General features: G+C 72.0%; 796 protein-coding genes, 9 tRNA genes, 3 rRNA genes, 17 pseudogenes and 4 riboswitches (2 of these 829 only partly in view). Of the genes and pseudogenes, 494 read left to right on the top strand and 331 right to left on the bottom strand.

Going from position 1 to position 922,746, the window contains the following annotated elements:
- The 5 genes in view from ACRAS8_RS13880 to ACRAS8_RS13860 are tightly spaced (at most 2 nt apart) and all read left to right on the top strand, a layout consistent with a single transcriptional unit that may run on beyond the window.
- Positions 1-1,254, top strand: the 3' portion of a protein-coding gene (locus ACRAS8_RS13880) for a GMC family oxidoreductase (protein ID WP_438486305.1). Its footprint begins 288 nt before the window's first position; only the last 1,254 of its 1,542 coding nucleotides appear in the window; its start codon lies off the left edge, out of view; the stop codon is at positions 1,252-1,254.
- The gene (locus ACRAS8_RS13875; protein ID WP_438486303.1) at positions 1,254-2,411 is read left to right on the top strand and encodes a quaternary amine ABC transporter ATP-binding protein; all 1,158 of its coding nucleotides are present in this window, start codon (positions 1,254-1,256) and stop codon (positions 2,409-2,411) included. Before ACRAS8_RS13880 ends, ACRAS8_RS13875 begins: the two co-directional genes overlap by 1 nt.
- The gene (locus ACRAS8_RS13870) at positions 2,411-2,581 is read left to right on the top strand and encodes a hypothetical protein (protein WP_438486301.1); all 171 of its coding nucleotides are present in this window, start codon (positions 2,411-2,413) and stop codon (positions 2,579-2,581) included. Before ACRAS8_RS13875 ends, ACRAS8_RS13870 begins: the two co-directional genes overlap by 1 nt.
- The gene (locus tag ACRAS8_RS13865) at positions 2,578-4,572 is read left to right on the top strand and encodes an ABC transporter permease subunit (protein WP_438486300.1); all 1,995 of its coding nucleotides are present in this window, start codon (positions 2,578-2,580) and stop codon (positions 4,570-4,572) included. The genes ACRAS8_RS13870 and ACRAS8_RS13865 overlap by 4 nt, the downstream gene beginning before the upstream one ends.
- A gap of 2 nt (positions 4,573-4,574) precedes the next feature.
- Positions 4,575-5,567 carry an ABC transporter substrate-binding protein gene (locus ACRAS8_RS13860; RefSeq protein ID WP_438486298.1) on the top strand — a complete coding sequence of 331 codons (993 nt, stop codon included), beginning with the start codon at positions 4,575-4,577 and terminating at the stop codon, positions 5,565-5,567.
- A gap of 36 nt (positions 5,568-5,603) precedes the next feature.
- Here the strand turns inward: ACRAS8_RS13860 and ACRAS8_RS13855 are convergent, their stop codons facing one another.
- The 4 genes from ACRAS8_RS13855 to ACRAS8_RS13840 all read right to left on the bottom strand — a co-directional run bounded on the left by ACRAS8_RS13855 (position 5,604) and on the right by ACRAS8_RS13840 (position 13,274).
- Entirely contained in the window at positions 5,604-6,671 is a 1,068-nt protein-coding gene (locus tag ACRAS8_RS13855; protein ID WP_438486296.1) for a sensor histidine kinase, read from the bottom strand.
- Positions 6,672-6,884: 213 nt separating this feature from the next.
- On the bottom strand, positions 6,885-7,508 hold the full coding sequence (locus tag ACRAS8_RS13850; protein ID WP_438486294.1) for a response regulator: 624 nt from the start codon (positions 7,506-7,508) through the stop codon (positions 6,885-6,887).
- A 739-nt stretch (positions 7,509-8,247) separates the two neighbouring features.
- A complete protein-coding gene (locus ACRAS8_RS13845) occupies positions 8,248-8,988 on the bottom strand; it encodes a BPL-N domain-containing protein (RefSeq protein ID WP_438486292.1) in 741 nt (246 codons plus the stop codon).
- 5 nt (positions 8,989-8,993) lie between these two features.
- A complete protein-coding gene (locus ACRAS8_RS13840) occupies positions 8,994-13,274 on the bottom strand; it encodes a Pls/PosA family non-ribosomal peptide synthetase (RefSeq protein ID WP_438486291.1) in 4,281 nt (1,426 codons plus the stop codon).
- 230 nt (positions 13,275-13,504) lie between these two features.
- Between ACRAS8_RS13840 and ACRAS8_RS13835 the strand changes: the two genes are divergently transcribed.
- Positions 13,505-13,735: a hypothetical protein gene (locus ACRAS8_RS13835; RefSeq protein ID WP_438486289.1), complete on the top strand. Its 231-nt coding sequence runs from the start codon at positions 13,505-13,507 to the stop codon at positions 13,733-13,735.
- A 46-nt stretch (positions 13,736-13,781) separates the two neighbouring features.
- Here ACRAS8_RS13835 and fabV read toward each other — a convergent pair whose 3' ends face one another.
- A complete protein-coding gene (gene fabV / locus ACRAS8_RS13830) occupies positions 13,782-15,035 on the bottom strand; it encodes an enoyl-[acyl-carrier-protein] reductase FabV (RefSeq protein WP_438486287.1) in 1,254 nt (417 codons plus the stop codon).
- Positions 15,036-15,180: 145 nt separating this feature from the next.
- On the opposite strand from fabV, the gene ACRAS8_RS13825 reads away from it, so the two are divergent.
- Positions 15,181-16,419, top strand: coding sequence for a trypsin-like serine peptidase (locus ACRAS8_RS13825; RefSeq protein WP_438486285.1), 1,239 nt, complete (start codon positions 15,181-15,183; stop codon positions 16,417-16,419).
- Between the two features lie 54 nt (positions 16,420-16,473).
- On the opposite strand, the gene ACRAS8_RS13820 is transcribed toward ACRAS8_RS13825, so the two are convergent.
- Both ACRAS8_RS13820 and ACRAS8_RS13815 read right to left on the bottom strand, forming a co-directional pair.
- Positions 16,474-16,674 (bottom strand): DUF397 domain-containing protein, encoded by a 201-nt coding sequence (locus ACRAS8_RS13820; protein ID WP_438486284.1) that lies wholly within the window; start codon positions 16,672-16,674, stop codon positions 16,474-16,476.
- Positions 16,671-17,549, bottom strand: coding sequence for a helix-turn-helix domain-containing protein (locus ACRAS8_RS13815; RefSeq protein ID WP_438486282.1), 879 nt, complete (start codon positions 17,547-17,549; stop codon positions 16,671-16,673). Before ACRAS8_RS13815 ends, ACRAS8_RS13820 begins: the two co-directional genes overlap by 4 nt.
- A gap of 212 nt (positions 17,550-17,761) precedes the next feature.
- Here ACRAS8_RS13815 and ACRAS8_RS13810 point away from each other — a divergent pair, with 212 nt between their 5' ends.
- From ACRAS8_RS13810 to ACRAS8_RS13795, 4 genes are read left to right on the top strand one after another with little or no spacing between them, the layout of a single operon-like run.
- On the top strand, positions 17,762-18,217 hold the full coding sequence (locus tag ACRAS8_RS13810) for an ATP-binding protein (RefSeq protein WP_438486280.1): 456 nt from the start codon (positions 17,762-17,764) through the stop codon (positions 18,215-18,217).
- On the top strand, positions 18,214-18,588 hold the full coding sequence (locus ACRAS8_RS13805; RefSeq protein ID WP_438486278.1) for a hypothetical protein: 375 nt from the start codon (positions 18,214-18,216) through the stop codon (positions 18,586-18,588). The genes ACRAS8_RS13810 and ACRAS8_RS13805 overlap by 4 nt, the downstream gene beginning before the upstream one ends.
- 56 nt (positions 18,589-18,644) lie before the next feature.
- Positions 18,645-19,043, top strand: coding sequence for a hypothetical protein (locus ACRAS8_RS13800; protein WP_438486276.1), 399 nt, complete (start codon positions 18,645-18,647; stop codon positions 19,041-19,043).
- Positions 19,040-19,321, top strand: coding sequence for an SCO4848 family membrane protein (locus ACRAS8_RS13795; RefSeq protein WP_438486274.1), 282 nt, complete (start codon positions 19,040-19,042; stop codon positions 19,319-19,321). The genes ACRAS8_RS13800 and ACRAS8_RS13795 overlap by 4 nt, the downstream gene beginning before the upstream one ends.
- Before the next feature lie 62 nt (positions 19,322-19,383).
- Here ACRAS8_RS13795 and ACRAS8_RS13790 read toward each other — a convergent pair whose 3' ends face one another.
- The 4 genes from ACRAS8_RS13790 to ACRAS8_RS13775 form a co-directional block, all read right to left on the bottom strand.
- Entirely contained in the window at positions 19,384-19,578 is a 195-nt protein-coding gene (locus ACRAS8_RS13790) for a hypothetical protein (RefSeq protein ID WP_438486272.1), read from the bottom strand.
- A gap of 327 nt (positions 19,579-19,905) precedes the next feature.
- A complete protein-coding gene (locus tag ACRAS8_RS13785) occupies positions 19,906-20,742 on the bottom strand; it encodes a Scr1 family TA system antitoxin-like transcriptional regulator (RefSeq protein ID WP_438486270.1) in 837 nt (278 codons plus the stop codon).
- On the bottom strand, positions 20,726-21,250 hold the full coding sequence (locus tag ACRAS8_RS13780; RefSeq protein ID WP_438486268.1) for a DUF6879 family protein: 525 nt from the start codon (positions 21,248-21,250) through the stop codon (positions 20,726-20,728). Before ACRAS8_RS13780 ends, ACRAS8_RS13785 begins: the two co-directional genes overlap by 17 nt.
- On the bottom strand, positions 21,234-21,446 hold the full coding sequence (locus tag ACRAS8_RS13775; protein WP_438486266.1) for a hypothetical protein: 213 nt from the start codon (positions 21,444-21,446) through the stop codon (positions 21,234-21,236). The genes ACRAS8_RS13780 and ACRAS8_RS13775 overlap by 17 nt, the downstream gene beginning before the upstream one ends.
- 615 nt (positions 21,447-22,061) lie before the next feature.
- Between ACRAS8_RS13775 and ACRAS8_RS13770 the strand changes: the two genes are divergently transcribed.
- Positions 22,062-23,363, top strand: coding sequence for a D-alanyl-D-alanine carboxypeptidase family protein (locus ACRAS8_RS13770; RefSeq protein WP_438486264.1), 1,302 nt, complete (start codon positions 22,062-22,064; stop codon positions 23,361-23,363).
- A gap of 71 nt (positions 23,364-23,434) precedes the next feature.
- Here ACRAS8_RS13770 and ACRAS8_RS13765 read toward each other — a convergent pair whose 3' ends face one another.
- From ACRAS8_RS13765 to glyA (ACRAS8_RS13750), 4 genes are all read right to left on the bottom strand, one after another.
- Entirely contained in the window at positions 23,435-24,481 is a 1,047-nt protein-coding gene (locus ACRAS8_RS13765) for a YihY/virulence factor BrkB family protein (protein ID WP_438490475.1), read from the bottom strand.
- A 189-nt stretch (positions 24,482-24,670) separates the two neighbouring features.
- On the bottom strand, positions 24,671-25,270 hold the full coding sequence (locus tag ACRAS8_RS13760) for a 2'-5' RNA ligase family protein (RefSeq protein WP_438486263.1): 600 nt from the start codon (positions 25,268-25,270) through the stop codon (positions 24,671-24,673).
- 182 nt (positions 25,271-25,452) lie between these two features.
- Positions 25,453-26,517 (bottom strand): tryptophan--tRNA ligase, encoded by a 1,065-nt coding sequence (trpS, locus tag ACRAS8_RS13755; RefSeq protein WP_438486261.1) that lies wholly within the window; start codon positions 26,515-26,517, stop codon positions 25,453-25,455.
- 311 nt (positions 26,518-26,828) lie between these two features.
- Positions 26,829-28,106, bottom strand: a complete 1,278-nt coding sequence (gene glyA / locus ACRAS8_RS13750; protein ID WP_438486259.1) for a serine hydroxymethyltransferase — start codon at positions 28,104-28,106, stop codon at positions 26,829-26,831.
- 40 nt (positions 28,107-28,146) lie between these two features.
- A riboswitch (ZMP/ZTP riboswitch) is annotated at positions 28,147-28,239 on the bottom strand.
- A gap of 161 nt (positions 28,240-28,400) precedes the next feature.
- Here glyA (ACRAS8_RS13750) and rocD point away from each other — a divergent pair.
- Positions 28,401-29,606, top strand: coding sequence for an ornithine--oxo-acid transaminase (rocD, locus tag ACRAS8_RS13745; protein WP_438486258.1), 1,206 nt, complete (start codon positions 28,401-28,403; stop codon positions 29,604-29,606).
- Between the two features lie 79 nt (positions 29,607-29,685).
- Positions 29,686-30,675, top strand: a complete 990-nt coding sequence (locus tag ACRAS8_RS13740; protein WP_438486256.1) for a hypothetical protein — start codon at positions 29,686-29,688, stop codon at positions 30,673-30,675.
- Between the two features lie 50 nt (positions 30,676-30,725).
- Here ACRAS8_RS13740 and ACRAS8_RS13735 read toward each other — a convergent pair whose 3' ends face one another.
- Entirely contained in the window at positions 30,726-32,168 is a 1,443-nt protein-coding gene (locus ACRAS8_RS13735; protein WP_438486254.1) for a PLP-dependent aminotransferase family protein, read from the bottom strand.
- Between the two features lie 47 nt (positions 32,169-32,215).
- Between ACRAS8_RS13735 and ACRAS8_RS13730 the strand changes: the two genes are divergently transcribed.
- The 7 genes from ACRAS8_RS13730 (at position 32,216) to ACRAS8_RS13700 (ending at position 37,446) form a co-directional block, all read left to right on the top strand.
- Positions 32,216-32,749 (top strand): carboxymuconolactone decarboxylase family protein, encoded by a 534-nt coding sequence (locus ACRAS8_RS13730; protein ID WP_438486253.1) that lies wholly within the window; start codon positions 32,216-32,218, stop codon positions 32,747-32,749.
- Positions 32,750-32,754: 5 nt separating this feature from the next.
- Positions 32,755-33,204, top strand: coding sequence for a carboxymuconolactone decarboxylase family protein (locus ACRAS8_RS13725; RefSeq protein ID WP_438486251.1), 450 nt, complete (start codon positions 32,755-32,757; stop codon positions 33,202-33,204).
- Complete coding sequence (locus tag ACRAS8_RS13720; RefSeq protein WP_438486249.1) at positions 33,201-33,971, top strand: isocitrate lyase/PEP mutase family protein; 771 nt, start codon at positions 33,201-33,203, stop codon at positions 33,969-33,971. The genes ACRAS8_RS13725 and ACRAS8_RS13720 overlap by 4 nt, the downstream gene beginning before the upstream one ends.
- A gap of 88 nt (positions 33,972-34,059) precedes the next feature.
- Entirely contained in the window at positions 34,060-34,815 is a 756-nt protein-coding gene (locus ACRAS8_RS13715; RefSeq protein ID WP_438486247.1) for a serine hydrolase, read from the top strand.
- A 167-nt stretch (positions 34,816-34,982) separates the two neighbouring features.
- On the top strand, positions 34,983-35,297 hold the full coding sequence (locus ACRAS8_RS13710) for a hypothetical protein (protein ID WP_438486246.1): 315 nt from the start codon (positions 34,983-34,985) through the stop codon (positions 35,295-35,297).
- 132 nt (positions 35,298-35,429) lie between these two features.
- Positions 35,430-36,866, top strand: coding sequence for a hypothetical protein (locus ACRAS8_RS13705; protein WP_438486244.1), 1,437 nt, complete (start codon positions 35,430-35,432; stop codon positions 36,864-36,866).
- Between the two features lie 70 nt (positions 36,867-36,936).
- A complete protein-coding gene (locus tag ACRAS8_RS13700) occupies positions 36,937-37,446 on the top strand; it encodes an FBP domain-containing protein (RefSeq protein WP_438486242.1) in 510 nt (169 codons plus the stop codon).
- A gap of 2 nt (positions 37,447-37,448) precedes the next feature.
- Here ACRAS8_RS13700 and ACRAS8_RS13695 read toward each other — a convergent pair whose 3' ends face one another.
- Complete coding sequence (locus ACRAS8_RS13695; protein ID WP_438486241.1) at positions 37,449-38,285, bottom strand: alpha/beta fold hydrolase; 837 nt, start codon at positions 38,283-38,285, stop codon at positions 37,449-37,451.
- A 74-nt stretch (positions 38,286-38,359) separates the two neighbouring features.
- Between ACRAS8_RS13695 and ACRAS8_RS13690 the strand changes: the two genes are divergently transcribed.
- A complete protein-coding gene (locus ACRAS8_RS13690; protein WP_438486239.1) occupies positions 38,360-38,797 on the top strand; it encodes a MerR family transcriptional regulator in 438 nt (145 codons plus the stop codon).
- Between the two features lie 86 nt (positions 38,798-38,883).
- Here ACRAS8_RS13690 and ACRAS8_RS13685 read toward each other — a convergent pair whose 3' ends face one another.
- The 5 genes from ACRAS8_RS13685 to ACRAS8_RS13665 form a co-directional block, all read right to left on the bottom strand.
- On the bottom strand, positions 38,884-39,657 hold the full coding sequence (locus tag ACRAS8_RS13685) for a succinate dehydrogenase iron-sulfur subunit (RefSeq protein ID WP_438486237.1): 774 nt from the start codon (positions 39,655-39,657) through the stop codon (positions 38,884-38,886).
- Positions 39,657-41,411 (bottom strand): succinate dehydrogenase flavoprotein subunit, encoded by a 1,755-nt coding sequence (gene sdhA / locus ACRAS8_RS13680; RefSeq protein ID WP_438486236.1) that lies wholly within the window; start codon positions 41,409-41,411, stop codon positions 39,657-39,659. The genes ACRAS8_RS13685 and sdhA overlap by 1 nt, the downstream gene beginning before the upstream one ends.
- A gap of 32 nt (positions 41,412-41,443) precedes the next feature.
- Entirely contained in the window at positions 41,444-41,923 is a 480-nt protein-coding gene (locus ACRAS8_RS13675) for a succinate dehydrogenase hydrophobic membrane anchor subunit (protein WP_438486234.1), read from the bottom strand.
- A gap of 8 nt (positions 41,924-41,931) precedes the next feature.
- Positions 41,932-42,312, bottom strand: a complete 381-nt coding sequence (sdhC, locus tag ACRAS8_RS13670) for a succinate dehydrogenase, cytochrome b556 subunit (protein WP_016574684.1) — start codon at positions 42,310-42,312, stop codon at positions 41,932-41,934.
- A gap of 182 nt (positions 42,313-42,494) precedes the next feature.
- Positions 42,495-43,019, bottom strand: a complete 525-nt coding sequence (locus ACRAS8_RS13665; RefSeq protein ID WP_438486232.1) for a 2-oxo-4-hydroxy-4-carboxy-5-ureidoimidazoline decarboxylase — start codon at positions 43,017-43,019, stop codon at positions 42,495-42,497.
- Between the two features lie 446 nt (positions 43,020-43,465).
- Here ACRAS8_RS13665 and ACRAS8_RS13660 point away from each other — a divergent pair, with 446 nt between their 5' ends.
- Positions 43,466-45,175, top strand: a complete 1,710-nt coding sequence (locus ACRAS8_RS13660; protein WP_438486230.1) for a beta-N-acetylhexosaminidase — start codon at positions 43,466-43,468, stop codon at positions 45,173-45,175.
- A gap of 288 nt (positions 45,176-45,463) precedes the next feature.
- On the opposite strand, the gene ACRAS8_RS13655 is transcribed toward ACRAS8_RS13660, so the two are convergent.
- Positions 45,464-46,204 (bottom strand): hypothetical protein, encoded by a 741-nt coding sequence (locus ACRAS8_RS13655; RefSeq protein WP_438486228.1) that lies wholly within the window; start codon positions 46,202-46,204, stop codon positions 45,464-45,466.
- A 449-nt stretch (positions 46,205-46,653) separates the two neighbouring features.
- Positions 46,654-46,821 (bottom strand): hypothetical protein, encoded by a 168-nt coding sequence (locus ACRAS8_RS13650; protein ID WP_438486226.1) that lies wholly within the window; start codon positions 46,819-46,821, stop codon positions 46,654-46,656.
- 79 nt (positions 46,822-46,900) lie between these two features.
- Here ACRAS8_RS13650 and ACRAS8_RS13645 point away from each other — a divergent pair.
- Positions 46,901-47,362, top strand: a pseudogene (locus tag ACRAS8_RS13645) (transcriptional regulator); the annotation flags it as partial.
- Between the two features lie 108 nt (positions 47,363-47,470).
- Here the strand turns inward: ACRAS8_RS13645 and ACRAS8_RS13640 are convergent.
- From ACRAS8_RS13640 to ACRAS8_RS13625, 4 genes are all read right to left on the bottom strand, one after another.
- Complete coding sequence (locus ACRAS8_RS13640; RefSeq protein WP_438486224.1) at positions 47,471-48,322, bottom strand: hypothetical protein; 852 nt, start codon at positions 48,320-48,322, stop codon at positions 47,471-47,473.
- On the bottom strand, positions 48,322-49,650 hold the full coding sequence (locus tag ACRAS8_RS13635; RefSeq protein ID WP_438486223.1) for a WXG100 family type VII secretion target: 1,329 nt from the start codon (positions 49,648-49,650) through the stop codon (positions 48,322-48,324). Before ACRAS8_RS13635 ends, ACRAS8_RS13640 begins: the two co-directional genes overlap by 1 nt.
- On the bottom strand, positions 49,647-49,976 hold the full coding sequence (locus ACRAS8_RS13630) for a WXG100 family type VII secretion target (protein ID WP_438486221.1): 330 nt from the start codon (positions 49,974-49,976) through the stop codon (positions 49,647-49,649). Before ACRAS8_RS13630 ends, ACRAS8_RS13635 begins: the two co-directional genes overlap by 4 nt.
- A gap of 294 nt (positions 49,977-50,270) precedes the next feature.
- Positions 50,271-50,642: a hypothetical protein gene (locus ACRAS8_RS13625; RefSeq protein WP_438486219.1), complete on the bottom strand. Its 372-nt coding sequence runs from the start codon at positions 50,640-50,642 to the stop codon at positions 50,271-50,273.
- A 44-nt stretch (positions 50,643-50,686) separates the two neighbouring features.
- Here ACRAS8_RS13625 and ACRAS8_RS13620 point away from each other — a divergent pair, with 44 nt between their 5' ends.
- The 5 genes from ACRAS8_RS13620 to ACRAS8_RS13600 all read left to right on the top strand — a co-directional run bounded on the left by ACRAS8_RS13620 (position 50,687) and on the right by ACRAS8_RS13600 (position 55,887).
- Positions 50,687-51,100: a hypothetical protein gene (locus ACRAS8_RS13620; RefSeq protein ID WP_438486217.1), complete on the top strand. Its 414-nt coding sequence runs from the start codon at positions 50,687-50,689 to the stop codon at positions 51,098-51,100.
- A 589-nt stretch (positions 51,101-51,689) separates the two neighbouring features.
- Positions 51,690-52,412, top strand: a complete 723-nt coding sequence (locus ACRAS8_RS13615; protein WP_438490474.1) for an RNA polymerase sigma factor — start codon at positions 51,690-51,692, stop codon at positions 52,410-52,412.
- Entirely contained in the window at positions 52,412-53,521 is a 1,110-nt protein-coding gene (locus ACRAS8_RS13610; protein WP_438486216.1) for a hypothetical protein, read from the top strand. Before ACRAS8_RS13615 ends, ACRAS8_RS13610 begins: the two co-directional genes overlap by 1 nt.
- A 461-nt stretch (positions 53,522-53,982) precedes the next feature.
- The gene (locus tag ACRAS8_RS13605) at positions 53,983-55,563 is read left to right on the top strand and encodes an acyl-CoA mutase large subunit family protein (protein WP_438486214.1); all 1,581 of its coding nucleotides are present in this window, start codon (positions 53,983-53,985) and stop codon (positions 55,561-55,563) included.
- Positions 55,564-55,674: 111 nt separating this feature from the next.
- Positions 55,675-55,887, top strand: a complete 213-nt coding sequence (locus ACRAS8_RS13600; RefSeq protein WP_018541718.1) for a hypothetical protein — start codon at positions 55,675-55,677, stop codon at positions 55,885-55,887.
- A 67-nt stretch (positions 55,888-55,954) separates the two neighbouring features.
- Here the strand turns inward: ACRAS8_RS13600 and ACRAS8_RS13595 are convergent, their stop codons facing one another.
- Positions 55,955-56,665: a FadR/GntR family transcriptional regulator gene (locus ACRAS8_RS13595; RefSeq protein ID WP_438486212.1), complete on the bottom strand. Its 711-nt coding sequence runs from the start codon at positions 56,663-56,665 to the stop codon at positions 55,955-55,957.
- A 218-nt stretch (positions 56,666-56,883) separates the two neighbouring features.
- On the opposite strand from ACRAS8_RS13595, the gene ACRAS8_RS13590 reads away from it, so the two are divergent.
- The 4 genes from ACRAS8_RS13590 (at position 56,884) to ACRAS8_RS13575 (ending at position 60,853) form a co-directional block, all read left to right on the top strand.
- Positions 56,884-57,399 (top strand): gluconokinase, encoded by a 516-nt coding sequence (locus ACRAS8_RS13590; RefSeq protein WP_438490473.1) that lies wholly within the window; start codon positions 56,884-56,886, stop codon positions 57,397-57,399.
- 145 nt (positions 57,400-57,544) lie between these two features.
- Positions 57,545-58,990: a GntT/GntP/DsdX family permease gene (locus tag ACRAS8_RS13585; protein ID WP_438486211.1), complete on the top strand. Its 1,446-nt coding sequence runs from the start codon at positions 57,545-57,547 to the stop codon at positions 58,988-58,990.
- A gap of 205 nt (positions 58,991-59,195) precedes the next feature.
- Positions 59,196-60,401, top strand: a complete 1,206-nt coding sequence (locus ACRAS8_RS13580) for a helix-turn-helix domain-containing protein (protein WP_438486210.1) — start codon at positions 59,196-59,198, stop codon at positions 60,399-60,401.
- Between the two features lie 134 nt (positions 60,402-60,535).
- Entirely contained in the window at positions 60,536-60,853 is a 318-nt protein-coding gene (locus ACRAS8_RS13575; protein ID WP_438490471.1) for a hypothetical protein, read from the top strand.
- A gap of 13 nt (positions 60,854-60,866) precedes the next feature.
- On the opposite strand, the gene ACRAS8_RS13570 is transcribed toward ACRAS8_RS13575, so the two are convergent.
- Positions 60,867-62,429 (bottom strand): FAD-dependent monooxygenase, encoded by a 1,563-nt coding sequence (locus ACRAS8_RS13570; RefSeq protein ID WP_438486208.1) that lies wholly within the window; start codon positions 62,427-62,429, stop codon positions 60,867-60,869.
- Between the two features lie 62 nt (positions 62,430-62,491).
- Here ACRAS8_RS13570 and ACRAS8_RS13565 point away from each other — a divergent pair, with 62 nt between their 5' ends.
- Entirely contained in the window at positions 62,492-63,172 is a 681-nt protein-coding gene (locus ACRAS8_RS13565) for a TetR/AcrR family transcriptional regulator C-terminal domain-containing protein (protein WP_438486206.1), read from the top strand.
- A gap of 55 nt (positions 63,173-63,227) precedes the next feature.
- On the opposite strand, the gene ACRAS8_RS13560 is transcribed toward ACRAS8_RS13565, so the two are convergent.
- From ACRAS8_RS13560 to ACRAS8_RS13550, 3 genes are read right to left on the bottom strand one after another with little or no spacing between them, the layout of a single operon-like run.
- Positions 63,228-64,391, bottom strand: coding sequence for an acyltransferase family protein (locus ACRAS8_RS13560; RefSeq protein ID WP_438486205.1), 1,164 nt, complete (start codon positions 64,389-64,391; stop codon positions 63,228-63,230).
- Positions 64,391-65,770, bottom strand: a complete 1,380-nt coding sequence (locus ACRAS8_RS13555; protein WP_438486203.1) for a polysialyltransferase family glycosyltransferase — start codon at positions 65,768-65,770, stop codon at positions 64,391-64,393. Before ACRAS8_RS13555 ends, ACRAS8_RS13560 begins: the two co-directional genes overlap by 1 nt.
- Positions 65,770-66,747: a glycosyltransferase family 2 protein gene (locus ACRAS8_RS13550; RefSeq protein WP_438486202.1), complete on the bottom strand. Its 978-nt coding sequence runs from the start codon at positions 66,745-66,747 to the stop codon at positions 65,770-65,772. The genes ACRAS8_RS13555 and ACRAS8_RS13550 overlap by 1 nt, the downstream gene beginning before the upstream one ends.
- A gap of 199 nt (positions 66,748-66,946) precedes the next feature.
- Between ACRAS8_RS13550 and ACRAS8_RS13545 the strand changes: the two genes are divergently transcribed.
- The 12 genes from ACRAS8_RS13545 (at position 66,947) to ACRAS8_RS13490 (ending at position 81,332) form a co-directional block, all read left to right on the top strand.
- Entirely contained in the window at positions 66,947-68,320 is a 1,374-nt protein-coding gene (locus ACRAS8_RS13545) for a DUF6716 putative glycosyltransferase (protein ID WP_438486200.1), read from the top strand.
- Between the two features lie 26 nt (positions 68,321-68,346).
- Positions 68,347-69,573 carry a cytidylyltransferase domain-containing protein gene (locus ACRAS8_RS13540; protein ID WP_438486199.1) on the top strand — a complete coding sequence of 409 codons (1,227 nt, stop codon included), beginning with the start codon at positions 68,347-68,349 and terminating at the stop codon, positions 69,571-69,573.
- 70 nt (positions 69,574-69,643) lie between these two features.
- Complete coding sequence (locus tag ACRAS8_RS13535) at positions 69,644-70,594, top strand: N-acetylneuraminate synthase family protein (RefSeq protein WP_438486197.1); 951 nt, start codon at positions 69,644-69,646, stop codon at positions 70,592-70,594.
- 158 nt (positions 70,595-70,752) lie between these two features.
- On the top strand, positions 70,753-71,853 hold the full coding sequence (locus tag ACRAS8_RS13530) for a hypothetical protein (protein WP_438490470.1): 1,101 nt from the start codon (positions 70,753-70,755) through the stop codon (positions 71,851-71,853).
- 184 nt (positions 71,854-72,037) lie between these two features.
- A complete protein-coding gene (locus ACRAS8_RS13525) occupies positions 72,038-73,261 on the top strand; it encodes an amidohydrolase (RefSeq protein ID WP_438490468.1) in 1,224 nt (407 codons plus the stop codon).
- 220 nt (positions 73,262-73,481) lie between these two features.
- Positions 73,482-74,519 (top strand): BMP family lipoprotein, encoded by a 1,038-nt coding sequence (locus ACRAS8_RS13520; RefSeq protein WP_438486195.1) that lies wholly within the window; start codon positions 73,482-73,484, stop codon positions 74,517-74,519.
- A 246-nt stretch (positions 74,520-74,765) separates the two neighbouring features.
- The gene (locus tag ACRAS8_RS13515; protein ID WP_438486194.1) at positions 74,766-76,280 is read left to right on the top strand and encodes an ABC transporter ATP-binding protein; all 1,515 of its coding nucleotides are present in this window, start codon (positions 74,766-74,768) and stop codon (positions 76,278-76,280) included.
- On the top strand, positions 76,277-77,467 hold the full coding sequence (locus ACRAS8_RS13510; RefSeq protein WP_438486192.1) for an ABC transporter permease: 1,191 nt from the start codon (positions 76,277-76,279) through the stop codon (positions 77,465-77,467). The genes ACRAS8_RS13515 and ACRAS8_RS13510 overlap by 4 nt, the downstream gene beginning before the upstream one ends.
- Positions 77,464-78,747, top strand: a complete 1,284-nt coding sequence (locus tag ACRAS8_RS13505) for an ABC transporter permease (protein ID WP_438486190.1) — start codon at positions 77,464-77,466, stop codon at positions 78,745-78,747. The genes ACRAS8_RS13510 and ACRAS8_RS13505 overlap by 4 nt, the downstream gene beginning before the upstream one ends.
- Before the next feature lie 58 nt (positions 78,748-78,805).
- Entirely contained in the window at positions 78,806-79,213 is a 408-nt protein-coding gene (locus ACRAS8_RS13500; RefSeq protein WP_438486188.1) for a cytidine deaminase, read from the top strand.
- 90 nt (positions 79,214-79,303) lie between these two features.
- Positions 79,304-80,581, top strand: coding sequence for a thymidine phosphorylase (locus ACRAS8_RS13495; protein ID WP_438490466.1), 1,278 nt, complete (start codon positions 79,304-79,306; stop codon positions 80,579-80,581).
- Positions 80,582-80,741: 160 nt separating this feature from the next.
- A complete protein-coding gene (locus tag ACRAS8_RS13490; RefSeq protein ID WP_438486187.1) occupies positions 80,742-81,332 on the top strand; it encodes a Uma2 family endonuclease in 591 nt (196 codons plus the stop codon).
- A gap of 126 nt (positions 81,333-81,458) precedes the next feature.
- Here ACRAS8_RS13490 and ACRAS8_RS13485 read toward each other — a convergent pair whose 3' ends face one another.
- From ACRAS8_RS13485 to ACRAS8_RS13475, 3 genes are all read right to left on the bottom strand, one after another.
- Complete coding sequence (locus ACRAS8_RS13485; RefSeq protein WP_438486185.1) at positions 81,459-81,854, bottom strand: DUF6415 family natural product biosynthesis protein; 396 nt, start codon at positions 81,852-81,854, stop codon at positions 81,459-81,461.
- Between the two features lie 99 nt (positions 81,855-81,953).
- Positions 81,954-83,144: a helix-turn-helix domain-containing protein gene (locus tag ACRAS8_RS13480; RefSeq protein ID WP_438486183.1), complete on the bottom strand. Its 1,191-nt coding sequence runs from the start codon at positions 83,142-83,144 to the stop codon at positions 81,954-81,956.
- A 124-nt stretch (positions 83,145-83,268) separates the two neighbouring features.
- Complete coding sequence (locus tag ACRAS8_RS13475) at positions 83,269-83,910, bottom strand: HAD family hydrolase (protein WP_438486182.1); 642 nt, start codon at positions 83,908-83,910, stop codon at positions 83,269-83,271.
- Between the two features lie 215 nt (positions 83,911-84,125).
- Between ACRAS8_RS13475 and ACRAS8_RS13470 the strand changes: the two genes are divergently transcribed.
- Positions 84,126-84,668, top strand: coding sequence for a GntR family transcriptional regulator (locus ACRAS8_RS13470; RefSeq protein WP_438486181.1), 543 nt, complete (start codon positions 84,126-84,128; stop codon positions 84,666-84,668).
- Positions 84,665-84,808 (top strand): annotated as a pseudogene (locus ACRAS8_RS13465) (GntR family transcriptional regulator); the annotation flags it as partial. The gene ACRAS8_RS13470 and the pseudogene ACRAS8_RS13465, both read left to right, overlap by 4 nt.
- Positions 84,809-84,943: 135 nt before the next feature.
- Here the strand turns inward: ACRAS8_RS13465 and ACRAS8_RS13460 are convergent.
- A complete protein-coding gene (locus ACRAS8_RS13460; RefSeq protein WP_438486179.1) occupies positions 84,944-86,266 on the bottom strand; it encodes an MFS transporter in 1,323 nt (440 codons plus the stop codon).
- 95 nt (positions 86,267-86,361) lie between these two features.
- Here ACRAS8_RS13460 and ACRAS8_RS13455 point away from each other — a divergent pair, with 95 nt between their 5' ends.
- On the top strand, positions 86,362-87,345 hold the full coding sequence (locus tag ACRAS8_RS13455) for a LysR family transcriptional regulator (RefSeq protein WP_438486178.1): 984 nt from the start codon (positions 86,362-86,364) through the stop codon (positions 87,343-87,345).
- Here ACRAS8_RS13455 and ACRAS8_RS13450 read toward each other — a convergent pair.
- The 4 genes from ACRAS8_RS13450 to ACRAS8_RS13435 all read right to left on the bottom strand — a co-directional run bounded on the left by ACRAS8_RS13450 (position 87,302) and on the right by ACRAS8_RS13435 (position 92,721).
- Positions 87,302-88,351, bottom strand: coding sequence for a phosphotransferase (locus ACRAS8_RS13450; protein ID WP_438486176.1), 1,050 nt, complete (start codon positions 88,349-88,351; stop codon positions 87,302-87,304). The genes ACRAS8_RS13455 and ACRAS8_RS13450 overlap by 44 nt on opposite strands.
- Before the next feature lie 19 nt (positions 88,352-88,370).
- Positions 88,371-89,378 carry a phosphotransferase family protein gene (locus ACRAS8_RS13445; RefSeq protein ID WP_438486175.1) on the bottom strand — a complete coding sequence of 336 codons (1,008 nt, stop codon included), beginning with the start codon at positions 89,376-89,378 and terminating at the stop codon, positions 88,371-88,373.
- Positions 89,375-91,837, bottom strand: a complete 2,463-nt coding sequence (locus tag ACRAS8_RS13440) for an AAA family ATPase (protein ID WP_438486173.1) — start codon at positions 91,835-91,837, stop codon at positions 89,375-89,377. Before ACRAS8_RS13440 ends, ACRAS8_RS13445 begins: the two co-directional genes overlap by 4 nt.
- Positions 91,838-91,953: 116 nt before the next feature.
- Positions 91,954-92,721, bottom strand: coding sequence for an alpha/beta hydrolase (locus tag ACRAS8_RS13435; RefSeq protein ID WP_438486171.1), 768 nt, complete (start codon positions 92,719-92,721; stop codon positions 91,954-91,956).
- A 115-nt stretch (positions 92,722-92,836) separates the two neighbouring features.
- Here ACRAS8_RS13435 and ACRAS8_RS13430 point away from each other — a divergent pair, with 115 nt between their 5' ends.
- Positions 92,837-93,997 carry an adenosine deaminase gene (locus ACRAS8_RS13430; RefSeq protein ID WP_438486170.1) on the top strand — a complete coding sequence of 387 codons (1,161 nt, stop codon included), beginning with the start codon at positions 92,837-92,839 and terminating at the stop codon, positions 93,995-93,997.
- A 144-nt stretch (positions 93,998-94,141) separates the two neighbouring features.
- Positions 94,142-94,423 carry a hypothetical protein gene (locus tag ACRAS8_RS13425; RefSeq protein WP_438486168.1) on the top strand — a complete coding sequence of 94 codons (282 nt, stop codon included), beginning with the start codon at positions 94,142-94,144 and terminating at the stop codon, positions 94,421-94,423.
- Positions 94,424-94,529: 106 nt separating this feature from the next.
- Here ACRAS8_RS13425 and ACRAS8_RS13420 read toward each other — a convergent pair whose 3' ends face one another.
- The 5 genes from ACRAS8_RS13420 to afsQ1 form a co-directional block, all read right to left on the bottom strand.
- The gene (locus tag ACRAS8_RS13420) at positions 94,530-94,739 is read right to left on the bottom strand and encodes a PspC domain-containing protein (RefSeq protein ID WP_438486166.1); all 210 of its coding nucleotides are present in this window, start codon (positions 94,737-94,739) and stop codon (positions 94,530-94,532) included.
- 46 nt (positions 94,740-94,785) lie between these two features.
- On the bottom strand, positions 94,786-95,346 hold the full coding sequence (locus tag ACRAS8_RS13415; protein WP_438490464.1) for a VanZ family protein: 561 nt from the start codon (positions 95,344-95,346) through the stop codon (positions 94,786-94,788).
- A gap of 120 nt (positions 95,347-95,466) precedes the next feature.
- Complete coding sequence (locus ACRAS8_RS13410) at positions 95,467-96,075, bottom strand: hypothetical protein (protein WP_438486165.1); 609 nt, start codon at positions 96,073-96,075, stop codon at positions 95,467-95,469.
- On the bottom strand, positions 96,072-97,751 hold the full coding sequence (locus ACRAS8_RS13405; protein ID WP_438486163.1) for an ATP-binding protein: 1,680 nt from the start codon (positions 97,749-97,751) through the stop codon (positions 96,072-96,074). Before ACRAS8_RS13405 ends, ACRAS8_RS13410 begins: the two co-directional genes overlap by 4 nt.
- Entirely contained in the window at positions 97,748-98,425 is a 678-nt protein-coding gene (afsQ1, locus tag ACRAS8_RS13400) for a two-component system response regulator AfsQ1 (protein ID WP_199788211.1), read from the bottom strand. The genes ACRAS8_RS13405 and afsQ1 overlap by 4 nt, the downstream gene beginning before the upstream one ends.
- A gap of 288 nt (positions 98,426-98,713) precedes the next feature.
- On the opposite strand from afsQ1, the gene ACRAS8_RS13395 reads away from it, so the two are divergent.
- Positions 98,714-99,493 (top strand): SigE family RNA polymerase sigma factor, encoded by a 780-nt coding sequence (locus ACRAS8_RS13395; protein WP_438486162.1) that lies wholly within the window; start codon positions 98,714-98,716, stop codon positions 99,491-99,493.
- Between the two features lie 213 nt (positions 99,494-99,706).
- Here ACRAS8_RS13395 and ACRAS8_RS13390 read toward each other — a convergent pair whose 3' ends face one another.
- Positions 99,707-100,333 (bottom strand): uridine kinase family protein, encoded by a 627-nt coding sequence (locus ACRAS8_RS13390; RefSeq protein ID WP_438486161.1) that lies wholly within the window; start codon positions 100,331-100,333, stop codon positions 99,707-99,709.
- 242 nt (positions 100,334-100,575) lie between these two features.
- Between ACRAS8_RS13390 and ACRAS8_RS13385 the strand changes: the two genes are divergently transcribed.
- Positions 100,576-100,995 carry a hypothetical protein gene (locus tag ACRAS8_RS13385; RefSeq protein WP_438486159.1) on the top strand — a complete coding sequence of 140 codons (420 nt, stop codon included), beginning with the start codon at positions 100,576-100,578 and terminating at the stop codon, positions 100,993-100,995.
- Between the two features lie 113 nt (positions 100,996-101,108).
- On the opposite strand, the gene ACRAS8_RS13380 is transcribed toward ACRAS8_RS13385, so the two are convergent.
- From ACRAS8_RS13380 to deoC, 3 genes are read right to left on the bottom strand one after another with little or no spacing between them, the layout of a single operon-like run.
- Positions 101,109-101,972 (bottom strand): aldehyde dehydrogenase family protein, encoded by an 864-nt coding sequence (locus tag ACRAS8_RS13380; RefSeq protein WP_438486157.1) that lies wholly within the window; start codon positions 101,970-101,972, stop codon positions 101,109-101,111.
- Positions 101,965-103,395, bottom strand: a complete 1,431-nt coding sequence (locus tag ACRAS8_RS13375) for an aldehyde dehydrogenase family protein (RefSeq protein WP_438486155.1) — start codon at positions 103,393-103,395, stop codon at positions 101,965-101,967. Before ACRAS8_RS13375 ends, ACRAS8_RS13380 begins: the two co-directional genes overlap by 8 nt.
- A gap of 2 nt (positions 103,396-103,397) precedes the next feature.
- On the bottom strand, positions 103,398-104,393 hold the full coding sequence (gene deoC, locus ACRAS8_RS13370; protein WP_438490462.1) for a deoxyribose-phosphate aldolase: 996 nt from the start codon (positions 104,391-104,393) through the stop codon (positions 103,398-103,400).
- A gap of 329 nt (positions 104,394-104,722) precedes the next feature.
- Here deoC and ACRAS8_RS13365 point away from each other — a divergent pair, with 329 nt between their 5' ends.
- The 3 genes from ACRAS8_RS13365 to ACRAS8_RS13355 all read left to right on the top strand — a co-directional run bounded on the left by ACRAS8_RS13365 (position 104,723) and on the right by ACRAS8_RS13355 (position 106,953).
- On the top strand, positions 104,723-105,547 hold the full coding sequence (locus ACRAS8_RS13365; protein ID WP_438486153.1) for a hypothetical protein: 825 nt from the start codon (positions 104,723-104,725) through the stop codon (positions 105,545-105,547).
- Positions 105,544-106,215 carry a class F sortase gene (locus ACRAS8_RS13360; protein WP_438486151.1) on the top strand — a complete coding sequence of 224 codons (672 nt, stop codon included), beginning with the start codon at positions 105,544-105,546 and terminating at the stop codon, positions 106,213-106,215. The genes ACRAS8_RS13365 and ACRAS8_RS13360 overlap by 4 nt, the downstream gene beginning before the upstream one ends.
- 108 nt (positions 106,216-106,323) lie before the next feature.
- Positions 106,324-106,953: a PH domain-containing protein gene (locus tag ACRAS8_RS13355; protein WP_438486149.1), complete on the top strand. Its 630-nt coding sequence runs from the start codon at positions 106,324-106,326 to the stop codon at positions 106,951-106,953.
- 46 nt (positions 106,954-106,999) lie between these two features.
- On the opposite strand, the gene ACRAS8_RS13350 is transcribed toward ACRAS8_RS13355, so the two are convergent.
- The 8 genes from ACRAS8_RS13350 to ACRAS8_RS13315 all read right to left on the bottom strand — a co-directional run bounded on the left by ACRAS8_RS13350 (position 107,000) and on the right by ACRAS8_RS13315 (position 114,972).
- Positions 107,000-107,608: a carbonic anhydrase gene (locus ACRAS8_RS13350; protein WP_438486148.1), complete on the bottom strand. Its 609-nt coding sequence runs from the start codon at positions 107,606-107,608 to the stop codon at positions 107,000-107,002.
- Between the two features lie 290 nt (positions 107,609-107,898).
- Positions 107,899-109,086 (bottom strand): methyltransferase domain-containing protein, encoded by a 1,188-nt coding sequence (locus ACRAS8_RS13345; RefSeq protein WP_438486146.1) that lies wholly within the window; start codon positions 109,084-109,086, stop codon positions 107,899-107,901.
- A 169-nt stretch (positions 109,087-109,255) separates the two neighbouring features.
- Positions 109,256-109,591: a hypothetical protein gene (locus tag ACRAS8_RS13340; RefSeq protein WP_438486144.1), complete on the bottom strand. Its 336-nt coding sequence runs from the start codon at positions 109,589-109,591 to the stop codon at positions 109,256-109,258.
- Positions 109,592-109,601: 10 nt separating this feature from the next.
- Positions 109,602-110,090, bottom strand: coding sequence for a hypothetical protein (locus tag ACRAS8_RS13335; protein ID WP_438486143.1), 489 nt, complete (start codon positions 110,088-110,090; stop codon positions 109,602-109,604).
- Positions 110,091-110,184: 94 nt separating this feature from the next.
- Complete coding sequence (locus tag ACRAS8_RS13330; RefSeq protein ID WP_438486142.1) at positions 110,185-111,387, bottom strand: helix-turn-helix domain-containing protein; 1,203 nt, start codon at positions 111,385-111,387, stop codon at positions 110,185-110,187.
- 270 nt (positions 111,388-111,657) lie between these two features.
- Positions 111,658-113,331, bottom strand: coding sequence for a phospho-sugar mutase (locus ACRAS8_RS13325; protein ID WP_438486140.1), 1,674 nt, complete (start codon positions 113,329-113,331; stop codon positions 111,658-111,660).
- A 270-nt stretch (positions 113,332-113,601) separates the two neighbouring features.
- On the bottom strand, positions 113,602-114,417 hold the full coding sequence (locus ACRAS8_RS13320; protein ID WP_438486139.1) for a purine-nucleoside phosphorylase: 816 nt from the start codon (positions 114,415-114,417) through the stop codon (positions 113,602-113,604).
- Between the two features lie 117 nt (positions 114,418-114,534).
- On the bottom strand, positions 114,535-114,972 hold the full coding sequence (locus tag ACRAS8_RS13315; protein ID WP_018541767.1) for a gamma-glutamylcyclotransferase: 438 nt from the start codon (positions 114,970-114,972) through the stop codon (positions 114,535-114,537).
- Between the two features lie 140 nt (positions 114,973-115,112).
- Between ACRAS8_RS13315 and ACRAS8_RS13310 the strand changes: the two genes are divergently transcribed.
- Both ACRAS8_RS13310 and ACRAS8_RS13305 read left to right on the top strand, forming a co-directional pair.
- Positions 115,113-116,582, top strand: coding sequence for an NAD(P)H-quinone dehydrogenase (locus tag ACRAS8_RS13310; protein WP_438486138.1), 1,470 nt, complete (start codon positions 115,113-115,115; stop codon positions 116,580-116,582).
- 281 nt (positions 116,583-116,863) lie between these two features.
- A complete protein-coding gene (locus ACRAS8_RS13305; protein WP_438486137.1) occupies positions 116,864-117,838 on the top strand; it encodes a DeoR/GlpR family DNA-binding transcription regulator in 975 nt (324 codons plus the stop codon).
- A 109-nt stretch (positions 117,839-117,947) separates the two neighbouring features.
- Here ACRAS8_RS13305 and ACRAS8_RS13300 read toward each other — a convergent pair whose 3' ends face one another.
- Positions 117,948-118,520: a TetR/AcrR family transcriptional regulator gene (locus tag ACRAS8_RS13300; protein ID WP_438490460.1), complete on the bottom strand. Its 573-nt coding sequence runs from the start codon at positions 118,518-118,520 to the stop codon at positions 117,948-117,950.
- Between the two features lie 327 nt (positions 118,521-118,847).
- Between ACRAS8_RS13300 and ACRAS8_RS13295 the strand changes: the two genes are divergently transcribed.
- The gene (locus ACRAS8_RS13295; protein WP_438486136.1) at positions 118,848-120,032 is read left to right on the top strand and encodes an alpha/beta hydrolase; all 1,185 of its coding nucleotides are present in this window, start codon (positions 118,848-118,850) and stop codon (positions 120,030-120,032) included.
- Positions 120,033-120,195: 163 nt separating this feature from the next.
- Here ACRAS8_RS13295 and ACRAS8_RS13290 read toward each other — a convergent pair whose 3' ends face one another.
- Positions 120,196-121,965 (bottom strand): acetyl/propionyl/methylcrotonyl-CoA carboxylase subunit alpha, encoded by a 1,770-nt coding sequence (locus ACRAS8_RS13290; protein WP_438486135.1) that lies wholly within the window; start codon positions 121,963-121,965, stop codon positions 120,196-120,198.
- 477 nt (positions 121,966-122,442) lie between these two features.
- On the opposite strand from ACRAS8_RS13290, the gene ACRAS8_RS13285 reads away from it, so the two are divergent.
- Positions 122,443-122,907: a hypothetical protein gene (locus ACRAS8_RS13285; RefSeq protein ID WP_438486134.1), complete on the top strand. Its 465-nt coding sequence runs from the start codon at positions 122,443-122,445 to the stop codon at positions 122,905-122,907.
- A 96-nt stretch (positions 122,908-123,003) separates the two neighbouring features.
- Here ACRAS8_RS13285 and ACRAS8_RS13280 read toward each other — a convergent pair whose 3' ends face one another.
- The 5 genes from ACRAS8_RS13280 to ACRAS8_RS13260 form a co-directional block, all read right to left on the bottom strand.
- Positions 123,004-123,609 (bottom strand): Maf family protein, encoded by a 606-nt coding sequence (locus tag ACRAS8_RS13280; protein WP_438486133.1) that lies wholly within the window; start codon positions 123,607-123,609, stop codon positions 123,004-123,006.
- Positions 123,610-123,715: 106 nt separating this feature from the next.
- Positions 123,716-125,200 carry a peptidoglycan D,D-transpeptidase FtsI family protein gene (locus tag ACRAS8_RS13275; RefSeq protein ID WP_438486132.1) on the bottom strand — a complete coding sequence of 495 codons (1,485 nt, stop codon included), beginning with the start codon at positions 125,198-125,200 and terminating at the stop codon, positions 123,716-123,718.
- A 262-nt stretch (positions 125,201-125,462) separates the two neighbouring features.
- On the bottom strand, positions 125,463-125,591 hold the full coding sequence (gene mmpB, locus ACRAS8_RS13270; protein WP_438486131.1) for a morphogenic membrane protein MmpB: 129 nt from the start codon (positions 125,589-125,591) through the stop codon (positions 125,463-125,465).
- A 109-nt stretch (positions 125,592-125,700) separates the two neighbouring features.
- On the bottom strand, positions 125,701-125,916 hold the full coding sequence (locus tag ACRAS8_RS13265; protein ID WP_438490459.1) for an acyl-CoA carboxylase epsilon subunit: 216 nt from the start codon (positions 125,914-125,916) through the stop codon (positions 125,701-125,703).
- 32 nt (positions 125,917-125,948) lie between these two features.
- Positions 125,949-127,538, bottom strand: a complete 1,590-nt coding sequence (locus ACRAS8_RS13260; RefSeq protein ID WP_438486130.1) for an acyl-CoA carboxylase subunit beta — start codon at positions 127,536-127,538, stop codon at positions 125,949-125,951.
- A gap of 132 nt (positions 127,539-127,670) precedes the next feature.
- Between ACRAS8_RS13260 and ACRAS8_RS13255 the strand changes: the two genes are divergently transcribed.
- The 5 genes from ACRAS8_RS13255 to hutH all read left to right on the top strand — a co-directional run bounded on the left by ACRAS8_RS13255 (position 127,671) and on the right by hutH (position 134,945).
- Positions 127,671-128,537, top strand: a complete 867-nt coding sequence (locus ACRAS8_RS13255) for a biotin--[acetyl-CoA-carboxylase] ligase (protein WP_438486129.1) — start codon at positions 127,671-127,673, stop codon at positions 128,535-128,537.
- 1,239 nt (positions 128,538-129,776) lie between these two features.
- The gene (locus tag ACRAS8_RS13250) at positions 129,777-131,051 is read left to right on the top strand and encodes an adenylate/guanylate cyclase domain-containing protein (RefSeq protein WP_438490457.1); all 1,275 of its coding nucleotides are present in this window, start codon (positions 129,777-129,779) and stop codon (positions 131,049-131,051) included.
- 99 nt (positions 131,052-131,150) lie between these two features.
- Positions 131,151-131,963: an enoyl-CoA hydratase/isomerase family protein gene (locus ACRAS8_RS13245; protein WP_438486128.1), complete on the top strand. Its 813-nt coding sequence runs from the start codon at positions 131,151-131,153 to the stop codon at positions 131,961-131,963.
- A 135-nt stretch (positions 131,964-132,098) separates the two neighbouring features.
- Complete coding sequence (locus tag ACRAS8_RS13240) at positions 132,099-133,274, top strand: diguanylate cyclase domain-containing protein (RefSeq protein ID WP_438486127.1); 1,176 nt, start codon at positions 132,099-132,101, stop codon at positions 133,272-133,274.
- 126 nt (positions 133,275-133,400) lie between these two features.
- Complete coding sequence (hutH, locus tag ACRAS8_RS13235; RefSeq protein WP_438486126.1) at positions 133,401-134,945, top strand: histidine ammonia-lyase; 1,545 nt, start codon at positions 133,401-133,403, stop codon at positions 134,943-134,945.
- 110 nt (positions 134,946-135,055) lie between these two features.
- On the opposite strand, the gene ACRAS8_RS13230 is transcribed toward hutH, so the two are convergent.
- Positions 135,056-135,475, bottom strand: a complete 420-nt coding sequence (locus ACRAS8_RS13230; protein ID WP_438486125.1) for a hypothetical protein — start codon at positions 135,473-135,475, stop codon at positions 135,056-135,058.
- Between the two features lie 108 nt (positions 135,476-135,583).
- Here ACRAS8_RS13230 and ACRAS8_RS13225 point away from each other — a divergent pair, with 108 nt between their 5' ends.
- From ACRAS8_RS13225 to ACRAS8_RS13210, 4 genes are all read left to right on the top strand, one after another.
- Positions 135,584-135,922 carry a hypothetical protein gene (locus ACRAS8_RS13225; protein WP_037813082.1) on the top strand — a complete coding sequence of 113 codons (339 nt, stop codon included), beginning with the start codon at positions 135,584-135,586 and terminating at the stop codon, positions 135,920-135,922.
- Between the two features lie 534 nt (positions 135,923-136,456).
- Entirely contained in the window at positions 136,457-137,755 is a 1,299-nt protein-coding gene (locus ACRAS8_RS13220) for a L,D-transpeptidase (protein WP_438486124.1), read from the top strand.
- Between the two features lie 171 nt (positions 137,756-137,926).
- Positions 137,927-139,327, top strand: coding sequence for a DUF2786 domain-containing protein (locus tag ACRAS8_RS13215; RefSeq protein WP_438486123.1), 1,401 nt, complete (start codon positions 137,927-137,929; stop codon positions 139,325-139,327).
- A gap of 113 nt (positions 139,328-139,440) precedes the next feature.
- Complete coding sequence (locus ACRAS8_RS13210; RefSeq protein ID WP_438486122.1) at positions 139,441-140,460, top strand: META domain-containing protein; 1,020 nt, start codon at positions 139,441-139,443, stop codon at positions 140,458-140,460.
- A 74-nt stretch (positions 140,461-140,534) separates the two neighbouring features.
- On the opposite strand, the gene mgt is transcribed toward ACRAS8_RS13210, so the two are convergent.
- The 6 genes and pseudogenes from mgt to ltrA all read right to left on the bottom strand — a co-directional run.
- Positions 140,535-141,749, bottom strand: coding sequence for a macrolide-inactivating glycosyltransferase (gene mgt / locus ACRAS8_RS13205; protein WP_438486121.1), 1,215 nt, complete (start codon positions 141,747-141,749; stop codon positions 140,535-140,537).
- Between the two features lie 246 nt (positions 141,750-141,995).
- Positions 141,996-142,196 (bottom strand): YegP family protein, encoded by a 201-nt coding sequence (locus ACRAS8_RS13200; RefSeq protein ID WP_438486120.1) that lies wholly within the window; start codon positions 142,194-142,196, stop codon positions 141,996-141,998.
- Between the two features lie 165 nt (positions 142,197-142,361).
- On the bottom strand, positions 142,362-142,631 hold the full coding sequence (locus ACRAS8_RS13195) for a CGNR zinc finger domain-containing protein (RefSeq protein WP_438486119.1): 270 nt from the start codon (positions 142,629-142,631) through the stop codon (positions 142,362-142,364).
- A 27-nt stretch (positions 142,632-142,658) separates the two neighbouring features.
- Positions 142,659-142,850: a hypothetical protein gene (locus ACRAS8_RS13190; RefSeq protein ID WP_438486118.1), complete on the bottom strand. Its 192-nt coding sequence runs from the start codon at positions 142,848-142,850 to the stop codon at positions 142,659-142,661.
- Positions 142,851-142,969: 119 nt separating this feature from the next.
- A complete protein-coding gene (locus ACRAS8_RS13185; protein WP_438486117.1) occupies positions 142,970-143,146 on the bottom strand; it encodes an HNH endonuclease in 177 nt (58 codons plus the stop codon).
- A gap of 368 nt (positions 143,147-143,514) precedes the next feature.
- A pseudogene (gene ltrA / locus ACRAS8_RS13180) lies at positions 143,515-144,645 on the bottom strand (group II intron reverse transcriptase/maturase); the annotation flags it as partial.
- Between the two features lie 782 nt (positions 144,646-145,427).
- Between ltrA and ACRAS8_RS13175 the strand changes: the two are divergent.
- Positions 145,428-146,193: pseudogene (locus ACRAS8_RS13175) on the top strand (IS5 family transposase).
- Between the two features lie 150 nt (positions 146,194-146,343).
- On the opposite strand, the gene ACRAS8_RS13170 reads toward ACRAS8_RS13175, so the two are convergent.
- Both ACRAS8_RS13170 and ACRAS8_RS13165 read right to left on the bottom strand, forming a co-directional pair.
- Positions 146,344-147,018 (bottom strand): HAD family hydrolase, encoded by a 675-nt coding sequence (locus tag ACRAS8_RS13170; protein ID WP_438486116.1) that lies wholly within the window; start codon positions 147,016-147,018, stop codon positions 146,344-146,346.
- A gap of 80 nt (positions 147,019-147,098) precedes the next feature.
- Positions 147,099-147,722: a LysE family translocator gene (locus ACRAS8_RS13165; RefSeq protein WP_438486115.1), complete on the bottom strand. Its 624-nt coding sequence runs from the start codon at positions 147,720-147,722 to the stop codon at positions 147,099-147,101.
- 671 nt (positions 147,723-148,393) lie between these two features.
- Between ACRAS8_RS13165 and ACRAS8_RS13160 the strand changes: the two genes are divergently transcribed.
- Positions 148,394-148,885: a hypothetical protein gene (locus ACRAS8_RS13160; protein ID WP_438486114.1), complete on the top strand. Its 492-nt coding sequence runs from the start codon at positions 148,394-148,396 to the stop codon at positions 148,883-148,885.
- Positions 148,886-149,319: 434 nt separating this feature from the next.
- On the opposite strand, the gene msrA is transcribed toward ACRAS8_RS13160, so the two are convergent.
- A complete protein-coding gene (gene msrA, locus ACRAS8_RS13155) occupies positions 149,320-149,988 on the bottom strand; it encodes a peptide-methionine (S)-S-oxide reductase MsrA (protein ID WP_438486113.1) in 669 nt (222 codons plus the stop codon).
- A gap of 166 nt (positions 149,989-150,154) precedes the next feature.
- Positions 150,155-151,288 (bottom strand): hypothetical protein, encoded by a 1,134-nt coding sequence (locus ACRAS8_RS13150; RefSeq protein WP_438486112.1) that lies wholly within the window; start codon positions 151,286-151,288, stop codon positions 150,155-150,157.
- 205 nt (positions 151,289-151,493) lie between these two features.
- Here ACRAS8_RS13150 and ACRAS8_RS13145 point away from each other — a divergent pair, with 205 nt between their 5' ends.
- On the top strand, positions 151,494-152,654 hold the full coding sequence (locus ACRAS8_RS13145) for a cystathionine gamma-synthase (protein WP_438486111.1): 1,161 nt from the start codon (positions 151,494-151,496) through the stop codon (positions 152,652-152,654).
- Between the two features lie 220 nt (positions 152,655-152,874).
- Here the strand turns inward: ACRAS8_RS13145 and ACRAS8_RS13140 are convergent, their stop codons facing one another.
- From ACRAS8_RS13140 to ACRAS8_RS13130, 3 genes are all read right to left on the bottom strand, one after another.
- The gene (locus ACRAS8_RS13140) at positions 152,875-153,225 is read right to left on the bottom strand and encodes a hypothetical protein (protein ID WP_438486110.1); all 351 of its coding nucleotides are present in this window, start codon (positions 153,223-153,225) and stop codon (positions 152,875-152,877) included.
- 22 nt (positions 153,226-153,247) lie between these two features.
- Positions 153,248-153,715 carry a sigma factor-like helix-turn-helix DNA-binding protein gene (locus ACRAS8_RS13135; RefSeq protein ID WP_438486109.1) on the bottom strand — a complete coding sequence of 156 codons (468 nt, stop codon included), beginning with the start codon at positions 153,713-153,715 and terminating at the stop codon, positions 153,248-153,250.
- A gap of 442 nt (positions 153,716-154,157) precedes the next feature.
- On the bottom strand, positions 154,158-154,664 hold the full coding sequence (locus tag ACRAS8_RS13130) for a MarR family winged helix-turn-helix transcriptional regulator (RefSeq protein WP_438486108.1): 507 nt from the start codon (positions 154,662-154,664) through the stop codon (positions 154,158-154,160).
- 186 nt (positions 154,665-154,850) lie between these two features.
- On the opposite strand from ACRAS8_RS13130, the gene ilvA reads away from it, so the two are divergent.
- The 3 genes from ilvA (at position 154,851) to ACRAS8_RS13115 (ending at position 158,356) form a co-directional block, all read left to right on the top strand.
- Positions 154,851-156,125, top strand: a complete 1,275-nt coding sequence (gene ilvA / locus ACRAS8_RS13125; protein ID WP_438486107.1) for a threonine ammonia-lyase — start codon at positions 154,851-154,853, stop codon at positions 156,123-156,125.
- Between the two features lie 297 nt (positions 156,126-156,422).
- Complete coding sequence (locus ACRAS8_RS13120) at positions 156,423-157,487, top strand: ATP-binding cassette domain-containing protein (protein WP_438486106.1); 1,065 nt, start codon at positions 156,423-156,425, stop codon at positions 157,485-157,487.
- On the top strand, positions 157,484-158,356 hold the full coding sequence (locus ACRAS8_RS13115) for an ABC transporter permease (protein ID WP_438486105.1): 873 nt from the start codon (positions 157,484-157,486) through the stop codon (positions 158,354-158,356). The genes ACRAS8_RS13120 and ACRAS8_RS13115 overlap by 4 nt, the downstream gene beginning before the upstream one ends.
- A gap of 148 nt (positions 158,357-158,504) precedes the next feature.
- On the opposite strand, the gene greA is transcribed toward ACRAS8_RS13115, so the two are convergent.
- Both greA and ACRAS8_RS13105 read right to left on the bottom strand, forming a co-directional pair.
- Entirely contained in the window at positions 158,505-159,023 is a 519-nt protein-coding gene (gene greA, locus ACRAS8_RS13110) for a transcription elongation factor GreA (RefSeq protein WP_438486104.1), read from the bottom strand.
- 325 nt (positions 159,024-159,348) lie between these two features.
- Complete coding sequence (locus ACRAS8_RS13105; protein ID WP_438486103.1) at positions 159,349-159,765, bottom strand: DUF4307 domain-containing protein; 417 nt, start codon at positions 159,763-159,765, stop codon at positions 159,349-159,351.
- 134 nt (positions 159,766-159,899) lie between these two features.
- Here ACRAS8_RS13105 and mca point away from each other — a divergent pair, with 134 nt between their 5' ends.
- Positions 159,900-160,772, top strand: coding sequence for a mycothiol conjugate amidase Mca (mca, locus tag ACRAS8_RS13100; RefSeq protein WP_221906370.1), 873 nt, complete (start codon positions 159,900-159,902; stop codon positions 160,770-160,772).
- Between the two features lie 4 nt (positions 160,773-160,776).
- A complete protein-coding gene (locus ACRAS8_RS13095; RefSeq protein WP_438486102.1) occupies positions 160,777-161,025 on the top strand; it encodes a hypothetical protein in 249 nt (82 codons plus the stop codon).
- Between the two features lie 244 nt (positions 161,026-161,269).
- Here ACRAS8_RS13095 and ACRAS8_RS13090 read toward each other — a convergent pair whose 3' ends face one another.
- Entirely contained in the window at positions 161,270-164,551 is a 3,282-nt protein-coding gene (locus ACRAS8_RS13090) for a tetratricopeptide repeat protein (RefSeq protein ID WP_438486101.1), read from the bottom strand.
- A 216-nt stretch (positions 164,552-164,767) separates the two neighbouring features.
- Between ACRAS8_RS13090 and ACRAS8_RS13085 the strand changes: the two genes are divergently transcribed.
- The 3 genes from ACRAS8_RS13085 to ACRAS8_RS13075 all read left to right on the top strand — a co-directional run bounded on the left by ACRAS8_RS13085 (position 164,768) and on the right by ACRAS8_RS13075 (position 169,421).
- The gene (locus tag ACRAS8_RS13085) at positions 164,768-166,816 is read left to right on the top strand and encodes a thioredoxin domain-containing protein (RefSeq protein ID WP_438486100.1); all 2,049 of its coding nucleotides are present in this window, start codon (positions 164,768-164,770) and stop codon (positions 166,814-166,816) included.
- A gap of 152 nt (positions 166,817-166,968) precedes the next feature.
- Positions 166,969-167,973: an MDR family NADP-dependent oxidoreductase gene (locus ACRAS8_RS13080; RefSeq protein WP_438486099.1), complete on the top strand. Its 1,005-nt coding sequence runs from the start codon at positions 166,969-166,971 to the stop codon at positions 167,971-167,973.
- A gap of 83 nt (positions 167,974-168,056) precedes the next feature.
- Positions 168,057-169,421, top strand: a complete 1,365-nt coding sequence (locus ACRAS8_RS13075; protein WP_438486098.1) for an amidase — start codon at positions 168,057-168,059, stop codon at positions 169,419-169,421.
- A gap of 168 nt (positions 169,422-169,589) precedes the next feature.
- Here the strand turns inward: ACRAS8_RS13075 and ACRAS8_RS13070 are convergent, their stop codons facing one another.
- Both ACRAS8_RS13070 and trhA read right to left on the bottom strand, forming a co-directional pair.
- Entirely contained in the window at positions 169,590-170,216 is a 627-nt protein-coding gene (locus ACRAS8_RS13070; RefSeq protein WP_438486097.1) for a TetR/AcrR family transcriptional regulator, read from the bottom strand.
- A 354-nt stretch (positions 170,217-170,570) separates the two neighbouring features.
- Complete coding sequence (gene trhA / locus ACRAS8_RS13065; RefSeq protein ID WP_438486096.1) at positions 170,571-171,311, bottom strand: PAQR family membrane homeostasis protein TrhA; 741 nt, start codon at positions 171,309-171,311, stop codon at positions 170,571-170,573.
- A gap of 239 nt (positions 171,312-171,550) precedes the next feature.
- Here trhA and ACRAS8_RS13060 point away from each other — a divergent pair, with 239 nt between their 5' ends.
- A complete protein-coding gene (locus tag ACRAS8_RS13060) occupies positions 171,551-173,386 on the top strand; it encodes a phosphoenolpyruvate carboxykinase (GTP) (protein ID WP_438486095.1) in 1,836 nt (611 codons plus the stop codon).
- A 334-nt stretch (positions 173,387-173,720) separates the two neighbouring features.
- Here ACRAS8_RS13060 and ACRAS8_RS13055 read toward each other — a convergent pair whose 3' ends face one another.
- The 4 genes from ACRAS8_RS13055 to ACRAS8_RS13040 all read right to left on the bottom strand — a co-directional run bounded on the left by ACRAS8_RS13055 (position 173,721) and on the right by ACRAS8_RS13040 (position 178,628).
- A complete protein-coding gene (locus tag ACRAS8_RS13055; protein WP_438486094.1) occupies positions 173,721-174,140 on the bottom strand; it encodes an SCO4983 family protein in 420 nt (139 codons plus the stop codon).
- Between the two features lie 84 nt (positions 174,141-174,224).
- Positions 174,225-175,436 carry a pyridoxal phosphate-dependent aminotransferase gene (locus ACRAS8_RS13050; RefSeq protein ID WP_438486093.1) on the bottom strand — a complete coding sequence of 404 codons (1,212 nt, stop codon included), beginning with the start codon at positions 175,434-175,436 and terminating at the stop codon, positions 174,225-174,227.
- A gap of 141 nt (positions 175,437-175,577) precedes the next feature.
- Complete coding sequence (locus ACRAS8_RS13045; RefSeq protein WP_438486092.1) at positions 175,578-177,203, bottom strand: N-acyl-D-amino-acid deacylase family protein; 1,626 nt, start codon at positions 177,201-177,203, stop codon at positions 175,578-175,580.
- A 135-nt stretch (positions 177,204-177,338) separates the two neighbouring features.
- Complete coding sequence (locus tag ACRAS8_RS13040; RefSeq protein ID WP_438486091.1) at positions 177,339-178,628, bottom strand: amino acid deaminase; 1,290 nt, start codon at positions 178,626-178,628, stop codon at positions 177,339-177,341.
- Between the two features lie 299 nt (positions 178,629-178,927).
- Here ACRAS8_RS13040 and ACRAS8_RS13035 point away from each other — a divergent pair, with 299 nt between their 5' ends.
- The 5 genes from ACRAS8_RS13035 (at position 178,928) to ACRAS8_RS13015 (ending at position 184,145) form a co-directional block, all read left to right on the top strand.
- A complete protein-coding gene (locus tag ACRAS8_RS13035; RefSeq protein WP_438486090.1) occupies positions 178,928-180,223 on the top strand; it encodes a sugar kinase in 1,296 nt (431 codons plus the stop codon).
- Complete coding sequence (locus tag ACRAS8_RS13030; protein ID WP_438486089.1) at positions 180,220-180,987, top strand: IclR family transcriptional regulator; 768 nt, start codon at positions 180,220-180,222, stop codon at positions 180,985-180,987. Before ACRAS8_RS13035 ends, ACRAS8_RS13030 begins: the two co-directional genes overlap by 4 nt.
- Positions 180,988-181,007: 20 nt before the next feature.
- A complete protein-coding gene (locus ACRAS8_RS13025; RefSeq protein WP_438486088.1) occupies positions 181,008-181,418 on the top strand; it encodes a RidA family protein in 411 nt (136 codons plus the stop codon).
- A gap of 139 nt (positions 181,419-181,557) precedes the next feature.
- Entirely contained in the window at positions 181,558-183,069 is a 1,512-nt protein-coding gene (locus tag ACRAS8_RS13020) for a GntP family permease (RefSeq protein ID WP_438486087.1), read from the top strand.
- A gap of 194 nt (positions 183,070-183,263) precedes the next feature.
- Positions 183,264-184,145: a S1 family peptidase gene (locus ACRAS8_RS13015; RefSeq protein WP_438486086.1), complete on the top strand. Its 882-nt coding sequence runs from the start codon at positions 183,264-183,266 to the stop codon at positions 184,143-184,145.
- A 123-nt stretch (positions 184,146-184,268) separates the two neighbouring features.
- Here the strand turns inward: ACRAS8_RS13015 and ACRAS8_RS13010 are convergent, their stop codons facing one another.
- A complete protein-coding gene (locus ACRAS8_RS13010) occupies positions 184,269-185,273 on the bottom strand; it encodes a chitinase (protein ID WP_438490456.1) in 1,005 nt (334 codons plus the stop codon).
- 405 nt (positions 185,274-185,678) lie between these two features.
- On the opposite strand from ACRAS8_RS13010, the gene ACRAS8_RS13005 reads away from it, so the two are divergent.
- From ACRAS8_RS13005 to ACRAS8_RS12940, 14 genes are all read left to right on the top strand, one after another.
- Complete coding sequence (locus ACRAS8_RS13005; protein ID WP_438486085.1) at positions 185,679-187,043, top strand: hypothetical protein; 1,365 nt, start codon at positions 185,679-185,681, stop codon at positions 187,041-187,043.
- A gap of 107 nt (positions 187,044-187,150) precedes the next feature.
- A complete protein-coding gene (gene cpaB, locus ACRAS8_RS13000) occupies positions 187,151-187,870 on the top strand; it encodes a Flp pilus assembly protein CpaB (protein ID WP_438486084.1) in 720 nt (239 codons plus the stop codon).
- A gap of 13 nt (positions 187,871-187,883) precedes the next feature.
- Positions 187,884-189,323 carry an AAA family ATPase gene (locus ACRAS8_RS12995; RefSeq protein ID WP_438486083.1) on the top strand — a complete coding sequence of 480 codons (1,440 nt, stop codon included), beginning with the start codon at positions 187,884-187,886 and terminating at the stop codon, positions 189,321-189,323.
- Between the two features lie 3 nt (positions 189,324-189,326).
- Positions 189,327-189,749, top strand: coding sequence for a TadE family protein (locus ACRAS8_RS12990; protein WP_438486082.1), 423 nt, complete (start codon positions 189,327-189,329; stop codon positions 189,747-189,749).
- Positions 189,746-190,186 carry a TadE/TadG family type IV pilus assembly protein gene (locus ACRAS8_RS12985; protein WP_438486081.1) on the top strand — a complete coding sequence of 147 codons (441 nt, stop codon included), beginning with the start codon at positions 189,746-189,748 and terminating at the stop codon, positions 190,184-190,186. The genes ACRAS8_RS12990 and ACRAS8_RS12985 overlap by 4 nt, the downstream gene beginning before the upstream one ends.
- Entirely contained in the window at positions 190,183-191,523 is a 1,341-nt protein-coding gene (locus ACRAS8_RS12980; protein ID WP_438486080.1) for a CpaF family protein, read from the top strand. The genes ACRAS8_RS12985 and ACRAS8_RS12980 overlap by 4 nt, the downstream gene beginning before the upstream one ends.
- A complete protein-coding gene (locus ACRAS8_RS12975; RefSeq protein WP_438486079.1) occupies positions 191,520-192,467 on the top strand; it encodes a type II secretion system F family protein in 948 nt (315 codons plus the stop codon). Before ACRAS8_RS12980 ends, ACRAS8_RS12975 begins: the two co-directional genes overlap by 4 nt.
- A gap of 45 nt (positions 192,468-192,512) precedes the next feature.
- Positions 192,513-193,406, top strand: a complete 894-nt coding sequence (locus ACRAS8_RS12970; protein ID WP_438486078.1) for a DUF5936 domain-containing protein — start codon at positions 192,513-192,515, stop codon at positions 193,404-193,406.
- A 585-nt stretch (positions 193,407-193,991) separates the two neighbouring features.
- Positions 193,992-194,156, top strand: a complete 165-nt coding sequence (locus ACRAS8_RS12965; RefSeq protein ID WP_018541830.1) for a Flp family type IVb pilin — start codon at positions 193,992-193,994, stop codon at positions 194,154-194,156.
- Positions 194,157-194,173: 17 nt separating this feature from the next.
- The gene (locus tag ACRAS8_RS12960; RefSeq protein ID WP_438486077.1) at positions 194,174-194,884 is read left to right on the top strand and encodes a pilus assembly protein TadG-related protein; all 711 of its coding nucleotides are present in this window, start codon (positions 194,174-194,176) and stop codon (positions 194,882-194,884) included.
- Positions 194,885-194,988: 104 nt separating this feature from the next.
- Entirely contained in the window at positions 194,989-195,573 is a 585-nt protein-coding gene (locus tag ACRAS8_RS12955) for a hypothetical protein (RefSeq protein WP_438486076.1), read from the top strand.
- 10 nt (positions 195,574-195,583) lie between these two features.
- Positions 195,584-196,186, top strand: a complete 603-nt coding sequence (locus tag ACRAS8_RS12950; protein WP_438486075.1) for an OmpA family protein — start codon at positions 195,584-195,586, stop codon at positions 196,184-196,186.
- Between the two features lie 137 nt (positions 196,187-196,323).
- A complete protein-coding gene (locus ACRAS8_RS12945; protein ID WP_438486074.1) occupies positions 196,324-196,908 on the top strand; it encodes a TetR/AcrR family transcriptional regulator in 585 nt (194 codons plus the stop codon).
- A gap of 118 nt (positions 196,909-197,026) precedes the next feature.
- The gene (locus ACRAS8_RS12940; RefSeq protein WP_438486073.1) at positions 197,027-198,244 is read left to right on the top strand and encodes a Cmx/CmrA family chloramphenicol efflux MFS transporter; all 1,218 of its coding nucleotides are present in this window, start codon (positions 197,027-197,029) and stop codon (positions 198,242-198,244) included.
- 44 nt (positions 198,245-198,288) lie between these two features.
- Here the strand turns inward: ACRAS8_RS12940 and ACRAS8_RS12935 are convergent, their stop codons facing one another.
- Positions 198,289-198,672 (bottom strand): DUF192 domain-containing protein, encoded by a 384-nt coding sequence (locus ACRAS8_RS12935; protein ID WP_438486072.1) that lies wholly within the window; start codon positions 198,670-198,672, stop codon positions 198,289-198,291.
- 41 nt (positions 198,673-198,713) lie between these two features.
- Between ACRAS8_RS12935 and ACRAS8_RS12930 the strand changes: the two genes are divergently transcribed.
- Positions 198,714-199,460 (top strand): prepilin peptidase, encoded by a 747-nt coding sequence (locus ACRAS8_RS12930; RefSeq protein WP_438486071.1) that lies wholly within the window; start codon positions 198,714-198,716, stop codon positions 199,458-199,460.
- A 754-nt stretch (positions 199,461-200,214) separates the two neighbouring features.
- On the opposite strand, the gene mgrA is transcribed toward ACRAS8_RS12930, so the two are convergent.
- On the bottom strand, positions 200,215-201,252 hold the full coding sequence (gene mgrA, locus ACRAS8_RS12925; RefSeq protein ID WP_438486070.1) for an L-glyceraldehyde 3-phosphate reductase: 1,038 nt from the start codon (positions 201,250-201,252) through the stop codon (positions 200,215-200,217).
- Positions 201,253-201,391: 139 nt separating this feature from the next.
- Between mgrA and ACRAS8_RS12920 the strand changes: the two genes are divergently transcribed.
- From ACRAS8_RS12920 to ACRAS8_RS12905, 4 genes and pseudogenes are all read left to right on the top strand, one after another.
- Positions 201,392-202,171 carry an isoprenyl transferase gene (locus tag ACRAS8_RS12920; RefSeq protein WP_438490454.1) on the top strand — a complete coding sequence of 260 codons (780 nt, stop codon included), beginning with the start codon at positions 201,392-201,394 and terminating at the stop codon, positions 202,169-202,171.
- 575 nt (positions 202,172-202,746) lie between these two features.
- A pseudogene (locus tag ACRAS8_RS12915) lies at positions 202,747-203,997 on the top strand (PhoH family protein); the annotation flags it as partial.
- A 276-nt stretch (positions 203,998-204,273) separates the two neighbouring features.
- The gene (locus ACRAS8_RS12910) at positions 204,274-204,969 is read left to right on the top strand and encodes a transglycosylase SLT domain-containing protein (protein ID WP_438486069.1); all 696 of its coding nucleotides are present in this window, start codon (positions 204,274-204,276) and stop codon (positions 204,967-204,969) included.
- Positions 204,970-205,105: 136 nt separating this feature from the next.
- The gene (locus tag ACRAS8_RS12905) at positions 205,106-206,659 is read left to right on the top strand and encodes an AI-2E family transporter (RefSeq protein ID WP_438486068.1); all 1,554 of its coding nucleotides are present in this window, start codon (positions 205,106-205,108) and stop codon (positions 206,657-206,659) included.
- A 113-nt stretch (positions 206,660-206,772) separates the two neighbouring features.
- On the opposite strand, the gene ACRAS8_RS12900 is transcribed toward ACRAS8_RS12905, so the two are convergent.
- Positions 206,773-207,306 carry an alkyl hydroperoxide reductase gene (locus ACRAS8_RS12900; protein WP_018536447.1) on the bottom strand — a complete coding sequence of 178 codons (534 nt, stop codon included), beginning with the start codon at positions 207,304-207,306 and terminating at the stop codon, positions 206,773-206,775.
- Between the two features lie 5 nt (positions 207,307-207,311).
- Positions 207,312-207,866, bottom strand: a complete 555-nt coding sequence (locus ACRAS8_RS12895; RefSeq protein WP_438486067.1) for a peroxiredoxin — start codon at positions 207,864-207,866, stop codon at positions 207,312-207,314.
- A gap of 151 nt (positions 207,867-208,017) precedes the next feature.
- Between ACRAS8_RS12895 and ACRAS8_RS12890 the strand changes: the two genes are divergently transcribed.
- On the top strand, positions 208,018-208,965 hold the full coding sequence (locus ACRAS8_RS12890; RefSeq protein ID WP_438490452.1) for a hydrogen peroxide-inducible genes activator: 948 nt from the start codon (positions 208,018-208,020) through the stop codon (positions 208,963-208,965).
- 6 nt (positions 208,966-208,971) lie between these two features.
- On the opposite strand, the gene ACRAS8_RS12885 is transcribed toward ACRAS8_RS12890, so the two are convergent.
- From ACRAS8_RS12885 to ACRAS8_RS12850, 8 genes are all read right to left on the bottom strand, one after another.
- Entirely contained in the window at positions 208,972-209,598 is a 627-nt protein-coding gene (locus tag ACRAS8_RS12885; RefSeq protein ID WP_438486066.1) for a Uma2 family endonuclease, read from the bottom strand.
- A 102-nt stretch (positions 209,599-209,700) separates the two neighbouring features.
- Positions 209,701-212,121, bottom strand: a complete 2,421-nt coding sequence (locus ACRAS8_RS12880; protein ID WP_438486065.1) for an FtsX-like permease family protein — start codon at positions 212,119-212,121, stop codon at positions 209,701-209,703.
- The gene (locus tag ACRAS8_RS12875; protein ID WP_438486064.1) at positions 212,118-212,804 is read right to left on the bottom strand and encodes an ABC transporter ATP-binding protein; all 687 of its coding nucleotides are present in this window, start codon (positions 212,802-212,804) and stop codon (positions 212,118-212,120) included. The genes ACRAS8_RS12880 and ACRAS8_RS12875 overlap by 4 nt, the downstream gene beginning before the upstream one ends.
- Entirely contained in the window at positions 212,801-213,325 is a 525-nt protein-coding gene (locus ACRAS8_RS12870; protein WP_438486063.1) for a PadR family transcriptional regulator, read from the bottom strand. The genes ACRAS8_RS12875 and ACRAS8_RS12870 overlap by 4 nt, the downstream gene beginning before the upstream one ends.
- 142 nt (positions 213,326-213,467) lie before the next feature.
- Positions 213,468-215,843 (bottom strand): ABC transporter permease, encoded by a 2,376-nt coding sequence (locus ACRAS8_RS12865; RefSeq protein ID WP_438486062.1) that lies wholly within the window; start codon positions 215,841-215,843, stop codon positions 213,468-213,470.
- Complete coding sequence (locus ACRAS8_RS12860; RefSeq protein WP_438486061.1) at positions 215,840-216,526, bottom strand: ABC transporter ATP-binding protein; 687 nt, start codon at positions 216,524-216,526, stop codon at positions 215,840-215,842. The genes ACRAS8_RS12865 and ACRAS8_RS12860 overlap by 4 nt, the downstream gene beginning before the upstream one ends.
- A 142-nt stretch (positions 216,527-216,668) precedes the next feature.
- Positions 216,669-216,986 carry a hypothetical protein gene (locus ACRAS8_RS12855; protein WP_438486060.1) on the bottom strand — a complete coding sequence of 106 codons (318 nt, stop codon included), beginning with the start codon at positions 216,984-216,986 and terminating at the stop codon, positions 216,669-216,671.
- On the bottom strand, positions 216,983-217,936 hold the full coding sequence (locus ACRAS8_RS12850) for an SPFH domain-containing protein (protein ID WP_438486059.1): 954 nt from the start codon (positions 217,934-217,936) through the stop codon (positions 216,983-216,985). The genes ACRAS8_RS12855 and ACRAS8_RS12850 overlap by 4 nt, the downstream gene beginning before the upstream one ends.
- A 284-nt stretch (positions 217,937-218,220) precedes the next feature.
- On the opposite strand from ACRAS8_RS12850, the gene ACRAS8_RS12845 reads away from it, so the two are divergent.
- The gene (locus ACRAS8_RS12845; RefSeq protein WP_438486058.1) at positions 218,221-220,533 is read left to right on the top strand and encodes a transglycosylase domain-containing protein; all 2,313 of its coding nucleotides are present in this window, start codon (positions 218,221-218,223) and stop codon (positions 220,531-220,533) included.
- 110 nt (positions 220,534-220,643) lie between these two features.
- Here the strand turns inward: ACRAS8_RS12845 and ACRAS8_RS12840 are convergent, their stop codons facing one another.
- The 7 genes and pseudogenes from ACRAS8_RS12840 to ACRAS8_RS12810 form a co-directional block, all read right to left on the bottom strand.
- A complete protein-coding gene (locus ACRAS8_RS12840) occupies positions 220,644-223,139 on the bottom strand; it encodes a SpoIIE family protein phosphatase (RefSeq protein ID WP_438486057.1) in 2,496 nt (831 codons plus the stop codon).
- An 87-nt stretch (positions 223,140-223,226) separates the two neighbouring features.
- Positions 223,227-223,910 carry a class I SAM-dependent DNA methyltransferase gene (locus ACRAS8_RS12835; RefSeq protein ID WP_438486056.1) on the bottom strand — a complete coding sequence of 228 codons (684 nt, stop codon included), beginning with the start codon at positions 223,908-223,910 and terminating at the stop codon, positions 223,227-223,229.
- A 243-nt stretch (positions 223,911-224,153) separates the two neighbouring features.
- On the bottom strand, positions 224,154-224,888 hold the full coding sequence (fomD, locus tag ACRAS8_RS12830) for a cytidylyl-2-hydroxypropylphosphonate hydrolase (protein ID WP_438486055.1): 735 nt from the start codon (positions 224,886-224,888) through the stop codon (positions 224,154-224,156).
- A gap of 133 nt (positions 224,889-225,021) precedes the next feature.
- Positions 225,022-226,416, bottom strand: a complete 1,395-nt coding sequence (locus ACRAS8_RS12825; RefSeq protein ID WP_438490450.1) for a class II fumarate hydratase — start codon at positions 226,414-226,416, stop codon at positions 225,022-225,024.
- Positions 226,417-226,508: 92 nt separating this feature from the next.
- Positions 226,509-226,712: a DUF397 domain-containing protein gene (locus tag ACRAS8_RS12820; RefSeq protein ID WP_438486054.1), complete on the bottom strand. Its 204-nt coding sequence runs from the start codon at positions 226,710-226,712 to the stop codon at positions 226,509-226,511.
- Between the two features lie 82 nt (positions 226,713-226,794).
- Positions 226,795-227,099: pseudogene (locus ACRAS8_RS12815) on the bottom strand (DUF5753 domain-containing protein); the annotation flags it as partial.
- On the bottom strand, positions 227,004-227,396 hold the full coding sequence (locus ACRAS8_RS12810; protein WP_438490449.1) for a Scr1 family TA system antitoxin-like transcriptional regulator: 393 nt from the start codon (positions 227,394-227,396) through the stop codon (positions 227,004-227,006). The gene ACRAS8_RS12810 and the pseudogene ACRAS8_RS12815, both read right to left, overlap by 96 nt.
- 223 nt (positions 227,397-227,619) lie before the next feature.
- Here ACRAS8_RS12810 and ACRAS8_RS12805 point away from each other — a divergent pair, with 223 nt between their 5' ends.
- Positions 227,620-227,823 carry a hypothetical protein gene (locus ACRAS8_RS12805; protein ID WP_438486053.1) on the top strand — a complete coding sequence of 68 codons (204 nt, stop codon included), beginning with the start codon at positions 227,620-227,622 and terminating at the stop codon, positions 227,821-227,823.
- A 99-nt stretch (positions 227,824-227,922) separates the two neighbouring features.
- On the opposite strand, the gene ACRAS8_RS12800 is transcribed toward ACRAS8_RS12805, so the two are convergent.
- The gene (locus ACRAS8_RS12800; protein WP_438486052.1) at positions 227,923-229,596 is read right to left on the bottom strand and encodes a fumarate hydratase; all 1,674 of its coding nucleotides are present in this window, start codon (positions 229,594-229,596) and stop codon (positions 227,923-227,925) included.
- A 173-nt stretch (positions 229,597-229,769) separates the two neighbouring features.
- Here ACRAS8_RS12800 and ACRAS8_RS12795 point away from each other — a divergent pair, with 173 nt between their 5' ends.
- Positions 229,770-230,711 (top strand): DUF1707 SHOCT-like domain-containing protein, encoded by a 942-nt coding sequence (locus tag ACRAS8_RS12795; protein WP_438486051.1) that lies wholly within the window; start codon positions 229,770-229,772, stop codon positions 230,709-230,711.
- A gap of 187 nt (positions 230,712-230,898) precedes the next feature.
- Entirely contained in the window at positions 230,899-231,261 is a 363-nt protein-coding gene (locus tag ACRAS8_RS12790) for a WhiB family transcriptional regulator (RefSeq protein ID WP_026246964.1), read from the top strand.
- Between the two features lie 166 nt (positions 231,262-231,427).
- Here the strand turns inward: ACRAS8_RS12790 and glpX are convergent, their stop codons facing one another.
- Complete coding sequence (gene glpX / locus ACRAS8_RS12785) at positions 231,428-232,459, bottom strand: class II fructose-bisphosphatase (protein WP_438486050.1); 1,032 nt, start codon at positions 232,457-232,459, stop codon at positions 231,428-231,430.
- Between the two features lie 228 nt (positions 232,460-232,687).
- On the opposite strand from glpX, the gene ACRAS8_RS12780 reads away from it, so the two are divergent.
- Positions 232,688-233,239: a DUF4245 domain-containing protein gene (locus tag ACRAS8_RS12780; RefSeq protein ID WP_438490448.1), complete on the top strand. Its 552-nt coding sequence runs from the start codon at positions 232,688-232,690 to the stop codon at positions 233,237-233,239.
- 102 nt (positions 233,240-233,341) lie between these two features.
- Here the strand turns inward: ACRAS8_RS12780 and ACRAS8_RS12775 are convergent, their stop codons facing one another.
- The 4 genes from ACRAS8_RS12775 to ACRAS8_RS12760 all read right to left on the bottom strand — a co-directional run bounded on the left by ACRAS8_RS12775 (position 233,342) and on the right by ACRAS8_RS12760 (position 237,299).
- Positions 233,342-233,935, bottom strand: a complete 594-nt coding sequence (locus ACRAS8_RS12775) for a malonic semialdehyde reductase (protein ID WP_438486049.1) — start codon at positions 233,933-233,935, stop codon at positions 233,342-233,344.
- Between the two features lie 195 nt (positions 233,936-234,130).
- Positions 234,131-234,400 (bottom strand): exodeoxyribonuclease VII small subunit, encoded by a 270-nt coding sequence (locus tag ACRAS8_RS12770; RefSeq protein ID WP_438486048.1) that lies wholly within the window; start codon positions 234,398-234,400, stop codon positions 234,131-234,133.
- 10 nt (positions 234,401-234,410) lie between these two features.
- A complete protein-coding gene (gene xseA / locus ACRAS8_RS12765) occupies positions 234,411-235,676 on the bottom strand; it encodes an exodeoxyribonuclease VII large subunit (RefSeq protein ID WP_438486047.1) in 1,266 nt (421 codons plus the stop codon).
- 147 nt (positions 235,677-235,823) lie between these two features.
- Entirely contained in the window at positions 235,824-237,299 is a 1,476-nt protein-coding gene (locus tag ACRAS8_RS12760; RefSeq protein ID WP_438486046.1) for an APC family permease, read from the bottom strand.
- 88 nt (positions 237,300-237,387) lie between these two features.
- Between ACRAS8_RS12760 and ACRAS8_RS12755 the strand changes: the two genes are divergently transcribed.
- The gene (locus ACRAS8_RS12755; protein ID WP_438486045.1) at positions 237,388-238,380 is read left to right on the top strand and encodes a 4-hydroxy-3-methylbut-2-enyl diphosphate reductase; all 993 of its coding nucleotides are present in this window, start codon (positions 237,388-237,390) and stop codon (positions 238,378-238,380) included.
- A 143-nt stretch (positions 238,381-238,523) separates the two neighbouring features.
- A complete protein-coding gene (gene ppgK, locus ACRAS8_RS12750) occupies positions 238,524-239,462 on the top strand; it encodes a polyphosphate--glucose phosphotransferase (protein ID WP_438486044.1) in 939 nt (312 codons plus the stop codon).
- Between the two features lie 58 nt (positions 239,463-239,520).
- Here the strand turns inward: ppgK and ACRAS8_RS12745 are convergent.
- Positions 239,521-239,814, bottom strand: a pseudogene (locus ACRAS8_RS12745) (DUF6542 domain-containing protein); the annotation flags it as partial.
- A 671-nt stretch (positions 239,815-240,485) separates the two neighbouring features.
- Here ACRAS8_RS12745 and ychF point away from each other — a divergent pair.
- The 4 genes from ychF (at position 240,486) to ACRAS8_RS12725 (ending at position 243,204) form a co-directional block, all read left to right on the top strand.
- Entirely contained in the window at positions 240,486-241,574 is a 1,089-nt protein-coding gene (gene ychF / locus ACRAS8_RS12740; RefSeq protein ID WP_438486043.1) for a redox-regulated ATPase YchF, read from the top strand.
- Between the two features lie 636 nt (positions 241,575-242,210).
- Positions 242,211-242,336, top strand: coding sequence for a hypothetical protein (locus ACRAS8_RS12735; protein WP_438486042.1), 126 nt, complete (start codon positions 242,211-242,213; stop codon positions 242,334-242,336).
- Positions 242,333-242,821 carry an ATP-binding protein gene (locus ACRAS8_RS12730; RefSeq protein ID WP_438486041.1) on the top strand — a complete coding sequence of 163 codons (489 nt, stop codon included), beginning with the start codon at positions 242,333-242,335 and terminating at the stop codon, positions 242,819-242,821. The genes ACRAS8_RS12735 and ACRAS8_RS12730 overlap by 4 nt, the downstream gene beginning before the upstream one ends.
- A gap of 203 nt (positions 242,822-243,024) precedes the next feature.
- Complete coding sequence (locus ACRAS8_RS12725) at positions 243,025-243,204, top strand: DUF6126 family protein (RefSeq protein ID WP_438486040.1); 180 nt, start codon at positions 243,025-243,027, stop codon at positions 243,202-243,204.
- Between the two features lie 380 nt (positions 243,205-243,584).
- On the opposite strand, the gene ACRAS8_RS12720 is transcribed toward ACRAS8_RS12725, so the two are convergent.
- The 8 genes from ACRAS8_RS12720 to ACRAS8_RS12685 all read right to left on the bottom strand — a co-directional run bounded on the left by ACRAS8_RS12720 (position 243,585) and on the right by ACRAS8_RS12685 (position 251,848).
- On the bottom strand, positions 243,585-243,971 hold the full coding sequence (locus ACRAS8_RS12720) for a BlaI/MecI/CopY family transcriptional regulator (protein WP_438486039.1): 387 nt from the start codon (positions 243,969-243,971) through the stop codon (positions 243,585-243,587).
- A 192-nt stretch (positions 243,972-244,163) separates the two neighbouring features.
- On the bottom strand, positions 244,164-245,681 hold the full coding sequence (locus ACRAS8_RS12715; protein WP_438486038.1) for a hydrogenase large subunit: 1,518 nt from the start codon (positions 245,679-245,681) through the stop codon (positions 244,164-244,166).
- 3 nt (positions 245,682-245,684) lie between these two features.
- Positions 245,685-247,205 (bottom strand): proton-conducting transporter transmembrane domain-containing protein, encoded by a 1,521-nt coding sequence (locus ACRAS8_RS12710; RefSeq protein WP_438486037.1) that lies wholly within the window; start codon positions 247,203-247,205, stop codon positions 245,685-245,687.
- Positions 247,205-247,906, bottom strand: a complete 702-nt coding sequence (locus ACRAS8_RS12705) for a hypothetical protein (protein WP_438486036.1) — start codon at positions 247,904-247,906, stop codon at positions 247,205-247,207. The genes ACRAS8_RS12710 and ACRAS8_RS12705 overlap by 1 nt, the downstream gene beginning before the upstream one ends.
- 7 nt (positions 247,907-247,913) lie before the next feature.
- Positions 247,914-248,867, bottom strand: a complete 954-nt coding sequence (locus ACRAS8_RS12700) for a respiratory chain complex I subunit 1 family protein (protein ID WP_438486035.1) — start codon at positions 248,865-248,867, stop codon at positions 247,914-247,916.
- Positions 248,864-250,897, bottom strand: a complete 2,034-nt coding sequence (locus tag ACRAS8_RS12695; RefSeq protein ID WP_438486034.1) for a proton-conducting transporter transmembrane domain-containing protein — start codon at positions 250,895-250,897, stop codon at positions 248,864-248,866. Before ACRAS8_RS12695 ends, ACRAS8_RS12700 begins: the two co-directional genes overlap by 4 nt.
- The gene (locus ACRAS8_RS12690) at positions 250,894-251,376 is read right to left on the bottom strand and encodes an NADH-quinone oxidoreductase subunit B family protein (protein WP_438486033.1); all 483 of its coding nucleotides are present in this window, start codon (positions 251,374-251,376) and stop codon (positions 250,894-250,896) included. The genes ACRAS8_RS12695 and ACRAS8_RS12690 overlap by 4 nt, the downstream gene beginning before the upstream one ends.
- Before the next feature lie 112 nt (positions 251,377-251,488).
- A complete protein-coding gene (locus ACRAS8_RS12685; RefSeq protein WP_438490446.1) occupies positions 251,489-251,848 on the bottom strand; it encodes an ArsR/SmtB family transcription factor in 360 nt (119 codons plus the stop codon).
- 356 nt (positions 251,849-252,204) lie between these two features.
- Between ACRAS8_RS12685 and ACRAS8_RS12680 the strand changes: the two are divergent.
- Positions 252,205-252,375 (top strand): annotated as a pseudogene (locus tag ACRAS8_RS12680) (YunG family protein); the annotation flags it as partial.
- A gap of 102 nt (positions 252,376-252,477) precedes the next feature.
- Here ACRAS8_RS12680 and ACRAS8_RS12675 read toward each other — a convergent pair.
- The 4 genes from ACRAS8_RS12675 to ACRAS8_RS12660 all read right to left on the bottom strand — a co-directional run bounded on the left by ACRAS8_RS12675 (position 252,478) and on the right by ACRAS8_RS12660 (position 255,429).
- Positions 252,478-252,825, bottom strand: coding sequence for an ATP-binding protein (locus tag ACRAS8_RS12675; RefSeq protein WP_438486032.1), 348 nt, complete (start codon positions 252,823-252,825; stop codon positions 252,478-252,480).
- Between the two features lie 68 nt (positions 252,826-252,893).
- Complete coding sequence (locus ACRAS8_RS12670) at positions 252,894-253,352, bottom strand: pyridoxamine 5'-phosphate oxidase family protein (RefSeq protein WP_438486031.1); 459 nt, start codon at positions 253,350-253,352, stop codon at positions 252,894-252,896.
- Complete coding sequence (locus ACRAS8_RS12665) at positions 253,349-255,016, bottom strand: SulP family inorganic anion transporter (RefSeq protein WP_438486030.1); 1,668 nt, start codon at positions 255,014-255,016, stop codon at positions 253,349-253,351. Before ACRAS8_RS12665 ends, ACRAS8_RS12670 begins: the two co-directional genes overlap by 4 nt.
- A 71-nt stretch (positions 255,017-255,087) precedes the next feature.
- On the bottom strand, positions 255,088-255,429 hold the full coding sequence (locus ACRAS8_RS12660; RefSeq protein ID WP_438486029.1) for an ArsR/SmtB family transcription factor: 342 nt from the start codon (positions 255,427-255,429) through the stop codon (positions 255,088-255,090).
- A gap of 157 nt (positions 255,430-255,586) precedes the next feature.
- On the opposite strand from ACRAS8_RS12660, the gene ACRAS8_RS12655 reads away from it, so the two are divergent.
- The 3 genes from ACRAS8_RS12655 to ACRAS8_RS12645 all read left to right on the top strand — a co-directional run bounded on the left by ACRAS8_RS12655 (position 255,587) and on the right by ACRAS8_RS12645 (position 259,435).
- Entirely contained in the window at positions 255,587-255,940 is a 354-nt protein-coding gene (locus tag ACRAS8_RS12655; RefSeq protein ID WP_438486028.1) for a zinc ribbon domain-containing protein YjdM, read from the top strand.
- 225 nt (positions 255,941-256,165) lie between these two features.
- Positions 256,166-256,882, top strand: coding sequence for a DUF6333 family protein (locus tag ACRAS8_RS12650; protein WP_438486027.1), 717 nt, complete (start codon positions 256,166-256,168; stop codon positions 256,880-256,882).
- Between the two features lie 246 nt (positions 256,883-257,128).
- A complete protein-coding gene (locus ACRAS8_RS12645) occupies positions 257,129-259,435 on the top strand; it encodes a hypothetical protein (protein WP_438486026.1) in 2,307 nt (768 codons plus the stop codon).
- A gap of 351 nt (positions 259,436-259,786) precedes the next feature.
- Here the strand turns inward: ACRAS8_RS12645 and ACRAS8_RS12640 are convergent.
- Positions 259,787-259,864 (bottom strand): annotated as a pseudogene (locus ACRAS8_RS12640) (type II toxin-antitoxin system prevent-host-death family antitoxin); the annotation flags it as partial.
- 510 nt (positions 259,865-260,374) lie between these two features.
- On the opposite strand from ACRAS8_RS12640, the gene ACRAS8_RS12635 reads away from it, so the two are divergent.
- The 7 genes from ACRAS8_RS12635 to ACRAS8_RS12605 all read left to right on the top strand — a co-directional run bounded on the left by ACRAS8_RS12635 (position 260,375) and on the right by ACRAS8_RS12605 (position 269,332).
- The gene (locus ACRAS8_RS12635; RefSeq protein ID WP_438486025.1) at positions 260,375-262,723 is read left to right on the top strand and encodes a BTAD domain-containing putative transcriptional regulator; all 2,349 of its coding nucleotides are present in this window, start codon (positions 260,375-260,377) and stop codon (positions 262,721-262,723) included.
- A 219-nt stretch (positions 262,724-262,942) separates the two neighbouring features.
- Positions 262,943-263,662, top strand: a complete 720-nt coding sequence (locus tag ACRAS8_RS12630) for a TenA family transcriptional regulator (RefSeq protein WP_438486024.1) — start codon at positions 262,943-262,945, stop codon at positions 263,660-263,662.
- A 244-nt stretch (positions 263,663-263,906) separates the two neighbouring features.
- The gene (locus ACRAS8_RS12625) at positions 263,907-265,106 is read left to right on the top strand and encodes an O-succinylhomoserine sulfhydrylase (RefSeq protein WP_438486023.1); all 1,200 of its coding nucleotides are present in this window, start codon (positions 263,907-263,909) and stop codon (positions 265,104-265,106) included.
- Between the two features lie 11 nt (positions 265,107-265,117).
- Positions 265,118-266,068 carry a homoserine O-acetyltransferase/O-succinyltransferase family protein gene (locus ACRAS8_RS12620; RefSeq protein WP_438486022.1) on the top strand — a complete coding sequence of 317 codons (951 nt, stop codon included), beginning with the start codon at positions 265,118-265,120 and terminating at the stop codon, positions 266,066-266,068.
- Positions 266,069-266,145: 77 nt separating this feature from the next.
- Positions 266,146-266,733 carry a hypothetical protein gene (locus tag ACRAS8_RS12615; RefSeq protein WP_438486021.1) on the top strand — a complete coding sequence of 196 codons (588 nt, stop codon included), beginning with the start codon at positions 266,146-266,148 and terminating at the stop codon, positions 266,731-266,733.
- An 84-nt stretch (positions 266,734-266,817) separates the two neighbouring features.
- Positions 266,818-268,134, top strand: coding sequence for an MFS transporter (locus tag ACRAS8_RS12610; protein ID WP_438486020.1), 1,317 nt, complete (start codon positions 266,818-266,820; stop codon positions 268,132-268,134).
- Positions 268,127-269,332: a M20 metallopeptidase family protein gene (locus tag ACRAS8_RS12605; RefSeq protein WP_438486019.1), complete on the top strand. Its 1,206-nt coding sequence runs from the start codon at positions 268,127-268,129 to the stop codon at positions 269,330-269,332. Before ACRAS8_RS12610 ends, ACRAS8_RS12605 begins: the two co-directional genes overlap by 8 nt.
- Positions 269,333-269,352: 20 nt before the next feature.
- On the opposite strand, the gene ACRAS8_RS12600 is transcribed toward ACRAS8_RS12605, so the two are convergent.
- A complete protein-coding gene (locus ACRAS8_RS12600) occupies positions 269,353-270,114 on the bottom strand; it encodes a PIG-L deacetylase family protein (protein WP_438486018.1) in 762 nt (253 codons plus the stop codon).
- Positions 270,115-270,318: 204 nt separating this feature from the next.
- On the opposite strand from ACRAS8_RS12600, the gene ACRAS8_RS12595 reads away from it, so the two are divergent.
- The 6 genes from ACRAS8_RS12595 to ACRAS8_RS12570 all read left to right on the top strand — a co-directional run bounded on the left by ACRAS8_RS12595 (position 270,319) and on the right by ACRAS8_RS12570 (position 277,670).
- A complete protein-coding gene (locus ACRAS8_RS12595) occupies positions 270,319-271,068 on the top strand; it encodes a GntR family transcriptional regulator (RefSeq protein ID WP_438486017.1) in 750 nt (249 codons plus the stop codon).
- Positions 271,069-271,440: 372 nt separating this feature from the next.
- Complete coding sequence (locus ACRAS8_RS12590) at positions 271,441-273,147, top strand: APC family permease (protein WP_438486016.1); 1,707 nt, start codon at positions 271,441-271,443, stop codon at positions 273,145-273,147.
- Positions 273,148-273,399: 252 nt separating this feature from the next.
- Entirely contained in the window at positions 273,400-273,579 is a 180-nt protein-coding gene (locus ACRAS8_RS12585) for an SPOR domain-containing protein (protein ID WP_018536306.1), read from the top strand.
- Between the two features lie 63 nt (positions 273,580-273,642).
- A complete protein-coding gene (locus ACRAS8_RS12580) occupies positions 273,643-274,071 on the top strand; it encodes a (deoxy)nucleoside triphosphate pyrophosphohydrolase (protein WP_037810643.1) in 429 nt (142 codons plus the stop codon).
- 302 nt (positions 274,072-274,373) lie between these two features.
- Positions 274,374-274,835, top strand: coding sequence for an ATP-binding protein (locus ACRAS8_RS12575; protein ID WP_438486015.1), 462 nt, complete (start codon positions 274,374-274,376; stop codon positions 274,833-274,835).
- 171 nt (positions 274,836-275,006) lie between these two features.
- Positions 275,007-277,670 carry a SpoIIE family protein phosphatase gene (locus ACRAS8_RS12570; protein ID WP_438490445.1) on the top strand — a complete coding sequence of 888 codons (2,664 nt, stop codon included), beginning with the start codon at positions 275,007-275,009 and terminating at the stop codon, positions 277,668-277,670.
- Positions 277,671-277,733: 63 nt separating this feature from the next.
- Here ACRAS8_RS12570 and ACRAS8_RS12565 read toward each other — a convergent pair whose 3' ends face one another.
- The 5 genes from ACRAS8_RS12565 to ACRAS8_RS12545 all read right to left on the bottom strand — a co-directional run bounded on the left by ACRAS8_RS12565 (position 277,734) and on the right by ACRAS8_RS12545 (position 283,197).
- Entirely contained in the window at positions 277,734-279,137 is a 1,404-nt protein-coding gene (locus ACRAS8_RS12565) for an amidohydrolase family protein (protein ID WP_438486014.1), read from the bottom strand.
- A gap of 116 nt (positions 279,138-279,253) precedes the next feature.
- On the bottom strand, positions 279,254-280,063 hold the full coding sequence (locus tag ACRAS8_RS12560) for a succinate dehydrogenase/fumarate reductase iron-sulfur subunit (RefSeq protein WP_438486013.1): 810 nt from the start codon (positions 280,061-280,063) through the stop codon (positions 279,254-279,256).
- Positions 280,060-281,982: a fumarate reductase/succinate dehydrogenase flavoprotein subunit gene (locus tag ACRAS8_RS12555; RefSeq protein WP_438486012.1), complete on the bottom strand. Its 1,923-nt coding sequence runs from the start codon at positions 281,980-281,982 to the stop codon at positions 280,060-280,062. Before ACRAS8_RS12555 ends, ACRAS8_RS12560 begins: the two co-directional genes overlap by 4 nt.
- A 69-nt stretch (positions 281,983-282,051) precedes the next feature.
- Positions 282,052-282,879 (bottom strand): hypothetical protein, encoded by an 828-nt coding sequence (locus ACRAS8_RS12550; RefSeq protein WP_438486011.1) that lies wholly within the window; start codon positions 282,877-282,879, stop codon positions 282,052-282,054.
- Positions 282,880-282,894: 15 nt separating this feature from the next.
- Positions 282,895-283,197 carry a hypothetical protein gene (locus ACRAS8_RS12545; protein WP_438486010.1) on the bottom strand — a complete coding sequence of 101 codons (303 nt, stop codon included), beginning with the start codon at positions 283,195-283,197 and terminating at the stop codon, positions 282,895-282,897.
- 512 nt (positions 283,198-283,709) lie between these two features.
- On the opposite strand from ACRAS8_RS12545, the gene ACRAS8_RS12540 reads away from it, so the two are divergent.
- From ACRAS8_RS12540 to ACRAS8_RS12510, 7 genes are all read left to right on the top strand, one after another.
- Entirely contained in the window at positions 283,710-286,028 is a 2,319-nt protein-coding gene (locus tag ACRAS8_RS12540; RefSeq protein WP_438486009.1) for an ABC transporter family substrate-binding protein, read from the top strand.
- 185 nt (positions 286,029-286,213) lie between these two features.
- Positions 286,214-288,121 (top strand): translational GTPase TypA, encoded by a 1,908-nt coding sequence (typA, locus tag ACRAS8_RS12535; RefSeq protein WP_438486008.1) that lies wholly within the window; start codon positions 286,214-286,216, stop codon positions 288,119-288,121.
- A gap of 293 nt (positions 288,122-288,414) precedes the next feature.
- A complete protein-coding gene (locus tag ACRAS8_RS12530; protein ID WP_438486007.1) occupies positions 288,415-290,112 on the top strand; it encodes a peptide ABC transporter substrate-binding protein in 1,698 nt (565 codons plus the stop codon).
- A gap of 44 nt (positions 290,113-290,156) precedes the next feature.
- Positions 290,157-291,080, top strand: coding sequence for an ABC transporter permease (locus ACRAS8_RS12525; RefSeq protein ID WP_438486006.1), 924 nt, complete (start codon positions 290,157-290,159; stop codon positions 291,078-291,080).
- Positions 291,073-292,056, top strand: a complete 984-nt coding sequence (locus tag ACRAS8_RS12520) for an ABC transporter permease (RefSeq protein WP_438486005.1) — start codon at positions 291,073-291,075, stop codon at positions 292,054-292,056. Before ACRAS8_RS12525 ends, ACRAS8_RS12520 begins: the two co-directional genes overlap by 8 nt.
- An 11-nt stretch (positions 292,057-292,067) precedes the next feature.
- Positions 292,068-293,099: an ABC transporter ATP-binding protein gene (locus tag ACRAS8_RS12515; protein WP_438486004.1), complete on the top strand. Its 1,032-nt coding sequence runs from the start codon at positions 292,068-292,070 to the stop codon at positions 293,097-293,099.
- A complete protein-coding gene (locus ACRAS8_RS12510) occupies positions 293,086-294,156 on the top strand; it encodes an ABC transporter ATP-binding protein (RefSeq protein ID WP_438486003.1) in 1,071 nt (356 codons plus the stop codon). Before ACRAS8_RS12515 ends, ACRAS8_RS12510 begins: the two co-directional genes overlap by 14 nt.
- A 76-nt stretch (positions 294,157-294,232) precedes the next feature.
- Here the strand turns inward: ACRAS8_RS12510 and ACRAS8_RS12505 are convergent, their stop codons facing one another.
- The 5 genes from ACRAS8_RS12505 to ACRAS8_RS12485 form a co-directional block, all read right to left on the bottom strand.
- Positions 294,233-295,372, bottom strand: coding sequence for an ABC transporter ATP-binding protein (locus ACRAS8_RS12505; protein WP_438486002.1), 1,140 nt, complete (start codon positions 295,370-295,372; stop codon positions 294,233-294,235).
- Between the two features lie 12 nt (positions 295,373-295,384).
- The gene (locus ACRAS8_RS12500) at positions 295,385-296,452 is read right to left on the bottom strand and encodes an ABC transporter ATP-binding protein (RefSeq protein WP_438486001.1); all 1,068 of its coding nucleotides are present in this window, start codon (positions 296,450-296,452) and stop codon (positions 295,385-295,387) included.
- A gap of 11 nt (positions 296,453-296,463) precedes the next feature.
- Positions 296,464-297,435, bottom strand: a complete 972-nt coding sequence (locus ACRAS8_RS12495) for an ABC transporter permease (protein WP_438486000.1) — start codon at positions 297,433-297,435, stop codon at positions 296,464-296,466.
- Between the two features lie 119 nt (positions 297,436-297,554).
- Positions 297,555-299,354 carry an ABC transporter substrate-binding protein gene (locus tag ACRAS8_RS12490; RefSeq protein ID WP_438485999.1) on the bottom strand — a complete coding sequence of 600 codons (1,800 nt, stop codon included), beginning with the start codon at positions 299,352-299,354 and terminating at the stop codon, positions 297,555-297,557.
- Between the two features lie 107 nt (positions 299,355-299,461).
- Entirely contained in the window at positions 299,462-300,496 is a 1,035-nt protein-coding gene (locus ACRAS8_RS12485; protein WP_438485998.1) for an ABC transporter permease, read from the bottom strand.
- 490 nt (positions 300,497-300,986) lie between these two features.
- On the opposite strand from ACRAS8_RS12485, the gene ACRAS8_RS12480 reads away from it, so the two are divergent.
- Entirely contained in the window at positions 300,987-302,054 is a 1,068-nt protein-coding gene (locus tag ACRAS8_RS12480) for a hypothetical protein (RefSeq protein ID WP_438485997.1), read from the top strand.
- Between the two features lie 19 nt (positions 302,055-302,073).
- Here ACRAS8_RS12480 and ACRAS8_RS12475 read toward each other — a convergent pair whose 3' ends face one another.
- The gene (locus ACRAS8_RS12475) at positions 302,074-304,239 is read right to left on the bottom strand and encodes a prolyl oligopeptidase family serine peptidase (RefSeq protein ID WP_438485996.1); all 2,166 of its coding nucleotides are present in this window, start codon (positions 304,237-304,239) and stop codon (positions 302,074-302,076) included.
- Positions 304,240-304,471: 232 nt separating this feature from the next.
- Between ACRAS8_RS12475 and ACRAS8_RS12470 the strand changes: the two genes are divergently transcribed.
- The 9 genes from ACRAS8_RS12470 to ACRAS8_RS12430 all read left to right on the top strand — a co-directional run bounded on the left by ACRAS8_RS12470 (position 304,472) and on the right by ACRAS8_RS12430 (position 314,094).
- Complete coding sequence (locus tag ACRAS8_RS12470) at positions 304,472-304,666, top strand: hypothetical protein (protein WP_438485995.1); 195 nt, start codon at positions 304,472-304,474, stop codon at positions 304,664-304,666.
- 123 nt (positions 304,667-304,789) lie between these two features.
- Positions 304,790-305,791, top strand: a complete 1,002-nt coding sequence (mshB, locus tag ACRAS8_RS12465; protein ID WP_438485994.1) for an N-acetyl-1-D-myo-inositol-2-amino-2-deoxy-alpha-D-glucopyranoside deacetylase — start codon at positions 304,790-304,792, stop codon at positions 305,789-305,791.
- Positions 305,788-306,315 (top strand): DUF6113 family protein, encoded by a 528-nt coding sequence (locus ACRAS8_RS12460; RefSeq protein ID WP_438485993.1) that lies wholly within the window; start codon positions 305,788-305,790, stop codon positions 306,313-306,315. Before mshB ends, ACRAS8_RS12460 begins: the two co-directional genes overlap by 4 nt.
- 242 nt (positions 306,316-306,557) lie before the next feature.
- Positions 306,558-308,936: a hypothetical protein gene (locus ACRAS8_RS12455; RefSeq protein WP_438485992.1), complete on the top strand. Its 2,379-nt coding sequence runs from the start codon at positions 306,558-306,560 to the stop codon at positions 308,934-308,936.
- A 172-nt stretch (positions 308,937-309,108) separates the two neighbouring features.
- Positions 309,109-310,068, top strand: a complete 960-nt coding sequence (locus ACRAS8_RS12450) for an ABC transporter ATP-binding protein (protein WP_438485991.1) — start codon at positions 309,109-309,111, stop codon at positions 310,066-310,068.
- The gene (locus ACRAS8_RS12445; protein ID WP_438485990.1) at positions 310,065-310,802 is read left to right on the top strand and encodes an ABC transporter permease; all 738 of its coding nucleotides are present in this window, start codon (positions 310,065-310,067) and stop codon (positions 310,800-310,802) included. The genes ACRAS8_RS12450 and ACRAS8_RS12445 overlap by 4 nt, the downstream gene beginning before the upstream one ends.
- Positions 310,799-312,067: a sensor histidine kinase gene (locus ACRAS8_RS12440; RefSeq protein ID WP_438485989.1), complete on the top strand. Its 1,269-nt coding sequence runs from the start codon at positions 310,799-310,801 to the stop codon at positions 312,065-312,067. Before ACRAS8_RS12445 ends, ACRAS8_RS12440 begins: the two co-directional genes overlap by 4 nt.
- 52 nt (positions 312,068-312,119) lie before the next feature.
- The gene (locus ACRAS8_RS12435; protein ID WP_438485988.1) at positions 312,120-312,725 is read left to right on the top strand and encodes a response regulator; all 606 of its coding nucleotides are present in this window, start codon (positions 312,120-312,122) and stop codon (positions 312,723-312,725) included.
- 247 nt (positions 312,726-312,972) lie between these two features.
- Positions 312,973-314,094, top strand: a complete 1,122-nt coding sequence (locus ACRAS8_RS12430) for a PP2C family protein-serine/threonine phosphatase (protein ID WP_438485987.1) — start codon at positions 312,973-312,975, stop codon at positions 314,092-314,094.
- A gap of 62 nt (positions 314,095-314,156) precedes the next feature.
- On the opposite strand, the gene ACRAS8_RS12425 is transcribed toward ACRAS8_RS12430, so the two are convergent.
- Both ACRAS8_RS12425 and ACRAS8_RS12420 read right to left on the bottom strand, forming a co-directional pair.
- Positions 314,157-315,140, bottom strand: a complete 984-nt coding sequence (locus ACRAS8_RS12425; RefSeq protein ID WP_438485986.1) for a transglutaminase-like domain-containing protein — start codon at positions 315,138-315,140, stop codon at positions 314,157-314,159.
- A 23-nt stretch (positions 315,141-315,163) separates the two neighbouring features.
- Complete coding sequence (locus tag ACRAS8_RS12420; RefSeq protein ID WP_438485985.1) at positions 315,164-316,222, bottom strand: GNAT family N-acetyltransferase; 1,059 nt, start codon at positions 316,220-316,222, stop codon at positions 315,164-315,166.
- A 142-nt stretch (positions 316,223-316,364) separates the two neighbouring features.
- Between ACRAS8_RS12420 and fdxA the strand changes: the two genes are divergently transcribed.
- Both fdxA and dapC read left to right on the top strand, forming a co-directional pair.
- Positions 316,365-316,691, top strand: a complete 327-nt coding sequence (gene fdxA, locus ACRAS8_RS12415; RefSeq protein ID WP_016573354.1) for a ferredoxin — start codon at positions 316,365-316,367, stop codon at positions 316,689-316,691.
- Positions 316,692-316,882: 191 nt separating this feature from the next.
- On the top strand, positions 316,883-318,010 hold the full coding sequence (dapC, locus tag ACRAS8_RS12410; RefSeq protein ID WP_438490443.1) for a succinyldiaminopimelate transaminase: 1,128 nt from the start codon (positions 316,883-316,885) through the stop codon (positions 318,008-318,010).
- A 71-nt stretch (positions 318,011-318,081) separates the two neighbouring features.
- On the opposite strand, the gene ACRAS8_RS12405 is transcribed toward dapC, so the two are convergent.
- Together ACRAS8_RS12405 and ACRAS8_RS12400 are read right to left on the bottom strand one after the other, a co-directional pair.
- Positions 318,082-318,543: an ATP-binding protein gene (locus tag ACRAS8_RS12405; RefSeq protein WP_438485984.1), complete on the bottom strand. Its 462-nt coding sequence runs from the start codon at positions 318,541-318,543 to the stop codon at positions 318,082-318,084.
- Positions 318,544-318,852: 309 nt separating this feature from the next.
- Positions 318,853-319,788, bottom strand: coding sequence for a heavy metal transporter (locus ACRAS8_RS12400; protein WP_438485983.1), 936 nt, complete (start codon positions 319,786-319,788; stop codon positions 318,853-318,855).
- Between the two features lie 42 nt (positions 319,789-319,830).
- Here ACRAS8_RS12400 and dapE point away from each other — a divergent pair, with 42 nt between their 5' ends.
- Together dapE and ACRAS8_RS12390 are read left to right on the top strand one after the other, a co-directional pair.
- Positions 319,831-320,931, top strand: coding sequence for a succinyl-diaminopimelate desuccinylase (dapE, locus tag ACRAS8_RS12395; RefSeq protein WP_438485982.1), 1,101 nt, complete (start codon positions 319,831-319,833; stop codon positions 320,929-320,931).
- A gap of 105 nt (positions 320,932-321,036) precedes the next feature.
- Positions 321,037-321,789, top strand: a complete 753-nt coding sequence (locus ACRAS8_RS12390) for a TIGR00730 family Rossman fold protein (protein WP_438485981.1) — start codon at positions 321,037-321,039, stop codon at positions 321,787-321,789.
- A gap of 191 nt (positions 321,790-321,980) precedes the next feature.
- Here ACRAS8_RS12390 and folP read toward each other — a convergent pair whose 3' ends face one another.
- Positions 321,981-322,841: a dihydropteroate synthase gene (folP, locus tag ACRAS8_RS12385; RefSeq protein ID WP_018536268.1), complete on the bottom strand. Its 861-nt coding sequence runs from the start codon at positions 322,839-322,841 to the stop codon at positions 321,981-321,983.
- Between the two features lie 95 nt (positions 322,842-322,936).
- Between folP and ACRAS8_RS12380 the strand changes: the two genes are divergently transcribed.
- Positions 322,937-323,416 carry a DivIVA domain-containing protein gene (locus ACRAS8_RS12380; RefSeq protein ID WP_438485980.1) on the top strand — a complete coding sequence of 160 codons (480 nt, stop codon included), beginning with the start codon at positions 322,937-322,939 and terminating at the stop codon, positions 323,414-323,416.
- 108 nt (positions 323,417-323,524) lie between these two features.
- Complete coding sequence (locus ACRAS8_RS12375; protein WP_438485979.1) at positions 323,525-324,130, top strand: DNA-3-methyladenine glycosylase I; 606 nt, start codon at positions 323,525-323,527, stop codon at positions 324,128-324,130.
- Between the two features lie 39 nt (positions 324,131-324,169).
- Here ACRAS8_RS12375 and ACRAS8_RS12370 read toward each other — a convergent pair whose 3' ends face one another.
- Positions 324,170-324,970 (bottom strand): enoyl-CoA hydratase/isomerase family protein, encoded by an 801-nt coding sequence (locus tag ACRAS8_RS12370; protein WP_438485978.1) that lies wholly within the window; start codon positions 324,968-324,970, stop codon positions 324,170-324,172.
- Between the two features lie 323 nt (positions 324,971-325,293).
- Here ACRAS8_RS12370 and ACRAS8_RS12365 point away from each other — a divergent pair, with 323 nt between their 5' ends.
- Positions 325,294-325,461, top strand: coding sequence for a DUF3117 domain-containing protein (locus ACRAS8_RS12365; protein WP_003985072.1), 168 nt, complete (start codon positions 325,294-325,296; stop codon positions 325,459-325,461).
- A 169-nt stretch (positions 325,462-325,630) separates the two neighbouring features.
- Here ACRAS8_RS12365 and ACRAS8_RS12360 read toward each other — a convergent pair whose 3' ends face one another.
- Positions 325,631-326,314, bottom strand: a complete 684-nt coding sequence (locus ACRAS8_RS12360) for an O-methyltransferase (protein WP_438485977.1) — start codon at positions 326,312-326,314, stop codon at positions 325,631-325,633.
- 299 nt (positions 326,315-326,613) lie between these two features.
- On the opposite strand from ACRAS8_RS12360, the gene sigE reads away from it, so the two are divergent.
- The 6 genes from sigE to ACRAS8_RS12330 all read left to right on the top strand — a co-directional run bounded on the left by sigE (position 326,614) and on the right by ACRAS8_RS12330 (position 331,939).
- Positions 326,614-327,318, top strand: coding sequence for an RNA polymerase sigma factor SigE (gene sigE / locus ACRAS8_RS12355; protein WP_018536263.1), 705 nt, complete (start codon positions 326,614-326,616; stop codon positions 327,316-327,318).
- Entirely contained in the window at positions 327,315-328,259 is a 945-nt protein-coding gene (locus tag ACRAS8_RS12350; protein ID WP_438485976.1) for an anti-sigma factor family protein, read from the top strand. The genes sigE and ACRAS8_RS12350 overlap by 4 nt, the downstream gene beginning before the upstream one ends.
- A 462-nt stretch (positions 328,260-328,721) precedes the next feature.
- The gene (locus tag ACRAS8_RS12345; protein ID WP_438485975.1) at positions 328,722-328,868 is read left to right on the top strand and encodes a hypothetical protein; all 147 of its coding nucleotides are present in this window, start codon (positions 328,722-328,724) and stop codon (positions 328,866-328,868) included.
- A 17-nt stretch (positions 328,869-328,885) separates the two neighbouring features.
- Positions 328,886-330,577 (top strand): S1C family serine protease, encoded by a 1,692-nt coding sequence (locus tag ACRAS8_RS12340; protein ID WP_438485974.1) that lies wholly within the window; start codon positions 328,886-328,888, stop codon positions 330,575-330,577.
- A gap of 117 nt (positions 330,578-330,694) precedes the next feature.
- Positions 330,695-331,174 (top strand): sec-independent translocase, encoded by a 480-nt coding sequence (locus ACRAS8_RS12335; protein WP_438485973.1) that lies wholly within the window; start codon positions 330,695-330,697, stop codon positions 331,172-331,174.
- Positions 331,175-331,291: 117 nt separating this feature from the next.
- A complete protein-coding gene (locus ACRAS8_RS12330) occupies positions 331,292-331,939 on the top strand; it encodes a hypothetical protein (protein ID WP_438485972.1) in 648 nt (215 codons plus the stop codon).
- Positions 331,940-332,081: 142 nt separating this feature from the next.
- On the opposite strand, the gene ACRAS8_RS12325 is transcribed toward ACRAS8_RS12330, so the two are convergent.
- From ACRAS8_RS12325 to ACRAS8_RS12315, 3 genes are read right to left on the bottom strand one after another with little or no spacing between them, the layout of a single operon-like run.
- A complete protein-coding gene (locus tag ACRAS8_RS12325) occupies positions 332,082-333,248 on the bottom strand; it encodes an Mrp/NBP35 family ATP-binding protein (protein WP_438485971.1) in 1,167 nt (388 codons plus the stop codon).
- Between the two features lie 42 nt (positions 333,249-333,290).
- Positions 333,291-333,899, bottom strand: a complete 609-nt coding sequence (locus ACRAS8_RS12320) for a DUF1003 domain-containing protein (protein ID WP_438485970.1) — start codon at positions 333,897-333,899, stop codon at positions 333,291-333,293.
- Positions 333,889-335,196 (bottom strand): magnesium transporter MgtE N-terminal domain-containing protein, encoded by a 1,308-nt coding sequence (locus ACRAS8_RS12315; RefSeq protein WP_438485969.1) that lies wholly within the window; start codon positions 335,194-335,196, stop codon positions 333,889-333,891. The genes ACRAS8_RS12320 and ACRAS8_RS12315 overlap by 11 nt, the downstream gene beginning before the upstream one ends.
- 246 nt (positions 335,197-335,442) lie before the next feature.
- Between ACRAS8_RS12315 and ACRAS8_RS12310 the strand changes: the two genes are divergently transcribed.
- Positions 335,443-336,240 carry a hypothetical protein gene (locus tag ACRAS8_RS12310; protein WP_438485968.1) on the top strand — a complete coding sequence of 266 codons (798 nt, stop codon included), beginning with the start codon at positions 335,443-335,445 and terminating at the stop codon, positions 336,238-336,240.
- A gap of 39 nt (positions 336,241-336,279) precedes the next feature.
- Here the strand turns inward: ACRAS8_RS12310 and ACRAS8_RS12305 are convergent, their stop codons facing one another.
- Both ACRAS8_RS12305 and ACRAS8_RS12300 read right to left on the bottom strand, forming a co-directional pair.
- Positions 336,280-336,822 carry a hypothetical protein gene (locus ACRAS8_RS12305; RefSeq protein ID WP_438485967.1) on the bottom strand — a complete coding sequence of 181 codons (543 nt, stop codon included), beginning with the start codon at positions 336,820-336,822 and terminating at the stop codon, positions 336,280-336,282.
- Positions 336,823-336,922: 100 nt separating this feature from the next.
- A complete protein-coding gene (locus tag ACRAS8_RS12300; RefSeq protein WP_438485966.1) occupies positions 336,923-338,050 on the bottom strand; it encodes a magnesium and cobalt transport protein CorA in 1,128 nt (375 codons plus the stop codon).
- Positions 338,051-338,555: 505 nt separating this feature from the next.
- Here ACRAS8_RS12300 and ACRAS8_RS12295 point away from each other — a divergent pair.
- The 4 genes from ACRAS8_RS12295 to ACRAS8_RS12280 all read left to right on the top strand — a co-directional run bounded on the left by ACRAS8_RS12295 (position 338,556) and on the right by ACRAS8_RS12280 (position 342,032).
- A complete protein-coding gene (locus ACRAS8_RS12295; RefSeq protein WP_438485965.1) occupies positions 338,556-339,140 on the top strand; it encodes a suppressor of fused domain protein in 585 nt (194 codons plus the stop codon).
- A 431-nt stretch (positions 339,141-339,571) separates the two neighbouring features.
- Complete coding sequence (locus ACRAS8_RS12290) at positions 339,572-340,210, top strand: DUF6758 family protein (protein ID WP_438485964.1); 639 nt, start codon at positions 339,572-339,574, stop codon at positions 340,208-340,210.
- 188 nt (positions 340,211-340,398) lie between these two features.
- Positions 340,399-341,253, top strand: coding sequence for a PHP domain-containing protein (locus ACRAS8_RS12285; protein WP_438485963.1), 855 nt, complete (start codon positions 340,399-340,401; stop codon positions 341,251-341,253).
- A gap of 173 nt (positions 341,254-341,426) precedes the next feature.
- Positions 341,427-342,032, top strand: coding sequence for a MarC family protein (locus ACRAS8_RS12280; RefSeq protein WP_438485962.1), 606 nt, complete (start codon positions 341,427-341,429; stop codon positions 342,030-342,032).
- A gap of 137 nt (positions 342,033-342,169) precedes the next feature.
- Here the strand turns inward: ACRAS8_RS12280 and ACRAS8_RS12275 are convergent, their stop codons facing one another.
- Positions 342,170-342,325, bottom strand: a complete 156-nt coding sequence (locus ACRAS8_RS12275; RefSeq protein ID WP_221906541.1) for a hypothetical protein — start codon at positions 342,323-342,325, stop codon at positions 342,170-342,172.
- Positions 342,326-342,573: 248 nt separating this feature from the next.
- Here ACRAS8_RS12275 and ACRAS8_RS12270 point away from each other — a divergent pair, with 248 nt between their 5' ends.
- Positions 342,574-343,500: an NYN domain-containing protein gene (locus ACRAS8_RS12270; protein ID WP_438485961.1), complete on the top strand. Its 927-nt coding sequence runs from the start codon at positions 342,574-342,576 to the stop codon at positions 343,498-343,500.
- Positions 343,501-343,543: 43 nt separating this feature from the next.
- On the opposite strand, the gene ACRAS8_RS12265 is transcribed toward ACRAS8_RS12270, so the two are convergent.
- Together ACRAS8_RS12265 and ACRAS8_RS12260 are read right to left on the bottom strand one after the other, a co-directional pair.
- The gene (locus tag ACRAS8_RS12265) at positions 343,544-344,410 is read right to left on the bottom strand and encodes an alpha/beta fold hydrolase (RefSeq protein ID WP_438485960.1); all 867 of its coding nucleotides are present in this window, start codon (positions 344,408-344,410) and stop codon (positions 343,544-343,546) included.
- A gap of 158 nt (positions 344,411-344,568) precedes the next feature.
- Positions 344,569-346,965: a DEAD/DEAH box helicase gene (locus tag ACRAS8_RS12260; protein ID WP_438485959.1), complete on the bottom strand. Its 2,397-nt coding sequence runs from the start codon at positions 346,963-346,965 to the stop codon at positions 344,569-344,571.
- A gap of 316 nt (positions 346,966-347,281) precedes the next feature.
- Between ACRAS8_RS12260 and ACRAS8_RS12255 the strand changes: the two genes are divergently transcribed.
- Entirely contained in the window at positions 347,282-348,019 is a 738-nt protein-coding gene (locus ACRAS8_RS12255) for a ferritin-like fold-containing protein (protein ID WP_438485958.1), read from the top strand.
- Between the two features lie 9 nt (positions 348,020-348,028).
- On the opposite strand, the gene ACRAS8_RS12250 is transcribed toward ACRAS8_RS12255, so the two are convergent.
- The 4 genes from ACRAS8_RS12250 to ACRAS8_RS12235 all read right to left on the bottom strand — a co-directional run bounded on the left by ACRAS8_RS12250 (position 348,029) and on the right by ACRAS8_RS12235 (position 349,950).
- Positions 348,029-348,319: a hypothetical protein gene (locus ACRAS8_RS12250; protein WP_438485957.1), complete on the bottom strand. Its 291-nt coding sequence runs from the start codon at positions 348,317-348,319 to the stop codon at positions 348,029-348,031.
- A 249-nt stretch (positions 348,320-348,568) separates the two neighbouring features.
- The gene (locus tag ACRAS8_RS12245) at positions 348,569-348,796 is read right to left on the bottom strand and encodes a DUF3107 domain-containing protein (protein WP_438485956.1); all 228 of its coding nucleotides are present in this window, start codon (positions 348,794-348,796) and stop codon (positions 348,569-348,571) included.
- Positions 348,797-348,935: 139 nt separating this feature from the next.
- The gene (locus ACRAS8_RS12240) at positions 348,936-349,577 is read right to left on the bottom strand and encodes a TetR/AcrR family transcriptional regulator (RefSeq protein ID WP_438485955.1); all 642 of its coding nucleotides are present in this window, start codon (positions 349,575-349,577) and stop codon (positions 348,936-348,938) included.
- 148 nt (positions 349,578-349,725) lie between these two features.
- The gene (locus tag ACRAS8_RS12235) at positions 349,726-349,950 is read right to left on the bottom strand and encodes a hypothetical protein (protein ID WP_438485954.1); all 225 of its coding nucleotides are present in this window, start codon (positions 349,948-349,950) and stop codon (positions 349,726-349,728) included.
- Positions 349,951-350,101: 151 nt separating this feature from the next.
- Here ACRAS8_RS12235 and ACRAS8_RS12230 point away from each other — a divergent pair, with 151 nt between their 5' ends.
- From ACRAS8_RS12230 to moeZ, 6 genes are all read left to right on the top strand, one after another.
- Positions 350,102-351,112 carry an alpha/beta fold hydrolase gene (locus ACRAS8_RS12230; protein WP_438485953.1) on the top strand — a complete coding sequence of 337 codons (1,011 nt, stop codon included), beginning with the start codon at positions 350,102-350,104 and terminating at the stop codon, positions 351,110-351,112.
- Between the two features lie 7 nt (positions 351,113-351,119).
- On the top strand, positions 351,120-352,595 hold the full coding sequence (locus tag ACRAS8_RS12225; RefSeq protein ID WP_438485952.1) for a DUF3152 domain-containing protein: 1,476 nt from the start codon (positions 351,120-351,122) through the stop codon (positions 352,593-352,595).
- A 249-nt stretch (positions 352,596-352,844) separates the two neighbouring features.
- On the top strand, positions 352,845-354,638 hold the full coding sequence (locus ACRAS8_RS12220; protein WP_438485951.1) for a DUF3492 domain-containing protein: 1,794 nt from the start codon (positions 352,845-352,847) through the stop codon (positions 354,636-354,638).
- Between the two features lie 238 nt (positions 354,639-354,876).
- Positions 354,877-356,265 (top strand): hypothetical protein, encoded by a 1,389-nt coding sequence (locus ACRAS8_RS12215; protein WP_438485950.1) that lies wholly within the window; start codon positions 354,877-354,879, stop codon positions 356,263-356,265.
- 43 nt (positions 356,266-356,308) lie between these two features.
- Positions 356,309-357,268 carry an NAD-dependent epimerase/dehydratase family protein gene (locus ACRAS8_RS12210; RefSeq protein ID WP_438485949.1) on the top strand — a complete coding sequence of 320 codons (960 nt, stop codon included), beginning with the start codon at positions 356,309-356,311 and terminating at the stop codon, positions 357,266-357,268.
- Positions 357,269-357,610: 342 nt separating this feature from the next.
- Complete coding sequence (moeZ, locus tag ACRAS8_RS12205) at positions 357,611-358,789, top strand: adenylyltransferase/sulfurtransferase MoeZ (protein ID WP_438485948.1); 1,179 nt, start codon at positions 357,611-357,613, stop codon at positions 358,787-358,789.
- Positions 358,790-358,907: 118 nt separating this feature from the next.
- Here the strand turns inward: moeZ and ACRAS8_RS12200 are convergent, their stop codons facing one another.
- Positions 358,908-361,940: a lysylphosphatidylglycerol synthase domain-containing protein gene (locus tag ACRAS8_RS12200; protein WP_438485947.1), complete on the bottom strand. Its 3,033-nt coding sequence runs from the start codon at positions 361,938-361,940 to the stop codon at positions 358,908-358,910.
- Between the two features lie 186 nt (positions 361,941-362,126).
- Between ACRAS8_RS12200 and ACRAS8_RS12195 the strand changes: the two genes are divergently transcribed.
- The 5 genes from ACRAS8_RS12195 to nudC all read left to right on the top strand — a co-directional run bounded on the left by ACRAS8_RS12195 (position 362,127) and on the right by nudC (position 372,669).
- Entirely contained in the window at positions 362,127-362,594 is a 468-nt protein-coding gene (locus ACRAS8_RS12195) for an MGMT family protein (RefSeq protein ID WP_438485946.1), read from the top strand.
- A gap of 328 nt (positions 362,595-362,922) precedes the next feature.
- Positions 362,923-366,435: an ATP-dependent helicase gene (locus tag ACRAS8_RS12190; protein ID WP_438485945.1), complete on the top strand. Its 3,513-nt coding sequence runs from the start codon at positions 362,923-362,925 to the stop codon at positions 366,433-366,435.
- A gap of 81 nt (positions 366,436-366,516) precedes the next feature.
- Positions 366,517-370,233 carry a UvrD-helicase domain-containing protein gene (locus tag ACRAS8_RS12185; protein WP_438485944.1) on the top strand — a complete coding sequence of 1,239 codons (3,717 nt, stop codon included), beginning with the start codon at positions 366,517-366,519 and terminating at the stop codon, positions 370,231-370,233.
- 10 nt (positions 370,234-370,243) lie between these two features.
- Entirely contained in the window at positions 370,244-371,650 is a 1,407-nt protein-coding gene (locus ACRAS8_RS12180; RefSeq protein WP_438485943.1) for a dipeptidase, read from the top strand.
- 83 nt (positions 371,651-371,733) lie between these two features.
- Positions 371,734-372,669: an NAD(+) diphosphatase gene (gene nudC / locus ACRAS8_RS12175; RefSeq protein ID WP_438485942.1), complete on the top strand. Its 936-nt coding sequence runs from the start codon at positions 371,734-371,736 to the stop codon at positions 372,667-372,669.
- Between the two features lie 87 nt (positions 372,670-372,756).
- Here the strand turns inward: nudC and ACRAS8_RS12170 are convergent, their stop codons facing one another.
- Complete coding sequence (locus ACRAS8_RS12170; protein WP_018536228.1) at positions 372,757-373,002, bottom strand: mycoredoxin; 246 nt, start codon at positions 373,000-373,002, stop codon at positions 372,757-372,759.
- Between the two features lie 265 nt (positions 373,003-373,267).
- Here ACRAS8_RS12170 and ACRAS8_RS12165 point away from each other — a divergent pair, with 265 nt between their 5' ends.
- The 5 genes from ACRAS8_RS12165 (at position 373,268) to ACRAS8_RS12145 (ending at position 377,071) form a co-directional block, all read left to right on the top strand.
- A complete protein-coding gene (locus ACRAS8_RS12165; protein WP_438485941.1) occupies positions 373,268-375,508 on the top strand; it encodes an ATP-dependent DNA helicase UvrD2 in 2,241 nt (746 codons plus the stop codon).
- A gap of 144 nt (positions 375,509-375,652) precedes the next feature.
- Positions 375,653-375,973, top strand: coding sequence for a hypothetical protein (locus ACRAS8_RS12160; RefSeq protein ID WP_438485940.1), 321 nt, complete (start codon positions 375,653-375,655; stop codon positions 375,971-375,973).
- 119 nt (positions 375,974-376,092) lie between these two features.
- Positions 376,093-376,443, top strand: a complete 351-nt coding sequence (locus ACRAS8_RS12155) for a WhiB family transcriptional regulator (protein WP_438485939.1) — start codon at positions 376,093-376,095, stop codon at positions 376,441-376,443.
- Complete coding sequence (locus ACRAS8_RS12150; RefSeq protein ID WP_438485938.1) at positions 376,440-376,757, top strand: hypothetical protein; 318 nt, start codon at positions 376,440-376,442, stop codon at positions 376,755-376,757. The genes ACRAS8_RS12155 and ACRAS8_RS12150 overlap by 4 nt, the downstream gene beginning before the upstream one ends.
- A 113-nt stretch (positions 376,758-376,870) precedes the next feature.
- Positions 376,871-377,071 carry a hypothetical protein gene (locus ACRAS8_RS12145; protein ID WP_221906564.1) on the top strand — a complete coding sequence of 67 codons (201 nt, stop codon included), beginning with the start codon at positions 376,871-376,873 and terminating at the stop codon, positions 377,069-377,071.
- Between the two features lie 3 nt (positions 377,072-377,074).
- On the opposite strand, the gene ACRAS8_RS12140 is transcribed toward ACRAS8_RS12145, so the two are convergent.
- Together ACRAS8_RS12140 and ACRAS8_RS12135 are read right to left on the bottom strand one after the other, a co-directional pair.
- Positions 377,075-378,520, bottom strand: coding sequence for an ABC1 kinase family protein (locus tag ACRAS8_RS12140; RefSeq protein WP_438485937.1), 1,446 nt, complete (start codon positions 378,518-378,520; stop codon positions 377,075-377,077).
- 25 nt (positions 378,521-378,545) lie between these two features.
- On the bottom strand, positions 378,546-379,682 hold the full coding sequence (locus ACRAS8_RS12135) for a ThiF family adenylyltransferase (RefSeq protein WP_438490442.1): 1,137 nt from the start codon (positions 379,680-379,682) through the stop codon (positions 378,546-378,548).
- Between the two features lie 202 nt (positions 379,683-379,884).
- Between ACRAS8_RS12135 and ACRAS8_RS12130 the strand changes: the two genes are divergently transcribed.
- Together ACRAS8_RS12130 and ACRAS8_RS12125 are read left to right on the top strand one after the other, a co-directional pair.
- Positions 379,885-380,496 (top strand): M48 metallopeptidase family protein, encoded by a 612-nt coding sequence (locus tag ACRAS8_RS12130; RefSeq protein WP_438485936.1) that lies wholly within the window; start codon positions 379,885-379,887, stop codon positions 380,494-380,496.
- 107 nt (positions 380,497-380,603) lie between these two features.
- Positions 380,604-381,677 (top strand): annotated as a pseudogene (locus ACRAS8_RS12125) (TerD family protein); the annotation flags it as partial.
- 281 nt (positions 381,678-381,958) lie between these two features.
- On the opposite strand, the gene ACRAS8_RS12120 reads toward ACRAS8_RS12125, so the two are convergent.
- Both ACRAS8_RS12120 and ACRAS8_RS12115 read right to left on the bottom strand, forming a co-directional pair.
- The gene (locus ACRAS8_RS12120; RefSeq protein ID WP_438485935.1) at positions 381,959-382,501 is read right to left on the bottom strand and encodes an NUDIX hydrolase; all 543 of its coding nucleotides are present in this window, start codon (positions 382,499-382,501) and stop codon (positions 381,959-381,961) included.
- Positions 382,498-383,997: a zinc-dependent metalloprotease gene (locus ACRAS8_RS12115; protein ID WP_438485934.1), complete on the bottom strand. Its 1,500-nt coding sequence runs from the start codon at positions 383,995-383,997 to the stop codon at positions 382,498-382,500. The genes ACRAS8_RS12120 and ACRAS8_RS12115 overlap by 4 nt, the downstream gene beginning before the upstream one ends.
- Positions 383,998-384,187: 190 nt before the next feature.
- Between ACRAS8_RS12115 and ACRAS8_RS12110 the strand changes: the two genes are divergently transcribed.
- From ACRAS8_RS12110 to ACRAS8_RS12095, 4 genes are all read left to right on the top strand, one after another.
- A complete protein-coding gene (locus ACRAS8_RS12110) occupies positions 384,188-385,336 on the top strand; it encodes an SDR family oxidoreductase (RefSeq protein WP_438485933.1) in 1,149 nt (382 codons plus the stop codon).
- A 138-nt stretch (positions 385,337-385,474) separates the two neighbouring features.
- Positions 385,475-385,954 (top strand): molybdenum cofactor biosynthesis protein MoaE, encoded by a 480-nt coding sequence (locus tag ACRAS8_RS12105; RefSeq protein WP_221906571.1) that lies wholly within the window; start codon positions 385,475-385,477, stop codon positions 385,952-385,954.
- A 191-nt stretch (positions 385,955-386,145) separates the two neighbouring features.
- Positions 386,146-386,349: a hypothetical protein gene (locus tag ACRAS8_RS12100; RefSeq protein ID WP_438485932.1), complete on the top strand. Its 204-nt coding sequence runs from the start codon at positions 386,146-386,148 to the stop codon at positions 386,347-386,349.
- 88 nt (positions 386,350-386,437) lie between these two features.
- On the top strand, positions 386,438-387,535 hold the full coding sequence (locus ACRAS8_RS12095; RefSeq protein WP_438485931.1) for a YlbL family protein: 1,098 nt from the start codon (positions 386,438-386,440) through the stop codon (positions 387,533-387,535).
- Positions 387,536-387,579: 44 nt separating this feature from the next.
- Here ACRAS8_RS12095 and ACRAS8_RS12090 read toward each other — a convergent pair whose 3' ends face one another.
- Positions 387,580-388,137 (bottom strand): PPA1309 family protein, encoded by a 558-nt coding sequence (locus tag ACRAS8_RS12090; protein WP_438485930.1) that lies wholly within the window; start codon positions 388,135-388,137, stop codon positions 387,580-387,582.
- A 136-nt stretch (positions 388,138-388,273) separates the two neighbouring features.
- Between ACRAS8_RS12090 and ACRAS8_RS12085 the strand changes: the two genes are divergently transcribed.
- From ACRAS8_RS12085 to ACRAS8_RS12070, 4 genes are all read left to right on the top strand, one after another.
- Positions 388,274-391,168: a UPF0182 family membrane protein gene (locus tag ACRAS8_RS12085; protein WP_438490440.1), complete on the top strand. Its 2,895-nt coding sequence runs from the start codon at positions 388,274-388,276 to the stop codon at positions 391,166-391,168.
- A gap of 109 nt (positions 391,169-391,277) precedes the next feature.
- Positions 391,278-391,351 (top strand) — tRNA-Met (locus tag ACRAS8_RS12080).
- A 205-nt stretch (positions 391,352-391,556) separates the two neighbouring features.
- A complete protein-coding gene (locus ACRAS8_RS12075) occupies positions 391,557-393,392 on the top strand; it encodes a tetratricopeptide repeat protein (protein WP_438485929.1) in 1,836 nt (611 codons plus the stop codon).
- Between the two features lie 123 nt (positions 393,393-393,515).
- A tRNA-Met gene (locus ACRAS8_RS12070) sits at positions 393,516-393,589 on the top strand.
- Positions 393,590-393,735: 146 nt separating this feature from the next.
- Here ACRAS8_RS12070 and ACRAS8_RS12065 read toward each other — a convergent pair.
- Complete coding sequence (locus tag ACRAS8_RS12065; RefSeq protein WP_018536209.1) at positions 393,736-394,155, bottom strand: Fur family transcriptional regulator; 420 nt, start codon at positions 394,153-394,155, stop codon at positions 393,736-393,738.
- Positions 394,156-394,297: 142 nt separating this feature from the next.
- Between ACRAS8_RS12065 and ACRAS8_RS12060 the strand changes: the two genes are divergently transcribed.
- Complete coding sequence (locus tag ACRAS8_RS12060; RefSeq protein WP_438485928.1) at positions 394,298-395,782, top strand: catalase; 1,485 nt, start codon at positions 394,298-394,300, stop codon at positions 395,780-395,782.
- Between the two features lie 148 nt (positions 395,783-395,930).
- Here ACRAS8_RS12060 and ACRAS8_RS12055 read toward each other — a convergent pair whose 3' ends face one another.
- Both ACRAS8_RS12055 and hisN read right to left on the bottom strand, forming a co-directional pair.
- Positions 395,931-396,329: a CBS domain-containing protein gene (locus tag ACRAS8_RS12055; protein WP_438490439.1), complete on the bottom strand. Its 399-nt coding sequence runs from the start codon at positions 396,327-396,329 to the stop codon at positions 395,931-395,933.
- A 207-nt stretch (positions 396,330-396,536) separates the two neighbouring features.
- Entirely contained in the window at positions 396,537-397,340 is an 804-nt protein-coding gene (gene hisN / locus ACRAS8_RS12050) for a histidinol-phosphatase (protein ID WP_438485927.1), read from the bottom strand.
- A 195-nt stretch (positions 397,341-397,535) separates the two neighbouring features.
- Here hisN and ACRAS8_RS12045 point away from each other — a divergent pair.
- A pseudogene (locus ACRAS8_RS12045) lies at positions 397,536-398,126 on the top strand (TetR/AcrR family transcriptional regulator); the annotation flags it as partial.
- A gap of 66 nt (positions 398,127-398,192) precedes the next feature.
- Here ACRAS8_RS12045 and ACRAS8_RS12040 read toward each other — a convergent pair.
- The 4 genes from ACRAS8_RS12040 to ACRAS8_RS12025 form a co-directional block, all read right to left on the bottom strand.
- Positions 398,193-398,516 (bottom strand): DMT family transporter, encoded by a 324-nt coding sequence (locus ACRAS8_RS12040; protein ID WP_438485926.1) that lies wholly within the window; start codon positions 398,514-398,516, stop codon positions 398,193-398,195.
- 137 nt (positions 398,517-398,653) lie between these two features.
- Positions 398,654-399,661 (bottom strand): ribosome small subunit-dependent GTPase A, encoded by a 1,008-nt coding sequence (gene rsgA / locus ACRAS8_RS12035; RefSeq protein WP_438485925.1) that lies wholly within the window; start codon positions 399,659-399,661, stop codon positions 398,654-398,656.
- A gap of 13 nt (positions 399,662-399,674) precedes the next feature.
- On the bottom strand, positions 399,675-401,027 hold the full coding sequence (aroA, locus tag ACRAS8_RS12030; protein ID WP_438485924.1) for a 3-phosphoshikimate 1-carboxyvinyltransferase: 1,353 nt from the start codon (positions 401,025-401,027) through the stop codon (positions 399,675-399,677).
- A 175-nt stretch (positions 401,028-401,202) separates the two neighbouring features.
- The gene (locus ACRAS8_RS12025; RefSeq protein WP_438485923.1) at positions 401,203-401,913 is read right to left on the bottom strand and encodes a M50 family metallopeptidase; all 711 of its coding nucleotides are present in this window, start codon (positions 401,911-401,913) and stop codon (positions 401,203-401,205) included.
- A gap of 43 nt (positions 401,914-401,956) precedes the next feature.
- On the opposite strand from ACRAS8_RS12025, the gene ACRAS8_RS12020 reads away from it, so the two are divergent.
- The 8 genes from ACRAS8_RS12020 to def all read left to right on the top strand — a co-directional run bounded on the left by ACRAS8_RS12020 (position 401,957) and on the right by def (position 409,946).
- Positions 401,957-402,787, top strand: a complete 831-nt coding sequence (locus ACRAS8_RS12020; RefSeq protein ID WP_438485922.1) for an SOS response-associated peptidase — start codon at positions 401,957-401,959, stop codon at positions 402,785-402,787.
- Positions 402,788-402,841: 54 nt separating this feature from the next.
- Positions 402,842-403,489 (top strand): alpha/beta hydrolase family protein, encoded by a 648-nt coding sequence (locus ACRAS8_RS12015; protein ID WP_438485921.1) that lies wholly within the window; start codon positions 402,842-402,844, stop codon positions 403,487-403,489.
- Positions 403,490-403,815: 326 nt separating this feature from the next.
- The gene (locus ACRAS8_RS12010; protein ID WP_438490438.1) at positions 403,816-404,517 is read left to right on the top strand and encodes a sigma-70 family RNA polymerase sigma factor; all 702 of its coding nucleotides are present in this window, start codon (positions 403,816-403,818) and stop codon (positions 404,515-404,517) included.
- On the top strand, positions 404,514-404,906 hold the full coding sequence (rsrA, locus tag ACRAS8_RS12005; RefSeq protein WP_438485920.1) for a mycothiol system anti-sigma-R factor: 393 nt from the start codon (positions 404,514-404,516) through the stop codon (positions 404,904-404,906). Before ACRAS8_RS12010 ends, rsrA begins: the two co-directional genes overlap by 4 nt.
- Before the next feature lie 276 nt (positions 404,907-405,182).
- Entirely contained in the window at positions 405,183-406,586 is a 1,404-nt protein-coding gene (locus tag ACRAS8_RS12000; RefSeq protein WP_438485919.1) for an HD-GYP domain-containing protein, read from the top strand.
- Positions 406,583-407,830 (top strand): HD-GYP domain-containing protein, encoded by a 1,248-nt coding sequence (locus tag ACRAS8_RS11995; RefSeq protein WP_438485918.1) that lies wholly within the window; start codon positions 406,583-406,585, stop codon positions 407,828-407,830. Before ACRAS8_RS12000 ends, ACRAS8_RS11995 begins: the two co-directional genes overlap by 4 nt.
- 363 nt (positions 407,831-408,193) lie before the next feature.
- Positions 408,194-409,192 carry a tetratricopeptide repeat protein gene (locus ACRAS8_RS11990; protein WP_438485917.1) on the top strand — a complete coding sequence of 333 codons (999 nt, stop codon included), beginning with the start codon at positions 408,194-408,196 and terminating at the stop codon, positions 409,190-409,192.
- A 124-nt stretch (positions 409,193-409,316) separates the two neighbouring features.
- Positions 409,317-409,946 (top strand): peptide deformylase, encoded by a 630-nt coding sequence (gene def / locus ACRAS8_RS11985; protein WP_438485916.1) that lies wholly within the window; start codon positions 409,317-409,319, stop codon positions 409,944-409,946.
- Positions 409,947-409,980: 34 nt separating this feature from the next.
- Here the strand turns inward: def and ACRAS8_RS11980 are convergent, their stop codons facing one another.
- The 6 genes from ACRAS8_RS11980 to ACRAS8_RS11955 form a co-directional block, all read right to left on the bottom strand.
- The gene (locus ACRAS8_RS11980; RefSeq protein ID WP_438485915.1) at positions 409,981-411,945 is read right to left on the bottom strand and encodes a transglycosylase domain-containing protein; all 1,965 of its coding nucleotides are present in this window, start codon (positions 411,943-411,945) and stop codon (positions 409,981-409,983) included.
- Positions 411,946-412,072: 127 nt separating this feature from the next.
- Positions 412,073-413,134, bottom strand: coding sequence for a ribonucleotide-diphosphate reductase subunit beta (locus tag ACRAS8_RS11975; RefSeq protein ID WP_438490437.1), 1,062 nt, complete (start codon positions 413,132-413,134; stop codon positions 412,073-412,075).
- Entirely contained in the window at positions 413,134-415,539 is a 2,406-nt protein-coding gene (locus ACRAS8_RS11970) for a ribonucleoside-diphosphate reductase subunit alpha (protein ID WP_438485914.1), read from the bottom strand. Before ACRAS8_RS11970 ends, ACRAS8_RS11975 begins: the two co-directional genes overlap by 1 nt.
- 185 nt (positions 415,540-415,724) lie before the next feature.
- A riboswitch (cobalamin riboswitch) is annotated at positions 415,725-415,856 on the bottom strand.
- Between the two features lie 299 nt (positions 415,857-416,155).
- Positions 416,156-417,823 (bottom strand): monocarboxylate uptake permease MctP, encoded by a 1,668-nt coding sequence (gene mctP / locus ACRAS8_RS11965; RefSeq protein ID WP_438485913.1) that lies wholly within the window; start codon positions 417,821-417,823, stop codon positions 416,156-416,158.
- On the bottom strand, positions 417,820-418,080 hold the full coding sequence (locus ACRAS8_RS11960) for a DUF3311 domain-containing protein (protein WP_438485912.1): 261 nt from the start codon (positions 418,078-418,080) through the stop codon (positions 417,820-417,822). The genes mctP and ACRAS8_RS11960 overlap by 4 nt, the downstream gene beginning before the upstream one ends.
- A gap of 177 nt (positions 418,081-418,257) precedes the next feature.
- Complete coding sequence (locus tag ACRAS8_RS11955; RefSeq protein WP_438490436.1) at positions 418,258-419,019, bottom strand: GntR family transcriptional regulator; 762 nt, start codon at positions 419,017-419,019, stop codon at positions 418,258-418,260.
- A 241-nt stretch (positions 419,020-419,260) separates the two neighbouring features.
- On the opposite strand from ACRAS8_RS11955, the gene ACRAS8_RS11950 reads away from it, so the two are divergent.
- The 4 genes from ACRAS8_RS11950 (at position 419,261) to ACRAS8_RS11935 (ending at position 423,981) form a co-directional block, all read left to right on the top strand.
- The gene (locus ACRAS8_RS11950; protein WP_438485911.1) at positions 419,261-420,526 is read left to right on the top strand and encodes an extracellular solute-binding protein; all 1,266 of its coding nucleotides are present in this window, start codon (positions 419,261-419,263) and stop codon (positions 420,524-420,526) included.
- Between the two features lie 114 nt (positions 420,527-420,640).
- Positions 420,641-421,624: a carbohydrate ABC transporter permease gene (locus ACRAS8_RS11945; protein ID WP_438485910.1), complete on the top strand. Its 984-nt coding sequence runs from the start codon at positions 420,641-420,643 to the stop codon at positions 421,622-421,624.
- Complete coding sequence (locus tag ACRAS8_RS11940) at positions 421,621-422,451, top strand: carbohydrate ABC transporter permease (protein ID WP_438485909.1); 831 nt, start codon at positions 421,621-421,623, stop codon at positions 422,449-422,451. Before ACRAS8_RS11945 ends, ACRAS8_RS11940 begins: the two co-directional genes overlap by 4 nt.
- Positions 422,452-422,454: 3 nt before the next feature.
- Positions 422,455-423,981 (top strand): glycoside hydrolase family 3 protein, encoded by a 1,527-nt coding sequence (locus ACRAS8_RS11935; protein ID WP_438485908.1) that lies wholly within the window; start codon positions 422,455-422,457, stop codon positions 423,979-423,981.
- Between the two features lie 703 nt (positions 423,982-424,684).
- Here ACRAS8_RS11935 and nagB read toward each other — a convergent pair.
- Positions 424,685-425,467, bottom strand: a complete 783-nt coding sequence (gene nagB, locus ACRAS8_RS11930; protein ID WP_438485907.1) for a glucosamine-6-phosphate deaminase — start codon at positions 425,465-425,467, stop codon at positions 424,685-424,687.
- 234 nt (positions 425,468-425,701) lie between these two features.
- Positions 425,702-426,475 (bottom strand): SDR family oxidoreductase, encoded by a 774-nt coding sequence (locus ACRAS8_RS11925; protein WP_438485906.1) that lies wholly within the window; start codon positions 426,473-426,475, stop codon positions 425,702-425,704.
- 138 nt (positions 426,476-426,613) lie between these two features.
- Between ACRAS8_RS11925 and ACRAS8_RS11920 the strand changes: the two genes are divergently transcribed.
- Both ACRAS8_RS11920 and ACRAS8_RS11915 read left to right on the top strand, forming a co-directional pair.
- Positions 426,614-427,258 carry a TetR/AcrR family transcriptional regulator gene (locus tag ACRAS8_RS11920; RefSeq protein WP_438485905.1) on the top strand — a complete coding sequence of 215 codons (645 nt, stop codon included), beginning with the start codon at positions 426,614-426,616 and terminating at the stop codon, positions 427,256-427,258.
- Between the two features lie 429 nt (positions 427,259-427,687).
- Positions 427,688-429,169: a sensor histidine kinase gene (locus tag ACRAS8_RS11915; RefSeq protein WP_438485904.1), complete on the top strand. Its 1,482-nt coding sequence runs from the start codon at positions 427,688-427,690 to the stop codon at positions 429,167-429,169.
- Positions 429,170-429,400: 231 nt separating this feature from the next.
- On the opposite strand, the gene ACRAS8_RS11910 is transcribed toward ACRAS8_RS11915, so the two are convergent.
- Positions 429,401-429,658 (bottom strand): WhiB family transcriptional regulator, encoded by a 258-nt coding sequence (locus tag ACRAS8_RS11910; protein WP_003983230.1) that lies wholly within the window; start codon positions 429,656-429,658, stop codon positions 429,401-429,403.
- A 319-nt stretch (positions 429,659-429,977) separates the two neighbouring features.
- The gene (locus tag ACRAS8_RS11905; RefSeq protein ID WP_438485903.1) at positions 429,978-430,961 is read right to left on the bottom strand and encodes a diacylglycerol/lipid kinase family protein; all 984 of its coding nucleotides are present in this window, start codon (positions 430,959-430,961) and stop codon (positions 429,978-429,980) included.
- Positions 430,962-431,054: 93 nt separating this feature from the next.
- On the opposite strand from ACRAS8_RS11905, the gene ACRAS8_RS11900 reads away from it, so the two are divergent.
- Complete coding sequence (locus tag ACRAS8_RS11900; protein ID WP_438485902.1) at positions 431,055-431,516, top strand: hypothetical protein; 462 nt, start codon at positions 431,055-431,057, stop codon at positions 431,514-431,516.
- 292 nt (positions 431,517-431,808) lie between these two features.
- Here the strand turns inward: ACRAS8_RS11900 and ACRAS8_RS11895 are convergent, their stop codons facing one another.
- The 3 genes and pseudogenes from ACRAS8_RS11895 to ACRAS8_RS11885 form a co-directional block, all read right to left on the bottom strand.
- Positions 431,809-432,774, bottom strand: a complete 966-nt coding sequence (locus ACRAS8_RS11895; RefSeq protein ID WP_438490435.1) for an RNA polymerase sigma factor SigF — start codon at positions 432,772-432,774, stop codon at positions 431,809-431,811.
- A gap of 43 nt (positions 432,775-432,817) precedes the next feature.
- The gene (locus ACRAS8_RS11890; protein ID WP_018536172.1) at positions 432,818-433,231 is read right to left on the bottom strand and encodes an anti-sigma regulatory factor; all 414 of its coding nucleotides are present in this window, start codon (positions 433,229-433,231) and stop codon (positions 432,818-432,820) included.
- A gap of 306 nt (positions 433,232-433,537) precedes the next feature.
- A pseudogene (locus ACRAS8_RS11885) lies at positions 433,538-433,684 on the bottom strand (GNAT family N-acetyltransferase); the annotation flags it as partial.
- Between the two features lie 90 nt (positions 433,685-433,774).
- Between ACRAS8_RS11885 and ACRAS8_RS11880 the strand changes: the two are divergent.
- The 6 genes from ACRAS8_RS11880 to ACRAS8_RS11855 all read left to right on the top strand — a co-directional run bounded on the left by ACRAS8_RS11880 (position 433,775) and on the right by ACRAS8_RS11855 (position 439,314).
- Entirely contained in the window at positions 433,775-435,433 is a 1,659-nt protein-coding gene (locus ACRAS8_RS11880; RefSeq protein WP_260692553.1) for a recombinase family protein, read from the top strand.
- Between the two features lie 273 nt (positions 435,434-435,706).
- Positions 435,707-435,934: a hypothetical protein gene (locus tag ACRAS8_RS11875; RefSeq protein ID WP_438485901.1), complete on the top strand. Its 228-nt coding sequence runs from the start codon at positions 435,707-435,709 to the stop codon at positions 435,932-435,934.
- Positions 435,931-437,373, top strand: a complete 1,443-nt coding sequence (locus ACRAS8_RS11870) for a DNA primase family protein (RefSeq protein ID WP_438485900.1) — start codon at positions 435,931-435,933, stop codon at positions 437,371-437,373. The genes ACRAS8_RS11875 and ACRAS8_RS11870 overlap by 4 nt, the downstream gene beginning before the upstream one ends.
- Before the next feature lie 401 nt (positions 437,374-437,774).
- The gene (locus ACRAS8_RS11865) at positions 437,775-438,026 is read left to right on the top strand and encodes a hypothetical protein (protein WP_221906611.1); all 252 of its coding nucleotides are present in this window, start codon (positions 437,775-437,777) and stop codon (positions 438,024-438,026) included.
- On the top strand, positions 438,019-438,441 hold the full coding sequence (locus ACRAS8_RS11860; RefSeq protein ID WP_221906612.1) for a hypothetical protein: 423 nt from the start codon (positions 438,019-438,021) through the stop codon (positions 438,439-438,441). The genes ACRAS8_RS11865 and ACRAS8_RS11860 overlap by 8 nt, the downstream gene beginning before the upstream one ends.
- 30 nt (positions 438,442-438,471) lie before the next feature.
- The gene (locus ACRAS8_RS11855) at positions 438,472-439,314 is read left to right on the top strand and encodes a phage major capsid protein (protein ID WP_221906613.1); all 843 of its coding nucleotides are present in this window, start codon (positions 438,472-438,474) and stop codon (positions 439,312-439,314) included.
- Positions 439,315-439,810: 496 nt separating this feature from the next.
- Here the strand turns inward: ACRAS8_RS11855 and ACRAS8_RS11850 are convergent, their stop codons facing one another.
- On the bottom strand, positions 439,811-440,917 hold the full coding sequence (locus ACRAS8_RS11850) for a helix-turn-helix domain-containing protein (protein WP_221906614.1): 1,107 nt from the start codon (positions 440,915-440,917) through the stop codon (positions 439,811-439,813).
- A gap of 653 nt (positions 440,918-441,570) precedes the next feature.
- Here ACRAS8_RS11850 and ACRAS8_RS11845 point away from each other — a divergent pair.
- On the top strand, positions 441,571-442,053 hold the full coding sequence (locus tag ACRAS8_RS11845; RefSeq protein ID WP_221906615.1) for a glycine-rich domain-containing protein: 483 nt from the start codon (positions 441,571-441,573) through the stop codon (positions 442,051-442,053).
- Positions 442,054-442,085: 32 nt separating this feature from the next.
- Positions 442,086-442,346, top strand: coding sequence for a hypothetical protein (locus tag ACRAS8_RS11840; protein ID WP_221906616.1), 261 nt, complete (start codon positions 442,086-442,088; stop codon positions 442,344-442,346).
- 80 nt (positions 442,347-442,426) lie between these two features.
- Here the strand turns inward: ACRAS8_RS11840 and ACRAS8_RS11835 are convergent, their stop codons facing one another.
- Together ACRAS8_RS11835 and ACRAS8_RS11830 are read right to left on the bottom strand one after the other, a co-directional pair.
- Positions 442,427-442,900 (bottom strand): GNAT family N-acetyltransferase, encoded by a 474-nt coding sequence (locus ACRAS8_RS11835; protein WP_438485899.1) that lies wholly within the window; start codon positions 442,898-442,900, stop codon positions 442,427-442,429.
- Between the two features lie 66 nt (positions 442,901-442,966).
- Positions 442,967-443,227 carry a UBP-type zinc finger domain-containing protein gene (locus tag ACRAS8_RS11830; RefSeq protein ID WP_438485898.1) on the bottom strand — a complete coding sequence of 87 codons (261 nt, stop codon included), beginning with the start codon at positions 443,225-443,227 and terminating at the stop codon, positions 442,967-442,969.
- 143 nt (positions 443,228-443,370) lie between these two features.
- Here ACRAS8_RS11830 and ACRAS8_RS11825 point away from each other — a divergent pair, with 143 nt between their 5' ends.
- Positions 443,371-444,963: a Na+/H+ antiporter gene (locus ACRAS8_RS11825; protein WP_438490434.1), complete on the top strand. Its 1,593-nt coding sequence runs from the start codon at positions 443,371-443,373 to the stop codon at positions 444,961-444,963.
- 74 nt (positions 444,964-445,037) lie between these two features.
- Here the strand turns inward: ACRAS8_RS11825 and ACRAS8_RS11820 are convergent, their stop codons facing one another.
- On the bottom strand, positions 445,038-445,943 hold the full coding sequence (locus ACRAS8_RS11820) for a 1-aminocyclopropane-1-carboxylate deaminase/D-cysteine desulfhydrase (RefSeq protein WP_438485897.1): 906 nt from the start codon (positions 445,941-445,943) through the stop codon (positions 445,038-445,040).
- Between the two features lie 62 nt (positions 445,944-446,005).
- Entirely contained in the window at positions 446,006-446,239 is a 234-nt protein-coding gene (locus ACRAS8_RS11815) for a hypothetical protein (protein ID WP_438485896.1), read from the bottom strand.
- Positions 446,240-446,360: 121 nt separating this feature from the next.
- Here ACRAS8_RS11815 and ACRAS8_RS11810 point away from each other — a divergent pair, with 121 nt between their 5' ends.
- From ACRAS8_RS11810 to ACRAS8_RS11800, 3 genes are all read left to right on the top strand, one after another.
- The gene (locus tag ACRAS8_RS11810; protein WP_438485895.1) at positions 446,361-447,143 is read left to right on the top strand and encodes a helix-turn-helix domain-containing protein; all 783 of its coding nucleotides are present in this window, start codon (positions 446,361-446,363) and stop codon (positions 447,141-447,143) included.
- Positions 447,144-447,153: 10 nt separating this feature from the next.
- Entirely contained in the window at positions 447,154-448,071 is a 918-nt protein-coding gene (locus tag ACRAS8_RS11805; RefSeq protein WP_438485894.1) for a glutaminase, read from the top strand.
- 109 nt (positions 448,072-448,180) lie between these two features.
- A complete protein-coding gene (locus tag ACRAS8_RS11800; RefSeq protein ID WP_438485893.1) occupies positions 448,181-448,414 on the top strand; it encodes a hypothetical protein in 234 nt (77 codons plus the stop codon).
- 16 nt (positions 448,415-448,430) lie between these two features.
- On the opposite strand, the gene ACRAS8_RS11795 is transcribed toward ACRAS8_RS11800, so the two are convergent.
- From ACRAS8_RS11795 to ACRAS8_RS11780, 4 genes are all read right to left on the bottom strand, one after another.
- Positions 448,431-448,835: a VOC family protein gene (locus tag ACRAS8_RS11795; protein ID WP_438485892.1), complete on the bottom strand. Its 405-nt coding sequence runs from the start codon at positions 448,833-448,835 to the stop codon at positions 448,431-448,433.
- A gap of 79 nt (positions 448,836-448,914) precedes the next feature.
- The gene (locus tag ACRAS8_RS11790) at positions 448,915-449,853 is read right to left on the bottom strand and encodes a beta-ketoacyl-ACP synthase III (protein WP_438485891.1); all 939 of its coding nucleotides are present in this window, start codon (positions 449,851-449,853) and stop codon (positions 448,915-448,917) included.
- A gap of 185 nt (positions 449,854-450,038) precedes the next feature.
- Positions 450,039-452,315, bottom strand: coding sequence for a heavy metal translocating P-type ATPase (locus tag ACRAS8_RS11785; protein WP_438485890.1), 2,277 nt, complete (start codon positions 452,313-452,315; stop codon positions 450,039-450,041).
- 83 nt (positions 452,316-452,398) lie between these two features.
- Positions 452,399-453,433, bottom strand: a complete 1,035-nt coding sequence (locus tag ACRAS8_RS11780) for a helix-turn-helix transcriptional regulator (RefSeq protein ID WP_438485889.1) — start codon at positions 453,431-453,433, stop codon at positions 452,399-452,401.
- Positions 453,434-453,579: 146 nt separating this feature from the next.
- On the opposite strand from ACRAS8_RS11780, the gene ACRAS8_RS11775 reads away from it, so the two are divergent.
- Together ACRAS8_RS11775 and corA are read left to right on the top strand one after the other, a co-directional pair.
- Complete coding sequence (locus ACRAS8_RS11775; protein ID WP_438485888.1) at positions 453,580-455,115, top strand: MFS transporter; 1,536 nt, start codon at positions 453,580-453,582, stop codon at positions 455,113-455,115.
- A gap of 147 nt (positions 455,116-455,262) precedes the next feature.
- A complete protein-coding gene (corA, locus tag ACRAS8_RS11770; RefSeq protein ID WP_438490432.1) occupies positions 455,263-456,348 on the top strand; it encodes a magnesium/cobalt transporter CorA in 1,086 nt (361 codons plus the stop codon).
- Between the two features lie 18 nt (positions 456,349-456,366).
- Here corA and ACRAS8_RS11765 read toward each other — a convergent pair whose 3' ends face one another.
- Positions 456,367-457,644: a CynX/NimT family MFS transporter gene (locus ACRAS8_RS11765; protein ID WP_438485887.1), complete on the bottom strand. Its 1,278-nt coding sequence runs from the start codon at positions 457,642-457,644 to the stop codon at positions 456,367-456,369.
- Complete coding sequence (locus ACRAS8_RS11760; RefSeq protein WP_438485886.1) at positions 457,641-458,444, bottom strand: FadR/GntR family transcriptional regulator; 804 nt, start codon at positions 458,442-458,444, stop codon at positions 457,641-457,643. Before ACRAS8_RS11760 ends, ACRAS8_RS11765 begins: the two co-directional genes overlap by 4 nt.
- 221 nt (positions 458,445-458,665) lie before the next feature.
- Between ACRAS8_RS11760 and ACRAS8_RS11755 the strand changes: the two genes are divergently transcribed.
- Genes ACRAS8_RS11755 through crcB form a run of 3 tightly spaced genes read left to right on the top strand, consistent with a single transcriptional unit; the run spans position 458,666 to position 459,869 of the window.
- On the top strand, positions 458,666-459,100 hold the full coding sequence (locus ACRAS8_RS11755) for a fluoride efflux transporter FluC (RefSeq protein ID WP_438485885.1): 435 nt from the start codon (positions 458,666-458,668) through the stop codon (positions 459,098-459,100).
- Positions 459,097-459,498: a DUF190 domain-containing protein gene (locus ACRAS8_RS11750; RefSeq protein WP_438485884.1), complete on the top strand. Its 402-nt coding sequence runs from the start codon at positions 459,097-459,099 to the stop codon at positions 459,496-459,498. The genes ACRAS8_RS11755 and ACRAS8_RS11750 overlap by 4 nt, the downstream gene beginning before the upstream one ends.
- Complete coding sequence (crcB, locus tag ACRAS8_RS11745; protein WP_438485883.1) at positions 459,495-459,869, top strand: fluoride efflux transporter CrcB; 375 nt, start codon at positions 459,495-459,497, stop codon at positions 459,867-459,869. The genes ACRAS8_RS11750 and crcB overlap by 4 nt, the downstream gene beginning before the upstream one ends.
- A 226-nt stretch (positions 459,870-460,095) precedes the next feature.
- Here the strand turns inward: crcB and snpA are convergent, their stop codons facing one another.
- Entirely contained in the window at positions 460,096-460,758 is a 663-nt protein-coding gene (gene snpA / locus ACRAS8_RS11740; RefSeq protein WP_438485882.1) for a snapalysin, read from the bottom strand.
- 244 nt (positions 460,759-461,002) lie between these two features.
- On the opposite strand from snpA, the gene ACRAS8_RS11735 reads away from it, so the two are divergent.
- Positions 461,003-461,962, top strand: a complete 960-nt coding sequence (locus ACRAS8_RS11735; protein ID WP_438485881.1) for a LysR family transcriptional regulator — start codon at positions 461,003-461,005, stop codon at positions 461,960-461,962.
- 183 nt (positions 461,963-462,145) lie between these two features.
- Here ACRAS8_RS11735 and sodN read toward each other — a convergent pair whose 3' ends face one another.
- Positions 462,146-462,541 (bottom strand): superoxide dismutase, Ni, encoded by a 396-nt coding sequence (gene sodN, locus ACRAS8_RS11730; RefSeq protein WP_018536147.1) that lies wholly within the window; start codon positions 462,539-462,541, stop codon positions 462,146-462,148.
- 165 nt (positions 462,542-462,706) lie between these two features.
- Between sodN and sodX the strand changes: the two genes are divergently transcribed.
- Positions 462,707-463,162, top strand: coding sequence for a nickel-type superoxide dismutase maturation protease (gene sodX, locus ACRAS8_RS11725; protein WP_438490431.1), 456 nt, complete (start codon positions 462,707-462,709; stop codon positions 463,160-463,162).
- Here sodX and ACRAS8_RS11720 read toward each other — a convergent pair.
- Positions 463,075-463,695, bottom strand: coding sequence for a CGNR zinc finger domain-containing protein (locus ACRAS8_RS11720; RefSeq protein ID WP_438485880.1), 621 nt, complete (start codon positions 463,693-463,695; stop codon positions 463,075-463,077). The two genes, sodX and ACRAS8_RS11720, sit on opposite strands and share 88 nt — an antisense overlap.
- 93 nt (positions 463,696-463,788) lie before the next feature.
- Between ACRAS8_RS11720 and ACRAS8_RS11715 the strand changes: the two genes are divergently transcribed.
- Positions 463,789-464,550, top strand: coding sequence for a class I SAM-dependent methyltransferase (locus tag ACRAS8_RS11715; RefSeq protein ID WP_438485879.1), 762 nt, complete (start codon positions 463,789-463,791; stop codon positions 464,548-464,550).
- A gap of 90 nt (positions 464,551-464,640) precedes the next feature.
- Here ACRAS8_RS11715 and ACRAS8_RS11710 read toward each other — a convergent pair whose 3' ends face one another.
- From ACRAS8_RS11710 to ACRAS8_RS11700, 3 genes are all read right to left on the bottom strand, one after another.
- Entirely contained in the window at positions 464,641-465,393 is a 753-nt protein-coding gene (locus ACRAS8_RS11710; RefSeq protein ID WP_438490430.1) for an amino acid ABC transporter ATP-binding protein, read from the bottom strand.
- Between the two features lie 92 nt (positions 465,394-465,485).
- On the bottom strand, positions 465,486-466,424 hold the full coding sequence (locus tag ACRAS8_RS11705) for an amino acid ABC transporter permease (RefSeq protein WP_438485878.1): 939 nt from the start codon (positions 466,422-466,424) through the stop codon (positions 465,486-465,488).
- 99 nt (positions 466,425-466,523) lie between these two features.
- Positions 466,524-467,498 (bottom strand): ABC transporter substrate-binding protein, encoded by a 975-nt coding sequence (locus ACRAS8_RS11700; protein WP_438485877.1) that lies wholly within the window; start codon positions 467,496-467,498, stop codon positions 466,524-466,526.
- A 564-nt stretch (positions 467,499-468,062) separates the two neighbouring features.
- Here ACRAS8_RS11700 and ACRAS8_RS11695 point away from each other — a divergent pair.
- Positions 468,063-469,292 carry an NAD(P)-dependent malic enzyme gene (locus ACRAS8_RS11695; protein ID WP_438485876.1) on the top strand — a complete coding sequence of 410 codons (1,230 nt, stop codon included), beginning with the start codon at positions 468,063-468,065 and terminating at the stop codon, positions 469,290-469,292.
- Positions 469,293-469,483: 191 nt separating this feature from the next.
- Positions 469,484-470,446 carry a zinc-binding dehydrogenase gene (locus tag ACRAS8_RS11690; RefSeq protein WP_438485875.1) on the top strand — a complete coding sequence of 321 codons (963 nt, stop codon included), beginning with the start codon at positions 469,484-469,486 and terminating at the stop codon, positions 470,444-470,446.
- Between the two features lie 68 nt (positions 470,447-470,514).
- Here the strand turns inward: ACRAS8_RS11690 and ACRAS8_RS11685 are convergent, their stop codons facing one another.
- The 8 genes from ACRAS8_RS11685 to ACRAS8_RS11650 form a co-directional block, all read right to left on the bottom strand.
- Positions 470,515-471,297 (bottom strand): antibiotic biosynthesis monooxygenase family protein, encoded by a 783-nt coding sequence (locus ACRAS8_RS11685; protein WP_438485874.1) that lies wholly within the window; start codon positions 471,295-471,297, stop codon positions 470,515-470,517.
- Between the two features lie 111 nt (positions 471,298-471,408).
- The gene (locus tag ACRAS8_RS11680; protein WP_438485873.1) at positions 471,409-472,614 is read right to left on the bottom strand and encodes a helix-turn-helix transcriptional regulator; all 1,206 of its coding nucleotides are present in this window, start codon (positions 472,612-472,614) and stop codon (positions 471,409-471,411) included.
- A gap of 2 nt (positions 472,615-472,616) precedes the next feature.
- Positions 472,617-473,528, bottom strand: coding sequence for a DUF4097 family beta strand repeat-containing protein (locus tag ACRAS8_RS11675; protein WP_438485872.1), 912 nt, complete (start codon positions 473,526-473,528; stop codon positions 472,617-472,619).
- 165 nt (positions 473,529-473,693) lie between these two features.
- Positions 473,694-473,873 (bottom strand): DUF6104 family protein, encoded by a 180-nt coding sequence (locus ACRAS8_RS11670; protein WP_004937694.1) that lies wholly within the window; start codon positions 473,871-473,873, stop codon positions 473,694-473,696.
- 209 nt (positions 473,874-474,082) lie between these two features.
- Positions 474,083-477,919, bottom strand: coding sequence for a multifunctional oxoglutarate decarboxylase/oxoglutarate dehydrogenase thiamine pyrophosphate-binding subunit/dihydrolipoyllysine-residue succinyltransferase subunit (locus ACRAS8_RS11665; RefSeq protein ID WP_438485871.1), 3,837 nt, complete (start codon positions 477,917-477,919; stop codon positions 474,083-474,085).
- A gap of 237 nt (positions 477,920-478,156) precedes the next feature.
- Positions 478,157-479,290 carry an ATP-binding protein gene (locus ACRAS8_RS11660; RefSeq protein WP_438485870.1) on the bottom strand — a complete coding sequence of 378 codons (1,134 nt, stop codon included), beginning with the start codon at positions 479,288-479,290 and terminating at the stop codon, positions 478,157-478,159.
- On the bottom strand, positions 479,287-480,027 hold the full coding sequence (locus ACRAS8_RS11655; protein WP_018536131.1) for a response regulator transcription factor: 741 nt from the start codon (positions 480,025-480,027) through the stop codon (positions 479,287-479,289). Before ACRAS8_RS11655 ends, ACRAS8_RS11660 begins: the two co-directional genes overlap by 4 nt.
- 83 nt (positions 480,028-480,110) lie before the next feature.
- Complete coding sequence (locus tag ACRAS8_RS11650) at positions 480,111-480,872, bottom strand: spermidine synthase (RefSeq protein ID WP_438485869.1); 762 nt, start codon at positions 480,870-480,872, stop codon at positions 480,111-480,113.
- 205 nt (positions 480,873-481,077) lie between these two features.
- Here ACRAS8_RS11650 and ACRAS8_RS11645 point away from each other — a divergent pair, with 205 nt between their 5' ends.
- From ACRAS8_RS11645 to lon, 3 genes are all read left to right on the top strand, one after another.
- Positions 481,078-482,040, top strand: a complete 963-nt coding sequence (locus ACRAS8_RS11645; RefSeq protein WP_438485868.1) for a rhomboid-like protein — start codon at positions 481,078-481,080, stop codon at positions 482,038-482,040.
- A gap of 38 nt (positions 482,041-482,078) precedes the next feature.
- The gene (locus tag ACRAS8_RS11640) at positions 482,079-482,951 is read left to right on the top strand and encodes a pentapeptide repeat-containing protein (RefSeq protein WP_438485867.1); all 873 of its coding nucleotides are present in this window, start codon (positions 482,079-482,081) and stop codon (positions 482,949-482,951) included.
- Positions 482,952-483,124: 173 nt separating this feature from the next.
- Positions 483,125-485,566, top strand: coding sequence for an endopeptidase La (gene lon / locus ACRAS8_RS11635; protein ID WP_438485866.1), 2,442 nt, complete (start codon positions 483,125-483,127; stop codon positions 485,564-485,566).
- A gap of 89 nt (positions 485,567-485,655) precedes the next feature.
- On the opposite strand, the gene ACRAS8_RS11630 is transcribed toward lon, so the two are convergent.
- Positions 485,656-486,510, bottom strand: a complete 855-nt coding sequence (locus ACRAS8_RS11630) for a lysozyme (protein ID WP_438485865.1) — start codon at positions 486,508-486,510, stop codon at positions 485,656-485,658.
- Between the two features lie 332 nt (positions 486,511-486,842).
- Between ACRAS8_RS11630 and ACRAS8_RS11625 the strand changes: the two genes are divergently transcribed.
- The gene (locus tag ACRAS8_RS11625; protein WP_438485864.1) at positions 486,843-487,334 is read left to right on the top strand and encodes a MarR family winged helix-turn-helix transcriptional regulator; all 492 of its coding nucleotides are present in this window, start codon (positions 486,843-486,845) and stop codon (positions 487,332-487,334) included.
- A 305-nt stretch (positions 487,335-487,639) separates the two neighbouring features.
- On the opposite strand, the gene ACRAS8_RS11620 is transcribed toward ACRAS8_RS11625, so the two are convergent.
- Positions 487,640-488,485, bottom strand: a complete 846-nt coding sequence (locus ACRAS8_RS11620; protein WP_438485863.1) for a hypothetical protein — start codon at positions 488,483-488,485, stop codon at positions 487,640-487,642.
- A gap of 618 nt (positions 488,486-489,103) precedes the next feature.
- Between ACRAS8_RS11620 and ACRAS8_RS11615 the strand changes: the two genes are divergently transcribed.
- The 5 genes from ACRAS8_RS11615 (at position 489,104) to ACRAS8_RS11595 (ending at position 495,250) form a co-directional block, all read left to right on the top strand.
- On the top strand, positions 489,104-492,277 hold the full coding sequence (locus ACRAS8_RS11615) for a nitrate- and nitrite sensing domain-containing protein (protein ID WP_438485862.1): 3,174 nt from the start codon (positions 489,104-489,106) through the stop codon (positions 492,275-492,277).
- Positions 492,274-492,771, top strand: a complete 498-nt coding sequence (locus ACRAS8_RS11610; protein WP_438485861.1) for a roadblock/LC7 domain-containing protein — start codon at positions 492,274-492,276, stop codon at positions 492,769-492,771. Before ACRAS8_RS11615 ends, ACRAS8_RS11610 begins: the two co-directional genes overlap by 4 nt.
- Before the next feature lie 73 nt (positions 492,772-492,844).
- Complete coding sequence (locus ACRAS8_RS11605; protein WP_438485860.1) at positions 492,845-493,279, top strand: DUF742 domain-containing protein; 435 nt, start codon at positions 492,845-492,847, stop codon at positions 493,277-493,279.
- Positions 493,280-493,370: 91 nt separating this feature from the next.
- Positions 493,371-493,931 (top strand): GTP-binding protein, encoded by a 561-nt coding sequence (locus tag ACRAS8_RS11600; protein WP_438490428.1) that lies wholly within the window; start codon positions 493,371-493,373, stop codon positions 493,929-493,931.
- 65 nt (positions 493,932-493,996) lie between these two features.
- Positions 493,997-495,250, top strand: coding sequence for a styrene monooxygenase/indole monooxygenase family protein (locus tag ACRAS8_RS11595; RefSeq protein WP_438485859.1), 1,254 nt, complete (start codon positions 493,997-493,999; stop codon positions 495,248-495,250).
- A gap of 79 nt (positions 495,251-495,329) precedes the next feature.
- Here ACRAS8_RS11595 and ACRAS8_RS11590 read toward each other — a convergent pair whose 3' ends face one another.
- From ACRAS8_RS11590 to ACRAS8_RS11580, 3 genes are all read right to left on the bottom strand, one after another.
- Positions 495,330-495,593 carry a hypothetical protein gene (locus tag ACRAS8_RS11590; RefSeq protein WP_438485858.1) on the bottom strand — a complete coding sequence of 88 codons (264 nt, stop codon included), beginning with the start codon at positions 495,591-495,593 and terminating at the stop codon, positions 495,330-495,332.
- 10 nt (positions 495,594-495,603) lie between these two features.
- Positions 495,604-496,344, bottom strand: coding sequence for a TetR/AcrR family transcriptional regulator (locus ACRAS8_RS11585; protein WP_438485857.1), 741 nt, complete (start codon positions 496,342-496,344; stop codon positions 495,604-495,606).
- 79 nt (positions 496,345-496,423) lie between these two features.
- On the bottom strand, positions 496,424-497,350 hold the full coding sequence (locus ACRAS8_RS11580; protein ID WP_438490427.1) for an AurF N-oxygenase family protein: 927 nt from the start codon (positions 497,348-497,350) through the stop codon (positions 496,424-496,426).
- A 206-nt stretch (positions 497,351-497,556) separates the two neighbouring features.
- On the opposite strand from ACRAS8_RS11580, the gene ACRAS8_RS11575 reads away from it, so the two are divergent.
- Positions 497,557-498,666, top strand: coding sequence for a ferritin-like domain-containing protein (locus ACRAS8_RS11575; protein WP_438485856.1), 1,110 nt, complete (start codon positions 497,557-497,559; stop codon positions 498,664-498,666).
- Positions 498,667-498,714: 48 nt separating this feature from the next.
- Here the strand turns inward: ACRAS8_RS11575 and ACRAS8_RS11570 are convergent, their stop codons facing one another.
- From ACRAS8_RS11570 to ACRAS8_RS11560, 3 genes are all read right to left on the bottom strand, one after another.
- Positions 498,715-499,497: an ABC transporter ATP-binding protein gene (locus ACRAS8_RS11570; RefSeq protein WP_438490425.1), complete on the bottom strand. Its 783-nt coding sequence runs from the start codon at positions 499,495-499,497 to the stop codon at positions 498,715-498,717.
- Positions 499,498-499,730: 233 nt separating this feature from the next.
- Entirely contained in the window at positions 499,731-501,185 is a 1,455-nt protein-coding gene (locus tag ACRAS8_RS11565; RefSeq protein ID WP_438485855.1) for a peptidoglycan D,D-transpeptidase FtsI family protein, read from the bottom strand.
- Positions 501,182-502,540 (bottom strand): FtsW/RodA/SpoVE family cell cycle protein, encoded by a 1,359-nt coding sequence (locus ACRAS8_RS11560; RefSeq protein WP_438490423.1) that lies wholly within the window; start codon positions 502,538-502,540, stop codon positions 501,182-501,184. The genes ACRAS8_RS11565 and ACRAS8_RS11560 overlap by 4 nt, the downstream gene beginning before the upstream one ends.
- 517 nt (positions 502,541-503,057) lie before the next feature.
- Between ACRAS8_RS11560 and ACRAS8_RS11555 the strand changes: the two genes are divergently transcribed.
- From ACRAS8_RS11555 to ACRAS8_RS11545, 3 genes are all read left to right on the top strand, one after another.
- A complete protein-coding gene (locus tag ACRAS8_RS11555) occupies positions 503,058-504,356 on the top strand; it encodes a cytochrome P450 (protein WP_438485854.1) in 1,299 nt (432 codons plus the stop codon).
- 69 nt (positions 504,357-504,425) lie between these two features.
- Entirely contained in the window at positions 504,426-505,391 is a 966-nt protein-coding gene (locus tag ACRAS8_RS11550; RefSeq protein WP_438485853.1) for a GNAT family N-acetyltransferase, read from the top strand.
- A gap of 188 nt (positions 505,392-505,579) precedes the next feature.
- Positions 505,580-505,960 (top strand): DUF6083 domain-containing protein, encoded by a 381-nt coding sequence (locus tag ACRAS8_RS11545; protein ID WP_438485852.1) that lies wholly within the window; start codon positions 505,580-505,582, stop codon positions 505,958-505,960.
- A gap of 80 nt (positions 505,961-506,040) precedes the next feature.
- Here ACRAS8_RS11545 and ACRAS8_RS11540 read toward each other — a convergent pair.
- A tRNA-Arg gene (locus tag ACRAS8_RS11540) sits at positions 506,041-506,112 on the bottom strand.
- 237 nt (positions 506,113-506,349) lie between these two features.
- Here ACRAS8_RS11540 and ACRAS8_RS11535 point away from each other — a divergent pair.
- From ACRAS8_RS11535 to ACRAS8_RS11415, 25 genes are all read left to right on the top strand, one after another.
- Positions 506,350-506,862, top strand: coding sequence for a response regulator (locus ACRAS8_RS11535; RefSeq protein ID WP_438485851.1), 513 nt, complete (start codon positions 506,350-506,352; stop codon positions 506,860-506,862).
- A gap of 98 nt (positions 506,863-506,960) precedes the next feature.
- The gene (gene nrtL / locus ACRAS8_RS11530; RefSeq protein ID WP_438485850.1) at positions 506,961-507,980 is read left to right on the top strand and encodes an ArgS-related anticodon-binding protein NrtL; all 1,020 of its coding nucleotides are present in this window, start codon (positions 506,961-506,963) and stop codon (positions 507,978-507,980) included.
- Between the two features lie 115 nt (positions 507,981-508,095).
- Positions 508,096-509,487, top strand: coding sequence for a diaminopimelate decarboxylase (lysA, locus tag ACRAS8_RS11525; RefSeq protein WP_438485849.1), 1,392 nt, complete (start codon positions 508,096-508,098; stop codon positions 509,485-509,487).
- 156 nt (positions 509,488-509,643) lie between these two features.
- A complete protein-coding gene (locus ACRAS8_RS11520) occupies positions 509,644-510,936 on the top strand; it encodes a homoserine dehydrogenase (RefSeq protein ID WP_438485848.1) in 1,293 nt (430 codons plus the stop codon).
- Positions 510,937-510,944: 8 nt separating this feature from the next.
- On the top strand, positions 510,945-512,030 hold the full coding sequence (gene thrC, locus ACRAS8_RS11515; RefSeq protein ID WP_438485847.1) for a threonine synthase: 1,086 nt from the start codon (positions 510,945-510,947) through the stop codon (positions 512,028-512,030).
- Between the two features lie 367 nt (positions 512,031-512,397).
- The gene (gene thrB / locus ACRAS8_RS11510; RefSeq protein WP_438485846.1) at positions 512,398-513,315 is read left to right on the top strand and encodes a homoserine kinase; all 918 of its coding nucleotides are present in this window, start codon (positions 512,398-512,400) and stop codon (positions 513,313-513,315) included.
- A 375-nt stretch (positions 513,316-513,690) separates the two neighbouring features.
- Positions 513,691-515,721 (top strand): transcription termination factor Rho, encoded by a 2,031-nt coding sequence (rho, locus tag ACRAS8_RS11505; protein WP_438485845.1) that lies wholly within the window; start codon positions 513,691-513,693, stop codon positions 515,719-515,721.
- Positions 515,722-516,073: 352 nt separating this feature from the next.
- Positions 516,074-517,198, top strand: coding sequence for an LCP family protein (locus ACRAS8_RS11500; RefSeq protein WP_438485844.1), 1,125 nt, complete (start codon positions 516,074-516,076; stop codon positions 517,196-517,198).
- A 174-nt stretch (positions 517,199-517,372) separates the two neighbouring features.
- Positions 517,373-517,597: a 50S ribosomal protein L31 gene (gene rpmE, locus ACRAS8_RS11495; RefSeq protein WP_248015100.1), complete on the top strand. Its 225-nt coding sequence runs from the start codon at positions 517,373-517,375 to the stop codon at positions 517,595-517,597.
- Positions 517,598-517,776: 179 nt separating this feature from the next.
- Positions 517,777-518,856, top strand: a complete 1,080-nt coding sequence (prfA, locus tag ACRAS8_RS11490; protein ID WP_438485843.1) for a peptide chain release factor 1 — start codon at positions 517,777-517,779, stop codon at positions 518,854-518,856.
- Positions 518,857-518,892: 36 nt separating this feature from the next.
- Positions 518,893-519,774, top strand: a complete 882-nt coding sequence (prmC, locus tag ACRAS8_RS11485) for a peptide chain release factor N(5)-glutamine methyltransferase (RefSeq protein ID WP_438485842.1) — start codon at positions 518,893-518,895, stop codon at positions 519,772-519,774.
- Positions 519,775-519,856: 82 nt separating this feature from the next.
- Positions 519,857-520,504: an L-threonylcarbamoyladenylate synthase gene (locus ACRAS8_RS11480; RefSeq protein WP_438485841.1), complete on the top strand. Its 648-nt coding sequence runs from the start codon at positions 519,857-519,859 to the stop codon at positions 520,502-520,504.
- A complete protein-coding gene (locus ACRAS8_RS11475) occupies positions 520,504-521,199 on the top strand; it encodes a protein-tyrosine-phosphatase (RefSeq protein ID WP_438485840.1) in 696 nt (231 codons plus the stop codon). Before ACRAS8_RS11480 ends, ACRAS8_RS11475 begins: the two co-directional genes overlap by 1 nt.
- Positions 521,200-521,396: 197 nt before the next feature.
- Positions 521,397-522,785: a serine hydroxymethyltransferase gene (gene glyA, locus ACRAS8_RS11470; protein ID WP_438485839.1), complete on the top strand. Its 1,389-nt coding sequence runs from the start codon at positions 521,397-521,399 to the stop codon at positions 522,783-522,785.
- 118 nt (positions 522,786-522,903) lie between these two features.
- Entirely contained in the window at positions 522,904-524,253 is a 1,350-nt protein-coding gene (locus tag ACRAS8_RS11465) for an MraY family glycosyltransferase (protein WP_438485838.1), read from the top strand.
- A gap of 286 nt (positions 524,254-524,539) precedes the next feature.
- Complete coding sequence (locus tag ACRAS8_RS11460) at positions 524,540-524,977, top strand: hypothetical protein (protein ID WP_438485837.1); 438 nt, start codon at positions 524,540-524,542, stop codon at positions 524,975-524,977.
- A 279-nt stretch (positions 524,978-525,256) separates the two neighbouring features.
- Entirely contained in the window at positions 525,257-526,051 is a 795-nt protein-coding gene (gene atpB, locus ACRAS8_RS11455; RefSeq protein WP_438490422.1) for a F0F1 ATP synthase subunit A, read from the top strand.
- 76 nt (positions 526,052-526,127) lie between these two features.
- Positions 526,128-526,397 (top strand): ATP synthase F0 subunit C, encoded by a 270-nt coding sequence (gene atpE, locus ACRAS8_RS11450; protein WP_221906680.1) that lies wholly within the window; start codon positions 526,128-526,130, stop codon positions 526,395-526,397.
- Between the two features lie 43 nt (positions 526,398-526,440).
- Positions 526,441-527,004 (top strand): F0F1 ATP synthase subunit B, encoded by a 564-nt coding sequence (locus ACRAS8_RS11445; RefSeq protein ID WP_438485836.1) that lies wholly within the window; start codon positions 526,441-526,443, stop codon positions 527,002-527,004.
- The gene (locus ACRAS8_RS11440; protein WP_438485835.1) at positions 527,001-527,816 is read left to right on the top strand and encodes a F0F1 ATP synthase subunit delta; all 816 of its coding nucleotides are present in this window, start codon (positions 527,001-527,003) and stop codon (positions 527,814-527,816) included. Before ACRAS8_RS11445 ends, ACRAS8_RS11440 begins: the two co-directional genes overlap by 4 nt.
- A 209-nt stretch (positions 527,817-528,025) precedes the next feature.
- On the top strand, positions 528,026-529,615 hold the full coding sequence (atpA, locus tag ACRAS8_RS11435; RefSeq protein WP_438485834.1) for a F0F1 ATP synthase subunit alpha: 1,590 nt from the start codon (positions 528,026-528,028) through the stop codon (positions 529,613-529,615).
- A gap of 20 nt (positions 529,616-529,635) precedes the next feature.
- Positions 529,636-530,559, top strand: a complete 924-nt coding sequence (locus ACRAS8_RS11430; protein WP_438485833.1) for a F0F1 ATP synthase subunit gamma — start codon at positions 529,636-529,638, stop codon at positions 530,557-530,559.
- Positions 530,560-530,564: 5 nt separating this feature from the next.
- Positions 530,565-532,007 carry a F0F1 ATP synthase subunit beta gene (gene atpD / locus ACRAS8_RS11425; protein WP_221906685.1) on the top strand — a complete coding sequence of 481 codons (1,443 nt, stop codon included), beginning with the start codon at positions 530,565-530,567 and terminating at the stop codon, positions 532,005-532,007.
- A 108-nt stretch (positions 532,008-532,115) separates the two neighbouring features.
- On the top strand, positions 532,116-532,499 hold the full coding sequence (locus ACRAS8_RS11420; RefSeq protein WP_018536084.1) for a F0F1 ATP synthase subunit epsilon: 384 nt from the start codon (positions 532,116-532,118) through the stop codon (positions 532,497-532,499).
- Positions 532,500-532,641: 142 nt separating this feature from the next.
- The gene (locus tag ACRAS8_RS11415) at positions 532,642-533,085 is read left to right on the top strand and encodes a DUF2550 domain-containing protein (protein WP_438485832.1); all 444 of its coding nucleotides are present in this window, start codon (positions 532,642-532,644) and stop codon (positions 533,083-533,085) included.
- Positions 533,086-533,235: 150 nt separating this feature from the next.
- On the opposite strand, the gene ACRAS8_RS11410 is transcribed toward ACRAS8_RS11415, so the two are convergent.
- Positions 533,236-533,925, bottom strand: coding sequence for a response regulator (locus ACRAS8_RS11410; RefSeq protein ID WP_438485831.1), 690 nt, complete (start codon positions 533,923-533,925; stop codon positions 533,236-533,238).
- A complete protein-coding gene (locus ACRAS8_RS11405) occupies positions 533,922-535,166 on the bottom strand; it encodes a sensor histidine kinase (RefSeq protein ID WP_438485830.1) in 1,245 nt (414 codons plus the stop codon). Before ACRAS8_RS11405 ends, ACRAS8_RS11410 begins: the two co-directional genes overlap by 4 nt.
- Positions 535,167-535,397: 231 nt before the next feature.
- Here ACRAS8_RS11405 and ACRAS8_RS11400 point away from each other — a divergent pair, with 231 nt between their 5' ends.
- The gene (locus ACRAS8_RS11400) at positions 535,398-536,006 is read left to right on the top strand and encodes a hypothetical protein (RefSeq protein ID WP_438485829.1); all 609 of its coding nucleotides are present in this window, start codon (positions 535,398-535,400) and stop codon (positions 536,004-536,006) included.
- A 15-nt stretch (positions 536,007-536,021) separates the two neighbouring features.
- Here ACRAS8_RS11400 and ACRAS8_RS11395 read toward each other — a convergent pair whose 3' ends face one another.
- Positions 536,022-536,594, bottom strand: a complete 573-nt coding sequence (locus ACRAS8_RS11395) for a cob(I)yrinic acid a,c-diamide adenosyltransferase (protein WP_438485828.1) — start codon at positions 536,592-536,594, stop codon at positions 536,022-536,024.
- A 293-nt stretch (positions 536,595-536,887) separates the two neighbouring features.
- On the opposite strand from ACRAS8_RS11395, the gene ACRAS8_RS11390 reads away from it, so the two are divergent.
- From ACRAS8_RS11390 to ACRAS8_RS11380, 3 genes are all read left to right on the top strand, one after another.
- Positions 536,888-537,736, top strand: coding sequence for a 3-hydroxyacyl-CoA dehydrogenase family protein (locus tag ACRAS8_RS11390; protein ID WP_438485827.1), 849 nt, complete (start codon positions 536,888-536,890; stop codon positions 537,734-537,736).
- A gap of 146 nt (positions 537,737-537,882) precedes the next feature.
- A complete protein-coding gene (locus ACRAS8_RS11385) occupies positions 537,883-538,206 on the top strand; it encodes an STAS domain-containing protein (RefSeq protein WP_438485826.1) in 324 nt (107 codons plus the stop codon).
- A 401-nt stretch (positions 538,207-538,607) separates the two neighbouring features.
- Positions 538,608-541,379: an ATP-binding protein gene (locus tag ACRAS8_RS11380; protein WP_438485825.1), complete on the top strand. Its 2,772-nt coding sequence runs from the start codon at positions 538,608-538,610 to the stop codon at positions 541,377-541,379.
- Between the two features lie 125 nt (positions 541,380-541,504).
- Here ACRAS8_RS11380 and nucS read toward each other — a convergent pair whose 3' ends face one another.
- Positions 541,505-542,167, bottom strand: coding sequence for an endonuclease NucS (nucS, locus tag ACRAS8_RS11375; protein WP_026246910.1), 663 nt, complete (start codon positions 542,165-542,167; stop codon positions 541,505-541,507).
- Positions 542,168-542,419: 252 nt separating this feature from the next.
- Here nucS and ACRAS8_RS11370 point away from each other — a divergent pair, with 252 nt between their 5' ends.
- Positions 542,420-542,812, top strand: a complete 393-nt coding sequence (locus tag ACRAS8_RS11370; protein WP_018536074.1) for an SCO5389 family protein — start codon at positions 542,420-542,422, stop codon at positions 542,810-542,812.
- Positions 542,813-542,922: 110 nt separating this feature from the next.
- Here the strand turns inward: ACRAS8_RS11370 and ACRAS8_RS11365 are convergent, their stop codons facing one another.
- Positions 542,923-543,972 carry an LLM class flavin-dependent oxidoreductase gene (locus ACRAS8_RS11365; protein ID WP_438485824.1) on the bottom strand — a complete coding sequence of 350 codons (1,050 nt, stop codon included), beginning with the start codon at positions 543,970-543,972 and terminating at the stop codon, positions 542,923-542,925.
- 190 nt (positions 543,973-544,162) lie between these two features.
- Between ACRAS8_RS11365 and ACRAS8_RS11360 the strand changes: the two genes are divergently transcribed.
- Positions 544,163-544,495 carry an ATP/GTP-binding protein gene (locus tag ACRAS8_RS11360; RefSeq protein WP_438485823.1) on the top strand — a complete coding sequence of 111 codons (333 nt, stop codon included), beginning with the start codon at positions 544,163-544,165 and terminating at the stop codon, positions 544,493-544,495.
- Between the two features lie 5 nt (positions 544,496-544,500).
- On the opposite strand, the gene ACRAS8_RS11355 is transcribed toward ACRAS8_RS11360, so the two are convergent.
- From ACRAS8_RS11355 to mce, 7 genes are all read right to left on the bottom strand, one after another.
- Positions 544,501-545,862, bottom strand: coding sequence for an ABC transporter permease (locus ACRAS8_RS11355; protein WP_438485822.1), 1,362 nt, complete (start codon positions 545,860-545,862; stop codon positions 544,501-544,503).
- Positions 545,859-547,142, bottom strand: coding sequence for an ABC transporter ATP-binding protein (locus ACRAS8_RS11350; RefSeq protein WP_438485821.1), 1,284 nt, complete (start codon positions 547,140-547,142; stop codon positions 545,859-545,861). The genes ACRAS8_RS11355 and ACRAS8_RS11350 overlap by 4 nt, the downstream gene beginning before the upstream one ends.
- A gap of 134 nt (positions 547,143-547,276) precedes the next feature.
- Positions 547,277-548,050, bottom strand: coding sequence for an ABC transporter permease (locus tag ACRAS8_RS11345; RefSeq protein ID WP_438485820.1), 774 nt, complete (start codon positions 548,048-548,050; stop codon positions 547,277-547,279).
- Between the two features lie 2 nt (positions 548,051-548,052).
- Positions 548,053-549,078 (bottom strand): ABC transporter ATP-binding protein, encoded by a 1,026-nt coding sequence (locus ACRAS8_RS11340; RefSeq protein WP_438485819.1) that lies wholly within the window; start codon positions 549,076-549,078, stop codon positions 548,053-548,055.
- 147 nt (positions 549,079-549,225) lie between these two features.
- Positions 549,226-550,164 carry a cellulose-binding protein gene (locus ACRAS8_RS11335; protein WP_438485818.1) on the bottom strand — a complete coding sequence of 313 codons (939 nt, stop codon included), beginning with the start codon at positions 550,162-550,164 and terminating at the stop codon, positions 549,226-549,228.
- 114 nt (positions 550,165-550,278) lie between these two features.
- A complete protein-coding gene (gene scy, locus ACRAS8_RS11330) occupies positions 550,279-554,694 on the bottom strand; it encodes a polarized growth protein Scy (protein ID WP_438485817.1) in 4,416 nt (1,471 codons plus the stop codon).
- A 208-nt stretch (positions 554,695-554,902) separates the two neighbouring features.
- Entirely contained in the window at positions 554,903-555,343 is a 441-nt protein-coding gene (mce, locus tag ACRAS8_RS11325) for a methylmalonyl-CoA epimerase (protein ID WP_438485816.1), read from the bottom strand.
- A gap of 164 nt (positions 555,344-555,507) precedes the next feature.
- Here mce and ACRAS8_RS11320 point away from each other — a divergent pair, with 164 nt between their 5' ends.
- Both ACRAS8_RS11320 and meaB read left to right on the top strand, forming a co-directional pair.
- Entirely contained in the window at positions 555,508-556,683 is a 1,176-nt protein-coding gene (locus ACRAS8_RS11320) for an acetyl-CoA C-acetyltransferase (protein ID WP_438490421.1), read from the top strand.
- An 87-nt stretch (positions 556,684-556,770) separates the two neighbouring features.
- Positions 556,771-557,730 (top strand): methylmalonyl Co-A mutase-associated GTPase MeaB, encoded by a 960-nt coding sequence (gene meaB, locus ACRAS8_RS11315; protein WP_438485815.1) that lies wholly within the window; start codon positions 556,771-556,773, stop codon positions 557,728-557,730.
- 365 nt (positions 557,731-558,095) lie between these two features.
- Here meaB and ACRAS8_RS11310 read toward each other — a convergent pair whose 3' ends face one another.
- From ACRAS8_RS11310 to ACRAS8_RS11295, 4 genes are all read right to left on the bottom strand, one after another.
- Entirely contained in the window at positions 558,096-558,572 is a 477-nt protein-coding gene (locus ACRAS8_RS11310) for a MarR family winged helix-turn-helix transcriptional regulator (protein ID WP_438485814.1), read from the bottom strand.
- Positions 558,573-558,701: 129 nt separating this feature from the next.
- On the bottom strand, positions 558,702-559,475 hold the full coding sequence (locus ACRAS8_RS11305) for an AIM24 family protein (protein WP_438485813.1): 774 nt from the start codon (positions 559,473-559,475) through the stop codon (positions 558,702-558,704).
- Positions 559,472-560,122, bottom strand: coding sequence for an AIM24 family protein (locus tag ACRAS8_RS11300; protein WP_438485812.1), 651 nt, complete (start codon positions 560,120-560,122; stop codon positions 559,472-559,474). The genes ACRAS8_RS11305 and ACRAS8_RS11300 overlap by 4 nt, the downstream gene beginning before the upstream one ends.
- Complete coding sequence (locus ACRAS8_RS11295) at positions 560,122-560,760, bottom strand: AIM24 family protein (RefSeq protein ID WP_438485811.1); 639 nt, start codon at positions 560,758-560,760, stop codon at positions 560,122-560,124. Before ACRAS8_RS11295 ends, ACRAS8_RS11300 begins: the two co-directional genes overlap by 1 nt.
- Positions 560,761-561,053: 293 nt before the next feature.
- Between ACRAS8_RS11295 and ACRAS8_RS11290 the strand changes: the two genes are divergently transcribed.
- Both ACRAS8_RS11290 and ACRAS8_RS11285 read left to right on the top strand, forming a co-directional pair.
- Positions 561,054-561,404, top strand: a complete 351-nt coding sequence (locus ACRAS8_RS11290; protein ID WP_438485810.1) for a DUF3817 domain-containing protein — start codon at positions 561,054-561,056, stop codon at positions 561,402-561,404.
- Positions 561,401-561,709: an MTH1187 family thiamine-binding protein gene (locus ACRAS8_RS11285; RefSeq protein WP_438485809.1), complete on the top strand. Its 309-nt coding sequence runs from the start codon at positions 561,401-561,403 to the stop codon at positions 561,707-561,709. Before ACRAS8_RS11290 ends, ACRAS8_RS11285 begins: the two co-directional genes overlap by 4 nt.
- A gap of 12 nt (positions 561,710-561,721) precedes the next feature.
- Here the strand turns inward: ACRAS8_RS11285 and ACRAS8_RS11280 are convergent, their stop codons facing one another.
- Positions 561,722-562,711, bottom strand: coding sequence for a DUF5937 family protein (locus ACRAS8_RS11280; RefSeq protein ID WP_438485808.1), 990 nt, complete (start codon positions 562,709-562,711; stop codon positions 561,722-561,724).
- Between the two features lie 79 nt (positions 562,712-562,790).
- On the opposite strand from ACRAS8_RS11280, the gene ACRAS8_RS11275 reads away from it, so the two are divergent.
- The 4 genes from ACRAS8_RS11275 to ACRAS8_RS11260 all read left to right on the top strand — a co-directional run bounded on the left by ACRAS8_RS11275 (position 562,791) and on the right by ACRAS8_RS11260 (position 567,309).
- Positions 562,791-564,131: an MFS transporter gene (locus tag ACRAS8_RS11275; protein ID WP_438485807.1), complete on the top strand. Its 1,341-nt coding sequence runs from the start codon at positions 562,791-562,793 to the stop codon at positions 564,129-564,131.
- A gap of 43 nt (positions 564,132-564,174) precedes the next feature.
- The gene (locus ACRAS8_RS11270; RefSeq protein ID WP_438485806.1) at positions 564,175-564,708 is read left to right on the top strand and encodes a MarR family winged helix-turn-helix transcriptional regulator; all 534 of its coding nucleotides are present in this window, start codon (positions 564,175-564,177) and stop codon (positions 564,706-564,708) included.
- A gap of 141 nt (positions 564,709-564,849) precedes the next feature.
- Complete coding sequence (locus ACRAS8_RS11265) at positions 564,850-565,182, top strand: DUF3817 domain-containing protein (protein WP_438485805.1); 333 nt, start codon at positions 564,850-564,852, stop codon at positions 565,180-565,182.
- A gap of 387 nt (positions 565,183-565,569) precedes the next feature.
- A complete protein-coding gene (locus ACRAS8_RS11260) occupies positions 565,570-567,309 on the top strand; it encodes an acyl-CoA mutase large subunit family protein (protein ID WP_438485804.1) in 1,740 nt (579 codons plus the stop codon).
- A gap of 90 nt (positions 567,310-567,399) precedes the next feature.
- Here ACRAS8_RS11260 and ACRAS8_RS11255 read toward each other — a convergent pair whose 3' ends face one another.
- Positions 567,400-568,818: a HAMP domain-containing sensor histidine kinase gene (locus tag ACRAS8_RS11255; RefSeq protein ID WP_438485803.1), complete on the bottom strand. Its 1,419-nt coding sequence runs from the start codon at positions 568,816-568,818 to the stop codon at positions 567,400-567,402.
- On the bottom strand, positions 568,815-569,549 hold the full coding sequence (locus ACRAS8_RS11250; RefSeq protein WP_438485802.1) for a response regulator transcription factor: 735 nt from the start codon (positions 569,547-569,549) through the stop codon (positions 568,815-568,817). Before ACRAS8_RS11250 ends, ACRAS8_RS11255 begins: the two co-directional genes overlap by 4 nt.
- A gap of 62 nt (positions 569,550-569,611) precedes the next feature.
- Between ACRAS8_RS11250 and ACRAS8_RS11245 the strand changes: the two genes are divergently transcribed.
- Together ACRAS8_RS11245 and ACRAS8_RS11240 are read left to right on the top strand one after the other, a co-directional pair.
- Positions 569,612-570,778 (top strand): UDP-N-acetylglucosamine--N-acetylmuramyl-(pentapeptide) pyrophosphoryl-undecaprenol N-acetylglucosamine transferase, encoded by a 1,167-nt coding sequence (locus tag ACRAS8_RS11245; RefSeq protein ID WP_438485801.1) that lies wholly within the window; start codon positions 569,612-569,614, stop codon positions 570,776-570,778.
- Positions 570,775-571,791: a GDP-mannose 4,6-dehydratase gene (locus tag ACRAS8_RS11240; RefSeq protein ID WP_438485800.1), complete on the top strand. Its 1,017-nt coding sequence runs from the start codon at positions 570,775-570,777 to the stop codon at positions 571,789-571,791. The genes ACRAS8_RS11245 and ACRAS8_RS11240 overlap by 4 nt, the downstream gene beginning before the upstream one ends.
- A gap of 24 nt (positions 571,792-571,815) precedes the next feature.
- On the opposite strand, the gene ACRAS8_RS11235 is transcribed toward ACRAS8_RS11240, so the two are convergent.
- On the bottom strand, positions 571,816-572,466 hold the full coding sequence (locus tag ACRAS8_RS11235) for a TetR/AcrR family transcriptional regulator (protein WP_438485799.1): 651 nt from the start codon (positions 572,464-572,466) through the stop codon (positions 571,816-571,818).
- A gap of 321 nt (positions 572,467-572,787) precedes the next feature.
- Between ACRAS8_RS11235 and ACRAS8_RS11230 the strand changes: the two genes are divergently transcribed.
- The 4 genes from ACRAS8_RS11230 (at position 572,788) to ACRAS8_RS11215 (ending at position 577,172) form a co-directional block, all read left to right on the top strand.
- A complete protein-coding gene (locus ACRAS8_RS11230) occupies positions 572,788-573,759 on the top strand; it encodes a tetratricopeptide repeat protein (RefSeq protein WP_438485798.1) in 972 nt (323 codons plus the stop codon).
- Positions 573,760-574,442: 683 nt separating this feature from the next.
- On the top strand, positions 574,443-575,057 hold the full coding sequence (locus ACRAS8_RS11225) for a DUF6230 family protein (RefSeq protein ID WP_438485797.1): 615 nt from the start codon (positions 574,443-574,445) through the stop codon (positions 575,055-575,057).
- 218 nt (positions 575,058-575,275) lie between these two features.
- Positions 575,276-575,836 carry a DUF6114 domain-containing protein gene (locus tag ACRAS8_RS11220; protein WP_438485796.1) on the top strand — a complete coding sequence of 187 codons (561 nt, stop codon included), beginning with the start codon at positions 575,276-575,278 and terminating at the stop codon, positions 575,834-575,836.
- Positions 575,826-577,172: a hypothetical protein gene (locus ACRAS8_RS11215; RefSeq protein ID WP_438485795.1), complete on the top strand. Its 1,347-nt coding sequence runs from the start codon at positions 575,826-575,828 to the stop codon at positions 577,170-577,172. The genes ACRAS8_RS11220 and ACRAS8_RS11215 overlap by 11 nt, the downstream gene beginning before the upstream one ends.
- A gap of 98 nt (positions 577,173-577,270) precedes the next feature.
- Here ACRAS8_RS11215 and pyk read toward each other — a convergent pair whose 3' ends face one another.
- The 3 genes from pyk to pta form a co-directional block, all read right to left on the bottom strand.
- A complete protein-coding gene (gene pyk / locus ACRAS8_RS11210; RefSeq protein WP_438485794.1) occupies positions 577,271-578,698 on the bottom strand; it encodes a pyruvate kinase in 1,428 nt (475 codons plus the stop codon).
- 81 nt (positions 578,699-578,779) lie between these two features.
- A complete protein-coding gene (locus tag ACRAS8_RS11205) occupies positions 578,780-579,991 on the bottom strand; it encodes an acetate kinase (RefSeq protein WP_438485793.1) in 1,212 nt (403 codons plus the stop codon).
- A 27-nt stretch (positions 579,992-580,018) separates the two neighbouring features.
- Positions 580,019-582,112 (bottom strand): phosphate acetyltransferase, encoded by a 2,094-nt coding sequence (gene pta, locus ACRAS8_RS11200; protein ID WP_438485792.1) that lies wholly within the window; start codon positions 582,110-582,112, stop codon positions 580,019-580,021.
- 274 nt (positions 582,113-582,386) lie between these two features.
- On the opposite strand from pta, the gene ACRAS8_RS11195 reads away from it, so the two are divergent.
- The gene (locus tag ACRAS8_RS11195; protein ID WP_438485791.1) at positions 582,387-583,412 is read left to right on the top strand and encodes an ATP-dependent 6-phosphofructokinase; all 1,026 of its coding nucleotides are present in this window, start codon (positions 582,387-582,389) and stop codon (positions 583,410-583,412) included.
- A 100-nt stretch (positions 583,413-583,512) separates the two neighbouring features.
- On the opposite strand, the gene ACRAS8_RS11190 is transcribed toward ACRAS8_RS11195, so the two are convergent.
- From ACRAS8_RS11190 to ACRAS8_RS11170, 5 genes are all read right to left on the bottom strand, one after another.
- Positions 583,513-586,086 carry an ABC transporter permease gene (locus ACRAS8_RS11190; protein ID WP_438485790.1) on the bottom strand — a complete coding sequence of 858 codons (2,574 nt, stop codon included), beginning with the start codon at positions 586,084-586,086 and terminating at the stop codon, positions 583,513-583,515.
- 92 nt (positions 586,087-586,178) lie between these two features.
- Entirely contained in the window at positions 586,179-586,991 is an 813-nt protein-coding gene (locus ACRAS8_RS11185) for an ABC transporter ATP-binding protein (protein ID WP_438485789.1), read from the bottom strand.
- A 209-nt stretch (positions 586,992-587,200) separates the two neighbouring features.
- Positions 587,201-587,911 carry a helix-turn-helix domain-containing protein gene (locus ACRAS8_RS11180; protein ID WP_438490420.1) on the bottom strand — a complete coding sequence of 237 codons (711 nt, stop codon included), beginning with the start codon at positions 587,909-587,911 and terminating at the stop codon, positions 587,201-587,203.
- Between the two features lie 203 nt (positions 587,912-588,114).
- Positions 588,115-588,795 carry a response regulator gene (locus ACRAS8_RS11175; protein ID WP_438485788.1) on the bottom strand — a complete coding sequence of 227 codons (681 nt, stop codon included), beginning with the start codon at positions 588,793-588,795 and terminating at the stop codon, positions 588,115-588,117.
- Positions 588,792-590,459: a sensor histidine kinase gene (locus ACRAS8_RS11170; protein ID WP_438485787.1), complete on the bottom strand. Its 1,668-nt coding sequence runs from the start codon at positions 590,457-590,459 to the stop codon at positions 588,792-588,794. The genes ACRAS8_RS11175 and ACRAS8_RS11170 overlap by 4 nt, the downstream gene beginning before the upstream one ends.
- A 155-nt stretch (positions 590,460-590,614) precedes the next feature.
- On the opposite strand from ACRAS8_RS11170, the gene ACRAS8_RS11165 reads away from it, so the two are divergent.
- Positions 590,615-592,015 (top strand): cation:dicarboxylate symporter family transporter, encoded by a 1,401-nt coding sequence (locus ACRAS8_RS11165; RefSeq protein WP_438485786.1) that lies wholly within the window; start codon positions 590,615-590,617, stop codon positions 592,013-592,015.
- An 82-nt stretch (positions 592,016-592,097) separates the two neighbouring features.
- On the opposite strand, the gene glgB is transcribed toward ACRAS8_RS11165, so the two are convergent.
- From glgB to glgX, 9 genes are all read right to left on the bottom strand, one after another.
- The gene (gene glgB, locus ACRAS8_RS11160) at positions 592,098-594,443 is read right to left on the bottom strand and encodes a 1,4-alpha-glucan branching enzyme (RefSeq protein WP_438485785.1); all 2,346 of its coding nucleotides are present in this window, start codon (positions 594,441-594,443) and stop codon (positions 592,098-592,100) included.
- Between the two features lie 136 nt (positions 594,444-594,579).
- Complete coding sequence (locus tag ACRAS8_RS11155) at positions 594,580-596,037, bottom strand: maltokinase N-terminal cap-like domain-containing protein (protein ID WP_438485784.1); 1,458 nt, start codon at positions 596,035-596,037, stop codon at positions 594,580-594,582.
- A gap of 350 nt (positions 596,038-596,387) precedes the next feature.
- Positions 596,388-598,118, bottom strand: a complete 1,731-nt coding sequence (gene treS / locus ACRAS8_RS11150) for a maltose alpha-D-glucosyltransferase (RefSeq protein WP_438485783.1) — start codon at positions 598,116-598,118, stop codon at positions 596,388-596,390.
- Positions 598,115-600,118, bottom strand: a complete 2,004-nt coding sequence (locus tag ACRAS8_RS11145) for a maltotransferase domain-containing protein (protein ID WP_438485782.1) — start codon at positions 600,116-600,118, stop codon at positions 598,115-598,117. Before ACRAS8_RS11145 ends, treS begins: the two co-directional genes overlap by 4 nt.
- A gap of 597 nt (positions 600,119-600,715) precedes the next feature.
- Positions 600,716-602,353: a M4 family metallopeptidase gene (locus tag ACRAS8_RS11140; protein ID WP_438485781.1), complete on the bottom strand. Its 1,638-nt coding sequence runs from the start codon at positions 602,351-602,353 to the stop codon at positions 600,716-600,718.
- A 297-nt stretch (positions 602,354-602,650) separates the two neighbouring features.
- On the bottom strand, positions 602,651-604,699 hold the full coding sequence (locus ACRAS8_RS11135) for a M4 family metallopeptidase (protein ID WP_438485780.1): 2,049 nt from the start codon (positions 604,697-604,699) through the stop codon (positions 602,651-602,653).
- Positions 604,700-605,047: 348 nt separating this feature from the next.
- The gene (locus ACRAS8_RS11130; RefSeq protein WP_438485779.1) at positions 605,048-607,042 is read right to left on the bottom strand and encodes an ABC transporter ATP-binding protein; all 1,995 of its coding nucleotides are present in this window, start codon (positions 607,040-607,042) and stop codon (positions 605,048-605,050) included.
- A complete protein-coding gene (locus tag ACRAS8_RS11125; RefSeq protein WP_438485778.1) occupies positions 607,039-608,895 on the bottom strand; it encodes an ABC transporter ATP-binding protein in 1,857 nt (618 codons plus the stop codon). Before ACRAS8_RS11125 ends, ACRAS8_RS11130 begins: the two co-directional genes overlap by 4 nt.
- Positions 608,896-609,091: 196 nt before the next feature.
- Entirely contained in the window at positions 609,092-611,365 is a 2,274-nt protein-coding gene (gene glgX, locus ACRAS8_RS11120; RefSeq protein ID WP_438485777.1) for a glycogen debranching protein GlgX, read from the bottom strand.
- 250 nt (positions 611,366-611,615) lie between these two features.
- Here glgX and ACRAS8_RS11115 point away from each other — a divergent pair, with 250 nt between their 5' ends.
- The 7 genes from ACRAS8_RS11115 (at position 611,616) to ACRAS8_RS11085 (ending at position 618,488) form a co-directional block, all read left to right on the top strand.
- Positions 611,616-612,905, top strand: coding sequence for an Ig-like domain-containing protein (locus ACRAS8_RS11115; RefSeq protein WP_438485776.1), 1,290 nt, complete (start codon positions 611,616-611,618; stop codon positions 612,903-612,905).
- A gap of 215 nt (positions 612,906-613,120) precedes the next feature.
- Positions 613,121-614,344, top strand: coding sequence for a L,D-transpeptidase (locus tag ACRAS8_RS11110; protein WP_438490418.1), 1,224 nt, complete (start codon positions 613,121-613,123; stop codon positions 614,342-614,344).
- A gap of 72 nt (positions 614,345-614,416) precedes the next feature.
- A complete protein-coding gene (locus tag ACRAS8_RS11105) occupies positions 614,417-615,184 on the top strand; it encodes an enoyl-CoA hydratase/isomerase family protein (RefSeq protein WP_438485775.1) in 768 nt (255 codons plus the stop codon).
- A 275-nt stretch (positions 615,185-615,459) separates the two neighbouring features.
- Positions 615,460-615,999: an ATP-binding protein gene (locus tag ACRAS8_RS11100; RefSeq protein ID WP_438485774.1), complete on the top strand. Its 540-nt coding sequence runs from the start codon at positions 615,460-615,462 to the stop codon at positions 615,997-615,999.
- A 341-nt stretch (positions 616,000-616,340) separates the two neighbouring features.
- On the top strand, positions 616,341-616,763 hold the full coding sequence (locus ACRAS8_RS11095) for a hypothetical protein (protein ID WP_438485773.1): 423 nt from the start codon (positions 616,341-616,343) through the stop codon (positions 616,761-616,763).
- Between the two features lie 64 nt (positions 616,764-616,827).
- A complete protein-coding gene (locus tag ACRAS8_RS11090) occupies positions 616,828-617,607 on the top strand; it encodes a DsbA family protein (protein WP_438485772.1) in 780 nt (259 codons plus the stop codon).
- Positions 617,604-618,488, top strand: coding sequence for a cytochrome c biogenesis CcdA family protein (locus tag ACRAS8_RS11085; protein ID WP_438485771.1), 885 nt, complete (start codon positions 617,604-617,606; stop codon positions 618,486-618,488). Before ACRAS8_RS11090 ends, ACRAS8_RS11085 begins: the two co-directional genes overlap by 4 nt.
- Positions 618,489-618,494: 6 nt before the next feature.
- Here the strand turns inward: ACRAS8_RS11085 and ACRAS8_RS11080 are convergent, their stop codons facing one another.
- From ACRAS8_RS11080 to ACRAS8_RS11060, 5 genes are all read right to left on the bottom strand, one after another.
- Entirely contained in the window at positions 618,495-618,854 is a 360-nt protein-coding gene (locus ACRAS8_RS11080; RefSeq protein ID WP_438485770.1) for a hypothetical protein, read from the bottom strand.
- Positions 618,855-619,041: 187 nt separating this feature from the next.
- Entirely contained in the window at positions 619,042-619,872 is an 831-nt protein-coding gene (gene nadE, locus ACRAS8_RS11075; protein ID WP_438485769.1) for an ammonia-dependent NAD(+) synthetase, read from the bottom strand.
- Between the two features lie 99 nt (positions 619,873-619,971).
- Positions 619,972-620,526 (bottom strand): glycoside hydrolase family 25 protein, encoded by a 555-nt coding sequence (locus ACRAS8_RS11070; protein WP_438485768.1) that lies wholly within the window; start codon positions 620,524-620,526, stop codon positions 619,972-619,974.
- A 467-nt stretch (positions 620,527-620,993) separates the two neighbouring features.
- Positions 620,994-621,956, bottom strand: a complete 963-nt coding sequence (locus ACRAS8_RS11065) for a M56 family metallopeptidase (protein WP_438485767.1) — start codon at positions 621,954-621,956, stop codon at positions 620,994-620,996.
- Positions 621,953-622,378 (bottom strand): BlaI/MecI/CopY family transcriptional regulator, encoded by a 426-nt coding sequence (locus ACRAS8_RS11060; protein WP_438485766.1) that lies wholly within the window; start codon positions 622,376-622,378, stop codon positions 621,953-621,955. The genes ACRAS8_RS11065 and ACRAS8_RS11060 overlap by 4 nt, the downstream gene beginning before the upstream one ends.
- 114 nt (positions 622,379-622,492) lie before the next feature.
- Between ACRAS8_RS11060 and ACRAS8_RS11055 the strand changes: the two genes are divergently transcribed.
- The 4 genes from ACRAS8_RS11055 to ACRAS8_RS11040 all read left to right on the top strand — a co-directional run bounded on the left by ACRAS8_RS11055 (position 622,493) and on the right by ACRAS8_RS11040 (position 625,153).
- Entirely contained in the window at positions 622,493-623,218 is a 726-nt protein-coding gene (locus tag ACRAS8_RS11055; protein ID WP_438485765.1) for a DedA family protein, read from the top strand.
- 100 nt (positions 623,219-623,318) lie between these two features.
- Complete coding sequence (locus ACRAS8_RS11050) at positions 623,319-623,975, top strand: phosphatase PAP2 family protein (protein ID WP_438485764.1); 657 nt, start codon at positions 623,319-623,321, stop codon at positions 623,973-623,975.
- Complete coding sequence (locus ACRAS8_RS11045) at positions 623,972-624,712, top strand: phosphatase PAP2 family protein (protein ID WP_438485763.1); 741 nt, start codon at positions 623,972-623,974, stop codon at positions 624,710-624,712. Before ACRAS8_RS11050 ends, ACRAS8_RS11045 begins: the two co-directional genes overlap by 4 nt.
- A gap of 153 nt (positions 624,713-624,865) precedes the next feature.
- Positions 624,866-625,153 carry a hypothetical protein gene (locus tag ACRAS8_RS11040; protein ID WP_438485762.1) on the top strand — a complete coding sequence of 96 codons (288 nt, stop codon included), beginning with the start codon at positions 624,866-624,868 and terminating at the stop codon, positions 625,151-625,153.
- 87 nt (positions 625,154-625,240) lie between these two features.
- Here the strand turns inward: ACRAS8_RS11040 and ACRAS8_RS11035 are convergent, their stop codons facing one another.
- The 4 genes from ACRAS8_RS11035 to gcvT form a co-directional block, all read right to left on the bottom strand.
- Positions 625,241-626,623 (bottom strand): L-serine ammonia-lyase, encoded by a 1,383-nt coding sequence (locus ACRAS8_RS11035; RefSeq protein ID WP_438485761.1) that lies wholly within the window; start codon positions 626,621-626,623, stop codon positions 625,241-625,243.
- A 350-nt stretch (positions 626,624-626,973) separates the two neighbouring features.
- Positions 626,974-628,233, bottom strand: a complete 1,260-nt coding sequence (gene glyA, locus ACRAS8_RS11030) for a serine hydroxymethyltransferase (RefSeq protein WP_438485760.1) — start codon at positions 628,231-628,233, stop codon at positions 626,974-626,976.
- Between the two features lie 85 nt (positions 628,234-628,318).
- Positions 628,319-628,696 (bottom strand): glycine cleavage system protein GcvH, encoded by a 378-nt coding sequence (gene gcvH / locus ACRAS8_RS11025; RefSeq protein WP_438485759.1) that lies wholly within the window; start codon positions 628,694-628,696, stop codon positions 628,319-628,321.
- A 153-nt stretch (positions 628,697-628,849) separates the two neighbouring features.
- The gene (gene gcvT / locus ACRAS8_RS11020; protein ID WP_438485758.1) at positions 628,850-629,968 is read right to left on the bottom strand and encodes a glycine cleavage system aminomethyltransferase GcvT; all 1,119 of its coding nucleotides are present in this window, start codon (positions 629,966-629,968) and stop codon (positions 628,850-628,852) included.
- 33 nt (positions 629,969-630,001) lie between these two features.
- Positions 630,002-630,120: riboswitch (glycine riboswitch) on the bottom strand.
- A riboswitch (glycine riboswitch) is annotated at positions 630,121-630,216 on the bottom strand.
- Positions 630,217-630,487: 271 nt separating this feature from the next.
- Here gcvT and ACRAS8_RS11015 point away from each other — a divergent pair.
- From ACRAS8_RS11015 to ACRAS8_RS10975, 9 genes are all read left to right on the top strand, one after another.
- Positions 630,488-631,216: an AAA family ATPase gene (locus ACRAS8_RS11015; protein ID WP_438485757.1), complete on the top strand. Its 729-nt coding sequence runs from the start codon at positions 630,488-630,490 to the stop codon at positions 631,214-631,216.
- A 115-nt stretch (positions 631,217-631,331) separates the two neighbouring features.
- Complete coding sequence (locus ACRAS8_RS11010) at positions 631,332-632,171, top strand: enhanced serine sensitivity protein SseB (RefSeq protein ID WP_438485756.1); 840 nt, start codon at positions 631,332-631,334, stop codon at positions 632,169-632,171.
- A 70-nt stretch (positions 632,172-632,241) separates the two neighbouring features.
- Positions 632,242-633,033 carry an enhanced serine sensitivity protein SseB C-terminal domain-containing protein gene (locus tag ACRAS8_RS11005; protein ID WP_438485755.1) on the top strand — a complete coding sequence of 264 codons (792 nt, stop codon included), beginning with the start codon at positions 632,242-632,244 and terminating at the stop codon, positions 633,031-633,033.
- A gap of 496 nt (positions 633,034-633,529) precedes the next feature.
- Complete coding sequence (locus ACRAS8_RS11000) at positions 633,530-634,528, top strand: ABC transporter permease (protein ID WP_438485754.1); 999 nt, start codon at positions 633,530-633,532, stop codon at positions 634,526-634,528.
- A 79-nt stretch (positions 634,529-634,607) separates the two neighbouring features.
- Entirely contained in the window at positions 634,608-636,356 is a 1,749-nt protein-coding gene (locus tag ACRAS8_RS10995) for an ABC transporter substrate-binding protein (RefSeq protein ID WP_438485753.1), read from the top strand.
- A 78-nt stretch (positions 636,357-636,434) separates the two neighbouring features.
- A complete protein-coding gene (locus ACRAS8_RS10990) occupies positions 636,435-637,445 on the top strand; it encodes an ABC transporter permease (RefSeq protein WP_438490417.1) in 1,011 nt (336 codons plus the stop codon).
- Positions 637,442-638,530, top strand: a complete 1,089-nt coding sequence (locus ACRAS8_RS10985) for an ABC transporter ATP-binding protein (protein ID WP_438485752.1) — start codon at positions 637,442-637,444, stop codon at positions 638,528-638,530. Before ACRAS8_RS10990 ends, ACRAS8_RS10985 begins: the two co-directional genes overlap by 4 nt.
- Positions 638,527-639,639, top strand: coding sequence for an ABC transporter ATP-binding protein (locus ACRAS8_RS10980; RefSeq protein ID WP_438485751.1), 1,113 nt, complete (start codon positions 638,527-638,529; stop codon positions 639,637-639,639). Before ACRAS8_RS10985 ends, ACRAS8_RS10980 begins: the two co-directional genes overlap by 4 nt.
- A 117-nt stretch (positions 639,640-639,756) precedes the next feature.
- Complete coding sequence (locus tag ACRAS8_RS10975) at positions 639,757-641,166, top strand: M1 family metallopeptidase (protein ID WP_438485750.1); 1,410 nt, start codon at positions 639,757-639,759, stop codon at positions 641,164-641,166.
- A gap of 29 nt (positions 641,167-641,195) precedes the next feature.
- Here ACRAS8_RS10975 and ACRAS8_RS10970 read toward each other — a convergent pair whose 3' ends face one another.
- The gene (locus tag ACRAS8_RS10970; protein WP_438485749.1) at positions 641,196-641,846 is read right to left on the bottom strand and encodes a trimeric intracellular cation channel family protein; all 651 of its coding nucleotides are present in this window, start codon (positions 641,844-641,846) and stop codon (positions 641,196-641,198) included.
- Between the two features lie 164 nt (positions 641,847-642,010).
- Here ACRAS8_RS10970 and ACRAS8_RS10965 point away from each other — a divergent pair, with 164 nt between their 5' ends.
- Positions 642,011-643,180: a cysteine desulfurase family protein gene (locus ACRAS8_RS10965; RefSeq protein ID WP_438485748.1), complete on the top strand. Its 1,170-nt coding sequence runs from the start codon at positions 642,011-642,013 to the stop codon at positions 643,178-643,180.
- 68 nt (positions 643,181-643,248) lie between these two features.
- On the opposite strand, the gene ACRAS8_RS10960 is transcribed toward ACRAS8_RS10965, so the two are convergent.
- Positions 643,249-643,989 (bottom strand): N-acetylmuramoyl-L-alanine amidase, encoded by a 741-nt coding sequence (locus ACRAS8_RS10960; protein WP_438485747.1) that lies wholly within the window; start codon positions 643,987-643,989, stop codon positions 643,249-643,251.
- Positions 643,990-644,061: 72 nt separating this feature from the next.
- Between ACRAS8_RS10960 and mnmA the strand changes: the two genes are divergently transcribed.
- The 13 genes from mnmA to gatB all read left to right on the top strand — a co-directional run bounded on the left by mnmA (position 644,062) and on the right by gatB (position 658,913).
- On the top strand, positions 644,062-645,219 hold the full coding sequence (gene mnmA, locus ACRAS8_RS10955; protein WP_438485746.1) for a tRNA 2-thiouridine(34) synthase MnmA: 1,158 nt from the start codon (positions 644,062-644,064) through the stop codon (positions 645,217-645,219).
- A 200-nt stretch (positions 645,220-645,419) separates the two neighbouring features.
- Entirely contained in the window at positions 645,420-646,154 is a 735-nt protein-coding gene (locus ACRAS8_RS10950; RefSeq protein ID WP_438485745.1) for a VC0807 family protein, read from the top strand.
- 221 nt (positions 646,155-646,375) lie between these two features.
- Entirely contained in the window at positions 646,376-647,752 is a 1,377-nt protein-coding gene (gdhA, locus tag ACRAS8_RS10945; RefSeq protein ID WP_438485744.1) for an NADP-specific glutamate dehydrogenase, read from the top strand.
- A 50-nt stretch (positions 647,753-647,802) separates the two neighbouring features.
- Positions 647,803-648,345 carry a TIGR00730 family Rossman fold protein gene (locus ACRAS8_RS10940; protein ID WP_438485743.1) on the top strand — a complete coding sequence of 181 codons (543 nt, stop codon included), beginning with the start codon at positions 647,803-647,805 and terminating at the stop codon, positions 648,343-648,345.
- Between the two features lie 36 nt (positions 648,346-648,381).
- Positions 648,382-649,071 carry an SDR family oxidoreductase gene (locus ACRAS8_RS10935; RefSeq protein WP_438485742.1) on the top strand — a complete coding sequence of 230 codons (690 nt, stop codon included), beginning with the start codon at positions 648,382-648,384 and terminating at the stop codon, positions 649,069-649,071.
- 127 nt (positions 649,072-649,198) lie between these two features.
- The gene (locus ACRAS8_RS10930; protein WP_438485741.1) at positions 649,199-650,212 is read left to right on the top strand and encodes a methionine synthase; all 1,014 of its coding nucleotides are present in this window, start codon (positions 649,199-649,201) and stop codon (positions 650,210-650,212) included.
- A 30-nt stretch (positions 650,213-650,242) separates the two neighbouring features.
- Positions 650,243-652,459, top strand: coding sequence for an NAD-dependent DNA ligase LigA (gene ligA, locus ACRAS8_RS10925; RefSeq protein ID WP_438485740.1), 2,217 nt, complete (start codon positions 650,243-650,245; stop codon positions 652,457-652,459).
- A gap of 156 nt (positions 652,460-652,615) precedes the next feature.
- Entirely contained in the window at positions 652,616-654,724 is a 2,109-nt protein-coding gene (locus ACRAS8_RS10920) for a putative bifunctional diguanylate cyclase/phosphodiesterase (RefSeq protein ID WP_438485739.1), read from the top strand.
- Positions 654,721-655,080, top strand: coding sequence for a hypothetical protein (locus ACRAS8_RS10915; protein WP_438485738.1), 360 nt, complete (start codon positions 654,721-654,723; stop codon positions 655,078-655,080). The genes ACRAS8_RS10920 and ACRAS8_RS10915 overlap by 4 nt, the downstream gene beginning before the upstream one ends.
- Positions 655,081-655,267: 187 nt before the next feature.
- Positions 655,268-655,564, top strand: coding sequence for an Asp-tRNA(Asn)/Glu-tRNA(Gln) amidotransferase subunit GatC (gene gatC, locus ACRAS8_RS10910; protein ID WP_018539201.1), 297 nt, complete (start codon positions 655,268-655,270; stop codon positions 655,562-655,564).
- A 5-nt stretch (positions 655,565-655,569) separates the two neighbouring features.
- Positions 655,570-657,063: an Asp-tRNA(Asn)/Glu-tRNA(Gln) amidotransferase subunit GatA gene (gene gatA / locus ACRAS8_RS10905; RefSeq protein WP_438485737.1), complete on the top strand. Its 1,494-nt coding sequence runs from the start codon at positions 655,570-655,572 to the stop codon at positions 657,061-657,063.
- A 67-nt stretch (positions 657,064-657,130) separates the two neighbouring features.
- Complete coding sequence (locus tag ACRAS8_RS10900; protein WP_018539199.1) at positions 657,131-657,373, top strand: membrane protein; 243 nt, start codon at positions 657,131-657,133, stop codon at positions 657,371-657,373.
- 31 nt (positions 657,374-657,404) lie between these two features.
- A complete protein-coding gene (gene gatB, locus ACRAS8_RS10895; protein WP_438485736.1) occupies positions 657,405-658,913 on the top strand; it encodes an Asp-tRNA(Asn)/Glu-tRNA(Gln) amidotransferase subunit GatB in 1,509 nt (502 codons plus the stop codon).
- Positions 658,914-658,996: 83 nt separating this feature from the next.
- On the opposite strand, the gene ACRAS8_RS10890 is transcribed toward gatB, so the two are convergent.
- Positions 658,997-659,248: a DUF397 domain-containing protein gene (locus tag ACRAS8_RS10890; protein WP_438485735.1), complete on the bottom strand. Its 252-nt coding sequence runs from the start codon at positions 659,246-659,248 to the stop codon at positions 658,997-658,999.
- Entirely contained in the window at positions 659,245-660,066 is an 822-nt protein-coding gene (locus ACRAS8_RS10885; protein WP_438485734.1) for a helix-turn-helix domain-containing protein, read from the bottom strand. Before ACRAS8_RS10885 ends, ACRAS8_RS10890 begins: the two co-directional genes overlap by 4 nt.
- Positions 660,067-660,178: 112 nt before the next feature.
- Here ACRAS8_RS10885 and ACRAS8_RS10880 point away from each other — a divergent pair, with 112 nt between their 5' ends.
- The 5 genes from ACRAS8_RS10880 to ACRAS8_RS10860 all read left to right on the top strand — a co-directional run bounded on the left by ACRAS8_RS10880 (position 660,179) and on the right by ACRAS8_RS10860 (position 667,454).
- Positions 660,179-660,664 carry an ATP-binding protein gene (locus ACRAS8_RS10880; protein ID WP_438485733.1) on the top strand — a complete coding sequence of 162 codons (486 nt, stop codon included), beginning with the start codon at positions 660,179-660,181 and terminating at the stop codon, positions 660,662-660,664.
- Between the two features lie 247 nt (positions 660,665-660,911).
- Complete coding sequence (locus ACRAS8_RS10875) at positions 660,912-663,122, top strand: MMPL family transporter (protein WP_438485732.1); 2,211 nt, start codon at positions 660,912-660,914, stop codon at positions 663,120-663,122.
- A gap of 65 nt (positions 663,123-663,187) precedes the next feature.
- The gene (locus tag ACRAS8_RS10870; RefSeq protein ID WP_438485731.1) at positions 663,188-663,844 is read left to right on the top strand and encodes a hypothetical protein; all 657 of its coding nucleotides are present in this window, start codon (positions 663,188-663,190) and stop codon (positions 663,842-663,844) included.
- A 264-nt stretch (positions 663,845-664,108) separates the two neighbouring features.
- Complete coding sequence (locus ACRAS8_RS10865) at positions 664,109-664,300, top strand: hypothetical protein (protein WP_438485730.1); 192 nt, start codon at positions 664,109-664,111, stop codon at positions 664,298-664,300.
- A 76-nt stretch (positions 664,301-664,376) separates the two neighbouring features.
- Positions 664,377-667,454 carry a helix-turn-helix transcriptional regulator gene (locus ACRAS8_RS10860; RefSeq protein ID WP_438490416.1) on the top strand — a complete coding sequence of 1,026 codons (3,078 nt, stop codon included), beginning with the start codon at positions 664,377-664,379 and terminating at the stop codon, positions 667,452-667,454.
- A gap of 645 nt (positions 667,455-668,099) precedes the next feature.
- On the opposite strand, the gene ACRAS8_RS10855 is transcribed toward ACRAS8_RS10860, so the two are convergent.
- A complete protein-coding gene (locus tag ACRAS8_RS10855; protein ID WP_438485729.1) occupies positions 668,100-669,140 on the bottom strand; it encodes an aldo/keto reductase in 1,041 nt (346 codons plus the stop codon).
- Between the two features lie 87 nt (positions 669,141-669,227).
- Between ACRAS8_RS10855 and ACRAS8_RS10850 the strand changes: the two genes are divergently transcribed.
- From ACRAS8_RS10850 to ACRAS8_RS10820, 7 genes are all read left to right on the top strand, one after another.
- Positions 669,228-670,220 (top strand): 2-hydroxyacid dehydrogenase, encoded by a 993-nt coding sequence (locus tag ACRAS8_RS10850; RefSeq protein WP_438485728.1) that lies wholly within the window; start codon positions 669,228-669,230, stop codon positions 670,218-670,220.
- Positions 670,221-670,494: 274 nt separating this feature from the next.
- On the top strand, positions 670,495-673,413 hold the full coding sequence (locus ACRAS8_RS10845; protein ID WP_438485727.1) for a putative bifunctional diguanylate cyclase/phosphodiesterase: 2,919 nt from the start codon (positions 670,495-670,497) through the stop codon (positions 673,411-673,413).
- Positions 673,414-673,646: 233 nt separating this feature from the next.
- Positions 673,647-675,503 (top strand): acetolactate synthase large subunit, encoded by a 1,857-nt coding sequence (locus tag ACRAS8_RS10840; protein WP_438485726.1) that lies wholly within the window; start codon positions 673,647-673,649, stop codon positions 675,501-675,503.
- Between the two features lie 50 nt (positions 675,504-675,553).
- Positions 675,554-676,078, top strand: coding sequence for an acetolactate synthase small subunit (gene ilvN / locus ACRAS8_RS10835; protein ID WP_018539187.1), 525 nt, complete (start codon positions 675,554-675,556; stop codon positions 676,076-676,078).
- A 102-nt stretch (positions 676,079-676,180) separates the two neighbouring features.
- On the top strand, positions 676,181-677,179 hold the full coding sequence (ilvC, locus tag ACRAS8_RS10830) for a ketol-acid reductoisomerase (RefSeq protein ID WP_438485725.1): 999 nt from the start codon (positions 676,181-676,183) through the stop codon (positions 677,177-677,179).
- Positions 677,180-677,473: 294 nt separating this feature from the next.
- Positions 677,474-679,078, top strand: coding sequence for a phosphoglycerate dehydrogenase (serA, locus tag ACRAS8_RS10825; protein ID WP_438485724.1), 1,605 nt, complete (start codon positions 677,474-677,476; stop codon positions 679,076-679,078).
- Positions 679,079-679,362: 284 nt separating this feature from the next.
- Positions 679,363-679,716 (top strand): PRC-barrel domain-containing protein, encoded by a 354-nt coding sequence (locus ACRAS8_RS10820; RefSeq protein WP_438485723.1) that lies wholly within the window; start codon positions 679,363-679,365, stop codon positions 679,714-679,716.
- Between the two features lie 19 nt (positions 679,717-679,735).
- On the opposite strand, the gene ACRAS8_RS10815 is transcribed toward ACRAS8_RS10820, so the two are convergent.
- Together ACRAS8_RS10815 and ACRAS8_RS10810 are read right to left on the bottom strand one after the other, a co-directional pair.
- Positions 679,736-681,463 (bottom strand): TIGR03767 family metallophosphoesterase, encoded by a 1,728-nt coding sequence (locus ACRAS8_RS10815; protein ID WP_438485722.1) that lies wholly within the window; start codon positions 681,461-681,463, stop codon positions 679,736-679,738.
- A 259-nt stretch (positions 681,464-681,722) separates the two neighbouring features.
- Positions 681,723-682,967 carry a PucR family transcriptional regulator gene (locus ACRAS8_RS10810; RefSeq protein ID WP_438485721.1) on the bottom strand — a complete coding sequence of 415 codons (1,245 nt, stop codon included), beginning with the start codon at positions 682,965-682,967 and terminating at the stop codon, positions 681,723-681,725.
- A 209-nt stretch (positions 682,968-683,176) separates the two neighbouring features.
- On the opposite strand from ACRAS8_RS10810, the gene ACRAS8_RS10805 reads away from it, so the two are divergent.
- The 5 genes from ACRAS8_RS10805 to ACRAS8_RS10785 all read left to right on the top strand — a co-directional run bounded on the left by ACRAS8_RS10805 (position 683,177) and on the right by ACRAS8_RS10785 (position 688,866).
- Positions 683,177-684,103, top strand: coding sequence for a proline dehydrogenase family protein (locus tag ACRAS8_RS10805; protein WP_438485720.1), 927 nt, complete (start codon positions 683,177-683,179; stop codon positions 684,101-684,103).
- 230 nt (positions 684,104-684,333) lie between these two features.
- Entirely contained in the window at positions 684,334-685,974 is a 1,641-nt protein-coding gene (gene pruA, locus ACRAS8_RS10800; RefSeq protein ID WP_438485719.1) for an L-glutamate gamma-semialdehyde dehydrogenase, read from the top strand.
- A gap of 344 nt (positions 685,975-686,318) precedes the next feature.
- On the top strand, positions 686,319-686,450 hold the full coding sequence (locus ACRAS8_RS10795; RefSeq protein WP_438485718.1) for a hypothetical protein: 132 nt from the start codon (positions 686,319-686,321) through the stop codon (positions 686,448-686,450).
- A gap of 83 nt (positions 686,451-686,533) precedes the next feature.
- Positions 686,534-687,574, top strand: coding sequence for a 3-isopropylmalate dehydrogenase (locus ACRAS8_RS10790; protein WP_438485717.1), 1,041 nt, complete (start codon positions 686,534-686,536; stop codon positions 687,572-687,574).
- A 203-nt stretch (positions 687,575-687,777) separates the two neighbouring features.
- Positions 687,778-688,866, top strand: a complete 1,089-nt coding sequence (locus tag ACRAS8_RS10785) for a branched-chain amino acid aminotransferase (protein WP_438485716.1) — start codon at positions 687,778-687,780, stop codon at positions 688,864-688,866.
- 75 nt (positions 688,867-688,941) lie between these two features.
- On the opposite strand, the pseudogene ACRAS8_RS10780 reads toward ACRAS8_RS10785, so the two are convergent.
- A pseudogene (locus ACRAS8_RS10780) lies at positions 688,942-690,427 on the bottom strand (cytosine permease).
- 282 nt (positions 690,428-690,709) lie between these two features.
- On the opposite strand from ACRAS8_RS10780, the gene ureA reads away from it, so the two are divergent.
- From ureA to cimA, 6 genes are all read left to right on the top strand, one after another.
- Positions 690,710-691,417, top strand: coding sequence for an urease subunit gamma (ureA, locus tag ACRAS8_RS10775; protein WP_438485715.1), 708 nt, complete (start codon positions 690,710-690,712; stop codon positions 691,415-691,417).
- Positions 691,414-693,102 (top strand): urease subunit alpha, encoded by a 1,689-nt coding sequence (locus ACRAS8_RS10770; protein WP_438485714.1) that lies wholly within the window; start codon positions 691,414-691,416, stop codon positions 693,100-693,102. Before ureA ends, ACRAS8_RS10770 begins: the two co-directional genes overlap by 4 nt.
- An 88-nt stretch (positions 693,103-693,190) precedes the next feature.
- A complete protein-coding gene (locus ACRAS8_RS10765) occupies positions 693,191-694,231 on the top strand; it encodes an agmatine deiminase family protein (protein WP_438485713.1) in 1,041 nt (346 codons plus the stop codon).
- 32 nt (positions 694,232-694,263) lie between these two features.
- Entirely contained in the window at positions 694,264-694,881 is a 618-nt protein-coding gene (locus ACRAS8_RS10760; RefSeq protein ID WP_438485712.1) for a TetR/AcrR family transcriptional regulator, read from the top strand.
- A gap of 102 nt (positions 694,882-694,983) precedes the next feature.
- On the top strand, positions 694,984-696,300 hold the full coding sequence (locus tag ACRAS8_RS10755; protein ID WP_438485711.1) for an MFS transporter: 1,317 nt from the start codon (positions 694,984-694,986) through the stop codon (positions 696,298-696,300).
- A gap of 282 nt (positions 696,301-696,582) precedes the next feature.
- Positions 696,583-698,193, top strand: a complete 1,611-nt coding sequence (cimA, locus tag ACRAS8_RS10750; RefSeq protein ID WP_438485710.1) for a citramalate synthase — start codon at positions 696,583-696,585, stop codon at positions 698,191-698,193.
- Between the two features lie 69 nt (positions 698,194-698,262).
- On the opposite strand, the gene ACRAS8_RS10745 is transcribed toward cimA, so the two are convergent.
- Positions 698,263-699,954 (bottom strand): AIPR family protein, encoded by a 1,692-nt coding sequence (locus ACRAS8_RS10745; RefSeq protein WP_438485709.1) that lies wholly within the window; start codon positions 699,952-699,954, stop codon positions 698,263-698,265.
- Positions 699,955-700,316: 362 nt separating this feature from the next.
- Between ACRAS8_RS10745 and ACRAS8_RS10740 the strand changes: the two genes are divergently transcribed.
- From ACRAS8_RS10740 to ACRAS8_RS10730, 3 genes are all read left to right on the top strand, one after another.
- On the top strand, positions 700,317-702,752 hold the full coding sequence (locus tag ACRAS8_RS10740) for a polysaccharide lyase 8 family protein (protein WP_438485708.1): 2,436 nt from the start codon (positions 700,317-700,319) through the stop codon (positions 702,750-702,752).
- A 213-nt stretch (positions 702,753-702,965) separates the two neighbouring features.
- Positions 702,966-704,549, top strand: a complete 1,584-nt coding sequence (locus ACRAS8_RS10735) for an acyl-CoA carboxylase subunit beta (RefSeq protein ID WP_438485707.1) — start codon at positions 702,966-702,968, stop codon at positions 704,547-704,549.
- 73 nt (positions 704,550-704,622) lie between these two features.
- Positions 704,623-704,841: an acyl-CoA carboxylase epsilon subunit gene (locus ACRAS8_RS10730; protein ID WP_438485706.1), complete on the top strand. Its 219-nt coding sequence runs from the start codon at positions 704,623-704,625 to the stop codon at positions 704,839-704,841.
- Between the two features lie 88 nt (positions 704,842-704,929).
- Here the strand turns inward: ACRAS8_RS10730 and ACRAS8_RS10725 are convergent, their stop codons facing one another.
- Positions 704,930-705,265 carry a hypothetical protein gene (locus ACRAS8_RS10725; protein ID WP_438485705.1) on the bottom strand — a complete coding sequence of 112 codons (336 nt, stop codon included), beginning with the start codon at positions 705,263-705,265 and terminating at the stop codon, positions 704,930-704,932.
- A 156-nt stretch (positions 705,266-705,421) separates the two neighbouring features.
- Between ACRAS8_RS10725 and ACRAS8_RS10720 the strand changes: the two genes are divergently transcribed.
- From ACRAS8_RS10720 to ACRAS8_RS10710, 3 genes are read left to right on the top strand one after another with little or no spacing between them, the layout of a single operon-like run.
- Positions 705,422-706,273, top strand: coding sequence for a helix-turn-helix domain-containing protein (locus ACRAS8_RS10720; protein ID WP_438485704.1), 852 nt, complete (start codon positions 705,422-705,424; stop codon positions 706,271-706,273).
- 10 nt (positions 706,274-706,283) lie between these two features.
- Positions 706,284-706,484, top strand: coding sequence for a DUF397 domain-containing protein (locus ACRAS8_RS10715; RefSeq protein WP_438485703.1), 201 nt, complete (start codon positions 706,284-706,286; stop codon positions 706,482-706,484).
- 16 nt (positions 706,485-706,500) lie between these two features.
- Positions 706,501-706,695, top strand: a complete 195-nt coding sequence (locus tag ACRAS8_RS10710; RefSeq protein ID WP_438485702.1) for a DUF397 domain-containing protein — start codon at positions 706,501-706,503, stop codon at positions 706,693-706,695.
- A 100-nt stretch (positions 706,696-706,795) separates the two neighbouring features.
- Here ACRAS8_RS10710 and ACRAS8_RS10705 read toward each other — a convergent pair whose 3' ends face one another.
- The 8 genes from ACRAS8_RS10705 to ACRAS8_RS10670 form a co-directional block, all read right to left on the bottom strand.
- Entirely contained in the window at positions 706,796-707,374 is a 579-nt protein-coding gene (locus ACRAS8_RS10705) for a GTP-binding protein (protein WP_073447656.1), read from the bottom strand.
- Positions 707,355-707,987: a DUF742 domain-containing protein gene (locus ACRAS8_RS10700; RefSeq protein ID WP_438485701.1), complete on the bottom strand. Its 633-nt coding sequence runs from the start codon at positions 707,985-707,987 to the stop codon at positions 707,355-707,357. The genes ACRAS8_RS10705 and ACRAS8_RS10700 overlap by 20 nt, the downstream gene beginning before the upstream one ends.
- A gap of 84 nt (positions 707,988-708,071) precedes the next feature.
- Positions 708,072-708,485 (bottom strand): roadblock/LC7 domain-containing protein, encoded by a 414-nt coding sequence (locus ACRAS8_RS10695; protein WP_221909678.1) that lies wholly within the window; start codon positions 708,483-708,485, stop codon positions 708,072-708,074.
- Positions 708,486-708,495: 10 nt separating this feature from the next.
- Positions 708,496-711,651, bottom strand: a complete 3,156-nt coding sequence (locus ACRAS8_RS10690; RefSeq protein ID WP_438485700.1) for a nitrate- and nitrite sensing domain-containing protein — start codon at positions 711,649-711,651, stop codon at positions 708,496-708,498.
- A 402-nt stretch (positions 711,652-712,053) separates the two neighbouring features.
- Positions 712,054-712,641 carry a GTP-binding protein gene (locus ACRAS8_RS10685; protein ID WP_438485699.1) on the bottom strand — a complete coding sequence of 196 codons (588 nt, stop codon included), beginning with the start codon at positions 712,639-712,641 and terminating at the stop codon, positions 712,054-712,056.
- A complete protein-coding gene (locus ACRAS8_RS10680; RefSeq protein WP_438485698.1) occupies positions 712,622-713,032 on the bottom strand; it encodes a DUF742 domain-containing protein in 411 nt (136 codons plus the stop codon). The genes ACRAS8_RS10685 and ACRAS8_RS10680 overlap by 20 nt, the downstream gene beginning before the upstream one ends.
- 109 nt (positions 713,033-713,141) lie before the next feature.
- Positions 713,142-713,555 carry a roadblock/LC7 domain-containing protein gene (locus ACRAS8_RS10675; protein WP_438490415.1) on the bottom strand — a complete coding sequence of 138 codons (414 nt, stop codon included), beginning with the start codon at positions 713,553-713,555 and terminating at the stop codon, positions 713,142-713,144.
- A 9-nt stretch (positions 713,556-713,564) separates the two neighbouring features.
- A complete protein-coding gene (locus ACRAS8_RS10670) occupies positions 713,565-717,257 on the bottom strand; it encodes a nitrate- and nitrite sensing domain-containing protein (RefSeq protein WP_438485697.1) in 3,693 nt (1,230 codons plus the stop codon).
- A gap of 599 nt (positions 717,258-717,856) precedes the next feature.
- On the opposite strand from ACRAS8_RS10670, the gene ACRAS8_RS10665 reads away from it, so the two are divergent.
- The 10 genes from ACRAS8_RS10665 to ACRAS8_RS10620 all read left to right on the top strand — a co-directional run bounded on the left by ACRAS8_RS10665 (position 717,857) and on the right by ACRAS8_RS10620 (position 722,382).
- Positions 717,857-718,042 carry a hypothetical protein gene (locus tag ACRAS8_RS10665; protein ID WP_438485696.1) on the top strand — a complete coding sequence of 62 codons (186 nt, stop codon included), beginning with the start codon at positions 717,857-717,859 and terminating at the stop codon, positions 718,040-718,042.
- 82 nt (positions 718,043-718,124) lie between these two features.
- Positions 718,125-718,886 (top strand): fumarylacetoacetate hydrolase family protein, encoded by a 762-nt coding sequence (locus tag ACRAS8_RS10660; protein ID WP_438485695.1) that lies wholly within the window; start codon positions 718,125-718,127, stop codon positions 718,884-718,886.
- Positions 718,879-720,372 carry a glutamate--tRNA ligase gene (gene gltX / locus ACRAS8_RS10655; protein WP_438485694.1) on the top strand — a complete coding sequence of 498 codons (1,494 nt, stop codon included), beginning with the start codon at positions 718,879-718,881 and terminating at the stop codon, positions 720,370-720,372. Before ACRAS8_RS10660 ends, gltX begins: the two co-directional genes overlap by 8 nt.
- A gap of 106 nt (positions 720,373-720,478) precedes the next feature.
- Entirely contained in the window at positions 720,479-721,066 is a 588-nt protein-coding gene (locus ACRAS8_RS10650; RefSeq protein ID WP_438485693.1) for a Uma2 family endonuclease, read from the top strand.
- A 5-nt stretch (positions 721,067-721,071) separates the two neighbouring features.
- Positions 721,072-721,797 carry an HAD family hydrolase gene (locus ACRAS8_RS10645; protein ID WP_438485692.1) on the top strand — a complete coding sequence of 242 codons (726 nt, stop codon included), beginning with the start codon at positions 721,072-721,074 and terminating at the stop codon, positions 721,795-721,797.
- 90 nt (positions 721,798-721,887) lie between these two features.
- Positions 721,888-721,959 (top strand) — tRNA-Gln (locus ACRAS8_RS10640).
- 21 nt (positions 721,960-721,980) lie between these two features.
- Positions 721,981-722,053: transfer RNA gene (locus tag ACRAS8_RS10635), tRNA-Glu, on the top strand.
- Positions 722,054-722,115: 62 nt separating this feature from the next.
- Positions 722,116-722,188, top strand: a tRNA-Glu gene (locus tag ACRAS8_RS10630).
- Between the two features lie 16 nt (positions 722,189-722,204).
- A tRNA-Gln gene (locus ACRAS8_RS10625) sits at positions 722,205-722,276 on the top strand.
- Positions 722,277-722,309: 33 nt separating this feature from the next.
- Positions 722,310-722,382: transfer RNA gene (locus ACRAS8_RS10620), tRNA-Glu, on the top strand.
- Between the two features lie 248 nt (positions 722,383-722,630).
- Here ACRAS8_RS10620 and ndgR read toward each other — a convergent pair.
- On the bottom strand, positions 722,631-723,350 hold the full coding sequence (gene ndgR, locus ACRAS8_RS10615; protein WP_018541140.1) for an IclR family transcriptional regulator NdgR: 720 nt from the start codon (positions 723,348-723,350) through the stop codon (positions 722,631-722,633).
- Between the two features lie 174 nt (positions 723,351-723,524).
- Between ndgR and leuC the strand changes: the two genes are divergently transcribed.
- The 5 genes from leuC to ACRAS8_RS10590 all read left to right on the top strand — a co-directional run bounded on the left by leuC (position 723,525) and on the right by ACRAS8_RS10590 (position 727,030).
- A complete protein-coding gene (gene leuC, locus ACRAS8_RS10610; protein ID WP_438485691.1) occupies positions 723,525-724,958 on the top strand; it encodes a 3-isopropylmalate dehydratase large subunit in 1,434 nt (477 codons plus the stop codon).
- 3 nt (positions 724,959-724,961) lie between these two features.
- Entirely contained in the window at positions 724,962-725,555 is a 594-nt protein-coding gene (gene leuD / locus ACRAS8_RS10605; protein WP_438485690.1) for a 3-isopropylmalate dehydratase small subunit, read from the top strand.
- Between the two features lie 136 nt (positions 725,556-725,691).
- The gene (locus ACRAS8_RS10600) at positions 725,692-725,937 is read left to right on the top strand and encodes a hypothetical protein (RefSeq protein WP_438485689.1); all 246 of its coding nucleotides are present in this window, start codon (positions 725,692-725,694) and stop codon (positions 725,935-725,937) included.
- A gap of 125 nt (positions 725,938-726,062) precedes the next feature.
- A complete protein-coding gene (locus ACRAS8_RS10595) occupies positions 726,063-726,725 on the top strand; it encodes an HU family DNA-binding protein (protein ID WP_438485688.1) in 663 nt (220 codons plus the stop codon).
- Positions 726,726-726,826: 101 nt separating this feature from the next.
- A complete protein-coding gene (locus ACRAS8_RS10590; protein ID WP_438485687.1) occupies positions 726,827-727,030 on the top strand; it encodes a hypothetical protein in 204 nt (67 codons plus the stop codon).
- Here the strand turns inward: ACRAS8_RS10590 and cofC are convergent.
- The gene (cofC, locus tag ACRAS8_RS10585; RefSeq protein WP_438485686.1) at positions 727,011-727,775 is read right to left on the bottom strand and encodes a 2-phospho-L-lactate guanylyltransferase; all 765 of its coding nucleotides are present in this window, start codon (positions 727,773-727,775) and stop codon (positions 727,011-727,013) included. The two genes, ACRAS8_RS10590 and cofC, sit on opposite strands and share 20 nt — an antisense overlap.
- A gap of 140 nt (positions 727,776-727,915) precedes the next feature.
- Here cofC and ACRAS8_RS10580 point away from each other — a divergent pair, with 140 nt between their 5' ends.
- The 3 genes from ACRAS8_RS10580 to ACRAS8_RS10570 all read left to right on the top strand — a co-directional run bounded on the left by ACRAS8_RS10580 (position 727,916) and on the right by ACRAS8_RS10570 (position 731,039).
- Complete coding sequence (locus tag ACRAS8_RS10580) at positions 727,916-728,791, top strand: lysophospholipid acyltransferase family protein (RefSeq protein ID WP_438485685.1); 876 nt, start codon at positions 727,916-727,918, stop codon at positions 728,789-728,791.
- Positions 728,788-729,789, top strand: coding sequence for an NAD(P)H-dependent glycerol-3-phosphate dehydrogenase (locus ACRAS8_RS10575; RefSeq protein ID WP_438485684.1), 1,002 nt, complete (start codon positions 728,788-728,790; stop codon positions 729,787-729,789). The genes ACRAS8_RS10580 and ACRAS8_RS10575 overlap by 4 nt, the downstream gene beginning before the upstream one ends.
- Before the next feature lie 113 nt (positions 729,790-729,902).
- A complete protein-coding gene (locus ACRAS8_RS10570) occupies positions 729,903-731,039 on the top strand; it encodes a D-alanine--D-alanine ligase family protein (protein ID WP_438485683.1) in 1,137 nt (378 codons plus the stop codon).
- Between the two features lie 369 nt (positions 731,040-731,408).
- On the opposite strand, the gene ACRAS8_RS10565 is transcribed toward ACRAS8_RS10570, so the two are convergent.
- Positions 731,409-731,903, bottom strand: coding sequence for a DUF3515 domain-containing protein (locus ACRAS8_RS10565; RefSeq protein ID WP_438485682.1), 495 nt, complete (start codon positions 731,901-731,903; stop codon positions 731,409-731,411).
- Positions 731,904-731,912: 9 nt separating this feature from the next.
- Positions 731,913-732,146, bottom strand: coding sequence for an Lrp/AsnC family transcriptional regulator (locus ACRAS8_RS10560; protein ID WP_018541151.1), 234 nt, complete (start codon positions 732,144-732,146; stop codon positions 731,913-731,915).
- A 158-nt stretch (positions 732,147-732,304) separates the two neighbouring features.
- On the opposite strand from ACRAS8_RS10560, the gene ACRAS8_RS10555 reads away from it, so the two are divergent.
- On the top strand, positions 732,305-733,273 hold the full coding sequence (locus ACRAS8_RS10555; protein ID WP_438485681.1) for a thiamine-phosphate kinase: 969 nt from the start codon (positions 732,305-732,307) through the stop codon (positions 733,271-733,273).
- A gap of 31 nt (positions 733,274-733,304) precedes the next feature.
- Entirely contained in the window at positions 733,305-734,123 is an 819-nt protein-coding gene (thiD, locus tag ACRAS8_RS10550) for a bifunctional hydroxymethylpyrimidine kinase/phosphomethylpyrimidine kinase (protein WP_438485680.1), read from the top strand.
- A 119-nt stretch (positions 734,124-734,242) separates the two neighbouring features.
- Here the strand turns inward: thiD and rpmB are convergent, their stop codons facing one another.
- On the bottom strand, positions 734,243-734,428 hold the full coding sequence (gene rpmB / locus ACRAS8_RS10545) for a 50S ribosomal protein L28 (protein ID WP_006602870.1): 186 nt from the start codon (positions 734,426-734,428) through the stop codon (positions 734,243-734,245).
- A 234-nt stretch (positions 734,429-734,662) separates the two neighbouring features.
- Between rpmB and ACRAS8_RS10540 the strand changes: the two genes are divergently transcribed.
- The 9 genes from ACRAS8_RS10540 (at position 734,663) to mutM (ending at position 744,955) form a co-directional block, all read left to right on the top strand.
- Positions 734,663-736,312 carry a DAK2 domain-containing protein gene (locus ACRAS8_RS10540; RefSeq protein ID WP_438485679.1) on the top strand — a complete coding sequence of 550 codons (1,650 nt, stop codon included), beginning with the start codon at positions 734,663-734,665 and terminating at the stop codon, positions 736,310-736,312.
- A 139-nt stretch (positions 736,313-736,451) separates the two neighbouring features.
- Positions 736,452-739,442, top strand: coding sequence for a helicase-related protein (locus ACRAS8_RS10535; protein ID WP_438485678.1), 2,991 nt, complete (start codon positions 736,452-736,454; stop codon positions 739,440-739,442).
- Positions 739,443-739,649: 207 nt separating this feature from the next.
- Positions 739,650-740,249: a 16S rRNA (guanine(966)-N(2))-methyltransferase RsmD gene (gene rsmD / locus ACRAS8_RS10530; RefSeq protein WP_438485677.1), complete on the top strand. Its 600-nt coding sequence runs from the start codon at positions 739,650-739,652 to the stop codon at positions 740,247-740,249.
- A 26-nt stretch (positions 740,250-740,275) separates the two neighbouring features.
- A complete protein-coding gene (gene coaD / locus ACRAS8_RS10525; RefSeq protein ID WP_438490414.1) occupies positions 740,276-740,758 on the top strand; it encodes a pantetheine-phosphate adenylyltransferase in 483 nt (160 codons plus the stop codon).
- Between the two features lie 126 nt (positions 740,759-740,884).
- The gene (locus ACRAS8_RS10520) at positions 740,885-741,994 is read left to right on the top strand and encodes a cell division initiation protein (protein WP_438485676.1); all 1,110 of its coding nucleotides are present in this window, start codon (positions 740,885-740,887) and stop codon (positions 741,992-741,994) included.
- 223 nt (positions 741,995-742,217) lie between these two features.
- A complete protein-coding gene (locus tag ACRAS8_RS10515; protein WP_438485675.1) occupies positions 742,218-742,808 on the top strand; it encodes a YceD family protein in 591 nt (196 codons plus the stop codon).
- A gap of 2 nt (positions 742,809-742,810) precedes the next feature.
- A complete protein-coding gene (gene rpmF / locus ACRAS8_RS10510; RefSeq protein WP_016578620.1) occupies positions 742,811-742,984 on the top strand; it encodes a 50S ribosomal protein L32 in 174 nt (57 codons plus the stop codon).
- A gap of 7 nt (positions 742,985-742,991) precedes the next feature.
- Complete coding sequence (rnc, locus tag ACRAS8_RS10505) at positions 742,992-743,828, top strand: ribonuclease III (RefSeq protein ID WP_438485674.1); 837 nt, start codon at positions 742,992-742,994, stop codon at positions 743,826-743,828.
- Between the two features lie 179 nt (positions 743,829-744,007).
- A complete protein-coding gene (gene mutM, locus ACRAS8_RS10500; RefSeq protein WP_438485673.1) occupies positions 744,008-744,955 on the top strand; it encodes a bifunctional DNA-formamidopyrimidine glycosylase/DNA-(apurinic or apyrimidinic site) lyase in 948 nt (315 codons plus the stop codon).
- 36 nt (positions 744,956-744,991) lie between these two features.
- Here mutM and ACRAS8_RS10495 read toward each other — a convergent pair whose 3' ends face one another.
- Positions 744,992-745,963, bottom strand: a complete 972-nt coding sequence (locus ACRAS8_RS10495; protein ID WP_438485672.1) for a CAP domain-containing protein — start codon at positions 745,961-745,963, stop codon at positions 744,992-744,994.
- 131 nt (positions 745,964-746,094) lie between these two features.
- Here ACRAS8_RS10495 and ACRAS8_RS10490 point away from each other — a divergent pair, with 131 nt between their 5' ends.
- The 4 genes from ACRAS8_RS10490 (at position 746,095) to ACRAS8_RS10475 (ending at position 752,732) form a co-directional block, all read left to right on the top strand.
- Complete coding sequence (locus ACRAS8_RS10490) at positions 746,095-746,376, top strand: acylphosphatase (protein ID WP_438485671.1); 282 nt, start codon at positions 746,095-746,097, stop codon at positions 746,374-746,376.
- Positions 746,377-746,758: 382 nt separating this feature from the next.
- Positions 746,759-746,962, top strand: a complete 204-nt coding sequence (locus ACRAS8_RS10485; RefSeq protein ID WP_018541165.1) for a hypothetical protein — start codon at positions 746,759-746,761, stop codon at positions 746,960-746,962.
- Positions 746,963-747,384: 422 nt separating this feature from the next.
- Positions 747,385-751,056 carry a chromosome segregation SMC family protein gene (locus tag ACRAS8_RS10480; RefSeq protein ID WP_438485670.1) on the top strand — a complete coding sequence of 1,224 codons (3,672 nt, stop codon included), beginning with the start codon at positions 747,385-747,387 and terminating at the stop codon, positions 751,054-751,056.
- A 257-nt stretch (positions 751,057-751,313) separates the two neighbouring features.
- Entirely contained in the window at positions 751,314-752,732 is a 1,419-nt protein-coding gene (locus ACRAS8_RS10475; protein ID WP_438485669.1) for a sugar porter family MFS transporter, read from the top strand.
- A 20-nt stretch (positions 752,733-752,752) separates the two neighbouring features.
- On the opposite strand, the gene ACRAS8_RS10470 is transcribed toward ACRAS8_RS10475, so the two are convergent.
- The 3 genes from ACRAS8_RS10470 to ACRAS8_RS10460 all read right to left on the bottom strand — a co-directional run bounded on the left by ACRAS8_RS10470 (position 752,753) and on the right by ACRAS8_RS10460 (position 756,094).
- The gene (locus ACRAS8_RS10470; protein WP_438485668.1) at positions 752,753-753,448 is read right to left on the bottom strand and encodes a hypothetical protein; all 696 of its coding nucleotides are present in this window, start codon (positions 753,446-753,448) and stop codon (positions 752,753-752,755) included.
- A 60-nt stretch (positions 753,449-753,508) separates the two neighbouring features.
- Positions 753,509-754,513 (bottom strand): LLM class flavin-dependent oxidoreductase, encoded by a 1,005-nt coding sequence (locus tag ACRAS8_RS10465; RefSeq protein ID WP_438485667.1) that lies wholly within the window; start codon positions 754,511-754,513, stop codon positions 753,509-753,511.
- Positions 754,514-754,606: 93 nt separating this feature from the next.
- A complete protein-coding gene (locus ACRAS8_RS10460) occupies positions 754,607-756,094 on the bottom strand; it encodes a purine-cytosine permease family protein (RefSeq protein ID WP_438485666.1) in 1,488 nt (495 codons plus the stop codon).
- A 447-nt stretch (positions 756,095-756,541) separates the two neighbouring features.
- Here ACRAS8_RS10460 and ACRAS8_RS10455 point away from each other — a divergent pair, with 447 nt between their 5' ends.
- Together ACRAS8_RS10455 and ftsY are read left to right on the top strand one after the other, a co-directional pair.
- Positions 756,542-756,784 carry a hypothetical protein gene (locus ACRAS8_RS10455; RefSeq protein ID WP_438485665.1) on the top strand — a complete coding sequence of 81 codons (243 nt, stop codon included), beginning with the start codon at positions 756,542-756,544 and terminating at the stop codon, positions 756,782-756,784.
- A gap of 110 nt (positions 756,785-756,894) precedes the next feature.
- A complete protein-coding gene (ftsY, locus tag ACRAS8_RS10450; protein ID WP_438485664.1) occupies positions 756,895-758,115 on the top strand; it encodes a signal recognition particle-docking protein FtsY in 1,221 nt (406 codons plus the stop codon).
- Between the two features lie 151 nt (positions 758,116-758,266).
- Here the strand turns inward: ftsY and ACRAS8_RS10445 are convergent, their stop codons facing one another.
- Positions 758,267-758,971, bottom strand: a complete 705-nt coding sequence (locus ACRAS8_RS10445; protein WP_438485663.1) for a bifunctional DNA primase/polymerase — start codon at positions 758,969-758,971, stop codon at positions 758,267-758,269.
- A 513-nt stretch (positions 758,972-759,484) separates the two neighbouring features.
- Here ACRAS8_RS10445 and nsdA point away from each other — a divergent pair.
- From nsdA to ffh, 5 genes are all read left to right on the top strand, one after another.
- Entirely contained in the window at positions 759,485-760,942 is a 1,458-nt protein-coding gene (gene nsdA, locus ACRAS8_RS10440) for a transcriptional repressor NsdA (RefSeq protein ID WP_438490413.1), read from the top strand.
- A 171-nt stretch (positions 760,943-761,113) separates the two neighbouring features.
- Positions 761,114-762,463: an ammonium transporter gene (locus ACRAS8_RS10435; RefSeq protein WP_438485662.1), complete on the top strand. Its 1,350-nt coding sequence runs from the start codon at positions 761,114-761,116 to the stop codon at positions 762,461-762,463.
- Positions 762,460-762,798: a P-II family nitrogen regulator gene (locus tag ACRAS8_RS10430; RefSeq protein ID WP_438485661.1), complete on the top strand. Its 339-nt coding sequence runs from the start codon at positions 762,460-762,462 to the stop codon at positions 762,796-762,798. Before ACRAS8_RS10435 ends, ACRAS8_RS10430 begins: the two co-directional genes overlap by 4 nt.
- Positions 762,799-762,876: 78 nt before the next feature.
- Positions 762,877-765,501 (top strand): [protein-PII] uridylyltransferase, encoded by a 2,625-nt coding sequence (locus tag ACRAS8_RS10425; protein ID WP_438485660.1) that lies wholly within the window; start codon positions 762,877-762,879, stop codon positions 765,499-765,501.
- 239 nt (positions 765,502-765,740) lie between these two features.
- Positions 765,741-767,288, top strand: a complete 1,548-nt coding sequence (gene ffh / locus ACRAS8_RS10420; RefSeq protein ID WP_438485659.1) for a signal recognition particle protein — start codon at positions 765,741-765,743, stop codon at positions 767,286-767,288.
- Between the two features lie 137 nt (positions 767,289-767,425).
- Here ffh and ACRAS8_RS10415 read toward each other — a convergent pair whose 3' ends face one another.
- Entirely contained in the window at positions 767,426-768,274 is an 849-nt protein-coding gene (locus ACRAS8_RS10415; protein WP_438485658.1) for a methyltransferase domain-containing protein, read from the bottom strand.
- A 556-nt stretch (positions 768,275-768,830) separates the two neighbouring features.
- On the opposite strand from ACRAS8_RS10415, the gene ACRAS8_RS10410 reads away from it, so the two are divergent.
- The 17 genes and pseudogenes from ACRAS8_RS10410 to ACRAS8_RS10330 all read left to right on the top strand — a co-directional run bounded on the left by ACRAS8_RS10410 (position 768,831) and on the right by ACRAS8_RS10330 (position 783,183).
- Positions 768,831-769,421 (top strand): hypothetical protein, encoded by a 591-nt coding sequence (locus ACRAS8_RS10410; protein WP_438485657.1) that lies wholly within the window; start codon positions 768,831-768,833, stop codon positions 769,419-769,421.
- Positions 769,422-769,576: 155 nt separating this feature from the next.
- A complete protein-coding gene (gene rpsP, locus ACRAS8_RS10405) occupies positions 769,577-770,017 on the top strand; it encodes a 30S ribosomal protein S16 (RefSeq protein WP_366330623.1) in 441 nt (146 codons plus the stop codon).
- Between the two features lie 2 nt (positions 770,018-770,019).
- Positions 770,020-770,259, top strand: coding sequence for an RNA-binding protein (locus ACRAS8_RS10400; RefSeq protein ID WP_003980229.1), 240 nt, complete (start codon positions 770,020-770,022; stop codon positions 770,257-770,259).
- A 212-nt stretch (positions 770,260-770,471) separates the two neighbouring features.
- Entirely contained in the window at positions 770,472-771,017 is a 546-nt protein-coding gene (rimM, locus tag ACRAS8_RS10395; protein ID WP_438485656.1) for a ribosome maturation factor RimM, read from the top strand.
- Positions 771,017-771,826, top strand: a complete 810-nt coding sequence (gene trmD / locus ACRAS8_RS10390) for a tRNA (guanosine(37)-N1)-methyltransferase TrmD (protein ID WP_438485655.1) — start codon at positions 771,017-771,019, stop codon at positions 771,824-771,826. Before rimM ends, trmD begins: the two co-directional genes overlap by 1 nt.
- Before the next feature lie 135 nt (positions 771,827-771,961).
- Complete coding sequence (gene rplS / locus ACRAS8_RS10385) at positions 771,962-772,309, top strand: 50S ribosomal protein L19 (RefSeq protein WP_438485654.1); 348 nt, start codon at positions 771,962-771,964, stop codon at positions 772,307-772,309.
- Positions 772,310-772,405: 96 nt separating this feature from the next.
- The gene (gene lepB / locus ACRAS8_RS10380; protein ID WP_438485653.1) at positions 772,406-773,170 is read left to right on the top strand and encodes a signal peptidase I; all 765 of its coding nucleotides are present in this window, start codon (positions 772,406-772,408) and stop codon (positions 773,168-773,170) included.
- On the top strand, positions 773,163-774,203 hold the full coding sequence (gene lepB, locus ACRAS8_RS10375; protein WP_438485652.1) for a signal peptidase I: 1,041 nt from the start codon (positions 773,163-773,165) through the stop codon (positions 774,201-774,203). The genes lepB (ACRAS8_RS10380) and lepB (ACRAS8_RS10375) overlap by 8 nt, the downstream gene beginning before the upstream one ends.
- 133 nt (positions 774,204-774,336) lie before the next feature.
- Complete coding sequence (gene lepB, locus ACRAS8_RS10370; protein WP_438485651.1) at positions 774,337-775,110, top strand: signal peptidase I; 774 nt, start codon at positions 774,337-774,339, stop codon at positions 775,108-775,110.
- Positions 775,111-775,164: 54 nt separating this feature from the next.
- Positions 775,165-775,896 carry a signal peptidase I gene (gene lepB, locus ACRAS8_RS10365; protein WP_438485650.1) on the top strand — a complete coding sequence of 244 codons (732 nt, stop codon included), beginning with the start codon at positions 775,165-775,167 and terminating at the stop codon, positions 775,894-775,896.
- Between the two features lie 100 nt (positions 775,897-775,996).
- On the top strand, positions 775,997-776,527 hold the full coding sequence (locus tag ACRAS8_RS10360; protein WP_438490412.1) for an NUDIX hydrolase: 531 nt from the start codon (positions 775,997-775,999) through the stop codon (positions 776,525-776,527).
- Between the two features lie 38 nt (positions 776,528-776,565).
- Positions 776,566-776,874 (top strand): DUF2469 domain-containing protein, encoded by a 309-nt coding sequence (locus ACRAS8_RS10355; RefSeq protein ID WP_003980220.1) that lies wholly within the window; start codon positions 776,566-776,568, stop codon positions 776,872-776,874.
- A 412-nt stretch (positions 776,875-777,286) separates the two neighbouring features.
- On the top strand, positions 777,287-777,691 hold the full coding sequence (locus ACRAS8_RS10350; RefSeq protein WP_438485649.1) for a YraN family protein: 405 nt from the start codon (positions 777,287-777,289) through the stop codon (positions 777,689-777,691).
- Positions 777,691-779,289 (top strand): annotated as a pseudogene (locus ACRAS8_RS10345) (YifB family Mg chelatase-like AAA ATPase); the annotation flags it as partial. The gene ACRAS8_RS10350 and the pseudogene ACRAS8_RS10345, both read left to right, overlap by 1 nt.
- Before the next feature lie 419 nt (positions 779,290-779,708).
- A complete protein-coding gene (gene dprA / locus ACRAS8_RS10340; protein ID WP_438485648.1) occupies positions 779,709-781,070 on the top strand; it encodes a DNA-processing protein DprA in 1,362 nt (453 codons plus the stop codon).
- Positions 781,071-781,444: 374 nt separating this feature from the next.
- Positions 781,445-782,281: an RNA polymerase sigma factor WhiG gene (gene whiG / locus ACRAS8_RS10335; RefSeq protein WP_438485647.1), complete on the top strand. Its 837-nt coding sequence runs from the start codon at positions 781,445-781,447 to the stop codon at positions 782,279-782,281.
- 362 nt (positions 782,282-782,643) lie between these two features.
- Positions 782,644-783,183 (top strand): TetR/AcrR family transcriptional regulator, encoded by a 540-nt coding sequence (locus ACRAS8_RS10330; RefSeq protein ID WP_438490411.1) that lies wholly within the window; start codon positions 782,644-782,646, stop codon positions 783,181-783,183.
- 377 nt (positions 783,184-783,560) lie between these two features.
- On the opposite strand, the gene ACRAS8_RS10325 is transcribed toward ACRAS8_RS10330, so the two are convergent.
- Positions 783,561-784,430 carry a murein hydrolase activator EnvC family protein gene (locus ACRAS8_RS10325; protein WP_438485646.1) on the bottom strand — a complete coding sequence of 290 codons (870 nt, stop codon included), beginning with the start codon at positions 784,428-784,430 and terminating at the stop codon, positions 783,561-783,563.
- Positions 784,431-785,145: 715 nt separating this feature from the next.
- Here ACRAS8_RS10325 and rpsB point away from each other — a divergent pair.
- From rpsB to ACRAS8_RS10280, 9 genes are all read left to right on the top strand, one after another.
- Positions 785,146-785,994, top strand: coding sequence for a 30S ribosomal protein S2 (gene rpsB, locus ACRAS8_RS10320; RefSeq protein ID WP_221906874.1), 849 nt, complete (start codon positions 785,146-785,148; stop codon positions 785,992-785,994).
- A 107-nt stretch (positions 785,995-786,101) separates the two neighbouring features.
- Positions 786,102-786,938, top strand: coding sequence for a translation elongation factor Ts (gene tsf / locus ACRAS8_RS10315; protein ID WP_438485645.1), 837 nt, complete (start codon positions 786,102-786,104; stop codon positions 786,936-786,938).
- 162 nt (positions 786,939-787,100) lie between these two features.
- Positions 787,101-787,871: a UMP kinase gene (gene pyrH / locus ACRAS8_RS10310; RefSeq protein ID WP_438485644.1), complete on the top strand. Its 771-nt coding sequence runs from the start codon at positions 787,101-787,103 to the stop codon at positions 787,869-787,871.
- 175 nt (positions 787,872-788,046) lie between these two features.
- A complete protein-coding gene (frr, locus tag ACRAS8_RS10305) occupies positions 788,047-788,604 on the top strand; it encodes a ribosome recycling factor (protein WP_438485643.1) in 558 nt (185 codons plus the stop codon).
- Complete coding sequence (locus ACRAS8_RS10300) at positions 788,604-789,755, top strand: phosphatidate cytidylyltransferase (RefSeq protein WP_438485642.1); 1,152 nt, start codon at positions 788,604-788,606, stop codon at positions 789,753-789,755. Before frr ends, ACRAS8_RS10300 begins: the two co-directional genes overlap by 1 nt.
- 168 nt (positions 789,756-789,923) lie before the next feature.
- On the top strand, positions 789,924-791,036 hold the full coding sequence (gene rlmN, locus ACRAS8_RS10295; protein WP_018541468.1) for a 23S rRNA (adenine(2503)-C(2))-methyltransferase RlmN: 1,113 nt from the start codon (positions 789,924-789,926) through the stop codon (positions 791,034-791,036).
- 260 nt (positions 791,037-791,296) lie between these two features.
- Positions 791,297-792,376 carry a thiamine ABC transporter substrate-binding protein gene (locus ACRAS8_RS10290; RefSeq protein ID WP_438485641.1) on the top strand — a complete coding sequence of 360 codons (1,080 nt, stop codon included), beginning with the start codon at positions 791,297-791,299 and terminating at the stop codon, positions 792,374-792,376.
- Between the two features lie 53 nt (positions 792,377-792,429).
- Entirely contained in the window at positions 792,430-794,115 is a 1,686-nt protein-coding gene (locus tag ACRAS8_RS10285; RefSeq protein ID WP_438485640.1) for an ABC transporter permease, read from the top strand.
- The gene (locus ACRAS8_RS10280; RefSeq protein WP_438485639.1) at positions 794,116-795,189 is read left to right on the top strand and encodes an ABC transporter ATP-binding protein; all 1,074 of its coding nucleotides are present in this window, start codon (positions 794,116-794,118) and stop codon (positions 795,187-795,189) included. It abuts the gene before it with no gap.
- 54 nt (positions 795,190-795,243) lie between these two features.
- Here the strand turns inward: ACRAS8_RS10280 and ACRAS8_RS10275 are convergent, their stop codons facing one another.
- Positions 795,244-795,930: a response regulator gene (locus tag ACRAS8_RS10275; RefSeq protein WP_438485638.1), complete on the bottom strand. Its 687-nt coding sequence runs from the start codon at positions 795,928-795,930 to the stop codon at positions 795,244-795,246.
- Positions 795,924-797,078 carry a sensor histidine kinase gene (locus ACRAS8_RS10270; protein ID WP_438485637.1) on the bottom strand — a complete coding sequence of 385 codons (1,155 nt, stop codon included), beginning with the start codon at positions 797,076-797,078 and terminating at the stop codon, positions 795,924-795,926. Before ACRAS8_RS10270 ends, ACRAS8_RS10275 begins: the two co-directional genes overlap by 7 nt.
- 199 nt (positions 797,079-797,277) lie before the next feature.
- On the opposite strand from ACRAS8_RS10270, the gene ACRAS8_RS10265 reads away from it, so the two are divergent.
- The gene (locus tag ACRAS8_RS10265) at positions 797,278-798,693 is read left to right on the top strand and encodes a glycosyltransferase 87 family protein (protein WP_438485636.1); all 1,416 of its coding nucleotides are present in this window, start codon (positions 797,278-797,280) and stop codon (positions 798,691-798,693) included.
- Positions 798,694-798,792: 99 nt separating this feature from the next.
- On the opposite strand, the gene ACRAS8_RS10260 is transcribed toward ACRAS8_RS10265, so the two are convergent.
- Both ACRAS8_RS10260 and ACRAS8_RS10255 read right to left on the bottom strand, forming a co-directional pair.
- Positions 798,793-799,803 carry a hypothetical protein gene (locus ACRAS8_RS10260; RefSeq protein ID WP_438485635.1) on the bottom strand — a complete coding sequence of 337 codons (1,011 nt, stop codon included), beginning with the start codon at positions 799,801-799,803 and terminating at the stop codon, positions 798,793-798,795.
- Positions 799,804-799,989: 186 nt separating this feature from the next.
- Positions 799,990-801,008: pseudogene (locus ACRAS8_RS10255) on the bottom strand (LOG family protein); the annotation flags it as partial.
- Positions 801,009-801,036: 28 nt separating this feature from the next.
- On the opposite strand from ACRAS8_RS10255, the gene ACRAS8_RS10250 reads away from it, so the two are divergent.
- The gene (locus ACRAS8_RS10250) at positions 801,037-801,327 is read left to right on the top strand and encodes a RidA family protein (RefSeq protein ID WP_438485634.1); all 291 of its coding nucleotides are present in this window, start codon (positions 801,037-801,039) and stop codon (positions 801,325-801,327) included.
- A gap of 458 nt (positions 801,328-801,785) precedes the next feature.
- On the opposite strand, the gene ACRAS8_RS10245 is transcribed toward ACRAS8_RS10250, so the two are convergent.
- The 4 genes from ACRAS8_RS10245 to ACRAS8_RS10230 form a co-directional block, all read right to left on the bottom strand.
- Positions 801,786-802,958, bottom strand: coding sequence for a hypothetical protein (locus ACRAS8_RS10245; protein ID WP_438485633.1), 1,173 nt, complete (start codon positions 802,956-802,958; stop codon positions 801,786-801,788).
- The gene (locus ACRAS8_RS10240; protein WP_438485632.1) at positions 802,940-803,680 is read right to left on the bottom strand and encodes an ABC transporter ATP-binding protein; all 741 of its coding nucleotides are present in this window, start codon (positions 803,678-803,680) and stop codon (positions 802,940-802,942) included. Before ACRAS8_RS10240 ends, ACRAS8_RS10245 begins: the two co-directional genes overlap by 19 nt.
- A 240-nt stretch (positions 803,681-803,920) precedes the next feature.
- Complete coding sequence (locus ACRAS8_RS10235; RefSeq protein ID WP_438485631.1) at positions 803,921-805,282, bottom strand: aspartate aminotransferase family protein; 1,362 nt, start codon at positions 805,280-805,282, stop codon at positions 803,921-803,923.
- Positions 805,283-805,284: 2 nt separating this feature from the next.
- Positions 805,285-805,770 (bottom strand): Lrp/AsnC family transcriptional regulator, encoded by a 486-nt coding sequence (locus ACRAS8_RS10230; protein WP_438485630.1) that lies wholly within the window; start codon positions 805,768-805,770, stop codon positions 805,285-805,287.
- Between the two features lie 185 nt (positions 805,771-805,955).
- On the opposite strand from ACRAS8_RS10230, the gene ACRAS8_RS10225 reads away from it, so the two are divergent.
- The 3 genes from ACRAS8_RS10225 to ACRAS8_RS10215 all read left to right on the top strand — a co-directional run bounded on the left by ACRAS8_RS10225 (position 805,956) and on the right by ACRAS8_RS10215 (position 809,463).
- The gene (locus tag ACRAS8_RS10225) at positions 805,956-807,410 is read left to right on the top strand and encodes a gamma-aminobutyraldehyde dehydrogenase (protein WP_438485629.1); all 1,455 of its coding nucleotides are present in this window, start codon (positions 805,956-805,958) and stop codon (positions 807,408-807,410) included.
- Positions 807,411-807,543: 133 nt separating this feature from the next.
- A complete protein-coding gene (locus ACRAS8_RS10220; protein WP_438485628.1) occupies positions 807,544-808,725 on the top strand; it encodes a polyamine ABC transporter substrate-binding protein in 1,182 nt (393 codons plus the stop codon).
- Positions 808,726-808,887: 162 nt separating this feature from the next.
- Complete coding sequence (locus ACRAS8_RS10215; RefSeq protein ID WP_438485627.1) at positions 808,888-809,463, top strand: HXXEE domain-containing protein; 576 nt, start codon at positions 808,888-808,890, stop codon at positions 809,461-809,463.
- Between the two features lie 51 nt (positions 809,464-809,514).
- Here ACRAS8_RS10215 and ACRAS8_RS10210 read toward each other — a convergent pair whose 3' ends face one another.
- Positions 809,515-810,567 (bottom strand): adenosine deaminase, encoded by a 1,053-nt coding sequence (locus ACRAS8_RS10210; RefSeq protein WP_438490410.1) that lies wholly within the window; start codon positions 810,565-810,567, stop codon positions 809,515-809,517.
- A 50-nt stretch (positions 810,568-810,617) separates the two neighbouring features.
- The gene (locus ACRAS8_RS10205) at positions 810,618-811,238 is read right to left on the bottom strand and encodes an NADAR family protein (protein WP_438485626.1); all 621 of its coding nucleotides are present in this window, start codon (positions 811,236-811,238) and stop codon (positions 810,618-810,620) included.
- Positions 811,239-811,440: 202 nt separating this feature from the next.
- Here ACRAS8_RS10205 and ACRAS8_RS10200 point away from each other — a divergent pair, with 202 nt between their 5' ends.
- The 6 genes from ACRAS8_RS10200 (at position 811,441) to ACRAS8_RS10175 (ending at position 818,840) form a co-directional block, all read left to right on the top strand.
- Positions 811,441-812,958 (top strand): gamma-aminobutyraldehyde dehydrogenase, encoded by a 1,518-nt coding sequence (locus ACRAS8_RS10200; RefSeq protein WP_438485625.1) that lies wholly within the window; start codon positions 811,441-811,443, stop codon positions 812,956-812,958.
- Positions 812,959-813,063: 105 nt separating this feature from the next.
- On the top strand, positions 813,064-814,323 hold the full coding sequence (locus ACRAS8_RS10195) for a polyamine ABC transporter substrate-binding protein (protein WP_438485624.1): 1,260 nt from the start codon (positions 813,064-813,066) through the stop codon (positions 814,321-814,323).
- Between the two features lie 80 nt (positions 814,324-814,403).
- The gene (locus ACRAS8_RS10190) at positions 814,404-815,567 is read left to right on the top strand and encodes an ABC transporter ATP-binding protein (protein WP_438485623.1); all 1,164 of its coding nucleotides are present in this window, start codon (positions 814,404-814,406) and stop codon (positions 815,565-815,567) included.
- Positions 815,564-816,502, top strand: a complete 939-nt coding sequence (locus ACRAS8_RS10185) for an ABC transporter permease (protein WP_438485622.1) — start codon at positions 815,564-815,566, stop codon at positions 816,500-816,502. Before ACRAS8_RS10190 ends, ACRAS8_RS10185 begins: the two co-directional genes overlap by 4 nt.
- Positions 816,502-817,392 (top strand): ABC transporter permease, encoded by an 891-nt coding sequence (locus ACRAS8_RS10180; protein WP_438485621.1) that lies wholly within the window; start codon positions 816,502-816,504, stop codon positions 817,390-817,392. Before ACRAS8_RS10185 ends, ACRAS8_RS10180 begins: the two co-directional genes overlap by 1 nt.
- Positions 817,393-817,397: 5 nt before the next feature.
- A complete protein-coding gene (locus tag ACRAS8_RS10175) occupies positions 817,398-818,840 on the top strand; it encodes an NAD(P)/FAD-dependent oxidoreductase (RefSeq protein WP_438485620.1) in 1,443 nt (480 codons plus the stop codon).
- A 199-nt stretch (positions 818,841-819,039) separates the two neighbouring features.
- Here ACRAS8_RS10175 and ACRAS8_RS10170 read toward each other — a convergent pair whose 3' ends face one another.
- Entirely contained in the window at positions 819,040-819,810 is a 771-nt protein-coding gene (locus ACRAS8_RS10170) for a phosphatase PAP2 family protein (RefSeq protein WP_438485619.1), read from the bottom strand.
- A gap of 451 nt (positions 819,811-820,261) precedes the next feature.
- Entirely contained in the window at positions 820,262-821,611 is a 1,350-nt protein-coding gene (gabT, locus tag ACRAS8_RS10165; protein WP_438485618.1) for a 4-aminobutyrate--2-oxoglutarate transaminase, read from the bottom strand.
- A 253-nt stretch (positions 821,612-821,864) separates the two neighbouring features.
- Here gabT and ACRAS8_RS10160 point away from each other — a divergent pair, with 253 nt between their 5' ends.
- From ACRAS8_RS10160 to ACRAS8_RS10115, 10 genes and pseudogenes are all read left to right on the top strand, one after another.
- On the top strand, positions 821,865-824,354 hold the full coding sequence (locus tag ACRAS8_RS10160; protein WP_438485617.1) for an ATP/GTP-binding protein: 2,490 nt from the start codon (positions 821,865-821,867) through the stop codon (positions 824,352-824,354).
- 264 nt (positions 824,355-824,618) lie between these two features.
- Positions 824,619-826,355 (top strand): PucR family transcriptional regulator, encoded by a 1,737-nt coding sequence (locus tag ACRAS8_RS10155; RefSeq protein ID WP_438485616.1) that lies wholly within the window; start codon positions 824,619-824,621, stop codon positions 826,353-826,355.
- A gap of 369 nt (positions 826,356-826,724) precedes the next feature.
- Positions 826,725-827,573, top strand: a pseudogene (locus ACRAS8_RS10150) (aldehyde dehydrogenase family protein); the annotation flags it as partial.
- A 266-nt stretch (positions 827,574-827,839) separates the two neighbouring features.
- Positions 827,840-829,759, top strand: coding sequence for an acyl-CoA dehydrogenase family protein (locus ACRAS8_RS10145; RefSeq protein ID WP_438485615.1), 1,920 nt, complete (start codon positions 827,840-827,842; stop codon positions 829,757-829,759).
- Positions 829,760-829,858: 99 nt separating this feature from the next.
- Positions 829,859-831,175, top strand: a complete 1,317-nt coding sequence (gene dxr, locus ACRAS8_RS10140) for a 1-deoxy-D-xylulose-5-phosphate reductoisomerase (protein ID WP_438485614.1) — start codon at positions 829,859-829,861, stop codon at positions 831,173-831,175.
- Entirely contained in the window at positions 831,172-832,473 is a 1,302-nt protein-coding gene (locus ACRAS8_RS10135; RefSeq protein ID WP_438485613.1) for a M50 family metallopeptidase, read from the top strand. Before dxr ends, ACRAS8_RS10135 begins: the two co-directional genes overlap by 4 nt.
- 175 nt (positions 832,474-832,648) lie before the next feature.
- The gene (gene ispG, locus ACRAS8_RS10130) at positions 832,649-833,806 is read left to right on the top strand and encodes a flavodoxin-dependent (E)-4-hydroxy-3-methylbut-2-enyl-diphosphate synthase (protein ID WP_438485612.1); all 1,158 of its coding nucleotides are present in this window, start codon (positions 832,649-832,651) and stop codon (positions 833,804-833,806) included.
- A gap of 299 nt (positions 833,807-834,105) precedes the next feature.
- Entirely contained in the window at positions 834,106-834,951 is an 846-nt protein-coding gene (locus tag ACRAS8_RS10125) for a GNAT family N-acetyltransferase (RefSeq protein ID WP_438485611.1), read from the top strand.
- A 24-nt stretch (positions 834,952-834,975) separates the two neighbouring features.
- On the top strand, positions 834,976-835,509 hold the full coding sequence (locus ACRAS8_RS10120) for a GNAT family N-acetyltransferase (protein ID WP_438485610.1): 534 nt from the start codon (positions 834,976-834,978) through the stop codon (positions 835,507-835,509).
- 337 nt (positions 835,510-835,846) lie between these two features.
- The gene (locus tag ACRAS8_RS10115) at positions 835,847-837,550 is read left to right on the top strand and encodes a proline--tRNA ligase (protein ID WP_438485609.1); all 1,704 of its coding nucleotides are present in this window, start codon (positions 835,847-835,849) and stop codon (positions 837,548-837,550) included.
- Between the two features lie 92 nt (positions 837,551-837,642).
- On the opposite strand, the gene ACRAS8_RS10110 is transcribed toward ACRAS8_RS10115, so the two are convergent.
- From ACRAS8_RS10110 to ACRAS8_RS10100, 3 genes are all read right to left on the bottom strand, one after another.
- Entirely contained in the window at positions 837,643-838,551 is a 909-nt protein-coding gene (locus ACRAS8_RS10110; protein ID WP_438485608.1) for an aminoglycoside phosphotransferase family protein, read from the bottom strand.
- A gap of 113 nt (positions 838,552-838,664) precedes the next feature.
- Positions 838,665-839,168: a DUF4439 domain-containing protein gene (locus ACRAS8_RS10105; protein ID WP_438485607.1), complete on the bottom strand. Its 504-nt coding sequence runs from the start codon at positions 839,166-839,168 to the stop codon at positions 838,665-838,667.
- 31 nt (positions 839,169-839,199) lie between these two features.
- The gene (locus tag ACRAS8_RS10100; RefSeq protein ID WP_438490408.1) at positions 839,200-839,709 is read right to left on the bottom strand and encodes a hypothetical protein; all 510 of its coding nucleotides are present in this window, start codon (positions 839,707-839,709) and stop codon (positions 839,200-839,202) included.
- 160 nt (positions 839,710-839,869) lie between these two features.
- Here ACRAS8_RS10100 and rimP point away from each other — a divergent pair, with 160 nt between their 5' ends.
- The 9 genes from rimP to ACRAS8_RS10055 all read left to right on the top strand — a co-directional run bounded on the left by rimP (position 839,870) and on the right by ACRAS8_RS10055 (position 849,275).
- The gene (rimP, locus tag ACRAS8_RS10095; RefSeq protein ID WP_438485606.1) at positions 839,870-840,424 is read left to right on the top strand and encodes a ribosome maturation factor RimP; all 555 of its coding nucleotides are present in this window, start codon (positions 839,870-839,872) and stop codon (positions 840,422-840,424) included.
- Between the two features lie 2 nt (positions 840,425-840,426).
- Positions 840,427-841,419, top strand: a complete 993-nt coding sequence (gene nusA, locus ACRAS8_RS10090; RefSeq protein ID WP_438485605.1) for a transcription termination factor NusA — start codon at positions 840,427-840,429, stop codon at positions 841,417-841,419.
- A gap of 129 nt (positions 841,420-841,548) precedes the next feature.
- A complete protein-coding gene (locus ACRAS8_RS10085) occupies positions 841,549-841,827 on the top strand; it encodes a YlxR family protein (protein ID WP_438485604.1) in 279 nt (92 codons plus the stop codon).
- Positions 841,828-842,005: 178 nt separating this feature from the next.
- Complete coding sequence (gene infB, locus ACRAS8_RS10080) at positions 842,006-845,056, top strand: translation initiation factor IF-2 (RefSeq protein WP_438485603.1); 3,051 nt, start codon at positions 842,006-842,008, stop codon at positions 845,054-845,056.
- Positions 845,057-845,204: 148 nt separating this feature from the next.
- Positions 845,205-845,498: a DUF503 domain-containing protein gene (locus ACRAS8_RS10075; RefSeq protein ID WP_438485602.1), complete on the top strand. Its 294-nt coding sequence runs from the start codon at positions 845,205-845,207 to the stop codon at positions 845,496-845,498.
- Between the two features lie 66 nt (positions 845,499-845,564).
- A complete protein-coding gene (gene rbfA / locus ACRAS8_RS10070; protein ID WP_221911039.1) occupies positions 845,565-846,020 on the top strand; it encodes a 30S ribosome-binding factor RbfA in 456 nt (151 codons plus the stop codon).
- Positions 846,017-846,946, top strand: coding sequence for a tRNA pseudouridine(55) synthase TruB (gene truB, locus ACRAS8_RS10065; protein ID WP_438485601.1), 930 nt, complete (start codon positions 846,017-846,019; stop codon positions 846,944-846,946). Before rbfA ends, truB begins: the two co-directional genes overlap by 4 nt.
- 259 nt (positions 846,947-847,205) lie before the next feature.
- Positions 847,206-848,261: a hypothetical protein gene (locus ACRAS8_RS10060; RefSeq protein WP_438485600.1), complete on the top strand. Its 1,056-nt coding sequence runs from the start codon at positions 847,206-847,208 to the stop codon at positions 848,259-848,261.
- 60 nt (positions 848,262-848,321) lie between these two features.
- Positions 848,322-849,275 (top strand): bifunctional riboflavin kinase/FAD synthetase, encoded by a 954-nt coding sequence (locus ACRAS8_RS10055; RefSeq protein ID WP_438485599.1) that lies wholly within the window; start codon positions 848,322-848,324, stop codon positions 849,273-849,275.
- A gap of 105 nt (positions 849,276-849,380) precedes the next feature.
- Here ACRAS8_RS10055 and ACRAS8_RS10050 read toward each other — a convergent pair whose 3' ends face one another.
- From ACRAS8_RS10050 to eccE, 3 genes are all read right to left on the bottom strand, one after another.
- Positions 849,381-852,083 (bottom strand): SCO5717 family growth-regulating ATPase, encoded by a 2,703-nt coding sequence (locus ACRAS8_RS10050; RefSeq protein ID WP_438485598.1) that lies wholly within the window; start codon positions 852,081-852,083, stop codon positions 849,381-849,383.
- A 340-nt stretch (positions 852,084-852,423) separates the two neighbouring features.
- A complete protein-coding gene (locus ACRAS8_RS10045; RefSeq protein ID WP_438485597.1) occupies positions 852,424-853,266 on the bottom strand; it encodes a hypothetical protein in 843 nt (280 codons plus the stop codon).
- Positions 853,266-854,492, bottom strand: coding sequence for a type VII secretion protein EccE (gene eccE, locus ACRAS8_RS10040; protein WP_438485596.1), 1,227 nt, complete (start codon positions 854,490-854,492; stop codon positions 853,266-853,268). Before eccE ends, ACRAS8_RS10045 begins: the two co-directional genes overlap by 1 nt.
- Before the next feature lie 333 nt (positions 854,493-854,825).
- Between eccE and ACRAS8_RS10035 the strand changes: the two genes are divergently transcribed.
- The 7 genes from ACRAS8_RS10035 (at position 854,826) to ACRAS8_RS10005 (ending at position 862,713) form a co-directional block, all read left to right on the top strand.
- Positions 854,826-856,493 (top strand): type VII secretion protein EccB, encoded by a 1,668-nt coding sequence (locus ACRAS8_RS10035; RefSeq protein WP_438485595.1) that lies wholly within the window; start codon positions 854,826-854,828, stop codon positions 856,491-856,493.
- A gap of 427 nt (positions 856,494-856,920) precedes the next feature.
- Positions 856,921-857,241: a WXG100 family type VII secretion target gene (locus ACRAS8_RS10030; protein WP_438485594.1), complete on the top strand. Its 321-nt coding sequence runs from the start codon at positions 856,921-856,923 to the stop codon at positions 857,239-857,241.
- A 141-nt stretch (positions 857,242-857,382) separates the two neighbouring features.
- The gene (locus ACRAS8_RS10025; protein ID WP_016572249.1) at positions 857,383-857,673 is read left to right on the top strand and encodes a WXG100 family type VII secretion target; all 291 of its coding nucleotides are present in this window, start codon (positions 857,383-857,385) and stop codon (positions 857,671-857,673) included.
- 305 nt (positions 857,674-857,978) lie between these two features.
- Positions 857,979-859,259, top strand: coding sequence for a type VII secretion-associated serine protease mycosin (gene mycP / locus ACRAS8_RS10020; protein ID WP_438485593.1), 1,281 nt, complete (start codon positions 857,979-857,981; stop codon positions 859,257-859,259).
- A complete protein-coding gene (locus ACRAS8_RS10015) occupies positions 859,252-859,566 on the top strand; it encodes a hypothetical protein (RefSeq protein WP_438485592.1) in 315 nt (104 codons plus the stop codon). The genes mycP and ACRAS8_RS10015 overlap by 8 nt, the downstream gene beginning before the upstream one ends.
- 76 nt (positions 859,567-859,642) lie before the next feature.
- The gene (locus ACRAS8_RS10010; protein ID WP_438485591.1) at positions 859,643-861,295 is read left to right on the top strand and encodes a hypothetical protein; all 1,653 of its coding nucleotides are present in this window, start codon (positions 859,643-859,645) and stop codon (positions 861,293-861,295) included.
- A 95-nt stretch (positions 861,296-861,390) separates the two neighbouring features.
- The gene (locus ACRAS8_RS10005) at positions 861,391-862,713 is read left to right on the top strand and encodes a S8 family serine peptidase (RefSeq protein WP_438485590.1); all 1,323 of its coding nucleotides are present in this window, start codon (positions 861,391-861,393) and stop codon (positions 862,711-862,713) included.
- A gap of 139 nt (positions 862,714-862,852) precedes the next feature.
- Here ACRAS8_RS10005 and ACRAS8_RS10000 read toward each other — a convergent pair whose 3' ends face one another.
- Together ACRAS8_RS10000 and ACRAS8_RS09995 are read right to left on the bottom strand one after the other, a co-directional pair.
- Positions 862,853-863,065, bottom strand: coding sequence for a DUF397 domain-containing protein (locus ACRAS8_RS10000; protein WP_438485589.1), 213 nt, complete (start codon positions 863,063-863,065; stop codon positions 862,853-862,855).
- A complete protein-coding gene (locus ACRAS8_RS09995; RefSeq protein ID WP_438485588.1) occupies positions 863,062-863,913 on the bottom strand; it encodes a helix-turn-helix domain-containing protein in 852 nt (283 codons plus the stop codon). Before ACRAS8_RS09995 ends, ACRAS8_RS10000 begins: the two co-directional genes overlap by 4 nt.
- Before the next feature lie 121 nt (positions 863,914-864,034).
- Here ACRAS8_RS09995 and ACRAS8_RS09990 point away from each other — a divergent pair, with 121 nt between their 5' ends.
- On the top strand, positions 864,035-864,562 hold the full coding sequence (locus ACRAS8_RS09990; protein ID WP_438485587.1) for an ATP-binding protein: 528 nt from the start codon (positions 864,035-864,037) through the stop codon (positions 864,560-864,562).
- 146 nt (positions 864,563-864,708) lie between these two features.
- Here ACRAS8_RS09990 and ACRAS8_RS09985 read toward each other — a convergent pair whose 3' ends face one another.
- Together ACRAS8_RS09985 and ACRAS8_RS09980 are read right to left on the bottom strand one after the other, a co-directional pair.
- Positions 864,709-864,876: a hypothetical protein gene (locus ACRAS8_RS09985; protein ID WP_438485586.1), complete on the bottom strand. Its 168-nt coding sequence runs from the start codon at positions 864,874-864,876 to the stop codon at positions 864,709-864,711.
- Between the two features lie 160 nt (positions 864,877-865,036).
- Positions 865,037-865,708 (bottom strand): RDD family protein, encoded by a 672-nt coding sequence (locus tag ACRAS8_RS09980; protein ID WP_438485585.1) that lies wholly within the window; start codon positions 865,706-865,708, stop codon positions 865,037-865,039.
- Between the two features lie 198 nt (positions 865,709-865,906).
- Between ACRAS8_RS09980 and ACRAS8_RS09975 the strand changes: the two genes are divergently transcribed.
- The 3 genes from ACRAS8_RS09975 (at position 865,907) to ACRAS8_RS09965 (ending at position 867,773) form a co-directional block, all read left to right on the top strand.
- On the top strand, positions 865,907-866,254 hold the full coding sequence (locus ACRAS8_RS09975; RefSeq protein ID WP_438485584.1) for a hypothetical protein: 348 nt from the start codon (positions 865,907-865,909) through the stop codon (positions 866,252-866,254).
- 69 nt (positions 866,255-866,323) lie between these two features.
- Positions 866,324-867,400 (top strand): hypothetical protein, encoded by a 1,077-nt coding sequence (locus ACRAS8_RS09970; RefSeq protein WP_438485583.1) that lies wholly within the window; start codon positions 866,324-866,326, stop codon positions 867,398-867,400.
- Between the two features lie 13 nt (positions 867,401-867,413).
- Positions 867,414-867,773, top strand: coding sequence for a hypothetical protein (locus ACRAS8_RS09965; RefSeq protein ID WP_438485582.1), 360 nt, complete (start codon positions 867,414-867,416; stop codon positions 867,771-867,773).
- Positions 867,774-867,925: 152 nt separating this feature from the next.
- Here ACRAS8_RS09965 and ACRAS8_RS09960 read toward each other — a convergent pair whose 3' ends face one another.
- The 4 genes from ACRAS8_RS09960 to ACRAS8_RS09945 all read right to left on the bottom strand — a co-directional run bounded on the left by ACRAS8_RS09960 (position 867,926) and on the right by ACRAS8_RS09945 (position 871,538).
- Positions 867,926-868,192 carry a hypothetical protein gene (locus ACRAS8_RS09960; protein ID WP_438485581.1) on the bottom strand — a complete coding sequence of 89 codons (267 nt, stop codon included), beginning with the start codon at positions 868,190-868,192 and terminating at the stop codon, positions 867,926-867,928.
- A gap of 123 nt (positions 868,193-868,315) precedes the next feature.
- Positions 868,316-869,758 (bottom strand): hypothetical protein, encoded by a 1,443-nt coding sequence (locus ACRAS8_RS09955; protein ID WP_438485580.1) that lies wholly within the window; start codon positions 869,756-869,758, stop codon positions 868,316-868,318.
- Positions 869,759-870,117: 359 nt separating this feature from the next.
- Complete coding sequence (locus ACRAS8_RS09950) at positions 870,118-871,125, bottom strand: PE-PGRS family protein (RefSeq protein ID WP_438485579.1); 1,008 nt, start codon at positions 871,123-871,125, stop codon at positions 870,118-870,120.
- Positions 871,126-871,205: 80 nt separating this feature from the next.
- Positions 871,206-871,538 carry a hypothetical protein gene (locus tag ACRAS8_RS09945; protein WP_438485578.1) on the bottom strand — a complete coding sequence of 111 codons (333 nt, stop codon included), beginning with the start codon at positions 871,536-871,538 and terminating at the stop codon, positions 871,206-871,208.
- Between the two features lie 416 nt (positions 871,539-871,954).
- Here ACRAS8_RS09945 and ACRAS8_RS09940 point away from each other — a divergent pair, with 416 nt between their 5' ends.
- The gene (locus ACRAS8_RS09940; RefSeq protein WP_438485577.1) at positions 871,955-872,212 is read left to right on the top strand and encodes a hypothetical protein; all 258 of its coding nucleotides are present in this window, start codon (positions 871,955-871,957) and stop codon (positions 872,210-872,212) included.
- Between the two features lie 268 nt (positions 872,213-872,480).
- Positions 872,481-873,686 (top strand): C2 family cysteine protease, encoded by a 1,206-nt coding sequence (locus tag ACRAS8_RS09935; protein ID WP_438485576.1) that lies wholly within the window; start codon positions 872,481-872,483, stop codon positions 873,684-873,686.
- A gap of 146 nt (positions 873,687-873,832) precedes the next feature.
- Here the strand turns inward: ACRAS8_RS09935 and ACRAS8_RS09930 are convergent, their stop codons facing one another.
- The 3 genes from ACRAS8_RS09930 to ACRAS8_RS09920 all read right to left on the bottom strand — a co-directional run bounded on the left by ACRAS8_RS09930 (position 873,833) and on the right by ACRAS8_RS09920 (position 877,623).
- Complete coding sequence (locus ACRAS8_RS09930) at positions 873,833-874,471, bottom strand: hypothetical protein (protein ID WP_438485575.1); 639 nt, start codon at positions 874,469-874,471, stop codon at positions 873,833-873,835.
- Positions 874,472-874,591: 120 nt separating this feature from the next.
- Positions 874,592-876,649: an ATP-binding protein gene (locus ACRAS8_RS09925; protein ID WP_438485574.1), complete on the bottom strand. Its 2,058-nt coding sequence runs from the start codon at positions 876,647-876,649 to the stop codon at positions 874,592-874,594.
- 572 nt (positions 876,650-877,221) lie between these two features.
- Positions 877,222-877,623: a hypothetical protein gene (locus tag ACRAS8_RS09920; protein WP_438485573.1), complete on the bottom strand. Its 402-nt coding sequence runs from the start codon at positions 877,621-877,623 to the stop codon at positions 877,222-877,224.
- Between the two features lie 239 nt (positions 877,624-877,862).
- On the opposite strand from ACRAS8_RS09920, the gene ACRAS8_RS09915 reads away from it, so the two are divergent.
- Positions 877,863-878,171 (top strand): hypothetical protein, encoded by a 309-nt coding sequence (locus ACRAS8_RS09915; protein ID WP_438485572.1) that lies wholly within the window; start codon positions 877,863-877,865, stop codon positions 878,169-878,171.
- Entirely contained in the window at positions 878,168-878,941 is a 774-nt protein-coding gene (locus tag ACRAS8_RS09910; protein ID WP_438485571.1) for a WXG100 family type VII secretion target, read from the top strand. The genes ACRAS8_RS09915 and ACRAS8_RS09910 overlap by 4 nt, the downstream gene beginning before the upstream one ends.
- A gap of 96 nt (positions 878,942-879,037) precedes the next feature.
- On the opposite strand, the gene eccCa is transcribed toward ACRAS8_RS09910, so the two are convergent.
- Entirely contained in the window at positions 879,038-883,003 is a 3,966-nt protein-coding gene (eccCa, locus tag ACRAS8_RS09905; protein ID WP_438485570.1) for a type VII secretion protein EccCa, read from the bottom strand.
- Between the two features lie 254 nt (positions 883,004-883,257).
- Here eccCa and eccD point away from each other — a divergent pair, with 254 nt between their 5' ends.
- From eccD to ACRAS8_RS09875, 6 genes and pseudogenes are all read left to right on the top strand, one after another.
- Complete coding sequence (gene eccD / locus ACRAS8_RS09900) at positions 883,258-884,727, top strand: type VII secretion integral membrane protein EccD (protein WP_438485569.1); 1,470 nt, start codon at positions 883,258-883,260, stop codon at positions 884,725-884,727.
- A gap of 162 nt (positions 884,728-884,889) precedes the next feature.
- Positions 884,890-885,177 (top strand): 30S ribosomal protein S15, encoded by a 288-nt coding sequence (gene rpsO, locus ACRAS8_RS09895; RefSeq protein ID WP_030624900.1) that lies wholly within the window; start codon positions 884,890-884,892, stop codon positions 885,175-885,177.
- A 297-nt stretch (positions 885,178-885,474) separates the two neighbouring features.
- Complete coding sequence (locus tag ACRAS8_RS09890) at positions 885,475-887,697, top strand: polyribonucleotide nucleotidyltransferase (protein ID WP_438485568.1); 2,223 nt, start codon at positions 885,475-885,477, stop codon at positions 887,695-887,697.
- The gene (locus tag ACRAS8_RS09885; RefSeq protein WP_438485567.1) at positions 887,694-889,073 is read left to right on the top strand and encodes a M16 family metallopeptidase; all 1,380 of its coding nucleotides are present in this window, start codon (positions 887,694-887,696) and stop codon (positions 889,071-889,073) included. Before ACRAS8_RS09890 ends, ACRAS8_RS09885 begins: the two co-directional genes overlap by 4 nt.
- 48 nt (positions 889,074-889,121) lie before the next feature.
- Positions 889,122-889,874: a 4-hydroxy-tetrahydrodipicolinate reductase gene (gene dapB / locus ACRAS8_RS09880; protein WP_438485566.1), complete on the top strand. Its 753-nt coding sequence runs from the start codon at positions 889,122-889,124 to the stop codon at positions 889,872-889,874.
- Positions 889,875-889,889: 15 nt separating this feature from the next.
- Positions 889,890-890,342: pseudogene (locus ACRAS8_RS09875) on the top strand (hypothetical protein); the annotation flags it as partial.
- Positions 890,343-890,513: 171 nt separating this feature from the next.
- On the opposite strand, the gene ACRAS8_RS09870 reads toward ACRAS8_RS09875, so the two are convergent.
- On the bottom strand, positions 890,514-891,092 hold the full coding sequence (locus ACRAS8_RS09870) for a PH domain-containing protein (RefSeq protein ID WP_438485565.1): 579 nt from the start codon (positions 891,090-891,092) through the stop codon (positions 890,514-890,516).
- Positions 891,093-891,227: 135 nt separating this feature from the next.
- Positions 891,228-891,467: a hypothetical protein gene (locus tag ACRAS8_RS09865; protein ID WP_438485564.1), complete on the bottom strand. Its 240-nt coding sequence runs from the start codon at positions 891,465-891,467 to the stop codon at positions 891,228-891,230.
- Positions 891,468-891,719: 252 nt separating this feature from the next.
- Between ACRAS8_RS09865 and thyX the strand changes: the two genes are divergently transcribed.
- From thyX to ACRAS8_RS09825, 8 genes are all read left to right on the top strand, one after another.
- On the top strand, positions 891,720-892,466 hold the full coding sequence (gene thyX / locus ACRAS8_RS09860) for an FAD-dependent thymidylate synthase (RefSeq protein ID WP_438485563.1): 747 nt from the start codon (positions 891,720-891,722) through the stop codon (positions 892,464-892,466).
- 221 nt (positions 892,467-892,687) lie between these two features.
- Complete coding sequence (gene dapA / locus ACRAS8_RS09855; protein WP_438485562.1) at positions 892,688-893,587, top strand: 4-hydroxy-tetrahydrodipicolinate synthase; 900 nt, start codon at positions 892,688-892,690, stop codon at positions 893,585-893,587.
- Between the two features lie 114 nt (positions 893,588-893,701).
- Positions 893,702-895,387, top strand: a complete 1,686-nt coding sequence (locus ACRAS8_RS09850) for a ribonuclease J (protein ID WP_438485561.1) — start codon at positions 893,702-893,704, stop codon at positions 895,385-895,387.
- 622 nt (positions 895,388-896,009) lie between these two features.
- Positions 896,010-897,538 (top strand): 16S ribosomal RNA (locus ACRAS8_RS09845).
- Between the two features lie 304 nt (positions 897,539-897,842).
- Positions 897,843-900,965, top strand: a 23S ribosomal RNA gene (locus tag ACRAS8_RS09840).
- 71 nt (positions 900,966-901,036) lie between these two features.
- A 5S ribosomal RNA gene (rrf, locus tag ACRAS8_RS09835) occupies positions 901,037-901,153 on the top strand.
- Together the 16S, 23S and 5S rRNA genes form the textbook arrangement of a ribosomal RNA operon.
- Positions 901,154-901,268: 115 nt before the next feature.
- Positions 901,269-901,946 (top strand): DegT/DnrJ/EryC1/StrS family aminotransferase, encoded by a 678-nt coding sequence (locus tag ACRAS8_RS09830; RefSeq protein ID WP_438485560.1) that lies wholly within the window; start codon positions 901,269-901,271, stop codon positions 901,944-901,946.
- A 59-nt stretch (positions 901,947-902,005) separates the two neighbouring features.
- Positions 902,006-902,078 (top strand) — tRNA-Thr (locus ACRAS8_RS09825).
- Between the two features lie 96 nt (positions 902,079-902,174).
- On the opposite strand, the gene ACRAS8_RS09820 is transcribed toward ACRAS8_RS09825, so the two are convergent.
- Positions 902,175-904,835 carry a SpoIIE family protein phosphatase gene (locus ACRAS8_RS09820; RefSeq protein ID WP_438485559.1) on the bottom strand — a complete coding sequence of 887 codons (2,661 nt, stop codon included), beginning with the start codon at positions 904,833-904,835 and terminating at the stop codon, positions 902,175-902,177.
- Positions 904,836-905,096: 261 nt separating this feature from the next.
- Here ACRAS8_RS09820 and ACRAS8_RS09815 point away from each other — a divergent pair, with 261 nt between their 5' ends.
- The 10 genes from ACRAS8_RS09815 to ACRAS8_RS09770 all read left to right on the top strand — a co-directional run bounded on the left by ACRAS8_RS09815 (position 905,097) and on the right by ACRAS8_RS09770 (position 919,924).
- The gene (locus ACRAS8_RS09815) at positions 905,097-910,589 is read left to right on the top strand and encodes a HAMP domain-containing protein (RefSeq protein WP_438485558.1); all 5,493 of its coding nucleotides are present in this window, start codon (positions 905,097-905,099) and stop codon (positions 910,587-910,589) included.
- A 268-nt stretch (positions 910,590-910,857) separates the two neighbouring features.
- Positions 910,858-911,517 (top strand): response regulator, encoded by a 660-nt coding sequence (locus ACRAS8_RS09810; RefSeq protein ID WP_039632206.1) that lies wholly within the window; start codon positions 910,858-910,860, stop codon positions 911,515-911,517.
- A 110-nt stretch (positions 911,518-911,627) separates the two neighbouring features.
- Positions 911,628-914,393, top strand: coding sequence for a DNA translocase FtsK (locus ACRAS8_RS09805; RefSeq protein ID WP_438485557.1), 2,766 nt, complete (start codon positions 911,628-911,630; stop codon positions 914,391-914,393).
- 224 nt (positions 914,394-914,617) lie between these two features.
- Positions 914,618-915,475: a helix-turn-helix domain-containing protein gene (locus tag ACRAS8_RS09800; RefSeq protein ID WP_438485556.1), complete on the top strand. Its 858-nt coding sequence runs from the start codon at positions 914,618-914,620 to the stop codon at positions 915,473-915,475.
- A gap of 106 nt (positions 915,476-915,581) precedes the next feature.
- A complete protein-coding gene (gene rimO, locus ACRAS8_RS09795; protein ID WP_438485555.1) occupies positions 915,582-917,102 on the top strand; it encodes a 30S ribosomal protein S12 methylthiotransferase RimO in 1,521 nt (506 codons plus the stop codon).
- Complete coding sequence (gene pgsA, locus ACRAS8_RS09790) at positions 917,099-917,749, top strand: CDP-diacylglycerol--glycerol-3-phosphate 3-phosphatidyltransferase (protein WP_438485554.1); 651 nt, start codon at positions 917,099-917,101, stop codon at positions 917,747-917,749. The genes rimO and pgsA overlap by 4 nt, the downstream gene beginning before the upstream one ends.
- Entirely contained in the window at positions 917,746-918,267 is a 522-nt protein-coding gene (locus ACRAS8_RS09785; RefSeq protein ID WP_438485553.1) for a CinA family protein, read from the top strand. The genes pgsA and ACRAS8_RS09785 overlap by 4 nt, the downstream gene beginning before the upstream one ends.
- Positions 918,268-918,376: 109 nt before the next feature.
- On the top strand, positions 918,377-918,760 hold the full coding sequence (locus tag ACRAS8_RS09780; protein WP_016571084.1) for a helix-turn-helix domain-containing protein: 384 nt from the start codon (positions 918,377-918,379) through the stop codon (positions 918,758-918,760).
- 195 nt (positions 918,761-918,955) lie between these two features.
- Complete coding sequence (locus tag ACRAS8_RS09775; protein ID WP_438485552.1) at positions 918,956-919,426, top strand: Dps family protein; 471 nt, start codon at positions 918,956-918,958, stop codon at positions 919,424-919,426.
- Between the two features lie 141 nt (positions 919,427-919,567).
- Positions 919,568-919,924 carry a hypothetical protein gene (locus tag ACRAS8_RS09770; protein WP_438485551.1) on the top strand — a complete coding sequence of 119 codons (357 nt, stop codon included), beginning with the start codon at positions 919,568-919,570 and terminating at the stop codon, positions 919,922-919,924.
- 85 nt (positions 919,925-920,009) lie between these two features.
- Here the strand turns inward: ACRAS8_RS09770 and ACRAS8_RS09765 are convergent, their stop codons facing one another.
- Both ACRAS8_RS09765 and ACRAS8_RS09760 read right to left on the bottom strand, forming a co-directional pair.
- A complete protein-coding gene (locus tag ACRAS8_RS09765; RefSeq protein WP_438485550.1) occupies positions 920,010-920,855 on the bottom strand; it encodes an Fpg/Nei family DNA glycosylase in 846 nt (281 codons plus the stop codon).
- A 124-nt stretch (positions 920,856-920,979) separates the two neighbouring features.
- Positions 920,980-922,746 carry the 3' portion of an ATP-dependent helicase gene (locus tag ACRAS8_RS09760; protein WP_438485549.1) on the bottom strand. 3,030 nt of this gene lie beyond the right edge of the window, so 1,767 of the gene's 4,797 nt are visible here — the last part of the coding sequence; its start codon lies beyond the right edge, outside the window; the stop codon is at positions 920,980-920,982.

The raw sequence follows: 922,746 nt of genomic DNA, 5'->3' as shown, positions 1-922,746 counted from the left end.
CCGCTGCCGTCCGACTGGGACGAGTGGGCGGCGGCCGGCGCCACCGGCTGGGGCGCGAAGGACATGGACCCCTACTTCGGCAAGCTGCGCAACAACATCGTGCGGGTGGCCAAGAAGGACCAGAACGAGATCGCCTCGGACTGGATCGAGGCCGTCAAGACCGCCCTGGACGTGCCCGAGGTCGTCGGCTTCAATGACCAGCCCTTCGAGGAGGGCGTCGGCTTCTTCGACCTCTCGTACCACCCGGAGAACAACAAGCGGTCGTCGGCGTCCGTCGCCTACCTGCACCCGCACATGGAGGCCGGCGACCGGCCCAACCTCACGCTGATGCTGGAGACCTGGGCGCACAGGCTGGAGCTGGACGGCACCACCGCCAAGGGCGTCCACGTCCGCACCAAGGACGGCGCGGAGGTCTACGTCGAGGCCGCCCGCGAGGTGCTGGTGTGCGCCGGCGCGGTGGACACCCCGCGGCTGCTGATGCACTCCGGTATCGGGCCGAGGGAGGACCTGGAGGCGCTGGGCATCGAGTGCGTGCTGGACCTGCCGGGCGTCGGGGAGAACCTGATCGACCACCCCGAGTCGGTCATCGTCTGGGAGACCAACGGGCCGATCCCCGGCAACTCCGCGATGGACTCGGACGCCGGTCTGTTCGTCAAGCGGGACCCGGAGCACAAGGGCCCGGACCTGATGTTCCACTTCTACCAGATCCCGTTCACCGACAACCCCGAGCGACTGGGCTACGAGCGCCCCGAGCACGGCGTCTCGATGACCCCCAACATCCCCAAGTCCCGCGCCCGCGGCCGGCTTTACCTCACCTCCGCCGACCCGGAGGTCAAGCCCGCGCTGGACTTCAAGTACTTCGAGGACGAGGGCGACTACGACGGCAAGACCCTCGTCGACGGCATCAAGCTGGCCCGTAAGGTCGCCGAGGCCGAGCCCTTCAAGAAGTGGCTCAAGCGGGAGGTCTTCCCCGGCCCCGAGGTCACCGACGACGCCGAGATCAGCGAGCTGGTCCGCAAGGCCGCGCACACCGTCTACCACCCCGCCGGCACCTGCAAGATGGGCGCCGCGGACGACCGACTCGCGGTCGTCGACCCGGAGTTGAGGATCCGTGGCCTGAAGGGCATCCGGATCGCCGACGCCTCCGTCTTCCCGACGATGCCCGCGGTGAACCCGATGATCGGCGTGCTGATGGTGGGGGAGAAGTGCGCCGAACTGCTCCGCGCGACCCCGACCCAGGGGGGTGATGCGTGATGGCCGCCTCCGCCACCGACGCCACCGCCGTCCCCAACCCCCGCTCCGGCGAGGCCACTTCGGCCGCCAAAGGCTCGGACGCCGCGGGCGCCGTGGGCGAGCAGCCCACGGTCTTCTCCGTGCGGAACCTGTGGAAGGTCTTCGGCCCCAAGGCCGACCGGATCCCCGAGGACGCCTCGGTCGCCGATCTGAGCGCCCGCGAGCTGCGCGAGCAGACCGGCTGCACCGCCGCCGTCCGCGACGTCTCCTTCGACGTCCGCAAGGGCGAGGTCTTCGTGGTCATGGGCCTGTCCGGCTCCGGCAAGTCCACCCTCGTCCGCTGCCTGACCCGGCTGATCGAGCCGACCAGCGGCGCCCTGGAGATGGACGGCGAGGACGTCCGCGCCATGGACCGCACCGCCCTGCGCGAACTGCGCCGCCGCCGGGCCGCCATGGTCTTCCAGCACTTCGGCCTGCTGCCGCACCGCACCGTCGTCGACAACGTCGCCTACGGGCTGGAGATCCAGGGCGTCGGCAAGTCCGAACGCCGCGAGAAGGCAGCCGAGATGGTCGACAAGGTCGGCCTGGCCGGCCTGGAGAAGCGCCGGCCCGGCCAGCTCTCCGGCGGCCAGCAGCAGCGCGTCGGCCTGGCCCGCGCGCTCGCCGTGGACCCCGAGGTCCTGCTGTTCGACGAGCCGTTCAGCGCGCTCGACCCGCTCATCCGGCGCGACATGCAGGAGGAGGTCGTCCGCCTGCACCGCGAGGAGGGGCGGACCATGGTCTTCATCACCCACGACCTCGCCGAGGCGCTGCGGATCGGCGACCGGATCGCCCTGATGCGCGACGGCCGGATCGTCCAGCTCGGCACCCCCGAGGAGATCGTCGGCTCGCCCGCCGACGACTACGTCCGCGACTTCGTCCGGGACGTGCCGCGCGAGCAGGTCCTCACCGTGCGCCGCGCGATGCGCCCCGTCGAGGACGGCGAGGCCGACGGCGGCCCCGCGCTCACCCCCGACACCCTGATCTGCGACGCCATTGAGGCCGTCGCCCGCACCGGCGGCCCCGCCCGGGTCGTCGACAACGGCCGCTGCCTGGGCATCGTCGACAGCGCCTGCCTGCTGAACGTGGTGGCCCGGAACTCGGCGCCGTACGACGCCCCGGGGGAGGTGGCCGCCTGATGTACGCCGCCGCTCCGCACCGCGGCGCCGCCCGCGCCGTCGTCCCCCACGCGCCCGCCGCGAGCCCCCGGGCCCGGGTGCGCGCCGCCCTGCTCCGCCGGTGGCGCCGGGCCCAGCGCGCCGCCGCGCTGAACGTGCCGGCCGGCACGGTGAAGCGAGGCCACGCATGAGCACGGCCGCACCTCCCACCACCGCCGGCGCGCTCGGCGCCGGCAGGCTCCGCCCGATCCAGGCCCTGTTGCGCCGCCGCGGCCTCGCCAAGCTCCTGCTGCTCGCCGTCGCCGCGGCGGTCCTCGTCCCGCTCGCTCAGGCTGCCTGGCCGGGCGCGGCCTGGCCCAGCGCGCTGACCGTCGACGTCTCCGGACCGCTCGACCACGCCAGCAACTGGATCATCGACAACCGCGACAGCCACTGGCTGTTCGTCTACGTCCTCGGCCACCTCAGCAACGCCGTGGTGCTCTCCGTCCGCGGCGTCTACCTGTTGCTGCTCGCGCTCGGCTGGACCGGTGTGACGGCCGGTGTGACGCTGCTGGCCTGGCGCGTCGCCGGCGTCCGGATCGCCGCCACCGCGCTGGTGTCCTTCCTGGTCAGCGGTGCGCTCGGGATGTGGATCCCGACCATGCAGACGCTGGCCCTGATGATCGTCGCGGTGCTCGCCTCGGTCGTCGTCGGCGCGCTCCTCGGGCTCGCCGCCGGCCTCTCCCCGCGGCTGTTCAAGATCCTCCGCCCGGTCCTCGACACCATGCAGGTGCTGCCGGCCTTCGCGTACCTCCTGCCGGTCGTCATGATCTTCGGCATCGGCGTGCCGGCCGCGCTGCTGGCCACCGTGATCTACGCGGCGCCGCCGATGGCCCGGCTCACCGCGCTCGGCCTGCGCGGCGCGGACGCCGGTGTCCTGGAGGCGGTCTCCTCGCTCGGCGCCACCGGACGCCAGCGGCTGCTCACCGCCCGCCTGCCGCTGGCCCGCAAGGAACTCCTCCTCGGCGTCAACCAGACGATCATGATGGCGCTGTCCATGGCCGTGATCGCGTCGATGATCGGCGCCGCCGGCCTCGGCGACCGCGTCTACCAGGCGCTCGCCTCCGTCGACGTCGGCGCCGCGCTCGCCGCCGCCGTCCCGATCGTGCTGCTGGCCATCGTCATGGACCGCACCACCGCCGCGGCCGGCGAGAAGCTCGGCGCGGACCAGGCCGCCGCCGGCCCGCGGCTGCTGCGCGGCTGGCCCGCCTGGGCCGGCATCGCCGTGCTCACCGCGGTGGCCGCGCTCATCGGCCGGCTGGCCGGCTCGACGATCTGGCCCGCCGGCGCCACGCTCGCCATCGGCCGCCCGGTCAACGACGCCAAGGAGTGGATGGTCAACCACCTCTACTCCGGCGTGCCGGTCGTCGGCGGCACCGCCGACTGGGCCGCGCACTTCACCAACTGGGTGCTCAACCCGCTGCGCGACGGCCTGACCGCCCTGCCCTGGTACGGCGTGCTGCTCGTCGTCGCCGCGCTGGCCTGGCTCATCGGCACCTGGCGGACGGCCCTGACCGCCGTCCTGGCGATGTCCGCCGTCGGCGTCCTGGGTGTCTGGGGGCGGTCCATGGACACCCTCTCCCAGGTCCTCGCCGCCCTGGTGCTGACCCTGGTGCTGGGCATCGGCACCGGCATCCTCGCGGCCGGCAGCAAGCGCTTCGAGGCCGTGCTGCGCCCGGTCCTGGACGTCATGCAGACCATGCCGCAGTTCGTCTACCTGATCCCCGTCGTGGCGCTGTTCGCGGTGGGCCGCGCGCCGGCCGCCGCCGCGGCCGTGGTCTACGCCCTGCCGGCCGTCATCCGGATCACCACCCAGGGCCTGCGCCAGGTGGACCCGGGCGCCATGGAGTCCGCCGAGTCCCTCGGCGCCACCCGCTGGCAGACCCTCCGGCAGGTCCAACTCCCGCTCGCCCGGCCCGCGTTGCTGCTGGCCGTCAACCAGGGCGTGGTGCTCGTCCTCGCCGTCGTCATCATCGGCGGCCTGGTCGGCGGCGGCGCCCTCGGCTACGACGTGGTCACCGGCCTGGCCACCGGCAACCTCGCCCTCGGCCTGGTCGCCGGCGTCGCCATCGTCTGCCTGGGCCTGATGCTCGACCGGGTCACCCAGCCCACGGAACGGCGCACCGCCGGGAAGGGAGCCTGACCATGTCCCGTACCCGCACTCTGATGAGGGCCGGGGGTGCCACGGCCGCGGCCGGCGCCCTGCTGGTCTCCCTCTCCGCCTGCGGCAAGGCCGACATGACCAAGCAGGGGTCGCCGTTCGCCGCCGCCAAGGGCTCCAAGTCGGTCACCCTGTCCGTGCAGACCTGGGTCGGCGCCCAGGCCAACGTCGCGGTGGCGCAGTACCTGCTCGAACACGAGCTGGGCTACCACGTCGACACCGTCCAGGTGGACGAGATCCCCGCCTGGGACGCCCTGAGCCAGGGCCGGGTCGACGCCATCCTGGAGGACTGGGGCCACCCCGACCAGGAGAAGCGCTACGTCCAGGACAAGAAGACGATCACGGCGGGCGGCGGCAACGGCGTCACCGGCCACATCGGCTGGTGGGTGCCCAAGTACTGGGCCGACGCTCACCCCGACGTCACCAACTGGAAGAACCTCAACAAGTACGCCAAGGAACTCCGCACCTCGGAGAGCGGCAACAAGGGCCAGCTGATGGACGGTTCGCCGTCCTACGTCACCAACGACAAGGCGCTGGTGAAGAACCTCGGCCTGAACTACCAGGTCGTCTTCGCCGGCTCCGAGGCCGCCCAGATCACCCAGATCCAGCAGTTCGCCAAGCAGAAGAAGCCGTTCCTCACCTACTGGTACGAACCCCAGTGGCTCTTCAACCAGGTGCCGATGGTGGAGGTCAAGCTCCCGCCGTACACCGACGCCTGCGCGGCGAAGGGGGCCAAGGACCCGCAGTCCATCGACTGCGCGTACCCCACCACCCCGCTCCAGAAGTACTTCAACACCGACTTCGCCAAGAGCGGCAGCACCGCGGCGCAGTTCCTGAAGAACTTCCGCTGGGACAAGAAGGACCAGAACGAGGTCTCCGAAATGATCGCCTCCGGCGGCCTCTCCGCCGACGAAGCGGCCAAGAAGTGGGTCCAGGAGCACCCCGACGTCTGGAAGCGCTGGCTGCCGAAGAAGTAGCCGGCACAGCACCACCACGCCACCGGGCGGGACCGTTCACGGACGGGCCCGCCCGGCGGCGTTCGCGGGGCGGTCGGCGCCTTCGGCGGGACGCGGCTCCAGGGGGAGGGTGGCGCGGACGACGGTTCCCAGGCCGCGGCCGAGGGACAGGACGGAGAACGTGCCGCCGTACGCCTCGCAGCGCCAGCGCATTCCCGGGATGCCGTAACCGGACTCGATCAGCTGTGAGTTCGGCGGAATGCCGCAGCCGTCGTCGCTGACGGTGACGCCGACGGAGTCGCGCCGGTAGGCCAGGCACACCCTGGCATGGCGGGCGTCCGCGTGCTTGACGACGTTGATGAGCGATCCCTGGACGATGCGGTAGGCGGTCTGCGTCACGCCGTCGCCGGAATCCGGCTCGTCGTGGGGGTCTCCCTGGACGAGCACGCGTACCGTCAGGCCGTTCTCGGCGGCCACCCGCGCGGCGAGCGAACGGACCGTCGCGGTCAGGCCCATCTCCCGCAGGGCCACCGGGTGCAGATGGGCGATGACGCCGCGCAGTGCCGACTCCTGTTCGTCGAGCCGTCCCACCGCCAGCGCGACGGCCTCCCGCCATGCCCGCGGGTCCTCCTTGGCCCGGGCCGCATCGAGCTGACGACGCGTCAGCGCCAGGAGTTGGAGCACCTCGTCGTGCAACTCCCCGGCCAGCAGCGCGACATAGTGCTCCTGGCCGCTGATGAGCGACTGGAGCTTGTCCCGTTCGAGCCGGGCCTTCGGCCTGGACCAGGCCACCACCGAGCACACGGCCCCGGTCAGCAGGAACAGGAAGATCAGGTGCCCGACCCGCTCGGACATCCGGGGGGTCAGGGCCACGACCGTGAAACCGCCGGACAGCAGGACCAGCAGCCAGCGGACCTGGGGCGGCTTGCCGGCGGGGAGAAGGAGTCCGCCGACGGCCGAGACGACGGCCATCGCCGCCACCATGCGAAAGTGCAACGGGTCGAACACGGAGAATTCCGCTACGTAGGTGACGGCACCGAGAAAGATCAATACCAGGCAGAGAGCGCGGGCGAGGCCCAGGGATTGAAGTCGGGCCAGTGCGGCCCGAGCGAAGCTGCCACTCATCGGCCGCCTCCCCTCGCGGAATTACACACGCAAATCAGGCAGGAATGCGTGCACTTACTCAGATGCGTGCACATACCATCCGACGCCGGAGAGCGCTTGTCAACTGCAAGCTCTTTGCATTAAAGGCGCCAATGACGCCCAAGTGACGACTGGGCGACGCGGCGGTAAGCAGAAATAGTGAGAAGCGTTTTCACTGTCTGTTTCGCCGGCCGTTCACACGGGGGCGGAGCGGTTTTGCCTGGCGTATGCGACGAGATCCGCACGGGTGGTGAGGCCCAGCCGGGCGCGCAGGGTCGCCCGGACGCTTTCGACCGTGCGGACGCTGACGGTCAGCCGCTCGGCCACCTCGCGGTTGGTGTGGCCGTCGGCCAGCAGGTCCAGGACCTGCCGCTCCCGGAGCGGCAGTTGCCGCTCGCTCCGCGGGGTGCAGGCGAGGCCGGCCCCCAGCGACGGCTGCACGTACGTCCCGCCGGTCGCCACGGTCCGTGCCGCCGCGACGAGTTCGGCGACCGAGGTGCTTTTGAGGAGGTAGCCGGAAGCGCCCGCGGTCAGTGCCTCACGGACGAGCGCCGGGTCCCCGTACATGCTGTGCACCAGAATCCTCATCCCGGCGGCGGCCGCCAGCAGGCCGGGGATGGCCTGGAGCGTGTACGCGGAGCCCAGCCGCATGTCCAGCATCATGAGGTCGGGCCGGTGGCCGGCCGCGGCGTCGAGCGCGCCACGTTCGCAGGCGGCCTCTCCCACGACGTCGAAACCCTCCGGCTCCAGGAGTGCCCGGGTCCCGGCGCGCACGGTCGGATGGTCGTCGACCAGCACCACGCGTACGGGCTCGTGCATCGTCAGCCTCTCCGTCAGCCTCTCCGGGAGTCGCGGGAAAGCCCCACTGCCCGCCGTCTCTCACAGGGGTCAGCACCATCCGACGTATCGGCCGACTTTGTCAACCAAGGACGGCCGCGACGCTTTTGCGGCATATGTGCGGCACGGGCACGGAAAGGGAGTTGATGTCCCGGCGCGTTCCGAGAGCCGGAAAGCCAACGTTCAACTTCTTGCGGGTGATCCGCACACACACTGCGGTCATGTGCGGATGTGCCGGCGCGGCGGGCCGGTGAGGATCAAAACGTCCGCAAAACCCGTACCGGACGCAGCGCAACGTCCGATACCCGGAACAGAAAGAAGGTGTCCGGAGATGCTCACCAGCCTCCTCCACCTCGCCTCCACCCTGCTGTCCGACCTCGTCAAGTGGGGCATCAGCTAAGGGTTTCTGGCCTTTAGGCGGTCAACTACCTCAGGGCGCGGCCGGGTTGAATTTCCCCCCCGTGAGTACATCGACCCGACCGCCGCCCGTCCGAATTCCGGACTCCGGCACATTCCGATACCGATCCGATATCGATCCGCTTCGGATATGCAGAAGGAAAGGAGGTGTTCAGCAGTGGACCACTGGGTGCAACTCGCAGTGACCCTCTTCGGTGACGTCGTGAAGTGGTTTCTGAGCTGACGTTTCCCAACGCCTACGAGCCCGCCGGTCGTCGTTCGTCCACGACAACCGGCGGGCTCGCGCGTGCCGTCCCCGGCCGCCTCAGGCCAGCAGTTCGTTCACCAGGTCCACCGCCAGGTCGCGGGTGTGGTGGACGGGGAGGTTCTCGTCGAGGAACCAGTCGTCGGTGGCCTCGGGGTGGGGGCCGACCACGGCGATCTTCCCGGCGCCGCAGGGGGCGACGACGGCGGCGACGGTGCCGTTGGGATAGGTGGCCAGGATGGTGGCGTCGGCCCCCTCGTCGAGGAGGAAGTGCGGGCCGTCCTGGAAGTAGACGGTGCGGGGGAGGCCGCGCCAGCGGGTCTCGACGACGGTGTCCCCGTCGTGCTGGACGGTGGCGCCCGGCGTGACGATGTACTGGTCGGTGTCGCCGGGGAGCAGATCGAAGCCCGGGTCGTCGCCGGCCAGATAGCCGCCCAGGCAGAAGCCCAGGTAGCGGCCGCCGCCCTGGACGTAGTCGCGGATCTCGCCGGCGTGCTTGCGCAGCCGGCGGTAGGCCGGGTCCAGGTCGCCGCCGCCCGGCTGGGCGTAGAGGTGGGCGTGCGCCAGGGACGTGGCGGAGAGCGGGATCTCCTCGTGCGGGCCGGTGTAGCGGACGTCGAGGTTCCAGGGGCCGGTGGTGAGCAGTTCGGCGACCGCCTCGGAGCAGCCGGCGGGGCGCGCGGCCGGGCCGCGGTAGACCAGGGCCAGGCGGCGGCCGTCGGGCGTGGGAAGGGGGGACTCCGGCTCGCGGCGGGCGCCGAAGGCCCGGCGGAGGGAGTCGAGGAAACCGTCTGGGGGCATGGGGCTCACCGTGCGGGGCCGGTGGGGTGCGGGGCCGGCGCGGCGGACGGGCGGTCGGCGGACCGGAGGGCCAGGCCCTGGGCGGGGATGCCGCGCCACGCCGTACCGGGGACGAGGTACTCGCCCTTCATGACCAGGGACAGCGCGTCGAGCCAGACGCCCTCGCCGACGATGCCGTCGTAGAGCACGATCGCGCGGCTGCCGACGCCGGCGCCGGCCCGGACGGTGACCTTCGACATCTTCATGACCCGGTCCTCGAAGAGATGCGTCTGCAAGCTTACGCCCGCGCCGATCGCCGCGTCGTCGCCCACCTCGACCAGGTCGAACTCGGTGAGGAAGGTGGTGGCCAGCCACGTCCGGCGGCCGATCCGGGCGCCGAACAGGCGCAGCGCCGGCGGCAGGAAGGGGGTGCCGGCGAGGGCGGCGAGCCCGGCCGGCACCGCGGCCGCCTCGTACAGGCCGGTGACGAACTCGGTGCGGCGGACGAACCAGCTCCACAGGGGCTCGACGCGCGGCCGGTAGCGGCCGACCACCAGCCACTTGAGCAGGGCGCAGGCGGCGACGACGGCGAGGCCGGCGGCCATGAGGAGGACGGGGGCGAGCAGCAGCGGCGGGGCCGGAGAGGGGCTGTGGGCGACGCCGGAGAGCGCGAGGAGAAAGAGGAAGGCGGTGGTGCCCAGGAGGGCCGCCGGCATCGTCGCGCGGAAGTACTCGATGGCCAGGCGGCGGCGGACCGCCCGGCGGGTGGGGCGGAAGGTCAGCTCCTCGGGGAAGGTGCCGCTGCTCTGGCGCCGCGGGAGGCGGAACGCGGGGGAGCCCAGCCAGAAGGTGCCGGCGGGCACCCCCTCCTCGGGCGGGACGGTGCCCACGCCGATCAGGGAGTTGGCCCCGGTCCGGGTCCCGGCCGGCAGGTACGCGGCGTTGCCGACGAACGCGCGGTGGCCCACCTCGGTGCGGCGGCACAGGACCCGGCCGCCGGCGAACGCCGCGCCGCCGACCCCCGCCATGTCCGCGACGAAGCTGCCCTCGCCGAGGGCGAGCAGGTCCGGGTCGAGGTGGGAGGCGGTGGACACCTCGGCGCCGGAGCCGATCCGGGCACCCAGCAGCCGCAGCCAGGGGACGGTGTAGAGGGTGGCGTAGAGGGAGTTGGTGAGGGCGAGGCTGGACTCCAGCAGCTTGTCGGAGAGCCACTTGCGCACACCGAGGCCGGAGCGGACCGGGTGGACGCCGACCGGGGTACGCCGCAGCACCAGCCGTTTGGCGCCGGCGACCGCGGCGCAGACCGAGAGCACGTAGAGGGGCGCGGCCGGCACCAGGGAGACCAGGACGGCGGGCCCGCTGCCCCAGGCCAGCCACGTACACCACACCAGCGCGGCGCCGGGCACCAGGACGGCCAGCGCGAGGAGTTCGAGGAGGACGACGCCCAGCAGCGCGGCGGCGAACTGCCGCGCCCGTCCGCGCTCGGCCGGGTCGCCGGCGCGCAGCATCTCCTCGACGTCCCCGGCCAGGGCCGGCACCGGGGAGGGCGGGGAACCGGCCCACCGGGCGCCGGGCGGCACGGCGTCGCCCTCGCCGAGCACCGACTGCTCGCCGAGCCCGGCGCCCGTCTCCACCCGGGCGCCCGGTTCCAGCACCGCATGAGCCCCTACGTAGGCGCGGGGGCCGATGTCTATCGGGGCGACGGTCACCCAGCCGTCGGCGACCCGCCAGGCGTGCAGGGTGACGCCGTAGCCGACCGAGGCGTCCGCGCCGATCCGGACCAGGGACGGCAGCGGGACGGCGCCGGTGGCGACGGTCGTCCGCGGCCCGATCCGGGCGCCCAGCAGCCGCAGATAGCCGCCCGCCAGCGGGGAGCCGCTCAGCGCGGGCAGCGGGCTCACGCTCAGCAGCAGGCCGAGCGTCCACAGCTGGAGGTAGGTCGGGCCCCACAGGGGATAGCGACCCGGCCGGATGCCGGCGGCCAGGGGGCGGGCGAGCAGCACCGGCAGCAGCCAGCGGACGCCGGCATAGCCGACGAGCACGGCCAGTACGGGCCGTACCGGGATCGGCGTCCGGCTGGTGAACACGCCGCCCTGCCGGCTGAAGACGACGGCCAGCGGCAGGGTGGTGGCGAAGAGCAGGAGATAGAGCGCGGCCGCCTGCACCAGCCCGGCCACGGCGATCCGGGCCCGGCTGTGGCGGAGGGGGCGGGGACGGACCGGGGGAGAACTCGCGGGGGCGTCGGTGCTGTTGCCGTCGTGGTCGTGGTCGTCGCGCGGGGTGGTCTCGGCGGCCTCTCCGTTCCCGTCGTGCGAGGCGCTGCTGCCGCTTCCTCCGCCGCCCGTGGCCCCGGCGGCGGCCGCCGCGGTGTCCGGCGCTGCCAGACCGGCCGCCAGGCCCCGCACCGTCGGATGGGCGTAGAGATCGCGCAGGGCGGCGCCGGTGCCGCTGCCGATGCCGCGGCTGCGGAGCAGCGAGACGACCTGGGCGGCGAGCAGCGAGTGCCCGCCGAGGTCGTCGAAGAAGTCCGCCTCCGTGGACAGCGCGTCGGGGTCCATGCCGAACACCTCGGCCCAGACCTCCCGCACCCGCGCCTCCAACTCGCCCCGCGGCGGCACCACCCGGCCACCGCCGCCCAGCCGGCGCCCGGTCGGCGCGGGCAGCCGCCGGCGGTCCACCTTGCCGCTCGGCATGGCCGGCAGCCGGGGGAGGACGTCGAGGAACGGCGGCACCATGTAGGCCGGGAGCCGCTGCCGCAGATGCTGGTGGAGGCGGGCCACCAGCGCGTCCGTCGCCGCGTCCGCCGCCGCGTCCACCGGCCCGACGCCGTTCGAGGCCGGCACCACGGACTTCGAGGCCGGCACCACATAAGCGGACAACTCCCGGCTCTCTCCCGCCACTTCCCCCTCCCCGGCCCCTTCCCCCTCCCCGTCGCGGTGCGGCAGCCGCACCAGCGCGGTGGCCGCCTCGGCCACCCCGGGGTCCTCCAGCAGCACGTTGTCGATCTCGCCGAGGTCGACCCGGTAGCCGCGGACCTTCACCTCGTCGTCGGCCCGCCCCAGGAACGCGATCTCCCCGTCCGCGGTGACCCGGCCGAGGTCGCCGGTGCGGTACAGCCGCCCGCCCCCAGGGGCCAGCGGGTGCGCGATGAAGCGCTCCGCGGTCAGTTCCGGGCGCCCCACATAGCCGCGGGCGACGCCGGGACCGCCCACGCAGATCTCGCCGACCGCCCCGTCCGGCACCGGCCGGCGCTCCTCGTCGAGCAGCACCACCGTGTACGTGGGCAGCGGCCGGCCGATCGTGACCGGCCGGCCCGGCCGCAGCTCCGCGACGGTCGCGGTGACGGTGATCTCGGTCGGCCCGTAGGTGTTGAGGATCCGCCGCCCCGGCCGGCTCCACCGCTCGACGAGCCGGGCCGGGCACGCCTCGCCGCCCACCATGAGGGCGCGCACCCCCGGCAGGTCCCGGGGGACCGTCGCCAGCAGCGTCGGGACGCAGTACAGGACCGTGATGCCCAACGCGTCCAGGGTGTCGGCGAGTTCGGCGCCGAACCGCCCCGCCCCGGACTCGGCCGGCCCCGCGACGAGGGTCGCGCCCACCGCCCAGGTGGGCCAGATCTCCTCGATGGAGAAGTCGAAGGAGACGGTCATGCCCTGGTAGACCCGGTCCTCCGGGCGCACGTCGTAGATGCCGGGGACGACGGCGAGGAAGTTGCAGATGCTGGAGTGTGCGATGGCCACGCCCTTAGGGCGGCCGCTGGAGCCCGAGGTGTACATGATGTACGCGAGCGGGTCGGCGGGGTCGTCGTCCTCCGGGCCCGGCGGTGCCGCCGCCCGCGCCGGGGCCGGGACCCGCGCCGGAGCCGGGACCCGCGGCCGGGTGGCCGGCGCGGCGGCCAGCTCCGCCGCCCGCGTGTCCAGCTCCACCACCTGCGCCCCGATCCCCGCCACCGCGCCCGCCCGCCCGGCCACCGTCAGCACCGCGTCCACCCGCGCGTCCGACGCGATGAAGGCGACCCGGTCCGCGGGCGCCGCCGGGTCGACGGGGACGAACGTCGCACCGGCCTTGCCCACCGCCAGCAGCGCCGCATACAGGTCCACCGACCGCGGCACCAGCAGCGCGACCCGGGACCCCGGCCCGACGCCCAGCCCGCGCAGGTGATGCGCGAGCCGGTTGGCGCGGGCGTCGAGTTCCGCGTACGTCAGGACGTGCCGGCCGCACTCCAGCGCCGTCGCCGAGGGCACGCGGTCACAGGTCGCCTCGAAGACGCGGTACAGCCGCGTGCCGCCCCACCTGGTCGTGCCCATGACTCCATCGCAGCGCCGATCACGTGTGATCGCATGTCCGGTCATGGGGGCCCACGTTTGCGAGTCCCGTCACCCGCGATACGGCCCGTCACCCGATCGTATGGCCGCGGTCACGCCGGGCCACCGCGCGCGCCCTCGGCGCCCCAGGCTGGGAAGCGCCCCCAACCCCTCCGGGGACGCGTCCCGGACCCACCGGGAAACGCCCCGGCACACGGAAGGCCCGGCTCGTCATGCCTCTGCCGCCGCCGCACTGCCCGACGCCCGACTGCGACGACCACCTGTGGAAGGACACCACCACCACCGAGGTCCACCGGGACAACTGGCGCTGGTGGTGCCACCGTTGCGACAAGAAGTGCTACCCGACCCGCGAGCAGATCGAGGAGTACCGGAACGCGGTCGGGACGGTCGGGACGGGCTGCCGGGACCCACGGGATCCCCGGATGGCGGCCCGCCCCCACTGACGCGCCCGCCCCCACTGACGCGCCCGGCGGCGCCGCGCGCAGACCGTCAGCCCGCCTGCCCCGGCCACGGCACCTCGGTGGCAACCGGCGCCCCGTAGTCGACGCCGGGCACCGCGAAGCCGTAGAGGCGGTGCACCTCGCCGTGGAACCAGTCCAGGTCGGCGAGGCGGGCGATGTCCTCCGAGGTGGCCGCCTGCCAGCGCTCGGCGACCGCGGCCTGCACCTCGGGGTCCAGCTCCCAGGTGTCCAGCCGGATGCGGCCCTCCTCGTCCAGGTCCAGCGGCCGGGCGCCGGTCAGCCGGTCCCACAGGTCGGCGAGCTGGGCGGTCGGCGGCGCCATCCGCTCGCCGAGGACGCCCCGCAGCAGCCCGACGTAGAGCGCGATGCCGGGGATGGCGGTGGACGACTGGGTGACCGCGGCGCCGTTGACGGAGGTCACCGCGCGCCCGCCGACCAGCTCCGACAGCCGCTTGTCGAGGGCGCGGGCGGTGCCCTCCAGGTGGGCCTTGGCGGCGCCGATGGTGCCCTTGCGGTAGATCGCCTCGGTCAGCGTCGAGCCGATGTAGGACAGCGCCGCGGTGCTGAAGCCCTCGGCGAGCAGACCGCGGCCGGCCAGGTGGTCGATCCAGCGCTCCCAGTCGGCGCCGCCCATCACCGCCACGGTCTGGGCGATGTCCTCCTCGGCGGCCGGCGCGGTCTCCACCTCCTTGACCTCGGGCGCGCGCCCGTCGTCGAAGACCAGCGTCTTGGTACGGGACGTCGCGCCGATCGGCTGGAGGACCGAGGCGTAGGTGGTGCCGGTCTCCGGGTCGGTGCGGCGCGGGGCGGCCACCGAGTAGATCAGGTGGTCCAGCTTGCCGCCGAACCGCTCCGCCAGCAGGTCGGCGACCTGCTCCTTCACCTCGTCGGAGAACGCGTCCCCGTTGACGAAGACCACGTCCCGCCCGGCCTCGCGGGCCAGTTCGGCGGTGGCGGCGGTGCGGTACCAGCCGGCGGTGGCGGTACGCCGGGCGGTGGCCGGTTTCTCGAAGCAGACGCCGATGCCCCGGATTCCGGCGCGCTTGAGACCGGCCAGGGTGGCGGCCAGCCCGTAGCCGGCGGACGAGCCGATGACGAGGGCCACCGGGCCGTCGGCGGGCGGCGCCGCGGCCGGGGCGGGCACCGCCTCCCACATGTCGGAGACCAGCTGCCGGCACCCGGCGGGGTGCGAGTCGAGGAAGAGGAACCCGCGGCTGCGGGGACGGTCGATGACGCGGTCGGTCACGTTCGGGTCCTTGGGACGGTTCGGACAGGACCCCATGATTGTCCCGATCCTTTCGCGGCCCCGGCCCCCCGGCCCCGCCCGCGCCCGGCGGAACGGCATAGTAGAGCGCGGCCCGGCGCCCCAGCAGGGGCATGACAGCCGTACCGGGGGACGCATCTACGCATCAGGGGGGACCTGCACCATGCCACCAGCCACACCGCCAGAACCGTCCGGCCCGCACGTCGCTGACGGGCGACTGGGGGAACCGGCGCCGCGACGGCGCACCCGGACCCGCGCCCGCCGCCGCACCTCCCTCGCCGCCGCGGCGGCCGCCCTCCTGCTCGCCGCCGCCGCGACTGCCTGCGGCCCCGACGGCAACACCGCCTCCGGAAGCGGGAGTTCGGCCACGGGTGACCAGAAGGCCGGCGCCGGGCACCTGCCCGACGGGACGCCGACCAGCCTCGACGACCTCAAGAAGTGGCGGGACGGCGGCTGGAAGAACTGGGACAAGTGGGCGCACCGGGCCCAGGACTTCGCCAACCCGATCATCAAGGACCACTGGAAGGCGGACCGGCTGGCCCAGGCCAAGGCCGCACCGGAACTCGGCGTCCAGGCCGGTACGGCGGTCGGCGCCACCGATCCCGAACCTCGCCCCGTCACCGCCCAAGAAGTCGACCGCCCCTACCACCGCCACATGGCCCCGGTCGGAAAGATCTTCTTCGACAGCCCCAAGGGCCCCATGGTCTGCTCCGGCACCGTCGTCGAGGACCCCGCGCACCCGGGGAAGTCCAACCTCGTGTGGACCGCGGGCCACTGCGTCCACTCCGGCCGGCAGGGCGGCTGGATGCGCAACATCGTCTTCGTGCCGTCGTACAACGACCACGGCGTGCCGATGAGCCAGGTCGGCACCAGCCCCACCGAACAGGTCACCCCGTACGGCCGTTTCTGGGCCGACTGGATCAGCACCTCCGGCGAGTGGATCGACATGGGCAGCTCGGCGTCCGGCAACGCCGGTTCGGCGTACGACTTCGCGGTGCTGCACGTGCGCCCGGAGTACGGCGGCGGCAAGTCCCTCCAGGAGACCGTCGGCGCGGCCGCCCAGGTCTGGTTCAACGCCCCGCACGCGGACGGCATAAGCTCGGTCAAGGCGTTCGGCTACCCCGCCGCGCCGCCCTACGACGGCGCCCGCATGATGGCCTGCCTCGACCGCCCCGGCCGCCTCACGATGCAGCAGGGCACGCCCGCCATGGACCGCATCGGCTGCACGATGACCGGCGGCACGTCCGGCGGCGGCTGGTTCGTCAGCCGCAACGGCAAACTCGCCCTGATCTCCAACACGTCGATCAGCTCCAACGCCCACACCTGGCTGGCCGGCCCTTACCTGGGCCCGGCGGCGCAGCGTGTCTTCGACACGGTGAGCCGGAAGTTCGCGGGACGGTAGGAACGAGCCCGGCCCCCCGCTGCGTTGCACGCCGGGGGCCGGGACCCGCCCGCGTCAGACGCGGTCGCCGCCGCCCTTCAGCGCCTGGGTGAACGCGCCCCAGGCGTCAGCGGTGAAGGTGAGGTGGGGGCCGGTGGGGTTCTTGCTGTCGCGTATCGCGTGGCCGCCGGTGCTGGTGGCGGCGACTTCTACGCAGTTGCCCGACTGTGCGGAGTACGAGGATTTCCGAAACGTGCCAATCAGCTCAGGCTTCACGGTTCCACTTCCTTGGGTGGCGTTCCGTCTTCGAGGAGCTCCTGAATGCGCTCGGCACTCCTGTCCGGCGGCAGTGCCACCGAGCGTAGCTGATCGAACGTATTGACGTAGAGGGCGAGGGCCTCCGGCGCCTCCACAACGTTGGTGTTTGCTGGATTCTCCAGGGTTACGGCTTCCACGTTGGCCTCCACCCCGAACGAGAAGGCTGCGAAGGCGCTTGACATCCCGGCAACCAGGCTCGCTCTCGCGGGGAGGAGCTGAATCGTGACGTTCTGCCGCTCACCGACCCCGAGCAGGTGGTTCAACTGCCCGTCCCGCACCTTGCGTTCGGCATTCAATGCCGTGAGGGCTGGTTCCCAGAGGATCGCGGTGAAGGTGGCCCCGTCTTCCTCGATCCGCCGTTGACGTTCTTGGCGCAGCTTGGCCAGCTCGATGACTTTCTCGGGCGGGAACTTCTTGGGCCCTATGGCGATGACGGCTTCCGTGTACTCAGGAGTCTGCAACAGGCCGGGCACGAGGGCCGGTTCCCAGACCCTGATGTGTGTGGCCTCATTTTCGAGGGCGATGTGGTCCACGTAACCGGATCGAGCAGAGGCTTGATAATCGATCCACCAGCCGCGCTCGTTGCTCCTCCGTGCCCATTCGAGCAGTCTGGCCCGCTCGTCCGGATCTTCCACCCCGTATAGATCGAGGAGCGTGCGGACTTCGAGTCCCGAGGCGGACGTATGCCCGCTCTCCACGCGACTGATCTTGGAGACGGACTTGGTGATCGCCTCCGCGGCGTCCGGTTGATCCAAGCCGGCCGTCTCGCGATAGCGCCTCAGTGCGTTGCCGAGCCTCCGGCTGCGAACCGTCGGCCTCCCACCTGCGGGCATGGGCTCTCCTTTCAACGACCGCCTGACTATGCCGCGTTGAGTCGTAACGGAACTTAGTCTGCGTGCTTACGCACAGCGATGGCAAGCTTGCATGGCCAAAGCTTGCAAACTTGCAGAGCTTCGCCCTAGCGTGACTCTCGTCACTCGATGCGCACGAAGTACCGCGTTGCGTAGTGGCGCCGCTCTTCGTCATGCGCACCCAGGGGATAGCCATGTCCACACGCGCCCGGTTCGTAGCAACTTCGACCATCGCCCCCGTAGTCGGCTATCGGCTTCCGGCTGACGTGCGCAGCGTCGGGTGGGCTCGTAGGGAGCTGCGGCGGCAGCTGCGCGCATGGCGCGTCGGGGGTGAACTCGCCGCGAACGCCGAGCTGTTGGTGTCCGAGCTGGTCACCAACGCGGTGCGGGCGCACGCCGCGTGGGCCGTCCCCGCGCCCGCGATCGGGGTCCGGTTCACGCTGTCGGACGACCGGCTGCGGCTGGACGTGCGCGACGTGAGTGACGGGGTGCCAGTGATCAACGAGGCGAAGGGAAATGGGGAGGTATCGGAATGTGGTCGTGGGTTGATGCTCGTGAACGCCTTGGCAAGTGGCTGGGGCGTGGAGTGGGACGGCACCGGAAAGGTGGTGTGGGCGGAGTTGAGCCTGCCTGCTCCGGGGGCGTCGTGAGCGTCACGGGGGAAGTGGCCGTCTACCGAGCGGAGTTGGTCGTCCATCGGCCATCCGGGGCGCCGATCGACCTCGGGGGCGTGGTGTCGTACTCGCCGCGTCGGGCGGCGCGGTGGATGCGGACGCGCGCCGGGCAGGTCGCGCAGCAGTTAGGGGTGCCGCATGGCGCGGGGGTGCGGGACTGGCTCGGCGAGCGGGGCGACTTCGACCGGGCGGTGGCGGCGCTCGTGTCCGGAACTCCCCTAACGCTGACCGTCGTTGACGCCGAAGGGTGCGCGTATGCGCTCGTGGCCCGGCCCGGCGGGATGGCCGTCGGCGCGTTCGGGAACGGCGCGCCGCAGGGGCGGGAGGCGACGTGGCTGGCGGCGTGAGGCGCCCGGACGGGGAGGGAGAGGCGCATCGGCCGCAGGCGGGGACGGTTGCGGCCGTGCCGGGAATCTGGTGCGAGCGGACGGTGTACCGGTCCGTGCACGCGGACGAGGTGGCGTCCTGGACGTTCCTCGCGGTCGGCACCCCGCTGCGGGCCGTGGGGGCGATCGCCGCGGACGCCCGGAGGCTGGCCGCGGATCTGCCCCGACGGGCGCGCGAGTGGGCGTTGCGCGGGGTGGCCGGCGAGGGGCGGGTGGCGGCGGTGGCCGCGCTGCACCGGGGCGAGCCCTGCGGACTGGCCCTGAGCTGCGCCGGAACGTGGGTTGAGTGGTCGGCGACGCCGGTACTCTTCCTGCCCGTCGTCAGCGGCGGGGACGCCCCGGAAGCCGATCACGCGCATCGCGGATACTGGCAGGACAAGGCTCCCCCCCCCGCAGTAGAGGACACCGCCCCATGAAGCTCAGCCGTCCCGTCTCCTGGTTCCTGCTCGCCTTCGGCGCCTGGTCCTGGGTGGTGTGGATCACCTTCGTCAAGAACCTGATCAAGGACGCGAGCGGTCTGGCCTTCGATCACGGAAACCCCACCGCGTACTTCTGGGTCCATCTCGCCCTCGCGATCACCTCGTTCCTCCTGGGCACGGCGATCGGCGTACTCGGCTTCCGGGGCCTGCGCGCCCTGCGTCGCGAGACGACGGCGACCGCGGAAAGCACGGAGACCGCGGCGACGCGGAGCTGACGGGCTGGCGCGGGCGCAAGCGATCACCGGCGGCCGCAGAAGACTCCGGCCGCCGGGGTGGCTTACTTCCCCTCCCCACCACTGGGCTGCGGAGCAGGATCGCGGGGCGCCTCCGGAGGCATGGGGCCACCGTCGTGCTTCCCACCGTCGTCCTCGGCGACGACCTCCAGGTCCCGTGGGTGCCGGAACGGGACGCCGGGCCAGCCCTCGGCGTCCCGCGGACGCGTATCCATCGTCTCGACCGCGGCAGTGCTCATCTTTCGACTTCCTTTCATGTCGATCCAGCCGGGGTTGCCTGGCCATGGCCGTCACCTTGGGCACGTGCCGGCGTGGCGGTAGATCACCACGGGCGGCTCGGAGGCGCGTTCGATCTGACCGCGGAGAGCCAGCTCGAACGTCCGGATCGGCTCCGCGCAAACGGTGCACCGCTGCCCCTTGGGTGCATAGGTGGGGTACTCCCAATTGCCCTCAGATGTTTCCGAGCTGCTGGCCATTTCTTGTGCCTCCCCGATTATTCCGTGAGGCACCAATGGTCCTGCATCAGTGAGAGACGCGGCTGTTTTATTCGCGTTGTCGAATAAAGATCACTGGCGGAATGACCGCGCCCACGTGGTCAACAGCTGTCGGGCTTCGTCGCCGTAGACGGCATGTGCCGCATAGCTGGCGAATCGGTCGAGGAGTGAACGGACGTCTTTGGGGTCTCGGAAAACAGCAGCCCCGAGGTCCGTCTCAATCGTCGCCAGGCGGTCGTCGTAAACAGTGAACGTACTCAGTGGCGTGTTGCTGAACCTCACGCCCATCGGCAGAATGCCGAGTCGGATGTTCGACTGTAGGCTCAGTGAGGCCAGTCGGTCAATCTGGAGTGCCATGGCGTCCGGCGAAACCAATGGGTATCTGATTGCCTGCTCGGTAAGGAGAAAAGTAAAGCGCTTGGAGTGGTCGAGCAGGACGGCCTGGCGTTTGAGCTTCATGCCGACAGCCTTGTCCTGTTGTGTCGGCGGGGCATGTGAAATGCTTTCCTGGATGTAATCCGGCGTTGCCAGCAAGCCTGTGGCCATGGACAGCATGAAATATCGGAAGTCTGTGGTGACCGCCTCCAGGCCGGCCAGCTCCAGTTGCTTCTTGTCCAGCCCTTTTCGGTGCAGGGCCTTGCGGTCCTGCCATTCCGTCTGTGCTATTCGAGCGATGGCCAGGGCCTCGGCCGCGACGGCGGGGGGTACGTTCAGCCCACGCAGGATCTGCTCGACGTCCACCAGCGACGGGCGGAGTTTGCCCCCCTCGATGCGACTGATCTTGGACTGGGACATATGGCAACGCGCGGCAAGCCGGACTCCGGAGAGCCCGGCTTGTCTGCGGAGATGCCTGAGCATGGCCGCCAGTTCCAGACCGGTCCGGCCAAGCCGGTCAGGCTCGATGGCCACCGTTCACGTACTCCTCGAAGGGGACTGACTCGGCGACGGCGATCCGCTGATACTCGATGAACGGAGACACGTCTCCTTCGAATACCTCACGATTGATCTGCCTGCCGTCCTCCTCGTAGTTCATGAGCACGACTTCTGTGCGGTCGAACATCCAGAAGTCCTGGATTCCCTCGAGGGGATTGGTTCGATCGGTCACGTCGAGGATGCGAATGTCGTCCCCGGCCTGTGCGTGGGCCCGGTAATAGCGCGCGAACTCGAATTGAAGGTATTCGGAGAGTGGCCGCTGCACGATATGCACCCGGCCGTTGTACTTCCCCTCCGCCCGCTGACGTGAGACGCGTTCCGTGTAGGAGGACGCCGTGTGCGGGGCCAGTGGCCGTCCCTCGCGAAACGCCGAGAAATCTTCTGCCTCCTGCGGCACGAGGTACTGCGGGAGTGTCTCAAGCCGCCATGCCTCTCGTTTGATTTCCGCGAACCGACGTCGCCACTCTTCACCATCCAAGAGCACGCACGGCCTCCCTCAGTACCTCTTCCGGAATCTCTACCAGCGCCTCACCGGACGGTGGCATGAACGCCTCCGAAATGCCTCCCTGAATGACGAGTGTCCCGTTCGCCGCCCGGTAGACGTTCGGACAGTCCTCGTCACCGCAGGTGCCGTTGCCGTTTCCGTTGCCGGTGAGCCGGGTCAGTTCCTCACGTGGCATGCCGAAACCCCCTCGCTTCTGGCCCTGGCGGGCCAACTGACCACGACGGTATGGGGACTGGCCACGGGCGTCCATGCGGGCGCGCTCCTTATGCGCGTCCTGGCATAAACCCGGCCGGGTGCGGCGCGGCACCGCGTCGGCCGACACGGCACGGCCCGTGGCCCCGCACGTCAACCCCGATCGACGGTGTGCCGACCCCGGTCGCGAGTGATTCACGTCCCGGTCGGGTGGTTTGTGGATCCCCGGCGGGCCGGCTCCCGTCTTCGGGCCTGTGGAACGTCTGCGCACCCCGACCGTCGGGGTGCGCGGTGGACCACCGGGCGGGCGCGGTGACAGGGACGGAGTCCATATCCTCGTGGTCCCTCGACAGGAACGGTGATGGTGCTCTGACCTGCTCTTTTGCCTGGTCCTGAGGTTGTGTTGGTGAGTTGTTCGGGAAAGGTGGGCCAGATGCGCCAGCTCCGCGGTGAGGCGGGCGGGAACGAGGACGCGGGGCGGGGGAGCGGCACGGGGCCCCGGCCGGACGGCGGGGGCGGCTCCATCCGGCCGTTCGGAGGGGCACTCTTCCGTGGGGTGCGTTCAAAGAGGCGGTCGCGGGCGGGTACGTTCACGGACGTGCCGACGACCTTGAATGCCTCCGCGTCCCCGTCCGCCGTTCGATCCGCTGCCGCGCTGGCGTCCTCCGTACTGCTGGTGTCGCCACTGCTGGCCGGCACCGCGCACGCCGCCCCCGTGGACGGCGGCCAGCCGCCCAAGGCCCCCGTGCCGCCCGCGAAGATGTCGCAGGTCGGCGGGGAGCGGCTGGGCCGGCCCGGTGTCCAGGTGCAGCTCCGGCCGGGCGCGCCCGAGCTGCCCAAGGAACTCACCGGCCGCTCGTGGATCATCTCGGACGCCGAGACCGGCGAGGTGCTGGCCGCGAAGAACCCGCACTGGCAGCTGGCGCCGGCCAGCACGCTGAAGATGCTGTTCGCCGACACCGTGCTGCCGAAGTTCCCGAAGACGACGAAGTACACGGTCAAGCCGGCCGACCTGGCGGGCATGGGCGTCGGCAGCAGCCTCGTCGGGATAAGGGAGAACCTCACCTACACCGTCCACGACCTGTGGCTGGGGGTGTTCCTGCGGTCCGGCAACGACGCGGTACACACGCTCTCCGCGATGAACGGCGGCACCGAGGCCACCGTCAAGCAGATGCAGCAGCGGGCGGTGCAGCTGAACGCCACCGACACCCATGTGATCACGCCGGACGGCTACGACGCGCCGGGGCAGGTGTCCAGCGCGTACGACCTGAGCCTGTTCGCGCGGGCCGGGCTGCAGAACCCGGACTTCCGGGAGTACTGCTCCACGGCGAGCGCGCAGTTCCCCGGCGACATGGGCAAGGACGGCAAGCGCGCCACCTTCGGCATCCAGAACACCAACCGGCTGCTCAGCGGCGACTACGACATCAAGCCCTACCCGGGCATCGCGGGGGTGAAGAACGGCTCCACCACCAACGCCGGGTCCACCTTCACCGGGTTCGCCCAGCACGGCGACCGCAAGCTGCTGGTCACCGTGATGAACCCGGAGAAGAAGCAGCACAACGAGGCGTACCGGGAAGCCGCCAGGCTCTTTGACTGGGGCTTCGCGGCAGACGGCAAGGTGACGCCGGTCGGCAAACTGGTCGAGCCCAAGGGCTCGGGCATGGACCACGACGGCGACGGGAAGAACGGCGACCCGCAGGCCCAGGCCGGGCTGGACTCCGGCGGCTGGGGCGGACCGTGGGCGGTCGCCGGGATCGGCGGCGGAGTGGTGGCGCTGATCGCCGCGGCGGCGTGGTTCGTCCGCAGGCGGCGCCCGCAGCCGGAGGCCGGGGCCGGGACTGGGACCGGGCAGGAGTCGGGGCAGGGGCGGCGGGGCTCCGGGGGGCGGCGGCGGAAGTGACCGGCGTCGGATGACGGATGCCGGATGACGGGTGCAGTCATCCGGCATCCGGCGGCCGGGCCGTCACGCCGTCACGTCGTCGCGGGCGGCTCCGGCTCCGGTTGCCGGCCGGTCCCGCCCGGTCGCTGTCCGGTCGGCCCGGCGGTGGCCGTCCAGGACGCGCAGAAGACCAGTAGCTTCGCGGTGAAGTTGATCCACAGCAGCAGGGCGATCGGGGTGCCGAACGCCCCGTACATGCTGCGCCCGGCGATGCCCTGGAGATAGCTGCTGAGCAGCAGTTTCAGCGCCTCGAAGCCGACCGCGCCGATCAGCGCGGCGATGATCAGGGCCCGCCGCGGCGGGCGCGCGCCGGCGAGCTTGGTCAGGACGTAGGCCAGCATCAGGAAGTCGGCGAGCACCGCGATGCAGAACCCGGCCACGGTGAGCAGGACGCTGACCGCGCCGCCCCGGGGCAGGCCGATCGCGTCCACCGCCCGTCCGACCGCTGCGGAGGCGAACGCCGAGCAGCCCACCGAGACCACCGCGACCGCGCCGAGGCCGAGCAGCCGCCCGCCGTCGCGGACCTTGCCGAGCAGGAAGTTGGCCTCCTCGTCGGGCAGTTCCCAGACGGCCCGCAGGCAGTCGCGCAGGGACTGCACCCAGCCGATGCCGGTGAGCAGCAGCGCGGCACCGGCGATCAGTCCGACGGTGGTCGCGTTGTCGACCAGCCCGGCCAGGTCCAGCTGGTTCGAGATACCGGGGACCTGCTCGGCGAGCTCGGCCTCCAGCGTGTGCAGCTGGTCCTTGCCGATCGTGGCGGCGACGATCGCGGCGGCGACGGTCAGCAGCGGGAAGAGCGCGATGAAGCTGGTGAAGGTGATGGCCGCGGCCAGCCGGGTCCAGTGGACCCGCAGCATCCGCGCGTAGCTGCGCCACAGGTGGGTGGCGAGCAGCCGCTCGACGAGGGGCGCGAGGCGCGGTCCGACGACCGGCAGCCGCGGGATCCAGCCGAGGGGGTTGCTTTCGGCGTCCTTCCCGGCGTCCTTCCCCGAGGCGCGGTCCGCGTTCCCGCCTGTGCCCTCGTCGTGCTTGCCGTGCTCGTCGTCCCCGTTTCCCTGGACGTCCCGCCCGCCGTTCATCCCCGTACGCCTCCCGTGCCGGCTGCTCCGGTCGATGATCCGGACGCTGATGATCCGGAACACTAGCTTCCGGCTACCCCGGTGTCCGGCGGCCACCCGACGCACCGGGCACGCGCGTGACGGCCGACACGGCGGCGCGGCGGCTCAATAGAGGCGGCGGCTGTAGAGGACGACTCAGTACGCGGCGACTCAGTAGAACGTGGCCGGCGGCCGGGACAGTTCGGCGGGCTCGCCGCCCTGCCGGGGCACCGGCACCGCGCCCCCGCCGGCCCCGAACGGGTACTCCCGCTCCAGTCGCCAGACCTCGTCGTCGCCCTTCTCGTAGAGCGCGAAGCCGGCGATCGTCCAGGTGGCGGAGAAGTCCGCCAGCTCCGCCTGGGCGCGGTCCATGGCGGCCTCGCCGATGCCGTGCGCGATCGTCACATGCGGGTGGTACGGGAACTGGAGCTCGCGGGCGCACGGCCCGGACGCGGCGCGGACCCGCTCCTGCAGGACCGTGCAGCCGCGCGCGCCCTCGACGACCTTGACGAAGACCACCGGCGAGAGCGGACGGAAGGTGTCGGTGCCCTCCAGCCGCAGCGGAAACGGCCGGGACCCGGCGGCGACCTCGGCGAGATGGCGCTCGATGTCGGGCAGCGCGCCGGCGTCGACCTCCGTCGGCGGGAGGAGGGTGATGTGGGTGGGGATGCCGCGGGCGGCCGGGTCCCCGAAGCCCTCGCGCTTCCGCTGGAGGAAGCGGCCGTGCGGCTCCGGGACCGCGAGCGAAACGCCGAGCGTTACGGTCCCCACTGCGTTCTCCCTCCTGACATGTGCCCTGACGTGTGCCTTGTGCCCTGACGTATGCCTTGCGTGTGCCCTGACGTGTGCCGTACCTGTGCCCTGACGTGTGCGTGCGCGCCGCGTGGGCGCGCACCTTCCCAGTGTGCCGGGGACGGACCCTGACGGGCGCGTCCCCGGGCCGGCGCGGACGGTCAGCGCTTGGCCGGCAGGAATCCGATCCGGTCGTAGGTGGTGGCCAGGGTCTCGGCCGCCACCGCACGGGCCTTCTCGGCGCCCTTGGCCAGGATCGTGTCCAGCGTCTCGGGGTCGTCGAGGTATTCCTGCGTACGGTTCCGGAACGGGGTGACGAAGTCGACCATCACCTCGGCCAGATCCGTCTTGAGCGCGCCGTACATCTTGCCCTCGTAGGAGCGCTCCAGCGACGGGATGTCCTGGCCGGTGAGGGTGGACAGGATGGTCAGGAGGTTGCTGACGCCGGGCTTGGCCTCGCGGTCGAAGCGAATGACCGTGTCGGTGTCCGTCACGGCGCTCTTGATCTTCTTCGCGGTGACCTTGGGGTCGTCGAGGAGGTCGATGATGCCCTTCGGCGAGGACGCCGACTTGCTCATCTTGATCGACGGGTCCTGAAGATCGAAGATCTTCGCCGTCTCCTTGACGATGTACGGGTTCGGGATCGTGAAGGTGTCGCCGAAGCGGGTGTTGAAGCGGTCCGCGAGGTCGCGGGTCAGCTCCAGGTGCTGGCGCTGGTCCTCGCCGACGGGGACCTGGTCGGCCTGGTAGAGCAGGATGTCGGCGACCATCAGGACGGGGTAGGTGAACAGGCCGACCGTCGTGCGGTCCGTGCCCTGCTTCGCCGACTTGTCCTTGAACTGCGTCATCCGGGACGCCTCACCGAAGCCGGTGACGCAGTTCATGACCCAGCTCAGCTGGGCGTGCTCGGGGACGTGGCTCTGCACGAAGAGCGTGCAGCGCTCCGGGTCGAGGCCGGCCGCCAGCAGCTGGGCGGCGGCGATCCGGGTGTTGCGGCGCAGCTCCACCGGGTCCTGCGGGACGGTGATCGCGTGCAGGTCGACGACCATGTAGAAGGCGTCGTGCGACTCCTGCAGAGCCACCCACTGGCGCACCGCACCGAGGTAGTTGCCGAGGTGGAAGGAGCCGGCGGTGGGCTGGATACCGGAGAGCACTCGAGGATGCTGCATGGCGGAGCCATTCCCCCTGGGGCGGTGGTGGGCGACGGGCGGGCGATCGAGAGCCATGGGAGTCATTCTCTCAGGTCCCCGAGGGGCCCGGGCGTGGAGGCCCGCAGGGGGCGGCCGAACACATCCCGTAGGGGATGCGTGGGCCCCCTGCGGGGCCACAACGTGGGGGTGTTGTGGGGTATTCCCGGGAACGGGAGGGTCTTGGGTGCCCGCCGCGTGAGGGGGTCCGGGGGAGGGCGCCCCACCGCGCGAGGGCCGCGAGGCGGGGCCCCGGGCTCACGGGCGGGGCACTCCGGCCTGTGCGGAGGGACGCCCCGGGCTCGCGCCGTGGGACGCTCCGGGGCTCACGCCGCGTTTCGCCCCCGACCTCAGTCGTGCACCGGCAGCCCCGGCGCCGGGTAGGCCGCCATGAGGTCCGCGACCTCCCGGCGGATCGTCGTCAGGGCCTCCTCGTCGCCGGTGGACGCGGCCCGGACGCCGCGGTCGATCCACTCCGCGACCTTCGGCATCTGTGCCGTCCCCAGCCCCCGCGACGTCAGCGACGGGGTGCCGATCCGGATGCCGGACGGGTCGAACGGCTTGCGCGGGTCGAACGGCACGGTGTTGTAGTTCGCCACGATCCCGGCCCGGTCCAGGGCCCTGGCCGCGACCTTGCCGGGCACCTCCTTCGACGTCAGGTCGATCAGCACCAGGTGGTTGTCGGTGCCGCCGGAGACCAGGTCGAAGCCACGGGCCAGCAGCGCCTCGGCGAGCGCCCTGGCGTTGGCGACGACGGCGTGCGCGTACTCCCGGAAGGACGGCGCGGACGCCTCGCGCAGCGCCACCGCGATGGCGGCCGTGGTGTGGTTGTGCGGGCCGCCCTGAAGGCCGGGGAAGACCGCCCTGTCGATCGCCTTGGCGTGCGCCGCGCGGGACATCAGCAGCGCGCCGCGCGGGCCGCGCAGCGTCTTGTGGGTGGTGGTCGAGACGACGTCGGCGTGCGGTACGGGCGACGGGTGCGCGCCGCCCGCGATCAGGCCCGCGATGTGTGCGATGTCCGCGACCAGGACCGCGTCGACCTCCCGCGCGATCTCGCCGAAGGCCGCGAAGTCGATGGTCCGCGGGACGGCCGTGCCGCCACAGAAGATGATCTTCGGGCGCTCCTTGCGGGCCAGGTCGCGCACCTCGTCGAAGTCGATCCGCCCGGTGTCGGCCCGTACGCCGTACCCCACCCCGTTGAACCACGTCCCGGTCGCCGAGACGCCCCAGCCGTGCGTGAGGTGCCCGCCCATCGGCAGCGACATGCCCAGCACCGTGTCGCCGGGGGAGGCGAAGGCGAGGTACACGGCCAGATTGGCGGGCGAGCCGGAGTACGGCTGCACATTGGCGTGCTCGACGCCGAAGAGCCCCTTGGCACGCTCGACGGCCAGGGTCTCCACGAGGTCGATGTTCTGCTGGCCCTCGTAGTAACGGCGGCCCGGGTAGCCCTCGCTGTACTTGTTCTGGAGGACCGTCCCGGTGGCCTCCAGGACGGCGGCGGAGACGTAGTTCTCGCTGGGGATCAGCCGCAGGGTGTCGGCCTGGAGCCGCTCCTCGGCGCCGACCAGCGCGGCGAGTTCGGGGTCGGCGGCGTGCAGGGCGGGATGGGCGGGGCGATGGGCCGTCATGGCGTCCTCCGGGGCGATCGAGCGGTGGTCGGTCGTGGTCCCGGGGTACCCAGGCGGGCGGCACCTCGTAGGCGTGTGGCCGCGCACCGCTTCCTCGGGGTCCGTTCCCCGTACGCCAGTCGCGGCTGCGCAACGGCAGTCTACGGAAGTCCGGGCCCTGTCCGACGGGTAAGGGGCGGAAAGGCCGCGGCGTGCGGCTCGTGGCCTGCGGGCGTCCGCACCGGGCGGGACAATGAACGCAGAGGTCGGCACCGAAGCCGGACCGGCAGTCCGGCCCACCGGACGGAGTCACCCGTGACGTCCACGGAAGCGTTCATCGCCGCCGCCGAGGCCCACAGCGCGCACAACTACCACCCGCTCCCCGTCGTCGTGGCCACCGCCGAAGGCGCCTGGATGACCGACGTCACCGGCCGCCGCTATCTGGACCTGCTCGCCGGGTACTCCGCGCTCAACTTCGGCCATCGCCACCCCCGTCTGCTGGCGGCGGCCCGCGCCCAGCTGGAACGCGTCACGCTCACCTCCCGCGCCTTCCACCACGACCGCTACGCCGACTTCTGCACCCAGCTCGCCGACCTGTGCGGAATGGAACTCGTCCTGCCGATGAACACCGGCGCAGAGGCCGTGGAGACCGCGGTCAAGACTGCCCGCAAATGGGGCTACCGGGTCAAGGGCGTGCCCGACGGGCGGGCCGGGATCGTCGTCGCGGAGAACAACTTCCACGGCCGGACCACCACCGTCGTCTCCTTCTCCACCGACCCCGAGGCCCGCGCCGACTTCGGCCCGTACACCCCCGGCTTCACCGTCGTCCCCTATGGCGACCTGGCCGCCCTGGACGCCGCCGTCGACGCCGACACCGTCGCGGTGCTGCTGGAGCCGATCCAAGGCGAGGCCGGGGTCCTGGTGCCGCCGCGCGGCTACCTGGCCGGGGTGCGCGAACTGACGCGGGCCCGGAACGTGCTCTTCGTCGCCGACGAGATCCAGTCCGGGCTGGGCCGCACCGGCACCACCTTCGCCTGCGAACACGAGGGCGTGGTGCCCGATGTGTACGTCCTCGGCAAGGCGCTGGGCGGCGGGGTGGTGCCGGTGTCCGCGGTGGTGTCGTCCCGCGAGGTGCTGGGCGTCTTCCGGCCCGGTCAGCACGGTTCGACGTTCGGCGGCAACCCGCTGGCCTGCGCGGTCGGCCTGGAGGTCATCGCGATGCTGCGCACCGGCGAGTACCAGCGGCGAGCCGCCGAACTCGGCGACCACCTGCACCGCGCGCTGGCCCCGATGGTGGGCGGCGGCGCGGTGGACGCGGTCCGCGGCCGCGGACTGTGGGCCGGCATCGACATCAACCCCTCCCGCGGCGACGGCCGGGCCGTCGCCGAACGGCTGATGGCCCGCGGCGTCCTGGTCAAGGACACCCACGGCGCGACGATCCGGATCGCGCCGCCGCTGGTGATCAGCAAGGAGGATCTGGACTGGGGGCTGGAACAACTCCGGGTGGTGCTGGGCGCGTAGCGTCGTTCGTCCGCTCCGGGGCCGTCCCCCTACCCCCTGCCCCCTGCCCCGCGGCCCTGTGGAGCCGTACAGTCGGGCCATGCTGCTCGGGATGATCTGCGCGCTCGCGTCCGCGGTCTGCTTCGGTACCGCCTCCGTCTTCCAGGCCGTGGCGGCCCGGGACACCCCGCCCGGTACCGGCTCCGGCGTCGACGCCCGGCTGCTGCTGCGGGTGCTGACGCAGTGGCGGTATCTGCTCGGGCTGGCGCTGGACGGGCTGGGCTTCCTGCTGGAGCTGGTGGCGCTGCGGACGCTGCCGATCTACACGGTCGGCGCGGCGCTGGCCGCGACCCTCGCGGTGACCGCGGTGGTCGCCGCGCCGGTCCTGGGCGTCCGCCTCCGGCGCGCCGAATGGCTGGCGGTCGCGGTGGTCTGCGGCGGGCTGGCCCTGCTGGCGCTGTCGTCCGGCGGCGAGGGACACCGGGCCGGCACCCCCGCGCTACGGATCGGGGTGCTGGTCTTCGCGGTCGCCGTGCTGGCCGCCGGCGCCCTGGCCGGCCGACTCCCGGACCGCTCCCGCGCCGCCGTGCTCGGCCTCGGCGCGGGCTGCGGCTTCGGGGTCGTCGAGGTCGCGGTGCGGCTCATCGACGGCTTCGGCCCGTCCGACCTGCTCACCAACCCCGCCACCTACGCGCTGCTGATCGGCGGGGCTGCAGCCTTCCTGTTGCTGACCTCCGCCTTCCAGCGCGGCGCGGTCACCACCGCCACCGCCGGCATGGTGATCGGCGAGACCCTCGGCCCGGCCGCGGTCGGCGTCGCCTGGCTCGGCGACCGCACCCGCGACGGGCTGGCCCCGCTGACCGTCGCCGGTTTCGTGCTGGCCGTCGCCGGGGCGCTGGCGCTGGCCCGCTTCGGCGAGGCACCGGCACCGGCGACGGCGGCCCCCGACACCGACACGAACACCGACGTAACCGACAAGAACGACAAGAACGACACGAACGACAGCGACGCGAACACCGACATACCCGCGCTCCCGTCCGACTCCGCGACCCCGTCCGACTCCGCCGCGGCGGCCGCCGAACGCTCCTGAGTGCCCCCTGAACGGGAGCCCATCACACCCCGCCCCTTCACCCCACCCCCTCACCCCGCCGGCGGCATCGCCCTCAACAGGGCCTCCAGGACGGCCGAGAACGCATGGTCCGGCGGGCGGCCGTAGGTGATGACCAGCGCGTCGCGGGCTGCGGCCGGGCCCGCCGGGTCGGTGAACTCCGCCAGCCCGGTCACCGCCAGGCCCTGCCACCGCGCGGCCTGGACGACGGACTGCTCGGTGCCGGGCGGGAGTTCCAGCACCGCGTGCAGCCCGGCGGCGATCCCCGAGACGTGTACGTGCGGGGCGCGTTCGGCCAGCGCGGCCACCAGCTGGTCGCGCCGCCGCCGGTAGCGCAGCCGCATCCCGCGCAGATGCCGGTCGTACGCTCCGGAGGAGATGAACTCCGCCAGGGTGAGCTGGTCCAGCGATCCGGACTGCCACTCGCCGGTCGACTTGACCTCAAGCACCCGGTCCATCAGCCGGTCCGGCACCACCATCCACGCCAGCCGCAGCGCCGGGGCCAGGCTCTTGCTCGCGGTGCCCAGATAGACGACGTGGTCGGGGTCCAGCCCTTGGAGGGCCCCGACCGGCTGCCGGTCGTAGCGGAACTCGCCGTCGTAGTCGTCCTCCAGGACGTAACCACCGGTGGCGCGCGCCCAGTTGACCGCCGTGGCCCGCCGGTCGGGGTGCAGCGGGACGCCGGTCGGGAACTGGTGGGCGGGGGTCAGCAGGGCCGCCCGCAGGTGGTCCAGGCCGGTCAGCCGGCCGGTGTCCGCGCCGTCCGCGTCGATCGGCAGCGGGACGGTGCCGAGGCCGGCGCGGGCGATGACGGCGCGGTGGAAGGGCAGCCCGTACGCCTCGGTGGCGACCCGGCCGGGGGTGCCGCCACGGGGCCGCAGCGCCCGGCACAGCACCCCCAGCCCCTGCATGAACCCCGCGCAGACCACGATCCGTTCGGGGTCGGCCCGTACGCCCCGCGCCCGCGCCAGGTAGTCCGCGAGCACCGCGCGCAGCTCGGGGCGGCCGGCCGGAGTGCCGTAGCCGAACGCCTCGTTGGGCGCGGCGGTCAGCGCCCGGCGGGCCGCCGCCAGCCAGGCGGTCCGCGGGAAGGACGAGACGTCCGGGGTGCCGGGGGTGAGGTCGAAGCGCGGGCCGGCGGCGGGGGACGGCGGGCCCGGGGCGCGCCGGGGCGCCCGGCCGGCGGCCCGCGGCAGGACCCGTTCGGCGACCTCGGTGCCCGAGCCCTGGCGGGCGCTCAGCCAGCCCTCGGCGACCAGCTCCGCGTAGGCGTCGGCGACGGTGTTGCGGGCGATGCCGAGGTCGGTGGCGAGGGACCGGGAGGACGGCAGCCGGGTGCCGGGGGTCAGCCGCCCGGACCGCACCGCCTCGCGCAGCGCGGCCATCAGCGAGGCCCGCACCCCGCCCGGACCGCCGAGGTCCAGATGCAGGTCCCGGCCCAGATCCCGTCCGAAAGTGGCCCGCGATTTCTCCATGGAAGTGGACCATACCCCTGCGCCACTCGCCGCGTAGCGTCTACCGCATGACGAACCCGACGACACCGTCCGCAGGACAGCCGACACCGCCCGCAGGGCAGCCGGCGCCCGCCGTCCCGGCCGCCGCCGGCCACCGGCACGGCCCCCGGATGCGCTGGACCGAGCTGGCTCCCGACGTCTACAAGGCCATGATCGGCCTGGACGTGGCGGCCCGTAAGGGCCTCGACCCCACCCTGGCCGAACTGATCAAGATCCGCGCCTCGCAGATCAACCGGTGCGCCATGTGCCTCCACATGCACACCACCGACGCCCGCAAGGCCGGCGAGACCGAAGAGCGGATCGCCCTCCTCAGTGCCTGGGAGGAGGCCGCCGGCTACTACACCGACCGCGAGCGCGCCGCCCTGGCGCTCACCGAGGCCATCACCGTGCTCACCGACGGCTTCGTCCCGGACGCCGTCTACGAGCAGGCCGCCGCCGTCTTCGACGAGCCCGAACTCGCCCAGCTGATCGCCATGATCACCACCATCAACGCCTGGAACCGCTTCGGCGTGGCCACCCGCCGGGCCCCGGGGCAGGAGTGAGCACGATGACCCACCGCATGACGTTCTGGAGCAAGCTCCCCGCCTTCTTCCAGGCCCAGCTCAAGCTCACCCAGGCCGCCAAGAAGGGGCTGGGCGACGACATCCTGGCGGAGCTGGTCGTACTCCGCGCCTCCCAGCTCAACAAGTGCGCGTTCTGCATCGACATGCACGTCACCAACCTCCGCGAGGCCGGCGTCGAGCAGCAGCGGATCGATCTGCTGCCCGCCTGGGAGGAGGCCGGCGACCTCTACTCCGAGCGGGAGCGGGCGGCCCTGGCCTTCACCGAGGCGGTCACCCTCCTGACGGAAGGCTTCGTCCCGGACGCGGTCTACGAACGGGCCGCCGCCCAGTTCACCGAGACCGAACTCGCCCACCTCCTGGCCGTGATCGTCGCCATCAACAACTGGAACCGCGTCAACGTCACGATCCGCCAGCCCCCTGGGGCGCAGCTGTGACCGGCACCGACGCAGGGACAGGCACCGGCCCCGCGGCCGCGCTGCGCGCCCTGCACCACGACCGCCGGCCGGGCGACCCGCTGATCCTCCCCACCGTCTGGGACGCCGCCTCCGCCCGGGTCTTCGCCGACGCCGGCTTCCCGGCGCTGGCCACCCCCAGCGCGGGCGTCGCCGCGTCCCTGGGGTACGCGGACGGCGAGACCCCGGCCGACGAGATGTTCGCGGCGATCGCCCGGATCGTCCGGGCCGTGGACGTGCCGGTGACGGCGGACGTGGAGGCCGGGTACGGGCTGTCCGCCGGGGAACTGGTCGGCCGGCTCGCCGAGGCCGGCGCGGCCGGCTGCAACCTGGAGGACACCGACCACGCCACCGGCGCCCTGCGCGACCCGGAGGAGCAGGCCGAGTGGCTGGCCGCGGTCCGGGCCGAGGCCGGCGACGCACTGGTGATCAATGCCCGGATCGACACCTTCCTGCGCGGCGAGGGAGGCGAGCGGGCTGTCGACGCGGCGCTGGCGCGGGCTCACCGCTACGCCGCGGCCGGCGCCGACTGCCTCTACCCGATCCTCGCCCCGCCGGAGCTGCTGCCCGAGCTGGCCGCGGCGGCGCCCCTCCCGCTCAACGCCCTGGCCAGAGCCGGCGGCCCGTCCCCGCGCGAACTGGGCGCGCTCGGCGCGACCCGGATCACCTTCGGCGGCGGCCTCCACCGCGCGGCGACGACGGCCTTGTCGGCGATGGCGGAGCGCCTCCGGGACGGGGCCGGCCTCTGACGGGACCCGCCTTGGGACTCGCGGCGGGCCCCGCCTCGGACCCCGCCGTGGAGCCTGCGCCCCACGGCGCCGCGCCCTACGATGAGCCATGCTCTCCGTAGCCGTAGCCCCCTGGCGGCGCCCCCCGGTGATCCTGCGGAACGCGGACGTCCCGCACTACGCGGCCAGCACGATGAAGGTCGCCGTGCTCGCCGCCGTCCACCGCAGCGGCCTCGCCCCCGACCACGCGGTCCCGGTCGTCAACCGCTTCCCCTCGGCGGCCGCCGGCAGCTACGCGCACGACCGGGCGGAGGACAGCGACCCCGAGCCCTGGCGGCTGCTGGGCGGCACCGCGCCGCTCGGCTGGCTCGCCGACCGGATGGTCCGGCACTCCTCCAACCTGGCCACCAGCCTCTGCATGGCCGCGGTGGGCCGGGCTGCGGTGGCCGAGGTGTGGCGGCGGGCCGGCGCGTCGGCCGCGTCCGGCAGCCCGCGCGGCATCGAGGACGCCGCCGCCCGTGCCGCCGGCATCGACAACCGCGTCACCGCCCACGACCTGATCCGGCTGCTGGCCTCCCTCGAACCGGAGGTGCTGGCCCGGCTGGAGCACAACGTGCACGCCGTGGACCTCGCCGCGGGGCTGCCGCCCGGCACCCGCCTGGCCGGCAAGAACGGCTGGGTCGACGGAGCACGGCACAGCGCCGCCGTGGTGTATCCGCCCGACGCCCCGCCCTACGCCCTCGCCGTCTGCTACACCGGCCCGCTCGCCGACGGCCAGGACACCGGCGACCCCGCGGCCCGTCTGCTGGCCCGCCTCTCGTCCCGCGTATGGGACGGCCGCCACCGTCTCGCCGAGCATTTCTGACGCAAAGTCAGATCTCCTGCTCTCGCGGCGAATTGCCCACTTCGTAAGGGCTGGTCCACGCTACGGACGGCCCTGCCGCGGGTATCAGGAGAACGGGCGTCCGGGAAGTCCGGCGGGCTTGATAGCTTGGTGCCGAAGGCCCGCGGGGGAACGGGGAGAAACGGCACATGACCGAGCGGTTCAGGGTCGATCTGGAAGAGCTGGACGTCGTCGTGCGACAGCTGCGCCATCTGCAGCGCGACATGGACGATCCCACCCAGACCGTCACCTACAACACCACCCTCCCGAAGTCGGCGTTCGGGAAGGGCTTCCTGGAGGCCGGCAGGCTCGCCGGTGCCCACGACGGCATGCAGACATACATGTCGGACGTGCTCGGCGCGCTGCAGGACCTCATCGGCACCTTCGGCGAGAAGACCGAGGCCAGCCGCGGCGCCTACGAGGACCAGGAGCACGCGGCCCGGCACCCGGGGCACGACCACTGACGAACCCCCGGTCGGGAACCGGGCGGGACGGAACGTCCCGGCTCCGGGCGGCCATGGCGACGGGGACAACGGGGACAACAGGGACAACGGGAACGACAGGGACGACGGCGCGGACGAGGGAGGGGAACCGGCATGACGGAGACCGGCCGACAGCACGACGGCGCCCAGGAGATGGAGCGCCGACGGACCGAAAAGGAGCGGGCCGAGCTGCTGAAGTCGCTCCATGGGCACCGGCTGACGCCGCGGTCCCCCTCCGACTTCCAGAAGCGCGACCTGCCCGCGCTCCGGGCGATGATCGAGCACGCCGGCCCCGAGACGATCGAGACCTCCGGCCGGCACTGGCGGTCCGCCGCCGACCGGCTGGGCGGCGACGACGGGCACGGCGGCCTCCGCAAGGCGTTCCAGGACGCCGTGGAGCACGCCGCGGCGCACTGGGAGGGCACCGCGGCCGAGGCGTTCCGCCGGGAGGCCGCCAAGGTGCTGGCGAAGATCGAGCGGAGCTACCAGCACGCCCGCAACGTCGAGTCCATCCTGATCGGTTCGCGCGCCTCGGGCCCCGAGGCCGGCGTCGCGCACAACCTCCGCGAGGCGCAGAAGGCGCTGCTCAGGCTCCAGCTCGCCGGGGCCGCCACCGCCCCGACGACGGAGGCCGGCGACGACAGCCAGTTCAAGCGCGACATGGCCAACCCCAAGCTCGACACCAGGATGGCGCTGGAACTCAACCGCCACTCCCTCCCGCCGGACAAGCAGTGCCAGATCGAGGCCGCCGTCGTGATGGACGAACTGGCCGCCCACTACGAGGCACAGGGCAAGCGGCTCCGGGAGGGCACCGGGCCCGGCGTCACGGGGGACTGGCCCATCGCCCCGTCCGGCAGCCCGGCCCCGCCGCCGGTGGACACCGCGGTGACCGGCGGCCCCCGGCCGCACCACCCGCCGGCCGCCCAGCGGCCCAACGGCGCGGGCGGCGGCGCGGTACCGGCCGGTTTCGACAGCCCCCGGGCGGACGGGCCGGTGACCACCGGACTGCAGAGCATGGGTGGTGCCGGCCTCGCCGCGCCGCCCGCCGCCGGTCACGCCGTCGGCGGCGGGACACCGTCCGGCGGCCCGTCCGGCGCCCCCGCGCCCGCCGCCGGCTACCCGGGCAGCGCCGTGCTGGGCGTCATCGGGGTGACCGGCGGCGGGGCGCCCGCCGGCGGTGCGCGCGGCACGGGGCGGGGCGCCGGCGGGGCGCGCCGGAGCGCCAGTGGCGCGGCGGGCAGCCCGGACGGTGCCGCCGCCCGTGGCGCCCTGCCGCCCGGCACCCCCGCCGCCCCGGCCGCCCGGCCCCAGGGCCCCGCCGGTCCGGCGGGCGGCACCCGGCAGGGCGGCGCCGGACTCCACCGCAGCCGCGGCGGCGCCCGGCCGAGCGCGCCGGATCCGTCCGCAGGTGGTGGCCGGCCGGGCAAGGCCGGGGGCGAGCAGCCCGACAAGGGCGCCCGCGGCCGCTCCGCGGGACCGCGGTCCCGTCACCTCGACGAGGACGAGGCGCCGCACACGCTGCGGCAGATCCCGCCGTCCGTGATCGAGTGAGGTCCGCCGGGGGCGGGGCGCCCGAAAATCGGACGACGTGCCCCGCACCCCGCTGTTAGCGTCCGGAATCATGGATCCGGTCGGTGAAAAACAGATACGCGCGTCTTTTGTGAACTGCTCCAAGGGGGAGGCGAGCCGGCTCCGCCTGCCCGTGGGACTGGCCGAACTCCCCTGGGAACACCTCGACTTCCTGGGCTGGCGCGACCCCGGAGCGCCGGACCGCAGCTATCTGGTCGCCCCGCGGCCCGACGGCCTGGTGGGCGTGACCCTGCGGGTGCCGCAGGGCGTGCGGCGCAGCTTCACCAAGACGACCGTCTGCTCGATCTGCCTGACCGGCCACCCGGGCTCCGGCGTCAGCCTGCTCGCCGCCCGCCGCGCCGGCCCGGCGGGCCGGCAGGGCAACACCGTCGGCACGTACCTCTGCGCCGACCTCGCCTGTTCCCTCTACGTCCGCGGCCGCAAGCGCTCCCAGCTCGCCGGCCGCCACGAGGAGACCCTGCCGGAGGCGGAACGGATCGCGCGCACCGTGCGGAATCTGGACGCCTTCCTGGACAAGGTCCTCACCGGCGAAGGGGCCTGAGGTCACAGCCCCCGCGCGGCCAGGAAGTCCCCGATCAGCTTCAGCCACTCCGTGTTCCGCTCGACCATCGGCAGATGCCCGGTGGCGATCTCCGCGTACTCGGCGCCCGGGATGTGGTCCGCCAGGTAGCGCGAGTGGTCCGGGTGCAGCAGCGCGTCCCGGCTGGTGGCGACGACCAGCGTGGGGACCGCGATGCCGGGCAGGTCGGCGGTGGTGTCCAGGGCCTTGACCAGGGCGACCTGCTCCGCCGAACCGGCCGGCGGCAGCGTCGGGTCCGGGTCCAGTACGGCGGCCAGTTCGGCCGGCGGCAGCGCGGTGAAGTGCTCCGGCGACAGCCCGCTGAGCGCCCGTGCCTGGGCGAAGCCCTGGTAGTCACCGCGGTCCAGGAGCCGCAGCCACAGGTCCACCCAGACGTGGGTGCGGGCGTCCGCCTTGGCCAGGCCGGCCGTCAGGACCAGCCCCCGCACCCGCTCCGGATGCCGGGCCGCGGCCCGTACGGACACCGCGGTGCCCATCGAGAAGCCGATCACAGTGAAGGTCTCCAGCCCGGCCGCGTCGGCCTCGGCGACCATCGCGTCGGCCAGTGCGTCCAGCTCCAACGGGCCGTTGGCGCACGGGGTTTGGCCCGAACCGGGGTAGTCGGGCGCCACCACCCGGTGGCCGGTGGCGGTCAGGGCCGGGATCAGCGTGCTGTAGTTGGACCGGACACTGCCGGTCGCGCCGTGCGCCAGCAGGACGCCGGGCCCGCCGGCCGGGCCCGCGACGGTGGTGGAGAGCGGCGGAAGGGAAACGGACGGGTTCTGCGTCACGGGAATCCGCGTTACGGGAATCTGCGTCATGCCCACGAGGTTGCCGTTTGACACCAGTGTGAAGGTCAAGCCGGATCGGGGAGAAACGGGGAGAGGGGACTCACATGGGGGACGGTGCACGGACGGACGCCCGGCCGGCGGGCCGGATGCGGATCGGTGAGCTGGCCCGCCGCACCGGCGTCAGCACCCGCGTCCTGCGCTACTACGAGCAGCGTGGCCTGTTGAGCGCCGGACGCGACGCCAACGGCTACCGCACCTACGACGCCGACGCCGTGGAGGCCGTCGCCCACATCCGCGAACTGCTCGCCACCGGCCTGAACACCGAGTCCATCCGCGACCTGCTGCCCTGCGCCCAGGGTGGCCCCGGGCTGCTCGCCTGCACCTTCTCGTGCGGCGTCGTGGAGCAGCAGATGGCACAACTCGACGCCGAGATAGCCGAGTTGGAGCAGCGTCGCGCGGCCCTGGCGGCGTACGCCCGGCTGATGCGGCAGCGACGCGCCCAGGACGAGGCACTGGCCGCGATGGCGCTACGGTCGCGCTGAGCGGCGGCCGACGGCCGGAAACGGCGAAGGCCCCGCTTCCACAAGAGGAAGCGGGGCCCGGCCGGCTCAGGCGCGAAGACGGCGCGTCAGAATCGGCGGGTGATCAGCGCCCGCTTCACTTCCTGGATCGCCTTGGTGACCTCGATACCGCGCGGGCAGGCGTCCGTGCAGTTGAAGGTCGTGCGGCAGCGCCAGACGCCGTCCTTGTCGTTGAGGATCTCCAGCCGCTGCTCGCCGCCCTCGTCACGCGAGTCGAAGATGAAGCGGTGTGCGTTGACGATCGCCGCCGGGCCGAAGTACTGGCCGTCGTTCCAGAACACGGGGCACGAGGTGGTGCACGCCGCGCACAGGATGCACTTGGTGGTGTCGTCGAAGCGCTCGCGGTCCTCGGAGGACTGCAGCCGCTCGCGGGTCGGCTCGTTGCCGGTGGTGATCAGGAACGGCATCACGTCCCGGTACGCCTGGAAGAAGGGCTCCATGTCGACGACAAGGTCCTTCAGCACCGTCAGGCCCTTGATGGCCTCGACGGTGATCGGCTTCTCGGGGTTGATGTCCTTGATCAGCGTCTTGCAGGCCAGCCGGTTGCGGCCGTTGATCCGCATCGCGTCCGAGCCGCAGATGCCGTGCGCGCAGGAGCGGCGGAAGGTCAGCGAGCCGTCCAGCTCCCACTTGATCTTGTGGAGGGCGTCCAGGACGCGCTCCTTGGGATCGATCTCCAGCCGGAAGTCCTCCCAGCGCGCCTCCTCGGAGACCTCCGGGTTGAACCGGCGGATCCGGAAGGTGACGCTGATCAGGTGCGCGGCGTCGTTCTCCGCCGCGTCCAGGGCCGCGGAGTGCTTGTCGAGAGTGGGGGTGCTCATCAGTACTTACGCTCCATCGGCTGGTAGCGGGTCTGCACGACCGGCTTGTAGTCGAGCCGGATCGACTCGGAGCCGTCGGCGCCCACCTCGCGGTACGCCATGGTGTGCCGCATGAAGTTGACGTCGTCGCGGTTGGGGTAGTCCTCGCGGTAGTGGCCGCCGCGGGACTCCTTGCGGGCCAGCGCGGAGACCGCCATGACCTCCGCCAGGTCGAGCAGGTTGCCCAGCTCGATGGCCTCCAGCAGGTCGGTGTTGAAGCGCTTGCCCTTGTCCTGGACGGACACGTTCTTGTAGCGGGCGCGCAGCTCGCCGATCTTCTCGACCGCGGTCTTGATCGTCTGCTCGGTGCGGAAGACCATGACGTTGGCGTCCATGGTCTCCTGCAGCTCCTTGCGGATCTCGGTGACCCGCTCGCTGCCGGTGGCCTCGCGCAGCCGCTCGACCTGCTCCTGGACGAGCGCCGCCGGGTCCTCGGGCAGCTCGACGAAGTCGGCGGTGGCCGCGTACTCCGCCGCGGCGATGCCGGCCCGGCGGCCGAAGACGTTGATGTCCAGCAGCGAGTTGGTGCCCAGGCGGTTGGCGCCGTGGACGGAGACGCAGGCGACCTCGCCGGCGGCGTACAGGCCCGGCACGACGGTGGTGTTGTCGGCCAGCACCTCGCCCTCGACGTTGGTCGGGATGCCGCCCATGGCGTAGTGCGCGGTCGGCTGGATCGGGATCGGGTCCGTGTAGGGCTCGATGCCGAGGTAGGTGCGCGCGAACTCGGTGATGTCCGGCAGCTTGGCGTCCAGCTGCTCCGGCGGCAGGTGGGTCAGGTCCAGGTAGACGTGGTCGCCGTCGGGACCGCAGCCGCGGCCCTCGCGGATCTCCGTGTAGATGGAGCGGGAGACGACGTCGCGGGAGGCGAGGTCCTTCATGACCGGCGCGTACTTCTCCATGAAGCGCTCGCCGTCCTTGTTGCGGAGGATGCCGCCCTCACCGCGCGCACCCTCGGTGAGCAGGATGCCCATCCGCCAGATGCCCGTCGGGTGGAACTGGAAGAACTCCATGTCCTCCAGCGGCAGCCCGCGGCGGTAGACGGCGGCCTGGCCGTCACCGGTCAGGGTGTGCGCGTTGGACGTCACCTTGAAGAACTTGCCGCAGCCGCCGGAGGCGTAGACGACGGCCTTCGCCTGGAAGACGTGGATCTCGCCGGTGGCCAGCTCGTAGGCGACCACGCCGGCCGACTTCTTGACGCCGTCGACCTCGGTGATCAACTGGTCCAGGACGTAGAACTCGTTGAAGAACTCCACGCCCTCCTTGACGCAGTTCTGGTACAGCGTCTGGAGGATCATGTGGCCGGTGCGGTCCGCGGCGTAGCAGGACCGGCGGACCGGGGCCTCGCCGTGGTTGCGGGAGTGGCCGCCGAAGCGGCGCTGGTCGATCCGGCCCTCCGGCGTGCGGTTGAAGGGCAGGCCCATCTTCTCCAGGTCGAGGACCGAGTCGATGGCCTCCTTCGCCAGGATCTCCGCGGCGTCCTGGTCGACCAGGTAGTCACCGCCCTTGACCGTGTCGAAGGTGTGCCACTCCCAGTTGTCCTCCTCGACGTTGGCGAGGGCCGCGGCCATGCCGCCCTGGGCGGCGCCGGTGTGGGAGCGGGTGGGGTAGAGCTTCGTCAGCACGGCGGTGCGGCTGCGCTTCGTCGCCTCGATGGCGGCGCGCATGCCGGCGCCGCCGGCGCCGACGATGACGGTGTCGTACTTGTGGATCTGCATGGGTGGAATACCTCAGTCCCTCAGCCCGGGGCCTAGCGGATGTTCGGGTCGAAGGTGAAGATCACCAGCGTGCCCAGAAGGACGGTGAACACCGTGGCGGTGTAGAGCAGCATCTTCAGCCAGAAGCGGGTGTTGTCCCGCTGCGCGTAGTCGTTGATGACGGTGCGCAGGCCGTTGGCGCCGTGCAGCATGGCCAGCCACAGCATCAGCAGGTCCCAGACCTGCCAGAACGGCGAGGCCCAGCGGCCGGCGACGAACGCGAAGCCGATCTTGGAGACACCGCCGTCGAGCACCAGCTGGATCAGCAGGTGGCCGAGGACCAGGACGACCAGCACGATGCCGGACAGCCGCATGAACAGCCAGCCGTACAGCTCGAAGTTGGTCCGGGTCGTCTTCGGGGTCTTCCCGGTGCGCTTGCGCGGCGCCTCGATGACCGGGGCCGGGTTGTCCGCGTCGTAGAGCGCGACGTTCTCCGCGGCGGTGGCACCCGCGGTGGTGGTTTCAGCAGACATCTCTCGCCTCAGCTCCCGAACAGCGTGCGCAGCGTGTGCTGCAGCACGGGGTAGAAGGCACCGGCCATCAGCACGACCCAGACACCGACGACGGTCCAGAGCATCTGCTTCTGGTACTTCGGGCCCTTGGACCAGAAGTCCACGGCGATGACGCGCAGGCCGTTGAGCGCGTGGAAGAGGATGGCGGCCACCAGGCCGTACTCCATCACGTTGACGATCGGCGTCTTGTAGGTCGCTACGACGTTGTCGTACGCGTCGGGGGAGACGCGCACGAGGGCGGTGTCGAGGACGTGCACGAACAGGAAGAAGAAGATGAGGACGCCGGTGACTCGGTGAGCCACCCAGGACCACATACCTTCCCGGCCGCGGTACAGCGTTCCAGCCGGCACGGAAGAACCCTCCGGGAGCGGGGACTAGGGCCGCGCCGGCTTCTCTGTCGGTCGGGCCCGGCCGGGTACGGTCCACCGGCCGCTCGTCATCGTATCGACGAGCTGTCGGTTCCTCGCGCGGGGGTCCTTAGGTGTGATCAAACAGGCACCAACGGGCTATCACACAAGCGCGAACCCGTCCATTAAGGACAACTCATAGCGAGTCGCCCCAGCCTGGCGCGGGCCAGCCGCCGCAACTGGTCCGCGGCGACCGACCGCTCCTCGTCCGGCTCGTGCGCCAGGCGGGTGCGGATGGCGTGCAGGGTCTGGTCCATCAGCTCCTCGTCGCGGTAGCCGTCGAGGCAGATGACGAAGGCGTACCGGAAGCGCAGCTCGTACGCGGCGTGCGCGGCGCGCAGCGCGGTGTGGGCGGCGAGGGTGCCGGGGCCGGGGCGGACCGGCGGGAGCGGCGCGGCCGGCTCCCGGGCCAGCGCCTCGCTCTGCTCGGCGGGGCTGAGGTCGTAGCCGGCCTCGTCGCCGGCGGCCATCAGGGACTCCGGGTCCGGGTAGGGGCGGTGGGCGGCGAGGCGTTCGGCCCAGCGGCGGCAGCCGCAGCAGGTCAGCAGGGCGGCCACGGCGTGGACGTGGGGGAGGGCGTTGAAGCGGTCGAGGCCGGCCGCCGGGTCGGGAGCGAGCCGGGTCTGCCAGGGTATGCCGCACCGCGCCACGGGCGGGCGGGGCAGCGCCGGCGGACGGGCGGCCGGAGTGTCACCGGACAGCGTGGGCTCCTCGGGCGGATGGGGGGTTGACTGCGGACGGTCGGTGGGGGACGGCAGGGAGGGAAGGGACGGGAGTGCCGGGAGAGTCGGGAGACTCGGCGGTGACTGGCGGGAAATGAGCGTCTGGTGGGGCGAAATGGATGAAAAGTCTGCTACGTACGGAGGGAGAGGCAAGTGTGGTGATACGTCACAGGAGGTGGCACCCGGCGGATTTCCGGCGGTCCACGCGCCCCGGCAGGGAGTGAGCGGCGGCGAAGCCACGCTAACGACGCTCGCCGGCCACTGTCCGACGGATGCGCGATTTTCACCCGGATGAGAGAGCTCTCGCGCGCTCGGTGGACGACCTGTTCCGCATGACTGGCAATGCCTTCGCCCCGAAAAGTGAGGATTGCACGATGTCGAACCCGATGCGGCCGCCGCGTTCCCCGCGGCCCTCGGCCTCCCCACGGCCCCCGCACACCGGCCGGCGGGCCGCCGGCCCGGAGGCCCGCGCCGCGCTGCTGGCCGTCCCCGTGCTGGCCGGCGCGCTGGCGCTCGGCGGCTGCGGGCAGGGAGCCGATTCCGAGTCCCCGGGCGCAGCTCCCAGCTCTTCCAGCCCCGCCGCGCCCATCCCCAGCTGGGCCAAGGTGGCCGGCCCGCCGCACATCGTCCCGGCCGTACGGGACTTCCGCCCGGCGAACGGAATCGGCTGGCGGCCGGCCAAGGGTGCCCGGATCGTGGTATCGGCGGGGGAGAAGAGCAATATCGCCGACGAAGCGCAACTCATGGCCAAGGATCTGGGCGGGCTGGCGGTGGCGTGGGGAAAGCAGGACGTCCGGCCCGGCGACATCGAGGTGAAGCTCAGCGGTTCGGCCGGTGCCGGCCGCGCCGACAACGCCCCGACCAGCAGCACCGCCGACGAGTCCTACACCCTCACCGCCCACGGCGGCCGGCTCACCCTCACCGCCCCCACCGACGCCGGGATCTTCAACGGCACCCGGACCGTCAAACAGGCCGTCCGCACCGCCGGCGGCCTCCCCGAGGGCACCGTCGACGACCGGCCGGACCGCCCCGAGCGCGGCATGCTGCTGGACAACGCCCGCAAGCCGTTCACCGCGGACTGGATCGAGGCCCGCATCCGACAGCTCGCCGACCTCAAGCTCAACCAGCTCCAGCTGCACTTCTCCGACGACCAGGGCTTCCGCATCCAGAGCGACACCCACCCCGAGATCGTCTCCGCCGACCACCTGACCAAGGACCAGGTCCGCCACCTGATCAAGGTCGGGCAGAGCCTGCACGTCGCCCTCGTCCCCGAGATCGACTCGCCCGGCCACCTCGGCGCGGTCCTCGACCACTACCCCGACCTCCAGCTGCGCAGCGCCTCCGGCACGGTGGTCCGCGGCGCCATCGACATCTCCAATCCCAAGGCCGGCGAACTCGTCGACTCGCTGCTCAAGGAGTACGGACAGCTCTTCCCCGGCCCGTACTGGCACCTGGGCGGCGACGAGTACCAGGCGCTGATGTCCTCGGACCCCGAGGGGAAGTACCCGCAGCTGGCCCGGGCCGCCCGGGACAAGTACGGCTCCGGCGCCACCATCAAGGACCTCGCGACCGGCTGGCTCAACGACCGGCAGAAGACCGTCCAGGCCGCCGGCAAGACCCGGATCGAGGCGTGGAACGACGGCTTCTTCGCCGACGGCAAGGTGGCCGCGGACAAGAACCGCACGGTCGCCTACTGGACCGGCAAGGAGATCGGCGCCCGCGACCCCGCCGAGTACCTCCGCGAGGGCCGCACCGTGCTCAACCTCAACGACGAGTACCTCTACTACGTGCTCGGCGAGCCCAACCAGTTCACGTACCCGACCGGCGAGCGGATCTACCAGAGCTGGACCCCGCGGGTGCTGCGGCACACCTCGCCCGTCGCCGTACCGGAGAGCCAGACCGGGGCCGACCGCATCCCGGGCGCGCGGTTCGCGATCTGGTGCGACCGCGCACAGGCGCAGACCGCACAGCAGATCGCCGCCGGCATCAAACTGCCGCTCGCCGCGCTGGCGCAGAAGACCTGGGACCCGCGCACCCCCGCGCAGTCCTGGACGGACTTCAAGGCGCTGGCAAACCGACTCTGAACGGCCGGGCGCAAGAGGCGCAAGAGGCGCGAGAAGCGCAAGAAGCGCAAGAGACGGCCGGGGCCGCCACCCCCGGCCTAGTTGATCTACAAAAGGGCCCCTGACCAGGCGTTTTACCGTCTGGTCGGGGGTCTGCCGTTGCGGTCTTTAGCGGTCCTCGTCCTGCCGTTTCTGGCCGTTTCTGACCGCTGTTGGTCACGCGTTGGTCATGTGGCCAACCGGCGCGTCAGTGCTCTGCGTCCGATGCCCCCATGCGCGTCAGTGGCGTCAGGAGTTGACGGGAGGTTGCTACTTTCCGGAACCGGCGAACGCGACCTTGTCCAGTACGGCGCGCACTGAGCCGAGCACCGTCTCGTTCGCACCGATCAGCATGATTGCAGCAATGGGCAGCAAGTAGTTTCGGATCTGATGCGCCGAGTCCGCCAGCCCAGGCATTAGTGGCAGCGAGAGCGCGACACCGGCCACTGTGAGCCCGGGGATCAACCGCAACAAGAACGCTGCCCAGTACGGCAGGTGTGACACTTCCGGTGTGCTGCCGATCAATGAGTTCCAGTCGTCAACTGCGGCGCATTCCAGAGCCCCGTAAAGCGAGTCCCGAATTCTTTCGAAGTCTGTTTGTGTACCCGCCAGGGCCAGTGCGTCAGCGTGGGCTCTGAGTGCAGCTCCTATTCGCTTATTCTCTGTGCGAATTTTGCGGCGGAGGGCGCGTTCTCCCCACAGCGTTCGCGTCAGTCTCATGCGAGACATCTCGACCTCTGAAGCGGTGCTGATTAGGGAATATCGCAGCCGTTTCGTGATGGTGCGGTCGGTCCAATCGCCGGCGCGGGAATCGAAATTTGCGACCAGAGTGAAAAGCTTGACGAAGACCAGATCCGAGCGGCGGGCATATCGTGAAGCGTACTCACTACGCTTGTCCAGGAAAATGCCTAAAGCGCACGCAGTCATTAGGAGCATCGTGATCGTAAGCACTGGAACTGTGAGCCAGTTGGGCAGTTTGATCGACCGAAACCACTCCATGATGATCGCCATGGGCACGAACGCAAGAGTAGATACGATGGCAAGTAGAATCATGGTGATTCGTTGAAATCGCCTGTATCCGTTAAAGTAGTCGCGCCTCCATGCGCGCATGTATTGAGCGGCAAGGCGAGCTCGCTCCGAATCGCTGACCTTCCTGATTACTCTTGCTCGTGCGTTTATTCGGGCGCGCATCCTCGGTGCAGCGATTCGCGTGAGTGCTAAGGCGAAGGGATCCTGCAACCGGGCCTCCCTTGAATGAGTGATGGGGTCACATGGAGTCTACTGAGGTAGGCGCCAGAGTGGGCTGAAATCCGATAATTCCCCTTTGGGGAAAACGGTCGGCCTTGCGATGATGTGGCCGAGTCCGAACGTATTCCGCAACGAGGAATCCGAGTCGCGCTGACTGGTCACGAAAGGTGAAAGAGACTGGGGCTACCATCTCGATCACCAGCTGTGATCGTTCACTGGCTGAGCAGGTGAGCGACCCGGCGGCGCAGCGGCTGTTCCAGCTCAAGGTTGTTCCCCCGTTGCATGCCCTGAAGGTACTCAGAGGCGACGACCAGCTCGGAGAAGCGGCCAGCCGGAGTTTCGAGCACATGAGCGGACTCCCGCCGCACCCGAGTGGCCACGTCTGGAACCGTCAGACTTGAGATGTACAAGGTCGCCGCGTCGTATCCGCTCGGGGCGAGCCCCCAGCGCTCCCAATCACACCAGGCCGAGGCACTCTCCCGCGACGGCGACCACCGGAAGGCTGGCACTGCACTGAACCGTGCACTCTCCCTCTGGGACCGCCACACGGAAGAAGCATCCCCCGACTGGCTCGACTGGTACGGCGAAGCGCAACTGAAGTCGACCGAAGGCAAGGTCATGCTGCGCTCTGGCCAGGTGGAGCGGGCCCCGAGTTCCCTGGAGACCTCCGTCAAGAAGGCCGCGCCCCGGGACAAGGCCGTCAGGTCCAGCCGCCTGGCCGAAGCCCGGCTCGCCGGCAACGACCTGGACGGAGCGCTCGACGCTGCGAACTATGGGGCCGAACTGCTTGAGGACAAGGTCAGTTCCGTGCAGGCCGTGGACCGGCTGAAGGAGTTCTCTGAGCGGCTCGGTCCGCACCGGTCGGTTCCGGCGGTACGTGAGTTCCGTGAGCGGCTGAGTGCCCTGCCGACCGCCGCTTGAGATTGGTGTAGTAAGCCCCTGCCCATAATGAGCAGGGGCTTTTCCCCGCCTCGGCGCGGTTTATCGATGAGGCGGGGAACCAGGCCATGAAATGGCCCAGTGCAACAGCTACTTGCCTGTGGTGTCCCACGGAGGGTTCAGCGGACGCCGGTACCAGTACCACGCGCGGTCGGTAATCGGCACGTCCGCAGCCGTGGAAAGATTTTCCCCGCCATCTTCGACGGTGAGTTCCCGGTACTTCTGGTCAATCTGCTCAAGAGCTTCCCTGGCAGATTGCCGTTCGTCCTCAGGAAGCTGCTCGATCGCGCCAGCCACCTGATCACGCAGTTCAAGATCCTCCGCGTACAGGGAAGCCGGGTACCAGGCCGATGGAGGCCAGCCTGTTGCCATGCGGACCGTGAGACGCTCCCAGTTCACGAGTAGACTGCGAACTTCTCGCCGATCTTCCGAGATCCCCTCGGGTAGGAGCGAATCAGTAAACTCGCTAGGCAGCTGAAGTTCTTTGATGATCTCGCGAAACTTGGTGACGGTTGCGCGCGGAAACTCTGGGACGCGTTCCTCGACAGCGTTAACTGTCAGTCCCTCCGATTCGCTTTCAGGCTCAGTCACGCGTGCATGCGTAAGACGGCCCTGCGGCGTGGCGACCCGCCAGATGTTAGGGACAGTCTGGGTCGCAGGGAAGAGGACGGCCACGCCAAACCACTGCGCTACCTTCAGCGCGAGGGCCTCCTCTGAAGGGCGCCGCTGTACGACGTCGGTCGCATAGATGCTCACCGACCAGTTCAGGTCACCGTGAACTGCTGAGTATTCGCAGGTGACTTCGGCGTCCCAGTTTCGCGAATCGAAGTCGGATTCCTCCGACACATCAACATCGGCGAGGGAGACGCCGAACACGTCAGCAAGGAGCGGTGCAAGCCGTGCCGGGAGTTCCTGCCCAGTGGTGATCAGGTTATATGTCATCAGTGGTAGGTCCTGTAGAGTTCCAGAGCCTTTTCTACGGCTTGCGGGTTGTTTTTGAACTTCGGTGCATTGCTGAACAACTTCTCAAGCTTGCTGACGTCGCCATCTACGCGTGTGATCTGCTTCAGTGCATCGTATTCGATGCGATCGAGATTGACGATGCCGGGGCCAGAGCCAGGGAAGACGGTTCCACTGTCCTCGACGCCGTAAGTCCGGCCGTTAATCTCGTATCTCTGGGACACGTGATCCCATTTTGCGTTTCCCGCGGCAATCTCGGCGATGTCGTTGTTCACGACGTGCCTGTACTCCGGCAGGATGAGGCTGTTTTCTGCCTTGACCTCCCCGTTCTTCACGCCTCCCATAGTGTGCCTGGGGTGAGGTGCGCGAAGCGTCTTGCCCTTCGCCGGGCCAGCGATGGTGTCCGAAGCTGGCCACGTGGCGCGGCCTCCCCCACCGCCGCCCTGAGCATTTCGCATCAGCGGCTGGCCGGTTGGACCGACAGGTCCTTCGCCGGCCATCGCCAGGCGCGGGCCACCGAGGTTGGGCAGCTGCATTTGGAGGTTGGGCAGTGAGATGTTGAGGTTGCCCAAGTTGTCCAGCTTCATGTTGCCCAGGACGTTCTTGACGCCGCCGGCCTCCGCCACGGCCTGGGCGCCGCGGGCGGCTCCGCCGAAGGCGCCGCCCATGAGCATGCCGGACACTCCGGCGTCCTTGATTTCGGCGGCGTTGATGCCGTGCTGGTCCCCGAGCAGGTTCCGGCCGCCTTGGGCGACGACCACGTCCACCGTGATGGCGCTGATGCCGCCGATGGCGGCTGTGGCCAGGACGGTGCCGGCGATCTCGGTGATGGTGGCGGAGACGGCGACGCCCGCCGTGCTGGCCGCTGCGACGATCGCTTCGGTGGCGCCCGCGGCTGCGACCTCGCTGAGGCCGCCGGTGAAGATGGCCAGCGCCGTACCGGCGACCAGGACCGCGCCGGCGATCTCCAGCTCGTGCTCGATCTTCTTCTTCGCTTCGGCTATCTGGTCGGCGAACTTGTCCAGGGCCTTGGCCATGTCCTGCGCGGCAGAAGCAAGGTCGTCCAGGTACCCCTTACCCCCGCCGTGGTACTTCTTCCAGAACGCACCGAACGCGTCGATCGATTGACCCTTGTTGGTGTCGATGACGTCCTGTGCGGACTTATGTGTCGCCCAGGTGATGTCCTTGACGTCGTCAGCAAATGTCCGCCAAGCGCGAGCGGCTTCCCGGAGCTCGTCCTCATCACCCTTCGGCCACCACATGCCGGTGAGGTCCTGGACGATTTCCTTGGCTTTGTCTGCGGCACTCAATGCGCAGCGCCGCCTTGCGACTTGAAGCCCGATGCGTTGGACCGATCCGCTTCCTCGTGGTTGTCGGCCATGTCCTTCATGGACTTGCCAATGCTTTCGAGGCCCTTCACCAACGCTTGGGCAGCGCGCTCGATTTGAGTGCGATGAGGGCTGTAGACGCCTTCAAACTTCTTCCCCTGCTCGTCGTCCCCCCAAGGTTCCTCGAGCCCATCGAGTGAGTGCTTCAGCTTCTCGGCCGCCTTCGCCAAAGCGGCTGACTCCCTGTTAAATTTTGGTGCTTCGTCCTTCAGCTGGTGCGTGTCCACGTCGAAGCCAGAAGCAGCCACGATCCCCCCAAGCGCTTTACCGTCAGGTTCACTACAAACCTACCGTGCACCACTGACAGTGCATCGTGGCTGCTCGACCCATCAACCTGTTTGTCGAGTTCGTCCCGCTTGAGCCATTTATGGCCCATGCGAATGTGGCCAACCAATGGCTCAAATTCGCGTGACTTATGTGCGATTCAACTTCTCGAAGAGGGGCTGCGGCTGCGTGATCAACCATGCAGTAGATCATTTACGGGGCAGCCCAGTTCCTCGAATGAGAAGCGCCCCGCCCCCTCGAGAGGCCGGGGCACCCGTTCAGGCAGCGCTCTTCAACTTGTCGTATCCGTCGACGTACGGCACCCCATTCAGGTAAGCCGCGATCTTGCCGACACCTCGTTCGAGCCGGTACCGCACCGCTCGGTCGCTGACGCTGTCGCAGGCGGCGATGTGGTCGTCCGGCCAGTCCAGGGCATACCGCAAAAACAGTGCTCGTCGCTCAGCGACGGAAAGTTCGCAGCCCTTCCAACCCGCGAGGTGCGCAAACAGCCTGTCCGCACTCCGCTTGTCGACGGTGCCCTTCGGCATGTCGGCGTCTGGGGCCTGCGGGTTGCGGAGGCCGTATGCCACTTCCACGTCCCATACCGCCGGCAGGAGGTGTTCAACGAGGCGTCGGTCGTAGGCCGTCACTGATCGCTCCTCGCTGCCCGCAGTTGGGCGGCCTCGTACGAGACGTGAACGTGCTCAAGGTGCAGCGGGATCGCCAGCAGAAGTGGAAGGCGCGGCTCGGTTCACTCTGGGTCGACCATTACCTCGTTTTCGCGCGTGACGGGTACATGCTCCGCAAGGACGGGATCACGCCCGGCGGCACACAGGACGCCGGCCAGGTCAGTGCCCGGTGGCGGACCACCAGAGAGAGGCTGGATCTCCCCGAGAGGTTCCGCATCCACGACTGGTGGCACAGCAAGGTCACGAATGACCTGGACGCCGGGGGAAACCCGGTGGAGGTTTCCGCGAATGTGAGGCACCACTCACCGGGCTACACGCTGGCCCAGTACGGCAAGCGGCGCGTCGAGGGCGCGCGCAAGCTGGCCTCTGCGACGGCTGAGCGCATCGGCCTGGCGGATGTCGCGTCGGGGACGGCCTGATGCGTTGGTCACGCCGTTGGTCACGGCGGTCGGCAGGACGCGGCGAAACCCCAGGTCAGAGGGGTGGAGTGTGCGAGAGACGGCCGGGGCCGCCACCCCCCACAGGAGAGGCCCCGGCCGTCGCTCACACGGAGCCCGCGACGGGCTCCTAACCGATACAGCGCCGGCGGGCCGAAAAGCGTCACACGGGGTACGGGCGGTGGCACGGCCAGTGGTCTGGACGCGGGCCCGGCAGGGCCCGTAACGTGCCGGAACGCGCCGGCGGACGCACCGGCCGCGGCGGGTTCGGCCGGCCGGAAGACCGCCTGGTTACCGGGGAGTTCCGAGGGTCGCGCGGCCGCCTCGTACCGGTGGCCCGTCCGCCCCGAGGGGTGGCCCGGGTGCCGGGCCCGGGGTCTGACCCGTTACGGTCAGCGGGGACGGCCGGGCGGGTCGGTGGCCGGCGCGGCGGTGACGCAGACGGCCGCGGAGCGGCCCCGGCGGACCCGACGATCAACCGACAGCGACGTAACAGCGACAGCGCAATGCGGCAAGGACCGGGCGGCGGACATTCAGCGTGCGACAGGATGGACCCGTGCGAGGGGACGACATTCAGCCGGACGACGGACGGCTGACGGTTGCCGTGCAGGCGGCGCAGGACGGCGACGAGACCGCGTTCCGGCTCGTCTACCGCGCCATACACCCCCGGTTGCTCGGCTACGTCCGGACCCTGGTGGGCGAGCCGGACGCGGAGGACGTGGCATCCGAGGCGTGGCTCCAGATCACCCGCGACCTCGTCCGCTTCAGCGGCGACGCGGACCGCTTCCGCGGCTGGACCGCCCGGATCGCCCGTAACCGTGCGCTGGACCACATCCGGATGCGCGGCCGGCGGCCGGCCATAGGCGGCGACGAGACCGAACTCACCGACACCCCCGCCGCGTCCGACACCGCGGGCGAGGCGCTGGAGGCCCTGCGTACCGGCCACACCTTCCGGCTGATAGGGCGGCTGCCGCAGGACCAGGCCGAGGCGGTGACCCTGCGGGTGGTCGTCGGGCTGGACGCCAAGAGCGCGGCACAGGTGCTGGGCAAGCGGCCGGGCGCGGTGCGCACCGCCGCCCACCGCGGCCTGAAGAAGCTGGCCGAGATGCTCGGGGAGGACGGTGGTGGGGACGACGGCGACGGGGAGCCCCGGGGGCCGTCCGCCGGTGCCGGCAAGGGGGGTGGAACGGTGGGTGAGCTGCCCATACAGGACATAAGACGCCATGACGGCGTGGCGGAATCGTACGTACCAGGTGTGACGGAAACGGCCGCACGAACGCAGAAGGACATGTGATGGCCGACGACCGGTATAGCTGGCTCGACAAGGACGCCGCGGAGCGACTGCTGCGTGGCGAGCCGGCCGGTTCCCAGGTCGGCGACGGCGCACGCGAACTCGAACAGCTGCTGAAGGCCGCCGCGGCGGCCGGCTCCGGCCTGCCCGAAACCGCCGCGCTGCCCGGCGAGGAGGCCGCGCTGGCCGCCTTCCGGCAGGCCGGGCACGGTCCCGGCGCCCGCTCGCGCGAGAGTACCCGCGGCGCGGCACTGCCCGGCACGCGCACCACCCGCACCCACCGCGTCGTCGAACGCACCGGGCTCGCCCGCCCCTTCAGACGCGGCCTCGCGGTCGCCCTCGCGGCCTGCGCGATCAGCGGCATCGCGGTCGCCGCCGGCACCGGCGTACTGCCCACCCCGTTCCGCGACGGCGAGCCCCGCCCGGCATCCAGCGTCCCGGCGGCCGAGACGCCCAACACCCTTGAGACCGACGAGCCCGCCACCACCCCCGGCGAGACCGGCCGCACCCCGGCCACCCCGCCCGACGGACGGACCACCGCGCCCGGCTCCACCCCCACCCCCGGCGGCAGCCACGACACCGCCCCCGCGCCCGGCACCCGGTCGCCCGGCACCGGAACCCCCGGCGACGACGGCAAGCCGCTGCCCGACGACGGGGAGGGCAGCAAGAAGCGCAAGCTGCTGCTCGCCCTCTGCAAGGAGTACGAATCCGGCCGCCGCGGCGACCTGGACCGCGACACCCTGCAGCGCCTCGAAGGCGCCGCCGGCGGCCCCGGGCGGGTGCACACCTTCTGCCGCCAGTACCTCTCCCAGGCCGGCCAGCAGGGCGGCGGCTCGGGTGACAACGATGGCGGAGACGGCGGTAAGGGCGGCCACGGCGACGGCAAGGGCGGAGACGGCGGCGGCAAGGGCGGCAAGGGCGGCAAGGGCGGCGGCCAGAACGGCGGCGGCAGCGGCGACGAGGAGGGCGACTCGCCTCCCGCCGCGGCACCCCCCGTACTCCGCACCGGCTCGCCCGGCCCGAGCGCGCCGGCCACCGGCGGCACTCCCGCACCGGCCCCCTCGACGGCCGCGACGACCCCGGCCAAAAACCTTCCCACCGGTCGGGTGTGACGTTTTTCGACCCCGTGACGCAGTAAGAAACGAGCCGACTGGTCATCGGCGGCGCAAGAGCCGGGGTTCCCCCCGTACCCGTGGCTCAGCGCACCCGGCGCGGGCGGGGCACGTTCCCCCGGCCCTGCCCGCGCCCTATTTTGCGCCTAAGCCGGCGCGCGCTCTCGCGGATGTGGTTGATGTTCGTGGGGGTTGCTCAATTGTCGCTTCCGTCAAAGATTGTTTCCTGGCCCAAGTCGTCGGTTCGGGCTGTGGGGGCGGGAGTTGAGGGGTGTGCGGTCTGCTGTGGTGTGGGTGCCTGTGACGGGGAGGCGGGCCTGGAGGTCGCGGACCGCGGGGCCGTGGGTGCCGAGGGGCAGTAGGAGAGCGGGGCGTCCGACGGTGCGATGGGACGAACCTCCGGGCATGCTGTGAATGCGGTGCAAACCGGCATCATTCACCCGTTTGGAGGCGTAGGGGACATGGCGCGGTACAGCGAGAGCGGGCTGCCCGTCGAGCCGGTGTACGGGCCGGCGGCGCTGGAGGGGTGGGATCCGGACGACCGGCTGGGCGAGCCGGGCGGGTACCCGTACACCCGCGGGGTCTATCCGACGATGTACACCGGGCGGCCCTGGACGATGCGGCAGTACGCCGGGTTCGGGACGGCGCGGGAGTCCAACGCGCGCTATCGGCAGCTCATCGAACACGGCACGACGGGGCTGTCGGTCGCCTTCGACCTGCCGACGCAGATGGGCCACGACTCCGACACCCCGATCGCGGCGGGCGAGGTGGGCCGGGTCGGGGTGGCCATCGACTCCGTCGAGGACATGGAGGTGCTGTTCGGCGGGATCCCGCTGGGGACGGTCTCGACGTCGATGACCATCAACGCGCCGGCCGCGCTTCTGTTGCTGATGTACCAACTCGTGGGTGAGCAGCAGGGGGTGAGTGGGCATCAGTTGGGCGGGACGGTGCAGAACGACGTGTTGAAGGAGTACATCGCGCGGGGCACCTACATCTATCCGCCGCAGCCGTCGCTCCGGCTGACCGCGGACATCTTCCGTTACTGCCGGGCCGAGATCCCCCGCTGGAACACCATCTCGATCTCCGGCTACCACATGGCCGAGGCCGGTGCCTCGCCCGCGCAGGAGATCGCCTTCACCCTCGCCAACGGCATCGCCTACGTCCGCACCGCGCTCGCCGCCGGCATGGACGTCGACGACTTCGCCCCGCGGCTGTCGTTCTTCTTCGTCGCCCGGACCACGCTGCTGGAGGAGGTCGCCAAGTTCCGGGCCGCGCGGCGGATCTGGGCGCGGGTGATGCGGGAGGAGTTCGGGGCGCGGAACCCCAAGTCGCAGATGCTGCGGTTCCACACCCAGACGGCCGGGGTGCAGCTGACCGCCCAGCAGCCGGAGGTGAACCTCGCGCGGGTGACCGTGCAGGGGCTGGCGGCGGTGCTCGGCGGGACCCAGTCGCTGCACACCAACTCCTTCGACGAGGCGATCGCGCTGCCGACCGAGAAGGCCGCCCGGCTCGCGCTGCGGACGCAGCAGGTGCTGGCGCACGAGACGGACGTCACCGCCACCGTCGACCCGTTCGCCGGTTCGTACGCGGTGGAGTCGCTGACGGACGGCGTCGAGGAGGCGGCGCTGGCGCTGATGGCGCGGGTGGCGGACCTCGGCGGCGCGGTCGCCGCCATCGAACGGGGCTTCCAGAAGGACGAGATCGAGCGCAACGCCTACCGGATCGCCCAGGAGACCGACGCCGGCGAGCGGGTGGTGGTCGGCGTCAACCGCTTCCGCACCGACGAGGAGGAGCCCTACGAGCCGCTGCGGGTGGACCCCGCCATCGAGGCGCAGCAGGCCGAGCGGCTGGCGCGGCTGCGCGAGCGCCGCAACACCAACGCGGTCACCGCGGCGCTCGGCGCGATGCGCAAGGCCGCCGAGGGCCCGGACAACGTGCTCTACCCGATGCGGGAGGCGCTGCGCGCCCGGGCCACGCTGGGCGAGGTGTGCGACGCGCTGCGCGAGGTGTGGGGGACGTATGTGCCGACGGATGCGTTCTGAAGACCTCTCATGTCCTCTGAGGCTTCTGAGGGGGCGTCTTCCGGGGTGCGGCCGACGGGCCCCGGCGGGTGCCGGGTACGGGGCGCGGAACGCGTCCGCCACACTGGTGGCATGTCCGCACCCCGCCGTCACTGCCCCGTCTGTACCCGAGAGATCGCCGTGGTCGGCGGCCGGTACGCCCGCCACGACCCGCCGGGGCGGCGGATGGGGATCGAGCTGATCTCCTGTCCGGGCTCGCGGCGGACGGCGCCCATGATGGCGCCCGCGGAGAAGCTCTTCGATCCGGAGGAGCCGCCGATGCCGGGGCAGCAGCCGCTGTTCTGAGTAGCCGCTGTTCTGACCGTGTCCTGCCCGGCGTGCGTGGGCCGGCGGCGGTGGCCGCGGGCGTCGACTACGGTGCCAGGACGTCCAGTTCGGCCATCGCGCCCGTTGTGATCTCCCGGGTGAGGGCCTCGGCGCGGGCCGCGTCGCCGGTGCGGATGGCCTCCGCCACCTGGACGTGCAGGGTGACCGCCGCCGGGTCGGGGTCGGTGAACATCACATGGTGCTGGGTGCGGCCGGTGAGCACCGCCGCGACGACCTCGGCGAGGCGGGCGAACATCTCGTTGCCGGAGGCCGTCAGCACCACCCGGTGGAACGCCATGTCGTGCACGAGGTACGCGTCGAGCTGCTGGCCGCGCGAGGTGGCCACCATCCCCATGGCGTGCTCGGTGAGTTCGGCGCACTGGGCGGGGGTGGCGTGGCGGGCGGCGAGTCCGGCCGCCACCGGCTCGACGGCCGAGCGCAGCACCGTCAGCGAACGCAGCTGCCGGGGGCGGTCCCGGCCGGCCAGCCGCCAGCCGATCACCCGCGGGTCGTAGACGTTCCACTCCTCGGTGGGGCGGACGGTCACTCCGACCCGGCGCCGGGAGGCGACCAGGTGCATGGACTCCAGGACCCGGACCGCCTCGCGGATCACCGTGCGCGAGACGTCGAACCGCTCGGCCAGCTCATCGGTGCGCAGGACGGTGCCCGGAGGGTAGTCGCCCGCGGTGATCGCGGGCCCGAGGGACTCCAGCACGCGGGCGTGCAGCCCCTTTTCCCCGTTCCCGGTCGCTTCCATGGGCCAAGCCTACGTTCCTGCTCTCGGCCAATTAAGTATGACGTTTGCGTCACAGGGTCTTGAATACGTCATACCTAATGGGTTTCAGTGGAGGGCGCACGAGGTCGAAGTGGACAGCGTCGTGCCGATACCGCCGGTACCTACCGATGGCGGCGATCCGGCGCGGATGTCCTGCTATACGAGGTATCGAGGTATTTCGGATGGTCCGGATGGTCCGGATGGGCAGCGACGACGTCATCGTCGTGATGGGTGTGGCCGGGACCGGCAAGACGACGATCGGCCCCCTGGTGGCCGACGCGCTGGGCGTCCCCTACGCCGAGGGTGACGACTTCCACCCGCCGGCCAACATCGCCAAGATGACGGCCGGCACGCCCCTGGACGACGCCGACCGCGGCCCCTGGCTCGACGCCATCGGCGCTTGGGCGCACGGCCGCGCCGGCCACGGCGGGGTGGTCAGCTGCTCGGCCCTCAAGCGCGCCTACCGCGACCGGTTGCGGGCCGCCGCCCCGGGCGTGGTCTTCCTCCACCTCGCCGGCGACCGCGCGCTGATCGAGGCGCGGATGGCCGAGCGCCAGGGCCACTTCATGCCGGCGGCCCTGCTGGACTCCCAGTTCGCCACCCTTGAACCGCTCGGGCCCGACGAGGCCGGCGCGGTCGTCGACGTCTCCGGCACCCCCGAGCAGATCGCCGGACGAGCCGTCACGACCCTGCGCCGCCCGGCCCCGGCCGCGTAACCCCCGACGCGCCGGCCGGACCCGAGCCGGCCGGGCCCCGTCTCCCCCACGGGGCCCGGCCACCCTTCTCCCCCTCCCCTCCGACGAGGGCCCTTCCAACAAGGGGTCCTTCTGGCAGAGGACCCCTCCGACAAAGGGAATCGCCGTGGCACATCTCAGCGTCGAGATGCTCGCAGCGGACGCGACCGCGCCCATCACCTCGGCCGGTCACGCACAGCTGGGCATCGCCGTTCTGGCGGGCATCGCCGTTCTCGTCCTGCTGATCACCAAGTTCAGGCTGCACGCCTTCCTGGCGCTGATCATCGGGTCGCTGGTGCTCGGCGCGGTGGCCGGCGCCCCGCTGGACAAGGCCATCGCCAGCTTCTCCACCGGGCTCGGCACGACGGTCGCGGGCACCGGCGTGCTGATCGCGCTGGGCGCCGTCCTCGGCAAGCTGCTGGCCGACTCCGGCGGGGCGGACCGGATCGTCGACACGATCCTGGCCAAGGCCGGCGGGAAGGTGATGCCCTGGGCGATGGTGCTGATCGCCGGGATCGTCGGGCTGCCGATCTTCTTCGAGGTCGGCATCGTCCTGCTGATACCCGTGGTGCTGCTGGTCGCCAAGCGCGGCAACTTCTCCCTCATGCGCATCGGCATCCCGGCGCTCGCCGGCCTGTCCGTGATGCACGGGCTGATTCCCCCGCACCCCGGGCCGCTCGCCGCGATCGACGCGGTCAAGGCCAACCTCGGCGTCACCCTGGCCCTCGGCGTCGTCATCGCCGTCCCCGCCGCGATCGTCGCCGGCCCGCTCTTCTCCCGCTACGCCGCCCGCTGGGTCGACATCGTCCCGCCCGAGAAAATGCTGTTCTCCTCCGGGTCCGGGTCCGGGTCCGGGGAGCCCGCGGACTCCCAGGCGGAGCGCACCTTCGACGACCCGTCGAAGCGCCCCGGCTTCGGCATCACCGTCGCCACCGTGCTGCTGCCGGTGGTGATGATGCTGGCCAAGGCCCTGGTCGACGTCGTGGTGGACGACCCCAGGGACTCCCTCCAGCGGGTCTTCGACATCGTCGGCTCGCCGCTGATCGCGCTGCTCACGGCCGTCGTCGTCGCGATGTTCACGCTCGGCCGGTCGGCCGGCTTCACCCGCGGCCGGATCGCGTCCACCGTCGAGTCCTCGCTCGGCCCGATCGCCGGCGTGCTGCTGATCGTCGGCGCGGGCGGCGGCTTCAAGCAGACGCTGGTCGACTCCGGCGTCGGCCGGATGATCCTGGACGTCTCCCGGCACTGGAACATCTCCGCGCTGCTGCTCGCCTGGCTGATCGCGGTCGCCATCCGCCTCGTCACCGGCTCCGCCACGGTCGCCACCATCTCCGCAGCGGGCCTGACCGCCCCCCTCGCCGCCCAGATGAGCACCACCCACGCCGCCCTCCTCGTCCTCGCCATCGGCGCCGGCTCCCTCTTCTTCAGCCACGTCAACGACGCCGGCTTCTGGATGGTCAAGGAGTACTTCGGCATGGACGTCGGCCAGACCCTGAAGACCTGGTCCCTGATGGAGACGCTGATCTCGGTGGTGGGGATCGTGGGGGTACTGGGGCTCTCGCTGGTGGTCTAGCCGGGGCCCGGGCAGGCCGGTGAGCCCGGCCCTTCGCGTCACGGTCGCGGCGTCTCTTCGGCCCCTCCGTACAGGAGGTGTGGCTGACCGCGCAGGGAAAGGCTGTGGCGATCTGCCCCGTTGGGTGACGGAGGGCGATCACCGTTCCCCGGCGGACGACCCCGGCGGTACCTTCGGAAACGTCGAGATCCGAAGGGAATCCCGGATGCCCTATGCCAGTGGGAACGCCGGCGAGCGCATCGGACAGCGCATCGCGGCGGCACGCAAGGCGCGTGGCCTGACGCAGCTCCAACTCGCCCAGCGCATCCCGTGTTCGAAGTCGCTGATCGCTCAGGTGGAGCGCGGTCACAAGCCCGCCACACCGTCCCTCACCGCCGGTGCCGCCCGCGCGCTCGGGGTCCGCCTTGAACAACTCACCGGGCAGCCATACGAAGACCCCCAGCGGGGACGGGTGCGCGCGACCGTGCCGGACATCCAGACGGCCATGCTGTCGTGGGACCTGCCCGAAGAAGACCTGCCGGTCCGGTCCTTCGGCGCGCTGGCCGCCGATGTCGCGCGAGCCTCCGCGCTCGGCCGGAAGGCCCGTTACGCGACGCTCGGCACGATGCTTCCGCCGCTCCTGGACGAGTTGTCGGCCGCCTGCCACTCCGCCGACGGGGGCGAACGGGAGAAGCTGTTCGGGTTGCTCGCCGAGGCGTACAGCGGGGTGACCGCCATCGCGTACGCCGTGGGGCTTTTCGACCTGCGTTCCCAAGCCATGGACCGGGTGCAGTGGGCAGCGCGGGAGTCACAGGACCCGCTGCGCGTCGGCCGCACGCAGTGGCAGCGAGCCACCTTGTTTCTGCAGGCGGCCGCCTACGACCGCGGTATGCGGCTGCTGGACCGCGTGCGCCACGACCTGGGCGAGGACATCGGCCGGATGGACGCGCCCTCGCTCAGCGTGCACGGCTCCGTCCATCTGCGTTCCGCCATGTTCGCCGCGCGTGGCGGGAACGCGTCCACTGCCCGTGCGCATCTCGACGCCGCGGCCGACGCCGCCCGCCTCCTCGGACGGGACGCGAACCACTACGGCCTGGAGTTCGGGCCGACCAACGTGGCGATGCACCGGCTCGGGGTGGCGGTGGAACTGCATGACGGACCGGAGGTCGGCTGCCTCACCCGGCGCACCAGGCTGCCCGTGGACGTCGCGCCCGTGCGGGCCGGGCGCTGGTACATGGACGCCGCCAAGGGGTGGCTCGACTACGGGAACCGGGAAAAGGCGTTCGCCGCGCTCCAGGAGGCACGCCGAGTGGCACCCGAGCAGACCAGGAACCATCCCCAAGTACGGGAAACCGTCCGGGCGTTGATCCGCCTGGAGCGGTACGGCAAGGAGTCGCTGTCCGGCTTCGCCTCGTGGCTCGGCATCACCTGAGGTTTCACAGGCCGTGAAACTCGCGCGGTGAGTTCGGCAGCAGCATGAAGGGATCAGGCCCGGGCGAGGCCGAGTAGGTGGGACCCGCCCGGGCACGGCCGATGCTGCTGAGGAGCGTGAACTTGCTGAATCCCATGGACACCGCGCGGCTGTTGCCGTGGACCAGCCCGGAGGGGAAGCCGTGTTATCTGCTCGGCGGTACCGGGACTGGGACCGGGTACGTTTCGCGTCTCGCCGACAGGGTGGAGGCGGAGCAGATGGATGCGGCGGCCGAGTTGATCGAGGACGCCGGTGACGTGCTCGCGGGACGTTGCTGGACGCCTGGTGAACTTCACCTGCTGGCCGTCGAGTTGAACGCTCACTTGGCCAGGATCCACCGGGTTTCGAAGAGTCGGGGTGCCCGGTTGCTTTTGCTGGCGGGCGATCTTGCTGGCGATGGCGATGGCGCCTAGTCGGGGTGGCTTGTCAGGCCGCGACCCGGGGTCGGGCCGCGGTGAAGTGTGTCTCCAGTGCCTCCGTGATGGCGGACGCGGCGGTTTCCGGCGGGGCCGCCACCGCCACGTAGCCGTCCGGGCGGATGAGGTAGACGGTCGGGGTGGTGCCGTAGGCGGTGTGGAGGTGGTTGTCGGGGTCGAGGAGGTCGGGGGTGGGGCCGGTGGTGTGGATGGTGCGGAGGAGGCCGGGGGTGGTGTGCGTGGGGGGCTCGAACGTCGGGGCGTCCAGGGCGAGGACGGTGAAGTGGGGGCCGCGGAGGATGTCGAACAGGCGGACACGGGTGCCGTCGGGGGTGGTGCAGGGGGCGTCGGGGGCGCGGTCGCCGGCGGTGAGGGCGTCGGAGGGGAGGTCGGGGCGGAGTTCGCGGGTGAGGGGGCTGTTCCGGTAGCTGATGTCGAGCTGGTGGAGGTCGCGGCCGCGGTGGAGGCTGCCTGAGCGGTGCAGGCGGGTGCTGGTCTCCAGGATGCGGGCGGCGAGCGGGCGGCGCTCGGTCTCGTAGGTGTCGAGGAGGGCGTCGGGGGCGCCGTGTCGGAGTACCTGGCCGAGCTTCCAGCCGAGGTTGTAGGCGTCCTGGACGCTGGTGTTGAGGCCCTGGCCGCCGGCCGGGGAGTGGATGTGCGCGGCGTCGCCGGCGAGGAAGACCCGGCCGTGGCGGTAGGCGTCGGCCATGCCCGCCTTGGGGCGGTAGAGGGAGGTCCAGAGGACCTCGCGGACTTGGTCGGTGGTGAGGTGGGTGTGCGCGGCGATGAGGGCGCGGACCGCTTCGTGGGAGGTGTCCGGCTCTGCGGTGGCCGCGGCGGCGAGCATCTGGAAGTCGTCGGTGCCGGCCAGCGGGAGGAGGGTGAGGAAGCCGCCGGTGGGCAGCGTCCAGCGGTGCCAGTGGTCGCGGTCCAGGCCGTCGAGGCGGACGTCGGCGAGGATTGCGTGGCCGGGGGCGAGTTCGGGGCCGTTCATGGGGACGGCGAGGTGCTTGCGGATGGTGCTGCCGCCGCCGTCGCAGGCCACGAGGTAGCGGGCGCGGACCGTGCGGAGGCCGCCGTCGGGGCTGGTGAGGCGGGCGGTGATGCCGTCGGAGTCCTGGGTGAAGTCGGTGAGTTCGGTGGAGAGTTGGACGTCGCCGCCCAGTTCCCGGAGGCGGGCGTGGAGCAGTTCGACGTTGCGCCACTGGGGGAGCATCAGGGCGTCGGAGTAGGGCGTGGACGGGGTCGGGGCGACCCGCTCGATCATCTGGTGGGTGCGGACGATTCGGCCGTCCTCCCACAGGCCCATGGGCGGGTAGAGGCCGCCGGCGGCTTGCGCGGCGGGGAGTACGCCGAGGTCGTCGTAGACCTCCTGGGTGCGCGGCTGGATGCCGGTGCCGCGGGCGCCGCGGGAGAGGGTGGGCTGCCGCTCGACGAGCAGGGCGGTCACGCCGCGGCGGGCGAGGTCGATGGCGAGCGCGAGGCCGGTCGGGCCGGCGCCGGATATCAGGACGTCGACATCCGCGGACAGGCCGGATCCCGCATGGGCTTCCTTAACAGTGTTAAGTTCCATGGCGCACAGCATCCGCTTAACGGTGTTAAGTTGTCAACCCTTAACGATGTTAAGTTGTCACCATGGCATCGCGAATCGACCGGACACAGGTGGTGGAGACCGCCCTCCGCCTCCTGAACGAGGACGGGCTCGAGGGGCTGCGGCTCCGGCGGCTCGCCAAGGAGCTCGACGTCCAGGCGCCGGCCCTCTACTGGCACTTCAAGAACAAGCAGGAGCTGCTGGACGAGATGGCCACCGAGATCTTCCGGCGGCTCTTCCGGTCGGTGATGCCGGCGGGCGGGCCGGGGCCGGACGGCCGTTGGCCGTCGTGGCAGGAGATGCTGCTGCGCAGCTGCGCCGCGCTCCGCCGGGAGCTGCTCACCTACCGCGACGGCGGCAAGGTCGTCGCCGGTACGCGGATGACGGACGACAGCTTCGCCGCCCCGATGGAACTCTTCCTCAGCCACTTCACCGCGGTCGGCTTCACCCTGGAGGAGGCGGCCCGCGCCTGGTGGACCGCCTACAACTACACGATCGGGATGGTCATAGAGGAGCAGTCGGTACACCCCGACCCCGTGCACCCGGAGGTCCGGGATCCGGCCTACGACCTCGACGACCGCGAGCGCCGGCTGGGCGGGACGTACCCGCTCGCCGCGCGCGCGGGCCGGACGCTCTTCGGTGGTACCGAGGAAGCATTCCAGGTCGGGATGCAGATCATCGTGGCCGGCATCGAGGCCAACTACGTGAAGAACAGCGGGGGTTGAGGGCGGTTGCTGGGGTGGTGCTTCTGACGGCGCGGAGATCCGTTAGAAGCGCCCTCTAGCGCCGCCGGTCGATCGCCCCGCGCAGGCGTGGCGTCAGGGGTCGTTCCACCCAGCGGTGCAGCGCCCACGCCAGCGCCAGCATCAGCCCCACCGTCAGCAGCAGCGTGGCGTACGAGGGGACGCCGGCGCCGCGGTGGAGGGCGCCGATCACGACCCAGCCCAGGTGTTCGTGGACGAGGTAGAAGGGGTAGGTCAGTGCGCCGGCGACGGTCAGCCAGCGCCAGTCGGCCCGGCGGAACGCGCCCAGGGCGACGGCGGCGACCGCGGCGAAGCCGAGGGTGACGATGGCGATGATGACGGTGGCCGAGCGGTAGGAGAAGGCGTGTGCGGACGGCGCGTGCCAGAGTCCTGCGACTGCGTAGTGCTGCCCGATCAGCCAGCTGACCAGCACGATCGTCCAGGCGACCGGGTCCCGGGGGCCGAAGCGGTGGAGCAGGTACAGGCCGACGCCGCCGATGAAGAACGGGGCGTACTGGGGCATGAGGACGGTGGTGAGGAACGGTTCGTGGGCGGACTGGGCCAGGGCGGCGGCCAGCGTCCAGCCGGCACAGAAGAGGACGACCCGGCCGCGGGTGGCGCCCGGCAGGACGACGCACAGCGCGAAGAGGGCGTAGAAGCGCATCTCGGCCCAGAGGGTCCAGCAGACGCCGAGGACCCGGTGCACGCCCAGCGGGTACTGGAGCATCGTGAGGTTCGTCAGCACCTCGCTGGGCGCGAGCGCCTTGAAGGCGACCCAGGGGAGTGCGAAGACGGCGGTGACGAGGAGGATCGCCGCCCAGTAGGCGGGGTACAGGCGGCTGATGCGGGAGGCGACGAAGGAGCGCAGGGTCCGCCCCCAGCCGCTCAGGCAGATGACGAAGCCGCTGATGACGAAGAAGATCTGGACGCCCAGGCAGCCGTAGGCGAACGCCGAGGAGAAGTATGGGAATTGGTGGGTGGGGGAGCCGCCCCAGGCGCGGGAGATGTCGCCGTTGCGGCCGCCGTAGTGGTAGGCGGCGACCATGAGGGCGGCGATCAGGCGCAGTCCGTCCAGGGCGCGGAGGCGGGCGGCACCGCCGGTGCGGCCGCGAACCGGGCCCGGTGTCGCGGTGTCCCGGGCGGCGGACGGGGCACCTGCCGGGGCACCGGCCGGGGTGACGTCCGGGGTGGCGGTGGTCATCAGGCGGCGGTCCACTTCTTGAGACCGCGCTTCCTCAGTCGGCGCTGCACGGCCCGGGCCCGGCGCGCCACCCGGCGGAGGGCGGCGTTGCGCGGGATGAACGACAGCTGGGACGGGATCGCGCCGGGCAGCGCCAGCGCGGTGAGCCGGCGGCGCTTGAAGTACCGCCGGGTGTGCGGGCTCAGATGGGCGGCCAGGTAGCGTTCGGCGGCCGGGCGCAGGTGCGGGTAGATCTGGTGCTGCATCGCGTAGCCGACGGCGGTGACCAGCGGGCCGACGTCCTGCGGGGCGGCGGTGGCGCGCGGGGCGTCGCTCCGGTCGGCGAGGTCCGGCACCAGCGCGTCCACCAGCGTCACCGGCACCCGGTTGCTGTTCTGGTACGGCGACAGACGCTCCAGCAGCAGTCCGGTGCCGGTGCGGGCGACCGGCAGGCCGTAGAAGGCGGACGCGGTCAGCAGCGCGGTGGAGAAGCAGCCGGCCACCAGCGCGGGCCGGGCTCGTTGGTAGACGACCTCGGCGAGCACCGGCCGGTCCAGCACGGTCAGCGAGACCGCCAGCTTCTCCGCCTCCCGCTCCAGCAGCCGCGACCAGCGGGCCGGCGCAGACGGGTGCGGCTTGAAGACGATCTCGCGGTGGCCCCGCTCGGCCGCGCCGCGCACCATCCGGACGTGTAGCTCCTCTTCCTCCTGCGGGGTGAGGATGGACAGCGCCGACAAGTACTGGCCGAGCAGCAGCGCCGCGCCCTCCGGGACACCGGCCAGATCGCCCGACGCCTCGCCGTCGTCGGCGAGTTCGGCCAGCACCTTGGTGAAGGCGTCGGTCGGCACGATGACCGGTTCGACCCCGAACTCGGTGAGGAGGAGGGGCGTGAGGCCCGGCACCAGATCGAGGTGGAGGAGTCGGCCGACCCGGGTGCCGACCAGCGGGTCGAGCTTGTTGCGGGTGGGGCCGTAGCTCATCAGGCCGTCGGCGTAGACGTCCACGGGGGCGTCCGGGAAGAGGTGGGCCAGCGCCGGCGCCGGGTTGACCTGGATCGACTCCACGACCAGCTCGACCTCGTCGTCGTCCAGCCCCCACAACAGCCGCAGGTACCGCTCCCACAGTGGGACGTCGTCGGGGCGCGGAGACCAGCCGCCGGGGTGGAAGGGGCGGATCGTCTCGTTCCAGGACAGGACGCGGTCGAAGCGGGCGCGCAGCCGCTCGAAACCGGGCATCGTGTCCAGCGCCGGGGTGGTCTCCGGGGTCGTCGCGTTGTTGCTGATCAGCAGCAGCCGGCGGTCGGCCGGGGCGAACAGGTCGGCGTCCAGGGCGGCGGCCAGGGTCGCCGCTCCGTAGAGGGTGGACGCCAGAAAGATCTGGGTACGGGGCCGGGCGGGCATCAGGCGGCGACCTCCGCGGGCAGAGGGCGGCGGCGCAGTCGGCGCAGCCGGGACGCGCGCTGTACATCCATGGAATCCAGGGCTTCCTTCAGTACGTCCTGCGGCATGCGTGTCATGGCCGCGGCGCTCATCGCCCGCAATTTACGGGCGACCGCCGGCTCGAATCGTTCGATCGAGCCGAGGTGGTGGGAAATGATCGCGCAATAGGTGCGCACCGCCTTCGGCAGCAGCAGCTGCGCGTCGCGATCCCGCGCCGTTTCCTCGATCACCTGATCGAAAGCGCGGATGAAGTCCAATTGCCGGACATCGCCGATCTGGGTCAGCGAGGACGCCACCCCGCGCCGGTAGAAAACTCCCAACAGGCCGGTCACCGCCATGGATTTGGCCTCGCGGTGCAGCCGCCAGATCCATGGCCGGTCCTCCGCGGTGCGCAGTCCGTCGGTGAAGTGCAGCAGCCCGTCGTCGAGCAGCCGGCGGTGGTAGATCCCGGCCCAGGCGTAGGCGTAGTCCACCGAGGTGGAGCGGTCGGCGGGCAGGATCACGCGCCGCGGATCCAGCACCACCCCGCGCCGGCCGTGCGGGACCCGGTGCACGGTGCGCGCCTTGGCGGTGCACTGGACGTGGTCCGTCCGTACGAAGTCGCAGCCCAACTCCTCGATGACGGAGAGGAGTTCGGGGTAGTAGCCGGGGGCCAGCCAGTCGTCTCCGTCGAGGAAGGTGAGGTACTCGCCGCGGGCCGCGTCCAGGCCGGTGTTCCGGGCGGTGGCCAGGCCGCCGTTCTGCTCGTGCCGCAGCACCCGGGCGCCCGGGAGGTCCGCCGCGGCGCGGGCGAGGATCTCCGGTGTCTCGTCGCGTGAACAGTCGTCGACGAGCAGGAATTCGAAATCCTCGCGGGAGTTCGCCGCCAGGCTTTTCAGAGTATCGGGCGCGTATGTCTGCACGTTGTAGAACGGCACGACGACGGAGAGCTTGACCACCCCCGTGACGTTAGGTGCGGCGCCCGGCATTCGTCTTGACGCGGTGCGTACTTGGCGGTGAACGAAGAATGGCGGGATGGTTAACCGCGCCGGTGACCGGACGGTATGAGGGCGGGTTCGGGATTCGTCGGTCGGCTGTTAACCCTTTGTTGCTGCCCAGTTGGCCCGCCGACCGTCGTGCCTTTCTAGCGTCTTCGACGTGCCCTCACGTACCCATTCCGCACCGCGGATCGCGGTGCTCGCCGACTCGGACACCCGCTGGAAGTGGGGCGCGCTGACCGCGCGCCGCCTCGGCCCGGACGCCCGGCTCGACGGCTACCTCCTCCGCGGCCGCGCCACCCCCACCGTCCGCCAGCTCGGCGAGGTCGGTGCCCGCGTGGACGCGCTGCGGGAGATCCGGGGCGTCGACTTCCTCGACGTGATGGCGCGCGGCGCGGAGGACGGGGACCGCGCCGGCCGCGACGTACTGGTGCTGGCCTGCGTAGGCGGCGCCGTCCAGGCGATGCTGCACGGCCTGGCACACGCCTGGCGCACCGTGGACCCCGCCGGGGCGCGCCGCCCCGTCGTCGTCACCGGCTATGTCGGCGTGGTCTACGAGAAGCTCGCCGACGGCCTGCTGCTGCGGCACGGCGCGGACGTGGTGCTCGCCAACTCCCGGCACGACGCGGAGCGGTTCCGCGCGGTCTACCGCGGCGTCGGCGCACCGGACGACGGCGTCGTGGAGTGCGCCCTGCCCTTCCTCGGCGGTGCCCCCTACGAGGAGCACGCCTCCGCCGCGGAGCACGAACGCCGGCCTTACACCGTGGTGTTCGCCGCCCAGCCCTCCGTCCCGGAGACCCGCGAGGCGCGAACGTACCTGCTGAGACGGGCGGTTGAGCACGCCCGCAGACACCCCGGCCGCGAGGTGCTGGTCAAGCTCCGCAGCAAGCCCGGCGAGCACACCACCCACGTCGAGGAACTGCCCTACCAGAAGCTCGCCGCCCGAATCCCCGGCGGACTGCCCGCCAACTGCCGCCTGGTGTACGGGAACATGGGCGAGGTCCTGGACCGCACCGACCTGATGGTCACGGTCAGCTCCACCGCCGCCCTGGAGTCCCTGCACCGCGGCATCCCCACCGCCGTCCTCACCGACCTCGGTGTCCGCGAGGTCCTCGGCAACCACCACTTCCTCGGCTCCGGCTGCCTGGCCTCCTGGGACCAGCTCGACGCCGGCCACCGCCCGCGGCCCGACCCGGAGTGGCTGGCCCGCCAGGGAGTCGTGGCGGACGGGACGTACGAGCACGCCTTCGACGCCGCCCGCGACCGGGTCGCCGAGCTGGCCGCCGCCGACCGGCTGCCGCCGCTCACCCCGTACTACACACCCCGCACCGCCCCCGGCTACCTGCCCGGCATCCTCGCCCGCCACGGCCTGGACCCGCACGGCGCGCCGCTCGCCGGATACCGCGACGCGCCCCAGGAGGCCGGCGGGCTGCGGCAGTTCGCCCGCCACACGGTCCGCGAGGCCGCCCGGGGCGCCTACCGGCACGGCGTCCAGCGCGTCGCCCCGGCCATCCGCCGCTGGGGGCAACTGTGAGCCCCCACCCGACCGAGGAGAGCCCCATGCCCCCCACCGTTGTGGCCGTCATCCCCGCCCGCGGCGGCTCCAAGGGCGTCCCCGCCAAGAACCTCGCCGCCGTCGGGGGCGTGCCCCTGGTGGCCCGCGCGGTCCGGGAGTGCCGCGCCGCCCGGCTCGTCACCGACGTGGTCGTCTCCACCGACGACGCGGGGATCGCGGCCGCCGCGCGCGGCGCCGGCGCGGTGGTCATACGCCGCCCCGGCGACCTCGCCGGCGACACCGCCACCAGCGAGGCCGCGGTCCGGCACGCCATGGACGCCTACGAGGCCGAGGCGGGCCGCCCCGTCGACGCGGTGCTGCTCGTCCAGTGCACCAGCCCGTTCCTGGTCAGCGAGGAGATCGACGCGGTGGCCGCGGCGGTCGTCGAGGGCGGCGCGGACAGCGCGCTGACCGTCGCCCCGTTCCACGGCTTCGTCTGGCGGGACGCCGACCCCGATGACCCCGCCGCCCCACAGGCCACCGGCGGCCACGGCGTCAACCACGACAAGTCCTTCCGGCCGCGCCGCCAGGACCGCCCGCAGGACCTGCTGGAGACCGGCGCCGCCTACGCCATGGACGCGGCCGGCTTCCGCGCCGCCGGCCACCGCTTCTTCGGCCGCACCGAACTGGTCCGCACCGACCCGGCCCGGGTGCTGGAGATCGACGACCCGCACGACCTGGCCCGCGCCCGCGCGCTCGCCCCCCTGCTGGACGGGCCCCGCCCCGGCGCGCTGGTCGGCTCTTCTCCCACCGCCCTCCCGACCAGTGACGACATCGACGCCGTCGTCCTCGACTTCGACGGCACCCAGACCGACGACCGGGTGCTGGTCGACGCCGACGGCCGGGAGACCGTCGCCGTGCACCGCGGCGACGGCCTGGGGATCGCCGCGCTGCGCCGCTCGGGACTGAAACTTCTGATCCTCTCCACCGAGCGGAACCCGGTGGTCGCCGCCCGCGCCCGCAAGCTGAAGGTGCCCGTCCTGCACGGCATCGACCGCAAGGACATCGCCCTCAAGCAGTGGTGCGAGGAGGCCGGCGTCACCCCCGAGCGGGTGCTCTACGTCGGCAACGACGTCAACGACCTGCCCTGCTTCGACCTCGTCGGCTGGCCGGTGGCGGTCGCCTCGGCCCACGACGTGGTGCGCGGCGCGGCCCGCGCGGTCACCGCCACCCCCGGCGGCAGCGGCGCCGTCCGCGAGATCGCCGGCTGGCTGCTGGGCCCGTCCCTCTGAGGCCGCCGGCCCCCGCACCCGCCCCAGACCCCCTGCCCCACCACCCCCGGACAGAACGAAGGAACCGCCCATGAGCAGCAACTCCCGCCTCCGCTCCCTCGGCGACCGCGAGGTCGGTCCCGGCCGCCCCGTCTACGTCACCGGCGAGATCGGCATCAACCACAACGGCGACCTGGAGAACGCGTACCGGCTGATCGACGCCGCCGCGGACGCCGGCTGCGACGCCGTCAAGTTCCAGAAGCGGACCCCGGAGATCTGCACCCCGCGCGACCAGTGGGACGTCGAACGCGACACCCCCTGGGGCCGGATGACCTACATCGACTACCGCCACCGCGTGGAGTTCGACGAGGACGGCTACCGCGCCATCGACGCGTACTGCGACAAGCGCGGCATCGCGTGGTTCGCCTCCCCCTGGGACGTGGAGTCCGTCGCGTTCCTGGAGAAGTTCGACGTGCCCTGCTACAAGGTCGCCTCCGCCTCGCTCACCGACGACGAGCTGCTGCGCGCCCTGCGCGCCACCGGCCGCGCCGTCGTCCTGTCGACCGGCATGTCCACCCCGAAGCAGATCCGGCACGCCGTCGAGGTCCTGGGCAGCGACAACATCGTCCTCTGCCACGCCACCAGCACCTACCCGGCCAAGGCGGAGGAGCTCAACCTCCGTATGATCCACACCCTCCAGGCCGAGTACCCCAACGTCCCGATCGGCTACAGCGGCCACGAGACCGGCCTGCAGACCACCCTCGCCGCGGTCGCCCTCGGCGCCGCCTTCGTCGAGCGGCACATCACCCTCGACCGCGCCATGTGGGGCTCGGACCAGGCCGCCTCCGTCGAGCCGCAGGGCCTGACCCGGCTGGTCCGCGACATCCGCACCATCGAGCAGTCCCTCGGCGACGGCGTCAAGAAGGTCTACGCGAGCGAGCTGGGCCCGATGAAGAAGCTGCGCCGGGTCGCCGGCGTGGTCGCCGAGGCGGAGGCGGCGGAGGCGGCCGAGGCCGCCGACCGCGAGCCGGCCACCGTCTGACCGGCCCCCGGCCGACAGGAGTTCGCCACGTGGCCTCATCCGAAGGGACCCGCGCCGCAGGCGGAGCGGTCCCGCCCGAGGAGACGGCGGGGACTCCCGCCCGCCGTCTCCTCGGCATCCCCCGGCAGCGCAAGCGGACCGAACCCACCGGTGACGACATGACCACGGCCTCCGCGGACACCGCCCGTGTGGACACCGGCACCCTCGCCTTCGTCGAGAGCCCGGTCCAGCTGCTGAACGTCCTCGAATGGGCGCACAGCGCCGCCCGCACCGGCGAGCCCGCCGCCCTCACCGCCGTCGTGCTCGCCCCGCACGACCCGATGACCCGCGGCCAGCTGCGCCGGATGGCCGAACTCGCCCGCGACGAGGGCCACACCGTGCGCTGGGAAGAGGCCCGCGGCGGCACCGCCGCCCCGCTGCGCACCGTCGGCGGCCTCGCCCCGCTGCTCCGCCGGGCCCACCGGATCGTCCTCGGCGACCCGTTCTCCCGCTACGTCCAGCTGCTGCTGGGACTGGCCCGCGCCCGCGACCTGGTGGTGGTCGACGACGGCACCGCCACCATGGAGTTCATCGGCCAACTCGCCCGCGGCGAACGGCTGGTGCGCTGGCACCGGCACGGCGCCGGGCGCGGCCCCCGCGACCTGCTCTTCGCACCGTTCGCCGGCGCCGCCCGCCGCCGCCTCACCCCCGGCCCCGACGGCGCCCGGCGCCGCCGCACCGTCGCCCTCTTCAGCTCCATGCCGGTCGAGGTGCCCGACGGGATGGCCGTCACCGCCAACGACTTCGCCTGGACCCGCGGCCGCTTCGGCCCGCCGCGGCTGACCCGCACCGCCGACATCGTCGGCACCTCGCTCGTCGAGACCGGCGTCGTCGACACCGACCGCTATCTCGCCGCGGTCGGCCGGCTGGCCCGGACGCACGGCGCCACCCGCTACTTCGCGCACCGCAGGGAGCGCGCCGGCAAGCTCCACCGGCTCGCCACCGAGACCGGCCTGGAGGTGGTCCGCCCCGACCTCCCCCTCGAACTGATCGCCCGCCGCGGCCCGGTGGGCCGGCTGATCCTCAGCTTCCCCTCCACCGTCGTGCACACCCTGCCACTGGCCCTCCAGGGCACCGGAGTCCAGGTCGCGGTCTGCGACATCGACCCCGCCTGGCTCACCGCACACGCCTCCCCGCGCGCCCAGGGCTTCCTCGACGGCGTCACCGGCACCGCGCCGGACGTACGGCGACTGTCCGGGGCTGAATCCGACCGAACCTGACAGCGGACGATGAAGCTTGACGAAGCCGTGATGCGGCCTCGATCAAACCTCCGTCCATACCCGTACCAAAAACTGTCCATGCACCCAGCTGCCTAAAATTTCTTCCCCTGAGGGGCTGAACTTTTGTTGATCGAGGGCCAGTTGCCCCGTTCGGGCCCGTAACCTTCAACGGGTGAACCAACTGATGTCCCGCGCCGTCGAAGCCCCGCACGCCCCCGCCCTGCCCGGCACGCTCTCCGAGGCCCTACGCGCCGAACTCATCGCGTTCCGCCGCGACTTGCACATGCACCCCGAGCTCGGCAACCAGGAGTTCCGGACCACCGCGGCGATCAAGGACCGCCTGGAGCAGGCCGGGCTGCGCCCCCGCGCCCTCGCCACCGGCACCGGCCTCGTATGCGACATCGGTTCGGACTGCGGACCCGCGGACGGCGCGGGCGGCGCGGCCGGTGGGCGGCTGGCCTTCCGCGCGGACATCGACGCCCTCCCCATCCCCGACACCAAGACCGTCGACTACGCCTCCACGATCCCCGGCCGCGCCCACGCCTGCGGCCACGACGTGCACACCACCGTCGTGCTCGGCACCGGCCTGGTCCTCGCCGAGCTGGCCAGGGAGGGCCGGCTGCCGCGTCCGGTGCGGCTGCTCTTCCAGCCCGCCGAGGAGGTCCTGCCCGGCGGCGCCGCCGAGGCCGTCGCCTGCGGGGTGCTGGACGGCGTCGGGCAGATCCTCGCCGTGCACTGCGACCCGCGGGTGGACGCCGGCCGGATCGGCCTGCGCACCGGCGCGATCACCTCCGCCTGCGACCGGCTGGAGATCACCCTCGAAGGGCCCGGCGGCCACACCGCCCGCCCGCACCTGACCACCGACATGGTCACCGCCGCCGCCCGGGTCGCCGTCGACGTCCCGGCGCTGCTCGGCCGCCGCATCGACGCCCGGGCCGGCCTCGCCGTCACCTGGGGCCGCCTGGAGACCGGCCACGCCTGCAACGTCATCCCGCAGCGCGCCGTGCTCTCCGGCACCGTCCGCTGCCTGGACCTCGCCGCCTGGCGGCAGGCGCCCGACCTCGTCCACGCCGCGATCGACGAGGTCGCCACCCTGTACGGCGCCAAGTCCCAGATCGACTACGTCCGCGGCGTCCCGCCGGTCGTCAACGAACCGGGCAGCGTCCAGCTGCTCACCGACGCGATGGCCGCCCGCCGCGGTGCCGAGGCCGTCGAGGACACCGAGCAGTCCCTTGGCGGCGAGGACTTCTCCTGGTATCTCGAACACGTCCCGGGCGCCATGGCCCGCCTCGGCGTCCGCCCGCCCGGCGAGCTGAGCAGCCTCGACCTGCACCGCGGCGACTTCGACGTCGACGAGTACGCGATCACCGCGGGGGTGGAGCTGTTCACCGCGGCGGCGCTGCTCTGAGCCCTGAGCCCTGAGCCCGGCGGCGACCGCAAAGATCGCGCCACACCCCGCCACCCCGGGCGGCCGGCCACTGGTCGGCCGCCCGCAGTGTTTCCGGCCGGTTCCCTGAGAGACGAATCGATAACGGCGACGCCATGGAGGGTTTTGCGCCAGGTCTACGCGCGTTAATCTCCCGACAAGCCAGCGCCACTGGGGGCGCTTACAGCGAAGGGAAGGCCCCGTGCGTCGGGTCATCAGGGTTGTCGCCGCGGCCACCGCCACCGCGTGTCTCGCGCTCACCGCCACCGCCTGCGGCCAGAGTTTCGCCGAGGCCAACCGCGCGAAGCACGCGGGCGTCGGGCTGGCCTTCGACATCGGCGGGCGGGACGATCACTCGTTCAACGAGGCCGCCGCCCGCGGTACGGAGAACGCCCGGCAGCGGCTGGGCGTCAAGGTCAAGATGCTCACCGCGAAGAACGGCGAGACCGAGGCCGACCGCGAGCAGCGGCTGACCTCCTTCGCCGAGGCCGGCTACAACCCGGTGATCGGGGTCGGCTTCGCCTACAGCCAGTCCGTGCAGAACGTCGCCAAGGACTTCCCGGACACCAACTTCGGCGTCGTCGACGCGGTGCCGACCGGCAAGAACGTCGACGCCATGGTCTTCGCCGAGCACGAGGGGTCGTACCTGGCCGGCGTCGCGGCCGCGCTGAAGAGCAAAACGCACCGGGTCGGCTTCATCGGCGGCGTGAACAACGCGCTGATCCAGAAGTTCCAGGCCGGCTTCGAACAGGGCGTGCGCGACACCGACCCCAGGGCCAAGGTCGTCTCGCAGTACCTGTACCCGAACAACGACAAGGGCTTCAACGACCCGGCCGCCGCCAAGGCCAAGGCCCAGGGCATGCTCGACAGCGGCATCGACGTGATCTACACCGCCGCCGGGCAGTCCGGCGCCGGCTCGATCGAGGCGATCAGCAAGGTCAAGGGCGCCTGGGGGATCGGCGTGGACTCCGACCAGTACCAGCAGCCCGGACTGGCCCGCTACAAGGACCACATCCTGACCTCCGTGGTGAAGAACGTCGACGTGGCGGTCTTCGACCTCATCAAGAGCTACCAGGAGCACCGGCCGCTGACCGGCATCCACACCTACGACCTGAAGCACGGCGGCGTCTCGCTCGCCACCTCCGGCGGCTTCATCAAGGACATCCAGCCGCAGATCGACGCGGCCCGGAAGAAGATCATCGAGGGGCAGGTGAAGGTCAGGGAGACGCCGAAGCCGTAGCCCTCTCGGGGGCGCGCCCGGGCGCCCCGCGGGGCCGCCGCCGGCCCCTCGTCCCCCTCCACGCTTCCGTCCCCGCGCCCGTCCGCTTCTCCCTCTTCTCCCCCTTCTTCCCCGTCTTCCTCTTCTCCGCTCCTTCGTCCCTGAGGGGAGTGCGCCATCAACGCAGCGCCCACCAGCAGCAGCCCGCCCGGTCCGGACGCCCCTGCTGTAGAACTCCGCGGAATCACCAAAAGGTTCCCCGGCGTCGTGGCCAACCACGACATCCACCTCACGGTCCGCCGCGGCACCGTCCACGCCCTCTGCGGCGAGAACGGCGCCGGCAAGTCGACCCTGATGAAGATCCTCTACGGCATGCAGAAGCCGGACGAGGGCACCATCGCGCTCGACGGCGAACAGGTCACCCTGCACTCCCCGGGCGACGCCATCGCCCGCGGCATCGGCATGGTGCACCAGCACTTCATGCTCGCCGACAACCTCACCGTCCTGGAGAACACCGTCCTCGGTGCGGAGAAGCTGCACGGCATCGGCGGCGCCGCCCGCGCACGGATACGTGAACTCTCCGACGCCTACGGCCTCAACATCCGCCCGGACGTGCTCGTCGAGGACCTCGGCGTCGCCGACCGGCAGCGGGTGGAGATCCTCAAGGTCCTCTACCGCGGCGCCCGGACGCTGATCCTCGACGAGCCGACCGCGGTCCTCGTCCCGCAGGAGGTCGACGCACTCTTCGACAACCTGCGGGAGCTGAAGTCCGAGGGCCTGACCGTCATCTTCATCTCGCACAAGCTGGGCGAGGTGCTCTCGGTCGCCGACGACATCACCGTCATCCGGCGCGGCACCACGGTCGCCTCCGTCGAACCGGCCGCGACCACCCCCAAGCAGCTCGCCGAGCTGATGGTCGGCAGCGAACTGCCGTCCCCGGAGACCCGGGAGTCGACCGTCACCGACGAGGAGATGCTCGCCGTCCGCGACCTGCGGCTGTCGGCCACCGACTCCGACGGTGTGGTCCGCACGGTGCTGGACGGCATCTCGTTCACCATCCGCAAGGGCGAGGTGCTGGGCGTCGCCGGGGTCGAGGGCAACGGGCAGGCCGAGCTGGTCGAGGCCGTCATGGGCACCCGCACGCCCGACGGCGGCACCGTCACCCTGGACGGCAAGGACCTCTCGCGCTCCTCCACCCGCGCCCGGCGCGAGAGCGGCATCGGCTACGTCCCCGAGGACCGCCACCGGCACGGCCTGCTGCTGGACGCCCCGCTGTGGGAGAACCGCATCCTCGGCCACGTCACCGAGCGCCCCAACAGCAAGGGCCGGCTCCTCGACCTGGCCGGCGCCCGCCGGGACACCGAGCGGATCGTCGCCGAGTACGACGTCCGCACCCCCGGCATCGAGGTCACCGCGGCCTCGCTCTCCGGCGGCAACCAGCAGAAGCTGATCGTCGGCCGCGAGATGAGCCACCACCCCAAGCTGCTGATCGCCGCCCACCCCACCCGCGGGGTCGACGTCGGAGCCCAGGCGCAGATCTGGGAGCAGATCCGCGCCGCGCGCCGGGAGGGCCTGGCGGTCCTGCTGATCTCTGCCGACCTGGACGAGCTGATCGGGCTGTCCGACACCCTGCGGGTGATGTACCGGGGCCGACTGGTCGCCGACGCCGACCCCGCCGTGATCACCCCGGAGGAGTTGGGCTCCGCCATGACCGGTGCCGCCAGCGGCCACCTCAGCGCGTCGGACGAGACCGCCGCCGCGCCGGGAGGTGACGAGAAGTGAGCACGTCCACCCCCACGCCGACGGCCCGGAAGAACCCGGCCGTCGACGCCCTCGCCCGCAGTGCCGCCCGCGACAGGGTCCTGCTGGGCCTGGCCGCGCCGGTGCTGGCGATCGTCGCCGCGATAGTGATCAGCTCGCTGGTCTTCCTGGCGTCCGGCGAGAACCCGTTCCGGGCCTACGGGATCATGGCCGACTACGGCCACTACAGCGACAGCCAGGTCTGGATCATCAACAAGGCGGTGCCGTACTACCTTTCGGCGCTCGCGGTGGCCGTCGGCTTCCGGATGAACCTCTTCAACATCGGCGTGGACGGGCAGTACCGGCTGGCCGCCTTCGCCGCCGCCGCGGTCGGCGGGGCGATCGCCCTGCCCGGCGCCCTCCAGATCATCCTCCTCATCGTCATCGCGATGCTGGTGGGCGCGATCTGGTCGGCCATCGCGGGTCTGCTGAAGACCACCCGCGGGGTCAGCGAGGTGATCACCACCATCATGCTGAACTCCATCGCAGCCTCGGTGATCGGCTACTTCCTCCAGGACGGGCGGCTCGCCGTCAAGGACGGCAACCTCCTGCACACCACGTTCCTGCCGGAGTCCAGCCACTTCTTCTCCTTCCCGACCCACCCCAAGCCGGTCGAGGGCTTCGTGCTGATCGCGGTGGTGGCCGGCGCCCTGTACTGGTTCCTGATCAACCGCACCCGCTTCGGCTTCGACCTGCGGGCGGTGGGCGCCTCCGAGCCGGCCGCCGAGGCCAGCGGCGTCAGCGTCAAGCGGATGGTCGTCATCAGCATGCTGCTGTCCGGCGCCGCGGCCGGCCTGGTCGGCATGCCGACCCTGCTCGGCGAGTCGTTCCAGTACGGCACGGACTTCCCCGCCGGCATCGGCTTCACCGGCATCGCCATCGCCCTGCTGGGCCGCAACCACCCCGTCGGCATGGCCTTCGGCGCACTGCTGTGGGCGTTCCTCGACCGCACCGGCTCCCGGCTGGAGTTCGAGGGCTACGCCCAGGAGATCGTCGGCGTCATCCAGGGCGTGATCGTGCTCTGCGTGGTCATCGCCTACGAGGTCGTCCGCCGCTACGGGCTGCGCCTGCAGCAGCGCAAGGTCGGCGAGGAGCTGGCCGTACTGGCCCGCACGACGGACTCCACGACGAACTCTGACAAGAGCGACAAGCCGGAGGTGTCGGCGTGAGTACGGAGCTCAAGTCCGCGACCAAGCTCGCGGTCCCCGGTAAGGGCGGCGGCAAACGGAAGCTGACCTACCCCTGGATCCTGCTGATCGTCGCCGGCGGGCTGGTCGCGGTCTCCGTCCTGCGGGCCGTCACCGGCGCCCAGGACCTCACCTCCGCCGGCCAGTTCGGGGCCGCGCTGAGCGCCGCCGTACCGATCGGGCTGGCCGGTCTGGGCGGTCTGTGGGCCGAGCGGGCCGGCGTGATCAACATCGGTCTCGAAGGCATGATGATGCTCGGCTCGTTCGCGGCCGGCTGGGTGGGCTGGCAGCACGGCCCCTGGCTGGCGGCCGCGGCCGGCATCGTCGGCGGCGCGCTCGGCGGCCTGGTGCACGCCGTCGCCACCGTCACCTTCGGCGTCGACCACATCGTCTCCGGCGTCGCGATCAACATCCTGGCGCTGGGCGCCACCCAGTACCTGGCCACCCTCTGGTTCGGCCAGGAGGGCAGCGCCGCGATGGTGGCCGGCGGCAACGACAAGCAGTCGCCGCCGATGTCCGACATCCCGACCTTCACCGTCCCCGGCCTCGCGGACTGGCTGAACGGCATCGAGGGCCACCACTGGTTCCTGGTCTCCGACCTCGCCGGTGTGCTCGGCGCCGCGGTCACCGGCGTCCCCTGGCTGACCCTGGTGACCGTGGTCCTCTTCGTCGGCACCTTCTTCCTCCTCTGGCGCTCGGCCTTCGGCCTCCGCCTCCGCTCCTGCGGCGAGGCCCCGCTCTCCGCCGAGACCCTGGGCGTCAACGTCTACGCGTACAAGTACGCGGCGGTCCTGGTCTCCGGCGCGCTGGCCGGCCTGGGCGGCGCCTTCCTCGCGATCAGCGTGCACTTCTACCAGGACGGCCAGACCGGCGGCCGCGGCTACATCGGCCTGGCCACGATGATCTTCGGCAACTGGCGGCCGGGCGGTGTCGCCCTCGGCGCCGGCCTGTTCGGCTTCATGGACGCCATGCAGCTGCGCAGCGGCGGCCCCACCGTGCACGCCCTGCTGCTCGGCCTGGCCGCGCTGCTCGCCGGGCTGGCACTGGTGCGGCTGCGCGCCGCCAAGCGGGCCCAGGCCGCGGTCGCCGCGGTGGCCGCCGTCGTCCTGGTCGTCTGGTACGCCCTCTCCGACAGCGTCCCGCTGGAACTCGTCGAGGCCAGCCCGTACATCGCTACGCTGCTGGTCCTGGCGCTCTTCTCACAGCGCCTGCGGTCCCCGAAGGCGATCGGCAAGCCGTACCGCCGGGGCCAGGGGCACTGACGGAAGACATGCCGGGGCCAGGGCCACTGAGCGAAGACACGAGGAAAGAGCAGCACGCATGACGCACGACGTGCCGGTCACGGTCGACTGGCCCGCACTGCGGACGCAGGCCCGGGACGCGATGTCCCGGGCCTACGCCCCGTACTCCGGCTATCCCGTCGGCGCCGCCGCCCTGGTGGACGACGGCCGCACGATCACCGGCTGCAACGTCGAGAACGCCTCCTACGGCCTGGCCCTGTGCGCCGAATGCGGCCTGATCTCCGCCCTGTTCGCCGGCGGAGGCGGCCGCCTGATGGCCTTCACCTGCGTCGACGGCAAGGGCGAACTCCTCGTCCCGTGCGGCCGCTGCCGCCAGCTCCTCTACGAGCACGGCGGCCCCGAGCTGCTGGTCGACACCGCCGCCGGCATCCGCCCCCTGTCGGAACTCCTCCCGGACGCCTTCGGCCCGGCGCACCTGGCGCGATGACGGCGAGTGGGGGCGTGCCCTGGCGACCCCCATATCTATGCGTGTAGAACGGACCTACCCGTTCGAAAGGAATGTCCGATGTCGATGTCCATGGACGCCATCTCCGTCATCCGTACCAAGCGTGACCGCGGCGAGCTGACCCCCGCTCAGATCGACTGGGTCATCGACGCCTACACCCGCGGCGAGGTCGCCCACGAGCAGATGTCGTCCCTCGCCATGGCCATCTTCCTCAACGGCATGAACCGCACGGAGATCGCCCGCTGGACCGCCGCCATGATCGCCTCCGGCGAGCGGATGGACTTCTCCTCCCTCACCCGCCCCACCGCCGACAAGCACTCCACCGGCGGCGTGGGCGACAAGATCACCCTCCCGCTGGCTCCCCTGGTCGCCGCCTGCGGCGCCGCCGTCCCGCAGCTCTCCGGCCGCGGCCTCGGCCACACCGGCGGCACCCTCGACAAGCTGGAGTCCATCCCCGGCTGGCGCGCGAACCTCACCAACGCCGAGATGCTGAACGTCCTCGACTCCGTCGGCTCCGTCATCTGCGCCGCCGGCGACGGCCTCGCCCCCGCCGACAAGAAGCTCTACGCCCTCCGCGACGTCACCGGCACCGTCGAGTCCATCCCCCTCATCGCCTCCTCCATCATGTCCAAGAAGATCGCCGAGGGCACCGGCTCCCTCGTCCTGGACGTCAAGGTCGGCTCCGGCGCCTTCATGAAGCACCTCGACGACGCCCGCGAACTCGCCTCCACCATGGTCGAGTTGGGCACCGACCACGGCGTGAAGACGGTCGCCCTGCTCACCGACATGTCCACCCCCCTCGGCCTGACCGCGGGCAACGCCCTCGAAGTCCGCGAATCCGTGGAGGTCCTGGCCGGCGGCGGCCCCCAGGACGTCATCGACCTCACCCTCGCCCTCGCCCGCGAGATGCTCGACGCGGCCGGCCTCAAGGACGCCGACCCGGCCAAGGCCCTGGCCGACGGCTCCGCCATGGACCACTGGCGCCGCATGATCACCGCCCAGGGCGGCGACCCCGACGCCGCCCTCCCCGTCGCCCGCGAGACCCACGTCGTCCCCGCCCCGTCCTCCGGCGTCCTGTCCACCCTCGACGCCTACGCCGTCGGCCTCGCCGCCTGGCGCCTGGGCGCCGGCCGCGCCCGCAAGGAGGACCCGGTCCAGGCCGGCGCCGGCATCGAACTCCACGCCAAGCCCGGCGACCACCTCACCGCCGGCCAGCCCCTCCTCACCCTCCACACCGACACCCCGGAGAAGTTCCCCTACGCACTGGAGGCGCTGGAGGGCGGCATCGAGATCGCCGCGCCCGACACCGCCTTCGAGGCCCGTCCGGTGGTGCTGGAACGGATCGGCTGAGCCGGGGCTTGAGCTTGAGTTGGGGTGCCGTTGCCTTCGGGCACGGCACCCCCGCCACCCACCCCCCGCCGGACTCGTATGGGTGAACGAAGGCAGTGAACCGGCGCGGACCTCGTTCGACGCGGTGCAATCGTCCACGTCACGCCGAGAGGAGCCCGCCGTGAATGAACTCACCGTCGACCACTACCCGTTGGCTGGACGCGAGTGGGATGCCCTCGTCCGTATCTGGGAGGACACGGAGCCCCCGACCGGCTGCATGGTGGAGGTCGTGGACGGCATCGTGAGCGTCGCCCCGCCGCGCGACGCCCGGCAGAATCTGATCGCCGCCGAACTCACCAGGGCCTTGTACGCGGTGATCCCGGAGGACCGGGGCGCCTACCAGAAACTCGCCGTCGCCGTCCCCGCCCGCTACGGCCTCTACGTCCCCAACCTCGTAGTGGCACCGGAATCCGCGCTCCGCGGCGCGGGGCACTTCGTCCCCGCTGCTGTAGCCGAATTGGCCGTCGAGATCACCGCGAAGACCTCCGCGCGCCACGACCGGGTCGACAAGCGCACCGGGTACGCCTCCGCAGGAGTCCCGCTGTACCTCCTCATCGACCTTTGGACGCCGGCCGGGCCGGTCATCACGCTCTACGGCGAGCCGACGGACGGCGCGTACCGAGTGCTTCAGACCGTGAAGTTCGGCGACGAGTTGACGCTTCCCGCGCCGTTCGAACTCACCCTGGACACCGGCGTCTTCCCTGTCGACTGACGACGAGCCGGGTGACGAAGGGCCCGCCCCCCACCAGGACAGGTGGTGGGGGGCGGGCCCTTCACCTCACGGGGCGCCGGCGGTCCGGTACGAGGCGGAGCCTCCCGCGCCGTTCGCAGCCGCTCCTCACCAGCCCTCCCTCGCCGTGTAGTGGGCGAGTAGCCACTGGCAGTCCCGGGCGAGTTGGTGCACATGGACATGGGCGGACAAGGCGCCGTCTCCCAGACCCTGCTGCGTCCGCTGCTCGATACCGTCGAACCGGGCCGTTACGTGGTGCACCTCGCAGCCCGCCGGCCACCGGCGACCGGCCGCCTCCCGGGCCTCGACGAGTAGCAGTGCCACATGCCCCCGCAAGTCCTCTGCTACGTCGGCCAGTTCCCCGAGCTTGGGACGTCCCGAGCCCAGACGGAGCGCCCGGCGAATCGTCATGCTGATCGTCTCGGCATCAATGGGCCACTCGCCGGAGGGGGTGCGCACGGCACCCGACTCGGTGGCCGCGGATCGAGTTGTCGTTGTGGTCACGGTCATCTCCCTGTGCCGTTTGGGCTCAGGAAGAGGCTGGCCCCGGGAAGGAGCCGTAAGTACCCCTGCGAGGGGTACCAGACCTGCGAGGGGTACCCGTCAGACGCACTCGCCCGCGTGGCACCAGGTGGCGAAGTTCGACAGTCTCTCCGCATCCGCGCGCTTGAGGCGGCGCAGGGTAGCCGCGTCCTCCCGCACCCATCGGTGTTCCCTGGCGTGCTGGGGAGCGATCCGGCGCGCCACCTGCAACGACTCGAACGCCGCGTCCGGTCGCCCGGACCAGAGCTGTGCGCGGCCCAGTTCGATGTAGAAGCTGCTGCGTCGCTCGGCCGGCACGTCCTGTGGTGGCTGCCAGACGCGCGCCAGTTCCAGGGCCCTTCCAAGCCAGGCGTCGCCGAGGCTGACCGCTACGGACACCTCGTGGATGCGGACGCTGTGCGGGCCGAAGGCCGTTCCGCCGTAGACGCCCTCCGGTACTCGATCGCCGAGGGCACGCGCCTCGTCGAGGTGGGTCTCTGCCGTGTCCCCCTCGCCTGCTCGCCCGGCGATCACCGCGGCGCGCATGTGCAACGCGCCGCGCGCCGCGAGCGAGGACGGTGTCCCGTCCTGGGGGAGCCCGTCCAACGCTTCCGCGAGCGCGCGCAATCCGGCCGCGTGCGCCTTGGCGGCGAAGAAGGTCTCCGTGCGCACATAGGCCACCGTCGCGTCCACCAGAGGGTCATCAGCGTGGCGTGCGGCCCACCGCATGAGATCGATGAGCCGCGCGGAGAGGTCCGTCGCCCCGTACTTGAACGCCACGGCGTCCGCAGCCCGACATGTGTCGACCAACAGCCCTGCCACCGCGGGGCGGTGGTGTGGCGGCGCGGTACGGAGCGCGCGACACAGTTCGGCGAGAAGAGCGGGAGCGGCGCGGGAGATCCGGACGTACTGCGCGCTGAGACGGTGCGCGACCATCGAGGCGACGGCCTGATGGAGAGCCGCCGGTTCGCGGCACGGTCCGTCCTCCGGGTCCTCGTACGCCGCGAGCACCGCGGACAGGGACGGCATGGCCTGATGCACGCGGTCATCGGGACGTTCCCGGCTCGGGAGCAGTCGGGCGGGGTCGAGGCCGAGGGCCGTCGCCACGGCATCCAGCAAGCCGTCGGAGACCCTGCGTTCGCCTCGTTCGATCTTCCGCAGAGTGCCGAGGGCGATGCCGGCGGCGCGGGCGAGTTCGGCTTGAGTGCGGCCGGCGATACGGCGTTCATAGGCGATACAGGGGCCTACCCCGCTGTACACGATGCTGGGCATGCTCACTCCGTTCGGTACGGCCGCCCCGAACCGTACCCGCGCAGTCACGCACCGGCACCACAAACGCAAACACGAACACCCCGCCTGCCCGTATCCGGCAGGCGGGGCCGTCGAGTTGACTGACTCACCGGGGCACGAGCACGTCCACCAACTCGGCAAGACCGTCGATCCGCCAGTCCGCGGCCGAGGCCGTCTCGCCATTCGCCCACAGGTGGCCCCAAGGCCCCCGGCGCAAGTGCGCCGTGCGCAGGCCGGCGGCGCGCGCTGGGACCACGTCGTTCTGCGGATGATCGCCGACATACAGCACCTCTGCCGCCTGGACACCGGCCAGTTCCACGGTGCGGGCGAAGAAGTCCGGGTCCGGCTTGGCCACCCCCCACTCCCCGGACACGGCCACGGCGTCCACCGGCAGGTCGAGGGCGCGCAGGAGATCACCGGCCCGCCGGGTCTGGTTGCCGGCCACGACCACGCGCAGCCCGGCATCGCGGAGCGCAGCCAGGGACGACCGGACGTCGGGGTACAGGTCGGTCTCGTCCAGGAACTCGCCCCGGCCGGCCCGCTCCATCGCCGCCCGTGCCGCCTCGACGTCAATGCCCGGCCGGACGAGCCGAAGCGCCTCGGCGTTGTCCCGTCCCTGTGCCACCACGGCGCCGACCAAAGCGGACAGCGTGTGCCGGCCGACGCCGAGCCAGTCGGCCCATGCGCCCCACCCGCGGTCGTCTCTGATCAGGGTTTCGCCGACATCGAACGCCACAGCACGGATCATGCGGGCAGCCTACGGCGGCCCGCTACGGGCGGGAATCGACGCTGCCCTGACAGGGGCATGGTGAATCACCGCCTTGCTCCTGGACTGTACGACCCCGAGTGCCGTATCGCTGTTCACACGAAGCGGCAAGGTGTGCCGTAGGCGGTTGTCGCCGGGCAGTCGCTCGCCGCGTACGTGAAGGGTTGCGATCATTTACCGTGCAGGAGGGCGCCGCAGTGAGCACCGACGAATGGGTCAGTACCTCGATGCCGTATCTGACGCCCCGTGAGAAGGGGCAGTCCGACGCCTGGGGCGCGGAGGCTGCCGCCCGTGGCCGCCGGGGCAGGCAACGCATCGTCCATGCCGGGGAGATCGCGGCACCGGCCGAGATCGCGGAACTCCTGGGGATCGCCGAGGGCGAGGACGTCGTCGTACGACGACGTGTGATGTATCTCGACGACGTGCCCTGCGAGTTGACCGACACCTATTACCCCGTCCACATCGCACGAGGAACCCGTCTGGCCGGGACAGCCAAGATTCCCGGTGGTGCGGTCTCGCTCCTCGCCGAGCTCGGGCACACAGGCGCCCGGGTGCGGGAGGACGTGATCGCCCGGATGCCCAGCGACGAGGAACGTGGTGCCCTGCGGAGCGGCACGGACGAGCCGGTGCTCCAGCTGACACGGGTCACGCTGGACCGTCACGACCGGCCGATCCAAGTCGACAGGATGGCCATGCCCGGACACCTTCAGCGGCTGCGCTATGAGATCCGGATCGGATGACCGTGCCGAGAACCGAAGATGACGCCTACGACCGGCGGGCCCTGCACGAACGGATCGCTGCCGATCTACGCGACGAGATCATGACCGGCGACCTGGCCCCTGGCGCCAAACTGCCCTCCACGGCGCAGCTCAAGGCGCGGTCGCATGACCATGACCTGGTCCCGGACGACGAAGAGCCCGCCCCACCAGGACAGGTGATGGGGCGGGCCCTTCGGTCTTGGGGGCCGGGGCCGCGGGCGGGCGGCCGGGTCGCGTGGCCCGGCTGTGTGGCAGGGCTACGCCGCCCTGCCCAGGCTCAGCAGCCGGCGTTCGGCGACCGCCTTGCGGGTGGCGTAGAGGGTGATCGACGCGGCGCCGACCATCGCCGCGAGGCCGAGGAGGACGGTGCCCGACCAGCCGGCGGCGTGGAAGGCGGCGGCGCCGAGCGCGCCGCCCAGGCTGCTGCCGATGTAGTACGCGCACTGGTAGAGCGCGGACGCCTGGGCCCGGGCGGTCTTGGCGGTGCGGCTGACCGAGGACGAGGCGACCGCGTGGCCCGCGAAGAAGCCCGCGGTGATCAGGACCAGGCCGGCCAGTACCGAGGCGACGGAGGCGGCCAGCGTGAGCAGCAGCCCCGCGGCGGTGGTGCCGACGGCCAGGTAGAGGGCGCCGCGGCGGCCGACCCGGCCGACCAGCTTCCCGGCCGCGGCCGAGGAGGCCGTACCGACGAGGTAGACGATGAAGAGGGAGCCGACGATGCCTTGGGGGAGGTTGAACGGCTCGGCGACCAGGCGGTAGCCGATCACCGTGTAGACCGCGCCGAAGACCGTCATGAACAGGGCGCCGATGGCGTAGAGGCGGCGCAGGAGGGGGTCGGCGAGGTGGCCGGCCAGCGTACGGGCCAGCGTCCGCGGGCCCACCGAACGGGAGACGAAGTGCCGGGCCCGGGGCACCAGCAGCCGGAACGCCACCGCGCACAGCACGGCCATCAGCCCCACCGCGCCGAGCGCCACCCGCCAGCCCCACGCCTGGGCGACCCAGCCGGTGACGATCCGCCCGGACATCCCGCCGATGCTGTTGCCGGCCACGAACAGGCCGATCGCCGCCACCAGCGCCTTGGCGCGCACCTCCTCGGCCAGGAACGCCATCGCCGACGCCGGCAGCCCGGCCAGTGCGACGCCCTGGACGGCGCGCAGCGCGATCAGTGCGCCGAGGGAAGGCGCGAAGGGGACCAGGAGTGCGATCACCGCGGCGACGGTGAGGGAGGCCGTCATCAGGGTGCGGCGGCCGAACCGTTCGGAGAGCGCACTGAGCGGGATCACGCCCAGGGCCAGCCCGAAGGTGGCCGCGGAGACCGTCCAACTGGCCTGGTCCGGCGCGACGTCGAGGTCCGCGGAGATGGCCGGCAGCAGCGCCTGGGTGGAGTACAGGAGGGCGAACGTGGCCACTCCGGCGGCGAAGAGGGCGAAGCTCATCCGGCGGTAACCGGGGCCGCCCGGCCGCAGCTTGTCCGACTCGGGGTCGGCCGGCGCGGCGGAAGAAGAGGAGGTGTCGATGGAGGACTGGGGAGAGGCGGCCGCACGGTCGGTGACGGACGCCCCGGTATCAGCGGGAGGCATGCTTCGAAGGTAGAGCGGCTCAGTTCATGCGTCCAATGCATCAAAGCGCGATAATCGATGCTGTGGCACATGATCGCAGTTCACAAGCGTCCCTGTTGCACGCTCGCAACAGAACAGACATTCCGGAACGAGTCCGGACGGTCCCGCCGGGCGGGCCGGAGGCCGCCGAGCTGGGCGCCGGCTCCTGGGCGCTGGCCCTCGCCCCGCGGCTCGCCCAGTTCGCCGCCGTCGCCCGGCACGAGCACGTCACCCGCGCCGCCCACGAACTCGGCATGCCCCAGCCCACCCTCAGCCGCGCCCTGGTGCGGCTGGAGGACGACCTCGGGGTGGCGCTGTTCGCCCGGCACGGCCGGACGCTCTCCCTCACCCCGGCCGGGCGCGCCTTCCGCACCGCCGCCGAGCGCGCCCTGACCGACCTGGAGCGGGCCACCGAGTCCGTGCGCGCCGACGCCGACCCGGCCGCCGGCAAGGTCGCCTTCGGCTTTCTGCACACCCTCGGCCCGGAGACCGTCCCCGGCCTGATCCGCAGCTTCCGCGCCGACCACCCCGGCGTCCGCTTCCAGCTCGTCCAGAACTACGGCGAGGCGATGATCGAACGGCTCCGCGCCGGCGATCTCGACCTCTGCCTGACGTCGCCGGTCCCGGACTACCCGGACCTGGCCGCCCGCCGCCTCGACGAGCAGAAGCTCCGCCTGGTCGTACCGGACGACCATCCGCTGGCCGGCCGCAAGCGGATCCGCCTCGCCGAGGCGGCCGGCGAACTCTTCGTCACCCTCGAACCTGGCTACGGCCTGCGCCGGATCACCGACGCCCTGTGTGCCGAGGCCGGCTTCACCCCGCGGGTCGCCTTCGAGGGCGAGGAGGCCGAGACCCTGCGGGGGCTGGTCGCGGCCGGTCTGGGCGTGGCGCTGCTCCCGCCGCCCGCGTTCCCCCGCCCCGGCGTCGCGGAACTGACCGTCACCGCCCCGCGGGCGGTCCGCGAGATCGGCGTGGCCTGGCTCGACGGCCGGGTGGACACCCCTCCGGTCGCCGCCTTCAAGAAGTTCCTGCTGAGCCGGCGGGGGGCTCTGTTGTCGTGAGCGCGTCGCGGGCCCGGGCCCAGCGGTCGGCGGCCCGCTCGATGGCGTCGGGGGTGGGGGGCGGGGCGTCCGACAGCCAATAGGGTTGCGCCGCCGTGTACTTGGCGGCGAGTTCGGCGGCGAGGGACCGGCGGGCGCGGGGTGCGTCCGCGGCCGCGATGCGACGGGTCCAGCGGACGGTGTCCACCACGGCCGACTTCATCCGCTCGAAGCCGAGATAGAAGGTGAGCGCGTCCTCCCAGCCGGGGCGGCAGTCGGCCGGCGCGGCCCGCCGCCACAGGGACCGCACCCGGGTGTCCTCGCGGGGCAGATAGGACATCTTGTGGAGGTGGTCGGCCAGGTCGTAGACCGGGTCGCCCCACAGCGCCAGTTCCCAGTCCAGGAAGACCGTCCGCCGGCCGTCGGTGATCATGTTGCCGCGGTGCAGGTCCGCGTGGAGCAACCGGAAGGGGCGGCTGCCCAGTGCGACGGCCCGGCGCTCCAGCAGGGCGCAGGGGTCGCGGGGCACGCCCAGTTCCGCGTAGAGCCGCTGGGTCGGCTCGTCGCCGTCGGCGCGGATGGTGCGGACCAGCGTCAGGAGCGAGGCGGCGAATCCGGCGGTGTCGCCGTCCCCGGGCCAGCCGGCCGGGGCGGCCGGGAGCTTGCCGGCCGGGACACGCAGCAGCTGACCGAACAGCTCCCCGATGTCGTCCAGCACCCGCTCCGGCAGCGGTGTCCCCGCCGGGCACATCGCGTCCAGGGACCGGCCGGCGATGAACTCATGGATCTGGAAGGGCGGTTCGGCCTGGGCATGGAGCAGCTGCGGGGCCGCACCGACGTACGGGCGGATCGCGTCCAGCAGCACCGGCTCCGGCCACAGGGACAGGTCCATCGACTCCGCCCCGGGGGTGGGGATGCGGACCATCACCGCCCGGTCGCCGGACCCCACCCGTACATTGCGGTTGTAGTAGCCGGTGTGCGCGTCGTCCCGCCGGCACGCCTCCTCGTACAGGGCCATCGCGTCCATGCGCCCGTCCACCGCCCCTTCATGCGCTCCCGTGCGTCGGTCCTCTGCGCAGTCCGGCGCGGATGTCCTCGGTCGTGACGTCCGGGACCACTCCCCAGTACCGGCGGGCGGCATTCACCTTCCCGGCCAGTCGTGACACAAGAAACGCGCCGAAGGCGGGATCCGTGCCGTGCGCGGCCAGCTGCTTGGAGTAGCGGACGGTGTCCACCACCGCCGACTTCAGACGCTCGTGGCGCAGATACGCCGGCACGTCGCGGCGCCAGCCGGCGGTGCAGTCGGCCGGCAGCGCCCGCAGCCAGCGCTCCACCAGCGCTTCCCGCTGCGCCTCCGGGTAGTCCATCTTGTGCAGATGGATGGCGAGTTCGTAGACCGGGTCGCCCCACAGGGCCAGCTCCCAGTCGAGGAACCATGTCGCCCCGGCGGAGACGATCATGTTCTTGCGGTGCAGGTCGGCGTGGAGCAGGGCGAACGGGCGAGGGGTCAGCGCCGCCCACCGTTCCTCGGTGCCGGCCAGCGGATCCGCCGGGAAGCCGAAGGCGGCGAACACCTCGCCGTACTCCGCCAGATGGTCCGCGTGGATCCGCCGGGTCAACGCCGACAGCCGCCGGCCGAAGCCCGTCGAGTCGCCCGGCCCGGGCCAGTCGTCCGGCGGCGCCGGCAGCTTCCCCGGCGGGACGGCCGTCAGCTGCGCCAGCAGCGTCACCACATCGTCCAGGACGTGGCCGGGGACGGCGGTGCCGCGGGGGGCGAAGCCGTCCAGCAGCCGCCCGTCGATGAAGCTCTGGACCTGGAAGCGCGGCCGCTGCGAGACATGGCGCAGCTCCGGCGCGTGGTCCACGTAGGGGCGGACGGCGGCCAGTACCTCCTCCTCCTGCCACAGCCGGACGTCCATCACATCGGCGCCCGGCAGCGGGATCCGCACATTGACCCGGCCCTCCGGTGTGTCCAGGCCCGCGTTGCGGTTGTAGTAGCCGGCCGCCGCCCCGTTGGTGGCCAGCGCCGCCGCGTACAGCTCCCGGAGGTTCACGCCTCCGCCCCCAGGAACAGCGACAGCATCGCGTCCGTCCGGCGCTCCAGGGCGTCCAGCCCGCCCAGGGGGCGCAGGCCGGCCCGGGCGCGGGCGGCGGCCGCCGCGAGCCGCGGATCGTCCGCGCCGACCCGGACCGCGGCCCGGTGGACGGCGAGCACCAGCGACGGGTAGACGTCGCACGCCTCCAGCTCGGCGACCGCCCGGCGCAGCACCGCCAGGCACTCCGCGCGGTCCCCTTGCCGCAGCAGCAGGAACGCGCGGTACATGTCGGCGCGGGCCCGGCCGGAACGGTAGCCGGCCCGGTCGAGCGCGGCGTAGGCACTGAGGAAGGACGAGGCGGCCCGCTCGTACGCGCCGAGCCGGATGTGCGCCATGGCCATCGCGGTGTACGCCTTGCCGATCTCGTGCTGGGCGCCCAGCTCCCGCTGCACCTCCAGGGCCGCCGCGGCCTGGGCGACGGCCGCCTCCGGGTCGGTGAAGGCCAGCAGCTCGGCGCGGTTGGTCAGGATGTTCGCCGCGCCGAACGGGTCGGCGGTGTGCCGGTACTCCTCCTCGGCCTCGGCGAGCAGCGCGCCGGCCGCCTCGAAGTCGAGCAGGAAGCGGTGGCCGAGGTGGAGCAGCCGCTTGACGTCCGCCCGGATGCCGCGCTGTTCCGTCCCGCACATGGAATGGACGGAGGCGGCCAGCTCGAACGCGGCCGCGAAGTCGCCCTGCCACATCCTGATGTCCGCCAGGCAGAAGCCCGCGGAGATCCGCACCGGGCCGGACTGCTCGTCCCAGACCTGCTGGAAGATCCGGGCGGCGGTGCGCGACTCGCCGGCGATCCGGCGGGCGTTGGCGGCGGCCAGCGCCAGCCGGGCGGAGACCGCGGTGCCGGCCTCCCGTTCCACTTCCGGTGCGAGGTCGATCACCGCCCGGGCATTGCCCAGGGCGAGCAGCGACTCCGCCTCCAGACAGTCGGCGGCCGCCCGCAGCGAGCCGTCCACGCCCGGCCGGGCGGCGAGGTATTCCCGCAGGTCCCGCACGATCCCGTCCACCGCCTGACGCCCGCCCATCGCCATCCCGCGGTCGGCGCAGGTGTGGATCTGCTCGGCGGTGATCTCCTCGGCGTGCAGACCGTGGTAGACCGCCTCCCGCAGGGGCGCCGAACGGGACACCCCGCCTCGCTCCGGGAGGCCGTCGGAGCGCTCCACGACCTCCTCCCAGTACGCCCGCAGCCGGGCGTGCACGGACCGCCGGACCGCGGGCGAGAGATGGGACTGGAGGGCCGCGACCATCAGCTGGTGCAGCCGGTACCAGCCCTGGGCCAGCGGATAGGCGAACGAGTACGCGGTCAGCGACTCCCACGTCAGCAGGTGCGCGGGGAGGTTGAAGGCCCGTCCCAGTGCCCGGAACGCCCCGAAGTCGAAGGTGCGCGCCACGCTGAGCAGCTCCAGGATCCGGACCTCGTCCGGCGGGACATGCTGGAGGAACCGCTGGACGATGTGCTCGGAGGTGATCGTCGTCTCCAGCCGCGCCGGATTCTGGTGGTAGGTGTCGATGGCCAGGTGCAGATAGAACGGCACCCCGGCGCTGGCCTCCGCGATCGACCGCTGCCGGCCGCCCTCGGTGATGCCCGCCGCGGAGAGCAGATCGAGCCGCGCGCCCATCGGCAGCCCCTCCACCGGAACGTGGCGGATCGCCGCCGCCCAGTCCTCGTCGTACGCCGCCCACTGCAGCGGCTCCCGGCTCGCCACCACGGTCAGACCGCCCTGCAACTGGCCCAGCAGATCCCGCAGCCAGGCATCGGCGCCGAAGCTCTTCCCACCGGGCAGCGGGGCGGGGACGAGCGCCTCGTAGGCGTCGACGAAGAGTACGAACGGCCGCGCGCGGCTGGCCTCGCGCAGTTCCTCGGCGAGCAGGTAGGAGACCGCGTAGCCCAGTTCGGCGTTGGTGAGGTTGTCGAGGTCCTGGAGCGTCGGGTCGTTCTTGATGCGCTGCTTGCGCTGCCGGCCGGTCAGCACCCGGTCGGTCAGCCGCACCAGCCCGGCCGCGGTGCCGAAGACCGGGAACCCCATGGCGTCGTCGAGGATCTTGGAGAGCACATCGCTCTCCTCCGCGAACGGTGTGCTGGAGCGGTCCATGCGCAGCTGCGGATGGACCCGCTGCCACAGCACGGCGTAGGCGATGTCGAAGCGGTCGAACTTCACGCCCTGCCCGCCGAACGCGGTGCGCAGCACGGCGAGCGCGTCCTCCTGCTGGCGCAGCGCGGGGATCTGGAGGTCCAGCTGGGCGGTGCGGTACTGCTCCCCGGTGCGGTTGCGGAGCTCCTGGAGCAGCCGGGACTTGCCGATGCCGCCGACGCCCACGATGTTGAGGAGGTGCGGCCCACCGGTCGGCGACACCCGGCCCAGCGCCTCGCCGTAGGCGGACAGCGTGGTCTCCCGGTCGAAGAACTGGCGCTGCAGCGCGGACACCCGCCGGTATCGCGGCCCAATGGGCATACCGATCCCCCCGTTGCTCTCGGTTTCCAGGGAGGCTACCCCTGACACCCCCGCCCCGCACCGGAGTTGGGGGTGGTGGGGACGGGGCCTCAGTGGCGGAGGGAGGTGCCGAAGCCGGAGGCCAGGGGCATGCGGAGGCCCAGGGGTGGGGGAGCGGCCAGGGCGTCCTTGACGGGGCGGGCGTAGGCGTGGGTGAAGAGGGCGCCGAGGAGGAAGTCGGTGGCGAGGGCGTGCACCTCGGAGCGGTGCTGGTGGAGGGAGTGGCCGTCGGAGTGGACCTCGAAGCGGCAGGTGTCGCGGTTGATCTTCTTGGCGCGCTGGGCGTAGCGGTAGGAGAGGTCGGGGTCGACGCGTTCGTCGTTGGTGCCGTGGATCAGGAGGACTTGGCGGCCGACCAGTTGCTTCACGGGGTCGGGGTCGGTGCCGTACTGGCGGGGGTCGGCGAGCCAGGGGGCGAGGCCCAGTACGGCGTGGACGGCCGGGTGGCCGGCGGCGTGCAGGGCGGCGCGGGCGCCCATGCCGGTGCCGACCAGCGCGACCGGGACGTCGCCGTAGCGGCGGACCACCTCGTCGACCGCCCAGGCGGCGTCCTGTGCCGGGTGCGCCGCGGTGCCGTTCCAGCCGCGGCAGCGGTAGTGCACCACATGGGCGGCCAGGCCCTCGGGGCGGCCGGCCCGCGCCAGCCGGGCGGCCAGCGGGCGGACGGCCAGGGCCGGGACCGGCGACGGCCGGCGCAGCCCGTGCGGCCCGCACCCGGGGAGAAGGAGGGCGACGGCGTTCACCGTCCGGTCCGCGCCGCCCGCTCCCAGCGGTTTTCCCAGCCGGGCCTCGCGCACCGGCAGTGCTTGCTGAGCCATCGGAGGAGTCACGACGAGAACGATGGCAGAACGAGGCGTGCTGTCCACCCTGCGGACGGGTCACTGTTACGTATCGTTCGGTGAGATCTACGCGCGTAGGGGCTACAGTGCGGAAATGACGAGCGAGTTCAGCAACCTCCCGACCGCAGAACAGATCCGCCGTGCACCCAAGGTGCTGCTCCACGATCACCTCGACGGGGGGCTGCGCCCCGGTACCGTCGTCGATCTGGCCCGTGATACCGGCTACAGCGGACTTCCGGAGACCGACCCCGACAAGCTCGGGATCTGGTTCCGCGAGGCCGCCGACTCCGGCTCGCTGGAACGCTATCTGGAGACCTTCGCGCACACCTGCGCCGTCATGCAGACCCGCGAGGCGCTCTTCCGGGTCGCCGCCGAGTGCGCCGAGGACCTGGCGGCGGACGGCGTCGTCTACGCCGAGGTCCGCTACGCGCCGGAGCAGCACCTGGAGGGCGGGCTCGGCCTCGAAGAGGTCGTCGAGGCCGTCAACGAGGGCTTCCGGGAGGGCGAGCGGCGGGCCCGCGCCGACGGCCACCGGATCCGCGTCGGCGCCCTGCTGACCGCGATGCGGCACGCCGCCCGCGCCCTGGAGATCGCCGAACTCGCCAACCGCTACCGCGACCTGGGCGTGGTCGGCTTCGACATCGCCGGCGCCGAGGCCGGCTACCCTCCCACCCGCCACCTCGACGCCTTCGAGTACCTCAAGCGGGAGAACAACCACTTCACCATCCACGCCGGTGAGGCGTTCGGCCTGCCGTCCATCTGGCAGGCGCTCCAGTGGTGCGGCGCCGACCGGCTCGGCCACGGCGTCCGCATCATCGACGACATCGAGGTCGGCGAGGACGGGTCGGTCACCCTCGGGCGGCTCGCGTCCTACGTCCGGGACAAGCGCATCCCGCTGGAGCTGTGCCCGACCTCCAACCTCCAGACCGGAGCCGCCGCCTCCTACGCGGAGCACCCCATCGGGCTGCTGCGCCGGCTGCAGTTCCGCTGCACGGTCAACACCGACAACCGCCTGATGAGCGGGACGTCCATGTCCCGCGAATTCGAGCACCTGGTCAGGACGTTCCGCTACACCCTCGACGATCTCCAGTGGTTCACGGTCAATGGTATGAAGTCTGCTTTCCTTCCTTTCGATGAACGTCTGGCCATGATCAATGACGTCATCAAGCCCGGATATGCGGAACTGCGGTCGGAATGGCTCTTTCGTCAGTCGGTAGCAACTCCCCCTGGCGGCACGGGGGCTGACGGGCAGTAGGTCGCTTCATGGTGGTGCCTAGCGCAACGGTCGGTGGATTGTCCACCGGCCGTTTCCCCGTATGCCGGGGGTGTTTGCGGTCGCGTTGGCGGAATCACTAGGTTTTCTAGCCGGTCAAGCCCCCCAGCACGAGGACGTAATGCAATGAAGCAGGGAACGGTCAAGACTCTCGGTGCCGTCGCGCTCGGCGCCGCCATCGCCGCCACCGCCGCGGGTACGGCCTCCGCCGCCCCGGTGGGCAACTCGATCGACACCAACGGCGTGCTGCACAGCCTGCCTGTGAAGGACGCCACCAGGACCATCTCCGGGGCGACCAACCACGGCGGCGGTGGGGGCGTCGTCCCCAGGACCCACGTGAACAGCCGGGGCAACGCGCCGCTGCTCGGCGGCCTGCCCGCCGAGGCGGTCCAGCTCCCCATCCGCTGACCAGGCCCCGCGCCGTCCCTTAAGGGACAGCCCCAGGTCCGCCCCGGTCCGTACGCGGTATCCCGTACGGGCCGGGGCATCGCCGTGTCCGGGGCCGGCCGCGGGCCTACCAGGCCGAGGCGTCGCGCGACCGCTCCTCCGAGGGGAGGAGTATCCACAGCGCCAGATAGACCAGGAACTGCGGACCGGGCAGCAGGCAGGAGAGCAGGAAGATCACCCGCATCGTCGCCGGGGACGTCCCGAAGCGGCGGGCGAGGCCGGCGCAGACACCGGCGATCATGCGGTTGTTGGCGGGTCGGACCAGTGCGGCGGCCATGACGGGCTACTCCTTCTCGACGATCCGGGGCGGCTGCCCCGATGCCTCAAAAGTAGGTCCGGCCGCCGGAGAAAACGTCAGCCTGCGGGGCCAGACCGACCCTGGGGATTCTCGGGGTCGCACCCCTGAGCAGCTCGTCCCGCCGGCGGAGCCGCGACCGGGCCCCGGGGACGACCAGCAGATGCGCCAGCGCCACCCCGAGCGTGTTCAGCAGCACCGAGTCGACGTCCGGCACCTGGCCCGGCACGGCGGTCTGCAGCAGCTCGATCGTCAGCGAGATCATCGCGCCGGCGAAGACCGTACGGGCCATCGACCCCAGCGGGGAAACGTTCAGGCGCCCGCCGGCCAGCGGCAGCAGCACCCCCAGCGGCGCCAGCAGCAGCACCGCCGCCCCCAGATGCCACACCGCCGGCCAGCCGCCCCGCACCAACTGGGCGTGGATCGACGCCAGCGGCTCCAGATTCGCGGCCGGCACCCACGGCACCGTACGAGGACGCAGCGTCAGCCAGCCGACGATCAGCAGATGCGCCACGAGGAGGAGACTCCCGGTGGCGCGCAAACGGGGGGCGACGGTACTGCCGGGGCTGCCGGGGCCATGACGCTGCACACAGGCCAGGACGCCGCTAGCGGGGGCCACGGTTCCGCCCCGTTGCGCCCGTCTTGGACGGAAGCGCTCAGGCCGTACCCGCTCTTCTCAAGGGGCGGTGTTCTCAAAGGGGCGGGAGGTTCACCACAGGCCCCAGCCCGCGCGCTCGGCGACGTCCGGATTGGCCTGCACGTCCGGCGAGCAGTCGTAGCGGTGCGGCGCCCCGTCGTCCGGGCCGCCCAGCAGCGCGCCCCCGGTACGGCCCAGCGCGGCGCTCCGGCCATAGGTGCACACCAGCTGCGCCAGCGCGAACGACGGCAGGTCGTCCGGCTCGACGGACAGCCGCAGCGCCTCCGGCGCGTCCCCGGCCCGCGGTCCGTCCATCCTCAGCGACCTCGGCACCGCGGTACTGAACCCGGCCCGGGCCTCCTCGGCCGTCGGCGGCTTCTGCAGCTCGGCCAGGAGCGCCCGGGCCACCGGCAGCCGGACCGCGGCCCCCGGCGTCCCCTGCGGACGTCCCACCGCCCGCTCCACCGTGGCCAGCGACGAGCCGCACACCAGATACACCGTGGCCCGCTGCGCCGCCGGGCCGTCCGGCCGCGGCGCCTGGCAGCTCACCCGCGACGGCGCGTCGCCCGCGTCGACCGGGACGGACGTGCCGCGGATCCCGCAGCCCGCCGCGGCCAGCGCCAGGGCGGCCACCGCCGCGGCGCGCCGCGCGGTGGGCCGCAGGCGGCCGCGGCGGATCATCGCCGGCCCTCCGTGCCCTCGTCCCCGGACCGCTCGCCGCCGGCGGCCGGCCCGTCGCCGTCGGCCAGCCGGGAGGCGTCCCTCGGCAGCCGCAGGGTGAACACCGCGCCGCCCTCGGGATCGTTGGCGGCGCTGATCCGGCCGCCGTGGATGTGCGCGTTCTCCTGCGCGATCGACAGGCCCAGGCCGCTGCCCTCGGAGCGCGGCCGGGACGCGCTCGCCTTGTAGAAGCGGTCGAAGACGTGCGGCAGAACCTCCTCCGGGATGCCGGGGCCGTGGTCCCGCACCCGGATCACCAGCTCGCCGCCGGCCGCCGCCCCGGCCGGAGACCCGGCCGCCGCCCCGGCCTCCTCGGGCGCGCCCTCCGCCGGCTCCGTACGGACCGACACCCGCACCGGCGAACCGCCGTGCTTGAGGGCGTTGCCGATCAGGTTCGCCAGGATCACGTCCAGCCGGCGCGGGTCCAGACGGGCCACGGTGCCGCGGTCGGCGTCCAGCTCCACCGCGTCCAGCCACGCCCGGGCGTCGATGCAGGCGGTCACCTGGTCGGCCACGTCGACGTCGTCCAGCACCAGCCGGGCCGTCCCGGCGTCGAAGCGGGTGACCTCCATGAGGTTCTCCACGAGGTCGTTCAGCCGCCGGGTCTCGCTGACCACCAGCTGCACGGCCGGCGCGATCATCGGGTCGAGGGAGTCCGCCTCCTCCTCCAGCACCTCGGTGACCGCGGTGATCGCCGTCAGCGGCGTCCGCAGCTCGTGCGACATGTCCGCGACGAACCGGCGGGACGCCGCCTCCCGCCCGCTCAGCTCCTCGACCCGCTGCTGGAGCCGCTCCGCGGTGCGGTTGAAGGTCCGCGACAGATCCGCCAGTTCGTCGGTGCCGGTCACCCGCAGCCGGGTGTCCAGCCGGCCCTCGCCCAGCTGCCGCGCCGCGTGACCGAGCCGCTGCACCGGCCGCAGCACGGTCGTCGCGGCGGCCTGCGCCAGCAGCGCCGAGCCGACCAGCGCCAGCGCGGTGGCGATCCCCAGCGACCAGCCCAGCGACGTCAGGTCCTGCCGCTCGGTGGCCAGCGACTTCATCATGTAGCCGGTCGGCCCGCCGCCGATCACCTTCGCCCCGGCGACGAGGTACGGGACGTCCCCGACCTCCTTGCGCTGCCAGTACAGGTGGTGCGCGGCGTGGTTGTTCTCGTCGACCGGACGCGCCTGGTCGACGGCGTTGCGCAGCGACTGCGGGACGACCGCGAGCGTCAGCAGGTCCTTGTCGGTGGTGGCCGCGCACTCCTTGCCCTCGCGGTCCACGCCGATCAGCAGCACCGTGTAGTTCTGCGGGCCGGCCGCCATCTGCCGTGCCGCGTCCTGGAGTTCGGCGCACCGCGGACGCAGCGGCAGCGTGCGGGCGTTGTCCTCCAGGGACTTGCGGAAGTCCTTCAGGGCGGCGTTCTGCGTACGGTCCAGGACGGTGTTGCGGTTCAGCCAGTACGCGATCCCGGACGCCGAGACCGCCGCGGTCAGCGCCACCAGCGCGAACACCACGACCAGCCGCAGCCGCAGACTCGTCAGCCGCAGCAGGCCCGCGGCCCGGCGCAGCAGCCGCACCGGCCGGCCGCCGACGGGCGCACCGCCCGGCCCGTGCTCCTCCCCGGTCCCGCCGTCCTGCGGGGTACCTGCCGTCACTGGGGCGCGTCCAGCCGGTAGCCGACGCCGCGGACCGTACGGATCAGCGTCGGCGAGGACGGGACGTCCTCCACCTTCGCGCGCAGCCGCTGCACACAGGCGTCCACCAGCCGCGAGTCACCGAGGTAGTCGTGCTCCCACACCAGCCGCAGCAGCTGCTGCCGGGACAGCGCCTGACCGGGCCGCCGGCTCAGCTCCAGCAGCAACCGCAGCTCGGTCGGGGTCAGTTGCAGATCCTTGCCGTCCTTGGTGACGGTCATCGCCGAACGGTCGATCATCAGCGAGCCGAACGTCGCCGAATCGCTGGACTCCCGCTCCCCGCGCCGCAGCACCGCGCGGATCCGGGCGTCCAGCACCCGGCCCTGCACCGGCTTGACGACATAGTCGTCCGCACCGGACTCCAGCCCCACCACCACGTCGATGTCGTCGCTGCGCGCGGTGAGCAGGATGATCGGCAGCTGGTCCGTCCGGCGGATCCGCCGGCACACCTCGAAACCGTCGATACCGGGCAGCATGACGTCCAGCACGATCAGGTCCGGCCGCTGCTCGCGCAGCAGCTTCAGGCCGTCCTCGCCCGTCGCCGCGGTCATCACACGGTGACCCTGGCGGGACAGCGAGAGTTCGAGGGCCGTGCGGATGGCGTCGTCGTCCTCGATCAGCAACAGGAAAGGCACGTCCGCCATTCTGGCGCATGGGACGCGGGGAGAACGACCGGTGGCCTCCGGGTGCCGCCACGCGCCGGGCCGGACCGCATCACGTGCCGGGTCGGACCGCGCCGGACCGGGTGACGCAGACGCGCCGGACCGTCACAGGCCCTGTGACACGTCTGTGACAGACGACGGACAACGCGATGAAACTGGCTTGGCAGTCTTTTGGTCAGCCGGGAGAGATCAACACCGCCGAGGCGGGATCCCGACCGGGACACACCGAACGAACTGGCTCGACCGACGGGGGGCAGCGCGATGAAGAACACCCTGCACGGCACGACTTCCGGCGCAGTCGTCACGCGCCTCCACGACATCGGGCGCGAGAAGTCCGGTGCTGCGGGAGGGCGGGGGTGCTCCCGCGGCACCGGGCGTCAGCGGCCGCCCTACATGGTGGCCATTGACGCGGTGGTGCCCAAGGGGCCCAACGGGGGAAACGAGGGCCAGGAGAGCACCGACGGGGGAGCTGAGTACAGGGAGACGGGGGACCGGCGCACCGCGACGGAGACGGACGGGGCCGAAGCGGCCTTCACCGCCTACGTCCAGGAGCGCCGCGCCTCCCTGTACGCCACCGCCTACCACCTGACCGGTGACCGCTACGAGGCCGAGGACCTGCTCCAGAGTGCGCTGTTCTCGACCTACCGGGCCTGGGACCGGATCAGCGACAAGGCGGCGCTCGGCGGCTATCTGCGCCGTACCATGACGAACCTGCACATCAGCGCCTGGCGCCGGCGCAGGCTCAACGAGTACCCGACCGAGGAACTGCCCGAGACCGCCGCCGACGCGGACGCGATGCGCGGCACCGAGCTGCGCGCCGTCCTGTGGCAGGCGCTGGCCCGGCTGCCCGAGACGCAGCGCACCATGCTGGTGCTGCGCTACTACGAGGGCCGCACGGACCCGGAGATCGCGGACATCCTCAACATCAGTGTCGGCACGGTGAAGTCCAGCATCTGGCGCTCGCTGCGCCGGCTGCGCGAGGACGAGGTCCTCAGCTTCGGCCGTGACGAGGAGGAGTCCTTCGGCGCTCTGGTCGCCTGAGGACGGGGGACAACGGGGAAAACGGGGGAGCAGGGCCCGAGGGGATCCGAGGGGAGAGCCCGAGGGGGGACACGGGGGATATCGGGGGAACACGGGGGAAGCGAGCGGGTTCGGGCGACCGGGGGGTCTGCCCGAGCCCGCTCTTCCGTGTGCGCGGCGGCCGTCACCGGTGTGCGCGGCGCCGCGGAGATCCGTCAGAAGCGCCCCAGGGGCTCAGGACCGCACCGCGACCCCCGTAAGCCCCGCCGTCCGCGCCGTCGCTATCCGGTCCAGTGCCTCCGGCCGGGCGCACGGATGGGCGCCCAGTGCGGTGAGCCGGGCCACGATCGTCCGCTCGTCGCGCAGCAGCCGCAGACCCCGCCGCACCAGATAGACCGCCGGTTTGCGGCCCTCCCGCAGGTCCCGCGCCAGCCGCCGCCGGAAGGTGGTGGTGGGCCGCCCGCGCAGGCACAGCGCGTCGGCCAGCAGCCCCGCCGCCCGGCACCGCCCGATGACGTCGGCGGCGAAGACGCCCTCCGCGATGAACAGCGGCGCCCCGTCGAGCGCCAGCTCCGCGGCGCCGGTCCGGGCGCTGGCCGCGATGTCGTACGTCGGCACCGTGGTCCGTCCCGCGCGGCACAGCTCCTCGATGGCCGCGACCGCGGCATCCGCGTCCCAGGAGAGCGGCGAGTCCCAGTCCGCGCCGCCGCCGTCGGGCAGTTGGGGCAGCGACGGGTCCGTGCCGTCCTTGTAGAAGTCGTCGAGGTTGAGGACCGGCAGGCCGGTGGCGGCGGCCAGGGAGGTCTTCCCGGAGCCGGAGGGGCCCGTCAGCAGGAGGACGCGGGCGGGCGGGGACGGCATGGGGGTACCTCCCTGCTCGAGCGGAGCCGAGAGCTTGGGGGAGGGCGAATGGGAGTTCACGGGCACTCATTGTCGGGCATTGCGCCGTGGGAGGTACCCCTGGCGCGCGAGGTGGAACCCCCGCCACCGCTCAACTACTCTACGCAGTCGACCGATTACGCATGCGGAATGGATTCCGGCCCGCGCGGCCGGGGCGCACCCGCGCGTCCGCTCCGCTCCCGAACCACAGGCAGGTGGCACAGATGCCCTCCCACGCACGTCCCAAGCCCAGCCGCGTCCCCCGCGGTCTGCTGCGCGCCGGGCTGGTGATCTCCGCGGCCGGCGCCGCACTCTCGGGCGGTGCGGCGGCGGCGAGCGCGGCCGCCCCCGTGCCGGCCGGCACGGCCCCGCAGAAGCACGCGGCGAGCGAAGAAGGCGTCGTGGGGCAGTCGATCGCCCGCGCGATGACGGGCTCCACGGGCCGCAGCCTGGCCCCCGTCAAGAACCTCAAGCTGGACCCGATGGCGCACACCGGCGTCGATCCGCTGGACAACGGCGTCGGCACCCAGATCGGCGACTTCAAGCCGGTGAGCACCAAGCAGGCGACGGACCCGGTCACCAAGGGCGGCACGCTGCGGACCCTGCCGGTGACCGGCACCGCGATGCGGCTGCTGCCCGGCTGACGGGCCGCCGCCTAACCGCCGCCCCGATCGACGCACGACGGCGCGGGACCCGCCCCGAGGGCGAGGTCCCGCGCCGTTTCGTCCCTGCCGGCCCGGACGGGGGCCGGAGGGCGTCAGACCCCCATCGGGTGCCAGACCGTCTTGGTCTCCAGGAAGGCCAGCAGCCGGTCGGTGCCCGGGTCGGCGGACCAGTCCGTCGCCCGCGGGCGCAGCACCCGCTTGAGGTTGTCGGCCGCCGCGGTCTCCAGTTCCTTCGCCAGGCCGGCGTCGGCGCCCGTCAGGTCAAGGGCGTTGACGTCCTGGTGGGCGGCGAGCGGAGCGCCGAGCTCCGCGGTACGGCCGGAGAGGAGGTTGACCACCCCGCCCGGCAGGTCCGAGGTGGCCAGCACCTCGGCCAGCGACAGCGCCGGCAGCGGGGCCCGCTCGGACGCCACGACCACCGCGGTGTTCCCCGTGACGATCACCGGGGCGAGCACCGAGACCAGGCCCAGGAACGACGACTCCTGGGGCGCCAGCACGGCGACCACGCCGGTCGGCTCGGGCGCGGAGAGGTTGAAGTACGGGCCCGCGACCGGGTTCGACGACCCGGCGATCTGGGCGACCTTGTCGGACCAGCCCGCGTACCAGACCCAGCGGTCGATCGCCGCGTCCACCTGCGCCGCGGCCCTGGCCTTCGACAGCCCCTCGGCGTCCGCCACCTCGGCGGCGAACTGCTCCCGGCGGCCCTCCAGCATCTCCGCGGCGCGGTAGAGGATCTGCCCCCGGTTGTACGCCGTGGCGCCCGACCAGCCGCCGAACGCCTTGCGGGCGGCGACCACCGCGTCCCGCGCGTCCTTGCGGGAGGCCAGCGGGGCGTTGGCGAGCCACTTGTCCTTTGCGTCGGTCACTTCGTACACCCGGCCGCTCTCGGATCGCGGGAACTTCCCGCCCACGTACAGCTTGTAGGTCTTGAGAACGCTCAGCCGCGCGTCAGACATTGAGGTACGCCTCCAGACCGTGCCGGCCGCCCTCGCGGCCGAAGCCCGACTCCTTGTAGCCGCCGAACGGCGAGGCCGGGTCGAACTTGTTGAACGTGTTGGACCAGATGACGCCCGCGCGCAGTTGGTTCGCCATCCACAGCATCCGGGAGCCCTTCTCCGTCCAGATGCCCGCCGACAGGCCGTAGGGCGTGTTGTTGGCCTTGGCGACGGCCTCCTCCGGCGTGCGGAAGGTCAGCACCGACAGCACCGGGCCGAAGATCTCCTCGCGGGCGATCCGGTGCGCCTGGGTGACGCCGGTGAACAGCGTCGGCGCGAACCAGTAGCCGGAGCCGGGCAGTTCGCAGGCCGGGGACCAGCGCTCGGCGCCCTCGGCCTCGCCCGCCGCGGCCAGCTCGGTGATCCGGGCCAGCTGCTCGGCGGAGTTGATCGCGCCGATGTCGGTGTTCTTGTCCAGCGGATCGCCGACCCGCAGCGTCGCCATCCGCCGCTTGAGCGCGTCCAGCAGCTCGTCCTGGACCGACTCCTGGACCAGCAGCCGGGAGCCCGCGCAGCACACGTGCCCCTGGTTGAAGAAGATCCCGTTGACGATCCCCTCGACGGCCTGGTCGATCGGCGCGTCGTCGAAGACGATGTTGGCCGCCTTGCCACCCAGTTCGAGGGTGAGCTTCTTGTCCGTGCCGGCGACCGTACGGGCGATCGCCTTGCCCACCTCGGTGGAGCCGGTGAAGGCGACCTTGTCGATCCCCGGGTGGGCCACCAGCGCCGCGCCGGTCGCGCCGTCACCGGTGACGATGTTGACGACGCCCTTGGGGAGCCCGGCCTGACGGCAGATGTCCGCGAAGAACAGGGCCGACAGGGGTGTGGTCTCCGCCGGCTTCAGCACGACGGTGTTGCCGCAGGCCAGCGCCGGCGCGACCTTCCACGCCAGCATCAGGAGGGGGAAGTTCCAGGGGATGACCTGGCCGGCGACGCCCAGCGGCTTCGGGTCCGGCCCGAAGCCCGCGTGGCCGAGCTTGTCCGCCCAGCCCGCGTAGTAGAAGAAGTGCGCGGCCACCAGCGGCAGGTCGGCGTCCCGCGACTCGCGGATCGGCTTGCCGTTGTCCAGCGTCTCCAGGACGGCCAGTTCGCGCGAGCGCTCCTGGATGATCCGGGCGATCCGGAAGAGGTACTTGGCGCGCTCGGCGCCGGGCAGCGCCGACCACTTCTCGAACGCCCTGCGGGCCGCCTGCACGGCGCGGTCGACGTCCTCGGCGGTGCCCTGGGTGTACTCGGCGAGCACCTCCTCGGTGGCCGGCGAGACGGTCTTGCGCAGGCCGCCGCCCGCGCCGTCGGCGAACTCGCCGTCGATGAAGAGCCCGTAGGACGGCGCGAGGTCCACGACGGAGCGCGACTCCGGCGCCGGTGCGTAGTCAAAGGTCATGGTCAGTCCACCGTGACGTAGTCGGGGCCGGAGTACCGGCCGGTGCCGAGCTTCTGACGCTGCATCAGCAGATCGTTGAGGAGGCTGGACGCGCCGAAGCGGAACCAGTCGGCGGTCAGCCACTCCTCGCCCAGTGTCTCGTTGACCATCACCAGGTACTTGAGTGCGTCCTTGGTCGTCCGGATGCCGCCGGCCGGCTTGACGCCGACCTGCACGCCGGTCGCGGCGGCGAAGTCCCGCACCGCCTCCAGCATCAGCAGCGTGACCGGGGGCGTGGCGTTCACCGCCACCTTGCCCGTGGAGGTCTTGATGAAGTCGGCGCCGGCCAGCATCGCCAGCCAGGAGACCCGGCGGACGTTGTCGTAGGTCTGGAGCTCGCCGGTCTCGAAGATGACCTTCAGGTGCGCGGCGCTGCCGTCGGGCCGGGCGCACGCCTCCTTCACGGCCTTGATCTCCTCGAAGACCTCCAGATAGCGGCCGGAGAGGAAGGCGCCCCGGTCGATCACCATGTCGATCTCGTCGGCGCCGGCGGCCACCGCGTCCCGGGTGTCGGCCAGCTTGACCGGCAGCGCGGCCCGGCCCGCCGGGAAGGCGGTGGCGACCGAGGCGACGTGGATGCCGGAGTCGCCCAGCGCCTCCTTGGCGACGCCGACCATGTCCGGGTAGACGCAGATCGCGGCGACCTTGGGGGCGGTGCGGTCCGTGGGGTCGGGGTGGACGCCCTTGGCGCACAGCGCCCGGACCTTGCCGGGGGTGTCCGCGCCTTCGAGCGTCGTCAGGTCGATCATCGAGATGGCGAGGTCGATGGCGTACGCCTTCGCCGACGTCTTGATCGAGCGAGTGCCGAGCGTGGCGGCGCGGGCCTGGAGCCCTACCGCGTCGACGCCGGGGAGTCCGTGCAGGAAGCGGCGCAGCGCCCCGTCCGAGGCGGTCACGTCCGCCATCGATGCCAGGCGCCCCGCGGCCTCTTTGCCGTATGCGGGAACAGTGGTGGGCATGGTCACGAGGGGAGCATATCTACGCGCGTAGCTTCCTGTCACCCCCTGGATTTCGTCGTTCTTGCCGTCGAGGGATGGAGGGTCGCGGAACGGGGAGAAACCGGACGGATGGGTTTCTGTGGGCAATCTGTTACGAACCCGTGGGAGCACCATCAAGCAAGATCACTAATGTTTCTTTCGTCACGCCGCCCGACGGATCGACGACCACGATCACCGGGGCGGTCTGCGCTCGACCACGATCACCGGGTGATCTGCGCTCTCGTTGCCCAATTGCTCAATTGCCCAATTGCTCACCCTTCCAACACGACACGTAAAACGGGGAGTTGTCGATGTCCTCCATGTTCTCGCGCCGGCGCCGGGCCCTTCGCGTCGCCGCGACCTCCGCCGCGGTCGCGGCCGCCGTCCTCGGTCCGGCCGCCGGGGCCTTCGCCGCCCAGACCGGCGCCGCGGACGGCAGCCCCGCCGCCGTCGGGACGCACGCGACGCACGTCACGGCCGCCCCGGCCAAGACCGCCCATGCCTCGGCCAAGACCGCCCCCGCTCCCGTCAAGCCCGCCGCCGAGCTGCCGGCCTCCGACCGCTACGCCGGGCAGCCCGTCTACATAGGCAAGGGCTATGTGGCCGTCCTCCGGAACGACCCGGCCGCCGGCGGCCCCGAAGCCTGGATCCGCTACGTCGGCCCCCACTGGAAGCCCGGCGACACCTACATGGTCCGGGTCATCGACCTCCTCGACCGGGGACACCGCACCGCCTCCCTGGACGGGATGACCCTGCGCCTGCTCGACGCAGACGGCAGTGCCCCCAAGCTCCAGGTCACGGGCCCCCAGGGCACCAAGACCTATGCCCTGCCCCGGTCCGCGAAGCCGGGCGCCAAGCCGGCCGCCAAGCCGGCCGGCCACCGCGCCACCAAGCCCGCCACCGCGACCGCGACCGCCGCCACCCTCTCGGACGTCAAGGCCACCGTCTCCGACGCCAAGGCCACCGGCGGCCAGACCAAGGTCGTGCCCAAGGGCTCGGTCGCGGCCGGCGCCGAGGGTGTCGGCGACTCCGACCACACCCTGGTCCTCGCGGGCGGCGCCTTCGCCTCGGCCGGCGCCGCGGGCATCGCGATCGCGGTGCTGCGCCGCCGCCAGGACGCGGGTTCGCAGGGGTGAGCCGCGCCCCCCAGGGGCGCCGGGCAGGCCGCCGGGCTCTGGCAGCCTGCCTGCTCGCGTTGGCGCTCGGCGGCACACTGCTCGTCGTCGGCCTGACGGAGGACGGGCCCGGTGTCGACGCCAACGGCGTGCCGCCGGTGCACATCGCCTCGCCGGCCGCCCCCGCCGCTCCCGCCGCGCCCCCGCAGACCGCGGCGGCGTCCCCGATGCCGGCCGCCGCACCCGTCCGCGTACGGATCCCGGCCGCCGGCGTCGACACCGGACCGGTCCTGCGCCTCGGCCTCGCCGCGGACGGCACGGTCGAGGTGCCGTCCGTCAGGGCCGCCGACCGTATCGGCTGGTACGACCAGGGCGTCACCCCCGGCGAGACCGGCCCCGCCGTCCTCATCGGCCACTACGACACCGCCGAGGGCCCCGCCGTCATGAAGAACGTCGCCCGGATCAGGCCCGGGGACCGGATCTTCGCGGACCGGGCGGACGGCACCACCGCCGCCTTCGCCGTCCGCGCGCTCCAGCAGGTGGACAAGGCGCACTTCCCCACCCGGCAGGTCTACGGCAACACCGCCCGCCCCGAACTCCGCCTGATCACCTGCGGCGGCGACCTCCGCGACGGCCACCGCCCCGACAACATCATCCTCTACGCCGACCTGCTCCCACGGGCCGCGTAGGGCCGGCTCCGGCGGGGCGGCGGCGGACGGTTCGCGGCCCCGCATCGATGCCGGAACGCAACAACCACGCCGTGTCCGGCATCCGGACAGTCAGGCAGAATCGGCGGCATGACGCGCCCGGAACCGTCCACCTCGCCCCGTCCGCAGTACGCGGAACGCAGCTACCGCTCGCCGGCGGCCCTCGTCGGCGGCGCGCTCCTCATCCTGCTCGGCCTCTGGCTCGGCGGCGACGCGCTGCTGCGCGGCACCGTCCACATCAAGCTCACCGCGCTCTTCGCGCTGCTCCTCGGGGTGCCCCTGGTCGCCGCCTTCTCCCTCCGCCCGCTCGTCCGGGCGAACGAGGACCGGCTCCTGGTGCGCAACCCGTTCCGGACGATCACCCTCCCCTGGTCCGCCGTCGACGAACTGCGCGCACACTTCTCGGCGGAGGTCTTCGTGAGCGGCGGCACCAAGTACCAGCTCTGGGCCATCCCGGTCTCCCTCCGCCAGCGTAAGAAGGCCACCCGCCAGGCGTCGCGCGGCGCGGCCGCCGACCGCCCCCGCTTCGGCCTCAACGCGGACTCCGGTCCGGTCCCGAAGGCGATGGCCGACCAGACCCTCGCCGAACTCCGCGAGATCAAGGAACGCGCGACGGGCCGCGAGACCGCCCAGGGCGAGCCGCGCGTCCGCTGGTCGTACGCGATCCTCGCCCCGGCCCTGGTGGGGGCGTTGGGGCTGGCGGTGATGCTGGCGCTGTGATGGCGTGATGGCGCCGCTCCCGGGCGGTGGCGGGCTCACAGCGGGCTCACAGCGGGAGGAACGCGTCCAGGCCGCGGTGGTGGGCGAGGACCAGCCCGGTGTCCACCGCGTAGAACCAGCCGTGCAGTCGGAGCCTTCCGGCGGCCAGGCGCTTGTCCACGCAGGGGTAGGCACGCAGCCGTTCCAGCTGTACGCGCACGTTGCGTTGTACGGCTTCGTGTACGCCCGGGTCCCCGTCGCGTCCGAGCGTGTCCAGGCCGTCCGGTAGCTGGGCTTCGAGCCAGCTCGCGACGGCCGGGACGGTGGTGAGGTCTTCGCGGTGTACGCGGGCGCGGACCGCTCCGCAGTGCGAGTGGCCGCACACGATGATGTCCGGGACTTCGAGCACGTCCACGGCGTATTCGATGGTCGCGGACTCGCCGCTGGGCCGCTGCTCGTCGTAGCGCGGGACGGCGTTGCCGGCCGTGCGCAGCTCGAACAGGTCGCCCGGGCGGGCCCCGGTTATCAGGGACGGTATGACCCGGGAGTCGGAGCACGTCACGAACAGCGCCATCGGCGACTGCCCCGCCGCGAGCCGCCCGAACTGCGCACGTTGCTGCGTGTTCTGGGCGATGCGCTGCCCGAGCCTACGGGCGTGCTCGATGAAGGAATGCATGAAGGCCCCCCCCCATGTGCCGTGGTCGGCGGTGGGGGTGGATCGAAGTCTCCTGGGCCGCCCGATGGTTGCCCCTACGGGGTTCCCGCGCCGGCCCGGCGAGATACCTGGCACGGAGAGCGCACCGTTGCGCGCCGGCGCGCCCGATCCTCGGGGCGCGACCCCGGTTCTCGACGTCGCCCCGAACGGCCGGGGCGATGCGCCGACACGCGGTGTCCATGGGGTTCGTCATGTCGTCAACTCCTCGGTAGTTGATGGCCGTGGCCCGACAGGCGCCTTCCTCGCGTCTGTCAAGTTCCCTCTCCCCTTTGCGGGATCGGCCGACCGGGAGTCTCCAGCCATGGTGTCTGCCGGCCGTCGGTGGTCACGGTCATTCCGAAGTGCTCCGGGCGGGGGCAGGCATGGCTTCTCCACCAGTGGTGGGCCGCCTCGACTTCGCTCCAGAGGCGGCGGTGGCCGTGTTCCCAGACCGTGAACCGTTCGTCCGTCTCTCCGTCGTAGTCGATGGCGGCCCAGGACGTGGCGTCGACGGTGGCCAGCCAGAGACGGGCGGACACCCCTTCAACATCGGGGCTTTCGTGCCAGGTCCACCACACGTCGGGGAGTTGGAGGCCGATGGTGAACTGTGCCGCCCAGTCGTCCCCTGTGATGCTCCACGGAGACAAGGTCGTGGACCTTTCGTCGGGTGCGTGTTCGTCCCTGACCACGTCGCGGAAGATCCGCAGGTCGGTGCGTTGGCCGCGCATGAGCATGAAGGCGGAATGAGGGTGGAAGGTGCCGGAGGCGCTTCCGTCGGAATTCGCGACGAGGCGTAGGAGGCCATAGCAGAGCCACGGTGTTTCCCAGGGGAGGAGCATGACACCGCCGGGCTTCATACGGGCTACCCAGCCGGGCGGCACCCTTCGGACGGAACAGGTCGCCAGCAAGCGGTCCAGGTCGTGGCCCACTTCCCACGTCGCCCCGTCTCCGGTGACGATGTGTGGGGTCAGTCCGGTGGCCTTCAGGTTGTCTGCGGCTCGATCGGCCAGAGCGGGGTCTACTTCCACCGTGGTCACCAGGTCCGAACCCAGCCGGTGGGCCAGCAGGCCGGCGTTCCAGCCGGTTCCTGTGCCGATCTCCAGTACGCGGTCCCCGCCGCGTACGTCCAGCATGTGCAGCATGCGGAAGACGATGCCGGGGGCTGAGGCGGAGCAGGACGGCCAGCGTTCGTCGTCGCCGGGGTCCGCGCCATCGTTGATCTGCGTCACGACGGGTTCGTCGTCGTAGGCCGCGCGGAGCCATTCGTCCGGGGACTTCCGGCGGTCGCACGGGGTGAGGTCATCGCCCAGCCACACCGTGTCCGGGAGGAACCTGTGGCGGGGCACCCCCAGGTAGGCCGTTTCCCACTCAGGTGTCAGAGGCTGCGGCAGTGTCGTGTTCAGCCTGCCGAGCAGGCCGCTCGCGACGGCCTGCTCGGCGGCTCCGGTGGTGTCGGTCATCCGGAGAGTCCTACTTCCCCTTGCCGTGCTTCGGGCCCGGGTTGGGGTCCTTGGAGTCGGACGACGGTTTGGCCGTGCCCGGGTCTTTGCCTCCGGCGTGTTTTCCGTCGCCTCCTCCGCCGCCCTTACCAGTTCCCCATGCCATTCCTGTCTCCTCTCATCGCGGCTGTCAACGTGATGGTTCGTCGTTCTCGTCGTCCTCGTCGGGGTCGTTCTCCATCAGGAGCAAGCGAGCGCCCCGACTCTGCGAAACGCGGTGGACCTTGGCCAGGTGGTCGTTCAACTCGACGGCCAGCAGGTGGATTTCGCCGGGTGTCCATGACCGGGCGGCGAGGATGTTTCCGGCGTCCTCGATGAGTTCGGCCGCCGAGTGCATCTGCTCCGCTTCGACCTTGTCGGCGAGGCGGGAGACGTACCCGGTGCCGGTTCCGCCGAGGAGATAGCACGGCTTCCCGTCCGGGCTGGTCCACGGCAACAGCCGGGCGGTGTCCATGGGGTTGGTCACGCCGCCACCTTCACACCGCGAATCCGGCGGGGCCCGGCGTCGATTCCATGACGTGCAGAAAGCCGCCGGCCTTCTCGATGTCGCGGGCGACCCGGTCGTACTCCTGGGTTACGGGAGAGATCATCGAGCGACATGCCGTGACGACCGCACCGGCTGCGCCGGACTTGATGTGCTCGATCGCCCGCTTGAGGCCCGAGCGGTCGCCGGGCGGCAGCGTTTCCGCGTCGTCATCCTCGATCACGTCCGTGATCTCCCAGCAGAACGCGTCGGCGTATTCCGTGCAGTCCGTTCGCCATGCGGTGATGTCCGCGCCCGAGGTGGCGCAGAGGTAGATGACGCAGCGGAACCGCCCGATGCGCGTGGCCTTGGCCGATGCGCCGGCCTCGCCCGGTGAGACGCCTGCTGCCGCGTCCGCGAGGGCCTGTCGCCGTCGTAAGTCGCTTTCGGTTCGGCGAGCCGTGGACGGCCCTCGCCAGTGCCCGTGTTCGTCATTGACCATGCATCAATCGTGTCCGAACGATCACGCATGGTGAAGAGACGGGGTGTAGGGCTGGGCGGGAATGCTCGCCCTCGACTCATACGCTCCGTAGGCGCTACGCAATCAGCGGTACGCCGATCAACTCGCTGATGTTCCGCACGCGTGTGGTGGAGACTTTGGCGAGACGCTTTCCGATGACGCCGGGCAGTGCTTGGTGTTTGACCCACTCCGGGGCGTCGAGTCCTACCTCGATCAGGGTGTCGGCGGCTCGGTCGTAGAGCTTCGCCTCGCACTGGGCCAGGGCAACGTCGAGCTTGTAGCGGTTACGCGGGATTTTGAGCATGGTGCGGGGCAGCGTGGTGCGCGCGGCCAGTTTCAACGCCGACCCGTGGTTCCCGAGGGCCACGGCGATTCCCACGGCCTCGGTGTTCGCCGTGGTGGGACCGAAATACGTGCCGTACAGCACCTCGTCGCTACCGAGCCGGGAGGCCGCGGCCTGTGCCTGCGACAGGTAGTCGTTCGCGGATGCGGTGTCCCCCCGACGCGAGGCCGCGACGGCGGCAGCGATCATCAGCCGTCCGTACGCGAGCAACTGGGGGCGGTGCGCCTTGCTGAACGACGGCTCGATCTGCACGGCCGCGCGTTCCGCGATGGACATCGCCCGGGGAACCCTCGCGCTCCGCAGGTGAATCCATGACAGCGTCGACTCCACGAGCGCGGCCTGCACGGGATCGCCGGACTTCTCGGCCAGTTGACGTGCGGAGGCGATCGCGCCGAAGGCGAGATCACGCTGCCCGAGCAGAACCGCCGTCGAGGCCGCGGTCTGGTAGGTGCTCGCGAGGACCGATCCCAGCCGTTCGCGTTCGTGCCCCGTCGCTTGCCCGTACCGAGCACTGCCTTCGAGCAGCACCTTGGCGATGAGTCCGCTCAGCTCTCCGTATTCGCCCCGCCAGTAGGTGGCCCACACACGGTCGAGAGCAGTTGACAGTTCGGCGAGCGTACTCGGCTCCTCCATGCCGTCCCATTCCCCAAGGGTGCTGTCGTGCACCGCGTCGGAAATGCGTCGCACGGCAGCCCTGGTGTCTCCGCTCATCCCCCGACGCGGCGCCTGCTGCCCCAGGATTACCGCGACGTCGGTCTTGAGCGCGTTGGCGAGCTTCAGGAGTGAGCCGACGGACAGCTCGCCGCGGTCCTGTTCGGCCTTCTGTACCAGGGCGAGCGAGACGCCCGCCGCTTCGGCGAGCCCCTGCTGTGTCAGATCGGAGCCCCGCAGATGCTTGAGGCGCTTACCAGTCGTCAGGTCGGCCCAGTTGCTCACGATCACCTCGGTGGGTTGCTCAAAGCTCAGCGGCTACTCCGATGGTAGGGGCCACCACCGACAGGGCCGGGGCGAACGGAACAACCGGAGCCGCCGGAACAGTTGAACGGTTCGGCCGCATCGGGCGCAGCCCTCGTAGGAACGTTCCCGCTGGGCGGTGAGCCACACCCGCACCCGCAACCGCAACCGTCGCCGTCCCACGTAGGGAGGGCCGGACCCCGTCGGGAGCCCGGCCCTCGTCACGCAGCCGATTGACGGCGCGTCAGTACGTCAGATCCCGGCCGCCGCCGACAGATCCTTCTTGATTGCTGTCAGGGTGGTCGTCGCCTTGGCGCGGGCGGCCGGGAGGCCGTTCGCGTCGGCCACCGGCACCACGACCTCCAGGTAGCACTTGAGCTTGGGCTCGGTGCCGCTGGGGCGGACCACGACGCGGGCCGCCTCGATGCCGTCCGACGGTGCGCCCGCCAGGTAGTAGCGCAGGCCGTCGGTCGGGGGGAGGGCTGCGCTGCCCTCGTTGAGGTCGTCCGCGCGGGTCACCGTCAGGCCCGCCAGGGCCGCCGGCGGCTCGGCGCGCAGGCGGCGCATCGCGTCGGCGATCAGGGAGAGGTCCGTGACCCGCACCGAGAGCTGGTCGGTGGCGTGCAGGCCGAACTCCACGGCCAGCTCGTCGAGGAGGTCGGAGAGGGTGCGGCCGGACTGCTTGAGCTCGGCGGCCAGTTCGGTGATCAGCAGGGCCGCGGTGATGCCGTCCTTGTCGCGGACGCCCTCGGGGTCGACGCAGTAGCCCAGCGCCTCCTCGTAGGCGTAGCGCAGGCCGTCCACCCGGGCCAGCCACTTGAAGCCGGTCAGGGTCTCCTGGTAGCCGGCCTTCGCACCGGCCGCGATACGGGACATGAGCTGGGAGGAGACGATCGTCGTCGCGAACGTGCCGGTGGCGCCCTTGCGGACGAGGTGTGCGGCGAGCAGGGCGCCGACCTCGTCACCGCGCAGCATCCGCCAGCCCTCCGGCGTACCGGGGGCGGGAACGGCGACGGCGCAGCGGTCCGCGTCCGGGTCGTTGGCGATGACGATGTCCGGGGCGGCCTTGCGGGCGGTGGCGAAGGAGAGGTCCATCGCGCCCGGTTCTTCCGGGTTGGGGAAGGCGACGGTGGGGAAGTCCGGGTCGGGGTCGGACTGTTCGGCGACGACCGTGGGGGCCGGGAAGCCCGCACGGGCGAAAGCGGCGGTGAGCGTGTCCCGGCCGACGCCGTGCATGGGGGTGTAGACGACGTCGACGGCGCGCGGGGAGCCCGGCGTCAACACCGCGTCGGTGCGCTCCAGGTAGGCGGCGAGGACGGAGTCGTCCAGGGTTTCCCAGCCGCTCTCCGGGCGGGGGACGTCGGCCAGGGAGCGGACGGCGGCGATCCGGTCGGCGATCTCGCCGTCCGCGGGCGGGACGATCTGGGAGCCGTCGCCGAGGTAGACCTTGTAGCCGTTGTCCCGCGGCGGGTTGTGGCTGGCGGTCACCTCGACGCCGGCCACCGCGCCCAGGTGCCGGATGGCGAAGGCCAGGACGGGGGTCGGCAGCGGGCGGGGCAGGAGCGCGGCGCGCAGGCCCGCGCCGACCATCACCGCCGCGGTGTCCCGCGCGAAGTCGGCGCTCTTGTAGCGGGCGTCGTAGCCGATGACGACGAGGCCCTCGCCCTGCCCGCTGTCCTTCAGGTACGCGGCGAGGCCGGCCGCCGCCCGGATGACCACCGACCGGTTCATCCGCATCGGGCCGGCGCCCAGCTCGCCGCGCAGCCCGGCGGTGCCGAACTGGAGGGTGCCGGCGAACCGCGCCGCCAGCTCCTCGTGCCGGCCCGCCTCGATGAGGCCGGCCAGCTCGTCCCGGGTCTCCGGGTCGGGGTCCTCGGCCAGCCACGCCTGTGCCCGGCTGATCAGCTCCGCGGGAACGGTAGCCACGTGATGCTCCTGCCTGTGGATGCGGTGTGGGGGGTGCGGTGTGGAGGATGCGGAACGGGCCGGCCCGCCCGGGCCGGTTCCGTCGGAAGCGGCTAGATGAGTGTGTCCGAAGTCCCGTCGTCCGCCCGAAGGGCGGGCCTCGCGGCGTCTGGTGCGGTACATCGCAAGGCGCCGGAGCGGCCTGATAGCGGAGCTATCGGGACGTTTCGGCAACGCCGCGAGGTGCCGTGCCAGACGCCGCGAGGCAGGCGGGACTTCGGACACACTCATCTAGATCTTGCTGAGGACCTGGCCGAGCAGGGTGCCCATGGCGATCGCGGAGTCGCGGCCCGCCTGGAGCACCTCCTCGTGGTTCAGCGGCTCGCCCGTCATGCCGGCGGCGAGGTTCGTCACCAGCGAGATGCCCAGGACCTCGGCGCCGGCCTCGCGGGCGGCGATCGCCTCCAGGACGGTGGACATGCCGACGAGGTCGGCGCCCATGGTGCGGAGCATCCGGATCTCGGCCGGGGTCTCGTAGTGCGGGCCGGGGAGCTGGGCGTAGACGCCCTCCTCCAGGCTCGCGTCGACCTCCTTGCACAGCGCGCGCAGCCGCGGCGAGTACAGGTCGGTCAGGTCGACGAAGTTGGCGCCGGCGATCGGGGAGGTGGCGGTGAGATTGAGGTGGTCGCTGATCAGGACCGGCTGGCCGGGGCGCATGCCGTCGCGCAGGCCGCCGCAGCCGTTGGTGAGCACCACGGTCTTGCAGCCGGCGGCGACGGCGGAGCGGACGCCGTGCGCGACCGCCGCGACCCCGCGGCCCTCGTAGTAGTGGGTGCGGCCCAGGAAGACCAGGGCGCGCTTCTCGCCGATCTTGTACGAGCGGATCTTGCCGCCGTGGCCGGCGACGGCCGGCGGCGGGAAGCCGGGCAGCTCGGTGACCGGGAACTCGTGCTCGGGGGCGCCCAGGGCCTCGGCGGCCGGGGCCCAGCCCGACCCCATGACCAGGGCGACGTCGTGGGTCTCGGCGCCGGTGAGCTCGCGGAGGCGGGCCGCCGCGGCGTCCGCGGCGCCCTTCGGGTCGATGTCCGGGGTAACAGATGCGTTCACGCGGACGAGGGTAGCCGGTAATCCCCTACGCGCGTAGATGTCGCTGCCCACGGGCCTGGAGGCGTTGGCTTGTGGCATCTGCCAAAGGGGGTGTCGGGTCTGCTGGGCGCCCTCGCGTCAGCACGGGCGCTTGCGGATCTCCATGACGTAGTCGTGCGGGGCGCCGGCGGACTCGGCGGCATCGGCGATCTCGCCCAGATAGCGGGCCGAGGGGAGGCCGCCCTCGTAGCCGTTGAGGACGTAGATCCAGGCGGCCTCGTCGCCGTCGAGGGTGTGCGCCCGGACCCGCATCCGCCGGTAGATGCCCAGGCCGACGCCCTCCCAGCGGTCCATGGACTCCTCGTCCATCGGGGCGATGTCGTAGAGCGCGACGAAGAGCTGGGACCCGGGGTCCTCGACGACCGTCGCCAGGGCGCCCTCCCACCCCATCTGCTCCCCGCCGAACGTGAGCCGCCAGCCGTTCAGCCAGCCCGTGCCGCGCAGCGGCGAGTGCGGTGCGCGGCGGGACATCAGCCGCGCGTCGAGGTTGCCGGCGTACGCGGCGTAGAGCGACATGCTTCCGAGGGTACGGGAGGTTCCCCATTGGGCTCGTGGTACCGGAGGTTCGTACGACCGGCTGGCGAGAGCACACGCCCGGCGCCCGTCGGGCCGCCTCCGCGCCCCCGGGGGAGAGCCGTCGTCGGGCGTGCGGGACAATGGAGTACGTGACTCGGATCGTGATCATCGGTGGTGGACCCGGCGGATACGAAGCGGCCCTGGTGGCGGCTTCGCTCGGCGCGGAGGTGACCGTCGTCGACTGCGACGGTCTGGGCGGGGCGTCGGTGCTGACCGACTGCGTCCCCTCGAAGACCCTTATCGCCACGGCCGAGGTGATGACGACCTTCGACTCCTCCTATGAGGAGCTGGGCATCATCGTCGGGGACCCGGAGTCGCACAGCGGCTGCGCCGCGGGCCCTTCCAAGGACCGTCCCGCGCGGGTGGTCGGCGTCGATCTCGGCAAGGTCAACCGACGGGTCAAGCGGCTGGCGCTGGCCCAGTCCCACGACATCACCGCCTCGGTCACCCGCGCCGGCGGCCGGGTGCTGCGCGGCCGCGGCCGGCTGGAGCCGGGCCAGGCGCCGGACGGCTCGCGCAAGGTCACGGTCACCGCCGCCGACGGCTCCACCGAGGGCCTGATCGCCGACGCCGTGCTGATCGCCACCGGCGCCCACCCGCGCGAGATCCCCGACGCCCAGCCGGACGGCGAGCGGATCCTGAACTGGACGCAGGTCTACGACCTCACCGAGCTGCCCGAGGAGCTCATCGTCGTCGGATCCGGCGTCACCGGTGCCGAGTTCGCCGGCGCGTACCAGGCGCTGGGGTCCCGGGTCACCCTGGTCTCCTCCCGCGACCGGGTGCTGCCGGGCGAGGACCCGGACGCCGCCGCCGTGCTGGAGGACGTCTTCCGCCGCCGCGGGATGAACGTCATGGCGCGGTCCCGGGCGCAGTCCGCCAAGCGGGTGGGCGACCGCGTCGAGGTCACCCTCGCCGACGGCCGGACGATCTCCGGCACGCACTGCCTGATGGCGGTCGGCTCCATCCCGAACACCGAGGGGATCGGCCTGGAGGGCGCCGGGGTCAGGCTGAAGGACTCCGGGCACATCTGGACGGACAAGGTCTCCCGCACCACCGCTCCCGGCGTCTACGCCGCGGGCGACTGCACCGGCGTCCTCGCGCTGGCGTCGGTCGCCGCGATGCAGGGCCGGATCGCGATGTACCACTTCCTCGGCGACGCGGTCACCCCGCTCAACCTCAAGACGGTCTCCGCCAACGTCTTCACCGACCCCGAGATCGCCACCGTCGGCTACTCCCAGGCCGACGTCGACAACGGCGTGATCGACGCCCGGGCGGTGAAGCTGCCGCTGCTGCGCAACCCGCGCGCCAAGATGCAGGGCATCCGGGACGGCTTCGTGAAGCTGTTCTGCCGGCCCGGCACCGGCATCGTCGTCGGCGGTGTGGTGGTCTCGCCGCGGGCGAGCGAACTGATCCACCCGATTTCGCTCGCGGTCGACAACAACCTGACGGTCGAGCAGATCGCCAGCGCCTTCACCGTCTACCCGTCGCTGTCCGGATCGATCGCCGAGGTCGCGCGGCAGCTGCACACCCGGAAGACGGCCGGCGGCTGACCGGTGCCCCGCAAGCCGGACCATGGAATATTTGTGCCCACGGTGGGCACTTGGGGTGAAACGGTCCTTCACGGGCGGGACCGGACGCCTCGGACTGGGGTCCGCGGTCGATTGCCCAACAGTGCAACTGACCAGGCAACGAGCGGGTTTGAACACGCACAGTGACGAGGGTCGAGGCATGTGCATGCCGCATACCACGTGAAGCGACGCCGTGTGAACAACTTCCGTTAATTGGTGCAACCTGCTGAAAACAGACGGTCGTTGGCGTTACTGTCAGTTTCGTGTTCGCTGCAGAACGTCGCCAACTGATCCTAGAAATGGTGCGCGCAAACGGAGCGGTTTCGCTCCGTGAGCTCGCCCGTGTCGTCCAGACCTCCGAAGTGACCGTACGACGCGACGTGCGGGCGCTGGAGGCAGAGGGACTGCTCGACCGCCGGCACGGCGGTGCGGTCCTACCAGGAGGTTTCACCCGGGAATCCGGCTTCCCGCAGAAGTCCCACCTCGCGACCGCCGAGAAGACGGCCATCGCCGATCTCGCGGCCGGCTTCGTCGAGGAGGGCGAGGCCATCGTCGTCGGCGCCGGGACCACCACCCAGGAACTGGCCCGCCGGCTCGCCCGCGTCCCCGGCCTGACCGTCGTCACCAACTCCCTCCTCGTCGCCCAGGCCCTGGCCCACGCCAACCGCGTGGAGGTGGTGATGACCGGCGGGACCCTGCGCGGCTCCAACTACGCGCTGGTCGGCAGCGGGGCCGAACAGTCCCTCCAGGGGCTGCGGGTCTCCCGCGCCTTCCTGTCGGGCAGCGGCCTGACCGCCGAACGCGGGCTCTCCACCTCCAACATGCTCTCCGCCAGCGTCGACCGGGCGCTGGTGCAGGCCGCGGGGGAGGTGGTGGTGCTCGCCGACCACACCAAGCTCGGCTCCGACACCATGTTTCAGACCGTGCCGACGGACGTCATCACCCGGCTCGTCACCGATGAGCCGCCCGCCCACGACGACCGGGCCGCCACCGAGTTGCAGGCACTGGCCGACCAGGGCGTCCAGATCGCCGTCGCCAGCGGCTCGCTCACCGGAGCGGCACCGGCCCAGCCGGGCATGGACGCCGCCCCTCCGGAGCGCCGGAACCCACGGCGGGACGTGCCGCTGCCGGGCCAGCGCCGCAGCCACCCGGGCGCCGCGCCCGGGGCCCCGCAGCTGCGCTCGGCGGGCTCGCTCGGGGACGGCCGGGTGGCCGATCTGGCGCCCCGGCGGCGCTGAACGGGTCGCGGACGCGGGCGCCGGCGGGCCGGAACGTCCGGCCCGGTGCCGCCCGCACCCCGTCGACCGTCAGAAGCGCTCCAGGTGTGTTGTCCCGGCCCGCCGGGGCCTACGCCCCCGTGTCCCGGTCCGCCGGGTCCGGCTTCAGTCCGCGCAGGGTCAGCGTCAGCAGCCGGTCGGCCAGCTCCGGATCGTCCGGGGACTCCTCGGCGGCCAGCGCGATGCCGTTGGTGAGCTGGAGCAGATCGCCGATGACGACGCCCCGGCGCACCGCTCCGGCCTGCTGTGCCCGGGTCAGCAGCGCGGCCCCGGCCTCGCCCAGCGGGACGCGGCAGCGCGCCATCCCCGAGCTCTCGTCCGCCGACGCCGTCATCAGCGCCCGCGACAGGCCCCGGTAGGTGCCGGCGTGCGTGATCAGCGCGCGCAGCCAGTCCACCAGCGCGGTGCACGGCTGCGGGGCGTCGGCCAGCTCCCGGGCGTAGCCGAGCAGTGCCTCCACCTCGCCCTGGAAGACCGCGCCCATCAGGGCGGTGCGGTTGGGGAAGTGGCGGTAGAGGGTGCCGATGCCGACGCCGGCGCGGCGCGCGATGTCCTCCAGCGAGGTGTCCGTGCCGTGCTCCGTGAACGCCGTCCGGGCCTCGGCCAGCAACCGCTCGTAATTCCGGCGCGCATCGGCCCGCATGGGGCGCGCCGCGGCCGTCCCCGCGGCCCCCGGCCCCGCCGCCGCGGCGGCCCGCCCCGCCCGCCGCTGCCCTGCCGTGTCGGTCCCCATCCCGCCGTCCTTCCTCGATCCCGCGTCCAGCATGCCATCGCGGTGCCGGCCGGCGGGCGGGGGTGTGGACGGTGGACGCCCGGCGGCCGGCCGGTGACCGGCCGGCGTACCGGTGCCGTCGGGCCGGCGAACTCCTGGGAAAGGCCGCAACGCCGCCCTCCCAGCGGCCATCAAACCAGGCGCAAAGGGGCTTCCGGGGTCGTCCGGGAGCCGTCCGGGAACGTCTGGGGAACATGCATGGGACTGACCAGCCGGCCGCTGCTGTACGCCGTGATCGCCCTCGCCGTGGCCTGTGTGGGGCTCACCGTCTGGATCTGGCCGCGGTTCTCCGGGCGCGGGCCGCGCGCGGTGCTGGGGCGGCTCGGCGTGATCGCCGGCACCCAGCTGGCCGTCGTGGCCGCGCTCGGCCTGGTGGTGAACACCAACTTCCAGTTCTACGCCTCCTGGCACGAACTCCTCGGCATGTACGACGGGGCGCCCGCCGCCGTCGGCAAGTGGGGCGACCAGGGCAGTGCCGGGCCCGCCGGCGACCCGTCGAAGGGGCTGGTGCAGGCGTCCGGACCGCAGGGCCTGGACAAGGTCCACGGGGTGCCCAAGGGCCCGCCGGAGAAGAACGGCAAGGTCGAGACCGTACGGATCGTGGGCAAGCGAACCCGGGTCGCCGATGCCGCGTACGTCTATCTGCCACCGCAGTACTTCCAGAAGCAGTACGCCCGCCAGCGGTTCCCCGTCGTGGTGGCGCTCAGCGGCTACCCGGGCGGGATATTCCTGCTCGGCCAGCACCTGCGGGTGCCGGAGACGGCCGCCAAACTGGTCCGCGACGGCACCCTCCAGCCGACGGTCATCGTGATGATGCGGCCCACCATCGCGCCGCCGCGCGACACCGAGTGCGTCGACGTCCCCGGCGGCCCGCAGACCGAGACGTTCTTCGCGCAGGACGTCCCGGACGCCCTGAAGTCGCACTACCGGGTGGGCCACGACCCGGGCGCCTGGGGCCTGCTCGGCTACTCCTCCGGCGGCAGCTGCGCCCTCCAGCTCGCCATGCGCCACCCGCGCACCTACACCGCCGCGGCCGCCCTCTCGCCCGACTACAAGATCTCCACCGACCCCACCACCGGCAACCTCTTCGGCGACGACAAGGACCGCGGCCGGCGGCGCGCGGAGCACGACCTGATGTGGCGGCTGGCGCACCTGCCGGCCCCCGAGGTCAACGTCCTGATCGGCACCAGCCGCAGCGGCGAGAAGAACTACCCGGCGGCCCGGGCGTTCCTGGCCGCGGTCCGCCCGCCCATGAAGGCGGACTCGATCGTCCTCGACCACGGCAGCCACAACTTCGCCACCTGGCGACGCGAACTGCCCGCCGCGCTCCAGTGGATGAGCCGGACGCTGCTGTTCCCGGAGGAGGTCGTCGGCAAGTCGTAGCGACCGTCGCCGGCGACGAAGGAAGACCAAGGAAGGCGACGGAAGACCAAGGAAGGCGACGGAAAACGAAGAAAAGGGGGGAAAGGGGCGGGCTCCTGGTACGCGGTGTACCGGGAGCCCGCCCCTTGTGACGGCCCGAGGGCCGATCAGTCCCTGCTCTCGCTCAGTCCTTGATCTCGCAGATCACCGCGCCGGAGGTGAGGGCCGCGCCCACCTCGGCGGTCAGGCCCTTGACGGTGCCCGAGCGGTGCGCGTTGATCGGCTGCTCCATCTTCATCGCCTCCAGGACGACGACCAGTTCGCCCTCGGCGACCTGCTGGCCCTCCTCGACGGCGACCTTGACGATGGTGCCCTGCATCGGGGACGCCAGGGTGTCACCGGAGACCGCGCTGCCGGTCTTCCTGGTGGCCTTGCGCTTGGGCTTGGCACCCCCGGCGACCGCGGCCCGGGCCAGCGGCATGCCGAGCGACGCCGGCAGCGAGACCTCCAGCCGCTTGCCGCCGACCTCGACCACGACGGTCTCGCGGGTGTCCGCCTCGCCCTCCTCGCCACCGGGCGCGGTGAACGGCGGGATCTCGTTGACGAACTCGGTCTCGATCCACCGGGTGTGGACCGTGAACGGCTCGGCGGAACCGGCCAGTTCGGGGGCGAACGCCGGGTCCTTGACGACCGTGCGGTGGAACGGGATGGCGGTGGCCATGCCCTCCACCTGGAACTCGTTCAGCGCCCGGGCGGCCCGCTGGAGGGCCTGCTCGCGGGTGGCGCCGGTGACGATCAGCTTGGCCAGCAGGGAGTCCCAGGCCGGGCCGATGACCGAGCCGGCCTCCACGCCCGCGTCCAGGCGGACGCCCGGGCCCGCCGGCGCGTCGAACCTGGTGACCGTGCCGGGCGCCGGGAGGAAGTTGCGGCCCGGGTCCTCGCCGTTGATGCGGAACTCGAAGGAGTGGCCGCGCACCGCCGGGTCGTCGTAGCCCAGCTCCTCGCCGTCGGCGATCCGGAACATCTCGCGGACCAGGTCCAGGCCGGTGACCTCCTCGGTGACCGGGTGCTCCACCTGGAGACGGGTGTTGACCTCCAGGAAGGAGATGGTGCCGTCCTGGCCCACGAGGAACTCGCAGGTGCCGGCGCCCTCGTAGCCGGCCTCCTTGAGGATGGCCTTCGAGGCGCGGTACAGCTCGGCGTTCTGCTCGTCGCTCAGGAACGGCGCGGGGGCCTCCTCGACGAGCTTCTGGTGGCGGCGCTGCAGCGAGCAGTCACGGGTGGAGACGACGACCACGTTGCCGTGCTTGTCGGCCAGGCACTGGGTCTCGACGTGCCGCGGGCGGTCGAGGTAGCGCTCGACGAAGCACTCGCCGCGGCCGAAGGCGGCGACCGCCTCGCGGACCGCGGAGTCGTAGAGCTCGGGGACCTCTTCGAGAGTGCGGGCGACCTTCAGGCCGCGGCCGCCGCCGCCGAACGCCGCCTTGATCGCGATCGGCAGCCCGTGCTCCTCGGCGAACGCGACGACCTCGTCGGCCCCGGAGACCGGGTCCGGGGTGCCGGCGACCAGCGGGGCGCCGGCCCGCTGGGCGATGTGCCGGGCCGCGACCTTGTCGCCGAGGTCGCGGATGGCGTGCGGCGGCGGGCCGATCCAGGTCAGGCCGGCGTCCAGCACGGCCTGCGCGAACTCGGCGTTCTCGGAGAGGAAGCCGTAGCCCGGGTGGATCGCGTCCGCGCCGGAATCGGCCGCCGCCTGGAGGACCTTGGCGATGTCCAGGTAGCTGGTGGCAGGGGTGTCACCGCCCAGGGCGTATGCCTCGTCCGCGGCGCGGACATGCAGAGCGTCCCGGTCCGGGTCGGCGTAGACCGCTACGCTCCCGATCCCGGCATCCCGGCATGCACGGGCAACGCGGACAGCGATTTCGCCACGGTTGGCGATGAGCACCTTGCGCACGATGGGTCCTTCCTTGGCGCTACGCCGCAACACACTGAACGCAGCGAGTTTAGGGACTGGCGACACCGCGTGCCGACCCGTTCCCTGGGGTGAGCTTGCCCACACGGAGCGTGCACGCGGCGCTGGTGGGGGACCAAAGTCCGTTGGAATCCCAGGGTAGGCCCGGATTCCGGGGCTCCGGCGCGCGGCACGGTGTGGCTTAGGTCTCGAACTGCGGACGCCCGGCGGACCGTCAATTCTTTGTGGAGTCCCTACGAATGGGCGAGTGAAAGTTTTCGGGTGGGCGCGGGGGGCGAGGGCAGGTCGAAGGGGGGTCGGATGCGGTGGTGCAGACCCCTTGCCGCGACCATTACCCGTTAGTAGCGTGCCTGATGCTTCTGTACTCCTGGTAACAGCTCGTACTCCTGGGAATGGCTCGTAACGACGGCGCGCGGCGGCGCAGGGCGGCGCACGGCCGCGCATGACGGCGGAAGTGGGGTGGACGGGGTGGTGACTGCGCGCAGACCGGTGGCCCTGATGGCGGCGGTGCTCCTGGTCCTGGAAGCGGCCGGGATCCTGTTGCTGAACTGGATCATGAGCATCGTGGTCGACCGGCAGCAGATGTCCCTGGCCGGGCTGCGGCCGGGCGCGATGTCCGCCGGCACCTGGGCCGGCGGCGCGGTCCTCGCCCTCTTCCTGCTCTGCTGCGCCGCGGTGCTGGCGTACGGCGCGCTGCGCGACCGGGCCCCCGGCCGCCTGGCGCGGATCGCGCTGATCTGCTGCGCGGTGGTGCAGGGCGTCGCCGCCGCGCTCTGCGCCGGCCTCGTCGGCTGGCCCGCGTTCGCCACCATGGCCGTACCGCTCGCGCTCCTGGTCTTCACCCTGATCGCCTACGGGGACCAAGCCCCGGACCCGGCCGGAAGCCCCGCCGGGGGGCCGACGGGGGACGGTGCGCCGGCCTGAGCCCGGCCGGGGTGGGGCGGGCCCGTCCCGCACGCACCGGGCGAACCCCCGCCGCGGCGGGCTCCGTTCGGCCTCACGTGCCGGCCCGCCCGCCCCTCACGCCCACAGGTCGGTGATCGTCACGTCCAGGTCGGCGAGGAGGCGGCGGAGCAGCGGCAGCGAGAGGCCGATGACATTGCCCGGGTCGCCGTCGATGCCGTCGATGAACGGCGCCGAGCGGCCGTCGAGGGTGAACGCGCCCGCCACGTACAGCGGTTCGCCGCTCGCCACGTAGGCGGCGATCTCGGCGTCGCTGGGCTCGCCGAACCGGACCGTGGTGGAGGCGGTGGCGGAGACCCGCCGGTCCGACGCGGTGTCGATCACGCAGTGGCCGGTGCGCAGGATCCCGGACCGGCCGCGCATCGACTTCCAGCGGGCCGTGGCGTCCTCGGCGTCCGCCGGCTTGCCGAGCGCCCGCCCGTCCAGCTCCAGCACCGAGTCGCAGCCGACGACCAGCGCGCCCGCGGCCTCCGGCCGGGCCGCCACCGCGATGGCCTTCGCCTCGGCCAGCACCCGGGCCAGCTCCTCCGGGGTGGCGGCGGTGAGTGCGTCCTCGTCGACGCCGCTTATCACGACCTCGGGCGCCAGTCCGGCCTGCCGGAGCAGAGCGAGACGGGCCGGGGACTGGGAGGCGAGGACGAGGCGGCGGGAAGCGTCGGTCATGCCCGCCATCGTACGGACGCGGCGGACGCGAGTGGGCCGGGGCCGGCACCGGCCCTCGACCCGCTCACCTCCGCCGCGTCCGCGCTCCTTGTCCCTTTACCTACCGCTACTTGTTGAGCACCGCCTGCATCACCGACTTCGCGATCGGGCCGCCCAGCTTTCCGCCGGCGATGTCCGAACGCGGAATGTCCATGTCCTTCGGGTCGACGAAGACCGCCACTGCCACCGGCGAACTCCCGTCGGGCAGCTTCGCGTAGGAGACGAACCAGGCGTACGGCCGCTCGTCATCGACGTTCACGCCGTGCTGCGCGGTCCCGGTCTTGCCGCCGACCGTCACCCCGTCGATCTTCGCCTTCGACGCGGTGCCGTCCGAGACCGTGTACTCCATCATTTCCTGCACCTTCTTCGCGGTGCTCTCGGAAACCGCCTGCGGGTCCTTCGGGTGCAGCGGCTCCGGGTCGAACTTCTCGATCGTGGAAAGATCCGGGCCGCGCAGTTCCTCGACCATGTACGGCTTCATCACCTTGCCGTTGTTGGCGATACCGGCGGCGACCATCGCCATCTGGAGGGGAGTGCTGGTGAGATCGCCCTGGCCCATACCGGTCAGTGCGGTCTTCGGCTGGTCGAGCTTGGCGGGATAGCCGCTCTTCGCGGCGCGGACCGGGACGAACAGCTCCTCGTTGAAGCCGAACTTCTCCGCGGTCTCCCGCATTCTGTCCGTGCCCAGTTTGTGCGCGGCGTCCAGGAAGACGTTGTTGCAGGACCACTGCATACCCGTCTTCAACGACGCCTTGTCGCAGGGCGCCGTCTTGATGTCGTTGGGGACCTGGGTGCGGGTCTGCGGCAGGGTGTACGGGGCGGGGGCGCCGGAGGAGGCGTTGATGTCGGTGACCGTGCCGTGCTCCAGGGCGGCGGCCGCGGTGAGCACCTTGAAGGTCGAGCCGGGCGGGTAGATCTCGCGCAGCGCCCGGTTGTTCATCGGCTTGGACTTGTCGTTGTCGAGGGCGAGGTACTTCTTGCCCTCCGCGCCCGTCAGCCCGGCGAAGCTCGACGGGTCGTAGGACGGCGTGCTGGCCATCGCGAGGATCTTGCCGCTCCGCGGGTCGAGGGCGACCACCGCGCCGGTCGCGTGCAGATCGGTCAGCCCCTTGTACGCGGCCTTCTGCGCCTTCTCGCTGATGGTGGTCAGGACGTCACCGCCGCGCGGCTTCTCGCCCGTCAGCATGCCCCGCGCCCGGTTGAAGAACAGCCGGTCGTCCTTGCCGCTGAGCACCTTGCGGTAGACGCCCTCCAGCATGGTCTCGCCCGCCGCCTGCCGGGCGTAGCCGGTGATCGGGGCGTACATCGCGCCGTCGGTGTAGGTGCGCTTGTACTTGAAGTCGCCGCTGGTCTCCGCGGACCCGGTGATCGGCTTGCCGTCCACGATGATGTTGCCGAGCGGGTACGAGTACGCCTCGATCTTGACCCGGCGGTTGTTGGTGTCGTTCGCGAGCCGGTCGGCCTGTACGAACTGCACCCAGGTCACCCGGACCAGCAGGGCGAGTAGCAGCACCCCGCAGAAGACGGCTATGTGTCTGAGCGGCCTGTTCATGGTCTCCCCTCCACCGCGGCACCGCGGTCCGGCCGGTCACCGCGCGGCCGCCTGCCCGAATTGCACTGTCGAGAGAGAAAGAGGCGATTTTGGCCGCTGTGGTTGCGGGGAGTGAAGGGGAGTGATGAGGGCCATGGGGAGGGAGGGGCCACAGTCAGGAGGAGGGGCCATGGGGCGGCAGGGGCGCGGCCGCCTTGCCGTACGCGCCGGGAATCGCGGGACGGGAACTGCGGGACGGGAACCGCGGGAACCCCGGGCGGCGTCACCGCATCAGGAGCACCAGTGTCCCCATCATGATCGCCGCAGCCAGCACGAAGCCCATCCGACGGAGCTTGGCCTGCACCTCGCGCAGCTCCTCGGGCGGTTCGTCGGGCGGATCGGACCACAGCATGGCCTCGATCCTCCCGCCCCGCACGGCGACGGCGCCTGAGTACGCGTACTCAGGCGCCGCCTCGCGAAGGACTAGTCAGTGCATCGTGCACCGACCTCATACTGCCTGGTCACCGCGGCCAGAAGCTGGTCCGCCAGGCCCGCGGCCCCGGGTGGGGCATCCGGGACCGGCGGGGAACCGTCGCCGCCGGATCCGCCCACTCGCCGCCGTGCCCGCGCTCCTCGGGGGCGACGCCGGCGGCCACCGCCGCCGCCCGGGCCTGCACCACCGCCAGCGCGGCAGCCAACTCCTCAGGTGTGGGATTGCCCCGTACGACCTTGATCATCGTCAACCGACCTCCTACGGCCTGCGGCGGGACTACAGCGGGATATTGCCGTGCTTCTTCGGCGGCAGCGCCTCCCGCTTGTTGCGCAGCGTGCGCAGTCCACGGACGATGTGCCGCCGGGTCTCGGAGGGCATGATCACCGCGTCGACATAGCCCCGTTCGGCCGCGACGTACGGGTTCAGCAGGGTGTCCTCGTACTCCTGGATCAGCTCCTGGCGGCGCGTCTCCAGCGCGGCCGGGTCCTCGATCGCCGCCAGCGTCCGGCGGTGCAGGATGTTCACCGCGCCCTGCGCGCCCATCACCGCGATCTGCGCGGTCGGCCACGCGAGGTTCAGGTCGGCGCCCAGGTGCTTGGAGCCCATGACGTCGTACGCGCCGCCGAACGCCTTCCGGGTGATCACGGTGATCAGCGGAACCGTCGCCTCCGCGTAGGCGTAGATCAGCTTGGCGCCGCGCCGGATGATCCCGTCGTACTCCTGGTCCGTCCCCGGCAGGAAGCCCGGGACGTCGACGAACGTCAGCACCGGGATATTGAACGCGTCGCAGGTGCGCACGAACCGCGCGGCCTTCTCGCTCGCCTTGATGTCCAGGCAGCCCGCGAACTGCATCGGCTGATTCGCCACCACGCCGACCGGATGGCCCTCGACCCGCCCGAACCCGGTGAGGATGTTCGGCGCGAACAGCACCTGGGTCTCCAGGAATTCACCGTCGTCCAGCACGTGCTCGATCGCGGTGTGCATGTCGTAGGGCTGGTTCGCCGAATCCGGGATCAGGGTGTCCAGCTCGTGGTCGGCGTCGGAAACCGCCAGGTCCGCCTCTTCCGGAAATGCCGGCGGATCCGACAGATTGTTGGACGGCAGGTACGACAGCAGCCCCTTGACGTACTCGATGGCGTCCTTCTCGTCGCCCGCCATATGGTGCGCCACACCCGACGTGGTGTTGTGCGTACGGGCCCCGCCCAGCGCTTCAAAACCGACGTCCTCGCCCGTCACCGTTTTGATGACGTCCGGGCCGGTGATGAACATGTGCGACGTCTGGTCGACCATCACCGTGAAATCCGTTATGGCCGGCGAATACACCGCACCGCCCGCGCACGGCCCCACGATCAGGGAAATCTGCGGCACCACACCCGACGCGTGCACATTCCGCCGGAAAATCTCCGCGAACAGCCCGAGCGCGGCCACACCCTCCTGAATACGCGCCCCGCCGCCGTCATTGATCCCGATGACCGGGCAGCCGTTCTTCAGCGCGAAGTCCATCACCTTGACGATCTTCTCGCCGTAGACCTCGCCCAGCGAGCCGCCGAAGATGGTGAAATCCTGCGAATACACGCACACCGGCCGCCCGTCGACGGTCCCGTATCCCGTGACGACGCCATCTCCGTACGGCCGGTTCTTCTCGATCCCGAAATTCGTCGACCGGTGCCGGGCGAACTCGTCGAGCTCGACGAACGAGCCCTCGTCCAGGAGGAGATCGATGCGCTCACGCGCCGTCAACTTCCCCTTGGCGTGCTGCTTTTCCACCGCGCGGGCGGAGCCGGCATGGGTGGCTTCATCGATCCGCCGCTGCAGATCCGCCAATTTGCCCGCGGTGGTGTGGATGTTTGCTTCCGGTTCGGACATCGGGATGCGGCTCCTGCTCGTCCTGGACTGGCACTCGTAACCGAGGGAGGTACGGGTGTGGCTACCGACTCGTAGCGTATCGGCGGGACTGCTCTCCGGCACTGCGTCGTTGACCACACCTAGGCTGGGGCCATGACGCCTCAACCGCCGGAAAACCGGGACAAAGACGCCGGTCGCTGGAGTGATCTGGGCCGCCCGCCGCTGAACGCCAACGCGCTGCGCCGGGCCCTCGTCCGGCCCGGCTCGCTCTGGTCCTCACTGGACGTTGTCCCCGCCACCGGGTCCACCAACACCGACCTCGCCGAGCGGGCGGCGGCCGGCGGGCTGCGCGAGGGGACGGTCCTCGTCGCCGAGGAGCAGACCGCCGCCCGCGGCCGGCTGGACCGCCGCTGGTCGGCGCCGCCGCGCTCCGGCCTCTTCGTCTCCGTCTACCTCACCCCGGCCGTGCCGGCGGACCGCTGGGGCTGGCTCCCCCTCCTCACCGGGGTGGCCACGGCCGCCGCGCTCGCCCGCACCGCCGGCGTCGACACCTCGCTGAAGTGGCCCAACGACCTGCTGGTCACGGTGGACGGCGCGGAACGGAAGGCCGGCGGCATCCTCGCCGAACGCGCCGCCGACGGCGTCGTCCTCGGCATCGGCCTCAACGTCTCGCTCACCGCCGACGAACTTCCCGTCCCCACCGCCGGCTCGCTCGCCCTCGCGGGCGCCGCCAACACCGACCGGGACCCGCTGCTGCGGGCGGTGCTCCGCTCCCTGGAGGAGTGGTACGGCGAGTGGCAGGCGGCGGACGGGGATCCGGGCGGGTGCCGCCTCCAGGCGGCGTATGCGGCGGGGTGCGCGACGCTGGGGCGGCGGGTGCGGGCGTTGCTGCCGGGCGACCGCTCGATCGAGGGAGAAGCGGTCGCGCTGGACGCGGACGGGCGGCTCGTACTGGCGACGGCGGACGGGGTCCAACAGCCGGTGGGGGCGGGGGACATCGTTCATCTCAGGTCGGCGTAGGTTTTTGCTTCCCACGTGGTGGTGGCGGTGGGTTCCTGTTCCGCCGGACCCTGGCGGCTTCGGGTTGCTCGCCGTGGCGGCGGGGGTGTTTTCGTGGCCGCCCCACGTTGTCGGCTGGCGCCGGTGTGGGGCGCGGTGGTTTGGCTGCGGCTGTGGTGGGGGCTGGCGTGGCCTCGGCTTCTCGCCGTGGGTGGGGCCGGAGGGGCTGCCCCGGGGTACGTCCTCGGTGCGGGCGCATCTGGTACGTAGATGACGAATACCCCGGCGTTCGCTCCAGATCCTGCGGGCGCACCCCGGGACATCCCCTCCGGCCTGCGCCGTCGCCGACTTTCCCGCCACTTCGCACCGGACCGTCACCCCCGCCGCCACGGCCCGACGAAGCCGCACCTGTCAGCGGCGCCTGCGGGCCCGTCGCTTGCGCGCATGCGGCGCCCGGGTGGGGGCGCTTGCGTGCATGCGGCGCCCGGGCGGGGGTCTCCGGTCGGCGTCCGGTCCGTGTCCAGCCCGCTGCGTCCGGTCCGGGGCATCCCACCTCACCGCTCGACCCACCTCATAGGTCACGCCACCTGACCGTACGGGGGCACTTCCGCTGTAGGAACGCCTCCTGGGGCGCGCCCGCGTAGCCGACCGCCGCCCCGCCCGTAGACGAAGCCGGTGGACGAGGCCGTGGGGAGTCTGCGCGGGGAGTCTGGCCGTAACTGACCGCCACAGAGACGGCAGCCGCCCCGGATGGGAAACCGGGGAGCCGCACTCGGCTGCGGCGCCGCAGGGGACTCCCCACGTAGCCGACCGGTACCGAGACGGTGGGAACGCCGCCGACGGCGCCGGGTCGGAGGGGATGTCCCGGAGCCCGCCCGCAGGATCTGGAGCGAACGCCGGGGTATTCGTCATCTGACTGAGCAGATGCGCCCGCACCGAGGACGGGTTCCGGGGCAGCCCCTCCGACCCCCACCCACCGGAGCGTGGGCGAAGAACCCCAGCCGACACGGCGCGCGCAGCCGACGACGTGGGGCGGCCACAAACCACCTCCCGCCGCCACGGCGAGCAACCACCCACCCACCGGGTCCGGCGGAACAACAAACCCACCGCCACCACCACGAGGGCCACAAGCCAAGCGCAGCGACACGTGAGGCAGAGCACACCTGCCGTATCGTTGAGGCGATCCGTCGCAGGGAGCGGATCATGGGCGAGCAGCGAGATCGGAAGGGCCGTGCGCAGGGAACGGACAGGGAGCGGCCGGTGACCGCCGACGAGTCGGGAGCCACCCCGCGCGGCGCGGACGCCGAGGGCGAGGCGGTGGGGGAGGCCCCTGCGGGCGAGCCCGCGGGCGACCCCGCGAGGAGCGACGGCGCCGCCGAGGGGGTCACCGGCGGCAGCGATGAGAGCGGCGACGGCAACGGCGGCGGTGACGCCAACGACGGCGAGGGCGACGACGCTTCGGAGAAGGACAACGCTTCGGAGAACGCCGAGAACAACATCGCCGTCAAGCTCGAACAACTCATCCTCGGGGCCGAGCGCCGCTACACCCCGTTCCAGGCGGCCCGCAGCGCCGGCGTCTCCATGGACCTCGCGGCCCGCTTCTGGCGAGCCATGGGCTTCGCGGACATCGGCCAGGTCAAGGCCCTCACCGAGGCCGATGTGCTGGCCCTGCGCCGGCTCGCCGGCCTCGTCGAGGCCGGGCTGCTGAGCGAGGCGATGGCGGTGCAGGTCGCCCGTTCCACCGGCCAGACCACGGCGCGGCTCGCCGACTGGCAGATCGACTCGTTCCTGGAGGGGCTGACCGAGCCCCAGGATTCCGGCCTGACCCGTACGGAGATCACGTACCCGCTGGTCGAGCTGCTGCTCCCGGAGTTGGAGGAGTTCCTGGTCTATGTGTGGCGGCGGCAGCTGGCCGCGGCCACCGGCCGGGTCGTCCAGGCCCAGGACGACGCGGAGATGGTGAACCGTCGGCTGGCCGTCGGCTTCGCCGACCTGGTCGGGTTCACGCGGCTGACGCGGCGGCTGGAGGAGGAGGAACTGGGCGAGCTGGTCGAGGCGTTCGAGACCACCGCCGCCGACCTGGTCGCCGCGCATGGCGGCCGGCTCATCAAGACCCTCGGCGACGAGGTGCTGTTCGCGGCGGACGACGCGGGCATCGCCGCGGAGATCGGGCTGCGGCTGATCGAGACGATGGGCCACGACGAGACGATGCCCGAGCTGCGGGTGGGCATCGCGTTCGGCACGGTCACGACCCGTATGGGCGATGTCTTCGGGACGACCGTCAATCTGGCCAGCCGGCTGACCTCGATAGCGCCGAAGGACACCGTGCTGGTGGACGAGGCGTTCGCGGAGGAGCTGGGGCGGACCGGTGACGCACCGGTGTCCGAGGCGGATGCCGCGGCCGCGGAGAAGGCCGCCCAGGAGGGCACCGGCAGCCCGCCGCCCCCGTACCGCTTCGCGCTGCAGCCGATGTGGCAGCGGCCGGTACGCGGTCTGGGCGTCGTCGAGCCGTGGATGCTGTCCCGGCGCGGGTGAGCGCGTCCGGCCGGGCCGCCCCTGCCGTAAACCGCCGCGAGCTGACATGATCCTCAGCGGTCACGTAAGCGATCGTTAACCCGGAATCGGGAGGGCGGTATGAGCGACACGAACGGTATGCGGCGGTTCGGCGCGGAGGAGTGGGTCGGCGTGCGGCGCCACGACTTCGTGGCGGAGCTGGTCCTGGACCGGCCGAAGGCGATGAACGCGGTGTCGACGGCGATGGCCGACGCGCTGGCGGAGGCGTGCGCCGCGCTGGCCGACGACCGGTCCGTGCGGGCGGTGGTCCTCACCTCCACCCATGAGCGGGCGTTCTGCGTGGGCGCCGATCTGAAGGAGCGGAACTCCCTCACGGACGCGGAACTGATGCGGCAGCGGCCGCGCGCGCGGGCCGCGTACGCCGGTGTGCTGGAGCTGCCGGTGCCGACCATCGCCGCGGTGCACGGCTTCGCGCTCGGCGGCGGCTACGAGTTGGCGCTGGCCTGCGATCTGATCGTCGCGGACGGCACCGCGGTGGTGGGGCTGCCGGAGGTGTCGGTGGGGGTCATCCCCGGCGGCGGCGGGACGCAGTTGCTGCCGCGCCGGGTGGGTGCGGCGCGCGCCGCCGAGCTGGTGTTCACCGCGCGCCGGGTGGTGGCGGCGGAGGCCGGCGAGCTGGGGCTGGTGGACCGGGTGGTGGCCGACGGGCAGGACCGGGCGGAGGCGCTGGCGCTGGCCGCGGCCATCGCCCGTAACTCGCCGGTCGGGCTGCGCGCCGCCAAGCGTGCCCTGCGGCTCGGTCAGGGGCTGGACCTGCGGGCCGGGCTGGATCTGGAGGACGGGGCCTGGCGGAGCGTGGCGTTCTCGGGGGACCGGGCCGAGGGTGTCGCGGCCTTCAACGAGAAGCGGGATCCCGACTGGCCGGGGGAGTGACCTTCGGTCCGTTCCCCCGGGTGGCGGTTGACCGGCCCGCCCCTTCCGAGGGCCGCTGACCAGCGGAAGGGGCGAATCGGGTCAAACATTCCTACGCTGTCCTACAGGGTGTGCTCACGGTGACGGAGTGCGCTCATGGTGACGGAATGTGAGGATCCGGTGACGGGCGAGGCTGACGCGCGGTTGCGGGCCGTGGTGGAACTGGCGCAGGCGATGGCCGCCGCGCCGGCGCTGCACGACTCCGCCCGGGCCGCGGCGCAGGGCGCGCGGCTGGCGCTGGGCGGCTCCTTCGCCGCGATCTCCAAGTGGGAGCGCGAGCGGGGGCGGCTGCGGGTGCTGGCGAACGTCGGCGAACTCGCCCCGGGGGAGCGGGAGTTCCCGGAGGACGAGGCGTACCCGGTGCACGAGTTCCCGGAGATCGTCGGGTTCCTGCACGAGCAGTGGGCCGGCGGCCGGGAGCCGGGCGCCTGGGTAGAGGTCGCCGAGGGCAAGGCGAGTGGCGGCGCGGGCGGCTTCTACAACCACCAGCGGGTGGCCGCGCTGCGGCGGCGCGGCCGGGGCTGCTGCGTGGTGGCCCCGATCGTGCTGCACGGCCGGGCGTGGGGCGAGCTGTATGTGGCGCGGCGGCCCGGGGAGCCGGTGTTCGGGCGGGCGGACGCCGAGTTCGCGACGGTGCTGGCCGCCGTCACGGCCGCCGGCATCGCCCAGACCGAGCGGCTGGCGGAGGCCCGCCGGCTGGCGTTCACCGACGCGCTGACCGGTCTGGCCAACCGCCGGGCCGTCGACATGCGGCTGGACGAGGCGCTGGAGCAGCACCGGGCGGACGGGGCGGTGGTCAGCCTGGTGGTGTGCGATCTGAACGGGCTGAAGGAGGTCAACGACTCGCAGGGGCATGCGGTCGGCGACCGGCTGCTGGAGCGCTTCGGGTCGGTGCTGTCGCTGTGCGGCGCGATGCTGCCGGGGACGCTCGTGGCGCGGCTGGGCGGGGACGAGTTCTGCCTGCTGGCGGTCGGGCCGGCCTCCGACGAGGTGGTGAAGGTGGCCGGCGAGCTGTGCGGGCGGGCCGCGGAGCTGGACCTGGGCGACGGGGTCGCGGTGGGCGTCGCCTCCACCGGCGACCCGATCGGCCCGGTGCACAGCGCCCGCCGGCTCTTCCGGCTCGCGGACGCCGCCCAGTACCGGGCCAAGGCAGCCCGGTCCGGCGGGCCGGTGGTGGCCGGGCGGCGCGGCGGTGCGGACGATCCGGTGGTGCGGCTGGCGGACGCGCCGGAGCCGGCGCCCGGCCCGGAGCGGCGCAGGTTCCGGAGGTGAGCGGAGGCGAGTGGACGTGAGCGGGGTGCGGCGTGGTGCGGCCCGCCGGCGCGGGCGATGATCGTAAGGGGCGGTCCCGAAATCCGGTGGTGACATCCGGCGATTCAGTCTCTAGGGTGCCTGAATATGGATATGCACACTGTGGTGCTGGGGACGTCCGGCACCACCGCACAGGACGTCATCGCGGTGGCCCGCGGCGCGGCCCGCGTCGAGCTGTCCGACGAGGCCCGCACCGCCGTCGCCGCCTCGCGCGCCTTCATCGACGAACTCGCCGCCAAACCCGACCCGGTCTACGGCGTCTCCACCGGCTTCGGCGCCCTCGCGGTCCGGCACATCAGCCCCGAGCTGCGCGCCCAGCTCCAGCGCAACATCGTGCGCTCGCACGCGGCCGGCATGGGCCCGCGGGTCGAGCGCGAGGTGGTCCGCGCCCTGATGTTCCTGCGGCTGAAGACCCTCGCCTCCGGGCGCACCGGCGTCCGCCCGCTGGTCGTCGAGACCATGGCCGCCCTCCTGAACGCCGGCATCACCCCGGTTGTCCACGAGTACGGCTCGCTCGGCTGCTCCGGCGACCTCGCGCCGCTCTCGCACTGCGCGCTGACGCTGATGGGCGAGGGCGAGGCGGAGGGCCCCGACGGCGTCGTCCGCCCGTCCGGCGAGCTGCTGGCCGCGCACGGCATCACGCCCGTCGAACTCCGCGAGAAGGAGGGGCTGGCGCTCCTCAACGGCACCGACGGCATGCTCGGCATGCTGGTGATGGCCTGCGCCGACCTGGCCCGGCTGTTCACCTCCGCGGACATTACCGCCGCGCTCTCCCTGGAGGCGCTGCTCGGCACCGACAAGGTCCTCGCACCCGAGCTGCACGCCATCCGGCCGCATCCGGGCCAGGCCGCCTCGGCCGCCAACATGCTGGCGTTCCTGGACGGTTCCGGCCTCACCGGCCACCACCAGGACGACGCCCCGCGCGTCCAGGACGCCTACTCCATCCGCTGCGCCCCCCAGGTCGCCGGTGCCGGCCGGGACACCCTCGCGCACGCCCGTCTGGTCGCCGAGCGGGAGCTGGCCGCCGCCGTCGACAACCCCGTCGTCCTGCCCGACGGCCGGGTGGAGTCCAACGGCAACTTCCACGGCGCGCCGGTGGCCTACGCGCTGGACTTCCTGGCCATCGCTGCGGCCGACCTCGGCTCGATCGCCGAGCGCCGCACCGACCGCCTGCTGGACAAGAACCGCTCACACGGGCTGCCCGCCTTCCTCGCCGGCGACCCGGGCGTCGACTCGGGCCTGATGATCGCCCAGTACACCCAGGCGGCGCTGGTCAGCGAGCTCAAGCGGCTGGCCGCACCGGCCTCGGTGGACTCCATCCCGTCCTCCGCCATGCAGGAGGACCACGTCTCGATGGGCTGGTCGGCCGCGCGCAAGCTGCGCACCGCGGTGGACAACCTCACCCGGATCCTCGCCGTGGAGCTCTACGCCGCGACCCGCGCCGTCGAACTGCGCGAGGGCCTGTCGCCCGCCCCGGCCACCCGCGCGGTGCTCGACGCGCTGCGCGCCGCGGGCGTCCAGGGCCCGGGCGAGGACCGCTTCCTCGCGCCGGATCTGGAGGCCGCGTACGCGTTCGTCCGGGACGGGAAGCTGGTGGCGGCGGCGGAGTCGGTCACGGGGGAGCTGGCCTGACGGAGCGTCAAATGGCTGGCCGGGTGGCTGTCTGCCGGCTGGTTGGGGCCGGGCGGGGCGAGTGCCGGCCCGGGGCGGGCTCAGGTTCCGGATCCGGTCCCGGCCCGGCCTCAGGCGCTCTCGTCGCGGGTGCGGTGCACGGAGTAGCCGACCAGCGCCGCGCCGAGCCCCAGGCAGGCCACGCCGCCGACCACATAGGGCGTGGTGTCCGGGCTGCCGGTGTCGGCGAGGTAGTGCGCCGGGCCGTCGTCCTCGGCCGGTTCGCCGCCGGGCCGGGTCGTGGTGGAACCGCCGCCGGATTCCCGCGCGGCGGAATTCCTTTTCTCGGCGGAGCCGCCGATGCGCCCCTGGGAACGGCCCGCGCCGGCCACATTCGCCCGGTCCCGATCGGTCGCGGCGGATTCCGTCCGGACGCCGGAATGCGGCGCTCCGCCCTCTCCCACGATCGCGTTGGCGGACGGTACGAACCACAGGGCGAACAGCACCGATCCCGCGGCAGCGGCGGTCAGTAGTGGTCGTCGTGCGGTCACGAAAGCGATCCCCCTTGTGGGTTCGGCGAATTGGCCGTTGACCGCAGATGTTAGTGACCGCCGCGGGTCGCGCGGTAGTCGGGACCCGGACGTGCATACCCTCCGTTCATGAGCAATGGCGAGACATCACGCTTTGTACGGCTTCACGTCGAACTGGTCATGGAGGTCACCGACGCCGCCGAGCTGACCGGCGCCGCCCTCGCCCGTATCGACGGCGACCCCGCCCTCCCCGACGACGAACGCCGGCAGTCACGGGAAACGGTCAGAGACGACCCGGCAGAGGCCCTGGCCCATCTCATCGATCCCTTCGACCTGGTCACCGGCGTGCCGGGCACCGAACTCGCCCACGCCTCCTGGAGCAGCGAGGAGATGACCGACTACGACCCCGACACCGCGTGGGACGCGGCGGAGTGGGACCTGGCGGACGACGCGGACGGGGACGGCTGACCGTCACCGCTCCCCGCCGCAAACCGACCCAGGCCCCCGGGCGGCTCCCCGCCGTCCGGGGGCCGCAGACTGTCCGCAGCTGTCCGCGCCTGCCCTCCTGGCCGGCCGCCGCCGTCCGGCTCCGGTGACGCCGGCGCCCTGCGCTACTACGTCATTCGGTAACCGCACCTCCCGCGATATCCGCATATCCGCACGTCACACGGCATTCCCCCGGCGATTCCCCGGGCACGCGCACCGTCTCATCCGTCACGCGCACCGTCTTCGCGTCGCCTCCGCACCGTCTTCGCGCCGCCTTCGCGCCGTCATGCGGCAGTCCGCAGCACTATGCGTGCGCTACGTCATAAACCACCGATGGGCGTTTTGCCCGTGATTACGTGTCCTTCCCCACATTTCTGCCAGGAATGGGGTGCGCGAAACGGATAAGGAGTTACCAATGGGAGTCGGCCGGAATGCCTGCGTCCAGATTTGCCTGGGTTCAGTTGGCTGTTCGCTCGGGGAATTTCCGCGAAATCGGTAGCAATGGAGAAGCGTGTGATGACGGACCGCAAGCGCCGCAAGGGCCTCATAGCCAGTGCCGCGCTGCTCGGGGGCGTGCTGACGGTCGCCGCGTGCGGCGCCAGCAGTGCCTCCGGCCACGGCGAAGGCGCCCAGCCCGGAGGCTCCGACGGCAGCCGGCACGAGAACACCCAGCAGGTGGACGAGGCGGCCGCCCGGGACGCCTCACAGGCGAAGATCACCATCACCCCGCCGGACGGCTCGACGGACACCGGCCTCAACGACGCCAAGGTGACCGCCGGTGGCGGCAAGCTCACCGACGTCACCATGACGAAGGTCGTCTCGCACCAGGACGCGAAGAACCAGCCGAAGACCGAGACCGTCAAGGGCACGCTCTCCGCCGACGGCTCCTCCTGGAAGCCCGACCAGGCGCTGTCCCGCGCGACCACCTACAAGGTCACCGCACACGCCGTGGACGCCCAGGGCCGGGTGGCGGTGGAGAACTCGACCTTCACCACCGTCTCCCCGAGCAACAGCTTCACCGGGAGCTTCACGCCCGAGGACGGTTCGACCGTCGGCGTCGGCATGCCGGTGTCGATCAACTTCGACAAGCCGGTCAAGAACCGCCAGGCCGTCCAGTCGGCGATCACGGTCGCCTCCAGCAGCAACCAGCAGGTCGTCGGCCACTGGTTCGGCAACAAGCGGCTGGACTTCCGTCCCAAGGACTACTGGAAGCCGAACTCCCAGGTCACGATGAAGCTCGCCCTCGGCGGCGTCGAGGCGTCACCGGGCGTGAAGGGCATCCAGAACAAGACCGTCCGCTTCACCGTCGGCCACTCCCAGGTCAGCACCGTCGACACCAAGACGCACCTGATGACGGTGGTCCGCGACGGCAGGACGATCAAGACCATCCCGATCTCCTCGGGCAGCGCCGACCACCCGACCTACAACGGCGCGATGGTCATCTCCGAGATGTTCAAGCAGACCCGGATGAACGGCTCCACCGTCGGCTTCACCAAGGACGACGGCAAGGGCGAGTACGACATCCCGGACGTCCCGCACGCCATGCGGCTGTCGAACTCCGGCACCTTCATCCACGGCAACTACTGGGGCAAGGGCATCTTCGGCAAGGTCAACACCAGCCACGGCTGCATCGGCCTGAAGGACGTCAAGGGCGGCAACGACCCGTCCACAGACGGCGCGTGGTTCTTCTCCCACTCGCAGCTCGGCGACGTCGTCAAGGTGATCAACTCCCCGGACAAGACCATCCAGCCGGACAACGGCCTCAACGGATGGAACATGTCCTGGTCCCAGTGGGTCGCGGGCAGCGCGGTCTGATTCCCCCGGGCCGGAGGGCCGGCCCCCACCGGCACACGGTCACGACGGGCGGCACACCGCAGCGATGCGGTGCGCCGCCCGTCCCTTTCACGTTCGCAGTCTTCGCCGTCCCCTTCGTGCTCGTGTTCTTCGTCTTCTTCGTGTTCTTCCTGTTGTTCGTACAGTGGCCGGGTGAGCGAGCATGCGAGGTACGACAGCCGGAAGCCCAGTAGCGGTAAGGGCCGCGGGAAGAGCCACGGACGCGACGGCGCAACGGGCGCCGGAGCCCGGCCCGACGCTCGCCGGGCCGCCGAGGCCACCGAACTGCTCGGCACGATCCTCGGCACCGTCCGCTACGCGGCGGACGGCCCGGCCGCGGAGGACGCCATCGAGGCCGGCGCCTCGATGCTGGCCGCCGCGGCGCCCGGTCCGGAGGCGATGAGCGCGGCCGTGGTCGGCGCCGCCGTGGAGGCCGTCCGGCGGTGCTGGACGGGCGGCTGGCAACCCGCCGACCTGGAGCGCATCATCCGGCGGGACGCGCCGGACGCCGCACCGGCGGCCCTGGTCGTCGACGCCCTGGCCGCCGAGCAGGCCCGCCGGCCGCGTGCGTCGGACCCGTCCCGGGACCCCCGCTGGCGCGCCCAGCTGGACCGCCTCGACGCCCGAGTCTGGTGGGACTCCGACGCCGCCTACCTGGACGCCCTGGCCGCCCGCCGCCGCACCTCCCGCTTCGAGACCGCGTACGACGTCCTGACCCTGCTGCGGCTGCTCGCCCGACTGCCCCGGATCACGCCCCTGCCGCCGCCTCCGTCCCCGTCCTCGGCGCCCGGCGCGGCACGCGGAACAGGCCCCGACGGCACCCCCACGGCATCCCGGATACTCGGCCGGATTCGCGGCCTGCTCGCCAAGGCGGAGGCGACCACCTTCGCCGAGGAGGCCGAGGCGCTGTCCGCCAAGGCCCAGGAACTGATGGCCCGTCACAGCATCGACGAGGCCCTCCTCGCGCACGTCCACGCCCAGGGCCCCGAGGGCAACCGCCCCGCCGACGGCCCCTCGGCGATCCGTATCGGCATAGAGGGCCCCTACGAACAGGGCAAGGCCCTGCTCCTGGACGCCGTCGCGGCCGCCAACCGCTGCCAGGCCGTCTGGGCCGCCGACGTCGCCTTCTCCACCGTCGTCGGCTTCCCGCCCGACCTGGAGGCCACCGAACTCCTCTACACCTCGCTGCTCCTCCAGGCCACCACCGCGATGAACCGTGCCGGCGACGAGCACCACGCCCGCGGCCGCTCCCGCCGCACCCGCGACTTCCGCCAGACCTTCCTCGTGGCCTACGCGGACCGCATCCGCACCCGCCTCACCGCGGCCACCGCCGCCGCCACGGCCGCGGCCTCCGCCGAACCCACCGCCCCCGACCGGCTCCTGCCGGTCCTCGCCGCCCGCGAACTCGCCGTCGAGGAGACCACCGGCACCCTCTTCCCCGACACCGCCCCGGTCCGCCTCCGCGGCATCCGCGACCCCGCCGGCTGGCACCAGGGCACCACCGCCGCCGACCACGCCCACCTCGGCCGCCCCCAACACCCGGACGGCAACTGACCGGCAAAACCCGTGAGTTGGCCCCGCCGAAACCCATCCCGGCACCCCCTGCACCCCCGGTGCGAACCAACAGGCGACGGAACTGAAGTTCCACAAAGGACGTGTGGGTAGGCATGCGGATCTCTCCAAGGCGTGTTGCAGGGGTTGTTGCCGGCATGGCGATGGTGTGCGGCGGGGTCTCGGCCTGCGGGGCGGCCTCGGGTGACACGGGCGGGCGCGCCACGGCCGCCGCCTCCCCCACGAAGAAGGGACCGGGAGGTCTCGGAAACAGGCTTTTCGACGGGATCTGGACCTTCGACGACCTCACGCTCACGGTCGACGGGAAAGAGGTGCACGGGCCCGAATACGCCAGCCCCTGGGTGGAGTTCCGTGACGACGGAACAATCGCGGGGGATTACGGCTGCACGCCGTTTCGCATGAAAGCCGACCTGACGGCGACCACGCTGACCTTGGGAGAAGACCTTCCGCCACTGCCCCCTCCTTCGGCGACGCCCGCCCCGCCCGACGAGGCGGCCTCATGCCCGACACCGAAAAAGCAGCAGGAGGACAAGCAGGAGGGCAAGCAGAAGGACAGTGCGCGTTACATACCCCCGGAGCCCACTGAATTCGAGGCGAAGGTCAGGGAGTTCTTCCACCGGGGCCCGCTGACGCTCGCCGAGAAGAAGCTGCCGCAGGAAGTCGGCGGGCCGCCCCCGGGTACGCTGCCGCAACTGCGGAACGCGCACGGGGACGTGGCCACCCTCGCCCTCGTCAGGTCCCCGGGCATCTTCGACACCTCGTTCCACCTGGACGAGTGGGTGGTCTACGACAGTGCCGACAAGGTGAAGTCCGCCAAGGACACTTCCTTCACGTTCCATCGGGACGGCACCGTCACCGGCATTCTCGGCTGCAACGACTTCAGAGCGAAAGCCTTCTTCACCGGCTCCCACGTCTTCTTCCAGGGCACCCGACTCACCACCCACCGCACCTGCGCAGCACAGAACATGCAGGACGAGTCGTCCATCCTCAAGACGTTGCAGCGTTCGCTGAACTACAGCTATTCCGGCGACAGTGACGACATCCACATGAGGGAGAAGACCGGCAGCGAATACCGATCGACAGGTCTCGTCTTCAGACACACCACAGATCAATAGCCACTGCCGGTCCCCTCGCTCAGCACCCAGCACCCAGCACCCAGACCCAGCACCCGGCACCCAGTACTCAGTACTCAGCGCTGGGCGGGCAGCTCGGCCTCGATGAGGTCGGCCGCTCGCCGGGTGCCACCCTCGGTGGCCATCTCCCGCTGGATGGCGGCGAGTCGGCATCCCACCTCCGGGTCGGCGACGAGCGCGAGCACCGCCGCACGGAGCGTGGCAGCGTCCGCCTGGTCCATCGGCAGGTGGCGGGCCACGCCGAGCTCCTGGAGCATGTCCGCGTTGCCGAACTGGTCGACGGCCTGCGGGACGGCCACCATGGGCGTGGCGGTGGCCAGGCCCTCCTGGCTGCCTCCTGCGCCGGCGTGCGTGATGAAGGCGTCGGCCTGCTTCAGGATCGCCAACTGCGGTACCCATTGGTGCACTTCGACGTTCCCGGGGATCTCCCCGAGCTCGTCGGCGGTGACGTGCTTGCCCACCTGGAGCACGACGTGCCAGTCCGGCAGGCCGCCGAACGCCTTGACGCACTCGCGGTAGAAACCGGGCTGCTTGGTGAAGGACGAGCCGAGTGAGACGAGCAGCACCCGCTCGGCGCCCGCGGGCCGCTCCCATTCGCCCTGCGCCGTGCGGTCGCCCTGGCAGGCGCCGACAAAGGAGTGGACGCGTTCGTCGACCCGGTCGGCGTGCGGCTGCAGCGCCTTGGGGATGAGCACGATCGACCGCCCGGGGCGACCGACGAACGGGTCGGGGTGCTGCGTGATCCCGTTCTCCGCAAGCCAGTTGGTGAACTTCTCGTAGTACGCCCGGCCGCGCTCGGTCGCCCTGGCTTCCGCCCACATCGGCTCGGCGACCTCCTCCTCGTACCCCTCCCACGCGACGAGGTTCGGCGAGAGGGAGATCGCGGGCACGCCCCAGCGGTGCGCGAGGACGCGCGCCGGATACGAGGTGATGTCATGCAGCACCAGGTCCGGCTCGTCCCCCTGATACGCCTCGATGAGCTGTGGCAGTGCCTGGATCGCGTCGTCCAGGAACGGCTCGACGTTGTCGAGGAGAGTGGTTCCCCACGCCGACGGGTCGCTGTCGGGTGACGGCAGCGTCGTACCGTACGGGACCGGCTCGGCACCCGTCTCGGCGACCACCTCCTTCAAGCGGGGAGGAATCGCGTACGTCACGCGGTGCCCTCGGGCGACGAGCTCCCGGATCACTTCGAGGCTCGGGTTCACATGCCCGTAGGCGGCAATGGAGAACATGGCGATATGGGCACGCCCACCGTGCGTTCGGTTCGTCATGCCCTCACGCTATGCGAGACGAACCGTCTCGTCCAGCTATTTTTCGGCGAGCAGCGCCTCCAGCGTCTCCGCCGCCGCGGAGACGAGAGGCTCAGCCATCGGCTTGCGCTATCCCCACGGGGCAGGACACCCCCGTCCCGCCCAGGCCGCAGAACCCCGCCGGGTTCTCAAGGAGCGGGGCGGTACCCCCACCGCCCGCGGCCGCTCCCGCCGCACCCGCGACTTCCGCACGGCGCCGTCCGGCGGTCAGCGCTTCTTGGCCTCGACTTGGGAGACTTCCCTGACCTCCGCGGTCGGCGCGTTGCGCTTCACGGATTCGATGCCGTTCTGGCAGGCGGCCTTGGAGTTGTACGCCTCGCCCACGGCGATGATCTCGCCGTTGCCCGCCTTGAGGCGGTAGCGGTACTTGCCCGCCTTGTCCGTGTACATCTCGAACTTGCCAGGCATGCTGCCTCCTGTGTCTCGAAGATTCTTGCGCTTCCAGGAACGCACCCCCAAGGCGCGGGGGCAGCCTCTGATACGCCGTGCGGGTGCCCGACGATCGAACCCGGCCGTCGGCCTCCGCGCCACCCGTCAAGATCCACCGACGGGCTCTGGCCCCCAGTGCGGCCTCTACTGCCGTCGGGCCCGATGCCGCCGCACCGCATCGCGGTTGGCGCAGGCGTGGGAGCAGTAGCGCTGCTGCCCACCCAGGGTGAAGTCGATGTACACGCGCCCGCATTCGGGCCGATTCCGTCGTCGCGGCCAGGTAGGCCCAGGTGGCGTTGAAGCCCGGTGGGCAGTGGTGCCCGACGGAGCACCGCAGGGCCGCGTGCCGTCGGGCGAGGGACAGTTGCTCGTCGCGCCCCCGGCGTGCGTAGGTTCCCGAGCCAGGTAATCCATGGGCACGAGGGATTTTCGTGGGGATGGCTACAGCGCGTCGAAGGGGGGCACGATACGGACAACGATGATCAGCGGGTCCCGCGGTGCCACCAGGAAGGAGAACCAGCCGCCCGCGGCGTCCATGCGGCGCAGACCGCCCGGTCGGGGGCCGTTGCCGAGGTCGCTGACATCGACGCCCGTGCCGGCAAGCTCGACGAGCTGACCGACCAGACGTTCCACTTCCGCACCACGTGAACGGGGATACCGCTCGCCACGTGATCCTGGTGTCGGGTAGGAGCGCCCCCTCTCGGGGACGCTCCCCCCTCAGAACCGGACGTGCGAATCTCTCCGCATCCGGCTCAAGCAGACCCCGCGGGCCTCACAGTGCGGATTTTCCTAGGTCCGTGTGAGTGGTCTCCGGCGTGATGCTGCCGGTGGCACTCGGCATGGATGAGAATGAGGTTTCCCTTTCCGTCTGTTCCGCCTTCGCTTCGGTAGACCAGGTGGTGCCTGTTGATCGTCCTAGCGTTGGCCACGAACCAGTCTGCCCACTCACGTACGCTTTCGGTTCGTATCCCGCTCCGGCGATCAGGTCCAGCCCGCACAGGGGGCACAGTCCTTTCTGCTTGGCGGCCAGTCCGACATTGGGTGTGTCGGCTTGGGGGTGCTTCCGCTTCCGGGCCCGTGCTGCCCAATATTCGTTAAGGCTCGGATCGTCCTTGGACGCCCGCCCCTTCACGAGGGAGTGCCTGACGATATTGGTCCATGCGAACTTGTATAGGTACCTCCCCGTTGCCTTGCTTCCGAAGACCCACCAGTCCTTTCGGGATGGGTTGAAAGATCCCCAGTATCGATCAACTATCCATGTTGCCGATTTCTTGGAGTGCCTTCGCTTGGCCCACCTCAACATGCGTTTGAACATGTAGTGATCCAGGGCGGCGAACGTCTCGGTCGAGACCACTCCCCTGTAGTAGGTGGACCAACCCTTGATTACCGGGTTGAGCTGCAACAGTGCGACGTCCGTGGTGGCTGGCACCAGTTCAATCACGGTGTTGCGGAGCTTCCCTGTAATCTTCTTTACAGCAGCCCGGCTTGGCTTGATGATCGCCTTGCCGCTGTACCTCCTGACGTTGAACCCGAGGAAGTCGAAACCTTCTTCGAGGTTGACCACGCGCGTCTTGTCCTCATTGAAGGTCAGACCCCAGGGGTGAAGCCAGGCGGACGGCTTCGCTTTGATGGCCAGAGCTTCCGATTCCGTGTAACAGAGCACCACGAAATCATCTGCGTACCTGATCATCCTCGGTGAGCTCTGGCGTTCCCCGCTAGGGGCGTCGTCTTTGCTCCCGACTGCCGTACTCATTCCATGCAGGGCTATGTTCAGGAGAAGCGGACTGATCACACCGCCTTGTGGAGTTCCCTCTTCAGTCGGCGCGAATCTCCCATTCTCCATAACGCCGGCCCTGAGCCATCGTCTGACTGTCCGCTGTGCGGGGAAGCCGTCGATGGCCTCCAGCAGCCTGTCGTGGTTGATCTTGTCGAAGGCACTCGCCAGATCCGCGTCCAACACCCATCTGCGACGGGGGTTCAGCCCCGAGACGACCCGGAAGATCGCCTCGATCGCATCCTGGCAGCTCCTACCGGGCCGAAAGCCGTAGCTCCGCCCCTCGAAGCGTGCTTCCCATTCAGGTTCCAGCGCATTCTTTACCCTGGCCTGTTGCACACGGTTCCTGATTACCGGGATACCGAGTGGACGAGACTTTCCATTGGCTTTTGGGATGTACACACGTCGTACCGGCTTGACGTGGGACGCGGATTCTTGGGCGAGAGTCCTCGCCAGCCTTCCTCGTTCCGACGGCCTAAGCGCGATTTCCCGGTCGATTCCGGGCGTGCGTTTTCCCGCACTCTTCTGGGTTACGTGTCTGACGCTCGTGAGCGTGTTGGCGCGTGACCGCAGCATGAGCTTCTGGAGTTTCCGAACCTTCTTGTTGTCACCTTCCTGTGTGGCCTTGAAGATTCTCTGACGCAGTCTCCGCACGGCGTTCTCCTCTTTGGCCCAGTTGATGCTGTGCCATAAGTGAGCGTCGTCCGAGGCTTCATTCGACGGAGCGGCGATCGGGATCGGCCGTTCGGTCGGGCTGGTCACCTACACCTCCGTCATCCAACTCCACCCCGGTTATGGGGAATCGCCATTGCTTCTTCAAAGGTCCACCTGATCCGCGTGGTCTCCCTTTCGGGTCCAGGCATGCGACCTGGTATCTGCCGAGTTATAAGCGGCGGTTGGGGCCGTGGCCCGCTCTTTCCTCCGGGCTTTCGCCCTAGCAGCGTTCGCTTCTCGGATCATCCTGTTCCCGCACGAGGATTCGTCCATCGTTACCTCCGGCTTACCAACAACTTTGCTGGACCCGTACGGGTTTCCCTGTTCCGCACTCCCCAGTTGCGACCCGGGAGGATGCCCTCTATGCCCCGGGACCGATGGTGACCACGTCCGCGTAAACCCGAATACGCGAGCCATCTGGCGCATTCCAACGCCCGATCCTTCCGCCGCCGTGTGCAAGCCATTGGCGCGGCGTGAGTATGACGAGGCTTGTACGAGGGTTCATTTCTTCATCCTTCGGGCCTTCCTCTTCGCCTGTGGCCCGCCATGGCCGGCGGGCTTCTTGGGCGTTCCTGTCAGTCGGCTTAGCACCCGGCCGTTACCAGCCGAGCACCCGACTTAGAGGCCGCACGGATAGACGCGGTTGGGGACACCGGCAACAGAACAAGCACAGGTGCCGGTGATCATGGAGTTGCGACGCTCTGTGATCACTGGGGAGACCTGTGCCCGCGCTTCCATCGTGGCTGACCGAGCCGCTCTGGGACCAATTCGCGGTCCTGCTGCCCGAGCGGCCGAAGTATCACCCGGACCATCCACTTGGCTGCCATCGCCGACACGACCTGCTCGGCCACCACGATTCGCAGCCGCCGCGATGAGTGGATACAACTGGGCCTCTTCGCCCGGCTCAAGCAGATCGCGCTGGACTCCTACGACCGGATCGTCGGCCTCGTCCTCGACCAGATCGCCGTGGACGGCTCCATCACCAAGGCTCCCGGAGGCGGCGAGGTGGCCGGGCGTTCCCCGGTCGACCGCGGCAAACAGGGCTTGAAACGCTCGGGTATGACGGACGGATACGGCATTCCACTGGGGCGTGTCCTGGCCGGCGCCAACCGACACGACTCCCCACTGCTCGCCCTGACCCTGGACCGCCTGGACGACCTCGGCCCGTTGCCCGACGACGTCACCGTGCACCTGGACGCTGGCTACGACTCGGACAAGACCCGCACGCTGCTCAACGAACGCGGCCTCCACGGCCGCATCGCGCACAAAGGCGAGAAGGCGCCCATCCAGGCGAGTAAGCGTTGGCACGTCGAACACACCCATGCCTGGCAGAACGCCTTCCACAGGCTCGCACGCTGCTACGAGCGGCGTGCCACCGTCATCGACGCCTTCTTCGACCTCGCCGACGCGATCATCACCGTGCGAAGCCTGATCCGCCGGGCATGGACGACCCACCGCTGGAACGAACGACCGATGCGCCGCCCCTGAGCACACGCCTACCTGCGTGACCTCTCAGCGGTGTCCGACGGGTTGTGTGAGCGGGTTGTGTCCCTGTCGTTCCACCTGCCCCAACGGCACGGAGTGAGCAGCGTTCGTCAACTCGCCGCAGGCCCGCTCGTGCGCATCAAGATGATTGGGTCAGCGGACCGTGCCATCTCCCAGTTGCCTGGCCCAGTCCAGCAGTTCGCGTTCGGCCAGGCTGGTGCCCAGCCAGTCGTGGTCGAGGTCGGCTCCTGGAAGGGACGGTACGACCGCGACGTAGAGCCCGGCAGCACGCGCCGAGGCAATGCCCGTGGCCGAGTCTTCGAACGCGACGGAGCACTTCGGGGTCACACCGAGCGTCTCGCATGCCGTGAGGTAGAGATCTGGTGCAGGCTTGGGGGAGCGCACTTCGCCGGCGGCGAACGTGTGGGTGAAGTAGTCGGCGAGGCCGGCCGACCACAGTGCCGCGTCCAGCAGTTCACGGGGGCTGTTGCTGGCTATGGCGATGGGTACGGCTGCCCGGCAGGCGCGCACCAGTTCCGCTGCCCCGGGGAGGGCTGCGGCGCCTCGGGAAAGCTCCTTGCGGACCCTTTCGAGGAGTTCGGAGGCGAGTTCGGCGCCGGCGCCGGGGCGCCCGAGATATTCGGCCATGGCCTCGCCGGCGTCCTCCACGGTGCGGCCGATGACCAGGGCTTTCTGTTCGGGGCCGAAGGGGTGGCCGTGTGCTGCGAAGATGGCCGTTTCCGCAACGGTCCAGCATGTTTCGGTGTCGACCAGCAGGCCGTCGCAGTCGAAGACCACCGCCTCGGCGCTGGTGAGGAGCGTGCCCATGCAGATGTCCTTTCGCTTCAGGTGGCGCAGGTGCCCGTTCGGCGGCACTTGGATCGCCTGCGGTTGCGTCGCCTGGTGCCTTACTGTCCGAGCGCGAGCCGGATGCCGAAGGCGGCGATGACCGTGCCGGTGATGCGGTCGAGGTAGCGGCGAGCCGAGGGCCGTTGCAAGCGGCCTCGGAGCGCGTGCGCGAAGGCGATCAGTGCGCAGGCCCAGATGACGGCCAGGAGGATGTGCACACCGGCCAGGAGCACGCCTGGAGCGAGGTGCGAGGCGCCGGCGGGGATGAACTGTGGGAGCACCGCAACATAGAAGGCGCCCATCTTCGGGTTGAGGAGATTGGTCACGAGCCCTTGCCGCCATCCGCCGAGCAGGATGTCGTCGGCACCTGTCCTGGTCTCGCCCTCGCACCGGGCCTCCGCTGTCGGTGGGCTCTGGCTCGATGAGTGGCGCCGGGTGGCCCACAGCAGTCTGCTGCCCATCCACACCAGGTATGCGGCCCCGGCCCAGCGAAGAGCCTCGTACCCGAGGTGAGACGCGGTCATCAGTGCAGTCACTCCGAGCGAGGTGAGCACGCCCCAGACCAGCGTGCCGCTCTGGATGCCGAGGACCACGCCCCAGGCGCGACGTCGGTGTCCGAGCGCCGCGGTGCGCAGGATGAGGGTGGTGTCCAGTCCGGGAGTAAGCGTGAGAAGTCCCACCATCAAGGCGAAAGTACCTATTGTGTCTGGGGTGATCATGAGCGATCACCCTAGGTCGGGAGCCGCGGGACGTCCACATTTCTGCCCGACATCGGGCAGGGAATTACGGTAATCGACTCTGAACTTGTGCATCGCCATCTCGCGATGACGTGTCCGGGATGCGCCTCAAGCGATGGGGCAAGCCGGTCAGCCTGGACTCCACTGGAACGAGGGTGTCTACAGCCACGACGGCAGTACGGGCACAGGTCTCCCGGCGATCACAGAGCGTCGCAACTCCATGATCATCAAGACCGGTGCCTACTTGGCTGTCGAGGCCCACCGCCGCGCCTATCTGCGCGCCCTCTTAGCGAGGCCCGACCCCCGACCCGTTCCTGGAGCCCGATAGGACGGACCTAGGGCGTGTTTCGAAAGTGCTGTTCACAGCCGCTCGTTGATGGCCGCGACCCAGCACAGTCGCCTCGTGGCGGACGGCGAGTTTTTCGTACCTCGTTGCCATCGCACGATGGCGCCGGATCCGATACACGTCTGAGATCGGAGTGACGGCCCGTTGATACCGGGCCGTGTAAAAAGGGATAACCGCGGCAAGTACTTTGACTCCCGTCCTGCAGAAGCACCTCCCGCAGGATAACCACCTGCAGATCTAGCCTCTGTTTTTGGGAGTTGACATGCCTTCTGTGCGCACCGACGGGAAACGTCGTCAGGTTCGGCGTATCGTCTCGACGTCTATCGCCGCTGTCGCAGCCGTCGGCCTGACAGCGACGGCCGGTCACGCGGCGTCGCAGTCCTCCAGCCATTCCGCAGGAGGCCCGGCCGTTTCTTCCGTCGACGCGTGCCGGAAGAGCAGCAAGGTCCTCTTCTCCGGCCCTGTAGAGGGCGTGCTGAAGTACAAGGCGGGGAAGCTGACCGTCACGGAGAAGATCGACGGATCCAAAGACGTCCCGCACACCGAGGTGTCCGAGCTCTGCCTCACCAAGCAGACGAAGGTGTTCGGCGCCCTTCACATAGGCGATGGCCATCGCCTCACCGTCAACAAGAAGGGCTATGGCACCGCACCGCGCACCCTCACCCAGCTCAAGGAGGCCGCCAAACGCGGCGACGTCGTAGTCCGGGCCGACATCAAGGACAATGCGACCATCAAGATCTGGGAGCACTACCAGCGGGGCTGATCCCGGACCTGGGCCTCGGCCGCACGGCCGAGGCCCCCTGCCCCTTCGTCGGCGATCGCACAGCCGGAGAGGCGGGACCGCCCCACCGTGTGTCGATGTGCCCCTCGCGCACCAGGCCCCTCAGACCCACTCAACCTCGGAGTGGACGTTCGAGGGGCCTCCCTGCCTCGGCAGGGGCGTTCTGGGCACCTCTACAGACGCGACGGATCGCCGAGGCTCCGAGACGTCGACGCCGAGCGCGCTCAGCAGGTCAGCCATCTCAGCTTCTGTGACATCGGTTACGGCGTCGGCGATCCGTCGTAAGGCATCGCTCACGTCACTGGCCGTTTGCGCTGGTCGCGGGCTTGTTCACGGTCAGCGGCAGAAGCTTCTTGCCACTCTGGCTCAGTTGTGGCCATGTATCGAACTGCGGGCAGATGGCGCAGTCGAAGGACTCAGCCGTCCGTCTTGGCCACCCCCACAGGGCAGGAGACGCCCGTCCCGCCCAGGCCGCAGTAGCCGTTTATGTTGCGCGAGAGGTACTGCTGGTGGTACGCCTCGGCCGGGTAGAAGGGGCGGGAGGCGTCGGCGGGGAGGATTTCGGTGGTGATGTCGCCGTAGCCGGAGGAGTGGAGGACGGTGCGGTAGGCGTCGCGGGAGGCTTCGGCGGCCTGCTGCTGGGCGGGGGAGTGGGTGTAGATCGCCGAGCGGTACTGGGTGCCGACGTCGTTGCCCTGGCGGAAGCCCTGGGTGGGGTCGTGGGACTCCCAGAAGAGCTTCAGGAGCGCGGTGTACGGGACGACCGCCGGGTCGAAGACGACGCGGACGGCCTCGGTGTGGCCGGTGTGGCCGCTGCACACCTCGTCGTAGGTGGGGTGGGGGGTGTGGCCGCCCTGGTAGCCGACGAGGGTGGTCCAGACGCCTTCGGTCTGCCAGAACTTCCGCTCGGCGCCCCAGAAGCAGCCCAGCCCGAAGTCGGCGATCTCCAGGCCCTCCGGGTACGGGCCGAGCAGCGGGTTGCCGAGGACGGTGTGCCGGTCGGGGACGGTGAAGGCCGGCTCCGGGCGTCCCTTCAGCGCTTCCTCGGGGGTGGGGAGGTGGTTCTTGAAGCGGGAGAACAGCATGTGAGCGCTCCAGGGAAGGCGAGGAGGAGGGCGAGGGGAGGGCGGGCGGCGGATGTCGGGGATGGTGGGGCGGGGCGGGTGCTGCGGTTGTTGGGGGAACGTTCGGGGGGTGGGCGGCATTCCGGCCGGGGGCGCCGTGTGAGGTGGGGCCCCGATTGAACGGGGGTCAGTCCTGCGGGCGGAAGCCCGTCGAGGTACCGCCGAGCTGTTCCCAGCCGGCGATGGCCAGGGCGCGGTAGGCGGCGTATTCGGCGGCGGGGCTGCGGCCGTAGGACCAGGGGACGGCGCCCACGTGGCCGTCGACGAGGCGGAGCTGTTCCATCGCCTCGGCGTAGCGCTCCGCGCGGACCAGGAACCAGACGAGCAGATGACGGACGTGCGGCGCCATGGGGTGGTCGGCGGGGGCCTCCCTGAGGGCGAAGTGGGCGCCCTCGATGGCGCGCTCGACGACCGCGCTCTGGAAGAGGCTGCGGACCATGTTGGCCTCGGGAAGGTGCTCGTAGACCGCGAAGAGCGGCAGGGCCGGCAGCAGACTCCTGGCCGGGGCCTCGGCGGCCGCGCGGGCGGCGAAGTCCTCGGCGTCCTTACGGGAGCCGTGCCACTTCTCCGACCAGTACGGGAGCGCCGCCACATGCGCGCCCATGTGGTGCGGCGCCCGCTGGCGGACCTTCGACCAGAGCTCTTCGTAGTCGGCGCGGCGCTCGCCCAGGCCGCGGGCGACGGCCAGCTCCGTGATGTACGGGATCGGGCTGCCGGGGGCCAGCAGCGCCGCCTCCCGGCAGACCGTACGGGCCTCCTCCAGGATCATGCGGAAGTCCTGCGAGCCGGGGTCCCGCAGCGCCTGGACGACCAGGAACTGGGCGTGCGTCTGGGCGCCACCGGGGTCCTTGGGGGCCTCCGCGCGCCAGGTGCGCAGCCAGATGCCGCCGGTCCGGATACCGCCGGGGGCGGCGGGGTCCGGGGGCGTCTCCGCGAGCTCGAACGCGGCCGCGCCGGCCAGCGTCTGCACCCGCTGCCAGCGCAGCTCCCAGTCGTCCCCGGTGGCCCGGAGCAGCTCGGCGGCCGGCCGCCAGTCGTGCGTGCGGCGCATCTCGGCGAGCGCCCCGGCCAGCTCCTCGTCGGGGCCGGGCAGCCGGGCGTCGAGCTGCTCCAGGGGCACGAAGCCGTAGCCGGCCATCGGGTCGGCGGCCACCGTGAGGCCCCGTTCGGTGTGCTGGACGGCCCTCCGGCGCCGCATCCAGGGCAGGAAGACCAGACCGCCGATCGCGATCGCGGCGAAGAGCAGCAGTAGAGCGTCCATGTGGTGTGTCCCGGTAGGTGGTGTGTCCCGGTAGGACCGGTACGGGGGTGTTCCGGTAGGAGGGGCGGGTGCGGGGGCAGAGGGCAGGGGCGGTCTCCCGGTCTCCCGTTCTCTGGCTCCTCTGGTTCTCTCGTATGTATCCACTATCGAGTGAAGCGATAAGTTCCGGAAAGTTCAGTCGTGTGGCCGACTACCCTCGGCAGACATGAGCGATCAGCGCGACATGCGCCACCAGCACTTCGAAACCCTTGCCATCCACGCAGGTCAGGAGCCCGACCAGGCGACCGGCGCGGTGGTACCGCCCATCTACCAGGTTTCCACGTACAAGCAGGACGGCGTGGGCGGGCTCCGCGGCGGCTATGAGTACAGCCGCAGCGCCAACCCGACCCGCACCGCCCTGGAGGAGAACCTCGCCGCCCTCGACGGCGGCCGCCGCGGCCTGGCCTTCGCCTCCGGCCTCGCCGCCGAGGACTGCCTGCTGCGCACCCTGCTCGCGCCCGGCGACCACGTCGTGATCCCGAACGACGCCTACGGCGGCACGTTCCGCCTGTTCGCGAAGGTCGTCGAGCGGTGGGGCGTGGAGTGGTCGGTGGCCGACACCTCCGACCCGCAGGCCGTCCGGGACGCGCTGCGGCCCCGTACGAAGGCGATCTGGGTGGAGACGCCCAGCAACCCGCTGCTCGGCATCAGCGACATCGCGGCGCTCGCCGGGGTCGCCCGGGACGCCGGGGCCCGCCTGGTGGTCGACAACACCTTCGCCAGCCCCTACCTCCAGCAGCCGCTCGCCCTCGGCGCGGACGTGGTGGTCTACTCCACGACCAAGTACATGGGCGGCCACTCGGACGTGGTCGGCGGCGCGCTGGTCGTCAACGACGACGCCCTCGGCGAGGAGCTGGCCTACCACCAGAACGCGATGGGTGCGATCGCCGGGCCGTTCGACGCCTGGCTGGTGATGCGCGGCATCAAGACGCTGGCCGTCCGGATGGACCGGCACAGCGCCAACGCGGCGCGCGTCGCCGAGCTGCTGACCTCCCACGAGAAGGTCACCCGGGTCTACTACCCGGGGCTGCCGGAGCACCCCGGCCACGAGATCGCCGCCAAGCAGATGCGGTCCTTCGGCGGCATGGTGTCGTTCCAGGTGGCGGGCGGCGAGGAGGCGGCGGTGGAGGTCTGCAACCGCGCCAAGCTGTTCACCCTCGGGGAGTCGCTGGGCGGTGTGGAGTCGCTGATCGAGCACCCGGGGCGGATGACGCACGCCTCGACGGCCGGTTCGGCGCTGGAGGTCCCGGCCGACCTGGTGCGCCTCTCGGTCGGCATCGAGTCCGCCGACGACCTGCTGGCCGACCTCACGCAGGCGCTGGGCTGAGTTGGTTGGGGGCCTGCCCGGGGTGGCCTGCCCGGGGTGGCTTGGGGCGGGCTGGGTCGGCCTGGGGCGGGCCTGGGTGGCGGTGATCGGCCCGTGGGCCGGCCCACGGTGGCGCGTTCTGCTCCGGGGCCGTCGCCCCGCGCCACCCTGCCCGCGCCGGCCCACAACCCGTTGATCGCCCCTCTTACCCCGCCCCCTCACCCCACCCCCACACCGCCCGTCAGTACCCCTCTACGGGCGGCGTGGTGCGGACCGGTGGTGGGCGCCAGGGGTGCTCGACTCCCGCCCAGGTGAGGAGAGTTAGCAGCGCCAGCAGGGCGAGCAGCGATCCCCCGCGGTGCAGCAGGCGCCGCCGGGCCAGGAGCCGGCGGCCCCGGTCGGCGGCGCGTGCGGCCAGGTCCGGCGGGACGGATGGATACGGCCCGGACCGCAGCATCCGCCGGGCCTCGCTCTCCTTGCGGTCCGGCGCCCGCCACTCCGGCCGCCCGGTCTCCTGCGGCGGAGTGCTCCATCCGGCCACGGCGTCGCCCGGCCTCACCGTCCATGCCGTGTCCCCCTCCGGCGCGTTCATGTCGCGTCCCCCTCCCGCGCGTTCATGGCAGTGCCGCCGTGGCCGGTTGTGGTCCGTGGCTGCGCAGTTCGGCGACGGCGTGCAGGCAGAGGGTGCGCACGCGCTCGGCGGGCAGCCCGAGTTGGGCCGCGGTCGGCTCCTCGGCCACGTCCTCGTGGAGCCGGAGCACGAGTACCAGGCGCTCGCGCGGGGTCAGTCGGGCGAGCAGCCCGCCCCGCGGCCGGCGGTGCCGCCACGCGGTGTGCGCGAACGAGGAGGCCAACTCCCGCCGGGCCAACGCGTAGGGGTCATCGCCGCACAGCCGGTCCCAGCCGGCGTACGTCCGCGCCAGCGCGACGAGCAGCAACTCCTCGGCCACCGGGGCCGGTCGGTCGGCGGGCTCGCCGGTGAGCAGGGCGGCGGCGTGCATTAGCCGGCCCGCCGCGCCCGCGGTGAACGCCTCGAACTCCCGGGCCCGGCGCCGCTCCCGCGCCCGCCGTCGTTCTCCCACCGCGCCCTCCCGGATGACGGACGTCCGGCGCCCCCGGCCCCATGAAGGCGGCGCCCCACGCCCGCCGGACCGCCCCTGCCGCCCCTACAGGCCCCCATCGCACGGCAGTCCGGGGCCGGGGTCAAGAGGTGCGCCAGGAGGTGTGACACGGGCGCCTGCCCCGGAACGACGTGTGCCGGCCCCGGAACGGTGCGCGCCCGCCCGGCTCGGATGGTGCGCCCACGGCCGTGGTTCCCAGGCGGGGCACCGGTCGGTCCCCGTCCGCCGACGTCTGTCCTCCGGCCGACGTCCGTCGCCCCGTCGGGACGATCTTCCCGCCAGGACGACCCTCCCGTCGGGACTGACGCTCCCGTCGGGATGGCCCTCCCGTAGGGACGACCCTCCTATCCAGTACGCCCCCGTACACCCCCGTACGCTCCGTATGCCCCGTACACCCCTCCTGTCAGGACACCGCAGGAGGTCCGGCCGGCGACGACAGGGCCGTGATTTCGGCGAGGGAGGTGTTGAAGCGCGTCAGGAGCGTGGTGAACGCGTCGCGCTCCTCCGCGGTCCACTTCTCCGTGACCATCGCCATCAGCGCGCGCCGCGACGCCCTTACCTCCTCCAGCCGGGCGTGGCCGCGCTCGGAGAGTTCGAGGACCACGGCGCGGCCGTCCTCGGGGTGGGTGGTGCGGCTGACCAGTCCGGCGTCGACCAGCGGCGCGACCTGCCGGGTGACGGTCGAGGAGTCGATCCCCATTCCGCAGGCCAGGGCCTTGACGCCCATCGGGCCTTCCTGGTCCAGGCGGTTGAGGAGCAGATAGGCGGCGCGGTCCATGGAGTTGCGCGCCTGCCCGACGCCGCCGAGCCGGCTCTGTTCGGCGCGGCGGGCGAAGACGGCCACTTGGTGCTGCAGCGCGTCGAGAAGAGCAGAGTCGGTGTGGGTCGTCATGTCCGGAGAGGTGGGCATGGCCGGGGCTCGCTTCAAAAGGAGGGGGCATGGATGGGGAAGACAGGGTACGCGGCGCCGGCCCGGCCCGTACCGGCGCTGCCGCGTACGGCCGCTTTCGTACGGCCGCGGGGCCCCTTCCGGCCCGCGGTGTCCGCTATGCGGCCGGAAAAGGCCCGCAGGTGGCCGAACTGCGAGACTGGCCGCATGGACGACCACACGCCGCATACGCCGTCCCAGCCTCCGGGTTCCGCGGCCGCCGCACCGGCGGCGCTCGCCGGGATCACGGTCGACGACGTGCGGGCGGCGCAGAAGCTGCTCTCCGGGGTGTCGCGGACCACGGCGATGGAGGGCAGCCGCTATCTGTCGCGGCTGGTGGGCGCCCCCGTCCACCTGAAGTGCGAGAACCTCCAGCGCACCGGCTCGTTCAAGATCCGCGGCGCGTATGTGCGGATCGCCGGGCTCTCGGCGGAGCAGCGGGCCGCCGGCGTGGTGGCGGCGAGCGCCGGCAACCACGCGCAGGGGGTGGCCCTCGCGGCGTCCCTGCTGGGTGTGGCCTCGACGGTCTTCATGCCGGTCGGCGCCCCGCTGCCGAAGGTCGCCGCGACCCGCGAGTACGGCGCCGAGGTCCGGCTGCACGGCCAGGTCGTGGACGAGACGCTGGCCGCCGCCCAGGAGTACGCGCGCAAGACCGGCGCGGTCTTCATCCACCCCTTCGACCACCGCGACATCATCGCTGGTCAGGGCACGGTCGGCCTGGAGATCCTCGAACAGTGCCCGGAGGTGCGCACCGTCGTCGTCGGGGTGGGCGGTGGCGGGCTGGCCGCGGGCATCGCCCTCGCGGTCAGGGCGCTGCGGCCGGACGTGCGGGTGGTCGGGGTGCAGGCCGCGGCCGCCGCCTGCTATCCGCCGTCGCTGGCCGTGGGGCGCCCGGTGGCGATCGAACCGCTGGCGACGATGGCGGACGGGATCAAGGTGGGGCGGCCCGGCGATGTGCCGTTCGGCATCGTGCGGGAGCTGGTGGACGAGGTCCGCACGGTCACCGAAAACGAGCTGTCCAGCGCCCTGCTGCTGTGCCTGGAACGGGCCAAGCTGGTGGTGGAGCCGGCCGGCGCGAGCCCGGTCGCGGCGCTGCTGTCCGCGCCCCGCTCCTTCGAGGGGCCGGTCGTCGCGGTGCTCTCCGGCGGCAACGTCGATCCGCTCCTGATGCAGCGGATCCTCCGCCACGGCATGGTCGCCGCCGGCCGCTATCTCTCCTTCCGGGTTCGCCTCACCGACCGCCCGGGGGCGCTGGCCAACCTCCTCGGCGTGCTCACCGTGGCGGACGCCAACGTCCTCGATGTCGGACACGTCCGCATCGATCCCCGGCTCGGCCTCACCGAGGTCGAGGTCGAACTGCACCTGGAGACCAAGGGGCCCGAGCACTGCGCCGAGGTGACCGAGGCGCTGCGCGGGGCCGGTTACGACGTGGTCGCGGTCTGAGGGGCGGAGGCGTTGCCTCCACGGCCGGGACTCCCGAATACCAGACCGACCGAGCCTCGAAAACGTACGATTCGGCATGTCCGTCGTATCCGCTGTAACTGCTGCATCCGCCGGATCCGCCGCATCTGCCGTATCCACGGCATCTGCCGTATCCGCTGCACCGATCGAACCGACCTCACCGACGGAACCAACTGAACCAACCGGAACAACTCGAACAACCGGGACAACGGAACCGACCGATCCAACGGAACCGACCGAACCGGCCGGTAAGCAAAGCCACTCCATGGGGGTACCCACATGCCAGGCGCCATTTACGCCGAAGGTCTGGTGAAGACGTTCGGCGAGGTGAGGGCGCTGGACGGCGTCGACCTCGACGTTCCCGAAGGCACCGTCCTCGGACTGCTCGGCCCGAACGGTGCCGGCAAGACCACCACCGTCCGGGTCCTGACGACCCTGCTCCGGCCCGACCGGGGGACCGCGCGGGTCGCCGGCATCGACGTCCTCGCGCACCCCGACGCGGTGCGCCGCTCCATCGGCCTCTCCGGCCAATTCGCCGCCGTCGACGAGTACTTGACGGGCCGGGAGAACCTGGTGATGGTCGGGCGGCTCTACCAGATGAGCGGCCGCGCGGCCAAGCGCCGGGCCGACGAGCTCCTGGAGCGGTTCAACCTCGCCGACGCCGCCGACCGCACCGCCAAGACCTACTCCGGCGGTATGCGCCGCCGGCTCGACCTGGCCGCCGCGCTGGTCGTCAGCCCGCCCGTGATGTTCATGGACGAGCCGACCACCGGTCTGGACCCGCGCAACCGCCAGGCGCTCTGGGACGTCATCCAGGAACTGGTCGCCGGCGGCACCACCCTGCTGCTCACCACCCAGTATCTGGAGGAGGCCGACCGGCTCGCGCACGACATCTGCGTCGTCGACCACGGCAAGGTCATCGCCCGCGGCACCTCGGACCAGCTCAAGGCCCGCACCGGCGGCGAGCGGATCGAGGTGGTGGTGCACGCGCCCGAGCAGCTGACCGTGGCGGAGGAGGTGCTGCGCGCGGTCGCCAAGGGCGAGGGTGCGGTCGAGCCGCACACCCGGAGGCTCACGTTCCCGGTGACCGGCGGCGCCAAGCTGCTTGCCGAGGTCATCCGCGAACTGGACACCCGCGCGGTGGAGATCGACGATATCGGGCTGCGCCGCCCGACCCTCGACGACGTCTTCATCGCATTGACCGGTCACGCCGCCGAGACGGACACGGAGGCGGAGACGGACGCGGCGGGCGGCGAGGGCGAGGGCAACGAGAAGAGCGACGGCAAAGGGAGTGCGCACGGCCCCGGGGCCGGTGCGGTGAGCGCGAAGGAGGACGTGCGATGAGCGCGGTCGGTCATGCGGCGGGCGGCGAGGCCCCCGCCGGGAGCCCGCGGCGGCGCGGCGCCCTCACCCGGTCCGTGCGCGACTCCCTGGTCATCGCCCGGCGGAACGTCACGCGCATGCTCCGGATTCCCGAGGTCTTGGTGTTCGGGCTCATCCAGCCGATCATGTTCGTGGTGCTGTTCAGTTACGTGTTCGGCGGCTCCATCAACGTCCCGGGTGCGGGCATCAGCCCCTCCGGATACCGCGAGTTCCTGATGGCCGGGATCTTCGCCCAGACCGTCACCTTCGCCACCGCCGGAGCGGGCGCGGGCATCGCGGACGACATGCACAAGGGGCTGATCGACCGCTTCCGCTCGCTGCCCATGGCCCGTGGTGCGGTGCTCACCGGCCGTACGCTCGCGGACCTGGTCCAGACCGCGCTGACCCTGGTGGTCCTCGCGCTGGTCGCCCTCCTGGTCGGCTGGCGCATCCACGAGAACGTCGCCAGCGTGCTCGCCGGTTTCGTCCTGCTGCTTCTGCTGGGTTACGCCTTCTCCTGGATCGGCGCCCTGATCGGGCTGAGTGTGCGCACCCCGGAGGCCGCCACCTCCGGCGGGCTGCTCTGGCTGTTCCCGCTGACGTTCATCTCGAACGCGTTCGTGCCCAGCGACAACATGCCGACGGTGCTGCGGCACTTCGCCGAGTGGAACCCCTTCAGCGCCACCGTGCAGGCGGCGCGGGAGCTCTTCGGCAACATTCCGAAGGGCTATCCGGTGCCGGACGCCTGGCCGATGCAACACCCGGTTCTGGCCTCGATGCTCTGGTCCGTCCTGATCATCGCGGTCTTCCGGACGCTGGCGGTCCGCAAGTACCGCTCGGCGGCAGCCTGATCGGCGGCAGTCTGATCGGCGACCGCAGGACGTCGGGGGCCGCCTGCCGAGGTCAGGCCGGCACCCCGTCCGCACACGCGGAAGCGGCCCGGAACCGTGTGCTCCGGGCCGCTTCCGCTGGGCTTGGGGGATCCGTGCGTCGCGCCGCTCAGCCGGAGATGTGCTTCTTGGCGTCCGAGTAGGGCTTGGCGTCGAGGATCTTCACGGTCGCCTTCTTGCCGTTGGGAAGCTCGTACTCGGCGTCGGCGCCGATCTTCTTGCCGTTCACGCCGTTCCCCAGCGGCGACTGCGGGGAGTACGTCTCGATGTCCCCGCTCGCGTACTCGCGCGAGGCCAGCAGGAACTTCAGAGTGTCGTCCGGGTCTCCGTCGAACGCGATGGTGACGACCATGCCGGGGGCGACCGTGCCGTCGGCCTTGGGGGCTTCGCCGACCTTCGCCGACTCCAGCAGCTGCTTGAGCTGGCGGACGCGCAGCTCCTGCTTGCCCTGCTCCTCCTTGGCCGCGTGGTACCCGGCGTTCTCCTTCAGGTCACCTTCCTCGCGGGCCGCCTGGATCTTCTCGGTGATCTCGGCGCGTGCGGGACCAGACAGGTACTCCAGCTCGGCCTTGAGCTGGTCATACGCCTCCTGGGTCAGCCAGGTGACGTTCTCGCTGGTCTGGGTCACAGGTGCTCCTCGTCGGTACTGGGGATAAATCAAACGCCCTACCAGGAAGGTTTGCGCCTTCACAGGTGGGCGAAACCACGAGCCTAACAATTCCGGCACAAAAGGGGGAAGAGGAATTTCACAGTGTTGGCGCGCGATTGCATCATCGCTGCTCAGGGGCGATCGGGCCGGGCGCGAAGGTCGGCCGTTCGAGTCACCGGGGGCTCACCGGGGCCCGCCGGGGGGCTTCCGCGCGGTGCGGGTACGGTGCGGGCGCGACGGCCCGCCGGCCGCTCCGGCGTCCCGCGGAGATCCGTCCGAAACGCCCTGGTACTCCAGCAGCGCCCTAACCCTTGCCGGCCGCGGAGCCGGTGCAGCCGACCAGGACGGCGTTGGTCGCCCGCTTCGTCGTGCGCAGCGTGACCTCGGTGTCGACCTGTCCGGAGCGCTGGTCGACGGTCACGTCCTTGCGGCCGACCTCGGAGCCGTCGGTGGCCTGCGAACGGATCGTGCACACGCCGGTGTCGTCCTTGTCCTTGACCACTTCGAGGTGGATCTTGACCTCGTGGTCGGAGACCGCGTCCCAGGTGATGATCCGGCCGCTGAGGTCCTGCCCGGAGATGTACGCGACGCCCAGCCAGCCGACCACGCCGAGCAGCACCACGCCGAGCACCGAGCCGACGATCTTGAGCTTGCGGTCCGCGCGCTGGTCCGCGGAGCGGCCGTAGCGTCCCTCGGGGAGCCCTTCGCGCACCGCGGCCATGATCCATCCTCCTGCTGGGGACCGGGAAGCGTCGGACCCCCGGGGGGTCCCCGCCCCAGGGAAGGAATACAGCGCCCCCTCGCTTCGGTCACTATAGGAGGCATCTTCTCCGGCCTTTCACTGAGGATCGAGTCTTGACTGAGCAGCTGCGATTGATGGCGGTCCACGCCCACCCCGACGACGAGTCGAGCAAGGGTGCGGCCACCATGGCCAAGTACGTGTCCGAGGGGGTGGACGTGCTGGTCGTCACCTGCACAGGGGGCGAGCGGGGCTCCATCCTCAACCCCAAGCTCCAGGGGGACCCGTACATCGAGGAGCACATCCACGAGGTGCGCAGGAAGGAGATGGACGAGGCCCGGGAGATCCTGGGCGTCAAGCAGGAGTGGCTGGGTTTCGTCGACTCCGGGCTGCCCGAGGGCGACCCGCTGCCGCCGCTGCCCGAGGGCTGCTTCGCCCTCCAGGACGTCGAGGCCGCGGCCGAGCGCCTGGTGAAGCTGATCCGTGAGTTCAAGCCGCAGGTCATCACGACCTACGACGAGAACGGCGGCTATCCGCACCCGGACCACATCATGACCCACAAGATCACGATGGTGGCCTTCGAGGCGGCCGGCGACCCGGAGAAGTACCCGGAGGCCGGCGAACCCTGGCAGCCGCAGAAGCTCTACTACAACCAGGGCTTCAACAAGCCGCGCACCATCGCGCTGCACGAGGCGCTGCTGGAGCGCGGCATGGAGTCGCCCTACGGCGAGTGGCTGGAGCGCTGGAAGCAGTTCGAGCGCCGCGAGCGCACGCTGACCACCTACATCCCCTGCGCCGACTTCTTCGAGATCCGCGACAAGGCGCTGATCGCCCACGCCACCCAGATCGACCCCGACGGCGGGTGGTTCCGGGTGCCGATGGACATCCAGCGCGAGGTCTGGCCGACGGAGGAATACGAGCTCGCGAAGTCGCTCGTGGACACTTCGCTCCCCGAGGACGACCTCTTCGCGGGCATCCGCAACAATTGAGCCCATGATGAGCGCGACCAGCACCCTCGCCCTGACGCACTTCGTCACCCTTGCCGACAGCTTCGACAAGGACAAGGTGACCCCCGGCGTCCTCGGCTTCATCGTCTTCGCGGTCATCGGCGGTGCCGTGTGGCTGCTGATGAAGTCCATGAACAAGCACATGCGCAAGGTGGACTTCGAGGAGACCCCGGAGGACGGCAAGGCGGACACCACCGCCCCGGCCGCCGCGGCCCCCAAGCCGAAGACCAGCTGACGGCCCGGCGCCGGGCCGGCGGGCTCGGGGCGCGGGCGTGCGGACCGGGTGGCGGTCAGTGCGCCGGCCGTTCGGCAGCGGCCGGCGGACCGGCCCGGCGGCTCGCCGATCCGAGCGGTCGGCGGGCCGTACCGGCGGGCCGGCGACCCCGCATGCAGGGGCCCCGGACGCCGGGGACCCTGCATGCCGACGGGCCCGCGCGCGCCGTCGTTACTCCGCGGCCGCCGTCACCGCGCCCCCGCCGTTACTCCGCCGCCGCGCGTGCCGCGGCTATCGCCATGATCTCCCTGGCCTGGCGGTCCGGCACCATGCCGAGCCGCCAGCCCTGCCACCCCGTCTCCGGCTCGATCCCGCGCTCCAGCAGCAGCGCGAAGGTCTGCGCGGACTCCGCCAGCTTGGCGTCCCGGCCGTCGTGCCGCTCCCGCACCAGCTGCGCCAGCTCCTCCTGGGCCACCGCCGTGCCGATCACCGAACCGCCCGGTGAGGCGAACGGCAGCAGCGTGCACCGCAGGAACCGCGCCCAGTCCTCACCGCGCCGGTCGCCGTACCCGGCGAAGAGCTCCGCGGCCTCGTCGGCCAGCGCCAGCGCCTGGGCGGCCCGGCCGTTTCCGGCGTCGACGACCACCAGCTCCAGCACGGACCACGCCTCGCCGTGCGCCACCCCGATCCGCTGGAAGTCCTTCCGGGCGTCCTGGAGCAGCTGCCGGGCGAAGCCGCTGTTGCGCAGCGAACCGGTCTGCTCGGCCCGCAGATCCCGGGTCACCCGGCCCGCGTGGTGCCGGGCGCAGGCCAGGCCGTAGGCGTCCTGCATGCGGCTGAACATATTGCGCGCACGCTCCAGCTGGCGGAGCGCCGCATCACGCTCGCCGCGCTCCTCCAGCGCCTGGCCCAGGTGGTACATCGTCCACGCCTCGCCGCGGGCGTCCTCGTGCTGGCGGTGCAGCGGCAGCGCCCGGTGCAGCTGGTCGGCGGCCGCGCCGGGATCGCCGGCCACCAGGCGGGCCCGCGCCAGCTGGGTCATCGCCCAGGCCGTGCCGCGGTCGTCGTGCGTACGGCCGTACAGCTCCAGTGCGGACGTCAGCGCCTCCTCGGCGCGCGGGACGTCGCCCTGCCGCAGATGGACCTGGCCGCGCTGGAAGTGCGCCCACGCCTGGCCGTGCAGGCTCTCGCTCTCCTCATGGAGCGCCAGCGACTCCCGGAGCATCTCCAGGGCCTCGGGGAGCCGGCCCCGGTCGCGCTCCACCGCGGCCAGCGCGTGCAGCGTCCAGGCGCGGTCGCCGCGCATCTCCGGGCCGGCCTGGAGATCCAGCGCCTCCCGCAGCTTGGCCGCGGCCTCGGTGAGGCTGCCCTGCTGCTGGAGGGTGATGCCCAGATCGCGCAGCGCTCGGGCCGCGCCCACCGGGTGCTGTGCCTCGAAGTAGAGGTCGACCACCGAGGACAGCGTCGTCCGGGCGCGGTCCAGCTCGCCCAGCTGGCGGGCCGCGACGCCGGTCCGCCACTGCACCGAGCGCACCAGCAGCCCCTGGCCCGCCGCCTGCGTCAGCTCGCTCAGCTCGCCCAGGCGGTAGAGGTCGCCGCGCAGCAGGCAGTAGTCGCACAGCGCGCCCAGCAGATGCGAGACGGCGTCCTGATCCACCTCTTGGTCGGCGTGGCGCAAGGCGGCGGTGATGAAGCTGGTCTCGTCGTCCAGCCACTGGAGGGCCGCGTCCAGGGACGGGAAGCCGTGCGGGCCGAAGCGGTCGGCGCGGGTGGAGGTGTTGCCGTCGACCAGCCGGATCACCGCGTCGGCCAGCTCCGCATAGCCGCGGATCAGCCGCTCCTGGGCGGCGGCGCGCTCGGCGGGCTCCTCCTCGTCCGTCAGCCGGGCGTGCGCGAAGCGGTGCACCAGAGGGTGCAGGCGATAGCGGGCGGCGCGGACGTGCTCCAGCAGGCCGGCCCCGGCCAGCTCCGTCAGCCGGCGCTGCGCCTCCGCGTCGGGGACGCCCAGCAGCGCGGCCGCGGCGGCCACGCCCAGGCTCGCCCGCCCCACCAGGGCCAGCCGGCGCAGCAACTGCCGGGCCTGCGGCGGCTGGTCGGCGTAGCGCAGCGCCAGTACCCGCTCCACGGGCCCCGCGGCGTCGGCCGCCGCCAGCTCGCGGGCCAGCGCGGCGGGGGAGCGGGCGCCCAGCGAGGAGCCGACCGCGCGCAGCGCCAGCGGCAGGCCGGCGCACAGCTCGGAGATCCGGTCGAGCGCCTGGGCGTCGTACGGACCCGTGTCGTCCGCCGCCTCCGGCCCGGAGGGGGCCGCCGACCGCAGCAGCTCCTCGACGCCCGCCGCGTCCAGCGCGGCCACCGGGAGGTGGTGCACCCGCGCCGCCAGGTCCGCGGGGAGCTCCAGCGGTGTACGGGAGGTGACCAGGACCAGGCTGTCGGAGCGCTCCGGCACCAGGGCCCGCACCTGCTCGGCGTCCGAGGCGTCGTCCAGCAGCACCACCACCGGGAGCCCGGTCAGCTGCTGGTGGTAGATCTCGGTGAGCCGGCGGACGTGCTGCTCCTGGGAGGGGCGCTCGCGGAAGAGCAGCTGCTCGCGCGGCGCGCCCAGGCGGTTGAGCAGGTGCAGCAGCGCGTCCCGGGTCGGCAGCGGCACCTCGCCCGGGGTGTCGCCGCGCAGATCCACCAGGCACGCGCCGCGGAACTGATCGCGCAGCTGGTGTGCCGCCCGCACCGCCAGCGCCGTCCGCCCCGAGCCCGGCTCGCCGTGCAGCACCACCACCGTCGGCCGGGTCTCCGTGCTCGCCCGGCCGGCCTGCACCCACTGGGCGATCCGCGCCAGCTCCGCCCGACGTCCGGCGAACGGGCCGTCCACCTGCGGGAGTTGGGCGAACGAACGCTCCAGGACCGACCGCCGGCGGGCCGCCGCGCTGCGGTCCGCGCCGCGCAGCTGCGGCCCCCGGGAGCCCTTCCCCGCCGCCTGGGCCGTGGACGGGCCGCCGCCCCGGGCCGTCGCGGTCAGCATCCGCTGCTGGTCCAGGAACGGCCGGACGCCGCGCACCTCCAGCGCCGTCAGCCACTGGAGCCGCAGCTGCTCCGGGCCGCCGGGCTGGCCCCGCATCCCGGCCTGGCGGTGCGCCGCGGGGAGGTGGCCGGCGGTCAGCTTCACGACCGTGGCCGCCGCGCCCGCCACCAGGGCCGCCAAGCCCGCACCGAGCGCCGGCCCGCCGCCCGTTCCGTACGCCAGGTCCACCCCCAGGGCCGCCGCCGCGGCCACCGCGGACGCCACCACGGGGGTGGCCAGTTCCCTGCGCGACAGTCGCTGCGCCAGCGGCCGCCGGCCGGCCGCCGCCTCGTCCAGCGCGCGCACATACGCCCCGTACTCCTCCGCGGCCGCGGCGGCCAGCTCCTCCAGGGCCGCCCGGGCCCTGCCCAGCAGCGCCGGCCCGTCGAGCCGGCCGCCCGAGCGGCGCACCTCCTCCTCGACCGTCCGCACCAGCAGCGCGTCCGCGTCCTTGCGGTGGCCGTCGCGCAGCCCCGCCACTTCGCCCGGCATCGCCTTCCCCCTCCAGCAGTCGCCAGCAGTCCTGGCGGTCCAGCAGTCGCCGGCGGCTCACCGGAACCCGCCCGCGCCGGCCCGTGCCGCCGCGGCCCGCCCCGGCGTGATCACCGCCGTACCGACAGTCTTCCGCGCCCGGGCCGATTCCGGCAGGGCTGTGGATAACCGCCGCCTCTCCCGGCACCCGCGGCCCCATTGGGAGAGGATGGCCTCATGCCGAACCGCCTGGCTCATGAGACTTCCCCGTATCTGCTCCAGCACGCCGACAACCCCGTCGACTGGTGGCCGTGGTCCGCCGAGGCGTTCGAGGAGGCCCGCCGCCGCGGCGTGCCGGTACTGCTCAGCGTCGGCTACAGCTCATGCCACTGGTGCCATGTGATGGCGCACGAGAGCTTCGAGGATCCGCAGCTCGCGGCGGTGCTCAACGAGCACTTCGTGGCCGTCAAGGTCGACCGCGAGGAGCGGCCGGACGTGGACGCCGTCTACATGGAGGCGGTGCAGGCCGCCACCGGGCAGGGCGGCTGGCCGATGACCGTCTTCCTCACGCCCGACGCCGAACCCTTCTACTTCGGCACGTACTTCCCGCCCGCGCCGCGTCACGGCATGCCGTCCTTCGGGCAGGTCCTCGAAGGGGTCCGCAGCGCCTGGGCCGACCGGCGCGACGAGGTCGGCGAGGTCGCCGGCCGGATCGTCGCCGACCTCGCGGGCCGCTCGCTGGCCGAGTCGCTGGCCAAGGGTGACCAGCGGCCGCCGCGCCCCGAGGAGCTGGCCGGTGCCCTGATGGGGCTGACCCGCGACTTCGACGCGGTGCACGGCGGGTTCGGCGGCGCCCCGAAGTTCCCGCCGGCCATGGTGCTGGAGTTCCTGCTGCGCCACCACGCCCGGACGGGCTCCGCCGGCGCCCTGGAAATGGTCGAGGCGACCTGCGCGGCGATGGCCCGTGGCGGGATCTACGACCAGCTCGGCGGCGGTTTCGCCCGTTATTCCGTCGATCGGGAATGGGTCGTTCCGCACTTCGAGAAGATGCTCTACGACAACGCCCTGCTGTGCCGCGTCTATGCCCACCTGTGGCGCGCCACCGGCTCCGACCTGGCCCGCCGGATCGCCCTGGAGACCGCCGACTTCATGGTCCGCGAACTCCGCACCGCGCAGGGCGGTTTCGCCTCCGCGCTGGACGCCGACAGCGACGACGGGACGGGCCGGCACGCCGAGGGCGCGTACTACGTATGGACGCCGGAGCAGCTGCGCGCCGTCCTGGGGGAGCGGGACGGGGAGTTCGCCGCCATGTACTTCGGCGTTACCGAGGAGGGCACCTTCGAGGAGGGCGCCTCCGTCCTCCAACTTCCCGACACGGGTGGCCTGGCGGACGCCGCGCGGGTGGCGTCGGTCAAGGAACGGCTGCTCGCGGCGCGCGCCGAGCGCCCCCGTCCGGGGCGCGACGACAAGATCGTCGCCTCCTGGAACGGGCTGGCCGTCGCCGCGCTCGCCGAGACCGGCGCCTACTTCGACCGCCCCGACCTGGTCCAGGCCGCCACCGACGCCGCCGACCTGCTCATCCGCGTCCACATGGACTGGCAGGCCCGGCTGCACCGCACCTCCCGGGACGGCACACCCGGCACCAACTCCGGTGTCCTGGACGACTACGCCAACGTCGCCGAGGGCCTGCTGGCGCTGGCCTCGGTCACCGGGGAAGGGGTCTGGGTGGAGTTCGCGGGCTTCCTCCTGGACACCGTCCTGGTGCAGTTCACCGCCCCGGACGGCACGCTCTACGACACCGCCGCCGACGCCGAGCGGCTGATCCGCCGCCCTCAGGACCCGACCGACAACGCCACGCCCTCCGGATGGACCGCCGCGGCCGGGGCGCTGCTCTCGTATGCGGCGCTGACCGGCAGCTCCCTCCACCGGGACGCCGCGGAGCGCGCCCTGGGCGTCGTCACCGCTCTCGGCGGGCGGGCGCCGCGCTTCATCGGCTGGGGGCTGGCGGTCGCCGAGGCCGCGCTGGACGGGCCGCGCGAGGTCGCGGTGGTCGGCCCGCCGGACGACCCGGCCACCCGCGCGCTGCACCGCGCCGCGCTGCTGGGCACCGCCCCCGGGACGGTGGTGGCACTGGGCGCCCCCGGGGAGGACGACGCCGTCGAGGTGCCGCTGCTCATGGCGCGCCCTCTGGTCGACGGCCGGCCCGCCGCCTACGTCTGCCGCCACTTCGCCTGCGAACGGCCGACGACGGACCCGGAGGAGCTGGCGGAGCGGCTGCGCTCCTGAGGACGGCGGCGGGGCCGGCGCTCCGGTGGCCCGGCCCTCCGGCGGGCCGGCTCTTCAGTGGGCCACTTCCTCGGTGGGCCGGCCCCGCCCGAAGTCCTAGGACCAGCGACCGGGTTGAACGTGACATGCGCGTCAGGTTCTAGCCTCAGGGCATGACGAACCGCACGCACCGTGAAGTACGCCTGGCCGCACGCCCCACCGGCCCGGTCACCGATGACCTCTTCGACATCGTGGAGGCCCCCGTTCCGGAGCCGGCCGAGGGCCAGGTCCTGGTACGCAACTCCCTGATGTCCGTCGCCGCCGTGATGCGCACCCTGATGGACGAGCACACCGCCGTCCCCATGCCGTCCTTCGTGGTCGGCGAGGTGCTGGACGGCCCCGCGATCGGCGAGGTGGTCGCCGCCCCGGGGACCGACCTCAAGGCCGGCGACCTCGTGCAGCACCGCCTCGGCTGGCGCGAGTACGCCCTGGCGGACGCCGCGGCGGTCCGGCGCCTCGACCCCGGTCTGCTGCCCGACCCGGCCGCCTACCTCTCGCAGGGCCCCACCGCCCTGATGGGCATCGACCGCGGCGCCGAAGTGCGGCCCGGCGACACGGTGTTCGTCACCGGTGCGGCGGGCGGCGTCGGCCTGATGGCCGGCCAGCTCGCCAGGCTGCGCGGCGCCGCCCGGGTCATCGGCAGCACCGGCTCCCCTGAGAAGGCCGAGCGGCTCCGCACGGAGTTCGGCTACGACGCGGTGGTCGTCCGCGGTGCCGGACCCATCGAGGAGCAGCTGCGGGCGGCCGCCCCCGAGGGCATCGACGTGCTCTTCGACAACGTGGGCGGCGAGCAGCTCCAGGCCGCGCTCGCGGTCGCCAAGCGAGGCGCCCGGCTCGCCCTCGTGGGGGCGCTGGCCACCCAGCTCTCCGACGGGGCGACGACCACCACGCCCATCGACACCCTGTCGCTGGTCTCCCGGGGCATCACCATGCGCGGCGTCGCCCTCCACGACCACCGGGACCTGGTCCCCCAGTGGCACGAGCTGTTCGCCCAGGGGCTGCGCGAGGGCACCCTCACCTTCCCGCACGCCCGGCTTCACGGTATCGATCAGGCCCCGCGGGCATTCCAGGAGCTGATCGCGGGACGCCATATGGGCTCTGTCATCGTGGAGTTGTAGGACGCGGCAAGCACGCGCAAGGGGGGCGGCGGGGCGTGGCAAGGGAAGTGCCGGGCCCCCGATCCCGTGGGTAGCCTGCACGGGTGACCACGTTGCTCGGGAGCCGTTCTCTCGTCCAGGAGGCCGCGGCGCTGCGGTCCGGTGCGGACGAACCCCTCGACGCGGTGCGCCGCACCTGCGACCGCATCGACGCGGTGGACCCCGTCATCGAGGCGTTCGTGCCCGAACCGGGGCGCCGCGAGCGGCTGCTGGCGGCGGCCCGGGAGCTGGCCGCGGCCGGCCCGCCGGGCCCCGCCGGGCGCCCCGCCCTCTATGGCGTACCGGTCGGCATCAAGGACATCGTGCACGTCGACGGACTGCCCACCCGGGCGGGTTCGGCGCTGCCGCCCGGGGAACTCACCGGTCCGCAGGCCGCCGTCGTGGACCGTTTGCGAGCCGCGGGCGCGCTGATCGCGGGCAAGACCGTCACCGCGGAGTTCGCGGTGAGCGCGCCGGGGCCGACCCGCAATCCGCACAACCCGGCGCATACGCCCGGTGGTTCAAGCAGCGGTTCGGCGGCCGCGGTGGCCGCCGGCATGGTCCCGCTGGCCATCGGGACGCAGACCGTCGGCTCGGTGATCCGGCCCGCCGCCTACTGCGGAGTGGTCGGTTTCAAGCCGACCTACGGGCGCATCCCGCTCGACGGCGTGATCCCCAACGCGCTCAGCTTCGACACCCTCGGGTGCTACGCGACTGAGGTGGCGGGGATCGCGCTGGCCGCGCCGGTGCTCTGCGACGGGTGGCGGACCGCGGACGGCGACGGCCCCGGAGGCGCGGCCGGGCCGGGGCGGGCACCGGTGCTGGGCGTGCCGGCCGGCCCCTATCTGGAGCGCGCCGGAGACGAGGCGCTGCGGGTCTTCGCCGCCCAGCGGGACGCCCTGACGGCGGCCGGCTACGAGGTCCGCGAGGTGTCCGTGATGGCCGACTTCGAGGAGATCGTCGAGCAGCTCCTCACCATGAACCGCTACGAGGTCGCCCGCGCTCACGCCTCGTGGTTCGCCCGCCACGAGGCCCTCTACCGGGAGCAGACCACGGCGGCCATCAAGGAGGGCCAGGCGATCGGGGACGCTGCCTACGAGGCCGCCCGGAGGCGCCGCGCCGCCTTCCGCGAGCGGCTCGCGGCGGCCGGGGCGGCGGCCGGTGTCGACCTGTGGATCGCCCCGGCGGCCACCGGGCCGGCGCCCGCCGACCTCACCACCACGGGCACCTCGATCATGTGCCTGCCGTGGAGCAATGCCGGACTGCCGTCGCTGAGCCTGCCCGCCGGCCGGGCCGCCGACGGGCTGCCGCTGGGGCTCCAGTTGGTGGGCCGCTCCGGCGCGGACGAGGAACTGCTGTCCTGGGCAGTCGGCGTCGAACGCGTACTGGGCGCGACGACCGGGGCCCACGTGCCGGGACAACGCATCTAGCGCGACGCCGTCGGGCCAGGGGGAGTGCGACGCGGAGGGTGTCCGGCAGCCGGCCCAACTCGACGGCCGTATCGCGCGGTTGCTCAGGTGCAGGTGCAGGTGTGACTGGCCGCGTGTCTGGGGGAGCATGGCGGCCGGCCGGGCGGCCCGGCATGGGGGACCGCTTGTTCACAGGGTGAGGCCGGCGGCCAGGACGTCCATCGAGCGGTGGATCAGGTCCTCGGGGCCGGCAGCCCGGGAGTCCTCGGCCCAGCGCAGCAGGGCCTCCTGGAGGGCGGCCAGGGCCGCCGCGCTGGCGACCCGGATCTCCAGGTCGTCGGCCGGGCGGCCGGTGCGTTCGGCCAGCGCGGTGCTGACGGTGTCGATGTGCCGGGCGGTGATCTCGGCGGTGCGGCCGCGGACCGCGGGCACGTCGCGGATCAGCCGGATGCGCTGGACGAGTTCGCCGCGGTCGGCCGCGCTGATGCCGCGCATGATCCCGACCGTGACGTGCCGCAGCGTCTCGGTTATCGGCTCGCCGGCCGGCCGGTCGCGGATGCCGCGCTCCAGCAGGGCGTCGTAGTCGTCGGTGAGGACGATGTCCTCCTTGGCGGGGAAGTAGCGGAAGACCGTGCTGGGGGAGACCTCCGCGGCCGCGGCGATCCGGTCGACGGGGGTCGCGTCGTAACCCCGCTCGGCGAAGAGCCGGAAGGCGGCCCGGCGGATCGCCTGCCGGGTCTGGAGCTTCTTCCGCTCGCGCAGTCCGGGCTTCGGGTTGCCGGGCGGCGCCGCGGCGGTGGTGTGTGCGGAGGCCATGCGGCTCATTGTCCCCACCCGCCGTGCGGCGGGCGCGCGGTGCTTTGACAGAGCTCTGATTGTCAGTGGGGTGTGTCACGCTGTGGCGTGGGAATGGTCACTGTAAGTGAGTTCGAAAGGGGGTTCGTGATGCGACCCGTGGTTCATGGATACGCCGCTCTTGCCGCGGTGCTGTGCGTCGCCGGCTTCATGCTGGGCGGCGGCATGCTGGTGACGGCCCTGGTGGTGGCGGGGCTGGCGCTCCTGACGTGGCGTGTGGCCGCTGCCTCGCGGCCGCGGGCGGGGTGGCGCGGGGTGGCGGCCGGGAGACCGGGCCGCCACCCCGCGGTGCCGTTCGCGCAGGTCCGGCCCGCCTCAGGAATGCGTATACGCCACGAGCGAGATGCCGACGTAGTGCACGACGAACGCCGCGAGCGTGAAGGAGTGGAAGACTTCATGGAAGCCGAACCACCGCGGTGACGGGTTGGGGCGCTTGATGCCGTAGATCACGCCGCCCGCGCTGTAGAGCAGCCCGCCGACGATCACGAGGACGAGCACGGCGATGCCGCCGGTGCGCAGGAAGTCGGGCAGGAAGAAGACGGCGGCCCAGCCCATCGCGATATAGCAGGGGGTGTAGAGCCAGCGTGGGGCGCCGACCCAGAAGACCCGGAAGGCGATGCCTGCCAGGGCGGCCGCCCAGACGGCCCAGAGCAGCACCTGCCCATGGGTGCCCGGCACCAGGAGCAGCGTCAGCGGGGTGTAGGTGCCGGCGATGATCAGGAAGATGTTGGCGTGGTCGAGCCGGCGCAGGACTCCGCCGATCCGCGGGCTCCAATTGCCGCGGTGGTACAGGGCGCTGACGCCGAACAGCAGGCAGGCGCTGACGGTGTAGATCGCGCAGGCCAGGCGGCCGCGGGGGCTGTCGGCGAGTGCGGTCAGCACGATGCCGGAGAGCAGGACGGCGGGGAACATTCCGGCGTGCAGCCAGCCGCGCAGCTTCGGCTTGAGCGGTGCGGCTGCGGCGGCGATCGCGGCGACCGGGGACCCGGAACCGGAATCGGTCCTGGACGGCGCGGCAGGGGGGCGGCTCTCGGCGGCGTCAGGCGCGGAAGTCATGGCGCAATGCTACCTACGCAACCGTAAGTTACGGATTCGACCGGAAGTGGTGACGGTCACCACTGCGCCCCCTGGACAGATCCGAATCGGGGTCGGATGATCAAATGAGTGCGGTCGGCACCGGATGAGCGGTCACGAAGCGTCCGGGTCGCAGCCCCCAAGGGGCATAAAGGCAAAAGAAGCGGTTTTCTGGCTTTGTAGGCCGGAAGCCGACCAAAACCCCTCATATAGGAGCGATCGTGGCGCGCGACAACGCGGCTCCCACCCCGACCCGGCACCAGGCCCTGCTCGACTGGGTCGAAGAGATAGCGGCGATCACCCAGCCCGACCGGGTCGTCTGGTGCGACGGCTCGGAGGCGGAGTACGAGCGGCTGTGCGAAGAGCTCGTCGAGAAGGGCACCTTCAAGAAGCTCGACCCGATCAAGCGCCCGCACTCGTACTACGCCGCGTCCGACCCGAGGGACGTGGCACGTGTCGAGGACCGCACCTTCATCTGCTCCGAGAGGGAAGAGGACGCCGGCCCGACCAACCACTGGAAGGCGCCCGCCGAGATGCGGGAGATCTTCACGGGCGAGCAGGGGATCTTCCGCGGCGCGATGAAGGGCCGGACGATGTACGTCGTCCCGTTCTGCATGGGGCCGCTGGGCTCCCCGCTCTCCGCGATCGGTGTGGAGATCACCGACTCCGCCTATGTCGCCGTGTCGATGCGCACCATGACGCGGATGGGCCGGCCGGTCCTCGACGAGCTCGGCGAGAACGGCTTCTTCGTCAAGGCCGTGCACACCCTCGGTGCCCCGCTCGCCGAGGGCGAGCAGGACGTCCCGTGGCCGTGCAACTCCACCAAGTACATCTCGCACTTCCCCGAGTCCCGCGAGATCTGGTCGTACGGCTCCGGCTACGGCGGCAACGCCCTGCTCGGCAAGAAGTGCTACGCGCTGCGGATCGCCTCCGTCATGGCCCGTGACGAGGGCTGGCTGGCCGAGCACATGCTCGTCCTCAAGCTGACCCCGCCGCAGGGCGAGGCCAAGTACGTCGCCGCGGCGTTCCCGAGCGCCTGCGGGAAGACCAACCTCGCCATGCTGGAGCCGACGATCCCGGGCTGGACGGTCGAGACCATCGGCGACGACATCGCCTGGATGCGCTTCGGCGAGGACGGCCGGCTCTACGCGATCAACCCCGAGGCCGGCTTCTTCGGCGTCGCCCCCGGCACCGGCGAGCACACCAACGCCAATGCCATGAAGACCCTTTGGGGCAACTCCGTCTTCACCAATGTCGCCCTCACCGACGACGGCGACGTGTGGTGGGAGGGCATGACGGAGGAGACCCCGGCCCACCTGACGGACTGGCGGGGCAACGACTGGACGCCCGAGTCGGCCCGGGCGGAAGGCGGATACGTTCCGGCCGCGCACCCCAACGCCCGCTTCACGGTGCCGGCCGCCCAGTGCCCGACCATCGCGCCCGAGTGGGAGGACCCCAAGGGCGTGCCGATCTCGGCCATCCTCTTCGGCGGCCGCCGGGCCAGCGCGGTGCCGCTGGTGACCGAGTCACTGAGCTGGCAGCACGGTGTCTTCCTCGGTGCCAACGTGGCGTCCGAGAAGACCGCCGCGGCCGAGGGCAAGGTCGGCGAGCTGCGCCGCGACCCGTTCGCCATGCTGCCGTTCTGCGGCTACAACATGGGCGACTACATGGCGCACTGGATCAAGGTCGGGGCCGACAAGGACCAGGCCAAGCTGCCGAAGATCTACTACGTCAACTGGTTCCGCAAGGACGACACGGGCCGCTTCGTGTGGCCGGGCTTCGGCGAGAACAGCCGGGTGCTCAAGTGGATCGTCGAGCGGCTGGAGGGCACGGCCGAGGGCGTCGAGACGCCGATCGGCGTGCTGCCCACCAAGGGCGCGCTGGACACCAAGGGCCTCGAACTCTCCGATGCGGACCTGGAGTTCCTGCTCACCGTCGACAAGGAAGTCTGGCGCGAGGAGGCGGCGCTGGTGCCCGAGCACCTGAGCACCTTCGGTGAGCACACGCCGAAGGAACTGTGGGATGAGTATCGGGCGTTGGTGCGGAGGCTCGGCTGAGGGCTCGGCCCACGTTGTCGGCTTTCCCGCCGTAGGGGTTCGCCGCTTGCTTTTGCGCCTGCGGCGGGGCCGCTGCGCTTGGCTGGCCTCTCGTGCTTTCGGCTTTCCCGCCGTGGGTGATTTTGCGCCTGCGGCGCGGTTCCGCTGCGCGGGGCTGTTCGGCTGCGGTGCCGGGCCTCCGGGGCAGGGGGTGTGTCCGGACTGCTGTCGCTTTACGTCCGGACACACCCCCTGCCCCTCCGACCCGTCCCCTCCCGTGGGTGGTCATGGAGACGGTGGGTGGGGGCTGGGGTGAGTGGTCCGGTGCGGGGCCGTGGGTGTTTTCGGGGGGCGGTCAGGCGGTGGCGAGGTCTTGGCCGCTGGGGGCGTGGGTGGCCAGTAGTTCCTCGGCCAGTGCGATGGTGGCGGCGTCGTCGCGGGAGGTGGCTACGGCCAGGGCGTTGCCGGTCAGGGTGCGGGCGCGCTGGCGGAGGGTCGGGATTCGGCGCCGGTCGCCGGTGCCGGTGGGCTCGGCGCGCAGCGGGCGGTGGCCGCTCAGCCGGGTGACCTCGGCGGCGATGCGGTCGGCCGCCGAGGCCAGGGCGGCGCGTTCGGTGGCGCAGTCGGTCAGCGCGTGCAGCTCATCGGTGACGGTGAGCAGGGCGGTCAGCTGCCCGGCGAGCCGGATGGCCAGCTCCTCGTCGCGGGAGCGGTGCGGGATCCCCGGGGCGACGGCCATGGTGTGGACCGACTTGGTGCGGATCGGTTCGTACATGGGATGGCCTCCTGAAAAAGTCCAGGAGGCCATCCTAGCTTAGACTCTGTCTAAAGTTGAGGGCTGTATAGAATTCGCTCTGCTTCAGTACTGTCCGTAGCCGTCGAGGAAGGCGCCGATTCGGGTGACGGCGTCGGTCAGATCGTCCTTGTTGGGCAGCGTGACCAGGCGGAAGTGGTCCGGCTCGGGCCAGTTGAAGCCGGTGCCGTGGACGATCATGATCTTCTCGGCGCGCAGCAGGTCCAGCACCATCTGCCGGTCGTCCTTGATCTTGTAGACCTTGGGGTCCAGCCGCGGGAAGGCGTAGAGCGCGCCCTTGGGCTTGACGCAGCTGACGCCCGGTATCCGGGTCAGCAGCTCGTAGGCGGCGTCGCGCTGCTCCAGCAGGCGGCCGCCGGGCAGCACCAGGTCGTTGATCGACTGCCGGCCACCGAGGGCGGTGGCGACCGCGTGCTGCACGGGCATGTTGGCGCACAGCCGCATGTTCGCCAGGATCGTCAGGCCCTCGATGTACGAGGAGGCGTGCGCCTTCGGGCCGCAGACCGCCAGCCAGCCGCTGCGGTAGCCGGCGACGCGGTACGCCTTGGACAGGCCGTTGAAGGTCAGCGTCAGCAGGTCCGGGGCGAGTGAGGCGAACGGGGTGTGGGTGACGCCGTCGTAGAGGATCTTGTCGTAGATCTCGTCGGCGCAGACGATGAGGTTGTGCCGGCGGGCGAGCTCGGCGATCTGGCGCAGCAGCTCGTCGTCGTAGACCGCGCCGGTGGGGTTGTTGGGGTTGATGACGACGATGGCCTTGGTGCGGTCGGTGACCTTGCGCTCGATGTCGGCGAGGTCGGGCATCCAGTCGGCCTGCTCGTCGCAGCGGTAGTGCACGGCGGTGCCGCCGGAGAGCGAGACCGAGGCCGTCCACAGCGGGTAGTCCGGGGCCGGGACCAGGACCTCGTCGCCGTCGTCGAGCAGTGCCTGCATCGACATCTGGATCAGCTCGGAGACGCCGTTGCCCAGATAGACGTCGTCGACGGAGATTTCCACGCCCTTGGTCTGGTAGTGCTGCACCACCGCGCGGCGGGCCGAGAGCAGGCCCTTGGCGTCGCCGTAGCCGTGCGCGGTGCCGACCGAGCGGAGGATGTCCTCCAGGATCTCGGGCGGACAGTCGAAGCCGAACGCGGCCGGATTGCCGGTGTTCAGTTTGAGGATGCGGTGACCCGCCGCCTCCAGCCGCATGGCCTCCTCAAGGACCGGGCCGCGGATTTCGTAGCAGACGTTGGCGAGCTTCGTTGACTGGATCACCTGCATGACGGCCACTCTACGGGGGCGTGGGGGAGGCCGCCGGGTGGTTTTCACCACGCGGGTGGGGCGGGGAGCGGAATCGCTCACCCGGTGTGACGGGTGGGGCGGGTGCTGATTTCGTGGTGGCGGGTTTGGAGAGGCGGGGTGCTAGCGGTGCCGGGCCTGGCTGCGGCGGAGGGCGCGGCCTGCCAGGACGTCGGTGCGGTGGCCGTCCTCGATGACGAAGCGGCCGTCGATCAGGACGTGGGGGATGCCGACGGGCGGGGTGCGTGGGGCGTCGAAGGTGGCGCCCGCGGCGACCGTCTCCGGGTCGAAGAGGACCAGGTCGGCCCGGTACCCCTCGCGGACCAGGCCGCGGTCGGGCAGCCGGAGCCGGGCGGCGGGCCGGGAGGTGAGGTGGGCGACGGTCTCCTCCAGGGAGAGGACGCCGAGGTCGCGGGCGTAGTGGCCGAGGTAGTGCGGAAACGTCCCGTAGGCGCGCGGGTGCGGCTTGGTGCCCTGGAGGATGCCGTCGCTGCCGCCGGTGTGTACGGGGTGCCGCATGATGGCGCGGACGTTCTCCTCGTGGCCGACGTGGTGGAGGATCGTGGAGCCGAGGCGGTCCTCGATCAGCAGGCGGCGGGCGGTGGCCCAGGGTGGCTCGCGGCGCAGGGCGGCGGACCGGGCGATGGTCCGGCCGACGCAGGAGGCGAGCGCGGGGTCGGTCACCCCGGAGATCTCGATGGTGTCCCAGTCGACCGGTACGCCGTGGCAGCCGTCCGAGCCGGTCTCCTCCACGTCGCGGCGGATCCGCTCGGCGGTCTCCTCGTCCCGGAGCCGGACGAGGGTCGCCTGCGGGCCGCCCTCGTTGGCCCAGCTGGGCAGCATCGCGACGAGGGTGGTGCAGCCCGGGGTGTAGGGGTAGGTGTCGAGGGTGATGTCGGCGCCCTCGGCCAGGGCCGTGTCCAAGAGGGCGAGCAGATCGGTGGCCTTCCCCTTGTTCACGCCGAAGTTCATCGTGGCGTGGGCCAGGTGCAGGGCGCAGCCCGCGTCCCGGGTGAGCGTGACCATCTCCTCGTAGGCGGCCGTCGCCCCGGCGCCGTAACTGCGGTGGTGGGGGCAGTAGTAGCCGTCGTAGGCGGCCACGACCCGGCACAGTTCGGTGAGTTCGGCGTCCGTGGCGTACATGCCGGGGGTGTAGGTCAGGCCGGAGGACATGCCGAAGGCGCCCTGGGCCAGGCCCTCGGCCACGAGCCGCTTCATCGTGTCGAGTTCGGAGGGGGAGGGGGCGCGGTCGTCCCAGCCGACGGCGTACATGCGCACCGTTCCCTGGGGGACGAGGTAGGCGGCGTTGACGGCGATGCCGCGGCCGCCGTGCGCGCCGTCCAGGGCGTCGAGGTAGCCGCCGACCGTGCGCCAGGAGAAGTCGATGTCCGCGCCGTCGCCGTTCCAGCCGGTGATGGTCCGGCGCACCTGGGCGAGCGTGCGGTCGTCGACCGGGGCGTAGGACAGGCCGTCCTGACCCAGGACTTCGAGGGTGACGCCCTGGGCGGCCTTCGCGGTGTGCTCGGGGTCGCGCAGCAGCGCCAGATCGCTGTGCGCGTGCATGTCGATGAAACCGGGGGCGAGGGCGAGGCCGGCGGCGTCCACGGTGCGGGCGGCGGACGGGCGGGGGCCGCCGTCCGTCTCCCGGTGGATCGTGGCGATCCGGCCGCCGGCCAGTGCGACGTCCGCGCGGTAGGCGGACCCGCCGGACCCGTCGAGGACGCGGGCGTCGCGGAGCACGGTGTCCATGCGCGGGCTGCCTTTCTCCGGGCCGGGTCGGGGACGGGGCTCGGGGTCCGGGTCAGGGTGCGATCAGGGAGGTGTCGGGGGTGGTCCGGGGCGGGTGGCGCACCCCCGCGGGTATCAGAAGAACATGCGGATGAATCAGAAGAACGTGCGGATGAAATCGACGACCGTCCCGTCCTCCTCGACCAGCGGGATCAGCTGCCACTTGTCGAAGGAGGTGCACGGGTGCGACAGACCCAGACCGACCCAGTCGCCGACCTCCAGGTCCCCGGCGTGCTCGGTGCGGACCCAGGCGTGCTGGTCGGACAGGCCGGTGACGGTGAGGCCGGCCGCCGGGCGCTCGGTGCCGTCCCGGCCGGAGCGCACGACCTGCGCCTGCGGCAGGTGGAGGTCGTACGCCGCGTCCCGCTTGCCGGCGTTGAGGAACGCCTGCTCGGGGGTGGGCCGGGAGATGACCTGCGCCCAGAGCCGGAAGGAAGGCCGCAGCGCCCCCTCCTCGGGGACGCGGTTGAAGGGAGTGAGGTGACGGTAGTGCCCGTCGTCATGCGAGACGTAGGCGCCCGAGCGCAGCAGTTTGAGGACCGGTGCGGAGAGCTCGGGAAGCTCCGCGAAGACCTCGGCGACCGCGTCGAACCACGCGCTGCCGCCGGCGCTGACGATGATCTCGTCGAGGTCGGTGAAGCGCCCGGAGGCGTCGAGGTCGGCGGCGAGCGCGACCAGCCGGCGCAGCCAGGCGGTGACGCGCCCGTGGTCGGCGTCCGGCACCTCGCCCTCGTAGCCGGCGACGCCGACGAGGCGGAGGGTGTCCACGCCCGCGATGGCGTCGGCGAGTTCGTGGCACTCGTCCTCGCTGCGGACACCGGTCCGGGCGCCCTCGCCGGCCCCGAGTTCGATGACGACGTCCACGGGGCGGACGGCCTCGGCGGCGCGCAGCGCCTCGTCCATCAGCGCGATACCGCGGAGGGAGTCGACGTAGCAGACGAAGCGGAAGTCCGGGTCGGCGGCGAGTTCGCCGGCGAGCCAGCGCAGCGCGGCGGCGTCGACGACCTCGTTGGCCAGGAAGATCCGCTGGATGCCGAAGTCGCGGTAGACGCGCGCCTGGTGGGGGACGGCGGCGGTGATCCCCCAGGCGCCGTGCGCCAGTTGGCGGGCGAAGAGCTGCGGGGCCATGCAGGTCTTGCCGTGCGGGGCGAAGGCCAGGCCGTGCCGGGCGGTGTAGGTCTCCAGGAGGGCGAGGTTGTGCTCGACCGACTCGGCGGAGAGGGCCAGGACGGGCGTGGTGAAGCCGTCCGTGAAGAGGTTGCGGCGCTCGGCGGCCAGCTCCCCGACGGTGCGTCCGGCGGCGTCCGGCGGGAGCGCCTTGAAGCGGTGATCGACCTTGTCGTCCGCGAGGTTTCCGAGTTCCCGCGCGAGCCGCTCGCCGGCCATGCCGCCTCCTCAAAGACCACGTTGCACTCTCTGCAACGCCCATTGCGCATATCGATATCCGCTGTCTAACATCCGGGCCATCGCCCGGTCAATGGTGGGAAAACCCCGGGGCGGGGCGGGTCGTGGGAACGCGCAACCGCGGGGGGACGGGGCAGCCGGTGCCGCACCGGAGGGTGGACGGTCCCCTCGCGCGGTACGGATGCCCACCTTCCCCGAACTCCCCGATGGGCACGAGGAACTCTCCGACGGGGCCCGAGCAGGAACCCAGGCGTCGGCACAGCGAAGGAGCGCAACCGATCGTGACCAGGTCCGCGAATGTCGGTGACACCCCCGTCCCGGTGGCCGGCGCCGCCCCGGACGTCGATGTCGTCTGCCTCGGCGAGTCCATGGTCACCTTCCTGCCCACCGCCCCCGGCCCGCTCGCCGACGTCCCCGCCTTCGAACGGGCCATCGGCGGCGCCGAGTCCAACGTCGCCTGCGCCCTCGCCCGGGCCGGCCACCGTGCCCGCTGGATCTCCCGGGTCGGTGCCGACGGCTTCGGCGACCACCTCGTCCGGGAGATCGCCGGCCACGGCGTCGACACCCGCGCGGTCCGCCGCGACCCCGTCCGCCCCACCGGCATCTATTTCCGCACCGCCGGCGACCGCGCCACCGACGCCCACGAAGTCGTCTACTACCGCACCGGCTCGGCCGCCTCCGCGATGGCCCCGGCCACCATGGACGTGGCCGCCCTCCGTTCCGGCCGGGTGCTCCATCTCTCCGGGATCACCGCCGCGCTCTCCGCCGACTGCCTCGACCTGCTGCGCGCCCTGATGTCCCTCCCGCCCCCACCGCTTCCCGCCGACAGTTCCCGCCCGTCGCCCGGCGGCGCCGCCCCGGACGGTCCCCGGCGCCCGTTGCTCTCCTTCGACGTCAACTACCGGCCGCGGCTGTGGTCCGGCCCCCAGGGGCCGCGGGTCCTCCTCGACCTCGCCCGTGCCGCCGACGTGGTCTTCGTCGGCGCGGACGAGGCCCGGGCCGCCTGGGGACTGCCCGACCCCCGGGCCGTCCGCGCCGCGCTGCCCGAGCCGGAGACCCTGGTCGTCAAGCTCGGCCGGGCCGGCGCCCTCGTCTTCCGGCACGCCCCCGGTGCCCCCGGCCACGACGACGCCCCCGCCGGCACCCTCGTCCCCGCCCCCACCGTCGACGTGGTCGCCGCGGTCGGCGCCGGCGACGCCTTCGCCGCCGGCTTCCTCTCCGCCGCCCTGCGCGGACTGCCGTTGCGCACCCGGGTCCGGCACGGCCACCTGTGGGCCGCCGCCGCCCTCACCGTCCCCGGCGACCTCGCCCCGCCCCCCTCCCGGCTCCTGGCCGACCGCCTGGCCGCGCTCGACGATGACGCCTGGAGGACACTGCACCTCGGCCCCGGCTGGACCGACGCCATGGAGGCCACGGACCGGGAGGCGCACACAGTGAACGAGCACTCAGTGAACGGGCACCCAGTGAACGACCACTCAGTGAACGACCACTCAGTGAACGAGCGCGGCGAGCGAACCGTCCGGGGGCGTACCCCGGGCGAGGTCCCGGCCGGCGGCGGAAGCGAGGCCCGCCCATGAGCCAGACCGTCGACCGCGCGCTGAGCATCCTGCCGCTGCTCGCCGAGGGCCCCGCCGACCTGGGACGGGTCGCCGACCGGCTCGGCGTGCACAAGTCCACCGCGCTGCGCCTGCTGCGCACCCTGCACGCACACGGCCTCGTCTACCGCCAGCCCGACCAGCGCTACCGCCTCGGCGCCCGGCTCTTCGGCCTCGCCCAGGAGGCCGCCGAGCATCTCGACGTCCGCGAGATCGCCCACCCCCACCTCGTCGAACTCAACGAGAAATGCGGCCACACCGTCCACCTCGCCGTCCACGAGGAGGACGAGGTCCTCTACATCGACAAGGTGGACAGCCGCTATCCGGTCCGGATGTACTCCCGGATCGGCAAACCCGTCGCGATCACCGTCGCCGCGGTCGCCAAACTGCTCCTGGCCGACCTGCTCGAAGCCGAGCGCCGCGCCCTCGCCGCCCGGCTCGACTACCCCCGCTACACGCCCCGTTCGACGCCCGACGCCGCGGCCTTCCTGGCCGAGCTGGCCAAGGTGCGCGAACAGGGCTGGGCCACCGACCTCGGTGGCCACGAGGAGTCCATCAACTGCGTCGGCGCGCCCATCCGGGGCGCGGACGGACGGGTCGCGGCCGCCATGTCGGTCTCCGCACCCAACGTCGTGGTCAGCGCCGAGGAACTCCTCACCCTGCTCCCGCTGGTGCGCCGCACCGCCGACGCCATCAGCCGGGAGTACTCCGGCACCACCAGCCCCGGCCACGAGCCGGCCCCCTGAAGCACGTTCGAAGGACAGACATGAGCGAGAAGACCGCCCTCACCCCGGCCACCCACACCACCCCGCCCGCGAAGTTCTCGCACGGCGTCAAGAAGGGCAATATCCTCCAGGTCGCCGGCCAGGTCGGCTTCCTGCCCGCCGTCGAGGGCCAGCCCCCGACGCCGGCCGGCCCGACGCTGCGCGAGCAGACCCTGCAGACCCTCGCCAACGTCCAGGCGGTCCTGGAGGAAGGGGGCGCGAGCTGGGACGACGCCATGATGATCCGCGTCTACCTCACCGACGTGGACCACTTCGCCGAGATGAACGAGATCTACAACGCCTACTTCGAGGAGCAGGGCCTCAAGGAGGCCCCGGCCGCCCGGACCACCGTCTACGTCGGCCTGCCCAAGGGCCTGCTCATCGAGATCGACGCACTCGCCGTCCTGAGCTGAGGCACCAACTCCCCTTGTACTGCCCGCTGTTGGCGCACCACCGCGTGCACCGTCCGCCGCACGGCACGGCACCCCGTACGACCGGGGTGCCGTGCCGCGGTCCCCCCTGCCTGGACACACCCCGACAACGGAGTCACCCATGGCCCTCGCCGCCGCGACCGCTGCCCAGCCACCATCCCCCCACACCGGTGGGCTGCCGGCCCTGATACCGGGCACGCCCGGCCTGCTGACCGTGGCCGTCCTCGGTATCGCCCTGCTGCTCTTCCTGATCATGAAGGTCAGGCTGCAGCCCTTCGTCGCCCTGCTCGGCGTCTCCCTCGCGGTCGGCCTGGCCGCCGGCCTCTCCGTCACCGAACTCCTCGGCACGGTCCAGCTGCCCCCGTCGGCGCACTCCGCGCGGGCCGGCGCGGTCTCGCTGATCGAGACCGGAATGGGCGGCATTCTCGGCCATGTGGCGATCATCATCGGCCTGGGCACCATGCTCGGCGCGATCCTCGAAGTCTCCGGCGGCGCCGAGGTGTTGAGCGCCCGCCTGCTGGCCCTCTTCGGCGAGCGGCGCGCCCCGCTGGCGATGGGTCTGACCGGCCTGCTCTTCGGCATCCCGGTCTTCTTCGACGTCGGCATCTTCGTGCTGGCGCCGCTCGTCTACGCCGCCGCCCGCAAGAGCGGCAGGTCGATCGTGCTCTACGCCATGCCGCTGCTGGCCGGACTGTCCATGACGCACGCCTTCCTGCCGCCGCACCCCGGGCCGGTGGCCGCGGCCGGCCTGTTCAAGGTCGACCTGGGCTGGATCATCCTCATGGGCGTGGTGTGTGGGGTGCCCGCGGTGCTGGCGGCCTGGGCGTACGCCGCCTGGATCGGCCGGCGGCTGTTCGTGCCGGTCCCGCAGGACATGGCCGACGCCGCCGAGGAGGCCCGGGCCGCGGTCGCCGCCGAGCAGGCCGAGCAGGCCGAGAGGGGAGGGGACGGCCCGCGGGAGAAGCCGGTCGCGTTGGGCACCGTCCTCGCCGTCATCGGCACCCCGCTGGTGCTGATCCTGCTGGCGACCTTCTCCTCCATAGCCCTGGCCCCTTCCACCGGCCGCTCGGTCGTCGAGTTCCTCGGCCACCCCTTCGTCGCCCTGACGCTCGCGCTGCTGTTGGCGTACTACCTGCTGGGCGTGCGGCGCGGCTGGTCCCGCCGGTCCCTGGAGGCGGTCTCCACCGCGTCCCTCAAGCCCGTCGGCAACATCCTGCTGGTCGTCGGTGCGGGCGGGATCTTCGGCGCGGTCCTCAAGGGCAGCGGGGTGGCCACCGCGCTGTCGGACACCTTCCACCACGTCGGTCTGCCGGTGATCGTGCTGGCCTACCTGCTGTCGCTGGTGCTGCGGGTGGCCCAGGGCTCGGCGACGGTGGCGATCGTGACCACCGCCGGGATCGTGCTCCCACTGGTCGAGGCGCAGGGCCTCTCCCAGGCGCAGCTGGCGCTGGTCATCATGGCGATCTCGGCCGGCTCGATCTTCGCCTCGCACGTCAACGACGGCGGATTCTGGATGGTCGGCAAGTACTTCGGGATCTCCGAGCGCGACACGCTGAAGACCTGGACGGTCCTGGAGTCGGTCCTCTCCCTCGCCGGCTTCGCGACGGCGGCGGTGGTGAGCCTGATCGTCTAGGGAAGCGCGGGGCGTTGCCCGCTGACATCGCGGGGAGTCTCCCCGGTGGAGCGGTGAAGGTGTCAACTCGTCACCGATTTCCGGAATTTCATTGCCGTGGGGCCGGTACCGGCGAACAATGCGCGTGACAAAAACGGAGTGGCGCGGAACTGACACCGCGCCACTTCGCACACAGAGCTGAGAGGATCCCCCACATGTATCGACCTCTCGTCGGCACCCTGGCCACCGCCGTACTGGGCGCCGCCGCCCTGGTGACGGCCGCCGCGCCCGCGGGCGCCGCCCCGGCCGGTGCCGCCGCGCACCACAAGCCGAAGCCGCCGCGGACCAAGGCCGTCGACTTCGCGGGCACGGTGGCGCTGGACGACTGCTCCGGTTCGATCGTCAAGATGCCCACCTCGCAGCCGGACGACCCGGCGCTGGTGATGACCAACGGTCACTGTCTGGAAAGCGGGATGCCCGGCGCGGGCGAGGTCATAGTCGACCAGCCCTCCAGCCGCAGCTTCACCGTCCTGGACAAGTCGGCCGGCGACCTGGGCACGCTGACGGCCACCAAGGTCGCCTACGCGACGATGACCGACACCGACGTGACGTTCTACGAGACCGACTCCACCTACGCCCAGATCCAGCAGAAGTACGGGATCAAGCCGCTGGAGCTGTCCACGGACCACCCCGCCAAGGGCGCCGGGATCACCGTCGTCTCCGGTTACTGGAAGAAGACCTACACCTGCAACATCGACGGGTTCGTGCCCACCCTCAAGGAGGGCGACTGGACCTGGAAGGACTCGGTCCGCTACACCCCCCAGTGCAAGACGATCGGCGGCACCTCCGGCTCGCCGGTGATCGACAACAGCACCGGCAAGGTCACCGCGATCAACAACACGGGCAACGAGAACGGTGAGCGCTGCACCGTCAACAACCCGTGCGAGGTGGACGCGAACGGCAACGTCACCGTCCACAAGGGCACCAACTACGCCGAGGAGATCTACACCATCCCCAAGTGCTTCGGCACCGGCAACAAGCTCGACCTGAACGCCGCGGGCTGCACCCTCCCCAAGCCCTCCGGCATCCGCCGCTGACCCGAAGCGGCTGACCGCGAGCCGCCGGCCGCCGACGCGGCCGGGTGCGACCAGGTCCCGTGCACCGCGTGCACGGGACCTGGCCTTCGGGGGTGGCGTCCCGGGCGTCTCGGGGGATGCCGGCTACGGCAGTTGGTGGACGTGCCCGCCGACCTGGCTCGCGAAGCCGCCGCCGTTCGCGGCGTCCCAGTTCGTCGACCAGGTCATCGCGCCCCGCAGCCCCGGATACGTCCGGGACGGCTTGAACGAGCCGCAGTTCCGGCCCGCGGTCAGACAGTCCAGCGCGGCGTTGACCACGTCGGGGGAGACATAGCCGCCGCCCGCCGCGCGGGGCGAGGCAGGTACGCCGAGGCCGACCTGCGACGGGGCCAGCCCGCCTTCGAGCTGGGTGCAAGCCAGCGCGGTGAGGAAGTCCACCGTGCCCTGGGCGTAGACCTTGCCGTCGCAGCCGTTCATCGCGCCGCTGTTGTAGAACTGCGTGTTGACGACGGTCAGGAAGTCCTTGATGGCCAGCGCCGTCTTGAAGTACTCGTTCTGCGGCGACAGCATGTCGATGGTCTGCGGGGCCATGGTCACCACGACGTCCGGGTGCTTGGCGTGCACGGCCTTCAACGCCTGCGTCATATAGGTAGAGTTGAGGCCGTTCTCCAGGTCGATGTCGACGCCGTCGAAGCCGTACTCGTCCATCAGGCCGTTGACCGAGTCGGCGAAGTTCCGCGCCGAGGCGTCGTCGCTGACGGACACCGCGCCCTTCTCGCCGCCGACCGAGAGCACCACCGACTTCCCGGCCGCCTGCTTGGCCTTGATGTCCGCCTTGAAGTCGGCCGCCGAGCCGTAGCCGATGGCCGGGTCGAGGGTGAAGGTGACGCCGCCCGGCTGCCCGGTCGTGTCGGCGAAGGCCACCGCGATGATGTCGTAGGCGTCGTCGACGTCCTTCAGCTTCTGGACCTTGGCGCCGTTGTCGAAGTTCTGCCAGTAACCCGTCAGGGCGTGCTTCGGGACGGCCGCGGCACGGGCCGCGGGGGCGGGGCGATGCGCCGTCGGGCCGGTGGCCCCGGCGGTGCCGGCGGGACCGGCGGCGACCAGGCCGCCCGATGCCAGCGCGGCGGCGGCAAGCCCGGCCAGCAGCCGTCCGCGGACGCGTCTCGTCCCTGCCGCAACGGCCTGGTCCGGACCGGTCGTTCGTCCTGTCGTCGCTGTTCCAAGGCGTGCGCGAACCACGACTGCCTCCGTGTGGGGGGTGTTGGGGAGTGGTGCGGGTGCGCGCTCAGGGGCCCCTGGGCTTGCCGTACAAGGTGGTCCAGACCAATAAACCGTGTCAAGGGCCCGGCGGGAAGCGGGTGTTCCGATGGTCGCGGCTTGTGCGGAATGCGGGTTTCCCGGTGGACCGGCGGGCAAGACGAGTAGCCCAGAACGTGTTCTCCGGGACGTATCTCTGTGGATAAAGTGCAGAGCGTATGGCGCCGATGGCGCAGAGCTGTGCCGATCCGCGGTCCCGGGTGCCCCGGAGGCCGGAAGGAGTGGGGGAGCGACGTGCCGACCGCGATTGCAGTCACCAGCCCGGACCTCGCGCTGCCCGCCCCCGAACTCCCCTCCTGGGACGGGAGGGTAGGCGCCCCCGTGGACCGGCAGACCCCCGCCGCGGTCGTCCTCCGGGCCCCGCACCAGCAGCCGCTGGACGACGCGCTGACGGAGACCAGCGCGGTCCTCGAACACCACGGCCATCTCGTCGTCCTGTACTCCGCGGCCTGCCCGCCGGAGCACGTCCGCCGGCTGCACACCCTGCGCGCCGTCCTGGAGAGCGACCGGATCGCCATCCTCCCCAGCGCCCTGCCACCACTCGGTGTCGCCGTACTCGCCCGCCAGCTCCGGCAGTTGTCGGTGTGCGGCTTCAGCCCCGGCGTGCTGGCCTGCGCGGCCCGGCTGCTGGCGCACTACGTCCACGCCGGGGCGCTGCTCGGCAGCGTCAGCGGGCTGGACCGGGTCGAGGTGGACCTGCGCTCCCATATGAAGTCCTGGCTCCCCGGCGCGCACTTCGCGGTCCTGGCGACCCCGCAGCCACAACTGCTCCACCTCGACCGGAACAGCACCCACGCCGGTCTTCGCCCGCCCGGCTTCGCCACCCAACTCGCCATGGCGCGCGGCCAATTGAACGCCGACTGGGTGACCTCCGCGCTCGCCCCGGCCTGGCAGGTGCAGGGCGTCCACGAGGCGCGGCTGCCCACCGAGTCCGCCCGCTGGTGGGGCACCCAGAAGCTGATCGAGTTCGTCGCCGCCATCCCCGATCCGGCGCTGCTCAGCCGCCTGGTGGCGTCCGTCCGGCGGGAGGAGTGCGGCTGGTGCGGCCAGGAGGTCATCGGCGAGCGCTGCGCGTTCTGCGCGGCACCGCTGGCCCGGGACCGGGCGGGCGGCGGCTCCTCCGGGCGGGCACCCGCCGCCATAGCCGGGGCGCCGGCCGCGGTCGCGGCGCCGGCGCCCGCCCCCGCCGCGGGCCCGCCCGCGGCCCCCGCGCCGCCCGCCGCCGCGCCCGAACCGCCCGGCGGCTCGCCGCTGTGGCAGCGCGGCCTGTCACCCGTGGCGCCGTCCGGCGTGCCCGGGGTCGTCGGCATCACGGGAACGCCGGGGCCGCCGGGTGCACCGCCGGTCGCCGGCCCGCTCCAGGGCGCCGGGCCGCCCTGCACCACCGGCGTCCCGGGCATCACGGGACTTTGCGGTGGCGCCACCGGTGTCCGCGGCGGCCCCGGCCCGCTCGACGTCCGCGGACCGGGCGCCATGGCCGGCGCGGCCCCGCGTCCGGCCGGTCCGCCGCCCGGCCCGCCCGGCCACCCGGACCCACCGGGCCACCCCGACCTGCGCACCCTCCCCGGCGGCGGGCGGACGGTGGCCCACGTGCGCTGACCCCGAGCCCGTGCCATGACTCCGCGCCCGGCCCGCCGGTCCCGCCCGCGCCCGGCCGCCACCCACCCCGACCGCCCCGCCCCCGTCCCGATCGAGGTCCCCCGCCCATGAACTCACGCCAGCGCCGTGGAGTGATCCTGCTGCTCCTGTCCGTCCTGTGTGCGGTCGGCGCCTTCGTCGGCGTGCTGTCGGTGATCAGGAACGTCGAGTCGAAGACCGGGCAGGAGCGGACCGCCTACCGGCTCCGGACGGACGTCGCGGCCTATAAACCGCTGGATCCGGGGCAGTTCGAAGAGGTGAGGATTCCGCAGCGGTGGCTGCCGCCCACCGCGGTGACCGACCTGGACAAGGTCAGCGGCAAGATCGCGGTGACCCCGCTCAAGAGGGGCTCGCTCCTCCAGGACGACATGATCGTCGACCGGCCGGCGCTCAAGCCCGGCCAGCAGGAGATCGCCATCATGATCGACGCCGCCACCGGCGTGGCCGGCAAGATCACCCCCGGGTCCCGGGTCAACATCTTCGCCACCTTCGACGGCCGCCGCCCCGAGGACAAGCCGGTCTCCAAGGTCATCGTCGCCGGCGCCCAGGTCATCGACGTCGGCAAGCTGACCCCGCTGGAGGCCAAGGACCCCGGCAGCCCCACCGCCACCAGCCGCCAGCCCGGCCAGGCCGTCCCGATCACCTTCGCACTGGACACCCAGGACGCCCAACGCGTCGCCTACGCCGAGTCGTTCGCCTCCCATGTGCGGCTCGCCCTGCTCGCCCCCGGCACCCGGACCACCCTCCCGCCCGGCGAGCGCACCTACACCCTCGACGGCGACAAGTGACCCGGAGGCCCAGGTGACCATCCGCATCCTCCCGGCCGTCGGCGACCCGGACGCCGCCCGGGCCGTCGCCGCCCTCCTCGGCCAACTCCCGGACGCCGAGCCGGCACCCGCCGTCGCCGACGGCACCGCGCTGCTCAACGCCCTGGCCGGGGCCGCCGGACCGGCCGCCCAACCGTCGCCGGCCCCCGCCGGGGCCCCGCCCGCCGGACCGGCCGCCGCCGTCCAGGCGCTCCCCGAGGTCGTCCTCGTCCACGAGCGGATCGGCCCGCAGCCCGCGCTGGAGCTGATCCGCGAGGTGGCGCTCCGCTTCCCCGCCGTCGGCGTCGTCCTGATCACCGCCGACGCCGGCCCGGCCCTGTTCTCGGCCGCGATGGACGCCGGCGCCCGCGGCATTGTCGGACTGCCCCTGGGCTACGACGAACTGGCCGCCCGGGTGCAGGCCGCGGCCCAGTGGGCGACGGGGGTGCGCGCCCACCTGGGGGGCAACCCGGACGCGCTGCCCGCGCCGACCGGCACCCTCGTCACCGTCACCGGCGCCAAGGGCGGCGTCGGAACCACCGTCACCGCCGTCCACCTCGCGCTCGCCGCGCGGGCCGCCGGCGCCCGGGTCGCGCTGGTCGACCTCGACCTCCAGTCCGGCGACATCGGCTCCTATCTGGACGTCCAGTTCCGCCGCTCGGTCGTGGATCTCGCCGGGATCCAGGACCTCTCCGCCCGGGTCCTCCAGGACGCCGTCCACGCCCACCACACCGGACTCGGCCTGCTGCTCGCCCCCGAGGAAGGCGAGCGCGGCGAGGAGGTCGACGACCGGGCGGCCCGCCAGATCGTCACCGCCCTGCGCTCCCGCTACGACGTGGTCGTCGCCGACTGCGGCTCCCAGATGCAGTCCGCCAACGCCGCCGCCGTCGAACTCGCCGACGTGGCACTGCTGGTGACCACCCCGGACGTGGTCTGCGTCCGCGCCGCCAAACGCCAGGTGCGGCTGTGGGACCGGCTGCGGATCCGCAAGGCCGAGGACACCATCACCGTCGTCAACCGCCTCACCCGCCACACCGAGATCCAGCCGGCGCTGGTCGCCAAGGCCACCGGCACCCGGGTCGCCCGCACCCCGGTCCCGGCCGCCTTCAAGGAACTCCAGCCCTGCGTCGACGCGGGCCGGATGCAGGACCTCGACGCCCGCTCGACGGTCCGCACGGCCCTGTGGGAACTCGCCGGCGAACTGGGCCTGGCCGGCCCGCCGGCCGCCGCCGGGGCGGGCCGCGGCGGCCACCGCAACCGCCCCATGCTCACCGGGCGCAAGCGCAAGGCCCTCACCACCGGGGCGGCACCCACATCCGGGACGGGCCAGGGGCCGGCACCGGGGCCGGGGACGTTCGGCACCCGGCACGGCGCCCCGGCGGGACCCGGCGCCCCCGGCACGTTCGACCCGGCCGGCCCCTACGAGGAGGGCTGAGCGATGCGGCGTCCCGCAGGGCCCGGCCCGGCGCCGGGCGGCCGCCCCAGCGATCACGACCGCGACCGCGGCCAGGTCTCGGTCGAGTTCCTCGGCCTGCTCCCGCTGATCCTCGTCGTGCTCGCCCTGCTCTGGCAGTTCGTGCTGGTCGGCTACACCTACGCGCTCGCCGCGCACGCCGCCGACCGGGGCGCGCGGACCGCCGCCGCCACCGAGGGCGGCGGCGCCGGCGCCTGCCGCACCGCCGCCGCCCACCAGCTCCCGCACGCCTGGCAGAGCGGCTCCAGCACCGACTGCGGCACCGCCCCTGGCCTGTGGAAGGCGACGGTCCGGATCAAGGTCCCGGTGCTCTTCCCCGGCGCCGGCACTTTCCCGTGGACGGTCACCGGTACCGCGGGCGCCGCCAAGGAGGCAGCGGCCCGATGATCCGCCGACCCCCCGCCCGCCCCCGGACCTGCGACCGAGGCTCCGCCTCCCTGGAGTTCCTCGGCGTCCTCCCGGTCCTGCTGCTCGTCGCCCTCGCCGCCGTCCAACTGGGCCTGGCCGCCTACGCCGCCCAACAGGCCGGCACCGCTGCCCGCGCCGCCGCCCGCACCGCCGCGATGGACCCCACCGACCAGGAGACCGACCCGCAGACCGCCGGCCGGGCCGCGATCAGTGACTGGGTCGCCCACCGCGCCTCGATCACCGTCGCCGGCTCCGGCGACACGGTCAGCGCCACCGCCACCGTCCAGATCCCCTCGATCCTCCCCGGCGCCGACTTCGGCTCCGCGCGCCGCAGCGCCACCATGCCCCGCCCCGAAGGAGCCCCTGGAGCGCCGGCACAACCACCACGGACAACGACAGGAGCACCCCCGCGATGAGCCTCAAAGCCAGGATCGTCGCACCCGAACAGGCCGGCGAGGACCACCAGGACGGCCACCTCGTCGCCGTCTACCGCGCCAAGCTGCTGGAGGAGATCGACCTCGCCGAGATGTCCTCGCTGACCGCCGCCGAGCGCCGCTCCCGGCTGGAACGCGTCCTCGGCCACCTCATCAGCCGCGAGGGCCCGGTCCTCTCCACCGCCGAACGCGCCCAGCTGATCCGCCGGGTGGTCGACGAGGCACTCGGCCTCGGCGTCCTCGAACCCCTCCTGGAGGACGCCTCGGTCACCGAGATCATGGTCAACGGCCCCGACCAGGTCTACGTCGAACGGCACGGCCGGGTCGAGCCGGTACCCGTCCGCTTCGCCTCCCACGAGCAGCTCATGCAGACCATCGAGCGGATCGTCTCCACCGTCAACCGCCGCGTGGACGAGTCCCATCCGATGGTCGACGCCCGTCTGCCCACCGGCGAGCGGGTCAACGTCATCATCCCGCCGCTGGCCCTCAACGGCGCCACCCTCACCATCCGCCGCTTCCCGCGCGCCTACACCCTCGCCGAACTCATCGGCATCGGCACCCTCGACGAGCAGATGCTGATGCTGCTGGCGGGGCTGGTGCGCGCCAGGTTCAACGTCGTCGTCTCCGGAGCCACCGGCGCCGGCAAGACCACCCTCCTCAACGCCCTCTCCGGCCTGATCCCCGACGGCGAACGCATCATCACCGTCGAGGACGCCGCCGAACTCCAGCTCCAGCAGAGCCACGTCATCCGCCTCGAATCCCGCCCGCCCAACGTCGAGGGCAAGGGCCGGATCACCATCCGCGACCTGGTCCGCAACTCCCTGCGGATGCGCCCGGACCGGATCATCGTCGGCGAGGTCCGCGGCGGCGAGACCCTCGACATGCTCCAGGCGATGTCCACCGGCCACGACGGCTCGCTCGCCACCGTCCACGCCAACAGCGCCGAGGACGCCCTGATGCGGCTCCAGACGCTCGCCTCCATGTCGGACGTCGCCATCCCCTTCGAGGCGCTGCGCGACCAGATCAACAGCGCCGTCGACTGCCTCGTCCAGCTCACCCGGCACGCCGACGGCACCCGCCGGATCAGCGAGATCGCCCTCCTGGACTCCCGCGGCCACGAGGACTACCGGATCGTGACGGTCTGCCGCTTCGAGGCCGCGCCGATGGGCGCCGACCGCGTGGTGCACGGCGCCTTCCACTACTTCCCGCTGCCCCGCCGGGTCGCCGAACGCCTCTTCATGGCCGGCGAGTCCGCCCCGCCCGCCTTCGGCGTGGCGGCCACCGACGACCAACTCGCCACCCGGAAGGCCACCCCATGACAGGCGCGAACCCCCTCGCCCTGCTCGCCCTCGGCGCCACCGCGCTGTGCGGCGCCCTCGCCGTCACCGGCGTCCGCCTCTACGCCTCCGGGCGCGCCCAGCGGCAGGCCATCGTCGACCGGCTCGACGACGCGCGCGGACTGCCGGCGGCCGGCCGGCGCCGCCGCTTCCCGTCCGTCGACCGCACCCTGCGCGGCACCCGCTTCGGCCGCCGCCTGGCCCTCCGCCTGGCCGCCACCGGACTGGACGTCACCCCCGGCGAGTTCTTCGTCGCCATGCTCGCCACGGTGATCGGGCTGTGGGTGGCCGCCCAGGCCGTCCTCGCCCCGTTCTTCGGACCGATCGCCGCGCTGATCGCGATCTGGGCGGCGTTCGCCTTCCTCAACTGGCAGCGGCAGAAGCGGATCGAGAAGTTCATCAACCAGCTCCCCGAACTCTCCCGGATCCTCGCCAACGCCACCCAGGCCGGCCTCGCGCTGCGTACCGCCCTGGCGATGGCCGCCGAGGAGCTGGAGGCCCCGGCCGGCGAGGAGCTGGCGAAGGTCGCCGGCAAACTCGCCGTCGGCCACTCCGTCGACGACGCCCTCGGCGAGCTGGCCGAACGCCTTCCCTCCCGCGAACTGGTCGTCCTGGTCACCACCTTGGTCCTCGCCAACCGCGCCGGCGGCACCGTCGTCGGCTCGCTGCGCAACCTCACCAAGACCCTGGAGGAGCGCAAGGAAACCCGCCGCGAGGTCCGCACCCAGCTCTCCCAGGTCGTGGTCACCGCCTATGTCGTCCCCGTGCTCGGCATCGGCACCCTGCTGCTGATGAACCGCATCGCCCCCGGCGCCATCGACCGGATGACCTCCTCCCTCCTCGGCCAACTCGCCGTCGTGGCGGCCTTCGTCCTCTACGGCCTCGGCTTCTTCCTCATCCGCCGCCTCTCCAAGATCGACGTCTAGGACATCGGCCGCCGAAAGAAGCCCAGAGAAGGAGAAGACGGACTGATGGCACTCGCAATCGTGCTGGCCCTCGCCCTCGCCCTGTCGGTCGTCGGCATCTGCTGCGGCATCGCGCTCTACCGCCGCGAAGCCCGGCTGCCACCCGACCTCGCGCTCTCCCTGGAGGTCGGCGCGACCCGCGCCACCGCCGTCGGCTCGGCCGTGGACCGCACCGGCATGCGCTACGCCCCCCTCGTACTGCGGCTGATGGGCGAGAAGCGGGTGGCGCGGGTCCGCCGCCGGATCGACCTGGCGGGCAACCCCGGCGGCCTCACCGTCGACCGCTACGCCGCCCGCCGCGCCGTCTACGGCGGCCTCGGCTTCTTCGGCGCGCTGGTGATGTTCCTCAAGGGCCAGCCCGTACTGGGCGTCCTGATGGTGCTGTTCGGACTCTTCTGGACGGAGGTGGGCATCTGGGCGGCCATCCGGCAGCGGAAGGACACCATCGAGCGCACGCTTCCGGACTTTCTCGATGTGCTCGCCGTCGTGGTGAGCGCCGGGCTCGGCTTCCGCCAGGCGCTGGACCGGGTCGCCGAGAAGTACGAGGGCCCCTGGGCCGACGAACTCCGCATCACCCTGCGCCAGATGGACATGGGCGTCAGCCGCCGCGCCGCCTTCGAGGAGCTGCGGCGACGCAACGACTCCGAGCAGGTCGCGCAGTTCGTCACCGCCCTCCAGCAGGGCGAGGAACTGGGCGCGCCGATCGTCGAGACACTGATCCAGATCGCCGACGACATGCGCCGCACCGACGCCCAGAACGCCCGCCGGCGGGCCGCCCGCGCGGTCCCCAAGGCCACCATGGTCGTCACCACGTTCATGGTCCCGGCCACGATGATCCTGCTCATCGCCGGCTTCTTCCTGGGCTCCGGCACCGACTTCGGCTCCCTGATGGGCAGATGAGCCCACCCCGCACCGACCCACTCACACCAGCCCCCACCCACCCTCTTCCCACCCACCCACGGGAGGTGACGGGCCTCTGGGGCAGGGGTGTGCCGGACGTAAAGCGAAGCAGTCCGGCACACCCCTGCCCCAGAGGCCCGTCACCGCACCCGACAGCCCCGCGCAGCGGCAACGCGCCGCAGGCGCAAAAAAGCGAACCCCACGGCGGGACAGCCGACAACGTGGGAAGCCCTTGCGGATGCACACCGTCACCCCGTCCGGATAAGCACGGTCCGCAGTGCACATTCCCCTCAACGCCTTCGCAAGCGCAACGAGTTGTGCCACAGTGGTGCCGCGCACGGGCAGGGACGCAGACGGCAAACCGGGGGATGCCGGAGGGAGCGGGGGTGGCTGAGGTGGCGCGCGGTGGCCGAAACGTAACCCCCGTTCCCTCGTTGGTGGTTTCGGACGAGGGGGAGGTTCGGAACCTCTGTTCCGGGAACGCCGTTCCGGCGTACTTTTCTCGTGTCATGAGCGCGGACGAGCGCACCACGGGGACACACCGGCCGAACCAGAGCGGGACGGCTGCCCATGGAGGGGAAGACGATGGCGAAGCGGTTCATGAGGGACGACCGGGGACAGACCTCGATCGAGTACCTCGGCATCATCGCGGTGGTCGTGGCGATCGTCCTGGTCCTGTCGACCACGGACTTCGGCAGCCAGATCGCCAACGCCATCGCCAACAAGATCTCCGACGTCGTCGGGATCTGACGCCCACCACCCCGCCCGTGCCGGCCCTCACCGCCACGCGCCGCCCCCGCCGCGACGCCGGACAGACCCTGCCGATCTATCTCGTCGCGATCGGGGGCCTGCTCTTCCTCGCGCTCGCCTTCTTCGCCGTCGGCCAGGCGGCCGCCACCCGCAACGGCGCCCAGACCGCCGCGGACGCGGCCGCGCTGGCCGCCGGCCAGAAGTACCGCGACGACCTGCGCAAGGGCCTCCTCGCCGGACTCCGCAACAGCACCGGAACCGGCACTGGCGCCGGCGCCGGCACCGGCACCGGCGACCCGACGTCCTGGACGGACCTCCTCGCCGGCCGCGGCGCCCCCTCCGCCGCCGCCTGCGCGAACGCCGACTGGTACGCCGCACGCAATGACGCCGCGGTCTCCTCCTGCACCCCCGACTCCTGGCCGACGTCGTTCGCCGTCACCGTGAAGTCCCGGCACGCGGTGGGCGATTCGGTGATCCCCGGCACCGCCGGCACCCACGCCTCGGCCGCGGCGAAGGCCATCGTCACCCCCCGCTGCACCGCCACCCTGCCCGGCGGCGGCCCCTCGGCCACCCCGACCCCGGCCCCCACCGGGACGGGCGGCGGCAAGGACACCGGTCCCGCCCCCCGCACCCTCGTCTGCGACGGCAAGGGCTGGACGCTCGACCCCGACCGCCCCCAGGACCTCCCCACGGCCGCCGACCTGTTCTCCGTACGCCTGGCCCGGTGACCGCCGCCCCACCCCGACCCCTCCACCCCACCGGCCCCGCCGCCCATGACCCCATCGATGACCCCCACCGACCTCCCGACCGCACTCAGCGAAGGAACGCATCCATGAGCATTCGGCGCACCACGAAGGCCGCCAGGGGAGCGGTCGCCACGGCGAGCGCGGTCGGCCTGGCCCTCCTCGTGGCCGGCTGCGGTGGGGACGACGGCGGCACCGCGCAGAAACCGGCCGACCGTAAGCCGGCCTCCCACAGCGCCACCCCCGACGACGGCGACGGCACCCCCGCGGCCGACGCCGACAAGGTCATCGGCGAGATGAAGGGCGCGGACGGCGTCGTGGTCACCCTGAACTCCGCGGTCCGCGACGCCGGCGGCTTCGTCACCGTCGAGGGCACCGTCACCAACCACGGCACCCGCGCCTTCAACGCCATCGACTGGCGCTCCAGCGAGACCGAGCTGAAGTCGCGTTCGTCCGTCTCCGGCGCCACCCTGATCGACAAGGCGGGCAAGAAGCGCTACCTCGTCCTCCGCGACACCAACGGCGAGTGCCTGTGCACGACGGGCCTGAGCGGACTGCTCCCGGGCCAGAGCCGCCCGATCTTCGCGCAGTTCCCGGCCCCGCCCGCCAAGGTGACCGAGGTCGACTTCCAGATGCCGACCCTGCAGCCGGCCACCATCAAGATCACCGATTGAGCCGCCCGCGATGACCGCCTCCCGTACGGCCGTCACGGCCGCTGCCGCGCTCCTGCTGGCCGTCGCCCTGACGGCCCCCGCCGCCCACGCCGACCCGCCGGGCATCACCGAGGACACCACCGCGCCGGTCCGCATCGACCCCACCAACCCCCATCTGCGGATGGTCCAGGGCGCCACCCTCGCCCCGCCCAAGGTCCTCAACATCAAGTCCGTGGTGGAGACCGACGACGGTTCCGAGAGTCGCCAGGACACCAACGACAACATCACCTTCTCGCTTCAGGCCGAGGTCCTCTTCGGCAAGGACAGCGCCGAGCTGTCGACGGACGCGCTGGCCCGGATCAGCGCCATCGCCGACGAGGTCAGAAAACAACACGCCACCCGGCTGCGGGTCTTCGGCTTCACCGACAACCTCGGCACCGTCGCCCACGGCCTGGTCCTCTCCAAGCAGCGCGCCAACGCCGTCCAGCGCGAACTCGCCGTCGACCTCGGCTCCTCCGTCACCTTCGAGATCCGTGGCTACGGCGAGCAGTACCCGGTCGCCGACAACAGCACCGAGGCCGGCCGCCGCAAGAACCGCCGCGTGGAGGTCAGCTTCCCCCGCAACACCGGCTGACGGACCACCACCGCCCACCACCACCCACCAGCGCCGGCCGGCGATCAAGGGAGAGGACCGAGTAGGAGACGGAGTACGAGACGGAGTAGGAGACCGAGTATTGGACCGTGCGATCCAATAAATGTTACGGTCCTTCCATGGCCCGACCCAGGAAGTTCGACGAGGGGCGGGCGGTCGACGCCGCGATGGAGGCGTTCTGGGCCGCCGGCTACGAAGCGACGTCCACCCAGGACCTGTGCGACGCCACGGGCCTCGGACGCAGCAGCATCTACAACACCTTCAAGAGCAAGCACGACCTCTTCGAGCGCGCCCTGGCCCGCTACATGGAGCGCAAGAACGGCGAACTCGCCGAACTCCTCGACAGCGACACCTTCACCGCCCGCCAGAAGCTCCGCGCCGTCCTCCAGCGCATCATCGACGAGGAGTTCACCCGCCACCCCGACGGCCGCGGCTGCCTCGTCGTCAACACCGCCATCGAGGTCTCGTCCCACGACGCCCCGGTGGCCGCCACCCTGGAACGGGACTACGGCCTGCGCCTGGAGATGATCCGTGCCGTGATCGAGTCCGGCCAGCGCGACGGCGACATCGCCCCTGACAAGGACTCCCGCACCCTCGCCCACCTCCTCATCGCCGCGGTTGGCGGCATCCGCGTCTCGGCCCGTGCCGGCGTCGACCGCACCGCCCTGGAAGGCGTCGCCGACGCCGCCCTGACGGCCTTCTGACGCCAGCCACCCGGGATCGACGAGGCGACCCCTCCCTGCTTGCAAGTCGCCCTGCCCCGCACCATGCCCAAGTTTTGAACCAACCTATCCAAAACTGTCCGACGTCAGGAATCCACCCATGCCCCTCGCCGTCCATCTCCTCGGCCTGGCGATCTTCGCCCAGGGCACCTCCGAGTTCATGCTCTCCGGCCTCCTCCCCAACATCGCCACCGACCTCGGCGTCTCCCTCCCCGACGCCGGCCTGCTGATCTCCGCGTTCGCCATCGGCATGGTCGTCGGCGCCCCCGTGCTCGCCGTCGCCACCCTCCGCGTCCCGCGCCGCACCGCGCTCATCGCCTTCCAACTGGTCTTCGCCGCGGGCCATGTGGTCGGCGCGCTGGCCCCCGGCTACGGCGTGCTCTTCGCGACCCGCGTCGTCAGCGCCGTCGCCTACGCCGGCTTCTGGTCGGTGGCCGCCGCGACCGCGGTGTCCCTGGTGCCACAGAAATCGAGAGGCAGGGCGATGTCCGTGGTCGCCATGGGGCTCACCCTCGCCACCGTCGTGGGCGTGCCCGCAGGAACGGTCCTCAGCCAGCACGCCGGCTGGCGCACCGCCTTCTGGGCCGTCGCCGCCCTCACCCTCCTCAGCGCCCTCTCCCTCCGCACCGCCCTCCCCGCCATCGCAGGCGGCGCCGAACTCCCCAACCTCCGCCGGGAGTTGACGGGACTGGCCCGCCCCCGCCTCTGGCTCTCCTACCTCATCACCACGCTGACCTTCGGCGCCGGCGTGGTCACCTTCAGCTACCTCGCCCCGCTCCTGACCGAGGTGACCGGGCTCCCCGCGGGCTGGGTCCCCGCCGTCCTCGCCCTCTACGGCATCGGCGGCCTGATCGGCATCACCGTCGGCGGCCGCCACGCCGACTCCGCCCCGCTGCGCACCCTCTCCGTCGGCGCCGCCCTGCTCACCCTGGCCTCCGCCGCCCTGGCCTGCACTGCCGCCGATCTCCCCGTCACCCTCGTCCTGGTCCCGGTCCTCGGCTTCACCGCCTACCTCGTCAACCCTGTCGTCCAGTCCCGGGTCTTCCGCCTCGCCCCCGACGCCCCCACCCTCGTCCCCGCGGTGAACACCTCGGCCTTCAACGTCGGCATCACCCTCACCCCGATGCTCGGCGGCCTGACCATCGACGCCGGCCTCGGCCTCCCCTCCGTCGCCTGGGTCGGCGCCGCCACCGGTCTCCTCGGCCTCGCCGCCACGGCCTGGGCCGCCACCCTCGAACGCCGCAACCGCCCCACCCCGCCCCCGCTCACCACCACCCCCCGAACCCCCGTCGGCGCCGCGACCCATACCGAGCCCTGACCCCAGCCCTCCCCCCAACTCCCCACGCCCCAGGGGCGATCAGGTCAGTACCACCGGTGCTGCCCCTGCTCACCCGCATCCCCGGTCCGCAGCCGCAGCCGCACCCCGCGGCGCACCTCCCACCCGGCCATTGCCCCGGCCTCCGCCTCCAGCACATGCCGGGCCCGCAGCCGCGGTCGCCCCAACCGCCCCGGCCGCAGGGTGCACACGTCCACCACCACCAAGTCCCGGTTCAGATAGGCCACATCGATCGCGAACCGCATCCCGAACGTGTGCACCCCGCTCGCCGGAGTCAGCAGCAGCGCCCCGGCGATCCCGTCCCGCCCCAGCAACCCCCGCATACGGGCCCGATGGGACGCCGCGATCTCCACCGGAACCTGCGTCCCGGCAACCTCCAGAACACCCCGCCCATCCACCCAACTCCCCATGCACGCCGTTCTATCAACCACCGCGCTCTAGGGTCGAGCCCGTGCCCGTCATCCTGATCGCCCTCGCCGCCGCCTACGGAGCCGCCACCGGGCTCCTCCTGCCGCGACCCGCGCACCGCCTCTCCGTGGAACCGGACGAGAACTGGCGCGCACACTGCCCGGACGGCCATCCGCTCACCGGCGCGGCCCAGGGCTGGCTGGGCCCGGCCCACTGCCCGGACTGCCGGACGCCCTACGGGCCGGCCGCACCACCGACCGCGGCCGCCACCGCACTCGCCTGCGCGGCCCTCGCGGCGACCGCCGGGCCCCGCCCGGAGCTCGCCGCCTGGCTCCTGATGACCCCCCTCGCCGTCCTCCTGACGCTCGTCGACCGACGGGTGCAGCGCCTGCCCGACGTCCTGACTCTGCCCCTGGCCGGAACCGCGGCCGCCGCGCTCGGCGCCGCCGGCTGGCTCACCGGCGCCACCGGCAGCTGGCTGCGCGCCCTCCTCGGCGGCCTCGCCCTGGCCGCCGGTTATCTGCTCCTCCACCTCCTCAACCCCGCGGGCCTCGGCCTCGGCGACGTCAAGCTGGCGCTGGGCCTCGGCGTCGCCCTTGGGTGGTACGGGTGGCCCACGCTGATCACCGGAGGCGCGGCGGGCTTGCTGCTCGGCGCCCTCTACGCGGCATTCCTCCTGCTCGGCGGCCGCACGGACAGCAAGGCGACCCTGCCCCTGGGCCCGTTCATGATCATCGGAGCCTTCTGCGCCCTCGTGTTGGGCGCGATGGGCGCTGTCGCGCCCGGCTGATCCGGCCTGAGCCACGCCGTTCGGCTCGCGATGCGCGGAGCACCCCTTCCGGGGGGTTATGGTGGAAGCCCCCCCCTCGGGCCGGTCCGTATCCCCCCACGGACCGGCCCGCTTTTCGTTTGCACTTGGCTTGCCCCCCACGTAGCTGGCTTTCCCGCCGTAGGGGTTTGCCGCTTGCTTTTGCGCCTGCGGCGCGAGTCCGCTGCGCGGGGCTGTTGGGTGCGGTGCCGGGCCTCCGGGGCAGGGGTGTGCCGGACTGCTGTCGCTTTACGTCCGGCACACCCCTGCCCCGGAGACCCGTCCCCTCCCGTTGGGGGGCATGAAGACGGTGGGTGGGGGCATGCGTGAGCGGTCCCGTGCGGGTCGCTCCTCAGTTGCCGGTCACCCGACAATTGCCAGTCACCCATCGGTCCAGGACCTGTACTGGCCCGCCTGCCGGTCACCCATCAGTCCGGGGCCTGCACTGGCCCACCGGGCATGAGCCCCGACCGGCCTGTCATCTGACCCTCAACGGGAGGGGACGGGTCGGAGGGGCAGGGGGTGTGTCCGGACGTAAAGCGACAGCAGTCCGGACACACCCCCTGCCCCGGAGGCCCGGCACCGCACCCGACAGCCCCGCGCAGCGGCCAGGCGGCACGGCGCCGCACCCGGCAACGTGGGAAGCCAGCCAAGCGCAGCGGAAGGGCCCCGCGCAGCGGATAAGCAATGCGCCGCAGGCGCGACAGGCAAGCGGAAAACCCCGGCGGAACGCCGACTACGTTCGACGGGCCCAGATGTTCACGCCCTCCGTCGTCTCGGCGAACTTGTCGATCTCGGCGAGCTCCGCATCGGTGATCGGGGGCGCGCCGAGGGCCGCCACATTGGCCTCGAGCTGCCCCACGCTGCTGGCGCCGATCAGCGCGGAGGTCATCCGCGGATCCCGCAGGACCCAGTTCAGGGCGAGCTGTGCCAGTGACTGGCCGCGGCCGGCCGCGATCTCGTTCAGGCCGCGGAGGCGGCGGACGACCTCGTCGGTGAGGAGGCTCGGGTCCAGGGACTTGCCCTGCGCGGCGCGCGAGCCCTCCGGGACGCCGTTCAGGTACTTGTCGGTGAGCATGCCCTGGGCCAGCGGGGCGAACGCGATGCACCCCATGCCCGCGTCGGCCACCGTGTCCAGCAGCCCGTCGTCCTCGATCCAGCGGTTGATCATCGAGTACGAGGGCTGGTGGATCAGCGGGCGCACCCCCATCCCGCGCAGGAGGCGGACCGCCTCGCGGGTCTGCTCCGTGTTGTAGGAGGAGACCCCGACGTACAGGGCCTTGCCCTGCTGGACGGCGGACGCCAGCGCGCCCATCGTCTCCTCCAGCGGGGTGTCCGGATCGAAGCGGTGGGAGTAGAAGATATCGACGTAATCGACCCCCATCCGCTTCAGCGAGGCATCCAGCGACGAGAGCAGATATTTCCGGGAGCCCCATTCGCCGTAAGGGCCGGGGTGCATCAGATATCCGGCCTTTGTCGAGAGAATCAGCTCGTCACGGTAGCCGCGGAAGTCCTGGGCGAAGATCTTTCCGAAGTTCAGCTCGGCGGACCCGGGCGGCGGACCGTAGTTGTTGGCCAGGTCGAAGTGGGTGATCCCCAGGTCGAAGGCGCGACGCAGAATGGCCCGCTGGGAGCTGAGGGTGCGGTCGTCCCCGAAGTTGTGCCAGAGTCCGAGGGAGATAGCGGGGAGTTTGAGTCCGCTGCGGCCGGTGCGCCGGTACTCCATGGAGGCATAGCGTGAATCCGCTGCGCGGTAGTCAGAGCCAGTGGTCATGGACCTCTCCTTATCACGGACTTGTGACATACCTGATTGGGCTGTCGAGACAGCCGAGAAGTAAAGTTGCCCCCTTAGGCGACGGGGCGATGGCCATCGGCACGGAGGGGCTGGACCACACATGCTGCGATCTTCCGGGATGCGCATCCCGTATCCGCCTGCACTGCGGGATCTTGTCTACCGGCTGTACGCCCGCCGGGTGGAGGGCCGCCTGGACCACGCCCAGGTGCCCAAGCACATCGGCGTCATCCTGGACGGCAACCGTCGCTGGGCGCGGGCCGACGGACTGTCGACGGAGCAGGGCCACCAGGCGGGTGCGGCCAAGATCGGCGAGCTGCTGGGCTGGTGCGCGGAGACCGACGTCGAGGTCGTCACGCTGTGGCTGCTCTCGACGGACAACCTCGACCGGCCGGCGGCCGAGCTGAACCCCCTGCTGGGGATCATCGAGAACACCGTGCGCGGTCTGGCCGCAGACGGCCGCTGGCGGGTGCACCACGTCGGCAACCGCGATCTGCTGCCCGACGCGACCCAGCGGGTGCTCAAGCAGGCCGAGCAGGACACCGTCGACAACCAGGGCATCCTGGTGAACGTCGCGGTCGGCTACGGCGGCCGCCAGGAGATCGCGGACGCGGTGCGCTCGCTGCTGCTGGAGCACGCCGAGCGCGGGACGAGCTTCGAGGAGCTGGCCGAGATCGTCGATATCGACCTGATTTCGGAGCATCTGTACACGCGGGGCCAGCCGGATCCGGACCTGGTGATCCGCACCAGCGGTGAGCAGCGGCTGTCCGGCTTCATGCTCTGGCAGAGCGCGCACTCGGAGTACTACTTCTGCGAGGTCTTCTGGCCGGCGTTCCGGAAGATCGACTTCCTGCGGGCCCTGCGCGACTACGCGGCCCGGCACCGCCGCTACGGCAACTGAGCCCGGGTCCGCACCCGGGCGACGGGTGTCGGACACCCGCGAGGCAAGGTTCCGGACACCTTGCGGGGGGTGATCCGGCCATCTTCCGGGGCGGGAGGTCGTGGCCGGGCGTCGGCCGGGCATCGGTGGCGCCCGGGGAGCGCAGGCTCCCGGCCGCGCGTCCCGAGCCCTGACGGTGCCTCTCCTGACACCCCCTCCGGTGCCCCTCCGCCGGGGGTGTTTCCGGGTGCCGGGGCCGTGTCCGGCGGCTGCTTCGCCCGTCTTTCCGCCGGTCAGCGGGCATCTGTAACCAAAGGTTCATCGAGCGTGTGTCATATGCCGTGGCATGGGTGCGGGAGTTGAAGGGAATATCCCTGGCAGGTCGGTGCCCGGAACAACAAGCCTCGGGCACCGGATCTCAGCGGGCGGCATGGGGCCGTCCGCCCGGGAGGCCCTTTGCGCATCACGGACGATCGTGCGTATTGCACGGACGACGCGGAGGGCCGGCGTTCGGCCCGCGCAGCGTGGCCAGAACCCGGCCCTGTCCCCGGCGACGTCGTCGCACCCCGACCTCATCCGAGGGGGTTCGTCCACCCGTGGTGAACAGCAAGAAGCGCCGTGAGAGCGACCGGCGCACCTATGTCCTCGACACCAGCGTCCTGTTGGCGGATCCGGCCGCCATGTCCCGCTTCGACGAACACGAGGTGGTGCTGCCGGTCGTCGTGGTCACGGAGTTGGAGGCCAAGCGGCACCATCCCGAGCTCGGGTACTTCGCGCGGCAGGCGCTCCGCCGGCTGGACGAGTACCGGGTGCAGTACGGGCGGCTGGACGCCCCCATCCCCATCGGGGAGCTCGGCGGGACGCTCCGGGTCGAACTCAACCACTCCGACCCGGGCCTGCTGCCCGCCGCCTTCCTCAACGGGCACAGCCGGCTGGGCGACAACGACTCGCGGATCCTCGCGGTCGCCCGCAACCTCCAGGCCGAGGGGTTCGACGTCACCGTCGTCTCCAAGGACCTGCCGATGCGCATCAAGGCGTCCTCGGTGGGGCTGCTGGCCGAGGAGTACCGCGCCGAGCTGGCCATCACCGACTCCGGCTGGACCGGCATGGCCGAACTCGCCCTCTCCGCGGAGCAGGTGGACGACCTCTTCGCCGCCGAGACCGCGCATGTCCCGGGTGCGGAGGAACTCCCGGTGCACACCGGGCTGGTGCTGCAGTCCGAGCGCGGCAAGGCCCTGGGCCGGGTCACCCCGGAGGGCGCGGTCCGGCTGGTGCGCGGCGACCGGGAGGCGTTCGGCATCCACGGCCGCAGCGCCGAGCAGCGGATCGCGCTGGACCTGCTGCTCGACCCGGAGGTCGGCATCCTCTCGCTGGGCGGCCGGGCCGGCACGGGCAAGTCGGCGCTGGCGCTGTGCGCCGGTCTGGAGGCGGTGCTGGAGCGCCGGCAGCACAGCAAGGTGATGGTGTTCCGCCCGCTGTACGCGGTCGGCGGGCAGGAGCTGGGCTATCTGCCGGGCACCGAGGCGGAGAAGATGAGTCCCTGGGCGCAGGCGGTCTTCGACACGCTGTCCGCGGTGACCACCAAGGACGTCATCGAGGAGGTGGTCTCCCGCGGGATGCTGGAGGTGCTGCCGCTGACCCACATCCGCGGCCGGTCGCTGCACGACGCGTTCGTCATCGTGGACGAGGCCCAGTCGCTGGAACGGAACGTCCTGCTGACCGTTCTGTCCCGGATCGGGGCCAATTCCCGGGTCGTGCTCACCCATGACGTCGCCCAGCGCGACAACCTCAGAGTCGGGCGGTACGACGGAGTGGTCGCCGTCGTGGAGAAGTTGAAGGGGCGCCCCGGTATACGGTGAAGAGCGGGGTGCCGCCCGGACGAAGCGAAGAACTTAGCATAGCGGCGTCGTGTGCGCTCGGATATCCGGAAATCCCGAGGGGCAAACAGGGTGTGAGCTTTCACACCCGGTGGGGAATTGCCTCCCGGTAGCCCGTTCGGGCAGTGCCTCCCGTGACCAGTCGGCGCCACCGCTCAACAGGCGCCGGAACAAGGGGAGGTCAGCGCCAGGGGCACGATTGCGTCCGCGAGGTCACCTAAGCGGGCGATGCTGGAAGGAAATCGTGTGAGCCGGATCTCGGTCCGGGGATTCGCAGTGGCCTCCGCCACCGCGGTCACCACCGTCGGCGCCGTCGTCGGCGTCGCATCGGGCAGCCAGGCGTCGGTCGGCAACACCGAGGCAACGGCCGCCGACGCGACGATCGCCGACATCCCCGCGGGCCAGCAGGCCCAGGTGCAGACGGCGTCGCTGACGCAGCAGGCAGACTCGGCGTCCACCCAGGCGGACGCGGCGGCACTGAAGTCCGCGCAGGAGTCGGCCCGCAAGGCGGCCGCGGAGACCGCGCAGAACAAGAAGGACCAGGCCGACAAGGAGAAGGCGGAGAAGCAGGCCAAGGAGCGCGAGAAGGCGCTGGCCGCCTCCCGCTCGGCCGTGCGCGACGCCAGCGACTTCGTCGCGAAGGCCTCTTACTCCATCGCCGAGACGCAGGCGATCGCGCGCCAGATGGTCGCCTCCGACCAGTTCCAGTGCTTCAGCAACATCGTGGAGCGCGAGTCCGGTTGGAACTACCGCGCCACCAACTCCGGGTCCGGCGCGTACGGACTCGTCCAGGCGCTGCCCGGCTCCAAGATGTCCTCCGCCGGGTCCGACTGGCAGACCAACCCGGCCACCCAGATCAAGTGGGGCCTGAACTACATGAACAGCCGGTACGGCAGCCCCTGCGGTGCCTGGTCGTTCTGGCAGGCCAACAGCTGGTACTAGGCCGCGCGCCAGGCCCTCGCCGGCCGTGCCACAGCGCTCCGAAACCCCCGAACGCGACGCGTCGGGGGTTTCGCGCGTGCGGCCCAGGTAACGTCGGGGCGTCACATTGCCGTAAGGGCGGGGAAGAGGAAGCTACATGTCCAGATTGCCTCAGTGGGTCGGCGGCCTGGGCGCCGGCCTGACGCGGCTCTCGCAGCGGCTGGAGGAACAGCGCCGCCGCGCCGAGGCCGCCGCGGCCGCGGCCGAAGACGCGGACGAGCTGGGGCGGGCCGGGCGCACCGCCGCCCCGGACGGGCGCGGCCCGCGGATCCCGGCGGAGCGCGTGCCGGGCGGGCACACCGCGACGGCCACGTGGGGGCCGGACGCGATGTCCGCCGCCGACGCCGCCGACATCGTCGACGCTGCCGGGACCGTGGCCACCGTGAAGGATGCGCCGCGGCCGGAGGGGCCGGGGGAGCGGGCAGAACCGGAGCCGGAGTCCACCGCCGTCCGTGCGCCCGAGTCCGTCCCCGCGCCGCCTGCCTATGCGCCGGCCGTCGCCGCCCCGCCGGACCCGGTGGCGGCGGTCCCCTGGGGCGTCCGGGTCGCGGCCGAGGCCGGCTGGCGGCTGCTGGTGCTGGCCGGGACGGTGTGGGTGCTGGCGAAGGTGATCACCACCATCTCGCTGGTGGTGCTGTCGTTCGTCGCGGCGCTGCTGATCACGGCGCTGCTCCAGCCGACCGTGGCATGGCTGCGCCGGCGCAACGTGCCGCGCGGGCCGGCCACCGCGCTGACCTTCATCGGCGGCTTCGTGGTGATGGGCCTGGTCGGCTGGTTCGTCGTATGGCAGGTCCAGGACAACGTCGACTCGGTGTCCAGCCGCATCCAGGAGGGCATCACCGAGCTGAAGGGCTGGCTGCTCAACAGCCCGTTCCACGTGACCGAGAGCCAGATCAACCACATCGCCAAGAACCTCCAGGACGCGATCGGCGCCAACACCGAGGCGATCACCTCGGCCGGCCTGGAGGGCGTCACGGTCGTCCTGGAGATGTTCACCGGCATCCTGCTGGCGATGTTCACCACGCTGTTCCTGCTCTACGACGGCCGGCGCATCTGGGAGTGGACGCTCAAGCTGGTGCCGGCCCCGGCCCGCGGCGGCGTGGCGGGCGCCGGCCCGCGTGCCTGGCGGACGCTGACCGCGTACATCCGCGGCACGGTCCTGGTCGCACTGATCGACGCCATCTTCATCGGCATCGGGCTCTACTTCCTCGACGTCCCGCTGGCCGTCCCGCTCGCCGTCTTCATCTTCCTGTTCGCCTTCGTGCCGCTGATCGGTGCGGTGGTCTCGGGCGCGCTGGCGTGCGTGGTCGCGCTGGTCACCCAGGACGTCTTCACGGCGCTGCTGGTGCTGGCGGTGGTGCTGGCGGTGAACCAGATCGAGAGCCATGTGCTCCAGCCCTTCATCCTGGGCCGGGCGGTCCGGGTGCATCCGCTGGCGGTGATCCTCTCGGTCGCCGCGGGCAGCCTGATCGGCGGCATCGGCGGCGCCGTGGTGGCGGTCCCCCTGGTGGCCGTGACCAACACCGTCGTCGGCTATCTCCGCGCGTACTCCAGGGAGCAGGCGTTGCGGATGACGGTGCCCCCGCGCGGCGCGACCGCCCTCGGCGTGGCCCCGACCCTGCCGCGCCGCTCCCGGACGTCGGACGACTGACGGACGGACCGGCGGGGCTCGTCCCCCCTGCCCCGCTCCGCCCCGTACGCACGAAACCCCCGCGGACCCGAGGTCCGCGGGGGTTTGCGTTGAGAGGTCTGCTGCCGTGCGCCTTATTCGGCGAGGGCGGCCTCGGCGTCGAGGGTGGCGCCGACGGCCTGCAGGACGGCCGCGATCTTGACGGCCTCCTGGATCGTCTCGCGCTCGACACCGGCCTTGCGCAGGACCTGCTCGTGCGAGTCCAGGCACATGCCGCAGCCGTTGATCGCGGAGACCGCGAGCGACCACAGCTCGAAGTCGACCTTGTCCACGCCAGGGTTGCCGATGACGTTCATCCGCAGACCGGCGCGGAGGTTGCCGTACTCCGGGTCGGAGAGCAGGTGGCGCGTCCGGTAGAAGACGTTGTTCATCGCCATGATGGCCGCGGCCGACTTGGCGGCGGTGTACGCCTCGGCGGAGAGGTTGGCCTTCGCCTCCGGCTCCAGCTCGCGCAGCACCTTCGGGGAGCGCGAGGCGATCGCACAGGCGAGCACCGTGCCCCACAGCTGCTGCTGCGGCAGGTCGGAGTTGCCGATCACCGAACCGAGGTTCAGCTTCAGGTCCTTGGCGTAGTCCGGAACCGCGGACTTGAGGTCATCGAGAGCCATGGGTCTCACTCACCAGCCAGCAGGGCGACCGGGTCCAGGGTGTCCTCGCCCTTGCTCCAGTTGCAGGGGCACAGCTCGTCGGTCTGCAGGGCGTCGAGGACCCGCAGGACCTCCTTGGGGTTACGGCCGACGGAGCCGGCGGTCACCATGGTGAACTGGATCTCGTTGTTCTGGTCGACGATGAAGACGGCGCGCTGCGCGAAGCCGTCCTCGCCCTCGATGCCCAGGGCACGCATGAGCTCGTGCTTCGAGTCGGCCAGCATCGGGAAGGGCAGGTCGGTCAGGTCCGGGTGGTCCTTGCGCCAGGCGTGGTGCACGAACTCGGAGTCGCCGGAGAAGCCGAGGATCTGGGCGTCACGGTCGGCGAACTCGTCGTTCAGCTTGCCGAAGGCGGCGATCTCGGTGGGGCACACGAAGGTGAAGTCCTTGGGCCACGCGAACACGATCTTCCACTTGCCCTCGTAGGTCTTGTGGTTGATCTGCTCGAACTCCTTGCCCTTCTCCAGCGAGACGCAGGCGGTCAGGTCGAACTCAGGGAACTTGTCACCAACAGTGAGCACGCGCTCTCCTTGTTACCGGAAAGCCCCTTTGAGGTCATTCGGGGCATTCTGTGAGGCTTGGACGGGATCCACAGTGCCACAGGAGGCATTGATCAGGGAAATAGTTAGACTTGTGGATGTTGATCGGAGGTGGTTATCAGTGGCTTCCCCCATGACCCCCGGCGGGCGACCCCGCCAGCCCAGCCTGGCCCAGCTGCGAGCCTTCGCCGCGGTCGCCGAGCATCTGCACTTCCGGGAGGCGGCGGCCGAGATCGGCATGAGCCAGCCCGCGCTCTCCGGCGCCGTCTCCGCACTGGAGGAGACCCTCGGCGTCCAGCTCCTGGAGCGTACGACCCGCAAGGTGCTGCTCTCGCCGGCGGGGGAGCGGGTGGCGGTCCGCGCCCGGGCGGTCCTGGACGCGGTCGGCGCGCTGATGGAGGAGGCGGAGGCGGCCCGTGCGCCCTTCACCGGCGTGCTCCGCCTCGGCGTCATCCCGACCGTCGCCCCGTATCTGCTGCCCGCCGTGCTGCGGCTGGTCCACGACACCTACCCGGACCTCGACCTCCAGGTCCACGAGGAGCAGACCACCTCGCTGCTGGACGGCCTGGCACACGGCCGGCTGGACCTGCTGCTGCTCGCGGTGCCGCTCGGCGTCCCGCAGGTCACCGAAATCCCGCTGTTCGACGAGGACTTCGTACTGGTCGCACCCAAGGAACACTGGCTCGGCGGCCGCGGTGACCTCCCCCGCGAGGCGCTCAAGGAACTGGATCTGCTCCTGCTGGACGAGGGGCACTGCCTGCGCGACCAGGCCCTGGACATCTGCCGCGAGGCGGGAAGGGAGGAGAACGCACCGGTGACGACGAGTGCGGCGGGGCTGTCCACGCTGGTGCAGCTGGTGGCCGGCGGTCTGGGGGTAACTCTCCTGCCGCGTACGGCACTTCGGGTCGAAACCGCTCGCAACGACCTTCTGACGACGGGCTACTTCGCGGACCCGGCCCCTTCGCGGCGGATCGCCCTGGCCATGCGCAGCGGCTCGGCCCGGCAGCCGGAGTTCGAGGAGTTCGCGGCGGCGCTGCGGGGGGCGATGCGGGGGTTGCCGGTGCGGGTTGTGGAGGGGTGAGGAACGTCAGCGGCGCGGGGGGATGCGCCGGGAATCGTCCAGGACCTGCGTGACATCCAGGGTGACTTCGGCGCCGATCGACTCCGGGAGGGTGACCTTGGTCCCGGCCGCATGGATGCGGTGTACGGCGTAGCCGTCCTCCATGGGCTCGGTGAGGACGTGGAGGCGTTCGTGCTTCCGGTCGACGATCACGTACACAGGGACCTTCGCGGCTCCGTAGGCAGCGACCTTCTTACGCAAGTCGTTGGCGTAGTTCCCGGAGGTGACCTCAAGGACCATCCGGAACACCGCCGGGTCGCAGCACTCGAACTCGATGACGTGTTCGCGGAAGTCGGCGTCGACCACGGACAGGTCGGGAACGGTGTAGTCCTCCGGGCCGACCGGCAGCCACAGGCCGAGGCCTTCGAGGACTCGCGTCTCGCCGCGGTTCAATCCCGTCGCAGCAAAGGTGTCCCGGAGTTGGGACAGCCCGTTCGCGTGGCCGGGGTCTGGGGGTGGGGTCACGGTGAGGACGCCTCCGAGGATCTCGACGCGGTAGCCCGGAAGCTGCTCCATGAGCTGATCGGCCTGCTTGAGGAGCATCAGCGGCTTGGGGGCAGGCGCGTGCGGACGCTCGACAGCTGCTGCGGACATTGCGTGCCTCCCGTGGGCTGGTGTCGAGACCATCATCGTAGGCAGAGGCGGCCCTTCCCGTCCCGTACGACAATGTTCATTCGTTCGGGGACACGACGGCAGTCACTCCGTGCGCAGGCCGTCCGGCCGCATCATCCGCCACAGCGGCGGCAGGCTCAGGGCGGTGACGAAGAGGATCACGCCGCCGCCGATGCCGAGCATGCCGGCGACCACCGGCCAGTCGACCATCACGTCGCTGCCGATGACCGTGAGGAGCAGGGAGCCCAGGGACAGTCCGCAGGCCAGTGCCAGGGACAGGCCGAGGGCGACCGGCAGCGCCGTCTGCCACAGGACGGACCAGCCGAGGGTGGCGCGGCGGGTGCCGTACGCGTCGAGGGTGGAGAGCAGCCGACGGCGTTCGTAGAGCTGCTCGACGGTGGAGATGATCAGGCCCGCGCCGATCAGCAGCAGGGTGATCACCGCGCCGATGAAGATCGTGGTGCGGATGCCGTCGTACTGCGCGTCGTGCGGGTTGTCGAGGGAGGAGCCCTCCAGCATCGTCGGGTCGATTCGGGCCGCGGTGTTGCGGATGTGGTCGACGGCGTCGGGGGTGCCGCGGTCGAAGCGGACGAGGAGCTGCATGTCGGGCCTGGCGAGACGGGAGGCGTCGAGGACCGAGGGGGTCAGGAGCAGGTCGTAGAAGAGGGGATGGCCGTCCTCGACGGCGGTGAGGTGGGCGGCGCGGGCGGACGGCGGGACCGTCCAGGGGCGGGGTGCCTTGCTGGGCCCGCCGTAGTTCTCCGCCGGATTGAGGTCGATGGTGGCGCCGGGAGTGACGGCGGTCTGGCCCTGCGCGGTGCGGTCGGCGTCGGTGACGAAGGCGTCGCCGTCCCGGCAGGACGGCAGCTCGGCGACCTTGCGCAGCTCGGCGCAGCTGCCGACGGCGATGATGGCGTGGTAGTCGTAGTGCGCATCGCGGCCCGGGACGGGCAGCTCGCCGGCGTCGGCGGTGACGAGGCCGCGGGCGGAGGTGACCCCGGGGGTGTCGCGCAGTGCGTCCAGCGATCGTTGGGTGTGCCGCCAGCCGTCCGTGTGGCCCCAGAAGCTGATCTGCGGCACCCGTCCGGACTTGGCGTACGCGGCGGCGTAGCCGACCTGCGAGCCGGTCATCAGCATGTGGATGGCGACGGCGCCGGCCAGCGCGACGGTGATGCCGCTGACCGCACGGGTCGCCGGGCCGCTGTTCAGCTGGAGCCGGCGGACCGCCAGCTGCCAGGGGACCGGGCCGCCGCGCAGCCGGCCGACGACCCGGTCGACCAGCCAGGGCAGCAGCGCGGTGACGCCGAACAGCAGCAGCGTGGAGCCGGCGGCGAGGCGGGCGGTGGCGAGCGGGTTGTCGATCGGGCCCGGCCGGATCGCCATCGGGACGAGCAGGGCCGCGCCGGCGACCGGCAGTACCACCCGCCACCACAGCCGGCGGCGGACCGGCAGGCGGTTGCGGACGATGCCCAGCGGTTCGACGGTGACGCCGCGCTGGGCGACCAGGGTGACGAGGACGGCGGCGGTCGGCACCAGGACGGCGATCAGCAGTGCGGCGAGCGGGCCGGGGGTGACGTCCGCGGGATAGACGTTGATGTTCCACAGGGTGATGGACGGGGCCAGCCGGCGGCCGGCGAGGAACAGTGCGGCGCCGCCCAGCAGTCCGAGCAGCGAGCCGAACAGCGCCTCGCCGGAGGCGATCCGGCGGGTGGTGCGGACGTCGGCGCCGACCAGGCGGAGGGCGGCCAGCCGGCGTTCCCGGCGTTCGTTGCCGAAGCGCACGGAGGTGCCGATGAAGACCATCACCGGCGTCATCAGCGCCACACACGTCATGATCACCAGGACCAGGCCGGGTGTGGTCAGCGGCTGTGGCTCCCAGCTCTTGCCGAAGTGGTCGATGCGGCCGGCGGTGCCCTCGGTGAGGGTGTCGCTGTGCGCGAGGTAGGTGAGTTCCCGCGGGCCCTGGAGTCCCTCGGCGCCGATCACGCCGGTGATCCGGTAGCTGCTCAGGCGCTCGCGCAGCAGCGCGTTGCCGGGGGCGGCCAGCAGGTCCTTCAGGGCCGGCGAGACCACCATCTCGCCGGGGCCGGGGAGGTGCCGCACGCCGGGCGGCACCGGCGGGTGCGTGCCGTCCGGGCGGATCAGCCGGCCGCGGATGGCGGTGCCCCGGAAGACGGTGTCGGTGTGGGCGTAGAGGAGGGTGCGGTCGCCGCGGGGCGGCGGGTGCGCCTGGCCGAGGTTCTCGCGGGCCTTCTCCCGGCCGTGCCAGGCGTTCATCAGGTGCGGCGCGGAGGCGCAGAACAGCAGCACCGCCACCCCGAGGGCGACTCCGGCGGCGGTCAGCGCGGTGCGGATCCAGCCCTCCCGCCCGCCGCCGGCCGCGAACCGCATGCCCATGACGAGGTCGCGGGCCCAGGCGGCCGGGCCGGTGCGCGGCGTCGCGGGCGGCGGTGCGGGTACGGCGGTGTCCCGCTCGCCCTGCGGCCGCGAGCGGAGCAGGGTCATATCCGGTCCGCCATGTCCTTCACCCGGCCGTCCCGGACGACGATCTCCCGGTCGGAGTAGGCGGCGACCCGGGATTCGTGGGTGACCAGCACCACGGCCGCGTTGGTGTCCCGGGCGGCGTCGGTCAGCAGGGTCAGCACGCGTTCGCCGTTGAGGGAGTCCAGGGCGCCGGTGGGTTCGTCGGCGAAGACGACCCGGGGTGTGGTGGCCAGTGCGCGGGCGACCGCGACCCGCTGGCCCTGGCCGCCGGAGATCTCACCGGGCCGCTTGGCCGCGACGTCGTCGACCTCCAGCCGCGCCAGCCACGCGCGGGCCTGCCGTTCGGCCTCCTTGCGCTTGGTGCCGTTCAGCCGCAGCGGCAGTGCGACGTTCTCCAGGCACGTCAACTCCGGTACCAGCTGGCCGAATTGGAAGACAAAGCCGAAGTCGGTGCGGCGCAGTGCGCTGCGCTGGGCGTCGCCGAGGTCGGTGAGGGTGTGCGGGCCGTAGCGGACGGTGCCGGAGTCCGGGCGGATGATGCCGGCGAGGCAGTGCAGCAGCGTCGACTTGCCGGAGCCGGAGGGGCCCATGACGGCGACGACCTCGCCGGGGTGGATCGAGAAGTCCGCGCCGTCCAGGGCGGGCGTGGGCCCGTACGCCTTGCACAGCCCCTCGGCGGCGAGCAGGGAGCCCTCGGGCGTCATGCGCCGACCGCTTCCGCGAGTTTGTCCAGGCGGGCGGCGGTCAGCTCCAGCCAGCGCAGATCGGCTTCCAGGTGGAACAGCGCGTGGTCGCAGATCAGCTGGTCGGCGAGGTCCCCGGTGCGCTTGCGCTCGGTCAGGCCGCGCATCAGCCGGAGGTGCTCGGTGCGCTGGGAGTCGAGGAGCTCGGCGGCGTTCCGGTCGGTCAGCAGCGCCAGTACGACCTTGGTGTAGAGGACCGACTGGAGGTACGGCTCGGGCTTCTCCGGACGGGCCAGCCACTGGGCGACGTCGGTGATCCCGGCGTCCGTGATGGCGTACCGCTTGCGCTCCGGGCCCGCGCCGGCCTCCACGCCGTCCACCTCGACCAGGCCGTTCTTCAGCAGCCGGGACATCGTGGAGTAGACCTGCCCGTAGTGCAGCGGGCGGTCCTGCCCGAAGTGCTCGTCGAAGGCCCGCTTGAGGTCGTAGCCATGGCGGGGGCCGGACTCCAGGAGGCCCAGCAGCGTATGACCGATTGACATGGCGACCACCTTACTCGGGGGTGTAACGCTGGTGTATACGCGCGTTGTATAGATACCCGGTGTGCGCGGGGGCGTGCTGGTCGGCGGGGCGCGGGGCGGTGGCCGCGGTGCTCTGCAGGCCACCGCCCCGCACCACCGGCGCTCACTCCGTACGCAGCCCCTCCGGCCGCATCATCCGCCACAGCGGCGGCAGGCTGAGCAGCGTCACCACCAGGACCAGGCCGCCCCCGGCGGCGGTCAGCGGCCAGACCACCGACCAGTCGAAGGAGGACTTGCCGGCCAGCCGCAGCAGCGCCAGCCCCAGCCCGGCGCCGCCGGCCACCGCCAGGGCCAGCCCCAGGACGACCGGGACGGCGGTCTGCCACACCACCGACCAGGCCAGCGTGGACCGCCGGGTGCCGTAGGCGACCAGGACGGACAGCAGCCGGCGGCGCTCGCGCAGCTGCTCCACCATCGTCACCAGCATGCTGGCGGCGATCAGCGCCAGGGTCGCGGTGGCGGCGACCAGCAGACCCGTCCGCAGGCTGGTGAACTGCTTGTCGCGCTCGGTGTTCTGGAGCGTGAACACCCGCATCTGCGGGGCGATCCGGGCCGCGGTGTTCCGGACGTGCTCGACGGCATCCGGGACCCCCGGGTCGATCCTGACCATGGCGCGGGCCATCGGACGGTCCAGCAGCTTCAGGTCCAGGGCGCCCGGCGTGGCCATGAGGCCGAAGGCCGTCCGCCCCGTGGGGTCCGTACGGGACTCGACCGTGCGGGCCGACCGCGGGACGGTCCACAGCCGCGGGTGGCGCGGCGGGGTGCCGGACCCGTCGTCCGGGGCGAAGTCCACGGTGGCGCCGGGCCGCGCCGTCTTGGTGATGTAGTCGGTCTCGACCGAGCCGCTGCCGTCCTTGACGATGAAGACGTCGCCGTCCTTGCAGGGGCCGGTGTGTGCCAGTTCGCTCAGGGTGGCGCAGTCGCCGACGGTGACCATCGTGCTCGGGCGGAACTCGTCGCCCGCGCGGAGCGGGCCGGGTCGCGAGGCGGAGGCGTCGATGGACGCGATGACGCCCCGGACGCCCTCGGTCGTACGGAACTCGCCGATCATCTTCCGGATCGTGCCGACGTCGTGGGACGGAAGCATGGTGCGCAGCTGCGCCCGGCTCGCGTCCTGCCCGGTGACCTTCATGAAGTCGCCCTGGATGGCGGCGAAGAACAGCTGGAGCGCGATCGCCCCGGCGACCGCGACGGTGATCCCGCTGACCGCGCGGGCGGCCGCACCCCCGCTGAGCTGGAGCCGCCGCACGGCCAGCTGCCAGGGGACCGGACCGCCGCGGAAGCGCGCCACCGCAGCGTCCACCGCCCACGGCAGCAGCAGCGTCACCCCCAGCAGGAACAGCGCCGCGCCGCCCGCCACCGGATACGGATGATCGAGCCCGGCGCCGTGCCCGACGCCCCTTCCGTAGAAGAGCATCAGCGCGAGCCCCGCCGCCAGGAACGGCAGCCGCCACCACAGCCGGCGCCGGCGTCCGGCGCCCTCACGGGCGACGCCCAGCGGCTCGATGCTCACCCGGCGCAGCGCGAAGAGCGTGACAGCGACCGCGGACAGCGGTACGGCGAGCAGGACCAGCGCCGCCAGACCCGGGACCGGGGTCACATCGGACGGGAAGACGTTGATGTCCCAGACGGTGACGGCGCCGACGAGCTGCCGGGCCGCCAGGAACAGCACGGCTCCCACGGCCAGCCCGCACACCGCCCCGAAGAGCGCCTCGCCGGCCGCCGTGCGCCGGGTCATCCGGGCGTCCGCGCCGATCAGCCGCAGGGCGGCCAGCCGCTGGTCCCGGCGCTCCCCGCCGAACCGCACCGCGGTGGCGATGAAGATCGCGACCGGCATCAGCATCACCACACAGCCGACGATCATCAGCGTCAGCAGCAGCGGGTCCAGCGGGTCGTTCCGGGTTTCGGTGCCGAACCCGGCGATGCGCCGGCCCCCGTCGTCCGTGGTCAGCGTGGCGCTGCCGGCGTAGTAGACCAGCTCGGCGGGCCCGATCAGGCCGGCCTGCCCGATCGTTCCGACGTCCTTGAAGTGCAGCCGCTCCCGCAGCAGTTGACCCTCCGGCGAGCCGAGGAGTGCGCGCAGCGCGGGGGAGACCACCATCTCGCCCGGCCGCGGCAGCGCGCGCACGCCGGGCGGGGTGGGGGCCCGGTCGCCGTCGGGCCGCAGCAGCATGCCCCGTACGGAATCGCCGCGGAAGGCGGTGTCCGCCTGCGCCTCGACCAGGGTCGCCGCCGAGGGCGGCAGCGACTGCTCGCTCTCCATCGGAAGCCGGGCGTCGCCGCGTTGGGACCGCTCCGCCATCATGGTCGGGATCGACGCGGCGGCGAGCAGCAGCACCACACCCAGACCCACACCCAGCGCGGTCAGCAGCGTACGGATCCAGCCCTCGCGGCCGCCCCCGACCGCGAACCGTATCCCCGTCCCGAGATCCCGGCCCCAGCCGCGCAGCCCCGTGATCATCCTGCTCTCGACGCTCATGCCGCGCCCGCCATCTCCCGGGCGATGCCGTCCCGCACCACGACCTCCCGGTCGGCGTACGCGGCCACCCGAGCCTCGTGCGTCACCAGCACCACGGCCGCGTCGGTGTCCCGGGCGGCGTCGGTCAGCAGCCGCATCACCCGCTCACCGTTGAGGGAGTCCAGGGCGCCGGTGGGCTCGTCGGCGAAGATCACCCGCGGCCGGGCGGCCAGTGCGCGGGCGACCGCGACCCGCTGGCCCTGGCCGCCGGAGATCTCACCGGGCCGCTTGGCCGCGACGCCGTCCACCTCCAGTCGCGCCAGCCACTCGCCGGCCCGCCGCACGGCCTCCTTGCGCTTGGTGCCGTTCAGCCGCAGCGGCAGTGCGACGTTCTCCAGGCACGTCAACTCCGGTACCAGCTGGCCGAATTGGAAGACGAAGCCGAAGTCGGAGCGGCGCAGCGCACTGCACCGCGTGTCGCTGAGCGCCGTCAGGGTGTGCTCCCCGTACCGGACCGTGCCGGAGTCGGGACGGATGATGCCGGCGAGGCAGTGCAGCAGCGTCGACTTGCCGGACCCGGAGGGGCCCATGACGGCGACCACCTCGCCGGGACGGATGGCGAAGTCCGCCCCGTCGAGTGCGGGCGTGGGCCCGTACGCCTTGTGCAGCGCACGGGCTTCGAGCAGAAAACGGGCCGGGGTCATACACGGGCCTCCGGGAGTGCGAACAGGGCATGCCGGCAACCGGCCGCGCGAACGGCAGCGGCGGCCGGCGGCCAGGGAATGCCCCGCACTCTACACGAGGTGTATACCTAGCGTGTATAGATGGATTCCCGCAGGTCATCCGTCACTCGTCCTCCCGCACCCGTCCTCCCGCACCCTCCGGCGGCTCCTCAGGCGACTCCTCCGGGCGCGCCTTCGGTGGGCGTCCCCGCCGGGGCGGGCCGGCCACGCCGCGGGGGAGGCGGCCGGCTTCGGTGAGGGCCTTGCGGAGGAGGAACTCGATCTGGGCGTTGGTGCTGCGGAGTTCGTCGTTGGCCCAGCGGCTGAGGGCGTCGTGGAGGAGTGGGTCCAGCCGCAGCAGCACCTGCTTGCGCTGCTGCGGCCGGCGGCCGGGGGGCCGTTCGCGGTCGGCGCCCGGCCCCTGGGGGGCGTCGGGACTCACTGGTAGAGCGAGCCCGTGTTCAGGACGGGCTGGGCGGCGCGGTCGCCGCACAGCACCACCATCAGATTGCTGACCATGGCGGCCTTGCGCTCCTCGTCCAGCTCGACGATGCCCTGCTCGTTGATGCGCTCCAGGGCCGACTCGACCATGCCCACCGCGCCCTCGACGATCTGCTTCCGGGCCGCGACGACCGCGCCGGCCTGCTGCCGCTGGAGCATCGCGGAGGCGATCTCCGGGGCGTAGGCGAGGTGGCTGAAGCGGGTCTCGATGATCTGCACACCGGCGGCCTGGACCCGGGCGGTCAGCTCCACGGCCAGCTTCTCGGTGATCTCCTCGGCGTTGCCGCGCAGCGAGAGGCCGTCCTCGTCGTGGGCGTCGTAGGGGTACTCGATGGCGATGTGCCGGACGGCCGCCTCGGTCTGGGTGGCGACGAACTCCAGGAAGTCGTCGACCTCGAACAGCGCCTGGGCGGTGTCCTCGACCTTCCAGACGACGATCGCGGCCAGCTCGATCGGGTTGCCGTAGGCGTCGTTGACCTTCAGGACCGAGGTCTCGTGGTTGCGGATCCGGGTGGAGATGCTGCGGGCCGAGGTGAGCGGGTTGACCCACCGCAGGCCGTCGGTGCGGATGGTGCCCACGTACCGTCCGAAGAGCTGGATCACCCGGGCCTCGCCGGGCGCGACCATCTTCACGCCGGTCATGCAGAAGAGCGAGCCCACCAGGAGCAGGATGCCGACGACCACCAGGGGGACGGCGGCTCCGTTGTGGCCGGCGTTGCCCAGGACGCCGCCGACGATGATCACGGCGATGCCCAGGGCGATGCCCAGGACGGTCAGCAGCAGCGCCAGCCCGCCGGGGATGCTGTGCGCGGCCCGCTCGCGGACCTGCGGCGCCGGCATCTCCGGGGCGTCCGCGGAGGCGGCGGGGGCGGCGGGTGTCGTATCGGTCATGGGGTCCCCGTTTCTTCGGTGGTGCGTGACGAAGCGCGTGGTGCGGCGCGTGATGTGTGCCGCAGTGCATGCTTTCGCTGGTCTAGCAAAGTGTTAGCACTTTAACGCGCTGGCCTGCTGCGGTCCAGCGGGATGCGGACAGGTGCCCCAACGGTTGCGCGCCTTCCCCGTGCTGTATGTCACGTAGGGAAAAGCCTTGATCGATGAGTATTTGTTGTCAGTTGCGGTGTTAGCTTCAACAGCTGAGTTATGCCGGGGGCGGAACGACTGGAGTTGCACGAGCGATGGGCCGAGCGAACGCGAGGCGGGCGCGGCAGGGCGGCGCCCGCCGTGGCGGGAAGAACGAGAAGAAGTCCGGCATACGCCGCCTCTTCACCTGGAAGAAGATCCTCGGGGCCGTCCTCGGCGTCTGCCTGCTGGGGATCCTCGGCTTCGTCGGCCTCTACTTGTACGTGGGTGTCCCGGCCGGTAACCCGGACGCCCAGCGTCAGAGCAACATCTTCAAGTACGCGGACGGCTCGATCATGGCGCGGGACGGCAAGGTCAACCGCGAGTCCGTCCCGATCAGCAAGATCCCCAAGGACGTTCAGCACGCGGCCGTCGCCGCCGAGAACAAGACCTTCTACCAGGACGCCGGCGTCGACCTGAAGGGCACCCTGCGCGGAATCCTCAAGACCCTGGCCGGTGAGGGCAAGCAGGGCGGCTCGACGATCACTCAGCAGTACGTCAAGAACTACTACCTGAGCCAGGAACAGACGGTCTCCCGCAAGCTCCAGGAGATCGTCATCGCCCTCAAGGTGGACAACAAGCTCAGCAAGGACGACATCCTCGCCGGCTACCTCAACACCAGCTACTACGGCCGGGGCGCCTACGGCATCCAGGCCGCCGCGCGGGCGTACTACGGCGTGGACTCCGACAAGCTCACCCTCGCGCAGGGCGCCTATCTCGCCTCGCTGCTCCAGGCGCCCAACCAGTACGACTGGACCAACGCCAGCGACGCCGGCAAGAAGCGGGTCCAGGAGCGCTGGGCGTACGCCCTGAACAACATGGTCGAGATGAAGTGGCTCTCGCCCGACGAGCGCGCCAAGCAGAAGTTCCCGGTGCCCAAGCCGCCCAAGCCGCTGCCCGGGCAGACCGGCCAGAACTACTACATCGTCGAGGAAGCCAAGCAGGAGCTGTTCGCCCAGGGCGTCGACCCGAAGGAGTTCGCGGCCGGCGGCTGGACCGTGACCCTGAGCATCGACAAGAGCAAGCAGAAGGACCTGGAAGAGGCCGTCAAGCGGAAGCTGACCGACGAGCTCGAACCGAAGAAGCGCACGGCCGACGCCGCCGCCCAGCTCGGTGCCGCCTCGGTGAACCCGAAGGACGGGCACATCGTCGCGATGTACGGCGGCGAGGGCCCCCCGAAGCACTACGTGAACAACGCGACGCGTCAGGACTACCAGCCGGCCTCCACCTTCAAGCCGGCCATCCTCGCCTCCGCCCTGGAGAACGGCTCCGAGACGCAGTCCGGCGTCCGGATCACCCCCAACACCCTCTACGACGGCACGAACAAGCGCCCCGTACGGGGGCCCGGCGGTGAGGGCTACGCGCCGGAGAACGAGGACCAGTACAGCCCCGGACTGATCAACGTCCAGACGGCGACCAACAAGTCCGTCAACACCGTCTTCGCGCAGATGGCGGTGGACGTCGGCCTGGAGAAGGTCAAGAAGACCGCGAACGAGCTCGGCGTCACCAGCAACTTCCCCGCCAAGCCCGCCATGGCCCTGGGCTCGATGGGCGCCAGCCCGGTCCAGATGGCCGGGATGTACGCCACCTTCGACAACCACGGCCAGAAGGTCACCCCGAGCCTGGTGGTCAAGGCCGTGCACAACACGGACGGCACCGACAAGGACTTCCCGGTGAAGGACCCGCTCGGCGACCATGTGCTCTCCCGTAAGACGGCCGACACCGTCACCTCCGTCCTCACCGGCGTGGTCAACGACGGCACCGCCTCCAGCGCGGTGAAGAACACCGCCTACCAGGCGGCCGGCAAGACCGGCACCTCCGACGACAACAAGTCGGCCTGGTTCGTGGGCTACACGCCCAAGCTGGTCACCGCCGTCGGCATGTTCGGCGAGTCGCCCAACGGCGGCAAGCAGGTCACCCTCAAGGGCGCCGGAGGCGGCGGCCGGGTCAACGGCGGCGGCTACCCGGCGAAGGTCTGGGCCGACTACACCCAGGCCGCGGTCGGCGACGACGCCGGCGAATTCGACCTGGACGCCGACATGGGCGCCGCGGTGTCGCCGCCCAGCACCCCCACGCCGACCCCGTCCGCGCCGGCCACCCCGACGCCGACCCCGTCGCACACCCCGTCGGGCACGCCGACGCCGAGCACCTCTCCGTCGGACGGCCACTCCGGGCGCCCGACCGGCCGGCCCACCCCGACCGGCAGCGGCTCCACCCCGCCGGACGGCGGCACCACCGGCACCGGCGGCGGTACCGGCACCGGCGGCACGGGTACCGGCGGCACGGGCAACGGAGGCGCCACCGGTACCGGTGGAAACACCGGCGGCAGCAGCGCCACCGGCGGCAACCTGCCGAACTTCGGCAACTGACCCGGCGGCCCGCAGCACCGACCGAAACGACACGGCGCCCGCACCCTGCCCAGGGTGCGGGCGCCGTGTTCTTCCGGAGTCCTGCCTGTCTGTGGACCGTTCGCCGCGCCTCAGAGGCGCGCCCCCGGCGGCATCGACAGTTCGAACCAGACGACCTTGCCCATGCTCAGCCGGGTCGCGCCCCAGCGTCGGGCCATCCGGTTGACCAGATACAGCCCCCGGCCGCCCTCGTCCGACGGCCGGGCCTGCCGCAGCCGCGGCAACTGCGGCACGTCGTCGCCGACCTCGCAGCGCAGCACGTCCGTCCGCAGCAGCCGCAGCGTCACCGGCCGCTCGGCGTACCGCACCGCGTTGGTCACCACCTCGCTCACCAGCAGCTCCAGCTGGTCGGAAAGCTCCTCCAGGCCCCAGCGGGCCAGCGCCCGCCGGGCCAGCCGGCGCGCCTGCCCGGCGGTCTGCGCCTTCGGGTCGAGGTACCAGTACGCCACGTCGCTCGGCGCGATGCCGTCGAACCGGGCGGCCAGCAGCGCGATGTCGTCATCGCGGTCGCCCGGCCCGAGCATGTCCAGCACCTCGTCGCACAGCGGCTCCAGCGGCGGCGGATTGGGCCCGGTCAGCCGGGCCGTCTCGGCCAGCCGCTCGCGCAGCTGCTCGATGCCGGTCCACACGTCCCGGATCCGCGACTCCACCAGGCCGTCGGTGTACAGCACCAGCGTCGCGCCCGCCGGGGCGTCCAGCTCCACCGCCTCGAAGTCCACCCCGCCGACGCCGATCGGCGCGCCCGGCGGCACCCGCAGCACCTCCGCGCGCCCGCCGCGGTGCAGCATCACCGGCGGCGGATGCCCGGCGTTGGCGACGATGATCCGGTGCGCCACCGGGTCGTAGACCGCGTACAGGCAGGTCGCCATCCGGTCCGAGCCCAGCCGCTGGGCCTGTTCGTCGAGGTGGTGCAGCACCTCCTGCGGCGGCAGGTCCAGCCCCGCCAGGGTCTGCGCGGTGGTCCGCAGCTGACCCATGATCGCGGCCGAGGTCATCGAGTGCCCCATCACGTCGCCGACCACCAGCGCCACCCGGCTGCCCGGCAGCGGGATTGCGTCGTACCAGTCGCCGCCCACCCGGGCCGTCTCCGCGGCCGGCAGATAGCGGCTGGCCAGCCGCACACCGGTGGGCTGCGGCAGCGAGTCCGGCAGCATGGTGCGCTGCAGCGCGTCGGCGATGTACGCCTCGCGGCCGTAGAGCACCGCCTTGTCCACGCCCAGCGCGGTGTGCGTCGCCAACTGGGCCGCCACCAGCAGGTCGTCCGGTTCGAACGCCGGCCGGTCCGGGCGGCGCAGGAACACCGCCGCACCGATCACCCGGCGGCGCCCGCGCAGCGGCGCCAGGATCACCCGGTGCCCGCCCGGCAGCCGGGTGTCAGGACCCAGCAGCTCCGGCAGCGCGGTCCGGGCCGCCTGCGCCTCACCGAACAGTGGCCGCACCCCGCGCAGCACCTCCGCCAGCGGCCCGCCCGGGCGCACCTCGGACAGCTCCGCGGCGCTGCCGCCCATCGCCGGCCCGAGATCCGGCTGTGCCGGCAGCACCGGCAGCCGCAGCCCGTTGGTGTCCGGCTCCTCCGGGATCCGGTCGGTACGGCGCAGCCGCAGCACCACCGGGCCGGTCGGCCGCTCGTCGCCCACCGGCAGCGGATCGCGCAGATACACCAGGATCGCGTCGGCGAAGGTCGGCACCGTCGCCCGGCACAGCCCCAGCACGATCTCGTCCAGGTCTATGCCGCGGGCGATCCGCCGGGTCGCCGCCCCGATGAACCGCAGCCGGTCGCCGCCGGCCTGCCGGGCCGCCGCCACCTCGCTGCTCTCACCGGGATGCGCCGAGCGCGCGGGCGGTACCGAGGGCGGCTGCGACGGCCCCGACGGGGGCGGCAGTTCCGCGTCGGCCGGCCCGCCGCCCCGTACACCCGGCGGCGGCCCCGGCGGCCGTCCGCCCGCGCCCGGCTCACCGCCGTGCGCCCGGGGCGCCGGACCGCCCTCCCGGGTCCTTCCGAGGCCCTCGGCGCCGGGTCGTGGCTGCGCATGCCCCGGCTCCTCGTCCGGCTCCGGCGCACCGGTGCGGTCCAGCGCGCCCTGCGCCACCGGCCGGCGCGCGCGGACCGCGGCGCGCTCCGCGCCCGGTTCCCCGTCCGGCCGTCCCTCAGCGGGCATGGCCACCTCCCCGTACGGGTCGTACGAGCCCCCGTACGACCCGGCGTATCCGCCGTAGGAACTGTCGCGGGACGCGCGGGCGGCGCCGTACGCCCGCGCGCCGTCGCCGGCCGGGCCGTGATCGGCGGCCGGCTCGGCGTCCCCCTGCCCGGCCGGCGGCCCCGCGGAGGCCGCGGCGGCCCGCTCGCCGGCCGCGTCACCGAGGTCGGCGCCGTCACCGCCGCGCACCGCGAACCCCGTTCCCGGCGCTGGCTCGTGGCCGGTGCCGCCGGTCTGCTGGAGGGCGCTGCGCGGGTCCGGGACGCGGCCCGGGGTCGTCGTCCCGGCCGTCCCCGCAGCAGGGGAGGCCGAGGACGCGGCGGTCGGGGCCGACTGCCGCGTTTCGTGGGAGGTGGAGTGCTCCGTCACGCGTGGGATTCCATCCGTCCGGGGCTGGCGCCGGCGCGCCGCGTTCGGTGCGCGCCGCCCGAGCGGACGCGCCTGACGCGGTGCGTCTCAAGCGCGTCGCAGGTGCAGGAAGAGCTGGATTTCGGGTGGTACGTCCGTACTCGCCGGGGCATACGCATACGAGTCCTCCCCGACGACGTCGAAACCCGCGTCGCGTACGACCCGGCGCAGGTCGTCCCGCAGATATCCGGATACCCGGATCGTGCTGCCGAGGAACGGAATGGGGTAGTCGTCGATATCGGCCTCGACCATTGCCAGGGCCAGCAGCCCGCCGGGCCGCAGGAGGTCGTACAGCATGCCCAGGGCACAGGGGATTTCCGCGCGGGGCATCATCAACAGGGAGAAATAGGCGGCGATTCCGTCGAAGGAACCCCGCCCGCCCAGCCGGCCGGCGCGCAGATCGGCGATGTCCAGCCGGTGGAATTCGGCGTCCGGGACGTTCTCCCGGGCGAGTGCGACCATCCCGGGGGAGAGGTCGATTCCCACGACCCGGTGGCCCGCGTCGCGGAGTTGACGGGCGGTCGGCAGACCGGTGCCGCACCCGGCGTCGAGGATCCGCGATCCGGCCGGCAGTTCCTCGCTCAGCCACACAGCCGAAGCGATCTGGCCTTCTTTGTGCGGAAAGGCCGTCTCGTACCGGTCACCGATCGCGTCGAAGGCATCGGCCTGTCCGGCCCGGTCGAGTGCTAACCGGTTCAGGCCCTCGTACGCGTCGTAGCTTGTCGCGCTCACGACCTCGCCCCTCCTGCGACCGCGGTCAAGTTCGTTTTCCCGTTCTGGAGTTGCGCCTGTGCAGTCCTGCGGAGGACGATCCTACGTTTGCAGGCCCAGGGCACAGCAAGGGGGCTGGACACCGCATCTCGCCCGGCGGGAACCCCAGCAGAACCCGGCGGGAAACAGCTTCGCCCATAGGCGCACCTTTCCACCGTTCGCCCCCTTCACTCGCTTCCCGCTCTTCTTTTCGCCTTTGCTTCCTCACGGCAGCAAACGGTCCGGCAGGCGCTCCCAGTCCTCCGGAAGCGACGGAACGTCCCAGGCGGGGTCGGGCCGCCAGTCCTCCCAGCCGTCGGAGAACGGCCCGCGCCACGCCGCGATCTGTGCGACCGCGGCGCGTCCGGCGGTCTTGACACCGGCCGCCTGCGCGTCCGTCATCAGCCCGTCCCGCCGTGCCTGTGCGAACTCGTCCTCGTCCCGCCACTCCCAGTGCCGGTCCGGATAGACACAGATGTCGAGGAAATGGTCGAGTGAGTCGATTCCGCCCGACCAACGGCGGCGCGGCTCCTCCAGATTGACGTACCAATTCTTGAAGTGCCAGCCGCTCTCCCAGAACAGCCAGACCGACCAGGGATCTCCCGGCCGGGCCAGCTTCAGCACACCGTTGCCGAACCACTGGTCGCGCACCGTCCGCCGCGGTTTGGTGTATCGGGTGGCGAGCGGCTCGCGGTGCACCGGAGTGCCGTCGGCGAGCACCGGCTTGATGCACGGCGTCCCCGGCGCCATCCACACCGCGAGCAGCTCCTCGGTGTCCTGGACAACGGTCACCGGACGACAGATATGGAAGCGACGGGGATCGGTGTTGTCGCGGTAACGCCACAGGACATGATCCCCGGGCGCCCAACGCCCCGACTCCGCCGCCCGTCCCGCCCCGGCCGCCGGCGCGGGCACACCGGCCGTCTCGCCTTCCGTCGTCTCCACCATGTCCGCTGTCATGAGCAGATCTTAGGGGCGCCGCGTTAAGGGCGTGGTGACGTGCGCCGCACCGCTGGTTACGGAGGTGATGACGGCGAGGTTACGGACGGGGTTACGGGTGGAGTTACGGGTGGGGCATCCGCTACCGAGACGGTTACGGGCGGGTCATCCGCAACACATCCAGCGCCTCGTCGAGCTGCTCCACCGTCAGCAGCCCCCGCTCGACATAACCGCCCTCCACGACCACCTGCCGGATCGTCTTCCGCTCGGCCAACGACCGCTTGGCGACCTTCGCCGCCTCCTCGTAACCGAGGTACTTGTTCAACGGAGTCACCACCGAAGGCGACGATTCGGCGTACTCCCGGGCCCGCCCCACATTCGCGGTGATCCCGTCCACCGTCCGATCGGCCAGCAGCCGCGACACATTGGCGAGCAGCCGCACCGATTCCAGCACATTGCGCGCAATGACCGGCAGCATCACATTCAGTTCGAAATTGCCGGCCGCCCCGGCCGCCGCCACCGTCGCGTCATTTCCGGTGACCTGCGCCGCGACCATCAGCACCGCCTCCGGAATCACCGGATTGACCTTCCCCGGCATGATCGACGACCCGGGCTGCAGATCCGGCAGGCTGATCTCGGAAAGTCCCGTACGCGGCCCCGACGCCATCCACCGCAGATCATTGGCGATCTTCGTCAGCCCGACCGCGATGGTCCGCAACTGCCCGCTGGTCTCCACGATCCCGTCCCGCGCCCCCTGCGCCTCGAAGTGGTCGCGCGCCTCGGTCAGCGGCAGCCCCGTCGCCCGCGCGACCTCGGCGATCACCGCCGCCGAGAAGCCCGGCGGGGTATTGATTCCCGTCCCCACCGCCGTTCCCCCCAACGGCAGTTCGGCCAGCCGCGGCAGCGAGGACCGCAACCGGTCGACCCCGTACCGCACCTGCGCCGCGTACCCCCCGAACTCCTGCCCCAGCGTCACCGGCGTGGCATCCATCAGATGCGTCCGCCCCGACTTCACCACCTCGGTGAACTCCGCCGCCTTCCGCTCCAGCGCCTCCGCCAGATGCTCCAGCGCCGGAATCAGATCGCCCAGCACGGCCGACGTCGCCGCGATATGAATCGACGACGGGAACACATCATTCGACGACTGACTCGCATTGACATGATCATTGGGGTGCACATCCCGCCCCAGCCGCTCACTGGCCAGGGTCGCGATCACCTCGTTGGTATTCATGTTCGACGACGTCCCCGACCCCGTCTGGAACACGTCGACCGGGAAGTCCTCGTCCCACCGCCCCTCGGCCACCTCGGCCGCCGCCTCCGCGATGGCCTCCGCGACGTCCTTGCCCAGCACGCCCAGCTCGGCGTTGACCTTGGCGGCCGCCCCCTTGATCCGGGCCAGCGCCTCGATGTGCGCCCGCTCCAGCCGCTGCCCGGAGATCGGGAAATTCTCCACCGCCCGCTGGGTCTGGGCCCGCCACTTGGCATGCGCGGGCACCCGCACCTCACCCATCGAGTCGTGCTCGATCCTGAATGCGCTGTTTTCGCTCATGACTATGAGAGTGCCCGCGAAGCGCGATCTGTTCCCGGCGACGGGACGGATGTCACCTGGGTGCGCCCCCTGGCCGCGCACCGCCCCGCCGGTCAGCCCTTGAGCGCGCCTATGAACGCGTCCCAGACACGGGCCCGAAAGACGAGCACGGGCCCCTCGGGATCCTTACTGTCCCGAACGGGGACGACGCCGGGGCGGCCGTCCGCCACCTCTACGCAGTTGCCACCCTCCTTGTTGCTGTAGCTGGACTTGCGCCACTCGGCGGCGCTCAGATCGAGCTGGGATGTGCGCAGCACGGTAGGTGCCCTCCATAACGGATCGGATCATGTCGAGTGACATGTTCGGCGGCAGGGCCAGCACCCCGAGCCGCTCGTAGGCCACACGGTACGTCTTCACCTCCTCAGGCTCCTCGATGAGTTGGCCGTAGTCTGCGCCTTCGAGGTAGGCCGCATCGCAGCCGTCGGGCATGGACAGCACAGTGAGTGATCCGCCCATCGCCTCGTGTTTGCCGCTGCTGAACGGCAGGACCTGCAGCGTGATACGAGGATTGTCCGCAGCCTCCAGCAGCCGTGCGAACTGCGCCCGCATCACGGCGGGTTTGCCGACCGGACGAACCAGCACGGCCTCGTCGAGGACAACCGCAAGTCCCGTGCGTACTCCTCGGTCTGCAGCAGACCCGGCACGACAGCGCTCATGTACTGCCGGATGACCACTGCCCGTTCCGCAAGCGTCACGAACTTCCGCGACCAGTCCGGAAACGTCTCGCGGTAGACGTACGGCCAGAGGTCGACGAGCAAACCGTCCGCCCCCACCGCCTCGTCCAACGCCCGGGCCAGGTCCAGTGTCGGCTTGGCGCCCGTGCAGCGCTCGACCTGGTTGATGCGGGTGCCGTGCGTCCGTACGCGCTGCCCCAGCGCGTCCTGCGTCAGCCCGGCGGCGAGCCGGAGTTTCCGCAGGCGCGTGCCGAACAGCGCCGCCATCGATGACGCCGGATCAATTTCCTTGGCCACGGCCTCACTTCCAAATCTTTACGTCTGGAGGAATCAGCTCTCACTCCCTTCTCAAGGTTACGCCGCAGAGCAACGATGGGAACACGGAAAGTAACGATCCGCTGAAAGTTAGGGACATCCCACGACGAAAGCCGGCACCCGCCCTCGCCCCCTAACGGGACAGCGTCACCCCCCACCGAACAGGAGCGTCACCATGGCCACGAGCGCCGGCCACACCTCACCGGGCCCGCGGTCCCGGCAATCACTGATGACCCTGCGCGTCTACACCACGACCCGCGACGGCATCGTCATCCAGGAACGCGCCCAGATCCACGTCGTCGCCGGCGACCGCTTCGACCTCTACGGCCTTTCTCAGGCGTGGCCGCCGTGCGCCTGTCCCCGCCACCGGGGGTTGTAGGGGGTGGGGGAGGGGGACGAGAAGGCCGCCACCCATGCGTTCGCGAGGATGGCGGCCGTAACGCCGTGCAGACAGCGCCCGTTGGGCGGCTGCCGGAAATCAGGAAGAGCGCACCGGGATCGACGTGAACGTAGGCGTTGTCGGGGCCGGGTCCTGGAAGAAGTCGTTGCCCTTGTCGTCGACGACGATGAAGGCCGGGAAATCCTCGACCTCGATCTTCCAGACGGCCTCCATGCCCAGCTCCTCGTATTCGAGGACCTCGACCTTCTTGATGCAGTCCCGCGCCAGGCGGGCGGCCGGGCCGCCGATGGAGCCCAGATAGAAGCCGCCGTGCGCGGCGCAGGCGTCGGTGACCTGCTGGGAGCGGTTGCCCTTGGCGAGCATGATCTTGGAGCCGCCGGCGGCCTGGAACTGCTCGACGTACGCGTCCATCCGGCCTGCGGTGGTGGGACCGAAGGAGCCGGAGGCGTAGCCCTCGGGGGTCTTGGCCGGGCCGGCGTAGTAGACCGGGTGGTCCTTGAGGTACTGCGGCATCTCCTCGCCCGCGTCCAGCCGTTCCTTGATCTTGGCGTGCGCGATGTCGCGGGCGACGACCAGGGTGCCGGTGAGGGAGAGGCGGGTCTTGACGGGGTGCTTGGTCAGCTCGGCCAGCACGTCCGCCATCGGCCGGTTGAGATCGATCCTGACGGCGTCCAGGTCCGGCCCCGCGCCCTCGGTCAGTTCCTCGTCCGTCGTCTCCGGGAGGAAGCGGGCCGGGTCGGTCTCCAGCTGCTCCAGGAAGACGCCCTCGGCGGTGATCTTGGCGACGGCCTGGCGGTCCGCCGAGCAGGAGACGGCGATGGCGACGGGGCAGGAGGCGCCGTGCCGGGGGAGGCGGATGACGCGGACGTCGTGGCAGAAGTACTTGCCGCCGAACTGGGCGCCGATGCCGATCCTCTGGGTCAGCTCGAAGACCTTCTGCTCCAGTTCGGTGTCGCGGAAGCCGTGGCCCGTCGGGGAGCCCGAAGCCGGCAGCTCGTCGAGGTAGTGCGCGGAGGCGTACTTGGCGGTCTTCAGCGCGTACTCGGCCGAGGTGCCGCCGACGACGATCGCCAGGTGGTACGGCGGGCAGGCGGCCGTGCCGAGCGAACGGATCTTCTGCTCCAGGAACTTCATCATGGACGCCTCGTTGAGGACGGCCTTGGTCTCCTGGAAGAGGAAGGACTTGTTGGCCGAGCCGCCGCCCTTGGCCATGAAGAGGAACTTGTAGGCGCCGCCGTCGGTCGCGTACAGCTCGATCTGGGCCGGGAGGTTGGAGCCGGTGTTCTTCTCCTCCCACATCGTCAGCGGCGCCATCTGCGAGTAGCGCAGGTTGAGCTGGGTGTAGGCGTCGTAGATGCCGCGGGAGAGGGCCGCCTCGTCGCCGCCCTCGGTCAGCACGTTCTGGCCGCGCTTGCCCATGACGATCGCGGTGCCGGTGTCCTGGCACATCGGGAGCACGCCGGCGGCGGCGATGTTGGCGTTCTTGAGCAGGTCCAGGGCGACGAAGCGGTCGTTGGCGCTGGCCTCCGGGTCGTCCAGGATCTTGCGCAGCTGGGCGAGGTGGGCCGGGCGCAGGTAGTGCGCAATGTCGTGCATCGCCTCGGCGGCGAGCTTGCGCAGCGCCTCCGGCTCGACCTTGAGGAACGTCCGGCCGTCCGCCTCGAAGGTGCTGACACCCTCCGAAGTCACCAGACGGTAGGGGGTGTTGTCCTCGCCTACGGGCAGGAGGTCGGTATAGGCGAATTCCGGCATGGGGGATATGTCCTTACTCGGAGGGGTGGTGGCTGGCTTCTGTGGCAGCGCCCGACCAGCGTAGAACCCCCGGCCCGGCGCTCCGCTGTGAGGTAAGGCTCAGTCGGCCGGGGTGTGTCCCCGTGTCCCCGGTTCTCTAGTCGCGATCTATCGCGTTTCGGTACGCTGGGGTCGTGGACGCTTCAGGAAACGGGGGACGACCGGGCCCCGAGACCCCGCCCGGGCCGCATGCGGAGCAGCACGACCAGCAGGTGGTGAAACTGACCAAGGGCGAGGCGGCATCACAGGCCAAGCCGGCCAGGCCGGCCAAGCCGGTGGCGGAGGCCGACATGCGGGCCTCGGACGCGGACCGCGACCGGATCGCGGAGATCCTGCGGGAGGCCCTCGCGGAGGGCCGGCTGGACGCCGAGGAGCACGCCGAGCGGATCGACGCGGTCTACCGCGCCAAGACCGTCGGCGAGCTGGAGCCCATCGTCCGCGACCTGCCCGCCGTCGGCCGCCGTCCGGGGCCGGACGCGGAGTCCTACGCATACGGTCCGGGCGGCCCGGTGCCCGACCAGAACCTCGTCGCGATCTTCAGCGCGGCCAACCGTAAGGGCCGTTGGCGGGTCCCGCCGCGGATCAACGCGGTCGCGATCTTCGGCAGCGTGGAGATCGACCTCACCGAGGCGGTCTTCCCGCAGCAGCGGGTCCAGATCAACGTCACCTCCGTCTTCGGCAGCGTCGAGGTCCGGGTCCCGGAGAACATCACCCTGCGCAGCAGCGGCTCCGGCATCCTCGGCTCCTTCGAGGTGGAGACGCACGACGCCGAGGACGGTGACGCCCCCGAGGTCGAGGTGAACGGCTTCGCACTGCTGGGCAGCGTGGAGGCCAAGCCCAAGCGCGGTGCCTGGATCCGCGATCTGCGGGACCGGCTGCGCGGTGAGCGGCGGGACCGCTTCGACGAGCTGCGGGCCGAACGGCACGAGCGGATGGACCGGCTCCGGGCCGAACGGCACGAGCGGATGGGTGAGATCTGGGCCGAACACCGGGAGCAGAGGGACCAGTTGAGGGCGGAGCGGCGCGAGCGGTGGGAGGAGCGCCGGCAGCGGCGGGACCGCCGCCGGCTCGGCTAGCCCCCGGCCGAGGGTCGCCGTCGGGACGGCCGGCGGTCCTCGATCGACACGGTGTGCATAAGCCCGCGTACAGCGGGTAGGGCTGGTGCATCGTCTCTCGTACGGCTGCGGGGTGCGGAAAAAGGCCGTGCGCAGCGAGACGGGCAAGGGTGATTTCTCGCGCCGAAGCCGTCGTCAGGAGTAGACCGTGCTGCTACCGCATCAGCCCCTGCAGGATGCCGCTGTCGTTCCGTCCCAGCGAGGGCACGCTCGCGACGAGGCCGGTCCCTGGCATGCGGAGGCGGTGTGCCGCCGGGACGAGGCCGGGTTGTTCTTCGCCCCCTCCAAGGAGCCCACCGCCGCACGGCTGGCCAGGGAGGAGGCCGCGAAACGGGTGTGTGCCCGCTGCCCGGTGATGGTGGAGTGCCGGGAGCACGCCCTCCTCCAGCCGGAGCCCTACGGCGTCTGGGGCGGGCTGACCGCCGCCGAGCGCCGCGTGGTGCTGACCCGCCGGCGGCGCCGGGAGAGCGAACTGCAGCGCGCCGCCGCCCCGATGCCCGCGGCCGGCTGACCGCACCGCGGGCCCGTCCGGGCCGCTGCCCCCTTGGCCGGGGGCACCCTCCCAGTCTCAGCTGGGGGAGCATCTCGCCCCCGCCGGAAGTCGCTTCCGACGGGGGCGAGTTGCGTACGCGGACGGGGGCGAGTCGCTTACGCCGACGGCTCCGGCCGCGGCCGGGTCAGCTGGGGCGCTCGAAGTCGATCGAGCTGTAGGCACGCAGCTTGGAGAGGCGGTGCTCGGAGTCGATCTGGCGGATGGTGCCGGACTTGGAGCGCATGACCAGGGACTGGGTGTAGGCGGTTTCCGCGCGGTAGCGGACACCGCGCAGCAACTCGCCGTCGGTGATGCCGGTGGCGACGAAGAAGACGTTGTCGCCGCTGACCAGGTCCTCGATCTGCAGGACCTTGTCCAGGTCGTGGCCGGCGTCGAGGGCGCGCTGCCGCTCCTCGTCGTCCTTGGGCCACAGCTTGCCCTGGAAGGTGCCGCCCATGCACTTGAGCGCGCAGGCCGCGATGATGCCCTCGGGCGTCCCGCCGATGCCCAGCAGCAGGTCCACGCCGGTGCCCTCGCGGGCGGCCATGATCGCGCCGGCCACATCGCCGTCGGCGATGAACTTGATCCGCGCGCCGGCCTCCCGGACCTCCTTGACCAGGCCGTCGTGGCGCGGCCGGTCCAGGATGACGACGGTGACGTCCTCGACCGCGGACCTCTTCGCCTTGGCGATCCGCTTGATGTTCACCGCGACCGGGGCGGTGATGTCGACGAAGTCCGCCGCCTCCGGGCCGGTGGCGAGCTTGTCCATGTAGAAGACCGCGGACGGGTCGAACATCGAGCCGCGCTCGGCGACCGCCATCACGGACACCGCGTTGGCCATGCCCTTGGCGGTCAGGGTGGTGCCGTCCACCGGGTCCACGGCCACGTCGCACTCGGGGCCGGTGCCGTCGCCGACGCGTTCGCCGTTGTAGAGCATCGGGGCGTGGTCCTTCTCGCCCTCCCCGATGACCACGACGCCGTTCATCGAGACGGTGTTGATCAGCGCGCGCATGGCCTTGACCGCCGCGCCGTCCGCGCCGTTCTTGTCGCCGCGGCCGACCCAGCGGCCCGATGCCATGGCGCCGGCCTCGGTCACCCGGACCAGCTCCAGGGCGAGGTTGCGGTCCGGAGCCTCCGGGCTGACCTCTAGCGGGGACGGCAGATGATGCTCGGTCATCGAGCGCACCTTTCTGTACGGCGACGGCCGGATTGATGAGGGTGCCCATGACTTTATCGGTAGGTCGCGAAAATGAGCAGGGGGGCCTTCGCATGAGCAAGCGCATGGCCGGGTATCGCCCGCACCGGACGGGCGCCGACCGCGGAACCGTTTGTGCAGGTGGGTGACGTCCCAGGGGGGCGGGTCCGGGCGGCGGCGGGCATGGGGGACGATAGGGACGTGGCTGGTATGCGAGGCAGGCAAAGAGTGACGGACATGGTCCTGTCGCTGGCGGTGATCGGGGTCCTGGTCGGGGCGATCTACTTCTTCATCCCGCACGACGACAGCGCGACCGCGGAGAAGAACGCGGTCCAGACCGTCGACACCCGCGTCGAGATCCTCACCGCCCGGCGCGCCGCCCCGTACCCGGTCGCCGCGCCCGAGGGCCTGCCCAAGAGCTGGCGGGCCACCTCCGTCTCATACAAGGCCGGCAACGACGGCAAGGGCGGCGCCTGGCACCTGGGGATGCTCGACCCGGAGCAGCAGTACGCGGCGGTCGAGCAGAGCGATGCGCCCGCCAAGCAGTTCATCCAGGACGTCACGCTCGGCGCGGCCAAGGTCGAGGGCCGGCAGGCCGTCGGCGACAAGAAGTGGGACCGCTACGAGGGCGACACCTACCGGGCGCTGGTCCACCAGGAGCCGGGGGTGACCACCGTCGTCACCGGGACCGCGCCGTACGGGCGGCTGGCGGAGCTGGCCGCGGCGCTGGTGGCGAAGAAGGCTGAGGCCGAGAAGGGCTGAGGCGGGGCCGCAGCAGGGCCGCGCGAACGCGACGAGGCCGCCGCACCGGATCGGGTGCGGCGGCCTCGTCGTCGTGCGGGGTCGCGCGGGCCGGGCGGCGGCTCAGACGGTGGTCGCGGCCTCGTCGAAGGCCAGGCGCGGGGAGCGCGGGAAGAAGGCGTCCGGACCCGGCTTGCCGACGTTGACGACCATCAAGGACTTCTGCTTGCCGTCGCCGAAGAACTCCTTGTCGATGGCGGTGAAGTCGAAGCCGGTCATCGGGCCGGCGGCCAGGCCGGCGGCGCGGATGCCGAGGATGAAGTAGCCGGCCTGGAGCGTGGCGTTCTGGGTGCCGGCGGCCTCGCGGGCGGACAGCTCGGAGAAGAAGTCGTCCTTGACGTTGGGCAGGGCCGGGAAGAGCCTCGGCAGCTTCTCGTGGAAGTCCAGGTCGACGGAGAGGATCACGGTCAGCGGCGCGGCCAGGGTCTTCGGGCCGTTGGCGCCCATGGCGTGCGCGACCAGGCGCTTGCGGGCGTCCTCGGAGCGGACCAGCGTGATCCGCAGCGGCGACTGGTTGAAGGCGGTCGGGGCGTACTTCACCAGGTCGTAGACGGCCTGGACCTGCTCGTCCGTCACCTGCTCGTCCGTGAACGTGTTGGCGGTCTGGGCCTCGCGGAACAGGAGGTCCTGGGCGGCGGCGTCAAGGGCGAGAGACATGTGGGACACCTCGGGGCTTGGGGGTGGTTACGTATCTGCGGATCGTCGGAGACTGAACCAACTGTAACCCCGATAGATTAAAGTTCAACTAACGCGTGGTGTGGTGTGAGGGGGTTCACAGAACGGCCTGCGGCCTTCCGGAAGTCGGAAGGCCGCAGGGGCGGGGGAGCGCGCGGCGCTCGGCCGGCGCCGGTGCTACTCCGCTTCCCGCTCCGTTTCCTCCTCCAGGCCCTCGGCCAGCGCCGCGTCCAGCCGGGCCCGGGCGCCGTCCAGCCAGCGGCGGCAGACCTTCGCCAGCTCCTCGCCGCGCTCCCACAGGGCCAGCGACTCCTCCAGCGTCGTACCGCCCGCCTCCAGGCGGCGGACGACCTCGATCAGCTCGTCCCGCGCTTGCTCGTAGCCGAGGGTGGACTCCACCGGGGTCGCCCCGGCTGCCACGTCCACCACGTCATCCGTCTTCGCCATGTCTCCCACCCTATGAGTCCGCTGAGTCCGCCCTGCTCGGAACCGTCTGTCCGGAGCCGGCGTCCGGGACCGCGGCGACCCGCACCCGGAACTCGCCGTCGGCCACCCTGGCCCGCAGCTCCTCTTCCACCGCCACCTCGGACGGCGCGCGCACCGCCGCCCCGTCCGGCTTCTGGAGCACCGCATAGCCGCGCTGGAGCGTCGCCTTCGGGGAGAGCGCCACCACCCGCGCCAGCGTGTGCACCAGCTCCGAATCGGCGCGGTCCAGCAGATGCCCCAGCGTCCGCCGGCCGCGCTCCAGCAGGGCGGTGATCTGCTCCTCGCGCTCCTGGACCATCCGCTGCGGGTGCTGTATCGACGGGCGGTGCAGCGCCGCCGACAGGCCGCGCTCCTCGCGGTCCAGGAAGCCGCCGAGCGCGCGCCGGGCGCGCTCCCGCAGCTGGTGCACCCGGGCCAGCTCCTCGCCCACGTCCGGCACCACCTTCTTCGCGGCGTCCGTCGGCGTCGAGGCGCGCAGATCGGCCACCAGGTCCAGCAGCGGGCTGTCCGGCTCGTGGCCGATCGCGGAGACCACCGGGGTGCGCACCTCGGCCACCGCCCGGACCAACTGCTCGTCGGAGAACGGCAGCAGATCCTCCACGCTGCCGCCGCCGCGCGCCACAATGATCACGTCCACCTCGGGCAGCGCGTCCAGCTCCTGGACCGCCGCGATCACCTGGGGCACCGCGTGCACCCCCTGCACCGGCACATTGCGCACCTCGAAGCGGACCGCCGGCCAGCGGTGCCGGGCGTTCTCCAGCACATCGCGCTCGGCGGCGCTGGCCCGGCCGCAGACCAGCCCGATCAGCTGCGGCAGGAACGGCAGCGGCCGCTTGCGCTCCGCCGCGAACAGCCCCTCCGCCGTCAGCGAGCGCTTCAACTGCTCCAGCCTGGCGAGGAGTTCACCCACGCCGACCGGCCGGATCTCGGCGGCCCGCAGTGAGAGCTGGCCGCGCGGGGCGTACCACTCCGGCTTGGCGTGCACCACCACCCGGGCTCCCTCGCTCACCACCTCGGCGACCCGGTCGAAGACCTGGCGGTAGCACGTCACGCTCACCGAGATGTCGTACGACGGGTCGCGCAGCGTCAGGAACACCACTCCCGCGCCCGGGCGCCGGGAGAGCTGGGTGATCTGACCCTCGACCCACACCGCGCCGAGCCGGTCGATCCACCCGCCGATGAGTCGGGACACCTCGCCGACCGGGATCGGCGCTTCCGCAGACGTGGAGACAGCCATGTCAGCGAGAGTAGCGGGGGGCACTGACAGTGGGCTTCGCGTCGCGGTTCGTCGCGGGCCCTCGCGGTCCCTCGGGGTCGGGGGCCGCGCCGCCGCTGCCGGGTGCGGCGCCGTCGCGCGGGGGCGCTGCCCCCGGACCCCCGGTCCTCAATCGCCGGACGGGCTGGAGTGTCCGGACGGGCTGGAGTTTCCGGAATGTCCGGACGAGCCGAATTTCCCCACCGCCCGCACTGCCAGCACCCCCAGCCCCACCAACAGCCAGGCGCCGCCCACGAGCTGCGCGGTCGGCGACGCCTTGACGACCACCGCGCTCACCACCGCCAGCCCGGCCAGCGGTACCACCACGTGCCGCAGCAGACTCGGCGCCGCCGCCCGCCGGCGGATCCGGAACCATCCGATCACCGAGGCGTGCAGCAGCGCGAACGCGGTCAGCGCGCCGACATTCACGATCGACGACAGCCGGTCCAGACCGTCGTCCCTGGTCGCCGCCCAGACCGCCGCCACCAGCGTCACCAGCGCCGCCCCCAGCAGCGCCCGGCGCGGCACCCCGCTGCCCGCGTCCACCTTCGCCAGCGACCCCGGCAGCCGCCGGTCCCGGGCCATCGCGAACAGCAGCCGCCCGGCCGCGGCCTGCCCGGCCAGCGCCGCGAACGCCGCCCCGACCGCCTTGCTCACCGCCACCAGGTCGTGCAGCCAGCCGCCCACCGCGACGTCCACCGTCGTATAGAACGCGGCCCCCTGCTCGCCCGGTTTCGCGGCCAGCTCGGCGGCGCTCATCGGGGCCAGCAGCGCCGCCAGATACGTCTGCACGGCGAACAGCACCCCGGCCACCACCAGGCACGTCACCACCGCCCGCGCCACCCGCCTGGAGCCCACCCGTCGCCCACCACCACCCTTCCCGGGACGCCCTTCGGGCGGCGTATTTTTGGCCTCCTCCGCGAACGACGCGATCGCGTCGAACCCCAGATACGACAGCACCGCCACCGACACCGCCGCCAGCACCGCGTCGAGCGAGAAGCCGCCCTCCCCGGTCAGCGGCGCCGTCCAGCCGCGCTGCGCCCCGTGCGCGGCCAGCGCCCACACCGCCGCCACCACGAAGACCACCAGCGCCGCGAGCTCCAGCGCCAGCACCGCGAACCCGACCGCCGCCGCGGTCCGCACCCCCCGGAGGTTCAGCAGCGTGGTGACCACCACCGCGGCCGCCGTCCACACCCACTGGTGCACCTGCGGCACCAGGGCGTGCAGCGCGATACCGGAGAAGAGGTACGCCACCGCGGGGATCAGCAGGTAGTCCAGCATCGCCAGCCACCCGGCGACGAACCCCGCGCCCTCGCCCAGGCCGGCCCGCGCGTACGCGTACACCGACCCGGCCCTCGGGACGACCCGCACCATCTGCGCGTAGGAGTACGCCGTGAACGCCATCGCCACCGTGGCGACCACGTAGACGACCGTGATCGCGCCGTGCGACGTGGCCTGGAGGGTGCCGAAGATGCCCACCGGCGCCATCGGCGCGATGAACAGCAGCCCGTAGACGACCAGATCCCGGAACGACAGCGTCCGGTGCAGTTCCCCGGTGCCGCTGCCCGCCTCGTCATCCACGGCCGCGCCGACTGTTCCCGGCATCCCGTATCCCGCCTCCTCACGTGCTCCCACCAGTCTGGGCCACCGCCGCGATCACTCCGCGCCGGGGCACGGCCGTACGATGGGACCCATGTCTGCTACTCCCCGTCCGCAGCCCAGCCGCAAGGTCCTCCTCGCCGCCCCGCGCGGCTACTGCGCGGGTGTGGACCGCGCGGTGATCGCCGTCGAGAAAGCCCTGGAACAGTACGGCGCCCCGGTCTACGTGCGCCACGAGATCGTCCACAACAAGTACGTGGTGAAGACCCTGGAGAAGAAGGGCGCGATCTTCGTCGAGGAGACGGAGGAGGTGCCCGAGGGCAACATCGTCATCTTCTCGGCGCACGGCGTCGCCCCCGTCGTCCACGAGGAGGCCGAGCGCGGCAAGCTCGCCACCATCGACGCCACCTGCCCCCTGGTCACCAAGGTCCACAAGGAAGCCGTCCGCTTCGCCAAGGAGGACTACGACATCCTCCTGATCGGCCACGAGGGCCACGAGGAGGTCATCGGGACGAGCGGCGAGGCGCCCGAGCACATCCAGCTGGTCGACGGCCCCAAGGACGTCGCCAACGTCGAGGTGCGCGACCCGGACAAGGTCGTCTGGCTCTCCCAGACCACGCTCTCCGTGGACGAGACGATGGAGACCGTCGACGCCCTCCAGGGCCGCTTCCCCAACCTCCTCTCGCCGCCCAGCGACGACATCTGCTACGCCACCCAGAACCGCCAGCAGGCCGTCAAGCAGATGGGCGCCCAGGCCGACCTCGTCATCGTCGTCGGCTCCAGGAACTCCTCGAACTCCAAGCGCCTGGTGGAGGTCGCGCTCGGCGCCGGCGCCAAGGCGTCCTACCTGGTCGACTACGCCGAGGAGATCGACGAGAGCTGGCTGGAGGGCGTGACCACGGTCGGCGTCACCTCCGGTGCCTCTGTCCCCGAGATCCTGGTCGACGGCGTCCTGGAGTGGCTGGCCGCCCGCGGCTTCGAGGACGTCGAGACGGTCACCGCCGCCGAGGAGTCCATCGCCTTCTCGCTCCCCAAGGAACTCCGCCGCGACCTGCGCGCCGAGGCCCGGTCCGCGGTTGAGGACTGACCCCGTCGTCGAGGGCTGACCCTCTTCGCCGAGGAGCGACCGGCGCCCGCCCGCCGTCCCCGCCCCACCGCTCGCCGTCCCCACCGCCCGCCGTCTCCGCCATACCGGGAGCGGCGGGCGGGGTTCGTGCCTAGCCTTTTCCCATGAGGGTCTTCGGTGTGGACATCGGCGGATCGGGCATCAAGGGCGGCCCGGTAGATCTGGAGCGCGGCGAGCTGACCGAAGAGCGCTACAAGGTACCGACCCCGCATCCGGCCACCCCGGAGGCGGTTGCCGACCGCGTCAAGGACGTCGTGGACCACTTCGGGTGGACGGGCCCGGTCGGCGCGACCTTCCCCGGCGTCGTCACCGGCGGGATCACCCGCACGGCGGCCAACGTCGACAAGCGCTGGATCGGCACGGACGCCGCCGCACTGCTCACCGGCCGGCTCGCCGGCTGCCCGGTCACCCTGCTCAACGACGCGGACGCCGCCGGCCTGGCCGAGATGCGGTTCGGCGCCGGCCGCGGCCGCGCCGGCACGGTCGTCGTCCTCACCTTCGGCACCGGCATCGGCAGCGCCGTCTTCACCGACGGCCGGCTCGTCCCCAACACCGAGCTGGGCCACCTGGAACTGCGCGGCCACGACGCCGAGAAGCGTGCCTCCACCAAGGCCAAGGAGGACGAGGACCTCAGCTGGCAGCAGTGGGCGAACCGCGTCCGCAAGTACCTCGCCCACGTCGAGATGCTGCTCTCGCCCGGGCTGTTCGTGATCGGCGGCGGGGTGAGCCGCAAGGCGGCGAAGTTCCTGCCGCTGATCGAGGGCATCAGGGCCGAGATCGTCCCGGCGCGGCTGCAGAACGACGCGGGGATCGTGGGCGCCGCGATGGCCGCCCACGCCTCCGGGGCGGCAACCCCCGGTGCCGCCGGAGCCATGGAGGCCGGGCCCCCTACAGGCGCGCCACCCGCCGCGGACGGCCCCCGGCCCGGGAGCGTTCCGGGGACCGCGGCGCGGACCGGCCCGGTCGAGGGGCCGCCGCCCGCGAACCGGGCCCCGGACGCCGTTGTCGACTCACCGGTCGGCTGGCCCGACGGCCGGCGATGAGCAGCGCCTTGCGGACCAGCACCAGCAGCGCGCAGAGCAGCGTGCCTCCGTAGAGCCAGCCGGCGTTCAGCGCGAGGACGGTGAAGACGCCGACCAGCAGCCCGGGAAAGCCCGTCGGACCGTGCTGCACCGGCAGCGTGCCGACGGCGAAGGCGATCGGCAGTGCGATCGGCGCGGCGATCAGGTCGAGGGGCCGCACCCACGCCCCGGCCGCCACGCCGACCAGCAGGAAGAACGCCCCGTACGCGCCCTGCGCCCCGTCCAGCAGCCAGCGGTCCAGGAACCCGAAGACCAGCAGCGCGGCGGTGGCCAGCAGCCCGCAGCCGAGGCCGGTGAGCTTGGCGGCCGGCATCCGGCGGAGCAGTCCGGCCACCGGGGCGGGCGCCGGGGGACGCCGCGGCCCGGCGCGGTAGACGGCCGCGACCTCCTCGCCGTCGGCCGGCGGCCCGGCGGCCGGGCGGGGCATCCACTCGCCCGCCCCCATGGCCGGCGGCCGGGCCGCTGCCTGGTAATCCGCCTGCGCCTGGTACTCCGCCGGCGCGGGGGCGTAACCGCGGGACGTGACCTCTGTGCCGGACGGTACAGACGCATAGCCGGACGCCCGCATCGCGGACAGGAAGGCGTCGTCGGGATCGGGGGCCACGGCCTCCGCGGGGCGCGGGAGCCGGGTGTCCGTGTCGGGGCCGCCGCTCCGCGGCCGGCCGTGCCGGGACGTGCGCGCTTGGGGGTGCTCGACGTGTCGCTCCACGCGGCCACGGTAGGCCGCTAAGTGGGATTAATGGGTCATGGGACACGCGCTTTCACCTCCCTTGGGGGCACTGTTAGGCGGCCCGGCGCACGTCAGGGGAGTGCGCGGGGCGCCGGGCGCCCTCCCCGGGGCGGCGTCCGGCCCGCCGGCCCGCTGTGGCCCGCCCAGTAGACTGGTGGATCGGCCCTCCCCGTCCAGGCCCGGTCCCACCCGGCCCGGCCCGGGAAGCGGCCCGCCCTTCGCCCATCACCCACCAGCTCCGGGAAGTCGCCACCGTGTCGCTCACGATCGGAATCGTCGGTCTGCCCAATGTCGGCAAGTCGACCCTGTTCAACGCCCTGACCAAGAACGACGTGCTGGCGGCCAACTACCCGTTCGCCACCATCGAGCCCAACGTCGGCGTGGTCGGCGTCCCCGACCCCCGCCTCGCCGATCTCGCCGGGATCTTCGGCTCCCAGCGGATCCTCCCCGCCACCGTCGACTTCGTCGACATCGCGGGCATCGTCCGGGGCGCCTCCGAGGGCGAGGGCCTGGGCAACAAGTTCCTCGCCAACATCCGCGAGTCCGACGCGATCTGCCAGGTCATCCGCGCCTTCCGGGACGAGAACGTCGTCCACGTCGACGGCAAGGTCTCGCCCAAGAACGACATCGAGACGATCAACACCGAGCTGATCCTCGCCGACCTCCAGACCATCGAGAAGGTGCTGCCGCGCCTGCAGAAGGAGTCGCGGATCAAGAAGGACGTGGCGCCCAAGGTCAAGGCCGTCGAGGAGGCCCAGGCCATCCTGGAGGAGGGCCGCACCCTCTTCGCCGCCGGCTACGTCCAGGGCACCGAGAAGACCGAGCTGCTGCACGACCTCCACCTCCTCACCACCAAGCCCTTCCTCTACGTTTTCAACGTCGACGAGGAAGAGCTCACCGACGAGGACTTCAAGAACGAGCAGCGCGCCCTGGTCGCTCCCGCCGAGGCGATCTTCCTCAACGCCAAGCTGGAGGCCGACCTGGCCGAGCTGGACGACGAGGAGGCCCTGGAGCTCCTCCAGTCCGTCGGCCAGGAGGAGCCGGGCCTGGCCACCCTCGCCCACGTCGGCTTCCGCACCCTGGGCCTGCAGACCTACCTGACCGCCGGTCCCAAGGAGACCCGCGCCTGGACGATCAAGAAGGGCGCCACCGCCCCCGAGGCCGCCGGTGTCATCCACACCGACTTCCAGAAGGGCTTCATCAAGGCCGAGGTCATCTCCTTCACCGACCTCGTCGAAACCGGCTCCGTAGCCGAAGCCCGCGCCGCCGGCAAGGCCCGCATGGAAGGCAAGGACTACATCATGCAGGACGGCGATGTGGTGGAGTTCCGCTTCAACGTGTGACGGCCGCCTTGGCATTACTTCGCTGACCTGGCAGACGCGCAGGTCAAACGGGGTCGGCTCCCTTCGGGGTCGACCCCGTCGCCATGCCCGTCGCTGGATCGGTGCTGGATGTGGCAGCTGTTCCCTGCCGGCGGCGCCGTACCGCGGGCGCGGCAGCCATACCGGTCGGTGGGTCCTCGCGCCCGCGATATCCGTGCACACCCACTGCTCGCCACGGCTCCGGCGACTGCGGGCCTCACGAGCACGCAGGCACCCGCCTCCGCGCCCCAACTCAATGTGGTGGGCTTCCTGTTTGTGGCCGGCGACCTGAACGGCACTGAAAAGCCTGGAGACTTGGCGATACCCAGGTGTAGCCGGAGGCGACGTCGCGCCATGGGACGGCGAATCGAATCTTCCCCTCGCTGCATGAGCGCGTCATGGTCTTCACGGTGCGGGCGGCAGTCGGCCGTCAGGGGGCAGCGTTCGGCTGTCGTCGAGTGCGGCGATCGGGTCGGCGCGGCCTGAAGGTCCGCAGGCGGTGCCCGTGTCGACTTCCGCTGCGAAGAGGTCCGCGGATGTGCCCCGCGCGGGATACCGCGGCCTAGACTTGCAGAGTTCTTAAATTCGATAGTTGCCGTAGCAGTGAACCGTTTGCGTGTGGAGGTTTGGGTGGGCGGCTTCGTCGAAGCAGTGCTGGAGCGGGTGCGTCGGGCGGGGATCGTGACCGCGACGCGGGGCGGCTCGATCGTGGTGTATGAGCTGGCGCGGGAGGGGGCGTCGTGAGGTGGGTGGGGCGCTTCCTGCCGCGGCGGCGGGAGATGTCGCCCACCGCTGCCGGTGAGCACACGTTGCCGCAGGTGCGACGGCATGTGTTCACCGTGCCCGTCGAGCCCGGTGCGGTGCGCATGGCCCGGCGGGAGGCGGAGGCGAAGCTTGCCGAGTTCGGTATCGCCCCGAAGTCGTTGCTTTCGGACGCGGCGCTGCTGGTGGTCGGTGAGCTGGTGGCCAATGTGCTGCGCCACGCCGCGGACCGGTCGCCCACGGCGGATGTCGGGGTCACGGTCGGCGCCGGGCAGCTCGTGATCGGCGTGGCTGATCGAGACCCTCGGATCCCGGACGTGGAGGGCGCTGCGGTGGGCGCGGGGCTGCGGACCGTTGCCGAGCTGACCGCGTGGTTCGGCGGCACACTCACTGTCGAGCCCGACTGGGCCGGCCCTGGCAAGGACGTCCTGGCCCGCTTCCTCATCCCCGATGCCGATGCCCGGTGAACCAGGGCGGAGAGAAGCCCTTGCTTCCATGCGCTGTGAGATCACGTACCTGCATGCCGATGGCGGCTGTCCTTCGCCTGAGGCGGTCCTCGACGGAAACACCGTGCTTGTCGAGTGCGCCGGACAGACGAGGCCACCGGTCCCCATACACCCCGTCACCGGATCGCCAAGCCCTGATACCCGACACACCCAGGAGAGCGGCCATGCCTGACGACCAGGCCAACGACCAGTCCATACCCGAACCGTCCTTCGGCGGTGGGATGTCCGAGGAGAGGAAGGAGCGGGGGGCGTCCTTGCGGGTGTTCCTCTACATCGCCGGCAGCCATCTCCTGCTGGGGTTCATGGCGCTGCTGTTCTATCTGGGAAGTCACGCCGGCAAGTAGGCGACGGTCCTGGCCGTACGGGAGACTCATCGAGGACGGCTCGGTGGTGATCCGTACCCGCCAGGACGCGTCCCTGGTGGGATCGGCCGCAGTCTCTGGTGTCGTCGCGTATGAGGCCGACACGCTCGACCCGGCCACCCGGACCGGCGGGAGCGGGACCGTCACCGGTACGGCGAGCCTGGTGCGTGCCCCACCGAACCGGCCTGCTGTCGCGGCCTGTTGACCCGTTGGGCCGACGGCAGCCGTGGCACGGACCAGGTCGTGCGCACGCAGAAGACGAGATTTACGCCGCTGGTCAGGTCAAGTTGGCGCAAGCTATCGGCCTCGGCCGGCGACTCTGTTTTCCGAGGCTGTTTCGCGGTCATTTTCCGGGCGCCGGCCTATTTTTCCTTTGCTTCGACCTGATCGTCGGCCTGTGCCATCCTCAGGGCGTCGCGGAGGGCTTGCCGCTGTTCCGGCGACATCATGCCGAAGAAGGCGACGAGCGCGGCGGCGGGGTTGTCGCTGGTGGACCATGCTTCGTTCATCAGCGCGGCTGCGTACGCAGCGCGAGTGGAGACGGCCTTGTACCGATAGGCACGGCCTTCGGCTTCGCGGCGGACCCAGCCCTTCTGATGGAGGTTGTCCAATACGGTCATGACGGTGGTGTAGGCGATCGACCGTTCCTTCTGGAGATCCTCCAGAACGTCTCGAACGGTGACCGGGCGGTTCCACTCCCAGACCCGCGTCATCACCGCGTCTTCCAGATCACCCAAGGGTCTCGGCATACAAACAAAATAGTGGGAGGCGCTGTGAATGCCGGTTATTTTCCCTGCGTTTGGTCCGGAAGGAAGTGGAGCTGGGTGGTGAATCCCAGGCTGCACGGAGCGGAAACGATCAGTAAGCCTCGCCGAGGCCCAGGCGTGATCCTCTGCGGAGTTCTCCGGTGCGCATCCCGCGCGCGCTCGCCCGCGTCGTGATCACAGGTCGTTGCCGGCGTAGGACAGGTTGAAGCTTTTGTTGGTCAGCGGGAAGTCGGGGACGATGGTGTCGTTGAGAGCGAGGGGCAGGGCGGGCCAGTTGAAGAAGGACGGGTCGACGGGTTTGACGCGGGCCAGGGTCTGGTCGGAGTCGAGTTCCACGCGGGTGGTGATGGTGCCGCGCCAGCCCTCGACGATGCCCACCCCGGAGCCCGGGGCGTCGGTGCCGGGGAGCGGTGGCCAGGCGGTGGTCGCGCCGGGGCGCAGGCCGGCGGCCAGATGATTGATCAGGGCCGTGGAGGTGTCGACTTCCTCGGCGCGGACGAGGAAGCGGGCCAGGACGTCGCCGCGGGTGTGAGAGGGGACTGCGGGGGCGGGGTCGTGGGTGGCGAAGGGGTGGGCGATGCGGGCGTCGGTGGCCAGACCGCTGGCGCGGGCGACGTAGCCGAGGCAGCCGAGGTCGCGGGCGGCGGCGGTGGGCAGGTGGGCGGTGCCGGTGAAGCGGTCGCGGATGGTGGAGTGGGCCAGGGCGAGGTCGGCGATCTCGCGGATGTCGTCGCGTACGGCGCGCATCCGGGCGGGGTCGGGTAGCGAACGGAGGACGGCGCCGCCGGGGACGACTCCGCCGCGCAGGAGACGGTGGCCGGTGATCTCGTCGTTGAGGCGGAGGAGTTGTTCGCGGACGCGTTGGGCCTGGGCGTTGAGGATGGAGTGGCCGACGTCGTTGCAGAGCATGCCGAGGTCGGCGGTGTGGTTGTGGAGGCGTTCGAGTTCCAGGAGGAGGGCACGGGCGCGCTGGGCGGATGCGGGGACCTGGGTGCCGGTGGCTTCTTCTACGGCGAGGCAGTAGGCGAGGGCGTGGCCGACGGCGGTGTCGCCGCTGATGCGCTCGGCGAGGGGGAGGCCGTGCTCGACGGTGCGGCCTTCGAAGAGTTTCTCGATGCCCTTGTGGACGAACCAGAGGCGGGCTTTGAGGCGGAGGATGGTCTCGCCGACGACGGAGAAGCGGAAGTGGCCGGGTTCGATGAGTCCGGCGTGGACGGGGCCGACGGGGATCTCGTAGACGCCGTCGCCCTCGACTTCCAGGAAGGGGTAGGGGCCTTCGGGTTCGGCGAACGGCGGAGGCGGGCCGGCGTCGGGGCGCATCGGGTACCAGCCCTTGGGCCAGTGGAAGTGGCGGACCAGGCGCTGGGGCAGGGGGTGGTCGCGGGGGACGACGCCGTGCAGATCGCGCATCTCGCGTTCGAACCGACCGGTGGGGAAGGAGAGCGGGGCGAGGGTGGGCAGCTCGGGCCGGTCGGCGTCGAGGCGGACGTGGAGTTCGGTGCGGACATCGGGCGGGCCGGCGGTGAAGAGGTAGACCACGCGGAGGGCGCGGCCCCCCGGAGCACCGTCCGCATCGTGATGGGCGGCGACCAGGGCGACGCGATGCCCGGCTCCCAGCAAGTCACCTGCGTGCTTGGGTAGTTCGGATGCGGTGATGTCGGTGATGGTGCGGATGGCGCGGCGTTGTGGCACGGGTCAGTGCCCTCCGAGAATCGCGGTGGCGGCGGTGAGCAGATCGGTCAGCGGCCCGACCGACACGCCCAGGGCGGCGCATGCCAGCAGCCCTGCGGCGAGCGGAAGCCCGGCGGCCACCCCCAGGCGTACGGGGACGGCGGGGGTGCCGGGCGCGAGGGGAGGCGGGCCCAGCAGCATCTTGGCGGTGCGCAGCGCCAGGGCGGCAAAGGCGGTCAGCACCAGAAGCAGGGCGAGGGCGGTGAGCCGGCCCAGGCCGGCCGCGAATCCGGCTCGTACGATGCCCAGTTCGGATGCGAAGAGGCTGAAGGGCGGGAATCCCAGCAGCGCGACGACGGCCAGGCCGAAGGCGGTGCCGAGGCCGGGGGCGCGGGCCAGCAGGCCCCGTACCCGGCCGATCCGCGTCGTGCGCCGAAGGTGGAGGATGTGGCCCGAGGAGCAGAAGGCGACGGTCTTGGCCAGCCCGTGCCCAGCGATGTGCAGGAGCACGGCGGCTCGCGCGAGTGGGGTGCCGATGGCGGCGCCGAGCGCGATCAGGCTCATGTGCTCCATGCTCGAATACGCCAGCATCCGTTTGTAGTCGCGCTGGCCGAGCAGCAGGGCCGCGGCCAGGGCCAGCGTGAGCAGGGCGGCGATGGCCAGCAGAGTCCGGGCGTAGCCGGGGCCCAGTGCCGCGTCCGCGATGACCTTGCCGCGCAGTACGGCGGAGAAGGAGACGGCGAGCAGCACCCCCGACATCAGGGCGGAGACGGGGGCGGGGGCCTGGCTGTGGGCGTCGGGGAGCCAGGCGTGCAGCGGCACGAGGCCGGCCTTGGCACCGAAGCCGAGGATCAGCAGCGCGATGCCCAGGCGGGTGATCGCAGGGTCCAGGCTGCCGGCGTGGGCGACGAGGGTCGGCCAGTCCAGGGCGGTCGCCTCGGGGATACCCGCGGCTCGTGCCGCGTAGTAGAGCAGGACGATGCCCAGGAAGGCCAGCGCGATCCCGGCCGAGCAGATCACCACGTACTTCCAGGCGGCTTCGACGGAGGCGCGGGTGCGGCGGTGGCCGACCAGGAAGGCCGTGACGATGGTGGTGGCCTCGATGGCCACCCACAGCACCCCGAGGTTGCCGGCCAGCACCGCCGCACACATCGCCCCCAGAAAGGCGTGCACGAGAAGGTGGTAGGCGCGGGCGGTGCCCGCGGTGGCGTGCCCGGCGGCGCGCTCGTGCGCCAGATAGCCGGGCCCGGTGGCACAGGCGACGGCGGCGACCGCGCCGACGACCAGCAGCATCCACACCGTCACCGCGTCCGCGCGCAGCACACCGCCGTACGCCGAGACCGCGGCGCCGCCGCCTCGCACCGCCTGGGTCAGTACGACCGCAGCGGCCAGGATCGCGGCGGGCGAGACCAGGCCGAGCCAGGCGGACGGCGCGTACCGTCGGATGGCGGCGTAGGTGGCACCGGTGGCCAGGGGCACCACGACAGGAGCGGAGAGAACGAGCGCGGAGGCGGTCCCGCCCAGTGAATTCGGCGAAGTCGGCATCAGTCGTGCAGCTCCCGCAGGTCGTCGATGTCGGTGGTGCCGAAAGCGGTGCGCATGCGGGTGGTGAGGATCTGCAGCACCAGGACGGCCAGCAACACGTCGAAGGAGACGCCGAGTTCGACGATCAGCGGCACTCCGGAGGCGGCGAGGAAGGCGGTGGCGGTGATGCCGTTGTCCAGCAGCAGGAAGCCCACCACCTGGGCCAGCGCCCGGCGTCGTGTGGCCAGGACGAACAGGCCGATCAGCACCACCGCCAGACCGACCGGCAGGGCGCGGGCGGCCGGGCCCGGGTGGAGGGCGACCAGCGGCCGGGCGACGGCGTAGGCGAGCAGGGTCAGGGCGGCTGCGGTGAGCAGGGAGGCGGCGACGTTGACCAGTGGCTGGGTCTCGCGAGCCTCGCTGACATCCTCCTCGTAGTGATGCTCCTCGCCCGCCGACGGTGCCAGGGCGGCCAGCGCCCGGCGCATCAGATACGGCAGCACCCCGGCCCGGAGTGCGCCGATGCCGGCGGCGACCGCGATCAGTCCCCAGTGGTGGTCGTGCAGCCCGATCAGGAGGGGGATGGCGGCGAGCGCGATGCCCTGGAGGGCGAAGGTCCTCACGATCGCCACCAGTTCACGCCGCCACAGCACCACCACGGCCGCAAGCAGGAAGGCCCCGCAGGCCAGGTCCAGGAGCTGGGTGTAGACACCTGCGCTCATCGGCTCCTCACTCACCGCTCAGGAAGTACGAGGAGGTGACCGCGAGCAGCGCCAGCAGGAAGGACCCGGCCAGCAGCTCCGGCACCCGGAACAGCCGCACCTTGGCCCAGAACACCTCGGCCGCCGCCAATACGGCCCCCAGTACCGCGACCTTCACGACGAACGCCGCCAGCGCCACCGCCAGCGCCGGCCATGAGGCGCCGGTGGCGATGCCCCAGGGTGCGAACAGCGAGGCCAGCAGACCCAGCAGGACCGTCAGCCGCATCTGCGCGCCCAGTTCGACCAGCGCGAGATCCGGGCCGGAGTACTCCAGGACCATGGCTTCGTGGACCATGGTCAGCTCCAGGTGGGTTGCGGGATTGTCCACCGGAATCCGGCCGGTCTCCGCCAGCACCGCCACCGCCAGCGCGGCGGTGGCCAGCAGCCCGGCGGGCGACGCCAGCCGGGACGGCTCACGGACCGCGCCGGCCACGATCGCGGGCAGATTCGTCGACCCGGCCGGTATCGAGAAGGCGAACACCGCCACCAGGATGGTCGGTTCGACCAGCGCGGCCACCGTCATCTCCCGGGAGGCGCCCATCCCGCCGAACGCCGTACCCGAATCCAGCCCCGCCAGTGCGAGTGCCACGGTGCCCAGCGCCAGCAGCGCGACGACCAGGATCAGGTCCGCGTGGGCGCTGACGGGTGTGGTGGTGGACAGCAGCGGCACCAGCGCGGCCACCACTGCCGTGGTGGCGACCAGCAAGGCAGGGGCGGTACGGAAGGCGGGGCCGGTACCGATGGGGGTGATGGGCTCTTTGCGCAGCAGCTTGCGGGTATCGCGCCAAGGCTGGAGGATCCCGGCGCCCGCCCGGCCCTCCATCCTCGCCCGCACCTGGCGCATCCATCCCGCCAGCAACGGAGCGCCGCCGACCACGACGACGATCTGCGCGGCCACCGCAGCGAATCCGGTCCCGCTCACCAGCCCACCGCCAATACCAGCAACAGGGCGACCAGGCCGAAGAAGCCGTAGCCGAGATAGAGATGCACGCTCCCGCCCGCCAGCCGCCGCGCTGCCCCGCCCACGCGCGCCAGCGCGGCCAACACCGGCTCGTACAAGCGGTGTTCGATCCGGTCGGGTACCCGCCGCTGGTAGCGCACCCGCTCCACCAGGTAGGCGGATTCGCGGACGGGGGTGACATCCACGTCCTGCTCCGGCGCCAGCACGTCATCGAAGACGCGCTGCAGCGGCTCGGCGAACGAGGTGGCCGTATAGGCCATGCGCGGAGTGGGCGCGCCCCCTCCGCAGTCCCACAGCCGGGCGTTCTTCCGCCGCCGGCGGCGACGCCCGATCAGGCGGGGCAGCCCGGCCGCCACCGCCAGCACCGTGGCGAGTGCGGCGACCACCCACAGCGGCGCCAGCGACGCCGGCACCTGCTGCAACCGCACCTGGAGACCACCGCCGGACAGCGCCTTGGCGCCCGTCAGACCGGCCGCCGTAACCGCCCGGTCCAACCCGCTCCCCAACACCCCGGGAACCAGGGCCAGTCCCGCGCAACAGGCGGCAAGCAGCCCCATCCCCACCAGCATCGCCGACGGACTCTCCACCGCCCGCTCGGCCGACTCGCTGCGCGGCCGGGCGAAGAACCCCACCCCCAGGGCCTTGACGAACACCGCCGCCGCCAGCCCGGCCGACAGCGCGATCACCGCAACCGCCAGCGGCAGCACGATCGCCGTGGCCACCCCCGGCACCACCAGACCGTGAATCAACGACTGCAACAGCAGCCACTCGCTGATGAACCCGTTCCCCGGCGGCAGCGCCACCGCCCCCAGCGCCCCCAGCGCGAACAGCCCGGCCGTCAGTGGCATACGTGCCCGCAGGCCCCCCAGCCGGTCCAGGTCCCGCAGCCCCGTGGCCCGTAGTACCGATCCGGCCGCGCAGAACAACAGCGCCTTGAACGCCGCGTGGTTGACCACGTGCAGCAGCGCCGCCACCAGCGCGAGCGCGGCCAGCGGCCCGTTGCCGGTCGCCGCGAACAGCCCTGCCGCCCCGATGCCGACCAGGACAAGCCCCATGTTCTCGCTCGTCGAGTACGCCAGCAGCCGCTTGAGGTCCGAAGCCATCGCCGCCTGCAGGATCCCGTACACCGCCGACACCGAGCCGACCGCGATCAGCCCCAGCCACCACCACATCGGGCCCCCGCCCAGCAGATTGAAGCCCACTCGCACGATCCCGTAGATCCCGAGGTTGACCATGGCCGCGCTCATCAACGCCGAGACGTGGCTGGGGGCTTCGGGGTGGGCCCGTGGCAGCCAGGCGTGCAGCGGAATTCCGCCCGCCTTCGAGGCGAACCCCGCCACCACCGTCACGAACACTGCCGCGCGCACCCACGGCGGCATCCCGGCCGCTCCGGCCCGCAGCGCGGCAAAGCTCTGGCCCCCGGCCCGCGCGGCGAACAGCGCCAGCCCCGCCAGCAGCAGCACCAGCCCCAGGTGCGTCATCACCGCGTACCAGAGCCCGGCGCGCCGTACCTCGGCCCGCTCCCGGTGCTCGGCCAGCACCAGCAGCAGCGAAGTCAGCGCCATGACCTCCCACAGCACCAGGAACGTGGAGACCGAGGCCGCCGCCGGGACCAGCACCAGCGTCAGGGCGAACGGCGGCAGTACGGCCTGCGCCCCGCGCGACGAGGCACCGTGCGCACCCCGCCCCGTGTACCCGATCCCGTACACGGCGATGCCTGCGACCACCGCGCCGGCCACCGCCATGAACAGCCCCGACAACGGGTCCACGGCCAGCCGTACCCCGGCCAGCGGCAGCAGACCCGGAAGGTCGATCGACCACCGCACACCGCCCAATGCCGCGACACCCGCGGCGAGTCCGGCACCCCCCGCCCCCGCCGTACAGGCTCCCACCACGGCTGACCGTCCCCGTGCCGGCACCAGCGTCCCTGCCACGGCGCCCGCGCCGGCCAGCGCGGATGCCGCGCCGAGCGCGGGCCCGATCACGTTCACCGGCCGGTCACGGTGCGCAGCGCCGCCACGATCTCCTCAGGTCGCGGCGGGCATCCGCGCACTTCCAGATCCACCGGCACCACATCACCGACCGCCCCCTCGACCCCATAACCTCCGGAGAACTCACCGCAGTTGACGGCACAGTCCCCCACCGCCACCACCACCCGGGGCTCGGGCATCGCGGCGACGGTGCGGCGCAGCGGCTCGGCCATGTTCCGCGTCACCGGGCCGGTCACCAGCGCGACATCCGCGTGCCGGGGCGAGGCCACCATCCGGGCGCCGTACCGCTCCGCGTCGTACACCGGCCCGAAGGCCGCCGCGATCTCGATCTCACAGCCGTTGCACGAGCCCGCGTCGACACAGCGCACCTGCGCGGAGCCACCCAGATCCCGGGCCGCGGGTGGAGGTGCGGTCCGCGGTCGTGGCGGAGCGGGCTCCGCCACCCGCCCGGTGTCACGGATCTTGCGCAACAGGCTCATCACAGACTCCTACACGTCAGCGATCCCAGTGCCTCACCAAGCGCGAAGCGGCCGCCCCCTTGCTGCCACCAGAGCGCAGGACTGCGCCGGGGACGGCCGCCGTCGGAGGGGGCTACGACGGTGCGCGGCCCGGCTTGCCTTCCGCAGTAGCGGCCCGCAGGTCCGCCAGCAGCTCGGCCTGCCCGGTCAGCACCCCGGTGAGGATGGTGCGCGCCACCTTCAGCAGCTCCGCCACATGAGGACTGGTCAACGAGTAATAAACGGCCGAACCCTGCTTGCGGGTTACGACCAGATTGGCGCGCCGGAGAACCGCGAGCTGCTGGGACAGAAACGCCGGCTCCACCTCCATCTGCGCCAGCATCTCCGAGACCGCATGCTCACGCTCACTCAGCAGCTCCAGCACCCGAATCCGCACCGGGTGCCCCAGGGTCTTGAAGAACTCAGCCTTCAGCTGATACAGCGGCGCGCTCACCGGACCGGCCTCCTGCCAGCCCTCGACGGCCACAGTGACCGCTCTCCCACGCATCCCGTCCACCCATTCGTCAACGTCATGCGGCCATCCTCGCCCAGCTTGCCCACGGTCATGGCCTCGTGAATTGCTAAAATTAGCAACTCCCGAAGTCTTCGGAGGGAGATTCGTGCGAATCACACCCCTGCGCGGCGCGGGCGCCACATCCCTCAGCCCCTCTCCTCTCCGTGGGGAGAGGAGAGGGGGCCGTGCCCGGCAGTGACCTGCTCCGGTGGTGCTGCCGGGCCACTGGTTGCGTTCGGTGGAGCCGCTCGCTGCGGACGGGGCGCATATCGGTGCCGACCGGCACACTGCACGGCATGACACCGTGGAGCCTGATCGATATCGACCGTGCCTTCCGCGCGAGTTGGGCCGCCGACACCTGCTCGCCCGACGATGCCGCAGATTGGCAACCGGGCAATCCTGCCTGGGGTCACTGCGACATCACCGCTCTTGTCGTCCATGACCTCCTCGGCGGCGCCCTCATGCTCGGCGACGTGCGCCACTGCTGCCTCGCGGCGACTTCCAACGGCCTGCCATGTACGGCCAGTTGCCGGGCGGCCTCGGCGATCGCGTGGGCCGATGAGGTCAGGTCACAGCGGCAGGGTGATCCATACGCTCTTGCCGCCACCGTCCGCGTCCGGCCGTACCGTCCAGGTGCCGCCCCACTCGGCGGTGAGCTCGGCGACGGTGGCCAGCCCTCCGGGGCTCTGCGGGAAACTGAGGGGATCGGGTACGTAGGGGTCGCGGTCGTGGACGGCGAAGGCGAGCACGTCGGCGCCTGCCGCGTAGGTGACAGTGATCTGAGGCGAGTACTCAGCGGCGTGCTGGACACTGTTGGTGACCAGCTCGCTGAGCACCAGCAGGGCCGGCCCCAGGACGGGATGACCGAGGTTGATGCGCCAGCCCGCAAAGGTCAGCTCGGCCGTTTCGCGAGCCAACCGGACCGAGGCGGGAACATTCGGCGCGACGAGCACAGAGCGCATCGGCAGGGCAACGGGCTGGGCGGTCACCGGGACGAGGGCCTTCCTGCGCCGGGCTGCGCCTCGGCGGGACCGGCGGCGTGCGCGAAGCGGTAGCCGTTGACAGTCTGCGGATGGATGCGCAGCAGTGTGTCGTGCGGGCCGTGGGACCAGCCGACAAGGGTGCGCCGGTAGTGGGCGGCCTCGCCCTGCTCGGTGATGGCCTCGGCCAGTCCGGAGGCGGTCACGGCCCAGCCGGTGCCGGTTGTCGGGTGGACGTGGTCTGCGTGGTAGGTGACGGTGACCCGCCCGGTGAGGGCAGCGGCCGGGACCGGCGCGCGGACGATCAGGCGTCCGTACTCCAGAACGTGGGAGGCGGGGCGCACGGCTGTCACCTCCCGCTGCTCGTACATCAGCCGTCCCTGGGCAGCGCCTGCGAGCAGGTAGAGGGCTTCCTCGCCGGAGATGTCGACCATGCGGCGAGCGGCGGTGGGCGGGGTGGTCATGAGGCGGCCTCCTCGGCGATCAGGGAAGCGGGTTGGGGCCGTTGGGCGGGGAGGGGAAGGACTCCGGTGCGCTGCAGGTGGGCACGGGCGCCTGCGATGGCCTCGGGGGTGGTGGCATACTCCCGGCCCTCCAGCCGCAGCAGCTCCAACGCGCCCACGGATTCCAGGACTTGGCGCTGGCCGGGCCGTATGCCTGACGTCATCACGACGATGCCGCGCCGGTTCAGTTTCTCCACGGCGTCCTTGAGGACCAGCGCTCCGGTGGCATCGATGGTCGTCACCCGCGACATGCGAAGGATCACCACCCGTACGTCGGCGACCTTGGCCAGTTCCAGCAGGAAGCGGTGCGCGCCGGCGAAGAACAGCGGCCCGTCGATCCGGTACGCGACGATGTGCTCGGCGAGCAGGGCCTGTTCCTCCTCGCTGTCTGCGCCCGGGAGGTGTGGCGCGAAGGAGACCTGTTCCATCCGGGCCTGCTTGGCCACCGCCCGCAGAGCCAGCGAGCCCGCCACCACCAGGCCGATGACGACTGCGTAGACCAGATCCAGGGCGAGGGTGGCCACCGCGGTCAGCACCAGGACGACGGCGTCCGAGCGGGTCGCCCGCGCCATCGCCCGCAGCGAGCCGACCTCGACCATGCGGACCGCGGTCGCCAGCAGCACGCCCGCCAGCGCGGCCAGCGGGATCTTGGAGACCAGCGGCGCGGCCGCGAAGACGATCACGGCGAGGACGGCGGCGTGGGTGAGGGCGGCGAGCCGCGAGCCCGCACCTGTGCGCACATTGACGGCGGTACGGGCGATCGCGCCGGTGGCCGGGACGCCGCCGAACAGCGGCGCGACGAGGTTTGCCAGGCCCTGCCCGAACAGCTCCTTGTCCGGATCGTGCTTCTGCCCCACGGTCATGCCGTCCGCCACCGACGCCGACAGCAGCGACTCCAGCGCGGCCAGCGCCGCCACCGCCACCGCCGGGGCGAGCAGGGAGCCGAGCGCGCCCGGGTCGAGGAAGGACAGCGACGGCGCGGGCAGGCCGGCCGGAAGGTCACCGATCGGCTTCGCGGCGTCCAAGTGGAAGAGCTGCGCGGCGAGGGTCGCGGCGATCACCGCGACGATGGAGAAGGGGATGGCCGGCCGCCATCGGGCGCCGATCAGCATGATCGCGGCCACGGCGAACGTGAGGCAGACGGCCGTCCAGTCGGGGTGCCGTACGAACTCCTCGACCGCGCGCCAGGTCACCACCAGGACCGTGTCACCCTCCGGCTTGGCCACGCCCAGCGCGTTGGGTACCTGCTGCAGCCCGATCACGCAGGCGATACCCAGGGTGAAGCCCTCCACCACCGGGGCGGGCACGTACTGCATGTACCGGCCGGCCCGCGCCACGGCGAGGGCGATCAGCATCAGCCCGGCGATCAGGCCGACGGTGAGCACACCGCCTGGCCCGTACTGCGCGACGATCGGGACGAGGACCACAGTCATCGCCCCGGTCGGCCCGGACACCTGCAGGTTTGAGCCACCGAAGAGTGCGGCCAGCGCGCCCGCGACCACCGCGGTCGCCAGCCCGGCCTCCGCCCCCAGCCCCGAGGAGACACCGAAACCCAGCGCAAGCGGCAGGGCCACGATGGCCACGGTCAGCCCGGCCAGCAGATCCCGCCGCGGATTACGGCCCATCGCCGCCAGATCAGCGCGACCAGGCAGCACAGAACGGACCGGGGCCCAGGCCCGGCTCAGCAGCGGAGCGCTCACTCGGCGCCGACCTCGGCTTCCCGCAACTCGGCCAGCAGCTCGTTCCGCCCGGCCAGCATCTCCGTCAGAATCCGCCGCGCGGCCCGCATCAGCTCCGCGACATCGCCGCCCGCCAGCTCGTAGACGACGGTGGAGCCCTCGCGCGTGGAGGTGACGATGCCCGAGCGGCGCAGCACCGCCAGCTGCTGCGACAGTGCCGCCGGCTCGACCTCGATCTCCGCGAGCAGACCCCGAACCGGCATCGGCCCGTCCTGCAGCAGCTCCAGCACACGGATACGCACCGGATGCCCCAGCATCCGGAAGAACTCAGCCTTGGCCTGATACAGCGGGACCAGCACGAACGTCCTCGATCACTCAATACACAGCCCCACCGTCGGCGGGGCATTCCTTGGGCGTCGTGCCCGCGGCTACTACGGGCACGACCGCCACAGCATGTAGGCAATTGCATATTTTTGCAATTTACGATCCCGCCGCGACCTCAAATACACTGTCTCCGTGACCGAGAATCTGCCGCCGTGCCCCGAGTGCTCCAGCGTGTACACCTACGAGATGGGCACGCTCCTGATCTGCCCCGAGTGCGGGCACGAGTGGTCACCCGCGTCCGCTGAACCCGCCGGTGACACCGGAGGCAAGATGATCCGGGACGCGGTCGGCAACGTCCTCGCAGACGGCGACTCGGTAACCGTGATCAAGACCTTGAAGGTCAAAGGCAGCCCCACCGGGATCAAGGCGGGCACCAAGGTGCGCAACATCCGGCTCGTGGACGGAGTGGACGGCCACGACATCGACTGCAAGATCGACGGGTTCGGCTCCATGCAGCTCAAGTCCAGCGTGGTCAAGAAGTCCTGACCTGACGCTTCCTCACTCATCACTCATAGCGGCGCGATCGTCCGTCCGCCGGCACGAAACCTCATCCGCTACGTACGCCCGTCTCGGTCAACGGCCGCCCCCATTTCGCCGGCCCGACCGACCGCCCGACCAGACCGGACGGACCCGACGGGCGGAACGGGATGGCGGTGGGCTTAAGTTGAGGAGGTCGGGAGGGGAGGTGCAAGGCGCCGCTACCGTGATCCCATGAGCGACCATGACTACTGGACCATTGGGCCGGAGACGATGGTACGCGGCGGGGGCGACTACTCCCTCACCCTCGTCACGCAGCCCTTCACCGTGAGCGCCAGAACTCTTCCCGCCAACGACCCGGACGCGGCCCGCCGTTTCGCCGAAGCGTTCCCTACCGTGGAAGAGGTACTGGAGGTCCTGCCGCCCGTGCCGGCCAACGAGGGCTTGTATCTGAACACGCGATCCGATCTCGATCTGGTGCGCGTGGGCGTATGGGGAAACGTGACCGGGATATCGGACCCAGCGCTTGCCGACGACGGTACCGGCCGGCACCTGCTGGAGGAGACCGCAGCGCTTTCGCGGCGCTACCCGGATGCCCGGATCGTGGGCAGGGTCGATGTCGACTGCGGCGAGAGCCACACCGAGGACATCGTGCGACTTCCTTGCGGCACGATGCTGTACGCGTGCGGATGGCCGGCGATGGAGCCGTGGGAGGTCGTCGGAGAGCCCGATGCACTTCTCGCGGCGCTGGATCTGACGCCGCCCGTTCCGGAAGCCCACGGCGTCGAGTGGGCGGACGATCCGGGGCAGATGGACTGGTCGGGGCTGTGCGGTTTGGCGCTGGGGGAGGCGGACCCATGGCCGTGGCCGTTGCAGACGAGCGTGTTCAGGGTGCGGCACACCGAGGATTACACCGGCAGCATGGAAGATCTGTGGTTCCTGGACGGGTGATCAACTCGCCCTGTATTCAGGGTACTTGACATGTTGAAAGAGTTGTGAAAGTCAGTCCTTCCCCGGTGCGGGTCGCTACGGTGGGGGCCGGTCGGCGCACATGTCACGGGGGGCACCGCGCGCCGTCACCACCCCTCAGTGCCCCCACACGAGGGAAAGACGCCGTAATTGATGCACTCCATAAGCCCACCGAAACGGTGGAGGCCCGTCTCCCGCGTCCTGGCCGCGTTAGGCCTCGCCGGAGCGGTGACCGTCACCGGTCTGCCCGGCTCCGGTGTCACGGATGCTTGGGCAGCGAACAAGGTCGTCATCTCGGGCGGTAAGCGCTGTGACAAGTTCCACCTCGGGCGCGAGTTCGCCAAGAGTCCGTCGAACTCGGGTTTTCCCGCGGGGCCGGACAACTTCGACATCTGGAAGGGAGACCCGAAAAACTACAACTACGACCTGCCCGGCAAGGCGTTCGACGGGCTGAAGGCCCCCACTGCCGCCGACAAGGCACGTGTCGCCTCGAAGTTCTCCGACGCACCCACCCCGGGCAAGCAGGCCGACCGCTGGTCGCGCTACGCCACCAAGACCGGCAAGCCGGAAGATCGTGCGACCGCGATCTACGCCCGGTTCCTGGCCACCGGACGCCCCGACGCCGACTTCACCAACTGGTTCACCATCGATTACGTCGGCAAGCAGGAGAACAACCGTAAGGGCGCCGCGTTCGAAGGTCGTCTGGTCAAGGACTTCAACCTCGTCGGTCCGGACTGGCTGTGCGAAGTCGATGTCAAGGTCTACGACGAGAACGGCAAGCTGATTGCCTCTCGCCGCTACGACGCCTACAACAAGCGCACTTTGGAGTTCAACGAGTTCAAGTCGAACTCCAAGCCGCGCGATGACCAACTCAGGGCCGATCGCACCATCCTCAAGGAGAAGCCTGATCACACGCTGCGCTACACAGGCGGAAAGAAGTGGGATCAGGAAGACGCCGACAAGATCAAGCAGCTCGACAAAGACGTCTCCGCCGAACGCGGCAAGACCAACCAGGTCCGCGGCTTCCAGCGCCAGTACAACGGGGTGGCGCGCACCGTCCCGATCCGTGGCTACTCGCGTGAGGACCGCTGGTTCGCCCCGGACCCGAACAAGGGAACCCGCGGTCCGGCCAACGACCGCGCCTACAACTCGCCTCCCACCCCGGAGGACGCGCGCCGTCAGCAGGGCGCCGCACGGAGGATCGACGTCCGCGGCACGCTCCCGCGCGGCGGACCCGGAGGAGTGGACTTCTCCACGCTGGAGCTGCGCTACGTCGGCACACCCGTCAAAGGCAGGGGCATGGACTACTCCATGCACGCCGATCTGACGAAGAACCCTGACACCAACCCGTCCTGGGGCGGCAAGGAGAAAATGGACCTTGCCTCGGACGCGTTCTTCACCTGGCTCGCGCTGACACCGGACAAGATGTGGGTCAACCTCAACCCGGACCAGCCCGACCGGATCATGGACTCCGCGTTCGCGAAGACCGACGCAGGCCGAGTCCTGCTCCAGGCCGACATGGAGATGAAGCACGACTACGCGCGCGCCATGAACCCCGACACTCCTGCGGGGAAACGGTTCTGGTACGGGATCTCCACCGTGGACGGCAAGCCGTGCATGAATTCCACCCGAAACTGGATCACCCCCAGGCCCGCCAAGGTGCGCGAGCAGGACGGCGGGATATACATCCTGGACGCGCCGTTGAAGGTCCAGTCGGTTGCCCAGGACTACAACACCCCGGGGCCCGGCGGATCCTGCAAGCTGAGCAAAGAGCAGATCCGGCACAACATGAGCGTGCTGAACCGCGAGATCATCCCGATCGTCGAGAAGAAGGTCAACAGCGACCCCTTCTACGCCGACCTGCGCCGCGTCTACACCTCACGTGTGGCTGCGGAGTGGATCCGCCGGCAGGACGCGAAGAATCCCACCGACTTCCACAAGATCATCGACAGCAATGATCTCAAGCGGTGGCCGCTGCGCGGAAAGAACAAGAACTGGGACAAGAAGACCGTCTACGACGAGATGGTCAGGTCCTACAAGAACGGCGACTTCAAGTACAAGCTGCCTGTCGGCGGGACGGTCTACATCTACACCGTCGGCGGCGTCGACTTCTCCAAGAGCCCGAAGCGGAACATCACCAGCGCCCAATTCGGCCTCCAGTACCGCACCCTGGACACGACGACCAAGACGTCCCTGAGGTCCGACGACACCTCCTACCGGGACACCGACGAGTTGTACATCGGCGGTAACGCAGCCGGCGCCACCGGAGGCGGCGACCAGCCCACCCCGACGCCGACACCCTCACATACGGGTGAACCTTCCCCGACGCACCACCCCGGCAGTCCACCCCCGAACCCCACCCACAACGGAGGCACGCATCCCAGCCCACCCGCCACCAAGGACCCGAACGGCGACCTCGCCCACACGGGCTCCGACATCCCCATCGGCCTCATCACCGGCATGGCTGCCGCACTGGTCGCTCTGGGAGGGGGCCTGGTGTGGTGGATGCGCCGCCGTAAGACCAGCCCTCGATGACCTGACCGCACTGGCCAGTGATCAGCGCTTCGCTTCCTCTTGAGAGGCAGTGCCCTGCCGGCGCGCCCGTCGGGGCCAGGTCCACGGATGGCTGAGCGATGCGCCTTTGAACAAACGCATCTGAGCAAACGCACTGAGCAAACGCATCTGAACGAACGCATTGAACCAACGCCTCCGACGCCACGTCGCTCGGTGTGGCGAACATGCAGGTCAGAAGAGGTCGGGCTCCGTCGAGCCCGACCTCTTCGTCGATCCCGTGTCGGATCGGTGAGGGATGTCCTGATGTGACGTCAGGGGCGTTCAGGTGCCGTAGGCGGTGGAGCGATGCCCGGTCGGAAGACGGCGCGGTACTCACTCACTGCGCGCCAGCGTCTCCCTCATGATGTCCTCGATCGGGATGCCGGGTGCCGGGTCGGCCATGCGCTCGTCGGTGCTGGTACGTCGCCGCGGTGCCGGATCTGGCGCCGGGCGCGATCTCGGGGTGTGTTTCTGCAGGTCACGGACTTGTGGTGGGGGGAAGGGGGAATGGTGGTGTGTGCGTCGTGGGGTGTTCGGGGGTGGGTGTGGGTGTTGTTCGGTGGGTGAGGGGTGTCTCACATGGTGGGACGGGACCTTGAGGGGCTATCTGTGGGCTGCATTAATACCCGTGATGATCTTGCCGCTCAGGAGTCGGGCGCTTCCGTCGGCGCATGACGTCCTGCGTCACGGCCCGCTTCGCCGCCACGGCGTCCTCGCCGTGATGTCACAGCCGCCAAGGAGCGCTGCGCGCCCCTACTCTGGGTGCGGTGAACGCTAGTTCCGCAGGCTCGCGGGGCGTGGGCCCCCGCGGGTAAGAAGTGCTCACAAGGGGGAATTGCCGTGGCCGCGTCGACGAGTAGCGTTCTGGAATGCCGCTTACTGGGGCCGCTGGACATCGAAGTGGGCGGCCGGCGGCTTCAGATGACGGCCCCGCGACTGCAATCCGTACTGGGGACGCTGCTGTTGCGCGCCGGGGAGACGGTTCCGGTCCAGCGCCTGGTGGACTGTGTATGGGAGGACCGGCCGCCCGCCGACCCCAGCAACCAGGTCGCCGTGTGCGTCTCCCTCCTGCGGCGCAAGCTGACACAGGCCGGCGCCGCGGGCGACCTGATCGTCACCGACGCGCCGGGGTACCGCCTGCAGACCCACGCCCTCCGGCTCGATACGCGCCGGGTGACGCAACTGGGCAAGGAAGCCGCCGACCGGCGGGCCGCCGGTGAGAACGAAGCGGCGGTCGAGCTCCTCGGGGAGGCGCTGTCGCTCTGGCGCGGTCCGCTGCTCGCGGGCATCTCGCGCCAGGTGTGGCAGTCGGACGTGCACGCCTGGGAGGAGAAGCGGGTCGCGCTGCGGGAGATGTGCACGAAGATCCAGCTGGAGTTGGGGCAGTACGAGCACCTCATATCCGAGCTGTCCAGCTTCATTCAGGAACACCCACTTTTCGAGCGCCCCCGGGCCCAGTTGATGACCGCGTTCTATCATTCCGGGCGCCAGGCCGACGCGCTGCGCGTCTTCCGGGAGACCAGCGAGCTGCTGAAGAGCGAACTCGCGGTGGCTCCGGGAGCCGAGCTCCGGCAGCTGCATCACGACATTCTGCATGGGACTCTTCCGCCGGTGGGGCCAGTGAGTCCTGTGGGTTCCGTACATCCCGTGAGTCCCGTGAGTTCCGTGGGGCCGGTGGGTCCGGTGCGGTCGAACGTCGTTGGAGGGGAACGCGGGGCAGCGGTCGCCCCGGATGCCCCGGGCGCTCCCACCGCATGGCCCGCTGCGGTGCCCGCCTCGGTGCCCGTCGCGGAGGCTTCCACCGTGTCGGCCGCGGCCGTGCCATCGACCGGTCCCTGCCTGCTCCCCGGTGACACCGGGGAGTTCGTCGGTCGGGAAACCGAAATCGCCGCGATTCAGGGCATCTTGGCGCCGGCCACCGGCCCGGTGCCGGTCGTCGGTGTGGTGGGCGCCGGCGGAACGGGCAAGTCGACCCTGGCGGTTCATGTGGCGCACCGGCTGCGTCCGGCCTTCACCGGGGGGCAGCTCTACATCGACCTGCGGGCAACAACCGCCCGCCCGGTAGCGCCCGGGGAGGCGCTGGCACGGCTGTTGCGCGAACTGGGCCTGCCCGCGGCGGCGATCCCCGAGGGGGTCGAGCAGCGTGCCGAGCGCTACCGTGCGTTACTGGCGGACCGCCGCATCCTGATCGTTCTCGACGACGCGGCGGGCACCGAGCAGATCCGCCCGCTGCTCCCCGGGACGGGCAGCTGTGGCGTGCTGATCACCAGCCGCGCCAGGGTCGGCGTGGTGTCCACGGCGAACGTCTTCGAGCTCGGAGTCTTCTCCGAGGAGCAAGCCGTCGAACTGCTGAGGCGCATCGTGGGCGCCGGCCGCACCGGGGCCGAGCCGGAGGCCGCGCGGGAGTTGGTCGGGCACTGCGGCCGGCTGCCGCTGGCGGTCGGCATCGTCGGCGCCAAGCTCGCGGCCAAGCCGCACTGGTCGCTGGCGCGGGCCGTGGCGCGACTGGCCGACGAGCGGCGGCGGTTGGACGAGCTGTGCCACGACCGGCTGGCCGTCCGTGCCAGTCTCCGGCCGTCGTACGAGAGCATCGGCCCCGCTGCCAGGCGGCTGCTGCACGGGCTGGCCCGGCTGGCCCTGACCGACTTCGGGGAGTGGGTGGCCGCCCCCTTGCTCGGCCTGCCCGCCGCCGCGTTGGAGAGTCTGCTGGAGGAGCTGGTGGACGCCCGGCTCGTCGAGGTGAGGGACACCGGACGGGCCGGACAACTCCGTTATCGCTTGCCTGAATTGGTCCGTCTTTACGCGATGGAGCAGGCCGCGGTCGTGGAGGCCGGTGCGGCTGCGGAGGCGGGATGGGCAGGGGGGAACGGCGTCGGGCCCGGTAGCTGGAGCGTGGGCGCTGCCGCGGGTGCCGCGGGTCCCGTCCCCTGCGCACCCCGCGGCGTGGGCGACCTCGCGGCCGAACGCCGAGCGGTCGCGGCCGCCCTCGCCCGCCCGCCTCTGACGCCCGCCGTCCGCGCCTATCGCGCGGCGTGCGGTGGCGAGTTCGCCGCCGTCCGCGGTGGCGCGGACCTGCCGCGCGGCCCCGGCCTGGCCTCGATGACGAACGGCGCACCGTCGCCGCGCCGCTACGACGCGGAGCGCGCGAGGCTGCTGCCCGCGCTGTCCGCACAGCCCGTCGAGTGCGGCGTGGGCGCCTGCACCCCGGACCTGGCCGCCGGCTGCCGTCGGCTGTTCGGCGCGCGCGGCCACCCCGACCACGGCGACTAGGGCGTGTCCGAGGGGTCACGGCCAGGGCCCGCGCGTACGCCCCGCGGGCCGTACGCCGGGCGGGCGGCGGTCGTATACGGCCGCCACCCGCCCGGTTCCGCGATGACATCGGTATATCCGCGATGACATCGGCATAACAGGGTTTTGAAATGGCCTTCATCTAGCCTTTTGGCCACCAGCCGCCGCCAAGTACCGGAAATCAGGTAGAGGAGCCCAGGCATGCCGATGGATCGAGACGCGTTCCGCGACGAACTTGAGCGTACCCTGCACAACAAGCTCACGCTCTCCCACCCCATGTTCGACATTCTCTTCGACCCGGAGAAGCCGGACCGGCACACGCTGCAGAAGGTGGCGCTGCAGGGCTACCAGCTGACGAAGCACTTCCTGGACTACATAGAGACGCTTTTCTACTACTGCCCGAAGACGGACGGAAAGCACAAGCGCCGGCTCCTCTTCAACCTCTACGAGGAGGAGACCGGCCGGATCTCCAAGACCAAGAACCACGTGCAGCTGATGGAGGACTTCCTCCGCGCCATCGGCATCGACGACGCCACGCGGGACGCCGAAACGGCGCTGCCGGCCACCCAGGAACTCATCGACTACCGCATGACCGCCGTGAAGAACCCCGAGACCTACCACATCGGGGCGGCCGCGGTGATGATCGCGAGCGAGGGCCAGAACCTGGAGACCCGCGGCGCGGACGCCCGCGATGTCCTCTTCAAGCGGGTCTACGGCCTCAAGGACGAGGACCTGCTGTTCTTCTCCGTGCACCAGGAGGAGGACGTCCACCACGTCCGGCACGGCCTGGACCTGGTCGCCGACATCTGCACCACCGACGAGCAGCAGTCCGAGGCGCTCTACGCGGTCGGACACACCTGCGACCTCTTCTACAACATGTACGAGGGCATCTACCAGGAGTACAAGGCCGGCCGGCTCTGAGGAGCGCCCGCCCACCCGGTCCACGGAAATGGGGACGCAATCGGGAGTATTCCGCGCCCCATTTCCGCGGCAGGTGCCCGAAACGCATTTTCTCCTGAGGCGATCTGACGAGGCGGCCCGCCGCCGCAGTCCGCCGGTATTCGCGTCAATTCCCTGTGCGCCGGTGTGAGTGGCGCACACCGCCGCCGCAGTCCGGTTTCCGGTGTGCCGACGCCGCTGGACGGATCAAGGAGCGCAATTCGCCGTGACTCAACCCCTCACCTCGGAATCGTTCGCCACCCGCGCCATACGGGCCGGCCAGTACCAGGACCTCTCGGACTCCCACAGCGAGGGCCTGGCCCTCACGTCGAGCTATGTCTTCGACGACGCCGAGGACGCCGCGGAGAAGTTCGCCGGGCGGCGTCCCGGAAACGTGTATGTGCGCTTCAGCAACCCCACCGTGACCGCCTTCGAAGAACGCATGGCGGCGCTGGAGCAGGCGGAGTCCGGCGTCGCCGTGGCGTCCGGCATGGCCGCGTATCTGGGAATCGCGCTCGGCCTGTTGAAGGCCGGTGACCATGTGGTGCTGGCCGATGGGATGTTCGGCACCACCACCCGCCTCTTCCAGACGTATCTGAAGAAATTCCAGGTGTCCTCCACCATCGCCGACGTGCGGGACCTGGGGGAGTGGCGCCGTCAGGTCCGGCCGAACACCGTGATGTTCGTCCTGGAGACCCCCACCAACCCCCTGATGCACGTGGCGGATCTGCGCGGGCTGTCCGCGCTCGCCGCCGAGCACGGAATTCTGCTGGTGGTCGACAACACCCTGTGCACGCCCGCCCTGCAGAATCCCGTTCCGCTCGGCGCCGACCTCGTCATCCACTCGGCGGCCAAATACATCGACGGCCAGGGCCGGTGCGGGGGCGGCGTCGTGGTCGGCCGCGACGACCTCGTCAAGGAGATCGGCGGTGTGCTGCGTACCGCGGGCCCCGGCCTGAGCCCGTTCAACGCCTGGGTTTTCCTGAAGAGTCTGGAGACCCTGGAACTCCGTATGCGGGAGCACTCCCGCAACGGCCGGCTCCTGGCGGAATGGCTGGAGGGCCATCCGGCCGTGGAACAGGTCTTCTTCACCGGCCTGCGGTCGCATCCACAGCGCGAGCTGATCGACAGTCAGCAGTCCGGCCCGGGCGGTCTGGTGAGTTTCACCGTCCGCGGCGATCAGGAAACGGCGTGGCGGGTCGCCGACCACCTTTCCCTGATCTCCCTGACGACCAATATCGGCGATACCAAGTCCATGATCACGCACCCCGCGTCGACCACCCACGGCCGCCTGTCGCCCGAGGCCAGGGAGCGCTCCGGAATCACCGGGAACATGCTGCGGCTCTCCGTCGGTCTGGAACACATCGACGACCTCATCACGGACCTGGACAAGGCACTCGACAACGTGACCATTTCGTCCGAGTGAATGGATACGGCATGTCACACACCCGCCACGACGCCGAGCGACGAGCGCTGCGGATCGGGCTGGTCGACCTCATGTCGGCCGTCCCGAACAGGCCGGCACAGAAGATGTTCCGCTCCGCGATCGAGTCCGCGGCCACGGAAAGCGGACTGTCCCTCGCCTTCGAATACCACGCCGTCGACCCGAACTGCGCCCCCGAGCACTGCGGCATCGACTGGCGGCGGCTCGTCGCGGCGGACGCCCTGCTCGTCACCGGAAGCGAACCGACCCGGCTGGACATCGAGTCGGAGCCGGCGCTGGCCGTGGTGCGCCGCATCATCGAGGACACCGCGGACCGGGTGCCGTCCACCCTCTTCTCGTGCCAGTCGGCGCACGCCGCGCTGTATGTGCTGTACGGGCTGCGGCGCCGACGGCTGGCCGACAAGTACACGGAAGTGGCCGAACACCGCGTGAGCGTCCCGGACCACGTGCTCACCGCCGGACTCTCCCACGGCGTGCCCGTGCCGCACTCCCGCTGGAACAGTGTGCCGGCGGCGGAACTCCACCGGGCGGGGGTCGTCCCCCTCCTGGAGACCGGCGACGACGACTGGCATCTCGCAGCGAGCCCGGACGGACTGCGCCACCTCTTCTGCCAGGGGCACCCCGAATACCGCCGGGACACCCTGCTGCGCGAATACCAGCGCGATCTGCGACGCCATCTGGCCGGGGAGACCGACGAGTTCCCGCAGCTTCCGGAACCCTATCTGGATGCCACGGCGCGGGAACTGGTACTCCGCTATACCGAGAAATTACGGGAACAGCGGGACACCGCCCTGCTGGCGAGCTTCCCGGCCGAGTCGGCGACGGAGGGAATCCTGGCCGACTGGCGGTCGGACACGACCAGATTCTTCGGGAACTGGCTGCGCGCCGTCGCCCGGTCCACCGCAACGGCCGGCGACGTGAACACGGCACGCACCATGCCCTGAACACGGCACGCACCGCGCCCTGAAACACGGCACGTGCATTCCACCTCCACACGAAGAAACCCGGGTAAGTGAACGCGATGACTGCTGAACTGCGCTGGCACTGGGCCGCCGAACTGGACGGCCACGCCGAGGCATTGGCCGGCATGCTGGCCGCGAGCGTCGCCGACGAAGGAATCCTCGGATACGCGGCCCGGCCGACCGAGGAGCAACTCACCGGATTCGTCGACGGGCTGAAGGAACTGAAGGCGAAAGGAACCGGCCATGTTCTCCTCGGCGAGGACGCCGAGGGCACCGTGGCCATGTGCGTGATCAAAACCCGCTCGATGCCCAACTCCCGCCATATAGCGGAGGTGGAGAAGGCATATCTCGCACCACGGGTACGCGGCACCACCGCGGTCTTCCAACTCGCCCGGCACGTCTGCCTGAAGGCGACGGAACTCGGTACCGAACTGCTCCTCATCGACGTCCGGGAGGATTCCAAGGCTCATAAGGTATGGGCCCGCCTCGGATTCACCACGTACGGTGTGCTCGACGACTACGTCCGCGTCGACGGACAGCGGCACCGCGGGCATTACATGCGGCACCAGGTGGCGGAACTGGCCGCCACGGTCACCAGCCGACTCGCGGAGCTGAACGAGCGCGCGGACCCGACGCCGGAAGCCTGAGCCCCGAGCGCCGGGGCGGATCGAGCGGCACACTCCGGGCCGATCCGCGCCGACCGACCACCAAGGCAAGTGACTAAGGACGACATGGCGACCAACGAGACAGAGCCCGATACGCAGGCCCGGCCCGGCCCGGACTCCCCGCCGGCGGCGAAACGGACACACACGAAGACCTTCATCCTGGTGGCAGTCGCGCTGGGCTTCGTCATCGCCCTGATGTCGTCCGCCATCAAGAACACGGTCAGCGTGTTCTATGTGTCGATGGCGCACGACTTCTCGGTGAGCCGCGGCACCTTCGCCATCGCCCCGTCGGTGTTCATGCTGGCCTATGCGATCGCCTCCCCCGTCATGGGTTTCGTCGCCGACCGGTTGGGCGCCCGCCGCTCGCTGGCCGGCGGGCTGGTACTGGGCGGCGCGATGTTCCTCGTCGGCGGCGTCATCAGCTCCTTCGCGCTGTTCTCGGTGGTGTACGGAGTGGGACTGGCGATCGCGTACACCGCGATCTCCTACGTTCCGCTGGGCGTTCTGGTCGACGAGCTGTTCCCGCCGCACCGCCGCGGCCTGACGTACGCCATCCTCATGAACGGCACGGCCGTCGGCTTCATCGCGCTGGTGCCCCTGTGGATCTACGTCGAGAAGAGCACCTCCTGGCGCACGGTGTTCATCGCCCTGGGCGTCCTCATGGTCGCCCTCATGCTCCTGGCCCTCGTCTTCCTGCCGGGAGAGAAGAAGGCGCCGGAAGAGGACGGAAAGACGGCGCCGGCAGGAGAGCAACCGGCAGCGGAACAAGCGGAGAAGGCCAAGGGCGGTATGGTCGGCGCCGCACTGCGCTCCCCGGTCTTCTGGACCATCAGCCTCGCCTTCGTCGGCTGCGGCGTGACCATGTCCTTCGTCGACGTGCACCTGGTGGCGAGCCTCGACAGCCACGGTCTGGGCGGCGGCACCGCGAGCACCACCATGGCGATCCTGGGCGCCGCGGAGATCGTCGGTTCGCTCGTCGCCGGGTATCTGTGCGACCGCGGCCACGGCCTGAAGGTGCTGGCGGGCTGCTATCTGATCCGGGCCCTGTCACTGGTCGTGATGGTGGTGGCCCCCTCCGTCCTCACCGCCTGGGTCTTCGGTCTGCTCTTCGGCATCAGCTACATGGGCACGGTGGTGGCGGGGTCGATGTACCTGCTCAACGCGCTGGACCCGCGCGCCAAGGGCCTCGCCCTGGGGCTGATGTGGTGTCTCCACCAGGTCGGCGCGTTCGCGGCCAGCGAGGCCGGCGGGCTCAGCTTCGACGCCCTGCACTCCTACGACCCCCTCGTCATCGGAGCGGCCGCCAGCGCCGGCCTCTCCTTCCTGATCGTCGTCCTCGCCCTGCCCAAGGCCCTGCGAAAGGCACACCCCGGCCATGCGTGACGCCCTGCGCACCGACCTGCTCGACCGCGTCGCACAGCAGCTTCCCCAACTGGTCCGCTGGCGCCGCGATCTGCACGTCCACCCGGAGACGGGAGTCCACAACCCACGGACCCAGCAGGCCGTCCTCCAGGCGCTCGAAGGACTGGACCTGGCCGTCACCCGGGGCCGCACCTGCAGCTCCGTGACCGCGACCCTGCGCGGCAGCCGCCCCGGCCCCACCCTCCTGCTGCGGGCCGACACCGACGCGCTGCCCATGACGGAGGACACCGGCCTGGCGTTCGCCAGCCAGAACCCCGGCGCGGCCCACGCCTGCGGCCACGACATGCACACCGCGATGCTGCTGGGCGCCGCCACCCTCCTGGCCACCGAGCTGCGCGAGGAGGTCGCGGGCACCGTGAAGTTCGTCTTCCAGCCCGGCGAGGAGGGCTGCGGAGGCGCCGAACGGATGCTGGCGGACGGGCTCCTGGACGAGCCGGTGGACGCGGCCTTCGCCCTGCACGTCAACCCCAACCTCCCCTCCGGCGTCGTCGCCACCAGACCCGGCTCCTTCTTCGCCTCCTGCGACGAGTTCGAGATCACCCTCACCGGCCGCGGCGGCCACGCGTCCATGCCGCACACCTGCAACGACCCCATCCCGGCCCTGCTCACCCTGGGCACGGGCCTGCTGAGCACGGTCTCCAGGAGCTTCGATCCGGCCTCCCCGGTCCTGGTGAGCCTCGGCGCGGTGACGGCCGGCACCACCTCCAACGTCATCCCGGAATCCGGCGTCCTCAAGGGCACGCTCCGCGCCTACACCCCCGAATCGAGGGCCCAGGCGTGGGCCCGCATCACCCGGCTCGCCGAATCCACCGCCGAGGCCCACGGCCTCACCTGCCGCGTCACCCACAGCTACGCCTGCGCCCCCACCGTCAACACCCCCGAAGAGGCCGCCCGGATCCTCGACCTGGCCGCCGAACTCCTCGGCCCGGAACGCTCCGTCGAGCTGCCCTCTCCCGTCATGGCCGCCGAGGACTTCGGCTACCTCCTGGAACGCGTCCCCGGCGCCCTCGTCCTCGTGGGGGCCTGTCCGCCCGGGACCTCCCCCGGTGAGGCCGCCCCGTGCCACTCCAACCGGATGACCCTCGACGAACAAGCGATGATCACCGGCACCGCCCTCCACCTGGCCCTCGCCCTGACCGGTCTCCGCTCCGGCGCCTGAGCCGGCCCCTCGGACGCGTCTCAGTGCGCGAACACCTCGAACAGCACCGCCGGGCGGCCGTGGTGGCGGGCGGCGGCGGTGGCGTAGGCACGGTCGAGGAAGTCGCGGGCGTAGGCGTGCGGGTCCTGGCCGGCGGTGGTGAGGGCCTTGATGTAGGTGGTGTGGGCGGCCAGCGACTCGACGGCGCGGGGGATGCCGGGGCCCACTTCGGCGGCGTGGGTGGGACGGGGCGAGCCGGCCACGGCGGTCCAGCGGACGCCGGGCCAGGGCGCGAGGCCCTCGGTGTCGGCGAGTTCGGGGAAGATCCAGCGGTTGCCGGCGTCGGCTGCGGCGTCCAGAACGGCGCGGCCCACCACCCGGTGGTCGGGGGTGTTCCAGTGCGTGCCGAACCAGGTGTCGCGGTGGTTGAGGGTGATCAGCAGCTCGGGGCGGTGCCGGCGGACCGCGGCGGCCAGGTCGCGGCGGAGCGCCAGGGAGGGCTCGATCACGCCGTCCCGGTGGCCGTCGAGGAACTCCACGGTGCGGACGCCGACGTGCGCCGCGGCGGCGCGCTGCTCGGCCTCGCGTACCGCGGCGCACTCCGGCGGCGCCAGGCCGTCGATACCGGCCTCGCCGCGGGTGACCAGGAGGTAGCGGATGTCCCGGCCGGCGTCGGCCCATTCGGCGATGGCGGCCGCGGCGCCGTATTCGAGGTCGTCGGGGTGGGCCACGACGGCCAGCGCCCGCCGCCAGTCGCCGGGCATCGGGCGGAGGGAGCTGACGGCGGCGTTCTCGATCGGCATCACGGCCCCTTGCTGATCGGTGGCGATCTCGGTGGCGATGGTGACACGGCCGGACGTGGAACGGGTGTTTTGGGGTGCGACGGGCGCGGGAGAGACGGAACTGAGCTGCGGCGATCGCCGTCCGTAAATGTCTGGCTCAGGCTTGCGGTCGGCGACGCGGGGTTGTCACGCTGTCGCTGACTGTCAAGCTGTTGGGAGGGGCACGTGCCTTTCGGTGAGCAGCCCGCGTACCTCCGCGTCGCCGGTGACCTGCGCCAGAAGATCGTCGACGGGGTGCTGGCCCCGCACACCCGGCTCCCCTCCCAGGCGCGTATCCGCGAGCAGTACGGCGTCTCCGACACCGTCGCACTGGAGGCACGCAAGGTCCTGATGGCCGAGGGACTGGTGGAGGGCCGGTCCGGGTCGGGGACGTATGTGCGGGAGCAGCCGGTGCCGCGCCGGATCGCCCGCGGCGGCTATCACCACCGGGGCTGCACGCCGTTCCGCCAGGAGCAGACGGACGAGCGGGTGCGCGGCACCTGGGAGTCCAACAGCGAGCAGGAGGCGGCCGGTTCGGCGGTGGCGGCCCGGCTGCGGATCCCGGTGGGCGCCAAGGTGATGCGGACGCGCTATGTGTTCCGCGCGGAGGGGGAGCCGTCGATGCTCTCCACCTCCTGGGAGCCGCTGGAGATCACCGGGCGGACGCCGGTGATGCTGCCGGAGGAGGGCCCGCTGGCCGGGCGCGGGGTGGTCGAGCGGATGGCCGCGATCGACGTGGTGGTGGACAACGTCGTCGAGGAGGTCGGGGCACGGCCGGGCCTGGCGGAGGAGGCGATGGCGCTGGGCGGGGTGCCGGGCCATGCGGTGCTGGTCGTCTCGCGTACGTACTTCGCGGGCGGCCGGCCGGTCGAGACGGCGGATGTGATCGCGCTCGCGGCGCGCCATCGGGTCGCGTACCACCTGCCGGTGAAGTAGGCGAAGTAGATGAAGTAGCGGCGGGGGCGGTGCGACGGCCCCCGCGCGGGGTGTTGTGCCGGGTTTCGTCGGATATCCGGGGCGGCCGTGCGCGCTCCCGTGCCCCCGTGGACTGCCCGTGGTCGCCAAGTCGACGCCGTGTGTGGGGATCCTGCGCAAATCGCAGGGTCCGACGCCCGCGATTTCCAGCCGACTTGAGTGTCCGGTTTGCACGGTTTTGATGGTGAATGCCGTCCGGATAACGGTGTTGGAAACCTCACAGAGGCTCAACTCGGCGGGATTTTTTGTCCGGTGCGGGAACCGGATCTTCGGATTCGCTCATACGATGGCGAAGTTTGTGCACGGCACGGGGGAAGACCAGGAGACCAGCACGTGACCACGACGAAGACAACGAGTGCGGAGCAGGGCTCGCACTCGTCGAATTACCGTCGGTCCCTCGGGACCATCGCCCTGACCGCCACTGGTCTCGGGTCCATCATCGGTTCCGGCTGGCTGTTCGGCGCCGAGCGCGCCGCCGCCATCGCCGGTCCGGCCGCGATCCTCGCCTGGGTCATCGGCGCAGTCGTCGCCCTGACGATCGCGCTGACCTACACCGAGCTCGGCTCGATGTTCCCCAAGGCGGGCGGCATGGTCCGCTACGGCCAGTACTCGCACGGCTCCCTCGCGGGCTACCTGGCGGCCTGGGCCAACTGGATCGCCATCGTGTCCGTGATCCCGGGCGAGGCGACCGCCTCCGTCCAGTACATGAGCTCGTGGAACTTCGGCTGGGCCAAGGCGCTGTACGACGGCACGGAGCTGACCGGCTCCGGCGTCGCGGTGGCCAGCGTGCTGCTGATCTTCTACTTCTTCATGAACTGGTTCGCGGTGTCGCTGTTCGCCAAGACGAACACCGCGATCACGGTCTTCAAGGTCGTCGTGCCGATCCTCACCGCGGGCGCCCTGATCCTGTCGCACTTCGACACCGGCAACATCGACCGCGCCGGCGGCTTCGCCCCCAACGGCTGGAGCGCGGTCTTCAGCTGTGTGGCGCTCTCCGGCATCGTCTGGGCCTACAACGGCTTCCAGTCGCCGCTGAACCTCGCCGGTGAGGCCCGCAACCCGGGCCGCTCGCTGCCCAAGGCCGTCGCCTTCTCGATCATCATCGCGCTGGTCATCTACCTCGCGCTGCAGGTCGCCTTCCTCTTCGCGGTGCCCGCCGCCGACCTCAGCAAGGGCTGGGGCGGCCTGTCCTACCACTCCCCGCTCGCCGAGCTGGGCCTCGCCTGGGGCCTGAACTGGCTGGCGCTGCTGCTGTACGCGGACGCGTTCGTCTCGCCGTCCGGCACCGGCATGATCTACGCCGCGACCACCTCGCGCATGATCCAGGGCGTCCAGGAGAACGGTCACCTGCCGGGCGTCTTCGGCAAGGTGGACCCCAAGACCGGCATCCCGCGCCCGGCGCTGGTGCTGAACCTCGTCGTCGCGTTCATGTTCCTCGCGGTTTTCCGCGGCTGGGGCTCGCTCGCCGAGATCGTCTCGGTCGCGACCGTCATCTCGTACATCACCGGGCCGGTCGCGGTGATGGGCCTGCGGCGGCTGGCGCCGCAGATGAAGCGGCCGGTGCAGCTGCGCGCCATGCCGGTCATCGCGCCGATCGCGATGATCTTCGGTTCGCTGGTCCTGTACTGGGGCAAGTGGCCGCTCACCGGCAAGGTCATCTTCATCATGGCCATCGGGCTGCCGGTCTGGGCCTGGTACGAGATCGTCCGGCCGTGGAAGCAGGGCCGCAGCCCGCTGCGCGAGCTGATGCCGCACCTCAAGGCGGGCGCCTGGATGGTGATCTACCTCGTGGCGATGGCGGCCGTCTCCTATCTGGGCGGCAAGGAGTTCGGCGGCCAGGGCTACCTCCCGCCGGGCATCGACCTCGCGGTGGTCGCGGCGATCGCGCTGGCCTTCTACTACTGGGGCGTGCGCAGCGCCTGGCGCAACCCGTCGCTGGTCCAGGTCGAGGCGGAGCTCGCCGCGGCCGAGGCGGCCGGCGAGGCCGACGGTGCGAAGGGCGGCGAGACGGGCGGCGACAAGGCCGCGACGACCGCCTGAGGCACCGTTCCCCGTGGGCTTCCCCGGCCCACCGTGCACTACCGCCCGAGCTCCTCGGGCACCCCGGCCGCTCGCGGGCCGCACCTGGTGATCCAGGGCCCGCGGGTGGCCGGTTCGGTCTCTCTTTGTGTAATTCCATAACCGGTGCGTGAAGGTCGGGCGTAGGCTCGGGCATATGCGGATTGCGATTTCGGCATCAGCAGAGGAGGGGCGCGCCGCCGCGGCGCGCTGCGCGGCGGACGGAGGGGCGCAATGACCGAGGACGAGACCGTGCTGCCCTGGCTCGTCATCCGCCAGGACGAAGGCGGCAACCGCTATCGCGTCGGCCGCTATGCCACCCGAGCGGAGGCGGAGCGGGTCGCCGACCGCCTCGACACCCGTGGCAATCAACGGCTTTACGTGGTCGAGCGGGTCGGGCAGGGAGCCGCCTGAGGAGCGGCGCGAGGGGAGACGGGCGGGGAGCGGAAGACCGGCGGGGGACGTAGGCTGCCGCGCATGACGACGGTGCGCGTAGTGGTGGGCGGTGCGGTGTGCGAGCGGGGGCGGCTGCTGGCCGCCCGGCGGAGCGCGCCACCCGCGTTGGCCGGCCGGTGGGAGCTGCCCGGCGGCAAGGTGGAGGACGGAGAGACGCCGGAGCAGGCGCTCGTCCGCGAGCTGCACGAGGAGCTGGGCGTGGACGCCGCCCCCGTGGAGCGGATTCCGGGCGAGTGGGTGCTGCGGCCCGGCTATGTGCTCCAGGTGTGGACCGCCCGGCTGGTCTCCGGCCGTCCGGAGCCGCTCCAGGACCATGACGAGCTGCGCTGGCTGCGGCCCGGTGAGGAGCGCGAGGTCGACTGGCTGGACCAGGACCGTCCGGCGGTCGCCGAGGTGATGCGCCGGCTGGGGTCCCGGCCCGCGGTGGGGATCCCGGGCGCGCGGTTGTAGGGGGCGCCGCCGCGGCGTGCTCAGGGCGCGTCTGACGGGCGCCGACGGCACGCCCGGTGCCCGGTCCGCTGCGCCCTCGTCACGCCCCCTCGTGCCCCTTCTCGCTTGCCTCCTCGCATTCCTCCCCGCTTTCCTCGCGCCCGCGCTTTACCAGGAGATTTGCGCTATTTGTGCCACTGTGTGCATTTGGGGGCGGTACTCGCCGTTCAATACCGGGTATGTCCTGGTTAGCCCCTTCGTTGGCCCCCTCGTTGGCCCCTTCGGCGTGGGCCGGGTACGGCGGGGGACCCTCGGCCTGGGAAGTGATCGGCGTGAGCGACAGCGCAGCGGCAGAGGTCCCGGATCCCGGCACCACCGATGTCCGCAGGCGCGGCAGGGCCTCCGGCGCGCCGAGCGCCGAGTGGAGCTTCCCCGCCGACCCCGGAGCGGTGCGCACCGCCCGCACCATGGTCCGTCAGGTGCTCGACGACTGGGGGCTGAACGGCGCCGCCGATGTCGCGGTCCTGCTGGTCAGCGAGCTGGTCACCAACTCCCTGCGGTACGCCAGCGGGCCGATCGGCGTGCGCATGGTGCTGCTCGGCGCCGGGGCGCTGCTCGTCGAGGTCTCCGATCCGCTGCCCGACCCGCCGCGGACCCGCACCGCCGCCCCGGACGACGAGGGCGGACGCGGACTCCAGCTGGTCGCGCACAGTTCGCGGCGCTGGGGCACCCGGCAGGGAAAGAGCGGCAAGACAGTGTGGTTCGAGTTGTCGGTGGCTGGTTAGGAGTCATGGGGAGTCCTGATCGTTGCCATTTCATCGACATTCCGTAGATGGCCTGCGATCGAGACTGTGCTGTGATCGTGAAGACCGTGTTCCGGATAGCCGAGGTGCTGGAATACTCGGCAGGTCCGGTCCGGGCACGATGAGCTGGAGGGGACGGGGCTCGTGAGCGAGATGTCATCCGGCGGGGTGGTACCCGCGCAGAACGGCGGCCGGGGCGGTGCGGACGGTCGTGTGGACCCTGGCGAACGCCGCCGTGCCGGCGAGCCGCAGGGTGCGCCGGTATGGCAGAGCAGCCGCCCCGGATCGATCTACGACTACATCAAGGTCGCCTCGTTCTCCCTCGGTCCCGACGGGCGCGTCGACCAGTGGAGCGAGCGGGCCGCGCAGATGCTCGGCATCCCCGCCCGCCACGCCCTCGGCAAGGACCCCGTCGAGGCGTTCGTGCCCGGCGAGTTCCGCGAGACCGGGCGCCGCAAGGTGTCCGAGATCCTCGACGGCCGGGAGTGGACCGGCCTGGTGCCCTACCGCAGGGAGGAGGGCAGGGCGGCCGAGGGGCTCGCCGAGATCTACGTGATGCCGGCCGAGAACGAGGACGGCGAACGCGGCGCGGTCTGCCTGGTCGTCGACGTCCGGGCGCTCCGCGGCATCGAGACCGACCTCGCCGCCGCGCAGGCCGTTTTCGGTCAATCCCCCATGGGCTTCACCCTGTTCGGCACCGACCTCAAGCTGCTGCGGGTCAACGAGCGGTTCGCCACCGTCTTCGGTGGCCCGGCGAGCAGGTACCGCGGCGGCACCCCGCACGACTTCCTGCCGCGCCCCGAGGCCGAGCGGATGACCGTCGCGCTGCGCCGGGTCCTGGAGACCGGCGAACCGGTCAGCGAGATGCAGCTGGTGGGCCAGGTGCCCGGCGAGGACGACCGCCGCCGCTGGTCGGTCTCGCTCTACCGGCTGCACGGCGCCAGCGGCCGCCCCATCGGCGTCGCCGCGCTCGCCTCCGACGTCACCGGCCGCCGCCGCGCCGAACGCGAGGCCGCCAACGCCCGCCGCAACCTCGCGCTGCTCAACGAGGCCGGCGCCCGGATAGGCAACTCCCTCGACCTGGAGACCACCGCCCGCACCCTGCTCGACGTCGCCGTACCGCAGTTCTGCGACCTGGCGTCGGTCGACCTCTACCAGGGGCTGCTGGCCGGCGACGAGGAGCAGCCCGGGATGAGCGACGGCAGCGCGGAGCTGCGCCGGGTGGCCTTCGCCAGCGCGGTCTCCGACGTCCCGCTGCCCGGCAGGGCGCCCGAGGAGACACCGGTCGAGCCCGGTGCCGTCCACCGCTATCCGTTCAACTCCCCGTGCGCGGCCGCCCTGCGCACCGCCCAGGCGCAGATCATCCCCGGCCGGGAGAGCGACGACGGGCCGGAGCTGGGCGCGGTGGTGCACTCCACCCTCGCGGTGCCGATGGTCGCCCGGGACACCGTCGTCGGCCTGGTGCAGTTCTCCCGCACCAAGGGCAGCGAACCCTTCGGCGAACGCGACACCGCCCTCGCCGTCGAACTGGCGGCCCGGGCCGCGGTCTGCATCGACAACGCCCGCCTCTATCGCCGCGAGCACGAGCGCGCCCTGATACTGCAGCGCAGCCTGCTGCCGCCCGGCGACCCGGAGGCGGCCGGGCTGGACATCGCCTGCCGCTATCTGCCCGGCACCACCGCCACCGAGGTCGGCGGCGACTGGTTCGACGTCATCGAACTCCCCGGCCACCGCACCGCGTTGGTGGTCGGCGACGTGATGGGCCGGGGCCTGCGCGCCGCGGTCGCCATGGGCGAACTCCGCACCGCGGTCCGTACGTTGGCGCTGCTGGACCTGGAGCCGGCGGAGGTGCTGGGGGCGCTGGACGAGATCGCGCGGGGGCTGGGCGGCAGCGGCGACCGGGGCGCCATGGCGCGGACCGCGCGCAGCCGCTCCGGGGCCGCGCCCGGCGGGCCGGCCCGGGACCGCTCGGCCGCCCGCACCGCCGACCTCTCCGAGGTCTACCTCGCCACCTGCGTCTACGCCGTCTACGACCCGATCACCCGCCGCTGTACCTTCGCCAACGCCGGGCATCTGCCGCCGGTGCTGGTCGAGGAGGGCGAGGAGGCGCTGCTGCTGGACGTGCCGCCGGGGATGCCGCTGGGCGTCGGCGGGGAACCGTTCGAGGAGATCGAGGTCGAGGTGCCGGACGGCGCGCTGCTGGCCCTCTACACCGACGGCCTGGTCGAGTCCCGCCACCACCCGCTGGACGAAGGACTACAGGCGTTCCGGCGCGCGCTCTCGGACTCCGACCGACCCCTGGAGGACGTCTGCGACCACGTCCTGTCCGCCCTGGACACCTCGCACGGCGAGGACGACATCGCGCTGCTGATGGCCCGGGTGCACGGGCTGCCCAAGGACGCGGTGGGCGACTGGAGCCTGGCGCCGGAGCCGCGGTCGGTGGCCCGGGCCCGGGAGCTGGCCCGCGACCAGCTCACCGACTGGGGGCTGCAGGCCCTGGTCGACACCACCGAGCTGCTGGTCAGCGAGCTGGTGACGAACGCCCTGCGGCACGGGCAGGGCGAGATCCGGCTGCGGCTGCTGCTGGACCGGACGCTGGTCTGCGAGGTCTGGGACGCCGATCTGGCCCAGCCGCGGCGACGGCGGGCCCGGGACACCGACGAGGGCGGCCGCGGCCTCCAGCTCGTCGGCCTGCTGAGCGAACGCTGGGGCAGCCGCCGCACCCCGCGCGGCAAGACCGTCTGGTTCGAACTCACCCTGCCGGACGGCAACGCGACACCGGTGGACCCGGCGGAGGCCCTGCTCAGCCTGTTCTGAGTCGAGCCTGTCCGCCTGCCTGAGGGGCGTGCACGGGGACGGCGGGGTGGGCGGCGCGTCGTGTCAAGCCTCCCGGACATGGCGGGCCGCCAACTCCGCTTCGTGTACGACGCGTTTGGTGTCGACGTGCACAAGCTCGCCGTGTGCCTTGCGCAGATGGCCGTCGACGAAGACCTCGGTGACGTTCGGCGGTTGGCCGTTGAGGACGATCTGGCTGGTCCAGTCGAAGCGCGGGGCGAAGTTGAGGGTGCCGGGGTCGAGGACGACGACGTCGGCGCGTTTGCCCGGCGTGAGGGAGCCGACCCGGTCGGCCATGCCGATGGCCTCCGCGCCGCCCAGGGTCGCCATCCGCAGCACCGCCGGGATGGTCGGGTGGATCCCGGCGTCCTCGTGACGGGCCCGCTGGAGGCCGACCGCGGCCTTCATGACGTTGAACATGTCCGAGGTGTCGTTGGTGCCGCCGTCGTGGCCGAGCCCGGCCCGGACGCCGTGCCGGTGGAACGCCGGCAGCGGGCAGATGCCGGACGCCAGCCGCATGTTGCTCAGCGGGCAGTGCGCGATCCGCACGTCGTGCTCGCCGGTCAGCGCGACCTCCTCGTCGGTGAGGTGGACCGCGTGGTTCATCAGCAGGTCCGGGCCGAACGCGCCGATCTCGCGCAGCGAGCGGATCGGGTCGTCCGCGCGGTCGCGGCGGCTCTCCAGGACGTGGGAGTTGAGCATCACGCCCAGGTCCCGGGCGAGTTCGTGGAGTGTGCGCAGACTGGCGAGCTGTGACATACCGGCGGGCGCCGCGACCTGGACGGAGGCCAGCGGCAGCGGGTCCAGGAAGTCCTTCTTGATGCGGGGGACGAGGTGGGCGTCGGCGGCGCGCTGCGTGGCGGCGTAGACGAAGCGCAGGCCGGCGGCGTCCAGCGCCGCGATGTAGCGCTCGCTGGTGTCGTAGGGGATGGGGTGGACCCAGTCGACGACGGTGGTGACGCCCGCCTGGAGGGCGTCGAGCGCGGCCAGGTGGACGAAGCGGTACATGTCCTGGGGGTCGATTCTGGGGAGCGTGACGCGGTTGCAGTCGTGCATCCAGCCGTAGAGGTCCTCGTCCGCGCAGCCGCCGCGGATGCTGGACTGCCACAGGTGGTTGTGCAGGTCGACGAAGCCCGGCAGGACGATCCTGCCGCGGGCGTCCAGGACGCGGGCGCCGTCCGGGGCGGCCAGGCCGCGGCCGACGGCGGCGACCGTGCCGTCCCGCAGCAGCACGTCCACGCCGTCCGCCAGCTGCCCGAGCGGGCCCTGGCCCACCCGGGGGTCCATGGTGAGGACCAGGTCGGCGCCGCGCAGCAGCGTGGTGCGGCGCTCGCCCGGGGTCTCGGCGGGGCGGTCCCGGCCGCGTTCGGGGAAGCCGGCCGCGGCGGCCAGCGGAACGGTGCCCAGGCCGGCCAGCACGCGCCGCCGGCTCAGTTTCGGAAGATTCATTCCGCTCTTATACCGCGGCTGTTCGAATGCGTCGGAAGAAGGTTTTCGGTCAGGTGAGCGGCAAGCGATGCACCATCAAAGCGTAGGCAGTTACCGGTACTTGAGCGCTCGGCGGGTCATTCGTTCCGTCGTCGGATCTTGTTGCCGAGCCACACCAGTGGGTCGTACTTGCGGTCCGCGGCGCGCTCCTTGAGCGGGATCAGGGCGTTGTCGGTGATCTTGATGTTTTCGGGGCAGACCTCCGTGCAGCACTTGGTGATGTTGCAGTAGCCGAGCCCGTGGTCGTCCTGCGCGGTGCGCTTGCGGTCCAGCCCGGCGGCCGGCGCGGCGTCCAGCGGGTGCATGTCCAGCTCGGCGATCCGCATCAGGAACCGCGGGCCGGCGAAGACCCGCTTGTTCTCCTCGTGGTCCCGGACCACATGGCAGGTGTTCTGGCACAGGAAGCACTCGATGCACTTGCGGAACTCCTGCGAGCGGTTCACGTCCTCCTGCTGCATCCGGTACTCGCCGGGACCCAGGTCCGCGGGCGGGACGAACGACGGAATCTCCCGCGCCTTGGTGTAGTTGAAGGAGACGTCGGTGACCAGGTCGCGCTGGACCGGGAAGGTCCGCATCGGGGTGAGGGTGACGGTCTCGGAGCGGTCGAAGACCGACATCCGGGTCATGCACATCAGCCGCGGCCGCCCGTTGATCTCCGCGCTGCACGAACCGCACTTGCCGGCCTTGCAGTTCCAGCGGACGGCCAGGTCCGGGGCCTGGGTGGCCTGGAGGCGGTGGATGATGTCGAGCACCACCTCGCCCTCGTTCACCTCCACCCGGAAGTCCTCCAGCGCGCCGCCGTCCGCGTCGCCCCGCCACACCCGGAAGTGCGCCTGGTAGGCGCCGGACCGCTGCTCCGTCTGCTCGCTCGAAGTCTGCTCGCTCACCGGCTCAGCTCCTCGTCCGTCAGATACTTCACCAGCTCGTCCTTGTCGAAGAGTTCGAGGAGATCGCGGCGGATCGGCGGGGTCTCGCGGCGGGAGAGCCGGATCTGGCCCAGCACCGGGTCCGCCTCGCCCTGCTCCGCCCGGTAGTCGGCCAGTTCGCAGACCAGGTTGACGTTGCGCCAGTGCCGGTCCATCTCCGGATGGTCGTCCCGGGTGTGCCCGCCCCGGCTCTCGGTGCGCTCCAGGGCCGCCCGCGCCACACACTCGCTGACCAGCAGCATGTTCCGCAGGTCGAGGGAGAGGTGCCAGCCCGGGTTGTACTGCCGGTGGCCCTCCACACCGGCCCGCCGCGCCCGCGCCCGCAGCTTCACCAACCGCTCCAGCGCCTCGGCCATCTCGTCCGCCCGGCGGATGATGCCCACCAGGTCGTTCATGGACTGCTGGAGCTCCTGGTGCAGGGTGTACGGGTTCTCCGCCCGGCCGCCGCCGTCCTCGGCGCTGAACGGGCGCAGCGCCTCCGCCTCGGCGGCGTCGATCTCGCGCGGTTCCGGGGCCGGCCGGGCGCGCAGCCCGCCGACGTACTCGGCCGCGTACAGCCCCGCGCGGCGGCCGAAGACCAGCAGGTCGGAGAGGGAGTTGCCGCCCAGCCGGTTGGAGCCGTGCATGCCGCCGGCCACCTCGCCGGCGGCGAACAGGCCCGGCACCCCGGTGGCTGCCGCGGTGTCCGGGTCGACCTCCACGCCGCCCATCACGTAGTGGCAGGTCGGGCCGACCTCCATCGGCTCGGCGGTGATGTCCACGTCCGCCAGCTCCTTGAACTGGTGGTGCATGGACGGCAGTCGGCGCTTGATCACCTCGGGGGGCATGCGCGTGGAGACGTCCAGGAAGACACCGCCGTGCGGCGAGCCGCGGCCCGCCTTGACCTCGGCGTTGATGGCCCTCGCCACCTCGTCGCGGGGCAGCAGTTCGGGCGGCCGGCGGTTGTGCTCGGGGTCGTCGTACCAGCGGTCGCCCTCGGCCTCGCTCTCGGCGTACTTCTCCTTGAAGACGTCCGGGATGTAGTCGAACATGAAGCGCTTGCCGTCGCTGTTGCGCAGCACCCCGCCGTCGCCGCGGACGGACTCGGTGACGAGGATGCCCTTGACGGACGGCGGCCAGACCATGCCGGTGGGATGGAACTGCACGAACTCCATGTTGATCAGCGGCGCGCCGGCCAGCAGCGCCAGCGCGTGCCCGTCGCCGGTGTACTCCCAGGAGTTCGAGGTGACCTTGAAGGACTTGCCGATGCCGCCGGTGGCCAGCACCACGGCCGGCGCCTCCAGCACGAAGAAGCGGCCCGACTCCCGGTCGTAGCAGAAGACGCCGGCGACCTTGCCGTCCGCCTTCAACACGCGGGTGACGGTGCACTCCTGGAAGACCTTCAGCCCCTCCTCGTAGGAGCCGGAGACCCGCTGGTCCTCCTGCTGGAGGGAGACGATCTTCTGCTGGAGGGTGCGGATCAGCTCCAGGCCGGTGCGGTCGCCGACGTGCGCCAGCCGCGGATACTCGTGGCCGCCGAAGTTGCGCTGGGAGATCCGGCCGTCCGGCGTACGGTCGAAAAGGGCGCCCCAGGTCTCCAGCTCCCAGACCCGGTCCGGGGCCTCGCGGGCGTGCAGTTCGGCCATCCGCCAGTGGTTGAGGAACTTCCCGCCGCGCATGGTGTCGCGGAAGTGGACCTGCCAGTTGTCGTGCTCGTTGGCGTTGCCCATGCTGGCCGCGATGCCGCCCTCGGCCATCACCGTATGGGCCTTGCCGAACAGGGACTTGCAGATCACCGCCGTCCGCATGCCCGCCTCGCGGGCCTCGATGGCGGCGCGCAGCCCGGCGCCGCCCGCGCCCACCACGACCACGTCCCAGGTCTGCCGGTCCACATGCGCCATCAGGGGCACACCTTCCCTCGGTTCTCGTCGGGTTCCGCGGATTCCCCCGGATGTCCCGGATGTCGTTCGTCAGAAGAAGCGCGGATCCTCGAACGCGCCGCTGGCCAGCAGGAACACATAGAAGTCCGCCAGCGCCACGCTGATCAGCGAGGCCCAGGCGAGCAGCATGTGGCGCTCGTTGAGCCTGCCGACCCAGCCCCACAGCCGGTACCGCACCGGGTGCTTGGAGAAGTGCCGCAGCCGGCCGCCGACGATGTGCCGGCAGGAGTGGCAGGAGAGGGTGTACGCCCAGATCAGCACGATGTTGGCGAGGAAGACCAGGGAGCCCAGGCCCATGTGGCCCCAGCGGTAGTGGTCGTCGCGGAAGGTCAGCGCGGTGTCGTAGGTGAGGACGCCGGCGACCAGCACCGCGAAGTAGAAGAAGTAGCGGTGGATGTTCTGGAGGATCAGCGGGAAGCGGGTCTCGCCGGTGTACTTGGCGTGCGGCTCGGCGACCGCACAGGCCGGCGGCGAGGCCCAGAAGCCGCGGTAGTACGCCTTGCGGTAGTAGTAGCAGGTCAGCCGGAAGCCCAGCGGGAAGATCAGGATCAGCAGGGCGGGGGACAGGCCCCACCAGCTCCCGAAGAGCGCCCAGTTGGGCCCGCCGCGCATGGTGTGGCAGTTCTCCGCCAGACAGGGCGAGTAGAACGGCGAGACATAGGGGGCGTGGTAGTAGTCGGCGTTCGCGAACGCCCGCCAGGTCGAGTACACGACGAACGCGAGCAGCCCGGCGGCGGTGCCGGCCGGTGCCAGCCACCAGCGGTCGGTGCGCAGATGGCGGGCCTGGATGGCGGCGCGTGAGGCGTCGTGCACGCCGGTCGCGCCCTTGTGCGGGGCTGGTTCGATGCCAGTGGCCAACGTCGGTCTCCGTCCTCAGGGCGCGTGCCGGTCCTTGGCGCCCAGGCCCTCGTCCTCGGCGTCCGTCCACAGCGCGGCGTTGTAGGGGGTGTCCGGGATCGGCACCATCTCGTCCTCGGCCCGGCCCGGCCGGCCCGGTGGCGCGCCGCCCGCCAGGCCCTGCTTGAGCAGCGCCAGGCTCTCCCGCAGATGGTCCGTGTCGCTGCGGACCCGGCGGACGTCCAGCCCGCCGCCGATCCGCGTCTCCAGCTTCCCGACGGCCTGAACCAGGGCATCCAGGCTGCGTTCAACCGCCGTCAAGTCGTCCTGTACGGACATCACATGCCCTCACTTCGCGAGTGTGCCGAGTGTGCCGGGCGATCTCATGCGCCCGAGAGTGTCGCGCGTCACAGTAGGGCTTGGGAAGGGGGCAGGCGCGAGTACGACTCGAACCGGTGCGTGGTGAGCCCGCCATATCTGGGCTCGGCCGTCAACCTCACGCCGCGCACGCACCCGACGCCGCGCGGCACGCCTCCGGGGAGAACGACGGGAGGGCGACGGGAGTGTGGTGGCAGGACCTCGCGCGGCGCCGAACTCCGTTGCGGAACGGGCCTGTCCGGGGACCGCCGGCGCGGCGCGGCCGTACGCCACCGCTTCCGCCACCGCCTCCGTCAGCCGGACGAGCCGGGATTGGGCCGGGCGGGTGGCCTTGACGGGGCCGCCGACGTGTCGGGCGGGCCCCGCCCGGGCGGTCACTTTCAGTGGGAGCCCATAGATGTGATGAGCCGCAAAGTCGGCCGAACGTGTCGCTGCGGCTCGGCGCGGCGCGGGCGAGCCCGGAGGGAACAGTCATGACCGACCACGTCAGCCCAGACGGCCCGGTGGCCCGCAGGCGCCGCGGTGTCGCGCTCGTCGCGGTGGGGGCGCTGCTCCCGCTTCCCGTGCTGGCCGGCTGCGGCCAGGGCGACAGCGCCGCGCCCTCCGTCGCGCAGACCCAGGACATCGCGCCGGCCCCGCGCGGATCGGTCAGGGACGGCGGCACGGTGCGCTGGGCGATCGACGCGCTGCCGAGCACCTTCAACGCCTTCCAGAGCGACGCCGACGCGGCCACCACCCGGGTCGCCGGCGCCGTCCTGCCCAGCCTGTTCACCGTCGACGCCGCCGGCCGGCCGCAGCGCGACGCCGACTACCTCGCCGCCGCGGACATCAGCGCCCGCGAGCCACGGCAGGTCGTCACCTACCGGCTCAACCCCAAGGCGCGTTGGAGCGACGGGCGGCCGATCACCGCCGCGGACTTCGTCGCCCAGTGGCAGGCGCTGCGCGGCAAGGACAACGCCTACTGGACGGCCCGCAACGCCGGCTACGACCGGATCGGCAAGGTCGAGGCCGGCGCCACTCCGCAGGAGGTCAAGGTCACCTTCGCCCGCCCGTACGCCGACTGGCAGGCGCTCTTCACCCCGCTCTACCCGAAGAGCGTGATGGGCGACGCCAACGCCTTCAACGACGCGGTGCGGCGCAAACTCCCGGTCGGCGCGGGCCCGTTCCTCGTCGGGAAGCGGGACGCCGACCGCGGCACCGTCACTCTCGTCCGCAATCCCCGGTGGTGGGGCGAGCGGGCCAAGGCCGACAAGCTGGTACTGACCGCGCTGCCCCGGGACAAGCGGGCCAAGGCGCTGGCCGCCGGGACGGTCGACGTCGCCGCGGTCGACCAGGCCACCGCCCGGCAGCTGACCCGGGCCGCCGCGCCGGCCACCGCCGGCGGCGCGGACGCCAAGGGCGCCGCCGCCCGGGCGTCCGCGCTGCGCGGCTTCGTCCTCCGCAAGGCCCTCGAATCCGCCTACACCCAGCTCGCCCTCAACGGCAGCGCCGGCCCGCTCGCCGACCAGCGGGTGCGCCGCGCGGTGGCCCGCGCCATCGACCGCCAGGCACTCGCCGACAGCGTCCTCAAACCGCTGGACCTGCCGGCCCGGCCGCTCGGCAACCACCTGCTGATGGCCGGCCAGCACGGCTACGAGGACCACAGCGACGCGCTCGGCGACACGGACGCGGGGGCGGCCAAGCGGCTGCTCTCGGACGCCGGCTGGAAGCCGGCTCCCGGGGCGGCCGACCGGCCGGCGGGCGACCGTCCCGCGGGTGAGGAGCAGGCCGGCGCGGGGCGCGCGGTCACACCGGACCGGGCCGACGACAGGGCCGCGGACGACCCGAAGGCGGCCGAGCCCGACGGCCGCGACCCGCAGCGGCCCGGCGACCGCGACGGCGCCCGTCCGGCCGCCGCCGAGGCCCCGCTCTCCTCCGCCGGGGCGGTCGGTTCCGAAGTCCAGCAGGCCGCCCTGCTGCGGCAGAGCGCGGCGTTCTACAAGGCCGCGGCCGCCACCGCGAAGGCGGCCGCCGCCGGGAACACCGGGTCCACGGCGTACGGGAAGTACCGGCGGTACAAGAAGCGGGCCGCGCAGGCGCTGGGCGCCGCCGAGATGATCGAGACCGGGCAGGCCCCGCACCTGCCGGGCGCCGCCGCCGGCCACGCCGCCGCCCTGCGGAACGGCCTCGGCGCCTTCCAGGCCCGGCAGGCCGACACCGGGCAGTCCCCGGCCGCCGCGGCCGGCCGCGCCCCCCACCGGGCACCCGACGGCGCCACGGTGCTGCGGAAGGACGGCCGGCCGCTGGCGCTGCGCTTCGTCCTGCCCGACGGGCCCGGTTCCGAGCAGCTGCGCGCCGTCGGCCGGCGGATCACCGGCATGCTCAACAAGATCGGGGTGCGGACCACCGTCCAGCGGGTGCCGGACGCGAGCTACTTCCGGGACCACATCGCCGCCGGCGACTTCGACCTGGCGCTGTACTCGTGGCCCGGCACCGCCTACCCGGCGACCGACGCCCGGCCGATCTTCGCCAAGCCGCAGCCGGCCCCGGACGGCTCGCTGACCGTCGAGCAGAACTACGCCCGGGTCGGCACCGACCACATCGACCAGCTCTTCGACCAGGCCGCCTCCGAACTGGACCCGGACGCCGCGCGGACCCTCGTCGAGCAGGCCGACGCCCGGATCTGGGCCGCCGCCGGATCGATTCCGCTGTACCAGCGGCCGGAGCTGGTGGCCACCCGGAAGTCGCTCGCCAACATCGGCGCGTTCGGCTTCGCCACTCCCCGCTTCCAGGACATCGGTTACGCGAAGTAGGGGTCCCACCAAAGCCCAAGTTCGAGAAGAAACCGCAGGTCAGAGTGGGTGCGTACGGGCTGGGGCGGCCGTTGCCGCCACGGCCCCGTACCATGGGGTGAGGCCGTGGCGTCGTGATGCCCGGCAGGGCGCGCGTACCGGACCGTACGCGATGCCATCCACGATTCCGGGAGAAGCGCCGCACTATGGCCACGCGCCACGACATCCGCAACGTCGCCATCGTCGCCCACGTCGACCACGGCAAGACGACCATCGTCGACGCCATGCTCAAGCAGGCGGGCGCCTTCGCGGCCCACGCCGCAGAGTCCCTCGACGACCGCATGATGGACTCGAACGATCTGGAGCGTGAGAAGGGCATCACGATCCTCGCCAAGAACACGGCGGTGAAGTATCACCCCAAGGACGGCGGGGAGCCCATCACGATCAACATCATCGACACCCCCGGCCACGCCGACTTCGGTGGCGAGGTCGAGCGCGGTCTGTCGATGGTGGACGCCGTCGTGCTGCTGGTCGACGCCTCCGAGGGCCCGCTCCCGCAGACCCGCTTCGTGCTCCGCAAGGCCCTCCAGGCCCGGATGCCGGTCATCCTGTGCATCAACAAGACCGACCGCCCGGACTCCCGGATCGACGAGGTCGTCAACGAGACCTACGACCTCTTCCTCGACCTGGACGCCGACGAGGACCAGATCGAGTTCCCGATCGTCTACGCCTGCGGCCGTGACGGCGTCGCCTCGCTGACCAAGCCGGAGGACGGCACCGTCCCGGCGGACAGCACCAACCTGGAGCCGTTCTTCTCCACCATCCTGGAGCACGTCCCGGCCCCGACGTACGACGAGGAGGCGCCGCTCCAGGCGCACGTCACCAACCTCGACGCCGACAACTTCCTCGGCCGGATCGCGCTGCTCCGCGTCGAGCAGGGCGAGCTGCGCAAGGGCCAGACCGTCGCGTGGATCAAGCGTGACGGCAGCATCTCCAACGTCCGCATCACCGAGCTGATGATGACCGAGGCGCTCACCCGCAAGCCCGCCGAGAAGGCCGGCCCGGGCGACATCTGCGCGGTCGCCGGTATCCCCGACATCATGATCGGCGAGACCCTGGCCGACCCGGAGAACCCGGTCGCGCTGCCGCTGATCACGGTCGACGAGCCGGCGATCTCCATGACCATCGGTACGAACACCTCGCCGCTGGTCGGCAAGGGCGGTACGGGCAAGGGCGCGGCCGCCAAGGCCGCGGTCAAGGACCGCAAGGTCACCGCCCGCCAGGTCAAGGACCGCCTGGACCGCGAGCTGATCGGTAACGTCTCGCTGCGCGTCCTGGAGACCGAGCGCCCCGACGCCTGGGAGGTGCAGGGCCGCGGTGAGCTGGCGCTGGCCATCCTGGTCGAGCAGATGCGCCGCGAGGGCTTCGAGATGACGATCGGCAAGCCGCAGGTCGTCACCAAGGAGGTCGACGGCAAGACCTACGAGCCCGTCGAGCGCATGACCATCGACGTGCCCGAGGAGCACATGGGCGCCGTCACCCAGCTCATGGGCGTCCGCAAGGGCCGGATGGACAACATGTCCAACCACGGCTCGGGCTGGGTCCGCATGGAGTTCGTCGTCCCCTCCCGTGGTCTGATCGGCTTCCGCACGGAGTTCCTGACCAACACCCGCGGCACCGGTATCGCGCACTCCATCCACGAGGGCCACGAGCCGTGGTTCGGCACCCTGACGACCCGTAACAACGGCTCGCTGGTCGCCGACCGCGCGGGCGCGGTCACCGCCTTCGCGATGACCAACCTCCAGGAGCGCGGTGTGCTGTTCACCGACCCCGGCACCGAGGTGTACGAGGGCATGATCGTCGGCGAGAACTCGCGCTCCGACGACATGGACGTGAACATCACCAAGGAGAAGAAGCTCACCAACATGCGCTCCTCCTCGGCCGACTCCTTCGAGGCGATCGTGCCGCCGCGCAAGCTCTCGCTGGAGCAGTCGCTGGAGTTCTGCCGCGACGACGAGTGCGTCGAGGTCACCCCGGAGGCCGTGCGCATCCGCAAGGTCGTCCTGGACCAGAAGGAGCGCGGCCGCACCGCGTCCCGCGCCAAGCACGGCTGACGCCGCGCCGGCTTCACCGGGAGCCCTGGCCGCCTGCCCCGCGAGGGGCGGTGGCCGGGGCTTTCGCGTGGCCGCGGCGGGTGCGGCCCGGCGGCGCCCGTTCCTCCACTCCGCCACCCGGCCGTCCCCCGGGCCGGTTCCCCGCTCCCGCATCCGAGGGGCGCTGTGATCTTTCGGAGCAGTGGGGCCGTCGCCGGCGTGCGGCGCGCCCGGGTCCGGGCTCTGATATGGGCACATGTGGCCCTCGGCGACGTGGCCACGTGTGACCGCCGGTCCGGACCTGAGGAGGCACCATGCGCGGAGCCGTACGCGCGACGTGGGCCGTCGGGGAACGGGTGGCCGGGGGACGGGCGAGGGGGAGGCGGGCGGCCGGGAGACGGGCCGGGTGGACGTGTGCCGTCTGTGCCGGGGCCGTGCTCGTCGCGGCCACCGGCTGTGGCGGGGGCGGAGCCGGGCGGGGCGGCCCCGGGGTGGTCAGCGCCTCCTGGGGGGACCCGCAGAACCCGCTGGAGCCGGCCAACACCAACGAGGTGCAGGGCGGCAAGGTCCTCGACATGCTGCTGCGCGGGCTCAAGCGGTACGACCCGAGGACCGGGGCCGCGGAGAACGTCCTCGCGGAGCGGATCACGAGCACGGACGCCCAGCACTACACCGTGCGGCTGAAAAGCGGGTGGACCTTCAGCAACGGGGAGCCGGTCACCGCCAAGTCCTTTGTGGACGCGTGGAATTACGGGGCGCTGATCGACAACGGGCAGAAGAACGCCGCCTTCTTCCAGTACATCGACGGGTTCGCGCGGGTACATCCCAGCAGTGGCGCGCCGACCGCGAAGACGCTTTCCGGGCTGAAGGTCACCGACGACCGGACATTCACCGTCGCCCTGAACCAGAAGTTCTCCAGCTGGCCGGAGACGCTCGGCTACGCGGCGTTCATGCCGCTGCCCCAGGCGTTCTTCCGGGACCATGACGGCTGGCTGAAAAGGCCGATCGGCAACGGGCCGTATGTGGTGGAGTCGTACACCAAGGGCGCGGTGCTGAAGATGCGGAAATGGAAGCAGTACCCGGGACCGGATCCGGCCCGGAACAGCGGAATCGACCTCCAGGTCTACACGGACGCCGACACCGCGTACACCGATCTGCTGTCCGGGAATCTGGACCTGGTGGACGATGTGCCGGCCGCGCAGCTCAAGAACGTCAAGGCCGACCTCGGGGACCGCTACCTCAACCAGCCGGCCGGAATCATCCAGACCCTCGCCTTTCCCATGTACGACCCGAAATGGGGTCGGAAAGGAATGGAGAAGGTGCGGCGCGGGATCTCGATGGCGATCGACCGGAAACAGATCACCAAGGAGATCTTTCTCAACACCCGTACCCCGGCCACCGATTGGACGTCACCGGTGCTGGGGGACAAGGGCGGCTACCGGGCCGGGCTGTGCGGCGACGTCTGCGTATACGACCCCGTGAAGGCGCGGCGGCTCATCAAGGAGGGCGGCGGAATCCCCGGCGGGCGGATGACGATCACCTACAACGCGGACACCGGGTCGCACAAGGACTGGGTCGACGCCGTCTGCAACAGCATCAACAGCACGCTGGGAAACGACCGGGCGTGCGTCGGCGACCCGGTCGGGACGTTCGCGGATTTCCGGAACAGACTCAGTGCGCGGAAGATGACCGGGCCGTTCCGGGCCGGCTGGCAGATGGACTATCCGCTGATCCAGAACTTCCTCCAGCCGCTGTACTACACCAACGCCTCGTCGAATGACGGGAAGTTCAGCGACCGGGACTTCGACCGGCTGGTGAACGAGGCGAACGCGGCGCCCGACACCGGCCGCGCGGTGGCGAAATTCCAGGACGCGGAGAAGGTCCTCGCGCAGCAGATGCCGGCCGTTCCGCTGTGGTACCAGAACGGCAGCGGAGGATATGCGGAACGGCTCACCAACGTGTCGCTCAATTCGTTCGGCGTGCCGGTCTACAACGAGATCAAGGTCGTCTGACCGTGGCGCGCGCCGCTCGTCGTCCGGGAGAGTGAGGACCGCTCATGGGGCGTTATGTGATCCGGCGGCTGCTCCAGATGGTCCCGGTCTTCGTCGGCAGCACCTTTCTCATCTTCCTCATGGTCTATGCGCTCGGCGATCCGGTCGCCGCGTTGTTCGGCGACCGGGCACCGGACCCCGTCACCGCGGCCCGGATTCGCCACGACCTCTATCTCGACCAGCCGCTGTGGAAGCAGTATCCGCACTACATGGGCCAGATCTTCCAGGGGAATTTCGGCACCGCGTTCAACGGCCGGCCGGTCACCGAGCTGATGGCGTCGGCCTTCTCGGCCACGCTGCGGCTGACCCTCGTCGCCATCGTCATGGAGATGATCGCGGGGATCGCCCTCGGCGTCTTCAGCGGGCTGCGGCGCGGCCGCGGTATCGACACCACCGTGCTGGTCCTCACCCTCGTCGTGGTGTCCGTCCCGACCTTCGTCAGCGGCTATCTGCTCCAGTACGTCTTCGGCGTGAAATGGGAATGGGCCGCCCCGACCGTCGCCGCCGGCGCGCCACTGGGCCACTTCCTGCTGCCCGGACTGGTGTTGGCGCTGGTCTCGCTCGCCTACGTCACCCGGCTGACCCGCACCTCGATCGCGGAGAACGCCCGCGCCGACTACGTCCGTACCGCCGTCGCCAAGGGCCTGCCCCGGCACCGGGTCATCACCCGCCACCTGCTGCGCAACTCCCTGATCCCGGTCGTCACTTTCATCGGCACCGACATCGGCGCGCTGATGGGCGGCGCCATCGTCACCGAGCGCATCTTCAACATCCACGGCGTCGGCTACCAGCTCTACCAGGGCATCCTCCGGCAGAACTCGCCCACTGTGGTCGGCTTTGTGACGATCCTGGTGCTGGTCTTCCTGATCGCCAACCTGCTCGTCGACCTGCTCTACGCCGTCCTCGACCCGAGGATCCGCTATGACTGAGCCCCACGCCCCCAAAGAGGCCATCGGCCACGGCGACGGCGGCACCGCCGCGCTCGCCATCGGCGAGGCCGAGTCCCTCGAACGCGCCCCCGCCGCCGCGCCCCCGCCACCGGGCGGCGCACCCGTCGGCCGGCCCCGCAGCCTGTGGAGCGACGCCTGGCACGACCTGCGCCGCAACCCGGTCTTCGTGGTCTGCGCGCTGGTCATCGTCTTCCTGCTGGTCATCGCCGTCTGGCCGCAGCTGATCGCCCCCGGCAACCCCTACCGCGCCGACCTCGGCAAGGCCCAGCACGGCCCCGCACCCGGCCACCCCTTCGGCTACGACACCCAGGGCCGGGACGTCTACACCCGGGTCGTTCACGGCGCCCGCGCCTCCATCACCGTCGGCACCTGCGCCACCGCCGGCGCCGCCGTCCTGGGCAGCCTGCTCGGCGGCCTGGCCGGGTTCTTCGGCCGCTGGTGGGACACCCTGCTCTCCCGGCTCGCCGACATCTTCTTCGGCATCCCGGTACTGCTCGGCGGGCTGGTCTTCCTGTCCGTGGTCACCAGCACCACCGTCTGGCCGGTGGTCGGCTTCATCGTGCTGCTCGGCTGGCCGCAGATCGCCCGGATCGCCCGCGGCTCGGTCGTCACCGCCAAGCAGAACGACTACGTCCAGGCTGCCCGGGCACTGGGCGCCGGCAACGGGCGGATGCTGCTGCGGCACATCGCGCCCAACGCCGTCGCCCCCGTCATCGTCGTCGCCACCATCGCCCTGGGCACCTACATCGCCCTGGAGGCCACCCTGTCCTACCTCGGCGCGGGCCTGAAGCCGCCCACCGTCTCCTGGGGCATCGACATCTCCGCCGCCTCCACCCACATCCGCAACGCCCCCCACATGCTGCTGTGGCCCGCGGGCGCGCTGAGCGTCACGGTGCTGGCGTTCATCATGCTCGGCGACGCGGTGCGCGACGCCCTCGACCCCAAACTGCGCTGAGGAGGCGGCAGATGACCAACGGCGGCGCGCCCACGGCGGAGCCCCTGCTCGACGTCCAGGACCTGAAGGTGGAGTTCCGCACCCGGGACGGGGTGGCCAGGGCCGTCAACGGCGTCAGCTACACCGTGACGGCCGGCGAGACCCTGGCGGTGCTCGGCGAGTCCGGCTCCGGCAAGTCCGTCACCGCACAGGCCGTGATGGGCATCCTCGACTCCCCGCCGGGCTTCGTCACCGGCGGCCGGATCCTCTTCCAGGGGCGCGATCTGCTCACCCTGGGCAAGGAGGAGCGCCGCAGGATCCGCGGCGCAAAGATGGCGATGATCTTCCAGGACGCGCTCTCCGCACTGAACCCGGTGCTCAGCGTCGGCGCCCAGCTCGGCGAGATGTTCCAGGTGCACACCGGCGCGTCCCGCAAGGAGGCCCGGGGCAGGGCCGTCGAGCTGATGGAACGGGTCGGCATCCCGGCGGCCCGGGTGCGGGTGGGGGACTACCCGCACCAGTTCTCCGGCGGTATGCGCCAGCGCATCATGATCGCCATGGCGCTCGCCCTGGAGCCCGACCTGATCATCGCGGACGAGCCCACCACCGCCCTCGACGTCACCGTCCAGGCCCAGGTCATGGACCTGCTCGCGGAGTTGCGCCGGGAGTACCGGATGGGCCTGATCCTGATCACCCACGACCTCGGCGTGGTCGCCGACGTCGCCGACACCATCGCCGTGATGTACGCGGGCCGGGTCGTCGAGACCGCCCCCGTCCACCAGCTCTACAAGGCGCCCGCCCACCCGTACACCCGCGGCCTGCTGGAGTCCGTCCCCCGCCTCGGGCACAAGGGCCGCGAGCTGCACGCGATCAAGGGCCTGCCGCCGAGCCTCACCGCCATCCCGCCCGGCTGCGCCTTCCACCCCCGCTGCCCGCTGGCCCGCGACATCTGCCGCACCGACCGCCCGCCCCTCTACGACGCCGGACCGGACCGGGCCAGCGCCTGCCACTTCTGGAGAGAGGCGATCGAGGGCGGGAAGGAGGCGTCCGATGGAGCTCGTTGAGCCCCGTGACTCCCGTGATTCCCATGACTCTCGTGAACCGCTCCTCGAAGTCCGCGACCTCGTCAAGCACTTCCCGCTCACCCGGGGCGTGCTGATCAAGAAGCAGGTGGGCGCGGTCAAGGCCGTCGACGGGGTCTCCTTCGCCCTCGGACAGGGCGAGACCCTCGGCATCGTGGGGGAGTCCGGCTGCGGCAAGTCCACCGTCGCCCGGATGCTGGTCGGGCTGGAGCGGCCGACGTCCGGTCAGATCCGTTACCGCGGCGAGGACATCACCCGCCTGTCCGGGCGCGCGATGAAGGCCGTCCGCCGCAACATCCAGATGGTGTTCCAGGACCCGTACACCTCGCTCAACCCCCGGATGACGGTCGGCGACATCATCGGCGAGCCCTTCGAGATCCACCCCGAGGTGGCACCCAAGGGCGACCGGCGGCGCCGGGTCAGGGAGTTGCTGGACGTCGTCGGTCTCAACCCCGAGTTCATCAACCGCTATCCGCACCAGTTCTCCGGCGGCCAGCGGCAGCGCATCGGCATCGCCCGCGGCCTGGCCCTCCGCCCGGAGATCATCGTCGCCGACGAACCGGTCTCCGCCCTCGACGTCTCCGTCCAGGCCCAGGTCGTCAACCTCCTGGCCCGTCTCCAGGACGACTTCGGGCTCTCCTACGTCTTCATCGCCCACGACCTGTCCGTCGTCCGCCACCTCTCCGACCGGGTCGCGGTGATGTACCTCGGCAAGATCGCCGAGACCGGCACCGGCGAGGAGATCTACGACCACCCCACCCACCCGTACACCCAGGCACTGCTCTCCGCCGTCCCGGTGCCCGACCCCGAGGCCCGCGCCCATCGGGAGCGCATCCTGCTGAGCGGCGACGTCCCCTCCCCGGCGAACCCGCCGTCCGGCTGCCACTTCCGCACCCGCTGCTGGAAGGCCCAGGAGCTGTGCGCCCGCGTCGAACCACCCCTGGCGGTCCCGGCCGCCTTCGAGCACGCCCAGGGCCCCGAACGCCACGCCTCCGCCTGCCACTTCGCGGAGGAACGGCACGTGGTGCCGAGCGAGTAGCGGACTGACCGGGACGCGCCGGAGCCCGCCTCCCCGAGGGGAAGCGGGCTCCGGCGTCGTCCTACGGGAGCGGCGGTCAGCTCTCCGCCGCGCCGTCCTCGTTGCCGGCGGCCTCCTCGATCGCCGCCAGCGCGGGGTCGAGCACGATGTCCTCGCCGCGGGCCGCGGTCGTCGGCTCCTCGGGGAAGTGGCAGGCGGTCAGGTGCCCCCCCGCGTTCCCGGAGATCTGGACCAGCGGCGGCTCCTCCGTCGCGCACTTGTCCTGCGCCTTCCAGCAGCGGGTGCGGAACCGGCAGCCGGACGGCGGGTTGACGGGGGAGGGGACGTCGCCGGCGAGCCGGATCCGCTCGCGCTCCTCCTCGCCCTCCTCGGCCAGCTTCGGCTCGGGCACGGCCGACAGCAGGGCGTGGGTGTACGGGTGGCGGGGCCGGTGGTAGATCTCGTCGCGGGTGCCCACCTCGACGATCTTGCCGAGGTACATCACCGCGACCCGCTCGCTGAAGTGCCGGACGACCGCCAGGTCGTGGGCGATGAAGACGAACGCGATGCCCAGTTCGCGCTGGAGGTCCTGGAGGAGGTTGACCACCTGCGCCTGGATGGAGACGTCCAGTGCGGAGACCGGCTCGTCCGCGACGATCAGCTTCGGGTTCAGGGCGAGCGCGCGGGCCACGCCGATGCGCTGCCGCTGGCCGCCGGAGAACTCGTGCGGGAAGCGGTTGTAGTGCTCGGGGTTGAGGCCGACGGTCTCCAGCAGCTCCCGGATCTTCTTCTCCCGGCCGCCGGGCGGGTTGATCCCGTTGATCTCCATCGGCCCGCCGATGATGGTGCCGACCGTCTGCCGCGGGTTCAGCGAGGCGTACGGGTCCTGGAAGATCATCTGGATCTCGGAGCGGATCGGCGCCAGCTGCTTGCGGTTGGCGTGCGTGATGTCCTGGCCCGCGTAGGTGACCTTGCCGGCGGTGGGCTCCATCAGCCGGGTCAGCAGCCGCCCGGTGGTCGACTTGCCGCAGCCGGACTCGCCGACCAGACCGAAGCTCTCGCCGGCGTGGACGGTCAGGTCCACCCCGTCGACCGCCTGGACGGCCCCGACCTTCCGCTTGATCGGGAAGCCGCCGTAGATCGGGAAGTGCTTGGTGAGCCCCTCGGCGGTGAGCAGGGCCTCGCCCCGGGACGACGCGGCGGCGTCGGGCGCGGGGAGGGTGTCGTTCTTGGCCATGGTGGTAGCTCCCTAGCCCAGCCGGGGCTTGATCTGCTCGGTGAAGAAGGTCTGCTTCTGCTCGGCGCTCAGGTGGCAGGCGGCCGCCCGGCCCGGCGCCAGCGGCGGGCGCTCGCCGGTGCAGCGGCCGTCGTCGACCTCCGCGGTGAACGCGCACCGTGGGTTGAAGGGGCAGCCCGACGGCGGGTTGAGCAGGCTCGGCGGGGAGCCCGGGATCGGGTGCAGCTCCTCGTTGACGTCCGAGGAGAGCCGCGGCATGGAGCTGAGCAGACCCCAGGTGTACGGGTGCCGGGGCTCGGTGAGGATCTCCCGCACCGAACCGCGCTCCACCGCCCGGCCGGCGTACATCACCAGCAGGTCGTCGGCGGTGTTGGCGACCACGCCCAGGTCGTGGGTGATCAGGATGATCGCGGAGCCGAACTCCTGCTGGAGGTCCTTGAGGAGGTCCAGGATCTGCGCCTGGACGGTGACGTCCAGGGCGGTGGTCGGCTCGTCGGCGATCAGCAGCTGCGGGTTGCAGACCAGCGCCATGGCGATCATGGCGCGCTGCCGCATACCGCCGGAGAACTGGTGCGGGTAGTCGTCCACCCGCAGGTTGGGCTGCGGGATGCCGACCTTGGTCAGCATCTCGATCGCCCGCTGCCGGCCCTCGCGCTTGTTGGCCCCGGTGTGCTTCATGAACGGCTCGGCGATCTGCCGGCCGACGGTGTAGTACGGCGACAGGGCGGTCAGCGCGTCCTGGAAGATCATCGCCATCTTGTTGCCCCGGAGCTTCTCCAGGGTCTTCTCCCTGGCGCCGGTCAGCTCCTGGCCGTCCAGGTGGATCTCACCGGTGATCTCCGTGGACTTGGGGTTGTGCAGCCCCAGCACGGCGAGGTTGGTGACGGACTTGCCGGAGCCCGACTCGCCGACGATGCCCAGCGTCTTGCCGCGCTCCAGGTCGAAGGAGAGGCCGTCGACCGCCTTGACGATGCCGTCCTCGGTGGAGAAGCGGACATGCAGGTCGCGGACGGAGAGGAAGGAATCGGCACCGGATCCGTTCGGGACCGGCGTCTCCTCGGTCTTGGTGGGTGTGGTCACGTCTAGCTCTCCTAGGACAGGCGCACGCGCGGGTCGATGAACGCGTACGCCGCATCCACGATGATGTTGAACACCAGGATCAGGGCGGCGCTGAAGAGGAGCACGCCCATGACCATGGGCAGGTCGAGGGTCTTGACGGAGTCGATCGCCAGCCGCCCGATACCCGCCAGCGAGAACGCGTACTCGGTGATCATCGCGCCACCGAACAGCGAACTCAGATCGATGCCGAGGATGGTGACGATCGGGATCAGCGAACCGCGCCAGGCGTACCGCATGAAGACGTAACGCGCCGGCATCCCCTTCGCCTTGGCCGTGCGGACGTGCTCTTCCTGGAGCTGCTCGATCATCGTCGAGCGCGCCATACGGGTGTACTGCGCGGTGAAGATCGTCGACATGACCAGCCACGGGATCAGCAGGCCCATGAACCAGCCGGCCGGATCGCTGGTCAGGTTCACGTACTTGGGCGCGGCCATGATCCCGCTGTAGACGAAGATGCCCAGCACGATCGGCCCGAGGATGTAGATCTGCACCGAGCTGAGGATCATCGACGCGCCGGTGACGGTCTTGTCCAGCAGCGAGCCGCGCTTCCAGGCGGCCAGCAGGCCGGTGCCGAGGCCGATCACCAGGAAGGCGACGGCGCCGCCGACGGCCAGCGACGCCGTGGTGGGCAGCCGGTCGATCATCGTCGACCAGACGTCCTGCTTGGTGGCGAAGGAGTAGCCGAAGCAGGGGGCGCTGCAGTGGCCGAGACTGAAGTCGCGGCCGGCGAAGATGCCGACGAGGAAGTGCCAGTACTGGACCGGCACGGGCTGGTCGAGACCCAGGTTCTGGTGGATCAGCGCGATGTTGTCGGCGGTGCAGTTCTTGCCGCAGGCCAGCGTCGCGGGGTCACCCACGGAGAAGAAGACGAAGAACGTGAAGGCGCTCAGCAGGACGAGGGTGACAATCGCGCCGAACGTCCGGCGAAGGAGAAAGGGAAGCATGACAGTTCGCTGCTCTCAGGACGGCGGCTGCAGTGGGGTGAAGGGTGGCGGGAGGCCCCGGAGACGCGCGCCCCGCCGTGCGCGCGCTCCGGTGTGCCTCCGTGCGGTGGTCGCTTCGCTTACTTCTTGACGAACAGGGTGTTCACGTCGAGGTAGCCGGCCTCGATGTTGTAGCGGATGCCACCGATCTTCGAGCCGTACAGCTGCAGCACCTTGGTGAAGTAGATCGGGCTGGCCGGGTCGACCTTCTCCACGATGTAGTGGTGCAGCTTCTGCCACTCCTCGGTCTGCTTCTTCGCGTCCGTCATCTGCTGGATCTTGTCGATCTCGTCGCTGATGTGCTTGTCACGGACGTGCGAGTAGTTGGACGCGCCGTCCGAGATGGTGCGTCCGTCGTACGACGGCGGGATCACCGTGGAGGCGTCCGCCCAGTCCTGGCCCCAGCCGGTCATGTAGATGTCGTAGCCGTTGTCGACCTTGCTCATCTGCTGGTACCAGGAGGCCGCGTCGACCTCCTTCTTCTGCACGTTGAAGCCGGCCTTGCCCAGCGCGTCGGCGATCGCGACGGCTTCCTGCTGCCGGATCTCGGTGTTGGCGTAGGCGTAGACGAGCTTCATGCCCTCCTTGCCGGCTTCCTTCAGGAGCTGCTTGGCCTTCTCCGGGTCGCCGTTGGGCTTCTTCAGCTTGCCGTAGGGGTCGTAGCCCTTCTCGTAGCCGGCGACGGTCGGGGAGAACAGACCGCCGGCGTTCTCACCGCCGTAGCTGCCGCCGTTGATCCGCACGATCTGGGCGTTCGGCATGGCGTAGGTGATGGCGTCACGGATCCGCTTGTCCTTGATGCGGTCCATGTTCATGTTCATCTGCCAGACGTAGACCGCGTAGCCCTGCACCGTGCGCTTGCTGGCGCTGCCGTCGGTCAGTACCTGCCTGGTCAGCGAGGGCTCGACGAGGTTGGAGAAGCCGATCGCGGTCTTGTCCACACCCTGGTCGGCCATCAGCCGCTTGGTGTAGTCGGAGTACTGGTGGTTGAAGCTGATGCTGTAGCCGTCCGGGTACTGCTGGCGCACCGGGTCGGTCTTCGGGTTCCACTTGGGGTTGCGCACCAGTTCCATGGACTTGCCGGCCTTGAACGACGCGATCTTGTACGGGCCGGCGCAGACCGGCTTGACGTCGTAGCTGTCCTTGGTGTCCTTGGCGCTGTCCGGAACGGCGCTGTAGCCCGCCTGGGCCAGCGCGTAGGGCAGCTGGGTCTGCGGCTTGTCGAAGTGGAAGACGATGGTCTTGTCGTCCGGGGTGTCCAGGACGGACTTGGGCAGGTGGTCGCCCTTGTACGGACCGTCCGGCAGCGCCTTGCGGTAGGCCGAGCCCGCACCCGACAGCCACTGCTGGACGTAGGTCGGGCCCTCGGTGATGAACGGGGCGTAGGTGCGCTCGATGGTGTGCCGGATGTCCTTCGAGGTGATCGGCTGACCGTCCTCGAACGTGATGCCGTCCTTGAGGGTGTACGTCCAGGTCTTGCCGCCGTCGGACATCTTTCCGGCGTCGGTGGCGAGGTCGCCGACGAGCGTCTGGTGGCCCTTGTCGTCCTGCTTGTACGTGGTCAGACCGCGGAAGATCAGCTTGGCCAGCTGGCGCATGTCGCTGACGTACATCTGGGCGGGATCCAGGTGGTTGAAGCTGTCCCGCTGGTAGACGGTGATGGTGCCGCCGGGCGTCGCGCCCGCGACGGGGGCGGCGGGGCCCTGGGACTGGGCGGCGGTGCCCAGCGGCACCACCTTCGACTGGGCCGCCGCGTCCTGGTCGGTCTGCGACTTGTCCTTGCCCGTGCCGCCGCCGCTGCTGCATCCGGTGAGCGCGAGTGAACCGGCCGCCAGGGCCACGATCACCGCGCGTGCTCTACGCGTGGAGAGTGTCTTCATGAGGATCCAAGCACCTGCCTGTCAGTCGTTGTCCAGATGTGCTGTCGGACGCATCCGGTACGGTTCCGGAGCCGTGGGGGTGACAGCAGGCCCCCTCAAATGGACGATCAACGCCCGGACTTGGGGTCGAAGGCGTCCCGGACCGAGTCCCCGAGCAGGTTGAAGCACAGCACGAAGATCACCATCGCGGCGCCGGGGAAGAGCAAGAAGGTCGGGTCGTTCTCGTACACCATGCCGGCCGTGTGGAACAGCCGTCCCCAGTCCGGGGTCGGCTCCATGATGCCGACGCCCAGGTAGGACAGGCCGGCTTCCGCCGTCACGAACAGCGGGAGCATGTAGGTGCTCTGCACGAGGATCGGGGTCACCACGTTCGGCAGCAGTTCCTTGGTGATGATCCGCCAGGGGGAGGCGCCGGTGATCTTCGCGGCCTCGACGAACTCCCGCTCGCGCAGCGACAGCACCTGTCCGCGCAGCAGCCGGGCCAGCCCCATCCAGCCGAGTGCCCACTGCACGAGGATCAGTGCGATGGCGCGGATGTAGGTGGGGGTCTCGTCGCCCGGCGGCACGAAGACCGCCACCACCACGGGCATGAACGCCACGAACGTCAGCTGGCTGGGGAAGGCGAGCAGGAAGTCGATCACCCGGCCGAGCCAGTAGTCGGTGCGGCCGCCCAGATAGCCGGCGGTGACGCCGAGGACGGTGCCGGTGAGGACCACGAGGACCGTGACCGCCAGCGAGATTCCGAGCGAGGTCCGCATGCCGTACAGCAGCTGGGTGAACAGATCGCGGCCGAGAGACGGTTCGATACCGAACCAGAAATCGCCGGAGATACCGCCGTTGGCCCCCATCGGATAACCGAACTCGTCCAGAAGACTGGGGTTGTCGCTGCCGTAAAGCGTGTACGGATCCTTGCCGTAGATCGAGGCGATCACCGGGGCCAGGGCCGCGATCACGAAGAAGGCGAGCACGACGATCCCGCAGATCACGCCGGTGCGGTCGCGCTTGAAGCGCGCCCACATCAACTGTCCGGGGGAACGGCCGACCAGCTCACCGTTCTTGCCCTTCTTTTCCTTCTTCAGACCCTTGGCCGCAAGTCCCGGGGTTTCGGACTTGCCTGTGGCGGTCTGGGATGGACTGGTCATCGCGAAGTGCCCCCGCGCCGAGTTCTCTTGGAACGTGAAGCGGCACCGGTCGCACCGCTGGATGAGCGCGACTTTCGCAAGTGATTTATGGCCGAGTCAAGGGTATGCGGGGCGGTTGTGCACAGGTCGTCCGCTTCTTGAGCGAAGATTGCGCAGATCGTCTCCCTGGCGTGCTTGACACGCGATTGTCATGTACGGCAAGTGGGGCAAATCGGCACCAAACGCCTTAACGTGAAGGCAACTTGCCTGTCGCATCACCGATATACGGACGCTTCATGCTGAACAACGTACGGCCGTGCGGGTGCCGTAAGCCGGCCGGGGGCGCCAGCGGTCCCCCCGGCCGGCCACTGATTTGTGGCGATTTCGCGCCCCGTTCCTCCCCCATGTCTGTTGTCCGATCGACGAGATTGGAGTAGACCTGCGGTAGCGCCTTCACGAATACGGGGGTGCTGTGGACGTCGTGGTTCACCGACACGGACGGGGGCGGGCCGTGTCCGCAGTGCGGTCGAGTCGTCTCACCCGCGGTGCGCGCCGCACCGCCGCGTCCGCCTGCCTGCTGCTCGCCGCCTCCGGCGCGGCCTGGCTGGTCCGGGACGCGGTCGTCCTCCCGCGGCCGATCGACGTGCTGGCGGGGCCGCCCGGGACGGCGGCCCGCCGCGCGGCCTCCGTCTGCGATCCGCTGCTGTCGGCGGTCGGGTTCGGCGCCGCCCTGGCCGTCCGCCGCCGCGCCGCCACCGCACCGGGCGCCCTGCTGTCCCTGGCGGCGGCCACCGCGCTGCTGCGGCTCCCGCTCCTGTGGACGCCGGGGACGGACGGGGCGGACGGGGTCGACGGTGCGCTCGCGGTCTGGGTACGAGCCACCGCGGTGGCCCACCTGCTGCTCGCCGCAGCGCTGTTGGCGGTCGTCGCGGTCGGCCGGCGGCCGGTGCCCGGCCCGCTGGCCGGGGTCGCCGCGGCGTACGGCGTGGTCCAGGAGGCACCGCGGCACGGCGCTCGCCCCGGCGCCCCCGGCGGCCCGTACCGCAGAGCCGCGGCCGCCCTCGCCGTCCTCCTGGGCGCCGCCGCCCTGACCCTCGCCGCTGGGGAGCTGCACGCGCTGCGGCGCCTCGGCGCGGACGGCTACCGCGCGGCCCTGCTCGGCGCCGCGGCGGCCCCCGGCCCGGCCCTGCGTCCCCCGGCGCACTGGGCGGCCGCCGCGCTGGCCCTGCTGGCCGCGGCCGGCGCGGTCGCCGCGCTCCGCCGGACACCCTGGGCCCGGCCCGCCGCTCTGACGGCCGGGCTCCTGCTGCTCGGCCACGGCGGTGCCCGGCTCGACGACGCCCTCCGCACCGGCACCCTCGGACGCCTCGCCGCGCTGCCCGAGACCGCTCAACTCGGCCTCACCGCCGCGGCGTTGACGGCCCTCGCCGGCCTCGGCGCACTGCTCGTCGCGGCCCTGCCCGGCCTGCCGGACGCCACCGCCGGCGCCCGGCCGCCCGAGGCGTACGGCGACGCGCAGGACGCGGCGCGCCCCCGCCACGCCCCGCCCCCGCCCTCGGCACGCCCACCGGCCTGGTGAGCCACCGGCCGGCCGGTGCTCAGCCGATCCCCAACGACCTCTTGAGGAAGTCCACCTGGAGCAGCAGCAGATTCTCCGCGACCTGCTCCTGGGACGCCATGTGCGTCACCCCCGTCAGCGGCAGCACCTCGTGCGGCCGGCCCGCGGCCAGCAGCGCCGAGGAGAGCCGCAGGGCGTGCGCCACGACCACGTTGTCGTCGGCCAGGCCGTGCACGATCAGCATCGGGCGGTGCGGCTCCACCGCCCCTGACAACCCCTCGTCCGTCACCAGGGAGTTCAGGGCGTAGGCCGCCGGCTCCTCCTCGGGCCGGCCGAGATACCGCTCCTGGTAGTGCGTGTCGTACAGCCGCAGATCGGTGACCGGCGCGCCGACCACCGCGGCGTGGAAGACGTCCGGCCGGCGCAGCGCGGCCAGCCCCGCCAGATAGCCGCCGAACGACCAGCCACGGATCGCCACCCGCCCCAGATCCAGCGGGAAGGAGCCGGCCAGCGCCTCCAGGGCGTGCACCTGGTCCTCCAGGGCCACCGGCCCGACCCGCCGGGAGACCGCCTTCTCCCACGCGGGGGAGCGGCCCGGGGTGCCCCGGCCGTCGGCCACGATCACCGCGAAGCCCTGGTCGGCGAACCACTGGGACGTCAGATGGGCGTTGTGCGCGGCGACCACCCGCTGGCCGTGCGGGCCGCCGTAGGGGTCGAGCAGCACCGGCAGTGGGCCGTCGCCCTCCTGATAGCCGGTCGGCAGCAGCACCGCGCACGGGATGCGGCGCTCCCCGGCGAGCACCAGCCGCGGCCGGGCGGTGAGACCCGGCGTCTCGGCATGCGAGCCGATGACGGCCAGCACCTTCTCGCCGCCGTCCGGATCCAGCCGCACCACCTCCGAGCGGGTGCCCGGCCGCTCCAGCGACGCCTGGGTCAGCACCGTCAGCTCCCCGCCGCGCACCGCCGAGGACACCGTCGGATACGGCCGCTCGCCGACCCTCTCCCATCCGCCCTGGTCACCGCTGCCGCGGAACCACGCCCGATAGACCCCGATGTCGTGCATGTCCGCGCCGCTCGCCGAGAACAGGACGTCGTCCGTGCCGATGTCCAGGACCGCCCGGACGTGCAGCGGCTCGCCCGTCAGCGGCCGGTCGCCGACGAAGAGCTTGCGGGCGCCGCCCTCGTCGGCGATCCGCACCAGCCGCCCGTCCGGAGTCCAGGCCGGCGCCCCCGGGAACGGCTCGACCCACACCTCGTCCTCGTCCTCGTGCACCGCGGTGGTCGTGCCGGTGTCGGTGTCGACCGTCAGATAGCGCTGGGCGCGCTGGTCGCGGGTCTGGACGAGGAGGAGCGGCGGCCCGGCGGCCGACCAGTGGACGCGGGCCAGATACGGATAGCGCGCGGTGTCCCACCGGACGTCCGTACGGGAGCCGTCCAGGCCGAACAGCGCCAGGGTGACGTCGGCGTTGGCGGTGCCGGCCGCCGGATACCGCACCGCGGCCGGCTCGCGGTCCGGATGCGCCGGGTCGGCGATCCACCAGCGGGCCACCGGCGCCTCGTCGACCCGCGCGGCCAGCACCCGGTCGCTCTCCGGGGACCACCAGAAGCCCCGGTGGCGGCCCATCTCCTCGGCCGCGACGAACTCGGCCAGCCCCCAGGTGACCTCGGGCCCGTCCGGCTCCGCCAGCGCCCGGTCCCCGTCGGCACCGACGGCACCGGCACCGGAGCCGTCCGCCGCGACGACCCGCAGCGCGCCGTTCGCCACGTATGCCACATGGCGGCCGTCGGGGGAGGGGCGGGGATCCACCACCGGGCCGGCCGCGTGGAGTTCACGGGTGGTCCCGGCCCGCAGCTCGGAGACGAAGAGCCGGCCCGAGAGCGCGAAGGCGGCCAACTCCACGGCGGCGTCGACCGCATAGCCGACGATGCCGGCCGAGCCCTCGCGGCTGCGCTCGCGGCGCGCCCGCTCCTCGGCGGGGAGCTCCTCGTCCGCGCCGGCCAGCAGGGCGCGCGGGTCCGCCGCGGTGAACTCCCGGCCGTCGGACGGATCGAGGACCCACAGCCGCTGGCTGCGGTCGGTGCCGCCGGCGGAGCGGAGGAAGACGATACGGGTGCCGTCGGGGGAGAGGGAGAAGTCGCGCGGGGCGCCGAGCGTGAAGCGCTGGGTGCGCGCGGAGTGCCGGGGGAAGGGCAGCTGTCCGGTCATGCGCCGAGCCTACGGCGGACCGGCCCGGTCGGCGCGGGTCTGTGGAAAACCTCGTGCGCCCCCGCCGTGCTCCGGTGCACCGACTTATGCGCACGGACGGAAAGTTATGATCCCTTGCGCGCAGTAGGTACGGGGTAAAGAGCCCTTGGCATACCCGGGTACGTGATGCCGGGTCATCGGCTCCCGTACCGTCAACTCTGTCCGGACCGTGTGTACTTGGAGGTGAGCCGCCGTGGCACTCTCGATTTCGGCGGTGGTGCTGCTGGCGATCATCGTCTTCTTGTTGATCAAGAAGTCCGGGCTGAAGGCGGTGCATGCACTCGTCTGCATGCTGCTCGGCTTCTATCTGGCCAGCTCGTCCATCGCTCCGACGATCAAGAGTCTGACCACCAACGTCGCGGGCATGCTCGGCGGCATCAAGTTCTGAGCGCGCCCCGGCGCCCCGCCGGACCGCTTCCGGCCGCCCCGGTCCCGCCTTCCCGCGAGGCTCCGCGGGCGGCCGCCCCGATCGGCCGCGGAGGCCGCGACGCGCGGCTCGTAGGCTGTCCGCATGACCTCCCAGCCGTCGCCCGCCGCCGCCCCGAGCGGAGCTGCCGCGCAGCGCAGTGACACCGCCGCTCCCGCCCGCCGCCTCCTCCTGGTGCACGCACACCCGGACGACGAGTCGATCAACAACGGCGCCACGATGGCCAAGTACGCGGCCGAAGGCGCGCTGGTCACGCTGGTGACCTGCACCCGCGGCGAGGAAGGCGAGGTCATCCCGCCCGAGCTGGCCCACCTGGCGCCGGACCGCGACGACACCCTGGGCCCCCACCGGGTCCACGAGCTGGCCGCGGCGATGGCCGCCCTCGGGGTCACCGACCACCGCTTCCTCGGCGGCCCGGGCCGCTACCGCGACTCCGGGATGATGGGCGCGCCCCAGAACGACCGGCCGGGCTGCTTCTGGCAGGCCCCCGTGGACGAGGCCGCGGCCCACCTGGTGGCCGTCGTCCGCGAGGTGCGCCCCCAGGTTCTGGTCACCTATGACCCGAACGGCGGATACGGCCACCCCGACCACATCCAGGCCCATCGCGTGGCGATGCGGGCCGCGGAGCTGGCCGCGCGGGCCGACTTCCGGCCGGACCTCGGCAGCGCGTATGCGATCGAAAAGATTTACTGGAACTGCACCCCCCGCTCGGCGGCCGAGGCGGGTCTGGCCGCGGTGCGCGCGGCCCGGCACGGCTTCGCCGGGGCCGCGGCGGTGGACGACGTCCCGGGCGTGGTCCCGGACGACGCGGTCACCGCGTCGATCGCGGGTGCGGGCGCGTACGCGGATGCGAAGGCCGCGGCGATGCGCGCCCATGTGACGCAGATCGTGGTGGACGGGGCGTTCTTCGCGCTCTCCAATGACCTGGGGCAGCCGCTGTTCGGCACCGAGCACTACCGGCTGGTCCACGGGACGTCCGGCGCGGCCGCCGGGGAACGCGAGGACGATCTCTTCGCGGGGATCGGCGAGTCGGCCGGTTTGGTGGGTATGGAGGAGAGTGCCCGAATTGAGGAGGCGGCGGAATGACGACGTCCAAGGGTGGCGGGGCCGCGGACAGGAGCGGCCGTAACAGCGCCGCGGACGGGAAGCGGCGGACGCGGGCGTCCGGCGGCGGCCCGCCCGCGGCCCGCGGCGGCACCCCCGCGGCGCCACCGGGCCGGCCCGCGCCGGGCGCGCCACTGACGCCCGGCCGGGTGGGCCTCTATGCCCTGCTGCTGGTCGCGGGCGTCCTGGTCGCGTTCGCCGGAACGCTTCTCCAAGCGGCCTGGTTCCCGGGCGGGTTGCTGCTCGCCCTGGCCGGCCTCGCCGGCCTCTTCTACGGCGGCGCCCGCGCCACCGGTACCGGCGGCGGGGTGCTGGTGCCCGGTGCCGCCTGGCTGGTGACGGTGTTCCTGCTGCTCAGCGACGTCCGGCCGGAGGGCGACTTCCTGTTCGGCCCCGGGCTCGGCTCGTACGCCTTCCTGTTGGGCGGCATCGTGATCGCTGTGATCTGCGCCACCGGGAGCCAGCTGCGCACTACCGGCCTGTCCCACGGCCGAGTTGGCGGATGACGTGGTTCATACCAGGACGGATGCGGCACGGTTCCGGGCAACCGGCCGCGGTGCGGGGACGCCGGCCGGTGCGGCGGTGTTCCCGCGCACCTCGGGTGTCGCCCGGCAGCGGCCAGTATGGTGGTGCGCGCCGCCGCGCCGCCCTGGGGGCGGTCCCCCGGCCAGCGCTGGGGTCTCCCCCACCCGGCCCGAGGCCGGAGATCATCTCTGACGAGCGGCGGAGCCAACCGGGAGAACCTGCTTTGAGTCGTGAATCTGACAGTTCGTCCTCCGGCCCCCGGGGCCGTGGCGGAGCCGTGTACCCGTCGGGGACACCGCCCTACGGCTCGCCCAGGGGAGAGGCCGGCGAGACGCCGGTGCCCGGAGCCGCGGACCGGCCGGAGGAGCCCAAAACCGAGACCACGCTGACGACGCGGATCAAGATCAACATTCCGGGGTCCCGCCCCATCCCGCCGGTCGTCGTGCGCAAGCCCGTCGGTGAGGAGTCCGGCATGAACGCATCGGCTGCATCCGGCGGTTCCGCCGGTTCGCCCGGTTCCCGGGGAACGTCCGGTCCGGCCTTCGGTGGCGAGCGGGCCGCCGAGCGGACGGCGGAGACACCGCGGCCGGAGGCGGCGGCGGACGAGGCGCCCGCCGCCCCGAAGGAGAAGACGACCAGCGACTGGTTCTCGCCGCGCAAGGGGCAGGGCCAGCCCGCCGGCGGTCCGGCGCCGGCCGCCGGCGCTCCCTCGACGCCGGCGGCGCCCGGGGCGGCGGACGGCAAGCCCGCGCAGCGCCCGGACCTCCCGTACTTCTCGGACGCCCCGGCGGCCTCCGGGCCGGCCCCGCGGAGCGGCGGCGAGCCCTTCGACGGCCCCCGCGGGCACGGCGGTTCGCCCTACGAGAGCGATCCGCTCGGCGGCGACCCCCTGGGCGCGGGCCCGCTCGGCGGCGATCCGCTGGGTGCCCCATTGACCGGCGATCCGCTGTCCGGCGACCGGCTGTCCGGCGACCGGTCCGGGAGCGACGCCCTCGTAGGCGACCCGCTCGGCGCGGACCCCCTCGGGAGCGACCCGCTCAGGAGGGACCGGCTCGGGAGCGACCCGCTGGGGAGTGACCCGCTCTCCGGAGCCTCCCCGTTCGACAGCGCCCCCCGGGGTGAGGCGTCCCCGTTCGACGGCGCCCCGCGCGGCGGTTCGCCGTTCGACGGCCCGGAGCGGCCCGCCCGCGACCGCAACCCGTTCGAGTCCCCCGCCGGCGGTTCCCCCAGCGGTCCGACGACGGGCCCGGCGCGCGGCGACTCGGCGCTCGACCTCCCGCCCGGATTCAGCGACCCCAGCGCGGGCAAGAGCGCCGCGGGCCGGCTGAGCGACGACACCGCCGAACTCACCCCGCAGCCCCCGGCGCCGCCCGCCGGGCCCGGCGCGGGCTCCGGCGTCACCGGCGGCATCACGGGCGGCCTGGCCGGTGGCCGGAAGGACAAGGGCACCGGGCCCGGCCCCAAGGGCGGCCCGAAGAGCGGCGGTCCCGGGGGCCGGGTCTCCGGCGACACCCTCGTCAGCGGGATCCCCAAGGTTCCGGGGAAGGACGGCCCGGCGGCCGCCGGCCCGTTCGCCGGGGCATCCGGCGCCGACGAGGACAGCGCCGCCCCCAAGCCGCGCCCCAAGATCCCCGAGCCGATCAACCCGCCCAAGAAGGGCCGCAACAAGCTGGTGCTCGTCGGCGTCGCCGTCGTCGTCCTGGCCGGTGTCGCCTACGGCGCCGGACTGCTGCTCGACCACTCCGACGTCCCCAACAACACCACCGCGCTCGGCGTGGAGATCGGCGGCAGCTCCAAGGACGACGCGGTCAAGAAGCTGGAGACCGCCCTCAAGGACCGCCGCACCGCGCCGCTCAAGATCACCGTCGACGGCAAGTCGGAGACCCTGCTGCCGTCCCGGGCGGGCCTGGACATCGACCTCCAGGCGACGGTCCGCAACGCCGCCGGCCGGGACTACAACCCGGTCTCCGTCATCGGCTCGCTCTTCGGTGTCAAGCGCACCGCCCAGCCCGCCGTGATCACCGACAAGGAGAAGCTGGCGGTCGCGCTGCAGAACCTCGCCGGCCCCGCGGCCGCCGAGGCGGACGGCGGGATCACGTTCGAGAACGGCAAGGCCGTGCCGCACTACGGCGTGCCCCACAAGGCGATCGACGCCGCGGCCTCCGAGAGCAAGATCAGCGACGCCTACCTCAACCGCGTCACCACCGGCAGCGACGCCCCCGTGGTGCTCGCCGCCACCACCCAGCAGCCCAGGGTCGGCAAGGCCGCGGTCGACAAGGCACTCAAGCAGTACGCCGAGCCGGCGATGTCCGGGCTGATCACGGTCCGCACCGGCCCGCAGCACACGGTCTCGTTCAGCCCGCAGAAGTCCATTCCGAAGTTCCTGTCCTTCAAGATCGTCGGCGGCGAGCTGGTGCCGTACTACGACCGGGCCGCCCTCAAGGAGCTCTACGGCAACACCTTCGACGGCGTCATGGTGACCAAGGGCGACGGCAGCAAGCACCCGGTCAGCGTCGAGGAGGTGGCCGGCGCGGTGGGCAAGGCGCTGCAGGGCAAGACCCCCGCCGAACGCGTCCAGACCATCGCGACCAACGGCAGCTGACGCCCGCCCCACCCGCCCCGACCGCCACAGACGCGGAAAGCGCAGGTCAGAGGCCCTCTGGAGAGAATCCTCCGGGATTCCCCCCAGGGGGCCTCACCCATGACACCTGTCATGCGGAACTGCAGCCCGGCGACACTGCCGGACGGTGCGGCGATCCGCGAAGCTGAATGCCATGACGACGACAGCTACCACCCCAGCCACCACCGCGCAGGACGCGGGACGGGCCCCGGTGGTCAGCTTCCAGGGGGTCGGAAAGAGTTACGGCGCGGTGCGCGCGGTGGCCGATCTGCACCTGGAGCTGCACCCCGGCGAGACCGTCGCCCTCCTCGGCCCCAACGGTGCCGGCAAGTCCTCCACCCTCGACCTCCTCCTCGGCCTGCGCACCCCCGACACCGGCACGGTGTCCCTCTTCGGCACCACCCCGCAGCGCGCCATAGAGCAGGGCAGGGTCGGCGCGATGCTCCAGAGCGGCGGCCTGATGGAGGGGGTCAAGGTCCGGGAGCTGGTCCAGCTCGCCCGCGATCTGCATCCGCACGGCTATCCGGTCGACCAGATCCTCGCCGGCGCCGGGATCACCGACATCGCCGACCGCATGGTCGGCAAGCTCTCCGGAGGCCAGGAGCAGCGGGTCCGGTTCGCCCTCGCCACCGCCGGCGCCAACGACCTCATCGTGCTGGACGAGCCCACCACCGGCATGGACGTCTCCTCCCGGCAGACCTTCTGGGGCGCCATGCGCCGCCAGGCCGACGAGGGCCGCACGGTCCTCTTCGCCACGCACTACCTCGAAGAGGCCGACGAGATAGCCGACCGCGTCATCGTGCTGCACCGCGGCCGGGTGCTGGCCGACGGCACCTCCGCCGAGATCAAGGCCCGCGCCGGCGCCCGCCGGATCAGCTTCGACCTGGCCGGGCCCGCCGACCGTGCCGCCCTGGAGACGCTGCCGCACCTCACCGCCCTCACGGTGTCGAACGCCGGCTCCGGGAGCACCGTCCGCATCCAGTCCCAGGACGCCGACGCGACCGTGCACGCCCTCTACGGCCTCGGTCTCTACCCGCGCAACCTCGAAGTCTCCGGCCTCGGCCTGGAGCAGGCGTTCATCGCCATCACCACCGCCGAGGAGGCGGCCCGATGACCACTCTGATCAAGCTTGAGATCCTCCGCGCGCTGCGCAACAAGAAGTTCATGTTCTTCTCGGTGATCTACCCGCCGGCGCTCTACCTGATCATCGCCGGCGGCGCGGACCGCAAGCCGCTCCCCGGCACCGGTCTCGACATGGGCCTGTACTACATGGTCTCGATGGCGGCGTTCGGCGCCATGACCGCCGTCCTGCTGGGCAACAGCGAGCGCATCGCCAAGGAGCGCGAGCAGGGCTGGGTGCGTCAGCTGCGGCTCACCGCCCTGCCCGGCCGCGGCTATGTCGCCGCCAAGATAGCCGCCGCGGCGACGGTCAGCCTGCCCTCGATCCTGCTGGTCATGATCGTCGCCGCGGCCGTCAAGGGCGTCCGCCTCGAAGCCTGGCAGTGGCTCGCCATCGCCGTCGGCACCTGGCTCGGCAGCTTCGTCTTCGCCGCCCTGGGCGTCGCCATCGGCTATCTGGCCAGCGGCGACGCGGTCCGCCCGGTCTCCATGCTCTGCTTCTTCGCGCTGGCCTTCCTCGGCGGCCTGTGGATGCCCATGACGCTGCTGCCGCAGTGGGTGCAGAACATCTCCGAGTGGCTCCCGACGCACGCGTACGCGGCGCTGGGCACCGCGGTCGAGGCCGGCGGCGCGCCCCACGTCAAGGACATGGCGATCCTCCTCGGCTACCTCCTCCTCTTCGTGGGTGGTGCAGCCTGGCTCTATCGCAAGGACACTCGAAAGGCATGAGACCGGTGGAGACGAAGAGCGCACCCGACGACCGGAACCCGGTGCTGATCGGCCAGCGGCCGCGCAGCCGCCGCCAGGCCCTCGGCAAGTCGATGTGGATCGCCGTCTGGCTGCTCTACCTCGCCGGCCCGGTGGCGGAGCTCAGCAGCCACGGCGTCGGCACCGCCCAGCGGGTCTGGGGCTTCACCGGCCTCGCGCTCTTCGTTCTCTCCTATGTCTTCCTGATCTTCCGCCATGTGTGGCGCAAGCCGCCCGGCTCACTGCAGCGGTACGCCCCGCTGGCGGCGATGGTGGCGCTGTCCGTCGCCCTGACGTGGACCCTGGGCTTCTCCTGGCTGGTGCTGTTCATCTTCACCAGCGTGGCCTCCGCGGTGGTGCTGCCCTGGCGGCGCTCCCGCTGGGCCATCCCGCTGATCACCGCGCTGGTGATAGCCGTCGGCGCCCGCTATCCGGAGATACGCAACTACTACCTCTTCGCCTACGCCCTGCCCGCCCTCGGCAGCGGCTTCGTCATGATCGGCGTGCAGAACCTCATCCGCACCACCCAGGAACTGCGCGCCGCCCGGGAGGAGGTCGCCCGCCTCGCCGCCAACGAGGAGCGACTGCGCCTCGCCCGCGATCTGCACGACCTCCTGGGCCACTCGCTCTCCCTGATAACCCTCAAGAGCGAGCTGGCCGGCCGGATGCTGCCCGGCAGGCCCGAGGACGCCGCCCGGCAGGTCGCCGACATCGAGCAGGTCAGCCGCCAGGCCCTGGTCGACGTCCGGGAGGCGGTCACCGGCTACCGCCGTCCCCGCCTGGCCGTGGAGCTGGCCGGCGCCCGCGCCGCGCTGCGCACCGCCGGCATCGCGCTCGCCGTCGACCCGGCCCTGGAGGGCGAGCCACGCGGACTGACCGCCGACACCGAGGGCGCGCTGGCCTGGGCGCTGCGCGAGGCGGTCACCAACGTCGTCCGGCACAGCGGCGCCCGCCGCTGCGAACTGCTGCTCACCGAGGAATGGGAGGCCGACGACCGCCACTACCTCTGCCTCACGGTGAACGACGACGGCAACGGCCCGCTCCGCACCCAGCACGACGGCAACGGCCTCAACGGCCTCCGCGAGCGGCTGGCCCTCACCGACGGCCGCCTGGAGACCGGCCCGGCGCCCGGTTCCCACGGCTTCGCCCTGCGCGCCTACGTCCCCCGGCACACCCCGGCGCCCACCCACGAGGACCCGATACCCGTGCCGAACACCTCCCCGGAACCAGTGAACGGCCCGGTCTAGACGTATCTGGGCGCCGATCGCCCGCCCACCGTCAGGCCGTAAGCTGGCCCGCATGATCCGACTGCTGCTGGCAGAGGACCAGTCGATGGTCCGGGAGGCGCTGGCGGCGCTGTTGTCCCTGGAAGACGATCTGGAGGTCGTCGCCCAGGCGGCGCGCGGCGACGAGGTCGTCGCGCAGGCGCGGGCCCACCAGGTCGACGTCGCGCTGCTGGACATCGAGATGCCGGGCCTGAGCGGCCTGGACGCCGCGGCCCGGCTGCGCGACGAACTGCCCGGCGTGAAGATCGTCATCCTCACGACCTTCGGCCGCCCCGGCTATCTGCGCCGGGCCATGGAGGCGGGCGCGGACGCGTTCCTGGTCAAGGACGCCCCGGCGGCCCGGCTCGCGGACGCGGTGCGCCGGGTGCTGCGCGGCGAGCGGGTCATCGACCCGGTGCTGGCGGCCGCCGCGCTGGCCGACGGCGCCAATCCGCTGACCGAGCGTGAGCACGAGGTCCTGCTGGCCGCCGCCGACGGCTCCACGAACGCCGAGATCGGCACCGCCCTCGGCCTGTCCGCGGGCACGGTCCGTAACTACCTCTCGCTCGCCATCCAGAAGACCGGCGCCCGCAACCGAGCCGAGGCGGTCCGCACCGCCCGCGACAAGGGCTGGCTCTAGAGCCGGCCAGCCGGCCCGAGGGGGCATGGCCGGTCCTGCCCGACGGGCGATGGCCGGCTCCGCGGCATCTGACGCGGCCCCTTGCCGCGCTGTGCCGATCCCCTCAGCCACAGGCCCGCCCCCCACCACCGGCCCTCGCCCCCGACCAACGCCCCCACCCCCAGCCACCCCGGGACCTCAGCTCGCCCCCTCGGCGGACCTTCGCCCCTGTGCGGGCTCGCGGAACGTCCCGCAGGCTTGAAGTGTCATGCCAGCCCCTCGTCCCGCCGAGGGCGGCCTGCTCGCCCCGGTGCTGCTGATCCTCGCCATCCTGGTCGTCGCGACGTGGGACGCCACGACCGGCCCCGAGCTGCACGTCTCCGGCTTCATGGGGATCGCCCCGCTGGTGGCCGCGCTGCGTTGCTCCTACCGCCGCACGCTGCTGGTCGCCGTGGTCTACGTCGCCTGCCTCACCTACGTCGATCTGCTGACGGTGCCCGACTGGGCCCCGGCGAGCCGGGTCGTCGGCGTCTTCGGGGCGTTCCTGGTGGGCGTCTTCGCCCTGGTGCTGTGCCGCACCCGGCTCCAACGCGAGGCGCTGCACGCCCGCACCAGCCTGGTCGCCGACACCGTGCAGCGGGCGATGCTGCGCGAACTGCCGCTGCGCGCCGGGACGCTGGAGGCGTACGGCTTCTATGTGTCCGCCCAGGAGGGTGCCCGGGTCGGCGGCGACATCTACGAGGCCGTGGACACCCCGCACGGGCTGCGGCTGCTGATCGGCGACGTCCAGGGCAAGGGCATGCCGGCGATCGGCGCGGGCCTGGAGGTACTGGCGTCCTTCCGCGAGGCGGCGCAGTACCAGGATTCGCTGGAGGGCGTGGCCGGCCGCATGGAGCAGGCGCTGACCCGCTACAACGCCCGTTCCGCCGAGGAGGGCACCGACGAGCGCTTCGCCACCGCGCTGCTGCTGGAGGTCCGCGCCCCCGGCCGGGCCCGCATCCTGTCCTGCGGCCACATCCCGTACTACCTGGTGCGCAACGGCCTCGTCCATGAGCGCTCGGACGGCGAGGGCGGGCTCCCGCTGGGGCTGGGCGGGCTCGGCCGCGAGCCGCGCCGCAGCGTCCTCGTCCACCCGGAACCCGGCGACTGGGCGGTGCTGTGCACCGACGGCGTCACCGAGGCCCGCGGCCGCGACGGCCGCTTCTACCCCCTGGCCGAGCGGATCGCCGCCCGGATCGAGCTGGCGCCCGCCGACCTGGCCCGCACCCTCCGCGCCGACCTGGAGCACTTCACCGGCGGCGAGCTGAAGGACGACGCCACGCTGCTGGTCGTCCGCCGCACCCCGGCGGAGGCGGTGGCCACGGCACCGGCGCGTTCCGCGGCGGCCTGAACCACCACGCACCGCGCCAACACCACGCACCGCGCCAACCACCACGCGCCGTGCCGCCGCCCTCAGTTCAGCCGGGCCCGGGCGGCCCCGGCCTCCCGGCGCAGCGCGGTCGCCGCCGCCGGCTGGACCGGCTCCAGCACCCGCGCGTACTCCTCCAGCTCCGCCGCCCCGGTCAGGAACTCGCCCCGCTGGACGAGGAGTTGGGCCCGCTCATGACGCAGCCGCGCCGGATGGCTCGGCAGCAGCAACGACAGGTCCAGCGCCCACAGATGGACCGCGCTGTGCTCCGGGCGGGCCTGGGCCCAGGCCCGGATGTTGTTGAGGATCCGCTGGACGATCTCCAGCGGGCCGGCCGGGACCAGCATCCCCGGGGCCAGCGCCTCACCCGTCGCGCCCGCGACGAGCATCGCCGCATCGTGGTGGGTGAGCAGCCGCCCGCCCGCGAACGGATCGACCAGCACATGCCCGCCCGGCGCCCCGGCGCCGGCCCTGGACAACGTTCTGTGGCCCGCCGCGACATCCGGCCCGGCCGGGTCCCCGAAGCCGACGACGAAGTGGCCCGGCAGCGCCACCCCGTACACCGGCGCCCCGGCCCGCCGGGCGACCTCCATCCAGACCACCGACAGCAGGATCGGCAGCCCGTGCCGCCGCCGCAGTACCTCGTGCAGCAGTGACGACTCCAGCCTGCGGTAGTCGGCGGGCGACCCGCCGAAGCCCTCCCGGGTGCCCAGCAGCTCCGCGAGGTTGCGCGCCCAGGCGCCGGGGCCACTGTCGGAGGGGCAGCGCGCAGCGCTTCCGGCCGGGGCGGTGGTCGGGCGACGGGCGGGCGAGTACGGGAGCAGCCCGGCCAGCCGGTCCAGCTCGATCTGTGCCGCGTCGATCCCGGCCTCGCCCAGCGCCGGATCGGCCTCCGCGCAGATCAGCAGGCACAGCAGCGCGAGATCGGGCCGCTCCTCGCGGGCCGCGGCCGCGAACTCCCGTCGCCGCTCCTCCCGCGCCGCGTCCCGCTCGGGCCCCGGTTCCCCGCGCTCCGCTCGCTCGCCCATACCGGACCGATACCCCTTACCCCTCAGGCCCCCGCCGGGCCGCGTCGGTAGTGATAGCCGTGGTGCTCGACGAACCCCAGCCTCTCGTACAGCGCGAGGGCGCCGGCGTTGTCCGCCTCGACCTGGAGATACGCCGACGAGGCGCCCTCCTCCAGGGCCCGCTCGGCGAGAGCCGCCATCACCAGTGTCGCCAGCCCCTCGCGCCGCCGCCCGGCGGCGGTCTCCACCGCGGCGAAGCCCGCCCAGCGCCCGTCGACGACCAGCCGCCCGATCGCCGCGGTGCCGCCGTCCGGCGCCGGCACCCGCGCGAACCACACCGAGGGCCCGCCGGTCAGCACCGCCGACACCTCCGCCGTGGGCGTGCCGGTCCGGTTGTACAGGCCCAGCCAGCCGGCGTCCGGCAGCCGGGAGAGGCGCACGGCCGACGTGTCCGCTTCGGTGTCCGCGAGCGGCGCCAGGGCCGCGATCCGCACGGAGGTGTGCGCCTCGTCGGACCAGCCGCGGGCGGCCAGCTCCGCGGCCAGCCCCTCCTCGGCGTCCGGCCGCCCGGTGGTGACGGTGAGCAGCGCGGGCAGCCCCCGCTCCGCGTACCACCGGGTGACCCGGGCCAGCGCCTCGTCCAACGGCAGCCCGGGATCGCCGACCGCCAGCACCGAGTTGGCGCGCCGGGTGAAGCCCACCCGTCGCCCAGCCACCGCCCCTCCCGGACGCGCTTCGCGCGGCACCTCCTGGACGGATGCCCGCAACGTCCACTCCCCGAGGGGCTCCGTCTCGATGGCCGGCCATCCGCGGGCCGCGACCTGCTGGAGCTCGCGGACGGTGGCCGCCGGGACCTTCCGGCGGGCCGGCGCCGCCGGTACCGGCTTGGCCGCCACCAGCGCGGACTCCTCGATCCGCACCGCTTCGCCGTCCCGCCGTGTGATGCTCAGCACACCGTTGTCCCATGATGTGAGAACACCGACCGTGTCCGTGAACGCGGGAGCCCCGGCCGGGGCCCCGGTGAGACGCCGGACGGATACCCTTTTGCCCACATCAGCATGGGTGATCCGGACTTCCGCGCGCCCTCCGGAGAGGAATTCCATCGCCCTCTGACCGCCCCTCTTGTTCGTCTCGTGCCCGGGAACGGAGATACTAGGTGGCGGGCATCGACGACGCCGCGCTCCCGCGCGCCCAGCGGCGGTACCGCAGATCGGGCCGCCGGCCCTACTGAGGAGGAACGACAGCGTGACCTACGTCATCGCGCAGCCTTGTGTCGACGTCAAGGACAAGGCATGCATCGAGGAGTGCCCCGTCGACTGCATCTACGAGGGCTCCCGGTCCTTGTACATCCACCCGGACGAATGCGTCGACTGTGGTGCCTGCGAGCCGGTCTGCCCGGTTGAGGCGATCTTCTACGAGGACGACACCCCGGAGGAGTGGAAGGACTACTACAAGGCGAACGTGGAGTTCTTCGACGAGCTCGGTTCCCCGGGTGGTGCCAGCAAGCTCGGCCTGATCGAGCGCGACCACCCGTTCATCGCCGCGCTGCCGCCGCAGAACCAGGACCACTGACACCGCCCGGAGGACGGACGGGAGCCGGCCCGCTCCCCCCTGCCTCCGAGGACGCCGGGGATCGCCCCGGCATGAGCTGGGGAAGGTCGCACGGCGCCGCCCGGTCCCGTACGGCCCACCCGCCGTACGGGACCGCGGCGTTTTTGCGCGCCGACGTCCTCCGCGCCATTCCGTACGAGAAAGAGAGCACCGTGGGCGCAGTCTCCTCCCGCCACCCGTCCGGCGCGTCCCTGCGCGAGCGCCTGCCTGCGTTCCCCTGGGACCGCCTGGAGCCGTACAAGGCGACCGCCTCCGCCCACACGGACGGCATCGTCGACCTCTCCGTCGGCACCCCGGTCGACCCGGTCCCCGCGCTGGTCCAGCGGGCCCTGATCGACGCGGCGGACAGCCCGGGCTATCCGACGGTGTGGGGTACCGCGGCCCTGCGGGACGCGCTCACCGGCTGGGCCGCCGACCGCCTCGGTGCCCCCGGCCTGGAGCACACCAACGTGCTGCCGGTCGTCGGCTCCAAGGAGCTGGTCGCCTGGCTGCCCACCCAGCTGGGTCTCGGCACCGGCGACAAGGTGGCCTACCCGCGCCTGGCCTACCCCACCTACGAGGTGGGCGCCCGTCTGGCCGGCGCCGAGCCGGTCGTCTACGACGAACCGTGGGAGACGGACCCGGCCGGCCTGAAGCTGCTCTGGCTCAACTCCCCGTCCAACCCCACCGGCCGCGTGCTCACCGTCGACGAGCTGCGCCGCACCGTCGCCTGGGCCCGCGAGCACGGCGTCCTGGTCTTCAGCGACGAGTGCTACCTCGAACTGGGCTGGGAGGCCGACCCGGTCTCCGTCCTGCACCCGGACGTCTGCGGCGGCTCCTACGAGGGCATCGTCGCCGTCCACTCGCTGTCCAAGCGCTCCAACCTCGCCGGCTACCGCTCCGCTTTCCTGCTGGGCGACGCCGCGGTCCTCGGTGACCTGCTCCAGATCCGCAAGCACGGCGGCATGATGATCGCCGCGCCCGTCCAGGCCGCCACCGTCGCGGCGCTGGGCGACACCGCGCACGTCGCCGAGCAGCGCGAGCGCTACGCCCGCCGGCGCACCGCGCTGCGCACCGCCTTCGAGGCCGCGGGCTTCCGCATCGAGCACAGCGAGGCGTCGCTCTACCTCTGGGCCACCCGCGACGAGCCCTGCTGGGACACCGTCGGCGACCTCGCCAAGCGCGGCATCCTGGTCGCCCCCGGCGACTTCTACGGCGCCGCGGGGGAGCGGTTCGTCCGGATCGCCTTCACCGCCACCGACGAGCGGGTGGCGGCCGCGGTGCGCCGCCTGGCCGACTGAGCCGCCGAGCCGCGGACACGCGCGGGGGCCCGGGGAGAGCAGCTCCCCGGGCCCCCGCGGCGTGCGATGGGTCAGTGGCCGATCGGCATCCCGCCGATCAGGCCGTGCAGCGGGGTGTGCGGCGCCTCCTGGGGCGCGCCGACCAGCCGCCTGACGGCATCGGTGGCCAACGAGTTGGTGGAGATGCCCTTCCGCGTCATCGGGCGGGCCACGTCCTCCGCCTTGCGGGCGGTCGCCCGGGTGAGGGGCGCGGCCTCCTCGACGACCGGACCGAGCGTCCGCACCAGTGCCGGCGCCAGGCCCTCCGCGGCCTCGGCACCGGTCCTGTTGACCAGCCCGACGCCGTTCCGCGCGGTGGTGTCCACGGTCTTGCTGGTGTTCGCGGAGTCCAGGGTGGTCACGCCGCCCAGCTCGTTGCCCGTGGGCGGCAGGGACACGGCGCTGGCGGTTCCGGCCGCCGCGACCACGGGAGCGGTGCCCGCCGCGACCAGCAGGGCGGCTCGGGCGATCCGACGCGTAACGGGGAGGGACATGGTGCTCCTTTTACGGAGAAGAACTCGTACTTCTGACAGATGTGCCATGTCCGCCGGGCGGACGGACGCCCTGAATACCGCGTCAGGTGCCCGAAGGTTTCGGTGGAATGCGGTAAAGAATTGGCAACGCGTCACATAATCTGCCCGGGATAAATACGAGCAATATGCATGCGCGCCGAAGCCGTGCGGAAAGGTCACAGCCCGTTAAACGCACGGGAATTGGCCGAGGATACGGCCGCAACCAGGTGAAAAGCCTGAACGGAAAAGGGGATTGCCGTGCGCGGTCCCCAAGTGCACCGCGCCGACGCGCTACTTGGCGGTGACGATCGTCACCGAGGGCGCGGTGTCCCCGGACGCCGCCGGGCCCTGCCAGCCCTTGTCCGAGTCGGCCGCCGTCCACGTCCGCCCCGCGTAGGAGATCCGGTCGATGTGCAGATCGGCGGCGTGCGCCAGCGCCCAGTTCGCCAGCTGCCAGCCGCGCTCCGCCGCCTCTCCCGGAACCGCCGCGCCGTAGCCGTCACCCGGAACCGGCACCGTCAGACTGCGCCCGGGCCGGGCCCCGCGGCCTCCGGCCGCCTCCGTCCGCGGCAGCACCGACGTCCCGAACTCCCGCACCAGCTTCTCCCGCACCTTCCCCGCGCCGTCCGGCCCGGCACCGTCCACGGGATGGCTCACCGTGCAGCTCAGCACGTCCCCGCTCCGCCCGGTCAGCGCCCCGGTGAGCAGCGCCGCATTCGCCTCGTGCTTGGCGTACGCCTGCGGATAGCCGCTGCGCTGCACCTTCTGCGCGGCGACCGTCAACGGCAGCCGGGAATAGCCGGGGACTTTCACCAGGTGACGGTAGAACTCCCCGGACGAATAAACCGGGTCCATGATCTGCTGCACGGTGCCCCAGTCCTGCGACGGCCGCTGCTGGAACAGTCCTACCGAATCCCGGTCGCCGAAATTGATGTTGCGCAGCCCGGATTCCTGCATGGCGGTCGCCAGCGCGATCGTCACCGCCCGCTCCGGCAGCCCGCGCGAGGCCGCCACCGCCGAGATCGTCGCGGCGTTCGCGGCCTGCTCGGGCGTGAGTTCGTACGGATCCCCGCCGCCCTGGACGCGCACCGAGCAGCGCGGCGCACCGGGTCCGCTGGTGACGTACTGCACCAGGAGATACGCGGCCACCCCGAGAAGGACGGCGAGCGCCGCGGCGATGCGCCACATACGGGCGCGGCGGGCGGGGGAAACGGGCTGGACGGACACGCAGCACAACGTACCCGAGGGCCGGCGGATAGGGTCGGCCTCATGGAGCGCTCCACTCACCCTGGCCTTGACCTGTCGCTGGACGCCGCCGCGCTGACCGCCCAGCTCGTCGACTTCCCGTCCGAGAGCGGCAACGAGAAGGACCTCGCCGACGCCGTCGAGGACGCCCTGCGCGCCCTGCCGCACCTGACCGTCGACCGCCACGGCAACAACGTCGTCGCCCGCACGCGGCTGGGCCGCGCCGAGCGGGTGGTGCTCGCCGGCCACCTCGACACCGTGCCGATCGCCGGCAACGTCCCCTCGCGGCTCGACGCGGACGGCGTCCTGTGGGGCTGCGGCACCTGCGACATGAAGTCCGGGGTCGCCGTCCAGCTCCGGATGGCCGCCACCGTCCCCGCGCCCAACCGGGACCTGACCTTCGTCTTCTACGACAACGAAGAGGTCGCCGCGCACCTCAACGGCCTCGGGCATCTCGCCGACGCCCACCCCGACTGGCTCGCGGGCGACTTCGCCGTCCTCCTGGAGCCCTCCGACGGCGAGGTGGAGGGCGGCTGCCAGGGCACCCTCCGGGTCCTGCTGCGCACCCGTGGCGAGCGCGCCCACTCCGCGCGCGGCTGGATGGGCGCCAACGCCGTCCACGCCGCCGCCCCCCTCCTGGCGAAGCTCGCCGCCTACGAGCCGCGCCGCCCGGTCATCGACGGCCTGGAATACCGCGAGGGCCTCAACGCCGTCCGTATCGAGGGCGGGGTCGCGGGCAACGTCATCCCTGATGCGTGCACCGTCACCGTCAACTTCCGCTACGCGCCCGACCGCACCCCCGAGGAGGCGCTGGCGCACGTCCGGGAGGTCTTCGCGGACTGCCCCGTGGACGAGTTCGTCGTCGACGACCACTCCCCGGGGGCGCTGCCCGGACTGTCCCACCCGGCGGCGCGGGCGTTCATGGCGGCGGTCGGCGGCAGCGCGAAGCCCAAGTTCGGCTGGACCGACGTCTCCCGTTTCAGCGCCCTCGGCGTCCCGGCCGTCAACTACGGACCCGGTGACGCGCTGCTCGCGCACAAGAAGGACGAGCGGGTCGCGGTCGAGCGCATCCTGCACTGCGAGGAGCGGCTGCGCGCCTGGCTGACCGCCGGCACGGCCGCCTGACCGTCCCGTCCCGGCCCCCTGGCCCACCCGGGGAATTCCCTTCCGCTTCACAGCGGCCGATCTAGGCTGAAGTGGCAAAAGATCTGTCAGCGGAGGGAGCACGTCATGGCCAATCCCGAGGGAGCGTACAGCCCGGAGGAACAGCGGCTGGGCCCCGTGCTGCGCCGGCACGACCAGGTGCAGACCGGTACGACGACGGACCAGCGGCTGCTGGACTCCGAAGGCCCCTCCGAGTGGGTGCACACCGATCCCTGGCGCGTGATGCGGATCCAGTCGGAGTTCGTCGAGGGCTTCGGCGCGCTGGCCGAGCTGGGCCCGGCCGTCAGCGTCTTCGGTTCGGCCCGTACACCGCGCGGCACGGCGGAGTACGACGCCGGTGTGCGGATCGGCGCGGCGCTGGTCAAGGCCGGCTTCTCGGTGATCACCGGGGGCGGCCCCGGGGCCATGGAGGCCGCCAACAAGGGGGCCTTCGAGGCCGGTGGCACCTCCGTGGGGCTCGGCATCGAGCTGCCCTTCGAGCAGGGCATGAACGCGTACGTGAACCTCGGGGTGGACTTCCGCTACTTCTTCGTCCGGAAGACCTGTTTTGTGAAGTATGCCCGCGGGTTCGTCGTCCTCCCCGGTGGACTCGGCACCCTCGACGAACTCTTCGAGGCGCTGACCCTCGTCCAGACCCGCAAGGTCACCCGCTTCCCGATCGTGCTGTTCGGCTCCGACTACTGGAGCGGACTGGTCTCCTGGCTCCGCGAGACGCTGGTCACCCAGGGCAAGGCGTCCCCGCACGACCTGGAGCTGTTCCACCTCAGCGACGACGTGGACGAGGCCATCGCACTGGTGACGAAGGAGGTCGGGATCTAGGGCCGGTCGGACCCCGACTCATCGGGCGCGCCCCAGGGCCGGGCCGCTGCCGAAAAACGTCCCCGCCCGGCCGGAATATCCGCCCCCGCCCGGCCCGTTGTGGCCCCGCAGGGGGCGCGCGCGACCCCTACGGGATCCGTTCGCCCGCCCCCTGGGGGCTCCGCCCCGGCCCTGCTCCCCGAGGGAAGGCCCTACGCCAGCCCCCGCCGGGCCACCGCCGGCGGACGGTGGCCGGCGATCGAGGCCACCATGTCCACCACCTGCCGGGTCTCGGCGACCTCGTGGACGCGGTAGACCTGGGCGCCGAGCCAGGCGGAGACCGCGGTCGTCGCCAGGGTGCCCAGCACCCGCTCCTTGACCGGCTTGTCCAGCGTCTCGCCGACGAAGTCCTTGTTGGACAGCGAGACCAGCACCGGCCACCCGGTCTCCGCCATCTCGCCCAGCCGCCGGGTCGCCTCCAGGCTGTGCCGGGTGTTCTTCCCGAAGTCGTGCCCCGGGTCGATCAGGATCCCGTCCCGCCGGACGCCCAACGCGACGGCCCGCTCGGCCAGTCCGAGGGTGACCCGCAGGATGTCGGCCATCACGTCGTCGTACACCACCCGGTGCGGCCGGGTACGCGGCTCGGCGCCGCCCGCGTGGGTGCACACCAGGCCCACGCCGTACCGCGCGGCGACCTCGGCGAGCCGCGGATCGACCCCGCCCCAGGCGTCGTTGAGCAGATCCGCGCCGGCCTCGCACACCGCCTCGGCGACCTCGTGCCGCCAGGTGTCGACGCTGATCACCACGTCGGGATGGCGGCGGCGCACCTCGGCGACGAAACCGACCGTGCGGCGGGCCTCCTCCTCGGCGCCCACCTCCTCGCCCGGGCCGGCCTTGACGCCGCCGATGTCGATGATCGCGGCGCCCTCGGCGATCGCCTGTTCCACCCGGTGCAGCGCGGGCTCGTCGCGGAAGGTCGCGCCCTGGTCGTAGAACGAGTCCGGCGTCCTGTTGACGATCGCCATGATCACCGGCTCATGGGCCCCGAACTCGCGTTTTCCCAGCCGCAGCATTCCCTTGACTCCCTCTCCGTGGTTCGGGAGCGACCCTAACTGTCGGACCCGCATGGCACGATCGGAGCAGGCACCACAAGTCCGGGGAGTTGGTCGTGTTCTGGTTCATGCTGATCGCGCTGGTCGTGGTGGTGGCCGCGGTCACGCTGGTCGTCGTCGGCGGGGGAGACGCCGGCGGGGAGGGCGGCGGGCTGCGTGACGCCGAGCCCGCGGGGCTCCACGACCCGCTGCCCCAGGACCGCCCGCTGGCCCGGGCCGATGTCGAGTCCGTCCGGCTGCCGGTGGCCGTCCGCGGCTACCGCATGGACGACGTCGACGACGTCCTGGACCGCCTCGGCGCCGAGCTCGCCGAGCGGGACGCCCGGATCGCCGAGCTGGAGGCCGCGCTGGCCGGTGCTCACGCCTCGGCGATCGGCGGGCCGGGCCTCATCGAGGACGCCCCGCCGGCCCCGCCCGCCTCCGGACCGGCCGGGCAGCCGGACGCACCGGGCGGCACCGCGGGGACCGGCGGGCCGGAAGCCCCCGAGCGGGGAGACGCCCGCGCGCAGCGCGGAGAAGGCGAGGAGCAGGCATGAGCGGGCACGGCGAGGGAAGCGGGCTCCCGGCATGAGCGATCGGAGTGAGCGAATCATCAGAAGGTGCGCGCCTCGCGCATGCGAGGGCGAGCGAAGCGAGCTCTCGGCATGAGCGGAGCGGTGACGGCGCCCGACGGCGTCCCGCGCTGCCCGTGGGGCATGGCGTCGGAGCAGATGGCGGACTACCGCTCGTACCACGACACCGAGTGGGGCCGGCCGGTCCACGGCGACGACGCGCTCTTCGAGCGGATGAGCCTGGAGGCGTTCCAGTCGGGGCTGTCCTGGATCACCATCCTGCGGCGCCGCGAGGGCTTCCGCGCCGCGTTCGCCGGCTTCCGTATCGCCGAGGTGGCGCGGTTCACCGAGGAGGACGCCGAGCGGCTGCTCGCCGACCGCACCATCATCCGCAACCGCGCCAAGATCAGCGCGACGCTCGCCAATGCCCGGATCGCCGCCGAGCTGTCCCCCGGCGAGCTCGACGCGCTGATCTGGTCCTACGCCCCGGCGCGGGCCGGCCGCCCGGCGCCACGCACCACCGGCGACCTCCAGCCGGTGACGCCGGAGTCCACCGCCCTCGCCAAGGACCTCAAGAAGCGCGGCTTCCGGTTCGTCGGCCCCACCACCGCCTACGCCATGATGCAGGCGTGCGGCCTGGTCAACGACCATCTCGCGGGCTGCCATGTGCGGGCGGAGGTGGAGGCGGCCGCCGGCTGACCGCCGGCCGGGCCCGCCGGCGGCCGTCGCGCGCCCGGATCACCGCCCCACGAAGACCGGCTTCTCCTTCTTGACGAACGCCTCCACGGCGCGGTGGTGGTCCTCCGAGGCCCCGGCCCGGACCTGCAGCTCGTCCTCCTTCTCCAGGGTCTCGGCGAGCGAGTGCCCGGCGCCGTGGGCCAGCGACTCCTTGATCGCGGCGTAGGCGGCGGTCGGCCCCTCGGCCAGCCGGCGGGCCACCGCCGCCGCCTGAGCGGCCAGCTCGTCGGCCGGTACGACCCGGTTGGCGATGCCCAGCTCCAGGGCCTCCTGGGCGCCGACCGAGCGCGGGAAGAGCAGCAGGTCGGCGGCCCGGCCGTGGCCGATCAGCCGCGGCAGCGTCCAGGACATCCCGGAGTCCGCGGTCAGCGCCACCCCCGCGAACGAGGTGTTGAACGAGGCGGTGTCGGCGACGACGCGGTAGTCGGCGGCCAGCGCGAAGCCCGCGCCGGCGCCCGCGGCGACCCCGTTGACCCCGGCCACCACCGGCTTGGGCATCCCGGCCAGCGCCGTGACGATGGGGTTGTAGTGCTCCCGGACGGTGTTCATGGTGCGGCCCGCGCCGGTCTCGCGGTCCTCGGCCAGCAGCCCGATGTGCTCCTTGAGGTCCTGCCCGACGCAGAAGGCGCGCCCGGTGGCGGTCAGCAGCACCGCCCGCACGGCCGGGTCGGCGGCCGCCTCCCGCAGGACGTCCCGGAGGGCGACCTTCGCCTCCGTGTTCAGCGCGTTCATCGCGTCGGGGCGGTTGAGGGTGACCGTCGCCAGTCCGTCGGTCACGTCGTAGAGCACGGTGTCGGCCATAGTGGAGTCCCCTCCGTCGCGGCTCTGGACTGCCCGGCAGCGGCAGCCCGCGCCCAGGATGCCGGAGATCATCCGCCGTGGGCATGTGACGTACATCAAAGAAAGCGGCCGCGCCGGGTGGTGGAGAGTGGCGCAGTATCGCAGCACGCTCCCCGAATTGGGTGGGTTTGCGGGAGCGCGTTGCCAAAGGGATGCCCCCTGATGTTGGTCATCGGGTCGTTCGATGCGGGATAATGGCCTGGAAGCAATGTGTTCGACGCCGGTGACACGCGCCTATCCAGGCCGTCGGCTGAGATGAGCTGGTTTCAGGAAGGGGAACGAGCATGGCGGCCATGAAGCCGCGGACGGGCGACGGCCCGCTCGAGGTGACCAAGGAGGGGCGGGGCATCGTCATGCGCGTTCCGCTCGAAGGCGGCGGTCGGCTCGTCGTCGAGCTGACCCCCGACGAGGCCAAGGCCCTGGGTGAGGCCCTGGAGAAGGTCACCGTCTGACGAGGGCGGAGAAACCGCTGCGGTCTTCCGGGGTCCCCGCCCCGGTACCTCCAGCCGGATACCCCGGCCCCGGCACGCGGCACGCCGATCATCGGCGCGCCGCGTGCCGGGGCCGTTTCGCGTACGCGCGGGCAGGGGGCGGACCATGCATCCGCCGGGCCGGGCGGGCTCAGGCGCGCTTGACCGCGCAGAGCAGCCCGTCGCCGACCGGCAGCAGGGCCGGCACCAGCGCGCTGCTCTCCCGTATGGCCCGCAGCAGCTCGCGGACCCGCAGCACCTCCGCCGGCTGCTCCGCGGAGTCCACCGTCCGGCCGTCGGTGAAGACGCCCTGGAAGCAGACGAGGCCGCCGGGGCGCAGCAGACGCAACGATTCAGCGAGGTACTCCAGGCACTCCAGGAGGTCGCCGTCGCAGAAGACGAGGTCGTAGCCGCCGTCCGCCAGGCGCGGCAGGACGTCCAGGGCCCGGCCGGGGATGAAGCGGGCGCGGTTGCCGGCGAAGCCCGCGGCGCGGAACGCCTGCTTGGCGAAGACCTGCCGCTCCGGTTCGAGGTCCACGGTGGTCAGCACGCCGTCCGGGCGCATGCCGTGCAGGAGGTAGATGCCCGACACCCCCGTGCCGGTGCCGATCTCGGCGACGGCCTTGGCGTCGGCGGTGGCGGCCAGCATCCGCAGGGCCGCGCCGGTGCCGGCGCTCACCGTGCGGACGCCGAGCTCCCGGGCGCGCTCGCGGCACCAGAGCAGGGCGGAGTGGGCGGCGTCGTCGATGGTCCCGGCGCCGTACGCCTCGGCGAATGCCAAGCTCGTCTGCCGGTTGCCGGTAATGGCCCTCTCCTGTCCCCGTAGTTGACGCAACCGTGACTGTATCCGCTGCGCGCGGGAACCCGCAGATGGGACCGGGCGTTAGGAGAGGGCAGGGGGAGAGACGGGGGGACGCACCGGTGGATACGGCGCAAGAGGCCGCGAGAGCACCGCGGCAGGACGAGAAGTCGGACCAAATGCTGGTCAAAACTGCTTATCCGGAGCTAACGGGCGAGGTGGATATGGTAGGGGCTCTACTGGACACCACCAGAGCCACCAGGGGAGGTGCGGCTGCGGCGGGTGACCGAAGGGTGCGCAGGCGCTTGCGACGGTCGTTCGCCGGGCCGAAATCCGTGACCAACACCGCTGACCGATTCCGCCCTCACGGCCCCAAGGCCAGGGGAGGGGCCCCCATCGCCGACGCGCCCACCGCGACCTTCGCCGCCGACGCGGACGCGCAGGCGTGGTCTCCTCCCACCTGGGAGGAGATCGTCAGCCTGCACAGCGCGCGGGTCTATCGCCTCGCGTACCGCCTCACCGGCAATCAGCACGACGCCGAGGACCTCACACAGGAGGTCTTCGTCCGCGTCTTTCGCTCGTTGTCGACGTACACCCCCGGCACCTTCGAGGGCTGGCTGCACCGCATCACCACCAATCTCTTCCTGGACATGGTCCGCCGCCGTCAGCGCATCCGCTTCGACGCGCTCGGTGACGACGCCGCCGAGAAGCTCCCCAGCCGGGAGCCCGCGCCGCAGCAGCAGTTCGACGACACCCACTTCGACGCCGACGTGCAGCACGCGCTGGACACCCTCGCGCCCGAGTTCCGCGCTGCCGTGGTCCTCTGCGACATCGAGGGGCTGTCGTACGAGGAGATCGCCGCGACCCTCGGAGTCAAGCTCGGTACGGTCCGCAGCCGGATCCACCGCGGCCGGTCCCACCTGCGCAAGGCGCTCAAGCACCGCTCGCCGGAGGCGCGGGCCGAGGAGCGCCAGGAGCAGCGGCGGCAGGAGCGGCGGACGCTGGCCGTGGTGCCCGGTAGGGAGGTCGGAATCGCGTGAGCGGCAGTGGCGGTCCGTCCCCCGCCGAGCAGCATCTCGGCGACCGCCTGGCGGCCCTGGTCGACGGTGAACTGGGGCACGACGCACGCGAGCGGGTGCTGGCGCACCTCGCCACGTGCGGGAAGTGCAAGGCGGAGGCCGACGCACAGCGTCGGTTGAAGAACGTGTTCGCGCAGGCGCTGCCCCCCGGGCCCTCCGAGGGGCTGCTGGCGCGTCTGCAGCAACTGCCCGGCGGGGAGTCCGGCGGCTCCGGCAGCCGGCTGGGCAACGGCACCTTCGGCCGCGGCGAGTTCGCCCGCGGCGACGGCGCGTTCGGCTATGTCCCCGCGGAGCGGCATCTCGGCGGCGCCCTGGCGGTCTCCGCGTCGCCCCGGGCGCGCGGCTTCCGGGTGCAGGAGCCGGAGCGCGGCGCACCGCAGCGGCGCCGGCTGGCGTTCGCGGCGGCCGGCGCGGTCTCGCTGGCGGCGTTCGCGCTCGGCGGCGCCCTCCCGCTGGAGGCGGCCGTCGACATCCCCGGCCCCCGCGCCGAGGGCAGCGGCACCGCCGTCACCCCGCTCGGCGCCGGTCCCGCGGCCGGCCCCCGCGCGCTCTCCGGCGACGACGGTTTCCTGACGACGCGTGAGCCCCGCCCCGAGTCCTGGCCCGCCGTCAGCCACCCGACCGGTGCGCCCGCGCCCAGCCCGATGTCCCTGCTCGCGCCGGGCGAGAGCCGTCCGTCGGACGCGGTACCGGCCTTCAGCCCGGCGCCCGGCCGCTTCGGCCTCTCGCCGCTGATCGCCGCCACCGGTCCGGAGGCCGCGTTCCGCTTCGCCCCGCTGTCCGCCACGAGCGGCAACGCCCCGGTCCGCCGCACCCCGCCACCGCTGCCGCCGCTGGAGCCGATGCGTCCGCTGCTCGGCTCGCCGGCCCCCACCGGCCAGGCCGCCTCCGGTCCGCACTGACCGGCCCTGCGCACCCCCGCCCCGGAACTGGTTGAATCCTTTCTCGGGCGGCGCGCCCCTGCCCAGGGGCGCGTGCCGCACGGGCCTGTCGCCGGACAGGCCCCAGGTGGCGGTGGTCCGCGCAGGGCCGCGGGCGAATTGTTGGGGAGAACATGGACGACGCGAAGGCCGCCGGGCCCAAGCTGAAGTGGTGGAGCCGTCCGGAGCAGGCTCCGGCGCCCGGGCAGCCCGCGCAGGCGGCGGCCGCGGCCCCGGAGCCCGCCGTGTCCGGGACGGAGACGTCGGGCGACTGGGTCGTCGGTCCGCCACGGCCGGCGCCCGACGCGGCGGCGAAGCCCGCGCCCGGCGCGGTCCCGGAGGCCGAGGCCGGAGAAACCAGGGATCCCCGTGTTGCCCCGGAGGCCGGGCGAGCCGACGATGCCCGGGACGCCCGAGATGTTCGGGAAGCCGTAAGCGCCGAGGGTGTCGAAGACGACCGGCATGACGGGCACGGCGAGCGCGCCGTCGACGGCGGACGCGACGAAGACGCCCGAGCGGACGGCGCCGCCCCAGCGGGTGACGCTGCCCCGGCAGTCGACACTTCCCGAGCGGACGGCGCTGGCCAAGTAGGCGGAACCTCCCGGGAGTTGACCGACACCTCGACCGAGATATCCGATGCGTATGCGGCCCCCGCCGCAAGTGACACCCCGTCAGCCCCCCACTCCGCCGCCCCCGCCAAGCGCTCCGCCGCGACCATGACGCTGGGGAAGGTGCCGGCCGACGCCCCCGCGGCAGCCGACCCCGCGCCCTCCGCCCCGTCCGGCGGCGGGGTGCCCCGGCAGCAGCCGCTGCACCCCGAGGACCCGTACGGCACGCCCCCGTACGGCGGTCCCGGACCATGGGCCCCGGCTCCCCCCGTACAGGCACCGTTCTCCCAGGTCGCGAATCTGCTCGACCAGGGGAGCGCGCAGGCACCGGAGCGGCTGACGGGCGGCGGCTTCGTCCCGCACCCCGGCGACGGCGGTCCCCGCCCCGCGCCCCCGGCGGCTCCCGGCGCGGGCGCCGTCCCCCCGGCTCTCGAAGCGGCGCGTGCCGCGGAAGCCCCCGTCACCCGCGCCGCCTTCGCCCCGCCGCCCCCCACCACGCCCGGCGCATGGCAGCAGTACGACCCCTGGAGCGCGCCCCGGCCCACCGGCCCGGCCGCCGCGCGCCCGCCCCGGCGGCGCGGCCGGCGCCTGGCCCTGGTGGCCGGCGCCGTCGCGCTCGCGCTGCTCGCGGGCGGTGCCGGCGGGGTGGTCGGCGCGTACATCGAGCGGTACGGCGGCATCGACGACATCAAGCTGCCGCAGGCCGCCGGCGACGGGGGCAGCCGCAGCCCGGAAAGCGTCGCCGGGATCGCCCGGGCGGTGCTGCCCGGCGTGGTGACCCTGCACGTCCGCGGCAACGCCGAGCAGGGCACCGGCACCGGCTTCGTGCTCGACCGGCAGGGGCACATCCTCACCAACAACCACGTCGTCGAACCGGCCGGGACCGGCGGCCAGATATCGGTGACGTTCAGCGGCGGGCAGAGCGCGCGGGCCAAGGTCGTCGGGCGGGACGGCGGCTACGACCTCGCGGTGGTGCAGGTCGAGGGCGTCAGCGGGCTGCACCCGCTCGCCCTCGGCGATTCGGACGCGGCGCAGGTCGGCGACCCGGTGGTGGCGGTCGGCGCGCCCTACGACCTCGCCAACACCGTCACGTCCGGCATCATCAGCGCCAAGCAGCGGCCGATCACCGCGGGCGGCAAGAAGGGCGACGGCACCGACGTCTCGTATGTCGACGCGCTGCAGACCGACGCACCCATCAACCCGGGCAACTCCGGCGGCCCGCTGGTGGACGGCAAGGCCCGGGTGATCGGGATCAACAGCGCGATCCGGGCGGCCGACAGCGGCACCGGCGGACTCGACGGCGGCGGCCAGGGCGGCTCCATCGGGCTGGGCTTCGCCATACCGATCAACCAGGCGAAGCGGGTGGCCGAGGAGCTGATCAACACCGGCCGGGCCACCCACCCGGTCATCGGCGTCACGCTGGAGATGGAGTACGACGGCGACGGCGCCAAGGTCGGCGGGGACGCCAAGGCCGGTGCGCCGCCGGTCACGCCCGGCGGCCCGGGGGCCAAGGCGGGCATCCGGCCGGGCGATGTGATCACCCAGGTGGACGGAGCGCCGGTGCACAGCGGCGAGGAGCTGATCATCAAGGTCCGCAGCCACCGGCCGGGTGACACACTCACGCTGACGGTCCAGCGGGGCGGCGCGGAGCGGTCCGTCCGGTTGACACTGGGTTCCTCGGCCGGGAGCTGATCGTTTGTACGGTGTTGGTACGGGCGACTCCCGCCCGGCGCCCGGGGCCAGGTACCGTGAGAGGCGGCCTTGGCCCAAAGGCCCCCGAAGGCCGCGGATACCCCAAGGAGCTGCACGGTGTTCTTCGACATAGGACCCCTGGAACTGGTTGCTCTCGTGGTCCTCGCGGTCCTCATCTTCGGGCCGGACAAGCTGCCCAAGGTCATCCAGGACGTGACGGGGTTCATCCGTAAGGTCCGGGCGTTCTCCGACAGCGCCAAGGAGGACATCCGCAACGAGCTCGGTCCGGAGTTCAAGGACTTCGAGTTCGAGGACCTCAAGCCGCGGAACTTCGTCCGCAAGCACGTCCTGGAGAAGGACGAGTACGGCCTGCGGGAGCTCGCCGAGATCCGCGAGGGCTTCGATCTGAAGAAGGAGATGGCCGAGGTCACCGAGGCGGTCCGGGAGACCACTGCATCCCGCCCCGCGTCCGCCGGCGGCCCCCTGAGCCTCTCCAAGGAAACCCCCGCCGCGTCGGCCGGCCGGCCGGACATGCTCACCAAGAGCACCGACCCGTCCCGGCGCGAGCCGCCGCCGTTCGACGCCGACGCGACCTGAGTATTTCGTATGCCCGGCTGTGTTGACCTCACTGGCTATGCTCCCGGTGTCCGGGGTGAGGTCGCCTGAGGGGGGCGGGCCGCCCACGACGCAGGGCAACGAGGAGGCTCCGCGCAGATGGAGACGACGAGTCGGACAGTCACCCGTGAGGTGTCCGCCGATACCGGCCGGAAGGTCGACGGCTATCTGCTGGCCGCATTCCCGTGGTACGGCCTCGACGAGGCGTTCACCGGACCACGCTGGCTGATGCAGGTCGGCTCGGCCGCGGACGGCACCGTCGAGCACGGCGCGACCGGCCACGGCGTGGAGCCCACGATAAAGGTGGAGAGCCTGGCGGACGAGCGTTTCGCGGTGGTGGTGACGGTCGCCAGCCGGCCCGTGCGGCGCAGCGCGGACGGCACCGGCGTCCTGGACGCCACCTCGGTCTCGACGGCGGCCTGGCTCGCCGGCTCCGGTCTCCTCTCCCACACCTGGCCGACCCAGATGGACCGGACGCTGCGCCAGGACTGGCTGGACCAGCAGACCACGATCGCCTGGGAGCTGGCCGACGACCTGGGCGAGGCGACGTGGAGCGAGCTGATGCTCCCGGTGGACGGGGTGCCGACGCCGTTCTGCTACCGGGAGTCCGAGTACGGCTGGGTGCTCGCGGGATCGCCGGGCCAGGACGGGCCGGAGGCGGTGCACCTGGGTGCCTACGGGCGGGGGATGAGCGCGTACGGCCTGGGCTTCTCGGTGATCAAGGACCTGAGCGTCTACGGGGGCTGAGCGCACGGCGCAAGAAGGGGGGGCGCGTGCGCGATTTCGTGCGCCGCACAATGCGGCGCGCACGACGCGCGCGAAAGGGCGGACCCCGGCGGATCCGCCCTTCCCGATGCCGTACGGGGCCGGCGGCCGGCCCGCGGGCGACTCAGAACTTGTTGCGCGGGGTGATCCCCAGCGACATGCCCGCGAGGCCGCGCTGACGGCCGCCCAGCTTGCCCGCGATGGCGCGGATCGCGGCACCGGCGGGGGACTCCGGGTCGGTCAGCACCACCGGCTTGCCCTCGTCGCCGCCCTCGCGCAGCCGGACGTCGATCGGGATGGCGCCGAGCACCGGGACCTGGGTGCCGGTGGTCCTCGTCAGGCCCTCGGCGACCCGCTCGCCGCCGCCGGTGCCGAAGACGTCGACCATCTCGTCGCAGTGCGGACAGGGCAGCCCGGACATGTTCTCGACCACGCCGACGATCTTCTGGTGGGTCTGCACGGCGATCGAACCGGCCCGCTCGGCGACCTCGGCGGCGGCCTGCTGCGGGGTGGTGACCACCAGGATCTCGGCGTTCGGCACCAGCTGGGCCACCGAGATGGCGATGTCGCCGGTGCCCGGGGGCAGGTCCAGCAGCAGGACGTCGAGGTCGCCCCAGTAGACGTCGGCGAGGAACTGCTGCAGGGCGCGGTGCAGCATCGGGCCGCGCCAGACCACCGGGGCGTTGCCGGGCGTGAACATGCCGATCGAGATGACCTTCACGCCGTTCGCCGACGGGGGCATGATCATGTTCTCGACCTGGGTGGGCCGGCCGTCCGCACCGAGCATCCGCGGCACCGAGTGGCCGTAGATGTCGGCGTCCACCACGCCGACCTTGAGGCCGTCGGCGGCCATCGCGGCGGCGAGGTTGACCGTCACCGAGGACTTGCCGACGCCGCCCTTGCCGGAGGCCACGGCGTAGACCCGGGTCAGCGAGCCGGGCTTGGCGAACGGGACCTCGCGCTCGGCGGTGCCGCCGCGCAGCGACGCCGCCAGCTCCCGGCGCTGCTCGTCGCTCATCACCTCCAGCTCGACGCCGGCACGGGTCACACCGGGCACCCGCTCGACGGCCTCGCGGACGCTGCTGATGATCGTCTCGCGCATCGGGCAGCCGGAGACCGTGAGGTAGACCACGACCGCCACCGAGCCGTCCGCGGCGATCTCCACCGATTTGACCATCCCCAGTTCGGTGATGGGGCGGTGGATCTCGGGGTCGTTGACCGTCGCGAGCGCTTCGCGGATCGCGTCCTCGCTCGGCGCGGAGCCGTTGGGCTGGGGGCTGTCTGTTGCCATGTCCCGATGGTACGGCGCGTGAGGCGGCCTCCGGAAAGGTCCTCAGCGGTCGCGTTCGTCACGCTCCGGGCGCTCGCCGTCGGGCGTCCGCAACTCCAGTTCCCGCAGCAGGTCTTCGAGTTCGGAGCGGATCCAGTCGCGGGTGGCGACCTCGCCCAGGCCCATCCGCAGCGCCGCGATCTCCCGGGTCAGGTACTCGGTGTCGGCGATGGAGCGTTCGTTCTGCTTGCGGTCCTGCTCGTGGGTGATCCGGTCGCGGTCGTCCTGGCGGTTCTGCGCCAGCAGGATCAGCGGCGCCGCGTACGACGCCTGCAGCGAGAGCGCCAGGGTCAGGAAGATGAAGGGGTAGTTGTCGAACCGCAGATAGCCGGGGACGGCGACGTTCCAGCTGATCCACAGGATGATGGTGACCGTCATCCAGACGATGAAGCGGCCGGTCCCCAGGAAGCGGGCGATCTTCTCCGAGAGCCGCCCGAACGCCTCCGGGTCGTACTCCGGGAAGAACGTCCGGCGCGGCACCCGCGGCAGGTCCAGCCGCACCCGCGGCCGCCCCTCGGCCCCCCGGTGCCGCTCCGCCGCGCCGCCCCGGCGTACCGCCGAGGCGCCGTGCATCCGCCGCTCCCTGGCGTTCTCCCGGTCCTCAGGGCTCATCGGCGGCCGTCCCGTGCGGCTCGACGGTGCCGGTGGCGTCGGCCGTGCGGCCGTGCAGCCCGGCCTCCCGCCAGTCGTCCGGCAGCAGGTGGTCGAGCACGTCGTCCACGGTGACCGCGCCCAGCAGCGCCCCGCTCTCGTCCACCACCGGCGCCGCGACCATGTTGTACGCGGCCAGGTAGCTGGTCACCTCGGGCAGCGGGGTGTCCGGCCGCAGGGCCGGCAGATCGGTGTCCACGACGAAGCTGACGAGGGTGAACGGCGGGTCCCGCAGCAGCCGTTGGAAGTGCACCAGGCCCAGGTACTTGCCGGTCGGCGTCTCGTCCGGCGGCCGGCAGACGTACACCTGGGCGGCGAGCGAGGGGGAGAGGTCGGGGTCGCGCACCCGGGCCAGCGCGTCCGCGACGGTGGCGTCCGGGCGCAGCACGATCGGCTCGGTGGTCATCAGGCCGCCCGCGGTGCGCTCCTCGTAGGACATCAGCCGGCGGACGTCCGCCGCCTCCTCCGGGCGCATCAGGGTCAGCAGCCGCTCCTTCTCCTCCTCCGGCAGCTCGGAGAGCAGGTCGGCGGCGTCGTCCGGGTCCATCGCCTCCAGGACGTCGGCGGCTCGCTCGTCCTTCAGCTTGCCGATGATCTCGACCTGGTCGTCCTCCGGCAGCTCCTCCATGACGTCGGCCAGCCGGTCGTCGTCGAGCGCGGCGGCGACCTCGGCGCGGCGCTTGGGGGAGAGGTGGTGCAGCACACCGGCGAGGTCCGCCGGGCGCAGCTGCTCGAAGGTGGCGAGCAGGTTCTCCGCGCCCTGCCCGTGCTCCTCCAGGGAGAAGCCGGTCACCGCCGACCATTCCACCGTCAGCGTCTCTCCTTTGCGGCGCAGCGGCCCGCCCTTGCCGCGCCGGACGAAGACCTTGTCGATCTCCCAGTCGCGGCGGGCCGGCAGCTGGGTGATGCCGACGTCGAGCACGGTGACCTCCTCGCCGGTCTCGACCAGCCGCACCCGCCGGTCCAGCAGCTCGCCGAAGACCAGCGTCTCCGACGCCCGCTGCTCGAAGCGGCGCATGTTGACCACGCCGGTGGTGACGATCTGGCCGGACTCCACGCCGGTCACCCGGGTCATCGGGACGAAGATCCGGCGCCGGCTGATCACCTCGACGACCAGCCCCAGCAGGCGCGGCGGGCGGGCGCCGACCCGGAGCAGCGCGACCAGGTCCCGCAGCCGCCCGACCTGGTCGCCGTTGGGGTCGAACACGGCGATGCCGGAGAGGTGGGAGACGAAGATCCGGGGAGTGACCACCGCCATGGAAAGCGCCGCCCTTCTCCCTTTCTTTACTGTTCCGTCCTGTTCTTTACTGTTCCGTCCTGATTGCTCAACTATCGACCGGAAAGCACCGTATTGATTCGGGTTCAGGCTAACCCGTCGGGGTGGGCCGCGGCCCGGCGGAAGCGGCCGTATGGTGGCCGCCCGGCATCCGGTCAACGGCCCTCGGCACCCCGGGTACGCTGCCGTGAGCTGTCGAGATCACCCGCATCAGGAGGCAGAGCCGACGTGAGCGCCATCCCCCCGGGCACCGCCCGCCGCCCCCCGGCCGGAACCCGCCGTACGCGGCGGGCGGGGCTGGTGGCGGCGGTGTGCGCGGCCCTGGCCGCGACCGTGGCGGGCTGCGCGGAGGACCCGGACGCCGGCACCAACGGCGTCGGTAAACTGCCCGCCCAGCAGATTGCGGCCAAGGCCCGGGCCGCCGCCTCCGGGGCCGACACCGTCCGGCTCGCCGGGAAGCTCGTCAGCCAGGGCGGCACCTACGCGCTCGACATGCGGCTGGCCAAGGACGGCGCCCGGGGCCAGCTGACCACCAAGGCCGCCTCGTTCCAGCTGCTGCGGATCGGCAGCGCGCTCTATCTGAAGGCGGACGCGGCCTTCTGGGCCGGTGAGAAGGGCGTCGCCGGCTCCGGCAGCGCAGCCAAACTCGGCGGCAAGTACGTCAAGGTGCCCGCTGCCGACCCCGTCTACCAGCGCTTCAGCGGCTTCACCGACAAGGACACCCTGCTCGCCGGACTGCTCGGCCTGCACGGCGAGCTGACGACCGGCGAACACGGGACGGTCGGCGGGGTCCGCACCGTCCAGGTCACCGCCGCCTCCGGCTCCGGCGGCACCCTCGACGTCTCCCTGGAGGGGACCCCGTATCCGCTGCGGCTCCAGCGCGGGGGCGGCACGGGGGAGCTGACGCTCGCCGACTGGGGCAAGAGCGTGGACCTCAAGGCCCCCGACCAGAGCCAGGTCGTCGACTACGGCAAGAAGATCTCCGGCAGTGGCAGTGGCAGTGGCAGTGGCAGTGGCGGCGGCTGAGCGGGGCTGACCGGCGCGGGCCGGGCCGCGCGGGGCGGGTCAGCCCTTGCGGCCCCGGCGCAGCAGCTTCGGCAGCGCGGCCGGTACCGGCCGGCGGGTGAGCGCAGGCGAGGGCAGCGGCGGCGCGGCGTGCGAACCGTCCGGCATCCGGCCGGGGCGCTGCTCCGCCCCGCCGGCCGGCGTCAGCCGCAGCACCCGGCACTCCCGGGCCCAGCGCTCGGTGAGGGTGTCCGCGTCCGGGGCGTTGAGCCGCTTGCCCTTCAGCTCCTCGACGGCGGCCTGCCACTCCTCGCCGCCGGGCGGGAGTTCGCGGACCTCGGCCGGCCAGGCGACGAGCCGGCCGCCCTTGTCCTTGCTGCGCACGGTGACCGTCGCGGTGCCGCCGTCGACGAGGCCCAGCGCGTCCAGCGGCTGCTCGCCGGCGCCCCCACCGACCAGGCAGGCCGCTCCGTCGTGCCAGACGTGCCACAGCGCCCGGGCCGGGCCGGTCGTGCCCCGCACCCAGATCAGGCCGGACTTCTTCGTGGCCTCTTCGATGAGCGCCCGATCCAGCAGGCCCTGCGACACGGTCTCCTCCGTCATGGACCTCAGCCTAATCGGCCCGGTCAGCGGCGCCCGGCACGCCCGCACGGTGAGATACCGCCACCGGGGCGCGCCCCTACGGACGTCTGTAGGGACATCCCTACAGCCAACCGTTCCTCTTGAAACCACGGTGGATGCCGAGACAGATGGTGACCGTGACCAGCATCATCGCCGGGTAGCCGTACTTCCAGTGCAGCTCGGGCATGTACGTGAAGTTCATGCCGTAGATGCCGGCGATCATCGTCGGGACGGCGAAGATCGCCGCCCAGGCGGTGATCTTGCGCATGTCCTCGTTCTGCGCGACGGCGGCCTGCGCGAGGTTGGCCTGGAGGATGGAGTTCAGCAGGTCGTCGAAGGACAGTACCTGCTCGTTGACCCGCGCCAGGTGGTCGGCGACGTCCCGGAAGTACTTCTGGATGTCGCTGTCCACCAGCCGCATCGGGCGCTCGCTCAGCAACTGCATCGGCCGCAGCAGCGGGGACACCGCGCGCTTGAACTCCAGTACTTCCCGCTTGAGTTGGTAGATCCGCCCGGCGTCGCCGCCCTTCGCGGCCCCCTTGGCGCCGGCGCCCCTGCCGTTGGTGCCGGAGCTGAAGACGTCGATCTCCACCTCGTCGATGTCGTCCTGGACCGCGCCGGCCACCGCGATGTAGCCGTCGACGACCTGGTCGGCGATGGCGTGCAGCACCGCGGACGGGCCCTTGGCCAGCCGCTCCTGGTCCTCCTGGAGGCGGTGCCGCAGGGCGCGCAGCGAACCCTGGCCGCCGTGCCGCACGGTGACGATGAAGTTCGGCCCAGTGAAGCACATCACCTCACCGGTCTCCACGACCTCGCTCGTCGCGGTCAGCTCGGTGTGCTCCACGTAGTGCACGGTCTTGAAGACGGTGAACAGGGTGTCGTCGTACCGCTCCAGCTTGGGGCGCTGATGGGCGTGGACGGCGTCCTCCACGGCCAGCGGATGCAGCCCGAACTCCTGGGCGATACCGGCGAATTCGGCCTCATTCGGCTCGTGCAGGCCGATCCAGACGAATCCGCCCTCGTCCCGCACGCCGGCGATCGCCTCGGCCGGGGAGAGGTGCCCGTGCACCCGCCGGCCGTCGCGGTAGACGCCGCAGTCCACGACGGCGCTGTTGGCGCAGGCCGGACCGGCGGATTCGGCGCGGTAGGGAGAGTCGTCGCGGCGCCGGGCGGGACGGACGGCGGCACGCAGGTCGCGGATCATCGACATGGCAGGCTCCTTCGGGCCGGCCGTCAGCGGCGGTGCGCGGGCGCAACGCGGCCCGGAACGAGGACGTACGAGACGCGAGAAGACGGTACGTCCGCAAAGCGGGCGGCGCTCGGTGCGGGGGCTGCTGACGGCAGTTCGCTGACATCACGGAAAGAAGAGTCGAAGGCGCTCTTCCGTCATCTGCGTCCGGAGCAGGGGAACTTCACGGGTTTCGCCGCTGCGCGGCTGGGTACGGAAGCTCTCGGATCAGAAGGTTCGCCGCGCGAACGGGATGACGGGAGAACTATCGGTACTGCACGGTCGACTCGGATCCACCGCAGCCCCACCTCCTCCGGCCGGTCCCCGTTGGGGGACGTTCGTCATTCCCTGACCAGACGGCAAGGCTATCAGCCACCTGAAGCGCCAGGGCTCCCCTTTGCACGTTCGATACGAAGCGCACACCGAGGCGCCGCCCGTGCTCCGGGGCGCGGCGGCCGGGCCCGGGGGCGACACCTATGCTCGGCCCATGTCTGACGTTCTTGAGCTGGTCGAGGCCCGGTTGCGCACGGCGCTGGGCGAGCCGGACGCACGAGCCGCCGTCACCTTCCTCGGTACGGACCGCATCGAGGTGCTGCGCTTCGTCGACGGCGAGGTGCTCCGCTACGCCACCCTCGGGATGTCCGCCCAGCCCATGGCCGACCCCACCGCGGTGGTCGCCGACCCGCTCCGCGGCCCGCGGGCCGAGCTGCTGCTCTCCGTGCGGGCCGGCCGCGCGGACACCGACAAGGTACTCCGCCCGCTCGCCGTCCTCGCCGCGTCCCCGCAGGTCGAGGGCGTGATCGTGGCGCCGGGGGCGTCGCTGGACGTGGGCGCGCCGCTGTGGCCGGGGGCGCCGTTCACCTCGGTCCTGGTGGGGGCGCCCGGCGGCCTCGTCGAGGACTTGGAACTGGACGCGCCGGCGGACCCGGTGAGGTTCCTGCCGCTGCTGCCGATGACGCCGAACGAGGCCGCCTGGAAGCGGGTGCACGGTGCCGAGGCGCTGCAGGCGCGCTGGCTGGAGCGGGGCACCGATCTGCGCGATCCGGTGCGCGCGGGCGTGGCACTGGACTGATCGAGGCGGGCGGCGCGGCCCGCTCGTCCCGCCTGCCGCAGAGGCGGACGGGACGTCAGGCTCCTTGAGGAGTCCTTGCAGATTCTTTGCAAATCTCTTGCATTATTCGGGAGTTGGCGAAGGCCGGGATTCCGTCCTCGGCGGCGACCGGCCGGGGCCCCGGCTCCCCGTCGCACAGGGGCGGGAGTGGACCGCAGGCCGTGCCGAGCCTCAGTCCGGACTGGTGAAGCAGACGAAGAAGCCGAGATCGTTGGCGTTTGCACGTAATGAGCCGAGGGGTGCCGATAAGTGCACGGCGCAACTGGTTTTTCGGAGGGCGCTCGGCGGGTGTCGAGAATCGGCCAAGTGTGCGGCCTGGTACGCGATTAGGGGCACACCGGTCGGGTGATCGTCCTTGACGGGACGGCGGCCACGGAGGACCGTTGGTCGTTATGAGGGGCGAACCCAGTTGCCCGAAGTGCGGAGGCCGGGTGCGGGCGCCCGGTCTCTTTTCCGATACCTGGCAGTGCGCCGCTCACGGCACCGTGCACCCGCTCCAGCCGGTCGTTCCGCCGAGCGTCGAGGCACTCGGCGTCGTCGTGCACCGCGCGCAGGTACCGGTCTGGATGCCCTGGCCGCTGCCGGTCGGCTGGCTCTTCACCGGCGTGGCCTGTGCCGGTGACGACCGCAGCGGCGGCCGGGCGACCGCCGTCGCCTGCTCCGGCCCCGGCCCCCTCGGCGGCCCCGGTGAGCTGCTGCTGATCGCTGAGGAACTGGGCGTCGGGCTCGGTGCGCGCTACGCCGGTATCGACGGCCCCGACCCCGGCCCGTACCTCCGCGTCGACAGGCCGCCCAACGCCAAGGTGTTGGCCGCCGGCCGTCCGACCCCCATGTGGCAGGTACATGGCGCCCCCGCCGACCGTGCGGTCTTCGCCGGTGAGGCCCGCGGGCTGTGGCTGTGGGCGATCGCCTGGCCCGAGCAGTCCGGGCTGCTGATGTACGACGAGCTGGTGCTGACCGATCTGCGGGAGGCCGGCGCCGAGGTGGATCTGCTGCCCTGCGGGGCGCTGTCGCCGAGGATCCTGAGCTGAGGCTGAGGCAGGCGGCGCTGCCGCGGTTCCCGGGGCCGGCGGCCGACGGGCGGGCGCATGTTCGGGCGCCCGGTATCCTTCCTGTAGTCCGTGGAAGTGCCCTGTAGTCCTTACGGCGCCCCGCGGTGCGGTGCCGCCCCGCCGGGGCCGCCGCCGTGTCCGTCCCGCAGCAGTCTGGAGCCCGTGCCGTGCGTATCGATCTGCACACCCACTCCACGGCCTCCGACGGCACGGACACCCCCGCCGAGCTGGTGCGCAACGCCGCGGCCGCCGGGCTGGACGTCGTCGCGCTGACCGACCACGACACCGTCGCCGGCCACGCCGAGGCGCGGGCCGCGCTGCCCGAGGGGCTGACGCTGGTCACCGGCGCCGAGCTGTCCTGCCGGCTCGACGGCGTCAGCCTGCACCTGCTCGCCTACCTCTTCGACCCCGACGAGCCGGAGCTCGCCCGCGAGCGGGAGCTGGTCCGGGACGACCGGGTGCCGCGCGCCCGGGCCATGGTCGGCAAGCTGCGCGAGCTGGGCGTCCCGATCACCTGGGAGCAGGTGGCGCGGATCGCCGGCGACGGCGCCGTGGGGCGGCCGCACCTCGCCACCGCCATGGTCGAGCTGGGCGTGATCGGCTCGGTCTCCGACGCCTTCACCGCCGAGTGGCTGGCCAACGACGGCCGGGCCTACGTGGAGAAGCACGAGCTCGATCCGTTCGACGCGATCCGACTGGTCAAGGCGGCCGGCGGGGTCGCGGTCTTCGCCCACCCGCTCGCCGTCAAGCGCGGCACCTGCGTCCCGGAGAGCGCGATAGCCGAGCTGGCCGCGGCCGGCCTCGACGGCATCGAGGTCGACCACATGGACCACGACGCCGCGACCCGCGCCCGGCTGCGCGGGCTCGCCGCCGACCTCGGGCTGCTGACCACCGGCTCCAGCGACTACCACGGCAGCCGCAAGACCTGTCTCCTCGGCGACTGCACCACCGACCCCGAGATCTACGGGGAGATCACCCGCCGGGCCACCGGCGCCTTCCCCGTCCCCGGCGCGGGCGGCTGAGCCCGCGGCACCGGCCGTCCGGCCGCCCGCCGTACCGCGCGCTCCCGTGAGCGGGGCGCGCCCCGGCACGCCTTCTTCGCTCTCCCCTCCCACGGGCCGGCCGTCGGCTGTGCCGTGTCCGGTCCCGTGCGCGTTTCCCCTCCCTTCGTCCGTACCACCGCAAGGCCAGCACCGTGTTCGACGTCGCCGTCTTCAGTACTCTCTTTGTCACGCTTTTCGTGATCATGGACCCCCCGGGTATCACCCCGATCTTCCTCGCCCTGACCTCCGGCCGGACGGCCAAGGTGCAGCGCCGCATGGCGTGGCAGGCGGCCACCGTCGCGTTCTGCGTGATCGCCGTCTTCGGCCTCTTCGGCAAGCAGATCCTCGGGCGGCTGCACATCTCCACGCCCGCGCTGATGATCGCCGGCGGGCTGCTGCTCCTGCTGGTGGCGCTGGACCTGCTGACCGGCAAGTCCGAGGAGCCCACCCAGACCAAGGACGTCAACGTGGCGCTGGTGCCGCTCGGCATGCCGCTGCTGGCCGGGCCCGGCGCGATCGTCTCGGTGATCCTCGCGGTGGAGCACGCGCGCGACGCCGCGTCCCAGATCGCGGTCTGGGCGGCGATTGCGGCGATCCACGTGGTGCTCTATCTGGTGATGCGGTTCTCGCTGGTGATCATCCGCGTGATCAAGGACGGCGGGGTGGTGCTGGTGACCCGGCTCGCCGGGATGATGCTCTCCGCGCTCGCCGTGCAGCAGATCATCAACGGTGTGACGCAGGTGATCCAGGGGAGCTGAGCTGATCCAGGGGAGCTGTGCGGCTCCCGGCACCGCAACGCCCCCGTACGGCCTGTCCGTACGGGGGCGTTCGTTCGCGCGTCGTGCTACGTCGTCTTCGTCACGTCGTCGTCCGGGCGCGGTCGGTGGTGTCGTTATCAGCTGACGGCAGCGGCGTCGGCCGGGCGGATGTAGATGCGCTGCCCTATGGCGGCGGCCTGCTGCACGATCTGGTTGACGGAGGCGGCGTCCACGACGGTGCTGTCCACGGCGGTGCCGTCGACATCGTCCAGGCGCATGATCTCGAAGCGCATAAAGGCTTCTCCCTTCGTCTGATCCTCCTGTGGAGAACTTCTCTGACTGGGGCCCGCCGGCTTCGTTGCCGGACGTTCCACAGGGAACAACGAGCCTACAGCTGAAATGATTCCCTACGCTAAGGAAAATTTTGCATGGTCTAAGCAATGCACGGTCTGAGCGATGCGGTGCGGCAAGCACCGCTGTCGGTGCGGCAAGCACCGCTGCTTGTGCCGGCCGTGCGCCCGCCGGGACAATGGACCCCGCAATGAACGACCTCCCGCCCCCGGGCACCACCGACCTCGCGACGCTCGCCGCCGGCATCGAGCGCACCAACGAGCTGCTCACCCGGGTCCTGGCGGAGGTGGCCACCACCCCCTCCACCCATGCCGTCTTCGCCGACGCCGGGTACGTCTACGCCGCCACCGGGCGGCTGGTCGCCGGCACGGAGGACCGCAGGGCGTTCGAGCTGGACGCCGAGGCCCTCATCGAGGCGTTCATCGACAAGGCCCGGACGATCTTCCCGGACAGCCGGCTGCTGCGGGTCTACTGGTACGACGGCGCCCGCCGCCGCATCCACACCCAGGAGCAGCAGCGGATCGCCGAACTCCCCGACGTCAAGGTCCGGCTCGGCAACCTCAACGCCCACAACCAGCAGAAGGGCGTCGACTCGCTGATCCGCACCGACCTGGAGTCGCTGGCCCGGCACCGGGCGATCACCGACGCCGTCCTGATCGGCGGCGACGAGGACCTGGTCTCCGCGGTGGAGGCGGCCCAGGGCTACGGCGCCCGGGTCCACCTGTGGGGTATCGAGGCCCCCGCCGGCCGCAACCAGGCCGAACCGCTGATGTGGGAGGTGGACAGCGCGCGCACCTTCGACCTGGACTTCTGCAAGCCGTACGTCACCCGGCGGACGGCCGCCGAGGGGGCCGAGCCCGGCGCCGGCGAGGGGCCGGTGCCGACCCGCGAGGAGGTCCGCTTCGTGGGGGCGCGGGTCGCCGCCCAGTGGCTGTCGGAGCGCGGCCCGGCCTGGGTGGCCGAACTGCTGCCCGGACACCCGTATCTGCCCGGCAGCGTCGACCAGGAACTGCTCACCGCCGCGGAGGCGCTGCTGCGGCACTCGCTGCGCGGCCACGCCGATCTGCGGCGGGTGCTGCGCGACGGGTTCTGGGACCACGTCCAGGGGCGCTTCTAGCCGACGGCGTCACTGGATCCGGCCAGAAGTGGGCCCGCCGGGCCTAGCCGACCTCGCTCCAGAAACCGGCCAGGGCCTCGGCGGTCTTGTGCGGGCGCTCGGCGTTGGGGGAGTGCTCGGCGCCCTCGATGACCGTGCGCCGGGCCGACAGCCGGTGGGCCATCGCGTCCATCAGCGGCAGCGGCCAGGCGTAGTCGACCGATCCGGAGACGACGTGGACCGGCAGGCCGGTACGGGCCAGCTCGGCGACCCGGTCCGGCTCCGCCAGCATCTGCCCCCCGGTGGCGATCAGCTGCTCGGGGACGGTGTTCAGCCAGCGCCGCCGCAGGAACCCGGCGATCTCCGGGGGCACCGTGTCGTCCGCCGCCTCCGGGGGATCCAGTGCCCGCATCGCCTCCCACACCCGCGTCATGCTCATCGTGCCGAGCGCGTCGATCAGCATCCGCACCCGGGTCTGCTGCGACGGGTCGACGGTGGCCGGCCCGGAACTGAGCGCGGTCAGCGAACGGAACGGCGCCGGGTCACGCAGCACCGCGGCCCGGGTGATCAGCCCGCCGAGGGAGTGCCCCAGCAGATGCAGCGGGCTGCCGTCGGAGCCCGCCAGGGCCCGCGCCTGGGCCAGTACGTCCCGGGCCAACTCCGGCTGTGCATAAGCCTGTTGGTCGCGCGGCCCGGGGGTCTCGTGCTGTCCGCGGCCGTCCACCGCGATCGCCCGGAACCCGGCCGCGGCGAGCGGGGCCAGCAGGGCGATGAAGTCCTCCTTGCTGCCGGTGAAGCCGGGGACGAGGAGGGCGGTGCCGATCGGGGCGCCGTCGGGCCGGGCGTCGTGCACGGCGAACGCGCCGCGTTCGGTGTCGAGCCGGTACGCACGGGCGCACGGCGGCAGTGTGAGGGTGGGCGGCCTGCTCATGGGGCGAGGCTATCGGGGCGGCCGGGGAGTGCGCGTCCGGGACGCCGGCGCCGCCCGGGACGCCGGGGAGCGGGGCCCGGAACGCCGGCGACCCGGCACCCGCACGAGGCGGGGCCGGGTCGTCAACTGCCGTCGGGCCGGAAGACCGGAGGACCGGTTCAGCTCGCGGTCGTCGGTGCCGCTGCGGGCTCCGGCTTCTTGACGGTGCGCTTGCGGGTGCGCTTGGGCTTCTCCGCGGCGGCCTCCGCGCCGTCCGCCGCCTCCGCGGGGGCGGCTTCGGCGGCCTTGGCGGCGGCCGTCTTCCGCGTCCGCTTCGGCTTGGCGGGGGCCTTGGCCTCCCCGCCGGTGGTGTCGGCCTTGACGGTCTTGGCGGCAGCGGACTTGGCGGCGGTGGTCTTGGCCGCCGCCGTCTTACGGGTCCGCTTGGGCTTTGCCGGGGCGGCGTCCGTGCCCTCGGCACTCGCCACGGCGGCCTCCGCCGCGGGCTCGGCCTGGGCGTCGACCGCGGGCTTGGCGGCGACCGCCTTACGGGTCCGGGTGCGCTTCGGCTTGGCCGGCGCCTCGGCGTCCGCGACGGTGGTGCTCGCCGCCGCGTCCACGGCGGCCTCGGCGACCTCGGCGGCGGGCGCCGACGTCTTGGCAGCGGTCCGCTTGCGGGTGCGCTTGGGCTTGGCCGGGGCCTCGGTGCCCTCGGCCGTCGCCACGGCGGCCTCGGCCGCGGGCGCCGCCTCGGTCACCTCCGCCGCCGCGCCCTCCACGGCGTCCGCCGCGGCCTTGGCGGCGCCACGAGTGCGGCGCCGGCGGGGCTTGGCGGCCGGGGCCTCGGCGGCCTCGGCGTCCGGGCCGGCCGCGGGGGCCGGCACCGTGGCGGCCTCGGCGACCGCCTCGGCCGCGGCCTCGCGGGCCTCGGCCACCACGCCCTCGGTGGCGGCCGCCGCCACCGCGCTCCGGGTGCGGCGCCGGCGCCGGGGCGTCCGCGGCGCGGTGGCGTCCGCGTTGCCCTCGGCCGCGTCCACCGCCGCCTCCGGCGCGCCGGCCTGCTGGTCCACCGGGGTCCCGCCCCGCGTCCGGCGCCGCTGGCGCGGCGTCCGGGTCCGCCGGGACTCCTCCCGGGACTCCTGCTCGGGCCGGCCCGACCGCCGGCCGCGCCCGCGGCCACCGGTCTCGCCCAGGTCCTCGACCTCCTCGGCGGCCAGCCCCGCGCGGGTCCGCTCGGCGCGCGGCAGCACGCCCTTGGTGCCCGCGGGGATGTGGAGCTGCTCGTAGAGGTGCGGCGAGGTGGAGTAGGTCTCCTCCGGCTCGTCGAACGGCAGGTCCAGCGCCTTGTTGATCAGCTTCCAGCGCGGGATGTCGTCCCAGTCGACGAGGGTGACCGCGGTGCCCTTGGCGCCCGCCCGGCCGGTGCGGCCGATGCGGTGCAGATAGGTCTTCTCGTCCTCGGGCGACTGGTAGTTGACGACGTGCGTGACGCCCTCGACGTCGATACCGCGGGCGGCGACGTCGGTGCAGACCAGGACGTCGACCTTGCCGTTGCGGAAGGCGCGCAGCGCCTGCTCGCGGGCGCCCTGGCCGAGGTCGCCGTGGACCGCGCCGGCCGCGAAGCCGCGCCGGGTGAGCTGGTCGGAGATGTCGGCGGCGGTCCGCTTGGTCCGGCAGAACACCATCGCCAGCGCGCGGCCCTCCGCCTGGAGGATGCGGGACACCATCTCCGGCTTGTCCAGGGAGTGCGCGCGGTAGACGTGCTGGGTGATGTTGGCGACCGTCGCGCCCTCGTCGTCCGGCGCGGTGGCGCGGATGTGCGTCGGCTGCGACATGTAGCGGCGGGCCAGCGAGATGACCTGGCCGGGCATGGTCGCCGAGAACAGCATGGTCTGGCGCTTGGCCGGCAGCAGCTGGATGATCTTCTCGACGTCGGGCAGGAAGCCCAGGTCGAGCATCTCGTCGGCCTCGTCCAGGACGAGGGTGCGCACCCGGGCCAGGCTGAGCTTCTTCTGGCCCGCGAGGTCGAGCAGCCGGCCGGGCGTGCCGACGACCACGTCGACGCCCTTCTTCAGCGCCTCGACCTGCGGCTCGTAGGCCCGGCCGCCGTAGATCGCCAGGACGCGGACGTTGCGCACCTTGCCGGCGGTCAGGAGGTCGTTGGTGACCTGCTGGCACAGTTCGCGGGTGGGCACGACCACGAGGGCCTGCGGCGCCTCGGTCAGCTGCTCGGGCGTGGCCCGGCCGGCTTCGACGTCGGCGGGGACGGTGACCCGCTCCAGCAGCGGCAGGCCGAAGCCGAGCGTCTTGCCGGTGCCGGTCTTGGCCTGGCCGATGACGTCGTTGCCGGAGAGGGCGACGGGGAGCGTCAGCTCCTGGATGGGAAAGGGGTGGACGATACCGACGGCTTCCAGGGCCTCGGCGGTCTCGGGGAAGATCCCGAGTTCGCGGAACGTCGTAGACAGAGTCTTGCCTCTTCTGTGAGACGCGGCGGGAGGCGGCGGAGGGGGTCGTACCGCACCGTCGTACGGGTTCGTACGGCGCCGGCCCGTCGGGGCCGGTCGGCGCGGGACCACTGCCGTCGCTCAGGCACTCCTGCCGCGAGCGGTGTCCCTCCTGCTGTGCGCACGTCGCGTACGCGCCGCGGGGAGGGCGGTCGGTTGGAGCCGATCGGGCCACCGACCGGGCATCCGCTTTCGTGGAACGACCCACCGATACTCGGCGGGTCCTTTAGCACTGTACCCCGGATGTCGCCCGCGAATCCGAAGGCGTGTATGAGTGAGGAATTCATCACGGCGCGCCGCACCGCTCCCGGCGATCACACCGACGGGTGACCGGGCCATGGCTGACCAGGGCCTTCCGTGGCCCCTCGGGCGGGCTATTGTGCCGGTCATGGAGACGCCTGAGAACGCCGCTGCCGACGCCCAGGAACACACCGGAATCGCCGCCCAGGACTGGGATCGGGCATCCGCCGACCCGCAGTACCGGGCCGCCGTGATCGATCTGCTCGGCGCCCTCGCGTACGGCGAGCTGTCCGCCTTCGAGCGGCTGGCGGAGGACGCCAAGCTCGCCCCCACGATGGACGACAAGGCAGAACTCGCCAAGATGGCCTCGGCCGAATTCCACCACTTCGAGCGGCTGCGGGACCGGCTCGCCGAGATCGAGGCGGAGCCCAACGAGGCGATGGAGCCGTTCGCCGCGGCGCTGGACGAGTTCCACCGCCAGACCGCGCCGTCGGACTGGCTGGAGGGCCTGGTCAAGGCGTACGTCGGCGACTCGATCGCCAGTGACTTCTACCGCGAGGTCGCGGCCCGGCTGGACTCCGACACCCGCGACCTGGTGCTCGCGGTGCTGGACGACACCGGCCACGCCACCTTCGCGGTGGAGAAGGTCCGGGCGGCCATCGAGGCCGAGCCGCGGGTCGGCGGACGGCTGGCGCTGTGGGCCCGCCGGCTGATGGGCGAGGCGCTCTCGCAGGCCCAGCGGGTGGTCGCGGACCGCGACGCGCTCTCCACGATGCTGGTCGGCGGGGTGGCCGACGGCTTCGACCTGGCGGAGGTCGGCCGGATGTTCTCCCGGATCACCGAGGCGCACACCAAGCGGATGGCGGCGCTGGGCCTGGCGGCCTGAAGCCGGCGGTCAGGCCGTCCGGTGGCCCTTCAGCGGGGCGGCCGGGCGGCGGACGCGGCGGCGGGGCGGGCGGACCAGCACCGACAGCAGCGCGGAGCCCACGGCGCAGGCGGCGACCATCACCTGGACCGGATGGCCGGGGCCGAGGATCGAGCGGGTCAGCAGCGCGCCGAGCAGCGCCGCGACCGGGCCCGTGGCCAGCGTCAGGGTGCGGGAGGGGAATCGCTCGGGCAGCCAGCGCCGCGCGGACACGGCGATGGCGAATCCGACGATCACGGCGCCGAGCGCTTCCCAGATCATGCTGTTCCCTCCCGCTGACGAGGCCGATCAAAGAAACAAATCGGTCGTAGGCGGTCGTACCCAAGGGCCGCCGGCAGCAACCCTCCGGCGGGGCCCGCTTGTCCGGTCAGCGTGCGCCCCCGTCCGGCCGCGGGGCAAGGGAATCCGGGCGACGGAACGGCAACAGGGCGGCGGCCCGGAGGTGAAGTCCCCGGGCCGCCGCCCTGTGTCGATCTCAGTGCCGGCGCCGGTGCGCCGGCGGGCCGCCGCTCAGGGCGCGCCGAAGCCGACCCGGCGGATGCTCGGCTCGCCGATCTCCACGTAGGCCAGCCGGTCCGCCGCGACGAGGACCTTGCGGCCGTGCTCGTCCGTGAGGCTCAGCAGCTCCGCCTTGCCGGTCAGCGCCTCGCTCACCGCGCGCTCGACCTCCTCGGCGGACTGCCCGCTCTCCAGAACGATCTCGCGGGGCGTGTGCTGCACGCCGATCTTGACCTCCACGGCTTCTGTCCCTCCGATGATCCGGGTCCCCCAGCGTCGGCTGGGGGAGGGTGCGCGGCCAGGCGCGCGGTACGCAGCACACATTAGCCCGGTGCGGGGACGGACAGGACGTCACGGACCACGCCAGCAGCGAACACGCTCAGTGTGTGTCGCTGCCGTGGAGCGGGAATCCCGCGATGCCCTTCCAGGCGAGCGACGTCAGCAGCTGCACCGCGGTCTCCCGCGGCACCTGGCTCTCCGAGGACAGCCAGTAGCGCGCCACCACCTGGGAGACCCCGCCCAGGCCCACGGCCAGCAGCATCGACTCGTCCCGCGAGAGCCCGGTGTCCTCGGCGATCACCGCGCTTATCGCCTCGGCACACTCCAGCGACACCTTGTCCACCCGCTCGCGGACGGCCGGCTCGTTGGTCAGGTCCGACTCGAAGACCAGCCGGAAGGCGCCGCCCGGGTCCTCCACGTAGGCGAAGTAGGCGTCCATGGTGGCCGCGACCCGCTGCTTGTTGTCGGTGGTCGACTCCAGCGCCGTGCGCACCGACTGCAGCAGCGCCTCGCAGTGCTGGTCGAGCAGGGCGAGGTAGAGCTCCAGCTTGCCGGGGAAGTGCTGGTAGAGCACCGGCTTGCTGACGCCCGCCCGCTCGGCGATGTCGTCCATCGCGGCCGCGTGGTAGCCCTGGGCGACGAAGACCTCCTGGGCCGCGCCCAGAAGCTGGTTGCGCCGGGCTCGGCGTGGCAGGCGTGTGCCCCGCGGGCGCGCCGCCTCGGTCTGCTCGATGGCGCTCACGCTGCCTCCCAGTGATCGTTCCGTTCGCGGGCCGTACAAGATGGCCCACCGCAGCCGTCATCGTACTTTTGGGTAACGGGACTGTGTGCGGTCCGCGGCGAGATTTTCCGCCCCGCGCCTCTCGCCGAAGCCGACATAACGCCCCAGGTCATCGGTATTCGTCTTCGTTGAGCTCGACGACCCGGGCCTGTTCGGCGCGGTCCGCCTCGTTCGCCGAGTCGTCGCCGCCGGTCACGGTCTCGTCGCGCCGCGGCGCGAGGTCGGCGTGCTGCTCCGCGGCATCGGCCTCCGGTGCCTCCACGTCGAACGGGCCGGCGTCCGAGGTCTCGGCGGCCTCCTCGAAGGTGTCAGGGTCTGTCGGGTCGACGCGCATGATGGCTCCCTTTCCGATGCTTTCCGGGGCCGTGGCCCGCCGTGGGCGGCCGCTCTAGCTACGAGCCTAGGAGAGCGGTTGCGCCAGCGCGATGCGGTGTGTGACCGCGAACACACAATCGGGGGCGTGATCGTCTCGTAACATCGACAGCATGTCTTCGACCGAGCCGCCGGACACCGCGACCGCCGCCGCCCTCCCGGTGCCGCCGGCCGGACCCGGTGCCCCGGGCCCCGCGGACGAGATGGTCGACTGGGTGTCGCTGGGCTCGCCGCCTCGGCTGACGATGGCGGTCCGCAGCCCGGCCGCGCAGCCGGACGGCGCCCCCGGGAAGGACCGCGAACCGGCGCTCTACGTCCACGGCCTGGGCGGCTCGTCCCGCAACTGGTCGGCGCTGATGCCGCTGCTCGCCGACCGGCTGGCCGGCGAGGCGATCGACCTCCCCGGCTTCGGCGAGTCGCCGCCGCCCGACGACGGCAACTACTCGATCTCCGCACAGGCCCGCGCGGTCATCCGCCACCTCGACGCGGCCGGCCGCGGCCCCGTCCACCTCCTCGGCAACTCCATGGGCGGCGCCACCGCCACCCGGGTCGCGGCGCTCCGCCCCGACCTGGTCCGCACCCTCACCCTGATCTCGCCCGCGCTGCCCGAACTCCGCCCGCAGCGGACGGCGGTGCCCACCGCGCTGCTCGCGGTCCCCGGCGTGGCCCGGCTGTTCGGCAGGCTCACCCGCGACTGGACGCCCGAGCAGCGCACCCGCGAGGTGCTGGCGCTCTGCTACGGCGACCCGGCCCGGATCACCCCCGAAGGCTTCGAGTCCGCCGTCGAGGAGTACGCCCGACGGCTCGAACTCCCGTATTTCTGGGAGGTGATGGAGCGTTCAGCGCGCGGCGTGGTCAACGCCTACACCCTCGGCGGGCAGCACGGTCTGTGGCGTCAGGCCGAACGGGTCCTGGCGCCCACGCTTCTCGTCTACGGTGGACGCGACCGCCTGGTCTCCGTCCGGATGGCACGGCGGGCGGCCGCGGCGTTCCGCGGCTCACGGCTGCTGACACTTCCGGAGGCGGGGCACGTGGCGATGATGGAGTATCCCGACGCTGTGGCCCGGGCCGTCCGCGACCTGGTCGACTCCGTCGCGACCCGGCCGGCCGGGACCGGGAGCTGACGGCCCCGTGGGACGACACAGCCGCCGGGGCGAGCGGTCGCGCCCGGCCCCCGAGACAGCTGAGACCACCGGCAGCACACCGCACACCCCGGGGACGGGGCGCCGCCGCCGGGTGACCGGGCCGCCGGAGGGCGGCGCAGCGGTCCGCGGCGGCCATCCCGAGCAGCGCGAGCCGGGCGGTGCCTGGGGCGCGGTCCCGCCGCCGGGCGGGCCCGCGGCGCCCGCGCCGAGAGTCCCCCGGCCGCGAGCCGCCGAGCCCGGCGGACCGGCATCCGGCACGCCGCCTTTCGGCACCCCGATCGACACTCCGGCCGCCGGTACGCCCGCGTTCGGTACGCCCGCGTTCGGCGTGCCGGTGGTCTCCCCGGCGGACGACCCGGGGCCGCGCCCGGAGTACCTGGAGGCGTTCGACGGGGGCGGGAGCGGGAGCGGTGGCGGGAAGGGCAACGAGCCCGGCGCCGGGGCGGACCGGTCGGCCGCGCGGGGCACGGAGGATGCCGCTTCCCCGGCCGGAGCGCCGGACGGCGGCGCCGCGGGTTTCCCCGACGGTGTCTCCGGTGGGGCCTTCGCAGCTCAGGCCGTCCGGCCCGCGGGCGGTGCCGACGGGTCCGCGGGCGGCGCCGGGGAGCCGGCCGGCGGCCGGGGCGCGGCCGGTCCCGGGCCGCGGGGCGCCCGCAAGGGGCACCGGGCGCGGACCCTCACCGGTGCGGCGGCCGCGGCGGTGACCACCGCGCTCGCCGCCGTCATCGCGGGCCAGGTCGCCGACCAGCGCCGGGACGACGGTGGTCCGCAGGCCCGCAGCGGCGACGACCGGTCCGACGGCGGCACCGACCAGGCGTCGCGCTCGCAGACGCGGGGCGGCCGGGACGCCAAGCCCGCCGACTACGCCACGCGGATGGCCGAAGTCTTCCCGCTGGACCCGCAGTTGACCGCCGGCGGCAGCTTCCGGCCGGTCGGCGGCGACGCCGCGGCGCCCGGCCACGGCACGGTGGTGCGCTATCGGGTGGACGTCGAGGAGGGACTGCCGCTGGACGGCGCGCTGTTCGCCGAGGCGGTGCACAAGACCCTCAACGACGACCGGAGTTGGGCGCACGGCGGGCGGCGGACCTTCCAGCGGGTGGGCTCCGGCGCAGCGGACTTCGTGATCTCGCTGGCCAGCCCCGGGACCACCGCCAAGTGGTGCGCCAAGTCCGGCCTGGACACCACCGAGGACAACGTCTCCTGCGACTCGGCGCTCACCAAGCGCGTGATGATCAACGCCTACAGGTGGGCGCAGGGCGCCGCCACCTACGGCCCCGACAGGATGCTGGCCTACCGCCAGATGCTGATCAACCACGAAGTCGGGCACCGGCTCGGCCACAACCACGAGGGCTGCTCGCGGCAGGGCGCACTCGCGCCGGTGATGATGCAGCAGACCAAGTTCCTCACCACGGACGGGGTCACCTGCCGGCCCAACTCCTGGCCGTATCCGACCGGGCACTGAGCCCGGGAGCGGCGGGGCGCCCGGCGTCGGACGGATAGTGCCGGGCGGGCAGCCGGACCAGCCCGGCCCAACGGCCCCATAGCGCGTCGAAACGCCCCGAGGGGTGGAAAGTCACGCGTGTTCACCCCTTCCGGTGGTGCGATGGACAACCGTCCATCGCGCGAGCTGCCCCTTTGCGTAGCTTCTTCCTGCAGGTGGCGGGGGTCGTGCCGCGCCAGGACGCCGATATGGGAGGACGGGGGTGCCGTCGTGCGCATTGGACTGCTCACCGAGGGTGGCTATCCCTATGCGTCCGGTGAGGCGCACGGCTGGTGCGAACGCCTCGTACGCGGGCTCGCCGGCCATGACTTCGCGCTCCACGCGCTGACCACGGACCCCCGCCAGGACGCCCGCGGCCCCGTGGCGCTGCCGGTCAACGCCCGGCTCGCGGGCCGGGCGCCGCTGTGGGGCGAGGCCCCGGCGGCACACCGGCGGGCCGGCGGCCGCCGGGCCCGGCGCCGCTTCGCCGAGCACTTCGGCGAGCTGGTCGCGGCCTGCGCGGTGCTGCCGGCGGGGGAGCGGACGACCGCCGCCGGGGCTGCCGCGGACGGACAGGCGGACCGTTTCGCCAGTGGTCTCTACGGGCTCGCCGACCTCGCCCGCGACGGCGCCCCGCTGCCCGCCCTGCTCCGTTCCGAGGCCGCGGTCCGGGCCCTGGAGGCGGTCTGCCACCGTCCCGGCGCGCCGTCCGCGGTCCGCGGCGCGCAGGTCGCGGACCTGCTGGCGGCCGCCGCGGAGCTGGAACCGGCGCTGCGTCCGCTCTCCCTGGACTGGTACGGCGACGCCGGGCTCGCCGGGGTCGACCTCTGCCACGCCGCCGCGGCCGGCCCCGCCGCCCTCCCGGGACTGCTGGCCAAACGCTTCTTCGGTACCCCGCTGCTGGTCACCGAGCACGAGGTGCGGCTGCGCGAGCACTACCTCGCCCACCCCGCCGTGCCGCGCCCCGCGCCCGTCCGCGCCCTGCTCGCCGCCTTCCACCGCGCCCTCGCCGCCGAGACCTACGCCCGGGCCGCGCTGATCACCGCCGGCGGCGCCCGGGCCCGCCGCTGGCAGGAGCGCTGCGGCGCGGACCCGGCCCGGCTGCGCACGGTCCATCCGGGCATGGACGCGCGCCCCTTCGCGGCGGTCCCGGACGCCGCGCCGGACGACTCCGCGACCCTGGTGTGGACCGGCGCCATCGCCCCCGACAAGGACCTCGTCGGGCTGCTGCACGCCTTCGCCGCCCTGCGCAAGCACGTCCCCGCCGCCACCCTCCGGATCGTCGGCGGCCTCGGCGCCGACCCGGAGGCCGCCGCCTACCGCGCCCAGTGCCGGGCGCTGGCCGCCCAGCTCTTCCCCGACGAGGCCGCCGACGCCCGCACCGCCGGGGAGAACCCGGTCAGCTTCGAGGAGATCGGCGGCCCCGCCGCGCCCACCGCGGCGGACGTCCTCGCCTCCGCGGCGGTGGTGGTGCTCTCCAGCGCCGTCGAGGGATTCCCGCGCTCCCTGGTGGAGGCGATGTTCTGCGGCCGCGCCACGGTCTCCACCGACACCGGTGCGGTCTGCGAGGTGATCGGCGGCACCGGCCTGGTGGTGCCGCCGCGCAACCCCCGCGCGCTGGCCGACGCCTGCCGGGCGCTGCTCACCGACCCGCAGCGGCGTGCCCGGCTGGGCGCCGCGGCCCGCGCCCGGGCCCTCGAACTCTTCACCGTCGAGCAGAACATCGCGGCATTTCGTGGCATCTACCTGGAGCTGATCGCGCAGACGCCGGACGCCCCGGCGGGGCGCGGCGGCGCGGGGGCCGGGGGCGGGGTGCCGCGGCCCTTCGCCCGGCCCGCCGAGCGCCGGGTCCCCGGCGGGCCGGTCCCGGCCGGCACTGCCCGCACCCCCAGCTGGGCCCGCGGCGAACGCGCCGAACGTGCCGAACGCGGCGAACGCGCCGACCGGGCGGACGGGCCGGCCGGAGGGGGTCGGCGCACGCGACACGGGGCGGCCGGCGAACCGGCCGCCGGGCAGATGCGGTGAGGGTGAGGGAGGCGACAGTGGTGACTGCCGTGCTGGATGTGCTCTGCGCGACGGGCGTCGTGGGTGCGGCCCTGGTGACGGGGATGACGGATGTGGCACACGAGGGGAGTTGGTCCGGGGCCTGGACGGGCGGCCGTCCGCGCCTCCGGCGGGCACCCCGCACCGGCCGTCCGCTGCCCTTCCGCCGCCGTCGCGCCGACGGCGGCTGTCCCCGGGCCCGGGGGAGAGGAGACCGCGCATGACCGCCCCCGAGAGCGGCACCGCGGCCCCGCCCGCCCGGCCGTTCCGCCGGCACGGCCCGGCCGACCCCGTCAAGATCCTGATGCACCGTCACCGCTCCCTGTGCGAACGGGCGGTGGACCCGCTGGAGATCGCCGCCGGCCTGGAGGCGCACGGCGTCACCGACCGCGCCGCCGCCCGCTTCCGGCACCGCGACGTCTTCTCCCTGGCGGAGGAGCTCTACGCCCGCGTCCCGCGCGCCGACGGGCCGGAGTGCCGGACGCCGGAGGAGCCGGCGGACGCCGCGGAGCCGGACCCGGAGCCACCGGACCCCGCGCCCGCTCCCCGCTCCCGGGCCGCTCGCGGCGCGGTGCAGCTGCTCCCCGGCGCCCTCGCCCTGGCCACGGTCGCCGCCCACGTCTCGGTCCTGGCGCCAACACCGCGTCTTCTCGCGGAAGTTGACGCGGCCGGGCTGCTGCTGACCGTCCTCGCGCTGCGGCTGGCCCTGCGGCACGGGCCGCTGCGGCTGTGGCGCGGCCCCGGTTCCCGTGCGGCGGTGACGGCGGCCTTCTGGACGGTGGCGTACGCGGTCCTCGGCGACTGGCTGCTGGCGCAACTCCTCTCCGGCGGGCCCGATGTGCCCGGCCCGCCCCCACGGGCGGCGGTCGCCACCGCCGTGGCGCTGGCCTGCGCGCTCGCCCCGGCCGCCGGCTGCGCCCACTGGTTCGCGCGGCGCGCCCGGCACCGGGTCGCCGCCAGCCGCGGCCTGGCCGAACTCGCCTCCCGGGTACGGCCGTTGCTCGTGGCCGCGACGCTGCTCTTCCTGGTCGCCGCGACGGCGCTGGCCGCCGGCGCCCACTTCCTGCTCGGCGGTACGGTCGGCGGCACGGGGAGCCCCGGCGGCCGGTGGGCGGTCCCGGCGGCGGCCGCCCTGGCGGTGCTGCTCTTCCTCGCCCGGCTGCTCGCGGTCCACGGTTTCCCGGCGGCCGCCGCGGCCGGCCTGGGGAGCGCCGCGGCCCTGGAGGCGGTGGCCCTGGCCCTCGTCCTGACCGCCCGGCTCCCCGGATGGGCGCCGCTCGGCGCCCCGGTGGAGGCCCTGGTCGGCTCCGCCGGACCGGCCGCGGTCCCCGTCGCCGCGTGTACGGCCGCCGCACTGGGCCTCCTCGTCCACGGGCTGCGGGCGCTCACCGGTGCGTGCGCGCACCTGCCCGCCGCCCGTACAGACCTCCGTACCCCCCGCTCCCCGTGGGGCGGTGCCCCGATGCCGCCGCCCCGTATCCCCCGGCCCCCGTGCCGCGGACCCCACTCCCCACCTGGCTCCCGCCCTCAGAGGCGGACGCCGGACCCGCGCCCGGAGCCGGAGGAATCGGCCCGCTTCCCTCGATCCCGATCAGGAGTCGACACATGAACGTCCACCCGACCACACGGCACGCGCGCAGGGGGGCCGCACGATGAGGGTGCTGCTCATCGGCGCCAACGGGTACCTCGGCCGCTATGTCGCCGACCGCCTGCTCGCCGACCCCGCCGTCCAGCTCACCGCCCTCGGCCGGGGAGACGACGCCGACGTCCGCTTCGACCTGGCCACCGGCAGCCCCGGGGCGCTCACCCGCTTCCTGGACGCGGTGCACCCCGGTGTGGTCGTCAACTGCGCGGGCACCACCCGCGGCGGCGCACGGGAGCTGACCCGGCACAACACCGTCGCGGTCGCCACCATCTGCGAGTCGCTGCGCCGCAGCGGCTGCGGCGCCCGCCTGGTGCACCTCGGCTGCGCCTCCGAGTACGGGCCCTCGCAGCCCGGCTCGTCCACCGCCGAGGACGCGGTGCCGCGCCCCGGGGGCCCGTACGGCGTCAGCAAGCTGGCCGCCACCGAGCTGGTGCTCGGCTCCGGGCTGGACGCCGTGGTGCTGCGGGTCTTCTCGCCGGTCGGGCCGGGCACCCCGGCCGGGTCGCCGCTGGGGCGGCTCGCCGAGGCGATGCGGCGCGCGATGCAGTCCGGGGACAACGAGCTCAAGCTGGGCGGTCTGGGCGTGCAGCGGGACTTCGTCGACGTCCGGGACGTGGCCCGAGCGGTGCATGCCGCCTCGCTGTCCGCCGCCCAGGGCGTGGTCAACATCGGAACCGGACGCGCGGTGCGGCTGCGGGAGGCCGCCGCGGTGCTCGCCAGGGTCGCCGGGTTCGGCGGCTCGCTGCACGAACTCGACTCCCCGCCCGCCCGGTTGGTGATCCCGGCCCCCGCCTCCGAGGGGCACCCGGGGAGCGCGCCGCCCACCGCCTACCCGTACCCGGACGGCTGCGGCACCTGGCAGCAGGCCGACGTCCGCACCGCCCGCGACCGGCTCGGCTGGCGGCCGCGGATCGTCCTGGAGGAGTCCCTCGCCGACATCTGGATGGAGGCGGCGTGCCGTATCTGAGCACCCGGCTCCCGACGCCGGACCCGCCCCTGCCGACGACTCCGGGCACGCCCCCGCCGACCGTCGCGCGCTTCCGTGAGACGGGTGCCCGTGAGACGGCTGTCCGCTTACTGGGACACTCGTTGTCGGGACACCCGGAACCGGCGTCGCGGCCCGCCGGCGGGCGGCCCGCCGGTGCCCGGGAGGCGCTGCCCGGCTGCTGGGACGATTTCGTCTCGCGCATCGGACCGGGTGTCTCGGAATGAAGAAGGGCGTGGCAGTGTTACGGAGAGAACCCTCTCCGCCGCTCCCGGTTCCGGCCGGGGCGGGGGAAGCCCATCGAGACCGATCAACGGAGTCCCCGTGTCGCTGCCACCCCTGGTCGAGCCCGCTCCGGAGCTCACCGTCGACGAGGTCCGCAGGTACTCCCGCCACCTGATCATCCCCGACGTCGGGATGGACGGGCAGAAGCGGCTGAAGAACGCCAAGGTGCTGTGTGTCGGCGCCGGCGGCCTGGGTTCGCCCGCGCTGATGTACCTGGCCGCGGCCGGCGTCGGCACCCTGGGCATCGTGGAGTTCGACGAGGTCGACGAGTCGAACCTGCAGCGCCAGATCATCCACAGCCAGGCGGACATCGGCCGCTCCAAGGCCGCCTCCGCCAAGGACACGGTGCTGGGCATCAACCCGTACGTCACGGTCAACCTCCACGAAGAGCGCCTGGACTCCACCAACGTCATGGAGCTCTTCGCCCAGTACGACCTGATCGTCGACGGCACCGACAACTTCGCCACCCGCTACCTCGTCAACGACGCCTGCGTGCTGCTGAACAAGCCGTACGTCTGGGGTTCCATCTACCGCTTCGACGGCCAGGCGTCGGTGTTCTGGAGCGAGCACGGCCCCTGCTACCGCTGCCTGTACCCGGAGCCCCCGCCGCCGGGCATGGTGCCGTCCTGCGCCGAGGGCGGCGTCCTCGGCGTGCTGTGCGCCTCCATCGGCTCCATCCAGGTCAACGAGGCCATCAAGCTGCTCGCCGGCATCGGTGACCCGCTGGTCGGCCGGCTGATGATCTACGACGCACTGGAGATGACGTACCGTCAGGTCAAGGTCCGCAAGGACCCCGACTGCGCGGTCTGCGGCGAGAATCCCACCGTCACCGAGCTCATCGACTACGAGGCGTTCTGCGGCGTCGTCTCCGAGGAGGCCCAGCAGGCGGCGGCCGGTTCGACGATCACTCCTCAGCAGCTCAAGGAGTGGATCGACGGCGACGAGAAGATCGACATCATCGACGTCCGGGAGCCCAACGAGTTCGAGATCGTCTCGATCCCCGGCGCCCGCCTGATCCCCAAGAACGAGTTCCTGATGGGCACCGCCCTCCAGGACCTCCCGCAGGACAAGAAGATCGTCCTGCACTGCAAGACCGGCGTCCGCTCCGCCGAGGTCCTCGCGGTCCTGAAGTCCGCGGGCTTCTCCGACGCGGTGCACGTCGGCGGCGGCGTGATCGGCTGGGTCAACACCGTCGAGCCGGAGAAGCCGGTCTACTAGCCCGTCTTGGCCTGCCTGTTGAGCGGCGCGGCCGCCTCCTGACGCCGGAAGGCGCCGGTCCGTACGACGACGGACCGGCGCCTTCCGCATGCCGGCCGCGGCGGCGCGGGGCCGCCTTTCAGATCTCGCCCTTGCGGGTCAGGAAGGTGAACGCCATCCAGCCCGGCAGCACCGGCAGCCAGAAGACCATCAGCCGGAAGAGCAGCACCGCCGGGACCGCCGTGTCGGCCGGCAGCCCGCCGAAGGTCAGCGCACCGATCAGCGCGGTCTCCACGGCGCCCACCCCGCCCGGTGTCGGGGCCGCCGAGCCCAGCGCGTTACCCGCCAGGAAGGCCACCGCGATACCGGCATAGCTGATCTTGTCGCCGCCGCCGAACGCCCGGATCGAGGCGTCCAGGCACAGCACGTTCGCCACCGTCAGCAACAGCATCCCGCCGATGCCGGTGACCAGCTTCCGCGGGCGCTGGAGGATGTCCAGCATCCGCGGCACCACACCGGCGAACAGCGACCGCACCCGGGTCACCACGAACTTCCGCAGCGCCGGGACCGCCGTGACGACCAGGATCAGCACCGCCACCGTCAGCAGACCGGCGATCACCGTCCGGGACGGCGAGATCTGCGGGGCGTGCTCGGTGCCCGTCAGATAGCCGAACGCCAGCAGCAGCACGATGTGGCTGCCCAGCCCGAACAGCTGGGACGCGCCGACGCTCGCCACCGCCAGCCCGGGACGCACCCCGGCCCGCTGGAGGAAGCGGGTGTTCAGCGCCACCCCGCCGATCGCCGTGGGCGCCACCAGCTTCACGAAGTCGCCCGCGACCTGCGCCAGCAGCGTCCGAAGGAACGAGACCTTCTCGGTGACGAACCCCAGCAGGCTCATCGCCGCCGCGACGTACGTCAGCCCCGAGAAGAACGCCGCGACCAGCACCCACACCCACCGGGCCTGGTTGATCACGTCGCCGAGGTTGAAGTTGGCGAGCTGGGACAGCAGCACGTACGCGGCGACCGCACCGGCGATCCAGCTGATCAGGATCCGCGGGCTCAGCCGCTCCAGCTTCGCCGGCTCGATCACCGCGGTCGGCCGGATCAGCAGGACCTGCCGGCGGATCTGGGCGAGCAGATCCTCCTCCAGCGCCTCCTCCGACGCCTCCTCCAGGGCCCGCTTCTCGGCGGACTTCTCGGCGTTCCGCACCGCCCGCAGCGCCTTGCGGTCCTGGGGGCGGTGGGCCTCCCGGGCCTCCCTGGCCTCCCGCGCCTCCTTCGCGGCCTGCGAGGCGGCCAGCACCGCCTCCCGCTCCCGTTTGGCCCGCTCCCTGGCCAGGTGGCGCAGGGTGGCGCGGGTGGTGCGGCTGAGCGCGATCGGCTGGAGCAGCGGCAGGCTGTCGGCCACCGCGTCCGGGCCGAGCACCTCGACGGCCGCGGCCACCGCCCGCTCGGCACCGACCCGCAGGCCGCAGGTGGCGAGCAGCTGGGCGATGTCCATCCGCAGCACCACATCGCCGGCCGCGATCTCGCCGCCGCGCAGATCGGTCAGCACGATGTTGCCGGAACGATCCACCAGCAGGGCGTCCCCGACCAGCCGCCGGTGCGCGATCCGCCGCGACTGGAGCGCGGCCACCTGGCGCCAGGCACTGTGCATCAGCTCGTCGGTGATCTCCTCGTCGGCCAGCGCGTCGAAGCTGCGGCCGCCGATGTGCTCGTAGACCAGCATCACCGCGTCGGGGCCCAGCTCGGAGGTGGCGATCAGCTTGGGGGCGTTGGCCCCGGCCGCGATCGCCGCGTAGGCCAGCAGCGCCTCCTGCTCCAGGGCCTGGCGCAGCGACTGCAGACTGCGGCGCTGGTTGATCCCGCGCAGCGACAGCCGCCGCCACACCCGGTAGAAGAAGCCCTGCGCCTGCTGCTCGCGGTCGACGACCGTGACGTCGATGGGCGGGCCGTCCTCCAGGGCGACGAGGTAGCGGCGGCCCCGGTCGGCGTGCTCGGGGTTGCCGGTGTCCTCCGCGCGCATCGCGCTGACCGGCCGGAAGCCGACCCGGCGCAGGCCCGCGAGGAGGTTCTGGCCGGTGGGGCGGACGTTGGGGGAGCCCACGGCGTAGAGCGTGCCGAAGGCGACGGTCCAGCCGATGAGGACGGTCACCACGATGGCGAACGGGGTGGTGTACCGCCCGATCAGCACCGCGAACGCGTCCAGCAGCAGGACGCACCACATCGCCACCCGCCAACGGGGGCGCCGGGACATCCCCACCGCCGTCATATAGGCGATCACCGGCGCCAGATAGCTGTGCACCGGCGGGGAGAGCGCCCCGTTGGCCAGCGGCTGGGTGAGCGCGCTGCGGATCGAGGCGGGGGCGGCCTCGGCCACCCACAGGTCGGTGGCGAGCGACACCCCGTGCGCCAGAACGGCGGCCAGCACGCCGTCCGCGATCCGCAGCCCGTCCCGTTTGATCAGGCGCTCCACGGCGTAGGCCACCGGCACGATCAGCACCAGGACGCTGGACGCCAGCCCCGCCAGGTTGATCAGCAGCGGCGGCGCCGCCCCGGCACTCTGCCCGATGTCGTTCTTCAGGCCCTGGGTGGTGCCGTGCGCGAACGTCGCCAGCGCCAGCACCAGCGCGATCCCGGCGATGCCGAGCAGCAGCCGCAGCAGGTCGGCGGGGCGGTGCACCCGCGCGGGCAGCAGCGGCTCGTCCACCGCGAGCCGGTCGACGTGGAACTCGCCGGTGTCCTGGGGGACGCCCTCGGGGCGGCGCGCACCGGTGCGGGGCGCGCCGTCGGCGGTCTTGTGGTGCTCCAGCGGGGGCTCGTCCGGCGGCTGGGCGCCCTGGCCGCCCTGCTCGCTCTCCGTGGTCCGCCGCACGGGCTTCTGCCGCTCCGGCTTCTGCCGCTCGGGTGGCTCGGGCGCCGTGGGCCGGCCCGGCCTCGCGGACGCCTCGGGTCGTTCGGCCTTCTCGATCGTGCTCGCCTTTTCGGTAGCGGAAGCCGTCGCCGGCGTCCGTTGCTGCTTCCCCTGGTCCGCCGCCCGCGGCCCTTGCGGCTGCGCGGTCCCTGCGGCCGGTCCCGGGGCGGTGCCGGCTGCCAGCACATCAGGGGCGCTCGCCTCCCGTGGAGGCGCCGCACCCTGCTGTTCTGCCGTCTCTTCTTGATCTCGTATCACCAGTCACCGTCCGGAAGATGGTGGCACGGCCGTCCGGTCCGAGGAGGCATCAGGGTGCATTTGGCGGCCACGGGAAGCGGAACCGCGGCCACCGCACACGGTCTCCGCACCCTCCGGGGCTGCCCCGGCCGGCGCGGGACCAGGCGTCCAAGCCCATTGTCGGTGCTGTGCGGCAGGATGGGCCGAATGAAGGGGACCGGAGACACGGAGAGGGCCGGCGCCGCCGGCGACCGGGCCGCGCCGGACGGCCCGGCGGAGGCCGCCGTGGAGCTGCCCGACTACGCCGAGCGGGTCCTCGGCGTCGCCGAGCTGATCCCGCCCGGCAAGGTCATGACGTACGGGGACGTCGCCGAGTGGCTCAAGGACGAGGAGCACCCCCAGGGGCCGGCGCCCGGCGGCCCGCGGCAGGTGGGGCGGGTGATGGCCCTCTACGGCGGGGCCGTGCCCTGGTGGCGGGTGGTGCGCGCGGACGGCGTCCTGCTCCCCGGCAGCGAGCTGCGCGCCCTCGTCCACTACCGCGACGAGGGGACGCCGCTGAAGGGCGCGTCCGCCGCGTCCGAGGGCCACATACCGAGGATCGACATGCGGCGGGCGCGCTGGGACGGCGGCGACGGCGACGACGGGGGCGGGGCGCGCCTTAGGGGCCGTCCTTAGGGCCGTCCTTAGGGGCCGTGCCTCAGGGGCCGTGCCTCAGGGGGCGGACGCACGCCCTCGCGACCGGGGCGTACCCCGGGCGTCCGTGGCCGGCCTCCCGACCCGGTACGGCCTCCCGACCCGGTACGGCCTCCCGACCCGGTACGGCCTCCCGACCCGGTACGGCCTCCCGACCCGGTACGGTCGGAGACCGCCTTCCCGGATGCGGCCCGCGGCCGACGCCGGGACGGTCGGGGCCCCGATGGCCCGTCGGCCCGGCGGTCCCGCGGGCTCCGGCCGGCACCCCCGTACCACCACCCGCACCTCCCTCCCAGGACCGGCGATCCACGTGAGTTCCTCCCTTCCGGCCGTTCCGCCGACGCAGCCCCGCGAGGCCGCGCGGCGGGACGCCCCCGGCGCGTACCGCCTGGTGCGCACCCCGCCGGAGCGGACCGCGCCGCCCGTCCTGGATGCCGGCCAGCGCGCCGTGGTGGCACACCGGGACGGCCCGCTGCTGGTCCTCGCCGGCCCCGGCACGGGCAAGACCACGACCCTGGTGGAGTCCGTGGTGCGCCGCATCCGGGACGGGGCCGACCCCGAGCGGATCCTCGTCCTCACCTTCAGCCGGAAGGCCGCGGTCGCCCTCCGCGACCGGCTGGCGGCCCGCCTGGCCGACCAGGAGGGCGCCCCCGGGCCGTCCGCCGGGTGCTGGCCCGGCGTCCCCCAGGCCACCACCTTCCACTCCTTCTGCTACGCCCTGGTCCGCGCCCACCAGCACGCCGACCTCTTCGCCGACCCGCTGCGGCTGCTCTCCGGCCCCGAGCAGGACCTGGTCGTCCGCGAGCTCCTGGAGGGCCAGGCGGAACTGGCCGGCGCCGGCCGCGCCCGGGTGGGCTGGCCGGACGAGCTGCGGGCCTGCCTGACCACCCGTGGCTTCGCCGACGAGGTCCGCGCGGTGCTGGCCCGCAGCCGGGAACTGGGCCTGGGCCCGGACGCGCTGGGCGCCTTCGCCCGCCGCACCGGCCGCCCCGACTGGCAGGCCGCGGCCGCCTTCCTCGCCGAGTACCTCGACGTCCTGGACGCCCAAGGGGTGCTGGACTACGCCGAGTTGGTGCACCGCGCGGTGCTCCTGGCCGAGCGCCCGGAGGCCGCGGCCCGGCTGGCCGGCGCCTACGACGCGGTCTACGTCGACGAGTACCAGGACACCGACGCCGCCCAGGTACGGCTGCTGCGGGCGCTCGCCGGCCACCGGGGCGCACCGGCCGCCCCCGGTTCCCCGGGCCGTACGCTGCTCGCCTTCGGCGATCCGGACCAGTCGATCTACGCCTTCCGCGGCGCCGACGTCAACGGCATCCTGGACTTCCCGGAGACCTTCCGGCGCGCCGACGGCACCCCCGCCCCGGTGGCCGTGCTGCGCACCTCCCGCCGCGCCGGCGCCGACCTGCTCGCCGCCACCCGGCAGATCACCCGCCGGATGCCGCTCACCCGTCTTCCGGCCGACGCCGTCCGCGCCCACCGGGAGCCGGCGCCCGTACGGGACGGCGGCAGGGCCGAGGCGTACACGTACCCGACCCCGGGCGCGGAGCTGGACAACATCGCGGACCTGCTGCGCCGCGCCCACCTGGAGGAGGGGGTGCCCTGGCGCGAGATGGCCGTCCTGGTGCGCGCCGGCGGGCGCTCGATCCCCGTTGTGCGCCGGGCGCTGACCGCCGCCGGGGTCCCGCTCGACATCGACGGCGACGACCTGCCGCTCCGCCACGAACCGGCGGTCGCCCCGCTGCTGACCGCGCTGCGGGTGGCCGCGGGGGCACCCGTCGCGCCCTCTGGCGTCCGTCCCACCCCCACCGAGGCGCCCGGCACGCCGGGCCCGCACGTCGGGGACCCCTCCGCCCCGGAGGACGTCCAGGGCGATGCCCCGGAGGACGCCCCGGGCGATGACCTGGCGGACGCGGCGGACGAGGCCCCGGACGGCGCCGCCACCCTCCGGATCGACCCCGAGACCGCCATCGATCTGCTGACCTCCCCCCTGGGCGGCATGGACGCCGCCGATCTGCGGCGGCTGGGCCGGGCGCTCCGCGAGGAGGAGCGGGCAGCCGGCCGGGCCCTGCCGCCGCCCTCCGACGAGCTGATCGCCCGCGCGCTGGCCCAGCCCGAGCGCCTGGTGGCCCACGACCCCCGCTACGCCCGCGGCGCCCAGCGACTCGGCCTGCTGCTGTGCAAGGCCCGGGAGCTGCTCGCCGGCGGGGGGACGGCCGAGGAAGCGCTGTGGGAGCTGTGGGACGGCACCCCCTGGCCGGGCCGGCTGGAGCGGGCCGCCCGGCGCGGCGGGGCCGCCGGCCGCAACGCCGACCGGGATCTGGACGCGGTGGTCGCCCTGTTCGAGACGGCGGCCCGCGCCGAGGAGCGCACCGGCGGCCGTGGCGCCCTGAATTTCCTGGAGGAGCTGGACGCCCAGGACATCGCCGCCGACACCCTCACCCGCCGTACGGTCCGCCCCGACGCGGTGCGCCTGATGACCGCGCACCGTGCCAAGGGCCTGGAATGGCGGCTGGTGGTGGTCGCCGGAGTCCAGGAGGGCCTCTGGCCCGATCTGCGCCGGCGCGGCTCGCTCCTGGAGGCGGACCGGATCGGCCGGGACGGCCTGGCCGAACCGCTCACCCCGGGCGCCCTGCTCGCCGAGGAGCGCCGGCTGTTCTACGTGGCGGCGACCCGGGCCCGGGAGCGCCTGGTGGTCACGGCGGTGAAGGCCGCGGCCGAGGACGGTGACCAGCCGTCCCGGTTCCTGACCGAGCTGGGCGTCGCCCCCCAGGACGTCACCGGGCGCCCCCGCCGGCCCCTGACGGTCGCCGCGCTCGTCGCCGAGCTGCGGGCCACCACCGTCGACCCGGAGGCGTCGCCGGCGCTGCGCGACGCGGCCGCCCGGCGGCTGGCCGAACTGGCCGCCCTGCGTGACGACGACGGGCAGCCCCTGGTGCCGGCCGCCCACCCCGACAGCTGGTGGGGCCTGCACGAGCCCACCCACAACGCCGTCCCGCTGCGCGACCGCGACCGCCCCGTACTGCTCTCCGGCAGCGCGCTCGGTCAACTGGCCGACGCCTGCGCCCTCCAGTGGTTCCTGGGTCGCGAGGTGAAGGCCGACGCCCCGGCCACCGCCGCCCAGGGCTTCGGCAACGTCGTCCACGTCCTCGCCGACGAGGTCGCCTCCGGCCGCACCCCGGCCGACCTGTCCGTCCTGATGGCGCGGCTGGACTCGGTGTGGGACGCGCTCGCCTTCGACGCGCCCTGGAAGTCCCGCCAGGAGAAGGACAGCGCCCGCGCCGCCCTGGAGCGCTTTCTGCGCTGGCACGTCATGGAGCGCGAGACGCTCGGCCGGGACACCGTCGCCACCGAGCACGCCTTCGACGTCACCCTGGAGGCCGGCGCCTACGAGGTCCGCATCCGCGGCAGCATGGACCACGTCTCGCGGGACGCCCAGGGCCGCGCCTACGTCGTCGACTTCAAGACCGGCAAGCAGAAGCCGACCGGCCCCGAGGTCGCCCGCCATCCGCAGCTCGCCGTCTATCAACTCGCGGTCCGCGAAGGCGCCCTCGACGACGCCTTCGGCGGCGACCGGCCGGAGCCGGGCGGCGCCGAACTGGTCCACCTGCGGCTGGGCGCGCCCCGCAAGGAGGGCGGCGACGCGCTGCCGGCCGTCCAGGCGCAGCCCCCGCTCGACGGCGACTGGGTCGGCGAGCTGCTCGCCACCGCCGCCGGCCGCGTCCTGGAGGAGCGCTTCACGCCCACCACCGGCGCGCACTGCACCCACTGCGCCTTCCGCGCCTCGTGCAGCGCCCAGCCGGAGGGCCGCCAGGTCGTGGAGTGACCGCTGTCGGCCCGTGCCCGCTGACCTGCACGGACACCGCTCGCGCGGGCATTGTCGGTGGCGGCCGTTACGGTGGCGGTTGTGTCAGCTCGTATCACCGACCCCGAGCAGCTCAAGGAGCTCCTCGGCATCCCGTTCACCCCGGAGCAGACGGCGTGCATCACGGCCCCGCCCGCCCCGCAGGTCATCGTGGCCGGAGCCGGCTCGGGCAAGACCACGGTGATGGCCGCGCGGGTGGTGTGGCTGGTCGGCACCGGCCGGGTCGCCCCGGAGCAGGTCCTCGGGCTGACGTTCACCAACAAGGCGGCCGGCGAGCTGGCCGAGCGCGTCCGCGCTGCCCTGCTGGCGGCCGGCGTCACCGATCCCGACCCCGTTCCCGAGACCGCCGCGAGGGCCGCGGGCGCCGAGCCGCCCCTGGGCGAGCCGCGGATCTCCACGTACCACGCCTTCGCCGGGCAGCTCCTCAAGGACCACGGTCTGCGCATCGGCCTGGAGCCCAGCGCCCGGCTGCTCGCCGACGCCACCCGCTTCCAGCTCGCCGCCCGCACCCTGCGCGCCGCCCCCGGCCCCTACCCGTCGCTGACCACCTCGCTGCCCACCCTGGTGGAGGACCTCCTCGCCCTCGACGGCGAGCTGGCCGAGCACCTGGCCGAACCGGCCGCCCTGCACGCCCACGACACCGCCCTGCTCGCCTCCCTGGAGGGCGCCAAGCTCAGCAACGCCGACCTGCGCAAGGTCCCCGAGGCCGCCCGCGGCCGGCTGGAGCTGCTCGACCTGGTCGGCGCCTACCGCCGCGAGAAGCGCCACCGCGACCTGCTGGACTTCGGCGACCAGATCGCCCTCGCCGCCACCCTGGCCACCACCCGCCCCGAGGTCGGCGCCCTGCTCCGCGACGAGTTCCGGGTCGTCCTCCTCGACGAGTATCAAGACACCTCCGTCGCCCAGCGGCTGCTGCTCTCCGGCCTCTTCGGCGCCGCCGGCACCGGGACCCCCACCGGGCACGCGGTCACCGCCGTCGGCGACCCCTGCCAGGCCATCTACGGCTGGCGCGGCGCCTCCGTCGCCAACCTCGACGACTTCCCCGCCCACTTCCCGTTCGCCGACGGCACCCCCGCCCGCCGCTTCGCCCTCAGCGAGAACCGCCGCAGCGGCGGCCGCCTGCTGGAGCTCGCCAACCGCCTCGCCGCCCCGCTGCGCGCCCTGCACGCCGGCGTCGAGGCACTGCGCCCGGCCCCCGGCGCCGAGCGGGACGGCGCGGTCCGCTGCGCCCTGCTGCCCACCCAGGCCGAAGAGCTCGGCTGGCTCGCCGACTCCCTCGCCCACCTCGTCCGCACCGGCACCCCGCCCGGCGGGATCGCGGTCCTGTGCCGCACCGCCGCCGACTTCGCCCGTATCCAGGGCGAGTTGGTCGCCCGGGATGTTCCCGTGGAGGTCGTCGGCCTCTCCGGGCTGCTCCACCTCCCCGAGATCGCCGACCTGGTCGCGGTCTGCGAGGTTCTCCAGGACCCGACGGCCAACGCCTCCCTGGTCCGCCTGCTGATCGGCCCCCGCTGGCGGATCGGCCCCCGCGACCTCGCCCTGCTGGGCCGCCGGGCCCGCGCCCTGGCCCACACCTCCCGCGGCGGTTCCGCCGAGGACGACCCCGAGCGGCGGCTCGCCGAGGCCGTCGAGGGCGTCGACCCGGCCGAGACGGTCTCGCTCGCCGACGCGCTCGACACCTTCCTGGAGTCCGGCGGCACCGACGACGGCCTGCCGTTCTCCCCGGAGGCCCGGGTCCGCTTCGCCCGCCTGGCCACCGAACTCCGCGACCTGCGGCGCTCGCTCGCCGACCCGCTGATGGACGTGCTCCACCGGATCCTCGCCGTCACCGGCCTGGAGGTCGAGCTGTCCGCCTCGCCGCACGCCCTGGCCGCCCGCCGCCGGGAGACGCTGGGCACCTTCCTCGACCTCGCCGCCGGGTTCGCCGCCAAGGAGGGCGGCGCCGCCCTCGACGGCGAGGCGACCCTGCTCGCCTTCCTCGGCTTCCTGCGCACCGCCGTCCAGTTCGAGAAGGGCCTGGACAGCTCGCTCCCGGGAGGCGAGAACACCGTCAAGGTGCTCACCGCCCACAAGTCCAAGGGCCTGGAGTGGGACGTGGTCGCGGTGCCCGGCCTGGTGACCCGGCAGTTCCCCAGCGAGCAGGCCCGCGAGTCCTGGATCGGCCGCGCCAGGGTCCTGCCGCACGCCCTGCGCGGCGACGCCGCCACCCTGCCCGAGGTGGCGGAGTGGACGGCTCGCGGCGTCAAGGACTTCAAGGAGGCGATGAAGCAGCACCAGGAGACCGAGGAACTCCGCCTCGGCTATGTCACCTTCACTCGCCCCCGCTCCCTCCTCCTCGGCTCCGGCCACTGGTGGGGCCCCACCCAGAAGCGCCCCCGCGGCCCGTCCGCCTTCCTGACGGCGCTGCGCGAGCACTGCGAGGCCGGCCACGGAGAGATCGAGGTCTGGGCCGACCCGCCCGAGGAGGGCGCCGAGAATCCGGCCCTGGCCGAGTCCGCCGCCGAGCAGCCCTGGCCGCTGCCGCTGGACCCGGCCGCGACGGCCCGCCGCCGCCGGGCCGCCGCCACCGTCCGCGCCCACCTCGCCGCCCCCGACACCTCCCTCTCCCTCCCCGCCCCGTCCCCCGCGTACGACCCGGAGTGGCCGCCCCCACCGGACGACGAGGACTGGCCCGCCGCCCACGAGGACGCGCCCCACGACCCGTACGGCGACCCGCTCCACGACGAGCCCCCGTACCCGGACGCCCCGTACGGCGAGTCGGCACACGGCGGGCCTCCGTATGACGAGCCCCCGTACGGCGAGCCCCCGCAGGATGGAGCGCCCCACGACGAGGCACTCCACAACGAGACGCCCCACGAGGACGTCCCGTCCGCCGCTCCCGCCGCTCCCGCCGCCCCGGCCCCCCGCCTCATCGCCCAGCGCTCCGCCGAGCCCGATCCGGCAGCCCTCGCCGCCGGCCCCGGCCCTGCTCACGCCCCCACCCCCGCCGGCCCGCCGGAGCAGGAGCCCCCGGTGCTGCTCCCCGAGGAGCGCCGCACGGCGGCGTCCTGGGACCGCGATCTGGCGGCGCTCGCCGCCGAGTTGCGGAGCTCCCGCGCCCGGGTCCGCGACGTCCCGCTGCCCGCCTCGCTCACCGCCACCCAGCTGCTCCACGTCGCCGCCGACCCGGACGGCTTCGCCCGCGAGCTGGCCCGCCCGATGCCGCGCCCGCCGCAGCCCGCGGCCCGTCGCGGCACCCGCTTCCACGCCTGGGTCCAGTCCCGTTTCGAGGAGCTCCCGCTGCCGCTGCTCGGCCCCGACGAGCTCCCCGGCGCCGAGCCCGGCGAGGACGCGGAGATCGCCGACGAGCAGGACCTGGCGGCCCTGAAGGAGGCGTTCGCCCGGACCCCGTACGCGCGCCGTACCCCGTTCCGGGTGGAGGTCCCGTTCCGGATGACGCTCGCCGGGCGGGTGATCCGCGGCCGGATCGACGCGGTCTACCGCGAGCCCGGCCCGGACGGTGACCGCTTCGAGATCGTCGACTGGAAGACCGGCCGCAACGTCTCCTCGGGCGCCGGCGGCGCGGACCCGCTCCAGCTGGCCGTCTACCGCCTGGCCTGGGCCGAGCGGTACGGCTTGGCCCCGTCCGAGGTCGGCGCCGCGTTCCTCTTCGTCCGCACCGGCGAGGTGGTCAGACCCGCCCGCCTGCCGGGCCGGGACGGGCTCGAACGGATCCTGCTGGGCGAGACCCCCGGCCGGTATCCCCCGGAAGGCCGATAGGCTCGGGCGTATGAGCACCACCTCGGACAACGCCGTCCGCGCGTACATCACCACCCACCGCGACGCCTTCCTCGCCGACCTCGCGGAGTGGCTGCGCATCCCCTCCGTCTCCGCCGACCCCGGCCGCGCCCCCGAGGTGCGCCGCAGCGCCGAGTGGCTCGCCGGCAAGCTCGCGGAGACCGGCTTCCCGGTCACCGAGGTGTGGGAGACCGAGGGCGACGGCCTGCCCGCGGTCTTCGCCGAGTGGCCCTCCGGGGACCCGTCCGCCCCCACGGTGCTCGTCTACGGCCACCACGACGTCCAGCCCGCCGCCCGCGAGGACGGCTGGCACACCGACCCGTTCGAGCCGGTGACCGTCGACGGCCGCCTCTACGCCCGCGGCGCCGCCGACGACAAGGGCCAGGTCTTCTTCCACACCCTGGGCGTCCGCGCCCACCTGGCGGCGACCGGCCGCACCGCCCCGGCCGTCAACCTCAAGCTGCTCATCGAGGGCGAGGAGGAGTCCGGCTCGCCGAACTTCCCGGCCCTGGTCGCCCGCCACGCCGACCGCCTGGCCTGCGACGCGGTGATCGTCTCCGACACCGGGATGTGGTCCGAGGACACCCCCACCGTCTGCACCGGCATGCGCGGCCTGACGGACTGCCAGATCGACCTGTACGGCCCCGACCAGGACATCCACTCCGGCTCGTTCGGCGGCGCGGTGCCCAATCCGGCCACCGAGGCGGCCCGCCTCGCCGCCGCGCTCCACGACGACGACCGCCGGGTCGCCGTCCCCGGCTTCTACGACGGCGTGATCGAACTCACCGACCGCGAGCGCGAACTCCTCGCCGAGCTGCCCTTCGACGAGGAGCGCTGGCTGCGCACCGCCCACTCGCACGCCACCCTCGGCGAGGCCGGCGCCACGACCCTGGAGCGCATCTGGGCCCGCCCCACCGCCGAGGTCAACGGCATCGGAGGCGGCTATCAGGGCCCCGGCGGCAAGACCATCGTCCCGGCCTCCGCCCAGCTGAAGCTCTCCTTCCGCCTGGTCGCCGGCCAGGACGCCGAGGCCGTCCAGCAGGCCGTCCGCACCTGGGTCGCGGACCGCCTCCCGGCCGGCATCCGCCACGAGATCACCTTCTGGGGCGCCACCCGCCCCTGCCTGACCCCGCTCGACCACCCGGCGCTCCGGTCCGTCGTCCGCGCCATGGGCCGGGCCTTCGGCACCGAGATCCGCTTCACCCGCGAGGGCGGTTCGGGCCCGGCGGCCGACCTCCAGGACGTCCTCGGCGTCCCGGTCCTCTTCCTGGGCATCTCGGTGCCCTCCGACGGCTGGCACGCGCCGAACGAGAAGGTCGAACTCGACCTGCTGATGAAGGGCGTCGAGACCGCCGCGCACCTCTGGGGCGACCTGGCGGACACCTGGCGCCCGTCCTGACCCGCGCGCACCGCCGCACCGCTCCGCGCTCGCCCGCAGCAACGCAGCAACCACCCACGCCACAGGGGGAGTTGGAAACAGCAGTGACCACCTGGACCGACCACGCGGCCGACCGGCCGATCACCTTCAGCGCGCCGAGCGGAATCGACCGCTCCGCCCATCACCGCCTCGACGAGGCATGGCTGGCGGCGGCCTGGAGCCACCCGACGACGCGCGTCTTCGTCGTGTCCGGGGGCCAGGCGCTGATCGACGACACCCCCGACGGCCGCACCGAGCTGATCATGACGCCGTCCTTCGAGGCGCCGCTGACCGAGGCCCACCGTTACTACCTCGGCACCGACGAGGACGGCGTCAGCTACTTCGCCCTCCAGAAGGACGCGCTGCCCGGCCGCATGGACCAGTCGGCCCGCGCCGCCGGCCTCCGCGAGGCCGGCCTGCTGCTCTCCCCCCGGGACGCCGGCCTGCTCGTCCACGCCGTGGCGCTGGAGAACTGGCAGCGGATGCACCGCTTCTGCTCCCGCTGCGGCGAGCGGACGGTCATCGCCGCGGCCGGCCACATCCGCCGCTGCCCGGCCTGCGGCGCCGAGCACTACCCGCGCACCGACCCGGCCGTGATCATGCTCGTCACCGACGACCAGGACCGCGCCCTCCTCGGCCGCCAGGTCCACTGGCCCGAGGGGCGCTTCTCGACGCTCGCCGGCTTCGTCGAGCCGGGCGAGTCCATCGAGCAGTCGGTCGCCCGCGAGGTCTACGAGGAGGCCGGGGTCGTCGTCGGGGACGTCGAGTACGTCGCCAGCCAGCCCTGGCCCTTCCCGTCCAGCCTGATGCTGGGCTTCATGGCCCGCGCCACCTCCGCCGAGATCCGGGTGGACGGCGAGGAGATCGAGGAGGCCCGGTGGTTCTCCCGGGACGACCTCGATGCCGCCTTCGCCTCCGGAGAGGTCCTCCCGCCCTACGGCATCTCCATCGCCGCCCGCCTCATCGAGAGGTGGTACGGCAAGCCGCTGCCCAGGCCGTGACCCCCGCGGCCCCGGGCAGCACAGGGCCGCCGGCCGGCTCCCTCACGGACCGGCCGACGGCCCGGCTCTGCGCGGTGCGCCCGGCCCTCAGGCCGCGGCCACCTTCTCCTTAACCTGAGCCAGGGACGGGTTGGTCAGCGTCGTGCCGTCGGCGAAGAGCACGGTCGGCACGGTCTGGTTGCCGCCGTTGGCCTTCTCCACGAACGCCGCGGACTCCGGGTCCTGCTCGATGTTGATCTCGGTGTAGGCGATGCCCTCGCGGTCCATCTGGCTCTTCAGCCGACGGCAGTATCCGCACCAGGTCGTGCTGTACATCGTCACAGTGCCCGCCATGCGTCCCAGGCTCCTCAGCTCGGTCTCGATCGTGATCATGTGCCACGCGCGTCGCTCCGACACCGTGGCACCAACCACCACAACGCCCACCCGGCCCGGACCATTCCCGGCCGCCCGCCGCCGCCCCGCACCGCCGCCCCGGCCGGCCCCGGCCGGCCCCGGCCGCCCCCCCCGCCGTCCCCAGCCGGGCACACCGGTACGACCGGTCCCCGGACGGTGTGGACGGCTTTCCCGGCCGCCCCGGCGGACCTGGCAGCATGGCGGGGTGACAGCAGCAACGGACGCCACCCTCTTCCCACAGGTCCCGGAGACGGCCGACGCGGTGCTCGACGGGCTCGACCCCGAGCAGCGCGAGGTCGCCACGGCCCTGCACGGACCGGTGTGCGTCCTGGCCGGCGCCGGCACCGGCAAGACCCGCGCCATCACCCACCGCATCGCCTACGGCGTCCGGGCCGGCATCCTCCAGCCCGCCAGTGTGCTCGCGGTCACCTTCACCGCCCGCGCGGCCGGCGAGATGCGCGGCCGGCTCCGGCAGCTCGGCGCGGCCGGCGTGCAGGCCCGCACCTTCCACTCCGCCGCCCTGCGCCAGCTGCAGTTCTTCTGGCCCCGGGCGGTCGGCGGCGAGCTGCCGCGGCTGCTGGACCGCAAGGGCCCGCTGGTCGCCGAGGCCGCCGCCCGCTGCCGCCTCCGCCTCGACCGCAACGAGCTGCGCGACGTCACCGGCGAGATCGAGTGGTCCAAGGTCACCCAGACGGTGCCGGCCGACTATCCGGCCGCGCTCGTCAAGGCCGGCCGCGAGGCCCCCCGCGACCCCGCCGAGACCGGCCAGATATACGCCACCTACGAGCAGCTCAAGCGGGACCGCGGCACCATCGACTTCGAGGACGTGCTGCTGCTCACGGTCGGCGTGCTCCAGGACCGCCACGACATCGCCGAGCAGGTCCGCTCCCAGTACCAGCACTTCGTCGTCGACGAGTACCAGGACGTCAGCCCGCTCCAGCAGCGGCTGCTGGAGCTGTGGCTGGGCGACCGCGACAGCCTGTGCGTGGTCGGCGACGCCAGCCAGACGATCTACAGCTTCACCGGCGCCACCCCCGACCACCTCCTCGACTTCCGCATCCGCCACCCGCACGCCACGGTCGTCAAGCTCGTCCGCGACTACCGCTCCACCCCCCAGGTCGTCCACCTCGCCAACGGCCTGCTCGCCGGCGCCCGGGGCCGCGCCGCCGAGCACCGCCTGGAGCTGGTCTCGCAGCGCGAGCCCGGCGCCGAGCCGGTGTTCACCGAGTACGCCGACGAGCCCGCCGAGGCCGAGGGCACCGCCCGCCGGATCCGCGACCTGATCGCCGCCGGCGTCCCGGCCGGCGAGATCGCGGTCCTCTTCCGCATCAACGCCCAGTCCGAGGTCTACGAACAGGCCCTCGCCGACGCCGACGTGCCCTACCAACTGCGCGGCGCCGAGCGGTTCTTCGAGCGGCCCGAGGTGCGCGAGGCCGGCGTCAAACTGCGCGGCGCGGCCCGTTTCGGCGGCAACGACACCCTGCTCGCCGGCGCGGCCGGCCTGCCCTCCGAGGTCCGCGCGGTGCTCAGCGACATGGGCTGGACCGACCGGCCGCCGGCCGGCTCCGGCGCGGCGCGCGACCGCTGGGAGTCGCTGGCCGCCCTGGTGCGGCTCGCCGAGGACTTCGCCCGGGCCCGGCCGGCGGCCACCCTCGCCGACCTCGTCGCCGAGCTCGACGAGCGGGCCGCCGCCCAGCACGCCCCGGCCGTCGAGGGCGTCACCCTCGCCTCGCTGCACGCCGCCAAGGGCCTGGAGTGGGACGCGGTGTTCCTGGTCGGCCTCACCGAGGGCATGCTGCCGATCCACCACGCCCGCACCGACGAGCAGATCGAGGAGGAGCGCCGGCTGCTCTACGTCGGCATCACCCGCGCCCGGCGCCATCTGGCGCTGTCCTGGTCGCTGGCCCGCTCGCCCGGCGGCCGGCCCTCGCGCGGCGCCAGCCGCTTCCTCGGCGGCCTGCGGCCCGGCTCCCGCGCGGCCGGGCACCGCCGCGGCACGGGCGCGACCGGCGGCGTCGAGCGCGGCAGCGGCTCGGCGGCCCCCGGCCGGCCCCGCCGGACGCACCGCAGCCCGGCCCGCTGCCGGGTCTGCCGGCGCACGCTGACCGACCCCGGCGAGATGAAGCTGATGCGCTGCGAGAACTGCCCCTCGGAGCTCGACGAGGCGCTCTACGAGCGGCTGCGGGACTGGCGCGCGGGCCAGGCCGCCCGCACCCGCCAGCCCGCCTACTGCGTCTTCACCGACAAGACCCTGATGGCCATCGCCGAGGCGGTCCCGACGGCCGCCGAGGACCTCGCCGTCATCCCCGGCGTCGGCCGCCGCAAGCTCGACCGCTTCGGTGCCGACGTACTGGCCATCTGCGCCGGTGAGGAGCCGGACGGGGAGCCCGGAGAGGGCGCCGCGGGGGGCGCGGAGGGCGCCGCGGAAAACTCGTCGGAAAAATAGTTTGCGCCCGCGGAGCGCATCCCCATAGCCTTCGGAAGCAGCGGAAACAACGGAACTTCCGAGATCCGATGGATCCGTGCTGTACTTGAACACCCCCGGACCGGGTATTCCCGGTCCCCGAGACGCCGAGAGGAGGCGAGCCCAGTGATCAGCTTCATCGAGACCAACAAAATGACCGATCTCTCGGTCGTCGCCACCTGCGCTCTCGGCACCTCGCTCCTTGGCACCGGTCTGTCCGGCTCCGGCCGTCTGTCCGGTACCGAGGTCGCGCGTCCCGACGCCCTCGCCGTCCCGACGGCGGGCGAGCGCATCGCGCGACCGACCGAGGCACCCGCGGCAGCGGTAGCGACGGCGGCGAACGCCCTTGCCTTCGCGACGGCGGCCAATGGTGCCGAATCCCGGAAGCAGTACCAGCACGCCATGTGGGCCTACCGCGGCCTCGAACCCTGGAGAGATCCAGCCTGATCGGCGATCAGGTCGGCACCTTCCAGGGCCGCGGAACCCACACCGGGATCCGCGGTCCTTTTGTTTTGCCCAATGCGCCCGCCACCAGCCGGGCCGGAACAGACGAGGAACACACCACCGTGCAACTCCAGACGCACACCCCGTCCGCCACCGACCTGATCCCTCCGCCCGACCTCCAGGAGAACCCCTTGTTGCCCCTCACCGAGCTCGACGACGAGATCGACCGCCTCGGCACCGCCGTACCCTGCCGCACCTACGACCCCGAGGTCTTCTTCGCCGAGTCCCCGGCCGACGTCGAGTACGCCAAGACGCTGTGCCAGACCTGCCCGGTGCGCGAGGCCTGCCTGGCCGGCGCCAAGGAGCGCCGCGAGCCCTGGGGCGTCTGGGGCGGCGAGCTCTTCGTCCAGGGTGTCGTCGTGCCCCGGAAGCGTCCGCGGGGCCGTCCGCGCAAGAACCCGGTCGTGGCATGAACACCGCGCGCACAGGAACGATCGACCGTCCCGTCACCCGGGACCCCCGGAAGCAGGACCCCACGATGAACCCGACTTTCACCGAGACCACCACCCCCGCGAACCCCGGCGCCCTCGCGTCGCGCCAGAACAGGAACCTCGCCATGCAACTCATGCCAGAAGCCCTGGCCCGGGCCCATGTGGAACAACGCCTGCGGGAGGCCGAGTCCGAACGCAGGGGGCATCGGCTCGCCGCCGCGCGGCGGATGCAGCGGCGCGCCGAGCGCGCGTCGCTGCGTGCCCGCCGGGCGCTGGCCATGGCCGTGATGCAGTGACCGGGCATACCCGCACCGCACACTGAGGCGCCGTCAGTACGGGGCTCGTCCGACCGGACGGGCCCCGTACTGCGTTGCGTCCCGATTCGCGGCGGCTGCGGGGATATCGTCGGATGGTGGACCAGAAGACGCATCAACAGGCGGAGTTGGCCTCCGACGCCACGGTCTGCGCGCGCTGCGGCGCAGTGGCCGAGGACACCCCACCGACCTGGACCTGCTCGGTCGAGAACGGCGAGCGCCGGTACTTCTGCGACCGCTGCGCCCGGGACAACATCCGCGCCATCGAGGGCCGGCTGGACTCCAGCTGGTGGTGAGGGTCAGGCCGGACTCCCCGCCGGGCTCCCGGCGGAGCTCTCCGCGCCCGGTTCCTCCCCGCCCGGCTCTTCCCTGCCCGCATCCTCCGGGGCCGGGTCCTCCTCGGCCGCGTCGGGCAGGAACCCCGGCAGCCACGCCTCCAGCTCGTCGCGCAGCCGCACCGTGGCCCCCAGCTGGCACAGCACCCCGATGGTGCTCAAGGTCACACGGTGGATCAGGAGGTAGGCGGGCGGCAGATTGAGCTGCTTGCCCAACTGGTGCGCGGGGGAGCGCGGATCGCCGATCCGGGCCGCCTGCCGGCGCATCCAGCCCCGGGAGAAGGCGAACGCGTCCACCTGCGCGGGCTCGATGATCGGCAGCAGATACTCCAGCACCGCCTCCGGATCCAGCTCGATGGAGTCCTTGACGAAGCCCTCCTCGCACAGCATGCGGTAGACCGCCTCCGCCTCGCCGTCCAGCGCCATCCGCAGCGAGGTGCCGATCGTCGGCGGCAGGCCGTCCGGCAGCCGGTCGACCGTGCCGAAGTCCAGCACGCCCAGCCGCCACCCGGACACCGGGCCGTCCGGCTCCGCCCCGGGCAGCAGCCGGAAGTTGCCCGGATGCGGATCGGCGTGCAGCAGGCCGGTGCGCGCCGGACCGGAGAAGAGGAAGTGCGCCAGCAGCTGCCCGGCTCGGTCGCGCTGCTCCTCGGTGCCGTCGGCGATCACCTCGGACAGCGGCACCCCGTCGAGCCACTCCGTCACCAGCACCTGGTCGCTCTGGTGCACCACGGCCGGCACCACCACGTCCGGGTCGCCGGCGAACTCCGCGGCGTGCGCCTGCTGGGCCTCGGCCTCCAGGTCGTAGTCCAGCTCCTCCGAGACCCGGTCGCGCAGCTCGGTGATGAGCGGTTTGACGTCCATGCCCGGGATCAGCGGGCCGAGCAGCCGCGCGAACCGGCTGAGCTGCGCCAGATCCGACAGCAGCGCCGGGCCCGCGCCCGGATACTGCACCTTGACGGCCACCTCCCGGCCGTCGTGCCACACCGCCCGGTGCACCTGCCCGATCGACGCCGCCGCGGCCGGCTTGTCCTCGAACTCCTCGAACAGCTCCCGCCAGTCCGCCCCGAGCCGCTCGGCCAGCACGGTGTGCACCGTGCTCGCCGGCAGCGGCGGCGCCGCCTCCTGAAGCTTCGTCAGCGCCGCCCGATACGGGCCGGCGATCTCCTCCGGCAGCGCCGACTCGAAGACGGACAGAGCCTGACCGAACTTCATCGCACCGCCCTTCAGCTCGCCGAGGACCTTGAAGAGCTGCTCCGCGGTGCGCTGTTGGAGCTCCCGGCCGACGATCTCGGCGGATCTGCCGCCGAGCCGTTTGCCCAGGCCCCAGGTGGCACGACCGGCGAACCCCAGTGGCAGCGCGGCCAGCTTGGCGGTCCGGGTGACCGCCCTGCGGGGAAGATCAGACATGCGCCCCTCCAACTCACACCGTCCCCTACCGGGGATACCCCGTCATTGTTGCGTGTCGCGGCCGCGGAACCGAGGCGTCCGCCGTGCCCCGTACGGAGACGGCACCGCAGCCGCAGTCCGGATGCGGGGCGATCCGCACCGTCCGGACGCTCGCGCACGGCAGCGGGAGCTCCATCCGCGCCCCCATGCAGGGCGGCGGCTCGCCGTCGAGGAACGCCAGTGCCTGGACGGCGGCGAGCCCGGCGACCGCCGTCGCCAGCGCGGCGTCACAGGCCGGCACCGCCGGCGTACCGCGCCCCGAGCGCCACTGCGCGAGCAGCCGCGGCCAGGCCGGCTCCGCGTCCGTACGCCGGAGTTCGTCGCAGCCGGCGCAGGCCGAGACACCGGGCACCACCAGCGGGCCCACCACTCCCGTGCCCTCCAGTACACCCGCGTAGAGATGCGGGATGCCGGCGGTGAGGAGCGGTTCGGCGAGCACCGGATCGGGGGCGTAGGCACCGAGGCCGTCGCGCGGGGCCAGCACCAGGAGGGAGATACCGGGTTCGCCGGACTCGGTGACGGGGCCGCCGGGGCGGCACCGGCGGCTCCACGGGGAGGACTCCCGGACCAGCCGCCGCGCGGCCTCGTCCCGCCGCTCGCCGACCTGACCGGCCGTCGGGCCGCCCGGGACCACGTCCCACGGCGCGACCGTGCCGCCGTCCACCACGTCCACCCGGCCGACCCCCGAGGCCGCCAGCAGCGCCGCGATCTGGCTGCCCACCCGTCCCGCGCCCTTCACCTTGACCCGGACCGACCGGCGCACCCCTATCTGCGCGAGCGGCCCGGCGGCCGCCCCGGGCTGGCGCACCGACAGCGCGGCCAGATCCGCCCGCAGCCGCTCGACGGCACGGTCGTCCGGCGGCGCGGCGCCGCCCGCCGCCGGAGCCTCCAACAACCCCGCCGCGCCGAGCCGCTCCACCACCCCGCGCGCCCGCTCCGGTGCGACATCCAGCGCCGCGGCCTCGTCGAGCAGTTGCGGCAGTGAGCGGGTGCCGTCGAGCAGCTCGATGAAGCAGCCGGTCGCCACATCGACCGGACCGACCACCCGGGCATGGGCCGGCGCCACGCCGAACCGCACCGTCTCCCGGTCCCGCCAGCCGCGCCGCAGCGCGGGCTTGAGCATCGGATGCATGTCATCCGCCCCCGTTCGTTTCGTCCGGTCGTTTCGTCCGGCCCCCAGCATGCGCCGGAACCGCACCGGACACGGAAGTTATCCACAGGCTCCGGGCATTCGTCGTACAAATCCGTGCACGCCGGGGGCGTTCAGGTGGCGAACCGTCCGCGGGTCGGGACTTCGCACAGCGCCAGCGGGTAACGTCGGGCGCGTGCCCGCCGACCCTTCCCCGCGCGGATCCGGGGAGACGCCCCTGCGCCGCGCCGCCGACCGCCCGCGCCGGGCCGACCCGAGTCCGTCGGCCCGCCCGGTCGAGGTGCGTCGCAGCACCCGGCGGCGCCGGACGGTCTCCGCGTACCGCGAGGGCGACCGCACCATCGTCCTGATCCCGGCCCGGATGTCGCAGGCCGAGGAGCAGCGCTGGGTCTCGGTCATGCTGGACAAGCTCGCCGCCCAGGAGAGCAAGCGGATGCTGGGCGACGGCGAGCTTGCCGAGCGCGCCGAGCGGCTCTCCGCGCAGTACCTCGACGGGCGGGCCCGTCCGGAGACGGTCCGCTGGGTCACCAACCAGAACACCCGCTGGGGCTCGTGCACCCCGGCCGAGGGCAGCATCCGCCTCTCGCACCGCCTGCAGGGCATGCCCGAGTACGTCATCGACTACGTCCTGCTCCACGAGCTGGCGCACCTCCTCGTACCCGGCCACGGGCCGGAGTTCTGGCGGCTGCTGGAGCCCTATCCGCGCACCGAACGGGCGCGCGGCTATCTCGAAGGGGTGGTGGCCGCCGACCGGCTGCCGCATCTGCCGGCCGCCCGCCGGCGCTGACCGGATCCGGCCGTTCCCGGGCGCGCCCCGGGGCCGCGCGCCGTCGGTGTCAGCGGTTAGCCTGGCGTGGGTACGGACGCGACGCGAGCGGGGGAGGGGCGCAGCCCATGGCCAGGGAATTCCAGCGCGGCCACAAGGCCAGGCTTGCCGATCTGACGACGGAACGGGACCTGTACGTCGGGGTGCGGATCGCCGGCCCCGGTTTGAGCTTCGACATCAGCTGCTTCGGACTGGACGGCGACGAGCGGCTCTCCGACGACCGCTACTTCGTCTTCTTCAACCAGCCCGTGACGCCCGAGGAGGCGGTCCGGCAGCTCGGCCCGCAGGACGGCGACACCGACTCCTTCCGCGTCGCCCTCGACCGGGTCCCGCCGCACATCCGGAAGCTGACCTTCACCGCCGCCCTCGACGGCGCGGGCCAGATGGCGCAGATCGGTCCCGGTTGCCTGCGCCTCGTGGCCGGCGGCCAGGAGGTGGCTCGATATCCCTTCAGCGGCGGGGAGTTCAGCACCGAGCGCGCCGTGATGCTCGGCGACCTGTACCTCAAGGACGTCTGGCGGTTCGCCGCGGTCGGCCAGGGCTTCGACGGCGGACTGGAGGCGCTGCTGACGAACTTCGGCGGCGAGGTCCTGGAGGAGGGCGACGAGGCCGCCGGGCCGCCGGTGCCGCCCGCCACCGCGCACGGCGCGCCCGACTTCCCGCTGCCGCCGCCGGCCCCGGTCCCGGCACCTGCCCCGTCCGCCGCGCCGCCCGTCTCCGCCGCGCCCGCCGCCCCGGCTCCGCCCGTGCCCACCGCCCCGGATCCGCGCGCCCTCGCGCCGGCACACCCGCAGCAGACCCCGCCCCCGCTGCCGCAGCCTGCCGCCGCGCAGATCCACAGCGCGCCCACGCTCGTGGCGCCGCTGGTCCCGCCCGGTGGCCCGGTGCCGCCGCCGGGCGTACCAGGTCCGCCGCCCCCGCCGCCCCCGGCCCCGGGCATACAGGGTCCGCCGCCTCCGCCACCGCCCCCGTACGGCCACCAGCCGCCGACTCCCTACGGTCACCAGCCGCCCCCGCCGCCGCAGTACGGCCAGCAGCCTCCGCCGCCGCCCCCGTACGGCCACCAGCCACCTCCGCCCCCGTATGGCCAACAACCCCCGCCGCTTCCCGGTGGATACGCCGCGCCCCAGGGGCAGCCCGTGCCGCTCCCGCCGCCGCCCGCTCCGTACGGGCAGCCGGGGCAGCAGCAGCCGGGAGCCCCGTACGCCCCGTATCCGGGGCAGGGCGTGCCCCTCCCCGAGGACGGCGGTACGGGACCGTGGCACCGCCCCGAGGAGCCGGGCGCCCACGGCGCACCACCGCAGGACGACTCCCGCCGGGGCCGCTGACCGACAGGCCCGCATCCCCCGGCACGGGAAACGGCGCCCGCCCCAACACGAGGGGCGGGCGCCGTTTGTGGCGCAGCATCATTTATGACGAAGTGTCAGATGTGGGCGGCCAGCAGCGCCCGGGTGTCCGCCACCAGGCGCACCACCGAGTCGTCGGCGACCGCGGGCACCTCGTCGTAGCGGAACCACCGCAGGTCCAGCGACTCGTCGCTGATCGCCGCCACCGCGTCCGCGGGCGCCAACGCGGCGTACTGGACGTCGAGATGCTCCGCGCAGGGCGTCCGGTGGCGGTCCAGCCGCACCGGCACGTCGCCCAGCAGCGTCAGCCCGTGCGCGATCCCGGACTCCTCACGCGCCTCGCGCAGCGCCGCGCCGGCCAGCGAGGTGTCCTCGGGCTCGCAGTGGCCGCCCATCTGGAGCCACATCTCCAACTTGCGGTGCAGGGTGAGCAGCACCCGCCCGCCGGCCGGGTCGACCACCAGCGCACTGGCCGTGAGATGCCCGTCCTTGCACGGCTTCCACATGCCGTCCTGATGGGCCGCGAGGTGGTCCAGATAGGCCAGCCGCAGCCGCTCCTGGCCGGCCGAGGGCGCGGGCCACTCCTTGAGCACCCGCGCCGCGTCCGCGTGCAGGCTCACCGGGCGCCGTCGCCCTTGCCCTCGTCGTTCCCGCCCTCGCCCTCGGGGCCGCGCGGGCCGCCGTCGGCCGGGCCGGAGCCCTCGGCGTCCCCACCGCGCTTGGTCAGGTCCGGGCCGCCGCCGCTCGCCGCCTCGCCCAGCATCCTGTCGAGCTCGGAGAAGTCCGCGTGCTCGCGGTGGACGAAGCCGTCCGGGTCGTCCAGATCCCCCGCCGTCGGCAGCATGTCCGGGTGCTCCCACAGGCCGTCGCGGCCGTCCAGGCCCCGCGCGTCCGTCAGGGAGGCCCACAGCCGCGAGGCGTCCCGCAGGCGGCGCGGGCGCAGCTGGAGCCCGATCAGCGTGGAGAACGTCTGCTCGGCCGGGCCGCCGGTGGCCCGGCGCCGCCGCAGCGTCTCGCGGAGCTTGTCCGCGGACGGCAGATGCGGCTTGGCGGCGGCGTGCACCACCGCGTCCACCCAGCCCTCGACGAGCGCCAGCGCGGTCTCCAGACGGGCCAGCGCGGCCTTCTGCTCCGGCGTGTCCTCGGGCTGGAACATGCCGCCCTGGAGGGCGTTCTGCAGCTCCTCGGGGTGCTGCGGGTCGATCTGGCCGACCATGTCCTCCAGCTTGGTCGTGTCGACCTTGATGCCGCGCGCATAGCCCTCGACAGCACCGAACAGATGCGAGCGCAGCCACGGCACATGGGCGAAGAGCCGCTGGTGGGCGGCCTCGCGCAGGGCCAGATAGAGCCGCACCTCCTCCTCCGGGACGCCCAGTCCGGCGCCGAACGCCGTGACGTTCGCCGGCAGCAGCGCCGCCTTGCCGGCCGGGCCCAGCGGCAGCCCCACGTCGGTGGAACCGACGACCTCGGAGGCCAGCACGCCCAGCGCCTGGCCGATCTGGGCGCCGAACATCGCGCCGCCCATGGAGCGCATCATCCCGAGCAGCGGGCCGGCCATGGCCTGCATCTCCTCGGGCAGCACCTCGCCCATCGCCGCCCCGACCCGCTCGGCGAGCGGATCGACCAGGTCCTTCCACACCGGCAGGGTCTCCTCGACCCACTCGGCGCGGCTCCAGGCCACCACCGAGCCGGCGCCCGACGGGAGCGACGTCACCCCGTCCAGCCACAGGTCCGCCAGGCGCACGGCCTCCTGGACCGCCGTCCGCTCACCGGAGGAGACGCTGGCGTCCTTGCTGCCGTCCTCGGCGCCCTGCGCGACGGTCTGCCGCGCGATGTCCTTGGCCATCTCCCAGTTCACCGGGCCGCCCTCGTAGGAGAGCATCTGGCCGAGCCGCTGGAAGGCGGCGCCGAGGTCGCCGGGGTTCATCTGGCCGCCAGGTCCCCCCATGCCGCCGAAGAGCGCGGCGAACGGATTGTCCGCGGCGCCGCTCCCGCCGCCGAACCCGAAGGGGTTCGCGGGGCCCTGGCTACCTCCCTGGCCGCCCTTCTTCTTGCCGTTGTCGCCGTCCTCCGGCTCCTCCGGCGGAAGGCCGAATCCGAATGGGGTGTCACTCACGGGTTTCCTCGGCTCGTAGGGCCGCCGGCCCTACGCCGACGGCGGCTGCCCGACATCACCTCCAGCGTAGACACTCGCCCCGCCTCGGGGCTCGGTGCTTCGCTGTCCCGGTGGCTGCGGCAGGATGGATGCCACCTGGTGCGGACGCGTCGGACGCGCCCGTACTGAAGACAACCGCTGGAGACGCCCGGTGAGTTCCCCAGATCCGACCGTTCGCGCAGCGCGAAACGCTGCCGCCACAGCCGAACAGGCAGACCGCGGCCCGGCCGGCGACGACCGGCCGCTGCGCCGCCCCGTCGTCGCCGTCACCGGAGCCGCCTCCGGGATCGGCGCGCTGCTCACCCGCGCCCTGGTCGCGTCCGACGAGGTCAAGGAGGTGGTGGCCATCGACGAACGCCCCGGTGACGTCGCCGAGGCCCAGTGGCACGTCCTGGACGTCCGCGACCCCGCCATCGCCGACAAACTCCGCGGAACGGACGTCGTCGTCCATCTCGCCCTCGACCTCGACCTGGAGACCGACGCCGCGGCCCGCACCGCCTACAACGTGCGCGGCACCCAGACCGTGCTGACCGCCGCCGCGGCCGCCGGCGTCCACCGGGTGGTGCTGTGCACCTCCGCCATGGTCTACGGGGCGCTGCCCGACAACGACGTCCCGCTCGCCGAGGACGCCGAGCTGCGCGCCACCGCGGACGCCACCGGGGTCGGCGACCTCCTGGAGATCGAGCACCTGGCGCGCCGCGCCCCGCGCGCCCACCCCGGCCTGAACGTCACCGTGCTGCGCCCCGCCGTCCTGGTCGGCGGCACCGACACCGCGCTCACCCGCTACTTCGAGTCGCCGCGCCTCCTGGTCGTCGCCGGCTCCCGCCCGGCCTGGCAGTTCTGCCACGTGGAGGACCTGGTCGGCGCCCTGGAGTACGCCGCGCTGGAAAAGGTCGAGGGCGAGCTGGCGGTGGGCTGCGACGGCTGGCTGGAGCAGGAGGAGGTCGAGGAGCTCTCCGGTATCCGGCGCATGGAGCTGCCGTCCTCGGTGGCGCTGGGGGCCGCCGCCCGTCTGCACCGGATCGGCCTGACGCCGTCGCCCGCCGGGGACCTCGCCTACACCATGCACCCCTGGGTGGTCAGCGGCAGCCGGCTGCACGACGCGGGCTGGCGCCCCCGGTGGACGAACGAGGAGGTCCTCGCCGAACTGCTGGCGGAGGCCGCCGGCCGGCACACGGTCGCCGGCCGCCGGCTGGGCCGCAAGGACGCCACCGCCGCGGGCGCCGCCGGCGCCACCGTCGCGCTCCTCGGTACCGCGGCCCTGGTCCGCCGCGCCCGCAAGGCCCGCCGCCGCATCTGACACCACCGGGCCACCGACCGCCGACGCGCCCCGGACCGGCTCCTGGGCCCGACGCCTGTACGAGCCTCCATACGGGACCTCGGAGGCCCGGTGGAATCGCCATTTCCCGGTGCCCGTCCGGTGCGGCACGATGGGGCCATGTCTGGCACGCACTCCCGGCCCTCCACCGACCGCGACCACCCCGGTGAGCAGGGCGCCGCGGACCCGATCCGGCTCCTGGAGATCCGCGACACCCCCCTCTCCGTGGACGAGGTCTTCGCGGCCGTCGGGGATCGGGCCGCGGGCGGCACGGCCCTCTTTGTCGGGACCGTCCGCTCGCACGACGGCGGCGCGGACGTCGACGGCCTCGGGTACTCCGCGCACCCGTCCGCCGCGGCGGAGCTGCGCCGGGTCGCCGAGAAGGTCGTCGCCGACCATCCGGTCCGCGCGCTGGCCGCCGTCCACCGTGTGGGTGATCTGGCCATCGGTGATCTGGCCGTGGTCGTCGCGGTCTCCTGCCCCCACCGCGCCGAGGCGTTCGCGGCCTGCCGCAAACTCATCGACGACCTCAAACACGAGGTCCCCATCTGGAAGCACCAGACCTTCTCGGACGGCACAGAAGAGTGGGTGGGGGCGTAAGCCCCCTCTTCCGGGGGGCGGTGGTCGGGCGACGGGAGGGCGGGTCGGGGCCTGACGGCCCGCGCCCCGCGGCCGAACCGGTACCTCCGGTTCCGGTTGCGTAACCGGCTCCCCGGCACCAGCGTTGACGTGGCGGATGGTTAATCTGCTTATTCGTCGATCGTGGGTGCGCAAGGTGTAGGGAGGTCCCCATGGGAGCGCTCCTCTGGCTGCTGATTCCGGTGCTGGCCGGACTGGTCGCCGCGCTGTGGAGCAGCTGGGCCATGCGCAACCGCCGCAGCGGGGACGTCGCCGAGCTGGCCGGCTACGCCCGGTTCCGCGCCGCGATGGAGAAGCAGCACATCGCTCCCGCCCCCGCCGCGGCCGCCCCCGAGCACGCCTCGGATCCGGTCTGACTTCCCCCGTTCGGTGAGGTCCGGCGGCCGGTCCCCGTACGGACGGCCCCGCGGGCCGGTTGTCATACCCGTCCCGTACTGTCGTTCCATGCCACGCCGCACCGCGACGCTGCTCGCCTCGACCCTGATGCTGATCGCGCTGCTCTGCGCCGGGGTACTGATCCCCGTCCCGTATGCCGAGATGTCGCCGGGGCCGACGGTCAACACTCTCGGGGACCACAACGGCGAGCCGGTCCTCCAGATCGGCGGCGGCCGGAAGACGTACCAGACCTCCGGCCATCTGAACATGACCACGGTCCGCGTCACCGGCCCGGACTACCGCATGAATCTCCTGGAGGCGGTCTACGGCTGGCTGGACCCGAGCAGCGCGGTGGTGCCGCACCGCACGCTCTACCCCGAGGGGCAGACGGCCGAGCAGGCCGACCAGCAGAACGCCGAGGAGTTCACCCAGTCCCAGGAGAGCGCCAAGGTCGCCGCGCTCCGGCAGCTGCACATCCCGGTCGCCAGTCAGACCGTCGTGGGCGCGGTCGTCAAGGACAAGCCGGCCGACGGGCTGCTGCACGCCGGCGACGTGATCAAGGCGGTGGACGGCAGGAAGGTCCAGCAGGCCGGCGACGTGGCCGCGTTCGTCACCCGGCACAAGCCGGGACAGAAGGTGGTGTTCACCGTCATCCCCGCCAAGGAGGCGGCCGCCGCGAAGAAGCAGGGCAAGCAGCCCGAGGGCCCCGGCAAGGAGGTCGCGATCACCACGGTGGCGGCCGGCAGCCGGGCGGTCGTGGGCATCCAGGCCCAGGTGGACCACGTCTTCCCGTTCCCGATCGACGTGAAGCTCGCCGACGTCGGCGGCCCCAGCGCCGGGCTGATGTTCGCGCTCGGCATCGTGGACAAGCTCACCCCCGGCGGCAATCTGACCGGCGGCCGGTTCGTGGCGGGTACGGGCACAATCGACGACCAGGGCAAGGTCGGCCCGATCGGCGGCATTTCGATGAAGACGATCGGCGCGCGGGACAAGGGCGCGGAGTTCTTCCTGACGCCCAAGGACAACTGCGCGGCCGCCGCGAAGGACACCCCCTCCGGGCTCCGGCTGGTCAAGGTCGACACCATAGGGGACGCGGTGCGGGCGCTGGAGAAGATCCGCACGAACGACCTGGCCGGCCTGCCGAGTTGCAGTCCGGCAGGCCGGTAGCAGGCCGGTAGCGGGAGCGGCGGGCCCGTCCGCCCGCCGCGCGGCTACTCCTCCTCGAAGGTCGCCGCCAGCGCGTCCGCGAGGCCGGGGACCAGCGACCTGCCGGTCAGCACCTCGGAGGTGGAGTCCTTCTCGCGCAGCCGCAGCGCCGACTCGCGGGAGCCGTCCCGGAGGACGGCCACCGTCATCCGCACCTCCTGGCGCTCGGGGTGCTCGGCGACCCACTTGGCGAGCTGCTTCTCGGTCATGCCCGCCGGCTCGGCCTCCTCGGCGGACGGCGGCAGCATCAGGCGCTCCACGGTCAGCGCGCAGCCGACCACGGCGTCGGGCCAGGCGATGGTGGCGAGGAACTCGTCCAGCGGGGCGCCGGCCGGGATCTCGTCCTGCTCGATGGGGGTCAGGGAGGTGCCGGCGGACTCCTCGATGCCCAGCTGGGCGGCGAGCGAGGGCTCCTGTTCCCGGAGCTTGCCGGTGTCGACGAGGGCGAACAGACGGGCGGGCTGGTCCCAGCCGAGGCCGGCGGCGTACTCGTCGATCTCGAGCACCGCGCGGGTCAGTGGGTCGGCGGCGAGGGGGGTGCCGTCAACGGGGAGGTTGGTCATGCCCAACATCGTGCCTTGTCCACCCCGGAAATCGGGAACCGAGTAAAGCCGTCGTAAGTTGCATCACTGGGTCCTAGTATCGCCGGGCCTGCTCCACACGACAGCGAACTTCGAGGTGCGCACCTTGGCTTTCCAGATGCCGGACCGCGGCGGAGGCCCCTCCGGGCCACGGATCAGAGTCGGCCGACCGTCGCGGCGGTTCAGGACCCTGCTCATGACGTTGGGCGTACTGGCCGTGCTGGCCATGCTCTTCGTGATGTTCTCGGGATTCTGGACCGACTGGCTCTGGTACCGCTCGGTCCACTTCTCGTCGGTCTTCACCACCACCCTGTGGACCAAGATCGGACTGTTCTTCTCCTTCGGCGTCGTGATGGCGGTCGCCGTCGGCGTCAACATCTGGCTGGCGCACCGGCTGCGGCCGCCGCTCAGCGCGATGTCCATGGAGCAGCAGAGCCTGGACCGCTACCGCATGGGCATCGCCCCGTTCAAGAAGTGGGCGCTGATCGCGATCACGGCGGTGATCGGGCTGATCGCCGGGGCCTCCGCCTCCGGTGAGTGGCGCACGTGGCTCCAGTGGGTCAACGGCGTCCCGTTCGGCACAACGGACCCGCAGTTCCACAAGGACGTCTCGTTCTACGCCTTCGATCTGCCGTGGTACCGCTTCCTGTTGAGCTTCGGCTTCGCCTGCGCGGTGCTGTCCCTGGTGGCCGCCGTGCTCACCCACTACCTCTACGGCGGGCTGCGGCTGACCAGCCCCGGATCGCGGGCGACCGCCGCCGCCACCGGTCACCTCTCGGTGCTGCTGGGCATCTTCGTCTCCCTGAAGGCGATCGCGTACTGGCTCGACCGGTACGGCCTCGCAGTCAAGTCCAGCGGCCTGAAGTCGGCCGACAACTGGACCGGTCTGCGCTATGTCGACGCCAACGCCTACCTGCCGGCGAAGACCATCCTGTTCTTCATCGCGGCGATCTGCGCGGTGCTGTTCTTCGCCACCCTGTGGCGGCGCACCTGGCAGCTGCCGGTGATCGGCTTCGGCCTGATGGTGCTCTCCGCCGTCCTGATCGGCGGGCTGTACCCGGCGATCGTCCAGAAGTTCCAGGTCCAGCCGAACGAGCAGGCCAAGGAAGCGCCGTACATCAACAAGAACATCAAGGCGACCCGGGACGCGTACGGCATCCAGGACTCCGAGGTGACGCCCTACAAGGGCAACTACAAGCCGGGCTCCAAGGAGGACGCCCAGCGGCTGCGCGACGAGGCCGACAGCACCGCCAGCATGCGGCTGCTCGACCCGAACGTCGTCTCGCCGGCCTTCCAGCAACAGCAGCAGGTGCGGTCCTACTACCAGTTCCCGTCCACCCTGGACGTCGACCGGTACAAGGACAAGGACGGCAAGGAGCAGGACACCGTCATCGGCCTGCGCGAGCTGAACATCGCCGGCATCCCCGAGCGCAACTGGATTAACGACCACTTCAAGTACACCCACGGCTACGGCGCGGTCACCGCCAAGGGCACCGAGACCGCCGACGGCGGCGGCCCGCGGTACACCGAGTCCGACCTGCCGACCAAGGGCCAGCTCCCGACGTACGAACAGCGCGTCTACTACGGCGAGAAGACCACCCAGTACTCCATCGTGGGCGGGCCGCAGCAGGAGCTGGACTACTCCGACGACAGCGGTGAGAAGGGCTACCGCTATCAGGGCAAGAGCGGGGTGAGCCTGTCCAACCCGATCAACCGCGCCGCGTACGCGGTGGCGTTCGGTGAGCCGCAGATCCTCTACTCCGGCGCCATCGGGGACAAGTCGCGGATCCTGTACAACCGCACGCCCAAGGAGCGCGTCGAGTCCGTCGCCCCCTGGCTGACCATCGACGGCGACGCCTACCCGGCGGTGATCAACGGCCGGATCCAGTGGATCGTGGACGCGTACACCACCAGCAACGGCTACCCGTACGCCTCGCGCACCACCCTCGGGGACAGCACCGCCGACTCGCTCACCAACGGCCAGCGCGCGGTGGTGGCCCAGCAGAACCAGGTCAACTACATCCGCAACTCCGTCAAGGCCACGGTCGACGCGTACGACGGCACGGTCAAGCTCTACCAGTGGGACACCAAGGACCCGGTCCTGAAGACCTGGATGAAGGCGTTCCCCGGCACGGTGGAGAAGAAGAGCGCCATCAGCCCCGAGCTGAAGGCCCACCTGCGCTACCCGCAGGACCTCTTCAAGGTGCAGCGCCAGCTGCTGACCACGTACCACGTCACCGACCCGGGCACCTTCTACACCGGCTCGGAGCGCTGGCAGATCCCCAGCGACCCGACCAACAAGTCGGGCAACGCGGTGCCGCCGTACTACCTCAGCATGAAGATGCCGGACCAGAAGGACCAGGCGTTCTCGCTGACGACGACCTTCACGCCCAACAAGAAGGACAACCTGGGCGCCTTCATGGCGGTCGACGCGGACGCGACGAGTGGCGACTACGGCAGGATCAGACTGCTGAAGCTGCCCGCGCAGACACCGGTGCCGGGCCCGCAGCTGGCCCAGTCGAAGTTCAACTCCGACCCCACGATCGCCAACGAGCTCAACATCCTCAAGAAGTTCGGCGACTCGGAGATCGAGTACGGCAACCTGCTGACGGTGCCCCTCAGCGGCGGTCTGCTCTACGTCGAACCGGTCTATCTGCGCGGCGCCAACACCAACTACCCGCTCCTGAAGAAGGTGTTGGTGAGCTACGGCGACAACAAGCCGGTCCTGGAGAACAGCCTCAAGGACGCGCTCGACGTGGTCTTCGGCAAGAAGGCGCCGAGCACCGGCGCGGAGAACCCGCCGCCCGGCGGCGGGCAGACCGGTGAGCAGCCGCCGCCGTCCGACCAGACCGTGCAGCAGGCCCTGGCGGACGCCGAGAAGGCGTACGACGAGGGCGAGAAGGCGCGGGTGGCCGGCGACTGGGCCGCGTACGGCGAGGCGCAGAAGAAGCTGAAGGCCGCGCTGGACCAGGCGGCCAAGGCGTCCGGGAAAGGCGGCAAGTCGGGCGGCTGAGCCGCCGGAGCGGGCCCCGTGGCCCGGTGGCCGCCGGCGTGAACCGGCGGCCACCGGGGCCGGGTGTCAACAGCGGTCCCCGCGACGTGATACGTTGGAGTCACAACGACGCGGGGTGGAGCAGCTCGGTAGCTCGCTGGGCTCATAACCCAGAGGTCGCAGGTTCAAATCCTGTCCCCGCTACTGAAGACCAAGGCCCGGATTCCTTGAATCCGGGCCTTCGTCATGCGTTCGGGTCAAAGCTGATCAGGGGCGGGTCGGACAACCCATGTGGGAAAGCTGTGTGCTTGAGTTTGGCATGTCGCCGTGTCGGGAAGTCGACAAACCGCTGAAGTGACCTCACTGGCTGCGGTATACCAGGTGTACGCGGGTTACAGGTGATGCGACGATGGTTCTTATGGGGGACAAGGCAAGGTTGTTGGAGACGGACCGGTTTGTGCAGGCGCCCGACGACGGGCGCGATTCCGACATGTCGATGGACGCGATGGAGGCCGACGGCACGGCCGAGGCGTCCGACGCGGTGACCGAGTCCGGCTACCGCCGCGCCGCCGAGGCGGGGGACCCGGCCGCGATGAGCGGGCTGGGGGCGATGCTGCTGCGCCGCGCCGACCTCGACGGCGCCGAGCCGCACCTCCGCTCCGCGGCCGCCGCCGGCGACCGGGCCGCGGCCAACAACCTCGGCGTCCTCCTCCACCAGCGGGGCTACGCCGAGGAGGCCGCCGGCTGGTGGCGGATCGCCGCCGTCGCCGGCTCCGCCGCCGCCGCGCACGCCCTGGGCCGCCACTACCGCGAGCGCGGCGACGAGCCGGCCGCCGAGTACTGGCTGCGCCAGTCCGCCGAGTCCGGCCACTGCCTGGGTGCGTACGCCCTCGCCGACCTCCTGGAGCACCGTGGCGACATCGGCGCCGAGCGCTGGTTCCGGGCCGCCGCCGAGCGCGGCCACCGCGAGGCCGCCTACCGCCTCGCCCGGCTCGTCGAGGACGGCCGCGACACCGACCGCCGCACCACACCCGCCTACGGGGAGCTGAAGCAGCAGGCCGAGGCCGAGCAGTGGTACCGCCAGGCCGCGGCCCGCGGCCACCGGCGGGCCGCGCTCCAGCTCGGCGCGCTGCTGGAGGAGCGCGGCGACATCCAGGAGGCCGGCCGCTGGTACCTCTCCGCGGCCAAGGACGGCGAGGCCCGCGCCGCCTGCGCGCTGGGCTTCCTGCTCCGCGACGCCGGGGACGAGGAGAGCGCCGCGGAGTGGTGGCGGCGGGCCGCCCAGGACGGCGACGGCAACGCCGCCAACGCCCTCGGCGCGCTGCACGCCGACCGCGGCGAGCTCCAGACCGCCGAGCGCTGGTACCGCGCCGCACTGGACGCCGGTGATGTCAACGGCGCCTACAACCTCGGCCTGCTCTGCGCCGAGCAGGGCCGCCCCGGCCGGGGCGAGCAGTGGTACCGCCGCGCCGCCTACGCCGGTCACCGCGAGGCCGCCAACGCGCTGGCCATCATGCTGCTCCAGCGCGGCGACGCCTCCGGGGCCGAGCCGTGGTTCTCCAAGGCGGCCGAGGCCGGCAGCGTGGACGCCGCGTTCAACCTCGGCATCCTGTTCACCGGTCGCGGCGAGGAGCGGCTGGCGCGCTCCTGGTACGAGCGGGCGGCCGCCGCCGGGCACACCGACGCGGCGCTCCAGGTCGCCATAGCGCAGCTGCGCGACGGCGACCTCCAGGAAGCGGAGGGCAACCTCCGCTGCGCGGCCGACGGCGGCAGCGCCGAGGCGGCGTTCCGGCTCGCCGACCTTCTCGACCGGCGGTCCGCGGAGGCGGACGCCGAGCGGTCCGAGGACGACGAGAGCCGGCAGTGGTACGAGCGCGCGGCCCGCAAGGGGCACCGCCGCGCCCAGGTCCGGGTTGGCATGTTCGCGGCGGCGCGCGGCGACGCGGTCGAGGCGGCGACGTGGTACCGCGCCGCCGCCGAGGCCGGCAGCCGCAACGGCGCCTTCAACCTCGGCCTGCTGCTGGCCCGCGAGGGCAGCCTGCCCGAGGCCGCCCTGTGGTGGCAGCGCGCCGCCGAGAGCGGCCACGGCCGGGCGGCGCTGCGGCTGGCGCTGATCGCGGCCCGCCGTGGGGCGCTCGCCGAGGCCCAGGGCTGGTGTGCGCGGGCGGTGGAGCTGGGCCCGCCCGAGGTGGCGGAGCGGGCGGCCCGGCTGCGGACCGCGCTCCTGGAGGAGCTGAGCGCATGACGGTCGGCCGCCGGGGGCGCTGCTCCCGGCGGCCGGGGCTCGGTCCCATTGGGCCGGGCCCTGGGCCGTCCGGAAGGAATTTGCGCTGGTCGTCGGCGTGGGGTTAAAGTAAAGACACAACGACGCGGGGTGGAGCAGCTCGGTAGCTCGCTGGGCTCATAACCCAGAGGTCGCAGGTTCAAATCCTGTCCCCGCTACTGAAACCGAAGGCCCGGATCCTCAGGATCCGGGCCTTCGGCATGTCCGGACCGGCGGATGCGCGGCGACGGCAGCGGCCCCCGGGCCGGAGTGCGGCCGCGGGGGCGGGTTACGACTGCGGCCCCGACGGGGTCCGGGGCCTGGATCAGGACTGGCCGCTGCAGTTGGGGCAGATACCCCGGTACGTCACGGTGACCTCGGAGACCTGGAAGCCGTAGCGCTCCGGTTCGGGCAGCGCGGACAGCGGGTCGCCGTGGAGGTGCACATCGCGGATCGTCCCGCAGCGCGAGCAGACCAGGTGCTGGTGGTCGTGGTGGGCGTTGGGGTCGTAGCGCTTGGCGCGGCCGTCGGTGCTCACCTCGATCACCTCACCGAGCGAGACCAGCTCGCCGAGGGTGTTGTAGACCGTGGCGCGGGAGATCTCGGGGAGCCGTTCGGACGCCTTGGCGTGCACCTCGTCGGCGGTGTAGTGGACGTGGTCGCCGTCCAGCACCTCGGCGACGACGCGGCGCTGCGCGGTCAGCCGCCAGCCGCGTCCCCGGAGTCGTTCCAGCAGGTCACTCATGCCAATCACCTATCAGTCAGATAGTCACCAGGGTAGCAGCGGCCGTCCATCGCCGGATCGGGTACGGGTTTCGGATTCTTCTTGACTTAGACATTGTCCAATGTAGGATCGGGTGCAGCGCACGCCAAGGGCAGGTGCACGGATGAATCAGGAGGCGCACGTGTCGGTAGAGACCACCACCGGACCGCTGACCACGGAGACCGGGGCCCCGGTCGCGGACAACCAGAACAGCGAGACGGCCGGCGTCGGCGGCCCCGGACTGATCCAGGACCAGCTCCTGATCGAGAAGCTCGCGCACTTCAACCGCGAACGCATACCGGAGCGCATCGTCCACGCCCGTGGCGCCGGTGCCTACGGCACCTTCACGGTCACCGCGGACGTGACGAAGTACACCCGCGCGAAGTTCCTCTCCGAGGTCGGCAAGCAGACCGAGGTGTTCCTGCGGTTCTCGACCGTCGCCGGCAGCCTCGGCTCGGCCGACGCGGTGCGCGACCCGCGCGGCTTCGCGCTGAAGTTCTACACCGAGGAGGGCAACTACGACCTCGTCGGCAACAACACCCCGGTGTTCTTCATCAAGGACGCCATCAAGTTCCCCGACTTCATCCACACCCAGAAGCGCGACCCGTACACCGGCTCGCAGGAGGCGGACAACGTCTGGGACTTCTGGGGCCTGTCGCCCGAGGCCACCCACCAGGTGACCTGGCTGTTCGGCGACCGCGGCATCCCCGCCTCGTACCGTCACATGGACGGCTTCGGCTCGCACACCTTCCAGTGGAACAACGACGCGGGTGAGGTCTTCTGGGTCAAGTACCACTTCAAGACCGACCAGGGCATCCGGAACCTCACCCAGGACGAGGCCGACCGGCTCGCCGGCGAGGACCCGGACAGCCACCAGCGCGACCTGCGCGAGTCCATCGAGCGCGGCGACTTCCCGACCTGGACCGTCGGCGTGCAGATCATGCCCGCCGCCGAGGCCGCGAACTACCGCTTCAACCCGTTCGACCTGACCAAGGTGTGGCCACACGCGGACTACCCGGTCGTCGAGATCGGCAAGCTGGAGCTCAACCGCAACCCGGAGAACATCTTCGCCGAGGTCGAGCAGTCGACCTTCTCCCCGCACCACTTCGTGCCGGGCATCGGCCCGTCCCCCGACAAGATGCTCCAGGGCCGCCTCTTCGCGTACGGCGACGCCCACCGCTACCGCGTCGGCATCAACGCCGACCACCTGCCGGTCAACCGCCCGCACGCCACCGAGGCGCGCAGCCACGGCCGGGACGGCGCGCTCTACGACGGCCGCCACGGCCGTCAGAAGAACTACGAGCCCAACAGCTTCGGCGGTCCGGCCCAGACCGGCCGACCGCTGTGGCAGCCGCTGCCGGTGACCGGTGACACCGGCGAGACCGCGGCGCCCTCGCACGCCGAGGACGACGACTTCGTCCAGGCGGGCAACCTCTACCGACTGATGTCGGAGGCGGAGCGGGAGCGCCTGATCAACAACCTGGCGGGCTTCCTCGCCAAGGTCTCCCGCGACGAGATCGCCCAGCGCGCGATCGAGAACTTCCGCAAGGCGGACGCGGACTACGGCAAGCGGCTGGAGGCGGCGGTCCAGGCTGCCCGTTGCGCCTAAGCCGGCGCCGCGCCCTTTGCGCCTAAACCGGCGCCGCTTTCGCGGAGGTGGTTGAGCGCCGTGGGGGTTGCTCAATTGTCGCTGCCGTAAAAGCCGGAGAGGCCGGATGCCGAAGGGCTCCGGCCTCTCTGTGCGCCCGGGGGGACGGTCACGCCGCCGCCGGGGTCCGTTCGGAGGTGTCGGACCAGCAGCGCATGATGTCGCGGACCGAGACGATGCCGACCGGTTCGAGGTCGTCGAGGACGACGAGGTGGCGGAAGCCGCCGCGCACCATGGCGCCCGCCGCCTCGTCCAGGGTCCAGTTCGGGGTCGCGAAGACGACGTCGGTGGTGGTGTGGCTCTGGGCGGTCTCCCGGTCGGGGTTCTCGCCCGCGCCGAGGGAGTTGAGGATGTCGCGCTCGGTGAGGATGCCGATGCCGTAGGTGTCGCTGTCGAGGACCACGGCCGCGCCGATGCGGCGGGCCGCCATCAGTCGAGCCGCCTGGCGGAGGGTGTGAGCCGGCCCGATGGTGAGGACCATCGTGCTCATGACGTCTTTGACGAGCATGGGCATGAAGGGGAGCCACCTCCTTGAACGTGCAGGCGTGAAAATGCGAAACGATTCACAAGTTCACAAACCGGGGGGTTCTCATGTTCACATGCCCCCGGTCGCGCAACAAGGGGCAGATGGTGGACGCCAGTCCGAACATCTGCCCCTGCGCAGGTCAGTGGGGTGGTGCGGTGGGCCGGGCCGCCGCTTTTCGCCCGATGGTGGTCAGTTCCGGTCGTCGCCGAGGTAGGCCAGCAGGTCCTCGTGGAGCAGGCCGTTGGAGGCCGCGGCGTTGCCGCTGTGCGGACCGGGCCGGCCGTCGAGACCGGTGAAGCGCCCGCCGGACTCCTGGACGATCACCGCGCAGGCCGCCATGTCCCACAGCGACAGCTCCGGCTCCGCGCAGATGTCGACCGTCCCCTCGGCGACCATCATGTAGGGCCAGAAGTCGCCGTAGGCCCGGGTCCGCCAGCAGTCGCGGGACAGGTCGAGGAAGCGGGAGAGCCGGCCGCGCTCCTCCCAGCCGGTCAGCGAGGAGTAGGCGAACGACGCGTCCTGGATGCGGCCGACCTCGGAGGCGTGCAGCCGGGTCGCCGAGGTCAGGCTGCGGCCGGTGAAGGCGCCCAGGCCCTCGGCGGCCCACCAGCGGCGGTTCAGCGCCGGGGCGGAGACGAGCCCGACCACCGGGCGGTCGCCGCCCTCGCCGCGCTCCATCAGGGCGATCAGGGTCGCCCACACCGGCACCCCGCGGACGTAGTTCTTGGTGCCGTCGATCGGGTCGATGATCCAGCGGCGCGGCCCCGAGCCCTCGTTGCCGAACTCCTCGCCGAGCACCGCGTCCCGCGGCCGGGCGCGCTGCAGCTGGGCGCGGATCAGCTCCTCGGCGGACTTGTCCGCCTCGCTGACCGGGGTCATGTCCGGTTTGGTCTCCACCTTGAGGTCGAGGGCCTTGAACCGTTCCATGGTGGCGGCGTCGGCGGCGTCCGCCAGGACGTGCGCCAGGCGGAGATCATCGTGATAGTCGGGCATGTGCGAACAGTATCCACTGGTATGCACGGGAGCCACCGGGCCATGCCGTGGCCTCCGGGTGGTCTGTGGCGGAGTGCCGGCCGGGGCTGCTGCCGAGCCGCCCTGGGGGCGACCGGGGTGGGTCTTGACAGCAACTGACGAGGCGTCAATTCTGTGATCTGGACCACTGTTTCGAGTGGAGCCAGGAGGTGGCCGATGCCCTCGGTGCGCGAGGCCCTGCTGGACGCGGCCTACGCGGCGCTGCTCACCCGGCCCTGGACGGCCGTCCGGATGGTGGAGGTGGCGGCCGCCGCCGGGGTGTCCCGGCAGACGCTCTACAACGAGTTCGGCGGCAAGGAGGGGCTGGCCCACGCCCTCGTCCGCCGGGAGACCGAGACGTATCTGGCGGGGGTGGAGCGGGCGCTGGCCGGCGACGCTGCCGGGGCGGCGGCCGACGAGGGCGCCCGGGTCGCCGCCGCGGCCGCCTGGACGCTGCGGAGCGCACGGACGAACCCGCTGGTCAGGGCCGCGTTGACGGGATGCCGGGGCGACCGGCTGCCGGCCGGTCAGGACGGGCCCGCCGAACTGCTCGGCCGGTTCCGCGACCGGGCGGTGGCGGCGCTGGCGCCCGGCCGGCCCCGGGAGGAGCTGCCCGCCCTGGACGCCGCCTGCGAGACCGCGGCCCGGCTGACGCTGTCGTGTGTGGTCGCCCCGGTGGGGCCCGGCTCGGCAGGGCCGCCGACCGGTGTGCGCGTGGCGGTGCCCCGGCAGCGGGGCCGGCGGCGGGGGACGGAGGCCGAGAGCGAGGCGGTCGCCCGGCTGGTGCGGGGCGCCTTCGCCGGGCTCACGGGCTATGCGGGCGCCCCGGGGGCGTCAGTGCGCCGAGCCGGACAGCTGGAGCCCGATCACCCCGACGATCACCAGCGTGATGGAGATGATCTTCAGCGTGGAGACCAGGTCGCCGAGGAAGACCATGCCGTAGATCGCGGTGCCGGCGGCGCCGATGCCGGTCCAGACCGCGTACGCCGGGCCGACGTCGAGCTTGCGCAGCGCCATCGTCAGCAGGCCGAAGCTGCCCAGGGCGAAGGCCGCGAAGGCGATGGTCGGGTAGAGGCGGGTGAAGCCGTGCGAGAGCTTGAGGCAGACCGCGAAGCCGGTCTCCAGCAGGCCCGCCACCACGACCAGCAGCCACGCCATATCCCATTGCCTCCGTCAGCTCGGTGACTGCTTCAGCCAGGCGACCTGTCACGACCGGATCGGATCGGAGGGGACCGGTCCTGGTGTGAGGGTGATTATGCCCGCGGCCCGGACGGGCGGCAGGGGGATTGGCCCGATCAGTCGCCCTCGCGCCGTTCGCGGGTCGCCAGCAGCCGCCGCAGCGAGTACAGCCGGGCCTGGTCGGCGTGCCCCTCGGCCACCCACGCGTCCAGCGCGCAGTCCGGCTCGTCGTGACTGCACGCCCGGGGGCACTCGCCGGTGCCGGGCTCCAGGTCCGGGAAGGCGTGGATGACCCGGGACGGATCGATGTGGGCCAGCCCGAAGGACCGCACGCCAGGGGTGTCGATGACCCAGCCGGTGTCGCCGGGCAGCGGCAGGGCCAGCGCCGAGGTGGTGGTGTGCCGGCCGCGGCCGGTGACCGCGTTGACGTGGCCGGTGGCCCGGCGGCGCTCCGGCACCAGGGCGTTGACCAGGGTCGTCTTGCCCACCCCGGAGTGCCCCACGAACGCCGTCATCCGGCCGGTCAGCTGCTCCCGGACCCGCTCGGCGGCGCTGCCGTCGGCCAGCTCCTCGCGGTTGGTGACGACGTACGGCACGCCGAGCGCGCCGTAGGACTCCAGCAGCGCGTCCGGTGCGGCCAGGTCGGACTTGGTCAGCACCAGCAGCGGGTCCAGCCCGGCGTCGTAGGCGGCGACCAGGCAGCGGTCGATCAGCCGCGGCCGCGGCTCGGGGTCGGCGAGCGCGGTGACGATGGCGAGCTGGTCGGCGTTGGCGACCACCACCCGCTCGTACGGGTCGGTGTCGTCGGCGGTCCGGCGCAGCGTGGAGCTGCGCGGCTCGACCCGGACTATCCGGGCCAGGGTGTCCTTGGCGCCGCTGAGGTCGCCGACCACCGCGACCCGGTCGCCGACCACCGCGCTCTTGCGGCCCAGCTCGCGGGCCTTCATCGCGGTGACCTTGCGGTCGTCGATCAGGCACGTCAGACGGCCCCGGTCGACGGTCAGGACCAGGCCCTCGCGGGCGTCCTCGTGCTTGGGGCGGATGCTCGTCCGCGGCCGGTTGCCCTTGCGGTTGGGCCGGACGCGGACGTCGTCCTCATCGGGGTTCTTGCCGTAGCGGCGCATGGTGCGGCGGTCCTCAGACTCTCCGGGCGGGGGCGGACGCCGGATCGAGCATCTCCGTCCACAGCGCGGGGAAGTCGGGCAGGGTCTTGGCGGTGGTGGCGACGTTCTCCACCTCGACGCCCTCGACGGCCAGGCCGATGACGGCGGCGGCGGTGGCCAGCCGGTGGTCCTCGTAGGTGTGGAAGATCCCGCCGTGCAGCGGACGCGGCCGGATGTGCAGGCCGTCGGCGGTCTCGGTGACGTCGCCGCCGAGTTCGTTGAGCTCCTTGGTGAGCGCGGCCAGCCGGTCGGTCTCGTGCAGCCGCAGGTGCGCCACCCCGCGCAGCGTGGACGGCGAGTCGGCGAGCGCGGCGAGGGCGGCGATGCCCGGGGTCAGCTCGCCGACCTCGCCGAGATCGACGTCGATGCCGTGGATCCGGCCGCTGCCGGTGAGGGTCAGGCCGTCCTCGGTCAGTTCGCAGGTGCCGCCCATGGTGGTGAAGATCTCGCGCAGCGCGTCGCCGGGCTGGGTGGTGTGCTCGGGCCAGTCCGGGATGGTGACCCGGCCGCCGGTGACCAGCGCGGCGGCCAGGAACGGCTGCGCGTTGGAGAGGTCCGGCTCGACGACCAGGTCGCGGCCGAGCAGGGCGCCGGGGGTGACCCGCCAGACGTTCGGCTCGCCGCCCGCCTCGGGAGTGTCCACCTGGGCGCCGACGCTGCGCAGCATGTCGACGGTCATCCGGATGTGCGGCATCGAGGGCAGCGCCGCGCCGACGTGCCGGACCTCGACACCTTGGTTGAAGCGCGGCGCGGACAGCAGCAGGGCGCTGACGAACTGGGAGGACGAGGAGGCGTCGATCTCCACCGCGCCGCCCTCCAGGGCGCCGCCGCCGAACACCGTCATCGGCAGCGCGCCGCGGTTGTCGTCGTCGATCCGGGCGCCCAGGGCGCGCAGCGCGTCGATGACGCCGCCCAGCGGGCGCTCGTAGGAGCGCGGGTCGCCGTCGAAGCGGATCGGGCCGTCGGCGAGCGCGGCGACCGGCGGGAGGAAGCGCATGACCGTGCCGGCGTTGCCCACGTCGACGGTGGCCGGGCCGTGCAGGCCGGCGGGGATGATCCGCCACGCCTCGCCGCCGGAGGTGCCGGCGGAGCTGGAGGAGGCGGTCTCCTCGATGCCGACGCCCAGGGCGCGCAGCGCCTCGGCCATCAGCAGGGTGTCCCGGGAGCGCAGCGGGCGGCGCAGCCAGCCCGGCTCGGAGGACAGGGCGGCCAGGACCAGGCCGCGGTTCGTGACCGATTTGGAGCCGGGCACGGTGACGGTCGCATCGACCGCCCCGGGGGCGACGGGGGCAGGCCACAGGGCAGGGAGGGCGGGGCTCTCGGTCATGCCCTTACTTTAATGGCTGGACAAGGGTACCGATCTTGATCAAAAGCGTCGCAACCTGTGCGAAACACGGCTCTCGTGGTGCAACCGCAGGCAGTGGGCCTCTCCGGGGCAACAGCGACCACACCGACATACGGAATGTGGGTTACCGGGTGCCACCGCTGAGGACCTCCGCTCCTCATATACCGAGCAGCCAGCGACCGCCGCCCATCAGGGAGCACACCGTCACCACATGGAAGAAACCGAGCCAGACACCGGCCGGGACATGGGTGAGCCGTGCGAGCTGGTCGGGGTCGGAGTCGCCGGCCCCGCCGCGCCGCCGCTTCCCCTGGAGTTCGAACGGCGGCCGTACCCCGCCCAGCAGCAGGAACCACACCACCGCGTACGCGAACCCCGCCTGCACCTCGGGCGCCGTCAGCCACGACACCAGCAGGAAGGTGCCGCCCGCCAGCACGACGGTGAGCACGCCGTAGGCGTTGCGGATCATCACCAGCATCGCCAGCAGCAGCCCGGTGGCCCCCCACAGCAGCGCCGTGGTGTGCCCGGCGGCCAGCAGCGCGGCGCCCGCCAGACCCAGCAGCGAGGGGGCGAGATAGCCGGCCGCGGCGGTCAGGACCATGCCCAGGCCGTGCGGTTTGCCGCGCGAGACGGTCAGCCCCGAGGTGTCCGAGTGCAGCCGGATGCCGTCCAGGCGGCGGCCGGTCAGCAGGGCGATCAGCCCGTGGCCGCCCTCGTGCGCGATGGTGACGGCGTTCCGCGACAGCCGCCAGGCGGTGTGCGGGACGACCGCACCCAGGGCCAGCACGCCGGTGACGATCACCAGCCAGAGCGACGGGCCGGGCTGGGCCGAGAAGACCCGGTCCCAGACGTCGGTGTAGTGGGTGTCCATGCTCTCCGCGTCTCCCTTCGGGGTGCATGGCAGTGTGGCATGCATGTGCGGGAGGTATGCGGCGAGCCGACAGGCCGAGGAACTGGTGGAGGATTTCGGGGTCCAGCACTGGGAGCCGGCCGAGACGCCGGCGCCCAGCTGGAACATCGCCCCGACCGACAACGTCCAGGTGGTACTGGAACGTCCCCTCAAGGGCGCGGGCGCCGCCGCCTTCCCGCCCGGGCCGGTGCGCCAGCTGCGGACGCTCAGGTGGGGCCTGGTCCCGTCGTGGGCGAAGTCACCCGAGGGCGCCGCGCGGATGATCAACGCCCGGTCCGAGACGGTGCACGAGAAGCCGTCCTTCCGGCAGGCGTTCGGGGCCCGCCGCTGCCTGATCCCCGGGGACGGCTACTTCGAGTGGGTCACCGGCGCCGACGAGCGGCAGCTGGAGGAGGAGGGCCGCCGGAAGCGCCCCCGCAAGCAGCCGTACTTCGTCACGCCCGCGGACGGCTCGGTGATGGCGATGGCCGGGCTCTACGAGTTCTGGCGGGACCGCACGCTGCCCGCCGGCCACCCGCTGGCCTGGTGGGTGACCTGCACGGTCGTCACCATCGAGGCCGAGACCACCCCGCTGGCCGGGGCCGACGGCGGCGAGGGCCCGCAGGCGCTCGCCGACATCCACCCGCGGATGCCGCTGGTGCTGCCGCCGGACCGCTGGGACGCCTGGCTCGACCCGTCCCGCAGCGACCCCGACGAGCTCCGCGCGCTGCTGGCCCCGCCGCCGCCCGGGCTGATGCGGGCCTTCCCGGTCCCCACCGGCGTCAGCAACGTCCGCAACAACGGGCCGGAGCTGGTCACCGAACTCGACGGCCCCGAGGTCGGCACGCTGTTCTGACCGGCCGGGCGGGCCGCGCCGCCGTCCCCGGCCCGCCCCGGGCAGGATGGGCGTATGAGTACGAGGGCGAACGAGAGCGAGACGGTCGCGACGCCGGCGGGCGAGGCCCGGATCTTCTGGTACCGCCACGCCGAGCCGGCCCGGGCCGTGGTCGCCGTGAGCCACGGCGCGGGCGGCGGCATCGAGGCCCGCGACCTGCGGGCCCTGGCGGCCGCGCTGCCGGCCCGCGGCTACACCGTGGCGCTGGTCGAGCAGCCGTGGCGGGTCGCCGGCAAGAAGCTGGCGCCCGCGCCGAAGACGCTGGACGCCGGGTGGACCGCGCTGTGGCCGGCGCTGGAGAAGCCCGGCCTGCCGGTGATCGCGGGCGGCCGGAGCGCCGGTGCCCGGGTGGCCTGCCGGACGGCGCGCGAGCTGGGCGCGCACGCGGTGCTCGCGCTGAGCTTCCCGCTGCACCCGCCGGGCAAGCCGGAGAAGTCCCGGGCCGAGGAGCTGACGGACGCGGGGGTGCCGACGCTGGTCGTCCAGGGTGGCCGGGACCCGTTCGGGCGCCCCGAGGAGTTCCCCGCGGGCACCGTGCTCACCGAGGTGGCCCACGGCGACCACGGCTTCGCGGTGCCGAAGTCGGCGGGGGTGACCGAGGCGGAGTCGATGGCGGTGCTCACCGACGCGGTGGTGGCGTGGCTGGACGGGATGTTCGGCTGACGGCGTCCAGACTCCCCGCGCGGGGCCCGGCCGCGGGCTGCTCGGACGGGCGCGGAAATGGCCTGCCCGGCCGGGAATGATCCGGACCGGCGCCGCTGTTGTGCCAGGCGAAGGCAGTGGAGTACAGCCAGCGTGCACGAGGAATGGGAGTCCGCCGCATGGGAATCGCTTGCCCGGCCCGCCCGGCCGCCGACCTGCAGTGGCCGCAGACGCAGGGGGCGCAGTCAGCCCTGGCTGGAGCGGCGGCGGCACCGGATCGTCGTCTATTCTCCGAATCGAGAGGGACCGCGGCGGCAGCCGCGGGATCCGCCGTGGTGTTGGAGGAGGTGGGTCCGGTCACCGGAACCGACGCAGGGACCGACGGCTCGGCTGCGGAGCAGACCGGAGGCCGGACGGAGAGCGACGTCGAGCGCAGCGCGCGCTTCGAGCGGGACGCCCTCGTCTTCCTCGACCAGATGTACTCCGCCGCCCTGCGCATGACGCGCAATCCGGCCGACGCGGAGGACCTGGTGCAGGAGACGTATGCCAAGGCGTACGCGTCCTTCCACCAGTTCCGGGAGGGCACCAACCTCAAGGCATGGCTCTACCGCATCCTCACCAACACCTTCATCAACTCCTACCGCAAGAAGCAGCGTGAGCCGCAGCGCAGCGCCGCCGACGAGATCGAGGACTGGCAGCTCGCCCGCGCCGAGTCCCATATGTCGACGGGTCTGCGCTCCGCCGAGTCGCAGGCGCTGGACCACCTCCCCGACTCGGACGTGAAGGCCGCGCTCCAGGCGATCCCCGAGGAGTTCCGGATCGCCGTCTATCTCGCGGACGTCGAGGGCTTTGCGTACAAGGAGATCGCGGACATCATGGGGACACCCATCGGCACGGTGATGTCCCGTCTCCACCGCGGCCGGCGCCAACTGCGCGGCATGCTGGAGGACTACGCCCGCGAGCGCGGGCTGGTCCCGGCGGGAGCGTCCGCCCAGACGGAGTCCGCGCGGACGCCGGAGTCGCACGACCGGAAAGGCTCGGGATCATGAGCTGCGGAGAGCCGCACGAGAAGGACTGCTCAGAGGTCCTTGACCACCTTTACGAGTACCTCGACCGGGAGATGCCGGCCGGGGAGTGCGCCGAGTTCCAGGTCCATCTCGACGAGTGCTCGCCGTGCCTGGAGAAGTACGGCCTGGAGCAGGCCGTCAAGAAGCTCGTCAAGCGCTGCTGCGGACACGACGACGTCCCCTCGGACCTCCGGTCCAAGGTCATGGGCCGGATCGAGCTGATCCGGGCCGGCGAGACCGTGCCCGAGGTGAGCGTCCTGGACCAGGCCCGGCACGAACAGGCCCAGCGCGAGCGGGCGGCGGACGCCCGGGACGCCGCCGCAGCGCCCTCGAAGGCCGACGCGCCCGGCAACACCGCGCACGCCGAATAGGAGCCCGCACGGCTCCGTCTCCGTGCGGCGGCTCGTCCATGCGTCGAACGGACGTGCAGCTCCCTCACTCCTCGGGGTGAGGGGCGGGGCGATCCGTCCCACTCGATCCGCTGATGCGCCTTCTCCGGCGCCGCGGCCCCTCTATTCTCGCCGGACCCCCGCGGTGCGCGGCCTCCCGCCGTGACGGCGGGTGCGTCGGGCCGGGGGCGCTCCCCCGGCAACGCTGGGGGCACCCCCACCACCCAGCGACGGCTCGGGGAGGGTGAGGAGGGCGCGATGCGGGAACTTCCGGCGGCCGCACGGCTGTACATCGGCTGTGCCGCCCTGGCCGCGGCGCTCTGCGCGGCCCCCGCGGCCCGGCTCGGCGCCGCCGCTCCCTGGACCTGCGCACTGGCCCTCGGCGCCCTCCACGCCCTGTGCGAGCGGATGCGCCGCTGTCCGCTGACCGACGGCCCCGCGCGGCGCGACACCGGCCCCGACCCCGCGCCCGGCACGTTTCCCCCGGGCTGGGCCACCCCCGTCGTTCTTGCCGGATCCTTCCTGCTGCCGCCGCCGCTGGCCGCCCTGGCCGCCGTACCGGGCGCCCTGCTCGCCCCGGCCGCCCGGCCCTGGCCCGCCGCCCGCCGGGTCTGGCACACCGCCGAACTCGCCCTCGCCGCCTGGACGGCAGCCCAGGTCTTCCGGGCCGCCGGCCCCACCGCACCGGCCGCGGCCCCCTTCCCGCGGCTGCTGGTGCCGGCGCTGGCCGCGTCCTGCGCCTTCTGCGCCGTGCTGATCGGGCTCCGTGGCGGGGTGCTGGTCCTCGCCGAGCGGCATCCGCCGCGCACCGCCTGGCGCGGCCCGGCGGCCCGGCTGCCGGTCCCGCACCTCGTCCACGGGCTGACCGGGCTGATGATGGCGGTGCTCTGGCACAGCGCGTACGGGCCGCCGGCGGCGCTGCCGGTGCTGCTGCCGGTGCACCTGTCCTGCTGGGCGTCCGCGCAGTACCAACGCGAACGCGCCGCGCACCAGGCCACCGTCCGCGCCCTCGTACAGGCCGTCGACATCAAGGACCGCTACACCCGCGGGCACAGTGAACGGGTCGGCCGGGCGTCGGTGCTGATCGCCCGGGAACTGGGCATGGCGGAGGACCGGCTGGAGGTGCTGCGGTTCGCCGGGATCCTGCACGACGTCGGCAAACTCGGCGTCCCCACCCGGGTGTTGCGCAAGGACGGGCCGCTGACCCCGGAGGAGCGCCGGATCATCGAGCTGCACCCCGAGTACGGCCACGAGATCGTCCGCGGGATCGGCTTCCTGGGGGAGGCGCGGGCGGCGATCCTCCACCACCACGAGCGGATGGACGGCAGCGGCTACCCCTACGGACTGATGGGGCGTCAAATCCCGGAGTGCGCACGGGTGGTGGCGGTCGCCGACGCCTTCGACGCGATGACCTCCACGCGCTCCTACCGGCGCGCCCGCCCGGTCCCCGCCGCGGTCGCCGAGCTTCGCCGGTGTGCCGGGACGCAGTTCGACCCGCGGATGGTCCGGGCGCTGGCCGCCGCCGTCGACCGGCACGGCTGGCGGCCGGAGCAGGTGACCGCGGGCGAGGAGCGGACGCCGGACGTGGTCCCGGCGGGGCGCGGAAACGTCGCGCCGGCCCGGGGCCACCGGCCGGGCGCGGGCCGCGGCGCCGCCCGATGAGCCGCCGCGCGACCGCCTGGGTGTACGGGCCGGCCGCCGTACTCGCCTGCTGGAGCCTGGGCCACACCCTGTGGCACGGGATCACCGCGCCGCACACCGCGCTGGCCTTCGGGGTGCTGATCGCGGCCGGCGAGGCGGTGCGCCGGGTCCCCGCCCGCCCGGCCGCGGCGGCGCCGGGCCCCGGCCCGCGGGCGGGCGCCCCGCTCGGCGCCGCCGGGGCGCTCGGCTACGCGCTGCTCGACGCGGCCGGCGGCCGCCCGGCCGCGCACGGCGTCGCGCAGACCGTGGCGGTGGTGATGGCCGCCGGGCTCGTCGGACTGGTCCCCTATCTGGCGCGCGGCGGCGGGCCGGCCTGGGACCCGCCGGCCCGCCGGGTGCTGACCGTCGGCTTCGCCGCCACCTGCTGCCAACCCCTGTGCCACACCGGCGCCTTGCCCGCCTGGGGAGCCGCCGGCCCGCTCCGTCTGCTCTGCCTGGCCGTCGTGCCGGCGCTCACCGCGCTGTGCGACGCGGTGCTGGCGGCCGCGCTGGCCCGGGCCCGGACAGGCCGGCCGTACGGGCCGCTGCTGCGCGACGAGTTGCGGGCGCTGACCGGCATCGGCACCGCCATCTGCGCCACCGGCGTGGTGATCGCGCTGGCCGTCGCCGCCGCCGGGCTGTGGGCGCTGCCGGTGTGCTGCCTGCCGCTGCTGCTCACCCAGATCGCCTTCCGCCGGTACGCGGCGGTGCGCGCCACTTACCGCCAGACCATCGCCTCGCTGGCCCGCGCCACCGAGATCGCCGGCTGCACCCCGCCCGGCCACGCCCGCCGGGTCGCCGCGCTCAGCCGCGAGGTCGGCCGCGAACTCGGGCTCGGCGGACCGGACTTGGACGTCCTGGAGCACGCCGCCCTGATGCACGACATCGGCCAGCTCTCGCTCGTCGACCCGGTGCCGGACGGCGCCACCGCCCCGCTGCCGCCCGCCGAACAGCGCCGGATCGCGCTGCTGGGCGGCGCCGTGGCCCGGCAGACCGGGGCCCCGCCGCAGGTCGCGGTGATCGTCGAGCGGCAGGCCGATCCGTACCGCGAACAGCCGGTCACCGCCCGTATCGTCCGCACCGTCAACGCCTATGACGACCTCGTGGCCGGCGCCGCCGGGCCCGCCGGGCGGCTGCGCGCCCTGGAACGGCTGCGGCTGGCCACCGCCCGGGACCACGAGCCCGCGGTCGTCGCGGCGCTCGCCCGGGTGCTGGGGCGCTTCTGACGGATCTCCGCGGCGGCCGGGCGGGCCGATCGCGAGCGGTGTGCGCGCCGGGGCGCGGAACGGCTTCGCACGCCCCGGTACGGGCCCCGTACACCCTTGCCGCGCGGTGTTCCCGGCCCATCCACCGCCCGGGAACCCATGGGTAATGAGCGGCCCACGAGATGGGCATGGTTGGATGCGAAGAGAGCCCCCCGCACGGGGGTTCAGGGGGTCGGCGCAGGGCATGAGCCGCACGGGGGCGCAGCACACCAGGCTGAGCCCGACGGCAATCTGTGGCAGGTTGTCGAGTGGGCCCCCAGAAGGCCCCGGGCGCCGCCCGGGACGCCTCCGGAGCGGCACAAGAGCAACCAGCAGGCGGGAATCGTGAAGATCTTCGGCAAGGTACGGCACCGGCCTTCCGCCTCGTGGCGGCAGGCGACCGACCGCGCTTTCACGCTGATCGGCGACGGCCGTTACGAGGACGCGGGGGCGCTGCTGACCCGCGCGGCGGACATGGAGCCGTGGCTGTCGGAGTCCTGGTTCAACCTCGCGCTGCTGCACAAGTTCCGGCACGACTGGGAGCAGGCCAGGGCCGCCGGACTGCGCGCGGTGGCGCTGCTGGACCGCGAGACCGGGGCCCCCGACTGGTGGAACGTCGGCATCGCCGCCACCGCCCTCCAGGACTGGCCGCTGGCCCGCCGTGCCTGGCAGGCGTACGGCCTGAAGGTCCCCGGCGAGGGCACGCCCACCGGGGAGCCACGGGGCATGGCGCTGGGCAGCGCCGCGGTCCGGCTCTCGCCCGAGGGCGAGGCCGAGGTGGTCTGGGGCCGCCGGCTGGACCCGGCCCGCATCGAGGTGCTGTCCATCCCGCTGCCGTCCTCCGGGCGGCGCTGGGGCGAGGTGGTGCTGCACGACGGCGTCCCGCACGGCGAGCGGACCACCACCGGTGTCGGCGGCGAGACCCGGACGTTCCCGGTCTTCGACGAGATCGAGCTGTGGGCGCCGTCGCCGGTGCCCACCTGGGTGGTGCTGCTGGAGGCCGCCGCCGAGGCCGACCGGGACGCGCTGGAGCAGCTGGCGGCCGACGCCGGCTTCGCCGCGGAGGACTGGTCGTCGTCGGTGCGGCTGCTGTGCCGGACGTGCTCGGAGAGCCGGATGCCCAGCGACGAGGGCGACGGCGAGCACCTGGACCCGCACGACCACAGCGAGCCGGGCCACCCCGGCCCGCTGGGCCACCGCACCGCCGGCTCCGGCTCGCTCTGGGTCCCCGAGCGCGAGTGCGGCATCGCGGCGCCCGCGGCCCTGGTGCGCGGCCTGCTGGACGGCTGGGTCGCGGACAGCCCGGACACCCGCGAATGGCGCGATCTCGAAGAGGTCTGCTGACGCCCGGCCGCCGGGCCGCGGGCCGGCGGCGGCCGCGAGTACGGCGGCCGGGCCCTGGCGGCGGCCGGGTCCCCGTAGGCTTGGGGCGTTACCCGAGGGTTTTGCAGGAAGGCATACGGCGGAGATGGCCCAGCAGGACAGTGATCAGCAGGAGAGCGTCGCGTTCGTCGACGACGTCACGGACGCCGCGGAGCGCGAGGCGGCCCACCGGGAGCGCGGCACCTCCCGTCCGATCACCGTGGTCGGCAACCCGGTCCTCCACAAGGAGTGCCAGGACGTCACGGAGTTCGGTGACGAGCTGGCGCAGCTGATCGACGACATGTTCGCCAGCCAGCGCACCGCCGAGGGCGTCGGCCTGGCCGCCAACCAGATCGGCGTGGACCTCAAGGTCTTCGTCTACGACTGCCCGGACGACGAGGGTGTCCGGCACGTCGGCGCGGTCTGCAACCCCGTCCTGGACGAGCTGCCCGCCGGCCGCCGGGTGCTGGACGACTCCAACGAGGGCTGCCTGTCCGTCCCCGGTGCGTACGCCGAGCTGCCCCGCCCCGACTACGCGGTGGTCCGCGGGCAGAACGCCAAGGGCGAGCCGATCGTGGTCGAGGGCACCGGCTACTTCGCGCGCTGCCTCCAGCACGAGACGGACCACCTCTACGGCTACCTCTACATCGACCGGCTCTCCAAGCGGGACCGCAAGGACGCGCTGAAGCAGATGGCCGAGCGGGAGCCCCGCTACCCCGTCGTCCCCAACGACTGACGCGTCCGGGACGGACGGGGGAGCGGGGCGCCCGTCAGGCGGCGCCCTGGTAGGCGGCCCAGACCTGCGGCGGGAGCGAGGTGCCCAGCCCGGTGTCGGGGCCGCCGATGCCGTTCAGGGGCAGCAGCTGCGGGGCGCCCGGCTTGTTGCGGAAGAGGGTGATCGCGGTGGTGGGTTCGGCGCCGTCCCCGCCGTCGGGAGTCCGCGCGGCGCGCACGCCGGAGCCGGCCCCGGTGCCCGGCCCGGGACGCCAGTCGAAGGCGCCGGGCCGCGGCGGGGTGCCGACGAACCACGCCGACTTCATCCGGTCCCCGGCCTCGGTGACCGCGGCCGCGACCGGCTGCCGCACCGGCTTGCCGTCCGGCCCGCCCAGGGCCCGCCAGCCCAGCCCCGACAGGGTGTTGGTCATCTCCTGCGCCACCGACGGCGCCACCACCCGCCGGGGCTCGGGACGCTCGAATCCCGGCACGCTCGCGCCCTGGTAGGTCATCCTGGCGACCGCGTACGGCTCGGCGTGCAGCCCGCCGTCGGCGAAGGTGGCGTACGCGCTGGCCAGCCGGACGGCGCTGGGCGCAGAGGTACCCAGCGGGAAGGTCTGCTCCAGCTGCGCCAGGCTCTCCTTGCGCAGTCCGAGGCCGAGCGCCAGGTCCCGTATCCGCGCCAGCCCGAACTGCTTCCCGGCCCGGACGAACGGCACGTTCGTGCCCTGCAGCAGGGCGCCGCGCAGCTCCTCGGCCCGGCCGGGGGCGTCCACCGGGCGCGGCTGGTCGCCGTACTGCTCGGCCTCCTGCTGGAGGGCGGCGGCCAGCACGAACGGCTTGAAGGCGGAGCCGGCCGGGACCGCCGTGGTGTCCGCGTTGTTGCTGAAGTGCCGGGTGGCGTCCGCGCCGCCGTAGAGCGCCACGATCGCGCCGTCGCCGGGGCGCACCGAGGCCGCGCCGAATTCCGCGTAGGTGTCCGCGGCGCGGTTCTTCGGGTCGAGGTTCTTCTCGCGGACGTCGTCGACCGCCTTTTCCAGGCGGCGGGTGCGCTGTTTGTCGAAGGTGGTGTGGATACGGTAGCCGCCGCGGGCCAGGTCCTTGTCGGTCAGCCCGGTGGCGCTTTTCACGAACTTGTTGGCGATGTCGACGAGATAGCCGATCTGGCCGGCCTGGCTGGTGGGCTTGGCCACCGGGCGCGGCTCGGGGAATTCCCGGTACTGCGCCCGTTCCTCCTTGCTCATCGCGCCGGTGGCGACCAGCCGGTCGAGTATCCACTTCCAGCGGGCCTCCGCCCGCTCGTGGTTGGCCTTGCCCAGCCCCGGGTCGTACTGCTCGGCGCCCTTCAACAGCGCGGCCAGCAGCGCCCCCTGACTGGGATTCAGGTCCTTGGCGTCGATGCCGTAATAGGCGTGCGCGGCCGCCTGGATACCGTTCGAACCACGCCCGAACCAGCTGGTGTTGAGATAGCCGCGCAGGATCTCCGCCTTCGACTTCAGGTTGTTGACCTTCAGCGCGATGATGAATTCCTTCACCTTGCGGGTGGCGGTCTGGTCCGGCGAGAGATACGTGTTCTTCACGTATTGCTGGGTGATGGTCGAACCGCCCTGGGTGTCCCCGCCGGAGATCATGTTCACCGCGGCCCGGGCGATTCCCGTGAGCGAGACCCCGTGGTCCTCGTAGAAGGTGGCGTTCTCCGCCGCTATCACCGCGTTCTGGACGGGTTTCGGCACCTTGTCGAGGGAGATGTTCTGCCGGTTGACGGCGCCGACGCTCACCATCTGGCTGCCGTCCGCCCAGTAGTAGACGGTGGCCTCGCGGGCGGCCTGGGCGTTCTCGTTGGGGATGTCGACCTTCGCGTAGACGAACGCGAACAGCCCCGCCAGACAGGCGAGGCCGAACGCGAACGTGCCCAGCCACAGGCGCCACGACGGCAGCCAGCGGCGCACCCCCTTGCGGCCCAGGCGGGGATAGTCGATGTACCGGCGGCTCTTCTTCGTGCCCGTTTTCCTGCCCTCCATGTCTGCGTAGATGTGGTGGGCAGGCTTCCGGTTGCCGCTCCGGCCGCCCGCTAATCGAACGCTCACATTCGGCGGGCGGCCGGAACGACAGGCCCGGCGGCCGGGATCAGAAAGGGATCAGAACGGATCAGAAGTCGTCGTCGAACGAGACCGAGCCCTCGACGGCGACCTGGTAGGCCGAGGCGCGCCGCTCGAAGAAGTTGGTCAGCTCCTGGACGTTCTGCAGCTCCATGAAGGAGAACGGGTTCTCCGAGCCGTAGACGGGCGGGAAGCCCAGGCGGCGCAGCCGCTGGTCGGCGACGCACTGGAGGTACTCGCGCATCGACGCGGTGTTCATGCCGGGCAGGCCGTCACCGCACAGGTCGCGGGCGAACTGCAGCTCCGCCTCCACGGCCTCCTTGAGCATGTCGGTGACCTGCTGCTGGAGCGCGTCGTCGAAGAGGTCGGGCTCCTCCTCACGGACGGTGTCCACCACGGAGAAGGCGAACTCCATGTGCATCGACTCGTCGCGGAACACCCAGTTGGTGCCGGTGGCCAGGCCGTGCAGCAGGCCGCGCGACCGGAACCAGTAGACGTAGGCGAAGGCGCCGTAGAAGAAGAGGCCCTCGATGCACGCCGCGAAGCAGATGAGGTTGAGCAGGAAGCGGCGGCGGTCGGCCTTGGACTCCAGGCGGTCCAGACTGTCCACCGAGTCCATCCACTTGAAGCAGAACTCGGCCTTCTCCCGGATGGACGGGATGTTCTCCACGGCCGCGAAGGCGGCGGCCCGGTCGTCCGGGTCGGGAAGGTAGGTGTCCAGCAGCGTCAGATAGAACTGGACGTGCACCGCCTCCTCGAAGAGCTGCCGGCTCAGGTAGAGCCGCGCCTCGGGGGAGTTGATGTGCTTGTACAGCGTCAGCACCAGGTTGTTGGCGACGATCGAGTCGCCGGTGGCGAAGAACGCCACCAGGCGGCCGATGAGGTGCTGCTCACCGGGGGAGAGCTTGGCGAGGTCGGCCACGTCGGAGTGGAGGTCGACCTCCTCCACGGTCCAGGTGTTCTTGATCGCGTCGCGGTAGCGGTCGTAGAAGTCCGGGTACCGCATGGGACGCAGGGTCAGCTCGAAGCCCGGGTCGAGGAGGTTCTTCTTGCCGTCGGTGGTGGCGGTGTGCGCGGCCGCGGCGTTCGTTTCAGGCGACGGGTGGGACATTACTGGCATGCCTCGCAGGACTCGGGGTTTTCCAGGGAGCAGGCGACCGCCTCGGGATCGGTCACCGGAAGCTGCGCGGGGACGGACGCGGCGCGCGCCGACTGTGCGATCCGGGTCGCCGGCCGCGAGCGCAGGTAGTAGGTGGTCTTGATGCCGCGCTTCCAGGCGTAGGCGTACATCGAGCTGAGCTTGCCGATGGTCGGCGACGCCATGAAGAGATTGAGCGACTGGCTCTGGTCCAGGAACGGCGTGCGGTCCGCGGCCATGTCGATCAGGGCGCGCTGCGGGATCTCCCAGGCGGTGCGGTAGCGGTGCCGTACGTCCTCGGGGATCCAGGTCAGCTCCTGGACGGAGCCGTTGGCCTCGCGGAGCGCGTCCCGGGTCCGCGCGTCCCACAGGCCCAGCTCCTTCAGCTCCTCGATCAGGTACGTGTTGACCTGGAGGAACTCGCCGGACAGCGTCTCGCGCTTGAAGAGGTTGGAGACCTGCGGCTCGATGCACTCGTAGACGCCGGCGATGGAGGCGATAGTGGCGGTCGGCGCGATGGCCAGCAGAAGGGAGTTGCGCATACCGGTCGTGGCGATCCGGGTGCGCAGCGCCGCCCAGCGGTCCGCCCACCGCGGTTCGGCGTTCGGGTAGTGGTCCGGGTGCAGCACACCGCGCGCCGTGCGGGTCGCGGACCAGTTCTCGTGCGGGCCGTGCCGCTCGGCGAGGTCGGCGGACGCCTCGTAGGCGGCGAGCATGATCCGCTCGGAGATGCGGGTCGACAGCTCCCGGGCCTCGGCCGAGTCGAACGGCAGCCGCAGCCGGAAGAACACGTCCTGCAGGCCCATCAGGCCCAGACCGACCGGCCGCCAACGGGAGTTGGAGGCGGCGGCCTGCTCGGTCGGGTAGAAGTTGATGTCCACGACCCGGTCGAGGAAGGTCACGGCGGTGCGGACGGTGGCGTCCAGCTTCTCCCAGTCCATCTCGCCGTCGGCACCGAGGTGCGCGGCGAGGTTGACCGACCCCAGGTTGCAGACCGCGGTCTCCCCGTCGTCGGTGACCTCCAGGATCTCCGTGCACAGGTTGGAGGAGTGCACGACCCGGCCGGGCTCGGCGGTCTGGTTGGCGGTGCGGTTGGCGGCGTCCTTGAACGTCATCCAGCCGTTGCCGGTCTGCGCGAGGGTGCGCATCATCCGGGAGTACAGCACCCGGGCCGGCACCTGCTTGAGAGCCTTGCCCGCGGCCTCCGCGGCCCGGTAGGCGGCGTCGAACTCCGCGCCCCACAGGTCGACCAGCTCGGGCACGTCCGCGGGGGAGAACAGCGACCAGTCCGCGTCCGCCTCCACCCGGCGCATGAACTCGTCCGGGATCCAGTGCGCGATGTTGAGGTTGTGGGTCCGGCGGGCCTCCTCGCCGGTGTTGTCCCGCAGCTCCAGGAACTCCTCGATGTCGGCGTGCCAGGTCTCCAGGTAGACACAGGCCGCGCCCTTGCGGCGGCCGCCCTGGTTGACCGCCGCCACCGACGCGTCCAGGGTGCGCAGGAACGGCACGATGCCGTTGGAGTGCCCGTTGGTGCCGCGGATCAGCGAACCGCGGGCGCGGATCCGGGAGTACGACAGCCCGATGCCGCCGGCGTGCTTGGAGAGCCGCGCCACCTGGTGGTAGCGGTCGTAGATCGAGTCCAGCTCGTCCAGCGGCGAGTCCAGCAGATAGCAGGAGGACATCTGCGGGTGGCGGGTGCCGGAGTTGAAGAGCGTGGGGGAGGACGGCAGGTAGGAGAGCGTGCTGGTCAGCCGGTACAGCTCGGCGACGTCCGCGAGCGCCCGCGCGGAGTCGTCCTCGGCCAGGCCGCAGGCCACCCGCAGCAGGAAGTGCTGGGGCGTCTCGATCACCTTGCGGGTGGTGGGGTGGCGCAGCAGATAGCGCGAGTGCAGGGTGCGCAGCCCGAAGTACCCGAACCGGTCGTCGGCGCCGGCTGCCAGGGCCTGCTCCACCAGCGCGTCCAGCCCCGCGGCGTGCGTGCCGGCGAACTCGGCGGTGCGGTCCGCGATCAGACCCTCCTGGTGGCCGACCGCGATCGAGGCGGAGAAGGAGGTGGCGCCCTGCCCGGCGGCCTCCTCGGCGATGGCGAGGGTGAGCAGGCGGGCCGCGAGCCGGGAGTACTGCGGCTCGTCGCCGATCAGCCCGGCCGCGGCCTCGATGGCCAGCGACCGCAGTTCGGCCTCGTCGGACCCGGGGTGCCGGCCGCGCAGCGCGGCGGCGGCCACCTTGCCGGGGTCGGTCGCGGTCAGGTCCGCGGTCAGCTCGGTCAGCGTGCGCAGCAGGGCGACGCCCGGGCCGTCCTCGTTCGCGGGAGGCGTGGCCACCACGGGCTGCACGACCTCGGCGTCTGACGCGGGCTCCGTTGGCGCGATGGTCACCTGATGCTCTCCCTCACTCGGCGGGGGCCGGGAGGGGCGGTGGCGCGACGGGAGCCGTGCGGGCAAGGGGGCACCCCGCGGCGAGCCGGGGGTGCGCGGGCCGGCCGCGCGGCGTCCAGTCGGCCCACCCCTCGGGGCCCGGACGTATCGACGCCGCACCGATGGCGGTGCGGACGTACCGTCGGCAGGTCCTCGGACTCGGGAGCGGGCCGCCGGGCTCGTGGGGACGGCCCGTGGATCACGCTCACACACCGTTGCGGGACAGTTCCGGATTCGCACCGGATTCCCCTGCGGCGACAGCGAGGACGAGCATACATCTTGTGCTGCTCCCCGCGCGCACCCCCACATCTTGTGTCGCCGCCTCATATCATTCCCGCAGGTATGCGCAGCGCGAAGGGCCGCCGCGCCCCGCTGGGGGAGTGCGGCGGCCCTAGGGCGCTTCTGACGGATCTCCGCGGCGTCGCGGCGCCTGGCACGCACTCTCGCGGCGTTGCCGAAATGTCTCCATAGCTCCGCTATGAAGCCATCCCGGCGCCTTGCGAGAGCACGCACCAGGCGCCGCTCCTTCCTCCACCGAGATCCGTCAGAAGCGCCCTAGTCCGCGGGTGATGGAGCGTCAGTGCCCCGCCGGTGCCCCCGTCGTGGCCGGTGACAGGTCGGCGGTGACGCCCTGGTCGCCGAGGTCGGCGGTGTAGTCGTCGGGGGAGGTCTCGTCGGTGCCCTCGGGGGCCTTGAGGGCCTTCAGGACGAGCGTCAGGACGACCGTCACCACGACGTTCAGGACGAACGCGGTGAGGCCGATATAGCCGATCTGCCCGATGCCGGGGATCTCCGCGCTGGAGCCGCCGAAGTGCTGCTGGGTCGGGCCGGCCACCCCGTATGCCGCGAGGGTGCCGTAGACCATGCCGACGGCCCAGCCGGCCAGCAGCGCCCAGCGGTGGAACCAGCGGGTGAACAGGCCGCCGACCAGCGCCGGCATGGTCTGCAGGATCCAGATCCCGCCCAGCAGCTGGAAGTTGATGGCGACGGTCTTGTCCATGGTGAGGACGAAGACCAGCGCACCGACCTTGACCAGGAGGGAGACCAGCTTGGCGACCTTGTGCTCCTGCTCGGGCGTGGCGCCCGGCTTGAGGAGGTCCTTGTAGACGTTCCGGGTGAAGAGGTTGGCGGCGGCGATCGACATGATCGCGGCCGGCACCAGCGCGCCGATGCCGATCGCGGCGAACGCCACCCCCGCGAACCAGCTGGGGAACATGTCCGCGAAGAGCTGCGGGATCGCCAGCTGGGCGTTGCCCCGGGTGTCCGTCCCGGCCTTGAGCGCCATGAAGCCGAGCAGCGCGAGGAGGCCCAGCATCAGGGAATAGAGCGGGAGGATGGTGGTGTTGCGGCGGATGACGTTGCGGCTGCGCGAGGAGAGCGTCGCGGTGATCGAGTGCGGGTACATGAACAGCGCCAGCGCCGAGCCGAGCGCCAGTGTGGCGTACGCCCACTGGGCGTTGGGGCCGCTGGTCAGTTCGCCGCGCGGTTTGCCGGCGATCGGCCCGGGCTGGGCGAGCGCCTTGCCGGCCGCGTGGAAGATCTCGCCGAAGCCGCCCAGCTTGATCGGGATGTAGATGATCGCCACCGCGATGACGAGGTAGATCAGCCCGTCCTTGACGAACGCGATCAGCGCGGGCGCCCGCAGCCCCGAGGAGTAGGTGTACGCGGCCAGCACCGCGAACGCGATCAGCAGCGGCAGGTCCTTGACGAACCAGTTGGCGTGCTCGCCGCCGCCGACGCCCATCACGTCCAGGACGGCCTGGATGCCGACGAGTTGGAGCGCGATGTACGGCATCGTGGCGAGCAGCCCGGTGAGCGCCACCGCCAGCGACAGGCCCTTCGAGCCGAAGCGGCCGCGGACGAAGTCGGAGGTGGTGACGTACCCGTGCCGGTGCGAGACCGACCACAGCCGGGGCAGGAAGGTGAAGATCAGCGGGTAGACCAGGATGGTGTACGGGACGGCGAAGAAGCCGGACGCGCCCGCGGTGTAGATCGCCGCCGGCACCGCCACGAACGTGTACGCGGTGTAGAGGTCGCCGCCGAGCAGGAACCACGTGATCCAGGTGCCGAAGCTGCGCCCGCCCAGGCCCCATTCGTCGAGGTTGGCGGAGTGCTCGGCGCGGCGCCAGCGCGCGGCCAGGAAGCCCATGACCGTGACGGCGAGGAAGAAGAAGACGAAGACGGCGAGGGCCACGCCGTTCACGCCCCGGGAGGCGGCGGCGAGGGTCGTGACGGGGGTCGTCATCGGGCCGCACCGCCCTTGCGGGCGCGCTGCTCACGCTGGACGAGCTTGTAGGCCAGGGTCGTCAGCGCCGTCGAGATCAGCACCCACGCCATCTGGTACCAGTAGAAGAACGGGATCCCGATCAGCGTCGGCTCGATCCGGGCGTAGGAACTCACCCACAGCATCGCGACGAACGGGGCGAGCAGGCACAATCCGGCCACCAACCGTGTCGGGGTGACGACCGGTCTGCGGTCCGGTGATGCGGCGTTCTCAGCCATGACCGTGGCTCCCGTCCCTGGTGAACTCGGTGAATTCCGGTGGGTGATCGGCTGGAAATCTAAGCCAGGGTCGTGGCGCGCGTCACTAGCTGTCCGCATATCGGTACGACACCGTTGCCGTGGGGGAGTTGGGCCGGCCCGGTGCCCGGACGGGACGGGTGCGAGGGTGCGGGCGGCTCAGTCCGCCGGCCGCTGCAGGCGGGCGACGAACTTGTAGCGGTCGCCGCGGTAGACCGAGCGCACCCACTCCACCGGCCGGCCCTGGGCGTCCAGGGAGTGCCGGGAGAGCATCAGCATCGGCAGTCCGACATCGGTGCCCAGCAGCCCGGCCTCGCGCGGGGTGGCCAGCGAGGTCTCGATGGTCTCCTCGGCCTCCGCCGGCCGCACGTCGTAGACCTCGGCCAACGCGGTGTACAGGGAGGTGTACTTGACGAGGTTGCGGCGGAGCGCGGGGAACCGCCGGGCCGACAGATGGGTGGTCTCGATCGCCATCGGCTCGCCGCTGGCCAGCCGCAGCCGCTCGATGCGCAGCACCCGGCCGCCGGCGGCGATGTCCAGCAGCCCGGCCAGCCGGTCGTCGGCGGTGACATAGCCGATGTCCAGCAGCTGGGAGGTCGGCTCCAGGCCCTGGGCCCGCATGTCCTCGGTGTAGGAGGTCAGTTGCAGCGCCTGGGAGACCTTGGGCTTGGCGACGAAGGTGCCCTTGCCCTGGATGCGCTCCAGGCGGCCCTCGACGACCAGTTCCTGAAGAGCCTGGCGGACCGTGGTGCGGGAGGTGTCGAACTCCGCGGCGAGGGTGCGCTCGGGCGGCACCGGGGTGCCCGGCGGCAGGGTCTCGGTGATCTCCAGCAAATGGCGCTTGAGCCGGTAGTACTTGGGCACCCGGGCGGTCCGCGCGCCGCCGCCGCCGTTCTCGGCGCTGTCCGCCTCGGTGTCCATGACCCGCCTCTCCGATGCCTGTCGTGCTGCCGTCACCGGCTCCTCCGTACGTAGCGGCTCACATCGTGGCACGGACGGGATGCCCATGCGCCGGCGCGGGTCCCGGCCCGTCAGATGTCGGTCCGGTAACGGACCTGACAGCGACTCTTATACACCCTTGACACCCCTAAAGGTCTAGGCCAAGCTGCGAGAACTGGTCTAAACCATTAAAGCCAAACCCGTCCTCGAGGGGGAGAGCGCGATGAAGCGTGGGCTCATAGCGGCGACCGCGGTCGCGGGAATGCTGGTGAGTGTCGCTGCCTGTGGGTCGAGCAGCGGAAATGCGGGTGCCGACGGTTTCAAGGGAAAGAAGCTGACCGTCTGGGTGATGTCCGGATCCAATCCGGAACAATGGACCAAGCAGGTCTCCGAGCAATTCGAGAAGAAGACCGGCGCCACCGTTGAATTCAAGGTCCAGCAGTGGAACGGCATTCAGCAGAAACTGAGCACCGCGCTCTCCGAGGACACCCCGCCGGACGTCGTCGAGATCGGCAACACCCAGACCGCCGCCTACGCCAAGGCCGGCGCCCTGGTGGACCTCGGCGACCTGAAGAAGGAGATCGGCGCCGACTGGAACGACGCCTTCAACAAGGCCGCGACGGTGGACGGAAAGCAGTACGCGCTGCCGTGGTTCGCCGGCAACCGCGTGGTGATGTACAACAAGAAGATCTGGGCGAAGGCCGGCCTCACCAAGCCCCCCGCCACCCGCGCCGAACTCTTCCACGACTTCGAGACCATCAAACAGAAGACCGACGCCGAGCCGCTCTACCTGCCCGGGCAGAACTGGTACTTCCTCGACGGCCTGACCATCGGCACCGGCGCCCAACTGGTGAAGAAGGACGGCGACAAGTGGGTCTCCAATTTCGGTGACCCCAAGGTCGCCAAGGCCATGGACATCTACAAGCAGTACCAGGCGTTCAGCAGCGCCCCGAAGAACAAGGACGAGGCCACCCCGCAGCAGGCCGAGATCTTCGCCAAGGGAAAGACCGGCGCCCTGATCGCCATGGGATACGAGGCCGCCACCGCCATCAAGACCAACCCGGCCATCAAGGACGACATCGGCTTCTTCACCATTCCGGGGGAGACCGCCGGAAAGCCCGAGGGTGTCTTCCTCGGCGGCTCCAACTTCGCGGTCGCCGGAATGAGCAAGAACCAGGAACTCGCCAGGGAATTCCTCAAGGTCGCGCTCGCCAAGGACAACGACGCCCAGATGGTCCGGGAAGCCGGCTGGACGCCCAAGTCCCCGGCCCTGGCCGGCGCCGCCAAGGACAGCCCGGCCGCCGCGGCCGCCGCCCCGGCCGCCGAGAAGGCCGGCGGCACCACCCCGCTGATCCCGCAGTGGGCCGCGGTGGAGAACGTGCCCAACCCGATCAAGAACTACATGACCGCGGTCCTGAACGGTAAGGCCCCGGCCGACGCCGCCAAGGACATCGAGTCCGAGATCAACGCCCGGCTCGCCAAGCAGTAGCCGGCCACCGGACGCGTACGGGCCCGGCCGGGCCGCCCCGGCCCCCGCCCGTACGCCCGGCCGCCTCCACCGGCACCACAGGCGCAACCACGGGAACGAGGGGACCACACGCTCATGGCAGTGCAGCTCGACGAAGCGGCGGGGAGGACCGCGCCACGGACCGGCAAGGGCGGCGCGCCGCCCGCCCGGCGCGGCCCCGGCGGCCGGCGGGCCGCCCGCGGCGCGCCCTACCTGCTGCTGCTCCCGGCCCTGCTCGCCACCGCGGTCTTCCTCGGCTGGCCCCTCGTCCGCAACCTGGTGCTCTCCTTCCAGAACCTCAACATGAAGGAGCTGATCCAGCACCTCACCGACTGGCGGGGGCTGGGCAACTACCAGGAGATCCTGGGCAGCGAGCAGTTCTGGCGGGTCACCGTCCGCACCCTCGCCTTCACCGCCGTCAACGTCGTTCTGATCATGGTGCTCGGCACCCTGCTCGGACTGCTGCTGGCCCGGCTCGGCACGAAGATGCGCCTGGTGCTGTCGATGGCGCTGGTGCTGGCCTGGGCGATGCCGTCGATCGCCGCCACCACCGTCTTCCAGTGGCTCTTCGACTCCCGCTACGGCGTCGTCAACTGGCTGCTGGACCACCTCGGTTGGCACTCCATGGCCCGCTACGACTGGGTCGGCACGCAGCTGTCCACCTTCTTCGTCATCACCGTCCTGATCGTCTGGCAGTCGCTCCCCTTCGTGGCCCTCAACCTCTACGCGGCCACCACGACGATCTCCAAGGAGCTCTACGAGGCGGCCCGGATGGACGGCGCCGGCACCTGGAAGATCTTCACCGCCGTCACCTTCCCCTTCCTGCGGCCCTTCTTCATGGCCACGACGTTCCTCGAAGTCATCTGGGTCTTCAAGGCGTTCCCGCAGATCTTCGCCGTCAACCAGGGCGGCCCCGACCGCCTCACCGAGACGCTGCCGATCTACGCCTTCACCGAGGGCGTCGGCAACCTCCACTTCGGGATGGGCGCCGCGATCTCCGTCCTGACCCTCGTCGTGCTGCTCGCCCTCACCGCGTACTACCTGCGCCTGACGCTCAAGCAAGAGGAGGACGCGCTGTGAAGCGCTCACTCGCCGGCCGGATCTGGCCCAACGCGACCGCCGCCGTCCTCGCGCTGCTCTTCGTCTTCCCCGTGTACTGGATGTTCGCCACGGCCTTCAAACCGGCCCGGGACATCCTCAGCGAGGACCCGGTGTGGCTCCCTTTCCACGGCACCCTCGAACACTTCGCGACCGCGGTGAACGCCCCCAACTTCTGGCGACTGGTGGGGAATTCCGTCCTGGTGACCGTGCTCGCCGTCGGACTGTCGCTGGTGATCGCGCTGTGCGGCGCGTTCGCCCTCGCCCGCATGCGGTTCAAGGGCCGCAAGGGCATCCTGCTGACCTTCATGGTCGCCCAGATGGCACCCTGGGAGGTCATGGTCATCTCGATCTATCTGATCGTCCGCGACGCCGACCTGCTCAACAGCCTGCTGCCGCTCACCTTCTTCTACCTGCTGATGGTGCTCCCCTTCACCCTCCTGACGCTGCGCGGCTATGTCGCCGCGGTCCCCAAGGAGCTGGAGGAGTCCGCGATGGTGGACGGCTGCTCGCGCCGCCAGGCGTTCGTCAGGGTCGTCCTGCCGCTGCTGGCCCCCGGCCTGATGGCCACCTCCCTCTTCGGCTTCATCACCGCCTGGAACGAGTTCCCGCTCGTGCTGGTGCTCAACAAGGAACCCGGCACCGGCACCCTGCCGCTGTGGCTCTCGCAGTTCCAGACGCAGTTCGGCGACGACTGGGGCGCCACCATGGCCGCCGCCTCCCTCTTCGCCCTCCCGATCCTCGTCCTCTTCCTGATCCTGCAGCGCAAGGCCGTCGGCGGTCTCACCTCCGGCGCAGTGAAGGGATAGCCCATGGCCACCGTCGTCCGCTCCGCCGACACCCTCACCCGGGACGCGCTCGCCGTCCTCCAGCCCGGCTTCACCGGCACCACCGCACCGGACTGGCTGCTGCGCCGCCTCGACGAGGGCCTGGCGACCGTCGCCCTCTTCGGCCGCAATGTGCACAATCCCGGCCAACTCGCCGCGCTCACCGGGCAGTTGCGCGAGGCCCGCGAGGACCTGCTGATCGCCATCGACGAGGAGGGCGGCGACGTCACCCGCCTCGAAGTGCGCGGCGGCTCCTCCTTCCCCGGCAACCTCGCGCTCGGCGCCGTCGACGACACCGGGCTGACCCGCGACGTCGCCCGCGAACTCGGCCGCCGGCTGGCCGACTGCGGCATCAACGTCAACTGGGCGCCCTCCGCCGACGTCAACTCCAACCCCGCCAACCCCGTCATCGGCGTCCGCTCCTTCGGCGCCGACCCCGGACTCGTCGCCCGGCACACCGCCGCCTACGTCGAGGGGCTGCAGTCCGCCGGCGTCGCCGCCTGCACCAAGCACTTCCCCGGCCACGGCGACACCGCCACCGACTCCCACCACGACCTCCCCCGTATCAACGCCGACCTGACGACTCTTCAGGAACGTGAACTGGTGCCGTTCCGCGCCGCGGTGGCCGCCGGCACCCGCGCCGTGATGAGCGCCCACATCCTGCTGCCCGCCCTGGACGCCGAACGCCCCGCCACGCTCAGCCCGGCCGCCCTGCACGGCCTGCTGCGCGCCCCCGTCACCGAGGGCGGCCTCGGCTTCGACGGCCTGATCGTCACCGACGGCATGGAGATGCGGGCGATCTCCGCCACCTACGGCCTCGCCCGCGGCAGCGTCCTGGCCCTCGCGGCCGGGGCCGACGCGATCTGCGTCGGCGGCGGCCTGGCCGACGAGGACACCGTGCTGAGGCTCCGCGACGCCCTGGTGCACGCCGTCCGGGAGGGCGAACTGCCCGAGGAACGGCTCGCCGACGCCGCGGCCCGCGTCCGCGCCCTGGCGCGGTGGACCCGGAACGCGGCCACGGGGGAGCGGACCGCGCCGGCCCCCGGGATCGGCCTGACCGCCGCCCGCCGCGCCCTCCGCCTGACCTCCACCACCCCGCACGAACCGCTCACCGAACCCGCCTACGTCGCCGCCTTCACCCCCCTCGCCAACATCGCCGTCGGGGACGAGACCCCCTGGGGCGTCGCCGCCGAACTGACCCGGCTCCTCCCCGGCACCCGGACCGCCGCCTACACGGCCGAGGACGCCGAGGCCGGCCCCCGCGCCCTCGTCGACACCCTGCTCACCGCCGCCGGCGACCGCCCCGTCGTGGCCGTCGTCCGCGACCTGCACCGCCACCCGTGGATGGCCGACGCCCTGCACACCCTGCTGGCCGCCCGCCCGCGCACCGCCGTCGTCGAGATGGGCGTCCCCCAGGCCCCGCCCCAGGGCACCCCGCACCTCGCCACCCACGGCGCCGCCCGCGTCTGCGCCCAGGCCGCAGCAGAAGCCCTCACGGGCCAGGCGCCATAGAAGACAACCCCCCTCTGGCACCCCCGGGCGCTTCCCCCGACACCAGACCCCGCCCGGACGGGGCAGCTTTCCGGCCTCGGCTTCCGCCCAGACGGGGCAGTCTTCCGGCCTCGGCTCCTGGCCGTGGCAGAGCGGCCCGCCGACTTCGGCGCTTGGCCCTGGCAGAGCAGCCCTTCGACCTCGGCTCCCCGCCCGGATGGGGCAGCCTTCCGGCCTCGGCTTCCGTCTCGACGGCCCAGCCCTCAACACCAACTCCCTGCCCCGATGGGCCAGTCCTCGACACCAGCTCCCCGCCTGGACGGAGCAGCCCACGACACCAACTCCCCGCCCGAACGGACGGGGCCGGCCCGCAGACGCCGGCTCCTGGCCGTGGCAGAGCAGTCCGCCGACTTCGGCGCCTGGCCCTGGCAGAGCAGACCTCCGACCGCGGCTCCGCGCCCGCGATGGGGCAGCCCTCGAAAGGGAAGGGCAGCCCCCGAGGCGGGCAACCACCCCCTGACGGGCAGCCGTTACGACGGGCCGTGCGTCCGCACCGGCTGCCCCCGACGGGCGGCCGCGCCACGGCTGCGGGGCGCCGCCCGGCGGGGCGGGGCGACCGCGTGGGGCGCGTCGCCCCGCGCCGCGATGCGCCGAGGGCCCGCACCCGCGCCGCTCCCGCCAGGGCCCGGCACCGGTACGGGCCCTCGGGCCGCGGCGTCTCCCGTCAGAGCCCCTGCCACTCCGGCTTGGCGGCGTAGGTCGCGCGGAAGTACTCGGCCAGCTTCAGCTTGGATGCCGCGGCCTCGTCGACGACCACCGTCGCATGCGGGTGGAGCTGCAGCGCCGAGGCCGGGACCAGCGCGGCGACCGGGCCCTCCACGGCCTGGGCCACGGCGTCGGCCTTGCCCTCGCCCGTGGCGAGCAGCACCAGATGGCGGGCCTCCAGGATGGTGCCGATGCCCTGGGTGATGACGTGGTGCGGTACCTCCTCCAGGCTGTCGAAGAAGCGGGCGTTGTCCTCCCGGGTCTGCCGGGTGAGGGTCTTGATGCGCGTCCGCGAAGCCAGCGACGAACAGGGCTCGTTGAAGCCGATGTGCCCGTCGGTGCCGATGCCGAGCAGCTGGAGGTCCACCCCGCCGGCGTCGCGCAGCGCACTGTCGTACGCCTCGCAGGCGGCCTGGACGTCCTCCGCCGTGCCGTCCGGACCCATGAACGCGCTCTCGTCGAGCCCCAGCGGCTCCACCACCTCGCGCAGCACCACCGAGCGATACGACTCGGGGTGCCCGGCGGGCAGGCCCACATACTCGTCGAGCTGGCAGATCCGGGCCCGCGAGGCGTCCACCGCACCGGCCCGGACCTTCGCCGCCAGGGCCTCGTAGACGGGCAGCGGGGTCGAGCCGGTGGCCACGCCGAGCAGCGCCTCGGGCTTACGGCGCACCAGGGTGGCGATGGCCTCCGCGATGAGCTCGCCGCCTGCGGCGGCGTCCGGGACGATGACAACTTCCACGCTTGGCCTGCCGTTCTGAAGAATGGGCTATGTGGTATAGACCAATCTAGCAGAGGCGGGCAAACGCGACCCCGTGGCACCGTTGAACAAAAGCGCACGTTTTCCCCACCGCACCCCGTCGCTCCGATGGCCGGACCGGTGGCCGAGCGCGCCCGGCCCGGACGGCATCCGGCCCGACGGCGCCCGGCCCGGTGCGCGTGCCCACACCGGAACCCGTCGGCGGATGCCGCCCCGTCAGAGCAGCGCGCCGCCGCTGCCGTCTATCCACTGGCCCGTCACCCAGCGGCTGTCGTCCGAGGCGAGGAACGCCACGATGTCGCCGATGTCGGTCGGGTCCGCCACCCGCCCCAGCGGAGAGCGCGCGCCGGTCGCCGTGCGCGCCGCGGCGTTCTCCTCGCCGCGAAGCCAGGCGGCGTTCATGTCGGTGTCGACCGCGCCGGGGGCCACGGTGTTGACCGTGATGCCGCGGGGGCCGAGCTCCAGTGCCAGCGAACGGGTCAGCACGTCGACCCCGCCCTTGGACATCGCATAGGCGAGCAGATCGGACTTGGCGGCGGTCTGCGTCAGCCCGGTGGAGACATTGACGATCCGTCCGCCGTCCCGCAGCCGGGACAGCCCCTTCTGGATCACGAAGAACGGCGCGGTGGCGTTGACCGCGAAGAGGTGCTCGAGGTCGTCGCGCGTGATCTCGTCGAAGGGGCGCAACGTGCCGTCCAGCGCCTTGTTGATCCCGGCGTTGTTCACCACGATGTCCACTCCGTCGGCCCGTTCGTCGAACGCGGCCCACAGCGTCTCGGCGTCCCCGGGCACCCCCAGCTCCGCACGCAGTGCGAACGCCTCGCCGCCCGCCGCCTCGATCGCCGCGACCGTCTCCTTCGCGGCCGTCGCATCGCTCCCGTAGTGCACGCCGACCCGTGCGCCGTCCCGCCCCAGCCGCTCCGAGATCGCCCGGCCGATTCCCCGGCCGCCGCCCGTCACCAGTGCCGTCCTGCCGCTCAGTGCACCCATCGCGCACCCTCCCCTTCGTCTCCGCGCCCGTGCGTCCGATCCGCACGCGCGCCCGGTCGTCCGGCGAGCCATTTCTGTAGTGCTCGCTAAATAAAACCGTAGCACGCGTTTCTTATCGACCGCTATAGAATTCACTCCATGGTGGCCAAGGAGACCAAGCAGCGCGGCCGGCCCCGGTCGTTCGACCGGGAGACGGCCCTGGAGAAGGCGATCCGCTCTTTCTGGGAGCACGGCTACGAATCCACGTCCATCGCCGACCTCACCCGCGAGATGGGGATCAGCGCCCCCAGCCTCTACGCCGCCTTCGGCGACAAGCGGGCGCTGTTCGACGAGGCGATCGCCGTGTACGGACGGCTCTACGGCGGCTTCGTCTCCCGCGCGCTGGCCGAGGAACCGACCGCCCGCCGCGGCGTCGAGCGGGCCCTGCGCGAGGCCGCGGCCGAGTACACCGTCCCCGACCGCCCGCGCGGCTGCATGGTCATCAGCGCCGCACTCAACACCGCGCCGGCCTCCGCCGAGGTCGCCGCGTCCCTGCGGGAGAAGCGGCAGGCCAACGTCCGGGAGATCGCGCGGGCGGTCCGCGCCGACATCGCCGCCGGCCGGCTTCCCGCCGACACGGACGCCACGGCGCTCGCCGAGTACGTCAGCACGATCCTCGCGGGGATGTCGCAGTCCGCCCGGGACGGCACGGACCGCGCGACGCTGGAGGCGGTCGCCGAACTGGCGATGCACGCCTGGCCGTCCGAGAAGGAGCGGGGCCGGCCCCTGTCGTCAAACTCCTGACGACGGCACCTGGATGAAGGAGTCCTCCGCGAGATCCAGGGCATCGGCCCCGCAGGGAAAGCCCCCGAAAACACCCGCCCCGGAAACACCCGCGGGCCGCGGCGCCGGGACAGGACCCTCAACCTGTCCGGCACCGCAGCCCGGAGCTGACATCGGCCGACCCCGTACTACGGGCGGGAGGTGCCCCCTGTGCGGTCGGGGGCACGGCCCCGTCCCGGGACCGGTCGATCGGAGGCCCGGGCGCAGTCAGGGCAGAGAGCGCCGTGGGCCTCGATCCGCCCTCCTGTGCGGGGAGAGCGGAGGCTTCCGTTCTCCGGTTTTCCCGGAGTGTGCCGCACCGCACATTCTGGACTGGACCATTCTTCTCTGTCCATGGCCGTGCAGGCACAAGACATACCGTACGCCGGTAGGCTCCGAGGTGTGCCCTCGATGAACGATCTCGTACGCCAGCACACCGCCCTGAGCGACTCCGACCTGGAGTGGCTCCACCTGCTGGTCTCGGAATGGCAGCTGCTCTCCGACCTCTCCTTCGCCGACCTCGTCCTGTGGGTCCCCACCCTCGACGGCACCCGTTACGTGTCGGTCGCCCAGATGCGGCCCAACACCGGACCGACCTCCTACCAGGACGACATGGTCGGCCACCTCGTCCCCCGGGGCCGCCGCCCGATGCTGGACTCCGCCCTGGACGAGGGCCGTATCGTGCGCGAGGGCGACCCGGAGTGGCGCGAGGAGGTGCCGGTGCGGGTCGAGTCCATCCCGGTGCGCCGCGAGGGCCGGGTGCTCGGGGTGATCGCCCGCAACACCAATCTGCTGACCGTGCGGACCCCCAGCCGGCTGGAGCTCACCTACCTCCAGAGCGCCTCCGATCTGGCCCAGATGATCGCCGCCGGAACGTTTCCCTTCCCCGGCCAGCAAGTCGACATGGACGCCTCGCCGCGCGCCGGCGACGGTCTGATCCGGCTCGACGCCGACGGCGTGGTCCAGTACGCCAGCCCCAACGCGCTCTCCGCCTACCACCGCCTCGGCCTTGCCGCCGACCTCGTCGGCCACCACCTCGGCCAGGCCACCGCCGAACTTGCCCCGGCCCGTGGCCCGGTGGACGAGGCACTGGTCAAACTGGCCAGCGGCTGGGCCCCGCGGGAATTCGAGGTCGAGGGAAACGACGGGGTGATCCAATTGCGGGCCATCCCCCTCAAACCCAAGGGCACGCATATCGGTTCGCTGGTTCTGCTGCGCGATGTGACCGAACTACGGCGCCGCGAACGGGAACTGATCACCAAGGACGCCACCATCCGGGAAATCCACCACCGGGTGAAGAACAATCTCCAGACCGTCGCCGCCCTGTTGCGGCTGCAGTCCCGCCGGATGGAATCCGCGCGGGGCCGCGAGGCACTCGACGAGGCCGTGCGCCGGGTCGGCTCGATCGCGATCGTGCACGAGACGCTCTCCCAGACGCTCGACGAACGCGTGGAGTTCGACGAGATCGCCGACCGGGTGCTGGCCATGGTCGCGGAGATCGCTCCGGGCAAGGTGACCCCCCGCCGCACCGGACGCTTCGGCATCCTGGACGCCGAGGTGGCCACCCCGCTGTCGATGGTGCTCACGGAGGTGCTGCAGAACGCCCTGGAGCACGCCTTCGACCAGGAGCAGCACGGCACGGTCGAGGTCGCCGCGGTCCGCGGCGGCAGCCGCAGCGAGCCCCGGCTGCTGGTCACCGTCCAGGACAACGGCCGCGGCCTGCCCGAGGGTTTCGACCCGCACCGCGCCGGAAACCTGGGCCTGCAGATCGTACGGACCCTGGTGGAAGGGGAGTTGGGCGGCACGTTCGACATGGTCCGCCGCCCCGAGAACGGCACCCAGGTGCTCCTCGACATCCCCGTACGCGCCGAGAAGCAGCAGAAGCAGCACTAGGTGAAGCAGCGCTAGGTCCTGTCGTCAGGACACCGGGCCGCTCCGCCGGACGGGACCCGGGCGGGCCGGCTCCCCGCCGGGCGGGAATCGGCCCCGGACAGCAACAAGCCCCGGATCTGTTTCGGTCCGGGGCTCAAAGCTATTGCGATGCGATGACGACCGGGTCTCAGCTCCGGGCAGGCATCGAAGGTACTGCGCGCTGCGGCTCTCGGGGGCCACGGGGTGGCTGGCTCAGGCGCTGGCGTTGCGCGCCCGGTTGCGAGCTGCACGGCGCTTCATGGCGCGGCGCTCGTCCTCGCTCAGACCACCCCAGACGCCCGAGTCCTGGCCGGACTCGAGCGCCCACTGCAGGCACTGCTCCATGACGGGGCAGCGGCGGCAGACGGCCTTGGCTTCCTCGATCTGCAGCAGCGCGGGACCGGTGTTGCCGATGGGGAAGAAGAGCTCGGGGTCTTCTTCGCGGCAAACGGCGCGGTGACGCCAGTCCATGGCTGCTCCATCTCCTCGTGTGACGGGAACGTGCTTGTGAATGTGAACGCTTTCACGAATCCCTCCACAAGGGAAGGGCCGAAAGCCAGTCAAGGACTGGTGCGGTCCTGTGGGATGAGGAGGAGGATTCGGGCTCTCAAGGGGGCCGGTAGAGCGGCCGTCCCGATCGCCATGAAGAGACTCGCAAACCTCGGCGGCGGATACAACCCCTTCCGGAAACTTTTTTTTGATTCCTTGGTGTCGCCTAGCTCACAGCCGTCATTCCAGGGGGTGGAAGCCAGCCTAAACGTTCGAGTGAAAGGACTTTAGGCCCTACTGCTCACACAATCACACGCAGTGCACGGCGTACGCCTGTGAACGTCACACTCGTCCGCAGCCCCAGATGGTCACCGTCCATCTGAAACGGCAGCGGAACCTGCGAATGCAAGGTGAAGTCGGTGAGGTCGTGGAGGGAGACGACGTGCTTGCCCCGTGGGCCGCGCTCCGGCGTGGACGCGAGGAGCTGGGAGGCGTAACGGGTCACCGCCGGCACCGAGAACTTGTCCAGCGCGAAGAGGTCCAGCGCGGTGTCGAAGGACGCCTCGGGGGAGGGGTAGATCGGGCGGTTGCCCAGGTAGGACCAGGGAGCGGTGTTGCAGATTATGGACATCGTGAGGTTCTCGACGACCTCTGTGGTGCCCGGCTCCGCGCCCGGTCGTTCGAGCGTGATGGTGCCCCGGCGGCGGTTGGCCTCGCCGAGGAACTGCCGGACGACCTGGCGCACGTACAGGGAGTGCGTGGACCGCTTGCCGCGTTCGCGCTGCTGCTCGACCCGGCCGACCACGCCCGCGTCGAAGCCGAAGCCGGCGCAGAAGGTGAACCACCGGGACGGCACCCCCTCGTCGGGGCTGCCCGGGGTGCCCGAGGCCAGGCCCAGGCCGACGGTGCGCTCGCTGCGGTCGCGCAGCGCGTCCAGCAGGGCGCCGGTGGCCTCCACGACGTCGTTGGGCAGACCGAGGGCGCGGGCGAAGACGTTGGTGGAGCCGCCGGGGACCACGGCGAGCCGGGGGTGCGACTCGGGGTCGGGGCCGGTCGACAGCAGGCCGTTGACGACCTCGTTGACCGTGCCGTCGCCGCCGAGCGCCACCACCAGGTCGGTCTGCCCGCCCTCGGCGGCCTCCCGGGCCAGGTCGCGGGCGTGCCCGCGGTACCGCGTCTCGGCGACCTCCAGCTTGAGGTCGCTGGCCAGTGCGTGGGCGAGTACTTCACGGGTACGGGCACTCGTGGTGGTGGCAGCGGGATTGACCACGAGAAGTGCGCGCATGTGCAGCAGCGTACCTACCTGCCGGTACCGCCCTCACTTCTGTCCAGGGTCCGGGCGCGACCGGCGCGCGGGGCCCGGCGCTACCCTGCTGGGGTGACCAGTCAGCAGAAGCAGTCCCCGAAGCGAGCCGCCGGCGCCCTGGCGGTGTCCGAGCCGGCCGGCCCGCGGCCCGCCCGGCTGAGCGCCGCCGCGGCGCTCACCGCCGTCGAGGGGCTGGCGCTGGCCGCCCTCGGCGCGTACATGCTGATCAACGGCCTGGTCGGGGCGCCGGACAGTCCGCAGCAGGCGGAGATGGGCGGGGTGACGATCCTGGCGCTGGCGGTGCTGCCGCTGGTCGCCGCGCGGGGGCTGTGGCTGCGCCGGCGGTGGAGCCGGGGGCCGTCGCTGATCACCCAGATCGTGGCGCTGCCGGTCGCCTGGACGCTCGTCAAGGGCGGCGGCGCGCTGATCGCCGCCGGGGCCGCGCTGGCGGTGGCGGCGGTGGTCGTGCTCGTCCTGCTGGTCAACCCGACGGCGACGACGGCGCTCGGCATCGGGCCGCGCGAGACGCCGTAGGACCGGGACGCCGTAGGACGCGGGGCGGCGGGCGGGGAGGCCCGTAGGGGAGGGGCGAACGGATCCCGTAGGGGATGCGAGCGCCCCCTCGCGGGGCCTCAACGGGGGCGGGCGGCGGGATATTCCGAGGAGCGGGGCAGGCGATGCCCACGGGGTGACGCGGAGAGAGCTCCCGCGAGGTGGGGCGGAGAGGGCTTTCGAAGGGTGGCGCGGAGAGAGCTTCCGCGGGGTGGGGCGGAGAGGGGTCCCGCGTCCCGAAGGGGAGGGGGAAGCTGCGCCCCACCGGGGTGGGTTACTCCTCCACGAGGAGTTTGTCGCGGAGTTGGGCCAGGGTGCGGGCCAGCAGGCGGGAGACGTGCATCTGGGAGATGCCGACCTCCTGGGCGATCTGCGACTGGGTCATGTTGCCGAAGAACCGCAGCAGCAGGATCTTCTTCTCGCGCGGCGGGAGGTCCTCCAGCAGCGGCTTGAGGGACTCGCGGTACTCCACGCCCTCCAGCGCCTCGTCCTCCGCGCCGAGGGTGTCGGCGACCGCCGGGGACTCGTCGTCGGTGTCCGGGACGTCGAGCGAGAGGGTGCTGTAGGCGTTCGCCGACTCCAGGCCCTCCAGCACCTCCTCCTCGGAGATGCCCAGGTGCTCGGCCAGCTCGTGGACCGTGGGCGCCCGGCCGTGCCGCTGGGACAGCTCGGCGGTCGCGGTGGTCAGCGACAGCCGCAGCTCCTGGAGGCGGCGCGGGACCCGGACCGCCCAGCCCTTGTCGCGGAAGTGCCGCTTGATCTCGCCGACGACGGTGGGCGTGGCGTAGGTGGAGAACTCCACGCCGCGCTCCGGGTCGAAGCGGTCGACCGACTTGATCAGGCCGATCGTGGCGACCTGGGTCAGGTCGTCGAGCGGTTCGCCGCGGTTGCGGAAGCGGCGGGCCAGGTGCTCGACCAGCGGCAGGTGCATGCGGACGAGGGTGTTGCGCAGCTCGGCGCGCTCCGGGGAACCGTCGGGGAGCTTGCGCAGCTCGTAGAACATCGCCCGGGCGCCGCCGCGGTCGTGCGGATCCTCCGGCGCCGGGGAGTGCCGCTCCTCGGGCCGGTCGCCGGCAGCCGGCGGAACCTGCCGGTCCGCCTGCCGGCCCTGCTGCTCGCTCTGCTCCATGTGGTCCGCCCGCTCTGCCTGCTCCGCCGCGTCCAACCGGCCGCCGTGGTCGTCCGCGCCCGTCGGGTGCGGCTGGGCATGCTGCCCGGGGATGACCGCGCCCGCCGCCATCCTCGCGCCGCGTTCGAGATCTTTCACGGGGCCCCCTGTTCGGTCATGACGGTCCGGGACCGGCGCCGCGCTCCTTGTACAGACTGATGGTGACCGTGCGGTCCTCGGCGACGCTGGAGTCGACCTTGCCGGCCAGTGCCGAGAGCACCGTCCAGGCGAAGGTGTCGCGCTCCGGAGCGCGGCCGTCGGTCGTCGGGGCCGACACCGTCACCTGCAGCGCGTCGTCGATGAGCCGGAAGACGCAGCTGAGGACGCTGCCGGGGACGGCCTGTTGCAGCAGGATCGCGCAGGCTTCGTCGACCGCGATGCGCAGATCCTCGATTTCGTCGAGGGTGAAGTCCAAGCGGGCTGCGAGACCGGCGGTGGCCGTACGCAGCACGGACAGGTAGGCACCCGCAGCGGGCAGACGGACTTCGACGAAGTCCTGAGTCCCGGGCTCGCCTGCGATCTGGGACACCCTCACCTCCAAGGTGGCACAAGCTGGTAGAGCTGGAATGCGTGTCGAAGCTCTTGGGCTTCGGATACTTCACGTACTTCGGGTGTCCGTGCCGGGCGGTTCTCCCGCGGGGTGCGAGGCGAACGATCCGGCGCGGCTCGTGGTTCGGCAGTGACGCTATCGCGATCCGCGGGCCGGTGTCGCCCGGAAGGAGCAGGGCAGCCGTCCGGACGACGGCCACCGGTTCGCCGACAGCACGTCTGTTACAGAGTGTAAAACCTCGGGCACGGACAGTGGTAGGGGTCGGTGCCCCCAAATCGCGGCCGATTACGCTCCGTTGGCGGGCGCGGTGTCCGCGAGCGCGTGCAGCGCATCTCCAGTGAGCCGGAAGACCGTCCATTCGTCCATGGGGCGGGCACCGATCGACCGGTAAAAACCGATGGACGGTTCGTTCCAGTCCAGGACCGACCACTGATCTTTGTGTGCCGTGCAAAGTCACGTTGCGTTGCGTGTCACGGCCCCCAGGGAACGGAGGCGAAACCTGGCACGAACGAAGCGGGAACCATGCCTCACACCGACAGTCATCCGGTCGTCGTCCTCTACCTACGGCTCTCTCATGATTCACATGTGTCCGACTCCCTGGAGGGCCAGGAAGCGGACTGCGTGCAGCGGGCCCGGGACCTGGCCGGGCCGGACGCGGAGATCAAGGTCTTCAGGGAAGTCGTCTCCGCATCCAAGGCCAAGGTACGTCGCAAGCAGTTCGACGCCATGACGGCCTACGTCCAAGAGCAGCGCCCGGCGTTCCTCATCGCCTGGAAGATCGACCGGGTGACCCGCCAGGGCATCCGCCAGCTTGCGGACATCGTGGAGCTGGTGGAGGACACCGGAGTCCGCTTCATTTCCCTGAAGGACAACCTGGACTCCGCCAACCCCGGGTGGGTCACCCTGGCGTCGTTCCTGGCGGAACAGGCCAAGGAGGAAGCCAAGAACATCCAGCTCCGTGTCTCCTCCCGCCAGCTCCGTGACCGGGAGAAGGGGCGGTGGACCAAGGAGCGGCCATTCGGATACGTGGTCAACCGTGACCGTCGGCTGGAGCCGCACCCGACAGAGGCAGCTGTCGTGCGCGGCATGGTGGAGGAGTACCTGGCCGGGGGAACGCTGCGGGGCATCGCGGCACGACTCACGGCGGAGGGTGTTCCATCCCTTCGGCACGCGAAGCGGACAGAACTGCTGGCGAAGCTCCGCGCGGCAGGGCGGGACGACGAGGCCGCCAAGATCGAGGAGACCCCCATACCGTTCCGCAACACGTGGGGCTTGACGACAGTCCGGCACATCCTGGCGTCACCGGTGCTGGCCGGTTACCTCGTTCACCGGGGGAACCTCGTCGAGGACTCCGAAGGCGAACCCATACGCGTGGCGGATGGCTTGATCACGGCAGCGGAGCACCGCCGCATCCTGGCCCGTCTCGACTCGCGCAAGACCACGATCCGGAAGCCGGGTAAGCGCACAGGCAAGGGCGCGTCGCCGGGACGGTCGGTGACATTCCTCCTTGCCGGATTCATTCGCTGCGGCGACTGCGGTGGCGCCATGGTCGGCAATCGGCGGAAGCCTCCGCGTCGCAGCTACTACCGGTGTATCTCTCAGCTGCACGGACACCCGTGCTCCGGCCGGAGCGTCGTGGCACCGGCCTTGGAGGCACTGGTGGCGGACTGCGTGCTGTCCAAGCTGGCAGCCATGGAGCCGGATGACCCGATGCTTCACGCGGTGGCACAACGATGGCTGAAGACTTACGCGCCGGAGTACGACGCGGAGCGGTCCGAGTTCGACGCCAAAGCCCACTCCCTCCGCACTCGTTTGGAGGCCCTGGAGATCGCCCGATGGGAGCGTGGAGAGTTCGACGACGCGGAAGGGGCAGCCCGCTACGACCGCTTGCGTTCACGTATCTCTGAGCAACTGGCCGCCGTGGAAGGTGCGCTGTCCAAACTTCCGGAACCGACCATCGACCTGTCCATGTTGTTGGACCCTGAGGAGGCCCAGCAGGCGTTGGCGGGCGGGGACGGCAAGGTCCTGGAAGCTCGCCGGGATGTGTTGGGGCTGATTCTTCAGCGGGTCTATGTAGTACGGGAGGAGGTAGGCGTCCGACCCGCGTGGGCTGGCGAGGAAGACACTTACGTTCCGGTGTGCTTCCGTGAAGAGCCGAATGAGGCGCGCGAAGCGGCGTAGCGCCGACACGATGCCCAAGGGCCCGCCCCATTCGGGGGTGGGCCCTTTTCGCTGTCCCGGTGTCCCGTCCCGCCGGGCGCGGCGTGCGGCGGGCTGTCACGGGTCCCTGTGTACGGGGATAGAAGCGGGAACAACTCGCCGTCCGCACATTCAGCCGCCGGCCAACGTTCGGCGCCGGGTGTCACGCGCCCCAGTGAACGACATCGGTACGCGCTGTACGGGCGGCGAACACGAAGACAGGAACGACGAATGACTGGGAAACCACCGAGCCGAGTGGAACAAGCACACGCACGCATCACGGCAATGATTGCGTGGCTTGAAGACGCACTAGGGGATTTGACCACCGAAGACGGTTGCCTTATTTACGAGCAGATATTTTTCAAGGACCCGTACCCGGAATCCAGTAGCGGCGACAACGGCCGCCACCGGGAAAGGGAACGTACAGAACAACGTCGCAATATTGCCGAATCTTACAAAGGCGACCAGGGGGAGCAGTGGTGACCACCGATTCAAAATGGCAGGACCGTCTGTCGAACAAGGACGGAATCCGTCACGTTGATTACGCCCATTTCTGCGCGGAGCGGTTCGATGGACGCGTGTGCTTCTCCCCGCAACTTGGCTGGATGCAGTGGAACGGGACCGCATGGGAGATAGGGCACAAGCAGGCGCCCGCCATGGATGGAATGACAAAGGTCAGCAACGGTCTACTCGCCGAAGCAGGCCAAGGCGGTGCCGACTGGCTGGCGGAAGCAGCGATGAACCTGCGTCGAGCACACCACCGCAAGGCGATCGCCACAGAACTGGAATCCCTCCCAGAATTGCATGTTGACGCTTCCTCCGTGGACGCGCATCCGCATTTGCTGACGTTCTCCAATGGGATCGTAAACCTGGATACTGGCGAGCTGCGCCCCGCGTACCCGGAATGCCTACTCACGCAGACCGCGCCGACGAACTACAACCCAGACGCTGAGTGTCCGCGCTGGCTGCAATTCCTGAACGGTGTGTTTCCCGGTCAGTCGGAAGTCATCGACTACATGCAAACCCTGATCGGGTACGGCATCACCGGGCACAACCGGGAGCACGCATTCGCCGTGTGGTTCGGGGACAAGGGTCGCAATGGCAAGGGAACCATTATTCGGGCTCTGAAAAATGTCTTCGGCCCCAGCATCGTCAAGGACGTGGATTTCAGCGTTTTCGAAAGGGGCGGGAATTCTCACACTGAGGACATAGCGCGGATGCGCACCGCCCGCATTGTCACGGCGTCCGAGGGTAGCGAAGGCGCGCCCATGAACGATGAAGTCCTCAAGCGCCACGCGGGCGGGGACTCTATTCAGGCTCGGCACCTATACCGGGAGACGTTTGAATACGTGCCCCGGTACCTGATCGTGTTGCTGTCCAACTACCTGCCCCAGTTCCAAAGCCAGGGCGCGGCCATCTGGTCTCGCGTGCGAGCCGTGGAGTTCACCGAGTCGTTCGCCGGACGGGAGGACCGCCACCTGGACGAAGCACTGGCCGCAGAGGCTGAAGGGATCGCGGCATGGTGCGTTCGGGGAGCCGTCCGCTACCACAGGGACGGGCTCAAGTCGCCAGAGGCAGTAAGCGCTACCACGCGCAAGCACAAGGAAGCTGTAAACCCGCTGGCGCCCTTGATTGACGACCTGTTCGTGTTCGACGCGGACGCCAAGGTCCGGCGGTCCGAGTTCAACCAAGCACTGAAGGAGTGGAAGGACGCCAACGGCATTGCCCGCAACCGCTTCACGCCGCAGTTCACCAAGTTCCGGCTAGCTGAGTCCGGCGTCCGGGAAGTCAAGACAGACGGCACCTGGCATCTCACGGGCATACGTCTGACTCCCGAGTACGGGGGCACCGCCGGGGTCAGAATCGCCCCCGTTGCGATTCTGAACTCGCCCGGTACGCCAAGGGTGTTCCCCGCTGCCTGAACCCCAGGGCAAAAAAGTAACCCTCTCTCAAACCCTCTTACGTGTATATGAGGGATTTGAAGAAAGGACACTTTTTTGCCCTGCTCGGCCGGAGCGCCGGAGACACCCTCTGGCGAACACCCGACAAGGGAACTAGGGACTTCCGGCCGGCTGGCCTATTCAGGAGTCACAGGACAGTGCCCTGCTTGCCCACTGCAGCGGGCCCTCAGCTAGTGGGCCAGCAGGGGGTGTCACGACCCCCAGTAAATGGTTTCAGAAGCAGGGCCCCGCTACGTAGGGGGTTCTCCATCCGGCGGCGTCCGGGTGCGCGCTCTGCGCTACCAACCGGCCACCCCACCTCGCGCTCCGGTACCCCCGGAGCGGGGGGTTTTCACATGCCTAGAACTCCCCCTGGAGGAACCGTGATTTTTGACCGCATCAATCTGACCCGGCGGGTCCTCGCTGCCCTTTGCGCCGCCCTGGATCTCGCACGCGAAGATGCCGACCATGCCGGTATTTCGGAAGTTTCCGCCGTACGGGAGAAGGTCGCGAAGGACCTTGGCGAAGTAGTCCGCAACGCCTTCAACAACGGCGGCATTACGGAGGCAGAGGCCAAGTTCGCCATGCGCCCGATCTACTCCACGGCGAACGAGGTGCACCACGGCGGTGTCTGAGCAGACCGAGACGACTGCAGGCGCCTCCCTGGCGGCTTCGGAAGCAGTTGCGACCCTGGCGGCATCCGAGACTGCACAGGACCCCGCAGACGGCGGCACAGCACCTGAGACGGAAGCGCTCCAGGGGCGTGTCCGGGAGCTGGAGGAGGAGCGGGACCGCCTGGCGGCCGAGAGGGCCGAGCGGGACCGCGCGGACGCCATGGTGGCCGTTGTACGCCGATACCACTACGTGACGCAGGAGATCGTCCAGGCTCTCCCCGAAGACTTCCCTGCGGACCGCCTGGAAGCCGTGGCGTGCGCCATCAACCAGGCCATGCATACGGCCCACAACCCGCCTGGCATCGGGCGCGGGGGCCTCACCCCGTCCGAGGAGCGCCGGGCCACCTGGGACGGCCTGTTCCGCTCCGCACTCTGATCACCTCAACTACCAAGCAAGGACAACTACTTGTCTCTTCTGACTACCACTCCCGGCGTAGCAGGCATCACCCCCGACGACTACGGCCCGCTGATCGTCCAGCCCGTGGAACGGGAAAGCGTCGCCCTCCAGGTCGCCAGCACGCTGAAGACGAGCAGCACCAAGGTTCATATCCCGATCGTCCACACCGACGCGGGCGCCTCGTTCGTGGCGGAGGGGGAAGAGATAGCCCCCACTGACGCCATGCTGGGAGAGCTGGAGGTCGTCCCCGCCAAGTGCGCGGGTCTGTCCATCGTGTCGTCCGAACTGGCGGAGGACAGCGACCCGGACGCGCAGAAGCTCGTGGGAGATGGGCTGGCCCGCTCGATCGCCGGGGCCCTGGACCGCTCGTTCTTCGGTGCCCTCTCCGCCCCGAACCCGGCGGGCCTGGAGGCCGTGGACGGCGTGGGCATCGTGGACGCTGGGGCCAAGTTCACCAACCTGGACGCGTTCCAGGAGGCCATCAACCGTGCTGAGGACGTGGGCGCCACCATCACGGCGTTCGCGGCGAATCCGGCAGACGCCCTGACTTTGGGCAAGCTCAAGCAGACCAAGGACAGCAACGTTCCGCTGCTGGGTTCCGATCCGACCGCGCCGACGCGACGCACGGTGTTGGGCGTTCCGATGTACGTCTCCAACGCGGTGACCGCCGGAACCGTCTGGGCGGTTCCCCGGGACCGGGTGATGGTTGTCATGCGCCGCGACGTGACCCTGGACGTTTCCAAGCACGCCAGGTTTACGCGGGACCAGGTAGCCATCAAGGCCACCATGCGAGCGGCACACGCCTTCCCGCATCCGGCGGCTATCCAGAGAATCAGCCTCAACAAGGCGTAAAGGAAAGGGAGCCGAATCCGCCATGGGCTCGGCTCCCTCCCTTTCATCCCGGGCGACGATCACGACCCGGCGAACCTTCAGGCTCTGTGCCGGTGGCATCACGCGCGGAAGTCCAGCGCGGAGGGCGCGGCGGCCAGGTGGAGGCGGGTGTCCAGGCGGAGGCCGGTGGAGCGGCATCCGGGAGAGCTGGCGTGAATACCAGCGAGTTGCGGTTCCGCGCAGTTTGACGACACGAAGGTTGTTCAAAGTTCGAACTATCTAAATGTCCGATTTGGCCTGGGGGTGACCCAGGCCACTTTCTGAGAAAAGGCCGAAGCGTGATAGCGGCTCGGAATCTGTACGGGTTCCAAGGTCGTCAGAGGGGGCCGAGTGCACCACACTCGGCGGTTGACCTACAGAGATGCCTAATAAACGGCAGGGCTCAAGCGCTACTAACGCACGTTTCAGCCCAAGCCCGGAAGAATTTGCGGAGCCTGCCCAATGTGCCTTCTTGCGATTAGGCAGCTTCTACTTCCGCCATGAGGAGCCGCAACGTAAGTGAGTGCTTTTCGGGTGGCAAGGCGTTCAGGGCACCCCTCGCGTACGCTGCGCCTCCAGCCTTGTCTCCCGAGCGGGCGAGCATGAGCCCCCGGTGCATCTCAAGGTGTGTTGCGAACCGGGGCAATGTGGCGGGCAGTTCCCTTCGCGCCGCGTCCTGCGCCGCTACCGCTGTGCCCTCGTCTCCGAGCCGCGCGGCCAGCAGCGAGACGAAGACGTTCATGCGCCACCACGGAACGGCGTAGTCCGAGGTCTGTTCGTACGACGCGGCCTTGTCGAAGGCGTGGCGTCCCTGGTCCATCAACTTCCGCGCCGTTGCGTGGTCGCCACGGATCGCCGCCGCATGGGCCTTGCCCATGATGGCGTTGAGGAGCCCCAGCGACGGCTTGTCGCTGATGGCCATTGCCTGATCGGCGAGTACGTCCGCGACTCCGAGGGAGGCGCCCTCGTACCCGAGTGCGATGGCCGCACGCCCCCGGACCCACACCCGAGCCTGATCGTCCCCGGATTGGTCGGCGGCCCTGGCGGCCATGCGGTACCAGTTCACGGCCTTGGAGCCGTCGGAGCCGGGGAACGTCTTGGCGTAGAGGGTCATGAGGCGGGAGGCCACGGACCAGAGGTGCGGGTTGTCCAGTTGTTGTTGGACGACGACGAGTTCACCGGAGACCCGTCGCTGAATGTCGGCGGCGCCGAGACTCATGTACTCGGTTCCGTAGGTGGCCAGCTTGTCTTCCCAGTCGTCTCCTGAAGGCCCGCCAGCGAGTCGGGCACTGAACCCTGCGGTCAGGAGGTCAGAGGCCACGAGAGGCGCTATGGCGGTCGCCGCCGCATCGGACAAGAACTTACGTCGCTTCACTTCACCCTCCAGCACGGCTAGGGGCACGTCGAGGACGGCCGAGAGGCACCGGAGGTAGAACGGCCCCGGTGTCACCTTGGAACGCTCCCAGCGGCTGATGTACTCCCGGTCCAGATTCGTGCCGAAGGCATCGTTGATCGCTGACGCCAGCCGTCCCTGCGACCAGCTGCGCGCTTTCCGGAGGTCCGTGATTAGTTCCCCGATGGCCATGCCCCCATGGTGCCCCTACAAGTGCCACTAGGTGGATCACCAATCCCCACTGGCAGCCCACTTGCCCCTAGGAATGCCCCTACGGCGTGTCACTGGGCGGCGGGATGCTCCGTGCACCGACACGCGAGGGGACGGCGAGAAGCCATGAGCAACCCGATTCGGTACAGCCAACCACCTGTGGAACTCCACCTGGACGCCTGGCTGTTGGACGGCGTCCCGGCGCCGAGCTGCAAGGTGTGCGCCGCTCTGGACTTCCAGCGGAGCCAGGCCCGGAAGCGGAACGATTGGGCATCTGCCTGCGCCGCTGCTCGGGAGATCAGGAATCACCGCCGGGGGCACGGCGAACCGTTGTGAACGTCGCCGGACCGCTTCCCCTGGCCGAATACGCCGGCCCAACTGCCCTGCGGCGGGCGGCCGGAAGTCCCCCGATCGGCAAGCCTTCGAGCACGGGCAGACGTGCCCGGCCTGAGTGGACGCGCTCAGGCTCCGGCTCCGGTCCGCCCCTTTACCGGGGTGCCGCCCTGGGCGGTGAGGGCACCCGCTTCGGCACCCAGGACAGCCGAAGCACCCAGACGCCCGCCCGGCTGCCGGAAGCCCTGGCAGGTCAGCAGCCGGGACGGGCCATCGGTGAACCACAACAAGGAGGCACGCACATGCGAGACGTACGCGCGTTACTCACCCCTGCCGCGTTCGGGGGTGTCGTCGCAACGGTTCGCGACAACAACCCCGGCATGGACGAGGCTACGGCGGTCCGGATCAGCACGGAAGCGCTGAAGTTCGTTCACACGGCGGCCAAGTTCCCCACTATGAGGATCACGCCGTCCAACGTGGTGGACGAGGGCTGGCACGCACTGATCCTGCACACCGGGCCGTACGCCAAGCTGTGCGAAGGGCTGGGGCGGTTCGTGCACCACTACCCGGAGCGACCCGACGCCCAACGCCACGACCCGCAGGCGCTCACGCGCACGGTGGCCCTGATCGAGGAAGCCGGACACCAGGTGGACCGCGACCTGTGGACGGGGCCGACCGAAGCCCTGGTCCCCGTGGCGGCCAACTGCTCCCACACCCCCAAGCCGGGAGGCTGCGGCCCGATCAACCCTGGAAACTGTGCCACGCATGGTGGCGACGGTGACTAGGCTCCCCGGACGCACGATGGAAGGGTGAGTTCATGAACGCGGAAGAGGCCCGCCTGGTGGATGTCACGCTCCGGCGGCTCGGCATCCCGGGAGTCGTCGCGCCGGAAGACCCGGAGCACGCGGCTGGCGACTGGCGTGTGTACGACAGCGCTGACTCGACCCGACGCAGGGACACCACCGCTGACGCCCTGGCGGCCGTCGTGGCGAAGTTCCGGGAGGCCAATCCCGAGCCCCCTGGGAAGCCGCAGGCCGGTCCCACGCGAGGCTTCATCATTCCGCCCAACGAGGACTGACCCGCTTCAACCGGCCCCGTCCGCCCGCTGCTCTGCGGCCCTGCGGGCGGGGCTTCTGAACCGTGCTGATAAATGGAGAGCTATGCCTCGCTGGCCAGCCTGCCCAGGGCGTCACCCGTGAGGCGGTACGTCGTCCACTCCTCTTGGGGGAGGGCGCCGAGCGACTTGTAGAATCCGATGGCAGACAAATTCCAGTCCAGGACCGACCACTCGAAACGCTGGTAGCCGCGCGCCACGCAGATCCGGGCGAGGGCCGCCAGCAGTGCCTTGCCGTGGCCGCCGCCGCGCGCCTCGGGGCGGACGTACAGGTCCTCCAGGTAGACACCGTGCGTGCCCGTCCACGTCGAGAAGTTCCGGAACCACAGGGCGAAGCCGACCGGCCCGCCGGCGTCCTCGGCGATCAGCGCGAAGGCGGCCGGCTGCGGGCCGAACAGTGCCTCCTTCAGCTGCGGTTCGGTGGCCTGCGCGGCCTCGGGGGCCCGCTCGTAGGCGGCGAGTTCGCCGATCATGGCGAGGATGACGGGGACGTCGTCGGGCGTGGCTTCGCGGATCATGCCGCAAGGCTAAGCCCGCGCCCCGAAGCGCTCCGTGGGGGTCCGCCGGAAGCCGTGGGGCCCGGTTCAGACCAGGGACTCGTCGACGAAGCACCAGCGCCAGGAGGCGCCTGGTTCGAAGGACCGCATCACCGGGTGGCCGGTCTGCTCGTAGTGTGCGGTGGCGTGCCGGTACGGGGAGGAGTCGCAGCAGCCGACGTGTCCGCACACCAGGCAGAGCCGCAGCTGCACCGGGTGGCTGCCGGCGGCCAGGCACTCCAGGCACGTCTCGCTCAGCGGGGCCGGCTCGCCGTGCGGGAGCTCCGGTACGTGCGTGCACTCCTTCATGCCGGCACCCCGATCCGCCCGGCCGCGCACGGGCAAGGCAGGCACCCTTCCATGACTCGCTCGCTGCACTCGCTCATGATGGCCAGGTTAGATCGCCGGGACGGCCGGCGGGGGACGCTGGGGACGGTGCGGGTGTGAACGTGATGCCGCTGTTGCTGCTGGTCGCGGGCAGTGCGGGGGTGGCCGGGCTGGCGCGGCGCACTCCGGTGCCGGCGCCGCTGCTGCTGGTCGCCGCGGGGCTCGGCGCCTCGTACCTCCCCGGTATCCCGGACTACACCCTCAACCCGCAGATCGTGCTGCCGCTGTTGCTGCCCCCGCTGCTGCACACCGCTGCCCTGGAAGCCTCCTACCTGGACCTGCGGGCCAACCTGCGTCCTGTGGGGCTGCTCTCCGTGGGCTATGTGCTGTTCGCGACGCTCGTCGTGGGATACGCGGCCTACCTGGTCGTGCCGGGCCTGCCGCTGACCGCCGCGCTGGTCCTGGGGGCCGTCGTCGCGCCGCCGGACGCCGTCGCGGCCACCGCGATCGCCCGCAGGCTGGGCCTGCCGCACCGGATCACGACGATCCTCCAGGGCGAGTCGCTGGTCAACGACGCCACCGCGATCACCGCGTACAAGGTGGCGCTGGCCGCCGCGGTGGGCACCGGCGCCACCTGGGGCGAGGGGCTGAAGGAGTTCGCCGTGGCGTCCCTCGGCGGCGTCGGGGTCGGCCTGGTGCTGATGGTGCCGCTGCACTGGCTGCGCCGCCGGCTGCGGGAGTCGGCGCTCCTGGAGAACACCCTCTCGCTGCTCATCCCGTTCACCGCGTACGCCGCCGCCGAGCAGGTCGGGGCCTCCGGGGTGCTCGCCGTCGTGGTCGTCGGCCTCTACCTGGGGCACCGCTCCTGGCAGGTCGACTTCGAGACCCGGCTCCAGGAGGAGGCGGTGTGGAAGATGGTCTCCTTCGTGTTGGAGTCCGCGGTCTTCGCGCTGATCGGGCTCCAACTGCCGGTCGTGCTGCGCGGCCTGGGGGAGTTCGGCGCGGCCCGGGCCCTCGGGTACGCGGTGGTGGTGTTCGGCGTCGTGGTGCTGGCGCGCTATGTGTGGGTCTTTCCCGCGACGTACCTGCCGCGGCTGCTGTCGGCCCGGATCCGGGACCGCGAACCGGACACCACCTGGAAGGCACCGGTCGTCGTCGGCTGGGCCGGGATGCGCGGGGTGGTCTCGCTGGCCATCGCCTTCTCCGTCCCGGCGACGGTGCACGGCGGCGGCCCCTTCCCGGCCCGCACCCTGGTGCTCTTCCTGACCTTCACCACCGTCATCGGCACCCTGGTCGTCCAGGGGCTGACGCTGCCGCCGCTGATCCGGGCGCTGCGCCTGCCCGCCCCGGACGCCCAGGCCGGGACGCTGGCCGAGGCGCAGGCCCAGAACGAGGCGTCGCGGGCCGCCGAGGCCCGGCTCGACGCCCTGCTCCAGGACGAGCGCAACGCGCTGCCGGGGCCCCTCGCCGACCGGCTGCGCGGCGTCCTGGAGCGGCGCCGCAACGCGGTCTGGGAGCGGCTGGGCGCGGTCAACGAGGTGACCGGGGAGTCCGCCGACGACACCTACCGGCGGCTGGCCCGGGAGATGATCGACGCCGAGCGGCGGGTCTTCGTCGAACTGCGGGACGCCCGGCGGATCGACGACGAGATGATGCGGACGCTGCTGCGGCGGCTGGACCTGGAGGAGGCGGCCGCCTACCGGGAGGGCACGCCGTGACCCGCGCGCCACGTCCGGGGCCTGGATGAGTGAGTCCGAAGTCGCGAGGCAGGCGGGACTTCGGACTCACTCATCTACGGGGTGCCGGTGACGACGGCGGCGACGGTGCTGCCGGGCGGGAAGGCGCCCCGCTCGGCCAGGGTGGTCAGGGCGAGCAGCAGCTTGGCGACGTAGACCCGCTCGACGGGCAGGCCGTGCCGCTGCTCGAAGGCGTCGGCGAACGCGTCCAGTTCGGGGGTGCGGCGGGCATAGCCGCCGCAGTGGAAGTCCTCCGCCAGCGACCAGTCGCCGCAGGCGCCGCCGAAGGCCGCCCGCTGGAGGTCGGCGACCGTCTCGTGGAGGAAGTGCGGGCTGCCGCCCTTGAGGACGGGGACGCCCAGCGCCCGCTGACCGGGGCCGAGGCCGGCGGCGAGCCCGGCCAGGGTGCCGCCGGTGCCGCAGGCCACCGCGACGGTGTCCGCGTGCCCGCGCAGCTCGCGGCCCAGCTCCGTGCAGCCCCGCGCGGCCAGGGCGTTGCTGCCGCCCTCCGGTATGAGCCGGAAGGCGCCGAAGCGGTCGCGGAGGGCGGCCAGGACGTCAGGGTCGGTCTTGCGGCGGTAGGTGGCGCGGTCGACGAAGTGCAGCCGCATCCCGTCGGCGGCGCAGCGGGCCAGCGACCAGTTGAGCGGGGCGCCGGCCAGCTCGTCGCCGCGGACCACCCCGACGGTGGCGAGGCCGAGCAGCCGGCCGGCGGCGGCCGTGGCGCGCAGGTGGTTGGAGTACGCGCCGCCGAAGGTGAGCAGCGCGCGGTCGCCCGCCTCGGCCGCGGCCCGCAGATTGGGCGCCAGCTTGCGCCACTTGTTGCCCGGGAGGGCGGGGTGGATGAGGTCGTCCCGCTTGAGCAGCAGGCGGACGCCGCGGCGGGCGAAGGACGCGTCGTCGACCTCCTGGAGGGGGGAGGGGAGACGGGGGCGGAGTGCCTGGGGTTCGGGGTGGGGCACGGGGGAGTGGGGAGGGAGCGGAGGAAGGGGAGGGACGGGGGTGCGGTGGGCCGGGCGGGCCGTCAGCCGTGCAGGAAGCCGTCGCCGTGGGTGGCGATGTGGGCTTCGAGGGCGCTGAGGGCGTTCTGCGTGGCCTCGGGGGTGCCGCTGCCGCGGCGCTCGGCGTAGTAGGCCGCGCCGAGCTTCCTCAGCAGGTCGTTGCCCGCGCGGTGCTGCTGCAACTCGTCGACCTTCTGCTTGCCTTGGGCCAGGCCCTGCTTCGCCTGCTCCTTGGCGCGGTCGAGAAACCCTGACATTGCTGCCTCCCTGGCGTGCGGGCCGGCGGGCCCGGTCGGTGTCGGTTGCGTATGGGATCAACGGCGGGGACGGCCGTGGGGTTCCCGTGCCAGGCTGGGGGATGTGGGCGAGGAGCGCGACATGGGTGAGCCGGTTGGCGCATCCGGGGCGGACGGCGGCCGGGCCGCTCGGGGACCGTACCGCGAGCGGGCCTCGCGGCTGACGGGGGCGGTGCTGTGGCGCACCGTCACGGTGCCCGGTGCGGGGCCGGTGCTGCCCGACGGCTGCACGGACCTGATCTGGGGCGCGGGGCGGCTGCTGGTGGCCGGGCCGGACACCGGTCCGCAGGCGCCCGGCAGCCCGGTGCCGGCCGGGACGCGCTGGGTGGGGCTGCGCTTCGCGCCCGGCCAGGGACCGGCCGTCTTCGGGGCGCCGGCGCACGAACTGCGGGACCGGCGGGTGCCGTTGGAGGACCTGTGGGGCGCCCGGCGGGCCCGGGAACTGGCGGAGCGGGCGGCGGCCGGCAACCCCGGCGCGGTGCTGGAGGAGGCCGCGCGGGACGCGCTGCGGGCGGCCGGGCGGTGGGCCCCCGGGGCCGGGGCCCGGGGCGAGTTGCCCGGCCGGGACGGGCGGACCGCGGCGATCGTGGCCGGGCTCGGGCGCGGCCGGCCGGTGGCGGAGGTGGCCCGGCTGGCCGGGATGGGCGAACGGCGGCTGCACCGGCACAGCCTGGCGGTCTTCGGGTACGGGCCGAAGACGCTGGGCCGGGTGCTGCGGCTGGTGCGGGCGCTGGAACTGGCCCGCGCCGGCGTCCCCTACGCCGAGGTCGCGGCGCGCGCCGGCTACGCGGACCAGGCCCATCTGGCACGCGAGGTGAAGTCGCTGGCGGGGGCTCCTATGGGGGCACTCCTCGGGCCGGGTTAGCGTGTCCGGTATGGACTACCAGGCCGTTCTTGAGGAGGTAGCGGCCTATGCGAGGCCGTTCGTGGGGCGCGGGCACGTCGCCGACTACATTCCCGCGCTGGCGGAAGTGCCTCCCGACCGCTTCGGGATCGCGGTGGCGGACATCAACGGCGAGGTGTACGGGACCGGCGACTGGGAGGTCCCGTTCTCGGTCCAGTCGATCTCCAAGGCGTTCTCGCTGGCGCTGGTGATGGCCGGGTCCCACGGGGACGACGACATCTGGCAGCGGGTCGGGCGCGAGCCCTCGGGGACGGCGTTCAACTCCCTGGTGCAGCTGGAGTGGGAGAACGGCATTCCGCGGAATCCTTTCATCAACGCCGGCGCGCTGGTGGTGACGGACCGGCTGCTGACCATGACCGGCGACGCCAGCACCTCGATGCTGGAGTTCCTCCAGGCCGAGAGCGGCAACGCGGAGCTGGCGTTCGACCAGGCGGTGGCCGGTTCGGAGGCCGACCACGGGGACCGCAACGCGGCGCTGGCGCACTTCATGGCGTCGTTCGGCAATCTGGAGAACCCGGTGCCGAGCGTCATCGAGCACTACTTCTGGCAGTGCTCGATCGAGATGTCCTGCCGGGATCTGGCGGTGGCCGGCGGCTTCCTGGCCCGGCACGGGCTGCGGGCCGACGGGAGCCGGCTGCTGGAGGCGCGCGAGGCCAAGCGGATCAACGCCGTGATGCTGACCTGCGGCACGTACGACGCGGCCGGCGAGTTCGCCTACCGGGTGGGCCTGCCGGCGAAGAGCGGGGTCGGCGGCGGCATCGTGGCCGTGGTGCCGGGCCGCTGCACGCTGTGCGTGTGGAGCCCGGGGCTGGATGCCCGGGGGAACTCCGTGGCCGGGATGGCGGCGCTGGACCACTTCACGACGCTCACGGGCTGGTCGGTCTTCTAGGGCCTGTCCAATGGGGCGTGGCCGGGTCGTACCGGCTCTCGGGCGGGTGGGCTTGCGTTGTGGGCCGGGGAGCGGCGGCGCATGGTGGGCGGTAGGAGGTGCACCTGCCATGGAGCATGAGATGCGCGCTGAGTATGCGGAGGGCGTACTGCCGCACGAGGACACCCCGGTCAGGAAGTGGCACATGACCCGGGTGGGCGCGACCGTCGCGATGTGCGGCCAGCCGCTGGCCCCGGCGGCCGCCACCCAGTCGGCCGGCGCCTGGGGGACGGCCGCGGGCCAGCCGTTCTGCCGCACCTGCGGCGTGATGTACCTGGAGGAGCACCCGCAGGACACCGAGTGACCGGCGGCCGGGCCGGTCAGGTCAGTGGGGCGAAGAGGTCGACGCCGCGCCCGTCGGGGTCCCGTACGACGGCGTAGCGCTGCCCCCAGTCGGCGTCCCAGGGCGCCCGCCGGCCCGTATGGCCGGCGGCGGTGAGGTCCGCGTACAGGGCGTCGACGTGGGCGGCGTCCGTACAGGCGAAGGCCAGTCCCGTGTGCGTACCGGGCGGAGGCGGCGTCCAGGCGGGGTCGAGGGAGCGGGCGGTCTCGTGGGTGTCCCACATCAGGCGGAGGCCGCCGGGGAGCGGCGCCTCGGCGTGCGGGGCGGTGCCGGCGGCGCCGGGGACGGCGACGCCCAGCCGGCGGTAGAACGCCAGGGAGGCGGCCAGGTCGGCCACGACCAGGCCGATCGCGTCGAGGCGGGGTACGGGTGCGGTGTTCATGGCGGCGAGCGTAGGAGCGGCCGGCGGCGGCCGTCTTGAACGAATCGGACGCCGCCGGGCCGGGCCGCCGCCGGGCCCGTCACGGGCAGCTGACGACCTGGCCGGCGTAGGAGAGGTTGCCGCCGAAGGCGAAGAGCAGCACCGGCGCGCCGGCCGGCACCTCGCGGCGGTCGACCAGCTTGGCGAGGGCGAGCGGGACCGAGGCGGCCGAGGTGTTGCCGGAGTCGACGACATCGCGGGCGATCACGGCGTTGACCGCGCCGAGGCGCTCCGCGACGGGCTCGATGATCCGCAGGTTGGCCTGGTGCAGGACGACGCCGGCCAGCTCCTCGGGACGCAGGCCGGCCCGCTCGCAGACCTGGCGGGCGATGGCCGGGAGCTGCGTGGTGGCCCAGCGGTAGACGGTCTGGCCCTCCTGGGAGAAGCGGGCCGGGGCGCCCTCGATGCGGACCGCGTTGCCCATCCGGGGGACCGAGCCCCACAGGACCGGGCTGATCCCGGGCTCGGGCGCTGCGGTGACCACCGCGGCGGCGGCGCCGTCGCCGACCAGGACGCACGTGGAGCGGTCGGTCCAGTCGACCACGTCGGTGAACTTCTCCGCGCCGATGACCAGGGCGTTCGTCGCCGAGCCGGCCCGGATGGCGTGGTCGGCGGTGGCCAGCGCGTGGGTGAAGCCGGCGCAGACGACGTTGAGGTCCATGGTGGCCGGGGCGGCCATGTCCAGACGGGCGGCGACCCGGGCCGCGGTGTTGGGGCTGCGGTCGGTGGCGGTGCAGGTGGCGACCAGCACCAGGTCGATGTCCGCGGCGGCCAGGCCGGCGGTGGCCAGCGCCTTCTCCGCGGCCGCGGCCGCCATCGCGTCCACCGTCTCGTCCGGGGCCGCGACATGGCGGGTGCGGATGCCGACGCGGCTGCGGATCCAGGCGTCGTCGGTGTCGACGATCCGGGCGAGGTCGTCGTTGGTGAGCACGCGGGAGGGCTGGTAATGGCCGAGGGCCAGGATGCGCGACCCGGTCATGAGGTCCTCTGGGTACGTGGAGCGGGCGGTACCCGGACAGTCTCGCCGCTCGGCGGCGGCGGACGGGTGTGCGAACCGCCAACGTTCGGCGCCGAGAACTGGAGGCTTCCGACGCGCGCCGGCCCCGGCGGGCCCCACAGCGTGGTGCGGCGGCGCGGCCGGGGCCGGTGCGGGACGGCGGGCGCTCAGGACAGGGCGCGGAAGCGGCGCAGGCGGAGGCTGTTGCCCACCACGAAGACCGAGGAGAAGGCCATCGCGGCGCCCGCGATCATCGGGTTGAGGAGGCCCGCGGCGGCCAGCGGCAGCGCGGCGACGTTGTAGCCGAACGCCCAGAAGAGGTTGGTGCGGATGGTGCCGAGGGTGGCCCGGGCGAGCCGGATGGCGTCCGCCGCCGCGCGCAGGTCGCCGCGGACGAGTGTGAGGTCGCCGGCCTCGATGGCCGCGTCGGTGCCGGTGCCCATCGCCAGGCCCAGGTCGGCGCGGGCCAGCGCGGCCGCGTCGTTGACGCCGTCGCCGACCATGGCGACCGAGCGGCCCTCGGCCTGGAGGCGCGCGATGACGGCCACCTTGTCCTCCGGCAGCACCTCGGCGATCATCTCGTCGATGCCGACCTCCGCGGCGACCGACGCGGCGACGGCGTTGTTGTCGCCGGTCAGCAGGACCGGGGTCAGGCCCAGCGCGCGCAGCCGGCGGACCGCCTCGGCACTGGTCGGCTTGACCGCGTCGGAGACCACCAGCACCGCGCGGGCCGCGCCGTCCCAGCCGACCGCGACCGCGGTGTGCCCGGCCCGCTCGGCCTCGTCCCTGGCGGCGGCCAGGGCCGGCGGCAGCGGCAGGCCGCGGTCGGCGAGCAGCCGCTCCCGGCCGACCAGGACGGCGTGCCCCTCGACGGAGCCGCTGACGCCCAGGCCGGGCACGTTGGCGAAGTCCTCGGGGGCCGGCAGGGCGCCGGCGGGCTCGGCCTCCTGGGCGGCGGTGGCGACGGCGCGGGCGACGGGGTGCTCGGAGGAGTGCTCCAGCGCACCGGCCAGGCGCAGCGCCCGCGCCCGGTCCACCCCGTCGGCGAGGTGGACGCCGGTGAGCGTGATCGCGCCGGTGGTGACGGTGCCGGTCTTGTCCAGGACGACGGTGTCGACGGTGCGGGTGGTCTCCAGCACCTCGGGGCCCTTGAGCAGGATGCCGAGCTGGGCGCCGCGGCCGGTGCCGACCATCAGCGCGGTGGGCGTGGCCAGGCCCAGGGCGCACGGGCAGGCGATGATCAGCACCGCGACCGCGGCGGTGAACGCGGCGACCGCGCCGTGGCCGGTGCCGAGCCAGAGGCCGAGGGTGGCCAGTGCCAGCACGATGACGACGGGGACGAAGACCGCGGAGATCCGGTCGGCGAGCCGCTGCGCGGCCGCCTTGCCGTTCTGCGCGTCCTCCACCAGCCTTGCCATCCGGGCCAGTTGGGTGTCCGCGCCGATCCTGGTGGCCTCGACGACCAGCCGGCCGCCGGCGTTGACGGTGGCGCCGGTGACGGTGTCGCCGGGGGCGACCTCCACGGGTACGGACTCGCCGGTCAGCATCGAGGCGTCCACGGCGGAGGAGCCCTCCGTCACCCGGCCGTCGGTGGCGATCTTCTCCCCGGGCCGGACGACGAAGCGGTCGCCCACCCGCAGCCCGTCGACCGGGATCCGGACCTCCGTCCCGCCGCGGAGCACCGCCACGTCCTTGGCGCCCAGTTCCAGCAGGGCGCGCAGGGCGGCGCCGGCCTTCCGCTTGGCGCGGGCCTCGAAGTACCGGCCGGCCAGGATGAAGGTGGTGACGCCGGCGGCGGCCTCCAGGTAGATGTTGCCGGCGCCGTCGGTCCGGGCGATGGTCAGCTCGAACGGGTGGGTCATACCGGGCATCCCGGCCGTCCCGAAGAACAGCGCCCACAGCGACCAGCCGAAGGCGGCGAGGGTGCCCAGCGAGATCAGGGTGTCCATGGTGGCCGCGCCGTGCCGCAGATTGGTCCAGGCGGCCCGGTGGAACGGCCAGGCCCCGTAGGCCACCACCGGGGCGGCCAAAGTGAGGGAGAGCCACTGCCAGTTGGTGAACTGGAGCACCGGCACCATCGCCATCAGGACCACGGGGACGGAGAGCGCCAGGGAGACCAGCAGCCGCTGCCGCAGGGCGGCGAGCGGCGCGTCCGCGGCCTCCGGTACCGGCCCCGCCCCGGAGGCGCCGGCGGGCGGTTCCGGAGCGGGCGGTCGGGGCACCGCGGCGGTGTAGCCGGTCCGCTCCACCGTGGCGATCAGGTCGGCGGTGGCCACGCCGCTGCCCTCGGTGAGCGTCACCTGCGCCCGCTCGGTGGCGTAGTTGACGGTGGCGGTGACCCCCTCCATGCGGTTGAGCTTCTTCTCGACGCGGGCGGCGCACGAGGCGCAGGTCATCCCGCCGATCTCCAGCTCGACGACAGGCCCGTCGATCGCGGTGGTCATGTCGGCTGTTCCTCCTCTTCGCGGGGCCGTGGGCACCGGTGGCGGTCGGCGGCCCGTTCCCCTCCGCCGACCCCGTCAACACCTTACCCCCCTGGGGTATTCCCGGGGGTAGGGATCGCTGTGATGTCCGTCCCGGCGGGGCCCCCGGCGGGGCCGGCCGCCCGCAGCGTCCGTTCCGCCGTCGCCCGCAGAAACGCGGTCAGCTCGGCCGGCTCCTGCACCGTGAACTCCCGGCCCAGCAGCATCAGTCGCATCGCCAGCCACTCCAGCGAGTCGGGTGCGCTGCGCCAGCGGCAGCTGCCCTCGTCGAGCGGCTCCACCTCGCCCGCCGCCGGACCGCCGAGCCGGGCGGCCACCTCCGCGGCCGGCCCGTACACCGTCACCACCGCCCGATGGGTGGCCGCCATGGCCGCCCTGCCGCGCATCCGCTCCCGGACGTAGGCCCCGGCGTCGGCGGCCGGCAGGGTGCGCGGCGGGGTGCGCACCCCGGTGGCGAACGGCTCGCTCAGCCGGTCCACCCGGAAGATCCGCCAGTCGTCCCGGTCGTTGTCGAACGCCACCAGATACCAGCGGCGGCCCGCCGCGACCAGCCGGTGCGGCTCCACCAGGCGCCGACCGAGGTCGCCCGCGCCGCCGCGGTAACCGAACCGCACCCGCTCGTGGTTGGCGATCGCCGCGGCCAGCACCGTCAGATGCTCCGGGTCGACGGTCGGGCCGTCGCCGGCCGGCAGCGGGACGGTGGCGGTGCCCAGCGTGCCCACCCGCCGCCGCAGCCGAGCCGGCAGCACCTGCTCCAGCTTGGCCAGCGCCCGGACCGACGCCTCCTCGATGCCCGCGATGGTGTGCCCCGCGGTCGAGCGCAGGCCCACCGCGATGGCCACCGCCTCCTCGTCGTCCAGCAGCAGCGGCGGCATGGCGGTGCCCGCCGCCAGCCGGTAGCCGCCCTCCGCGCCCATCGTGGCGTGCACCGGATAGCCCAGCTCGCGCAGCCGCTCGATGTCCCGGCGAATGGTCCGGGTGGTCACCCGCAGCCGCTCGGCCAGCTCCCGGCCGGGCCACTCCCGGGGCGTCTGGAGCAGGGACAGCAGGTTCAGCAGTCGTGCCGATGTCTCACTCATGGGGACGATGATGGCCGAGGAAGTAGGACGGGAGCTGTCCTGGACGGGCTCTAGGGTCGAGGGCGTCGGGGACGGCGCGTCCTCAGCGCAGCGCGCGCCGTCCCCGACGTCCCTCCGCTCGACCACCGCACCGCCAGGAGTTCCGCATGCCCCCGTCCGCCCCGACGCCCGCCGCGCCGGCCGCCGGCGCCCCCGTGTCCGCCGACCGCAGACGCTGGGCGGCCCTCGCCATCCTGCTGACGGCCAGCTTCATGGACCTGGTCGACGCGACCATCGTCAACATCGCGCTGCCCAGCATCCGGCAGGACACCGGCGCCGGCTTCGGCACCCTGCAGTGGGTCACCGCCGGCTACGCGCTGGCGTTCGCCCTCGGCCTGATCACCGGCGGCCGGCTCGGCGACATCCACGGCCGCAGGAAGCTTTTCCTGCTCGGGATGGGCGGCTTCACCGTCGCCTCCGCGCTGTGCGGGCTGGCCGCCGACCCGGCGATGCTGGTCGCCGCGCGGGTGCTGCAGGGCGCGATGGCGTCGCTGATGGTGCCGCAGGTGCTGGCGATCATCCATGTGACCTTCCCGGCCCACGAGCGCGGCAAGGTCTTCGGGATGTTCGGCGCGGTGATCGGCCTCGGCGCGGTCTGCGGCCCGCTGATCGGCGCCCTGCTCACCCAGGGCGACCTCTTCGGCCTGGCGTGGCGCCCGATCTTCCTGATCAACCTCCCCGTCGGCCTCGCCGGGATCGTCCTCGGCCGCCGCTTCCTCACGGAGTCCCGGTCGGACACCGCGCTCCGCCTCGACCTCGTCGGCACCGCGCTGCTCACCGCCGGCCTGCTGCTGGTGCTCTACCCGCTGACCCACGGCCGCGAGGCCGGCTGGCCCGTCTGGGGTTTCGTCGCCATGGCGGCCGGGCCGCCGGTGCTCGCCGGGTTCGTCCGCTACGAGCGGTTCAAGGCCCGCAAGGACGGCTCGCCGCTGGTCGAACTCTCGCTGTTCCGGATCCGGAGCTTCGCGGCGGGCGTCGGCGTCCAGCTCACCTTCGGCGTGGCCAGCGGCCTGTTCTTCCTGATATGGACGCTGCACATGCAACTCGGCCTGGGGTGGGGCCCGTTGCACGCCGGCCTGACCGGGCTGCCGTTCTCTCTGGCCTGCTCCGCCGCGGCCGGGCTCTCCGTCCAGAAGCTGGTGCCGCGCTTCGGCCGCACGGTACTCCAGGGCGGCGCGCTGGTCATGCTCGCCGGCGCCCTGCTCTACCTCTGGCAGGCCGGCCACTACGGCACCACCCTGGAGTCCTGGCAGATGGCCCCGGCGATGGCCCTGATGGGCGCCGGCATGGGCCTGATCGTGGCGCCGCTCACCGACGCGGTGCTCTCCGAGGTCCCGGTCCGGCACTCCGGCTCGGCCTCCGGCATCTTCAACACCACCGGCCAGATGGGCATGGCGCTCGGTCTGGCGCTGTCGTCGGTGGCGTTCTTCGGCGCGGTGGACGGCCCCGGCGGCGCGGGCTTCGTCACCGCCACCACGCACTCCCTGTGGTGGATCGCGGGCGGGCTGCTGCTCGTTCTCGTCCTGCTGTTCCGGCTGCCCCGGCGGGCCCGGGCGGGCAGCCTGCCCCAGGGGGAGGCCGGAGCCCCCGCCGAGACGGCGCCCGAACCGGCCGCCGCCGACCGGCCCGCCCTCGTCCCCTGACGCATGACGAACGCGCGGGGCGCACGCCCAGGGGCGCGCCGGCAAACGAACGGCACGGCCCGTACCACGACGGGGTGCTGAGTGCGCAAAATGACGTACCGGCCGTACCCCTCGCGCGCCCCCACGGGCGATACTGACCGGGTGTCGATGATCAGCAACCTCCGCAAAGCCGTCCGGCTGCCGCAGCCGCGACCGGGCGGGGTGGACCTCAGCCACCCCGCCCGCTCGCCGCTCGGCACAGCCGTGGTGAACTGCGCGGTCTACGTCTCCGGGGTGCGCCAGGACGGCCACCAGCCGGCCGAGGAGGCGATCCGGCAGGTCCGGCGGACCGGCGACGGCTTCGTGTGGATCGGCCTGCACGAGCCCTCCGAGGTCGAGTTCGCCGGCATCGTCGAGCTGTTCGGGCTGCACCCGCTCGCCGTCGAGGATGCCGTCCACGCCCACCAGCGCCCCAAGCTGGAGCACTACGACGACTCGCTGTTCACCGTCTTCAAGACCGTCCGCTATGTCGAGCACGACCAGCTCACCGAGACCAGCGAGGTCGTCGACACCGGCGAGATCATGGTCTTCACCGGCGCCGACTTCGTGATCACGGTGCGGCACGGCGGCCACGGCTCCCTGGGCCCGCTGCGCGAGCAGCTGGAGCGCGACCCGGACCAGCTCGCGCTCGGCCCGTCCGCCGTACTGCACGCCATCGCCGACCTCGTCGTGGACGACTACCTCGACGTCGCCGCCCACGTCCAGGACGACATCGACGACGTCGAGAGCGAGGTCTTCTCGGTCCGCGGCAGCCGCGGCGCCGACCGGATCTACCAGCTCAAGCGCGAACTCCTGGAGTTCAAGCGGGCGGTGGTCCCGCTGGACCGCCCCCTCCAGGAGCTGACGACCCGCTCCCTGCAGTTCATCGACCCCCGGACCAAGACCTACTTCCGGGACGTCGCCGACCACCTCGACCAGGTCCGCGAGCGGATCACCGGCTTCGACGAACTCCTCAACTCCATACTCCAGGCCCACCTCGCCCAGGTCGCCAACGCCCAGAACGAGGCGATGCGCCGGATGTCCGCCTGGGCCGCGATCCTGGCCGTCCCCACCATGGTCACCGGCATCTACGGCATGAACTTCGAGTACATGCCGGAGAAGAGCTGGCCGTTCGGCTATCCGCTGGTGATGGCCGTGATGGTGGGGGTCTGCTGGCTGATGCACCGCGGCTTCAAGCGGAACGGCTGGCTGTAGGGGCGCCGTCCCGGCCGTTCACCGACCCGCGACGTGCCGGGGCCGGGCGGCGCCCAGTCCCGCCGCCACCTGCGGCACCAGCAGGACCAGCAGCACCACCAGCGGGCCGGCCCAGCTGCCCGAGGCGTCATGGACGGCGCCCAGCACCGCCGGGCCGGTGGCGGCCAGGATGTAGCCGAAACACTGGGCCATGCTGGAGAGTTGGCTGGCGTGGCGGGTGTCCGGGGCGCGCTGGACGATGAACAGCAGCGCCAGGCTGATCGCCGCCCCCTGGCCCAGACCCAGCAGCGTCATCCACAGGTACGCGCCGCCGACCGGCGCCGTCCACATGCCGGCGAAGCCCGCCGCGCACAGCACCGCGCCCAGCGCGGCCGGCGTGCCGGCCCGCAGCCGGCGGCCGACGATCACCGGCGCCAGGAACGAGCCCGCGATCCCCAGCAGCGAGGAGAACGACAGCATCCAGCCGGCGTCGCCCGCGCTCATCCCGGCGTCCTTCAGCATCGTCGGCAGCCAGGCGGCGGCCGCGTAGTAGCTCAGCGACTGCAGGCCCATGAAGCCGGTGACCTGCCAGGCCAGCGGCGAGCGCCACAGGCCGCGGACGGGGTGGGCGGCCTGCCGGGCGGCCGCCTCCGACACCCGCGTACGGGCCCGGACCTGCGGCAGCCACACGAGCAGCGCCAGCACCGCCAGCGAGCCCCAACAGGCCAACGTGGCCTGCCAGGAGAGCCCGGCGGCCTGCCGCACCGGGACGGTGACACCGGCCGCCAGCGCCGCGCCGCCGAACAGCGACATCGAGTAGAGCCCGGTCATCAGGCCGGCCTTCGCCGGGAAGTCCCGCTTGATCAGGCCCGGCAGCAGAACGTTGGCGACCGCGATCCCGGCGCCGATCACGACCGTGCCGGCGAACAGCGCCACCACCGAGTCCAGCAGCCGCAGCCCGGTGCCCAGGCAGATCAGCACCATGGTGCCGAGCAGCGAGCGCTCCATGCCCAGCCGCCGGCCCAGCCGCGGGGCGACCGGTGCCAGCAGCCCGAAGCAGAGCAGCGGCAGCGCGGTCAGCAGGCTGGTGGCGGCCGCCGACATCCCGCTGTCCGCGCGGATGGTGCCGGCCAGCGGGGAGACCGCGACCAGCGCGGGGCGCAGGTTCAGGGCGAGCAGCACGACGCCGATGCCGAGATACAGGGCGCGGCGGCCGGTGGTGCCGGCCGGGTCCGGCCCGGTCGCGTCCGCCGCCGCGGCCCGTCCGGCCGGCCGCGGCGGCGCCTCCGATATGCCCGATGCCGGTCCGTGCGTCATCGCTGGGTTTCCTCCTGTGTCCCGTCGTTTCCGTCCGCGCCGGCGTACGGCGCGATCCCGTCGTCACCGCCGCTGTCGCCCCTGTTGCCGCTGTCGTCGCCGCCGTCGGCCGGGTCGCGCAGCGCGGCGGCGGCCTCGGCGAGGTGCGCCAGCGCCGCCCGCTCGGCGGCTTCCGGATCCCGGGCCTCGATGGCGTCGACGATCGCGGTGTGCGCGTCGAACTGGTGGCGGACCGCGTCGGGCAGCAGCGGCGTGCCGACCACGGCCGCCACGGCGTCCCGCAGCGCGTCGCCGAACTGCTCGTACAGCTCGGCCAGCAGGGTGTTGTGCGCGGCGGCCGCGACCGCCCGGTGGAAGCGCAGGTCCGCCTCGACGAACCGGTCGGCGTCGCCGTCGGCCCAGGCCCGGTCGCGCACCGCCAGCGCCTCCCGCAGTGCGGCCAGGTCCTCGTCCGTGCGGCGCTCGGCGGCGTGCCGGGCGGCGTCCCGCTCCAGGCAGGAACGGACCTCGTACGTCTCCAGGTTGGCGGCCCGGCGCAGCCTGCGCTGGACCGCGGCGCCGAAGCCGCTGCGGGCGCGGACATACGTCCCGTCGCCCTGCCGGGGCTCCAGCATTCCGGTGTGCACCAGGGCGCGGACCGCCTCGCGGACGGTGTTCCGGCCGACGTCCAGCTGTGTGACGAGCACCGGCTCGGGCGGGATCTTCGCGCCGACCGGCCACTCGCCGTCGGCGATCAGCCGCTCCATCTGCTCGATGACCAGCTCGACGAGGCTGGTGCGGGCGGTACTGCGCAGTGGCATCGGCGCCGTCCTCTCGTCCGCGTTCCGCGGGTCTGCGTCCGCCGGGTCCCGGCCGGCCGGACCCCTCGAATTCTCCGGTTATTCCACCGGTGATGGGAACATCCCATGTTTAGCGGTGTCAAATGACGGGGCTTAGCCTGAGGGCGGTGACGCCCCTCGGCGGACCGGCCGGACACACAGACCCGGGCGCGCAGACCTACAGACAGGGAGAGCCGCGGACGATGCACGAGCGAGCCCGCCGGCCGTTGCCCTGGCAGGGCGAGTGGCCGGTGATCGGCGCGGTGGCCGCGGGCGGTGCCCTCGGCGCCACCGCCCGCTACGGCGCCGGCCTGCTCTGGCCGGCCGCCGACGCCGCCTTCCCCTGGACCACCCTCGTGATCAACGCCGTCGGCTGTGCGCTGATGGGCGTCCTGATGGTGCTGATCTCCGAGGTGTGGACCGCCCACCGGCTGCTCCGGCCGTTCCTGGGCACCGGCATCCTCGGCGGCTTCACCACCTTCTCCACCTATGCCGTGGACATCGAGCGCCTGGTGTCCGCCGGACGGCTGCCGCTCGCCCTCGCCTACCTCGCCGGCACCCTGCTCGCCGCGCTGGCGGCGGTGGCGCTGGCCGGGACCGCCACCCGGGCGCTCCTCGGACTGCGGCGGCCGGCATGACGGACCGTACGGCGCACCCGCCGACGCCTCCCGCCGGCAGCCCGGCCCTGCGCATGACCGTCCTCGTCGGCGAGCAGGACGTCTGGCACCACCGGCCGCTCTACGCGGAGATCGTGCACCGCGCCCGCGCCGCGGGCCTGGCCGGGGCGAGTGTCTTCCGCGGGGTCGAGGGCTTCGGGGCGACCTCGCTGATCCACACCCAGCGGCTGCTGTCGCTCAGCGAGGAACTGCCGGTGGCGGTGATCGTGGTGGACACCGAGGAGCGGGTGCGGGCGTTCCTGCCGCAGCTGTCCGAACTCCTCGCGGGCGGGGGCCTGGTGACCCTCGACCCGTGCGAGATGATCGCGTTCCGGGGCCGGGCGGACCGCACCGCCGGCGGGGAGGACACACAGGGGTGAACTGGCTGCTGGTGGTGGCCGGTGCCATGGTCGGGGCACCGCTGCGCTTCCTCACCGACCGCTTCGTCCAGGCCCGGCACGACTCCGTCCTCCCCTGGGGGACGTTCGCCGTCAACGTCGCCGGCAGCCTGGTCCTCGGCCTGCTGACGGGCGCGGCCGCCGCCGGAGTCGCCGGCCCGCACGCCCAACTGCTGCTCGGCACCGGCCTGTGCGGGGCCCTGACGACGTACTCGACGTTCTCCTACGAGACCCTCAGGCTGACCGCCGACGGGGCGCGCCGGTACGCCGTGCTCAACGTCGCCCTGACCCTGGTGGCCGGGCTGGCCGCCGCCTTCGCCGGGGTCGCCCTCGGCCGGGCCCTCTGGTCCTGACGCCCAGCGCGCTTCCGACGGGGCTCCGTACACACGCGAGCGGTGGGGCTCGGGGAGGAGCCCCACCGCAAGGGCGGACGTGCGGAATGTCAGGGCTGGTGGGGGTACGGAACCGGCCGCCAGGTACCGGTTCCGTCAGCCCCGGCCCGCCGCCTGCCCGGCCACCGTCAGCCCGGCCGGGGGACGGCGGGCCGACCGCCGTGCCGCGTCCAGGGACCGGCCCGGGTCAGCCGCCGAAGCGGGCCCCGGCCAGGCCGTTCGCCCAGAGCTGGTCCACCTGGGCCCGCTCGTTGGCGTCCGGCTGGGTGTTCTGGCAGGACGGGCCGGGCCCGCCGCCGGACATCAGCTCGCTGCAGGGACCCTCGTAGTGGTCCGGCAGGCCCAGTACATGGCCGGTTTCATGCGCCACGATGCGGGTGCGGTTGTACTGCTGGGCCTGGCTGTAGTCGATGAAGACGAAGCCCTTGCCGTGGCCGTCGGTGCTGGCGTACGAACCGCGCGGGTCGTTGCCCTCCTTGTACTGGAAGTCGCCGCCGCTGCCCTGCTGCAGCTTGACGTTCTTGACGGCGCCGTTCCATATGGAGGCGCTCTGGGATATCTCGTTCGCGAAGGTCGGGGCGGCGCTCGCGTCGTAGGTGACGGTCACCGACTTCAGGTGCGGGTTGGCCTTGAGCTTGGCCCTGGCCGACTTCATGACGGCGTCGAAGAACGCCTTGGTGTTCGCCTTCTCCGCCGGCGAACCGGTGTAGGCGGCGATCGAGGCGGGGGTGCTGTGAGGGGAGGCGGAGTGTGCGGAGGGGGTGGTCGCCGACACCGGCGCGGCCGCGGCGAGCGCGGCGGCGAGGCCCAGACCGAGCGCAGCCGACAGCGCCGTCTTGGGAGATCTCATGTGGGGGGCTCCTTAATTTCCGAGGGGCCGTACGGCCGCCGTGTGGGGCGGCGGCCGGGGCCCTGCGGATTTCTTGGTGCCGTTGAGTGTGGACGGAGTTCACCCGTGGGACGGAGATGCCAGGTGGCGATAGCCCGAACCAATACCCCCGGTGGCGGCGGGCCAACGTGCCGGTGAAGAGCCGGAGTTCGCAGGTGGCGGAAGAGTCTGGTGTGAGCCGCGCCCGCGCGTTTATGCTCCCGGCGTGGAGCTAGAGGTAAGGCACCTGCGCGCCCTGTGCGCCATCGCGGACACCGGCAGCGTGCGCAAGGCGGCCCGCCAGCTGGGAATGACGCAGCCCTCCTTGACGACCCAGCTCCACCGCATCGAGAAGGCCCTGGGCGGCCAGCTCTTCTTCCGCGAGCCGACCGGCAGCCGACCCACCCCCCTCGGGCACTCCGTGCTCTGTCGCGCCCGGCCGATAGTGGCCGAGATGCGGGCGCTTGTCGAGGACATCGCCTCGGTCTCGGTCAGGGAGGAGGGCACCCGGCTGCGGATCGGCAGCACCAACAGCCCGGCCGTCGCGGGCTGGTTGCGCCGGCTGCGCGCCCGGCTGCCCGAGACCGACACCACGATACGTACAGATGTGTCCGCCAACGCCCTGCTTCACATGGTGGCGATGGGGCAGCTGGACGCGGCCTTCGTGCACGAGGTCGAGGGCGCCCCGCTGCGCGTCCCCGACGGCGTGGTGGAGTACGAACTCCTCGCCCGCGAGCCGCAGTTCATCGCCCTGGCCGAAAACCACCCGGCGGCCGGGCGGGGCGTCGTCCGGGTCGCCGACCTGGCCGGCGACCAGTGGATGGTCGATCCGACGGTGGACGGCGAGTGGGCCGGGCTGCGCCGCATCTGGGCCGCCGCCGGCATCAACCCCCGGGTGGTGCACGGCGATTACCTCACCGCCGTGGACCTCGTCATGGCCGGCGAGGTGGTCACCCCCTGCCAGCCCACCGCCCGCTCCCGCCCCGGCATGGCGATCCGCCCGCTGCACGGCGACCCGCTGGCGGTCCGGCTCTTCATGGCCTGCCGCGCGGACGGCCCGCCGGCCGCCTCCGCCCGCGACCTGTTCGCCGACCTCACCGCCGCGTACACGGAGATCGCCTGGGCCAGCGAGGCATACCACGGCTGGCTGGTCCGGCACGGCGGCATGCTGACCCCCGGCGGCTGAGGCGTCAGGGCCCTATAGCGCGGCGCTATCGCCCGGCGCGGGGCCATCGCCGCCGGCCCGGCGCCCCCCCACAACGACCGCACCCGGCCCGCAGGGCCGCCGGGTTGCGGCGGTTCGCGGACCGGGTGCGGTCAGGAGACCAGGCGATCGGGAAGACCGCAGGTCGACGGCGCGGAGCCGGGCTCAGCCCTTCTTGGTCTCCCAGAAGATCTTGTCGATCTGGGCGATCAGGTCCAGGGCCTTCTGGCCGGTGGCCGGGTCGTTCGAACCCTTGGCGGCGCTCAGGGCCTTGAGGGTGTCGTTGACCAGCTGGTGCAGCTCCGGGTACTTCTCGAAGTGCGGGGGCTTGAAGTAGTCGCTCCACAGCACCGAGACGTGGTGCTTGGCCAGCTCGGCCCGCTGCTCCTTGATCAGGACGGCGCGGGTGCGGAAGTCCGGGTCCTCGTTGGCCTGGTACTTCTCCTGGACGGCCTTGACCGACTCGGCCTCGATGCGGGCCTGGGCCGGGTCGTACACGCCGCAGGGCAGGTCGCAGTGGGCGCTGACCTTCACCTTGGGGGCGAACAGGCGGGAAAGCATGTTCAGTCCTTCCTCGTGATCGTCTTCTCACGTGCGAGATTACTCGGTACGGGAAGGCTTTTCTCGGGTGCCCCGGGGGTCTTAGGGCAAAAGTCCGGTGCCGGGGCGGGACTGATGGAGGATGGTCCGGTGAACGTCGCACGGGGGCTGGACCGGGAGGTAGGGATGCCGGAGCGGGTGCGCGAGCCGGAGCGGGAGGGCGGTGGCGGCGCGGAGCCGGTGCGCGGCGGGCCGCTGCGGTCGTTCGGACTGGCGGAGGTCTACAACCCCTCGATGGTGCCGACGCTCCAGCCGGGGGACCACCTGCTGGTCCGGTACGGGGCGGTGGTGCGCCCCGGTGACGTGGTCGTACTGCGGCACCCGTTCCGCCAGGACCTGCTGATCGTCAAGCGCGCGGTGGAGCGGCGGGACGGCGGCTGGTGGGTGCGCGGTGACAACCCCTACGTGGAGAACGACAGCCGGGAGTTCGGGGCGGTCCCCGACGAGCTGGTGATCGCCCGGGCCTGGCTGCGGCTGCGGCCGCCGCGCGGCCTTCAGCGCTCCCCGCGGGCGGTGCTCGACTGGGGTGCCTGGGCGCTCTCGGCGGTGCGGCCGCTCTCCAGGCGCTTGCGGGCGCGGTAGGCGGCGACGTTGGCGCGGGTGGCGCAGCGGTCGGAGCAGTAGCGCCGGGAGCGGTTGGTCGAGGTGTCCAGGTAGGCGTTGCGGCAGGGCTTGGCCTCGCAGATGCCCAGCCGGTCCACGCCCAGCTCGGTGAGGTGGAAGGCCAGTCCCATGCAGGCGGTCGCGGTGAAGCCGGCGGTGGCGTTGGCGGCGTGGTCGGCGATGTGCATGTGCCACTTGGGGCGCCCGTCGTCATCGCGGAACTCGTGGCCGGAGATCTGCGGGCTGACCGGGAACTCCATCATCAGCGCGTTCAGCAGGTCGACGGCGAGCACCTCGTCACCGCGGTCGGCGGCCTCGAAGACGGCGCGGAGCCGGGAGCGGACCGTGCGCAGCCGCGTCACATCGCTCTCGGTGGCCCGCCGGGCGGCCTGCTTGGTCGGGCCGAAGAGCTCCCGGACCGCCTCGACGGAGGTCAGGCTGTCCCCGCCGCGCTCGGGCTGCTCGGTGTTGACCAGCCGCACGGCGTAGTCCGAGTAATAGGCCAGTTCCACTTGTAGTCCTTACGGCGCGGGGCTAGGGTGCAGGTACCCACCTGCGTAATGGGTGTTGTCGCTACGAGGGTATTACGGGCCGGAGGGGTTGTGATGACCGAGACCGTTGTCGACGGGGGCTGGCAGGCATGGCAGGAGAGTTGGGATCGGCAGCAGGAGTGGTACATGCCCGACCGCGAGGAGCGGTTCCGGGTGATGCTCGACATGGTCGAGGCGCTCGTGGGCCCCGAACCGCGGGTGCTCGATCTGGCATGCGGTACGGGCAGTATCTCCGACCGGCTGCTGAAGAGGTTCCCGAAAGCCGAAAGTGTGGGGGTGGACCTCGACCCCGCGCTGCTGGCCATCGCGGAGGGCTACTTCGCGGACGAGCCGCGGGTGCGCTTCGTCCGCGCCGACCTCAAGGACCCGGCGTGGCCGGAGAAGCTCCCCCACGACTCCTATGACGCGGTGCTCACCGCCACCGCGCTGCACTGGCTGCACACCCCGGAGCTGCGGACGCTGTACGGGCGGCTGGGCGGCCTTGTCCGGGACGGCGGGGTGTTCCTCAACGCCGACCACATGCCCGACGACGCCACCCCGCGGATCAACGCCGCCGAGCGGGAGTTCCGGCACGAGCGGATGGCGCGGGCCAAGGAGGCCGGTACGGCGGACTGGGCCGAGTGGTGGCGGCTGGCCGCCGCCGACCCGCGGCTGGCCGGGCCGACCGCCGAGCGCTTCGAGATCTACGGCGAGCACGCGGACGGGGACACGCCGGCCGTGCAGTGGCACGTCGGGGCGTTGCGCGAGGCCGGGTTCGCGGAGGCCCGCCCGGTGTGGGCCTCGCCGACGGACAGCCTCGTCCTGGCGCTGAAGTAGCGCCCGGCGCCGGCGCGGTGTGCGGCGCGGCGGGCGGGACCACGAGGGTGCCGCCCGCCGCGCCGATGCGTTCAGAGGACCCCGGAGCGTTCAGAGCACCTTCGACAGGAATGACTGGGTCCGCTCGTGGCGGGGGTTGGTGAGGACGTCGCGGGGATGGCCGGATTCGACCACCACGCCGTTGTCCATGAAGACCAGCGAGTCGCCGACCTCGCGGGCGAAGCCCATCTCGTGGGTCACCACGACCATCGTCATGCCGTCGGCCGCCAGGTCCTTCATGACGTCCAGGACGTCGCCGACCAGCTCCGGGTCGAGGGCCGAGGTCGGCTCGTCGAAGAGCATCAGCTTCGGTTCCATGGCCAGCGCCCGGGCGATCGCCACCCGCTGCTGCTGGCCGCCGGAGAGCTGGGAGGGGTAGTTGCCGGCCTTGTCGCCCAGCCCGACCCGCTCCAGCAGCGCCGCCGCCCGCTCCCGCGCGGCCGCCTTGGACTCGCCCTTGACCTGGACCGGCGCCTCCATGATGTTCTCCAGCGCGGTCATGTGCGGGAAGAGGTTGAAGCGCTGGAAGACCATGCCGATGTCCCGGCGGCGGGCGGCGACCTCGCGGTCGCGCAGCTCGTAGAGCTTGCCGTTGTGCTCGCGGTAGCCGACCAGTTCGCCGTCGACCGACAGCCGGCCGGCGTTGATCTTCTCCAGGTGGTTGATGCACCGCAGGAACGTCGACTTGCCGGAACCGGACGGGCCGATCAGGCAGAAGACCTCCCCGGGCGCGACCTCCAGGTCGATCCCCTTGAGGATGTGCGCGGTGCCGAAGGACTTGTGGACGCCCTCGGCCTTGACCATCGGCACGGACGCGGCCTTCTCAACGGTCTTCTCAGCCTCAACGGCCTTCTCGGCGGCCTTCTTCGTGGCCTTGCCGGAGTTCTTGCTCGTGCTCATGCCGCACCTCCGGCGCGGTTCGGGCCGGCCAGCTTCGCCTTGAGGCGCTGGAACGGGGTGGGCGGAAGCTGACGGCTGGAGCCGCGGGCGTAGTAGCGCTCCAGGTAGTACTGGCCGATGCTGAGCACCGTCGTGGCGATCAGGTACCAGGCGGCGGCCAGGATCAGCATCTCGACCACCACACCGGAGTCCCGGCCGACGTTCTGTGCGGCCTGCAGCAGGTCGTAGTACTGGACGGCGATGACGAGGGACGAGGTCTTGAGCATGTTGATGACCTCGTTGCCGGTCGGCGGCACGATCACCCGCATCGCCTGCGGCACGATGATCCGGCGCAGCGTCTTTCCATGGCTCATGCCCAGCGCGTGCGCCGCCTCGGTCTGGCCCTCGTCGACGGCGTTCAGGCCGGCCCGGCAGATCTCGGCCATGTACGCGGCCTCGTTGAGACCGAGGCCGAGCAGCGCGCACAGGAACGGGGTCATGAAGTCCGACCACTCGTCCTTGTAGATCGGCATGATGTCGATGTACTGGAAGACCAGGCCGAGGTTGAACCACAGGAAGAGCTGGACGTATACCGGGGTGCCGCGGAAGAACCAGATGTAGAACCACGACACCGACTTGGTCACCGGGTTCCTGGACTGCCGCATGACCGCCAGGATCACGCCCAGCACGATGCCGATCACCATCGACAGCACGGTGATCCACAGGGTGTTGCGCAGGCCCTTGAGGATGTCCGCGTTGAACATGTACTCCGGTATCGCGCCCCAGTTGACCTTCCCGGAGGCGAAGGCCCGGACGAGCAGGGCCAGCAGCCCGATGACGACGAGCGCGGCGACCCAGCGCCCGTAGTGGCGGACCGGTATGGCTTTGATGGGCTCGGGCTGGGTCGGCGGAGCGGCCGCCGGCGGCTCGGCCGGCTTGTCGACGTCAACTGACACGGAGAAAAGCCTTTCAGCGGGTGGCGGGAGAGGCGTGGGGGGTGGCCGCGCGGAGCGCGCCGGCGGGACGGAACCGGCGGGACGGAGCCGGACGCCGGCTCAGCTGCCGCCGTTGATCTGCACTTCCTTGACCGCGGCGCCCTTGACGTTCCACTTGGCCAGGACGCCGTCGTATGCGTGGTTCTTGATCACCAGCTCCACGGCCGCCTTGAGCGCGTCGCGCAGCTGCGCCTGCCCCTTGGGGACGGCGATGCCGTAGGGCGCCGCCTTGAGCGGGGCACCGCCGACCATCTGGAAGTCGTTGCCGCCGCCGGAGACGTTCACCGCGTAGGCCGCGACCGGGTAGTCGCTGGAGACCGCGTCCACCCCGCCGGTCCGCAGCCGGGTCTGGGCCTCGGAGTCGTTGTCGAACGCCTCGATGGAGATCGGCTGCTGGCCGCCGTCCTCACATGCCTTGGACTTGTCCTTGGCCAGGTCGTGGGAGACGGTGCCGCGCTGCACGGCGAGTTTCTTGCCGCACATGGCCTCCCAGCTGTCGATGCCCTTGGTCTTGCCCTTCTGGGTGTAGAGCGAGACACCGACGTTGAGGTAATCCACGAAATCGACGCCCTCGCCGATCTTCTTGCCGGTGCCGGAGTCGATGCCCTGCTGCCGGTCCTTGGTGTCCGTCATCGCCGACATCGCGATGTCGTAGCGCTTGGACTTCAGGCCGCCCATGAGGGTGTCGAAAGTGGCGTTGTTGAAATTGAGCTTGATGCCCAATTCCTTGCCGAGCGCCGCCGCGAGATCCGGATCGATGCCCTCCACCGCGCCGTTCGAGCGGAACTCCACCGGCTTGTAGGTGATGTCCGAGCCGACCTGCAGCATCGCCTTGTCCTGGACATCCTTGGGGAGCCGGTTGAAGAGGGGGGCGTGCGGATTCCGGTTCTTGGCCGCCTCCCGCCGGGCGATCGCCGCGTCCGTCTGGTCACCGCAGGCGCTGAGCAGCAGCAGCGATGCGGTGACCGTGGCTATCGCGGCGGCGGTCCGAACGGACCTGCCGGCCGCCGCGCGACGGATGGTGTCTGCGGTCATGCGGATCCTCCTGCGGGTGGGTGACCGACGTGCCAGTGTGGGCAGCCGACGTGCTGGTGAGAAGGGGGTGTGCACACACCTTTGGCCACCTTTGGACGTCGCGCCCTCGGTCGGTGACGGGAATCTTGCCATCCGGACTCCGGTATTCGGACTGCCGTTCAGGTCAAAATCGGATAACGGACGGAGAAGGGCGCTTCTCGGCCTTGCGGTGCAAGGGAAAGCGCGGCCCGGTGGTGCGGCGGGCCGCTCCGTGAGCGCGGCGGCGTCTCGGAATTCGGACAGTCCTGGGGGATCTCCGGCGTTTTCCGCCAATCCGTCGCTATTGTCGGAGCCTTGTACCGGCAGGTAACGAATCTGACTCGTCGCCGCGCGCGCCCGTCCGGTAGAAAGGTTCGTTACACCCCTCATCCGGGGCTCAGGGCGCGTGTGCGGCGCGCCCGGCGTCCGTACCTCCCCCCGCGCGGCGGCCATCCGCCGCACAGGGCACGGGCGCGGTGCCCGCCCACTCCTCAACCAGGGAGTGGTCAACCCTCAACAGATTTACGACAAAGGGGTCAGAGAACAGTGGCAGCGGAGATCGTCAATCCTCGCAGCGACAGCGAGACGGGCGCGGGAGGCGGCGCGGACGGCACGTCCGGCGAACTCTTCGACCCGGCCTTCGCGCTGCATCGCGGCGGCAAGATGGCCATCCAGTCAACGGTGCCGGTCAGGGACAAGGACGACCTGTCCCTCGCGTACACGCCGGGCGTCGCCAAGGTGTGCAGCGCCATCGCCGAGCGGCCCGAGCTCGTGCACGACTACACATGGAAGTCCCAGGTCGTGGCCGTGGTCACGGACGGCACCGCGGTGCTGGGCCTGGGCGACATCGGACCGGAGGCATCCCTTCCGGTGATGGAGGGCAAGGCCATCCTCTTCAAGCAGTTCGGCGGGGTGGACGCGGTCCCGATCGCGCTCGCGACCACCGACGCCGACGAGATCGTGGACACCGTCGTCCGCCTCGCGCCCTCCTTCGGCGGCGTCAACCTGGAGGACATCTCGGCGCCCCGGTGCTTCGAGATCGAGCGCAAGCTCAAGGAGCGCCTGGACATCCCGGTCTTCCACGACGACCAGCACGGCACCGCCGTGGTCACCCTCGCCGCGCTGCGCAACGCCGCCAAGCTCACGGACCGGTCGCTGGGCGAGCTGCGGGCGGTCATCTCGGGCGCCGGCGCGGCCGGGGTCGCCATCGCCAGGATCCTCGTCGAGGCGGGCATCGGGGACGTGGCGGTCTGCGACCGCAAGGGCGTCGTCTCCGCCGACCGCGGCGACCTCACGGACGTCAAGCGCGAGCTGGCCGGCTTCACCAACAAGGCGGGCCTGACCGGCTCCCTGGAGCAGGCGCTGGACGGCGCCGACGTCTTCATCGGCGTCTCCGGCGGCACGGTGCCCGAGGAGGCGGTGGCGAAGATGGCGAAGGACTCGATGATCTTCGCGATGGCCAACCCCAACCCGGAGATCCACCCGGACGTCGCCCACAAGTACGCCGCCGTGGTCGCCACCGGGCGCAGCGACTTCCCCAACCAGATCAACAACGTGCTGGCCTTCCCCGGCATCTTCGCCGGCGCCATGCAGGTGCGCGCCGCGCAGATCACCGAGGGCATGAAGCTCGCCGCCGCGGAGGCGCTGGCCGCCGTCGTCGCCGACGAGCTCAGCGCGGACAAGGTCATCCCCTCGCCGTTCGACGAGCGGGTTGCCCCGGCCGTCACCGCGGCCGTCGCGGCCGCCGCCCGTGCGGAGGGCGTCGCCCGGCGCTGACCTCACCTTGCCGGACACCGCCGACGGGCCGGACCGGCACCCCTCGCGGGGTGTTGGCCCGGCCCGTCGGGCATCTGCGCCGACGGCCGGAAAAGGCGGTGGGATTCCGGACGCCCGCGTCCCCGGCGAGGCGGCGCGTGTCACACCCGCGCCCGCTGTCGCGGCGCGCCCCCGCGGCCTAGTTTGGGATCATGTTTGCTGCCTACGCCGCCCGCATCGACCGCGACCAGCCGCTGAACGGCCTCGAACTGGGGGAGCGCCCGGCCCCCGCGGCCCGCCCCGGCTGGACCACCGTCGACGTCAAGGCCGCCTCCCTCAACCACCACGACCTGTGGACGCTGCGCGGCGTCGGGATCACCGAGGAGTCGCTCCCGATGATCCTCGGCTGCGACGCCGCCGGCATCGACGAGCACGGCAACGAGGTCGTCCTGCACTCCGTCATCGGCCAGACCGGCCACGGCGTCGGCCCCGACGAGAAGCCGTCCATCCTCACCGAGCGCTACCAGGGCACCTTCGCCGAGCGGGTCACCGTGCCCACCTGGAACGTCCTCCCCAAGCCCGCCGGCCTGTCCTTCGCCGAGGCCGCGTGCCTGCCCACCGCCTGGCTGACCGCGTACCGGATGCTGTTCACCAACGCCGGGGTCCGGCCCGGGGACAGCGTGCTGGTCCAGGGCGCCGGCGGCGGGGTGGCGACCGCCGCCATCGTCCTGGGCGCCGCCGCGGGCCTGCGGGTCTTCGCCACCAGCCGGGACGAGACCAAGCGCAAGCGCGCCGTGGAGCTGGGCGCCGAGGCGGCGTTCGCGACCGGCGAGCGGCTGCCCCGGCGGGTGGACGCGGTGATCGAGACGGTCGGCGCCGCCACCTGGTCGCACTCGGTCAAGTCGCTGCGGCCCGGCGGGACTCTGGTGATCTCGGGCGCCACCAGCGGCTTCACGCCCAAGAACGGGGAGCTCAACCGGATCTTCTTCCTGGAGCTGAAGATCGTCGGCTCGACGATGGGCAGCAAGGAGGAACTGGCCGGACTGCTGAGCTTCTGCGCCGCCAAGGGCGTCCGACCGGTGATCGACTCCACCCTGCCGCTGGACCGTGCCCGCGAGGGCTTCGCGAAGATGGCCGAGGGGGAGCTCTTCGGGAAGGTCGTGCTGACGGTGTGACGGTGTGACGGTGTGACGGGGGGACGGAGTGACGGTTTGACGGGGCGGTGGCCGGCGCCGTACAGCCGTCAACGGGCCTGTGGGGGCGGGACGTTGACGAGGCTCCGGTGCAGGACATAGCCGGGCACGGCCGGTACGCCGGGCGTGCCCGCACCCACGTCGTTAAACGACACGTCGTTAAACGACACAGCGTTCAACGGCGCAGCGTCCACCGGCACCGCCGGGGCGGGCGCGACACCGGACAGGGCCTCGATCGCCGCCCGGAGCCGGGCCGGAGCGTCGCTGTCCGTGAACGCCCGCCAGGCCGAAACGTCCGCCCACTCCCCGTAGTTGAGCACCCGTCCGCCGTCGTGCGAGAAGTGGAAGTGGGCGCCGAGCATCCCCGGTATCGGCTGCTCGGCCAGCATCCGGAGTACGGCGTCGGCGAGGGCCCGCTGGGCATCCGGGCCGGTGGTGGCGAACGCCGGGGTGAGCAGGAACCCCGGGGCCCGGGTGGCGCGTTCCTCGGACACGTAGCTGCGGTAGCGGCGATAACGGATCAGGCCCGGGCGGCGGATGCCCGGGATGGCCTCGTCGATGGGGCGGATGGCCGCGGGGCGCCGGGTGCGCACCCACTCCCGGTGGGCCTCGTCGTCGGTCCACTGCGCGTAGTTGAGGACATGGCTGCCGTCGGTGCTCAGAAAAGTGGCGAGCGCCAGCATTGCGTCGGGGCGCGGTTGGTGCTCCCAGGCGTCGAGCACCGCGTCCGCCGCCGGTTGCTGGAAACGGGCGGCGGGCACGAGCCACGGGCTGACGAGCACGGTGGCCGCGTCGGGGCGGCGGACGTCGGGGAAGTCGGCGGTGGGCGGCATACGGGCTCCCTGGTGTGTCGGGGACGGTGAACAGGAGCCTGACGCCTCAAGCGCGGTTGAGGTCAAGTGTGTTGGGGGCGCCTCCGAGCGGCTGCGCCCCCGGCCCGGAAGCTACGCCTCCGGGCCCGTCGCCGGCTCCTCCGAGCCGGACCGGCGCAGCAGTCCGCCGATGTGGGCGGCGGCGGACGCCAGTCGGTGGCGGGACTCCGCGAGCTGTTCCGCGGTGACGCCGTGGTCGCGGGCGGCGTCTCGCAGGTCGTCGCGGAAGCGGTCCAGCAGGCGGTCGAAGTCGCGGGCCGGATCGCCGCTGCCCGGCTCGGCTGCCCACGCGGGCGCGGGCGGCTCCTCGGGGGCGTGCGCGGCGGGGGGCGCCGGCGGTGCGGGGGACTCCGGGGCGGTCTCCTCCGGGGCCTCCTCGGTCAGGTCGATCCGCTCGACCGTGATCCGGTTGCCGTCCTGGGCGCCGGTGCGCTCCGTGCGTTCCGTGCCCCCCGTGCGCTCCGTGCTCTCCGGGGCGGCCGGGGCCGGCTCCTCGGCCGGGACGGTGCCGGACGCGCCGCCCGTGTAGCGGCCGACCTCGCGGGAGACCTCGCTCAGCGCGTCCCGCACCGCCGCCGACCAGTCGCCGGAGCGCACCGCTTCCTGGGTCTGCTCCTGGACGCGCCGGATGACGCGCTGGACCTCCTCGCGGGCGAACACCTGGGCGTCCCGGGCCTGTTTGCGGGCCCGCTGGGCCTCCTGCCGGGCCCGGCGGCTCTCCTCCTTGGCGCGGAGGGCCTGTTCCTTCCACTCCTCCTTGGCGCGCCGGAACTCCTCCTTCGCCTGCCGCCAGGCGTCCTTGTCGCCGAACGCGGTGTCGAAGTAGTCCGAAGCCTCCGGGAACGGCCGGCCGCCGGGCGCGGACCGGCGCCCGCCCTTCCCGGCGCCCGCCCGGGCCTGCTGGGCGGCCTCCCGGACCTCCCGGCGCAGATCGCGCGCCGAGCCGCTGACGTCCTCCCGGATGTCGGAGGCGAGGGCCGCCACCGACTCCCGGATCTCCAGCTCCAGTTCGGCGAGTTCACCGCCGCGGTCGGCCAGCTCGGCGCGGCCGGTGCCGGTGATCGAGTAGACCTTGCGGCCGCCCTCGGTGGTGTGCGTCACCAGACCCTCGGCCTCCAGCTTGGCCAGCCGCGGGTAGACCGTGCCGGCGGAGGGGGCGTAGAGGCCCTGGAAGCGCTCCTCCAGGAGACGGATGATCTCGTAGCCGTGCCGCGGGGCCTCGTCGAGCAGCTTGAGGAGGTAGAGGCGCAGACGGCCGTGGGCGAAGACGGGGGGCATGGTCAGAGCACCTTCTTCCCGGCGTGCGGGGTCGTGGCGGAGGGGGCGTCGCCAGGTCCGTCGACGGGGCCGTCGCCGGCGGGGTCGTCCGGCTCCTCGTAGGCGGGGCGGCGCAGCAGGGAGAGGGCGCCGGAGACGGTGGTGGCCTTGAGGCGGCCGGTACCGGCGCCCAGCGAGCCGGTGATCCGCTTGGTGCCCCACTGGCCGGTGACCCGCAGGTCGTCGAAGGCGTTGGTGACCACGCCGGTGCCGGTGTTGGCGTCCACCTCGGCGTCGGCCGGGTCGGGCAGCCGGATGGCGATCTCGCCGGAGACCGTGCTCAGTTCGATCTCCGCTCCAGCCGCCGGGTCCAGGTCCAGGACCATGTCGCCGCTGACGGTCTCGGCGCGCACCGCGCCGCCGGCGCCCTCGACGACCGTCAGATCGCCCGAGACGGAGTGGAACGTGAGGTCGCCGGTGAGGGCCTGGGCCTCGACGCTGCCGGAGACGGTCTCGGCGCGGACCGGGCCGGAGAGGCCGACGAGGGTGCTGTCCCCGCTGACCCCGCGCAGCTCCGTGCGGCCCGCGACACCCGAGACGACCGTGGTGGCGCCGACCACCCCGACCTCGACGCGGGTGCCGGCCGGCACCGTCACCGAGACCACCGCGCCACGCTGCCAGCCCTTGCGCTCCAGGAACTTCAGCAGGCCCTTCCAGGGCAGGTCGTCATAGCCGACGGTGAGGGTGCCGTCCTCGCAGGAGACGGACACCGGCGGGCCGTGCAGCTCGGACACCTCCACCCGGGCCGGCCCGGCCTCGGAGGTGCCGACGACATTGACGGTGCCGCCCACCAGGCGCACGGCGAGGGTGGCGACGGGCTCCTCGACCTCCAGCGTGCGGGATGCGGAGACCGTCCACTCGGTCCGGGCTGACATACCTGGCCTCCCCTGGCTAGGCGGACAACGCAACATATCGCGTCTTCGTTAGACACGATATATCGCAGCCCATCGGAGTCAAGTGGCTCCGACCCTGACCCAGCCCTGATACGGCCCCTGCCGTTCCCTAGGTGACGGCCGGCAGACAGCCCGGCGGCCGCCGCCCTACTCGTCGTCCTCGTCGTCCAGCCGGGCCAGCCAGGTGGCCAGCCGCTCCACCGGAACCTCGAAGTCCGGGTTGAGGTCGACGAACGTCCGCAGTTGCTCGGCCACCCACCCGAGGGTGACCTCCTCCTCGCCGCGCCGGTTCTCCAGCTCCTCGATACCGCGGTCGGTGAAATACACGTGCTCTCCAGCAGGTCAGCAGGTCAATGGGACAGTTCAGCAAGTCAATGGGACAGTGCGGCCAGGATAGGCAGCCGCGCGGACCGCCCGTGCCACGGGCCGCGGACGCCCCCGTGGACGCCCGCCGGCCCCCGAGGAACCCCGAAGGGCCCGCCCCACCCGAAGGTGGAACGGGCCCTTCGCGGACCGTGCTCAGCGGTTTCGGACGCTCACGCGTCGAAGACCTCCGCCAGCAGCTGGGCCTGCTCGGCCTGGTGCCGCTTGGCCGAGCCGACCGCCGGCGACGAGCCGTGCGGCCGCGAGATGCGGCGCAGGCGCTCACCGTGCGGGACGTCGGCGCCGACCGCCAGGTCGAGGTGGTCGATCAGGTTGAGACCGAGGAACGGCCAGGCACCCTGGTTCGCCGGCTCCTCCTGCGCCCACAGATACTTCCCGGCGTTCGGGAACTTCTTGATCTCCGCCTGGAGTTCGGCACCCGGCAGCGGGTACAGCCGCTCGATGCGGACCAGCGCGGTGTCGAAGGCGCCGCGCTTCTCCCGCTCGGCCTCCAGGTCGTAGTAGACCTTGCCGGAGCAGAAGACGACCTTGCGGACGTCCTCGGCCTTGACCTTGGCGTCGCCGATGACCGGGCGGAAGCCGCCGGTGGTGAACTCCTCCGTCTTCGACGCCGCCGCCTTCAGACGCAGCATCGACTTCGGGGTGAAGACGATCAGCGGCTTGTGGTGCGGGTTGTGCACCTGCCAGCGCAGCAGGTGGAAGTAGTTCGACGGGAGCGTCGGCATCGCGACGGTCATGTTGTTCTGCGCGCACAGCTGGAGGTAGCGCTCGATCCGGGCCGAGGAGTGGTCCGGGCCCTGGCCCTCGTAGCCGTGGGGGAGCAGCAGGGTGACGCCGGACGTCTGGCCCCACTTCTGCTCGGCGGAGGAGATGAACTCGTCGATGACGGTCTGCGCTCCGTTGGCGAAGTCGCCGAACTGCGCCTCCCACATCACCAGCGCCTCGGGCCGCTCCAGGGAGTAGCCGTACTCGAAGCCCATCGCCGCGTACTCGCTCAGCAGCGAGTCGTAGACGTTGTAGCGGGCCTGGTCGTCGGAGAGGTAGAGCAGCGGGGTGTAGTCCTCGCCGGTGGCGCGGTCCACCAGCACCGCGTGCCGCTGGCCGAAGGTGCCGCGGCGGGAGTCCTGGCCCGCCAGCCGGACGGGGGTGCCCTCCATCAGCAGGGAGCCGATGGCCAGCGTCTCGCCCATGCCCCAGTCGATCGTGCCGTCCTCGATCATCGCCGCGCGGCGCTGCAGCTGCGGCAGCAGACGCGGGTGGACGGTGACCCGGTCGGGGATGTTGACCTGGGACTCGGCGATCCGCTTCACGACCTCCTGGGAGACCGCGGTGTCCACGTGGACCGGGAACTCCGCCTGCGGCCGCGGGACCTCGGCCGGGGCCGGGGCGGCGGTGGCGTCCCGCACCTCGGTGAAGACCTTCTCCAGCTGGCCCTGGAAGTCCTGCAGCGCCTGCTCGGCCTCTTCCAGCGTGATGTCGCCGCGGCCGATCAGGGACTCGGTGTACAGCTTGCGCACCGAGCGCTTCTTGTCGATCACGTGGTACATCAGCGGCTGCGTGAACTCGGGGTTGTCGGTCTCGTTGTGACCGCGACGCCGGTAGCAGAGCAGGTCGATGACGACGTCCTTGTTGAACGCCTGGCGGAACTCGAAGGCCAGCCGGGCGACGCGGACGACGGCCTCGGGGTCGTCACCGTTGACGTGGAAGATCGGCGCCTCGATCATGCGGGCCACGTCGGTGGCGTACATGGACGAACGCGACGACTCCGGGGCGGCGGTGAAGCCGACCTGGTTGTTGATGACGATGTGCACGGTGCCGCCGGTGCGGTAGCCGCGCAGCTGCGACATGTTCAGCGTCTCGGCGACCACGCCCTGGCCGGCGAACGCCGCGTCGCCGTGCAGCTGGATCGGCAGGACGGTGAAGTCCGTGCCGCCCTTGTTGATGATGTCCTGCTTGGCGCGGGCGACGCCCTCGACGACCGGGTCCACGGCCTCCAGGTGGGAGGGGTTGGCGACCAGCGAGACCTTGATCTGCTCGCCGTCCAGGCCGGTGAAGGTGCCCTCGGCGCCCAGGTGGTACTTCACGTCGCCGGAGCCGTGCATCGACTTCGGGTCGAGGTTGCCCTCGAACTCGCGGAAGATCTGCGCGTACGACTTGCCGACGATGTTGGCGAGGACGTTGAGGCGGCCGCGGTGGGCCATGCCGATGACGACCTCGTCCAGGCGCGACTCGGCCGCGGAGTCGATGACCGCGTCCAGCAGCGGGATGACGGACTCGCCGCCCTCCAGCGAGAAGCGCTTCTGGCCGACGTACTTGGTCTGGAGGAACGTCTCGAACGCCTCGGCGGAGTTCAGCCGGCGCAGGATGCGCAGCTGCTCGTCGCGCTCCGGCGACTTGTGCGGGCGCTCGACGCGGTCCTGGATCCACTTGCGCTGCTTGGGGTCCTGGATGTGCATGAACTCGATGCCGGTGGTGCGGCAGTACGAGTCGCGCAGCACGCCGAGGATGTCGCGCAGCTTCATCATGGACTTGCCGGCGAAGCCGCCGACCGCGAACTCCCGCTCCAGGTCCCACAGGGTGAGGCCGTGCTCGGTGATGTCCAGGTCGGGGTGCTTGCGCTGGTGGTACTCCAGCGGGTCGGTGTCGGCCATGACGTGGCCGCGGACCCGGTAGGAGTGGATCAGCTCGAAGACCCGGGCGGCCTTGGTGACGTCGTCGTCGTGGGAGGCGTCGATGTCGCGCAGCCAGCGGACCGGCTCGTAGGGGATCCGCAGCGACTTGAAGATGTCGTCGAAGAAGTCGTTCTCGCCGAGCAGCAGCTGGCTCATGATCCGCAGGAACTCGCCGGAGGCGGCGCCCTGGATCACCCGGTGGTCGTAGGTGCTGGTCAGCGTCATGACCTTGGAGACGCCCAGCTTGTTCAGGGCGTCCTGCGAGGTGCCCTGGAACTCGGCCGGGTAGTCCATCGAGCCGACGCCCATGATCATGGACTGGCCCGGCATCAGACGCGGCACCGAGTGGACGGTGCCGATGCCGCCGGGGTTGGTCAGCGACGCGGTGACGCCGGTGAAGTCGTCCATCGTGAGCTTGTTGTCCCGGGCCCGGCGGACGATGTCCTCGTACGCCTGCCAGAACTCGAAGAAGCTCATGGTCTCGGCCTTCTTGATGGCCGCGACGACCAGCTGGCGCTCGCCCTTCGCCTTGACCAGGTCGATGGCCAGGCCGAGGTTGATGTGCGGGGGCTTGACCAGCGTCGGCTTGCCGTCCTTCTCCGCGAAGGAGTAGTTCATCGACGGCATGGCCTTGAGGGCCTGCACCATCGCGTACCCGATGATGTGCGTGAAGGAGACCTTCCCGCCGCGGGCGCGCTTGAGGTGGTTGTTGATGACGATGCGGTTGTCGAACAGCAGCTTCACCGGGACCGCGCGGACGGACGTGGCCGTCGGCAGCTCCAGGGACGCGCTCATGTTCTTCGCGACGGCCGCCGACGGGCCGCGCAGGGTGACCAGCTCCGGGCCCTCGGGGGCCGCGGCGGGCTGCTTGGCGGCCGGCGCCGGCTTCGCCGCGGGCTTGGCCGGGGCGCTCTTGGCGGGGGCGGCCGGTGCGGCATCAGTGCGCGCGGCGGCAGCCGCTCCGGTGGAGCCGGTGCTTGCACCGGGAGCCGCGGGCTTCGCCGGGGCGGCGGGCTGGGCCGGGGCGGCCGGCTTCGCGCCGTCCGAGGTGGGCTTCGGGGCGGCCGCGGCGGGGGCCGCCGGCGCGGGAGCCGACGGGGCGGCGTCCGCCGCCGGCCGGCTCGGCGCGGTGGCTCCGCCCGGCTTGTAGTCGGCGAAGAAGTCCCACCAGGCTCGGTCTACCGAGTTCGGGTCCTGGAGGTACTGCTGGTAGATCTCATCGACGAGCCACTCGTTGGGCCCGAACGCGGCAGCGGGATTCTTCCCCTGCTCGCCCTCGGTCGAGACACTCGCACTGTTGGGGGACTGTAGCGACACGGCGGCAACCGCCCTCTTCCGCTTCCTAAGGTGGTGGACAGCGGGAATAAAGGCTACGCCTCTTGTGACCTTTGGTGCAGTCCGGGAGGGTCACTCGTCGCGCACGTCACATTCACCGAAGGGTTTCAGGGCCTGACATGGCGGGAAACACACGGGGTTTGCCCGTGTGCGGGTAGCACTCATCGCCGAAACACCCCGGAATGAGTGCTCCTACCACCGACCCTACGTCAGCCCGCGTCAGCTCCGGGATGACTCCTGCCCCGGAAGAGTGACCCGGATCCGGCAACCCCGGGGTGATTCGGCCACCCCGATCCGCCCGCCGTGCAGGTCCACCGCCCAGCGCGCGATCGCCAGGCCCAGCCCCGTGCCGCCGTCGGTGCCCGGCCCCGAGGGGCCAGGACCGCCGCGGTTGAACCGCTCGAAGACGCGGTAGCGCTCCGACTCCGGGATGCCCGGGCCCTCGTCCTGCACCTCCAGCACCAGGCCCTCCGGCCCGTCGCCGCGCCGGGCCCGGACCGTGACCCGGCCGTGCCGCGGGCTGTGCTTGATCGCGTTGTCGATGAGGTTGGCCACGACCTGGTGCAGCCGCTCGGCGTCGGCGTACGCGGTCAGCTCCGGCGGGGAGACGTCGAGGTGGAGGTGGACGTCGGTACGGGTGTGGGTGCCGGAGCCGGCGAGTCCGGAGAGGGTGGCGGCGCCGCGGCTCATGTTGGCCTCCTTGAGCACCCCCGAGAGGTACGGCCAGACCTCGAAGCGCCGGGCGTGCAGCGGCACCACGCCGTTGTCCAGCCGGGAGAGGTCCAGCAGGTGCTCCACCAGCCGGCCCAGCCGCTCGGTCTGCTTCAGCGCCGTCCGCATGGTGTCGGAGTCGGGCTCGCAGACCCCGTCGACGACGTTCTCCAGCACCGCGCGCAGCGCCGCGATGGGGGTGCGCAGCTCGTGCGAGACGTTGGCGACCAGTTCCTTGCGGTGGGTGTCCACCGCCTCCAGGTCGGCGGCCATGCGGTTGAAGGCGTCGGCGAGATCGCCGAACTCGTCGCGGCGGCCGGCGCGCACCCGGCGGGTGTAGTCGCCGTGCGCCATCGACCGCGTCACGTCCGTCATCTCGCCGAGCGGGGCGGTCAGGCCGGTGGCCACGAACTGGGTGATCAGCAGCGAGGCGATGATCGAGAAGACCGTGATCACCCGCAGCTCGGTGGCCGAGTGCATCGCCACGAACACCAGCAGTGTGGTGATGATCACCGACACGATCACCAGCGCGCCGAGCGCCGCCTTGACCGAGCGGTACGGGTCCAGCGGCCGTAGCGCCTCCCAGACCCGGTCCCACAGGGCCCGGACCCCGTCGGAAGTCGGCCGCCGCCCGCCGGTCATGCGGGCGGGGTCTCCAGGGCGTAGCCGACGCCGTGGACGGTGCGGATGCGCTCGGCGCCGATCTTGCGGCGCAGCGCCTTGATGTGGCTGTCGACCGTCCGCGTGCCCGAGGCGTCCGCCCAGTCCCAGACCTCGGCCAGCAGCTGCTCGCGGGAGAGCACCGCGCGCGGGGTGTTCGCCAGACAGACCAGCAGGTCGAACTCGGTGGGGGTGAGGTGGACGTCGGTGCCGCGCACCCGCACCCGGCGCTGGGCGTGGTCGATCTCCAGCTCGCCCAGCCGCAGGATGCCGCTGCGCGGGGTGTGCGCGGCCAGCGCGGCCCGCTCGACCCGGCGCAGCAGGACGTGCACCCGGGCGGCCAGCTCCCGCATGGAGAACGGCTTGGTCATGTAGTCGTCGGCGCCGACGCCGAGGCCGACCAGCATGTCGGTCTCGTCGTCGCGGGCGGTGAGCATCATCACCGGCACCGGGCGCTGCGCCTGCACCCGGCGGCACACCTCCAGGCCGTCGAAGCCCGGCAGCATCACGTCGAGGACGAGCAGGTCCGGCTGCCACGCCTCGGCGGTGTCCACCGCAGCCGGGCCGTCGGTGGCCGTCTGCACCTGGAAGCCCTCGGCGCGCAGGCGGGCCGCGATGGCCTCGACGATCGTGGGATCGTCCTCCACGACCAGGACCCGGCGCTGGGCGCCCGGCGTGGCCGCGGTGGTGCCGCCCTGGGTTGTCTGAGTCTGGTCCATCGCCCGCCCCTGCATGTGCCCTGCGTGGTCGCGTCTTGCTGGGCAGCAGCGTAAGGGCATGATGTGACAGTCGGCTACGCGCCCTACGCGGACCGGAGCGCCAGGTGGACGACGTCCGGGACTCCTCGGGCAACGGGGATCTCTTCGGTCCGTACACCCTCGAAACCGGCATTTCCCAGCGCCTTTTCGAACTCCGGCGACGGCTGGGCCGACCACACGGCGAGCACTCCGCCGGGGGTCAGGCGGTCCCGGCAGGCGGCCAGCCCGGCGGGGGAGTAGAGGCTGTCGTTGTCCTCGGTGACGGTCCAGGCGGGGCCGTTGTCGATGTCCAGGCACAGGGCGTCGTAGGCGAGTTGGCTCCCGTCCGGGCGCAGGTGCGCGACCAGGTCGGCGTGCCGGATCTCGGTGCGCGGATCGGCCAGGGCGGCCCCGGAGACCGCCGCCAGCGGGCCGGTGCGGTGCCAGTCGATCACCGCCGACTCCCGCTCCACCACGGTGATCCGGCCCCAGCGGGGCTCGGCGGCGGCCCGGGCCAGCGAGAAGCCCACGCCCAGTCCGCCGATCAGCACCGACGGGTCCGCGCGGTCCGGCGGCAGGGCGGCCAGCGCGGCGTCCACCAGGAGTCGTTCGGAGCGGCCGTCGGAGGTGTCCATGAGGAAGCAGCCGTTGGCGATGATCTCGTACACCGGGCCGCTCTCCCCGTGTCCCGTAAGGGAGTTGGGGCCGTCGGCGGCCGGGCCCCGCTGCCGCAGCACCACCTCTCCGTAGGGGCCCTCGCGGCGGTCGAGGGTGCGTACGGCCGGCTCGTCGCCGGCGCTCGGAAGCCAGGAGTGAACGGGAGCCATGCGGCCATCTTGGCCAACGCCGGGCGGCCCGGTCCAACGGGCCGGCGGGCGGGGGTGCCGGGGCAGGCACGGCGACCGCCACGCCGGACGCGGTGCGTCGCACGGTGGTTGAGGGGTGTGAGGGATATCACTCACACAGCTGACTCATGGGTTGGCCGTGCAGAGTGGGCCGCGGACAGTGCGCGGGTGGCGGAAGGGACCGGCGATGGCGAGTGCGGTGGAGGCGGCCGGCGGCGCGCCGGCCACGGAGGGGGTGGGCGAGGGCGCTCCGGTGCTGCTGCCCGGGGTGCCCCGGCAGCGCGGGGGCGCGGCCGCGGACGCCGCCCCGGTCGCACCGGCCGCCCCGGCCGGCCCGCCCCCATCGGCCGCGCCGGCCGACCGCCGCCGGCCGGGCCCGCGCTTCTGGCGGCTGCTCCCCACCCCCACCGGCACCCCCTTCACCTTCTGTTACGCGCTGCTGCTCGTGGCCACCTCGCTCTACGCGGAGCACGGCGACCCCTCCGTGGTGTCCGCGCTGCTCCAGGGCTCCAGTACGGACGTGGTGCACCTCACCCAGGCACCGCTGCTGGTGCTGGTTGCCAGCGCCCTGTGGAGCGCCGGCGGAGTCGTCTCGGGCTATGCCGTCGCCTTCCTCTTCGTGCTGACCGCGCTGGAGCGGCGGATCGGCGGGGTGCGCACCGCCGTGGTGTTCTTCGGCGGGCACGCGCTGGCCACCCTCGCCACCGAGGTGCCGGTCGGCTTCTCGGTCGCTGCCGGGGAACTGCCGGAGAGCTCGCTGCACCGCCTCGACTACGGCATCAGCTTCGGTGTGATGGCCTGCCTCGGGGCGCTCGCCGGACTGCTGCCCGCCTGGGCGCGCTGGCCACTGCTGGCCGCGGGCGGCTACCAGGCGCTGAGCGGCCTGCTCGCCTACGTGGACCCGATGACCGACTGGGGCCATCTGCTGTCGCTCGCCCTGGGTGTCGCCGCCTGGCCGCTGCTCCACCACTGGCGGCGCCGGCGCACCGGGCCCGCGCCGCTGCCGGGCGACCTGGGCCACCCGGCGCTGCGGGCGGAGCGGGTGCCTCAGGGCGGGTCCGACGGGCGTCCCGCGCCGCGTCCGCGGGGCCTCCCGGACGACGTGCCGGGTGCCGGTCGCGGAGAATGGAGGTCTTCGCGGGTGCCGTGACGAAAGGGCCCCGCCGGCCGCAGGAGCAGAGAAGAACCGTGTCGCACGAGCGCCGCCGCCCCGCCGGGGACCGTCCGTCCGCCCCGCCGCAGAGCCCGGAGGGCCCGGACGCCGCCCGGCTCCCGCTGCTCTCCGACTGCGGGAACTGCTTCGGCCTGTGCTGTGTGGCGCTGCCGTTCGCGCGGTCGGCGGACTTCGCCCTGGACAAGGAGGCCGGGCGGCCCTGCCCGAACCTCCAGGACGACTTCCGCTGCGGCGTCCACCGGGACCTGCGGCAGCGCGGCTTCTCCGGCTGCACGGTCTTCGAGTGCTTCGGCGCCGGGCAGAAGATCTCCCAGGTCACCTTCGAGGGGAGGGACTGGCGGAGCGCGCCGGAGACCGCCCGGCCGATGTTCGACGCGTTCGCCGTGATGCGCCAGCTCCACGAACTGCTCTGGTACCTGACCGAGGCGGTCGCGCTGCCCCCGGCCCGCCCGGTACGCGACGAGTTGCGCGCCCTCCTGGAGAAGACCGAGCGGCTGACCCTGGGTACCGCCGGGGAACTGGCCGCGCTGGACGTGGCTGCCCACCGCGGCGCGGTCAACGTCCTGCTGCTGCGGGTCAGCGAGCTGGTCCGGGCGAAGGTCCCGGGCCGGAAGAAGGAGCGGCGCGGCGCGGACCTGATGGGGGCGCGGCTCAAGGACGCCGACCTCAGGGGTGCGAACCTGCGCGGGGCGTATCTCATCGCGGCCGACCTCCGGGGCGCCGACCTGCGGTCCGCGGACATGATCGGCGCCGACCTCCGGGACGCCGATCTGCGCGGCGCCGATCTCACCGGCAGCATCTTCCTGACGCAGGCCCAGGTGAACGCCGCCCGGGGCGACGCGACCACCAGGCTGCCGCGCGGCCTGCGCCGCCCCGGCCACTGGTAGCGCCGCCCTTCCCCTCCGGCCGGTGCCCACGCCCCCACGCGCCTTGCCCCGTAACCGAGTTGCTCGCTGCTGCCCGCGGCCCGATCGCTCAGAGCGAACACGCCCCGGGGAACAACCGCAGGGTGTTCAGCATTGAGTGGGTAAAGCTCAACTTGCTTGCCGAAGGGGAGATCATGACTGCTGAGTCGTCTGCTCGGTCGACGGAGTCCACACCGCTCACCCTGCCCGTGCTGCCTCTCGACGACGAGGTCGTCCTGCCCGGCATGGTGGTGCCCCTGGACCTGTCCGACGCCGAGGTGCGCGCCGCGGTGGAGGCCGCCCAGGCCGCCGCCCCGTCGGGCGGCAAACCCCGCGTGCTGCTGGTCCCGCGGATCGACGGGACGTACGCCGCGATCGGCACGCTCGGGCGGATCGAGCAGGTCGGACGGCTGTCCGACGGCGACCCGGGAGCCCTCATCCGGGGCCTGGGCCGGGTCCGGATCGGCGCCGGTACCACCGGCCCGGGCGCCGCGCTCTGGGTGGAGGGCACCACCGTCGAGGAGCAGGCCCCCGACCCCCTTCCCGGAGCCGTCGCCGAACTCGTCACGGAATACAAGGCGCTGGCCACCAGTTGGCTGCGCAAGCGCGGCGCCTGGCAGGTCGTGGACCGCGTCACCGGCATCGACGACGTCCCCGCGCTCGCCGACAACGCCGGGTACCTGCCGTTCCTGACGAGCGAGCAGAAGCTCCAGCTGCTGGAGACCACCGACCCGGTCGCCCGGCTGAAGTACGCCACCGAGGTGCTCCGCGCCCACCTCGCCGAGCAGGACGTCGCCGAGTCCATCGCCAAGGACGTCCAGGAGGGCGTCGAGAAGCAGCAGCGGGAGTTCCTGCTGCGCCGTCAGCTGGAGGCCGTCCGCAAGGAGCTGCGCGAGCTGAACGGCGAGAACTCCAAGGACGCGGCCGAGGAGTCCGACGACTACCGCGCCCGTGTGGAGGCCGCCGACCTGCCCGAGAAGGTCCGCGAGGCGGCCCTGAAGGAGGTCGACAAGCTGGAGCGGGCCAGCGAGCAGAGCCCCGAGGGCAGCTGGATCCGCACCTGGCTCGACACCGTCCTGGAACTCCCCTGGAACGAGCGGACCGAGGACGCCTACGACATCGCCGGCGCCAAGGAGGTCCTGGACGCCGACCACGCGGGCCTGGAGGACGTCAAGGAGCGGATCACCGAGTATCTGGCCGTGCGCAAGCGGCGGTCCGAGCGCGGGCTCGGGCTGGTCGGCGGGCGCCGCGGCGGCGCCGTGCTGGCGCTCGTCGGGCCGCCGGGCGTCGGCAAGACGTCGCTGGGGGAGTCCGTGGCGCGGGCCATGGGGCGGAAGTTCGTCCGGGTCGCCCTGGGCGGCGTCCGGGACGAGGCGGAGATCCGCGGCCACCGGCGCACCTACGTCGGCGCGCTCCCCGGCCGGATCGTGCGGGCCGTCAAGGAGGCCGGCTCGATGAACCCGGTCGTGCTCCTCGACGAGATCGACAAGGTGGGCTCCGACTACCGGGGCGACCCGGCCGCCGCCCTCCTGGAGGTGCTGGACCCGGCGCAGAACCACACCTTCCGGGACCACTACCTGGAGGTCGAACTGGACCTCTCCGACGTGGTGTTCCTGGCCACCGCCAACGTCCTGGAGGCCATCCCGGAGCCGCTGCTGGACCGGATGGAACTGGTCCGGCTGGACGGCTACACGGAGGACGAGAAGGTCGTCATCGCCCGGGACCACCTGGTGCCGCGCCAGCTGGAGCGGGCCGGCCTGACGCCCGGCGAGGTGACCGTGGCCGACGACGCGCTGCGCAGGCTGGCCGGCGAGTACACCCGCGAGGCGGGCGTGCGGAATCTGGAGCGCTCGATCGCCAGGCTGCTGCGCAAGGTGGCCGCCCGGCACGAACTGGGCGAGCAGGAGCTGCCGTTCACCGTCGGCGCGGACGCGCTGCGCCCGCTCATCGGGCGTCCGCACCACACCCCGGAGTCGGCTCAGGACCCGGCCGAGCGGCGGACCGCGGTGCCCGGCGTCGTCACCGGTCTCGCGGTCACCGGCGCCGGCGGCGACGTGCTCTACATCGAGGCGTCACTGGCCGACCCCGAGACCGGCGCCTCCGGGCTGCGGCTGACCGGCCAGCTGGGCGACGTGATGAAGGAGTCGGCGCACATCGCGCTGTCCTTCCTGCGCTCGCACGGCGCCGAACTGGAGCTCCCGGTGGGCGACCTGAAGGAGCGCGGCGTCCATCTGCACATCCCGGCCGGCGCCATCCCCAAGGACGGCCCCAGCGCCGGCATCACGATGACCACCGCGCTGGCCTCGCTGCTGTCGGGCCGCCCGGTCCGTCCGGACGTCGCGATGACCGGTGAGGTCTCGCTCACCGGCCGGGTGCTGCCGATCGGCGGCGTCAAGCAGAAGCTGCTGGCCGCACTCCGGGCCGGCATCACCACCGTGATCATCCCCAAGCGCAACGAACCGGACCTGGACGACGTCCCGGCCGAGGTCCTCGAAGCGCTGGAGGTGCACCCGGTGGCGGACGTCCGGCAGGTGCTGGAGCTGGCCCTGACGCCGGCGGCGAACGGGCAGCGGCCGGAGTTCCCGGTCGCGGCGTAGGCGCGGCGCGGACGGGGCGCCCGGCGCGGACGGGGCGCGGACCGCGGAGGCCGGCCCGGGGGGGAGACCCGGGCCGGCCTCCGGGCGCGTCAGCCGTTGGCCAGCGCCTGGAGCCGGTCGTAGGCGCCGTTGAACCTGTTGTGGTCGCCGACCGTCGCGCCGGTCGAGGTGTACTGCCAGATGGTGTGGAAGCCCCAGCCGCCCGGGAGTTCGCCGGCCGAGGAGCCGTAGCGCGGCACCCACAGCGGGTTGACCGCGCCGAACGCGCCGGAGTTGCCGGTGCACTGCTTCCACCAGCCGGTGGAGGTGTAGATGACGGCGTCCCGGCCGGTGCGCGCCTTGTAGGTGGCGAACCAGTCCTTCATCCAGTTCACCAGTCCGGTCGCGCTCAGCCCGTAGCACGTCGAGCCGTAGGGGTTGTACTCCATGTCCAGGGCGCCGGGCAGCGTCCTGCCGTCCTTGGACCAGCCGCCGCCGTGGTCCACGAAGTAGTTGGCCTGGGCCGCGCCGCTGGAGGTGTCGGGCGTGGCGAAGTGGTAGGCGCCGCGGATCATGCCGACGTGGTAGGAGCCGTTGTACTGCTGCGCGAAGGACGGGTTGGTGTAGCTGGTGGACTCGGTGGCCTTGACGTAGGCGAACTTCACGCCGCCGTTCCACAGCGTCGACCAGGCGACGCTGCCGTTGTGGCTGCTGACGTCCACGCCCTCGACGGACGCGGTCAGCGAGGGCGGCGGCAGCGGGCCGGCCTTGGTGCCCTCGTGCTTGGCGATCTGGGAGCCGGCCCAGTCGCGTTCGGGGTGGGTGGGCTCGGGCGCGCGGTGGGGGGACGCGGCACCGGCCGTACCGGGCAGGCCGACGAGGGAGACGGTCGCGAGAAGGGCACCGGCCAGGAGCGCGCGGGAGCGCGGGGAACGGTGCGGGGGGCCGGATCTGAGCACGGGCATGTACTGCCTCCGTGGATCTCGGTGGATCTCAGTGGATCTGGGTGGATCTCGGTGCGGTGACTTCGTGGGGAAGTGACCTTGAGGGGGAGGTACGGGCGTACTGGCGTGCTGGCGCCCACATGCTTGGTGTGGTCATGCCAGAAATGACGGTACGCGCGTAGACCCCCGTGGCAAAAGGGGGGCGCGGGCTGCCGTTGGTCTAATCCTGCGAAATACTGGCCCAACTGCGGTTCCGCACGGACGGGAAAGAAAATTTCAGCCGGACGGAAACGCGGGGCGAACACGGCGGGGGGAATTGCTGGACATGCGGACAACGCGGGAAGGGCGCTGACGTGCACGAGACCGGAGCCGGCGGTACCACCCCGGATGGCGAGCCGATGGGTGTGGACCCCGCATTCCTGTCCCTGGAACGCGAATTGGCGGTATTCCTGCGCCGCGCCCGCGCCTCCTCCGGCGAACTCGCCCGTGAGGTCCACCCCGACCTCGAACCGGCCGCCTACGGGCTGCTGGTGCGGCTCGCCGACGCCGGCGCCCAGCGCGCCACCGACCTCGCGGCGTACTTCGGTGTCGGCAAGGCGACGATAAGCCGCCAACTGCACGCCCTGGAGCGGCTCGGGCTGGTCGCCCGTGCGCCGGATCCGGCCGACGGGCGCGCGGTGCTGGTGCGGATCACCGACGAGGGGCGGGGGCGCTTCAACCGCGTCCGTACCGCGCGCCGCGCCCGTTATGCCCGTCGGCTCGCCTCCTGGGAGCGGGCGGAGGTCGCGGAGCTGGCGCGGTTGTTGCATCGGCTGAACGCGGAGCAGGAGGGGGAGGAGGGGTAGCCCCCTCCTGGACCTGCACCCCTGCCGGGGTGGGCTTGGGCGGCGGGCGCCGGGCGCCCGGGTGCGAGCCCCTGGCCCCGGCTGGCCTCCGGCCCCGGTCGTCTGTGGTGCCGGGTCCGGGGGCTCCGGGGCTTGTTGCCGGACTGCTGCGCTTGACGCTCCGCTGCGCTCCGCCTTCGCTCTCTTATTGCTCCTCCGGAAGCGAAGCCCGACACGCCGCCCCTCCGCCCCCGGCCCCTCCTGCCGTCGTTGGTGTGCCGGCCCAGGGCCCTGCGCCGGTGCTCCCGTTGGCGCGCACAGTGGTGTTACGGCTCCACATGGATCACCGCCGCATCGTCCCGGGGCTTTCCCCGGGGGTGGGTGGTGCAGTCCGGGTCCGCGGTCTCCAGGGCCCGTACGCGGTCGATCAGGGTCTGGGGGCCGGAGTTGCGGACCAGGGTGGCGCACTCGGTCCAGGAGCCGGCGTGGAAGACGTCCACCCAGCGGCCGGCGCCGTCGGTCAGTGCCGTCAGGGAGCGGATGGCGGCGCGCGGGGTGGTGCCGGTGAGCGCGCGGGACGCGACGGACGGGTCGGCGGCCGCGGTGAAGAAGCCGCCCTCGGCGTTCCGCAGGGCCTCCACCGCGCGGACGTACTCCCGGGCCGCGGCGGCACGTTCGGCCGAGCCGCGGGGCAGTGAGCGGACCGCCGCGCGCCGGTCGCGGACCGCGGGCGGGAGGTCGTCGAGCCGGGTGTCCCGTACCGGATGCACCGAGCCGTCCGTCTTCTCCAGGAGCAGCACGGAATCGGACAGCACCAGGTGTTCCACGGTCTCCCGGGACCAACGCGCGGCGACCACCGTTGCCTGCGGCGTACGAGGGTGAGAAAGGTCACAGGTGGTGCGGTGCGCTTCGGCCGTTCTCGCGACGGCGGCGGCGAGCGCCTCAGTCAGCGTCATATCGCGGTGTGAAACCGACAGTTCGAGCATTGCACCCCCGAGCCGCGCGGTGAACCACGGCACGGAATGGACACAGCCGCAGTCCCCCTCGGGCGGGGTCACCCCGTCCAGGAGGACCAGGGAGCCGCCCTCCCCGGATGCCGGCAGGGCTACCGACACGTAGTCCTCGTTGGGGCGTTGAGGGTCGCCCGGCTCGGTGGCGAGTTCGATGCGCATGCCGGAAAGTCTGCCGGAGGTGGCCGGAATTGAGCGGTGGCCGGGGGTGGCGGCGGGCGAGGGGCGGCGGCGGGCCCACGGGGTTCGGGGGCCGTGGGGCCGGATGCGGGCGCGCATCTTTTCAGGACCGCCACGCATCTCCAAACCCATCGGGGGGTTGCGCGAGGTTGCGGACGAAACCGCCGCCGCACGGAAGTTGATGGCCAAACTCCGATTGTTGTTCACTCGTTCAGGTGGCCGGACATGTGTTGCCGGGTCACTGCGCGGCGCCGATGGAAGGGTCGATTCCCGGAGCAATCGGGGTGGTCGGGACGTTCGTCGCGACGCGCAGAGCCGGGCTGTTCCCCTTTCGCGGAACGGTGCGCTGTCGCGGTCGTCGCGCAGACTCGCCCCGCGAACGGTGAGCGGACGGGGTCCGCGGCGCCGGTACGGCGTGGGCAGGCGAGAGTAGGAATGCGAGCAGCGGTGCGGAAGAAGCGGCTTCGGGGCGGCGCAGGGAAGCCGGGGTCACCGGCCGGACCGGTCTCGGTACCGGGCACGGGATCCGGTGCGGGATCGGGCGCGGGCGGCGGCACGGACGGCTCGGGACGGCGTCCCGCGCGGGTCCGCAACCGGCTCATGGGAGCCGTCGCCGTGGTCGCCGTCGCCGTCCTGGGAGCCGGCGCCCCCGCCCTGATGACCGCCGTCGGCAACGCCCACGACAGCCAGCACCTGGTCGACCTCGCCGGGCTGAACGCACACGCCGTCACCCTCGCGCACACCCTCGCCGACGAGCGCGACGCGATGACCGCGTACGTCGCCGCCGGCCGCACCGGCCGCAACGTCACCGAGGCCCCCACCGACGACCAGCGCGCCCGGGCCGACCGGCAGATCGACGAACTGCGCGGCCAGGCCCAGGGCGTGGCCGGCGACACCGGCGCCTTCGCCGCCGCCGACAAGCTCCTCAAACAGCTCCCCGACACCCGCCAGACGGCGCTCTCCGGGCCCGCCACCGCCGACCAGGTCTACGACGCCTACAGCGAGGCCGTCGCGGCGCTCGGCGCGATCAGCGACGACATCGCGCGCGGCCTGCCCGCGCGGGCCGACGGCGGGGCCGCCGACACCCGGGCGCTGCCCGCCCTCGGCCGGGCCGTCGACCAGGCCGCCGGCACCCGGGCGCTGTTGCTGGCCGGACTCAAGGCGGGCGGCCCCCAGCCCCGGCTGACCGCCGCCGCGCAGGTCGCCCACCTCCGCGAGCAGGGCGCCCTCGGCGACTTCCACCAGATCGCGAGCCAGAGCGCCCGGGACCGCTTCCAGCGCACCGTCAACGGCACCGACGTCGACACCGCCGAGCGCTACGTCACCAAGCTCACCGACCAGCCCTTCCTCGACGCCGGGGACATGGCCCTCAGCCGGCGCCGGGTGCAGGCCGCGCTGACCGCCCGGGTCGGCCTGATGCGGGGTGTCGAATCGGCCGTCGCCACCGCCGAGATCCAGCGCCTGGGCACGCTGCGCGACGACGATGTGACGGCCCTGGAGATCGCCGTCGGCCTGGAGGGCCTCTGCCTCCTGGTGGCCGTCGGCACCGCCGTCTGGGCCGCCCGCACCATGACCCAGCCGCTGGCAGCGCTGCGGCTCGGCGCCAAGCGGCTGGCGGCCGACCCCGGCCACGAGGAGCCCATCGACTACAAGGGCCGCAACGACGAGTTCGCCGCCGCCGTCCGGTCCGTCAACGCGCTGCACGCCCAGGCCGTCGACACCGCCCGGCGCGCCGCCGAGTGGGAGGGCGAGCGCAAGCGGCTGGTCGGCGGGCGGCAGCGGCTGGTCGCCGAGCGGGAGGCCCTCCAGGAGCAGACGGAGGTGCTCAAGGAGGAGGTCGCCGCGCTCGACGAGCGGCTGGCGGTGCTGCGCACCGGCGTCCACGGCCGGTTCGTCAACCTCTCGCTGCGCACCCTGGGCCTGGTGGAGCGCCAACTCGCCGTCCTGGAGTCCCTGGAGGAGAGCGAGCAGGACCCGGAGCGGCTGGACACCCTCTTCAAGCTGGACCACTTCGCCGCGCGGATGCGCCGCAACAGCGAGAACCTGCTGGTCCTGGCCGGCGCCGAACAGCACGGCAGCAGCCACACCGGGCCGGTGCCGCTGCTGGACATGCTGCGCGCCGCGGTCAGCGAGATCGAGCGGTACGAGCGGGTGCGGATCACCTCGCTGCCGCCGCACGCCCAGGTCGCCGGGTTCGCTGCCGACGACCTCAGCCACCTGGTCGCCGAACTCCTGGAGAACGCCACCGCGTTCTCCCCGCCGGACGCCCATGTCGAGCTGTCCGGCTGGCTGCTGGAGAGCGGCGAGCTGATGCTCTCGGTCGAGGACGAGGGCATCGGGATGACCGCGGACCGGCTGGCCGAGGTCAACGAGCGGCTCGCGGACGCCGAGGCCGCGTCCACCTCCGAGACCGTGGACGAGGCGCTGGGCCTGGGCCTGTACGTGGTGGTGCGGCTGGCCGCCCGGCACGGCGTGCGGGTGCAGCTGCGCGACCGCAAGCAGGGCGGAGTCGCCGCCGTCGTCGTACTGCCCGGCTCGATCCTGCCGAACCGTCCGGCGCCGGTGCCGGTGCCGCCCGCCCGCTCGGCGAGTACGGGCGCGCCGTCCGTACCGACCCTCCCGGGCTCGGTCGCGGAGGCCAACTCCAACACCCTCCCGACCCGGACGAACCGGCTCGACCCGGCGGAGCCGCCGGCGGCCCCCGCGGCCGAGGCCGCGCCCGCCCCGGCTCCCGAGCCCGCTCCGGAGCCCGTCCCCGAGCAGCGGACGGCCGGCCGGCGCGGGCTGGCCGACGACCCGTTCGTCGCCGCGGCCGAGCGCGCGATCGACGCGGCGGGGCTGGGCCACCCGGTCCCCGAGGAGGCAACCGAACCGGCGGAAGCAGCCGAACCGTCGGAACGGGCGGAGGCGGCGGAACGGGCGGAGGCGGCGGAACAGACGGACGCGACGGAACGGGCGGACGCGACGGAACGGGCCGAGGAAGCGGATCCGCTGGCGGCACCGGACCCGGCGGAGGCGGCGGAAGCGGCGGAGGACGCGGAACCCGCCGCACCCGTGGAAGCCACGGAGCCGGCCGCATCCACCGCACCCGCCACCCCGGTCGTCCCGTCCCAGGCCCGGCCCCCCTCCCAGGGCCCGGCCGCGCCGCCCGCCGCACCGGCGTCCGCGGCGCAGTCCGAACCGAGCCCGTACGGACCGCAGTCGCCCGGCCCGTACGCCTCCGCCGGGACCGCCGCCGGCACCACCGGCGAGCACACCCGTCCCGGGGAGACCCCGCCGCCGGCCGGGGGCGCGTCCCCGGCCGAGGGCGCCCCGGCCGTCCCGGCGCCCGGGAAGGGACGGCACGCCGCCCCGGCGCCCGCCGTCGCCGACCCGTACGCCATCGGGCCGGACGAGCACACCCGCCCGGCCCCGGAGCCCGCCGCGGCCCCGGAACCAACTCTCCCGGGCCAGGCGTCCCAGAGGGAGGAACACCAGGCGCCGGCACCCGGCACGCCCCGGCCACCGCGCCGGACCAGCACCGGGCTGCCCAAGCGCACCCCGAAGCACGTGGCGCAGAAGCAGGCGTCCGCGGCGCCCCGCAGGACCGGCGCGGCCAACGCCGAGGAGCTGCGCCGCCGGCTCGGCGGATTCCAGCAAGGGGCGCGAGAGGGCCGCCGCGAGGTGGCGGCCGAGATCGCGGAACGTACCGCGGAGCAGACCATCCCACTGAAGGACACCGACGGAGCGGGGGCCCCGGGAGACAGCCATACCGGCGAGGAGGCACGCGATTGAAGGCGCAAGCGCCCACGGCGCATGGACAGGGACTGAGTTCCCAGGCACGTAACCTGCACTGGCTGCTGAGCAATCTGGTCGACGAGGTGCCCGGCATCCACTCGGTCGCGGTGGTCTCCTCCGACGGTCTGCTGCTGCTCTCCTCCGACCCCGAGCAGGCGGCGGCGGGCACCATGGCGCACGCCGGCGACGCCGGCCCCCAGGGCTCCAGCGCCGACCTCGCCACCATCGTGTCCGGCCTCGGCAGCCTCACCAACGGGGCCGCGCAGCTGATGGACGGCGGAACGGTCAAGCAGACGATGGTCGCGATGGACGAGGGCAGCCTGTTCGTGATGTCGATCAGCGACGGCTCGCTGCTCGGCGTGCACGCCACCCCCGACTGCGACATGAGCACCATCGCCTACCACATGGCCCTCTTCGTCGGCCGGGCCGGCCACGTCCTCACCCCCGAACTCCGCACCGAACTGCGCAAGTCGATGGAGAACGCCCAGTGAGCGAGCGAACCGAAGAGCGGTGCGTGCCGCGCGCGGACGAGGCCGGGCGAGTCGAGCGAAGCGAGGTCCCGGCATGAGTTCCCGTCCGAAACGCCCCGTGAGTTCCCGTCCGAAACTCCCCGTACGCGGCGGGGACCGGAAACCCGCGCGGGTCCGGCCGTACTCTCTGACCGGCGGCCGGACCCGGTTCGGCCATGTGCTGCTCGTCGAGACGTTCGTGGCCGCGCTGGAGGCACCCGAGGAACGCCGCGAGCTCACCGCCTCGTCCGGCGCGGGCTGGCTCGACCGCGTGATGCCGGAGATGCGCGCGATCGTCGAACTGTGCCGCCGGATGCGGTCGGTCGCGGAGATCTCCGCACTGCTCAAGATGCCGCTGGGGGTCGTCCGCGTCCTCCTCAGCGATCTCGCCGACCAGGGAAAGATTCGCGTCTACGGCACCGGGCACGGCACCGGCCGGCCCGACCGCGCGCTGCTCGAAAGGGTGCTGAGTGGACTTCACAGGCTCTGACACGATAGCGGCCGGCCCGGAGCCGGCCGCCGGCCCCGCGGCACCGGAGGCCCCGGCCGCCGCCGACGAAGCGGGGCTGCAGAGCTGGCAGATGGACCGGACACAGGCACCCGTCGCCACCAAGATCGTGGTGGCGGGCGGCTTCGGCGTCGGCAAGACCACGTTCGTCGGATCGGTCTCGGAGATCACCCCGCTCAAGACCGAAGCGGTGATGACCCAGGCCAGCGAGGCGACCGACGATTTGTCCGCGACGCCCGAGAAGACCACGACCACGGTCGCCATGGACTTCGGCCGGATCACCCTCGACCAGGAACTGGTGCTGTACCTCTTCGGCACGCCCGGCCAGCAGCGCTTCTGGTTCATGTGGGACGACCTGGTGCGCGGCGCGATCGGCGCGGTCGTGATGGCCGACACCCGGCGGCTGGAGGACTGCTTCCCGGCGCTGGACTACTTCGAGAGCTGCGGACTGCCGTACATCGTCGCCGTCAACCACTTCGAGGGGACCGAACGCTACGAGGTGGACGACGTCCGGGACGCGCTGACCGTGCCGCCGGAGGTGCCGGTCGTGGTGATGGACGCCCGGCGCCGGCCCACCGTCATCGAGTCGCTGCTCGCGCTGGTCGGCCACGCGCTGGACGTCACGCCCGAATAGCCCCACCTGCCACCCCCTGCCGCCCCCCGCACCACCGAACCGCAGGAACAGAGAAGAGCCCCGCCATGCGGAAGATACTCATCGTCGGAGCCGGCCAGTCCGGTCTCCAGCTCGCGCTCGGCCTCCAGTCCCAGGGCTACGAGGTCACCCTGATGTCCAACCGCACCGCCGACGAGATCCGCTCCGGCCGGGTGATGTCGACGCAGTGCATGTTCCACACGGCCCTCCAGCACGAGCGTGACCTGGCGCTCAACTTCTGGGAGCAGCAGGCCCCGCGCATCGAGGGCCTGGGCGTCTCGGTCGCCGCCCCCGGCAGCCACGAGGCGCCCGGCGGCACCCAGCGGGCCGTCGACTGGGTCGGCCGGCTCGACGGCTACGCCCAGTCCGTCGACCAGCGGGTCAAGATGGCCGGCTGGCTGGAGACCTTCGCGCAGCGCGGCGGCCAGGTCGTCATCCACGGCGCGGCCGTCTCCGACCTGGACTTCTTCGCCCAGCGCTACGACCTGACGCTGGTCTCGGCCGGCAAGGGCGAGCTGGTGTCGATGTTCGGCCGGGACGCCGCCCGTTCGCCGTACGACGCCCCGCAGCGCGCGCTGGCCGTCGCCTACGTCCACGGCATGGGCCCGCGCCCGGAGCACCCGGAGTTCGACGCGGTGCGCTGCAACATCGTGCCCGGCGTCGGCGAGCTGTTCGTGATGCCCACCCTGACCGTCACCGGCCGCGCCGACATCCTCTTCTGGGAGGGCATCCCCGGCGGCCCGGTGGACGCCTTCCAGGGCGTACGGGACCCCGGCGAGCACCTGGCGCGCACGCTGGAGCTGATGAAGACGTTCCTGCCGTGGGAGTACGAGCGCAGCGCCGGGGTCGAACTGACCGACGCCAACGGCACACTGGCCGGCCGCTACGCCCCCACCGTCCGCAACCCGATCGGCCGGCTGCCCTCCGGCGGCCTGGTCCTCGGCGTCGCGGACGTGGTGGTCGCCAACGACCCGATCACCGGCCAGGGCTCCAACTCGGCGTCCAAGTGCGCCGCGGCGTACCTCGCGTCCATCGTGGAGCACGGCGAGAAGCCGTTCGACGCGGAGTGGATGCAGGCCACCTTCGACCGCTACTGGCAGACCGCCCGGCACGTCACCAAGTGGACCAACGCGATGCTGGCCCCGCCGCCGGAGCACGTGCTGAACCTCCTGGGCGCCGCCGGACAGCTCCCGCCGGCCGCCGACCGGTTCGCCAACGGCTTCGACGACCCGTCCGACTTCGAGAACTTCTTCTTCGAGCCGGAGAAGACGGCCGCCTATCTGGCGTCGCTGACCGGCTGACCGACCCCGACACGGGCCGAGAGGCCGGCGGACCGCACGACGGCCGCCGGCCTCTCGACGTTTCTCCCGTCTTCCGCCGTCAACGCCGCCTGCGCCAGGGCCACTTGGGGCCGGTACCGGCCGGGCCCTCCGGGGCGTAGGCGTACTGCCAGCCGCGCGGCAGCCCCAGCCGGCCCGGGGGACCGGGCACCCGGCGGTACAGGTGCACCTCCGGCGGCCGCCCGTCGTCGCGGGGCACCGGGATCTCGTAGGTCTTCGGGGGCAGGCCGGTGGGTCCCACCAGGACGGGAAGGATCCGGCCGTCCAGGGGACCGCCGACGAAGAGGGTGTTCTCGCTGCGCACCGGTCCAGTGTCACAGCAGGTGGGCGGCCTCGCTCACCACGGGTTGGATCCGGCGCGCCAGGTCGCCGGCCGGGCCGTCGGGGGACTCGCCCTTCAGCATCGCCCGCACCACCCGGGCGGTCTGCGGGTCCCGGGCCGCGGTGGCGGTCAGCAGCGCGACGAAGTGGTCGACCAGCCAGTCCCGCAGCTCGTCGAGGGTAGGCTGCTTGTCCTCGTCGAGCCAGATCAGCGAGGCGGCCTCGACCGCGGTGATCCACATCCGGACCGTGGTGCGCAGCCGCGGGCCCGGCTCCGGCTCGCCGAGGTGGCGCAGGATCTGCTCGGCCGCGGCGCGCCGGACCTCGTCCACGATCGCGGTCGTCCGGGACGTCTCCGCCACGCTGCCGCCCTGGAGCAGCGCGCTGAACCCGGCGTCGTGCTGGTCGACGAAGGCCAGATAGCGGTCCAGGGCGTGGCCCAGCCGCCGGGTGAGCGGGCCGGTCTCCGGCTCCGCGAAGCACCGCTCCAGCTCGTCGGCGGCACTGCGCAGCGCCGCCTCGTACAACTGCTGCTTGCCGCCGGGGAAGTAGCGGTAGACGAGCGGCCGCGAGACCTCGGCGGCGGTCGCGACGTCGTCCAACGAGACGTCCTCCGGCGCGCGCTGGGCGAACAGGCCCAGCGCGGCGGCCAGCAGCTGGCTGCGGCGCTGCTCCACGCTCAGCCTGCGGTAGGCGGGTCTCGGTACTGCTGGGGCGGTGCCGCTGCCGTTCATGAACAGCAGCGTAACCGCCGGGGTTTCGCGGTCGCACAGGCGCTCGGCCCTCGACGGGGCGCGGGCGCGGGCGCGAACGTCACGCCAGCAGTCCCGAGGACTTCCACAGTCGCCGCCCCATGCCCCGCAGCACCCCGATGTCGTCCAGGAAGTCCGTCAGGCGCCGGGCGCCGTTCTGCATGACCTCGCGGCGGTGGCCGCTGGCCTGGACCTGGGCCATGGCCGCGCGCTTGTCCAGGCCGACATTGGTGTAGACCTCGGGGTTTATGAAGGCGACGGCGAAGATCCGGGCGAACTCGCCGGAGGTGACCCGGGTGAACTCCCGCGACCACTTCGGCGCGGTCACCATCTGCCGCCGCAACTCCTCCCGTGCGTACCGCACATGGCGGGCCTCCTCCACCACGTGGATCCGCGTGACGCCCCGGACCAGCGGCTGCACCCGCTCGTCGGGGAAGGTCAGCCGCTGCATCCAGTCCAGGACCTCCTCGCCGAGCAGGGTCGCGGTGAAGGAGCCCGGGGTGGTGGAGATCGTCTTGAAGAGCCGGCCGAGGTTCCGGTGCACCCGGCCGACCGGGTACCAGGGCGTGTCCCCGCGCGCGATGAGCCGGGCGAACATCTTCGAGTGCCGGCACTCGTCCTCGATCTCGGTGAGCGCGTAGCGGACGTGTGCGCTGGTCACCGGCTTGTCGTAGATGTGCCGGACGAGCAGCTGCATCAGGATGATCTCGAACCAGATGCCGAGCGAGGCGAGTGCCGCGGCCTCGTGCTGGGAGAGCAGGATCCGCTGCTCCTCGCTCATCCGCCGCCACATCGGGGTGCCGTACAGCGAGACCAGTTCCGGTGGCCAGAACCACTTGCCCTCCTCGAAGGGCGCGTCCCAGTCGAGTTCGGTGTCCGGGTCGAAGGAGTGCCTGGCGGAGGAGGCGAGCAGCCGCTCGGCGACCCGCTCCCGGTCCTTGAGCGGCCCGAGAGCGTCGCGCAGGACGCCGATGTCCGCCTCGGTCATTGCGGTGGACGCGCTCGTCATGGCTCTGGCTACCTCACAGTCGGGGTTACCCGCGGTCACATGCGGCTGCCTCTTATGAGACTCTGTGTCAGTAAAGGACGTCAATCCCTCCCGCACGACTTATTGACCCGCAGGTAAGAAGCGTGTGAATCTGCCAACTGCCCGTCCGTTACGAGGCGTTCGGCGGGCAGAGGAGGCGAGGCGCCGTGTCGACCCGAGAGCTCTACGCGCAGGACCCGGGCGATGACCTGTGGACCGTGCCGGCCACCGGCGCGGCCCGCTTCACCTGGGAGTACGACGACGGACGCGACCGGCTGCTGGCCCTCTACCAGAAGGGCAAGGACAAGCAGTGGGACGCCGCCACCCGGATCGACTGGGACCTGGAGGTGGACCCCAAGGACCCGCTCGGCACCCCCGACGAGGCCATGGCCCTGTACGGGACGAAGCACTGGGACCGGATGACGGACAAGGACCGCGGCGACCTCCGACAGCACTTCGCCGCCTGGCAGTTCAGCCAGTTCCTGCACGGCGAGCAGGGCGCGATGGTGTGCGCCGCACGGATCGTGGAGTCCGTCCCCGACCTCGACGCCAAGTTCTACTCGGCCACCCAGACCATGGACGAGGCCCGGCACGCGGAGATCTACGGCCGCTTCCTCAAGGACAAGATCGGGATGCTCTACCCGGTCAACGACAGCCTCAAGGCACTGCTCGACGACACCCTCGCCGACTCCCGCTGGGACATGCCCTACCTCGGCATGCAGGTGCTCATCGAAGGACTGGCGCTGGCCGCCTTCGGCCTGATCCGCGACACCACCAGCAAGCCGCTGCCGAAGCAGCTCCTCGCCTACGTCATGCAGGACGAGGCCCGGCACGTCGCCTTCGGCCGGATGGCGCTGCGCGACTACTACCGGCAGCTCACCGACGCCGAGCTGCGCGAACGCGAGGAGTTCGTCATCGAGGGCTGCTACCTCATGCGCGACCGGCTGCGCGGCACCGAAATCCTGGAGAACTTCGGCATCCCGCCGGCCGAGGCCGCCGAGCTCACCGAGCGCTCGGAGTTCCTCCGGCTCTTCCGGAAGCTGCTGTTCAGCCGGATCGTCCCCTGCGTCAAGGACATCGGCCTGTGGGGCGAGCGCCTCCAGCGCGCCTACGTGGACCTCGGCGTCTTCGAACTGGGCGACGCCAACCTGGACCTGCTGATGGCCCAGGACGAGGAACTCGCCGAGCGACTGGACGCCGAACGCTTCGCCACCGAGGAGGCGGCCCGCACCGCCGAGGTCGCCGACGTCATGGCCCGGGGCGCCGCCGCGGACTGACCCGGGCCCTGGTGCAGCGCTTCTCCGGCCCGCTGATCGCGCCGGCGCTCACCGCCGTCCCGACCGCGCCAGCCACCGCCCCTCGTGCCTGAACACCTCGATCGGCCGCCCGAAACAGGCCGTCATCCGCTCGCCCGTCAGCACCTCCGCCACCGGGCCGAGCGCCTGCACCCGCCCCTCCCGTAGGAGCACGGCGCGCCCGATGGCCGGGGACAGCTCCTCCAGATGGTGGGTGACCGTCACCGTCGCCAGCTCCGGCCGCCCCGCGGCCAGCCGGTGCAGCGCGTCGATCAGATCCTCCCGGGAGGGCAGGTCCAGCGCGTTGAACGGCTCGTCGAGCAGCAGCAGCGACGGATCGGCCATCAGCGCCCGGGCGATCAGGATCCGGGCCCGCTGGCCGCCCGAGCAGACGCCGAACGGCCGGTCCGCCAGCTCCTTGCACTCCAGCTCGGTCAGCAGCTCATGGGCCCGTTCCCGGGTCGCCCGGTCGTACTTCCGCCACAGCGGCTGCACCGTGCCGGTCGCGCCGGTCAGCACCACCGTGTGCGCGGTCGCGTCCGGCGGCACCTTCTGCGCGCTCGACACCAGGCCGATGGCGGCGCGCAGCTCCCGCACGTCCACCCGGCCGAGCCGGTGGCCGAGCACCTCGACGGTGCCGACGGTCGGGAACATCAGCGCGCCGATCAGCCGCAGCACGGTGGTCTTGCCGGCGCCGTTCGCACCGAGGAGCGCCCAGTGCTCACCCGCGCGCACCGTCCAGTCGATGTCGTCGAGGATGACCTGGCCGGTGGTGTAGCGGCGGACGCCGACGCCCGACAGCGCGGCGATCACCCGCCCCGCTTCAGGGAGTTGGAGTGCGGTGGGCCGGGCGGCCGAGGACGGGGAGGGAGACGGGGACGCGGACGAGGACGGCGGTTCCGAGGGCTGCGTGCGAGTCATCGCGGCAGGTTAGCTGCGTACGACACCTTTCCGCGCACCCGTCCGATGTGTGAAACCACGTGAGCCGTTTTCAGCCACGCGCCACCGGCCACCGGGCGCGGACCCCCGATTTCCGGGCCACGGCCTCACCGCAACCCCGCCGCCATCACCGCCCGCGCGATCGGCCCCGCGCTGCCGCCCCCGCTGATGTCCGCGCGCTCGGCCTCCGCGTCCTCCACGACCACCGCCACCGCCGACAGCGGCTCGTGGCTCCGCCGGTCCCGCACCCAGGCGACGAACCAGGCGTACGGCGTGCCCTCGTTGCGGACGCCGTGCTGGGCGGTCCCCGTCTTGCCGCCCACGAGGTACCCGTCGATCGCCGCGGTCTGCCCGCTCCCGTGCTCGACGACCTCGGTCATCATCTCCTGGAGCTGCTCGGCGGTGGCCGGATCCATCACCTGCCGGGTGGGCCGCCGCGTTCCGGGCGCGACCAGTACCCCGCCGGCGTCGGTCACCCGCTGGACGAGGTAAGGGGGCGTCAGCTGGCCGTCGTTGGCCACCACGGCCGCCACCATCGCCATCTGCAGCGGGGTCGCGGCGGTGTCGTACTGCCCGATCGCGGAGAGCGCCAGCTGCGCCGGGTCCGTGCCGGTGTCGAAGGTGCTCGGCGTGACGGGGGAGGGGATCCGCAGCCCCCGCTCGTTGAAGCCGAACCGCTCCGCCGCCTCGGTCATCCCGCGCGGCCCGACCCCGACCCCCAGCCGCGCGAAGACGGTGTTGCAGGAGAGCCGGAACGCCTCCCGCAGTCCCGCGTGCGCGCAGCCCTCCGCCGGATTGCCCAGGGGGGTGCGGGTGTCCGGCAGGGTGTACGGGTCGGGCACGTCCAGCGGCGCGTCGATGTCCCTGACCAGCCCGGCGTCCAGCGCGGCCGCTGCGGTGACGATCTTGAAGACCGAACCGGGCGGATAGGTCTGCCACAGCGCCCGGTTGAGCATCGGCCGGTCCGCCGCCCCGTTCAGCCGCCGCCAGGCACCCGTCACCGACCGGCCGTTCCCGGACAGCACGCCGGGGTCGTACGACGGCGAGCTGACCAGTGCCAGCACCCGCCCGGAGCGCGGCTCGACGGCCACCACCGCGCCCTTCCGGCCGGCCAGCCCCCGGAACGCGGCGCGCTGCATCGCCGGGTTGACGGTGGTCTCGACCCGGCCGCCCGGCGGCCGCCGGCGGATCAGCCGGTCCCACCAGGGGAACGGGGTCAGCCGGCGGTCGGTCCCGGCGAGGACGCCGTCCTCGGTGTGCTCCAGCAGCGAGGTGCCGTACGTCTGCGAGGCGAAGCCGGTGACCGGTGCGTACAGCGGGCCGTCGGTGTAGGTGCGCTCGTAGCGCAGCCGCCCGCCGCTGTCCCGCGAGCCGGTGACCGGGCGCCCGCCGACCAGCACCGCGCCCCGCGGCTGGGCGTACCGGGCGATCTCGCCCCGCCGGTTCGCCGGGTTGCCGGCGTAGCGGTCCGCCTCGACGACCTGCACCCGCACGGCGTTGACCAGCAGCGCCGCCAGCAGCAGGAAGGAGAACGCGGCGGTGTGCCGGATGGCGCGGGTCACCGGAGCGCCCCGAGGGCGTCCGGGGCGGCGCGGGCCGGGCGGGCGGGGGCGTCGGGCCGCGGCCTCCGCGCCCGGTCGCTGATCCGCACCAGCAGCGCCACGATGATCCAGTTGGTCACCACGGACGACCCGCCCTGGGCCAGGAACGGCATCGCCATCCCGGTCAGCGGGATCAGCCCCATCACCCCGCCCGCGATCACGAACACCTGGAGCGCGGGCAGCACCGCCAGCCCGACGGCCAGCAGACTGCCGAACGCGTCGCGCAGCCCGAGCGCCGCCCGGAAGCCGCACACCGCCGGCAGCGCGTACAGCAGGAACAGCGCGCTCAGCCCGGCCAGTCCCAGCTCCTCGCCCAGCGTCGCCAGGATGAAGTCCGACTTCCGCGCGAACCCGATCAGCGACGAGTGCCCCTGCCCCAGGCCCGTCCCGAACGTGCCGCCCGCGGCGAACGCGAACAGCGACTGCGCCAGCTGCCCGGGTCCCCGCCCGGCCGCGATCCCGGCGAACGGATGCAGCCAGTCCTGCACCCGGCTGTGCACATGCGGCTCCAGCGTCCCCACCGCCGCCGCCCCGGCCGCCGCCAGCAGCACCCCCACCGCGATCCACCCGGTCCGCCCGGTGGCCACGTACAGCAGGACCACGAACACGCCGAAGAACAGCAGCGAGGTCCCCAGGTCCCGTTCGAGCACCAGCACCCCGACGCTCACCAGCCAGATGGCCACGACCGGCGCGAGCACCCTCCCCCAGGCTCTCAACTCCGTTCGAGCAGGGGGTGCCCCCTTCGCCCGCGGCCGCAGCCGCCACACCGCGCTCCCGGTGTGCGCCAGCGCCTCCCGGTTGGCCGCCAGATACGCCGCGAAGAACACCGTGATCAGCACCTTGGCGAACTCGCCCGGCTGCAGCGAGAATCCGGCCGCCCGGATCCAGATCCGCGCCCCGTTGACCGCCGGGCAGAGGATCGGCGCCACCATCAGGGCCAGCGCCAGCCCCGCGCACCCGTAGGCGCACCGCTGCAGCACCCGGTGGTCCCGCAGCACCGCCACCACCGCGATGAACAGCGCCACGCCCACGGTGGACCACACCAGCTGGGCGGGCGCGGCCCGGTCGGCCGGCGTCTCCAGATCGAGCCGGAAGATCAGCACCAGTCCGAGCCCATTGAGCAGCACCGCGGTCGGCAGCAGCAGCGGATCGGCGTACGGCGCGCCGAACCGCACCACGAGGTGCGCCAGCAGCGCCAGCCCGCCCAGGCCCGCCGCGTACCGCAGCGCCCCGGCCGGCACCGCGTGCGCCCGCGCCGCCCCCACCGCCAGATAGCCGCAGACGCTGATGAGCACGGCGCCTACGAGGAGGGCCAGTTCGACGCCCCGCCTCCTGGGCGGCGATGGCGCCGGGGAAGCATCCCCCGTCCACCGGCCGCCCGCCGGCTTCGCCCGTACCTCGGCCGCATCAGCCCCGTCCCACCCACCCGACCTGTCCGCCACATCCACAACCGCAACGTAGCAAGCAAAATGCAGCAATTTGCCCATATCACCCGACAGTGCCGCGGTCGTCGCGGTGACACCCGCCACTTCCCGGCCCCGGACACGCCCCCTAGGGGAAGAATCAGGGGCCTGACAGGAGTGGGTCCCGGCCGTTCCGTGAACGAGGCCAATGGCAGTTTGTAAACTCGGTCAGAACGAAAAGCAGAAGGCCGAGCTCGTCACGCTGATGCGGACGACCGATCGCACCGGTCGACGCCATGGACACGCGCCATGGCGCCGCACGCGAGGGGCTGTGGCGTACGACACCGAGCACGCCAGTGAAGGTCCCGCGCCGTTTCGGCCCACGGGGGCGGCCGAGCGCGGGTGACCGTCCCCCGCGACGAAAGGCAGTATGAGCGCCATGACGACCCTCCGTTCCCGGATCTTCGCCTGGGCCGGCCGCCTCTACCTGGCGAGAACGAGAAAGAAGGGCTTCGACCTCTCCCGGATGTCCTTCCTGCCGGACTCCGTCCTGATGCCCCTGCGCCGCGACGGCCTCGACCCGGTGCCCGACCTCGCCGCCGTCCGCGAACGGGAACCCATCAGCAAGCTCCCGGTCCCGATAGCCGCCAACGTCTGGCTGGTCACCGGCTACGACGAGGCCAAGGCGGTGCTCGGCAAGGCCGATGCCTTCAGCTCCGACTTCACCAACCTCGTCGGCAAGGCCGGCGCCGGCGCCGAACAGAACCCCGGCGGCCTCGGATTCGCCGACCCGCCGGTCCACACCCGCCTCCGCCGGCTCCTCACGCCCGAATTCACCATGCGCCGCCTGGGCCGGCTCACGCCCCGCATCCACGACATCGTCGAGGAGCGCCTCGACGCCATGGAGAAGGCCGGCCGCGACGGCGACCCGGTCGACCTCGTCGCCGCCTTCGCCCTCCCCATCCCCTCCCTCGTCATCTGCGAGCTGCTCGGCGTCCCCTACGAGGACCGCGACGACTTCGAACGCCTCAGCGCCGCCCGCTTCGACCTCTTCAGCGGCGCCAACGCCTCCTTCGGCGCCATATCCGAATCGCTCTCCTACTTCCGCGAGGTCGTCAAGAAGCAGCGTGCCAACCCCGGCGACGGCCTGCTCGGCATGATCGTCCGCGAACACGGCGACTCGGTCACCGACGAAGAGCTGGCCGGCCTCGCCGACGGCGTCCTGACCGGCGGCTTCGAGACCACCGCCAGCATGCTCGCGCTCGGCGCCCTGGTCCTCCTCCAGGACCCGGAGCACTTCGCCGCCCTCAAGGACGGCGACGAGGCCGTCGACGCCTACGTCGAGGAACTCCTGCGCTACCTCACCGTCGTCCAGGTCGCCTTCCCCCGCTTCGCCCGCGAGGACCTGGAGATCGCCGGCGTCCGGATCTCCGCCGGCGATGTCGTCCTGTGCTCCCTCAGCGGCGCCGACCGCGACGGCGAACTCGGCCCCGACATGGAACGGTTCGACCCCCACCGCCCCAAGGTCCCCTCCCACCTCGCCTTCGGCTACGGCATCCACCGCTGCGTGGGCGCCGAACTCGCCCGCATGGAACTCCGCGCCGCCTACCCCGCCCTGGTCCGCCGCTTCCCCGGTATGCGCCTCGCCGTCCCCCCGGAGGACCTCGCCTTCCGCAAGCTCTCCATCGTCTACGGCCTGGACTCCCTGCCGGTACGACTGGACGGCTGACCCCGGGGCGGGTGGCCGCTCCGCCCGCCGGACGCCGCGTTGTCAGTGCGTGACCGTACGGTTACGCACATGAGGGACGAAGAAACGCTGCGCGCCCACCAACTCCTGGGCGCCTCGGGCGGATTGCGGCCGGTACTCCCGGAGGAAGGGCCGCGGTTCGCACGCTGGGAGCTGGTCTCGCTCGCCGAGCTCGCCCTCGGCGAGACCGCCGAACCGGACGCGCTCACCACCACCGACGAGCACCGCCTGCGCGAGAGGCTGCGCAGCCCCGCCACGCCCGACCGGCTCGCCGAAAAGGACTGGCGCCGGAGGTACTGGCTGCTGGACGCCGGCGGCTCGCCCGCCGGCACCCTCGCACTCGACACCTGGCCGCGCGGCTGGGACTGCCTCGGCCTCTCCTCCCTGTACGTCCACCCCGCCGCCCGCCGCACGGGCCTCGCCCGCCGGGCCCTGGACGCGGTGCACCACGCGGCCCTGGCCGCCGGGCTGAACGGCTTTCAGCTGCACACCCACTGGGTGTGGCAGCCCACCATCCGCTGGTATCTCGCGCGCGGCCTGTGGGTGACGAGCTGGAAACACGACCTCGGCCTGTCGCGGCTCGCCCGCCTGCCGCGCTACGAGGTCGCCCGCACACCCCAGGGCCTCACCTTCTCCGTCGACGACGGCGGCACGATGGTGCCGCTGCTGCACGCCGGCCGGGACGGGGACACACTGCGCCTGCGCCGCACACCGGAGTACCGCCGCCGAGCCGCGGAGCGACAGCGCCACGACACCACCCTCTTCTACGCCGGCACCACACTCGCGCTCCACCTCGCCCTCGCCGGCCGGCCGCTCGTACGCGACGCACGGGCATGGGAGGCGGCCCCCGGTTCGAGCGACATCGGGCATCCGGAAGGGCTCGCCCGCAAGATCCGGATCTTCGAGGAGTCGGCACGCCGGGACGGCTGGCTGGTGCGCACACCACCCCTGGTGCTCCCCGCGGACCTGCCGACCCCCACCTGGGCCCTGAGCGACGGATGGCCCAGCGGTGATTAGCTCGCTGGCATACCGCGCCCCCGGCCCCGCGGTACCGCCCCCGTCGGCTCTCAGCCACCGCTCCCCGGCCGCCAGTTACCCGCGGAACCTGCCGCATCGCCTCCCGCTTCCCCGGGGGACGCCTGCCTCACCCGTCCCGTCCGACCAGTGGTCTACGCAGACGCGCCCCGGCCACCCACCCTCCCCCTATGGGGGTTTCAGAAGACCGGCCACGCCGCCCCGGCGGCACACCGTCCCGTCGCCCGCAGTCCCGCTGCCCGCGCTGCGGGCTGCCGTGCGACCGCGTCCCGACGCTCGAACACGAGGAGATCCTGCTGGAACCGGACATGACCCCGCTGGCCCACACGGTGCCGCCGGACCACCGCTGGATCGAGCTGTCCGACGGGCAGGTGGCTCTCTACGGCGTCTGCCCGCCCGTTCCCGACCAGCGCTGCCGCATCGACCACGAGCTGGCCTGCCCGGCGCTACCGCCACCGGACCCCTGGCGCCGGCTGACGGCGCTGCGCCACGAGAACGCCCACCGAGCCGCCCGCCGACCACCCCCGCAGCACTGTCCGGACACCGCCTGACGCCCCCGCGCACGCACACAAAAAGACCCCGACCTCAGCGTCTCCACTGATGGCGGGGTCTTCCGGCACTTCACTCGAAGTGCCCCCGGCAGGATTCGAACCTGCGCACACGGCTCCGGAGGCCGTTGCTCTATCCCCTGAGCTACGGGGGCTTTGTTGCCGCTCGTTGCGGCGACGGGTAGAACACTACCAGCTCCGATGGGGTGGTCATGAACGCTTTGTGGGGCGGCCGCGGGGGCGGGGGACGGAGGCGGTCCGGGCGGCCAGGGAAGGGTGCCCTTAGCGCATGCCGCGGGCGCCGCGGCGGCGGTCGCCGAAAGGTCCCTCGCACGGGGGCGGAAGTGGGCAAAACCGGGACGCAGCCACAGATGCGCGCCTAGTCTCATGGTGTGCCTGGCTTGTCCGGTCGGATCCTTGTGGTCGATGACAACAAGGTGATCCGGCAGTTGATCAGGGTCAACCTTGAGCTGGAGGGCTTCGAGGTCGTGACCGCGGCTGATGGTGCCGAATGTCTGGACGTCGTGCACCAGGTGAGACCCGACGTCGTCACCCTCGACGTGATGATGCCGCGGCTGGGCGGGCTGCACACCGCGGCGCGGCTGCGTTCCGATCCGCGGACGTGGGACATCCCGATCGCCATCGTCAGTGCCTGCGGCCAGGGCGAGGTGGACAACGGGGAGCCGGTGGCGATCGACGCCTATCTGGCCAAGCCGTTCGAGCCGACGGAGCTGGTGCGCACGGTGGGGATGCTGGTGCGCGAGGGACGGCAACAGGGGAAGGGAGCCGCGGGCAGGCGGGGCGCCGGCCCGCGCGACGACGGGCCGGGTCGCGTGCCGGGCCGAGCGTCGGGCCGCGCGCCCCGCGGCGAGCCGGGAAGTGAGGGGGAACGGGCCGCGGGATGACGGCCCCGCGCCCGGCACCGCGTGGTCCCGGCCCCCCAGCTGTCCACAACGCGAAACCCGTTCGCCCAGGTACCCCCCTTCTCCCATACGCTTGTCGTGTGACCCCGGCCGAGCTCTCCCGCACCGTTCTGCACTCCGTGCGCGGTGCCGTCGATGAGCGCGAGCTCTCCGTGCCCGTGCCGGCGCGGATCGTGGTGCAGCCGCCGCCGCGGCCCGGATGCGGGGACTACGCCTCCAACGTGGCGCTCCAGCTGGCGAAGCAGGCGGGGCGGCCGGCGCGTGAGGTGGCGGAGATCCTGCGCAGGCGGCTGGCCGGGAGCTCCGGGATCGCCCGCGTCGAGATCGCCGGGCCGGGATTTCTGAACTTCCATCTGGGGGACGGGGCGTCGGCCGGTCTCGTCCGCGAGGTGCTGTCCCGGGGTGAGCGCTACGGCGCGCCGGCGGAGTCCGGGGCCGCGGCGGGAGCCGGGCCGGGGCGGATCGCCGACGGTCCGGCGCGGTACGCGGGGGAGTGGGCCGCGGCCCGGGAGAGCGTCGTGCGGGAGGTGCTGGTGCGGCTCGGGCGGGACGACGTCCGTGCCCGGACGCCGGCGGCCGCCGGTCGCGCGGAGCCGGCCGGGCTCGTCGCGCGGCTGGGCGCCGACGAGGCGCGCTGGGTGCTGCTGAAGCCCGCGGCGGCGGACCCGGTGCGGGTGCCGGCGCGGCCGGTGCAGCACGAGGACAACCCGCGGTTCCGGGTGCAGTACGCCCACGCCCGCAGCCGCGCGATGGTGCGGAACGCCCGCGAGCTGGGGTTCGCGGGGGAGCCGGGGGACGTGACGGGCGACGCCGGCCACGGGGACGTACGGCTCGTCCGGACGCTGGAGAGCTGTCTCGCGACGTATCCGACGGCCGTCGCGGCGGCCGCACGGAGCTGCGCGCCGGACCGGCTGGTGCGTCATCTGGAGGCCACCGCGGACGCCGCTCTGCGCTGGCAGGAGGAGTTTCCGCCGCTGCCCGCCGGCGAGCAGAAACCCTCGGCCGTGCACCGCGCCCGGGTGGCCCTCGCCGAGGCCACGGGGACGGTGCTGTGCAACGGCCTGCACCTGCTCGGCATCTCTTCTCCCGAACATGTCTGATCCGCACACGCCTGAATCTGGAAATGTCTGATGTACGCGTCCGAACACCCGCGGAGCGCGCCGAGGACTGCCCCGGTCAGGACCTCTGAACGATCTTGAGGGGACCGTTTCCGTTATGAGCCGTTCCGCACACCCCGCAGGGCCCCGGCATGGCGACGTACTGCCCGAGGGGCACTACGCCGGGCCGCCCGCCGATCTCAACTCCCTTGACCCGCGGGTCTGGTCCCGCACCGTCCGGCGCGACGCCGACGGCGTGGTGACGGTCGGCGGGCTGCCGGTGACCGCGCTCGCCGAGGAGTTCGGCACCCCGGCGTACTTCCTCGACGAGGAGGACTTCCGGGCGCGCTGCCGGGCCTGGAAGGACGCCTTCGGGCCGGACGCCGACGTGTTCTACGCGGGCAAGGCGTTCCTGTCCCGGGCCGTCGTGCGCTGGCTGAACGAGGAGGGCCTCAACCTCGACGTGTGTTCGGGGGGCGAGCTGGCCACCGCGCTGGCCGCCGGGATGCCCGCCGAGCGCATCGCCCTGCACGGCAACAACAAGAGCACCGAGGAGATCACCCGGGCCGTCGAGGCCGGCGTCGGACGGATCGTGCTCGACTCGTTCCAGGAGATCGTGCGGGTCGCGCACATCGCCGAGCGGCTCGGCAAGCGGCAGCGGGTGCAGATCCGGGTGACCGTCGGCGTCGAGGCGCACACCCACGAGTTCATCGCGACCGCCCACGAGGACCAGAAGTTCGGCATCGCGCTGGCCGGCGGCCAGGCCGCCGAGGCGGTGCGCCGGGCGCTGCGGCTGGACGGGCTCGAACTCATCGGCATCCACAGCCACATCGGGTCGCAGATCTTCGACATGGCCGGCTTCGAGGTCTCCGCGCGGCGGGTGGTGCAGCTGCTCGCCGAGGTGCGCGACGAGCACGGCGTGGAGCTGCCGGAGATCGACCTCGGCGGCGGCCTCGGCATCGCCTACACCTCGGACGACGACCCCAGGGAGCCGCACGAGATCGCCAAGGCGCTGCGGGAGATCGTCGGCCGCGAGTGCGAGGCGGCCGGGCTGCGGGTGCCGCGGCTCTCGGTCGAGCCGGGCCGGGCGATCGTCGGCCCCACCGCCTTCACCCTCTACGAGGTCGGCACGGTCAAGGAGCTGGAGGGGCTGCGGACGTACGTCTCCGTGGACGGCGGGATGTCGGACAACATCCGCACCGCGCTCTACGACGCGGAGTACAGCGTGGTGCTGGCCTCCCGGACGTCGGACGCGGAGCCGATGCTCTCGCGCGTCGTCGGCAAGCACTGCGAGAGCGGCGACATCGTCGTCCGGGACGCCTTCCTGCCGTCCGACGTGGCGCCCGGCGACCTGCTCGCGGTGCCCGCCACCGGCGCGTACTGCCGGTCCATGGCGAGCAACTACAACCACGCGCTGCGGCCGCCGGTGGTGGCGGTCGCGGACGGCGCGGCCCGGGTCGTCGTCCGGCGGGAGACGGAGGAAGATCTCCTGCGGTTGGATGTCGGGTAGGCCGGATCGCCGGGTCCGGGCCCCGGATGAAATAAATGTCTCGGCATCCGGACGAACGGCGGAAACGGCCGTCCGGTGCGTGAGACTGGTGCATGACCAGGAAACTGGTGTGTGACCGGGCATGAAACTGCTGGATCGAAGAAAAGACGAGGTCGAATGATGCGTACGCGTCCGCTGAAGGTGGCGCTGCTGGGCTGTGGTGTGGTCGGCTCAGAGGTGGCGCGCCTCATGACGACGCACGCCGACGACCTCGCGGCCCGCATCGGCGCGCCGGTGGAGCTCGCCGGGATCGCCGTCCGCCGCCCGGAGCGGGTGCGGGCCGGGATCCCGGCCGAGCTGATCACCACCGACGCGACCGCGCTGGTCAAACGCGGCGACATCGACGTCGTCATCGAGGTCATCGGCGGCATCGAGCCCGCCCGGGGCCTGATCACCACCGCCTTCGAGCACGGCGCGAGCGTGGTGTCGGCCAACAAGGCCCTGGTGGCCGCCGACGGCGCGGCGCTGCACGCGGCGGCCGAGAAGCACAACGCCGACCTGTACTACGAGGCGGCGGTCGCCGGCGCGATCCCGCTGGTGCGGCCGCTGCGCGAGTCGCTCGCCGGCGACAAGGTCAACCGCGTCCTCGGCATCGTCAACGGCACCACCAACTTCATCCTCGACAAGATGGACGCCACCGGCGCCGGCTACAGCGAGGCACTGGACGAGGCCACCGCGCTCGGGTACGCCGAGGCCGACCCGACCGCCGACGTCGAGGGCTTCGACGCCGCCGCCAAGGCCGCGATCCTCGCCGGGATCGCCTTCCACACCCGCGTCACCATCGACGACGTGCACCGCGAGGGGCTGACCGAGGTCACCGCCGCCGACATCGCCTCCGCCCGGCGGATGGGCTGCACGGTCAAGCTGCTGGCCATCTGCGAGCGGGCCGCGGACGGCGCCTCGGTGACCGCGCGGGTGCACCCGGCGATGATCCCGCTGACCCATCCGCTGGCCTCCGTGCGCGAGGCGTACAACGCGGTCTTCGTGGAGTCCGACGCGGCCGGCCGGCTGATGTTCTACGGGCCCGGCGCGGGCGGCGCGCCGACCGCCTCCGCGGTCCTCGGCGACCTCGTCGCGGTCTGCCGCAACAAGCTCGCCGGTGCCACCGGGCCGGGGGAGTCCGCGTACACCGCGCTGCCCGTGAGCCCGATGGGCGAGGTCGTCACCCGCTACCACATCAGCCTCGACGTGGCCGACAAGCCGGGCGTCCTGGCGCAGGTCGCGACGGTCTTCGCCGAACACGGCGTGTCGATCGACACGGTCCGTCAGCAGGGAAGGGACGGCGAGGCCGACCTCGTCGTCGTCACCCACCGAGCGACCGACGCGGCCCTGTCGTCGACGGTCGGGGCACTGCGCGAGCTGGACACCGTCCGCGGTGTCGTCAGCATCATGCGGGTCGAAGGGGAGTAAAGGAACCCATGTCTGCCAATTCCACCGTGACCACCGCGAACGGTCAGTGGCGCGGAATCATCGAGGAGTACCGCGACCGGCTGCCGGTCAGTGACACGACCGAGGTCGTCACCCTCCGCGAGGGCGGTACGCCGCTGGTACCGGCCCAGGTACTGTCCGAGCGCACCGGCTGCGAGGTGCACCTCAAGGTCGAGGGCGCCAACCCCACGGGCTCGTTCAAGGACCGCGGGATGACGATGGCCATCACCCGGGCCAAGGAGGACGGCGCCAAGGCCGTCATCTGCGCCTCCACGGGCAACACCTCCGCCTCGGCCGCCGCCTACGCGGTCCGGGCCGGGATGGTCTGCGCGGTGCTGGTCCCGCAGGGCAAGATCGCGCTCGGCAAGATGGGCCAGGCGCTGGTCCACGGCGCCAAGATCCTCCAGGTCGACGGAAATTTCGACGACTGTCTGACGCTGGCCCGCGGCCTCTCCGAGAAGTACCCGGTCGCACTTGTGAACTCCGTCAACCCGGTGCGGATCGAGGGCCAGAAGACCGCCGCCTTCGAAATCGTCGACATGCTCGGCGACGCCCCGGACATCCATGTGCTGCCCGTCGGCAACGCCGGCAACATCACCGCCTACTGGAAGGGCTACCGCGAGTATGCCGCCGACGGCATCGCCGCGCGCACCCCGCGGATGTGGGGCTTCCAGGCGTCCGGCAGCGCCCCGATCGTGCGCGGCGAGGTCGTGAAGGACCCGCACACCATCGCCACCGCGATCCGGATCGGCAACCCCGCCTCGTGGGAGTTCGCCGAGCGCGCCCGGGACGAGTCCGGCGGCCTCATCGACGAGGTGACGGACCGTCAAATCCTGGCCGCCTACCGCCTGTTGGCCGCAAGGGAGGGCGTCTTCGTGGAGCCCGCCTCGGCCGCCTCGGTCGCCGGTCTGCTCAAGGCCGCCGAGGAGGGCAGGGTGGACCCCGGCCAGCGCATCGTCTGCACGGTCACCGGCAACGGCCTCAAGGACCCCGACTGGGCGGTGGCCGGCGCGCCGCAGCCGGTCACGGTCCCGATCGACGCCGATGCCGCCGCCGAGCGGCTCGGCCTCGCCTGACCGGCCCGGACACCCTCCGGACCTGCGAAGACGTACGGAAGACGTGCGGGGGCGACGGCCGGTCCGGCCGCCCGTCGCCCCCGCGCACCGCACCTCGCGCCACGCCCCGGCAAACGCTGCAAACACTGCAAAGAGAGCGTCGGGGCGGAGGATGGTGCGCGACACGCATCGTGCGCCTCCTGTGCGCCCTATGTCGCGACAGAACCTTCCTTCGATAGGCTGGCACCCAACTCCCCTCCCCACGGCATAACGCAGTGGTGTGCAGGGCAGGTCAGAACAGACCCCACGAGCCGTCCCGGCACCCCGGTGCCGCGGTGCTGCGCTCGGGGGCAGTACCGCAGCATCAACCAAGGAGAGTCATCGAGCGATGGCCGGTCCCGCGTTCCGCGCCGCCGCCGTCCGGGTGCGCACCCCCGCCACCAGCGCCAATCTCGGCCCCGGCTTCGATGCCCTGGGACTTTCCCTGGGTCTGTACGACGACGTCGTGGTACGGGTCGCCGACTCCGGTCTGCACGTCGACATCGCCGGCGAGGGCGCCGAGACGCTGCCGCGCGACGAGAGCCACCTGCTCGTACGGGCCATGCGCACCGCCTTCGACCTGCTCGGCGGGCAGCCGCGCGGCCTGGAGATCGTCTGCGCCAACCGCATCCCGCACGGCCGTGGCCTGGGCTCCTCCTCCGCCGCCATCTGCGCCGGTATCGTCGCCGCCCGCGCCGTGACCATAGGCGGCGAGCAGAAGCTCGACGACACCGCGCTGCTGGAACTCGCCAACGAGATCGAGGGCCACCCCGACAACGTCGCCGCCTGCCTGCTCGGCGGTTTCACGCTCGCCTGGACGGACACCGGCACCGCGCGGGCGATCCGGATGGATCCGGCCGATTCCATCGTTCCGGTGGTCTTCGTGCCCGGCAGACCCGTGCTGACCGAGACCGCCCGCGGACTGCTTCCGCGCACCGTCCCGCACGGGGACGCCGCGGCCAACGCCGGCCGCGCGGCACTGCTCGTCGAGGCGCTGACCAGGCGCCCCGAGCTGCTGCTCGCCGCGACCGAGGACCGACTTCACCAGGACTACCGCGCCCCGGCGATGCCGGAGAGCATGGCCCTGGTGAACCGACTGCGCGCGGACGGCGTCCCCGCAGTCATCTCCGGTGCGGGCCCCACGGTGCTCGCGCTGGTCGAAGATGCGGCGGCCGACAAGGTCGCGGCGCTGGCGGGCGAGGGGTGGGCGGCCAACCGGCTGACCCTCGACGCGGCCGGTACGTGTGTGCTGCCGCTCGCCGGGTGATCGCACCGAGCGATCACCGATCGCCGGTCTTGGAGAGGGGGAATGTTTGTTGGATCCGGTAGTGTTAACCTCAAGTCAGTACTCGACGCCAGTGTGGCGCGGTGCTTCGTGTCCCCCATCGGGACCACTTTCTTCCGGGAGCCTCCCCAACTGCTTGGAGCTTTTGTCCTGAGCAGAAGTGAGCACGCTCCGGAATCGGCGTGACGACAGAAGACACACCCCAGATCTTCACGCCGAAGCCATGAATTGATCTTTCCGCCGTATCCGGCGGGACCACCGCCCCGGCCCGGTCCGCAAGACCCAAGGACCCAGCCGGACAGCACAACCGGTCGCCGAGCCAGACAGGCCGACGCCCGCTCCAGGGAAGGACCCTTCGTGAGCGACACCACCGATCTGATGGGCGCGCGCACCGATGGCAGTGCCACCACGCCCGCCACGGACGCTCCCGCCGCGCCTGCCACCACGCGGCGCCGCCGTTCCGGCACCGGCCTTGAGGGCATGGTCCTGGCAGAGCTGCAGCAGATTGCCTCCGGCCTCGGTATCAAGGGCACCGCGCGGATGCGCAAGAGCCAGCTGATCGAGGTCATCAAGGAGAAGCAGGCCGCCGGCTCCGGGACCTCCGCCAAGGCCGACGCGCCCGCAGACACCGAGACCAAGCCCAAGCGCCGTACGACGTCCAAGGCCCGCACCGGCGAGGCCGGTGCCGAGCCCGCGGCGAAGACCGAGAAGGCCGCCAGGACGGCCAAGACCGCGGAGAAGGCCGGGACCCAGCAGCAGATCGACATCCCCGGCCAGCCCTCGCCCCAGGGCAGCGCCGCAGAAGAGGCGCCGGCCGGCGAGCGCCGCCGCCGCCGGGCCACCGCCCCCGCGGGCAGCCCGGAGGCCGAGGTCCGCACCGAGGCCAAGGCCGAGGCCGCCACCGCGGTCAAGACCGAGGCCCGGACCGAGACCACCCTCGCCCCGCAGGAGACCGGCGAGGGCCGGCCCGCCAAGGGCGTCGACCGCCAGGAGCGCGGGGACCGCCAGGACCGCGGCCAGAAGGGCGAGCGGGGCCGGCGCGACCGGGACCGCGACCGCGACCGCCGCAAGAGCGACGCGGGCGACGGCGGCCAGGGCGGCCAGGGGGGCAACCGCCAGCGGGACCGCCGGGACGACGAAGAGGACTTCGAGGGCGGCCGGCGCGGCCGGCGCGGCCGCTACCGCGACCGCCGCGGGCGCCGCGGCCGCGAGGACTTCGCCGGTGAGCCGCAGCTGGCCGAGGACGACGTGCTGATCCCCGTCGCGGGCATCCTCGACATCCTCGACAACTACGCGTTCATCCGGACCTCCGGCTACCTCCCCGGCCCGAACGACGTCTACGTCTCGCTCGCCCAGGTCCGCAAGAACGGCCTGCGCAAGGGCGACCACGTCACCGGCGCGGTCCGCCAGCCCAAGGACGGCGAGCGGCGCGAGAAGTTCAACGCCCTGGTGCGGCTGGACAGCGTCAACAGCATGGCGCCCGAACAGGGCCGCCAGCGGCCGGAGTTCGGGAAGCTGACGCCCCTTTACCCGCAGGAGCGGCTGCGCCTGGAGGGCGAGTCGGGCGGGCTGACGACCCGGATCATCGACCTGGTCACCCCGATCGGCAAGGGCCAGCGAGGGCTGATCGTGGCGCCGCCGAAGACCGGCAAGACCATGATCATGCAGGCGATCGCCAACTCGATCACCCGCAACAACCCCGAGTGCCACCTGATGGTCGTCCTCGTCGACGAGCGTCCGGAAGAGGTCACCGACATGCAGCGGTCGGTGAAGGGCGAGGTCATCTCCTCGACCTTCGACCGCCCGGCCGAGGACCACACCACCGTCGCCGAGCTGGCCATCGAGCGCGCCAAGCGGCTCGTCGAGCTCGGTCACGACGTGGTCGTGCTGCTGGACTCCATCACCCGCCTGGGCCGCGCGTACAACCTCGCGGCGCCCGCCTCCGGCCGCATCCTGTCCGGTGGTGTCGACTCGACCGCGCTCTACCCGCCGAAGCGCTTCTTCGGCGCCGCGCGCAACATCGAGGACGGCGGTTCGCTGACCATCCTGGCCACCGCGCTGGTCGAGACCGGCTCGCGGATGGACGAGGTGATCTTCGAGGAGTTCAAGGGCACCGGCAACCTGGAGCTCAAGCTCGACCGCAAGCTCTCCGACAAGCGCATCTTCCCCGCGGTGGACGTGGACGCGTCCAGCACCCGCAAGGAGGAGATCCTGATGGGCAGCGAGGAGCTGGCCATCGTCTGGAAGCTGCGCCGGGTGCTGCACGCGCTGGACCAGCAGCAGGCCATCGAGCTGCTGCTGGACAAGATGAAGCAGACGAAGTCCAACGCGGAGTTCCTGCTCCAGATCCAGAAGACGACGCCGACCACGGGCAACGGCAACGACTGACGCCCGCGGCCGCGCCGCACGTCGCCCGGGTCCCCTCACCACCGCGGTGAGGGGGCCCGGGCGCTTTCCGTACCGGGTGTGACCTGCGTCGCGCGCCGCCGTGCCCCGCTTGAGACCTTTCGCACAGACCCGTACCGCGCACACGGCTTCCGCCGGAGCGCGCGACGCGACGAAAGCCCTGGTGAGAGCCTCCCCGAGCGCCTGCGGCGGTCCCGTGCGCCCCGTTCTTCTAAGAAAACGCTCATAACGCGCTGTGCAACCCTTCCGGTCGGCCTCCCGTCTGACTGGGCAATCAACTGCCTGCGGCAGGGAGACGGCGAGGCGCAGTCGACCACGAAGGACTGAGAAACAGATGGCGCAGAGCGACGGGACCACGCGGCCGGCCGGAGACCGCAGCCGCTCCCTACGTGCCACCGGCCGGCGGCGCAAGGCACCCACCCGGCGCCGCCGGGTCCTCACCACCACGCTGTGCGCGCTGGTCGGCGTCGTCCTGCTCGGCGGCGCGGGGCTCGGCTACCTCTACTTCAAGTTCAACGGCAACCTGACAGGCGTCGACATCAACGCCGCGCTCGGCAAGGACCGCCCGAAGAACGTCGACAACGGCTCGATGGACATCCTCGTGATGGGTTCCGACTCCCGGGCCGGCAAGAACGGCGACTACGGCAAGGACGAGGGCGGCGCCCGCTCCGACACCGCGATGATCGTGCACGTCTTCAAGGGCCACCAGAAGGCCAGCGTCGTCAGCATTCCCCGGGACACCATGGTCACCCGGCCCGACTGCGCCAAGGACGGCCGGACCGTCCCCGGCCAGCGGCGGGCGATGTTCAACACCGCCTTCGAGGTCGGCGGCCCGGCCTGCGCCGTGAAGACCGTCGAGTCGATGAGCGGGATCCGCATGGACCACTTCGTCGAGGTCGACTTCACCGGCTTCAAGAAGCTCATCGACGCCCTCGGCGGGGTGCAGATCACCACCACCAAGGCGATCGACGACAAGTACAGCCACCTGCACCTCAAGCCCGGCACGCACACCCTCGGCGGCGAGGACGCCCTCGGCCTCGTCCGCACCCGGCACGGCGTCCCCGGCGGCGACGGCAGCGACCTGGGCCGCATCCAGCTCCAGCAGACCTTCGTCAAGGCACTGATGAACCAGGTCCGCAACGTCGGCGTGCTCACCAACCCGGCCAAGCTCTACAACATCGCCGACACCGCCACCAAAGCCGTCACCACCGACACCGACCTCAACTCCGTCACCGCGCTGACCGGCCTGGCCAAGGAACTCGGCGGGATATCCTCCGACGGCATCGACATGGTGACGCTCCCGGTGACCTACGACCCGGCCAACCCCGACCGGGTGCTGCCGCTCACCGCCCAGAGCCGCATGGTCTGGGACGCGCTCCGCCACGACCAGCCCATCCCCAAGTCCGCGATCAAGGGCTCGGCGGGTGACAAGGGCGGTACGTCCCACTACGTCAAGTAGCCGCCCCGAGCCCGTCACCCGCCCGGAAACGCCACGTGGCGGGCGGGGAATAGCTCCGGCCGTACCCCGGTTTTGGGAGATACGGCCAGTGCTGGCAGACTGGACCGTCGGCCCCGGTTCACGTGACGCAATCCGCGCCACGACCCGGTGCACTCCCGAACCTAGGAGAATCCCTTGAAGCGCGACATCCACCCGGAGTACGTCGAGACCCAGGTCAGCTGCACCTGTGGCGCGTCCTTCACCACCCGTAGCACCGTCGCCGGCGGTACCATCCGCGCCGACATCTGCTCCGAGTGCCACCCGTTCTACACGGGCAAGCAGAAGATTCTGGACACGGGCGGCCGTGTGGCCCGCTTCGAGGCCCGCTTCGGCAAGAACGCCAAGGCCGCCAAGAAGTAGCGACCCGCAAGGCGCCGGTCTCCGGTCGCCCCCGGATCAGGGGGGACCGGACCGGCGTCTTTGTCGTCCGTACCCTCTGCCCGCCCGGCCGGGGGACGGCCCGCCGCACCGCGGCAGTGGGGCACCGCAGCCACAGCGGCCCCGGGAAGTCACACCAGCAGTCAGCAGAGGAACACACGATGTTCGAGGCGGTCGAAGAACTGGTCGGCGAGCACGCCGGCCTCGAAAAGCGGCTGGCCGACCCAGCGGTCCACGCGGACCAGCGCGAGGCCATGCGGCTCAACAAGCGCTACGCCGAGCTGACCCCGATCATCGCCGCCTACCGCTCCTGGAAGCAGACCGGCGACGACATCGGCACCGCCCGGGAACTGGCCGCGGACGACCCGGACTTCGCCGACGAGGTCAAGGAGCTGGAGGCCCGCCGCGAGGAGCTCACCGAGAAGCTGCGGCTGCTGCTCGTCCCGCGCGACCCCAGCGACGACAAGGACGTGATCCTGGAGGTCAAGGCGGGTGAGGGCGGCGAGGAGTCCGCGCTGTTCGCCGGCGACCTGCTGCGGATGTACCTGCGGTACGCCGAGCGGGCCGGCTGGAAGACCGAGATCCTCGACGCCAACGAGTCCGACCTCGGCGGCTACAAGGACGTCCAGGTCGCGGTGAAGACCAAGGGCGGGGGCGGCGCCACCGAGCCCGGGCAGGGCGTCTGGGCGCGGCTGAAGTACGAGGGCGGGGTGCACCGCGTCCAGCGGGTGCCCGCCACCGAGTCGCAGGGCCGGATCCACACCTCCGCGGCCGGCGTGCTGGTCACCCCCGAGGCCGAGGAGGTCGAGGTCGAGATCAACGCCAACGACCTGCGGATCGACGTCTACCGCTCCTCCGGCCCCGGCGGCCAGTCCGTCAACACCACCGACTCCGCGGTCCGGATCACCCACCTGCCCACCGGCATCGTGGTCTCCTGCCAGAACGAGAAGAGCCAGCTCCAGAACAAGGAGCAGGCCCTGCGCATCCTCCGCTCGCGGCTGCTGGCCGCGGCCCAGGAGGAGGCCGAGCGGGAGGCGTCCGACGCCCGGCGCAGCCAGGTGCGCACCGTCGACCGCTCGGAGCGCATCCGCACGTACAACTTCCCGGAGAACCGCATCTCGGACCACCGGGTGGGCTTCAAGGCGTACAACTTGGACCAGGTGCTCGACGGCGAGCTGGACCCGGTCATCCAGGCGTGCGTCGACGCCGACGCGGCGGCCAAGCTCGCCGCCGCCCAGTAAGACCGCAAGACCCAGGACGTATCGGCTGGAGGACCAGTGCCGCACGATTCCGGGGGGCGCCCCCCGAGCTCCCGATCGTTGCTGCTCGCGGAGGTGGCCCAGGCCACCCAGCGGCTGGCCGACGCCGGCGTACCCTCGCCGCGTTTCGACGCGGAGGAGCTGGCCGCGCACGTGCACGGCGTCAAGCGCAGCCAGTTGCACACGGTCGCCGACGCGGACTTCGACGCCCGCTACTGGGAGGCCGTCGCCCGCCGCGAGGCGCGCGAGCCGCTCCAGCACATCACCGGCCGGGCGTTCTTCCGCTACCTCGAACTCGCCGTCGGACCAGGGGTGTTCGTGCCCCGTCCGGAGACCGAGTCGGTGGTCGGCTGGGCCATAGACGCGGTACGCGCCATGGACGTCGTCGAGCCCCTGATCGTCGACCTCTGCACCGGCTCGGGGGCGATCGCCCTCGCCCTGGCGCAGGAGGTCCCCCGATCGCGGGTGCACGCCGTGGAGCTCTCCGAGGACGCCCTGGGCTACGCCCGCAAGAACGTCGAGGGGTCCCGCGTCGTTCTCCACCAGGGCGACGCGCTCAGCGCGCTCCCCGAGCTGGACGGGCAGGTCGACCTGGTGATCTCCAACCCGCCGTACATCCCGCTCACCGAGTGGGAGTACGTCGCCCCCGAGGCCCGCGACCACGACCCGGAACTGGCGCTGTTCTCCGGCGAGGACGGCCTGGACACCATCCGGGGCATCGAGCGGACCGCCCACCGCCTGCTGCGGCCCGGCGGCGTGGTCGTCATCGAGCACGCCGACACCCAGGGCGGACAGGTGCCGTGGATCTTCAACGAGGAGCGGGGCTGGGCCGACGCGGCCGACCACCCCGACCTCAACAACCGGCCCCGATTCGCCACTGCGCGCCGGGCGACGCCATGAACCACACCGCCCCGGCGCCCGATGCAGCCGATGCATCCGCTTATTCGTTCCGCGTAACCGTTCCGCACGAGGAGGACCGCTAATGGCACGGCGATACGACTGCAGCGACGCGACCGACCGCGCGACCGGCCTGCGTGAGGCCGCCTCGGCCGTCCGCCGCGGCGAGCTGGTCGTGCTGCCGACCGACACCGTCTACGGCATCGGCGCGGACGCCTTCAGCCCGGAGGCCGTCGGCGACCTGCTGGAGGCCAAGGGCCGCGGCCGGGGAATGCCGTCCCCGGTCCTGGTCGGGTCCCCCAACACCCTGCACGGCCTGGTCACGGAGTTCTCCGAGCAGGCGTGGGAGCTGGTCGACGCGTTCTGGCCGGGGGCGCTCACCCTCGTCGCCAAGCACCAGCCGTCGCTGACCTGGGACCTCGGCGAGACCCGCGGCACGGTCGCCGTCCGCATGCCGCTGCACCCGGTCGCGATCGAGCTGCTCACCGAGTTCGGCCCGATGGCGGTCTCCAGCGCCAACCTCTCCGGCCATCCGTCGCCGCAGGACTGCGACGCCGCCCAGGAGATGCTCGGCGACTCCGTCTCCGTCTACCTCGACGCCGGCCCGACCCCGGCCGCCGTGCCGTCCTCGATCGTGGACGTCACCGGCACGGTGCCGGTGCTGCTGCGCGAGGGCGCGATCAGCGCGGAGGAGCTCCGCAAGGTCGTACCCGAGCTCGAGGTGTCGCATTGATGCCCCCGCCGCAGGGGCGTGGCATAGCGGGACGAGGCGACGAACCCCTCCTCGTCCCGGCGGACCCCGTGCCCTGCTTCCGGATCCTCCACGTCAGCACCGGCAACGTCTGCCGCTCGCCGATCACCGAGCGGCTGCACCGCCATGCGCTGCGGGAGCGGCTGGGCTCCTCGCAGGCGGTCCGCGGCTGCGGGCTGCTCGTGGAGAGCGCGGGCACCTGGGGCCATGAGGGCGCCCCCATGGAGGCCCACGCCGCCACCGTGCTCGCCGACTACGGCGCGGACCCGGCCGGCTTCATCGGCCGCGAACTGCTCGACGAGCACGTCATCCGCGCCGACCTGGTGCTCACCGCGACCCGCGACCACCGTGCGCAGGTGATCTCGATGGGGCACTCCGCCGGGCTGCGCACCTTCACCCTGAAGGAGTTCAACCGGCTGGTTCGCGCCATAGATCCGGCCACCCTGCCGGCGCCCGACCCCGGCCTGCCCGACGGCGGACTGGTCGAGCGGGCCCGTGCGCTGGTCGGCGCGGCCGCCGCGCTGCGCGGCTGGCTGCTCGCGCCCAACCCGGAGTCCGACGAGGTCCACGACCCCTACGGCGCGCCGATCACGTTCTTCCGCTCGATCGGCGACGAGATCAACCGCGCGCTCGACCCGGTCGTCACGGCCCTCACCGGGGTCCCGGCACCGGCCTGACCACCCCGGGGAACGGCCCTGGAGGGCCCTCTGTGACCCGTGGGCCGGCCCCGGGACCCCGACGCCCCGCCCGCCGCGCCCGAACCCCCTGCCGCGCCTACATTGGGATTGGGGCCCGCCCGGGAGAACGAGGTCCGGCCGGGCCCTGGGGGCACGTGCGACGTGCCCTGGTCCCCGTACGAGGCCCGGAGCCAGCGATGCCCGCCACCACCGCGTCATCCCGCCGTACCTCCGCCGCCGGCCGCGCCCCGGCCGCCGCGCCCCGGACCGCCGGGGCGGCCGAGACCGCCGAGCGGCAGGCGCGGACCGCCGCCCGCGACGCACTCACCCGCCCACCCGGCTCACCGGACTTCGCCACGCTGCTGGAGCAGGACCCGGAGATCGCCGGCGTCCTGTTGGCGGAGAGCGCCCGGCAGAGCGAGGGACTCCAGCTGATCGCCGCCGAGAACTTCGTCTCGCCCGCGGTGCTGGCCGCCCTCGGCTCCCCGCTGAGCAACAAGTACGCCGAGGGCTATCCGGGCGCCCGGCACCACGGCGGCTGCGAGATCGTGGACCTCGCCGAACGGATCGCGGTGGAGCGCGCCAAGGCCCTGTTCGGCGCCGAACACGCCAACGTCCAGTCCCACTCCGGGTCTTCGGCCGTGCTGGCCGCCTACGCCGCCCTGCTGCGCCCCGGTGACACCGTCCTGGCGATGTCCCTGCCGCACGGCGGGCACCTCACCCACGGCTCGCCGGCCAACTTCTCCGGCCGTTGGTTCGACTTCGCCGGCTACGGCGTCGACGGCGAGAGCGGGCTGCTCGACCACGACGCGATCCGCGCGCTGGCCCGCGAGCGCCGCCCCAAGGCCCTGGTCTGCGGCTCGATCTCCTATCCGCGGCACATCGACTACGCCGCGTTCCGCGACATCGCCGACGAGACCGGCGCCTACCTGATCGCCGACGTGGCCCACCCGATGGGGCTGATCGCCGGCCGCGCGGCGCCCAGCCCGGTCCCGTACGCCGACGTGGTGTGCGCCACCACCCACAAGGTGCTGCGCGGGCCGCGCGGCGGGATGATCCTGTGCCGGGCCCGGCTGGCCGACCGCATCGACCGCGCGGTGTTCCCGTTCACCCAGGGGGGTGCCCAGATGAACGCGGTCGCCGCCAAGGCCGTGGCCTTCGCGGAGGCCGCCACGCCCGCGTTCCGGGGCTATGCGCACCAGGTGATCGCCAACGCCCGGGCGCTGGCCGACGGGCTGGCCGCGGAGGGCCTGGCGGTCACCACGGGCGGCACCGACACCCACCTGATCACCGCGGACACCGCGGGGCTCGGCGTGGACGCGCGCACCGCCCGCGGCCGGCTGGCGGCCGCCGGGATCGTGCTGGACACCTGCGCGCTGCCGGGCGGCGGGCCGTCCGCGCGGTCCGGGCCGTGTCCGACCGGGATCCGGCTGGGCACCGCCGCGGTGACCACCCAGGGGATGGGGGAGGCCGAGATGCACCGGATCGCCGAGCTGATCGGGGCGGCGCTGCGGGAGGACGGCGCGGCGCGGGCGGCCGTCGCGGGACTGGTCGGCCGGTTCCCGCCCTATCCCGATCGGTCCTGATCCGCCCGTTCCGCGGAACCGCCGGCGGGGCCCCGGCGTCCTCTCTGGTACTCCCCTGTGTTCACGGCCCGGGGGCGGACGCGCATAAGGTGTGGGGCTGTGATGGCCAGCTATCTCGATGGGGCAGCCCGTGCGTGAATACCTGCTGACGCTGTGCGTCACTGCCGCGGTGACCTACCTGCTGACCGGCCCGGTGCGGAAGTTCGCGATCGCCGCCGGTGCCGTGCCGGAGATCCGCGCCCGTGACGTGCACCGCGAGCCGACCCCCCGGCTGGGCGGGATCGCGATGTTCGGCGGGCTGTGCGCGGGGCTGCTGGTGGCCGCGCACCTGACCAACCTCAAGAGCGTCTTCGAGACCAACGAGCCCCGGGCGCTCCTCTCCGGCGCCGCGCTGATCTGGATCCTCGGCGTGCTCGACGACAAGTGGGGCGTGGACGCGCTGGTCAAGCTGGGCGGCCAGATGATCGCCGCGGGCGTGATGGTCCTCCAGGGCCTGACGATCCTCTACCTCCCGGTCCCCGGCATCGGCACCGTCGCGCTGACCCCGATGCAGGGCACGCTGCTGACCGTCGCGCTGGTCGTCATCACGATCAACGCGGTGAACTTCGTCGACGGCCTGGACGGCCTGGCGTCCGGCATGGTCTGCATCGCCGCCGCCGCGTTCTTCATGTACACGTACCGGCTCTGGTTCGGGTACGGCATCGAGGCGGCGGCGCCGGCGACGCTGTTCTCGGTCGTCCTGATGGGCATGTGCCTGGGCTTCCTGCCGCACAACATGCACCCCGCGCGGATCTTCATGGGCGACTCCGGCTCGATGCTGATCGGCCTGGTGATGGCGGCCGGCGCGGTCTCGCTGACCGGCCAGGTCGACCCCGACCTGCTCAACCAGAAGGCGGGCGGTCTGCGCGAGGCCACCCACGCGATGGTGCCGGTCTACATCCCGCTGCTGCTGCCGCTGACGATCATCGCGGTGCCGGTCGCGGACCTGATTCTGGCCATTGTGCGGCGGACCTGGAAGGGCCAGTCGCCGTTCGCCGCGGACCGCGGGCACCTGCACCACCGCCTGCTGGAGATCGGCCACTCCCACAGCCGTGCGGTGCTGATCATGTACTTCTGGTCGGCGCTGATCGCGTTCGGCGCCGTGGCGTACTCGGCGAACGACGCCAGCATGTGGATCGTCCTCGGAATCGTGCTGCTCAGCGCCGTCGGCCTGGTGCTGCTCCTGCTGCCGCGCTTCACCCCGCGGGCCCCGCTGTGGGCCGAGCGGCTGGTGCCGCCGCGCTACCGCAGGGTCGTCCGGGCGGTGGCCGGCACGGCCGCGCCGGCGGCGGAGGCCGCGGACGGTGCGGCCGGCGAGGCGGCGGGGGAGGAGCGCCGGCTGGCCGTTCCGGCGGGGATCCACGGCGCCACGGCGATCGGCGACCGGTCACGTTTCGTGGACCGCCGGAAGGCGGGGAGTCATCACTGAGGGGGCTCGGGGTCGCCCGAATGTGCGTCGGGAATCGGGACGGTTGACCCCATACCAGACAAACGACGGTCCGTCAGTGCACCTATGGGCGCCATCACTCTCACGTGTGACAGGATCCACACGAACCAGGTAAAGACCTCATCAAATAGTTTGTGATACCGTTCACGAAACCCGGCGGCAACGCCGAAGGGCCGTAGTGCGACGGTCCCTCGGCCACAGGTTCTCCCTCAGGCCGGGTCTACGCTCGTCCCTGACGAACACCCCCACCCAATGCCGGAGCGCCACCATGCAGTCGAATGACGCCCGACTCCTTCTTCACGCCGCCGTGCCCACCCTTGCCGCCGGCGCCGTCGCCGTCGCCGTGAGCGGTCTGGTCGCCGGCGCCACAGGAGCGATCGGCGGCGCCGTCGGCACCGTGCTGGTGGTGCTGGTGATGGGGGCCGGCCTGTTCGTCCTGCAGCAGACCGCCAAGAAACTTCCGCAGCTGTTCCAGATGATGGGCCTGCTGCTGTACACGGTGCAGATCCTGTTCGTGTTGGTGTTCCTCATCGCCTTCAAGGACACAACTCTCTTCGACACCAAGGCATTTGCGTTCACTCTGCTCGCAGCCACCCTCGTATGGATCGCCGCCCAGACGCGCGGCCATATGAAGGCGAAGATCCTGTACGTGGATCCCGACTCCGCGAAGGCCGAGACGGCCAAGACGGCGGGGTCGCCGACGTGACACGTAGGGCCGAGATAAACGGCCTCATGCGGGCCTGCTATCGTCCGGTGCCAACTGCGGCGCTGATGGCGCAGGCGGCTGAGCTCCCGGAGTCCACGACCAGGAACGGGAAGTTCTCGCGGCCGATGCCTGTGATCCGGTCCGGCCCAGCGCCGACCAGCCGCCCCCTAATCCGTAACACCAGTCCAGTGCCGCTCCGTGGCTCAACGCCGCGCCGACACAACGAGGTTGCCGTACCCATGCGCCACGCTGAAGGAGCTCGCGGTGAGTGCTGAAACGATGCTCGCCTTCGAGACCGACTGCCACATCTTTTCCGGGTGCGGCTTCGATGCTCCCGGGCTCCATAACTTCGTCTTCGAGCCGCTCTTCAAGATCGGCAGCTTCGAGTTCAACAAGCCGATGCTGCTGGCCCTGCTCAGCACGGTCGTTGTGGTGTGGTTCTTCTGGGCTGCATTCGGCCGGGCGAAGGTCGTGCCCGGAAAGCTCCAGATGATCGGCGAGGCGGGCTACGACTTCGTCCGCCGCGGGCTCGTCTACGACGCGCTGGGGAAGAAAGAGGGCGACAAGTACGTCCCCTTCATGGTCTCGCTGTTCTTCTTCGTGTGGATCATGAACCTCTGGTCGATCATCCCGGTCGCCTCCTTCCCGGTGACCTCGATCATCGCCTTCCCCGCCGGACTGGCCGCGATCGTCTACATCCTGTGGGTCTTCCTCACCTTCAAGAAGCACGGCTTCGTCGGCGCCTTCAAGAACTTCACCGGCTATGACAAGTCGCTCGGCTGGGTCCTGCCGCTGCTGATGGCCATCGAGCTCCTCTCGAACCTGATCATCCGGCCGTTCACCCACGCGGTACGACTCTTCGCGAACATGTTCGCGGGCCACCTGCTGATCGTGATGTTCACCGTCGCGAGCTGGTACCTGATGAACGGCATCGGCTTCGCCTACGCCGGCGCCTCGTTCGTCATGACCCTCCTGATGACGGCCTTCGAGCTGTTCATCCAGGCCATCCAGGCGTACATCTTCGTCCTTCTGGCCTGCAACTACGTCCAGGGCGCGCTCGCCGAGCACCACTGAGCACCCCGCCTCCCACCCCAACAGCTGTCCGGTGGCCAACCCCCACCGGTACGTGAAACGAGAAGGAAGTAACGGCATGTCCGCTGCTCTCGAGATGGTCAACCACCTCGCCGCCGCCGGCGACTCCGCCAAGACCACGGTGGTCGGCAACGTCGCGTCGATCGGTTACGGCCTCGCCGCCATCGGCCCCGGCGTCGGCGTCGGCATCATCTTCGGTAACGGCACCCAGGCCCTGGCCCGCCAGCCCGAGGCCGCCGGCCTGATCCGCACCAACCAGATGATGGGTTTCGCCTTCTGTGAGGCGCTCGCCCTGATCGGCATCGTCATGGGCTTCGTCTACAAGTAAGCCGAAGCCGCATCGACTATCCATTCAGACGGAAGGCACTGATGTGAACGCCCTGAACTTGGCGGCGGAGGTTCCCGAGAACCCCCTCGTCCCGCCGATTCCGGAGCTGGTCATCGGCCTGATCGCTTTCTTCATCGTCTTCGGCTTCCTCGCCAAGAAGCTCCTCCCGAACATCAACAAGGTTCTGGACGAGCGCCGGGCGCAGATCGAAGGCCGTATCGAGGATGCCGAGGCGACGCAGGCCGAGGCGCAGCAGGTTCTCGCGGACTACCGGGCCCAGCTCGCCGACGCCCGCCACGAGGCCGCGCGTCTGCGCCAGGAGGCGCAGGAGCAGGGCGCGACGCTCATCGCCGAGATGCGCGCCGAGGGCCAGCGGCAGCGTGAGGAGATCATCGCCGCCGGCCACGCCCAGATCGAGGCGGACCGCAAGGCGGCCGCCCAGTCGCTGCGCCAGGACGTGGGCAAGCTCGCCACCGAACTGGCCGGCAAGCTCGTCGGCGAGTCCCTGGAGGACCACGCCCGGCAGAGCCGGACCATCGACCGCTTCCTCGACGACCTCGAGGCCAAGGCGGCGTCGGACGTGACGAAGGCTGAGGCCGGCCGATGAATGGAGCGAGCCGCGAGGCACTCGCCTCCGCACGCGAGCAGTTCAACGCGCTGACGGACAACACCTCCGTCGACGCCGCGAACCTCGCCGAGGAGCTGGCTGCCGTCACCGCTCTGCTCGACCGCGAGGTGTCGTTGCGTCGGGTCCTCACCGACCCGGCGCAGCCCGCCGAGGCGCGGGCCGAGCTGGCCCGGCGACTGCTCGGCGGCCAGGTCGGCGAGGCCACGCTCGACCTGGTGACCGGAATGGTCCGGGCCCGCTGGTCGCGCTCGCGTGACCTGCCGGACGCGATCGAGGAGCTGGCCTACAGCGCCGACCTCGTCGCGGCCCAGCGGGACGGACGGCTGGACGACGTCGAGGACGAGCTGTTCCGGTTCGGCCGGATCATCGCGTCCAGCGCCGAGCTCCGCCGCGCCCTCACCGACCGGAGCGCGACGGTCTCCGCCAAGACGGAACTGCTGCACACGCTGCTGGGCGGCCGGGCCAACCCGGTCACCGAGCGACTGGTGATCCGTCTTGTCGCACAGCCGCGGGGCCGTAGCCTGGAGGCAGGGCTCGACGCCCTCTCCAAGCTGGCGGCGGCCCGCCGGGACCGGATGGTCGCGGTGGTCACCTCCGCGGTGCCGCTCGGCGACGGACAGCGGCAGCGCCTCGGCGCGGCACTGGCGCAGCTGTACGGACGGCAGATCCACCTGAACCTCGACGTGGACCCCGCGGTCCTCGGCGGCGTCCAGATCCGGATCGGCGACGAGGTCATCAACGGGACCATCGCGGACCGCCTCGACGAGGCAGCCCGTCGGATGGCCGGCTGACCCAGCCACCAACTCAAGAGCTGCACACCCGGCGGCCGGACACCGGACCCGCCGGACCGACAGGTCCGGCCGTGGTCCGGACGACGCCCCGGAGAACAGCACAAGCACGACGGCGGCCCGAGTTGGGCCGTAAGCGGAAAGCCCGTGGGGGACGAGCCCCCGGACACCGCACGTAACTTCGGGCCCAACAAGGAGAGCAGGGAACCCAGATGGCGGAGCTCACGATCCGGCCGGAGGAGATCCGGGACGCACTGGAGAACTTCGTCCAGGCGTACAAGCCGGACGCGGCCTCGCGCGAAGAGGTCGGGACGGTCAGCGAGGCCGGCGACGGCATCGCGAAGGTCGAGGGTCTGCCCTCGACCATGGCGAACGAACTGCTGAAGTTCGAGGACGGCACCCTCGGCCTCGCGCTGAACCTCGAAGAGCGCGAGATCGGTGCGGTCATCCTCGGCGAGTTCAGCGGCATCGAGCAGGGCCAGCCGGTGCAGCGCACCGGCGAGGTGCTCTCGGTCGCCGTGGGCGACGGCTACCTGGGCCGCGTCGTCGACCCGCTGGGCAACCCGATCGACGGCCTCGGCGAGATCGAGACCGAAGGCCGCCGCGCCCTTGAACTGCAGGCCCCCGGCGTCATGGTCCGCAAGTCGGTCCACGAGCCCATGGAGACCGGCTACAAGGCCGTCGACTCCATGGTGCCGATCGGCCGCGGCCAGCGTCAGCTGATCATCGGCGACCGCCAGACCGGCAAGACCGCCCTGGCCGTCGACACGATCATCAACCAGCGCGACAACTGGCGCTCCGGCGACCCGAAGAAGCAGGTCCGCTGCATCTACGTCGCCGTCGGCCAGAAGGGCTCCACCATCGCGTCCGTGCGCGGCGCGCTGGAGGAGGCCGGCGCCCTGGAGTACACCACCATCGTCGCCGCCCCGGCGTCCGACCCGGCGGGCTTCAAGTACCTCGCGCCCTACACCGGCTCGGCCATCGGCCAGCACTGGATGTACCAGGGCAAGCACGTCCTGATCATCTTCGACGACCTCTCGAAGCAGGCCGACGCCTACCGCGCCGTCTCCCTGCTGCTGCGCCGCCCGCCGGGCCGCGAGGCGTACCCGGGCGACGTCTTCTACCTGCACTCGCGTCTGCTGGAGCGCTGCGCCAAGCTCTCCGACGACATGGGCGCCGGCTCGATGACCGGCCTGCCGATCGTCGAGACCAAGGCCAACGACGTCTCGGCGTTCATCCCGACCAACGTCATCTCCATCACCGACGGCCAGTGCTTCCTGGAGTCGGACCTGTTCAACGCCAACCAGCGTCCGGCACTGAACGTCGGTATCTCGGTCTCCCGCGTCGGTGGCTCGGCCCAGCACAAGGCCATGCGCCAGGTCTCCGGCCGCCTCCGTGTGGACCTCGCCCAGTACCGCGAGCTGGAGGCGTTCGCCGCCTTCGGTTCCGACCTGGACGCGGCCTCCAAGGCCCAGCTGGGCCGCGGTCAGCGCATGACCGAGCTGCTCAAGCAGGACCAGTACGCGCCGATGGCCACCGAGGACCAGGTCGTCTCCATCTGGGCCGGCACCAACGGCAAGATGGACGACGTGCCCGTCGCGGACATCCGCCGCTTCGAGCGCGAGCTCCTCGACCACCTCCGCCGGGAGAAGAAGGACCTGCTGACCAGCATCCGCGAGGGCGCCAAGATGTCCGATGACACCATCGGTGCCATCTCGGACGCCGTCGACGCCTTCAAGCGGCAGTTCGAGACCTCGGACGGCAAGCTGCTCGGCGAGGACACCCCCGCCACCGGCAAGTGACGACGGAAGGGACCTGATCCATGGGAGCCTCGCTCCGGGTCTACAAGCGTCGCATCCGCTCCGTCTCCGCGACCAAGAAGATCACCAGGGCGATGGAGATGATCGCCGCCTCGCGCGTCGTCAAGGCGCAGCGCCAGGTGGCGGCATCGACGCCGTACGCCAGTGAACTGACCCGCGCGGTGACCGCGGTTGCCACGGGCTCGAACACCCAGCACCCGCTGACCACCGAGACGGAGCAGCCGTCGCGGGCCGCGCTGCTGCTCATCACGAGCGACCGCGGTCTGGCCGGTGCCTACTCCTCCAACGTCATCAAGGCCGCGGAGGCGCTCACCGAGCGCCTCAAGGCCGAGGGCAAGGAGGTCGACACCTACATCGTCGGCCGCAAGGGTGTGTCGTACTACGGCTTCCGCGAGCGGAAGGTCGTGGAGTCGTGGACGGGCTTCACCGACAGCCCGAACTACGGCGACGCCAAGAGGGTCGCCGCCCCGCTGATCGAGGCGGTCCAGAAGGACACCGCCGAGGGCGGGGTGGACGAACTCCACATCGTCTACACCGAGTTCGTCTCGATGATGACGCAGAACGCGCTGGACGACCGTCTGCTGCCGCTGTCTCTCGACAAGGCCGCCGCGGAAGAGTCCGAAGAGAAGTCCAAGGGCGAGATCCTCCCGCTCTACGACTTCGAACCGTCGGCCGAGGACGTCCTGGACGCCCTGCTGCCGCGGTACGTGGAGTCGCGGATCTACAACGCGCTGCTGCAGGCCGCCGCCTCCAAGCACGCCGCCACCCGGCGTGCGATGAAGTCGGCGACCGACAACGCGGAAGACCTCATCAAGTCGCTCTCGCGGCTTGCCAACGCGGCCCGCCAGGCCGAAATCACCCAGGAAATCAGCGAGATCGTCGGCGGCAGTGCCGCACTGGCCGACGCGACCGCGGGGAGTGACTGACAACTATGACCACCACTGTTGAGACGGCCGCTGCCACGGGCCGCGTCGCCCGGGTCATCGGCCCGGTCGTCGACGTGGAGTTCCCCGTCGACGCGATGCCGGACATCTACAACGCGCTGACCGTCGAGGTCGCCGACCCGGCCGAGGCCGGCGCCACCAAGACCCTGACGCTGGAGGTCGCACAGCACCTCGGCGAGGGCCTGGTCCGGGCGATCTCCATGCAGCCCACCGACGGCCTGGTCCGCCAGGCCACGGTGACCAACACCGGCAACGGCATCACGGTGCCGGTCGGCGACATCACCAAGGGCAAGGTGTTCAACACCCTCGGTGAGATCCTCAACAAGCCGGAGGCGGCTTCCGAGGTCACCGAGCGCTGGGCGATCCACCGCAAGGCCCCGTCCTTCGACCAGCTCGAGTCGAAGACCGAGATGTTCGAGACCGGCATCAAGGTCATCGACCTGCTGACCCCGTACGTCAAGGGCGGCAAGATCGGCCTGTTCGGCGGTGCCGGTGTCGGCAAGACGGTGCTCATCCAGGAGATGATCTACCGTGTCGCCAACAACCACGACGGTGTCTCCGTGTTCGCCGGCGTCGGCGAGCGCACCCGTGAGGGCAACGACCTCATCGAGGAGATGACCGACTCCGGCGTCATCGACAAGACCGCGCTGGTCTTCGGCCAGATGGACGAGCCCCCGGGCACCCGTCTGCGGGTCGCGCTGGCCGGCCTCACCATGGCCGAGTACTTCCGCGACGTCCAGAAGCAGGACGTGCTGTTCTTCATCGACAACATCTTCCGCTTCACCCAGGCCGGTTCCGAGGTCTCGACCCTGCTCGGCCGTATGCCCTCCGCGGTGGGCTACCAGCCGAACCTGGCCGACGAGATGGGTCTCCTCCAGGAGCGCATCACCTCGACCCGCGGTCACTCGATCACCTCGATGCAGGCGATCTACGTCCCCGCGGACGACCTGACCGACCCGGCCCCGGCGACGACCTTCGCGCACCTCGACGCGACGACGGTCCTCTCCCGTCCGATCTCGGAGAAGGGCATCTACCCGGCGGTCGACCCGCTGGACTCGACGTCCCGGATCCTGGACCCCCGCTACATCTCGCAGGACCACTACAACTGCGCCTCGCGCGTGAAGTCGATCCTGCAGAAGTACAAGGACCTCCAGGACATCATCTCCATCCTGGGTATGGACGAGCTCAGCGAGGAGGACCGGCTCACGGTCTACCGCGCCCGCCGGATCGAGCGCTTCCTCTCCCAGAACACCCACGTGGCGAAGCAGTTCACCGGTGTCGACGGTTCGGACGTGCCGCTGGACGAGTCGATCGCGGCCTTCAACGCGATCGCCGACGGCGAGTTCGACCACTTCCCGGAGCAGGCGTTCTTCATGTGCGGTGGTCTTGAGGACCTCAAGAAGAACGCCAAGGAGCTTGGCGTCTCCTGACCCGTGCTCCCGGACCGGGGGCGGCCCTGGCCGTCCCCGGCCCGTACGACCACTAGTATTTGACCCAACATCTGCCACACCAGGCAGGTGGAGACCCGAGGAGCCATCGTGGCTGAGCTGCACGTCGAGTTGGTCGCCGCGGACCGGCAGGTCTGGTCCGGCGAGGCCAGCCTGGTCGTCGCGCGCACCTCGTCGGGCGACATCGGCGTCATGCCCGGACACCAGCCGCTGCTCGGCGTGCTGCAGTCGGGCCCGGTGACGATTCGTACGACCGGTGAGAGCGGTGACGGCACCGTCGTCGCCGCGGTGCACGGCGGCTTCATCTCGTTCGCCGACAACAAGCTGTCTCTGCTCGCGGAGATCGCCGAGCTGTCGGACGAGATCGATGTCCAGCGTGCGGAGCGGGCCCTGGAGCGGGCGAAGTCGGATGCTGACGCAGCCGCCGAGCGCCGCGCCGACGTCCGGCTGCGCGCGGTGGCGGGCGCTCACTGAGCTCCGTCACCGACGAGATCGATCCTCAGCCGCGGGCTGCCCGGAGTTCCGGAGCGGTCCGCGGCTGAGGCAATGCAGGTGCGTTTCCCCGCCCCGGATCCCGTCCGGGGCCACCCCCACCGAGGCGAGGAGGTCGGTCGAGATGGTCCTCGCTCTGCTTGTGAGCGGCGCGGTCGTGCTGCTGGTCCTGCTGGGGCTGTTCGTCTTCGGACTGAGGCGACGGCTCATCCAGCGGCCCGGCGGCACCTTCGACTGCAGCCTGCGCTGGAACGTGCCGGAGGACGAGCCCAGCGGCAAGGGCTGGATCTACGGCGTGGCGCGGTACAACGGTGACCGGATCGAGTGGTTCCGGGTGTTCTCGTACGCGCCCCGGCCCCGTCGCCTGCTGGAGCGCTCCGCCATCGAGGTGCTGGCGCGCCGCACCCCGCAGGGCGAGGAGGAGCTCGCGCTGCTCTCCGACTCCATCGTGCTGGCCTGCGCCCACGGGGGCACCCGCGTCGAACTGGCGATGAGCGAGGACGCCCTGACGGGCTTCCTGGCGTGGCTGGAGGCAGCGCCTCCGGGGCAGCGGGTGAATGTGGCGTGAGGCGGGGACAGCGCCCGGCCGCTGTCTGTCCGGAATAGCTCCCGGCCGCTGTTCGTTGTGGCCCCGCAGGGGGGCCTCGTGTCCCCTACGGGATCCGTTCGGGTGGCCCCTACGGCACCCCCGACCGCCCCCACCGCCCCCGCCGCCCCCCTAAGGTGCCTCCACCCCCAACTCCTGGGCCAGGACGGCCGCTTGGAGGCGGCTGCGGAGTGTCAGCTTGTTCAGCAGCCGGCTGACGTGGGTCTTCACGGTGGCTTCCGCCATCGCCAGACGCAGCGCGATATCGGCGTTCGACAGGCCCTCGCCCAGGCATCCCAGCACCTCCCGCTCGCGCGGGGTCAGTGGGTCCAGGACCGCCGGGTCCGGGGCCGTCCGGTCCCGCGACGACCGGGCCGCCGGCCGCGCCCGGGCGAACTCGGCGATCAGCCGCCGGGTCACCGCCGGCGCGATGAGCCCCTCGCCGCCCGCCACCGTGCGCACCGCGCCGAGCAGCGTCGCCGCGTCGCTGTCCTTGAGCAGAAAGCCCGCGGCACCCGCGCGCAGCGCGCCGAAGACGTACGCGTCCAGGTCGAAGGTGGTCAGCACCAGGACGTCGGCGAGTCCCTCCTCGGTGATCCGGCGGGTGGCCGAGACCCCGTCCAGCCGGGGCATCTGGATGTCCATGAGGACGAGGTCGGGGCGCAGCGCGCCGGCCAGGCGGACCGCCTCCTCGCCGTCCACGGCCTCCCCGGCCACCTCGATGTCGGGCGCGGACCCCAGGATGAGGACCAGCCCGGCCCGTACGGCGGACTGGTCCTCGGCGACCAGGACCCGGATGGGCCGCGCGGCGGCGCCGGTCATCGTTGCTCTCCCTCCCCGCCGGCGGGCAGTGCTGCCCGCACCAGCCAGACGCTTCCGTCCGGCCCGCCTTCCGGGCCGGCGTCGAACTCCCCGCCCAGCAGGGCGATCCGCTCCCGCATGCCGACCAGCCCGGCCCCGGAACCGGGCGCGCGGGGCCCCGGCCGGTCGGCGTACGGGCTGCGGACGGTGACGGCCAGCGCCCCGCCGGCGCCGTGGGCGATCCGCACCCGGACCTCGCCGGGCGCGGCGTGCTTGAGCGCGTTGGTCAGCGACTCCTGGACGATGCGGTACGCGGCCAACTCGACCGGCGCGGGCGGCTTTTCGGCATCCCTGCCGGCCGGCCGCCGGGCGTCGTCCAGGACGAACTCCAGGCCGCTGGCGGCGCCGTTGGCGCGGGCCTGGGCGACCAGGGCCGCCAGCCCGTCGAGGGTGGGGGTGGCTGCCGGTTCCTCCCCGGTAGTGGTGTTCGCGTCCCGCAACAGGCCGATGAGCCGGCGCATTTCGGCCAGGCCCTGGACGCTGTTCTCGCGGATCACGCCGAGCGCGGCACGGGTCGCGGCGGGCTCGTCAAGGGTCTGTGCGGCGGTGGCGTGGATGGCGATCGCGGACAGGTGGTTGGCGACCAGGTCGTGCAGTTCCCGTGCCATCCGGGCGCGTTCGCCGGCCACCGCCTGGGCGCGGTCCATCTCGGCCAGCAGCGCGGTCTGTTCGGCCCGCAGCCGGGCGGCCTGCGCGCTGTCCCGGTGATCCCGGACGACCAGGCCGGTCCAGGCCGGGGCCACGGTGACCAGCGCGATGACGATGCCGATCAGGACCACCTGCGGGCTGTGCCAGAACACCGCGGTCACGGCGGTGGCGAGCACCGTCAGCAGCACCGAGGCCACCGGGATCCGGCGGGCGGCGGCCGGCGGACCGTAGAGCACCGCGGCATAGACCACGTCGGTGAACATCAGGACGGTGGCGGCCAGTGTGCCGGCGCAGGAGTCCAGCGCCAGCGCGGGCAGCGCCAGGGCCAGTGCGGCCAACGGGGCGGCCCGGCGCAGCAGTTCGGCGGCGGCCATCACGGTGAGCGCGAGCAGGGTCAGCGCCGGGGGCAGGCCGAGGAGCGGCGGTCCGCCGTACAGGCCGAGCGCCCACAGCACCAGCCCGCCGGCCAGTCCGCCGCCCGCGGCGAGCACGTCATGCCGGTGCGGCCGGGCACCCGCGACGGGGGCAGGCGCGACGGGGGAGGGGGCGTTCACCCCTCCATCAAACACGGCGCCGGCGCCGGCCGTCGCCACGGCGGGGAGACGGACCGCACCGGGCGCCCCGAGACCCGGCCGGCTACATCGAAAGTCGCAGCCGGAATCGTCGCCGCAGACGACGGACCGGGCACCGGCGGCTGGGAGGCTGGAGGGGACCGGCCGCTCGGACGGCCCCGGACCTCCCGGAGCCGCCCGGTACGGGGGAGCTGCCGGAGAGGAGGGACCGCCGTGGTCGTCACGCTGATCATCGCCTGTGAGGTCGGCTTCTGGGTACTGCTCGCCCTCGGTCTGGCGCTGCGCTATCCGGCGCGGATGCCGAAGACGGGGGCGGCGGTGCTGCTACTGGAGCCGCTGCTGGAGCTGGCGCTGCTGGTCGTCACCGCGATCGACCTGAAGAACGGCGCCGCCGCGGACTGGAAGCACGGCCTGGCCGCGCTCTACATCGGCTACACCGTCGCCTACGGCCACTACACCCTCAAGTGGGTGGACGTCCGCGTCGCGCACCGCTTCGCCGGCGGCCCGCGCCCGGTCAGGCGCTACGGACGGGACCACCTCGGGCACGAGCTGAAACTGTGGCTGCGCACGGTGCTGATGGCCGCGGTCGCGGCGGCGCTGCTGCAGGGCGCGATCTGGTACGTCGGCGACGGCGACGTCTCCTCGCTGCGGAGCTGGCAGGCGGTGGGCCTGCGCGCCGTGGTGATCCACGGCCTGATCGTGCTGTCGTACCTGGTCTGGCCGAAGAAGGCGCCCGAGGACGCCGACGCCCTAGGGGACGCCGGGGGCCGGAGCGCGCCGGACAGGGCGCCGGCCCCGCCCCGGCAGAAGACCCTGCGCTGAGCGCTGCGGCGCCGCTCAGCGCTCGCCGCCCGGCACCCACAGCACGTCCCCGGTCTCCTTGTTGGCCGTCCGCGCCAGGATGAACAGGAGGTCGGAGAGGCGGTTGAGGTAGGTGGCGGTGAGCGGGTTCATGGTCTCTCCGTGCTTCTCCAGGGCCGCCCAGGTGGAGCGCTCGGCCCGGCGGACGACGGTGCACGCCTGGTGGAGCAGGGCGGCGCCGGGAGTGCCGCCGGGAAGGATGAAGCTGCGCAGCTTCTCCAGCCCTTCCAGGAAGCGGTCGCAGTCCGCCTCCAGCTTGTCGACGTAGGACTGCTCGACGCGCAGCGGCGGGTACTTGGGGTTCTCCGCGACGGGCGTCGAGAGGTCGGCGCCGACGTCGAAGAGGTCGTTCTGCACCCGCAGCAGCACCGCGGCGATCTCCTCCGGCAGCGCACCGAGGGCCAGCGCCACGCCGATCGCCGCGTTGGCCTCGTTGGCGTCCGCGTACGCCGCGATGCGGGCGTCGGTCTTGGCGGTCCGGCTCATGTCGCCGAGCGCGGTGGTGCCCTTGTCTCCGGTACGGGTGTAGATGCGGGTCAGATTCACCATACGAGGGAGACTACGCCGCGGCCCGGCGGATGGGCCGGCCGTGGGCTCTCCGGGGAGAGGCTCCGCCGCGGCGTTCGCCCGGTGGGACGGGGCGGTGCCGGCGCCCGGCGGAAGTCCCCTCAACTACGCGCCCCGGGCGGCCGGCTGACGGCCTTCCGGGCGCTCCCGCGACCCCTTGGGTGTGATGTCCGTCATCCGAGACGTGACGCGTATCTCTTCCCCGCCAATCGATCGCCGGTGACCGCTAACGTCACTCAGGACCGTCAAATGCACAGGGTGTGAGGGGACAAGCAGTGGCAAAGAAGCTTGCCGTCATCGGCGCCGGACTGATGGGTTCCGGGATCGCGCAGGTCTCGGCCCAGGCCGGCTGGGACGTCGTCCTCCGTGATGTGACGGACGAGGCGCTGGCCCGCGGCAAGGGCGGTATCGCGTCCTCCTTCGAGAAGTTCGTCGCCAAGGGCAAGCTGGAGGCGGCCGCCGCCGAGCAGGCGCTGGCCCGCATCACCACCACCACCGACCTGGACGCGGTCGCCGACGCGGACGTCGTCGTCGAGGCGGTCTTCGAGAAGATCGAGGTCAAGCGGGAGATCTTCCGGGCGCTGGACAAGCTCGCCAAGGACGACGCGGTGCTGGCCTCCAACACCTCCGCGATCCCGATCACCAAGATCGCCGCGGCCACCTCCCGGCCCGAGCGGGTGGTCGGCACGCACTTCTTCTCGCCGGTGCCGATGATGCAGCTCTGCGAGCTGGTGCGCGGCTACAAGACCAGCGACGAAACCCTCGCCGCCGCCCGGGAGTTCGCCGAGTCCGTCGGCAAGACCTGTGTGGTGGTCAACCGCGACGTGGCCGGCTTCGTCACCACCCGGCTGATCTCGGCGCTGGTCGTCGAGGCCGCCAAGCTCTACGAGTCCGGCGTGGCCAGCGCCGAGGACATCGACATCGCCTGCAAGCTGGGCTTCGGTCATGCGATGGGGCCGCTGGCCACCGCCGACCTGACGGGCGTCGACATCCTGCTGCACGCCACCGAGAACATCTACACCGAGTCCCAGGACGAGAAGTTCGCCCCGCCGGAGATCATGCGCCGCATGGTGGACGCCGGCGACATCGGCCGCAAGAGCGGGCAGGGCTTCTACGCCCACTGATACCGCGTCAGGGCTGTACTCCGACGGGGTCACCCGCCGGGGTGATTTCGGTATCGGTTCGCTTACAGACGGCAACTTCGCCGTATGAGAGGCAGTCAGTTCGGTAGACGACAATGCACCACAACCCATGACATCGGGGAGCGCATATGCACATCAGGGGCGACCACGCCGAGCTGGTCGTCGGGGGCCGCCTCGACGTCCGCAGCGCGGCGGACGCCCGCACGGCCCTGCACGCCGCCGTGGACTCCGGCCGGGGTGATCTGGTGCTGGACCTGACCGAACTGGATTCGTGGGACGCCACCGGCCTCGGCGTGATCATGGGCGTGCACCGCCGGGCCGGCCGCAACAACCGCCGGCTGGTGCTGCGCGGGGTGCCGCCGCAGATGCAGCGGCTGCTGGTCGCCACCCGGCTGCACCGCATCCTCGCCATCGAGGGCGGTATCGAGGCGGAGTCGGTTCCCCGGGTGTGACTCCCGGGGTGTGACTCCCCGGGTGTGAGGAGCGGGGCGGCGGGCACGGGCGGCGCCCCGCTCCCGCTCCGCGGGCGCCCCCGCCGCGGTCGAACCGGGCGACTCGGACCGGCTGGATCGGCTCGGGGGATCGACTCGGATGTATCGGGGGGCCGTCTCGGATGCATCCGGAGAAAAGCCGCAAGACGTACATTCCCGCCGATCTGCTGCCGTTCTCGTCAAGGTGCCACCCCGGCCGTGCCCCACGTCGCGGATCGGTCTATGGTTCGGTTGTCTGCCGTGTGTCATCATCCGCGGCGGGGCACCGGACCAGACGCGACGGCTGAGGAGATCCGCCGGAGCCGGGGGAGTGCGGACGGCCGGAAGCACCGACGGCACGCACATTCTGGAGAGCTTGCAGCATGGACCCGAACACCCACCCGGGCCCCGAGGAGCACGGCGAGCAGGCCGGCACGGCCGGTTCGCCGGCCCCCGAGTCCGCCGGCCGGCAGGCCGGATCCGGCGGCCTCGCCCGCGTCGTCCGGCTCGTCTCGGGCAACTACCTCGTCACCGTCAACCCCGTCGACGGCTGTGAGATACAGCCCTGCCCGCCCGGCGAGCGCCCCGCCCCGCCCGAGAAGCTGGACGCCGAGGAACGCGCCGCCGCGGCCCGCGCCGCCCAGCCGCCGGTGCCGTCCGGACCGGTCTCGTTCGCCGGCCACGAGATCCCCCTCGAAGAGCGGGACGAGGACATCGCCCGGCTGGAACGGCTGCTCACCCGCGGCCGCTCGGTACGCGTCACCGGCCCCGCCGGCTCCGGCCGCACCCGGCTGCTGGACGCGGTCGCGGGCCGGGTCGCCGACCTCGCCCCGGACGGTGTGGTGCGGCTCTCCGGCTACCACCGCAGCGTCACCGACGTCCTGTACGCCCTCTTCGCCGCGGTCCACCGGGCCCCGCAGCACCGCCCGGAGCGGGCCGAGCTGCTGCGCCTGCTGGGCGGCATCGGCGCGGTCGTCGTCCTGGACGACCTGGAGTTCGGCGGCGCCGCGCTCGACGAGCTGCTGGACGCCACCCCCGAGTGTGCCTTCCTCCTCGCCGCCACCCCCGACGTGCCCGCGCCCAGCGCCGGCGCGCACGTCGAGGAGGTCTTCGTCGGCGGGATCGGCAAGGACGCCGGCCGGCGGCTGCTGGAGCGCGCCCTGGACCGCCCGCTCACCAAGGAGGAGACAGCCTGGGCCGCCGACCTGTGGTTCGAGTCCGAGGGGCTGCCGCTGCGGTTCGTCCAGGGAGCCGCGCTGCTGCGGCAGCGCGACAAGGCCCGGATCGAACCGGGCGCCCTCGACGACGGCTACGGCCTCTTCCCCGAGGACGGCACGGCCGACCCGGAGCAGCGCCCCGAGATCCCGCTGCCGGCCGTCGGCGAGGCCGCCGCGCCCGCCCCGCTGCTCGCCGAACGACTCGGCGCCGCGGCCCAGGAGACCCTCCGCTTCGCGGTCGCCCTCAACGGTGAACTGCCGCACCAGGCCCATCTGCCGGCCCTCACCCAGGACACCCACGCCGACGCCGCCCTCGGCGAACTGCTCGGCTGCGGCCTGATCAGTCCGGCCGGCGGGCACTACCGCCTCGCCGCCACCGTCCAGGAACAGCTCACCGCCGTCGGCTACGCCGAGGACGCCGCCGCCCGGGCGCACACCGCGGCCCAGCACTACGCCTGGTGGGCCGGGCACCCCTCGGTCACCCCCGAGCGGGCCGCGGCCGAGTCCGACGCGGTGCTGGCCGCCATGGGCGTGCTGACCGGCAGCCGGGAGAGCGGCCACCCGGCCGCCGCGGTGCTGCTGGCCCGCACCGCCGCGCCCGCGTTCGCCGCGGCGCTGCACTGGAGCGCCTGGGAGCGCAGCCTGCGGCACGGCCAGGAGGCCGCCCGGCTGGCCGGCGAGGTCGCCGAGGAGGCGTACTTCCACCACGAGCTGGGCGTGCTCGCGCTGTGCAGCGGCAACGTCGACCGGGCGCGCGCCGAGCTGGAGGCGTCCATCGGGCTGCGCGGGGTGCTCTCCGACCGCGACGGCGCCATCGCCGGGCGGCGGGCCCTCGCCCTGGTCATCGACCGGTCCCGGGCCGCCGCGGCGAACGCGCCGACGACGCTGCTGGCGGCCGTCGCCCCCGCGTCCGGTGACGCCGGGGCCGCCCAGGCGGACGCAACGGACGCGCCGGAGCCCCGCGACCCGGCCGCCGGACCGGCCGGCGAGCCGTCGCCGGACGCCGTCTCGACCGCCAAGCTCCACGCCGTCGCCCGCCCCGAGAAGACGGCCGGCACGGCCACCGTCCGCACCCCGGCCGCGGCCGGCCAGGCCACCCCGTTCGACCGGAGCGGACCGGCGGCGCCGCGCGAGACCACCGCGGCGCTCCCGCTCGCCAAGGCCGGCGAGGCCGGGAAGGCCGCGCACGGCGCGCACGCCGCTCACGGTGCGAAGTCCGGTACGGCGGGCAAGGCCGCCGCGGCCGGCGCCGGCGGGGGACTCGGGCGCGTCATCCGCCGCACCGGCCGCCGTAACCTCATCGCGGTCGCCGCCGGAGTGGTGCTGGCCGGCGTGCTCGGCACCGTCGTCACCCTCGGCATGACCTCCGACAACCCCGGCCCGCACGACGACAAGATCACCACCGACCAGTCCCCGGCCGCCGGCGGCGACGGGCAGGAGCCGGCCCAGGAGCCCGGCACCGGCGCCGGCCTGCCGCCCACCGGGTCCGGCACCACCCGGCCCGGCACCCCCGGCACGCCCGGCCACCGGGCCACCACCTCGCCGTCCGCCCCCGGCACCACCGGCGCCCCCAGCGGCCCCGGCACCCCGACCGGCGGCCCGACCGCCACCTCCGGCGGCCCCACCGGCGGACCCACCTCGCCCACCGGCCGCCCGACCCACCCCACGCACCAGCCCACCGGCACCCCCACCCACCCCACGCCGACCGGGCCCACCGTCACCCCGACCGACCCCACCCCGACCGACAAGCCCACGGGCACCCCGACCAGCCAGCCGCCGACGACCTCCGGCGGCAGCTCGGGCGGCAGCCCGTCCGGCAGCAACTCCGCGGTGGCACCGTCCACCAGCAACGGCAGCGCCGGCGACACCGGCGCCCCGTCCGGGGGCCAGTCGGCATCGGACCCGTCGGCATCAGGCCAGGGCACCCCGGCCGGCTGACGCCACCGGCACCCCCTGCGCCCCACCCGGCACACGACGCAACGCGCGACGGCCCGGTACGGACCGCCCGCCGAAGAGGCGGACGACGTCCGTACCGGGCCGTCGCGGTGCGGCCGGCGCGGCGGTCAGAACAGCCGCAGCTTGTCGTCCTCGATACCGCGCAGCGCGTCGTAGTCCAGCACCACACAGCCGATGCCGCGGTCGGTGGCCAGCACGCGGGCCTGCGGCTTGATCTCCTGAGCTGCGAAGACGCCCTTCACCGGGGCCAGATGCGGGTCGCGGTTGAGGAGTTCGAGGTAACGGGTGAGCTGCTCCACGCCGTCGATCTCACCGCGCCGCTTGATCTCCACGGCGACGGTCTGGCCGTCGGCGTCCCGGCACAAGATATCCACCGGGCCAATGGCAGTGGGGTATTCACGCCGAATAAGCGAGTAGCCCTCGCCCAGTGTCTCGATCCGGTCGGCGAGCAGCTCCTGGAGGTGGGCCTCCACCCCGTCCTTGATGAGTCCGGGGTCCACACCCAGCTCGTGCGAGGAGTCGTGCATGACCTCCTCCAGGGTGATGATGAGCTTCTCGCCGCCCTTGTTCTCCACCGTCCAGACGTTGCCGTCGCCCTCCTTGAGGGAGCAGGGCGGGGACATCCAGTTGAGGGGTTTGTAGGCCCGGTCGTCCGCGTGGATGGACACGGAGCCGTCCGCCTTCACCAGGATGAGGCGGGGCGCGGAGGGCAGATGGGCGGTGAGCCGGCCCGCGTAGTCCACGGAGCAACGGGCGATGACGAGACGCATGGTGCGCCACGCTACTCGAATCGGGGCCGCCGACGCGATTCGCCCCCGCACCGGGGTCTCTTTACGGCGGAAACCCCCGCACCCCCGGCGCCCGGGCATGGCCGGTTGTATGTGCAATCTCCTGGTGCGGGCCCCTTGCGCGGCATACCGTTGACGCGGGGGGTCGTGAGGCGAACACGCTGTGTCGCGAATTCCCCTTGTCCCATCCATGAGGCCCCTCCTGTCCCGGCGGGGCCGCGAGAGGAGAACCTCATGTCGCTCGACGTCTCACCGGCCCTCCTCGAACAGGCCGAGCGAGGCGAGGTCGACGAAGCCGTGTTCGTCGACTGCGTCCGGACTTCCCTGCCCTACGCGTGGGGGATGATCAGCTCTCTGGTGGACCGGCTGAAGGCGGACGGCGGCGAGTTCGCCGACAACCAGACGCCGCCGCCGGACGAGCAGGCGCGCGGCCAGCTGCTCCGCGCACTCGCGAGCAACGCCATCCGCGGCTCGTTGGAGCGTCACTTCGGTGTGCGCCTCGCCTTCCAGAACTGCCACCGGGTCGCGGTCTTCCCGCTCGACCCGGCCGCCGACGACCGGCTGGCCCGCTTCACGTCCATCCGCGGCCAGTTGCTCAACCAGTCGCCCGAACTCCGCGACTGCTGATCGGAGTTGCTGCCGCTGAGCGGGCCGGCCGGAGCACCCTCCGGGGCCGTGCACCGGCGGCAGCACCACCGACGAGGCGTGCCCCACGCCCCGCTCCCGCCCCGGCGGGGTCACACCAGCTGCGGCAGCACCTCGGCGCCCAGCCGCCGGACGTTCTCCTCCGTGGCCGCCAGATCGCCCGAGCCCTCCACCAGCAGCGCGAACCGCCTGATGCCCGTACGCTCCGCCGTCGCCGCCAGCCGGTCCGCGCACAGCTCCGGCGAGCCGACCGGATGCAGCGCGCACAGCAACTCCGTGTACGCCAGCGGATCGCGCATCGCCCGATAGCGGCCGTCGACCGTCACATGCGCCCCCAGACCCTGCCGCAGCCAGCCCGGCATCGCCTTCGTCAGCGTCTCCACCGCGGCCGCCCGGCCGTCCGCGATCTGCACCACGCCCGCCGAGACATGCTCCGCCGCGGCCACCTCGGCCGGATCCCGGCCGGCCGCCAGCGCCGCCGACCGCCACAGCGCGACCATCTCCGCCTTCTCCTCGTCGCCGCAGTGCATCCCCAGCAGCATCGGCAGCCCGCGGGCCGCCGCCAGCCTGACCGAGGACGGGGAGGTGCACGCCACCACCACCGGCGGGCCGGCCAGCAGCCCGTCCGGGTCGTCCGGGTCGGTCAGCGCCTCGCTCGACCGCGGCACCACCGCCACCTCCCGGAACGCATAGCGCTCGCCGCGCGCCCCCACCCGCGGCTCGCGCAGCCACCGCAGCAGCAGATCGAGCGACTCCGGGAAACCGTGGTCGTACGCCGCCAGACCGGAGCCGAAGACCTCCAGATCCACCCAGGGGCCGCCCCGGCCCACCCCGAGCGTGAAGCGCCCCTCCGACGTCAGGTGCAGCAGCGCCGCCTGCTCACCGAGCGCCACCGGATGCTGGGTCGGCAGCACACTGACCGCCGTCCCGACCCCGATCCGGCTCGTCCGCCCCAGCAGCAGCGCGGCCAGCGTCGCCGCCTGCGGGCAGACCCCGTACGGGACGAAGTGGTGTTCCGCGAGCCAGACTTCGTGGAGTCCGGACTCCTCCGCGACCTGCGCGGAACGCACCGCGCGGTGCAGTGCTTCCCCCTGCCCCTGACCGGGGAACTGGGCGGCCAGGATGAAAGCCCCTACGCGCATCGCTCTCTGCCTCCTTGCAGCCGACGCGACCCCCCCTCACCCGGCAACAACGGGCGACACGTGCCCAGGGCACGGCCTGACGCGAAATTTCCAGATCATCGCAGAAACGTGACGGCGGGCGTTTACCCCTGACCGTGCCGCGTACGCTGGTGACAGCCCTCCCCCAGCTCTCAACCTGCCGAGGTGTGCCGTGTCCCCGCGCCGAAACCGCCAACGCGGTGCGAACCGCCCCGACCACGCAGCCCGCGCGGACCACCCGGGGCTCGGCCGCTACGGACTGGAGACCACCGAGGAGTGGCGCGGCGAGGACTGGGTGGTCCGGCAGGTCGGCGCCACCGGCGCGGCCAAGCACTACCGCTGCCCCGGCTGCGACCAGGAGATCCCGCCCGGCGTCCCGCACGTCGTCACCTGGCCCCGGCACGGCGACGTCGACGACCGCCGGCACTGGCACAAAGCCTGCTGGAACGCACGGAACCGCCGGAGCGCACGGCTCCAGCGGTCCCGTAATGCCCCCCGGTACTGAGGCCGTTACACGTCGCGCCGCTCCTGGACGACGAAGGCGGCGCCCAGCGCGACCGCGGCGACGCCCGTCAGGATCCCCAGCGGCCCCCAGCCCTGCGGGCCTTCACCGGTGCCGAGGAACGGCATGCCGTACAGCGTCGCCAGCGAGTTGGGCACCGAGTACGTGATCAGCCCCTTGGCGAGCCACTGCAGACTCGACGAGCCGAGCATGAACACCGCGAGCAGCATCGGCAGCAGGACCACCCCGAACATGGCGCTGATGGCGCCCGCGGAGTGCCGCAGCAGCGAGCCCACCGCCATCGCCAGCAGGCCGAGCATCGAGACGTAGAGCCCGGCGCCCACCGTGCACCGCAGCCACTCGTCGACCGTCGGCTCCCGGCCGTCCAGCATGCCGGACAGGGCGAGCGACACGAGCGTGGTGGCCAGCGTCGTGATCACGAAGGCGAGCGCGAAGAAGACGATCGCCTTGGCGGCGAGCACCCGGGCCCGGCTGGGGCAGGCGGTCATGGTGGTCCGGATCATCCCCGTCCCGTACTCGGACGAGATCACCAGCACGCCGAGCGGGACGATGCACAGGGTGCCCAGCATGACGCTGAAGAAGCCGTAGCCGGTGCCGAGTTCGACCTTGTGGCCCGACAGGGCGGTGGCGGTCAGCAAGCCGATGCCGACGATCAGAGCCACCATCACGCCCAGCGTCCACACCGTCGAGCGCACCGAACGGATCTTGGTCCACTCGGCGGCCAGCGCATGGCCCAGGTGGGTCGGGCGGACGGGTATGGGGGAGACGTAACCGGCGCCGCCCGTCTGCCAGTTGGCCGCGGCGGGCGGCTGCTGCGGGTGCGGCTGCTGCTGCGGGGCCGGTGCCTGCGGCGGCTGCTGGGGCTGCTGCGCCTGCTGGGGCTGGGACTGCGGCGGCGCGGGAACGGTCAGCATCATCGTGCCGGCCTCGTTGCCCGGCCTGCCGACTGCGTTGCCCGGCCTGCCGGCCTCGTTGCCCGACTTGCCCGGCCCGCCCGGCCCGTGTGCCGCCAGCGGCCGCGGCTCGGGGTGACCACCGGCCGGCGGCTGCGCCTGGAGCAGCATCGTGCCGGCCTCCCTGGCGGGCCCGGGCTGCGGCTGCGGCTGCGCCTGCAGCATCATCGTCCCCGCCTCCCCGGCGGGCGAAGGCTGTTCGGCGGCGGGCGGCTGCGGCGACGCGGGCGGCATCGGCCCGGCGGTGGGCGCGGGCTCCGTGACGGGGGCGGGCGCCGGAGCGGAGGGCGGCGCGGTGGGCGGCATCGGCTGCCCACCGGACTCCTGTACGGGCTGCACGGGCTCCGGCTGCGGCCGGGACTCCGGCTGGGGCTGCGGCTGCTGAGGGCTGGTCATCGGACGTCCTGGGTGTGCGGCGTGGGCTGGGCGGCGGGGGCGCTGGGGGCACTGGGGGAGGGCGGCGCCGGCGGCTGGGCGGGCGGCTGCTGCCCGTACGGGTGCGGTGCGCCGTACGGAGCGGGTGCCCCGTACGGGTGACCCTGCTGCGGCGGCACGGGGGCGCCCGGCACCGGGGCGGCCCCGGCGGGCTGCCCGTACGGGCCCGGCTGCGCGTACGGGTGCGGTGGCGGCGCGGACACCCCGGGCGGCACCTGCCCCGGCCCGCCCGGCTGCCCCGGCACATACCCCTGGGGCCCCTGGGGAGCGGCGCCCGGCGCCGGGTAACCGGCCGGCGGCGCCTGGAATCCGGTCCGCTGGTCGGCCGTCGAGCGGTAGTCGACGGCTCCCTGCGTCATCCGCATGTACGCCTCCTCCAGCGACGCCTGGTGCGGCGACAGCTCCCACAGCCGGACGTCGGCCGTGTGCGCCAGCTCGCTGATCCGCGGCAGCGGCAGCCCCGTCACCCGCAGCGCGCCGTCCGCCTCCGGCTCCGCCCGGCCGCCCGCCTCGGCGAGGGCCGCCAGCAGCTTCTCGCGCTGCTCCGGCGCACCCTCCGGCGTCCGCACCCGCGCGAAGTCCGCTGAGTTGGCCGAGATGAAGTCCTTCACCGGCATGTCCGCGAGCAGCTGCCCGCGGCCGATCACGATCAGGTGCTCGGCGGTCAGCGCCATCTCACTCATCAGGTGCGAGGAGACGAAGACCGTACGGCCCTCCGCCGCCAGCTGCTTCATGAGGTTCCGCACCCACAGGATGCCCTCCGGGTCCAGGCCGTTGACCGGCTCGTCGAAGAGCAGCACCTGCGGATCGCCGAGCAGCGCCGCGGCGATCCCCAGCCGCTGGCCCATGCCCAGCGAGAACCCCTTCGACCGGCGGTTGGCCACCTCCTGCAGACCGACCACCCCCAGCACCTCGTCGACCCGCCGGGCCGGGATCCCGGACAGCTGCGCCAGCGACAGCAGATGCGCCCGCGCACTGCGCCCGCCGTGCACCGCCTTGGCGTCCAGCAGCGCACCCACCTGGCGCGGCGCGTTGGGGGTCTGCCGGAACGGGCGGCCGCCGATCGTGGCCCGGCCCGACGTCGGGGCGTCGAGGCCCAGGATCATCCGCATCGTCGTCGACTTGCCGGAGCCGTTGGGCCCCAGAAAGCCGGTGACGGTGCCCGGACGCACCTGGAACGACAGGTTGTGCACGGCCGTCTTGGGCCCGTAGCGCTTGGTCAGGCCGACTGCCTCGATCATTCTCCGCCCCTCGCGAGATGGTCGGGGCAGAGGCGCCCTCGTGCCCCCGTGAGGGTTATGAGGCTATCGGGGCGTTGACGGTTCCCGCCAAAGACGCCGAAGCGGAGGGCGGCGGCCGGCGCCCCGCGCGGCCGTCAGGCGTCCCGCCGGTGCAGCAGCAGGTATCCGGCCAGCAGCGCGGCCACCGTCCACCCCGCCATGATCGCGAACCCGCCCCACGGCCCGTACGGCGTCTCGTCGCCGACCGGCGGGACCACCTGCATGATCCGCGAACCCGCCTGGTCCGGGAGGTAACGGCCGACCTTCCGGGTCGCCGAGACGTTCCCGAGGATGTTGGACACCAGGAAGAAGAACGGCATCAGGATGCCGAGCGACAGCATCGGACTGCGCAGCATCGTGGCCACCGCCATCGAGAACAGCCCCATCATCGTCATGTACAGCCCGCCGCCGATCACCGCCCGCAGCACCCCCGGATCGTCCAGGTAGGCCCGGTGCTCGCCCAGCGCCACCTGCCCCACGAAGAACGTCGCGAAGCTCGTCACCATCCCGACCGCCAGGACCAGCGCGGTGGCCACCGTCAGCTTGCAGAAGAGGAACACCCCGCGCTGCGGCACCGCCGCCAGCGACGCCCGGATCATCCCGGTGCTGTACTCGTTCGACACCACCAGCACCCCGAACACGATCAGCGCCAGCTGCCCCAGCCCCATCCCGGCGAAGCTGATGGCGGTCGGATCGAAGGCGAGCCTCCGCTCGTCCGGCATCGAGTCGAAGTCCTTCCGGGCCAGCGTGCAGATCAGCACGCCCACCACGAGGGTCACCACCACCGCCACACCCAGCGTCCACACCGTCGACCGCACCGACCGGATCTTTGTCCACTCCGACCGCAGGCCCTGCCCGACCACCGCCATCCTCAGCTCCTCCTCCGCTGCCAGCCCTGCCCCCGGCCGCCCGGCGGCGGCCCCACCGAGAACGCCCCCTGCGGCACCACCGGCCGCGGCGGCCACCCACCCCGTGGCCCCCCGGCCGGCCCGGCCCGGTGCCCGTGGTACTGCACCGCCCCCGCCGTCAACTGCATGAACGCCTCCTCCAACGAAGCGTGTTGAGGACTCAGCTCATGCAGCACCAGCCGGTGCGCGGCCGCCAGTTCACCCAGCCGCTCCGCCGGCACCCCGTCCACCTCCACCGCCCCCTGCGGCCCCGCCACCGCCCGGATGCCCTCCCCGTACAGCACCTCCAGCAACCGCTCCCGCTCCGGACACCGCAGCCGCACATACGACCGCGAGTTCTCCCGGATGAACTCCGCCATCGACGTGTCCGCCAGCAGCCGCCCCTGCCCGATCACCACCAGATGCTCCGCGGTCAGCGCCATCTCGCTCATCAGATGCGACGACACGAACACCGTCCGCCCCTGCGCGGCGAGCGTCTTCATCAGATTCCGGATCCACTGGATGCCCTCCGGATCCAGCCCGTTGACCGGCTCGTCGAACATCAGGATCCGCGGATCGCCGAGCAGCGCCGCCGCGATCCCCAACCGCTGCCCCATCCCCAGCGAAAAACCCTTCGACCGCCTCCGCGCCACCGACGTCAGCCCCACCAGATGCAGCACCTCCGCCACCCGCGACGGCGGAATACCGTTGCTCTGCGCCAGACACCGCAGATGGTTCACCGCGCTCCGGCCGCCGTGCATCGCCCGCGCGTCCAGCAGCGCCCCCACATACGTCAGCGGATTCCGCAACTCCCGGTAGCGCCGCCCGTCGATCCGCACCGAACCGGCCGTCGGATTGTCCAGACCGAGCACCATCCGCATGGTGGTGGACTTCCCCGCACCATTGGGACCGAGGAAGCCGGTGACGATCCCCGGCCGCACCGTGAACGTCAGCCCGTCCACCGCGACCGTGTCGCCGTAGTGCTTCGTCAGCCCCGTCAACTCGATCATGCACAGCACGCTAGGGGCGCCCCCGGACCCCCGCCACCGGGACGCGCCGCCCGGAGGACCGCCCCCGCCCCCCGGCACGACAGTGCCCCCGCACCGCCACAACGGCGATACGGGGGCACGAACGGACGGCCCGAAACCCTCCGCGCGTCAGCGGCTCTGCTGGGCCGGCACCCCGCGGGTCACCGACTCCTCGTCGCCCGGCGCACCGGCCGCGGCCACCGCCGCACCCGTCAGCGTCGCCAGCATCTCCCGGACGTTGGTCAGCTGCGCGTTGATCGAGTCGCGGCGGTTGGTGAGCGCCGCCAGCTCGCGCTCCGATTCGCTGCGGATCCGGTCGGCCTTGGCGTTGGCGTCCGCCACGATGTCCTCGGCCTGCCGCTGCGCGGTCTCCACCGTCTGCCGGGCCCGGCGCTCCGCGTCCGTCCGCAGCTTCTCCGCCTCCAGACGCAGCTGCTCCGCCCGGTGCTCGATCTCCGCCAGCCGCTTCTCCGCCTTCGCCTGACGCGACGCCAGATCCCGCTCGGACTGCTCGCGGCGCTTCGCCAGATTCGTCTCGAAGTCCGCGGCGGCCTGCGCGGCCTTCGCGCGGGTCTCCTCGAAGAGGGCGTCCGCCTCCTCACGCTTGGACTGGGCGTCCTTCTGCGCCTCGGCGCGCAGCGTGGCCGCCTCGCCCTTCGCCTTCTCGACGATCCGGGCGCCCTCGTCCTCCGCCTTCGCCTTCCGCTCCACGGCGAACTGCTCGGCGTCGTTACGGACCTGCTGGGCGGCCGACTCGGCCAGCTCACGGTGCTGCTCGGCGGCCCGCCGGGCCTCCTCGCGCAGCTCCTTGGCCTCCTCCTCCGCCAGGCGGAGGATCTTCTCCACGCGCGCCCCGAGGCCCGCGTAGGAGGGTTCGGCGTCGGTGACCTGAGCCTGGGCGTTCTGCGTCTCGAGGTGCAGCTCCTCGATGCGCTTCTCCAGCGAGGTGATACGGGCCAGCGCACTGTCGCGGTCCGCGACCAGTTTCGTAATGCGGTCATCCACCTGACCGCGGTCGTACCCACGCCGCACGAGCTCGAAGCCGAAGGGGGAGGAAGTGTCGCTCATGGGGTTCCTGTCGAAAGAGACCGGTGAGGTGATAAGGGGAATCCTAGGGGCCTTAACGGCGTGTCATCGAGTCATTGCGCGTTTGAAGTGGAGAATGACCCCTCATTTGAGTGGCTACCCTTCAGACGACTTGCCACTCGAACGAGTTGTCCCGGCGCCCGCGGCGGCCTTCACCGCCCCGCCCTTGCCCTCCCCGCCCTGCGCAGGCACCTCGAACGACTCCAACGCCTCCAGCACGTCCTGGACACGGGAGATCTCGGTGTTGATGTCCTGCTGACGGCGCGCCAACACCTCCAGCTCGCGCTTGCCCTCGGCCACGATCCGCGCGGCCTCCTCCTTCGCCTCGGCCCGCATCCGCTCCGCGTCGCGCACCGCCTCGGCCTTCTTGTTCTCGGCCTCCTTGATCAGACCCTCGGCCTTCTTCACCGCCGCGATCCGGACCTTGCTCGCCTCGCTGTTGGCATCCGCCATCAGCTTGTCGGCCTTCTCCTCGGCCTCCACCTGCTGCGCGGTCGCCTGCGCGATCAGCTTGTCCACCCGCTCGCCGGCGTTCTTCATCGTCTCCGACGACTCCCGGCGAGCCCGCTCGTGCAGCTCCTCGACCTCGGCCTCGACCCGGGCCCGCAGCTCCTCCCCGCGCTCCCTTATGGCCGTCGCGTCCCGCCGCGCCTCGCCCAGCAGCGTGTCCGCGTCCGTACGGGCCTTCTCCACCCGCGCGTTGCCCTCGGCCGTGGCCTCCACGACGATCCGGTCGGCCTCCTTGCGCGCCGCCCCGACCATCGCGTCGGCCTGCTCCTCCGCACCCGTCGCCGTCTTCAGCGCCTCCTCCCGCGCCTTGGCGATCAACTCGTCGGCCTGCTCCGCCGCGTCGCTCCGCCGCTGCGCGGCATCCTTGCGCGCCTCGTCCAGCAGCCGCTCCGACTCCTCCTGCGCCTCGGCACGGGCCAGCTCCGCGGCCTCCTCCGCGTCCGCACGGACCTTCGCCGACTCCGCACGCGTCCGCGCCGCGTGCTCCTGCGCCGACGTCACCGTCTCCGCCGCCTCGGCCCGCAGCCGGTCCGCCTCCGCCGTCGCCTCCGCGACCATCCGGTCCGCCTGCTCACGGGCATCGGCCCGGGCACGGTCCGCCGCCCGCTCCGCCTCCGCGGTCCGCTCCGCCGCCTCCGACCGCAGCCGCTCCGCCTCGCCGGCCGCCTCCGCCACCAACTCGTCGGCCTGCGCCGCCGCCTCGGCCCGCGTCCGGTTCGCCGCCGAACGCGCCTCGTCGGCCGTCCGCTCGGCCTCCGCACGGGCACTCTCCAGCGCCTCCGCCGCCTCGGCCCGCAGCCGTTCCGCCGCCTCGGTGGCCTCCGCCACCATCCGCTGCGCCCGCTGCTCACCCTCGGCCCGCAGCCGCTCCGCGGCCTCCTGGCCCTCCCGCACCGCGCGATCCGCGTCGTCCTGCGCCGAAGACGTCAGCTCCGCCGCCTCGGTGACGATCCGTTCGGCCTCCGCACGGGCCTCGCCCAGCAGCCGCTCCGACTGCTCCGCCGCCTCCGACCGCATCCGGTTCGCGTCGTCCCGCGCCTCGGCCCGCGCCCGCGCCGCGTCCTGCTCCGCCGACGCCAACGCGTCCGACGCGTCCGTCCGCAGCTGCTGCGCCTTCGCCGTGGCGTCCCCGACCAGCTTCCCGGCCTTCGCCGTCGCCTCCGCGACCAGCTTCTCCGCCTCGGCCGTCGCCTCCGACCGCGCCGCGTCGGCGTCCCGGCGCGCCCCGTCCAGGAGCCCGTCCGCCTCCGACCGCAGCTCCGCCGCCTCCGCGGTGGCCTCCGCGACCAACTCCTCGGCCTCGGCCGTCGCCTCCGACACCAGACGGTCGGCCTGCTCCGCCGCCTCCGACCGCGCCGCGTTGGCATCCCGGCGCGCCTCGTCGAGCACCCCGGCCGCCTCCGACCGCAGCCGCTCGCCCTCCTCGACCGCCTCCGAAACCGTCCGCTCGGCAAGCGACTTGGCGGCCTCCGTCGCCTCCTGCGCCTCCCGGCGCAGCCGCGCCGCGTCCTCCGACGCACGCTCCCGCTCGGCGTAGGCATCCCCGCGGACCCGGTCCGCCTCCTCCTGCGCCTCGGTCCGCGTCCGCTCCGCGGCATGCTCCGCCGCCGAACGCAGCCCCGCGATCTCCTCGTTGGCCTGCTCGTGCAGCCCCGCCACCGCGTCCCGCACCTGCTGCGCGGTCTGCTCGGCCGCCGCCACCAGCTCCGCCGCCCGCCGGTCCGCCTCCTCGACCAGCCGCTCGGCCTCCGCCTGCGCCTCGCCCACCCGCGTACGGGCCGACGCCAGCAACTCCTCGCTCTGCTCCCGCGCCGCCGTCCGCTCCTGGTGCGCCTCCTCGCGCGCCTCCGCCAGCAGCTGCTCGGCTTCCCGACGCCGGCGCGCCGCCTCCTCCTGCGCCTCGGCCAGCGCCTCCGCCGCCTCCGCGCCCGTACGCTCCGCGGCCGCGGCCGCCTCCGCACGCACCCGGTCCGCGGTCTCCTGCGCCTCCGCCCTCAGCCGCTCGGCCTCCGCCGCGGCCTCGCCCCGCAGCCGCGCCGCCGCCGCCTCGGCCTCCGCACGCGCCGCCGCCGCATCCCCGGCCGCCTCCTCGCGCAGCCGCTCGGCCTCCTCCTCGGCCTGCTGCTGCAACGACCGGCGCCGCTCCGCGGCCTCCGCCTTGAGCCGGGCCGCCTCCTCCTGCGTCTCCCGCCGCAGCCGCTCCGCCTCGGCCCGCGCCTCCCGCAGCGACTCCTCCGCCGCCGCCAGCTTCTCCTCGGCCTCCGCACGCAGCCGGTCCAGCTCCGCCTGCGCCTCCGCCCGCCGCTCCTCCGCGGCCTCCTCGGCCTCGGCCCGCAGCTTCGCCGCGCTCTTCTCCGCCTCGCCCGTCAGCTCCTCGGCGGCCTGCGTACCCTCCAGCAACAGCTGCTCGGCCTCGTCACGAGCCCGCTCCAGCGCCTCCTCGGCCTGCCGCCGCAGCGCCGCCGCCCGCTCGATGGCCTCCGTCCGCACCCGCTCGCTCTCCGCGACCGCGCCCGAACGGGTCTCCTCCGCATCCGACTTGGCCTTCGCCAGCAGCTCCTCGGCGGTCCCGGCCGCCTCCTCGATCTGCTGAACCGCCTCCCGGCGCGCCTCACCACGAATCCGCTCGCCCTCGGCGACCGCATCCGCCCGCAGCTGCTCCGCCTCACCGCGCAGCCGCCGCGCCTCCTCCTGCAGCTCGGCGGTCTTGGCGCGGTACTCCTTCGTGTCGTTCTTCGCCGCACCCTTCAACTGCTCGGCGGTGTCGTGCGCCTCCTCACGCAGCCGGTCCGCCTCCGCCTCGGCCTCCCGACGCAGCCGCTCCGCCTCCTCGGCGGCGGCCTTCGTCGTGGCCTTGGCGTCCTCCGACGCCTTCGACAGCATTTCCTCGGCCGACCGCGCGGCCTTCGCCAACTGCGCCGCGGAATCCTCCGCCGCCTTCGACCGCGCCGACTCCTGCGCCTCCGAAAGCAGCCGCTCCGACTCCGCCCGGGCATCCGCCCGCAGCTGCTCGGCCTCCGCCTTCAGCGCCTCGGCCTCCTTGGTCGCCTCGGCCACCAGCCGGGCCACCTCCGCCTTGGCGGTCCGCGCGCGCTGCTCGTTCTCCGACTCAGCGGCCGACAGCCGCTTGGCGGCCGACTGCTGCGCCTCCTCCAGCAGCTTCTCCGCCTCGGCCCGCGCCTCCCGCAGCGCGCCGTCGGCCTCCCGCACCCGCTCCTCGGCGGCCCGCGTCAACTCGGCCGCCTGCCGGCGCGCCTCCTCCGACTCCGAACCCGCCGCCGAGCGCAACTGCTCCGCCTGGTCCGTCGCCTCCTGCGCCTGGCTCGACGCCGCGTTCAGCAGCCGCTCGGCATCCGTACGCGCCCGGCGCAGGATCGACTCCGCCTCGGCACGGGCCTCCTCCGCGGCCGTCCCCAGCCGCTCCCGGGCCCGGTCCGCCAGCCGCTGCGCCTCGGCGCGCGCCGCCGCCAGCGCCTGCTCGGCCTCCGCCCGCGACTCCTCCATCAGCCGGCGCGCCTGGGACTCCGTACGGGCCCGCAGCTGCTCCGCCCACGCCACGTTCTCGTTGACGTGCGACTCGACCGTCTGCCGGCGCTCGTTCAGCTCCTCGTCCAGCCGCTGCCGGCGGGCGACCGCCTCGGCATGCAGATCGGCCTCCATACGGGCCTGCCGCTCGGCGGACTCCTGCAGCAGCCGCTGGGTCTGCGCCCGCGCCTCGCGCAGCTCCCGCTCGGCGTCCGAGCGCAGCTGGTCGGCCTGGATCTGCGCATTGCGCAGCAGCTGTTCGGCCTGGTGACTGAGATTGTCGTAGGCAGGCCGGGAGGCGAGGTTGCGACGCGCCTCGTGGAGCTTGGCGCGCAGCACCTCGACCTGGTACCCGAGGTCGTCGGCGTGCTGGACGGCCCTGTCCCGCTCGGTCTTCAGCCGCTCCATCTCGGCTTCGAACTGCGAGAGGTGGTCGGCCTCAGCCCACTGACGCTCCTGGCGCTCGTTGCCCCGCACTGCGCGGTCCCATCCGTCCCCTGGTCATGGCGGCGGCCGGCTCCGGCCCTGCGGCGCGGGTCCCGCACACCCCACGGTGTACCGAACTCGCCCCCTTCGGAGCTGACCCTTCCGAAGAAATGGTGTCAGATCATCGGCAGAGTATGGACCGAGCCCCATTCCCGTTCCCCGGCCGAAGCTGCACTCTACCGGCCGGGGAAGCGGAAGGTCAGTGGTCAGTCGCGTCCGGGGGCGCCGCGGTGACGAGTTCGGTCAGCACACCGTGGCAGTCCTTGGGGTGCAGGAAGGTGATCCGCGACCCCATCGAACCGCGCCGCGGCTCGTCGTAGAGCACCCGGACACCCTTGCCGCGGATGGCCTCGGAGTCCTCGTCGACGTCCGCCGTGCCGAACGCGATGTGGTGCACCCCCTCGCCGTTCTTGGCCAGCCACTTGCCCACCGCCGAGTCCTCCCGGGTCGGCTCCAGCAACTGCAGGTACGAGGCGCCGCCGTCCGAGGTCCCGTTGATTTTGAGCATCGCCTCGCGGACCCCCTGCTCCTCGTTGACCTCGGTGTGGAACACCTCGAAGCCATACGTGGCACGGTAGAACTCGACGGTCCGGTCGAGGTCGGAACAGGCGATCCCGATGTGGTCGATTCGCGTCAGCATGGCTCCAGTGCACCGCTCGCACGGCTGGTTACGCAACGTGCGCGCGATCACACCCGCTTGCCGGTGACCCGGCGACTACCCCTCAGTACATTGACGGGAACCCTCGTTAACTTCCCTGCAAAGGAAGGCCGCATCGTATGTCTGCAACGAACGGCACCACCTCCGTGATCGTGGCCGGGGCACGCACCCCCATGGGCCGCCTGCTCGGCTCGCTGCGCAGCTTCTCCGGGGCCGACCTCGGCGGAGTGGCCATCAAGGCGGCGCTGGACCGCGCGGGGATCGGCGGCGACCAGGTGCAGTACGTGATCATGGGGCAGGTGCTCCAGGCCGGGGCGGGGCAGATCCCGGCACGCCAGGCCGCGGTCAAGGCCGGCATCCCCATGAACGTCCCCGCGCTGACCGTCAACAAGGTCTGCCTCTCCGGCCTCGACGCCATCGCCCTGGCCGACCAGCTCATCCGCGCCGGCGAGTTCGACATCGTCGTGGCCGGCGGCCAGGAGTCCATGACCAACGCCCCGCACCTGCTGCCCAAGTCCCGTGAGGGCTTCAAGTACGGCGCGGTGGAGATGCTCGACGCCATGGCCCACGACGGCCTCACCGACGCCTTCGAGGGCATCGCGATGGGCGAGTCGACCGAGAAGCACAACACCCGCCTCGGCCTCGGCCGCGCCGAGCAGGACGAGATCGCCGCGCTCTCCCACCAGCGGGCCGCCGCCGCCCAGAAGAACGGCCTGTTCGAGGCGGAGATCACCCCCGTGGAGATCCCGCAGCGCAAGGGCGACCCGGTGCTCTTCAGCAAGGACGAGGGCATCCGCGCCGAGACCACCGCGGAGAGCCTCGGCAAGCTCCGCCCGGCCTTCGCCAAGGACGGCACCATCACCGCTGGCAGCTCCTCGCAGATCTCCGACGGCGCCGCCGCCGTGGTCGTCATGAGCAAGGCCAGGGCGCAGGAGCTGGGCCTGGAGTGGATCGCCGAGATCGGCGCGCACGGCAACGTCGCCGGCCCCGACAACTCCCTGCAGTCGCAGCCCTCCAACGCCATAAGGCACGCGCTCTCCAAGGACGGCCTGGACGTCGCCGACCTCGACCTGATCGAGATCAACGAGGCGTTCGCGGCGGTCGCCGTGCAGTCAATGAAGGATCTCGGGGTTTCCCCGGAAAAGGTGAATGTCAACGGTGGTGCCATCGCGCTGGGGCACCCGATCGGCATGTCCGGCGCCCGTATCGTGCTGCACCTCGCGCTGGAGCTGCGCCGGCGCGGCGGCGGTATCGGCGCCGCGGCCCTGTGCGGGGGCGGCGGCCAGGGCGATGCGCTGATCATCCGCGTACCGGGCAAGTGACCGGACCGCGCGCCGGCCGGGCGCCGGCGCGCGGCGCGGCAGCAGCGCGTACCAGCCAGTGAGTCGAGGTCGAAGGAGCCGAGCGCGATGGTGGACGTCCCCCAGCTGGTGGAACAGGCCCGGCAGGGCCGCCCGAGGGCGGTGGCCCGGCTGATCTCCCTCGTCGAGGGGGCGGCGCCGGAGCTGCGCGAGGTGATGGCGACACTGGCGCCGCTCACCGGCGGCGCGTACGTGGTCGGCCTCACCGGCTCGCCCGGCGTCGGCAAGTCCACCACGACGTCCGCGCTGGTCACCGCCTACCGCAAGGCCGGCAAGCGGGTCGGCGTGCTCGCCGTCGACCCGTCCTCGCCGTTCTCCGGCGGCGCCCTGCTCGGCGACCGGGTCCGGATGAGCGAACACGCCTCGGACCCCGGCGTCTACATCCGCTCGATGGCCACCCGCGGCCACCTCGGCGGGCTGGCCTGGGCCGCCCCGCAGGCCATCCGCGTGCTGGACGCCGCCGGCTGCGACGTGATCCTGGTGGAGACCGTGGGCGTCGGCCAGTCCGAGGTCGAGATCGCCTCCCAGGCCGACACCAGCGTGGTGCTGCTGGCCCCCGGCATGGGCGACGGCATCCAGGCCGCCAAGGCCGGAATCCTGGAGATCGGCGACGTCTACGTCGTCAACAAGGCCGACCGGGACGGCGCCGACGCCACCGCGCGCGAGCTGAACCACATGCTGGGCCTGGGCGAGGCCCGCGCCCCCGGCGACTGGCGGCCGCCGATCGTCAAGACCGTGGCGGCCCGCGGCGAGGGCGTCGACGAGGTCCTCGAAGCCCTCGACAAGCACCGCGCCTGGATGGAGGAGCACGGCGTCCTGGCGCGGCGCCGGCTGGCCCGCGCGGCCCACGAGGTCGAGACGATCGCCGTCACCACGCTGCGCTCCCGCATCGGCGACCTGTCCGGCGACCGCCACCTCGACGCACTCGCCGAACGCATCGTCGCCGGCGAGACGGACCCGTACCGGGCAGCGGACGAACTGGTGGCAGGGCTGACGAACGGGGGGTGACGGGACGGGGGGACGGGACCGGGGGCTGGCCGGGGGCCGGCCTCCCGCGTTGTGGCGGTGGGGAGTTGTGCGCGTTGGGGCGGACTCTCGCACCAGATGTGGCGGTGGCGAGTTGCGGGTTCCGCCGGGTCCTGGCCGGCTTCGGTTGCGGCCGCCCCACGTCGTCGGCTGGGTCTCACGTCGTCGGCTGGGCCGGCGCGGGGCTGGTCGTTCGCCCGCGGCCGGGGGCGTTCCCCCCGGTGGTTGCCGGGCTGCCTCGGGTGCCGTGTGCCTCCTTCCTTGTTTCGGCAACGAAGGAGGGGAGCCAGGAGTTCCCGGATGATTACTTTGTGTAATCGGCCAGGGTTGCAGGGCTGGGTGATCGGTCAGGGGTTGCCGCGGTGTTTGCGGAGGTGTTCGGCCACGGGGGTGAGGGAGGCGCGGAGGGCGTCGAGGTCTTCGGCGGTGAAGAGGTCGATGAAGTGGCGGCGGACCGAGGCGACATGGTGCGGGGCGACCCGGCGCATCGTCTCCCAGCCCTCCTCGGTGAGGACGGCGTAGAGGCCACGGCGGTCCGACTCGCAGCTCTCGCGGCGCACGAGGCCCGCGTTCTCCATGCGGGTGATCTGGTGCGAGAGGCGGCTCTTGGACTGCAGGGTGCTGGCGGCCAGGTCGCTCATCCGCAGCCGGTGGTCCGCGGCCTCGGAGAGGTTGACCAGGATCTCGTAGTCGTTGTTCGTCAGGCCGAACGGCTGGAGATCGCGCTCCAGTTGGTGCATCAGCAGTCTGCTGACGTCCAGATGGGTGCGCCAGGCACGCTGCTCCTGGTCGGTCAGCCAGGGAGTGTCGCTGTCGGTCGTCATGGATGAATTCTACCCGTGAAAGTTGAATAGTTAATTAGTCATGGCGTGTGACGTTTGACGTTGCGTAAGACGGCCGGTCGGGCCCCGCCGTTGGTCAGACGTTCGAGGTCACCGTCCGCAGACTACCGTTCACAGCCCGAAGCGGCGCTGGAGGCCCCCCAGGCCGCCGGGCAGCTGCGGCAGTTGTGAGCCACTTTCCGGCGCCTGGACGCCGCCGCCCGGGACGCCCTCCTCTACGGGCGGCGCGCCGGTCGGCCGCTCCGCCATCAGCTGCTCCGTGGACTGGAGCAGGACCGTGCCGGCGCCGGTGAACTCGAACTGGTGCTCCTCGCCGGAGGCGCCGCCGATTCCGGTGTGGGCGCGCAGGCCGCCCAGGAATCCCCGCAGGTACTGGTGGTCGTAGTGGTGGCAGGGGGAGGGGCAGTCGGCCCAGCCGACGAGGGCCTGCGGGTCCACCCGGATCGGGGGCTCGACGAAGACGACCGGGCCGTTGGAGGCCGCCACGAACTTGCCCGTGCCGATGAGGGTGAGGAAGCCCGGGATGATCGACTGCTTCAGGGCGAGAGATGGCTGAAACGCGAGCACATTGCCGGAGCGAATAGTGAGGTTGCCCTCATCCAGGTCGTAGGAGTTGATGTCGAAGGACCGGTCCGCGAGGAGCATCTTTCCGCGGCCCTCGGCGACGACCCAGTCCGCGGCGTGCAGTGGCGAATGGAAACTCGTGGCGATCAGGCGGTCCAGGCGGCCGTGTCCGATGCCGTGGAAGTCGATCTGCCCGTAGTAGGCGATCATCTTCCCCTTCTGGAGGAACCACTGGCCGTCGAGGTCGACGCTGAAGGCGTACGGGTTGACGTTGTCGTCCGCGGGGAGGGTGTGGACGTCGTGGATCACGGGACCGGTCAAAGCTTTTCCTCCGACGCCTGAACGAAGACGGTGCCCTGGCCGGACAGTTCCAGCTGGAACGCCTCGCCCGAGCCGCGGCCGATCATCTCGCGCCAGCCGATCGCGGTGGACAGGCGGTTGCGGACGTCGCCGCGGTGGGCGACGTACGCCTGCGGGTCGACGTGGACGGGGCGCTGCGGGGTGATCGGCAGCTCGATGACGCCGCCGTGCGCCATCACCGCGGCCGAGCCGTGGCCCTGGAGGGTGGTGGTGAACAGGCCCTGGCCGGTGACCTGTCCGCGCACCATGCCCATCACGCCGCCCTGCGCGCCCATGAACATCGTGCCCTGGGCGAGCGAGTCGTCGAAGGCCAGCAGGCGGTCGGCCTCCACGTAGAGGGTGTCGCCGGTGAGGTCGACGACGTGGACGTGGTGGCCGCCGTGGCCGAACATGACCGTGCCACTGCCCTCCACGGTCATCAGGGGCGTCGCCTCGCCGGCGACGCGGCGGCCGATCATGGAGCCGAGACCGCCCTGGCCGCCCTGGATGTTGGGGGTGAAGGTGACCTCGCCGCGGTAGGCGAGCATCGCGCCGCGCTGGCTGAACAGCCGCCGGCCGGGGGCGATCGTGGCCTGCACCATGCGGGAGTTGAGGGCCGTGAACGGCATCAGACCTCACCGCCCACGGTGTTGCGCTCGCTGGGCTGCACGTAGACCAGCCCGTCGCCCTCGAAGCGGATCTGGAACGCCTCGCCGGAGCCCTCGCCGAGGAATGTGCGGAAGTTCACTCCGGACTGGAAGTGCTGCGTCAGCCGCCCGGTGTGCGCGACATACGCGCCCGGGTCGACCTGGAGGGGGTACTGCGGGGTGACCCGCAGCACCACGGCCGGGCCGTCGGAGAGCAGCGCGGCCTGTCCGTGGCCCTCCACGGTGGTGGTGAACAGGCCGTTGCCCTGCGAGGCGCCGCGCAGGCCGGTGAACGTCGTGCCGGTGTGCAGCGTCGCCTCCGTGCACAGCAGGTTGCTCGCCTCCACGAACAGCTTCTCGCCCTGGAGGCCGACGAGGTTGATCTCGCTCGCGCGGTCGGCGAAATAGCAGGTGCCCTTGCCCTTCACCTCCATCACCGTCATCTGCTCACCCGTCAGCCGCCGGGTGACCATGCCGCGCAGCCCCTCGCCGCCGCCGGTCATCTTCTTGAACGTCATGCTGCCGTCGTACGCGACCATCGCGCCGTTCTTCGCTTTGACGGCGTCGCCGGTCAGGTCGACGGCGAGCACCTTGCTCCCCTGGAGCCGAAACTGAGCCACGGGTCAGACGGTAGTCGGAGGGGGTGGGGGCGGGACAGGGCTTTCGTCCCGGAGCCGACCCTGACCTTTCTCCCTGATCCTTCCCCGAGGCCGCATCCTTCCCCGAAGCCGCCCGGCCGCCGCGGCGGCCGGTAAGGGCGGCCCGGTGCCGGCGGCCCCCGGCGCAGTGATCGCCGGAGCGGCTGTAACAATGGGGCGGATGCTTGTGAACTCCTGCACAAGCATCCCCTTGCGTAAGCAGTGTCCGCTGCGCAGGCAATGTGACGCCTCCCCTCCGCCCGAACGAGGTTCCCGTGGACATCAAGACCGCCGCCGCCCTGCACCGACTGCGCCTGGCATCCATCCCGGAGGCGCTCTCCTTCCCCGCGCTGCTGATATTCGGCACGGGCTTCCGGATCTTCCTGGGCTACGACCAGCTCGTCATGCCCCTCGGTCTGCTGCACGGCATCCTGTTCACCATCTTCCTGGTGCTGCTCCTGGATGCCTGGAACCGCACCAAGTGGCCGTTCAAGCGGGTGGCGTTCCTCTTCGTCCTCGCGGTGCTGCCGTTCGGCGGCCTGTACGCGGACAAGGTGCTCAAGCGCGAGGAGGCGGCCCAGGTGATCGCTGCCCGGGCCCGCCGGGAAGGTACGGTGAACGCATGATCGTCGCCTTCTCCGTGAGCCCGCTGGGCGTCGGCGAGGACGTCGGCGAGTACGTCGCCGACGCCGTCCGGGTCGTCCGCGAGTCCGGCCTGCCCAACCGCACCGACGCCATGTTCACCTCCGTCGAGGGCGAATGGGACGAGGTCATGGACGTCGTCAAGCGCGCGGTGGCCGCCGTCGAGGCGCGCGCCGGGCGGGTCTCGCTGGTGCTGAAGGCCGACATCCGGCCGGGTGTCACCGACGGCCTCACCTCGAAGGTGGAGACCGTCGAGCGCCATCTGGCCCGGGACGCGCAGGGCTCCTGACGGGTCCGGCCGTCAGCCGCCGGCCAGGAGGGCGAGGCCCAGTGGTGTGCGCTCGTAGCGCACCTGGTGTCCGTGCCGGCGCGAGGTCAGCAGTCCGGCGTCGCGCAGTACGGACAGGTGTGCCGAGACCGACGAGGGGGCCAGGCCCAGCCGGTGGGCGAGCGCCGAGGTCGTCGCGGGCGCGTCCAGGGCGGTGAGCACCGCGGCCCGGTTGGCGCCCAGCAGGCGCGCCAGCGCCGGGCCGCCGGACGGCTCCTGCCACAGCCCGCCGATGCCGCGCGCCGGATAGATCACGGTCGGCTGCCACGGCGGGTCGAAGCCGCTGATCACGTCCGGCCACACGAAGACGCTCGGCAGCAGCAGCACGCCCCGGCCGTCGAGGTCCTGCAGCTGCGCGAAGTCCGTACGGGTGCGGACGGTCAGTGTGCCGTCGTCCGACCAGGACAGGCGGGGATGCAGATCGGTGAACAGGCGGCGCAGGCCGCCGCCGGCCAACTGGTGCGAGCGGTAGGCGATTTCGGCCTCCAGCAGGGCCCGCAGCCGGGGCCAGTCGGGCGCCACCAGGGCCTCCCAGGCCCGTTCGGTGAGGTCCGCCAGCTCCCGTACCGCGCGCGCCGGGTCCGCCAGCGCCGCCCGGCCGCGCGGCGACTGCGCCGCACCGGGCGTACAGGCCAGCGACTTGGCCATCTCGGCGCGGGCCAGGGCCGGATCGGTGGCCCGCAGGCGCGCCAGTTCCGCGGCGAAGTCCGCCAGCGGCACCTCGGGCGGCCGGCCCAGGAAATCGGGCGTGTAACCGGGGCGCGGGGACGGCATGAACAGCCACAGCGGCGACAGGTCCAGCCCCGCCGTCCGCTCCCGCATCCGCCGCAGCCACGGCAGGTGGTAGCCGTGCCGGTCGGTGCGCCGCAGCGTCCGCAGCGCCTCGTGGGTCTCGCACAGCGGTGAGATCGCGAACCGGATCCGCAGCAGGTCGTCCGCGCCGAAATGCAGCTCCAACGGCACCGCCGGGCCCTCCCCTCCCCAGGATTCGGCTGGAGCCGAAACACTACGGGGCCCGGGGCGGCCCCGGCAGCCTGGCGCCATGCCGACGCCTTCCGGGCCCGCACGACCGGGCCCCGCTGCCGCCTGCCCGCCCGCCCCCGGCCCGTCCGGCGCCGCCGGGCCCGCCGGCAAGGGTTACCGCGCCGTTTTCGCCGTCCCCGAGTTCCGCCGCGTCTTCGCCGCCCATCTGCTCTCCTCCCTGGGCGTGGTGGTCTGCGAACTCGCGCTCTCCGTCCTCGTCTACCGGCTCACCGACTCGCCGCTGCTCAGCGCGCTGACGTTCGCGCTCGGCCTGCTGCCGTACGTCGTCGGCGGCACCCTGCTGTCGGCCGTCGCCGACCGCTGTCCCGCCCGCCGGGTGCTGGTCTGCTGCGACGCGGTGTGCGCGGTGGCGGCCGCGGCGATGGTGCTGCCCGGGGTGCCGGTGGCGGTCCTGCTGGGGCTGCGGTGCGTGAGCGCGGCGGTCGCGCCGGTCTTCGCCGGCACCCGGGCGGGGACGCTCGGCGAGATCCTCGGTGAGGGCGACCTGTTCGTCCTGGGGCGCTCGCTGATCCGGATCGTCAACCAGGGCGCGCAGCTGGCCGGTTTCGCCGCCGGGGGGCTGCTGCTGGCCGCCGTGGCGCCCCGGGCGGTGCTCGGGGTCACCGCGGCGACGTTCACCGCTTCGGCGCTGCTGCTGTGGCTGGGTACCGCTGCCCGCCCGGCGCGGGGACACGGGGGCGGCGCGCTGCTGGGCGCCTCGATGGCCGGCATCCGGCGGCTGCTGGCCGACCGGCGGGTCCGGGCGCTGCTGCTGCTCACCTGGGTGCCGCCGGCGGTCGTGGTCGTCCCCGAGGCGCTGCTCGTCCCGTACGGGGACCTGCTGGGTGTGGGGCCGGCCGGGCAGGGGCTGCTGATGTGCGGGATGCCGGTCGGGGCGGTGGTGGCCGAGACCCTGGTGGGGGCGCTGCTGGGGCCGCGGGCCCGGGAGCGGCTGACCTTCCCCCTGGGGGTGTTCGCGGTGCTGCCGTCCCTGGGGTTCGCGGCCCGGCCGTCGCTGGGCTGGGCCCTGGTGCTGCTGGTGCTGACCGGCACCAGCATCTCGTACAACTTCGGCGTCGACCGGTGGTTCGTCGCCGCGGTCCCCGAGGAACTGCTGGGGCAGGCGATGACGGTGATGCAGGCGGGCCGGATGACGCTCATGGGACTGGCGATGGCGCTGGCCGGAGTGGCCGCGCAGTACGCGCCGCTCCCGGTGGTGATGCCCGCCGCGGGGGTACTGGGCGTCGGCGCGGTCCTGGCGGTGATCGCGGTGGTGCGGCGCTCCGGGGCGGACGGGGACCGCGGGCCGGAGCGGGGGCGGACCCCTTCGGGCGGACCACTCCATGAGACCGAAAGTTGAGACAGGGCTGACCAGCATGTGACCGCCGGGTAGGGTCGGAAGCGTGCCGAAGCCGCTCAGCCTTGCCTTTGACCCGATCGCTCGCGCCGACGAACTCTGGAAGCAGCGATGGGGCTCCGTGCCCTCCATGGCCGCGATCACCTCGATCATGCGGGCCCAGCAGATCCTGCTGTCCGAGGTGGACGCGGTGGTCAAGCCGTACGGACTGACCTTCGCGCGCTACGAGGCGCTGGTGCTGCTGACCTTCTCCAAGGCGGGCGAACTGCCGATGTCGAAGATCGGCGAGCGCCTCATGGTGCACCCGACCTCGGTGACCAACACCGTCGACCGGCTGGTGAGGTCGGGGCTGGTCGCCAAGCGGCCCAACCCCAAGGACGGCCGGGGCACCCTGGCGTCCATCACGGAGAAGGGGCGCGAGGTGTGCGACGCGGCCACCCGCGACCTGATGGCGATGGACTTCGGGCTGCGCGCGTACGACGCCGAGGAGTGCGCGGAGATCTTCGCGCTGCTCCGGCCGCTGCGCGTTGCGGCGGGGGACTTCGAGGACCGGGACGAGTCAGCGGAGCCGGCGGAATAGCGTTTCCGCGGGTCGGCGCGGTGGTGCCGCGCGCCCACGGGGTGACCTGTGGGGTGAGCCGTCCGGAGTGCTCGCTCGGTACCGGGTGATTGCGTCCTCCCCGCCGTCGCGGGGTTTCGGCGAGCGGTTACTCTCGACGTCATGAAAAAGAGCGTGCTGACCCGCTATCGGGCCATGGCCTATGTGACCGCCGTCATGTTGCTCGTCCTGTGCGCCTGCATGGTGTTCAAGTACGGCTTCGGGATCGGCAAGGACCTGACGCTCGTCGTCGCCCAGGTCCACGGCCTGCTCTACATCATCTACCTGATCTTCGCCTTCGATCTGGGCTCCAAGGCGCGCTGGCCGTTCGGCAAGCTGCTGTGGGTGCTGGTCTCCGGGACGATCCCGACGGCCGCGTTCTTCGTGGAGCGCAAGGTGGTCCGCGAGGTCCAGCCGCTGCTGACGGAGGCCGCACCGGAGCCGGTCAAGGCCTGACGGCGGCGGCCCGGCCCGGCCCCGCCCGTCGCCGGTGCCGTTTCGCGCCCCACGCGCCTCTCCCTTGCGGGAGGGGCGCGTTTGTGCTGGTGGGGGTGGGTGGTGGTGCCGGCTGGGGGTTCTGTCGGGGCGGGTGGCTCTGGCTGGGGGGCCGGAGCGGGCTGCCGGGTGGGTCCGCCGGGCAGGGTTCGTCTGCCGGGTTTTCGGTGTGCGGGTGCCGGGCATCCCCCCGGCCGGGGGTAGGTGCGACCCGTAGGGGACGCGCCCCGTGGAGCCTCCGGGGTCGTGTCCGGGGAGGGCTCAGGGGCCGTGCCCGGGAGGGCTCAGGGGTGTTTCAGGGTCGCTTCCCATCGACAGATAGTTGGACGTCCTAGTAAATTCGTGGGCATGGACGCTGACGCGATCGAAGAGGGGCGCCGCCGCTGGCAGGCCCGGTACGACTCCGCCCGGAAGCGGGAGGCGGACTTCAGCACGCTCTCCGGCGATCCGGTGGAGCCGGTGTACGGTCCGCGCCCCGGTGACTCGGTCGAGGGCTTCGAGCGGATCGGCTGGCCGGGGGAGTACCCGTTCACCCGCGGCCTGTACGCGACGGGCTACCGCGGCCGGACGTGGACGATCCGCCAGTTCGCCGGCTTCGGCAACGCCCGGCAGACCAACGAGCGCTACAAGATGATCCTCAAGGCCGGCGGCGGCGGCCTCTCGGTGGCGTTCGACATGCCGACGCTGATGGGGCGCGACTCCGACGACCCGCGCTCGCTCGGCGAGGTCGGGCACTGCGGCGTCGCCATCGACTCGGCGGCCGACATGGAGGTCCTGTTCCAGGACATCCCGCTCGGCGACGTCACGACGTCCATGACGATCAGCGGCCCGGCCGTCCCGGTCTTCTGCATGTACCTGGTCGCCGCCGAGCGGCAGGGCGTCGATCCGGCGGTGCTCAACGGCACGCTCCAGACCGACATCTTCAAGGAGTACATCGCGCAGAAGGAGTGGCTCTTCCAGCCGGAGCCGCATCTGCGGCTGATCGGCGACCTGATGGAGCACTGCGCGCACGGCATCCCCGCCTACAAGCCGCTGTCGGTCTCCGGCTACCACATCCGGGAGGCCGGCGCGACGGCCGCCCAGGAGCTGGCGTACACCCTCGCCGACGGCTTCGGCTACGTCGAGCTGGGCCTCTCCCGCGGGCTGGACGTCGACACCTTCGCGCCCGGCCTGTCCTTCTTCTTCGACGCGCACGTGGACTTCTTCGAGGAGATCGCCAAGTTCCGCGCCGCGCGCCGGATCTGGGCCCGCTGGATGCGCGACGTCTACGGCGCGCGCAGCGAGAAGGCGCAGTGGCTGCGGTTCCACACCCAGACCGCCGGCGTCTCGCTGACCGCCCAGCAGCCGTACAACAACGTGGTGCGTACGGCGGTGGAGGCGCTGGCCGCGGTGCTCGGCGGCACCAACTCGCTGCACACCAACGCCCTGGACGAGACGCTGGCGCTGCCCAGCGAGCAGGCCGCGGAGATCGCGCTGCGCACCCAGCAGGTGCTGATGGAGGAGACCGGCGTCGGCAACGTCGCCGATCCGCTGGGCGGTTCGTGGTACGTGGAGGCGCTGACCGACCGGATCGAGGCGGACGCGGAGAAGATCTTCGCGCAGATAACGGAGCGCGGGGCGCGGGCGGTGCCGGACGGGCAGCGTCCCCAAGCTCTCGGCTCCGCTCGAGCAGGGGAGACCCCATCCATCGGTCCGATCACCTCCGGCATCCTGCGCGGTATCGAGGACGGCTGGTTCACCGGCGAGATCGCCGAGTCCGCGTTCCGCTACCAACAGGCCCTGGAGAAGGGCGAGAAGAAGGTCGTCGGCGTCAACTGCCACGAGGGCTCGGTCACCGGCGACCTGGAGATCCTGCGGGTCAGCCACGAGGTCGAGCGGGAGCAGGTGCGGGCCCTCGCCGAGCGCAAGGCCGCCCGCGACGACGCCCGGGTGCAGGCCGCGCTGAAGGAACTGCTGGCCGCCGCCCGCGGCGACCGCAACATGATCGGGCCGATGCTGGACGCCGTCCGCGCGGAGGCCACCCTCGGCGAGATCTGCGGCGCGCTGCGCGACGAGTGGGGCACGTACACCGAGCCGGCGGGCTTCTGACGCCGTCCGCCGTCCGCCGTCCGTCCGCGCGGCGGGATCCGTCCGCGCGGCGGGGTGCCGGGCCTTCCCGTCCCCCCCGCGGCGGGAGGCTCACCCCGCCTCGGCGGGCGGCTCCGCGCCCTGCATCCGCAGGCGGAAGAGCGCGCCGCCGCCCGGCGCCTGCTCCGCGGTGAGCTCGGCGCCGTGTGCGCGGGCGATCTGCCGCGCCATGGCCAGACCGAGGCCCGAGCCGGGCAGCGCGCGGGCGGCCCGGGCGCGGTAGAAGCGGTCGAAGACGTACGGCAGGTCGTCGGCGTCGATGCCGGGGCCGTGGTCGCGGACGGTGAGGTGCACCTCGTCCGCCACGGAGGCGAGTTCGGTCTCCACGGGGCCGCCGGGCGGGGAGAACTTCGCGGCGTTGTCCAGGAGGTTGGACAGCAGCCGGGTCAGCCGGGCGGGGACGCCGGGGAGCGCGGTGGCCGCCGCCCCGGGGGCGACGCGGAGGGTGAAGGTGACGTCCGGCCAGTGCTCGCGGGCCGTGGCCACCGCGTGCTCCAGCAGGGCGGCCGGGCGGACCTGTTCGAGCAGCGGCCGGGGCTCCTCGTCGCGGGCCAGCTCGATCAGGTCGTTGACGAGGGTGGTGACCTCGCGCAGCTGGCGGGTCAGCGCCGCCGACGCGCGGTCGCGCTGACCCTCCGTCAATCGGTCTGCGCGGGCGAGGAGTTCGGCGTTGGTGCGGAGCGCGGTGAGCGGGGTGCGCAGTTCGTGGGAGGCGTCGGCGACCAGGCGGCGCTGGGCGGTGACGGACTGCTCCAGTTCGCCGAGCATGGTGTTGAAGCTGGCGGCGAGCCGGGTCACCTCGTCCTCGTGGCCGGGCGGCCCCGCCGGGAGGTCGATGCGGTGCCGGGGGTCGCGGGTGGTGGCGATCCGCTCCGCGGTGGCGGTCAGCCGGGCGACCGGGGCCAGGCCCGTACGGGAGACCCAGTAGCCGAGGCCGGCGGCCAGCAGGACGCCCGCGCCGCCGACCGCGGCCAGTGCCAAGGCGGCCTGCCGCACCCCGCGTTCGACGGTGTCGGAGCGGAGGGCGACCTGGATCGCCTCGTCCCGGTGGGGGATGCGGGTGGTGAACACCCTGACGGGGTACCCGGCGACGGTGAAGTCGGTGTAGTAGGCCCGGCGGCGGCCGGCGGCCACCTCGCGGGTGGCTCCGGCGACCGGCAGGAGGTACCCGCCGCGGGCGTCCTTCGCCGGGTCGGCGGGGACGATCTGGACGCAGGCGGCGGCCGGGTACTGGCAGGTGGCGTCGCTCGGGGTCGGGCCCCAGTCGCGCATCCGCTGGAGGAGCTGGGTGGCGGTCTGCGCCACGTTGAGGTTGAGTTGGTGGGTCATCTGGACGCGGATGACGACGAACGCGGCGGCGCAGACGCCGACCGCGACCAGGGCGACCGCGGCGGAGGCGGCCAGCGCCAGCCGGGTGCGCAGCGGGCGGCGGCGGACCCAGCGGCCGCCCAGGCGGCGCCGGCCCGTCATGTGCCCTCCGGCCGGTCCAGGCGGTAGCCGATGCCGTGCACGGTGTGCACCAGCCGGGGCTCGCCGCCGGCCTCCAGCTTGCGGCGCAGATAACCGATGTAGACGGCCAGGGAGTTGGAGTCCGGGCCGAAGTCCCGGCCCCAGACCCGCTCCAGGATCGTCTCCCGCGGCAGCACCTGGCCGGGGTGCTGGAGCAGCAGTTCCAGCAGGGTGTACTCGGTGCGGCTGAACTCCAGCGGCCGGGCGCCGCGGTGGCCGGTGCGGGTGGCGGGATCGACGACCAGGTCGGCGAAGGCCAGCCGGGAGTCGTCGGCCGCGGCGGCCGCGGCCCGCCGCAGCAGGGCGCGGACCCGGGCGATCAGCTCGTCCAGGGCGAACGGCTTGACCAGGTAGTCGTCGGCGCCGGCGTCCAGGCCGTCGACCCGGTCGCTGACCGCGTCCAGGGCGGTCAGGACCAGGATCGGGGTGCGGTCGTCGAGGGCGCGCAGCCGGCGGCAGACCGCCAGGCCGTCCAGCACCGGCATCATCACGTCGAGGACCAGCGCGTCGGGCTGCCAGGTGGCGACCTCGGAGAGCGCGGCCAGGCCGTCGGCGGCGCGGCGGACCTCGTAGCCCTCGACGGCGAGTCCGTCGGCCACGGCGGCGCGGACCTCCGGTTCGTCGTCGACGACCAGGATCCGGGGGGCGGCCGGCGGCGGGCTCTCGGGCGCGGGTGCGGGGCGTGCGGTCATGGGACCAGGCTCCCAAACGCCGTCTTAGAACGTTCTTAAGGCGGCGGACGAGCGTGGCGGCCATGCGCACACCACTCTCGGTCGTGATCGGTGCGGGCGGCACCGGCGGCCACATCTATCCCGGACTCGCCCTCGCCGACGCGCTGCGCCGGGCCGTGCCGGACGCGGTGATCTCCTTCGTGGGGACCGACCGCGGTCTGGAGACGCGGCTGATCCCGCAGGCCGGCTACCGGCTGCACACCGTCGACATGATCCCCTTCGACCCGTCGCTGGGCGCCAGACGCTATCTGCTGCCGGCCGCGCTGCTGCGGTCGGGCGCCCAGTGCCGGGCGATCCTGCGGGCGCAGGGCGCCCAGGTCGCCGTCGGGATGGGCGGCTACCCGAGCGCCCCGGTGATCGTCGGGGCCCGGATGGCGGGGCTGCCCAGCCTGATCCACGAATCCAACGCGGTGCCCGGCCGGGCCAACAAGTTCGCCGCCCGGCTCACCCCGCACATCGCCCTGGCCTTCGACCGCAGCCGCCCCCACCTGGCGGGCGGCGAGCGGGCCGAGACGGTGGGGATGCCGCTGTCCGGGCCGCTGGCCGGGCTGGACCGGGTGGCGCTGCGGCAGGCCGCCCGCCGGGCCCTGGGCATCCCGGAGGAGGCGCGGCTGCTGCTGGTCAACGGCGGCAGTCTGGGCGCCGCCCGGCTCACCGAGGCCGCCGTCGGGCTGGCCGGCCGCTATCTGGCGCGGAACCGGATGCGGCTGCTGATCAAGACCGGGCCGGCGGCGCTGGACGGCGCCCGCGCGGCCCTGGAGGCGAACGGCGGGGCGGCCGTCGCCGAGGCGGTGCCGTACCTGGACCGGATGGACCTGGCGTACGCGGCGGCCGACCTGGTGCTCTGCCGGGCCGGCTCGGCGACCGTCGCCGAACTGGCCACCATCGGCATGCCGGCCGTCCTCGTCCCGTATCCGCACGCGCCCGGCGACCACCAGACGCACAACGCCCGGGTGCTCTCCGACGCCGGGGCGGCGCTGCTGCTGCCCGACGCGGAGGCCACCGCCGACCGGCTGGACGCGCTGGTCACCCCGCTGCTGGCCGATCCGGCCCGGCTGGCCGCGATGGGCGCGGCCGCCGACCCCGGTACGCACGCCCGCGCCGCCGACCTGCTGGCCGCCCGGACCCTGGCGCTGGCCGGCCACCCCCAACCCCACCACCTCGTCACCACCCTGAAGGAGTCAGCATGAGCACGCAGAGCACGAGCAGCCCGAGCCCGTGGGCCGGACGGAAGGTCCTGGTCACCGGGGCCGAGGGGTTCATCGGTTCGACGCTGGTCGATCTGCTGGTGGCGGCGGGCGCCGAGGTGCGCGCCTTCGTCCACTACAAGCCGTACGCGGAGAAGGGGAACCTGGCGCGCTATCTGGTGCCGGGCGGCCCGGTCGAGATGGTCGCCGGCGATGTGCGGGACGCGGGCCGGGTGATGGACGCCGTCGCCGGCTGCGACACCGTCTTCCACCTGGCCGCGCTGATCGGCATCCCGTACAGCTACGACTCGCCCGGCGCCTATGTGCAGACGAACGTGGTGGGCACCGAGAACGTCGCGGAGGCGTGCCGCCGGCACGGCGTGCGGCGGATGGTGCACACCTCCACCAGCGAGGTGTACGGGACCGCGCGGACCGCGCCGATCGCTGAGGACCACCCGCTCCAGCCGCAGTCGCCGTACTCCGCCTCGAAGATCGGCGCCGACATGATGGCGCTGTCCCACTGGCACGCCTTCGAGCTGCCGGTGACGGTGGTGCGGCCGTTCAACACCTACGGGCCCCGGCAGTCCGCCCGGGCGGTGATCCCGACGATCCTGGCCCAACTGCACGCCGGCGCCCGGCAGATCAGGCTCGGCTCGCTCACCCCGACCCGGGACTTCACGTTCGTCACCGACACCGCGGCCGGGTTCCTGGCGCTGGCCGACTGCGACCGGGCGCTGGGGCAGGTCGTCAACCTCGGCAGCGGCCGGGAGATCGCCATCGGGACGCTGGCCGAGGCGCTGATCGCGGCCTCCGGGCGGGACGCGGAGGTGGTGGTAGACGCGGCGCGGCTGCGGCCGTCGGGCAGCGAGGTGGAGCGGCTGCTGTCGGACAACTCCCGGGCCCGGGAGTGGGCTTCGTGGGAGCCGGAGGTCTCGCTCAAGGAGGGGCTGGCGCGGACGTCGGAGTGGGTGGCGGAGCATCTGCATCTGTTCCGCGCGGACCGCTACCAGGTGTGAGACGCGGCGGCCGGCCGCGCCGGGTCAGGGCTCCAGCGCGGCCAGGCCGGCCAGCAGCAGCGTGGTGAACCGCCGGGCCCAGTCGGCGTCCACCGGCTCCGCGCTCACCAGGAGCCGGTGTACGACGGCCCCGGCGATCACGTCGAAGATCAGGCCCACGGTGCACTCGGCGGCCTGTGCGCCGCCGGGGCCGCCGGCGTCCGGCGGGAGTTCGCCGCGGGCCTGTGCCCGGGAGCGGCCCAGCAGCACCAGCCGCTTCTGCCGGTCGACGATCGCCGAGCGGATCCGCTCGCGCAGCGCGTCGTCGGTGGTGGACTCGGCGACCACCGCCATCAGCGCCGTCTTGGTCTCGGGCCGGGCCAGCAGCGCGCCGAACTGGAGCACCACGCCCTCGATGTCGGACTGCAGACAGCCCCGGTCGGGGAGTTCCAGCTCGTCGAAGAGGACCGCCACGGCGTCCACGACCAGTTCGTTCTTGTTGGCCCAGCGCCGGTAGAGGGTGGTCTTGGCGACGCCGGCGCGGGCCGCGACCTCGCCCATGGTGAGCCCGCCCCAGCCGACGTCGACGAGCGCGGCGCGGGTGGCGTCGAGGATCGCGTGGTCGGTCTCGACGCTGCGGGGGCGGCCCGGACGGCCTTTCGGGGGGCGGGCGGACTGGTGCATGCCGGCGACCATACCGGCCGGTAGGCGATCGGGCGCCCGTCCGGAAGCGCCCCTCCCGCGGCGCCCTCCGTGAGGGAGATCACTTGCGCGGCGGGCGGGATGCGGTTGCCGGGCGGGGGCGGCCCCGAGTTACGCTACGACCCGTAGCGAAAGAGCGATGACCACTGGCCGTGGGTGGGGACCCACGGCCGCGCACGCAGCGGCCCTTCGGGGCCGCCCGCCGGGCACCGGAGACCGGGAGCGCGCCGCATTCCAGCGGGGCGTACCGGACGACGCGGGCCCGCTTTCCGGATCGCTTTCCGGAACCGGCCGCTCAGGGGGGAGGATGGACCCATGCAGCCACGCAACATGTCCATGAGCGGAGTCGTCGACCTCGCCGCCGTGAAGGCGGCCGGTGAAGCGAAGCAGAAGGCCGAGCAGGCGCGCGCCGAGGCCGCCCGCACGGGCGCGGAGCCGGCCGGCGCCGGCGGCCCCCTGGTGTTCGACGTCGACGAGGCCGGGTTCCAGCAGGACGTCCTGCAGCGGTCCACCGAGGTCCCGGTCGTCATCGACTTCTGGGCCGAGTGGTGCCAGCCGTGCAAGCAGCTCGGGCCGCTGCTGGAGAGCCTCGCGGCGGAGTACGCCGGCAGGTTCGTCCTCGCCAAGATCGACGTCGACGCCAACCAGATGCTGTTCCAGCAGTTCGGGGTGCAGGGCATCCCGGCGGTGTTCGCGGTGGTCGCGGGCCAGCCGATCCCGCTCTTCCAGGGCGCGGTCCCCGAGGCGCAGCTGCGGCAGGTGCTGGACCAGCTGGTGCAGGTCGCCGAGCAGCAGTTCGGCATCGTGGGCGCGCCGGTCGACGCGGCGGCCGGGCAGCAGGACCGCGCCGAGGCCCCGCAGCCGGCCGGCCCGTACGACGCGGCGCTGACCGCGGCGGCCGACGCGCTGGACGCCGGCGACCTGAGCGGTGCCGTCCGCGCCTACCGCAACGTCCTCTCCGACGACCCGGCCAACCCCGAGGCCAAGCTCGGGCTCGCCCAGGCCGAACTCCTCGAACGCGTACAGGGTCTGGACCCGCAGGCGGTCCGCCAGGAGGCCGCGGACGATCCGGCCGACGTCCGGGCGCAGATCCGGGCCGCCGACCTGGACCTGGTGGGCGGTCATGTCGAGGACGCCTTCGGCCGGCTGGTCGAGACCGTCAAGCGGACGGCCGGGGAGGACCGGGAGGCCGCGCGGGTGCGGCTGCTGGAGCTGTTCGAGGTGATCGGCCCGGACGACCCGCGGGTGACGAAGGCACGCACCGCCCTGGCGCGCGTCCTGTTCTGAGCCGGTCCCGAACGGCGCCGCCACGGCGCCGAGTTCCTCTGTACCGACTTCCTCTGCGCTACGGCGCTTTCCGGCAGATTTCCGTCCCGTCCGGTTCTGTCCCGCGGCAACTCCCGCGGGAGGGCCCGGCAAACGGAGCAGCGGCCACGCTTTACCGAAACTTGGTAAACGTGGCCGCTGTTACTTGGAGTAAGTCCCGACGGTCAACTTGCCAAATTCTGCCCTGAATTGCCCCTTGTAGGGCCGTCGTCAAGTGCGACGCTGTGTGCCCAGTTGATCTCTGTGCGTCGTGCCGTGGTTATCGGTCCGTTACCCGCAAGTAACGAGGGCCTTGTGCGGCGGCCCCGAATGCACGACGATCGGCCACGCTCGGTCCATTCCCGCAGCCCGGCATCCGGTCGGCGCCGCGGGGTACTTGGGTCCCCACCGAGTCGGCCGGCGGCAGTGGCGCCGGCCGTGGACAGGGGGGTCCCTGCCGTCGGCGGGGCCTGTCCGGTGAGGTTGCGCGAGAGCGTGGCCAGTGGTTGTCGCTCGGGGGTGATCGCCGGTATTCGGAAACACACTGTGCCTCCGAGACGGGCGCTCTCCTTCCCGAGGACGTAGCACTTCTCCCATCCCAGGTACGGCCGTTCCCCACCGGGGCGGCGGATACCGGAGATGTACGTCCGAGAAGGAGGAAAGTCATGGAGTCCCTGGCTCGTGGCGGGACCAGATGGAAGCGGTTCGCCGTCGTCATGGTGCCGAGCGTGGCGGCCACCGCCGCGATCGGTGTCGCCCTCTCGCAGGGTGCCCTGGCGGCGTCGTTCAGCGTGTCCGGCCAGCAGTTCAAGGTGAGCACGGACCGGCTGGACGGCGAGGGTTTCGTCCAGTACGGCGCGGTCGACGCCCAGAAGAACGGCAAGAACGTGCCGGTCGCGGTCTCGGCGTTCTCCAGCGCGAAGATCCACAACCTGTGCCAGTCCGTCGTCGTGCCGGTCCCGGTCTTCGGCGATGTGTCGATGAAGCTCCAGGCGGGCACCGGCGATCCGGTCGAGGCCAAGAACCTCTACATCGACCTCGACCAGCTGAACGCGGACGCGACCTTCAGCAACATCAACATCGGTGTCGCGGCGGGTTCCTCGTCCAAGGGTCCCGGCATGAAGAAGGGCGACAAGGCCGACCCCGGTTCCTTCGCCCAGGAGGCCGACACGGCCACGCTGACCCACGTCCATCAGCGCGCCTGGGCCACCACGGCCGGCACTTTCAAGCTCAGCGGCCTGAAGATGAGCGTCACCAAGGGCAAGAGCGAGTGCTACTGACGCGCTGAGCGCGCGGGCGCGGGGCGCGAGCCGTTCCCCGTGCCCGCACGCCGGGTAGCGCTGAAGTGCCCACAGAACCACCGAAACGCCAGTCCCGAGGAGCCGGACGAGATGAGTGACTGGAGCAGGGGGGTCTCCCGGGCCGGAGGCCGGGGGAGAGTCGACGACAGGTACACGCGGCGCGGATGCGGGTCCGCCGACCGTAGGGAGGCCGGCGCATGAGCGCGGAGCAGCAACCACAGCCGACCGGGTCCTTCGGGCGGAAGCGGCAGGCGTTCCGGGACTGGCGCGGGCAGCGCCCGTTCTGGGGCGGACTGCTGACCCTCCTGGCCGGCGTCCCGATCATGTACATCCCCTACGCGAACCTCACCATCGGGTCGCTCACGGTCCGCATGGCGACCACGGCCGGCGCCGGCTCGCTGATCATCGGCGTGCTGCTGGTCGTGCTCGGCCTGACCATGTGGTTCCAGCCGGCGTCCCGGGTCTTCGCGGGTGTCGCGGCGATCCTGCTCGCCCTGGTCTCCCTGGTCGTCTCGAACTTCGGCGCCTTCCTGATCGGCTTCCTGCTGGGGCTGATCGGCGGTGCGCTGGGCGTCTCCTGGGCGCCGGGCCGGCCCGCGCAGAGCGCGGACGGGCCCGGTGAGCCGGACCGTGCCGTCGGGCCCGTGGTCGCCACGGGTCCCGCGCCGGCCGGCGGTCCCGGGTCGGGCAACGGACTGGACAGCCTGTCAGGAACGAGCCCGACCAACGGAACGAACGGGAGGCACCGTGCCGGGTGACGAGCTGCGGGCGGGGTCACCCCCGCCGGAGGCAGGGGGAGCGGGCGCGGCCTCCGGGGCGGCGGGGGATCCCCCGCGGCGTACGGGGAGCAGGCCCCGGCACGCGGCGCCCCGGAAGCCGCTGCTGACCCGCCTGCACGTGCCCGCGGGCAAGGCGATCGCCATCGCCGCGATGCCGTCCGCCGTCCTCATGGGCATGGGGCTGACGCCCCAGATGGCGATAGCCAAGCCGGCGCCGCCCGAGAGCCCCTTCCGGGGCGGGCCCTGCGTCACCGCCCCGGACACCTCCGGGCAGGACGCCAAGGCCAAGGACGGCGCCAAGGACGCGAAGGACGCCAAGGGCGGCCAGGACACGAAGAGCGGCAAGGACACGGCGAAGGGCTCCGGCAAGGACGCCGCGGGCGGCACGCCGTCCGCCCCGCCGTCACCGTCGCCCTCGGCCGCGAAGGACACCGCGGGCGGCGCGCCGTCCCCGTCCGCCTCCGCGACTCCCTCGCCCTCCGCCTCGCCGGAGAAGAAGGACGACGGCGGGCTGCTCGGCGGCATCGGCGACGCGCTCGGCGGCCTCTTCGGCATCCACAAGAAGACCGACGAGCCGTCGGCCGCGCCGAGCCCCGCGCCCTCCGCGTCCGCCACCGAGTCGCCGTCGCCGAGCCCGTCGGCATCGACGGCGCCGTCTTCCAAGAGTCCGTCGCAGGACTCCGGCCCCGGCCTGGACGAGGTCACCAAGCCGGTCGGCGACGCGCTCAAGAACCCCTCGAAGGCGGTCAACGACACGGTGCACGGCGCCGTCGGCACGGCGGACAACGCGCTGCCCGGCGGCGGGCTCGACGGCAAGGACGCCTCCGGCAAGCCCGGCTACCCCTGCGTCGTCGAGAACAAGCAGCAGGGCAAGAACGAGCAGACCCCCGCCACCCTGCCGGACCTGCCCTGGCACCTGGAGTCCAGCGGGCTGACCCTGCGCGGCCTGGACTACGTCGGCGTCGTCAACGTCACCACGCAGAACGGCCACACCAAGCAGGCCCTGAAGTTCACCGCGGACAGCATCGACATCGGCGACCTGCACCAGATCGTCGACGACCCGGCGTCCGGCAAGCACTACCACGTGCGGTCCACCCCGGGCTCCACGTCCACCATCCGCGGCGGCAAGGTGACGCTCTACACCGAGCGGCTGCAGGGCAACCTCTTCGGGCTGATACCGATCGTCTTCGACCCGGAGCACCCGCCGCCGCTCAACGTCCCGTACGCCTACTTCAGCAAGGTGAAGCTGGACCAGGCGGGCCAGTTCGGCGGCACCCTCCACGTCCCGGGCATGAACGTGTCCATCGAGGACTGACCGGCCCGGCGGTTCTTCCGGGAGCCGCGGAAACGGCGGTGGGCCGCCCCCTCAACCAGGGGGCGGCCCACCGCCGTTGGTGCGTCCGGGGCGGCGCGTCAGGCGCGGCCGCCGCCGAGGTGGTGCACCCGGACCATGTTGGTGGTGCCGGGGACGCCGGGGGGCGAGCCGGCGGTGATCAGCATGGTGTCGCCCTCGTTGTAGCGCTTGAGCTTGAGCAGCTCGGCGTCGACCAGGTCCACCATCGCGTCGGTGTTGTCCACGTGCGGGACGACGAAGGAGTCCACGCCCCAGCTCAGGGTGAGCTGGTTGCGGGTGGCGAGGTCGGTGGTGAAGGCCAGGATCGGCTGGGCGGCGCGATAGCGGGAGAGCCGGCGGGCGGTGTCACCGGACTTGGTGAACGCCACCAGCGCCTTGCCGTCGAGGAAGTCGGCCATCTCGCAGGCCGCGCGGGCCACCGCACCGCCCTGCGTGCGCGGCTTCTTGCCGGGCACCAGCGGCTGCAGGCCCTTGGAGAGCAGCTCCTCCTCGGCCGCCTCGACGATCTTCGACATCGTCTTGACGGTCTCGATCGGGTACTGGCCCACCGACGACTCCGCGGAGAGCATCACCGCGTCGGCGCCGTCGAGGATGGCGTTGGCGACGTCGGACGCCTCGGCGCGGGTCGGCCGGGAGTTGGTGATCATCGACTCCATCATCTGGGTCGCCACGATCACCGGCTTGGCGTTCCGCCGGCACATCTCCACCAGGCGCTTCTGCACCATCGGGACCTTCTCCAGCGGGTACTCCACCGCCAGGTCGCCACGGGCCACCATCACCGCGTCGAAGGCCATCACGACCTCCTGCATGTTGGCGACCGCCTGCGGCTTCTCCACCTTGGCGATGACCGGGACCCGGCGGCCCACCTCGTCCATGACGCGGTGCACGTCCTGGACGTCCTTGGCGTCCCGCACGAAGGACAGCGCGACCATGTCGCAGCCCATGTGCAGGGCGAACTTCAGGTCCTCGATGTCCTTCTCGGACAGCGCCGGGACGTTGACCGCCGCGCCGGGGAGGTTGATGCCCTTGTGGTCGGAGATGACCCCGCCCTCGATGACGATGGTGCGCACCCGCGGGCCGTCGACCTCGACGACCTGGAGGGCGACGTTGCCGTCGTTGATCAGGACCGGGTCGCCCTTGGAGACGTCGCCGGGCAGGCCCTTGTAGGTGGTACCGCAGATGTGCTTGTCACCGGGGATGTCCTCGGTGGTGATGACGAACTCGTCACCGCGCACCAGCTCCACCGGGCCCTCGGCGAAGGTCTCCAGGCGGATCTTGGGGCCCTGGAGGTCGGCCAGCACGCCGACGGCGCGGCCGGTCTCCTCCGCGGCCTTGCGGAGGCGGTGGTACCGCTCCTCGTGCTCCGAGTGGGTCCCGTGGCTCATGTTGAAACGGGCCACGTTCATACCGGCCTCGATCAGCGTCTTCAGCTGCTCGTAGGAGTCGACGGCGGGGCCCAGGGTGCAGACGATTTTGGAACGGCGCATGTCTCGATCCTATCGGTTTGTTTCGGAGCGGAATATTTCGCTCTGCTTCACAGGCCCTTCAGCCGGGGCAGGACCCACGGACTAGGCGGTGACCAGGGCGTATGTCTGCTGGGCGATCTCCAGTTCCTCGTCGGTGGGCACCACGGCGACCGCGACCCGGGCGTAGTCGGGCGAGATCAGCCGCGGCTCGTCGGACCGCACGGCGTTGAGCGAGGCGTCCACCGCCATGCCCAGCTCCTCCAGGCCGGCGACGGCGGCGGCCCGCACGGGGGCGGCGTTCTCGCCGACGCCCGCGGTGAAGGCCACCGCGTCGACCTTGCCGAGCACCGCGGTGTAGGCGCCGATGTACTTCTTCAGCCGGTGGATGTAGATGTCGAAGGCGAGCGCGGCCTGCTGGTCGCCCTCGTCGATGCGGCGGCGGATCTCCCGCATGTCGTTGTCGCCGCACAGCCCGATCAGGCCGCTCTTCTTGTTGAGCAGGGTGTCGACCTCGTCCTCGTCCATCCCCGCCACCCGCTTGAGGTGGAAGGTGACGGCCGGGTCGATGTCGCCGGAGCGGGTGCCCATCACCAGGCCCTCCAGCGGCGTCAGGCCCATGGAGGTGTCCACGCAGCGGCCGCCCCGGACGGCGGACGCGGAGGCGCCGTTGCCCAGGTGCAGCACGATGACGTTGACGTCCTCGGGCTTCTTGCCCAGCAGTTCGGCCGTCTTGCGCGAGACATAGGCGTGCGAGGTGCCGTGGAAGCCGTAGCGGCGGATGCGGTGGGCGTCGGCGGTGGCCACGTCGATGGCGTAGCGGGCCGCGGCCTCCGGCATCGTGGTGTGGAAGGCGGTGTCGAAGACCGCGACCTGCGGGAGGTCGGGGCGGAGCGCCCGGGCGGTGCGGATGCCGGTGATGTTGGCCGGGTTGTGCAGCGGGGCGACCGGCACCAGCCGCTCGATCTCCTTGAGCACCTCGTCGTCGATCACGGTCGGCGCGGTGAACTTCAGCCCGCCGTGCACCACCCGGTGCCCGATCGCGGCCAGCTCCGGGGAGTCCAGGCCGAGGCCGTCGGCGGCCAGCTCCTCGGCGACGGCCTTCAGCGCGGCCTCGTGGTCGGCTATCGGACCCTCGGTCTCGCGCTTGGCGCCGCCGGTGGCGAGCGGCGTGTGGACCAGGCGCGACGTCTCCTCACCGATCCGCTCGACCAGGCCGAGGGCGAGCCGGCTGCCGTCGGTCATGTCGAGCAGCTGGTACTTCACCGACGACGAGCCGGAGTTGAGGACGAGGACGCGGGTGGCGTTGGCAGTCATGAAGGGGGCTTTCCGGTGGGGGAGGGGTCAGGCGGTGTGCCCGGCGCCGGGCTGGGCGCCCTGGGTCTGGATCGCGGTGATCGCGACGGTGTTGACGATGTCCTGGACGAGGGCGCCGCGCGAGAGGTCGTTGACCGGCTTGCGCAGGCCCTGGAGGACCGGGCCGACAGCCACCGCGCCGGCGGAGCGCTGGACGGCCTTGTAGGTGTTGTTGCCGGTGTTGAGGTCCGGGAAGATCAGCACGGTGGCCCGGCCTGCCACCTCGGAGTCCGGGAGCTTGGTCCGGGCGACCGCCGCGTCCACCGCGGCGTCGTACTGGATCGGGCCCTCGACCAGCAGGTCCGGGCGCCGCTCGCGGACGATCTCGGTGGCCTTGCGGACCTTGTCGACGTCGGCGCCGGAGCCGGAGGTGCCGGTGGAGTACGACAGCATCGCGATCCGCGGCTCGACGCCGAACTGCGCGGCGGTGGTGGCGGACTGGATGGCGATGTCGGCCAGCTGCTCGGCGTTCGGGTCCGGGTTGACCGCGCAGTCGCCGTAGACCAGGACGCGGTCGGCCAGGCACATGAAGAACACCGACGACACGATCTGCGCGCCCGGCTTGGTCTTGATGATCTCGAAGGCGGGCCGGATGGTGGCGGCGGTCGAGTGCACGGCACCCGACACCATGCCGTCGGCCAGGCCCTCCTGCACCATCAGCGTGCCGAAGTAGGAGACGTCCGCGACCATGTCGTAGGCCAGCTCGTAGCCGACGCCCTTGTGGGCGCGGAGGGTGGCGTACTGCTCGGCGAACCGCTCGCGCAGCGGCGAGGACTGCGGGTCGATGATCTGGGCGCCGGCCAGGTCGATGGCCAGGTCGGCGGCGCGTTTGCGGATCGCCTCCTCCTCGCCCAGCAGCGTCAGGTCGCAGACGTCGCGGCGCAGCAGCACATCGGCGGCGCGCAGCACCCGCTCCTCGGTGCCCTCGGGGAGCACGACCCGGCGGCGGCCGGAGCGGGACCGCTCGATCAGCTCGTGCTCGAACATCATCGGCGTGACCCGGCCGGAGCGGGCCACCGAGATCTTGTCGGTCAGCTCGGCGGTGTCCACGTGCCGCTCGAAGAGGCCGAGCGCGGTCTCCGCCTTGCGCGGCGAGGCGGCGTTCAGCTTGCCCTCGATGGCGAACAGTTCGGCGGCGGTGGGGAAGGAGCCGCCGGGGACCGAGACCACCGGGGTGCCGGGCGCCAGGCGGGCGGCGAGCGCCATGATGTCGGGGCCGGGCCGCTCGTCGAGGGTGAGCACCACACCGGCGATCGGCGGGGCGCCGGCGCTGTGCGCGGCCAGCGCGCCGACGACGAGGTCGGCGCGGTCCCCGGGCGTGATCACCATGCAGCCGGGGGTGAGCGCCCGGAGGAAGGTCGGCAGCATCGCGCCGCCGAAGACGAAGTCCCGGGCGTCCCGGGCGAGTCCGGAGTCGTCGCCGAGCAGCACCTCGGCGCCGAGCGCCTGCACGATCTGGCCGACGGTCGGCGCGGAGAGCGAGCCGTCCTCGGGGAGCGCGTAGCAGGGCACCGGCAGACGGGCGGCGAGCCGCTCGACGACGGCGGTGCGCTGCTCGGGCGCGACGCGGTTGACGACCAGCGCGACGACGTCGCAGCCCAGCGAGTCGTAGGCGCGGTAGGCGTTGCGGGCCTCGGCGCGGACCGACTCGGCCTCCTGGCCCTGGCCGCCGACGACGGGTATCACCGCGGCGCCGAACTCGTTGGCCAGCCGGGCGTTGAGCGCCAGCTCGTCCGGCAGGCTGGTGTCGGCGTAGTCCGAGCCGAGGACCAGGACGTACTCGTAGTCGCGGGCGACCGCGTGGAAGCGGTCGACGAGCCGGGAGACCAGCTCGTCGGTGCCGCGCTCGGCCTGGAGGGCGGCGGCCTCCGCGTAGCTGATGCCGTAGACCGTCTCGGCGGGCTGGGCGAGGCGGTAGCGGGCCCGCAGCAGATCGAACAGCCGGTCCGGCCCGTCGTGGACCAGCGGGCGGAACACCCCCACCCGGTCGACGTGGCGGGTCAGGAGCTCCATCACTCCCAGCTCGACGACCTGGCGGCCGTCGCCGCGGTCGATACCGGTCACGTACACGCTGCGCGTCACGCGTGGTTCTCCGTCCCTCTCGATGCCGCGAGGTTCTTAGCTCGCGGTTTTCCCTGGTCACAAGGTCAAAATCGGCCGTTATTGTGGCCTTGCCCCTCTTGACAATACCTGCGCGGGTGGCTACGTCGCTCTTCCAGTTTCCCTGTGGGGGCCGGTGCGGGGACAGTGGGGGTGTCCTGGCGTGCGGCCGGGGCGGGCCGGGGTGGGACCGGGCAACACGTGAAACAATCGGACCGGCTCACACGAACCGACAGCGAGCAGGAGACACAGCACGATGCGTATCGGAGTCCTCACCGCGGGCGGCGACTGCCCGGGCCTGAATGCTGTGATCCGGTCCGTCGTCCACCGCGCCCTGACCGGACACGGAGACGAGGTCATCGGCTTCGAGGACGGCTTCAAGGGCCTGCTCGACGGCCGCTTCCGCAAGCTCGACCTGGACGCGGTCAGCGGCATCCTCGCCCGCGGCGGCACCATTCTCGGCTCCGCCCGCCTGGAGCGCGCCCGGCTGCGCGAGGCGTGCGAGAGCGCCAAGGACTTCTCCCGCGAGTACGGGATAGACGTCCTGATCCCGATCGGCGGCGAGGGCACCCTCACCGCCGCGCGGATGCTCGCCGACGCCGGCATGCCCGTCGTCGGCGTCCCCAAGACCATCGACAACGACATCTCCTCCACCGACCGCACCTTCGGCTTCGACACCGCCGTCGGCGTGGCCACCGAGGCCATCGACCGCCTCAAGACCACCGCCGAGTCGCACCAGCGGGTCATGGTCGTCGAGGTCATGGGCCGGCACGCCGGCTGGATCGCGCTGGAGTCCGGCATGGCCGGCGGCGCCCACGGCATCTGCCTGCCGGAGCGCGAGTTCGACGTCAACGACCTGGTGCGGATGGTCGAGGAGCGGTTCGCCCGGGGCAAGAAGTTCGCCGTGGTCTGCGTCGCCGAGGGCGCCCACCCGCTCGCCGGCACCATGGACTACAAGAAGGGCGCCATCGACCAGTTCGGCCACGAGCGGTTCTCCGGCATCGGCACCGCGCTCGCCCGCGAACTGGAGAAGCGCCTGGGCAAGGAGGCCCGCCCGGTCATCCTCGGCCACGTCCAGCGCGGCGGCACCCCCACCGCCTACGACCGGGTGCTGGCCACCCGCTTCGGCTGGCACGCCGTCGAGGCCGCGCACCGCGGCGACTTCGGCCAGATGACCGCGCTGCGCGGCACGGACATCGTCATGGCGCCGCTGGCCGACGCGATCACCGAGCTCAAGCGGGTCCCGGCGAGCCGGATGGACGAGGCCGAGTCGGTCTTCTGACCGGGCCGCCAGACGGGCCGACAGGCAAGCCGCCGGCGGCGCACCGAGAGGGTGCGCCGCCGGCGGCTTTTTCCGTGCCGGATCACGGCCTGCTGCCGGCCTACTGCGCGCTGATCGACTCCAGCATGTTGAGGCGGGCGGCGCGGCGGGCCGGCCAGGCGGCGGCCAGGACGCCGACCACCAGGGCGATCGCGAAGAAGAGCGTCAACCGGCCCCAGGGCAGCACCATTTCGTACGTCGGGAGGGAGGTGGCGGTCATGCTGCCGCCGGCCCAGGCGAGGAAGACGCCCACGCCGATCCCGAGCACCGCGCCGAACAGCGAGATGACCACCGACTCCAGACGGACCATCTGCTTGATGCCGGAGCGGGCCAGGCCGATGGCGCGGAGCATGCCGATCTCGCGGGTGCGCTCGAAGACCGACATCGCCAGGGTGTTGACCACGCCCAGCACCGCGATGACCACGGCCATGCCCAGCAGCCCGTACACCATGTTCAGCATGGTGTCGATGGCGCCGGCGTCCTGCTTGCGCAGCGCGTCGCGGTCCTGGACCTTCAGCAGCGGGCTGTTGCCGAGGGCGTCGCGGATCTCCTTCTCCAGACCGGTGGCCTTGCCGTCGGCGGCCTTGACCAGCACCGCGTCGTCCTTGAAGGGCTTCTTGTGCGGGTCGATGAGGGAGGCCGCGCCCAGTGCGTCGCCGACGACCTGGTTGTCCTCGTAGACACCGGTGACCGTCAGCTTCTGCTTCTTGGCCTTGCCGCTGAAGAACTCGCCCGCGAGGGTGCTGCCGGGCTTCAGGCCCAGCTCCTCGGCCTTGGTGCGGGACACCGCGATCCCGTTGCCGCGTACGGCGTCGTAGGAGCCGCTGTCGAAGCGGACGTCGGTCACCTTCGGGAGCTGGGAGAGGTCCGTACCGGTGAGGGAGAGGAACCCGGTGCCGCCCGTCTCCGACGTCGCGACACCGACCTTCCGCAGCGGGGCGACGGCCTCGACGCCCGGAACCTTCGCCGCCTTCCCGGACAGCTCGGGGTCGAGGCCGTCGAAGTGGGAGGTGGTGACCTTGTAGTCGGCCTTCAGGTCCTTGGCGACCATCTCGTCCATGGCCCGTTGGACGGAGTGCCCGCCCACCGTCATGCCGGTGATCAGTACCAGACCGATCATCAGGGCCGACGCGGTGGCGGCGGTCCGCCGCGGGTTGCGCAGCGCGTTCTCCTTCGCCAGCTTGCCGGTGACGCCGAAGAGGCGGGTGGTGACCTTGCCGGCCAGCGCCACCAGCGGACGCGACAGCAGCGGGGCCAGGATGATCATGCCGGTCAGGGTGAGGGTCCCGCCGAGCATGGCCATGGTCAGCGCATCGGCGTTCTTCTGCGTGGAGACGTAGAGCATGACCGCCACGCCGAGGGCGGTGACCACCGCGCCCAGGGAGTTGCGGAGGACCAGGCCGCGCTGGGCCGGCGGCGCCTCGACGGTGTTCAGCGCCTCGACGGGGGCGATCTTCGCCGCCTTGCGGGACGGCAGCCAGGCGGCCAGTACGGTCACCAGCACCCCGACGCCGAGGGCGGCGAGCGCCGCGGCCGGGCTGATGACCAGCGGGCCGTCGGGGAAGCCGGCGCCGGTGGCGTTCAGCAGCGGACGCAGGCCGACCGCGATCCCGAGGCCCAGCGCGAAGCCGACGGCCGAGGAGGCCAGGCCCAGCAGGCCCGCCTCGGCCAGCACCGAGCGCACCACCTGGCGGCGGGAGGCGCCGACCGCGCGCATCAGCGCGATCTCGCGGCTGCGCTGGGCGATGAGCATGGTGAAGGTGTTGGCGATGAGGAAGATCCCGACGAACAGCGAGATGCCCGCGAAGGTCAGCAGCATCTTCGTCATCGCGCCGGTGCTCTGGGTGATGAACTTCGCTTCCTGGGCGGCGAGTTCGGTGCCGCTGGTGGCCTCCGCGCGGTCCTTGGGCAGCAGCCGGCGGACCTGCTCGGTCAGCGCGTGGTTGTCGGTGCCGGGCTTGGCGGTGACCACCAGCTCGTCGTACTGACCGGGGTGCAGGAACAGCTTCTGCGCGGTGGCGGTGTCGAAGAGCGCGAGACTGGCGCCCGACTCCACCTGCGGGTCGTCGGTGCCGACGATGCCGACCAGCTTCTTGGTCAGCGCCGGGCCGTCGGTCGCGAAGCGCACGGTGTCGCCGAGCGAATAGCCGCCGCGCTGCGCGGACTTGGCGTCCAGCGCCAGCTCGCCGGCGGAGGCCGGTGCGCGGCCCTCCTTCAGCGGGTAGCGGCTGTCCTTGCCGTCCCCGGCCGCGACGTAGTTGACGCCGCGGTTTCCCCACTCACGGCCGAGCGGCTGGTTGTCCTTGCCGACCACGACGGTGTCGCCGGACAGGGACGGGCGTACGGACGCCACGCCCGGCAGCGCGCGGACCCGGTCGGCGAGCTTGTCGTCGAGTGCGGTGCTGCGCCGGCCGCCCTCCGGCTCGGGGCCGTCGGCGTCGCGGGGGGACTGGGCGTGTACGGAGACCGCCACGTCCTTGAGGTTCTTGGACAGGGCGTTGCGGTACGCCGCGCCGACGGAGTCGCTGAAGATCAGTGTGCCGGAGACGAACGCGGTACCGAGGACGACCGCGAGCGCGGTCATCATCAGGCGGGCCTTGTGCGCGACGAGGTTGCGCAGAGCTGTACGAAGCATGGTGGTGGTGTTCAGTCCTGGGGTGGGCTGGGGCCTGGGGCCGGCCGGGGGCGGGGGGAGGGCTCGGGCTCGGGTGTCGGCTCGTACGGCCGTCAGCTCGTACGGCCCTTGGCGTCGAACATGCGCATCCGGTCCAGGACCGTGTCCGCGGTCGGCGCGTGCAGCTCGTCCACGATCCGGCCGTCGGCCAGGAAGACCACCCGGTCCGCGTAGGCGGCGGCGACCGGGTCGTGGGTGACCATCACCACGGTCTGCTCCATCGCCTGCACCGACTCCCGCAGGAAGCCCAGCACTTCGGAGCCGGAGCGGGAGTCGAGGTTGCCGGTCGGCTCGTCCGCGAAGATGATCTCCGGCTGGGCGGCCAGCGCCCGCGCCACCGCGACCCGCTGCTGCTGGCCGCCGGACAGCTGCGACGGCCGGTGCCCGAGCCGCCCCGACAGGCCGACGGTCTCCACGACCCGGCTCACCCACTCCCGGTCCGGGCGGCGGCCGGCGATGTTCATCGGCAGCGTGATGTTCTCCAGCGCGGTGAGCGTGGGCAGCAGGTTGAACGCCTGGAAGATGAAGCCGATCTTGTCGCGGCGGAGCCGGGTCAGCTGCTTGTCGTTCAGCGCGGCCAGCTCCACGTCACCGATCCGGGCGGAGCCGGACGATATGGAGTCCAGCCCGGCCATGCAGTGCATCAGCGTGGACTTGCCGGAGCCGGACGGCCCCATGATCGCGGTGAACCGGGCCCGGCCGAACTCCACGTTGACGGAGTCCAGCGCGACCACCCGGGTCTCGCCCTGGCCGTAGACCTTGCTCAGGTCGGCGGCCCGGGCGGCGACGGCCGTGGTGGTGCGGGTGGGGGAGCCCGGGGCGGCGTGGGCGGGGAATGCGGAACGGGGGACGGCGGTGTGCGGCACCACAACTCCTGGCATGGGACGGTCCCGGAACGGGACGGAAAAGGACGATGTCTCCATCCTCGTCGCGGCAGGCCGCCCGGTCGTCGGCCCCTGGATCCGGAATCCGTACCGCCCGGAAGTTCGAGGCCGGGTGCGGGTGTCATCCTCTGGATGGACGCGCGTCCGCCCGCAGACCGACGGGACATGTCAGGGTCCGGGCCCGCACGGCGTCAGGGCGCCGGCTCGCCGGCCCGCCGCCAGAACTCCGCCAGGATGCCGTCGAGGAAGTCCCGGCCCGACCGGCCGGCCTCGTCCGGGGCGGCCCCGCCGGTCCAGCTGAGCGACGCGGTCATCGTCGCGTGGTACTCCTCGTGCAGCGCCCGGAGGATCTCCTGGAGCCGCTCCTTCGGCAGCGGCGCGAGCTTGCCGACCGGGCGGACGTACCCCTGCCAGCGGGTGGTGGCGGCGCCGGTCAGCAGCTCGGCCAGCCGGGCCTCCTGGCCGGTGAAGCGGATCAGCGCGGGCAGCGGCAGGCTGAGCTCCTCGGCCAGCGCCGCCGCCTGCCGGTCGGTGCCGGTCCACCGCCCGCCGGCCTCCAGCCGCTCGTACGCCGCCTGGTCCATGCCGATCCGCAGCGCCACATCGGCGGGCGCCGGACCGAGCGCCATACGGAATGCGCGGAGGGTTCCGGGGGCGCCGAGGAGTTCCGCCGGAGCGCACCACAGGGCGCCGGCCAGCGCGGCCAGCTCGGCGTCGGTGGGGACGGTCTCCCCCAATTCCCAGGACGCCACCGCGGCCGGTTCCCTGCGCATTCCGTAGGCCGCCCAGATTCCGTAGGCGACATGCGCGTGGGTCATGCCGAGGGCCTCGCGCAGCCGGCGGGCGGCGGCGGCATCGAAAGGGGGCCTGCGGGCATTCCCGTCGTGCGTGTTCACCGGCACACGGTAGGTGACGAGGCGGTCCGGCACCTATCGTGCGGATATCCAAGTTTGCGGGTTGGAGGAAACCACGGCGCGTCCCCGGAATGCGATCGCGCCGTAATTACCGGACGCCGTAATTCTCGACGGCTGTAATTCCCGACGGCTGTCATTCCCGAAAACGTGAAAACGCCGACCGGCGCCGGGAGTTGCTCGCGCGGACCGGGTCAGGGAGCCGACCACCGATAGCGCAGCTCCGGGCGGCCGACGTGGCCGTACTGCGGGGCGCGGGCGGCCCGGCCGCTCTCCACGAGGTGCTCCAGGTAGCGGCGCGCGGTGATCCGGGAGATGCCCACGTCCGCCGCGGCCTGGGTCGCGGTCAGCCCGTCGGCGGCGGCCCGCAGCGCATCGGTCACCGCCCGCAGGGTGGCCGCGGTCAGCCCCTTGGGCAGCGCGGCCGGCCGCGGGGCGCGCAGCGCCGCCAGCGCCCGGTCGACCTCGTCCTGCCCGCTGGCCTCTCCGCTGGTGGCGCGGAACTCGGCGTAGCGCAGCAGCCGGTCCCGCAGGGTGGCGAAGGTGAACGGCTTGAGCACGTACTGGACGACGCCCAGCGAGACGCCCTCGCGGACCATCGCCAGATCGCGGGCGGAGGTCACCGCGATGATGTCCGCGGCGTGCCCGGCCGCCCGCAGCGTCCGTACCAGCTGCAGCCCGTGGCCGTCCGGCAGGAACAGGTCGAGCAGCAGCAGGTCGACCGGGTGGTGGTCGAGGTGGCGGCGGGCGCCGGCGCCGGAGTGCACGGTGCCGGACACCGCGAAGCCCGGCACCCGCCCCACGTACAGCGCGTGCGCGGCGGCGGCGACCGGGTCGTCCTCGACGACCAGCACCCGGATCGGCTCGCCGTTCACCGCGGGACGCCTTCCGCGGCCCGCAGCGGCAGCCGCACGGTGAACCGCGCGCCGCCCTCCGGCCCCCGGTCCAGCCGGATGGTGCCGCCGTGCCGCCGCACCGCCTGCCCGACCAGGGCCAGGCCCAGCCCCCGGGCGCCGGCCGCAGGTTTCTCGATGTCGCAGCCTTTGGTGCTCCAGCCGCGCCGGAAGACCTCCTCGGTGGTGTCCGCGGCGATGCCCGGCCCGTTGTCCACGACGCACAGCAGCAGTTCGCCGCCGTCCGCCCGGGCGGTGACCCGCACCTGCGGCGGGTCGCCGTGCCCCTGGGGCGGGGCAGCGGCGTCCAGGGCGTTGTCGACGAGGTTGCCCAGCACCGTGACCAGGTCGCGGGCCGGCAGGTCCGGCGGGATCACCCCGTCGTCGATCCGGCTGTCCTCGGTCAGCACCAGCTCCACGCCGTGCTCGTTGGCCTGTGCCGCCTTGCCCAGCAGCAGCGCGGCCAGCACCGGTTCGGCGACCGCGCCCACCACCCGGTCGGTCAGCGCCTGCGCCAGCTCCAGCTCGGCGGTGGCGAACGTGACGGCCTCCTCGGCCCGGCCCAGTTCGATCAGCGAGACCACGGTGTGCAGCCGGTTGGCCGCCTCGTGCGCCTGCGAGCGCAGCGCCTCCGCGAAGCCGCGCACGGAGTCCAACTCGCCGGAGAGCGCCTGGAGTTCGGTGTGGTCGCGGAGGGTGACGACGCGGCCGCGGCGCTGACCGCCGGAGACCGGCGCGGAGTTGACGACCAGCACCCGTTCACCGGTCAGATGCAGTGCGTCGACCGTCGGGCCGGGCGCCAGCAGCGCCCCGGTCAGCGGCTCCGGCAGCCCCAGCGCGGCGACCGGCCGGCCGACCGCGTCCCCGGTCAGCCCCAGCAGCTCCCGGCCGCCGTCGTTGATCAGCGCCACCCGGCCCGCCCCGTCGAGCATCAGCAGCCCCTCGCGCACGGCGTGCAGCGCGGCCTCGTGGTAGTCGTACATCCGGGCCAGCTCGGCGGCGTTCATCCCGTGGGTGTGCCGGCGCAGCCGGGCGTTGACCACGTACGTGCCCAGCCCGCCGAGCGCCAGCGCCGCCGCGGCCACCCCGGCCGGCGCCAGGACCTGGTCGCGCAGCTGCTGGCCGATCGTGGCGACGGTGATCCCGGAGCTGACCAGCGCGGTGATCCGGCCGCCCCGCCCGGGGTCGCGGACCGGCGCGACGACCCGCACCGACGGGCCGAGCACGCCCATATGGGTTTCCGCGAAGGTCTCGCCGCGCAGCGCGGGACCGATGTGGCCGAGGTACTTCCCGCCGATCGCGGACGGCTCCGGGTGCGTCCAGCGCGTCCCGTCCGGCGCCATCACCACGACGAAGTCGACGCCGGCGTCCCGCCGCAGCCGCTCGCTGTACGGCTGGAGCGCGGCGGTCGGGTCCTTGGTGCGGGCCGCGGCCACCACGGCCGGGGAGTCGGCGACGGCGGTGGCCGCCGCGGTCGCCTGCCGCCGCGCGGTCTCCTCCGCCTGCCGCCCGGCGCTGACGTACGCGAAGACGGCGCAGCCCAGGACCACCGCCGCCACCAGGACCACCTGCATGGCGAAGAGCTGCCCGGCCAGGCTGCGGGGGCCGGGCAGCCGCCGCGACGGGCGGAGACGGGGGAGGCGCATACGGAACAGTCTGCCCGGTCACTTTTACGTGAACGAAATGTACGCAAGGGTGACGGGCGCCACAGCGCCCCTGCATAGTCGCCGGGACCTGTTGTGCGCCGCGAGCCGCGAAAGCGGCGCAGAACCGTGGCGCCAGTCAGAAAGGTAGGGCAGCCGTGGCTGCACAGACCCCGCCGTCAGGGGGCACCACCGAGGGCACCCGGCCGGCCAGGCGGGACCGGACGCACTTCCTCTACCTCGCCGTGATCGGCGCCGTGCTGCTCGGCATCGTCGTGGGCCTGGCCGCCCCCGGCTTCGCCGTGGCGCTCAAACCGCTGGGCACCGGGTTCGTGAACCTCATCAAGATGATGATCTCGCCCGTCATCTTCTGCACCATCGTGCTCGGCGTCGGCTCGGTCCGTAAGGCGGCCAAGGTCGGCGCCGTCGGCGGGCTGGCCCTGGGCTACTTCATGGTGATGTCCACCGTCGCGCTGGCCATCGGGCTGCTCGTCGGCAACCTCCTCGACCCCGGCTCCGGCCTGCACCTGACCGACGCGCTCCGGCACGCCGGCCGGGCCCAGACCGCCGGCGCCCACGAGACCACCACCGACTTCCTCCTCGGCATCATCCCGACCTCCCTGGTCTCCGCCCTCACCCAGGGCGAGGTGCTGCAGACCCTGCTGGTGGCGCTGCTGGTGGGTTTCGGGCTGCAGGCGCTCGGCCCGGCGGGCGAGCCGGTGCTGCGCGGCATCGGCCACGTCCAGAAGCTGGTCTTCCGGGTGCTGTCGATGATCATGTGGGCGGCGCCGGTGGGGGCGTTCGGCGCGATGGCCGCGGTGGTCGGCGCCACCGGCCTGGCCGCCCTGAAGTCGCTCGCCGTCATCATGGCCGGCTTCTACGCGACCTGCCTGCTCTTCGTCGTCGTGGTGCTCGGCACGCTGCTCCGGCTGGTCGCCGGGGTGAACGTCTTCGCGCTGCTGAAGTACCTCGGCCGGGAGTTCCTGCTGATCCTGTCGACCTCCTCCTCGGAGTCGGCGCTGCCCCGGCTGATCGCGAAGATGGAGCACCTGGGCGTCAGCCGGCCGGTCGTCGGCATCACCGTCCCGACCGGCTACAGCTTCAACCTCGACGGCACCGCCATCTACCTCACCATGGCCTCGCTGTTCGTCGCCGAGGCGATGGACAAGCCGCTCTCGCTCGGCCAGCAGATCTCGCTCCTGGTCTTCATGATCATCGCTTCCAAGGGCGCGGCCGGGGTCACCGGCGCGGGTCTGGCGACGCTGGCCGGCGGCCTCCAGTCGCACCGGCCCGAACTCGTCGACGGCGTCGGCCTGATCGTCGGCATCGACCGCTTCATGAGCGAGGCCCGCGCCCTGACCAACTTCGCCGGCAACGCCGTGGCCACCGTGCTGATCGGCACCTGGACCAAGGAGATCGACCGGGACCGGGCCGCGCGGGTGCTCTCGGGCCACATGCCGTTCGACGAGCGCACGCTGACCGCCGACGGCCACGGTGCGCCGCACGACGCCGGGGCCGCCGCGCCGGCCGGCGGCGGGAAGACGTCCGTCGGGGCCTGACCGGACGCGCAGGAGGGGAGAAGGGGCGGGTGCCACGGGTACCCGCCCCTTCGGCGTACCACCGGCGGCGGCCGGCCCGCCCTCAGGCGGGCAGCAGCCAGACCGTGGCCAGCGGGGGCAGCACCGCCGCGACCGAGGTGCCGCGGCCGTTCCAGGGCACCGGCTCGGTCATCAGCGGGCCGGAGTTGGCGATACCGCCGCCGCCGAAGCGCGGGTCGTCGGTGTTGAGGACCTCCCGCCAGGCCGGCACCTCGCCGGGGACGCCCAGCCGGTAGCCGTGCCGGACGACGGGGGAGAAGTTGGTGACCGAGACCAGCGGAGAGCCGTCGGCACCGTAGCGGAGGAAGGAGAAGACGTTGTCGTCCGCCGCCCCGGAGTCGATCCAGGAGAAGCCGCCGGGGTCGGTGTCGCGCTCCCACAGTGCGGGCGTGGCCGCGTAGCGGCGGTTCAGCTCGCGGACGAGGTCGCGCACGCCCCGGTGGTCCGCCGCCGCCTCGTAGGACGGGTCCAGCAGCCACCAGTCCGGGCCGTGGCTCTCCGCCCACTCCGCGCCCTGCGCGAACTCCTGCCCCATGAAGAGCAGTTGCTTGCCCGGGTGGGCCCACATGAAGCCCAGGTACGCCCGGTGGTTGGCGCGCCGCTGCCACCAGTCGCCGGGCATCTTCGACACCAGCGCCCGCTTGCCGTGCACCACCTCGTCGTGCGAGATCGGCAGCACGTAGTTCTCGGAGTAGGCGTAGATCATCGAGAACGTCATCTCGCCGTGGTGGTACTTGCGGTGCACCGGCTCCTTCTCGACGTAGCCGAGGGAGTCGTGCATCCAGCCCATGTTCCACTTCAGGCCGAAGCCCAGCCCGCCGAAGCCGTCCGGCCCGACGTGGTGGGTGGCGCGGGTGACGCCGTTCCAGGCGGTGGACTCCTCGGCGATGGTGACGACGCCGGGGCAGCGGCGGTAGACCGTCGCGTTCATCTCCTGGAGGAAGGTCACCGCGTCGAGGTTCTCCCGGCCGCCGTGGACGTTCGGCGTCCAGCCGCCGTCCTCCCGCGAGTAGTCGAGGTAGAGCATCGAGGCGACCGCGTCCACCCGCAGCCCGTCGATGTGGAACTCCTCGCACCAGTACACCGCGTTGGCCACAAGGAAGTTGCGCACCTCGGTGCGGCCGTAGTCGAACTCCAGGGTGCCCCAGTCCGGGTGCGCGGCCCGCGCCGGGTCCCCCGGCTCGTACAGCGGTCGCCCGTCGAACTCCGCCAGCGCCCAGTCGTCCCGCGGGAAGTGCGCCGGCACCCAGTCCATCAGCACCCCGATCCCGGCCCGGTGCAGCGCGTCGACCAGGAACCGGAAGTCGTCGGGGGTGCCCATCCGGGCGGTGGGCGCGTAGAAGCCGGTGACCTGGTAGCCCCAGGAGCCGCCGAAGGGGTGCTCGGCCACCGGCATGAACTCGACGTGGGTGAAGCCCAGGTCCTTGACGTAGGCGGGCAGCTGGTCGGCCAGCTGACGGTAAGTCAAGCCTGGCCGCCAGGACGGTAGATGAACCTCGTAGACCGAGAACGGCGAGGCGTGCACCGGGCGTTCGCCGCGCCGGGCCATCCAGTCGGCGTCCCGCCAGGTGTGGTGCGAGGCGTCCACCACCGAGGCGGTGGCCGGCGGGCACTCGGTGCGCCGGGCCATCGGATCGGCCCGGACCGTCGTCGAGCCGTCCGGCCGGGTGATCTCGAACTTGTACAGCTCGCCCTCCCCGAGGCCCGGCAGGAACAGCTCCCACACCCCGGACGCGCCCAGCGACCGCATCGGGGTGCCGGTGCCGTCCCAGTAGTTGAAGTTCCCCACCACGCGGACACCCCGGGCGTTGGGCGCCCACACGGTGAAGCGGGTGCCGCCCACCCCCTGGTGCGTCATCACCCGGGCCCCGAGCGCCCGCCACAGCTGCTCGTGCCGGCCCTCGCGGAACAGGTGCAGGTCCAGCTCCCCGACCGCGGGCAGGAAGCGGTACGGGTCCCGCACGGTCCGCGCGGTGTCGCCGTAGTCGACCAGCAGCTCGTAGTCGGGGATCCCGGCGAGCGGCAGCACCCCCGCGAACAGGCCGTCCCCCTCGGAGCGCAGCGCCGCCCGCAGCCCCGGGGCCACGACCGTGACGCCCCGCGCGAACGGCCGCAGGGCCCGGAACAGCAGCCCGCCGGGCACCGGATGCGCGCCGAGCAGGGCGTGCGGATCGTGGTGCGCGCCGGCGAGCAGCCGCCCGCGGTCCTCGGGGGAGAGCGGCGCGGCGGGCTGTACGCCGCCGTCCGCCGGGCGGGAAGGGCGGGCCGGGCGGGCGGCGGCCGGCGGCGGCGCGGCGGCGGGGTCGGGGACGAGGGCGGTGCGCCGGGGCGGCGGCGCGGCGGCGGGGGTGCCGTCCCGGCGGGTGCCGGGAGAGGGGCGGGCGGTCACGGGAAGGGCCTCCTCGGGCGGGTCGGACGGTCGGTTCCGGGCGGACGGCGGGCGGCAGATGGCGTGCGGCGGGCGGTGGGCACTGGAGAGCCGACGGGGACGGGCGGGCCCGGGGCCGCCCCCCGCGGCCCCGGGCTCAGCCGGCCCCCGGCTCCCCGCAGGACGCCAGCCGCCGGATCGCCGCCATCGGCACCGCCAGCCAGTCGGGCCGGTGCCGCGCCTCGTACAGCACCTCGTAGACGGCCTTGTCGGTCTCGTAGGCCCGCATGAGTTCCGGGGCGGAGCGCGGATCCAGACCGCCGGCCTCGGCGTAGCCCAGGCAGTAGGCGGCACGGGTGCGACGGGCCCAGTCCAGCGCCCAGGGGTCGCCGCCGGCCGGGCCGCTGCGGGCGGCGTAGTCGAACGAGCGGAGCATCGCGGCGACATCGCGCACGGCCGGCTGCGGGCGGCGTCGCTCGGCCAGCGGGCGGGCCGGCTCGCCCTCGAAGTCGATCAGCGCCCAGCGGCCCCCGTCGGCGGAGCGCAGCGTCTGCCCCAGGTGCAGATCGCCGTGGATGCGCTGGGCGGCCCAGCCGCGGCCGTCGTGCCCTATCGCGGCCAGCTCGTCGAACGCGGCCCGCAGCCGGCCCCGGTAGGGCTGGAGCACCGGCACCGCACGGGCGGTGGCCTCCAGGCGCTCGTTCATCCCGGCCGCGATCGCGTCCAGCTGCGGGCGGCGCAGCTCGGTGGTGGGGAGGGCCTGGGCGAGCGCGGTGTGCACCTCGGCGGTGGCATGGCCGAGCGCCCGCGCCGAGCGGGTGAAGTCGGCGCGCACCGCCAGCGCGTTGAGGGCCAGCTGCCAGCCGTCGGTGGAGCCGGCGAGGAACGGCTGCAGGACGCCCAGCGTCGTCGCCTCGCCGCCCTCCTCGGGGGTCGCCGACTCGAACCACGCGGCGGGCGCCGGGACCCGTGCGCACCGGGTGCCGGCCAGCGCCCGCGGCAGCTCCAGATCGGGGTTGACCCCCGGCTCGATCCGCCGGAAGACCTTCAGAATGAACGTATCGCCAAAGACGACGGAGGAGTTGGACTGCTCCACCGCGATCGGCCGGGCGGGCAGCCCCGAGGGGATGTCGGCGTCCGTCTCGCGGCGGAAACGCAGCGCCCCGATCCGGCCCGGGACCCGCAGCCGCTCCAGCAGCAGCCCGCACAGCCGGTTGTCCAGCAGCGCGTCGTAGACGGTGCGGCCGCGCAGCGGGCCGCCGGCCGGACGCCCGATCACCGCGGGCGCCAGGTGCGGCGGCGGCGCGGGATGGGTGCCCAGCAGCAGCTGGTAGCAGTCGCCGCCGGCCGGGGTGCGGCTCGGCGGGGTGCCCTGCTGGGCGCGGACCAGCATCTGGAGCAGGCCGGGCGTGCCGCCCCGCTCGGTGCCCGGCAGCAGTTCGGTCGCCGCGACCAGCGTGAAGCCGGTGAGCAGCCGTCCCTTGCCGGCGAACCAGCGCTGCCGCGGCACCCAGGCGGCCAGCAGCGGTGCCAGCGAGGAGAGCAGGTCGGGTGCGGCGACCGGCGAGCGGTCGGGGGCGTGGCGGGTGGCACGGGTCGAGGCGGTGTCCGACATGGCGTCGCGTCCTTTCCCCGGGCACACGACAGACAGGCAAAGTGTCCCGGAATGCGGCCTTTACGATGCTGCGGTGTGGGACGTGTCGGGCGAGATCGTCCGTACGGCGTGGCGTTTCGGCGGTTCTCGGCGTGCGCGTGCGCTGCGCTGCGCGGCGGTGCCTCGCCGGCTCCGGCGAGCAGCGGCCCGGCCCGGACCGGGAGCCGGCCGTGGTCCCGTGACCACCGGCCACCCGGCCCGTGCGGTAGTAGGGAGGCTGCCCTGGCGAAAGGTCGAAAAACGCCCGCACGCGCCGGACGGCCGCGTACGGGCGGAGGTTCCGGGCCCGCGCCCGGTGGGGGCATCGTCCGCTAGTCGGCGGCGTGCTGCGGATTCCTGCGCAGCCGGAACCAGTAGAAGCCGTGGCCCGCGAGCGTCAGCAGGTACGGCAGGGTGCCGATCGGCGGGAAGCGGACGCCGCCGATGAGTTCCACCGGGTGGCGGCCGTTGAACGCCTGGAGGTCCAGTTCGGTGGGCTGCGCGAAGCGGGAGAAGTTGTTCACGCACAGCACCAGGTCGTCGTCGGCGCCGTTCCGGCCCGGGGATTCCCGGAGGTAGGCCAGCACCGCGGGGTTGGACGACGGCAGCTCGGTGTAGCTGCCGAGTCCGAAGGCGGGGTTCTGCTTGCGGATCTCGATCATCCGCCGGGTCCAGTGCAGCAGCGAGGACGGCGAGCTCATCGCGGCCTCGACGTTGGTGACCTGGTAGCCGTAGACCGGGTCCATGATGGTCGGCAGGAAGAGCCGGCCGGGGTCGCAGGAGGAGAAGCCGGCGTTGCGGTCCGGGGTCCACTGCATCGGGGTGCGCACGGCGTCCCGGTCGCCGAGCCAGATGTTGTCGCCCATGCCGATCTCGTCGCCGTAGTAGAGGATCGGCGAGCCGGGCAGCGAGAGCAGCAGGGCGGTGAACAGCTCGATCTGGTTGCGGTCGTTGTCCAGCAGCGGGGCCAGGCGGCGGCGGATGCCGATGTTGGCGCGCATCCGCGGGTCCTTGGCGTACTCCGCGTACATGTAGTCGCGTTCCTCGTCCGTGACCATTTCGAGGGTCAGCTCGTCGTGGTTGCGGAGGAAGATGCCCCACTGGCAGCCGGACGGGATCGCCGGGGTCTTGGCGAGGATCTCCGAGACCGGGTAGCGGGATTCCCGGCGCACCGCCATGAAGATCCGCGGCATCACCGGGAAGTGGAAGGCCATATGGCACTCGTCGCCGCCGACCGCGTAGTCGCCGAAGTAGTCGACCACGTCCTCCGGCCACTGGTTGGCCTCGGCCAGCAGCACGGTGTCGGGGTAGTGCGCGTCGATCTCGGCGCGGACCCGCTTGAGGAAGGCGTGCGAGGCCGGAAGGTTCTCGCAGTTGGTGCCCTCCTCGGCGTAGAGGTAGGGCACCGCGTCCAGCCGGAAGCCGTCGATGCCGAGGTCGAGCCAGAAGCGCAGGGCGGAGATCATCTCCTCCTGGACCGCCGGGTTCTCGTAGTTGAGGTCCGGCTGGTGGGAGAAGAAGCGGTGCCAGTAGTACTGCTTGCGGACCGGGTCGAAGGTCCAGTTGGAGCCCTCGGTGTCGACGAAGATGATCCGGGCGTCGGCGTACTGCTTGTCGTCGTCCGCCCAGACGTAGTAGTCGCCGTACGGTCCCTCGGGGTCGGTGCGGGACTCCTGGAACCACGGGTGCTGGTCGCTGGTGTGGTTCATCACCATGTCGATGATGACCCGCATCCCGCGCTGGTGCGCGGCGTCCACGAACTCCACGAAGTCGGCCAGGTCGCCGAACTCGGGGAGGACCGCGGTGTAGTCCGCGACGTCGTAGCCGCCGTCCCGCAGCGGGGACTTGAAGAACGGCGGCAGCCAGAGGCAGTCCACCCCCAGCCACTGCAGGTAGTCGAGCTTGGCCGTGATGCCCTTGAGGTCCCCGATCCCGTCGCCGTTGCTGTCCTGGAACGAGCGGACCAGGACCTCGTAGAAGACCGCCCGTTTGAACCACTCGGGATCGCGGTCCTTCGCCGGGGTGTCTTCGAACGTGTCGGGAACTGGCTCATTGACGATCAATTGGGTGACCCTCCGATCGGTGAGGACGGTCGCAGCGACAGCACATGAGCCGGCGCGAGCGGGCTGCCCGGCTCCAGGCGCACATAGTTGTCCCTGCCCCAGTGGTAGGTGTCGCCGGTGAGCTCGTCGCGCACCGGGAAGGACTCGAGCCGGCCGAGGCCGAGTTCCGGCATGTCCAACGACACCGTCGCCTCGTGGGTGTGGTGCGGGTCGAGGTTGACCACCGTGAGCACCGTGTCGGTCCCGTCGCCGTTTCCCGCGCGCTTGGAGTACGCGAGCACGGCGTCGTTGTCGACCTGGTGGAAGTGCAGGTTGCGCAGCTGTTGCAGGGCGGGATGGCGGCGGCGGATGCGGTTGAGCGTGGTGATCAGCGGGGCGATGGTCCGTCCCTCGCGGGCCGCGGCGTCCCAGTCGCGGGGCCGGAGCTGGTACTTCTCGGAGTCCAGGTACTCCTCGCTGCCGGGCCGCAGCGCGGTCCCCTCGCACAGTTCGTAGCCCGCGTAGACGCCCCAGGTCGGGGAGAGGGTGGCGGCCAGCACCGCACGGGTCTCGAAGGCCGGGCGGCCGCCCTCCTGGAGGTGGGCGTGCAGGATGTCGGGGGTGTTCACGAAGAAGTTGGGCCGCAGGTAGGCGGCGCTCTCACCGGACAGTTCGGTGAGGTACTCGGTCAGCTCCTGCTTGGTGTTGCGCCAGGTGAAGTAGGTGTACGACTGCTGGAATCCGATCTGGGCGAGGGTGTGCAGCATCGCCGGGCGGGTGAACGCCTCGGCCAGGAAGATCACGTCCGGGTCGGTGCGGTTGATGTCGCTGAGCACCTTCTCCCAGAACGCCACCGGCTTGGTGTGCGGGTTGTCCACCCGGAAGATCCGTACGCCCTTGGCCATCCAGAAGCGCAGCAGCCGCTCGGTCTCCCGGACCAGCCCGCGGAAGTCGGCGTCGAACGCGAGCGGGTAGATGTCCTGGTACTTCTTCGGCGGGTTCTCCGCGTAGGCGACGGAGCCGTCGGCGCGGTGGTGGAACCACTGCGGGTGCAGGGTGACCCAGGGGTGGTCCGGGGAGCACTGGAGGGCGAAGTCCAGCGCCACCTCCATCCGCAGGTCGCGGGCGGTCCGCACGAAGTGGTCGAAGTCCTCGAAGGTGCCCAGGTCCGGGTGGAGCGCGTCGTGGCCGCCGGCCGGCGACCCGATGGCCCAGGGGGAGCCGACGTCGCCCGGGCCCGCGGAGAGCGCGTTGTTGGGGCCCTTGCGGTGGGTGGTGCCGATCGGGTGGACGGGCGGGAGGTAGACCACGTCGAAGCCCATCGCGGCGACCGCGGGGAGCCGTTCGGCGGCGGTGCGCAGGGTGCCGGGGACGAGCGTGCCGTCCGGGCCGGCGACGGCGCCCTCGGAGCGCGGGAAGAGCTCGTACCAGGAGCCGTACAGGGCCCGGCGGCGCTCGACGACCAGCGGCATCGGGCGGGAGACGGTGATGAGTTCGCGCAGCGGGTGGCGGTCCAGGGTCTCGGTGACCTCCGGGCCGAGCGCGGTGGCCAGGCGGGTGGCGGCCGGCAGGGTGGTGTCGCGCAGCGCGTCGACGGCGGCCAGCACCGCCTCCCGGCCGTCGCTCTTGGGGACCTCGCCGGCGGCCCGTTCGTGCAGCGCGGCGCCCTCGGCCAGGACCAGCTCGGTGTCGATCCCGGCCGGGATCTTCACCCCGGCGTGCCGGCGCCAGGTGGCGACCGGGTCGGACCACGCCTCCACGGTGAACGTCCAGCGCCCCTCGACGTCCGGGGTGACCTCGCAGCTCCAGCGGTCGGTGCCCGGTGCCCGCTCCCGCATCGGGGTCCACGGGCCGCAGCGGCCCGCCGGGTTGCGCAGCACCACGTTGGCGGCGACCGCGTCGTGGCCTTCGCGGAAGACCGTGGCGGAGACCTCGAAGGTCTCGCCCACCACGGCCTTCGCGGGGCGGCGGCCGCAATCGATCTGCGGGCGGATGTCCAGAACAGGGATGCGACCGATCATGGGCTCACCTGGGCTTGTGGTGCTTTGCGGGGTTTTGTCCTTTGTATCCGCTCCATGGCAGGGGTACGGGTCGCGGGCATGGGCGCTCCGGTCCGCTTTCACTCTGCTGGCGGAGGGCACGGGGACCCGGATCGGGCGCCGCCGGCCGGGTGCGCGGAACGGCGTACCGGGTGAGGCTTCCCGTGCGCGGCGGCCGGGAAAGCCACGGGAATGTGAACTACCGATACGTAACCGCTCACGCCGCGCGCCGGGCTGGGCAGGGGCCGCCGCCCTGGCGGGCGGCCGCGGCTCGGTGCTGACACGGTCGGCGTTCGCCTCCTCAACTCGGTGTGAGCACAGCGGAGTTGCGGTGTGCGGAAGTCCGTTGCCGCGCCGGGGCCCGTCGGCGCACCACCGCAGCCTCTCGCCGCGCGGGGGGCGTGGACAAGAGCGCCTGAGGGGGCGGAATCGGCCATATCGGCGGACCGGCCGGTACGGGGCGGGCGGACGCCGTGCCGTGGCCGGAAACAGACCGGCGTGGCCGGGGAGGTGTTCCCCCGGCCACGCCGGTCGCCGCTGCGGCCAACCGGCCGCGACAGTACGTTACTTGACGGTGTGTTACTTGACGTTCACGCCGGTCCAGGCCGACTCGACGCCCTTGACCTCGGCGCTGTCCTTGCCGTAGAGGTCGGTGGCCGCCTTGACGGTCGCCTCGCGGGCCGCCTTGTAGTCGGTGGTCGAGGTCATGTACGCGGTCAGCGCCTTGAACCAGATCTTCTCGGCCTTGTCGCGGCCGATGCCGGTGACCTTGGAGCCGTCCGCGGTCGGGCTGTCGTAGTGGTCGCCGTTGGCGTCCTTCGGGCCGCTGCCCTCGGACAGCAGGTAGAAGAAGTGGTTGGCGATGCCGGAGGAGTAGTGGACGTCCACGTTGCCGGCGTCCGGGCTCCAGTTGTCCAGGGACTGGCCGTCCTTGGAGGGCTTGTCCATGTAGCGCAGCGGCTTGCCGTCACCGTTGATGTCGATCTTCTTGCCGATGAAGTAGCTGCCCGGCTCGGCGGGGTTCTTGGCGTAGAACGCCACGGACGCGCCGAAGATGTCCGAGGTGGCCTCGTTGAGGCCGCCGGACTCGCCGCTGTACTCGAGGCCCGCGGTGGCGGAGGTGACGCCGTGCGACATCTCGTGGCCCGCGACGTCGAGGGCGGTCAGCGGCTTGTTGTTGCCCTGGCCGTCGCCGTACGTCATGCAGAAGCAGCTGTCGTCCCAGAACGCGTTGACGTAGTCCTTGCCGTAGTGCACGCGGGACGTGGCGCCCTTGCCGTCGCCCTTGATGCCGCTGCGGCCGTGCACGTTCTTGTAGTAGTCCCAGGTCTGCTGGGCGCCGTAGGCGGCGTCCACCGCGGCGGTCTGCGGGTTGCTCGGCTTGCCGTCGCCCCACGTGTCGGTGGAGTTGGTGAAGAGCTTGCCGTCGCCGCTCTCGCTGCCGCTCAGGTCGAACGTCTGGTGGCCGCCGCGGGAGTCGTCGGTCAGCTCGTAGCCGCTGCCGCCCTTCTTGGACGCGAGGTCGACCTTGCCGGCGTACATGCTGTTGCCGACGCCGGTCTCGATGCCCTCGTACTGGAAGAGCTTCTTGCCGGTGTTGGCGTCGGTGATGACGTGCAGCTTGCTGGGCGTGCCGTCCTTCTGGACGCCGCCGACCACGGTCTCGTACGCCAGCACCGGGGTGCCCTTGGCGGCCCAGACCACCTTGCGGGGCGCGGCCGCGTCGGCCTGCTTGACGCCGAGGCTCTTCACCGCCGTCGACCGGGCGGCCGACGCGGCGGCCTTCGGGGCGATCTTCGCGGTGGTGGAGGCGACCTTGACGTCCGCCTTGGCGGCCTTGGTGACGCCCTTGACGGCGCCGCCCTTGGCGGAGTGCACGACCAGGTCGCCGCCGAGCACCGGGAGGCTGGCGTAGGTGCGGTCGTAGCGGGTGTGCGTGGTGCCGTCCGCGTCCTTGATGACGTCCTTGACGACCAGCTTCTCCTGGGAGCCGAGGCCCAGCTCCCGGGCGGTCTGCGCGGTGGCCGCCGCGGCGGCGCTCAGCAGTTCCGCGTGGTGCGAGGTGCTGAGGGCGAGCGGCGCGCCGCCGTGGGGGGCTGCGGTGGGGGCGGGCGAGGCGCCGGCCGTGCCGGCCGCGGTGATGCCGGCGACGAGCAGGGCCGCGGCGGCGGCCGTGGCACCGGCCACACGGGTCTTGCGGGATATGTGGGGGGTCACGCGTGCTCCTTCAACTTTGCCAAGTGGTGGGGGTGCAAAGCGATGCGGGTGTGACATGCGTCGGGAAGACTGCCAGTTGATCGCGTGCATGTCAGCGGCATGATCGGAAGTTGGCCGGAAATGGTCCGTAGAGGGGTGCACGATGTCCGGATAACGGAGCGGGGCGCCGCCCCCGGGGGATCCGGGGACGACGCCCAACTCTGCGGTGCGGTAGAGAGGTTGCGGTGATCTGCCGGAAACATCCGGCGGCGGTCCCGCTGTCTCACATCACGGTGAAGCGCTGATGAACCGCTCCTGTCAGAACGTCAGCTTCCAGCCGTTGAGGGTGCCGGAGTCGTTCGCGTAGACGTCCCGGACCCGCAGCTTCCAGGTGCCGCCGGCCGCCTTCGCCGAGGCGTTGACCGTGTACGTCGCCTTGACGTCGGCCGCCGAGTCGTTGGAGTCGGAGTTCTTCAGCCGGTACGCCGTGCCGTCCGGGGCCAGCAGGTCGATGACCAGGTCGCCGCGGTAGGTGTGGGTGATGTCGACGGTCACCTTCAGGCCGCTGGGGGCGTTGCCGCTGCGGCTGACGGTGATCGGCGAGGTGACCGCGGCACCGGCGTCCGGGATCGCGACCTTGGTGTTGTTCTCGTAGACGCTGTCGCCGCCGTCGCCCACCCGGGAGCCGACGTTCACCGCCGCCCAGGTGTTGGCGACCGTGTTGTACGTGGCGCTGCCCTGGCCGAAGAGGTCCGCGGCGGCCTGGAGGGTGGCGGTGCGGGCGCCGGCGTAGTCGGTGTTGGCGTTCATGTACTGGCTGAGCGCCTTGAACCACACCTTCTCGGCGTTGGCCCGGCCGATGCCCGGCACCGGCAGGTTGTCGTAGGTGGGGCTGTCGTAGTGGACGCCGTTGATGTCCTTCGCGCCGCTGCCCTCGGACAGCAGGTAGAAGAAGTGGTTGGCGACGCCGGAGGAGTAGTGCACGTCCAGATTGCCGACGTCACTGGACCAGTAGTCGGCCGAGGCGCCGTCCTTGGAGGGCTTGTCCATGTAGCGCAGCGGGGTGCCGTCGCCGTTGATGTCGATCTTCTCGCCGATGAGGTAGTCACCGGGGTCGTTGGGGTTGTTGGCGTAGAACTCCACGGCGGTGCCGAAGATGTCCGAGGTGGCCTCGTTGAGGCCGCCGGACTCGCCGCTGTACTCCAGGCCCGCGGTGGCCGCGGTGACACCGTGGGACATCTCGTGGCCCGCGACGTCGAGGGCGGTCAGCGGCCGGCTGTTGCTCTGGCCGTCGCCGTACGTCATGCAGAAGCAGCCGTCGTCCCAGAAGGCGTTGACGTAGCTGTTGCCGTAGTGCACGCGGGAGTAGGCGCCGACGCCGTCGCCGCGGATGCCGCTGCGGCCGTGCACGTTCTTGTAGTAGTCCCAGGTCTCCTGCGCGCCGTAGGCGGCGTCCACACCGGCGGTCTGCGGGTTCTTCGTGGTGCCGTCGCCCCAGGTGTCGTCGGCGTCGGTGAACAGCGAACCGGTGCCGGACGAGCCGTGGTTGAGGTTGTAGGTCTTGTGGTTGCCGCGGGTGGTGTCGGTCATCGTGAAGTTCGGTGCCGAGCCGGACGTCCCGATGGTGACCTTGCCGCTGTACTGGCTGTTGCCGATGCCGGTCTCGATGCCCTGGTACTGGAAGATCCGGGCGCCGGTGGTGGCGTCGGTGATGACGTGCAGCTGGTTGGGCGTGCCGTCGTCCTGGAGACCGCCGACGACCGTCTCCCAGGCCAGCCGCGGGGTGCCGTCGGCGGCCCAGACCACCTTGCGCGGGGCCTGGTCGGCCGCGGTCCTCGTCGAGCCGAGGGACTTGGCGGCGGAGACCGCCTTGGCCGCGGCGGCGGCCGGGGCCACCTTGGCGGTGGTGGACGCGAGCGCGAGGGCGGCCCTGGTGGCCTTGGTGGTGCCCTTGACGGCGCCGCCCTTGGCGGTGTGCACGACGAGGTCGCCGCCGAGCACCGGCAGCCCCTCGTAGGTGCGCTCGTAGCGGGTGTGCGTGGTGCCGTCGGCGTCCCGCTCGACGTCCTTGACGACCAGCTTCTCCTTGGCGCCGAGGTGCAGTTGGCGGGCGGTGGCGGCGGTGGTGGCGTTCGCCTTCCGTATCAGCTCGGCCCGCTGGGACGGGCTGAGCTTGGCCGGCAGCGCACCGGCGAGCGGGGCCGGGCGGGCGGCGGGGGTGCCCTTCGGGCCGGCGGCCACGCCGGTACCGGCCTGTACGCCGACGGCCAGCAGCGCGGTGACCGCGACCAGCGCGCCGGTCGCCACGGCGCGCCGCTGCGGAGTGGGTCTGGTGGTTCTGGTGGGGTCATGGGGGGTGCGTCTCACACTGACTCCTTCTGCGGGGCCGCGCACGGGCGGAGCGGCCAAGGGGGGAACCGGGCGGCTGAGCGCCGTCCGGGCAGAGCGAGGCAGAACTCGTGGAGCGTGTGGGGGGATTGACCAGCTGGTGGTGCGGTGAACACGGCCGCCCGGAGCGGTGCTGTGGTGCAGCTGTGGGGGTGGTCCGGGTGGCGGTTGCGGGGAAGAGTGCCACCACTGAGGAGTGGTTGTCAGGTGCCGTTCAACTAATTGGCCGGAAAACGTCCGTTGGGCGAAATCCACGTCCGGAAACCGGACGACCGGCTGGGTTGTGGGGTGGAGCGGCGGCGGGGTCGGGGCCGGGGCCGCGGGGGCTCAGGCCAGGCTCTCCCGCCAGGCGCGGTGCAGTGCCGCGTAGGGGCCGTCGCCGGCGGTCAGCGCGGCAGGGGAGCCGTCCTCGACGATCCGCCCGCCCGCCATCACCAGCACCCGGTCGGCGGACTCCACCGTCGACAGCCGGTGCGCGATCACCAGCGCCGTACGGCCGCGCAGCACCGCGCCCATGGCCCGCTGCACCGCCCGCTCGCCCGGTATGTCCAGCGAGCTGGTGGCCTCGTCGAGGATCAGCACCGCCGGGTCGGCCAGCAACGCCCTGGCGAAGCCGACCAGTTGGCGCTGGCCCGCGGAGAGCCGGCCGCCGCGCCTGCGGACGTCGGTGTCGTAGCCGTCCGGGAGCGCGCTGATGAAGTCGTGGGCGCCGATCGCCCGCGCGGCCCGCTCGACCTCCGCGCGGCCGGCCTCCGGACGGCCCAGCGCGATGTTGTCGGCGACCGTCCCGGAGAACAGGAACGCCTCCTGGGTGACCATCACCACCGCGCGCCGCAGCTCGGCGCCGGACAGCTCGCGCAGATCGACGCCGTCCAGCAGCACCCGGCCCGCCGTGGGGTCGTGGAACCGGGCGAGCAGCCGGGCCAGGGTGGACTTGCCCGCCCCGGTGGCGCCGACCACCGCGACGGTGCTGCCGGCCGCCAGCGTCAGGTCGAAGCGCGGCAGCACCTCGCCGCCCGTGCGGTACCCGAAGCGGACGCCGCGGAAGGCCACCGCGCGGCCGGGCCGGCCGGGGGCGGCGGGCGGCAGCGCGCGCGGCACGGCCGGCTCGGCGACCGACGGGCGCCGGGCCAGCAGCCCGGCGATCTTCTCCAGCGAGGCGGCGGCGGACTCGTAGGCGTTCAGGAACATGCCCAGCCGGTCGATGGGGTCGTACAGCCGCCGCAGATACAGGGCCGCGGCGGCCAGCACACCGAGGGCGAGGGTGCCGGTGGCGACGCGGTAGGCGCCCCACAGGACGAGCGCGGCCGTCGCGGCGTTGGCCGTCGCCCGGGAGCCGACGACATAGCGGGCCATCTCCAGGATCGCGTCGCCGTTGAACCGCCGGTGCCGGGAGTTCAGCCCGGCGAACGCCGCGTCGTTGGCCGCCTCGCGGCGGAACGCCTGCACCGGGCGGATGCCGTTCAGGGTCTCGGCGAACCGTACGATCACCGCCGCGGTGGCGGTGGACTTGGCGCGGTACGCCCGCTGCGAGCGGCGCCGGAACGACCGGACGAGGAGCGCCAGCGGCACCGCGGACAGCAGCGCCGCGGCGCCCAGGCCCACGTCCAGCCAGAACAGCAGCACGGTGATGTAGAGCGTCGACAGGACGACCGTGACCAGCTCCTGGAGGCCCTCCTCCAGGAGTTCGCGCAGCGCCTCCACATCCGTGGTGGCGCGGGATATCAGCCGGCCGGAGGTGTAGCGCTCGTGGAAATCCAGGCCGAGCGCCTGGGAGTGACGGAAGATCCGGGCGCGCAGATCCAGCAGCACGTCCTGGCCGGCGCGGGCGGAGAGCCGGACGAAGGCCCACTGGAGGCCGCCGGCGGCCGCCGCGCACAGCACGGCCGCCACCGCCAGGACGAGCAGCGGGCCGCGCTGGCCCGCGCGCAGCGCCGGCACCGCGCCGTCCAGGGCGTAGGCCACCAGCAGCGGGCCCGTCTGGGCGGCGGCCTGCTGGAGCAGCAGCGCGGCGGAGGCGGCCGCCACCCGGGCGCGGTGCGGGGCCAGCAGCGAACGCAGCAGGGTGCGCGAGGCGCCCTTCGGGGTGGGCAGCAGATCGGCCTCGAACGCGTCCGGCGGACCGTCGGGGAGAGCGGTGCGGGTGCCGTCGGGGGTGCCCTCATGGGTGTCCTCGGGGATGCCCTCGGGGACGCCCTCGGGGACGCCGTGCCGCGGGTGGCGCGGCGTGTCGGCGGCGGTCCGTCCGGTGCGGTGGCCGGGCCCTCCGGGGGCGTCGCCGCCCGGACCGTCGGCCGGCCGGCCGGTCTCCGTCGTCGTCATCGCCCGCCCTCCTCCTCGGGCCGCCCGGTGCCGCCGCGCTCCGGGCCGCCGGTCATCAGCGCCGCGTACTCGGCGTTCTCCCGCAGCAGTTGGTGGTGGGTGCCGACGGCGGCGATCCGGCCGCCGGACAGCAGCGCCACCCGGTCGGCCAGCAGCACCGTGGACGGGCGATGGGCGACGACCAGCGCGGTGGTGGTCGCCAGCACCTCCCGCAGCGCCTGCTCCACCCGGGCCTCGGTGTGCACGTCGAGCGCGGAGAGCGGGTCGTCGAGGATCAGGAAGCGCGGCCGGCCGGCCACCGCGCGGGCCAGCGCCAGCCGCTGCCGCTGCCCGCCCGACAGGCTCATCCCCTGCTCGCCGACCCCCGTGGCGGCGCCCCGCGGCAGGGCCGCCACGAACTCCTCGGCCTGCGCCACCCGCAGCGCCCGCCGCAGATCCGCCGCCCGCTCCGCCTCCCGGCCGTCCGCCGCGCCCATCAGGACGTTCTCCGCCACCGACGCCGAGAACAGGGTCGGCTCCTCGAAGGCCACCGCCACCAGCGCCCGGGCCTCCGCGCGGCCGAGCCCGGCCAGATCCCGGCCGTCCAGGAGGATCCGGCCGGCCGTCGGGTCGTACAGCCGCGGCACCAGTGCCGTCAGGGTGGTCTTGCCGCTGCCGGTCGCCCCGACCAGCGCCATCGTCTCCCCGGGCCGGACGTGCAGATCGACGCCCCGGAGGGCCGGCGGGGCGTCCGGCGCGGCGTCGGGATACCGGAACTCCACCCCCTCGAAGACCAGCCCGCCGCGGGCCCGCCGGCCGTCCGCGGGCGCCGCGGGCGGGCGCGCCCCGGCCTCCTCGACGGCCGGCTCGTCCAGCACCTCGAAACACCGGTCGGCGGCGGTCGCCGCCGCGCTGCTCATCGCCACCATGAAGCCGATCGACTCCACCGGCCAGCGCAGCGCCAGCGCCGTCGACAGGAACGCGACGAGGGTGCCCGCGGACAGCCGCCCGTCGGCCACCCGGACCGTGCCGAGCACCAGCGCGGCGCCCCACGCCGCCTCCGGGAGAAGGGAGTTGACGCCCCAGATGACGGCCAGCAGCCGGGCCTTGCGCAGCTCGGTGCCGCGCACCGCACGGGCCAGCTCCCGGAACGCGCGGGCCTGGCTGCGGTGCCGCCCGAACCCCTTGATGATCCGGATACCGAGCACCGACTCCTCGACGACCGTGGTCAGATCGCCGACCTGGTCCTGGGCCCGGCGCGCGGCCTGTCCGTAGCGGGTCTGGAAGAGCGAGCACACCGCCGCGAGCGGCAGCACCGGCGCCATCAGCACCAGCCCCAGCGACCACTCCTGGGCCAGCAGCAGCACCCCGCCCACCGCGATCGTCGCGCCGTTGACCAGCAGGAACGTCAGCGGGAAGACCAGGAACTGACGCAGCAGCTGGAGGTCGGTGGTGGCCCGGGAGAGCAGCTGGCCCGAGGACCAGCGGTCGTGGAAGGAGACCGGGAGCCGCTGCACATGGCGGTACAGCGCCTCCCGCAGCGCGGCCTCCACCGCGGCCGTCGGCCGCGCCACCAGCCAGCGGCGCAGCCCGAACAGCAGCGCCTCGGCCAGCCCGAGCAGCAGCAGATACCCGCCGCCCCGCCACACCCCGGCGGTGTCCCCGTGCGCCACCGGCCCGTCCACCAGCCACTTGAGCACCAGCGGCAGGACCACCGACAGACAGGACGCCACCACGGCCACGCCCGCGGCCGTGAACAGCCGCGCCCGCACCGGGCGGACGAACGGCCACAGGCGGAGCAGCGAGCGGACCGCGGAGCGCCGTACCGCTCCGGTCCGCTCGCCCGAGGACGTCGAACGCGCGGTCGTGACCATCACCCGCGAGCGTACGGCGCGCCACTGACAACGCTCCCGCGGTTTTCGCCGAGCCGTCCGGAACGGGGCAGGGGCGGGCCGGTATCCGTCCCTGTCGTGAAGTGGGCTACTGCGTCCGTCAGTTGGCGTGCCACCGCCCGGCGGCCGTCACCGCGACGTCACCCCGGAACGCCACCCCGGCGTCGCCCCCGGAACATCACCCCGGCACCGCCCGGAACAGCAGCACCGTCCGCCCCGGCACGGTGAGTTCGGTTCCGGCCGCCAACGGGCCGCGCTCCGGCGGCCGTTCGGCCGCCCCGTCCGGCGGCGGCTCCACCGAGGTGTCCACCAGGAGCTCGTACGCGCCGGCCCAGGGCAGGCCGGGCAGTACCACCGCCCGGGGGTCCGCGCCGGCGTGCAGGACGGCGAGGAAGCTGTCGTCGGTGACCCGGACCCCGCGGGCGTCGCGCTGCGGGATGTCGTTGCCGGAGAGGTACATGGCCAGCGTGGCGCCGGGGGCGTACCAGTCCTGTTCGGTCATCTCCGTGCCGTCCGACCGGAACCACGCCAGGTCCCGCAGGCCGCCGCGGTGCTGCGGGCGCCCGGAGAAGAACGCCCGGCGGCGCAGCACCGGATGGGCCCGGCGCAGCGCGATCAGCCGGGCGGTGAGGCCGGCCAGCGCGCGCCAGTGCGGATCGGCCAGCAGCGACCAGTCGACCCAGCCGATGGGGTTGTCCTGGCAGTAGGCGTTGTTGTTGCCGCCCTGGGTGCGGCCCATCTCGTCGCCGGCCACCAGCATCGGCACACCGGTGGACAGCAGCAGGGTGGTCAGCAGGTTGCGGAGCTGGCGGCGGCGCAGCGCGGTGACGTCCGGGTCGTCGGTCGGGCCCTCGGCGCCGCAGTTCCAGGACCGGTTGTCGTGGGTGCCGTCGCGGTTGTCCTCGCCGTTGGCCTCGTTGTGCTTGTGCTCGTAGCTGACCAGGTCGCGCAGGGTGAAGCCGTCGTGCGCGGTGACGAAGTTGACCGAGGCGTACGGGCGGCGGCCGCCCCAGGCGTAGAGGTCGCTGGACCCGGAGAGCCGGTAGCCCAGGTCGCGGACGTCGTGGATGGCGCCGCGCCAGAAGTCCCGGACGGTGTCGCGGTAGCGGTCGTTCCACTCCGTCCACAGGGGTGGGAAGGCGCCGACCTGGTAGCCGCCCGAGCCGACGTCCCACGGCTCGGCGATCAGTTTGACCCGGCGCAGCACCGGGTCCTGGGCGATCACCGCCAGGAACGGGGAGAGCATGTCCACGTCGTGCAGGGAGCGGGCCAGCGCGGCCGCCAGGTCGAAGCGGAAGCCGTCCACGCCCATCTCGGTGACCCAGTAGCGCAGCGAGTCGGTGATCAGCCGCAGGACGTGCGGCTGGACGACGTGGAGGGTGTTGCCGCAGCCCGTGTAGTCGGCGTAGCGGCGGGCGTCCCCCTGGAGGCGGTAGTAGCCGCGGTTGTCGATGCCGCGCAGCGAGAGGGTCGGTCCCCGTTCACCGGCTTCCGCGGTGTGGTTGTAGACGACGTCGAGGATCACCTCGATGCCCGCGTCGTGCAGCGCCCGGACCATCCGCCGGAACTCGCCGACCTGCTGGCCGCGGGTCCCGGTGGCGGCGTAGCCGGCGTGCGGCGCGAAATAGCCGATGGAGTTGTAGCCCCAGTAGTTGCGCAGGCCCCGGCGCACCAGGTGGTCCTCGTGCGCGAACTGGTGCACCGGCAGCAGCTCGACCGCGGTCACCCCCAGCCGGGTCAGATGCGCCAGCGCCGCCGGGTGGGCCAGCCCCGCGTAGGTGCCGCGCAGGCGCTCCGGGATGCCCGGGTGGCGCATGGTGAACCCCCGGACGTGCAGCTCGTAGAGGACGGAATCCGGCCATGGTGTCTTGGGCCGCCGGTCGTCCTGCCACTCGTCCGCCCCGTCCGCCCCCTCTTCCCCGTCGCCGACCACCACCCCCTTGGGGACGTACGGCGCCGAGTCGCGGTCGTCCCGTACGGTGTCGGCGATGTGCTGCTCGGGCCAGTCCCGGACGTGGCCGTAGAGCTGGGCGGGCAGCGCGGGACCGGTGGGTCCGGTCTCCGTGCGGGTGCCGAAGTCGCCGTCCACGGCCCGGGCGTACGGGTCGAGCAGCAGCTTCGCTGGGTTCCAGCGGGCGCCGGTCCAGGGGTCCCAGCGGCCGTGCACCCGGTAGCCGTAGCGCTGCCCGGGGCGGATGCCGGGCAGGAAGCCGTGCCAGATCTCGTGGGTCAGCTCGGTGAGGGAGCAGCGGGTCTCCTGCCCCTCGTCGTCGAACAGGCACACCTCGACGGCCTCGGCGCCGCCCGCCCACAGGGCGAAGTTGGTGCCCGCGACACCGCCCGCCCCGGTGCGGTAGCGGGCCCCCAGGGGCGTCGGGCTGCCGGGGCGGACGTCCGCGGGCGGGGCGAGCGGTTCGTCCGCCACCGCCTCCTGCTCGGGTGCGCTGGACACGTGCCGGCCTCCTGCGGCTCGGGGCTGGGGCCTGCTCCACCGGGCAGGCCCTGGGCCGGGCGGCGGCGCCCGGGCACGGCGTCCCGGCCGGGCGCTGGGCCGCCGCCCGCGGTGCACGATGGTTCACCGTTCTTCTGCCCGCAACCGGGCGTTGCCGCACGCTTCCCGTCGCGGGCCCGGTCGGCGCGGCATGACATTCCTCTTCGCGGCATACCGTCCAACTTGCGAATTATCCGTCACAATCCGGGATATGACCGGCCATCAGCATCTTCGACCAGGGGGCGACACCGGCGGCCGCACCGCGGACCGCGCACCGGGGGACGGCCCGGCGGCCCGCCGCGCGCCCCGGCCGCGCCGCCCGCGCCGCGCCGTCCGGGCGCTGCTGGGCGTGCTCACCGGCGCGGCGGCGCTGGCCGGCTGCGCCGAACGGGGCCTCCTCGGCGGGCCGCCCACCCCCGAGGAGGCGATCCGGATCGTCCCCGGCGACGGCGCCCGCGGCGTACGGGCCAACGGCCGGCTGGAGGTCCGGGTCCCGGCGGGCCGGCTGGAACGGGTGGAGGTCAACCGCACCGGCGGCAGCGGCCGGCAGCCGGTCGCCGGCCGGATCTCCCGCGACGGCACGATCTGGCGGCCGCTCTCCGCCTCCCTCGAACTCGCCTCCCGGTACACCGTCGACGCGGTCGCAGTGGACGACACCGGCCGCCGCACCACCCGCCACACCGCCTTCAACACCTTCGCGCCCCCGCACCGCGTCATCGGCCTCTACTCGCCGGAGAGCGGCACCACCGTCGGCACCGGCCTGATCTTCTCGCTGGTCTTCAACCGCCCGATCACCGACCGCGCCGCCGTCGAACGCGCGGTCACCGTCGGCGCCCGGCCCGCCGTCGAGATCGCCGCCCACTGGTTCGGCCACCGGAGGCTGGACTTCCGGCCCCGGAACCGCTGGCGACCGGGCACCCGCCTCACCGTCCACCTGCGGCTGCGCGAGGTCCGCACCGGCCCCGGCGCCTACGGGATCCAGCTCAAGACCCTCCAGTACCAGGTGGGCCGCGACCAGGTCAGCACCGTCGACGCCGCCCGGCACACGCTGACCGTCCGCCGGGACGGCAAGGTGGTGGCCACCCTGCCGGTCACCGCGGGCAACACCGCGAACCCCACCTACAACGGGACGATGGTGATCCTGGAGCGGCACGCGGTGACCCGGATGGACGGCGACACCGTCGGCTTCGGCGCCGAGTACGACATCCCGGACGTGCCGCACGCCATGCGGCTGACCCGCTCCGGGACCTTCCTGCACGGCAACTACTGGGCACCGCGGGCGGTCTTCGGCGGCCTGAACACCAGTCACGGCTGCGTCGGGCTGCCGGACGTCCGGGGCGGCGGCCCGGACACCCCGGCCGGCTGGCTCTACCGGAACTCGATCGTCGGCGACACCGTGGAGGTCCGCAACTCCCCGGACCGCACCGTCGCCCCCGACAACGGCCTCGGCGGCTGGAACATGCCCTGGGCGGCCTGGCGCGCGGGCAGCGCGCTGCACTGAACCGGCCCGCCGCCCGCGCGCCCCCGGGGCCACCGCCCGGCGCTCGTACGCATGGCCGCGCACCCACCCGCCGCGGGTGACTAAACCCCGTCCTCCGGGGGGAGTTGACTGTCAGTGCGGTGTGGTTGCCTGGAGGTACGGACCCGGTCGAGGCGCCGGGGTGCCGGATCGCCGGCCGTGCGAGGGGGAAGGGGCCAGTCGTGTACGTCCAGCCGATGGCGGGGGAGCCGGGGCGCCGGCGGCGGGTGCGCCGCGCGGGCGCGCCGCTCGGCCTGCTGCTCGCTCCGCTGCTGCTCCTCGTCTCCGCCTGCGGCGGCGCGGGCGGCACCGCGCCCGGCCGGGGGCCGGACCCCGCCGCCTCGCAGGCCGCCGTGGTGATAGCGCCCCGGGACGGCGCCCGGGAGGTGGCCACCAGCGGCGCCCTGGAGGTGACCGCCCGGCGCGGGCGGCTGCGCTCCGTCAAGGTCACCGACCCCAGGGGCAACGAGGTCGACGGGAAGATATCCGGCGGCGGTGCCCTCTGGAAGCCCGACGGCCACCTCGGCGCCTCGACGCGGTACACCGTCGACGCGGTGGCGGTGGACGCCCGCGGCCGGCAGGCCGCCGAGCACACCACGTTCACCACCCTCGTCCCGAAGAACACCTTCATCGGCCAGTACACCCCCGAGACCGGCCAGCTGGTCGGCGTCGGGATGCCGGTCTCGATCCGCTTCACCCGCGGCATCACCCGCCCCAGGGCCGTCGAGCGGGCCATCACCGTCACCGCGCGCCCCGCCGTCCCGATCGCCGGCCACTGGTTCGGCAACGACCGCCTCGACTTCCGCCCCGAGAAGTACTGGGCACCCGGCACCAGGGTCACCCTCCGGCTCGACCTCGACGGCGTCGAGGGCCGCCCGGGCGTCTACGGCACCCAGGCCAAGCAGGTCTCCTTCACCGTCGGCCGCAGCCAGATCAGCACCGTCGACGCCCGGACGAAGCAGATGACGGTGGTCCGCGACGGCCGGACCCTGCGGACGGTCCCGATCACCGCGGGCGCCCCGGGCACCGAGACCTACAACGGCCGGATGGTGATCAGCGAGAAGCACCCGGTGACGCGGATGAACGGCGACACCGTCGGCTTCGGCGGCGAGTACGACATCAAGGACGTCCCGCACGCGATGCGGCTGAGCACGTCCGGCACCTTCATCCACGGCAACTACTGGTCCGGCCGCGCCGCGTTCGGCACCCGCAACGCCAGCCACGGCTGCGTCGGCCTCTACGACGTGCGCGGCGGCGGCGATCCGGACACCCCGGCGGCCTGGTTCTACCGCAACTCCCTCATCGGCGACGTGGTCGTCGTCCGGAACTCCCACGACCGCACCATCCGGCCCGACAACGGCTTCGGCGACTGGAACCTCTCCTGGGACCAGTGGCGGTCGCGGGGCGGCCCGTCGGCGTAGCGCCGCGGCCGGGCGGAAGGACGGCCGGGGGCGGGGCGGCGCGGCGCGTTAACGCGTACTAACCTGCCCGGCATGACTGTGCATCTCGAGGTCGCCGACGGTGTCGGCACCATCCGCCTGGACCGCCCGCCGATGAACGCCCTGGACATCGCCACCCAGGACCGGCTCCGTGAACTGGCCGAGGAGGCCGGCCGCCGCGACGACGTCCGCGCCGTCGTGCTCTGGGGCGGCGAGAAGGTGTTCGCGGCCGGCGCGGACATCAAGGAAATGCAGGCCATGGACCACGCCGCCATGGTCGTCCGGTCCAAGTCGCTGCAGGACTCCTTCACCGCGGTGGCCCGGATCCCCAAGCCGGTGGTCGCCGCGGTCACCGGCTACGCCCTCGGCGGCGGCTGCGAACTGGCGCTCTGTGCCGACTACCGGATCGCCGCCGACAACGCCAAGTTGGGCCAGCCGGAGATCCTGCTCGGCCTGATCCCGGGCGCCGGCGGCACCCAGCGGCTGGCCCGGCTGGTCGGCCCGTCCAAGGCCAAGGACCTGATCTTCACCGGCCGCCATGTGAAGGCCGACGAGGCGCTGGCCATCGGGCTGGTGGACCGCGTGGTGCCGGCCGACGAGGTCCATGCGCAGGCGCACGCCTGGGCGGCGCGGCTGGCGGCGGGGCCGGCGCTGGCGCTGCGGGCCGCCAAGGAGTCCGTCGACGCGGGGCTGGAGACCGACCTCGACACCGGGCTGACGATCGAACGCACCTGGTTCGCCGGGCTGTTCGCGACCGAGGACCGGGAGATCGGGATGCGCAGCTTCGTCGAGGAGGGGCCGGGCAAGGCCAAGTTCCGCTGAGGCGCGTGGTGTTGACGGGGTGCATGGGGTTTGGCCGGTACCGCATGCCTCGTGTGGGCGAATTGCGGAAAACTTCGTCCCACCGTAACGGGGACGCGCTGCCGACTCCCACCGCCCCGTCGTACACGGGGAGTTGTCGCAGGTCAGCGCGGTAGGGCCGAGCTCGTGCTGCCGTTGGCATATGTCGTGGGGGAGGCGCGGAGGCCATGATTCCGGACAAGGGATTCCCCGGGTTCCGTCCCCCGGCGCGACCGCGAACGGTCATCATGGGGGGCATGGCGGGCCTCGATGGAACGGAGCAGCCGCGGCCGCGGAGCGGCGCGGCCCCGCACTGGGAAGCTCCCGGTGCGGAGGGGGAGACGACCCCGGCTCCCGTGGACCCGTCGCCGGCCGCCCGCCCGCCCGCCGGGCCCGGCCTGGTCGGGGACCCGACCCTGGGCGAGGTCCGGCTCCCCTCGCGCCCGCAGTCGGCGCGGACCGCGCGCCGGCTCACCGCCGCCGTCCTGCTCCGCCAGTGGTCCCTCTCGCCGCAGCTCGCCGAGCACTCGGTGCTGCTGGTCTCGGAGCTGGTCGGCAACGCCGTACGGCACACCGGCGCCCGGACGTTCGGGCTGCGGATACTGCGCCGCCGCGGCTGGATCCGGGTGGAGGTGCGCGACCCCTCGCGCGGTCTGCCGTGCCTGATGCCGGTGCAGCCGATGGACGTCAGCGGCCGCGGGCTCTTCCTCGTCGACAAGCTCTCGGACCGCTGGGGCGTGGATCTGCTGCCGCGCGGCAAGACGACCTGGTTCGAGATCCGGGTCGGCGACCGCTGAGCGCGCCCGCGCGGCCCGGTCCGGGGGCCTGCCCGGAGACGGGACTGGGGCCCTCCCGCGGGTGACGCGGGGTGAGCCCCAGTACCCGGCCGTGCACGGGCGGAAGGGGGGTGCCCGCGCGGCCGGCGGCGACCGGCCCCGCCATCGGCAGGGGGCGCCGCGGACGACTATGGCAGGCCGGGCCACCCTCCACCAAAGCCCGAAAAACGGAAATCGCCGGACATTCCGTCATTAAAGGAAGGGTGCGCCCGGAGTGACCTATGCCACCGCGGTGGCCGTCGCGCCGGCGATCCGTAGGATGGGACGTTCCGAACGAACGGCCCGACGGCGAAGGGGGGACCATGCACCGGCTGCGCCGCTCGGCGACGCTGACCCTGCTGCTCCTCCTCGCGGTCGCCTTCGGGCCGCTGCTCTGCCGGATCGGCGGCGACCAGGCATGGCTCGCCGGTCGCGCGGCGGCCGCCGCCGAGATCTGGCGGAGCGGCCCCGCGGGCCCGGCCGCGGCGTCCGCCGCGCACCCCGCCGCCACCGCCCCCGTCGCGGTGGCCGACGGCGTCAAGAACTGCTCCGGCCGCCATGCGCCGAGCCCCGGCGAGGGCGCCCCGCTGCCCGCACCGCACCGCGCCGAGCCGCTCGCCGCGGACGTCACCGCCCCCGGGCCGCTCGCCGCCGACCTGCCCCACCGGTTCGCGCTGGCCCGCCCGCCCACCGGCGGCGCCCCCGTCCCGGACCACACCGCGCTCCTGCCCGTACTGCGGATATAGGCCGCCCGGCCCCCACTCCCGGCTGCCCTCTTTCCCCTTACCTCCGCACCTCAGGAGCTTCCGCATGCCCGCTTCCGCCTCCCCTGCCCGCAAACTCGCCGCCGTCGGCGCGGTCCTCGCGCTCGTGGTGGCCGTCCTCGCCATCGCCATCGCGGTCGGCAAGGCCGTCGAGAACGGCCGCGACACCACCGCCTCCGCCGCCCCGGACGGCGGCGCCTCCGCCGCACAGCAGGACGACCCCGCCCAGCAGAAGCTGTACGACGAGCTCGCGACCCGCACCAGCCGCCGCACCCCCGGCGACCCGCTGGCCGTCGGCAAGCCCGACGCCCCGGTCGTCCTCGTCGAGTACGCCGACTACCAGTGCTCGTTCTGCGGCCGCTTCACCAGGGAGACCCAGCCCGCGCTGGTGAAGAAGTTCGTCGACGCCGGCACCCTGCGCATCGAGTTCCGCAACTTCCCCGTCTTCGGCGCCGACTCCGAGCGCGCCGCCCGAGCGTCCTGGGCGGCCGGCCGGCAGGGGAAGTTCTGGCAGCTGCACGACGAGCTCTACGCCAAGACCCGCAAGGGCGACGCGCTCGCCGAGGACAAGCTCGTCGACCTGGCCCGCACCGCCGGCGTGCCGGACCTGGAGAAGTTCCGCGCCGACATCAACGGCCCGGCCGCCGCACAGGCCCTGAAGAAGGACCAGGACGAGGGCTACCAGCTCGGGGTCCAGTCCACCCCGTCCTTCCTGGTCAACGGCCGGCCGATCGCCGGAGCGCAGGACACCGCGGTCTTCGAGCGGGCCGTCGAGCAGGCCGCCGCGGCCGCGAAGAAGCACGGCGCCGCGGGAGCCGGCAAGTGACCGCCGACATCGGATACCTCGCCGCGTTCCTGGGCGGTGCGCTGGCGCTGGTCAGCCCGTGCAGCGCCCTGCTGCTCCCGGCGTTCTTCGCCTACTCGCTGGCCGGCACCGGCCGGCTGCTGGCCCGCACCGGCGTCTTCTACCTGGGGCTGGCCACGACCCTGGTGCCGCTGGGCGCCGCCAGCACCGCCGCCAGCCGGCTCTTCAACGGCCACCGCGACCTGCTGATCGCCGTCGGCGGCTGGCTGGTGATAGCGCTCGGCCTGGCCCAGATCCTCGGCCTCGGCTTCGCCTCCCGGCGCGCCCAGGCCGCGGCCGCCCGGATCACCCCGCGCACCGCGCTCTCCACCTTCCTGCTCGGCTGCGTCTACGGCCTGGCCGGCTTCTGCGCCGGGCCGATCCTCGGCGCGGTGCTCACCGTGACCGCGGTCAGCGGCTCACCGCTCTACGGCGCCTCGATGCTCGCGGTCTACGCGCTGGGCATGGCGCTGCCGCTGTTCCTGCTGGCGCTGCTGTGGGACCGCTTCCGGCTCGGCACCCGGGGCTGGCTGCGCGGCCGCGAGCTGACCCTCGGCCGGCTGCGGCTGCACACCACGTCCCTGGTCTCCGGCCTCTTCTTCATCGGCATCGGCGTGCTGTTCCTGCGCTTCAACGGGACCAGCGCGCTGCCCGGAATCCTGAGCGCGGAGACCGAGGGCCGCCTGGAGGAGTGGGCGGCCCGCCTGGGGAACGGCGTACCGGACGCGCTGCTGCTGGCCCTGGCCGCGCTGGCCGTCGCCGCGGTGCTCGGCCGCCTCGCCCTGCGCCCGGACCGGAAGCGGGACACCGCGCCGGACCGCGACGAGACCGGCCCCGGCGCCCGGGACCGCACCTCCGGTTAGCCGTCGCTACGCGCTCAGTCGGCGGTGCCAGCCCGGGTGCGGCCGGGGCCGGGTGCACGGGCGGACGTGCGGCTGCTGCGCGTCCGCCCGGCGACGGCGGTCGTTGCACAGCAGGCACTTGCCGTACCCCGGCGGCAGCGGGTCGTCCGGGTCGCCGTGGAGGGGGTCCACCGCGCCGTGCGGATGCAGGGCGCAGCCCGTCGGGCCGGCGGTCCCGCCCAGTGAGCCGGCCACCGTCAGCGCCTGGCGGAGGACGTCGACGAGCTGGTCGGCGTCCCGCCGGGTCGGCGCGGCGCGGAGGGCGGAGGCGAGGTCGGAGGCAGTGGTCAGCGCGGTCTGGAGTTCGGTCAGGCGTGCGTCACCCATGCCGTGGAGAGTAGGCGGCCCCACTGACAGTTGATCTTCCGATCGCACTTCGTGGCTTCCCATGGCCGGATGCATGCCCGTTCCGGCCCATGGTTTAGCACCGGGCCGGTGACCGCTCCCTGGCCGGCGCATGACCGCTCGGTGCCGGGGCGCGCCCGGTCATGGCCGCGGCCCCGCCTCGCCCCGCTCAGGGCGCGATCGGCAGCTCCCGCTTGTGGGCGGTGAGGCGGTGGCGCCGGACGATCGCCGCGAAGGCGGTCTCCTCGACCGGCCGGCCCTCCAGGAAGTCGTCGATCTGGTCGTAGGTGACGCCGAGGGCGTCCTCGTCGGGCTTGCCCGGGTCCAGGGTCTCCAGGTCGGCCGTGGGGACCTTCTCGACCAGCTCGGCCGGGGCGCCCAGCGCCCGGGCGAGGGCGCGCACCCGGCGCTTGGTCAGGCCGGTCAGCGGGACCACGTCGGCCGCCCCGTCGCCGAACTTGGTGAAGAAGCCGGAGACCGCCTCGGCGGCGTGGTCGGTTCCCACGACCAGGCCGTTCTCGGCGCCGGCAACCGCGTACTGGGCGATCATGCGCTGCCGGGCCTTGATGTTGCCGTGCACGAAGTCCTGGTGGTGGGCGTCGCGGAAGACGACGCCGGCGTCGACGGCGGCGGCCAGGGCGGCGTCGCTGGCCGGGCGGACGTCGACGGTCAGCAGGCGGTCGGCGCGCAGGAACTCCACCGCGCGCTGCGCGTCCTTCTCGTCCGCCTGCTCGCCGTAGGGCAGCCGCATCGCGAAGAAGGTCGCGTCATGACCCTCGGCGCGGGCCCGCTCCACGGCGAGCTGGCAGAGCCGGCCCGCGGTGGTGGAGTCGACGCCGCCGCTGATGCCGAGCACCAGGGCGCGCAGCCCCGTCGACGTCAGCTGCGCTGTGAGGAAGGACACCCGGCGCTCGATCTCCCGCTCGGCGTCGAACTCCGCGGGCACCTGGAGTTCGCGGGCTATCTCCTGCTGCACGGCCTGGGCCGACGGGTCCGTCACGGGTGCTCCTTACGCGATTGCGTCACGCACTGTGCGCCCGCCGCGGGATCGTGTCACGCGGAGTGTCGGCCAGGCGTGTCCGGTTACTGCCGGAGAAGTTTATGCCGGGTGCGCCCACTTCTTGAGCTCGGCCTTGCTGCCGAAGGCCATGACGTCCTTGTCCAGCGGCGAGTCGGTGTACTGGTGGATGCGCCACTTCGCCTTGATCCGCGGCTCGCCGGCGGTGACGTAGTCGGCGATCCACAGCCCGTCCGCGGCGTACGAGGTGGTGTCGCGGTGCAGCCAGAAGTCGCGGTTGCAGTAGAGCAGCACCCGGTGGGTGGGGCGCAGCTTCTTGACCTCCCGGAGGAACTCGTCCTTCTGCGCGTTGCTGGCCTGGGTGCCGGAGCCGGTGGTCTCCCAGTCGGCGGCCAGCAGGTCGCCCTGGAGCGACGCGCACTGCTCGACGAAGTAGCGGGCCTGGGCGGCGATGTTGCCCGGCCACAGGAAGTGGTAGAAGCCGACCACGGCGCCCGCTTCCCGGGCCCGTGCCGCCTGGGCCGACTGGTGCGGGTTGGTGTAGGTGTGGCCCTCGGTGGCCTTGATGAAGACGAAGTCCAGCCCCTTGGCGGAATACCCGGTGTTGTACGCACTGACATCGACACCGTGCAGCATGAGCGGCCTCCTGCCCGTCGGACCTGCGGAATACGAAGCGCCATCTGCTCGAAGCGGCTGCCGCCCCCTCTAGCAGTTCAGCATGTTCACGACCGGAGACGCCAGATCGCCGCGCCGAAGTTCCCAGCAGCACAGGGGAGTTGGTGACGCATGGCGCGGGTGGGGCGGGTGGTGCGGATGGGGCGGGGGTTTGCGGCGGACGGTCGCGGCGCCCGGATGCGCCCGGCCGTCCCGGGCCCGCGTGCGCCCACGCCACTTCAGGCCCGCGTGCGCCCCGGCCGCTTCAGGCCCGCGTGCGCCATGGGCGTTGGAGGACGCGGGCTGGGTGGCGTTGCCGTGATGGCGGCGTGGCCGGCGGGCCGGCGGCCGGGGGCAGGCGACGCGGGCGTCCGGGGCGGTGCTCCCGTGGCCGGGCCGGGCGCGACGCGACGCGGCCGGGTGGGCCCGGTGGCCCAACTACCCTGTCCCTAGCGGCCCTTGGGCTCCCCCTGGGCCGATTCCACCGTGCGGTGGAGGTCGGCCGCGGCGTCCACCGCGCCGGCCGCGGAGACCGTGACGCAGGCCAGCAGGGCGGCGGCTATCAGCCGGTGGCCGACCGGCGCGGCGCGGCCGCGGGGGCGGTCCGCCGGGCGGTCGGGGGTCAGCAGGGCGGCGACCCGGCGGGGCACCGGGCCGGCCGTCGCGGCGAGCGCCGTGCCCGGGCGGGGCGCGGCCGCGGGGTGCGTGCGCGCGGCCAGCGCGGCGCGGCCGATGGCCCGGGCGGTGACCTGGCGGTCGCCCACCCGGGAGGCGGCGGACTCGTCGGCCCAGCGCTCCAGCGCGTACGCCAGCGGGGAGCGCAGGCCGCGGAGCAGCGGATGGCAGCCCGCGGCCAGCGCGGCGGTCAGCAGGAAGAGGTGGTGGCGGCCCGCGAGGTGGGCGCGCTCGTGGGCGAACAGCGCCTCGCGTTCGGCCGGCGGCAGCGCCCGCAGCATCCCGGCGGTGACCACCACCCGGCCCGGCCGGCCCGGGAGGGCGTAGGCGTCCGGCGCTGCGTCCGGCAGTACGCACAGGTCGCCGGCCCGGCCGTGGGCGTCGGCGGTGCGCCGGGCGGTGCGCAGCTCGGCGCGGTGGCGCAGGGCGCGGCGGGCGACCGCGCACGCGCAGAGGGCCAGCAGTGCGCCGGCGACCGGGGCGGCGGGGACCGTCACCGCCGCGCCGGCGCCCGGCAGCGCCCGCACCAGATGGCCGAAGGCCGCGACCGGCGGCAGCCGCAGCGCCCCGGCGACCGTGAGCAGGCACAGCGCCGCGGCCGTGCAGGCGGCCAGTACGGCGGCGCAGCCGGCCAGCAGCCAGGCCGCGGCGCGCGGCGGCAGCGACTCGGCCAGTCGCCGCGCGGTGGGCACGGCCAGCAGCGGCACCAGCAGCGGGATCCAGACCGCGAAGATCATGGCGTCGTCCCGGACCCGGGGCCGGGCTCGGAGCCGGGGCGCCGGCCGGGCGCGTCCGTCTCGTCCAGCAGCGAGCGGAGCAGCCGCTCGTCCTCGGTGGTCAGCTCGGAGACGAAGCGGGCGAGCGCGGTGGTGCGGTCGTCCTGCTTGTCCAGCTCGCTGCGCATCCGCCGGGCGGTCAGGCCGGCGGAGTCGTGTATCGGTGAGTACGCGAAGCCGCGGCCGGCCCGGGTGCGGGAGACCGCGCCCTTGTCGTACAGCCGGCTGAGGATGGTGGTGACGGTCGTGCGGGCGAGCTCGCCGCCCAGCTCGCCCTGGACCTCGGCGGGCGTCAGCGGTCCGTCGGCCGCCCACAGCGCCGCCAGCACGCTCGCCTCCAGCTCGCCGGCGGGGCGGCGGGCCGCGGGGGATGTCTCCGACATGGAACGCCCTCCACCCTTTCGTCGTCTACAGTTCCGTAGACCGTCTACGTGGCTGTAGACGGTCGGGCCGGCCGCCCGGCAGGCCCGAAACCCATTATGGGAGGGGCCACTGACATGGCCGTAGCGGCCACCGCACTGTCCGCCACCGCCGTCACACAGGCGGTCAACGTCCTCGACGCCGGCTCACTGCTCGCCGCCTTCGGCGCGCTCGGCGTCGCCGTCGTCCTCTTCGCCGAGACCGGCCTCCTCGTCGGCTTCTTCCTGCCCGGCGACTCCCTGCTGTTCACCGCCGGACTGCTGTGCGCGCCCGGCGTCGGCGGCGCCGTCCACCTCGCGCTGCCGCAGGTCCTCACCGCCGCGGCCGCCGGCACCCTCGCCGGCTCGCAGACCGGCTACTGGATCGGCCGCCGCGGCGGTCGCGCCCTGCTCGCCGGCGGCCGCTCCCGCAAGCTCCGTGAGGGCGCCGCCCGCGCCGAGGAGTACCTGGCCCGCTACGGCCACGCCAAGGCGATCGTGCTGGCCCGCTTCGTGCCGATCGTCCGTACCGTGCTCAACCCGCTCGCCGGCGCCCTCAACGTGCCGGCCCGCACCTTCACCGTGTGGCAGGCCGCCGGCGGCCTGGGCTGGACGCTCGGCCTCACCCTCGCCGGATACGCCCTGGGCTCCTCGGTGCCCAACGTCGACCGGTATCTGCTGCCGGCCGTCGCCCTGGTCGTCCTGGTCTCGCTGGTCCCGATCGCGCTGGAGGTGCTCCGCTCGCGCGCCGGGCGCCCGGCCGGCGGGCCGGACGCGGCGCCCGGCGATGCGCCGGATCATGCCTCCGCGCCACCGGCACCCTGACCGACCCGGCACACTTAGGGAGCACGACGGGCGGCCGGCGCACCACACGGGCCGCCCGGCACCCGGCCCACGCACCATGCACCGCCAAGGAGTAAGCCCAGTGACCGACCTCGCCTTCGGCGGAGCCTCGATCGACGGCGGCCTGTACACCTCAGTGACCGGCTTCGCCCAGGACATGCCGCACTTCCTCAACGTCCTGGTCTCCTACTGGACCGACCTCGGGCTGGGGGTCTTCGCGCTGCTGATGCTGGTCGCCTGGTGGCGCGCCCGGCAGCGGCTCGGCGGCAGCTCCCGCCGCCGGCTGGCGCGCGGCGAGGGCCGGCACGCGCCGCCGGTGGCGATGGCGATGGCGCTCGCCGTCCCGGTCGTCGTCGTGCTGGCCTACGTGGCCAACGACGTGGTCAAGGCGTTCTTCCACGAGCAGCGGCCCTGCCAGACCCTGCCCGTGGTCACCGTCGAGCCGTGCCCCGGGCTCGGCGACTGGTCCTTCCCCAGCAACCACTCGGCCATCGCCGCCTCCGCCGCGATCGCGCTGCTCCTCCTGGACCGTCGGCTCGGCGCCCTCGCCGTCCCGGCCGCGCTCCTGATGGGCGCCTCCCGGGTCTGGGTCGGCGCCCACTACCCGCACGACGTCGCCGTCGGCCTGATCGTCGGCACCCTGGTCGCCGCGGTCCTCATGCCGCTCGCCCGGCGTGCCGCGCCGCTCGTCGAACGCGTCCGGGAGACCCCGCTGCGCCCCCTGGTCGCCACCCGGTGACGCCGCCGGAGCGGGCCCCCGGCCCACCGTGCGACGGCGCGCGCCCGGCCCCCGGCCGCGGCCCGCGCCTCGGCGCGCCCCCCGGCCGTCTCCTCATCCTCGCGGCCCTCTCCGCCGCCCTGTTCACCGCCGCGGCCGTCACCACGGCCCTGCGGCACGGCGCCCCGCTCGCCCCCGAACGGGCCGCCCTTGACTGGTCCACCGCCCACCACGGCGAACCGCTGCGCACCCTGGCCGGCGCCCTGACCGCCACCGGCACCGGCGCCGTCCCCTACCTGATGGCGCTCCTCGCCGGCCTGCTGGCCGGCCGCGGCACCCGTGGCCGGCTCCGCGCGGCGGTCTGCGCGCTGCTCGTCCTCGCCGCCGGCCAGGCCGTCCGCCGCGGCCTGATGGAACTGCTCGCCCGGCCCCGCCCGCCGCTCGCCGACTGGGCCGCGCACGCCTCCGGCCACTCCTTCCCCTCCGGCCACGCCACCACCGCCGCACTGGCCGCCGGCATCCTGGCCTGGGGCGTGCTGCGCCGCGCCCGCCCCGGCACCGGCCGGCTCCGGTGCGCCCTGCTCGCCCTCTGGGCCCTCGGCGTCGGCCTGACCCGCGTCTACCTGAGCGTCCACTGGGCCGGCGACGTCCTGGCCGGCTGGCTGCTGGCCGCCACCCTGCTGCCGCTCGCGCTGCTCCTCGACCCCCTGGCCGTCCCGCGCCAGCCGGCCCCCACGGGACCTCCCCCCAGGGCTTGACCACGATTGGCTGACGAACGCCCCAGGTCTTCACCAAGGCCCGCATGGACCCCCACCGGGCCGAGCACCACTGTCCTGTGCACCGGTGAGCGCGCCCGAACGCCGCCGGCGCCGCGCCCGTATCCGCACCAGCGCAGCACCAGGGGGACCGCAATGACCCAGCAGACGAGCGCCCCGCCCACCCGCCGCCCGGCCGGCGCCCGCGGCCGCTGCCCCGCCGCCGCGTCCGCCGATCCCACCCCGTGCGACGGCCCGCCCGATGCCGCCACGCTCATCGACCGCCACGGCCGCGAGGTGGCCGGCTGCGTCCACCACTGCGCCCGCCGCCTCCCTGGCCTCGACGGCGCCCGCGTCCACCCCTTCGTCCCCGCCCCCCAGGCCCTGGACATCTACTTCCGCGCCTGCGAACTCCCCCCGTTCGCCTGGGAGATCGGCCGCTGACGGCTCCGTCCCACACAAACGCCCCGACCGCCGACGAGCCACAACTCGCCGACGCCCGGGGCGGGGAGCGGAGGAGTCCGGGGGGACTCAGCACTCGATGATGTTCACCGCGAGGCCGCCCCGTGCCGTCTCCTTGTACTTGACGCTCATGTCGGCGCCGGTCTCCTTCATGGTCTTGATGACCTTGTCGAGGGAGACGTGGTGGCGGCCGTCGCCGCGCAGGGACATCCGGGCGGCGGTGACGGCCTTCACCGCGGCCATGCCGTTGCGCTCGATGCACGGGATCTGGACCAGGCCGCCGACCGGGTCGCAGGTCAGGCCGAGGTTGTGCTCCATGCCGATCTCGGCGGCGTTCTCGACCTGCTCGGGGGTGCCGCCGAGGACCTCGGCGAGACCGCCGGCGGCCATCGAGCAGGCGGAGCCGACCTCGCCCTGGCAGCCGACCTCGGCGCCCGAGATGGAGGCGTTCTCCTTGAAGAGCATGCCGATGGCGCCGGCCGCGAGGAGGAAGCGCACCACACCGTCCTCGTCGGCACCGGGGACGAAGTTGACGTAGTAGTGCAGCACCGCGGGGATGATGCCGGCCGCGCCGTTGGTGGGGGCGGTCACCACCCGGCCGCCGTCGGCGTTCTCCTCGTTGACGGCCATGGCGTAGAGGGTGACCCACTCCATGGCGCGGGCCGCCGCGTCGCCCTCGGAGCGCAGCGCGCGGGCGGCGTTGGCCGCGCGGCGGCGGACCTTCAGGCCGCCGGGGAGGATGCCCTCGCGGGACATGCCGCGGGTGACGCAGCCCTGCATGACCTGCCAGATCTCCAGCAGGCCGGCCCGGATCTCCTCCTCGGTGCGCCAGGCCTTCTCGTTCTCCAGCATGAGGGAGGAGATCGACAGGCCGGTCTGCTGGGAGAGCCGCAGGAGTTCGTCGCCGGTGCGGAAGGGGTGCTTCAGGACGGTGTCGTCGAGCTTGATGCGGTCCTGGCCGACCGCGTCCTCGTCGACGACGAAGCCGCCGCCCACCGAGTAGTAGGTCTTCTCCAGCAGGGGCGCGCCCGCCGCGTCGTAGGCGAAGAGGGTCATGCCGTTGGCGTGGTACGGCAGCGACCGGCGGCGGTGCAGGATCAGCTGGGTCGACTCGTCGAAGTCGATCTCGTGGGCGGCGCCTATCTCGGCGCCGAGGAGGCGGAGGCGGCCGCTGGTGCGGATGCGCGCCACCTCGTCGTCGGCGGTCTCGACGTCGACGGTGCGCGGGGAGTGGCCCTCCAGGCCCAGCAGCACCGCCTTGGGGGTGCCGTGGCCGTGGCCGGTGGCGCCCAGCGAGCCGAAGAGTTCGGCGCGGACCGAGACCGTCTGGGCGAGCAGACCGTCCTTCTTGAGCCGGCCGGCGAACATCCGGGCGGCCCGCATGGGGCCGACGGTGTGGGAGCTGGACGGCCCGATGCCGATGGAGAAGAGGTCGAAGACGGAGATGGCCACGGGGGCTGACTCCCTTGTCTGCTCGTGGTGGACGGTGGAGCACATCGGGGCAGGAATGGGGTGTTTTCCGGCCCGGCTGTCGAGCGTAACCCGCTCGCGGGGGAATGCCGCCGGACGGGAGGCGGCGGGCAGGGGAAGCCACCGGGGACGGCGGGAGAACGATGGCGGGAGAACAGGGGGACGGGGCGAGGCCGGACGGTGGCGGCGGCGGTGGGCGGGGAAGGGCGTCCGGGCAGGCGGAAGCGGCCCCGGGGCGGTGGTCCGGCCCGGGGCCCGGTGGGGCGGCGGGCCGGAGAGCCGGTCCGCCGCCCGCGGCTACCGGGGGCCGTGGCGCCCCGGCGGCCGGCCCGTCACAGCGACGGGTACAGCGGGTACTTCTCCGCCAGCGCCGTGACCCGGGCCTTGAGCGCCTCGCGCTCGTAGGTGGGCTTGAGCGCCTCGGCGATGATGTCGGCGACCTCGCGGAAGTCCTCGGCCTGGAAGCCGCGGGTGGCCAGCGCGGGCGTGCCGATCCGCAGGCCGGAGGTGACCATCGGGGGCCGCGGGTCGTTCGGGATCGCGTTGCGGTTGACGGTGATGCCGACCTCGTGGAGGCGGTCCTCGGCCTGCTGGCCGTCGAGAGCCGAGTCGCGCAGGTCGACGAGGACGAGGTGGACGTCGGTGCCGCCGGAGAGCACCGAGACGCCGTGCTCCCGGACGTCGTCCTGGACCAGGCGCTCGGCCAGGATCCTGGCGCCCTCCAGGGTGCGCCGCTGGCGCTCCTTGAACTCCTCCGACGCGGCGACCTTGAAGGACACCGCCTTGGCGGCGATCACATGCTCCAGCGGGCCGCCCTGCTGGCCGGGGAAGACCGCGGAGTTGATCTTCTTGGCCAGCTCGGCGGTGGACAGGATCACACCGCCGCGGGGGCCGCCCAGCGTCTTGTGCGTGGTCGTCGTCACGACGTGGGCGTACGGCACGGGGGAGGGGTGCAGACCCGCGGCCACCAGGCCGGCGAAGTGCGCCATGTCGACCATCAGGTACGCGCCGACCTCGTCCGCGATCCGGCGGAAGGCGGCGAAGTCGAGCTGGCGCGGGTAGGCGGACCAGCCGGCGACGATCAGCTTGGGGCGGTGCTCCTTGGCGAGGCGCTCGACCTCGTCCATGTCGACCAGGTTGGTCTTCTCGTCGACGTGGTAGGGCACCACGTTGTAGAGCTTGCCGCTGAAGTTGATCTTCATGCCGTGGGTCAGGTGCCCGCCGTGGGCGAGGTTCAGGCCCAGGATGGTGTCGCCCGGCTTGATCAGCGCGAACATCGCGGCGGCGTTGGCCTGCGCGCCGGAGTGCGGCTGGACGTTGGCGGCCTCGGCGCCGAAGAGCGCCTTGATCCGGTCGATGGCGATCTGCTCGACGACGTCGACGTGCTCGCAGCCGCCGTAGTAGCGGCGGCCCGGGTAGCCCTCGGCGTACTTGTTGGTGAGGACCGAGCCCTGGGCCTCCATGACGGCGACCGGGGCGAAGTTCTCCGACGCGATCATTTCGAGGGTGGACTGCTGGCGGTGCAGCTCGGCGTCGACGGCGGCGGCGACGTCGGGGTCGAGCTCGTGGAGGGAGCTGTTGAGAAGCGACATGAGACTTCCGAGACTTCCTGGAGAGGGGGAGCGGGCGGGGCGCCGCGGCCCCGCCCGTGCGGTGGCGGGAGCCGGCGCGGGGGCGTCAGCCGGCGGCGAAGGCGGTGTACTCGTCGGCCGTGAGCAGGTCCTCCGGCTCACCGCTGACCTTCACCTTGAACAGCCAACCGCCCTCGAACGGGGCGGAGTTCACCAGCGAGGGGTCGTTGACGACTTCCTCGTTGACCGCGGTGATCTCGCCGTCCACGGGCGAGTAGAGGTCGCTGACGGACTTGGTCGACTCCAGCTCACCGCAGGACGCGCCCGCGGTGACGGTGGCCCCGACCTCGGGGAGCTGCACGAAGACGACGTCGCCGAGCGCGTTCGCCGCGTGCTCGGTGATGCCGACCGTCGAGACGCCGCCCTCGGCGTCCGACAGCCACTCGTGCTCCTTGCTGTAGCGCAGCTGCTGGGGGTTGTCCATGGCTCGATTCTCCTGTACGCGGGGGTGTGATCGTGAATGGGGGGCGCCTCCCGGACGGCGTCCGCGAGGGTTGTCTCGCCCTGTGAGACACGCGGCGCCGGACGCGACGGCGCGGGCCCGTGGCGGGCGCCGCGGACGGCCCGGCGCCGGCCGCTACTTCTGCCGCTTGTAGAAGGGCAGTGCGACGACCTCGTACGGCTCGTGGGTGCCGCGGATGTCCACCCGGACGCCCTCGGTGCCCGGTGCGGCGTGCGCCGCGTCGACGTAGGCCATGGCGATCGGCCGGCCGAGGGTGGGGGAGGGCGCCCCCGAGGTGACCTCGCCGATCGCCGTGCCGTCGGCGTCGACGACCGGGTAGCCGGCGCGCGGGACCCGGCGGCCCTCGGCGAGCAGGCCCACCAGCTTGCGCGGCGGGTTCTGCTCGGCGCGCCGGGCGGCCGCCTCCAGCGCCGCGCGGCCGACGAAGTCGCCCTCCTTCTCGAACTTCACGACCCGGCCCAGGCCCGCGTCGAAGGGCGTGAGCGCGGTGGTCAGTTCGTGCCCGTACAGCGGCATCCCCGCCTCCAGGCGCAAGGTGTCGCGGCAGGACAGTCCGCACGGGACCAGTCCGACGTCCTTGCCCGCCTCGGTCAGCGCCTCCCACACGGCGGCCGCGTCGGCCGGCCGGACGAACAGCTCGAAGCCGTCCTCTCCGGTGTAGCCGGTCCGGGCGATCAGCGCCTCGACGCCGGCGACCGTGCCGGGCAGTCCGGCGTAGTACTTCAGCCCGTCCAGATCGGCGTCGGTGATCTTCTTGAGGATGCCGGGGGACTCCGGGCCCTGGACCGCGATCAGCGCGTAGGCGTCCCGGTCGTCGCGGACCGCGGCGTCGAAGCCCGCCTGCCGGCCGGCCAGCGCGTCCAGCACCACCTGGGCGTTGGCGGCGTTGGCGACGACCATGAACTCCCGCTCTGCCAGCCGGTAGACGATCAGGTCGTCGAGGATGCCGCCGTCGGCGGCGCAGATCATGGTGTAGCGGGCCCGGCCGACCTTCAGGGCCCCGATGTTGCCGACCAGCGCGTGGTCGAGCAGCGCGCCGGCCTGCGGGCCGGTGACGGTGATCTCGCCCATGTGGGAGAGGTCGAACAGGCCGGCGCGGGTGCGCACCGCGACATGCTCCTCGCGTTCGCTGCTGTAGCGCAGCGGCATGTCCCAGCCGGCGAAGTCGGTCATGGTCGCGCCGAGTGCGCGGTGGGTGGCGTCCAGCGCGGTGAGGCGGGGGGCTTGTGTCATCGTTCCGGGCTCCCAGGCATGGGTGACAAGACGGTCTCCCCATCTGTCATCGGAACCTGAGAGGTTCACCGGGAGCCCACGAACGAGCCCGGTTTGCACCTTGGGTGGAGCCGTCCCCCTTCACCGGGCGGGGGCTCGCTTTTCAGATCTGCCTCGCCCGCGCGGTATAGGGGCCTGAGAGATTCAAGGGAGGACTTGCTCCTTCGGCGCCCCGCCGTGGCGGCCGGGGACTCTCCCGCGCGGGTTCAAGCGGCCGGTATGGAGTTGGCTGGCTGCGCACGAGTGACCAGTGGTGTGCCCGTGGCGGCCACATCATTACACGGGATCGCCGGATACAGGAGCCCCGGCCGCCGCTCCGCGACCGGCCGCCCCGCCGCGACCCGCGGCCGCTTCCCCGGATCCGGTGGCGGTCCCGGCCGTCACCTGCTGCTCATCACTTGCTGCTCATTACCCTTTCTTGACACTCTGCGGGAAGGCGGGGTCCCGAACCCGGCCGATCCGAGGGGGAGGGGCGATCACGTGCACGGCGAAGCGGCGTACGCGACGACGGCGGGGGTGGCGGGGGTGGCACCGCCGGGGCCCGTATCGGAGGGGGCACCGGCCGCGCCCCCGCGGCCCGCGGTCCGGCCCGCCCGGCTCCGGATCACCGACCTCCGGTTCCGGGACGGCACCCGCACCTCCCGCACCGATCCCCGCACCGTCCTCCGTTTCCCCTCCGGCGACCTCGTCGTGGTCTCCGGGCTGCCGGGCAGCGGCAAGAGCACCCTGATGCGGCGGGTGCTGCCGGAGCGCGACGGCCACGGCGCCCCGGTGCACCGCCTCGACTCCCAGGACACCCGCGAGCGTTGGGAGCGCGGCCGGCTGCGCCGCCTCCCGTACGCGCTCTACCGCCCGCTGGTCCGGGCCGCGCACTACGGTGCGCTGCGCCGGGCGCTCCGCTCCGGCGGGAGCGTGGTGGTGCACGACTGCGGGACGCTGGCGTGGGTGCGCCGCTGGCTCTCCCGGGCGGCCCGGCGCGACGGCCGGGCGGTGCACCTGGTCCTCCTCGACGTGCCGCCGCAGACGGCGCTGACCGGCCAACGGGCCCGCGGCCGCGGGGTGTCGGGATACGCCTTCGCCCGGCACCGCCGGGCGGTGCGCCGGCTTCTCGCCCGGGCCGAGCGGTCCCGCCTCCCCGCGGGCTTCGCCTCCGCGGTGCTGCTGGACCGGCCCGCCGCCGGGGCGCTGCAGCGCGTCACCTTCGGGTGAGACTGCCGGCTTCGGCGCCCGGCGGTCCGCCCGTTAGGGTCTGATCCACCGGCGGTCCATGGGCCCGCCGCCAGGTTCAGGGGCCGGGCAGCGCGGCCAGTAATGGGTGGGTGAGATGAACTATCCGGACAATTACCCGCAGCACGGCGGAGCGGTGCCGGGGCAGGTGCCGGACGCGGGGATACCGCAGCCGGCCTGGCCGGCCAACGAGCTGGAGCAGGTGCTGGCCGCGTCGGTCGGGCACCCCGGGGCCGGCGGCCGGATCGTCGAGGTACTGGGCCGCAGCCTGGTGTGGGTGCCGCTGCCCGAGGGCGGCGGCCCGGACAGCGCCGGCCCCGGGGCGGGTGGCCTGGACCTGCCCACCGTCGAGATCGGCGGCGCCGCCTACGTCCCCGTCTTCAGCTCCGAGCAGGAGTTCCTGAAGGTCGTCGGCACCCACCTGTCGTACACCGTCGCGCCCGCCGTGGAGTTCGCCCGCGGGCTGCCGCCGATGCTGGGCATCGCGGTCAATCCGGACGGCACCGTCGGCGTCCCGCTGCCGCCGCCCGCGGTGGCCGAACTGTGCCGCGCGGGACGGACCGAACTGGACGGCCCGCAGGCCGCCGGCGCCCGGGTGCGGCTCTTCGAACCGGACTGGCAGGACGAGCCGGTGGACTTCCTGGCCGCCGCCGGCCTGGAGTTCTCCGGCGCCGGCTCGGTGCTCGCCGCCCGGCGCGCGCTGGCCAGCGTCGAGGGCGACACGCCGGCGCTCTTCGTGGGCGTGCAGTTGGACACCGTTCCGGAGCGGCTGTACGACGGCAGCGCCCGCGACGAGGTGCTCGCGGCGCTGGGCCGGGCCCTGGGCCGGGTGCCGGTGCCCTGGCCCGTCCAGCTCGTGCTGCTCGACGTCGCCCAGGGCGACCCGGTCGCCGACTGGATGCTGGAGCGCGTGCGGCCCTTTTACACCCGGCCCTGACCCATCGGACACGCCCTAAGCTGGGAGCGACGGGCGGGCGCAGGCCCTGCCGGGAGAAGGGACGGACCACGTGAGCGCGGGTGCGCATCAGGGAGCGGCGGCGGCCGAGCACGTCGAGCAGATGCTGCGGCAGGTCACGCCCGGGCGCTATGACGCCTACGAGGCGCTGCTCGGGGCCCTCGCACACGGGCAGGTCTGGATGCTCCTGTGGCACGGCCGGGCCGGCCAGCCCGACGCCCAGTACGGCAACATGGAGGTCGACGGGCTGGGCTACGCCCCCTGCGTGACCTCCGCCGCCGAACTCGCCGCCTCCGGCTGGACCCGCGACCACGAACTCGTCAGCGGCCCCGAGATCGCCGCCTCCCTCTTCCCCGACCGCTGGGGCCTGTGGCTGAATCCGCACGCTCCCGGCGGCGGCGTCGGCATCCCCTGGCTCGACCTGCGCCGGATCGCCGCCGGCCTGGACCGGCTGCCCGCCGGGCCGCTGCGGATCTCCGAACCGGTCATCGACATCCCGCAGTTCTACGCCCTGCTCGCCCAGAACGCCCACCGCACGCCCCCGGTGCGGTCGTTGCGCCGGGCCTGGGTCCAACCCGCCCTCGGCGCCCCGTATCTGGCGATCGGGCTGGACCTCTACGACACCGGGCAGCCCTCGGTGGACGCCGCGCGGCTGATGATCCAGCAGTCGATGGGCGCCGTACCGGACGGCCTGCCGGTCTCCACCGTCGCCATGAACGACGAGTACGACCCGGTCGGGATGTGGATGCGGGCCTGCGCCCGCCCGTTCTTCGACCGCGACGGCTACGCCCAGCCGCCCGTTCCGGGCCCCACCTACGGTTACGGCCAGCCGCGCCCCTACTGATCCGTAGTACGGATCGGATCGCCACGTCTCCCCGCGTATCCCCGCTTGTCGTCACGTAGCCCCACGTAGCGGCACGACTTCCTCGATCCCCGCAGCCGGCCGCGGAGCCTCGGCGCGCCGTCCGTCTCGCGGTGAATTCCCCTTGTACGCCCGGGAGTTGAGGGCCTACCCGCCCGCCCCGCGCACCGCTCAGTCCGCACCGCTGTTCGTATAACGGAAGGCTGCGGGCCACATCACAGTTACGCATCCATTCCACGCCAGGGCTGGTGAGTGATCGCGGCTCGGATGAAGACTCCCGGCATCGAGGACCTCGGTCCTTTGTACGAGCATCATCCGCCACCGGAATCCTGCGCATCCTTGAGCCGTCCGCAGGGCCGGACTCCCGCGAGAAGCGGAGGAGAGGGCGGCAGCGGAACACCAGTGAGGTAGCGACAGGCCGCCGCCGCGGCCGGGCACAGGGCCGGGCTCCATCGGCCGGGAGGGGTTCTGAGGCACCGTGACCGCACCGATCGAGACCACCGGGGCGGCTGCCGAGGCGCAGCCGGAGGCGGTCCTGAAGGGCGTGGAGAGCAAGCGGATCGAGGGGCGCTCGCTCGGCCAGATCGCCTGGCTGCGCTTCCGTCGCGACAAGGTCGCGATGGCGGGTGCCGTCATCGTCGTCCTGCTCATCCTCGTCGCCGCGCTCTCCCGTCCGCTGCAGCACCTGTTCGGCCTGGACCCGAACCAGCCGCACCAGGACCTGATCGACCCCAACACCACGCTCCCCAAGGGGGACTTCGGCGGGATGAGCGCCGACCACCTGCTGGGCGTGGACCCCAAGTTCGGCCGCGACCTGCTCTCCCGCATCCTGGAGGGCTCGTGGGTGTCGCTGCTGGTGGCGTTCGGCGCGACGCTGCTGTCGGTGGCCATCGGCACCGTCCTCGGCGTGGTCGCCGGCTTCTACCGCGGCCGGGTGGACGCCTTCATCAGCCGCATGATGGACGTCTTCCTGGCGTTCCCGCTGCTGCTGTTCGCCATCGCGATCTCCGCGTCGCTGCAGGGTGGGGCGTTCGGCCTGGAGGGCCTGCCGCTGCACATCTCGGTGCTGATCTTCGTGATCGGCTTCTTCAACTGGCCCTACATGGGCCGGATCGTGCGGGCCCAGACCCTGTCGCTGCGGGAGCGGGAGTTCGTCGCCGCCGCCCGCGGCCTGGGCGCCCGCGGGCCGTTCATCCTCTTCCGGGAACTCCTGCCCAACCTCGTGGGACCGGTCATCGTCTACTCGACGCTGCTGATCCCCTCCAACATCCTCTTCGAGGCGGCGCTGAGCTTCCTGGGCGTCGGCATCCAGCCGCCCCAGTCGTCCTGGGGCGGCACGCTGACCCAGGCGGTCAAGTACTACGAGGTCGACCCCCAGTACATGATCGTCCCCGGCCTCGCGATCTTCGTCACCGTGCTGGCGTTCAACCTGCTCGGTGACGGCCTGAGGGACGCGCTGGACCCGCGCAGCCGCTGACCGGCCGCCGGCCCCGACACCTCACCACCTGCCGTTTCGAACTGACGTTTCTCGATGAACGAAGGGGACACCGAGCATCATGCGCAGGTCACTTCCGGTCGCGACTGTCGCGGCCATCACCAGTGCGGGCCTCCTGCTGGCCGGCTGCAGCGGAAAGGGGTCCTCCGACAGTTCGGCCGGGGCCAACGCCGCCACCAAGGGCGTCGTCAACGCCTCGGACGAGAAGGGGGGCACCGTCACCTACGCGATGAGCGACGCCCCCGAGTCGTTCGACCCGGGCAACACCTACTACGCCTTCGTCTACAACTTCAGCCGCCTGTACGCCCGTCCGCTCACCACCTTCAAGCCCGGCCCCGGCGCCAAGGGCAACGAGCTGGTCCCGGACCTCGCCGAGTCGCTCGGCAAGGCCGGCGACGGCGGGAAGACCTGGACGTACAAGCTGCGCAAGGGCGTGAAGTTCGAGGACGGCACCCCGGTGACCTCCCAGGACGTCAAGTACGCGGTGGAGCGCAGCAACTTCGCCCGCGACATCCTCTCCCTGGGCCCCAACTACTTCCAGCAGTTCCTGGTGGACAACGACGGCGGCTACAAGGGCCCCTACAAGGACAAGAGCAAGGAAGGGCTCAAGTCCATCGAGACGCCCGACGCCCAGACGATCGTCTTCCACCTGAAGAGGCCGTTCGCCGAGTTCGACGACCTCGTCAGCGCCCCGCAGACCGCGCCGGTCCCGCAGGCCAAGGACAAGGGCGCGGACTACACCAAGTCGGTGGTCTCCACGGGCTCGTACAAGTTCGAGAGCTACCAGGAGGGCAAGCGGCTCACCCTGGTCCGCAACCCGAACTGGTCCGCCGCTAACGACCCGCTGCGCAAGCAGCTGCCGGACAAGATCGTCCTCAATCTGAAGGTCGCCCAGTCGACCATCGACAAGGACCTCCAGTCCGGCAACACCCTGGTCGACATGGCCGGCCGCGGCGTGGACGGCCAGACCCAGGCCCAGCTGCTGACCGACCCCAGGCAGAAGTCCAACACCGACAACGCGCCCGGTGAGCGCCTGGTCTACACGGCGATCAACACCAAGGTCGCGCCGTTCGACAACGTCGAGTGCCGCAAGGCCGTCGAGTACGCCATCGACAAGAAGGCCGTACAGACCGCGCTCGGCGGCCCGATCCGCGGTGAGCTCGCCTCCACGGTCCTGCCGACGGACCTCGCCGGCTACCAGAAGTTCGACCTGTACCCGCAGAAGTACAACGGCGACAGCCTGGACCTGACGGAGGCCCGGGCGCACTGGAAGAAGTGCGGCGCCGGCAACGTCACCACCACGATCCTGGCCCGCAACGACCGCCAGGACGAGGTCGACGCGGCCACCTCGGTGATCGGCTCGCTGAAGAAGATCGGCATCAACGCCAGGATCCAGTCGTACCCGACCAGCAAGTACTTCTCGGACTACGCCGGTGTGCCGGCCTTCGACAAGTCCAACAACGTCGGCCTGATGATGATGCAGTGGGGCGCCGACTTCCCGACCGGCTACGGCTACCTCCAGCAGATCCTCCACGGCAAGGCGATCAGCCAGTCCGGCAACAGCAACCTGTCGCAGCTGGACGACCCGGAGATCAACAACCTGCTCGACACCGCCATCGCCAACACCGACCAGGCCGCCCGCGAGAAGGCGTACGCGGACATCGACCGCAAGGCGATGGAACAGGCGGCGATCGTCCCGCTGACCTACTTCAAGGTCCTGCTGTACCGCTCGCCCAAGGCCACCAACATGGTCTCCAGCTCGGCCTGGAGCGGTGAGTACGACTACCTCAACATCGGCGTCAAGAAGTAGCAGCCCTGGAAGGCAGGTGAAGGCATGGGTGCCCGCGGGCCGGTCGCTTCCGGCCCGCGGCACCGGCGCCGCGTCCCCGTGTTCTCGTACATCATCCGCAGGTTGATCAGCGCGGTGATCCTGCTGCTGATCGTCAGCGCGGTCACCTTCGGCATCTTCTTCCTGCTGCCGAAACTGGCCGGGCAGTCCACCGACCAGCTTGCCCAGCAGTACATCGGAAAGGCCCCCACGCCCGCGGACATCGCCGCGGTGAAGCAGAACCTCGGCCTGGACAAGCCCGTGTACGAGCAGTACTGGGACTTCCTCAAGGGCATCTTCGTCGGCGTCGACTACAAGTTCGGACCGGATGCGGCCACGTGCCATGTGCCGTGCTTCGGTTACTCCTTCAAGACCCACATCGAGGTCTGGCCGGAGATCCAGTCCCGGCTCCCGGTGACGCTGTCGCTGGCCGCCGGCGCCGCGGTGCTGTGGCTGCTCTCCGGTGTCGCCACCGGCGTGCTCTCCGCGCTCCGCCCCGGGTCGGTTTTCGACCGGCTGGCGATGGGCGTGGCGCTGGCCGGCGTCTCGCTCCCGATGTTCTTCACCGGCGCGCTGGCACTGGCGCTCTTCACCTACCAGTGGCCGCTCTTCGAACGCAGCGACTACGTCCCCCTGCTGGACGACCCGGTGGGCTGGGCGCGCACCCTGGTCCTGCCCTGGGTGACCCTGGCCTTCCTCTACTCCGCGCTCTACGCCCGGCTCACCCGGGCGGGCATGCTGGAGACGCTGAGCGAGGACTACATCCGCACCGCCCGCGCCAAGGGCCTGCGGGAGCGCCGGGTGGTGATCCGGCACGGTCTGCGGGCCGCGCTCACCCCGATCATCACCGTCTTCGGCATGGACCTGGGCCTGCTGCTCGGCGGTGCGCTCATCACCGAACAGGTCTTCTCGCTCAAGGGAGTCGGGGCCTTCGCGGTCGACTCCATCAACGCCAACGACCTGCCGAACATTCTCGGCGTCACCCTGCTCGCCGCGTTCTTCATCGTCCTGTGCAACCTGGTGGTGGACATCCTGTACGCCGCCGTCGACCCGCGGGTGAGGCTCACGTGACCGACTCTTCCGACTCTTCCGTGGACACGGCCACGGCGGCGAAGGCCCCCGCCGCCTTCCTTGAGGTGCGGGACCTGAAGGTGCACTTCCCCACCGACGACGGCCTGGTGAAGTCCGTCGACGGCCTGACCTTCAGCCTGGAGAAGGGCCGGACGCTGGGCATCGTCGGCGAGTCCGGCTCCGGCAAGTCGGTGACCTCGCTGGCGATCATGGGCCTGCACCGGGCCTCCCGCCGGCAGCGCGACACGGTGCGGATGTCCGGCGAGATCCGGCTGGACGGCCAGGACCTGGTCGCCGCCGACCCGGACGAGGTGCGCCGGCTGCGCGGCCGCCGGATGGCGATGATCTTCCAGGACCCGCTCTCCGCGCTGCACCCCTACTACACCGTCGGCAACCAGATCGTGGAGGCGTACCGCGTCCACCACGACGTCGACAGGAAGACCGCGCGCCGGCGGGCCGTCGAGATGCTCGACCGGGTCGGCATCCCGCAGCCCGACAAGCGGGTGGACGACCATCCGCACCAGTTCTCCGGCGGGATGCGCCAGCGCGCCATGATCGCGATGGCGCTGGTCAACAACCCCGAGCTGCTGATCGCCGACGAGCCGACCACCGCGCTGGACGTCACCGTCCAGGCACAGATCCTGGACCTGATCCGCGATCTGCAGAAGGAGTTCGGCTCGGCGGTCATCATCATCACCCACGACCTGGGCGTGGTCGCCGAACTCGCCGACGACCTGCTGGTGATGTACGGCGGCAGGTGCGTCGAGCGGGGCCCCTCGGACCAGGTGTTCGCCACCCCGCAGCACCCCTACACCTGGGGCCTGCTCGGCTCGATGCCGCGGATCGACCGCGACCAGACCGACCGGCTGATCCCGGTGAAGGGCTCGCCGCCCAGCCTGATCAACGTGCCGTCCGGCTGTGCCTTCAACCCCCGTTGCCCGTACGCGGACGTCCCCAAGGACAACGTCACCCGCACGGTGCGCCCCGAACTGCGGCAGGTCGACGGCCGGCACTTCTCCGCCTGCCACCTGCCGCAGGAGCAACGCGAGCGCATCTGGACCGAAGAGATTGCGCCGAAGCTGTGACCGAGACGACCGAGAACGAGACGACCGAGAACACCACGCAGGACGAGAAGTCCGGGGCCGCCGGCGAACCGCTGCTGCGGGTCCGCGGCCTGGTCCGGCACTTCCCGATCACCAAGGGGCTGCTCAAGCGCAGGGTCGGCGCCGTCCAGGCGGTCGACGGGATCGACTTCGACGTCTTCCCCGGCGAGACGCTGGGCGTCGTCGGCGAGTCCGGCTGCGGCAAGTCCACCATGGGCCGGCTGATCACCCGGCTCGACGAACCGACCGGCGGCACCGTCGAGTTCGAGGGCCGGGACATCACCCACCTCTCCCCGGGACGGCTGCGCCCGCTGCGCCGCGACGTCCAGATGATCTTCCAGGACCCGTACGGTTCGCTGAACCCGCGGCACACCATCGGCGGGATCGTCTCCACCCCCTTCCGGCTCCAGGGCGTCGAGCCCGAGGGCGGGGTCAAGAAGGAGGTGCAGCGGCTGCTGGAGCTGGTGGGCCTGAGCCCGGAGCACTACAACCGCTATCCGCACGAGTTCTCCGGCGGCCAGCGCCAGCGCATCGGCATCGCCCGGGCGCTGGCCCTCAAGCCCAAGCTCGTGGTCGCCGACGAGCCGGTCTCCGCCCTGGACGTCTCCATCCAGGCCCAGGTCGTCAACCTCATGGACGACCTCCAGGAGGAGCTGGGCCTGACCTACGTCATCATCGCCCACGACCTCTCCGTCATCCGGCACGTCTCGGACCGGATCGCGGTGATGTACCTCGGCAAGATCGTCGAACTGGCCGACCGCGACGCGCTGTACGCCGCGCCGCTGCACCCGTACACCAAGGCGCTGCTCTCGGCCGTCCCGGTGCCCGACCCCAGGCGGCGCACCCAGCGCGACCGGATCCTGCTCAAGGGCGACGTCCCCTCGCCGATCGACCCGCCGTCCGGCTGCCGGTTCCGCACCCGCTGCTGGAAGGCGACCGGGGAGTGCGCCACCACCGAACCGCCGCTCGTCCAGCTGCGGACCGGCCACCAGGTGGCCTGCCACCACCCCGAGGAGGCTCCGGACAACGCCCCTGCGGCGAGTGGAAGTTCGGAAGATCAGGCATCAACTGATCCTTCAACTCCCCAGTGACTCCTGACGACTTGGTAAATTCGCTGGTGGAATGGGCCGGGAGAGTGCAGAGTCAGCGCGGTTGTTGTCCTCGCATCCGCTGTTGTCCTCGCATCCGCGTAACCGAAGGGACGGCTCATGGCACTCTCCCGTTCTGTCCGTCGCTCCTCCCGCTGGCTCGCCCTGGCCACCGCGGTGGCCTCGGCCGCCACCATCGCCGCGGCCCCCGCGGCCACGCCGGGCGCCCCCGGCATCGGTGACCCCTACTTCCCCGGACTGGGCAACGGCGGCTACCGGCCCCTCCACTACGACCTCGGCGTCAGCTACCACCCCGACTCGGGCCGGCTCGACGGCCGGACGACGCTGACCGCCCGGGCCACCCAGAACCTCTCCGCCTTCGACCTGGACCTGCAGAAGCTGACCGTGGACCGGGTCCTGGTCGACGGCCACCGCGCCGGCTTCTCCAGAACCGGCGACGAACTCGTCGTCCGGCCCGGCCGCCCGCTCGCCCGCGGCGCGCGCTTCAAGGTCACCGTCGTCTACCACGGCGTCCCCCAGCCGCTCGGCGGCCCGATCGTCTTCGGTTCGAAGTACGGCTGGATGAAGACCAAGGACGGGGTGTTCGTCGCCTGCGAGCCCAACGCCGCCTCGACGTGGTTCCCCTCCAGCGACCACCCGGACGAGAAGGCCACCTACGACATCCGCATCGACGCCCCCAAGGGCCTGACCGGCGTCTCCAACGGGCGGCTCATCAGCTCCGGCGAGTCGCACGGCCGCTCCTGGTCCCACTGGCGCGAGAGCCGCCCGATGGCGCCGTACCTGGCCACCGCCACCATCGGGAAGTTCGACGTCCGCACCGGCACCACCCCCGGCGGCACCCCGATCTACGTCGCCACCGACCCGACCCTGCCCACCGGCAAGGTCGACGTCTACGGCGTCACCGCGGCGGCCACCGACTACTGGTCGAAGGTCTTCGGGCCGTACCCCTTCGAGGAGACCGGCGCGATCGTCGACGACATGCCCGAGGCCGGCTTCTCCCTGGAGGTGCAGTCCAAGCCGGTCTACTCCGCCGTCCGCAACGAGACCACCATCGTCCACGAGCTGGCCCACCAGTGGTTCGGCGACTCGGTCTCGGTCAAGCGGTGGAAGGACATCTGGCTCAACGAGGGCTTCGCCACGTATGCCCAGTGGCTGTGGGCCGAGCACAAGGGCACCGCCACCGCCCACGACTCCTTCCGCAAGGCGTACCAGCACATACCCGCGGACGACCCGTTCTGGAAGATCAAGGTCTCCGACCCGCAGCGGGACACCATGTTCTCCGACGCGGTCTACGAGCGCGGCGCGATGACCCTGCAGGCGCTGCGCGAACGCATCGGCGACAAGGCGTTCTTCAAGCTGCTGCCCACCTGGACCGCGCAGCACCGCTACGGCAACGCGGACACCGCCGAGTTCATCGCGCTCGCCGAGAAGGTCTCCGGCCAGCGGCTGGGCGACCTCTTCCGCACCTGGCTGGACACCCGCAGCCGGCCCGCCCTGCCGGCGAAGTAACCGGCCGGACGCCGGGCCGCCGCTAGGCCCTAACCGACATCGGCGTCGACATCGGCGTCCTTCCTCCGCCGGTCGCGCAACTGCTGCGGCCGCGGCAGATGCAGCCCCAGGTACACCGCGCCCATCCGCAGCGCGAACACCACCCCCGCCGAGACCGCCGCGGCGGGGGTGGCCCCGCTTCCGAGGCGGTCCATCAGCAGATAGCAGCAGGCGCCGGCCAGCGCCGCGATGGCGTAGACGTCCTCGCGCAGCAGCAGCGGCGGGAACTCCCCGCACAGCACGTCGCGGAGGACCTCGCCGGCCACGCCGGTCAGCACCGCCAGGATGATCACCGCCAGCGGGGTGGCACCGGCCGAGATCGCCGCCCGGGCCCCGATCACCGTGACCACGGACAGCCCGATGGCGTCCACCACCAGCAGCGACTTCCGCGGCAGCGACCAGAAGCGCAGATAGACCATGGTGCCCACGCCGACGCAGATGATCACCGTCAGCAGCACCCAGTCGTGCGTCCAGTACAGCGGCCGCCGGTCCAGGATCAGGTCGCGCAGCGTGCCGCCGGAGATGGACGCGGCGAACGCGAGCACCAGACCGCCGAACGGGTCCATGTTGGCGCGGTAAGCCGCCAGCACACCGCTCGCCGCGAACGCCGCGACCCCGACCAGGTAGAGCACATGAAGCATGCGGTCATGATGACAGCCGCGGAATCGGTCCTACGAGCGGGCGCTTCCGCGGCATGTACGGAAGTGTGCCGGTCCGTCGGTGGCCCGACTAGGGCGTGCGCCCCGGTAAGTGCGCCCCAGCCCCGGGGTGCGCGCCCCGGGGTGGCTCGTAGAATCAGCGCACCATGGTTTACCTCGACCACGCCGCCACCACCCCGATGCTTCCGGAGGCGGTGCAGGCGATGACCGCCCAGCTGACCGTCACCGGCAACGCGTCCTCCCTGCATGCCGCCGGCCGGCGGGCCCGGCGCACCGTCGAGGAGGCGCGGGAGTCGCTCGCCGCCTCCCTGGGGGCGCGGCCCAGCGAAGTCGTCTTCACGGCGGGCGGCACGGAGGCCGACAACCTCGCGGTGAAGGGGCTGTACTGGTCCCGCCGGGCGGCCGATCCGGCCCGCACCCGGATCCTCGTCAGCGCCGTGGAGCACCACGCCGTCCTGGACGCCGTCGAGTGGCTCGCCGAGCAGGAGGGCGCCACCGTCGACTGGCTGCCGGTCGACTCCTACGGCCGGGTGCACGCCGACGCGTTGCGCGAGGCGATCGCACGCAACCCCGCCGATGTCGCGCTGGCCACCGTCATGTGGGCCAACAACGAGATCGGCACCGTCCAGCCGATCCGCGAACTGGCCGAGGTGGCAAGGGAGTTCGAGATCCCGCTGCACTCCGACGCGGTGCAGGCGGTAGGCCAGCTGGACGTGGACTTCGCCGCGTCCGGGCTGGCCGCGATGACCGTATCCGGCCACAAGATCGGCGGCCCGTACGGCATCGGCGCGCTGCTGCTGGGCCGCGAGCACGCCCCCGTGCCGGTGCTGCACGGCGGCGGCCAGGAGCGCCACGTCCGCTCCGGCACCCTCGACACCCCCGCCATCGCCGCGTTCGCCGCGGCCGGCCGGCACGCCGTGGCGCACCGCGAGGAGTTCGCCCGCGAGATCGGCGCGCTCCGCGACGACCTGATAAAGGCGGTCCGGGCGGCCGCACCCGACGCCCTCCTCGGCGGCGACCCCGACCCGGCCGGCCGGCTCCCGGCCAACGCCCACTTCACCTTCCCCGGCTGCGAGGGCGACTCCCTGCTGCTCCTCCTGGACGCCCAGGGCATCGCCTGCTCCACCGGATCGGCCTGCACCGCGGGCGTCGCCCAGCCCAGCCATGTGCTCCTCGCCACCGGGATGTCCCAGGACCTGGCCCGCGGCACCCTGCGCTTCTCGCTCGGCCACACCTCGACCGCCCAGGACGTGGCGGCGCTGGCCGAGGTCATCGGCCCGGTGGTGGAGCGGGCCCGGGGGGCGGGGCTGAGCTAGGTCCTGCTGGTCCGACGGGTCAGCCCCAGGGGCCGTGCCCGCCCGCGGGTCACGTCCGGGCCGCCGGGCTACGTCCGGGGCGCCGGGCGGCGCAGTTCCGTGCGGATCAGAGCCAGATAGCGGTCCCAGTCCCAGTGCGGCCCGGGGTCGGTGTGGTCGGTGCCGGGCACCTCGACATGGCCGACGATGTGCTCCCGGTCGGCCGGGAAGTCGTACCGGCGGCAGATCCCGGCGGTCAGCCGGGCTGACGCGGCGTACAGATCCGGGGTGAAGGACTCCGGCCGGTCCACGAACCCCGCGTGCTCGATGCCCACGCTGCGCTCGTTGTAGCCGCGGTTCCCGGCGTGGAAGGCCACGTCCAGCTCGCGGACGGCCTGCGCGACATGTCCGTCCTCGCGGACGACGTAGTGCGCCGACGCCTCGTGGAACGGGTCCCGGAAGACCTTCAGCGCGGTGGCGAAGCTGCCCTGGACGACGTGGACCACCACCCGGTCGACGGTGTAGTCGTCGGGGCGGTTCGCCTGCCGGTAGTTCGCCGGGGACGCGGCGGCCCACTGGGCGCCGGCGAAGTCGACCTCGCCCTCCTTGCGCGGCCGGCTGTTCCCGGGCAGCCGCCACCACCAGTACGCCAGCTCCTCGCGGGCCGCCACCGCCGCCGCGCCGGCGGCCACCGCGGCACCGCCGCCGAGCAGCAGCGCCCGGCGCCGGGTGAGCCGCCTGCCGGTGCGCGTCCCGGCCGCAACGTCCTCCGCGCCGGCCGCAGGGTCATCCGCGCGGGCCGCCGTCGTCTCCGCCACACCCTCCGCCATGCCCTCCGCCTCCTCCACGCTTTCCACAACGCTTTCCGGGCGTTCTCCGGTTCCGTCTACTCTGGAGGGGTTATGACTGATGCCGCCGCCCCCCGCCGCCTCCGCGTCCTCGCCGCCATGTCCGGCGGGGTGGACTCCGCCGTCGCCGCGGCCCGCGCCGCCGAGGCGGGCCACGACGTCACCGGCGTCCACCTCGCGCTGTCCGAGAACCCCAAGTCCTTCCGCACCGGGGCCCGCGGCTGCTGCACCATCGAGGACTCCCACGACGCCCGCCGCGCCGCCGACGTGATCGGCATCCCCTTCTACGTCTGGGACCTCGCCGAGCGCTTCCGTGAGGACGTCGTCGAGGACTTCATCGCCGAGTACGAGGCCGGGCGCACCCCGAACCCGTGCCTGCGCTGCAACGAGAAGATCAAGTTCGCCGCCCTCCTGGACAAGGCGCTCGCCCTGGGCTTCGACGCGGTCTGCACCGGCCACTACGCCAAGGTGATCGTGCGCGACGACGGCACCCGCGAGCTGCACCGCGCCACCGACATGGCCAAGGACCAGTCCTACGTCCTCGGCGTGCTCGACGACCGCCAGCTGGCGCACGCGATGTTCCCGCTCGGCGACACCGCCACCACCAAGGCCGAGATCCGCGCGGAGGCCGCCCGCCGCGGCCTGTTCGTCGCCAAGAAGCCCGACAGCCACGACATCTGCTTCATCGCCGACGGCGACACCCAGGGCTTCCTCGCCAAGCGCCTGGGCACCGCCGAGGGCGCCATCGTCGACGAGTCCGGCACGAAGCTCGGCACCCACGACGGCGCCTACGGCTTCACCATCGGCCAGCGCAAGGGCCTGCGCATCGGCACCCCCGCCCCGGACGGCAGGCCCCGCTACGTCCTCGACATCTCCCCGGTGAACAACACCGTCACCGTCGGCCCGGTCACCTCCCTCGACGTGACGGCGCTCACCGCGATCCGCCCCCGCTGGTGCGGCCGCCCGCCGGAGTCCGGCCCGGCCACCTACACCGCCCAGCTGCGGGCGCACGGTGGCGAGACGGAGGTGACCGCCGAGCTGGCCGACGGCGGCACGGAGCTGCGGGTCGCCTTCACCGAGCCGGTGCGCGGCGTCGCCCCCGGCCAGGCGATCGTGCTCTACGACGGCACCCGGGTCGTCGGCTCGGCGACGATCGCCGGCACGACGCGCCGCGCGACCGCCGCCGAGGCCCCGCGACAGCAGGCCGGCTGACGCGCCGTCACCCCGCCAACCGGCAGCCCCGTCCCCCTGGCATCCCGATCCACCCCGGCGCCACCCCGGCGCCGCCCGGGACAAATGTCACGGCCAAGTAGGGACAGTTGAAGCTGCCGGCCGGGCGCCCCCGTGCCCGAGGCTTGGGTCGTCCGCCGCGGCGCAGCAGGCGCCGGGCACGGCCCGACTCGGGGGAGACCATGGAGAGCCAGCAGCAGTCCGCCGGAAGCCAGCCCGCCGGAAGCCGGCTCGGCACGGCCCTGATGCCGCTGGTCGTCGACGCCGGCATTCCGCTGGCGTCGTACTACGTCCTCAGCAGCGGCTTCGGCATGAGCGACGTGGCCGCGCTGGCCTGGAGCAGCGTCGTGCCGGCGCTGCGCACGGTCTGGGGCCTGGTCCGGGAGCGCAGCGTCAACGGCCTGGCGCTGCTGATGCTCGTCGTCAACGTGGTGGGGCTGGCGACCAGCAGCCTCACCGGCGACCCCCGGCTGATGATGGCCAAGGACAGCGCCACCAGCAGCGTCATCGGCCTCGCGATGCTGCTGTCGGTGGGCGTGGGGCGGCCGCTGATGACCGCCGGCCTCAAGCCCTGGGTGACGAAGGGCAGCCCGGAGGGGGACGCGGCCTGGGACCGGCTGCGGGTGCACAGCGCGCGGTTCCGGCGGCTGGAGCGGCGGTTCACGGTGATCTGGGGAGCCTCGCTGCTGACCGAGTGCGTGGTCAGGGTCGTCTGCGTCTACCTCCTGCCGGTGCACGTGATGGTGTGGCTGGGCACGGTGCTGACGCTGGTGTCGATCCTGGTGGCCTCGGTTGCGGGGGGCGCCTGTAGTGCCGAGTACATGGGGCGGCTGGTCGAGGCCGACATCCGGGACGCGTCCGACGGGGCCGCCGACGGCGACCGGGCCGCCGCGGCCGCCGTTCCCGCCGGCGTCTGAGACGCAGCCGCACGGGAGTTGGGGAAGTGCGGGACTCGGGAAAATGCGGGACTTGGGAAAATCGCGTACAGGATCGGGCGCGTCGGGCGCTCGCCCTCGATCGGCGGGGCCGGTTGCGCATAAGGTCGGCGATGCGACGGGACAACAGAGCCCCGCGCCGACGGTTCGACGGCGAGCCGGACGGCACGCGGCTTTCGTCGGCCACGAAGGGAACGGAAGTCATGTCGACTGTTCACACTGGTGCCACGCACGGCGGTCCCCCCGCCGGCCTGGCCGCCCTGCACGCCGAGCTGGTCCGTCGCAACCCCGGTGAGGCGGAGTTCCACCAGGCGGCCCTGGAGGTCCTGGAGACGCTCGCCCCGGTGCTCACCGCCCGGCCGGAGTTCGCCGAGGCCAGGGTCCTGGAGCGGATCGTCGAGCCGGAGCGGCAGATCATGTTCCGCGTGCCCTGGCAGGACGACTCCGGCGAGATCCGGGTCAACCGCGGCTTCCGGGTGGAGTTCAACAGCGCCCTCGGCCCGTACAAGGGCGGCCTGCGGTTCCACGCGTCCGTCAACCTCGGCATCGTGAAGTTCCTCGGCTTCGAGCAGATCTTCAAGAACGCCCTGACCGGCCTGAACATCGGCGGCGGCAAGGGCGGCAGCGACTTCGACCCGCACGGCAGGTCGGACGCCGAGGTCATGCGCTTCTGCCAGTCCTTCATGACCGAGCTGCACCGCCACCTCGGCGAGCACACCGACGTACCGGCCGGCGACATCGGCGTCGGCGGCCGGGAGATCGGCTACCTCTTCGGCCAGTACCGCCGGATCACCAACCGCTGGGAGGCCGGCGTCCTCACCGGCAAGGGCCTGTCCTGGGGCGGCTCCAAGGCCCGTACGGAGGCGACCGGTTACGGCAACGTGCTCTTCACCCAGGAGATGCTCAAGCAGCGCGGCGAGGAGCTCGACGGCCAGCAGGTGGTGGTCTCCGGCTCCGGCAACGTCGCCCGCTACACCATCGAGAAGGCCCAGGCGCTCGGCGCCAACGTCGTCACCGTCTCGGACTCCGGCGGCTATGTCGTCGACGAGAAGGGCATCGACCTGGCGCTGCTCAAGCAGGTCAAGGAGGTCGAGCGCGGCCGGGTCGGCGACTACGCCGAGCGGCGCGGCGGCTCGGCGAAGTACGTCCCCGGCGGGCGCGTGTGGGACGTCGCCTGCGACGTGGCGCTGCCGTCGGCCACGCAGAACGAGCTGGACGCGGACGCCGCCCGGGTCCTGATCCGCAACGGCGTCAAGGCGGTCTCCGAGGGCGCCAACATGCCCACCACCCCGGAGGCGGTGGCGCTCCTGAAGGAGGCCGGCGTCGCCTTCGGCCCGGGCAAGGCGGCCAACGCCGGCGGGGTGGCGACCAGCGCGCTGGAGATGCGGCAGAACTCCGCCCGCGAGGCGTGGTCGTTCGCGCGCGCGGAGGGTGAACTCGCCGCCATCATGCGGGGCATCCACGACACCTGCTTCCAGACCGCCGAGCGCTTCGGGCTGCCCGGTGACTACGTCGCGGGCGCCAACATCGCCGGCTTCGAGCGGGTCGCCGACGCGATGCTGGACCAGGGCCTGATCTGACGCTCCCGTTCACCCTGCGGGGCGCCGCGCGTGCCCCGTAGGGTGACGGCATGAACATCTGCGTCTTCTGCTCCGCCGCCGACCTCGACGACCGCTATGTCGTGCCCGCCCGCAAGTTCGCCGAAATGATCGGCAAGGGCGGACATGCCCTGGTATGGGGCGGTTCGGACACCGGCCTGATGAAGGTCATGGCGGACGGCGTCCAGGAGGCCGGCGGCAAACTGCTCGGGGTCTCCGTGGAGTTCCTGGCACACAAGGCGCGCGCCGGCGCGGACGAGATGATCGTCACCAGGGACCTCGCCGAGCGCAAGGCGCAGATGCTGGCGCGGGCCGACGCCGTCGTCATCATGGTCGGCGGCACCGGCACCCTGGACGAGGCGACCGAGATCCTGGAGCTGCGCAAGCACGGGATGCACGACAAGCCGGTGGTGCTGCTCAACACCGCTGGTTTCTACGACGGGCTGCAGACCCAGTTCCAGCGGATGGCGGCCGAGGGCTTCCTGCCCGTCCCCCTCTCCGAGCTGGTGTTCTTCGCCGAGGACGGCGCGGCTGCGCTGGCCTACCTGGAGCAGCGGGCGGCCGCCCGGGGCTGACGCGCCGCCAGGAGGCACGCCGTAGGATCGGGCCCCATGGGTACGCATTTGATCACAGGCGCGGGGTCGGGCATCGGAGCGGCGGTCGCGCGCAGGCTCGCCGAGCGCGGGGAGGAGCTGTGGCTGCTCGCGCGGGACGTCGGCCGGGCCAAGGAGCTGGCCGAGCGGTTCCCCGGGGCGCACACCCTGGTCGGCGACCTCTCCGCCCCGGAGAAGCTCGACTGGGCGCTGGGCCACCAGCGGCTGCCGGAGCGGCTGGACTCGCTCCAGCACATCGCGGGCGTCATCGAGCTGGGCGCGGTCGGCGACCTGCCGGCCAAGGCGTGGCAGCGGCAGCTGACCGTCAACCTCGTCGCTCCCGCCGAGATCACCCGCCTGCTGCTGCCGCTGGTCCGGATCGCCAAGGGCGACGTGGTCTTCGTCAACTCCGGTGCCGGGCTGACCGCGAACGCCAACTGGGGCGGCTACGCCGCGAGCAAGCACGGACTGAAGGCGCTGGCCGACGCGCTGCGCGCGGAGGAGCACGACAACGGCGTGCGGGTCACCTCCGTCTACCCGGGGCGCACCGCCACGCCCATGCAGGAGAGCACCCACCGCCAGGAGGGCAAGGAGTACGACGCGTCGAAGTGGATCGACCCGGAGTCGGTGGCCACGGCCATCCTCACCGCGATCGACCTGCCGCGCGACGCGGAACTCAAGGACGTGGTGGTCCGCCCGGGCCGGTGACCCGCTCGTCCGCCCCCGCCCCCGTGCCGAGCGCGCGGGGCGGCGTGCGTTCCGGGGCACGCGGAGGGAGGGACGGCCCCGCACCCTCCCGCCACACATCTCGACCGCCGCCGCATACCCTTCCCGGGTGAGCGAGAACACCAGGCACAAGTGGGCAGCGGGCGCGGCGACCGGCATCGGGTCGATGCCGGGCGGGGACGCCCGCGAAGCGGCGAAGACCGTCACCGGGTCGCTGGAGGACCTCCCCTACCTGCCCGAACTCCCGGCCCGGGGGCCCGGCGCCGACATGCTCGGGCGGACCCTCGGCATGCTCGTCGAGCTGTACGCCCATGTGGAGCCCAGCGGCTGGCGGATCAGCGACCGGCCCGGCCGCGACACCCGCCGCGCCCGCTCCTGGCTCGGCGAGGACCTGGACGCCCTGGAGGAGTTCACCCAGGGGTACGAGGGAGCGCTGAAGGTCTCCGCGGTGGGTCCGTGGACCCTGGCCGCCTCTCTGGAGCTGCGCAACGGCGAGGCGGCGCTCGGCGACCCCGGGGCCTGCCGGGACCTCACCGAGTCCCTCGCGGAGGGGCTGCGCGCCCATCTCGCGGACGTCCGGCGGCGGGTGCCGGGCGCCGAGGTCGTCCTCCAGCTCGACGAGCCCTCGTTGACCGCGGTGCTCCAGGGCCGGGTGCGGACCGCGAGCGGCTACCGCACCCACCGGGCCGTGGACCGCGCGGTCGTCGAGGGCGCGCTGCGCGATCTCGTCGGCGCCGCGGACGGCGCACCGGTCGTGGTCCACTCATGCGCGCCCGAGGTGCCTTTCGGACTGCTGCGGCGGGCCGGCGCCGCCGGCGTCTCGTTCGACTTCGGACTGCTCACCGAGCGTGAGGACGAGGCGCTCGGCGAGGCCGTCGAGGGCGGCACCGCGCTGTTCGCGGGCGTGGTGCCGGGCGTGGACGGTCCATTGTCAGACCCTGCCGGTAGCGTCATGGGTGTCCGGACGCTGTGGCGCAGGCTGGGGCTGGCACCGGGGCTTCTCGCGGAGTCCGTGGTGGTCACCCCGTCGTGCGGTCTGGCGGGCGCCTCGCCCGCCTACGCCCGCGCGGCGCTCGCCCACTGCGTCCGGGCGGCCAGGTCGCTCGCGGACAACCCTGAGTGACCGCCCTCAAGGACACGGGAGGACAAGACGGTGGCTGGCGAACAGCACGCGGCGGCATCCGAGGTGCCCGCCGCGGCACGGGAGAAGCACGCGCAGCTCGCTGAGCAGATCGAGGAGCACCGCTTCCGCTACTACGTGAAGGACGCCCCGGTCATCAGCGACGCGGAGTTCGACAGGCTGCTGCGCTCCCTGGAGGCCCTGGAGGACGAGCACCCCGAGCTGCGCACGCCCGATTCCCCGACCCAGAAGGTCGCCGGGTCGTACGCCACGGAGTTCACCGAGGTCGCCCACCGCGAGCGGATGCTCTCGCTGGACAACGCCTTCGACGACGAGGAGCTGTCGGCCTGGGCCGAGCGGCTCGCCACCGAGCTCGGCGGCGACCCGAAGAGCGCCGGCTACCACTTCCTGTGCGAGCTCAAGGTCGACGGCCTCGCGGTCAACCTCACCTACGAGCACGGCCGCCTCACCCGCGCCGCCACCCGCGGCGACGGCCGCACCGGCGAGGACATCACGCCCAACGTCCGCACCATCGCCGAGATCCCGCACCGCCTCCGCGGCGACCGGATCCCCGACCTGGTCGAGATCCGCGGCGAGGTCTACTTCCCGATGGAGCGGTTCCTGGAGCTCAACGAGCGCCTGGTGGCCGACGGCAAGCCGCCGTTCGCCAACCCCCGCAACGCCGCGGCCGGTTCGCTGCGTCAGAAGGACCCCAAGGTCACCGCCACCCGCCCGCTGCACATGGTGGTGCACGGCCTCGGCGCCCGCGACGGCCTGGAGATCGACCGCCTCTCCGAGGCGTACGGCCTCCTCAAGGAGTGGGGCTTGCCCACCGCGACGCACAACCGCGTCGTCGGCTCCCTCGCCGCCGTACGGGAGTTCATCGCCCACTACGGCGACCCGGAGACCCGCCGCACGGCGGTGGCGCACGAGATCGACGGCGTCGTGGTCAAGCTCGACGAGATCCGGCTCCAGGGCCGGCTGGGCGCCACCTCGCGGGCGCCGCGCTGGGCGATCGCCTGGAAGTACCCGCCGGAGGAGGTCAACACCAAGCTGGTGGACATCCGCGTCGGCGTCGGCCGCACCGGCCGGGTCACGCCGTACGCGGTCGTCGAGCCGGTCACCGTCGCCGGCTCCGAGGTGGAGTTCGCCACCCTGCACAACCAGGACGTGGTCAAGGCCAAGGGCGTCCTCATCGGCGACACCGTCGTCATCCGCAAGGCGGGCGACGTCATCCCGGAGATCCTCGGCCCGGTCGCCGACCTGCGGGACGGCACCGAGCGGGAGTTCGTGATGCCGGCCGAGTGCCCCGAGTGCGGCGCGGCCCTCCAGCCCGCCAAGGAGGGCGATATCGACCTGAGGTGCCCCAACGCCCGCTCCTGCCCCGCCCAGATCCGCGAGCGGCTCTTCTATCTGGCCGGCCGCAAGTGCCTGGACATCGAGAACTTCGGCTATGTCGCGGCCACCGCGCTCAGCCAGCCGCTGGAGCCCGCCGAGCCGCCGCTGAAGGACGAGGGCGGCCTCTTCGACCTCTCCGTCGAGCAGCTGCTGCCCATCAAGTCCCATGTCCTGGACCCGGATTCGGGCCTGCCCAAGCGCGACCCGAAGACCGGCGAGGAGAAGGTCGTCACCTTCTTCGCCAACCAGAAGGGCGAGCCGAAGAAGAACACCCTCGCCATGCTGGAGAACATCCGTGCCGCCAAGGAGCGCCCGCTGGCCCGGATCCTCACCGGCCTGTCGATCCGCCATGTGGGCCCGGTGGCGGCGCAGGCACTGGCCCGCGAGTTCCGTTCCATCGACCGGATCCGGGACGCGAGCGAGGAGGAGCTGGCGGCCGTGGACGGCGTCGGTGCCACCATCGCCGCCTCGCTCAAGCAGTGGTTCGCCGTGGACTGGCACCAGGAGATCCTGGAGCGCTGGCGGGCCGCCGGCGTCCGGATGGAGGAGGAGCAGACGGGCGAGGAGGGCCCGCGCCCGCTGGAAGGCGTCACCGTCGTGGTAACGGGCACACTTCAGTCACACACCAGAGATGGCGCGAAAGAAGCGCTGCAGGCTCTCGGTGCGAAGGTGACCGGATCCGTTTCCAAGAAGACCGGATTCGTAGTGGTGGGCGACAACCCCGGTTCGAAGTACGACAAAGCCATGCAGTTGAAGGTCCCCGTGTTGGACGATGACGGCTTCGCTGTGCTGCTGGAGCAGGGTCCCGAGGCGGCACGAGCGGTAGCGGTCACTCCGCCTGAGGAGGAGTGAGGTGTCACCCCATCGGCGCATACCAGATGGATCTGGGAGGCCGGGTCGCATTCGGGCAACCGCTGCGGATCGCTGCCCGTGGCGGCCTTCCGCGGCCTACTGTTGACGTGTGCGCCTGTCGTGGCGCGGGCACAGCCGGCTGTGAGAGGGATCGGAATGAAACCGACCGACAGTGCCGCTCCGGCGTCGCGGCTCCGCCGGCTTGTGGTGCCCGCGTTGCCCGCGGCCGTGGTCATGGCGGCGGGCGTGGCGTTCACCGCGGGTGTGCTGCACGCCCTCGGCAGCGATGAGCCGCTCTTCCCCGGCGGAGCCGTCGGCTGGTCGCTGGCGGTCCTGACCGGCGTCATCGTCGGCCATCTGGTCGCCCTCGGGCGCGACCGCTGGTGGGGCGGCACCGGCTCCGGGGCGGCCCTCGCCCTCGCCGTGCTCCTCCTGTACGGCTGGGTGGCGGCCTGCCTGGTCAGCCTCTCCGTCGTGCTCCTGGTCGGCGCCGCCCGGCGCCAGCGCTGGCGACAGGCCGTGGTCCACGGGGCCGTCGACCTCCTCGGCATCGCCGCCGCCGCGCTCGGCCTGGCCGCCTGCGGGGTGCAGCCCGACGTCCGCCGTCCCTGGAGCCCCGAGGCATGGGACCTCTCCGTGCTGCCCGAGGTCGTCGTGATGGCGGGCGGCTATCTGCTCGTCAGCCGGGGGCTGTTGTGGTGCAGCCGGCTGCCGCTCGGCGGCGGCCTGCCCGCCATCGCCCGCCCTGCGGTGGTGCGGCAGGCCCTGGTCGGCATCGCCCTGCTCGGCATCTCCCCGCTGATCGCGGTGTGCGCGGTGGGCGCCCCGCTGCTGCTGCCGCTCTTCGCGGTCCCACTGATCGCGCTGGACTCCACCCTCTGGATAGCCCGGGCACGTGCCGAGGAGCAGCTGCGCGACCCGCTCACCGGCCTGCCCAACCGCCAGCGCCTGCTGGAGCGCACCTGGACGGCCCTGGACGAGGCCGGGCGGTCCGGCACCCGGGCCGCCCTCGTCCTGATCGACCTCGACCGCTTCCGTTCGGTCAACGACACCCTCGGCCACCTCGCCGGCGACCGGCTGCTGCTCCAGATCGCCGACCGGCTGCGGCACGCCCTGCCGCGCGGCGCCGAGGCCGCCCGGCTCGGCGGCGACGAGTTCGCGGTGCTGCTCCCCGCCACCGACTCCCTCACCAGCTCCCAGCGGGTGGCCCGCAGCCTCGTCGCGGCCCTCGGCTCCCCACTGGACCTCGACGGACTGACCCTCGTGCTCGAAGCCAGCGCGGGGGTCGCGGTCTTCCCCGAGCACGCGCTGGACGCCGAGGGCCTGCTGCGCCGCGCCGACGTCGCGATGTACCAGGCCAAGCGGGACCGCAGCGGCGTCGAGCTCTACGAGGCCAAGCGGGACGGCAACACCCCCGACCGGCTCGGCCTGCTGGGCGATCTGCGCCGCGCCCTGGACGCCGGCGACGTGGAACTCCACTACCAGCCCAAGGTCCGCTTCGACGGCCATGTCTCCGGCCTGGAGGCGCTGGTCCGCTGGGTCCACCCGGACCGCGGCCGGGTCCCCCCGGACGAGTTCATCGCCATCGCCGAGTCCTCCGGCCTGATGCCCCGGCTGACCGAGTACGTCCTGGAGACCGCGCTCGCCCAGGTGGCGCGCTGGCGCGCGATGGGTCTGGAAGTGCCGGTCGCGGTGAACGTCTCGCCCCGCGACGTGCACTCCCCGGGCTTCGCCGGCGCGGTCGCCGCCCGGCTCGCCCGACATCGCGTCCCACCGGGCGCCCTCCAGCTGGAGATCACCGAACACGTCCTGCTGGAGGACCCGCAGCGGGCCGCCGACACCCTCGCCGGGCTCACCGCCCACGGCGTGAAGATGTCCCTGGACGACTTCGGCACCGGCTACAGCTCCCTGGTCCACCTGCGGCGCCTCCCGGTCAGCGAGCTCAAGATCGACCGCTCCTTCGTGGCCCGGCTGGCGGTCGACACCGAGGACGCCGAGATCGTCCGCTGCACCCTCGACCTCGCCCACTCGCTGGGCCTGCTGGTCGTCGCCGAGGGTGTGGAGGACGACGAGACCTGGGAGCGGCTGCGCGACCTGGGCTGCGACGCCGTCCAGGGCTGGCTGGTGGCGGCCGCGATGCCACCGGACGAGACCACGGCCTGGTTGCGGGCCCGCGGTGAGCACGGCTGGCGCCGTGCGTCGGAGACGACCGCCCTCGCGGCGGAGAAGGCAGCCGAGCGCCCTTCGGGACAGGTCCTGAAGTGACCCGGCCACCGGCCGTCCCAACTCCCCGCTCCGACACCACCGCACAGTCCCAGGACCGGCCCCGCCCGGACCGGCAGACACCGGACGACCCCGCTCCGGACGACCCCGCACCGGAACCATCCGCTCCGGACGACCCCTCGCAGGGCGTCCCCCCGCCCACCGTCCCCCCGCCCACCGTCCCGGCACCCCGGGGCCCGGCGCCCCGCGGCCCCAGGGCAAACGATCCGCCCCCCGCCGCCCCGAAAGCCCCGGCTCCGCCGGACGGCACCGAGGCCGCCCCCGACGGCACCGAGGCCGCCCCCGGCGAGCCGGAGCCGCCGGACGCCCCCGGGCCTCCCGCCGCGGACGGCGACTGACCGGGCCGCCGCCCCGCCCGGCGGCCCGTGCGGAAGCCCGTCGCGCCGGTCCGGCGAAAGCGTTTCGCGGCAGCGTTCCCCTACGCCATAGGATTGGGCCGGAATACCCCGCCGGAGAATTCGCCCAGAAATCTCCTTCCGGAACACTCCGCCCAGAACACCGCCGAAAACACCAGAGGATCTCTGCATGCCTGGCATCACGCGCGAGGAGGTCGCCCACCTCGCCCGGCTGGCACGTCTGGAGCTGAAGGACGAAGAGCTCGACCACTTCGCCGGACAGCTCGACGACATCATCGGCGCGGTCGCCCGCGTCTCCGAGGTCGCCGGTCAAGACGTCCCGCCGACCTCCCACCCGCTGCCGCTGACGAATGTGATGCGTCCGGACGAGGTCCGTCCGTCGCTCACCCCGGAGCAGGCGCTCTCCGGCGCTCCCGCCGCGGAGCAGCAGCGCTTCAAGGTGCCGCAGATCCTGGGGGAGGAGTGACCACCATGGCAGATCTGATCAAGCTCACCGCCGCCGAGATCGCGGCGCGGATCGCCGCCGGCGAGCTCACCGCCGTCGAGGTCACCGAGGCCCACCTGGCCCGCATCGAGGCCGTCGACGAGAAGGTGCACGCCTTCCTGCACGTGGACCGCGAGGGCGCGCTGGCCCAGGCCCGCGCCGTCGACGAGAAGCGCGCCCGCGGCGAGAAGCTCGGCCCGCTGGCCGGCGTCCCGCTCGCGCTGAAGGACATCTTCACCACCGAGGGCATGCCGACCACCGTCGGCTCGAAGATCCTCGAAGGCTGGATGGCGCCCTACGACGCGACGCTGACCAAGAAGCTCAAGGCCGCCGACGTCGTCATCCTCGGCAAGACCAACATGGACGAGTTCGCCATGGGGTCGTCGACCGAGAACAGCGCCTACGGGCCGACCGGCAACCCCTGGGACCTCACCAAGATCCCCGGCGGCTCCGGCGGTGGCTCCTCCGCCGCCCTGGCCTCCTTCCAGGCCCCGCTCGCCATCGGCACGGACACCGGCGGCTCGATCCGCCAGCCCGCCGCCGTCACCGGCACCGTCGGCGTCAAGCCCACCTACGGCGGGGTCTCCCGCTACGGAATGGTGGCCTTCTCGTCCTCCCTGGACCAGGGCGGCCCGTGCGCCCGTACGGTGCTGGACGCGGCGCTGCTGCACGAGGCCATCGCCGGCCACGACCCGCTGGACTCCACCTCCATCGACGCCCCGGTCCCGCCGGTCGTCGAGGCGGCCCGCAACGGCAGCGTGCAGGGGATGCGGGTCGGCGTCGTCAAGCAGTTCCGCGGCGAGGGCTACCAGCCCGGCGTGCTCCAGCGCTTCGACGAGTCGGTGGCGCTGCTCACCGAGCTGGGCGCCGAGATCGTCGAGCTGGACTGCCCGTCCTTCGACCTGGCGCTGGCCGCGTACTACCTGATCGCGCCCTCCGAGTGCTCCTCCAACCTCGCCCGCTTCGACGCCATGCGCTACGGCCTGCGGGTCGGCGACGACGGCACGAAGTCCGCCGAGGAGGTCACCGCGCTCACCCGCGAGGCCGGCTTCGGCCCCGAGGTCAAGCGCCGCATCATGCTCGGCACCTACGCGCTCAGCTCCGGCTACTACGACGCGTACTACGGCAGCGCCCAGAAGGTCCGCACGCTGATCACCCGCGACTTCGAGCGGGCCTTCGAGCAGGTCGACGTGATCATCTCGCCGACCACGCCGACCACCGCGTTCCCGATCGGCGAGCGCACCGACGACCCGATGGCGATGTACCTCGCCGACGTGTGCACCATCCCCGCCAACCTCGCGGGCAACGCCGCCATGTCGCTGCCCTGCGGGCTGGCCCCCGAGGACGGGCTGCCGGTGGGGCTCCAGATCATCGCCCCCGCCATGGCCGACGACCGGCTCTACAAGGTCGGCGCCGCGGTCGAGTCCGCGCTCGGCGAGAAGTGGGGCCACCCGCTTCTGGAGGAGGCACCGGCGCTGTGAGCGGAATTGCGGGCACCGCCCAGGCCGTCCGGGCACTGGGGGAGAACGACGACCTCGGAGGAGAGCTGTGAGCGGAAAGCTGGCCAAGGCGAAGAACTTCAAGAAGTCCAAGCCCGGCACCTACCTGTCCATCGGCACCACGCTGTTCGGCGCGGTGAGCGTCGTCAAGCAGGCGAAGAAGGCCAGGGGCGAGCACGACACGCTCCAGCTGGTCGACGCCGTTGTCTCCGCCGCCGCCATCGTCACCGGCGTCGCCCTGCTCGTCCGCGAACTGCGCCGTCTCAACGACGACGACGTCCTCGCGGGCTGACCGGCGCCGGACCTGAGAGGTTAGTTTCACCGTGACTGTCACCGACCTGGTGCCGTACGAGGACGCGCTGGCCGCCTACGACCCCGTGATGGGTCTGGAGGTGCACGTCGAGCTCGGTACCAAGACCAAGATGTTCTGCGGGTGTGCGACCACCCTGGGCGCCGAGCCCAACTCGCAGACCTGCCCCACCTGTCTGGGCCTGCCCGGCTCCCTCCCGGTCGTCAACGCGACCGGCGTGGAGTCCGCGATCAAGATCGGCCTGGCCCTGAACTGCACCATCGCCGACTGGTGCCGCTTCGCCCGGAAGAACTACTTCTATCCGGACATGCCGAAGAACTTCCAGACCTCCCAGTACGACGAGCCGATCGCCTTCGACGGCTACCTCGACGTGCAGCTGGAGGACGGCGAGGTCTTCCGCGTCCACATCGAGCGCGCCCACATGGAGGAGGACACCGGCAAGTCCACCCACATCGGCGGCGCGACGGGCCGCATCCACGGCGCACAGCACTCGCTGCTCGACTACAACCGCGCCGGCATCCCCCTCATCGAGATCGTCACCAAGCCGATCGAGGGCGCCGGCGCGCGCGCCCCCGAGGTCGCCAAGGCGTACGTCGCCGAGCTGCGCGAGCTCATCAAGGCGCTGGGCGTCTCCGAGGCCCGCATGGAGATGGGCCAGATGCGCTGCGACGTGAACCTCTCGCTGCGCCCCAACGGCACCGAGAAGTTCGGCACCCGCTCGGAGACCAAGAACGTCAACTCCCTGCGCTCCGTGGAGCGGGCCTGCCGCTACGAGATCCAGCGGCACGCCGCGGTGCTCTCCTCCGGCGGCACGATCGTCCAGGAGACCCGGCACTTCCACGAGGACGACGGCTCGACCACCTCGGGCCGGGTCAAGGAGGAGGCGGAGGACTACCGCTACTTCCCCGAGCCCGACCTGGTGCCGGTGGCCCCGTCCCGCGAGTGGGTCGAGGAGCTGCGGGCCGCCCTGCCCGAGCTGCCGCGGGTCCGCCGCAACCGGCTCCGCGAGGAGTGGGGGATCACCGAGCACGACATGCAGTCGATCCTCAACGCGGGCGCCGTGGACCTGATCGTCGCCACCACCGACGCCGGCGCGGACGCCGCCGCGTCCCGCAAGTGGTGGATGGGCGAACTGGCCCGCCGCGCCAACGAGGACGGGGTGGAGCTGGCCGCGCTGCCGATCACCCCGGAGCAGGTGGCCCGGGTCTCCGCGCTGGTCGCCGAGGGCTCGCTCAACGACAAGCTGGCCCGTCAGGTCATCGAGGGCGTGCTGGCCGGCGAGGGCGACCCGGACACGGTCGTCGAGAAGCGCGGCCTGAAGGTCGTCTCCGACGAGGGCGCGCTCGGCACCGCGGTGGACGAGGCGATCGCCGCCAACGCCGCCATCGCCGACAAGATCCGCGGCGGCAAGGTGGCCGCGGCCGGCGCCCTGGTCGGCGCGGTCATGAAGGCCACGCGGGGCCAGGCCGACGCGGCCCGCGTCCGCGAGCTGATCCTGGAGAAGCTGGGCGTCGAGGGCTGATCGCCCGCCTGTATGTGAAGCGGCCGTTCCTCCTCCGGAGGGCGGCCGCTTCGCGTACGTCAGGCGTGCCGGACGTGGCCCGCTCAGCCCACCACGTCCGCGACGAACGCCGCCCAGGCGGAGGCGCCGAGCGTGAGCATCGGCCCGCCGGGGTTCTTGGAGTCGCGGATGTGGATGGTGGCGTGGGGGTTGGGGGAGGGGCAGGTGGCGACTTCGAGGCAGTTGCCGCCCTCGCTGCCGCTGTAGCTCGACTTGCGCCAGTCGTAGGCGACTTCGAGGCAGTTGCCGCCTTCGTCGCCGCTGTAGCTGGACTTGAACCAGGCCAGATCGCTCATGCCTCTCCCGCCAGTTGATCGAGCAGGCTGATGCTGTCTTCTGGTGTCAGTGCCTGCGACCGCAGCATCCCATATTTCTGTTGGAGGACACTGACCTCGTCCGGTTCATCTACGAGGTAGCTGACTCGTTGGCCTTCGATATAGGCAAGTTGACCGTGATCGGTTGTCTCCAGCAAAACGATCGGACCGTCCAAGCCTGCATGCTTCGTGCGGGATGTTGCCATGACCTGAAGCCCGACGAACGGCAACTCCGCACACTGCCGCAGATGCCTGATCTGCTGCCGCAGCACCTCCGCGTCGCCGACCGGCCGGTGCAGGATCACCTCCTCCAGGATGAAGTGCAGGACTGGCGACGGATCTCGTTGCAGCAGCTGCTGACGATCGAGTCGAGCCGAGAGCCGTTCGGCGGCCTCCGCTTCGCTGATGGGCGGGAACAGGCACGAGAAGACGGCCTGCGCGTAGTCCGCCGTTTGCAACATGCCGGGCACGACGTGGTTCTCGTACGAGAACAGGGACAGGGCTTCCGCTTCGTACTCGACGAAGTCCTGCACGAAGGCCGGAAAGCGTTCCTTCTGCGGCACCTTCGCCACCGCGACCGCCAACACCCCCTTCGTGCCGAGGATTTCGTCGAACGTCTCGGCCAGGTCGATCTTCAGTGGTCTGCGGCCCTGCTCGATGGAGCCGATGGTGTCCTCGTGGACGCCCGCCGCCTCGGCGAGCGCCGGCTGCGTCAGCCGGGCCGTCCGCCGGAAGTGGCTCAACTGGGCTCCGATCACATGCCAGGACGTGATCCTCTTCGGTTTCTTCGCCGCGTGCATGCGCACTGCCTTCCCCTCCCCATAACCGTCCGACACGGCTGGAAGTCGTACATCGAATCTGTACGAAATCACGCTGTGGCCCAGCGTAATCACCCCCTGTGACAGTGGGGGTATGCAAGAGGAGATCCAGGCCGTGCGGGTGCGTGCGGCCTTCTACCGGCGCGAGCGCCGATCCGTGCGGCTGGCCAGGGAGTTCGCGCGGAGCGCGCTGGCGGGCTGGGGTGTGCGGCGCCGTGCGGACGACGTCGTGCTCTGTGTGAGCGAACTGGCCACCAATGCGCTGCTGCACGGCGTCCCGCCGGGGCGCGGCTACCGGCTGTGGCTGGCGCTGGGGGCCGAGGACGGGCTGCTGCGGGTCGAGGTGCACGACAGTGGTGACGGGGAACCGCGGTTGCCGGAGCCGGGCGGCGCGGCGGACGAGGAGTCCGGGCGGGGGCTGCTGCTGGTGTCCGCACTGGCGGACAAATGGGGCGTCGGGGAGCGCGTGCCCGGCAAGATCGTGTGGTGTGAGTGGTGGGGGATCGGCGTGGAGTCGCCCGGTCCGCCTTTGCCGGGCGGCCCGCACTCGCAGCCACCTTCGTCCGCAATGGGCAAGTAAGGGGCATTTGTTAGGCGATAACTGCCCCATAAGCGGGCCGGGTTGTCTATTCCCCGTTCTTTGTGGGGAAGCCCACAAAGGGGTCAAAGGATCTTTTCGGGCTGACACCCTGCACTCGGAAGCGGGTCCGCCGCGTCGGCGCACGGCCGCGGCGGACCCGCGCCGTCCCCGTTCCGCAACCCCTGTCCGTCCGCGTTCGGCACCACCCGCTCCCGGGAGTTTTCGGCGCACAACCGGGAAGCAGCCCGTGACCGCTCTGGCTCGCTGGTGCCTCAGGCGCCGCCTCGTGGTGATCCTCCTGTGGCTCGCCGCCTTCACGGGAACCGCGGTCGCCGCAGGGGTGGCCGGATCGGCGTACTCCAGCGACTACGCGGTCCCGGGGACCGAGTCCGGGCGGGCCGGCGCGCTGCTGGCCAAGGCGTTCCCGGACCGCGCCGGGGATACCGACACCATCGTCTGGCACACGGGGGCCGGGGCCGGGAGCGGCGGCGTTCGGGCCGCCGACGTCCGCGCCTCTATGGAGCGCACGCTGGCCGAGGTCTCCCGGCTGCCGGGCGTCGCCGCCGTCCGGAGCCCCTACGAGCCCGGCGGCGGCCGGCAGATCAGCCGCGACGGGCACACCGCCTACGCCGCGGTGGCGTTCCGCGCCTCGCCCGACGACCTGTCCCCGGCGCAGGCCGGCGCGGTGGTCAGGACCGCCCGGGCGGCGGCCGGCGGCGGCCTCCAGGTCGAGGTCGGCGGGCCCGGCGCCGCCCTCACCCAGGCACCGCAGGAACGGCTGCCGGAGCTCATCGGGCTGGCCGCGGCGGCCGTGGTGCTCTTCCTCGCCTTCGGGTCGCTGGCCGCGACCCTGCTGCCGATCGTCACCGCGCTGGCCGCCGTCGGCACCGCCGCCGCCGGGACCAGCCTGCTCGGCCACGTCATGACGATCGCCGACTTCGCCCCGATGCTGGGCACGCTGATCGGCCTCGGGGTGGGCATCGACTACGCGCTCTTCATCGTCACCCGGTACCGGAAAGGGCTGCGGGCCGGGCTCACCGTCCAGGAGTCCGCGGTGCGCGCGGTGGCGGTATCCGGGCGCGCGGTGGTCTTCGCCGGCGTCACCGTCTGCATCGCCCTGCTCGGCATGCTCACCCTGCGGCTGGGGTTCCTCAACGGGGTCGCGCTGGCCGCCTCGCTCACCGTCGTCCTCACCGTCGCCGCCTCCGTCACCCTGCTGCCCGCGCTGCTCGGCCTGATCGGGACCCGGGCGCTGGGCCGCCGCGAGCGCCGCCGGCTGGCCGCCGAAGGGCCGCGGCCCGACCGGCGCACCGGCGCCGCCGCCCGCTGGGCCGGCTTCGTCGCCCGCCGCCCCAAGCTCCTCGGCGCCGTCGCCGCCGCCGTGATGGTCGCCCTGGCGCTGCCGACCCTCGGCCTCCGCCTCGGCACCTCCGACCAGGGCAACGACCCCGCGACCAGCACCACCCGCAAGGCGTACGACCTGCTGGCGGACGGTTTCGGGCCCGGCGTCAACGGGCCGCTGACCCTGGTCGGTTCACTGGACGGCGCCACCGACCGGCTCGCCTTCGACAAGCTCCCGCGCACCCTCCGGCACACCCCCGGCGTCGCCCAGGTCAGCGGCCCGGAGTTCGACGGCGGCCACGCCACCGGCGTGATCACCGTCGTACCGGACAGCGCGCCGCAGTCCCGGCGCACCTCCGACCTCGTCGACCGGCTGCGCGGCACGGTGCTGCCGGCCGCCACCGAGGGCACCACCCTCCGGGTGCGGGTCGGCGGGGTCACCGCCGGCTACGACGACTTCGCCGCCGTCATCGTCGGCAAACTGCCGCTCTTCATGGGCGTGGTCATCGGCCTCGGCTCCGTCCTGCTGCTGCTCGCCTTCCGCAGCGTCGGCATCCCCGTCAAGGCCGCTCTGATGAACCTCGCGGCGGTCGCCGCCTCGTTCGGGATCGTCGTCGCGGTCTTCCAGTGGGGGTGGGGGAGCGAGGCGCTGGGCCTGGGCAGCGCCGGCCCGATCGAGCCGTTCCTCCCGGTGATCATGGTCTCGGTGCTCTTCGGGCTCTCCATGGACTACCAGGTCTTCCTGGTCAGCCGGATGTACGAGGAGTGGCGGCGGACGGGCGACAACCGGAGGGCCGTACGGGTCGGGCTCGCCGAGACGAGCCGGGTGATCAACTCGGCCGCGGTGATCATGATTGCGGTCTTCGCGGCCTTCGTCCTCAGTGGCGACCGGATCATCGCCATGTTCGGCATCGGCCTCGCCACGGCGGTCGCCCTGGACGCCTTCGTCCTGCGCACCCTGCTGGTCCCCGCTCTGATGCACCTGCTGGGCGGCGCCAACTGGTGGCTGCCGGCCTGGCTGGACCGCCGCCTGCCGCACCTGAGCATCGAACCGCCGCCGGAGCCCGCCGTCGCCCCCGCCCCGCCGGCGGACGACCGGCCCCCGGTGGCGGTCTGACGCCCGGAGCAGGACGCGGGCCGGTTCTCATCGGACTCTCAGACGCGGCACCTACGGTCGCGCCCATGGGAACGACGACCGACAAGCGAACCGACGACGAGCCGATCAAGAAGGAAGCGACGCACAAGAACGGGGAGACCAAGGACAAGGCGGCCGGCACGCCCGCTGAAGGCGCCGGGGCCGACGAGGCCAAGGTCGGCACCGGCACCGGCACCGCCACCGCCGACGACACCGACACCGACGCCGGGAACGGAAACGAGAACGACAAGGCCGCCGCCGAGAACGAGCACGAGAACGACGAGGCCGACGCCCCGGCGGAACCCGCGCCCGCTCCGTCCGGTGCCGCCGCCGGCGCCGGCGCGGTGGTCGCCGCCGGGCTCGGCCTGGCGTCCCTCACCGGCACCTGGCTCAGCACCCTGCTCGCCCAACGCCAGACCCTGCTGGGCCAGATCAACCTCCAGACCGGCAAGGCCACCGACCAGATAGCCGCCGTCTACGGCGCCCCCTGGCACACCACCGCCCTGGTCAACGGGGTGTTCGCGGTGCTCGCCATGCTCGTCGCCGCGGTGGTGCTGGCCGGCCGGCGCAGCACCTGGGTGCGGGCCGTGGCCTGGGGCGGGCTGGTGCTCGGCCTCCTCGGACTGCTGGTCTCGGCGGGCATGTACCTCGACCTGATCGCGAGCGTGCCCAGCCTTCCTAAGGCACCGGGCGGCGGCGCCTGAGCCGCTCCTAAGGCCGGCGGCGGGCGCGCCTAAGGCGCCCGGCGTGCGGCCGGGGTTTTCTGAAGCCTTTTACGCCCCCGGGCGTGGGTTTCTGAGCCCCCGGCCGCCCGCCGCCCCCGGATGCGCGGCCTCGCTACGGCCCCGCTACGGCCCGAAGATCGGGAACTCTCCCGATGTGGCGGACCCCCTTGGGCGACGACAGTGGTGGTCGAAGGCGCCGGGCGACCGGCCCGGCGCCACCACCGCGTCCCAAGGGGAGCCACCATGTACGTCTCCGAACACGAACTCCGGGTCCGCTACGAGGAACTGCGCCGCGAGGCCGACCGCCGCCGCCTGGTCCGCGAGGCCACCGGGGCGGAGCGGACCGCCGCCCGCTCCGGGGAGGACGAACCCGAAGGGCGGGTGAGTACGGGCCGGGGCCGGCGGTGGCTGCGCGTCCGGCGCGCCGCCGCCTGACCGTCCCGGGGCGTGAGAACCAGGGACAGCCGTGGGTGTGCCGCAGGCCACTGCCGGAGTGTCAGACCCCTGTGCGATGCTCGGCAGCGTGGAGAGCAGACCCATCAGTCCCGTTTTCGTCGGCCGCGCCGCCGAAGTCGCCGAGCTGGGCGACGCGCTGGCGCGGGCCGCGGCGTCCCGCGAGCCCCAGGCCCTGCTGATCGGGGGCGAGGCCGGCGTCGGCAAGACCCGTCTCATCGAGGAGTTCTGCGAGACGGCCCGCGCCCGCGGCGCGCACGTCGCGCTCGGCGGCTGCATCGAGATCGGTTCCGAGGGCCTGCCGTTCGCCCCCTTCTCCTCGATCCTGCACAGCCTCAACGCCCAGCTCCGGGACGAGCTGGCCGCCGCCGTCTCCGGCCAGGAGGGCGAACTGGCCCGCATCCTCCCGGAGTTGGGCGAGACCGCGGGCGAGTCGGGCAACGAGGAGCTGGGCCGGGCCCGGCTCTTCGAGCTGACCGCCCGCCTCCTGGAGCGGCTCGCCGCCCGCCGCACCCTCGTCATCCTCGTCGAGGACCTCCACTGGGCCGACCGCTCCACCCGCGAGCTGCTCGCCTACCTCCTGCGCGCCCTCCACGACGCCCACATCCTCCTCGTCGCCACCTACCGCTCCGACGACATCCACCGCCGCCACCCGCTGCGCCCGTTCCTCGCCGAGATCGACCGGATGCGCACCGTCCGCCGCATCGAGCTGGCCCGCTTCAACCGCGACGAGGTCCGCTCCCAGATCGCCGGCATCCAGGGCAGCGAGCCCGGGGAGGACACCGTCGACCGGGTCTTCAAGCGCTCCGAGGGCAACGCCTTCTTCGTCGAGGAGCTGGCCCGCAGCCTCGCCGACGGCTGCGTCTACGGCCTCAGCGACCCGCTGCGGGACCTGCTGCTGGTGCGCGTCGAGGCGCTCCCCGAGGACGCCCAGCGGGTGGTGCGGATCGCCGCCGAGGGCGGCTCCACCGTCGAGCACGAACTCCTCGCCGCCGTCTGTCAGATGCCCGAGGACGACCTCATCGAGGCACTCCGGGCCGCCGTCGGCACCAACACCCTGCTCCCCACCCAGGACGGCACCGGCTACCGCTTCCGGCACGCCCTGGTCCGCGAGGCCGTCGTCGACGACCTCCTGCCCGGCGAGCGCACCCGCCTCAACCGCCGCTACGCACAGGCCCTGGAGACCGACCCGTCCCTGGTCCGCTCGGAGGTCTGCGCCACCCGCCTCGCCAGCTACTGGTACAAGGCCCACGACGCCGCCAAGGCGCTGCCCGCCGTCCTCGCCGCCGCCGTCCAGGCCCGCCGCCGGCACGCCTACGCCGAGCAACTCCGGCTGCTGGACCGCGCCCTGGAGCTGTGGGACGACGCGCCCCCCGAGGTCCGCCAGGGCGTGCGCCCGGTCGACTACGCCGAGGCGTACCCGGCCTGCGGCTGCGACGACGACGCCCTGCGCTTCCTGGACCTGCTCGCCGAGATCGCGGTGGCCGCCCGGCTCTCCGGCGACGGCGAGCGGGCCTTCACGATCACCAAGCGCGCCCTGCGCGCCCTGCGCTCCGAGAACGACCCGCTGCGCACCGCCTGGTTCCTGGTGCAGCGCTCCCGGCTCTGCCAGGGCACCGGCCGCGGCGACGGCTGGGAGGACCTGGGCAAGGCCCAGGAGCTGATGCGCGGCCTGCCGCCGTCCTCCGTGCACGCCACGGTCATGGCCGCCGTCGCCAGCTGGCAGATGCTCCACGAACCGGGCCCCGGCACCTTCACCACCGCCGAACGGGCCGTGGAGCTGGCCCGGTTGGTGGGCGACGAGGAGGCCGAGCTGAACTCCCGGGTGACGCTGGCAGGGCTGCGGGTGGACGCCGGGGACGTCGAGGGCGGCCTCGGCGAGTTCCGCACCGTCCTCGACCGCGCCGTGCAGCGTGGCTACTTCGCCGTCATCGGCCGCGGCCACGTCAACCTCCCGGGCACCCTCGAAGGCGTCGGCCGGTCCCGCGAGGCCGTCGAGGTCACCGAGCAGGGCGTCGAACTCGCCACCCGCTACGGCCTGAAGAACACCGCCAGCTGGGTGCTGAGCAACCGCTCCGAGTCGCTCCAGTCCCTCGGCCGCTGGGCCGAGGCCGGCCGGGCCGCCGCCGACGCCCGCCGCCTCGCCCAGGACCACCGCAGCATCGCCCTGGCCGCCAGTCGGCTCGCCGACCTGGCCCTGGCCGAGGGCGACCTCGCCGCCGCCGAGCGCGAACTGGCCGTCGCCCAGGAGCACTACGGCACCCACGACCCCCAGCCGCAGCACGCCCTGCCGATGGCCCGGCACGCCCTGCGGCTCGCCGCCCGCCAGGGCCGGATCCTCGACGCCCGCGCCATCCTCGTCCAGTCCGCCCTGGAAGCCGGCTCCGCCCCCGGACTGCACCGCTATGCCTGGCCGCTCCTGTGGGCGGCGGCCGCCGCCGAGTCCGACGCCCGCGGCCTGCCCGCCGCCGCCCCCGACCGGCCCGCGATCCTCGCCCGCCTGCGCGCCGCCGCCAAGCGGCCGGCCCGGCTCTCCCCGGTGTGGGACGCCTACGGCACGGCCGTCGAGGCCGAACTCCGCCGCGCCGAGGGCCGGGAGTCGCCCGACGCCTGGGCCGCGGCGGTCGCCGCCTTCGAGCCGCTGGAGCGGCCGCACGAACTCGCCTGGTGCTGCTGCCGCTGGGCCGAGTCGCTGCTGCACGGCACCGAGCGCGCCACCGCCGGCCTCGACGGCCGCACCCCGCGCGAGGCCGCCGTACTGCTGCTCGGCCAGGCCCACACCGCCGCCGTCGGGATGGGCGCCCGCCCGCTGATCGGCGAACTCGAACTCCTCGCCCAGCGCGCCCGGATACCCCTCCCCGGCCGGACGGCACCGGCCGCGGCGAACGGCCCCGCGGCCGCCTCACCACCGCCCGCCGCCGAGACCCTCGGTCTGACCCCCCGCGAGCGGGACGTGCTCCGCCTCGTCGCCGACGGCCGCAGCAACCGCCAGATCGCCGACACCCTCTTCATCTCGCCGAAGACCGCCAGCGTCCACGTCTCCAACATCCTCGCCAAACTGGGCGTCTCCGGCCGCGGCGAAGCAGGCGCCGTCGCCCACCGCCTCCGCCTCTTCGCCGACCGCGCACCCACCTGACGCCCCCGGGCGGCTCGCCCCACGTACCCGGCTTCCCCGCCGTAGGGGTTCGCCTTTTTTGCGCCTGGCGGCGCATTGCTGGTCCGCTGCGCGGGGCCCTTCCGCTGCGCTTGGCCGGCTTCCCACGTTGCCGGGTGCGGCGCCGTGTCGCCTGGCGGCGGGAGTTGTCCGCTGCGCGGGGCTTTCGGGTGCGGTGACGGGCCTCCGGGGGTGGTGTGCCGGACTGCTTCGCTTTACGTCCGGCACACCACCCCCTCCGACCCGTCCCCTCCCGTTGGGGGTCATGAAAACGGTGGGTGGGGGCTGAGCCGCCTGGTCCCCCGACGGTCACTCATCGGTGGACGGCCACCCATCAGTCCGGAACCGGCACTTGCCCACCGGGCAGGCGCCCCAACGCACCTGGAATCAACCCAACCCACGGGAGGGGACGGGTCGGAGGGGCAGGGGGTGTCCGGACGTAAAGCGAAGCAGTCCGGACACCCCCTGCCCCGGAGGCCCGGCACCGCACCCAACAGCCCCGCGCAGCGGAATCGCACCGCGGCCGAACAGCCCCGCGCAGCGGACAAGCAACGCGCCGCAGGCGCAACAGGCAAGCGGCAAACCCCGGCGGAACGCCGGCTACGTGGGAAGCCAGCCAAGCGCCGGCTAATACCACGACTCCCGAGCCCTCGGCAGCTCCGCGATCTCCCGCAGATCCCCCGGGCTCAACAGCAGCTCCGCTGCCTTCGCATTCTGCACGGCCCACCCCTCCTTCTTCGTCCCCGGCACGGGAACCACATGGCGCCCCTGGGCCAGCACCCAGGCCAGCGCCACCTGCCCGGGGGTGGCCCCGTGGCGGGCGCCGACCCGTCGCAGCCCGGCCACCACCGGCTGGTTGGCGGCCATCATCTCGGCGGTGAAACGCGGGTGCCGGGCCCGTATGTCCTCCGGTTCGAAGCCCTGGCCGGGGGTGAGCGTGCCGGTCAGGAAGCCGTTGCCCAGCGGCATCGCGGCCAGTAACCCCACCCCGCGCGACTCGCACCACGGCAGCAGCTCCGCCAGCGCCTCCGGCGACCACACCGACAGCTCCGCCTGCACGCTGCTCACCGGGAACACCTGCTGGATGCGCTCCAGTTGACGCAGCGTCCCGGCGTGCAGCCCCGCGCCCCGCGGCCCCCGGCCACCGGGCGCCACCCGCCCCGTCCGCACGGCACGCGGCGGCCGCGCCGCACGCGCCCCCACCGCGCACAGCCCCAGCGACCGCACCTTCCCGGCGGCCACCAGCTCCGCCATCGCCCCCCAGGTCTCCTCGATGGGCACCTCGGGGTCGGCGCGGTGGAGTTGGTACAGGTCGATGCGGTCGGTCCGGAGCCGGCGCAGCGAGGCGTCGCAGGCGCGCTTGATGTAGCCGGGCCGGCCGTTGGCGACGATGTGCTGGTCCCCGGCCAGCAGCCCGCACTTGGTCGAGACGAAGGCGTCCGCCCGCCGCTCCTTGAGCACCCGTCCCACCAGCAGCTCGTTGGTGAACGGGCCGTACATGTCGGCGGTGTCCAGCAGGCTGCACCCCCGGTCGAGCGCGGCGTGCAGTGCCCGCAGCGACCCCTCCTTGCTGCGCTGCGACGCGCTGTACCCCCAGCTCATCGGCATGCAGCCGAGGCCGATCGCGCCGACCTCCAGGGCCGCCGCACCGATTGTCCTGCGCTCCACCTGGTCGTGCCTCCGTCCCTCGCCCCCGATCAAGGGCCAGACCAAACTAACGTCTGAACCAAACGTCTCTTCGCATAGCCTCGGGCCATGGCAACAGCACAACCGCACGCGGCCCCCGGCGACGTCTGGCTCCCGATCCCGCCCGAGGAGATCGACGGCCTCCCCGAGGGCCTCGACTACGTCCACTGGGACGCCGGTCCCGAGTACCCCGCCGACCCCGCCCGCTGCGTCTTCTACGCGGTCCCCTACATGAAGCCCGCCGACGTCTGTCTGCGTCCGCTGGCGCGGATGAGCCGGGTGCGCGTGGTGCAGGCCCTCACGGCCGGGATCGAGAACCTGCTCCCGGGGCTCGACCGGATGCCGCCCGGCGCCCGGTTGTGCAACGCCCGCGGGCTGCACGACGCCAGCACCGCCGAGCTGGCGCTCACCCTGACGCTGGCATCGCTGCGCGGTGTCCCGGAATTCGTCCGCGCCCAGGACGCCGGGGAGTGGCGGCCCGAGTTCCGGCCGGCGCTCGCCGACAAGTCGGTCCTCATTGTGGGCTATGGTTCGATCGGCAGTGCCATCGAGGACCGGCTCACGCCTTTCGAGTGCGCGCGGGTGATGCGCATCGCGCGCACCGCCCGTGACACTGTGCGCGGTCCGGTGCATCCACTCTCCGAGCTGTCCGCCCTCCTGCCCGCCGCGGACGTCGTCATCCTCGCCGTTCCACTCACCGAGCACACCCGTGGCCTGGTAGGACGCGATTTCCTGGCCCGGATGAAGGACGGCGCACTTCTGGTGAACGTCGCCCGGGGAGCGGTCGTCGACACCGCCGCGCTGCTCGCCCAGACCGCGTCGGGACGGCTGCGCGCCGCCCTCGACGTCACCGATCCGGAACCCCTGCCGGCCGGTCACCCGCTGTGGCACGCTCCCGGCGTGCTCGTCACTCCACACGTCGGGGGCCCCAGCTCTGCCTTCCTGCCCCGTGCGAAGCGGCTGCTGCGCGGTCAGTTGGCGCTTTTCGCGGCCGGTGAGCCGGTCCGGAACGTCGTCGCCACCGCACCGGAATCGGGAGTTGATCGCTCTACGAGGCCGTAGCACTGCTCTCCGTGTCTACAAATCCCTAGATGGTCACGCTCCGTAGAGGTGCTATGTCCCTGAGTGACGGATCTGGTGTATCGTCCCGAGCGGGGATGCGCCGGGATCGTCACGGCGCGATACGAAAGATCCGGAACCGAGGGGGGCGACGGGCGATGTACTGCCGAGGGATGATCCGCGAGACACGCGATCCACGACCGCCCGCAGCGATGCCGCCGGGACTCCGCACGCACCGCTCCCGACGCGGTCCTGCCCGGGTGAACGGGAGAGCACGGTGAGCGCCCCGGGGGCGATGCTCTCCCGGTCGCCCGCACAGGCCGGCGGCGCGCCGAACCCGGTGCCCCAGGTCGCGCTGGCCGTCGTCTGCGGCGCCTACGCCGTCGGCTCCGTGATGGGCTGGGGATCACCCCGACTCGCCCAGATCATGGGGGACTTCGGGCTCAGCGTGGCCGCCCTCGTCGCCGCCGTCTCCTGCGGCCTGTACGCCCGCCGGCACGCCACGCCCTTCCGCCCCGCCTGGGTGCTGTTCGCCGTCTCCTCCGGGATGGCCGGCCTCGGCAACGGCGTCTGGGGCTGGTACGAGGTCGTCCGCGGGGCCGCCGTGCCCAATCCCTCGCTGGCCGACTTCTGCTTCCTGCTGTTCGCGCCGCCGGCCATCGTCGGCCTGCTGGTGCTCGCCAAGCGGCCGGTGACCAGGGCCGGTTGGATCTGCCTCGGGCTCGACGCCTGGCTGATCGCCGGCTCGCTGCTGACGCTGTCCTGGAGCCTCGCGCTCGCGCACACCGCGCACTTCCAGGGCCGCACGGTCGCCCAGAGCGCCCTCTCGCTGGCCTACCCGCTGCTGGACATCGTGCTGGTGAGCATGGTCCTGGCGCTGCACTTCCGGCGCTCCTCGGTGCACCGCTCGGCGATCAACACCGCCATCGCCGCACTGGCGCTGACGGTGCTGTGCGACGCGCTGTTCAGCTCCCCGCTGCTGCACGACCACTACCGCTCCGGCCAGATCCTGGACGCCGGCTGGTTCGCCGGCTCGATGCTCTTCGCGTACGCCCCGTGGGTGGGCCGCCGGTCCGCCGCGGAGACCGCCGGCGAGAGCCCCGGTCCCGAGGCGCGCCGCCCGCAGCCGTCCGGCAGCCGCCCCATCGCCGGCTCGCTGGCCGCCTTGACGCCGTATCTGGCCGCCGCCGTCTGCACGTTGGGGATCCTCACCAACGTCCTGGACGGGCGCCGCATCGACCGCGTGGTGCTCTTCACCGGCTGCACGGTCGTACTGGCCCTGGTCGTCCGGCAGGGCATCATGCTGCTCGACAACATCACCCTCACCCAGGAACTCGCGCAGCAGGAGAACCACTTCCGCTCCCTGGTGCAGGGCTCCAGCGACGTCATCATGATCGCCGCGCCGACGGGTGTGCTGCGCTACGTCAGCCCCGCCGCCGCCGGGGTCTACGGCCGCGACGCGGAGGAGCTGGTCGGCTCCGAGCTGGCCTCGCTGATCCACCCCGAGGACCTGGGCCGGGTGGTCCACGAGGTCCGCCGCTTCCTCGCCGCCTCGCCCGAGGCCGAGCCGACCACCCGGATCGAGTGCCGCTTCCGGGCCGGCGGGCGGCGCGCCGGCGGCGGGGGCACCTCCCGCCCGGGCGAAGCCGACAGCGGGGGAGGGTGGCTCAACGTCGAGTCCACGGTCAACCGCCACCACGGCGGCCTGATCTTCAACTCCCGCGACGTCACCGAGCGCGTCCGGCTCCAGGCCCAGCTCCAGCACAACGCCTCGCACGACGCCCTCACCGACCTCCCCAACCGCGCGCTGTTCACCGAGCGGGTCACCAAGGCCGTCACCGGCCGCCGGGCCAGCGACCACGACACCGCCGTGCTCTACATCGACCTCGACGGCTTCAAGCAGGTCAACGACACCATCGGCCACCAGGCGGGCGACGAGCTGCTGATCCAGGCGGCCCGCAGGCTCGCCGAGTCGGTGCGGGCCGGCGACATAGCGGCCCGGCTCGGCGGCGACGAGTTCGCCGCCCTCATCACCGGCGACGGCACCCGCGACCGCGCCGCCCGGGAGTTCCGCATCCTGGAGATCGCCGACCGGCTGCGCGTCCGGCTCTCCGACCCCTACCGCATCGACGGCCGGGACGTCCGCGTCGCGGCCAGCATCGGCGTCGCCTTCGCCGAGCCGGGCGTCAGCCCCGCGGGCCTGCTGCGCAACGCCGACCTCGCGATGTACCGCGCCAAGCAGGCCGGCAAGGGCCGCGTCGAGCTGTACGCCCCGCAGATGCAGGACGAGGTCGCGCACCGCGCCGAGCTCGTCAGCAAGCTCCGCACCGCCCTCCAGGACGGCGAGTTCGCGCTGCTCCACCAGCCGGTCGTCGAGCTGGCCGGCGGCCGGATCACCGCGGTCGCCGCGCACGCCCGCTGGCGGTCCGCCGAGGGCATCCTCTTCACCCCCGCCGAGTTCCTGCGGGTCGGCGACCGCGGGCGGCTGACCGACGAGGGCGGCGAGCGCGCCGCCGAACTCGGCCGCTGGCAGCTGGAGGAGGCCGTGGAGCAGGCCGCCGCCCGGCACCGCGCCGGCCACCAGATCCCGGTCGCGGTCCGGCTCTCCGCCCGGCGCCTGCTGGACCGCGCGCTCACCCCGAAGGCCATCGAGGCGCTGCTCGCCCGGCACGGCCTCCCCTCGGGTGCGCTCGTCCTGGAGTTGTCCGAAAGCGACCCCCGCATTCCGCTCGACGACCTGGAGCGCCGGCTGGGCGCGCTGCGCCGGCTCGGCGTGCGGATCGCGCTGGACGGCAGTGGGTACGCCGCGATGACCGCGCTGCGCCGGCTGCCCATCGACGTCCTGCGGCTGGACCGCGGGCTGATCGACGGCGTGGTGGAGTCCACCCGGCTGCACAAGATCACCGCCGGGATGCTGCGGATCGCCGCCGACCTCGGCATGCATTCCGTCGCGGAGGGCGTGGACCTGCCCGAGCAGGTGCTGGCGCTGCGCTCCATGGGGTGCACGCACGGCATGGGCCTGGCCTTCTCCGCGCCGCTGGAGGAGCCGCGGCTGCGCCGGGCGCTGACCCGCGGCAGCTATCCGGTGCCGGATCTGACCGGCCAGGGCAGGGCGGTGGTGCTCAGCGGCAGCCGTCCGGTCCGGCACACCGCCGCGGCCGGTGACGCGGAGGCATCCCCCGTTGCGCCCAAATAGTGAGACCTCCGTCCCACCCACTTGACACTCGGTGCACAGGAGGGGGAGGGTCAGTGCCATGCGCACCCGAATTCTCGTACTTGGAAAGCGCGTCGGCTGAAGCTGGGACCCTGACGAACCCAGCTGACCACACCGGCGCGCTCCCCTCGCTTGCCTCACGGCACGAGGGGTTTTTTGTTGCACAGCAACCTCACAAACCCCGACAAAACCCTCAGCTTCGAGAAGAGACGCAGATGACCGAGCAGGCCAACGGGGCCCACCATCCGCAGCCGCGGGCCCGTCACACCGGCGGATCGCAGCAGCCCGCGACCGTCGAGCACGTCACGGGTGCGCAGTCCCTCATCCGCTCGCTGGAGGAGGTCGGGGCCGACACCGTGTTCGGCATCCCCGGCGGTGCGATCCTCCCCGCGTACGACCCGATGATGGACTCCTCGAAGGTCCGGCACGTGCTGGTGCGGCACGAGCAGGGCGCGGGACACGCCGCCACCGGATACGCCCAGGCCACCGGCAAGGTCGGGGTCTGCATGGCGACGTCCGGGCCGGGCGCCACCAACCTCGTCACCCCGATCGCCGACGCGCACATGGACTCCGTCCCGCTGGTCGCGATCACCGGCCAGGTCTCCTCCAAGTCGATCGGCACGGACGCCTTCCAGGAGGCGGACATCTGCGGCATCACCATGCCGATCACCAAGCACAACTGGCTGGTCACCGACCCCGCCGAGATCCCCCGGACGATCGCCGAGGCGTTCCACGTCGCTTCCACCGGCCGCCCCGGCCCGGTCCTGGTCGACATCGCCAAGGACGCCCTCCAGGCCCAGACCACCTTCGTCTGGCCGCCGCAGACCGACCTGCCCGGCTACCGCCCCGTCACCAAGCCGCACGCCAAGCAGATCCGCGAGGCCGCCCGGCTGATCACCGAGTCCAGGCGCCCGGTGCTCTACGTCGGCGGCGGCGTCCTCAAGGCCGGCGCCACCGCCGAGCTGAAGGTGCTCGCCGAGCTGACCGGCGCCCCGGTCACCACCACCCTGATGGCACTGGGCGCCTTCCCCGACAGCCACCCCCAGCACCTGGGCATGCCCGGCATGCACGGCTCGGTCACCGCCGTCGCCGCGCTGCAGAAGGCGGATCTGCTGATCACCCTCGGCGCCCGCTTCGACGACCGGGTCACCGGCAAGCTGGACTCCTTCGCCCCGTACGCCAAGGTCGTGCACGCCGACATCGACCCGGCGGAGATCGGCAAGAACCGCGCCGCGCACGTGCCGATCGTCGGGGACGCCCGCGAGGTCATCGCCGACCTGATCGTCGCCGTCCAGGCCGAGCACGAGGCGGGCCACAAGGGCGACTATGACGCCTGGTGGAAGGACCTCAACCGCTGGCGGGAGACCTACCCGCTGGGCTACGACCTCCCCGACGACGGCAGCCTCTCCCCGCAGCAGGTCATCGAGCGGATCGGGAAACTCGCCCCGGCCGACACGATCTTCGCCGCGGGCGTCGGTCAGCACCAGATGTGGGCCGCCCACTTCATCGACTACGAACAGCCCGCCACCTGGCTGAACTCCGGCGGCGCCGGCACCATGGGCTACGCCGTGCCCGCCGCGATGGGCGCCAAGGCCGGCATGCCGGACCGCACCGTCTGGGCGATCGACGGCGACGGCTGCTTCCAGATGACCAATCAGGAGCTGGTCACCTGCGCGCTGAACAACATCCCGATCAAGGTCGCGATCATCAACAACGGCGCGCTGGGCATGGTCCGCCAGTGGCAGGCCCTCTTCTACAACCAGCGCTACTCCAACACCGTGCTGCACAGCGGCCCCGAGGACGTCAACCCCGAGGCCAAGGGCACCCGCGTCCCCGACTTCGTCAAACTGGCCGAGGCGATGGGCTGCGCCGCACTGCGCTGCGAGGACCCCGCGGAGCTGGACAAGGTCATCGAAGAGGCCAACGCCATCAACGACCGCCCGGTGGTGGTCGACTTCATCGTCCACGAGGATGCCCAGGTGTGGCCGATGGTCGCGGCCGGCACCTCCAACGACGAGGTCATGGCCGCCCGGGGCGTGCGTCCCGACTTCGGCGACAGCGAAGACGACTGAAGCCCGGTATCGCTGACGTCACGGACGCACGGAAGAAGAGAGAAGACGACATGTCCAAGCACACCCTCTCCGTCCTGGTGGAGAACACCCCCGGCATCCTCGCCCGGATCGCCGCGCTGTTCTCCCGCCGCGGCTTCAACATCGACTCGCTGGCGGTCGGGGTCACCGAGCACCCCGACATCTCCCGCATCACCATCGTGGTCAGCGTCGAGTCGCTGCCCCTGGAGCAGGTCACCAAGCAGCTCAACAAGCTCGTCAACGTCCTGAAGATCGTCGAACTGGAGCCGGGCGCGGCCATCCAGCGTGAACTGGTCCTGGTCAAGGTCCGCGCCGACAACGAGACCCGCTCGCAGATCGTCGAGATCGTGCAGCTCTTCCGCGCCAAGACCGTGGACGTCTCGCCGGAGGCCGTGACGATCGAGGCCACCGGCTCCAGCGACAAGCTGGAGGCGATGCTCCGGATGCTGGAGCCCTTCGGCATCAAGGAACTGGTGCAGTCCGGCACCATCGCCATAGGCCGTGGCGCCCGGTCCATCACCGACCGCTCGCTGCGCGCGCTGGACCGTACGGCCTGATTCCGGCGGTCCGTTCGGACCGTATCGCGAGACCCCCAGACCTTCCCTTCCCCGCCCGACATACTGTGTGGGCACCCCGCTAGATCCAAGGAGATACCCGAAGTGGCCGAGCTGTTCTACGACGACGACGCCGACCTGTCCATCATCCAGAACCGCAAGGTGGCGGTCATCGGCTACGGAAGCCAGGGGCACGCCCACGCGCTGTCGCTGCGCGACTCGGGCGTCGACGTGCGCGTCGGTCTGCACGAGGGCTCCAAGTCCCGGGCCAAGGCCGAGGAGCAGGGCCTGCGCGTGGTGACGCCGGCCGAGGCGGCCGCCGAGGCCGACGTCATCATGATCCTGGTGCCGGACCCGATCCAGGCCAAGGTCTACGAGGAGTCCATCCAGCCGCACCTCAAGGACGGCGACGCGCTGTTCTTCGGCCACGGCCTGAACATCCGCTACGGCTTCATCAAGGCCCCGGCGGGCGTCGACGTCTGCATGGTCGCCCCCAAGGGCCCGGGCCACCTGGTGCGCCGTCAGTACGAAGAGGGCCGCGGCGTGCCGTGCATCGCCGCCGTCGAGCAGGACGCCACCGGCAAGGCGTTCGAGCTGGCGCTCTCCTACGCCAAGGGCATCGGCGGCACCCGCGCCGGCGTCATCAAGACCACCTTCACCGAGGAGACCGAGACCGACCTGTTCGGCGAGCAGGCCGTGCTCTGCGGCGGCACCGCCGCCCTGGTCAAGGCCGGTTTCGAGACCCTGGTCGAGGCGGGCTACCAGCCCGAGATCGCCTACTTCGAGTGCCTCCACGAGCTGAAGCTGATCGTGGACCTGATGTACGAGGGCGGCCTGGAGAAGATGCGCTGGTCGGTCTCCGAGACCGCCGAGTGGGGCGACTACGTCACCGGCCCGCGGATCATCACCGACACCACCAAGGCCGAGATGAAGAAGGTGCTCGCCGAGATCCAGGACGGCACCTTCGCCAACAACTGGATGGCGGAGTACAACGCCGGCCTGCCGAAGTACAACGAGTACAAGAAGGCCGACGAGGATCACCTGCTGGAGACCACCGGCAAGAAGCTGCGCAAGCTGATGAGCTGGGTGGACGACGAGGCGTGAGCCGTGGGACAGGGGGGTCGCGACACTGTTCGCGGCCCCCTTGTCCGTATGGTGTCCGTATGCCGCCGCACCCCTGGCCGCCCGGCCCGTCCGCCGGCTTGTCCACCGCGTAGAACCACGCATGGGTGATCCTTACGCTCCGGCACAGAGCGTGCCGTGCCCCGCCACTACACTGCTCGACACAAGCGCGTCAGGCTCACAGCGTCGTGCGTCTTCCACGCGGCATTCCCCCCTTACCGCCTTCGGCCGTCGGGACGGCCGTCCGCGAAGGTACTAGTGAGGACTGAAGACCACGTGAGCACTGCCAACCCGGGTAAACCCGTTGTACTGATCGCCGAGGAGCTCTCGCCGGCCACCGTCGACGCCCTCGGCCCGGACTTCGAGATCCGGCACTGCAACGGCGCCGACCGCGCCGAGCTGCTGCCCGCCATCGCCGACGTCGACGCCGTCCTCGTGCGCAGCGCGACCAAGGTCGACGCCGAGGCGATCGCCGCCGCCGGGAAGCTGAAGGTCATCGCCCGGGCCGGCGTCGGCCTGGACAACGTCGACGTCTCCGCCGCCACCAAGGCCGGCGTGATGGTCGTCAACGCCCCGACCTCCAACATCGTCACCGCCGCCGAGCTGGCCTGCGGTCTGCTGGTCGCCACCGCCCGCAACATCCCGCAGGCCAACACCGCGCTGAAGAACGGCGAGTGGAAGCGCAGCAAGTACACCGGCGTCGAGCTCAGCGAGAAGACCCTAGGCGTGGTCGGCCTCGGCCGGATCGGCGTCCTGGTCGCCCAGCGGATGTCCGCCTTCGGCATGAAGGTCGTGGCCTACGACCCCTACGTCCAGCCGGCCCGCGCCGCCCAGATGGGCGTCAAGCTGCTGACCCTGGACGAGCTGCTGGCGGTCTCGGACTTCATCACCGTCCACCTCCCCAAGACGCCCGAGACCCTCGGCCTGATCGGCGACGAGGCGCTGCACAAGGTCAAGCCGACGGTCCGGATCGTCAACGCCGCCCGCGGCGGGATCGTCGACGAGGAGGCGCTGGCCAGCGCGCTCAAGGAGGGCCGGGTGGCCGGCGCGGGCCTCGACGTGTACGCCGTCGAGCCCTGCACCGACTCGCCGCTCTTCGCCTTCGACCAGGTCGTGTGCACCCCGCACCTGGGCGCCTCCACCGGCGAGGCGCAGGAGAAGGCCGGTATCGCGGTCGCCAAGTCCGTCCGCCTGGCGCTCGCCGGCGAGCTGGTCCCGGACGCGGTCAACGTCCAGGGCGGCGTGATCGCCGAGGACGTCAAGCCGGGGCTGCCGCTGGCCGAGCGGCTGGGCCGGATCTTCACCGCGCTGGCCGGCGAGGTCGCCCTGCGCCTCGACGTCGAGGTGTACGGCGAGATCACCCAGCACGACGTCAAGGTGCTCGAACTCTCCGCGCTCAAGGGCGTCTTCGAGGACGTCGTGGACGAGACGGTGTCCTACGTCAACGCCCCGCTGTTCGCGCAGGAGCGCGGTGTCGAGGTGCGGCTGACCACCAGCAGTGAGTCGCCCGAGCACCGCAACGTCGTCACCGTCCGCGGCACCCTCGCGAGCGGCGAGGAGGTGTCGATCTCCGGCACACTGGCCGGCCACAAGAACGTCCAGAAGGTCGTGGCGGTCGGCGACCACTCGATCGACCTCGCGCTCGCCGACCACATGGCGTTCCTGCGCTACACCGACCGCCCCGGCGTGGTCGGCACCGTCGGCCGGATCCTGGGCGAGGCGGGCATCAACATCGGCGGCATGCAGGTCGCCCGGGCCGATGTCGGCGGCGAGGCGCTGGTCGTGCTGACGGTCGACGACACCATTCCGGCGAGCGTGCTGGCCGAGATCTCCGACGAGATCGGCGCGACCTCGGTGCGCGCGGTGAACCTCACCCCCTGAGCCACCCGGTTCGCGCAGGTCAACGGGCCCGGTCCCGCTTCGGCGGGGCCGGGCCCGCGGCCGTCTAGGGCCCCGCGGTCGTTCACTCGAACGGGTTAACGGGTGCCGGGGGTGGATGGCAGCGGGCGGCACCCGCCAGGGCCGTCGAGCGGGGGCCGCGGCCCGGCGGCGCCGCGCCTCCCGAGTCGCCGCCGCGGCGGGCCCGGCGCCCAATGGGAACCGCGGGCGCGAGGGACACGGCGCGTGCCCTGGTGGAGCCGGTGCGCGGAAGGAGGCGGGACGCCATGAACGCACCCCTGGGCGGCACGTCGCAGGGCCTGACCGGACTGCGGGTGGTGGACGCGGAGGGCGCCAAGGTCGGCGTCGTCCAGCAGGTCTACCGGGACGACGCCACCGACGAGCCCGAGTGGATCACCGTACGGACCGGGCTGTTCGGGCTGAAGGAGAGCTTCGTGCCGCTGGCCGGGGCCCGGCGGGCCGGCGACGAACTGCATGTCCCGCACACCAAGGGGGCGATGAAGACGGCACCGAGGATCGACGCCGAGGGCCACCTCGACCCGTCCGAGGAGGAGCGGCTCTACCGGCACTACGGGCTGCTCCGGCCGGGACCGGCGGGGCCGGCCGGCACGGAGGGCTGACGGGCGGCGACGGGCCGGCTCACTTCCCGGGGCGGGAGAGCAGCAGCTCGGTGTTGTGGTCGGCGGCGGTGCCGATCCTGGCGTCCGGTGTGGCGTAGGGGTCGTTGTAGGACAACTCGCGGTAGAGCGCGGCGAGTCCGGCGTCGGAGGTGTCGGTGACGGACGTGACGTACGGGGCGGCGGACTCGATGAGCGTGGTGAACAGCGACAGCGTGCCGTCGCCGTTGTCGGCCAGCTCGATGATCCGGGCGTGCTGCGGGAAGTCCACGTGCGAGGCGGTGTTGATCTCCCAGAAGGCACGCTCGGGCACGGCGTGGGCGTGCGGGGTGATGCGGTTCTCGTGGGTGTGGCCGTTCACCCAGGCGACCACGTTGGGGTAGCGCTGGAGCAGGGCGACCAGGGCCTTGCCGTCGTGCCGGGCCTCGAAGGGCCGGTAGGGGTCGGGCAGCAGATTGCCCATGCTGGCGCTGGTGTGGTGGCTGAACAGCACGATCAGGGAGTCGCCCCCGCTGCCGCGCACCGTGCGGCCGTCGGCGTCGTACCAGCGGCTGCTGTGCTTCTGGAGCACCGACTCCAGCCAGCGCAGCTGCGCCGTGCCCAGCGAACCGTCCGCCCAGCCCGCGCGGTTGGTGGTGTCCAGGCTGACGCCCAGGACGCCCTCGGCCAGCGGGAAGGTGTAGTAGAGGCGGCCGCTTTCCGCCGCGTCGGAGGTGAAGCCGTGTCCCACCGGGCCCGCGCCGGTGTACGCCGGGTCCAGATGGGCCCTGGCGAACTCGGCCGGGGTGAAGGGGTGGCGCCGCTCGTCCGGGGTTATCTTGCGGATCGCGCCGCCGCCGGTCAGCAGGGAGCCGAGCAGCGCCGCGGCGTGTGCCGGGTCGTGCTCGAGGGCGTCCGCGAGCCGGGCCGCGGTGGTGTCGTCGCACCCCTCCAGCTTCCGGTCGCCGGTGTAGAGCTCGCCCAGCAGCCCGAGGTCGGGCAGGGAGCCCTCGATGCTGTCGTCGTGGTTGCCGACCGTGGTGTACCAGGGGACGGCCAGGCCAGGCGCGGTGAACGGGCGGGCCGCGCCCGACAGGAAGCCCGGTATCTGCGGCAGCCCCTTGGCCTTGTAGGCGTCCCGCAGCGCCGACTCCGGGTTCCAGTACGCCGCGTTGCCGGAGTTCTGCACGCCCTCGTAGCGCCGGGGGTCGCCGCTGCTGGGGGTGATCCGGCCGCCGCTCATCACCGTCAGATACCAGTCGAGCTCGATCCGCTCGTGGTTGTCGGTGTTGTCGCCGGTGGCCATCACCGAGCCGAACGGCAGCCCGGTGTACGGGCCGCGGCGCACCGCGTTGACCCGCTCGACGAGCGAGGAGGCGCCGCGCACGGTCAGGGCCTCGTGCGGGCGGTGCGCACTGTCGTTGAACCGGGCCAGATACTCGAACCGGACCGGCGACTCGACGTCCGCCAGATGCAGGTCGGTGAACTGCACGAAGGAGGCGAGGCCGGTCCGGCGGTCGTCCCGCCCGGCGCTCCCGGCGGCCAGCTCGCCGCGCACCACCAGCGGCCAGCCCGGCCCGGCCACCAGCCGCTTGTACGCCCCGCTGCCGACGGGGCGGGCGGCCTGCTCCAGGGTGGTGCCCTTGGTGCGCACGGCCCGCGCCGCGGTGAGAGCCAGCGCCTGGTCGGAGGAGGCCGCCGACCACAGCGTGGCCCCCGCCACCGCGGCGGACAGTCTGGACACGAACTGGCGGCGGTTCATCCCGTGCATCAAATCCCCCTGGGGCTGCGGTATATGACGGCAGGCAGAGGTGTCCCGCAAGCCGGTCAGGCGGTGGGGGCACCCTCGGTCGGCGCACACGCTACTTGCCGGTAGTGGCCGGCAACAGGCCCTGTGGACAACGGGTTCATGGACATCAGGTGGCGTCCCGGGGCACTCCAGGACAACCGGCAGCCGGCCGGCGCCCCGCCCCGAACGGCCCGCCCCTGCCGCCGAGTTCGGAGGACCGCCCCACAGCCCCACCCCAGTCTCAGAGTCGCGCCGCCTTGAGGGCCATGTGGAGCAGCAGCCGGTCGGCGCCCTCGTCCAGGTCGAGGCCGGTCAGTTTCTCGACGCGGCCGAGGCGGTAGTAGAGGGTCTGGCGGTGGATGCCCAGCCACTGGGCGGTGCGGCCGGCCTGGCCGGCGCAGTCCAGGAACGCCTCGGCGGTACGGGCGAGTTCGGCGTGCGCGGGGGCCAGCAGCGGGCCGACCGCCGGGTCGGGCGCCGCATCCGGGAGGCCGGTCAGCAGGCGGTAGGCGCCTATGGCGTCCCATTCGGCGACGGGGCCCAGAGGGGGCTCGGCGCGGGCGGCGCGGGCCGCGGCCAGCGCCTGCCGCCAGGACGCCGGGAGCTCGGCCGGCTCACGGGTGGCGAGGCCGATCCCGGCGGCGCTGCGCGGGCCGCGCGCCCCGGCCGCCGCCGGGCCGCCGCCCGCCCGCGGGGAGCGCAGCAGATGCTCGGCGGCCGCGTGGGCCGGCGCCGGCGAGCCGGTCTGGCGCAGCCGGACCAGGCCGGCCAGCGCGGCGGTGCCGGGGCCCGGCCGGTCCCGGTCCCCGGCCGGGCCGGTGGGCAGCGGGCAGGCCGCGAGCAGCCCGGGCAGGCTCGGCAGGGGAGCGGTGTCGGTCCCGGCGGTGTCCCAGGGGAGGACCGCGACGAGGGTGAGCGGGGTGCCGGGGGTGAAGCGCAGGGTGTCCCGGAGGGCGTCGCGCAGCGCGGCCGCCGCCGCGGCCCGGCCGGAGACCGGGGACGTCAGCAACTCCCGCAGCACCTCGGCGAGTTCGTGGCCGGCCCGGGTCTCGTCGGCCAGCAGGGCGCCGATCCGTGCGGCGGTCTCCATCGCCTGGGCCATCCGCGGGTCGGGCGGGGTGCCGGCGCCGCCCAGCTCCAGATCGGTCAGATGGCCGTCGTCGAGCAGCCAGACATAGCCGTGCACCACGCCCCCGTGCCGCACGGGCAGACAGATCCGGCCGCGGAACACCCCGGCCGCCGGGTCCGGCGGAATCCGCAGCGGCGCGGTGGCACGAGCGATCCCGAACGCCTCGAACCATGCGCGCACCGCCGCGGAGGACCGCCGCTGGAGGATCGAACGGGTCCGCACCGGGTCCATGACCTCGTCGTCCTCGCCCTCGTGCGCGCCGAACGCGATCAGCCCGAAGTCCCGGTCCTCCAGCGTCGCCGGCGCACCGAGCGCCGCCGAGATCTCGTCCACCAACTGCTGGTAGTCGCCGCGCACAGTCGCCCCACCCCTCTCCTGTCACTGCCGTCACCTGCCCCCCCCATTCTCATACATCTGTCTGAGATGCCGGCCACGAAGGCGTGACAGCTGTCGATGGCCGGAAAGTGGCGAGATCCTTAAATTTCAGGTGGCTCATCTTGCCGCCGCGAGCGCCCGATCGGCGTTGGCTCAGGCATTTTTGTCATCCTGAATCGTGGAGGTGCCCCATGCTGGGTCCCGTGCTCCTCGCCGCCGCGCGCAGCGACAGCATCCGCCGCGTCGTAGCGGCCGCTCCGGTCACCCGCCCCGTGGTGGACCGCTTCGTCGCGGGCGAGCGCCTGGACGAGTCGATGGCGGCCGTACGGAACCTCGCCGCGCGCGGCATGGAGGTCACCCTCGATTACCTCGGCGAGGACATCACCGACCCGGCCGAGGCGTTGCGCAACCGCGACGCCTACCTCCAGCTCGCCGCCGCCCTCAAGGAACTGGGCCTGGGCACCAGGGCCGAGATGTCGGTGAAGCTCTCCGCGTTCGGGCAGGCGCTGCCCGGCGGGCACGACCTCGCGCTGCGCAACGTCACTCCGGTGGTCGAGGCCGCCGCCGAAGCCGGCACGACCGTGACGCTGGACATGGAGGACCACACCACCGTCGACTCCACCCTCGCCGTCCTCGGGGCGCTGCGCGAGCGGTTCCCCCAGACGGGCGCGGTGCTCCAGTCCTATCTCTTCCGCACCGAGGACGACTGCCGGGCGCTGGCCGGGGAAGGCTCTCGGGTACGGCTGGTCAAGGGCGCGTACAAGGAGCCCGCGGCGGTCGCGTTCCAGGACAAGCAGGAGGTCGACCGGGCCTATGTGCGCTGCCTGAAGATCCTGATGGCCGGGCAGGGCTACCCGATGATCGGGTCCCACGACCCGCGGATGGTCGCCGTCGCCCAGGAGCTGGCCCACCGCAACGGCCGCAAGCCCGCCGACTACGAGTTCCAGATGCTGTTCGGCATCCGCGAGGCGGAGCAGCGGCGGCTGGTGGAGGAGGGCCACCGGATGCGGGTCTACATCCCCTACGGAACGGACTGGTACGGCTACTTCATGCGGCGCCTCGCCGAGCGCCCCGCCAACCTGACGTTCTTCCTGAGGTCCCTGGCGACCCGCGGCTGACGGAATCGGGGTGCCCCCGCGGGCACCCTGCTGACCGGCTCATTTGAGACGGGATTGACTGTCTCTTTTGGTGCCATATGGGTAGAACCTCGACAGAGGGACATCCCGACGGCGCCACTCGCAGCCGGCCACCCGCCGTGGCAGCGGCCTCGGCATGACCGACGTACACCGACGTACGACAACGAAACGATCGAGAACGACGATCGCAAGCGTAAGGAGACACGGCCACCATGGACGCTGTGACCCAGGTCCCCGTGCCGGTGAACGAGCCGGTGCACAGCTACGCCCCGGGCAGCCCGGAGCGATTCCGCCTGGAGGCCAAGCTCAAGGAGCTGGCCGGCAACCCCATCGAGCTGCCCATGACCATCGGCGGCGAGCGGCGGATGGGCGGCGGCGAGCGCTTCGACGTCGTACAGCCGCACCACCACTCCGCCCGCCTGGGCACCTACGCCAACGCCACGGTCCAGGACGCCCAGGACGCGGTGGACGCCGCGCTGGCCGCCGCCCCCGCCTGGCGCGCGATGTCCTTCGACGACCGCGCCGCGATCATCCTCAAGGCCGCCGACCTGCTGGCCGGCCCCTGGCGCGAGACGATGGCCGCCGCCACCATGCTCGGCCAGTCCAAGACCGCCCAGCAGGCCGAGATCGACACCCCCTGCGAGCTGGTCGACTTCTGGCGCTTCAACGTCCACTTCGCGCGCCAGATCCTGGCCGAGCAGCCCCCGGTGAACGCCCCCGGCGTGTGGAACCGCTCGGACCACCGCCCCCTGGAGGGCTTCGTCTACGCGATCACCCCCTTCAACTTCACCGCGATCGCCGGCAACCTCCCCACCGCCCCCGCCCTCATGGGCAACGTCGTGGTCTGGAAGCCGTCCCCGACCCAGACCCTCGCCGCGGTGCTGCTGATGCGCCTGCTGGAGGAGGCCGGCCTGCCGCCGGGCGTCATCAACCTCGTCACCGGCGACGGCAAGGACGTCTCCGAGGTGGCCCTGGCCCACCCCGACCTGGCGGGCATCCACTTCACCGGCTCGACGAAGACCTTCCAGTACCTGTGGAAGACGGTCGGCACCAACATCGAGAAGTACAAGACCTACCCGCGGCTGGTCGGCGAGACCGGCGGCAAGGACTTCGTCGTCGCCCACCCGTCGGCCGACCGCGCCGTCCTGAAGACCGCGCTGACCCGCGGCGCCTTCGAGTTCCAGGGCCAGAAGTGCTCCGCGGCCTCCCGCGCCTACGTCCCGGCCTCCCTGTGGAACGCCGGGTTCAAGGAGGAGTTCGCCGCCGAGGTCGACGCCCTGAGCATGGGCGACGTCACCGACCTGGCGAACTTCATGGGTGCCGTCATCGACGAGCGGGCCTTCGCCAAGAACAAGGCGGCGATCGACCGTGCCAAGGCCGACCCGACCGTCGAGGTCGTGGCCGGCGGCACCTACGACGACAGCGTGGGCTACTTCGTCCGTCCGACGGTCCTGGTCTCCACCGACCCGGAGAACGAGATCTTCAAGGACGAGTACTTCGGCCCGATCCTCGGCATCCACGTCTACGACGACTCGGTCGAGGGCGGCTACGAGGCCATGCTCGACCAGATGGAGTCCGCCTCGGCCTACGGCCTGACCGGCGCCGTCATCGCCCAGGACCGCGCCGCCGCCGCCCGCACCTGCGAGAAGCTGCGCTTCGCGGCCGGCAACTTCTACATCAACGACAAGCCCACCGGTGCCGTGGTCGGCCAGCAGCCGTTCGGCGGCGGGCGCGCCTCCGGCACCAACGACAAGGCCGGCGCCAAGCAGAACCTGATGCGCTGGACCTCCACCCGCTCCATCAAGGAGACCCTGGTCCCGCCGACCGACTACCGCTACCCGCACATGGGCTGACGCCCACCCGCACGGCCGCGGCCCGGCACTCCTTCGGGGGTGCCGGGCCGCGGCCGTCGGCGCACCCCAGGACCGCCTCCTGAGCTGCGGCGGAACGGCTCCGGGTATGATCGCCGTCTCAAATAGTAGGAAGCCCAAGTAATTGTGCAGACAACACGGCCGGGCTGTCCTAGCTTTGTAGGAGCCGAACGATCGCTGCATCCAGCGAAGGCGGATGCGGCCCGGCGCGCCCGCGCAGGTGACCCCTGCGGCGCCGTGGCCCCCGCCCCTCCGGCCGTTGGCACCACCACCCCTCTTCACCTCACCCTGCACTGCTCGGGGCTTTGGCATTGGAGACGCGCATCATGGCCGAGACCATCGTCCGCAGGACCCGTCACTCCTCCCGTCAGACCAGCGACGCCGACCGCCGCAACGCCGCGGCCGCCCTCCAGCGCGCACTCGACCGCCGCGACAACGGCGGCGCGACCGGACACTGAGCACGCCGACCCCGCACCGGGGCGCACTGTCCGCATGCCGGACGTTACGTGTCAATCCATGGGACGGAGAGTAGGGTCCAGGCATGTCTCGCAGCATTCGCCTCGCAGTGATCCCCGGTGACGGAATCGGCCAGGAAGTCGTGGCGCAGGGCCTGAAGGTCCTCACCGCGGTCCTCCCGGAGGACGTCAAGCTCGAAACCAAGGAGTACGACCTCGGGGCCAAGCGCTGGCACCGCACGGGCGAGACCCTGCCGGACGCGGAACTGGCCGCGCTCAAGGAGCACGACGCGATCCTGCTCGGCGCGATCGGCGACCCGTCGGTACCCTCCGGCGTCCTGGAGCGCGGGCTGCTGCTCAAACTCCGCTTCGCCTTCGACCACTTCGTCAACCTGCGCCCCTCGAAGCTCTTCCCGAACACCGCCACCCCGCTGGCCGGGCGCCCCGAGATCGACTTCGTCGTCGTCCGCGAGGGCACCGAGGGCCCGTACACCGGCAACGGCGGCAGCCTGCGCACCGGCACCCCGGCCGAGGTCGCCACCGAGGTCAGCGTGAACACCGCCTACGGCGTGGAGCGCGTGGTCCGGGACGCCTACGAGCGGGCCAAGGCCCGCCCGCGCCGGAAGCTGACCCTGGTCCACAAGAACAACGTCCTGGTCCACGCCGGCCACATGTGGAAGAAGATCTTCGACCGGGTCGGCGAGGAGTACCCCGAGGTCACCACCGACTATCTGCACGTCGACGCGGCGACGATCTTCTTCGTCACCCAGCCCGAGCGGTTCGACGTGATCGTCACCGACAACCTCTTCGGCGACATCCTCACCGACCTCGCCGCGGCCGTCACCGGCGGCATCGGCCTGGCCGCGTCCGGCAACATCAACCCCACCGGCGCGTTCCCGTCGATGTTCGAGCCGGTGCACGGCTCCGCGCCGGACATCGCCGGCACCGGCAAGGCCGACCCGACCGCCACGATCCTCTCCGTCGCCCTGCTGCTGCGCCACCTCGGCCATGAGGAGCAGGCCGCCCGCATCGAGACGGAGGTCGCCGCCGACCTGGAGGCCAGGGACGGGACGGTGCGCAGCACCGACGAGATCGGTGACGCGATCGCGGCACGCGTGGCGGGCTGACGCCCGACGCACCCGCGGGACCCCAGCGCCGGGCCGGTCACGGTCCGGCGCTGCCGCGTCGAGGCGGGCGTGCACACCGGCGTGCACACCGGTTCCGGCCGCGGAGGCCCGCGCGCGATAATCGGACGAGGGTCCGCCGTCCGGCGGGATACTCAGGCGCAGCCGGCGCAGGTATCGGACCACGCAGTGAAGGACACGGATACATGACGACGCCCACGATCGAGCTCAAGCCCTCCTCGCACCCGCTGCCCGCGGCGGAGCGGGAGCGGATCCTGGCCGCCCCCGGCTTCGGCCGCCACTTCACCGACCACATGGTGACGATCAAGTGGACCGAGGGCCGCGGCTGGCACGACGGGCAGCTCGTGCCGTACGGTCCGCTCTCGCTCGACCCGGCGACCAACGTCCTGCACTACGCGCAGGAGATCTTCGAGGGCCTGAAGGCGTACCGCCAGCCCGACGGCCGCGTCGCCACCTTCCGCCCGGACGCCAACGCCCGGCGCTTCCAGGCGTCCGCCCGCCGGCTGGCCATGCCCGAGCTGCCGGTCGAGACCTTCGTCGAGGCGTGCGACGTGCTGGTGCGGCAGGACCAGGACTGGGTGCCGCCGCACGGCGGCGAGGAGTCGCTGTACCTGCGCCCGTTCATGATCGCCACCGAGGCCGGGCTGGGCGTCAGGCCCGCCGCCGAGTACCTCTTCGTCGTCATCGCCTCGCCGGCCGGCGCGTACTTCCCCGGCGGCGTCAAGCCGGTCTCCATCTGGCTGTCCGAGGACCGGGTGCGGGCCGTCCCCGGCGGCATGGGCGACGCCAAGACCGGCGGCAACTACGCCGCGTCGCTGCTGGCCCAGGCCGAGGCCGCGGCCCGCGGCTGCGACCAGGTCGCCTACCTCGACGCGGTGGAGCACACCTGGGTCGAGGAACTCGGCGGGATGAACCTCTACTTCGTCTACGGTGACCGGATCGTCACCCCGAAGCTGACCGGCTCGCTGCTCGCCGGCGTCACCCGCGACTCGCTGCTCTCCGTCGCCCGCGACCTGGGCTACGAGGCGGAGGAGGGGCGGATCTCCATCGACCAGTGGCAGCGGGACTCCGCCGAGGGCACGCTCACCGAGGTCTTCGCCTGCGGCACCGCCGCGGTGATCACCCCGGTCGGCACGGTCAAGCGCGACGGCGCCGAGTGGACCCAGTCCGGCGGCGAGCCGGGCGAGGTCACGCTGAAGCTGCGTGAGGCGCTGCTGGACATCCAGCGCGGGGTCACCGAGGACGCCCACGGCTGGCGGCACCTCATCGGCTGAGGCCGAAACGGAGAACGAGGCCGCCCCGGCGCGATGCCGGGGCGGCCTCGGTGTGCGTACGGACGGGCCGACGGTTCATCCGATCTCCGCGGGCGCCTCCCGCGCGGCCGTGGCGCCGGCCGCACCGGCGGCGCGCAGCGGCGGGACCGGGCGCGGCTGCCCGGCGACCAGCGCGAGGTAGGCGAGGGCGGCGGTGGCGAGCAGGAAGCTCATGTCGATCCCGCCGGTGTACTTCAGCAGCGGCCCCTCGTAGGGGGAGCCCGCGCCCAGCAGGCCGACCGTGGAGCCCAGCGCCCAGGCGACGGTGGCCCGGACGTTCCAGCCGGCCCGGAACCAGTACACGCCGCCGATCGTGCCGCGGTTGTAGACCTGGAGCGAGTCCGCGTCGTAGACGCCGCGGCAGCGGACGAAGCCGAGCACGGTGATGACCGCCCACGGGGTGCCGATGGCGGTCATCAGGAGGACGAAGGACGGCATCGCGTTCTGCGCGTCCCACAGGAAGTGGCCGGCGTAGACCAGCGCGGTGGAGAGGCCGGCGACGACGTAGGTGGCCTGGGTGCGGGTGGCGCGCGGCAGGATCGCGTCCAGGTCCAGGCCCATGCTGTAGAGCATCAGACCGGAGTTGCCGGCCGAGCCGGCCGAGGCGTTGAGCAGCAGGAAGACCAGGTACCACAGGGGCGCGCCGGCGACCAGCGGGCCGGCGAAGTCGGAGCCGGCGCCGACCGCGAGCGCGCTGAACGTCCCGAACAGCTGCGGCACCAGCAGGCCCAGCACCAGGCCCAGGTAGGTGGCGCCGTAGACCGCCCCTGGGCGGTGGCGGCGGGGCGAGATGTAGCGGCTGTAGTCGCCGAGCAGGGTGATGAAGGCGATCGGGCCGCTCAGTCCGGCGGAGACCGCGGAGAGCAGCCAGGTCTGCCAGTAGCCGCCCAACGCGTAGGGCACGCCGTGCACCGGGGCGGTGGAGAAGTGGTGCGCGTAGGCGAAGACGCCCACGATCAGCAGCAGCGTCAGGCCGACCGAGAGCACCTTGCTCAGCCGCAGCAGCACCTTGTAGCCGTAGACCGCGCCGACGGCGGTGGCCGCCGCCAGCACCGCGTAGACGACCGTGTACGCCGCCCCGTCCGCCGGCAGGCCGAGCAGGCGGTGCAGAGCGCCGACCATCGCGTCCCCGCCGACCCAGAGGGTCAGCGCGGTGTAGCCGAGCGAGAGCAGCAGGCCGATCACCGAGCCGATGAGCCGGCCGCGGACGCCGAAGAAGGCGCCGCTGCTGGTGGAGAGGTTGGTCGCGCTGCGCAGCGAGACCAGCGCGAGCGGCGCGGTCAGCAGCGCGCCGACCAGGGTGCCGGCCGTGAGGGAGGTGACCGAGCCCCAGAAGCCGAGGCCGAAGGAGACCGGCAGCCAGCCGAAGATCACCACGCCGAGGGCGAGGTTCGAGCCGAGCAGGATCGAGACCAGGTCGCGCGGACCACTGGTGCTCCCCCAAGCTCTCAACTTCGTTCGAGCAGGGAGGTGCCCCCCTGTCATCCGGGATGGTGTCGACTCCGCGTTGTTCTATCGGCATGAGGGCTCCCCTGAGAGGCCGGAACAGAGATGAGAAGCGGTGCTGGGCGCGGTGCTCCGTCGTGGACAAGGGCTTCGTTCGGCGGTGCCTACGAAGCGCGTGCTCGCTGCCGCGAGATCATTTGAGTGATGCTCTAAAAAGGATCAGTTCAAGCCACGTTCCAGAGCGACGCTCAATATGAGGCACCGTTGCTGCCCAGGTCAATGGTTTCGGAATGACGAATTCCGAGTTAGAGTGACGCTCAATTCGCGACGCTCGATGCGCACGGGAGGAAGTGATCGGATGCGGCTCACCCCCACGGAACGCGACCGGCTGCTGCTGTTCGGCGCCGCCGAACTGGCGCGGGCGCGCCGGGCCCGCGGACTGAGACTCAACGTCCCCGAGGCGACCGCGCTGATCGCGGACACGGTCTGCGAGGCGGCGCGGGACGGGCGCCGCCTCGCGCAGGCCATCGAGGCGGCCCGCGCCGTGCTCGGCCCGGAGGACGTCCTGCCGGGCGTGGCCGACATCGTCACCGAGGTGCACGTCGAGGCCGTCTTCGACGACGGCTCCCGGCTCGCGGTGGTCACCGACCCGATCGGCGCCGGGCCCGCCGCCGGGACCGGCGAGGAGCCGGCGCCCGCGCCCGGCGCCGTGCTGCCCGGCCCCGCCGGCCCGGAGCCCGAGCCCGCCGTCGTCGTCGCGGTGCGCAACACCGCGACCGTGCCGATCAGCGTCACCTCGCACTTCCACTTCTTCGAGGCCAACCCCCGGCTGGCGTTCGACCGCGCCGCCGCCTACGGCATGCGGCTGTGCGTCCCGGCCGGCTCGTCCGTGCGGTTCGACCCCGGCGGGTCCTCGGAGGTCGGCCTGGTGCCGATCGGCGGCGCCCGGATCGCGATCGGCTTCGCCGGCCTGGTCGACGGCCCGCTCGACGCGCCGGGCGCCAAGGCCGAAGCGCTGCGGCGGGCCGCCGCCTGCGGCTACCTGGGAGCGGAGGAGCAGGCATGACCATCGACCCGCACGAGTACGCCTCGGTGCACGGCCCGCGGGCCGGCGACCGGGTGGTCCTCGGCGACTCCGGACTCGTCGTCCGGGTCGAGTCCGACTCCCAGAAGCCCGGCGACGAGTTCCTGGCCGGCTTCGGCAAGACCGCCCGCGACGGACTGCACCTCAAGGCCGCCTCGCTCCGCGAGACCTGCGACATCGTGATCAGCAACGTGCTGGTCATCGACGCCGTCCAGGGCATCCGCAAGACGTCCGTCGGCATCCGCGAGGGGCGCATTCACGCCATCGGACGGGCCGGCAACCCCGACACCCTCGACGGGGTCGAGGTCGTGGTCGGCACCGGCACGTCCATCGTCTCCGGCGAGGGCCTGATCGCCACCGCGGGCGCCGTGGACACCCATGTCCACCTGCTGTCCCCCCGCGTCATGGAAGCCTCGCTCGCCTCCGGAGTGACGACCGTCATCGGCCAGGAGTTCGGCCCCGTCTGGGGCGTCGGCGTCAACTCCCCCTGGGCGCTGGGCCACGCCTTCGGCGCCTTCGACGCCTGGCCGGTCAACATCGGCTTCCTGGGCCGCGGTTCGTCCTCCGGCGAGGCCCCGCTCGTCGAGGCGCTGGCCGAGGGCGGCGCCCTGGGCTTCAAGGTCCACGAGGACATGGGCGCGCACGCCCGCGCCCTGGACACCGCGCTGCGGGTCGCCGAGGAGCACGACGTCCAGGTCGCCCTGCACAGCGACGGCCTCAACGAGTGCCTCACCGTCGAGGACACCCTGCGCGTCCTGGACGGCCGCACCATCCACGCCTTCCACATCGAGGGCTGCGGCGGCGGACACGTCCCCAACGTCCTGAAGATGGCCGGCGTGCCGAACGTCATCGGCTCGTCCACCAATCCGACCCTCCCCTTCGGGCGGGACGCGGTCGCCGAGCACTACGGCATGATCGTCTCGGTCCACGACCTGAAGACCGACCTGCCCGGCGACGCCGCCATGGCCCGCGACCGGATCCGCGCCGGCACCATGGGCGCCGAGGACGTCCTCCACGACCTCGGGGCGATCGGCATCACCTCCTCCGACGCCCAGGGCATGGGCCGGGCCGGCGAGACCGTCCGCCGCACCTTCGCCATGGCCGGCAAGATGAAGGCCGAACTCGGCCCCACCGACGGCGACGGCGCCCACGACGACAATGCCCGGGTGCTCCGCTACCTCGCCAAACTCACCATCAACCCCGCCATCGCCCATGGCCTCTCGCACGAGATCGGCTCGATCGAGGTCGGCAAGATGGCCGACCTCGTGCTGTGGAAGCCGCAGTTCTTCGGCGCCAAACCGCAGCTGGTCCTGAAGTCCGGCTTCCCCGCCTACGGCGTCACCGGCGACCCCAACGCCGCCACCGACACCTGTGAACCCCTCGTGCTCGGCCCGCAGTTCGGCGCGCACGGCGCGACCCCCGCGGAGATCTCGGTGGCCTTCGTCGCCGGCGCCGCGGCCGCACAGGGCGGCGACACCCTGCCCAGCCGCCGGCGCCGGGTCGCCGTCCGCGGCACCCGCGGCATCGGCCCCCGCGACCTGCTCCGCAACTCCCGGGTCGGCGACGTCCAGGTCGACGCACGCACCGGACTGGTCACCCTCGACGGCGACCCGGTGCGCTCCGAACCCGCCGACACCGTCTCGCTGTCCCGGCTGTACTTCCTCTGACGCCACCGCCGTACCGCCGTGCCGGCCCGCCACCCCACCCCGTCCGCCCCGCGACCCCGCGCGCACCTCACCACGACCGAGGACCCGTATGAACACCCCCGCCGCCGACGGCTTCCGCATGCCCCCCGAGTGGGCCCCGCACGAGCGCACCTGGATGGCCTGGCCCGGCCCCAACTTCACCTTCGGCGCCGAGGGCGGCGAGACACTCGCCGGGGCCCGCCGCGCCTGGGCCGCCGTCGCCCGCGCCGTCCGGCGGTACGAACCGGTCACCGTCGTCGCCGGCTCCGGCCGGCTGGACGGCGCCCGCGCCCTCCTCGGCCCCGGCATCGACCTCGTCGAACGCCCCCTCGACGACGCCTGGATGCGCGACATCGGCCCCACCTTCCTCACCAACGGCCGGGGCGAACTCGCCGCCGTGGACTGGGTGTTCAACGGCTGGGGCGCCCAGGAATGGGCCGCCTGGGACCGCGACGCGAAGATCGCCGAACAGGTCGCCGGGCTCGCCGGTGCCCGCCGCTACGCCACCTCCCTCGTCAACGAGGGCGGCGGCATCCACGTCGACGGCGAGGGCACCGTCCTGCTCACCGAGACCGTGCAGCTCGACCCGGGCCGCAACCCCGGCCGCACCAAGGAGGAGGTCGAGGCCGAGATCCACGCCCACCTCGGCACCACCAAGGCCATCTGGCTGCCGCGCGGCCTGTACGCCGACTACGGCCGGTTCGGCACCCGCGGGCATGTGGACATCGTCGCCGCCTTCGCCCGCCCCGGCGTGGTCATGGTCCACACCCAGCCCGACCCCGACCACCCCGACCACGCCATCTGCAACGAGATCGCCAAGATGCTGCGCGCCGCCACCGACGCCCGCGGCCGGCAACTGGAGGTCGTCGAGATCCCCGCCCCCACCGTCCTGGAGCAGGACGGTGAACCGGTCGACTACTCCTACATCAATCACCTGCAGTGCAACGGCGGCATCGTGCTGTGCGCCTTCGACGACCCGCGCGACGAGGAGGCGGCCGCGCTCTTCCGCCGGCTGTTCCCCGACCGCACCGTCACCCTCGTCGACGCCCGTACGATCTTCGCAGCGGGTGGCGGCATCCACTGCATCACCCAGCAGCAGCCCAAGGTCTGACCACCAGGCCCGTCCCGACCCCGGAGGTCCCCGTGCCCGGTCCCGTACGCCGTCCCCGGCGGCGGCTCAGCCAGCCGCGCGAACAGGTGCTGGCCGCCGCGATGGCCACCATCGCCGCCGAGGGCCTGGACCGGCTGACCATGGCGGGACTGGGCCGCGAGGTCGGCATGAGCAGCGGCCACATCCTCTACTACTTCGGTACCAAGGACGAGCTGCTGCTCCAGACCCTCCAGTGGAGCGAGGAGCAGCTCGGCACCGAGCGCCGGGCCGCCCTCGCCCGCCGGGTCTCCGCCCGCGAACGGCTCGACGCCCTGATCGACCTCTACCTCCCCGAAGGCCACCGCGACCCCCGCTGGACCCTGTGGCTGGAGGTCTGGGTCCGCTCCCAGAACGCCGACGACGAGACCCGCGAGCGCCAGCTCGACCTGGAGCTGGCCTGGCACCGCGACCTGGTCGCCCTGCTGGTCGAGGGTGCCTCCAAGGGCGAGTTCCGGCCCGTCGACGCGGAACGCCTCGCCACCCGCACCCGGGCCCTGCTCGACGGCTTCGGCACCCACCTCGTCGTCGGCCTCCCCGGCACCGACCGCGCGCAGGTCCGCGAGGAGGTCCGGCACTTCCTCGACGAGGCCCTCACCCCGCCCCCGGCCTGACGCCCGCGCCCCGCCGCCGTGACCGCAACGCACGCAAGTACGCGGGATCGTTGCCGACCCGGCCCTTGCCGACCGGCCCGCTCTCCGCGACCGTGATCGGCTATGGGACGAGAGCAATGGAAGAAGATCTGGGTCGGCTCGGCCGGCAACATGGTCGAGTGGTTCGACTGGTTCGTCTACGCCAGTTTCGCGGTGTACTTCGCCGACGCGTTCTTCCCCAAGGGGAACGACACCGCCAACCTCATGAACACCATGGGGATCTTCGCCGTCGGCTTCTTCATGCGCCCGGTCGGCGGCTGGCTGCTCGGCCGGGTCGGTGACCGCCGGGGCCGCAAGGCCGCGCTCACCCTCACCGTGACCCTGATGTCCGCCTCCGCCGTCCTGATCGCCGTCGCCCCCACCTACGCCGTCGCCGGCTACGGCGGGATCGCCGTGCTGCTCGTGGCCCGGATGCTCCAGGGACTCTCCGTCGGCGGCGAGTACGCGGCCAGCGCCACCTACCTCACCGAGGCGTCCGCGCCGGACCGCCGCGGCTTCGCCTCCAGCTTCCAGTACGTGTCGATGACCGCCGGCCAGCTGCTGGGCCTGGGCCTGCAGATCATCCTCCAGCGCGGCATGTCCGAGCAGGCGCTGCACAGTTGGGCCTGGCGGATCCCGTTCATCGTGGGCGCGCTCGGCGCCGGCATCGTCTTCTACCTCCGCCGCAGCATGCTGGAGGCCGACGTCTACGCCGACGACGACCACGCCCGGAACGACCCCGACCGCGGCACCATGAAGGCCCTGTGGGCCCACAAGCGTGAGGCGTTCCTCGTCGTCGCCCTCACGATGGGCGGCACGGTGGCGTACTACACGTACACCACCTACCTCACCAAGTACCTCTCGGGCACCGCCGGACTGTCCAAGCCCACCGCCTCCCTGGTGAGCTTCTGCGCGCTGTTCCTCTTCATGTGCCTCCAGCCGCTGGCCGGCCGGCTCTCCGACCGGATCGGCCGCCGCCCGCTGCTGATCACCTTCGCCCTCGGCTCCACCTTCCTGACCGTGCCGATCATGACGCTGCTCAAGCACGCCGGCAGCTTCTGGCCGGCCCTCGGCCTCTCCCTGCTGGCCCTGCTCGTCGTCACCGGCTACACCTCGATCAACGCCTGTGTGAAGGCCGAGCTGTTCCCCACCGGCATCCGCGCGCTGGGCGTCGCCCTGCCCTACGCCATCGCCAACGCCCTCTTCGGCGGCACCGCGGAATATGTCGCCCTGTGGTTCAAGAACGGCGGCATCGAGTCCGGCTACTACTGGTACGTCTCCGGCTGCGCGGCCGTCTCCCTGATCGTCTACCTGACGATGCGGGAGACCCGGACCATCGACCTGCACCGGGTCGGCAGGGGCAGCGGCGACGGCAGCGCCGAGCGCGTGCTCGCATCCTGAGACGAACGAGAGCACGGGGCGGTCGTGTGCCAGACTGCCCCCGTGCTCTCGTTCGCCATGATTATTGGCAGCAGGCGCGCCGGTCCGCAGTGACCGTCCCGTACGAACCGAGTACGGCGCGGCCATCGTCGTCCCCGACCCGCGCGCAGACCTCTCGCACCCGCGAGAGGTCTTTTCGTTTCCGGGCCCACCCGTGCACCGGAGGCGGAGCGCGAGGGATCATGGAGGGACGGTGGAACCGGTCATTCCGGTAGACCGAGACCCGACAGGAGCCAGACCAGCATGACGGATGTTCCCGAAGCCGCCGTCCCCGACGACTTCCACGTGTTCGACACCACGCTGCGCGACGGCGCACAGCGCGAGGGCATCAACCTGACCGTCGCCGACAAGCTCACCATCGCCCGGCACCTGGACGAGTACGGCGTCGGCTTCATCGAGGGCGGCTGGCCGGGCGCCAACCCGCGGGACACCGAGTTCTTCCAGCGCGCCCGCAAGGAGATCGACTTCCGGCACGCCCAGCTCGTCGCCTTCGGCGCCACCCGCAAGGCCGGCGTCCGCGTCGAGGACGACCCCCAGGTCGCCGCACTCCTGGAATCCGGCGCCCCGGTCGTCACCCTGGTCGCCAAGTCCCACGTCCGCCACGTCGAACTGGCCCTGCGCACCACGCCCGACGAGAACCTCGCGATGGTCCGCGACACCATCGCCCATCTGCGCGCCCACGGCCGCCGGGTCTTCCTCGACTGCGAGCACTTCTTCGACGGCTACGCCCTGGACCCCGACTACGCCAAGCAGGTCGTACGCACCGCGCACGAGGCCGGCGCCGACGTCGTGGTGCTCTGCGACACCAACGGCGGGATGCTCCCGGCCCAGGTGACCGCCGTGGTCCGCACCGTCCTCGCGGACACCGGCGCCCGGCTGGGCATCCACGCCCAGGACGACACCGGCTGCGCGGTCGCCAACACCCTGGCCGCCGTGGACGCCGGCGCCACCCACGTCCAGTGCACCGCCAACGGCTACGGCGAACGGGTCGGCAACTCCAACCTCTTCCCGGTCGTCGCCGCCCTGGAGCTGAAGTACGGCCGCCGGGTCCTCCCGCCCGGCAAGCTCGCCGAGACCACCCGGATCTCGCACGCCATCGCGGAGGTCGTCAACCTCACCCCCGCCACCCACCAGCCCTACGTCGGGGTCTCCGCGTTCGCCCACAAGGCCGGGCTGCACGCCTCCGCGATCAAGGTGGACCCGGACCTCTACCAGCACATGGACCCGGCCCTGGTCGGCAACACCATGCGGATGCTGGTCTCCGACATGGCCGGCCGGGCCTCCATCGAACTCAAGGGCAAGGAACTCGGCATCGACCTCGGTGGCGACCGCGAGCTGGTCGGCCGGGTCGTCGAACGCGTCAAGGAACGGGAACTGGCCGGCTACACCTACGAGGCGGCCGACGCCTCGTTCGAGCTGCTGCTGCGCGAGGAGGTCCGCGGCGAGCCGCTGCGCTACTTCACCGTCGAGTCCTGGCGCGCCATCGTCGAGGACCGCCCCGACGGCACCCACGCCAACGAGGCGACCGTGAAGCTCTGGGCCAAGGGCGAGCGGATCGTGGCCACCGCGGAAGGAAACGGCCCGGTCAACGCGCTGGACCGGGCGCTCCGGGTGGCCCTGGAGCGGATCTATCCCCAGCTCGCGCGGCTGGAGCTGGTCGATTACAAGGTCCGCATCCTTGAGGGCGCGCTCGGCACCGGGTCGACCACCCGGGTCCTGGTCTCCACCACGGACGGGCGCGGGGAGTGGTCCACGGTTGGCGTGGCGGAGAACGTGATTGCGGCGTCGTGGCAGGCGCTTGATGACGCGTATGCCTATGGCCTGTTGCGCGCGGGTGTGCCTCCGCAGGGGTGAGCGGAGCCATCTTACGATGAGTGTGCCGGCACCGTGCGAAGAAGTCCGGTGCCGGCAAACCCGTGCAGCTCAACTGAACGCGAGCCGGGTCTCGACTCTATTCACCAAGTCCCGGCATTTGGTCGTGTTCTTGAAGAGCGGGGCAAGATAGTTATTCGGGTAGGATTCCTCGATTTCAGTGATGAGCGCGGCGAGCGTGCGCCCCGTGAGTTCGCTGATTTTCGCGAGCTCGGAATTCCAGTCGTAATGCGGTTCGTTGACTTTGGCTAGGTTCAGCTGGTTGAAGATCAGCTGAAGGATGATCCGATTGCCGTGGGTGGAGACTGCGAATTCGCGATCCATCAACTTGGTACGCCTTACGGCGAGATCTCCCTCGACGGCGCGCATCACCTGAACGCAGCGCCATACCCGGTGAGCCGTCGTGCCACTATTGAACAAGTTGATGTACGGTGCGCGCTCCGTGTTCTCTGAAAGTCGACCGACTGAACTTTTCGCGAGCACGGAGTAATAGGGGCTATTGTGCGCGCAGGCAAGCGCGACCACGGCATCTTCGACCGTGCATCCATCGGCCTCTGCGGGCGCGTTCTCGCCTCGCTTGACCGAATACTGTTTTCGGAGAGACAGGAGCATGTCGCGGCGCAATCTTTCCTGCTGTCGATCCAGGGCTACGAAGTCCCGACTCTCTACGCTGTTTTGCGTGTTGGTCGCTCTAGTGACGTCGACAGCGAAGTCTGGTGGGCAGCCTTCGAGGGAAATAAATCGCACCCAGACCCGTGCGTTCTCCAGTGCCGTCTCGTCCTTCCGTGACGCCCTGTGGATGCTTGCCACGGTCTGTGCCCCGTTGACGACGCTCACGCCTTCGATGGAGAAATCTCCGTACGCATGGGTGGATCCGCCGCGCGGTGTTTTTTTGATCGACTCGCATAGGGCGGTGATGCCGTTGTTGAAGTACCAGAAATGGTGGCCCTGGTTGAGTAGCGTGTTAGTGACGCCTTCGTTGACGTCAGTGCTGCCCAGCGACTTTCGCAGATTCTGGGCGAAAAGTCGATCGCCGTGTGTCTCGAACCAGGAGGCGATTTCCGATGCCTGCACCAGGCCGTAATACGCTTGGTACGGGAGGTCAACGGTTCCCCACTGCTCGATGGGGACGGTGATCTCAATTTTTGGCCCTGCGGTTCCTTCGACGACCATTGAGTGAAATTCTCGGAGCCCAAGGATTTCAAGCGAAACCACCGGGTCGTTCTCGTTGACCTCGGCAAGGAAATCGTCGAATACCGTTTGCGCCTCGGCTGGCAACGTGCTGCGGCCGGTCGTGGCAACCACCAAAGTGAACGCCATGTGGGGATCGCTCAACGCCGACGAGATTTCTTCCTGCCGAGCTTGGAGCGCAGCGGAGAAACGGTCAAAGCGCATGTTGAACAGGTCGCTGCAGCCATTTCGGATCTTAAGCGCGTCCGCCTGGGATAGGCCAGCATCGCCAGAGACGTCCCATTTGGACTGCACCAGGACGACACGTTGGTTCACGTCGTCGACAGCCAGAGCGTCAATTCCGTTGTCGTGGAATCCGTCAACGACGGTCTTTGCCGCATCTTCCGCTGAGATGCCTGTGAAGCGTTGAACCGCCCGCGCAGCGAGGGCCCTGCTCAAAAAGGCCGGTACTGACTGTTCCTCGGACTTCCCCTTGTAGTCACTCAGATCGATGAGGTTGGAGTAGTCCGCCTTCAGTGAGTCCCTGATGTGTCCAACGCGTAGCGCGCGCATGTGAGCCCCGCCCCTCAATGATTCCACTAACGCGCCCAGATTAGCCGGTTCGTAACCGGCATGTGGTGTGGATTATAGAAGCGGTGTACCCCGACTTCCGTTCCTCTTCACCCTAAGCGGCTGTGCGATCCCAAGACTCAGATCTGCGCTGCGCAGGTGAGTGACAAGGGTCGTGATGCTGGTGTCGGTACCTGGCGTCTCGGACGTGCAGCCGACGCTGCTGTGTGCGGGAGGTCCGCCGGACGGGTGGGGACCGGCGTCGCGTCGCGGCCGTTGCTGCCGTGCGTCGGGTCATGCTAGACCATCGGAAACTCCAAGTGTGCAGCGCAACAACCAAGTTGATGCCATGGAGAGGATCGGTCGTGCCGCCCGAGCCCGCTACATCCACCTGGTCACGCCGAGGGTTTCTCGCCCTCTCCGCTGCGGGCACGCTCGGCCTCACCGTCACCGGTGTCGCCCGCGCTGCCGGACGAACGACCCTGGAGGACCCCTACGCCGCCCTCCGGGCCCGCTGGTGCGACCTCACCCTCGGCCTCGGCTTCGACCCGGATTCCCCGCCGTACGCCGCCGTCCTGCGCGAGACGGGGGAGCTCGCCGGCCGGTACGTGTCCGGCATGCGGCCGGAGGCTCACTCGCTGTGGGCCGACTGTCCGTACGATCCGCCCGCCGGGATCACCCGTAGCTACGGCCGCCTGGCCACCATGGCGCTGGCCTTCGGCCAGCCCCGCACCGGCCGCACCGGTGACCCGGACCTCGCCGGCGCCGTCGTCGCCGGCATCGACCACCTCGACCGCACCGTCTACCACCCCGCCACCGCCCCCTACGGCAACTGGTGGGAATGGCAGATCGGCAGCCCCCGGCTTCTTCTCGACACCGTCGCCGTCCTTGACGAGCATCTCCCGGGCGGCATCGGCGACGATCTCCGCGCGCGCTGCCTGGCCGCCGTCGATCACTTCGTCCCGGAGAGCGCCCTCGGTGCGTACACCGGCACCAGTACCGGCGCCAACCGCGTCGACCTCTGCCGGGTCGTCGCCGTCCGCGGCGTCCTCGGCCGCGCCCCCGCCAAGCTCGCGCTCGCCCGCGACGCCCTCTCCCCGGTCTTCCCCTACGTCACCCACGGCGACGGCCTCTACGCCGACGGCTCGTTCGTCCAGCACTCCTGGGTCGCCTACTCCGGCACCTACGGCGCGGTCCTTCTCGACGGGCTGGGCCGCCTGTTCACCCTGCTGCGCGGCTCCGCCTGGGAAGTCACCGACCCCGGCCGGCAGAACGTCCTCGACAGCGTCGAGCACGCCTACGCCCCGCTGCTGCACGACGGGTTGATGATGGACAGCGTCAACGGGCGTGCCGTCAGCCGTGGTTACCTGCGCGGCGACGAACGGCAGCTGTTGCACAGCGACCACCGCCACGGGCACGCCGTGATCGCCGCCATCGCCCTGCTCGCCGAGGGGGTGAGCACTGCGGAACGCGAGCGCTGGCACGCCATGATCAAGGGCTGGATCGCCCGCGACCGCACCCTGCCGGTGCTCACCGACCGCCAGTACACCGTCGCCGACCTCGCCCGCCTCGCCGCCATCGACGCCGGCCCCGCGCCCGCCGCCCCCGAACCCGTCGGCCACCGGCTCTTCCCCGCCATGGACCGCGCCGTGCACCGCCGCCCCGGCTGGACCGCCGGCCTTGCCATGGCCTCGAACCGCATCACCCACTACGAGAACGGCAACGGCGAGAACAAGCGCGGCTGGCACACCGGCTCCGGAATGCTCTACTGGTGGCCCGCGGGCCGGGGCGGCGACCAGTACACCGACGCCTTCTGGCCGACCGTCGATCCGTACCGGCTGCCCGGTACGACCGTCTCCACCAAGCGGCTCGCGGACAACGAGGGCGGCGGGTGGGGCGAGCCCAAACCCGACGTCCGGTGGGTCGGCGGCACCACCGACGGCACCTACGCCGCCCTCGGCCAGCACCTGCGCGGCCTGGCCTCCACCCTCACCGCCCGGAAGTCCTGGTTCCCCCTCGACGACTGCGTGGTCTGCCTCGGCGCCGGCATCACCTCCCGCGACGGCGTCCCGGCCGAGACCGTCGTCGACAACCGCAACCTGGGGGAGCGGGGCACCGCCGTCCTCACCGTCGACGGCGTCCGCCGGCCCGCAGCCCCCGGCCGCACCACCGTCTTCCGCCGCGCCCGCTGGGCCCACCTCGACGGCCACGGCGGCTGGGTCTTTCCCGGATCGCCCGGCGGCGCCCCTGCCCTGCACGTCCTGCGCGAGGACCGCACCGGCCGCTGGTCGGACATCAACACCACGTCCACCTGTGACCCGTACACCCGCCGCTACCTCACGCTCTGGCACGATCACGGCACCGACCCCACCGACGCCCGCTACGCCTACCTCCTGATGCCGGGTGCCACGCGCGGCGCCGTCGCGGCCCGCGCCGCCGACCGGCACTGGCTCACCGTCCTCGCCAACGACGCCGACCGCCAGGCGATCGCCGTGGACCCGCTCGGCGTAACCGCCGCGAACTTCTGGCGGGCCGGCTCGGCGGGCCCGCTCGCCGCCGACGGCCCGGCTAGCGTCCTGATCCGCGAACGGCCCGCCCGGGGCGGCCGCACCGCGACGGTGTGCGCCGCGGCCCCCACCCGCACCGGCGACCCCCTGGAGATCACCTGGTCCCGGCCGGTCCGCGCGGTGCTCCGCCACGACCCGGCGGTCGAGGTGCTGGCGGCCGGCACCGCCCTCCGCCTCCGCCTGACCCCCGGTACGGCCTGTGTCACCCACCGCTGTACGGTGCTGCTGCGCTGATCACCGGTACCCTGGCCGGCCCCGACCGGCACAACATCACCCGGCCGGCGTTTGTCGGCACCGTACAGACGCTGGACACCCCGTCCACCCCGTCACCGCCCGGCTGTCGCGCCTCGGGCAGCGTGGTTCTGTACCGCCTGCCCACGAAATCGCGCCCGACGTTGTACGAAACCGACATCGGTGTGTGGGCCCTCGCCCACGTACCGTCGATACATGACCACTGTCGAAGATGTGCCCGCCGGTGCCACCGACGCCCGCGGGCGCGTCGCCGAACTGCACGCGATCCGTGAGCAGGTGCGGCGAGGCCCCAGCGAGCGAGCCACCGAAGCGCAGCGTGCCAAGGGCAAGCTGACGGCGCGCGAGCGGATCGACCTGCTGCTGGACGAGGGTTCCTTCAACGAGGTCGAGCCGCTGCGTCGGCACCGGGCCACCGGTTTCGGGCTGGAGTCCAAGAAGCCGTACACGGACGGCGTGATCACGGGGTGGGGCACGGTCCACGGCCGGACCGTCTTCGTCTACGCACACGACTTCCGGATCTTCGGCGGCGCGCTGGGCGAAGCCCACGCCACCAAGATCCACAAGATCATGGACATGGCCATCCAGGCCGGTGCCCCGCTGATCTCCCTCAACGACGGCGCCGGCGCCCGCATCCAGGAGGGCGTCTCCGCGCTCGCCGGCTACGGCGGCATCTTCCAGCGCAACACCAAGGCGTCCGGCGTCATCCCGCAGATAAGCGTCATGCTCGGCCCGTGCGCGGGCGGCGCGGCCTACTCGCCGGCGCTGACGGACTTCGTCTTCATGGTCCGCGACACCTCCCAGATGTTCATCACCGGCCCGGACGTGGTGCGTGCGGTGACCGGCGAGGAGATCACCCAGAACGGCCTGGGCGGCGCCGACGTGCACGCCGAGACCTCCGGTGTGTGCCACTTCGCCTACGACGACGAGGTCACCTGCCTCGAAGAGGTCCGCTACCTGCTCTCGCTGCTGCCGGCCAACAACCGCGAGAACCCGCCGGTGGTGGCCTGCGAGGACCCCGCCGACCGCTCCGGCGACGCGCTGCTGGACCTCGTCCCGGCCGACGGCAACCGCCCCTACGACATGCGCAAGGTCATCGAGGAGATCGTCGACGACGGCGAGTACCTCGAAGTCCACGAGCGCTGGGCGACCAACATCATCTGCGCGCTGTCCCGCTTCGACGGCCGGGTGGTGGGCATCATCGCCAACCAGCCGCAGTCGCTGGCCGGCGTCCTGGACATCGAGGCGTCCGAGAAGGCCGCCCGCTTCGTCCAGATGTGTGACGCCTTCAACATCCCCCTCGTCACGCTCCTCGACGTCCCCGGCTTCCTGCCCGGCGTCGACCAGGAGCACGGCGGCATCATCCGCCACGGCGCCAAGCTGCTGTACGCGTACTGCAACGCCACCGTCCCGCGCATCTCGATCGTGCTGCGCAAGGCGTACGGCGGCGCCTACATCGTCATGGACTCGCAGTCCATCGGCGCGGACCTGACGTACGCCTGGCCCACCAACGAGATCGCGGTGATGGGCGCGGAGGGCGCGGCCAACGTCATCTTCCGCAAGCAGATCGCCGAGGCCGACGACTCCGAGGCCATGCGCACCCGCATGGTCAAGGAGTACAAGTCCGAGCTGATGCACCCGTACTACGCGGCTGAGCGCGGCCTGGTCGACGACGTCATCGACCCCGCCGAGACCCGCCACACCCTCATCCGCGCCCTGGAGATGCTGCGCACCAAGCACGCGGACCTGCCGGCCCGCAAGCACGGCAACCCGCCGCAGTAGCCCGCGCGCCCATCGCCACCCCTATTCGGACTTATCCGTACCTATTCGGAGAATCGAGACCGCAGTGAATGCAGTGAATGCTGCTCCCGGCAGTGCCGTCACCGACGCTCCCATCCGCGTCGAGAAGGGTCAGGCCAGCGAGGAGGAGCTCGCCGCCCTGACCGCCGTCCTCCTGGCCCGCGCCGCGCACCGCCCCTCGGCCACCGTCCCCGGCCCCCGCTCCTCGGCCGCCCGCTGGCGCCGCCTGGAGCGCCAGCAGGGCTTCCACGGCGCCACCAGCTGGCAGCGCTGACCCGGCAGCGTCGGCCGGTACGACATGGCGGCGGCCCCCACACCCGCGTGTGGGGGCCGCCGCCATTTTCCGGGCCCGTCCCGCGGCGTCAGGCGGAGCGCTTCCCCGCCCCCGGCCAGATGAGCCACGCCTGCGCGTCCTGCGGCCGCCCGAACCACCGCACCGCGCTCTCCGCCGAGCCGAGGCTGAACCGGGTGCGCCCGCTGGAGCTGACCACCTCGGCATGCCCGTCCTTGTACGCCAGCCCCCAAGCGGCGATACGCCCGTCGAACTCCCCGTCCCCGACGGGGTACTGCTGAGCGACGGCAAACAGCCGCGGCGCCAATTCGTTGGCCATGGCGAGAAGTTCGGGGTGGAGGGTGCCCACGGGGTGGGAGTTGCTGGTGCGCTCGGGGCCGTTGGCCTGTGACGCTACGGTGTTCATCGAGTCCTCCTGCTCAGGGAGTTGGGGGGAGCCGGTGGAGTGGCCCGAGTCACACTGTAGCGAAGTGAATATAAAGTTTGTCATCGATCTCGCGACAAGTTTTAGAACCCCTCGTGTGGGTGACGGCGAGACGGTTGGCGGGGAAGAGAGGGCCAGATGTCGTCGCGCAAGGTATCCGTCATGCGCCAGCAGCGACTTGGCGTTGAGCTGCGTAAACTCAGGGAGCGGGCCGGTCTTTCCTCGACCGAGGCGGCGAAGCGTCTCGGCGGTACCCCGGCCCAGATCAGCAACATCGAAGCGGGCCGATACGCGGTGAGCGCTGAGCGGGTGCGCACACTGGCGGCCAACTACAGCTGCGGCGACCAGGCTTACGTCGACGCCCTCGCTGGCATGACCGGGCCACGGGCGCGAGGCTGGTGGGAGGAGTACCGCGAGATCCTGCCCGCTGGGCTGGTCGATGTGGCAGAACTTGAGCACGCGGCGACAGCGTTGCGAGTGGCGGTCATGCTCCAGATGCCTGGCCTGTTGCAGACGCCTGAGTACGCTCGCGCGCTCTTCCGGGAGATCGTTCCGCGGTTGCCGGCCTATGAGGTGGAGCACCGCGTTTCGTTCCGCATCAAAAGGCAGGCAGTTCTTTACGGCGATCACCCGACCCCACTCACGGTGATCATTCACGAGGCTGCGCTGCGGATGGGCATTGGTGGCCCCGAAACGACTCGCGAGCAACTCAACTACGTGGTTGAGATGAGCGATCACGACCACATCTCAGTTGTAGTGATTCCCTTCGGCGAGGCATCGCCTCCAGTATCTGGCCATCCCATCGTCTACGCCTCCGGCCCGGTGCCTCAGCTCGACACCGTGGAACTCGACACCGAATACGGGTGTGATTTCCTGGACGCCGAAGCTCAGTTGGAGAAGTACCGGACAGTGCTGGACAGGATGGAGTCCTGCACGCTCGGACCAGTTAAGTCGCGTGATCTGATCCGCCGGATCGCGAAGAACGCCTGAGAGGAACGCCATGCCCCCGCATGAGTGGCAGAAGTCTTCATACAGTGGCGAGGGGGCTAACTGCATCTATGTCGCCGCCCCCGACAAGGACACCATCAAGCTCCGTGAGAGCGACGATCCGGACGTCGTCGTCACCACCACCCCGGCGAACCTGAAGGCGTTCATCCTGGGTATCAAGGCAGGGGAGTTCGACCACCTCATCGACGATTGAGAGGAACGCCGTGCCCATGCATGAGTGGCAGAAGTCTTCGTTCAGCGGTGAGGGCGCCCAGTGCCTCTACGTCGCAGCGCCCGACGCGCACACCATCAAGCTTCGTGAGGGCGACGAGCCGGAGGCCATCGTCACCACCACCCCCGCCAACCTGAAGGCGTTCATCCTGGGTGTCAAGGCGGGGGAGTTCGACCACTTCGTGGACGGCTGAGACGCCCGGCCGCCAGGCCGTACGCAGAAGGCCCCGCACCTGGCAGGTGTGCGGGGCCTTCGGCGTACGGCCGGCACGTCGGGGAACGCGCCGTCAGGCGCTACCGCAGGCGGGCCATCAGCGCGTGCTCGACGAGCGTGATGAGCGCGCTCTTGGCCTCGCTGCGGTGGCGGGCGTCCGTGGTGATGATGGGCGCGTCGGGGCCGATCTGGAGGGCCTCGCGGACCTCGTCGGGCGTGTACGGCTGGTGGCCGTCGAAGCCGTTGAGGGCGATGACGAAGGGCAGGCCGCTGTTCTCGAAGTAGTCGACGGCGGGGAAGCAGTCGGCGAGGCGGCGGGTGTCGACCAGGACGACGGCCCCGATCGCGCCGCGGACCAGGTCGTCCCACATGAACCAGAAGCGGTCCTGGCCGGGCGTACCGAAGAGGTAGAGGATCAGGTCCTGGTCCAGGGTGATCCGGCCGAAGTCCATGGCCACGGTGGTCGTGGTCTTGTCCGGCGCGTGGGTGAGGTCGTCGATGCCCGCCGACGCGGAGGTCATCACGGCTTCGGTACGCAGCGGATTGATCTCTGAGACGGCCCCGACGAACGTGGTCTTGCCCACGCCGAAGCCGCCCGCCACCACGATCTTCGCCGAGGTGGTGGAGCGGGCTGCACCGCTAGAGCTTGCGAAGTCCACTGAGCACCCTTTCGAGCAGTGTCACATCTGGCTGTCCACCGGCGGTCTCGTCCCCGCCGGGCTGATGGATGGCGACGAGTCCGGCCTCCGCCAGGTCGGCGACGAGGATCCGGGCGACGCCGAGGGGGATGGAGAGGAGGGCCGAGATCTCGGCCACTGATTTGATCTCGCGGCAGAGGTGGCAGATGCGCTGGTGCTCCGGCAGCTGGCCCTGCAGCTTCGCGGGATCGGCGGTCGTGCTGACCAGCGCCTCGATGGCGAGCTGGTAGCGCGGCCGGGTCCGGCCTCCGGTCATCGCGTACGGCCGCACGAGCGGGTTGTGCGCGCCCCCGGTGGGGGCGGTGGGCTCGGGCCGCGGCCGCGGCGGCTGCACCGGCTGGATGCGCGGCGCCTGCGGCCGGTCGTACGGCGACGGCTCGGACGGCCCGGGCCCGTAGGGCGGACCGTACGGGCCCTGCTGCTGAGCGGGACGCTGCGGCTGCTGCGGCGGCTGGGGCCGCTGCGGCCTGCGGCTGGGCGCAGACGGGAAGTTGAAGCGGTTGTGATGGGTCTCGCCCTGGGGCCCGGACTGCTGTCCGGATCCATACGGGTAGCCGCTCGGGGGCGTTGCCACGTCTCCTCCTCCAACTTGCCTGTCTGACGCCGGTCGCGCCTCCGAACCCTATGGCGCGGTGGCGGGAAACGCACTGCCTGTCTGCTAGTTGAGAAGACTGCCCTGGAGTTCCGCACGCAGATCGGGCGTCAGGACGGTGCCCGCGCGGTCGACCAGCAGGGCCATCTCGTAGCCGACGAGGCCGATGTCGCACTCCGGGTGCGCCAGCACGGCCAGCGACGACCCGTCGGAGACGGACATGATGAAGAGGAAGCCGCGCTCCATCTCCACCACGGTCTGGTTGACGTTGCCGCCCTCGAAGATGCGGGACGCGCCGGAGGTCAGCGACGTCAGGCCGGAGGCCACCGCCGCCAGCTGATCGGCTCTGTCACGAGGGAAGCCCTCGGACATCGCGAGGAGGAGACCGTCCGCGGAGACCACGACCGTGTGGGACACCCCGGGGGTGTTCTCCACGAAGTTGGTGATCAACCAGTTCAGATTCTGCGCCGCCTGGCTCATCGGGCTCACACTAACGCTCCTGATCGTAGGTGCTGCCGGGGCCGAAGCCCTGTTGGTCATTCTGGGGGACCCCCGGGGAGGGATCCGTGCCGGTGCCGGCGCTGCGCCCCTGCTGGACACCGCGGCGCAGATTGCTCAGCCTGCCGCGGACGTCCTCCGGGGCGCGGGAGACCTGGGGGCCGCCCTGCGCGCTCTGCTCCGCGGTGCCCTCGACCAAATTGGCCTTGGGCACCCGCCGGGGGAGGCCGGAAGCGGTGACGCCGCCGGCCGACGGCTGGCGCAGTCGGCCCGCCCGCTGCCAGCGATCGTCGTTCTCGCTGCGCCAGGCGGAGCCGTCGTCCTGGCCGGGCTCCGCTGCGGGCTCCTGCTGACCGTGCGGCGAGCCGGCTCCGCGGCGCGGAAGGCCAGCGTCGGTCAGCGAGTGGATCACGCTCGCGGTCGGGCCGGGACGCTCGAATGTTACGCGCTCGGACGCATCAGCGGGAGCGGGAGGTGGATTCCGGTCAGATTCCGCTTCTGTTCCGAAGTGCCCCTCGTACGCGGGCGGTTCGGCCCAGCCGCCGGGCGCGCCGGCGTCCTGCGGGGCGTGGAACCGGCCGGTGGTCTCCGCGAACTGGCCGGTGGTCTCCGCGGGCGCGGGTGCGCCGAACGCGTCGACACCGGAGGAGCGGTCGTCGTAGAGCGGCGCGCCGGGCTCCGCATACGGTGCGCCGGGCTCCGCGTAGGGCGCGTGGTGGTCCTCGTACGGCGCGTGGTGGTCCTGGTGGCCGCCGGCGGGCTGCTCGTCGCGGAACAGCGGGCGGTCGTCCACCGGCTGCTCCGGCGCGGGCCGGCCGACGGCCGTCTGGGCCTCCAGGGCCGCCCGGCGCTCCTCACGGAGCAGGGAGCGGCCCACCGGGTCCAGCCCGGCGCCGGGACCGGCCTGCGCGGCGAAGCCGTCGTCGAAGCCCAGCTCGGCCGCGGTGCGGTGGCCCGCCTCGTACGCCCCCTGCTGTTCGTGCTCGGGGACGATCCGGGAGACGGTGAAGGTGTCGTCGAACTGCTCGTCGCCGCCGCCACCGCCGTGGGTGATCGCCTCCGGCAGCATGACCAGTGACGTGGTGCCGGCCTGCTCGCCCGAGGGGCGCAGCTGGACCCGGATGCCGTGCCGGTCGGCCAGCCGGCCGACCACGAACAGGCCCATCCGCTGGGAGATCGCGGCGTCCACGCTCGGCGGATTGGCCAGTTTGTGGTTGATGTCCGAGAAGTCCTCGGGGGTCAGCCCGATGCCCTTGTCGTGGATCTCGATCATGATCCGGCCGTCCGGCAGCCGGGTCGCGGCCACCTTCACCTTGGTCTGCGGCGAGGAGAACGTGGTGGCGTTCTCCAGCAGCTCCGACAGCAGGTGGATGAGGTCGGTGACCGCGGTGCCGTGGATGTCGCTCTCCGGGACACCGCTGAGCTCTATTCGCTCGTACGACTCGACCTCGGAGGTGGCCGCCCGCAGCACGTCGATCAGCGGCACCGGCTGGTTCCACCGGCGGCCCGGCTCCTCGCCGGCGAGGATCAGGAGGTTCTCGCCGTTGCGGCGCATACGCGTGGCGAGGTGGTCGAGCCGGAAGAGGTTCTCCAGCTGGTCCGGGTCGGCCTCGTTGTTCTCCAGGTGGGTGATCAGCTCCAACTGGCGCTCGATCAGGCCCTGGTTGCGGCTGGAGAGGTTGGTGAAGATCGCGTTGACGTTGCCGCGCAGCAGCGCCTGCTCGGCGGCCAGCCGGACCGCCTCGCGGTGCACCTGGTCGAAGGCGCGGGCGACCTCGCCGATCTCGTCGGTGGTGGCGATCGGGATCGGCGCCACGCGGGTGTCGACCCGGCCCGGGTCGGTGCGGGAGAGCTGGTCGACCAGCATCGGCAGCCGCTGCTCGGCGACGCCGAAGGCCGCGTTGCGCAGCGCCCGCATGTTGCGGCTCATCCGGCGCGCCATCAGCCCGGCCACGACGAACGCGACGATCAGTGCGGCCAGCACGATGCCGGAGTCCTGGAAGGTGGACCACTTGGCGTCCGAGGAGATCTGCCCGGCCTCGTTCACGGCCTTGTCGGCCAGGTCCTTCTCGATGCCCCGGTACATGTCGAACTTGCCGGTGGACGCCTGGAAGAACACGTCCGGGGTGACGCCCTTGGCGGCCAGCTGGTCCGGCGCCGCGCCGGAGGCGATCAGAGTGGTCATCTGGTCCAGCGACGGCGGGGCGCGGAAAGTCCGGCCGGCCGCCTCCGCCTGCGACTTCGCGCGGGCGGTCTGCTCCTGCGCCGCCTGCTGGAGCTTGGCCGCGTCCGCCTTCAGCCGCGCCACGTCGTCGGGCGTCCCGCCGGAGGTGTACTCGCCGATGGCGATGCCCTCCAGATAGCGGTACGACGCGAACGCGGTCAGCTGCTGCTTGTGCTCCTTGCCGCCCTGCGGGGACGCCGGGGCGACGAGGAGGTGGGTGCCGATGGAGCGGGTCAGCGACTCGGCGGCCTTCGCCAGTGCGACGGCGTAGACGGTGCGCCCGTAGGAGGTGATGTTGCCGGTGCCGAGGCCGAGTTCGTTGGCGAACTCCATCAGCGGGTGCTGGATCTCGACGTAGCCCTCTTCGGTCTGCACGCCGTGCAGCTTGGCGGTGAAGGCGGCCTGGCGCAGCTGCGCCAGCTTGGGCTCGGACTTCTCGAACAGCGCGAGCCGGCGCTCCAGGCCCGGCTTGTCCGGCATGCTCTTGGCCGCCTCGTGGAACGCCTGGGCGGCCTGGTCGGTGGTGTCCCGGGCCTCCTGGACGACCGGGTCGTCCGTGCGGCCCTTCAGCAGCGGGACGGCGGTGCGGTCCCGCTCGTCGATGAGGGCGTTGCTGTAGGAAAGCGCGGCGCGAACGAGCTTCGCGGTGTTCTCCGCGTCCTTCGCGTCCTGCCAGGTGCCGAAGGAGTTGTTGACGCGCAGCCCGCCGAAGACCAGGCCCACCAGGACGGGGATCAGCAGAATGGCGTTCAGGCGGGTGGCCACCCGCCAGTTGCGCGGCGCGTACCTGCCGCCGCTGACCGGAGGCTTCGCGACCGGGTTCTCGGGCGCGTCGGAAGCCGGTGCGCCGCCCTCGCGGGGTGGCGGCGTGAAGTTGCCCCGCCGCGGTTCCTGCGGCTCGGGGCTCGTCGTGCCTCGCCTCACTCGACCAACAACCTCTCGGCGACGGCACGGGCTTGCAGTGCCGTTTCTTCTGGGCGTTACTACTCCGGAGTTCAGCGAATTTCAGCACGTCAGGGCGGTGCGTTCCAAACACTGGGAACGGCCGGAGAGGCCCGTGAAAGGCGCAAGATAAAAGGGGCGTTAAGGGCGAGGCGCGGCAAAAGGCGGGAGAAATGTGAGCGCAGCGAAGCCGGGCATGCGCGCGCGGTGTCGAAAGCGAGCCGATTCACTGTCGAAACGTTATGAAGCCCGGAACCGGCGTGTCGAAGGACACAGATCACCGGACCCGGCGGCCGGAACCGCGTCCGGGCAGGGGTGACGGACCCCCGGGAACAACTGCCGTACGGCCCACGCCCGATGACGGGGCGGGCCGTCCGGCCGGCACTACTGGAGGCGGGCCATCAGCGCGTGCTCGACGAGCGTGATGAGCGTGCTCTTGGCCTCCGCGCGGTGTCGCGCGTCGGTGGTGACGATGGGCGTCCCCGGCCCGATCTGGAGGGCCTCGCGGACCTCGTCCGGGGTGTGGGGCTGGTGCCCTTCGAAGCCGTTGAGGGCGATGACGAAGGGCAGGCCGCTGTTCTCGAAGTAGTCGACGGCCGGGAAGCAGTCGGCCAGGCGGCGGGTGTCCACGAGCACCACCGCGCCGATGGCGCCGCGGACCAGGTCGTCCCACATGAACCAGAAGCGGTCCTGGCCGGGCGTACCGAAGAGGTAGAGGATCAGGTCCTCGTCCAGGGTGATCCGGCCGAAGTCCATCGCCACGGTCGTGGTCGTCTTGTCCTGGACGTGGCTGAGATCGTCGATGCCCGCCGACGCGGAGGTCATCACGGCCTCCGTGCGCAGCGGGTTGATCTCCGAGACGGCCCCGACGAACGTGGTCTTGCCCACGCCGAAGCCGCCCGCCACCACGATCTTCGCCGAGGTCGTGGCGCGGGCCGGGCTCTGGCCGGGGTCAGAGCTTGCGAAGTCCACTGAGCACCCTCTCCAGCAGCGTCACGTCCGGCGTGCCGCCCGCCTCGCTGCTGCCGCCCGGCTGGTGGATCGCCACCATCCCGGCCTCCGCAAGGTCCGCCACCAGGATCCGTGCCACGCCGAGCGGGATGTGCAGCAGCGCGGAGACCTCCGCCACCGACTTCACCTCGCGGCACAGGTGGCAGATCCGCTGGTGCTCGGGCAGCAGCCCGGGCAGCTGGGAGGGGTCGGCCGTGGTGCTGACCAGTGCCTCTATGGCGAGCTGGTAGCGCGGCCGGGTCCGGCCTCCGGTCATGGCGTAGGGGCGCACCAGCGGCTGGTCACCTTCGCTCCCGTACGACGCCGGGCTGTAGGCGCCGTACGGGCCGGAATTGGCGGGTGGCGGGGTCATGGGTCCTCCGGACGGGACAACTGACGTGTCGTCGGGTTGGGCCGGTGGGGGGTACGGCGTGGATGGATGAGGGGTTACCGGCGCGGCGGCGCTGCGACGCCGCCGGCACTCAGTTCAGCAGACTGCCCTGGAGTTCCGCACGCAGATCGGGCGTAAGGACGGTTCCCGCACGGTCGACCAGCAGGGCCATCTCGTAGCCGACGAGGCCGATGTCGCACTCCGGGTGCGCCAGTACGGCCAGCGACGACCCGTCCGAGATCGACATGATGAAGAGGAAACCGCGCTCCATCTCCACCACCGTCTGGTTGACGGTCCCGCCCTCGAAGATGCGGGACGCGCCGGAGGTCAGCGACGTCAGACCGGAGGCCACGGCCGCCAGCTGGTCGGCGCGGTCCCGGGGGAAGCCCTCGGACATGGCGAGGAGGAGACCGTCCGCGGAGACCACGACCGTGTGGGACACCCCGGGGGTGTTGTCCACGAAGTTGGTGATCAACCAGTTCAGGTTCTGCGCCGCCTGGCTCATCGGACTCAACTAACGCTCCTGCTGGTGAGTGGGATCGACAATGCCGTGGGTGCCGGTGGACGACGTCCCGGCCTGCCGGCCCTGCTGGATGCCCCGGCGGAGGTTGGTCAGCCGGCCGCGCACGTCGCTGGGCGCGCGGGAGACCTGCGGACCGCTCTGCGGGGCCTGCTGCTGCGCCGTGCCCGCGACGAGGTTGGCGCGCGGCACCCGGCGGGGCAGCCCGGACGTGGTGACCCCGCCCGAGGCCGGCTGGCGGATCTGCTCCGCCTGCCGCCACGCCTCGTCGTTCGGCGAGGTGCGCCACTGCGCGGAGGCGTCGGCCGGGGCGTTGCCGCGGGCCCCGGCGGCGGGTATGCCGCCGGCGGGCGTCTCGCTCCGGCCGGCACCGGCCTGGGGCGCGCGGTTCTGGGGCGCGCGCTCCTGAGCCGTGCGGTCCTGAGCCGTACGCTCCCGGTCCGCGCGCTCCTGGGTGTCCTGGCCCTCCTGGCCGGCGCCGCGGCGCGGCAGCGGCGGCACACCGGCGGCCGCCGAGGCCGGGGTGTTGAACCAGTTGGACTCGATGGTGTCGAAGATCGGCGTGCGGTCGTCGACGGGACCGGCGTCCGAGGCGCCCAGCGGGTCGCCGAGCGGGTCCTGGCCCGCCGGGGCCCGTCCGGCGCCCGGCTGCCGGACCGGCTCGGCCCGCTCGTCCTCGGGACGCGGGAACTGCCCGGTGGTCTCGAACTGCCCGGTCTCGAAGCGGCCGTTGGTCTCGAACTGCCCGGTGGTCTCCGACGGCGCGGCGTCGAACTGGCCGGCGCCGGGCCGCGGGAACTGTCCGGTGTCGCTCTCCGGTCGCGGGAACTGCCCGGTGTCGAACTGCCCGGTGTCGAACCGCCTGCCGTCGGCGTCCGGCCGCTGGAACGGTCCGGCGTCGGCGTCGGGCCGCGGGAACTGCCCGCTGTCCGCGTCCGGCCGCCGGAACTGCCCGGTCTCGCCGGGGCCCCCGGCCGCCCGGGCCGGCTCGCGGCCGGCCGCCGGGGCGTCGTCCGCGCCGGGCCGCGGCCCGCCGAAGAAGTCGGTCCGCGGGAACGCCGAGGTGTCGCCGGGGCCGGCGGCCGGCGCGGGCCGCTCGAAGGCGCCGGTGGTCTCCGGCTCCTCGTGGCCGCGCGGCAGGTCCTGTGCCTCGCGGGGGGCCACCGGCCAGTCGTCGTCGGCGCCGCGGTCCCGGCGCACGCCCAGCGGCGCACCGCCCGGCTGCCCGGCGTCCGCGGAGTCCCGGCCGGTCCCGCCGCCCGGCAGCTCGGCCGGCCCGGTGGCACGCGTCGGCAGCTGCGGCCGCTCCTCGCGGCCGGGCAGACCGGCGGGCGGCGCCACGGTCGGGGTGCGGCCGTCCTCGGCACCGCGGTCCGCGTCCGCGCCGCGCACCGGCAGCGCGGGCCGTCCGTCGGCGCCGCGGCCCGGCGCGGACGGCGCGGTACGGCCGCCGGGGGCCGGCGCGCCGAAGGCGTTCGTGGCGCCGCCGGGGGCACCGCCGCGGCCGGGCAGCGCGGGCCGCCCGCCGGGGCCGGAGCCGACCTGGCCGCGCGGCTGGAGCCCGGCCAGCCGGCTGGTGGGCGCGCCGCCCTCGGGCTTGCCGCCGCTCTTGGCGGTGCTCGGCGCCGGCTTCTTGCCGCCCTGGGCGACGTCGACCGGGAGCATGACGAGCGCGGTGGTGCCGCCGGAGTCGGACGGCCGCAGCTGGATGCGGATGCCGTGCCGCAGGGACAGCCGGCCGACCACGAACAGACCCATCCGCCGGGACACCGAGACGTCCACGGTCGGCGGGCTGGCCAGCCGCTCGTTGATCGCCGACAGGTCCTCGGGGGAGAGGCCGATGCCGGTGTCGTGGATCTCGACCAGCACGCGGCCGTCGGGCAGCGCGTGACCGGTCACCTTGACCTTGGTCTGCGGCGAGGAGAACGACGTGGCGTTCTCCAGCAGCTCGGCCAGCAGGTGCACCAGGTCGTTGACGACCCGGCCGGCGACCTCGGTCTGCGGAACGGCGTTCAGCTCGATCCGCTCGTACTGCTCCACCTCGGACGCGGCGGCGCGGAGCACGTCGACCAGCGGGACCGGGCGGGTCCAGCGGCGGCCGGGCTCCTCACCGGCGAGAACGAGGAGGTTCTCGCCGTTACGGCGCATACGGGTCGCGAGGTGGTCCAGCTTGAAGAGCGAGGAGAGCTGGTCCGGGTCGGCCTCACGGGACTCCAGTTCGGAGATCAGCGAGAGCTGACGCTGGATCAGACCCTGCGAGCGGCGCGAGAGGTTGGTGAACATCGCGTTGACGTTGCCCCGCAGCAGCGCCTGCTCGGAGGCGAGGCGGACCGCCTCGCGGTGCACCTCGTCGAACGCCGCGGCCACCCGGCCGATCTCGTCCCGGCTGTGCACACCGACCGACTCGACGGAGGTGTCCACGTCCTGCGGGTCGGACTCGGACAGCTGCTTGACCAGCTCGGGCAGCCGGTCCTGGGAGACCCGCTGCGCGGTGTCCTGGAGCCGGCGCAGCGAGCGGACCATGGAGCGGGAGACGACGAACGCGCCGACCAGCGAGATACCGAGGACCAGCAGGATCACCGCACCGTTGATGATCGCGTCCTGGGTCGCGGCGTTGCGCAGCTCGCGGGACTTCTGCTCCATCTCGGAGAGCAGCGAGGTCTCGATCCGCGACATCTCGTCGATCTTGACGGTGTCGGAGTCGTACCAGTCCAGGTACTTGTACTCCTGGCTGCGGATGCCGCCCTGGCTGGCGAAGGCGCGGTGCGCGAACGCGTAGGCGGCCTTGATCTCGTCGTTGTTGCCGTCCAGGCCGCGGGTGAGGGTGCCGGAGTTGCCGTTGTAGATCTGCGAGAAGCGGTCCCGGGCCGCCTTCTCGTCGTCCTCGGCGGTGCGGCCGGCCTGCCGGTCGTTGGCCGAGAGCTCCGGGCCGCCCGGGTGCGCCAGGCCGGCGCTGACCAGGGCGCGCTGCATCGACGCGTACTCCTTGGCCGACGAGAACGCGGCCAGCGCACGGGTGCTGCGGATCATCTCGGGGTTGCTGGTGGCCTGCGCCATGTCCTGCGAGAGGCCCAGCAGAGAGGTGATCAGCTGGTTGTAGGCGGTGACGGTCCGCGTGACGTTGCCGTCGTCCTTGTAGGCGTTGGCGCGGATCTCGTTGAGGGTGTTGAGCTGGCGGCCGATCTCCAGGACGGTGGCGCGCACGCCGGCCATGGTGGCGTCGTCCGGCTTGATGTCGCCGGTGGCCTGGTTGAAGGAGACCTTGGCGCGGTCGGTGGCCTCGCGTGGGGCCACCACGCCCTGGTCGTCCTTGACGTTGCCGCTGCCGGCCAGCGGCCCGGCCGACTTGTCCCGCTCCACCTGGAGGGCGTCGGCCAGCTCGGTGGCCTGCCGGGTCATCTCGGTGAGCAGCTGCATCTTGTCGAGCTGGTCGATGTTCTCCAGCTCGGTGTTGACGCGCAGCGCGCCCAGGGTCGTCGCGGCGACTACGGGCAGCGCGAGCAGGGAGACCAGGCGGGTGCTGATGCGCCAGTTGCGCAGCGCTATTCGACTGCCGGGCCCGCTGGGGCTGTTCTTGGGCTTGCCCCCGTCCGCGGCGTCCTCACCCGGAGTCCGGTCGCGGTCGGTGCCGCCGCGCGGCTCCGGGTCCGCCGCAGCGTTGCCATCCCTCTTGAAACGTCCCTGCACTAGCGTCGCAACCTCTGGACCAGGCGTCCCACCGCGCCAACGGCGGGACGGTGTCGAGTCGAAGGGGACTGCGAAGTCCCCCATGGCGGTCGTGAGTGACCGGCGGGCTACCCCCTCTGGCCGAGAGAGCGGCACCACCGCGCGGCGCTCCTTCGCGCCCCCTGCGCGCCGGCGAAATCGTGCGGCGGTCCGTGGAATTCCAGCACAGTGCCGGATCTCCAACAAGAGCGGAGCCGGCCGCCGTGACGGGGATGACGCAATGTGCGGAATGCGTTACGACCGGTAGAAGACCGGCCCCCTGATTTCGGACTTTTATCCGCGAGTCGTCCGCCCTCGCCCTCTGTCCCAGGTGCGGTGATCAGGAGCGGAACATGCGGTTCAATCCGCCAATGTCCGTTTCGACCATGGATGTTGATCATGGGAAATGCGGCATATGTCACACCCCTCGTGAGGAAACTCACAAGAAGATCGCCGACTTTCCCACTGATCCACAGGGAATAGCGCGCTTAGCCTGACGCTTTACACAGTTGCGTAAAACGACAACCGCCGAAAACGCAACGCCCGGAAACCCTTCCCGACCAGACGCGAGGCATACCGCAGTGAAGACGACGATGATGTTCCGCAACATAGCCAACCCGCGGCGCACCACCCTGGCCCACCTGAAGGACGCCGACGAGCTCGGCACCCAGGAGGCCCCGGAGCACACCGTCGAACTGCCCCGTCAGACCGCCAACCCCCGCCGCACCGTCCTCATGGACCTCCCGCAGCAGGACGTCACCGCCTAAATGGGCGGCGATGCCCCGATGCCCCCGCGATAGCCTGGAGTGTCAACTCCCGGCCAGTGATCATGAGGGGCAGCGGCAACCCGTGCGCATCGCCAGATTCTCCATCGACGGCACCGTCGGCTTCGGCGTCCTCGAAGGAGACGAACTCGACGTCATCAAGGGGCATCCGTTCGCGGAATTCGAGCGCTCGGGCCAGAAGGTCCCCCTCGACAAGGTGCGGCTGCTGCCGCCCGTGCTCCCCAACAAGGTCGTCGGCATCGGCCGCAACTACGCCGAACACGCCGCCGAGCTGGGCAACGACGTCCCCGAGACGCCGGTCACCTTCTTCAAGCCCTCCACCTCGGTGATCGGCCACGGCGACCCCCTCGCCTACCCCGCCTTCTCCGAGGAAGTGCACCACGAGGCGGAACTGGCCGTGGTCATCGGCCGGATGTGCCGCGAGGTGCCCCGCGAGCGGGTCAAGGACGTCATCCTCGGCTACACCTGCGCCAACGACGTCACCGCGCGCGACATCCAGCGCCGCGAGAAGCAGTGGGCCCGGGCCAAGGGCTTCGACGGCTCCTGCCCCCTGGGCCCCTGGATCGAGACGGACCTGGACCCGAGCGACCTCACCATCCAGTGCACGGTCAACGGCGAACAGCGCCAGCTCGGCCGCACCAGCGAGATGATCCGCCCCATCGAGGACCTGATCGTCCACATCACCGAGGCGATGACGCTGCTCCCCGGCGACGTCGTCCTCACGGGCACCCCGGCCGGGGTCGGCCCGCTCCACGACGGCGACACGGTCTCCGTCACCATCGAAGGCATCGGCACTCTCACCAACAAGGTGATCAAGCGTGGCTAACGCGACCCCCGGAACCCCCGTCCGCGTACGTTTCTGTCCCTCCCCGACCGGCAACCCGCACGTCGGCCTGGTCCGTACCGCCCTGTTCAACTGGGCCTACGCCCGGCACACCGGCGGCAGCCTGGTCTTCCGCATCGAGGACACCGACGCGGCCCGCGACTCCGAGGAGTCCTACCAGCAGCTGCTGGACGCGTTCCACTGGCTCGGCTTCGACTGGGACGAGGGCCCCGAGGTCGGCGGCCCGCACGCCCCCTACCGCCAGTCCCAGCGGATGGACCTCTACAAGGACGTCGCCGAGAAGCTGCTCGCCGCCGGCCACGCCTACCCCTGCTACTGCACCACCGAGGAGCTGGACGAGCGCCGCGAGGCCGCCCGCAAGGCCGGCAAGCCCTCCGGCTACGACGGCACCTGCCGCGAGCTGACCGCCGAGCAGAAGGCCGCCTACGAGGCCGAGGGCCGCGCCTCGATCATCCGCTTCCGGATGCCCGACGAGCCGATCACCTTCACCGACCTGGTCCGCGGCGAACTCACCTTCACCCCGGAGAACGTCCCGGACTACGGCATCGTCCGCGCCAACGGCGCGCCGCTCTACACCCTGGTCAACCCGGTCGACGACGCCCTGATGGGCATCACCCACGTCCTGCGCGGCGAGGACCTGCTCTCCTCCACCCCCCGCCAGATCGCCCTCTACCGCGCCCTGATCGAACTGGACGTGGCCACCGCTGTCCCGCAGTTCGGCCACCTCCCCTACGTCATGGGCGAGGGCAACAAGAAGCTCTCCAAGCGCGACCCCCAGGCGAGCCTCAACCTCTACCGCGACCGCGGCTTCCTCCCCGAGGGCCTGCTGAACTACCTCTCCCTGCTGGGCTGGTCGTTCTCCGCCGACCAGGACATCTTCACCATCCCCGAGATGATCGAGAAGTTCGACATCGCGGACGTCAACGCCAACCCGGCCCGCTTCGACCTCAAGAAGGCCGAGGCGATCAACGCCGAGCACATCCGCCGCCTGGACCCCAAGGACTTCGCCGCGGCCTGCGAGCCCTGGCTGAAGGCCCCCTTCGCCAATTGGGAGGACGCGGACTTCGACCAGGCAGCCTGGGAGGCCATCGCCCCACACGCCCAGACCCGCCTCACGGTCCTCTCCGAGATCACCGCCAACGTCGACTTCCTCTTCCGCCGGCAGCCGGTCGACGACGAGCCGTCCTGGGCGAAGGCCATGGGCAAGGGCGACCCGGTGGCCCTCCTCACCACCGCCCGCGCCAACCTCGACGCCGCCGACTGGACCGCCGGCCCCGAGCCCCTCAAGCAGGCCGTCCTCGCCGCCGGCGAGCAGCACGGCCTCAAGCTCGGCAAGGCCCAGGCCCCGGTCCGGGTCGCGGTCACCGGCCGCACCGTCGGCCTCCCCCTCTTCGAGTCCCTGGAGATCCTCGGCAAGGACCGCACCCTCCAGCGCATCGACGCGGCCCTGGCCCGCCTCACCGCCTGACCGCCGCTGCTCGTAGGAGTGACCGGGCCCGGAAGCCGACACGGCTTCCGGGCCCGCGGTGTATCCAGGGGCAGACTGGACGTACGGGCGGAAGAAGGGGTGAGCGATGGCCGCTGTCGACGACCGACTGCGCTGGCAGATCGAGGCGGAGGTCTTCGAAGATCTCGCACGGCAGATGTCGAGCAGGGAGGACGCCCCGCGCCTGGAGTTCATCAACGGTCGGGTGGGGTACAAGGACGCACCCGACGGGAACCACGGAATGATCATCCAGTGGCTGACCCGCATCTGCCTCCAGGCACGGCCCGAGCTGTGGCTTCACCGGCAGGGGCTGGAGATCGCGACCTACCGCGACCAGCGTGTGTATCCCGACGGCGTCCTCGCTCCCGGCGACGCCTTCGTCGGCGCGAGGGAATGGACCGACCCCAGCCGGGTCCTCATGGCCGTCGAGGTCACCTTGTACGACGCCGACAGCGATCGCCGCAACCGCGAGCTGAAGCCCCCTGCGTACGCGGCGACCGGCATCCCGGTCTACCTCCTGATCGACCGCGACCGCCGCGAGGCGACCGTCCACTCCGAGCCCGCAGGCGACCGGTACCGCGTGACCGCGACCGTCCGGGTCGGCGAGCGGGTCACCCTCCCCGCCCCGGTCGGCATCGACCTCGACACCGAGCCCCTCAAGGACTGGGTGCGCTGATCCCCATGCCCCTCCGCGCCGTCCTCTGGGACATCGACGACACCCTCTTCGACTACACCGGGTCCGACCGCACCGGCGTGCTGCGGCACCTGCGTACCGAGGGGCTGCTGACCGCCTACGGCGGCGAGGAGGCGGCACTGGCCCGCTGGCGGAAGGCCATGGAGACCGAGTTCGCCCGCTTCCTCGCCGGCGAGCTGGGATTCCTGGAACACCGCAGGGCCCGCGCCCGCACGTTCCGGGGCACCCCGCTGACCGACGCCGAGGCCGACGCCTGGTTCGCCCGCTACCTCGCCCACTACGAGGCGTCCTGGGAGCTCTTCCCCGATTCCCTCCCGGCCCTGGAGGCGCTGGCCCCCCTGGTGCGCCAGGCGGTGCTCTCGAACTCCTCCACCGCCAACCAGGAGCGCAAGCTCACCGCTCTCGGCATCCGGGAGCGTTTCGAGGCGGTGCTCTGCGCCGACGGCCTGGGCCACGCCAAGCCCGCCCCCGAGGCGTTCCGGGAAGCCTGCGCCACGCTCGGCCTGCCGCCGGCCGACGTCCTCTACGTCGGCGACCAGCTCGACACCGACGGCCTGGGCGCCCGGGACGCCGGGCTGGCGGCCGTGTGGCTGGACCGCACGGGCACCGGCGAGCAGCCCCCTGCGGGGGTGCACCGGATCGGCGGACTGGCCGAGCTTCCCGAGCTGGTGCGCCGCGTTATCGGTTTTGGAGCACCCTCCACGATCAGGTAATGTTCTTCCTGCGCCGCCCGAGAGGGCCGAAAGGCCCGGACCGGAAAGCGCAGATCAAGGAGGAGCTCCCCACCGGGGGTTGCACTTTGATGGCCTATGGTGTAATTGGCAGCACGACTGATTCTGGTTCAGTTAGTCTTGGTTCGAGTCCAGGTAGGCCAGCTCGCAGAGCTCATCTGCAAGGCCCCCGTTGTGTAGCGGCCTAGCACGCCGCCCTCTCAAGGCGGTAGCGCCGGTTCGAATCCGGTCGGGGGTACAGATCCTTCCCGGGGAGGCAGTCTGGGTCGCACCCACTGTCACTCACGCAGGATCGCTAGGGCCCCCGTTGTGTAGCGGCCTAGCACGCCGCCCTCTCAAGGCGGTAGCGCCGGTTCGAATCCGGTCGGGGGTACTGGTCTACACCACCATGGCCTATGGTGTAATTGGCAGCACGACTGATTCTGGTTCAGTTAGTCTTGGTTCGAGTCCAGGTAGGCCAGCTCGCAGACGCTTTGAAACACAGCATCTGCAAGGCCCCCGTTGTGTAGCGGCCTAGCACGCCGCCCTCTCAAGGCGGTAGCGCCGGTTCGAATCCGGTCGGGGGTACGTCCAGGAAAGGCCCTCCGCGTCATGCGGGGGGCCTTTCCGTTGTTCCCGAAGTTCCGGGCCCCGGCCGCCCGGTAACCCCGCACGGCACCCAACGGCCCTGTGCAGTAGGGGAGTTGGGGTTGCGGTCAGGGCGGCGGCCCGCGCGGGACGGCCAGTTGGGCGTGCGCCGGTCGGAGCGCCGGAAGAAAAGCGCGACGGCCGGCCCCGCCGCCTGAGAGCGGAGACCGGCCGTCGGGGCCCATACCCTAGCCGCCGTTGCGGCGCAGGCCCTCGGAGAGGCGGGCGGCGGCATCGATGACCGCCTGGGCGTGCATCCGGCCCGGGTGGCGGGTCAGGCGCTCGATCGGGCCGGAGACCGAGACGGCGGCCACCACGCGGTTCGAGGGGCCGCGGACGGGCGCGGAGACGGAGGCCACGCCGGGCTCCCGCTCGCCGATCGACTGGGCCCAGCCGCGGCGCCGTACGCCGGAGAGCGCGGTGGCGGTGAAGCGGGCGCCCTGGAGGCCGCGGTGCAGCCGCTCCGGCTCCTCCCAGGCCATCAGGATCTGGGCGGACGAGCCGGCCTTCATCGTCAGCGTGGAGCCCACCGGGACGGTGTCCCGTAGTCCGGACAGCCGTTCCGCCGCCGCCACGCAGATCCGCATGTCGCCCTGCCGGCGATAGAGCTGGGCGCTCTCGCCGGTCACGTCGCGCAGATGCGTCAGCACCGGCCCGGCCGTCGCCAGGAGGCGGTCCTCGCCGGCCGCCGCGGCCAGCTCGGAGAGCCGCGGGCCCAGGATGAACCGGCCCTGCATGTCCCTCGCCACCATCCGGTGGTGTTCCAGTGCCACGGCCAGCCGGTGGGCCGTGGGTCGTGCGAGCCCGGTCGCCGCGACCAGCCCGGCGAGGGTGGCCGGACCGGACTCCAGAGCGCTCAGAACCAGAGCTGCCTTGTCGAGAACGCCGACGCCGCTAGAGTTGTCCATGCAACGATACTCACGTCTCACAGTGTGAAACGCAAGTTCAATTTTCCAGGGAAGTCGTCACTCTGTAGATGCGGCCCTCGACCAGGGCCCGGCGTCAGGCCCGCCAGGGGACACGGGCGGGTCATCGCGCACGGACGAGCAAGGCCGGCACTGCGGCCGGCCGGAGGGAAAGCGATGGGACGGACACTTGCGGAGAAGGTCTGGGACGACCATGTCGTCCGGCGCGCGGAAGGCGAGCCCGACCTCCTCTTCATCGATCTGCACCTGCTGCACGAGGTCACCAGCCCGCAGGCGTTCGACGGCCTCCGCAAGGCCGGCCGCCGGGTGCGGCGGACGGACCTGACCCTCGCCACCGAGGACCACAACACCCCGACCCTCGACATCGACAAGCCCATCGCCGACCCGGTCTCGCGTACCCAGCTGGAGACCCTGCGCAAGAACTGCGCGGAGTTCGGCGTCCGGTTGCACCCGCTGGGCGACGTCGAGCAGGGCGTCGTCCACGTCGTGGGACCGCAGTTGGGACTGACCCAGCCCGGCACCACCGTGGTCTGCGGCGACAGCCACACCTCCACCCACGGCGCGTTCGGCGCGCTGGCGTTCGGCATCGGCACCAGCCAGGTCGAGCACGTCCTGGCGACCCAGACGCTGCCGATGGCGCCGTTCAGGACCATGGCGATCACGGTGGACGGCGAGCTGCCCGACGGCGTCACCGCCAAGGACCTGATCCTGGCGATCATCGCCAGGATCGGCACCGGTGGCGGCCAGGGCTATGTCATCGAGTACCGCGGCCCGGCCATCGAGAAGCTGTCGATGGAAGCCCGGATGACCATCTGCAACATGTCGATCGAGGCGGGCGCCCGGGCCGGCATGATCGCCCCCGACCAGACCACCTTCGACTACCTCCAGGGCCGCGACCACGCCCCCCAGGGCGCCGACTGGGACGCCGCCGTGGCGTACTGGAAGACGCTGCGCACCGACGACGACGCGGTCTTCGACGCCGAGGTCGTCATCGACGCCGCCGAGCTGGCGCCGTTCGTCACCTGGGGCACCAACCCCGGCCAGGGCGCGCCGCTTTCGGCGAACGTCCCCGACCCGGCTTCGTACGAGGATCCCTCGGAGCGGCACGCCGCCGAAAAGGCCCTGGAATACATGGGGTTGACGGCGGGTCAGCCGCTGCGCGAGATCTCCGTGGACACCGTCTTCGTAGGTTCGTGCACCAACGGCCGCATCGAGGACCTGCGCTCGGCGGCCTCGATCCTCCAGGGCCGCAAAGTCGCCGACGGGGTGCGGATGCTCGTCGTCCCCGGCTCGGTCCGGGTCGCGCTGCAGGCCGTCGAGGAGGGGCTGGACAAGGTCTTCACCGGCGCCGGCGCCGAATGGCGGCACGCGGGCTGCTCGATGTGCCTGGGCATGAACCCCGACCAGCTGGCGCCCGGTGAGCGCTCCGCGTCCACCTCCAACCGCAACTTCGAGGGCCGGCAGGGCAAGGGCGGCCGCACCCACCTGGTCTCGCCCCAGGTCGCCGCCGCAACGGCGGTTCTCGGCCATCTGGCCTCACCGGCCGACCTGGCCGGCCAGTCCGACGTCGCCACGCCCGCGGGAGTCTGAACCATGGAAGCTTTCACCACCCACACCGGCCGGGCCGTTCCGCTGCGCCGCAGCAACGTCGACACCGACCAGATCATCCCCGCCCACTGGCTGAAGAAGGTCACCCGCGACGGCTTCGAGGACGGGCTCTTCGAGGCGTGGCGCAAGGACCCGGAGTTCGTCCTCAACCAGGAGACGTACAAGGGCGCCACGGTGCTCGTCGCCGGCCCCGACTTCGGCACCGGCTCCTCGCGCGAGCACGCCGTCTGGGCGCTGCAGAACTACGGTTTCAAGGCCGTCGTCTCCTCGCGGTTCGCGGACATCTTCCGCGGCAACTCCCTCAAGAACGGCCTGCTGACGGTGGTCCTGCCGCAGGAGACCGTGGACCGGCTGCAGAAGCTGGTGGAGGCCGACCCCACCGCCGAGGTGACGGTCGACCTGGTCGCGCGCGAGGTCCGTGCCGAAGGTGTCACCGCTTCCTTCGAGCTGGACGAGAACGCCCGTTGGCGGCTGCTGGAGGGTCTGGACGACATCAGCCTCACCCTTCGGGAGGAGTCCGCCATCGCCGCGTACGAGGCGAACAGGCCGTCGTTCAAACCGCGTACCATCGAGGTCTGACCTCGGGTTTTATGGCTCAAAGCCTTATTGCGTACGATGCGCCCCCTGTGCAGTTGGCAGGGGGCGCATCGGCGTGTGGAGGCCGGTGTTGAGGCCCCGTGAAGCGACAACTCGCCGCAGATGGCACAATTAGCGCATGGAACGCGACGACCAACTCGAGCTCTACGGTTCCGTCGCCGACCGACTCAAGGACGCACACGCAAGAGTGCGGACACTGCAAGTCCCGGAGGGCGTACGGATGGCGCTGACCCGGAAGCTGCTCGTCATCACGGCCGCGGCTAAACACGATCTTGCGGACGCGGCAAGGCGTCTGGAGTGGTTCATGCACGACCTTGACGAAGGTCGTTATCCCGAAGATGTGCATGCCGACGGAAGTCCGTGAAGGTCGAGTCCGTTGCGGCACAAGGGTGATTAGCCCGTTTCGTGTTTGATTTGCGGTATATATCTGCCTAACGTGCGAAAAAGCTTGGAAACTTTCGTTCCAGCAATGTCTCCGAAGGGGAAGACGTGAACAAGGCGCAGCTCGTAGAAGCCATTGCCGACAAGCTCGGCGGCCGCCAGAACGCCGCGGACGCGGTGGACGCCGTACTGGACGCAGTCGTCCGTGCAGTTGTCGCCGGCGACCGCGTTTCGGTCACCGGATTCGGCTCGTTCGAGAAGGTGGACCGCCCGGCCCGTTACGCGCGCAACCCGCAGACGGGCGAGCGCGTGCGGGTCAAGAAGACCTCGGTGCCCCGTTTCCGCGCCGGCCAGGGCTTCAAGGACCTGGTGAGCGGCTCGAAGAAGCTCCCCAAGGGCGGTGAGGTCGCCGTCAAGAAGGCGCCCAAGGGCAGCCTGACCGGCGCCAAGCCCACCGTGAAGAAGGCGGCGGCGAAGAAGGCCGCCGCGAAGAAGGCCGTTGCCAAGAAGGCGGCGCCGGCGAAGAAGGCGGCGGCCAAGAAGGCCGCGGCGAAGAAGGTCACCGCGAAGAAGACCACGGCGAAGAAGGCGGCGCCCGCCAAGAAGGCGGCGGCGAAGAAGGCCACCACCGCCAAGAAGGCCACCACCGCGAAGAAGGCCACGGCGAAGAAGACCGCGCCCGCGAAGAAGGCCACGGCGAAGAAGGCGCCCGCCAAGAAGACCACGGCGCGCAAGACCACCGCCAAGAAGACCACCGCCCGCAAGCGGTAGTTCCACGGCGGCGACGCAACGCCAGGCGCCGGGCCGGTCTCCCTCCGGGGAGCCCGGCCCGCGGTGCGTGGCCCACCGGGCGCGCCGTCTACGCTGGCCCCATGCAGGCCACCGCGTACACCTACGACGAGACGACCCGCTCCGGCAGCGTGCTGCTGGACGACGGGACCCCGCTGCCCTTCGACGCGGCGGCCTTCGACGCCGGCCACCTGCTCCTGCTGCGGCCCGGCCAGCGGGTCCGTATCGAGGTCGCCGGCGAGGGTGACGCCCGGCGGATCGTCCTCGTCACGCTCCAGACGCTCTGACCTGGGGCGCCGCGCCGCTTCGAGGCCCCGGCAGTCCTGCGGTCCCGTACACCCCGGCGCGGCCGGACACGGGCACGGCATCCGCCCACATCGCCCAACCCGGCACGCGCGGGGCCTGCCGCGCGGTGTGCGGGCCCACCCCCAGCGCCAGCGCCGCCCGCAGATCCTCCCCGGTGTCCACGTCCCGGCGCACCGACGGCACGTCCGGCGCGGTGATCTCCTGTGCCCCGGACGCCAGGTGGCGGGCCCGCGAGGGGCCCCCGAAAGCCGGGTCCAATTCCGTGCCGGAAGTCGCGGACAGAAGTGTTGTCCCGATATCCGCCGCATCCGCGAGAAATGCCCGTGGAAATAGCGCCGCGGAATGGAGCACCGCCGCCAGCTCGGCCGGGCGGAGCGCCGGCAGATCGGCGTTCAGCGCGGCCACCGGCGCGCAGGGCCGCCGGGCCCGTACCACGGCCGCGCCATGGGCCAGTGCGGCGTTCAGCCCGTTGGCCGGAGCGTCCGGCACGATGCGCGCCCCCAGTGCCGCCAAGTGCTCCCCGGCCACCGGATCGTCCGTGACAACCGCCACATCGCGCACGTCCGCGCAGGCCAGCGCGGCCGCCACGGTGTCCAGTGCGAATGCCAGCGCCAACTTCGGCCGGAACTCCTCGCCGGCGGCCCCGGACAGCCTGCTCTTGGCCCGCACCAGCGGTTTCAGCGGGACTACGAGGCTCCAGGCCACATCCGCTCCGTCTCTTCGCATCTGGTTCATTCTCACCTGCCGCCGGAACCTTTCCGGAGTGGCGGGGTTACGGTGTTCTCGACATAGCGGGTACCCGGGGCGACACTTGTGCGGCTGCCGGCTCGCAGCAGCTTCGCAGGTCCCACAAGGAGGGTGTCCCAGTGTCCCGCCGCAGAATCGGCTTCTGGTACCGCTTGGCCGCGGTCATCTGCAAACCGCCGCTCTTGGTTCTGTTCAAGCGGGACTGGCGGGGAATGGAGCACATTCCGGTCGACGGCGGTTTTATTACCGCGGTCAACCACAACTCGTATCTTGATCCGCTCTCCTATGCGCACTATCAGTACAACACCGGGCGGGTCCCCCGATTCCTCGCCAAGGCCGGACTCTTCAAGAGCGGCTTTGTCGGCATGGCGATGCGCGGAACGGGACAGATCCCGGTCTACCGGGAAACCACCGACGCCGCCACCGCGTTCCGGGCCGCCGTCAACGCCATCGAGAAGGGCGAATGCGTCGCCTTCTACCCCGAGGGCACCCTCACCCGTGACCCCGCGATGTGGCCCATGCAGGGCAAGACCGGCGCCGCCCGGGTCGCGCTGCTCACCAAGGCCCCCGTCATCCCCGTCGCCCAGTGGGGCGCCAACGAGGCGATGCCGCCCTACGCCAAGGAGAAGAAGTTCCGGCTTCTCCCGCGCAAGACCCTGCGGGTCAAGGCCGGTCCGCCGGTCGACCTCAGCGAGTTCCACGGCAAGGAGCCCACCGCCGAGGTGCTGCGCGCCGTCACCGAGAAGATCATGGCCGCCATCACGGCCGAACTGGCCGTGCTGCGCGGCGAGACCGCGCCGGCCGAACCGTTCGACTACCGCAAGGAGATCGCCCGGGAGCGGCGGGCCGCCCGCGAGGCAGCCCGGGCCGCCAGGGCCGCGGAGACGGCCGGCACCGACGACACCGCACGGGAACGGGCCGAGTCCGCCGCTCCGGCCGCCCCCGTCCAGCAGGCCCGAAGCAACCGGCAGGCACAGGAGGATGAAGGCAAGTGACGCGCTGCGCCGTCTTCGGCACGGGGTCCTGGGGCACCGCATTCGCGATGGTGCTCGCCGACGCGGGATGCGAGGTGACCCTGTGGGGGCGCAGAGCGGCCCTCGTCGACGCCATCAACACCGGCCGCACCAACCCGGACTACCTCCCGGGCGTCGAGCTGCCCGAGGGCGTACGGGCCACCACCGACCCGGCCGAGGCCGCCCGCGGGGCCGACTTCACCGTGCTCGCCGTGCCGTCCCAGACGCTGCGCGCCAACCTCGCCGAGTGGGCGCCCCTGCTGCCCTCCGACACGGTCCTGGTCTCCCTGATGAAGGGCGTCGAACTGGGCACCGCCAAGCGCATGAGCGAGGTCATCGAGGAGGTCGCCAAGGTTCCCGCGGACCGCGTCGCGGTGCTGACCGGACCCAACCTCGCCAAGGAGGTCGCCGCCCGGCAGCCCGCCGCCGCCGTGGTGGCCTGCGCCGACGAGTCCGTCGCCCGGCGCCTCCAGACCGCCTGCCACACCGCGTACTTCCGCCCGTACACCAACACCGACGTGGTGGGCTGCGAACTGGGCGGCGCGGTCAAGAACGTCATCGCGCTCGCGGTCGGCATCGCCACCGGCATGGGCCTGGGCGACAACGCCAAGGCGTCCCTGATCACCCGCGGACTGGCCGAGACCACCCGGCTCGGTCTGGCCATGGGCGCCGACGCGCACACCTTCGCGGGCCTGGCCGGCATGGGCGACCTCGTCGCCACCTGCTCCTCGCCGCTCTCCCGCAACAACACCTTCGGCACCAACCTCGGCCGGGGCATGTCGCTGGCGGAGACCATCGCGGTCACCAAGCAGACCGCCGAGGGCGTCAAGTCCTGCGAGTCCGTGCTCGATCTGGCCCGCCGGCACGGCGTCGACATGCCGCTCACCGAGACCGTGGTGGAGATCGTCCACGAGGGCAAGCCGCCGCTGGTGGCCCTCAAGGAGCTGATGTCCCGCACCGCCAAGCCGGAACGGCACTGACCGCGACGGAACGGCACCGACCGCGACGGGGCGCACGGCACCGCGCCGCCATGCCCCCGACCGGCCGCCGCCGCGCTGCCCCAACCCCTACCAGCAGGTACCCTCAAGCCGATATGAGCAGCGAGACCTCCACCCACAAGCCCCGCGTCGCCGTCGTGTTCGGCGGCCGCAGCTCCGAGCACGCCATCTCGGTCGTCACCGCCGGAGCCGTGCTGGCCGCCATCGACCGTGACAAGTACGACGTGCTGCCCATCGGCATCACGACCGACGGCCGCTGGGCGCTGACCGCCGACGACCCCGGGCGGATGGCGATCACGGACCGGAAGCTGCCCAGCGTGGCCGAGCTGACCGAGGGCGACGAGGGCGCCGTGGTGCTCTCCGCCGACCCCACCAGCCGCGAGGTCGTCTACACCGAGCCCGGAGCGGTCCCCAAGGCGCTCGGCGAGGTCGACGTCGTCTTCCCCGTGCTGCACGGCCCGTACGGCGAGGACGGCACGCTGCAGGGCCTGCTGGAGCTGTCTGGGGTGCCGTACGTCGGCTCGGGCGTGCTCGCCTCGGCCGTCGGCCAGGACAAGGACTACATGAAGCGGGTGTTCGCCTCCTTCGGGCTGCCGGTCGGCCCCTACGAGGTCATCCGCCCGCGCGAGTGGGAGACCGACCCCGCGGCCGCGCGTAAGAAGATCGTGGACTTCGCCGGCGAGCACGGCTGGCCGCTGTTCGTGAAGCCCGCCCGGGCCGGCTCGTCCATGGGCATCAGCAAGGTCGACGACCTGTCCGGGCTGGACGAGGCCGTCGAGGAGGCCCGGCGCCACGACCCGAAGATCATCGTGGAGTCGCTGCTGCGCGGCCGCGAGATCGAGTGCGGGGTGCTGGAGTTCGAGGACGGCCCGCGGGCCAGCGTGCCGGCCGAGATCCCGCCGGTCACCGCGCACGACTTCTACGACTTCGAGGCCAAGTACATCGACTCCGCCGCCGGCATCGTGCCGGCGCCGCTGACCGCCGAGCAGACCGCGAAGGTCCGGGAACTGGCCGTCGCGGCCTTCGAGGCGGCGTCCTGCGAGGGCCTGGTCCGCGCGGACTTCTTCCTGCAGGACGACGGCGAGTTCGTGATCAACGAGATCAACACGCTGCCCGGTTTCACGCCCATCTCGATGTACCCGCGGATGTGGCAGGAGAGCGGCGTGAGCTACCCCGAACTCATCGACCGGCTCCTCCAGGCGGCCCTGACCCGCTCGACGGGCCTGCGCTGAGGACGGGCCGGGGCTGAGCGCGGGCCGCGCCTGAGAGCGGGCCGCGCTGCCGACGGGCCGCGCCGGGCGGGCCCTTGGGGGTGGGGCGAACGGATCCCGTAGGGGACGTGAGCGCCCCTTGCGGGGCCCAACGCGGCCGGGTGGGGCGGTATTCCGCCGGGCGGCCGGGCGGGCCCCGGCCGGGTGCCCGCCCAGGGCAAGCGCCCTAGGGCGCTTCTGGCGGATCTCCGCGGCGTCGCGGCGCCTGGCACGCACTCTCGCGGCGTTGCCGAAATGTCTCCATAGCTCCGCTATGAAGCCATCCCGGCGCCTTGCGAGAGCACGCACCAGGCGCCGCTCCTTGCTCCACGGAGATCCGCCAGAAGCGCCCTAGACCCCCGCCGGGATGTTCTTCTTCACCGCGGCCGCGAGGTCCGGCAGGACGTTGACCTCCGGGGCGTACCTGCCCGGCACGGTCACCTCGACGTTCACCTTCCGCAGCACCGTCGTGAAGCGGTAGCCGTCGTCCTGCTTCTCGAAGAGCCACTGGACGCCGTCGACTTCCGCCGAGTCGGTGTTGGGGTTGTAATGTTCACTCCCGTGCCTGAGCACCTCCGGCTTGGACACCCCGCAGCGCAGCTCCACGGCAGGATCGCCCCATATGGCAGTGAAGTCCGAGACCGGCTCGGCGGTACCCCGTCGCAGTCCGTCCACGGTCCGCGGCAGGTCCTCCTGGAGTGCCCGGCAGTTCCGCGCGGCCTCACCGGTGGGGGAGGGCGGTGCCACCTCCGGCGCGGACGAGCAGCCCGCGGCCGCGGCCACCACGACGAACAGGGGCAGTGCGGCCAGGTACCGGTGTCTCGCGCGTCTCACCCGGCCGAGCATACGGGGGCGCTAGAGATGCACCACCGGGCAGGTGAGCGTCCGCGTGATGCCTTCCACTTGCTGGACCTTCGCGACCACCATGCGACCCAACTCGTCGACGGTGTCCGCCTGCGCGCGCACGATGACGTCGTAGGGTCCGGTCACGTCCTCGGCCGTCAGCACGCCGGGGATCTTCGCGATCACCTCGGCCACCGCCGAGGCCCTGCCGACCTCGGTCTGGATCAGGATGTAAGCCTGTACCACGGAACCTCCAGGGCGGCTACGAGGATCATGTGGGAAGAAGGGACGCCACGGTACCGCGTCACCGAGCGGAGCGGGGAGACCCGCGCGGTGAACCGGTCCGGTGCGGCGCAGTCGTCAGCCACGTACGGACCGTCCGTACACATCGGAAGGGCAACAGCATGAAGGGCACCGTGGGCGAGCTGGGGGAGTTCGGGCTTATCAGAGAGCTCACCTCCCGGCTCACCTCCACTCCCGCCGTACGGATCGGGCCGGGGGACGACGCCGCGGTGGTCACCGCGCCGGACCGCAGGGTCGTCGCCAGTACCGACATTCTCCTCGAAGGACGGCACTTCCGCCGCGACTGGTCCACCGCCTACGACGTCGGCCGCAAGGCCGCCGCGCAGAACCTCGCCGACATCGCGGCGATGGGCGCGGTGCCCACCGCGATCCTGCTCGGCCTGGTCGTCCCCGCCGAACTCCCCGCCACCTGGGCCACCGAGCTGATGGACGGGCTGCGCGACGAGTGCCAGGTGGCCGGCGCCGCGGTGGTCGGCGGGGACGTCGTCCGCGGCGACACCATCACCATCGCCATCACCGCCCTCGGCGACCTGCGCAACCAGGAACCGGTGACCCGGGCCGGCGCCCAGCCCGGCGACGTCGTCGCGGTGACCGGCTGGCTCGGCTGGTCCGCGGCCGGCCACGCGGTGCTCTCCCGCGGCTTCCGGTCCCCGCGCGCCTTCGTGGAGGCGCACCGCCGCCCCGAACCGCCCTACCACGCGGGCCCGGCCGCCGCGGGCCTGGGCGCCACGGCCATGACCGACGTCAGCGACGGCCTCGTCGCCGACCTCGGGCACATCGCCGAGGCCAGCAAGGTCCGTATCGACCTGCGGTCCGCCAACATCGACATCCCCTCACAGATGTCCGATATCGGTACGGCGGTCGGCGTGGACCCGATGCAGTGGGTGCTCAACGGCGGCGAGGACCACGCGATCGTGGCCACCTTCCCGCCCGACGTGAAGCTGCCCGCCCGCTGGAAGGTGATCGGCGAGGTCCTCAACCCCTCGGCGCTGCCCCAGGTGACCGTGGACGGCGCCCCCTGGGCCAAGGCCGGCTGGGACCACTTCGGGGACGACGGGGACGCCGAGTAGCCCCGGAGGGCGGCCGGGTAGATTCGCCGGCATGCGCACACCTCCCCGCGTCCTGACCGTCGCCGGCTCCGACTCCGGCGGCGGTGCGGGCATCCAGGCCGATCTGAAGACGATGCTGGCGCTGGGCACCCACGGCATGAGCGTGCTCACCGCCGTCACCGCGCAGAACTCCCTCGGCGTCCAGGGCGCGTGGGAGCTGCCCGCCGAGGCGGTGCGCGCCCAGTTCCGCAGCGTCGTCGACGACATCGGCGTCCAGGCCGTGAAGACCGGGATGCTGTCGTCGGCCGAGCTGGTCGGCACCGTCGCGGAGCTGCTCGCCGGGCTCTCCGTCCCGGTCGTCGTCGACCCCGTCGGCGTCTCCAAACACGGTGATGCGCTGCTGGCCGCCTCGGCGCTGGACGCGGTCCGCACCAAGCTGCTGCCGGCCGCGACGGTCGCCACCCCCAACCTCGACGAGGTGGCGCAGCTCACCGGTATACGGGTGCGGACCGCGGACGGGATGCGCCGGGCCGCCGCGGCGATCCTGGCGTTCGGGCCGCGCTGGGCGCTGATCAAGGGCGGCCATCTGCCGGCCGGTGCCCCGGATGCGGCCGGCGAGGCCGTCGACCTGCTCACGGACGGCAGTGCGGAGCACTGGCTGCGTGCCCCGCGCCATGACAACCGGCACACCCACGGCACCGGCTGCACCCTCGCCAGCGCCCTGGCCGCCCGGCTCGCGCACGGTGACACCGTCCCGCAGGCCGCCACGGCCGCCAAGGAGTACGTCAGCGGCGCGATCGCGGCCGGCTTCCGGCTGGGCGCGGGCATCGGGCCCGTCGACCACGGGTGGCGGCTGCGCGGCGCGCACTGACCGCGACACTCCCCGGGCCCCCGGTGCTATGGCCCGCAGTGCAATGGCAGAAGCCGGCCCACCATCGAGGTGGACCGGCTTCGACAAGCAACCGGCGGGGCTGCGCTACGGCTAAGGCGTCAGCGCGAGACCTTGCCGGCCTTGATGCACGAGGTGCAGGCGTTCAGCTTCTTCGGCGTGCGCCCGATCACTGCACGCACCGTCTGGATGTTGGGGTTCCAACGACGGTTGGTGCGGCGATGCGAGTGCGAGACACTCTTGCCGAAGCCCGGCCCCTTGCCGCAGACGTCGCAGTTGGCAGCCACGGGTCACTCCAAAGACTTCAGATGCACTTACGGTGAGAACCCATCGGGCCGAGTGCATGGCCGTGCCGGCGCCGAAGGGAGAGGAATGGCCCGATTTTCATCGGGCAACCGGAGCAGCATACAACGGCCGCTCCCGCAGGACGAAACTACCACGCACCCTCCGGCCCCCGCCCCGGCCGTCCCGGCGGACGCGACTACTGTGCGGGTGCATCCCGCGACCCTCAGGAGGACGACGTGCCCTACCCGCTCGACGCCGCCGCCGTCCGTACCTGGTGCGGGCTGGCCCTGGAGGCGCTCGGGCGGGAGCGCGAGCGGATCGACGCGATCAACGTCTACCCGGTCGCCGACGGCGACACCGGCACCAACCTCTACCTGACGCTGGAGTCGGCCGCCCGCGCGGTCGAGGCCGCCTTCGACGGCCACGGCTCGGCCGGCACCGCGCCCGGCCTCGGCGACGCCGTGGGCGCGATGGCGCACGGCGCCCTCATCGGGGCGCGCGGCAACTCCGGCACCATCCTGGCGCAGCTGCTGCGCGGCATGGCCCAGGTGCTGGCGGCCGCCCCGGCCGGCGGCGAGGCGGGCGCGGACGCCCTGCGGCGGGCGCTGCGGCGGGCCGCGACGGCCGCCTACGAGGCGGTGGCGCACCCCGTGGAGGGCACCGTGCTGACCGTGGCGACGGCCGCCGCAGGCGCCGCCGAGCGGGCCGCCGGCGAGGCCGCCGAGGTCGCCCGGGCCGCCCACCGGGGCGCCGCGGAGGCGCTGCGGGCCACCCCGGGGCAGCTCGCGGTGCTGGGGAAGGCGGGCGTGGTGGACGCGGGCGGCTGCGGGCTGGTGGCCCTGCTGGGCGCGCTCGCCGACGCGCTGTCCGGGGAGGTCGGCGCCGCTCCCGTCGCCCTACGGGCCGACGGGCCGCTGCCGGAGCCGGCCGGCTGCGCGGCGGCGGGCCCCGAGGCGGGCGGCGGCGATCCGCACGCAGGCGGCCCCGCCTTCGAGGTGATCTACCTGCTGGAGGCCGGGGACGCCGAGGTGGCCCGGCTGCGGGCCCGGCTGGACCGGCTCGGCGACTCGCTGGTGGTGGTCGGCGGGGACGGCCTGTGGCACGTCCATGTCCACGTCGACGACGCCGGGGCCGCGGTGGAGGCCGGAATCGAGGCCGGCCGGCCGTACCGGATCCGGATCACCCACTTCGGCGCGGGCGGCCGGGCCAAGGAGCCCGCGCTGGCGGCCCGGGCCGTGGTCGCGGTGGTGCCGGGTGCGGGCCTCGCCGGGCTGTGCGTACAGGCCGGCGCGACCCCGGTGACCGTACGCCCCGGGGAGCCGCCGGCCAGCGGCGAACTGGTCCAGGCGATCCGGCAGGCCCGCGCCCGCGAGGTGATGCTGCTGCCCAACGACCCGGAGCTGCGGCACACCGCGGCGGCCGCCGCCGAGCAGGCCCGCACCGAAGGCGTCCGGGTCGCCGTCATCCCCACCCGCTCCGCCGTCCAGGGCCTGGCGGCGCTGGCGGTCCACGAGCCGGGGCGCAGCTTCGACGAGGACATGGTCGCGATGACCGCGGCGGCCGGCGCCACCCGCTACGCCGAACTGGCCGTCGCCGAGCACCGCTCCTGGACGATGGCCGGGGTCTGCCAGGCCGGCGACGTGCTCGGCCTGATAGACGGGGACGTCGCGGTGATCGGGCCCGACCTCGTCCGCACCGCGACGGCGGTGCTGGACCGGATGCTCTCCGCGGGCGGCGAGCTGGTCACCCTCGTCCTCGGCGCGGACGTCCCCGATTCCCTCGCCGAACGGCTTCAGCGGCACGTCCGGGAACGCCATCTCGCGGTGGACACCGTCGTCTACGAGGGCGGCGAATACGCGGCGCCGCTGCTGATCGGCGTGGAATAGCGCGCCGCGCCGCGGTTTTCGCGACGTCCGCCGGAATACCGCCGATACCGGCCGCATACCGTCCGGATACCGGATCCGCCGGGAATTCCCGGCCGCGGAAAGCGGCGGTGGTGGCTGGTTGTCAGTGGCGTGGTGTGCAATGGAACGCGTGGCAGCGCTCGACGAACCCCTGAAGAAAATCCTCGGCGGCACCACCGCGAAGGTCCTGGCCGAGCACCTCGGCCTGGAAACGGTCGGCGATCTGCTGCACCACTATCCGCGGCGCTATGCCGAGCGCGGTGAGCTGACCCGGCTGTCCGACCTGCCGCTGGACGAACACGTCACGGTCGTCGCCCGGGTCGCCGACGCCCGCGTCCTGAAGTTCAACCAGGGCCGCGGCCAGCGGCTGGAGGTGACGCTCACCGACGGCAGCGGCCGCCTCCAGCTGGTCTTCTTCGGCAAGGGCATCCACAAACCGCACAAGGACCTGCTGCCCGGGCGGCGCGCGATGTTCGCGGGCAAGGTCTCGGTCTTCAACCGCAAGCTCCAACTCGCCCACCCCGAATACCAACTCCTCGACGGCGACGCCGACGGCGGGGCCGTCGACGCCTTCGCCAACCAGCTCCTGCCGATCTATCCGGCGTGCCAGCAGATGGCCTCCTGGAAGATCGCCAAGGCCGTCGACGCGGTCCTGCCCAGCGCCCCGGACGCCGTGGACCCGCTGCCCCCGGGGCTGCGCGAGGGCCGCGGCCTGGTCCCGCTGACCGAGGCACTGCTGAAGATCCACCGTCCCGCCACCAAGGCCGACATCGCCGACGCCCGGGCCCGCCTGAAGTGGGACGAGGCGTTCGTCCTCCAGGTCGCGCTCGCCCGCCGCCGCTTCGCCGATGCCCAACTCCCCGCCGTGGCAAGGAGGCTGACACCGGGCGGCATCCTCGACGCGTTCGACGCGCGGCTGCCCTTCACGCTCACCGAGGGCCAGACCAAGGTCAGCCGGGAGATCTTCGACGACCTCGCGACGGAGCACCCGATGCACCGCCTCCTCCAGGGCGAGGTCGGCTCCGGCAAGGCCCAGCCGCTGGACGCCCTGGTGCTCACCCCGCGCGGCTTCCGTCCCATGGGCGAGATGGCGGTGGGCACCGAGGTGGTGGTGCCCAGCGGGGCGACCGCCCTGGTGGACGGGGTGTTCCCGCAGGGCGAGCGGGAGGTGTGGCGGCTGGTGCTCTCCGACGGCAGCACCGTCGAGTGCGACGACGAACACCTGTGGATCGCCGCCGCCCACGGCACGGGGGAGCGGGTGCTGACGACGCGCGAGCTGCGCGGCGATCTGCTGGACGACGACGGCCGCCCCCGCTGGTCGATCCCCCCGGCCACCCCGGTGGACCTCGACGACGGCGGACCGCGCCCCCTCGACGCGTACGCACTGGGGCGGACGCTGGGCGCGGGCGGCACCGGCCCGGCCGGCCGCACCGTCCCCGACGCCTACCGCAACGCCCCCGCCAAGGACCGCCGGGCGCTGCTGGCGGGCCTGCTCGCGACCGGCGGCGCACCCGAGGGCGGCGGCACGCTCTTCCGCGCGGCACCGGAGCCACTGGCCGCCGACCTCGCCTGGCTGGCGCGCTCCCTGGCCGGTACGGCCCGCACCGTCCCCGCAGCGGACGGCGGCCTCGACGTCCACGTGGCGCTCCCCGAGGACGACGGACCCGCCCTCCGGCGCACCGTCCAGGCCATCGAGCCCGCCGGCCGCAGGCCCGTCCAGTGCATCAGCGTCGCGCACCCCGACCACGCCTATGTGACCGACCACTTCACGGTCACCCACAACACCATGGTCGCGCTGCGCGCCATGCTCGGCGTCGTGGACAGCGGCGGCCAGGCGGCGCTGCTCGCGCCCACCGAGGTGCTGGCCCAGCAGCACCACCGCTCCGTCACGGAGATGATGGGCGACCTCGCCGAGGGAGGGATGCTGGGCGGCGCGGAGCGGGGCACCAAGGTGGTGCTGCTGACCGGCTCGATGGGGGCCGCGGCCCGCCGCCAGGCGCTGCTCGACCTGGTCACCGGCGAGGCCGGCATCGTCATCGGGACGCACGCCCTCATCGAGGACGTGGTGCGGTTCCACGACCTCGGCCTGGTCGTCGTCGACGAACAGCACCGCTTCGGCGTCGAGCAGCGCGACGCCCTCCGCTCCAAGGGCAAGCAGCCCCCGCACCTGCTGGTGATGACCGCCACCCCGATCCCGCGCACGGTCGCCATGACCGTCTTCGGCGATCTGGAGACCTCCGTCCTGGACCAGCTGCCCGCCGGCCGCTCGCCGATCGCCAGTCATGTGGTGCCCGCCAAGGACAAGCCGCACTTCCTCGCCCGCGCCTGGGAGCGGGTCCGCGAGGAGGTGGCCGCCGGCCACCAGGCGTATGTGGTCTGCCCCCGGATCGGCGACGACGAGGACGCCCCCGCGCCCAAGGGCAGGAAGACAAAAGACGCCAAGGACGCCAACGACGCCGCGGCGCAGCCGAGTTCACCGGAGGACCTGGCCGAAAAGCGCCCCCCGCTGGCGGTCCTCGACGTCGCCGAGCAGCTGCGCGAGGGCCCGCTCGTCGGCCTGCGGGTGGCGGTGCTGCACGGCCGGATGGCCCCGGACGACAAGGACGACGTGATGCGCCGGTTCGCCGCCGGCGAGCTGGACGTGCTGGTGGCCACCACCGTCATCGAGGTCGGGGTCAACGTCCCCAACGCCACCGTCATGGTGATCATGGACGCGGACCGCTTCGGCGTCTCCCAGCTCCACCAGCTCCGCGGCCGGGTCGGCCGCGGCTCGGCGCCCGGCCTGTGCCTGCTGGTCAGCGAGATGCCCGAGGCCAGCCCGGCCCGCGCCCGGCTCGCCGCGGTCGCCGCCACCCTCGACGGCTTCGAACTCTCCCGCATCGACCTCGAACAGCGCCGCGAGGGCGACGTCCTCGGCCAGGCCCAGTCCGGCGCCCGCTCCTCGCTGCGGATGCTCGCCGTCATCGAGGACGAGGAGGTGATCGCGGCGGCCCGTGAGGAGGCCACCGCCCTGGTCGCCGCCGACCCCGAGCTGACCGGCTGCCCCGAGCTGCGCACGGCACTGTCCGCCCTGCTGGACGACGAACGGGAGCAGTATCTGGACAAGGGCTGAGCCACCAAGGGCTGAACCACCCGCATCCGGCCAAGGGCCGAGCCACCCGCGAGGCAGCGCGCGCCGCCCCCCCCGTGAGAACGATCACGGTCGGCCGGTGCCGGGGCCGGGCCCGCCCCGTGAGGGACGGACATATCGTGGGGAGAGCGGAGCCCGCCAGGGCGTCCGCCCCTCTTCCGGGACGCGCTCAAACGTAAGGACGGGCCCATGACCCGCGTGATCGCCGGTGCGGCCGGCGGCCGCCGCCTCGCCGTGCCGCCGGGCAACGGCACCCGCCCCACCTCCGACCGGGCGCGCGAGGGCATGTTCTCCACCTGGGAGTCGCTCGACGGCCCGCTGACCGGCGCCCGGGTCCTCGACCTCTACGGCGGCTCGGGCGCGGTCGGTCTGGAAGCGCTCTCCCGCGGCGCCGCGCACGTCCTGCTGGTCGAGGCCGACGCCCGCGCCCTGCGCACCATCCGGGAGAACGTCAAGGCGGTCGGTCTGCCCGGCGCCGAGGTCCGGGCCGGCAAGGCCGAACAGACCGCCGCCGCCCCGGCCCCCGGCGAGCCGTACGACATCGTCTTCCTGGACCCGCCCTACGCCGTCGGCGACGCCGAACTCCGCGAGATCCTGCTCACACTCCGTGGTCAGGGGTGGCTTGCCGAGGAGGCACTCGTCACCGTGGAGCGGAGTACCCGGGGCGGTGCGTTCGCCTGGCCGGACGGATTCGAAGCGATCAGGGCCCGTCGCTACGGCGAGGGGACGCTTTGGTACGGTCGCGCCGCTTCGGCGTCCGCCGAACCGACGTCAGCGACCGTGTCATGAACGGACCGGAGAGCAAGGAGACGAAGTTGCGCCGCGCCGTCTGTCCTGGATCCTTCGACCCCATCACCAACGGGCACCTGGACATCATCGCCCGGGCCTCCAAGCTGTACGACGTCGTCCACGTCGCCGTCATGATCAACCAGTCCAAGAAGGGCCTGTTCACGGTCGAGGAGCGGATCGACCTGATCCGGCGGGCCACCGCCGAGTACGGCAACGTCGAGGTCGAGTCCTTCCACGGCCTGCTCGTCGACTTCTGCAAGCAGCGCGACATCCCCGCCATCGTCAAGGGCCTGCGCGCGGTCAGCGACTTCGACTACGAACTCCAGATGGCCCAGATGAACAACGGCCTCTCCGGGGTGGAGACGCTCTTCGTGCCCACCAACCCCACCTACAGCTTCCTCTCCTCCAGCCTGGTCAAGGAGGTCGCGGCCTGGGGCGGCGACGTCTCCCACCTGGTCCCGCCGTTCGTCCTCGACGCGCTCACCGAACGGCTCCGCAACAAGCCGTGACCCGGCATCCGGTGCGGTGGGACCGGCACTGAACTGACGGCTCGTCAGTAGGTGTCGGGACGGGGCTCCTGGCCGTACAGTCGTCCCGTTCCGTCTTCCGATCCTGCAGAGAGTGGCGAGTCCAAGGTGGACGTCCAGAAGAAGCTCGACGACATCGTCGCAGCCGTCGGCAGCGCCCGGTCCGTGCCCATGTCGGCCTCGTGCGTGGTCAACCGCGCAGAGCTGCTCGCCATGCTGGAGGACGTGCGCACCGCGCTGCCCGGTTCCCTCGCCGAGGCGCAGGAACTCCTCGGCGGGCGCGAGCAGATGGTGGAGCAGGCCCGCGCCGAGGCCGAGCGGATCATCGAGTCCGCGCACTCCCAGCGCGGTTCGCTGGTCTCGGACACCGAGGTGGCCCGCCGCGCCCAGGACGAGGCGGACCGGATCCTGGCCGAGGCACGCCGGGAGGCCGAGGAGATCCGCGCCCAGGCCGACGACTATGTCGACAGCAAGCTCGCCAACTTCGAGGTCGTGCTCACCAAGACCATCGGCGCCGTCGACCGCGGCCGCGAGAAGCTGCTCGGCCGCGGCCCCGGCCTCGACGAGCAGGGCTACGAGGACGCCGAGGCCCCCGAGCGCAGCGCCGACCCGGAGACCCTCCGGCAGCGCGCCGACGCCTACGTGGACACCAAGTTCGGCGCCTTCCAGGCCGTCCTGACCAAGACCCTGGAGGCGGTCGGCCGCGGCCGCGACAAGCTCCAGGGCGCCCGCCCGATCGACGAGCTCGGCGCCCACCTCGCCGCCCAGGACGACCCGCAGAGCGCCGCCCCGCCGCAGGCCGACGCGGAGTACCTCGCCGGCCTGGCGGACGTCGCCCCGGTCCAGGAGGCGCCGCTCCAGGAGGCCCCGCCGGCCGTGCCCCACGACCCGACCCAGGGCCCGCAGCCCGGCTACTACGACGGCCAGGCCGCCGCCTACCAGCAACCGGACGGCTACCCCTACCAGCACCCCGAGCAGGTCCCCTACACCCAGCACCAGGACCTCTACGGCTACGACTGGCAGCAGCAGGCCGCCCAGCTCCCCCAGCAGGGCTACGACACCGGCGTCGGCTACGACCCGCAGCAGCTGCCCCCGCAGCCCCAGCACACCCCCCAGCCCCAGGCCACCCAGCCCGCCGCCCTGGACGAGACCAGCCTCTTCGACACCAGCCTGATCAACCTCGACCAGCTGCGCCAGTACGAGCAAGGGCGCCACTAGCGCCCGCGGGCGCCGGCTGTACCGGCGGGCGCCGGCCCGGTGGCCGACGGACGACCGGGCCGATTGGGCCTAACGGGGGCCGTCCAGTATCCTGGCTCTTCGGTCGCGTGTATGTCCGCGATCACTGCTGCCCGCACGCCGGATTCCGGCCGTGGACGGCTGATACCGCAGTACAGAAAGCAGGAAAGTCTTGGGCGCCCGCCTCGACCACCGTTCCCCGCTCGTGTTCGACACACGCGAGCTGGGTCGTCGTCCCGGCACGCTCAAGCGGCTCTCCCGCTCCGCCGAGGCCCCCGCGGACCTCGGCAACGAGGTCATCGGAGTGCCCGAGGGCGCGCCCGTTGAGCTCGACCTCCGCCTGGAAGCGGTCATGGACGGGGTGCTTGTCACAGGCACCGCCCGTGCGACCGTGACGGGGGAGTGCGTAAGGTGTCTGGAGCCGCTGGAGCGAGTGCTCGAAGCGGACTTCCAGGAGCTGTTCGCGTACCCCGACGCCGACGCCCGGACCACCGTGTCCGGCGACGACGCCGAGGACGAGGAGGACACGCTCTACATCGAGGACGACCTGGTCGACCTTGAACCCGTGCTGCGGGACGCGGTGGTGCTGGCACTGCCGCTGCAGCCGGTGTGCCGGGAGGACTGCCCGGGTCTGTGCTCCGAGTGCGGAGCGCGGCTGGCGGACGACCCGGACCACCACCACGACGCCGTCGACATGCGCTGGGCGGCACTGAAGGAACTCGTCGGGTCCGACCAGGACGACGAGATGGACAATGAACCCCGCCGCGACGGCGGGGATGAACCTCAGGAGAAGTAGCCGTGGCTGTTCCGAAGCGGAAGATGTCGCGCAGCAACACGCGCCACCGCCGGTCGCAGTGGAAGGCTGCGGTCCCCACCCTGGTTGCGTGCGAGCGCTGCCAGGAGCCGAAGCAGCAGCACATCGCGTGCCCGAGCTGCGGCACCTACAACAAGCGCCAGGTCATCGCGGTCTGAGCGGCTGGTGACAGGCACTGTGTCTAGCCCGAAGAAGGCAGCGGACAGCCCTTCGTCACTGCGCGAAACGGCACCGGCGGACACGGTCTCGTCCCTCTCGCTTCTGGAAGGGCGGCTCGGGTACACACTTGAGTCCGCCCTTCTGGTGCGTGCGCTGACGCATCGCTCGTACGCCTACGAGAACGGCGGTCTGCCCACCAACGAGCGGCTCGAATTCCTCGGGGATTCGGTCCTCGGCCTGGTGGTCACGGACACGCTGTACCGCATCCACCCCGACCTGCCGGAAGGCCAGCTGGCCAAACTGCGGGCCGCGGTGGTCAACTCGCGGGCGCTCGCCGAGGTGGGCCGCGGCCTCGACCTCGGCGCCTTCATCCGCCTCGGCCGGGGCGAAGAGGGCACGGGCGGCCGGGACAAGGCCAGCATCCTCGCCGACACCCTCGAAGCGGTGATCGGCGCGGTCTATCTCGACCGGGGTCTCGACGCGGCCGGCGAGCTGGTGCACCGGCTCTTCGACCCGCTCATCGAGAAGTCCTCCAGCCTGGGCGCCGGCCTCGACTGGAAGACGAGCCTCCAGGAGCTCACCGCGACCGAGGGGCTCGGCGTTCCCGAGTACCTGGTCACGGAGACCGGCCCCGACCACGAGAAGACTTTCACTGCTGCCGCCCGCGTCGGTGGTGTCTCGTACGGCACCGGCACCGGCCGCAGCAAGAAGGAAGCCGAGCAGCAGGCGGCCGAGTCGGCGTGGCGCGCGATCCGTGCCGCGGCGGACGAGGCGGCCGGGAAGACGCCGCACGGCGACGACCCGGCGCAGGCTTCCGGCGACACCGCGTCGCCGACACACTGAATCCCCGTTTCTGACCCCTTCCGGGCGGCCCCGTCGCCGTCCCGGGCGGGGTCAGAAGCCTTTCCGGGCCCCGGCCACCGCCCCGGTCCTCCCGGTATCTCCCGGCTCTTCTTTCCCGTTCGTTTCCGTCGCCCCCCTTCATCTCCCTTCGTCCCCATTCGTTTCCGTCAGGAGCGCCCGTGCCCGAGCTGCCCGAGGTCGAGGTCGTCCGCCGCGGACTGGAACGCTGGGTCAGCGGCCGCACCATCGAGGCGGTCGAGGTCCGCCACCCGCGCGCCACCCGCCGGCACACCGCCGGCGCCGCGGACTTCGCCGCCCGGCTCACCGGGCTGCGCGTCGGCCCGGCCCGCCGCCGGGGCAAGTACCTCTGGCTCCCGGTGACCGGCGGCGGCCCGGCCTCCCAGAGCGCCGCCGAGGGCATCGCCCCCGTCGTCACCCCGTCCGTCACCCACGGCCTGGCGATCCTGGCCCACCTCGGCATGAGCGGACAGCTGCTGGTCCAGCCGCAGGACGCCCCCGACGAGAAGCACCTGAGGATCCGGATCCGCTTCACCGACACCGGCGCCCCGCCCGAGGCAGCCGGTACCGAACTGCGCTTCGTCGACCAGCGCACCTTCGGCGGCCTCTCGCTGCACGACACCGTGCCCGGCGACCCCGACCTGCTCCCCGACGTGATCGCGCACATCGCCCGTGACCCGCTCGACCCGGCCTTCGACGACGCCGCGTTCCACGACGCGCTGCGCCGCCGCCGGACGACGATCAAGCGCGCGCTCCTCGACCAGACCCTGATCAGCGGCGTCGGCAACATCTACGCCGACGAGGCGCTGTGGCGCTCCCGGCTCCACTACGACCGGCCCACCGCCACCTTCACCCGGCCCCGCACCGCCGAGCTGCTCGGCCACGTCCGGGACGTGATGACCGCCGCGCTGGCCGTCGGCGGCACCAGCTTCGACAGCCTCTATGTCAACGTCAACGGTGAGTCCGGCTACTTCGAGCGCTCCCTGGACGCCTACGGCCGCGAGGACGAGCCCTGCCGCCGCTGCGGTACGCCGATCCGCCGCCGCCCCTGGATGAACCGGTCCAGCTACTTCTGCCCGCGCTGCCAGCGCCCGCCGCGGCCGCGCTGAACGGACCGGGGCGGGGCGGGCCCGTGGCCACCTGCCTCAGAAGCCGAACTCCTGGGCCCACCACGGTCCGCCCGGGCCGAAGTGGGCGCCGACCCCCAGGGACGTGTACTCGCAGTTGAGGATGTTGGCGCGGTGCTCCGCGTTGTTCATCCACGAGTCCATCGCGGAGTGCGCGTCGGCCTGTCCCCGGGCGATGTTCTCCCCGCCCAGGTTCGCTATGCCCTGGGCGCGGGCCCGGTCCCAGGGCGTGTGGCCGTCCGGATCAGTGTGGCCGAAGAACCCGCGCCGGGCCATGTCGTCGCTGAACCGCTCGGCCAGACCGGTCAGTTCGTCGTCGGCGGTGACCGGCGCGCACCCCGCCCCGGCCCGCGCCCGGTTGACCAGCGAGACCACCTCGGCCTCGGCCGCCGCCTCGGTGCCACCGCCGGTTATCGGGGCGGCGGTCGGGGACACCGAGGGCCGGGGCATGGCGGTCGTGGTGCCGCCGGTCGGCGACGCGGACGGCCGCCCGCCGGGCACCCGGGTCGGGGTCGCGACGGGCCGGGACGCCGACGGGGAGGCGCCGGGCGAGGCGGGGGAGGTCGCGGAGCCGGTCCGTCCCGCACCCCGCGAGGCGGTGTTTCCGCCGTCCCCGCCGTCCCCGCCGCTTCCGCCTCTTCGCGCGCCCCCGCCGTCGCGCCCGGCCACGTCCGAGGGCCCGGTCACCGGTGCGGAGACGCTCTCCTGCGGCAGGGCGTCCGGCAGCGCGCCGGCCCGCACCCGGCCGGCGCCGTCGCCGCCACCCACCACGAACCGCCCGCCGCCCGGGACGAGTCCGGACGCCACCGCCACCGCGCCCATCGCCACCGCGGCCGAGGCGCCGAGCAGTCCGGTGCGCACCGGCGCGGTCCGGCGGGCCGCGCGGTGACCCCGGTGCCCCGCGGGCGCGACCGCACCCGTCGGACCGTCAACCTGCCCCGTACGAGGGCGTTCCGGAACGTGGGGAGCAGAGCGTCGGTGGCGGCCCATCCGCAGAACTTCCTTCCCTCAGCGTGCAGATGCCTCACCCGAAAGGGTGAGTCCTCGCTGTCGGGGGACTGTACGCCATGACGCACGGGGCGGATGTGCTTGCTGAGCAATTGGCCGGTTAACGTGCACACATGGATCAGGAAGTGCGGATGACCGCGTGGGTTCGCGGGCGGGTCCAGGGAGTTGGGTTCCGCTGGTTCACCCGAGCGAACGCCTTGCGCATCGGCGGGCTCGCCGGCTTCGCGGTCAACCTCGGCGACGGGCGCGTGCAGGTCGTCGCCGAGGGGCCGAAGGACCGCTGCGAGGAACTGCTGGAGTGGCTCCGCACCGGGGACACGCCCGGGCAGGTCGACGGCGTCACTGAGATCTGGGCCACGCCGCGGGGCGGCTACGACGGCTTCGAGATCCGCTGAAGGGCCCGGGACAGGCCGCCCGGACGGCCTCACCGGGCCCTTTCGCCGGTGCGCCTTCGTGAGCTGCTTACGGGAGATAAGCCCTGGTGGTTGCCAACTCGGCCGACCCGTGCAAGGCTGCCGCTGTACGGATGATCTCCACGCCCCGCGGGACCTTTCTGGAGAGTGGGCGCCATGCCCTGGCGGCCGCGCACTCTCAGGTGCCCAAGGATACGGGGCGTGATCGTGTTGACCCTCCATCCGTTTGGTGAGACGCTGGAATCCCCGCGCACCTTAGCTGTTTGGCATTGAGTACACCTGGAGAATGACAAGCACCGCGGGTGCGAATCCCTCACGACCCACACCGCTTCGGTCGGTCACTCATTGTGGAGGACCATCCATCATGGCAAAGGCGCTTCTCGGTTACGTCGGCGGTTCCGACCCCCGAGTCCTCGCCGAGATGCGACGGCTTCAGCAGCGCGTCCAGGATCTCGAATCCGAGCTCCTTCGGATGCAGGCCGAGAACGACATGCTCTCCGCTGCCGCGCGTCGCGACGATTCGGTGCTCGACCTCGACGTACCCCAGGCGGAGCCCGCGCTCACCTGACCCCGCCCAGGGTCGGACGGCACGCCAGCCGCTTGAGGCACCGCAGATGCTTTGAGAGCAGTACGCAAGATCTGCACCGCAAGATCTGCAAGGGACGCTTCGGCGTCCCTTCGTCGTTCTCGGCTTTTTCGCCTTTTCGTCGCCGGTTTTCCGTACGGCGGTTCCCGCTGCCCGCCGTGTGCCGTCGCCGCGCCGGACACCATGGCGGTCTCCGGTCACTTCCGTCTCGCGGTGCTCCCCAGCCCCTCGGTGTCGTCCTTACCGCATGATGTGCCCCTCCCCCTGCCCGGTGAAACCGACGGCATGCACGGCTCGGTGAACGGGAGGGGAACGGCGGCCGGTGCCCCGGGGACGTACCGGCCGCGCGGACGCCCGGAATGTTGCGGAAGGGGCGCCGGGAGCGGCCGGTAGAGTTCAAAGGCGTGCACCTGAAGAGTCTGACCCTGCGAGGCTTCAAGTCCTTCGCCTCCGCCACGACGCTCCGGTTCGAACCGGGCATCACCTGCGTCGTGGGCCCCAATGGTTCCGGCAAGTCCAATGTCGTGGACGCGCTGTCGTGGGTCATGGGGGAGCAGGGCGCCAAGTCGCTGCGCGGCGGCAAGATGGAGGACGTCATCTTCGCCGGGACGACCGGGCGGCCGCCGCTCGGCCGCGCCGAGGTCTCGCTGACGATCGACAACTCCGACGGGGCGCTGCCCATCGAGTACGCCGAAGTCACCCTGACCCGGATCATGTTCCGCAACGGCGGCAGCGAGTACCAGATTAACGGCGACACCTGCCGGCTGCTGGACATCCAGGAGCTGCTCTCCGACTCCGGCATCGGCCGCGAGATGCATGTGATCGTCGGCCAGGGGCAGCTCGACTCCGTGCTGCACGCCGATCCGATGGGCCGGCGGGCGTTCATCGAGGAGGCGGCGGGCGTCCTCAAGCACCGCAAGCGCAAGGAGAAGGCGCTGCGGAAGCTGGACGCGATGAAGGCCAACCTCGCCCGGGTCCAGGACCTGACCGACGAGCTGCGGCGGCAGCTGAAGCCGCTGGGCCGGCAGGCCGCGGTCGCCCGGCGCGCCGCCGTCATCCAAGCCGATCTGCGCGACGCCCGGCTGCGGCTGCTCGCCGACGACCTCGTCACGCTGCGCCGGGCGCTGGCCGCGGAGATCGCCGACGAGGCGGCGCTGAAGGCGCGCAAGGAGGCCGTGGAGGAGCGGCTGCGCACCGCCCGGCGGCGCGAGGCGGCGCTGGAGGCGGAGGTGCAGGCCCTCGCCCCGCGGCTGCAGCGGGCCCAGCAGACCTGGTACGCGCTGTCCCAGCTCGCCGAGCGGGTGCGCGGCACGGTGTCGCTGGCCGAGGCGCGGGTGCGCAGCGCCGCGGCGGCCCCGCCGGAGGAGCGGCGCGGCCGGGACCCCGAGGACCTGGAGCGGGAGGCCGCCCGGATCCGCGAGCAGGAGGCGGAGTTGAGCGCCGCGCTGGAGGCGGCCGCCCGGGCCCTGGACGACACCGTCGAGCACCGGGCCGCGCTGGAGCGGCAGTTGGCGGACGAGGAGCGGCGGCTGCGGGACGCCGCCCGGGCGCTGGCCGACCGGCGCGAGGGGCTGGCCCGGCTGAGCGGGCAGGTCACCGCCGCCCGCGGCCGGGCCGCGTCGGCGCAGGCGGAGATCGGCCGGCTGGCCGAGGCCCGGGACGGCGCCCGGAGCCGGGCGGTCGCGGCCCAGGAGGAGTATGAGCAGCTCAAGGCCGAGGTCGACGGGCTGGACGCGGACGACGAGGAGATCACCGGGCGGTACGAGGCGGCGCGGCGGGAGCTGGCGGAGGCCGAGTCCGCGCTGACCGCGGCGCGGGAGGCGCTGGCCGCGGCGGAGCGGGAGCGGGCCGCGACCGCCGCCCGGCACGACGCGCTGGCCCTCGGGCTGCGCCGCAAGGACGGCACCGGTGCGCTGCTGGCCGCCGCGGACCGGATCGGCGGGGTGCTCGGGCCGGCGGCCGAACTGCTGACCGTCACGCCGGGCTTCGAGGTGCCGGTGGCGGCCGCGCTGGGCGCCGCCGCCGACGCGGTCGCGGTCACCGACCCGGCCGCCGCGGCGGAGGCGCTGCGGCTGCTGCGCAAGGAGGACGCGGGGCGGGCGGCGATGGTGCTGGGCGGCAGCCGGCCGGCCCGGGTGCCGGCGCCGGCCCGGGCCCTGGAGGCCGAGGAGGCCGTGGCGGTGGCGGCCGCGGCGGAGGGCGCCGAGCGGACCGGCGGCGAGGCGGCCGCGGGGAACGGTGGGGCCGGGGGGCCGGGGACCGCCAGCGGTCCCGTGCCCGCTCATGAACTCGTCCATGGGCCACGGGAGTTGACCGCCTCGGTGGCCCGGCTGCTGCGCGAGGTGGTGGTCGTCGGGACGCTGGCGGAAGCCGAGGAGCTGGTGGCGGCGCGGCCGGAGCTGACCGCCGTCACCGCGGACGGCGATCTGCTGGGGGCGCACTTCGCCCAGGGCGGCTCGGCGGGGGCGCCGAGTCTGCTGGAGGTCCAGGCGTCCGTCGACGAGGCGGCGGCCGAGCTCACGGAGCTGGCGGCTCGCTGCGACGCGCTGGCCGCGGCCCGGCGGGCGGCGGAGGAGCGGCGTACGGAGTGTGCGGCGCTGGTCGAGGAGCTGGACGCCCGGCGGCGCGCGGCGGACCGGGAGAAGTCCAGGGTCGCCGGGGATCTGGGGCGGCTCGCCGGGCAGGCACGGGCCGCCGCGGGGGAGGCGGAACGATCCGCCGCGGCGGCCGCCCGGGCCGAGGAGGCGCTGGCGCGGGCCACCGAGGAGGCGGAGGAACTGGCCGCCCGGCTCGCCGCGGCCGAGGAGGACCCGGGCGCGGACGACGAGGAGCCCGACACCTCCGTCCGCGACCGGCTGGCCGCCGACGGCGCCAACGCCCGGCAGACCGAGATGGAGGCCCGGCTCCAGGCGCGGACGCACGAGGAGCGGGTCAAGGCGCTCGCCGGGCGGGCGGATGCGCTGGACCGCGCGGCCCGGACGGAGCGCGAGGCCCGCGCCCGGGCCGAGCGGCGGCGGGCCCGGCTGCGCCACGAGGCGGCGGTGGCCGGGGCGGTGGCCTCGGGCGCGCGGCAGCTGCTGGCGCACATCGAGGTGTCGGTGCTGCGGGCCGAGGAGGAGCGGGCCGCCGCGGAGCGTGCCAAGGACGAGCGGGAGCGGGCGCTGGCGGCCGGGCGCGAGCAGGGCCGGGAGCTGGTGGCCGAGCTGGACAAGCTGACCGACTCGGTGCACCGCGGCGAGGTGCTGGGCGCCGAGAAGCGGCTGCGCATCGAGCAGTTGGAGGGCCGGGCGCTGGAGGAGCTGGGCGTCGAACCGGCCGCGCTGGTCGCGGAGTACGGCCCCGACCAGCCCGTCCCCCCGTCGCCGCCGGCCGAGGGCGAGGAACTCCCCGACGCCCCTGACCACCCGCGGAACCGGCCGGTGCCCTACGACCGGGCCGCCCAGGAAAAGCGCCTCAAGGCCGCCGAGCGGGCGTACCAGCAGCTCGGGAAGGTGAACCCGCTCGCGCTGGAGGAGTTCGCGGCCCTGGAGGAGCGGCACCAGTTCCTCAGCGAGCAGCTTGAAGACTTGAAGAAGACCCGGGCCGACCTGCTGCGGGTGGTCAAGGAGGTCGACGAGCGGGTCGAGCAGGTCTTCACCGAGGCGTACCACGACACCGCGCGGGAGTTCGAGGGCGTCTTCGCGCGGCTCTTCCCGGGTGGCGAGGGCCGGCTGGTGCTGACCGACCCGGACGACATGCTGGCCACCGGGGTGGACGTGGAGGCGCGCCCGCCGGGCAAGAAGGTCAAGCGGCTCTCGCTGCTGTCCGGCGGCGAGCGGTCGCTGACCGCGGTGGCGCTGCTGGTGTCGATCTTCAAGGCGCGGCCCAGCCCGTTCTATGTGATGGACGAGGTCGAGGCGGCGCTGGACGACACCAATCTGCAGCGGCTGATCCGGATCATGGAGGAGCTGCAGGAGAGTTCGCAGCTGATCGTGATCACGCACCAGAAGCGGACGATGGAGGTCGCCGACGCGCTTTACGGCGTGTCGATGCAGGGCGACGGGGTCTCGAAGGTGATCAGCCAGCGGCTGCGCTGAGCCGGCCGGGCGGGCCCGCCGCGTGGTGCCCGCGTACCGCTCTTCTTCGCTCTCCGAAGATCAATTCAGAACTTGAATGGAAGGTGCTGCAGTCGGGTGAGGAATACGTCGGCTTCGAAGTATTGACTTCGAAACTTAAAGGCATAGTCTCTGCAACGTCGCTTTTACCTTCAAGTGGTGGGTGCCCCCGGCGTGTGCACCACTTGGAGGGCCAGCCCCCTACGCCCGGCAGCGCAGCCGGGCCACTGGAGTTCACGTTGACCAGCACCGCGCAGCCGACGGTCCCGGAAGGCCGCAAGGCCCAGCCGGACCACCTCGGCCATGTCATCTTCATCACCGCGGCTGCCGCGATGGGCGGCTTTCTCTTCGGATACGACAGCTCCGTCATCAACGGCGCCGTCGAGGCGATCCGCGGCCGCTACGAGGTCGGGTCCGCCGTCCTCGCGCAGGTCATCGCCATCGCCCTGATCGGCTGCGCGGTCGGTGCCGCCACCGCCGGCCGGATCGCCGACCGGATCGGCCGGATCCGGGTCATGCAGATCGCCGCGGTGCTCTTCACCATCAGCGCCATCGGCTCCGCGCTGCCGTTCGCCCTGTGGGACCTGGCGATGTGGCGCGTGCTGGGCGGTATCGCGATCGGCATGGCCTCGGTCATCGGCCCGGCCTACATCGCCGAGGTCTCGCCGCCCGCCTACCGCGGCCGGCTCGGCTCCTTCCAGCAGGCTGCGATCGTCATCGGCATCGCCGTCTCCCAGCTCGTCAACTGGGGCATCCTCAACCTCGCCGACGGCCAGCAGCGCGGCAAGATCGGCGGCATCGAAGCCTGGCAGTGGATGCTCGGCGTGATGGTCATCCCCGCCGTCCTCTACGGTCTGCTCTCCTTCGCGATCCCCGAGTCGCCGCGCTTCCTGATCTCCGTCGGCCGGATCGACCGTGCCAAGGAGGTGCTCGGCGAGGTCGAGGGCCGGGCCGTGGACCTCGACGCCCGGGTCGCCGAGATCCAGGACGCCATGCGCCGTGAGCACAAGTCGACCTTCCGGGACCTGCTCGGCGGCAAGGGCGGCTTCCTGCCGATCGTCTGGGTCGGCATCGGCCTCTCCGTCTTCCAGCAGCTGGTCGGCATCAACGTCGCCTTCTACTACTCCTCGACGCTGTGGCAGTCGGTCGGCATCAACCCGGAGAGCTCGTTCTTCTACAGCTTCACCACCTCGATCATCAACATCATCGGCACCGTGATCGCGATGATCTTCGTCGACCGGATCGGGCGCCGTCCGCTGGCACTGATCGGCTCGGCCGGTATGGCCGTCGCGCTCGCGCTGGAGGCGTGGGCCTTCTCCGCCAAGACCGCGGCCGGCACCCTGCCGTCGATGGAGGGCACCGTGGCCCTGATCGCCGCGCACGGTTTCGTCCTCTTCTTCGCGCTCTCCTGGGGCGTCGTCGTCTGGGTCTTCCTCGGCGAGATGTTCCCCAACAAGATCCGTGCCGCCGCGCTGGGCGTCGCCGCCTCCGCGCAGTGGATCGCCAACTGGGCGATCACGGCCAGCTTCCCCAGCCTCTCGGACTGGAACCTGTCCGGCACCTACGTGATCTACATGGTCTTCGCTCTGCTCTCGATCCCCTTCGTGCTGAAGTACGTCAAGGAGACCAAGGGCAAGGCGTTGGAGGAGATGGGCTAACCTCCCCGCCAGTCCACTCCTCAGTTCTCGCTGCTGCCCCGGCTCACCCGAGCCGGGGCAGCGGTGGTTTCCGCGCCCGGCACACCCCACGTGCCCCGGCCCGGGAGCGGGCTGCCGTCGGGTATCTCCATCCAGCGCCGGGGCGGCCAGATCTCCAGGGCCTCGCCGGCCGCCGCCCGCAGCGGCCCGGCGTCGAAGACCGTGACCGTCTCGGGCACCTGCTCCTCCGGCCACTCGACCACCAACCGGGTGGCGCCGGCGGGCGGCAACTGCGAGAGATGCAGCTCCAGTTCGTGGTGGAACGCGCCGCCGGTGCCGCCGCGCAGCCGGAACGCCGGGCCGGACGGTCCGGCCGCCGGCCAGGGCGGGCCGTCGAGCGTGGTGACCTTCCGCCCGTCGGCCAGCAGCAGACCGCAGCGCAGCGACCCGCCGCCCGGCCGCCCGTACGGCGAGGAGCGGCCGCCGGGCCGGATCCGCCGCAGGAACACCGACAGCCGCATCGTCACCGACCGCGGCCACACCTCCCAGCCGGTGAGCAGGATCCGCACGTCCGGACCGGCGCCGGCCTCGGCGACCTGCGCGAGGCGCGCAGGGACGAACCACTGGGACGGTGCGAACTCCTCGTCCCCGGCGGGCGCGTAGGGACTCAACTCCAGGGTCTCGTCAGGGGGTTCGGGCGGGGGAGGGGAAGCGGGCAGACCGTCGAAGAAGCTCATGCCCCGATCGTGACACCCGCCACTGACAACCGGCCGCGCCGCGGCCGCCGCCCCGCCGGCTCAGCCCGCCAGCCGCGGCAGCACCTGCTCCGCGAACAGCTTCAGCGACCGCCAGCCCTCCTCGACCGGCATCCCGCCGCACAGCGGATGCAGTATCAACGCGCCCCGGGCGCCGTCCTCCTGGGCCAGCGCGACGCAGTCGTCCGGCGTGAGGATCCGGTACACGCCCTCCTCGCGCAGCTCCTCGGCGTCCCGCGCGGCGGAGCGCACCGCGGAGTGCGTCCCGGCGGCCTGCCAGGCCGCGTACCGCTGCGCCTCGTACAGCAGATGACGGCCGTGCTCGGCCCAACCGCGGTCCGGGTCCTCGGAGAGGTGCAGCAGACAGGTGCGCGGCGGCGGCTGCAGCACCCAGCCCTCGGTCCCGGCGGCGGCGCACCGCTCGTGGTAGTAGCGCTCCAGTTCCGGCAGGTGGGCGCTGGGGAAGAGCGGCAGCCCCAGCCGGGCGGCGCGCCGGGCCGCGGGCCGCGAGGAGCCCCCGACGAGCAGCGCCGGATGCGGCCGGGTGTACGGGCGCGGGGTGACCCGGACGGTGCGTCCCCGGTAGCGGAACGGTTCGCCGGTCCAGGCGTCCAGGAGCGCCTGGAGGACCTCGTCCTGGAGGGCGCCGCGGTCCCGCCACTCCTTGCCGTGTGCCGCGTACTCCTCGGGCCGGTAACCGAGGCCGGCGACGGTGATCAGCCGGCCGGCGCCGAGCAGGTCGAGCACGGCGATGTCCTCGGCCAGCCGCAGCGGGTCGTGCAGCGGGGTGATCATGGCGGAGACGGTGACGCCGATCCGGCGGGTGCTGCCGAGGACCGCGCCCGCGAAGGCGAGCGGGGAGGGCATCCAGCCGTTGTCGGTGGCGTGGTGCTCCTCGGTCTGGATCATGCCCAGGCCGTGGTCGTCGGCGTAGCGGGCCATCTCGACGGCGGCCCGGTAGCGGGCGGAGAGTTCCGTGGGCCCGCCCGGTGGGCCCGCGAGGTTGAAGCGCAGGACCGTGGTGGGTGCGGTGTGACCGGCGGACATGACAGGGTCCCCTTCGCCTGAGCAGGTGGCGAAGGGGACCGTAGCTGACGATACGTCAGCCCACCAGGGTCATGGTCGGGAACCGGCCGCGGATCAGCCGGCCTCGACGGCCTGCCGGGCGTCGTCGGCCGCCGGCGCCGGGGTCACGTTCTCCCGGGCCGCGGGCAGCGCCGCGAAGACCACCGCGGCGATCAGGATGGTGGCCGCCCAGCCCAGGCCGTTCTCGCCGATCCAGGTGCCGGCCAGCGGGCCCGCGAACCACTGCACCTTGGTGAAGCACAGCCCCGCGGCCAGCGCGACCGCCCAGGCCGTCAGGGCCTGCCAGCAGAAACCGCCCTGGTACCAGTAGCGGCTGGTCCGGCCGATCGTCATCAGGCTCTCCGCGTCGTAGCGGACGGCCTTCTTGCGGCGGCGCACCATGTCGATGCCGTAGACGCCGATCCAGGCGGAGAACGAGACGCCCAGCAGCGTCAGGAAGGCGATGAACTGGCCGACGAAGTCCTTGGCCACCAGCATCATGAACAGCCCGCCGATCAGGCTGATCGCGGCGTTGATGCTGACCGCCAGGGCGCGCGGCAGCTTGACGCCCATGGTCTGCGCGGTGAAGCCCGCGGAGTACATCGACAGGCTGTTGATCAGCATCATGCCGATCAGCGCGGTGATCAGGTACGGGATCGCGATGGCCGACGGCAGCACCTCGCCGAGGAAGGACATCGGGTCGGTGTTCTGATTGGCCAGCTCCGGGTTGGAGACGGCCATCACGCCGCCCATGACCACCATCGGGACGAGCACCAGGGCGGCACCCGAGACGGTCGTACCGACGATCTTCCGGCCGGAGGCGGAGTGCGGCAGGTAGCGCGCGAAGTCCGGGCCGGTGGGCACCCAGCTGAGGCCGCCGGCCGCGATGGTGCCGACGCCCGCGATCATCATCGCGCCGCTGCCCGGCGACTTGGCGAAGATCGCGCCCCACGGCATCTCGACGATCAGGTAGATCAGGACGACGACGCTGATGAGGCTGAAGAGGTACGTGGAGTACTTGTTGCAGACGTTGAGCGCCTTGCGGCCCATCCCGCTGACCAGGAAGGTGCACGCGACGAAGCCCAGCAGGGTCACCACGACCAGGAAGTTGTTGGTCTTGATGCCGAAGACCAGGCGGAGCACGGTCAGGATCGCGTAGGCGCCGCTGACCGCGTTGATCGTCTCCCAGCCGAAGCGGGCGACCCACAGGACCGCGCCCGGGAAGTAGTTGCCGCGCACGCCGAAGGCGGCCCGGGAGAGCATCGCGCCCGGCGCGCCGCCCCACTTCCCGGAGACCGACAGCAGGCCGACGATCCCGAACGAGATGGTCGAGGCGATCGCGGCGACGACCAGGACCTGCCAGAAGTTCAGGCCGTTGTTGATCACCAGGGAGGCGCCCATGGTGAGCAGCAGCACGCTGATGTTGGCCGCCACCCAGGTCGGGAAGAGTTCGCGGACCCGCCCTCGGCGCTCATGGTCGGGAACCGGCTCGATTCCGCGGGTTTCGACGGCGCCGTCGACTTCCGGGGTGGACGTGGGTGCGGAAGTGGTGCTGGTGCCCATGGGTGCAGCTGTCTCCGTGCGGGGGTCTGGGGAGCACCCCCGGGGGAGGAGGTGCAGGCAGCGGCTGTGGTGCCTGGCCAGAAAGTGGTTGCCAGGACTCTACGCGCGTTGCGCGGCCGCTCACCATCGTACTTTGATCCAACTTCGGTCGGTCCGCCCCCTTGGACTCCCTGACGATGACACGAAACCCCCGGTCCTGTCGATGAATCCAGTCACATCCCCCTGATCAGGACATACGAGACGCTTTCGATGACTCTGAAGGGAACCGGAGGCGCCTCTTCCGCACCGTCGCCGCCCTCCGGAGCCCCGTAGCGGACCCTTCGGAGAGACGCATGTCTCGTTTGAGCGCCCCTCCGCGGGCCGCCACGAAGAGGGACGGGGCCGGATGCGGGGCGGGATATCGACGCCCCGGGCATGACGCACCGGAATTGGTGCAAGGTGATTCCGATGAACGACAGCGACCACCCGCAGGAGGCCGATGTGCCCGGCAAGACGTGCCAGTGGTGCCAGGGCACCGGCTATGTGTCCCAGGCCCTGGCCTACGCCCCCGGCGTCGACCCGTTCCGGGGCCCCCACGAGACCGTCCAGAGGGCCGGCGACTGCCGGCACTGCCGGGGATCGGGGACGTACGACTCCCACCGCGACCCCACACTGGAGCGCTGGCGGACGGAGCAGCACAGGGAGTCCTGAGGCGGAGCACCGGGAGGCCCCGGGGACCCGGCGCGCCTCACGGGGCCCGGCGCGGGCCCCCGGGCGCGTGCGGCCGTCCCCCGCCGGCCGTGGCTGATACTGGAGGGGTTATGGAAACCGTCATCCTTGCTGTAGTCATCGCCGTGGTCGTGCTCGGCGCGATCAGCGGGCTCGTCGTCAGCGGCCGCAGAAAGAAGCAGCTGCCGCCGCCCCCGCCGGCCGCGCCCCAGCCCTCCGTCACCGCGCCCCCCGCCGAACCGCAGGTCGGCGAGGAGGCCGAGACCCCCAGCGACGAAGAACGTCGCACCATCGAAGAAGTAGAGCTGCCCGCCGCCGAGGCCGAGGCACCCGTCGCCGAGCCGGCGGCGCCCGCGGCGCCCGCCGTCGAGGTCCCCGAGCCGACCGCCGGCCGCCTGGTCCGGCTGCGCGCCCGGCTCGCCCGCTCCCAGAACACCCTCGGCAAGGGTCTGCTGACCCTGCTCTCCCGCGAGCACCTCGACGAGGAGACCTGGGAGGAGATCGAGGACACCCTCCTCACCGCCGACGTCGGCGTCGCCCCCACCCAGGAACTGGTCGAGCGGCTCCGCGAGCGGGTCAAGGTCCTGGGCACCCGTACCCCCGAGGACCTGCGCCGGCTGCTCCGCGAGGAGCTGCTCACCCTCATCGGCACCGACGCCGACCGCACCGTGCACACCGCCAACGGCGTCGGCAACGGCGGCGACGAGATCCCCGGCGTCGTGATGGTCGTCGGCGTCAACGGGACCGGCAAGACCACCACCACCGGCAAGCTCGCCCGCGTCCTGGTGGCCGACGGCAAGTCCGTGGTGCTCGGCGCCGCCGACACCTTCCGCGCCGCCGCCGCCGACCAGCTCCAGACCTGGGGCGAGCGGGTCGGCGCCCGTACCGTCCGCGGCCCCGAGGGCGGCGACCCGGCGTCCATCGCCTTCGACGCGGTCAAGGAGGGCATCGCCGAGTCCGCCGACGTCGTCCTGATCGACACCGCGGGCCGGCTGCACACCAAGACCGGCCTGATGGACGAGCTCGGCAAGGTCAAGCGGGTCGTCGAGAAGCACGGCCCGGTCGGCGAGGTGCTGCTCGTCCTCGACGCCACCACCGGCCAGAACGGCCTGGTGCAGGCGCGGGTCTTCGCCGAGGTCGTGGACATCACCGGTGTGGTGCTCACCAAGCTCGACGGCACCGCCAAGGGCGGCATCATCATCGCCGTCCAGCGCGAACTGGGCGTGCCGGTCAAGCTGGTCGGCCTGGGCGAGGGCCCGGACGACCTGGCGCCGTTCGAGCCCGAGGCGTTCGTGGACGCGCTGATCGACTGAGCCGGCCGGCCGATCCGGCGGCACGGCGTGACGGCGGCGGCCCCCGGTATCCGTATTGCGCGGATACCGGGGGCCGCCGCCGTTCCCGTAGGGCGACGGAGCCCGGGCGGGCCGGAGCCCCGGCGGGCGAGGCGGTGCGGCGTCCCGGCGCTCAGCACACCGCGGGCCGGGCCGCGGCGGAGCCCGCCCGGCCGCCCGCCGCCCGGCTGCACACATACGCCAGCGCCCCCAGCAGCAGCCGGGCCTGCGGCGGCCGGCCCGCGGTGTCCAGGGTCGGCGGGCGCAGCCAGCGCATCGGCCCGTGCCCGCCCACGTCGGACGGCGGCGCGGTGATGTGGTCACCGGGGCCCAGCGGACGCAGATCCAGATCCGCGTCGTCCCACCCCATGCGGTAGAGGAGGTCGGGGAGCGCGGCGGCCGCCCCCGGCGCGACGAAGAACAGCGCGCGCCCCGTCGGCGCGGCGGCCACCGGCCCCAGCGGCAGCCCCATCCGCTCCAGCCGCACCAGCGCGGTCCGGCCCGCGCCCTCCGGTACGTCGAGGACGTCGAAGCTCCGGCCCACCGGGAGCAGCACCGCCGCGCCCGGCGTCTCCGCCCAGGCCGCCACCGCCCTCTCCAGCGTCGCCCCGGCCGCCAACTCCCGGCCGAAGGAGAGCGGATGGGCCCCCGGCGCCGGGCAGTCCGCGGCCCCGCACGAGCACTCCGTCCGGCCGCCGGCCCGCACCGCACGGGCCCCCGGGACGACGTCCCACCCCCACAGGCCCGTGTACTCCGCCACCGCGGTGCCCCCGGCCGAGTGGGTGCGGCGGCGCGTCCCGGGACGGAGGTCCCGGAGGGCGCCGATCGTGAAGCCCATGCCCCCTCCAACGGGTGGTGCGTACGAGTGGTGACGGGTCGGGGAGTTGACGAGGAGACGGTTCTTCACTCTGGTGTTCACGCTCCGTCGGCGGTTCGCATGACCGGTGGTGTGCCGTCGTGCGCCGGGTGGTGCGGTGCGGCGCGCACGCCCTGGTGTGCTCCGCTCCGCCCGGCCCCGCACGACCTGTGTCAAGTCAATCGCGAGAGGCTGCCGGGGAGTTCCGTCGAAGGGGTGGCGAATGGTGGCGTTTCCGCAATCGACCTCCCGGCGGGCGTGATCGTAGGATTACTTTCGGTGCACGATCCCGGAGGGGCAACCTTCGTACGGGTATGCCCGTGGCAAGACGTGTGAAGGCCGCGGCCGAGGTGTGGCCGGAATCCGCGGTCGGGTAGATGTACCGCGGAACGGGCGCCGCAACAGGCGGCATCCTGTGGGGGGTTCGCGGCGAAGCGCTATCGGAAGGGGGGCATCCCTGTGGGCGGCACGGACGACACCGCCGGCTCCACCAGCATGGGCGGCACCGATGCCGTCAAGCGTCCCAACGCGCAGTTGGGCTCGTGGTTCATGCGCAGCGGCTGGTCCAAGGGCGAGCTGGCGCGGCAGGTCAACCGCCGGGCGCGCCAGATGGGCGCCCACCACGTCAGCACCGACACCTCCCGGGTGCGCCGCTGGCTGGACGGCGAGCAGCCCCGCGAGCCCATCCCGCGGATCCTCTCCGAACTCTTCTCCGAACGCTTCGGCTGTGTCGTCGGCGTCGAGGAGCTGGGACTGCGCCCGGCGCACCGGTCCCCGTCCGTCTCCGGCGTGGACCTCCCGTGGGCCGGGCCCCAAACCGTCGACCTCATCAGCGAGTTCACCCGCAGCGACCTGATGCTGGCCCGCCGCGGCTTCCTCGGGACCTCCCTCGCGCTGGCCGCCGGCCCCACCCTCATCGAGCCGATGCAGCGCTGGCTGGTGCCGGTGCCCGCCGGCCCGGGCGAGGCCGCCGCCCAGCCCGACCGGGCCCGCCGCCCGGCCCGCCTCTCCCGCCCCGAGATGGAGCTGCTGGAGGCCACCACCGCGATGTTCCGGCAGTGGGACGCCCAGTGCGGCGGCGGCCTGCGCCGCAAGGCGGTGGTCGGCCAGCTCCACGAGGTCACCGACCTCCTCCAGGAACCCCAGCAGCCGGACGTCGCCAGGCGGCTGTTCAAGGTCGCCGCCGAACTCGCCGAACTCGCCGGCTGGATGAGCTACGACATCGGCCTCCAGCCGACCGCCCAGAAGTACTTCGTGCTCGCCCTGCACGCCGCCAAAGAGGCCGGCGACCGCCCCCTGGGCTCGTACGTCCTCTCCAGCATGAGCCGGCAGATGATCCACCTCGGCCGGCCCGACGACGCGCTGGAACTGATCCACCTCGCCCAGTACGGCAGCCGGGAGACCGCCACCCCCCGCACCCAGGCGATGCTGTATGCGATGGAGGCCCGCGCCTACGCCGGCATGGGCCAGCCCAGCAAGGTCAAGCGGGCGGTCCGGATGGCCGAGGACACCTTCTCCGACATCGCCCCCGGCGAGGCCGACCCGGACTGGATCCGCTTCTTCTCCGAGGCCGAGCTCAACGCCGAGAACGCCCACTCCTACCGCGACCTCGCCTATGTGGCCGGCCGCAGCCCCACCTATGCCTCGCTTGCGGAACCGGTCATGCAGCGCGCCGTTGAACTCTTCGCCAAGGACCCCGAGCACCAGCGCTCCTACGCGCTCAACCTCATCGGGATGGCCACCGTCCACCTCCTCCAGAAGGAGCCCGAGGCATGCGCCGCGATGGCCCAGCAGGCGATACCGTTCGCCCGCCAGGTCCGCTCCGAACGGGTCAACACCCGGCTGCGCAAAACGGTGGACACCGCGGTCCGGGAGTTCGGCACCGTCGCCGAGGTGATCCACCTCGGCGACGAGCTCTCCCGCCAGCTCCCGGAGACCGCCGCCGCGGGCTGACGGACCGCCCACCGACGACGTCGGAGTTCACCGGGGCGTAACACGCGGGCCCACTTCGTCACCCCGGTGAAACACCCGCAAGGTTTGGCCGAAACGGCGCCGCGACACCCTCATCGCGAAGCCGGCCCACCCCACACCCGCACGGGCCGCATCGACGACGAGGAGACGCCGATGCCCCCAGGCATCCTTACGCTCGCAGACGGCCTCGCGGAGAAAGCCACGCTCAGCCCCGCCAACACCGGGTTCATGCTCATCTGCTCCGCACTGGTGATGCTGATGACCCCCGGCCTGGCCTTCTTCTACGGCGGCATGGTCCGGGTCAAGAGCGTCCTGAACATGCTGATGATGAGCTTCATCAGCCTGGGCATCGTCACCGTCCTGTGGGTGCTCTACGGCTTCGGGCTCGCCTTCGGCACCGACACCGGCGGCGTCATCGGCTGGAACGCCGACTTCGCCGGCTTCGGCCACATCGGCCTCACCCAGCTCTGGGGCACCACCACCATCCCCGTCTACGTCTTCGCCGTCTTCCAGCTGATGTTCGCGGTGATCACCCCCGCGCTGATCAGCGGCGCCCTCGCCGACCGCGTGAAGTTCACCGCCTGGGCGCTGTTTGCCGCGCTGTGGGTGACCGTCGTCTACTTCCCCGTCGCCCACTGGGTGTGGGCCGACGGCGGCTGGCTCTTCAAGCTCGGCGTGATCGACTTCGCCGGCGGCACCGCCGTCCACATCAACGCCGGCGCCGCGGCGCTCGCCGTGATCCTCGTCGTCGGCCGGCGCATCGGCTTCAAGAAGGACCCGATGCGGCCGCACAGCCTGCCGCTGGTGATGCTCGGCGCCGGCCTGCTGTGGTTCGGCTGGTTCGGCTTCAACGCCGGCTCCTGGCTCAACAACGACGACGGCGTCGCCGCGGTCGCCTTCGTCAACACCCAGGTCGCCACCGCCGCCGCGATGCTCGGCTGGCTCGCCTACGAAAAGCTCCGGCACGGCTCGTTCACCACCCTCGGCGCCGCCTCCGGCGCGGTCGCCGGACTCGTCGCCATCACCCCCGCCTGCGGCGCGGTCAGCCCGCTCGGCGCGATCGCGGTCGGCGTGATCGCCGGAGTGCTGTGCGCCATGGCCGTCGGCCTCAAGTACAAGTTCGGCTACGACGACTCCCTGGACGTCGTCGGCGTCCACCTCGTCGGCGGCGTCGTCGGCTCGCTGCTGATCGGGCTGTTCGCCACCGGCGGCGTACAGAGCGACGCCAAGGGCCTCCTCTACGGGGGCGGCTTCGGCCAGCTCGGCAAACAGGCCGTCGGCGTGGCCGCCGTCCTGCTGTACTCGCTCATCGTCTCCTACGTCCTTGCCAAGGCCATCGACCTGGTGATGGGCTTCCGGGTCGGCGAGGACGAGGAGATCAGCGGCGTCGACCAGGCCGCACACGCCGAGACCGCGTACGACTTCGCCGGCGCGGGCGGCGGCACGGCGGCCCGCAGGACCACGGCACTCGGCGAGACCCTGACCAGGAAGGTGGACGCGTGAAGCTCATCACGGCGGTAATCAAGCCGCACCGGCTCGACGAGGTGAAGGAAGCCCTGCACGACTTCGGGGTGCACGGCCTCACCGTCACCGAGGCCAGCGGATACGGACGGCAGCGCGGGCACACCGAGGTGTACCGGGGCGCCGAGTACACCGTCGACCTCGTCCCCAAGATCCGGATCGAGGTGCTCGTCGAGGACACCGACGCCGAGGAGCTGGTGGAGGTGGTCGTCAAGGCCGCCCGCACCGGCAAGATCGGTGACGGCAAGGTGTGGAGCGTCCCCGTCGAGACGGCCGTACGGGTGCGCACCGGGGAGCGCGGACCCGACGCGCTGTGAGCCGCCGGCCGGGGGCGGCGGGCGGCGGCGGCCGCACCGCGGGGACCGTGGGGGCAACACGACCAAGGAGAACCGGAGTTGACCGACAGCGCCGACCACACCGTGTCCCCCGCGGCTCCCGCCCCGGGGGACGGGCCCGGCGGCTATCCCGCCGCCCGGCTGCGGCTCCTCCAGCAGGACACCGCCACCGGCCCCGACCGCCGCGCCGCCCTGGCCCGCCTCACCGACGACTGGCTCGCCGCCCTGCTGGCCCGGGCCGCCGGCCCCGGCACCCCCGGCACCGCACTGGTCGCCGTCGGCGGCTACGGACGCGGCGAACTCTCCCCGCGCAGCGACCTCGACCTGCTCCTGCTGCACGACGGCCGCGCCAACACCGGCGACCTCGCCGCCCTCGCCGACCGCCTCTGGTACCCCGTCTGGGACCTCGGCCTGGACCTCGACCACTCCGTCCGTACCCCGGCCGAGGCCCGCCGCGCCGCCCGCGACGACCTCAGGGTGCAGCTGGGCCTGCTCGACGCCCGCCACCTCGCCGGCGACCCCGAACTGACCGCGGCGGTCCGCACCGCCGCCTACGCCGACTGGCGCGCGAGCGCCCCCCGGCGGCTGCCGGAACTCCGCGAACTCTGCCAGGAGCGCGCCGCCCGCCAGGGCGAACTCCAGTACCTCCTCGAACCCGACCTCAAGGAGGCCCGTGGCGGCCTGCGGGACGCCACCGCGCTGCGCGCCATCGCCGCCTCCTGGCTCGCCGACGCCCCCCGCGGTGGACTGGAGGCCGCCCGCACCCGGCTCCTGGACACCCGGGACGCCCTCCACCTCACCACCGGGCGCGCCACCGACCGGCTCTCCCTCCAGGAGCAGGACCAGGTCGCCGGCGCCCTCGGCCTGCTCGACGCGGACACCCTGCTCCGCCGGACCTACGAATCCGCCCGCACCATCGCCTACGCCGCCGACGTCACCTGGCGCGAGGTCGGCCGGGTGCTGCGCGCCCGGTCCGTCAAACCGGTGCTGCGCGGGCTGCTGCCCGGCCGCGCCGCCGACCGCGGCGAACGCTCCCCGCTCGCCGACGGCGTCGTCGAACTCGACGGCGAGGCGGTGCTGGCCCGCACCGCCCGCCCCGAACGGGACCCCGTCCTGCTGCTGCGCGCCGCGGCCGCCGCCGCCCAGGCCGGACTGCCACTGGCCACCCACGCCATCCGCCGCTGCGCCGCCGCCGCGCCGCTCCCGGTGCCCTGGCCGGCCGAGGCCCGCGAGCAGCTGGTCACCCTCCTCGGCGCCGGCGCGCCCACCGTGCCCGTATGGGAGGCCCTGGAGGCCGAGGGCGTCCTCGCCCGCCTGCTGCCCGACTGGGAACGCGTCCGCTGCCGCCCCCAGCGCAACCCCGTCCACACCTGGACCGTGGACCGCCACCTGGTCGAGACCGCGGTCCGCGCCGCCGCGCTGACCCGCCGCGTGCACCGGCCCGACCTGCTGCTGGTCGCCGCCCTGCTGCACGACATCGGCAAGGGCTGGCCCGGCGACCACGCGGTGGCCGGGGAGACCATCGCCCGCGACGTCGCCGCCCGGCTCGGCTTCGGCCCCGGCGACACCGCGGTGATCGCCACCCTCGTCCGGCACCACCTCCTCCTCGTCGAGACCGCCACCCGCCGCGACCTGGACGACCCGGAGACCGTCGGCGCGGTCGCCGAGGCCGTCGGCGGCACCGGCACCCTGGAACTCCTGCACGCCCTCACCGAGGCCGACGCGCTCGCCACCGGGCCGGCCGCGTGGAGCTCCTGGCGCGCCGGCCTCGTCGCCGCCCTCGTCCAGCGCGTCGCCGACCGGCTGGCCGGGGAGCCGGCGCCGGAGGCGCGCGGCACCGACGCCCCCACGGCCGAACAGGAGCGCCTGGCCGTCGAGGCCGCGCGCACCGGCGGCCCCGTCCTCACCCTGCGTCCCCGCCCCGAGACCGGCCCGCCGGCCACCGCCGACCCCGCCGAACCGGCCGGCGCCGCGACGGACACCGCCCCCGAACCGGTCGGCGTGGAACTCCTCATCGCCGTCCCGGACCAGCCCGGCGTGCTGCCCGCCGCGGCCGGCGTGCTGGCGCTGCACCGCCTCACCGTCCGCGCCGCCGACCTGCGCACCCTCGACCCGCTCGGTCTCGGCCCCGTGCTGCTGCTGAGCTGGCGGGTGGCCGCCGAGTACGGTTCGCTGCCCGAGGCCGGCCGGCTCCGTGCCGACCTCGTCCGCGCCCTGGACGGCTCCCTGGACGTCCCCGGCCGGCTCGCCGAACGCGAGCGCGCCTACGCCCGCCGCTCCCGCGCCGCCCCGGCCCCGCCGCCGCGCGTCACCGTCGCCGCCGGCAGCTCCCGCACCGCCACCGTCATCGAGGTCCGCGCCCAGGACGCGCACGGACTGCTGCACCGGATCGGCCGCGCCCTGGAGACGGCCGGCGTCGCCGTGCGCAGCGCCCACATCAGCACCCTGGGCGCCAACGCCGTGGACGCCTTCTACGTCACCGACCCCCACGGCCGCCCGCTCCCCGAAGCGGAGTCCCACAAGGTCGCCCGCACAGTGGAGGACGCCCTCCAGGGCCCGGCCACTCCGAACACGTCGACCGCCCCGAACACTCCGACTACCGCGACCGCCCCGAACACCGCGAACGCTCCGACTACCGCGACCGCCCCGACTTCCGCGAACGCTCCGAACACCGCGACCACCTGACGGCAGCCACCGGAATACCCTCCGTCACCCCCGCGTTGTGGCCCGCAAGGGGCGCCCCCGCCCCCTACGGGATCCGTTCGCCCACCCCCTACGGCACCCCCCCCCGGCCCGTGCACCCCACCCCCGCGCCCCCTCCACAGATCCCGCTCCCCCCGGCCAGGGACCGGTTCGCTTGCGGGGCCGGATACCCTAGAACCCGACCGGACCCACGCCCCCGACCCCGAGGATCGACGACCGCCGTGTTCGATACGCTTTCCGACCGCTTGGCGAGTACTTTCAAAAACCTCCGGGGCAAGGGCCGCCTGAGCGAGGCGGACATCGACGCCACCGCGCGGGAGATCCGGATCGCCCTGCTGGAAGCGGACGTCGCCCTGCCGGTCGTCCGCTCCTTCATCAAGCAGGTCAAGGAGCGCGGCCTCGGCGCCGAGGTCTCCCAGGCGCTGAACCCCGCCCAGCAGGTCATCAAGATCGTCAACGAGGAGCTCATCGGCATCCTCGGCGGCGAGACCCGCCGCCTCCGCTTCGCCAAGCAGCCCCCGACGGTGATCATGCTCGCCGGCCTCCAGGGTGCCGGTAAGACCACCCTCGCCGGAAAGCTCGGCCGCTGGCTCAAGGCCCAGGGCCACTCGCCGCTGCTGGTCGCCTGCGACCTCCAGCGCCCCAACGCCGTCAACCAGCTCCAGGTCGTCTCCGAGCGCGCCGGCGTCGCCTTCTACGGTCCCGAGCCCGGCAACGGCGTCGGCGACCCGGTCCAGGTCGCCAAGGACTCCATCGAGTACGCCCGCTCCAAGCAGTACGACATCGTCGTCGTCGACACCGCCGGCCGCCTCGGCATCGACGCCGAGATGATGCAGCAGGCCGCCGACATCCGCGACGCGGTCTCCCCGGACGAGGTCCTCTTCGTCGTCGACGCGATGATCGGCCAGGACGCGGTCAACACCGCCGAGGCGTTCCGCGACGGCGTCGGCTTCGACGGCGTGGTGCTCTCCAAGCTGGACGGCGACGCCCGCGGTGGTGCCGCGCTCTCCATCGCGCACGTCACCGGCAAGCAGATCATGTTCGCCTCCAACGGCGAGAAGCTGGACGACTTCGACGCGTTCCACCCGGACCGCATGGCGTCCCGCATCCTCGGCATGGGCGACATGCTCTCGCTCATCGAGAAGGCTGAGCAGACCTTCAGCCAGCAAGAGGCCGAGAAGATGGCGGCCAAGCTGGCGAAGGGCCCCAAGGAGTTCACGCTCGACGACTTCCTGGCCCAGATGGAGCAGGTCCGGAAGATGGGCTCGATCTCCAAGCTCCTCGGCATGCTGCCGGGCATGGCGCAGATGAAGGAGCAGATCAACAACCTCGACGAGCGCGAGGTCGACCGCACGGCCGCGATCATCAAGTCGATGACCCCGGCCGAGCGCCAGGACCCGACGATCATCAACGGCTCGCGCCGGGCCCGTATCGCCCGGGGTTCCGGTGTCGACGTCAGCACCGTCAAGGGCCTCGTCGAGCGGTTCTTCGACGCGCGCAAGATGATGTCCCGGATGGCGCAGGGCGGCGGACTGCCCGGCATGCCCGGGATGCCCGGGATGGGGGGCGGCGGCGCCCGGAAGAAGAAGCAGATCAAGCAGGCCAAGGGCAAGCGCAAGAGCGGCAACCCGATGAAGCGCAAGGCCGAGGAGGAGGCCGCGGCGGCGCGCCGCGAGGCCGCGGCCGGCAGCGCCTTCGGTCTGCCGCAGGACAGCCAGGACCCGCAGAACTTCGAACTCCCCGAGGAATTCAAGAAGTTCATGAACTGAACCGGCGCCCGCCCGGCACCGTACGTATGGCGAGCCCCCGGCCACCTCTTCCGTGGCCGGGGGCTCGCCCGTTTCCGGTGCCCGCCGGTACGCGCGTTCCGGGGGCTCGTCCGTACGCGCGCGGGACGGCGCGCCGGCTAACGGGTGCGCGCGATCAGGTACCGGAAGACGTTCGCCATCCAGACCGTCCCGTCCGCCCGCTGGAACGGATGGAGCGCCTCGGCCAGCTCCTTCTCCACCTGCCGCGGCCCGGCCACCTCCAGCGCCTCCTCGAACAGTCCGGTCGACAGCATCCCGCGCACCGCGCTCGCCAGGTCCGCGTAGCCGAACGGGCAGGCCACCCGCCCTGACCCGTCGGGCCGCAGCCCCGCCCGGGCCGCCAGTTCCTCCAGGTCGTCCCGTCCGGCCGGCCGCCAGCCCGCGCCCAGGCGCTTCGCCGGGGCGACCAGTCGCTGCGCGATCCGCAGCACGCCGGCCGCCGCACACCGTTCCACCGGGCCCCAGCCGCCCAGCACCACCGCACTGCCCCGCTCGGCCAGCGCGGTCGCGGCTGTCAGCGCACCGGTCAGCTCCTCGGTACCGCCGCACCCCACCGGGTGGAACGCCGTGATCACGGTGAATCCCGCGTCCTCGGGTGCCGCGTCCGCCAGCCCGCCGCTCACCAGCCGGGTGACCTCCGGCATCCCGTCCGGAGTGAGCCGCTCGCGGGCCAGCTCCAGCCGGCTCTCGTCCGCGTCCACCCCGCTGACCTGCGCCCCGCGTGCGGCCGCGAGCAGCAGCGCCAGCCCGGAGCCGCAGCCCAGCCCGAGCAGCCGGGTGCCGGGCCCGATGCCCAGCCGGTCGTACGCGGCCTCGTACAGGGGGACCAGCATCCGCTCCTGGATCTCCGCCCAGTCGCGGGCGCGGGTGCCGGCCGTCGGGGCCGGGTCGTCAGGGTGCGCGGACGCGGTGTTCGGAATCTGGTGCCGCACGAGCGTGGGTGACATCGATAGCGCCCCTATTCGCCGAGAACCCGAAGCTGATCAGTACCGTCCGCCCCCGTGTTTCCGAGCGTTGTGCGCCCCCACGATCCAGACAACTGCGCATCCGACGGGGCGTCCAGAGGGTGCGCCGGGGTTTGGCTCCCGCGCGCCCCTGTGTGCGCCGGCCGCCGCGCTCCCGCAGCGCCGTTCCAGGGTGCCCCGGACAGTGCGGTCCCGCCACGGCAGCGGCGCCGCGCGCCGCCGGCCACCGCCGGAGCCCCCCGAAGGCGTCCCGCTCCGGCTGCCCTACGGTGGAAGGGCGGGGCCGGAGTCCACGGTGGTTCGTACCGTCGGTAACGTCGCCGGCGGCCGGCGCGCCGCCGTGCGGAGGTGTTACGCCATGTGGCGTACGCGGGGGTACGCGCCCTACGTACCGGCTTGCGGTCCACGGGCGCCTTCTCCGCAGATCGGCGCACCGCGTACGTGCCGCGCCCCCTGCCCGGAAACTGACCGGTACGTGCAAATTATTTGAGATGCCCCGGAATCGGAACACCGGGCGACTCCGGCTCGTTGTCACGACGTGAGCACGACACCGCCTGTTCTCGCCGCCGAGCTGGCGCTCGCGTGGGCCGACATTCAACGGCACCACCCCGAGCTGCCGGACCTGGCCGCGCCCGAGTCCCTGATCGGAGAGTCCTCGTCCGCCTGTGGCGCCGAGCTCTCCTTCGAACGGCTGCTCCACGAGGCAGTCCACGGCATCGCCGCCGCCCGCGGCATCCGCGACACCTCACGGGCAGGCCGCTACCACAACCGCCGGTTCCTGGCGATCGCCGAGGAGCTGGGCCTGGACCACACCGACGAGCCGCACCCCAGCAGCGGCTTCTCGCTGGTCACACTCAACCCCGAGGCCAGACGGCGCTACCGGCCCACCATCGAGCGGCTCACCAGAGCCCTCAGGGCCCACAGTGCCGCCACCGCCACCGACACCGCCCGCAGCTTCCGCGGGCCGGCCGCCCGGCACGGCTCCTCCGGGGGCGGCGTCCGCGTCAAGGCCGTCTGCGACTGCGGGCGCAACGTCCGCGTCGTCCCGTCCGTCCTGGCCCAGGCGCCGATCGTCTGCGGCGGCTGCGGAAAGCCCTTCCGGATCCCCGAGGTGGCCGCGGTCGGCTGACCTTCGGGCGTGTGGCACAATTGCCAGCTGTACTCGACAGTCGCACAGGACCCCTCTCTCCTCCGACTGACGCGTCCATCGGGGCCCCGAGTACCGCAACCCCACGTGGCATCTCGTTGTGCCCCACCACGTCAAGACCAGGAGACACCACTCCAGTGGCAGTCAAGATCAAGCTGAAGCGTCTGGGCAAGATCCGCTCGCCTCACTACCGCATCGTCGTCGCCGACTCCCGCACCCGCCGGGACGGCCGCGCCATCGAGGAGATCGGCCTGTACCACCCGGTGCAGAACCCCTCCCGCATCGAGGTCGACTCGGAGCGCGCGCAGTACTGGCTGAGCGTCGGCGCCCAGCCGACCGAGCCCGTGCTGGCCATCCTCAAGGTCACCGGTGACTGGCAGAAGTTCAAGGGTCTGCCCGCCCCGGCGCCGATGAAGGTCGCCGAGCCGAAGGCCGACAAGAGCGCCCTCTTCGAGGCCGCCGCCAAGGCTTCCGGTGACGAGCCGAAGGGTGAGGCCATCACCCCGAAGGCGAAGAAGGCCGACAAGAAGGCGGACGAGGCCGCGGCCGAGTCCACCTCCGAGTCCACCGAGGACTGAGCGTGCTTGAGGAGGCCCTTGAGCACCTCGTCAAGGGCATCGTCGACAACCCCGACGACGTGCAGGTAGCCTCGCGCACCCTGCGCCGCGGGCGCGTGCTGGAGGTCCGGGTCCACCCCGACGACCTCGGCAAGGTGATCGGCCGCAACGGCCGTACCGCCCGCGCCCTGCGGACCGTCGTGGGCGCCATCGGCGGCCGGGGCATCCGCGTCGACCTCGTCGACGTCGACCAAGTTCGCTGATCCAAGTTGAACACCGGCTCGGGCCGGGGAGGGCCTTCGGGTCGTCCCCGGCCCGAGCCGTATGTGACCGTGGAACCTGAGGGCACTCCTGGTCGGTGCCACGGTCACCCTCATATCGGATCCACCACCGCCACCATCAATTGAGGAACCCCGACGTTCCGCAACCACGTCCGCGAAAGCGGCGGCGGTTTAGCCGCAAAGGGAGCGCACAAGTGCAGCTGGTAGTCGCCCGGATCGGCCGCGCCCACGGCATCAAGGGCGAGGTCACCGTCGAGGTGCGCACCGACGAACCGGAACTCCGGCTCGCCCCGGGCGCCGTTCTCGCCACCGACCCGTCCGCCGCCGGGCCGCTGACCATCGCCACCGGCCGGGTCCACAGCGGCCGGCTGCTGCTGCGCTTCGAGGGCGTCACGGACCGCACCGCCGCCGAGGCGCTGCGCAACACCCTGCTGATCGCCGAGGTCGACCCCGAGGAACTCCCCGAGGACCCCGAGGAGTTCTACGACCACCAGCTGATCGACCTCGACGTCGTCACCCGCGACGGCACCGCCGTCGGCCGGATCACCGAGGTCTCCCACCTGCCCTACCAGGACCTGCTGATCGTCGCCCGCCCCGAGGGCGGCGAGGTCATGATCCCGTTCGTCGCCGAGATCGTGCCCGAGATCGACCTCCAGGAGCAGCGCGCGGTCATCGACCCGCCGCCGGGACTCCTCGACGAGAACGAAGCAGAGATCGCCTCCGGCCGCGAGGACAGCTGATGCGGCTCGACGTCGTCACGATCTTCCCGGAGTACCTGGAGCCGCTGAACGTCTCGCTGGTCGGCAAAGCCCGCGCCCGTGGACAGCTCGACGTGCGCATCCACGACCTGCGGCAGTGGACCCACGACAAGCACCACACCGTCGACGACACCCCCTACGGCGGCGGCCCCGGCATGGTCATGAAGCCCGAGCCGTGGGGCGCGGCGCTCGACGACGTCCTGGCGTCCGGCGAGGGCGCACCCGTCCTCGTCGTCCCCACCCCCAGCGGCGTCCCGTTCACCCAGCAGCTCGCCGTGGAGCTCTCCGCCAAGCCCTGGCTGGTGTTCACCCCGGCCCGCTACGAGGGCATCGACCGCCGTGTGATCGAGGAGTACGGCGACCGCCTGGACGTCCGCGAGGTCTCCATCGGCGACTACGTCCTGGCCGGCGGCGAGGCCCCGGTCCTCGTCATGGTCGAGGCCATCGCCCGGCTGCTGCCCGGCGTCCTCGGTAACGCCGCCTCCCACCAGGACGACTCCTTCGCCCCCGGGGCGATGGCCGACCTCCTGGAAGGCCCCGTCTACACCAAGCCCCCGGAGTGGCGCGGCCGCACCATCCCCGAGGTGCTGCTCAGCGGCCACCACGGCAGGATCGCCCGCTGGCGCCGCGACCAGGCGTTCCTGCGCACCGACCGCAACCGCCCCGACCTGATCGAGCGCGCCGACCCCGCCGCCTTCGACAAGAAGGACCGGGAAACCCTGTCCATCCTGGGATGGGCCCCCGGTGAGGACGGCCGATTTGGGCGGACGAGTCAGTCCATGGAAGAATGAGCCGCTGCTGTCCGCGCCCGGCGTGCGCCCCTGCCACAGGGGGAACGACGCCCGCCCGGCGGCCTGGCAGCGCCTCAGTCCTTCCGACATGATTCCGCTGATGACCTGTGGCATCAGCGAAGAAAGCAGCAGGTCATGAACCTCCTCGACTCCGTCGACTCCGCCGCACTGCGCAGCGACGTCCCGGCCTTCCGCCCGGGCGACACCGTCAACGTCCACGTCCGCGTCATCGAGGGCAACCGCTCCCGCGTGCAGCAGTTCAAGGGCGTTGTCATCCGCCGCCAGGGCTCCGGCGTGCGCGAGACCTTCACGGTCCGCAAGGTCAGCTTCTCGGTCGGCGTCGAGCGCACCTTCCCCGTGCACACCCCGATCGTCGAGAAGATCGAGGTCGTCACCCGCGGTGACGTCCGCCGCGCCAAGCTGTACTACCTCCGCGAGCTGCGCGGCAAGGCCGCCAAGATCAAGGAGAAGCGCGAGCGCTGAGCCGCGCCGCACCGGGCGGCGGCAAGCCGCCCCGGTGCACCGCGAGGCCACGCTCGCGACCGGCGTCCGGGCCCGGCCGGATAGGCTCTGGGCCCCATGGACACCGACGCACAGCTCACGGAGCGCGACCCCGCTCCGGACCCCGACCAGGGGCCGGAGTCGCGGTCGCGCTCCGCGCGTTTCCGGACCCGGGTGGCGCGCCTGCGGTACCGGCCGGTCACCCTCCTCGCGCTCTGCCTGACCTTCCTGTTCCTGCTCAGCACCTTCGTGGCGCAGCCGTTCCTGATCCCCAGCACCTCCATGGAGAACACCCTGCGGGTCGGTGACCGGGTCCTGGTGAACAAGCTCGCCTACCGCTTCGGCTCCACCCCGCAGCGCGGCGACGTCGTCGTCTTCGACGGCACCGGATCGTTCGTTCACAGGGAGCAGGAGGAGAATCCCGTCACGGGACTGCTGCGCAAGGCCGGCGCGGCACTGGGCCTGGCCCGGTCCGACGACACCGACTACGTCAAGCGCGTCATCGGCGTCGGCGGGGACCATGTGACCTGCTGCGACAAACGGGGGCGGATCAACGTGAACGGTGAGCCGGTGACCGAGGGGTATCTCCATCCCGGGGACGCGCCCTCCGAGGTCCCCTTCGACATCGTGGTGCCGCCGGGCCGGCTCTGGGTCATGGGCGACCACCGCTCCCGGTCCAGCGACTCCCGCGACCACCTCGGCGAGCCCGGCGGCGGCACCGTCCCCGTCGACAAGGTGATCGGCCGCGCCGGCCTGATCACCTGGCCGGTCGGCCGCTGGGGCTCCCTCGACACCCCGGGGGCCCCGGCCCGTATACCGGCACCGGCAGGCACCCATGGGTAACCGCGGGCGCCCCCGCCACGGGCGCGAGACCCCCGGGAGCGGCAGGCGCGGGGGCACCGGCGGGACCGGCGAGGCCGACGGAGCGGCCGGCGGGCGGGCGACCGGCGGGCGGGCCGAGCGCCGCCGCCAGGCCAAGCGCATCAAGCGCCGCAGACGCCGCTCCTACCTCAAGGAAATCCCGATCCTGATCGGTGTGGCGCTGGCCATCGCGCTGGTCCTGAAGACCTTCCTGGTGCAGGCGTTCGTCATCCCGTCCGGCTCCATGGAGCAGACCATCAAGATCGGCGACCGGGTGCTGGTCGACAAGCTCACCCCGTGGTTCGGCGCCACACCGCACCGCGGTGACGTCGTCGTCTTCAAGGACCCCGGCGGCTGGCTCAAGGGTGAGCAGAAGCAGTCCACCGGCAGCCCCGGACCGGTCAACGACTTCCTGACCTTCATCGGGCTGCTGCCGTCCGCCGACGAACAGGACCTGATCAAGCGCGTGGTCGCGGTCGGCGGCGACACCGTCCGCTGCTGCGACGTCAAGGGCCGGGTCACCGTGAACGGCACGCCGCTCACCGAGCCCTACGTGCACCCCGGCAACCCGCCGTCCCAGCTGAAGTTCACGGTGAACGTCCCCACCGGGCGGATCTTCGTGATGGGCGACCACCGCTCCGACTCGGCGGACTCGCGCTACCACCTGGACGAGCCCTACGACGGCACGGTGTCGGTGGACAACGTCGTGGGCCGGGCCGTCGTCATCGCCTGGCCGTTCAGCCACTGGCGCTTCCTGGAGGAGCCCGACACCTTCACCGGCGTGCACGACGCGCCGGGTGCCAAGGCATCGGCCGCGATGGGAACGCATAGGGTGTCACCCGAGAGTTTGACCGTACTCCCGACCCCTGCGGAACTCCCGCTCGTTATGGGAGTGGTGGGCCTGCACCGGTTGACGGGCAGGCGAGAGCGCGGAGTGAGGAGCAGATGTGGGGGACTTGGCGGTCGGCGCGCGGTCCGGAACCGAAGAGCCCGAAGAGCCGGCGGGACGCGGTGAGTCCGCGCCGCAGGCGGCGAGTTCCGTACATCGGCCACAGGCGCAGTCAGGCGGGTCCGCAGCGGGCCTGCCGCACACCGATCCATCGAAGCAGTCGGACGACACAGCGGCCGACGAGGAGGCGACCGGCAGCGTGACCAAAGGCAAGAAGCCGCGTGCCTTCTGGAAGGAGCTGCCGATCCTCATCGGCATCGCCCTGCTCCTCGCCCTGCTGATCAAAACGTTTCTGGTGCAGGCGTTCTCGATCCCGTCCGACTCCATGCAGGACACCCTCCAGCGCGGGGACCGGGTGCTGGTCGACAAGCTGACGCCGTGGTTCGGCTCCAAACCGCAGCGCGGCGAGGTCGTCGTCTTCCACGACCCGGGCGGCTGGCTCAACGAGACCCCCACTCCGCAGCCCAACCCCGTCCAGAAGGTGCTCAGCTTCATCGGCCTGATGCCCTCGGCCGAGGAGAAGGACCTGATCAAGCGGGTCATCGCGGTCGGTGGCGACACCGTCGAGTGCCAGGGCAGCGGCCCGGTCAAGGTCAACGGCAAGGCGCTCAAGGAAGACTCCTACATCTACCCCGGCGCCACCCCGTGCGGCGACCGCCCGTTCGGCCCGATCCACGTCCCCAAGGGCCGGATCTGGGTGATGGGCGACCACCGCGACGACTCCCTGGACTCCCGCTACCACCAGAACCTCCCCGGTAACGGCACGGTCTCCGAGGACGAGGTCGTCGGCCGCGCGTTCACCATCGCCTGGCCCGTCAACCGCTGGGCGACCCTCCCCGTGCCGGACACCTTCGACCAGCCCGGGATCAACAAGGCGATGGCCGCGGCGCCGCCCGCGCTGGGCCTGGCCGGCGCGGTCCCGCTCGTGATCTGGCGTCGCCGGAGGCTGACCGCGGCGCGTAACCACGGGTAAGGTGCCGTCCCGGATCTTCGACGCGGGCCCGGCCCGCGGGGCGGGAGCACTGGGATGAGCGGTACGGAACGTACGACGGACGGCCACGGCCGGACCACGGGCAGAGTGCTGTCCGGTCTGGCCGTGGCCGTCGGCTGTGTGCTCTTCCTGGGCGGCTTCGTCTGGGGGGCGCTGCTCTACCGCCCGTACACCGTGCCCACCGACTCCATGTCGCCCACCATCGCCGCGGGCGCCCGCGTCCTCGCCGAGAAGGTGAACGGCTCCGAGATACGCCGCGGCGACATCGTCGTCTTCAAGGACACCACCTGGGGCGACCTGCCGATGGTCAAGCGGGTCGTCGGCGTCGGCGGCGACCGGGTCGCCTGCTGCACCAAGAAGGGCCTGCTGACCGTCAACGGAACCCCCGTCGAGGAGCCGTACCTCCGCGCCGCCGGCCCCGCCTCGCCCGTCGGCTTCAAGGCCGTCGTCCCCAACGGCCAGCTCTTCCTCCTCGGCGACCACCGCAGCGACTCCCTCGACTCCCGCGTCCACCTCACCGACGGCGACAACGGCTCGGTGCCGCGCAGCGCCGTCGCCGCCCGGGTCGACGCCCGCGCCTGGCCGCTCGGCAGCGTCGGCATGCTCCAGCGCCCCGAAAGCTTCACCGCGCTCCCCGGAGGCACCTCCCAGCCGGGCCCGCTCCGGCCCATCGTCCTCGCCGTCGCCGCCGGCGCTGTGCTCATCCTTGGTGGTGCGGCATACGGGCCGATCGCACGGAGGAAGGGACGGAGTCGTGGGCGTGGGTGAGCCGGCGGGGGAGCGGGAGAGGGGGCAGCGACCGGAGGTGTGCGGCGAGGCGCTTGCTGAGCGTGAGGCCGGAGCGACGGCTGAGGCCGTTGAGGCTGACATCACTGATGGCGCTGATGGGGTTGATGGAGCTGACGAGGCCCGGGGCGGGGCTGTGCGCCAGGTTTCCCGGGTCGTGCTGCTCGACCCCGAGGACCGCATTCTGCTGCTCCACGGCTTCGAACCGGACCGTCCGGCGGAGACCTGGTGGTTCACCCCCGGCGGCGGCCTGGAGGGCGGCGAGACCCGCGCGGAGGCGGCTCGCCGGGAACTCGCCGAGGAGACCGGCATCACCGGCGTCACCCTCGGCCCGCTCCTGTGGAAACGCCGCTGCGCCTTTCCGTTCGACGGGAGACGCTGGGAGCAGGACGAGTGGTACTACCTGGCACGCACCCACCGGACCGCCACCGATACCGCCGGCCACACGGACCTGGAACGCCGTAGCGTCTCCGGACTGAAGTGGTGGACCTCGGAGGAACTGTCGGCGTCGCATGAGACGGTGTATCCGACCAGACTCGCCGAGCTGCTGCGCACGCTGCTCGACGAAGGGCCCCCGAGTGCGCCGGTGCTCCTGGAGACCGAGAGGGTCTGACGCACAATAGGGGGACGCACGGCTGAAGGGGATCTGCCATGAGCGCCGAGGACCTCGAAAAGTACGAGACCGAGATGGAGCTGAAGCTCTACCGGGAGTACCGCGACGTCGTCGGGCTGTTCAAATACGTGATCGAGACCGAGCGTCGCTTCTACCTCACCAACGACTACGAGATGCAGGTGCACTCGGTCCAGGGTGAAGTGTTCTTCGAGGTCTCGATGGCCGACGCCTGGGTCTGGGACATGTACCGCCCGGCCAGGTTCGTCAAGCAGGTGCGGGTGCTCACATTCAAGGATGTGAACATCGAGGAGCTGAACAAGAGCGATCTGGATCTTCCGGGGAGCTGAGGCTTCCGGGCGGAGCCGAGGCTTCGGGGCGAGCTGAGGCTTCGGGCTGAGATTTTGCGCCGGCCCGGCTGGAGGGCTGTCGGCTGCTGGGCGGTGGCCGGTCGGCGATATGCCTGTTCGTCGCTCTGTCGGGTGACGAAGTTATCCACAGCCGGGCGGTTATCCACCAAGATCCAATAGATCCGTGCGGAGGCGTCACAGTCGGTGCCGGAGGTGGTACCGCATGAACGCCACACAGGCCGGCCGACAGGCCGCCACCGCGGAAGCAGCAGCACGTACGGGACAGCACACCACGTCGAGGAACGGCACTCCGGCAGACCCGAGGCGCCCCGGCGGACCAGCGGCGGGGAGCCACGGTCCGGGGCCGAGGGAGCGGCCCCCGGCGTCGCGAACAGCGCGGACGGCGCGGACGGTGAAGCCGGCCCGAACGGCGAAAACGACGGCACCCACCCCACCGACGACCTCCCGCGGCGCCCTCGGCCGATACGGCGAGGACCTGGCCGTCCGGCGGCTCACCGAAGCCGGGATGCGGATCCTCGACCGCAACTGGCGCTGCCGCTACGGAGAGATCGACATCATCGCCGTCGATGGTGACGCCCTGGTCGTCTGCGAGGTCAAGACCCGCCGCGCGGGCTGGTACGAACACCCCATGGCCGCCGTGCGGCCCGAGAAGACCGCCCGGCTGCGCCTGCTCGCCGAACGCTGGCTGGAACGGCACGGCGGCCCACCGCCCGGCGGCGTACGCATCGATGTCATCGGTGTCCTGCTGCCCGCCCGCGGCGCCCCCGTGGTCGAGCACGTACGAGGGGTGGCGTGATGGGATTCGCCCGTACCTGCTCCGTCGCCCTCGTAGGCGTCGAAGGAGTCGTCGTCGAGGTCCAGGCCGACCTGGAGCCCGGCGTGGCCGCCTTCACCCTCGTCGGGCTGCCCGACAAGAGCCTGGTCGAGTCCAGGGACCGGGTCAGGGCCGCTGTCGTGAACTCCGGCGCCGAGTGGCCGCAGAAGAAGCTCACCGTCGGCCTCAGCCCGGCATCCGTCCCCAAGAGCGGCAGCGGCTTCGACCTCGCCGTCGCCTGCGCCGTCCTCGGCGCCGCCGAACGGCTCGATCCCCGCGAGCTCACCGACCTGATGATGATCGGCGAACTCGGCCTCGACGGCCGCGTCCGCCCCGTCCGCGGCGTGCTGCCCGCGGTCATCGCCGCCGCCGACGCCGGCTACCGCCAGGTCGTCGTACCGGAGCAGACCGTGGCCGAAGCCTCACTCGTCCCCGGCGTCTCCGTCCTCGGCATCCGCAGCCTGCGGCAACTCATCGCCGTGCTCGCGGACGAACCGGTCCCCGACGAGGAGAACCCCCTCGACGAAGGCCGCCCCGACCCCCTGCTGGCCGGCCTCGTGATGCCCGGCACCGGAGTCACCCCCGGCCTGCCGCAGGGCGACCACGTCCCCGACCTCGCCGACGTCGCCGGCCAGCACAACGCCCGACGCGCCCTGGAGGTCGCCGCCGCCGGACGCCACCACATCTTCTTCAAAGGCCCGCCGGGAGCAGGCAAAACCATGCTCGCCGAACGCCTCCCCGGACTGCTCCCACCGCTCACTCCCAAGGAGTCCCTGGAAGTCACGGCCGTCCACTCGGTCGCCGGCACTCTCCCACCGGGACAGCCACTGGTGCACCGCCCGCCCTACTGCGCCCCGCACCACTCGGCGACCATGGCCTCCCTCGTCGGCGGCGGAACCGGCCTGCCCCGCCCGGGGGCCGTCTCGCTCGCCCACCACGGCGTACTGTTCCTGGACGAGGCCGCCGAATGCAGTCCGCGCGTCCTGGACGCGCTCCGCCAACCACTCGAATCCGGCCATATCGTCGTGGCCCGCGCCGGCGGGATGCTGCGGATGCCCGCACGCTTCCTGCTCGCCCTGGCGGCCAACCCATGCCCGTGCGGACGGCACGGCACCACCGCCGGCGGCTGCGAATGCCGGCCCTCCTCGATCCGTCGCTACCGCGCCCGGCTCTCCGGACCGCTGATGGATCGCGTCGACCTCCGGATCGCCGTGGAACCGGTCGCCCGCTCCGAACTGATCGCGTTCGGCCGCGGCGCCGAATCCACCGCCACCGTCGCCGAACGCGTCCGCGCCGCCCGTGAACGCGCCGCAGCCCGTTTCGACGGCACGCCCTGGCTGACCAACAGCGAGGTACCGGGCCATGAACTGCGCACGCGCTGGCCAGTACACCCCGGAGCACTCGCCCAGGCCGAACGCGACCTCGAATGCGGCCTCCTGACCGCCCGTGGCCTCGACCGCGTCCTCCGTGTCGCCTGGACCGCAGCCGACCTCGCCGGCCGCGACCGCCCGACGAAAGAGGACGTCAACTGGGCGCTGGAACTCCGGACGGGGGTACGACGCGGCGCAACAACGACAGCAACAACGACGGCGACTACGACGGCGACGGGAACGGCGACCGGCACGGCACAGAGAGCGCGAAGGGACGCGGGCACGGGGCCCGGGGCCGGACTGCGTCTGGCTGCCACCGCCACGTCGACTCCACAACCGAGGGGCGACGCACGGCCGAAGGCGAGCGCGGAAGGGCGGCAGAACGCCGAACGGGAAGAGCCTCCGGGCGCGGATACAGCGGATACAGCGGATACAGAGGTGGAGGCAGAGACGGAGACGGGGCTGGAGGCGGAGGTGAAAGGCGCGGCGGCGCCAACGGCCACCGCAGGTACCCCGGCGAAGACAGCCCCGGGGAAGCGGCCCCAAGAGACGCCGGATTCCCGCCTGCAGTCGCCGGATTCGCTTCTGCTGAGCGCCCTCGCCCGCTCAGCGGAGAACGGAAGTGAACGATGAACACCCTCGACGAATGGGGCTTCGTCACAAGCGGGGAGGAGCCGGGGCCGAGGCGGGAAACGGGTTCCGGACCGAGCCGGGACACAGGCCGTGCGTCGAGGCGCGGCACAGGGCACCGGGCGAAGCCGAAGGCGGAGACCAGGCAGCCGAGCACGGCTTCCGCCGCCCGAAAGCACCCCGCACCCCACCCCGTATCCACCACGCTCGAAACCTACGAACCACAGCGAGCGGCCCGCGCCGCCCTCACCCGCATCCTCGAACCCGGTGACGAAACCGCCGGCCGCTGGCTGCGCGAGATGGGCCCGGTCGCCCTCTGGCACGCGCTCTCCCAGGACAACGCGCCCCCGCCCCTCGGCGCCGGCCCGACCAAGATCGCGGGTCTCCGGTTACGCGCCGCCCGAGCCCGCCCCACGGCAGATCTCGCCGCCGTCGCCGCGCTCGGCGGCCGCTTCCTCTGCCCAGGCGACGAGGAATGGCCCGGCCAGTTGGACGATCTCGGTGACACCCGGCCCATCGGCCTCTGGGTGCGGGGCAGAGCCAACCTGCGGATCTGGGCGCTGCGCTCGGTCGCCGTCGTCGGGGCGCGCGCCTGTACCGAATACGGCGCCCACCTCGCCACCACCCTCGGCGCCGGGCTCGTCGACCGCGGCTGGACAGTCGTCTCCGGTGCCGCGTACGGCATCGACGGCGCCGCCCACCGAGGTGCCCTCGCCGCCGACGGCCCGACCGTCGCCGTGCTCGCCTCCGGCGTGGACCACCCCTATCCGCGCGGACACACCGAGTTGATCGACCGGATCGCCGAACAGGGGCTGGTGGTCGCCGAGTTGCCGCCCGGCGACCACCCCACCCGGAGCCGCTTCGTCCAGCGCAACCGCGTCATCGCCGCCCTCACCCGCGGCACGGTCGTGGTGGAGGCCGAACTCCGCAGCGGCTCACTCGTCACCGCCCGGCGCGCCCTGGCCCTCGGACGCTTCACGATGGGTACGCCCGGCCCGGTCACCAGCGGACTGTCCGCCGGAGTGCATCAACTCCTGCGCGGCGAGGCGACGGTGGTCACCGACGCAGACGAGGTCGTCGAACTCGTCGGCAGCATCGGGGACCTCGCGCCCGAGCGTCGCGGCCCGACCCTTGCCCGCGATCTGCTCGACCCGGCCGCGCTCCGCGTCCTCGAAGCCCTGCCCGCTCGCGGTGGCGCGGATACCGGTCACCTGGCCCGGGAGTCGGGCACGCCCCGTGACCTCACCCAGGGCAAGCTCTTCGAGCTTCAGTCCCTCGGATTCGTTCAAAGGTGCGGTGAGCGCTGGGAGTTGGTGCGACGCGTCAACTCGACCGAAGGTTCCCGGCGAGGCGGTACTTGACCTGGCGCGAACGGGTGAAAGGGTGAGGGGAATGACCGCAGAATCCAGATTTGCCGCGCTTCGGCAGGTGTGGCCGACTCCTTGGGTACCGACGGCAAGGCGCAGCGTACGCGCGGGTTCCCGCCCGCCGCGGCGCCGCGTTCGCCCGTACCGCCCGCCAGGTGTGCCGCTCCGGCCAACGCGTTTCCGGCACTCCTTCCGGGTGCCGCCGTGTCGCGCGAAGTAACCCTGGGGTGCGGGCAGCGGAACGTATCTGCGCACACCCAACCCGACTTCCTCGCGCACCGCGACGCCTCGGTCACGCTACGCTCACGACAGTTCAAGCCTCATACACCCACCCACCCCCGTCTCGGCAGAACGGCTCAAGGCGACGAATGCCCCAGCACACCTCCGGGTCTGACCGCGCGGCAGTACCACCCGCCGCGTGCGGCAGCGTGCGCCCCGCCCCGCCCACCTCGCTCGACGAGTTGTGGCGCTCCTACAAGGCGTCAGGCGACGGACGCCTGCGGGAACAGCTGATCCTGCACTACTCACCGCTGGTCAAGTACGTCGCGGGCCGTGTCAGCGTCGGACTGCCGCCCAACGTCGAGCAAGCCGACTTCGTCTCCTCCGGAGTCTTCGGACTGATCGACGCCATCGAGAAATTCGAGCCCGAACGCTCCATCAAGTTCGAGACGTACGCCATCACCCGCATCCGCGGCGCGATGATCGACGAACTGCGCGCCCTGGACTGGATCCCACGATCCGTACGCCAGAAGGCCCGGGCCGTGGAACGCGCCTACGCCACCCTCGAAGCACAGCTGCGCCGCACGCCGACCGAGGCCGAGGTCGCCGACGAGATGGGCATCCCGCTGGAGGAGCTGCACGGCGTCTTCAGCCAGCTGTCCCTGGCGAACGTGGTCGCGCTGGAAGAACTCCTCCACGTCAACGGCGAGGGCGGCGAACGCCTCAGCCTCATGGACACCCTGGAGGACACCGCCGCGGACAACCCCGTCGAGATCGCCGAGGACCGCGAACTGCGACGGCTGCTGGCGCGCGCCATCAACACCCTGCCCGACCGCGAGAAGACCGTGGTCACCCTCTACTACTACGAGGGCCTCACTCTCGCCGAGATCGGCAACGTACTCGGCGTCACCGAGAGCCGGGTCAGCCAGATCCACACCAAGTCCGTACTCCAGCTCCGGGCGAAGCTGGCAGACGTGGGGCGCTGAGGGCCGGCGGTCCTCCCAGGCGAGGACCCGAACCGGCGGTGGCCGGGACGGAGGCTGGGCTTCGCCGAGACGTCGTCGGGCAACCTGGGCAGCCGGCTGTTGCGGACCGCTCCTGGACTGACGGGTCAGGACTGCGCCTCTGGACCAAGTGATGAGGGACGACAGGCCGGCAGGTCCAACCGGGGAGCACCGGCCGACAGCGTGCCGCGGGCGAATCGGCCCTGGCCCGAGGCAAGGCCGGGCGCGGCTGACCGCACCGACGCCGATCCGTGTCGCGATGCGGAGTGCCACGGCCAGGACCCCATCCGTACAGTGGTGACGTGCCCAGGATTCGAGCGGCCTCGGTGGCCGAGCACCGGACGATGCAGCGCGGCGCCCTCTTGGACGCCGCTCGCACCTTGTTGTCCGAGGGCGGCACGGAGGCGCTGACCTTCCCTGCCCTCGCCGAGCGCACGGGACTCGCGCGCTCCTCCGTATACGAGTACTTCCGCTCCCGTGCGGCGGTCGTCGAAGAACTGTGTGCCGTCGACTTCCCCGTATGGGCCGCGGAGGTCGAGGCGGCGATGGAGAGTGCCGAGACACCCGAGGCAAAGGTGGAGGCGTATGTGCGCCGGCAGCTGGCGCTGGTCGGCGACCGCCGCCACCGCGCCGTCGTCGCCATCTCCGCAGGGGAGCTGGACGCCGGGGCACGGGAGAAGATCCGCGCGGCGCACGGCGGACTGATCGCCATGATCGTCGAGGCGCTCGCCGCGCTCGGACACGCGCAGCCGCGCCTCGCCGCGATGCTGCTCCAGGGCGTCGTCGACGCCGCGGTCCGCCGCATCGAACTCGGCGCCGCCGAAGACCCGGAGGAGATCACCGAGGCGGCGGTAGCCATGGCGCTCAAGGGAGTACGTGGCTGAAGGCCGACGCGGGCCTGGGGTGAACCGTGGGTGCGTCGGGCGAGGCTCGTGCGTGCCGCCCGTCTCATGCGGGGCATACCCCGAGACACTGCTTGGCCTCCCTCCCCCGGGGGCCCGCCCCGCCCCCCACCCCCACCCCCCGCCCCGGGCCCACCCACCCCCGCCTCCTCCACCGCCCACTCGATAGCCCGCAGCCCGCAGCCCGCAGCCCGCATTCGGGCGTGCCATGATCTTGCGGTTCCGCACCGTGGGAGTCCTCCGATACCCCCACGGCACATCGGGTGGCTTACTCGTTCACACCCTTCGTGTGGTCATCTCCTTCCCTCCCTCGCACCTGCTCCTTTTCCCTTTTCGCCGCGGCCGTTGGTACGTCGCACTCACCCCAGCTGCCGTTTCCTGCTCGCAGGCCGTGGGCCGGAGGCGCGCCGCCCGGCGTGCAGGCTCTGTTCCCGCCCGCGGTGAAGCCGACCGAGGGCCCACACCGCAACCCCCGCCAGCGTGACCGCGCCGAGCAGGCCCGCGCCCGTGGTGCCCGCTGACGAGTCCGTCGTTTCCTGAGCCGTTGGCGCCGGCTGTTCATGATGCGGACGGGCCGGTCCGGGTTCCGGGACGGCTTCGGGTTCGGGGATGCCGAAGACCGGGAGCAGTCGCGAGGGGCCGTTGTGGAGTGCCTCCGGTGGAAGCAGTGAGAGCGGGTTCAGGTAGGTCGTACCGCGGAGCAGGCCCCAGTGAAGGCACGGGGCGCGGCAGTGGTACGGCCCGTCCTCCAGGACGCCGACGGGCTGACCTGCGGTGACGTGCTGTCCCTCGCGGACGGTGGCGCGGATTGGCTCGTAGGTGGTGCGTAAGGGGGGATGACCCGAGTCCGAGACTTCGATGGTGAGGACGCCGCGGCCGGCGACAGTGCCGGCGAACGCGATCCGGCCGTGCGTGGCGGCCTTCACGACCGCGCCACGGGATGCTGCGAGGTCTACGCCTCGGTGCCCCGCCGCCCATGGGGTCGGAGGTGGGTCCCACCCGCGCAACACCACCGGGTGTGTGCCGGCGGGGCCGTCGACCGGCCAGGAGCGGTCCTCCGCTGGACGGGCCGGTCCGGGTGCCGGTGCGGCCACGGCGTAGGGGGTCGCGGCGTCGGCTACACCGGCGGAACCGATCACCGCCGCCGGCGGCACGGCCCACAGCACGCACGTGGCGAGCGCAGCGAGTGAACGTCTTCCGCTCTGTCGGCTCAAGGCGGGGGACGGCATGTGCTTACAAACCGTCCTGGCCGGTGTCGGCGCCGGCACCGATTCCGGGCCCGATCCCGGTGCTGATTCCTGCCCCGTCCTCAGCCCCGGCCTCACCTCCGCCGGCCCCGCATCCGATGCGTGACCGTCCGGTGGCTCCGATGGCCCTGGTGGCCCCGGCGCCTGCGAGCGAGGGGGCTCAGGGACATGAGGCGTTTCAGAGACATGAGGAACATGGGGGATGCGCTTGCCGAGAGGTCGTTCTCCCGGCCGGTACCCGGTGCGCTCTCCGCGCCATCGCGGGGCGGAGCGTCGTGAGTGGGTCACGGTCGGTCGTAGGGAAGGCGGGCGGGTGGTTCGGGGGCGGCGCCTGGCGGGGCCGGTGAGTCGTCGCATGGGTCGACCTTGGCGGATGCGGGGCCGGCGCGGGGATCTTGGTCAAAAGCTGTGGACGACGCAGCGATTGTGGATAACGGCGTCACCCTGCCGGGGCACGAAATGGTGCGTGTCGCCCGGTGCATCGCCCGTCCCGTACACTTCTGATGGCGATCCGGGTCACCGGGTCGACTTCGCACGCCCCGCCACCAGTGCACCAGTCCCATTCGGGCAGCACGTCGGCCGCGCTCCTCGGTCCTCGGAAGGTTCCACCCGGTTCCTCCCCTGGCAGGCGCGTCGGGGCGTCAGGCACCGCGGCCGGCCGGTCGTGGTGGAACCGAGAACAACAAGGAGTACGGCCATGGCCGTCGTCACGATGCGGGAGCTGCTGGAGAGCGGCGTCCACTTCGGGCACCAGACCCGCCGCTGGAACCCGAAGATGAAGCGCTTCATCTTCACCGAGCGCAACGGCATCTACATCATCGACCTGCTCCAGTCGCTGTCGTACATCGACCGCGCCTACGAGTTCGTCAAGGAGACCGTTGCCCACGGCGGCTCGGTCATGTTCGTCGGTACGAAGAAGCAGGCCCAGGAGGCCATCGCGGAGCAGGCGACCCGCGTGGGCATGCCCTACGTGAACCAGCGCTGGCTCGGCGGCATGCTGACCAACTTCTCGACCGTCTACAAGCGTCTGCAGCGCCTGAAGGAGCTCGAGCAGATCGACTTCGAGGATGTGGCCGCCTCCGGTCTCACCAAGAAGGAGCTCCTGGTCCTCTCCCGTGAGAAGGCCAAGCTGGAGAAGACCCTCGGTGGTATCCGCGAGATGCAGAAGGTGCCCAGCGCCGTCTGGATCGTGGACACCAAGAAGGAGCACATCGCCGTCGGCGAGGCGCGCAAGCTCAACATCCCGGTTGTCGCGATCCTCGACACCAACTGCGACCCGGACGAGGTCGACTACAAGATCCCGGGCAACGACGACGCGATCCGCTCCGTCACCCTGCTCACCCGCGTGATCGCCGACGCCGTCGCCGAGGGCCTGATCGCCCGCTCCGGCGCCGCCACCGGCGACCAGAAGCCGGGTGAGAAGGCCGGCGAGCCGCTCGCCGAGTGGGAGCGCGACCTGCTCGAGGGCGACAAGAAGTCCGACGACGAGGCCGCCAAGGCCGAGGCCCCCGCCGCCGAAGCCGAGAAGCCGGCCGAGCAGGGCTGACCTCAAGACCGGTTGATGACGGCGGGGGAGGGTGCCACAAGCGCCGCCCCCGCCGTCCACCCGTAGATCTTTCGACTTTCGCGATTCCGAGAAGAGATTCACAGACCATGGCGAACTACACCGCCGCTGACGTCAAGAAGCTCCGCGAGCTCACCGGCGCCGGCATGATGGACTGCAAGAAGGCCCTGGAAGAGGCCGAGGGCAACGTCGACAAGGCCGTTGAGGTCCTGCGCGTCAAGGGTCAGAAGGGCGTCGCCAAGCGCGAGGGCCGCTCCGCCGAGAACGGCGCTGTGGTCTCCCTGATCGCCGACGACAACACCTCCGGCCTGATCCTCGAGCTGAAGTGCGAGACCGACTTCGTCGCCAAGGGTGAGAAGTTCCAGTCCGTCGCCAACGCCCTGGCCGCGCATGTCGCCAAGACCAACCCGGCCGACATCGAGGCCCTGCTCGCCTCCGAGATCGAGCCCGGCAAGACCGTCCAGGCGTTCGTCGACGAGGCCAACGCGAACCTCGGCGAGAAGATCGTCCTGGACCGCTTCGCGCAGTACTCCGACGGTTACGTGACGGCGTACATGCACCGCACCATGCCCGACCTGCCGCCGCAGATCGGTGTCCTCGTCGAGCTCGACAAGGACAACGCCGAGGTCGCCAAGGGCATCGCGCAGCACATCGCCGCCTTCGCCCCGAAGTACCTCGCCAAGGACGACGTCCCGGCCGAGGTCGTCGAGGCCGAGCGCCGCGTCGCCGAGGAGACCACCCGCGCCGAGGGCAAGCCCGAGGCCGCGCTGCCGAAGATCGTCGAGGGTCGCCTCAACGGCTTCTTCAAGGACGCGACGCTGCTCGGCCAGCCGTACGCGCTCGACAACAAGAAGTCGGTCGAGAAGGTCCTCCAGGAGGCCGGTGTCACCCTGAAGCGCTTCGCGCGCATCAAGGTCGGCATCTGAGCCTGCCACGAAGGCAGCGAATGACCTGCGGCCCCGCTAGGGTCGTACGCAGTCGGCCGCTCATCGGCCGGCCGCAGATGTGACGAGGAGGCCATTGCCGGACAGGGATCTGACCCAGACCCACGGCAGTGGCCTTCTTCGTATGTGCACGAGGAGAGCTCAATGAATCACGGTGCCGACGGCGCGGACACACACAAAGCCGACAAGGGCGACAGGAGGCGTTTCCTTCTGAAGCTCTCGGGTGAGGCGTTCGCCGGCGGCGGCGGACTGGGCGTCGACCCCGACGTCGTGCACGCCATTGCCCGTGAGATCGCCGCAGTGGTCCGCGACGGCTATGAGATCGCCGTCGTGATCGGCGGCGGCAACTTCTTCCGCGGTGCCGAACTCCAGCAGCGCGGCATGGACCGGGCCCGCTCCGACTACATGGGCATGCTCGGTACGGTCATGAACTGCCTGGCCCTCCAGGACTTCCTGGAGAAGGAGGGCATCGACTGCCGCGTCCAGACGGCCATCACCATGGGCCAGGTCGCGGAGCCGTACATCCCGCTGCGCGCGGTCCGCCACCTGGAGAAGGGCCGGGTCGTCATCTTCGGCGCCGGTATGGGCATGCCGTACTTCTCCACCGACACCACTGCCGCCCAGCGCGCCCTGGAGATCGACGCCGAGGCCATGCTCATGGGCAAGAACGGGGTGGACGGGGTCTACGACTCCGACCCCAAGAAGAACCCGGACGCGGTCAAGTTCGACGCCCTCGAATACGGCGAGGTCATCACCCGCGACCTCAAGGTCGCCGACGCCACCGCCATCACGCTGTGCCGTGACAACAAGCTCCCGATCCTCGTGTTCGAGCTGCTCGCCGAGGGGAACATCGCGCGTGCGGTGAAGGGTGAGAAGATCGGCACGCTCGTCAGCGATCAGAACACCCGGGCCTGACGGCCCCAACTGCCGTGATTCCGTGCGGGTGCAGGCCCGTACGGGCGGCAACCCCCGACCGCGGGAAGACCTCGGTACGGGGATGGACAACCGCCTGCCGGTCGGACACCGTGCAGGAGAAGACGCGCGGCAGGGGCGAGGCTCTGCTTCCTACCGAAAAGACCAGGAGCAAGTGGTGATCGAAGAGATCCTCCTCGAAGCCGAGGAGAAGATGGAGAAGGCCGTCGTGGTCGCCAAGGAGGACTTCGCCGCGATCCGCACCGGGCGTGCGCACCCGGCGATGTTCAACAAGATCGTGGCGGACTACTACGGCGCCATGACGCCTATCAACCAGCTGGCGTCGTTCTCGGTCCCGGAACCGCGGATGGCCGTGGTGACCCCGTTCGACAAGAGCGCGCTGCGCAACATCGAGCAGGCCATCCGCGACTCGGACCTCGGTGTCAACCCGAGCAACGACGGCAACATCATCCGTGTGACGTTCCCGGAGCTCACCGAGGAGCGCCGCAAGGAGTTCATCAAGGTCGCCAGGAACAAGGCCGAGGACTCGAAGGTCTCGATCCGCAGCGTGCGCCGCAAGGCCAAGGACGCCCTCGACAAGCTGGTCAAGGACAAGGAGACCGGCGAGGACGAGGTGCGTCGTGCCGAGAAGGAGCTCGACGACATCACCGCGAAGTACGTCGCGCAGGTGGACGAGCTCCTCAAGCACAAGGAATCCGAGCTCCTAGAGGTCTGATGAACGAGTCATCCTGGGGGACCCCGCCCGGCGCCGGCCACTGGGGACCGCCCGACCACGGACCGGCCGCCTCGCTGCGCGGGGCGGCGCCTCCCGCCCCGGCGGGTCCCGTGCACGACGGGGGCGGTGCGGCGCAGACTCGGCCCATGCCCATCGTGCCCCAACCGGGCGGCCACCAGGACGACGATCGGGACATCCGGGATGACCGGGACAACCCGGACGACCGGGGGGCTGCTCGCCTGAGTGGCCCCCTGTTCCGCGACGACAGGCCGCAGGAGCCCATGCCCACCTCGCTCCCCGGGTCCGACCAAGACCCAGTGAAACCGCAGAAGAAGAACGCGGGGCGCAATCTGCGTGCCGCCATAGGGGTCGGCGTCGGACTCGGCGCGGTGATCCTCGCGTCGCTCTTCGTCTACAAGCCGGTGTTCATCGGCGTCATCGCGCTCGCCGTCGTCGTCGGTCTGTGGGAGCTGACCTCGCGGCTGGCGGAACGCAAGGACATCCGGGTGCCGCTCGTTCCGCTCGCGGTCGGCGGCACCGCCATGGTGATCGCCGGATATGTGCGCGGTGCCGAGGGGGCGTGGGTGGCGATGGCGCTCACCGCGCTCGCCGTCCTCGTCTGGCGGATGACCGAGGCGCCCCAGAACTACCTCCGGGACGTCACCGCCGGGGTGTTCGCGGCCTTCTACGTCCCGTTCCTGGCGACGTTCGTGGCCCTGATGCTGGCGGCCGAGCACGACGGGCCTCAGCGGGTGCTGACGTTCCTGTTGCTGACGGTCGTCAGCGACACCGGGGCGTACGCGGTCGGCTGGCGCTTCGGGAAGAAGAAGCTGGCGCCGCGGATCAGCCCCGGAAAGACCCGCGAGGGGCTCGTGGGCGCGGTGCTCTTCGCGATGGTGGCCGGCGCGCTGTGTATGGAGTTCCTGATCAAGGGCGGTGCCTGGTGGGAGGGCCTGCTGCTGGGGCTGGCGGTCGCGGTCAGCGCCACCCTCGGTGACCTCGGCGAATCCATGATCAAGAGGGATCTGGGCATCAAGGACATGGGCACCCTGCTGCCCGGTCACGGCGGCATCATGGACCGGCTGGACTCGCTGCTGCCGACCGCCCCGGTGGTGTGGCTGCTGTTCGTGATCTTCGTGGGATCGGGCTGAGCGCCGCCGGTTACCCTTGAAGGGCGCGCTGCTCGTTCGCGGCGCGCCCTTTCCGTCCCCGCGGCCGCGGGGACGATCCGTGAGGTCTCCTGCTTCCCTCCCCGTCCGGCCCTCGGTCGCGCGCCGGCGGAAGCCGCCGGGCCTCGTCGTACAGAGGAGTTTCCGCCCATGGCACGCCCGGCCCCGGGAGAACTGACGTTCGTCGCCCCCCGCGGCGCCAAGAAGCCTCCGCGGCATCTCGCCGACCTCAGCCCGGCCGAGCGCCGCGAGGCGGTCGCCGCGATCGGCGAGAAGCCGTTCCGCGCCAAGCAGTTGTCTCAGCACTACTTCGCCCGCTACGCGCACGATCCGGCGCAGTGGACCGACATCCCCGCGGCGGCGCGCGAGAAGCTGGCGGCGGAGCTGCTTCCGGACCTGATGTCGGTGGTGCGGCACATCTCGTGCGACGACGACACCACCCGCAAGACCCTGTGGAAGCTGCACGACGGCACCCTCGTCGAGTCCGTCCTGATGCGCTACCCGGACCGGGTCACCATGTGCATCTCCTCGCAGGCCGGCTGCGGCATGAACTGCCCGTTCTGCGCCACCGGCCAGGCCGGCCTGGACCGGAACCTCTCCACCGCCGAGATCGTGCACCAGATCGTCGACGGCATGCGGGCGCTGCGTGACGGTGAGGTGCCCGGCGGCCCGGCACGGCTGTCCAACATCGTCTTCATGGGCATGGGCGAGCCGCTCGCCAACTACAAGCGGGTGGTCGGCGCGATCCGGCGGCTCACCGACCCCGAGCCCGACGGGCTGGGGCTGTCCCAGCGCGGCATCACCGTCTCCACCGTCGGGCTGGTGCCGGCGATGCTGCGGTTCGCCGACGAGGGCTTCAAGTGCCGGCTCGCGGTGTCGCTGCACGCGCCCGACGACGAGCTCCGGGACACCCTCGTGCCGGTCAACACCCGCTGGAAGGTCCGCGAGGTGCTCGACGCGGCCTGGGAGTACGCCGAGAAATCCGGCCGCCGGGTCTCGATCGAGTACGCCCTGATCCGCGACATCAACGACCAGGCGTGGCGCGGTGATCTGCTGGGACGGCTGCTCAAGGGCAAGCGGGTCCATGTCAACCTCATTCCGCTCAATCCGACGCCGGGCTCGAAGTGGACCGCCTCGCGGCCCGAGGACGAGCTGGCGTTCGTCCGGGCCATCGAGGCACACGGCGTGCCCGTGACCGTCCGGGACACCCGGGGCCAGGAGATCGACGGCGCCTGCGGACAGCTCGCGGCCTCGGAGCGCTGACCGCCCGCTGGTACGGTGGCGTCGAACAAACGCACATTCCGACAGGGGAGCGCCACAGCGCTGAGAGTGCGGAGACGTCGTAGCAGCCCTGCGGCGCCCGCAGACCCTTGAACCTCGCCCGGGTCATTCCGGGTAGGAAGTTCGGTCGTCACTCATGCTGTTGCGCCCCGCCCACCGTCCGTTGCCGAACGTCACCGACGCAGAACGCAGCGGACACCGGGCGGGGCCGCGTCTCTTCCTGGCCAGCCAGGAGGAAATCAGTGAGCACCACCAGCAGGATCACCGCGGCAGCGCTGGCCGCCGTGGCCGGCGTGACCGCACTCGCCGGGTGCGGCAGCTCGGACAGCGGCGACCGCGTGGACGCCAAGACCGTCACGCTCGTCAGCCATGACTCGTTCAACGCCTCCAAGTCCGTCCTGGCCGCCTTCGAGAAGGAGAGCGGCTACAAGGTCAGGGTGATCAGGGGCGGAGACGCCGGCGAAGCCGTCAACAAGGCGATCCTGTCGAAGGACAACCCGCAGGGCGATGTCTTCTTCGGCATCGACAACACCTTGCTCTCCCGCGGCCTGAACGCCGGCCTCTTCACCCCCTACGAGGCCAAGGGCCTCGGCAGCGTCCCCGCCGGCCTCCAGCTCGACAAGGACGGCCACCGGGTCACGCCCCTCGACTACGGCGACATCTGCGTCAACTACGACCGCGCCTACTTCACCCAGCACCGGCTCGCGCCACCGCAGACCTTCGATGACCTCCTCAAGCCGCAGTACAAGGGACTGCTCGTCACGGAGAACTCCGCCACCTCCTCTCCGGGGCTCGCCTTCCAGCTCGGCACCATCGCCACCCACGGCGAGGCCGGCTGGCCGGACTACTGGAAGAAGCTCAAGGCCAACGGCGTCGAGGTCGTCAACAGCTGGGAGCAGGCGTACAACGAACGCTTCTCGGGCTCCGCGGCCGGCAAGGGCAAGGGCGACAAGCCGCTCGTGGTCTCCTACGCCTCCAGCCCGCCCGCCGAGGTGATGGGCAAGAAGCCCGCACCCAAGGAGGCCCCGACCGGCGTCGCGACCGGCACCTGCTTCCGGCAGATCGAATTCGGTGGACTGCTCAAGGGAGCCAAGAACGAGAAGGGCGGCAAGGCGCTGCTCGACTTCCTCCTGTCGAAGACGTTCCAGGAGGACATGCCGCTGCAGATGTTCGTCAACCCGGCCCGTAAGGACGCCACGGTGCCGGAGCTGTTCACCCGCTACGGCACGGCGATCGAGAAGCCGACGACGCTCGCACCGGAGACGATCACCAAGAACCGCGACCAGTGGATCAAGCAGTGGTCCTCGCTCGTTCTGAAGTAGTCCGCACCCGTCGCAGGGGGCCCGCGCGCGCAACGGCGGTGCGGCTCGGTCTGATGGCCGTGCCGCTCGCCTTCTTCGCGCTCTTCTTCGCCTACCCGGTCGCCGCGATCGTCGGACGGGGGCTGAAGGACGGCGGGCAGTGGCAGCTCGGACGGTTCGGCGCCGTACTCGGCGACCCGGACGTGCTCCATGTGCTGTGGTTCACCCTCTGGCAGGCCGCCGCCTCGACCGCCTTGACGCTGCTGGTCGCCCTGCCCGGCGCCTATGTCTTCGCGCGCTTCGACTTCCCCGGCAAGCAACTGCTGCGGGCGGCGGTGGCGGTGCCGTTCGTGCTGCCCACCGTCGTCGTCGGCGCGGCCTTCCTGGCACTCGTCGGCCGGGGCGGACTGCTGGACCACCTGTGGGGCGTGCGGCTGGACACCTCGGTGTGGGCGATCCTGCTGGCGCACGTCTTCTTCAACTATGCCGTCGTCGTCCGCACCGTCGGCGGACTCTGGGCTCAGCTCGACCCGCGTCAGGAAGAGGCCGCCCGGGTGCTCGGCGCCGGACGGTTCGCGGCCTGGCGGAAGGTGACGCTGCCCGCGCTGGGGCCGGCGGTGGCGGCCGCGGCACTGATGGTGTTCCTCTTCACCTTCACCTCCTTCGGCGTCGTGCAGATCCTGGGCGGGCCCACCTTCTCGACGCTGGAGGTGGAGATCTACCGGCAGACCGCCGACTTCCTGGATCTGCCCACCGCCGCCGTACTGACTCTCATCCAGTTCGCCGCCGTACTGGGGCTGTTGGCGCTGCACGCCTGGACCGTGCGGCGCCGCGAAACCGCCCTGCGGCTCGTCGACGCCTCGCGGACCGCGCGCCGGCCGCGCGGCCGCGGCCAGTGGGCGCTGCTGTGGGGCACGCTCGTCGTCATCGCCGTGCTGCTCGTCCTGCCGCTGGTCGTACTCGTCGAGCGGTCCTTCGCCGGGCCCGACGGCTACGGGCTCGTCTTCTACCGGACACTGCGCTCCGCAGCCTCCGCCGACAGCACCTTCGCCGTGGCACCGCTCGACGCCCTGTGGAACTCCCTCGCCTACGGCGTGGCGGCCACCGCGATCGCCCTGCTCATCGGCGGCCTGGCGGCGGCCGCGCTCACCCGCTCCCGGCCGCGGAGCGGGCCGGCCGGGCGGACACCGATGCTCACCCGGCTCCTGCGCGGCTTCGACGGGCTGCTGATGCTGCCGCTCGGCGTCTCCGCCGTGACCGTCGGCTTCGGCTTTCTGATCACCCTCGACAAGCCCCCGCTCGACCTGCGGTCCTCGTGGTGGCTGGTGCCGCTCGCCCAGGCGCTGGTGGGCGTGCCGTTCGTGATCCGCACCATGCTGCCCGTGCTGCGCGCGGTCGACAGCCGGCTGCGGGAGGCGGCGGCCGTCCTCGGTGCCTCGCCCTGGCAGGTCTGGCGCGAGGTGGACCTGCCGATGGTGCGGCGGGCCCTGCTCATTGCGGCGGGCTTCGCCTTCGCCGTGTCGCTCGGTGAGTTCGGCGCGACCGTCTTCATCGCACGGCCCGACCAGCCCACCCTGCCGGTGGCCGTGACCCGGCTGCTGGGCCGCGCCGGGGAGTTCAACTACGGCCAGGCGATGGCCCTGTCGACCATCTTGATGGTGGTGTGCGCAGGCGCCCTCCTGGCCTTGGAACGCATCCGCCTCCAGCCCCGGACGGGCTCGGCCGGCGGTGCCCCCATCGACCACTCCGGGGAGTTCTAGATGACGGCACGGACCGGGACCACGGCACCGGAGATGCTGCGGCTGGACGGCGTCAGCGTCCGCTTCGGCGCGCCCGGCGCCCGCCCTGCCCTCGACGCGGTGGACCTGGACGTGTCCGCGCGGGAAATCGTCTGCGTCCTGGGCCCCAGCGGCAGTGGCAAGTCCACCCTGCTGCGGGTGGTGGCCGGACTGCAGCACGCCGACCGGGGCGCGGTGCTGCTGGAGGGCCGCGACCAGACGGGGGTCCCCGCCCACCGGCGCGGCGTTGGGCTGATGTTCCAGGACCACCAGCTCTTTCCGCAGCGCGATGTCGCGGGCAATGTCGCCTTCGGACTGCGCATGCGGCGCACCCACCGCGCCGACCAGGAGCGGACCGTCGCCCAACTGCTGGACCTCGTCGGGCTGCCGGGCGCCCACCGCAGGGCCGTGGCATCGCTGTCCGGCGGCGAACAGCAGCGGGTCGCGCTGGCCAGGGCGCTCGCCCCGCGCCCGCGGCTGCTGATGCTGGACGAGCCGCTCGGGCAACTGGACCGCGGGCTGCGCGAGCGCCTCGTCGTGGAACTGCGGCGCCTCTTCCGCGAGTTGGGGACGACGGTGCTCGCCGTCACCCACGACCAAGGGGAGGCGTTCGCGCTGGCCGACCGGGTCGTGGTGATGCGGGACGGCAAGATCGCACAGAGCGGCACCCCGCTGGAGGTCTGGCAACGGCCCGCCAGCGCGTTCGTCGCGCGCTTCCTCGGCTTCGACAACGTCGTCGAGGCGACCGTGCAGGGTGGGGCCGCCGCCACCCCGTGGGGCAAGGTGCCAGTACCGGACGGCACCCCGGACGGGCCCTGCCGCCTGCTCGTACGCCCGGCCGGCGTCCGGCTGACCTCCGCGGCGGGCGGGCTGCCCTGCACCGTCGCGGCCCGGACGTTCCGTGGCACCCATGTCGCGCTGCTGCTCCAGCCTGCGGGCGGACCGCAGATCGAGGCGGCGTGCCCACTCCACGAGGCGCCGGAGACAGGAGACCGGGTGGGGATCTCCTTCGCCGCCGAGGGCGTGGTGGTGCTGGACGACGACACGGCGGAGTAACCGCGCCGCAAACCGTTGCCATGCCATGGATCGCTCCTTGGGGGATGGGCGCCACTAGGCGCGCGGGGGAGGGTCGGGGCGTCGGCCCTGCGGCACGACCAGCCCCAGCTCATAGGCGAGGATCACCGCCTGAGCGCGGTCACGGAGGCCCATCTTCGCGAAGAGCCGGTTGATGTGGGTCTTGACGGTGTGATCGGTGATCGTCAACCGATCGGCGATCTCCGCGTTGGACAGCCCCTGGGCGATCCGGATGAGCACCTCCACCTCACGGCCGGTCAGCTCCCGCACCGTGCGCACGGGAACCGGCGCCGACCGCTGCTTGACGAACTCCGCGATCAGCCGCTTGGTCAGCTCGGGCGCCAACAGCGCATCGCCCTCCGCCACGACCCTCACGGCATGCAGGAGTTCGGGAAACGTGGTGTCTTTCAGCAGGAAGCCGCTGGCCCCGGCCGCGAGCGCGTCATACACATACTCGTCGAGGCCGAACGTCGTCAGCATCAGTGCCTTGGTGGCGCCACCGGACGCCCGGGTGATCTCGCGGGCCGCCTCAATACCGTTCTTGTGCGGCATCCGGATGTCCAGCAGCGCGAGATCCGGGCGCCGCTCCGCGGCGATCCGGACCGCCTGGACGCCGTCCTCCGCCTCGCCCACCACCTCGATGTCGTCCTGGGTGCCGAGGAGGTTGACGAACCCGGTGCGTACGATGGCCTGGTCGTCGGCCACGATTGCCCTGATCACCACGGGATTTCCGCCTCCACGAGAAAGCCGCCGTCCCGGCCCCGGCCGGCGGAGAGCTTCCCGCCGAGCAGCGCCGCCCGCTCCTGCATCCCGGCCAGGCCATGGCCGGAGTGGACCACGCCCGGCGGGCCCGGCCCGTCGTCCGCGATCCGCACCGCCAGCCGATCGGGCTGGTAGTCGATCTCCACCACCGCATGGGCCCCCGGGGCGTGCCGACGCACATTGGTCAGCCCCTCCTGCACGATGCGGTACGCGGACAGCTCGCAGGACGTGGGCAACTCGACACGGTCCCCGCTGATCCGCAGCTCCACCTCGCCGCCCACCGACCGGTGTTGCGCCATCAGGTCGCCCAGCCCGTCCAGAGTCGGCTGCGGCGCCGTGCCGGTGCGGTCCTCGCCGTCCGTGCGCAGCACCCCCAACAGCCTCCGCAGCTCGGCCATCGACGCGCGCGCGGACGCGGCGATCTGCTGAAAGCCGTCGCGGGCCTGCGGCGACAGCCCCGGCGTGGTGTAGGTGGCGCTCTCCGCCTGCACTGCGATCACCGAGACGGAGTGCGCGACGACATCGTGCAACTCGCGGGCGATGGCTGCCCGTTCGGCCTCGGCTGCCTGCCGTCGCTCCATCGCGAGGACCCGGGCCTGCGCGGCCGCCCGCTCGCGCTGTGTCTCCTCGCGCGCGCGTACCGCGTCGCCCATCGACACCGCGGCCAGGATCGCCACGGTCAGTACGAACCACTCGGCGAGCAGGTCGGCGGAGTACGACCTCGGGTGCCAGGCTGCGATGTGCCAGACGTTCACCGCGAGGGAGAGCACCGAACCGCCGCCGACGAGCAGCGCCGGATGCGCCACGCGACGGCGGCCGAGGGTGTAGCACGCCATGAGTCCGCTGACGGCCGCCGCGATATAGAGATCCGAGCCGGCCGCGAAACTCACCAGCACCGCCGAGGCCGCAAGGGCCGCGGTGGCCGGGCGCGCACGACGCCACGGCAGGACCGCCGCGGAGAGCAGCACGGAGACCGCGATCACCGGCGAGTGCCGCGGTACGACCACCAGTTCCACGGCCGCGAACGCCGTGAGTGCCCCGCCGGTGGCCCAGGGATATGACGGCGACGCGAGCCATGCGCGAAGCCGCTGCCGGAGAGAAGTGCTCATGGCCGATATTTTTTCGGCTCGCGGCAGCCGCTGGCGTCGCCGCACGGGTTGATCCACGACAGGCATGTCATGCCACGGGTTGACGCCGAAGTTCGGTTGCTCGTTTGACGTTCCGCGGCCCGGCCGTCCATAGCCTCGTGATCAAGGCGAGGACGGGAGCGTCATGAAGACTCAACTAGCTTGTAAGAAAAGGCACTTGGTGTCGATCGGGAAGGCTCTGCGGCATCCGCGCGCGCCGCGACGCCCGGGCGTCGCGGCGCGCGGACGCGGGAACGGCGAGGTCTGGGGATGGGGCGCGTGCGCACTCACCGCACTGGGCTTCGGGCTCTTCACCACGCTCCCCACACACCGCACCTGGGGCCTTCTCGCGGCGGCCGGATACGGCTGCGCGGCGCTGGCCGCGGCACTCCGCGCGAGCGGACGCGATACCGCACGCGCACCTACCGCCACCTCTCAACTCCCGCTGATACTGGCCTTGATGGGTGCGGTGGCCCTACCACTGCTGCTGCTCGTACCGGCCGGCAGCGCACAGCTCGAAGTGACGGTCGTCGAGCGCTCGGGCGATCTGCTGCTGCACGCCGGCAGCCCCTACATACCCGCCCCCACCACCGTCGGCGACTACAACCCCTACCTGCCGGGCATGGCGGTCTTCGGCCTGCCGCACGCGCTGTTCGGGGACGGGCCCCTGACAGACGCACGAGGATGGATGGCCGGGGCCTTCTTTGTGTCGATGAGCGGTGCGGCGGCCACCATGCTTGCCCGCCCTCGGAGGACTGGGCCTCATGGCAGGCCCAGACTGCAGGCTCTGCTCCACCGCGACAGTACACCCGTAGTGCTCTGGCTCGCGGTCTGCCCACTGGTGGCTCTGCCGCTGGCGGTTGGCGGGATCGACCTCCCCGTCATCGGCCTGATGTGCTGGGGTCTGGCCACGGCCGGCAGCGGCAGGCCGGGGCGGGCGGGACTCCTGCTGGGCCTCGCCGCAGCGCTGAAGTGGACGGCCTGGCCCGCCGTGCCCGTGGCCCTTGCTCTGATGGCCGCCCGGCACGGTCGGCGCCAGGTCATCACCTGCGGCGCCATCGCCACGCTGACGACGGCAGCAGTGGTGCTCCCGTTCGCACTGACCACACCGGGTGCCTTCGCCGAGAACGTCCTGGCGTTCCCGATGGGTCTGGGCATGACGGCGTCCCCTGCCGAAAGCCCGCTGCCCGGTCGGCTCCTGGCCGCCTACGTTCCCGACGGGACGCTGATCGCTATGGTCCTGCTGGCGGTCGCAGCCTTCGGTATTGCCGCCTCCCTGTTGATACGGCCACCGCGGACGGTGCGGGCGGCGGCCGATCGCCTGGCGCTGGGCCTGGTCCTCGCCATGGCACTCATGCCGGCCACCCGCTTCGGATACCTCGTCTATCCCCTGGTGCTCTGGGCGTGGCCACGCCTGACGTCTGCAGCGCCGGGACGACGCACGGCGAACCGCCGCCGCGCACCGACCGCGTTCCCGGCGAACACCGCGATACGAACAGGCCCAGGCGAAAGCCGCCTGTGCGGTTCGCTACACACCACGGACGGGCCCGGCCGGAAGCGGGCGAAGCCCGAAATCAGAGAGGAGGCCGCCCCATGAACGGCCACGGCGGAATGATGGCGCCCCCTTGTCGTCGGCAGTTGCCTCACACCGCAGCGCGACGAGAGCTTTCCGTCGGCTGGCCCGTGCGGCCGACGGTCACACTCTCGGCCGGTCGAGCACAGCCGCCGGCCGGCCCGACCCGCTTTCCTCCTCCGCCCCGGACGCCGGATCGGCACCCGCGTCAGGGCCCGGCCCTGCCTGCTGGCCCTCCTGGCCCGTCCCCGCTGTTTCAGGGGCCGCCTCCGGTTCGCCGAACCAGGCGACCGCGACCGCCCCGGCCACGGCGACCATGAAGCCGAGGATCGCCATCCAGGCGAAACCCGGACGAGAGGAGTCACCCAGCCACAGCACGCCGAGGATGCCGGGCACCACGGTCTCACCCACCACCAGGGCCGCCGTGGCGCCGTTCACCGAACCGATCTGCAGGGCGACGGTGTGGAGATACATGCCGCCGATGCCCGCGACCAGGATCGCGTACAGCGCCGGGTCACCGAGAAGGGACGGCAGATGGAACGGATCCAGACCGTTCAGCACGCGTACGCCGACGCCGAGGGCGCCGAAGCCGAGGCCGGACAGCAGACCCGCGAGGATCGCGGCCCGCCCGCCGAGCAGACGCACGATCAGGGTGCCTCCGCCGATGATCACGACCGAGGCGACCAGCAGCCACCAGTGGGTGTCGATCGGTGTGTGACCGCTGCCTTCCGGCCCGGCGGCGGTGGCCAGCAGCACCAGCGCCGAGCAGACCACGCCGATGGAGACCCATTCGGGACGGGTGAGCCGGATGTTGAGGAGCTTGACGCTCAGCACCGCCGTGATCACGAGGTTCGCACTGATCACAGTCTGCGAAAGGAAGAGCGGCAGCATCCGTGCCGCGAGCGCGCCAAGCCCGAAGCCTATGAAGTCCAGCACGGTGCCGACCATGAATTCCCAGGTCACAGCCGCCTTGGCGGTCGACGACAGGCTGGGGCCGCCATGCTGGGTAACGGCGCTGCCGGCTGCCTTCGCCGCCTCCTGGCGAGCGGACTTCCGCGAGCCCACCGCCTGCAGGACCGAACCCGTGCCGTAGCAGACAGACGCTGCTATGGCCGTCAGAAGGCCGATGATCACCGAGAGCTCCGTTCGCGCACTGCATTACCTGTTCATTACCTGGACTGGCAGACGCGCATTTCGGGACGGGAGTTGCCTCGGCGGGCAAAAAGATCTTTCGGGTGTTGTCGCGCCGTGAGTATCACCGCTGTTCCTGGCAGCGGCTTCAGCGCCGCCGGCAGCGACAGGCGACCACGAACAGCCGCAGGGCACGTCGTCCACGGAATCGACGAGGGCGATCCGGCTCTCCATTGCGTGGCCCGCCGCGATTGCCCGGAGCAGGAGCCAGGCCGGCAGCGTTTCCGTCCAGTGCGTGCGGTTCACCAGCACCATGGGGGTCGGCTCGCCGCGCGACCGGTACTAGTTGAACGTCGCGGCGTCGAAGACCTCCTGCACGGTCCCCGCCGTACCGGGAAGGAACACCACGCCGGCGTTGGACCGGGCCAGCAGATCTTCTTCGCGCAGCGCGTTGACGAAGCACTTCGCGATATGCGTCGCGAAGGCGTGAGGCGGCTCGTGACCGTAGAGCCGCGTGGGCCTGGCGACGGACTGTCCGCTGCCAGGCCGGGTCCGGAGCGCTTCGAAGGCGGCACCGGCCCAGGCAGTGACCGAGGGCCCGAAGTGTGGCGCCTGGGCGAGGAGTTCCAGTGACTTTGTCGAGCGCGGCGTCCTCGTATCGGTGCGGCCCCGAGATTCGCCCCCTCCATCGCGCCGGGGCCGCCGCAGGTCGTGACGGTCAGGCCGACGCGGCTGAGCCGGCGCCCGAGTCTGGCCGCGCCCGCGTAGGCGGCGGAGCCGCGTTCCATGGCGTGCCCGTCCAGGGTGCCCACCACGCGGGCACCGGCGAGATGGTCGTCGAGCGCGCCCGATACGGCGTCGTCGTGGATGCTGCGCAGTATGCCGGCGACCATATCGCCGACTGCCTTGGTCTCCTGGTACCAGCGGTAGGCGCGGGCGTCCGGGGTGGCGTCGTAACCGGCGTCGAGCAGCCCCGTGAAGAGTTCGTCCGGTGTGTAAAGGGTGCCGCGATACGGGGAGAACGGCAGGCCCGGCACCGGCGGGAAGACCAGGGCGCCCCCGGCGCGCACCTTCGCGGTGGTGTCCGGTTCCATCCCGCAGCCGAGGAAGACGTCGTCAGCGGTGTCCGTGGCGAGCGGGGCGAAGATACGGTCCGTCAGGTCGAGGGACTGGACGTGGTAACCGGCGAGACTGCCGGTCGCGGCGATCCGGTCGAACTCCTAGAGCGAGTCGATCTTGGCCGGGATCGACGAGCGGGGGCGGACCGTCTCGGACGACTTCCTGACCCAGGGCCGGCAGGCGTTCGCCAATGTCGAGCGAGTGCTGGCCGAGGCCGGCGCGTCGCTCGCCGATGTGGTCAAGGTGGGCATCTTCGTCACGGACGTGGCCGCTGACCTCGCCCATGTCATCACCCTGCGCGAGGAGTTCCTGTCCGAGCCCTATCCCGCGGACACCTTGCTGGAGGTCTCGTCGCTGGCCCAGCCGGAGTGGCGAATAGAGGTCGAGGTCACCGCTCTCGCCCGCTGACACCCGGGCCCGGGCCGGGGCACGGTCCGGCGCCGGCCGTTCCCGACCCCAAGGGCACGGCGGTTGACGGCGTCCAAGCCAGTGAAACGTCGCCGGGTCGGCACCTCTGCGACCGCCCCGGCGGCATCCACCGCATCGACTACACCCACTGCACCCACTGCACCCACTGCACCCACTGCACCCACTGCACGTGTCGCCCTATGCCGCGGCTGACCGGACCCAGACCCTGCCCACCAGCCACGCCATCACAGCCCGCCATGCCGCCAGCCGACGCCTCAACCCCGGCGGCACCACATCTCAACGCCTCAAGGAGCACTACCGCAAGCAACATCCCTGCATGGAGCACCACTTCTGGCACATCAACCCACCACCTCTACTCCCCACCCCACCACCCCACAGCAGCCACACGCGCCCCAGCCGAAGGCCCAGGCCGCACGGGCCCGAGCTCTCGCCTCAGTTCAATGCACCAGAGGAAGGGTGGCCATCTCGGCGACGGTCCAGGTCAGGGGGCCGAGGACGAGGGCGAGGGCCAGGGCGCGGAGGGCCGTGGCGCGGTGGAGGGCGAGAGCGGAGGCACCGAGGCGGCGCAGTGCGGCGGTGGTGCCGGCGCGGGCCGCCCGGGATTCCAGGGTGGCGCTGAGCGCGCTGACGGTGACGCAGCCAAGGACGATCGCCGCGCCGGTCGCGGTGAACGGGCCGACGGGACGGGAAGGAGTGGCTTGATACAGCACGCCGGCGGCATAGGTGCCGGAGGCGACCGCGCACAGGACGCCGAGCGGGTGGCCCAGGCGGTGCGACTCCTGCTGGAGGACGCGCCCGGACAGCAGGCGCAGGGCACCGGGGCGGCCCGTGCACAGCAGTTGGCCGGACAGGTGGACCAGGCCGGGGCCGGCGAGTACGAGGCCGAGGGCGGCGAGGGCCCAGCCGGCCAGGACGCCCGGAGGGCTGCCGATCAGTCGGCCGGGGAGGGGGAGCAGCTCGCCGTGGGCGCCGGCGGCGGGGCTGGTGTACGCCTCGATGGCCAGGCCCGCGGCGGCCAGGGCGACACCCCACGGCAGGCCGGAGGGGGCTTCGGTGGCCGGGGCGGGGTCGGTGTCGACGTCGCCGGCCTCGGCGCGGGGCCGGAGTGAGAAGGCGGTGGCCGCGGCGGCGGTCAGCGGGATGACGGACAGCAGCATGAGGGCGCCGACCAGCGGCAGCGGGTGGCCGGCGCCGAGCAGGCCGGTGTCGATGGCGCGGGAGCCGGTGCCGGAGCCGCCGCCGAGGTCGCCGCGGAGGGACAGGAAGGCGAAGAGGGAGAGGAGGACGCCGAGGACGCAGGAGACAGCGGTGGAGACCGCGGCGAGCAGGGTGAGCCGGAACGGGCCCAGGCCGGCGGCGGTCATGCCGCGCTGGAGGCGGGCGGCCGGGTCCGTACGGGCTACGGCGACCGCGAGCTGGGCGGTGGCGGCGAGCGGCGCGGCGCACCACAGGAGCCGGTCCAGGGAGGGGCCGTCCGCGGAGGGATGGGCGGCGGCGTGTCCGAGGGCGGCCAGCACCAGGAATCCGGTGCCGGCAGCGGCGGCGGTGACGAGGAGACGGCGCAGCAGGACGAGGGGGTGAGTGCCACGGGCTAGACGGAGAGCGAGCACGCTGCCCTGCTTTCCTCATCGGAGGCGCCGGCGGTCTCGGGTACGGCGCCCGAGCGGCGGCCGTCGAGCAGCGTGAGGGTCCGGTCGGCGAGTGCGGCGACCTGGGGATCGTAGGTCGCCAGGACCACGGTGATGTGGTGCGAGCGGGCCGCGGTGGTCAGGGTGCGCAGCAGCTGGGTGCCGTCGGCGCTGTGCAGCGGGGCGGTGGGCTCGTCGGCGAAGAGCAGCTGCGGGGTGCCGGCCAGGGCGCGGGCGATGGCGACGCGCTGGCGCTGGGACTGGTCGAGCCGGGCGGGGCGGTGGCGGGCGCACATGCCGACGTCGAGGCGCTCCAGCCACTCGACGGCGGTGTGCTTGGCCGCCCGGTGGCCCGTTCCGCGCAGCAGGAGCGGGAGGGCGGCGTTCTCCCAGGCGGTGAGTTCGGGGACGAGGTGGGGTTCGGTGTCGATCCAGCCGAACCGGTCGAGACGCAGCCGTTCGCGGCTGGGGGAGGAGAGGGCGTGCAGCGGGGTGTTGTCGAACCAGATCTCGCCCTCGGTCGGGACGAGTTGTCCGGACAGGCACTGGAGGAGTGTGGTCTTGCCGCTGCCGCGGGGGCCGGTGACGGCGAGGATCTCGCCCTTGCGGACATCGAGCGAGACATCGGTCAGGGCGACGGTGGTTCCGTGTGTGTGGTGCAGGCCGCTAGCCCGGAGAACGTCGTTGTCAGGCGGGGCCACCATCTGCACACCTCTCGCTTCTTCGCTGCTCGTTTCCCCCGGCCGGGGGAACGACCACGGAGGGTATCGGTCACCAGCACGGTAAGGAATCGCCTCCCCGGTCATTTGTGGCTCGGCAGCCAGAACGGCCCAGATTCACTCGTATGGATGAGAACGAGCGAATCCAGGCCGCCAGGTGTTCGGTTATGCACTGTTGTTCAGTTGTTTCGTTGTGCGCTGGCGCATCAGGAGGTGACGCGATGATCAGAGCTTGGTCCACGCCTCGGTCAGGACGGAGCGGAGGATCTGCTCGATCTCGTCGAAGACCGGCTGGTCGGCGATGAGCGGCGGGGCCAGCTGGATGACCGGGTCGCCACGGTCGTCGGCGCGGCAGTAGAGGCCGTTGTCGAAGAGCGCCTTGGAGAGGAAGCCGTAGAGGACGCGCTCGGTCTCCTCCTCGTTGAACGACTCCTTGGTGGCCTTGTCCTTCACCAGCTCGATGCCGTAGAAGAAGCCGTTGCCGCGGACGTCGCCGACGATCGGCAGGTCGTGCAGCTTCTGCAGGGTGCTGAGGAAGTTGCCCTCGTTGTCGAGCACGTGCTGGTTGAGGCCCTCGCGCTCGAAGATGTCGAAGTTCGCGAGCGCCACGGCCGAGGAGACCGGGTGGCCGCCGAAGGTGTAGCCGTGCAGGAAGGTGTTGTCGCCGTTGTAGAACGGCTCGGCGAGGCGGTCGGAGACGATGCAGGCGCCGATCGGGGAGTAGCCCGAGGTCATGCCCTTGGCGCAGGTGATCATGTCCGGCACGTAGCCGAACTTGTCGCAGGCGAACATCGTGCCGACGCGGCCGAAGGCGCAGATGACCTCGTCGGAGACGAGCAGCACGTCGTACTGGTCGCAGATCTCGCGGACCCGCTGGAAGTAGCCGGGGGGCGGCGGGAAGCAGCCACCGGCGTTCTGCACCGGTTCCAGGAAGACCGCGGCGACGGTGTCCGGGCCCTCGAAGAGGATCTGCTGCTCGATCTGGTCGGCGGCCCAGCGGCCGAACGCCTCGGGGTCGTCGCCGTGGATCGGGGCGCGGTAGATGTTGGTGTTCGGGACCTTGTGCGCGCCGGGGACCAGCGGCTCGAAGGGGGCCTTCAGGCCCGGCAGACCGGTGATCGACAGGGCGCCCTGCGGGGTGCCGTGGTAGGCGACCGCGCGGGATATGACCTTGTACTTGGTGGGCTTGCCGACGAGCTTGAAGTACTGCTTGGCGAGCTTCCAGGCGGTCTCGACCGCCTCGCCGCCGCCGGTGGTGAAGAAGACCTTGTTCAGGTCACCGGGGGCGTAGTGCGCCAGGCGCTCGGCCAGTTCCACGGCCTTGGGGTGGGCGTAGGACCAGATGGGGAAGAAGGCCAGCTCCTGGGCCTGCTTGTAGGCGGTCTCGGCGAGCTCGACCCGGCCGTGGCCGGCGTTGACCACGAAGAGGCCGGCGAGGCCGTCGACGTAGCGCTTGCCCTTGTCGTCGTAGATGTTGGTGCCTTCGCCGCGCACGATCGTGGGCACGGGGGCGTTCTCGTACGAGGACATGCGGGTGAAGTGCATCCACAGGTGGTCGTACGCCGTCTTGGAGAGGTCCGCGGTCATCGCTATCTCGTTCCCCAGGTGTAGGTCTGCTTCCGGAGCTTGAGGTACACGAAGCTCTCGGTGGATCGGACGCCGGGAAGCGTGCGGATCCGCTTGTTGATCATTTCCAGAAGATGGTCGTCGTCCTCGCAGACGATCTCGATGATGAGATCGAAGGAACCCGCCGTCATGACGACGTACTCGACCTCCTCCATGGCCGTCAGGGCGTCGGCCACGGGGTCGAGGTCGCCCTCGACGTTGATGCCGACCATGGCCTGCCGGCGGAGACCGACCGTGAGGGGGTCGGTGACGGCGACGATCTGCATCACGCCTTGGTCGAGCAGCTTCTGTACGCGCTGCCGCACCGCCGCCTCGGACAGGCCGACGGCCTTGCCGATCGCGGCGTACGGCCGGCGCCCGTCCTCCTGGAGCTGCTCGATGATCGCCAGGGAGACGGAGTCGATCGACGGAGTGCTGCTTCTGTCAGGACTGTTTCGAGGAGGCGCCACGTCGTTCACTGTGCACGAGGTTCGACGGTATGGCAACCCCGAATCAATGAAATCAGTTGTTGATCGATCGAGATTTCACGGATTCCGTTGTTCGAGTGGTGTGGGTGTGTTGAAAGCGTGGTTCGCGCGGCTACTGTGGGATCGATCCCAATCACCGGTACATCCGACACTGAAGGGGGCGCACAGTGACCACCGCACTGCGTCGTCTGCGCAACTACATCGACGGGGAGTTCCGGGACGCCGCCGACGGCCGGACCACGGAGGTGGTCAACCCGGCCACGGGCGAGCCGTACGCCACCGCCCCGCTCTCCGGCGCCGCGGACGTGGACGCGGCCATGGCGGCCGCCGAGGCCGCGTTCCCCGCCTGGCGCGACCTGATCCCGGCCGAGCGCCAGAAGGTCCTGCTCAAGATCGCCGACCGCTTCGAGGAGCGGGCCGAGGAACTGATCGCCGCCGAGTCGGAGAACTGCGGCAAGCCGATCGCCCTCGTGCGCTCCGAGGAGATCCCGCCGATGGTGGACCAGATCCGCTTCTTCGCGGGTGCCGCCCGGATGCTCGAAGGCCGCTCCGCCGGCGAGTACATGGAAGGCTTCACCTCCATCATCCGCCGCGAGCCGGTGGGCGTCTGCGCCCAGGTCGCGCCGTGGAACTACCCGATGATGATGGCCGTATGGAAGTTCGCCCCGGCGCTCGCCGCGGGCAACACCGTCGTCCTCAAGCCCTCCGACACCACCCCCGCCTCGACGGTGCTGATCGCCGAGATCATCGGCGGCGTCCTGGACGAACTCGGCCACCCCCGCGGCGTGTTCAACGTCGTCTGCGGCGACCGGGAGACCGGCCGTCTGATGGTCGAGCACCGGATCCCGGCGATGGCGTCGATCACCGGCTCGGTCCGGGCCGGTATGCAGGTCGCCGAGTCCGCGTCCAAGGACCTCAAGCGGGTCCACCTGGAGCTGGGCGGCAAGGCGCCGGTCGTGGTCTTCGAGGACACCGACATCGCCAAGGCCGTCGAGGACATCGCCACCGCCGGCTACTTCAACGCCGGCCAGGACTGTACGGCCGCCACCCGGGTGCTCGTCCAGGAGTCCATCCACGACGAGTTCGTCGCCGCGCTGGCCAAGACCGCCTCGGAGACCAAGACGGGCGCGGTCGACGACGAGGACGTGCTCTACGGCCCGCTGAACAACGCCAACCAGCTGGCCCAGGTCAAGGGCTTCATCGAGCGGCTGCCCGCGCACGCCAAGATCGAGGCCGGCGGCGAACAGGTCGGTGAGAAGGGCTACTTCTTCGCCCCGACCGTCGTCTCGGGCCTGAAGCAGGACGACGAGATCATCCAGCACGAGGTCTTCGGCCCGGTGATCACCGTGCAGTCCTTCGCCGACGAGAAGCAGGCGGTGGAGTGGGCCAACGGCGTCGAGTACGCCCTGGCCTCCTCGGTGTGGACCAAGGACCACGCCCGCGCGATGCGGATGTCCAGGGCCCTCGACTTCGGCTGCGTGTGGATCAACACCCACATCCCGCTGGTCGCCGAGATGCCGCACGGCGGCTTCAAGAAGTCCGGCTACGGCAAGGACCTGTCGGCCTACGGCTTCGACGACTACACCCGGATCAAGCACGTGATGACCTCGCTGGACGGCTGAACCGGCCGTCCCCGAAGGGGAATCCCCACCGTCGGGCGACACGGAACGCTCGACACACCGTCGCGGGCGGAGGCCCGGCAATGGACGCTCTGTCGCTTGCCGCCTCCGCCCGCGGCACGTGAGAGTGCTCACCATGGCTGATCTTTCGCGGCGTTCGCTGCTTCGGGGCATGGGCGGAATCGGTGCGACCGGGGCGCTGGCCGCTCTGACGGGATGCGGAGTGCCGCCGGCGTACGTCGAGGCCGCCGACCGCGAGGCCCCCGACCGCTCCGACCGCGACCACCGGCTGGTCTTCGCCAACTGGCCGCTCTACATCGACGCCGACGACCACGACAAGCAGCGCCGCCCCACGCTCGACGCGTTCCAGAAGCGCACCGGGATCTCCGTGACGTACACCGAGGAGATCAACGACAACGACGAGTTCTTCGGCAAGATCAGTCCCGCGCTGATGAACCACCAGCCCACCGGCCGCGACCTGGTCGTCATCAGCGACTGGATGTGCGCCCGCTACGTCCGGCTCGGCTGGGTCGAGACGATGGACCGCGCGGCCCAGCCGCAGGTCGCCCGCCACCTCGACCCGCTGCTGGCCTCCCCGCACTTCGACCCGGGCCGCAGACACTCCGTGCCCTGGCAGTCCGGGATCACCGGCATCGCCTACAACCGCAGGAAGCTGGGCCGGGAGATCAAGCACACCTCCGACCTGTGGAAGCCCGATCTGCACGGCCGGGTCACGCTGCTCTCCGGGCTCGACGAGGCGTTCGCCATGCTGCTCCAGGGCAACGGCGTGGACATCACCCGCTGGACCGCCGATGACTTCCACCGGATGACCGACCGGATACGCGGGCTGGTCCACAAGGGCCAGATCCGCCGGTTCACCGGCAACGACTACATCAAGGACCTGGACTCCGGCGATGTGCTCGCCGCCCAGGCGTACTCCGGCGATGTCATCCAACTCCGGGCGGACAACCCGGACATCGAGTTCGTGGTCCCCGAGGAGGGCGCGGAGCTGTGGGCGGAGAGCATGATGATCCCCAACCTCGCGGCCCACAAGCGGAACGCGGAGCGGCTGATCGACTACTACTACCAGCCGGAGGTCGCGGCCGAACTGGCCGCATGGGTCAACTACGTCTGCCCGGTGCCGGCCGCGCGTGAGGTGCTCGCCTCGTCCAAGGACAAGGAGCGGGCGCGGCTCGCGGAGGATCCGCTGATCTTCCCCGACGCGGCGATGCGGAAGCGGCTGGCGATCGCGCGGGACATCACGGCCGGGGAGCGGGCCGGGTTCGCCAAGGAGTGGAATGCGATCGTGGGGTTGTAGGCGCGTAGGCGCGGGAGCCGTGCCGGCGGGTCCGGCCCCGGCGGGGCCGCCTTCCGTGGGGGCGGTTGGGGCGTGGGGCGGTGGACCGGTGGACCGGTGGGGTGGCGTAGGGAGGCGTCAACGACCGTGTCAGACTGCAGAGTTATGTCGTCCTGTGGAGTCATGTCGCCCGAGAGAACGTGGTCGCCGGTTCCGGCGCTGCCGTCGAAGCCGTCTGCGTATGCGCCGTCGCCGGCCGTCACCCTGGGGCTGTTCGCCGCCTGGGCGCTGCACGATGCCGAGGAGGTGGCGTTCGGGCCGCGCTGGGTGCGGGAGAACGTGCCGGCGCTGCGGAAACGGTTTCCCCGGGTGCCCGAGAGGGTGTGGCGGGCCATGGAGGGCGTCACCGAGCGGGAGTTCGCGGCGGCGGTGGGGGTGATGGCGGTCATCGTGGGCGCCGCGGCGGCCGACGGGTACCGCACCGGCGGCCGATCGGCGTTCTTCCAGGCGACGCTGGACGGCTTCGGGCTGCATGGCCTGATGCACCTCGCGCAGGCCGCCGCCGTCCGCGGCTACGTGCCGGGATCGGCCACCTCGCCCGTGCTCGTCGTTCCGTTCACGCTCTGGGCCCGCGGCCGGCTGCGGCGGGCCGGGCGGCTGCGACCGACGACCGTGGGCGGCGCGGTGCGCGGCATCGCTCTGGCGGCCGCCGCCACCGTTGTCTCGCACGGGGCGGCCCGGCGGCTGATCAAGCGGTAGAGGGGCGGGCGGGAGCTACTGCCTCCGCCGCCCCGTTCCCCCCGATGCCGGCTAGCCGCGCCAGCCCGCCGCGTACGTGTCGATCTCGGCCGCGAGGCGGGCCTTGGCCGCGTCGTCCATGAAGGAGGCGGTGACCGCGTTCTTGGCGAGGGCGGCGACGCCGGTGGCGTCCAGGCCCAACAGGCGGGCGGCGACGGCGTATTCGGTGTTGAGGTCGGTGCCGAACATCGGGGGGTCGTCGCTGTTGATGGTGACGAGGACGCCGGCGTCGACCATCTCCTTCAGCGGGTGCTCCTCCAGGGTGCGCACCGCGCGGGTGGCGATGTTGGACGTCGGGCAGACCTCCAACGGGATGCGGTGCTCGGCGAGATGGGCCAGCAGCCTCGGGTCCTGGGGGGCGCTGGTGCCGTGGCCGATCCGCTCGGCGCGCAGGTCGGTCAGGGCGTCCCAGATGGTGCCGGGGCCGGTGGTCTCGCCGGCGTGCGGGACGGAGTGCAGCCCGGCGGCGATCGCCCGGTCGAAGTACGGCTTGAACTGCGGCCGCGGCACGCCGATCTCGGGGCCGCCCAGGCCGAACGAGACCAGGCCCTCGGGCTGCAGCTCGCAGGCGATCCGGGCGGTCTCCTCGGCGGACTCCAGGCCCGCCTCGCCGGGGATGTCGAAGCACCAGCGCAGCACCACGCCCAGCTCGGCCTCGGCGGCCTTGCGGGCGTCCTCGATGGCCTCGACGAAGGCGGCGTCCGGGATGCCGCGGCGGGTCGAGCTGTAGGGCGTGATCGTCAGCTCGGCGTAGCGGATCTGCTGACGGGCCATGTCGCGGGCGACCTCGTACGTCAGCAGGCGGACGTCCTCGGCGTCGCGGATCAGGTCCACGACGGAGAGGTAGACCTCGATGAAGTGGGCGAAGTCGCGGAAGGTGAAGTAGTCGGCGAGCGCCTCGGGGGCGCTGGGCACGGCGGAGTCCGGGTGCCGGGCGGCCAGCGCGGAGACGATCCGCGGCGAGGCCGAGCCGACGTGGTGGACGTGCAGCTCCGCCTTGGGCAGGCCCGCGATGAAGGCGTCGAGGTCGGACAACGGTTCCTCCTGGGTGAGGGGGCGCGGGATGGGGTGCGCGGGGGCGGACGGTGCGGTCCCGTCATCGTATGGGGGAGCGGTCACGTCCCGTCGGGCGCGCCCTCCCCGCCCTCCGCCAGCCGCTGCCGGGCGGCCATCAGGGCGAAGCCGAGGAGGTTCAGCCCGCGCCAGCGGGCCGGGGCCGCGGCGCGGTCGTCGTCGGCGGCGAGGCCGATGCCCCATATGCGGTCCAGCGGGCTGGCCTCCACCAGGACGCGGGAGCCGGTGCCCAGCAGGAACTCCCGCAGCTCCGGGTGCCGGCCGAACTTGTGCGTGCTGCCCTCGACCACGAGGGCGAACCGGTGCCGGCGCCAGACCTCCTCGTCGTAGCCGCGGACCGTCCGCCCGGCGTCCTTGGCCTCCTTGGGATGGGTGGCGGATATGGCTCGGCGCTCCGCGTCCGCGTCCCCGAACAGGCGGGCCTTGCCGGCCATCATCCAGTGCTCGGCGGTGGCGTAGCGGACGCCGTCGACGGTGAACGGGGCGGGCCACCACTGGCTGAAACAGCTCGCCCCGACACCGCCGCCGCGGGGCGGGCGGTGGCCCCAGAAATAGACGTACTTGAGCCGCTCGCCGCGGGCGGTCCGGGCGATCAGCTCCTCTACGGAGCGCGGTCCGTCGGCGGGGCGGGCGGTGGCCGTGGGCGGGCTGTTGTGCATCATGCCGGGATTCTGTCAGCGGGCACCGACAACGTGTCGGGCACCCCGGCCACTGAATTCGCAGAATTCGTCGCGTAACCAAAAGGCAACAACGGAATCACTTGTTGGTCGCCTTCTGCTCTGTCAGGATCGGCCATCGATTCCGGAAATAGCTACGCCTGGCAGTGCCACTGAGCGGCCCCGGCGCCCGGCGGAGGAGAGCACCATGGACCAGCGATCCGCAGTGACCCAACGATTCGCCGAGGGCGCGCAGTTCATCGCCGGAAGCCTGCGGAGCGGCACCTCCGGCCGTACCCAGGACGTCGTCGACCCGGCCACCGGCGAGACCGTGCTGCGCTACGAACTCGCGGGCCCCGACGAGGTGGACGCCGCGGTGGCGGCGGCCGCGGCGGCCCTCCCGGGCTGGGCCGGGGCCACCCCCGTGGAACGCTCGGACACCCTGCACCGCTTCGCCGCGGCGCTCGCCGAGGACGCCGCGGACCTCGCCGCCGCGGAATCCCTCAACTGCGGAAAGCCGCTCAAGCTCAGCACGGAGTTCGACGTTCCCGGCACGATCGACAACGCCGCGTTCTTCGCCGGCGCCGCCCGCCATCTGGAGGGCCGGGCGGCCGCGGAATACAGCGGCGACCACACCTCCATGATCCGCCGGGAACCGGTCGGCGTGGTCGGCTCCATCGCGCCCTGGAACTACCCGCTCCAGATGGCCGCCTGGAAGGTGCTGCCGGCCATCGCCGCGGGCAACACCATCATCCTCAAGCCCGCCGAGATCACCCCGCTGACCTCGCTGCTCTTCGCGCAGGCCGCACAGCGCGCGGGACTCCCGGACGGCGTCCTCAACATCGTCTCCGGCGCCGGCCGGGACGCCGGCGAGCGCCTCGTCGGCCACCCCGGCGTCGCCATGACCTCCTTCACCGGCTCCACCGCCGTCGGCAAACGGGTCGCCGAGCTCGCCACCGGCACCGTCAAGCGGCTCCACCTGGAGCTCGGCGGCAAGGCCCCGTTCGTGGTCTTCGACGACGCGGACCTGACGGCCGCCGTCCACGGGGCGGTCGCCGGCGCGCTGATCAACACGGGGCAGGACTGCACCGCCGCCACCCGCGCCTACGTACAACGGCCGCTGTACGACGCGTTCGTCACCGGTGTGGCCGACCTGATGGCGACCGTGCGGCTGGGCGACCCGTTCGACCCGTCCACCGACCTCGGGCCGCTGATCTCGCACACCCAGCGGGACCGGGTGGCCGGCTTCGTCGAGCGGGCCCGCGGCTACGCCACCGTGGTCACCGGCGGCGCGGCGCCCCAGGGCGAGCTGGCCAGGGGCGCGTACTACCGGCCGACGCTGATCACCGGGGCCGCGCAGGACAGCGAGATCGTCCAGGCCGAGATCTTCGGCCCGGTGCTGGCCGTGCTGCCCTTCGACAGCGACGACGAGGGCATCGCGCTGGCCAACGACACCCCTTACGGGCTGGCCGCGTCCGCCTGGAGCCGGGACGTCTACCGCACCGGCCGGGCCACCCGCGAGATCAACGCCGGCTGCGTCTGGGTCAACGACCACATCCCGATCATCAGCGAGATGCCGCACGGCGGCGCCAAGGCGTCCGGTTTCGGCAAGGACATGTCGGCATACTCGTTCGAGGAGTACACGCAGGTCAAGCACGTGATGTACGACATCACCGGGGTGGCCGCGAAGGACTGGCACCGGACGGTCTTCGGGGACCGCGGCTGACCTGGGTCCGGCGGGGCGCCCGGCGTGCCCCACCGCCCGCGGCCGGGCCGCGCACACCGCCACCACCGGCCGCACGCCGGGCACACCCCCTGAAAGGCCACGCGCATGGAGCACCACGAGCAGCAGCCCCCACCCCCGGCCCCCTTCTCCCCGGCCGAGCTCACCGCCCTGCGCCGCAGCCTGACCACCGGCCGGCTCGCCATGACCCGCCGCTCGCTGCTGCGGGCCGGCGGGGCCCTGGCGGCCGCGGCCGGCGGCGGCGCGGCCCTGTCGGCCTGCGGGATCGCGCCCGCCGGCCGCACCGACGCCGCACTGACCGTGGACCGCTCCGCCGCGGAGAAACGCCTGAACTTCTCCAGCTGGACCGAGTACATGGACGTCGGCGACGACGGCAAGGGCCACCCCACGCTGGACGCCTTCCGGCGCCGCACCGGCATCGCCGTCACGTACACCGAGGACATCAACGACAACGACGAGTTCTTCGGCAAGGTCCAGGCACAGCTGGCCAACGGGCAGGACACCGGCCGCGACCTGATCGTGCTCACCGACTGGATGTGCGCCCGGATGATCTCCCTCGGCTGGATCCAGCCGCTGGACGCGGACCGCCTCCCGCACGCCCGCGCCAACCTCGCGGCGCAGTTCCGCAACCCCACCTGGGACCCGGGCCGCAAGCACTCCTACGTCTGGCAGAGCATCCCCGCGATCATCGCCTACAACTCCCAGGCCACCGGCGGCCGTTCCGTCGACTCGATCGGCCAGCTGCTGGAGGACCCGCGGCTCAAGGGGAGGGTCGGCTTCCTCTCCGAGATGCGCGACACCGTCGGACTGACCCTGCTCGACATGGGCAAACGGCCCGAGGACGTCACCGCCGACGACTACGACGCCGCGCTCGCCCGGCTCCAGAAGGGCGTCGACACCCGGCAGATCCGCCGCTTCACCGGCAACGACTACACGGGCGACCTGAGCAAGGGCGACCTCGCCGCATGCGTCGCCTGGGCCGGCGACGTCGTCCAGCTGCAGAGCGACAACCCGCACATCCGCTACACCGTCCCCAAGGCCGGCTACATGACCTCCACGGACAACCTGATGGTGCCCAGCAGGGCCCGCCACAAGGGGAACGCCGAACGGCTCATCGACTACTACTACGAGCCGAAGGTGGCGGCCCGGCTCGCCGCGTACATCAACTACGCCTGCCCCGTCGACGGCGTGCGCGGCGAACTCGCGAAAATCGATCCGGAACTCGCGAAGAACCCGCTGATCCTGCCGGACGAGGAGATGACCGCCCGGTCCCACTCCTTCCGCGCCCTGACCCCTTCGGAGAACCGGGTGTTCAACCAGAAGTTCTCCGACCTCACCGGCACCTGAGCCGGCCCGCACGGCGCCCGGTCCGCACCACCGGTCCCGCCCGAGCCGCTCAAGCCCCTCCGACCCACGGGACGACCCACATGACCACTACCGAGACCCCGCAGAGCAGCGGCGGCGACGTCCGCCTGGACCGGATCAGCAAGACCTACGGCTCCTTCACCGCCGTTCACCCGCTCGATCTGACCATCCCCGCCGGGTCCTTCTTCGCGCTGCTGGGCGCCTCCGGCTGCGGCAAGACCACCACCCTGCGCATGATCGCCGGCCTGGAGGAACCCACCACCGGCACGGTCGCCCTCTCCGGCCGGGACGTCACCGCCCTCCCGCCCTACAAGCGCCCGGTCAACACCGTCTTCCAGAACTACGCGCTCTTCCCCCACCTGGACATCTTCGAGAACGTCGCCTTCGGACTGCGCCGCCGCGGCATCAAGTCCGTCAGGAAGCAGGTCGAGGAGATGCTCGACCTCGTCCAGCTCGGCCCGCTGGCGCGCCGTAAGCCGCAGCAGCTCTCCGGCGGTCAGCAGCAGCGCGTCGCGGTCGCCCGCGCGCTGATCAACCACCCGCAGGTGCTGTTGCTGGACGAGCCGCTGGGCGCCCTCGACCTCAAGCTGCGCCGCCAGATGCAGCTGGAGCTCAAGCGCATCCAGACCGAGGTCGGCATCACCTTCGTGCACGTCACCCACGACCAGGAGGAGGCCATGACGATGGCCGACACCGTGGCCGTGATGAACGGCGGCCGGGTCGAGCAGCTCGGCGCCCCCGCCGAGCTGTACGAGAACCCCGCCACCACCTTCGTCGCCAACTTCCTGGGCACCTCCAACCTCATCGCGGCCGAGGTCACCGAGGCCGGCGGCACGGAACTCGTGCTCGCCGCAGCCGGTGCCACACTGCGGCTGCCCACCCGGCGATGCAGCACCCCGGCCCGCAAGGGCGACAAGGTGCTGGCGGGCTTCCGTCCCGAGAAGGTCGCCCTGGCGCACGCGGACGACGCCGCGGCGGTCCCCGAGGGCCACAACCGGATGACCGGCCGGGTCACGGTCGCCAGCTTCCTCGGCGTCTCCACCCAGTACGTCGTCGACGTCCCCGGCGTCGGCGAACTCTCCGTCTACGAGCAGAACACCGGGCGGGACGGCCGCCTCGTCCCCGGCGCGGACATCGTCCTGCACTGGGAGCCGGAGCACACCTTCGGGCTCGACGCGGCGCAGGACATCCAGGCCGGCGCGGACCTCGACGAGGAGGCCGCATGACCGCCACCGCCACCCCCGCACCACCGGACGAGCGGGCCGAGGACGAGGCGCCGCCCATCCGCAAGACCCCCACCCGCAAGCGGCTGGTCCCCTACTGGCTGCTGCTCCCCGGCATCCTCTGGCTGATCGTCTTCTTCGCCGCCCCGCTCGTCTACCAGGCGTCGACCTCGATCCAGACCGGCTCCCTCGAAGAGGGCTTCAAGGTCACCTGGCACTTCGCCACCTACTGGGACGCGCTGGCCGAGTACTGGCCGCAGTTCGTCCGCTCGGTCGGCTACGCGGCCGTCGCCACCGTGCTCTGCCTGCTGCTCGGCTACCCGCTGGCGTATCTGATCGCCTTCAAGGCCGGCCGCTGGCGGAACCTCGTGATGATCCTCGTCATCGCCCCGTTCTTCACCAGCTTCCTGATCCGCACCCTGGCCTGGAAGACGATCCTGGCCGACGGCGGCCCGGTGGTCGGCGCGCTCAACGCGCTGCATCTCCTCGACATCACCAGTGCCCTCGGCCTCACCGAAGGGCACCGGGTGCTGGCCACCCCCCTGGCGGTGGTCTGCGGACTGACCTACAACTTCCTGCCGTTCATGGTCCTGCCCCTGTACACCTCGCTGGAACGGATCGACCCGCGGCTGCACGAGGCCGCCGGCGACCTCTACGCCCGCCCGGCCACCACCTTCCGCCGGGTCACCTTCCCGCTGTCCATGCCCGGCGTCGTCGCCGGCACCCTGCTCACCTTCATCCCGGCCGCCGGCGACTACATCAACGCCGAACTGCTGGGCTCCACGGACCAGAAGATGATCGGCAACGTCATCCAGTCGCAGTTCCTGCGGGTGCTGGACTACCCGACCGCCGCCGCGCTCTCCTTCATCCTCATGGCGGCCATCCTCGCCATGGTCACGCTCTACATCCGCAAGTCCGGGACGGAGGACCTGGTCTGATGGCGGCCACCGACACCACCATGAAGGACCCGGCCGCGACCCCGGCCCCCGCGCCCCGGCGCACCCCCGGCAAGGGCCTGCGCCGGCTGCGCCGCAACCTCGTCACCCTGGCGGGACTGGCCACGCTGGCCTATCTGGTCCTGCCCAACGTCGTGGTGATGGTCTTCTCCTTCAACAAGCCCAACGGGCGCTTCAACTACCAGTGGACGCGGTTCTCCACCGACGCCTGGACCGACCCGTGCGGCGTCGCCGACATGTGCGGCTCGCTCGGGCTGAGCCTGCGGATAGCCGTCTGGGCGACCGTCGGCGCGACCGTCCTCGGCACCATGATCGCGTTCGCGCTGGCCCGCTACCGCTTCCGCGCCCGGGCCGGCGTCAACACCCTGATCTTCCTGCCGATGGCGATGCCCGAGGTCGTCATGGCCGCCTCGCTGGCCACCCTCTTCCTCAACATGGGCATCCAGTTCGGCTTCTGGACGATCCTCATCGCACACATCATGTTCTGCCTGAGCTTCGTCGTCACCGCCGTCAAGGCCCGCGTGATGAGCATGGACCCGCGGCTGGAACAGGCCGCCCAGGACCTCTACGCCACACCGCTGCAGACCTTCCTGCGGGTGACGCTGCCGATCGCCGCGCCCGGCATCGCCGCCGGCGCGCTGCTCTCCTTCGCGCTCTCCTTCGACGACTTCATCATCACGAACTTCAACGCCGGCTCCACCGTGACCTTCCCCATGTTCGTCTGGGGATCGGCGCAGCGGGGCACACCCGTTCAAATCAATGTCATCGGAACGGCGATGTTCCTGGTCGCCGTCCTGTGCGTGTTCGCCGGCCGACTGGCCGGAACCCGACGCAAGCGCAGCAGGCGCACTAAACGCAGCCAGAGGAGCTGAGAACCATGGCACGAGCTGCCATGCCGAACCCCTCGGGGGCCGCCCCGGCCCCCTCCCCCGTCCATGCGCTGGCCGACGCCGCCCTCACACCGTTCTGGCTGGAGGACCCGGCCCGGCCGGACCCCGAGCCCGCCCTCGTCGGCGACGAGCACTGCGACCTGCTGGTCGTCGGCGGCGGCTACTCCGGCCTGTGGACCGCGCTGCTCGCCAAGGAGCGCGATCCGCAGCGGGACGTCGTCCTCATCGAGGGCCAGGAGGCCGGCTGGGCCGCCTCCGGCCGCAACGGCGGCTTCTGCGCCGCCTCCCTCACCCACGGCCTGGGCAACGGACTGGCCCGCTGGCCCGGCGAACTGGCCACCCTGGAGGAGCTGGGCGCCCGCAACCTCGACGCCATCGAGGACGCGGTCGCTCGCCACGGCATCGACTGCGACTTCGAGCGCACCGGCGAGATCGACGTCGCCACCGCCCCGCACCAGGTCGGCGAACTCCGCGAGATGGCCGAGGAGGCCGGGCAACTGGGCCTGGGCGGCTACGAGTTCCTCGACCGCGAGGCGGTCCGCGCCGAGGTCGACTCGCCCACCTTCCTGGCCGGCCTGTGGGACCGCACCGGCGTCGCCATGGTCCACCCGGCCAGGCTCGCCTGGGGCCTGAAGCGGGCCTGCCGCTCCCTGGGCGTCCGGATCTACGAGCACACCCCCGGCACCCAACTGTCCTCGCGCGGCGCGGGCATCGCGGTCCGCACCCCCTACGGCCGGGTCTTCGCGCGGCACGCGGCGCTGGCCACCAACGCCTTCCCGTCGCTGGTCAAGCGGCTCCGCCCGTTCGTCGCGCCGGTCTACGACTACGCGCTGATGACCGAGCCGCTCACCGCGGAGCAACTCGCCGCCGTCGGCTGGAAGAACCGGCCGGGCCTGAGCGACAGCGCCAACCACTTCCACTACTTCCGCATCACCGCCGACCACCGCATCCTGTGGGGCGGCTACGACATCATCTACCACTACGGCGGCGGCGTCCGGGCCGAGTACGACCACCACCCGGACACCTACCGCAAGCTCGCCGAGCACTTCTTCACCTGCTTCCCGCAGCTGGAGGGCATCCGCTTCACCCACACCTGGGGCGGCGCGATCGACACCTGCTCCCGCTTCTCCGCCTTCTTCGGCACCGCCCACGGCGGCCGGACGGCGTACGCGCTCGGCTACACCGGGCTCGGCGTCGGCGCCACCCGCTTCGGCGCGGAGGTGATGCTGGACCTGCTGGCGGGGGAGCGCACCGAGCGGACCGAGCTGGAGATGGTACGGACCAAGCCGCTGCCGTTCCCGCCCGAGCCGGTGCGCTCGCTGGGCATCGGCCTCACCCAGTGGTCCATGACCCGCGCCGACGAGAACGGCGGCCGGCGCAACCTGTGGCTCAAGGCCATGGACAAGGTCGGCCTGGGCTTCGACAGCTGACCGGCCACCCGTTAGGCGCCCGCCCGGGGCGGACGGCTGGTGCGGCCGGCCGCCTTGGGGTGGGGGGCGGGGGAGGGGCGGGGCCGGGGTGCGGCGGTGCGGCCGGGGCGTTCGTCAATCGTCAATCCGGTGATTGCGTCCTAACGACTCGCGTGTGGGCGGGAGTTGACGGGCTGCCAGTGCCCGTCAGTGTCGTCCGTCAGTGCCCGTCGGGATCCGGGACGAGGTCAGGAGCCGGTCCAGTCCGCTGCGCGTCCTGCCGGCCGTCCCGCTGCCCGTCCCGCCGTCCGCCCCACCGGTCGCACACCACGCACCACAGCGGCAACAGCACTCCCGCCAGACACCAGCCGCCGAGTACGTCCAGCGGCCAGTGGTATCCCTGCCGCACAAGTCCCAGCCCGACGCCCGCGTTGAGCAGTGCGGCCCCCGCCGCGACCACCCGCGCGACGCGGACCTCGGCGAGGCTCCGACGCCCCGCGGTCCGGCCGCCCTGCCGCCCCGCGTACGCCCGGAGCAGCAGCAGTGCCACCAGCCCGTACGCCACGGCCGCCGTCGCCCCGTGCCCCGACGGATAGAACCCCTCGTGCACGCCGGCCATCCGGGGCGGCCCCGGCCGGTCCAGCCACTCCTTGAACGGGACGACGAGTGCCGGCACGGCGGCCAGCGCCCCCACCGCGGCGACCGGCGCCGGCCACGCCTTCTCCGGTTCCGGTCCGCGGCGGGTCCGCCACGCCGCCCAACCGGCCGCCGCCAGCAGCACCGGCAGCGCCACCGCCGCATTGCCCAGATCGGCGAGGAACTGGGCGAGCGGCCCGGGAACGGCACTGGCCGCCAGCCCGCGGCCCAGCCGCTCGTCGAGCCCGCGCACCGCGCCGTGGGCCGCCACCTGCCAGGTGACCAGCCCGAAGAACAGCGCACTGCACAGCGCGAGAAGGACATACCGCCGAGTTCCCCGAGCCCCCCGAGCCACAGAACCCCTCATCACACAGAACACCTCATCAAGCGCCCATCCTCATGAATCCCTCAATGCCCCCATAAGGCGCCCCCCGACGCAAAAAGATGCGGCCGCTCCGGAACAGGGGGGGTGGCTCCGGAGCGGCCGCGAGGACCGGTGTGCCGCGCGCCCCGGGGGGTCTGGGGCGGGCGGACATCCGATCGGTGAGGATTCCCGGAGCCCCCGTGCAAGGGGTCCCGGTGGTGTGCGCGAGGGCACAGCCAGGTCGAAGCCGGGAAGCACCGACCGGGCGCCGCCCGCAGTCCCCTGCGGGCGGGGTGTTTCTCTCAATCTGCAGAAACCGTACGGCACCGGCAGCGCGACCGGTAAGCCGCATCACGTGCCCGCCATTGCCCCCGCACATCTTCTTCACGCCCTCTCCGGGCGCCCGGAAGGCCGGTCCCGTTCAGAGCGTGCCGCATCCCGTTCAGAGCGCGCCGAACGCCGACTCCAGGATGTCCAGACCCTCGTTCAGCAGGTCCTCGCCGATGACCAGCGGCGGCAGGAAGCGCAGCACGTTGCCGAACGTGCCGGTCGTCAGCACCAGCAGGCCCTCCTGGTGGCACGCCTTGGCGAGCGCCGCGGTGACCTCCGGGTTCGGGTCCTTGGAACCGGACTTGACCAGCTCGATCGCGATCATCGCGCCGCGGCCGCGGACCTCGCCGATGATGTCGTACTTCTCCTGCAGCGCGGACAGGCGGCCCTTCATGACCTCCTCGATGCGCTTGGCCCTGGCGTTCAGGTCCAGCTCGCGCATGGTCTCGATCGAGCCGAGCGCGGCGGCGCAGGCCACCGGGTTGCCGCCGTAGGTGCCGCCCAGGCCGCCCGCGTGCGCGGCGTCCATGATCTCGGCGCGGCCGGTGACGGCGGCCAGCGGCAGACCGCCCGCGATGCCCTTCGCCGTCGTGATCAGGTCCGGCACCACGCCCTCGTCCTCGCACGCGAACCACTGGCCGGTACGGCAGAAGCCGGACTGGATCTCGTCCGCGACGAAGACGATGCCGTTCTCCTTCGCGAAGTCCGCGATCGCCGGGAGGAAGCCCTTGGCCGGCTCGATGAAGCCGCCCTCGCCGAGCACCGGCTCGATGATGATCGCCGCGACGTTCTCCGCGCCGATCTGCTTGGTGATCTGCGTGATCACCTGGTCGGCGGCCTCCTGCGCGCAGTTCTCCGGGCCGGTCAGCCAGCGGAAGGGGTAGGCCAGCGGCACGCGGTAGACCTCGGGCGCGAACGGGCCGAAGCCGTGCTTGTACGGCATGTTCTTCGCGGTCAGCGCCATCGTGAGGTTCGTCCGGCCGTGGTAGCCGTGGTCGAACACGACGACCGCCTGGCGCTTGGTGTACGCACGGGCGATCTTGACGGCGTTCTCGACGGCCTCCGCACCGGAGTTGAACAGCGCCGACTTCTTCGCATGGTCACCCGGCGTCAGCTCGGCCAGCTGCTCGCAGACCTCGATATACGGCTCGTAGGGCGTCACCATCGCACAGGTGTGGGTGAAGTCCGCGAGCTGCGCGGTGGCCCGGCGGACCACGGCCTCCGCGCTGTTGCCGACCGAGGTCACCGCGATACCGGAGCCGAAGTCGATCAGGGAGTTGCCGTCCACGTCCTCCAGCACACCGCCGCCCGCACGCTTGACGAAGACGGGCAGCACCGCGCCGACACCGGCGGCCACGGTCTCCTGCTTGCGGGCCCACAGCTCCTGGGACTTGGGGCCGGGGATCGCGGTGACGACGCGACGCTCCTGGGGGAGGGCGGGCCCTCCGGACAGTTCGGTCATGGCAGTCTCCTGGGGTGGAACACGGACGTACAGAGGTCTTGTTCTCGCAGGTTAGGGGCGGTGGGCCGGGTGTGGCATGTTCCGTTCGGGAGAAGTGCGCGTGTTGCGTTGTCCGCACCGGACATAGCGGCGGGGCGCGGCCAGTAAATTGAGGGCGGCACGCCCGGCGACGGCGCGCCAGCGCGGGCATGACAACGACAGGCCGGCGAACCGACGCGGCCGGCCACGTCTCAAGGGGGACAAGGGACACCGGATGGACACCGAGGGCACGCAGGACGCACGCAACATCCGCTCCGGCCAGTTCCCCAGGCCGGCTCACCCCCCGGGACCGCCGCCCCGTCCGGCCGTACCCCCGGGCTACGCCGTGCCGCCGGCGAGCGGCGGCGGGGCCGGTCCCCGCGGTGGCGGGCGTGCAGGTGAGGCGCCGCAATCCCCCCTGATGGCCTGGCTGAGTGCCCCGCGCAGGTCCGGCGGGCCGGGCGTCTGGGCCTTGGGGCACCGGCCCAGGCCGAAGGACGCACCCCAGGAGATCGCGGTGCCGCAACTGATCACGGGCGCGGTGGTCTCGGCGCTGTGCGCCTGGTTGCTCTGGTCGCTCCTGATGAACGACTACCTGGGCCCCTACTGGAAGTGGCCGCGCGAGGTGATGCTGCCCGACTCCTGGAAGACGGGGAACGCCAACGTCGTCTCGTCCTTCGTGTACATGGCCCTCGTCCTCGGCGCGATCGTCGTCGTCTTCGGCCGGCTCGGACGGTGGCCGGAGCTCTTCCGGCGACTGGTCACCCCCACCGTCGACCGTCTGTGGAACAGGCTTCCCGTATGGCTGGCTCCCAAGGACCCCGCCACGCTTCCCGGCGGCCCGTTGCTGATCCGCACGGGTGCCACGCTCGTCGTCGTGTGGCTCCTGTGGCAGTGGTGCACCGACAAGACCACGGACTCCTCCCTCCTGATGCTCCAGCTGGAGAACCTGACACCGGTATCGGGGCAGCAGGCGTCGTTCTTCTACTACGCCACGAGTTTCGAACTCCTCGATCTCGGCGTACTGCTGCTGGTCTTCAACAGGTTCGCCTGCCTGGGAGAACTGCGCCGCCGCTACCTCACGTCGGGCAAGCGAGGCCCGCAGAACGTCGGGAAGTCCGCCCCGGCCACCGGCCGCGTCCTGGAGGTCGACCAGGCCGAATGGGCGGAGCTGCGCGCCGCCGGAGCTGCGGCGGCGGCCGATCGGCTGGCACAGGAAGCGCGGTCCGGACTCATGAACGACGTCGACCACACCCGGATCAGCCGTGCCTGGCAGTCCGTCAGGACGCAGCCGAGCCGACTGCCCGCCTTCGTCGACGGGGTGCGGAAACACGGTTCGGCCGCCTTCCCGCACTCCTCCGGAGCCCGTGACCTGCCCACCCGGACCGCACAGCACGATCTCGTCACGTCGCAGGTACGCATCGGCACCGCGTCCGAGGACGTTCGCAACCCCTACGACCGGCGGGGCTCGGGGATCGCACTCGAACCGAAGGTACTCGGTACGTCGCTGCTCGCGGTCGGCCCGGCCGGCTCGGGCAAGACCACCCGGCTGGTACGGCCGCTGGTCGAGGCGATGTGCCTGCAGGCGATCTCCGGGCGCGCCACCGTCGTCTCCGTCGGGCCGGCCGGCACGGCGCCCGTGGCCGACGGCGCCTTCGACACCGTGGTCCGGGCCGGTCACCGCGACGCGGAGTGCGGCCTGGACCTCTACGGCGGCACCGCCGACCCCGACGAGGCGGCCGGGATTCTGGCCGAGGGGCTTGTCGGGGACCTCGCCGGGCAGCTTCCCGGTGGTGACAGCCGGCGGGCCGCGACCGCGCTGGCCCAGTTGCTCGGTCCGTTCCGCGCCGCCCACGGCCGCTTCCCGAGCGTGCCCGAGCTGCGTGAGCTGCTGGACGGCGCGCCGCAGGCGGTGGCCGCGCTGCGCACCGCCCTGGAAGCGGCCGGCGACCACACCCTGCTGCGTGAACTCGACGCCCGCGCCCGCCAGTCCGAGCGTCCCGGCGATGTCGCCCTCCTCCTCGCGGACCGGATCGCGCTGCTCGACCGCCCCGCCTTCGCCGCCTTCTTCGATCCCACGGGAACCACCCGCCAGGTCTCGCTGCGCGCCCTGGACCACCCCCTCCGGATCCGTATCGAGCTGCCCGAACGCGGCCACGCCGAGGCGTCCCGGATCCTGGCCCGGCTGGTTCTGGCGCAGTTCACCGAGTGCGCGGTGGCCCGCGCGGACCGCTCGCTGTTCGCCTGCCTGGTCCTCGACGAGGCCGCGCACACCGTCACGGCGGAGGCGCTGCGCGGTCTCCAGCGCCTCCGCTCGGCCAACGCCGGGGCGGTGCTGACGCTGCGCTCGCTGGACGACGTCCCCGAGGCGCTGCGCAGCGCGCTGCTCGGCTCGGTCGGCTGCCGGATGGCGTTCGCGGGCGTCACGCCCTGGGACGGGGCGCCGTTCGCCGAGGTGTGGGGCAAGGAGTGGGTGGAGACCCGTGATGTGACGGATCGTCAAATCATCGCGCACGGTGCCGGGATGAAGGCGTTCCACATCTTCCGCCAACTGGTCACCGGCAAGGCCGCCACCTCCAAGGCCATCACCGTCCGCACGGTCGAACGCGAACGCTGGTCCGCCTCCGACCTCGCGAACGCGCTCCCGGCCGGCCATGCGGTGCTGTCGGTGACCACGGTCGAGGGCGAGCACGCCCCGCCCGTCCTCGTCGATCTCCGTTCCTGACCGCCCGGGGCCCCGTACGCGTTCGCGCCCGTCCGGCCCCGGGTCCCTTGATGACCGGCCCCGGGTCCCTGATGACCGGGGCCGGGGAGTGTCCCCGAAACCCTCCGTTGAGGCAGAATCGACAGCAGCCGTTCATACAGGGCGGCGTACACGTCAGCCGTTCATGCGGGCGGCGCGGACGATCGGCGGGAGTCGGCAGGAGGCCGGCGGGGTACTCGGCAGCCGGTCGCGGTCGGACCGTCCGCCGGAGCCATCGAAGGTCTCATGCCGCACACCCTCGCCTCCCTGGTCAACCACACCGCGCTCAAGCTGACCGTGCTCGCGGGCGAGGACCGGCTGGACGTCCCGGTGCGCTGGGCGCACGCCAGCGAGCTGATCGACCCGGTGCCCTACATGGAGGGCGGGGAGCTGCTGCTGATCACCGCGCTCAAGCTGGACGCGGAGGACCCGGACACCGCGGATCGCTACGTGCGGCGGGTCGCCGAGGCCGGCGTGGTCGGGCTGGGGTTCGCGGTCGGGGTGAACTACGACGGCGTACCGGAGGCGCTGGTCGAGGCGGCGCGCCGGCACCACCTGCCGCTGCTGGGGGTGCCCCGCCGCACGCCGTTCATCGCGATCAGCAAGGCGGTGTCGGCGGCCGTGGCGGCCGACCAGTACCGCGCGGTCACCGCCGGCTTCGAGGCGCAGCGGGAGCTGACCCGCGCGGCGCTCGGTGCCGAGGGCCCGGCCGAACTGCTGGCCCGGCTCGCGGCACACCTGGGCGGCTGGGCGGCGCTCTACGACGTGTCGGGAGCGGTGGTGGCGGCCGCCCCCGACTGGGCGGCGCGGCGCGCCTCCCGGCTCGCCGGGGACGTGGCGCGGCTGCGGGAACGGCCCGCGCCCGCCAGCTCCGTCGTCAGCGACACCGACGGCGACGACCGGGTGGAGCTCCAGTCGCTGGGCACCGGCCGCCGGGCCCGCGGGGTGCTCGCCGTCGGGACCGACGCGCCGCTGGGCACCGCCGCGCGCTACGCGGTGCACTCGGCGGTCGCCCTGCTGACCCTGACCACCGAGCGGTCCCGGGCGCTCCAGGACGCCGAGCAGCGGCTGGGCGCCGCGGTCCTGAAGATGCTGCTGGCCGGCGAGCCGGATCACGCCCGGGCGGTGGCCGGACGGCTCTACGGGGGGCTGCTGGACGCCCCGTTCCGGATGGTGGTGGCCGAGCCGGTGCCTGCCGACGAGCAGCCGACCGCCCCCAAGCTTCCGGCCAAGTTCCCGGCCAAGCTTCCGGTCAAGTTCCCCGCCGAGCTCCCGACTTCGTTCGGCCAGGGGGGACCGCCGTCGTCCCCGGGCGCCGGCACCGCGTCCGCGCTGGACGCGCTGGCCGACGCCATGGAGTCCGCCGCCGCCCGCACCGGCGAGGCAGTGCTCGCCGTACCGGACGGCGGCCGGCTGATCGTGCTGGTCGCGGACGGCGGCGCGGCCGCGGACGCCTGCACCGCGTTCGCCGCCTCGGCCGACGCCCGCTGCGGCGAGCACCCGCGCCCGCGCGGCCGGAACTCCCGCAACGGCACCGGCCGGGAGGGCGAGGGCCTGGCCGTCGGCCTCTCCGCGCCCACCGGCCCGATGGCCGCGGCCAACGCCTACCGCCAGGCCGAGCAGGCGCTCTCGGTCGCCCGCCGGCGCGGCCGCACCCTGGTGGAACACGAGGACGTGGCGGCCGGCTCGGTCCTGCCGCTGCTCGCCGACGACGCGGTCCGGGCCTTCGCCGACGGGCTGCTGCGGGCGCTGCGCGAACACGACGCGACCGGGCGCGGCGACCTCGTGGCATCGCTGCGCGCCTGGCTCGCCCGGCACGGCCAGTGGGACGCGGCCGCCGCCGACCTGGGCGTCCACCGCCACACCCTGCGCTACCGCATGCGCCGCGTCGAGGAGATCCTGGGCCGCTCGCTGGACGACCCGGACGTCCGGATGGAGCTGTGGCTGGCGTTGAAGGCGACGTCGGGGGCGGTGGGGGAGTAACCGGGAGGGGGCGGAGCAGGGAGCGGGCGGAAGGCAGAGACGGAAGGCGGCAGACGGCAGGGAGTCGGCCGGTCCCGTCCGTGCCGCGTGCCGCCCGACGCGCGCCGTCCGCGGCCGGCGACGGCACCCGCCCGCGCGCCATCCGCCGCGTACCGTCACCGACCCCCTACCACCTGCTTCCCACCTGCGGCGCCATGCCCCGCCACCGCCCCGGACTCCACCACGGAGAGACGGCCCCGCGGATTACGCCGCTTCGGACAAGCGCCACGGGGCCGCCGCACCCCTACGGTGGGCTGCAGAGTCCTACGCCAAGCCGCTCCCAGAGCCGCGCGCGCACCACCCACCATCACTGAAGGGCCGGGATCCACTGTGCCGAACACTGCTGCAGCCCCCACCGCCTTCTGGCTCGCCGGCCGCGAGGCCACCGGCGAGGCCACCTTCGATGTCACCTCCCCCTGGGACGGACGTCTCGTCGGCACGGTGAGCGTGCCCACCGAGGCCCAGGTCGAGGAGGCCGTGGCCGCCTCCGTCGCCGTCCAGGACGAGCTGGCCGCGACCCCCGCCCATGTGCGGGCCGCCGCCCTGGACCACGTGGTGCGCGGGCTGGTGGAGCGCACCGAGGAGCTCGCCCAGCTGATCTCCGCGGAGAACGGCAAGCCCATCAGGTGGGCGCGCGGCGAGGTCGGCCGCGCCATCTCCGTGTTCCGCTTCGCGGCCGAGGAGGCCCGCCGCTTCAACGGCGGCGAGGCGCAGCGCCTGGACACCGACGCGGGCGGCGCCGGCCGGCTCGCGCTGACCCGCCGCTTCCCGCGTGGCACGGTCCTGGGCATCGCGCCGTTCAACTTCCCGCTGAACCTCTGCGCCCACAAGATCGCCCCGGCCATCGCCGCCGGCGTCCCGATCATCCTCAAGCCGGCCCCGGCCACCCCGCTCTCCGGCCTGGTCATCGGCGAGCTGCTGGCCGGCACCGACCTGCCCGCCGGCTCCTGGTCGATCCTCCCGGTCCCCAACGACCGGATGCCGGCGCTGGTCCAGGACGAGCGGCTGCCGGTCATCTCCTTCACCGGCTCCGACACCGTCGGCTACGCCATCCTCGACTCGGTGCCGCGCAAGCACTGCACCCTGGAGCTGGGCGGCAACGGCGCGGCCGTCGTGCTGGCCGACTGGTCCTCCGAGCAGGACCTGGACTGGGCCGCGCAGCGCATCGCCACCTTCGCCACCGCCCGCCAGGCCCCGGCCGGCGCACCCCCCGGCGCCGGCCCCTCGCGCGGCGCGCTCCGGCACCCTGTTTCCGGAGCGCGCCGCGCCGCGTTCTCCGGCACCGTCTCCGGGCCTGCCCGGCCCACCCGTGGCGGGGACCCGCCCCCGCCCTCCGCTCCGCTGGTGGAACCCGCTCGGATCGGGTACTTGTCAGTAGTAGCACTGACCGGCGGGCCGACCGGTCCGCCGGCAGCACCCCCGATTCGCGGCGAGGTGAGTTCCTGATGACCGCTCCGTCCATCCGCAACGTTTCCGAGCGCGAAGCCCGCCAGGTCGCCGAGGCGGCCCGCGAGCAGGACTGGCACAAGCCCAGCTTCGCCAAGGAGCTGTTCCTGGGGCGCTTCCGGCTCGACCTCATCCATCCGCACCCCACCCCCGCGGTGGACGACGTCCGGCGCGGCGAGAAGTTCCTGGCCACGCTGCGGGAGTTCTGCGAGACGGAGATCGACGGCGCCCGGATCGACCGCGAGGGCCGGATCCCCGACGAGACCGTGCGCGGCCTGAAGGAACTGGGCGCCCTGGGCATGAAGATCGACCCCAAGTACGGCGGTCTCGGCCTCACGCAGGTCTACTACAACCGCGCCCTCGCCCTGGTCGGCTCCGCCAGCCCGGCGATCGGCGCGCTGCTCTCCGCGCATCAGTCGATCGGCGTACCGCAGCCGCTGAAACTCTTCGGCACCCAGGAGCAGAAGGAGACGTTCCTGCCGCGGCTGGCCCGCACGGACATCTCCGCGTTCCTGCTCACCGAGCCCGACGTGGGCTCCGACCCGGCCCGCCTGGCCACCACCGCGGTCCCGGAAGGCGACGACTACCTCCTCGACGGCGTGAAGCTGTGGACCACCAACGGCGTGGTCGCCGACCTGCTCGTGGTGATGGCCCGGGTCCCCGCCTCCGAAGGCCACAAGGGCGGCATCACCGCCTTCGTCGTCGAGGCCGACTCGCCCGGCATCACCGTCGAGAACCGCAACGCCTTCATGGGCCTGCGCGGCCTGGAGAACGGCGTCACCCGCTTCCACCGGGTACGGGTCCCGGCCGCCAACCGCATCGGCCCCGAGGGCGCCGGCCTGAAGATCGCCCTCACCACCCTCAACACCGGCCGGCTCTCGCTGCCCGCGATGTGCGCGGGCACCGGCAAGTGGTGCCTGAAGATCGCCCGCGAGTGGTCCGGCGCCCGCGAGCAGTGGGGCCGCCCGATCGCCGAACACGAGGCGGTCGGCGGCAAGATCGCCTTCATCGCGGCGACCACCTTCGCCCTGGAGGCCGTCGTCGACCTCGCCTCCCAGATGGCTGACGAGAACCGCAACGACATCCGTATCGAGGCCGCCCTCGCCAAGCTCTACGGCTCCGAGATGGGCTGGCGGATGGCCGACGAACTCGTCCAGATCCGCGGCGGCCGCGGCTTCGAGACCGCCGACTCGCTCGCCGCCCGCGGCGAACGCGCCGTCCCCACCGAGCAGGTGCTGCGCGACATGCGCATCAACCGGATCTTCGAGGGCTCCACCGAGATCATGCACCTGCTGATCGCCCGCGAGGCGGTCGACGCCCACCTCTCCGTCGCCGGCGACCTCATCGACCCCGACAAGTCCCTGGGCGACAAGGGCAGGGCGGCTGCCAAGGCCGGCGGCTTCTACGCCCGCTGGCTCCCCAAGCTCGTCGCCGGACCCGGCCAACTCCCGCGGACCTACGCGGAGTTCGGCGAACTGGCGGGCCATCTGCGGTACGTCGAACGGACCTCCCGCAAGCTCGCCCGGTCCACCTTCTACGCGATGTCGCGCTGGCAGGGGAAGATGGAGACCAAACAGGGCTTCCTCGGCCGGATCGTCGACATCGGCGCCGAGCTGTTCGCGATGAGCGCGGCCTGCGTCCGGGCCGAGCACCTGCGGCTCACCGGCGACCACGGCCAGGAGGCCCACCAGCTCGCCGACGCCTTCTGCCGGCAGGCCCGGATCCGCGTCGAGGAGCTGTTCCACCGGCTGTGGACCAACACCGACGCACTGGACCGCAAGGTCGTCTCCGGCGTCCTCGGCGGCCGCTACACCTGGCTGGAGGAGGGCGTCGTCGACCCCAGCGGCGACGGCGCCTGGATCGCCGACGCCGCCCCCGGCCCCAGCACCAAGGACAACGCCCGCCGTCCCTTCCACTGAGCCCCGCACGTCCCGTACGGGCGGCCCGCGCGTCGCCCGTACGGGGCGCGGGCGCCCTCGGTGGCCGGGGTGCCCCGCCGACCGGCCACAATGGACCACATGACGGACACCCTCGCCCACCCGCACCTGCGCTTCGAGCCGGCCGCCGGCGACCACACCGGCCCCCGGGAGATCGTGATCCTCGGCTCGACGGGTTCGATCGGCACCCAGGCCATCGACATCGTGCTGCGCAACCCCGACCGGTTCCGGGTCACCGCGCTCGCCGCGTCCGGCGGCCGGGTCGAGCTGCTGGCCGAGCAGGCGCACCGGCTGCGGGTCACCGCCGTCGCGGTGGCACGCGAGGAGACGGTGCCCGCGCTGCGCGAGGCGCTGGCCGCGCACTACGGCGCGGGCGAGCCGCTGCCGGAGATCCTCGCCGGCCCCGACGCGGCCACCGACCTCGCCGCCTCGCCCTGCCACACCGTCCTCAACGGCATCACCGGCTCCATCGGCCTCGCCCCCACCCTCGCCGCCCTGAAGGCCGGCCGGGTGCTGGCGCTCGCCAACAAGGAGTCGCTGATCGTCGGCGGCCCCCTGGTCAGGGCCGTCGCCCGGCCCGGCCAGATCATCCCCGTCGACTCCGAGCACTCCGCGCTCTTCCAGGCCCTGTCCGGCGGCACCCGCGCCGAGGTCCGCAAGCTGGTGGTCACCGCCTCCGGCGGCCCGTTCCGCGGCCGCACGAAGGCCGAACTGGCCGGCGTCACGCCCGAGCAGGCGCTGGCCCACCCCACCTGGTCGATGGGCCCGGTCGTCACCATCAACTCCGCGACCCTGGTCAACAAGGGCCTGGAGGTCATCGAGGCGCACCTGCTCTTCGGCGTCCCCTTCGACCGCATCGAGGTCGTCGTCCATCCGCAGTCCTACGTCCACTCGATGGTGGAGTTCACCGACGGCTCCACCCTCGCCCAGGCCAGCCCGCCCGACATGCGGATGGCGCTCGCGCTGGGCCTCGGCTGGCCCGAGCGGGTCCCCGACGCGGCCCCCGGCATCGACTGGACGAGGGCGCAGAACTGGGAGTTCTTCCCGCTCGACGAGGAAGCCTTCCCGTCCGTGCCGCTGGCCTGCCGGGTCGGCGAACTGGGCGGCACCGCCCCCGCCGTCTTCAACGCCGCGAACGAGGAGTGCGTCGAGGCGTTCCTCACCGGCGGGCTGCCGTTCACAGGGATTGTGGATACGGTCGCGGCAGTGGTCGACGAAGGGCTGGCAACCGGAGTGGTGATGAAGCAGAGCCAGGACGGCGCCCGCCCGGGCGGCACGGCCGCCGACGGAACCTCCCTCACCGTCGCGGACGTCCTGCAGGCCGAGACCTGGGCGCGCGCCCGCGCCCGCGAACTGGCCGCCGCGGCGGCACGCACCCCCTCGGAGGCCCGCGCATGACGACCTGGATGACCATCCTCGGCATAGTCGTCTTCGTCGTCGGCCTGCTGTTCTCCATCGCCTGGCACGAACTCGGCCACCTCACCACGGCCAAGATGTTCGGCATCCGGGTGCCGCAGTACATGGTGGGCTTCGGACCGACGCTCTTCTCCCGGAAGAAGGGCGACACCGAGTACGGCATCAAGGCCGTCCCGCTGGGCGGCTACATCCGCATGATCGGCATGTTCCCGCCCGGCGACGACGGGAAGCTCCAGGCCCGCTCCACCTCCCCGTTCCGCGGCATGATCGAGGACGCCCGCTCGGCGGCCTTCGAGGAGCTCCAGCCCGGCGACGAACACCGGCTGTTCTACACGCGCCGGCCCTGGAAGCGCGTCATCGTGATGTTCGCCGGGCCGTTCATGAACCTCGTCCTTGCCGTGGTGATCTTCATGAGCGTGCTGATGGGCTTCGGCATCAACACCCAGACCACCCAGGTCAGCTCGGTCTCCGACTGCGTCATCTCGGCCTCCGCCAAGACCGACAAGTGCCCGGCCGGCGCCAAGGACTCCCCGGCCAAGGCCGCCGGGCTGCGGGCCGGCGACAAGATCGTCGCCTTCAACGGCCGCCCCGTCCCCGACTGGGGCACCCTCCAGGACCAGATCCGCAGGACCACCGGCCCGGCGACCATAGTCGTCGAGCGGCACGGCACCCGGCAGACGCTGCACGCCGACCTCATCGAGAACAAGGTCGCCAAGACCGACGGCCACGGCGGCTACGTCCCCGGCCAGTACGTCACCGCCGGCTTCCTCGGCTTCACCCCGGCCAGCGGCATCGTCCAGCAGACCTTCGGCCAGTCCGTGGACCGGATGGGCAACATGGTCTCGCAGGGCGTGGACTCGCTGGTGCAGGTCCCCGGCAAGATCCCCGACCTGTGGAACGCCGCCTTCAACGGCGCCGAGCGCAAGCAGGACTCCCCGATGGGCGTGGTCGGCGCGGCCCGGGTCGGCGGCGAGGTCTTCTCCCTGCACATCCCGCCGGAGCAGCGGGTGGCGACCATGCTCTTCCTGGTCGCCGGCTTCAACCTCTCGCTGTTCCTGTTCAACATGCTGCCGCTGCTGCCGCTCGACGGCGGTCACATCGCCGGCGCCCTGTGGGAGTCCCTGCGGCGCGCCTTCGCCAAGATCGTCCGGCGCCCCGACCCCGGCCCCTTCGACGTCGCCAAGCTGATGCCGGTCGCCTACGTCGTCGCCGGGATCTTCATCTGCTTCACCCTGCTGGTGCTGGTCGCCGACGTGGTGAACCCGGTGAAGCTCACCTAGAGCCGTCCGAACGACCCCTGGCCGGGCACGCGGCGACCGTATGGGCGTGCCCGGCCGCCCCCGTTCGAGGGGCATAAGGGTTCGATGTGCCTCCCGCGAGCCGGGTGCCGTAGGCTCGATGACCGGAAGCCCGCCGAATCAGGGCCCTGATCCATACCTTGGGGTTGCTCGCCAGATGACTGCCATTTCACTGGGAATGCCGGACGTACCGACCAAGCTCGCCGACCGCCGGGTCAGCCGCAAGATCCAGGTCGGTACGGTCGCCGTGGGCGGAGACGCACCGGTCTCGGTGCAGTCGATGACGACCACCCGCACCTCCGACATCGGCGCCACGCTCCAGCAGATCGCCGAGCTGACGGCCTCCGGCTGCCAGATCGTCCGGGTCGCCTGCCCCACCCAGGACGACGCCGACGCGCTGCCGGTGATCGCGAAGAAGTCGCAGATCCCGGTCATCGCGGACATCCACTTCCAGCCCAAGTACGTCTTCGCCGCCATCGACGCCGGCTGCGCCGCGGTCCGCGTCAACCCCGGCAACATCAAGCAGTTCGACGACAAGGTCAAGGAGATCGCCAAGGCGGCCTCCGACGCCGGCACCCCGATCCGGATCGGCGTCAACGCCGGCTCCCTGGACCGGCGCCTGCTCCAGAAGTACGGCAAGGCCACCCCCGAGGCCCTGGTCGAGTCCGCCCTGTGGGAGGCGTCCCTCTTCGAGGAGCACGGCTTCCGCGACATCAAGATCTCGGTCAAGCACAACGACCCGGTCGTGATGGTCAACGCCTACCGCCAGCTCGCCGCCCAGTGCGACTACCCCCTCCACCTCGGCGTCACCGAGGCCGGCCCGGCGTTCCAGGGCACCATCAAGTCCGCGGTCGCCTTCGGCGCCCTGCTCAGCGAGGGCATCGGCGACACCATCCGGGTCTCGCTCTCCGCGCCGCCCGTCGAAGAGGTCAAGGTCGGCATCCAGATCCTGGAGTCGATGAACCTCCGCCCCCGCCGCCTGGAGATCGTCTCCTGCCCCTCCTGCGGCCGCGCCCAGGTGGACGTCTACAAGCTCGCCGACGAGGTCACCGCCGGTCTTGAGGGCATGGAGGTCCCGCTCCGCGTCGCCGTCATGGGCTGCGTCGTCAACGGCCCCGGCGAGGCCCGCGAGGCCGACCTCGGCGTCGCCTCCGGCAACGGCAAGGGCCAGATCTTCGTCAAGGGCGAGGTCATCAAGACCGTCCCCGAGTCCAAGATCGTCGAGACCCTCATCGAAGAGGCCATGAAGATCGCCGCACAGATGGAGGCCGACGGCATCACCTCCGGGACGCCGACGGTCAGCGCCGCCGGCTGAGCGGCCCCTGGGGCACGGCCGAACAGATCCCCTAGGGGGCGCGCGAGCCCCCTGCGGGGCCTCAACGTGGCGGGGCCGGAGCGGTATTCCCGTTCCGGCCCCGCCGTCGCGCCGGCCGCCGCACCGTGCCGTATCCCGGCCCGCGGTGCGCTTCCCGTTTCCGGCCGCAGGGCCCCTCCTTCCGGCCGCACGGGCCCTCCCACCGCTGCCCAGGTGGCCCTCGGCCCGGTGGAGGTACAGTGCCAGGACCTGCTCCTGCCTGGCCTCCCAGGCCCCACAACGGTGAGGCTTTCCGACTCGTGCTGACGACCACCGCCCTCAAGGTCCTCGAACCGGGAGAGCTCGACGCGGCCCTCGCGGTCCTGGACCGCGAACCGGTCGCCAACGCCTTCGTCGCCGCCCGCGTCCAGGTCGCCGGCCTCGACCCCTGGCGGCTCGGCGGCGAGATGTGGGGCTGGTACGTCGGCGGCCGGCTGGAGTCCCTCTGCTACGCCGGAGCCAACCTCGTCCCCGTCTGCGCCACCCCCGAGGCCATCCGCGGCTTCGCCGAACGCGCCCGTCGCCAGGGCCGCCGCTGCTCCTCCGTCGTCGGCCCGGCCGGCCCCACCGCCGCCCTCTGGGAACTGCTCGAACCCCACTGGGGCCCGGCCCGCGAGATCCGCGCGCACCAGCCGCTGATGGTCACCCGCACCCCCTCCGCCGAGATCGCCCCCGACCCGCGCGTCCGGCGCATCCGCAAGGACGAACTCGACCTGATCATGCCCGCCTGCGTGGCCATGTTCACCGAAGAGGTCGGCATCTCCCCGCTCGCCGGCGACGGCGGCCTGCTCTACCAGGCCCGGGTCGCCGAACTCGTCGGCGCCGGCCGCTCGTTCGCCCGCATCGACGACGGCAAGGTGGTCTTCAAGGCCGAGATCGGTGCCGCCACCCCCCTCGCCTGCCAGATCCAGGGCGTCTGGGTCGACCCCGCGCACCGCGGCCGCGGCCTGTCCGAGACGGGCATGGCCGCCGTGCTCCGCTACGCCCTCGCCGACGTCGCCCCCGTCGTCAGCCTCTACGTCAACGACTACAACACCGCCGCCCGCGCCGCCTACCGCCGGGTGGGCTTCGAGGAAGTCGGCGCCTTCATGAGCGTGCTGTTCTGAGCCTCCGCCTTGTACGCTCCGAGCATGGATGACGTCGCGGTGGGCCCCCTCGATCTCACGGCCCGCGTGGACGACGCGCTCGCCGTACAGGCCCTCGCCTTCGGACTCGGCGACGAGGAGATCGCCGTCCGCCGCCACATCGTGCTCCGCCACCTCGGCTGCCGCGGCGCCCGCGCCCTGGGCGCCACCACCCCCGCCGGCCGCCTCGTCGGCTTCGTCTACGGCATGCCCAACGAACGCACCCACTGGTGGTCCACCGTCGTCGAGCCCTACCTGCGCAGCCAGGGACTGGACCACTGGCTCGACGACTCCTTCGTCATCACCGAGCTGCACGTCCACCCCGCCTACCAGAACCGCGGCATCGGCCGCGCCCTGATCACCCGCCTCACCGACGAGGCCACCGAACCCCGCAGCATCCTCTCCGCCATCGACACCGACAGCCCCGCCCGCGGCCTGTACCGCTCCCTCGGCTACCACGACATCGCCCGCCGCGTCCTCTTCCCCAGCGCCCCCACCCCCTACGCCGTCATGGGCGCCCCCCTCCCCCTCAAACGCTGACGGCCACACCTCCCGGACCACGACCTCCACCGGCCCACTCACACCAGCCCCCACCCACCGTCTCTATGACCACCCACGGGAGGGGACGGGTCGGAGGGGCAGGGGGTGTCCGGACGTAAAGCGAAGCAGTCCGGACACCCCCTGCCCCGGAGGCCCGGCACCGCACCCAACAGCCCCGCGCAGCGGACTCGCGCCGCAGGCGCAAAAGGCGAACCCCCGCGGCGGGGAACCCAACAACGTGGGAAGCAGGCCAAGCGCAGCGGAATCGCATTTCGTCGCCCGACCCCCCTACGGCTAACCTCCAGGAAGTCACCTTTCTTACGCAGGAGAAACTCCCATGGCCCACGCCGCACAGGTCCAGCGCATGTCCCGCTTGATGTTCAAGACGTTGCGCGACGACCCGGCCGACGCCGAGGTGCTCAGCCACAAGCTCCTGGTGCGGGCCGGTTTCGTGCGCCGCACCGCCGCCGGTGTCTGGTCCTGGCTGCCGCTCGGCAAGAAGGTCCTCGCCAACGTCGAGCGGATCGTGCGCGAGGAGATGGACGCCATCGGCGGCCAGGAGGTCCTGCTGCCCGCCCTGCTGCCGAAGGAGCCCTACGAGGCCACCGGCCGCTGGGAGGAGTACGGTGCCGAGCTCTTCCGCCTCAAGGACCGCAGGGGCGGCGACTACCTCCTCGGCCCCACCCACGAGGAGATCTTCACCCAGCTGGTGAAGGACCAGTGCACGTCCTACAAGGACCTGCCGGTGATCCTCTACCAGATCCAGACCAAGTACCGCGACGAGGCCCGCCCGCGCGCCGGCATCCTGCGCGGCCGCGAGTTCCAGATGAAGGACTCGTACTCCTTCGACACCGCCGACGAGGGCCTCGCCGAGTCCTACGCGCTGCACCGCGCCGCCTACCAGCGGATCTTCGAGCGGCTCGGCCTCGACTACCGCATCTGCGCCGCCATCGCCGGCGCCATGGGCGGCTCCAAGTCCGAGGAGTTCCTGGCCCCGGCCGCGGCCGGCGAGGACGTCTTCGCCGACTGCCCGCACTGCGACTTCGCCGCCAACACCGAGGCGATCACCTACGAGCTCAAGCCGGCCGACGCCGCCGGCGTGCCCGCGCTCGAGGAGATCCCGACCCCGGACACCCCCACCATCGAGACGCTCGCCGCGCACCTCGACGTCCCGGCGTCGGCCACCCTCAAGAACCTGCTGGTGAAGGCCGACGGCGAGATCTTCGCGATCGGCGTCCCCGGCGACCGCGAGGTCGACATGGGCAAGGTCGAGACGCACTTCGCCCCGGCCGCCGTCGAGCTGGTGACCGCCGAGGACTTCGTCGGCCGCGACGACCTCGTCCGCGGCTACGTCGGCCCGCAGGGCCTGGAGAAGGTGACATACCTCGCCGACCCGCGCGTCGCCCCCGGCACCGCGTGGATCACCGGCGCCAACAAGGAGGGCGTGCACGCCAGGAACGTCGTCGCCGGCCGCGACTTCGAGGTCGACACCTACGTCGACGTCGTGGTCGTCCAGGAAGGCGACCCGTGCCCGAAGTGCGGCACCGGCCTCAAGCTCGACCGCGCCATCGAGATCGGCCACATCTTCCAGCTGGGCCGCAAGTACGCCGACGCCTTCCAGCTCGACGTGCTCGGCCAGAACGGCAAGCCGGTCCGCGTGACGATGGGCTCGTACGGCATCGGCGTCTCGCGCGCCGTGGCCGCGCTGGCCGAGCAGCACGCCGACGACAAGGGTCTGTGCTGGCCGCGCGAGGTGGCCCCGGCCGATGTGCACGTGGTCGCCGCCGGCAAGGCCAAGCAGACCGAACTCGCCCTGGAGATCGGCGAGCAGCTCGGCGCCGCCGGCCTGCGGGTCCTGATCGACGACCGGCCCGGCGTCTCGCCCGGCGTGAAGTTCACCGACGCCGAGCTGATCGGCGTGCCGACCATCGTCGTCGCCGGCCGCCGCGCCGGTGAGGGCGTCGTGGAGGTCAAGGACCGCCGCACCGGCGAGCGCGAGGAGCTGACGGTCGCCGAGGCCGTCGCCCGGCTCGGCGCCTGACCGACGGCGACGGGCCGGCCGGGGCACCCGCCCCGGCCGGCCCGTTCCGTCACGCCACCACCCGGTCCCCGGCCCCGGCCGCCCGCGGCCCGCTACACGTACGCCGCGAACTCCAGCAGCGCCTCGCCGCGCCGCCGGTCGCCCGACGCCGCCTCGCGCACCCCGGCGCGCACCGCCCGGTACAGCGTCCAGCCGCGCAGCCGCTCCCGGTCCACGTCCAGCGAGTCGGCCAGCTTCGCCACCCGCCGCCGGGCCGCCGGGGCCGCCCCCGAACCGGCCAGCAGATCCTCGAACCGGTCCAGCACCAGCCGCGCCAGGTCGTACGCCCGCTCACCGACCAGCGGCGACGGCCCCACCGCCAGCCACGGCGCCCGCTCCCCGGCCAGCACCTTCCCCTGCCGGAACGCCCCGTGCAGCAGGTACTCCTCGGCCGCCCCGGCCGGCAGCGTCCGCCCCAGCTCCAGCGCCTCGTCCAGCAGCGGCCCGGCGCCCGCCGGCTCCCCGGCCGCCCGGAGCCGCTCCGCGTCCGCCGCGGTCCGCTCCGCCACCGTCGCGAACGGGTGCCCCGCGGGCGGCGCCACCCACAGCCGGCGCACCGTGCCGGCCGCCTCCAGCAGCGCCCGGGCCTCCGGCAGCGACCGCAGCGACACCGACCCCTGCAGCCGCTCCAGCAGCAGTGCGCCGCTCGCCTCGTCGGCCCGCAGCAGCCGCACCGCGCCCCAGCCGTCCCAGGTCCGCAGCGCCGCCGCCTCCTGCGCCGCGGCCCGCCCCGGCACCGGGAACTTCAGCACCGCCGGCGATCCGTCCGACTGCCGCACGAACGTCACCAGACTGCTGCGGCCGCCCGGGGCGTGCACCCGCTCCAGCGTCAACTCCCAGTCCGTGAGCCGCTGTTGGACCAGTTCGGGCAGTGCCGCCAGCCAGGCCCGGACGGGACCCTCCGCAGCGCCGCCGAGCGCGGTCAGCAGTCGTTGCGGCGGTTCGATGGGTGCCGTTGCCATGCCTGAGCTGTCCTTATCGTGGGGAAGACGCAGTGTGGGGAAGACGCAGTGCGGGGGAGATGCCGGGTGGGCGAGTTGCCGTGTGGGCAGGGGCCGTCGGGCGGCCGGGTCGGTCAGAGCGCGTCGGCGTCGGTGCCCGCGGTGGCCGACGCGGTGGGCGCCGCGGCCCGCTCCACGAGCCCAGGGAAGGCTACGCCGCCGCCCCGCCAGCGCACCGCCCGCACCGCGGCCTCGCGCAGCGCGGCCGCCGCCTCCGTGCGGTGCGCCCCGCCGGCGGCCCGTACGAGGTCCGCGTAGACGGCCGCCACCCGGTCCTCCAGCTCCGCGGCCAGCCGCACCGCGGCGGCCGCGTCCGGCACCGGGAACGGCAGCTCGTAGGCGGCGGCCGCGGCCTGCGGGGTGCCGCCGAGGTCCCGCACGGCGCGGCGCAGTGCGTCCCGCCGCGCCCGGTGCGCGTCGTACGCGCCCTGTGCCTCCGTCCGGCGTCCGGCCCCGATCCGCCCGCCGACCACGCCGTACCCGTACACCGCGGCGTGCTCGGCCGCCAGCGCGGCCTGCGTCGCGGTCAACTCGTCCCCGCCGCGCGCCCCGTCGCGCCGTGCGTGTGCCGTCGTCATCGCCCGCTCCTGTTCTCTCGCACGGCGCCCGTCATCCCGCCTGGGCCAGCAGGTACGCGTGGGCCGCCCCCGCCGCCGCGACGGAGGCCAGCAGCCGGGCCAGTTCGGGCGGCGCGGACACCAGCGCCGCCGCGCGGGCGTCCGCCAGCGACCGTTCCGCCTTGGCGAGCGCCGAACGGGCGCCCGGCTCGTCGTCCGGTACGCGGGGCGCGTCCGCCCCGTGCGCGCTCCCGGCGGCGGGCGCGGACGCGGAGGCGGCGGCGGACGGCGCGTCAGAGCTGAACGCCTCGGCGTGGCGGGCGACTTCGGCCCGCAGCGGCCGCAGTCGCGCGGCCAGTCGCGGATGGGCGGCGAGCGTCGCGTCGTACCGCGCGAGCAGCGCCGTGCTGTCCCGGGCCGCCTGCTTGCGCACCCGCTCGGCGGCCGCCGAACGCTCGGCCGACATCGGGTCGGGCCGGGCGCCGTCGGCGCAGCCGGCGAGCAGTGCCGCGCCTCCCAGGGCGGTGCCGGCCAGCAGGGTCGTTCTGCGTGTGAGCGCCACTTTCGGCACGTTGCACTTCCCGGGGTCTTCCGTCGTGATCACCGCAGGCGAGCGTATCCGTGACCACCCGCCGAATCGTCAGTACCCCGCCGGAACCGATAGGCTTTGACCTGACACGCGACCTAACCACAACAGCACACGCGGCCGAGGAGTCACCCGGATGAGCACCACCCAGAGCGAGAGGCTGCGCGGACTGCTTGAACCGCTCGTCGCCGCGCGAGACCTGGATCTGGAAGAGATCGAGGTGACACCGGCCGGCAGGAGTCGTGTGCTGAGGATCGTGGTCGACTCCGACGCGGGCGTCCAGCTCGACGAGTGCGCCGCGCTGAGCCGCGAGGCGTCCGGGGTCCTGGACGACACCGACGCGATGGGCGGCGCCCCCTACACCCTTGAGGTCACCTCGCCGGGCGCCGACCGGGCGCTGACCGAGCCGCGGCACTACCGCCGCGCCGTCGGCCGCCTGATCAAGGTCCGCCTCCACGAGGGCGGCGACCTGGTCGCCCGGATCATCGCCACCGACGACACCGGCCTCGACCTGGAGGTGCCGGGCGTCAAGGGCCGCAAGCCGACCGCCCGCCGGGTCGCGTTCGACGAGATCGCCAAGGCCCGCGTCGAGCTGGAGTTCAACCCCAGGCCGGCCCGGACCGCCGGCGCAGGCGACAACGACAACAACAACGACAACGACAACAACAACGAGAACAAGGAGGAGGCGTAGCCGTGGACATCGACATGAGTGCCCTGCGGGGTCTGGTGCGGGAGAAGGAGATCTCGTTCGACCTGCTGGTCGAGGCGATCGAGTCGGCCCTCCTCATCGCATACCACCGCACCGAGGGCAGCCGCCGCCGGGCGCGGGTGGAGCTGAACCGCAACACCGGCCATGTGACGGTGTGGGCGAAGGAGGACCCGGAGGACCTGGAGGAGGGTGCCGAGCCGCGCGAGTTCGACGACACCCCGTCCGGCTTCGGGCGCATCGCGGCGACCACCGCCAAGCAGGTCATCCTGCAGCGGCTGCGGGACGCCGAGGAGGAGATCACCTTCGGCGAGTACGCCGGACGGGAGGGCGATGTCGTCACCGGCGTCGTCCAGCAGGGCAAGGACCCCAAGAACGTCCTGGTCGACATCGGCAAGCTGGAGGCCATCCTGCCGGTGCAGGAGCAGGTCCCCGGCGAGGAGTACACCCACGGCACCCGGCTGCGCTCGTACGTCGTCCGCGTCGTCAAGGGTGTCCGCGGCCCCTCGGTCACCCTCTCGCGCACCCACCCCAACCTGGTGAAGAAGCTGTTCGCCATGGAGGTGCCGGAGATCGCCGACGGTTCGGTGGAGATCGCCGCCATCGCCCGCGAGGCCGGCCACCGCACGAAGATCGCGGTGCGGTCCGTGCGCTCGGGGCTGAACGCCAAGGGCGCCTGCATCGGCCCGATGGGCGGCCGGGTGCGGGCCGTGATGGCCGAGCTCAACGGCGAGAAGATCGACATCGTGGACTGGTCCGACGACCCGGCCGAGCTGGTCGCCAACGCGCTGTCCCCGGCCCGGGTCAGCAAGGTCGAGGTGGTGGACCTGTCGGCGCGCTCGGCGCGGGTGACGGTCCCCGACTACCAGCTGTCGCTGGCCATCGGCAAGGAAGGGCAGAACGCCCGGCTCGCGGCGCGGCTGACCGGCTGGCGGATCGACATCCGCCCGGACACCGAGCACGCGCCGGCGCAGGGCTGAGCCGCCGGCGGACGGGGCCGCGGCGCACGAAAAGAAGTGGTGCCGCGGCGCCCCGCGGGGAATTCTTGAGGAGCGGATCGGGCTTTACCCCATCGGGGTGGAGTGGCCGTGGGGAGGTAGACTTAAGCAGTGTCTGGCCGGACGCATGCCCGCGCATGCCCTGAGCGCACATGTCTGGGTTGCCGGGAGCGAGCGGCCAAGGGCGATTTGCTGCGCATCGTGGTGATCGAGGGTGAGTGCCTTCCCGATCCTCGCGGTACGCTGCCCGGCCGGGGTGCTTATGTGCACCGGACACTGGTCTGCCTCGACCTGGCGGTTCGCCGCCGGGCGTTCCCCCGGGCCTACCGGGGCCGCGGTCCGTTCGACACGGCGGAGTTGCGCCGGTTCATCGAAGGGGGCGCGCGTTGAGCAGCCGCCATGGCAAGAACGCACAGCAAGAAACGCACAGCGCACGGAAAACCGTGCGGTCAGGTACCTCGCGAGTCGGAAGTAGGTCGAGATTGCGATGAGCACTCGATGAGTACGCGATGAGTACGCCCATGAAGTAGCGACGGTCCGGTGGACACCCGGACCTAGAAGGAGCGAAGTGGCTAAGGTCCGGGTTTACGAACTCGCCAAGGAGTTCGGTGTGGAGAGCAAGGTCGTCATGGCCAAGCTCCAAGAACTTGGTGAATTCGTCCGTTCGGCGTCCTCGACGATCGAGGCGCCGGTTGTTCGCAAGCTGACCGACGCATTCCAGGCGGGCAGCGGCGGCGGTCGTTCCGCCGGCAAGCCCGCGGCGCCGCGCAAGTCGGCTCCCGCGAAGCCGTCCGCGCCCTCTCCGGCGCAGGCGGCACGTCCGGCTGCCCCGAAGCCGGGCGCCCCCAAGCCGGGTCCCGCGGCCCCGGCCGCCCCGGAGGCACCTGTTGCCCCGGCGGCCCCCGCGGCCCCCAAGCCTGCCGCCGGCCCCACCCCGGGTCCGCGGCCGACCCCGGCGCGCCCCGCGGCGCCCAAGCCTGCCCCGGCCGCGCCCGCGCAGCCGGAGTTCCAGGCCCCGCCGTCCGCGCCGGCGCCCGCCGCGCAGCCGGGCCCCCGCCCGGGTGCCACGCCCGGCCCGCGCCCCGCCCGTCCGGCATCCGGCCAGGGCCAGCGCGGCCAGGGCCAGCGTGCCGGCGGCCAGGCGCCGCGTCCCGGCGGTCCCCGTCCGGCCGGTCCCCGTCCGGGCAACAACCCCTTCACCTCCGGTGGCTCCACGGGCATGGCCCGTCCGCAGGCCCCGCGGCCCGGTGGCGCCCCGCGTCCCGGCCAGCCCGGTCCGCGCCCGCAGGGCGGCGGCCAGGGCGGTCCCCGGCCGCAGGGCCAGGGCGGCCCGCGTCCGACCCCCGGTTCCATGCCCCGTCCGCAGGGTGCGGCGCCCGGCGGTGCCGGTCCGCGTCCCGGCGGCGGTAACCGCCCGAACCCGGGCATGATGCCGCAGCGTCCGGCTGCCGGCCCGCGTCCGGGCCCCGGCGGCGGCGGTCGTCCGGGCGGCGCGGGTCGTCCCGGTGGCGGCGGTCGTCCCGGCGGTGGCGGCGGTTTCGCCGGCCGTCCCGGTGGCGGCGGCGGTCGTCCGGGTGGCGGCGGCGGTTTCGCCGGCCGTCCCGGTGGCGGCGGTCCCGGTGGCGGTGGCGGCGGCTTCGGCGGTCGTCCCGGCTTCGGCGGTCGTCCCGGTGGTCCCGGTGGCCGTGGCGGCACGCAGGGTGCCTTCGGCCGTCCCGGCGGTCCGGCGCGCCGCGGTCGCAAGTCGAAGCGGCAGCGTCGTCAGGAGTACGAGGCGATGCAGGCCCCGTCCGTGGGCGGCATCATGCTGCCGCGCGGCAACGGCCAGACCGTTCGCCTCTCGCGCGGTGCCTCGCTGACCGACTTCGCGGAGAAGATCAACGCCAACCCGGCGTCGCTGGTCCAGGTCATGCTGAACCTCGGCGAGATGGTCACCGCGACCCAGTCGGTCTCCGACGAGACGCTGCAGCTGCTCGCCGACGAGATGAACTACATCGTCGAGATCGTCAGCCCGGAGGAGGAGGACCGCGAGCTGCTCGAGTCCTTCGACATCGAGTTCGGCGAGAACGAGGGCGGCGAGGAGATGCTGGTCTCCCGTCCGCCGGTGGTGACCGTCATGGGTCACGTCGACCACGGTAAGACCCGCCTGCTGGACGCGATCCGCAAGACCAACGTGGTCGCGGGCGAGGCCGGCGGCATCACCCAGCACATCGGTGCCTACCAGGTCACGACCACGGTCAACGACGAGGAACGGCCGATCACCTTCATCGACACCCCGGGTCACGAGGCGTTCACCGCCATGCGTGCCCGCGGTGCGAAGTCGACCGACATCGCGATCCTCGTGGTGGCGGCCAACGACGGTGTCATGCCGCAGACGATCGAGGCCCTGAACCACGCCAAGGCGGCCGACGTGCCGATCGTGGTCGCGGTCAACAAGATCGACGTCGAGGGCGCCGACCCGACCAAGGTGCGCGGTCAGCTGACCGAGTACGGCCTGGTGGCCGAGGAGTACGGCGGCGACACCATGTTCGTCGACATCTCCGCCCGCCAGGGCACCAACATCGAGCAGCTGCTGGAGGCCGTCGTCCTCACCGCGGACGCCGCCCTCGACCTGCGCGCCAACGCGGAGCAGGACGCCCAGGGCATCGCGATCGAGGCCCACCTCGACCGCGGCCGCGGCGCCGTGGCGACCGTCCTGGTCCAGCGCGGTACCCTCCGCGTCGGCGAGACGATGGTCGTGGGCGACGCCTACGGCCGGGTCCGCGCCATGCTCGACGACAAGGGCAACCACGTCGAGGAAGCGGGTCCGTCGACCCCCGTCCTGGTCCTGGGTCTGACCAACGTCCCGGGCGCCGGCGACAACTTCCTCGTCGTCGACGAGGACCGTACGGCCCGCCAGATCGCCGAGAAGCGCGCGGCGCGCGAGCGCAACGCCGCGTTCGCCAAGCGCACCCGCCGGGTGTCCCTGGAGGACCTCGACAAGGTGCTCAAGGCGGGCGAGGTCCAGCAGCTCAACCTCATCATCAAGGGCGACGCGTCCGGTTCGGTCGAGGCCCTGGAGTCCTCGCTGCTCCAGCTCGACGTCGGCGAGGAGGTCGACATCCGGGTGCTGCACCGCGGCGTCGGTGCGGTCACGGAGTCCGACATCAACCTGGCGTCCGGCTCCGACGCGATCGTCATCGGCTTCAACGTGCGGGCCGAGGGCCGCGCCACGCAGATGGCCGAGCGCGAGGGCGTCGACGTCCGGTACTACTCGGTCATCTACCAGGCGATCGAGGAGATCGAGGCGGCCCTCAAGGGCATGCTCAAGCCGGAGTACGAGGAGGTCGAGCTCGGTACGGCGGAGATCCGCGAGGTCTTCAAGTCGTCCAAGCTGGGCAACATCGCGGGTGTCATCATCCGCTCCGGCGAGGTCCGGCGGAACACCAAGGCCCGCCTCATCCGCGACGGCAAGGTGGTCGCGGAGAACCTCAACATCGAGGGCCTGCGCCGCTTCAAGGACGACGTCACCGAGATCCGCGAAGGCTTCGAGGGCGGTATCAACCTCGGAAACTTCAACGACATCAAGGTCGACGACGTCATCGCGACGTACGAGATGCGGGAGAAGCCGCGCGGCTGACGCGCAGCTTCGTTCCGGGGCCGGTCGGCGGGAGAATTTCCGTCGATCGGCCCCGGCCGTTCCGTGTACGGTTCGAATTGACGACCATGCCCCCGGCCGACGCCGGGCGGCGCCCCCAAGGCCCCACAGGTGGCTATACCTGTCGTGCATGTACGTAGGGACACTGTCCTTCGACCTGCTTCTCGGCGACGTACGGTCGCTGAAGGAGAAGCGCTCCGTCGTCCGCCCGATCGTCGCCGAGCTGCACCGCAAGTACGCGGTGAGCGTCGCGGAGGTGGGGGACCAGGACCTGTACCGCAGGGCCCGGATCGGGCTGGCGGTGGTGTCCGGGAACGCCGGGCACCTGACGGACGTCATGGACCGCTGCGAGCGCCTGGTCGCCGCACGGCCCGAAGTGGAGCTGCTGTCCGTACGCCGGCGGCTGCACGGCGATGAGGACTGACCGGGCGACCGGGCGGGTCATCGCCGGTGAAAGCACAATTGTGGAAAAGAAGAAGGAGACGGACCAGTGGCCGACAATGCGCGGGCGAAGAAGCTGGCGGACCTCATCCGGGAGGTGGTCGCCCAGAAGCTGCAGCGCGGAATCAAGGACCCGCGGCTCGGTACGCACGTGACCATCACCGACACCCGGGTCACCGGCGACCTGCGGGAGGCGACGGTCTTCTACACGGTCTACGGAGACGACGAGGACCGTGCCAGCGCCGCCGCGGGGCTGGAGAGCGCCAAGGGCGTGCTCCGTTCCGCGGTCGGTGCGGCGGCCGGCACCAAGTTCACGCCGACGCTGACCTTCGTCGCGGACGCCCTGCCGGAGAACGCCAAGACGATCGAGGACCTGCTCGACCGGGCCCGCGCCTCGGACGCCGAGGTGCGCGCGGCCTCCTCGGGTGCCACGTATGCCGGTGAAGCGGACCCGTACCGCAAGCCGGGCAGCGACGAGGACGACGAGGGCGCAGCGGCAGAATGAAGCGGCACCAGAGCAACAAGCCGGGCGGTTTGGTCATCGTCGACAAGCCGTCCGGCTTCACTTCGCACGACGTCGTGGCGAAGATGCGGGGGATGGCCCGGACCCGCCGGGTCGGGCACGCCGGGACCCTCGACCCGATGGCGACCGGGGTCCTGGTCCTCGGCCTGGAGCGGGCCACCAAGCTGCTGGGGCACCTCGCGCTGACGGAGAAGGAGTACGTCGGCACGATCCGGCTCGGCCAGACCACGGTCACCGACGACGCCGAGGGCGAGATCACCGCGTCCAAGGCGGCGCACGGCCTGGCCCGCGAGGACATCGACGCCGGGGTGGCCGAGCTGTCCGGCGCGATCATGCAGGTGCCGTCGAAGGTCAGCGCCATCAAGATCGACGGCAAGCGCTCCTACAAGCGGATCCGGGACGGCGAGGACGTGGAGATCCCGGCCCGGCCGGTGACCGTCTCCTCGTTCGTGGTGCACTCCGTGCACGAGGCCGAGGCCGCGGACGGCACTCCGGTGACCGATGTGCTGGTCTCCGTCGTCTGCTCCTCCGGCACCTACATCCGCGCCCTCGCCCGTGACCTGGGCGCCGGGCTCGGCGTCGGCGGCCATCTGACGGCGCTGCGCCGCACCCGCGTCGGCCCGTACAAGCTCGACCGGGCGCGGACCCTGGAGCAGCTCCAGGCGGCGGTGGACGAGCCCGAGGGCGCCGGCCTGCCGGTCATGCCGATCGGGGAGGCGGCGGACGCCGCGTTCACCCGCTGGGACGTCTCCGAGGCGCAGTCCCGGCTGCTGCTCAACGGCGCGCGGATCCCGATGCCGCTCTTCGAGGGCGACGGCCCGGTGGCGGCCTTCGGGCCGGACGGGACCTTCCTGGCGCTGGTGGAGAACGAGGGCGGGCGGGCCAAGAGCCTGGCGGTCTTCGCCTGACCCGGGCCCCTTGCGGGCGGGGGAGGTGGTGGAACGCGTGCCGTGCGGACGGGCGCGGAGCGTTCGGCGCGCGCTCCACCATCCCCCTCGCTGAGACTCTGTCCAGCGCGTTCTCATGATTCACCCCGGCGAGCAGGCGCTCGGAGTGAATCAGGGGCGCGGAAGGGGGCGCTTTCGTCGGGCACCCTGTCGCGAAGATCACCGTCTGTCTACCGTCGTCGCCGATGAGCACGCACGGTAACGGCGGGGAGGTTCGCGGATGGTGGTGCTGGACGTCGACGCGGAGGCGTACGGGAAGGTGCGCGGCACGGTGTGCGGGGAGGCGCACCGGGTGCTCGGCGGGGGTGGGGTGGATGATCAACAACCGCCTGCGGAGTGGCGGGAGTTGGTGGCGCAGGCGACCGACGGGACGGCCGCCTGTGGTGGGGCGGCCGGGCGGCTGGGTGGGGTTCTGCTGGGTGTGCCGGACGCCACGCCCTATCTGGCCGTGCTGCGGCTGCTGGCCGACCGGATCACCGCGCGGTCGGCCGCGGCGGGCGGCTTCGCCCTGACCGGGCTGGAGACGTTCGGACCGGTGTTCTGGCGGTGCCTGGCGCTGACCGCGGCGGACCGCCTGGAGCTGCTGCGCCGGCTGCTGCCGGCCGACGGGCCGCGCCCGGCCGCGCGGGGCACCCGGCGGCCGCCGCGGACCTTCGCCCCGCCGCCCCGGGTCCGGGTGCACACCGCCGACACCGGGGCGGCCGGCGACGCCGGCGACGGCGCGGACGACGGATGGGTGGACGCCCTGCGGTGGGCCGACGGCCCCGCGGGGTCGCAGGACGGGGACGCAGAAGCGTTCCGCCCCGGCGGTGCGGGCCTTGGTCCCGGGCGCTTCCTCGACCTCGTGGCGGAGCTGCTCAAGGCCGACCCCGAGCGGATCCAGCCGCTGCTGTGCGGCTGGTTCGACGACACCCGGCCGCTCCGCACGGCACCCGCCGCGCCCCATGTGCTCACCGTCGCGGACGCCGCCCAGGCCCTGCTGCACACCCACCGGGCCCGGGCGCTGGACGCCCTCGTCGAGACGCTCTCCGGGCTCGCCCACCCCCGGGCCGCGGAGCTGCTGGACGCGCTCGCCGAGGACGAGCCGGCGGCCCTGCGGCGGGCCGCCGCGCGCCGGGGGAGCGGCCCCCGGGCGGACGGGCGGCAGCCGGCGCCGGAGCCCACGGGCGCCGCGGCGGAAACCGGCCGGTGGCCGTCCGGATCCGCGGGGTGGCCGATGCAACAGTGGTCAGGCCCCCCTTCGCGCGTAGCCGCGTTCCCGGCATGGCAGTCTTAGACCTGTGCCATGCGACATGGCGCAGTGGACGGACAAGAGTTCGGGCGAGGAGCGGGCAGAGTGCAGCGCTGGCGTGGCTTGGAGGACATCCCCGAGGGCTGGGGACGCAGCGTCGTCACCATCGGCTCGTACGACGGAGTGCACCGCGGCCACCAACTGATCATCGGGCGGGCCGTGGCCCGCGCCCGCGAGCTGGGGGTGCCGGCCGTGGTCGTCACCTTCGACCCGCACCCGAGCGAGGTGGTCCGCCCCGGCACCCACCCGCCGCTGCTGGCCCCGCACCACCGGCGGGCCGAGCTGATGGCCGGGCTGGGCGTGGACGCGGTGCTGGTGCTCCCGTTCACCAAGGAGTTCTCGCAGCTGGCGCCCGCCGACTTCGTGGTGAAGGTGCTGGTCGACAAGTTGCACGCACAGGTCGTCGTCGAGGGCCCGAACTTCCGCTTCGGCCACCGGGCCAAGGGCACCGTCGAGACCCTCGCCGAGCTGGGCCGGACCTACGACTACACCGTCGAGGTCATCGACCTCTTCGAGCGCGGCACCGCGGGCGGCGGCGAGCCGTTCTCGTCCACGCTGGTCCGCCGACTGGTCGCCGAGGGCGACGTGACCGGCGCCCGGGAGGTCCTGGGCCGGCCGCACCGGGTCGAGGGCGTGGTCGTCCGCGGCGCGCAGCGCGGCCGCGAACTGGGCTTCCCCACCGCCAACGTGGAGACCCTGCCGCACACCGCCATCCCCGCCGACGGGGTCTACGCCGGACTGCTGCACGTCGAGGGCGAGGCGATGCCGGCGGCCATCTCGGTCGGCACCAACCCGCAGTTCGACGGCAAGGCGCGGACGGTCGAGGCGTACGCCATCGACCGGGTCGGGCTCGATCTGTACGGGCTGCACGTCGCCGTGGAGTTCCTCGCCTACATCCGCGGCCAGGAGAAGTTCGCCACGCTCGACGCGCTGCTGGAGCGGATGGCCGTCGACGTGAAGCAGGCCCGGGTGCTGATCGCCGAGGCGGGGCAGGCGTAGGGTCTGTCCGAACCCGGCGTAACGAAGGGGCGGGGCCCGGCAGTTGACTGCCGGGCCCCGCCCCTTCGCTCATCTCCGCTCAGGTCGAGCGCGCGCCGCGCCCGCTCACTGCGGTGGCGGCTGCTGCTGCGTCCAGCCGCCCTGCTCCGGCAACGGCGCGTCCGGAGCGGGCTGTTGCTGCCAGCCGGCCGGCGGCTGCCCGGTGGGCTGCTGGCCCCAGCCGCCCTGCTGCGGCGGGTAGCCGGCCGGCGGCTGGCCCTGCTGCGGCGCCTGCGGGGCGTACTGCTGCTGCGCGTAGGGGTCCTGCTGGGCGTACGGATCCTGCTGCGCGTACGGGTCGCCGGGCATCTGCTGCTGGCCCATCTGCGCCTGTGCGTACATCCCCTGGGCCTGCTGCTGGCGCGCGAAGTCCTCGGCGACCAGCGCGGAGAGGTTGAAGTACGCCTCGCGGGTCTTCGGCCGCATCATGTCGAGGTCGACCTCGGCGCCGGCGGCGAGGTGCTCGTCGAAGGGGACGACCACGACACCGCGGCAGCGGGTCTCGAAGTGCGACACGATGTCGTCGATCTTGATCATCTTGCCGGTCTCGCGGACTCCGGAGATCACCGTGATGCCACGCTGGACCAGGTCGGCGTAGCCGTGCGCGGAGAGCCAGTCCAGGGTGGTGCTGGCGCTGCTGGCACCGTCCACGGACGGGGTGGAGATGATGATCAACTGGTCGGCGAGGTCGAGGACTCCGCGCATCGCGCTGTAGAGCAGACCCGTGCCCGAGTCGGTGAGGATGACCGGGTACTGCTTGCCGAGGATGTCGATCGCGCGCCGGTAGTCCTCGTCGTTGAAGGTCGTCGAGACGGCCGGGTCGACGTCGTTGGCGAGGATCTCCAGGCCCGAGGGGGCCTGCGAGGTGAACCGGCGGATGTCCATGTAGCTGTGCAGGTGCGGAATGGCCTGCACCAGGTCGCGGATGGTCGCCCCGGTCTCGCGGCGCACCCGGCGGCCGAGTGTGCCGGCGTCCGGGTTGGCGTCGATCGCCAGGATCTTGTCCTGCCGCTCGGAGGCCAGGGTGGCGCCCAGCGCGGTGGTCGTCGTGGTCTTGCCGACGCCGCCCTTGAGGCTGATCACCGCGATCCGGTAGCAGGACAGCACCGGCGTACGGATCAGCTCCAGCTTGCGCTGGCGCTCCTCCAGCTCCTTCTTCGCGCCCAGCTTGAACTTCGACGGCTGGGCGTTGGCGCCCGGCTTGCGCTTCTTGGGCTGGTTGCGCAGCAGACGGTCGGAGGTCAGCTCGACCGCGGCGCTGTAGCCGAGCGGCGCACCGGGGGTGGCCCGCTGCGGCTGCTGCTGGCCGGGCTGGGAGTACTGGGCGTAGTTGGCCGCCGCGTTGGGGTCGCCGAACTGCTGCGCCTGGGGCGGCTGTTGCTGACCCTGCTGGGGCTGCTGCGCCTGCTGACCCTGTTGCGGATACGCCTGGGGCTGGGCCTGCGGCTGCGCCTGCTGGGGCTGTTGCGGTGCCTGTTGGGGTGCCTGCTGGGGGTAGCCCTGCTGCGGATAGCCGTAAGCGGGCTGCTGCGGCTGGGCGTTGGGCTGCGGCTGGGCCTGCTGCGGCGGCTGCTGACCCGCCTGCGGCTGCGGTGCCTGCTGGGGGTAGCCGTACGCGGGCTGCGGATAGCCGTAGCCGCCCTGCTGGGGCGCCGGGGCGCCCTGCTGCGGGTACCCGGCCTGCTGGGGCTGCTGACCCGGCTGCGGCTGCTGGGGATACGCCTGCGGCTGGGGCTGCGCCTGCTGCGGCTGCGCCTGCTGGGGCGCGGCCGGCGGCTGCTGGCCGGGCTGCGGCTGCGGCTGTGCCATCCGCGGGTCCGCGGGCTGGAACTCCGGCGGCAGCGGCGGCAGTCCGCCCTGCGCGGGCGCGCCCTGGCCGGGCACCCCCTGCTGCCGGCCGTCCGCGCCGGCCCACGGCGCACCCTGCGCGGGAACGCCCTGCGGCGCCTGCTGCTGAGGTGCCTGCGCGTGCGGCGGCATGCCCTGCGGGGCGACGCCCTGCGGCGGAACACCCGGCACGGGCGCCTGCTGCTGCGGCGGCTGCTGGGCCGGCGGCTGCCCCTGGGCGGGCGGTGCGACGGGCTGCGCAACGGGCTGGGCGCCGGCTGCGGCTGCTGCGGCGGCTGCCGCGGCGGAGGCATCAGCCCCGGGAACCGTCCCGGAAGCCGGCGCGGGCTGCCCCTCGGACGCCGGCGCGCCCTCCACGGGCGCGGCCTCGGGCTGCGCCGCCGCGGCGGACTGCGGCTCGGGTGCCGCCGGTGCGTCGTCCTCGTCGTCGTCCCAGAGGGAGGCCGAGGGGTCAGGGCCGGTGCCGGAACGGACGTTGGAGCCGCCGTCCGCGTCCGCCTCCGGGCCGGCGGCGGCGTCGGCATGGGGAGCCGGCGGGCCGTCGGACGCAACGGCCGGGGCATCGGTGCCCGGGGCGTCGGTGCCCGCGTCCTGCGGACGCAGCGTCGGGAAACCGGGAGGCGCGGTCGGACCGGGCGCGGACTGCGGCGGAACGCCGGGCACGGACGTGCCCTGGGCAGGGGACCCCTGGGCGGGCCCGCTCAGCGGCTGGCCGGTCGGCGGCGGGCTCGGGGCCTGGGCCCCGGCGGGCGGCGTCGCGGGAGCGGGAGCGGCCGCGGTGCCCGCACCGCCACTGGTGTCGTTGCTTCCGTACCAGGCGGGAGCCGCGAAATCGATCTTGAACTCGCCGGTCAGGTCGAACTCGGCCTGGTCGTCGTCAGGTTCGTTCCCGTCCGGGCGGAAAGCCTCCTGGTCTCTCACTGTGCCTCCTGGTCTACTGCAACGCACCTGAACGGCAGGACCGGATACAGGCGGATCGATCGGATGTAACGGGAGCACGCCACCCGGGGTTGCGCCACCACTGCTTAAGTCTCCATCCCCGTATCGACTGCCGTCGTGCACTGTCGATGTGATGTGCTCTCGCGGCTCTCCCCACAGCCTAATCAACAGTCGGCCCGGAACGGCAGTCGATGCCATGTCGTCTTCAAGCCCGGTCGCACGCCTACGGGCGCATCCGTGGATGCGCCCGTAGTGCGTGTCCGGTGGCCGGTCGCGCGGCGGGCGTACGCCGCGCCCGCGGTCAACCGGCGGTCGGGAGCGGTCAGTCCATGCGGCGCGGGCCGCCCAGCAGGTTGGTCTCCGCCTCGGTCGGCTGGGTCATGACGAACTGGTGGCCGCCGTCACGACGGCACCACAGCATGGCGTTGTCGCTGAGCGTCGGCAGCACCGCCCCGACGTTCTCCGGCAGCCGCATGATCCGCGTCACAACCTCCGCCTCCTCGGGCGAGAGCCGCTGCAGACCGACCAGGTCGGCCCGGCCGAGCATCTGCGGCGAGCGCGGCCCGAGGAACGGCAGCACCGTCAGCACGGTCTGCCAGGGGCTCGGCGCGAGCTGGTTGCGCGGCGGGCGCGCGCCCATGTCGCGGACGACCAGCACGGGGCTGGAAACCGACGGTCCCTGCGGCGCGATCTGGCGCACGTCGAAGACCGAGACACACTGCTGACCGCCGCCGGCCGCCTGCGCCATCTGGCCCCAGGCCGGCGGCCGGGCGGTCTCCACGGCGACCCGGGCGCCGGTGGCGACCGTGCGCAGCGCCAGCACCTGCGCCATCCACATGCTGCCGACCAGCGCGATCTCCAGCGGCGCGGGGCGCAGCAGGCTCAGCACGGCGGGCTGGTTCTGCGGGTCGATGCCGATGATGACGCCGTCGTCGCCGACCGGCAGGGTGAGCTGGGCCAGCGACTCGGCCGTTAGGACGTGCGGGTTGCGCCGCGGGCCGCGCAGCCCGAAACCGGGGCGCGGCTTCGGCCCCGTCGGCCCGGACTGGTCCTCGTCCGGGCGCGGCTGGTGCGAGACCCGGCCGCCGGCGATGCCGTGGTTCACCGGGGTGCGCCAGCCGTCGCTGCTGACGTTGACGCGGGACTGGTATGCGGGAGTGCCCATCAGCGGGTACCTCCGAGGGGAAGCGTGGCCAGCAGGCCGGGCAGCTGCTCGCGGTCGAGCCGGACGAGTCCGACCTTCACGGAGCCGGAGCGCCGCTCCAACTCGGCCTGCGCGGCGGAGAGTTCGTTGTCGCTACGGGTCGACAGCCGGATGTAGCCGGAGATGGCCGGCAGCCGGCCGCTGCCGTGCGTCGCGGTCAGCGCGAAGGTGCTGGCCATCGCCCGGGTGCTGGTCAGCAGCTGGGTGACGGCGGCCAACGGGGCACCGCCGCGGCCGAGTTGGGGCCACCGGCCGATCCAGTAGGTGGTGTGCCAGCGGTCGTCGCAGCGCATCGCGCGGGTGGTCTCCTGGGTGCGGCGGGCGGCCCGGCCGTCCCGGCCCATCGCGCCGTTCGCGGCCCGCGGGCTGACGCACACCGCGGTGCCGACCGCGGCCACCACTCCGGGCTCGTCGAGCACCTTGGCGCGCACGCCGAGCGCGGTGAGGCGGCTGACGAGCTGGTCGGCGGCGCGCAGCAGGGAGCGCTGGGCGCCGCCCATGCCGCCGCCGCGGGCCTCGATCGCCTCCGCGCACAGCTCCGGGTCCAGCTTCAGCGCGATCCAGGTCAGCTGCACCGCGGGGGTCTGCGACTGGGCCTGGAGCGGCGCGTAGGAGCGGGCCGCGACGGCCTGCTCGGGCAGGTGCGGCGCCGGTGCGGGCTGGGTGTACTGGACGAACTGCACCGATTCGAGGTGGATGTCCTCGACGTCCAGCGCGGTGTGCAGCATCTCCAGCGGGACCATGTGGCTGCCGCGCTGCGGCCGCAGCGGTTCGTCGCGGGCGTCCACCTGGACGATCGCGGTCAGGAACGTGCCGTCGCCGACGAAGCCGACGGTGCGCTGCTCGTTGTCGGTGTACTCGTGGGTGCGCAGCGCCGGGTCGCACTCGACCACGGGGGCGAACGCCGGGTCCACGCCCTGGGTGGCGGAGAGGTTCTCGCCCGCCATCTTGTTGCGGCGGTTCATCGCGCGCACGGTGATGATCCACTCGGGCAGCGGGATCCGGCGGCGCCGGCCGAGGGCGAAGACGACGAGGACGACCGCCACCACCGCGGCCACGCCCAGCGCCACCGGGTTCTGGGCCGCCAGGCCCACCAGCACCAGCGCCGCGGCGATTTCGATGAGGGCCAGTTGCTGGACGCGGACGCCGCCGATGGTGCCGGCCTGCTGGCGGAGCCGGGGCGACACCGGTCCGGCCGCGGCCCGACCGTCATTTCCCCCATTGCCGGGAGCTGTACCGATTTGGCCCTCATTTCCCGCGTTCTGCGGTGCAGCGGAAGGCTGTTGCTGCTGTTGCCGCCCATTGCGGCGTCGAGCCCTGGTGGCGCTGGACATCCCCCGGCCTGCTCCTCTACTGGTGGTGTGCCTTAGGCGTATCGGCTGCCGCTTCGCGGACTGGTGCGTTGGAAGGTGGCACCCGTACCGTACGGCTCGATCGATACACGGCATAGTAGAGGGCGCTACGGCGTGAGTGCCGGGGGCGGTCGATGTGGATCCGACAGGCGGGGAGAGAAAGCAACAATGGCATCACGTCGGGACGAGCTGAATGCGTATTCGTTCGCGCGAAAGCGTACGAATGCGGCATTTCTGAAGCCGATGCCGAACGGCTCGATCGAAAGCGCCCCCAGGCCGCTGAAAGCGGTGGTGCCCAGTGTGGTGTTGGGAATCCTGGTGACCGTGGGGTTCGGTGCCGTGGGCGTTTTCAAGCCGGTCGCGCCGGAGGGCTGGGACAAGGTGGGGGGAAATGTCCTCGTCGGGGACGAATCCACCACACGCTATGTCGTTCTGCCGAGCAAGGACGCAAACGGCAAAACGCAGAACCTGCTGCATCCCGTTCTGAATCTGGCCTCGGCCAAACTCCTCCTCGACCCGAAGAAGTTCAAGGTCGTCAAGGTCAAGGAATCGGAGCTGGACGGAAAGCTGGCGCACGGCCCGGCCGTCGGCATTCCGTACGCCCCGGACCGGCTGCCCGACGCCAAGAAGGTCGACCAGCCCAAGACCTGGGCGGTGTGCGACCGCCCCGGCAGCGGTGAGAACAGCAAGAGCCAGCAGGCCGTCTTCGTCCTCGACGGCAAGGACAAGCTGGACATCGACAACACCAAGAAGGGCAAGCTCGACCTCCACCAGGCCCTGTACGTCGAGGACCCCGACGGGGTGCCGTGGCTGGTGGACAGCAACGGCTTCGCCTTCCAGATGATCGCCGACACGGCGCAGGCGCTGAGGGAGGCGAAGGCCGGTCTGAAGCACACCGATGTCGAGGCCGACCGGGCCCTGCGGCGGATCATCTTCGGACAGGCGGAACCGCAGAAGGTCTCCGCCGATTTCATGAACACTCTGGTCAAGAGCCCGTTCCCGATCACCATGCCGACCGTGAACAGCGCGGGGGCCACCTACCCCCACGACGACGTCCCCCCCGAGGCGCGTAAGGTCGGCTCGATCCTCCAGTCCGGCGACGGCCAGAAGTACGTGGTCCTCTTCGACGGCGTCGCGAAGGTCAGCAACTTCGTGGCCAACCTGCTGGAGCAGGGCGACAACGCCGAGCAGGTGAACGGCAAGAACAGCGGCAAGGCGCTCCGGCCGGTGAACATCGCCGCCGGCAGCATCCGTTACCCCAAGCTGGACACCGACAACCGCCCGTTCACCTTCGCTGGCAAGATCCCGGGCACGGAGCTGGAAAACCCGTGGCCCAAGGAGACCGTCACCGCGGCCAACGACTTCGCGCACGGCTCCCAGACCGGCGGCCTGGGCTCGGCCACGTCGAGCGGCGTCTCCTGCAGCGTCTACAAGGGCACCACCACCAAGTTCCCGGGCGTGGAGAAGCTCGGGTACCCCAACGGGCTGCCGAACATGGGCACCTGGGTCGGCAAGGACTACCCGGCCAAGATCGCCCCGGGTGCCTCGACCTACGTCACCCCCGGCAGCGGCCTGCTGTACCAGCAGGTCGCCAACCCCAAGGCGAACTCCGGCAGCCTCTTCCTGGTCACCGACACCGGCCTGCGCTACTCGATCCCGCGGAACAACGACTCCGCCAGCAAGGCCGGCAACGACAAGCAGGAGCAGGACCAGGCACAGGTCCACCTCGGCTACGGGGACGCGCACCCGCCGCTCATGCTGGAGGTGTGGTCCAAGCTGCTGTCCGCGGGGCCGCAGCTGGACGTCACGAGCGCCAGCAAGCCGCAGGCATCCTGACGGGCTGGGGGCCGCTCTCAGCGGCTCTCAGGCCGCGTGAGGCCGCGCCGGGCACCCTTTGTGGGCCCGGCGCGGCCTCTTCCGCTTTTCGTTTTCGGCTTTCGCTGTCGGTGCTCGCGTGCCCCTGGGGTGGTCGCTCTGCTGTCGGCAGCCGCATGCCCCACAGCACGCCCCGCCGACCGCCACATCTCCCCGGAACCTTCACTACCGACCGACCGAAACACCCCATCTGCCCGTTTCCAGTGAACGGCGGTTTCCCGTCGCCCAGTTGACATTGTTGTGATCCCGTCACAACAGCCGTCCCCCTGTTGGGAACAGGCGTGTGGAGTAGGTAATGTGACAGGAGGCGTCAGCAGGAGATGCCAACCGTGCACCGCCTCTCCGGCACCGCGCGGCCGACGTACAAGTCTCATGGGGGACGTTGACCATGGCTGGTCAGTTCACACTCACGCACGAGGAGATGGTCGCGTTCAGCGGCAAGATCGACTCGGTCAACCAGGCGATCCAGGGGGAGCTCCAGCGTCTGCAGACGGTCGTCGACAACATCACCTCGGGCTGGAAGGGCCAGGCGGCCTCTTCCTACCACCAGCTTCAGCAGCAGGTGAACGAGGACGGCAACCGCATCAACCAGCTGCTGGCCGAGATCAAGGAAGCGGTCGACCAGACCACGGGCAACTACCAGAGCTCCGAAGAGGAGCAGGCCCAGTCGATCTCGCACGTCACCGCCCAGGCCTCCCCGTTCGGATGATGGGGCCGCGTCGCTGACCCGGCGCCCGTGCCCACCTCGCCGTGGCCCGGCGGATCGGTTCCGATTCCGGTCGGTTCCGATTTCGGTCCGCCGCCACGGCACGTGAATCGACTAGGCAGCATCAACTCCTGAGGAGACCCCATGTCCGGCCAGATCCTGGTCAATTTCCACACGATCAGCCAGGCGAGCTCCGACGTGCGTCAGACCGCCAACAACATCCGCCAGCAGCTCGACGACCTCGAGGCCGGCGTCAAGAAGGTCGCCGCGAGCTGGGAAGGTGCCGCGCAGGAGGGCTACCAGGCCCGCCAGCGCGAGTGGGACCAGCGTGCCGCGCACCTGCAGCAGACGCTTGAGGCCATCGCCAAGGCGCTCGACACGGCCGCTCAGAACTACCAGAGCACCGAGTCCAAGAACGCCAGCATCTGGCAGTAGCCGATCTCGCATCACGCGGGTACGGCAGGCAATCGGCTGAGCAGCCCCCGACGGCTCGCACAGTGGTCAATGAGGGCGAGCGCGCTGGAGGACCAGTGCGCTCGCCCTTCTGCCGTCCGACCGGCTCTGGGCGAGTCCCTGCGACTGTGGATGAAGTCCGCGCAGAACCTTCTCTTCTCCGTCGCCAATTCCTCACCGGCCACTCCCTGAAACCACCGCCACCTCACCCCCACTCCTTCCTTCTTTCCTTTCTTCCTGCACCTGCCGCCCCGTACTACCCAACCGCTATGGAGAGCAGAAAACCCGTGGGATCTCGCGCCATTGGTCTACGAACCGGGCACCGCCGCCGCGCGACGGGCGCACTGGTCACGGCGGCGTGCATCGTCGGCCTGTCGAGTGCCGCCGCCGCGCCGGCGGTAGCGGACGGGAACACCCCGCTGCAGAGCGGTGAGTGCAAGTTCGGCACCAACGACATCAAAGAGACCCCCTGGTCCCTCCAGCGTCTGCTCACCAACCAGATGTGGGCGAGCGGCCAGGGCGAGGGCATCAAGGTCGCCGTCATCGACACCGGCGTGGACGCGGGCAACAAGCAGCTCCAGGACGCCATCGAGGGCCCCGGCAAGTCGTACGTAAAGGACGGCAAGCCCACCCAGGACAAGGTCGGCCACGGCACCAAGGTCGCCGGCATCATCGCGGCCCGACCCGCCCCGACATCAGGCTTCTTCGGCCTCGCCCCCAAAGCCAAGGTCATCCCGTTCCAGCAGACCAGCGACGAGCAGGCCGGCACCGCCGAGACCCTCGCCAAGGCCATCAACGATGCGATCGCCGCCAAGGTCGACGTCATCAACATCTCGCAGGGCACCAACGCCAGCAGGGGCGAACTGGGGCCGCTGGAGCAGGCGGTGAAGAACGCCCAGCAGGCTGGCATCCTGATCGTCGCCGCGGCCGGCAACAGCGGCGGCAACGGCCAGGAGCAGAACATCTACCCGGCCGCGTACAGCAAGAACTACGACAACGTGCTGGCCGTCGCCGCCTCGGACCGCAACAACGAGCGCGCCGCGTTCTCCCAGCCCGGCAAGTTCGTCAACATCGCCGCACCCGGCGTCGACATGGTCTCCACCGTCCCGCTCGGCGGCAACTGCGTCGACCAGGGCACCAGCTTCGCCGCGCCGTACGCTGCCGGAGCCGCCACCCTTCTCGTCGCCAAGCACAAGAACGACAAGGTCAAGTGGGGCCCGCGCGAGATCATTTGGCACCTGGAGCAGACCGCCGAGCGCGTCCGCCGTGGTCGCGACGACAACATCGGTTGGGGCGTCATCGACCCGGTCGCCGCCCTCAAGGACGACACCCGACCGACCGCCGAACCCACGCCGGACAAACCGTCCAGCGTGGCCGACGGCTCCCAGATCCTGCCGGCCGTCGCCACCCTCGGCGAATCCACCGAGGAACGACGCGCCCGCATCTCCATCTACATCGTCGGCGGCGGCATTCTGGCCGTCGGTGCGGTCGTGGGCTCCTCGATCGCCCTGCGCGACTGGCGCCGCAAGACCGGATTGACATCACACGGGGAGGCCAAGCATGGCTAGTAACGAATACGGCGTTGATCTCGACGCTCTGGACCAGGTCGTCAAGGAGCTGAACCAGGTCCTCAAGGACATGGGCGACCAGAACAGCACGGCGAAGAACAACACCTACCTGCCGCACGGCGCTCTGGGCAGCGACAAGTTCAGGGAGAGCGGGCAGCTCTACAAGGCTCACGCGACGATGAAGGGCGACATCGAGAAGCTGATGGACTTGGTGGAAGGGCTTGTCGACACATTCGGGAAGAAGTCGTCGAAGGTCAGGGGCCACTACCAGGACGCCGAGGCGGAGAACAGTGTTGGCATGGCCTGAGCCGGGTCGGCAGCCCGCGATGACGAACAGAGATGTTCGATGGACGATGTGCGATGGACGGAGTGGGGGACAGTAGATGGCTTCACATGACAGTGACTTCAAACCGGCGAAGGTGAACGCCCCGAAAACATCAACCGAACCACCCAGCGGGTCCGGTGCGGCTCAAGAGGCGTCCCACGAGATCATCGAGAGCCGTCCTCAGTTCACCAACCTCAGCCTCGAACAAGTCAAAGCGCTGGTGGCCAATTCCAACCCGGAGGAAGTCGGCCGTGTCGCGGAGAGTTGGAAGAAGGTCCGCATCGCACTCGTCGGTGAGGACTGGAACAGCGGGATCAAGAAGCACTTCGACGATGCGGTGACCAAGGTCCTTCAGTCATGGCACGGTTCCTCTGCGGATCAGTTCGCGAAGCAGGCTCAGAAGATCAGCGACAACTTCGCGAATCTGGCACCGTATCCGCACAACACGGGCCATGTCCTGCAGCAGATCTCCGAACGGCTGGCGTGGGTCAAGGCGTCTGTCGACGGCGTGCAGGAGCCGACCGGGCTGGAGCGCGCGGCTGACCGGCTCCATGACTTCTCGTCATCCGGCACCGGCAAGATCGCGACTTTTGTCCCTGGCGGAGCTGGGGTCGCCGCGGTCAGCGACATGCTCGGAATCACGGGGGACGGCCGCGACGATTCGGGGCTGAACAAGGACCTGGCGAATCCCAACATGAGCATCTGGGACGCCATGAACAAGAATCGCGACAATCTGTCGATTGACAGGGAGCGACAGCTTCAGGCTGCTCATTACATGGAGCAGTTGGGCACTACGTACAGGGCCGGTGCCAAGCTCCTCGGTAATGGCAGAGGCCAGATTGATGACGGCGATCGGATCCGTCCTCCGGGCGACGGCAGCGACGGCGGCGGTGGCACCATGCCCCCATTTGTGCCGTTTGGTCCGACACCATCTGGCCCGAACGGAGGTGCTCCGGCAGCCAAGATCCCCGGCATGAAGGGTTCTGGGTACCAGACTCCGCCCGCCATGGATGCGCCGAGGCCGAAAGGTATCGACGGTGGCATCGGGAGCCTCCCCAAGACACCCGCCACTCCCATTAAGACCGGGCTTGAGGGTCTCCAAGGAACCACCGGTCTTGGGGCCGGCGGCGCTCATGGGATCGGTGGCGGGCCCGGTGGTGGCCTGGGCACCAGCGGTTTGGGCACCGGCGTTGGCGGGGGCTCGGGGCCGGGCATTGGCGGCAGTGGGGTGCCGGGCATGCCTGGTGGCGTCGGCGTAGGTGGTGGCGCTGGCGGTCGTGCCGGCGGCGTAGGCGGCCGTGCCGGCGGAACGGGTGCCGGAGCGGGCGCGGGCGCTCGTGCTGGCGGCCGTGCTGGGATGCCGGGAATGGCTGGCGCTGCTGGCGCTAAGGGCGGTGGCGCCAAGGGCGCCGGCGCAGCCGGCAAGGGCGGCCCCCTTGCCCGTCAAAAGGGCGGCGTCGTTGGCGGCAAGGGGGGGAAGGCCGGAGCTGGCGCACAGGGAGGCTCAGGCCTGCACCGCAGCCGTGGAGGCAAACTACAGGGTGGTGCGGCAGGTGGTCGCCGTCCTGCGGGCATGGCTGGTGCGCCTGGCGCTCATGGAGCCAAGGGCAAGGACAAGGGCAACGCGAACGGACAGCGTCCGGACTACCTGGTGGAAGAGGAGGAGACCTGGACCCCGGAGCGTAATGTGGCGCCTAAGGTCATCGAGTAGAAACCTGCCTGTCAAGGTCAGGTGCTGGGCGGAATGACACGGGGCCCGCAGCCAAGGACTGCGGGCCCCGTCTTGCGAGTGGAAGGTGTAACGGCATGAGCTTCACGCGAACGCTGCGTGCGGTGGGCGGCGTTGTGGTGGCGGGAGCACTGCTCTTCGGCGCCGCTCCGACCGCTTCGGCAGACCAAATCAGAGACCTTCAGTGGCCGCTTAAGAATTTTGAAGCGGAGAACGTTTGGAAAGAATCGACAGGTAAGGGCGTCACGGTTGCGGTGATCGATGCCCCCGTTAACGGCAGTCATCCTGACCTGACGGGTAACGTACTGCCAGGGAAGAGCTTTATCGACGGTCAGCAATCCGATAAGTCGGATGGCACGAACGATCACGGAACCGCGATGGCGGCAATCATTGCCGCGCATGGACATGGTCCGGGAAATGCTGACGGCGTCAAGGGACTAGCGCCAGACGCTAAGATCCTCCCCATTGCCTATCCAGAGTCCGGTGGAGGCGTCGGCTTGGAGGGGCCGATCAGGTATGCCGTCGATCACCATGCGGCTGTCATTAACCTTTCAATCTCCGCTGCTTCTCTTTCAGAGGCCGAGAAGGAAGCACTGGCATACGCGGTCAAGAAGGATGTCTTGGTCGTGGCGGGCTCAGGAAACGACGGTGCAAATGAACTGAACGCCATTGCTTCTGTCCCGGGAGTTGTGGCGGTGGGAGCCGTGGACAAGGCTGGTCAGGTCTGGGAGAAGTCAAACTCGGGCAGCCAATTGATGCTTACGGCACCGGGGGTAAAGATCGCCTCAGCGACGGCGTCGAACTCTGAGCCCTATCGACAGGGAACCGGAACGTCCGACTCCACAGCCTACGTCTCTGCCGCAGCGGCCCTCCTGCGTTCGAAGTTCCCCGACCTCACCGCCGGCCAAATCGCCAACCGCCTCGTCAAGACGGCTGGCCTTCCCCCGTCCAAGGCAGGCCTGACGCTCCCGGATCCGCACTACGGGTACGGCTTCATCCGGCCGCTGCGCGCGCTGACCCAGGACATTCCGGCCGGTTCCAAGAACGGCCCACTGAAGACGCCCCAGGCGGACCCGTCGACGGCCACCAATGGTGCGAACAGCGCGGGCGCTTCCAGCGGCACTGGTGACCAGGCGAGCAATCAGAAGAGCAGCGGGCTCGGGACTATCGCCATCGCGGGCATTGCGGTTGGTGTCCTTGTAGTCGTCGGAATTGTCGTCCTCGTCGTAGTTCGACAGAAGAAGAACGGCCGCAACGGCCCGCCCCCTGGCGGCGGATTCGGAGGACCTGGCGGTCCTCCCGGGCCTGGGTTCCCGCAGCAGCCGGCCAATCCGTATCAGCAGCAGCCCAATGCTCCAGGCGCGTTCCCTCCGCCCCCCAACCAGCACCCGGGGCAGTGAACTACGGGCAGGGATCGGCTGAAGCCGTGATGTGACCGATCAAAGGGACGAATTGGGGTCCGCAGCCGTCGGGCTGCGGACCCCAATGTGTTTAATGTGCCCCACCCCGCGCCTCAGAGGAGCGGAGCACCCGAGTTCGTCAGGGTGCGTGAGTTATGGCGAAGCCGACGAATGCGGCCCACGCAGCGGAGGACATTGTCAGCGCGCACCGTGTCGTGTCTTTCGAGTCGCGGACGTGCACGGCGGTGGCGCCAGGGGCGACCTCGACGCATTCACCGCCCGAACCGGTGCTGTGGCTGCTCTTGAACCAGGCCGACTCGGGTATGGCCCGCGTAGTCTCTTCGATGTTCATGCTTCTCCCAGCAACTTCTCGACAAAGGCCTGCGATTCGCGGGGCGTGAGTGCCTGTGCCCTGAGGATCCCGTACTGATCCTCAAGCTCCCGGACCATCTTCCGGTCCGTGTGTAGGCGACTGTCCTTGTACCCCTCCACGTAGGCGATCCTCCGTCCTTCGCGTGTTTCGATCAAGGTGAAGGGCCCTTCCAGCCCAGCGTGCTCCTCCCGCTCAATCGGCATCACCTGGATCTCGACATTGCGGCGCTGGCTGTGCAGCAGGATCTGTTCCAATTGACCGCGCATGACTTCCTTGCCGCCGAGGGGGCGACGGAGCACCGCCTCCTCGATGACGAAGCTGATCGTGGGCAGCGGTGGCGTACGGGCGAAGATGTTCTGGCGGTCGAGTCGTGCCGCGATTCGCTGTTCGACGGTCTCTTCGTCCAAGAGCGGTCGCCACATGGTGAATACCGCCCTCGCGTACTCCTTCGTCTGCAACAGTCCCGGCACTGCCTTCGTCGCGTACACATGAAGTCCGACCGCCTTCGCCTCCAACCGGGCCGCGTCCCGGAAGAACGCCGGGTACTGGGCCCGCGCCACCTCCTCCTTCAGCTCGATCAGGACGCCGTGCGCCCCCAGGACCCCGTCCGCCTTGTCGATGAACTCGGGTGGTGGGATGCGCCGACCCTGCTCGTACGAGGCGATGGTGGACGGGGAGTAGCCCGTCCTCGCGCCGAATTCGGTGCGTTCCATGCCGGCCCATTCCCGTAGGCGCTTGAGCTGGCGTCCGAACACCTTCAGGATGCCCGACTCGGGCTCGTATTCAGTCGGCTCATCGTCGTCAGTCCTCTGGCCGCCGTCGTCCATGTCTGTTGCCTTCCCGGATCTGCAACCCGTCGCTTACCCGCGCGTCCCGGATACGTACAACGCACCGTGGTTAGCGCATCACTCCTGGTCAAGGTACTTCGGCGACGGGAGGGTTGGGGCCATGAACAGCACAGTCCGCTCTTCCGGGGTACTTTCCCGGATCGACCAAACCCAGTCCGGAATCGGTGAGTTCGCGATGCGTTTCACCTCCACGCGGCGCGGCGCCCGGCTGGCCCGCCGGCTGGCGTCGCACCGTCTCGACGAGTGGGGGTATCCCTACGACGGCGAGATCAACGAGTCCGTCACCGCCATCGTCGGGGAACTCGCCGCCAACGCCGTGCGGCACGGCCATGTCCCCGGGCGGGATTTCGCGCTCCGCCTGCTGGCACCCACGAGGGCGTCCAAAGCCACAGCCCTCCGCTTTCGTGTCGAGGTGTCCGATACGCGGAGTGAGCAGGTGCCCGCGGTCACTTCGGGTGGTGGGGCCGGTGCGGGGGCGGATGGATGCGGCGGGCTCGCGGAGGGCGGTCGCGGGCTGCTGATCGTGGGGTGTCTCGCGGCCGGATGGGGCGTCGTTCCACGGCCGGGTGGGCCGGGGAAGACGGTCTGGGCGGAGTACGCCGCGGCGATGCCTGCGGCAGGGCACTGAGGAAGCCGCAGGGAACGGAGGGATGCGTGTCAGGGTCGTTTCGGGATCGACGTAGTGGGGGTGCAGCGGCCCTGAGGGAGTCTGGCCGAGACCGAGTTGGTCGCCACGTCAGCTGGTGGGAGCGGCGGTGCAGCTACTGGTATCGCTCAGCTGAAGACGTGGACGACACCGCCCGTGGCGCGTGTCTTGACGCCCTCCATCGTGCCTTGCTTGCGGCCAGCAGCGGCGACGGTGTGCTCGTCGACGTGTTTCGGCGCTTCCGTCGAGCCACGGTTGGTGAGGTCGTTCCTGGCGTGGCGAGTGGCCGCTCCCACGGGAGGGAGGCGAAACCTCCTCAGGACCGACTCGAACCTGGGCTGTCCGCCTGCCGCCGCCCCGGCGTGATGGCAGGCGGACAGCGGATGACGTCTCCCCGCTGAACCCCCGGAGTTCGGCGGTCGGTTCACCGCGGGAGCGGCCGAGGTCGCGTCTGCATCAGCTGGCCGACCGCAGGTTGTCGGAGCGCACCAGGCGGATGCCGCAGAAGTCCTTGGGGGCGTCCGGCATTGCGGGAACCAAGTGGTCGGGGCGGAGGAACCTGCGGACCCAGTCTGTGATGTACGAGTACGCAATGAAGAAATATCCGGCCAGCCAGCGGCGGAACAGCCGGGGCAGGCGCGGGCAGCCGCCGTCCGTTGAAAGGACCACGCGTGTCCGGGTGATGAGCTTGCCGAGGCTCGCGCCGACCACGCGGGTCAGGAGGACGTGGTTGACGAAGGAGAACCCGACGGCCACGCAGAGCCCGATGTTTGCTCCCTGCCGAGGATTCCCGCTGAGTCCGAAGCCGAGAAGGACGATAGTCGCGGCCAGTATGCCGTCGATCATGGCCGTCCAGAATCGACGGTACGTGCTGACGGCTTCGGGAACGTTCGGAGCCGGAGCCGGAGGCGGGACTTGGGGGGCGGTCGACTGGTACTGGTACTGGTACGGAGTGGGCGGCTGCGGATCCGTCGGCTGATACCCGTACTGTCCCTGGGGCGGCGGAACCTGCTGATACGGATACGGCTGCTGCTGATAGGACTGCGGTGGCTGCTGGTTGTACTGCGGGTATGGCTGTGGCTGGTTGTGCTGAGGGTATGGCTGTGGCGGGAAGTCTTGGCCTGACATGCCAACGATCCTTGCACGGCGCCGGCCCGGGCGTCAGGATGCCCATCGTTTCGTGATACGCAGTGGCATAGAAGCCGCGCAAGTCCCTCTTTCTGAAGGCGATGCGGGTTTCGCCTCCCGATCCGGATGCCAACTGGCTGCTCGGGTACGCTTATCGGCGACCTACGTGACGTGAAGCTAGCAGGCAGGGGGCGCTCCGTGGCAGGTTCCGGGTACCAGATCGACCCGAACGTACTGAAGCAGCAGGGAAAGAACTTCTCGGACATCGCGCACAATTTCGGTGGTGCCGCCGAAAAGTTCAAGAGCACCGTCACGGAGTGCGAGGAGAGCTGGGGCGAGGATGACAACGCGAAGATCCTCGCTCCGGTCGTCAAAGGGTACGGGTATGTGAGCAAGGCCATCATGATGGCGCTGCCCCATCTTCAGGACGCCCTCGGCGAGCTCGGCACCAAGCTCGACACCACCGCCAAGGAATATGAGGCCGCGGAGTCGGAGCAAGTCGCCGTGCTTTCCCGCGTTGCGTCCGAGGGCCAAGGCCGCGCCTAGGCCTTTCTCGTCGCTGTGGCTGGATGCAGCCAACCATCAACACCGGCTCTTCAGGGGGAGTAGTACATCGTGTCCATCACGCTGCCGGCAGAGGTCGACTGGGTCCTGGACCTGCTGGGATTTCAGTGGCCCAATTACGACGAAGACAAGATGTTCGAGGCGGCGCAAGCCTGGCGCAACTTCGCACAAGCCGTCCAGCAGACCCAGAACGAGGGAGACGCCGCGGCCAATACGGTGCGTGGCTCCAACTCCGGTGACGCGATCGACGGCTTCGGCAAGTCATGGGACCGCTTCACCAAGGACGGGCTCGGCGCGTTCGGCTACCTGGATGCGCTGGTGGGCGCGGCCGAGATCCTGGCGGTCCTGCTTGACGCGTGCGCAATCGCCGTGGTGGCGCTGAAGATCTTCGTCGTCATCCAACTAATCGACCTGGCCATCGAATTCGCCGTCGCACAGGCATCGGCTCCGGTCACCCTCGGCGCCTCCGAGGCGGCTCTGGCCGGCCGCATCGTGATGATCCGGGCGCTTGTCAAGCGGGCCCTTACGGAGGCCGCGGAGAAGATCTCCGCAAAGGTCGCCGAGTCCCTGGCAAAGCGGGAAGTCCTCTCCGTCAAGGAAATCCTCAAGAAGATCGGCGTGGATACGGCGAAGTCGGTCGGCAAGGAAGCCTACAAGCAGTACAAGCAGGGCGACCTCAACTTGACCGACCTGGGAGTGGCAGCGGTCAACCCGGCGCTGAAGCCGATCGCGGGCACCATCACCAAGGACGACAAGGGCGAGTACGGCTTCCAGGCCGATGGCGCCGGCAAGGTCGCGGTGGGTATGTACCACCAGGCCCAGGGCGTCGGGAAAATCGCGGAAGGCGATTTCTCCGGTGGCGCCAAGCAGGTATTCGACGGGGGGCTTGAGCAAATCGGCGGGGTCAAGACCGTCTACGAAACCGGTACGAAGGAGAAGAAGGAGGAAGCGGCACCGGAGTCGGCTGGGTCAGGCTCAGGCTCAGGATCGGGCTCGGGTAGCCACAGTCCGGCATCGGGCAGCTCGGGTGATGAGCGCCCGGCGCATCCCCGTCCGACCCCACCCCCGGCTGCCACTACCGACTCCGGCCGGGCCGAGGAGGAGCGGGCCCGTGCCACCTTCGGCTGACAGGAATCCCACCATGCGCAACAACAACTCGAATCTCGATGCTCTCGGTGAGCGGGACTACCCCATTGAGGAGAAGGACCTCACCGAGGAGCAGAACGAACACCGCACCAGAACTCTGCGTGCGGTGCGCGATAACCCCAACGCCCCAGAAGCGCTTCGGGACTTGGCGAAGAAGATGCTCAGCGGGCGCCTTCAGCTCAAGGACGTCTTGGACGACCCGGCGGGGCACCGTGCACTGACTGAGGGGCTGGCTCCTCTCAGGGAGCAGTGGCGGACGATGTCGCCACAACAGCGCCAGGCGGTCCGGCAGTACGATCCGGATGAAGAGCCGGGGCGTGGAGGCGGTGCCTCCAGCCGGTCGCCGCGGTACTGATCCGCGTCAGCTGAAAAGGGGCGGCGCTCGGGGTGATCCCGGGCGCCGCCCCTTTGCATTTCCACTCAATGGACGCGGTCGGCAACGATCAGTCGGGCCAGTCCCTTCCTGCCGACGGGACCGAGCAGCGAGCAGGTATGACGTTCCGTCAGTTACGCGGTGGGTGCGGTTTGCCGCACCTCGTTCCGGACCTTTTGCGCGGCGTGGGCCAGATCATTCGTGTCCCTCACGCTGGAATCGACCCGCACCCCCTGCTGCTGCACGACCCCCACAGCGCTGCTGTCGCCCCACACCCAGCGGGTCACTGTCACGTTGTTGTCGAGGCCGACTTTCGGTTGCAGCATTAATGACTCGCACTTCATGAGGGTTCCGTCGACTGCGGTGACGGGCTGGGCGACCTGTCCCTGGATGCCGATCACAGTGATCGTCGGTCCGTGCTTGGAGTTGTCAGTCGGTGGCTCCGCCTCAGCGGGCTCTTGCTCTTCCGCTGTGGGGGTGGCCCGCCCGGTCTGCTACCGGGCGGCGGGCCACCAGGGGCTGGGTCAGCTCAGGTCCATGCCCGGAACTTCGGTGCTGACGTACTTCTGCCAGCCTTCCATGAAGGTTTGCCTGTCGACGCCGAGGTGTTTCTGGAAGGATTCCTCGCTCTTCGTCGGGGCGACGTATTCTGCGATCACGAACTCAAAGGCGTTCTTCTCGCCGTACTTCTTGGCCATGTACTCGATCGCGAGCCGACCCAACGTGTAATTGGCGGAACGCTCCCGCGCGTTCTTCGCGTAGAACGTCTCGGCATCGTCCACCGGGTACACACTGGGGTTGAACTTGTAGCCCTTCAGCGTCCGTGCCGCTTCGGCCTTTGCAGCCGCAGGGTTGTCGCGCGACTCCATGTAGCCGGCGAATCCCTCGCTGACCCAACTGTCTACGTCGACGAACGCTCGGGCTTCGTCGTAGACAGCCACCATGGCGTGGGCGATCTCGTGACGGCTGATCTCCTTGACGCCTTCCTTCCAGGCCGGGGAGGTGAAACGCCTCAGTGAGGAGTCCATGACGATACGGGAGCCGCCGGCCTCGTTCGACTTGCTGCCGACACCGAACGTGAACTTCTCGATGGGCATATTGGCGCCGGCCTCCAGCGAATCGTTCTTGGCACCGGCCCGGTAGAACTGCGTGTACACCTTGCGGTTCGGCTCCAGCACGATGAGTGCGCCCTTGGCCGTCTTGGACGAGTCCGCGCCGCTGCGGTTCCAAGCCGCCACGTCATCGTCGGCCGCCTGGGAAATGTACGGCGCGAAGCGCCCGGTGTCCGCGGCGTGCTGCTTGTCGGAGATCAGCACGACGCGCCCCTTCTGCACGACGGTCATGTCGTTATAGACGTCCCACGGCGCCGGGTAGAACGTGCCATGCGTGCCGGGGTAAGGCTCGGCGGAGCCCTTGACGTCGGTGACCACCTGGTGATGGCTCGGATCCATCTTGAACGTGAAGACGTACTGCTCGGCCACCGGGGCGGTGTCAACCCCCTTGATCTGGTGGACGAGCGCGACCGGCACCTCGCCACCGTCCTGGCTGCCGTGCGGATATCCCTCGAAACGCACGACCTGGAACGGAACTTTGATGAGGTTTCGGAACAGCTTCTGCTGCTGCGTCTTGAGCTGATCGCCCTCGAAGGAGGCCAGATAGGCCTTTTCGTCCTTCGACTGGATGGCCTTGGTCATCAAGTCGCATACCCGTTTCGTCGACATGGCGTAGTCCTCTTCAGGCGTCACGTCGTGCCGATTCAGGGTGTTCTTCACAAAGATGGATCCGATGCCTATGACTATGAGGAGAAATACCCCCAGGACACTGAATCCGATGATCTTTCCCGTTTTGCGCCGAGGCGCCGGCGGCGGTCCTGGCGGCGGAACGAAGCCGCCCGCCGGCTGCTGCGGATACCCTCCCTGATAGGGCTGATACGGAACATTCTGCCGGTCGGCAGGCTGGTACGACATATGGTCCCCCTTGGTGACAAGCTCAGATCCTAGCTCCCGTCAGACGGCTCAGCTGGACCGGTAGTGCGTCAGAGCCGGCGACTCGGCCTATCCGGAAAGTGAGTCGTGTGGGCGACCAACTACCCCGTAGTCGTGGCGACTTCAACTGACGTAGCCAGATGAAGATGCGCAATTCCCCTCAAGAGGGCATCTCGTGTCGCGAGTCTGCGATAGCGGATGAGGGCGCGGGCGATGCGGTGAGATCAGGTCAACTTGTTACGGGAGCGGAGCTCGTGGGGGACGACGGGTGGAAAATGCCGCGCGCCCTCGCCTTGAGACGTCTTCCAAGGCGAGGGCGGAGCTGAGGGGCGGGCTGGAAATCAGCCGAAGACGTCCTGGATGGTGCCGCGGACGCCGTCCTTGGCGGCGTCGGTGACACCCTGGTGGCGGGTGGCGGCGCCGCCGGTGCGCTGGTCCACGTGCTTCTGGGCGTGGTCCAGGCCGCGGTTGGTGAGGTCGTCCCTGGCGTGGTCGATGTACGTCTTTGGATCGGTGAGGTCGTTGGCGCCTTCCTTGACGCCGTCGACGTATTCCTCGGCCTTCTTCTTGCCGATGTCGGCGGTTTCGCCGAGGTTGATGCCGTCGCGTTCGCCGAAGTGGGCTTCGATGCCCTGCTGCGCGACGTTCTGCGCCATTTCCGTACCGGCCTCTTTGGCCTTTTCCTTGGCCGCGTCGACGACCTTTTCCTTGACGGTGTCCTTGACCGTCTCCTTGATCTGCTGCTTGGCGTAGTCGGTGACGACCTTGCGGGCTTCCTTGGAAACCGCCTTCTTCGCCAGCTTCTTGATGGCGTCCACGGTGGCGTGTTCCATGGCCTTGGTTGCCGCCTGCATTACCTCGCGCTTGATCTTCTCCAGGATCTCCCGGACGATCAGGCGGGTCGCCTGGGTGGCGCCGGCCGCGGCGAGTTCGGACGTGCCGAAAGTGAAGGGTGCGGCGGCCTGGGCCGCGATGATCTCTGCGGCCAGCATGACGAGTTGGGCGATGACCGCGACCTTGCCGGCGAGTACGGCGACGGCCGCCGCGTCGAAGGCCAGCGCGATGGCCTCGGCGGCGACGACCGCGTCACGGAAGTAGTTGTCCCCGCTGCCGCCGCTGCCGTCGTAGGAGCCCCATTCCTTCCGGAAGCTGTCGACGGCGTCACCGGAGTTGGCGGAGACGACCGCATTGGCCGCCGAAGAGCCTTGGCCATGCGCCTCGTTCACCGATTCTGCGAAATTGCGCCAGACCTGGGCGCACTCGTGGAGTTTGTCCTCGTCGGCGTTGGGCCAGCTGTAGCCGAGCAGGTCCAGGACCCAGGCGACCTCGCTCGGCAGCGTCAGTGACACAGTGCTCGTCCCCCGTGCGGTGGTAGGCGAATGGTGGCGGAAGGGAGGTGCCGGCAGGGATGCGGCCGGCGGGGTGGGCGTCAGATGGCCGGACGGCCGACCGCGCTGATGGTGTGGACGCCCTGCATGTCGGACTCGCTGTAGGAACGCGCCATTTCCTGGAGCTTGTCGCCCATGCCTTCCAGGCGTTCGCCCAGGGAGTCCATCGACGTGAACATTCCGTCACGGATGGGCGTGTAGATCGTGTCGAAGATGTCGCCGAAATCGCATTCCTTCCAAGGGTCGCCGATACCCTTGAGGTCGTCCTGCAGCTTCTTCGACGCCTTGGTGAAGTCGCTGCCGATGTGGACGAATGCGTTTCCCTGCGTCCGCAGTACATCCGGGTCTACGTCGAATGCGTTGCCCGCCACCATATTCCCCTGTTATTGCGGTGCACGCCAGCACCATGATCAGTTACGTCTCGTCACGTCTGCCGATCCCACAGTAGACGATCTGCGCGCAAGCATGTCAAGGAGAGTGGCGCGATCGCCACCCTGCCGATGGACCGGGGGCAACAATGCTGAAATCCTGGAGAATTGGCGTACGGGGGATGGGGTGAAAGCGGTGAAATTGGGGTTAAGAGGGTGCAAGGGGGCAGTGTGTATCGGGTGCGTTCGGGGAGTGAAGTAGGACCGTAGGGCATCCCGTAGCATTTCCGCTCATGGATGCAGCTGAAAACGATCAGGGGAGCGATCACTCTGATCAGCCTGGTCGCCCCCATGAACTCCTCGCCGATCGGCCCGCTGAGCCCCCCGAGGGCGCCGACCTCCAGGGCGACGGGGAGAGGCGCATGGGGCTGACGCCGCGTCAGGCCCGGCGGGTGCGGGTCGTGCTGGCCTCGGTGATGATGGCCGTGACGGCGGTGCTGCTCGTGGTGCGGCTGGCGTCCCGTGGGTCGGTGCTGGTGGTCGGCGTGTACGGGGCCGCGCTGATACTCTGCGGAGTCGTCATCGAGCTCGCCCGTAACGGGCGTACGCGACTGGGTACTTGGCTGTTGTCCGTGGGACTTGCGGCTGCGGTCGCTGCGGACTGGCTGTTGCTGCCCTAGGGGGAGCCCGCCGTGCCGAGGTCCGCTTCTCAGTGGGGAGGGATCCACCGGCTTGTCACCGGCAGTCGGCGCTAACGCCTGGTCGCGGGTTTCTGATGCTACTTGAATCCGGCCATGCAATTACGGGACCTATAATTTCCGGGCGGTTGAGCGACCGCACAACGGGGGAGGTCCGGTGGGTTACGGACGTAACAATTGGCGTCAGGTCGCCGGATTTGCGGCGGATTTCATTCCGGGCGGCGGGGCGGTACTCGGAGCGGTCGACCTGGTGCGCAGTGTCAGCGATGGCGTCTCGCTGAGCAGGCTGAACTACACCAAGGGCGGCCACCCGTTGGTCGAGCTCCCCTGGCAGCCGCCCGGCCCGCCGCCGAACCCGCAGCGGGCCGAGGTCGTCGGAGCGCAGGCGTGGAACGTGCTGTTCGCCGACGAGACCCGCTACGGCGCGCGGTCGCTGCTGGACCAGGTGGCCAACCTCCTGGTGCCGCTGCCGCCGACCGAGCTGGACATGGTCGTCCGCCGCTGGGGCCGGCAGGGCTTGGAGCGCTGGGACGCCCTCACCCACGTCGAGGACGAGCACGGCGAACCGGCCTACGGCCGGCGCCGGCAGGCCGAGTTGTTCGGCTGGCTGCTGCGCACGGTGAGCCCGTACGCGGCGATGCTGATCGGTACCTGGATGGCGTGCAGCCAACCTGACTACGACGCCGAGTGCGCCTGCCCGGACCACGGCTGGGTACTGCCCGAGGGGCCGTTCGCGCAGGTCGACGGCGCCTACTTCACCCATGACTGGAAGCGGGTCTCCGGCTCGACGGAGGCGATGTCCTGGCAGGACATGGACCAGGGCCGGTTCGGTACGTGCTGGCTGCTCACCAGCATGCAGGCGGTGATCCAGGCCAACCCCCAGCACGCTCCCCGTCATGTCCGGCTCGAGGCCAACGGCACAGTCACCTGCACGCTCTACGACGGCGGGCAACCGGTCGACATCACCGTGGTGCCTGATCTGCCCTACGGACACGGCATGTTGTGGGGCGCCAAGGGGCACACCGAGGACGCCCGCTACGCCGAGACCTGGCCCGGCTACTACGAGAAGGCCGTCGCGAAGCTGCGTGGGGGCTACTGCGAGATCGCCCACGGCGGCTGGGAGAAGGACGGGCTCTGGCTCCTCACCGGCCGGCAGCCGCAGCCGCTCGACTACAACTCGCCCTGGCTCTGCCACGAGATCGCCGGCCGGCGGGCCCGCGGCCAGGCCGTCACGGCCGGCACCCGGGGCAACGGCAATGACCGCGAGAAGCTGGCCGGCGGAAGACTGGCGGCCAGCCACGCCTACTTCGTGAAGGACGTGGACGTGGCCGGCGGCCGACTCTGCCTGGGCAACCCCTGGGGCGACGGTGCCCAACGCCAGATGTGGGAGTGCTGGCTGACGCTTGACGAGGTGCGGACCTACATCGAGTCGTGTGACGCGGTCGATACCTGGTGATGCCGCGCTGACGGCCTGGCAGATATCCACTGCGTTTGGTCAGTGTGCCGAACAATCGGCGGCTTCCTACCGGGAGTGTCCCGATATGGCAATTCCTGCCCGGGTGTTTGACGGGGGCTGGGTCGCGAGTGCCGGTGGCCTCGGCTCTATGCGCCGTACAGCACGGCCTGCGCGTAGATGAGGTTCACGTCCGGCACGCCGGCGTCCGTGCGGTATCGGCCGCTCTGGAAGTCGAGGGCGACCTTTCCCGGACCGCCGCCGACTCGCCTGCGCCAGCGGGCGCGGTGGGGTTTGCTCCACAGTGAACGGCTCGGGTGCAGGTCGCCGCCGACGAGGAAGACCAGCGCCAATATGGCCCAGAACGGCGAGCATGCCCAATATGCCACCCAACCGCGGAGATTCCCTTTATAGGCGACCGCGCTGTACTGCCTGCCCGCGTCCTCGATGCGCCATGCCTGGCGAATTCCCAGAGGGGAGCGCCCGTGAGTGATCCGACCGATGAACCGGCCGGATCCGTCATGTACCGCATAGACGGTCCGGGAGGGAGCGGAATCGGCCTGGGGGGCGACGGTGCACAGGGTATGGGCGGGTTCTGCCGCCGCCGTGAGGGCGAAGGCCGGCTCGGGGTCGTCGCTTCCGCTGTAGCGGTGAACTCGGGCCAGGGGGGACGCGGCAGCGAGCTTCCCCGTTCCCGGTTGAAGAGTTCCCCATGCCGCACAGCCCGGCAGTGCCACGAATTGCTGTGCGGACTCGTCCTGCGAAAAGCAGAACTTTATCTCGGTCATGCGGGATTCTCCCCCTGCTTCGGCTTGCTTCGTTCTGCGAAACCCGCACCCTCGCGTGCCCGGATAACCGTCTGATGGTTTCTGGCGAGGTGCGGCACATGGTGGCGGCCGACCAGTGTGTCAGACGGTGGTAATGGTGGCGGGCTCGGTGGCCGGTGTCGGGGCGGGCGCCGGGGTGGGTGCCGGGGCCAGGAGCCGGCGTGCCGTTACACCGCGCTCGGTGGCGACGAGGAGGACGCCTTCGGGGGAGAGGTCGGTGGCGTGGAGCGGGGAGTCGGAGACCACGGTGGTCATCACGTCCCCGCTCTCCCGCGCGTACACCCGCAGGGAGTCGGCGTCGAGGTCGAACCCGTAGGGGGAGGCGGCCCGTTCGTCCTCCGAGAGGCGTCGTACGTGCGCGGGGTCGGCGTCGACGTACCCGGGGCGGAGCAGGTCGTGGAGGAGGGCGGGGCCGGCGGGGACGGCCAGTACGGCCACCGGGCGGGCGCCGTCGGGCGCCGTCGGTGCCGTTCCGTCGGCCGTTGCGGGCTCATCCGTCCCGGCAGCCGGTGCCGGGAGCGTGCCGGCCGTCACCGAGACCACGCCCGTCAGTGGCACGCTCCACAGGGTGCGCCACGGCAGCTCCAGGCCCAGCCCGTGCAGTGCTTCCGCGTACGGGAGCAGGCCGTCCTCGACGAACGCGGTCTCCAGGAGCGCGGCCCGCAGTGCGGCCGGGGTCCCGGGGCGGGCGAGCAGGGGAGCGGTGCGCAGGTACGTACGGGCCGGGGCGCCCAGCTGGTCGAGCGGCACGGCCGCCACGGCGGTGTGCAGCGCGACCGGGTCGGCGTGGGTGAACAGGCCCGGGTCGGTGAGGAGTTGGGGGAGCAGGCCGGCTTCGAGGGTGTGCGCGGCGATGCGGTCGCGGACGTAGGGGTCGGCCCGGGACCAGTCCTGGCCGGGCACCGCCTCCAACAGCGCCATGGCGATCCGGGTCTGGGCGCCCCGGGGGTCGGGTATGCCGGAGCGGATCTCGGCGGCGAGGGCTGCGTGCGGCAGGCGGATCAGGGTGCGGGGCGCGTCACCGGAGGCGTCCGCGGCGGCCTCGCCCACGGTGGCCCCGTCCGCGGGCAGTTCCACCGTCTCCACGAACGGCGCGGCCAGCGGCATTCCCTCGGCGAGGAGCCGGCCCATGCCGCCTTCCATGTCGCGCCCCGTGACGGCGTCCGCCAGCGGCCGCCACAGCCCGACCGGCAGCCCGTCGCCCTCGGCGAACGCCAGCGGTGCCAGCAGCTGGCGGAGCGTCTGCGGATCGGCGCCCAGGCGGCGGGCGTGCAGATCGAGGGCGTCGCCGGGGTCGGCGGGCAACTGCGCCTCGTCGGTGGGGTCGAACCCGTCGGGGTGCGCGCACAGCGACCGTACGGCCAGGTGGACGGTGAGCCGGCTGCCGTCCGCGCGCCGGGCCAGCGCCTCGGCGAGCGCCCGGCGCGCGTCCGGGTCGGTGGTGAACGGGAGGCGTGGGGCGCCGGCCTCCGGTGTGAGCGCGGTCTCGGCGTGCAGGACCAGGCCCTCGGGATCGGCCCACTCGGGCGCGTCGAGGTCGATCACCTGGGCCTGGCCGCGCGGCAGCGCATCGGCCAGTTCGGCGGCGAACTCGCGCGGGACGTCGGTGAGGAGGTGGACCGCCGGCGCCGCGGCGAGCGGGGCGAGGACCTCGCGCACCAGGCGCGCCGGCTCGCCGGCGGCGCGCACCGGACCGGCGAGGTCCACGTCCGGTACGACGACCGTCAGCGGCTCCTCGAGGGCCGCGAGTTCGGAGAAGACGTCCGCCGGGCGCCCGGCGGCCGGGCCGAGGTGATCGGCGAGGAGCCGCAGCACCTGCGCGGCCGCCCGGCCCCGGGGGTTCGGCACGGCCGGGGCCGGGAGGTCCGGGGGGACCGTCGCCGGGTCCAGGTCGTCGAGCGGGAGCCGCTTGCGGTGGTCGGGGTCGCACAGCATCAGGAAGCCCGCGACCAGGCGCGAACGCCCGCTGCCGGGGCTGCCGGTGACGACGATGACGCGCGGGGCGCCGGGCCACCGCATGCGCCAGGCGGCCAGCGCGCGGAGGGCGGCGGTGCGGCCGCCGACGTACGGGTGCGGTGCGTAGCGGGCCGCCGCGGCGGCCGCGTCGCCCGAGGCGCTCATGACTTCCTCGTCCCCCATCGATCCCGCCCTCCACTCGCGTGGATCCGTGCTTGTACCGGCTAGATCCTAGGGCGTGTCCGATGGGTCAGGGCCGGGGCTGCGACGCCTGGCACGGCACCTCGCCGCGTTGCCGAATCGTCCCGATAGCTCCGCTATCGGGCCGCTCCGGCGCCTTGCGATGCTCCCCCATGCCCTGAACGGGCACGGGAGGTACCCCCTTCCCCAGACGCCCCGGCCTATCCGACCCTGACCCATCGGACACGCCCTAGAACCGGCCCGGAAAGGCGGACGGCCGGGGGCGGTGGCCGGCACGGGCTCGCTCGCCTGTTGCGGAATCGGTGGAAGAGGTGTGCGGGTGCGGTGAGGCGGGTGCGGGATTTCGTGAATTCCGGGCGGGATCACGGCCTTCGCGATCATTTTGCGATCTTTGGCTTAAGGGTCCGGCGCCATCTCGTGCACTCTCGCCGCATTTCGGACGCCGAAAACATCGCAAACGTCGGAAACGCAGAAGATCCGCTTTCGCGGGCCGGCGGGAAGGACGGCCGACGAAAGCGGATCATTCGGACGGAAATCGAGTACCGTCGGGCAGTTCAGCGGTGGCCGCGGGCGCCGCCGCGGCGGGGGCCGGTGACGAGGTTGAGGCTGGGGCCGTCGCGTTCGGCGCGCTCGCGGTCCTCCTCCTCTTCCTGCTTCTTCTGCCACTCGGCGAACTTGGCGCGGGACTCCTCGCGTTCGGCCGCCGTCTGGTTCTCGGCGTCGTGCCGGATCTTGTCCAGCCGGTCGCCCAGTGCGTCCATGTAGCCGGGCGTCTCGATGGCCTCCTTCATGCCCAGCCGGCCGGCCAGCACTTCCTGGGCCATCTCCTGGAGCTTGCCGCCCACATTGGGGTTCTCCGCGAGCACCTTCAGCGCCTTGCGCAGGCGGTGTGCCTGCTCCTGGTCGTGGGCGACGTCCATCAGGTCCTCGTCCTGGATCTGCCGCTCATTGCTCATGACTGCCCCCTTGTACGTGGTGGTACGGCAACCGCGCGTGCTGCACCGGCGTCCCGAGTGTAATGACGGGTGTGAACGGGTCGTCAAGGCGGGGTTGTCGGTATTGCCGCAAATTGCTCCGGCGTCCGTTACCCGCCTCACGGAGAGGCCGCTCTGTGCGGGGCTTCGGCCCTATTGCGGGTGTGCTAGACCTGAGGTGATGGTCAGCAAGTCGCTGTCATTCAATTCGGGGAGAAATGATGTCCGATGAAGTCCGGCTCAGTACCGAGGCGCTGCACAAGCTCGGTACGACCTTCGAGATTCGCGCGGAAGAACTGAGCCGGCAGCTGGGCGCATTCAGACGGCGCGCGGACGCCGACGCGCTCAGGGACGGTTTCGGCAGCGACGAGGCGGCCCGGTCCCACCGCGAGCTGTTCGAGGAGGCCGAGCGCGCCCTGGCGCAGCTGCAGCAGCGGCTGGCCGAGGTCGGCGGCGGCATCAAGGAGACCGTCGCCAACGCCCAGGCTGCGGAGGACGAACTCGTCGAGACGATGCGGAGCGCCAGGTGACCGACGTACGACGCAATCCCCATGCGCTGCACGAGGCGGCGGCCGGCTGGCGGGACATGGGCAAGCACCTGGACGGTCTCGTCCGCGACCTCGACCGGCATGTCGGCAACGCCGCGTCGGCCGACTGGCACGGGCCGGCGGGCGAGGCGTTCGCCGCCGAGTGGCACCGGCTGAAGCGGTCCGTCGACGAGACCCTGCCGGTCTTCGAACTCGCCGCGGCCGATCTGGAGAACGCCGCCGACACCCACCACACCGCAGGCGCCGCCGACGACCACAACAGTGGCTCCGGGGACGGCGCGCAGAACTCCTCGCAGTCGTCCGGCCCGCAGATGGCCTACGGCTTCATGGCGCTGGGCCAGCTCGCCAACGGCCTCGGCGGCGCCTTCGGCAAGCGCGGCAAGGGCGGTGGCGGCGGCCAGAGTCAGGTCCCGCAGCTGCGGCACCAATGGGAGTCGTCCACGGCCGCGCACGGGCCCGACCCGTTCGGCACGCCCCGGGACGGCTCGGCCGCGACGCCCGGCGGCGAGGGCCTCGCCAAGGGCGTGCGGACGAACCCGGCCGAGGCGCAGCGCGCGGCGGAGGAACAGGAGGCCAGGGAGGCCGCGCGGCGGAAGGCGGCGGAGCAGAAGGCGACACCGGACAAGGCACCGGACAGGGCACCGGCGAAGGGCTCCGGCCAGGCATCTGACCAGGCACCTGCCCAGGCGTCCGACAAGACGTCCCGCAAGGAGCCCGGCCCGGACGTCTCCCAGCACGGCGCCTTCGGCTGACCGGCGCGCAGTGACCGGCCCGTAAGGGATCGCAAACGAACGGTGGGGCGCCCCTCCCGAAGAGGGGCGCCCCACCGCCGTTGTACCGCTTGCCGGTTACTGGCCGCCGCCCGTAGGCAGGTAGCCGGTCTGGACCAGCTGCGCACCGCGCTTGCGCGTGATGAACATGGCACGTCCCGGCGTCAGCGACTGACCCTTGATGTTGCCCATCAGCGGGCCCTCGCCCGGGTCGGCGGACAGGATCAGACCCTGCGCGCCGAGCTCCTTGGTGCGCTGCATCACCGGCTCGAACGACGACCGGCCGGCCCCCGAGGAGCTGCGCGCGATGATCAGGCGCAGACCCACGTCACGGGCGAACGGCAGGTATTCGACCAGCGGCATCAGCGGGTTGCCGCTGCTGGTCGCCACCAGGTCGTAGTCGTCGACGATCACGAACGCGTCCGGCAGGTCGTACCAACTGCGGTTGCGCAGCTGCTCCGGGGTGACGTCCGGTCCGGGCATCCGGCGGCCCAGCGAGCCGGCCAGTCCGCTGATGACCTCCTGGAGCTGCGGGCCCGACGCGCAGTACTTGTACACATGGCTGTCGGGCAGCTCGCCGAGCATGGCACGGCGGTAGTCGCCGACCACCAGGAGCGCCTTGTCCGTCGCGTACCGCTCGGAGATCTGCTTCGCGATGAAGCGCAGCAGCGAGGACTTGCCGGACTCGCTCTCTCCGTAGATGACCACCAGCGGGTCGTTCTCGAAGTCGATGAACGCCGGCGACAGCGTCGTCTCGTCGACACCGATCGCGATGCCGTGCTCCGGGTAGTCGCCGCCCCGGGGCAGATCGCGGGCGTGCAGCATCGTCGGCAGCATCCGCACCTTGGGGGCGGGCTCGCCCTGCCAGTGCTCGTTGACGGTCTGCACCAGGTTGGCGACGCCGTCGCTGATGGTCTCCGGGTCGCTCATGCCGTCCAGGCGCGGCAGTGCCGCCAGGAAGTCGAGCTTCTCCGGGGAGAGACCGCGGCCCGGCTTGCCCATCGGGACGTTCTCCGCGCGCTTGCGGTCGAACTCCGACTCCATCGGGTCGCCCAGCCGCAGCTCCACGCGGTTGAGGAGCTGGTCGCGCAGCGCGGGCCGCACCTCGGTGTAGCGGGAGGCCGCGACGATCAGGTGGACACCGAAACCGAGACCCCGGCCGGCGATGTCGAGGATCACCGGGTCGAGCTGTTCGTAGTCGGTCTTGAAGGTGCCCCAGCCGTCGATGATCAGGAAGACGTCGCCCCACTTCTGGTCGGGGAAGGCGCCCGAGGCCCGCCGCTGGCGGTAGGTCCCGATCGAGTCGATGTTGTTGGCGCGGAAGAACTCCTCACGCTCGTTGAGGATGCCGACGACCTCGGCGACCGTACGGCGGACCTTCTCCGCGTCCAGACGCGAGGCGACTCCGCCGACGTGCGCCAGGCCCTCCATGGACAGCATGCCGCCGCCACCGAAGTCCAGGCAGTAGAACTGCACCTCGGATGGGGTGTGGGTGAGCGAGAACGCCGCGATCGTGGAACGGATCAGCGTCGACTTGCCGGACTGCGGACCACCGACGACCAGGCCGTGACCGGCACCGGCGGAGAAGTCCAGGTACATGACGTCGCGCCGCTGCTCGAACGGCTTGTCCACCAGCGCGACCGGCACCACGAGCTTGCCCAGCGCGGTGTACTCCGGCGCGTGCACGCCCCGTTCGGGGGTGACCGCCAGGGCCGGCAGCAGCTGGTTGACCGTGGGCGGCTCCTCCAGCGGCGGCAGCCACACCTGGTGGGCCGGCGGGCCCTGGCCCTGCATCCGCTGGACCATGACGTCCAGGACGGTGTCGGCCAGCGCGTCGTCGATCTCGTTGGGGTCCGGCTCGACCGGGGTCGGGTCCTCGATGATCTGCTCGATGACCGGGGCGGCCGTGAAGGGCACCGGGAGCCGGTTGCCCCGGCCGCCGCCGCTGCCGCCGGGACCGCCGCCGTTCGGCCCGCGGTAGACGCCGGAGACGTACGCGGCCTTGAACTGGACCATCGTCTCGGTGTCGTACTTCAGGATGCCGGAACCCGGCACGTTCGGCAGGTGGTAGGCGTCCGGCACACCGATCGCGGTCCGCGACTCGGCGGCGGAGAACGTCCGCAGACCGAGCCGGTAGGAGAGGAAGGTGTCCAGACCGCGCAGCTTGCCCTCTTCCAGACGCTGCGAGGCGAGCAGCATGTGCACACCCATCGACCGGCCGATACGGCCGATCTGGATGAACATCTCGATGAAGTCGGGCTTGGCGGCGAGCAGCTCGGAGAACTCGTCGATGATCATCACCAGCGACGGCAGCGGGTCCAGCGGGGCGCCGGCCGCACGTGCCTTCTCGTAGTCGGTGATGTTGGCGTAGTTGCCCGCCGAGCGCAGCAGCTCCTGACGGCGCTGGAGCTCACCGGTGATCGAGTCGCGCATGCGGTCGATCAGCGTGACGTCCTCACCGAGGTTGGTGATGACCGCCGCGACGTGCGGCATGTCCGCCATGCCCGTGAAGGTGGCGCCACCCTTGAAGTCGGCGAGGATGAAGTTCAGCGTCTCCGAGGAGTGCGTGACCGCGAGCGCGAGCACCAGGGTGCGCAGCACCTCGGACTTACCGGAACCGGTCGCACCGACACACAGGCCGTGCGGGCCCATGCCCTGCTGCGAGGCTTCCTTGATGTCCAGCATGACCGGCTGCCCGTCGCGGTCGACACCGATCGGCACCCGCAGACGCTCGGAGAGCGTCCGGGGACGCCAGGTGCGCGACACGTCCAGCGTGCCGGCGTCGCCGATGTTGAGCAGGTCGGTGAAGTCCAGCGCGGACAGCAGCGGTTCCTCGCCGTCCGCGCCCGAACCGGCCCGCAGCGGGGCCAGCTGGCGGGCCAGCGCCTCCGCCTCGGGGATCGACAGGGTGTCGCAGACGCCGTTGTAGACCGCGCCGTTCGCCGACTCCAGCACCAGCTTGCCCGGCCACACCTGGACGGCCAGACCGCCGCGGATCTCGTCCAGGTCGCCCGGCACGATCTCCAGGATGGTGACGCCCTGCAGGCCCTCGGCCCCGGCGATCACCGAGTCCATCGGGACCTCGCCGCCGTCCAGCACGATGACGACGTGCGGGGTGTCGGTCACCGGCGTGCCCTGCGGATTGAACCGCCCGCGCCCGTCCAGCTCGTCCGCCAGCAGCTCCTCGATCTCACCGAGGTCGCCGACGACCAGCCGGCGGGTGCCGGCGCCGTCGGTGCTCTTGTCCTGGACCTGCGGCAGCCACTTCGTCCACTCCCACTCGGCCTGCGCACCCGGCGCGGCGACCACCGCCACCACCAGGTCCTCGGGCGAGTGCAGGGTGCACAGCTGGGCGACGATGGCGCGCGAGGCGCCGTAGACGGTGTCCGGGTCGCCGGAGACCGTCAGGTGGTAGAAGGCGCGCAGCGACACCGCCAGCGGGAGGTTCTCCAGATGACCGTGCTTGTCGAGGAACTCCTTCATCGCGTGCGCGGTCAGCGGCTCCAGCTCGTCGACCGGAGCGGTCTCCGGCGCCCGCAGCGGCGTGGCCAGCTGCTGGGGCCCCAGCCCCAGGCGCACCTGGGCGAAGTCCGGGTCGCTCGCCCGGCGCTCCCAGACCCGTTTGCCCTCGGCCACGACGGACCACAACTGGCTGGGGTCGGGATGAGTGAACAGCTGCGCGTCCCGTTGCCTGCGCGCGGTACGCCGCACCTCTTTCCGCTTCTGCGCAAGGTACTTGAGGTAATCCTGGCGTTCCTGGACCATCTGTCCGGAAGGTCCCTGCCGGGCCTTGACGATCTGCATGATCGCCATCGCCAGCGTGGAGGCGACCATGAATCCGCCCATGATCTTCATGAACGGCTGGTTCCCCATGAACAGGAAGCCCGCCGAGGACGCCATGCCCATCATGGGCATGAAGGTCATCAGCAGGTTCTCCGGTTCTCCCTCGCGGGGAAGCTCCGGAGGTGCCTCAAGTACCACCTCCTCCGAGGGGACTTCAGGTGGCAGCGACCGGGGCGGGCGCTTGACGATGACAACGCTCACCGAGGCATCAGTCCTTCATGCATCTCGCAGTCTCGGACCGCCCCCGTTGGATTCGACGGTCCCCCGAGCCAAGTCCTTGGCCCGACGCAGGCGTTGATCCTACTGTTAGGCGTCAAGTCAAGGGGTGGGTGGGGCAGGCACCCGAACGGACGGTACGCTGACGCCCCGCGAGCGCGCCACAGCCCCGTACGGACGGCCTTATATATACGGCGCGCGACGCGACAAAACGCCCAACGGATAGGGGGAACCGCCAGGTGAGCACGAGCACTGGCACCGGCTTCTGCCGGGTCACAGTCGCCGCGCCGGACGCACGGATCGACGTGGCACTGCCGGAGGACGTGGCACTCGTCGACATTTATCCGGAGATCCTGCGGCTCTCCGGACAGTCCCAGGCCGAGGGCGCCCCGACCGGATACCACCTCGTACGCCGCGACGGCACGGTCCTCGACGCGGGGCAGTCGCTGGCCCAGCAGCAGATCCTCGACGGCGACCTGCTGCTGCTGAAGCCGTTCGCCGAGTCGCTGCCGCTGCCGGTCTTCGACGACGTCTCGGATGCCATCGCCTCCGCGGTCAAGCAGAACCGCAGCCGCTGGAGCGACGACCTGATGCGCGTCGTCGGCCTCAGCGCCGGCGTGCTGCTGCTGGTGATGATGGCGTTCGCCCTGTGGTTCTCCAACCCCGAAAACCGCGACATGCACCGGCTCCCCGGCATCATCGCCGGCGTGGTGGGCGTCGTCCTGGTGGCCCTGTCCGGCGTCCGCGCCCGGGTCTACGACGACCACGCCTCCTCGATCGCGCTGGGTCTGGCCTCGCTGCCGCACCTGCTCATCGCCGGCTCCGGCATCTTCCCCGTCGACCCCGGCTCCGGCCCCGGCCGGCTGCACCTGCTCGTCGGCTGTGTGACGGTGCTGATCGCGTCGGTGCTCCTGGTGGTGCTGCTGCCGCGCGGTGACGCCCCGTTCGTCGCGGCCGCCTTCCTCTCCGCCATCGGCACCCTCGCGGTGTTCGCCGCGATCCTCACCGACGCCGCCCCCATCGAGGTCGGCGCGGTCACCGCCGTGGTCTCCATCGCCCTGGTCGCCTGGCTGCCCGGCCTCTCCGCCCGGTTCGCCCGCCTGCCGATCGGCTACCGCTCGCCCGACCAGATCGCCAAGGGCGCCCTGGAGTCCGGCTCCTCCTCCGAGACCGAGTCCGTCGACTTCGTCAAGATCGGCAACCAGGCCAAGCGCGGCCACGAGCTCCTGCTCGGCCTGGTCGCCGGCTGCTCCGCCCTGGTCGTCGGCTCCGCCGGTATCGTCCTGGGCTTCTCCGACAACGTCTGGGCCCAGGTGCTGGCCATGGCCGCCGGCATCACGATCATGCTGCGCGCCCGGCTCTTCGACTACACCGCCCAGGTCGCCTGCCTGACCATCGCCGGCATCCTCACCATCGTGCTGCTCATCCTGGGCATCGCGCTGCACCCGCCGCTGGACATCTTCATGACCCTGGAGCGCTTCCAGGACTCCGGCCCGCTGAACGTCCGCACCATCTGGTTCTCCAGCAGCATCGCGGTGGGCGCCGCCGTCCTCGTCGGCGTCGGCCTGGTCGTCCCGAAGAAGGGCGTCACCCCCTTCTGGGGCCGGATCTTCGACATCTTCGACGGCGTGGTCCTGCTCTCCCTGGTGCCGCTGTGCCTGGCGGTGCTCGACGTGTACAGCACGGTGCGCGGCCTCACCAGCAGCTAGACCGGCGAGCCCGCACCGCGGCGCCCGCGCGACGGCCCCCCGACCACCCGGTCGGGGGGCCGTTTTCAACTGGTACGCTGGGCGACGGTCCATCCGAGTCATCCAAGATTCCCTGTGACGTAGACCAGGGGCGCTCACGGACCGCAATCCCAAGGAGTACGCGTGTCGCTCGACGCCGCCACGAAGAAGCAGATCATGGCCGAGTTCGCCACCAAGGAGGGTGACACCGGCTCCCCCGAGGTCCAGGTCGCGCTGCTCTCCCGCCGCATCTCGGACCTGACCGAGCACCTCAAGACCCACAAGCACGACCACCACTCCCGCCGTGGTCTGCTGCTGCTCGTCGGCCAGCGCCGCCGCCTGCTGCAGTACCTGGCGAAGAAGGACATCACGCGCTTCCGCCAGCTGGTGGAGCGCCTGGGCATCCGCCGCGGTGCGGCGGGCGCCAAGTAAGACGCCGTGAAGGGAGCGGTTCCCACCGGGGGGCCGCTCCCTTTGCCGTACGCACCTGACAGCCGTACCGCCGCGCGGTGGACGGAAGCTTTGTAGTCTGGTGCCATATCGCAAAAGCGAACGCGGTAGGAGCGCCTCCTGGCCGCCGGTCCTCGGTAGTGGCCCCCGGACGGCGCATGGTCACCCCATGCGGCACCACCCCGGGTGCTTCGATCGAAGACCGGCCCGCAACCGGCGCTCCACCGAAGACGGTCCCCTGCCACACGGGCAGCGGACGCAGACGAGGAGATATTCCTGGTGGAGAACGAGACCCACTACGCCGAAGCCGTGATCGACAACGGCTCCTTCGGCACCCGCACCATCCGCTTCGAGACGGGCCGCCTGGCCAAGCAGGCCGCCGGCTCCGCCGTGGCGTACCTGGACGACGACACCATGGTGCTGTCGGCCACCACCGCTTCCAAGCAGCCGAAGGACCAGCTGGACTTCTTCCCGCTGACCGTCGACGTCGAGGAGCGGATGTACGCGGCCGGGAAGATCCCCGGCTCCTTCTTCCGCCGTGAGGGCCGCCCGAGCGAGGACGCGATCCTCACCTGCCGCCTCATCGACCGGCCGCTGCGCCCGTCCTTCAAGAAGGGCCTGCGCAACGAGATCCAGATCGTCGAGACGGTCATGGCGCTCAACCCCGACCACCTCTACGACGTGGTCGCCATCAACGCCGCCTCCTGCTCCACGCAGCTGGCCGGCCTGCCCTTCTCCGGCCCGATCGGCGGCACCCGCGTCGCCCTGATCAACGGCCAGTGGGTGGCCTTCCCCACCCACACCGAGCTGGAGGACGCGGTCTTCGACATGGTCGTGGCCGGCCGGGTGCTGCCCGACGGCGACGTCGCGATCATGATGGTCGAGGCCGAGGCCACCGAGAAGACCATCCAGATGGTCAAGGACGGCGCCGAGGCCCCCACCGAGGAGGTCGTCGCCGCCGGCCTGGAGGCCGCCAAGCCCTTCATCAAGGTCCTGTGCAAGGCGCAGGCCGACCTCGCCGCCAAGGCCGCCAAGCCCGAGGGCGAGTTCCCGATCTTCCTCGACTACCAGGACGACGTCCTGGAGGCGCTGACCAAGGCCGTCAAGGGCGAGCTGGCGCGGGCGCTGACCATCGCCGGCAAGCAGGAGCGCGAGACCGAGCTCGACCGCGTCAAGGCGCTCGCCGCCGAGAAGCTCCTGCCGGAGTTCGAGGGCCGCGAGAAGGAGATCTCCGCCGCGTACCGCTCCCTGACCAAGACCCTGGTCCGCGAGCGCGTCATCAAGGAGAAGAAGCGCATCGACGGCCGCGGCGTCACGGACATCCGTACGCTCGCCGCCGAGGTCGAGGCGATCCCGCGGGTGCACGGTTCCGCGCTGTTCGAGCGTGGCGAGACCCAGATCCTGGGCGTCACCACCCTCAACATGCTCCGCATGGAGCAGCAGCTGGACACCCTCTCCCCGGTGACCCGCAAGCGCTACATGCACAACTACAACTTCCCGCCGTTCTCCACCGGCGAGACCGGCCGCGTCGGCTCCCCGAAGCGCCGCGAGATCGGCCACGGCGCCCTCGCCGAGCGCGCCCTCGTTCCGGTGCTGCCCACCCGCGAGGAGTTCCCCTACGCGATCCGCCAGGTCTCCGAGGCGCTGGGCTCCAACGGCTCGACGTCCATGGGCTCGGTCTGCGCCTCCACGATGTCGCTGATGAACGCCGGTGTGCCGCTCAAGGCCCCGGTCGCCGGCATCGCGATGGGCCTGATCTCCCAGGAGATCGACGGCGAGACGCACTACGTCACCCTCACCGACATCCTCGGTGCGGAGGACGCCTTCGGCGACATGGACTTCAAGGTCGCCGGCACCAAGCAGTTCGTCACCGCGCTCCAGCTCGACACCAAGCTCGACGGCATCCCCGCCTCGGTCCTGGCCGCCGCGCTGAAGCAGGCCCGCGACGCCCGCCTGCACATCCTCGACGTGATGAACGAGGCCATCGACGTCCCGGACGAGATGTCCCCGAACGCGCCGCGGATCATCACCGTCAAGATCCCGGTGGACAAGATCGGCGAGGTCATCGGCCCCAAGGGCAAGATGATCAACCAGATCCAGGAGGACACCGGCGCCGACATCACGATCGAGGACGACGGCACCATCTACATCGGTGCCGCCGACGGCCCGGCCGCCGAGGCCGCCCGCGCCACGATCAACGGCATCGCCAACCCGACCATGCCGGAGGTCGGCGAGCGCTACCTGGGCACGGTCGTCAAGACCACCACCTTCGGCGCGTTCGTCTCCCTGCTCCCGGGCAAGGACGGCCTGCTGCACATCTCGCAGATCCGCAAGCTGGCCGGCGGCAAGCGCGTGGAGAACGTCGAGGACGTGCTCGGCGTGGGCGCCAAGGTCCAGGTCGAGATCGCCGAGATCGACCAGCGCGGCAAGCTCTCCCTGATCCCCGTGATCGAGGACGAGGACGGCGACGCCGACGACAAGAAGGACGACGCCGCCAAGTGACGTCCCGTACGCACCGGACGACGGCCCGCACCTCCACGGAGGGGCGGGCCGTCGCCCGTACCCAAACGCTCCTGAAGGGCGCCGCCGGCGCCGGCACGGTCCGCCGCACCACCCTCCCCGGCGGGCTGCGCGTGGTCACCGAGACGCTGCCCACCGTCCGCTCCGTCACCTTCGGCATCTGGGCGCACGTCGGCTCCCGCGACGAGACCCCGGCCCTGAACGGCGCCACCCACTACCTCGAGCACCTGCTCTTCAAGGGCACCCGGCAGCGCTCCGCCCTGGACATCTCCGCCGCGATCGACGCGGTCGGCGGCGAGATGAACGCCTTCACGGCGAAGGAGTACACCTGCTACTACGCGCGGGTGCTCGACACCGACCTGCCGCTCGCCATCGACGTGGTCTGCGACATGCTCACCGGCTCGCTGATCGACACCGAGGACGTGGACGCCGAACGCGGCGTCATCCTCGAAGAGATCGCCATGACCGAGGACGACCCTGGCGACTGCGTGCACGACCTGTTCGCGCACACCATGCTCGGCGACACCCCGCTGGGCCGCCCCGTCCTGGGCACCGTCGACACCGTCAACGCGCTCTCCGCCGACCGCATCCGCCGCTTCTACAAGAAGCACTACGACCCCACCCACCTGGTCGTCACCGCCGCCGGCAACGTCGACCACGCCAAGGTCGTCCGCCTGGTCCGCCGCGCCTTCGAGCGGGCCGGCGCGCTCCGCCGCCAGGACGCCACCCCGGTCGCCCCGCGCTCCGGCAACCGCACCCTGCGCACCGCCGGCCGGGTCGACCTGCTCAACCGCAAGACGGAGCAGGCCCACGTCGTCCTCGGCATGCCCGGTATGTCCCGTACCGACGACCGGCGTTGGGCGATGGGCGTGCTGAACACCGCCCTGGGCGGCGGGATGAGCTCCCGCCTCTTCCAGGAGGTCCGCGAGAAGCGCGGGCTGGCGTACAGCGTGTACTCCTTCACCTCGGGCTTCGCCGACTGCGGCCTGTTCGGCGTCTACGCCGGCTGCCGTCCCAACCAGGTGCACGACGTCCTGAAGATCTGCCGCGACGAACTCGACACGGTGGCGTCCGAGGGCCTCACCGACGACGAGATCCGCCGCGCGATCGGCCAGCTGCGCGGCTCCACGGTCCTCGGCCTGGAGGACAGCGGCGCCCTGATGCACCGGCTCGGCAAGAGCGAACTGTGCTGGGGCGAGCACATGTCGGTGGACGAGATGCTGGCCCGGATATCGGCGGTGACCCCGGACGAGGTCCGCGAGGTGGCCCGTGATGTCCTGGGCGCACGCCCCTCGCTGTCCGTCATCGGCCCCCTGAAGGACCGGCAGGCGGCCCGCCTGGACGACGCCGTCGCCTAGGCGGCGGTACCGGCGGGCCGTCCCACCACGAAGAGAGAGCGGAAAACGATGAGCAAGCTGCGCGTGGCCGTCCTGGGAGCCAAGGGGCGCATCGGCTCCGAGGCCGTCCGGGCCGTCGAGGCCGCCGACGACATGGAGCTGGTCGCGGCCCTCGGCCGCGGCGACAAGCTGGAGACGCTGGTCGAGACCGGCGCCCAGGTCGCCGTCGAACTCACCACCCCCGACGCGGTGATGGACAACCTCGGCTTCTGTCTGCGGCACGGCATCCACGGTGTGGTCGGCACGACCGGCTGGACCGACGAACGCCTCGCGCAGCTGCGCACCTGGCTCGACGCCGCCCCCGGCGCGGGTGTGCTGATCGCCCCGAACTTCTCCATCGGGGCGGTGCTCACCATGCGGTTCGCGCAGGCGGCGGCCCGCTTCTTCGAGTCCACGGAGATCGTCGAGCTGCACCACCCCAACAAGGCGGATGCCCCCTCCGGCACCGCCGCCCGCACCGCCCGGCTGATCGCCGAGGCCCGCGCACAGGCCGGCTGCCCGCCGCAGCCGGACGCCACCACGACCGCGCTGGACGGCGCCCGCGGCGCGGACGTCGACGGCGTCCCGGTCCACTCGGTCCGGCTGCGCGGTCTCCTGGCCCACCAGGAGGTGCTGCTCGGCGGGGAGGGCGAGACCCTCACCATCCGCCACGACTCCCTCCACCACAGCAGCTTCATGCCGGGCATCCTGCTCGGCGTGCGGCGCGTGGTGGACACTCCGGGCCTGACGGTGGGCCTGGAGAACTTCCTCGATCTGGGCTGATCGGGGATCACGACCATGGGTGGAAAGATCACCTACGTCTTCCTGTCCACCGTGCTGGTGCTGGTCTTCGGCGTGGTGGCGATGGAGGGCGTACTGCTCCTGATGACCGGCGAGCCGGCCGCGATGGGCATGGGCGCCGTGGCCTTCGTCCTGCCGTGCCTGGGCGGCTGGTTCCTGTGGGCCAACACCCGCTTCGCGCGCGACGCGAACCGGCTGGCCCGCGAGCTGGCGGCGGAGGGGGGCCTGCCGCGCGACGACCTCGCGCGTACCCCCGGCGGCCGGATCGACCGGGACGCGGCCGACGAGGTCTTCGCCCGGCGCCAGGCCGAGACGGAGGAGGCGCCCGGCGACTGGCGCACCTGGTTCCGGCTCGCCGTCGCCTACCGGGACGCCCGCGACACCCCCCGGGCCCGCAAGGCCATGCAACGCGCCATCACCCTGCACGCCGGCACCCCGGCGCCAACGAGCCCCGGTGCCGCCGACATCGCGGCTCCAACGACACCCGGTGCCGACATCCTGGCCCTCGCCCCGCACAGCCCGGGCACTCGCGCGGATGACCGAGGGCCCCGCGCGGAATAGCGCCCCACCCCACCCCGTTGTGGCCCGTAGGGGGCGCCCCCGTCCCCTACGGGAAGCCCCCTACGGCATCCGTTCCCCCGCCCCCTGGGGCCGGTGCTCCGCCGCCCATGCCTCCAGCACATCGGCGGCTCGCTCGAACGTCTCCGGGCGCCCCAGGAAGTCCGCGTTGCGGTCCGTCAGCAGGATCCGCAGCGGCTCACCCTGCGCCCGCTCGACGCGCAGTGCCTGGCCCTGCACCGTCCGCGGCAGCCCCAGCCAGCGCACCGGCTGCTGCACCGTGCGGACCGCGCCGACCGCGGACCACGGCAGGGTCGTGGTGCGCAGCAGGTTCACCTGCCGCAGCCCCCGGGCGCTCACCCGGATCCCCACCCGCACCAGCCGCAGCGCCAGCGCGATCACCAGCACCCCCACCGCCGCGCAGACCGCGGCCCCGGCCGGCGATCCGGCCAGCGCGATGATCAGCGCGGAGAGCAGGACGAACGAGGCGAGCAGCAGAAACACCGCCGCCGCCCCCACCCGCCACGGTCCGGGGCGGTAGGGACGGCGCCATTGGTCGGAGCTGTCGTACGACGGGAAGTCGGGGTCCGTGCGGCCGTCGGCGTCGAGGGCACGGTCGGCCGTCAGGAAGGGCAGGGGCACGGCTGGGTCCTCACTCGCGGCTGGCCGGCACGGCGCGGAACGCCATGCCGGCGGAAGCTGTGAGCGGTGAGGCTATCGGGACCGGCGGGGCGGAACCACCCGGGTGGGACACCCGTGGCCCGCTCCGCCGCCGGCTCAGCGGTGCGCGGCCTCGGACTGGTGCACCCCGGTCGACGCGGAGGTGTCCTGCTGGAGGGCCGGCAGGCCGAAGAGCAGGGCGCCCGTCAGGCCGCCCACCACGGTGAGCGTGATCAGGGACTGGCCGAAGAGCTGCGCACGCGAGGCACGCTGGCGCGGCGGGGGAGTGACATTGCTGCGGAACCGGTCTGCCTCGGCAACGAAGGCGAACGGGACGGGCTCTCGCCGGCGGAACATGAGGGGGCTCTCCTAGGAACCTCGAAGTGGGCACTGTCACAGACAAAGACGTCAGAGGCGTCCGTTTGGTGCCCGTTTTCCGTTACTTCTGTGAAAAATATCAACCGCGGTTCGCCGACCCGTGAGCGGGGCCGTCTTTCGTCCACTTTGTCGCGATTCTGCCGCTAACGCCGCATCAGTCGCCCTTTCCGGCGCTGTCAGTGGTGGGCCGTAGGCTGGACGCGCACGAGGATCGAACGGAAGGAACCGCCGGTGTCCCACACCCCCGACAGCGCCGAGAGCGCACCCGTCAGCTTCCGCAGCGAGGTGACGGTCGAGCTGGTCAAGCACAGCGCAGCGGACAGCGACGTGCTGTGGGCGGCCCGGGTCTCGACGGCCGGCGAGCAGTCCCTGGAGGAGCTGCAGAAGGATCCGGAGCGCTCCAAGGGCCTGATCAACTACCTGATGCGGGACCGCCACGGCAGCCCCTTCGAGCACAACTCCATGACGTTCTTCATCAGCGCCCCGATCTTCGTCTTCCGCGAGTTCATGCGGCACCGCGTCGGCTGGTCGTACAACGAGGAGTCCGGCCGCTACCGCCGGCTGGAGCCGGTCTTCTACGTCCCCGGCGAGTCCCGCAAGCTCGTCCAGCAGGGCCGCCCCGGCAAGTACGAGTTCGTCGAGGGCACCCCCGCGCAGCACGAGCTCACCGGCCGCGTCATGGAGGACACCTACCGCCAGGCGTACGCCGCCTATGAGGAGATGCTCGCCGCCGGCGTGGCCCGCGAGGTCGCCCGCGCCGTGCTCCCCGTCGGTCTCTACTCCTCGATGTACGCCACCTGCAACGCCCGCTCCCTGATGCACTTCCTCGGCCTGCGCACGCAGCACGAGCAGGCGAAGGTCCCCTCCTTCCCGCAGCGCGAGATCGAGATGGTCGGCGAGCAGATGGAGGCGCACTGGGCCAAGCTCATGCCCCTCACCTATGCCGCGTTCAATGCGAACGGCCGTATCGCTCCGTAGCGCCCCGGCTGCGCACGGCCCGGCGTGCCCCACAGGGCGCTGCGGCCCTCGACCGCCGCAATACCCGTCCGAAGTGTCCGAATTGCGGCACTTTGAGTAGTTCAACTACGCTGAACAAACGGACCCGGCACTGCTTGAACCCCCGAGCAGGCAGTGCCGGAGTCCACCTCCCTGCTCCCCAGAGGCACACCCTGTTGCGCCCTACGAGTAGCGTGGGACCCATGGCTCCGACTTCCACACCGCAGACCCCCTTCGGGCGGGTGCTGACCGCCATGGTCACGCCGTTCACGGCGGATGGCGCTCTCGACCTCGACGGCGCGCAGCGGCTCGCCGCACACCTGGTGGACGCCGGCAACGACGGCCTCGTCGTCAACGGCACCACCGGAGAGTCCCCGACCACCAGTGATGCCGAGAAAGCCCAGCTGGTCCGCGCCGTGGTCGAAGCCGTCGGCGACCGAGCCTTCGTCGTCGCCGGAGCCGGCACCAACGACACCCGGCACAGCCTCGAGCTGGCCCGCGCCGCGCAGAACGCCGGCGCCCACGGCCTGCTCGCGGTGACGCCCTACTACAGCAAGCCCCCGCAGGAGGGCCTGCTGCGGCACTTCACCGCCATCGCGGACGCCACCGACCTGCCCGTGATGCTCTACGACATCCCCGGCCGCAGCGGCGTCCCGATCAACACCGAGACCATGGTCCGGCTCGCCGAACACCCGCGGATCGTCGCCAACAAGGACGCCAAGGGCGACCTCGGCCGCGCCAGCTGGGCCATCGCCCGCTCCGGCCTCGCCTGGTACAGCGGCGACGACATGCTGAACCTCCCGCTGCTCTCGGTCGGCGCGGTCGGCTTCGTCTCGGTCGTGGGCCACGTCGTCACCCCGGAGCTGCGCGCTCTCCTCGACGCCCACCTCACCGGCGACGTCACCAAGGCCGCGGAGATCCACCAGAAGCTGCTCCCCGTCTTCACCGGCATGTTCCGCACCCAGGGCGTGATCACCACCAAGGCCGCCCTCGGCCTCCAGGGCCTGCCGGCCGGCCCGCTGCGGCTGCCCCTGGTGGAGCTCTCGCCCGACGAGACCGAGCAGCTCAAGCGCGATCTCGCCGCCGGCGGGGTACAGCTTTAGAACACAGACTTCATAACTGCATACGGAACAACAACCGCCCCACAGCAAGTGCACGAATGTCATGCGCGCCACGTGCCCCGAAGGCAGCGTGGCGCGCATGGTGAGGAGAGTCTTTTGAGTCATCCGCACCCTGAGCTCGGCGCCCCGCCGAAGCTTCCCGAGGGTGGCCTGCGCGTCACCCCGCTCGGCGGCCTGGGCGAGATCGGCCGCAACATGACGGTCTTCGAATACGGCGGCCGGCTGCTGATCGTCGATTGCGGAGTGCTTTTCCCCGAGGAGGAGCAGCCCGGAATCGACCTGATCCTGCCGGACTTCACGTCCATCAGGGACCGCCTCGACGACATCGACGGCATCGTGCTCACGCACGGTCACGAGGACCACATCGGTGGCGTCCCCTACCTCCTCCGGGAGAAGCCGGACATCCCGCTGATCGGCTCCAAGCTGACCCTGGCCCTCATCGAGGCCAAGCTCCAGGAGCACCGGATCCGCCCCTACACGCTGGAGGTCGCCGAGGGCGACCGCGAGCGCCTGGGCCCCTTCGAGTGCCAGTTCATCGCCGTCAACCACTCCATCCCCGACGCCCTCGCGGTCGCCATCCGCACCCCCGCGGGCATGGCCGTCCACACCGGCGACTTCAAGATGGACCAGCTCCCGCTGGACCGCCGGCTGACCGACCTCCCGGCCTTCGCCAAGCTCGGCGAGGAGGGCATCGACCTCCTCCTCACCGACTCCACGAACGCCGAGGTCCCGGGCTTCGTCCCGCCGGAGCGCGACATCTCCAACGTGCTGCGCCAGGTGTTCGCGAACGCCGGCAAGCGGATCATCGTCGCCAGCTTCGCCAGCCACGTCCACCGCATCCAGCAGATCCTCGACGCGGCCCACGAGTACGGCCGCCGGGTCGCCTTCGTCGGCCGCTCGATGGTCCGCAACATGGGCATCGCCCGTGAACTGGGCTATCTGAACGTCCCCGCCGGCCTGGTCGTCGACGTCAAGACCCTCGACGACCTCCCGGACGACGAGGTCGTGCTGGTCTGCACGGGCTCCCAGGGCGAGCCGATGGCCGCCCTCTCACGGATGGCCAACCGCGACCACCAGATCCGCATCGTCCAGGGCGACACCGTGATCCTGGCCTCGTCGCTCATCCCCGGCAACGAGAACGCGGTCTACCGCGTGATCAACGGCCTCAGCCGCTGGGGGGCCAACGTGGTCCACAAGGGCAACGCCAAGGTCCACGTCTCGGGCCACGCCTCGGCCGGCGAGCTGCTGTACTTCTACAACATCTGCAAGCCGAGAAACCTCATGCCGGTCCACGGCGAATGGCGCCACCTCCGTGCCAACGCCGAGCTCGGCGCGCTGACGGGCGTCCCCAAGGACCGCATCGTCATCGCCGAGGACGGAGTGGTCGTCGACCTCGTCGACGGCATCGCCAAGATCAGCGGCAAGGTCCAGGCCGGCTACGTCTACGTCGACGGCCTCTCGGTCGGCGACGTCACCGAGACCCACCTCAAGGACCGCCGCATCCTCGGTGAGGAGGGCATCATCTCGATCTTCGTGGTCGTGGACAGCAGCACCGGCAAGACCGTCGGCGGCCCCAACGTCCACGGCCGCGGTTCTGGCATCGACGACAAGGACTTCGACGCCGTCGTCCCCAAGATCGACGAAGCCCTGGCCAGGGCGGCCCAGGACGGCATCGCCGAGCCCCACCAGCTCCAGCAGCTGATTCGCCGCGCGGTCGGCAAGTGGGTCTCCGACAACTACCGCCGCCGCCCGATGATCCTGCCCGTGGTCGTCGAGGTCTGACGGACCGTCCTTACGAAGGTCCTCAAGTAGGAGCGGGGCGCCCGGATTTGCATCGGGGCGCCCCGCTCCAGTACGTTTACGGCTCCGCCAGAACGGGAAGCACCGCGCGCTGCGCGCACGGACCGCTCCCCGCAGACCGCGGAATTCCGACCCAGAGCAATCTGATAAAGTCGGAACAGCCGAAAGGCAAACCCCTCCGACAGAAAATCGGAACCGAATTTCGAAGCTGGCAGCTGCTCATCGAGAAGCGGCCGGAAACGAAAAAGGATCTGATAGAGTCGGAACCGCGAGAAAGCCGAAAGGCCGGATCGCACCGGCGAAAATCAGAGCCGAAAGGATCTGATAGAGTCGGAGACGCAAGACCGAAGGGAAGCGCCCGGAGGAAGCCCGCGAGGGCAGGCCGAAGGAAGCGTCCGTTCCTTGAGAACTCAACAGCGTGCCAAAAGTCAACGCCAGATATGTTGATACCCCGTCTCCAACATCACGTTGGGACGAGGTTCCTTTGAAAGACCTTCCGACCTGTTCGGGAGGCACACACAGCGAGGACGCTGTGAACCGTGGGGATTATTCCTCCCCATGGTTCCGCTCAACGCGAGTGTTTTTGCCGGATTACCGGTAAGCATTCACGGAGAGTTTGATCCTGGCTCAGGACGAACGCTGGCGGCGTGCTTAACACATGCAAGTCGAACGATGAACCGGCTTCGGTCGGGGATTAGTGGCGAACGGGTGAGTAACACGTGGGCAATCTGCCCTTCACTCTGGGACAAGCCCTGGAAACGGGGTCTAATACCGGATATGACGCGCGACCGCATGGTCTGTGCGTGGAAAGCTCCGGCGGTGAAGGATGAGCCCGCGGCCTATCAGCTTGTTGGTGAGGTAATGGCTCACCAAGGCGACGACGGGTAGCCGGCCTGAGAGGGCGACCGGCCACACTGGGACTGAGACACGGCCCAGACTCCTACGGGAGGCAGCAGTGGGGAATATTGCACAATGGGCGAAAGCCTGATGCAGCGACGCCGCGTGAGGGATGACGGCCTTCGGGTTGTAAACCTCTTTCAGCAGGGAAGAAGCGCAAGTGACGGTACCTGCAGAAGAAGCGCCGGCTAACTACGTGCCAGCAGCCGCGGTAATACGTAGGGCGCGAGCGTTGTCCGGAATTATTGGGCGTAAAGAGCTCGTAGGCGGCTTGTCGCGTCGGATGTGAAAGCCCGGGGCTTAACCCCGGGTCTGCATTCGATACGGGCAGGCTAGAGTTCGGTAGGGGAGATCGGAATTCCTGGTGTAGCGGTGAAATGCGCAGATATCAGGAGGAACACCGGTGGCGAAGGCGGATCTCTGGGCCGATACTGACGCTGAGGAGCGAAAGCGTGGGGAGCGAACAGGATTAGATACCCTGGTAGTCCACGCCGTAAACGTTGGGAACTAGGTGTGGGCGACATTCCACGTCGTCCGTGCCGCAGCTAACGCATTAAGTTCCCCGCCTGGGGAGTACGGCCGCAAGGCTAAAACTCAAAGGAATTGACGGGGGCCCGCACAAGCAGCGGAGCATGTGGCTTAATTCGACGCAACGCGAAGAACCTTACCAAGGCTTGACATACACCGGAAACGTCTGGAGACAGGCGCCCCCTTGTGGTCGGTGTACAGGTGGTGCATGGCTGTCGTCAGCTCGTGTCGTGAGATGTTGGGTTAAGTCCCGCAACGAGCGCAACCCTTGTTCTGTGTTGCCAGCATGCCTTTCGGGGTGATGGGGACTCACAGGAGACTGCCGGGGTCAACTCGGAGGAAGGTGGGGACGACGTCAAGTCATCATGCCCCTTATGTCTTGGGCTGCACACGTGCTACAATGGCCGGTACAATGAGCTGCGATACCGCGAGGTGGAGCGAATCTCAAAAAGCCGGTCTCAGTTCGGATTGGGGTCTGCAACTCGACCCCATGAAGTCGGAGTTGCTAGTAATCGCAGATCAGCATTGCTGCGGTGAATACGTTCCCGGGCCTTGTACACACCGCCCGTCACGTCACGAAAGTCGGTAACACCCGAAGCCGGTGGCCCAACCCCTTGTGGGAGGGAATCGTCGAAGGTGGGACTGGCGATTGGGACGAAGTCGTAACAAGGTAGCCGTACCGGAAGGTGCGGCTGGATCACCTCCTTTCTAAGGAGCACTTCTTACTCGGACTTGGTTCGGGTCAGAGGCCAGTACATCAGCGAGTGTCTGATGCTGGTTGCTCATGGGTGGAACGTTGACTACTCGGCACGATTGGTGAGGGTTCATTAGTACTGCTTCGGCGTGGAACGTGAGCTGTGAACTGGTCGGGTCGGGCACGCTGTTGGGTGTCTGAGGGTACGGACTACGGTCTGAACCTTCGCGATGCCGGCCCCGGTGAAGGACCCTTGAAGGGTGTGTGACGGGTGGCTGGTCGTTGCTTGAGAACTGCACAGTGGACGCGAGCATCTGTGGCCAAGTTTTTAAGGGCGCACGGTGGATGCCTTGGCACCAGGAACCGATGAAGGACGTGGGAGGCCGCGATAGGCCCCGGGGAGCTGTCAACCGAGCTTTGATCCGGGGGTGTCCGAATGGGGAAACCCGGCAGTCGTCATGGGCTGTCACCCGCTGCTGAACACATAGGCAGTGTGGAGGGAACGCGGGGAAGTGAAACATCTCAGTACCCGCAGGAAGAGAAAACAACCGTGATTCCGGGAGTAGTGGCGAGCGAAACTGGATGAGGCCAAACCGTATTGGTGTGATACCCGGCAGGGGTTGCCAGTGCGGGGTTGTGGGATCTCTTTTCTGCAGTCTGCCGGCTGTGGGACGAGTCAGAAACCGTTGATGTAGGCGAAGGACATGCGAAAGGTCCGGCGTAGAGGGTAAGACCCCCGTAGCTGAAACGTCAGCGGCTCGTTTGAGAGACACCCAAGTAGCACGGGGCCCGAGAAATCCCGTGTGAATCTGGCGGGACCACCCGTTAAGCCTAAATATTCCCTGGTGACCGATAGCGGATAGTACCGTGAGGGAATGGTGAAAAGTACCGCGGGAGCGGAGTGAAATAGTACCTGAAACCGTGTGCCTACAAGCCGTGGGAGCGTCGCTGTCATCTTTGATGGCAGTCGTGACTGCGTGCCTTTTGAAGAATGAGCCTGCGAGTTAGCGGTGTGTAGCGAGGTTAACCCGTGTGGGGAAGCCGTAGCGAAAGCGAGTCCGAAGAGGGCGGTTTGAGTTGCACGCTCTAGACCCGAAGCGGAGTGATCTAGCCATGGGCAGGTTGAAGCGGAGGTAAGACTTCGTGGAGGACCGAACCCACCAGGGTTGAAAACCTGGGGGATGACCTGTGGTTAGGGGTGAAAGGCCAATCAAACTCCGTGATAGCTGGTTCTCCCCGAAATGCATTTAGGTGCAGCGTCGTGTGTTTCTTGCCGGAGGTAGAGCACTGGATAGGCGATGGGCCCTACCGGGTTACTGACCTTAGCCAAACTCCGAATGCCGGTAAGTGAGAGCGCGGCAGTGAGACTGTGGGGGATAAGCTCCATGGTCGAGAGGGAAACAGCCCAGAGCATCGACTAAGGCCCCTAAGCGTGTGCTAAGTGGGAAAGGATGTGGAGTCGCAGAGACAACCAGGAGGTTGGCTTAGAAGCAGCCATCCTTGAAAGAGTGCGTAATAGCTCACTGGGCAAGTGATTCCGCGCCGACAATGTAGCGGGGCTCAAGTACACCGCCGAAGTCGTGTCATTGCAGCATTACTCCTAACGGAGGCTGTGATGGGTAGGGGAGCGTCGTGTGCCGGGTGAAGCAGCCGTGGAAGCGAGTTGTGGACGGTTCACGAGTGAGAATGCAGGCATGAGTAGCGATACAAGAGTGGGAAACTCTTGCGCCGATTGACTAAGGGTTCCTGGGTCAAGCTGATCTGCCCAGGGTAAGTCGGGACCTAAGGCGAGGCCGACAGGCGTAGTCGATGGACAACCGGTTGATATTCCGGTACCCGCTTTGAAGCGCCCAGTACTGAATCAGGCGATGCTAAGTCCGTGAAGCCGCCCTGGAGCCTTCGGGCAAAGGGGAGTGGTGGAGCCGACGGACCAGACTTGTAGTAGGTAAGCGATGGGGTGACGCAGGAAGGTAGTCCAGCCCGGGCGGTGGTTGTCCCGGGGTAAGGGTGTAGGCCGTGTGGTAGGTAAATCCGTCACACGTTGAGGCTGAGACCTGATGCCGAGCCGATTGTGGTGAAGTGGATGATCCTATGCTGTCGAGAAAAGCCTCTAGTGAGTTTCAAGGCGGCCCGTACCCTAAACCGACTCAGGTGGTCAGGTAGAGAATACCGAGGCGTTCGGGTGAACTATGGTTAAGGAACTCGGCAAAATGCCCCCGTAACTTCGGGAGAAGGGGGGCCATTTCCGGTGATCACTCTTGCAGTGTGAGCTGGGGGTGGCCGCAGAGACCAGCGAGAAGCGACTGTTTACTAAAAACACAGGTCCGTGCGAAGCCGTAAGGCGATGTATACGGACTGACGCCTGCCCGGTGCTGGAACGTTAAGGGGACCGGTTAGCTCCATTTCGGTGGGGCGAAGCTGAGAACTTAAGCGCCAGTAAACGGCGGTGGTAACTATAACCATCCTAAGGTAGCGAAATTCCTTGTCGGGTAAGTTCCGACCTGCACGAATGGCGTAACGACTTCTCGACTGTCTCTCAACCATAGGCCCGGTGAAATTGCATTACGAGTAAAGATGCTCGTTTCGCGCAGCAGGACGGAAAGACCCCGGGACCTTTACTATAGCTTGATATTGGTGTTCGGTTCGGCTTGTGTAGGATAGGTGGGAGACTGTGAAGCGCCAACGCCAGTTGGTGTGGAGTCGTTGTTGAAATACCACTCTGGTCGTGCTGGATGTCTAACCTGGGTCCGTGATCCGGATCAGGGACAGTGTCTGGTGGGTAGTTTAACTGGGGCGGTTGCCTCCTAAAGGGTAACGGAGGCGCCCAAAGGTTCCCTCAGCCTGGTTGGTAATCAGGTGTTGAGTGTAAGTGCACAAGGGAGCTTGACTGTGAGACTGACGGGTCGAGCAGGTACGAAAGTAGGGACTAGTGATCCGGCGGTGGCTTGTGGAAGCGCCGTCGCTCAACGGATAAAAGGTACCCCGGGGATAACAGGCTGATCTTCCCCAAGAGTCCATATCGACGGGATGGTTTGGCACCTCGATGTCGGCTCGTCGCATCCTGGGGCTGGAGTCGGTCCCAAGGGTTGGGCTGTTCGCCCATTAAAGCGGTACGCGAGCTGGGTTTAGAACGTCGTGAGACAGTTCGGTCCCTATCCGCTGTGCGCGTAGGAGTCTTGAGAAGGGCTGTCCCTAGTACGAGAGGACCGGGACGGACGGACCTCTGGTGTGCCAGTTGTTCTGCCAAGGGCATGGCTGGTTGGCTACGTTCGGAAAGGATAACCGCTGAAAGCATCTAAGCGGGAAGCCTGCTTCGAGATGAGGGCTCCCTCCCACTTGATGGGGTAAGGCTCCCAGTAGATGACTGGGTTGATAGGCCAGATATGGAAGACCGGTAACGGTTGGAGTTGACTGGTACTAATAGGCCGAGGGCTTGTCCTCAGTTGCTCGCGTCCACTGTGTTGGTTCTGAAGCCACGAACAGACCAACGGTTGTTCTAAGTTTCATAGTGTTTCGGTGGTTTTAGCGTTAGGGAAACGCCCGGTTACATTCCGAACCCGGAAGCTAAGCCTTTCAGCGCCGATGGTACTGCAGGGGGGACCCTGTGGGAGAGTAGGACGCCGCCGAACTATCATTCAGCTCCGGTCCTTGAACCTTCTGGTTCAGGGGCCGGAGCTTTTTTGTTCGGGGGATGAGGTGTTAGGCGTAACGTGACGTTCAACTGACCTGGACATGCTCCGCGGCATGGGGACAGTGGGAACGCTCAGGTCGGCCGGTGTTCGTGCTGGTGACGAGGTGGTGGTGCCGGCCTACGGCAACGCCGAAGTCGCCTGTGCCGTGGTGGAGTTGGGAGCGGTGCCGGTGTTCGCGGATGTGGATGCCGACAGTTACTGCCTGGACCCGGCGGCGGTGGCGGACGCGGTCAACGGCCGGACCGCCGCCGTGGTGGCGGTGCACCGGTTCGGGCGGCCGGCGGAGGTGGCGTGGATCCGTGAAGTGGGCCAGCGGTACGGGCTGTTGGTGCTGGTCGAGGACGAGCCGGGCGCGCGGCCGGAGGGGGCGGAGCTGCGGGGGGAGCATGCCCGGTACCTGGACGGGCGGTTGCGGGGCGTGCGGACGCCGGTGCCCGCGGCCGGGCACACCTATGAGCGCTATGTGGTGCGGGTGCCGGGGAACGGGCGGCCGGACCGGGATGCCTTCGCACGGGCGTTGCGGGGCAAGGGAGTTGGGTGCCGGGTGCCGGTGCGGACGCCGGTGTACCGGATGCCGGGGCTGCGACGGGACGTCTTTCTGCCGGAGACCGAGCGGGCGGTTGACGAGACGCTGGCGCTGCCGATCGAGGCCGGGATGACGCGGCGCGAGGTGCAGCGGATGGCGGGGGCCTGCAATGCGCTGGGGGGATTGCTCCAGCCGGCTTTCTGAGCGGGTGTGGTCCGGTTCGGAAATGGCGTGGGAGTGGGGTAGTATTTATCTCGTTGCCGGCCCCAATAGCTCAGTCGGCAGAGCGTCTCCATGGTAAGGAGAAGGTCTACGGTTCGATTCCGTATTGGGGCTCAGATAAGGGAAAGTCCCCCACCGGTTGGTGGGGGACTTTTTCGTTTGCGGATTACGGGAGAAGGCGGGTGGCCCCGCCGCCCGGCCCAAAGGGCGCTAGGCGGCGGGGATTTCGGGGACGCGGAGGGCGAGGATGGCCATGTCGTCGGAGGCCGGTTCGGCGGCGAAGCGTTCCACGGCGCGCAGGACGCGGGCGGCGACGGCACCGGCGGTCAGGCCCGTACACGTCGTCAGGACGTCGGTGAGGCCGTCGTCGCCGAGCATGCGGGTGCCCTCGCGGCGTTCGGTGACGCCGTCGGTGACGCACAGCAGGACGTCGCCCGGGTCGAGGGTGACGGTCTGTTCGTAGAGTTCGAGGTCGTCCATGACGCCGAGGAGGGGCTGGGGTTCGGCGGCCGGCTCGACGGAGCCGTCCTGGCGGAGGCGGAGCGGGAGCGGGTGCCCGGCGCAGACGACCTTCAGCAGGGCGCTGCCGTCGTCCTGGGGCCACAACTCGCCGTAGAGGAGCGTCAGGAAGCGGCTGCGGGCGCCCTCGTCGAGGATGGCGGCGTTGAGCCGCTCCAGGACGGCGGGGCCGCCGAAGCCCTCGCGGGCGAGGAGGCGGAGGGCGTGGCGGGCCAGGCCCGTGACGGCGGCGGCCTCGGGGCCGGTGCCGCAGACGTCGCCGATGGCGAAGCCGTAGGCACCGTCGCGGATCGGGAAGAGGTCGTAGAAGTCGCCGCCGACCTCGTTGCCCTCGCCGGCCGCGCGGTAGATGACCTCGGCCTCCACACCGGGGATGTCGGGGAGTTCCGGGGGCAGCAGGCTGCGCTGGAGGGACTGGCTGATGGCGGTGCGCTCGCTGTAGAGGCGGGCGTTGTCCAGGGCCAGGGCGGCGCGTCGGGAGAGGTCCTCGGCGAGTTCGAGGATCTCCTGGCGGAAGTGCTCCTCGGTGGGCTTGCCGAGGGTGAGCATGCCGATGACGCGGTTGCGGGCGACCAGGGGGAGGACGACGGTCTCGCCGCCGACCGCGGCGGCGGTGGCGAGGGTGGCGCCGGGTCCCTTGGACGGGCGGGCGGACTCCTCCAGGCCGAGGCTGCGCAGGGAGGTGCGCAGCGCCGCGTCGTGGGCGGCGTCGGCGGGGGCGGTCCAGACGCGGGCGCCGGGGGTGGGGACCGGTTCGGGCGGGTCGACCCTCCGCAGGAGGGTCTTGAGGCCGTCGATGCGGTCCTCGTCCTCGTGGAGGACGTAGGAGAGTTCGGGGTCGGACGCCTGGTCGGCGACGGTGTAGACGGCGCACCAGGTGGCGAGGGTGGGGACCGTCATCTGGGCCATCAGGGCCAGGGTCTGGTCGCGGTCGAGGGTGCCGGCCAGGAGGTCGGACGCCTCGACGAGGAAGGAGAGGGAGCCGCGGCGGAGCTTCTCCAGCTCGGTGAGCCGGGCCCGTTCGACGGCGAGGGCGATGCGGTCGGCGGCGAACTGGAGGCGCAGGGCCTCTTCGTTGGTGTAGCGGGCGGGGCTCTCGGCGGCGACGCCCAGCGAGCCGGTGAGCCGGCCCTCGACCTTGAGCGGGACGGTGACGACCGAGCGCATGCCCGTGCCGGCCAGCAGCGGGACGGCGCCGGGGACGGCGGTGAGGTCTTCGTGGACGGCGGGCATCCGGGCGGAGCCGTAGCGTCCGGAGCCGGCTTCGACGGGGACGCGGGCGAACCGCTGGCGGGCGGAGGGCAGGCCCGTCGAGGCGCGGACCTCCAGCTCGGTCTCGTCGTCGGTGGCCAGGAGGAGGTAGGCCGCGTCGCCGTCGAGCATGTCGCGGGCGCGTTCGACGGTGCGCTGGAGGAGGCCGTCGAGGTCGTCGGGGGCGGGGGAGCCGATGAAGACCTCGAAGGGGTCGGCGGGGCGGCCCTCGGGCGTGGGGGTGGTGTCGGTGGCGGGCGGGCGCTGGGGGCTCTGGAGGATGGCGCGCTCGTGGTCGCGGACGAGCAGGCAGACGGTGGACGCCTCGCCGTCGGCGTCGCGGACCCGCAGGTGGGAGGCGTAGACGGGGACGACGCGGCCGTCGGCGTCCCTTATGCCGTAGGAGCCCTCCCAGCGGGAGAGCTGGAGCGCCTCGGCGATGCCGGTGCCGGTGCCGGGGGTGTGCGGCCAGGCGGCGAAGTCGGTGAGGGGTTTGCCGATGACCTGTTCGGGGTCGTAGCCGAAGACGTCCTGGGCGTCGTCGTTCCAGAACGTGACGCCGCCGCCGCGGTCGACCTGGATCACCGCGACCCGGACCCGGGTGTCGGTGACGGGGAGGGCGTCCACGGGGAGGGCGGGGCCGGCGGAGCGGGTGCCGGCCGGGCGCTCGGGGAGTTCGAGGTGGAACCAGACGTGTTTCTGGGCGGCGGTGTACTCCACGCCCCAGCGGGCGGCCAGCGCGCCGCACAGCAGCAGGCCGCGGCCGCCCTCGCGGTCGGGGTGGACCATGGCCTGGCCGGTGCTCTGGAGGGGGATCTCGCGCTCGGGGTAGCGGTCGGCGACGGAGATCCGGACGCCGCCGTCGGTGCGCAGGCACAGGACGTCGGCGGCGGTGCCGGCGTGCACCACGGCGTTGGTGACCAGTTCGCTGGTGAGGACCACGGCATCGTCGACGATGTCGGCGCAGCCCCAGCCCTGGAGGGTGTCGCGGACGAAGGCGCGGGCTGTGGCGACGGAGCGCCCGACCGGCTCGAAGGTGGCGGCGGCCCGCGCGGTGATCACTGGTCTCCTCGTGCGTGTGTCGGTGATCTGCTCCCCCATGGTCGCGGTGCCCCTCCGAATACCTGTCGTGCTCGCACCACCGCCCGTAGGGAAACGCCGGGTCGGGTGGACAGCCGTATGCCAGGTTACTTACCTTCGCCGGGCCCGGGGATGCCGGTCACGTGTCTTTCGCCCCAATCGTGCGTCGGGACGGTGTGCGATGCTGCCGAACTGTTATGGCCTGGTTGAGCCGTGGTGAAACACTGGGCAAGCATGAAGAGAGAGCCCGGAGAGAACAGTCGACCCTGCGGGAGGGACACGGTGGAGTCTGGCGCAGTCGCGCGGGGCGCAAGCACGCGCGCAAAAGGCGGACGATCCCGGAGCAATGGGACGACTGAGGTCGATACAGCTGCGCTGAATCGGCTGCTCGCCGCGCTCGTCGCCATGCGGGACGGGAACTTCCGCAAGCGGTTGACGGTTTCCGGCGAAGGCGTCATGTCGGAGATCGCGGCGGTCTTCAACGAGGTCGCCGACCGCAATCTGCATCTGACGGGTGAGCTGGCGCGGGTGCGCCGGGTCGTCGGACGTGAGGGAAAGCTCACGGAGCGGCTGGAGGTCGGCGCGGCCGAGGGTTCCTGGGCCGCGGCCATCGAGGCGTCCAACGCCCTGGTCGACGATCTGGTGCGGCCGGTCTCCGAGGTGGGGCGGGTGCTGTCCGCGGTCTCCGAGGGCGACCTGGAGCAGCGGATGGACCTGCGGTCGCGGAGTTCGGACAGCTCTTCGGAGCATCCTCTGAGGGGTGAATTCCTGAAGGTAGGCCGGACCGTCAACGGTCTGGTGGACCAGCTCTCCGCCTTCACCGACGAAGTCACCAGGGTGGCCAGCGAGGTCGGCACGGAGGGCAAGCTCGGCGGTCAGGCGCGGGTGCGCGGAATGTCGGGTTCGTGGAAAGACCTCACGGATTCGGTCAATACGATGGCGTCCCGGCTGACCGCGCAGGTACGTGACATCGCTCTCGTCACCACGGCCGTGGCCAAGGGTGATCTGTCGCGCAAGGTGACCGTCCATGTCGCCGGCGAGATGCTGGAGCTGAAGAACACCGTCAACACGATGGTGGACCAGCTGTCGTCGTTCGCCTCCGAGGTGACCCGGGTCGCGCGCGAGGTCGGCACCGAGGGCGAGCTGGGCGGCCAGGCCCAGGTCCCCGGGGTGGCCGGGGTGTGGAAGGACCTGACGGACTCCGTCAACCTCATGGCGGGCAATCTCACCGCGCAGGTGCGCGGGATCGCCCAGGTCACCACCGCGGTCGCCAACGGCGACCTGTCGCAGAAGGTCACGGTCAGCGCCCGCGGCGAGGTGGCGCAGCTGGCCGAGACCATCAACACCATGACCGAGACCCTGCGCACCTTCGCCGACGAGGTGACGCGGGTGGCCAACGAGGTCGGGGCCGAGGGCCAGCTCGGCGGCCAGGCGCAGGTGCCGGGCGCCGCCGGTACGTGGAAGGACCTCACCGACTCGGTGAACAACGCCTTCCGCAACCTCACCGGACAGGTCCGGGACATTGCCCAGGTGACGACGGCGGTGGCCAACGGTGACCTCTCGCAGAAGGTCACCGTCGATGTGGCCGGTGAGATGCTGGAGTTGAAGAACACCGTCAACACGATGGTGGACCAGCTCTCGTCGTTCGGTGCCGAAGTGACGCGGGTGGCGCGGGAGATCGGCGTCGAGGGCGAACTGGGCGGCCAGGCCGCCGTACCGGGCGCGGCCGGCACGTGGAAGGACCTCACCGACTCCGTCAACACCGCCTTCCGCAACCTCACCGGGCAGGTGCGCAACATCGCCCAGGTGACGACGGCGGTGGCCAACGGCGACCTCTCGCAGAAGGTCACCGTGGACGTCTCCGGCGAGATGCTCCAGCTGAAGAACACCGTGAACACCATGGTGGACCAGCTGTCGTCGTTCGCCGACCAGGTCACGCGGATGGCCAGGGACGTGGGCACGGAGGGCCGGCTGGGCGGCCAGGCGCGGGTGGACGGCGTCAGCGGCACCTGGAAGGAACTGACCGACTCCGTCAACTTCATGGCGGGGAACCTGACTTCGCAGGTGCGGCAGATCGCGCAGGTGACGACGGCGGTGGCGCGGGGCGACCTGTCGCAGAAGATCGACGTCGACGCGCGCGGCGAGATCCTGGAGCTGAAGAACACCATCAACACGATGGTCGACCAGCTCTCCGCCTTCGCCGAGCAGGTGACCCGGGTGGCCCGGGAGGTCGGTACGGAGGGCCGGCTGGGCGGTCAGGCGCAGGTGCCGGGCGTCGCCGGTGTCTGGCGCGATCTGACCGACTCGGTGAACGGCATGGCCGGCAATCTCACCGCGCAGGTCCGCAACATCGCGCAGGTCGCGACGGCGGTGGCGCGCGGTGACCTGTCGCAGAAGATCGACGTGGATGCGCGCGGCGAGATCCTGGAGCTGAAGAACACCCTCAACACCATGGTGGACCAGCTCTCCTCGTTCGCCGAGGAGGTCACCCGGGTCGCCAGGGAGGTCGGCACGGAGGGCATCCTGGGCGGCCAGGCCGAGGTCCAGGGCGTCAGCGGCACCTGGAAGGACCTCACCCAGTCCGTCAACTTCATGGCGAACAACCTGACTTCGCAGGTGCGCAACATCGGCGAGGTGACGACCGCGGTGGCCCGCGGCGACCTCTCCAAGAAGATCACCGTCGACGCCAAGGGCGAGATCCTCGAACTCGTCACGACCGTGAACACCATGGTCGACCAGCTGTCGCTGTTCGCTGAGCAGGTGACGCGGGTGGCCCGCGAGGTCGGTACGGAGGGTCAACTCGGCGGCCAGGCAAGGGTTCCGGGCGTCACCGGGATCTGGAAGGACCTCAGCGACAACGTCAACCTGATGGCCAACAACCTGACCATCCAGGTGCGGAACATCTCGCAGGTCTCGGCGGCGGTCGCCAACGGCGACCTGACGAAGAAGGTGACGGTCGAGGCGCGCGGCGAGGTCGCGCAGCTCGCCGACACCGTCAACACCATGGTGACCACGCTCTCGTCGTTCGCCGACGAGGTGACCCGGGTGGCCCGTGAGGTGGGCACCGACGGCATCCTGGGCGGCCAGGCCCGCGTCCCCGGTGTCGCCGGCACGTGGAAGGACCTCACGGAGTCGGTGAACTCCATGGCCAACAACCTGACCGGCCAGGTCCGCAACATCGCCATGGTGACCACCGCCATCGCCAAGGGCGATCTGACCAAGAAGATCGACATCGACGCGCGGGGCGAGATCCTGGCGCTGAAGACCACCATCAACACGATGGTCGACCAGCTGTCGTCGTTCGCCGAGCAGGTCACCAGGGTGGCCCGCGAGGTGGGCACGGAGGGCCAGCTGGGCGGTCAGGCGCAGGTGCGCGGCGTGGCCGGCACCTGGAAGGACCTGACGGAGTCGGTGAACGAGATGGCCGGGAACCTCACCCGGCAGGTGCGGGCCATCGCCGCGGTCGCCGCGGCGGTGACCCTCGGCGACCACAACGTCCGCATCGACGTGGACGCGGCCGGCGAGATCCTGGAACTCCAGGACAACATCAACACCATGATCTCCACGCTCCGGGAGACCACCCTCGCCAACGAGGAGCAGGACTGGCTGAAGGGCAACCTCGCCCGGATCTCCGGTCTGATGCAGGGCCGCCGCGACCTCAAGGACGTCGCCACGCTCATCATGAGCGAGCTCTCGCCCGCGGTCTCCGCGCAGCACGGCGCCTTCTTCCTCGCCGCGCGGCCGGACGTACAGGAGATCGGCACCGACGGCGACGGCGGGTACGAGCTGCGGCTGATGGGCTCGTACGGCTACTCCATGGGGGAGATGCCGACGACGTTCCGGCCCGGGGAGACGCTGATCGGGACGGCGGCCGAGGAGGGCCGCACGATCCTGGTGGAGAACGTGCCCTCCGGCTACCTCAAGATCGCCTCCGGGCTGGGGGAGGCGCCGCCGGCCAACGTCATCGTGCTGCCGGTGCTCTTCGAGGACAAGGTCCTCGGCGTCATCGAGCTGGCGTCCTTCCAGCCGTTCACCCAGATCCAGAAGGACTTCCTCAGCCAGATCGCCGAGATGATCGCGACGAGCGTCAACACCATCTCGGTCAACACCAAGACCGAGCTGCTGCTGGCGCAGTCGCAGGAGCTGACCGAGCAACTCAAGGAGCGCTCCGCGGAGTTGGAGAGCCGGCAGCGGGCGCTGGAGCTGTCCAACTCCGAACTGGAGGAGAAGGCCGAGCAGCTGCGGCAGCAGAACCGCGACATCGAGGTGAAGAACACCGAGATCGAGGAGGCCCGGCAGGTCCTGGAGGAGCGCGCCGAGCAGCTCGCGGTCTCCATGCGCTACAAGTCGGAGTTCCTGGCGAACATGTCGCACGAGCTGCGCACGCCGCTGAACTCGCTGCTGATCCTCGCCAAGCTGCTGGCCGACAACGCCGAGGGGAACCTCTCCCCGAAGCAGGTGGAGTTCTCCGAGACCATCCACGGCGCCGGTTCCGATCTGCTCCAGCTGATCAACGACATCCTCGACCTGTCGAAGGTGGAGGCCGGCAAGATGGACGTCAGCCCGACCCGGATCGCGCTGGTCCAGCTCGTCGACTACGTCGAGGCGACGTTCCGGCCGCTGACGGCCGAGAAGGGGCTCGACTTCTCCGTACGGGTCTCCCCGGAGCTGCCCGCGACGCTGCACACCGACGAGCAGCGGCTCCTGCAGGTGCTGCGCAACCTCCTCTCCAACGCGGTGAAGTTCACCGACAGCGGCGCCGTGGAGCTGGTGATCCGGCCGGCCGGGGAGGACGTCCCGGTGGCCATCCGCGAGCAGCTGCTGGAGCACGGCTCGCTGCGCGACCCGGACGCCGACATGATCGCCTTCTCGGTGACCGACACCGGTATCGGCATCGCGCCGAGCAAGATGCGGGTCATCTTCGAGGCGTTCAAGCAGGCCGACGGGACCACCAGCCGCAAGTACGGCGGTACGGGCCTGGGCCTGTCCATCAGCCGGGAGATCGCACGGCTGCTGGGCGGCGAGATCCACGTCCAGAGCGAGCCCAACCGCGGCTCGACGTTCACGCTGTACCTCCCGCACAACCCGGGCGGGCTGCCGCCGCAGGGCTATCCGCAGCTGGTCGCCGGCGGGCTGGCGATGGACGCGGAGGCGCGCGAGGTCGAGACCGGACGCGTCGAGGGCGAGGAGCCGGCGCGTGAGACGGGGGTCGGCGGCAGCCTCAACCGCCGCCGGCGGCGGGCGGTTTCGGGCGCAGCGCGGCGGCTCGCGCTGCCCGGCCAGTCGCCCTCCGTGGCGGCCGGTGCGCCGCAGCCGTCGGCCGTGGCGGGCCAGCAGCCGGAGGAGTCCTGGCTCGGCAACGGGCAGGACCTCGTCGACCCGGGCTTCGAGGGCGGCTTCCACGGCGAGAAGGTGCTGATCGTCGACGACGACATCCGCAACGTCTTCGCGCTCACCAGCGTCCTGGAGCAGCACGGCCTTTCGGTGCTGTACGCGGAGAACGGCCGGGAGGGCATCGAGGTGCTGGAGCAGCACGACGATATCGTGCTGGTCCTGATGGACATCATGATGCCGGAGATGGACGGTTACGCGACGACGGCCGCGATCCGGCGGATGCCGCAGTTCGCCGGGCTGCCCATCATCGCGCTGACGGCGAAGGCGATGAAGGGCGACCGGGAGAAGAGCATCGACTCCGGGGCGTCGGACTACGTGACCAAGCCGGTGGACACCGATCATCTGCTGTCGGTCATGGAGCACTGGATGCGACAGAGGTGACGGGGCGTCCGGTGGGCGTCCAGTATGGGGATCCGGAAGAGGATCACCGCGTGCTGACTGAGTGTGGCCGTGGGCGTGTGGAAGCGCGGGATTCGGGGAACCTTCTCGTCTCTCGCTGCGTTTCCGCTACGTGCACAGTGACATCGCGGTGACAGGGTGTGGCGACAGGCGGGGTGCAGCTACCATGACCGGCACAAGGACGGGCGGCGTGACGGAGCCGTCCCCTGGGGCGGCGTCCGGTTCGATGCCGGGGCGAGGAGGACGGGCCATGGTGCAGAAGGCCAAGATCCTCCTGGTCGATGACCGGCCGGAGAATCTGCTGGCGCTGGAGGCGATCCTCTCCGCGCTCGATCAGACACTGGTGCGGGCATCGTCCGGGGAGGAAGCGCTCAAGGCACTGCTCACCGACGACTTCGCGGTGATTCTGCTCGATGTGCAGATGCCGGGGATGGACGGCTTCGAGACCGCCGCGCACATCAAGCGGCGGGAGCGCACCCGCGACATCCCGATCATCTTCCTCACCGCGATCAACCACGGCCCGCACCACACCTTCCGCGGCTACGCGGCCGGCGCGGTCGACTACATCTCCAAGCCGTTCGACCCGTGGGTGCTGCGCGCCAAGGTCTCGGTCTTCGTCGACCTGTACATGAAGAACTGCCAACTGCGCGAGCAGGCGGCGCTGCTGCGGCTGCAGCTGGACGGCGGCCGGCAGAGCGTCGGCGAGACCAAGGAGTCGGCCGGGCTGCTCGCCGAGCTCTCCGCGCGGCTGGCCGCCGTGGAGGAGCAGGCCGAGGCGCTCTCCAAGCAGCTCGACGAGTCCGCGGACGCCGCGGCGGTGGCCACCGCCGCGCATCTGGAGCGCAAACTCACCGGCCTGCGGCGGGCGCTGGACGCCCTGGAGCCGGGGGCCGGGGCACCCACCGGCTGACGGGGCGTCCGGGGCCGTCTGACGGCCTCTCATGAGCCCGGCGCGCGACACGAATGGGTGAAGCGCCGCGCGCTCGTGCCGTGCGCGCCGGCGCCTGTAATCTCGTCGGCATGGCCTCACGTACGTCCGGCAAGGGAACCCAGCGCACGGCGGGCCCCTCGAAGCCGCGCGCCGGACAGTCCGGGGGCGCCGCGAAGAAGACCGCCGCCAAGAAGGCGCCCGCGAAGCGGCCGCCGGCCAAGCAGGCCGCGGCCGCCAGGAAGGGCCCGGCGCGGAAGGCGCCTTCCAGGAAGGCCCCGGCCAGGCCGGCGCCGTCGCCGACCGGCGGCGTGTACCGCGTGGCGCGGGCCTGCTGGCTCGGTGCCGCGCACGGCATCGGGGCGGTGTTCCGCGGCTTCGGCCGCGGCGCCAGGAACCTCGATCCGGCGCACCGCAAGGACGGTCTGGCGCTGCTGCTGCTCGGCCTGGCCCTGGTCGTCGCGGCCGGCACCTGGTCCAACCTCTCCGGCCCGGTCGGCAACCTCGTCGAGCTGCTGGTCACCGGCGCGTTCGGCCGGCTCGACCTGGTCGTCCCGATCCTCCTCGGCGGCATCGCGATCCGGCTCATCCGCCATCCGGAGCGGCCGGAGGCCAACGGCCGGATCGTCATCGGGCTCTCGGCGCTGGTGGTCGGCGTGCTCGGGCAGGTGGCGATGGCCTGCGGGTCACCGGGGCGGGACGACGGGCTCGCCGCCATACAGGACGCCGGCGGCTATGTCGGCTGGGCCGCGTCCAAACCGCTGATCTTCACCGTCGGGCAGACCCTGGCCGTGGCGCTGCTGGTGCTGCTGACGGTCTTCGGGCTGCTGGTGGTGACCGCGACGCCGGTGAACGCCATCCCGCGGCGGCTGCGGGCCCTCGGCGTGCGGCTGGGCCTGCTGGAGGGCGCGGATGAGACCGCCGGCGGGTACGACGAGGCGGAGTACGCCGCGGAGTGGCGCGAGCAGCCGGCCCGCGGGGCGCGGCCCGCCGCGGCGGTGGACGGCGAACCGGACGCGCTGGAGGAGGCCGCACTCGCCAGGCGGCGGCCGCGGCGGGGCCCGGAGCGGCCCGTCGACCGGCCGATGGACGCCGTGGACGTGGCCGCCGCGGCCGCCGCGGCGCTGGACGGCGCGGTGCTGCACGGCGTCCAGCCCTCGCCGCTGGTCGCCGAGCTCAGCGGCGGCATCGGGGAGCGCCGGGAGCGCGGCGCGGACACGGGTGAGCAGAGCGGCGCGGCGCCGGCCGCGGCGGGCAGCGGCGACGGGCGCCCCTCGAAGGTGCCGGACCTCACCAAGTCGTCGGTGCCGGACCTCACCAAGGCCGCGCCGGAACCGTCCGGCGAGCTGCCGCCGCGCGCCGAGCAGCTCCAGCTCGCCGGCGACATCACCTACGGGCTGCCCTCGCTCGACCTGCTCACCCGGGGCGGGCCGGGCAAGGCGCGGAGCGCCGCCAACGACGCCATAGTGGAGTCGCTGACGACCGTCTTCACCGAGTTCAAGGTCGACGCCGCGGTGACCGGCTTCACCCGCGGCCCGACGGTCACCCGCTACGAGGTCGAGCTCGGCCCCGCGGTGAAGGTCGAGAAGATCACGGCGCTGGCGAAGAACATCGCGTACGCGGTGGCCTCCCCGGACGTGCGGATCATCTCGCCGATCCCCGGCAAGTCCGCGGTCGGCATCGAGATCCCGAACACCGACCGCGAGATGGTCAACGTCGGGGACGTGCTGCGCCTCGCGGACGCCGCCGAGGACGACCATCCGATGCTGGTCGCGCTCGGCAAGGACGTCGAGGGCGGCTATGTGATGGCGAACATCGCGAAGATGCCGCACATCCTGGTCGCCGGTGCGACCGGCTCGGGCAAGTCGTCGTGCATCAACTGCCTGATCACCTCGATCATGATGCGCGCCACCCCGGAGGACGTCCGGATGGTGCTGGTCGACCCCAAGCGCGTCGAGCTGACGGCCTACGAGGGCATTCCGCACCTGATCACGCCGATCATCACCAACCCCAAGCGGGCCGCCGAGGCACTGCAGTGGGTGGTGCGCGAGATGGACCTGCGCTACGACGACCTCGCGGCGTTCGGCTACCGCCACATCGACGACTTCAACGAGGCGGTCCGTACCGGCAAGCTCAAGACCCCCGAGGGCAGCGAGCGGGAGCTGGCCCCGTACCCGTATCTGCTGGTGATCGTCGACGAGCTGGCGGACCTGATGATGGTGGCGCCGCGGGACGTCGAGGACGCCATCGTCCGTATCACGCAGCTGGCCCGCGCGGCCGGCATCCATCTGGTGCTGGCGACCCAGCGGCCCTCGGTCGACGTCGTCACCGGCCTGATCAAGGCCAATGTGCCGTCACGGCTGGCGTTCGCGACCTCCTCGCTGGCCGACAGCCGGGTCATCCTCGACCAGCCGGGCGCCGAGAAGCTGATCGGCAAGGGCGACGGGCTGTTCCTGCCGATGGGGGCGAACAAGCCGGTCCGGATGCAGGGCGCGTTCGTCACCGAGGAGGAGGTGGCCGCCGTCGTCCAGCACTGCAAGGACCAGATGGCGCCCGTCTTCCGGGACGACGTCACCGTCGGCTCCAAGCAGAAGAAGGAGATCGACGAGGACATCGGCGACGACCTCGACCTGCTGTGCCAGGCGGCGGAGCTGGTGGTCTCCACCCAGTTCGGTTCGACGTCGATGCTGCAGCGCAAGCTGCGGGTGGGGTTCGCCAAGGCGGGCCGGCTGATGGACCTGATGGAGTCGCGGAACGTCGTCGGGCCGAGCGAGGGCTCCAAGGCGCGGGACGTGTTGGTCAAGCCCGATGAATTGGACGGAGTGCTGGCGCTGATCCGGGGGGAGGCTAACCAGTAGCACGCACGTACGGGCCAGTCCGTGCGTGCGCGGAGGCAACCGTTTCCCTTGGCGGTTCGTCAAGTTGAGGGAGGCGGGGGAGGCCGCTGCGGCCTCCGGCCCCGAGGCAGCGCCGAGGGGCGTTCTGATGGCGTACAAACCCGGCTCTTCCGCTTGCCCGACCCTTTCGCAACACCCCTAGACTGAACTTCCAGCAGGTGGCTACACGCTCGAAAGGCGCCCCCGTGTCCATCGGCAACTCCCCCAACTCCCCCGAAGAGGACCGGCCTTCCGTCGAAGAGGACCGGCCCTCCCCCGGTCCGGACCGGCCGTCGGTCGGTCGGGCCCTCCAGCAGGCCCGCATCGGCGCGGGACTGACCGTCGAAGAGGTCAGTACGGCGACGCGGGTGCGGATCCCGATCGTGCAGTCCATCGAGCAGGACGACTTCTCGCGGTGCGGCGGCGACGTCTATGCCCGCGGCCACATCAGAACGCTCGCCCGCGCCGTCTCCCTCGACCCCCAGCCCCTGATCGAACGCTACGACGCCGACCACGGCGGCCGGCCCTCGCCGACCGTCGCCGCCCCGCTCTTCGAGGCCGAGCGGATCCGGTCCGAACCCCGCCGCCCCAACTGGACCGCCGCGATGGTCGCCGCCATCGTCGCGGTGATCGGCTTCGCCGGCTTCACGTTCTTCAGCAGCGGCAGCAAGCACGAGGGCGGCCCGATCGCCTCCGACACCGCCAAGGCCGACAAGCCGGGGCCTGCCCGCACCATCCACCCCAAGGCCCCGCAGCCACCCCAGCCGGCACCCTCCGACAGCGCCATCGCCGGGCTGCCCAAGGACAAGGTCACGATCAAGGTGACCGCCAAGGACGGGCAGAGCTGGATCTCCGCCAAGGACGCCAACGGCACGCTCCTGCAGGACGGGCTGCTCAAGCAGGGGGAGTCGAAGACGTTCACCGACAAGAAGCGGATCGATCTCGTCGTCGGCAACGCCGGCGCCGTACAGCTGTACGTCAACGGCAAGGAGGTCAAGAAGGTCGGTGACGAGGGCTCCGTGGAGCGGCTGAGCTACACGCCGGGAGACCCGCAGGCCGGCTGAGGACCGGTGCCCGGAAGGTCTCCGCCGCCCGCCCCCGGGACCCTGGGGACGGGCGGCGGAGACCTGCGCGCCATGGGGGTGTCCGGGACGAAGTAGGCTGAGCCCCATGCCCGAACGCCGTACCGTCGCCCTTGTCACCCTTGGCTGCGCCCGTAACGAGGTGGACTCGGAGGAGCTCGCAGGCCGCTTGGCAGCGGACGGCTGGGAGCTCGTCGAGGACGCCACCGACGCGGATGTGGCCGTCGTCAACACCTGCGGTTTCGTCGAAGCCGCCAAGAAGGACTCCGTCGACGCCCTGCTGGAGGCCAACGACCTGAAGGCCGCGGCCCGCGACGGGGGTGGCCGCACCCAGGCCGTCGTCGCCGTCGGCTGCATGGCCGAGCGCTACGGCAAGGAGCTGGCCGAGGCGCTGCCCGAGGCGGACGGGGTGCTCGGCTTCGACGACTACGCGGACATCTCCGACCGGCTCCAGACGATCCTGAGCGGCGGCATCCACGCCTCGCACACTCCGCGCGACCGCCGCAAGCTGCTGCCGATCAGCCCGGCCGAGCGTCAGGGCGCCGCCGGCGTCGCGCTGCCCGGCCACGCCCAGGACGCTGCCGAGGAGCCGGCGGCCCCGCCCCAGGACCTGCCCGCGGGCGTCGCGCCGGCCTCCGGGCCGCGGTCGCCGCTCCGCCGCCGGCTGGGCAACGAGCCGGTGGCCTCGGTGAAGCTGGCCTCGGGCTGCGACCGGCGCTGCTCGTTCTGCGCGATCCCGTCCTTCCGCGGCTCGTTCATCTCCCGCCGGCCCTCCGACGTGCTCGGCGAGACCCACTGGCTGGCCGAGCAGGGCGTCAAGGAGATCATGCTGGTCTCCGAGAACAACACCTCCTACGGCAAGGACCTCGGCGACATCCGGCTGCTGGAGACGCTGCTGCCGGAGCTGGCCGCGGTCGACGGCATCGAGCGGATCCGGGTCAGCTACCTCCAGCCCGCCGAGCTGCGGCCCGGCCTGATCGACGTGCTGACCGGCACCGACAAGGTCGCGCCGTACTTCGATCTGTCCTTCCAGCACTCGGCGCCGGGTGTGCTGCGCGCGATGCGGCGGTTCGGCGACACCGACCGCTTCCTGGAGCTGCTGGAGACCATCCGCACCAAGGCGCCCCAGGCCGGGGCGCGCTCCAACTTCATCGTCGGCTTCCCCGGCGAGTCGGAGAGCGACCTGGCGGAGCTGGAGCGCTTCCTCGGCGCGGCCCGGCTGGACGCGATCGGCGTCTTCGGCTACTCCGACGAGGACGGCACCGAGGCCGCCGGCTACGACGACAAGGTCGATCCCGAGGTGGTCGCCGAGCGGCTGGAGAGGGTGTCCCGGCTGGCCGAGGAGCTGACCGCGCAGCGGGCGGCCGAGCGGGTCGGGGAGACGGTCCGGGTGCTGGTGGACCGGATCGACGACGAGGACGACGGGATCGTCGGGCGGGCCGCGCACCAGGCGCCGGAGACCGACGGGGTCACGCTGCTCACGACCGGCCGGGACCTGCGGCCCGGTCGTATGGTCGAAGCAAAGGTGGTCGCGAGCGAGGGCGTGGACCTCGTGGCGGAGGTGCTGTCGGTGGACGGTACGGGGTGTACCGAGGAGGCGGGCAGATGAGCGGGGCCTCGGCTTCCGCCGCCGGGAGGCCGCGCACCGCGCCGGCCGTCCGGCAGGCCGGGCTGTGGAACATCGCCAACGTCCTGACGATGCTGCGGCTGCTGCTGGTCCCGGCGTTCGTACTGCTGCTGATGCACGACGGCGGGACGAACCCGGCCTGGCGGTCGTTCGCCTGGGCGGCCTTCGCCGTCGCCATGATCACCGATGTCTTCGACGGTCATCTGGCGCGCACGTACAACCTGGTCACCGACTTCGGCAAGATCGCCGATCCGATCGCCGACAAGGCGATCATGGGGGCCGCGCTGATCTGTCTGTCGGTGCTGGGGGATCTGCCCTGGTGGGTCACGGGCGTGATCCTCTTCCGGGAGCTGGGCATCACCCTGATGCGGTTCTGGGTGATCAAGCACGGTGTGATTCCGGCCAGTCGGGGCGGCAAGATCAAGACATTGGCGCAGGGCACCGCGGTGGGCATGTACGTCTTGGTGCTGCACGGTCCGCTGGCCACCTTCCGCTGGTGGGTGATGGCGGTGGCGGTGGTGCTGACGGTGGCGACCGGGCTCGACTACGTCCGGCAGGCCGTGGTGCTGCGCCGGGCCGGACTGGCCCGGGAGCGGGCCGCGGCCGCCGAACGGGACGAGGCCCGGTGAACGCGCCGGGTTCTGCGGCGGCCGGGGCACTGGAGGTGCTCGCCGGGCGGCGGCAGAGCCTGGCGGTGGCCGAGTCGCTCACCGGCGGGCTGGTCGCGGGCGAGCTGACCGCGGTCCCCGGGGCCTCGCGGGTGGTGCGGGGGGCGGTCACCGCGTACGCCACCGACGTCAAGCGGGAGCTGCTGGGGGTGGACGGCGCGCTGCTGGCCGACCGCGGGGCCGTGGACGGCGAGGTGGCGCGGCAGATGGCCGGCGGGGTGCGGCGGGTGCTCGGCGCCGACTGGGGCATCGCCACCACGGGCGTGGCCGGGCCCGAGCCGCAGGACGGGCAGCCGGTGGGCACCGTCTACGTCGCCGTCCAGGGCCCGGACGGCGCGGGGCAGGTGCGGCGGCTGGCGCTGGCGGGGGACCGCGACCGGATCCGCCGGGACAGCGTGCACGCCGTACTCGCGCTGCTGTTGAGCGAACTCACGGAAAATGTGCGGGCACAGGATACGGAACAACACGGGGGGAATTGATGTTTGCAGCCCTGAGTGAACACGTACTCGCTCCCGGCACGGCTGCGGCCCGAGGCGGTACGGTGGGGCGAGAAGGATCCGCATCCGAGGTCCGAGGAGGGAGCCAGCGATGATTCTGCTTCGTCGCCTGCTGGGTGACGTGCTGCGCCGACAGCGTCAGCGCCAAGGCCGCACCCTGCGCGAGGTCTCGTCCTCCGCCCGGGTGTCGCTCGGCTACTTGTCCGAGGTCGAGAGGGGCCAGAAGGAGGCGTCCTCCGAGCTGCTCTCGGCGATCTGCGACGCGCTGGATGTGCGCATGTCCGAGCTGATGCGGGAGGTCAGCGACGAGCTGGCGCTCGCCGAGCTGGCCGCGTCCGCGGCCGCGACCGACACGGTGCCGGCACCGGTCCGGCCGAAGCTCAATTCGGTGTCCGTCACGTCCCTGGCCGGTGTGCCGGAGGAGCGTGTGACCATCAAGTCCCCGGCCGACGTCGTGGATGTCGTCGCGGCCTGACACCGCAGACCACGTATACGTGAAGCCCCGGCGGGCAGCAGCCCCGCCGGGGCTTCACGCATGCCGGTCGGTTGCCGGGTGGGTGCCCGGCCGGCCGTCTTCGGGCTGCTCGGTGGGAAGCCCCCGCCCGTACCATGGGGCTAAATCGGAATATTCGCCCGAATATCCTCAATGCGCCTGAAAGGGAGTATCTGGATGTCTGTGGTCACAAGCACGCTGTCCGATGAAGCCCGTGCCGTCGTCGGGAACGCCCTCCAGGGCGCCCTGGTCGACCTGGTGGATCTCTCCCTCGTCGCCAAGCAGGTGCACTGGAACGTCGTCGGTCCCCGCTTCCGCTCCGTCCACCTCCAGCTCGACGAGGTCGTCGCCTCCGCACGGCAGCACGCCGACACCGTGGCCGAGCGGGCCTCGGCGATCGGGGTCACGCCGGACGGCCGGTGCGCGACGGTCGCCAAGACCAGCGGCATCAGCGAGGCGCCCGACGGCTGGGTCAAGGACGGCGACGTCGTCCGCACGATGGTGGACGCGCTCGGCGCGATCATCGGGCGGATGCGGGAGCGGATCGCCGCCACCGACGAGCCCGACCCGGTCTCCCAGGACATCCTCATCGGCCTCACCGCCGATCTGGAGAAGCACCACTGGATGTTCCAGGCCGAGGCCCACTGACCGTGACCGCGACGCGGTGACCGGTCGCCGACCGGGCCCGCCGCCCGGGATACGGAGCGCACCGCACGCGCCGGGCGTGCGCCGGTGCGCCCCTGCCGCCGGGCGGCGGGCCCGGTCTAGCGTCGGCCCGAGGAGGCAGGCATGGCGAGGCGTGCGAGATCGGTGCCGGGACGGTGGATATCCGCGGCGCTCGTCGGGGGCCTGTGGTGGTGGGCGGTGGGCCGGCTGGTCCTGTGGCCGGGGTCGGCCGGGCCGGTGGAGGGCGCGGTGGCCGCGGCCGGCTGGGGGCTCAGTCTGCTGCCGGTGCACTGCGTGCCGTGGAACGGGCGGCGCGAGGGCGCGGGGGGCCGCCGGGCGGGGCGTGGTGGTGTGCCGGCGGCCGTGGAGGCGCGGCTCGTCGAGGCGTGGCGGGGGAGTGCGCCGGGGCGGCGCGTCGAGGGGTGGCGGCGTCGCCGGTCGGGGGAGGAGGAGGGGGCGGAGCGCGGCGGGTGCGAGTGACGGGGGTTTCTGGTGGGTGTGTGGATGTGCCTGGTGTGGGTGCGCTTGTGTGGGTGTGCCTGGTGTATGGGGGTGCCTGTGGGAGTCACAGTGAGGGGGAGGACGGTGCCGGCGGTTGGCAGGTGGGGCACCAGTAGGTGACGCGTTCCTCGGCGGTGGGGTCCTGGTCGGCGGTGCGGACGGGGGTGCCGCAGCGCAGACAGGGGCGGCCGGCGCGGCCGTAGACCCATAGCGATGGGGTCTCCCCTGCTCGAACGGAGCTGAGAGCTGGGGGAAGGTCGGGGCGGGCGCTTGGAGTGGTGATCCGGGTGGCGCGGTTCTTGTTGGCCTCCAGGAGCTTCTTGGCGAGCGCCGGGGCGCGCTCCGGAGCGGCGAGGCGGCCGACCGGGAGCCAGGGGGAGGCGCCGAGCAGGAAGCACAGCTCGGATTTGTAGACATTGCCGATGCCGGCGAGGTTGCGCTGGTCGAGCAGGGCCTCGCCGAGGGGCCGTTCGGGCACCGCGAGCAGTCGGCGCAGGGCCTGCGCGGGATCCCAGTCCGGGCCCAGCGGATCGGGGCCGAGATGACCGGTGACCTGGGACTCGTCGGCGGTGCGCAGGAGTTCCAGGACCGGGAGGCGGTAGCCGACGGCGGTGTGTGCGGCGGTGCCGAGGACCGCCCGGATCTGGTGCGCGGGGCCGCCGCGCCAGCGCTCGGCCGGGGCGTAGATCTTCCAGGCGCCGTCCATCCGCAGATGGGAGTGGAGGGTGAGGCCGCCCTCGAAGCGGGTGAGCAGATGCTTGCCGCGGGGCACCACCGCGAGCACCGTGCGGCCGGTGAGGTCGACCGTGGCCAGACGGGGGACGCGCAGGTCGCAGCGGGTCAGCGGGCTGCCGGCCAGCGCCTGGTGGAGACGGTGCGCCAGCCGCCAGACGGTGTCGCCTTCGGGCATGGGGCCATCATGCACCGCCGGGGGGTGGACGGGGCGGGCGGCGGGCGACGGGCAGGGCGCCGGTCCCGGACCCGTGCCTGTCCCGGGCCGGACCCGTGCCCGTCGATGCCCGCCGCTGCCGCGGTCAGCCGCGCAGCCGCAGGCCCCTGGGTGTCGGGTGGAAGCCCGCGGCCTCCAGGACCGGCGCGAAGGGGGAGGTGAGGGCGGCGGTGCCGTTGATGCGCTCGGTGGTGAGGGTGCCGACGGCGCCGGCCCGGGCCGCGTCGGTGAGGGCTTCCACGGCGGACCGCAGACGGGGGTCGGCGGCGGCCTCGGCAGGGTCGGGGCTCAACGGCCATATCAGCAGGGTCTTGCCGCCGCGCTCCAGATAGAGCGTCAGCTCGCCGTCGACCAGGACGACCAGGGAGCCCGCCTTGCGGCCCGGCTTGTGGGTGGCCCCCTCGGGCGGCTCGGGCCAGGACAGGGCGGCGCCGTAGGCGTTGGCCGGATCGGCGGCGGCGAGGACCAGGGCACGCGGTGCCCCGCCGCGGCGGAGCTGCCCCGGGCCGCCGTCCGGGAACGGGGCGTCGGCGCCGCGCTCGCGCTGGGTGCTGATCGCGCGCAGCCGGTCCACCGCGCCGTCCATCGCGAACTGGGCGGCGCCCAGCCCCTCGACGACATAGCCGCGGCGGGCCTGCCCGGACTCCTCGAAGGCGGACAGCACGCGATACGCGGCCGAGAAGCCGCCCGCCACCCCTTCGGCGGCGACCGCGCCGCGGGTGACGATGCCGTGCCGGTCCAGGAGCGTACGGGCCAGGGCGTGGGCGCGGTGGGTCGGATCGGGCTCGGGGGCCGGCAGCAGCGACCAGCGCCCGCCGACCGTCGGCGGGCCGGAGCGGGAGGCCGTGGGGCGAGCGGCCGCGGTCAGCGTGCCGTACCGGCCGCGGGGGACGGCGCGGCGGGCGCGGTGGGCCGTGGAGCCCGCGGTGCGGCCCGAGCCCAGCAGGGCGCGCAGCGGGGCCAGGGTGTCGTTGGTGAGCCGGCCCGACCAGGCCAGCTCCCACAGGGCGTCGGCGAGCTGCGGATCGGTGGCGTCCGGGTGGGTGGTGGCGCGGACCTGGTCGGCGATCTGCCGGAAGAACAGGCCGTAACCGGGGGCGAGGGCCGCGAGCAGCGACTCGTGCAGCGCGGAGAGCTCCAGGGGCAGCGGGGGCGGGAGCAGCAGGGGCGCGGCGTCGGCGAGATGGAGGGAGAGCCAGCCGTCCTTGCCGGGCAGGGCGCCGGCGCCGGCCCAGAGCACCTCGCCGGTGGCGGTCAGCTCGTCCAGCAGGGCCGGGGTGTAGCCGCCGACCCGGGACGGCAGGATCAGCTTCTCCAGGGCGGAGGCCGGCACCGGGGCGCCCTGGAGCTGCTCGACGGCGCGGACCAGGCCGTCGATGCCGCGCAGCCCGGAGGCGGAGGCGGTGACCGGCGGCGCGGGTGCCCCGTAGGCGGGGGCCGGGCGCGGCGCGCCGACGTGCTGCCACTGGGGGAGGAAGGCGGCCAGCGCGGCGGGCGGCACCGGCTCCAGCTCCTCGCGCAGCGCGGCCAGCGAGCGGCGGCGCAGCCGGCGCAGCACCTGGGCGTCGCACCATTCCTGGCCGATGCCGTGGAAGGGGGCAGCGCTCTGCGCTTCCGGGGAAGGGTGGTGGTGGGTGACGGGTGGGCGGAATTCCCCTTGGACGAGGCGGCCTGTGGCGGCCAGGCGGTGCAGGGCGCCGTCGGTGACGGCGGTGCCGAGGCCGAAGCGGGCGGCGGCCTGCTCGGAGGTGAACGGGCCGTGGGTGCGGGCATATCGGGACAGCAGATCGCCCAGCGGGTCCTTGACCGGTTCGGTGAACGACTCGGGGACGCCGACCGGGAGTGCGGTGCC

It is taken from the genome of Streptomyces sp. S186, assembly GCF_051603415.1.
Lineage (GTDB): Bacteria > Actinomycetota > Actinomycetes > Streptomycetales > Streptomycetaceae > Streptomyces.
The sequence above is the reverse complement of the archived record's forward strand: the minus strand, read 5'-3'. Positions and strand labels throughout refer to the sequence as shown.

Coding starts and splice junctions, on each gene's coding strand:
- ACRAS8_RS13280 (WP_438486133.1), bottom strand. CDS start 123,609: ATGACCGACGCTTCCCGCCGCCTCGTCCTCGCCTCCCAGTCCCCGGCC.
- ACRAS8_RS12295 (WP_438485965.1), top strand. CDS start 338,556: ATGTCTGACGTTCTTGAGCTGGTCGAGGCCCGGTTGCGCACGGCGCTG.
- ACRAS8_RS12940 (WP_438486073.1), top strand. CDS start 197,027: ATGCCCCTCGCCGTCCATCTCCTCGGCCTGGCGATCTTCGCCCAGGGC.
- ACRAS8_RS13145 (WP_438486111.1), top strand. CDS start 151,494: ATGAGCGATCAGCGCGACATGCGCCACCAGCACTTCGAAACCCTTGCC.
- ACRAS8_RS11645 (WP_438485868.1), top strand. CDS start 481,078: ATGGCGAGTGCGGTGGAGGCGGCCGGCGGCGCGCCGGCCACGGAGGGG.
- sodN (WP_018536147.1), bottom strand. CDS start 462,541: ATGCTTTCCCGCCTGTTCGCCCCCAAGGTGAAGGTCAGCGCCCACTGC.
- ACRAS8_RS13840 (WP_438486291.1), bottom strand. CDS start 13,274: ATGGGCACGACCAGGTGGGGCGGCACGCGGCTGTACCGCGTCTTCGAG.
- def (WP_438485916.1), top strand. CDS start 409,317: ATGGCCCAGCAGGACAGTGATCAGCAGGAGAGCGTCGCGTTCGTCGAC.
- ACRAS8_RS12885 (WP_438486066.1), bottom strand. CDS start 209,598: ATGTCCGCAGCAGCTGTCGAGCGTCCGCACGCGCCTGCCCCCAAGCCG.
- ACRAS8_RS12365 (WP_003985072.1), top strand. CDS start 325,294: ATGGCGGCCATGAAGCCGCGGACGGGCGACGGCCCGCTCGAGGTGACC.
- ACRAS8_RS12440 (WP_438485989.1), top strand. CDS start 310,799: ATGAGACCGGTGGAGACGAAGAGCGCACCCGACGACCGGAACCCGGTG.
- ACRAS8_RS09980 (WP_438485585.1), bottom strand. CDS start 865,708: ATGTCAGGCCAAGACTTCCCGCCACAGCCATACCCTCAGCACAACCAG.
- ACRAS8_RS12670 (WP_438486031.1), bottom strand. CDS start 253,352: ATGACCACCCCGCCCACCGCCGCTCGCCGCATGGTCGACATCTCCGGC.
- ACRAS8_RS13775 (WP_438486266.1), bottom strand. CDS start 21,446: ATGCCACGTGAGGAACTGACCCGGCTCACCGGCAACGGAAACGGCAAC.
- ftsY (WP_438485664.1), top strand. CDS start 756,895: ATGGAAACCGTCATCCTTGCTGTAGTCATCGCCGTGGTCGTGCTCGGC.
- ACRAS8_RS13165 (WP_438486115.1), bottom strand. CDS start 147,722: ATGGTGGGACTTCTCACGCTTACTCCCGGACTGGACACCACCCTCATC.
- ACRAS8_RS11905 (WP_438485903.1), bottom strand. CDS start 430,961: ATGCGCGCACTTCTCGTGGTCAATCCCGCTGCCACCACCACGAGTGCC.
- ACRAS8_RS11685 (WP_438485874.1), bottom strand. CDS start 471,297: ATGCCGCCCACCGCCGACTTCCCCGACGTCCGCCGCCCCGACGCGGCC.
- ACRAS8_RS12150 (WP_438485938.1), top strand. CDS start 376,440: ATGAACACCGCGCGCACAGGAACGATCGACCGTCCCGTCACCCGGGAC.
- ACRAS8_RS11715 (WP_438485879.1), top strand. CDS start 463,789: ATGACCGAGACCGTTGTCGACGGGGGCTGGCAGGCATGGCAGGAGAGT.
- ACRAS8_RS11825 (WP_438490434.1), top strand. CDS start 443,371: ATGCCGCTGTTGCTGCTGGTCGCGGGCAGTGCGGGGGTGGCCGGGCTG.
- ACRAS8_RS13735 (WP_438486254.1), bottom strand. CDS start 32,168: ATGGAGAAATCGCGGGCCACTTTCGGACGGGATCTGGGCCGGGACCTG.
- ACRAS8_RS12905 (WP_438486068.1), top strand. CDS start 205,106: ATGTCCAGATTGCCTCAGTGGGTCGGCGGCCTGGGCGCCGGCCTGACG.
- ACRAS8_RS12980 (WP_438486080.1), top strand. CDS start 190,183: ATGAGCCTCAAAGCCAGGATCGTCGCACCCGAACAGGCCGGCGAGGAC.
- ACRAS8_RS13700 (WP_438486242.1), top strand. CDS start 36,937: ATGGATCCGGTCGGTGAAAAACAGATACGCGCGTCTTTTGTGAACTGC.
- ACRAS8_RS12105 (WP_221906571.1), top strand. CDS start 385,475: ATGTCTGGCACGCACTCCCGGCCCTCCACCGACCGCGACCACCCCGGT.
- ACRAS8_RS10005 (WP_438485590.1), top strand. CDS start 861,391: ATGAGCTTCACGCGAACGCTGCGTGCGGTGGGCGGCGTTGTGGTGGCG.
- ACRAS8_RS13425 (WP_438486168.1), top strand. CDS start 94,142: ATGAAGCAGGGAACGGTCAAGACTCTCGGTGCCGTCGCGCTCGGCGCC.
- ACRAS8_RS11995 (WP_438485918.1), top strand. CDS start 406,583: ATGAGCCGCCGCGCGACCGCCTGGGTGTACGGGCCGGCCGCCGTACTC.
- ACRAS8_RS12445 (WP_438485990.1), top strand. CDS start 310,065: ATGACCACTCTGATCAAGCTTGAGATCCTCCGCGCGCTGCGCAACAAG.
- ACRAS8_RS13570 (WP_438486208.1), bottom strand. CDS start 62,429: ATGGAACTTAACACTGTTAAGGAAGCCCATGCGGGATCCGGCCTGTCC.
- ACRAS8_RS10745 (WP_438485709.1), bottom strand. CDS start 699,954: ATGCGCGCGCTACGCGTTGGACACATCAGGGACTCACTGAAGGCGGAC.
- gabT (WP_438485618.1), bottom strand. CDS start 821,611: ATGACCGAACTGTCCGGAGGGCCCGCCCTCCCCCAGGAGCGTCGCGTC.
- ACRAS8_RS12485 (WP_438485998.1), bottom strand. CDS start 300,496: ATGACCAGTCCATCCCAGACCGCCACAGGCAAGTCCGAAACCCCGGGA.
- ACRAS8_RS13345 (WP_438486146.1), bottom strand. CDS start 109,086: ATGACCGACACCACCGGAGCCGCCGAGCAGGCCGTCGCGAGCGGCCTG.
- ACRAS8_RS12580 (WP_037810643.1), top strand. CDS start 273,643: ATGACGACGGTGCGCGTAGTGGTGGGCGGTGCGGTGTGCGAGCGGGGG.
- ACRAS8_RS12920 (WP_438490454.1), top strand. CDS start 201,392: ATGCGCATCCCGTATCCGCCTGCACTGCGGGATCTTGTCTACCGGCTG.
- ACRAS8_RS12170 (WP_018536228.1), bottom strand. CDS start 373,002: ATGGCGGGCACTGTGACGATGTACAGCACGACCTGGTGCGGATACTGC.
- ACRAS8_RS12825 (WP_438490450.1), bottom strand. CDS start 226,416: ATGAGCGAAAACAGCGCATTCAGGATCGAGCACGACTCGATGGGTGAG.
- ACRAS8_RS13410 (WP_438486165.1), bottom strand. CDS start 96,075: ATGATCCGCCGCGGCCGCCTGCGGCCCACCGCGCGGCGCGCCGCGGCG.
- ACRAS8_RS11810 (WP_438485895.1), top strand. CDS start 446,361: ATGGGTGAGCCGGTTGGCGCATCCGGGGCGGACGGCGGCCGGGCCGCT.
- ACRAS8_RS11415 (WP_438485832.1), top strand. CDS start 532,642: ATGGTCCTCGCTCTGCTTGTGAGCGGCGCGGTCGTGCTGCTGGTCCTG.
- folP (WP_018536268.1), bottom strand. CDS start 322,841: ATGCTGCGGCTGGGAAAACGCGAGTTCGGGGCCCATGAGCCGGTGATC.
- gcvT (WP_438485758.1), bottom strand. CDS start 629,968: ATGACACAAGCCCCCCGCCTCACCGCGCTGGACGCCACCCACCGCGCA.
- pyk (WP_438485794.1), bottom strand. CDS start 578,698: ATGCGCCGTTCCAAAATCGTCTGCACCCTGGGCCCCGCCGTCGACTCC.
- ACRAS8_RS12540 (WP_438486009.1), top strand. CDS start 283,710: ATGACCGACCACGTCAGCCCAGACGGCCCGGTGGCCCGCAGGCGCCGC.
- ACRAS8_RS13140 (WP_438486110.1), bottom strand. CDS start 153,225: ATGAACGCGCCGGAGGGGGACACGGCATGGACGGTGAGGCCGGGCGAC.
- dxr (WP_438485614.1), top strand. CDS start 829,859: ATGACGGACACCCTCGCCCACCCGCACCTGCGCTTCGAGCCGGCCGCC.
- ACRAS8_RS10280 (WP_438485639.1), top strand. CDS start 794,116: ATGACGGCACGGACCGGGACCACGGCACCGGAGATGCTGCGGCTGGAC.
- ACRAS8_RS10765 (WP_438485713.1), top strand. CDS start 693,191: ATGAACACCCCCGCCGCCGACGGCTTCCGCATGCCCCCCGAGTGGGCC.
- ACRAS8_RS10115 (WP_438485609.1), top strand. CDS start 835,847: ATGGCCCACGCCGCACAGGTCCAGCGCATGTCCCGCTTGATGTTCAAG.
- ACRAS8_RS12650 (WP_438486027.1), top strand. CDS start 256,166: ATGAGCGACCATGACTACTGGACCATTGGGCCGGAGACGATGGTACGC.
- glyA (WP_438485760.1), bottom strand. CDS start 628,233: ATGTCGCTTCTCAACAGCTCCCTCCACGAGCTCGACCCCGACGTCGCC.
- dapA (WP_438485562.1), top strand. CDS start 892,688: ATGGCTCCGACTTCCACACCGCAGACCCCCTTCGGGCGGGTGCTGACC.
- ACRAS8_RS10185 (WP_438485622.1), top strand. CDS start 815,564: ATGACCGCCACCGCCACCCCCGCACCACCGGACGAGCGGGCCGAGGAC.
- ACRAS8_RS10060 (WP_438485600.1), top strand. CDS start 847,206: ATGGTGGTGCTGGACGTCGACGCGGAGGCGTACGGGAAGGTGCGCGGC.
- ACRAS8_RS12950 (WP_438486075.1), top strand. CDS start 195,584: ATGACCGCCTCCCGTACGGCCGTCACGGCCGCTGCCGCGCTCCTGCTG.
- rimO (WP_438485555.1), top strand. CDS start 915,582: ATGCCCGAACGCCGTACCGTCGCCCTTGTCACCCTTGGCTGCGCCCGT.
- ACRAS8_RS11430 (WP_438485833.1), top strand. CDS start 529,636: ATGGGAGCCTCGCTCCGGGTCTACAAGCGTCGCATCCGCTCCGTCTCC.
- ACRAS8_RS11800 (WP_438485893.1), top strand. CDS start 448,181: ATGGAGCATGAGATGCGCGCTGAGTATGCGGAGGGCGTACTGCCGCAC.
- ACRAS8_RS11935 (WP_438485908.1), top strand. CDS start 422,455: ATGGCCACCGTCGTCCGCTCCGCCGACACCCTCACCCGGGACGCGCTC.
- ACRAS8_RS12460 (WP_438485993.1), top strand. CDS start 305,788: ATGACGACGTCCAAGGGTGGCGGGGCCGCGGACAGGAGCGGCCGTAAC.
- ACRAS8_RS12780 (WP_438490448.1), top strand. CDS start 232,688: ATGCGAGGCAGGCAAAGAGTGACGGACATGGTCCTGTCGCTGGCGGTG.
- ACRAS8_RS11580 (WP_438490427.1), bottom strand. CDS start 497,350: ATGACCGAGGCGGACATCGGCGTCCTGCGCGACGCTCTCGGGCCGCTC.
- ACRAS8_RS12955 (WP_438486076.1), top strand. CDS start 194,989: ATGAGCATTCGGCGCACCACGAAGGCCGCCAGGGGAGCGGTCGCCACG.
- rplS (WP_438485654.1), top strand. CDS start 771,962: ATGAACCTCCTCGACTCCGTCGACTCCGCCGCACTGCGCAGCGACGTC.
- ACRAS8_RS13705 (WP_438486244.1), top strand. CDS start 35,430: ATGACGGAGACCGGCCGACAGCACGACGGCGCCCAGGAGATGGAGCGC.
- ACRAS8_RS10330 (WP_438490411.1), top strand. CDS start 782,644: ATGCAGCGCGGCGCCCTCTTGGACGCCGCTCGCACCTTGTTGTCCGAG.
- ACRAS8_RS11550 (WP_438485853.1), top strand. CDS start 504,426: ATGAGGGACGAAGAAACGCTGCGCGCCCACCAACTCCTGGGCGCCTCG.
- ACRAS8_RS10645 (WP_438485692.1), top strand. CDS start 721,072: ATGCCCCTCCGCGCCGTCCTCTGGGACATCGACGACACCCTCTTCGAC.
- dprA (WP_438485648.1), top strand. CDS start 779,709: ATGAACACCCTCGACGAATGGGGCTTCGTCACAAGCGGGGAGGAGCCG.
- ACRAS8_RS11230 (WP_438485798.1), top strand. CDS start 572,788: ATGCAGCCACGCAACATGTCCATGAGCGGAGTCGTCGACCTCGCCGCC.
- trpS (WP_438486261.1), bottom strand. CDS start 26,517: ATGGCTCTCGATCGCCCGCCCGTCGCCCACCACCGCCCCAGGGGGAAT.
- ACRAS8_RS12135 (WP_438490442.1), bottom strand. CDS start 379,682: ATGCTCAAGCCCGCGCTGCGGCGCGGCTGGCGGGACCGGGAGACGGTG.
- ACRAS8_RS13860 (WP_438486298.1), top strand. CDS start 4,575: ATGTCCCGTACCCGCACTCTGATGAGGGCCGGGGGTGCCACGGCCGCG.
- ACRAS8_RS12545 (WP_438486010.1), bottom strand. CDS start 283,197: ATGTCCGTACAGGACGACTTGACGGCGGTTGAACGCAGCCTGGATGCC.
- ACRAS8_RS09780 (WP_016571084.1), top strand. CDS start 918,377: ATGATTCTGCTTCGTCGCCTGCTGGGTGACGTGCTGCGCCGACAGCGT.
- ACRAS8_RS12865 (WP_438486062.1), bottom strand. CDS start 215,843: ATGAGCGTCGAGAGCAGGATGATCACGGGGCTGCGCGGCTGGGGCCGG.
- pruA (WP_438485719.1), top strand. CDS start 684,334: ATGGACGCTGTGACCCAGGTCCCCGTGCCGGTGAACGAGCCGGTGCAC.
- ACRAS8_RS13365 (WP_438486153.1), top strand. CDS start 104,723: ATGTCCTCCATGTTCTCGCGCCGGCGCCGGGCCCTTCGCGTCGCCGCG.
- ACRAS8_RS11815 (WP_438485896.1), bottom strand. CDS start 446,239: ATGTCAGGGTTTCTCGACCGCGCCAAGGAGCAGGCGAAGCAGGGCCTG.
- ACRAS8_RS12075 (WP_438485929.1), top strand. CDS start 391,557: ATGGTTCTTATGGGGGACAAGGCAAGGTTGTTGGAGACGGACCGGTTT.
- ACRAS8_RS11065 (WP_438485767.1), bottom strand. CDS start 621,956: ATGATCTTCGCGGTCTGGATCCCGCTGCTGGTGCCGCTGCTGGCCGTG.
- ACRAS8_RS13245 (WP_438486128.1), top strand. CDS start 131,151: ATGAGCGACACGAACGGTATGCGGCGGTTCGGCGCGGAGGAGTGGGTC.
- ACRAS8_RS13495 (WP_438490466.1), top strand. CDS start 79,304: ATGGACGCCATCTCCGTCATCCGTACCAAGCGTGACCGCGGCGAGCTG.
- ACRAS8_RS10015 (WP_438485592.1), top strand. CDS start 859,252: ATGGCTAGTAACGAATACGGCGTTGATCTCGACGCTCTGGACCAGGTC.
- ACRAS8_RS13450 (WP_438486176.1), bottom strand. CDS start 88,351: ATGGACGCGATGGCCCTGTACGAGGAGGCGTGCCGGCGGGACGACGCG.
- ppgK (WP_438486044.1), top strand. CDS start 238,524: ATGAGGGTCTTCGGTGTGGACATCGGCGGATCGGGCATCAAGGGCGGC.
- ACRAS8_RS13815 (WP_438486282.1), bottom strand. CDS start 17,549: ATGCCCGCAGGTGGGAGGCCGACGGTTCGCAGCCGGAGGCTCGGCAAC.
- ACRAS8_RS11675 (WP_438485872.1), bottom strand. CDS start 473,528: ATGTCAGCCCGGACCGAGTGGACGGTCTCCGCATCCCGCACGCTGGAG.
- ACRAS8_RS11130 (WP_438485779.1), bottom strand. CDS start 607,042: ATGACGACGACGGAGACCGGCCGGCCGGCCGACGGTCCGGGCGGCGAC.
- ACRAS8_RS13380 (WP_438486157.1), bottom strand. CDS start 101,972: ATGTCTGACGCGCGGCTGAGCGTTCTCAAGACCTACAAGCTGTACGTG.
- ACRAS8_RS12265 (WP_438485960.1), bottom strand. CDS start 344,410: ATGAGCAGGCCGCCCACCCTCACACTGCCGCCGTGCGCCCGTGCGTAC.
- ACRAS8_RS10455 (WP_438485665.1), top strand. CDS start 756,542: ATGAACGACAGCGACCACCCGCAGGAGGCCGATGTGCCCGGCAAGACG.
- ACRAS8_RS11790 (WP_438485891.1), bottom strand. CDS start 449,853: ATGACCGGGTCGCGCATCCTGGCCCTCGGCCATTACCAGCCCTCCCGC.
- ACRAS8_RS13375 (WP_438486155.1), bottom strand. CDS start 103,395: ATGACCTTTGACTACGCACCGGCGCCGGAGTCGCGCTCCGTCGTGGAC.
- ACRAS8_RS12055 (WP_438490439.1), bottom strand. CDS start 396,329: ATGCTCGTCAAAGACGTCATGAGCACGATGGTCCTCACCATCGGGCCG.
- leuD (WP_438485690.1), top strand. CDS start 724,962: ATGGAAGCTTTCACCACCCACACCGGCCGGGCCGTTCCGCTGCGCCGC.
- ACRAS8_RS10105 (WP_438485607.1), bottom strand. CDS start 839,168: ATGACGACGGCACACGCACGGCGCGACGGGGCGCGCGGCGGGGACGAG.
- ACRAS8_RS13420 (WP_438486166.1), bottom strand. CDS start 94,739: ATGGCCGCCGCACTGGTCCGACCCGCCAACAACCGCATGATCGCCGGT.
- ACRAS8_RS12425 (WP_438485986.1), bottom strand. CDS start 315,140: ATGGGCGAGCGAGCGGAGCGCGGGGAACCGGGGCCCGAGCGGGACGCG.
- ACRAS8_RS13725 (WP_438486251.1), top strand. CDS start 32,755: ATGACCCACCGCATGACGTTCTGGAGCAAGCTCCCCGCCTTCTTCCAG.
- ACRAS8_RS11945 (WP_438485910.1), top strand. CDS start 420,641: ATGGCAGTGCAGCTCGACGAAGCGGCGGGGAGGACCGCGCCACGGACC.
- ACRAS8_RS11245 (WP_438485801.1), top strand. CDS start 569,612: ATGCGCACACCACTCTCGGTCGTGATCGGTGCGGGCGGCACCGGCGGC.
- ACRAS8_RS10180 (WP_438485621.1), top strand. CDS start 816,502: ATGGCGGCCACCGACACCACCATGAAGGACCCGGCCGCGACCCCGGCC.
- nucS (WP_026246910.1), bottom strand. CDS start 542,167: ATGCGTCTCGTCATCGCCCGTTGCTCCGTGGACTACGCGGGCCGGCTC.
- ACRAS8_RS10590 (WP_438485687.1), top strand. CDS start 726,827: ATGCAGGCCACCGCGTACACCTACGACGAGACGACCCGCTCCGGCAGC.
- ACRAS8_RS10435 (WP_438485662.1), top strand. CDS start 761,114: ATGCCCCCAGGCATCCTTACGCTCGCAGACGGCCTCGCGGAGAAAGCC.
- ACRAS8_RS11080 (WP_438485770.1), bottom strand. CDS start 618,854: ATGGGTGACGCACGCCTGACCGAACTCCAGACCGCGCTGACCACTGCC.
- thrC (WP_438485847.1), top strand. CDS start 510,945: ATGTCTGCCAATTCCACCGTGACCACCGCGAACGGTCAGTGGCGCGGA.
- ACRAS8_RS12515 (WP_438486004.1), top strand. CDS start 292,068: ATGACCAACGGCGGCGCGCCCACGGCGGAGCCCCTGCTCGACGTCCAG.
- ACRAS8_RS11795 (WP_438485892.1), bottom strand. CDS start 448,835: ATGAACACCGCACCCGTACCCCGCCTCGACGCGATCGGCCTGGTCGTG.
- ACRAS8_RS13020 (WP_438486087.1), top strand. CDS start 181,558: ATGGCCCTCGCCGCCGCGACCGCTGCCCAGCCACCATCCCCCCACACC.
- ACRAS8_RS12800 (WP_438486052.1), bottom strand. CDS start 229,596: ATGCCGGAATTCGCCTATACCGACCTCCTGCCCGTAGGCGAGGACAAC.
- ACRAS8_RS13525 (WP_438490468.1), top strand. CDS start 72,038: ATGTCCCGCGCCGTCGAAGCCCCGCACGCCCCCGCCCTGCCCGGCACG.
- ACRAS8_RS10715 (WP_438485703.1), top strand. CDS start 706,284: ATGCCCCCGCATGAGTGGCAGAAGTCTTCATACAGTGGCGAGGGGGCT.
- ACRAS8_RS10285 (WP_438485640.1), top strand. CDS start 792,430: ATGGCCGTGCCGCTCGCCTTCTTCGCGCTCTTCTTCGCCTACCCGGTC.
- ACRAS8_RS10495 (WP_438485672.1), bottom strand. CDS start 745,963: ATGGGCCGCCACCGACGCTCTGCTCCCCACGTTCCGGAACGCCCTCGT.
- ACRAS8_RS12805 (WP_438486053.1), top strand. CDS start 227,620: ATGGCCACGAGCGCCGGCCACACCTCACCGGGCCCGCGGTCCCGGCAA.
- ACRAS8_RS09820 (WP_438485559.1), bottom strand. CDS start 904,835: ATGGGGGAGCAGATCACCGACACACGCACGAGGAGACCAGTGATCACC.
- ACRAS8_RS12970 (WP_438486078.1), top strand. CDS start 192,513: ATGGCACTCGCAATCGTGCTGGCCCTCGCCCTCGCCCTGTCGGTCGTC.
- ACRAS8_RS10445 (WP_438485663.1), bottom strand. CDS start 758,971: ATGGGCTTCACGATCGGCGCCCTCCGGGACCTCCGTCCCGGGACGCGC.
- ACRAS8_RS12215 (WP_438485950.1), top strand. CDS start 354,877: ATGACCGCCCCCGAGAGCGGCACCGCGGCCCCGCCCGCCCGGCCGTTC.
- ACRAS8_RS12705 (WP_438486036.1), bottom strand. CDS start 247,906: ATGAGCGCAGGTGTCTACACCCAGCTCCTGGACCTGGCCTGCGGGGCC.
- whiG (WP_438485647.1), top strand. CDS start 781,445: ATGCCCCAGCACACCTCCGGGTCTGACCGCGCGGCAGTACCACCCGCC.
- hisN (WP_438485927.1), bottom strand. CDS start 397,340: ATGCCCGACTATCACGATGATCTCCGCCTGGCGCACGTCCTGGCGGAC.
- ACRAS8_RS13040 (WP_438486091.1), bottom strand. CDS start 178,628: ATGGCCGGCGAGCGGCTCGCGCGGGAACTCGGAAACCTCGCGGACGAC.
- ACRAS8_RS11615 (WP_438485862.1), top strand. CDS start 489,104: ATGGGAGCCGTCGCCGTGGTCGCCGTCGCCGTCCTGGGAGCCGGCGCC.
- ACRAS8_RS11630 (WP_438485865.1), bottom strand. CDS start 486,510: ATGCCCGTGCTCAGATCCGGCCCCCCGCACCGTTCCCCGCGCTCCCGC.
- ACRAS8_RS12760 (WP_438486046.1), bottom strand. CDS start 237,299: ATGCCGGGAACAGTCGGCGCGGCCGTGGATGACGAGGCGGGCAGCGGC.
- ACRAS8_RS13710 (WP_438486246.1), top strand. CDS start 34,983: ATGACCGAGCGGTTCAGGGTCGATCTGGAAGAGCTGGACGTCGTCGTG.
- ACRAS8_RS10470 (WP_438485668.1), bottom strand. CDS start 753,448: ATGAGCTTCTTCGACGGTCTGCCCGCTTCCCCTCCCCCGCCCGAACCC.
- ndgR (WP_018541140.1), bottom strand. CDS start 723,350: ATGGACAACTCTAGCGGCGTCGGCGTTCTCGACAAGGCAGCTCTGGTT.
- ACRAS8_RS13605 (WP_438486214.1), top strand. CDS start 53,983: ATGGCGCGGTACAGCGAGAGCGGGCTGCCCGTCGAGCCGGTGTACGGG.
- ACRAS8_RS10235 (WP_438485631.1), bottom strand. CDS start 805,282: ATGACCGCGGACCTCTCCAAGACGGCGTACGACCACCTGTGGATGCAC.
- ACRAS8_RS10035 (WP_438485595.1), top strand. CDS start 854,826: ATGGCATCACGTCGGGACGAGCTGAATGCGTATTCGTTCGCGCGAAAG.
- ACRAS8_RS13685 (WP_438486237.1), bottom strand. CDS start 39,657: ATGAGCACCCCCACTCTCGACAAGCACTCCGCGGCCCTGGACGCGGCG.
- ACRAS8_RS11155 (WP_438485784.1), bottom strand. CDS start 596,037: ATGTCGGACACCGCCTCGACCCGTGCCACCCGCCACGCCCCCGACCGC.
- ACRAS8_RS10735 (WP_438485707.1), top strand. CDS start 702,966: ATGACCACTGTCGAAGATGTGCCCGCCGGTGCCACCGACGCCCGCGGG.
- ACRAS8_RS10160 (WP_438485617.1), top strand. CDS start 821,865: ATGGACACCGAGGGCACGCAGGACGCACGCAACATCCGCTCCGGCCAG.
- ACRAS8_RS10975 (WP_438485750.1), top strand. CDS start 639,757: ATGGCACTCTCCCGTTCTGTCCGTCGCTCCTCCCGCTGGCTCGCCCTG.
- ACRAS8_RS11655 (WP_018536131.1), bottom strand. CDS start 480,027: ATGGACCAGACTCAGACAACCCAGGGCGGCACCACCGCGGCCACGCCG.
- ACRAS8_RS12195 (WP_438485946.1), top strand. CDS start 362,127: ATGAAGGGGACCGGAGACACGGAGAGGGCCGGCGCCGCCGGCGACCGG.
- ACRAS8_RS13115 (WP_438486105.1), top strand. CDS start 157,484: ATGAGCGCGGTCGGTCATGCGGCGGGCGGCGAGGCCCCCGCCGGGAGC.
- ACRAS8_RS12060 (WP_438485928.1), top strand. CDS start 394,298: ATGAATCAGGAGGCGCACGTGTCGGTAGAGACCACCACCGGACCGCTG.
- ACRAS8_RS13200 (WP_438486120.1), bottom strand. CDS start 142,196: ATGCCTGGCAAGTTCGAGATGTACACGGACAAGGCGGGCAAGTACCGC.
- ACRAS8_RS12605 (WP_438486019.1), top strand. CDS start 268,127: ATGCGTGACGCCCTGCGCACCGACCTGCTCGACCGCGTCGCACAGCAG.
- ACRAS8_RS10220 (WP_438485628.1), top strand. CDS start 807,544: ATGGCTGATCTTTCGCGGCGTTCGCTGCTTCGGGGCATGGGCGGAATC.
- ACRAS8_RS10000 (WP_438485589.1), bottom strand. CDS start 863,065: ATGAACATCGAAGAGACTACGCGGGCCATACCCGAGTCGGCCTGGTTC.
- ACRAS8_RS11460 (WP_438485837.1), top strand. CDS start 524,540: ATGCAGTCGAATGACGCCCGACTCCTTCTTCACGCCGCCGTGCCCACC.
- atpD (WP_221906685.1), top strand. CDS start 530,565: ATGACCACCACTGTTGAGACGGCCGCTGCCACGGGCCGCGTCGCCCGG.
- ACRAS8_RS13430 (WP_438486170.1), top strand. CDS start 92,837: ATGACGAGCGAGTTCAGCAACCTCCCGACCGCAGAACAGATCCGCCGT.
- thiD (WP_438485680.1), top strand. CDS start 733,305: ATGCGCACACCTCCCCGCGTCCTGACCGTCGCCGGCTCCGACTCCGGC.
- rsmD (WP_438485677.1), top strand. CDS start 739,650: ATGACCCGCGTGATCGCCGGTGCGGCCGGCGGCCGCCGCCTCGCCGTG.
- ACRAS8_RS12100 (WP_438485932.1), top strand. CDS start 386,146: ATGGGAGCGCTCCTCTGGCTGCTGATTCCGGTGCTGGCCGGACTGGTC.
- ACRAS8_RS12850 (WP_438486059.1), bottom strand. CDS start 217,936: ATGACCGATACGACACCCGCCGCCCCCGCCGCCTCCGCGGACGCCCCG.
- ACRAS8_RS13120 (WP_438486106.1), top strand. CDS start 156,423: ATGCCAGGCGCCATTTACGCCGAAGGTCTGGTGAAGACGTTCGGCGAG.
- ACRAS8_RS13480 (WP_438486183.1), bottom strand. CDS start 83,144: ATGCCCAGCATCGTGTACAGCGGGGTAGGCCCCTGTATCGCCTATGAA.
- ACRAS8_RS13095 (WP_438486102.1), top strand. CDS start 160,777: ATGATGAGCGCGACCAGCACCCTCGCCCTGACGCACTTCGTCACCCTT.
- ACRAS8_RS12375 (WP_438485979.1), top strand. CDS start 323,525: ATGAGCGGAGCGGTGACGGCGCCCGACGGCGTCCCGCGCTGCCCGTGG.
- ACRAS8_RS11835 (WP_438485899.1), bottom strand. CDS start 442,900: ATGATCCGCGAAGCCACGCCCGACGACGTCCCCGTCATCCTCGCCATG.
- ACRAS8_RS10865 (WP_438485730.1), top strand. CDS start 664,109: ATGTACGTCTCCGAACACGAACTCCGGGTCCGCTACGAGGAACTGCGC.
- ACRAS8_RS10195 (WP_438485624.1), top strand. CDS start 813,064: ATGGAGCACCACGAGCAGCAGCCCCCACCCCCGGCCCCCTTCTCCCCG.
- gatC (WP_018539201.1), top strand. CDS start 655,268: ATGCCTGGCATCACGCGCGAGGAGGTCGCCCACCTCGCCCGGCTGGCA.
- ACRAS8_RS12690 (WP_438486033.1), bottom strand. CDS start 251,376: ATGAGCCTGTTGCGCAAGATCCGTGACACCGGGCGGGTGGCGGAGCCC.
- ACRAS8_RS12020 (WP_438485922.1), top strand. CDS start 401,957: ATGTGCGGGAGGTATGCGGCGAGCCGACAGGCCGAGGAACTGGTGGAG.
- ACRAS8_RS10880 (WP_438485733.1), top strand. CDS start 660,179: ATGCAAGAGGAGATCCAGGCCGTGCGGGTGCGTGCGGCCTTCTACCGG.
- ACRAS8_RS13845 (WP_438486292.1), bottom strand. CDS start 8,988: ATGCCCCCAGACGGTTTCCTCGACTCCCTCCGCCGGGCCTTCGGCGCC.
- ACRAS8_RS11350 (WP_438485821.1), bottom strand. CDS start 547,142: ATGATCGAGGCAGTCGGCCTGACCAAGCGCTACGGGCCCAAGACGGCC.
- ACRAS8_RS11680 (WP_438485873.1), bottom strand. CDS start 472,614: ATGCCCCCCGTCTTCGCCCACGGCCGTCTGCGCCTCTACCTCCTCAAG.
- deoC (WP_438490462.1), bottom strand. CDS start 104,393: ATGCCCACCACTGTTCCCGCATACGGCAAAGAGGCCGCGGGGCGCCTG.
- ACRAS8_RS13875 (WP_438486303.1), top strand. CDS start 1,254: ATGGCCGCCTCCGCCACCGACGCCACCGCCGTCCCCAACCCCCGCTCC.
- ACRAS8_RS11385 (WP_438485826.1), top strand. CDS start 537,883: ATGCACATCAGGGGCGACCACGCCGAGCTGGTCGTCGGGGGCCGCCTC.
- ACRAS8_RS10840 (WP_438485726.1), top strand. CDS start 673,647: ATGACCGAGCAGGCCAACGGGGCCCACCATCCGCAGCCGCGGGCCCGT.
- ACRAS8_RS11365 (WP_438485824.1), bottom strand. CDS start 543,972: ATGCGCGTAGGGGCTTTCATCCTGGCCGCCCAGTTCCCCGGTCAGGGG.
- ACRAS8_RS12300 (WP_438485966.1), bottom strand. CDS start 338,050: ATGTCGATGATCCGCGACCTGCGTGCCGCCGTCCGTCCCGCCCGGCGC.
- ACRAS8_RS12975 (WP_438486079.1), top strand. CDS start 191,520: ATGACAGGCGCGAACCCCCTCGCCCTGCTCGCCCTCGGCGCCACCGCG.
- ACRAS8_RS11345 (WP_438485820.1), bottom strand. CDS start 548,050: ATGGCGGTGGTCGGGCAGGGCCTGCGGTCGGAGTGGACAAAGATCCGG.
- ACRAS8_RS09830 (WP_438485560.1), top strand. CDS start 901,269: ATGGGGACAGTGGGAACGCTCAGGTCGGCCGGTGTTCGTGCTGGTGAC.
- trhA (WP_438486096.1), bottom strand. CDS start 171,311: ATGACTTCCGCGCCTGACGCCGCCGAGAGCCGCCCCCCTGCCGCGCCG.
- ACRAS8_RS11440 (WP_438485835.1), top strand. CDS start 527,001: ATGAATGGAGCGAGCCGCGAGGCACTCGCCTCCGCACGCGAGCAGTTC.
- ACRAS8_RS12270 (WP_438485961.1), top strand. CDS start 342,574: ATGAACGACCTCCCGCCCCCGGGCACCACCGACCTCGCGACGCTCGCC.
- ACRAS8_RS13855 (WP_438486296.1), bottom strand. CDS start 6,671: ATGAGTGGCAGCTTCGCTCGGGCCGCACTGGCCCGACTTCAATCCCTG.
- typA (WP_438486008.1), top strand. CDS start 286,214: ATGGCCACGCGCCACGACATCCGCAACGTCGCCATCGTCGCCCACGTC.
- glpX (WP_438486050.1), bottom strand. CDS start 232,459: ATGACCGAGCATCATCTGCCGTCCCCGCTAGAGGTCAGCCCGGAGGCT.
- ACRAS8_RS13170 (WP_438486116.1), bottom strand. CDS start 147,018: ATGGGCACGCTCCTCACCAGCGCCGAGGCGGTGGTCTTCGACTGCGAC.
- pgsA (WP_438485554.1), top strand. CDS start 917,099: ATGAGCGGGGCCTCGGCTTCCGCCGCCGGGAGGCCGCGCACCGCGCCG.
- ACRAS8_RS11775 (WP_438485888.1), top strand. CDS start 453,580: ATGCCCCCGTCCGCCCCGACGCCCGCCGCGCCGGCCGCCGGCGCCCCC.
- ACRAS8_RS12985 (WP_438486081.1), top strand. CDS start 189,746: ATGATCCGCCGACCCCCCGCCCGCCCCCGGACCTGCGACCGAGGCTCC.
- ACRAS8_RS09945 (WP_438485578.1), bottom strand. CDS start 871,538: ATGGTGGCGGGCAACGCATTCGACGTAGACCCGGATGTACTGCGGACG.
- ACRAS8_RS13025 (WP_438486088.1), top strand. CDS start 181,008: ATGAGCGAGAAGACCGCCCTCACCCCGGCCACCCACACCACCCCGCCC.
- ACRAS8_RS11380 (WP_438485825.1), top strand. CDS start 538,608: ATGGACCCGAACACCCACCCGGGCCCCGAGGAGCACGGCGAGCAGGCC.
- ACRAS8_RS13655 (WP_438486228.1), bottom strand. CDS start 46,204: ATGGCGATCATCATGGAGTGGTTTCGGTCGATCAAACTGCCCAACTGG.
- ACRAS8_RS10805 (WP_438485720.1), top strand. CDS start 683,177: ATGCTGGGTCCCGTGCTCCTCGCCGCCGCGCGCAGCGACAGCATCCGC.
- ACRAS8_RS13695 (WP_438486241.1), bottom strand. CDS start 38,285: ATGACGCAGATTCCCGTAACGCGGATTCCCGTGACGCAGAACCCGTCC.
- ACRAS8_RS11755 (WP_438485885.1), top strand. CDS start 458,666: ATGCACGAGCGAGCCCGCCGGCCGTTGCCCTGGCAGGGCGAGTGGCCG.
- glyA (WP_438485839.1), top strand. CDS start 521,397: ATGCCCGCCACCACCGCGTCATCCCGCCGTACCTCCGCCGCCGGCCGC.
- ACRAS8_RS09995 (WP_438485588.1), bottom strand. CDS start 863,913: ATGGACGACGGCGGCCAGAGGACTGACGACGATGAGCCGACTGAATAC.
- ACRAS8_RS09915 (WP_438485572.1), top strand. CDS start 877,863: ATGTCCGATGAAGTCCGGCTCAGTACCGAGGCGCTGCACAAGCTCGGT.
- ACRAS8_RS10190 (WP_438485623.1), top strand. CDS start 814,404: ATGACCACTACCGAGACCCCGCAGAGCAGCGGCGGCGACGTCCGCCTG.
- ACRAS8_RS13865 (WP_438486300.1), top strand. CDS start 2,578: ATGAGCACGGCCGCACCTCCCACCACCGCCGGCGCGCTCGGCGCCGGC.
- ACRAS8_RS12635 (WP_438486025.1), top strand. CDS start 260,375: ATGACGGCCCCGCGACTGCAATCCGTACTGGGGACGCTGCTGTTGCGC.
- msrA (WP_438486113.1), bottom strand. CDS start 149,988: ATGCTGTTCTCCCGCTTCAAGAACCACCTCCCCACCCCCGAGGAAGCG.
- ACRAS8_RS10650 (WP_438485693.1), top strand. CDS start 720,479: ATGGCCGCTGTCGACGACCGACTGCGCTGGCAGATCGAGGCGGAGGTC.
- ACRAS8_RS10710 (WP_438485702.1), top strand. CDS start 706,501: ATGCATGAGTGGCAGAAGTCTTCGTTCAGCGGTGAGGGCGCCCAGTGC.
- ACRAS8_RS12315 (WP_438485969.1), bottom strand. CDS start 335,196: ATGGCGGTGGTCACTCCCCGGATCTTCGTCTCCCACCTCTCCGGCATC.
- ACRAS8_RS13560 (WP_438486205.1), bottom strand. CDS start 64,391: ATGACCACCGCCACCCCGGACGTCACCCCGGCCGGTGCCCCGGCAGGT.
- ACRAS8_RS10885 (WP_438485734.1), bottom strand. CDS start 660,066: ATGCACGCGGCGAAGAAACCGAAGAGGATCACGTCCTGGCATGTGATC.
- ACRAS8_RS09810 (WP_039632206.1), top strand. CDS start 910,858: ATGGTGCAGAAGGCCAAGATCCTCCTGGTCGATGACCGGCCGGAGAAT.
- ACRAS8_RS10785 (WP_438485716.1), top strand. CDS start 687,778: ATGACGACGCCCACGATCGAGCTCAAGCCCTCCTCGCACCCGCTGCCC.
- ACRAS8_RS12000 (WP_438485919.1), top strand. CDS start 405,183: ATGCGGGAACTTCCGGCGGCCGCACGGCTGTACATCGGCTGTGCCGCC.
- ACRAS8_RS11125 (WP_438485778.1), bottom strand. CDS start 608,895: ATGGTCACGACCGCGCGTTCGACGTCCTCGGGCGAGCGGACCGGAGCG.
- ACRAS8_RS10075 (WP_438485602.1), top strand. CDS start 845,205: ATGTACGTAGGGACACTGTCCTTCGACCTGCTTCTCGGCGACGTACGG.
- ACRAS8_RS10920 (WP_438485739.1), top strand. CDS start 652,616: ATGAAACCGACCGACAGTGCCGCTCCGGCGTCGCGGCTCCGCCGGCTT.
- cimA (WP_438485710.1), top strand. CDS start 696,583: ATGACGGATGTTCCCGAAGCCGCCGTCCCCGACGACTTCCACGTGTTC.
- ACRAS8_RS11090 (WP_438485772.1), top strand. CDS start 616,828: ATGCCCGCTTCCGCCTCCCCTGCCCGCAAACTCGCCGCCGTCGGCGCG.
- thrB (WP_438485846.1), top strand. CDS start 512,398: ATGGCCGGTCCCGCGTTCCGCGCCGCCGCCGTCCGGGTGCGCACCCCC.
- ACRAS8_RS12475 (WP_438485996.1), bottom strand. CDS start 304,239: ATGACCGGACAGCTGCCCTTCCCCCGGCACTCCGCGCGCACCCAGCGC.
- mshB (WP_438485994.1), top strand. CDS start 304,790: ATGACCTCCCAGCCGTCGCCCGCCGCCGCCCCGAGCGGAGCTGCCGCG.
- ACRAS8_RS11785 (WP_438485890.1), bottom strand. CDS start 452,315: ATGACCACCGCGATCGACGGGCCTGTCGTCGAGCTGGAGATCGGCGGG.
- ACRAS8_RS10725 (WP_438485705.1), bottom strand. CDS start 705,265: ATGAACACCGTAGCGTCACAGGCCAACGGCCCCGAGCGCACCAGCAAC.
- ACRAS8_RS13210 (WP_438486122.1), top strand. CDS start 139,441: ATGCGGATCTCTCCAAGGCGTGTTGCAGGGGTTGTTGCCGGCATGGCG.
- ispG (WP_438485612.1), top strand. CDS start 832,649: ATGACTGCCATTTCACTGGGAATGCCGGACGTACCGACCAAGCTCGCC.
- ACRAS8_RS11190 (WP_438485790.1), bottom strand. CDS start 586,086: ATGCTTCGTACAGCTCTGCGCAACCTCGTCGCGCACAAGGCCCGCCTG.
- ACRAS8_RS12250 (WP_438485957.1), bottom strand. CDS start 348,319: ATGATCTGGGAAGCGCTCGGCGCCGTGATCGTCGGATTCGCCATCGCC.
- ACRAS8_RS13740 (WP_438486256.1), top strand. CDS start 29,686: ATGCTGCTCGGGATGATCTGCGCGCTCGCGTCCGCGGTCTGCTTCGGT.
- ACRAS8_RS11355 (WP_438485822.1), bottom strand. CDS start 545,862: ATGACCAGCCCTCAGCAGCCGCAGCCCCAGCCGGAGTCCCGGCCGCAG.
- ACRAS8_RS10155 (WP_438485616.1), top strand. CDS start 824,619: ATGCCGCACACCCTCGCCTCCCTGGTCAACCACACCGCGCTCAAGCTG.
- ACRAS8_RS10680 (WP_438485698.1), bottom strand. CDS start 713,032: ATGACCCCGCCACCCGCCAATTCCGGCCCGTACGGCGCCTACAGCCCG.
- ACRAS8_RS11475 (WP_438485840.1), top strand. CDS start 520,504: ATGCCCCCGCCGCAGGGGCGTGGCATAGCGGGACGAGGCGACGAACCC.
- mctP (WP_438485913.1), bottom strand. CDS start 417,823: ATGACGACCCCCGTCACGACCCTCGCCGCCGCCTCCCGGGGCGTGAAC.
- ACRAS8_RS11520 (WP_438485848.1), top strand. CDS start 509,644: ATGATGCGTACGCGTCCGCTGAAGGTGGCGCTGCTGGGCTGTGGTGTG.
- ACRAS8_RS12555 (WP_438486012.1), bottom strand. CDS start 281,982: ATGGCGCATGTGGACCGGCAGACCTGGGACGTGGTCGTGGTGGGCGCG.
- ACRAS8_RS10815 (WP_438485722.1), bottom strand. CDS start 681,463: ATGCACGGGATGAACCGCCGCCAGTTCGTGTCCAGACTGTCCGCCGCG.
- ACRAS8_RS11545 (WP_438485852.1), top strand. CDS start 505,580: ATGGGGGTTTCAGAAGACCGGCCACGCCGCCCCGGCGGCACACCGTCC.
- ACRAS8_RS10695 (WP_221909678.1), bottom strand. CDS start 708,485: ATGAGCCAGGCGGCGCAGAATCTGAACTGGTTGATCACCAACTTCGTG.
- ACRAS8_RS12405 (WP_438485984.1), bottom strand. CDS start 318,543: ATGTCCCTCCCCGTTACGCGTCGGATCGCCCGAGCCGCCCTGCTGGTC.
- ACRAS8_RS10460 (WP_438485666.1), bottom strand. CDS start 756,094: ATGGGCACCAGCACCACTTCCGCACCCACGTCCACCCCGGAAGTCGAC.
- ACRAS8_RS12320 (WP_438485970.1), bottom strand. CDS start 333,899: ATGAGCCCTGAGGACCGGGAGAACGCCAGGGAGCGGCGGATGCACGGC.
- ACRAS8_RS13260 (WP_438486130.1), bottom strand. CDS start 127,538: ATGTCCGAACCGGAAGCAAACATCCACACCACCGCGGGCAAATTGGCG.
- rsgA (WP_438485925.1), bottom strand. CDS start 399,661: ATGCGCCGCTACGGCAAGAACCCCGATGAGGACGACGTCCGCGTCCGG.
- ACRAS8_RS13090 (WP_438486101.1), bottom strand. CDS start 164,551: ATGCCGGGCGAAGTGGCGGGGCTGCGCGACGGCCACCGCAAGGACGCG.
- ACRAS8_RS11840 (WP_221906616.1), top strand. CDS start 442,086: ATGAACGCGGAAGAGGCCCGCCTGGTGGATGTCACGCTCCGGCGGCTC.
- ACRAS8_RS13600 (WP_018541718.1), top strand. CDS start 55,675: ATGTCCGCACCCCGCCGTCACTGCCCCGTCTGTACCCGAGAGATCGCC.
- ACRAS8_RS12725 (WP_438486040.1), top strand. CDS start 243,025: ATGCCTGACGACCAGGCCAACGACCAGTCCATACCCGAACCGTCCTTC.
- ACRAS8_RS11650 (WP_438485869.1), bottom strand. CDS start 480,872: ATGGCTCCCGTTCACTCCTGGCTTCCGAGCGCCGGCGACGAGCCGGCC.
- ACRAS8_RS13080 (WP_438486099.1), top strand. CDS start 166,969: ATGACGAACCGCACGCACCGTGAAGTACGCCTGGCCGCACGCCCCACC.
- ACRAS8_RS10135 (WP_438485613.1), top strand. CDS start 831,172: ATGACGACCTGGATGACCATCCTCGGCATAGTCGTCTTCGTCGTCGGC.
- ACRAS8_RS11235 (WP_438485799.1), bottom strand. CDS start 572,466: ATGGTCGCCGGCATGCACCAGTCCGCCCGCCCCCCGAAAGGCCGTCCG.
- ACRAS8_RS12325 (WP_438485971.1), bottom strand. CDS start 333,248: ATGGCAACAGACAGCCCCCAGCCCAACGGCTCCGCGCCGAGCGAGGAC.
- ACRAS8_RS11555 (WP_438485854.1), top strand. CDS start 503,058: ATGAGCGCCATGACGACCCTCCGTTCCCGGATCTTCGCCTGGGCCGGC.
- ACRAS8_RS13850 (WP_438486294.1), bottom strand. CDS start 7,508: ATGCACGAGCCCGTACGCGTGGTGCTGGTCGACGACCATCCGACCGTG.
- ACRAS8_RS09965 (WP_438485582.1), top strand. CDS start 867,414: ATGCGCAACAACAACTCGAATCTCGATGCTCTCGGTGAGCGGGACTAC.
- ACRAS8_RS12585 (WP_018536306.1), top strand. CDS start 273,400: ATGACCGAGGACGAGACCGTGCTGCCCTGGCTCGTCATCCGCCAGGAC.
- ACRAS8_RS13540 (WP_438486199.1), top strand. CDS start 68,347: ATGCCCCCCACCGTTGTGGCCGTCATCCCCGCCCGCGGCGGCTCCAAG.
- ACRAS8_RS12890 (WP_438490452.1), top strand. CDS start 208,018: ATGACCCCCGGCGGGCGACCCCGCCAGCCCAGCCTGGCCCAGCTGCGA.
- ACRAS8_RS13240 (WP_438486127.1), top strand. CDS start 132,099: ATGGTGACGGAATGTGAGGATCCGGTGACGGGCGAGGCTGACGCGCGG.
- gdhA (WP_438485744.1), top strand. CDS start 646,376: ATGTCGACTGTTCACACTGGTGCCACGCACGGCGGTCCCCCCGCCGGC.
- ACRAS8_RS12520 (WP_438486005.1), top strand. CDS start 291,073: ATGACTGAGCCCCACGCCCCCAAAGAGGCCATCGGCCACGGCGACGGC.
- ACRAS8_RS10175 (WP_438485620.1), top strand. CDS start 817,398: ATGGCACGAGCTGCCATGCCGAACCCCTCGGGGGCCGCCCCGGCCCCC.
- lepB (WP_438485653.1), top strand. CDS start 772,406: ATGGACACCGACGCACAGCTCACGGAGCGCGACCCCGCTCCGGACCCC.
- ACRAS8_RS13055 (WP_438486094.1), bottom strand. CDS start 174,140: ATGTACGAACCGATCCGCACCAAGTCGGTCCACACCATGGCCGTCGCC.
- ACRAS8_RS13390 (WP_438486161.1), bottom strand. CDS start 100,333: ATGCCGTCCCCGCCCGCCCGCGTCCTCCTGCTGACGGGCCCCTCCGGC.
- ACRAS8_RS10415 (WP_438485658.1), bottom strand. CDS start 768,274: ATGTCACCCACGCTCGTGCGGCACCAGATTCCGAACACCGCGTCCGCG.
- ACRAS8_RS12370 (WP_438485978.1), bottom strand. CDS start 324,970: ATGGCCGACACCGTGCTCTACGACGTGACCGACGGACTGGCGACGGTC.
- dapB (WP_438485566.1), top strand. CDS start 889,122: ATGAGCAAGCTGCGCGTGGCCGTCCTGGGAGCCAAGGGGCGCATCGGC.
- ACRAS8_RS10870 (WP_438485731.1), top strand. CDS start 663,188: ATGGGAACGACGACCGACAAGCGAACCGACGACGAGCCGATCAAGAAG.
- ACRAS8_RS09940 (WP_438485577.1), top strand. CDS start 871,955: ATGGGGCTGACGCCGCGTCAGGCCCGGCGGGTGCGGGTCGTGCTGGCC.
- ACRAS8_RS12040 (WP_438485926.1), bottom strand. CDS start 398,516: ATGGCGTGGCTGCTGGTCGTGGTGGCGGGCCTGCTGGAGACCGGCTTC.
- ACRAS8_RS11100 (WP_438485774.1), top strand. CDS start 615,460: ATGGCGGGCCTCGATGGAACGGAGCAGCCGCGGCCGCGGAGCGGCGCG.
- ACRAS8_RS11055 (WP_438485765.1), top strand. CDS start 622,493: ATGGCCGTAGCGGCCACCGCACTGTCCGCCACCGCCGTCACACAGGCG.
- fabV (WP_438486287.1), bottom strand. CDS start 15,035: ATGGGGTCCTGTCCGAACCGTCCCAAGGACCCGAACGTGACCGACCGC.
- ilvA (WP_438486107.1), top strand. CDS start 154,851: ATGGACGACCACACGCCGCATACGCCGTCCCAGCCTCCGGGTTCCGCG.
- ACRAS8_RS13460 (WP_438486179.1), bottom strand. CDS start 86,266: ATGCCTCCCGCTGATACCGGGGCGTCCGTCACCGACCGTGCGGCCGCC.
- ACRAS8_RS11830 (WP_438485898.1), bottom strand. CDS start 443,227: ATGAAGGAGTGCACGCACGTACCGGAGCTCCCGCACGGCGAGCCGGCC.
- ACRAS8_RS11500 (WP_438485844.1), top strand. CDS start 516,074: ATGGCGCAGAGCGACGGGACCACGCGGCCGGCCGGAGACCGCAGCCGC.
- ACRAS8_RS11410 (WP_438485831.1), bottom strand. CDS start 533,925: ATGACCGGCGCCGCCGCGCGGCCCATCCGGGTCCTGGTCGCCGAGGAC.
- ACRAS8_RS09955 (WP_438485580.1), bottom strand. CDS start 869,758: ATGTCGTACCAGCCTGCCGACCGGCAGAATGTTCCGTATCAGCCCTAT.
- ACRAS8_RS12015 (WP_438485921.1), top strand. CDS start 402,842: ATGAGTACGAGGGCGAACGAGAGCGAGACGGTCGCGACGCCGGCGGGC.
- ACRAS8_RS10820 (WP_438485723.1), top strand. CDS start 679,363: ATGAACGCACCCCTGGGCGGCACGTCGCAGGGCCTGACCGGACTGCGG.
- ACRAS8_RS13395 (WP_438486162.1), top strand. CDS start 98,714: ATGAAGAACACCCTGCACGGCACGACTTCCGGCGCAGTCGTCACGCGC.
- ACRAS8_RS09865 (WP_438485564.1), bottom strand. CDS start 891,467: ATGTTCCGCCGGCGAGAGCCCGTCCCGTTCGCCTTCGTTGCCGAGGCA.
- ACRAS8_RS11910 (WP_003983230.1), bottom strand. CDS start 429,658: ATGGACTGGCGTCACCGCGCCGTTTGCCGCGAAGAAGACCCCGAGCTC.
- ACRAS8_RS11240 (WP_438485800.1), top strand. CDS start 570,775: ATGAGCACGCAGAGCACGAGCAGCCCGAGCCCGTGGGCCGGACGGAAG.
- rlmN (WP_018541468.1), top strand. CDS start 789,924: ATGGCACGCCCGGCCCCGGGAGAACTGACGTTCGTCGCCCCCCGCGGC.
- ACRAS8_RS11040 (WP_438485762.1), top strand. CDS start 624,866: ATGACCCAGCAGACGAGCGCCCCGCCCACCCGCCGCCCGGCCGGCGCC.
- ACRAS8_RS13045 (WP_438486092.1), bottom strand. CDS start 177,203: ATGGACACCGTGCTCCGCGACGCCCGCGTCCTCGACGGGTCCGGCGGG.
- ACRAS8_RS12845 (WP_438486058.1), top strand. CDS start 218,221: ATGGGCCGAGCGAACGCGAGGCGGGCGCGGCAGGGCGGCGCCCGCCGT.
- truB (WP_438485601.1), top strand. CDS start 846,017: ATGAAGCGGCACCAGAGCAACAAGCCGGGCGGTTTGGTCATCGTCGAC.
- ACRAS8_RS12990 (WP_438486082.1), top strand. CDS start 189,327: ATGCGGCGTCCCGCAGGGCCCGGCCCGGCGCCGGGCGGCCGCCCCAGC.
- ACRAS8_RS10675 (WP_438490415.1), bottom strand. CDS start 713,555: ATGAGCCAGGCGGCGCAGAACCTGAACTGGTTGATCACCAACTTCGTG.
- ACRAS8_RS10960 (WP_438485747.1), bottom strand. CDS start 643,989: ATGGCGGAGGGTGTGGCGGAGACGACGGCGGCCCGCGCGGATGACCCT.
- ACRAS8_RS11805 (WP_438485894.1), top strand. CDS start 447,154: ATGGACTACCAGGCCGTTCTTGAGGAGGTAGCGGCCTATGCGAGGCCG.
- ACRAS8_RS10300 (WP_438485642.1), top strand. CDS start 788,604: ATGAACGAGTCATCCTGGGGGACCCCGCCCGGCGCCGGCCACTGGGGA.
- ACRAS8_RS12420 (WP_438485985.1), bottom strand. CDS start 316,222: ATGGAATTCCTCTCCGGAGGGCGCGCGGAAGTCCGGATCACCCATGCT.
- ACRAS8_RS12875 (WP_438486064.1), bottom strand. CDS start 212,804: ATGACGCCCGAGGGCTCCCTGCTCGCCGCCGAGGGGCTGTGCAAGGCG.
- ACRAS8_RS10570 (WP_438485683.1), top strand. CDS start 729,903: ATGAGCAGCGAGACCTCCACCCACAAGCCCCGCGTCGCCGTCGTGTTC.
- ACRAS8_RS13730 (WP_438486253.1), top strand. CDS start 32,216: ATGACGAACCCGACGACACCGTCCGCAGGACAGCCGACACCGCCCGCA.
- ACRAS8_RS13265 (WP_438490459.1), bottom strand. CDS start 125,916: ATGATCAAGGTCGTACGGGGCAATCCCACACCTGAGGAGTTGGCTGCC.
- ACRAS8_RS12935 (WP_438486072.1), bottom strand. CDS start 198,672: ATGGGGAGTTGGGTGGATGGGCGGGGTGTTCTGGAGGTTGCCGGGACG.
- ACRAS8_RS13350 (WP_438486148.1), bottom strand. CDS start 107,608: ATGCATTCCTTCATCGAGCACGCCCGTAGGCTCGGGCAGCGCATCGCC.
- meaB (WP_438485815.1), top strand. CDS start 556,771: ATGGTGGACGTCCCCCAGCTGGTGGAACAGGCCCGGCAGGGCCGCCCG.
- ACRAS8_RS09920 (WP_438485573.1), bottom strand. CDS start 877,623: ATGAGCAATGAGCGGCAGATCCAGGACGAGGACCTGATGGACGTCGCC.
- hutH (WP_438486126.1), top strand. CDS start 133,401: ATGGATATGCACACTGTGGTGCTGGGGACGTCCGGCACCACCGCACAG.
- ACRAS8_RS12945 (WP_438486074.1), top strand. CDS start 196,324: ATGGCCCGACCCAGGAAGTTCGACGAGGGGCGGGCGGTCGACGCCGCG.
- ACRAS8_RS11205 (WP_438485793.1), bottom strand. CDS start 579,991: ATGACTGCCAACGCCACCCGCGTCCTCGTCCTCAACTCCGGCTCGTCG.
- ACRAS8_RS10965 (WP_438485748.1), top strand. CDS start 642,011: ATGGTTTACCTCGACCACGCCGCCACCACCCCGATGCTTCCGGAGGCG.
- cofC (WP_438485686.1), bottom strand. CDS start 727,775: ATGCGAAGAGACGGAGCGGATGTGGCCTGGAGCCTCGTAGTCCCGCTG.
- ACRAS8_RS12275 (WP_221906541.1), bottom strand. CDS start 342,325: ATGCGCTTCGAGATCATGCGCCTGGACGATGTCGACGGCACCGCCGTG.
- ACRAS8_RS12860 (WP_438486061.1), bottom strand. CDS start 216,526: ATGACCCCGGCCCGTTTTCTGCTCGAAGCCCGTGCGCTGCACAAGGCG.
- ACRAS8_RS12140 (WP_438485937.1), bottom strand. CDS start 378,520: ATGTCTGATCTTCCCCGCAGGGCGGTCACCCGGACCGCCAAGCTGGCC.
- ACRAS8_RS10145 (WP_438485615.1), top strand. CDS start 827,840: ATGACCGCTCCGTCCATCCGCAACGTTTCCGAGCGCGAAGCCCGCCAG.
- mnmA (WP_438485746.1), top strand. CDS start 644,062: ATGACTGATGCCGCCGCCCCCCGCCGCCTCCGCGTCCTCGCCGCCATG.
- ACRAS8_RS11260 (WP_438485804.1), top strand. CDS start 565,570: ATGGACGCTGACGCGATCGAAGAGGGGCGCCGCCGCTGGCAGGCCCGG.
- ACRAS8_RS10720 (WP_438485704.1), top strand. CDS start 705,422: ATGTCGTCGCGCAAGGTATCCGTCATGCGCCAGCAGCGACTTGGCGTT.
- ACRAS8_RS13795 (WP_438486274.1), top strand. CDS start 19,040: ATGAAGCTCAGCCGTCCCGTCTCCTGGTTCCTGCTCGCCTTCGGCGCC.
- ACRAS8_RS12665 (WP_438486030.1), bottom strand. CDS start 255,016: ATGGGCCGTAATCCGCGGCGGGATCTGCTGGCCGGGCTGACCGTGGCC.
- ACRAS8_RS12305 (WP_438485967.1), bottom strand. CDS start 336,822: ATGACGGAGGAGACCGTGTCGCAGGGCCTGCTGGATCGGGCGCTCATC.
- ACRAS8_RS13870 (WP_438486301.1), top strand. CDS start 2,411: ATGTACGCCGCCGCTCCGCACCGCGGCGCCGCCCGCGCCGTCGTCCCC.
- ACRAS8_RS13580 (WP_438486210.1), top strand. CDS start 59,196: ATGCCCTATGCCAGTGGGAACGCCGGCGAGCGCATCGGACAGCGCATC.
- ACRAS8_RS12290 (WP_438485964.1), top strand. CDS start 339,572: ATGAGGGGCGAACCCAGTTGCCCGAAGTGCGGAGGCCGGGTGCGGGCG.
- ACRAS8_RS12810 (WP_438490449.1), bottom strand. CDS start 227,396: ATGGCGGCGCTGTTCGGCACGCGCCTGCGGAAACTCCGGCTCGCCGCC.
- lepB (WP_438485650.1), top strand. CDS start 775,165: ATGAGCGGTACGGAACGTACGACGGACGGCCACGGCCGGACCACGGGC.
- ACRAS8_RS12770 (WP_438486048.1), bottom strand. CDS start 234,400: ATGGCGAAGACGGATGACGTGGTGGACGTGGCAGCCGGGGCGACCCCG.
- ACRAS8_RS12505 (WP_438486002.1), bottom strand. CDS start 295,372: ATGGCCAAGAACGACACCCTCCCCGCGCCCGACGCCGCCGCGTCGTCC.
- ACRAS8_RS10200 (WP_438485625.1), top strand. CDS start 811,441: ATGGACCAGCGATCCGCAGTGACCCAACGATTCGCCGAGGGCGCGCAG.
- ACRAS8_RS13295 (WP_438486136.1), top strand. CDS start 118,848: ATGGGACTGACCAGCCGGCCGCTGCTGTACGCCGTGATCGCCCTCGCC.
- ACRAS8_RS12180 (WP_438485943.1), top strand. CDS start 370,244: ATGAGCACCACCTCGGACAACGCCGTCCGCGCGTACATCACCACCCAC.
- ACRAS8_RS11765 (WP_438485887.1), bottom strand. CDS start 457,644: ATGACGCACGGACCGGCATCGGGCATATCGGAGGCGCCGCCGCGGCCG.
- ACRAS8_RS12065 (WP_018536209.1), bottom strand. CDS start 394,155: ATGAGTGACCTGCTGGAACGACTCCGGGGACGCGGCTGGCGGCTGACC.
- ACRAS8_RS12435 (WP_438485988.1), top strand. CDS start 312,120: ATGATCCGACTGCTGCTGGCAGAGGACCAGTCGATGGTCCGGGAGGCG.
- ACRAS8_RS12095 (WP_438485931.1), top strand. CDS start 386,438: ATGCCACGCCGCACCGCGACGCTGCTCGCCTCGACCCTGATGCTGATC.
- fomD (WP_438486055.1), bottom strand. CDS start 224,888: ATGACAGCGGACATGGTGGAGACGACGGAAGGCGAGACGGCCGGTGTG.
- ACRAS8_RS11975 (WP_438490437.1), bottom strand. CDS start 413,134: ATGTCCCACCCGTCGCCTGAAACGAACGCCGCGGCCGCGCACACCGCC.
- ACRAS8_RS12495 (WP_438486000.1), bottom strand. CDS start 297,435: ATGCTTCCCTTTCTCCTTCGCCGGACGTTCGGCGCGATTGTCACCCTC.
- ACRAS8_RS11660 (WP_438485870.1), bottom strand. CDS start 479,290: ATGACCGGCGGGCGGCGGCCGACTTCCGACGGGGTCCGGGCCCTGTGG.
- atpE (WP_221906680.1), top strand. CDS start 526,128: ATGTCCGCTGCTCTCGAGATGGTCAACCACCTCGCCGCCGCCGGCGAC.
- ACRAS8_RS12210 (WP_438485949.1), top strand. CDS start 356,309: ATGAGGGTGCTGCTCATCGGCGCCAACGGGTACCTCGGCCGCTATGTC.
- ACRAS8_RS12430 (WP_438485987.1), top strand. CDS start 312,973: ATGCCAGCCCCTCGTCCCGCCGAGGGCGGCCTGCTCGCCCCGGTGCTG.
- ACRAS8_RS12235 (WP_438485954.1), bottom strand. CDS start 349,950: ATGCGCGTCGACCCGACAGACCCTGACACCTTCGAGGAGGCCGCCGAG.
- xseA (WP_438486047.1), bottom strand. CDS start 235,676: ATGGCTGTCTCCACGTCTGCGGAAGCGCCGATCCCGGTCGGCGAGGTG.
- trmD (WP_438485655.1), top strand. CDS start 771,017: ATGCGGCTCGACGTCGTCACGATCTTCCCGGAGTACCTGGAGCCGCTG.
- ACRAS8_RS12600 (WP_438486018.1), bottom strand. CDS start 270,114: ATGCCGATCGAGAACGCCGCCGTCAGCTCCCTCCGCCCGATGCCCGGC.
- ACRAS8_RS11780 (WP_438485889.1), bottom strand. CDS start 453,433: ATGAGTGAGACATCGGCACGACTGCTGAACCTGCTGTCCCTGCTCCAG.
- leuC (WP_438485691.1), top strand. CDS start 723,525: ATGGGACGGACACTTGCGGAGAAGGTCTGGGACGACCATGTCGTCCGG.
- ACRAS8_RS12090 (WP_438485930.1), bottom strand. CDS start 388,137: ATGACCAACCTCCCCGTTGACGGCACCCCCCTCGCCGCCGACCCACTG.
- ACRAS8_RS13275 (WP_438486132.1), bottom strand. CDS start 125,200: ATGAACAGGCCGCTCAGACACATAGCCGTCTTCTGCGGGGTGCTGCTA.
- ACRAS8_RS11880 (WP_260692553.1), top strand. CDS start 433,775: ATGCCTCACACCGACAGTCATCCGGTCGTCGTCCTCTACCTACGGCTC.
- ACRAS8_RS10555 (WP_438485681.1), top strand. CDS start 732,305: ATGAAGGGCACCGTGGGCGAGCTGGGGGAGTTCGGGCTTATCAGAGAG.
- ACRAS8_RS11335 (WP_438485818.1), bottom strand. CDS start 550,164: ATGAGCGACACTTCCTCCCCCTTCGGCTTCGAGCTCGTGCGGCGTGGG.
- atpA (WP_438485834.1), top strand. CDS start 528,026: ATGGCGGAGCTCACGATCCGGCCGGAGGAGATCCGGGACGCACTGGAG.
- ACRAS8_RS11595 (WP_438485859.1), top strand. CDS start 493,997: ATGCGGAAGATACTCATCGTCGGAGCCGGCCAGTCCGGTCTCCAGCTC.
- sodX (WP_438490431.1), top strand. CDS start 462,707: ATGCCGGAGCGGGTGCGCGAGCCGGAGCGGGAGGGCGGTGGCGGCGCG.
- ACRAS8_RS13530 (WP_438490470.1), top strand. CDS start 70,753: ATGACCACGGCCTCCGCGGACACCGCCCGTGTGGACACCGGCACCCTC.
- ACRAS8_RS13310 (WP_438486138.1), top strand. CDS start 115,113: ATGGAGTACGTGACTCGGATCGTGATCATCGGTGGTGGACCCGGCGGA.
- ACRAS8_RS10940 (WP_438485743.1), top strand. CDS start 647,803: ATGAACATCTGCGTCTTCTGCTCCGCCGCCGACCTCGACGACCGCTAT.
- ACRAS8_RS13810 (WP_438486280.1), top strand. CDS start 17,762: ATGTCCACACGCGCCCGGTTCGTAGCAACTTCGACCATCGCCCCCGTA.
- ACRAS8_RS13435 (WP_438486171.1), bottom strand. CDS start 92,721: ATGGCTCAGCAAGCACTGCCGGTGCGCGAGGCCCGGCTGGGAAAACCG.
- ACRAS8_RS13225 (WP_037813082.1), top strand. CDS start 135,584: ATGAGCAATGGCGAGACATCACGCTTTGTACGGCTTCACGTCGAACTG.
- ureA (WP_438485715.1), top strand. CDS start 690,710: ATGCGGCTCACCCCCACGGAACGCGACCGGCTGCTGCTGTTCGGCGCC.
- ACRAS8_RS13610 (WP_438486216.1), top strand. CDS start 52,412: ATGGCCGACGACCGGTATAGCTGGCTCGACAAGGACGCCGCGGAGCGA.
- ACRAS8_RS13500 (WP_438486188.1), top strand. CDS start 78,806: ATGACGCACGACGTGCCGGTCACGGTCGACTGGCCCGCACTGCGGACG.
- ACRAS8_RS11620 (WP_438485863.1), bottom strand. CDS start 488,485: ATGCGCATCGAACTCGCCACCGAGCCGGGCGACCCTCAACGCCCCAAC.
- mgt (WP_438486121.1), bottom strand. CDS start 141,749: ATGACGAACCGAACGCACGGTGGGCGTGCCCATATCGCCATGTTCTCC.
- ACRAS8_RS11220 (WP_438485796.1), top strand. CDS start 575,276: ATGAGCGCGGAGCAGCAACCACAGCCGACCGGGTCCTTCGGGCGGAAG.
- ACRAS8_RS10795 (WP_438485718.1), top strand. CDS start 686,319: ATGGCCGAGACCATCGTCCGCAGGACCCGTCACTCCTCCCGTCAGACC.
- ACRAS8_RS11920 (WP_438485905.1), top strand. CDS start 426,614: ATGGTGGCCAAGGAGACCAAGCAGCGCGGCCGGCCCCGGTCGTTCGAC.
- ilvN (WP_018539187.1), top strand. CDS start 675,554: ATGTCCAAGCACACCCTCTCCGTCCTGGTGGAGAACACCCCCGGCATC.
- ACRAS8_RS13825 (WP_438486285.1), top strand. CDS start 15,181: ATGCCACCAGCCACACCGCCAGAACCGTCCGGCCCGCACGTCGCTGAC.
- sdhA (WP_438486236.1), bottom strand. CDS start 41,411: ATGCAGATCCACAAGTACGACACCGTCATCGTCGGCGCCGGCGGCGCC.
- ACRAS8_RS13300 (WP_438490460.1), bottom strand. CDS start 118,520: ATGCGGGCCGATGCGCGCCGGAATTACGAGCGGTTGCTGGCCGAGGCC.
- ACRAS8_RS13575 (WP_438490471.1), top strand. CDS start 60,536: ATGGACACCGCGCGGCTGTTGCCGTGGACCAGCCCGGAGGGGAAGCCG.
- ACRAS8_RS10565 (WP_438485682.1), bottom strand. CDS start 731,903: ATGCTCGGCCGGGTGAGACGCGCGAGACACCGGTACCTGGCCGCACTG.
- mmpB (WP_438486131.1), bottom strand. CDS start 125,591: ATGCTGTGGTCCGATCCGCCCGACGAACCGCCCGAGGAGCTGCGCGAG.
- ACRAS8_RS11480 (WP_438485841.1), top strand. CDS start 519,857: ATGGCACGGCGATACGACTGCAGCGACGCGACCGACCGCGCGACCGGC.
- ACRAS8_RS10995 (WP_438485753.1), top strand. CDS start 634,608: ATGCGCAGGTCACTTCCGGTCGCGACTGTCGCGGCCATCACCAGTGCG.
- ACRAS8_RS11895 (WP_438490435.1), bottom strand. CDS start 432,774: ATGGCGGCGGGCGCGGTCATCCCCGGGCAGCATGCCCAGCCGCACCCG.
- ACRAS8_RS13535 (WP_438486197.1), top strand. CDS start 69,644: ATGAGCAGCAACTCCCGCCTCCGCTCCCTCGGCGACCGCGAGGTCGGT.
- ACRAS8_RS10270 (WP_438485637.1), bottom strand. CDS start 797,078: ATGAGCACTTCTCTCCGGCAGCGGCTTCGCGCATGGCTCGCGTCGCCG.
- atpB (WP_438490422.1), top strand. CDS start 525,257: ATGCTCGCCTTCGAGACCGACTGCCACATCTTTTCCGGGTGCGGCTTC.
- ACRAS8_RS13790 (WP_438486272.1), bottom strand. CDS start 19,578: ATGAGCACTGCCGCGGTCGAGACGATGGATACGCGTCCGCGGGACGCC.
- snpA (WP_438485882.1), bottom strand. CDS start 460,758: ATGAGATCTCCCAAGACGGCGCTGTCGGCTGCGCTCGGTCTGGGCCTC.
- ACRAS8_RS10030 (WP_438485594.1), top strand. CDS start 856,921: ATGGCTGGTCAGTTCACACTCACGCACGAGGAGATGGTCGCGTTCAGC.
- prfA (WP_438485843.1), top strand. CDS start 517,777: ATGTTCGAGGCGGTCGAAGAACTGGTCGGCGAGCACGCCGGCCTCGAA.
- rimP (WP_438485606.1), top strand. CDS start 839,870: ATGAGCACCACCCAGAGCGAGAGGCTGCGCGGACTGCTTGAACCGCTC.
- ACRAS8_RS11275 (WP_438485807.1), top strand. CDS start 562,791: ATGCCGACGCCTTCCGGGCCCGCACGACCGGGCCCCGCTGCCGCCTGC.
- ACRAS8_RS11070 (WP_438485768.1), bottom strand. CDS start 620,526: ATGCTGCACGGTGTCGATGTCAGTGCGTACAACACCGGGTATTCCGCC.
- ACRAS8_RS11600 (WP_438490428.1), top strand. CDS start 493,371: ATGGACCGGACACAGGCACCCGTCGCCACCAAGATCGTGGTGGCGGGC.
- ACRAS8_RS12630 (WP_438486024.1), top strand. CDS start 262,943: ATGCCGATGGATCGAGACGCGTTCCGCGACGAACTTGAGCGTACCCTG.
- ACRAS8_RS10205 (WP_438485626.1), bottom strand. CDS start 811,238: ATGATGCACAACAGCCCGCCCACGGCCACCGCCCGCCCCGCCGACGGA.
- ACRAS8_RS13105 (WP_438486103.1), bottom strand. CDS start 159,765: ATGGCCGCGGTGCGCGAAGGGCTCCCCGAGGGACGCTACGGCCGCTCC.
- ACRAS8_RS11145 (WP_438485782.1), bottom strand. CDS start 600,118: ATGATCGGTCGCATCCCTGTTCTGGACATCCGCCCGCAGATCGATTGC.
- ACRAS8_RS10755 (WP_438485711.1), top strand. CDS start 694,984: ATGGGACGAGAGCAATGGAAGAAGATCTGGGTCGGCTCGGCCGGCAAC.
- ACRAS8_RS10790 (WP_438485717.1), top strand. CDS start 686,534: ATGTCTCGCAGCATTCGCCTCGCAGTGATCCCCGGTGACGGAATCGGC.
- ACRAS8_RS13255 (WP_438486129.1), top strand. CDS start 127,671: ATGACGCCTCAACCGCCGGAAAACCGGGACAAAGACGCCGGTCGCTGG.
- ACRAS8_RS12710 (WP_438486037.1), bottom strand. CDS start 247,205: ATGCCGACTTCGCCGAATTCACTGGGCGGGACCGCCTCCGCGCTCGTT.
- ACRAS8_RS12530 (WP_438486007.1), top strand. CDS start 288,415: ATGCGCGGAGCCGTACGCGCGACGTGGGCCGTCGGGGAACGGGTGGCC.
- lepB (WP_438485652.1), top strand. CDS start 773,163: ATGGGTAACCGCGGGCGCCCCCGCCACGGGCGCGAGACCCCCGGGAGC.
- ACRAS8_RS11255 (WP_438485803.1), bottom strand. CDS start 568,818: ATGACGGGCCGGCGCCGCCTGGGCGGCCGCTGGGTCCGCCGCCGCCCG.
- pyrH (WP_438485644.1), top strand. CDS start 787,101: ATGAATCACGGTGCCGACGGCGCGGACACACACAAAGCCGACAAGGGC.
- ACRAS8_RS12390 (WP_438485981.1), top strand. CDS start 321,037: ATGGCCAATCCCGAGGGAGCGTACAGCCCGGAGGAACAGCGGCTGGGC.
- ACRAS8_RS09770 (WP_438485551.1), top strand. CDS start 919,568: ATGGCGAGGCGTGCGAGATCGGTGCCGGGACGGTGGATATCCGCGGCG.
- ACRAS8_RS13050 (WP_438486093.1), bottom strand. CDS start 175,436: ATGCAGGTGATCCAGTCAACGAAGCTCGCCAACGTCTGCTACGAAATC.
- ACRAS8_RS13640 (WP_438486224.1), bottom strand. CDS start 48,322: ATGACATATAACCTGATCACCACTGGGCAGGAACTCCCGGCACGGCTT.
- ACRAS8_RS11850 (WP_221906614.1), bottom strand. CDS start 440,917: ATGGCCATCGGGGAACTAATCACGGACCTCCGGAAAGCGCGCAGCTGG.
- ACRAS8_RS11950 (WP_438485911.1), top strand. CDS start 419,261: ATGAAGCGTGGGCTCATAGCGGCGACCGCGGTCGCGGGAATGCTGGTG.
- ACRAS8_RS11105 (WP_438485775.1), top strand. CDS start 614,417: ATGACTGTGCATCTCGAGGTCGCCGACGGTGTCGGCACCATCCGCCTG.
- ACRAS8_RS11225 (WP_438485797.1), top strand. CDS start 574,443: ATGGAGTCCCTGGCTCGTGGCGGGACCAGATGGAAGCGGTTCGCCGTC.
- ACRAS8_RS11195 (WP_438485791.1), top strand. CDS start 582,387: ATGCGTATCGGAGTCCTCACCGCGGGCGGCGACTGCCCGGGCCTGAAT.
- ACRAS8_RS12450 (WP_438485991.1), top strand. CDS start 309,109: ATGACGACGACAGCTACCACCCCAGCCACCACCGCGCAGGACGCGGGA.
- ACRAS8_RS13675 (WP_438486234.1), bottom strand. CDS start 41,923: ATGTCTGCTGAAACCACCACCGCGGGTGCCACCGCCGCGGAGAACGTC.
- ACRAS8_RS13660 (WP_438486230.1), top strand. CDS start 43,466: ATGTCGAACCCGATGCGGCCGCCGCGTTCCCCGCGGCCCTCGGCCTCC.
- lon (WP_438485866.1), top strand. CDS start 483,125: ATGACTGCTGAGTCGTCTGCTCGGTCGACGGAGTCCACACCGCTCACC.
- ACRAS8_RS13475 (WP_438486182.1), bottom strand. CDS start 83,910: ATGATCCGTGCTGTGGCGTTCGATGTCGGCGAAACCCTGATCAGAGAC.
- ACRAS8_RS13565 (WP_438486206.1), top strand. CDS start 62,492: ATGGCATCGCGAATCGACCGGACACAGGTGGTGGAGACCGCCCTCCGC.
- ACRAS8_RS11465 (WP_438485838.1), top strand. CDS start 522,904: ATGGGGCAGCCCGTGCGTGAATACCTGCTGACGCTGTGCGTCACTGCC.
- lysA (WP_438485849.1), top strand. CDS start 508,096: ATGAGCCGTTCCGCACACCCCGCAGGGCCCCGGCATGGCGACGTACTG.
- ACRAS8_RS11265 (WP_438485805.1), top strand. CDS start 564,850: ATGAAAAAGAGCGTGCTGACCCGCTATCGGGCCATGGCCTATGTGACC.
- ACRAS8_RS10860 (WP_438490416.1), top strand. CDS start 664,377: ATGCTCGGCAGCGTGGAGAGCAGACCCATCAGTCCCGTTTTCGTCGGC.
- ACRAS8_RS10970 (WP_438485749.1), bottom strand. CDS start 641,846: ATGCTTCATGTGCTCTACCTGGTCGGGGTCGCGGCGTTCGCGGCGAGC.
- ACRAS8_RS11395 (WP_438485828.1), bottom strand. CDS start 536,594: ATGGTGAATCTGACCCGCATCTACACCCGTACCGGAGACAAGGGCACC.
- ACRAS8_RS12880 (WP_438486065.1), bottom strand. CDS start 212,121: ATGACCCTGCTCCGCTCGCGGCCGCAGGGCGAGCGGGACACCGCCGTA.
- ACRAS8_RS10935 (WP_438485742.1), top strand. CDS start 648,382: ATGGGTACGCATTTGATCACAGGCGCGGGGTCGGGCATCGGAGCGGCG.
- ACRAS8_RS12525 (WP_438486006.1), top strand. CDS start 290,157: ATGGGGCGTTATGTGATCCGGCGGCTGCTCCAGATGGTCCCGGTCTTC.
- ACRAS8_RS11915 (WP_438485904.1), top strand. CDS start 427,688: ATGAACGATCTCGTACGCCAGCACACCGCCCTGAGCGACTCCGACCTG.
- corA (WP_438490432.1), top strand. CDS start 455,263: ATGATCAGCAACCTCCGCAAAGCCGTCCGGCTGCCGCAGCCGCGACCG.
- ACRAS8_RS11170 (WP_438485787.1), bottom strand. CDS start 590,459: ATGCGCCTCCCCCGTCTCCGCCCGTCGCGGCGGCTGCCCGGCCCCCGC.
- ACRAS8_RS11690 (WP_438485875.1), top strand. CDS start 469,484: ATGTTTGCTGCCTACGCCGCCCGCATCGACCGCGACCAGCCGCTGAAC.
- ACRAS8_RS12490 (WP_438485999.1), bottom strand. CDS start 299,354: ATGAAGACACTCTCCACGCGTAGAGCACGCGCGGTGATCGTGGCCCTG.
- ACRAS8_RS13130 (WP_438486108.1), bottom strand. CDS start 154,664: ATGCCCACCTCTCCGGACATGACGACCCACACCGACTCTGCTCTTCTC.
- ACRAS8_RS12610 (WP_438486020.1), top strand. CDS start 266,818: ATGGCGACCAACGAGACAGAGCCCGATACGCAGGCCCGGCCCGGCCCG.
- ACRAS8_RS13590 (WP_438490473.1), top strand. CDS start 56,884: ATGGGCAGCGACGACGTCATCGTCGTGATGGGTGTGGCCGGGACCGGC.
- ACRAS8_RS10950 (WP_438485745.1), top strand. CDS start 645,420: ATGGAGAGCCAGCAGCAGTCCGCCGGAAGCCAGCCCGCCGGAAGCCGG.
- ACRAS8_RS13595 (WP_438486212.1), bottom strand. CDS start 56,665: ATGGAAGCGACCGGGAACGGGGAAAAGGGGCTGCACGCCCGCGTGCTG.
- ACRAS8_RS10325 (WP_438485646.1), bottom strand. CDS start 784,430: ATGCCGTCCCCCGCCTTGAGCCGACAGAGCGGAAGACGTTCACTCGCT.
- ACRAS8_RS10240 (WP_438485632.1), bottom strand. CDS start 803,680: ATGGTGGCCCCGCCTGACAACGACGTTCTCCGGGCTAGCGGCCTGCAC.
- ACRAS8_RS10355 (WP_003980220.1), top strand. CDS start 776,566: ATGAGCGCCGAGGACCTCGAAAAGTACGAGACCGAGATGGAGCTGAAG.
- ACRAS8_RS12615 (WP_438486021.1), top strand. CDS start 266,146: ATGACTGCTGAACTGCGCTGGCACTGGGCCGCCGAACTGGACGGCCAC.
- ACRAS8_RS11980 (WP_438485915.1), bottom strand. CDS start 411,945: ATGGAGGGCAGGAAAACGGGCACGAAGAAGAGCCGCCGGTACATCGAC.
- ACRAS8_RS11340 (WP_438485819.1), bottom strand. CDS start 549,078: ATGATCGAGTTGACGGGGCTGACGAAGCACTACGGCGACACGGTCGCG.
- mce (WP_438485816.1), bottom strand. CDS start 555,343: ATGCTGACGCGAATCGACCACATCGGGATCGCCTGTTCCGACCTCGAC.
- ACRAS8_RS12330 (WP_438485972.1), top strand. CDS start 331,292: ATGGAGACGACGAGTCGGACAGTCACCCGTGAGGTGTCCGCCGATACC.
- ACRAS8_RS11250 (WP_438485802.1), bottom strand. CDS start 569,549: ATGACCGCACGCCCCGCACCCGCGCCCGAGAGCCCGCCGCCGGCCGCC.
- ACRAS8_RS12510 (WP_438486003.1), top strand. CDS start 293,086: ATGGAGCTCGTTGAGCCCCGTGACTCCCGTGATTCCCATGACTCTCGT.
- ACRAS8_RS09775 (WP_438485552.1), top strand. CDS start 918,956: ATGTCTGTGGTCACAAGCACGCTGTCCGATGAAGCCCGTGCCGTCGTC.
- ACRAS8_RS10045 (WP_438485597.1), bottom strand. CDS start 853,266: ATGGGCACTCCCGCATACCAGTCCCGCGTCAACGTCAGCAGCGACGGC.
- ACRAS8_RS13220 (WP_438486124.1), top strand. CDS start 136,457: ATGACGGACCGCAAGCGCCGCAAGGGCCTCATAGCCAGTGCCGCGCTG.
- ACRAS8_RS11960 (WP_438485912.1), bottom strand. CDS start 418,080: ATGGCTGAGAACGCCGCATCACCGGACCGCAGACCGGTCGTCACCCCG.
- ACRAS8_RS13070 (WP_438486097.1), bottom strand. CDS start 170,216: ATGGCCTCCGCACACACCACCGCCGCGGCGCCGCCCGGCAACCCGAAG.
- ACRAS8_RS13150 (WP_438486112.1), bottom strand. CDS start 151,288: ATGGACGCTCTACTGCTGCTCTTCGCCGCGATCGCGATCGGCGGTCTG.
- ACRAS8_RS11710 (WP_438490430.1), bottom strand. CDS start 465,393: ATGGTCAAGGCCGAGGGCGTCCACAAGTCCTTCGGCACCGCGCACATC.
- ACRAS8_RS13315 (WP_018541767.1), bottom strand. CDS start 114,972: ATGTCGCTCTACGCCGCGTACGCCGGCAACCTCGACGCGCGGCTGATG.
- rsrA (WP_438485920.1), top strand. CDS start 404,514: ATGAGCTGCGGAGAGCCGCACGAGAAGGACTGCTCAGAGGTCCTTGAC.
- ACRAS8_RS09925 (WP_438485574.1), bottom strand. CDS start 876,649: ATGGGGGACGAGGAAGTCATGAGCGCCTCGGGCGACGCGGCCGCCGCG.
- mgrA (WP_438486070.1), bottom strand. CDS start 201,252: ATGACCACTGGCTCTGACTACCGCGCAGCGGATTCACGCTATGCCTCC.
- ACRAS8_RS10110 (WP_438485608.1), bottom strand. CDS start 838,551: ATGGCAACGGCACCCATCGAACCGCCGCAACGACTGCTGACCGCGCTC.
- ACRAS8_RS09990 (WP_438485587.1), top strand. CDS start 864,035: ATGAACAGCACAGTCCGCTCTTCCGGGGTACTTTCCCGGATCGACCAA.
- ACRAS8_RS10490 (WP_438485671.1), top strand. CDS start 746,095: ATGGATCAGGAAGTGCGGATGACCGCGTGGGTTCGCGGGCGGGTCCAG.
- ACRAS8_RS11115 (WP_438485776.1), top strand. CDS start 611,616: ATGACCGGCCATCAGCATCTTCGACCAGGGGGCGACACCGGCGGCCGC.
- ACRAS8_RS12775 (WP_438486049.1), bottom strand. CDS start 233,935: ATGTCTCTCGCCCTTGACGCCGCCGCCCAGGACCTCCTGTTCCGCGAG.
- ACRAS8_RS12025 (WP_438485923.1), bottom strand. CDS start 401,913: ATGGACACCCACTACACCGACGTCTGGGACCGGGTCTTCTCGGCCCAG.
- ACRAS8_RS10465 (WP_438485667.1), bottom strand. CDS start 754,513: ATGTCCGCCGGTCACACCGCACCCACCACGGTCCTGCGCTTCAACCTC.
- aroA (WP_438485924.1), bottom strand. CDS start 401,027: ATGACCGAGAGCCCCGCCCTCCCTGCCCTGTGGCCTGCCCCCGTCGCC.
- ACRAS8_RS10770 (WP_438485714.1), top strand. CDS start 691,414: ATGACCATCGACCCGCACGAGTACGCCTCGGTGCACGGCCCGCGGGCC.
- ACRAS8_RS11095 (WP_438485773.1), top strand. CDS start 616,341: ATGCACCGGCTGCGCCGCTCGGCGACGCTGACCCTGCTGCTCCTCCTC.
- ACRAS8_RS10535 (WP_438485678.1), top strand. CDS start 736,452: ATGGAACGCGTGGCAGCGCTCGACGAACCCCTGAAGAAAATCCTCGGC.
- ACRAS8_RS11605 (WP_438485860.1), top strand. CDS start 492,845: ATGAGTTCCCGTCCGAAACGCCCCGTGAGTTCCCGTCCGAAACTCCCC.
- ACRAS8_RS11300 (WP_438485812.1), bottom strand. CDS start 560,122: ATGCCGTTCACGGCCCTCAACTCCCGCATGGTGCAGGCCACGATCGCC.
- ACRAS8_RS10600 (WP_438485689.1), top strand. CDS start 725,692: ATGGAACGCGACGACCAACTCGAGCTCTACGGTTCCGTCGCCGACCGA.
- ACRAS8_RS12620 (WP_438486022.1), top strand. CDS start 265,118: ATGTCACACACCCGCCACGACGCCGAGCGACGAGCGCTGCGGATCGGG.
- glyA (WP_438486259.1), bottom strand. CDS start 28,106: ATGACGGCCCATCGCCCCGCCCATCCCGCCCTGCACGCCGCCGACCCC.
- ACRAS8_RS13555 (WP_438486203.1), bottom strand. CDS start 65,770: ATGCCCGCCCGGCCCCGTACCCAGATCTTTCTGGCGTCCACCCTCTAC.
- ACRAS8_RS10485 (WP_018541165.1), top strand. CDS start 746,759: ATGGCAAAGGCGCTTCTCGGTTACGTCGGCGGTTCCGACCCCCGAGTC.
- ACRAS8_RS09805 (WP_438485557.1), top strand. CDS start 911,628: ATGGCCTCACGTACGTCCGGCAAGGGAACCCAGCGCACGGCGGGCCCC.
- ACRAS8_RS11925 (WP_438485906.1), bottom strand. CDS start 426,475: ATGGGTGCACTGAGCGGCAGGACGGCACTGGTGACGGGCGGCGGCCGG.
- ACRAS8_RS13690 (WP_438486239.1), top strand. CDS start 38,360: ATGGGGGACGGTGCACGGACGGACGCCCGGCCGGCGGGCCGGATGCGG.
- ACRAS8_RS12255 (WP_438485958.1), top strand. CDS start 347,282: ATGGAGACGCCTGAGAACGCCGCTGCCGACGCCCAGGAACACACCGGA.
- ACRAS8_RS12900 (WP_018536447.1), bottom strand. CDS start 207,306: ATGGCTCTCGATGACCTCAAGTCCGCGGTTCCGGACTACGCCAAGGAC.
- ACRAS8_RS13030 (WP_438486089.1), top strand. CDS start 180,220: ATGAGCCAGACCGTCGACCGCGCGCTGAGCATCCTGCCGCTGCTCGCC.
- ACRAS8_RS13335 (WP_438486143.1), bottom strand. CDS start 110,090: ATGGTCAATGACGAACACGGGCACTGGCGAGGGCCGTCCACGGCTCGC.
- rpsB (WP_221906874.1), top strand. CDS start 785,146: ATGGCCGTCGTCACGATGCGGGAGCTGCTGGAGAGCGGCGTCCACTTC.
- ACRAS8_RS12085 (WP_438490440.1), top strand. CDS start 388,274: ATGCCGGACCGCGGCGGAGGCCCCTCCGGGCCACGGATCAGAGTCGGC.
- dapE (WP_438485982.1), top strand. CDS start 319,831: ATGGAGCGCTCCACTCACCCTGGCCTTGACCTGTCGCTGGACGCCGCC.
- ACRAS8_RS12965 (WP_018541830.1), top strand. CDS start 193,992: ATGGCGAAGCGGTTCATGAGGGACGACCGGGGACAGACCTCGATCGAG.
- ACRAS8_RS13355 (WP_438486149.1), top strand. CDS start 106,324: ATGACGCGCCCGGAACCGTCCACCTCGCCCCGTCCGCAGTACGCGGAA.
- ACRAS8_RS13715 (WP_438486247.1), top strand. CDS start 34,060: ATGCTCTCCGTAGCCGTAGCCCCCTGGCGGCGCCCCCCGGTGATCCTG.
- ACRAS8_RS11010 (WP_438485756.1), top strand. CDS start 631,332: ATGAACTATCCGGACAATTACCCGCAGCACGGCGGAGCGGTGCCGGGG.
- ACRAS8_RS11845 (WP_221906615.1), top strand. CDS start 441,571: ATGCGAGACGTACGCGCGTTACTCACCCCTGCCGCGTTCGGGGGTGTC.
- ACRAS8_RS09765 (WP_438485550.1), bottom strand. CDS start 920,855: ATGCCCGAAGGCGACACCGTCTGGCGGCTGGCGCACCGTCTCCACCAG.
- cpaB (WP_438486084.1), top strand. CDS start 187,151: ATGAACTCACGCCAGCGCCGTGGAGTGATCCTGCTGCTCCTGTCCGTC.
- ACRAS8_RS12145 (WP_221906564.1), top strand. CDS start 376,871: ATGGTGGACCAGAAGACGCATCAACAGGCGGAGTTGGCCTCCGACGCC.
- ACRAS8_RS11110 (WP_438490418.1), top strand. CDS start 613,121: ATGGCGGGGGAGCCGGGGCGCCGGCGGCGGGTGCGCCGCGCGGGCGCG.
- ACRAS8_RS12230 (WP_438485953.1), top strand. CDS start 350,102: ATGTCTTCGACCGAGCCGCCGGACACCGCGACCGCCGCCGCCCTCCCG.
- ACRAS8_RS12565 (WP_438486014.1), bottom strand. CDS start 279,137: ATGAATCTTCCGAAACTGAGCCGGCGGCGCGTGCTGGCCGGCCTGGGC.
- ACRAS8_RS13195 (WP_438486119.1), bottom strand. CDS start 142,631: ATGGATTACCTGGCTCGGGAACCTACGCACGCCGGGGGCGCGACGAGC.
- ACRAS8_RS11700 (WP_438485877.1), bottom strand. CDS start 467,498: ATGACCGCAGACACCATCCGTCGCGCGGCGGCCGGCAGGTCCGTTCGG.
- ACRAS8_RS11060 (WP_438485766.1), bottom strand. CDS start 622,378: ATGTCGGAGACATCCCCCGCGGCCCGCCGCCCCGCCGGCGAGCTGGAG.
- ACRAS8_RS12870 (WP_438486063.1), bottom strand. CDS start 213,325: ATGTCAATCGGTCATACGCTGCTGGGCCTCCTGGAGTCCGGCCCCCGC.
- ACRAS8_RS11750 (WP_438485884.1), top strand. CDS start 459,097: ATGACGGACCGTACGGCGCACCCGCCGACGCCTCCCGCCGGCAGCCCG.
- ACRAS8_RS13085 (WP_438486100.1), top strand. CDS start 164,768: ATGCCGAACCGCCTGGCTCATGAGACTTCCCCGTATCTGCTCCAGCAC.
- ACRAS8_RS10850 (WP_438485728.1), top strand. CDS start 669,228: ATGGCAACAGCACAACCGCACGCGGCCCCCGGCGACGTCTGGCTCCCG.
- ACRAS8_RS12570 (WP_438490445.1), top strand. CDS start 275,007: ATGTCATCCGGCGGGGTGGTACCCGCGCAGAACGGCGGCCGGGGCGGT.
- ACRAS8_RS13765 (WP_438490475.1), bottom strand. CDS start 24,481: ATGAACGGCGGGCGGGACGTCCAGGGAAACGGGGACGACGAGCACGGC.
- nsdA (WP_438490413.1), top strand. CDS start 759,485: ATGGGCGGCACCGATGCCGTCAAGCGTCCCAACGCGCAGTTGGGCTCG.
- ACRAS8_RS12755 (WP_438486045.1), top strand. CDS start 237,388: ATGTCTGCTACTCCCCGTCCGCAGCCCAGCCGCAAGGTCCTCCTCGCC.
- ACRAS8_RS11370 (WP_018536074.1), top strand. CDS start 542,420: ATGTCGCTCGACGTCTCACCGGCCCTCCTCGAACAGGCCGAGCGAGGC.
- ACRAS8_RS10010 (WP_438485591.1), top strand. CDS start 859,643: ATGGCTTCACATGACAGTGACTTCAAACCGGCGAAGGTGAACGCCCCG.
- ACRAS8_RS13015 (WP_438486086.1), top strand. CDS start 183,264: ATGTATCGACCTCTCGTCGGCACCCTGGCCACCGCCGTACTGGGCGCC.
- ACRAS8_RS11285 (WP_438485809.1), top strand. CDS start 561,401: ATGATCGTCGCCTTCTCCGTGAGCCCGCTGGGCGTCGGCGAGGACGTC.
- ACRAS8_RS13835 (WP_438486289.1), top strand. CDS start 13,505: ATGCCTCTGCCGCCGCCGCACTGCCCGACGCCCGACTGCGACGACCAC.
- tsf (WP_438485645.1), top strand. CDS start 786,102: ATGGCGAACTACACCGCCGCTGACGTCAAGAAGCTCCGCGAGCTCACC.
- ACRAS8_RS10890 (WP_438485735.1), bottom strand. CDS start 659,248: ATGAGCGATCTGGCCTGGTTCAAGTCCAGCTACAGCGGCGACGAAGGC.
- ACRAS8_RS12720 (WP_438486039.1), bottom strand. CDS start 243,971: ATGCCGAGACCCTTGGGTGATCTGGAAGACGCGGTGATGACGCGGGTC.
- ACRAS8_RS11955 (WP_438490436.1), bottom strand. CDS start 419,019: ATGGACACCGAGGCGGACAGCGCCGAGAACGGCGGCGGCGGCGCGCGG.
- ACRAS8_RS11585 (WP_438485857.1), bottom strand. CDS start 496,344: ATGAACGGCAGCGGCACCGCCCCAGCAGTACCGAGACCCGCCTACCGC.
- ACRAS8_RS13385 (WP_438486159.1), top strand. CDS start 100,576: ATGCCCTCCCACGCACGTCCCAAGCCCAGCCGCGTCCCCCGCGGTCTG.
- ACRAS8_RS11760 (WP_438485886.1), bottom strand. CDS start 458,444: ATGCCACTGCGCAGTACCGCCCGCACCAGCCTCGTCGAGCTGGTCATC.
- gatA (WP_438485737.1), top strand. CDS start 655,570: ATGGCAGATCTGATCAAGCTCACCGCCGCCGAGATCGCGGCGCGGATC.
- ACRAS8_RS10120 (WP_438485610.1), top strand. CDS start 834,976: ATGGATGACGTCGCGGTGGGCCCCCTCGATCTCACGGCCCGCGTGGAC.
- ACRAS8_RS11310 (WP_438485814.1), bottom strand. CDS start 558,572: ATGACGACCGACAGCGACACTCCCTGGCTGACCGACCAGGAGCAGCGT.
- ACRAS8_RS09930 (WP_438485575.1), bottom strand. CDS start 874,471: ATGACCGAGATAAAGTTCTGCTTTTCGCAGGACGAGTCCGCACAGCAA.
- ACRAS8_RS10215 (WP_438485627.1), top strand. CDS start 808,888: ATGTCGCCCGAGAGAACGTGGTCGCCGGTTCCGGCGCTGCCGTCGAAG.
- gcvH (WP_438485759.1), bottom strand. CDS start 628,696: ATGGACAACCCCCAGCAGCTGCGCTACAGCAAGGAGCACGAGTGGCTG.
- ACRAS8_RS10025 (WP_016572249.1), top strand. CDS start 857,383: ATGTCCGGCCAGATCCTGGTCAATTTCCACACGATCAGCCAGGCGAGC.